This is a genomic window from Brucella sp. H1_1004 (genome assembly GCF_047308065.1).
Taxonomy (GTDB): Bacteria; Pseudomonadota; Alphaproteobacteria; order Rhizobiales; family Rhizobiaceae; genus Brucella; species Brucella pseudogrignonensis_B.
Genome location: NZ_JAYKZA010000002.1, coordinates 410,336 through 1,325,131, shown reverse-complemented (window position 1 = coordinate 1,325,131; position 914,796 = coordinate 410,336). Strand labels below are relative to the sequence as shown.

The window sequence follows — 914,796 nt, the reverse complement described above, 5'->3', positions numbered from 1 at the left end:
ATGGATGGCATCAAAGCCATAGCAGTAGATCAAAAACAATGATCAAAACTGCCTAAATTATCAACTTTCCTGAATTAAGGGATTCACACCGGATTCCTCATGTGAGATAATATTCCTACAATAAATAGGAATATTAGCCTTATGGGTTTCTGGAGCAGTCTGACACACAAGATCAGCATGGGGGAGCGCAAAGCTTACACCCTGACCGATCCTGCCGTTTCTGAAGTATTCGGCATTCGCTCGACAATGAGCGGCGTTCACGTTGGCGTTCACGTTGGCGGAATGTCAGCGCTTTCTGTTCCGGCTGTTCTTCAGGCTATTCGCTTAATCTCTGAAACAATCGGCTCACTGCCGGTTAAGCTTTACCGTGAGACAGCCGACGAAAAGCAGATCGCCAAAGATCACACGGCACACCGCATTGTTCATTATCGTGCAAACGAATGGACAGGCGCTGCAACCCTCAGAACGGAAATCACAGCCGACGCGCTGATCTACGGCAACGGCTTTGCGAAGGTTATTCGCTTTGATGATGGCCGACCTTTTGAATTGATCCGCCTGCTTCCCGGCACGGTTTCAATTCAGGAAGATAGCCTTGGTGCATCCCCTCCGGTTTATCGTGTGTCTGAAGCTGGCGGCTCCCGCGAATACGCGCACACCGAAATTCTTCACGTTCAATCGTTCCTGAAGCGCAGCCCGATCTCATTCGGGCGCGAAGCTATTGGCCTTGCGGCAATTCTCGAAAAGCACGGCTCTAAGTTCTTCGCAAACGGCACAAGGCCTAACGCGATTATCAGCAATGAAAAGCCGCAAGGCGGCGATGCTGGCGCAAAAACAATCGCCAATATCCGAAAGAGCTTTTTCAATTGGATGAGTGGCACTTCCGGCGAACCGCTGATTATGGATGGTGGTTGGAAGTATGAAGCCCCGGCGCTCACTTCCACAGATGCACAGTTTGTCGAAAACCGTCTGGAACAGATCAATGAGATCGCCCGGATTTTCGGCGTTCCGCCGCATATGCTTTATCAGCTTGATCGCGCCACTTGGTCAAACGCCGAACAGATGGGCGCAACCTTTCTTCAGCTTTGCCTTCGCCCTTGGCTGGACCGTTGGCAGGAAGCACTCGCAACCGTTCTGATTTCTGAAGATGAGCAAGACAGTCATTGGTTTGAATTTACCACTGACGATCTTATGCGCACCGACGCTGCCAGCCGAACCGAAAACCTCACCAAGCTTATCGCAGCGCGTGTCCTTACGGCCAATGAAGCCCGTGCAATTCTCAATATGCCCCCGGTTCCCGGCGGCGATGAATTGATCAATCCAAACACCACAACCGCACAATTGACGCCAGCCCGACAGGAGGCAACCGAATGAGCGAACACCGCGCATTCTTTGGCGATGGTGAAAAGCTGTTCGCTTTCAACACCAAAGCAATCATCACCGAACTGGAAACTAAGACCGGGCACGGCATCGGCGCATTGTTCCGCCGCTTCCAGCAATCCGATTACTCATTTGATGACGTGATCGAAATCATCCGGCTTGGCTTGATCGGTGGCGGCATGGACCCGAAAGACGCTGATCGCCTTGTATCGACATACGCGATTGGCCGTCCCATCTCGGAACTGTTCAAAGTTGCCGATGGCGTGATTACAGCGCTGTTTTTCGGCACTGAAGCCATCAATGACGCACTCGAACAGGTGGCACCATGAGCGAGCGTTTCGAAGTCAAAGCCGCCCTGTCAGTCACAGACGCAGGTGAAATCGAAGGCATTGCATGGCCTTTCGGTTCGCCTGATCGCGTTGGTGACGTGATCGAAAAAGGCGCGATCACTACGCCCGAAACCCTGCCGATGCTTTTCGCCCACGATCAGGCGCAAGTTATCGGCGTTTGGGATGAAATCACAGAAACACCGGAAGGCTTGATCGTCAAAGGTCGCCTGCTTGTCGATGACGTTGAACGCGCACGCGAAGTTCGCGCCATGATCAAGAGCAAAGCCGTCTCCGGTCTTTCCATTGGTTTCGTGACGAAATCGGCAAAGCCACGTCAGCGTGGGCGCACGATCACAGCGCTTGCCCTTCATGAAATCTCAGTTGTCGCCGTTCCGTGTCATCCGGCGGCGCAGATCACCTCATTGAAAGCCGCTGATGGCACGGCATCCAAGCAAAAGGAAAATACCTTGGAAAACGAACTCGAACAGAAGAACACCGATCCAGTTGTTACGGCTGAAGAAGTGAAGAGCCTGAAGGATGAAATCGCAACAATGAAGGCAAAGCTTAATCGCCGCCCTGTTGCCGATAACAACAATCATCCCGAAGCTGCCAATGAAAACGCTGTTGAACGCAAGGCGTTCGTTAGCTTCCTTCGCCGTGGCGTTGAACGCATCACCCCGGATGAAGCTAAGGCGCTTACAGTCTCGACCGATGCTAACGGCGGCTATCTTGCCCCGGAAGAATTTGGCAACGAACTGATCAAGCTTCTCAATGAATATTCGCCGGTTCGCCAGTATGCGCGTGTCCTGAATATCTCGGCGGCTGAAATCAAATATCCTCGTCGCGTGTCTGGCACTGCCGCAACGTGGGTGGATGAAACAGGCGACCGAACAGAAAGCGGTATGACCTTTGAACAGGTTACGCTCACCCCTTTTGAGCTTGCTACCTTCACAGACGTTTCTAATCAGCTTCTGGAAGATAACGCTTACGGCTTGGAAAGCGAACTGATCGCTGACTATGCTGAAAGCTTTGGCAAGACAGAAGGTCTTGCTTTCGTGAAGGGAACCGGCACAGGCCAGCCTAAAGGACTTCTGACTGCCACTGGCATTAAGGAAGTGAAAACCGGCGTTGCTGCCGCTTTCCCTGCCAATAACCCGGCTGACATGCTGATCGGCATGTATCACGAACTTGCGACAACCCACGCGGCGAACGCTGTTTGGATCATGAACCGCAAGACGCTTGGCGTCATTCGTCAGTGGAAGGACTCGACAGGCCGTTACCTTGTGCTTGATCCGATCACCGCAGGCGGCGTTTCGACCTTGCTTGGCCGTCCGATTGTGGAAATGCCAGACATGGACGACATCGGCGCTGGCAAGAACCCGATCCTGTTTGGTGATCTCTCCGGTTATCGCATTGTTGACCGTATCGGCCTTTCCACGCTTCGCGACCCTTACAGCCTTGCCGGTAAAGGACAGGTTCGCTTCCACGCTCGCAAGCGCGTTGGTGCTGACGTGACCCACCCTGACCGCTTTGTAAAACTTAAGGTCAGTGCGTAATCATGACCAAGCGGCGCGTAGCATATGAAGCAGTCGAAATCGCTCACGGTGGCAACACCGTGACGCTTAGACCTTCGCTTCGCGCCGCAACCATTCTTGAACAGCGCCACACGCTCCCGGCGCTGTTTAAAGCCATTGAAGATCAAAACTTCACAATCATTTCAGAGATCATTCTGGCGTCTTGCAGCGGCAGTCAGAATGCAGCGGCCTTTCTGTCTTCATTCCCGGAAAGGCCGCTTCTCCCTTTCTTCCAAGCTGTTCAAGCACCGCTTGTCGAACTCGTTTCAATGTTCGTTCCGGCATCCGATAATGAGCGTGTGCAACAGTTGCACACGACGCCTGCCGCGAAACCTGTCACATGGGCGCAAGTCTATGCAGCCCTGTTTGACCGTGCGACCGGCTGGCTTGGCTGGACGCCCGAACAGGCTTGGAACAGCACGCCGACCGAAATCAATCGCGCCTATCACGCCTACATCGAAAAACTCAAAGCTATTCATGGCAGCGCTGACAGCGACACGAAACAACCGGACCCGGAACAGGCAGAGCGCAATATTGCGAACGGCCTTGATCCTGAATTTGACCGTGCTGGCCTTCACGCCCTTAAGGGTAAGGGGAAAGCGGCATGAGCAAGTTTCCCCATTTGTGCAAGTGTGGCGCTATCGTTCCTTACGGCATTCTTTGCCAGTGCCAGATCAAGCAGAGGCGTGAACGCAACGCAAGACACGATAGCCGCCGCCCAACAGCAGCACAGCGCGGCTATAACCATGAGTGGCGCAAGGCACGCAAAGAATACCTCACAGCGCACCCGTTCTGCCGCATGTGTGGAAACCCTGCAACTGTTGTCGATCACATCATCGCTCACCGTGGCGACAAGCATTTGTTTTGGCATCGCGCCAATTGGCAACCGCTTTGCGAACCCTGTCACAACAGCACAAAGCAGCGACAGGAGCGCAAACGCAAATGACGCCCAACGCTATGCTTGCATATGACAACATGGAACAGACGATCACCGAATGGGCGCTGGATTACGGCCTCACACCCGGCATCATCATCGCACGTCTTGAACGCGGCATGACAACAGCAGACGCAATCACCATGCCTATGCTCGTTGGATATTGCGGCCAACGCTTGCCGATCTTCCACAAGAAGCAACTCAAGCGCGGAGAGCGCGTGAAACCAAAGATCGCGCGAATCCAGAACATCCGTCTGCTGACTGCCTTTGGTCAATCTATGACTCTTAAGGAATGGGCTGACCATATCGGCGTGAATGAGATGACCTTGCGTGCGCGTCTCAAGCGTAAGTCGCTCGAAGATGCATTGACCATGCCTAAGCAATCACGCGCACCGAAGATCAAGACACAGCGTCCGGGGGTGCCTTCAAACTTTACCCCTTCAAAGGGCCCGGCGCGGGGAGTGCTTTTCAAGAAAGCCCGAATTTAACTTTTTCAAAGGAAGCAGCAGAATGACCGGCATCACAACGGCACTCGCTAAAGCGCATATGCGTATCGACAATGATGAGGAAGACGCGCTGATCGCACTCTATACCGAAGCAGCGCAGGATTACGTTGCGCACTACATCGGCAAGGCGTTGGCAGAGATCAATCCATTCCCGGCTGATCTCAAACTCGCCATTCTCCGGCTTGTGGCTTTCTATTACGAAGTGCGCAACGTCGCGACGTTTGGCATGTCATCGCAGATCGCGCCACAGACCGTCACACAGACGCTCGACAGTTATCGTGAGGCTTGGTTTCACGATGGCGAATAAAGACAGCGACGGTATGGACGATCTTATGCGCGCCTTTGATCGCGCCAAGACAGCACCACGCAAAGCAATCCTCCGGGCGCTTACAACATCGGCTGGCGAAGTTGCTGGCACGATGAAAGCGCTTGCGCCTGAAGATACGGGCGATCTCAGGAAGTCGATTACAGTCACATATCCCGGCCAGTCGACGCCGCCTTACTCGCAACCCGGCGGCTCTCGCATGGTCGGCGAGAATGAGGTGGTTATCACGGCTGGCAATAAAGACGTTCGTTATCCGCATCTTGTCGAACACGGCACAAGCAAGACTGAAGCGCAGCCGTTCTTCTGGCGCGGCTTCCGTCTGACACGCCGCAAAGCACTACAGCGCATTGATCGCGCAGGCCGCAAAGCCCTTCGCGACGGTTGGAACGGAAAGGCTTCCACAGATGATTGATCCTGTTCTCACACTTCAGACCGCCATTCGCACCCGCCTTCTCGACAAGCCGGAAGTGCTGGCGCTTGTGCCTGCCGATCATATTCGTTCCGGCAGCACACGCCCCGACAAGACGCCATGCATCATTATGGGCGATGGCAACACCACACTTCACGGCAATGACTATCGCGCCCAGAGCGCCGCGTGGGTTTATCTGGACTTGCATGTCTGGACGTTGAACGCTGGACAGGACGCAGCGAAAGAGATCGCTGGCGTCGTGAATGGCGCACTTAGCAAATACAATCTGCCGGTTGATGGCGGTTATTGCGACCATTTCAAAGTGACTGACATTCGCCACTTGCGCGACCCTAACCCGGATTACGGCCATTCCGTTCTTTCGGTTGAAGCGCTCATTCGGTGGATCGTCTAATGTTGAACATCGGCAAGCTTGATCGTCGCATCACAATTGAACGCCAGACCGAAACCGTGAAGCCGTCCGGCAACGTGTCCAAAGTTTGGACGCCCATTGCTACCGTATGGGCTGAAACCCTTCAGCAATCAGCGACGGAATATTTTACCGCCATGGGCGAAGTGGAAACCGGCGCAATGATCTTCCGTATTCGCTGGATTGACGCCCTGACGACTGCCGACCGTGTGATTTACAACGGCGCACCCTATGGCGTGAAAGAGATCAAGGAACTCGGCAGACGTGAAGCGCTTGAGCTTCGCGCAGAGGTGATCCGATGAGCGTTCATAATCGTGGCGTAAAGCCTGCCATTCAACGCGACAGCACCGCGCTAACCAAAACCCCGGCACCACCTAAGCGGCTCACAGCGCAAGCGAAAGCGGAATGGAAGCGTGTGCTTCCCGTTCTGATCAAACGGGGCGTTGTTACAACCGGCGATCTCGCAGGCATTGAGAACTACTGCACAGCAACGGGCTACGTTCATCAAATTGCCGAACAGATGGCCGGTTCGCCTGTTCCAGATTTGAAGCTTGGCGGTTTGCAAATTCGTTACATGCAGTCAGCACGCCAGCTTGCAGCAGAGTATGGATTGATGCCTGCCAGCCGTTCCCGCGTCGGTGATCTCGGTTCTGCCGATGATGACGACGACAACCCGCTTGCGGTGCAATAATGGCAAGCACCTATCCAGATTGGGTTTTTGATAACAGCCCTATTGATGACCCGCTCGGATATGGCGAACGTGCTGTTCGCTTTTTGCGCATGTTGCGCCACCCTTCCAGCAGTGAGCCGAAAAAGGCTTTCACGCTTACGCGCTGGCAAGAGCGCATTGTTCGCCGCATCTATGGCCCACGCACGCCAGACGGCCATATGATCGTCAAAACGGTTCTGCTTCTTATGCCGCGTGGCAATCGCAAAACCACGCTTGCCGCCGCCCTTGCACTGCTTCACACCATCGGCCCGGAAGCCGTGGCAGGCGGACAGGCGATCTTCGCAGCGAAAGACAGTGACCAAGCCAAGATCGCTTTTGAGGAAGCGGCAGGCGTCATCCGCGAAGATAAGCGCCTTGTGGCAGCAACAAAGATTTACGGCTCTAAGACCGGCAAGCGCCTGATTGATTGCCCGATGAAAAAGAGCCGCCTTGAAGTGCTATCGTCAGACGGCGGCAAGGCACACGGCCTCTCACCGACATTCATTCTTGCCGATGAATTGCACGTCTGGAAAAACCGCGAACTTTGGGAAGCCCTGAAATCATCGCGTGTTAAGAAGCGCCCTTTGACCGTCATCGCCAGCACTGCCGGACAGGGAAACGAAAATCTTCTCTATGATGAGTATGTGAACGCCTGCAAGATCGCCAGCGGGGAGAAATTCAACCCTTCATATCTGCCGATCCTGTTCATGGCCGATCCGTCCGATCAATGGGATGAGCCTGCAACGTGGCACAAAGCAAACCCCGGCCTTGCCGATGGATTTGTGTCGATTGAAGAATTTGAGAACCTTGTCACTGACGCCAGAGACAGGCCGCAAGAACGCTTTGCCTTCCTGCAATTCAACTTGAACCGTTGGCAAGGTGCCAGCCGTGAACCGTTGTTTTCGATGGACGCATACGACAGCGGCCATGATCGCCACTTTAAACTCAGCGACCTTGAAAGCCTGCCTTGCTATCTCGGCGTTGATCTGAGCGTGAACGGCGACCTTACGGCAGTCGTTGGCGCTTGGAAGCATCCAGACGGGCGCGTGTTTATGCATCCGTGGTTCTTTGTTCCGGGCGATGATCTCAAAGGCCGATCAGCGCGAGACGGCGTGCCTTATGAGCAATGGAAAGTTGACGGCCGTATCAACGTGATTGATGGCCCGATTATCGAACCGGAAGCAATCGAACAACACATTCGCGAATTGTGCGCGACATATGACGTGCGCGAGATCGCTTTTGATCCGTATCTCGCCCGTAAGACCATGCAGCGACTTCACGATGACGGTTTGCCTGCAATCGAAATGCGGCAATCGCCCCTCACCATGGCCCCGGCTATTGGCGATCTTGAGCGCACCGTGAACGGGCGCATGATCCGCCACAGCGCACACCCGGTTCTTAGGCACCATTTCGACAGCGTTGTCGCCAGCCGTGGCGATAGCGGCCTTGTGCGTATGCATAAAGACAGACGCTCAGATCGCATTGACGGCGCAGTGGCGGCAGCAATGGCCGTTTCGCGTGCCTGCCAGAGCGACGCGAACAAGTCGATTTATGACCTCCCTGAAGATGATTTTGATCGGCTCATGACAGCCGAAGCAGCATAGGATTTATGAAGATGGAAAATGAAGGCCAGCAACTTCTCGTCACATTGAGCGCCCGTTTTGACAAATACGAACGCGATCTTGAACGCCAGAAACAGCGCAGCAAAACAGGCTTCCGGCAAATCCAGAAAGACGCCGAAACCAGCGGCAAAGCCATGGAAAAATCTATGGGCAGCGCGGCGGATAACGTCAGCGTGGCGCTTAAAGGCATGTTTGCGCCCCTCATGGCAGGCGGCGCAGTTGCGGCAGCGGCTGGCGCTTTCCGGCAGATTGCAAGCAGCATTGCAGAGGTTGGCCGCGAAGCTGACAAGGCGCGTGTCACAACCCGGACATGGCAGCAATGGACTTACGTTGCGGCAGGCGCAGGCGCTTCCATTGACGGCATGACGGACGCCCTCAAAGAATTGAACATTCGCGGCGACGAGTTTGCAACTACCGGCAAGGGATCGGCGCAGGAAGCTTTTGAACGCCTTGGCATGACAGCCGCTGACGTTGCCGAACGGCTGAAAAACCCTTCAGCATTCTTGGATGAAATCATCGGTAAGGTTCAAAAGCTGGACCGTGCAGCGCAAACGCGTATCATGGACGAGCTTTTTGGCGGCACCGGCGCAGAAGAACTCTCTAAAGTTCTTGGCCTTTCGGTTGAACAAATCCAGAAGCTTCGCAGCGAAGCGGCGCTATTCACCGACGAACAGCTTGAAGCCGCCAAAAAGATCGACGCCGAATTTGAAACCCTTTGGCGCAATGTCATGGTTTACAGCAAGCAGGCGGCAGTCGAAAGCGTTGGCTATGCCCGTCAGATCGTCGGCGTTCTGTCAGCGCTCAAAGGTGACAACATCATCGCGGCTAATCGCAACTACGTTTTGAGCGACGAAGGCAAGTTGAACACTCTTCTCGAGCGCCGCGCCACCATTCTCGAACGCATTAGCGATCTTCGCAGCAAGCCCGACTTTGACAGCGCAATTGACGGCTTGGCACTCTCCCGGCTGGAAGATGACCTTAAAGCCGTTGACGGGCAGATTGCCAGCGTCACGCCACACACAAAAGAGTTTTCGGCAGCGCTTCGCGAACTGTCATCGATCACGCTCAACACTTCCAGCGCGTTTAACAATACGGCCACAGCAGCAGCGAATTTCAAATCGGCGCTCACCGACCTTAAAAATATGGTGCCGGAATTGAAAGCTGAACTTGACGAACTGGCAAAGCTGGACAGCATCGACGCGGCATTTCAGCAAGCCGTGCGTAATGCCAAGAACCCGGCAGAGATTGAGGCAGCGAACGCGCTAAGGGATCGCGCACGAACTTCCGCCCTTTACGGAAGCCACAAAGATATTCTCTCACTCATCGGCGCGGCAGAAGGCACCGACAAAGGGCGGGGCTATAATGAGACGCTCGGTTATGGCAAATTCACCGGCGGCAATCGCAATCTCACCGGAATGACGCTTAATGAAATCATGGCGTTGCAAAAGCAAATGCTTGCGCACCCGGACAACACTTTCAATTCGTCAGCCCTTGGCCGTTACCAGATTACGCGCCAGACCCTGCAAGACTTTATGCCGAAACTCGGGTTGGCAGGCGATCACCTGTTTGATGAGAAAACACAAGACGCGCTGGCACAAGCTATTCTTGGCACGACAGGCGGAAACGTTGAAAGGCTTCGCGGACGATGGGAAGGCTTGCGCCGTGTTGATGCTGGCACGATCAGCGCAGCTTACGGCGGCACACAGACGGTTCCCGATAAGCTTGCGCCTTCCGAAAGTCAGCAGAAGGCAGCCGACGACGCCAAACGTGCAGCAGATGCACGGCAGGAGCTTAACAACGCCCTTCGCGATAGCAACAGCCTTGCTCAGATCGAACGCGCCACAGTCGGCATGTCAGCACGACAACGCGCTATCGAACTTGAAGTGTTTCAGCGCGTTCAAGCCGCCAAGCGATCCGGGTTGACGTTGAGTGATTTGGAAATCCAAAAAATCCGCGAACAAGTGACGGCTACGGCAGGGCTTCGCGCAGAAACAGATCGTCTCGAAACAGACATGGCGGCAGCAAACCAAGCTAAAATGTTCTTCGCGCAGAGCTTCACGCAGTCATTGAGCGGCCTTATCACCGGCACTACGAGCCTGACAAACGCTGTTCGAAACCTCGCGAACAGTCTGATTGATGCAGTTTTGCAGGCAACGCTTTTGGGACAAGGCCCATTGGCCGGACTGTTTGGCTTTGGTGGTGGTTCTGGCATCATCGGCGCGATTTTTGGTTTCGCTGAAGGCGGTTACACTGGACGCGGCGGCAAGCACGAACCGGCAGGCGTGGTGCATAAGGGCGAATACGTCATGTCAGCAGCAGCAACCCGGCGTATCGGCGTTGCGAACCTTGAGCGAATGCACCAAGGCGCAAAGCGTGGCTACGCTGAAGGCGGATATGTCGATGCAACCCCTTCGCTTTCATCAACTCCCCACCTTGGCACAAGCAACACCCCGGCAGCGCAAGCAATCCAGATCAACGCCCCTATCACTGTTAACGGCTCGGCTGGAACGCCAGAACAAAACAACGATCTTGCGAACAAAATGGCAAAGACGATGGAACGATCAATGAAAGGTATGGTTGCGGATGAAATTCGGAAGCAAACGCGCCCCGGAAACTACATGAATCAGAGAACGCGTTAATAAATAAAAAGGGACCGTCTGAAAGACGATCCCTTAATACGAAACTATCCCACGACAATTGCCCGGATAAACAATGCCATTACAATAATATACAGTGTTTAACACGTAATATCAAATGATTATTATTGTTTTTATCTTGACGCAATAAAAATTCTTATTGGCAAGTGATTCGGCGTATGCTACCTTTGTGCATAAAGGTTAGTATATAAAGGAGACTACCAATGGCAAGCGCCGCGATTCGCCTCCCGTTCGAAAAAGTCGAACAGGCTCGTCAACTAGCAGCCCACCATAACGTGACCATCAGCGCCCTTATCTCCCGGATGATCACTGATGAGATTAAAAGCCTTGGACTTGAAGATCGCATCGGCATCAACAGGATCAGAGTTAAAACTTTCCCAAATGGCACGTTCGAATTTGATTGCGGGATTGGCCTTCTGATTTGGACGAGTGAGCAGGCGCTTGATGTGGCACATTCAATTGAACGATCCGCTGATGGCGTCAACGACAGATTCAATGTCGATTCAGGTCTTTCGGTGTCGCGTGTGGGGTTGGGTATTCGGCTGTTCAATATGAATACCGGCGAGGAAAGAATGCTTGCGCCGATGATTGCGAAAGAGCTTGCGGAAATGTTGCGGCGCGTTGTCGCCGCCGCTGCCGCTAAGAACTAAAGCACCCCGCCTGCCTATTGCCCGGAAACAAAGGCCACGAACTTGTCAGAATTTAAAAACCCTAATCAGCGCTACACAGGCTGTTCGCCGATGATCCGCCGCCTTATCAACGGCGATCAAGCTGACGATCAGAACAGCAAAATTGGTTCAAATCAGGCTTCCGGGGAACAGTCAAAAGCTATTACAAATCAGACTGTTAAGAGAGAAATCGTTAAAGGTTGTGCAGTAGGAGAAATCACCTCCCCAACACCCCCTCATAACCAGCGTTCAAGAACCACTACACGTAAGCCTTCCAACACCCTAACACTTACGAACCACGCAACACCTAAGCGCTCTAAAGTCCTGCAACAAGCAGTAGCACGCGCAGGCAATCTTAGAAGCAAGCCGTGGCGTAACCTTTGGCAGCATGAAAAGCTCGCGCTCTCTTTTGAAGCAGCAGGCAGGCAGAACGGAAAAGTCTTTACGCTCAATCTCGATCCGACGCATGAAAAGCTTTTGCTGAAGCGTGGCGAGCCTGCCGATGATCTTCGCAGGCGTATTAGTAAAGAATTGAAAGCAGCCTTTGGAGCGCTACCGGCTTACGGCTTCACCTATGAAGTGTCACCTACCGGCAAGCTGCATGTTCACGGCGTTATTGTTCCGCCTTCAAACACCGAAGGCGATATGAAGCTTCTCCGGGAAGCTTTGGCAAAAGCAGGCGGCAAGATTAAAGGTAAAGGGGCAGCGCGGCAGGTTGACGTCTCAGATATTGAAGACGGCTTTGGTTGGGCGGTATATTGCCAGAAAGCATTTGATGTTGTTTGCACTTGGCTTGGCACGAACAGAGTCAGCTACATTTCAAATGATCTTCTCCGGTTGGCAAAGGGCTGATCAGACGTTTCAATCAGAATTTGGTGATAGCTCTCCCAAACACTTCGAGAATAGAACACCTGACAGCAACATTCGTTCGTCACCCTGCTTACCATAAAGCAGACAATTGTTTTCAGCTAAGCAATAAGCTTCATCGACCCTGCGCTTCAGGATTTGCCTATCAGGACTAAGTGGCAGCTCTTTAACGTCTAGGATCGTCAATAACTGCTGATTGTGCGCAATCATCGCAGAATCCATACACTTGCGTAATCGATCATCATTTGCGTAACTAGCGCTATGGAAAAGCACAGCGACGATCAGACTCAAAGCAAACCGATACATGCAGCCCCACAGCTAAATTATTGACCCGCTACCGTTATACGTAAGACAAGGACGGACTCAAATCCCCATAAACGCGCACCAGCAAGCGTTTGACCTTTGGTTGATACAATCCCGGCCCGGAAATGAAACGACTCTCAGTGAGTCTCTACGAGGCCTGATACAATAAACCCGCCCTAGTCCGTCGGGTTATATTTTAAGTGTTCTTCAAGTTCTCTAGCTCTTTAAACGGATACCAGCGAAGCAGTGGCATTCCGCAAGCAGCAGCGTTTGGATTGGTGCTTACCGGACGGGAACCGACAAGGCGAATAGAGATAGTCTTACGGCCAGTATAACCGCCCATAGCGTTCCGTGCATTAGCCTTTACACATACGAACTGCATCTTGCCACCCGGCACGTCCATAACACTCGAAATCTCAGCATCGCGAACCGAATAAGGATCAATCAGATAATCACGGGCATCTTTTACGATTTCCGCCTTGATAGCAGCACTAGGCGGACGTTGTGACGCCATTACGTTATCAACTTGCTGTTGTGATACGCAACCTGTCAAAGCTACACTCGCCGCAGCGATTAAAACTAGATTCTTCATTAGCCCCTCACTATAGATAGTCAATTGACCACTATATCGGCGGTTGTTGCTACGCAAGACGCGAAATGCACTTCCCAGAAACGAAACATCTCTGCGTGAATCTCTATGGGCATAAAGGATCGGATGTATTAACACTCAGACCAGTATAAAGGGATTCATTAATGCGATTTGATTTTAGCGCTACGGCAAGGTTCATGCGCCGTCAATTTATACGGCGGGCCTGGACCACCACTCAACAGAAGTGGACAACCTCTTTCGTTATCTTAGGATTGACGCTGGCCACGTTAGTAGTGCCGCCATTCGGAATCGCTGTGTTTGGGACCGCGTTTGCTGGTTGGGGGGCAGGCGTTATCATTTTGACGCTTTTCTTCGGTCTGGTGGGCAATCGTTTTGGCCTAGAGCGAGAGAAAGCATCATTGTTGCGCGAGATCAAAATATCCAACGGACAAGACTAGTAAGGTTCGTAGCTATCGAATAGCACCAAGCGAGAAACCCCGCCGACTATTTCGGCGGGGTTTCTTTGTCTTACACTACACCGATGGTTTGCCAGACGGTTTTTTCACGCTTGGCTTTACCGGCTTGCTAGCCTTAGCTTTTGAGTGTGCTTTGCTACCGTTCGGCTTAAGGTCGATGTGTGCTGGATTAGGATAGTGATCAAGTGCAGCGCCCGTAGCGGCATCAACACCCATTCCGATCACACCTCCGACAAGAACATTCCCGGCAAATCCAGCCGCGCCGCCGCCCGAAACCTTCGTTTTGATCTCAAGCGCACCCTTCTGATAACCGGGCTTCTCAGCGTATGCCGTGAACTCTTCCTTACGCTTGACCGAAATCGTGCAAGGTGAGCGTCGGCAACTATGTCCATTAGACGTGCTTATTTCAGCGTCCGCTGGTGTGCTGGTGATTGTGACTTTTTCTGTAGTGCCACGCGAAATCGAACCGCAGCCGGTGAGTGTCACCAGCGCAGCAAATACTATTGCTATTTTCATTTAGAAAGGAACCCCATGCCCCGAACGTAAGTTGCAGAGCGCTGAAACCACAACCTGCTAATATTAGTCAAGCAAGACATGAGTAGTATGTTCAAGTTAGATCGAAGTTATCCACAGGCGAGACAAAAGAAGAACAACCGTCACAAAATCTTGCCTGTCACAATGTCACAAAATTGAATTTTAGATAAAGCTAATAATTAAATAATTACAATTACTTATAAGTCTACGCGATGAGAGAAATGAAAATTCGAGTCTCTCATCGCCCACCATATTTTCCGATAATTTAGATCGAAAATATAAAGTTCCCCTTGGGTTTAATAAACCTAGTGGCCTTTCTTATGCACTGCTTCCACCCTCTGTAAAATCTCCATTACAAGACATATGCAACCCCCAGTTGAACGATCGCGTTCTGAATTTTACTGGCTGTATAAGAGGTGTATGCCCACCAGAAATCGAGTGGGCATAGCTATTCGCCTGTCAGAGCCGGATCACATAGTCTTTTCGGGTCGTTTCTATAACTTCCCATGTTCCCTTGAAGCCAGGACGAATAATGAAGCGGTCGCCTGCAACGAGTTCACGACTTTTTCCGCCCTCCTCCGTGACAATCGAACGGCCAGACAGGATATAACAATATTCCCATTCGTCATATTCGATGCGCCATTTTCCCGGCGTGCTTTCCCATATGCCTGCGAATAGCCTGCCGTCGGCGCTTTCTTCAAAATTCCATGTGAGGAATCGTGGATCACCTGAAAGAACGCGCTCCGGTAACGGAGCGCTTTCTTCAGGTTTCACACCATTGATCTCAAAGCTGAGAAATTGGCTCATCCTATCAGACCTTCGCAAGTGCCTGTTCGATGTCAGCGATAATATCATCTGCATCTTCGATACCGATAGACAGACGCACAACATCTGGGCCAGCGCCCGCCGCAACCTTCTGCTCATCGGTCAACTGACGATGCGTGGTCGACGCTGGGTGAATCACGAGCGAACGGGTGTCGCCAATATTAGCCAGCAGCGAGAAAAGTTCGAGACTATCGACGAATTTAACGCCAGCTTCATAACCGCTCTTGAGACCGAAGGTGAAAACAGAACCGGCACCCTTCGGCGAATATTTCTGCTGAAGTGCATGATATTTATCATGCGGCAGGCCTGCGTAATTAACCCACGACACTTTTTCATGGCCATGCAGCCATGTAGCGACCTTCAAAGCATTATCCACATGACGCTGCATACGCAGCGGCAATGTTTCAACGCCCGTTAGAATCTGAAACGCATTGAAAGGTGAAATCGAAGGGCCAAAATCACGAAGGCCAAGCACGCGTGCAGCAATAGCAAAAGAGATATTACCGAATGTTTTGTGCAGTTCGAGACCTGCATAATCAGGCCGTGCTTCTGTCAGAAGCGGATAGTTGCCTGACTTGGCCCAATCGAATGTGCCAGCATCAACGAGAATGCCGCCCATCGAATTGCCATGACCGCCGATGAATTTTGTCAGCGAGTGCACAACAATATCGGCGCCATGCTCAATCGGGCGCACGAGATAAGGCGACGCCAGCGTGTTATCGACGATCAATGGCAGGCCGTGCTTATGTGCGATTTCGGCAATGGCTTCTATATCAATGACAATACCGCCCGGATTAGCAAAACTTTCAATGAAGATTGCGCGCGTCTTGCTATCGATCTGCTTAGCAAAATCAGTTGGGTTGGTTGCGTCCGCCCAGCGAACCTGCCAGCCAAATGATTTAAACGACTGACCAAACTGGTTGATCGAACCGCCGTAAAGCTGACGTGCCGCGATGAAGTTATCACCTGGTTGCAACAGTGTATGAAACACCAGCAATTGTGCTGCATGGCCCGAAGCCGTTGCGACCGCTGCCGTGCCGCCTTCAAGTGCTGCAATGCGCTCTTCCAAAACGGCAGTGGTTGGGTTTGTGATACGCGTATAAATATTGCCAAAGGCCTGAAGGCCAAACAAAGACGCAGCATGGTCGGCATCGTCAAACACAAACGAAGTCGTTTGATAGATTGGCGTGGCACGCGCGCCCGTTGTCGGATCCGGCTTTGCGCCAGCGTGAATTGCCAAGGTTTCGATACCGGGTGAGCGTTTAGACATGAGTTCCTCCTGACAGCCTATGCCATATGATATGAGCGGACGTTAGGCTTTGGCTGCAAGAAAGCAAAGGAGGATTTTGCGTGATAGCCTCAAATCGCAGAAATTAATTCTACAATTTTAACTCACCCTATGAGGCGCGGATATTCGATAGCCGGACAGCGATCCATGATAACTTTTATACCTTTGCTTTTGGCGGTTTGGGCAGCTTCAACATGAATCACATTAAGCTGCGTCCATAAAACTGAAGGTCGTTTTTTCAAAGCCATAATCTCATCAACAATGCCCGGAAGCGCATCAGACGCGCGAAATACATCAACCATATCAATCGGCTCATCAATATCAGCAAGCTGCCCTACCACGCGCTGTCCGTGGATGGTCTTTCCCACCTGCCCCGGATTAACCGGGATAACGTGATAGCCATGATCAAGCAGAAACTTCATCACGCCATTGCTGGGGCGCTCCGGCTTTGGCGAAGCACCGAGCAAAGCAATCGTTTTGACGGTTCGAAGAATATCGCGAATCTCATTATCCGAAGATATCTGCATATCGGTCCTCCAAAGGCGGCTTTGCCACATTGGATGTAAACATACCGCACGACTGACTTGCAAGGTCGTACCCACTCACCCCATTCATTATTATAAGGGAGAGAAAATGATTATAAGGGAGAGAAAATGAATATCAGTGCCACACACAACACGAGCCTAGGCCCGGTCATGAGCCTTGAAGATTTGCGAGCTTTCATGAAGCGTGAATTTCCGCAGCTTGATGAAAGTTTCGAGATTGTCTCTCTTGATAACGGATCAGCAACCATGCACCTGCACGCAGATGATCAGCACCTGCGGCCCGGCGGCACAGTTTCCGGCCCTTCGCTCTTTGCGCTAGCTGATGTGACTGCCTATGCTGCAATTCTCGGCCATATCGGGCCTGTGGCGCTGGCAGTGACGACTAATCTTAATATCAATTTTCTGCGCAAGGCCAATCCCGGCACAGTGGAAGCTGTTGCAAGGATTCTGAAGCTTGGAAAGCGCCTCGCGGTGCTGGAGATAAGCATGATAAGCAGCGAAACCGGTGAACTTATTGCGCATGCGACCGCAACTTATTCCATTCCACCTCGTTAAAAACTACGGTATTATAATACCAATATTATAAGCCATTATTTTTATTACATTTTTAAAAGATTGATATAAAAACAACGCTTGACGGCTTGTCTTAGTTTGTGTATCGACCCGCCCAGACCATATGAAAGCTCGCTTTCGTGTGTTCTCACGGTCGGCTGTCATCAAGACAGGCAGAACCAAACAAGCAACAAGAAAAGCCCGGATCGCAAGGTCAGGGATTAGTCAAGGAAGACTTCAATGGCAACTTTTTCTCAGAAGCCAGCCGAAGTGGTGAAGAAGTGGATTCTGATCGACGCAGAAGGTCTCGTCGTCGGTCGTCTCGCATCACTCGTCGCCAATCGCCTGCGCGGTAAGCACAAAGCAACTTTCACTCCACACGTTGACGATGGCGACAATGTCATCATCATCAATGCTGACAAGGTTGTTCTTACCGGTAAGAAGTACACCGACAAGGTTTACTACTGGCACACTGGTCACCCAGGTGGCATCAAGGAACGTACTGCTCGCCAGATTCTCGAAGGCCGTTTCCCAGAACGCGTTCTTGAAAAGGCTATCGAGCGCATGATCCCACGCGGTCCTCTTGGCCGTCGCCAGATGAAAAACCTGCGCGTTTATGCAGGTGCAGAACATCAGCATGAAGCTCAGCAGCCAGAAGTTCTGGACGTTGCAGCGCTGAACCGCAAGAACAAAGGGAATGCATAATCATGGCTGAGCAGCTCAACTCGCTCGAAGAACTCGGCAGCGTAGCGTCGGCCTCCGCCGCAGCTCCAGTTCACGTCCAGAAGATCGACGCTCAGGGCCGCGCTTATGCGACCGGCAAGCGTAAAGACGCGATTGCTCGCGTTTGGGTCAAGCCAGGTTCCGGCAAGATCACTGTAAATGGCAAAGAATTTGCTGCGTATTTCGCACGTCCGGTTCTGCAGATGATCCTGCAGCAGCCAATTATCGCGTCAAACCGCGCTGGTCAGTTCGATGTTGTTGCTACCGTTGTTGGTGGTGGTCTTTCCGGTCAGGCCGGTGCTGTTCGTCACGGCATCTCCAAGGCACTCACCTACTACGAACCAGGCCTTCGCACGGTTCTTAAGAAGGGCGGCTTCCTTACCCGTGACAGCCGCGTTGTTGAACGTAAGAAGTACGGTAAGGCCAAGGCTCGCCGTTCGTTCCAGTTCTCGAAGCGTTAATATTTATCGCTTTGGAATTACAGAAAAGCGGGCCTTCGGGTCCGCTTTTTTATTACGAGCTGTCTTAAAAAAAAGCCGGAATTAGTCAATGTCATCACAACACTTCGCCCAAACACCACAACCACCCTACTTCGTTGTTTCGTTTTCGTCGCAGCGCTTGGACGATGACGACGGCTATGGTGAAATGGCAGACCGCATGGCAAAACTTGCTGCTAAGCAGCCCGGCTATATTGGTGTTGAAAGTGCGCGCGATGCGGAAGGCTTTGGCATCACCAATTCATTCTGGATCGATGAAGACAGCATTCGCGCATGGAAGCGCGATGTCGATCATCTTTTGGCGCAAAAACTTGGTCGTCAGCAATGGTATGAAGCATATTGCGTTCGCATTGCACGTGTAGAACGTGCTTACGGTTTTGATGCGAAAACTGCATAAAGCAATCTCCCATTTTGCTTCATGAAGCGCTATGAGAGTTGTAACGCCATCCGGGAGACGGCCATGCCCTCAAAGACAATTGACCATGCTTTCACCGCTCGCAGCCTGACAAGTGCTGCCACTGATCCCACCCATGCCGGTGTGCTGTCATTTATGCGGCGTCTTTACAGTAAATCGTTGAAAGGTGCAGAAGCCGTGGTCTGGGGTATTCCATTCGATGCGGCGGTCTCTAATCGTCCGGGCGCACGGTTTGGTCCGCAGGCCATTCGGCGTGCATCGGCAATTTTCGACAATGATCCGCAATATCCATTCGAGCGCGATCTGTTTGAAGACCTTGCTGTCATCGACTACGGTGATTGCCTGCTTGATTATGGCAATCATTATAAGACGCCAGCGACGATCGAGCGCGAAGCTGCGAAAATCCTCGAATCCGATGCATTTTTGCTAACACTTGGCGGCGATCATTTCGTTACATGGCCTCTACTAAAAGCTCATGCAGCAAAATATGGCCCACTGGCACTTGTTCAGTTCGATGCGCATCAGGATACGTGGTTTGATGATGGAAAGCGCATCGATCATGGCTCTTTTGTTGCGCGCGCGGTTCGTGACGGGATTATCGACCCCGAACATTCGATCCAGGTCGGTATTCGCACACACGCGCCAGAAGATTGCGGCATCAAGATCATTTATGGTCACGAAGTCGAGGATATGTCGGCCCAGACAATCGCTGACGAAATCCTGAAACGGACTAATGACAAAAAGACCTATCTGACATTCGATATTGATTGTCTTGACCCAGCTTTCGCGCCGGGGACAGGAACACCCGTCGCCGGCGGTCCTTCATCTGCAAAAATGCTTTCCGTACTTCGCAAGCTGACGGAACTTGATTTTGTGGGTGCGGATGTTGTCGAAGTTACACCGGCTTATGATCATGCTGATATAACGGCTATCGCGGGAGCGACAATCGCAATGTATTATCTCGGGCTGCTGGCTGAACAAAAAGCACGACGACGATAGGCCCCGCTCATAAACTGATTCAAGCAGCTGAAAAATTGATTCCGAATATTGATGCAACTTTCTGAAATTAAAGGCAAAGCGCATGAAACCGAAAATCTTCATCGACGGCGAACACGGCACAACTGGTCTGCAAATTCGCAGCCGCCTTGCCGAACGCGACGATCTTGAAGTGATTTCAATCCCGGAAGCCGAGCGCCGCAACAAGGATCTGCGCGCCGATTATCTGCGCGCCGCCGACATCGCAATTCTCTGCCTGCCAGATGATGCATCTAAAGAATCCGTCGCGCTGCTTGAAGGCCATAACGCGACACGGATTATCGATACATCGACAGCACATCGCATTCATTCGGACTGGGCCTATGGCTTTGCCGAGCTTGCCAAAGGGCAGCGCGAGCGGATTGCGGAAGCGCGTCTCGTTGCCAATCCCGGCTGCTATCCGACAGGTGCAATCGCATTGGTGCGCCCATTGCGCGATGCTGGTCTACTGGCTGCAGATTACCCGGTCAGCGTTAATGCCGTTTCGGGCTATACGGGTGGCGGCAAACAAATGATCGCGCAGATGGAAGATAAAAACCATCCAGAGCATCTGGCATCCAACAACTTTCTCTATGGTCTGCCGCTGCATCACAAGCATGTGCCGGAGCTGCAATTGCATGGCCGTCTGGATCGCCGTCCGATCTTTGCCCCAAGCGTGGGTCGTTTCCCGCAGGGTATGATTGTTCAGGTTCCGCTGTTTCTGACTGAACTTGAAGGCAATCCATCGCTCAAGGATATCCATGCAGCTCTGACCGCCCATTATGCCGATCAGGATATTGTGGAAGTGGTTCCGCTTGAAGAAAGCAGCAAGCTTTCGCGCGTTGATGCGGAAGAGCTTGCAGGCAAGGACGGCATGAAGCTATTTGTGTTTGGCACCGAAGGCGACAATCAAGTCAACCTCGTGGCTCTGCTCGACAATCTTGGCAAAGGCGCATCTGGTGCCGCGGTTCAAAACATGAACCTGATGCTTGGCAAATGATGGGATTTTAAATGAAAAGCCCGGCTTGAAGCCGGGCTTTTTTTATTCCTGATAAGCGCCCTTGGTTGCACGCCAGTGGGCGACAGCAAAGGCCAGAACCATCAGTGCCACAAACTGATGTGTTAGCCCCAGATCAAGCGGCACGCTCATGAGAAGCGTAACAACGCCAATGGCAGCTTGCACGAGTATAAGCCCCAGCAGGACAATTGTGCGACGCGCATGAGTGGTTCCTGCCGCATGTTTCCAGACCTGCACCAAATGCAGGATGGCCAAAACAACGACTGTATAAGCAAACATGCGATGCACGAATTGCACCGTTTTCGGGTTTTCAAACAGATTGATCCACCACGGCGACTGAATGAACAAATCGGACGGGATGATCGCACCATCCATCAATGGCCATGTATTATAGGTCAGGCCCGCATGAAGACCCGCGACCAGCCCGCCAAGATAAATCTGTACAAGCACGGCAAATACCAGCCATCCTGCGAAACGCTGGATCGCGCGCTCTGCGGGTCGTTCGGTATATTTCACCAAACCGCGCGCAATATAAAATACAGCGGTAATAATTAGGCAGGCAGTCGTCAAATGGATTGCAAGGCGATACTGGCTAACGCTCGTGCGCTCGCTTAAGCCCGAAGCCACCATCCACCAGCCGATAGCGCCCTGAAAACCGCCCAATGCGAGAAGTCCGAGCATACGATATTTCAGTGTCGTGTTGAGACGGCCAGTCAGCCAAAAAAAGGCGAGCGGAATAGCGACCAGAAAGCCCACGAAACGGGCCAGCATACGATGCGCCCACTCCCACCAGAAGATCGACTGAAAGGCTTCCAGTGACATGCCTTTGTTAATCTGCTGATATTGTGGAATCTGGCGATACTTATCGAACTCCTCCAGCCATTCGGCATGGTTAAGCGGCGGAATAACGCCATGGATCGGCTTCCACTCGGTAATCGACAGGCCCGAGCCTGTCATGCGGGTGGCGCCGCCGACCATGACAATCGCAATCAGCACGACAAAAACCGCATAGAGCCAATACCGGATCAACCGACGATTTGTATCATCGCGGGATCTTGTTGCGCCCTGCCCTTCATGTCGAACGGTAACTGCCGCCATGCCATCTCTTCCTTCAATATTTAGTCAGGGATACATGCCGCATAGGTGGGGCAGTTACAAGACAAGTTCACGCGACAAGCCGACGCGTTTTCGCTTCCTTTGCTTGTCCTCACGCGTTAGTGAGAAATGGAAAGAGGGAGAAAGACATGCCCGTTCGGCTCAAAAAACTCATAGGCACATTTTTACTTGTAGCCCTTGTGATCATCTATGCAGTTTTTGCGACGATAATCGCTGTTGCACAGCTGGCGGAGTCACCGGCATGGGTGCATCTGCTCTATTTCTTCTTAACCGGACTGCTCTGGGTTTTGCCTGCCATGGCAATCATCTGGTGGATGGCGCAGCCGCCACGCCAGAAGCGTCATTGATGCGTTGACCGAGGCGTATTGACGTGACCGACAATGCAAAAGCCTGTCTTACGCCGCATATCATAGCGGATTATGCAGAGCTTTGTGCGCTATGGTCGTCATGCGATGCATTATACGGTAATGCGCAATCTTTCGACTGGATCAACACATGGCGCGATCACGTTAATACGGATAGTTTTGTTGCAGTGTTGTGCATGGGCGATGTTCCGGTTTTAATGGCGCCGCTTGAACCCGTTATTGTCAGTGGCACGCATATTCTGCGTTATCCCGGTGGCACCCACGCAAATTGCAACTTCCCATGGCTCAATCGTTCTCTGGCACACACGATAGACGATGCCAGTGTCGATGCTCTGGTTGTCGCAATTGGCGATGCAAAGCCTGAGACAGATGTTATCAGTCTCACGAGACAATTGCCTTCACTCTCGGGATTTTCTAATCCACTGCTGCTTCTGAAAAGTGAGAAAAACCATAATCCGGTGCTGACAGCATCGCTTGATTTGGGCTTCGACGCAGTTCTCAAGCATGGCAATGCCAAGCGCAAACTGAAAAAGCATCGGCAACACGAACGTCGTTACAACGAAAATGGTGGGTGGCGCATCTATACGCCCGGCAGCCGTGGTGAGTCTGACCAGATACTCGATATCTTCTTTACGCTTAAGGCACATCGTTTCCGGCAAATGGGTATCAATAACCCTTTTGCAGATTCTGCCATTCAGGCTTTTTTCAAAGAGCTTTTTGGAAATGCCATTGGCCGTGACAAAAGAGAGTTCGAGCTTAAAGCCCTTGAGGTCGATGGCAAAACTCGCTCGATTATCGGCAAAGTATTTTCAGAAAACGGCCCAACAGTTGAGTTCAACGCGATTGCTGACGATGAACTGGTAACAGCCAGCCCCGGCGAATTTCTATTCTTCGAAGATATTAAGGGTATTTGTGATACAGGCTTATCACATTACAGTTTTGGTATTGGTGATGAACCTTATAAGCGTGAATGGTGCGATATCGAGGCTTGCGTGTACGACACCATTATTCCACTCACATTAAAAGGGCGGGCCTTTACAGTATTGCAATCCGCTCGGAAAAAGCTGGCTGCAAAGATCAAGGGAAACCCGCGCCTGTGGCAGTTGGTAAAACGTTTGCGAAGCAAAGTTGCGGGACGCTGATTATTTAATTTAAGCAGTTGCGAATTTGATTCACCGTGAGGCGCTAAGCCTCTAATTAGGAATCGAAATCAGACGAGCGCATCTTCGGGCTTTTCCATTAGAATAATAACGTCTTCATAGCCGCCCTGATCCATATCGAGCGCTGCTGCAACCACGCCATTATCGTCGGGGTCAACGATATTCATAACGATTGCAGCCAGACCGTCCGCAATGCGCCGTATCTGACGTGACGTAGAAGGGCCGCACTCGACCACAACAAAGTCATAGACGGTTTCCAGCGCATCCAGAATATAAGGCAAGCGTTCAGCCGAACGCATCGCGCTCTCAGGCTCTACCTTACCAAGCGGCATGACATGCGCCTGCGAAAAATGGTCTGTATGGATAACATCGTTGAAACGACGCTCGCCAGAGAGAAGCTCGGTGATACCCGTATCGTTGCTACTTTCAAGCATAGCCTGACCAAGAGTGCCGTGGGCAGTCATATCGATAAGGATTGCGCGCTTACCCCTATCTGCCAGTTCACGGACCAATCGCACCGTCGATGCAGAGGCTTCGTCTCCCTCTGGTGAAACCGCAATCACGCGCTTCAACTTTCCATTTATAACACGATCAGCAACGCTTTTTACGCTATTGGGACTATCTGGAACTTGTGTCTCATTTTCTTCCGAACTGATCGGAGCGCCCGACATAAACGGCGACGTCCAGCGACTTGCAGACCGACCTTCAGACGAAACCTCCTCTTCTGAAGGCTGTTCAAAGGCCATATCCGTCGTAGCCTCGATCACTGGCATTTCAATCTCTTCTGCGGCGGCATATCGCCTTCCATCCGCTGTTATGAAAGCACGACCACTGAACAGTTCACGCAACAACAAGAAGATCGAAAAGAAGAGCAATCCCGCAACAAAGGTTGCGCTGACGATTGGCAGTACCTTTGGATAATAAGGCTCACTGGGTGCATCAGCACGCGAGAATATCCGTGCATCTGCTGGCACATAATTGCGATCTGTGCGCGAGGCAGCTTCGCGATAACGGGTCAGATAGGTTTCCAGAAGCTGCCGCTGTGCTGTCGCTTCACGCTCAAGCGCACGCAGTTCAACCTCTTGCGTACCAGCCTGCGCTGCTTGCGCCTTCACGCGATTAAGTTCGCGATTGAGTTCTACCTCACGCAGTTTCGCAGCATTCACCTCATTGTTGAGGCTTGTCAGCAACTTGCTGCCCTCGGCAGCAATCTGCCGGTCAAGGTCAGCAAGCTGTGAACGCAGAGCTTTGATGCGTGGGTGGCCTTCAAGCAGCGTTACCGACAAGTCAGCAATCTGCGAATTAAGTTCAATGCGACGCTCCGCAAGTCGCTGCATCATTCCCGAAGCGACAACATCGGGCAAAGTATCAACAGAAATACCTGCCGACAGTGCTTGCCGAACGCTTTGCGCTCGCGCTTCTGACGCTGCACGGCTTGCCCGAACACGTGAAAGCTCCGACGCAACCTCTGAAAGCTGCTGAGTTGCAATAGTGCTATTTGCCTGCCCGGTCAAAAGCCCTTGTGAGGCGCGGTAATCAGCAACCTTCTTTTCAGATTCTCGAACCTTACCGCGTAAATCTTCAATTTCTGGCGCAAGCCAGCCAGTCGCATCGTCATTCGACTGGAGTTTTGCAGCTTCTTGTAACGCGATGTAGGCGTCAGCAACTGCATTTGCTATGTCTGCCGCTTCCCGCGCGTCGGGCGATGTATATTGCACAACAATCACGCGGGAACCGGTAACGTTAAAAACTTGCAAATTCTGACGCAGCTTTTGAAGTACGAGTTCTTGCGGTGTCAGGTTTTCAGGATTGTTGCGCATGCCAAGGAGAATCAAGACACGCGTCCAGGGCTTTATATTTATTGAGGTAAATGCCGGATTCTCTGTCAGCTTCAGCTTATCGGAGACCTGCTTGAGCAGATCGCCAGAAGTCATAACCTCGACCTGACTTCTCACGCCCTCCGGATCCATCAATGGGCGTTCAGCTGTGGTTTCACCGTTAGGACGTGTAAAAACGGATTCACGCGTTTCAATCAGAATGCGGGTTTCTGCACGATAATCAGGAGTAATCAGCAAACAAAGAAGCCAAGCCAGCACCGCCATAATGGCAGCGCCACCCAAAATCAAAAGCCAGTTACGGCGCAAGCTCGTAAAAAGTGCACCAATATCAATATCAGCGTCACCCGGCTGACTATCGACTTCAGACATCCGACACTCCGTCCGATACTCAGCATGTGCGGTTTCTGATCAACCACCCTCGCCTTCTAACGGCTTCAATCCCAATTTCATTTAGAATGGTAAACGAACAAGGTAACCAGAGGGTTAAATTGCATACCATTCGTAACTTCATGTACCGGGAAAGATTTTTCATAAGAACTCGCGTTCTTTACCAGCCATTAACCTTAATCAATCGATAACATCGTCTATCAACATTTGGGTGTTCGCATCTGAATAGCTGAATTTGGCAAGGCTTTTCGGAAGAGACCGAGGCGAAGATGACTATGCAGAAAACTCATAAAAAGCGCATAAGCCGTTTGGCTTTTGTTGCGCTCGGCCTTGCGGCAATGACGCTTTCCGCATGCTCCAGCTATCGCCCTGCTCCTGACGCTTTTCATGCCGCGCTTAACGAGCCCTATTTGCTCAATGCGGGCGATCGTGTACGCATTACAGTGTTTGAACAGGCAAGCCTCACCAACAGTTACTCCGTCGATCAATCCGGCTATATTGCATTTCCACTCATCGGCAGTGTTCCGGCCAGCGGCAAAACCGTTAAACAGCTTGAAGGTGCAATCGCGTCCAAGCTTCGCGGCGGCTATTTGCGCGATCCTGACGTAAGTGTTGAAGTGGATCGCTATCGCCCGATCTTCATCATGGGCGAAGTCGGTGGTGCAGGCCAGTATTCCTATGTTCCCGGCATGACCGTGCAGAAAGCAATTGCTGCGGCTGGTGGTTTCAGCCCACGCGCCAATCAGGAAAATGTCGATGTTACGCGAACAATTAACGACAAAGTTATCACAGGCCGCGTTCTGATTTCTGATCCGATTTTGCCGGGCGACACGGTTTATGTGCGCGAACGTCTGTTCTGATGGCGATCAATGTCAGATGAAAAGAACATGGCTCCCTTACGGATTGTCCATTGTTTTCGGGAGCCGACGGGCGGTCTTTTCCGTCATGTCCGCGATCTCATCCGCGTTCAGGCTGCCAATGGGCACGAAGTCGGGATCCTTTGTGACGCCACAACCGGCGGACCGCGTGAGGATGCACTTCTCGAAGAATTACGGCCTCAGCTATCGCTTGGGATTCATCGCATTACAATGCAAAGGCATATCGGCTTTGGCGACGTCAGAGCAGCATACAAAGCCTATCGCATTATTAAGAAATTGCAGCCGGACATATTACACGGACATGGCGCCAAAGGCGGCGTTTATGCGCGTCTGTTCGGTTCAGTCTTACGGGTTTTTAAGTCTCGCGTAGCCCGTATCTATTCACCGCATGGCGGCAGCCTGCATTTTGACCGAAAAACGCGCAAAGGTAGTGTCGTTTTTCTGGCCGAAAAAATGCTGGCACCGCTCAGCGATGCCATCCTGTTCGTTTCCAACTTCGAGAAGCGAACCTATGAAGACAAGGTCGGCAGGCCATATGATCTTCATGCGGTCATCTATAATGGCTTGGCGGATGCCGAGTTTGTTCATACGCCCCTAGCTGATAACGCGACCGATCTGCTTTTTGTCGGCACCATGCGCGATTTGAAAGGTCCAGACCTGCTGATCCGGGCGCTTGCCGAACTCCGGGACAATCATGGAAAGCGCCTGACACTCACTATGATCGGTGATGGGGCCGAAAAGCAGGATTTTGTCGCACTCGCCAACGACCTCGGTCTCAATGACCAGATCCGTTTTCTACCCGGATTGGCCGCGCGCGAAGCGTTTCCACTCGGTCGCATTATGGTCATACCGTCGCGTGCCGAAGCGTTTCCCTATATCGTTCTTGAGGCTCTCGCCGCAGGCAAGCCGGTCATCGCCAGCAATGTTGGTGGAATACCAGAAATCTTCGGCAAAGCTAGCACTGCACTCATGCGACCTGACGTAACCCATCTCAAAGATAAGCTTCTATCAGTTCTCAACGATGAAAATATTTTTCGAGCTTCCATGCCTGACGCAGCGCGCTTGCACGAGCGATTTAGCCTACATGCAATGGCACAATCTATAGAATTGATTTACCGTGAGGCACGTTCCTGACAATCTCTTTGCCATCAGCATCTTTTAATCAGAATTTCCTTAGGATTTGCCATTAAGATAGTCTGGCACTTTGATTATTAGGGGTAAAACCGTGCGGGATAACGATACGCCTTCTCCAGTCGAAACAGAAGGAAACAATGTCAGCGGCACGAATAGTTCCAAACACAAAGAACACATCGAGTTAAACCCTATGGCGCGCCAGATGGCTGCGCAGTATGCCCGTGACAACCTATCGCCAAGCATGCTGAGCGGTGTCATTCGCCTGATTGAGTTTGGTATTGTCTTTCTGACAGGCGCAGTAAGCCTATCGTATTATGTCAGCTTTCAGACGCCGCATCTTGTTTATTACTTCCTCATCATGCTCGTTGGCGGCGGCCTGTTTGTGCTGTTGATGGAAATCAACAATGGCTATCAAATTAACATCCTGCGCAGCCCAAGCCGTCATCTCAAACGAGTCATCATCAGTTGGGCAACGGTGCTCGGTGCCGTTGCTGTCACAGGCTTCTTGCTCAAGGTTTCATCTGACTTTTCGCGCGCCTGGTTTTTGATCTGGGCTTTAAGCGGCCTGATTATCCTAATCATATCAAGATTGTTTGTGTCCTGGAGAATACGCCGCTGGGCACGCAATGGCATTTTAGAGCGCCGCGCGGTCATTGTGGGCGGCGGACCAAATGCTGAAGCCTTGATCCGCTCGCTGGAACAACAATCTGATAACGACATTCGCATTTGCGGTATCTTCGATGACCGCGATGACAAGCGATCGCCTCCGATCGTTGCCGGTTATCCTAAGCTCGGAAATATCAAAGAGCTGATCGAGTTTGCACGCATTGCACGCATCGACATGCTGATCGTCTCACTGCCGATCAGTGCGGAAGAACGTATTCTGACGATCCTCAACAAGCTCTGGGTATTGCCAGTCGATATTCGTTTGTCTGCGGTCAACAGTCACCTTCGTTTCCGCCCACGTGCCTACTCATACATCGGCACGGTGCCTATGCTCGACATTTTTGATAAACCAATCAATGACTGGGATTCAGTCGCTAAACGCATTTTCGATATTGTCTTCAGTCTGCTCGGTATCGTCTTGCTCTCGCCGATCATGTTGGCAACTGCGATTGCCATCAAACTCGATAGCAAAGGCCCCGTTCTGTTCAAGCAAAAGCGCCATGGCTTTAACAACGAAGTCATCAATGTCTGGAAGTTCCGCTCGATGTATACCGACCAGAATGATCCGACAGCACGCAACGCAGTGACGAAAAATGATCCGCGCGTGACGAAAGTCGGCCGCTTCATTCGCAAAGCTTCTATTGATGAGCTACCGCAGTTTTTCAATTCGTTGACGGGTTCACTGTCACTTGTCGGTCCTCGCCCACATGCAATTGCAGCGCACTCGCACAATGTCCTCTATAATGAGGTTGTTGATGGCTATTTTGCACGCCATCGCGTCAAACCGGGCGTCACCGGATGGGCACAGATCAATGGCTGGCGCGGTGAAATCGATAATGACGACAAAATCCGCATGCGCACCGAATATGATCTCTATTATATTGAAAACTGGTCGCTTTGGTTTGATCTTAAAATACTCTTCCTCACGCCAGTTCGGCTCCTGAATACGGAAAACGCTTATTGAGTTCGCTCGCACATAGCTCCGGCGGCGTTTCAGAAACGCGTCGTCTGTTGCCTGCACATAGCGTTGCAGGCAAACGTGCGCTCAACAGGATAATCAGTAATTTCGGCATTGGCTTAGGTGTTTTTCTGCTCGGCTTCGTAATGAGCGAGCCAGCGCCTTATGAAATCTATATGGTCGGGCTTATTTCGGTAGCCCTGCTTTTCGGAATGCGACTGACGCGCACCAGCATGGTTCTATTGGCTCTTCTGACAGCTTTTAATTTTGGTGGCATGTTATCGGTCATGCAAATGGCCGATACGAAAAATGCACCACTCTATATTGCTGTTTCGCTGTTTCTGGCTTTCACAGCGGTGTTCTATGCCGCAATCATTGAAGCAGACTATCGACGGCTAAACACAATCTTCAATGCCTATCTTCTGGTTGCATTCATTTCGTCAGCACTTGGCATTGCAGGCTATCTCAACCTCTTTCCGGGGGCCGACATCTTCACGCGTTATGGCCGCGCAAAGGGTGCTTTTCAGGACCCCAATGTTTACGCACCTTTTTTGATACTGCCATTTTCATGGTGCCTATATCGTATCATGCGCGGTAATCCTCGTGATCTGTTGACATATATCCCACTCTGCTGCTTCCTGACGCTTGGTATTCTCGTGTCATTCTCGCGCGCCGCATGGGCAATGGCTCCCCTCTCCTTTCTTTGCATTTTTGCGGTTCTGTTTCTTCAAAGCGAAAGCAACAAGCTTCGATTGCGGCTGGTAGTTATCGGCACCCTCGCTGTTGTAATGATCATCTTTGCAATCTTGCTGCTGCTGCAAATTCCAGACGTCAGAACATTCTTCTTTGAACGTGCTCAGCTTGAACAGAGTTATGATAGCGAGCGTCTTGGGCGGTTCGCGCGGCACTGGCTTGGCATGTGGCTCGCTACCGAACATCCTTTGGGAATTGGGCCGCTCGAATTCGCACCTTTATTTGGCGAGGATACTCATAATACATGGCTGAAAGCTGTTCTCGAATACGGCTGGATCGGCTTTGTGAGTTTCATCACGCTCACCGTCTTATCATTGGCAATTGGTTTCAAACTTCTATTTAGAAATCGCCCGTGGCAACCTTATTTACTTTGTGCCTATGCGACCTATCTCGGTCACGCGCTTATCAGCAACGTGATCGACATCGATCACTGGCGGCACTTTTATTTATTGTTCGGAATTATATGGGGCTGTGCAGGGCTAGAATATAAATACCAGTTAAAAAATCATCAGCCCTACAGAGACCTACAGTGCAACTCCTGATTTATACCGCCGCAGCCTTGTTTGAAATTGCAGGATGCTTTTGCTTTTGGGCATGGCTTAAGCTCGATAAATCTCCCCTATGGCTTATTCCCGGCGTTATCTGCCTTGCCTTGTTTGCTTATCTACTCACACTGATCGAAAGCGACGCCGCCGGACGCGCTTATGCGGCTTACGGGGGTATTTATATCGTTGCTTCCATTTTATGGATATGGGCAGCTGAAGGAATGCGCCCTGACCGCTGGGACATTATTGGTGCGACTGTTGCGTTGGCAGGGACTTGCATCATTCTATTCATGCCACGCACTTAAAACAGAAGCGACCCGAAGGTCGCTTCATCACACAAGGACTTAAGTTCGAGCATAACTATTTTACAATATGCCAAACACCGCCTTTGCCATCACCGGACATATCACCCGGCTTTTTATCGCCATGATAAAAATAAAGTGGCTTACCCTTGTAGGCCCACATATTTTTACCGTCACTGGCTTTAACGATTGAAAAATCGCCTTCAGGCTTCGCGGATTTTTCCGCATAAAATGCAGGCCACATCTTCAGACACTTTGCATCACATGCTGATTTGCCCGACATATCCTTATCAAAGGTGTAAAGCGTCATTCCTTTAGGATTCACGAGCATTTTCCCCGGCAAAGCCCCGCCTATCATGGCGGGTTCAGCGGCTAATGCAGCTAAAGATGTAAATCCCACTATTGCAAGCGAAGCGAGTATTGTTTTCACGACAATTCCTCCTGAGTAAGATACTGACACGAAAGATGCTCAGCACTTGTCCCCGCATGTAAAAAATGCGCTTCAATAAAGGCCCAATTGAGTTAAAACCCAATTTAAAACCTGTTAACTACTTGGTGGCTTCACTTAACAAAAATAGTTTGGGCAACGGGAGTATATCTCGTCATATCCATGCAAATAAGCTAAAGTCCAAGGCGATAAAATGCCCTAGTCATTTGTTTTATCGGCAGGTTTTCATTTCTCTGGAATAGAAAATTGTGAACGTTGAGACGCAATCCAGCTTTGAGTTACGTCGTTCGTATTTGATAAGTTTCAGGCACATAGCGATAGCCTTCACCATCGCGTTGCAAATATGCAAGCGATGGAAACGGCATGTGATAGCCAATAAATGGAAGTTTATCCGTCGCAATCATATCGAACATGCGCTTACGGGTTTCAGCCGCCATTTCCTTGTCAATATCAAAGGAAACATGCCAGTCTGGGTGCTGCAGCGTGATAACTGAGTGATTAGCTGTATCGGAAATGAGCATTAGCGACTTTCCACCCGATTCAACGCGGAAACCCAAATGCCCCGGCGTGTGGCCATAGGCTCCGACAGCCTGAATGCCAGATAAAACATCCTTACCATCATCGATAAAGGTTATCTTTTCGGCAAAAGGCTTGACGTTCTTATCGACAAGTTGCGCAACACCTTTGGCGGGAGTTTCAAGCCGTGCTGGATCTGTCCAGAACTCGTATTCTTTCTGCCCAGCAGCATAACGCGCATTGGCAAAAGCAGGCTTACCGTCTTCCATAAGCCCACCAATATGATCAGGGTGGAAATGGCTGAGTACAACGAGCGATACATCGTCCGCCTTATAGCCCGAAGCCTCGAGTGCGCTGATAAGCTTGCCCTGCCCTGCTTCACGAGCGCCTGCCCCCATCCCGGTATCGAACAAGACAAGTTCAGTACCAGTATTGATCAGAACCGGAGTGAAGCTGTTTACAAAGCGATCTGTCGGCAGAAGATTTTCTTCGAGAAGCGCTGCAACATCCTTTGGATCTTGATTTACGGCATAGGTTTTCTCGGGTGCCTCGCCCGCCCGTCGCCCGTCTGAAAGCGTCGTTATTTCAAAATCACCAAACTGGAAGCGATGAAAACCTGGGTTCTCAATTTTGGACAACGTATTTTGTGCTTTTGCTTCATCACTTTTGAAGGGGGCCAAAGCCATTCCACCGCTTACGGCGGAAGCAGCGACAATAAAATTTCGTCGTGAAAGTGCCATTGGGCAGTCTCCAAATTGTTAGGTGCCCGTTAGAATAGCGTAAATGGCGGGTCGATCCAGTGCAGCATGATCAAGTTTTCGTAGAGCGCGGATGACACCACACTTGTCTGCCGCAGAAAACATAGCTATCTGAAGCGTACGCGGGACGACCCGCGTCTGTGTTCGCATAGGGGACGGCCCCATTTAAGGGCTGTTCCGTGGCTGGACCTATAGAACAATTAGCGATCAAACCTATTGTCGAGCTTGGCACACTGGGTGGTCAACAGATCGTTTTAAAAAATTCTGCACTCTTTATGATGCTGACTATCATGGTTGCAGCAGGTTTTTTGTTTATTGCTTCACGTCGCAGTATAGTTGTGCCTGAGCGTCTGCAATCTCCAGCCGAAATGCTCCACGACTTTGTTTCGCAAACAACTCGCGAAAATTCCGGCCAGCGTGAATTGTTGATGGCAGTGATCCAAGTTTATGTTTTCACAATGCTGAGCAACATCCTTCCCATTAAAATGAAACTTTATCTCGAAAGGACAACCTTTCGTTATTTCAATCATGGGACGGCCCATATCCAAGGAGCAAAATAAAATGGCATGGATTTATCTGGCAATAGCTGGTGGCCTCGAAGTCATATGGGCCTACTTCATGAAAAAATCTGAGGGATTTTCGATCCTCACCCCCAGCGTCATTACCATTGTGACAATGATCGGTAGTTTCGCACTGCTTTCTATTGCAATGCGAACCCTTCCGTTGGGCACTGTTTACGCCGTCTGGACCGGGATTGGTGCCGTTGGTGCGTTTCTGGTGGGAATTTTCATTCTTGGTGAAACAGCGAGCTTTTTCCGTATCGCAAGTGTGATGCTTATCCTTGCAGGCATAATCGGACTAAAATTGTCATCGACATAAAACATAAAAAGGGAGGCAAATGCCTCCCTTTTTTATTCGATATCAGCGAACCTGATCCAGAAGTCGCTTGCATTCAAGAAGGTCAAATAGCGCTTCCTGCAAAAGACTTCTATTGTCTTTAGAGGCCCGCTTACCGTCAGCACCAATCGGGCCGTCTTCTTCGCCTTTCAAGAGGCCAAAAAGTTTGCGCGCTGGTTGCGGCGCTTTAATGCCGTTCGGTAATGCCATTTCATTATCAGCGGCATTTTCCATCGCTTGCTTTTCAGCGGCTGCCTGCTTCTGGCGCGTAATCGCATCGATAGCTTGTACATCACCGTTACCGAGAGCAATGATGAACTGTGCATTATTTTCGCGCAGAAGGCGCTGCACGCCTTTGATCGTATAACCCTGATCATAAAGCAGATGCCGAATACCTTTAAGCAGTTCAACATCCAGCGGGCGATAATAGCGGCGCCCACCGCCACGCTTCATAGGCTTAATCTGGGTAAAACGCGTTTCCCAAAAACGCAGAACATGCTGCGGAAGATCAAGATCCTCTGCAACTTCGCTAATCGTCCTGAATGCGTCAGGGCTTTTATCCATCTGCTTGCCTTTCCAGTGGTTTGGTTAGCCTTAAGGCCTCCCCTGCCAGTCCAGATAGTTCAAATGGCAATCAGTACTTCAATCAGTACGAGCCATAATATCACAATAATCCAACGGCGTTTATCATAAAAAAAACCGACGAAAAGCCCCTATTTCTCGGTGTCTCATATTAGCGTCCCGACTCAGCGTTAATGAGGAATATATAATATCAGGAACTGATAAGCACCTCTTCAGAATAACAGGAAATACGCAATTAGATTGTTGATAGTAGAAAGTCTCACCTCGCTACAATGGTGAAACAAAAAAGCCGCCCATCGAAACGGGCGGCTGAACTCATGAAACTGCTCTAATGCAAACTGATCTGAATTTTTACTTAGCGCTTTTTGCGCTGCGCTTCTGATGTTCTTGCAAAATGCGCTGCTTCAGAACGTTGGAAGCCTTGAATGTCATCACGCGGCGCGGAAGAATTGGAACTTCTTCACCCGTCTTCGGATTACGGCCGATACGTTCATTCTTGTCACGGACCTGAAATGTCGCAAAGGACGACAGTTTCACGGTTTCCCCGTTTACGATAGCGTCACAGACCTCATCGAGGATCATCTCGACCAGAGCCGCCGATTCTGTTCTGGACAGGCCTACCTTACGATAAACAGCCTCTGCCAGATCAGCACGTGTGACCGTCTTACCTCCCATAACCGAACCTGCCTGGTTAGTGTTTGAACAGATAATATCCTTAAGTGACAGGAGGTTACACAAATAAAAGTGGTTCGGTCAAGCCGCGAGTTTCCTCACGGCCTATCAATTTTCTAATTACCAGCGCAATAGAACTGCGCCCCATGTAAATCCACCACCCATAGCTTCCAAAAGAACAAGGTCGCCCTTCTTAATGCGCCCGTCTGCAACTGCCGTTGCAAGCGCCAGTGGAACAGAGGCTGCCGAGGTATTTCCGTGGCGATCCACGGTGATAACCACCTTTTCCTCGGCGATATTCAGTTTTTTAGCGGAAGCGTCGATGATACGCTTGTTGGCCTGATGTGGCACAAACCAATCAATATCCTCAGCTGTCAGCCCGGTTTCGGCAAAAGAAGCTTCAATCACATCCGTGATCATGCCCACAGCATGTTTGAAAACTTCACGGCCTTCCATGCGAAGATGACCGACTGTTTGCGTGGTCGATGGTCCGCCATCAACAAAAAGCTTTTCTTTGTGGTTGCCATCCGAGCGGAGATTCGCTGTCAGAATACCGCGATCTGACGTCAGACCTTTGCCTTCTGCCGACTCAAGCACAAGTGCGCCTGCACCGTCACCGAACAGCACACAGGTCGTGCGATCATTCCAATCGAGAATACGCGAGAATGTTTCTGCGCCAATAACCAGAACACGCTTCGCCAGACCGCCGCGGATATAAAGATCCGCCGTGGTTATGGCATAAATGAAGCCACTGCAAACGGCCTGCAAATCAAACGCAAAGCCAGTAGTAATTCCCAGCTCGCGCTGAATTTCAACAGCACTGGCTGGAAATGTATGGTTCGGCGTCGATGTTGCCACGAGTACGAGATCAATATCCGACGCCTCGATACCCGCATTTTCAAGTGCCGCGCGCGCTGCTGCTGCACCGAGCGATACAGTTGTTTCGCCCTCACCCGCAATATGACGCTGGCGGATGCCTGTGCGCTGAACAATCCATTCGTCGGAGGTTTCAACCACACCCTCGAAGTCGGAGTTCTTCATGATCCGCTCAGGCAATGCCGAACCAATACCTCTTACGACAGATCTTATCATCGTTATTTTTCCTGTCCTGCGTGACCGTAGCAGGCTTTTCTGCCGGTCAGAATTCGTGCCCCCTAGTGAGGCATATTATTATTTTGTGCTTTCGCTACCATCATTCGACGCAGTTTGCGGATGACTGTGGTGGAAATGCGCCAGATCGACTTCGATTTTTTCGAGCAGCTTGTTGCGAACCATGTCATAGCCAACTTCGATCGCTGAACAGAAACCTTCAGCAGTTGCGCTCCCATGGCTTTTGATAACAACGCCGCTCATGCCGAGCAATACGCCACCATTGACCTTGTTCGGGTCCATTTTTTCGCGAATGCGATCAAATGCGCCCTTAGCGAAGATATAGCCGATTTTTGAAAGAAGTGTGCGGCTCATGGCCTGACGCAGCAACGTACCCATTTGCCGAGCAGTGCCTTCAGCGGTCTTGAGCGCAATATTGCCCGTAAAACCTTCGGTGACCACCACGTCAACGGCACCATTGCCAATGTCGTTTCCTTCGACAAAACCTTTATACTGCAAGCCATCAAGCGGCATATCGCGCAGAATCTGCGCTGCTTGTTTTACTTCGTCGAGGCCTTTAACTTCTTCGGTGCCGACATTCAGAAGCCCAACAGTCGGCTTACGAATTTCAAAGAGTGCGCGCGCCATACCCGCGCCCATCACTGCATAGTCCACCAATTGGCGCGCATCCGCACCAATGGTCGCGCCGACATCCAGCACGATGCATTCGCCCTTAAAGGTCGGCCAAATCGCAGCAATCGCAGGTCGCTCAACATCGGAGAGCATACGCAGGCAAAATTTTGACATAGCCATCAGCGCGCCGGTATTGCCCGCAGAGACACATACATCTGCATCGCCAGTTTTTACGGCTTCAATAGCCTGCCACATAGAAGACTTGCCGCGACCAGCGCGAAGCGCCTGGCTCGGCTTATCATCCATTTTGACCGCCACTTCACTGGCGCGGAACTCGGATGCTGCCTGAAGTTTCGGATAACGTGCCAATACAGGCTCGACCTGTCCGGCCAAACCAAAGAAAATAAACCGGATATCAGGATGACGCTCAAGCGCCTTCGCCGCACCTGGGATGACCACTTCAGGGCCAAAATCACCGCCCATGGCGTCAATCGAAATTTTTATCACTCTTGATTAATCCTGTGCGATCCCTTGCCCCAAATCTGCATTTTTAAAAACAGAGAGCTTTTCCGCGAAAATAGTGTTTTTCCGGTCATGCACAACCAGATTCTATCAAGCACCCGTTAATTCACGGCTTCTTGGACCAGTCAGATAGCTTGGCGAAAGGCGAATCAGGCTTATCGTCATCGTTCAGATCACCAAAAATCACTGGTTCCGACTCATCTGGCAGTCCCGGCTTGCGTGGGTAAGGATCGAGGGCCAGCTCAAAAAACTCTTCCGCGACAGCGCCCAAATCAATTTTATCGCCAACAAATGTCTCTGGAATGTCTGCGCCTTCCGCATCGAGCAGCAATTCACCACTCTCATCGAGCTGGATTTTAGCGAGGCGGGAATCCTCAGGCACAAAAATCGTATCGACCTGCTCGTCAATCCTTGCATCCAGCGGTTCAAGCGTTGCCACACATGACTGCACTACGTCTGCTTTGATCGTTCCACGAATGCGAATGCCACGCTTTTTCCAGGGCGTCAGCAAGAATTCGGCATCGAAAGACTTGACCGAAACAAGGCCGTGCTCATCAGCCAATGCCACTCTTTCCTTTTCATTCGTCCCTACCTTCACCGTCAAACCCTTGTGGGGGAGATGCAGAACCGGAACGGGATAAGTCAGTGCCGGTTTATCATTCATTATTCTCAGCCTTTTTATTCGTATCAGTTGGCGATAGCGCCATCTCGTCGACATTCATAAAGGAAATATCACCTACTGCCAAAACGCTGTCATCGGTTTTTGCAAGCAAATCCCGGCACGCGAACACATACGCACTCAAATGGTGAGAATGCGGCCATAATTCGAGATCAGGCTGAATATTTCTTGTCAGAGCCGCCGCCAATGCCTCTTCGTCATTATTATCCAGTGCCGTTCCGTAAGAACTGACGCGGCCGTAAAACATCCGTGCCAGCTTCTTCATCCGCTTCGGAACGCCCTGATCACCGATTCCCAATTCTCGCAAAGAATGGTCGACATCTTTGAAAAACTCGTCCGCGATGTCCTGTGCAAGCGGCATCAGCACCGAATTTTCGCCCTTCATACGATGAAGGACAAGGAAAATATGAACAGAAAGCATTTCATAGCGCCCCAATGGTGTATCAGGCACGTGAAATTGTGAATAAAATCGCTTTTGCCGCGCCGCCGCCACGATCGTCTCGTAAACGCGAAACACAATTGTCTCATTTGCTTTGTTTTTGCGGCGAAAAAGTCGAAGAATCATTCGTATACGACCGTACTTGTTGCATCCAGAAGCAAGGTGGTTTACCGAAGTTCTCCTGACGGCGAAAGTGCCGCGCTGATATAGAATGTATGGAGAGGTCTTTGTTGCAGCGAATTTTCCCAAGCGCACGCAAACAGCGTGCCCTTCTCGCAGGCACAGCAATTCTCTTTTCGGCGGCTCTTGCCGGATGCAACACCGCGTCCACGCTAAACCCGTCGGAAACGATCACAGAGGGTTACGTGCTTGATCAGGATGCGCTAGATTCGGTTCCGGTTGGTTCCAGCCGTGAGCAAGTGCTTCTGGCTCTCGGAACGCCATCGACAACGGCGACCTTCGACAACGAAGTGTTCTATTACATTTCGCAGAAGCGCTACCGTGCAGCTCAGTTCATGAAGCCGAAAATTGTCGATCGCAATATCCTTGCGGTTTACTTCGATAAGGACGGCAAGGTTCACCATATCGCCAATTATGGTCTTCAGGATGGCAAGGTCTTTGATTTTGTATCCCGTACGACGCCGACCGGCGGTAAGGACCAGACCTTTATTGGCCAGATCATCCAGGGGGTTGCGAAAGCCCCAACGTCGCTTCCAGGCGGCATGACAGCTGGCGGAAACAACTAATTCTGCAAAAACGATCACAAAAACCCGCCTTACGGCGGGTTTTTTATTGGTTTTACATCACGCGGAATGCGCAAGCACTGCAAGCAGCAAGAGTGCCACAATGTTGGTGATCTTAATTGCCGGATTAACGGCAGGACCAGCGGTATCTTTGTAAGGATCGCCTACAGTATCGCCCGTTACTGAAGCTTTGTGTGCTTCCGAACCTTTCAGATGCTTGACACCATCGGCGTCTGTAAAGCCATCTTCAAAGCTTTTCTTGGCATTATCCCATGCTCCACCACCTGACGTCATGGATATGGCCACAAACAATCCGTTGATGATAACGCCCAGAAGTGACGCGCCGAGCGCTGCAAAGGCTGCAGCTTTAGAGCCTGAGATGAGCAGAACACCAAAATAGACGACAATTGGAGCCAGAACCGGGAGCAGCGATGGAATAATCATTTCACGGATAGCCGCTTTGGTAAGCAGATCAACTGCACGCGCATAATCCGGGCGATCTTTGCCAGTCATAATGCCCGGCTTTTCGCGAAACTGACGGCGTACTTCCTGCACAACGGCACCGCCTGCACGTCCAACAGCTGTCATCGCCATACCGCCAAAGAGATAGGGAATAAGGCCACCGAAAATCAGACCTGCCACGACATATGGATTGGACAGCTCAAACGATACTGGCCCCATATCTGCGAAATAGGGATAGGTTTGTCCATTGGCGGCGAAATAGGACAAATCATTGGAATAGGCGGCAAACAGCACCAGTGCACCGAGACCCGCAGAACCAATCGCATAGCCCTTCGTAACCGCCTTCGTAGTATTTCCAACGGCATCCAGCGCATCGGTTGATTTGCGCACTTCCGGATCAAGGCCTGCCATTTCGGCAATGCCGCCAGCATTATCCGTCACCGGACCAAAAGCATCGAGCGCTACAATCATACCAGCAATACCGAGCATAGCTGTCACGGCAATTGCTGTTCCGAACAGTCCCGCAAGCTGATACGTGCCTATGATACCGCCAACGATCACGATGGCAGGCAAAGCAGTTGATTCCAGCGACACCGCCAAGCCCTGAATGACGTTGGTGCCATGGCCCGTCACAGATGCCTGCGCAATGGAATTGACCGGGCGTTTGTTGGTGCCGGTATAATATTCAGTAATCACGACGATCAGGCCGGTAACGATCAAACCGATGATGCCACAGATAAACAGGTTGGTTCCCGTGATTGTTTGACCCGCAACAGTGCCGACCTCTCCCCAGCCAACAGTCAGTGTATTGGCGACGGCCAGACCTGCAATAGACAGCAGTCCGGTTGCGATCAGCCCTTTATAAAGCGCGCCCATGATCGAGCCGTTAACGCCAAGCTTGACAAAAAACGTCCCGGCAATCGATGTAAGGATAGAAACGCCACAGATCGCCAGCGGATAAAGCATCACGCTTGAAAGCACACCGGAACCGGCGAAGAAGATTGCGGCCAGAACCATTGTTGCGACAACCGTAACCGCATAGGTTTCAAACAAATCCGCAGCCATGCCCGCGCAGTCACCGACATTATCGCCGACATTATCAGCAATGGTTGCCGGATTGCGTGGATCATCTTCCGGAATGCCTGCCTCGACCTTGCCAACAAGATCGCCACCGACATCAGCGCCCTTTGTAAAGATACCGCCGCCTAAGCGCGCGAAAATAGAAATCAGCGACGCACCAAAACCGAGCGCCACAAGCGCATCGATGACTGTACGATCAGACGGCGCATAACCCAGCCAGACAGTCAGGATTAAATAATAAACCGACACGCCCAACAGTGCCAAACCAGCCACGAGCATTCCCGTGATAGCGCCCGACTTAAAAGCTATTTCCAGGCCACCGGCGAGGCTCAGAGATGCAGCTTGCGCGGTTCGTACATTCGCACGAACAGAAACATGCATCCCGATAAAGCCTGTCAAACCGGAGAGGATCGCACCGATGAGAAAGCCTATAGCAGCGGAAATTGAGAGCAGATACCAGACTGCAAGAAAAACAACGACGCCAACCAGCGCAATCGTCGTATATTGTCGTGCGAGATAGGCTGCGGCACCTTCACGAATTGCAGCAGCAATTTCCTGCATACGCGCTGTGCCCTGATCTGCGGCGAGAACCGAACGCGTTGCCCATATGGCAAACAGAACGGAAAACACACCGCAGGCTATGACGAGAAGAAGAACTCCGATTCCCATTTAGGCCAACTCCCATTGAGCGCGCACCAGCTTGAGATAAATCGCTCGCAATCACGGAGCGATTATCTGCACACGTCGGCGCATGAAAGGCCCGAAAACCCCTCCCCGGGCCAGAGATAGCGGCATGGAAGTGCCTGAAACCGTCCATTCACCGGGTTTCATCGGCTTGATTTCACGTTTGAAGCATCTGCTTACAATCGAAGAGTTTGCAGATGTTTCTGCATTCGCGCATTCTCAATGCCGCAGGCTCAACATGCGGAAGACGCGTTGAAACGTCAAGTCGTAGTTTATTGAATAACCAAAGCAAAAAGGCTGCGATTTCTCACAGCCTTTTTGATTTAAATAGGAATGTCTGTTACTTGCCGCGTGGCTTTGTTCCACGGCTTTCGCCGCGAAGTTCGAAAGCAATACGGTCGAGCACCGCATTGACAAGCTTTGGCTCTTCTTCGGTGTAGAAAGCCTTGGCGATATCGACATATTCCGAAACGATAACCGCAGTTGGCACATCTTTGCGGGTTTTCAATTCCCACGCACCGGCACGCAAAATCGCACGCAACGTTGAATCGAGACGAGAAAGCGGCCAATCTTCAGTCAATGCCTGATGGATCATCGGATCAAGCGCAAGCTGTGTTTCCACGACACCTGCCACAATGCCACGGAACCATTGCGGGTCGGCATCGAGATACTGCATGCCGTCCACTTCCTTGCCAAGGCGATGGGCTTCATATTCAGCAACGACTTCCATGACGCCTGTACCGGCAACATCCATCTGATAAAGCGCCTGAACGGCTGCGAGACGCGCAACGCCACGCTTGTTTGCAGCTCTTGGTGCATTCGGGCTGGAGCGGCCTTCAGAAGAAGCAGTCATCGTGTCAGGCTCCGAATTTCTTACGTAGGTCAATCATAGTCAGGGCCGCGCGGGCTGCAAAGCCGCCCTTGTCCTTGTCTTCACGACGCGCACGCACCCAAGCCTGCTCATCGTTTTCAACGGTAAGAATACCATTGCCGATGGCAAGGCTTTCTTCAACTGCAAGATCGGTCAAAGCGCGGCAGGATTCATTGGCAACAATATCAAAATGATAGGTTTCACCGCGAATGACTGTGCCGAGAGCAACAAAGCCATCATAATTCGTGCCGCCATTTTCAGCGCCATCAAGCGCGAAAGAAATCGTCGCTGGCACTTCCAGTGCACCGGGAACCGTCACAACATCATAGGTCGCGCCAGCGGCATCGAGAGCAGCCTTTGCGCCGTCAAGAAGCGCATCAGACAGTTCTTCATAAAAACGCGCTTCAACAATGAGCAAATGCGGCGCGTGCGCCTCGTGCTTCGACATGAGAGACTCCATGACAGAAATCGCGGACCGCAAATCTTGCGGTCAACGCTAAATTCAAAAAAACAGCTTAGGGTTCTTAGGCTCTAAGCTTATTTCTTATATTGCGCAAGCCTTGCTGCGTAACGGGCCAGCTGATCGATCTCGATATTGATCTTATCACCCGCCTTACGGTCGCCCCAAGTGGTCACTTCAAGCGAATGACGAATGAGCAGAACGTCAAATTCATTGCCGTTGACGCCATTCACCGTCAGCGATGTGCCATCCAGTGCGACGGAGCCCTTCTGGGCGATAAAAGGGGCCAGTTCTTCGGGTGCGCGCAGAGTGAAGCGAACAGCGTCGCCCTCTTCCTTGCGCTCAACGATCTCCGCCTGTCCATCAATGTGACCGGAAACGAGATGGCCACCCATTTCATCACCCAGCTTCAGCGAACGCTCCAGATTGATGCGGGTGCCATTTTCCCATTTTGAAATGGTCGTCAGACGCAATGCCTCTTCCCAGGCTTCCACTTCAAACCAACGGGCATTGGTGCCTTTTTCAGGCAGTGCCACAACGGTCAGGCAAACGCCAGAACACGCAATCGAAGCGCCAAGTTCAATTGTTTCAGGATCGTAAGCTGTTTCGATCCGCAGCAGCACACCTTCATTGAGCGGTTTAATACGATCAACCTTGCCAATGTCGGTAACAATACCTGTAAACATCAAGTCTTCCTTACATATTCCGCATAAGCATCGTCGCCATATCGCGCCTCGCGCACAATTGCGAATTCATTAGCGATATGGGATTGCAGATCCGTGACGGCAACCCCGGCAGCGGAACCGATTTCAACAGGTGAGCGGAAAAGCACCACGCGATCAACCAGATTTTCTTTCAGAAAGCTGCTCGCAACGTTTGCTCCGCCTTCTACCAGAACCGAGGAAATACCTTGTGCAGCAAGATCATCCATTAATTCTGGTAAAGCGATGCGACCTTCATCACTTTCCGCCGCGATGATGCGACACCCTGCCGCCTGCATCTCGTAACGTCGCTCAGGCGCCACATGCTCACAACAAGAAAGCCACAAAGGAACAGCGTCTGAGCTTCGAATAAGCTTTGAATCGAGCGGCAATTTTAATCCGCTGTCCAACACAAGTCGAACGGGCGAGCGTTGCTCCAACCCTGGCAAACGACAATTTAAAATAGGGTCATCAGCGATGGCCGTTTCGACGCCAACCAGAATTACGTCCGTCTGCGAACGCAAAATATGCGATTGTGCGCGTGCATTTGGACCCGTGATTGCGACCTGCCCCTCACCCTTTTTACCGATAAAGCCATCAGCAGAAAGTGCAAGTTTCAGAATCACTTCTGGACGTTTTTTAGAAGATCGATTCAGATAGCCCGCGAGGTCATCGGCGGCCTTCTCAGACAGAATGCCCGGCACAACTTCAATGCCCGCTTCACGCAAGATCGCAAAGCCATTGCCGCTTACTCTTTCGTCAGGATCGGTAGCAGCAACGAACACGCGCGCGATTCCCGCCTGCACAAGAGCTTCTGCGCATGGTGGTGTACGACCATGATGTGCGCAGGGTTCGAGCGTAACATAGGCCGTGGCACCCCGCGCCGCCTCGCCCGCATCGGCCAGTGCCTGCGGCTCAGAATGAGGCCGTCCGCCAATGGCCGTGACACCACGTCCGACAATTATACCGTCCTTGACGATGACGGTGCCGACGGAGGGATTTGTGCCTGTAAGCCCTTTGTTACGACGAGCAAGACGAATGGCTGCTTGCATGAAGCGCAAATCATCCGCGGTCGCATTTGCATGCGGGAATTCCACTAGGCTCATTTTATGCGTCCGGATCGCGTTCAGTTTCGGTCGTCGTCAACTCATCAATGACGTTATGGAAATCGACGGCTTTACTGAAATTGCGATAAACAGAAGCAAAGCGAATATAGGCAATGTCATCGACGCCCTTGAGCGCATCCATCGCCAAACGACCAATTTCGTCTGAGGTAACCTCCGCTTCGCCGGAGCTTTCGAGCTGGCGTACAATGCCGGAAATTGCCCGTTCAATCCGCTCTTCATCAATATCACGCTTGCGCAAAGCCACATCGATGGAACGCGATAGCTTTTCGCGGTCGAAAGGCACGCGGCGACCGCTCTTCTTCACGACCATAAGATCGCGCAACTGCACGCGCTCAAAAGTTGTGAAGCGTCCACCACAAACCGAACAGACACGACGTCTGCGAATAACCGCTCCGTCTTCCGTCGGACGGGAATCCTTCACCTGCGTATCTTCAGACTGGCAATAGGGACAACGCATGACACACTTTCAACTGGATAGATGATTCCATCGAATGATACCCCATCAGGCGAATGCTGCCTAATTGAGACAGATGTGAAAAAGCCCCACTCAACAAGGTTGAGCGGGGCTTCATCAAAATTTGAAGGGTTTTAGCCCTGATATCCATACATCGGGAAGCGATCGGTCAGTGCAATGACCTTGGCCTTAACCGCTGCTTCAACGGATGCATTGCCTTCATCGGAGTTGGCAACTTTCAAACCGTCCAGAACTTCCGCTATCAGCGAGCCGATTTCCTTGAATTCAGCCTTGCCGAAACCGCGGGTCGTGCCAGCAGGTGTGCCAAGACGCACACCGGAGGTTACGAATGGCTTTTCTGGATCGAATGGAATGCCGTTCTTGTTACAGGTGACGTTCGCACGGCCAAGGGCTGCTTCAGCCCGCTTACCAGTCGCATTCTTCGGACGCAGATCAACCAGCATCAGGTGGTTGTCAGTACCGCCCGAAACAATATCCAAGCCCTGCGACTTCAGTTCGTCCGAAAGCGCACGCGCATTATCAACAACGTTCTGAGCATAAATCTTGAATTCTGGCTTCAGAGCTTCTGCGAACGCAACGGCCTTACCAGCAATCACATGCATCAGAGGTCCGCCCTGCAGGCCCGGAAACACAGCCGAATTGAACTTCTTCGCCAGATCAGGATCGTTAGTGAGGATCATACCGCCGCGTGGACCACGCAGCGATTTGTGAGTCGTCGTGGTGCAAACATGCGCATGCGGAACTGGTGATGGGTGGACACCACCGGCAACGAGACCAGCGATGTGAGCCATATCAACCATCAGATATGCGCCAACTTCGTCAGCAATTTCACGGAAACGCTTCCAGTCCCAGATGCGGGAGTAAGCGGTACCGCCAGCGAGAATGAGCTTTGGCTTATGCTCGCGTGCAAGGCGCGCGATTTCTTCCATATCGAGAAGATGATCGTCTTCACGGACGCCATAGGAAACAACGTTGAACCACTTGCCCGACATGTTTACAGGCGAACCGTGTGTCAAGTGACCACCGGAATTGAGGTCAAGGCCCATGAAAGTGTCGCCCGGCTGCAAAAGCGCAAGAAACACAGCCTGATTCATCTGGCTGCCGGAGTTTGGCTGCACGTTTGCAAATTCTGCACCGAACAGCTTCTTGGCGCGTTCAATTGCCAGTTCTTCTACAACGTCAACATACTGGCAGCCGCCATAATAGCGCTTGCCCGGATAACCTTCAGCGTATTTGTTGGTGAGGATCGAACCCTGTGCTTCAAGCACCGCACGCGAAACAATGTTTTCTGAGGCGATCAGCTCAATTTCATGGCGCTGACGACCAAGTTCGTTGCGGATCGCACCGAAAATATCGGCATCAATCTCTTCAAGAGTTGCGTTGAAAAAAGCGGTATTGGCTTGTGTCATGTTTCACACCCTCCGGGTTAGCCGGCCGTAGCACTAAGAGATGAGGCGCAGTATCACACTTCGAATGGCAAGGCCAATGGCCGCAAAGCGAAAAGCATGTTCCAAAATGCGGCATGATGGTGCCAAAGCCATAAAGAGAAACAAAAAAGCCGCCCGAAACGCATTGGGGCGGCTTTTTCGTAGATAATTTCAGATCAGATGTCAGTGCCAAGCGCCAGTGCCGTCGCACCGTCCATCTTGTAAATATCGTCGCGGAACTGCACCACACCGTCACCAGTCGACCATGCGGTGATATAAACGAAGTGCAGCGGCACAGGATCGGCAACCTGAATTGGCGTATTCACACCCGAAGCAATCGTACCTTCGATATTCTGACGATCCCAGCCAGCAGTGTTCTTCAACAGCCATACATCCAGATCGCGAACGTTCTGCACGCGAACACAGCCGGACGAATCAAAGCGCATCAACTTGTTGAAATAGCTCTTCTGGGGTGTGTCATGCATGTAAACGGCATGCGTGTTATGGAAGTTGATCTTCGTCGAGGACATAGCATTGATCTTACCCGGGTCCTGACGGAACATCAGCTTCACCGCATCATCCGTGTTCCAGTCAACGCTTTCCGGCGGAACTTCCTGACCCTGCGCATTGTAAAGGCGGATCTTGTTGTTTGCCAGATATTGCGGGTTTTTCCGCATCAGCGGAATAATATCCTTCTGGATGATCGACTTTGGAGCCGTCCAGTAAGGATTGAGAATAACTTCGTGAATCTTGGAATCAAGAATTGGAGTCTGACGATCAATCTTGCCAACAACCGCTGTATGGCGCTGCGAAACACTGCCATTTTCAACAGCCTCAATGCGAGCAGCCGGAATATTGACCATAACAAAGCGCTGCTCTGTCTGGCTTGCTGGTGTCATGCTGGAAAGGCGCTGAAGATTTGTCTGCAACTGGCCAAGACGCGTATTCGCATCAACATTCATTGCAGCATAAGTGAACTGGCCCATAACACCGTCGGCAGGCAAGCCGTGACGCGACTGGAAACGCTTAACAGCTGCATCGACATAAGTATCGTATGCGCTCGAAACACCAGCTTCGCGCGGCAGATCGCCAGAGACTATCAAACGCTGACGCAGAGCATGAACCGAGGGATCATTGACGCCAAGCTGCAACTTGGCACTGCCCGGAACCTGCGGCCAGCCACCACGAGCGGCAATATCGCCATATTGGGCAATTGCCGACTGAAGATTGCCAACCGTCTGCTGGCTGATAACCGGCTGATTGGTTGCAACCTTCTGGCCACCTGTTGCACGCGCATCAAACTGGTCATCCCAGTTGCCGCGGCGCGGAGCCGAAAGAATATCATTCAAAGCCTGTTGCTGCTGAGCAAATGCCGCAGGAGCAATTGCAGATGCGGCAGCGGCCAAACCAGCAGTTGCAGCACCACGCAAAAAGCTGCGACGGCCCACATTCATAGCCAGCATATTCTTGTCGGTTTTGGTCATCGTTTTGGTCCCAAAGGCTAACCCGTTGCGTCGGAATGCAAAGCACTCAGAAATGCTCACGATTATGCACTGTATCAAACCCGATAAGTCGGTTTTTATGGCTTATTCATGTCGCGCCGCCAAGAATTCAAGGCAGCGACTGCTTAAATAGCTCACAATCATAAAGTTTAACGTATTAACCGGCGCAATTGTGACCGTTCTGCAACAAAATACTACAGTCGATACGCTATGCTATCATTCCAGAAGCGATCAAGACGCTGCAACGACCGGTTCATTGCTGTAAACTCTTCCACCTGAATACCGCCAACTTGCTCAATAGAAGCAATATGACGCTGGTAAAGAGACTGTACCTGATCCGCAATCTCGTTGCCTTTGTCGCTCAAGCTGACACGCACCGAACGACGATCTGTGCTTGAACGTTCATGGTTGATAAAGCCCATATCAACGAGCTTTTTCAGATTATAAGAAACATTTGAGCCAAGATAGTAGCCCCGCGAACGTAACTCACCTGCGGTTAGCTCAGAATTACCAATATTAAACAGAAGCAAAGCTTGCGTCGCGTTAATGTCGCTTCGACCAGCGCGGTCGAACTCATCCTTGATGACGTCGAGCAGACGGCGATGCAGACGCTCAACGAGCTGTAGTGCTTCGAGATAAAGTGTACGGAGCGCTGCTTCGGGATTCAAAAGTGGAGCAGATGCATCCATTCTGTGCTGTGCATTGATCATGTCTTTTGCCTCTCTGTCGGAGCAACCTTACGTGAGGTTACTCTCTTTCCTGTTCAGCCGGTGTTTTCACCGTGTCTGGATAGGAATTTAGACGAGATGCATAAAATTGGACTTAAAAGTCAGCCTTAACAGTAACTTACCAAGCGAAATGCAATTTCAGGCTTAATGTTTTGTTACCAGCACATCAATTCAGACGGCAAGACCGACGCGTGACAGCCGTCGCTTTTCCAGAAACAGCATGATGCGGAAGACCACATAAATGAGGATGCATGTCGCATTAAAAGCGACAATCAGTGGTCGATATTCGAAGTGCCGAGCGAAGACGGAATAAATCGCTATTTCGCCAATCGCTGCCACAACCCATAAAACCGGTCCCCATGGTGCACGCATCCACAGGCCGGTCGCGGCAACGGGCATTAAGAGTGCCAGCGCGACACAGGCCGTTTGCCACTGCCACGGCATCAAATCAAAGCGCCACAACAAGCCCGGTTGCACCCCAATCAGCTTAATCCAGTAATAAACACCGCTTGCCAGAACAGCCAAAGCGATCAAACGCATAAACCATACGAAAGACCACTCGGTTCCACTGGGCTGGATATGCTGTTGCAACTCATCCTGACGCATCAAAAGCTCAGTTCCCTCTCGCCAAGATTGGCAAAATACGCGTTGACCGTTTCCGGCTTCACTTCATCAATCGACGCAGGCTGCCAGACCGGCGCCCCGTCCTTATCGATCAGAACTGCCCGAACGCCTTCATAAAAATCGTGCCCCGCCAACATGCGTGATGCAATGCGATATTCCATGCGCATACAATCATCGAGATCAAGCGCACGACCATCAGCTATCTGACGGAATGTTACCGCTACACTGGTTGGCGACCGCGTAGCAAGAACAGTCAAAATATCCGTTGCTGGCTTGCTGCCATTTGAAGCTGCCTTTTCCAGCGCTTCGAAACATTCGGCAAGCGTTGCATGTCCAAAACTCTCCGCAATCACAGTGCGGGCCTCGGGAGAGGTTTCGAAATCAGGATATTGTGCACGTGCCAGAGCCGCATCAATATCGGCCTTTGCAATCAGATCGTCACGTAGATCATCCAGATCGCTGGCTGCTACAGCATGAGTAGCAATACCGCTTTGCAGGCAATCACCCCAGCGAATCCGATTACCAGTAAGTGCGAGATAATAGCCGAAATTATCATGCAGATGCGGCAGAAACGCGCTGCCGCCCACATCGGGGAAAAAGCCAATGCCTGTTTCTGGCATGGCAAACAGCGTATTCTCGGTGACAATCCGGTGCGAACCATGAATGGAGATGCCTGCGCCACCGCCCATGACAATGCCATTCAACAGAGAGACATATGGTTTTGGGAACCGTCCAATGCGCGCATTGAGACGATATTCGTCGCGGAAGAAATCAAATGCAGGCGTTCCTTCCTGGCCAGCCTTATAAGCGGCCACAACATCGCCACCCGCACAAAACGCACGGCCTTCACCTTCGACAATAACGACAGCGACATCGTTGTCGGATTCCCATGCTTGTAAAGCACGGTCGAGCCCAAGAATCATTTTATGGGTAAGAGCGTTGAGCGCAGATGTGCGTGTAAGCCTGACAAGGCCAGCCCTACCCTTACGTTCAAAGCTGATTTCGCTGCCGCCACCGAAGTCAATCTGCATGTCGCTTTCTCCCGTATGATTTAAGTGTTTCGGATAAGACTGAAGGTTCGAAACACTTTAATCATTCTATCTTGCGCATTATCCTACGCAAAACCGCTTCGCACTTTTGCTGGAAATGCTTTCAATGCGTAGAAACTGAGAAGCCCCGCGTCAATCCTGCACAGCCTATTGTGCTTGGTTTAGCCACTTTTCCCATGATAAACCGTCTGCAACACACACTAAGCTTCCGAACCGGTAGATTCCCAAGCTTTCTTCTCTCGGGATCATTTATATGACTGATCGTCTGAACAACATTTCTCCTGCAAACATTTCGGGCCACGTCGATGATGTGACCGGAGGCCGTCGTCTGCGGCGTATGCGCAAGGCCGACTGGTCACGCAGACTGGTTCAGGAAACACATCTGACCGTAGACGATCTGATCCTGCCATTCTTTTTGACCTACGGAACGGGCGTCACCGAAGCTGTAGATGCAATGCCCGGCGTAGAACGCTATTCGGTCGATATGGCTGTGCGTATGGCAGAGAAAGCCGCAAAGCTTGGCATTCCCGCGATTGCGCCCTTCCCGCGCGAAAAGGCAGAGGTAAAGACAGAGGACGGTGCTTATGTTGCAAGTCCCGACAATCTGATCAATCGCGCCGTTCGTGCGATCAAAAAAGAAGTGCCCGAAATCGGCATCATCACGGATGCAGCGCTCGACCCATTCACAACGCATGGCCATGACGGCATTTTGCGCAATGGCGAGATCATCAATGATGAATCGGTTGCCATGGTTGTGCGCGGTGCGCTGTCACAGGCCGAAGCAGGCGCAGATGTGATTGCACCTTCTGATATGATGGATGGTCGTATCGGCGCTGTTCGTCACGCACTGGATGCGCATGGCTTCAACCATGTGCCGATCATGTCTTATGCGACCAAATTCGCATCAGCCTTCTATGGCCCATATCGCGATGCAATCGGCACAGCTGGTCTGCTCAAGGGCGACAAGAAGACATACTATATCGATCCTGCAAACCCTGAAGAAGCTGTACGCGAAGCCGAACAGGACGTGGCGGAAGGCGCTGACATGCTGATGGTTAAGCCTGGCATGCCTTATCTCGACATCATCCATCGTCTGAAGAACACGTTCCGCCTGCCGACTTATGCCTATCAGGTGTCAGGCGAATATTCGATGATCAAAGCCGCTGGTATGAATGGCTGGATTGACGAAGAAAAGGTCATGATGGAGAGCCTGCTCGCCTTCAAACGTGCGGGCTGCGATGGTATTCTCACTTACTTCGCACTGGATGTGGCGGAAAAGCTGAAAAGCCAACGCTAATTTCCAAAACGCTGTTTCCTTGAAATAGCCTGTTTCATGCACCACCTTAATACTGTTCCGCAACGTGCGGACCAGCGGACGGTTTATTTCCCGAACGCTTTTCGTATTAACGACTGGAAGGGACAATGTCCGATCATATTCTACACGGCGAAGTTATGGGGCCGCGTTACGAAAGCCGCGCATTTTTTGAAGGCGTGCGCACGCGTCGTATCATGGCGTTCCTCATCGACTATCTCATCGTGTTTCTATTGTGCATTCCGGCTGCCATAGTAATTTTCATCCTTGGCATCATCACACTGTCGCTTGGCTGGGCGCTTTATGCCATCATGTTTCCGGTCGTCGCTCTGTTCTACGTGTCACGCACGCTCGGTGGACCACAGCAGGCCACCAAAGGCATGCAGATGATGAACATCAAAATTGTTCGTCTTGAAGGTGGCACCGTCGACCCGATGCTGGCTGTGGTTCACACAGTTCTGTTCTGGGGCCTCAATGTAGTGCTGACACCGCTGATCTTGCTTGCCACGCTGGTCATCGACCGTAAGCGTGCCGTGCATGACCTTTTGCTTGGAACTGCCGTCATCCGTTCGGATCGATAATCAAGCATCAAAAAAATTCAGGGCCGGCTGCACAAAATGTCTATTGACGTTTTGTGCAGCCGGCTCAATCTTTAAAGCATGTCTCCCAAAAGTGGAAACCTGCTTTGGGATCAAGACAAGCATATAAAAAATCTCAAAGAGATGGTTCGGTATTGCCGTTTCGTGGATATTGAATGACCCATCAACCGCAACAGTCTCCGCAGTTTTTCCTAACGGCTCCATCGCCCTGCCCTTATCTTGACGGGCAAATGGAACGTAAAGTTTTTACGCATCTCGTTGGAGACAAAGCCAGCGAGATCAATGATCTGCTGACCCAGGGTGGTTTTCGTCGTTCTCAGAATATTGCCTACAGACCAGCATGCGAAATGTGCCGAGCCTGTGTTTCGGTACGAATCCTGACGGGCGAGTTCGAGATGAACAAGAGCATGCGTCGGGTGTGGGATCGCAATCGCGATCTGATTGGCCGTCCGCACAAGGCACAACCAAGCACCGAACAATATGCGCTGTTTCGTGACTATCTGGATGCACGGCATCATTCGGGCGGCATGTCCGATATGACAGTGCTCGATTATGCGATGATGGTCGAAGACACCCACGTCAACACGCAGATTATCGAATATCGCCGACGCGGGCCCGATAGTTTTATCAGCGCCAAGGGCGACGGAGAGCTGATCGCGGTAGCCCTTACCGACGTGATGGCTGACGGTCTGTCAATGGTCTATTCGTTCTTCTCACCGCATATGCATGAGCGGTCTATTGGAACTTACATGATCCTCGACCATATCCAGCGCGCACGTGCGGCTGGCTTGCCACATGTCTATCTCGGCTATTGGGTCGAGGGATCGCGGAAGATGCAGTACAAGACGCGCTTTAAGCCGCAAGAGCATCTTGGTCCGCGCGGATGGCAGAAATTTGAGGGATAACAAAAAGGCGGCTTCAAAGCCGCCTTTGTTTTAGAATTTTCCCGAACGCGGGAAACCCTTTGGCACAGTACGACCGGCAGAGGCACGAGCCGCAATCCACTCAACAAGCTCTTCCTTGTTGCGATTGAACGTGCGGTCGGCTGAATCCTGCCACGACAGGCCGTCAGCAATTGCAAAAGTACGAATGTCGGAAATGCCGCCATCCTTATATTTCTGCAGTCGAACGCCCTTACCGCGTGTCATTTCCGGAATTTCTGCAAGCGGGAAGACGACCATCTTGCGGTTTTCACCGACCACCGCGATGTGATCACCCGAAATGCGCTGACAAAGCTTAGCTTCGTCCGGTGCCTTAACGTTCATCACCTGCTTACCCTTACGGGTATTGGCGACAGCTTCGTTCTCCGAAACAATGAAACCATTGCCTTCATGTGACACAAGCAAAAGCTTTGCTTGTGGATCATGGACAAATGCCGTGAGAATATCCTGATCGTTTTCCATATCGACCAGAATGCGGATTGGTTCACCATGGCCACGACCGCCGGGAAGCGTATTCGCGCCAATGGTGAAGAACTTGCCGCCCGTCGTGAAGAACAGAATCTTATCCGTCGTCTCAGCGTGGAAAGCGAGCTTGAGCTTGTCGCCTTCCTTGAAAGCCAGCGTCGAGAAATCAGCCATATGGCCCTTCATCGCGCGCAACCAGCCCTTTTCAGACACAACAATCGTAACCGGCTCACGCTCGATCATCGCCTGATGAATATCTTCAAGATCGTGAGTTGGCGCTTCCGCAAAGGTGCTACGACGTTTGCCTAGTTTGGTCGCTGGTCCAAACTTTTCGCGAACAGCTTTGATTTCGGTGCTGATCTTCTTCCACTGGCGCGTGCCGGAAGCAAGCAAGCCTTCCAAATCAGACTTCTCGGCGGTTAATCCGTCAAACTCTTTGCGAATTTCAAACTCTTCAAGCTTGCGCAACGACCGTAAGCGCATGTTGAGGATTGCTTCGGCCTGATTATCCGTCAGTTCAAAAGTCCGCATCAATTCCTGCTTTGGTTCATCCTCTTCACGAATGATGCGGATAACTTCATCAAGATTGAGATAGGCTTTGAGAAAACCGCCAAGGATTTCCAAGCGTTTATCAATCTCTGCCAGACGATATTCAGACCGGCGAACCAGCACTTCCTTGCGGTGCTCCAGCCATTCCTTGAGCACGCCGCCAAGCGACAGAACATTTGGCACTTTGCCATGCGAAAGCACGTTCATGTTGAGCGAAACGCGGTTTTCAAGCTCGGTCAGCTTGAACAGCGACTCCATCAACAGTTCAGGATCGACCGTGCGGTTCTTCGGTTCCAGTACGATGCGAATGTCTTCAGCGGACTCGTCGCGAATATCATCAAGCAACGGCAGCTTCTTTGCCAGAAGCAACTCGGCGATCTTTTCAATCAGGCGCGATTTCTGCACCTGATACGGAATTTCGGTGACAACAATCACCCAAGTTCCGCGATTACCCTCTTCCTTTTCCCAGCGTGCGCGTGCGCGGAACGAACCGCGCCCAGTGCGATAGGCTTCAACGATATTGGCATGATCTTCGACCAGAATACCGCCAGTCGGGAAATCAGGACCGCGCACCTTGCATTTCAGAAGTGCAGTCGGATCGCTCTCCGCTTCCTTTTTCAGCTCTTCCCATTGCGCAGGCGAAGTAATGAGTTCTTCGACACTCGCATCGGGATGGTTGATCAGATAAAGCGCGGATGAGCAAAGCTCCGCCACGTTATGCGGCGGAATATTGGTGGCCATGCCGACCGCGATACCGGCCGAGCCGTTGGCAAGCAGGTTAGGGAATGCACCCGGAAGGACGATGGGTTCTTCGTCTTCCTCATTGTAAGTCGGGCGAAAGTCGATAGCGTTTTCTGTGATACCTTCGAGCAGCAGCGTTGACACTTCGGTCATTCGCGCTTCGGTGTAACGCATTGCGGCGGCATTATCGCCGTCGATATTGCCGAAGTTGCCTTGCCCGTCCACGAGCGGATAACGCACGGCGAAGTCCTGCGCGAGACGCACCAGCGCATCGTAAATCGAGGCGTCGCCATGCGGATGGAATTTACCCATCACATCACCGACGATACGCGCGCATTTTGCATAGGCCTGATCAGGATTAAGACGCAGCAGACGCATCGCATGAACGATACGGCGGTGAACCGGCTTCAAACCGTCGCGCACATCCGGCAGCGCACGATGCATAATCGTGGACAGTGCATAAGCGAGGTAGCGTTCCTCGAGGGCCGATTTAAGGTCGACCCGTTCGATGTGTTCGTCGCCGTCGTCCGGCGGAATCAGACTTTTACCCATAGTTCTCAGTACCAATTGCACGATTCGTCAGCAAGTGGGGATGAGAACCAATCCAGTACATTCGTCGCAAATATGCCGTCATTGCTGCTGTATAGAGAAAATAACGTGGTTTTCTCCACAACGAACATATGAAAAGCGAAACGGGCTTTTTTTCCTTTCGTAAAAGCTTATGTAGACATTTAAATTTTTTACCAAATGATCAGGAGCCAATAAATGCAGGTTTTCGTTCTTAGTAAGCAGGCCGCGCGCGTTTTTGCAGCAAGCACGGCGCTCTCGTTGGTATTTGGCAGCGTAGCTATGGCCGCAGATGCCAATGCCGTCGCTGAACGCCTCAAGGCAATGTATGCCAAGCAGGGCGCAGAACTAAGCTTTGCCAATGTCAAAGCTGATGGCTCCGACATTGTGCTTGAAGGCACGAAGATCAAGCTTGCAACGGTTTCCGACAAGGAAACAGCTATCGGCGACATCACCCTCGAAAACGTTGAGGATGCATCTGACGGCGGTTACAGCATTGAAAAAATAACTGTTCCTGACATCGAAGTTCCTGCGGGCGAAGCAAACAAGAATGACAAAGTGTCCATCAAGGACATTTCGATGGAAAACGTCCAGATTCCATCAGAGAAAGCTGAAGGCGCGCTCAACCAGATCGTTTTCTATGACAAGATGAAGATCGGTCAGATGGAGTTCGGAACGCCCGGTAAGGATGGCGCAACGGTTAAAGACTTGGAAGTGTCGCTGAACGCAGCTGACCGCTCTGAGAAAATCGACTACGCGCTGACCATTGCTGACATTGACGCTACCTTCGAGAAGGATGGCAAGAACCCACTCGCTCCGCTCGACATGAACACCTTCAACGGTGCTGTGACATCAAAGGGCACATGGCTGCCGAAGTCTGGTGATGCATCACTCGACCAGTTCGAGATCAGTGCAAAGGAACTCGGCAAAATCGACATCACCGGCGCGCTTGCCGGTTATGACATTGCATTCCTTGAAGCTGTACAGAAAACCCAGCAGAATATGACAAAGGCAGATGCCGACAAAGACGCTGCTGGTCTGGCAATTCTCGGCCTTGCTGAACAGCTGAGCATTAAGAACCTGACGATCCGCTTTGACAATGAAACCCTCACGCAGAAGCTGCTCGATTATTACGGTAAGCAGCAGGGTGCAGACGGCAAGCAGCTTGGCGAACAGCTGAAAATGATGGTTCCGCTGATGGCCACACAGCTCAAGAACCCTGAATTTGCTCAGCAGTTGAAGACTGCGGCTGAAAAGTATTTCGACGATCCAAAGTCGCTGACGATTTCGGCTACGCCTGACCAGTCAGTTAGCTTTGCATCGATCGTTGCGACAGCATCGCTTGATCCAACAAAGATCATTCCACTGCTGAAAATCGCAGTCGAAGCCAACAACTGATTGAACTGATATCAATCAAGCAAACCCGGTGCGCTCTGCGCACCGGGTTTTATTTTGCCTGCTAATTAGACCAAAGAAAAAGCCCGATCTCACGACCGGGCTTTTTAATTTCATAGCTGAACCGATCAGCTCTTCTGCGTCGGTGCCAGACGAATATGAAGATCGCGCAGCTGTGCTGGCGAAACATCCGAAGGCGCGTTCATCAGAAGATCGAGCGCCTGCTGGTTCATCGGGAACAGCGAGATTTCGCGCAGGTTCTTTGCACCAACGAGCAGCATGATCACACGATCAACACCGGCAGCCATACCGCCATGTGGAGGTGCGCCGTACTGGAACGCACGGTAGAGACCGCCGAAGCGCTCTTCCACGTCCTGCTGGCTCAGGCCAACCAGTTCGAACGCCTTCACCATCACATCTGGCAGCTGGTTACGGATCGAACCGGAAGCGATTTCAAAGCCGTTACAGACCAGATCATACTGGTAAGCCTTGAGCGACAACGGATCCTGCGTTTGCAGTGCTTCCATGCCACCCTGCGGCATCGAGAACGGGTTGTGTGCGAAGTCGAGCTTCTTGTTGTCTTCATCCCATTCGTAGAACGGGAAGTCGATGATCCAAGCAAGTTCAAAGCGCTCACGATCAACGAGGTTCAGCTCTTCACCAGCACGCGTGCGAGCATCACCTGCGAATTTGTAGAACTTCGATGGCTGACCAGCCACGAAGAAGCAGGCATCACCATCACCAAGACCCAGCTGCTCACGAAGCGCTTCTGTGCGTTCTTCACCAATGTTCTTGGCAATCGGGCCAGCGCCTTCGAGCTTATCGCCTTCTTTGCGCCAGAAGATGTAGCCGAGACCTGGCTGACCTTCGCCCTGAGCCCATGAATTCATGCGATCACAGAATGCACGACTACCGCCGGTCTTGGCCGGAATTGCCCAGACTTCGACCTTTGGATCATTTGCGATCATGTTCGCAAAGACCTTGAAGCCGGAACCAGCAAAATGCTCGGTCACGGCCTGCATTTCAATCGGGTTGCGCAGATCAGGCTTGTCCGAACCATAGGTGCGGATCGCGTCATCATAAGCGATGCGGCGGAATTGCTGCGTGACCGGCTTGCCTTCAGCAAACTCTTCAAAGATGCCGCGCATGACAGGTTCCATCGTTTCCCAGATTTCTTCCTGAGTAACGAAGCTCATTTCAAGATCAAGCTGATAGAATTCGCCCGGCAGACGGTCTGCACGCGGATCTTCATCGCGGAAGCAAGGCGCAATCTGGAAGTAGCGGTCGAAACCAGCAACCATCAGCAGCTGCTTATACTGCTGCGGAGCCTGCGGCAGCGCGTAGAACTTGCCTTCATGAATACGGCTTGGCACGAGAAAGTCGCGCGCACCTTCCGGCGACGAAGCCGTCAGGATTGGCGTCGAGAACTCATTAAAGCCGATTTCAGTCATGCGGCGACGCATCGCGGCAATGATCTTTGTGCGGCTCATGATGTTCTTGTGCAGCGTTTCGCGACGCAGGTCGAGGAAGCGGTACTTGAGGCGAATGTCTTCCGGGTAATCCGGCTCGCCGAATACTGGCAGCGGCAATTCCTTAGCTGCGGCCAGAACTTCGATCTCGGTTGCGAAGATTTCAACATCGCCGGTCGGCAGGTTAGCATTCACCGCTTCATCGGCGCGAGCCTTCACTTCACCATCGACGCGAATGACCCATTCACCGCGAACGGTTTCAGCAATCTTGAACGCTGGCGAATCAGGATCAGCAACAACCTGAGTGAGGCCATAATGATCGCGAATGTCGATGAAGAGGATGCCACCATGGTCACGGACGCGATGGACCCAGCCAGACAGACGGACTTTCGAACCAACATCCGATTTGCGAAGGGCTGCGCAGGTATGGCTGCGATAACGGTGCATGATTTCTGCCTTTTGGAACTTTATAAATCTTGTGCAAGCAAAGCGCTGCAATTCGGGCGGAAAAGCGCATTTTGATCACGCTTTGTCAAGCCGACACTACGTGTGTTAAACCAGCTTGACAGAATATGTCGACAAAAATCACTATTTACGTGTTATCTCATCGCAATATCGCTCTTGCGGCGCATTAAGCAGCCCGCGGTTCAATATTTTGTTTAAACGCGCAACTTAATCGAAAATTGCTTCACAGTTTTCGGGATGCGCTCTAGAAGAAGAATATGCAGCTCATCACGACCACAGAGGCCCTTGAAGAGGCCGTATCCGCCTTAGCCAAATCCGACTTTGTGACAGTCGACACCGAATTCATTCGGGAAACGACTTTCTGGCCGGAGCTTTGTCTCATTCAAATGGCCTCGCCTGACCATACTGCTTTGGTCGATGCTTTGGCACCCGGTCTCGATCTTGCGCCTTTCTTCCGCCTGATGGCCAATGAGAAAGTGATCAAGGTGTTCCATGCTGCGCGTCAGGACATAGAAATCGTGTTTCACTTGGGCGACCTGATCCCTGCCCCGATCTTTGACAGTCAGGTTGCCGCTATGGTTTGCGGCTTTGGCGATGCCATTTCCTATGATGCGCTGGTTCAAAAAGTCACCGGCAAACATCTCGACAAATCCTCACGCTTTACCGATTGGCGCCGCCGTCCACTGTCCGACAAACAGCTCGATTACGCGTTGGCTGACGTTACCTATCTGCGCGACATCTATCTCTATCTGAAAGATGAGCTTCAGAAAGAAGGGCGCAGCGAGTGGGTTAATGAGGAAATGGCCGTGCTAAGCGCACGCGAAACCTATGATCTGCATCCCGACGATGCATGGAAACGCGTAAAAACGCGTATGCGCAAGCCGATTGAACTGGCAATTGTGCAATCCGTTGCGGCATGGCGCGAACGTGAAGCACGCGAACGTAATGTTCCGCGTGGCCGTGTCATCAAGGACGATACGATTGCAGAAATCGCGCAGCAGCAGCCCAAAGACGCGGAAGCGCTCGGTCGTTTGCGTTCAATCCCGAAAGGTTGGGAGCGTTCGGCTCAGGCCGCCGGTCTTGTGACTGCGGTTCAGGCCGCACTGGCCATTCCAAAAGAGGATCTGCCAAAACTGCCGAAGCAATCGCATTCTCCTGAAGGCAGTGCCGCCGCTGGAGATATTCTTAAAGTATTGCTCAAGCTTGTGACCGAAGAACATGGTGTTGCGGCCAAGATCGTTGCAAGTTCCGATGATATCGACAAGATTGCAGCTGAAGGTGAAAAGGCCAATGTGCCTGCGTTGCAAGGCTGGCGTCGCGAAGTCTTCGGCCAGAAAGCGCTTGATCTCATTGAAGGCAAAATTGGTATCAAGTTTGAAAACCGACGCATTCGGGCAGTTGAATTAAGTTAAACAAAAAGGCCGGTGGAGAATATTCCCGCCGGCCTTTTTGTTTGTCGATCATTCAGTTTTAATGATGCTCGTTTGCTTCAATCGCGCTATCGCCAACGGCAAAGAAAAGGTTCTTACCTGCCAGCTTTGAGAGCTGCTGCAAGCGACCTTCCGGGCGATCCGAAATCAAATCAGCAATATCACCCGGCACGACCAGCGCAATTCCATTCTCTTCCTCACGCCAATAAAGGCGCGGAATTACCCCCGGCATGGAAGCGGAGAGCAGATAGACCACCCGCAACAACGCACCCAATAGCCTTGCACGTTCGCGCAAACGCGGCGTTGCGAGTTTCAGGATTTCAGGCGCAATCTCGTCGTCAACCAGTCCTTCATGGCGATAATAATTCGCCAAAGCCATGAAAGAGCGACCGGGATGATCAATGCCGCCAAAAGAGCCATGTGCAATGATATTCAGCGCCTGAGAACCGCGATAGTCGGGATGAGCGCGCCAGCTGATGTCAGCCACCAGACACGCAGCCTGCCGATAACGTCCCTCGTCTTCAGTTTCATCAAACCCAAGCACTGGCAACGATAACGTGGTCCATGTCGCCAATTCACGCGCATGACGCGGAGAACGCGACCGCAGGATTGCCAGTTCTTCTGCCGAAGCCAGAAGCGGATCAAGCCGCTGTTCGTTCTTGGGCAACAGTGAATAAAGATAGCCTTCACGCACACCAAGCGCTGAGAAGACAATCTTTGATGGCTTCATGCGGCGAATGGTTTCGAGAAGAACCGTCGCGCCATAGGCAAGCAACTGACGACGGTTTTTTGAAACCGCTTCAATGCCGCGCATCGTATCGATATTGCCTTTGGCAACACGCGTGAGGAAGCTTTTCGCTTCCACCGGATCCATCTCATAGCCATGCATGACATGCAGCGGATAGTGTTTTGCCGTCATGTGCAACTTGGCGAGATTTCGCCATGTGCCGCCGACAGCATAGAACACCTGCCCCTGATGCTTTTCAAGAAGCGTCGCACGAGCAAGCTCAGTACGGGTGATTTTCGCTGCTTCTGGAAGCTGCTCGTTTGACATGTCCTGCAAACGCAGACCGCCCAGAGGTAACGTGATTCCCTCACCCACATCGTGGTCATTCACATCGACCAGTTCGAGACTGCCGCCACCGAGATCGCCAGCCACGCCTTGCGGCTTATAGAAACCCGAAATGATGCCAAGTGCCGAATAATAGGCTTCTTCCTTGCCGGACAGAACTTCAATGTGCCGTCCAAGAATAGCCTCGGCCTGAGAAATGAAATCAGGTCCGTTCTTTGCTTCGCGTGCAGCCGCTGTTGCCAGCGCATGGATGGAAATCGCGCCAGCTTGTTCAGCCAGCACACGAAAGCGTTTCAATGCGCGAAGAGCAATATCAACGGATTTCTCATTGAGCTTCCCAGTCTTGGCCAATCCTTTGCCAAGACCGCAGAGAAGCTTTTCATTGAAAAGCACTGTCGGCGAGCGGACAATGCCTTCATAAACAACGACACGGATCGAGTTTGATCCGATATCGATAACCGCGACGGGCTTGAGGCCCTTCAATCGGCCTTGTGCTATTGCTGGACTCATGAAGTCGTTTTTCTTTCCGCCTGTGCACGTCTGCGATGTGCAGTCAGGCGTGGGGCAGATGATTTCGGTGACTTTCCGCGACCAGACAAGCTTGGATTTGTCATGAAATATTCCTGCGCGTTGAAGGCTTCTTCTCCGTCCGCTTTTTCTATCCGGCGAGAGGTGCCATCCGCAAGTAGCTGATAGCTCTGTTGGTTATCAATTATGTTGGCAAACATAATTTGCGAAAGAATTTGCTGATGCACAGTGGCATTGGTCACCGGCACCAAAGTCTCGACACGGCGGTCAAGATTGCGTGGCATCATGTCGGCTGAACCGATATAGACAATTGCCTTGTCAGACGGCAGATCATACCCATTTCCGAAGCAGAAGACGCGGCTATGCTCGAGAAAACGCCCGACTATTGACTTCGCACGAATGTTATCCGAGAGACCCGGCACACCCGGACGTAGACAACAAATACCACGCACAATCAGTTCCACATCAACGCCCGCCTGGCTGGCTTTATACAGCGCATCAATAATCTGTGGATCAACCAGCGAGTTCATCTTCATCCAGATCGCAGCAGGCTTACCAGCTTTCGCATTGCTGATCTCATCTTCAATGTGTTTGAGGATTCGCGCACGCAGCGTCAGCGGAGAAATAGCGATCTTCATTTCCTCGGCTGGCTGCGCATAGCCTGTGATGAAATTGAAGATATGTGCCACATCGCGCGCAATGTCGGCGTCTGACGTAAAGAACGACAAGTCAGTATAAATGCGCGCTGTGATCGGGTGGTAATTTCCCGTGCCCAAATGGACATAAGTGCGCAGCTTCTGATCTTCGCGGCGCACAACCAGCGACATCTTCGCATGCGTCTTCAGTTCGATAAAGCCGAAGACAACCTGAACACCTGCACGCTCCAGATCACGCGCCCACCGAATATTGGCCTCTTCATCAAAACGCGCCTTCAGCTCGACCAGCGCAGTGACTGACTTGCCAGCTTCGGCAGCATCGACCAGCGCACGAACAATCGGGCTGTCATTAGAAGTCCGATAAAGCGTCTGCTTGATCGCCAATACATCAGGATCAGCGGCGGCCTGACGCAGGAACTGCACCACAACGTCAAATGATTCATAAGGATGGTGAACAACGATGTCCTTTTCGCGAATCGCTGCAAAGCAATCGCCCCCGTGCTCGCGGATACGCTCCGGGAAACGTGGATTGTAAGACACGAATTTCAGATCATCCCGCGGAATCGAAACAACTTCCGAAATCATGTTCAGCGCCAGAAGGCCTTCCAGAACACTGATACGATTTTCGGAAACGCCGAGTTCCGTTGCAACGAAAACGCGCAAAGCTTCCGGGATTTCTGCATCAAACTCGATACGGATCACCTGACCGCGACGGCGGCGCTTCAAAGCGGTCTCAAACAGACGGACGAGATCTTCGGCTTCTTCTTCCACTTCAATATCGCTGTCGCGAATGATGCGGAATGTGCCTGCGCCGCGCACTTCATAACCCGGGAACAGACGACCGATAAACAAGCTCACCGCATCTTCAATTGTGATGAAGCGGAATGCATTCGTTTGTTCATTCGGCAGCTGGATGAAACGCTTCAGAGCAACAGGAATGCGCAACAGTGCCGTCATCGGATGACTATCGAGACGACGTGCCAATTGCAGCGCCATAGAGAACCCAAGATTGGGAATAAATGGGAACGGATGCGCAGGATCGATCGAAAGCGGCGTCAGAACAGGGAAAATGGTTTCAAGGAAGTGGTTTTCCAGCCAGTCTTTTTCATCTTTAGACAAAGCTGCCGGTCGAACGATCTCGATATTTTCTTTTTCAAGCTCTTCGCGAAGTATACGCAGACGGTCCTGCTGACCTTCCTGGAGGCGGCTGACTTCTTCGAGAACAAAATCTAGCTGTTCCTGTGGAGTGCGACCATCGGCGCTGCGCATGGCAACACCTGCACGCACCTGTGCCGCCAGACCCGCAATACGCACCATAAAGAATTCATCGAGATTGGCTGCAGAAATTGACAGGAAGCGCAGACGCTCAAGCAACGGCTGGCGTGTATTGCCAGCTTCTTCCAGAACACGACGGTTGAACTGCAGCCACGAAAACTCACGATTGACAAAGCGTTCCGGGCTTTGCATCAGTTCAGAAATCCTGTCATCAATCAAAGCTTCGTGAGCATTCCGATCTTTTCCAAGATTCTTGTCCATTGAAAGATCATTGGCTGGCTGAATGGTCAAATCAGTCGTATGTGGTGCCATAATGCTGTTTTCGTTCATTTTTCCTGTCCCGGCTTTTACCGGAAAATCCCGGTGCGACCATAAGCCTATGTCTGTCATATGACAGTTTGATAGCAAACCGCTTGAATTGTCTCCAGAATTGATGAAAACGCTTCCAGAAACAAGTCGTACGCGGTAAATGCTTGAAAAATAGCTTTCTAAAATTTGATGCCGCGACCCACAAGCTCCGGAGCATATCATGTCCGATCACATCATCCCGCACTTCCAGAACGACGCTGGACATAACTCCATCGAAATCGGCGTAAAGGAATTCATGTGCGTCGGCGCCAATCCGCCTTTCGATCATCCGCATGTTTTCCTCGACATGGGACATGAAAGCGAATCTGTCTGCCCTTATTGCTCGACGCTCTATCGCTACAACCCACAGCTTCACGCTGATGAAACTCTACCTGCCGGCTGCGTCTATGATGCGCCTGCGGATAAAGCTGCCTGAAGATAACAAGCGGTATTGCTGCCGCTAAAACTATGAGCAAGCTGGATACAAAACGAATCGTAATTGCCGGGGCCGGCGTTGCCGGTTTAAGTGCTGCGCTTGAATGCGCAGCTCACGGATGGTCTGTTCAGCTTTTTGAAAAAGCGCATGCCTTGTCGGAAGTCGGCGCAGGCTTGCAGCTTGCTCCCAACGCAATGCGCCATCTTGAGCGCCTCGGCGTTGCAGATCGATTATCCTCACAAGCAGTTTTACCTGAAGCGCTCTATCTGATGGACGGGCGTAAAGCTCGTCCTTTGCTCGTAATGCAGCTCGGCGAAAAGGCGCTAAAGCGTTGGCACCATCCCTATGTCGTGTGTCATCGCGCTGATTTGCAATCCGCTCTGCTTAATGCCTGCAACGAAAATCCGAATATCGAAATTAATCTCGGCGCGGAAATTCTAAGCCACACGGCTGACAGCAGCGGAATTACAGCGATTGTCAGACGTGACGCCACTAAACAGGCCATTCAGGCAGCATATCTGATAGCATGCGATGGTGTGTGGTCGATGCAGCGCGACAAAGCTGGCTATGACAAAGCGCGTTTCAGCGGTCACATCGCATGGCGCACAACAGTTGCAGCCAATAACTTGCCTGCAAGCTTCACGTCAGCCATTCGGGAACAGAAATCTGTTTCTGCCTGGCTCGGCAAGAAAGTGCATTTCATCGCCTATCCCGTCAAAGGTGGAGAGTTCTTCAACTTTGTTGCCATTACGACGGGTGAAAATCCGGGTGAGGTTTGGTCAAAGACTGGTGAGCGTTCACGGCTGCAATCCATCTATGAAAACTGGAGTAAGCCCGTTCGTGATGTTCTGAACGTTGCAGATGAATGGACTTTTTGGCCGCTGTTTGAAATAGGCGATGCACAATTTGTTGGCCGTGATAGAACAATTTTTCTTGGGGATGCCTCTCATGCCGTCACGCCCTTTGCAGCGCAAGGTGCTGCAATGGCCATCGAGGATGCTGCTGCTCTCGCAGAAGCATTGGATAACGAGGATCAACAATCAGCGTTGAAGCGGTTTGATTCTGTACGAAAAGAGCGGATTGCAGCAGTCGCCAAACGCGGCCAGATGAACCGCTTTGCATATCATGCAACGGGTGTTTTAGCGCTCGGTCGAAATATGCTTTTCACCATGCGCAGCCCAGATAGCTTTCTGAAAGATCTGGACTGGCTTTATGGTTATGATGCCATTCAGGCTGTGCGTGGTTGATTAAAAAGCAACGAAGACGTTCCTTTTACAAAACCTAGTTTCTCATAAAAAGGCACCAGTCTTTCGGGGCAATAAAGCTCAAAACTTTTCACACGTCGCAACTTTTCATGCGATAATATGCGTTGAATAATTGTTTTTCCAAGTCCATGACCGCGCGTTTTTTCTGCGACGATCACATCAAAGATCATCGCCTTGAAGGTGAAGTCGCTTAATACGCGTGCAAAGCCGATTATGCTTCCCTCTGCATCATAACAAAAAAGCGTCAGGTCGCAGTGGTCCAACATATGTACGACATCTTCAAATGATCGCGCTGCGGTCCACCATTCTTTGCTGTAAAAGTCATAAAATTCGCGTCGAGCCTCCGATGGTAAATTTTCAGACCAATGACATTGTGTCACGCTAGCCTCCTCCTTAAGAACCGTAAACCTCTTGCAACTTTGAAATGTTCGGCAACCGCGTTCAGCCTTGCGAAAAGTCGGACAAAAAATAGAAAACACCCGCCGTTATTAGCGGCGGGTGTTCTTAATAAAGCGATCACATTGCTTAGTGCAGAATCTGACTGAGGAATAACTTGGTTCGCTCGTGTTGTGGGTTGTCGAAGAACTCAGCCGGTGAATTCTGTTCAACAATCTGGCCCTGATCCATGAAAATGACGCGGTTTGCAACCTGACGCGCAAAGCCCATTTCATGTGTCACGCAGATCATGGTCATGCCTTCATCAGCGAGGCTAACCATTGTATCAAGCACTTCCTTGACCATTTCCGGGTCAAGTGCCGAAGTCGGCTCGTCAAAAAGCATCACTTTCGGGTTCATGCACAGCGCACGGGCAATTGCCACACGCTGCTGCTGGCCACCGGAAAGCTGGCCCGGATATTTATTGGCCTGCTCTGGAATTTTCACGCGCTTCAAATAGTGCATCGCGATTTCTTCCGCCTGCTTCTTGGGCATTTTGCGCACCCAGATTGGGGCCAGCGTGCAATTCTCCAGAATGGTCAGATGCGGGAAGAGGTTGAAGTGCTGGAACACCATGCCAACTTCACGACGAACTTCATCGATCTTCTTGAGATCATTGGTAAGCTCGATGCCATCAACAATGATTTGCCCTTTCTGGTGTTCTTCCAGACGGTTGACGCAACGGATCATCGTTGATTTGCCGGAGCCTGAAGGGCCGGCAACGACGATGCGTTCGCTACGCATGACTTTCAGATTAATATCACGCAGCACGTGGAACTCGCCATACCACTTGTGCATGTTCTTGATCTCGATAGCCACTTCGGTCTTCGAGACTTCCAGTTTTGAACGGTCGATGTCGACACCAGGCTCAGATTGCGGGAGGGCGCTTTGTGCACTCATTTAAATTATTCCCTTTATTCTTATCGTTTGTGACCCGTGTCGAGCCGCCGTTCCATGAATATAGAGTATCGCGACATGGCGAAACAGAAAATCCAGAAAACGAAGCCCGCAAAGACCAATCCAGTTGCAGGTGTCTGTGGAGACGTCCAGTTTGCATCAGAAAAGTTCTGTCTGACAATGCCCAGAAGGTCAAACATACCGATGATGTAAACAAGGCTAGTGTCTTTAAACAGACCAATAAATGTGTTCACGATGCCGGGTATAACCAGCTTTAACGCTTGTGGCAGGATAATGAGGTTGGTCTTCTGCCAGTAGCCCAGACCTAGCGCATCGGCACCCTCATATTGCCCGCGTGGAATAGCTTGCAACCCGCCGCGAACAACTTCTGCCATATAAGCTGATGCAAATAATGCCACACCGATTAATGCGCGCAGCAACTTATCGAAAGTAACGCCCGGTGGAAGGAAAAGCGGCAGCATAACGCTGGCCATGAAAAGAACCGTAACTAGCGGAACACCACGTACCGTTTCGATGAAGATGATCGACATCGTCTTGATCACAGGCAGTTTGGATCGCCGCCCCAAGGCCAAAACAACCCCCAAAGGCAGGGAAACCGCAATACCGACAAATGACAAGACCAGTGTTACCAGCAGCCCTCCCCAAAGGGATGTTTCAACATAACGCAGGCCGAAAGAACCGCCGACCAACAAGAAGTAGGCGATAACCGGAAACGCGAAGAAGAACAGAATGGCGTTGATGATCTTGTGCGGAATTTTCGGGATCAGCAGAGGAACAAGCAAAATCACGAACAATGCCGCAGTCAGATCAACGCGCCAGCGCTCTTCAAACGGATAGCGCCCATAAATGAACTGCTGATACTTCGCATTTACAAACGCCCAACAAGCACCTGACCAGCCCTCAGGCTGAACCCCACCCTGCACGACGGTTAGGCATGCTGTACGATCAGTGCCAGTCCATGCAGCATTGATAAACAGCCACTGGATCATTGGTGGCAAAAACCACGCAACAATCGCCAGACCAAAAATCGTCAGTGCTGCATCTGTAGGTGTGGCAAAAAGATTGACGCGCAGCCAATGCGAAAAGCCCTGCACTGAACTTGGCGGTTTTTCCCCCTTGACCATTTGTGTTCGGACATAATGGAGATTTGTGTTTTCCATGCTCATCTCTCCACCAATGCCATTTTCGCATTAAACCAGTTCATCAGGCCGGAAACGATCAGGCTGATGCTGAGATAGATCACCATCCAAATAGCAACGACTTCAACGGCTTGGCCGGTCTGGTTAAGGATCGTACCACCAACTGCAACCAGATCAGGATAACCAATTGCAATGGCCAGCGATGAATTCTTGATCAGATTGAGATATTGGCTCGAAAGCGGTGGAATGATAATGCGCAGAGCCTGTGGCACCACGATCAGGCGCATCGTTTGACCGGGCCGCAAACCAACAGCATAGGCCGCTTCTGTCTGGCCTTTGTTTACACCCAGAACACCTGCCCGAACGGTTTCCGCAATAAATGAGGCAGTATAAAACGACAAAGCCAACAATAGCGCCAGAAATTCCGGCTTAACCTGCGTCCCCCCCGTCAGATTGAACGTTCCCAGCTTTGGCAGATCAAACGAGACCGGAAATCCTGTTACGATCAAAGCCAGTATGGGTAAGCCTATGATCAGGGCAGCAGCCACACGTACCGTATGGAACGGCTGACCTGTCACAATTTGCCGACGCTTAGCCCAGCGCGCTACAAAAAACGAGGCAACAATCCCGAGGACCAAAGCAACAGATAGCAACCATGCGCCCTCGCCCCAAATAGGCGACGGCATGAAGAACCCACGATTGTTGAGATAGGTCCCAAGTGGCAAGGAGAGACTATCTCGCGCCTGTGGTAAAACCGAAAGAACGCCAAAATACCAAAAGAAGATAACGAGCAGCGGCGGAATATTGCGAAATACTTCAACGTAAACCGTACAGATTTTACGAATCAGCCAATTATGCGAAAGTCTTCCAATGCCAACCAGAAAACCGATAATTGACGCCAGAATTACACCCAAACTCGCAACATAAAGCGTGTTGAGCAAGCCAACCAGAAGAGCGCGGCCATAGGTGGAATCGCTATTATAGGGAATGAGCGTCTGGCTGATATCAAAGCCTGCACGCCCATTTAAAAAGCCAAAACCGGAAGCAATATTCGCGCGCTGAAGATTTGTGATCGTATTTCCTACGATCCAATAGATCGAACCGATAACGACGACAAACACCACGACCTGATAAAAAACGCCGCGCACTCGCGGGTCATAAAGGAGTGATGTGCCATTGTCGTTTCGGCGTTTTTCAGTTGAAGAATAGGAAGCCATATGTTCCCTGTTTTCTCTCGGCCACTGTTCTTGCTTTAAAATAGCTAACGATCCCGCCCCAATCGGAAAACCATTTTAGTGCCGTCGCAGAGATTTCCGAAGATTGAGGCTCTGACCGTCCGAGACAGAGCGTTCATTAAACTATCCGATACGAGCGATTGGTATGACTTCCGCATACAAAGGTTTCTGGTAATGCAGAAGATCAGTGACCAATCCAAGAGCCGACAAATCCGGCGAGTGCTGCTGCACCCGCCGAAAATCAGTCTGAGCAGTAAGACCCGTTAACGCACAGGAATGCCGTATTGTAGACCACCCTTGTTCCACTGGGCGTTGATACCACGTGCAATCTTGAGCGGGCTACTGGCGCCAATATTCCGTTCGAATATTTCGCCGTAGTTGCCAACGCCATTGACGATCTTCACCACCCAATCATTGTCAAGGCCAAGATCGGTGCCGATCTTCGTATCCGCTTCCACACCAAGAAGACGCTTGATATCCGGGTTGTCGGACTTCTTCATTTCTTCGATATTGGCTTGCGTGATCCCGTATTCTTCGGCGTTAAGCAGTGCATTATGGGTCCAGCGGACGACATCTGCCCATTTAGGGTCTCCCTGACGAACGGTCAGACCGAAGGGCTCCTTGGAGATGATTTCTGGCAAGATGACGTGATCATCTGGATTGGCAAGCGCCAAACGAACCCCGTAAAGGCTGGACTGGTCCGTCGTGTAAGCGTCACAACGACCGGAGTCGTAAGCCGCATTGGCTTCTTCGATCTTCTCAAAGACAACGGGATTGTACTCCATTTTGTTGGAGCGGAAATAGTCGGCCATGTTAAGCTCAGTCGTCGTACCGGCTTGAACACAGATAGATGCACCCGACAATTGGAGTGCGGAATTGATACCTGACAGCTTCTTCGAATTAATCATGAAGCCTTGGCCATCAAAATAGTTGACACCAGCGAAGTCGAGGCCAAGCGCTGTGTCGCGGCTAATGGTCCACGTCGTATTGCGGATCAGGACATCAACTTCACCCGACTGCAACGCGGTGAAACGCTCTTTGGCGTTCAAAGGCGTGAATTTCACTTTTGTCGGATCACCGAAAATAGCCGATGCCACGGCACGGCAATAGTCAACATCAAAGCCAGACCATTCGCCTTTGTCATTTGGAGCGGCAAACCCCAACAAACCGGTGTTGACGCCGCACTGCAAAAAGCCCTTGTTCTTTACATCAGAAAGCGTGTCAGCCGACGCTCCCGAAGCCGCGCCAAACAACGCCGCCGCACCCAATACCCCTGTCAAAACAGTCTTTTTCATCTGGCCTGCAACCTTTTATGTTCCCTGAGATCACCAGAAAATATTCTGAGCGTCTCTGTTGCTTTATTTTTAGCAATAAGTTGAAAAATAAGAGCTTAGCTCCTCCCCAACCCACGCATTACGCAGACTGTCGCTCACCCGAAGCCGTTATCGGCTTTCTATATTTTATAGGTCAGCGATATCTGGCGCCTTCACAACCCTATCGAAGGCGAAATTTTGGCTTTGGTCAAGGGATTAACGTTGAGGAAAAAGTCGGAACGGCAAAAATAACCTATTCTAACATGCGCGTTTTTACATGATTTCCCAATTTTCGGCTAATGCTGTTCAATAAGATGAACAGCATTAGCCACAAAACTAATTCTTATAAATTCTATAATTATATCAATATATTATCGATAGTTTAGTGTTTTAACAATCGGGCTAAAAACTACAATTTTAGCTATTTCAAACGCGTGGCATCAACTTGTCACCCTCAAGCGAAAAAATAATATTTCGCGTCGCCATAAAGCGAGCAACCCACCATGTCGCGATAAAGCCAATTGCCAGTCCTGCAACGACATCTGTTGGATAATGAGCCCCTGCTGCGAGCCTGCTGATGACAAAAAGTAAGCAAATTGGAACGGTTAAAAAACGCCAGCGTGGCAGGAAAATCCAGAGCGATACCAGCATAATGCCCGCCATCATTGAGTGTCCCGACGGAAAGCTTTCATAGGAATGTTCACCGCGAAAAGGCGCGAAATACGCAGAACCGAGATCATCCAGCAGCAGCGGACGTGCACGCCCGATGACAAATTTGCCGATTTCTGTTGGAAAGCTGCCAACAACGATAGAGGCCAAGACCAGTGTAGCCCAGCTATGAAAGCGAACAAGCTTCTCGTGCACGACCAGGCGCATTGACGGGGAAAGCAGAAAAGCGGTTACCAACCAGACAGCCATTGCCACGCCGAGCCATACAATGGTGCGAATCAAATCGGTGATCACCCGAAGAATTTCCATGACGAAGAAATCGCTGTTCATTGCCGAGCGAACGATCTGCGCATCCCAAATATGAAGCACTAGAAGCACAAACGGCATCAACACCACGAGCGCTGTCATTTCCATTGTCCAGCTCGACGGCGCACCGGGATATGCCGGTTTTAGGAGTGCTTTTATGAGTTCTAATGCCGCGCGGACCGGATAGAAAATCGTGTTTGTGGCCTTACGCTCATTCAAATCAGGCATACCGGAATTACACTTCCTCTGGTTTACATTATCACTGTAACAAAGCTGCATATTGCATCCGCAACATACGGGCCTTATCCAATTCATTAGGACCATCCATCAGAACGGACACGAAACCTGTTTTTGCAAATTTGCTCAGCAAACTTGCAGAAATCTCTGAAAGAGATTTGATGGATCAGCATGCAACATGGCCTGGAGGCAATTTCGTGACTAACAAACAGGACAAGACAGAAAAGCTGGGCATAAACACGCGATTGACGCGGGATGGTTATGATCCACGCGATTATCACGGCTTCATCAATCCACCCGTTGTGCGCGCATCCACAGTTCTTTTTCCCGACGCCCAGACCATGGCAACTGGAAATCAGAAATATACCTATGGTACGCGCGGAACGCCGACCAGTGAAGCATTATGCAAAGCTATTGATACACTGGAAGGTTCAGCAGGAACTGTGTGCGTGCCATCAGGCCTAGCAGCTGTCACAGTTCCACTCCTTGGCTTTTTGTCGCCTGGCGATCACGCGTTGTTTGTTGATTCAATCTATAATCCAACGCGTCATTTTGCCGATACAATTCTCAAGCGCATGGGAATTGAAGTCGAATATTATGATCCTGAAATCGGTGCGAACATAGCAGCACTTATGCGCCCCAACACCAAAGTCGTGTTCACAGAATCGCCTGCTTCCAACACTTTCGAAATTCAGGATATTCCAGCCATTGTCGAAGCGGCGCACACAGCTGGCGCCATTGTCATGATGGACAACACATGGGCGACACCGCTTTACTTCAAGCCATTGGATTTTGGCGTCGACATCAGCATTCATGCCTCCACGAAGTATCCTTCGGGTCATGCAGATATTTTGTTCGGTACGATTTCAGCAAATGAAAAATGCTGGCCACAACTGCTTGAGACCCACGGAACACTCGGGCTTTGTGCAGCTCCTGATGATGCATATCAAATCCTGCGTGGTTTGCGCACGATGGGTGTACGTCTTGAACATCATCGTAAAAGCGCGCTCGAAGTTGCTCATTGGCTCGAAAGCCATCCAGCAGTTGACCGCGTTTTGCACCCTGCCCTTGAGAGCCATCCGGGCCACGAACTCTGGAAACGTGATTTCAAAGGCTCATCAGGTGTCTTCGCTTTCGTGTTGAAGACCGGTTCACGGGCGCAAGCTCATGCATTTTTGAATGCGCTTGAAATTTTCGGCCTTGGCTATTCGTGGGGCGGATATGAGAGCCTCGCAAATGAGGTCGGGCTGAAAGACCGCACCGTCGCTAAGGACGATTATCCTGGTCCGGTTATTCGCTTGCAGATCGGACTTGAAGATGTGCCAGATCTGATTGCCGATTTGGAAAAAGGCTTTGCAGCGATCTGAGCCACATCTGCGACAAGATAAAACGAACCCATCGCAGTCGATACTGATCGCGATGGGTTTCTATTAGATATTACTTGATATTAAATAATAATTTGCGTGCAATGATAGTGCTTTATTGGCTTCCCTTGCCCCCTTAAACATTTATACTTGAGGCTATCGGCAATAGAAAACGGCTTGGGACAGTGCAATTTCGTCACTTTATCAGAAATCATTTCAGCTCTTTTCTGAAAGCTATCCTTGCTTTTTTCGTCCTGACGGCTTCACTGATCCCAGCAAGTGCACAGGATGCCCCACTTCGACAGGTAAAAGTGGGCGTCTATGTCAGCGAACCTTTCGTCATCAAAGAAGGTGATACCTATAACGGTATGGCGGTTGATCTTTGGCGCGACATTGGCGCACGTCTTGGATTGGTTTCACAGTTTGTCGAATATCCAAATTACACAGAACTGGTGAAGGCGGTTTCTGAAAATCAAGTCGATGCGGCCGTAACCAATCTCACAATCACAGAAAGCCGTGCGGAAGTCGTTGACTTCACGCATCCCTGGTTCGATGCCGGGCTACGTATCCTAATTCATACCGAGGCGGGGAACGAGTGGGGCGATCTTATCGGCGGGCTTGAGGATGCCGGGCATCTGGCAACTTATGCTTGGATTGGCATTGTTATTTTGATCGCCACAATCGCTCTTACTCTTTTTGACAGGCGATTTGACGAGCATTTCCCGCGCCGTTGGGTAGAGGGTCTCGCCGAAAGCTTTTATCATGTCGTTTCACTTGCGACGTCGGGGAAAAGCTCGCGTAAAAATCTCTTCGGTTGGGCCGGTCGAATATGGCAAGCATTCTGGCTCGTCTTCGGCATTGCCGTGGTCGCCTATGTCACATCATCGGTCACGAGCGTAATGACGGTTACGCATATATCCAACAAAATCGCTAACCTCGCAGACCTTCAAAATAAAACTGTTGGCGTGCGTACCGGGAGCATTGCACAACAGATGCTTACATCCCGATCCATTTCTACAGTCACTTTTGATCACCTGCCAGAAGCTGTTTCCGCGCTCACAAATGATGAAATTTCAGCGATTGTTGGTGATAGTCCAGTGCTAGCATATTACGCGCATAAAAATCCGAGTGAACCCATTGAAGTGGTTGGAAACACGTTCAGCCCTGATAAGTATGGCTTCGCTTTTCCACGCCAGAGCGATCTCGTAAAACCTGCCTCCGTGGCGATCATCAGCCTTCAAGAAAATGAAACTTTGAATGCTTTGAAAGTGAAATATTTCGGACCAGAAGAATAAACCAACACCTGAAGTCTGGCACCTTCACTTGTCCATTTCGCTTGAGCGTGAAATGCGTTAAATATCCATTTAGCGAATTACATTCTGACTTCAGGTGCGTTTTGCACCAAAGGAAACTGCTATGATGAACTGGGTTTTTGTATTGCAAGGCTTTATTGCTATCGGCCTCGCTGGGCTCGCTATTGCTGTCATTCTTCGTCATCGCAAATCCAAATAGATTTCATAGACAACGGAACTTACGTGCCCTGTTCATCGTTTATTAACCAATGAAGTTGTTCAGGAGAACCCGGATGAAACTTACGTTCAAAGCAGCACTTATAGCCTTGGGTGTATTCTCCGCAGGCGCTGCTCAAGCAGCAAACGCAATTGTCACAACAAGTCTGAATGTGCGAACTGGTCCCGGAACGGGCTATGCCTCGCTAGGCAGCATTCCAAGCCGCGCCCCTGTTAACGTGCAGGGCTGCACCTCAGGTTACGGATGGTGCCAAGTCAGCTATGGCGGCTTGTCTGGCTGGGCCTCTTCGCGCTACCTCGCAATGCGAGAGGGTGGTAGCAATGCGTCCTCTGATAATTTTAGCCGCGACGCAGCGCTTATTGGTATTCCTCTTATCGCAGGCTTAGCTATTGGCGCAGCTGTCAATGATCGAAACGATCGTTGGGATCGCCGCGACTACAACCGTCGACATTGGGATCGTGGCCGCTGGGATCGCAACCGCAATTGGAACCGAGGCCGCCATTGGGACCGTCCACGCGGAAACTGGGATCGCCCTCATCGTGACCGTGGTCAAAGATGGAGATCAAACTCCAGCGATCGTGGAAATGGACCACGAGGACAATAAGTACTTGAACAAACAAAACGCCGCGGATAGCGGCCTCAGACTGCTGACAAACCCGTCGATTTTTTTGGCAGGTTTTTGGTGTTTTGTGAGTGCGTGTTCAGATGGTGTTTTCGCGGCTGGGTGGGCGGAGTTTGAAGTGGGCTTGAGAGCCCTCATCACCAGGCTGGTTTTGGGGTTTTCGTCATCGCCATTGCGATCTTCTTGATATTCTGGGCGCTCGCTGCAAGCAGGCATTGCCATCTGACCTTGATGAGACCGCGAAAGCGGGCATAGCGGTGCCCGTGTAGCTGTTTGGCATCGGCAAACGAGCGTTCGACCGTCTCTTTGCGCCGCTGGTAGATCACCTTGCCCCACGTCGTCTTGCGGTTCATGTCGGTGCGCTCTCGGGCATCAGCCCAGACATGCCGGGTAATGGTCCGCTCAGCCTTGGCGTTTGCGGTGCACGATGCCAGAAGCGGGCAGTCGCAGCACACTGACGGGTCCGAGCGGTAGTGCTTGTAGCCGTTGCGGTCGGTGGTGGCGTAGCTGAGTAACTGGCCTTGAGGGCAGCGATAACCGTCCGTCTCGGGCTCGTAGACGAATTTCGATTTGGCGACCATCCCCTCTTTGGGCGGGGTCGGCCTGCGATAGCCGGTCACGCCAAGGATTTGCCTGCCCTCCAGACCCCTGGCCCCTCCAAACCCCTGGCAATGCCTGCCGTGGCATAGCCCGCATCCAGACCGACTGCGCCGACATTGAATTCGAAGCGTTCACGCTGCCGGTCCAATCGTTCGAGATAGACGATGGAGTCATGCACATTGGCCGGCGTCACATGGGTATCAGTGATTATGGCATGGCGGCCATCGACCGTGCGGTGATCGAGATAAAAGAAACCCTTAGGCTTACCGTCGCGGACCATGTAACCGCTATCGGGATCGGTACGACTGACCTTGGTTTCCTTCACCTCAGCTTCGCGTTCCTTGTCCTTCAACGGCTTCTGGCCGTGCGCCACACGCTCGGCTTCGATCGCCCGGTCGAGATCGGCCCAGTAGTCGGCCCGCGACTTCTTCAGCATCACCAGATCGTACTTGCCCTTGTTGGCATTGGCCTTCAGATGGGTCGAATCCGTATAGAGCACCGTGCCATCCACCAGGCCATGGCGGATCGCCTGCTCCACGATCGCATCGAAGATGTCCTGCGCCACGGACGTGTCGTTGAAGCGGCGGCGACGGTTCTGGGAAAGCGTCGAGGCATCGAAGACCGGGTCCGTCAGCTTCATGCGCAAGAACCACCGATAGGCGACATTCACCTCGATCTCGCGCACCAACTGACGCTCCGAGCGCACACCGAACAGGTAGCCGATGAACAGCGCCTTGAACATCAGCGTCGGATCGAGCGGCGGGCGGCCGTTGTCGGCGCAGTAGAGCCTCGCGACACGATCATGGATGAAGGAGAAGTCGATCACCGCGTCGATCTTGCGAAGCAGGTGATCCTTCGGCACCTGGCTATCTAGCGTCACCATCTCGAGAGCCGTCTGTTCGGGAGCGGGTTTCTTCAACATGGCCCAATGAATCATAAACCCCCAGCTCGCGCCAGAGAGTTGTCAGCAGTCTGAAACGCCGCATATTATGCGGCGTTTTGTATCACTCTGAATGATGTAGTGTCCCCAAAAGGCATTCGTAAGAAGCGCTGCAGCTTTTCGAACAGTTCAACAGGACTCTTTGATGTCTAAAATTATGAATTGAAAATTTGGAATATTAATGACGCTAAGTCATTGTTTTGATGGCGGTCCCGACCGGATTCGAACCAGTGACCTACGGCTTAGAAGGCTGTCAGATTTCTTTGATTTTCAATAAAGGTTCCAACTTTAAGCCGTCTCGATAGGACGCTAAAAGGCTCTTAGTTGGAACTTTCAAACAGGCTATTTAGCTCGATATAGCGCACTGACTCTCCACAGCTTATCAACTGCATTTCCACTGCATTTTCACGGTCAAAAAAAGCTGGATTGACTCTTTCTCAAAATGAGAACATTTTAGGAGCATTCTCCTACAGCGCGGAATATGTTCCTTAGTGTCTATGTACTCGGGACAGGTTTCGTGCGCCCCGTTTTCTGGAGTTTGAAATGCGCCTACCCAAGACAATTGAACGGCTGTATCTCGACTTTGACGGCTTCTTTGCGCCAGTCGAGCAACAGTGCGACAAGCGTCTGCGCGGCAGGCCAATCGGTGTTGTTCCATTTGAAGGCACCAATCGAACCGCCGTGATCGCCTGCTCAAAAGAGGCGAAAGCGATGGGTGTGAAGAATGTGATGCCAATCAACGACGCGCTTCGGGTTTGTCCGGATATCATTCTCGTGCCTCAGAAACCAGATCTATACCAGGCATACGCGATCTCATTGATGATGCGGTTACAGCTGGCTGGTCAGCCGAAGAAACAGCAACAGCAATCAAAGTTGTTTCGGCGGGCATGTATCGCGGTTACACCGGCACAGAGCCAGACGAATAATGTACCCTCAAACAACAAGAAACCCCGCCGAAGCGGGGTTTTGAGTTATTCTGGCATGTTTGGAACTCCAAGCAGTTTACGATCCATGATTAGAACTTCGCCAACTGGCTTAGCCTGCCCGCCTCCCACAGTGTATGTCAGAGACACATCGTAGATTTTAAAAGCAGCAAAGATCGAGCGAACTTCTGGTGTATCATTCAGCGAGATCATAAACCGACCTTTGACATCCAGCATCCGAGTTGCAATGCGTTCAAAGTCCGCACGGCCAAAGACATTCTTGCCGTAATCATTTTCGCAGCCGTAATATGGCGGGTCCATATAGAACAGAGTGCCGGGCGTATCGTAACGATCAATGAAGTCGCACCATGACAAGTTTTCAATCTGGACACCAGCCAACCGTTCATGGATTTCTTCCAGCAAAGCTCCAAGGCGATTCACGTTGAAGCGCGCAGGGCCACTCATATCGACGCCGTAATTCCTGCCATTCACTATACCGCCAAAAGTAAGACGCTGCAGATATAGGAAACGCGCCGCGCGTTCGAGATCTGTCAGTGTTGATGGGTCACAAAGCTTTAGGCGTTCAAATTCCTTGCGCGAAGTTATCTGGAATTTCAGCGTTTCCATGAACTGCGGATAGTGACGCTGCAGGATTCGGAACAACGTAATGACATCACCGGAAATATCATTGATGACCTCACACTTAGCGACAATCTTGCGCCGAAAGAAAACCCCACCCATTCCAACAAACGGCTCCGCATAAAGCGCATGCGGGATCTGCTCAATCACCGATGCAACCCGCTGCGCGAGCTGCTTTTTGCCACCAATATAAGTCGCTGCAGGAGAAACAGGGCGAACACTCGTAAAAGAAAAACCTTCTTGCATTTTTATTAACGTGTTGAGGCCAGTATGCCCGCGCCCGCAAGGGTCGGGGTGTGGCATTTGACCTAACGTCATGCCGGGCGGATGAGACGCCAATCGGAAGCCGCCGCTCTACGGTGCTTGGAACCGTGAGCCACCCGGTGGGGCGGCGCATTAAAAACCCCGCCGAAGCGGGGTTTTGATTGTTTAACTTGCGATTAGTCGCAAGTTAAACATTTCCGGATTAAAGCGACTTCAAACCTCCGCCGACAACAAAAGCGACACAGGCAGCAACCAAGCCCCCAATTATCATCCAGTTAATCCGCGATAAGGACGATATGATGCTTTTTACAGAGCCTTCCAGCCCAGAAAAGCGCGTGTCTATTCGGGCTTCCATAGCAACCCACTTTTCATCATTTCGAGCGCTGTCAATTTCACGCTGCCGCTGCCAAGTCTCAAGCGTGGCCAGTCGTTGATTGTTTGTTTGAGTTGCTTGTTCAAGTCCGATAACGCGGGCGCGAAGATCAGCGTCTGTCTCTGGCACGGTAGAACTCACTTCCAGCACCCCCGCAGTTTCCCGTTTTCGTCATTCCCTTCGACACGTTCCGCAGCAGGTCGATCGGCTTGTGTCAGCGCAACCAATCCGGCCGCACTAAGATTATTCTGTCGCCACCCCGCGCAGCTGCTCACAGTCTGCGGGTTGCAGGCCGCGACGGCGAAGAGACAAGATACAAAAATCATAGTTCGACAGAGAACGGAGCTTCGCATCGTCCTTCGTCCTTTCGCGTTCAGCGTTGATGTCAGATTGCAGTTGCTCGATTTTGATTTCCTGCCGACCTTCACGCTTACCGATGAGGTAGCCGCCACCCGCAATGATACAGGCTGCGACGATTCCGGCGATGAGGTATTTTAGCCAAGCAGGAATGAACTTCAATATTGTCGCCATCAGGCAAACTCATTGGAAAGGTCTTTGACCGCCTTGAAGAGATCAAAGCGCCACTTGATGGCATAAACAGCAAAGCCACCTGCAATAGCGCAGATAAACAGCTGTACACGCCAATCCAGACCGCCAAGGAAAGCGCCAATACCCGTTAGTGCCATGCCTATGGTGGTTAAAGCATTGCCAATAACCGTTTTCGATTTCGTGGGCGGTGCGCCAAGCTCACCCGGATCCGCAACGATTGGCAATTTTTCTACAACAAGCGCAGCATCGCTCACCGCCGTTGAACTGCCCGCAGCTTTCACCTGATCAAGAATTGCTTCCATGCGCTGAGGCGTAACAAGTGCCCTATTGAGCTGTCGCCAGCATAGAAGGTTTCACCACGCTGCAATGCACGGTGTGCGCCCCTCGTCGGAGCAAGGACAGGAAATGAAGCCCATTCCTGCGCAAGCCGACGACCAAACTCGGTGCGGCTAATATTGCCGGAAATGTAATCGTTATAGCCCCGGCGAATGGCCAGATGATAACCGAGACGGTCCTGCAAATCAGGATCCATGATCTACCCATCACGCAGGCGCTATTCGGCCTTTAGGTTGCGCAGCGTGTTGCGCATGAACTGATAGCCACCTGCGGCTGAATATTTGAAGCGCTTTGTTAACGCCGGTTGGATTCCGATAAGCTCATCAACCGACATCGAGGTAATCTTCTTCGAAATCTTATCTTCGTTGTGGCCGTAGATCATATCGTATGAAGAGCGGTCAGTTTTGCCTGTTTCGATAAGGCGCACGAAATCAAGCAGAAGCGCCGCACCAGCTGGAACGGTTCTGTCCATTGTGTTTTCCTAATTTTGTGAGATGATGAGTTAACTGTTTAAAAGCCCCCGCTTTAGTTAAAGCGTAGCCTCGGTTCAGCCCCCGCTGCCGGGGTTTTCTTTTGTAAATCGGCATTATCCCAAAGTAGGGACTGCTATTATTTTACCTTCTGGTAAAGAACGCATGCACTTTACAGGCGGGGGTTCGCTTGGGTGAGTGTAGCCCCAGATCGCCCGCCAGCATCTGGGGTTTTTGTTGCCTTGTCATTTCCTTTAATCGCCCTAACTGCTTCATCAAGCATTGCTGAGGTGTTTCCTCCCCTTAGCAGCGATGCACCCGACGCTCACTGGGCGGGCGTCTATAGCGTCGGGAGAGTTTTTTAGGGGGATGCGGGGAACAAATGTATCATCCTTACTTGGAAGACTTAGAGCCTGTTCCAAAAAGGATTGAGCGATTTCAGTAGGTTATGATTCAATCGGATAGCTTACATTCGATGGAGATCATGATGGCCTGGACTGCAACCGCTCGGCAACAATATGGACGACGCAACGCACGTTATGCAAGCGATTTAACGGATGCGGAATGGACTGTCATCGAACGGATGATGCCTGCACCGAGCCGTCTCGGACGCCCTCGCAAGACGGATTTGCGAGAGGTGGTAAATGCGTTGCTTTATATTGCTTCATCAGGTGGCGCATGGCGGCTTTTGCCCACGGACTTCCCACCATTTTCCACGGTGCAAAAGTATTTCCATCGATGGCGAGATGAAGGGATGCTGCGCACGATCAACAACGCGCTCGTGATGACAGCACGCGAGTTGACCGGAAAGCAGCCCAGCCCTACCGCTGGCGTGATCGATAGCCAGTCAGTAAAAACCACGGAAAGTGGCGGAATACGGGGCTTTGACGCGGGAAAAAAGATCAACGGTCGCAAGCGTCATATTGTGGTTGATACCCTCGGCTTGATGGTTGGTCTGGTGATCCATTCTGCGGGCATTCAAGACAGAGATAGTGCACCTGATGTCTTGAAAACCATCCTCAAACGCTGGCCGTGGTTACGGCATATCTTTGCTGATGGTGGATACGCGGGACCCAAGCTCAAAGACAGGTTGGAAAAGGTCGGAAAATTTACGCTGGAAATCGTCAAACGATCCGATCACGCTGAGGGCTTCAAACTCTTACCACGCCGATGGGTGGTCGAGCGGACGTTTGCATGGCTGGGACGTTGCCGTAGATTGGCCAAAGATTTCGAAAAAACCGTCGCGTCTGCTGAAGCCCGGGTCTACATCGCAAACATCCGCCTGCTCACCCGGCGCATCGCAAGAGCCTGATATCGTTACATTCATTATGATTCAGGCTCTTAGAAGCTATCGCGTTGGGTGTGAGCTTACTCGTGATCGTGGGGTTGGTGATAATTGGATCAATCACCCGAGGAAGCCTTTAATTCCCTTTCGGCAATAAAAAACCGCCTCAAGGGCGGTGGCATCGTCTTGAGTTGCAAAACCCATTACTGAGCTGCTATTTAACTGCTTTAAGAATGAATATCAAAACAGAGCTGATCAATGATAAGATCGTTTATCCTGCAAAATGCTATTCCAGTTGCTATCATTGGATACTACATTTCAGCGCTATTGAACTTCAGTCAAGCGGAGCGGCTATCGATAGATCTTCGACCACGTCGTCATCGGTTCTTGAGTTGGATTATTGCTTTATCCCCTATGGCGTTGACCATCAGTGCAATATTAGGTGCAGTCGTCGTTTTTGCTCGATATACTCAAATGGCGCATTAAAATTCCCGTAGTGTCGTATCACGAAGCATCTTTGCATAGACTGAAACCGTCCACAGCCCTCTGGCGAGATTACTTCATTATCACGTTTGCGGCCTTAGTGACCGACCCTGGGGGAAGCCTTGGGCGCAAACTGCCTCAATGACAGTAGGTGGTTGTGCCGCGGTGTGTTTAGGATGCGAGCCACTCGAACACCGGGAGTTCAGAAGTGGTTCGGTTTGTCTGAACAGTTTCGGGCGTTTTGCTAAGTGGATTACCGCCTCGATTATGCTGCCACGATCATTGGTGTCAGCGCGTTGAAGTACACCTGATCCGGTGTCTGTCGGTCAAGCGATGAATGTGGCCGTCGGCTGTTGTAGAAATTTAGATATCTGCCGATGCCAGTTCGGGCCTCGGACACGGTTTTGTAGGCGTGAAGATAAACCTCTTCGTATTTGATTGATCGCCAGAGCCGCTCGACAAAGACATTGTCTCGCCACGAACCCTTGCCATCCATCGAGATGGCGATCTCTGCCTTTTTCAGCAAGTTAGTGAAGTCGATGGACGTGAACTGTGATCCTTGATCCGTGTTGAATATTTCAGGCTTTCCATAGCTGACCAGAGCTTCCTCAACCGCTTCGATGCAGAAGTCCGCCTCCATTGTGATCGACAGTCGCCATGATAGAACCCGGCGGCTGAACCAGTCGACGACAGCGCACAGATAGACAGAGCCACGTGCCATCGGAATATACGTTATGTCCATTGCCCACACCTGATTGGGTCTGGTGACCGCCAGCTTGCGCAGGAGATAGGGATAGATTTTATGCCCTGGCGCTGGCTTCGAGGTGTTTGGGCGACGGTAAATCGCCTCGATGCTCATCTTCTTCATCAGCGTAGCGACATGCAGCCGCCCAACTTCAAGCCCTTCTCCTTTCAAAAGCCCCTGCAACATCCGACTTCCCGCGAATGGGTATTCCAGATGCAATTCATCGATCCGGCGCATCAGTGCCAGATCGCCATCCGATACAGGGCGCGGTGAATAGTAGACACTGCTACGGCTGAACCCGAGGAGCTTTGCCTGTCGTGCGACCGAAAGCTTGTGAGCGCGGTCGATCATTTCCTTCCGCCCAGCAATCCCGCCTTGCTGAGCGCTCCGGCTAAAAAATCGTTCTCCAGAGTTAGCTCACCGATCTTGGCATGCAGCGTTTTAACGTCGACGGTTGGCTCTGCTGATTCCGCCTTGGTCTCGTCGCCGAAAACACCAATGGCCCCCTCAAGAAGCTGATCTTGCCATTGCTTTATCTGGTTCGCGTGCACGTCAAAATGCTGGGATAATTCCACTAGCGTCTGCTCGCCTCTAATCGCAGCCAGCGCAACTTTTGCCTTAAAAGCTGGGCTATGGTTTCGGCGTGGTCGTCTCGTCATGGTATCTCCTGTTCCCGGCATCTAAGCCGAAGTCAGGCAGAATTTCCACTTATCCTAGCTGTGCAGATTTCCCGAGCCACTTCTTTCAGCCAAGAAGTCGGAAACACTTGGCTGATCACGCTCTCTCTTTTGAACCTTATCCAGCTCAGCAAGAGCATAAAGCCATACAGCATCACGCCAGGCGACGAATGCTTGCGCTTCCGTTGCCCATTCTGGAATTGTTGAGTTGACGTAGCTCGCCAAGGTTGCGCCGCTGTCGTATTGGCGCGCTTGCGCTTTCTTATCGATCATCGACTGGATTTCGAGGCGGTAAATATTCACAGCAGACGCCAGCGCCGCTGCCTTCTTCATATCTGACGTAACCAGAAGTGCTTTATTTACCGGCATTTTCCATGTCCACAAATCGACCTGCAGGCAATGGGATGACACCATCCTGTAAAACGTAAGCGTTGTCTGCGTCACACATTACCAGTCGTAAGTAAAATGCTGATCCGCTCTAGCCTCCACCTTCAATATTTCGCATACTTTAAGGGCTTTTCGGCAAGTCGTTCGTTTCAGTGAGGCTCTAGGGTGATGGGGTTGTTTGTGTTGCTTATCGGTTTCCCCGGTGTGGGAAAGTTGACCATCGCAAAAGAGCTTGATGCCTTGATCGGTGCCAAGATCGTTGACAATCATTGGTTCAACAATCCGATTTTACGGCTTTTTGACGATGAAGGATTATCGTCGCTGCCCAATGATATATGGCAATATACAGGTCAAGTCCGCCAGTCGGTACTTAGCGCAATATGTAGTTACAGCTCGAGATTTGATAAGTTTATTTTCACTCATGCAGGATCTGAGGGCGACGAGCGAAGTATTAGAACGTATTCACAGTTTGTCGAAGCCGCGAGCCGATGTGAAGCAACTTTTGTTCCTGTTAGATTGCTTTGCAACGAGGAAGAATTGGTCCGCCGAGTTTTTCTCCCCGCGCGGCAACCACACCTAAAATCGACCGATCCCGAGGCATCGAGATATCGAAGCAAAACATCGACCGTTCTAAAAATTCCTTATGCGAATGCTTTGACTTTGGATGTCACGAATAGTTCGCCAGTACAAAGCGCTTTGGCAATACGAGATCACATTTCTCGCGTTGCGCCTTCTTTCGATGATAGTCCTTGAGGATAATTCCACGATAAAAGCTCATCGATCCGATTCTGCTTATGGCCATTGACGATTGCGGTGAGCGTGCTGGTCAGCCATTTCTGCGGATCGACTGAATTGAGTTTGCATGTCTCAATCAGTGAGGCGATTGTAGCCCAGTTATGAGCACCTGCTTCATGACCTGCGAATAATGCATTTTTTCTACTCAATGCAATTGGCCGGATTGTTCTTTCGACACTGTTGTTATCCAGTTCCACGCGACCATCAGACAAGAACAGACACAAGCCGTCCCAGTATTTGGCGATGTATTTCAATGCCTCGCCCAATGGGGCTTTTCCCGACACGCGTGCGCGGTGATGCGCAAGCCATGTTTGCATATCGATTATGATTGGCTTTGATTGTGCCTGACGAACTGCGAGCCGCGCTTCTGGGGTGAGACCGCGCAGTTCTACTTCTATCTTATAGAGTTCGCCGATCCGTTTTACACCCGCTTCAGCAATCGGGGACGAGCCTGTGCGCGTGATCTCGATAAGCTTGCGACGCGCGTGAGCCCAGCAATAAGCCAATTGTATATTCGGACCAACACGATCTGGCGCGACCAGTCGATTGTATCCTGCATAGCCATCCACTTGCAGAATACCGTTGAAGCCCTTCAATATCTGTTCGGCATATTGGCCAGATCGTCCCGGCGCATAAGTGAAGGCAACACCGGGCGGAGCATTGCCGCCCCATGCTCGGTCATCCCGCACCAAAGCCCAAAAATATCCTGTTTTGGTCTTGCCTGATCCGGGATCAAGAACCGGTGCACGCGTCTCATCCATGAAGAGTTTGCTTGATCGCTTCAGATCAACAATCAACGCATCAAAGACAGGGCGCAGCTCAAAGGCTGCCCGTCCCACCCAGTCAGCCAGTGTCGAGCGATCTATGTCGATGCCCTGACGGCCCATAATCTGGGCCTGGCGATAAAGCGGAAGATGGTCGGCATATTTGGACACCAGCACATGCGCGACTGTTGCTTCTGTCGGCAAGCCTGACGGGATCAGTCGCGCTGGAGCGGGTGCTTGCACAACACCATCAGTGCAAGCGCGGCATGCGTATTTGGGACGATGCGTGACAATGACACGAAACTGCGCAGGGATCACATCCAGTCGCTCAGAAACATCTTCGCCAATGCAATGCATGCAACCACCGCAGGCGCAAATCAGACTTTCCGGCTCTATCACTTCGTCGATACGTGGCAAGTGCTTTGGAAGAGAACCCCGATTGATGGCACGTGGCTTTGAGGCGGGCTTGGTGGAAGCTGTATCTGCTTCATCTTCCGCATGGATCGCCGCAATAGCTGTTTCCAGATCTTCCAGGGCCAGATCAAACTGCTCAGGATTAATCTTCTCTGACTTGCGTCCAAAAGCGGCCTGTTTGAAGGCTGCAACCAGCTTCTCCAGCCGCGCAATCCGATCATCTTTACGAAGACCGAGCGCTGTTGCTGCAATCAGCAGTGCTTTGAGTTCAGCAATATCGTTGGGAAGATCAGCGGCATCCAGCATGGGCCGAACTTACCAAATCCGGCCTTGATATGATTGATTATTATGGTGTCAGAGTCATCGTGCCGCAGCAATTGCTGGTCGTTTAAATAGTCATTGGAACTCGGGCTTCCACTGCACGGACACGTCGCCAGTCAAGCCCTGCAAACAGGGCCTCAAACTGTGCATGGTTCAATGACATCAGCCCATCCCGGACATCCGGCCAGCTGAATGTATGGGCTTCCAAGCGCTTATAAGCCAGCACCATACCTGTGCCATCCCAGTAGAACAGCTTAAGCCGGTCCGCCTTGCACGAGCGGAACACGAATACAGTTCCCGTGAACGGGGCCTTGCGTAATTCATTCTTCACCAATGACGCCAACCCGCCATGACTCTTACGGAAATCGACAGGCTTTGTCGCCACCATGATCCGCACCCGATTGGAAGGAAAGATCATGCTGAGACCGCCAGTCCACGCGCCACTGCAACAATACGCGAAATCGGCGCACCCGATTCAAGACGTACTGTCACTGGACCAATGCATATCTCCACGCAGCTGGTGTCAGAGCCCGATTGTTCCGCCAAGGGCTCGCTGATCACCAACCCTGCGAATTCTATTGCGTCTTCAGGTGCGGGCAAAACCAGTTGACCGCGTTTGGCCAACGTCCGCCACATAGATAAACGGTTTGCCCGAACACCATAACGCTGCGCAACGTCAACAACTCTTACATCAGGCCGAAGTGTTTCTGATACCAGTCTGGCCTTGAATTCCGGCGTCCATTTATTGCTGCCCCCGCTAATACTCTTCTCAGAAGTGAGAAACTCCACCGTAGGCCCCATGGGAAACTCCTTCATCCATCCATGAAAAGCCCTTCGCAGATCAAACAGCACGAGAAAATATGGGGCCGAAACAGCGGTTACTGTAAAACAGAAATTGGAACGGGATATGTTAGAGAAGTCGGTGCATCAGGATTTTGATACGGAAGTAAGACGGTGACTTTGATTTCACCGCCATTGCGTGTCACGCCACCGATGATGAAATCATTTTCAATCGCTTCTGCGGGATATTCCCCACCTTCCGGCAGCTCTGAGAAGTCCAGAGCGTCGCCATTGATTATTAAAACATCACCCGCTTTTGACAGAAGCAGATGTTCTTCCGATACTTGAGGGGAAAAAGTTATCTTGAACATCAATAAAATCCTACTGCTATCACGTGAACAGGCATTGAAGGGGTTGCCGCCTACACTCTCAACGTCATCAATTGCAATATAGATAAGATCGAGGTGGCGGCATGACGATCAAGCAAAACCCTAAGGTCAACCGCTACTTAAAAGATAAAGCCTTGGATCTGATCGACCACGCTTTAGGGCGTCCGACTTTCCCTCTCAAGGAAACACACCGTAACTATTTTGCAATCGACGCCGAGAGCAACCGCGCGAAAGAGTTTTCAAAGTCGTTGCATTGGAGCAAAAGCGGACAGCCCGGCGACATGGCGTTTTTCGCTCTTACCGAACTGGGGCGCCATGCGTTAGCAGATCATCTCAAGCAGTTGCCGAACAATAAAATATTCGTCGTCTCGTACTGGGAATGATCAAAGATCATTACTGCTAGATCCCGTGCTGCGGCACGGTATGTCGTCTTTTTAGACGTTTCCGACTGTAGTGACATCTCTTTCCGCGAGTTCATAAAAATATCCAGCGTGAGGGCATACGCATGAAGCCCATTCTTGATATATGTTGCGGCTCTCGCATGTTCTGGTTTGACAAGAAAGATAGCCGGGCTGTGTTCGGTGATATTCGGGAAGAAAGCCACGTTCTATGCGACGGCCGCGAGTTAATAATTTCGCCAGACCGCATTATCGACTTCCGCAGTCTGCCTTTTTACGATGAGACATTCAACCTTGCCGTCTTTGATCCGCCGCATCTAGTCAATGCCGGGGTGAGAAGCTGGTTCCTACGCAACCGTAGCGGCACGGTTTACTCACGCTTCACGCTGCCAGACGATTTTGTCGTCATCCGTGAGAAATGCTTCCCCGGAGATAAGCGAACACTCGCCGACATTAGGCGCTCAGGAGCAATTGAAGCACAGGCAGGCGGGGCTACACCAGCCGAGACAGCTGCGAAGATGGTCAACTCGATTTCGAGCGCAAACGCTATCCATAAGACCTATCAGCCGGTCGATTTAACGGCAGTCAGACAAGCCGACGCAGCGCGTCGCGTCGGACGCCAACGCATGCGCTATCAGAACAAATGATGACTGAAAGTTGGAACTCTAAAAATTACGAGTTGGAACTTTTGAATATTAATGACGCTAAGTCATTGTTTTGATGGCGATCCCGACTGGATTCGAACCAGTGACCTACGGCTTAGAAGGCCGGTGCTCTATCCAGCTGAGCTACGGGACCTCACCATCAGAAACCGGCCATAGCACAAAGCATAAGGCCGGTAAAAGCTGTTAATGCGTCCAAGGCTGTGAACGATAGAAACTAAAATTATCCGAATAGGATACTTTGCGACGCTTCACTTCATGCGGTTCAATCACACGATAAGCGATACCATTGCGGGTAGCATATTCAATCGCATCTTCGCGGCTATCGAAGGACAGGCGAATCTGGCTCTTCATGTCACCCGAAGACGTGTAGCCCATAAGCGGCTCAACCTTGCGAGCGCTTTCTGGTTCATATTCCAGAAGCCAGTTATCCGTTTTGGCTTTACCAGACTGCATCGCTGTCTTAGCTGGACGGTAAATACGCGCAACCATTTGAAGAACCTTGATCTATATTCTTAAGCCCGATGACGGGCAGCAATTTTAACAACGGAATAGTTCACACGTCATACCATGTCAACGCGATAAAGGCGCACGTCACATCATTGAGATGCGACATTGTTACTTGATAAATTCTCTTGAAAAATGGTCGGAGTGGAGAGATTCGAACTCCCGACCCTCTGGTCCCAAACCAGATGCGCTACCAGACTGCGCTACACTCCGATGCTTTGTAAGCGGCTCTTCCCTAGATAATCGGCGCACATAAAGCAAGTGCTAAAAGGAAAAACACAGATCTTTATTCACACACAGCTTGTTACGGGCCTTTGTTAACATTTCAGCATGCGTCAGGAACCAACAATTCGCTCAAGCGTTTTAAAGGCATCGTTAGAATTTCAGGAGTTCCAGAGTGAATCGCAACGGTCTTTATCTTATTATTGGTGCTCTTATCGTCGTCGTAGCGGGTTTTGCCGTTTACACCTATCAGGAGGAAACCAAGCCGTCCGGCATTGAAATGAAAATCGGTGAAGGCGGCGTTTCCATTCAGGAAAACTAATCCTTTAGAATGAGAAAGATGGGGCAACTTGGCGAAAAGTTGTGAGTCTAAATCGGTTGTAAACATATAAACCGATTAAGATTTCAAATGCTTACGGTTTGTGATGCAACGATTCTTTGCACTCCATGTTATTTGCCTGCCAAGCCAATGGAGGATCGAATGGACATCCAGACTTCAGATGCACTTTATCGCCGTCACGAAAATGAATGGGCTGCAATCCGCAATGCGTTGCAGCAAAAAGAAGCGAGTGAGAAACGCGTCGCTTCTGTTTCGGGCGTAAGTTTTTCGACGGAAAAGCCATCCGTACAGGAATAGACTGCTTTAATACTTTCATTCAAAAACGCCGCGATTGCGGCGTTTTTTATTAGCCGAACAGCGCCATGAAATCTTAAATTCAAGAAAATTCATTTGGGATTTTAATCGCGTCCGCTACTTTCTCCATATTGAAACAATTTCAACACCTTAGGATCAGGAAATGTCAGAGAAAAAAGTAGCAATCATCACAGCAGGCGGCAGCGGCATGGGTGCAGCCTCAGCCCGGCGTCTGGCGGCAGACGGCTTTGCAGTCGCCATCCTTTCGTCATCAGGTAAAGGTGAAGCCTTGGCAAAAGAGCTTGGTGGCATTGGTGTAACCGGCTCTAATCAGTCGGTTGATGATCTCAAAAAGCTCGTCGATCTGACAGTCGAAAAATGGGGGCGTATTGATACGCTCGTTAACAGCGCAGGCCACGGACCCCGCGCACCGATTCTCGATATTACCGATGAAGACTGGCACAAAGGTCTCGACACCTATTTCCTGAATGTCGTTCGTCCGAGCCGTCTCGTAGTGCCATACATGCAAAAGCAGAAATCCGGTACAATCATCAACATCTCGTCGGCATGGGCATTTGAGCCAAGCTCGATGTTCCCGACATCAGCCGTGTTCCGTGCTGGCCTTGCTTCGTTCACCAAGGTATTTGCGGATACCTATGCTGCGGACAACATCCGGATGAACAACGTGCTTCCAGGCTGGATCGACAGCCTGCCCGCAACTGAAGAACGCCGCGACAGCGTGCCTTTACAGCGCTATGGCAAAAGCGAAGAAATCGCCGCAACTGTCGCGTTTCTTGCGTCAGAAGGTGCTGCTTATATCACTGGCCAGAACCTGCGCGTGGATGGTGGCCTAACGCGTTCTGTTTGATATTAGACCCCGGTAACCAAATGCCAAGGAAGGCATATTAGTGTCTTCCTGTAGCGATTCGTACAGGGGACAAGACATATGGCAACACGGAAACGGAGTTCCCGCCCTGCAAAACGCTCTACCGGGCGTTCAACCAGAGGCAAGGGTAATTCAGGTTCATCCGCGCCAATTCTGGCACTTGGCGCCATTCTTGCGCTGGGTGCATTCAGCCTGTGGGCCACGGCACAGCACAAGAGTTCGCAAGCTGCTTTCACTGCGCTTTTTCAGAGACCTGCCCCAAAAGCCGCTCCATCTGCTCCGGCCAGAACCGAAGTCAGACAACTTGTCGATAAAAAAAATCCCGCTAAAGATTATGCTGGTGCTGTTGGACCTGTTCCGCGCCCTGCAGTTGCTGTTGCGCCCACGCAGTCTAAGCCTGTTCAGCAAGCCGCGATCCAAGCTCCAAAGCCACCCATGCCGACGCAAAAAGTAGCGCCTCCACCGCCACATCCGGCGTCTGTTCGTGCATTGCCAATGCCGCCGCGCGGCACAAATACACCAGCGCATTCGCCATCTGTGATCTACGCCCGCACAAAACTCACCATTCACAAGAATGCGTGGGATAAATCACCTGCGATCGGTACGGTCGAAAGCGGACGCGAAATGCGCTCCTATGGTAAGACCGGCAAGTGGCATCGTGTCGTCGTTCCATCAACCAATATGATTGGCTGGGTGCATGAAGACGAGTTGCGCGGTGGCCGTAATAAGCCAGATACTGCGCAAATGATGACGACAGGTTCGGTGACGAAGAAGCCTGAACCAACAGCACCTGTGCAAGTTTTGACGCAGAAGGCTCGCATTCAGCCACCAATGGCGGTAGGACAGAAGAACTAATTTTTTCTGGCGGCCTTCGCCATGGCAGCGATTTGCGCGTCACCCGGCAAGTATTTGAACCCAATTGCAGTCAATGACGACGTATCGGCGACCATGTCGCCGAACAATTGTTCATAAAGCGTTTTTCTGCCGACCAGCGTCAGCAATGTTTTCATCATGAAGGCTGGTACAGAAATCAGTCTTGGGGGACGGCCCAGCGCTTCGCGGACTTTTGAAACCAGTTCGCGCGTTGAACGCGGTTCTGGCTCGGCCAAATGAAAGATTTTACCTGAGACCTGCTCTGATTGCGCGGTGGTAAGAAATGCGAGTGCGCGAGCAACATTCTCAAGCGACACAAAGCTACGCCGATTATTGGCCGCTCCAAATGGCAGCGGCAAAGCTGTGTCGCAGAGCTTCATCAAAGCACGGAGATTAGCACGCGCATCTGGCCCGTACACAAGCACAGGCCGTGCAATGACCACCTCTATGTCCGTCAGAGTTAAGAGCGCAGATTCAGCCTTGGCTTTGGCACGACCATAATCATCGCGCGGTGATAATGGCATATCCGGCATCAGCGGCGATGGATTGCCTGCGATTGTGTAGATTGTCGATACGAAGATAAAACGACGAACACCGCATTGCTTTGCTCTCTCTGCGAGCGCAACGGTCAGGCGGTGGTTGACGGCATCAAATTCATCCGCCTGCGGGCGTTCGGCACCAGTTCGATGCGCCAGAGCAGCACAATGAATGACGGCATCAACATCCGTGAAATTGGGCTCAGACAAATCATGGCGCGAAAGCGCGACAACCTCATGCCCCTCGCCCATCAACTGCTGAACAACAGCGCCACCGATGAATCCACTGGCTCCGGTGACAGCTACTTTCATGCCTTATCGTGACCAGTTTCTGATAAAACCTGTGCAGCAAGCGTGCGGGTAATACGGGTCTTTTGCTCCATCGCCGCACGATCAAGGCGATCAACAATCTGGATCGCAGACAACAACGAACGCTCGATGCGGCTGACCAGATAGCTCACCACATGCGGCTCGACACTGATCTGTCGATCAGCAAAAAGCTTGTAAATGACGCCGCCAAGCAACATGTCGTCCGGCTCTGCAATCTCAACAACCGTTGCAGCTTTAAGGCGCGATGCAAGATCTGGAAGTTTGACTTTCCAATTGGCTGGCAACAGACGTGAAGTCATTAGCAGCGATGGTCCCGGACCAAGAGCCGCGTTCTGACGAACGCTATTAATAAGATGAAACAGGCCGATTTCATCAAAACGTGCACCACCGATATTATCAATCAGCACAGGATATTCAGCGGCACCATGTACCACTGTCTCACTGATGGATTTTGGATCAGCTAACAGCGCGCCTGTCGCCGCACGCCAGACTTCCGCCAGATGTGTTTTACCTGCGCCCGTTGGACCAGCCAAAATAACCACCGGCGACCTCCAGTTCGGCCAGCGATCAATAAGGTCTACCGCCGCGCGATTTGACCCCGTGACCATAATGTCTTCACGGTGATAACCGGGCTGATGCTCAAGAGCGAGCGGAATCTGACGCGGTGCGTCACTCATCGCTTTCTCCTGAAAATCTCACCCGGTTACGTTCTAATTTCATTTCTCTTTGCCTGCATTGTCGCCAGCTTCAATCAGCAGCCCCTCATCGGGTTCAGAGCGCTTATAAACCGGATCATACATCGGAGAATGGAGATAGCGATTCAACGCAAAACGCACAAGCACCCCGACTGCCGCCGCAGCAGGTACAGCAACCAGCATTCCGGTGAAGCCAAACAGAGAACCGAAGGCGAACAGAGCAAACATCAACCAGACCGGATGCAGCCCTACGGAGGAGCCAACGAGCTTCGGCTGAAGGATATTTCCTTCCACGAATTGACCTAAGAAAAACACGCCTGCGACAGCAAGAATCATGATCCAATCCGGCCAGAACTGCACCAGCGCAACACCGATTGCGAGCGCTAGTCCGACGAAGGAACCGATATAGGGAATAAAGCTGATTAGACCGGCAAAAAAGCCGATCAACAGGCCAAAATTAAGTCCTGTTAGAGTCAGGCCAATGGCATAATAAGTGCCAAGAATAAGGCACAATGTACCCTGCCCTCGAACGAAGCCGGCAACCGCTGCATCCATGTCACGCGCGATACCGCGAACGGTGTAAAGCTGCTTGCGCGGCACCCATGAATCGATGCGGTCAACCATGCGATCCCAGTCGAGAAGCATGTAGAACGCGACCACCGGCGTAACGATGAAAAGTCCCGCAATATCTATCAAAGATTTCCCCGAATTCCACAGGGACTGAAGCAATGTGGATAGAAAACCAGCCCCTTGCTGAAGCAGTGCGCTGAGGTTTTCCTGGATGGTGGAACTGTCAATCCCGATGTAGCGTTTGAGCCATTGCGAGTTTTCATTCGCCATAAGTGCCTGAAGCTGAGAGATGTAATCCGGCAGTTTGGCGATTAAATCCACAAGCTGCGTCGCAAGGATCGGTATGATGATCATCAGCCCAACGACGAGTATCATCAAGAACAGCAACAAAATGAGGATGGTTGCGGTTAATCGCGAAAGCCCTAGTTTCTCAAGCCTGTCTGCGACAGGATCAAGAAAATAGGCCAGCGCCATACCTGCCACGAAAGGGAGCAAAACCGAACTAAAAACGACCAGAAACAACAGAAAGATGATCAGCGTTCCAGTCCAGAACATGGCCTGACGACGCACGCTAGAGCCGGTGAAACCACCAACTTCGACATTGACGTGAATATCACCATCACGCGCTACAGCTTGGGACTGCTGTATCGATTTGCTCGCTGTATCGCTCGTTTTCGCACTTAGGGCCGCGGGTTTCTTGACCATGTTAATCCATTCTCTGCAAAGACAGGCCGGTAGCACTATTTGATCATATAGCTATATTACTATTTTTGAACGATGGCTGAGAAAGATAGTCGGTCCAACGCACAAACAATGCAATGCACATGCAAGAGACAAGTTCCAGTGCAAACGGGTGTGGTGACTATAAATCCTCACGGCAGTAATTTTCCGCAGATTCCTACGCTGTTTTGCGCTTTTCCGGCTCTGTGGCCTTGCAGGATAAGCCATCTCATGTCATTGCGCCCTTAAATATCCACTCCCAGTTTCAGGAGCAGGTCATGACCGTTGAAAATAACTCCACCCCAAAAAATGGACTGACCTATGCGGAGGCCGGTGTCGATATTGATGCGGGCAACCTGATGGTCGACAAGATCAAGCCGCTTGTTCGCTCCACACGCCGTCCCGGCGCTGATGGCGAAATTGGCGGTTTTGGTGGCCTGTTTGATTTGAAAGCCGCAGGCTTTAGCGATCCTGTTCTGGTTGCTGCGAATGACGGCGTCGGCACCAAGCTCAAAATTGCTATTGATGCAGACAAGCACGACACTGTCGGTATCGACCTCGTCGCCATGTGCGTGAATGATCTTGTCGTTCAGGGAGCAGAGCCACTTTTCTTCCTCGACTATTTTGCAACCGGCAAGCTGTCACCTGATCAGGGTGTAGCCATCGTTTCCGGAATTGCGGAAGGTTGTTTGCAAGCTGGTTGCGCGCTGATTGGTGGCGAAACCGCTGAGATGCCGGGCATGTATCGTGATGGCGATTATGATCTTGCGGGTTTTGCTGTTGGTGCCGCTGAGCGCAATCGTTTGCTGCCACAGGGTGATGTTGCAGAAGGCGACGTTATTCTTGGTCTTTCGTCTTCAGGCGTTCACTCTAACGGTTTCTCGCTTGTACGTCGCATTGTTGAAATTTCTGGTCTTGGCTGGAAATCCGATGCGCCGTTCGCAGAAGGCGAGACACTCGGCGAAGCGCTTCTGACGCCGACCCGCATTTATGTGAAGCCGCTGCTTGCTGCAATCAAAACATCAGATGGCATCAAGGCGCTTGCACATATCACTGGCGGCGGTTTTCCAGACAATATTCCACGCGTGCTGCCGGAAGGCTTGGCTGCTGAAATCAATCTCAATGCAATCAACGTTCCTGCCGTGTTCTCCTGGCTTGCCAAGACCGGCGGTGTTGAGCCGCTTGAAATGCTGCGCACTTTCAATTGCGGAATTGGCATGATCGCCGTTGTCTCGCCAGACAAGGTTGATGAAGTCGTTGCAGCACTCGCAGCTGAAGGCGAAAACGTCGTCGCGCTGGGTCGTATGGTCAAGCGCGAAGGCGAAGGCGTTGTTTATCAGGGCACACTGAAACTATGAGCCGCAAACGGGTCGTCATTTTCATCTCGGGCGGCGGCTCCAATATGGAGGCGCTGATCCGCGCTGCTCAGGCGCCCGATTTTCCAGCTGAGATCGTCTCGGTTTTCTCTGATAAGCCCGATGCAGGTGGCCTTGCGAAAGCGCAGGCCACGGGCATCGCAACGCAGGTTTTCAGCCGCAAAGATTATGCCTCCAAGGATGCACATGAAGATGCAATCCTTGAGGCGCTTGCGCTGCTCAACCCCGATATTATCTGCCTAGCAGGTTATATGCGACTGTTGTCAGCTAAGTTTATTACGCCTTATGAGGGCCGTATCCTCAATATCCACCCTTCTCTGCTGCCGCTTTTTGCCGGGCTGCACACACATCAGCGTGCGCTTGATGCTGGCATGAAACTTGCGGGCTGCACCGTGCATCTGGTGACGGAAGGCATGGACGAAGGCCCTATTCTGGCGCAGGCCGCTGTACCAATTATCGAAGGCGACACTGAGAGCGCGCTTGCGGCACGCGTCTTGAAGGCAGAGCATAAGCTTTACGCACTTGCGCTCAGCAAATTTGCCAGTGGCGACGCAGAAACTGGCTTGTCACGAGATGCAATGGTTATCAGCGCTTAGCTTATCAGCATAAATAAGCGGTAATTTCATTACACCCTAATTTTTTTGTTAACAAAACTTTAATTCTCGCGAAAATGCCCTAATTGAGGTTCGTAAGGGAAGCTGCTTCGGCAGCCCTTGAGATTCGCATAAGCGTCTCTTCCAATATGTGTTTATTTTTAGAGGACAACATCATGTCTCTCCGTTTTTCGACTTCCTTCCTGTCGGCCATGGCTGTTGGTTCAGCTATCGCAATGACTGCTCCTGCCATTGCGGCTGATTATGTTGCTTCGCCTTCATCGGCGCGCACACAGCCGCGCTCCGAAGTCGGCACACTGTCCTGCGAGCTTTCACCTGCGATCGGTGTCATCATCGGTAGTCAGCAAGATGTTGATTGCGTGTTCAAGCCAGTTCGCGGTCAAGGACCAGTAGAACGCTACACCGGCAACATCACAAAGCTCGGCGTTGATGTTGGCTTTGTAAATGGCGGCCAGCTTGCATGGGCTGTTTGGGCTCCAACCGTTCGTCCAGAAGGCGCGTTGAAGGGCCGTTATGTCGGCGCATCAGCTAACGCAGCTATCGGCATTGGTGCAGGTACCAACGTTCTGACTGGCGGTTCGTGGAAGACAATTTCGCTTCAGCCGATCTCGTTGCAGGGCCAGAAGGGTCTTAACGCGGCTGTAGGTCTTTCGAAGCTCAAGCTGAACTACGCAGGCTAATTCAGCTCTGTAAATTCAAAGCCCGCGTCGAACATAAATTCGGCGCGGGCTTTGTTTTAGATATTTAACGCGCATCCGGAAAACCGATTCTCACTTTTCGGGATGCGCTTTAAGCGACTTTTCTCACCCATATTTTCGTGTCGTGAACCGCCAAACCACCATAAGGGGCGGCAGGTTCAGCACCGATCAGCGTATTGATCCCCTCACCGCGCTCAAATGTCGAATTCGGGAAAATTCCCTCAGACACAACGACACCGCGCTTTTGACCAGCCCGCAGCACGGCGTGAAGAACTACTTCCCCGCGATGATTGCCAATTTCGATCCGTTCACCGTCCGCAATATCAAGTTGAGCCGCATCATCCGGGTGAATGAGAAGCTCTGGCCTGATTTCCTTGGCAAGTGACGTTGCGGTTTCGGCAAAGGTCGAGTTCAGGAAATTATGCGCCGGAGAAGTCGCAAGGCGGAATGGGTGCTCTGCGTCCACAGCCTCGATCACATTCCAGTGGTCTGGAAACTCGGGCATTTTGTGATGTGGACCTTGCAGCCCCATCACTTCCGGCGGCTTATTGGGTGATGGACTGCCCGTCCAATCCGGTTTGAAACGGAACTTGCCATCAGGCCATTTGAAACCATTGATGTAATGCGCTTCTTCAAAAGGCGGCTGCAAATCAACAAAACGCTTTTCTTTAAGCTCTTCGAAATGCGGCAGATCGCTGTTGGCATTCATATTGTCGATCAGCGTGAGCTCGTCGACATGAAAGCCGGGTAGATGCGCGACGCCCAGACGATCAGCCAGTTCGTTGATGACAAAGATATTCGGACGCGCTTCGGCAAGCGGTTCGATCAGCTTTGGACCGAGAACCACATGCTGTTGCCCGCCACCGCGATAAATATCATCATGTTCGAGGAAAGTAGTCGCGGGTAGCACAACATCAGCCATTTTAGCCGTATCCGTCATGAACTGCTCGTGCACGGCGACGAACAAGTCTTCTCGTGCAAAGCCTTTGCGCACAAGGCGCTGTTCCGGCGTTACGTTCATCGGATTGGTGTTCTGGATAAGCATCGCCATGACGGGCGGACCACCATAAAGCGCTTCGCTATCGCCTGTCAGAATACGCCCGATCTTCGATTGATCGAGAAAACGCAGGCTTTTATCCTGCATTGCGCTGCCTTCGATCTCGCGCTTGTCCATCTTGAAGATGCCAGCATTGGAGTGAAACGCACCACCACCCTCATATTGGAACGCGCCGGTAACACACGCAATTGATGCGGCAGCGTGCATGTTCACAGCACCATTGCGCTGGCGTGTAAAGCCATAACCAAGCCGGAAATAGGTGCGCTTGGTTTTGCCAACCAGATGCGCAAAAGCTTCGATTTCCTCGACACTCAAGCCGGTAATCTCAGCAGCCCATTCTGGTGGGCGGGAGGCAAGATGCGCTTCCAGTCCTTTTGGATCGTCCGTATAACGGTTGAGATAATCCCAATCGGCAAGTCCATCGCGAAACAGCACATGCATGACAGCGCAAGCAAAAGCGCCATCTGTGCCGGGTTTCAGCACAATGCCCATATCTGCCTGTCGCACCGTCGCATTGGCATAGATGTCGATAACAACGATCTTCGCACCACGATCTTTGCGCGCTCGCACGGCATGGGTCATTACATTGACCTGTGTCGCAGCCGCATTGGTTCCCCAGATAACGACAACGTCAGCCTTTGCCATCTCGCGGGGGTCCGGGCCGGTCAGACTGCCAGTCCCCGCAAAATAGCCGGTCCAAGCCATATTGGTGCAGAAGCTATCGAACTGGTTGGAATAGCGCTTTGCATAACGCAAACGGTTAATCGAGTCGCGCTGCACGAGTCCCATCGTACCAGCGTAATAATAGGGCCACACGCTTTCGCTGCCATATTGTTCTTCAGCCTTGATGAAGCGCTCGGCGATCAGATCAAGCGCCGCTTCCCATGATGCTTGCTTCCATTCACCATCACCCTTTCGTCCGGCGCGAATAAGCGGATGTTTCAAACGATCGGGATGATGAACGCGCTCGGCATAACGTGCAACCTTAGCGCAAATGACGCCAGCGGTGTAGCTGTTGTCTTTCGCACCACGAACGCGACCAATGGTGCGCTCATTCAGGATCTCGATATCGAGCGCACAGGTGGATGGACAATCATGCGGACAGGCGGAATGACCAATGGTGATATTTGATTTGGGGGGCGTCTGGCTCATAATACTTTTTTAGCGCAAGCGAAGTTCGGCAGAAACGAATTTCTGATGATTTGCGCCGCCTGCGACGAAATAGATTTTTATGAAAGCCGCAAGGTAATTGCGCCGAGGACGATCAATCCAGCAGCAAGAACACGCGGCAAGCCAACCTTCTCTTTGAGAATGAACGCGGAAATTAGAATACCAAACAGAATTGCCGTCTCTCTGAGCGCTGCGACAACAGCAATGGGCGCCATGGTCATCGCCCAAAGAGCAAGACCATACGACAGCAAAGTGCCTATACCGCCGATAAGGGATGGGCGCCAATGATTGCGAATATATTGGATAAAGCGATCTGGCTCACGATACAGCGCCCAGAATCCGAGCGGAAAGGCGTTTATCAAAAACAGCCAAAGCGTGTAGGATAAAGTATGGCCCGATGCCCGGACTCCAACACCATCGATAATGGTGTAAGCTGCAATGAAACCAGCATTGGCGAGCGCCAATAGTGCCGTTTTGCTCGAAGTACCGCCATTGCGCCGGCGCGCCTCTAGCGCCATGGCAAGCACGCCAGCGCAAATCAGAACGATGCCAAGCCAGCTCCCCCACCCCATCGCCTCACCGATCAGCGGAAAACTGACAATTGCCACCAGCAAAGGCGGTGTTCCGCGCATGATCGGGTAGGCTTCGCTCATGTCGCCCGATTTATAAGCGGCCGCAACCAGCGACATGTAGAATATCTGCGTGATCGTGGACAGCCCGATAAATTTCCAGCTTGATGGATGTGGCAGCGGCAGGAACGGTAGAAAAAACAGTGCTATAAGTCCTGCAAATCCGACCACGCAGGCGGCGGCAAAGAATTTATCACTGCCTCCCTTAACGATAGCGTTCCAGCTCGCATGAAAAAATGCGCCACAAAGGACAATCAGCAGAACAGTACCGGACATAGAAGACACGACTCAAGCAAGAGCAGATGATGAAACTTATATGTCATATTTGATGAAGCGGGGATATTGCCGAAAGCGACAAGGCATGAAACAAGCGCAGACATGAATTATCGCCACGCCTATCACGCCGGAAACTTCGCTGACGTCGTCAAACATGTCATCCTTTCCCGCATCGTCGAATATCTCAAGCGCAAGGATCAGGCTTTTCGCGTGATCGATACCCATGCGGGGATCGGACTTTATGATCTGCGTGGTATTGAAGCTGAAAAGACAGACGAATGGAGCGGCGGTATCCGCCGCATATTCGACGCGTTAGAAAAAGGCGAAATCCCGCCACAGGCAACCGAACTGCTTCAGTCCTATCTCGACGCTGTGCGCGCGGTTAATCCAAAAGGTGGACTGCGGCATTATCCCGGCTCGCCCCTCCTCACGCGCCATCTCTTGCGTAAGCAGGATCGTCTTTCAGCTATAGAGCTCCATCCGCAGGACGCCAAAAAGCTCTCCAAGCTTTTTGATGGCGATTATCAAGCACGTGTCATCGAGCTTGATGGATGGCTGTCGCTTGGCGCACATATGCCACCCAAGGAAAAGCGCGGGCTGGTTCTGGTTGATCCGCCATTTGAGATTGCGGGAGAATTTGATCGTCTCGTCGATGGTTTGGTCAAGGCCTATAAGCGCTTTCCCGGCGGAACCTATGCTTTCTGGTATCCGGTCAAGGATCGCAAGGAAATTGAGCGTTTTGCAAGAAGCCTTCGCGAAACGGAGATTGCCAAGATCATGCGGATTGAGCTTTCGATTCGCGCGCCTTCATTAGAACCAAGACTTGATGGAACTGGAATGATCGTCGTCAATCCGCCCTACACACTCGAAAGTGAGATGCAAATCCTGCTTCCCTGCCTTACCAAATTGCTTAGCGAAGAAAAGGGAGGCAATTTCAGCATACAATGGATACGTGGTGAAGCGGATCGCACTTGACCGTCGCCCCTTGCTGAATGAAACTGCACCTAAGCCAATTTAATGAAACGAGCTTCGCGCTCGAAGTGTGAGACAGGATAGAGACATGCACCGCAAGTTGGATCGCATCGGACAGTTTACTCGGACAGCGCTTTTAGCTGCGTCGGTTGTTCCCCTGACGTTCGTCTCCCTGCCCGCAAGCGCTGCCGATTATCTGAGAACTGCACCAGTCGCAGTTGGCGATGCTGGTCTTTGCAATCAGCAGAGCGTCTTGCGTCGCGTAGTTTCTGATTTTGGTTATCAGGTTCGTCATGTTCCACACCTGCCGCAGGTTGGAATCTCAGCGATGAGCGATGTTCGCCTCACCCGCTATGAACCGAAGAACAATTCAGCTCAGATTGAACGTACTTATTGTAAGGCAACAGCTGTACTCAGCGATGGTCAGTACCGTCCGGTCTGGTACATGGTTGAAGAAGGTCAGGGCTTTGCTGGCGTCGGCAGCAATGTCGAATTCTGTGTCGATGGTTTCGACCGCTGGTATGTGTTTGACGCAAGCTGCCGCGTTCTGCGTTGATAGCCCCGATGTTGCGTAAACTGGCGGTGACTTCAGCCGCCATTCTTACAGCTTCTTTCGCAGCGCTGCCCGCAATGGCGCAAGATCGGGGCGATATCCGCCCCGGCAATTTCGATTTCTATGTGTTGTCGCTGTCATGGTCACCAAGCTATTGTGCTTTAGAAGGACCGCGCGCGAACAAACAGCAATGTAGCTCATCCCGGCCCTATGGCTTCGTTGTTCATGGTCTTTGGCCACAAAATGAATGGGGTTATCCTGCCAATTGTCAGTTTGACAATGCACGCAGCCGAGGCAGCTTTGTCCCTCGTCCAATCATCTCAAGCGTTTCCGACATTATGCCGTCAACCGGTTTGGTCGCGCACCAATGGCGCAAACATGGAAGCTGCTCTGGCCTGTCCCAAAACGATTATTTCGCAACAGTTCGTCAGGGCTATGAGCGCGTAAATATTCCGCCAAGCCTGCGTAATCTGACTTCCAGCAGACGAGTCGATCCGATGCTGGTAGAAAAAGCATTTGTTACAGCCAATCCCGGAATGAAGCCGGACGGCATATCTGTTTCCTGCAAGCGCAACTATCTTCAGGAAGTTCGAATCTGCATGACAAAGGATCTCAAATTCCGCGCGTGTGAGCAGATAAATGCGAATGCGTGCCGCAGCCGTTCGGTTATGCTGCCAGCAACAAGATAATCTTAAACCTCAGGAATAATGATGACCCAGATCCTTTATTCGCCGGCCTCACCCTACAGCGCCAAGGTACGCATGGCAGCGACTTATGCTGACATTCCATTTGAAAGCGTGGTCGTGACCACCTCGGCTGAGCCAGAGAATCTGGTCAATGCCAATCCGCTCGGCAAAATACCAACCTTAATTACCGATGATGGTAAATCGGTTTTCGACAGCCGTGCGATCATGCAGTATCTCAATCGTGTTTCCGGAAATAAGATTTTTCCGCGCAATGCTGAAAAGCGCACTGACGCGGAGCGCTATGAAGCAATCGCTGATGGTCTGGCTGATGTTTTGCTAGCCCATGTTTATGAGCGTCGCGCGCGCCCTGAAGAAAAAGTGCACCAGCCATGGCTTGACCTGCAATGGCGCAAGGCAGAACGGGCGCTGGACCTTCTGAATGAAGCTCCGCCACGTCTTGCTGGCAAGCTTCACGGCGGCCATCTGGCCGTAGCTGCAACGCTTAGCTATCTCACTCTACGCTTTGGAGATAAGTGGGAGCGCGGTCGCCCAAAGCTCAAGCGTTGGATGAAGCGGTTCGAAGAACTACATCCAGAATTGGTCAAGCTTTTACCGCAAGGCTAAAAATTCAGACAATAAAAAAACCGGGCAGTTTCCTGCCCGGTTTTTTGTTCAATTACATAGTAATTAGAACTTGTAGCCGATACCGACGCGGATGTCCTGCGTGTCCAGCTTGTCACGAACAGTCGTGCCACCAAGATCGTAGTTCTTGTTGCCAAACTGAGTGTAGCGGTATTCTACGCGACCAAGAATGTTTTCGGTCAGCTTAGCTTCCATACCAACGCCTGCAGTCCAACCAACGCGGAACTTGCTTTCATCATCGTTGTTGCCCGAAAGCTTAACCTGCGAACCAGCAACACCTGCGGTGATGTATGGCAGAACTGGGTTCATGTCATAACCAAGACGGCCACGGAGCGAGCCTTCAAAGCCCTGCTTAACCTGAAGACCATCACGGGATTTTTTGGCTGCCGAGTAACCTGCATCGCCTTCAACACCGTATACGAACTGGTCCTGCTGGAAGTTCCAGCCAGCGTAAGCGCCACCCTTCCAGTCGTCAGGCTTAACAGTGATGTTGCCGCCAGGAACTTCGTTCTTCGACTTGTTCCAGCCGTAGCCGAGGTACAGACCGGTATAACCACCAGCCCAGCTTGCCTGAGGAGCAACTTCAACTGGAGCAGGAACAGGAGGCTGTTCCATGATTGCGTCAGCTGCGAAAGCAGTTGCAGAGAACGGCAGCAGCGCAGCCGAGGCGATTACGAGAGACTTAAGAGTGCGCATTGCATTCTCCTTCATTAAATTACCTTTAGCGCGGTCCCTTATCGGGCGGGCAGCAACTTGGGGAACAGGTGACCCATGCCGCGCTGACAGGAACGACATATCGACGATAATTGCGGCACGATCTGCTCCGTGGTGTGGAGAGAACCTGTCGAGAACATGGCAAAATTGCGATGTTGCATTCTGGCAACGCCCTCATACCACCCCTATATAAATGGGGAGGCTTAAGATAATTAGAAATTTACGGGATAGTCGCCAACTGAAACCACTGAATTTATTAGTCTTTTGTCAGCAGTCTGTGTGAGCCCCACTATTTTCCGCTACTTTTTTCCGGCAAAATGGCATGAATAACGACAATGAATCACGATAAGGAAGTGTTTACCCTGTTGGAAACTCCGCAAACCATTTCGCTTGCAAATTGCCCTGTTCTTGTGACCGGCGGTGCGCGACGCATCGGCAAAGCGATCGTTCATGATTTAGCAGCGCATGGCTTTCCAGTGGCGATTCACTGTAATCGCTCGGTTAAAGACGGCGAAGAACTTGCAGGGGAGATTCTGGCGAATGGCGGAAAAGCCTGTGTTGTGACTGCTGATCTGGCGAACGAAGATGACGTGCGCGGATTGGTGCGGCAGGCATCAACACAGCTTGGACCGATTCGTCTGCTTGTTAATAACGCGTCACTCTTTGAAGACGACCGTGTTGGCAGTCTTGATATGTCATTGTGGGATCGCCACTTTGCTATTCATCTTAAAACACCCGTTGTGCTCGCTGAGGAAATGGCAAAAGCACTGCCGGAAAATCTGGATGGGCTTGTTATAAACGTCATCGACCAACGCGTGTGGAAACTGAACCCGCAGTTCTTCTCTTATACGCTTTCAAAGACTGCGCTTTGGAATGCTACAAAAACACTCGCACAGGCACTTGCCCCGCGTATCCGTGTCAATGCTATTGCCCCCGGCCCCACTTTGCCGAGTGAACGCCAAAATGTGGAAGACTTTGAATTACAGGTCAGCCGTTTACCGCTGCAACGTGCACCCGACCTGTCGGAATTTGGACGCACTATTCGCTATTTCTGGGACAGCCGCTCCGTAACAGGCCAGATGATCGCTCTTGATGGCGGTCAACATCTGGCATGGGAGACGCCCGATATAGCAGGAATTAAAGAATGACCACTCCACGCAAATTCAATGATGATGCTTCTTCGCACCTGCTTTCGGATAGTGAGCAGGATGTGACAGATATTGTCATAGATGATGCGGATATCGACGATGATGTTTCTTTAGATGAGACGCCTGCTGTCGCTTCAGCCGCTGATTCCATTCAATGGGATTCATCGGACGGTTTGCCGGATACGACAGGCCTGAGTGGCGCAGACATTATTAGCGCTTTCGTCAAGCACTTGCCAAACAATCCAGGCGTTTACCGGATGTTCAACAACGCGGGCGACGTGCTGTATGTCGGCAAAGCCCGCAGCCTGAAAAAACGCGTTTCAAATTATGCCCGCGGTGTCGGGCATTCCAACCGCATTACCCGCATGATCGGCGAAACCGTGACAATGGAGTTTGTCGTCACGCGAACTGAAACAGAAGCGCTGCTTCTTGAAGCGAATCTCATCAAGCGTTTGCGGCCGCGCTTTAATGTTTTGCTCCGTGATGACAAATCGTTTCCTTACATCTTGCTGACTGGCGGCCACCGTGCACCGGGCATTTTTAAGCATCGTGGCGCACGCACACGCAAAGGTGAGTTTTTCGGACCATTTGCATCTGGCGGAGCTGTCACACGAACCATTAACGCGCTTCAGCGCGCCTTTTTGTTGCGCACTTGTACAGATTCGGTTTTTGAAACCCGTACCCGCCCCTGCTTGCTTTATCAAATCAAGCGTTGCTCTGGTCCATGTACGCATGAAGTCAGCGACGAGGACTATGCTGAGTTGGTCGATGAAGCGAAGGCCTTTCTTTCTGGTAAGAGCCAGAAGGTGAAAGACCATCTCGCGGCGGCAATGCAAGCAGCATCGGCCGATCTCGATTTCGAACATGCGGCTGTTTATCGGGATCGTCTTGCCGCACTCTCGCATGTTCAGTCGCATCAGGGTATCAATCCCCAAACCGTTGAGGAAGCGGACGTCTTTGCCATTTATCAGGATGGTGGCATGACATGCATTCAGGTCTTCTTCTTTCGTACAGGCCAGAACTGGGGCAATCGCGCTTATTTTCCGAAAGCCGACAGTTCGCTTAGCGCTGCCGAAGTGCTTGGTGCGTTCCTGTCCCAGTTTTACGATGACAAACCTTGTCCAAAACTCATTCTTCTATCGGAAAGCATCGAAGATCAGGAGTTGCTCGGAGAAGCGCTTTCATCGCGGGCGGGCTATCGCGTGCATGTCAACGTTCCGCAGCGCGGCGAGAAGAAAGAGCTCACTGATCATGCTTTGACCAACGCGCGCGAAGCGCTTGGCCGTCGTTTGGCGGAAACATCGTCACAAACACGCTTGCTCAAGGGGCTGGCCGAAGCTTTCGAATTGCCGACAGTTCCACGTCGCATCGAAGTTTATGATAACTCGCATATCATGGGCACCAATGCCGTGGGCGGAATGATCGTGGCTGGGCCGGAAGGCTTTGTCAAAAATCAGTATCGCAAGTTCAATATCAAATCGACAGACATCACGCCCGGCGATGACTTTGGCATGATGCGGGAAGTGATTGAGCGACGTTTTTCGAGACTGGTCAAGGAGCATGGCGAACCAGAGCCTGTAAGCGATGTCGAAAGCAACGATGCTTTCCCAGCATGGCCTGACCTCATTCTGATTGATGGTGGTCAAGGACAAGTCGGTACTGTCAGGCAGATTTTAAGCGAACTCGGCATCGGTCACCTAGTAACGGCCATCGGCATTGCAAAAGGCGTGGACCGTGAAGCTGGGCGCGAGCGTTTCTTTATTGAAGGTAAGCCGCCATTCACATTGCCACCACGCGATCCGGTACTCTATTTCATCCAGCGCATGCGTGACGAAGCACACCGATTTGCAATCGGTACGCATCGTGCAAAGCGAAAGAAGGATTTTGTCGCCAATCCGCTTGATGAGATTTCAGGAATCGGTCCGTCGCGCAAGCGCGCGTTGCTTCATCATTTTGGGACTGCAAAAGCGGTGTCCAGAGCAGCCATTGAAGACCTCATGCAGATTGAAGGTATTTCAGAGGCGATGGCAAAGACCATTCACGATCATTTTCATGATCGATGACGTAATTTTGTCCGGGTTTGGGCGAGTAATTCTCCACAGGCGTCATTACGTCCATAAAGAACACATGAGCAGGTGTTGATTTTCTTAGTCATCCCTGATGTTGTGCACCAGCAACGGATACGGCGGTACAATGCGGAAAAATCACACTCTCTCCCTACCAAACATACTGACTTACGCTCGGATTATTGCCGTGCCGCTTGTCGTTTTATGTTTCTTCGTAGAGGGACGACTTCAATCGAGTGATAATTCGCGCTGGGCCGCATTAGCAATTTTTGCTATTGCCAGCATTACAGACTTTTTCGATGGCTATCTCGCACGTATCTGGCAACAGACGTCAACGATTGGCCGTATGCTTGATCCGATCGCCGATAAGCTTCTGGTATCGGCCTGCCTTCTGTTGCTGGCAGCTGATGGCACCATCGCTGGATGGACGCTGTGGGCAGCGATTATCATTCTTTGCCGCGAAATTCTTGTGTCTGGCTTGCGCGAATATCTTGCTGAACTCAAAGTCAGTGTTCCAGTGTCAAAATTAGCAAAGTGGAAAACCACTGCGCAGATGGTTGCTTTGGCGTTCTTGCTCGCTGGTCCTGCCGGCGAGAAAATCCTGCCCTTCACTACAGAAATCGGCATTATTCTGCTCTGGATTTCGGCGATTCTAACGCTTTACACCGGCTGGGATTACTTCCGCGCTGGCCTCAAGCATGTCATGGATTGATCATGATGCACATAAAGCTCGTCTATTTTGCTTGGGTTCGTGAAAAAATCGGCAAGGGCGAGGAAGTTATTGAGCTCCCACACCAGAAAATCAGCGTGAGCGACCTTATTGCTCATCTGAAAACGCTTGGCGAAGAATATGAAGCAGCATTCGAGCATGAAAACGTCATTCGTGCTGCGATCAACCAAGAACATGCCGAACATGATGAAATCATTCGAGATGGCAATGAGGTTGGGCTTTTTCCGCCTATGACAGGCGGATGACATGACCAAAAGCAATGACTGCTATCTCTGCATTCGCGTACAGAGCACTGACTTCGATCTTACCGAGGAAATAAGGAAACTTGGCGAAGGTCGCAAGGACATCGGCGCGATTGTCAGCTTTACTGGTCTTTGTCGCGATGAAGGTGGCACGCTTTCTGCGCTTGAACTTGAACACTATCCAGGCATGGCTGAAACTGCAATTCAAAGCATTGCTGACGAAGCGATCAAACGGTGGCCCTTGTCCGGCGTTTCGATCATTCATCGCTATGGGTTGATAAAACCCGGAGAAAATATCGTCCTTGTTGTAACCGCATCATCTCATCGACAGGCCGCTTTTGAAGCAGCCTCCTTCCTTATGGACTTCATGAAGACTGATGCGCCGTTCTGGAAACGAGAACATTTACTCGACGGCAACAAGGGTAATTGGGTCGAATCAAAGGTGGCGGACGACCACAGCCGTGAGCGCTGGCAGAAGCGCTGAATGCAGCATTTGTTTCAACACGATGCCGCAGATAAAATTCTTTTTCGCATACAAAGAGTTTCTCGGTTCTAATTTAATGCCGAATTAACTATTTAACCCCCTAAAATATAGGCTAATTTGTAAGGTGTGTGACTACGCTGCCACAATTTTCACATGATACCGCGCTTATTGTTTGTGCAGTGACTGTTGATGCTTTTGAGTGAGCGAATGCGACAATCAAAAGATTGTCTGAGCAGCTAAAAGTATGACACAAAAAGTTTGGGGGAACGAAAGTTTCGAATTGGCGATGCTAAAAGGACTGACGAAAACTCTTTCAATCGTGGCAGCACTTACTGCTGGACTGGGTGCATTCGGTGCAGCGGCCATGTTTGTGACAACCTCCATGCCAACGGCAAGTGTTGCTGCTGAAAAGACAATCAGTGGTAAGGTGATGTATCGTGAGCGCATTGCACTTCCTCCGGAAGCACACCTGATCGTGCAGCTCACAGATGTTTCCCTTGCTGATGCACCGTCAAAGATTATTGCTGAAACAACGGTTAATACATTGCAGGGCGTACCCATCCCTTTCGCAATTAGCTTCGACACTGACGAGATTGAACCAAGCCATAATTACGCTTTGCAGGCGCGCATCGTCGCCGGTGATACATTATGGTTTGTGAATGATGAGCGCTATTCGATTGACCCGAAGAAGCCCGACGATTCCATTGAGATTAAAGTTGTAATGGTTCGCAAAAGCTCGGATGAATCAACCGCCATTGGGATTGAAGGCAAAGACTGGCTCGCTGAAGACATACAAGGTGGTGGAGTCGTAGATACTGCGCAAACCACACTCCTTGTCGACTCGGATGGCACTGTGAGCGGTTCAGGCGGATGCAACCGCTTTATGAGTAAGGCGACAATCTCAGGCAGCAAAATCTCCTTTGCCGAAATCGGCTCCACTTATATGCAATGCCCGCCCGCTCTGATGAATCAAGAACGCAAGTTCCTAGATATACTCGAAAAGACACGTTCGTATAAAATGGATGCTGGAAAACTCGTCCTGATTGATGAAGGCGGCGACGAGTTGGCAAGGCTTGCTCAAAGCCTTTAACACTAAGAAATATCAATACAAAAAAAGCCCGGTCTCGCGACCGGGCTTTTTCAATTCATCTATCAGCAATTAGCCGACGATTTCGGTGCCGGAGAACCAGTAAGCAATTTCTTCAGCAGCGGTTTCAGGAGCGTCCGAACCGTGAACCGAGTTTTCGCCAATCGACAGAGCAAATTCCTTGCGGATGGTACCAGCGTCTGCGTTTGCAGGGTTGGTTGCGCCCATGATTTCACGATTCTTGAGAATGGCGTTTTCGCCTTCGAGAACCTGAACGACTGTTGGGCCGGACGACATGGATTCAACCAGTTCTCCAAAGAAAGGACGTTCTTTGTGGACAGCGTAGAAGCCTTCAGCTTCACGGGTGCTCATCCAAACGCGCTTGGAAGCAACAACACGCAGACCAGCTTCTTCAAGCTTGGTGGTGATCGCGCCGGTCAGGTTGCGGCGAGTTGCGTCAGGCTTGATCATGGAGAAAGTACGTTCGATTGCCATTATGACACCTTGTATGATGGAAAATTCGGAAAGTGAGGCTCTATAGCGTTGATAGGCCCGATTGCCAAGGGGCAGCGCCCTTGGGTATGTCGCTTATCAGCTTGAGACGACAGAAAATTGACTGCATAGATGGATAATTCGATTCCAATGCGGGGACTCATGGAACAGCACTTTCAAATGTTCGCCTATTACAATCGCTGGGCCAATGAGTTGCTGTATTCCGCAGCTGCCGATTTGAGCGATGTGGATTACAGGCTCGACCTCGGCCTTTTCTTCGGCTCGATCCATCGAACCTTTAATCATCTTCTCGTAACAGACCGTATCTGGATGAAACGTTTCACCGGCGAAGGCGATCATCCAAACGAGCTTGATGCCATTATAACCGATGACTTCATCAAACTACGCGACCTGCGAAAAGCTGAAGATGAGCGTGTCTGCAAATATATTGAAAGCATGAATGCCGAACGGCTTGCAGGCCGCTTCACCTATATGACAACGACCAATGTGCGAACCATCAGCCAACGGCTTGCGCCAGCACTGGGTCATTTGTTCAATCATCAGACGCACCATCGCGGACAAATTCATGCGGCACTCACCCGTTTGAGTGCGGATGCTCCCTCGCTCGATCTTATTCAGTTTCAGCGTAGCGAAGCGGGACGCCGCTTCGCCTGATATTCAATCAGTTGATACTTGCGCAAATATTGGAAGCCGTGCAAAAGCCTTTTCATCATGCTTATTCTTGACGATATCTCTGTACGCATCGCCGGGCGCCTTCTGATCGACCACGCCAGTGTCACACTGCCAGCGGGGTCGAAGACGGGTTTTGTTGGCCGTAACGGCACCGGAAAGTCCACACTTTTCCGCGTGATTACCGGTGATCTTGCATCGGAGAGCGGCAGCATATCCCTGCCGAAGAATACGCGCATCGGACAGGTAGCGCAGGAAGCTCCCGGCACCGAAGATGCGCTGATTGAAATCGTCATGAAGGCGGACAAAGAGCGCGCAGCACTTCTTGAAGAAGCAGAAACTGCGACCGATCCGCATCGCATTGCCGAAATTCATACGCGCCTTGCCGATATTAATGCCCATTCGGCAGAAGCACGCGCAGGCGCGATTCTTTCAGGTCTGGGCTTTGATGCCGAAGCACAGCGCCGTCCCGCATCCGCCTTCTCCGGCGGCTGGCGTATGCGTGTGGCCCTCGCCGCTGTTCTTTTCTCCGAGCCCGACCTGTTGCTGCTCGACGAACCGACCAACTATCTCGATCTTGAAGGCGTTTTGTGGCTGGTCGACTATGTGAAGCGCTATCCGCACACTGTTATCATCATCAGCCATGATCGTGACCTGCTGAACTCGGCCACGTCGTCAATCATGCATCTCGATCAGAAGAAAATTAGCTTCTGGCGTGGTAATTACGATCAGTTCGAGCGGCAGCGCCATGAGATGCTTGAGCTTCAGCAAAAGGCTCACGCCAAGCAGGAAGCGCATCGCAAGCATATGGAATCTTTCGTTGAGCGGTTCCGTGCTAAGGCTACCAAGGCCCGTCAGGCACAGTCACGTATGAAGGCGCTGGAAAAACTAAAGCCCATTGAGCTTTATGTTGAAAGCAATGTGCAGCCGTTCCGCTTTCCTGACGCAGACAAAAAGACTGCATCGCCCGTCATCGCGCTCGATAACGCAGATGTCGGCTATGTTCCGGGTAAGCCAGTACTGCGCAACGTGACGCTTCGCATCGACAATGATGATCGCATTGCGTTGCTCGGCTCCAACGGTAACGGCAAATCCACGCTCGCCAAACTGATTGCCGGGCGTTTGCAGCCTGAAAAAGGCTCGCTAACGCTTTCGCCAAGCCTCAAAGTCGCATTCTTTGCGCAACATCAGATGGACGATCTGATTCCGGAAGACAACGCCATTGAGCACGTACGCAAGCTGATGCCGGGTGAGTTGGAAGCGAAGGTTCGCGCACGCGTTGCTCAGATGGGACTGTCGACCGAGAAGATGCTGACACCCGCAAAAGACTTATCGGGTGGCGAGAAAGCACGGCTTTTGATGGGCCTTGCGACTTTCCACGGCCCTAACCTGCTGATCCTCGACGAACCGACCAACCACCTTGATATTGATAGCCGCGAAGAACTGGTTCACGCGCTCAATTCTTTTAACGGCACAGTAATTCTGATTGCGCATGATCGCCACTTGATTGAAGCCACGATGGAGCGCCTGTGGCTGGTCCGTGAAGGCGGCGTCAAAGCGTTCGACGGCGATCTGGACGAGTACCGGCAGATTGTTCTCGCTGATGCGAAGGGCGATCAGGTTTCAGAGCGTGAGGAAGGTCCGAAGGTCAACAAGGCAGAGCAGCGCAAACTCGCCGCTCAGAAGCGCGAAACATTCGCGCCTTTGCTGAAAAAGATCAAGGAAACCGAGAGCTTGATGCAGAAACTGCAGAAACAGATTCAGGCATCAATGGCGCAGCTGGAAGACCCTGCTCTTTATGAAAAAGAACCGCAAAAAGCGATCAGGATTAATAAAGAAATGAGCGATGCAAAATCGGCGCTCGCGGAAGCGGAAGACAAATGGCTGGAAATGTCTTCCGAATATGAAGAAGCAATGGCTGAATAATAATTTCGGCCATTGAAACAAATAAACTAATTATTGTTATATAATATGTATCTCATATTATCGTCTGAATATAAATCGATATAGTCCGTGGCCAGTATTCCATAATAATTTGGGGCAACGACATCAGATCTCAGAAAGTTTAAAAACTGGTCTTTTATATAAAAAGCCATGCTCTTTATCGAAAATGAAGTATCTGTCGCATCATGCGCATTGAATCCATTGAGATAATATTGGCTATCCGACGTTTTGTGATCCGAACTAGCCGCACCAAGTAAACTAACAACCTCAGCCCATTTTCTCTTGGGACTATCCTCACTGTCATTGTCTTGCTTTATTATATCATTCCACTGAATACCGGGCATTGTAGCCACATTCGAAATTACAACTATTTTACCTCGTGCCTCTGAAAGACTACCCGCGCCATTGCGCGTATCGATAAATAGCATAAACCTGTGATAATTCCCGTATCTCCCATTAAAAATGCTCATGAACTCTGCATTTGATACGCTGGAATATTCTTGTTTTATCCTCATGAAAAATGTTTCGCTTGGATTTTTATTCAAGAAGCTTCGAAGTTCATTCATAACATCATCGAAATTCAATTTTTCATTGATGCTACCGTGGTGCATTTCAAAAGAACCCTTTGAAACACAGCATCTGATATCAAGATAGCGAACGCCTTTATTTAGTTGATCCGACAAGCTGATCGTTTGACACCTACCAATTCCCAATATCTCATGGAAGGCGCAAGAGTCATGGGTTCCCATAATCGTCATTTTGGCAAGAGATCTGTTTGAATCAACCGCTGACATCCATGAATTCAAAGGTACACTCAATGAAATTGGCATATTTTCACCATAAAATATAAATGTATTTATTTGAAAGAATTTTAAATATCATGCATTTGATTTACAGAGTACCTGTCAATATTTTAAATAACGCTATACTTCAGCTAAAGCCCGAAGACTATTCGTCTTACCTCAAATCCGTTGACGCCGAATGCGTGTTCGCATCAATGCATAAACACCAAGCACACCGAGAATGAGACCTATCGTTGTATAGGTCTCGTCTGCCTCTTCGGCGCCACGCCGCAGCACAAGATCAACTTTTGACAGTTGCAGACCGTCCGTATTGCCTTGAACAGCTCGGAAGGAATAAGTGCCAGACAATACGGGATCGATATCACCAGCGCTCTGGCGCAAAATGCTGCCATCCTGTGGCCGGTCCATATTGATCGAACTGCTGTTCGAAGCAAAATCCATCCCCTGCGAAAGAACGGGAAAACCATCGCGGCTCACAGCCAGCGTTATCGCTGAACGACGTTCAGCTGGCACATAGCCGGGTAATGGTGTTGCATCGAGGAAGATGCGAACAGGCGCATCGCTTGCTTCGAGTTTGATTTCTTGCGTAATAAATCCAGCCTGACGGCTTTCAAGGATCGGCCAGCGACCAATCTCATCACCGGTAAAATGGCGCATATACCAGGGATAACCCAAAGCGATGCTGAACCCTGCGATAATCATTGCAACGAATAGAGCGCGCATCAGGCTTTACGCTCCCAACGACGATCTGGTGTCTGTTGCCAGTAAGTCAAATCGTGGTTCTCCGTCTTAAACGACTTCCACTGCGCCCGCGCATGTTCGAGCTGCTCCTGATTATGCCCGTCAAACATCACAACCAAACGCTCGTAAGCAGCAACTTGATCAAGTGAAGCGCCCTCAACGAGAAAACGGACGGTGGCACTGTTTGGGTTTTCCTGCGTCGTGGTCAGCAAAACCGGCTGCTGTTCAGCATGCGGCTCCTGATCTGTCCCGTGTGCGACAAATGACGTATCGGAGAACGTCCAAAGCAAACTGTCCAGCGAATCGCGCCTCTCGTCCGTAACTGCCTGAATAGTCACACGCCAGCCGCGCGTCAGAGAACGCTCGACAAGCCCCGGCAGAGCTTCATCAAGCGTCGATTCAGTCAGGTGGTAAAAGAGGATTTCAGCCATGCGCTCTCTTTAGATCATTCATCGTGGCGAAGAAAGTGATTCACATCTTCGCCACAACGCATTGTTTCTGAATCAAATTCAGCTTTCGAAATTATCGCGAACCAGACGGTCAAGAAGACGAACGCCATAACCGGACGCCCATGTCTGGCTATATTCATTGGTTGGCGAGCCCATTGCCGTACCGGCAACATCGAGATGCGCCCACGGTGTATCGCCGACAAACCGCTTGAGGAACTGCGCGGCCGTAATCGAGCCTGCATGGCGACCAGAGCTGTTCTTCATGTCGGCGAATTTGGAATCGATCATCTTGTCGTACTCCTTGCCCATCGGCATGCGCCAGAGTTTTTCACCTGTCGCCTGACCGGCATCATAAAGCTGGTCTGCCAATTCATCATCATTAGAAAAGAGGCCTGCATGATGCGTGCCAAGAGCCACGAGAATAGCACCCGTCAGCGTCGCCAGATTGATAATGAACTGCGGCTTGAAGCGGTCATTGGTGTAATAAAGCGCATCAGCCAGTACAAGTCGGCCTTCGGCATCGGTGTTGATGACTTCAATCGTCTGGCCCGACATTGAAGTAACAATATCGCCCGGACGCTGCGCATTGCCATCTGGCATGTTTTCGACAAGGCCGATCACACCAATGGCGTTGACCTTTGCCTTACGGCCTGCAAGCGCACGCATCAGACCGGCAACAGCCGCAGCGCCGCCCATGTCACCCTTCATTTCTTCCATGCCACCAGCTGGCTTGATCGAGATGCCGCCGGTGTCGAAAGTCACACCTTTACCAACGAAAGCAACAGGCTTTTCTTTAGCCTTCGCGCCCTGCCATTCCATGATAACGAGGCGTGGCGGACGCGGTGATCCCTGCGCAACGCCCAGAAGCGAACCCATACCGAGCTTCTTCATTTCCTTTTCGCCAAGAACTTCGACCTTAACGCCCAATTTTTGAAGCTTTTCCGCTTCTTCAGCAAATTCTACAGGGCCAAGGACATTGGCTGGTTCGTTAACAAGATCGCGGGCTTTCAAAACGCCATCGGCGACCGCCTCAGCAACTTCGAGCGCCTTCTTCGCGCTGTGAGTATCGGCCACATGAATATGAACCTTGGCAGCATGCTTTGGTTCACCATTTTCTTCGCTCTTGCGGGTCTTGTAGCGATTAAACTCATAAGAACGCAGGATCATGCCGAGTGCGACGTCGGCTGCTTCATCACCAGCAATTGTCGTTTCAGGCAGAGCCAGCGTCACCGTCGCGCGCTCAGATTTACCGATTCGCGAAAATGCTGCGCCACCGATTTTGATCCAGTCGTCATTGCCAAGTTCACCCGGCTCACCGACACCAACCAGCACTATTTTATCAATATTACCTTCAGAGGTTTCGATTGCCTCGGCAGTTTTGCCAAGAGCGCCTGAGAAATCAGATACTTCAATAATACGCGTGATCTTCTCAGAACCACCAACAGCTTGAGCTGCCTCTTCCGCAAAGCTTCCACCTTTGGCAACCAAAACTATGCTTACGCCTTTTTGCGGTACTGAAAATTCATTGAAGGAAAATGAAGGGCGTTTCGACATAACAACTCCAAATAAGTCAGATTATGAGATGACACGATTGTGTCGCGACTTTTCCTTACTCATGTGAGACGAATATGGCGAAACAGCAAGGGTATTGCGTTATCAAAATCAGTTTTACGTTAACTCCGGTGAAAACGTGCAGATTTCAACTCTGGAACTATCTGTCTCATGGTTAAAGCGATCAGTTTTAATTATTACGTCCGCAAATCCGCCTAGCGCTGGCATCTGTCAGAAATCTTTAGTAATCTGTTAACCAAATTTCTTTGGCTAATTTTAGCCAAGTGCTATTACGCTAGATCTTAATTACGAGCATTGTTTCTATCGGGACAGGCTCCTTCAACGGAACCGGGATGTAAACTCCGCCTATGAAATTGATTGAGTTGTACATCCTGCGCCGCGTGGCGATCATGTTCTTCGCGGTGCTGGGGGCCGCAGTCGGCATTACGTGGACAGTACAAGTGCTGCAACGCGTCGACTTCTTAACGACGAGCGGTCAGTCAATTCAAACCATCATTCAGTTTACGTCTCTTTTGATTCCGTCGGCGATTCCACTCGTCATGCCGTTTGCGTTGATCATTGCGATCACACAGACGCTTTCCACAATGAATCAGGACTCAGAGCTGGTCGTCATTAACGCATCTGGCGCACCGCGCAGTGCTGTTATGCGCCCCATTCTTATGCTTGCCGCCATCATTTCAGTGGTTTCCTTTCTTGTTGCCAATTACATTGATCCATATGCGCGAATGAACATGCGCGCGATGATTGCGAATGCGAGTGCTGACTTGCTGAATGTCGTCGTTCAGGAAGGAAACTTCCGCAAACTATCCGATAATCTTTACATCCAGATAGCCGAGCGTCGCGGCGACGGCAGTATAGGCGGGTTATTCATCGCCGACTCCCGCGACCCTTCGCTCGACCTCATCTATTATGCTGCTGACGGCAACATAGCGAGTACACCTACTGGCGATATGCTTTTGATGCAGAATGGTGAAGTTCAGCGCCGCAGCGTTTCCGATGGCACGGTTTCGATAATTAAATTCAATTCATATGCTTTTGATCTTAGTCAGTTTACCTCTGCTGGCGATGACTTTGTGATTTATGCAAAAGACCGCCCTCTGAGCTATCTGTTGAATCCCGATCCTAACGACCCCGTTCTGCAAACCCGCCCTCTTCGATATAAGGCTGAGTTGAACCGACGTTTGACAGAATGGCTCTATCCAATCGTGTTCGCGATGATCGCCCTTGCCTTCGCTGGCGACTCCCGCTCGCACCGAGAAGCACGCGTATCGGCATCATTTTCAGCTATTAGCACGGCGCTACTGATTTATTGGGCGGGATATTTTTCGGCAGACAGAGCTGATAAGGACGAAACCTACATCGTAGCCATGTATTTGGTGCCTTTGGGTGTCATTCTGATAACTGGCTTTTCTCTGTTGACCGGACGTCGTATTGGTCTGCCGGATAAATGGAATGATCAAATCCTCGATGGATTCGACCAGTTGCGTCGTCGCATAGAAAATTTCTTTGACCGCATTTTTGGACGAAACCGCAAAAACACCGGAGGTCAAGCATGATTGGTTGGACCCTCGGACGTTATTTCTTTACCCGTTACGTTCAGATAACCTTCTACTTTCTGCTCGGAATTTTCGCGCTAGCAATGCTGCTCGATTTTACAGAAAACGCTAGCAAGCTTGCCAACTTACCGGGCTATTCGGTCTGGGCTGCGCTCGGCATTTCTGCCATGCGTGTTCCATTCATCATGCAGCAAATGATCCCATTTGTGGCTCTATTTTCTGCAATGGCGACATTGATTTCGCTTAATCGGAAATATGAGTTGGTTGTTGCACGTTCGGTCGGCGTTTCTGCATGGCAATTTTTGCTGCCCGCTTGCTTCGGGGCTTTTCTTTTCGGTCTTGCCACCATTTTTATCCTTAACCCTTTTGCGGCTTATGGCTTTTCAAAAGCTGAAGAGATCGCATCGGTATGGAAAAATGGCAAAGTCACCGATGTATCTGCGCTGCGTGATCCTTGGCTTCGTCAAAAAACCGATGAAGGCGAAACAATCATCGGCGCGAAAAGCATTCTTGATCGCGGCGCAACGCTATCGGATGCGACGTTCATTCAGTTTGATGACAAGAAAAATATCGGCGTGCGTTACGATGCACGTACTGCCAAGCTGACGAATGGCTTCTGGGAACTCACTGACGTCACTGAATTTGCTCGCGGGAAAGAACCCGTCAAACTCAGCACATTCCAGATACCGACGCAGCTGCGTCCAGAATATGTGGAAGAAAAGCTAGCCTCCCCTGACACAATTCCCTTTACGCAATTGCGTCAGAAGGTCGAAGTCGCGCGTTCATTTGGCTATTCAGCAAACGCATTTGACATGCAATACCAGTCACTTCTGGCATTGCCAGCACTGCTGATGGCAATGACGCTCATTGCTGCAACCGTGTCGTTAAAATTTGTGCGATTTGGACAGTCCGGAGCGATGATTCTGGGTGGCGTTGTTGCTGGCTTCATGCTTTATGTCGTTTCGGTCTTGGTGAAGGCATTCGGGAATGCGGGATTCGTTCCGCCGTTCGTTGCCGCATGGGTTCCAGTTGTTATTGCAACATTCTTTGGTATCTCCTTTTTGTTGCATAAGGAGGATGGTTAGTGGGTTTGAGTAACGCCCGCATGGTTCTGCCCCACACGTTCACGCGTCTTGCACGCGGGACAGCTTTGGCGTGCGCCCTTGCTATACCTTTAAGTTCAGTTGCAATTTTCCCTTCGCAGGTTCAGGCACAGGATGCTTTGGGGGCAAATTACCAGAGCGATCCAAATGCGCGTATGCTTATGCAGGCGGATGAACTCGTCTATGATCGCGATGCAAACGTCGTTACCGCTCAGGGTAAAGTTCGCATTGAGTATGACGGGAATCGCCTTGTTGCGGATCAGGTGACATATAACCAGCAAACCCGTCGTATGACTGCGACTGGCAATGTTGAAATTGTCGAGCGCGATGGCAATAAGATTTATTCCGATCATCTGGACGTAACAGATAGTTTCCGCGATGGCTTTGTGAATGGCTTGCGTGTTGAGACTACTGACAATACTCGCTTTGTTGCAGAGAGTGCAGAACGCAGTAACGGTGAAATCACCACCTTTAACAACGGTGTCTACACTGCATGTCAGGCATGCGAAAAAGATCCTGACAAGCCCGTTCTCTGGCAGATCAAAGCCCGCAAAATCATTTGGAATAGCGCAACGAAAACTGTCCGGTTCGAGCGTGGTAAGTTCGAGCTGTTCGGAATGCCGCTGGCTTATTTCCCTTCTTTTGAGATGGCCGACCCGACAGTTAAGCGTAAAAGCGGATTCTTGTTCCCTGAATTTGCGATGAAAAAACATCTTGGTCTTGGCATTAAGAATTCGTATTTTTGGGCGCTCGCACCAAATTACGACCTGACGCTTTCGACAACGGCTTATACGAAACAAGGTTTTCTGACACAGGCTGAATGGCGTCATCGCCTCGAGAATGGCACGTATAATCTGCAAATTGCCGGTATTCATCAAATGAAGCCGGGTGAATTTGATTCAAACACGATTGATCACGATAAAGAAAATCGTGCAATGGTCGCATCAAAAGGCGATTTTGAAATCAATTCACGCTGGAACGCTGGCTGGGATATCATGGCCCAGACGGATCGTAATTTCAGCCGCACCTACGGCCTGACGGGTTATTCTGGTCAAACGCAGGTTTCAAAGATCTATCTGCGCGGAATTAACAATCGCAATTACTTCGATCTGAACTTCTACCGCTTCAATGTGCAGGAATCTTATCCTGTTACATCAAATTACAGCGATGTGGAAATGCATTCGAAGCAGCCTTGGGTTTTCCCAAGTCTCGACTATTCTTATACAGCGCCTGAACCCGTTTATGGTGGCGAGTTGAATTTTACCGCTAATTTGCAGGCGCTTTACCGCAAGAACGCGAATTACGCTTATACCTATAAAAACGGTGTTCGAACGCTACCGGATTACCCACGTATTCCAGGCTTTAGCGGCACCAATACGCGCCTGACAGGTGAAGTTGAATGGAAGCGCTCCATCATCACAGATTCAGGTCTGGTGATTACGCCTTTGCTTGCGCTACGCGCTGACGCAATTAACGTGAACACAAACTTTGATCCAGCCGTCGCCGGCTTTACGGATGCAGTGGTCAAGTCTGAAGCTCTTCGCGCTATGGCAACCGCCGGACTTGAGCTTCGTTGGCCAATTCTGTTCTCGACGACCAGTTCTACGCATATTCTTGAGCCAATCGCCCAAATCTATATGCGCAATAACGAATCTTATGCTGGTCAGTTGCCGAATGAGGACGCACAAAGCTTCGTCTTTGACGCAACAAATCTTTTCTCACGTGACAAGTTCTCTGGGTATGATCGCGTCGAAGGTGGCACTCGCGCCAACTTTGGCCTGCGCTATTCTGGTAGCTTCGACAACAGTGATTGGAACCTCTACGCACTTGGTGGTCAGTCCATTCAACTCGGTGGCGTGAACTCGTTCGGCACAAGTGACTTCGTCAATGTAGGCGCAGATTCTGGCCTGCAGGATGCTCGCTCTGACTATGTCGGTATGATCGGCACTTCAAATACCACCGGCTTTACAATGGCAGCGCGCGGGCGTTTTGATAAAGACGATCTGAGCCTCAAACGTGGTGAACTAGAAGCCAGACAGAATTGGTCACGCCTTACCGTTTCCGCTCGATATGCTTATATCGCTGCTCAGCCAGCCTATGGTTATTCAGATATCCGGCAAGAAGTCGGTGGAACAGCATCACTTAAGATTAATAAAAATTGGAGTACCTTTGGTTCCGGTACATATGATCTGGTGTCTGATACATTGGTTCGTGCATCAACTGGCCTGGCTTACGATGACGAATGTTTCACTTATGCAATGTCTTACACCCAGACACGGAATCCCGGCGAGAGTAGGTCGTCTTACGGAGTAGGCTTTAAAATATCGTTCCGTACGCTTGGAGAAATTCAAAGCGGTTCTCAACCTTTATAGGAACGCTGCAAACCGGAAGAGACCAGATTTCTTCCGGTTTTTTACATCTTAGATGTGTCCCATTTAATCACATATCGGTAATTTTTATCACTTTTGTTTCGTTATTATTCACGCTTAGTCCCGTAAAATACGTGAGGGTCATTGTTTCGCCGTACTACCTCATTTATACAGTCATCTTAATGTAATTGGCATTTGATTGGGGCGCTCTAATCAGGACGTAACTTTCGAAGCATAACAATATGGCATATACGGCGAGCTGCGCATTGCCGACCTGAAGGAAATCGGGAAAGATAGATGATGTTTGCAAAACCTCTTTTCGCTACCATGATGGGCGCCGCTGTTTGTTTTACGGCGCTTGGTACGGCTGCGAGTCTGAGCCCTGCACTCGCCGCATCAAACTCGGCTGAAGCTAAAATCATTGTATCAGGCAATGCAATTACCAATGGTGACATTCAACGTCGTGCGAATTTCCTGAAGTTGCAGCGCAAAGGTGGCAATCTCAATCAGACGGCTCGCCAAGAGTTGACGGATGAAATGCTTAAGCGCATTGAGATGAAAACGCGCGGCATCAACATTTCCGACAAGGAAGTGGATGAAGCCTATGCGGGCTTCGCAACGCGCAACAACATGAGCGTTGCCCAACTTAATCAGGTATTGAATCAGGCTGGCATAACACCTGACCATTTCAAGAAATACATTATGGTTCAGATGGGATGGGGGCGTCTCGTAGCTGCGCGTTTCCGTGCAACTGGAATGGTTAGTGAGCAGGACGCTGTTCAGCGCATGCTGAAAAATGGTGGAAAGAAACCAAGCGCAACCGAATACCAGTTGCAGCAAGTTATCTTTGTTGTGCCAAATGCAAAGCGCTCACCAGCTCTATTGGCCAAGCGTCGTCAGGAAGCCAATGCACTGCGTTCGCGCATTCAAAGCTGTGATACGACGCGTCAGTTGACCAAAGGTATGATCGACGTCACGGTACGCGATCTTGGACGCATCATCGAGCAGCAGTTACCGGGTGAATGGGCGAAGGATGTGAAGGCGACCAGCCCTAATCGTGCGACGCCGCCACGCGACACCGAAAAAGGCGTCGAGATTCTTACGGTTTGCGGAACACGAAAGGTTTCCGATGATCGTGTAGCGCAGCTTGTTTTCTCGATGGAAGGCGCTGATTCTGCAGCTGGTCAGGAAAAGAAGGCCGACGCATTGAGCAAGAAGTATGTTGAAGAGCTTCGTGCGAAAGCCAGCATCGTCAATCGCTAAGCTTTAATGTAGCGCATTTCTCAGCAAAGCTGAGTGCTTAATTCGAGGGGGCTTTTGCCCCCTTATTTCATCAATTGAGACAAAAAATATGACCAGGCAATCAGTTGTTCCGCTTGCGATCAGCATTGGCGATCCCTCAGGTGTTGGGGCGGACGTTGCTCTAAACGCATGGCTGCAGCGCGGAGAGCTCTCACTGCCATCGTTTTTATTGATTGCCGATCCAGATCAACTTACTGCCCGAGCGAAGCACCTTGGTCTGAATGTTCCATTGGCTGAAATCCACACTCCAGGAGAAGCTCTTGACATCTTTCATACGAAGCTTCCTGTTTTAGCGCTTGAAAACAAGCACACAGAGAGTCCCGGCAAACCTCTGTCAGAAAACGCTGCCGGCGTTATTGAAGCAATAGAACGCGCCGTTGAACTGACGTTAAAAGGTGAAACTTCGGCTGTCGTCACCTGCCCGATTGCCAAAAAGCCGCTCTATGATGCTGGTTTCAAACATCCCGGTCACACAGAGTTTCTCGCCGAACTTGCCAGCAAGTATCTTGGACGCACTGTAATCCCTGTGATGATGCTGGCCGGTCCCGAACTGCGTGCCGTCCCCGTCACGATCCATATTCCGCTAGTTGATGTGCCGCGCTTACTGACCAAGGACGATATTCTGGAGGTGGCTTATATCACCGCGCAGGAGTTGACGGACCGGTTCGGTATTAGCGCCCCTCGCCTTGCGATTTCCGGCCTCAACCCTCATGCAGGTGAAGGCGGAGCGCTGGGCAAAGAAGATGATGCGATTATTCGACCAGCGGTCGAGGAATTACAACGCGAAGGCATCAATGCATGGGGTCCGCTGCCAGCCGACACCATGTTCCATGCGCCAGCACGTGTGACCTATGATGTAGCGATTTGCATGTATCATGATCAGGCACTCATCCCGGCAAAAGCGCTTGCCTTTGATGAAACCGTCAATGTTACGCTTGGGCTTCCCTTCATCAGAACATCACCAGATCATGGGACAGCTTTTGACATTGCTGGAAAGGGCATCGCCCGGCCTGATAGTCTGATCGCATCAATCCGGCTAGCGCAGGAACTTGCAGAAAACGAAGCAAGGCGGAAATCATGAGCATCGACAATCTTCCGCCACTCAGAGAGGTCATCGAACGACACGATCTGATGCCGAAAAAGTCGCTCGGACAAAACTTTCTGTTCGACCTTAATTTGACATCTAAAATTGCGCGTCAGGCAGGTAACCTTCAGGATCAGCCAGTTATCGAAGTTGGCCCTGGTCCGGGTGGCCTAACCCGCGCCTTACTTGCTCAGGGTGCTATCGTAACCGCGATTGAACGCGATGAACGCTGCCTTGATGCGCTCGCAGAAATCGAAGCGCATTATCCGGGGCGGTTACGCATAATCTCCGGCGATGCATTGGAACAGGATTTCAAAGCTTTGTTTCCCGAAGGTCCAAAGCCGCGGATCGTCGCCAACCTGCCTTACAATGTTGGCACGCAATTGCTGCTCAACTGGCTTCTGTCTGAACCATGGCCACCGTTTTACTCTTCAATGACGCTCATGTTCCAGCGTGAAGTGGGTGAACGTATTGTGGCTGCACCGGGCACCGACCATTATGGACGTCTTGGCGTTCTTGCGGGCTGGCGTACGCATTCTCGCATTGCATTCGATGTACCGCCTCAGGCGTTTACACCGCCGCCCAAAGTCATGTCGTCCGTTGTGCATATCACGCCACGTGAAGAGCCTTTACCATGTCGCGCGGACGCGCTGGGGCAGATTACGCAAGCCGCTTTTGGCCAGCGCCGCAAAATGCTGCGTCAGAGCCTGAAACCTGTTAGCGGCGCTGAACTGCTGGAGAAGACCGGAATCGACGGGACGCGCCGCGCAGAGACGTTGAGCGTTGAAGAGTTCGTCGCACTGGCGAATGCTTACCGGCCTGTTTGATTCAACCCATTTTTGGCGTCACTTGCCATTGGCGCCAAATTCATCTGCTTGAAAACCTTGTCGACGTGATCCATTTCCGAGCGGAAACTCGACATAGATGAACCTGTGAGCTTCTCACCAGCATTTAGCTGCGCTTTGAGTGGATCGACATATTGATCGCCCACTTTAAGCTCGTAATAGAGGTGTGGGCCGGTCGAATAGCCTGTCGAACCGACATAGGCGATCACCTCACCTTGTTTCACATGTTGGCCGATTTTCAGCCCTTTGGCCTCGCCGGACAGATGCGCATAAGTGGTACTATAGCCGCCCTGATGACGAATACGCACATATTTGCCATAGCCCTTTTGTGACGAAATCAGTTCCACAACGCCATCGCCTGCGGCGACGATGGGCGAGCCAATAGGTGCATCATAATCAACGCCATTGTGGTGTTTTCGTACATGCAAAACCGGATGCACACGCCAGCCAAATCCATCATTCAGACGGCCATTTGGCAGAGGCTTATGCATCAAATATTTTGTCATCGAGGAACCATCCTCGTTGAAATAATCCGCGTTTCCTTCAACCTCATGCCGGTAAAGTCGCTTGGAGCGGCCATTCGTGGTAAACTCGACAAATACCAGTTCGGGGTCAGTATCGACGCTTTCGCGAAACAGGAGGTCGATTTTATCGATCCCGTTGCTGCCTTTTTGAAGCGATACATTGTTTTCGGCGGCGAGCTTCCTCACATCATCCGCGACGGCGCGCGGTGCACCGGCTGCAATCAATTGTGACTGAACAGATCCATCTGTCCGGATTTTGGCTGGCCTACGTGTTGCCGAAAGCATTGCATCGCGAGAGAGGCGTGCGAAAAGACGCTGATTATCATTGGCGCGAAACACACCGTCGTCAGTTCGACCATAAACAGAATCAGACGCACTGCCATGCCTGAACCGCGCCATAGTGATATGCGCAGGCTTGCCGACAGACTGATCAAGAAGCAGAACAAGGTTATCACCGGGAACGAGGTATTTTTGCCCCAATGCCTGTTCGAGATGCTCAGCATCTTCAGCAGCAACATCTGCTGCCTGCATCAGAACACCCAGTTTCTCACGTGATTGCGGAGCGAGAACAATTTCATGCGCTTTTGGATGAGGCGTGCCCGCGGGCTTGGCAAAGCTCACATTCAGCGGCACCCCATTTTGATTGGCGAACGCCGAAATTTTATCTGCCGGATCAGCGGCTGCAACGCCACTCTCTTTGATATGTGTCGAGGCTGAGTTGCGCAGCCCCTGCCCGCTCGGACCATTTTTCAGATCAAGGATGACATGCTGATAGGTGAAGAGGGTCGCCTCACCATCATCCGTGCCTTCGGCAATATCAATGCGCTTAGCAATTCGCTGGTTCTCATCAACGCCGTTTTGCGGAACCAGTCGTGCTTCTTTCATAGCCGCATGGCTGTGAACAAGCGAGGCCGGATCAACCATGACCGGTTGGGAAGCATGTCCGTGACGTACAAGGCTCGCCGTTATCAGTGTCATTGCACCACCTGCAAGAAGTGTCGCTGATGCAAGCGCAATGCAGGCACGCCGATGTGTGTGAATTGAAAAACGGACTCGTTTTAAGGGCTTGAGCACACGTTGAGAAAGAGGCGCAAGTCTTGCTTGCTCAGCCAATGCAGTTCTATGCGTGCCATCCGACCGAACCATAAGATCTGGCGATACGACAACATGAATCTGCTTATCTCTGCGGGCAGTGCGAAACAGCATGCAGTGAACGGCTCCAAATTCCATCTGAAATGACAAACGGACCAGAAGACCAGAGCGCGGCTAAATTATGGCTCCGGCGGATATAATCCACCGGAGATAGAAGCACAAATGCTCGAGTTAAATTTATCAGGCGCTGGCACGTGTTTTGCGATGGGCGGACAACGACGACCAAGAGTAAATAATCAGGCCGGTCCAGATGAGCACAAAAGCAACAAGCTGCGCGTTTGAGAACGGTTCGTGAAAAATGAAAATCGCAAAAATGAACAGCAATGTCGGCGTTAAATACTGCATCAGGCCAAGAGTCGTATAACGCAGCAACTTCGCGCCACCTGCATAGAGGATCAGAGGAATTGCGGTAAACGGACCAGCCAACAAGAGCAGGGAAATGTCCGATGCGGAGCCTGAAAAGAAGTGGTCCTGCCCGTTGACCAACAACCAGATTATGTATCCGATCGCTGGAATAGAAAGAATAACAACTTCAAGCGTGAAGCCTTGCAAAGGTGGCATTGGTAGAGATTTGCGGAAAAAGCCATAGAGACCGAATGTCACCGGCAGAACCAGCGAAATCCATGGAAGACCACCTGCATTGAAGGTAAGAACAAGAACCGCTGCAAAAGCAAAACCAACCGCCACATATTGAATTTTGGTCAAGCGTTCGCCGAGAAACAGGCCACCCAAAACCACATTGAACAAGGGATTGATATAATAGCCGAGAGCTGCGCCAATGATCTGATCATGCGCAACGGCCCATACATAAACTGACCAGTTGATCGTGATGAGTGCCGCAGTCAGCGCTGCCATTGCCAGCATGCGCGGCGTTCGCAATGCCTCAAGGATCGTACGAAATTGTCCGATGAAAACCAGCAGAATAGCCGCGACGGGCACTGACCAGATCACACGATGCGCTACGATTTCAAGTGCCGGAAGATGTGACAACGCCTTGAGGTAGAATGGCAAAACAGCCCAAAGACCATAAGCGGCCAAAGCCATCATGAAGCCACGACTTCCATCTGAAATCTGGCCTCCGGATAAGGTCTGCTCGCTCATTTTCATCTCCGCATTAAGAAATCACTCGGATAAGCGAAAAACTTTGCCGAGATAGTCAAACTGCTATGCGCCGATCAATCCATAAAATCTATTCAATTAAACTGATCAAAGCATCAATCTTCGTGAATGGAGCGAGCTATTCAGCCGCGACCAGCCCCGCCAGAGAGCGGTTCTTCATCAGTTTATAATTGACCGAATCCATCAGTGCCTGAAACGATGCGTCGATGATATTGTCGGAAACGCCGACTGTACGCCAACGAGCACCCGTTCCATCACCGGATTCAATCAAAACTCGGGTGATAGCTGCGGTGCCACCATTGAGAATACGAACCTTGAAGTCCACCAGTTCAAGGTCTTCGATCTCATCCTGATAGCGACCCAAATCCTTACGCAGCGCAATATCGAGAGCGTTCACCGGACCGTGACCTTCGGCAACCGACATATGCATTTCGCCATCAACTTCGACTTTCACTACGGCTTCGGAGACAGTTTTTAAGGATCCATTGGCATCGAACCGGCGCTCGACGAGACAGCGGAAGGAATCGACTTTAAAAAAGTCTGGCTGCGGGGAAAGCATGTTGCGCGCGAGGAGCTCGAAACTCGCATCCGCACCTTCATAGGCATAACCTTCGGCTTCGCGCTCTTTGACCAGTGAAATCAGAGTATCGAGCCGGGCATCATTTTTTGCGACCATAATGCCGCGACGTTCCAGTTCAGCGATAAAATTCGACTTACCACCCTGATCAGACACCATAACGCGACGACGGTTTCCGACTGTTTCAGGAGGAACATGTTCATACGTCTGGGGGTCTTTGAGTAACGCAGACGCATGAATGCCCGCTTTGGTCGCAAAAGCGGAAGTCCCAGTATATGGTGCCTGCTCCACTGGTGAGCGATTGAGAATATCATCAAAAGCACGCGAAATGCGGGTAATGGCTTTCAAGGCATCTGGTTTAATGCCCAGCTCGAAACGATCCGACCAGTAAGGCTTCAATGCCAGTGTCGGGATCAGGGAGACAAGATTTGCATTACCGCAACGCTCGCCAATTCCATTCAGCGTTCCCTGCACATGGCGCACACCGGCATCAATGGCCGCAAGCGAGACGGCCACTGCCTGTTCAGTATCATTATGTGCATGAATACCAAGGCTTTCACCCGGAACGACAGCTTTGACCGCATTGATAATGTCAGCAACTTCCGACGGCTGTGTTCCGCCATTGGTGTCGCAAAGCACAACCCAACGTGCACCTGCCTCATAGGCAGCCTTCGCACAAGATAATGCATAGTCCGGGTTGACCTTGTAACCGTCGAAAAAATGCTCGCAATCAACCAGCGCCTCACGACCAGCCATACGAACGGCGGTCACCGATGCAGTAATCGATTCCAGATTTTCTTCATTGGTGCAGCCAAGTGCGATCCGCACATGATAATCCCAGCTCTTTGCAACAAAACAGACTGCATCGCTTGAAGCCTGCAAGAGCGCGGTCAGTCCCGGATCATTGGAAGCGGAGACGCCAGCGCGTTTGGTCATACCGAAAGCAGCAAATTTCGCATGCGATGTCTGCCGCTTTTTGAAGAAGGCCGTATCGGTCGGATTTGCACCCGGATAACCGCCTTCGACATAATCCACGCCCAGCTCTTCGAGCAAAATGACAATCGCTTTTTTGTCTTCGACCGAGAAATCAACGCCGGGGGTTTGTTGTCCGTCCCGCAAGGTCGTGTCGTAGATATAGATGCGTTCGCGTGCCATTTTGCCTGCCTGTCGGTGGGTATATGCCGTTATAATTTATGGCTTTTTAGTTTTCAGTGTCGTGGTCTGGGTGCTGGTAAGACACCATCGTTCGTACAAACTCGATACTTTCCTCATCTCGCTCGGTTTCAAAACCGGGCAATTTTGCGAGGTCATCAACATAGGGCAACTTGACCTCAACGCCCCATTGCACCGTCGGCTCAATCTCTTCCGGTGCATCGAAAGCACCAATAGAAAGCGCCACGCCGTCCGGTGCTTCGTATGTCAGCGGGGTTCCGCACTCAGCACAGAACCCGCGCTTTACGTGATTGGACGACTGAAAACGCTTTGGCTCGTCGCGGGTCCAGATAAGCTTTGCTTCACCCAGAGAAACCAGCGGCGCATAGAAATTGCCAAAGGCTTTTTGACACATGCGGCAATGACAAATGGATGCAGAGCCAAGTGCGCCCTCGACATGAAAGCGCACCGAACCACACTGGCATCCCCCGCTATAAAACGGCCTGTTATCGAGCGTCATGACATCCTCCCTACTCCGCAAGCTTGTTAGCTTACCACATCCCATGTCGTGATGCGTTCGCCGGTGGCGGGATCCTTCCCATCCTTCAACTGCACGCCTTGCGCCAAAAGCTCATCGCGAATCCGGTCGGCTTCTCCCCAGTTTTTGTCAGCAATTACCCGAAGACGCTCAGCAATCAGTGCTTCAACTGTAGCAGTATCAACATCTGCCTTTGCAAAGACCGGCACGTCCTGCTCTGTGACAAAATAAGGATCAAACAGGCCCAGAAGTGCCATGCCTTCGCCCAAAGCTGCACTGTCCTTGGCCTTGAATGCCTTGCGCAGTGCCGTAATCGCAAGCCAGGTGTTCACGTCATCGGACAGTGCGTCTTCAACCTCAGTGACCGCAGAAAGCTTAGATGGCGCTGCAAAGCCTGTATCGCGAAGGAGCTCATACCAGCGACGCAGTTCCTCGGCCGATTCCGCCAGACGCTGCGCAGTCCAATTGATTGGCTCACGATAATGCGTTTGCAGCATCGAAAGACGGGCTGACAGGCCAACCCAGCGATCGCGTGCATCCTTGTCGTCCCAAATCCCTATCTGCGGCAATCCATCATTCAACACATCGCGAATGGTGATGAAGTTGCCGAGAGACTTCGACATCTTCTGCCCTTCGACCTGAAGAAAGCCGTTATGCATCCAGATATTGGCCATGCGCTCGGTGCCAAAAGCACTGCAAGACTGAGCAAGCTCGTTTTCATGATGCGGAAAGACGAGATCAATGCCGCCGCCATGAATGTCGAACTGATTTTTATACGGATCGTCGCATTTCAAACCGCCGCCAAACGGTGCCAACAGCTTGGCCATAGACATGGCGGAGCACTCGATATGCCAGCCCGGACGACCAAGTGTTTTAATTCCCGCAGGTGACGGCCAGCCCGGTTCGCCATTACGCGATGGCTTCCAAAGCACAAAATCCATCTCGTCGCGTTTGTAAGAAGCGACATCGACGCGTGCGCCAGCCAGCATTTCATCGAATGGACGATGGGAAAGTGCGCCATAGCGTGCGCCGCCCAAAGCATTCATTGCCGATGGGGAAAACAGCACATGCTCATCAGCCACATAGGCAACGCCGCGCTCAATGAGCTTCTCGATAATATTGCGCATATCATCAAGGTGTTCGGTTGCACGTGGCTGGCTGGAAGGCTCAAGATTGCCCAACGCCTTGATATCTGCCTGAAACTGATTGTTTGTGCCTTCGGTTACGCGGCCAATGGCTTCATTGAGCGGCAGGTCGGGATATTCACTCGCGGCACGTGCATTGATCTTGTCATCAACGTCCGTGATATTGCGCGCATAGGTGACGTTCTCCGCACCATAGACATGACGTAGAAGGCGGAACAGCACGTCAAAGACGATAACCGGACGGGCATTGCCAATATGGGCAAAGTCATAAACTGTCGGTCCGCAGACATACATGCGCACATTATTCGCATCGATGGGGGTGAAATCCTCCTTCGTGCGGGTTGCAGTATTGTACAGACGTAGTTGCGGCGTATCAGCCATGTTATTTCCCCAAAAGACCTGAAAATACGGGCACGAAAGACCGCAGCCGTCTGGCCGGGGCGTTATCATCCTGTCTTATTTTAGGGGAGACGAAAACGGCCGGGCCAGCAAGCTGCTAGCCAATAATAATCGAACCAGTACAAATGATCGTGGTCGGCGTTCTCATACCGTTACTTATCCTTATCGGATGCGAGGGCGTCAAGAGGTTTAGTCCAAAATCCCTGTGACATTTCTGCAACTTCTCAAGAAGCTAATGTATGTTAACCGGAATTCCCCAAAACCGGCCCCAAACAGCCTTCATTCCGTCCCAATCAATCACAAAATAGTGAGAGTAATTTGGAAAAGGATGGAACAATGCCTAAAAATGAACTGCAACCACGACAAGACAAGCTCATTGACCAGTATCGTGAGATCGGACCAGCCGTTCTGGTTGCAGCATTAATGAACAAAAATGCGCGCACGAGCGAAACGCGCCGTCCAAGCAACAATAACTCAATCTTAGCTGTTAAAAAAGCGGACTAACAGGCTTAGGCCGATCAGTGTCATAACGACGCCGATGATACAGTCCAACACCCGCCAGGCAGCCGGTTTTGCGAAAATTGGCTGCAGAAGGCGCGCACCATAACCGAGTGCAAAAAACCACGTAAATGAAGCAATCACTGCTCCAAACCCGTAGGCAGCGCGGGCTTGATCGTGATAACGAGCCGAAAGGCTCCCGAGCAAAACAACCGTATCGAGATAAACATGCGGATTGAGAAATGTCAGCGCCAAACAGGTCGCAACTGCCGCTTTGAGGTTGACACTTCCGCTTGATTTTACCTGCATTGCTTCGGGATGAAATGCACGGCGAAAAGCGACAGACGCGTACCAAAACAGAAAAGCCGCACCCGCAATCGTCACAAACGAAATCAGCATAGGTGACTGGGCAATCAGCGTTCCGAGACCCGCAACACCAGCAGCAATCAAGATTGCATCTGATAGCGCGCAGATAAGGCAGAGAATAAATACGTGCTGCCGCAGCAGTCCCTGCCGAAGAATGAATGCGTTTTGTGCTCCTATCGCGATGATGAGAGACGCACCAAGGAAAAAGCCCGAAAAAGCTGCTGATAACACGTTGTTTTCCTGCAGATAGAATCAGAACATTGACAATTGACCGTCGGATTTTTCATCCGGATCAGTCTTCTTCTTACCTGTTTTAGGTACGCGTGCAATATCCAATACTTCTTCGACGCGGGTTTGGACATCAGGTGACGTATTGGCGACTTTGTTGACCTTATCAGACACCGGAATGGCTTCAAAAAAGTCATCCTGAACTGGCCGCATAATGTCGGCAACATCGCGCAGAAGCAAAGTCTTGCAGTTAAGCCAGCGCGCGAAATCATCAGGCTTTACCACTACCGGCATGCGTTCGTGGATTGGACGTAAAAGGCTATTGGCGCTTGTGGTGAGAATGCCTGCGGTATCAATTTGCGAACCGTCTGCACTGCTCCAGGTTTCGACCAGCGCGCCGAAAGCCACAATACCGCCATTGCGCGGCCTGATCCAATAGGCCTGCGCCTTGTTTTTCCCCTCGCGCCGCCATTCGTAAAACCCGGAGGCGGGAATCAGTGCGCGCCGATGATTGAGCGCTGCCCGGAAAGAATTTTTCTCAGCCGCCGTTTCAGAGCGAATATTGAAAACAAGATTCCAGTTGTTGGGGTCCTTCACCCAAGAAGGCACGAAACCCCAACGCACCAGCATGCCAATCCGGTCGGGCTTGTTGCTTCCCTGCGGCGGTGTTTCGCCTGCAAGAATAGAGAGGATAGGCTGGGTCGGCGCAATGTTATAGCGCGGCGGAAAATCTTCATCGACCATTGCGCCAAGCAATGCTTCGACTTCCTCGCGGCTTGCAGTCAGAGAAAAACGTCCACACATGGCGGCCATGTTCAGACTTTTGCCTGATTGGTCAAGTGCGCTTTACAGTTGCCAAAACAAACTGGTCAGACCATATCTTGCACATGGTCACAGTTCCCGTTATTCCCGCTCCGCTTCAAATTCATGGTGTTTCGCTCATCTGTCGGCGTAATGGCCGCTTTTTACTGGTTGAGCGCGGAAAAGAGCCTTGGAAGGGCTGGCTGGCCTTCCCCGGTGGCAGCATCGAAGCAGGCGAAACACCCGAACAAGCGGCACACCGGGAACTCAATGAGGAAACCGCACTCAGTGCTGCCTCGCTAAGCCATGTGATTACAGTTGACCTGGCACTTGAGGGCAATGCTTACACAAAGAGCTATTTCCTTTCGGTTTATCGCGCTTTCGATATTTTTGGAGTTGAACAGGCCGGTGATGATGCTGCAGCCATACACTGGCTGACAATTGATGAAATGGCAGAAGCGAACGTAACCGATAGCACAGTGGATGTGGCGCGCTCTGTGGCAGAAGCAGAAGATCAATCCGGCTATTGATACGCTCAGGCGTCATGAAGTGGCCGTGTTTGCAAGCAAAAAGGCGATCAGAAGAAAGGGCTTGAGATTGAGAAGCAACACGCTTTCGCTGATCGTGATCAGTTTTTGGCTGGGTATGGCTTCCCCGGCCCTTACTGCGCAGAACGCGCCTTATGAAGGCAAAATGCAGAGACTCTCAGAAGTGCTTGGTTCACTGCACTATCTGCGCAATCTTTGCGGAGAAACCAGCAATGAGTGGCGCGAACGTATGGATGCGATCATCGCCGCTGAGAAGCCCGATGATATGGAGCGGGTTCGCCTGATTTCAAGCTTCAACCACGGCTATCGCGCCTTCAGCAACACTTATCTGCGCTGTACGCCCTCCGCACTTGCGGCGATTGATCGCTATATGAAGGAGGGAGAAAGCTTGTCTAACGAGCTTATCTCGCGCTATGGAAATTAACCAATTCTTCAGTCTTATGCGGATGGACTGCAAATGCCTCATTTAAATCCGCAGTAATCTGTTAACACTGTCTTAAATGATAGGAAGGCCGCACAAGTGTTCGCGCTCCCGATTTCGGTGAGAGGGCATTTAAGGAGCCAGAAGGGCGTAAGCCGGGATGAAACCAATGGATTATATGCCAGCCGATCTGGACGAGATGATCGCCCGCGAAAAAAAGCTTGTGGCGATTGAATACCAGAACGAGGCTTGGGCGGATGGCATTTCCGAAGGGATTGAGCCTGAGATTCTGGCCGAAGCAGCATTTACGACAGCGCTCACAGAACTGATCCGCGAAGCCGGTGAAGATGCCGCACTCGAGCTAATCGAAAAGATGCGCGAGCAAATTATCGCCGGTACATTCCTGACGCAGCGAGTGTTGCAGTAACTCTCAAGTCGATAAAGCAACCAGTTACTCTATCTCATTCCTTTTACGCATGTCGTTACCGGAAAACCAGTTTCCACTTTTCCGCGACATGCTCTGGGCGGGAAATCGTAAACCCGCTCCCATACCCTGCGGAACTGTCTTGTTGAGGCAAAGCCCGAGCGTTCCGCAACGCTTTCCATATCCAGAGCAGAATTTTGTAGCATTTCGCGAGCCAGACTTATTTTCAGTCTATTGGCATAATCCGTGACGCTCATACCTGCATATTCATTGAACAGGCGCGAGAGATTGCGCGGACTTGCTCCGCTGGCCTCTGCGAGTTTTTCAACCGACCAGTTTTCTGCCGGATTTCCCGCAATCGCATCCTGTGCACGATGCACGACTGGATGCATGTGATTGCGGCCTTCAAGCCATGGTGAAAGCTGCGGATCATTGCCACTGCGGCGCAGATAAACCACCAGATAGCGCGCCACCGACAACGCAAGTGCATGCCCTGCCATCTCAGCCACTATATGCAGCATGAGATCCATGCCTGCGGTAATTCCGGCACTTGTCAGCCTGTCGCGATCTTCCACAAACAACCGGTTTTGCAACACGCGCGATGTTGGCGCCAATCGGTGCAATTCCTCAATCGCCATATGATGCGTCGTGCACGCATAACCTTCGAGCAGCCCCGCTCGCGCTGCAAGCAGTGCGCCAGAACAGATGGAAACCAGCTTTACACCGGGGCGAATTATACGGCGCAACCAGTTGACAATCTGCGCCTCCAAAATTGCGTCGTCGTCGCCGCGGCTGTTGATAGCACCGCCCATCGGCACATCAGCAGAACCTGAAATGATGACGAGCGCATCATCTGGCAAGGCTTCCGGCAAAGGGGTGATATTGGCCACCGACAGCCCTATCGAACTCGTCACAGTTTCGGATGGACCAATATAATGCACGTCAAACCGTACAGCGCTTTGCTCGAGATTAGCCTTACGCAAAACCTCTATCGGTCCCGCCACATCAAGCAAAAGCGTGCGCGGCGGGATAATGACAAACACGGGAACAGTTTTCAGACCGTCGGCAGACTGGTTCATGCAACCTTCCGTTCGGAGTTGCCTTCAAGAGCCTGCTCTACAGTTGTAATGCGGGCGAAGCGGCCTGCCAGAACAAGCTCCGTGCGTGCACGAATTTCCGCCGCACTCCATTCGCGTCCATTCACATCCGTCATTGGAAATGTCAGCGTTGCTTCGCCTACAAAATCAACATCGAAACCAAAGTCTGATGCCTGACGCGTCGTGGTTTCACAGCATTGTTCCGTTCTAATACCCGAAACAATCACCCGCCTGATGCCTTTGGAGATGAGCCAGACGTCAAGACCGGTGCCAACCAGTGCACTGTGACGGCGTTTACGGAAGGTCGCATCGGGTTCATAAGCAATGGGTGCCAGCGTTTTGACATAGCCCGACGCTTCCGAGAACGGCCCGCTATCCTCAACGTGGAAAATCTGCACAACAGGAATGCCCTTGCGCTTGGCACCGTCAATCAGCGCCTGTTGCCGCTCGATATAAGCGGCAACCTCTTCATCGCGGTAATATGGACGATGACGGAAAGATTCCTGAACATCGACAACCAGCAGTGCAGTATCATTAGCGGACATTTCTCGCTCCTTGTAAAACTATACAAGGAGACGATAGCGCCTGCAATATAAGGTGAAAGCCCTATGCCGGACAAAGATAGGACATTTTACGCCATGCATTATCCGCGTTGCGGAAGTGCTTCCAGAAACTCGACCGGCTCACCCTTGTTCGGGCTGACGATTTCCGCTTCCCACATAACCTTGATACCACGCACAAAAGTGCCAACCGGCCAACCGGTGACAGTCTTGCCATGATAAGGCGTCCAGCCAGCTTTTGAACCCGCCTGTTTGTGGGTGATGGTTTCGCGACGCTTCATATCAACGATGGTCAAATCGGCATCATAACCAACAGCGATACGCCCCTTGCGTGCCATACCGAAAATGCGGTTCGGGCCATGACTCGACAGATCGACAAATCGCTCCAGCGAAAGCTTGCCGGCATTGATGTGATCAAGCATGATCGGCACCAGCGTCTGAACACCGGTCATGCCGGATGGGGATGCCGGATAAGGCTTCTGCTTTTCTTCAAGCGTATGCGGCGCATGATCAGAGCCGAGTACATCGACGATTCCCTGATCGATACCCTTCCAGATACCGTCACGATGGCGCTTGTCGCGCACAGGCGGGTTCATCTGGATAAGATTACCGAGCGTTGCATAATCATCTGCTGACAATGTCAGATGATGCGGGGTGGCTTCACAAGTCGCCACGTCCTTGTGACCCTGAAGGAAGTCGATTTCTTCGGCAGTCGAGATATGCAGCACATGGATACGTGCGCCGGTTTCCCGCGCAATCCGCACCAGACGTTCGGTGCATTGCAGTGCCGCAACTTCATCACGCCAGACTGGGTGACTCGACGGATCGCCCGCCACACGTAGACCTTCGCGTTCTTTCAAACGAAACTCATCCTCGGAATGAAACGCTGCACGACGGCGCGTATTTTTGAGGATCGAGCGCACACCATCATCGTCTTCAACAAGCAGATCGCCAGTCGATGAGCCCATGAAGACTTTGATGCCAGCCGCCCCCGGCAGACGTTCAAGTTCAGCTACGTCTTTTGCATTGTCACGCGTGCCACCGACCCAGAAGGCGAAATCGCAATGCATACGATGACGGCCACGACGGATCTTGTCTTCCAGCGTTTCAGCAGTGGTTGTCAGCGGCTTGGTATTCGGCATTTCAAAAACTGATGTCACACCACCGAGAACAGCAGCCAGCGAACCAGTTTCCAGATCTTCCTTGTGCTCCAGTCCCGGTTCGCGGAAATGTACCTGACTATCAACCACACCCGGCAGAATATGTAGGCCGGTACAATCAATCACTTCGCCGGCAGAATTTGCTGAAAGAGAACCAATCGCCTCTATGCGCCCATTACGAATGCCAATATCGCGTTGACCGGTGCCGTCATGATTGACGATGGTTGCACCTTTCAGGATCGTATCGAACGTATGGGCCATTGTTGTCTCCTGCTGGCTTGATGGGGCTTGCGAGCGTCTTCAATGCGGCTTACGTAACGATGATTATAAAGGCAAGGAAGAAGCGATGGCGACGGTAGCGGAAACGATCAATCTTTCCAACAGAGCACTGGTTCACATCACAGGCGAAGACGCGGAAAAATTCGTGCAGGCTGTGATTACCACCAATCTCGACAAGCTCGGCGCCGATGAACTGAAACCCGGCGCATTGCTGGCACCACAGGGCAAGATCCTGTTCGACTTCGTTGTGTCGCGCATTGAAAACGGGCTACGTTTCGATATGCCCGCAAGCATTGCTACCGATTTTATGAAGCGCATGACGCTTTATCGCCTGCGAGCCAAAGCGGAAATTACTCAATCGCCAGAATCACTTGTGAGCGTTTGCTGGGGGAAAGATTCAGATTCCTCAGAAAGCGATTCAATTAAGCGCGATTCACGGTTTCCGGAAGAACTGCATGTTACCCGCATTTATGGACAGGCAGGCGAAGTCAGTGACGAGAGTGCGTGGATAGCACTTCGTGCCGAATATGGCATTGCCGAAGGCGAAGCCGATTTCGCCTATAATGATGTATTTCCTCATGACGTGAATTTCGACCAGACCGGCGGCGTGACGTTTCCAAAAGGCTGCTTTATCGGCCAGGAAGTCGTCTCGCGCATGCAGCATCGCGGTACCCCGCGGCGACGAGTGCTTGTCGCAAAATCCGACGCGCCACTGCCTACAAGGGGCACACCAGTTAGAGTCCGTGGGCGTGACATCGGAACGCTGGGTAGCTCTTCCGACAAGATTGGTTTGGCACTTGTCCGTATTGACCGGGTGAAAGATGCGCTTGATTCCGGTACGCCAATTCTGGCCGCTGAAAGCGAAATCAGGTTAGAGCTGCCACCGCATGTCCGCTTCACATTCCCAACTGCTGATACGGACAAAGCCTGATGGCAGCAGTGGATCGTTCATCGGGACAGGAGCGTGCATGGCAGCGAATGTTATCGGGACGCAGGCTCGACCTGCTTGACCCCTCACCACTCGATGTTGAGATTACAGACATAGCCCATGGTCTTGCGCGTGTCGCACGCTGGAACGGGCAAACCGTGGGTGAACACGCCTATTCCGTCGCCCAGCACTCCATGCTGGTTGAGCAGATTTTCAACCGGCTTGTTCCAGATCCAAGCATTGAATGGCAGATGCTAACCCTTCTGCATGACGCACCTGAGTATGTGATTGGTGACATGATTTCACCGTTCAAGGCGGTGATGGGCGGCAATTACAAACTGATTGAAGACCGGCTTGAACGCGCTATTCATGTGCGCTTTTCATTGCCTGCTTCGATCTCTGCATCGCTTAAAAAGCTGATCAAGCGCGCTGACAGGGTCGCGGCCTATTTCGAGGCAACAAGGCTTGCAGGATTTACCGAAGCGGAAGCCACCAAGTATTTTGGTCGTCCACGCGGCTTTGATCCAGCAGGGCTGGAACTGACGCCGCGTCCGACCCAGGATGTGCAGAATGATTTTCTTGCGCGTTTTGCTGTGCTGGAACAGGCGCGAAGAGGATAGGCGTTGGCTCACATCGTCGTCAGTCCGCTATCGAAGCTTGAAGCGCAGATTGCACTGCATCAGCCAAGCCATATCGTAACGCTCAGCAGCCACGCTCTGCCTGCACTGCCCGGTGAGGCAGAGCGGCTCAGTCTGTTATTCAACGACATTACAGAACCACGTGATGGTCTGACAATGCCCGATGAAAGCCACGTCAGAGCGCTGCTTGATTTTGCAATGGAATGGGATCGCGCAAAGCCACTGCTGATTCATTGCTATGCTGGTGTTTCGCGTTCAACTGCCAGCGCTTACATTATCGCCTCAGCACTTGATCCGACGTTGGATGAAGCAGAGTTTGCACAAAAGCTACGGGCACTTTCACCCTCAGCAACACCCAATATACGGCTTGTAGCACTTGCAGATCATATGCTTGGAAGAGATGGCCGTATGGTTGCCGCGATTAAGGCAATCGGACGCGGGCAGGAAGCCTTTGAAGGCGAAGCGTTCAGCCTGCCTGTTGCAGACTGACTATCCGCGATATGGCATTGAGAAAGCCGCTGCGTGAATCGGGTGGTGTCTGTGCGCGCGGCTCCCACACATGACGCAGGAAGAAAAAACCGGTCATTCTGAAAGCATCGTTGAGATCGTCATAACACGATGCGCGTAAAGCCGTATTGTTAACGAAAGCTGGCAACGGCAGCATCTTATCCGCCCATGGCGCACCAGCGTCACCACAGACTGCGCGACCCGATTTTGGCGATACATAAATCAGGTTTTCGCGAACACCTGTGGCAGCGCATTCTTTAAGATCCAGGCCAAAGCCTAGTTCTTCGAGCATCATCACTTCAAAACGCAGCAGCAACTCACCTGAGGCAAGCGGATCGTCAAAGTGCTCGATGATAAGGCGAAGTGTTTCGTATAAGCCGCCGTGTGCGTCCCGCTCTGGCAATAAGCGCAGATGAGAAGCGGCAAGCTGGATACCATAGAGTGCAACCGGCGTTTCAATCAGACGCGCCGCAGCAAAGCCTAATGGTTCGATTGTGAATGAGCCCATATGCTCATCCAGCCGCGCCCACCATGATAGATCAACGTGATTGCCTGGTTGCAGCAAGGGCTGCATGCGGCGGGATCGACCGCCGCGCACCATACCCATATGACGGCCGTGTTCACGCGTCATCACTTCGACAATAGCGCTTGTTTCGCCATGTCGCCGTGTGCCGAGAATTATGCCTTCATCACGCCATTCCATGAGTAAATCTGAACCAGACTTCCATTCTGCGCATAATTCTCAACGAAAGTCAGATGACTTTCCGAATTATGCGCGGCTATCACGCCATTCCACGGCTCTTGCTGTATCAGTTAAGTCGGGAAAATGAGGCCCATTTCACGATAGCGCTCAGGATCGTTGCCCCAGTTTTCACGCACTTTCACGAACAGGAAGAGATGTGCATTCTGTTCGAGAATTTCGCTGATCTCTTTGCGAGCTGACTGTCCGATTGCCTTGATTGTTTCGCCCTTATGACCAAGCACGATTTTCTTCTGGCTTTCGCGCTCAACATAAATGACTTGCTCAATACGAACCGAGCCGTCCTTACGCTCTTCCCAGCGTTCGGTTTCGACAGTCGAGGAATATGGCAGCTCTTCATGCAGGCGCAGATAAAGCTTTTCACGGGTGATTTCTGCTGCGAGCTGGCGCATCGGCATGTCGGAAATCTGATCTTCCGGGTAATACCACGGACCGTTTGGCACGGTTTCTGCCAGAAATTTCGCGAGATCCTTGCAACCCGAACCGTTGAGCGCCGAGATCATGAACGTTTGGTCGAAGGTCACGAGCTCATTGGCAGCTTTTGCCAGTTCCAGCAACTTAGGCGGGTCAACACGATCAACTTTGTTTAGGACCAGAACCTTCTTCTGGCGCACATCTTTCATGCTTTCCAGAAGTGCTTCGGCATTCTCGTTCAGACCACCCTGCGCGTCCAAAAGAACGAGAATAATATCGGCATCTTTTGCGCCGCCCCATGCAGTCGTGACCATGGCGCGGTCAAGTCTGCGCTTCGGGCGGAAAATTCCCGGCGTATCGACAAGTACAATCTGGGCCTGATCATGGATGAAGATGCCGCGCACCAGCGCCCGTGTTGTCTGCACCTTGTGCGTGACGATGGAAACCTTGGTGCCCACCAGCTGATTAACCAGCGTGGATTTTCCGGCATTTGGCGCACCAATCAGCGCCACAAAGCCCGAACGGGTCTGCCCGGTTTCAGTTTCGTCGCCTGTCGGCATCGTCGGATTGTTCATTGCTCGTCCTTTTGCGAGCCTTCCGGTTTGTCAGAAACGCGGAAGCACTCAATTTGCTGTTTGCGCAATTCCCGACGTAAACCGGTCCCCACTTTCGCTGGAATTGCTTTATTTCGTGTAGACAGCAGAAACGGTCTCTCCCGAACCATTCTACCCTTGCGACAAACCCACCATTGCCGCTGTTAATTTGATTATAACTGAATTTCTTTTAAATGGATGCTGAATTCCGCCTTAGCCCTAACTGTCACGCTTCCAGACGGATTCCCTGTAAAGCATCGTCTCCGCAGCATTCTGTTCAGCAATGCGTTTCGAGCGGCCTTCACCCTTTTCCGGAGCAAAGCCCTTGACTGTCACTTCAACGATGAATGAAGGGTCATGGTCCGGGCCGCTGCGGCTCAGGATAACATAAGCCGGGTGAGCATTGCCTTGCTGATGTGCCCATTCCTGCAATTCAGTCTTCGCATCACGCCTTGCAGCACCTGTCTCAAGGGAGCGTTTCTGCCAATAGCGCTTTATAAAGCTGCGCGCAGCCTCAAGGCCACCATCCATATAAATTGTTGCAATCAAAGCCTCGATGACATCAGCGCGTACATTGAGCAAGCGCTTGTCATTCAGCGACTTAATGTCTGAACCCGTATGAATAAGGTCTGCTAGTTTAATCTCATCGGCAATTGCCGCACAAGTTTCAGCATTGACCAGTGCATTCAGACGCACCGACAATTCGCCTTCCGGCGCATCGGGGAATGCCTCAAAAAGCATTTCGGCAACCACCAGACCAAGTACACGGTCACCAAGAAATTCAAGTCGCTCATAATTGGCACGCGATGGTGCCTGCACACTCGAGTGCGTGAGCGCACGTTCAAGCCGTTTCAGGTTGAGAAAACGGTGCCCTGTGCGCTCTTCAAGAATCGACGCTGCTAAATCTGTCGAAACCATCTCAGTTTCCGGTGACAGCAGTGTGCGGCTCACCACTTACCCAAGTAAAAAGACGGCTGAACCGAACGTCAGTCGGCCACTTCCAGATTTCGAGCGGGCTTGCCTTATCAGCAATCGAGAAGAAGATGATATTAGCGCGACCGACCAGATTTTCATAAGGCACGTAGCCAACACCAAATCGACTGTCGAGCGAATTATCTCGGTTGTCACCCATCATGAAATAATGACCGGCCGGAACTTCAAACACGCGGGTATCGTCACCAATGGAATTTGGTGCGAGGTCAAGCGTGTCGTAAGTCACGCCATTTGGCAGTGTTTCGCGATAAACTTCAACCGGACGATTAACTTCCGTAACATCAGGATTATCAATGGTGCCAACGCGCTCACGTTTAACAGCAACATCATTAATATACAGCACGCCGCCGCGCATCTGCACACGGTCACCCGGAAGGCCAATCACGCGTTTGATATAATCAATGTTAGTGTCGCTTGGCAGTTTGAAAACCACAACATCGCCGCGCTTCGGTTCTGCCCCCCAGATACGACCATTGAAGAGGTCAAGACCAAAAGGCAGTGAATAGCGCGAATAGCCATAGGCATATTTCGACACAAACAGATAATCGCCTTCCAGCAGCGTCGGGCGCATTGAGCCGGACGGAATACTGAATGGCTGGAAAAGCAGGCTGCGGATAACCAGCGCCAGCAGCAGCGCCTGGACGATAACGCTGATGGTTTCGCCAATGCCACCCGATTTTTTAGTTTCACTTTTGCTGGACACGCTCATTGTATCTCCGCTTGCCGATGTGCGATCTAATAACGAGTATAATTGCTTGAAGCAATCCGCTCACCATTACCTCGCACGATTATGAGCAGGAGTTTACCTGACACAATCGCAATTGTTTTGGCGTATGCTGCTATCGCGCAACATGCACTATTCATTTTCTGAAAGGGCTTCGATAATCACGAAGGCCTGCGCGAGAGGAAAATCATCGGTAATTGTCAGATGTATGGCAGCGCGCTTGCCATGAGGCAACAAACGTTGCAATTGCTCCGCCGCACCACCAGTCAGTTTCATAGTCGGCTTGCCTGAAGGTGTGTTGACCACACCCATATCGCGCCAGAAAACGCCGTTGGAAAGTCCGGTACCAAGTGCTTTGGAACAGGCTTCCTTGGCAGCAAAACGCTTGGCGTAAGATGCAGCACGTTGTTTGCGAGCCTCTGACTTCGCCTTTTCAACCTCTGTAAAAACACGCTGAATGAAACGATCACCATGATTTTCAAGGGTCCTTTCAACGCGGCGAATATCAATCAAATCGCTGCCAATGCCGATAATCATGTTTTCTGCAGCTCCCGCTTGCTGGCCATATTATGTTTTGCGGCAAGTCGCTCTAGTTTGCGCCGACGAAATGCAGTGACCGCAAACCGTGTGACAAAATAGGCAATCACAGCAAAAATGGCTCCAAGGATTGTCGATCCGAACAGCATAGGCTTGAGCAAAGGCGTCCAGACTTCGCCGAACTTCATTGTTTGCAACGCATGGCCGAGATGCAGCGGCGGTGCGCTTTCAATATCTCCGCTGATCACAAATCGTCCGAGTTCATAAGTGCTGCCCCAAATAAATGGAAGCGTGATCGGATTGGCAAGCGTCGTGCCAAGTGCTGCGGCAGCAATATTTCCAGCAAGAAAATAAGCCAGAACAATCGCTATGATGAGATGAAAGCCGAAAAACGGTGTGAAAGCCGAAAAGACGCCAACGGCTAACCCAGCAGCAACCGCATGGGGTGACGCAGTAATGCGCAGCACACGCTTGCCGCCATACTTAAACGAGCGAGCAAATGAGCGGCGCGGCCACACCAGCGTTCTAAGACGCTCGCGGCGGGTCGGAGGATTTCGGCGTTGAAACAACATGGCTTCTCATACTGCGCTCGATGCATCGAGACAATTGTTATTATTCAACCATTGCGGAAGACAGTTTATCACGGTCTTCAGCAGACGCCGCATGCATACGTGGCAAATAGAACTTCGGCGATACACCCAGCATACGGCGAAACATTGTCGTAAAAGCAGACACACTGTCATATCCAAGATCAAGCGCCACGCTTGTCACCGCCTCCCCTTCCGTCAAACGGGGAACTGCTGCAAAAAGGCACGCCTGCTGACGCCATACCGAAAGGCTAACGCCTGTCTCACGCTGAAAATGACGGGTGAAAGAACGTCTGCTCATCGCCATTTTGTCCGCCCAATCATCGATTGTCGCACGGGCTAAGGGTGCTTTTACAAAATCGCGGCACAGCTTTTGCAGCCGAACATCTGCCGGAAAGGGCAGCCCAAGCGACCTTTGTGGTAGCCTATGTAAATCTCTGAGGATGAGTTCAATCACCAGCGCGTCTCTGGTTCCCGGTTCCGGGATGCTGTCAACCGAAGTTGCGTCAATGATAAGACAGCGCATCAAATCCGTCAGACCAACGACATGAAGATGATCTGGCACACCTGAGATGACATCAACCGCAATATAGATCGAACGCATAAAGACATCGCCGACAATCTCGACCGAATGCTTTACGCCCGCGGGAATCCACATCGCATGATCGCCGGGGATCATCCAGCGGCCAGCCTCGGTGGTGACAAGAACGACACCCTGCGAAGCGCATAAAAGCTGCGCCCGGCTATGGCTATGCTGCGGTACGAAATAGCCATCAGGGTATTTCGTCGGCAAGGCAATGACCGGACCGTCAAGGCTTTCCAGCATATCAATGCGCTGCTCGTGGAACTTTTGCAGGTCCTCACTGTTCGGCAATAAAAGCCCTGGCGGCGATTTCGGCTTCATCTGCTTTGGCCCACTCTCGAAAGTAATGGACCAAATCACGAAAGCAGGCGCGAAACAATATGATTATTAGATGGTCAGGTTAGAAATATTCGAAAACATGCGAATTTGTTTTCAGAGCTGACCTCACCACTCTACGGGAAAATCCCGTTCCAAATTATCTTCGGAGTAGGACTATGAGCACGAGTGCTGCCGAGCAGCCATCAAACAGTGCGGCGAACAATACGGTTCTCGCAATTATTCTGGCCACAAGCATGGGCCATTTCCTCAACGACATGATGCAGTCGCTGCTTCCAGCGATTTATCCAATGTTGAAGGACAATTACAGCCTATCATTCTGGCAGATTGGCTTGCTCACATTTACCTTTCAGGTGACCGCTTCGATCCTACAGCCTATCGTTGGCATTTATACAGATCGTCGTCCGATGCCTTACTCATTGCCTTTTGGCATGGGTTGCACACTAGTTGGTCTGATCCTGCTTGCAACGGCACATCATTATACTTTCCTGCTGCTTGGCGCTGCATTCATCGGCTTTGGTTCGTCGGTATTTCATCCTGAAGCCGCACGTGTAGCACGTCTTGCATCAGGCGGACGCCATGGTTTCGCGCAGTCAATGTTTCAGGTTGGTGGTAATTTCGGCTCTTCGATCGGACCATTGCTGGCAGCTTTCATCGTACTGCCCTTCGGTCAATCCAGCGTATCGTGGTTTTCAATCGCTGCACTGATTGGAATGGCGCTGCTTTGGTATGTCGGAAACTGGTACAACCAGCACAATATCGCCAATAGAAGCAAGCCAAAGGCTGACACAACACTGCCATTGCCGCGCAAGACGGTGATCATGGCGATCTCCGTGCTCGCTATGCTGATCTTCACCAAATACGTCTATATGGCGAGCCTTACCAGCTACTACACCTTCTACACGATCAGCCATTTTGGGGTGACCGTTCAGGGCTCGCAGTTGCTGTTGTTTCTGTTCCTTGGTGCCGTTGCTGCCGGAACGATTGTTGGTGGCCCTATCGGCGATAAGATCGGCACACGCACTGTGATCTGGGTATCGATCCTCGGCATTGTGCCTTTCACGCTGGCTCTGCCTTATGCAAACCTCGAAATAACAGCAGTTCTGACGATCATTATCGGCTTTGTGTTGGCTTCGGCTTTTCCGGCAATCATTGTTTTCGCACAAGAATTGTTGTCCGGGCGCGTTGGCATGGTTTCCGGCTTGTTCTTCGGACTAGCATTCGGTGTCGCTGGCATTGCAGCAGCGCTGCTTGGGATTGTTGCCGACCGCACCAGCATCGAGTTCGTCTATAAGATCTGCTCGTATCTGCCGTTGCTCGGTCTGTTAACAATCTTCCTGCCGAAAATGCAGAAAGCGAAATAGAAAAAAGTGGAGCACCGCTCATCCCCCAACGAACGGTGCTCCTGAGCCACTGACCTTTTGACGGCCCGGTGCAGCGGCAGCTCTGAAATAGAGGACTATCAGCCTCTATTTGTTTGTTCTAACGCAAGTTACGACATCAATCTGCAACATGCGCGTATTCTTATTTACACAGCGGAACTGAAGCCGTGCATCGTTTCTCTGCGAAACTCATCAAATGTTGCAGCAACCAGCCGGATCAGCGGCTTTCCGTCTTCGGTCGCAGTGATGACACCGTTCTGCACTTCCACCAACCCATCAGCCACCAACGGACGCAGCAGGGCTAATTCGTCAGAAAATTCAACGCCCGGTGCCGCTGTATTGAGATCAACGCGGAAGTTACACATCAGTGCTGTGATAATTCCGGCGCGCTGACGATCAACATCCCGCATGGTATAACCACGCACTGTGGCAAAGTCCCCCGCCCCAACACGTTTGCTATATTGCCCGACATCCGAAATGTTCTGCGTATATCCCCCCGGATATTGCGAAATGGACGATGGACCAAAACCAATCAACGTATTACAGCGATCAGTCGTGTAGCCCTGAAAATTACGATGCAGCGTGCCATTCTCAGCCGCAATCGCCAGAGTATCATCTGGTAAAGCAAAGTGATCGATACCAACAGCTTTGTAGCCGTGGTTGATAAAGCTTTCAGCGACAGCACTTGCCTGCGCAAAACGTTCGTCTGCATCCGGCAGAATGCTTTCATCAATCAATCGCTGATTGGCACGACGCTGCGGCAGATGTGCGTAGCCAAAGCAGGCAATGCGATCCGGCTTCATCTCTATTACACGTTCACAGGTCGCACGCAGACTTGTTACAGTCTGAAGCGGCAGACCATAGATCAGATCAAAATTAAGCCTGTTGATGCCCACTGCACGAAGCAGCGCTGCGGCTCTTGCAACAGTTTCAATTGGCTGCACACGGCCGATAGCTTTCTGCACATCAGCATTAACATCCTGCACGCCAAGACTTGCACGGTTAACGCCCATCAACGACAAGGTCTTTGCCAGAATTGGATTCACCGTACGCGGATCAAGCTCAATCGCATGTTCCATATCGGGATGGAAATCAAACGCCAGCGCAAGCGCTGCCATGATGCGTTTGAACTGCGTCGCATGCAGAATAGAAGGAGTGCCCCCACCCCAATGTAAATGCACGACCTGCGGCCGAGCCGCCAGACTTGCGCTTACAGTTTCGATCTCACTCAAAAGAGCAGTCACGAAATTCTCAATGACATCCTCACGGACGGCCATTTTTGAATGGCAGCCACAATAGTGGCAAATCTCTTTGCAGTACGGCACATGGATATAAAGCGAAACGCTTTCCTCCGGGCCGATCTGGCGTAACCAGCGTTTTGTGTTGTCAGCAGTCGTCGGCGTGAAATCCACAGCCGTTGGAAACGAAGTGTAACGGGGAACGGCCAGCGCCGCATAACGTCTTATCGTGTCTTCATGCATGATAATGGCGCTCCCCGCTCCTGACGATCTGGCGAGAGCTTCTCACCTTTAGGCGCACTGGACGAAGATGGGCATTCTGCTGGGCAAACAGACATGATGCGGCAAGGAAGCCCACACACATGACAGCGGATATTGTAATTGCCAGCCACAACGACACCTGTTCACCTCGTTATCATCAGGCAGCAGTTCAATAAGCTGCCTCAACTTGCACGATCAGATGTAGAGGGCATTCCGGCAACGTTCATTGATTTAAATCAACGAAACTAAAACTAAGAAGTTGCGATCAAATATTTTCCGGATCGATGCCTGCTACCGAAGCGAGCGAACGCCTGGAGAGTATCTCGACGGTATTGGAATCGATCAACTGAATGAGGCCCTGTGTTTTCAGCTTGGTGAAGCTGCGGCTCACTGTTTCAATTGTCAGGCCGAGGTAATCGGCAATGTCGGTACGGTTCATCGACAGATGGACGAGATTCGTCTTGCCGCCGCGCTTTTCGGTACGTGCGGCGAGAACGAGAAGGAAGCTGGCAAGCTTTTCCACAGGCGCAAGACGGCCAAGAACCAGTTGATTGTCGCGTGCAGTGCGCAACGCTTCTCGCGTCATCTGATAGAGACGCTCTTTCAGCTTGGGGAAGCGATCCATCAAGCCATCCATTTCCTTTGTTGAAAATGCACAAAGGACAGATGGGGTAACCGCTTCAGCCGACTGAGAGTAAACCTCATCATCGGCAAGTCCAAGATAATCTCCCGGCACGAGAAAGCCTGCAATCTGGCGACGACCATCGGGCAGCGATGTATAAATCCGCAGCATCCCCGATGTTAAGCTGAAAACACGGCGTTTCGGATCACCCTCTTCAACCAACATCTCGTTGGCGTCGAGTTTCTTGGATGTCATGATGGCTTCGAGCGCCCCCAGATCGCCATCATCAAGCGCAGAGCAGACGGCCATGCGGCGTACATCGCAATCAACGCAAACGCCACACGGAGCCCTGTAAGGGGATTTATGATCGAAAATAAGCGGGGCAACAGCCACAACACGTTCCTAGATAGGGGATGAGCATATCTGCGCTCGTCCCCCTAAATTAAGGGTGACAAACAAATACCGCAAAGCGCAATTTCGACGCAGGGCGCATTTTACACCACGCTAACGCAAAGCGACGGTAGAAAGCGCTTAAATATTGCGGCTACCCGGCTTAATTGCAGGAATTGCAAGGAGTTCCGGCGGTAAATTGTCAGGCGAATAGGCTGGCACTTCATATTCTGCGAGCGCGATAAGCTTCGTTCCGACGTCGGCCTTGCCTGCCGAACGATCAACGATACAGGCGGCAGCGACCACTTCGATGCCAATATCTTTCATGCAATCGATAGTTTCACGAATCGACAGTCCGGTTGTGACGATGTCTTCTACGATGACAACACGAGAACCTTTTGGCACGTCGAAGCGGCGCAAACGGAAGGTGCCGTTCTCACGCTCAACCCATACCGATGGCACACCGAGATGACGCGAAGTTTCGTATGATGGAATAAGGCCGCCGATCGCCGGACCAACCACATAGTCGATCTGTCCAAGATCGGCCGCCTTGATCTTTTCCGCTAGGGCCTTGCAAAGTTTCTCAGTCTTATCGGCATGCATGAAAACGCGTGCTTTCTGCAAAAACACAGGACTCCGAAGGCCGGATGTCAGAATAAAATGGCCTTCGAGAATTGCTCCCGCTTCGCGGAAAACACCAAGCACGTCTTCAGTATTCATTTTGCTTACCCATTCACACGTGTTGCGCCGCTGACGCTCGTGCTTTCCTTCAATTGAGAAATGATGCGGTTGAGATGTTTAAGATCCCACACTTCAACGTCAATAATCATTTCGGTAAAGTCGGGCGCAGTTCGCACCATCGACAGATTATGAATATTCGCATCATTTGCCGCTGCAATTTGTGCAATTTCAGCAAGTGAGCCCGGCGAGTTGATTGCCGAGACGCTGATACGCGCAGGGAAGCGCTCATGCATCCCTTCATCAATATCCCAGCGCACGTCGATCCAGCGCTCAGGCTGGTCGTCATATGCCGTCAGTGCAGGCGACTGAATTGGGTAAATGGTGATACCTGCACCAGGCTGCATGATGCCGACGATACGATCACCAGGAACTGCACCTTCCGGCGCAAAGCGCACCGGCAAATCCGAATTTGTGCCGCGAATTGGCACAGCCTTGCGTTTTGGCTTCTCACCCTCGTCCGCAGTCGTGTCATGCGCAGCTTCAGAGCCTTCCGGCACCTTGAAAATCATGCCGGCTGCATTTTGAATGTTAAACCAGCCTTTTTCGCCGGTCTTTGCTGGGCTATTCTGCGTTGTAACACGCGTATCCTGATAATCAGGATAGACCGCTTTCACAACGTCTGTGGAGGGTAGCTCACCACGGCCGACTGCGGCCAGAACATCCTCAACTTCTTTGCGTGCCAATCGTGGAAGACTAGGTTTGAGAATATCTTTGCTGAACGATTTTCCGGCACGCTCGAAAGCGCGTTCGAGAATGCGCATTCCGAGGCCGGAATACTGCTTACGCACCGCGGAACGCGTTGCACGGCGGATAGCCGCACGTGCCTTACCGGTGGCCACAAGCGATTCCCATGCAGCAGGTGGCACCTGAGCCTTCGAGCGAATGATGTCGACTTCATCGCCGTTTTTGAGCTCAGTCATCAATGGCATAATACGGCCATTGACCTTGGCGCCCACGCAACTGTCACCAATGTCGGTGTGAACAGCATATGCAAAATCGATTGGTGTCGCACCGCGTGGCAAAGCGATAAGCCTGCCCTTCGGCGTGAAGCAAAAGACCTGATCCTGAAAGAGTTCCAGTTTGGTATGTTCCAGAAACTCCTCCGGATTGTCACCTTCGGATAACTGCTCGATTGTTTGACGTAGCCATGCGTAAGCATTGGTTTCTGTCGAAATCTGATGCGGATTGCTCGCGCTTCCACGATCCTTATAGATCGAGTGAGCTGCAACACCAAATTCTGCAATTTCATCCATAACACGCGTACGAATTTGCAATTCAATACGCTGGCGTGATGGACCGATGATAGTTGTATGCAGCGAACGATAATCGTTTTGTTTTGGTGTCGAAATGTAATCTTTGAACCGGCCCGGAACCATCGACCAGGTGGTGTGGATCAATCCGAGTGCGCGATAGCAATCCTGTGTCGATTCAACCATGACACGGAAACCGAAAATATCGGAAAGCTGCTCAAACGACAGACCCTTAGTTTCCATCTTACGGAAAACCGACCACGGCTTCTTCTGACGGCTTTTAACGCTCGCTTTGATGCCGTTCTTCTGGAAAATCTCAGACAGATCTTCTTCGATTTTCTGCAAAAGCCCACGGTTTTTTTCAAGAAGTTCTGCAAGTCTATCAGTGACCGCGCGCCAAGCATCGGGGTTGATATAGCGGAATGCTAGCTCTTCGAGTTCTTCGCGGGTGTCCTGCATACCCATGCGGCCAGCAAGGGGTGCATAAATATCCATTGTTTCTTCAGCAATGCGCAAACGCTTATCTTCACGCATAACGCCAAGCGTACGCATGTTATGCAAACGATCTGCGAGCTTGACCAGAAGCACGCGCACGTCTTCAGAAATCGCAAGAAGGAGCTTACGCAAGTTTTCGGCCTGTACGGCCTTTTTAGAGACCAGATCTAGCTTTTTAAGCTTGGTAAGACCATCAACAAGTTTACCAATTTCTGGGCCGAAAAGCTGATCAATTTCCTGCCGTGTGGCGGTCGTATCTTCAATTGTATCATGGAGAAGAGCAATCGCAATGGTTGCTTCGTCCAAACGCATGTCTGTGAGGATGGCTGCGACTTCAAGCGGATGGGAAAAATACGGGTCGCCGGATGCACGCTTCTGACTGCCGTGTTTCTGCATGGCATAAACATATGCCTTATTAAGAAGCGCCTCATTCACATCAGGCTTGTATCGCTGCACACGCTCCACAAGCTCATATTGGCGCATCATTTACAGAAACTCCTCACTTCACACGCATAAACAGCGGTCATTCTGACCAGAACTTGCTAAAAATAGAATATTTTACAAGTTTCAGAACCTGCTTTCTGAAAACAGGCTTAATTTTCAGGCGAATTCATCGTCAAAAGCGCATAGCTGTGACTTAAAAGCCCCAAAATCGCTATGCAGACCGATAAAAATATGCGCCGCAACCTTATCAGGCTACAGCGCACAAATCATTGGCGTCAGACAGACGATTAGAAGTCGTCGTTCTTCTCAGGTGCAACCAGACCTTCAATACCAGCAAGAAGCTCTTCTTCCGACATACGGTCGAAAGTGACAACGTCATCTTCACCTGCTTCTGCAATGCCTTCAGCCAGAGCATTTGAAGCATCAGCCAGAAGAGCAGGTGCAGCAGCTTCAGGTTCATCAACTTCAACATGCTTCTGAAGCGAGTGAATCAGATCTTCTTTCAGATCATCTGGCGACAGTGTTTCGTCAGCGATTTCACGCAGAGCAACAACAGGGTTTTTGTCATTGTCGCGATCGATAGTGATCTGCGCTCCCTGGGAAATCTGGCGTGCGCGGTGACCGGCCAGAAGAACCAGTTCAAAGCGGTTCTCGACCTTATCTACGCAGTCCTCAACGGTGACGCGGGCCATAGGCGGTCCCTTTCATTTCTTAAACTCTAAAGGAATTTTTCTTCGACATATCGCTTGTCGGCCGAAATTTCAAGCAAAAGCGCAAACTGCGATCATTAAGGCTCCAGCGCCGAGAAAAACAATTCGTTTTTCATTAATCTGTCTGACAAATACACGATATGGCTCAAATTGAAACAATAGATTTTTATATATTCAGGATTGCAAGACGTCAATATCTCGCATAAGTAATTAATTGTCAGCAAATAACAACCATTGGTTGCTTGTTTTTCTACAATATCTCCGTAGAACGCAATAAACGTCATTTGTAAAAATGAATACCCCCGCCGTTTGAGAAACAAATCTGAATACGCGGTCGCTGGCCCACTCCCTTACGACCGCAGAGTGGATATATTGCACGATGTTCGATTCTCGTGAAAAGATTGCGCTATTTATTGACGGTGCAAATTTATATGCAGCTTCAAAAACACTCGGTTTCGATATTGACTACCGCAAACTTTTGAAGGCCTTTCAGAAACGCGGCTATTTGCTTCGCGCATATTATTATACAGCCTTGGTTGAGGATCAGGAATATTCGTCGATTCGTCCACTCATCGACTGGCTTGATTATAACGGCTATAAGGTCGTTACCAAAGCGGCGAAAGAATTCACAGATTCAGCAGGGCGCCGTAAGGTAAAAGGCAACATGGACATCGAGCTCACTGTCGATGCTATGCAGCTCACCGATACCGTAGACCATTTTGTTATTTTTTCAGGCGATGGCGATTTCCGTTCGCTTGCAGAAGCTCTGCAACGCAGGGGCCGTAAGGTCTCCGTGGTTTCCACATTGACCACCCAACCTGCGATGATTTCTGATGAGCTACGCCGTCAGGCCGATCATTTCATTGATCTGGTTTCGCTCAAAGCTGAAATAGGTCGCGATCCATCAGAGCGCCCTCAACAGCAGCAACGTCGCCAAGATGACGATCTTGATGATGACTATTGATTGACGTCGAATACGTTTAAAAAAAGAGCGTTTAAAGCGCTCTTTTTTATTTTATAAGACTTAGCCCCGATCGCGTAACAAACGCGACTTTTCGCGATTCCAGTCGCGCTGTTTCTCAGTCTCACGTTTGTCGTGATTCTTCTTACCGCGCGCCACACCGATTTCTAGCTTTGCCCGACCACGATCATTGAAGTACAATTTCAATGGAACAACGGTCATGCCTTCGCGGGACACGGACTGGAAAATCCTCGACATTTCACGCCGGCTGATCAGAAGCTTTCGCAAGCGTCGCGGCTCGTGATTAAACCGATTTCCTTGCGTATATTCTGGAATATATGAATTAATGAGCCAAAACTCGCCATTCTCAAAGCTTGCATAGCTTTCAGCGATATTGGCCTGATTGGCACGCAGCGATTTTACCTCAGTGCCTGTCAAAACCAGACCGGCCTCAAGCGTATCGGTGATCTCGAAATTATAGCGCGCTTTACGGTTTTCAGCGACCATCTTGCGTGCAGGAGAGTTTTTCGGCTTGTTCATAATGGCACCATATAATGCGCATTGCCGGAAATGAAAACGCTCTCGCACATGCGAGAGCGTAAAAATCAATCAACCGGGCAAAAATATCAGCCTCAATTAACGAGACCAGCGTGTTTCATAGCTTCGTCGATCTTTTGAGCCGTAGCTGCTTCAATTGTTACCATCGGCGATCGCAGAACGTTTTCGATACGGCCAAGGCGCGACAGAGCATATTTCGGACCAGATGGATTAGGCTCGATGAACAGTGCCTTATGAAGCGGCATAAGATGGTCTTGCAGTTCCAGTGCCTTTGCATAATCGCCAGCCTGGCAAGCATCCTGAAACTCTGCGCACAGACGTGGAGCAATATTTGATGTCACGGAGATACAGCCGACACCACCATGCGCGTTGAAACCAAGCGCTGTTGCATCTTCGCCGGACAACTGGATAAAGTCCTTGCCGCAGGTCAAACGCTGCTCAGAAACGCGTTCGATCTTGCCTGTCGCGTCCTTCACACCGATAATATTCTTATGATCGCGCACGAGCGCACCCATTGTCTCTGGTGTCATATCAATGATGGAGCGGCCCGGAATATTATAGATCACCAGCGGGATAGAAATTGAACGCGCAACACGCGAGAAATGCTCATAGAGGCCGCGCTGGTTTGGCTTATTGTAATAAGGTGTCACAACCAGAACAGCATCTGCACCCGCTTTTTCGGCATGCTGGGCAAGTTCAATCGCTTCAACGGTATTGTTTGATCCTGCACCTGCAATCACTGGCACACGGCCAGCTGCGACTTCGATGCACACCTCAATAACACGCTTATGCTCATCATGAGAAAGCGTTGGAGTTTCGCCAGTAGTACCAACAGGAACGAGGCCTTTTGTACCTTCTTCAATCTGCCAGTTCACGAAGTCACGAAAGGCTTTCTCGTCGAACGCTCCTTCACTATCGAATGGCGTGACAAGTGCGGTAATCGAGCCTTTCAGCATCAGTGAACTCCTGAGAAATAAAGACGATCCTTACAGTATAATCCTGACATGAAATAAACCAGAATAGCCGTAAGGCGATGCACCATAGTCTCGGAGTTGTAATCCGGCAAGCGGGGGTATGGCGCAAATCTGCTTTCAAATGACCGTTTTAAGAAAAAACTTGATGGGCTTCGCTTAGACGGCTAGCCCCGACGCATTCAGGCACAGCATGACAGGCAATTTGCTATCAAAGTGTAATATAACTCTTTATTAACCAATACTTCATGCATCGGGATCATAGTCTTTGCCAGGCAAACCTAGTCAGCAATCAGGCTTATAAAAGCCAGATTCAAAAAATAGTCTGCTCACACAAACGTATTTTATTCGCGTTAGATCATGCGTAAGAAAAATTTGGATATGTCACTAAAGCAAAGAATGCTCAGCTCGGGCAGATTGATTATTGCTACCTCGCTTTTCGCGGGACAGCTCGGTGCTGCGTATGCCCAATCATCTTTGCCGACCGAGATTCCAACTCCGCTTGCGCGCCCATTCGCCCCTGCAGCTACACATGAATCCCCTATTAATCTGGTCACACCAAAAGCACGGCCAGCCACGCCTGACCCAGTTATAACCTCGTCGTTCAATCGCGTTGAGAACCCTGCTGCGATCAGTGGAACTCTGAAAACGGGGCTTGATGCGCTCTACTCTCGCGATGTCGTTGGCGCGATTGCTTATCGTAACGGCATGACAAAAGGCTCGCTCGACCGCCAGATTTTAACGTGGTCGATAGCAACTTCTGGCATAAGCGGTGTGCCAAGCGCTGAAATTGCAGCCGCAGCAGCCGAACTTCCTGGCTGGCCCGGGATGAGTGCTTTGCGTCGCAATTCAGAGCGCGCACTTTTCAAAGAAGATGCGCCTGCGTCAACGGTTATCGCGACCTTCGGCAATACGCAGCCACAGACGACCGAAGGCATGATCGCGCTTGCCCGCGCTTACGTGGCTAATGGCAACAAAACAAAAGCCCATCAGCTTCTGGCACCATGGTGGGCGAAAGAACGCCTGTCTGCTGAAGATGAGGCAAGAGTACTTAAAGAGTTCTCGACCGTTCTGACACGCGAAGATCACCAGCGCCGTCTTCTACGTTCGCTGTATAATGATCGTTTGCAGTCGGCGAAACTTCTATCGGGTCCAGCTCAGGCGCAGTCGCTTTACAACGCTTTTGCAGCCCTCTCGCAAAAATCGAAGAATACTGCCAAGGCTATCACTGATGTCGATAAATCATGGCACTCGAACCCTGTCTATGCATTCTTGCAGATACGCTATCTGCGCCGTGCAGATCGTTTTGATGACGCCACGGCTCTGATGCTAAAAGCTCCAAAGGATGCTTCATCTCTGGTTGATCCCGATGCCTGGTGGGTTGAGCGCCGCATTCTCTCGCGCGAACTTCTGGATATAAACAAGCCGCAACTTGCTTACAGGCTTGTGGCAGCGCATGCGGCAGAATCACCGACAATGGCTGCGGAAGCAGAGTTTCATGCCGGCTGGTATGCGTTGCGCTCACTCAAACAGCCGAAACTTGCGGCGCCACATTTCGCAAAGATTGCGGAAATTTCCTCGCGACCAATTTCCGCGTCCCGCGCCTATTATTGGCTCGGTCGTGCGGCCGAAGCCGGTGCAGGTGGCGACGCGACTGCATACTACCGTCGTTCAGCACATTTTGGCACGACGTTCTACGGACAGCTTTCTGCAGCCCGCTTAAACGAAAAAGCGCCAGAGCTGGCTTATCCAAAGCCTTCAGATGCTGAGCGCATACGCTTTTCAGGCCGCCCTGCCGTGCACGCCATCAGGCGTCTCGAGCAGATCGGCTATGGCAATCGTGCAACAGCACTTTACACGCAACTCTCACAAGAGTTGAACAGCGTTGGAGAGCTGGCACTCCTTGCGGTGATGGCAGAGAAAAATGAGAACCATTATCTCGCATTGCGCGTCGGCAAGAATGCTGCCTTCCGTGGACTGGATGTCGGAGCACTGTCGCATCCTGTTGGAGCAATTCCGGCCAATGCCAACATCAGTGGCTCAGGCAAGGCGCTTGCTTATGCAATTGCGCGTCAAGAAAGTGAATTTAACATCGGAGCGGTGTCCAAAGCTGGTGCACGTGGCTTGCTTCAATTGATGCCAGCAACCGCAAAAAGCGTCGCTACGCGCAATGGAATGACCTATTCAGATCAGAGGCTTACAAGTGATGCAGCTTATAATGCGACGCTCGGAGCTCATTTCCTTGGCGAACAACTCGACCGTTTCAACGGCTCCTATGTATTGACCTTTGCAGGCTATAATGCCGGTCCTCGCAGAGCGAGTGAATGGGTTGAACGATATGGCGATCCACGGGGAAAATCGATTGAAGAAGTGGTCGACTGGATCGAACGCATACCCTTCTCTGAAACACGCAATTATGTTCAGCGCGTTATGGAAAACTATGAAGTTTATAAAGCACGCCTGACAGGCAGCGCTGATATCAAAACTGACCTGATTTCCGGCAGACGATAAAGACAGAGTTTAAAACGTCCAAGTTTTTATACGAAAGACGTTTTAAGCCTCCTTCTTCTTTGCACGCGTCGCAGCCTTTGTTTTTGCTGCTGTTCTCCTCGGCTTCGCACTGCGCTTTGTGGCGCTCGCAGATACAGCTTCGGCTAATTTCGCCGCCTGCCCTATCCAGTCTTCACGCGTCACGCGACCTGCAAAGCCAATGTTGCGCTCAATCCAGCCAGCCTGGTCCATGTTCCATTGTGCTATTTGCGCGTAATGGAAAATGCCGAGCTTATTTAGCTTGGCTTCGATTGCATTCCCGATACCATTAATTACAGTCAGAGCATCCGGCTTACCGCGCAACGGAGCATCCAACAATTCCGGCCTATCAGCTTCGACAACAACGACAACCGTTTCCTTGATTTGCGCTTCCTCTGGCTCCTCCGGAGCGGAAGGAAGCTCAGCTTTCGGCTCATCTTGAAGCGGATCGACCGCTACCTCGACCTGCTTTGCCTCAGTCTCTTCAGCTACGGCTTCTTTCGCTGGTGCTAATGGCTCTGGCTTTTCGTCTAATGCAGGCGTCGAGAGCGCAGCCGCGACGACGATATCTTCTCTAATTTTATCAGCAGGTTTTCTACCTTTAAGCAGGCGACCCAAAATGCAGCCAATTACAAAAGCAACGGCAATGAGTATCGCCAATTGAACAATCAACATCGGCATTAAGGTTTCCTCTTACTCTACGCATCTGCACGCGGCTTCAACCACGGCAATCAATAAAACGCTGCGCAATTCACCCAACGGCAACTCACTTAGAAGCCGTGAGCCACCCAACTGCCAATCCAATCAGACCCGACAACAAAAGTACGGGCCAAAACATCTCTGCAAGATAAAGCATTTAAAACTCGCCTGCCAACCGATCCGAAGCACTTTCCTTATATATACAGGAAAGGCACCGAAGCCGCCGCTGTCAATCAGACAATGCGAACAAACGGGGGATGAGTGCGTTAAATGATGCAATGTAATCAGAACTTCGTAATATTAGAGCCCGCTAAGCTCAAGCCATGAGGCAACGGCCCATTCAATTCCGCGCTAAGGGCATTGAGAGCGCTATCATCGCTGACTTTTCCTTTAACTGACAATTTAGCTTCGGATATTTCTATCTCTGCATCGGTCAGTTTTTTCGCGAGATCAATGGCGAAAAGAACGCGCTGTTCAAACTCTGGCTGTGCACCGTGCGCAAGCGCCATTTGATCATCGACTAATAGGCCCGAGCCGATAGATTCCGCTGCATTCATAATTTTATCGCGCATGGAATTATCAGGAATATAACCTGAGAGGACAATTCCTTCACCGCCTTGGGTGAATTTGAAAACATACGGGCTGGCGGATTGAAGAACAGTCGTCAGATCCGAAAAATCACCAATACCGCGAAGCTTTTGCACAGCCTGAACTGCTGCGCGCTGAGATTCTGGATCAGGCGCCATGCCCTTCAGAACGACATCACGACCATCAACATCGAAGCCAGTCCATACGTAAGGTGAAAGCGCTTGCGCTGCCCGCGCGCTGATATCGGCCTCGACCCTATCCGCACCAAACCAGAGCGCTAGAGATGTCAGCGCTGCGGTCCATGTCAAAGCTGGCCAAAACCATTTCAGCATAAAATCATAACTCCGATGTCGTGTGACCTATAGAATGGGCCCTAACAAACTAACCCGCTGATGAATACAAGAGCGACGCCGGATTTTCAAACCGCAGACAACAAAAAACCCGGCAGCGAGGCTGCCGGGTTTTTCTCAAACCAATCCGTAAGGATTAGAACGAACGCTGGAAGCGAACCATACCCTGCCAAGCATCGTCACCCTTGAGGACCGAACGGTTGTCATTCCACTTGGTGTAGGAAACTTCTGGAGTGATGGTGAAGCCTGGAACCAGTTCGTAAGCTACGTTTGCAGTCGCTGCAAATGTTTCTGCTTCTTCATAAGCGAGCTGAAGGTTGAAGGTAGCCTTTTCGGTTGCCTTGAACTTTGCACCACCCCAAACAGCCCAATCGCCACCCCAGGTGCCGTAGAAGCTGTTGACAAGACGGATACCACGTGGGTTACCAGCTGCATCGTCATAAGCATAGAGGTAGTTGTCTTTGTTCGACTTGTAGCCACCCATTACCCATACGGAGAACTGGTCAGTTACGTTTACGTCGAGGCGAACTTTACCAGCCCATTCTTCGTTAACTGCGTCGTAAGCTGCAACACCAACGATCGAGCCCCAGCCCTGAGCGTACTTCAGACCACCAACAACATGTGGCGTATAGTCGTCAATCTTGCCGGAGATTGTGTACTGCGAACCATTCGACAGGTCGGTATAAGTACCGTTGTCGGTATCGCCATTGCCACCCTGTTCAAGAGCGATGATAGCCGAGAAGCCATTGCCGCCAGTGAAGGTGTAGCTGATTGCGTTGGTGCGGTAGCCACCAGCAAGAATTACGTCGTCGTTGATGACGTCGCCGAGGTAACCAGGGAAGGTTACGAATGCGGATTCGTCAAGACCAACGCGCAGACCGCCGAGCTGAATGTAGCCATAACGTAGAGTGCCTGTCGAGCCCGAGTCGGCACCGTTCTGGTACTGGAAGCGGGTTTCAGCATAGGTCTTAAGTGTGCCAAGTTCGGTTTCCGAGGCTGTCGAGAAACGAAGCGAGAAGCGTGTCAAGAAGTCGTAAGTGTCGCGATTACGCTCATCAAAATCAGTATCGAGCAACGCGTTAGCACGTGCATTCGAGCGAGCGTAAACATTGTCGCCGCCCTTGATGTCTGCACGAATGTAGCCGTGGATGCGCAGGCAGGTTTCGGTGCCTGGAATATAGAAGTAGCCAGCGCCGTATGCATCGCAAACGCGGACATATTCAACTGCTTCTGGCTCTGGAGCGACGATTGCGTCTGCTGCCTGAGCGCCGGAAGCTGCAACGAGAGCTGCAGCGGAGCCGAGGAGAAGGCTCTTGATGTTCATTTCTGACCTCCAGTCAAAGTTAAAAATGGGTCTGGGCATTCTGTTTTGGCTGAAGGACAACCTGTCCCCATCCCCTGATGAAAAAGTCGCCCCGAAGCGCTCCTTCTTCTGGATGTGAAGATACTCGCCAACTTTTTGAGTTCAACTACGAATGTAGCCACTCACCCCTTATTGCGTATGTATCAGTAGGTCCTGTTGCAGAAATGACACGAAATCACCCAGCTTCATTGAAGAAATTAGTAATTCATTTAAGTTTGTAAACACTTGTTAACCTGTCTTAACGATTGAAATGGCATGCTTTTCCGTCAAATTGGCGGTAGCAGCAACGAATCCCTTTCTCGCAAGCGCCTTACGGCAGTCATTTATATAGTACTTCCAAGAAGCTCTATATCTCAGGAAATTCGCAAGCGAATCTTATGCGGAAATGGCAACGCAACGCCGCTGGCACAGTCATTAGTCGGAAGTAATTCGTAGAGATTCATGGAAACCCTATATAAAGTACAAAAAAATGCTGTGAAATTTGCCATAAGCTGCGCAATTCGCTTGAAATGATTAGAACTACCAGTTATCTGGCCTTTACCGGAGAGGTGGCCGAGAGGTCGAAGGCGCTCCCCTGCTAAGGGAGTAGACCCGCAAGGGTCTCGTGGGTTCGAATCCCATCCTCTCCTCCATTAACCCACCACCGAAATCAGTAAATGAACGCCCTTTAAAAGCTGAATTAAGCTTTTGAAATCCCTTTGTGACCGACTTAAATTTTCTGACTTTTACAGCTTTAAAATCTTCCAACCCGTCTAGTAATTGAATTTATTTAATTTTTCGACTTTTGGTCAGTTCTTGACTGGAGGTCAGAAATGAACATCAAGAGCCTTCTCCTCGGCTCCGCTGCAGCTCTCGTTGCAGCTTCCGGCGCTCAGGCAGCAGACGCAATCGTCGCTCCAGAGCCAGAAGCAGTTGAATATGTCCGCGTTTGCGATGCATACGGCGCTGGCTACTTCTATATTCCAGGCACCGAAACCTGCCTGCGTATCCACGGCTACGTTCGTGCAGACATCAAGGGCGGCGACAATGTTTATTATCGCGGTGCCGGCGTATCTGCAGTTGAAGGCGGTGGCTTCAAGTTTACAGACAAGGGCAAAGATCGCGACACCTACAACTTCTTGTCGCGCTTCACACTGCGTACATCAACCGCTTCGGAAACCGAACTCGGTACTCTGAAGACCTACACGGAAACCCGCTTTAACTATGAAAATGGCGGCGATTCCGGCACTTCGCTCAACTTCGCTTACATTCAGCTCGGCGGCTTCCGTGTTGGTCTCGATGAATCTGCATTCCTGACTTTCACAGGTTACCTCGGTGACGTCATCAACGACGACGTAATTGCGGCTGGTGGTTACCGCACCAATGCAATCAGCTACACCTTCACGGGCGGCAATGGTTTCTCGGCTATCATCGCTCTTGAACAGGGTAACAAGGATGATGCCTTCCTCGACTATGGTATCATTGATGATTACACACCAAATGTTGTTGGTGGCCTGAAATACGCTCAGGGTTGGGGTTCGATCGCCGGTGCTGCTGCTTACGACGCACGCAACGAAGAATGGGCTGGTAAGGTTCGCCTCGACGTTAACGTAACTGACCAGTTCTCCGTATGGGTACAGGGCGGCTACAAGTCGAACAAAGACATCTATGCTCACTACGATGCGAGCGGTACAAGCATTGTGGTTGACGGCGGCAGCGAAACCCTTCGTGGCGTTCGTCTGACCAACAGCTTCTACGGCACCTGGGGTGGCGACTGGGCTGTTTGGGGTGGCGCGAAGTTCCAGGCTTCCGAAAAGGCTGCGATCAACGTACAGCTCGCTTACGAAGATGCAAAGACCTTTGCAGCGACTGCAAACGTAGCTTACCAGCTGGTTCCAGGCTTCACCATTACTCCAGAAGTTTCCTACACCAAGTGGGACGACAAGAAGTCGGTTCTTAAGGGCCAGGACGCTTGGCAGGGTATGGTTCGCTTCCAGCGCTCGTTCTAATTCGAATGCGATAAAATCGCCTGACGCCGATAGAGAACCTACGGCGTCAGGTTTTGTTCTAACTGTTCACGAACGTAATCGATGTGCTTACGCGAAACGGGGATTTTGCGTGGGCGTGATTGTGTCAATACCAGAATAAAAGTGGGGGCTAACAGATCTTTTAGAGGATCATAATATGTCTCTGCTTAAAATTAGCTCACTTATCTTGTGTTTCTTTAATTGTTTAACTATGTATGCTTCCCATAAAAAATATGGGGGCATGCTATGATCGTCGTTGGGGGCACGAAGGTCGATAGTGGTGATGTTTATTCGCCAATCGTCGATTATAATCTCGAATATACATCCATCAGAAGCCAGAAGCACAGAATTGTCGAACAATTCACTCTGGCAGAGCTGTCTGGTAAGTATATCAACATTCTCTGGGATGATGGGTCACACAAGTATAATGTGAAGTCTTTTCTCGGTGAGATTGATGAAATCTTGAAAGGCATGCGTTTTTCTGGATTTGATCAAGCGATGCTCGACTCTGTCATTGGTTCGCTTCGTGAGCGCGGTAACAGCAATGCAACCATCAATCGTAAGATGGCTGCATTAAGCAAGCTGCTGCGGAAGGCGCACAAAATGGGGGATATCTACAGCCTGCCGGAATTTGTTCGGCAGAAAGAGCGAGCAGGACGCATTCGCTTCCTCGAATATGAAGAGGAAAAGCGGCTTTTTGCAGCGATTAAGTCGCGTTGCGAAGATAGTTACCGTCTTTCAATTTTCCTGGTCGATACTGGCTGTCGCCTTGGTGAAGCTATTGGTTTGACGTGGAATGACATTCAGGAACATCGTACCACTTTTTGGCTAACCAAATCTAACAGGAGCCGCACGGTTCCGCTCACGAAACGAGCAAAAAAAGCAACCGCCATTGCGCATGGACGCCTAAAAGGCCCCTTCTCAATGCTCAATCAGGTTCGCTTCCGCCAGATTTGGAACGAAGCCAAAATCGAAGTTGGCCTTGGCACAGATGATCAAGTCGTTCCGCATATTCTGCGTCATACCTGTGCATCGCGTTTGGTCCGCGGCGGAATTGATATTCGTCGTGTGCAGATGTGGCTCGGTCATCAAACTTTGCAGATGACGATGCGCTATGCTCATCTTGCTACACACGATCTTGATTCCTGCGTTAAAGTTCTCGAGATTCGTTGATACAAGACAATTGAATTGTAATGGGCTTCGCGAATATACGCGAAATTTGCTGTTAAATTTTTTCAATGCGTACTTGCTTGCGTCATCAACACGCATGAACGCGAAAAACAAGATCTTTTATTAAGGGGCACAATTACAAATTAATCGGCAGCGATCACAAGAATTCTGCAATCTTAGGACAGCCCGAGCCTAGCTCTCCGTCAAATAACTTCGCGGTGATGTTTCTTAAGCTAGCGATATGGTGAAAGCTGGCGCAACTTGCTATGCATCTGAGTTATCTTACATCGGGCGCAGATGTGCAAACCTGTTTCATTAACCGCTTAAGCCAAGCAAGTTTGCCACTTCGGTCCCATCAGACACATTGACCGGAAGCATAATGACATCGCCTCGTCTCACACCACTTGTTGAACGCCTTCCCTCCACCGTTCCATTTGTCGGCCCGGAAACTCTCGAGTTGCAGCGGGGAAAACCTTTCATCGCGCGAATCGGTGCGAACGAAAGCAGCTTTGGCCCTGCCCCTTCCGTCATCGACGCGATGAAGCAGGAGGCGTCTGAAGTTTGGAAATATGGCGACCCGGAGAATTATGCTCTTCGCCACGCGATCGCCGCGCATCATGGTGTGAAGCCGGAAAACATTATGCCCGGCGCAGGCGTCGATGCACTGCTGGGTCTGGTTGTCCGTCAATATGTCCAGGAAGGCGACAAAGTAATCAATTCACTCGGCGGCTATCCGACATTTAACTATCACGTTTCAGGTTTTGGCGGCACTTTGCTAACTGTGCCTTACAATCAGGACAGGCCTGATCTCGATGCACTGATCGAGAAAGCGAAGCAGGAAAATCCAGCGCTGCTTTATATCGCAAACCCCGACAATCCGATGGGTACGTGGCATGAAGGTTCGGATATTCAGTCATTCATTGAGCAAATACCTGAAACCACAATGCTGATACTTGATGAGGCTTATTGTGAGACCGGCCCTGCTTCTGCATTTCCGCCATTTGAACTGGATCGGCCAAACGTTCTTCGGATGCGCACTTTCTCAAAGGCTTACGGACTTGCGGGCATTCGCGTTGGTTACGTCGTCGGTAACGAAACCGCAATTAGCGCCTTCAACAAAATCCGCGATCATTTTGCTGTTAACCGAATTGCACAAGCGGCCGCCATCGCGGCACTAAAAGATCAAGTTTATCTGAACGACGTTGTGGCGAAAATCCACACGGGTCGTGAACGCATTGCAAAAATCGCAGTCAAACACGGGCTGAAACCAATACCATCGGCCACCAATTTCGTGACAGTTGATTGCGGTCACGATGGCGCTTTTGCAACCGCTATCCTGAATGGCTTGATTGAACGGGACGTTTTCATTCGCAAGCCCGGAGCGCCAGTTCTTGACCGCTGCATTCGGGTGAGTGTTGGCGTGAGTGAGCAATTGGATATGTTTGAAGCAGCTCTTCCAGACGCAATCCTCGATGCGCAAAAAAGCCTGTAGCCAATTTAAAAATATTCTAGCTCGCGTTCTGCCCAATTGCGGGGATCATTATGTCAAACCAACTCAACGCTCAGGTTCGTAATCCGGTGTTTGGTACACTTGCTGGACTGTGCGGCGCACTGGCTATTGCTGCGTATGCAGGAGCCGCGCATGGTGGTGAAAACCACTTGAGTGCAATTGCACCACTCTTGCTTGGCCATGCCCCTGCCCTCCTGGTCCTGTCATTGATTGTTCCCAATAGCCGCGTGGCAAGTATGGGTGGCGCCATACTCATCGCGGGACTGGCACTGTTTTGCGGAGATCTCTTCATGCGCGACATGGCCGGAAGCAGGTTGTTTCCGATGGCTGCACCGACAGGCGGCAGCCTAATGATTCTCGGCTGGCTTATTGTTGGCGTTAGTAGCTGGTTCAAGCGGCGTTGATTGCCCTAAAAGCGCCTTAACAAAAAAGGCCTTGCAGATTTGCAAGGCCTCTTCTCTAAAACGGTGTAAGTTCAAACCGACTTATAAGCCGTCCCAGATCTGGTTTATGAATTGCCTTTCAGGCGTGCATTGCAAAGGCTGTAATAGCCGCCGCCCTTCTGTACCCATTTAAGGCCACCAAGCGCATTTGCGTCTTTCGCAGCATGATACTGTTCAAGGCAAGTATGCATACGAGCCTTACCCGGTGACTCGCTGGAGAACTTGGCAGACACAGCAGTGGGGAACTTGATGCCCTTCGGTGCCGCAACAGTGGGAGCGGCTGGCTCCGAATTACCATCTGTACTTAGTGCTACAGCATCCGCACCCGGACCACATTCAGCCTTACGAAAATCATTCCATTTTGCGCCACCATCGATGCCCGCATCTTTGGCAGCCTGATATTTCGTGCTGCACTGCTTCATTGTCAGTCCTTTGGCAGTATCAGCAGCAGCTGGAGCTGCAGCATTTTTGGCAGGCGCAGCAGCCTTCTTTGCTGGAGCGGCAGGCGCTGCCGCAGCATCATCTCCGCATTGTGTCTTACGGAAGTCGTTCCACTTAACATTGCCAAGCGTCCCGGCATCCTTGGCCGACTGATACTTTGCGCTACATTCTTTCATGGTCAGCGCACTGGCCTGCGTTGAAAAAGCAAAGGCAGATGCGCCCAGAATGAATGTGGTCCCAGCCAAAGCTGCAATGGTACGAATAGACATCTTGTCGCTCCCTGTCGGATACGGACTATTGTTTACGATACTTGTTAGTTGACTATCGCTCGACGCGACCATTCAAAACCTCGGGTCCTTTTCACCCGTCTTCAAACCCTTCCGAAATTCACATTCGACATCAATGTTGATACTCGGCAAGTTGACTGTCAATCACTCAATTAATATTACCATTGTCTACAATACAAAAATTCTAAACGTCATTCTTCGCACGTTACAACGGCTTATTGAACATAAGTAAACATACAGTAATTATTATTGGTTGTCTCAATATTATTGCAACAGAGTTAAAATCAGGAATTCATCACCATGTTTAAGAGAGTAATGATATTTGGCGGTGCTGGTTCAGGAAAGTCCACTCTGGCCCGTTCTCTTGGAAAAATAACTGACCTCCCGGTCGTTCACATCGACACAATTTACTGGCTACCCAATTGGACAATGCGCCCACGCGAAGAAATAGGGCGTTTGACCACGGAAATTGCAAATCGAGATGAATGGATCTTTGAAGGAAACCATAGTGAAACTATGGCTTATCGCGCGGAACGTGCTGATATGCTAATCTTTTTGGATATTTCGACACCGAGACGCCTCTGGCGAATTCTCACCCGAACATTTCGCTATTTCGGAAAGTCACGCCCAGACATGGCCGAAGGATGCAAAGAGCGCTTTGACTGGGAGTTTCTCAAATTTGCAGCAAACTATCGCAACAATGGCCGCATTCGTGCACTCACTTTTATGGAAAAGGCACCGTCGCATCTTTCGAAGTACCAGTTGCGCAGTCTGGCAGAGGTGAAACAATTTCTTGCTAAAACCGAATACGAAATAATCCAAAATAATTCGAAGACATAAGCGCGATAAAATCGAAAAAAGGCACGTAAAATAACAATATTGCTGGCAGTGCAGCAACATTCGACAGATGCTATATTGAGTGTGTCTCCCAAGACGTGACGCTGGTCATTGGCATTCTGACGATCAAATCAGCGAAAAAATATGCAGATAAATGCCGGACTTCGCTCTGGTCATTTCATCAATTCGTCCAATTTTCCGCAGCTTTGGAGTTGATCGTGTCAAATAGTGTCTCCCCACTTGTCGATGCTACCAGCCTAATGACGCCGGATCGTCATCGTCTTTATGAAGATGCGATTGCAATGCTCATTGGTACCTCATTCATCGCATTGGGCATAACCCTTTACAGCCAAGCCACACTGATGACTGGCAGCACCGCTGGTATTGCGTTGCTTATTCAATATGCAACAGGCATTAGCTTTGGCGCGCTCTATTTTGTGATCAACCTGCCGTTTTATTATTTTGCAGCGAAACGGATGGGCTGGGCGTTTACCGTCAGAACATTTATCGCAGTTGCTCTGATGTCGCTCTTCGCCAAAGTGATACCTATGTGCGTTGATTTCAGTTCAATCAATCCGCTGTTTGCTGCACTCATGGGTGGCACGCTCATGGGGATGGGCGTTCTTGCCCTTTTTCGCCACCGATCTGGGGTCGGAGGTGTAAACATTCTGGCGCTTTATTTGCAGGATGCCTATGGCATTCGTGCTGGCTGGTTCCAGCTAGCGCTCGACGTTATTATTATGCTCGGTTCCCTGTTCTTTATTCCCTGGGAGAACATGCTGTTATCGCTGGCGGGCGCGGTGGCTATGAATGTCATTATTGCCATCAATCATAAGCCGGGCCGCTATCTTGGCATAAGTTAAACAAAAGCCGCCTCAAAAGGCGACTTTTATTTAAACTTTCAACGATCTCAGTGCGCAGTCATCCATTCGCGTGCACTGCGCAGGGCTGCGGCAAGTTCTGTCTTGCTCATGGTTGCAGCAACCTGATTACGCATACGTTCAGCCTTCTGATTGCCACGGATTGCAGCAATATTAAGCCATTTATGTGCTTCGACCACATCAATCTCACAGTCCCGGCCAACGGCATATTTCAATCCCATTTCCAGTAGAATACGATCTTGAGAACCTGTTTTGCTCTGCTGTGTGACGCTCTGAAACTGTGTCATTTTCTTTGTCCCTGTTAAATCCCGAGAACCGTCCGCTCTTTGTTTCTGAGACTGGCTTTCACCGTCCCCGAACTGTCGGATCTGTCGTTCCGTTCATGATGCTGAGATTACCCAACAGAGTTAAAATGCGCGTTAAACCAGATGCTTAACAACGCGACAACAAAATCCCAACAAGGAGTAAACTTGGGAATTTATTAAACATCCAAGCTCAATGAATTGCAGCATTTTTTCAAAATGGCAGATTTTTCATCCACAGCGCTTAGAAACCAGATGATAACCATGGTGCAGATTGGCTTCGTTTAGGACGTGGCTAGCAACGAATATAACAGCTTCAATTATACCTCTTTCGCTCTGCTCCAAATTCAATTACGTTTACGTTTGCGTAAGCTTTCCGCAAGGCACGTGCCTTGCCGCATTTTGGGAGGAATGCATGATCCGTAATTTTATGATGGGACTAACTGCTGCCGTTGCTCTGACGGCAACCCTCGCTGTACCAGCCTTTGCTGATGAAGCCATTGTCGGCACGTGGAAGCGGCCGAACGGCACGATCATCAGTTATGCGGCCTGTGGTGGTGGCAAATATTGCGGCACGGTTCAAACCGGCGAATATAAGGGCAAATCGATAGGCTCTATGTCAGGCAAGGACGGCAGCTATAAAGGCGAGGTCAACAAGCTCGACGAAGGCAAGACCTATACGGGCAAAGCCAGCGTCAAAGGCAACACGCTTTCGCTCTCTGGCTGTGTAATGGGCGGATTGATCTGCAAAAGCGAAAGCCTCACGAGGCAGTAAGTCTAAAACTAAAAAGGCGGCTTCTCAGCCGCCTTTTTTGATTATCGTGCTTTCTGGCCAAAGAGCACCTTCTGCTCTTCATCCTTATTGGCTGAAGCCATTGCGCGTTCGCGCTCTTCTTTGCCAACCACGAGACCACGCTGCACGGCGGGCCGTGCGTTCATGGTCTCATGCCAGCGCTTGAGGTTTGGGAAATCTTCCAGCTTCTGATCAAAATTCTTGTAAGCGTTAATCCAACCAATGCTCGCCATATCAGCGATGGAATATTCGCCCGCGATATAGTCTTTGTCTTCAAGCTGACGGTTGAGAACGCCATAAAGACGATTGACCTCATTGGTATAGCGATCAATGCCGTACTGCACTTTTTCTGGTGCATAAATGCGGAAGTGTCCTGCCTGACCCGACATTGGCCCAAGTCCACCCATCTGCCACATCAGCCATTCATCAACAGCAACGCGCTTGCGTTCATCTGATGGATAGAACTTGCCAAATTTGCGTCCGAGATATTGAAGAATTGCACCCGATTCAAAGACCGAAATCGGCGCGCCGCCCGGACCTTCCGGATCAACAATAGCAGGCATGCGATTGTTCGGTGCGATTTTGAGGAAATCCGGCTGGAACTGATCGCCTTTGCCGATATTTACATATTTGACTTCATAAGGAACACCCAGTTCCTCGAGCATAATGCTCACCTTGAAGCCATTCGGTGTCGGCCAATAGTAAAGTTCAATCGGTTTTGTCTGCTCGGCCATGGGTCGTTAACTCCCTCTTTCTTGGCTTTGTCGGTAACTCCGATGCAAGCTAACATAAGCGCCGTGAATTGCGGCACAAGAGCGAACCGATCAAGTTCATGCGACATCAATATTTTTGAACGCCACATGAATGCAGCACTCAGGAGTGGTTCAGCCAACAAACCTTACAGTCATGCCCTATAATGGAAGATCGAGTATTTGGGGGAAGAATGTTGCTAAGACGCACGACCATCGTATTCATGATGATCGCTGGCTTTGCGATTGTCGCGGGGCTATTTGTTGATCGGAAACAACATGTTTATCGAGATCAGCCAATCATCGGAGATATCACCGTAATGCATCTCGGAAACAGTCACGCGAAAGCACACATCTGACGAATGGGGGAAACCTGCGACACAAGTAATCTCATTTAAACAGAGACATGCGCGTGTCATTGATTTTGTTATACTGAGTCATGACACAACGAATCGAACAGCCATTTCTCACCGAGATTAAAACGCCTCCTTTTATGGAGCCGCAAGTTTTTGCCGATGCAGGCGCGGCAGTTGTCGCGCTTCGCAAGCTTTATGATCGCAATACCGCGTTTCTCCGCACAGCCTTTGAACAGTTGGCGAAGGGAGAAGTCCGACCTCAGCGATATCGCGCTTTTTACCCCGAAATTTGTCTGTCGACATCGAGCTTTGCTCATGTCGATACACGTCTGGCGTTTGGCCATGTGACCATGCCGGGCGATTATTCGGCAACGATCACGCGACCTGATTTGTTTGAACATTATCTTAACGAACAAATTCGCCTGCTGATGCGCAATCATGGGGTGACAGTCACCGTTCGGGAATCGGCAACGCCAATTCCGATCCATTTCGCCTTCATGGAAGGCACTTATGTTGAGGCATCGGTTGCCAATGCCTTCACGCATCCGATGCGCGATCTCTTCGACGTGCCGGATCTGGCCGCAACAGACGACAAGATCGTCAACGCCGATTTTGATCCAATTCCCGGCGAGCCGATGCCGCTTGCACCTTTCACGGCGCAACGCGTTGACTATTCGCTACACAGGCTTGCGCATTACACAGCAACAAGTCCGAAGCATTTCCAAAACTTCGTGCTGTTTACGAACTATCAGTTCTATATGGATGAGTTCTGCGCCTATGCACGCAAGCTGATGGCAGATGGCGGCGGCGGGTATGACAGCTTTGTCGAGCCGGGCAATGCGATCACGCTTGCAGGTGAAACCGCTCCAAGCACGGGCATCGCATTGCAACGCATGCCGCAAATGCCGGCCTATCATCTGCAACGCAAAGATCATTCTGGCATCACCATGATTAACATTGGCGTTGGCCCGTCCAATGCAAAGACGATTACCGATCATGTTGCCGTGCTTCGCCCGCATGCATGGCTGATGCTGGGACATTGTGCTGGTCTGCGCAACAGTCAGGAGCTTGGCGATTACGTTCTTGCTCACGCTTACATGCGTGAAGACCACGTTCTCGATGATGATCTTCCGGTCTGGGTGCCCTTGCCCGCATTAGCAGAAATTCAAGTTGCCCTAGAAGAAGCGGTTGAAGAAGTCACCGGCCTTGAAGGCTATGATCTTAAGCGGATCATGCGAACCGGCACAGTTGCGACGATTGATAATCGCAACTGGGAACTGCGCGACCAGCGCGGCCCTGTTCAGCGCCTTTCTCAGGCACGGGCGGTGGCACTCGATATGGAGTCAGCGACAATTGCGGCCAATGGCTTCCGCTTTCGCGTTCCCTACGGCACTCTGCTCTGTGTTTCCGACAAGCCGTTGCACGGCGAGCTAAAACTACCCGGCATGGCGACCGAGTTCTATAAGCGGCAAGTCGCGCAGCATCTACAAATTGGTATTCGAGCGATGGAAAAAATCGCTGCCATGCCAGATGAACGACTGCATTCACGCAAGCTCAGAAGCTTCTACGAAACTGCGTTCCAGTAAGTCACAAGATGCCGAAGGCAATGCTTTCGGCATCATCATCGCGCCGCAATCAGCCGCTACTCGCCAATCATGTCAAAACGCCGCGAAACTTTTGCCTTTACTCTGCTGATCATTGCCGTTCTGGTATCCGTGCCGCTTGTGCTCGGATTTCTCGGATCTGCACATCCGGCATTGGATTCATTTGCCCATTTCCGGTCCCATCTCGCTATCCTGATGGGAGTGCTGGCGCTGCCGCTTTTGTTCACAGCAATGCGACGTGAAGGTGCGATGATCCTGCTGTTTGCGATCCTTGCTTTCAGCACAACACTTGGTGCCGCACGCAATCTGCTGGATGGCTCATCAGCAGCGCAGGCAAATGTGCCAACTGGCGGGGCACGTTATAGTCTTGTGCAAATCAATCTGCGCTATAACAATCCTGAACCCAAACGCGTCTTGCAAATGATAGCGCAGGAAAAGCCCGACGTCATCGCTTATCAGGAAGCGGGTTCAAACTGGGCGATGTGGATCAATATTCTCAAGGGAACCTACACTTATCACTTTGAATGCCGCATCAGCGGCAACACCATGAGCGTGGGTATTTTATCCCGGCGTCCGTTCAGTGAAGGCAGTGCGCAGGCATGCCTTGGCGACAGTCGCCTTGCCATGACTTCCATTGATTTCAGCGGCACGCCAGTCAATGTTGCATCCTATCATGCTGTGCTTCCATGGCCGTATGCTCAGGCAGCAATCATCGATAAGCTGGTGCCGGAATTGCAGAAATTCGACGGCCCTTCCATTATTGCTGGCGATTTCAACGCAACACCATGGAGCAATGCAGTTCACCGCATAGAAAAGGCTTCCGGTACAAAAGCGATGACCGGCATTGGCGGAACATGGGTGCCGCAAAGCCTGCCCGTGACACTCGCGCCATTTGTGGGGCTAGCAATCGACCAAATTCTCGTCAGTCCTGATATTGCAGCACCAGTCGCAGCGACACGCGGCGAAACGGGTTCTGATCACCTGCCTGTCAGGCTTGAGTTTTCGGTCCCTATGCCTGTGAGGCCCAACACAGAAGAGCCTGAAATTCAGTCTGTGATGCTTCAATAAAAAAGGCGGTCTAAACCGCCTTTTTTATTTACATGTTTACATACACTGGACCCTCTCCGCCTTGTGGCGGAACCCAGTTGATATTCTGGTTCGGGTCTTTGATATCGCAAGTTTTGCAATGCACGCAGTTCTGCGCATTGATCACAAAGCGTACATCCTTAGCCTGCGGATCAGCAGCAGAATTGCCGTCTGCATCCACCCATTCATAAACCCCTGCAGGGCAATAGCGTGTCGACGGACCCGCAAAAACATCATGCTCTGATGTCTGTTGCAGCTTCATATCGGCGATCTGCAAATGCACTGGCTCGTTTTCGTCGTGATTGGTATTCGACAAGAACACCGACGACAGGCGATCAAAAGTCAGAACGCCATCTGGCTTAGGATAGCTAATCTTCTTGTGCTTTGCAGCAGGCTCAAGGCTCTGTGCATCGGTCTTACCATGCTTCAGCGTACCAAAAAATGAGAAGCCAAACAGCTGGTTGGTCCACATATCAAGACCGCCAAGCGCGACACCAACAACCGTTCCGAGCTTCGACCAGAGTGGCTTCACATTACGAACCTTCTTGAGATCCTTGCCGATTGCGCTGTTACGCCAGCTGTTTTCGATCTCAATCGGTTCATCATTGGCGCGACCAGCGGCCAATGCTTCTGCAATCTTGTCGGCAGCAAGAATGCCCGACAGAACCGCATTATGGCTGCCTTTAATACGCGGAACATTGACGAAGCCAGCCGAACAGCCGATCAGCGCACCACCCGGGAATGACAGCTTCGGAACCGACTGGAAGCCGCCTTCGGTAATTGCACGTGCGCCATAAGACAAGCGCTTGCCACCTTCAAACGTATCACGGATAGCCGGATGTGTCTTGAAGCGCTGGAATTCCTCAAATGGCGACAGGTATGGATTCTTATAATTGAGGTGCAGCACGAAGCCGACCGCAACCATATTGTCTTCAAGATGATACAGGAATGTGCCACCGCCGGTTTTCATATCCAGCGGCCAGCCGAAAGAATGCTGCACCAGACCAAGCTTATGCTTGGATGGATCAATCTGCCAGAGTTCCTTGAGGCCGATGCCGAACTTGGCCGGTTCGCGACCCTCATCAAGCTTGAACTTGGCGATCAGTTCCTTAGCAAGTGAGCCACGCGCGCCTTCGCCAATCAGAACATATTTGCCAAGCAGTGCCATGCCCCGCGTATAGTTCGGACCATGCGTGCCATCGCGTTCGACGCCCATATCTCCGGTCGCAACACCGATGACAGCACCTTCATCATTATAAAGCACTTCTGTCGCAGCAAAGCCCGGATAGATTTCTACGCCAAGCTCTTCGGCCTTTGTGCCAAGCCAGCGGCAGACATTCCCAAGCGAGACAATATAATTGCCATGATTGTTCATCAGCGGTGGCATTGCGAAGTTCGGCAAACGCACAGAACCGGCAGGGCCGAGCAGCAGAAAGTGATCCGCCGTCACGGGCGTTTTGAAGGGATGTCCCTCTTCTTCGCGCCACCCCGGCAGAAGCTGGTCAATACCACTTGGATCAACAACAGCACCCGACAGAATATGCGCGCCGACTTCCCCGCCCTTTTCAAGAACAACAACCGAAAGCTCCGGATTGATTTGTTTGAAGCGAATAGCCGCAGCAAGGCCAGCAGGGCCTGCGCCAACAATCACAACATCAAATTCCATGCTCTCGCGTTCGGGAAGCTCAACCACTTCAGACATTCGTGCCTCCGTCAAATTTACATTTTCCCCTCACTATTTCAGCGCGGGCAATGCATCCAGTTGTTTTTGCTCATGAACCTATCGCAATTGTCGATAACCACCGACAATGACCAGTCCGTTCCCATATTGGACCTACCCTCTCGCAGAGTTAGGGACTGTCGCATATGCGTCCAATTGTCCAAAAATTCTGCGAATTCAGCAATATAATATTTACCTTGACGTAAACGTCAAATATTTTCTCTCTTAAATTTGGAATTGAGCTATTCTGCCGCAACAGGCTTTTTACGTGGAGACAATCACTTTAAAGCGGAAAGCTGCGACACGCTCTTGCATTCAGCGTCAAAATTCGTCACCTCATTTCATGAGGTATGCGAATGAATAACGATCATGAATTGCTGGATATGGAAGGCTTGCTGCGCTTTTATGCGGAAGCGGGTATCGACATGCCACTTTCAGAAACACCAATTGATCGTTTTGCTGCACCGGCACCCACGATGGCGCGTGAACAAAATGCGCCTGCACCTGCGGCGCAGAGTTCACGATCAGAGCGCGTGCAACAGCCACGCGCCGTAATAACACCCTCCCCATCCAGCCGACCTGTTCAGGCTGCGTCAGATGTTCCCGACAATAGCCAGATAGAGCTTGCACGTGCCGCCGCAGCGCGAGCCAATTCATTGGAAGAACTGCGCGAGGCACTCGCCGCTTTTGACGGTTGCAATCTTAAATCAACCGCTAAGAACCTGTGCTTTGCAGATGGCGATCCATCGTCAGACATCATGTTTATTGGTGAAGCACCAGGGCGAGATGATGACATGGAAGGGCTACCTTTTATGGGCAAGCCCGGACAGCTTCTCAACCGCATGATTGAAGCTATCGGCTTTAAACGCGAAAACGTTTACATCGCCAATACAATCGCCTGGAGGCCGCCGGGCAATAGAGCGCCGACACCGCTTGAAACAGAACTTTGCCGTCCCTTCATCGAGCGACAAATTGAACTTGCTTCGCCGAAAGTGCTTGTTACGCTTGGTGGCCCTGCGAGTAAAACGCTGACGGGATCGTCAGAAACTATTTTGCGTCTGCGTGGTAACTGGAACATCCACCGGACCGCTTTGGGCGCAGAAATTGCTGTTATGCCAACGCTGCATCCCGAATATCTCTTACGCATGCCTGCTCAGAAGCGATTTGCATGGCGCGATTTTCTTGCCGTTAAAATGAAACTAACCGAACTTCACGATTGATCTTCTTTGATTTCAATGGCATCGGCAGCAACACTGTCACCAACATGCCGTAAACATACGATAGTTGGCCATTGGATTTTTAGTGGAGTTAACTATGGCCGGTCAGCTTTTGCCTATTGCAGCACTGCTAGCAAGCACATTTTTGATGCTGCTTGCGGGTGGACTTGCCGGTATTTTACTGCCTATTCGTGGCGGTCTTGAAGGCTGGTCAACAACCACAATCGGCTGGATGGGCACAAGCTACGCACTGGCTTTTACCATTGGCTGTATTGTCATTCCGCATTTAGTCAAACGCGTAGGACATGTACGCGTTTTTTCGGCTCTGCTGACATTGCTTTCAATTGCATTATTACTGCATTCGCTCATCGTTAGCCCTTATGCATGGATGATATTTCGCGGCATTGCCGGGTTTTCGTTGGCTGGCTCTTATATGATCATCGAGAGTTGGTTGAATGAGCGCGTCACGAATGAAACGCGCGGTCGCGTTTTCTCGATCTATATGATCATTACAATGCTTGGCCTGATGTGCGGGCAATATATTCTGCCATTCGGCGACGCCACAACGCAGGCACTCTTCATCATCTGTGCAATTATTTACGCCAGCGCCTTATTGCCGACGGCACTGTCCAGTGCCCAGTCACCCAATCCACTCACGCAGGTTAAGCTGGACCTTAAAGGCCTTTATCGTCGCTCACCTGCGGCGGCTGTTGGATCACTCATTGCCGGTATTGTAGCTGGCACCTGGAGCTTCCTTGCTGCGATTTATGGGGGAATGAACGGACTTTCGACATTCGGCATCGCGACCATGCTCGCCTGCGCAATGATCGGCGGTGTCATTTTCCAATATCCGCTGGGGCGTGCTTCTGATGTCGTGGACCGTCGTTATGTGATGGTGATAGCGGGTGCGATCGGCTTCATCATATCGATGATTATGATCCTTGTTCACCCGACGTCTGCTTACGCGCTTTATGCAATGATGTTCCTATTTGGCTCGGTCATCTATCCAATCTATAGCCTCAATGTCGCTCATGCGAATGACTATGCTGATGCCAGTGAATTTGTGAAGGTCTCGAGCGGGCTTCTTATCATCTACGGTGCGGGCAGCGTTATCGGCCCTGCACTGTCTGGTCCACTTATGGATCTCCTGGGAGCATCCGGGTTTTTTGTGACTATGGCTATCGCTTACGCGGTCTATGGACTGCATGCGCTTTGGCGTATCCGTCGATATGAACGACCAGCGGTTAGTGATCAAAAAACAGAGTTTAAAATCTATACCCCTGACGGGCAGCCCACACCGGAAACCATGCAGCTTGACCCGCGATCAGAAACAACGCCCGGTCAGGCTTAAAAATCACTGGGTTTGCTGTGGTGTATTGGTCTTGTGGGGAGCAATCGCCAACTGATGCTCACGATAGATGATGTAGCCACCAGCGCTCATAACAATAACGCTGCCTAGCAACATTTCCAGTGTTGGAACATCGCCAAAAAAGAAAAAACCAATCCCAAGGCCAAGCAGCATTGAGGTATATTCAAACGGCGCAATGGTGCTCATTGGCGCATGACGATAACACTCGGTCAAAAGAATTTGCGCCACGCCTCCGGCAACACCTGCTGCAATAAGCATTGCGAATTGCGTCCCGTTTGGCATAACCCAGCCAAGCGGAATACTGGCCAGCGAAATGACGGTTGCCGAAATCGAAAAATAAATAACAACAGTCGATGTTTTTTCGGTCTGAACAAGGCGACGCACAAGCATCATTGCAAAGGCGGCCATAATTGCCCCGCCGAGGGCTGCAAGAGCGCCCAGTGCCTCATTGCGACCAACCTGCCCTTCTGCAAACAGGGTCATACGAGGCCATATGATGATTAGAACACCAAAAAGGCCGATCACCACAGCACTCCAGCGATACATTCTAACAACTTCATGCAAAATGACGGCACCCAACACCACTGCAATTAACGGTGACGCATAATTGATAGCGATTGCTTCAGGCAAAGGCAGCTTGGTCAAAGCATAAAAGCTCAATGTCATAGCGCCAACACCCACCATTCCGCGCCAGAAATGGCTGAAACCGTGCCGCGTTTGGAAAATGCCCGATAACTGCCCACGTATCGCAAAATAAACGAGGATCGCTAACACCGCGAAAAATGAGCGGAAAAAGATCAGTTGCCCAAGGGGAATTCCGTCTGCAGCTTTAAGCAGCGTCGACATGCCGACAAACACTGCAACCGAAGCAACTTTGAGGCTGATGCCCAGCATTGGATTGTTCTGAAGCAGATCAGGCTCAGTCGTTTCACTGGACTGAGCATTTGCGGAGGCCGCGTCCGGAAGGGACTTCACAACGCAATTCCTTAAACGGGGGATGGGAGACTAGGCGGGATATGAACTTCAACATTTAACCCTTAGGCTTGTTCGCTATAAAGTGCCAGCGTGCAAAGTATGTTGCTCATAAAAAATGCTCAGCAAATTTGGATTTCTTGTCGTTTGCTAAAAAGCCGGATACGACTCGTGCATCAGAGTGATCACAAAGAAGAGTTTCGCAATGCGTACTGAAACCGGCCAGACATTCCGCCTCGAAGATTATCGCCCAACCCCTTACGCTATTCCAGAAACGAAACTCGACTTCACGCTTGAGCCCAAAAAGACCATTGTCCGTGCGCAACTCGTTGTCGAGCGCCGCGAAGGAACAATTGCAGGCACGCCGCTTATCCTTGATGGTGATGAACTGAAGCTGATCAGCATTCGCCTTGATGGCGAGGCTCTGAGCAATAACAGCTACTCAGTGACACCAGACAAACTGGAAATCACGGACCTGCCAGAGGCTGAACGCTTTACACTGGAAATCGTTACAGAGGTTAATCCGACCACCAATCGTCAGCTTTCAGGCCTTTATCGCTCAAGCAATGTCTATTGCACACAATGCGAAGCTGAAGGCTTTCGGCGTATTACCTATTATTACGACCGCCCAGATGTGCTCTCCGTCTATACGGTCAGGCTCAACGCCGAAAAAGCAGCAGCACCAATATTGCTGGCAAACGGCAATCCTGTTGAGCAAGGCGTGGTTTCAGACAATCCTGATAGGCATTTTGCAATTTGGCATGACCCGCATCCAAAGCCGTCCTATCTGTTCGCGCTCGTTGCAGGCTCGCTTGATGTGGTGACTGACAATTTCACGACGCAGTCTGGCCGCGTGGTCGATCTCGCTATCTATGTTGAGCATGGAAAAAAAGAACGCGCCCTCTATGCCATGGATGCGCTGAAACGTTCGATGCGCTGGGATGAGGAGAAGTTCGGTCGCGAATACGATCTGGATGTTTTCAATATCGTTGCGGTTTCCGATTTCAATATGGGCGCCATGGAAAACAAGGGCCTAAATGTCTTTAACGACAAATATGTGCTGGCCGATCCCGAAACCGCAACGGATGTGGATTATGCAGGGATCGAAGCGGTCATTGCGCATGAATACTTCCACAACTGGACCGGCAATCGCATCACCTGCCGCGACTGGTTCCAGCTTTGTCTTAAGGAAGGCCTGACCGTTTATCGTGACCATGAGTTTTCGGCGGATGAGCGTTCTCGTCCTGTGAAGCGCATTGCCGAGGTAAAAATTCTCAAAGCGCAACAGTTTCCGGAAGACAGCGGTCCGCTCTCGCATCCTGTGCGCCCGCGCGAATATAGCGAGATCAACAACTTCTATACCGCGACGGTTTATGAGAAGGGTTCGGAAGTGGTGCGGATGATCCGCACCATCATTGGGCCAGATCTTTTCCGCAAAGGCATGGATCTCTATTTCGAGCGCCACGACGGCGATGCGGCGACAATCGAAGACTTTATCAAAGTCTTTGCCGATGTTTCTGGACAGGACTTTTCGCAGTTCGCGCTCTGGTATGATCAGTCAGGGACGCCGAAGGTTGAGACAAGTTTCGATTTTGATGCTGCAAACGAAACTTACACCATCAATTTCGCACAATCACTTGCCCCTACTCCCGGTCAGCCAGTGAAGAAGCCAATGCATATCCCTGTGGCCTTTGGTCTTTTGGGTTCTGACGGCAAGGATATAGAAGCTTCGTCTGTGGAAGGGGGCGAGGTACATGACGGCGTTATCCATCTGCATAGCGCAACCGAAACTATAATCTTCAAAGGCATTAAAGAACGCCCTGTCCCGTCGCTGCTGCGTGGTTTCTCTGCGCCAGTTAATCTGGTATCCCCGCTTATGGCAGAAGATCGGGCCTTTCTCGCGCTCAATGACAGTGACCCGGTTGCGCGCTGGCAGGCGCTCACCGTCATTTTCACACAGGCGCTGCTTGAAGGTGCAAAACGCATTCGTGGCGGACATGCACCTGAAACGGACGAGACGATTATTGCGCTTGCCGGTAACATCGCCTCGGACGAAACGCTTGATGCCGCCTTTCGCGCCCTATGCCTGACCTTGCCCACCGAAAGCGATATTGCGCGCGAAATGGGCGAAAATGTTGATCCAGACGCTATCTTTGCAAGCCGCGACTATTTGATTGCGGCAATCGGAACGGCTTACGCGAAGGAATTTGCAGCACTTTATACCGGCCTGCAACAAGACGGTGCTTTCTCCCCTGATTCTCAATCGGCAGGCAAACGAGCTCTGCGCAATGTGCTGCTCGATTATCTCAGCCGTCATGAAAACAGCCCAGCACGCGCCGCACAGCAATTTGCGCATAGTGACAACATGACTGACCGGGCCGCGGCACTCAGCGTGCTGGTGCATCGCTTCGGTGACAGCCATGAAGCGCTCGACGCGCTGTCCTCATTTGAGAAGCGTTTCGGCGATGATGGTCTGGTCATGGACAAGTGGTTTATCGTGCAGGCAACGCGTCCGGGCGAGAAGGCGCTTGAGGCCGTTCGTACACTGACAAAAGATAAACTGCTTTCGTTCGACAATCCAAACCGCGTGCGTGCATTGATCGGTGCTTTTTCAGCCAGCAACCCAACCGGATTTAATCGCAAAGATGGCGCTGCTTATGATTTCTTTGCTGATATTGTTCTGGCAATTGATCCAGAAAACCCGCAGCTTGCGGCCCGTCTTCTGACGGCCTTGCGGTCATGGCGTTCGCTGGAGGACACACGTCGTGAACATGCACGCGCCGCTCTTGCTCGTATTTCCGGCACGCAAAAGCTCTCAACAGATCTGCGCGACATCGTGGATCGCACCCTGGCTTGATTCGCGAATCAACTAGACAACGCGATGATTCGCTGATCCGGCCTTAAATTAGGCCGGGTTTGAGTATTTTTGAACTATTGAAGCAGAGCAGCATAAATACTGAAAAGGCTTACGGCTTTCATGAGTCTTTTCATGGTGTTAGCTGCATAGTTTCTCAAACTGATTCCGCTTAACAGTTTGAGATTCAATGGAAAATCGGAGTGGTAAATGCGGTATTTTACTTCTCATTAACGAATTCACTGGACAGCACGAATCACTTTTGATTCATTAGCCTTGTTCGGAGATGGCGTATTCCGAAACATTTCGAGTAGAGATTTCAGTTCACACAGTTCCGGGCGGACGGCGCGTCTTGCGCATTTCTAGAACTGTTTTGATACACCAGAGGGGCCATAAAATGGCGAGCACCGACGCGTATAGCGCGACGGCGGAGAGCAAACGCGACTCCGGCGGTAAGCGAAAGAAAGGCAGGCTGTCGGGTCATGCCAAGCTTCTCGCAGGCCCTGCTTATGGAAAATTTATTGCAGTGGAACCTGCACTGCGCCGTCTCGTTCCCGCCCTCATTGTCATCTTTCTGGTTATACTCGGTGTGGCGCGTGTTTTCTCAATGCTATCATGGCGCGAGGACATTGAATTACAGCACAAAGCTGCTCTGTCTGCTGCGACGGCTAATCTGGCGCAAATGATTGAGCGCGCGGCCAATGGCACACAGGCTGGCGCGCAAATGTCGCCCAAAGATCTTGATAATACGATTGCAGAGTTTCGTTCGCGCGGGCTTTCATCCAGCGGAATGACAGTCGCTCTGGTCAATGACGATTCCGTCATTGTCACCGCATCCGGTCCTGCAACAGATATTGTTGGTAAGCGCGCCGATGATGTCTTCAGCGACATTCAACCGCTCTTCATGTTTGCAGAGCGTGCAGGCGTGCTCACAATCGTAATGAATGGCGAAGTTGCTTTCGGTACGGTTTCAAAGCCGATTACAGTTCCCTATGCGATTATTGCAGCAGAACCTGAAAGCACGATATTTGCCGAATGGAAGCGTGCGGTTTCTCTCAACGTGACACTGTTTGCTGGCACCACCGGCGTGATGTTTGCCATTCTCTACGCCTATTTCAGTCAGGCTGCGCGGGCGCGTGAAGCAGATGATCTTTCCGGCCAAATTCAGCGCCGAATCGATATGGCACTCGCGCGTGGTCGTGGCGGTCTGTGGGACTGGGATATGGCACGCGGACGCATTTATTGGTCGCGCTCCATGTATGAAATGCTCGGCTATGAAGCGCAGGATGCAGTTCTCGCTTTTGGCGACGTGTCGGCAATCATCAACCCCGAAGACGGCGATCTCTATTCGATTGCTGAACAAGCAGCGGCTGGTGACATCTCCCACGTAGATCGCGTTTTCCGTATGCGCCACGCCGACGGCTCATGGGTCTGGATGCGGGTTCGTGCTGAGATTGCTGCAGAGAACGAACTCCATCTTGTCGGCATTGCGTTTGACGTCAGCGAACAACATCGCTTCGCACAGCAGACGGCAGAAGCCGATATGCGTATCCGCGAAGCCATCGAAAACATCTCTGAAGCTTTCGTGCTCTGGGATGCCAATAATCGTTTGGTCATGGCGAACTCCAAATTCAGCGAATATGCTGGTCTGCCAGTCTGGACGCTGAAGCCCGGCGTGCCGCGCAATGAAGTGGACGCGCATACCCGCCCGTTTAGCTTTGAGCGCCGCATGGCGAATGAGCATAACCGCGCAGGCGGTCAGACCTTTGAACGCCAGCTGAGCGATGGTCGCTGGCTGCAGGTTAACGAACGCCGCACGCAAGACGGTGGCCTCGTTTCGATTGCGACAGACATTACGCAGATCAAGCAGCATCAGGAGCGTCTGGTGGATAGCGAACGACGCCTGATGGCTACCATTCACGATCTGTCGATTGCGCGTAAAGGCGAGCGTGACCGTGTGCGTGAGCTATCAGAACTCGCGCGCAAATATGGTCAGGAGAAAGAGCGCGCCGAGGCTGCAAACCGTTCGAAGTCTGAATTCCTCGCCAACATGTCTCATGAGCTGCGCACACCGCTCAATGCGATCATCGGCTTCTCGGAAATGATTCAGGCTGGCACATTCGGCCCACTCGGTTCAGATCGCTATGAGGAATACATCAACGACATCCACACCAGCGGTAACTTCCTGCTCAACGTTATCAATGACATTCTCGATATGTCGAAGATCGAAGCCGGTCACTTTTCACTTGATCGCGAAGAAATTGATCTCTGCCCGCTCATCAATGAAACCGTGCGGATGATCTCGCTACAGGCTGATGAGAAGAATATAACTGTCGAAACGCGGATTGAAGATGCCATGCAGCTCAATGCCGACCGCCGTGCGGTTAAGCAGGTGCTGATCAATCTTCTGTCCAATGCGGTGAAGTTCACTTCGCATAACGGGCATATCACTGTGCGCGCCCGCAAGACTGGTTCGGCTCTGTTTATGACCATTCAGGATACCGGCGTTGGCATTCCAAAGTCAGCGCTAAAGAAAATCGGCCAGCCATTCGAGCAGGTGGAAAACCAGTTCACCAAGACACATAGTGGCTCGGGTCTTGGCCTTGCGATTACTCGTTCGCTCGCAGAACTGCATGGCGGCTGGCTGCGTATTCGCTCAACCGAGGGGGTTGGCACAGTCGTTGCAGTCTGCATTCCAGACCGCAAGCAATGGGCAGCAACCATTCCCGGCACAGCGATTCACGCTGCCTGATTAGAGCATGTCGTTATCGGAAAACCGGCTCCCACTTTTCCGCGACATGCTTTAGCCAATAAGCTTGTCGAAGCTCGCCCGAACATTAGCGGCAAGCTCGCCGATATGGTGTTCGACGCGCTTAATGTCCGGCAATTCAGCGGCGCGGCAGAGAAGATCAACCATGCCCGGAATGAATTCTTCGCGCGTCGCGTCGCTTCCCAGACAAAGTCGAATGGTCTGACTGAGATTGGTGTAGAAGCGATGCGCTTGTACAAGATCATCGATTGTCTTCGGATCAGCAAATGAAGAATCAAGACCGGCCAGGACTTCCTCCGTTGCCAAAGGACGTGGGTGTTTTGACACCTTTCCGATCAGCACCGCGAACTGCGCGATGAACTCCAAATCGACAATTCCACCAGGCTTCAGCTTGAAATCCCAGTCGTCACGCGGCGGCTTTTCCTCGTAGATCAGATCACGCATTTCGCGCACGTCTTTTGCAATCTTTTGGGTGTCGCCCCTACCCGCTAAGACCTCATCAATCTCCTCCCGGATGAAGTCACTGAAGTCCGCATCGCCATGGATAGGACGCGCACGCGTCAGCGCCATATGTTCCCATGTCCAGGCTTCGCTGCGCTGATATTTGCCAAAGGATTCGATATGGGTCGCAACCGGGCCTTTATTGCCGGATGGACGTAAGCGCATATCAACTTCATACAGCACACCTTCCGCAGTTGGTGCCGACAAGGCTGCAATCAGGCGCTGCGTAAGACGAATATAATATTGTGAAGGAGCGAGCGGCTTTTCACCATCAGAATAATCCGCCTCCTGATCATGGTCATACAGCAGGATGAGGTCAACGTCCGATCCGGCAGTCAGCTCACTGCTTCCAAGTTTGCCCATGGCAAGCAAAGCAACCTTTGCGCCCTTGACCTTTCCGTGACGGCGCTGCAATTCGCTTTCAACGGCTTCAAAAGCCTTACTGATCATCAGCTCGGCGAGATCAGAAAAAGCCCGCCCTGCCCGCACGCCATCGATGGCACTGGTTAGCAAGCGAATACCGATCAGAAAACGATGTTCGGCAGCGAAAATGCGTAGGCGGTCGAGAACTTCCTCGTAATCGCTTGCCGATCCCAAAAATGCGCGTAGCCGCTCTTCGAGATAATTGCGTGTTGGCATTTCCGAGAAAATTGCGGGATCAAGCAGGCCGTCAAAAACATGCGGATTGCGGGTGATGATCTCGGCCAGTCGCGGGGCCGCACTCATAATCACCACGATCAGATTGAGAAGACGTGGATTGGATTGAAGCAGGCTGAAAAGCTGAATGCCGGAAGGCAGGCCTTGCAAGAATCCATCAAAACGCAGGAGCGACTCGTCCGCGCGTTTGGTTGCAGCAAAAGCTTGCAACAGGGCGGGCGTCAGCTCGGTGAGACGCTCACGTGCTTCGGCGGATTGCGTGGCACGATAGCGGCCAAAATGCCACGTGCGGATAACACGGCAAATATCACTGGGCCTATCATACCCCATGGAGGCGAGCGTTTCCAATGTGCCCGGATCATCAACATCGCCGGTGAAAACAAGATTGCCGCTCGATGACCCGAGTTCGGGCGCCTGCTCAAAAAGTGCAGCATAGTGCTTTTCAACGATCTTGAGCGCTGACAGGAATACATCGGAAAACTCTGCCGGATCGCTATAACCCATCATATGCGCGACACGGGCAAAGCCTTCATCATCTTCCGGCAGAATATGCGTTTGCTCATCGGCAATCATCTGGATGCGGTGTTCTACATCGCGCAGGAAATAATATTCCTTGCCAAGTGCATCTCGTGCTTTTTCGGTAATCCAGCCACATTCAGCAAGCCTTCCGAGCATAGGGACAGTCTGATTGCCGCGCAATTCAGGAAAGCGACCACCCGCGATCAACTGCTGCGTCTGTACGAAAAACTCGATCTCGCGAATACCGCCACGCCCGAGCTTCACATTATGTCCGCGTACGGCAATATCGCCGTGGCCCTTGTGCGCATGTATCTGCCGCTTGATCGAATGCACATCCGCAATCGCCGCATAATCAAGATATTTACGCCAGACATAGGGGGCGAGTTCTGCCAAAAATTGCAGGCCAGATTCACGATCACCCGCCACGGGGCGCGCCTTGATCATCGCAGCCCGTTCCCAGTTCTGGCCGCGCCCTTCATAATAATGAAGGGCCGCGCCCACTGGAATTGCAAGCGGCGTCGATCCCGGATCAGGGCGCAACCGCAGATCAACGCGGAAGACATAGCCGTCCGCTGTACGATCTTGCAAAATGCGCACCAGACGCCGCGTCATACGTGAGAACGTATCAACGCATTCATAGGGATCGATGATCGCCGAACGCTCGGAATCGATGAAAACAATGAGATCAATGTCAGATGAATAATTCAGCTCGCGGGCACCAAACTTGCCCATGCCTAGCACAATCCAGCCGCTACCCTTTTCAGGATCGTTGCGGTCCAGAAGTTTGATCTTGTCAGCGCTATCTGCTTCACGAAGCAGATAGCGGATTGCAGCTCCGGTACAAGCTTCTGCAAGGTCCGTCAGCCAGCCGGTTGTCGTTTCCGTGTTGAATATCTGTGCCAGATCACAAAGGGCAATGAGCACGTGCGCCTCGCGCTTGCGCTGACGCAGGCTGGTCATCAGAGCAGCTTCGCTAACACTCTCTTCTGTGCCGGAATTGGAAATCTCGGTAAGAATGTCTTTAAGCGCGGCTTCAGGCGGGTTGGATGCTATCCTAGCAAGGATGCCTGGGTGGCGGATCAATGACTCGCGAATAAAGGGCGAAAGATCCAGCACTGCTCCGAGAAAGCCCTGCGCTTTGCCATTGCGCAAAAGCTCGACAACCTGGCTCAGTTGGTCACTCTGCGCCCGCTCTGACAGATCAACCAGATAGCCACGTGCTTTTTCGGGGTCAAGCGGCGACAGCGCACAAAGGTTACGGTCAAAAAAGAGTGCCTTAGTGTCGCCAGCTGCCATGATACCCTCAGCATTCAATGTAAAACTATGCGTCTTTCGGCAAAGGGAACTCTAATACGGCGCGCAGGCCTGGCCCATTGTCTTCAAGACGCAGAGCGCCACCGTGCAATTTCATAACTGCCTTGGCAAGACTTAAACCAAGTCCTGATCCCGGCTGTGTACGGCTTTCTTCAAGACGAACAAAACGCTCAGTCGCCTGTTCACGTTTCTCCTCCGGGATACCCGGACCATTATCGGCGACAACAATGCGCAGCCATTGAGAATCACGTTCCATCGATAGCGTTACGGTGGCAGAATTTTCACTGCTCAGCGCATATTTAATGGCATTGTCTACGAGATTGGAAACCGTCTGACCCACGAGTTCACGATTGATGCGCAGCGGCACATCGTCAAGCACACCCAGTATCAGCTGAGCACCTGCATCTTCTGCGACCGGCTCATACATTTCGGCCACATCGCTGACGATTGGAGCAACCGACATGTCATCAAGATTTTCTGACGAATAACCAGCCTCTAGCCGAGAAATCATCAATATCGCGTTGAAAGTACGGATCAGCTGGTCAGACTCTCCAATAATATCTTCCAGTGCAGCCCGATATTCTGGTCCGGCCTTCTTGCCGGACAGAGCTTCCTCAGCACGGTTGCGCAAGCGCGTCAACGGCGTTTTGAGGTCATGCGCGATATTGTCGGAAACCTGCTTCAGGCCTTCATTGAGTTCAAGGATACGCCCAAGCATAACGTTAAGATTACCAGACAAACGGTCAAACTCATCACCGGAACCATTGACTGGCAACCGGCCCGTCAGATCACCATCCATAATGCGCTGTGACGCACGCGACATATCATCAATACGCTTCAGCGCCCGACGGCCAACAAAGAACCAGATCAGCAGCGCACCAACACCCATAATGCCGAGTGCCAGCATCAGCGAGCTTCTGACAAGATCACGGAAGCGTTCCGGCTCACCAAGATCACGCCCCACCAGCAGGCGCATACCATTTGGCAGTGCAATAACTACTGCGATTGCACGATGTTCGGTTTCAGTGCCCTGCTCGCCATAGCGACGATATTTAAACGCCCTTTCAACGATGCCGTCCGTGTCCAGGACGCCCGGTTCTACACCTTCAACATTGCCGGAAAGGATACGCCCTGACTGATCCGCAACCAGATAAAGATAAGCGCCCGGCTGACGCGAACGATAGTCAATGGTCCGCACAAGCTGAGGTATGCCGCCACGCGAATAGGCTTTGCCGATACTGGCAACTTCCTCGCCCAGCGCTTCCTGCGTCTGGCTATTGATGATCGATGCGGACAAATTGGTCATGTAGAAGACCAAAGCAACCGCCCCCACAGCAAACAGCAGCAGATAGAGCGTCGACAGACGAGCGGCAGTTGTCCGCATCAGCGCAGAGAAGCGGCCCATCAGTCGACCTTAGCGCTTGCAGCAGTTTTGGATTTTGCGGCTTTGAGCATATAGCCAGCACCGCGCACGGTGTGCAGCAGTGGACCGTCAAAGCCCTTCTCAATTTTTGATCGCAAGCGAGAAATATGTACGTCGATCACATTGGTCTGCGGGTCGAAATGGTAATCCCAGACGTTTTCAAGCAGCATCGTACGGGTAACAACCTGTCCTGCATGACGCATCAGATATTCCAGCAAGCGAAACTCGCGTGGCTGGAGTGTGATATCAACATTTTGCCTGCGTGCGGTGTGTGCAAGACGGTCGAGCTCCAGATCTCCCACACGGTAAATCGTATCGGCCTCGCGCGGACTTGAGCGACGCTGCAAAACTTCAACACGGGCCAGAAGCTCGGAGAAAGCATAAGGCTTGGTCAGATAATCATCGCCACCAGCACGCAGACCCGTCACGCGGTCATCCACCTCGCCAAGGGCAGAAAGAATAAGAACGGGGGTTTCCATGCCTTTTGCACGCAGGCCTGCAACGACTGAAAGGCCGTCGCGCTTTGGCAGCATCCGGTCAACGACCAGAACGTCATAATTGCCATGTTCCGCGAGCGCGTAGCCAGTTTCACCATCACCTGCAATGTCTGCAGAATGGCCAGCCTCGCTAAAGGCCTTCTCAAGATAGCGGGCCGCTTCGCGGTCATCTTCAATTACGAGAATTTTCATGGCTCTACCCCAAAGCAAGCGACAGCGATTGTAAAAACAATAGGTTGTCAGGGAAAATGAAGCAATGGCAGGCGGGTATCCGCCTGCCATTTTGTATCGGTATGCTAACCAATCAAAAGCCTCAGGCTTATTCCTGATTGATTGGCAGAGCAACGAAGCGGCTCTGATCGTCGCGCTGCACCTGCAAGAGGACAGCCTTACGACCGGACTTTTCAGCTTCTGCCACAGCCTTGTCGATATCCTTCGCACTTTTAACAGTCTGGTTGTTGACTGAAACGATAATGTCTCCGGAACGGATATCCCTATCTGCTGCATCGCTGTCAGGATCGACATTGGTTACGACAACACCGTCACCTTCTTCAGAAGGCGTGACCGTGAGACCGTAGGAGTCGAGTGTATCGCCCTGATCGCTGCCGCCATCATTCTGCTGAGCACCGGCCTTCGCCTGATCCTTAGGCATTGCTGCGATCTTAATATCGATCTCCTCAGCCTTCCCATTGCGCCAGACAGTCAGAACCGCCTTTTCGCCCGGTGCAACGTTTGCAACCTTGCGGGCAAGATCACGTGGATCCTTAACAGGATCGCCGTTGACAGCAGTGATCACGTCACCAGCTTTAACACCAGCTTTTGCGGCAGGTCCATCAGCCTGCGGCGAGGATACAATTGCACCCTTTTCTTCGGCCAAACCGAGCGACGCAGCAATGTCTTTCGTTACAGGCTGAATCTGAACACCAATCCAGCCGCGCTCTACAGAACCAGTCTTAATAAGCTGATCCACAACCTGCTTTGCGGTCGATGCTGGGATTGCAAAAGCGATACCGACACTACCACCGGAAGGCGAGAAGATTGCGGTGTTGATGCCGATCACTTCACCTGTCTGGTCGAAAGTCGGGCCACCAGAATTGCCCTTGTTAACGGCTGCATCGATCTGGATGAAGTCATCATAAGCGCCAGCACCAATATCGCGACCACGAGCCGAGACGATACCAGATGTTACAGTGCCACCAAGACCAAACGGATTACCAACAGCAACAACCCAGTCACCGATACGGATCTTGTTGTCATCGCCGAGCTTCACATAAGTGAACTTCTGCTTTGGCTCATCGACTTTAAGCACAGCAAGGTCAGTACGCGGATCAGTACCTATCAACTTGGCGTCAATTTCTGTGCCATCATCGAGAACAACAGTGTAGGCATCGCCGTCTGAAACGACGTGATTGTTGGTCACAACGTAGCCGTCTTCAGAAATGAAGAAGCCGGAACCCTGTGCGAAAGGACGTTCATGACCGGGGCGCGCCTTCGGACCTTTGCCCGGACGACGGCCTTCAGGGCGCGCATCACCGCGCGGTTCCATTCCGAAATCGCGGAAGAAACGCTTCAGCGGATGGCCATCTGGCAACTGATCGAAACCGGGAGGGGCCTGCATCTGCTGGCCACGGCTATCGGCTTCCTGCACGTCTTTCTTGACGCGAACACTGACAACTGCCGGGCGCACTTTTTCAACCAAGTCCGCAAAGCCAGCCTGCTGCGGTGCATTCACACTCACCGCATCGGCCCGCGCATTTTCCATAACACCCATCGGGCCGGTTGCGACAAACGCACCAGCGAGCGCTGCGGACAGCGCAATTGCTGCAACGCCCTTGCGATATTTGGAAGTAATGATCTTCGACATCTGGCTCTCCTTACAAGAAGCAATCCGGGGTTGGTCCTCTTGGGCGGCACCGACCCTGTTAATCCGTTATGATGTTAAGATAGTCAGCGCTACCTTACCGCTCAATTTCCGGAAAATGAAAGTTTTGTAAGGTTGGAACCCAGCAAGATTGCTATTTATCGTCGAGAAGACGGGAAAGCTCAGCTTTTTCGCGATCTGACAACGGGCTTTGAACGTCAGGAACCGCATTTCGCCGACGAAAAGCAATCATTAAAGCAATACCACCGAACAGGAGTACGATCACGGGAAAGCCCCAGAGAATCGCTGTTTGTGCGTTGAAGCGTGGCTTTAAAAGAACAAACTCGCCATAGCGGTCGACAACAAAATCAACGACCTGCTTATCGGAATCGCCCGATGTCAGACGTTCGCGCACTAAAATTCGCAAATCACGCGCGAGTTCGGCATTGGAATCGTCGATTGATTCGTTCTGGCAGACCATGCAGCGCAACTCCGCCGAGATTTGGCGGGCACGTTTTTCAAGCAATGGGTCAGATAAGACTTCGTCGGGATTGACCGCAAAAGCGACGGACATGTGAAGCGCCAGAAAAAATGTCAGTAAAGCCGTGACGAACTTTCTGCCGATCTTCATATGGTCGCCCCCGCTTCTTTCGATGAGGCCTTACGCTGCTTCGACGGTGCGCCAACGCGCAAGCGTCGATCAGCAAGCGAGAAAATTGCACCTATCATCATCACCAGCGCACCGTACCATATCAGCGTCACATGCGGCTTCCACCATACACGCACGACGATAGAGCCATCACCCGGTTCATCGCCAAGAGCCACATAGACCTGACTGAACCAAAGCGTCTTGATACCCGATTCAGTTGTAGGCATCTGGCGCGCCGGGAAGAACCGCTTTGACGAGTGGACAATTCCGAGATCACGATTTGAGGAATCAAAAAGCGTGAAATCGCCGCGATTTTCGGTGAAGTTTGATCCCGTCAGCGGGCGCATACCTTCAAAACGCAGCGAATAATCAGCTGCCTTCGTTGTATCACCCGGACGCATAACCAGAACATTTTCAGTGCCATAAGTGGTTACACTTACGATCCCAAGTAGTGTGATACCAAGACCGATATGGGCAAGTGCGGTTCCGAAGACTGATCGTGGAAGACCTTTAAAACGTGACAGCGCTTTAACAGCCGAAACCTTGCCAATACCTGCCTTCAGCCAAAGGTCAGTAAGGCTGCCGACAATCAGCCATACGGCAAGACCTACACCCATCGCAGCGAGCACTGAATGAGAATTGCTCTGCCAAAGAACAATACCAACTGTAATAAGTGCCAGCGCAAAAGCCGTCATTAGTCGTTGTGCAACGCCGTAAAGATCGCCACGCTTCCACGCCAGCAACGGCCCAAAAGGCACCGCCATCAGCAGCGGGATCATCAACGGTCCGAAGGTCATGTTAAAGAAAGGCGCACCGACAGAAATCTTTTCGCCGGTCAGCACTTCGAGCAATAGCGGATAGAGAGTACCAATGAGAACGGTCGCTGCGGCGGTTGTGAGAAACAGGTTGTTGAAGACCAACGCACCTTCACGCGAAATCGGTTGAAACAACCCACCCGATGACAGGCTTTGTACGCGCAACGCAAAAAGTGACAGCGATCCACCGATGAAAATCGCGAGAATGGCAAGAATGAATAGTCCGCGTCCCGGATCGGTCGCAAAACTATGAACAGACGTCAGCACACCCGAACGGACAAGGAATGTGCCAAGCAGGGAGAGCGAGAATGTCAGGATCGCGAGCAGCACTGTCCAGATTTTAAGCGCTGAGCGCTTTTCCATGACAATGGCTGAGTGCAGCAGCGCCGTGCCAACCAACCACGGCATGAAAGAGGCGTTTTCGACCGGATCCCAGAACCACCAGCCGCCCCAGCCGAGCTCGTAATAGGCCCAGTACGAACCCATTGCGATACCGCCTGTGAGGAACATCCATGCGACAAGCGCCCAAGGGCGAACCCAGCGCGCCCATGCCGCATCCAGACGTCCTTCGATGAGCGCTGCAACAGCGAACGAAAAGCAAACCGAAAAACCGACATAGCCAAGATAGAGCAGCGGCGGATGGATCGCGAGACCAATATCCTGCAAAATCGGATTGAGATCGCCACCTTCGATCGGCGCGGGAACAATGCGCGTGAAGGGATTGGAGGTAAAAATGATAAACGCTAGAAATGCCGTTCCGATCCAGCCCTGCACACCCAGCACATTCGCGCGTAGAGTTTCTGGCAAATTGCCGGAAAAGGCAGCCACAAGCGCACTAAAGAAGCTCAGAATCAGCACCCAAAGCAGCATTGAGCCTTCATGATTTCCCCAGACGCCGGTAAACTTATAAAGCATCGGCTTTTGCGAATGAGAGTTCTCGACGACATTCAGCACTGAAAAATCGGAAACAACATAAGCAAGAGTCAGGACTGCAAAAGAAAAAGCAATCAGCGCGAAAACTGCAAGTGTTGTTGGAGCTGCAACGCCCATGAGCTGCATGTCGCGGCGCTGTGCACCAACCACAGGCACGATTGACTGAACCACTGACAATGCCAGTGCCAGAACCAGCGCGAAATGACCAATCTCGACATTCATAGGCTTTTTCCAGTTCCCATCATTTACCTTCCCAAACGCCCTTCTTTTTCAGGCTATCGGCGAGGTCTTTCGGGACATAATTTTCATCGTGCTTTGCAAGGACACTGTCCGCGCGAAAAATACCATCTGGTTCAAAGCGACCTTCTGCAACAACGCCCTGTCCTTCTCTGAATAGATCAGGGACAATGCCTTCAAAAACGACTTTGACGGTCTTGATTGTATCGGTGACTGTAAAACGAAGCTCACTCCCCTCCCGCACAACTGAACCTTCTTCGACAAGACCACCCAATCGGAATCGCGCGCCGGAAGTAATTTCCTGTTCCGTCAGATCGGCAGGCGTTCGGAAGAAACGAATATCCTGACTGAAAGCCATGAGCATAAGACCGACAGCAACCGCCAGCACGACCAGAGCGCCGCCAATCAGCATCAGTCGCTTACGCTTTCTACGGCTGACGCTGCGGGCCAGATTTCCGGCTTGCTTTATATTGCGTTCATTGCCTTCTGCGGTCGCACTCATTGCGTTGCGCTCCCTGCTTCCAAACCAAGCCCTGCGGCAAAACTTTTTAGCTCAACTTGCTGCTTGCTATCCAGCACCGCAACACCACGATTCAGCGCATCGACAGCTGCATCACGACGATCAAGGATCATGTAAGAGCGCACCAAACGCTTCCAGCCTTCAAGATCCGCGCCGTTTTCACGCAAGCTTTGATCGAGACGCTGAACCATGCCTTCAACCATCGCCTGACGATCTTCCGCATTCATAGAAGCAGCGGCATCGACATCCTCAGTGCTTGGCCCCTTTGCAGGTACTGATGGCGAATTGGTCGAATTATGGATAAAAGCAATCGCTTTTTCAATCTGTGAGCGCCAAGGCGCATCAGCTGGACCTTTATCGAGAAGGCTTTGCAAGCGCTTCACAGCCCCTTCTGAATTACCGTCCTGTAAATCGCCCTGCGCGAGATAATATTGCGGCCGAATATCGTCCGGGTTCAATGCTGATGCTTTGTTGAAAAGCCCTTCCGCTTCTGCCGTTACCGGACCACCAGATACAGCGATAAGCGCTTCACCGAGGCCGAGTACTCGCGGGAAATTCTCGCCTTCAAGCCGCATCGCCGCGCGATAAGCATTCACTGCGTCATTGCCCCGACCAATGCGCAGATAAATTGGTGCCAATACATCCCAACCACGCGCATCATTTGGATTTTGTGCCAGATGCGCTTCGGCGCGAGCGATCAACTCGTCAACGGAGCTGTTTTGCGGACTGTTTTCCAAGCGTGCAGCCAATGGCATTGATGGCACATCGGGAGCACCGAAAATTGGATAAACGCCCCACGCAATCAAAGGGACCGACAGCACCGATACAAAGCCAAGAATACGCCCTGAACGCGCCTGCTTGAAACTCGAAATCGCGTCTGAATTGCTTTTCTCAGCATTGAGAATTCGACGGGATATTTCAATCCGCGCCTGCTCCGCACTTGGCGCGTCGATCATGCCGCGTGCAGCATCGGCCTCGACCTCACGCAGCTGATCACGATAAACTTCCAGATCATTTTTTTCAGGGGGCAAAAATTCCTGCTTGTTCCGAGTAAGCGGTAACAAAACAATCATTGTAGCTGCAAAAGTCAGCACGGCGGCAGTCAACCAGAATTCCATGGCTGAGACTTAATCCCGGTCGGCATAAAAACCAACTCGAACAGTGCCGAATCCGGGCGACTAGGGCAATTCGCCGCAAAGAAATCATCGTAAAATGCAGCTTTTCAAGCATGCCCGCGCATAGAGGAAATAATAGCGATGCGCGGCGCGCATATCTAAGTGAAACGACTCACATATTTCCAAAGAATTATGTCAGGGGCGTCCAGCTTCCATCGGCGTTACGGCAGGCTGTACCACGCGCACTTTGCGGCGCCCCAGCTATTGTGAAACTGTGCGTATATTGGCGGCAATTCTGCGATCCGACCTGATAAGGCTGTGCGGCAGTGACGTCACCAGATGTCGAAGCGCTACCGCTCCATGAGACAACTTTGCCCGCCGGTGAATATTCAAGTGCACGATATTCTGCTTCAAGCGCTTTTTTACGATCAGCCGCAGTTAATTGCCCAACGGAACTGCCAAGCAAACCGTTACCCAACGATGCAAGAAGGTCCGGACGCGTTTCTGTCTTTGAAGAAAGACCGCCGAGTGATGTCAGCCCACCGCCCTTGCCACCGCCGGATGTTCCACAGGCAGAAAGCGTAAGCGCAATAGAAACAATCAAAAGCGAAGCAGAGAACTTGGAAACCATCATCATAATAAACCGGCCTTCATAAAGATAAGCATGCATATGATCGCAAAATGCAGCTGTCACCCTAACCTTGTAGTGAGCCTTTCGGCAAAAACAACTCTCAATCTTCAGTCAGCGGCAACACAACGCGTACTGCAAGCCCGCCCATAGTGCTTTTTGCTAGATGCAAACTTCCGCCATATTCGCGCACAGTATCCTGAACGATTGCCAAACCGAGCCCGGTGCCGGGCTTGGTTTCATCAACGCGATTACCCCGCTTTAATGCCGCCTCTATATTATCTGGCGCAAGTCCGGGACCATCGTCCTCAATCAGAACCTCAAACTGACGTTTCACATCGACCGCTGCTCGGAGCGTAATTTTTATACGCTTACGCCCCCACTTGCCTGCATTTTCAACAAGATTGCCAACGATCTCTTCGAGGTCTTCCTTCTCACCGGCAAAGACTGCACCCGGCAACGTATTCTTAAAACTGATATTGAAAGACGGATTGAGTTTAACCGTCACCCGCTTCATGCGCTCCAGAACTGGCGTAACTGGCGTTCTAAATACAACGCTATCGCGCTGCGCTGCAATGCGCGCGCGTTGCAGATAATGCTGTATCTGCACCTGCATCGCTTCGCTTTGTTCAAGAATAACGCGCCCCTGTTGGCCGCCAATGCTTCGCGCTTCGTTGGCAAGAACCGAAAGCGGTGTTTTCAGTGAATGCGCAAGATTGCCAACCTGCGTTCGGGAACGCTCAACAATGCGACGATTGTTTTCGATCAGCGCATTCATTTCTTTGGCAAGAGGCGCAATTTCAATCGGCAGCGATGTATCTAATTTGGCTGAGCGCCCTTCGCGAATGTCTGCAAGTGCCTGACGCACTTTATCAAGCGGGCGAAGTCCAAACAGAATAATGCCAGCATTGATGAAGACACTGCCAAGGCCAAAAATCGCAAGATAGAAAGCGAGCTTTTTCCGGAAGTCTGAGATTTCACTGATGACTTCACTCAGATTGCCCATCACGCGAAAGCGCGCAACACGATTATCATTATCCAGAACGACTTCGGTTTCGACAATATACAATTCTTCGCCATTCAACCCCGGCAGAGTGTAGCTGCGCATGAAAGAGCTGTCGAAAGGCACCTGCGATACAGGGATTTCTGGAACGAGGCGCCCAATTGACGATAGAGATTGCAGTTTGCCGCTCACATTTTTCGAAATGGGATCAACTGACCAATACCAGCCAGAAAGTGGACTGGAATAGCGCAACTCTCCAAGTTCCGGACGCCCTTGAAGAGTGCCATCTGGCGTTATGCTGACCGCGCCCACAAGACTGAACAGATGAGCCGTCAGCAAGCGCTCAAAATTGTTACGCGCTGCATCGCCATAAAGTGTGCTGATAAGTGTTGCGACGACGACAAGTGCGATAATCACCCACAGCGTCGAAAGCGTGACAACGCGGATAGCCAGCGAACGCAAAGGGGGAAAAACGCGAAGAAGCTTCAGTTCCCGCTCCCTTTCACATCTCCCTGCCCATCGGACCGAATACGATAGCCCATGCCGCGCACAGTTTCGATCAGATCAACGCCCATTTTCTTACGAAGGCGACCGACAAAAACTTCAATCGTATTGGAATCGCGATCGAAGTCCTGATCGTACAAATGCTCAACCAACTCAGTCCGAGAAATCACCTCATCCATATGATGCATGAGATAAGAAAGCAGCCGATATTCATGTGACGTGAGTTTAAGCGCCACGCCGTCTACGCTTGCCTTAGACGTCTTGGTATCAAGATGAAGTGCACCGCAGACCAGCTCAGAAGATGCATGGCCTGCCGCGCGCCGGATCAGTGCGCGCAATCGCGCCATGACTTCTTCAATATGAAAAGGTTTAGCCACATAGTCATCGGCACCGGCGTCGATACCGGCAACCTTATCGCTCCAGCGATCACGGGCTGTCAGCATGAGAACTGGCATTGCACGGCCATCGCGCCGCCAGCGCTCGACAACACTGATCCCGTCCATCTGTGGCAGACCTATATCGAGGATCACCGCATCATAGGGTTCGGTATCGCCGAGATGATGGCCTTCTTCACCATCGAAAGCGCTGTCTACGACGTAGCCTGCGCTCGCCATAGCATCCGAAAGCTGCCTGTTGAGATCTTTATCGTCTTCAACGATCAGAATACGCAAGCCATATTTCCTTGCTTATTGCCGTAGCAAAGCCGCTTATTGTGCGGGTACAGCCACTTCAACGCGACGCGGACGTTCACCATCGCGCCCTGGTATAAGCACCACGACCACACACATGGCTCGGCCATTCTGCGTTGTCGGCGTTGATTTAGCCAGTTGACCGCCCTGCGAGGCAGCCACTTGTTCGCCAACTGCGGCGCAATCAGCTGCGGCAGCGACAAAGACGTTTGATTTCTGAGGCGTCGCAATTGGCAGGGCACCGGCACTGACCGGCAACAGACCAATGCTAACGGCCAGAAGCGCGAAAATTTTGAGAGCAGGGTTCTGTTTCATCATGTCCCTTATATAGCGCCTGTCAGCTGAACGATGCATGAACAATGCAGTTCATTGAAGGACACAAAGGAAATTAAGCCCATAAAATAGCAAATGCCTCGTATTGAAACAGCCACTATTTAAACCATTGTTTTTACACATAAGATCATCCGGAGCATCCGTCAATATTCCGGGATCAAGCATATTCAATAACCCTGCTATCACGGTTTATAAAATTATGAAATGCGCGAAGTTGCCCCTATCCGACCAAAAATGGCGACAAGGCCAGCGAATGCGGTAGCAAGTTGCAGCAATACATCAGTCAGCGCACCGTGATCCACGGTTTCGCTGACAAGACCAAACGCTCCGGCAAGCGACAGAAACAACGCGACAAGTCCAGCCCAGACAGTGCGCGAAAGATACCAGGCTTTATCATCAGTCATGAATTATCCTTTTCTATTAGGAATTGCTCAGAATTTCGATTGAGGCAAAATCGCCAGCACCGACCCTTGTGCTCAGCATCGCAATCCGAACTTCAAAAGGGCTGCTTCCAACTTCTGCAAGTCTTGCAGCACTGGGATATGTCCACGATGCAGTGGATACTTCTATGGTCCTCACGCGCACTTCTGACTGCCAGACTTCCACACTGTAGCTCTCTCTATCCTCGCCAAGTGGAATGTCTGCCCCCATCCAATTATCGGCATCAACTCGCCCACGTCTGATCCAGTTGAATGACAGATCACCATTGCTGAGCTGATCAACCTTCAGATGCACAGGACTCAGTGGCCTCAATGCCTGCAAACCACCAATGGTTTTGACCGTATCGAAATATTCATCAGAAAATGGCTTACCTGCCGCGCCTACGCGCCAATTGAGTTCCAGCCCGATTTCCGATGGTGTCAGGCCTATGCTCTGCACGCCGCCGTCAAATAGAATAAACGGCGTACCGGCTGGTTTTTCGAGCCATGCTGCCGTTTCAGTGCCAAGCTGCCCACGCAGAAGTTTGCTTAACCGCCAGCGATTTTTTCCGATTTCTTCAGCTTCCAAAAACTGAACCACCTCCCATTTTTCATCCAGCGATTTGATTATCGCCATATTCGCCCCATTGAGGATTTGAGCGAGCGGCTTTGATTGCAATTCACCCGAATAGAGTGCCAGCTCAATTGTCTGCGCGCCAATCATGCGTCCGCTGGGGCCGCCTTCTAATGGTGCGGTCAGTTCACCCATCACCGCACGCTCCGTGATGAGGCTGCGCTCAGCAAAGCCATCGCCGGTTGGAGAGGCATAGGCCACCACCCCTCGCCATGGCTTTGCATGAGCGGCAACGCGGAACTGACCAACTGGATCTTCTGCGCCAGGCCATAACGGCAAATCAATGAGATGGAAAATCGGTTTCATATCCGAAACCGGCTCACCTGGAGGAAGCTGCGGCGACTCTCCCCTATCTGCAAAAACAATATTCGGTGCCAGGGCCACAGCTTTTACCGCACGCACTTCGCCGTCTTCCAGCGACGAAACGATGTAGTTGCGGCCACCGCCCAGCATATCAACTCGCACCCGGTCGCCAACATGAAGCGCCGCCTCAGACCAAGGCAGTGAGAAACTTGCAGTCCGGCGCTCAGCATAGCGGCGCGCCATCCAAGCCTCTGCGAGAGCGCTCGCCTGCCCCGGCTCCATGGAGCCGGACAAGCTGAGGCTTTCGGTGCCTTGTCCCGTATCGCGTCGCACCGATGCGCCAACCACCTGAAAATCACGCAATGGGTCGTTGCAGTAGAGCTCTGCCACCGAAGGTAAATCACCCGGATCTTCAAGAACCGCAGTCAGCGCTTCGCCATCGGCCGGTTCAACAAGCGTCGCCGTAACGTCAAGAACAGGAGCTGCGCGACCAATGCTACGGAACACAAATTGGCCTGCCTGCTCAAAACCATGAATACCAAACACATTCATCAACGGTTCCAGCACACCGCGCGCTGTACTTGGCTCCCCAATAACAAAACCGGTCAGATGACCATCAACACCCGAGCAGTCGGCATCCGGCAAACCGAAATCCGCAAGAACGGCAGCGATAAGTTCATCCAACGCTATTCCGCTCAAGCGGCCATTGAGCCAATGGCCTAGCCGCCAATTTGGCGTGTCGCCCCACACGTCACTTTTCAGCGGAAATTCCGGGAACGGTCGCGTGTCCCAGGACCAAAGATAGATGCGATCCATGTCGAGCATCGGCCCACCGTAGACGGGGGAAACCGGATTATGCTCCGGCCAATACTGATAATGCGCTCGCAAAAAGCGATCCATGGCGATGTCGGAGCGTGTACCATTCGAGAAATAGGGCGTCGCATTTTCCGAAGATTTCGGGTCAGGGAAAACATTGGGCTGGTTTGGTCCTTTATCGACAGCCGGACAACCGAGTTCGGTAAACCAAACGGGCTTGGATTGCGGCACCCATGCCGTTGGCGTCAGAGTCTCGGCGCCATCCACGCGGTTATAATGCGGATTGCTCCACCACGAACGAATATCCTTGTAGCGATAGACCCATGGCTTGCCTGCAAGACCATCGGTAATGGGCGTGCGCTTTCGCTGTTCCCGATCTTCGTGACTTCCATAGTACCAGTCAAAGCCTTCACCCGCTTCGACGCTATTGCTCAGGCCGTTGAGGTCGTACGCGCCTTCAAAACCGTCCGGGTTGCCGCCCTCAAGATCATCATCACGCCAATCGGCCAGCGGCATATAATTATCGATACCAATCGCATCGATTGCCGAATGTGCCCATAATTGATCAAGGCTGAAATAGAGATCGCCCGTGCCGTCCTGCGCCTGATAACCAAAATATTCGGTCCAGTCCGCACCGTAACTTATGCGGCAGTCTGGCCCCAGTCTGGTGCGCATTTCGGCAGCCAGTGCACAAAGATGCGCGACGAAGGGGAAAGCATCGCGACTTTCGCGAATACTGGTCAGGCCGCGCAGTTCAGACCCCAGCAAAAATGCATCAACCCCACCAGCTTGCACTGCAAGACTCGCACAATGATTCAGAAAGCGCCTGTAACCCCATGTTCCATTGACGAAAGCTTCGACCTGATTGGCGGCCTCTGCGGTCCTATCGGGAGAGCCTGCAACGCCAATGGCAGGGTGGCAGGTGATGCGTCCACGCCATGGATAGACGGATTGCCCGTTTCCACCATCAGGGTTTGGCAATTGGTTATCCGCAGGAATATCCATCATGATGAAAGGATATAGCGTGACCTTCAAGCCACGCGCTTTCGCATCACGTATCGCATCAATCACACTCTGATCCGATGGTGTGCCACCATAGGCAGCGCCCTCGCCACTCGTGGAAATCAAATGCGCACCGCTACGCGTTACGTTCTCAACTTTCCAAGTCTGACTTGATGATGACGAACTCTGATGTGTCACGCCTGGCCTGATCTGACATAATCCTGCGCGCAAGTCGTCGCCGAACCACGGCAAGACGATCGCCACGTGCTGCAACTGAGGGCAAAGCGCCTGCAGCTCATCCATGGCTACAGTCCAATCGCCGCGTCCACGTTTTGCATTGCGGTTCAGTGTCCGACGCTCACCCAATACCATCTGATCGGTAACAGGCGTTGGTGACAGGCCAAACTCTGTCGAGCCGGGAATGAGTGCTATAGCACGCACATCGCGCGCAACCTTTCCGATCGGCCGCAGAACCTCAAACTGAAATTGCGGTAGTCGATTGCCATAGACATCAAGCGGTATACGCTCGAAAACCACATAGGCCGTTCCGCGATAGGCCGGAGCATTTCCTGTACCCTGTTTCGCTTCGATCAATGGATCGGGCTGCTGCGTATCAGTGCCATGATAAACACGCATTTCGATCTCGGTATGATCAAGCTCCTGCCCGTCGGCCCAGACACGGCGAATGCCAGCAATTTCGCCTTCCGCGATCGCATAAGCCATATTGCCGAAATAGCTATAGGAGGTAACTTTCGGCCCACCCTTTCCGCCCTGCCGCTCTGTGGTTTTCTTTTCCTCAAAACGTGTCGCCCAGATTAATGTGCCGGAAAGCCGTGCCGTGCCATAGACGAATGGCAAAGCCGCCCCTTCTTCGGCTGTCGCAATGCGGCCGCTATTGAGGCGTGCGCCTTCCATATGACGGGTCGAATTGATGATGGCCGTATCAATGGCATAGCCACCCATAGCGCCAAGTCCCGCGCCAATGGCAGCACCCACAGGGCCAAAAATACCGCCAACGGCAGCGCCCACCGCTTGCAGAACAACAGTCGCCATTGCTTAACTTTCTGATTCAGGGAAAATAAAAATTCCGGCGATACGCTTGCGCCATTGCGGCACCAGTGCCGAAGACATGACGCGATGCCCCTCATAGGCATGGATAAAGCGATTTTCACGCGTCATGATGCCAAGATGCTTGGCCGCAACATCGGAACGCCAACGAAAGATAAGCAGATCGCCCGGCTGCGGATCACCCCCGCTGCGCGGCTGCATGTGCCGGGATGCGGCCTCTAACAGCGGTTCACCCATCGCTGCCTCAGCCCAATCCGGCGCATAGGCAACGGGTATTTCCGGCTCCACACCATAAAGCGCACGCCAGATACCGCGCACCAGACCAAGACAATCACAGCTTACGCCGCGTGTGGAAGCACCGTGTCGATAGGGCGTGCCAATCCAGCGCTCCGTCTCGGTGAGAACTTTGTCAGCAATATTCATGGGACCAGTGCGCTCCCATCATATTCATTGCCACTACTGACATAGGCGAAGGCGGCATCATTTCCGGGAAGGTGTGGGAAGCCGCGAAAATTCGTGCCATTGGCAAACTTCGCCTTACAGGTGGCAAAGCTCTTGTCACAACCTGCAACTAGTCGAAAACCGTCACCCGGTTTTGCAGCCAGCACTGGTGGCTCTGTAAGGCTCAGAGCGTTGCCGCTCTGTGCGACAACACGCACCGATGCACCCCGATTGTCACCACTTGTCCATGTCAGTCGCCCCTGCGTAAACCAGTCGCTGGCAAAACCTTCAAGACCCGCGACGCTCAGCGCAGCACCCTCTGCACTGGTCACAGAACCATTCACAAAGAAGTGCGGATCGCTGATATTAACGCCGCAGCGCTGATCACCCAACACGGCATCGCACTGTCGCAGAACACGCCTTCCGCAAACAGCATCAAAGGCTGCCGCTGCACCCTTTAGTTCCATGACAAAACGGCCGCCTGAGCGCGTGATCGCCCCAACCGTCCAGCGACGCAAAAGCATATGCTGGTCCGGCCTATTCCAGTTTACGAGATAGGTTTCAACCACAGCACCATCATAGCGCCCCTGCTCAATATCCGCTTCACTGATACGTGCCGAAGACAACACACCTTCGACATCGCCGCCCGCGATGGAAAGACCAAGTGTTGTTGTGGCTTCGCTACTGTTAAGACCCGTCAGCGGTTCGCAGGAAACCCCATCGAGATCAAACCTCCGGTCATGGTCCGTAAAGCCCATCACCACCTGATCGGAACGTCTGATAAGCCATGCAAAGCAATGGCTTGTTACGTCGCCCTTCAGATGTGATTCAAGTTGCGCAGGGACAGGGATCATGCCTTGACCTCGATGATAGGAATTGACGGAATTTCACCCGCCTGAAAGGAGACAATGCTTGCTGTCAGCCGATCTGTGTCGAAGCGGACCGGCACATCGAACAGAAAGCCAGCCGTCACCTGAGCGCCCTCCACTGGCACATAATCCGAGGTAAAAGAGACAGTTCCCGTGGCATGATCGAGCGTATAAGCTTCCCCCTCGTTGAGTTTTGCGCCATTAACGCCGACCAGCACCGACCCGATGACAGGACGTGTGACCGGGCGACTGTAAGTGTCATATTGTTTGGCAAGCTGGTAGCCCACTGTAACACCGTCACCGGTTCCGATGCGCTGATCATTATGTGAGGGTGCGGCAGTTCCGTTTGCTGAGGAAAAATCAAACGGATCGCGAAAGCGGAAGGCATGCAATGATCCCCGTCGTGCCTCAAAGAAGGCAAGCACAGTTTTCAGATCATCCAGCGAGCGCAAGCCCGTGCCCGCATCGAAATGCCTGCGTGAATGCGCCCAGCGTGCATTACGTTTTTCCATGCCTGATGTGAGCGTTACAATTTCATTGCGCCATTCGGTTCCGGTGGTGGAACCGAATGATACGCCAAGCGGAAAACGGACATCGTGAAACGCTTCCATCTCACATCCTCCGTGCGCCACGGCGCACAGCACCGGCGAGCATGGTGGAAAGCTGAGCTTCTGACTTTCGGAAGGAGGATGCGTCAGGCGATGTCATGTTGAAAACGACCTGAACAGGCTTTGCCCCACTGCCGCCCGTCGCTACACCCAGCCTGCCATCGGCACCCCGCGCCAGCGGCAGAATTGCCTCTGCACCAGCTTCACCTGTCAGGCCCAGCGAACCATTACCCATGCCAAAATAAGTCGGGCTTGAAACCACGCCACCTTTTGCGAACGGCATGATGCCCCGGATGCCGCCCATTACGCTCGTCATTAGCGAGGAACCAAGATTTTGCAGTGGTTGAAGTCCTGCGGAAAGCGCTGAACCTGCCAGACTGCTCGCAAGTCCGCGCAGCACATCGTCAAGCCCTTTGCCGGAAACAATTGCACTTTTCAGTGCTGTTGTCAGGCTTGCGCCGAAGCTTGACGACCGCTTTTCAAGATCGGTCAGCGCGCGATCAAAAGCACTCGTGTCCGCCTCGACGGAAACGCTTACAGTTTCATCTGTCATATTAAATCACCTGTCGGGAAAGGCGTGCATCAGCGCGTCGAGTGTCGCGCGCGAAGGAGCATTCATGCTCTGCGAAACAGGCCCAAGAACGGCGCCGAGTTCGCGTGGGGTCATGGCCCAGAAGTCTTTTGAAGAAAGCCGCAGCAAACCAAAACCCGCGCGCATCACCTCTTCCCACGGAAAAGGCTGACGTGAAGGATATGATTCAACTGCGGCACTTAAGGGTTTGAAGAAGAATCGCTTTCTGCGGTTCCAAAGGTTGCTGTCAAAAGCGCTGAAACAATGCGCGCATAGCCGCTTGCGCCACCATCGGTCCGCATTTCAGCCACGTCTTCAAGCGGCACATCGTGTCCGCCACCGTGCAGGCCCGCACAGATAATGCGTTGCATATCAAAGGCCGAGAGCTTACCGCTGGAGAAGCGAGCTATCAGGTCGGAAAGGTTATCTGCCTCAAAAGCAGACTCAAGCTGTGCCAGCGCACCCAGCGTCAGGCAGAGAGTCCAGTCGCGACCATCAAGTTTTGCCGCAACCTCGCCGCGATGGCGATTGACCATCATAGCGCTTCTCCGAAAGCAATCAGCCCCGCGGATTCAAGTGCGATTTCAAATGTGACTTCCGCGTCGTGGTTGCCGCCATATTCCAGAGCAACGATCTGAAACGCTCCGGTGATCGTTCCAAAATCCGGCAAAATGATCTGCCATTCCCGAATTTCGCCGTTGAAAAAGACGCTACGGATAAGAGCATCCGACACTGCATCCTTAAATATACCAGATCCGCTAACCGAAGCGCGTTGAACGCCACTTCCTGCCAGCAATTGCCGCCAGCGACCGGCGGCATCCGCGTCAGTCACATCGACGGTTTCGGCATTGAAAGCAATGCGTTTGGTGCGCAGGCCTGCACAGGTTTCAAACTGGTCTGTGCCATGCGCGATTTTCAGCAAGATATCCTTGCCGCGTTGAGCTGTCATGTTTTGCTCCTGGCTCTATCTTTTTGTTTTACGCACATCTTATCGGAAAACCGGTTCCCACTTTTCGGGATGTGCTCTAGTTTGCCGGTTCGGTCACGGCGCGATAGCGCATCGTGCCCAGATAGCTGCCAAACCCGTCTGTGTTGCGGGCTAAAACCTCGGTCAGCATAAGATTGACGACGCGATGGCCATCGAGATCGAGCGGTTCTTCGTCGAGACGGGTGGCGATGCGTCCGGCAATGTCGAGCACACGTTTGCGCCCGGCTTCGCGAGCCCATATTTGAATATTCAGGAAGTGCTCGCCTCCGCGTTCGCTGGCCGTGTTCCAGTCCTTCGTCAAAGTCTCACCGAGAGTGACGTAAGGATAGGGAGTTTTAAATGGCACATGATCATAAACATGCTCGCCACCAAGCGTTTCAATGAGTTCTTCATCATTCTTCAAGGCGTCATAAAGTGCTTTCTGCAATGCTGCCGCGCCATTTTTCATTTTGATCCCCGCTTGAATCATTGACCTCACTCCGGGCGCCAGTGCGCCCGATTGCAATATTTTCCTGCTGCGTAAGCTGCTTAAAACGCAACGCGCGGATGAGACCCTCGAAGGTCAATTTCATGGTGATATTCAACGTCCAACCTCGACTGCTAAGCAAGTCAGGTACCGTTTGCTTTCATCAGGGTCGTAAACCGTGCGCAAAGTGAAGATGCGCTCTCCCTTCCGAAATCGCTTATCAGAAGTGATGTCACCTCGGTAACGCACATAAATTCGGTGCGTTAACTCCGGAAATGGGCGAACTTGCCCTCTTGGCGTACTCGATATGGGTTCTAATTTGCCCCAGACAATTGCAACCTCAGACCAAGTTTCTTTGTATCCACCCATACCATCAGCAACAGGCTGCATAGTTTCCAAAGCCAGTTCTGTTTTGAACTGACTGGGATCAATCAATAAAATTTTATTCACAGAGAGATATTCCTCCAGCTGTCAACCATCTGGCCGACCAATGCGGGCAATCCTGCACTAGCGTCATTGAGCGCTGCCCGGTTCTCATAGAGATGTGCTGTCAAAGTAAGTATGGCTTGCTTGAGTGCATCTGGCACTTCCACGCCGGTTTCACCAAAGCCTGCGATAAAGTCGACCTCAAGACCACAGAAGGTCTGCGCATCAGGATATTGCGCCATATAAACACGCTGCGGACGACGGCCATGCTGAAGCATGAATTCTTCGGGTTCCATGCTGATTGCAGTGCCATCGGGACGATATGCGACAACGGATGCGACCGCTTTGACCGGGTACTTGAACAGCGCCAGACGACCTGAACGCGGCCAACGATCCACACGCAGACGCCATGTCTGATCAATAAGCGCAAGCCCTATATCTGCCTCGACCATCTCGCGCGCCGTTTTGATGATACGGCGCAGAATCTCGTCTTCGCTTTCGGTTGAAACTCGTAAAAACGCGCGTGCGTCTGCAATCGTCACCGGCTCCAGCGCCGGCGGCGTGACAAGAAACATTGTCATGTACTTTCCCCTTAAATAACTCTCAAATCAGATAGTTACGCATGGCATCCCAGAAAGAGATTCAACGCGTTCGCAAATGGAATCTAGCTGCCAAAACCGGCAGGTAGATCGTTGAAAACATCAGGCTGAGAATTTCAGAAGTTTGATGGCATCAAAGTCCTGCACACCGCCGCCCACGCGTTTGGTGGTGTAGAAAAGCACATATGGCTTTGCAGAATACGGGTCGCGCAACACGCGCACGCCGATGCGATCCACGACCAGATAGCCGCGTTCAAAGTCACCAAAGGCAATCGGCGTTCCATCTGCTTCAATATCCGGCATGTGTTCGGCCTCGACAAGACCAAAACCCATCAGCGATGCCTTCTCCCCAACAGCCGCAGGTGGCTGCCAAAGATAATTGCCGTCGGCATCTTTGAGCTTGCGCAACACGCTCTGCGTCTTGCGGTTCATCACGAAATTTGCGTTCTGGCGATAGCCAGCTTTCAGCGCATAGATGAGTTCAATCAGCTTGTCAGATGGATCGGAAGCAGGCAATGCGCCATCAACACCAGTGGCTATGTGGCCGATCTTGCCCCACTCCCAGCTTGCATCGTCAACGGTGCTGTAGCTCAGGAAACCCATCGGCTTGTTCAGGCCATTGCCGGTGATGAAGGCAGCCCCTTCCTGCTCGGCAAAGGCTGCTTCCACTTCCTCGGCAATCCACTGTTCAACGTTAACAGCTGCATCGTCGAGGAGTGAAGCTGTTGCTGCTGGCATGGCGTAGATTTCCATCGTCGGGAACTGGAGTTCCGCAAGCTTGGCCGATGCGGTCTGCGGACGCGCATCGGTTTCACCGACCCAGCCCGTTGCCGGGCCGCTAACCGAAAACGGCTTTTTCAGCACCGCACCAGAAACCTGACGCACACTGGAAATACCACGGATCGGCGAAAGCACGGCCAAACGGCGACCGATTTCGGTTTCAAGTTCAGCTGGAACCAGATAGCCACCATCAGGGCCGGAAGCGTAGGAATGTGCCTTCTGCTCAACACCGCGCAGCGCCTGTTCGTCGCCACGGCGAACATAGCCGTCAAAAGCCTGCTTGTGTTCAACGTCAATGACAGGGTTGCCTTTGCCAAGCTGCGGACGCGCACTCTTCAGAACATACTGATCTAGCGCCTGCTTCTGTTCGTCGAGCGCACGGTTGATGCGATCAACCTTGTCGCGGAGCAGCACATCGACATCCGCGCTTTTTTCGACCTTTTTCAAACGCTCGTCGTTGGCATCACGGAACGCGGAGAAGGCAGTCATAAATTCATCAAAAGCTTCCGACACATCACCGTTGTTACCAAGCGCCTTCGTTTCCACGCTCTTGGTTTCGAGCGGGATTGCATGATTTTTTTCCATTTTTGGTCCTGACTAATTAAGAGACATCATCTTGCAGGCCGCGCGCATACGCTGCGCTAGTCCTGCTTCAATTGCCCGGAAAGCGTCCCGCCCGTCCTGGCCCTGTAAGGCTGCAAGTGCTGAATAGCCTTTGGCTATAACCAGACGTGCAGCAGAACGGCTGAGCCCCGCATCCCGCGTGAGCCAGCGTTCAAACTCTCTGACTGTCGGCAAATCCGCCTTGAGATTATTGATCCGCGCCTGTGGCAGCATCGGAAATGTGACCACCGAGATTTCCCAGAGGTCCGCTTCCGTTATGTGTCTAAGGCCGCTTCGCGCGTCCTTCCGCGCTTTGACTGTGCGAAAGCCGATCGACAAGCCATCCAGTCCGCCAGCGCGCATGAGTTCCAGCGCTTCGCGGGCGCGTGCCACACCTTTGGCAAGTCTGCCCTCGACATAAAGCCCGCGTGTATCCTCGCGAATATCGGTCCAGACACCAATCGGTTCAGCCGCATCGTGCTGCCAGAGCATGCGCACTCCAGACGACTTTCGCGATATCAGCGATTTCGCAAAAGCGCCTTTCTCGATAACGTCATTACCGAGGTCAGGGAGACCAAAAATGCTCGCATAACCTGAAAAACTGCCGTCGATTTCAACATCTTCAAGTGCCAGTGATGCGCGCTTGGTTTCAAGCTTGGTCATTCCGGCTCCTTTGCGAAAATGGGAGACCAGGAAGCGGTGCGTGTTTTATGCGTTCAGCAAAACGCTTGAGAATGCCAAGCACCGACCAAGCGGCAAGACTTGCGGCGGTTGCGCCCATCAGCATTACTTCGGCGCGCCCCAGCAACTGTTCCAAAGACAATGCTTCGGTAATTTTCACACCTGCTGCACCGCCAAAAACCATTCCGCAGATAATGCCGACTGCAAAGCGAATGCCTGCCTCGCGCTTACCATTTGGCAGCATGTAAGCAAGCGACACGGCAGAACCCGCAACGGCCCCTGCAATCTTTGCAAACCAAACCAGCGTCGCATCAGATGTCATCACGGTTTCACTCAGATTACTCATGGCGCCCTCCTTTCTGCACGCGGCTGATAACCAACCGCATCGCGTTTTTCGTCATCACTCAGGAACGAGGCTTCCGAGACGCGCCGCCACAGAGATTCACGTTCCTGCGACAGGCCTTCAATGCGATCCGTGTCATGCTCAAGCCGCAGATCGCCTCCGAAAATGGGTCCCAGCCAACAACCAAAAGCCTTGGCCGTACGGTTAATCAGCGGCAGTACTGTCAGGCGGTAGAAGGCACGATTGGCCTCGGCATAATTGGAATAGGTATTATCGCCCGGAATGCCGAGCAGCATCGGCGGCACACCGAAGGCCAAAGCGATGTCGCGAGCAGCACCATTCTTCGCCTCTATGAAATCCATATCCTGTGGGCTATAACCCATCGCTTTCCAGTCCAGCCCACCTTCAAGCAACAGCGGACGTCCAGCACCGGAAGCCCCCGTGTAGCCTTCCTCAAGCTCGGTTTTCAGCCGATCAAACTGCTCTTCGGTCAGGTTACCGCCGTCTTTCGGCGCATAGACCAGCGCACCGGAAGGCCGCGCAGAATTATCAAGCAAAGCCTTGTTCCAGGCACCTGCTGCGTTGTGCAGATCGAGTGCCATCAACGCTGCTTCAAGCGGAGGAAAACCATAATGGTCATCCAGCGGATGAAACAGTTTGAGATGCAAGCCAGCGGATGCCGCCCCCGCAAGCGACACAACACGGCTCGTATTGGCTGAGCGATACACCAGCGATTGCGGCCAGCCGTCACTGGATGTTTCAAGTGTCACCCGTTCGGGCCGTAGAAGATGCAACTCGCTGCGTCCGCTCGGAAGATCGACACGCTCCACATAAGCATTGCCCGAAATCAGCAAGTGTCCGTAAAGCCGTTCAAAGAAGCTGCTGCTATCCAACCCACCTTGCGGCTGCGCAATAAGATCGAGCAGCGGATGCGTTTCATGTTCTGTCGTGCCTTCATAAAGCAGCCATGGCACATTGCTGGCTGCTTCGGCGATCAGCCGCACACAGCGATGCGCCACCGGATTGCGCATAAAACCTTCGCGGGCAAGCGAGGTATAATCGCGCGCAATCCAAGATGGTCCACGCTCCATATGCAGGGCCACAAAACCTTGGGCGCTCTTTTTCTCGCGCCCCGCATCAGAATATGAGGGTGCGTTCGCGACGGCTTTACGCCACGGCCAGTTCCACGCCATATATCGGCTCTCCAATAATTGTAAAATTACCCGAAACGCCGGATACGCGGCTTTCGATCAGCACCAAGCATCAGTTCTGTCAGCGCCCAGACCATGGCATCAAGACGATCTGGCGACCTTCCACTCGAAAGGCCTTCAGGTGCGAAGTCGCACATCTCGTCTTCGAGTGCTGTAAAGCGACCAGCATGACGAACACGCCCCTGCTCATAAAGGGCGGCCACCGGCTCGGCGCGAAGCCATTTGCCCCGCGATGCACGCCGCATCAGAACCGGAACAGTGGCATCCTCTGCCGCAAGCACAGCAGCAACCATCTCGCCGCCTTGATTGACTTCGGCCAGCACCGCGTCAGCCTCATATTCATGATAAAGCGCAATTGCACGCCGCGCCCATTGATGCGGCTTAGCCATGCTCATGCTTTCATCCGCCAGCACATGCGAAATGCCATTTTCGTCGATACCAGCAACACTAATCCCACAGGCATCGGACGATTTTCCCGATGAAGCAGGTGGATCAATCGCAACCAATATACGGATCAACTCAGGAGCAGACTGTTCAAAACATTGCTCAATCCGCTCACGTGACCACAAGGCTCCGGCGCGTTCTTCAATTAATTCGCCGTCGAGTTCCTGTCGTCCGAGCCGCGTACCCGCATAACGCTGATTGATCGTTTCAATAAAACCACTCGCAAGATGCTCGGCATTCTCTGATGTTCGCATATGCGTCATCGCAACCGAATTGTCGGTCATCAATGATTTCAGCAATGGAACCGCGCGCGGTGTTGTCGTCACCACCTGACGCGGAAATCGCCCCAATCGCAGACCAAACTGCAACATATCCCATGTGGCTTGCGGATTTTTCCACTTCGCCAGTTCGTCACACCATGCGGCATCAAACTGCGGACCACGCAAACCGTCTGGGTCTTCCGACGTGTAAAGTGACGCCACTGCGCCATTCTCCCAAAGAAGCCTGCGCCGTGTCGCCTCATAACGTGGACGCGACAATCGCGAGACCGACAATATGCCAGAAGGCCCATCCACCATGACCTCACGGGCATCGGCAAACGTTTCGCCCACCAGTGCAATATGCCCGCAATGTTGCGAAGAAAAAGGTGCAAGCCCAAGTGCCATTCCCGATACCCACTCAGCGCCCGCCCGCGTCTTCCCCGATCCGCGACCACCCAGAATAAGCCATGTGCGCCAGTCGCCAGACGGTGGCAGTTGCGCATCACGCGCCTTGAGCAGCCATTCTCTGTCCACTGCTATTATCTGATTTGGCGTCAGGTCCGCGCTCCAAGATTTCCCACGCGCGAATTTCTGCAAGTTCGTCGATTCTCCGGTCTACGCGTATCAGCGTTTCTTTGACATCGTCGAGGCAGACAAAGGATGCCTCGGAGTTGACCTCGGATGTTTCCGCTTCAGTTGCTAGCTCGCCAACGGTTTTCACGGCCTTAGCCAGTGCCATCAAAGCTTCCGCCTTGCCCTTGTCAGGCAATTCTTCGGCATCAATCAACTTGTTCAGTTCAGCTTGCAATCTTTGCAGAGCACTCTCGGTTACTGAAGGCTTGATAAGGGCATTCTCATCAAGACCAACTCCGTTTAACCAATGAAGATACTGTTTTTCCGAGCAGCCCATCAACTGCACGATTTCCGCCTTGGTGATGTCGTGTTTCATTTGCAGGCGAAAAGCCAGCCTGATTTGCGCCTGACGGCGCTCGTCTATTTTTCGCGTTTTCAAGCGCATATCCGCTCAATTCACCCTCTTTCATGCAAAACCCCGAAAGCGCTCGGCTTCCGGGGTTTTGAAATTTGATAAAAGCCGGGGGTATCGAAGCCTTTATCAGCATCAGTCACACTTTTCTGACTGTATCTAATTACTAGCAAAGCACCGTTACGCCGTCAAGGACTATTTTCCTATTTATGATTTTTTTCTTGTTCGACTTTCTGCAATTCGTTTACGAATTAACATGAGTTATGGCTTTATTATCTGATATGGTTCGATGGCAGGTTCTGCTCATCTCGCAACTTTTACGATTAAAAAGTAGAGTTCATGCGTAACAAGACTGATGAAGATTCTGAAAATACAGGGCGCAAGCCCTTCAGGGTTTCGCGCCTTATCGGCCTTGACGCATGGATCGATTCCGGCCTTTACAATCTTAGCTTTCATACACGCGAATGGTGGGAAAACATCACAATTCTCTCACGGAAATTCCGCGTTCGTGGCTTCCGGCGTTTTGTTGTCGAAATTCTGGATGAAGGCTTTACGCTGGGCGTTATTGGCTCGGTTCTGATGCTTGCTCTGGCATTACCAGCCTTTGAAGAAACCAAAAAAGACTGGCGTGCGCAGGACGATTATGCCGTCACATTTCTTGATCGCTATGGCAATGAACTGGGACAGCGCGGCATCCTGCACCGGCAGGCAGTCCCAATCGATGAATTGCCAGATCATGTTATTAAAGCCGTTCTTGGCACCGAAGATCGCCGCTTCTTTGATCATTATGGTATCGATTTTTGGGGGCTTAGCCGAGCATTGAGCCAAAACCTTCGCGCCAATGGCGTGGTTCAGGGCGGCTCGACGTTGACCCAGCAGCTTGCGAAGAACCTGTTTCTTTCCAATGAACGAACCATTGAGCGAAAGATCAAAGAAGCATTTCTGGCAATCTGGCTTGAAAACAATCTGAGCAAGAAAGAAATACTCCAGCTCTATCTTGATCGCGCCTATATGGGCGGCGGCACATTCGGGATTGCTGCAGCATCGGAATTTTATTTCGGCAAAAACGTTAAGGACGTCTCGCTGGCAGAGGCCGCTATGCTTGCGGGTCTGTTCAAAGCGCCTGCCAAATTTGCCCCGCATGTCAATCTGCCAGCAGCACGCGCCCGTGCCAATGTTGTGCTTTCAAACATGGTTGAAAGCGGCTTCATGAGCGATGGACAGGTTGCGGTTGCGCGACGCAATCCAGCCAGCATCATTGATCGCGCCAAAAATGAAAGCCCTGACTATTTCCTCGACTTCGCTTTTGATGAAGTTAAGAAAGTTGCGGGTCACCTCCCCTATCATACACTTACAGTTCGCACGACCCTGGATCGCAATCTGCAAAAGGCCGCCGAAGATTCGCTGGAGTTCTACCTTCGTCAGAACGGAAAAGAATACAATGTCTCTGAAGCTGCGACAGTCGTGATCGCCAATGATGGTTCAGTACGCGCCCTTGTGGGTGGCCGCGATTATGGTGAAAGCCAGTTCAACCGCGCAACCAAAGCTCTGCGTCAGGCTGGGTCATCTTTCAAGCCTTATGTCTATGCAGCTGCTATGGAAAAGGGACTGACGCCCAATACCATTGTTTCCGATGCACCCGTCAGCTGGGGGAACTGGGCACCTCGCAATTATGGTCGCAGCTTTGCCGGTCGCGTCGATCTGACGACAGCACTTGTAAGATCACTCAACTCAGTTCCAGTTCGTCTTGCCAAGGATCATCTGACAACCGCACCCATTGTTGCGCTCGCGAAAGCTATGGGTGTGGAATCAAACATTTCCTCACATAAAACCATGGTACTCGGCACCTCTGAAATGACCGTGATGGATCAGGCGACCGGCTTTAACGTGTTTCCCAATGGCGGGATGGCTGGCAATCGCCATGCTTTCACCCAGATTGTTTCGTCCGAAGGCAAAGTCTTGTGGGACTATTCACGCGATGCACCAAAGCCGCACCGGGCATTGTCTGAAAAAGCAGCCTTCGAGATGAATTCGATGCTGGTGCAAGTGCCGGAACGCGGCACAGCGCGTCGCGCGGCATTGCCGATGACACGCGTTGGCGGCAAAACCGGCACAACACAGAACTATCGTGACGCATGGTTTGTTGGCTTTACCGGGAATTTCACGGCAGCTGTCTGGTTTGGCAACGATAATTTCACACCGATGAAGGAACTAACCGGCGGCGTTCTCCCTGCAATGGCGTGGCAGCGGATGATGAATTATGCTCATCAGAACATCGAATTAAAGCCGATCCCCGGTATCACGCCCGCCTTCCCGGCGCCTGCCAAATCAACCGAACCGAAAGTGGCGGCAACAGACAAGCCAGAAGAAGCCATGTCGGCCGCTCCACGCGTGCTGTCGCCCTTCGCGACCAAAACACTTAAAGAGCTGAGCGACGCTTTGCGCAATGCACCGCCGGTTCCAGCTCTTGCAGTGCGCAATAAAGTATCGGTATTCTGAGATCAGAATGCTGAAAACAATCCTCAAAGTCATTACGGTACTCGTTATTGCGCTTGGTGGCGGCATATGTGCAACCGATTATGCGCTGGAACATTTCGATGGCTTCGGTGAGTTGCAGCTCGGCGCATGGAATGCTTATCCAGCCGCTGGAACCACAGAGGCAGACCCTTATTCGAAAGCCCGTGCAGCGCGCAAAGCCTATCTCGCGCTCGGCACCGCCGAAGGCCTCCCCTTTTATGCGCGCCGGGATAGCAATGGGCGCGAATTGCGACGGGGATGCAGCTATAGCTTGAGCGGTTTCACTCCTTCTGCACGGTTCTGGACACTTTATCCCGCCAATACCGATCTTGAACCGATAAAACCACGCGCGGGTTTGCAACCAGCCTTGTACTCGCGCGAGGTGCTGTATGAACACGACGGCAGCGTGAAAATTACCATCAGCCCCGACGCCAGCCCTGATAACTGGTTACCCGTGGAAGACGCAGGCAATTTTGTGTTGGTCATGACACTCTATGATACGCCCGCCGCCAGTTCTTCCGGTCTGGTTGATCTTATTATGCCGCGCATCACGCCCCTAGCGAACACGGAGGCGTGCCGTGACTAAAGTCCTGCGCCTGCTTCTTCTTGGTGTGGTTGGTGCGGCGATTGTGCATATCGCCGTCTTGCTGCTGGTGCCCTTTTATTCGAGCAAAAACGCATGGTCACATCTCGAAACGCTCGGTGACGCCTATCGCTTCCATGTGCTCTCCGATACATCCGGCCTTGTGAGTGACCAGGATCCACTCATGCGGCAGGCTGGGTGCCGGTTCGATTTGACGGATGGCCCTGTGCATATCACGACGAAAGGTAACCTGCCCTTCTGGTCGCTCTCCATTTATGCACCAAATGGCGACAATCTTTACAGTTTGAATGATAGTGTCGCCGGTGACCGACAGCTCGATCTGATTATTGCTGATTCAATCGGTATTGCTGCGCTGCGCTCAGAAGGCATTCAGAATGATGGTCGGTCGATCATTATCGAACAGGATATTAGCGAAGGTGCAGTTGTTCTACGCAGCTTCGTTCCTGATGAAAGTTGGAGCCAGCAGCTGCAAAGTTTCTTCAATCAAGCGCGTTGTTCAACTTATGAGGCAAGTTAACTGTCTCAAAACAGATGCTTTCTCGCGCACGGTTAATGAGTTGCTAAGGCTTCATAATTATTATCCATGACGCCGACATGCGGCAGGCCGCGTTCATAGTTTTTGCCTACCGGAGTACCCTGCGTGACAAACGATCAGTTCCGCGTTCTGGAAGAGATTTCAGGCAATCGGAACCAGTCAAATTCGAGAGCTGAGGGCAGCAAAGCGGACGACCTTCTGGTCGCTGCAATAGCTGCGTTTGCCTCTTTGACGCGCCCCGGCAGACAAGACGCCCATCAGCTTGAAGATCTCGCATTCCCGCTTCTTGATCGCGCCACTTTGCGTGGCAAACGACAAGCAGCCAATGCGATTGCACAAATCGAAGATGCGCCGCGTCGTCTGGTCCTCGCTCTGGCTAATGAGCCTGTTGAAATATCTGCGCCGGTTTTACTACGCTCGGCAGCTTTAAGGCCTCAAGACCTTCTCGATATTATCAGCAAAAATGGACTTGCGCATGCCCGTGCCATCGCACGCAGGCAGTCGGGCGACCCTCTGCTCAAAGGTGTGTTGCGCAGCTTCAATGATGCCGTGATCGACCGTCTGCTTGCTTTACAAGAGAAGCTTGCCGGCATTGAAACAGGGAAGTCGGTCAGCTTTTCGGATGTCAATGAGGATGAACGCGCGGGCGAAGAAGCACCACAAGTCTCTTTTTTCAATCCCGGCGCGCTTGCGACACCGGAACACCTGATTGATACAGCGCTACTGATTGATGATCAGATTTTCCGCACTGCTCTCGCTGATTCGCTGGATGTGTCTTTTGATCGTGCCGATCGCATCATAGGAAAATGGCCGGACTCACATCTGCCGATAGCATTGCGCGCGCTCGGCATGTCGGCATCCGAATGTTTCATGATTATGTCGGCAGTCCTCGGACCAGTTGCCGCTGATCGTGATGGCTTGCGCGAATTTATTCATATCTATCGTTCAATTGATCAGGAAAAAGCTGTCATGCTCGTCCGTCGCTGGAAAGCTGACGACATGTCAAAAGCATTGCGCAGCAAATTGCGCGAGATGGTTACAGCTGCGGATGTCGATTCTGCCTCTATTCGAAGCAGCCTATAAGTCGTCCAAAGCGACTGAGAAAAGATTGGTCGGATCGGCTACATCTTCCAACTCGATCAACCAGAGATCAGGATCAAAACGGGTTTCCCGCTCCATCCGCTCACTGACTTTAAGATCATCGACATCATGAAGAATGCGCAAAAACATGCGTTCACCATCGCTATCTTCTTCATAAGAAGTCTGCGGCGCGGGTGAATAAAGGTCGCAGGTGCCCAAGCGTGAGCTGACCTTGATGAAAATCGCTCCCGCTTCCTTAGAGCCGCGACGCGCCAAATAAGCAAAGCCGCCGTTCCCCTGCACTTTGCGGAGCAGTGCAGAAACCCAGAAATCCGATGTCAGGCGCATAGCTTATCCCGTATCAGCTGATCAGGCCAATTTCGCGCATTTTAGAAATCAACGCAGCATCAACTTCGCCAGTTACAGGCAGTTTGAACAGTTTCTGAAACTCGCGAATAGCATCCTGTGTCGATTTGCCAGGAACACCGTCAACGCTGACCATTTCATTGCCAAACGCCTTAAGGCCAGCCTGAACGCGGACGATATCCTGCGAAGAAATTTTTGCCTGCGGTTGGAATGCCGCCAATTCAACTGGCTGCTTCTTGGGCTGCGCGGGTTTTCTTTCCAGAGATGCCAGATCAGGCGCACGCTTTGCAGATGTTTCGACCTTTTGAATTCCAGGCTGAGGCCGTGGTGTTGGCACAGCTGTATCTATCAACTTCGCGACATCATCTTCTTTCGGAGCTGTAACTGCACCGCTTTGCGCCGGCGCTCCGACTTTTTTCTGTAATGCCTGCCAGCGCTCAATAGCTTCACGCGTCTGCGGACCTGTAAAGCCGTCAACAGCGCCTTGATAGATACCGAGCGTCAGCAATCGTTGCTGCAGACGAGCAATTTCAACATCCGCATTGGGTGCGAGTGCTGGCAACATTTCATCGATTGAGCCGGTTAGCTGCAAGCGATCCGGCGAAATCTCGGCTGTTTCTGTCTGACTTTGTGTTAGCGTTTCAACAGGCTGAACGTTTACTGTCGCTTCCTGCTTATGGTCAGGAGCGGTTCCGGGCAGATAGGCGCGTGGCGTCGCCTTGAAGACAAAGTCCGTACGGGTTTTGAAGAAGACAGCATTATGTGCTTCAGGCTGATACCAAAGCGCATTCGCCGAAACAAAGCCCATAACGACTGCAAAAGCCGTTGCGCCTCCAGTCAGCACAGGGTTGCGCACGATAAAGTTGCCAGCGACCATCGCCAGCGCCGAAGCCGAACTGAAAAAGACTTGAAGCAGACGACGTCCGAGACTAGGCCGTTTTGCGGGCTTGCGCGTCGATCCGCGTCTTGCTCTGTTCACGGTTTTCGTCTTTGTGCCACTCATTGTTCCGTTCTCCCTGGTGACGGTGCATATCGATGACCGTGCCAAGTTGCTGTTGGTCTTCTTCTCCCAAAGAATCCTGATCAAATAGTTTCTGCGGGCCTGCAACCGGCAGATGAACAGTCACAACTGTTCCTTCGCCCACACAGCTTTTAATATTCATCGAGCCCTGATGCAGCTCTACCAATCCCCGGACCACCGAAAGGCCAAGGCCTGTTCCCTCTTGCGCGCGCGTATATTGATTATCTGCTCGCACGAATGGCGATCCGATGCGCTGCATATCTTCCGGCTCAATGCCAATTCCTGTATCTGCAACAACGATTTCGAGCTGCGGTCGTCCATCAATCACAACGCGCGATGCATCAATGGTGACGCAACCACCCGACGGCGTGAACTTCACAGCATTGGCTGCCAGATTGAGCAAAATCTGCTGAACCGCACGGCGATCTGCGACCACATCACCGGTCGTCGTATTCACACGATGGCAGAAAGCGATGCCCTTCTTTTCGGCCTGTGGCAGCATAACCGACGCGCACAAATCAGCGGCTTCGCGGAAAGCAAAGCTCTGCGGTTCAATCCGATAAGTGCCGGTTTCAAGCTTCGAATTATCGAGAACGGAGTTGACCAGTTCGAGCAGATAATGACCAGACTTATGGATAAGCCCCGCATATTCGCGCTGCTTTTCATCCTGCAACTGGCAGCCCATTTCATGCGTAAGCATATCCGAGAAACCGATGATCGAATTGAGCGGGGTACGCAGCTCATGGCTGACGGTTGCCAGCAGACGACCCTTGCCAATACGTTCTGCTTCTAGCTCAGCTTTCAATGCTGTAATTTCTTCAAGCAGCCGATGCTCACCTTCCAGCGAACGCCCAACCAGCGTGATCATGCCATTCTTTGCAACACCTTCCATGCGGAATGACAGGAAAACAGTATTGCCGTCTTCAACTGTGCGAAGGCGCACATCGGCAGGACGCGCGTTACGACCAGAGCGTAGTTCAGCAAGCAAAGAAACATATTGGACGCGATCAGCGACATGAACGCGGTCAAGCAATGCAACGCCTTCCAACATTGCAGGCTGAACACCAAGAGATGCCGCGGACGCACTTTCGATTTCGAAAACAATACCTTCAGCGTCGAGTGTCATCACAATGTCACCAGCCGCTACAACAGGCTTTGGCGAAACTTCTGGTACCGAAACCACCACTGTTCGAACCGTTGAACTCCGAGCAATAAGGCTTGTTATGTAGACGAGAGAAATGATGAGTGCAGCGGACGACATGCTCGCGACAGAAAGACCAGCAGCACCGAAAATGAGAGCCGTCGCACCAACAGCTGCGAGTGCCGCAAGTGGTTTACGGCTAACCAGCCATGCTTCGAATGGAAAGGCTGCCGCCATCACCCAGAGCACGATGCTGCTGCCATTGGTAAGTGCTGCGATTGTGCCAAGACCAGCGCCGTATGCGGCAAAATTCAGCGTTCCAAGAACCGCAGCATTCACGCCCATCAGGCTCAAAGCGCAGAATATCATCGCAGCGCCTGCGAAACTTGGTGCGAGTACGGCGAATGTCGCAAAGTCATTTGCAATACCCGATGCCAAGACCGCTATAAACAGCAGCACCGGCAAAAGCATGAACGAACCGACGATGCGAATCGTAGAAGCATCTGAACGATCAGTCCAGCGCTGGCAAAAACGTTCGTAAAAACGCGCAAGCGCCTGCACTTTCGTGCCTGCTTTCTCCACTGCGTTCAAAAGAATGGCGCTCAACTTGCCTTACTCACTCAATACTCATTCGGCACATCCATCAGGGATTGGCCTGTTGATGGCAGAATGCAGCCGAGGCTTTAAAGAAACGATAAAACAAAGCCGCGATGAGCGGATTGATGCGAAATCTGACAGTCTCGAGCCAGAGTTTTCCCACTATGGTAAACAGAAGGTGGATGAAGCAGATGCTATGCCGAACCGCTTAGCCGTTCAGTGACACTCGAAACCTTTGATTCTGTCGGTTACGGAATCTTTTCAATTATAGTGAAGAATGTTTTTGCCAATCCCGGCAACACATTCGAGCGCAATGATCCGTTTTCTCATCAAATCCGCAATCTGGCTGTCGCTGGCATTTCTAATAATGCCGCACTTTTTTCCTGCGGACGACGAAAACACACCAGCTCAGAAACCAGTTAGTGCGACATCTAAGACTGAACCGGACCAAATCGACCAGCTGCTTTCAAATGGAAAAACCGCGCTGGAACTCGGCAAGCTCTGCGTAAACAACCCTTCACTGTGCGAAAACGGCGCATCTTTTCTGTCCAATGCCGCAAGCGGCGCAATGGAACGCACTGGCGGTGTGCTTGAATATCTAAGTGACCGTTTTGGCACAAAGCCTCCAAACGAAACGCCAGCCGCACCAGAACCTATGGCTCCGCAGCAAGTTTCGGTTCAGCCAGCGCAGCATGCGATCTCGAAAATCCCGATCCCCACTCCCCGCGCTGAAGTGCTTCGGGCACTTGATCGCTCAACAACGGGCGCAATTCCCTCTCACAATTGATGGTTTGGGGTGACGTTCGCGCGCTTTGTCCTTATATAGACAAGCGAACAGTGACCCAACTTGAGCAGATATCATGACCACGACAATCGACAGCATCATTTCCGACTTCGAATTTCTCGACGATTGGGAAGATCGCTATCGCTATGTGATTGATCTCGGGAAAGAACTCCCCGCCTATCCCGACGATGCTCGCGATGCTGCGCACAAAGTTCAGGGTTGTGTTAGTCAGGTCTGGCTCAAAACCATTCCGCATGAAGGTTCTGACCCGGTTATCGACTTTCTCGGTGATTCCGACGCGCATATTGTGCGCGGTCTGGTCGCTATTGTGCTCGCCTTTTATTCGGGGCGCAAAGCTTCCGAAATCGTGGCATCCGACCCGGAAGAGGTTCTCAAGAAGCTGGGTTTGGATGAACATCTGACACCGCAGCGCTCCAATGGTTTGCGCTCGATGGTGGCGCGTATCCGTCGCGATGCAGAGGCACTCAAAGCATCAGCTTAATAGTTTTTCGACAGAAAGTGCGGCGGCGAGCAATTCCTTATCCGCGCTGTTGCGCGCCGTTAGCATAAGCCCAACTGGCATTCCAGTTACCGGCATTGGCAGCGTTATACTGCAAAGATCGAACTGGTTAGCGATCTGCGTGTTACGCAAGAGTAGGTCTTCAACGCGCTCATACGCGACAGGATCGTCAATAACTGACGCAATGGTCGGTGCAACGATTGGCGTTGTCGGCGTCACCAAGAAATCTATACCTGCAAGCCGCCGATTCATTTCAGCAATCAATCTTTGCCGTGTCTGCATAAGGCTGTGATAGTCTTTTTCGGACACTTTCAGACGTTTTGCGAGTGTATGTTTCACACGTTCGTCGACGGTGGCGTCAGGGTCTTTCAACCATGTATCCGCATGGATATGGCTCGCTTCAAGGGCCGCAATCGAGCCAATGGAAGCAGCCTTCCGTAATTCAAGAATGAGATCATTCAACTCAAATGAAACGATCCGAGCCCCCGCCTCCTGAAGCATCTTAAGGCTGCGCTTGAAAGCATCACAAACGTCCGATTCCATATCGGCGAGCAGCATACCCTCCGGCAAGCCAACCGTTAATGTGTCCAAAGCCCTTGGTACTGGTAAAACTGGCTCATCTCCCGCCATTACCGAATCTGCAAGAATACAATCCGCGACCGTTTGGGCGATTGGGCCAATCGAATCAAGCGAAGGTGCCAATGGAAAAACACCACGCAGCGGAATTCGATTTGCAGTGGGTTTGAAGCCAACCAGCCCGTTCAGGGCGGCGGGAATCCGCACTGATCCGCCCGTGTCGGACCCGATAGCGATCTCACTTGTGCCTTCTGCGACCGAGACAGCTGCCCCCGAGGATGAACCACCCGGCACATAGTGCGGATCAATTGCATTTGCAGGCACGCCATAATGCGGGTTTAAGCCCACGGCGGTAAACGCAAATTCAGTCATATGCGTTTTGCCGATAATGACTGCACCCGCTGCCCTTAAACGCTCGACGATTACGGCGTCTTCGCTCGCGACCGCAGCAGTTCTGCGTACAATAGAGCCAGCGAGTGTCGGCTCGCCTTTGTTATCGAACAAGTCTTTGATCGAAATGATCCGACCATCCAGCGGACCAACAAGTCGCCCAAGATTACGACGCTCGTCAGACGCGCTAGCTTCTGTAGTGGCTGCGCTAGCATAAATGCGGCTGAAAACGCGCTCGCTGCTGATGCGTGTCTCCAACTTTGATAAAATCTCTTTAAGCTTATCGCGAGTCCTGAACATATTTCCCCCGTCAGAATGACTTTGTTATTCAAACTGTTGACGGGGTCAATGTGGTGAAAACGCATCGCAGCAATCAATTTTGCCGTGGACGTGCTGCCGGGCGATAATCCTCTGCACCCCAGTGAACAATACCCGTGGAGCGGGGTTCCTTGCCTAAATGCGGATTATAATGCCGATGCAACATCGAAAGCCCCATTTTGAGCAACATTTTGCCGGAACGAACTGGCCATTGGCGCTCGCGCTCCACGAGTTCCAACCCCTTTAAGAAGCAACAAACATCGATAAGCACGCCGCTTAGTTCAGGTCCAACGGCTTCTAAAGCGCGCTCAACACGCATCCGGCTTGCCAGCGCGATATCTGTAAATTCAGCCATACCTCCCGGTCCCGAACGGGAGGTATTACCAACGCCTTCATCCCATCGCGCTGAAATCGAAGGCATCATAGAACCCCGGGTGAAATCTGATCGCAACCGTTCACCTGCCCGAAACTCATCCTCAGAAATAAAGCTTATACCTGCACCATTGCGAAGCCTGAAAAGCTTCGCCAACGGCGATTCAGACGGGTTAATTTCAACCCTCTCACCATATTCAAGCTCTATAGTTTCAGTTTTACGCGCGGTAGCTGACTTTTTCTCCGAATTTTTTCGTGCTTGAGACGCAAGTACAAGCCGACCATTGTTGCAAATCAAAACGCCACGCTTTCGCATCGCATCCAGCTCGTTACGCGTTGCCGCAATTGTACCGTGATCAGCTACAAGCAAAACATGGGTTTCGCGTACAGAATCCTGGACTTCGCATCCACCTTGTTTCAAAAAACGGATGATTCTTGCTTCGGACGTCGAATACATTTCACTCAAGCTGCCATCCTCCAATCCGAGAATCCAACGTTTACGAGTTTTTCCAATGCGGAAACCACCGCATCGTAATCCGGGTCATCTCGCCGATCCTCAACGAGATGGCATGCATACATGACCGTCGTGCGCTCCCGAGAAAAGCCAACTGCCACCTCACCCATCACCATACCGAAAGAGGTATGAGCTAAGTACATGCCCAATTGTCGAACCTGTGCAACTTCCCGTCTGCACCGCATAGGTGAACGCAACTCAGTACCGCTAACACCAAAGTAAGCGGACAACATATCTATCAGTGCTTCGCAGATTTCTACGTTCTTTTCGTGACGCCTGCGCCCCAGAACCGGACCAGAATTATCCAGTTTCAGTGTTCGTCCGTGTCGCGCTGCAATGACCTTTAAAGCCTCAACAGCTTCTGCGCGGGTATGGATGATATCCGGAGTTTTCAGAGACATTCATCTTTCCTCACCGTTATAGGAATATCTTCTTATAATGAGGATTATGCAAGCGGGGATAAGTTTATTGAATCATCGTTTGGATCGGATATCCACTGATTTTATTAAAATCTAGGAATTTTATCCACACCTGTGGAGCTTCCGTCATTGTGTCGTCAGAAACACGCAACGGACGAAAGATGCAAAATGGAACTCGCCCTTCGAAAAGCTTGCAAGGAATTTATTGCTACGCGCAATGAAGAAAAATTAGGAGCGATGCAGCGTGCAGCACTCCAGATCATAGCGGGTATCGATATGGATACGCTGCTCAAAGCTTCAAAAGATAAGAAAAATCAAGCTGAAACCAAACTTATCCGCCTTATTGAACGGGAACGCCTAAAAGGCATCAAAGGCCATTGGAGCTATGACCTTAATAGGCATATTGCTTTAAAGCAGGCTCTCGACAGGCTACAGGGCAGAACGATGACTACGCGATCAAGAAACAAACCAAAGCATGTTGCTTATTTTCGGTAATTCAAACGACATAGCTGAATTGGAGCATTTCCAAATTTCGCTGGATCATTAGAAATGCTCTATCGCTTTGTTCTTTACGCGCATCTTGCTCCAAAAACCGTTTCACCCTTTTCGGGATGCGCTCTAAAATAAAATAGCCCGACACACCGTGCCGGGCTATGATCGATTTGAATTCATAACAAAACAAGCGTCCGATAAAACTAACGGATCAATTATGCGTCCTTAGGCTTACGGCCAAGACCCATCTTCTTTGCAAGGCGCGAACGTGCAGCAGCATAGTTCGGAGCGACCATTGGATAGTTAGGATCAAGATCCCACTTTTCGCGGTACTGTTCAGGAGACATGCTATAATGAGTCATCAGGTGGCGCTTGAGCGACTTGAATTTCTTACCGTCTTCAAGGCAGATAATGTAATCGTCATGAACCGACTTCTTCGGGTTTACAGCCGGCTTTGGCTTTTCAACGACAACAGGTGCCTCTTCACGAACAACATTGCTCTTAAAAGCAGAATGTACTTCGGAAATCAGCAGAGGCAGTTCACTTGCGCGAATAGAATTATTTCCAACATAAGCGGCAACAACTTCAGCAGTCAGGCTGAGCAGCAATTCTGCGCTCTCGTCGTAAATTTCAGGGTTTTCCATTTCTTTTCCTTTATCGTCGATCTTTATATCAGGCAGGTCGCAGCGTTCGAAAAACTGTATGCGATCTGCGCAAATTCTTAATCACTGCCCAACATTAGCCCGCATCGCAGATAACAATGAATAGTGGGATTTGCAATAGAGCTGTCAAAACACTTTACATTAAAAGAACTATTTTCTTCTTGTTTTAACAAATACAATGCACTCAAACGAGCAACTGAAATGTCAAAATGACTGCCACATCTTACACATCTCTCTCAGACGCACCGCAATCTATTCGCAAAATGTGGGGTAAACGATAGATTGTCTGTAGAATTCCCTTAGTTTACACGACAAACTTAAGCAACCGTTTTTTTGAGACAAGTCTTTTAACGCCAGCTAAAACAACCATCTTTTGTTGAGCAAATTCATGAATAATGACTGAGGCAGCAAAAAGGCAAATCTCAAATATATTTTATACAAATAAACTCGTATCCGATTCTTCCCACAACTATATATGAGGCATAGCTTTGAAAGCTGATCATGCACACAAAAGATTTACCAGTTTATTGAGCGACGTACATCAAAATCAGACTATATACGCCAGAAGACGAATTTTTGACGTCGTTTTATCAAAGGGAAACTCTTAGGCTTTCCATGTCTAAGGGCAATCAAGAGATCTTTCGCTAAGCCAGTAATGAACAATTTGAACTTCTAAAATGCAATGCTCCAAATACAGGAGGAAACAATGTCTAATTCAACTGATCAGACCCGGCATCTGAAAGTTATTAAAACCGATGCAGAATGGCGTGAACAACTCACACCCATTCAATACCAGATCACCCGCCAGCACGGGACCGAGCGCGCCTTCTCCAGCCCGAATTTTGACAGCTCACTTCATGGAACGTATCGCTGCGTGTGCTGCGATAAGCCGCTTTATAAGTCGGAAACGAAATACGAGTCTGGAACAGGTTGGCCTAGCTTTTACCAACCAATTGAACCAGATGCAGTTTTCGCAGTTGAAGATCATTCCTATGGCATGAATCGCACAGAGATCCGCTGTTCGGATTGCGACGCACATCTCGGACATGTGTTTCCCGATGGCCCGCCGCCCACAGGTCTGCGTTACTGCATGAATGGCAACGCACTGGTGTTTGATCAGGATTAATTCTTGTGTTTCACGGTCCGGACCGGCACAACGGTTCGGACTGATTTCATTCGCTTTTTACTGGATTTTACATGCCACAGGATACTCATTTTCCTCAGCCACCAAAAGCACCAAAGCAACCTGCGAGCGACACACGCCACGGCATCACACGCATTGATGACTATGCCTGGCTCCGAGCGGACAACTGGCAGGAAGTGTTCAAAGACCCATCTGTTCTGGCGCCCGAAATCCGCGAGCATCTGGAGGCGGAAAACGCGTATCAGACCGCTTTGATGCAAGACACAGACGCACTTCAAAAGCAGCTTTTTTCCGAGATGCGTGGTCGCATCAAGGAGGACGATTCATCCATTCCTTCAAAGGATGGTCCTTATGCCTACGGCGCGTCCTTCCGGACCGGCGGCGAGCAGCCATATTTCATTCGCACCCCACGCGATGGCGGTCCTGAGACCATTCTGCTTGATGGCGACAAGGAGGCGGAGGACAAAGCCTATTTCCGTCTCGCATCCGCTGATCACTCCCCCGATCACAATCGTTTGATCTGGGGCTATGACGACAAGGGATCTGAATTTTACAAACTCAGAGTTCGCGATCTCGAAAAAATGTCGGATCTCGAAGATGTCCTTACGGATACCAATGGCGGCGGCAGCTGGGACGCAAACAGCAAAGGCTTTTTCTATACTTTGCTTGATGAAAACCACCGCCCGTCCAAGGTCTTCTATCATCTAATCGGTACCGATCAGTCGCAGGACAAGCTGATCTTTGAAGAGAAAGACCCCGGTTTCTTCGTTGGAATCAGCGGTTCTTCACTCGATGATTTCATCTTCATCGACATTCACGACCATGAGACATCTGAATCTTGGTTGTTGCCGGCCAACGATCCATCTGCAAAACCGCTGCTGATCATGGCTCGTAAAACAGGCGTCGAATACGATATTGCACCCGGTGGTGATGAATTCTTTATTCTGACGAACATCGACGGTGCCAAAGACTTCAAGATCATGCGCGCACCTGCATCCGCACCGCAGCCGGAAAACTGGGAAGAGCTCGTCGCCCATGTTCCTGGACGCCTGATCCTGTCGCATGGTGCTTATAAAAATCATCTTGTCTGGATGGAACGCGATAACGGCCTGCCGCGTATCGTGATCCGCGACCGCAAGTCCGGCGAACAGCACGCCATTGCATTCGATGAAGAAGCCTATTCGCTCGGTCTGCACGGCAGCGCAGAATATGACACGGATGTAATCCGCTTCTCTTATTCTTCGATGACCACGCCTGAGCAGCTTTTCGACTACAATATGAACACGCGCGAGCGTGTGCTGCTCAAAACGCAGGAAGTTCCTTCAGGCCATACCATTTCAGATTATGTCACGCGTCGTGTTCTGGCACCTGCCAAAGATGGTGAACTGGTGCCCGTATCGCTGATCTATCACAAAGACACGAAGCTCGATGGATCGGCACCGTGCCTGCTTTATGGTTACGGTTCCTATGGCATGAGCATGCCTGCAAGCTTCAGCACATCACGACTATCTCTGGTTGATCGAGGCTTCGTGTATGCTATCGCGCATATTCGCGGCGGCAAGGATAAAGGCTTCGCATGGTACGAAAACGGCAAGCGTGAAAAAAAGATCAACACGTTTACCGACTTTATCGCTGCTGCAAAACACCTCGTTAGCGAGGGCTTCACAAGCCACGATCGTATTGTTGCACATGGCGGTTCGGCAGGTGGCATGCTGATGGGCGCAATTGCCAATCTTGCACCGGAAGCCTTTGGCGGCATCATTGCCGAAGTACCGTTTGTTGATGTTCTCAACACGATGCTCGATGATACTTTGCCTCTCACGCCACCAGAATGGCCGGAATGGGGCAATCCTATAGCCTCGGAAGCTGATTATCGCACGATCGCGGCTTACTCGCCTTACGACAATGTAACGGCTCAAGCCTATCCGCGCATTCTGGCGGTTGCAGGTCTGACAGATCCTCGCGTTACCTATTGGGAGCCTGCCAAGTGGGTTGCCAAGCTGCGTGAACTAAAAACCGATGATCATCCGGTGCTTTTCCGCATCAATATGGATGCGGGCCATGCTGGTGCATCGGGCCGGTTTTCCCGGCTCGAAGAAGTGGCATACACCTATGCTTTTGCGCTCAAAGCAGTCGGAAAAGCATAGCAAGGTCGGCTTACGAACGCTCCCGGCAATTCAATTGCCGGGAATTTTCATTGGGCTTATATTATTTAAATCAACAGACGCGGAGATCAGATCATGCATCGTGCAGTTTTAACCGCTCTTATCGCTTTTCCTTTGTTGGCGCCCGTAACACTTGCTCAGGCACAGGTTCGCAAAAACGTCAGCGAATTTGCCGGGCAACGCTGCAACACGCCCCCGCGCGGCAGTGGTGTTATTGTTGGCCAATTCAGTGGTGTGGACGACTCTCCGTTCGTCAGCAGTGATGGATTGGTACCAGTTGATCGCTTCCGCTGTTTTCAGACAATGTCTGAATGCAAAGGCTGGCTCTATACAATGCAAAGCAAATACACCAATGCCGGACTGCCGACTGTCGTTCGCTGCACCAAACGCTAATCAGCGATTGGACGGATAGCCGTTTGAATGCGCCGGGATCGCCTTAAGATAGGCTGCAATTGCCTCCCGATCCGCATCGCTTATCTGTGCCATGTTGGTAATAACATCAGTCATTGAACCGCCGAGTGAATCAAAATCTGGCGTAAAACCGCTTTGAAGCGCATATGCAATGTCGTTCGCGCTCCAGTCACCAATACCGCCCTCACCCGAGGTGATATTGGGCACAATGCCTTTGCGACCATCGCTGCCGGTTTCCGGTGAAAGCGCCCCTGCCATCCATTGCTTTGTGTCCAGCCCACCAATGGCATTACGGGGTGTATGACACTCCGCGCAATGCCCCAGCGCTTCGGTGAGATATTGACCGCGCTTAACCTGATCAGATGCATTGGCCAGTTCGACGACGGGCTTATCAGAAAGATGAAGCTGTTTCCAAAGCCCGAGACCACGTCGAATATTGAATGGAAAGGCAAGTTTATGCGACGCCGCGACATTGTCCGATTCTGGCAACGTTTTCATGTAGACAAACAAATCGGCGACATCTTGCGGCTTCATCTTAGCGTAAGATGTGTATGGAAATGACGGATAAAGATGCTCTCCAGCCCGCCCCGTCCCTTCCAGCATTGCATTGGCAAAGTCGTGTAAGGTCCAGTTACCAATACCCTGTTCTGATGGCGAGATATTTGGCGCAATGAATGTGCCAAAATCTGATGCCAGTTCATGTCCGCCAGCAAGAACTTTACGCGCATCGCCCGTCGCGCCCGGGGCGGCATGGCATGAAGCACAGCCACCTGCCCAGAAAATCTGCTCGCCATTCGTTGCGTCACCCGGTTGTAGAGATGCAATCACAGACTGATCAACTGTCTGAGGCGTTGTCAGCACCCAGAAAGCAGCAGCACCCAGGATAACGACGGCACCAGCAACATATGCGAGTTTTCGGACCATAATGTTGCTAATCAGTTCTTCTTTTCACGATAGACCTGATGGCACGAGCCGCAATTGGCAGCGACCTGCTGGAAAATCGGCTTCAGCGCATCGAGATTCGCAGGCTTTGCAGCGACAGCTGCTGCGGCATCAGCGCGGAATTTTTCGACGTGCTTGACGAAGTCTTCCTTATTGGCCCAGATCTTTGCCGAAGCTTCTGTATCGCCCTGATCGGATCCTGCAGGGAACAACGTGTCGACATCAAACTTCTTCGCGTCGGCATCAATCTTTTCGAGCGCGGCAAGAGCTGCTGCCGCATCGAAAGGCTTCTCACCCTTCACCATTGGTGCAAGTTGCCCGACTGAGCGCCCCATGTCCTTCATGATGGCCTGACGATCAGCAATCACGTCGGCATGCGCCACACCGGCAACCAACAAAGCAACCGAACTCACAGTGAGAAAAAAGGAACGCATGTCATCCTCCACATCTAAAATCAAGCAACACTCATATTGGGTGAAATATCCGATACAATTCGCGCTTTAGCAACCAAATCGACAGACAATCCCAACGATCAAAAGTAATATTCCGCATTTAAAGGGAGTATTACAAATATTACACGAAATTGTGAAAAACATGAATTAAATACTATTGTTTATTTTCTTCTGAGTTCCATTCTTAAAATCGAATAATTATTATCTTGATATTTATATTCATGTTTTATTGAAATTGAACTGGCCGGATCGAATGCATAAGTGTCCACCACTTTGGGGGCTGAACTCTGGATTAGCCGCAAAGAAAAACCCCGCTTTCGCGGGGTCCTCTCAGATCACGAAGAAACGGCAATTATGCCTTTTCGTAAAGCTCGAGCACGTAATCCCAGTTCACGAGGCTATCAACGAAAGCTTCAAGGTACTTCGGACGTGCGTTGCGGTAATCGATGTAGTAGGAATGTTCCCATACGTCGACGCCGAGGATAGGCGTTGCGCCGTGAACCAGCGGGCTTTCGCCGTTTGCGGTCTTCGAGATTTCGAGCTTGCCGTTCTTAACAGACAGCCATGCCCAGCCCGAACCAAACTGACCAGCGCCAGCCGCAATGAAATCTTCGCGGAACTTGTCGTATCCGCCGAGATCGGACTCAACAGCCTTTTCAAGCTTGCCTGGCAGCTTCTTGCCGCCGCCGTCTTTTTTCATCCAGTTCCAGAAATGGAGATGGTTGTAGTGCTGACCGGCATTGTTGAAGAGCGCCTGATTCTTACCGAAGCTTTCCTTCACGATCTCTTCAAGGCTTTTGCCTTCAAGGCCTGAACCTTCGAGCAGCTTGTTACCATTGGTAACATAAGCCTGATGGTGTTTGTCGTGGTGGAATTCGAGCGTTTCGCGCGACATGAACGGAGCAAGTGCGTCATAATCGTACGGAAGGGCGGGCAGTTCAAAGGCCATCGGAACTCTCCTCTTGTGTCTTTCAGCTTACCTTGAGCAGCTGACCATGGGCAGTGCGAACACATGCCCTAAAACTTGCGTGCGCAACCTACATAGGCCTCAACGTCGCATGCGGCAATGGCGCATTTTCTAAATTCACCCACCAAATCAATGAATTTTTATTGAAAATGCATGAGGATAGGGTTCACTTTACTTTTTTTGAGATTGATGCACGAACGGAGAAAAATGTTGTCCTACAGTTCTTATGTTTTCGACGCGTATGGCACATTGTTTGATGTGCATTCCGCTGTGCGCAGATATGAGGATAAAGCGGGGCAAGACGGCGCTGCGTTTTCTCTGCTTTGGCGCACAAAGCAGCTCGAATATTCATGGACACTGAGCCTGATGGGCGAATATCGGGATTTCTGGAAACTTACAGAAGACGCGCTGGATTTCGCCTTTGCGCGTTATCCGTCAGTCGATAAAGCGCTGCGTAGTGATTTGCTGGAAGCCTATTGGAAGCTTGATTGCTACCCGGAAGTGCCAGCCGCGTTGAAAAGCCTCAAAAGCCGGGGCGCCCGATTAGCTATTCTCTCCAACGGTTCACCCAAAATGCTCGAGGCTGCTGTCAAATCCTCCGCGCTGGATGTGCTGCTTGATGATGTCATCTCCGCTGATAGCGTAAAGCGCTACAAAACATCGCCTTCGGTCTATGAACTTATGACGATGCAATGGCGGCTTTACCCATCAGCAATCTCATTCCAATCATCCAATCGCTGGGATGTTGCAGGAGCTGCACGATTCGGCATGCGCGCCGTATGGATTAACCGATCCAACCAACCGGACGAATATAAGCAGTATCCGCCTGCGCTTATTTTGCCGAGTCTACAGCTACTGGATTGAATATCACTAAAACTTGAATAACCCGCAGGCTGAACAACCGTCTGTTGCGGCTAAAATTGTGTCGCAACGGCAACACGGCATACCTTACGGCGCTTTAGCCATGTTTAGGCCTTATTATAAACGGCGAGAGGCCACATTTATCGGGCGTTTTGCCCGCAACTAAATGTAGTCGAACTCGTTATCACCGCGGAATTCGCGACTATTACAAGGAATAGTCGCACTTCATTAACCCTAACCGTTGTATCTAACACCCCTCCCGTCACCAATCTGGTTTTCATATGCAAACGACCCTTACCCGCCGTTCTTTTCTAACGGCCATGACAGCAACAGCGGCGGCCGGCCTCGCCGGTTGTGCTCAGTTGGGGCAGAATGTTCCAATCGTCGATGTTGATGCCAATGGCAATCCGATTAATCGGACACCACAAGCCAGTGTCGATTCTTCCTATGGAAGCTGGGCATCCATGTATGCAGCTGTTGAAGACAACGGCTATCAGCTCCCTGCTATTCCGATCCAGAAAATGGACAAGCGCTATCTGCGTCAGGTCGTTCAGGATCCGACAGGCGAAATGCCGGGCACCATCGTTGTCGATACAACCAACCGTTTCCTTTATCTGGTACTCGGCAATGGTCAGGCAATGCGCTACGGCGTCGGCATTGGACGCGATGGCTTTGCTTGGTCAGGCCGCGCAGTCATTCAGTATAAGCGCGAATGGCCACGCTGGACACCACCGGATGAGATGGTTGCCCGCCAGCCAGAACTCGAACCATACAGCTCGCGCAATGGCGGCATGGCTCCGGGTCTCAAGAACCCGCTCGGCGCCCGCGCGCTTTATATCTTCAAAGATGGCAAAGACACCATCTACCGCCTGCATGGCAATCCTGAATGGTGGTCAATCGGCAAGGCAGTTTCGTCTGGCTGCGTGCGCCTGTTGAACCAGGACATTATCGACCTTTATAATCGCGTTCCGCCAAAATCGCCTATTCTGGTTATGTAATCTGCATTTTGCGATAATTATTAAAAAAGCCCGGAGAATAGCCGGGCTTTTTTGAATCCATTATTCAGTTTCTATCAACGCTTGAAACTTCCGAGGATACCGCGCACCAGTGCGCGACCAAGCGAATTGCTGACAGAGCGAACCACGGATTTCATCGCCGTTTCGGCTACTGTCTGACGACCCGAACGGCGTCCCGTTCCGAATGCAGTCCCCATAATTTCACCAAGAATTCCGCCGCCTTGGCCAGCTTCCTCGTCTTTGGCGGTTTGCTTTGCATCTGCCGAGGCCTGCGCTTTGCGCGCCAGCATTTCAAAGGCAGAATCCCGGTCCACAGCCTGGTCATATTGACCGGCAACGGGGCTTGCCGCGATAATTCTCGCACGCGCTTCCGCGGACAGAGGCCCAATCTGCGATGATGGAGGACGGATCAAGGTCCGCTGCACCATTGAAGGCACACCCTTGGCCTGTAAAGTCGAGACCAGCGCTTCACCCGTCGAAAGATTGGTGATCGCCTCATAGGTTTTGAAATCAGGATTTGGGCGGAACGTATCGGCGGCCGTCTTCACTGCGTTTGTTTCGCGTGGCGTGTAAGCGCGAAGCGCGTGCTGAACGCGATTGCCAAGCTGTGCCAACACGGTTTCAGGCACATCGAGCGGGTTCTGCGTCACAAAATAAACGCCGACCCCCTTGGAGCGGATCAGGCGAACAACCTGCTCAACTCGATCAACAAGTGCTTTCGGTGCCTCGTCAAACAACAAATGCGCTTCGTCAAAGAAGAAGACGAGACGCGGCTTGTCGGGGTCGCCCACTTCAGGCAGTTCCTCAAACAGCTCAGACATAAGCCACAGCAGGAATGTCGAATAAAGGCGTGGACTCATCATCAGCTTGTCTGCGGCAAGCACACTGATCACACCACGGCCATCCGTTGTTGTGCGCATCAGATCAGAAATACGCAATGCTGGCTCACCAAAGAACTTCGTCCCTCCCTGCTGATCAAGAACCAGCAATGAGCGCTGGATAGCACCAACAGAAGCTTTGTTGACGTTACCATATTTTGCCGAAAGCTCCGCCGATCGCTCTGCCATTTCTGCGAGGATTGCCTGCAAATCTTTCAGATCAAGCAGCAGCAAACCTTCTTCATCGGCAAGACGGAAGGCAACATTGAGCACGCCTTCCTGAGCATCCGTCAGGTTCATCAGGCGCGAGAGCAGCAAAGGCCCCATCTCGGAAATGGTAGCGCGAACCGGATGTCCCTTTTCGCCGAAAATATCCCAAAAAATAACAGGCGAAGCACGCAGCTCATAAGGATTAAGTTCAACTTCTTCAGCGCGTTTGGTGAGATTTTCGTTCGCCTCGCCGGGCGCGGCAATGCCGGAAAGATCGCTCTTAATATCCGCACAGAAAACCGGAACACCAGCGGCAGAAAAGCTCTCAGCCAACACCTGCAAAGTAACTGTCTTACCCGTGCCGGTTGCGCCGGTTACAAGCCCATGCCTGTTCCCATATTTCAAAGCCAGATATTCTGGCTGCTGATAGGAATCATCAGGTTTGCGGCTTGCACCAAGAAAAATTGCATCATCGGCGGTCATCAGGCATGTCGCTCCGTAAAAGGTTTGCTTACAATACGATATACCAGCAGCACCGTCGCGCAACAACGATAACGCGAAATTCCGTATCCAGGCTTAATTTCCAGCTTTTGTTAAAGACAGATTCCGCAGATTTTAGCTCAGGAATACTTGCAAAGCGCCCACGACAATGCATATTACGTAAACGTAAGATATTTCGGGAGAGTCTCATGGAAGAACTGATCGCGCGCATCACCTCCAATGTTGGCATTGATGCAGCAACGGCAGAAAAGGCCGTCGGTATGATTTTGGCATTTCTGCAAAAAGAAGGCCCAGCCGATAAGGTTCAGCAACTGCTGGCAGCTTTTCCGGGTGCGGAAGAAGCGATTTCGCAGGTTAAGGGCGGAGGTTTTCTGTCCGGTCTGATGGGTGGCGTGATGGGCCTCGGCTCACAATTAATGAGCGCAGGTCTTGGCATGGGTGAGATATCCGGCGTTGCTAAAGAAACCATCCGTTTCGCCAAGGAAAAGGCTGGCAATGAACCAGTCGATGCCGTAATCGGCTCAATTCCCGGCCTTGGTCAGTTCATCTAGACTTTAATAGCTCGGTAAAAAGCCCCGGTTTCCGGGGCTTTTTCTATTTTTCTTTGATCAGTGTCACACCCACATGCTGCGCGCGTCCAGCGCCCCAGCCATTAAAGGCGGCCCCCGCCCCCAGAAGGGCAAAGAAAATGCCGCAGGCTGCGAAGCTGCCTGTCGCGCTGTGGATTACACCGACAATCAACGGCCCTATGGCGGCAAGCGTATAGCCGACACATTGCGCCATTCCTGATAAATGTGCCGCCGTATGCGAATCGGGCGCCCGCAGCACGATGACCATCATGGCAGCGGCAATCAGCCCACCCTGTCCGATGCCCTGGATCGTCGCGAGAGCCCAGAAACTCCATTGCGGCAGGTAAAGGAAACCGATGAGTGGCAAGGCAGCACTCATACAAAGGATAACATTCAAAAGGCTCTGGTTCTTCTGACGCGTAGCAATCGACGGAATGGCCAGACAGGTTATAACCTGCGCCATAATCGAGAAGGAAACCAGGCCACCGGCAGCCGTCGCAGACAGACCCCGTTCCCGTAAGATCGGTGCAAGCCATCCAAAAACGATATAAGCGGTGGATGATTGCAGCCCCATGAACAGCGTTACCTGCCATGCAAGCCTGTCTTTCCAGAGACCTTTTACCTTAAACCCGGAATGCGCCACATTATGATTTACCCGCAAGGCCTGCGGCAGCCAGAGCGCAAACACCAGCGCCGCCGGAATTGCCCAGAAGGCGAGCGCTAAGCTCCATGAACCGCCCAGCATGTGTTCGATGGGGATTGTAAAACCAGCCGCTGCCGCCGCACCACCACACAGCGCCATTGTGTAGAGGCCGGTCATAATGGCGGCAGTCTTTGGAAAGTCGCGCTTGACCAGGCCTGGCAACAGCACATTGCCTGTTGCAATCGCCGCGCCTGCCAGTGCCGCCCCCAGATAAAGTGCAGCTGAACTGCCAATTCCACGCAGAGCCGTGCCGATGGTGAGGACAATGAGCACGAACAACAAAACACGTTCCGCACCAAACCGCTGCGCGAGACGTGGTGCAAAAGGAGCAAAGAGGCCAAGACAAACCACTGGCAGGGTTGTGAGAACACCAGCCCCAACACCGGACATGCCCGTCGCTTCAATAATTTCGGGAAGCAGAACAGACACACTTGAGAAAACGGGTCGGAGATTTGCTGCAATCAGAACGAGGCTCAGACCAAGAAGAACACGCAGGGCTCTGCTCTGCCTTTCCGGTTCTGGCGGCTGCGGCACGCTATCAATTTCAGCATCAACGAGTGGAATCTCTGTCGCAGGAGTTGTGTGGCTCATAACGCCTGCACCTTTCATCTCAATCTTATGACATGACAGGCGGTGTACTACATCGTACGGCTGGCGCAAGTGTTTAAACATTGTGATAAATCGCGTTAGAACGCCGTTTGCCGCATTCCGTTAACATTTTTAACGCATGGTGGCTGATGAAATTCCAGACTTCGCAATCGGGTGTAGCATGATCAATCTTTATTGCCTTAACGGAGACCATCTCGAGCGCGTCGAGGTTGAACCTGGAACGCCACTACCCGATAACGTCATCTGGATTGACTTACTCGCACCCGGCGTCAATGAAGATCACATCGTTGAAGCATGGACCGGCATTTCAATCCCCACCCGCGAAGATATGACGGAGATTGAAGAATCGAGCCGCTTCTACATGGAGAACGGTGCGCAATATCTGACTGTTCCCATTCTTCATGCTGTCGATCTTGATCATCGAGAACTGGCTCCCGTGACGTTTATCATCAACGGGCAGCGCCTCGTGACTGTGCGTTATGCCAATCCCAAATCTGTCAGCATCTATATCACACGCGCGACGAAGCCCGGAAATGGCTTAATTCCCATCAAGTGCTCCGGCCTATCCATCATGCTCGGCATCATTGAGGCAACCACCAATCGGCTGGCAGATATTCTGGAAGGCGTTGCGGGCAAAATCGATGCGGCATCGCACTCGATCTATCGTCGCCAGCCCAAGGCAAGGCCGATGACAACTGAGGATTTCAGAAACATTCTCACACAGATCGGTGGACAGGGAACATTTCTATCGCGCATGCGGGAAAGCCTGGCAGGTGTCAGCCGAATGTTGGTGTATCTCTCTGCAATCAACAGCCCGGTTGCTACCAAGAAAGATACGCGTTCCTGGATCAAATCACTCGAACGCGATGCACAGTCACTCGTTGCCTATGTGGATTTTCTGTCCAACAAGGTCACATTCCTGCTTGATACGATCGTCGGGCTCATTTCGGTTGAGCAGAACGCGATCATCAAGATATTCTCGGTCGCGGCAGTGGGCTTCATGCCTCCGACACTTGTCGCATCCATCTACGGCATGAACTTCTCGTTCATGCCAGAGCTGAACTCGCCATGGGGTTATCCGATGGCACTTGGGCTTATGGTCGCTTCGGCTTTGCTGCCGCTGTTCTATTTCCGCAGGAAGGGGTGGCTGTAGATCACACCGATGCAGCCACAATCTCCCAGTCTTTGCCGTTTATCTTCAAAACATCGCCCACCGGCTTGCCGAAAAGCATAATGGCGACCGGCGAAACGTGGGAAATCTTGCCGTTGACGGGGTCTGCCTCGTCTTCGCCGACAATAGTCCAAACCCGCATACCGCCATCATCAAGATTTTCCAGCTCGACCGTCATACCAAAGCGCACAACATCGGTGTCTGCCTCTGGCACAGATAGTTCTGCGGTTTCACGACGCGATGTCCAATAACGAAGATCACGCGAAAGACGCGCGATGGCGGAACGTTCGCCCGCGACATTGGCCTCAGCCAGTTCACGTTGCAGACGCGCAAGCTCGTCGTCAATCATCTTCAAACCGTTAGGCGTGACGAGATTGCGATGCGGGCTAATCGGGCGTTCGCCAAGATCGGTTGGGGCGTCGTCCTGTTCTTTTGTGAAAGCTCTGCTCATGATCTGAATGTATGCAGAGCAGCCATTCCTCGCAAGCCCACAAGTTTGAAGACGCTCCAAGACAGCCTTGATCCATGGTGGAAGCACCCTCAGATTTTTTATTGATTGATCAGTCAATCAAAGATAAAATTGAGCTCAATAAACCTCAACGCGGATAATGATTATGCCCAAAATCGGGATGGAGCCTCAGCGGCGGCGCGAGCTTATCGATGCGACGATCAAAACAATCGGCCAACGTGGTTCGCTTGATGTCACAGTTGCGCAAATTGCCCATGAAGCAGGCGTTTCGCCTGCGCTTGCGCATCATTATTTTGGTGGCAAAGACAAGCTGATCCTGGCCACAATGCGCCATTTGCTGCGTGAGCTGGGGCACGACTTAAACGCGGCCATCAAGCTTACAGAGACGCCGCACGAACGCATTGCGGCTATTATCGCAGTCAATTTTTCAGCCTCGCAGTTTGCGCAGGAAACGATTGCCGCCTGGCTGACCTTCTATGTTCATGCGCAGCAATCCGAAGATACGAAGCGCCTTTTGCGCATTTATGCGCGCCGACTCCATTCAAATTTCGTCTATGCACTGGAGCAGCTGACCACCCACGAGCGCGCCAGCCGTATTGCTGAGGGTGCAGGTGCGATGATTGACGGGCTTTACATCCGTCACGCGCTTGGTGCAGACGCGCCTGATGCCGCATCGGCGATTGCGCTTATTGAAGATTACATCGCTGTTCAGCTTTCGGCGGAGAGATAAAGATGGAAGCGGATTTCGTTATTATCGGCTCCGGCTCGGCCGGTTCGGCTATGGCCTATCGGCTGTCAGAAGATGGCAGACACTCGGTGATTGTCATCGAATATGGTGGCCCGGATATCGGCCCGCTCATCCAGATGCCTGCCGCCCTTTCCTTCCCCATGAATATGGAAACCTATGACTGGGGCTTTTCGACGGAACCTGAGCCGCATATCGGCGGTCGCAGTCTGGTTACACCACGCGGTAAGGTGGTCGGCGGATCATCGTCCATCAACGGCATGGTTTATGTGCGCGGTCATGCGCGCGATTATGATCACTGGTCGGAAAGTGGTGCACGCGGCTGGTCTTATGCGGACGTATTGCCCTACTTCAAGCGGATGGAAAATTCGCACGGCGGACAGGAAGGCTGGCGCGGCACCAATGGTCCGCTGCATGTGCAGCGCGGTCGCCGCGACAATCCGCTGTTCAAAGCCTTCGTCGATGCCGGAAATCAAGCGGGATTCGAGGTCACCGACGATTATAACGGCGAGAAGCAGGAAGGTTTTGGCCCGATGGAGCAGACGATCCATAATGGACGTCGATGGTCTGCGGCCAATGCCTATCTGAAACCAGCCCTCAAGCGACCCAATGTGAAGCTCGTCAAAGGCTTAGCGCGCAAGATCGTGATGGAAGGCAAGCGCGCAGTCGGCGTTGAAATCGAAGCGGGTCGCAGTTTCTCGACCATCCGCGCACGTCGCGAAGTCATCATCGCTGCATCCTCCATCAATTCACCAAAGCTGCTGATGCTTTCAGGCATTGGCCCGGCTGCGCAGCTGAAAGAACACGGCATTGAGGTCGTGGCCGACCGCCCCGGTGTCGGGCAAAATCTGCAGGACCATCTGGAAGTTTATATCCAGCAAGAATGCACGCAGCCGATCACGCTCTATTCCAAACTCAACATGTTTTCGAAAGCCCGCATTGGCGCGGAATGGCTGTTTTTTAAAACCGGCGACGGCGCAACAAATCATTTTGAATCGGCCGCCTTCGTGCGTTCAAAAGCAGGCGTGGAATATCCCGACATTCAATATCACTTCCTGCCAGTTGCTATTCGCTATGACGGCAAGGCAGCGGCAGAGTCACACGGTTTTCAGGCACATGTCGGGCCGATGCGGTCAAAGTCCCGCGGCAGCGTTACTTTACGCTCGGCCAATCCACGCGAAAAGCCTGTCATACAGTTCAATTACATGTCGCATGAGGATGATTGGGCCGATTTCCGTCATTGCGTGCGGCTGACCCGCGAAATTTTTGGACAAGAAGCATTTGCTGCCTATCGCGGTTCCGAAATCCAGCCCGGCGCGAATGTGCAGTCTGATGATGAAATCGATGATTTCCTTCGTGAACATGTGGAAAGCGCTTTCCATCCTTGCGGAACCTGTAAAATGGGGTCGGTTGACGATCCTATGGCGGTTGTTGACCCGGAATGTCGTGTTATTGGCGTGGAGGGATTGCGTGTCGCGGATTCGTCAATCTTCCCGCGTATAACCAATGGCAACCTCAACGGCCCATCGATCATGACTGGTGAGAAGGCCTCTGATCATATTCTGGGCCGGACTCCACTTGCGCGATCCAATCAGGAACCATGGATCAACCCGCGCTGGGAAATTTCTGACCGCTAATAAATTACGAGGAAAATAAAATGAAAGTCCAACCCAAAGCCTCGCATTTCATCGGCGGCGCATTTGTAGAAGACAAAGCTGGCAAACCGCTTCCAGTGATCTACCCGGCGACAGGCGAAGAAATTGCCAAGCTTTACTCGGCCACACCAGACGTGATCGAGAGCGCCTATGCTGCGGCACTGAAGGCACAAGGCGAATGGGCAGCGCTCAAGCCGGTGGAACGCGGTCGAATACTGCGCCGTACTGCCGAAATCTTGCGTGAGAAGAACAAGAAGCTTTCTAAGCTCGAAACACTTGATACAGGCAAGGCGCTACAGGAAACACTGGTCGCAGATGCCGCATCCGCAGCCGATGCACTCGAATTTTTCGGCGGCGTAATCTCTGGTTTCAATGGCGAATTCGTAGAGCTTGGCGGTTCGTTCGCCTATACGCGCCGCGAAGCGCTCGGCATCTGCGTCGGCATCGGCGCATGGAATTACCCGATCCAGATCGCGGCATGGAAATCCGCCCCGGCACTCGCCATGGGGAATGCGTTTATCTTCAAGCCGTCTGAAAACACGCCGCTTTCAGCATTAGCACTTGCAGAAGCCTATAAGGAGGCTGGACTTCCCGATGGGTTGTTTAACGTCGTTCAGGGTTTTGGCGAGGTGGGTGCAGCGCTCGTTAATCATCGTCTGACGGCGAAGGTTTCGCTCACAGGTTCAGTGCCCACCGGCAAGCGGATCATGTCGCAAGCGGGTGAACACCTTAAGCACGTCACAATGGAACTTGGCGGCAAGTCGCCCATCATCGTCTTTGATGATGCTGATCTGGATAGCGCCATTGGCGGTGCAATGCTCGGCAATTTCTATTCGACCGGTCAGGTCTGCTCGAATGGTACGCGCGTTTTTGTTCACAAGAATGTTCGCGAGACATTTGTTGAGCGCCTGATTGAGCGCACACGTAAAATCCGCATTGGTGATCCGCTGGATGAAGCCACCCAGATGGGGCCACTCATTAATGGAGCGCAGCGCGACAAGGTTCTGTCTTATATTGAAAAAGGCAAGGCCGAAGGCGCAACACTCGCCTGCGGCGGCGGGATCCCAAAGCTTCAGGGCTTTGATAAGGGCTGCTTTATCGAGCCTACCATCTTCGCCAATGTCACCGACAACATGACAATTGCCCGCGAAGAAATCTTCGGCCCTGTCATGAGTATTCTGGAATTCTCGGACGAGAACGAAGTGATTGCTCGCGCCAATGACACCGAGTTCGGGCTGGCTGCCGGGGTGTTCACCGCCGATATTGCGCGCGGCCATCGTGTCATCAACCAGATCAAGGCAGGAACCTGCTGGATCAATGCTTACAATTTAACACCCGTTGAAGTGCCATTTGGTGGCTACAAGCAGTCGGGCATTGGTCGAGAAAACGGCATCGCTGCCCTCACCCACTATAGCCAGATAAAAACTGTCTATGTCGAAATGGGCAAGGTAGACAGTCCATACTAGAATAGTAATTATAGTTTAAATTCTATATACACCCAAAGTTTTGTAAATTATAATGCAAACTTTGGGTGTATTTTTATTTAATAAATAAAATTTACTAAAATAGGCTTATCTTAATTAAAGTTCACTAATTTATATTATATATTTATTGAAAATAAATAACTAAAAATAAATAGTTCTAATAATATTATTTGCATTATAATTATTTGTATTTTAATCGGCCACATTAACCGTAAGAATACATGCAAAGCATGATTCCATTTCAAACCGAGCCCTTATTTACAATGCCTTCATCAAACTGCGATTATAGCGCAATACAGGACGAACTGTTTTTGTCGACGGATTTGATGGACCCAGCAGCGCGTGAAGCTCTCTGGCAGGACGCACTGCAACTTTTTTATAAAGACAGATCCTCAAGAGACCTTCCCTTAACAGAGCAACCAACAACCCCACAGTCACACGTCATTGATACCCTGTTGGTTGGGATGTCATCGTTCCAAGAGCAATATTGTGAGCGAACAACAAATATCATCGCCCAGGGCGGTTTCAATCATTACGTACTTCACGTCATGTTGGGTGGTACGCTTAGGGGGAACTTCAATGGCAATAAAGTCTTTGCGAAACCGGGCGATATTCTGATCTTTGATCTGTCTCAAATCGTATCTGGTTTCACTGAAGCAGGAAACCGGATAACAATCATCATCCCCCGGCATGAACTTGAAAAATTAGTCGGCTGGCGTGATCTCCACGGCACTGTTCTCGAAGCAAAAAATGCCACGACAAAACTGCTTTTCGATTATCTCTCTAGACTAAAAGATGTAACCGATAAGCTTTCACCTACCGAACAGCTTGCTGTGAAAAATGCAATGCTGTTACTCCTAGCATCTGGCATTAATGCTTTAACCGAAAATCATAAACGTGACCCTATTGGCTTCCCAATCCGCAGTCGAATTCTGGGGTATATAGATGATCACATCACAAATCCTGACATGAGCCCGCGGATGATTCAACAGCGATTCCGGGTATCGCGTTCGCACCTCTATCGCACCTTTGAATCAGATGGAGGTATTGCAAAGCTAATTCGTGATAAAAGACTGGATCACGCTTATAGATTTCTCATTGATCGCAAAGACAAACCGTTTTCTCTGAAAGAGATTGCTTATAAATGCGGGTTCCGCACAGGTACGCAATTTGCAAAAGCATTTAAATCTCGGTTTGGCACCAATCCAAAAGAGTTAGAAGCGTTGAAAATAGATGCAGCGACAACTAAAAATGCAGCGCTAACATTGCATGGTCGGCTTTCAACGCAACCCATGCGGTCAGAAAATCATAGAACACATACAATACAACCCAACCGACGCATACAAGACAATAAATATCAGTCCAAAAAAAAATGCGCGTTGAAGTAATACAAATGATTTTCGTCAAGCACCATTATTTTAACAGACAACTATAAGCGGCAATGAGACAGACCTCAATTTAGGTCTGTCCCTAAGCCAGCACGTATTATTGTTCAGGAAATCGCGGCGCCTGTTGATACAGCACGCCATATGGCCCCGTCTGAATAAGCAAGTTTTGCACCTCCCGAAGCATTGTTCACATATATAAGGGCGCCCTGCCCATTCGCGCTTGCCGAAGGAAGACTTGCTACAGGATATGATGCAGGGCGAATTGGCCCATCAACATGTAGTCTTGTTTCCGGCCAGATTTGACCCACGGCTACATTTCCTGACGATCGGTCTATTTTCATCGCCTCACGCCAGTTTCCTGCGTCGTCGCCAACTTTTACGCTGAAATTATTATCACCATTCAGACCCATTTCTGCATGACCTGTCCAGCCAGACTGAAACAAGAGGCTCGCGGTATTTGCGGATGCATTTTTATTGACTTTCACCTGATGACCAGCACCCGCATTGTTAAAGAGGCTGGCTTCAGACGAAATGGTGAAACGATTAATCGTGTCAGCTGTTGCATGAATGCCCAGCATTGATAGAGACAGATTGTCAGGAACAGAGGGAGTGGCATTTTCCCAGCTCGCACCGTTAAAAACCAGTAAGCTGCTTTCATCTTCGACGTAAGCAAGCCAGCCTTTACCCCCAGTAATATACGACCAACCACCATCAACAAAAAATGCAATCATATTGTCTTTGCCAGCCCAGGCTCCGGTGGCAGAAGCAGCAACGATATAACGATCGCCTGATATAGGCGTGACGGGTGCACCCGTTTGCACACGCGACTTCACACTCAGATGAACAATTGCATCAAGAAGACGTATTGCCTCGTTATGCGTCACATGCTTTTGCGCCTGGCTTGGCATGATGTAGGGAAGTTTGAGATTGGGTGTCTTTTCCATAAAAAAGCTCCTCGCAGTGATGATGCGAAGAGCTTACTTGTTTTCATGCGGACGGGGATAAGTCAGCTCCCACGATATGTCGAGTATGACCACGGACTAACCAGCAAAGGCACATGATAATTGCCGTCGTCATCTGCGATTGAAAAGCGGATAGGGATCAAATCAAGAAATGGCGGATGAGCTACGTCTGCACCGTTCGCCTCAAAATACTCAGCGACATGAAAGTGTAGCTCATACGTCCCTTCCCGCATTTCACTTCCACTCAGCAAAAGCTCATCGGTGCGGCCATCAAGATTGGTTACAGTGCGCTTGATAAGCTCGGTCTTTCCCAAAGCACCCAACCGATAAAGCTCAAGCCGCATCGCAGCCGCGGGCTTGCCATGGGCCGTATCGAGAACATGTGTGGATAGCTTACCCATGTTACACCTCAGATGTCTGTTGCAGGAACCGGGATCGTTTCAATCCGATATATTAAATCCGGAAAGAAATACTCCTCAAGATTATCCTCTTTGCCTCCGCGGTCCACAACCAGAAAATCTGATATCTCTTCCAGCGAAACAAGCGGATGATGCCATACATTGCGCCAGTAATTCACGCCCTGATCGCCGCGCGCAAGAAACGCCTGCGGCTTTGCTGGCTTTCCATTATCATCCTCTGCCACAACGATCAGGAACGATCTGCCATGCAACGGGACAAAAGCTTGTGATCCAAAAGGATGGCGTTCCAGCATAGTAATATCAATCGGTGCAGCAAAAGACTGCCCCCGGAAAATATTGATAAGAACGCGTGCATCAGTGCCTTCTGCTTCCACATGAGCAAGATCGTGAAAGCGTTCTGTAGTGCCCTTGTTAATCAGACGCAGCTCAGCGCCCTCCGTCTCAATCACATCTCCAAAAGGCGCAAAGCCGGCTTTCGTAAGCGGTTCAACCTCAAGCACTTCAAACTTCACGCAATCCTCCCGATACCCTTGATGCATCTGAAATAACAAAGCTTTACAGGCCGCGCATTGTCAATCGCGAAGCAGTTTCAACAAAGATACGAAAAAGGCCGGGTGACCTGCCCGACCTTCAAAACACATCAATAGCTTGAGACTATCGGCGCTTGAATAACGCGCTCCTTTTTAAACCCAAATATGGGCGCTGTGCGTACCGTTCCACCAGATTATCATTTGAAGCCTGACCATATTCGTCCTAAGCCGCTTACAGCGGTTCCAGTTAAGACTGGATCGTTGGAACCGCTGTAACTATTTGTTTTTACGCATTATCCGACGCAAAACCGGTTCCCACTTTGCTGGAAATGCTATAATCAATAAAACCAAAGAAGAACGGGTTAATCCATGGCGCTTGATTTTGACGGCAGCTTTGCCCCTGAATACGGGACTCCGGTTGCCGTGAATAAAGGCCTGCTGCGGCTGACCGCGAATAATCCCAGCGCCTTTACCTTTCATGGCACCAATAGTTACATTGTAGGCACAGATACACTGGCGGTTATCGATCCTGGACCAGAAGATGAAGCGCATTATCAGGCATTGCTTGCGGCAATTGCCGGTCGCCCTGTCAGTCATATCTTCGTGAGTCACACGCATCGCGACCACTCGCCTCTCGCAAAGCGATTGAAGGAACAGACGGGCGCGCTCGTTGTCGCCGAAGGTCCGCATCGCCCTGCCCGCCCCTATTACAGCGGCGAGATCAATATGCTGGAAGCGAGCGCCGATATTGATTTTGCGCCCGACCTTGCTCTCGCCGATGGTGCGAAAATCGATGGCGATGGCTGGAGCCTTCGCGGCATACACACGCCCGGGCATGCCGCTAACCACATGGCTTTTGGCCTTGAAGGCACCGGCATTCTTTTTTCAGCCGATCATGTGATGGCATGGGCAACATCCATCATCGCACCGCCCGATGGATCAATGAGCGATTATATGACTTCGCTAGAAAAGCTACTGGAGCGCGATGACAGCATATATCTGCCCGGTCATGGCGGCGCTGTCACCAAGCCAGCTGCATTTGTGCGTGGTTTGCGCGCACATCGGAAAATGCGTGAGCGGGCGATATTGGAGCGTATTGTTCAGGGTGATCGCACCATTCACGACATGGTCAAAGCGATTTATCGCGATACAGACCCGCGCCTGCATGGAGCAGCCGCACTTTCTGTTCTAGCGCATCTGGAGGATCTGGTCAGTCGCGGGGAGATCACCACAGATGGCCATCCATCACTCAACAGCATTTATCAGCCACAATGATTATTCCGCGTCAACAGGCGCCTTGTTCACTTCACCCTCAAGAGCAGACAAGAAGCTGGTAATAAAGGCAGCATTCAAGCCCATATCCCGCTCGCCATACTGCGAGACCGAGCGCATATCGACATAGGTAGTCTCGCCTTCATCCAGCAGGCGGATAACTACATCACTTTTCAACCCGAGAATAGGGCTATGCGCAGTTGCAGCAAAGCGTATCGCGTTCTGCGCCGGCAGCGGCGTGTCACGGCTGATCTCTCTCCAACCAAATGCTTTCAACGTATTTTCAACGCCTTGTGCCACCCGGTCGGGTGCGGCTTCATAACGGCGCCCGATTAATTCAGGATAGGCTGACATCTGCGCCAACATATCACTCTGCACATTGTCAGTTAATATATTCATATGTGGCAGGCGCGCAGGCATTGTCGAGGGGAATTGTGGCGGCGTCTCAAAATTGGTCGTCAAGTCGTAAAGCGGTGGCGAGCTATACCATTGACTGCCAAGAAAGCAGGGCGGCATCAGAACCAGAAGCGAAAAGACGCCTCCCCAGAACGATCGCGTTCCACCTTTGTCACCGTTTACCCAGAGATTACGCAAGCCTATTGCGGAAAAGAATAATGAGAAAATCGCGAGAGCACTGCCAAGCCCAGCAATGAGAACAAATTCCGGTGTTTCAATCTTGCCAAGCCTGTGCAGAAGAAAACCGAGCACGGACAGCACAGCTGCAAATAAGCCAAATCTTAATGCCCATATTGCAGAAAGCGACTCTCGGCGCTGGTAGCGAAGTTTTCTCATGCAGGGTCCCAACTGCGTTTGGAATACGTTGATGGATAACAGAGACTGTTCAAGCATAAAACAAAAAGGCCAATTCCACCCTGCGAATTTAGCCAGTTATAAAATTTAGCGGGAAAAATAGAGTTAAATCAATATAAAAGCTATTGCAGCAACTTCTAACGAAAGGCATGTTTACATATATGGGGGCTTATTTAAGAATCGTCGGAGAGGACGACATGGATCGCACCCTTCATAATGGCCATATGCCAGCTACAACCGGCACTGCGCAACCAGAGCAGGATGTCATGACGCTGGAAGCTGTCGAGCTTGAATTTGCTCTTGGGGCCATCGACGTTTTTATCGAAGGATTTGACACGGCCCTTGCCAAGGCAGCCGAGCGCGTTGGTGGCGAAGTTCTTTTCAACATGCCGGCACTGGATACCACTCAGGCGCAGCGCATTGGCGCGATTGCCATTGCCGGGCAACCGCACGACCAGGTTGTATTTGTCACTTTAGGCCACGACGGCACCACACTTTCAGTGGCTCCACCCACCGGCGAAAACGCTCTGTTCGTCAGCCTCGGCCACAATTATGCAGCCGTGATGAAAAGTCTGACGCCGAAGGGCACAACCACGAATGGCGATTAGGTAATTCACTCAGCTGTCTGTGGTTCTGCAATTGCCGCAGGCGCTACAGCGTGCAAATTATGTGCGGGTACAGGATTAAGCTCCATGCTCGTTTTGACATCACGGAGCTTCACAAATTTCATACCCTTAGCCTGAAGCGCAAGAATGCCTTTGGCCACACCCTCACCCGCCGAACGTGACGGCTGATTAATATGTGAGATGATGACATCCCCATCACGTGCTGCCATAACGCGCTTTGCAACAACGGGTGCTAACAAAGATGCCCCCTGATCGCCATTGAGCGAATAGCCGCCAATTTTGTAACCCATGTTTTCCGCGAGCTTCACGGCATCTGTCGAATAACGGGCAGTAGCATCGCGATACCATTCTGGCTTTGATCCACCCGCTTTCGCGATTGCATCAGCACCACCATCAATTTCGGAACGAACAGCATCCAACGAACCCGCGGTTTTGATATTATACATCGTGCGCACATTGGTAATGGCTGGCACATGCATATTGCCATGGTTCTCAATATCAAAAAGATCGGGATTGGCCTTCATTACCGCAAAGGCTTCGGCATTCTGCTTCAACCAACGTGCAGTGACAAAAATTGTAGCCGGAATACGGTTCTGTACGAGAACATCAAGAATACGATGATCCGTCTTTCCCATGCAGGCATCAAGGGTGAGTGCTACCTGTGGTGCCGCGGGGCCACCTTTTGCAATATATAACTTTGGCTCAACAATGCTGATTTTTTCATGTTTTTCAGGTTGTGGCAGCGCATCATAGGCGCTTGCCCCATGATTGAAACAAATGAGTGCGGCCGCTGCCGCGAAGAATTGACGAAACATAGCCACCCCGGCAAATGAAGTTCTGGCATTCAAGCAAACCGCTTCAATGCCAGAACCATAGCCGATTGTGGAAACTATTTCTTGCGAATTGCAGCCTGAGCTGCAGCTAATCGTGCAATCGGCACCCGGAATGGCGAACAGGACACATAATCAAGGCCTGTTTGCTCGCAGAAACTGATCGATGCGGGATCGCCGCCGTGCTCGCCACAAATACCCAACTTGAGCTTGTCGCGTGTTTTGCGTCCACGCTCTGCAGCAGTCTGGATCAGCTCTCCCACGCCATCAAAATCCAGTGAAACGAACGGATCCTGTTCGATCACACCACGGCTCTGATAGGTCGAAAGAAATGGTGCAGCATCATCACGCGAAATGCCGAAGGTCGTCTGCGTCAGATCATTGGTGCCAAACGAGAAAAACTCCGCCGCTTCCGCAATTTCAGCAGCCCGCAACGCTGCACGCGGCAATTCAATCATCGTGCCGACCATATAGTCGATCTGAACACCGGACTCGCCGATCACTTCCTTTGCCACCGCATCGATGCGCGCTTTGACGAAATCAAGTTCGGCCTTGAGGCCGACCAGAGGCACCATGATTTCCGGCACAACATGCTCGCCGGTCTTCTTGCCCGCTTCAACAGCTGCTTCAAAGATTGCGCGCGCCTGCATTTCAGCAATTTCCGGATAGGAAATTGCTAAGCGACAACCACGATGGCCGAGCATCGGATTGAACTCATGCAGACTATCGGCGCGCTCACGCAGTCTATCCGCGTCGACGCCCATGGCGCTCGCCACTTCTGCAACTTCTTCATCAGTGCGCGGCAGAAATTCATGCAACGGCGGATCGAGCAAACGGATCGTGACTGGCAAGCCCTTCATAATCTCGAACAGTTCGACAAAATCCGAGCGTTGCATCGGCAACAGCTTGGCCAGGGCCGCACGGCGACCGTCTTCCTTATCGGCAAGAATCATCTCGCGCATCGCGATAATGCGTTCGCCTTCAAAAAACATATGTTCAGTGCGGCAAAGACCGATGCCTTCCGCCCCAAAAGAGCGCGCAGTACGCGCGTCTGCTGGGGTTTCGGCATTGGCGCGCACTTTCATACGGCGGGTCTTGTCTGCCCACTCCATGAGCTTACCGAAATCACCCGACAATTCGGGCTGCAACATGGCAACTTTGCCTTTCAGCACTTGCCCGTTGCCGCCATCAACGGTGATCACATCACCCTTTTTGAAAGTCTGGCCAGCGGCTAGCATGATACCGTTGCGATAATCGACGCGCAGTGAACCCGCGCCCGAAACGCAGGGCTTGCCCATACCGCGTGCAACAACTGCCGCGTGGCTGGTCATGCCACCGCGCGTCGTCAAAATGCCTTCCGCCGCGTGCATACCGTGAATGTCTTCCGGGCTTGTTTCAACACGCACCAGAATGACATTGCGGCCTTCAGCCTTGGCCTGTTCGGCATCTTCAGACGAGAACACGATTTCGCCTGTTGCAGCTCCAGGAGAAGCAGGCAGGCCTTGTCCGATGACAATACGCTCCGCACGCGGATCGATGGTCGGATGCAAAAGCTGGTCGAGCGCCGCCGGATCGATGCGCAGTACGGCTTCTTCTTGTGTGATCAAACCTTCGGCGGCCATTTCAACGGCCATTTTGAGCGCTGCCTTTGCCGTGCGCTTGCCCGAACGCGTTTGCAGCATCCAGAGCTTGCCACGCTCAATGGTGAATTCCAGGTCCTGCATATCGCGATAATGCTGCTCAAGCCGGTCCGCGACCTTCAAAAACTCGGCAAACGCCTCCGGCATGACCTTTTCAAGCGAAGGTTTGTCAGAGCCCGCAGCAATACGCGCTTCTTCGGTGATGTTCTGTGGTGTACGGATGCCAGCCACGACATCTTCACCCTGCGCATTGACCAGAAACTCGCCATAGAGCTTCTTTTCGCCAGTCGATGGGTTGCGGGTGAAGGCAACGCCGGTCGCAGACGTTTCGCCCATGTTGCCGAACACCATGGCCTGCACATTGACCGCCGTACCCCATTGGGCCGGGATGTTATGCAGTCGACGATAAGTGATGGCACGTGCATTCATCCAGCTTGAGAAAACAGCACTGATCGCACCCCAAAGCTGATCATGCGGATCTTGCGGGAACGGCTCACCGAGCTCTTCCTCGACCTTCGCCTTGTAGAGCGCGATCACATCTTTCCAGTCGGAAGCGCTGAGTGCCGTATCAACCTCGACACCAAGGTCAGCTTTTTTATCTTCAAGAATTTCTTCAAAGAAACCGTGATCAACCCCCAGCACGACATCCGAATACATCTGGATGAAGCGGCGATAGCTGTCGTAAGCGAAACGCTCGTCGCCAGCTTCACGCGCAATTGCCTGCACGGTTTCATCATTGAGACCAAGGTTCAGAACCGTATCCATCATGCCCGGCATGGATGCCCGCGCACCCGAACGCACGGAGACGAGCAATGGCTTCTCCACGCCCCCAAAAACGCGTCCGGTTAGCTTCGCTACCTGATCAAGCGCCATCTGCACCTGTTGATCCAGCTCAGCGGGATAGGTGCGCTCATTGTCGTAATAGGAGGTGCAAAGTTCCGTGGTGATTGTAAAACCAGGCGGCACGGGCAGTCCAAGGCTGCTCATTTCAGCCAGATTCGCCCCTTTTCCGCCGAGAAGGTTGCGATCACGCGCAGCGCCCTCTGCCTTGCCATCACCGAATGCGTACACCCACTTTGCCATTCTGGCCTCCCATGCGCAGGTAACGGTCCGCAATATCTGTGGTTTTCCACAGGCTTGCAGAAACTCTCCTCGTGCTTATGCGATCAAGTCACGGTCTGCCAATCAAAAAAGACAAAGGCTCGTAATAGAATCGATTAGAAAACAATAAAGCTGATCCGTCGATTGACTCTGACCGTGGATTGGTTCAAAAATGAGAACAAAAATAGAACATACGGAGTAGATTATGCGTATCACCGGCAAGCTCGATTATCTTGAAATGCCCGCGGGCAATGGATCACTGGATGCGGCGAAAAGTTTCTATTCGCGCGCTTTTGGTTGGTCGTTCGTCGATTATGGCCCCACCTATTCCGCTTTCGCAGAAGGTCTGGATGGCGGTTTTGATGCCGACCCGGAAGCGACGCGCAAACCTTTGCCTGTGCTTTATTCCGCACAGCTCGAAGAAACGTTGCAGGCTGTGACAGAAGCGGGTGGAACGGTTGTGAAGCCAATCTTCGCCTTCCCCGGTGGGCGTCGTTTTCACTTCATTGATCCTGCTGGCAATGAGCTTGCCGTCTGGAGCGAGAACTAACAATATCATGGTCGCTGGTTGACAGCAGCGACCATATGGAAATGATGCGGCGCATCTTATTCGTTCAAACTAAAATCCGGTGATATGCGCTTCATTCTTCCAACTATTCTGCTCTCCCTCGCGACGTCATTCGCATTTGCTCAAACAGAAGCACCAGCACCGGACAACGCACCACTCAGCCAGTGTGAAAAATTTCTTGATGGAATGAGCCTGCTCACGCCCGACAATGATTATGCCGTCAGAGATATTCCCGATGGCTGTATTGTCTCGAACAGCATGTATCAAACCGGGAGCATAATGGGCTGGACCGTCGAACGCGTTATCTTCGAACTGGATCACCTGCAAGACTTTCTGTCCGAATTACCGGATTTTGGTAAAGCAGCCCCCACATGGGGACGCATTGCCATTGATGGCGTGCGCATGAGACTTCAAAGCGGCAACAAAGTCTCAGATTACATCACGTCAATTCAACAATGGCCTATGGATTTTACGGCGTTTTACCGTTTCAATCCACAAAGCGGTTATCTGCACATTCAGAATGCTGAAATCAACAGCATCAAGTTTGGTAAGGCTTCAGTTTCTGCAGAAATCAACCTACCGGTTGATGCATCCATAGCGAGCCTTGCAGCTAATCCGACCGCCACACTTTCAAGTCTACGGTTACGTCTGGACAATCAGGGACTATGGGAGAGCCTTGTTCTGCCCGTTCTTGCCAATTACGCTGCATTGCCATCTGAAACCGGCGAAGAAGATCCGGAAACTGATATTGCGCGTTTGCGTGATATTGTCAGTAAATCTGTCGAGGCCATGCCTGACAGCCAAATTGATACGAAATCCCGAAAGGCACTTTTGAATTTTATTCGAGATATGCCATATCCGGCAGGATTCTTTACATTGGACTTGCATTTTGACAATCCAATGCCAATCGGCCTGAATGATATGGAGCCAAGCAAGATTGCAGAACATGCCCTCGCGGCCGCAAAAATAAGTGTAACTTATAGAGTACGCTGATTGGGGTTCACGCATATTAAGAGCATTGCCTGGGACGCTTTGTTTTAGGAAATGTTCCATCACTTCATTTCAAGCGCATCTTACAAAACAAAGCAGTATCAACCGCCATGTCCACATCCCTGTCATCTCTTGAAACTGCCGCAAAATATCTGTCGCAATCTGACAAAGATCAATTCTTCAGAATCAAGCGTGAAATGGAAGCATCAGGAGCAACCAGAGCGCGCATCGAAGAACGTCTTCATGCGTTTATCTGGCAAATTATCGAAGCGGAAGACGACGAGACTGACGAAGACTAAGTTTCTCACTTCGCAGTGACAATCAGCTTGCTTCGCGCAATTGCTCTGCGGTTTGCAAATCAACCGAGACAAGCTGACTCACGCCCTGCTCGCCCATGGTTACACCGAACAGGCGGTTCATGCGCGCCATGGTGATTGGGTTATGCGTAATGATGACAAAACGCGTTTCGGTTGAAGCCGCCATTTCATCCATCAGATTGCAATAGCGCTCGACATTATGATCATCGAGCGGTGCGTCCACTTCGTCCAGTACGCAGATCGGTGCCGGATTGGTCAGGAATACAGCGAAAATCAGCGCCATAGCGGTCAGCGCCTGTTCGCCGCCTGAAAGCAGCGTCATGGTCTGTGGCTTTTTGCCGGGCGGACGCGCCAGGATTTCAAGGCCAGCATCCAGTGGATCATCACTCTCAATGAGCTGTAATTCCGCAGTGCCGCCACCAAAAAGATGCGTAAACAAGCGCTGGAACTGTGCATTCACCACATCAAAAGCGGCCAGCAAACGTTCACGCCCTTCGCGATTGAGACTCTGAATCGCCTGACGCAGTTTCTTGATCGCTTCAATGACGTCTTCGCGCTCAGAAATGATCGCTTCAAGACGTGAGGATAGTTCCTGACTTTCCTCTTCTGCACGCAGGTTAACCGCACCCAGACGCTCGCGCTCAATACGCAAGCGCTCAAGCTGGCGTTCAAGCTGATCAGGATCAGGCATCTTGTCATCAGGTTTTAAGCCCGTGTGACGAATGGCTTCGTGTGGCGCACAATTTAGTGCATCAGCAATGCGTGCTTCCGTATCCTTGCGGCGTTCTTCGGCAGCTGTCAAACGCTCTTCCGCACGTGCACGCTGCTCGCGGCTAGTCGCAAGATGCTGAATGGCAAGCGTTGCAGCCTTATCGAGTTCTGCCTGAGCAGCTTCCGCCTGCGCCAGAATATCCGCAGCCGCCTTGCGGCGCTCATCCGCCTCTGAAAGCTCATTGAGCAATGCGCGGCGGCGTTTTTCGATCTCTTCGGGTGCTTCCGCAAGCGCTTCGGCCTCATCGGCAGTTTCCGCGCGACGATCATTCAAGGCCGCAATCTGCTGCGCAGCATTTTCTGCGCGCGACGCCCAGTTACGGCGCTCAAGCCCGATCATCGCCAGACGACGGGCGCGATTGTCCGCTTCACGTCGCTGCCCTTCATAGGCCGCACGTGCTTCCGCAAGCCTCCCACGGTCCGACTGCACTTCTGCACTCAGCGCCGTATGTCGTTCCGAGATCGATTGCAGATCCTGCATTTCATTGAGCCGGTCTTCCGCCTCAACAACACGAACCTGTGCCTCTTCAAGATTTTCTTCAAGACGGGACTTGGCTTCTTCGAGACCAGCACGTTTCGTTGCCAATTGCCCAGCAGCGCGTTCAACGGCTGCCAGCGCTTCACGCGCCTCATCAAGCCTGCGCTGGTTAGCGCGCCATGCATCGCGTGCCACCCGTTCCTGCTCAACAGCGTCACGAACAGCCACTTCAAAGTGCTGCACCGCCTGCTCCGCAGACTGAACGCGTGCGCTGGCATTCACCGCCTCTTGCTCAAGTTCCGCCAAGCGATTCTTCTGGGCAAGCCGCTGTGCAGCAGGTGTTGGCGCGTCGGCGCTTGCTGTGTAACCGTCCCAGCGCCACAACGCACCAGCCTTGCTGACCAGTCGCTGACCGGGGCGGAGCATAGCCTGTAAACGCTGACCATCCTGATCAGAGACCACTCCCACTTGCGCAAGTCTGCGGCGCAATTGCTGCGGGCCGTCCACCAAGCGATCGAGCGGCACACTGCCTTCCGGCAATGCCGGATCACTTTGTACTGCCGGATTATAAGCCCAGAAAACAGGCGCATTGGTATCGCTTGCCGCATCGAGGTCTTCACCAAGCGCTGCACCAAGGGCAACTTCATAACCCTTTTCGACCTGCAATTCTTCGACAACCGGCGGAAACTGGCCCGTTTCACCCGCGTTGAGAATGCGCGCAAGCGTCTGCGCTTCGGTCTCAATGCGATTAAGTTCAGTGCGCGCTTCATTGAGCGGCTGACGGCTTGCCGCTTCCTGTTCACGCGCAGCACCGACAAGTTCTTCAGATGCAACGACTGCCTCTTCAGAGGCTGCCAGCGCATCAGTTGCTGCTTCAACCGCCACACGTTTTTCAGCAGGATCAAACAATCCGCCGATCTGTTCAGCAACCGCCGCAATATCGCGTTCGATTGTCTCCATCTGGTTTGCCAAACGGTTACGGCGACTTTGCGCTTCTTGTAAAGCGCGCTCGATCTGTGTGCGCTCAGCGGTAGCCTCTGCGCGTTCCGCTGTCACGCGAGCAAGCGCATTTTCGCTGTCCTGCAAACGGATTTCCGATTCCTCAAAGCTCGCGCGCAGTTCTTCATCGCGCTCGCCAGATGCTTCGTTAGAGGCAATCAGTTCCTGCTGTTCTTCGTCGAGCCGCTCCAGAATATCCGCGTTTTCACGCACCATCTGTTCTTCACGCGCAATATCTGACGTGAGTTGCTCAAGGCGTTTCATCAGCTCGGCACAGCGCACACGAATGCGGCCATCCTCTTCGTCGAGCTGTGTGCGAGCAATGGAAAGACGCTGCAAAGCGGCGGCGGCTTTGGCCTCTGCCTCACGCAGTTCAGGCAATTTATGTGCACCAACGCCCTGCTCACGCGCCGCATTCATCTGCGCCTGCGCCATGTCGCCGACAACGGTGGTTGCCTGGGCCAATGCGCTTTGCGCTTCGCCTTCCTGCGCTTTCGCCTGCGACCAGCGCAAATGCAACAACGATGCCTCTGCGCGCCGCATATCCGCCGACAAAGCCTTGAAGCGATTAGCCTGACGCGCCTGACGTTTCAGGCTTTCAATCTGGCTGCCAAGCTCTCCGACTACGTCTTCAAGACGCTCGAGATTGCCTTCGGCTGCACGCAGCCGCAATTCCGCTTCGTGGCGGCGTGTGTGCAGGCCGGAAATACCAGCCGCCTCTTCAAGCAATGCGCGCCGCGCCTGTGGCTTGGCCTGAATGAGTTCACCAATGCGTCCCTGCCCCACCATCGATGGCGAGCGAGCCCCCGTCGATTGATCCGCAAACAGCAGCTGCACATCCTTGGCACGCGCTTCTTTGCCATTGATGCGATAAACAGAGCCTGCTTCGCGCTCTATACGGCGCGAAATCTGCAACTCGTCCTGATCATTATAGGCAGCAGGTGCCGTACGATCGGAATTATCGAGGAAAAGTGTCACTTCCGCCGTATTGCGTGCGGGTCGCGTGGCGGAGCCGGAGAAGATCACATCATCCATGCCGGAGGCGCGCATGTTCTTGTATGAGTTTTCACCCATCACCCAGCGCAGCGCTTCAACGAGATTGGACTTGCCGCAGCCATTCGGTCCGACAACCCCCGTCAGCCCGCTCTCAATGACGAACTCCATCGGCTCGACAAAAGACTTGAAACCAACAAGGCGCAGCTTGGAGAAGCGCATCAGGAAGCGTCTCCCTCAGAAATACAAAAAGCGGACGCAATGAAGCGTCCGCTTTTCATGCCGAAAGGCGGCTTAGAGCAGCTTGTCAATGATTGCCGACATCTCGTCAACCGAAAGGGCTCCAGCATATTTCTGTCCGTTGATGAAGAAAGTAGGTGTAGCGTTCACACCAAATTCCTTCGATCCGCGTTCCATCGTTGCTCTCACATCATCGAGAACCTGCTGGTTCGTCAAGCAAGCCTTGAACGACTCCTGTGTAAAACCTGCAAGTTTCGCGATCTGGAGCAGTGCAGCTTCGCCGTCGGCTGCACCCGCCCACTGTTGCTGCTGCTTAAAGAAAACTTCGATCATCGGGAAATAACGGTCTTCCGGCGCACAACGAGCCAGCATGAAAGCAGCAGTTGCACGTGGATCGAATGGGAACTCGCGGAAGATAAGCTTCGCTTTGCCAGTATCAATGTATTTTTCCTTGATGGTCGGGAAAGTATTGACTGCAAAATCTGCACAATGCGAACAGGTCAGCGATGCGTACTCAACTATGGTCACAGGCGCATCGGCCTTGCCATAAACCATGTCCTTCATCTTGCCTGGCTCAGCAAGCTTGGCAGCGTCAACGGACGCTTCGGCACTGCGTGCCTGCGCACTTGCATTGCCCGCAAAGGCGAGGCCTGCGGCGGCGGCGCCAGCAAGAGAAATAACATGTCTGCGGTTAAGCGATGCAGGCATCGAATCATCCAGTCCTGTTTCAATGTTGACTTTTAAAGACAATTTAAGGTGGCGCGCGGGCAATCACCAGCCCTTGCTTGATCAAATCAAGTTCAACAACAACCTTAAATCAAATTTATGGCAAATGATGCTACTTCTTTGTAGCGCGCTTTTCAGCGAGTATATTTTTGCCAAGCCGAGCCAGAGCTGCTCTTAGTGCATCATCCTCGATACCATCAGTCGCCTTATCAATGCGCCGTTCTTCGGAGGGTGCCAGAGGTGCAAGACGTTTTGGCTTGCGTCTGAAATCAATCGCAGGCGGCTTCTGCTCTATCTTGATACGACCAATCGCAGAGAAACCCAGAAAGCCATTCACACGGCTGATGATTTCGCCTGTCTCATGCTGAATCTGAAGGGCTGCAAATCCTTCGCAGGCGATAATAAGCGTTGCCGGATTGAAAGGTTCGTCCTGATGCAAACGTCTTGGCCATACAATACGCAGCGGCCGGGATGAGGCACCTATTGCCGGGCCGACGATATCTTCCCATGATTGCAGCAGTGAGAGGCTGATGCCCGCACGTTTTTGCAACATCGGGTCCATCAGACCAGACGTCATATCGGCCAGCGGGCGGAAGCCTCTTTTTGGTTTGCGTTCGTTCATCGCGTCCCATTATAGCCGCGAAACCACTCAACAAACAAAGGAATACCTTCATCCAAAGTGGTTTTAGGGCTGAAGCCGAGATCGCGCGCTGCCAGCCTAATATCCGCATAGGTGCGCGGAACATCAGCAGCGGGCATCGGCTCAAGCTTGCGGATAGCTTGCTTGCCACATGCTTTTTCAATCGCTGCAATGAAATCATTGAGCATAACCGGGCGATTGTTGCCGAGGTTATAAACTGGTGCTGTATCTTCCGGTTGCTCAATAATCCGTTTTACTGCGCCCAAAACGCCACTGACGATATCGTCTACAAATGTGAAATCGCGCTGCATTTCACCATTGTTGAAAACGCGGATCGGCTCGCCTTTGAGGATAGCCGATGTAAACAGCCACGGCGCCATATCTGGACGTCCAAATGGCCCATAAACCGTAAAGAAACGCAAACCCGTCGAGTGCAGGCCGTGAACATGCTTGTAAGATACGGCGAGAAGCTCACCTGAGCGCTTTGTGGCGGCATAGACCGAGACCGGATGGTCAACAGCGTCACTTTCAGAAAACGGGATTTTTTCGTTTGCGCCATAGACAGACGATGAGCTGGCATACACAACCGGCGGACGCTTTTCGAGTTTCAGCGCCGTTTCAAACACGCTCACCTGCCCCATGACATTGGCCGAAACATAGGCGGCAGGATTTTCGATCGAATAGCGAACACCTGCCTGTGCCGCGAGATGCACAATCACATCAGCATCGCGATCAGCACCAATCGCAGCATTAAAGGCGACCGCATCTGAAATATCGGCTTGCGCAAAGCGGAAAGCATCACGCGTGTTCAACTTGGACAGCCGGGTATCTTTGAGGTCTACCTGATAATAATCATTGAGATTATCAACGCCAACAACCTGCCAGCCTTCATCCAGAAGGCGCGCTGCCGTATGGTAGCCGATGAAGCCAGCGGCACCCGTCACGATTGCTTTCATAGATATTATTTCCTGCACATGGAGTTGGTAAGGCCAACGCGACGCAGAGCCATAATGCGTCTTGAAGCAGCAGCATTTAACGCAGCGATGAAGAACATAGTAGATGCGATCGTAACTTCATGCAGCAATGGGTTATGCAACATGCCGTAGCTGGCACATACAAAGGCGAAATAAATCAGCGCTCGCCGCATTGCCCAGCTATCAGCGTTTCGCCACAGATAAATGAACACCGCGATAAAGGCTGCAAACATGAAAAACAGGCCGACAATCCCGTCATTCAACAGTTCATCGAGCACTGTATTGTGCACATGTCGGAAGCCTTTCAGCATCGGAGCCTGTTCACCCGCCTCCTGTCGCACCATATTCATTTTGCCATAGGATCCAACGCCTGCAATCGGATGCGCTTTGATAATCACGACTGCGCTTTTCCACATCACTTCACGAATATCAGCAGAAAGTTTATCCTCCCATTTTGAACTATCACCGCTGTCGTAATATTCAACCATGCCTCCAAACCGTTTGGAAATCACCTCACCTAACGGGCCAACGACAATCAGCGCAGCAAGTGCAGCCGTGAGGGCCAGATATACTGCGCTCTGTTGCTTGAGATTATATTTTCGAAGAAAAAGTACGATTTCAATGGCCGCAAATATCGGCAAAACAACGATCACAGCGCGCGTTTCAGATGTCAGCACAGCCGCAAATCCAAGAACCAGCCAATGTGGCCCATTCGGTAAATAGCGTGGTGCTTTGGAAACGGGAATGGCCGCAGATATTGCCGCAACGCCAGCAACAAAAGCAAACACAGCTTGATTGCCGCCGACGCCAATACGACCACCTTCGGTAAATACCAGATAAATAACGGCCAGTATGGTCAGAATAACACCTGCTCGCGCTCCAAGGACATAAGAACGCAACGGATCTTTGACAAGAACCATGCCGGCCCCGGCGAAGGCAAAGACAGCGATCAGTAGTGTGTATCCAATCTGCCGGTTATCGGAAAAAGGTTCTCCCCGATAAAGAATAAGTCCGATAGACCAAGCGGCATAAAGAAGGATGAAAATATAAAACTTCTTGGCAAAGAGTCTTGTCGTATTATGTCGAGCAGCAGCGAGATAAATGCCAAGACAAGAAAACACAAACAGCAGGATCGGCCCTAAACCAAGCCTAATGGGCATGGCCGCAGACGCCACGGCTAACGCCCAATGATCGATCTTCCGACGTGTTAGGAACGACTTCTTTAAAAAACTCATTCCTCCGCCTCTTTCAAACGCTTCATTCTTAAAGCGTAAGCGATTCGCTTGATGTAGTCAGTTGTTCGAAAGACGAGTGTGGTAATCCTTTTATGGGGAGGCAAACGTGTTTTGGCGTAAGTTTCGCGCCCTTCAGCGATTGTTGAAATAGCAACATCTGACAGTTCTACTGGCGACTGATCGGTTATGAACAGCTCATAATTCCCATCCCAGCCACGCTCCATCGCAACATCATAAGGGAGCGACATTGGCTTTATCGCAGAAAGCAGTTTTCTTGCCCCCTCTCTTGTCAAAAGATACGCGGCAGAGCTGCCTAAAGGTCCATGCAGACTGCGTCCAACTGAAAACCCATCAATGACCGTTCCAGAACGTCGAAACGCAGACATCCGATGATTAATAAGCTTAATAACGTCCCAGCCACGTAATTTTATTGCACCATCAATAAATGGCAAAAAATCCTGTGTGAACCGCACATCGTCTTCAATGATGATAGCATGCGGCTCAGCAGAAACAATAATTGCCTCGAGGGCTTTAATATGGCTGAAATAGCAGCCAATCTCCGCAGGAAGCACTATTTTGCCATGACGGCGTCGAAAAGCGGCTTCATCAAGATTTCCCAGTTCATTGTCTTTTAGCAGCCTGCCCTCAACCGCTTCAATTCGGCGAAGCTCAATGCCAAATTGGTCAGCGCTCATCTTCAAGTCTTTCCAGCGCTGTTTGGAACGCGCAAGATTGATCACATAAACCGGGACGCAATTACTCACGCGCGAACTTTCATCTGAATATTTTTGCCCCATATTGGTCAAAGCCTAACTGTCATAAAGTGCCGCATCCACTGCGGTTTGTTTTTATATCAATTCCCAAAACAGGGCGTTAATCAAAGTTTGCAGGATCAATCTAGAGGTCGGACTATATAACCCCAATGCTGAGTGCAGTTGAATCCAATCAGACGACGGCTATTTTAAAATGGTATGATCGCCATCACCGTATCTTACCATGGCGAATCACCCCACCAGAACACGCGCGTGGCATAAAATCCGATCCCTACCGCGTATGGTTATCGGAAATAATGCTGCAACAAACAACCGTTGAGGCAGTCAAATCCTATTTCAACAAGTTCGTAACTTTATGGCCGGACGTTGAATCCATGGCGGCGGCCAGTGAAGACGATATTCTTCGTGCCTGGGCTGGTTTGGGCTATTATTCACGTGCGCGCAATCTCAAGAAATGTGCGGATTTAATCGCGGCAAATTATAACGGCAAGTTCCCCTCAACCGCAGCTCGATTAAAAGAATTGCCGGGTATCGGCGATTACACATCCGCTGCCATTGCAGCCATTGCCTTCGGAGAGCCAGCAGCAGTTGTCGACGGTAATGTTGAGCGCGTTATCTCGCGCCTCTATGCTATCGACACACCTCTGCCTTCTGCAAAAGCAGAAATTCGTATTCGCATGGGCGAGTTGACTCCGCATGACCGGCCCGGAGATTTTGCGCAGGCTGTGATGGACCTAGGCGCAACCATCTGTACGCCCCGCCGCCCGGCTTGTGCTATCTGTCCGGTCAACGATGATTGTGAAGCGCTCGCGCATCACGATCCCGAAACTTTTCCGGTCAAAGCACCGAAAGTGGCAAAGCCGGTGCGAACGGGCGCCGCTTTTATCGCCATTGCAGGAGATGGATCGGTGCTGCTGCGCAAGCGCAAAGGCGAAGGCTTACTGGCTGGCATGACCGAAGTTCCCGGCAGCGCATGGACCGCACGCAGTGACGGCGACGCAACGATCAACGCCGCGCCCTTCTCTGCCAGCTGGCAGTCAGCAGGCAGTATCACGCATATCTTCACGCATTTTGAATTGCGCCTATCTGTCTATTCACTCAGCAATACGGCCAAACGCAATGATATTGATGGCTGGTGGTCTGCACCGTCAGAACTGGAAGGCGAAGCCCTTCCAACCGTCATGAAAAAAGCAATCACGGCGGCTATTCCAGAAGCATTCAAAAAGGGAAGGAAGAAACCTTGACCACTCCAGTCCGGCACGTCGTTTTCGATATTGGCAGAGTGCTTCTGCATTATGATCCAGAACTCGCTTATCTTGAAACAATCCCGGATGCACAGGAACGTCAGTGGTTTCTGGAAAACATCTGCACCAGCGCATGGAATATAGAACAAGATCGCGGACGCAGCTGGCAGGACGCCGAAGCGCTGCTGATCAATGAACATCCTGAGCGCAGTGAACACATAAAAACATTCCGACAAAACTGGAATCTGATGGTTCCATACGCTTACGAAGACAGCGTTGTGATCTTGCGTGGCTTGATTGCTCACGGCAATGACGTGACGATGCTGACCAATTTTGCTTCCGACACGCTGCGCGAAGCACAGGCACGCTTTCCGTTTCTGACCGAGAGCCGTGGCGTGACGGTTTCTGGCGATATTCGCATGCTGAAACCAGACCGCGAAATTTATGAGCATCATGTTGCAAGCTTTGATCTCGATCCGGCTGCGACGCTGTTTATCGATGACAGCCCAGCCAATGTTGAGGGTGCAAAAGCGGCGGGCTGGCAGGCCGTGCACTTCACCAGCGCAGCAAAGCTTGCCGACGATTTGAAACGCCTCGGCCTGTCTTTCTAGGCAAACAAGTCCCAAGAAAAAGACCCTCGAAACAGATTGTTTCGAGGGTCTTTTCATCAGACTTTGTTGGAGGTCGTCCGATAGTAATCCGTAAATAATTTATGCGCCTGCTGCAGCCATTTCATCGCGGATGACTTTGCGCAGATCATCGATCGGCTTAAGTACACCTGCTTCTTCATAATGCCAGAATGTCCAGCCATTGCAGGCATCAAAGCCCTGTACTTTCGCACCGATGCGATGAATGGAGCCCGCTTCGCCATTGGCAGCCAATGTTCCATCTGCACGGACAATTGCTGCATGGCGACGACGCGCATCAGACAAAACCGTCCCCGGACGCAGGAGACCTGATTCAATGATCGAGGTGAAAGCAACACGTGGTTCCGCACGCTTGCCGGTCATAACAGTCAATTCAGCCTTGCCGAGTGGCTCAACCGAGGCGATGCGTGCGGTTGCAGCATCAATATAGGACTGCTCACGCTCAATACCGACGAAATGACGGCCAAGACGCTTTGCAACAGCGCCTGTCGTGCCGGAGCCGAAGAACGGATCAAGGATGACATCGCCCGGCTTGCTCGACGACATCAAAATGCGTGCAAGCAAAGCTTCCGGCTTCTGGGTCGGATGCACCTTGTCGCCGTTCTCGTCTTTCAGGCGTTCCGAGCCTGTGCAGATCGGGAACAGCCAGTCAGAGCGCATCTGCACATCGTCATTTGCCGCTTTCATGGCGTCATAATTGAAGGTGTAGCCCTTGCTCTTTTCATCCCGTGAAGCCCAGATCAGCGTTTCATGCGCGTTCTGGAAACGACGGCCACGGAAATTTGGCATCGGGTTGGTCTTGCGCCAGATCACATCATTGAGCAGCCAGAAGCCAATATCCTGAAGCTGTGAGCCGACGCGGAAAATATTGTGATACGAACCGATGACCCAGATCGTGCCATTTGGCTTTAACACGCGGCGGCAAGCCATCAGCCATGCACGGGTAAACGCATCATAAGCCTGAAAGCTGTCGAACTGGTCCCAATGATCGTCAACGGCATTGACCATTGTCTGATCCGGGCGATGCAGATCACCACCGAGCTGAAGATTATAGGGAGGATCGGCAAAAATGACGTCCACCGAGTGATCCGGAAGACGTTCCAAAGCGGAAACGCAATCACCCTTAATGATAGAGTCAAGCCAAGCGGTACGTGGGGCCTCAATAGGCAACTCATGTGCAAGACGTACTAGGGACATGGGATACTCGATTACTTGTGAACGCTAAAAACTTGTCCTTATGGTTACTGAACAGGGTAAATATGCGGTTAACGCCAAGTGATTGAAATTGTAAACCTTTTCTTAATTTCCAGCAAAAACCCCGGGTTTCCGGCGCTTTTGGTAACGCTTAGGCTTTGACAGTTTTCTTCCAGCCATATTAATGCCGTCAATAAATTGCAGTTCACCAACCAAATCCGGTGCAATTACTAAGGCTTGGTTATTCGTTTTTGCCTATGATCGCACCTAAACTGATTTGCTTTTCTTGATGTGCGGGCCATGAATATCAACGAGTTGCGTCATAACCGATATTTGCGGGTGTTGTTTGTGCCCTTCCGCATGCGTGCGCTTGTGCGTGGCAGCGAAATCGGATTGGTCATCGCAGGTGCAGTCATTGGCATTATATCCGCGCTTGCCGTGGCAGCGATTGCAGGCATTTCGCAATGGATGCATCAGGCGCTGTTTGGTCTCGCTGATGGCGAGCGCTTGAGTTCCGCATCGCAACTAAGCACCACCGCATATATTGCACCCGTCGCGGGCGGCATTCTCATGGGCATCGTGATATGGGTGTTGGCACGGTGGCGCAAAAAACCCATCGTCGACCCTATCGAAGCCAATGCGCTGCACGGCGGCCATCTGTCGCTGACCGACAGTTTCATCCTTGTCGGACAAAACCTTATTTCCAATGGATTTGGCGCATCAGTAGGTCTGGAAGCCGCCTATACACAGCTGTCGAGTGGCTTTGCTTCCCGCATAGGGCGCGCGCTGAAACTGCGCCGGGCCGATTTGCGCACGCTTGTGGGCTGTGGGGCAGCAGCAGCGATTGCAAGTGCATTCAACGCGCCGCTGACCGGCGCATTCTATGCGTTTGAGCTGATTATCGGCGTTTATTCGATTGCTACGCTGGCTCCGGTTGTTGTGGCCGCAATCGTCGGAATGCTTGTTACACAAGCTATCGGTGGCGCACCGCTTGTCATTCATATCGGGCAACTTGATGGGATTGCCGCACGCGATTATTTGCCTGCACTTGTGCTTGGCTTTCTGGCGGCGGGTATCGCTATTCTAATCATGCGTGGTGTTACCACTGTTGAGCGGGTTGCTCGCAAAAGCGTTGTGCCAACTGTCCTTGCGCCTGCCATTGGTGGAGCGGTTGTCGGCATGATCGCCTTTGTTTCTCCGCAGGTTCTGGCATCCGGCCACGGTGCGCTGCATCTCGATCTGAATGCGCATTTGACCATTCCCATGCTTCTGCTGCTAATTTTCAGCAAATCGCTTGCGTCAGCTGTTTCAATCGGCTCCGGGTTTCGCGGTGGCTTATTCTTCGCATCACTGTTTCTCGGCGCACTCACAGGAAAGCTTTTTGCGGCACTGACAGGCTATGTCCTGCCACTAACGCTTGAGCCGGAAGCCTATGCCGTCATCGGCATGAGTTCCATGGCAGTCGCCATAATCGGCGGTCCGCTGACAATGACCTTCCTCGCACTTGAACTTACCGGCGATTTTCCGCTGGCAATGCTCGTGTTGGGGGCGGTCGTGTCATCGTCGATGATGGTTCGTAAAACCTTCGGCTACTCGTTTGCAACCTGGCGTTTTCATTTGCGTGGGGAAGCCATCCGCTCCGCTCATGATATCGGCTGGGTCCGAAACCTCACTGTTAACCGCATGATGCGGCATGACGTCAAAACTGTGCTGATAGATACCGATATCGAAACCTTCCGCCATGATTTCCCTTTGGGCTCGACACAGCGCGTTATCGCGGTAGACAGCGAAGGTCATTATGTTGGCATGATCCCCGTACCGGCGGCTTATTCAGAGAGCTTCGACAAAACAGAAGAAGCGCGCAGTATCCGCGAGCTGTTGCGCTATCAAGATGAGTTCCTGCTGCCGCAGATGAACGCGAAAGAAGCTGTTGTGCGCTTTGATCGGGCAGAAGCGGAAGCGCTCGCTGTCATCAATAACGCACAGGAGCGCAAAGTGCTCGGTCTGTTAAGCGAAGCGCACACGTTACGCCGTTACAGCGAAGAACTGGATCGGCGCAGGCGTGAAGTTTCCGGCGAGGTTTGATTACTGGGAGGTTTCGGTTACGGGTTCTGTGCCCCGATTTTCCGGTGTCACGCTGTAATAATATGGTGTTGCAAAAATGAACGCCAGAACGACGGCAATAGCGATAATAAACAGCATAACGGATTTACGCATAGACTTCTCCTTGATGGAGAAAAGGAACGGCTTAACGCAAACATCGTTCCCATATTTTGCAGAAGCAGCCCCAGCACAGTTTGACCTGTTGGCCATAAAGTTGTAGCCCATCCGCAATGTTTTGCGGGTGATCCTCGCCCGACACCTCCCAAGCAAAGGCTTTTGATATGGCAGCTCCAGCCCTGATTATTTTTGATTGCGACGGCGTTTTGGTCGACTCTGAAGTCATCGCCGCAGAAGTCGATGCAGCACTTCTGACAGAAGCCGGATATCCGATTGAAGCCGTCGAAGTGGGTGAGCGTTTTGCAGGCCTGACATGGCAGGACATTCTCCTGACTGTAGAGCGCGAAGCTGGCATTCCTATTTCTGCATCGCTTCTCGACAAGTCAGAAAAGCTGCTTGATGAACGTCTCAAAAACGAAGTTCAGGCGATTGAAGACATCGTGGAAGTTGTTGAAGCACTGAACCTGCCAAAATGCATCTGCTCAAATTCAACCAGCGTTCGCCTTGATCTCATGCTCAAGCGCGTTGGTCTTTACGACCTGTTTGAGCCAAATATCTTTTCGGCGCGTGAAGTCGGCACGAAAAAGCCAAAGCCCGCGCCAGATGTTTTCCTGCATGCGGCAAAGCATTTCGATGTCGATCCGGCAGATGTGATTGTCATTGAAGATTCTGCGCATGGCATTCAAGGCGCCCGCGCTGCTGGAATGCGCGTTATCGGCTTTACTGGCGGCGCGCACACCTATCCGGGTCATGCGGACAAGCTAACAGATGCCGGTGCAGAAACCGTCATCCATCGCCATAAAGACTTGCCAAACGTTATCGAAGCGCTTTCGATCTGGACGGATGCTTAATCTCATCCAGTCTAACTCAAACAATGCCTTTTGCGCGCCTTAGAGCGCATTTCAATCTGATAAAATCAGATCGGCGCTCTAACCATTTTTTAAGCGCATCTTGTCCGAAAACCGCTTCACACTTTTCGGGATGCGCTCTTAACGGCGCGCAAAGACCTATCAGGCAGCGCTACGCTTGCCTTTGCTTTTTGCCTCAGCATTAAGCGTTGCCAGCAACTCTTCTGACTCACTTTCGCTCAGGCCGATCATCAGCCGGTCACCGATAGATGCAGGCTCGTCGGTTGTTAAATCGAAGATCGCCCAGGTATCCGTGGGTTCAAGAACGCGTTCATATTTTGGCTTCATGGCCCTAAGCTCAGAACAGGCCTGACTGCCGTTCTGCCCCTGTTGTTTCGTTGCAATTCCACATGCGAGGCTTGATCGGCCAATTTAAGGCGCAATCACTCCACGAACAGTTTTTCTAAATTAAACTTCTTGCAATTCACTTCACACAAACAAGGTTTTTTAAATAAAGCATCAAAGATTACTTCTATAGTTAAATTTCTATTGCTAAAATAAAAACGCCAAATGGCTATTTCGAGCTGGCTTCAACCCTTGTGCGTTTTCTCTTTTTGATTGAAAATCCAGCGAGTGATTGCGCTAAACTGGCATTCACCGGCTTGCCGAAAAACCAACCTTGCCCCGAAAGATTGGTGCAAATATCGCGCAAGCAGCGAACCTGCTCTCCAGTCTCGATACCTTCGACCACAATTCCAAGCCCATATTGATGCGCCATAGCGATAATTTGTGGAACGATAGAAACCGTTTCCGCCTCACCGCCAAGTGTTCGTGTGAAGGCCTTATCGATCTTGATGGCATCAACTTGCAACTCGCCCAGATAAGCAAGACTGGAATAGCCCGTACCAAAATCATCGATATAGACCTTGTACCCCTTTTCGCGCAGAGCCTTGATACCGCTACTGGCTTTCGCGAAATCCACTGCGGTTCGCTCGGTCAATTCAAGACCAATCTGTTGCGGCTGAATTCCAGCGTCTGACAGGCGAGCTTCAAGCGACTGTATGAAATCCGGGCTTTGCAGGTCACCGGAGGTTATATTGACGTTGATATAAAGCGCCCGCTGCTGTCGGAGCAAAGCGCCCATTTCTTCAATGACGTGATCCAGCACATAAGTTGTTATGAGATGGCCTAAACCAGCAGCTTCCGCTCGTGCAACAAACAGATCAGGCGGCACGAAATCGCCTTTTGTGATCTCCCACCGAATAAGCGCTTCAAAGCCTGTAATCTTTTCATCACCAAGACTGACTACGGGTTGATAGACAAGCGCAAGCTCGTTTGCCTTCAATGCCTTTTTAAGCAACGAAACAAGTGAACGGTCACGATTGCGGTAAAACGTCCAGCCAATGGCAACACCACCGCCAACAAGTAAGCCCAGGCTTGTGAACACGAACGGCAGCAATGCATCCGTATGGTCAGACCAACTTTCGGACGTTGCAATCGCAACGCAAACGCCTGTTTCATCATCACACGCTTTTTGTTGCAAAACGCCATTTGTTACGCCAAACGACCGCGTATTATTGGTTGGGATATAGCTATTGCTGATATTCTCTGGAAACGTATCGGGGTAACTGTAAAGCTTGGCGTACTGCGTCCGATCGCTATTCGTCATAAAGATTGCGAAATCATATTGCGGAACATGCAACGCATCAAAAGCCAATGCGCTTAAAACAAGATTGCCAGTGTTCCGGCCAAAAATCGGGCCGTGGCTCCCAGCAGTTATAAGCTCCTGATCCTTATAAACATAAACGCCGTCCTTAAGAAGAACATCTTCTTTACTTCTGGGTTTTGTTGTCACAACATCGTTTAAAAGCGTCGAACATTGCAACATATCATGCTCAAGACGACCAATGTCCTTGATGTGATAAGCGGCAAAAAGCAACTCGCGCATATAGCGTTTGTCGTCTGACGAACACAGTGCATAGGGAGACTGGTTAACCTTGCTCAGTGTTTCTCTCGCAGAGTTCACTATACGGTTAGCCTGCGTCATGAGCACAGTCATATACGCATCCATGTCCTTTTCTTCATCGAAAAGGCGAAACCGGTCTCCAGCCCACTTACCTGCAACGGCGCCAAGCAATAAGATGATGCAAATTACATAGGGTACAGGCGAAAAAAATACGCTGCGTTTCAACCCCATTAAAGATCGCCTCGATGAAAATCTACAAAAATCCAAATGAAACTACACTTTTCTATAGATTACATTAATTCGAAATGATTGAAAATGTAAATAGATAGTAGCAATTTTCAAAATATCTGCAAAGCAAGCGATGAATATATCATCTTCATATATTTAAATTATCGAAAATACACACAATAAAAAGCGGCCAATGATTAATTCAATGGCCGCTTATAAGAAATCCAGATTTTTTATGCCCGATTACTTCGTATTGTATGGGCCTTCATCAAAACCAACGAAAATCTGCACGCTGCGCGCGCTTTCGGTCGGAATCGAAATTCCCTTATCGTTGAATACAAACTGCGTGGCACCACCGCCATTGCTGACATTGACTGTCTGCTTGTGCAGTTTGGAATAGATCACATTGCCATTCTGAACGACGGCGACGCGGATCGGCATTGTAATATTGCCGCTCTTGTATTTTGGACCCGGCACAACTTTACCAGCCGCTGCTACGTCAAGCGTAATCGTGCCTGCATTATGCTGGCAATCACGTGTCGTATCCGTCAGCGAGGCTTGGTAAATCACACGGCTTGCATCTTGGTCGCCGCCTTTTTCATAGGTGCTGAAATAGGCCGTGCCTTCCCGCAGTGAAACACTTGGGCAAAACGCCATAAGGTCGGATGCCTTAACGCGCGGCGCAGCGCTATCCGCCGCATTCTGCGTGCCACTGGTGGTACAACCGGCTAGCGCTGCGAGCAAAACCGTTGCAACGACTGGAAACAATGATGAACGATTCTGTGATGCTTTATGCATAAACCGGGCTTCCCTGCACTGATCGACCTGTTCTACACCGCTATACGATGCATAGCGTGAGGGTGTTTTCCTGTTTTTTATCGCCAAGAGCAACCCCATCACGCAAAACATGCATTAATTCTTGCGGCTTTTTTAGGGAAGCTTTATTGCATTCTCGGCTAAAAATCTGCCTTGACCCAAAACGAAGGCCTTTGAGATGAAATATATAAGCACACGCGGCGAAGCCCCAGTTCTGGGATTCAGCGATGCTCTGCTCGCCGGACTTGCCCGTGATGGCGGCCTCTATCTCCCGCAGGAATACCCACAATTCACCGCTGATCAGATCCGCAATCTGCGTGGAAAATCCTATGTGGATATCGCGCTGGCCGTTCTGACACCGTTCGTCAATGGCGAAATTCCCCAGGCCGATTTTGAGCGTATGGTGCGGGAAGCCTATGGCTCGTTCCGCCATGATGCAGTTTGCCCGTTGGTGCAGACCGGCGCGAACGAATATGTGCTTGAGCTTTTCCATGGGCCGACGCTTGCTTTCAAAGACGTCGCCATGCAGCTTCTTGCACGCATGATGGATTATGTTCTCGCGCAACGCGGCGAACGCGCAACGATTGTTGGCGCCACATCTGGCGACACAGGCGGCGCAGCTATTGAGGCTTTTGGTGGCCGCGACAACACCGATATTTTCATCCTGTTCCCGAATGGCCGCGTCTCTCCGGTGCAGCAGCGCCAGATGACCAGCTCCGGCTTTTCAAATGTTCATGCCCTTTCTATCGAAGGCAACTTCGATGATTGTCAGAATCTGGTCAAAGGCATGTTCAATGACCTCGAATTCCGCGATGCGATTTCGCTTTCTGGCGTAAACTCGATCAACTGGGGACGCATCATGTCTCAGGTTGTTTATTATTTCTCGGCCGCATTGAGTCTCGGTGCACCGGATCGCGCTGTCTCGTTCACGGTCCCAACGGGCAATTTCGGCGATATTTTCGCGGGCTATGTTGCGAAGAAAATGGGCCTGCCGATTGATCAGCTGATTATCGCAACCAATGACAACGACATTCTTGCGCGCACGCTCGAAAGCGGTGCCTATGAAATGCGTGGCGTCGAACAGACGACTTCGCCTTCGATGGACATCCAGATTTCTTCAAACTTCGAGCGCTTATTGTTTGAAGCGCATGATCGCGATGCGAGCGCTGTCCGTGGCCTGATGGACAGCATGAAGCAATCCGGTGGCTTTACGATTTCCGAAAAGCCACTGTCTGCCATTCGCAGCGAATTTGCAGCGGGCCGCTCAACCGTTGATGAGACAGCAGCAACCATAAAGTCGGTTCTGGATGCGGATGGCTATTTGCTTGACCCACATTCAGCCATTGCTGTTAAAGTCGCTCGCGAAAAAGTGTCCGGCACGACACCAATGGTTGTACTCGCCACCGCACATCCGGCTAAATTCCCTGATGCGGTAAAAGCTGCAAGTGGTGTGACGCCGGCGCTTCCGGCATGGCTTTCGGACCTGATGGACCGAAAAGAAAGTTTCACAGTTCTTCACAACGACCTGAAAATCGTGGAAGAATACATTCGCCGTCATTCCCGGGCATAAGATTATATCTTGTTCAGGAATTTAAAAACGGGAACCCGAATGGGACTATGGGAGCATTTTGCATATGGGTGTTGAAGTAACGCGTCTTTCCAATGGCCTGACCATTGTAACAGATAACATGCCGCATGTGGAAAGCGTTGCGTTGGGTATCTGGGTAAAAGCAGGCGCGCGAAACGAAGCGCCCGACCGTCACGGGATCGCTCATCTGCTTGAACATATGGCCTTCAAGGGCACAGAGAAGCGTTCCGCCTGGCAGATTGCCTCTGACATCGAAAATGTTGGCGGCGAAATCAATGCTGCAACGAGCGTCGAAACCACCTCCTATTATGCTCGCGTGCTGCGCAACGACATGCCGCTGGCCATCGATATTCTTGCTGACATCCTGACTGCCTCCAAGTTCGACGAAGCCGAACTTGAGCGCGAAAAGCAGGTCATCATGCAGGAGATCGGTGCAGCCCACGATACGCCTGATGATATCGTTTTCGACCGCTTCACCGAAACAGCCTATCGTCACCAGCCGATCGGGCGCGCGATCCTTGGCGAGCCTGAGACAGTCATGTCGTTTACGTCCGCTGATCTTCGTCAGTATGTGGACGAACAGTACAGCGCTGACCGTATGGTTGTGACGGCTGCTGGTGGCGTAGACCACGATGAATTTGTGAAGGAAGTTGAAAAGCGTTTGGGCGGTTTCCGTGCCCATAACACCGCACCAACCCTTGACCTTGCGACATATGTTGGCGGCGATTTCCGCGAAGATCGCGATTTGATGGATGCGCAGGTTTTGATCGGCTTTGAAGGTCGCGCCTATCATGTGCGCGATTTTTACGCTTCGCAGCTTCTGTCAATGATCCTCGGCGGTGGCATGTCCTCCCGCCTGTTTCAGGAAGTGCGCGAAAAGCGTGGCCTCTGCTATTCGGTCTATGCATTTCATTGGGGCTTTTCCGACACAGGCCTTTTCGGCATTCATGCAGCCACAGGCAAGGATGAACTCGTAGAGCTTCTCCCCGTCATCATTGATGAGTTGCATAAAGCCGCAGATTCCATAGGCATCGAAGAAGTTAATCGTGCCCGTGCGCAATATAGCGCGAGCCTGTTGATGTCGCAGGAAAGTGCAGCAAGCCGCGCGGGACAGATCGCACGCCAGTTTCTGCTCTATGGCCGTCCGGTGCCAAACAATGAGCTGATGGACCGCCTGTCGCTCATTACGCCTGAACGCCTGAGCGATCTTGCAGGCCGTATGTTCCTTGATAGCAAGCCAACGATCGCCGGTGTCGGCCCTGTTGGACGTCTGATGAGCTTTGAAGGGCTTACGGATGCTCTTTCGACCAGCGCGCATACGAGGAAGATTGCTGTTTAACGGATCGGAGAATAGGCTGTAACTTCATAGAGAACTTATGCAACAGTGGTGCACATTCTAAAAACAGCCTATTCTCTTCATCAACAACACGAGAACCAGCATGATCGGCCTGCCATTCCGGCGCAGCAATCCGACACTTCTTCGCGGGCAGCGTGTTTATTTGCGCGAGCCGCTGCTGAGTGATTTCGCAACATGGGCTAGTGTACGCGAACAAAGCCGTGGGTTTCTCACGCCATGGGAGCCGACTTGGGCTGACGACGATCTGACCAAAAGCGCATTTCGTCATCGGTTACGCCGCGTTCAGGAAGAAATGTCCGATGGCACCGGCTATCCCTTCTTTATTTTTGACAGCAAAGACAATCGGCTTCTCGGTGGGATAACGCTGGGCAACATAAGGCGTGGAGTCGGCCAGAACGGTATGGTTGGCTATTGGAGCAGCATATCAGCGGCTGGCAAAGGGTATATGAGCGAAGCCTTATCATTGGTTATCCCCTTTGCATTCAATGAACTAAGGTTGCACCGGATCGAAGCTGCCTGTATTCCCCATAATGTTCGTTCGATACGGCTTCTCGAAAAAGCCGGATTTCAGAGAGAAGGACTGTTGCGCTCTTATCTCAAGATCAATGGCTTCTGGCAGGACCACCTGTTGTTTGCCCTGATAGAAAGCGATCTACGCATGATCAATGGCAAGGTTGAACGCTCGTGAATGGTATAACAAACAGGTTCGTTTCAGCTTTTCTACGCTGCATAGCGCTGATCATTATCCTGACCTGTTCAGCACTTCCTTCTCTTGCCGTCGAACCAATAAAAATCTCCAGAGACGACACCGCTCTTGACCTATCGCGCGCTGTAGAGCTGCTGCGTAATCAAGGCGAGAGCGTCCAGGTTTCAACAGCACCGGGAGCCGATGGCATTGTACGCCGTATTGAGGTGCAGGCAGCGCCCAATTCCAATGCATCTGGTGACTGGGCCGCATTTTCCATAGCAAATCCGACAGATGAACAGATTGACCGGCTGCTCGTTGCGCCGCATTTCCGCCTTGTGGGGTCAAACATAATCTGGCCTGATCTTGGCTCGGCGCGTATTTCGTCGATAACCCCCAGTGAGGGCTTTACGCTCGACAGGCAGCCAAGCGAAGATGCCGATGTCTTCCGTATCACACTTAACCCGAAGACAGTTATCACCTTCGTCGCGCAGCTTTCCTCGCACAATCTTCCACAGCTCTATCTGTGGGAACCGGAAGCTTACAAGGATGCGGTCAACTCCTACACGCTTTATCGCGGTATTCTGCTCGGCATTTCGGGCCTTCTCGCACTGTTCCTGACCATTCTTTTTGTCGTCAAAGGCACCTCGCTTTTCCCGGCAACCGCGGCACTTGCATGGGCCGTTCTCGCCTATATTTGCGTTGATTTCGGCTTCTGGAACAAGCTGATGGAAATAACGCCGGGAAACGAACAGGTCTGGCGAGCGGGCACGGAAGTCGCCCTTGCAGCATCACTGGTGATTTTCCTGTTCACCTATCTCAATCTCAATCGCTGGCACGACCATTTCAGCTATGGCGCAGTCACATGGGTGTTAGGCCTTCTGGCTCTCGCAGGTGTTGCTGTCTTTGATCCACCTGTTGCTTCCGGCATTGCGCGCATATCGCTGGCGCTAACAGTCATATCGGGAATCTTCATCATCGGTTATCTGGCGATCAAAGGCTATGATCGAGCGGTGATGCTCATACCGGCGTGGTTGCTCACGCTTATATGGCTGCTGGGCGCCTGGATGACGGTTTCCGGCCAACTTGACAATGACATCATTCAGCCAGCACTTGGCGGCGGCTTGGTGCTGATTGTTCTGCTCATTGGCTTCACCGTCATGCAGCATGCTTTTTCGGGCGGCGCGCTCCAGCAGGGCTTGCTTTCCGATATGGAACGTCAGGCGCTTGCAGTGATTGGTGCAGGTGACATTGTATGGGACTGGGACGTTCCGCGCGACCGCGTTGTCACCACACCCGATATTGCAAACTATCTCGGCAACACAGCGAGTTCACTGCAAGGCCCGGTTCGCAACTGGTTGCCAGCAATGCATGCGGATGATCGTGATCGTTTCCGCTCGACACTTGATGCCATTCTGGAAAACCGCCGTGGTCGCATTGGCCAGATTTTCCGCCTGCGCGCCAATGACGGTCATTATCACTGGTATGCGCTGCGCGCGCGCCCTGTCATGGGGTCCAATGGTGAAATCGTGCGCTGTGTTGGCACGCTGGTAAACGTGACCGAACAGAAAAAAGCCGAAGAACGTCTTCTGCATGATGCAGTTCATGACAATCTTACTGGCTTGCCCAATCGTGAGCTGTTTCTTGATCGCCTGAGCAACATTATGAACATGGCGCGCGGCGAAAGCACACTGCATCCGACCGTATTCATCATCGACATTGACCGTTTTAAGCAGGTCAATGACAGTTTGGGCATGTCGGCAGGCGATACGATCCTGCTTACGATCTCGCGCCGTCTGTCGCGTTTGATGAAGCCGCAGGATACGCTTTCCCGCCTGTCTTCCGACCAGTTCGGTCTGCTGTTGGCATCTGAAAACGACCCCGGTCGCATTGCCGCCTTTGCTGAAGCCTTGCGACAAGCCGTTCGCGCTCCGATTGCCTATGCCAAGCGTGAAATCGTACTGACGGCTTCAATCGGTCTGATCACATGGACAAAGACAGCCGCTTCAGCGGAAGATTTTGTGAAGGACGCCGAGCTTGCCATGCATCAGGCGAAGCGCTTCGGCGGCGACCGCATCGAGCCCTTCCGCCCTGCTTTCCGCGCGATCGGCAGCGACAAATTACAGCTTGAATCCGATCTGCGTCGTGCACTCGAACGCGATGAAATCAGTCTCGTCTATCAGCCGATTGTGCGTTTGGATGAAGGAACAATTGCTGGCTTTGAAGCACTGATGCGTTGGGAGCATCCGCGCCGCGGCGGCATTTCTCCGTCAGAATTCATCCCGATTGCGGAAAGCTCCGGCCTGATCGTGCAGCTTGGCCTGTTTGCCATTCAGCGTGCTGCCGAAGATCTCTACGCATGGCAGGAACAGTTCCCGAAGCTAAATCTGTTTGTTTCGGTCAACCTCTCAAGCACGCAGTTGATCCGGCAGGATCTTATCAATGACGTGCGTTCGGTTCTCTCGCGTATTCATCTGAAGCCCGGCACCCTGAAACTGGAACTCACAGAATCTGTGTTGATGGAAAACCCAGAGCAATCGGCGCATGTGCTTGCACGCCTGAAAACGATGGGTATCGGCCTATCGCTTGATGATTTTGGCACTGGTTATTCGTCGCTTGCCTATCTTACACGCTTCCCGTTCGATATCATCAAAATCGACCGCTCTTTCGTGAAAGGCGACCAGCCACAGAAGGCAACACTCCTGCGGTCTATCGTGAGCATGGCGCATGATCTTGGTCTGGCCGTTGTCACAGAAGGGGTTGATAACGAAAACGACGCGCTGCAACTCCGCCAGATGGGTTGCGAATATGTGCAGAGCTTTATGTTCGGTGAACCGGCAAGCCGCGAAGATGCCACGCGCATCGTGCGTGAGCAGCAGGATGCAGCGGCAGCTTAGTCAGGCATGGCCGGCTTCGGAAACGAGCCGGGTCATGTCGATGCCCATCCACGCCATCAATCGATCGTATTTTCCGGTAATATCGCTATCAAAAAGCATATCAATCGGCGCTGAACACGCCAGCCAGCCGTTTTCTGCAAACTCCATATCAAGCTGTCCCGGTGCCCAACCCGAATAGCCGAGCGTCAGCAAAGCTCGCGATGGTCCACTGCCGCCATAAATCGCACGCAAAATATCAACCGTTGCGGTCAGACATATGTCTTCAGTGACAGGCATGGTCGAGTCGACCATATAGTCATCACTATGCAGAACGAACCCACGTGTGCGGTCAACAGGGCCACCGTTTCGCACAACAATACTCTGCGCATGCTTTGGCAGCATAATGAGGTCTTCGTCGTCAGCAATTCCGATCTGACGAAGTATGTCTGGAAACCCAACCGGCTGAAGCTGATTGATAATGAAGCCCATGGCGCCGTCTTCGGAATGAGCGCAAATATAAATAACGGCGCGAGCGAAACGCTCGTCACTCATTCCGGGCATGGCAAGCAGGAATTGCCCGTTTAAGAACCCCTGCTCCTGGTTTGGCTTCCTGAGAATGGTCATAAAGACCAAGGTAGCAAGACTGCGCCAAATGACAATGAAAATCGCGCAAAGTTTCTAGCCGTGATAAACATCACTTGATTTTTGATCAAACAGTGAAAAACATTGTCCGCAAGAAATGCAATTATGAGTTGAAAAGAATAGTATTTATGCTGATTTATATAATACTGGCTCCAGCCGCCATTTTCCTAATTTACTCTATCTATGTGCAGACAAAGCTGTCTCCGCTCATTGATTTCATCAGACAAAGTCCATCAATGACAAAAACGATCGGCGATGTATCTGATCTCTATTATATTTTCACCATGCCGCGCGGCAATTATCGTTTTGCACTTTATCTGTGGCACAACCAAACACCGCCTGAAGAAATCAGCAATCATTTCCCGGATTACGCGCGGTTGCGCGTCATTTCCAATATTGCCCTCCTGATGCATATTGCTTTGGGTGCTGCGATTTTTTTTATTGTTGTTTTCAATCTGTTGCTGAAAGCCTGAGCGATAAGATGCCAGCAAAAACACGGCCTTGATTGAAACATGATTTTCGATCAATCTCGCTGAATGCGATCAGTCAAATTTCTTGCCCTGCCGGTTCTGTTAAGCACCGTTATCAATGCACAGGCTGCAACGTCCGAATGGACGGAAACGCCCGGCGGGAAGGTGCGTGTTATTCTTGAAGATACCAAATCTGGCGAGGAACAGCGCGGCGCATTGCAGATCACTCTCAATCCCGGCTGGAAAACCTATTGGCGCAACCCGGGCGATGCAGGCGTACCACCTCAAATCACCATTGAAGGCGATGCGTCCGCGCATATTGATTACCCCGCGCCCGTCTATTTTGGCGCAAGCGATGAGGGCGGCATTGGATACAAGCAATCTGTATCCCTGCCGCTGACATTCACATCAAAGCCCGGTGACGACCGTCTGAAAGGCAATGTTTTTCTTGGCGTTTGCGATAAAATCTGCATCCCGGTTCAGGCTCAGTTCGACTTTCCATTAAGTGAAGCGACAGATCAATCGCCGCAAGCCATTGCGACGCGCACCATTATTGAAACAGCCTTTGATCGCCTTCCCGCACCAGCCTCTGCAGATTTCGGTGTGAAAAGCGTAAAGCGAATAGACAACAAAGCTGTTTTCGAGCTTGCACTCCCTGACCAGACAACTCCTGCTGAATTTTTTATTGGAAGCGAACAGCTTAATCTTTCCGTGCCTAAACCTGAAGGGCAGTCGCAGTTCTCGGCGATGCTTCACGGTGAGGCCAAAAAAGGTGCAGAGATTGATTATACGCTTGTGCAGAATGGCAAAGCTGTTTCCGGACAGATTCAGCTTGATTAGACCACAATCAGTAAATTGAATTTGTGAAAACCCTTATTATCGGCTTAAGTGTCGCTGCCATGCTTAGAGCAAAGGCGATGAAGTTCAGCCATATATAGAGGTGAGCCATGACGGCGGAGCTCACCTTCAGGAGAAAACAATGACGATCAAAGTTGGTGACAAGCTCCCTGCAGCAACCTTCAAGGTAAAGACTGCGGATGGCGTTAAAGAAGTAACGACTGACGAAGTCTTCGCAGGAAAAAAGGTTGTTCTTTTCGCGGTTCCCGGCGCTTTCACACCGACCTGCAACCTTAACCATCTGCCAGGTTATCTGGACAACCGCGACACCATTCTGTCAAAGGGAGTGGATGAGATCGTGGTTGTTTCAGTCAACGATCCGTTCGTTATGGGGGCATGGGCGCAGAGCACGGGTAGCGAAGGCAAGATCACGTTCCTCGCCGACGGCTCGGCCATCTTTACCAAAGAAATCGGTCTCGAGTTGGATGCGACTGCGGGCGGCCTCGGCATTCGTTCGAAGCGCTATTCTGCAATTGTTGAAGACGGCGTTGTTAAAACCCTCAATATTGAAGAACAAGCAGGACAGGCTGTGACATCGGGTGCTGCAACACTGCTTGAACAGCTTTAAACTGAATTACAACGCGCCCTGCTTTTTCGGTGGGGCGCGCATTTCACGGGTCAACCACTTTTCCAGAGCAAGCGAATCGGGCTGCCCTGCCCTGTGTGGAGCGATCCACAACAGCATTCGACGTGGTCCCGGGCAGAAGCCGAAAGGCGCAACAAGCCGACCCGATGCAATGTGCTCAGCAACAAGCATATGCGGGACGACCGCGACGCCCAATCCACAAAGCACTGCTTGAATCAGCAAATAGAAATGGTGAAATGTCGATTTCGGCTCCGGAGCCGGAAAGTCTGCATTGGCTGCTTTTTGCCAGTCCGCAAAAGCTTCCAGCCTTGTATGCGTCGCCAACACCGATGCCTGTGCGAGATCAGCCGGTTCAATAAGCGGCCATTGCGCAAGATATGAGGGCGCGCAAACAAGACCAATCTCCTCCCGTCCCATATCACGAATAACGGCATCTGCGGGTGGCTCGATCACACTCGAACGGATCGCAATGCCGATCTTGTCACGCATAAAATCAATCCGGTCGTAATTCATGTTAAATTGCAACTCGATATTCGGATGACTGTCGTGAAAGCGACCAATGCGCGGAATGATCCACTCCATCATGATGGACGAGGAGCAGGAAAGTGTCAGCGGGCCCGGTTTCACGCGCTCAATGCTGCCCTCAATAATTGAAAATGCGCTGGCCAAACCTTCCGCAAGCCGTGCACCTTCCGGTGTCGGATCGCTCAATCGCGCGTTGCGTGTAAGCAGCAAGACACCAAGTGAGTCCTCCAAAGACCTGATCTGACGACTAACCGCTCCATGCGTTACACATAGTTCCTCGGCAGCTCTCGTCATTGAACGATGGCGCGCGACGGCTTCAAAAGCCTTGAGCGCGTTCAAAGATGGAAGTGGCCGCATGAGAACCCCCTGTTAGTACCTGAGCATACCTGTGAGATTATATCACAATTTGTCGACATTAAATCGCTTGCGGCGGCATGTCGCAATCTTTAGCTATCTGCCTATTTAAAAGCGCAGTTGCCAACGGAATCAGCAATATCTTTTGATATTCACGCCTTCAAGCTCCTTCGCTTCGATTAATATGCTAGCAGGGAGGAACTGCAATGCAGCAAAAATCTCACGAAATGACGCCCGCTGAAAAGTCGGCCATATCGAAAATTTCGATCCGGCTGGTCCCTTTCATCGCGCTGATGTTCTTCATCAACTTCCTGGATCGTACCGCAATTTCCTTTGCGGGTCCGAACGGAATGACAACCGACCTCGCGCTGACTGCCGCGCAGTTCGGTTTTGCAGCCGGTATTTTCTTTGTCGGCTACATCATTCTTGAAGTGCCAAGCAATCTTGCGTTGCATAAGTTTGGTGCACGCAAATGGCTTGCTCGCATCATGGTGACATGGGGTATCGTTGCCCTGCTATTCACATGGGTTTCGAGCGCAACTGAACTCTATATTCTGCGCTTCCTGCTTGGTATTGCTGAAGCTGGCTTCTTCCCAGGTGCGATCCTGTTTCTGTCGATGTGGGTGCCGTCACGCCATCGCAACAAGATTCTGGCACTGTTTTACCTGGCGCAGCCTTTGACAATCGTCATTGGTGCACCAATCGCCGCAACTCTGATCGACATGCACGGCGCATTCGGCCTTGAAGGCTGGCGCATCATGTTCTTCGGTGTCGCAGTTCCGGCGATCCTGGTTGGCATCATCACCTTCTTCTATCTACCAGATACGCCAAATGACGCAAAATGGTTGAACAAGGAAGAACGCGACTGGCTCAATGGTGCACTCGCACAGGAAGAAAAAGTCAAGGAAAGTGCGCATGGACGCATGACCGGTCTGGCTCTCTTCGACAAGCGCGTATGGCTTCTGTCGATTGTGTATTTCGGGCTGGTCTATGGCCTTTATGCGCTCGCTTTCTTCTTGCCATCGATCATCAATGGGTTCGAACAGGAATTCAACACGAAGTTTAATGTGTATGATAAGGGGCTGATCACAGCCATTCCGTATCTTCCTGCGGCTATTGCATTGTATTTCTGGAGCCGCGACGCTGCAAAGCGCGGCGTGCGCCCATGGCATATCGGCATTCCCGCACTGGTTGGCGCCTTCGCCATTCCTGCGGCACTTTTCATGCCATCGCCTGCAACCACGATCCTGATGATCACGATCACCGCTTGTGCCATCTTCTCGGCCCTGCCTAACTTCTGGGCTATTCCGTCGCGATTTCTAAGCGGCCCGGCAGCGGCAGCGGGCATCGCACTCATCAACACGATCGGCAATATTGCGGGCTTTGCAGCCCCCTATATTACCGGCCTCGTAAAAGATGCTACCGGCCTTTACGAAATGCCGATGTTCATCGTTGGCGGTGTCTTGCTTGTTTCTTCCGTGCTGGCATTCTCGCTTGCCGGAAGACTGAAAGATCCTTCAGAAATCGTCTTGAAGAAATAAGCTCATCAAAAAAGCCGCGCTGAATTTCAGCGCGGCTTTTTCAGATACAAAAATCTAAAGGTCGTTACTTAACCTGAAGTGACTTGTGCCCGTTATACTTAAATGGCTCCATACCGGCACGGGCAAGCTCGTCCGCTCGCTCATTTTCCGGGTGCCCTGCATGGCCTTTGACCCAGTGCCACGTCACTTTGTGCGGCTTGCGGGCCTCATCAAGCGCCTGCCACAGCTCGGCATTCTTCACAGGCTTCTTCGCGGCTGTCTTCCAGCCATTGCGCTTCCAACCCTCAATCCAACCAGAAATACCATCACGCACATAAACACTGTCGGTATAAAGATCGACTTCGCATGGCTCTTTGAGCGCGGATAGAGCCGAAATTGCCGCCATCAGTTCCATGCGATTGTTGGTGGTGTCGGCTTCACCGCCCTTCAATTCTTTCACATGGCCATTCCAGCGCACGATCGCACCCCAACCACCGGGGCCGGGATTGCCAGAACACGCGCCATCGGTGAAAGCCTCGATATGCTTCACGCGTCAGCTCCGCTCAATTCAAGACCATATTCACTTGCCGATGTGACCTGACGATGAAAGCGCATACGACGCACATATTCCATCGGGTCTTTCTTCATGACAAAGCTGCCTTCCGGCACATTAATCCAGTCATAAAGACGGGTCAGCATGAAGCGAACCGCCGCCCCGCGCGCCAAAACAGGCAGCGCTTCGATTTCCGCAACCGAAATCGGACGCACTGAATTGTAGCCACGCAGAAGGGCCGCCCCCTTGGTGAGATTATAGGAGAAATCTTTCTCAAAGCACCATGCATTGAGGCACACTGCCACGTCATAGGCGAGAATATCTGTGCAAGCGAAGTAGAAATCAATGAAACCCGACAGGCGGTCGCCAAGGAAAAACACGTTATCCTGAAACAGATCGGCGTGGATCACGCCCTCTGGCAATCCTGACGGCCAGTTCTTTTCGAGATAAGTGAGATCGGCTTCTGCTTCGGCAACCAGACCCGGCTCAACGCTGTCTGCACGTTCCTTTGATAGGTTCCACAGCGGACGCCAATCGGGCAGCGTCAGACCATTGCGGCGGCGCATATCAAAATCTTCGCCTGCGAGGTGCATTTCGGCGAGGCCACGGCCAACTTCTTCGCAATGTGCTACCGTTGGCTTGCGCATCCACATACCTTCGAGGAAGGTCACGATTGCCGCCGGACGCCCCGCAAGCTCGCCAATCATCGCGCCATCACGGCGCACAACAGGCTGCGGGCATTCCAGACCGCGCTTGGCCAGATGCTGCATCAGGTTAAGGAAAAACGGCAGATCATCCCGGTTCACACGCTTCTCATAAAGCGTGAGAATAAAAGACCCTGTCGTTGTGTGCAGGAGATAATTGGTGTTCTCGACACCTTCAGCAATGCCTTTATAAGAAGTCAGAGCACCGATGTCATATTGCTCAAGAAAAGCACCCAGCTCGATTTCGTTAATGTCTGTATAGACGGCCATGCCGCTTATTTCCCCATATTCACCACGCGCATCTCATCCCAAAGCAGCCATACACTCTTTGGGATGCGCTTGTTTCTATCGCGCATCTTATCCGAAAACCGCTACACACTTTTCGGGATGCGCTTGTTTCTATCGCGCACCTTATCCGAGAACCGTTACACACTTTTCGGGATGCGCTCTAATTTAGGTATTCCGACAACCCTGTTTTCGCCGTTAACGAATGCCATATCCTGCACCGTCAGCTCAACATCGCGAATTTCGCGGTTCACCAGAAAGTTTTCTGTTTCAACGGTCGTCTCAGCCAGTTCGATCCTCACATCGAAACGAGCTTTAAAGGCATCCATGATTTCATCAACGATAATTTCAGGTGCAGAAGCACCAGCCGAAAGGCCGACGACCGAAATATCGCCCACCTTGTCCCATTCAATATCAGACGCACGCTGGACCAGCATCGACGTTCCGGCCCCCGCCTTTTCCGCAACTTCAACAAGACGTTTGGAGTTAGAGGAGTTTGGGGCGCCAACGATCAGAAACAGGTCGCAGCCGGGTGCCGCGTGGCGCACGGCTTCCTGTCGGTTTGTGGTGGCATAGCAAATCGATTCTGCGGCTGGTGCTGTCAGATTTGGGAAACGCTGCTGCAATTCTTCAATGATGCCCGCCGTATCATCCACTGAAAGCGTGGTCTGGGTCACAAAGCCGAGATTATCCGGGTCAGAAAACTCAATAGTCCGCGCGTCTTCGACCGTCTCAATCAGCGTAACTGTCCCTTCAGGCAATTGCCCCATGGTACCGATCACTTCAGGGTGCCCGGAGTGACCGATTAAAATCACGTGACGGCCAAGACGCTGATGGCGCATGGCTTGTTTATGCACTTTTGAAACCAGCGGACATGTTGCATCAAGATAAAAAAGATTCTTGGACTCTGCATCCGCCGGCACGGATTTCGGGACACCATGTGCCGAAAATACAACCGGCTGGTCACGATGTTCTGCCGGGATCTCATCAAGTTCTTCTACAAAAATCGCGCCGCGTGACTGCAAACCCTCAACGACATAACGATTATGCACGATTTCATGACGCACATAGACCGGCGCCCCGTATTTCTTCAGTGCCAGCACGACGATCTGAATAGCCCTGTCAACGCCAGCGCAAAAACCACGCGGGCCGCAAAGGCGGATTTCCAGAGGGGGGCGGTTATCGATCATATAGCGTGCTCGCTGGGTTCGGCGTGAGGCGCAAATTATATAAAGCCGGAAGTGGGCTTCAAAGCGGCCTGTGTCAAGTCTTTGTAGCCTTTCGATACCGCCAGAACCACGTCACGACAACCCCTAACAGGGCCAAAGCAAGACCATACCACGTCACAGCATATTGAAGATGATTGTTTGGAAAATCGATAATAGTTATCCCGCCAATCGGCAAACCGCCAAAATTTGGTGTATTATCAGCGTCGATAAAGAAAGGCACCGCATCGTCTAACGACGGAATATCAGCACTTTCGGCCATTGCAGACCAGTCTTTCCAATAGAAAATATTTTTAACCGTATCATTATCCGGCAAGAAGTAACCCGGCTTGCTTGTGAGCGGATCGCGCGCCAGCCCGGTGATTGTGACGGGTCCGTCGAGCTGGCCATCAAGACGCGTTTGCGGGTCTTTTTTCTCATAAGGCACAAAGCCGCGATTGATCAGCACAAAGCGCCCGTCTTCAAGCATCAACGGGGTATAGACGTTGAAGCCCGACTGCCCGTCGTGGGTCGCCAGAAAATGCCGCTCCCCCTGGTGCATGAATGTGCCTGAAACGGTCACAGGGCGATACTCGACCGTTCCTTGTTCGCGGTAAATTTTCTCAATTTCAGCCAAAGGCAACGGCGCTTCATGCACACGCTGTTGTGTCGACGCCAGCAACGCCTCTTTCCAGTGAAGCCGCTCAACTTGCCATGTTCCGAGCGAAATCAGGATTGCGAATGCGATCAGAGATGCGATCAGCACACCCCATGGAAACCGTTGCGGCTTATGCGCCTTGTTCATTGGCCATCATCCAGACGGCCCTGTGCCGCCTTGTTGCGATATTGCAGATTGATCAGAACACCTTTCATGCTACGCATGGCAACAAGGCTCAAGATAATCGCCAGCGGCACCCATAACAGAAAATGCACCCAAAGCGGTGGCCCATAATTGACCTCCAGCCAAAGAGCCGCGCCGACAACAATAAAGCCAATGAGCAGGATCACGAATGCTGCGGGACCATCCCCGGAATCGGCAAATGTATAGTCAAGCCCACAGGCGCTGCAACGCGGCGCAACGGTGAGAAATCCCTTAAACAGTTTCCCCTCGCCACAGCGCGGGCAATGCCCTGTCACTCCGCTCTTAACCGGGTCCACAGGCGGATAAAGATGATGGTCTGACATAAAATCCTCCTGACAAAAGAATGAGGGGCGGCCAAGTTTCCAAGGCCACCCCCTCATTTCGTCCCATTTGCTGATCAGCCGCCGTGCAATGGTGCGCCCCAGCTGCCCCAGACGTAGATAGCGCAGAAAAGGAACAGCCACACCACGTCCACAAAGTGCCAGTACCATGCAGCCGCTTCAAAACCAAAATGACGTTCCGGCGTGAAATCGCCTTTCATCGCTCTGAACAAAATCACCAGTAGGAAGATCGTGCCGACGATGACGTGGAAACCATGAAAACCAGTCGCCATGAAGAAGGTTGAACCATAAATCGAATCTTTGAACTCGAAAGGCGCATGGGCATATTCAAAGAACTGCACGAAGGAGAACAGGATACCGAGCGCAACCGTCAGGATCAGGCCAATGATCGTGCCCGTACGGTCTTTATGCAGCAGCGCATGATGCGCCCATGTTAACGTTGTGCCGGACAAAAGCAGGATGACCGTATTGTAAAGCGGCAGGTGCAGCGGGTCGAGCACTTCCATGCCCTTCGGAGGCCACTGACCGCCGGTGAACTCAGCGCGAAGAACCTGATGCACTTCATTCGGAAACAGGCTGACATCAAAGAATGCCCAGAACCATGCTGCAAAGAACATGACTTCAGAGGCAATGAACATGATCATGCCGTAGCGAAGATGCAACGCGACCACGCGGGTATGATGACCTTCGCGGCCTTCGCGTATTGCGTCTGCCCACCATGCATACATGCAATAAAGCACAATCGCCAGACCAATGAAGAAGAGCCACGGTGTCGCCAGATTGATGCCGAAGAAAGGCAAATCACCCGCATTGATGTATCGCATCCATGCAATGCCACCAATGGCCAACACAAATGCGCCCACCGAGCTCAGAAACGGCCAGGGACTGGGTGCAAGAATGTGATAATCGTGATTCTTCTCGTGAACGTTGGCCATGTCTCTCCCCATGCGACCCGTGAGGGCCCTCTCTCATGCATTCCAGCCTGTCCGCCAATGGCAGGATCAGACCGTTCCCTTCTTCACACAACATAGAGCCGTGCTGCTTGTTTGTCTTTGCGGCATTATGTGCCGCAAGCATTCTGTTTTGTCAGCTTCCGTTATTACCAGCCGGAGCCAGTTTTGCATTCGCAACAGGCTTCGGCTTATCAATCGGGAAGAACGTATAGGACAGCGTGATTGTCTTCACGTCCTTCAAATCTGGATCGTTGACGATTTCAGGATCAACGAAGAATACAACCGGCATTTCCATGCTTTCACCCGGTTGCAGCGTCGTATCGGTAAAGCAGAAACACTCAACCTTGTTGAAATAGGCTCCCGCCCTGCCCGGCGCGACATTGAAACTTGCGCGTCCATATGTCGGTTCATCGAACAGATTACGCGCATCATATTTGACCATTGTGGTTTCACCGATGCGAACGGTGACTTCACGTTGCGCTGGCTTGAAATCCCAAGGCAGAGCATTCGACGTATTGGCATCAAAACGCACTTTGACCGTCCGGTCGAGGATCGTATCCGAATATTGCTCGACACGCTGCGTTGTACCGCCATAGCCAGTGACCTGACAGAAAATGCGGTAGAGGGGAACGGAAGCGTAGGCCGCACCAATCATGCAGAGGAAAAAAGAAACGCAGGCAATAGCGACCGTTCGGTTCGAGCGGTTCAGCTTCTTCTGCTTTTCGTCACTCTCATGCTGTTGAACCATTTTCTCCTCCCGAAAACGAATAACAGTCGATCAGTTCAGGCCGATTAAATCGTCCGAGCGAATATATTGGCACCAAGCTTGGCAACGGTGCCAATATAAACAAGCACCACAAACAACAGCAGGGCAATCGCCAGACCAATCGAGCGATTGCGCTGCGCTTTTTTCTGCGAAGGCGTCGGAACAATCAGTTCCAGTTTTTCTGTAGGCAGGTTCTGCCCTGTCTTTTCTGTCACGACGCTCTCCATTCCATCTCCTCAGAGGATACCAAAGCCATTCAGCAACTTTATCGCCAAAGCTTCAAACAGCAGTACAGCGAAAATCGCCGAGAGATAAATCAGCGAGAAGCGGAACAGCTTGCGCGCCGCAAGAAGCATCTGTGACTGGCCTTCTGCCATCCACATGCGCCACGCGTAATAAACAAAAGCCAGACCAAGCAGTGACGAAATCACACCATAGGTGATGCCAGCAAAGCCCATCAGGTAAGGCAGTACACCAACGGGCGCCATAATAACCGCGTAGAGCATTGCCTGGCGGCGTGTGGACAATTCGCCCTTAACATTTGGCATCATCGGAATTCGCGCAGCTTCGTAGTCCGTGCTGGAGAAGAGCGACAGCGCCCAGAAATGTGGTGGCGTCCAAAGGAAAATAATCATGAACAGGACGACACTGTCCCATGTGATCTCACCGGTTGCTGCTGCCCACCCGATCATTGGCGGGAAAGCTCCGGCAGCGCCACCAATCACAATGTTTTGCGGTGTCGAGCGCTTGAGCCACATCGTATAGACAACGGCGTAGAAGAAAATGGTGAATGCCAGCAAGGCGGCGGAAAGCCAGTTGACCATCAGACCGAGTGTCAGCACAGAAAACACCGAGAGCGTGAGTCCAAATGCCAGAACCTGATTGGGCGCAATCACACCTGCGGGTATTGGGCGCTTTTTGGTGCGCTTCATGACCGCGTCAATATCGGCGTCATACCACATGTTAAGCGCACCTGATGCGCCAGCACCAACTGCAATACACAGGATGCTGATCGCAGCCAGAACCGGATTCATATGACCGGGCGCAAGCACCAGACCGACAAGGCCTGTAAACACCACAAGCGACATGACCCGCGGTTTCAGCAGGACGATATAATCCCGTGCAGTCGCCTCTGAAAGAGCGAATGCATCCTCGGAAACTGCGTTTTTTTCCACCAGAGACATTAACTTCAACAACCTCAAACTCACCGGGCCAATGCTGCGCCCGGCCCTGAGCACAGATCAGCAATCCAAAACGACTATACCTCCCGGAGATGCATTCTTCCTATCGAAAGCGTCGTTCTTGAACGTCAGCCGATGACAGACGGAAATGAATGCCGCCTGCACATAACACAGTTTTGGCTGAGGGCGAACCCCTTTCAGGTTCTCGCCCTCAGCACGTTTACTTTATACGCGGAAGCTGTTCCCACTGGTGATAAGGCGGCGGCGATGAAAGCTGCCATTCCAGTGTTGTCGCACCAGGACCCCATGGGTTTGCGCCTGCTTCACGCTTCTTCGCAAATGCCTCGAAGACATTGTAAAGGAAGATCAGCACAGCAAAGCCTGAAATGTAGGAACCGTAAGACGACACCATGTTCCAGCCTGCATAGGCATCCGGGTAGTCGATATAACGACGCGGCATACCAGCAAGACCGAGGAAGTGCTGCGGGAAGAAAACGAGATTAACGCCGATGAAGGTGACCCAGAAATGGAGCTTCGCGGTGAACTCGTCATACATATAGCCGCTCATCTTCGGGAACCAGTAATACCAGCCTGCGAAGATTGCGAACACAGCCCCCAGTGAAAGCACGTAATGGAAGTGCGCCACAACGTAATATGTGTCATGCAGGGCGCGGTCGAGACCGGCATTGGCGAGCTGAACACCCGTGACACCACCAACGGTGAACAGGAAGATGAAGCCAATCGCCCAGAGCATCGGTGCGCGGAAGGTGATAGAACCACCCCACATGGTCGCAATCCAGGAGAATATCTTGATGCCTGTCGGCACCGCGATAACCATCGTCGCGAATACGAAATAGCGCTGCGTATCAAGTGACAGCCCCACCGTATACATATGGTGAGCCCAGACCACAAAGCCGACCACGCCAATTGCGACCATCGCATAGGCCATGCCGAGATAGCCAAAGACCGGCTTGCGCGAGAAGGTCGAGATGATGTGGCTGACGATACCAAATCCGGGCAGGATCAGAATGTAAACTTCCGGGTGACCAAAGAACCAGAACAGATGCTGGTAGAGGATTGGATCACCGCCGCCTTCCGGTGCAAAGAATGATGTGCCGAAATTGCGGTCTGTGAGCAGCATCGTAATGCCACCGGCCAAAACAGGAAGCGAGAGAAGCAACAGGAATGCAGTTACCAGTACCGACCAGGCGAACAACGGCATCTTATGCAGCGTCATGCCCGGAGCGCGCATGTTGAGGATCGTGGTGATGAAGTTAATCGCACCAAGGATCGACGACACACCTGCGATATGCAGCGCAAGAATTGCAAAGTCGATCGCCGGCCCCGGCTGACCACTGGTTGAGAGCGGCGGATATAAAGTCCAGCCGCCGCCAACACCCCACGTACCGGGTGAAGCAGGCATGAACAGTGAAATCAACAGCAGCAACAATGCCGGTGGCAGCAGCCAGAACGAGATATTGTTCATGCGTGGGAACGCCATATCCGGTGCGCCGATCATCAGCGGAATCATCCAGTTGGCATAGCCGCCGATAAGCGCTGGCATGACCATGAAGAAGATCATGATCAGCGCGTGCATCGAGGTGAACACATTGAACATGTGCTTTCCGGCATCAAGTGCCGCATCACCTTCAACGCCATAAACCATCGCCGCCAGACCATGGAAAATCTGGATGCCCGGTTCCTGCAATTCAGCGCGCATCGCAATAGACAATGCGCCGCCGATAATGCCTGCCGTGATTGCAAAGATCAGATACAGCGTACCGATATCTTTGTGATTGGTAGAATAAACCCAGCGCACCCAGCCTTTTGGCTTGTGATCGTCATGCGCATTATGGGCTCCATGCTCGTGAGCTGCTGTGCCAGCCATGGAATTCGCTCCCGTCTTTCAACAGTGTTGCGTACAGCGCTTTTAAAAGCTCGCCGCAGCTACCTTGTCATTTGTATTGCTTTCAAGCTCAGACCTGAGCGCCTTGTTTGCATCTTGCAAGTTTGTCGCCGCTGCGCTCAGCCATGTATTGTACTGCTCGTCAGAGACGACACGCACGGCGATCGGCATATAGGCGTGATCCTTACCACAAAGCTCAGAGCACTGGCCGTAATAAAGACCTTCTTTGTCTGCCTTGAACCAGGCCTCATTAATGCGACCTGGAATAGCATCCATCTTCACACCGAAAGCTGGAATCGTCCACGAATGAATCACATCTGCGGCAGTCACAAGCAGCCGAACAGTTGTCCCGACTGGCACCACCACTTCATTATCGACCGCCAGCAAACGAGGATAGACAGCCAGATCTTCCTTGCCCTCGGCTGCACGATCTGCGGCCTTGAGAAGGAGCGAATCAAAGCTGACCGGGTTTTCTGTCTGATACTCATAGCCCCAATACCACTGATAACCCGTTGCTTTAACGGTCAGCGTCGGATCCTGAGGCGAATATTGAGCGGTCAGAAGCTGAAACGACGGAACCGCCAGAAACAGCAGGATAATCACCGGACCAACAGTCCAGATGACTTCAATCGCCGTGTTATGGCTGGTTTTGGATGGCTCGGGATTTGCGCTGGCGCGGAATTTCACCACGCACCAGATCAACAGCGCCAGAACCAACAGTGTGATCGGCACGATGAACCAGAGCGTGTAGCGCTCAAACCAATGAATCTGTTCGGCTATTCCCGTAGCCGCAGCTTGAAATGTCATTTCCCACGGACGTGGCTGATCCGCCAGAGCGGCACCACCGGTCCACAGCAAAGCGGAAGCACCAACGATGGCACCCCTCGTTGTGGCAACAATTTTATCCACCAGAACTCTCTCCCTTTTTGCCCTTTCGAGCTGGACGCCGGACGTACAGACGGCCGTATCCCCCGTCAGCGTTCAAATCACACCTTAACCCACACCGCAAGGAAGGCGAATATGTTCCTGTGCGGCATTTTTGCGCGTGAGTCTGCATCAGAGCTTCGTACCCCAAATTCAGGAACAGTCTGCGAGAAAGCCAACACAAGCCTCCGAAAACTTGGGAAAACCCGGAAAGTCACATAATGAAGCCATGATTTAGAATAAGGTTTCATTTAACGTGCCGCATGATAATGGATGCAACTGCCGTGGAAAGCATCGCAGATGCGATGCTGGCAAAGCCTTTTCGATCATGGTGCGGGAGCGACAATAGCTTTTCACCGCGTGTTTGAGAGGATAACGTCCCGGTGATTCGATCTGGAGATTTCATGATTTTCCGCCCATCCAACCGCCGCCCGATCTTTCAGCGCCTTGCAATCCTTGCAACAGGTGCAGCTCTGGCTGTTTCGGCTGCAACTTTGCCATCTTCCGCACAGCAAGCGCCTGCGCAGCTGCCTGCACCAAGTGCACAACAGGAATCCGGGCAGTCGCCTTCGACACCACAGCAGAGTGGCACATTGAAGTCGCAGCATGGCCCTTGGGCGATCCTGTGCGATACGCCAGCGGGTGCCAAGACTGAACAATGCGCCCTCATTCAGAATGTGGTTGCCGCCAAGCGCCCTGAACTCGGCCTTTCAGTCGTTGTTCTCAAGACCGCCGACAACAAGGCACGTATCCTGCGTGTCCTCGCACCGCTCGGCGTATTGCTGCCAAACGGCCTCGGTCTGAATGTCGACGGGAAAGATATCGGTCGCGCTTATTTCGTGCGCTGCTTTGAAGATGGTTGCTACGCAGAAGTCATCCTCGAAGACGAACTGCTCAACACATTCCGCAACGGTAAGTCTGCAACCTTCATCGTCTTCCAGACACCGGAAGAAGGCGTCGGCATTCCGGTTGATCTAACAGCGTTTGGTGAAGGCTTCGACGCCCTGCCTTGATAAGATTCTGGCGCTGACGGGCTGCAAACCGCATCCCGCTGCGCTTCCGGTGCTCATGTACCGTTAAGTACACTGCGCTCCGGTTCTCGCGACACACGGTTTTCGCCTCGTCATCACCACAATCGCGACAGTTGTTAATCTGATGGTTGTTCTTAACCGATTTAGCGCTTACATCCTGTGGCAAACACATGCCGCAGGATTATTTTTATGAAAAGCCTGATTGATAGCTTCGACGTAAACCGTGACGATATTGAACGCCTTGTCTCGCAGAGCCTGAAAGGCAGCGATGACGGCGAACTCTTCATGGAGTATCGCGAGGCGGAAGCACTCGTCTTTGACAATGGCCGCCTCAAGACCGGCTCGTTTAATCAGGAACAAGGTTTTGGCCTGCGCGCTGTAGCGGGCGAAGCTATCGGCTACGCTCATGCAGGCGACATGTCCGTTGCAGCCCTCAAGCGCGCATCAGACGCAGTTTCTGCAACGCTTAGCGACCATAGCGGTAACTATGCGGCAGCACCTGCTGGCACCAATCGCCATCTTTACACTGACGAGAACCCAATCGGCTCGCCAACCTTTGATGCAAAGGTTCAGCTCCTGCAAAAAATTGACGCCTATCTGCGTGCCAAGGATCCGAAGGTGCGGCAGGTTTCAGTCTCAATGGCAGGCTCGTGGCAGCAGGTCGAAATTCTGCGCGCGGATGGTCATTTCGTGCGCGATATTCGCCCGATGGTGCGGCTGAGTGTTTCGGTGGTTGCCGGCAATGGCGACCGGCAGGAATCCGGCTCGCATACGCTTGGCGGGCGCAAGGGCTTTGGCGATTTCATCACCACCGAAAGCTGGCAGAGCGTCGCCGATGAAGCCTTGCGCCAGGCGCTAGTTAATCTTGAGGCGATCCCTGCCCCTGCAGGCACTTACGATGTTGTGCTGGGCAATGGCTGGCCGGGCGTCATGTTACATGAGGCTGTCGGCCACGGCCTTGAAGGTGACTTCAACCGCAAAAAGACGTCAGCCTTCGCAGGGCTGCTCGGCCAACAAGTCGCCTCGAAAGGCGTAACCGTGGTCGATGACGGTACGATCTCGGAGCGTCGCGGGTCTTTGACCATCGATGATGAAGGCACGCCAACCAATCGCACGGTGCTGATTGAGGATGGCAAGCTCGTCAATTACATGCAGGACCGGCAGAATGCGCGTCTGATGGGTATGGAAGCGACCGGTAACGGGCGGCGTGAATCCTATGCACACGCACCGATGCCGCGCATGACCAACACTTATATGCTTTCAGGCGACAAGTCGCCGGAAGAGATCATCGCCTCCATGAAGAAGGGCATTTATGCCGTTTCCTTCGGTGGTGGTCAGGTGGACATCACATCCGGCAAATTCGTGTTCGGTTGCACAGAAGCTTATATGATCGAAGATGGCAAGATTGGTGCACCGATCAAGGGCGCGATGCTGATCGGCAATGGCCCGGATGCCATGCAGCGCATTTCGATGATCGGCAATGACATGAAGCTCGACACCGGTTCGGGCAATTGCGGCAAGGGCGGACAGTGGGTGCCGGTCGGTGTCGGTCAGCCGCATCTCCGTATGGATCAGGTGACTGTGGGCGGTACGGCAGTTTAAAGCCCGCTCATGCAACTGATCGATAAATATCTGCCGGACTATGGTTTCAGCGAAGTGCATGGCTGCAATGTCAGCGCTTCGCCGGAAACTGTCTTGCAGGCCGCAATGAACTACCGACCCGAAACGGATGCATTTTTCCGTAGCATGATTGCACTGCGCGAAGTGCCAATGCGTGCGCTTGCACGGCTGCGCGGACGGAAAAGCACGGTCGCCCCACCGTTTGGGCTGCATGAATTTACTCTGCTGGAACACAAGCCCGGCGAAGCACTGGTTTATGGACTGGTAGGGCAATTCTGGAAGGCAGATTTCGGCCTTCATAAAATAGAAAACAGCAAAGACTATCTGGCCTTCAGAATGCCGGGGGTCGCCAAGCTCGCGCTTGCCTTCATCGTGTCTGAACAGAGCGGCAAAACGCGGCTTGTCACGGAAACGCGTGTCTTCTGTCCAGATCGCAGAAGTCATCTGCGTTTCACGCCCTACTGGTATCTGATCCGGCCCGTCAGTGGCATCATCCGGGGCCGCATTCTCAACTCCATCCGAAAAGCCAGCGAAGCATCACCTGCCCGCTATGGAGCGCCCGTGTGAACATCATCGCGCATGTTGAAATTCCAGTGACGAAGCTTGAACGTGCCATCGCGTTCTATAGTGCGGTCTTTGGCATCAGCTTTGGGGATGTGGTTGAAATCCACGGCAACCGCATGGCCTATTTTCCATTTGAGGAAGGCAAAGACGGTGCAAGCGGCGCGCTGGCGGAAGGTGAAGTCTACGTCCCAACCATTCATGGCGCTATCGTCTATCTCAGTGTTGACGACATAGACCAAGTCATCGCAAAGGCGACAGAACGAGGCAGCGAAGTCCTGTTTCCCAAAACTGCGATCGGGGAAAACGGGTTTGTGGCAGAAATCTCAGATAGCGAAGGCAATCGTATTGCAATCCAGTCCTTATAAAGTGCAAACTTGCTGCAAATACCTGACTGGAGGAGATTATGCCTGAAACACCATATGACTGGAGCGGAAAGCAGCCTGAAAAGCATTCCCGACAAAAGCGTATGATGGTGATAGCAGCTGCAACCATGATTGCGCTGCTCTTCACGCTGGCTGTAGTGGATGCAATCCTTATTCTGGTCGACTGATGCCGCCGGTCTATGAAATCGACTGTACCGGCATAAAATCCCCCAACGAACTCTGGCAACGCTATCTCGACACAGTGCCCGTGCTCGACCCGGAATCCTTCGGCTATACGCTCGATTCATTCTGGGATGGTGTGCAATGGGGCGGCCCCGGATGGCCCGGAGACTGTGAACTGGTATTTAGAAATGTGGAAGCCCTGCGCGATTTAACAACGCTTGGCGGCAAGCCCTTTTTGGAAGCATTTCTGCAATTGGTAGCCGATACGGATCGAGTGAAGATCAGGCTCGACTGATCCTGTTCCAAACTTTGCCGACTGGTTGGCAAAACAATCAAGCGCTCAAGCCACCCGCGACTGTTATGACAGTTCCGGTCACAAATCCTGATTTAACCGATGCTAACCACAGCGCGGTTTGTGCAATGTCTTCCGGCTCGGCGATGCGTCCCATGGGTGTCATGGCAGCGATTGTTGCGGGTCGATCAGGGTTGCCACTCGTTGCGTGAATAGACGTATTGGTTGTCCCAACACGAATGGCATTGACGCGGATACCTTCGGGAGCCAGCTCTTTGCCTGCGCCGATGGAAATGGTCTCGACGGCGCCTTTTGATGCAGCGTAATGCACATATTCGCCGGGGCTTCCGAGAACTGCCGCAACGGACGAAATATTGATGATTGTGCCACCTACGCCGCCATTTGTTGTAGACATGCGGCGTGCGGCTTCCTGAGTGCAATAGAGCAAACCAAAGACATTTGTTTTGAATGTTTTTTCGAGCGCCTCTTCAGAAAGCCCCTCGATGCGCGTCGCCTGGCCAATTACGCCTGCATTGTTGATGACACATTGTGGCGCACCAAGCGCACGGTCACAGGCGGCGAACAGGTCGGCGACATCTTGTCGGTTGGCGACATCACTGCGCACGGCGATTGCCTTAGCACCAAAATTTTTGCACGTTGAGACAACTCCGCGTGCCGCATCTGCATCGCTGAAATAGCTGATGCAAACGTTATAACCTTCACGCGCAAAAAGAAGTGCGGTGGCGGCGCCAATACCTCTGCCGCCGCCAGTAACGATAACAACTGGCCTCACGTCACGCCCTCCCCGCGCTTTGACCCGTGTCAGATCCCTGGGTTTTCCTCCAGAAGACCTTCGACAAATTCAAAAAGTCCCGGACGGCGATCACGGCGCAGACGCTCAGCAATGATGATACCTTTAATGCCTGCATAAGAGCGCTGAAGGTCCTCATTGATGACGATATAATCGTATTTCGCCCATTTTTGGATTTCAAAACGCGCATTCTGCAAGCGGGTCTCGATCACATCTGCGGTGTCTTCCGCGCGGCGATTGAGACGGTTCTGCAACTCACGCATGGTTGGCGGCAGAATGAAAATCGACACGACATCGGCAGGCATTTTGGCTTGCAACTGCTCAGCACCCTGCCAATCGATATCGAACAGCATATCCTTGCCATCGGCCAGCGCTTCTTCAGCCGTCTGGCGTAGTGTGCCGTAGAAATTGCCGTGCACTTCCGCCCATTCGATCAGCTCGTCATTGTCGCGACGGCGCTCAAATTCGCGCTTGGTGATAAAGTGGTAATGTACGCCTTCAATTTCGCTTGGGCGACGTTCACGCGTGGTCACGGAAACGGACAGCGAAAGGTTCATATCCGCATCGCTTAGCAATTGCCGCGCAATTGTCGATTTGCCAGCACCCGATGGTGATGAAATCACCACCATCAGACCGCGACGCGCAATGCCATGTTCGACCGAAGAGATGGCCATTTTCCGTTACTCCAGATTCTGTACCTGTTCGCGAAACTGATCGACAACGGCTTTCAGTTCAAGACCGATTGCCGTAATCGACGCTGCATTCGATTTTGAACACAGCGTATTGGCTTCGCGATTAAATTCCTGCGAAAGAAAGTCGAGCTTGCGCCCGATTGGTCCGCCATCAGCAAGAAGCTTTCGGGCGGAGGCCACATGGGTTTCAAGCCGGTCCAGCTCTTCCTGAATGTCTGCCTTGGTGGCGAGAAAAGCCGCCTCCTGATAAAGCCGCGCTTCATCGAGATCGCGCCCGGTTTCCATCAGCAGCGCAACCTGAGTGCCAAGCTTGGCGCGGATGGTTTCGATGCTGCGCGATGGATCATTGCGCGCTTCACGCGTCAGGCGTTCAATCGCATCCACATGGCTGGACAAAATCGTAAAAAGCGACTGTCCTTCATGCTTGCGTGCTTCGGCAATGGCTTTCAGCGCCCCTTCAAAGGCCGCAACAACTGCAGCCTCAAGCCCGGCACGTGCATTGTCGTCTTCACTCACCTGCGTCTGATCAATGATACCACGCAGCGCAAGAATACCGTCAACACTTGCTGGTGCCAGACCATGGCGGGCTTGCAGCTCAGCGCCGAGTTTCAAAACCTCATCAAGCATAGCCTGATTGATTGCAAAACCGGCCTGCACCTCTGCGCGTTCAACACTAAGGCTGGCCTGAAAGTTTCCGCGCGAGAAATAGCGGGCCTGAAGCGAGCGTATCGCATGCTCTGCGCCTTCCAAGCCCTGCGGCAAGCGCAAACGCAGGTCCAGTCCCTTGCCGTTGACCGAGCGTACTTCCCACACGATCCGCGCTTCATTACCGTCGGCGCCATACTGTATCGCGTGGCGCGCAAACCCTGTCATACTCTGGAGCGCCATATCTTTATCCTTCAAGCGAAATAAAACCGCCCATTACTGGGCGGTGTTTTGCTGCTGCAGCTGGTTTTTTTCCTGCTCTACCGCGCGCCATTTGCGCACATTGGCATTGTGTTCCTGCAACGTCTTGGCAAAAACGTGGCCACCGGTCCCATCTGCAACGAAATAGAGGTCTTCCGTATCCAGTGGATTGGCAACGGCTTCAAGCGCTGCACGCCCCGGATTGGCAATCGGTGTCGGTGGAAGGCCGTTGATCACATAGGTGTTGTATGGCGTTGGCTTATCAATATCCGACTTGAAGATTGGGCGATCCGAGGGTTTTCCCGCACCACCGAACAGTCCGTATATGATGGTGGGATCAGACTGGATACGCATACCCTTGTTCAAACGGTTGACAAAAACCGAAGCAACATGCGGACGCTCCGATGCAATGCCTGTTTCTTTCTCGACGATCGAAGCAAGCGTCACAAATTCATTCTTGTCCTTGACCGGAAGGTCTGGACGACGCTTTGCCCATGTCTCATCAATCAGCTTCTGCTGCGAGGCAATCATACGATTGATGATTTCTTCGCGTGTCGTGCCGCGTGTGAAATGGAGCGTATCCGTGAACAGCTCACCTTCCGCTGGCATTTCCTTTGGCATGTCGCCAACGAGGATCGTATCGGCAGAAATGCGGTCGAACACCTGCTTAACCGTAAGGCCTTCGGGGATCGTCAGCGGATACATGATTGATTTGCCGCTGATGAGAATATTCATCACGTCGCGCATGGTCGCTCCGGCAGGGATCGCATATTCGCCCGCCTTCAAATCATTCTCGTGGCCATAGGCGCGCATGCCATAGCGAAAAATGCGGGCATCGCTAACGATCTCGCGGTTTTCGAGACTGTTGGACACTTCCGAAATGCCAGCACCACGTTTTACGAGAAAAGTGGTTTCCGCAGTCAATGGACCTGCCGAGTCAAACTGAAGCTTACCAAAATAAAACAACGCCGATCCACCAATCAAAATCAGCACCAGCAGCGACAACATGAAGTTCATGAAGACGACAATCTGGCTGCGGGCATGACGCGAACGCTTGCGCGGCGGCGGAGTGCCAGGCTCTGGACGCAAGACTTCCGAGGCAGATTTTGGCACAAAGGGCGCAGCAGGCGCGGCCTGTTCCGGCGTCGTAGACGATGGTGTGTTATCCTGCGGCGGCTGTTGGACGGAATTGCCTCCCGCCTTTTCCTCTGACGTCACTCGACTACCTCGTCTTTAGAGCGCATCCCGATCTCATTAAATCAGGTCTGCGCTCTTTTGCTCTGATCCGCCTGAAACGGCATCCAAATCAATTACATTTTGTAGAGCAACACTAAACATAAATGGAAATTTTAAACATGACATAGGGTCATATTTTGACAAAAACGCGGAGAAATCCCCGCGTTTTTAAATAAGCTCAGTTTTCAGCGTACCGTATTTTACGAATAACGGCGCAGAACCAGCGACGCGTTTGTGCCGCCAAAGCCGAAAGAGTTCGACAAGGCTATGTCGATTTTACGCTTACGCGCCTTGTGCGGAACCAGATCGATCTTGGTTTCAACGGCTGGATTGTCGAGATTAAGCGTTGGCGGCGCGATATTGTCGCGAATTGCCAGCGTAGAGAAAATCGCTTCCGCAGCACCAGCAGCACCCAGAAGGTGACCGATAGACGACTTTGTCGAAGACATGGAAATCTTCGAGGCAGCATCGCCAACAACACGCTCAACAGCACCCAGCTCAATCGTATCAGCCATGGTCGACGTTCCATGTGCGTTGATGTAATCGATCTGGTCAGGCGTAATCTCCGCACGCTTCAAAGCTGCAACCATGCAGCGCTCTGCACCTTCACCGCTCTCCGTTGGAGCCGTGATGTGGTAAGCATCGCCCGACAGGCCGTAGCCAACAACTTCAGCATAAATCTTGGCACCACGCGCAAGAGCGTGTTCCAGCTCTTCAAGCACGACAACACCAGCACCCTCACCCATAACAAAACCGTCGCGGTCATTGTCGTAAGGACGCGAAGCTGCAGTTGGATCGTCATTGCGCTTGGTGGACAGCGCCTTACAGGCCGCAAAGCCTGCAAGCGAAATGCGGCTGACTGGAGACTCCGTACCACCGGCAACCATCACGTCCGCATCGCCAAAAGCGATCAGGCGGGCAGCATCGCCAATGGCATGCGTGCCGGTTGCGCAAGCGGTAACAACAGAATGGTTCGGGCCGCGCAGTCCGTGCTTGATCGAAACATGGCCGGAAGCCAGATTGATCAGACGACCTGGAATAAAGAACGGCGAAATGCGGCGCGGGCCTTTGTCGCGCAGCGTGTAGCCCGCTTCAACAATGCCTTCGATGCCGCCAATGCCGGAACCGATCAGAACGCCGGTGCGAACCTGATCTTCATCGCTTGTCGGATGCCAGTTGGCATCATCCAGCGCCTGGTCAGCAGCGCCGACAGCATAAACGATGAACGGATCGACCTTGCGCTGTTCCTTCTGCTCCATATGGAGATCAGGATTGAAAGTACCATTGGTACCATCGCCAAGAGGGATACGGCATGCGATCTGACAAGCCAGATCGTCAACTTCAAATTCCGTGACGCGGCGAGCACCGCTTTCACCGGCAATCAGACGCTTCCAGGTTTCTTCGACGCCGCTTGCCAGCGGCGACACCAAACCAAGACCGGTGATGACGACACGCCTCATATCCACCCCTTAAATTTGAAAAATTCGTTGGAGACATCCCGCAGACAATAAACGCCTCATACGGTGGATGCTCAATCTCGTTACCGGCTCGCTATCGAATTGCGATATGCAAATGGCCATACGGCCAAACCGGGGCAGTTCACTATCTTCAAACTGAAGACAAGCAGGGCCGGGATTCGAAAGAATCCCAGCCCCAAAGGCTCAGATTAGGCAGAAGCCTTATCGATGAACTTTACAGCGTCGCCGACCGTGAGGATCGTTTCTGCTGCATCATCAGGAATTTCAACGCCGAATTCTTCTTCGAAAGCCATGACGAGCTCGACGGTGTCGAGGCTGTCTGCACCAAGATCATCGATGAAGCTTGCACCTTCGGTGACCTTGTCGGCATCTACACCCAGATGCTCAACAACGATTTTCTTGACGCGCTCTGCGGTATCGCTCATGTCGGAACCCTCGACCTGTTTGTTTACTTGCTCCGCATTGGTTAGCGGTATGCATGATTGTAATCAAGTTATAAGGCACCTGCCAAGTTACGAGTTTGCTCGCCTGACAGTCACCCTGTGGATATTCCTTGCGGAACAGGATAACGGCATCCCGCGAACGAAATGCCGAAACTCTCGTCGGGCGCATTACCATGCTTCTTGAGCAAGGCAAAGCGCATTTTGGTTTCTACCACCCGACTTTAAGACTTTTTATACCGTAAAATACTGATTTAATCGCCCCGAAAGAGGTTTTAAATCATAGCCATGCCGCCATTGATGTGCAGTGTCTGACCTGTAACATAGGCTGCTTCATCACTTGCCAGATAGACAACAGCAGCAGCGATCTCGCTGCCAACGCCCATACGCTTCATCGGAATGCTGCCCATGATTGCGTCTTTTTGCTTATCATTCAGCTTGTCAGTCATAGCCGATTCGATGAAGCCAGGCGCAATGCAGTTGACTGTGACGTTACGGCTCGCGATTTCCTGTGCCAGCGACTTCGAGAAGCCGATCAGGCCCGCCTTGGAAGCGCAATAATTCGCCTGACCCGGATTACCCGTTACACCAACAATCGACGTGATGTTGATGATACGGCCCTTGCGGCGACGCATCATTGGATGGGTCAATTCGCGCGTCAGGTTGAACACGGATGTCAGGTTGACATTGAGAACAGCATCCCAATCTTCATCGCTCATACGAACAAACAGGCCATCGCGGGTGATACCAGCATTGTTGACGAGAATGTCGATGCCGCCCATCTCTTCTTCAGCTTTCTGGCCGAGCGCCTTAACGGCTTCCCGATCAGAAAGATTGGCCGGGAAGATGAACGTGCGGTCGCCGAGTTCAGCAGCCAGTTCTTTCAACTTTTCTTCGCGGGTGCCATGTAAGCCAACGATTGCGCCCTGCGCATGAAGTGCACGAGCGATCGCCTCACCCAGACCACCGGTCGCGCCGGTTACGAGAGCCTTGCGGCCAGTCAGATCAAACATTCCAGATCCTTCAGCTATTCAATGCAGCAAGCGCCGCAGCTATTTCTTCGGCCGAACCAACAGTTACGCCGGTCACATCCTTTGAGATACGACGTGCAAGACCCGTCAGAACTTTGCCAGACCCTACTTCATAAAGCGTTGTCACGCCATTGGCTGCAAACCACTCAACAGTTTCGCGCCAGCGCACCTGACCCGTGACCTGCTCAACCAGCAGATCAGCAATTTCATTGGCGTCCGTTACAGGCGCAGCACGCACATTGGCGATGAGCGGCACAACCGGATTGTGCTTTTCAACCTGAACCAGCGCTTCACGCATCGCATCGGCAGCAGGCGCCATCAATGTCGAATGGAACGGTGCGGAAACCGGCAGCATGATTGCGCGCTTGGCACCCTTTTCCGACGCAAGCGAAGCCGCGAGTTCAACCGCCGCCTTCGAGCCGGAGATCACAAGCTGACCGCCGCCATTATCATTGGCGATCTGAACCGAGCCGGAAGCTTTGGCTTCTGCGCAGATAGCATCGACATCGCTGTGTTCCAGACCGATGATGGCAGCCATTGCGCCTTCACCAACCGGAACAGCTTTCTGCATCGCATTGCCGCGAATACGCAGAAGACGTGCAGTATCGGCCAGCGAGAATGTACCAGCCGCGCATAGTGCCGAATATTCACCGAGCGAATGACCGGCAACATAAGCGACCTTGTCTTTGAGCGAAAAGCCCTGCGCTTCCATGACGCGCAGTGTGGCGATGGAAACAGCCATCAGCGCAGGCTGCGCATTGGCTGTCAGCGTCAGAACGTCTTCCGGACCATCAAACATAGTTGCGGAAAGCTTTTCGCCCAGCGCTGCGTCCACTTCCTCGAAAACAGCGCGTGCCTCAGCAAATTGTTCAGCAAGGGCTTTACCCATGCCAACTGCCTGGCTACCCTGTCCCGGAAATGTAAATGCTACCGCCATGAATGCCTCTTTTTATAGAACAATTTCATGCGATGTGCCCCAACACAGGTTGAAAAGTCAACCATTTGTGGATTTCGGCTGGCTTTACGACTTGCAAATCCGGGGAAAAAGACGTAATGAGCGCCCGTTCGTTGCTGGCATTAGCTGGGGGCTGAACGGAGGAGCGACCACTTATTCAACATTTTGTTGAGTTGGCCGTGGAAGTCTAAAGTGCTTCTGCCTCCCGTGTCTCCGCTCTCGATTGTCTTAACTTCAAGCGTCCTTTCTTCCCGGTTTTCCGGTCTTAGAGAAGTCGCAGAGGCTTAGCCGTTAGTGTCAGCGTGATGTAACAGAAGAAAGGCAAAGCCAATGGCTCTTTATGAACATGTGCTTCTTGCCCGCCAGGACATTTCCCAGCAGCAGGTCGACGCGCTCGTCGAACAGTACAAGGGTGTCCTCGAAGCTAATGGCGGCAAGGTTGGTAAGGTAGAAAACTGGGGTCTTCGTCCCCTCACCTACCGCATCAAGAAGAATCGCAAGGCGTATTACACGCTCGTAAACATTGACGCACCAGCAGCTGCTGTTGCTGAAATGGAACGCCAGATGCGCATCAACGAAGACGTTCTTCGTTTCATGACCATCCGCGTTGAAGAACACGAAGAAGGCCAGTCGGCTATGCTTTCGCGCCGCGACGATCGTCGTGAACGCGATGGTGATGACCGTGGCCCACGTCGTCCACGCGAAGGCGGTTTCGACCGTGGTGATCGCGGCCCACGTCGCCCACGTGACAACGAAGCTGGCGAAGGAGCATAATTATGGTTGATATCAATCAGATCCCAACCCGTCGTCCTTTCCACCGTCGTCGCAAGACCTGCCCATTCACAGGTCCAAACGCGCCAAAGATCGACTACAAGGACATCAAGCTCCTGCAGCGTTACATTTCGGAACGCGGCAAGATCGTTCCTTCGCGTATTACAGCTGTTAGCCAGAAGAAGCAGCGCGAACTCGCTCAGGCGATCAAGCGTGCACGTTTCCTCGGCCTGCTTCCATACGTTGTGAAGTAAGACTGTTTCGCAAGGCGACATTCGTGTCGCCTTGCGTTTCTTCCCGGATGCGATGGGCGCAACCGGAGCACTCAAAATCCCAAGTTGGGGCAGAGCGATAGAGCTTTTCAAATTTTGATTTCACCAAAATGAACGCTCTTTGCTTTTGTTTGATCGCATTATCCTACGCAAAACCGCTACGCACTTTTGCTGGAAATGTTTTGAACTGCCTCTAACTGCAAAACCGGAACAGCCGGAGCAGGACAGCGAATTTATGAAATTCAACGGAACCATCATTGGAGTCGGCGTATTGGCGGGGCTTGCCTCGGCACTGATGTCGTCTGGCGTCATCGCCCAGTCGGGCATGGCGGTGGTTTTGTATTTCCTGACACCATTACCAATTTTTGTTGCCGCTCTTGGCTGGGGTTCGAGCGCAGGGCTTGTTGCTGCTGCTTGCGCTACCATTGCGGTCGGCATTGTTGCTACACCGATTGGCGCTGTTCTGATGGCGCTGACGAGCTATGCGCCAGCAGCAATCGGCGCTTATCTTTCAGGCCTCGCCCGTCCTGCTTCCGAACTCGGCGGTCCAAAAGATGTGATGGTCTGGTATCCGCTTTCGGATATTGTTTTCCGTCTGGCGCTGATGGTTGCCGCAAGCTTTATCATCATTGGCTACATCATTGGCTTTGGCCCGGATATGGCGCGTGAGCTTTCAAACACCTTGATTGATAGTCTCGCAGCTGCCGACCCGCAATTCACAGCAAGCGATGAAATGCGTCAAAGCGTTAGCGCACTTCTGATGGTGGCACTGCCTGCGATCCAGCCAGCAACCTGTCTCGCCATTCTGATCGGCAATCTCTATCTCGCCCTGCGTCTGACAGCGCTTTCCGGGCGTCTGCGTCGCCCGCGCGATGACTGGCCCGCAACCATGCGCATGCCGCGCCCAGCACTTCTGGTTTTTGCTGTGGCACTCGCGGTTGCCTTTTTGCCGGGCGCTGCTGGTCTCGTCGCAACTGTCGTTGTGGGTGCATTAAGCTTCGGCTTTATGATTGCCGGCTTGGCAACGTTCCACCAGCGCAGCCGTGGGAAGCCATGGCGCCCGGTTGCTCTGTGGCTCGTTTACGTTGCGATCATTTTGTTCGCATTCCTGCTTTTCGTCTTCATGGTTTTTGGACTTTTCGATACATCGCGCGGCGCGCCAATCTCGAAAATGCCGGAAGCCGACAATCAGTAAATCCGTATTTAAATCTCGAAAGGAAACTCAAATGGACGTTATTCTTCTGGAACGCATCGCTCGCCTCGGTCAGATGGGCGACACTGTAAAGGTCAAGGACGGCTTTGCCCGTAACTTCCTTCTGCCACAGGGCAAAGCTCTTCGTGCCAACGAAGCAAACCGCAAGAAGTTCGAAGGCCAGCGCGCACAGCTCGAAGCTCAGAACCTTGAGCGCAAGAACGAAGCAGAAGCAGTTGCAGCTAAGCTCAACGGCGAATCGTTCATCGTTGTTCGCTCGGCTGGTGAAACCGGCCAGCTTTACGGTTCGGTTTCGACCCGTGATATCGCTGAAATCGTTACGGCTAATGGCTTCAACCTGCACCGCAACCAGGTTGAACTGAAGCAGCCGATCAAAGCCATTGGCATTCATGAAATCGTTATTTCCCTGCATCCTGAAGTCGAAGTTACGGTTTCCGTAAACATCGCTCGTTCGAACGAAGAAGCTGAACGTCAGGCAAAGGGTGAAGACCTGACATCGATCGAAGCGATCTACGGCATCGAAGAAGCTCCACTTGCTGAAGAAATCTTCGACGAAGACGAAGAAGCAGAAGATCAGGCTTAATTAGCACGCTTTTAGCCCGTGAATGCTGGCCTTAACGGCAGGCTTTCCCACGGTGGTAAACTTTATATGACGATGTCCGGCGGTCTCCGCCGGACATTTTCTCTTTTCAGATTAAAAAAACTCCCTATTCTGCAGATTAGTATTGGATTGGAGAGAGTGCCGACGGAAACGTCCGCGTTTGCTCAGGCGATAAGCCATAGGCCAATTGACCGAATGGGAATTGCCTGAAATCTGATGACAGTGCGGCCTCTAAGGCAACAGGTCGCCTGCCATGCAACCGCATGGATGTTGCACTTGCTTCAATCTCTAAAAAAGGGGATGGGGCTCATGAATAGAATGCTGCGTACTGTACTGTCGCATATGATTAAAGTTGGCGACCTGACGGTTACTGATTCAAAGGGGAATGCCAATCGTTATGGTGATGCGACTGGAGAGCCGGTCCATATACGGTTCAATACGCTGCATGCGGAACGCGCCGTCGCGCTCGACCCGGAACTGAAACTCGCTGAATGTTTCATGGATGGTGAGATCGATTTTCTGGAAGGCGATATTTATACACTTCTGAAGATCGTCTTCGAAAATACTGGTCCAACAGCGGCAACGGAGCCATGGATGAAAGCGGCCGGCAAAGTCCGTGTGCTATTCCGGCGCTTTCAGCAGATGAATAATATCGCCCGCTCATCCAGCAACATTAAAAGCCATTACGACCTTTCGGGCGCTCTTTACGATCTGTTTCTTGACCCCGACAAACAATATTCCTGTGCCTATTTTGAAACGCCTGATGCGACGCTTGAGCAAGCACAGCTTGCAAAAAAGCGTCACATCGCTGCCAAGCTTCTCGTCAATGACGGCGACAAGATACTGGATATCGGTTGTGGCTGGGGCGGAATGGGGCTTTATCTGGCCCGTTATCTTAAGGCGAATGTCACCGGCGTGACACTCTCCGAGGAACAGCATGCCATCGCGAACAAACGTGCCATCGAAGAAGGGCTAGCGGACCAAGCTAATTTCCAGCTGACGGATTATCGCAATATTGATGACCAGTTCGACCGGCTGGTTTCTGTCGGCATGTTTGAGCATGTGGGCGTTGGGCATTTCGCAGAATATTTCCAACACGCGGCGCGGCTGCTGAAAAAAGACGGCGTGTTTCTGCTCCATGCCATTGGTCGCGCTGATGGACCTGGTGCGACCAATCCATTTATTCGCAAGTATATTTTCCCCGGCGGGTATATCCCTGCCCTTTCTGAAGTGCTCCCGCATATCGAGAAAGCAGGGTTATACGTCACCGACATTGAAATCCTGCGCCTTCATTATGCAGAAACGCTCAAAGAATGGCGCCTGGCCTTCATGGCCCGGCGTGAAGAAGCCAAAGCGCTTTATGATGAACGCTTTTGCCGGATGTGGGAGTTTTATCTGGCGGCATCTGAAAGCGCATTCCGCTGGCAGAATATGATGGTTTTCCACATCCAGATTGCCCATTGTCAGGACGCTGTACCTCTAACGCGTAACTATATTGAGGCTGAGGAAAAGCGGCTCAAGCGGCTTGATAGTGCACCAAAAGGAGCGAACAGCGAGGTACGGGAAATCAAAAAAAGACTAAAAGTATAATTATCGCGAGGACACTTTGTTTATTAGTCGACAAAAAAGTTAATGACTATCAGAGTTAAACCCAATAAGTCAGATGGCATCCAATCTCGGATACTGTTGACCAAATTTTTAGTTGTCGCTTAAAGCATATTAACTTATTTTCTTTAATTTATATGGCTTTAAATCATCCGGTCTTTTTAGATCGAATCTATATAAAAGCCAAATGTTTGGGATGTCGATTAGAGAATGAAGCCAATTGTTTTTGACGCATCTTTCGCAATACAACGACTAGGCCAAATGCCAACAGGAATCGGCCGCGTCGAAAGAGCCTGGTTGAAGTATATAATTGGTTTAAATTCACCGGTTTATTTTTCCGTGCGCCGAAATGACATGGTAATGCTCCTTGGTAAAGAGTCTTCGTCGTATCTTTTAGAAATTCTCGAAAAAGTTTCTTCGGATAATTTGAATTTTAAATCTAAAATGCTTTGGAAATTGGGCAGAAAGCGTCGTGCGGTTCGAACGAATTTGGCACAATTCGCGATTATGACCTGGCATAGCTTTGGTAAAAAACAAATGATTTCCGAGCACTTTAAACGGCTCTGTCCGCAAGGCGGCTGGTACATATCAGCTGGCCTTCATCCGGGCGAGGATGTTTTTCTTGATACTATTCGAGAAGCTGGCTTTCGTACCGCCGTGATGTTGCACGACACTATTGCCCTAGACTTTCCTCAATATTGCGAAGCCTCAATGCAGCCTCACTTACAAGGACTCGTAAAATACCAAGCAAAATCTGGCGATTATCTTATATGCAACTCACAATCAACTGCCGACAGTTTTGTTGAACACGCATTGCGATTAAATGGAAATCCGGTCAAAACTAAGTACATCGTCTCGCATCTAGGCCTCCACGATACAAAGAAAGTAAATGACAGCAAGGCATCTGCATCCTATGCGAGTATAGATAAAAAACGACCGATTTTTATGATACTCGGGACAATTGAACCGCGTAAAAACCATAGCTTCATTGTCGATCTATGGGAAAAAATAGCCCAAGAAACAAAACCAGAAAATATGCCCCAGTTGGTTGTATTGGGTCACTGGGGATGGAAAATTGAAGGCCTGAAAAATCGACTGGAAAGCAGCCCTTTATTGGGCTGGGCACTCCATCTCTTAATTGGCCCTGACGACGCTACGGTCGCACAGTTACTGGCTGATTGTAACGCGTTACTTATGCCGAGTTTTGCAGAGGGTTACGGGCTACCAGTACTAGAAGCAGCGCGCGATGGCATTCCCGTTATTGCGAATGATTTGGCGGTATATCGCGAAATCGCAGGCGATTATCCTGATTTATGCAGCATCGATGATCCTGCAGGGTGGGAACGACTTATCAAACTTCACTCCCAAAAGCGCGAGCGTTTGCAACCACCAGCAATTCCGACATGGGATCAGCATTTCGAGCGCGTTATGAACGCATTGCGTGCGACAGACACCACCGAGGGTTAGCTAAATTAACGTGCGTAAATGGCACGTCTGTCTGTGGATGCCTGTGAATCATGGTATAGTTTACGGCTTCTGGCAGGAATCACCTTGAGGCTGCGTTGTGTTTGGCTTCACTTCAGTTCTGGCTGGAAAAGATCAGGGACAGGAAAAGACGGACATGGCGGAAGCGGCGGTACGCAAACTTGACGATGCGCGCGATCAGAAAGATGCGCTTTATCGTGAAGCACCCCACAATATTGAAGCAGAGCAAGCGCTTTTGGGTGCTATTCTCATCAACAATGACGCCTTCTATCGCGTTTCAGACTTTCTGAAGCCAACACATTTCTTTGAGCCTTTGCACCGCCGCATCTATGAGATCGCAACCGATCTCATCCGTGTTGGCAAAATGGCCAATCCGGTTACGATGAAAACCTTCCTGCCGAATGAAGGCAAGATCGGCGATCTGACGGTTTTCCAGTATGTTGCACGTCTTGCAACCGAAGCCGTCACCATCATCAATGCCGAAGATTATGGCCGCGCAATCTATGATCTTGCGACCCGCCGCGCTTTGATCGGCATTGGCGAAGATATGGTCAATATCGCCTATGACGCGCCGGTCGATAATGCCCCGCAGGAACAGATCGAAGACGCCGAGCGCCGCCTGTTTGAACTAGCGGAAACGGGTCGCTACGATGGCGGTTTTCAGGCGTTTAAAGATGCTGTCACCACGGCTGTCGATATGGCCAATGCCGCATTCATGCGTGATGGTCATTTGTCCGGTGTTTCCACCGGCATTCATACGCTTGATGGCAAGATGGGTGGCTTGCAGCCATCCGATTTGATCATCCTTGCAGGTCGTCCGGGTATGGGCAAGACTTCGCTTGCCACCAATATCGCTTTCAATATCGCCAACGCCTATGAAGCTGAGCAGCAGGCCGATGGCACGATGAAGGCAATCAACGGCGGCGTTGTTGGTTTCTTTTCGCTCGAAATGTCGGCTGAACAGCTCGCAACCCGTATTATTTCTGAGCAGACAGAGGTTTCTTCTTCAAAAATCCGTCGCGGTGACATCACGGAACAGGATTTTGAAAAGCTGGTCGCCTGCTCGCAGCATATGCAGAAGATTCCGCTTTATATCGATCAGACCGGTGGCATCTCGATTGCACAGCTCGCAGCCCGCGCGCGTCGTCTCAAGCGTCAGCGTGGCCTCGATGTTCTGGTGATCGACTACGTTCAGCTGATGACTGGCTCTTCCAAGGCGTCGTCACAGAACCGCGTACAGGAAATCACGGAAATCACCACCGGCCTGAAAGCGCTCGGCAAGGAGCTCAATGTTCCGATCATCGCGCTGTCACAGCTCTCACGTCAGGTGGAAAGCCGTGATGACAAGCGCCCACAACTCTCCGATCTTCGTGAATCCGGTTCGATCGAGCAGGATGCCGACGTGGTGCTCTTCGTGTTCCGCGAGGAATATTACGTCAAGAACCTGGAGCCGCGTGACGAGTTTGATCCGAAATATGAAGAGTGGAAGCAGCACTTTGAAAAAGTAAAGGGCACGGCTGATGTGATCGTTGCCAAGCAGCGTCACGGACCGACTGGCACTGTGAAGCTTGCGTTCCAGGCTGAATTTACGCGATTTGCAGATTTGGCCGAGGGTTCTTATATCCCGGAACAGTATGAATAAATCCGAATGTTCCTTTTGGTCGCAATTCCGAACGGAAAACCGCTACGCACTTTTCCTGGAATTGCTTGTATCCCGGAGCAATATGAATAGTTTTTCCGATCCTCGAGGGCGTGCCTGATGGCCAAGGCACGCGTTCAGTTCATCTGTCAGAACTGCGGCGCGGTGCATACGCGCTGGGCAGGCAAATGCGACTCTTGCGGCGAGTGGAATACACTCGTCGAAGAAGGCACCAATAGCGGCATCGGGTCTGGCCCCGGTTCCATGCTGTCCAAGCGAAAAGGCCGCGCTGTCGCCCTCACTTCGCTATCGGGTGAAATCGAAGATGCGCCACGCATCATTTCCGGCATTAGCGAGCTGGATCGCGTCACTGGCGGTGGTTTCGTTCGCGGGTCAGCGATACTGATCGGCGGTGATCCGGGTATTGGTAAATCCACACTCCTGACACAGGCAGCGGCAGCGCTTGCCAATCATGGACATCGCATTGTCTATGTATCGGGCGAAGAAGCCGTCGCGCAGATACGGCTGCGCGCGCAGCGTCTGGGCGTAGCATCGTCTGCCGTGGAGCTGGCCGCTGAAACCAATGTTGAAGACATTCTCGCCACCGTATCCGATGGCAAGCGGCCCGATCTCGTCATTATCGATTCGATCCAGACACTCTGGACCGACATGGCAGATTCTGCACCCGGAACCGTCACACAGGTCCGTTCATCTGCGCAGGCGATGATCCGTTATGCCAAGCAAACGGGCGCAGCCGTGGTTCTCGTTGGGCACGTCACCAAGGAAGGCCAGATTGCCGGTCCGCGCGTAGTTGAACACATGGTCGATGGCGTTCTCTACTTTGAAGGCGAAGGCGGGCATCAATACCGCATTCTTCGCACCGTCAAGAACCGTTTTGGCCCGACCGATGAGATCGGTGTGTTCGAAATTTCGGATGGCGGCTTGCGCGAAGTCTCCAATCCGTCAGAACTGTTCCTGGGTGAGCGCAATGCGAAATCGCCGGGGGCAGCCGTTTTTGCAGGCATGGAAGGCACGCGCCCGGTTCTGGTCGAGATACAGGCACTCGTCTCCCCTTCATCGCTTGGCACACCGCGCCGCGCTGTTGTAGGCTGGGACGGAAGCCGTTTGGCAATGATTCTGGCTGTGCTCGAATCACATTGCGGCGTGCGCTTTGGCCAGCATGATGTTTATCTCAATGTAGCGGGCGGCTATCGCATCAGCGAGCCTGCGGCCGATATTGCGGTTGCTGCAGCACTCGTTTCGTCCATTGCAGGCATTGCCCTGCCCGCAGATAGTGTTTATTTCGGCGAAATCAGCCTTTCTGGAGCTGTTCGTGCGGTTTCACATGCGGTACAGAGGCTGAAAGAAGCTGAAAAGCTTGGCTTTCAACAGGCGGTAGCACCCGGCGGAACCAGTGACCTTTGGAAAGATCGCAATTTCAGCCTCGTGGAAACCACTGCTCTCTCGGACCTCGTTGTGCGCATTGCTGCATCGGGCCCGGCCAAAAAGTGACCAGTATCTGTAATCATCAGGTTGCAGATCATTGAATTTAACAAGATTTAGCTGCGGAAGGTTTCGTCAACTTTCCGATGTTAATCTATGAGAACTATGACTGCCCCGCAGGCAAAAACATCCTGCGCATCAATAAGGACAGCCCAGAATGCCGGTTACGCTACTTGATGGAATTCTACTCGGAATAACGCTGGTTTCGGCCGTGCTTGCGATGGTTCGCGGCTTCTCCCGCGAAGTGCTTTCGCTGGTTTCATGGGCTGCGGCAGCAGCAGCGGCTTACCTGTTTTACCAGCCAGTCCTGCCTTATCTCCAGCCATACATCAACAATGAGACAATCGCGAAAATTGCAGCTGCAGGTGCAGTGTTCCTCGTCGTGCTGATTGTTGTGTCGCTGATTACGATGAAAATTGCCGATTTCATCATCGACAGCCGTATCGGTGCGCTTGATCGCACGCTCGGCTTCCTGTTCGGCGCTGCCCGTGGTGTTCTGCTGGTTGTTGTCGCGATGCTGTTCTTCAACTGGCTGGTTCCAACTGGACAACCTGCATGGGTTACCAATGCGAAGTCCAAGCCAATGCTCGACTCTTTCGGTCAGCAGCTTATTGAGCTTCTGCCAGCGGACCCTGAATCTGCCATAAAGCAGTTCAAGCCGGGACAGGATGCTCAGACACCTGCTGGCACGACGACCGAACAGCCCGTACCGGACGACACACCGGCTGCAAACTGATCTTGAATCACCATTTTTGAAACCGGCAGCATAAAGCTGCCGGTTTCATCTGTTTTTAGCCAAAGTCTTATCCTATATCAGCGGCTGAAACGCGCATCATGCAAGGGATCGCTTTTAAAACGCGGGCTTTTGCTGTAAATGTTGCTTTTAGTAACCGCAATCGAAAGGCCTTGCGGACGATGTCCCAACAATCGCATGACGAAAACTCCTTTATGCTGGACGATGATACGTTGCATGAAGAGTGTGGTGTATTTGGTATTCTCGGCCATGAAGATGCGGCAGCGCTGACAGCGCTTGGTCTGCACGCTTTGCAGCATCGTGGACAGGAAGCTGCTGGTATCGTTTCCTATCACAACCGCCGTTTCCATTCAGAGCGACACATGGGGCTGGTCGGCGATCACTTCACCGATGCGTCGACGCTTCATCGTCTGCCCGGCGACCGCGCGATCGGCCATGTGCGCTATTCCACGACAGGCGAAACCATCCTGCGCAATGTGCAGCCGCTTTTTGCAGAGCTGGAAGTTGGCGGCATCGCGATTGCGCATAACGGTAATTTCACCAATGGTATTACGCTTCGCAAGCAGCTGATTGCATCGGGCGCAATCTTTCAGGCCACATCGGACACTGAAGTTGTTCTGCACATGATCGCCCGCTCGCGTCAAGCATCGTCGAGCGATCGCTTTGTCGATGCGATCCGTCAGGTTGAGGGCGGTTATGCCATGCTGGCCCTGACCCGCACGAAGCTGATTGCGGCGCGTGACCCTGTCGGTATCCGACCACTCGTTATGGGTGAGCTTGACGGCAAGCCGATCTTCTGTTCGGAAACCTGTGCTCTCGATATTATCGGCGCGAAATATGTCCGCGATGTGGAAAATGGCGAGATCATCATCTGCGAAATCCAGAAGGATGGCTCGATTACGACGGATTGTATCAAGCCTGAAAATCCACAGCCGGAACGTCTCTGCCTGTTTGAGTATGTCTATTTCGCCCGGCCTGACTCGGTCGTTGGTGGCCGCAGTGTTTATGTTGCGCGCAAGAACATGGGCATGGAACTGGCAAAGGAATCGCCAATCGAAGCCGATGTTGTTGTTCCCGTGCCAGATGGCGGCACGCCAGCGGCGCTTGGTTTTGCGCAGGCCAGCGGTATTCCGTTTGAATATGGCATCATCCGCAACCACTATGTCGGCCGTACCTTTATTGAGCCAACGCAGCAAATTCGTGCGCTGGGTGTGAAGCTCAAGCATTCGGCCAATCGTGCGATGATTGAAGGCAAGCGTGTCGTTCTGGTGGATGATTCCATCGTGCGCGGCACAACCTCGGTCAAGATCGTGCAGATGATCCGGGATGCGGGTGCCAAGGAAGTGCATATCCGCGTCGCAAGCCCGATGATTTTTCATCCGGACTTCTACGGAATCGATACGCCGGACGGCGATAAGCTGCTGGCGAACCAATATGACAGCCTTGAGGCGATGTGCCGTTATATCGGTGCAGATTCGCTGGAATTCCTCACCATTGACGGGCTTTACAAGGCCGTTGGCGGTGAAGCTCGTGATCCAAAGGCCCCTGCCTTCACCGATCACTATTTTACGGGTGAATATCCAACCCGTCTTCTCGATCAGGAAGGCGAAAGCAACGTCCACACGTTGTCGCTTCTCGCCTCAAACGGCTGATCGATTGTCTTCACGCAGGCGGCTCAACGGGCCGCCTGTTTCATCTCTAAGAATTACACTGGGGGTATAATGAATATCGACCTTACAGGCCGCGTGGCCTTGGTAACGGGCGCATCGCGCGGTATTGGTTATTTTCTGTCGCTTGAACTGGCAAAGCGCGGCGCACATGTGATTGCAGTGGCACGCACCGTCGGCGGTCTGGAAGAACTCGACGACGATATTCGCAAGGTCGGTGGCAGTGCCACACTTGTTCCGCTCGATATTACTGATATGGAAGCGATCGACCGTCTCGGCGGCTCTATTTATGAGCGTTGGGGCAAGCTCGACATTCTGGTTGCAAATGCTGGCATTCTTGGCACGATTTCCCCCATCGGCCACGTTGAAGCTAAAGTTTTTGAGCAGGTGATGAATGTCAACGTTACAAGCGTGTGGCGTCTCATCCGCACAACAGACACCCTGCTGCGCGCATCTGATGCTGGACGCGCTATTCTGCTCTCATCAGGTGTTGCACATAGCTGCCGGGCTTTCTGGGCGCCCTATGCGGCGTCCAAGGCTGCTGTCGAAGTGATGGGACGCAGCTGGGCCGAAGAAACCAAGCAGATGAAGCTTAAGGTCAATTCGGTCAATCCGGGTGCAACCCGTACCGCCATGCGCGCAAAAGCAATGCCAGGTGAAGATCCTGAAACATTGCCGACGCCGCAGTCGGTTGCAGAAAAAATCGTCCAGCTTGCCGATCCAAAGCTCGACATCACAGGAAAGCTTTACGACGTACGTCAGGATAAATTCCTCGACTATCATATGCCTTCCTGATTCACTTTGCCGGCCTTGCATAACCCCAAGGCCGGATTTAACTTATTTGTATTATGCCGCTCCCGCCGAACGCTTCGGCCCTGTTTTTAAGCGGACCTCTCCCCCATGCCTATCATTACAAACCTTGTGTCCCAATATGATTGGAGGAACGATGTCTCACGATTACCAGCGATTTATCGTCATCAGCGGCGGCCCCGGGTCGGGCAAAAGCACACTCATCAACGCGTTGGAGAAACAAGGCTTTTCACGCAGCATCGAGGCAGGTCGCGCCATTATTCAACATCAGACAAAGATTAGCGGAAATGCGTTGCCATGGGCAGATCGCGCTTTGTTTGCGGAACTGATGTTGTCATGGGAGATGCGCTCTTACGAGCTTGCATTAGAGCAAAAAGGGCCGGTGTTTTTCGACCGGGGCGTGCCGGATGTGATCGGCTATCTTACGCTTTGCGGTCTACCTGTGCCTGAGCATATGCACCGCGCAGCATCGATGATTCAATATAACAGAACGGTGTTTCTTGCTCCGCCATGGCAGAGCATTTTCGCTCAGGATACCGAGCGCAAACAGGACTTTGATGAAGCCGTTCGCACATTCAAAACGATGGAACAAACTTATCGGGGGCTTGGATATGAAATCGCGCTCCTGCCGGAATCAACGGTTCAGGAGCGCGTGAACTTTATCCGCAAAACCTTGCCGTCAGACTTCTTTTGATGGCTCGCTTTCAAGCGCAGCATTGCCGTCAGCGGCTTCACGCCTGTTCCACGCAACAAGGCTGAACGGGAGAAACGCCAGATAGACCAGTGCTGTGAGCGTCAGCGTATGCCATGTGAAGCTCATCAGGAACGCCACATAGATCACCACGAGCAAAATCAGCGGCATCACGAAATCGCGGCGAATGAGACCGCCTGCGGACTTACCATTATAGACCGGCAGACGACTGACCAGCAGGAAAGCAATTGCTACGGTGAAAACTGCGACCGCAAAAGCCAGCCCCTTGGTTGGTGTGAGGCCCAGAAAACCGAGATAAACGGGCAGCAGCACCAGCATCGCACCCGCAGGTGCTGGCACGCCGATAAAATAATTGCTCTGCCACGGCGGACGGTTTGGGTCTTCCAGCATGACATTGAAGCGCGCCAGGCGAAGGCAGCAGGCAATCGCATAAAGGAGTGCCGCAATCCAGCCGAACGAACGCGCCTGATCAAGCACATAGACGTAAAGCACGAGCGCCGGAGCAACACCGAAATTGACAATGTCAGCGAGTGAATCCATTTGCTCGCCAAACTTGGACGAGCCTTTCATCATACGCGCAACGCGACCATCCACGCCATCGAGAAATGCAGCAATCAGCACCATCATCACCGCAAGTTCAAAACGGTGTTCAAACGCCAGGCGAATGCCCGTCAGCCCCGCACAAATCGCAAGAACTGTGATCACATTCGGAACAACGATGCGCAGTGGAATCTGCGACAATTTAGGGCCGCGCGATGAATTCACGCGGCCATTCGGCTCAAAGGGTGGGAATGGTGTTTCCATCGGCTCAGGCGATCCGAACCACTGGCTCAGCGCGTTCACTGCCAAATTCGGCAAGCACGGTTTCTCCGGCCACGGCCGTCTGGCCAACAGCCACGCGAACCGAGGCACCGGCAGGCAAATAAACATCGACGCGGGAACCGAAACGGATCAGGCCGAAGCGTTCGCCCACACTAAGATTATCGCTTTCACGCGACCAGCAAACAATGCGGCGTGCAACAAGACCGGCGATCTGCACGACGCCGACTTTACCGTTTGCACTGTCGATGAGAACGGAATTGCGTTCATTATCTGTGCTGGCCTTATCGAGTTCTGCATTGAGAAATTTTCCGGGACGGTGGAAAATCTTTTCGATCTTACCACGCACTGGCGCGCGGTTGATGTGAACCGAAAACACATTCATGAACACGGAAACGCGCATCAGCGGCTCTGCACCGAGTTCCAGTTCTGCTGGCGGCACAGCCGGACCAACAAAAGATACTTTGCCATCAGCCGGGCTGATCACCAGATCATCGGCAATGGGCGTCACGCGTTCAGGGTCACGGTAGAAATAGATGCACCAGATGGTCAGCACCAGACCGACCCAGAAAAGCGGCTCCCATAGCCAGCCCAGAATGAGTGAAACCACGAAAAACGCCGCGATAAACGGATAGCCTTCACGATGGATCGGTACGAAAGTGTTACGGATAGTATCAGACAGGCTCATCGGTTTTCCTTTAGGTTTGGCCGTTTTTACCTCATCCTGTCCAAAATCCAAATCGATTTCGCAAATTATTCACGGCTGTCAGGGCGCGTGATCCTATCGTGCCTTATGGCCAGTAATTCGTATAACGCGTGAAAATGATAAAGAGCGCAAAGAGGATCGCCGCCGAGATCACCATCACACAGGCGATCTTATAGACGCTCCACACCAGCCACAGCGAAAATCTGATCATTCGCCCCCTTTGTGGACATACTGGCTTTTCGACTCATCCGTAAAAACTTGCGCAACGAAATTTGCTGTCCACTCGACCGTAATTTCGTAAGGCGTCCCACCTACTTCTATTTCTCTACCCACGAAATCGTCCATATCCAAAGGACATAACTTATTCAAAAATTTGTTTCTATCAGGCTCGAAAATTGCATTTCAGCGCCGTGAACGACAGCGGCGCTTTTCAAACCATGCAAGATTTTTCAAATTAGGGTTGGCGAAATTGCGCCAGTTGCATGACACTATCAATGGCTCTTGACTGCGCTCAAACAACAAATCTGGGCCCACCCACCCAGTATAATATCCGTTGCAGCTATATGGCCACTTACTCAACCCCGTTAAATCCCGCTTTCCTTTTGGAACAGGCAAGTTTGTTTCTCCGTCAAAGACACCACGGCCGCCGCCGCCGATCTTCTTAGTAAAGACCTCGATATAGCGGTCATTGAAACACATAAACTCTATATCTTCCGCAAGTCGTGTGTGCCCGTCTGAAGAAAAAAGATCCTTACGGCCATGTAGAGTGAATTCGAAAACTCGTTTCACCACCATTTTGTTCGGCAACACGTAGCTGTCGTTAAAATACGAAACCCCCGCAACCAGCATAAATGCAATATAAAGGGTTACAATCGTAACGCAGAAAAACTCGTAGACCTTCCAGGCCCACCAGAGTGTTTTTTTCCAAAATGTTTTTTGCCGAAATATCTGTGACATTGTCAGCCCCAGACTGACAATGTCTTAATTTTCGATTTCTGCAAAGAGCCTTACTCGGCTGCGGGAACGCCCCGGCTGACGATGCCCATATCGTCATTCTCGCGAACCTGACGCAGGCGTTCTTCTGCCTCATCCGCTTCGCGCTGACGGCTCCACATCGACGCGTAAAGTCCATCCTGCAAGAGCAGATCGCGATGCGTACCACGTTCGGCAATCAGACCATCTTTCAGCACGATAATTTCGTCGGCGCTGATCACAGTCGACAGACGGTGCGCGATAACCAGCGTTGTGCGACCACGGCTGACAATATCAAGCGCCGATTGGATTTCCTGCTCCGTCGCAGTATCCAGCGCCGAAGTTGCCTCGTCCAGAATGAGGATCGGTGGTGCTTTGAGAATTGTGCGTGCAATCGCTACGCGCTGCTTTTCGCCGCCTGAAAGCTTCAATCCGCGTTCACCCACCATCGCCTGATAGCCTTCAGGCAGATGCTTGATGAACTGGGAAATCTGCGCCATTTCGGCAGCCTTTTCCACTTCATCGTCGGTTGCATCGGTACGGCCATACCGAATATTATAGGCAATCGTATCGTTGAACAGCACCGTGTCCTGCGGCACCATGCCGATGACTTTTCGCAAGCTTTCCTGTGTCACGTCGCGCACGTCCTGTCCGTCAATCGTAACCGAACCTGACTGGACATCATAGAAACGGAACAGCAGACGCGAGATCGTCGATTTGCCCGCACCGGATGGGCCGACAATCGCCACTGTCTTGCCCGCAGGCACTTCAAAGCTCACACCCTTGAGAATCGGGCGATTGGCGTCATAGGCAAAATGCACATCGTTGAAACGGATTGCACCCTTATCCACGCTCAGCGGCGCAGCGGTCGGCTTATCCTGCACTTCCTGCTGCACATCCAGAAGGTCAAACATCTGCTCGATATCCGTGAGGCCCTGACGGATTTCGCGATAGATGAAGCCAATGAAATTGAGCGGAATGGAAAGCTGCATCAGCATGGCATTGATGAAAACGAAGTCACCCAGCGACTGCGTACCTGCCTGCACTTCGCGCGCCGACATCACCATGACAATCGCCATACCCATGCCGAAGATGACAGCCTGCCCAAAGTTAAGCCAGCCGAGCGAGGTCCATGTCTTGGTCGCCGCATCTTCATAACGCGCCATTGACGCATCGAAGCGCTTGGCTTCCATGGTCTCATTGCCAAAATATTTGACCGTCTCAAAATTAAGCAGCGAGTCGATCGCTTTGGTGTTGGCATCGGTATCGGAGTCATTCATCTCGCGACGGATATTGATGCGCCAGTCACTCGCTTTAATCGTGAACCAGGTATAGGCAACGACCGTAACAGCCACGACCAACAGATAGGAGAAGCCATAAGCGAAGGCGAAAATCACCGCCGTCAGCGCAAATTCCAGAATGGTTGGCAGCGTGTTGAGGATCGTGAAACGGACAATGGTTTCAATGCCCTTGGTGCCGCGTTCGATCACACGCGACAACCCGCCCGTGCGCCGTTCCAGATGAAAGCGCAATGAGAGCTGGTGCATATGCACGAAGGTTTTATAGGCAAGCTGGCGCACGGCATATTGCCCGACACTGGCAAACAGTGCGTCGCGCAACTGGTTCAAACCTGCCTGAATAATCTTGGCGGCGTTGTAGGCCAACACCAGCATCACCGCACCGGTAAGAAAGAGCGGAATATAATCAGCTGCGTCGAGCTGACCGTTCAACGCATTCGTCACCCATTTGAAGAAATAGGGAACAAGGATCAGCACAATCTTGGAAATCACCAGATAGAACGTCGCCCACACCACGCGCATACGCAGATCGGGGCGTTCAGACGGCCACATATAGGGCCACAGATTTCGCAAGGTTTTAAGCGTCTCGCCGGAGTCGGCAGAAACAGTTTTGGGGGCACTCATGGTGTTTCTTTCAGATCAGACAGGTTTTTCGCAGCAGCCATTGCTGAAGGCTGCAAGATGCGAACGAATTTTGGTCAATTGCTGCCAGTTTACGCTATAGCGCGATGTCTGGCGGTCGGGCCGATAGTCAATAAGGCCAGCCTGGACGAGAACCTTGAGGTGCTGCGACACGGTGGACTGCGCAAGGTCAAGACGACCGACAATATCTTTGCAGCAGCAAGCATCTTCAAAAATCAACTGACGGAGAATGTGGATACGCACGGGATGGCCAAGCGCTGCATAAATGCGCGCAGCATCCTCATCGTCCATGCCCGAAACAGGGTGGGTCGTTATTTTTAGGGAGATACTCATCGTAAATCGACGATATACGATTATACTGGAAATCGCAATATTACGCAGCGTCCTTTCTAAAGGACACTGCGTTCACGAAATGGAGATAACGCGTTTATATCAGTTTGCAGAATCGTGCAGGCGGCGCTGCACTTCATCATCGGCGAGCGGTTGTTGCGGCATAACAAATACCTGACCCGGCAGGATAAGGTCCGGGTTGCGGATCTGATCACGATTGGCAAGATAGATCGTGGTGTAGCGCATGCCATGACCATAAGTACGCTTGGAGATCGTCCAGAGATTATCACCCTTGCGGATAATCACCGAGCCATCCACCTTCTGCAAAGGTGTCCCGCCTTCAGCATCCTGTGCACTTACAGTCTGCGCGCCCGACCCCGTTGCAACGGCGGAGACATTCTCACCAGCCTCGCGACGGAACGGGACGCGCGCGGTTGCAATCACCCGACCACTGCCATCAAGCAAATCGGCGCGGATGATATAATCCCCCACCGCAAGCGACTTTTGGCTCTGTACCAAAAAGCGACCTTCCGGCGAAATTTGGCTTGAGCCAAGCAGAATATCGTTTGCATTGACGACAACCGTGCTGCCACCCTTTGCGTTGCCTGCAACGAAAACTTTGTTGCCTTCGATTTCCACCGCCTCAATGGCAATCGGTGCATCAACTGGCGACTGAGCCTTTGGCGCCTGCTCTCCAGTTTCCGTCGACGATACCGCCTGCGGTGCCGACACGTCCGGCTTGGTGATCAGACGGCTGGCCTGACCCGGCTCTTCAACGAGCGCCAGAACCTGACCATTGCTGTTATCTGGTACGGATACGATTGCTGTCTGCGCCGAAGTTGCAACATTGGCTCCATCACCGCCTGCGCGCAGCACAAGCTGATGATCGCCCGGTGAAAGCGGCCGATCGAGAACGATTGCAAAATCGCCGTTCGATCCCGCCTTGGCTGCCCCCAATACTCTGGAGCCAGAAATAATCTCAACGTCAGCATTGGGCGCTGCCTGTCCTGCAATCACAACGGAACCATCGGCTTCGACGCGCAAAATATCAAACACGGGCGTTTTAGCAGGCGCCGACGTTGTTTGAGCCGGCTGAGCATCAGGCTGCGATGCAGCCTCTTGCGGTTCCACCTCGACTGTTTTCTCCGGCACCTGCGATACCGCGGGTGCCTCAGGTACAACGGGTTTGGATGCGCTGCCGGTTTCGGGGTTCTTCGCGGCTATGTCTGAACCAGGGGTGCCCCCCTGATCTTTTAGCGAAGTCCAATAATATGCGCCGCCGCCGAGAATAAGGAGCAGCACGATGCCGATAATTCCGTATCTTTTGTTTTGCATTTCGGCCCGAAACCCACATGAGTAAATTAGTCAATGGGTTTATCGCTTTTTTATGCGCCTCACAAGAAGTTGAGCCGAATTACAAACATTATCGGTACTGATTATAAGAAAACTACTCTTCTTTACAGCTGATTGGCTTTTCCTGATCGGGATCATCCATCAGATTATAGAGATCAGCGCTGTCGCCTTTGGTCCACCAGATGTAGATGCCGCCCGCATATTTTGCACCAGAACCCGCAAGCACATTGGCTGCGATAACCGAAGCGTCTTCCATTTCGAGCTGCACAAGCGAATTTTCACCGGCATTATAATAGGTGGCAGAAACGTTCTGTTCACCGCATTTATAAAGAACCGAGTTTTCCGTTACTTCCACGTCGTCGGGCAGAGGAATGTTAATTTCTCCAGCCAGCGCACCCGATGCCACAAGCGAAAAACCCATAGCCAAAACCAACTTCTTCATCATATCAAACTCCCTGCCTCATTGATGCTTCGTGACAGTTATAGCTTGAGACGCTTGACGCTGAAACCGCAAAAGCGCACAAGAAATCATGTCTCAGATTCGATCCATTTGTGTTTATTGCGGCTCTTCAACGGGCTTAAATCCAATCTATCGCGAAGCGGGCCTCACGCTTGGCCACTCGCTTGCTGAACACGGCATTCGCCTTGTTTATGGCGGTGGAACGCGCGGCATTATGGGCGCGGTTGCGCAAGGCGTGATGGAAGCGGGCGGCGAAGTCACCGGCATCATCCCCACCTTCCTGCTCGACAAGGAAGCAAGCCTTGAAAAGGCGCAGGAGCTGACCGAGCTGATCGTGGTTGGCGATATGCACGAACGCAAGCATCTGATGTTCCAGAAGTCGGATGCTTTCGTCACGCTCCCCGGCGGCATTGGCACGGTTGAAGAAATCGTGGAAATGATGACATGGGCGCAGCTGGGCAAGCATCGCAAACCGATGGTTTTCGCCAATATCAACAATTTCTGGCAGCCGATGCTCACACTGCTTGAGCATATGACCGCCGAAGGCTTCATTCATACCGCCCATCAGGTCAAGCCGCTGGTGATTGATGAGGCAAAAGACATCGTGCCTGCAATCCTCGCTGCCAATGGCCGCGCACATGAAGGCGATCCGAAAATCATCGAAAAGATGTAATCGTGGCTCTGAACCGATTGCATAAACACCAAAAGGGCGGAGCGATCCGCCCTTAATTCTATGTGGGAGGCAGAAATGAAAACGATTGGATTGATCGGCGGGATGAGCTGGGAAAGCTCGCAGGAATATTACCGCATTATCAACCGCGAAGTCCGCACAAGACTTGGTGGCACGCATTCTGCCAAAAGCCTGATGTGGTCGATGGATTTCGCTGAAATCGAACATCTCCAGCATCGGGGCAAATGGGACGAGCTGACGACGCTGATGATTGAAGCCGCGCAAAACCTCGAAAAAGGAGGCGCGGATTTCATCCTGATCTGCACCAACACCATGCATAAAATGGCCGCTGACATTGAAAGCGCGACATCGATCCCGCTTGTGCATATTGCCGATCCGACAGCAGAAAAGATCAAGGCCGCAGGCTTCTCAAAAGTCGGACTGCTCGGCACCGCGTTCACGATGGAGCAGGATTTTTACAAAGGCCGCCTCGCTGCAAAATATGGGCTTGAGGTTCTCACGCCCGACGATGCCGACCGCAAAACCGTGCATGACATCATCTATCAGGAACTGGTGGTGGGCGACGTGCGCGATGCATCACGCGAAGAGTACCGCGCCGTCATAAATCGCCTTGTTGAGCGCGGTGCCGAGGCCATCATCCTCGGCTGCACGGAGATCATGCTGCTAATCGGTCAGACAGACAGCCCTGTGCCGGTATTCGATACAACACGGCTTCATGCCGAAGCAGCGGTTGATTGGGCTTTGCGGTAAACAAAAGGGCGGAATTACCGCCCTTTTTTAATCAGCTTGCAATTTGCGCTGCCAGTGCCTTCAACGCCGATTCACGCTCTGGTCCGGTGAGTTCAAGACGCTCAAAATTCTCATCAAGCAGGACGGGAAAATATGCCGTCGGATGTATGGCCACGATGCCATAAGTCTCGTCTTCCGCTTCGGCATAACGCATAAATGGTGCTTCTTTTTTCGAGAATCGCGAAACGATGCTCTTTTTCTTATGCGTCGTATCAAGCGGATTATAAGTAATATTGGTTGCACCCAAATGCTTCTTGCTGGCCGTAATTTTCGCCCATGCGAAGCGCAAAGCAGCAGCTGATTTCATCGCCGCTGCACTGCCCCTGACACGGATGAAGCGAACCAGAAACAGCACAGACATTGCGAGCATGATTGCAAACAGGCCGATATCAAACGCCAAGCGGTTCCAGAATTCGTCGATAGCAAGCGTCAACGTAACATTTTCAGGATCGGTCCGCTGCATCACCACATCGGTTTCATAATCCCCGCTTGATAAGCTCACAAATGAGAATTCTACGGGTTTGACGCGGCGCTTGCCGTCGTAATCATAGACTATGACCGCCTTACAATTCACCGTCATTTTCTTTGAGCGGCACTGGCCGTCATTAACAGAAGCATCTTCGAGAACGAGCGGATCGTTCATAATCAGGTGGTCTTTGTAAAGTCCCGGAAACCAGGCAACAGCAATACCAACACTCGCAAAAGCAAAGATGATGCTGAGAAACGGATACAGCAGAAGATGCGCCAATCCATGTTTTTTGATTTTGATTTCACGAGCAGGAAAAACGCCGTTCAGGTCCGGCAAAGAGCTATGTTCAGTCATTTTATAATCGTCTATCGCAGGGCGCTATTCACGATTGGGAGGAGAACCGCGCCGGTGATACGTCTTGCAGCCTGTCGGCAAAATCTGCACAAAACGCGATATGAACATGGCAATGCGACGCACAGAAACATCCTATGCAAGGCCATGAAATGAAAAACCTGAATGGGTAAAAATCACCCAATCAGGTTTGCATTTTTTAGCAAAGTCGAATTTTACTGCAATATCCGGCAGCGAGGGGAATCCCGAAAACACCCGTCAGCCAGTAACAATTGCGAACAGCCAGACTCTTAATGTGAGATGCTGGTGTTACTGCGATGAAGTGTTCTACTTTTTCACCAGTGTCGCCACCGCTTCAACATGCGGCGACCAGAGGAACTGGTCAATCGGTGTCACGCGGGTAATGCGGTAGCCACCCTTCACCAAAATGGCGAGATCGCGTGCCAGCGTTACCGGGTTGCAAGAGATGGCAACCACCTTGCCGACCTTGGATTTGGCCAGCTCCTGCGCCTGCTCTTCAGCGCCCGCACGTGGTGGATCAAACACCACCGCATCATAAGGCAGCAGCTCCTTCGGCATCAGCGGACGGCGGAACAAATCACGGCGTTCAACCGAAACAGGCTTTAAACCCTGCACATGGCGCACGCCGCGATCAAGGGCCGCGAGTGCTGGCGCATCGTTTTCAATCGCGTGGACTGCGCTTTTTTCTGCAATGCGCAGCGCGAATGTGCCGACACCACAGAAGAGGTCTGCAACGCGCTTAGCCTTGCCGAGATGCGCCTGCACCAGCGACACCATTGCTTCTTCAGCCTCAATTGTTGCCTGCAAAAAACAACCCGGAGGCACCGGAACCGGCACTTTGCCAAAATGGATGATCGGCTTTTTCGGCTCGACGATGATTTCGCCTTCATGCGAAAGGCGGGCAAAGCCCTTTTTCATAATAAGGGCGGTCAGCGCACGGCGTTGCTCATCGCTGAGTTTACCGCAGCCGCTTGCTGCCAGATCAAGCCCTGAGGCCGTAACAGTTGCAGTTAATTTGAACGGCTTGGAACCGGGCGCAATCAATGCACCAACTTCACGCAAGTCATCAAGATGCGCGATGATTTCAGGCACTGTGACGGCGCATTCGACAAGATCGATAATCTCGTGGCTCTGGTGACGATTAAAGCCGAGCAGGACGCCTTTTTCCGTCTTGCGGGCTGCAAATGTGGCACGGCGGCGCGAGCGCGGAAGGCACGCGACCAGCGCATCAACCTCGACATCGAGACCCCGGCCCTTCAAAGCTGAGACGACCAATTCGCGCTTCCATATGCGATAAGGTTCGTCCTGCCAATGCTGCAAAGCACAGCCACCGCAATCTTCAAAATGCTGGCAAGCGGGGTCCTGACGCTCATTGGAGGTTTCGAGCAAGGCCATAACCGTACCACGGTTCTTGTCGCGCGCGACATTGGCCACTTCGCCAGGCAATGTGAAAGGCACAAACAGCTGGCCATCGGAAAGGTTGGCGACGCCATCGCCGCCCGCACCTATCGAGCGGATTGTCACTTGCCCCGTTGCTGGCGTCGTCATAAATCTTTCTTTCCTGCCAAGAGATACTCACGATTGCCGTCGCCGCCCTCAATGGGTGACGGGCAAAGGCCGAGCGCACGCCAACCGGGCTGCGTCTCAAGCCATGACTTTAATTCTTCCGCAATGCGTTCGCCGTCTTGCGGGTCACGCAGAATGCCGCCTTTGCCGATGGCTTCGCGCCCGGCTTCAAACTGCGGCTTTACGAGAAGCGCGCAGATAGCATCTTTTTGCGCAAACGCCAATGCCGGTGGCAGAGCAAGTTTTAGCGAGATAAAACTCACATCCGAAACAACACAACCAATATCGCGCCCATCAAGATGGTTGAAATCGAGCGCTCTTGCGTTCACGCCTTCCTTGTTGGTCACACGCAGATCATTGCGCAATGTCGGATGCAGCTGATCGTGCCCGACATCGATAGCGACGACATGATTGGCACCGCGCTCTAACAGAACTTGCGTAAAGCCGCCAGTCGATGCGCCAATATCAAGCGCATTCAGCCCGTTCACATTGAGATTGAAGTGATCAATCGCAGCAATCAGTTTGAGAGCACCGCGCGAGACATAGGCACTTGCGGGATCATCCACAGTCAGTTCAGCTGTGCGAAGAACATTCTGCCCCGGCTTGGTGACGGGCTTGCCATCAACCTTCACCGTGCCGCGCTGGATTGCGTCGCGCGCACGGGAACGCGTGGCAAACAGGCCGCGATCAACCAGCAACTGGTCTAGACGCGGGCGGTTATCCGGTGATTGCTCGCTCATCACTTATGCGCGGAACGGTGCCGCGATTTCCTCGCGGCCAAGCGCCGCGAAGACGGTGCGCACAATACCAGCGCGATCGAGGCCTGCATTGGCATACATGACTTCCGGCTTGGCGTGATCCTGATAGCTATCCGGCAGGGTCAGCACGCGCACTTTCAGGCCGCGATCCAGCAGACCATCGGTTGCAAGGAATTGCAGCACATGGGCAGCAAAACCACCCGCCGCACCTTCTTCAATGGTTACCAGCACCTCATGCTCACGCGCAAGGCGGCGGATCAGATCATGATCAAGCGGCTTGGCGAAACGCGCATCGGCGACTGTTGTTGAAAGACCTGCTGCAGCCAATTCATCGGCAGCACCCACACATTCCTGCAAGCGTGTCCCAAAGGACAGGAGTGCGACCTTGGTGCCTTCGCGCACAATACGGCCCTTGCCGATTTCCAGCACCGAGCCACGTTCTGGCAGTTCCACGCCGACACCATCACCACGCGGATAGCGGAACGAAATCGGGCCTTCATCATAGTCGGCAGCCGTGCGCACCATATGGCGCAGTTCAGCTTCGTCAGATGCGGCCATCACCACAAAACCGGGAAGCGCTGCAAGGAAGCCGGTATCGAACGAACCGGCATGGGTTGGGCCATCGGCCCCCACCAGACCAGCGCGATCAATCGGGAAACGCACGGGCAGGTTCTGGATCGACACATCATGCACGACCTGATCATAGCCGCGCTGAAGGAAGGTCGAATAAATCGCGCAGAACGGCTTATAGCCTTCGGAAGCAAGACCAGCGGCAAAAGTAACGGCATGCTGTTCGGCAATGCCGACATCAAATGTGCGCTTTGGAAACACTTCACCAAACAGATCTAGGCCGGTGCCGGTCGGCATGGCCGCTGTCACAGCCACGATCTTGTCATCGTGACGGGCTTCTTCAATAAGGCTGGTGCCGAAAATCTTGGTATAGCTCGGTGCATTCGCCGGTGGCTTTGCCTGTTTGCCGGTAATCACATCAAACTTGTTGACGCCGTGATATTTATCGGCGGCAGCTTCCGCAGGTGCATAGCCCTTGCCCTTTTGCGTCACCACATGGATCAACACCGGGCCCTCCTGCGCATCGCGCACATTTTTGAGAACCGGCAACAGATGATCAAGATTATGCCCGTCGATCGGCCCGACATAATAAAAGCCAAGCTCTTCAAACAGCGTACCGCCCGTAAAGAAGGCCCTGGTAAATTCTTCCGATTTGCGCGCCTTGTCCTGCAAGAACTTCGGCAGTTTCTTTGCAACCTGCTTGGCGGCTTCACGCACGCTGCGATAGGTTTTGCCAGAAACGAGCCGCGCGAGGTAAGCACTCATCGCACCCGTTGGCGGCGCAATCGACATGTCGTTGTCGTTGAGGATGACGATCAGCCGTGCATCAAGCGCACCGGCATTGTTCATCGCCTCATAGGCCATACCTGCTGACATGGAGCCATCACCGATAACTGCAATCACATTGCGCTTTTCACCCGAAAGGTCGGCTGCGACGGCCATGCCAAGACCGGCAGAGATCGACGTCGAAGAATGTGCCGCACCAAAGGGATCATATTCGCTTTCAGCGCGCTTGGTGAAACCGGACAGCCCGTTTTCCTGACGCAACGTGCGGATACGATCACGGCGCCCGGTCAGAATTTTGTGCGGATAGGCCTGATGGCCAACGTCCCAGATGATGCGATCATGCGGTGTATCAAAGACATGATGCAGCGCAATGGTCAGTTCCACCACGCCCAACCCAGCCCCAAGATGCCCGCCCGTTGTTGAGACCGCATCCACCAGTTCGGCACGCAGTTCTTCCGCAAGCTTCGGCAAATCCTGCTCCGGCAATGCGCGCAGGGCTTCCGGTGTCGGTGCCTTGTCGAGCAATGGGGTGATGGGTCGGGACATGAAAGCAACCTGTTTCTGGTTTGAATTTTATTTGTCGGTATAGCAGCTGCCAGTGCAGATCAAGCTTGCCAAAGCGCACATGCACATGACGAGACATCGTGTCATATGCGACCACTTTTTGTTTTGTCGCATTATCCGACGCAAAACCGCTGCGCACTTTTACTGGAAATGCTCCATCATTCAGGCAAAGGTATGAATTCTTCTTCATCACCCGGCACAATATCAAAACGTCCGGTGCGCCATTCTTCCTTGGCCTGCTCAATGCGCTCTCTGGAAGACGACACGAAATTCCACCAGACATAACGTTTCGAGCCAAGAGCCGCACCGCCAAACAGCATGAAATGCGCGCCCTCAGGCCCGGCCTGCACGACAATATCGTCACTCGGACGGAAAGCCAGCAAACGATCCGGTGGAAACACATCGCCACCAATGCCGACATTGCCACGCAGCGTATAAATCGCGCGTTCTTCAGTCGTTGGCGGAATATGAAAGCGCCCGCCGGGCAGCACTTCAATATCGGCATAAAGCGTTTCAGCATGCTGGATGACCGGTGATGAAACACCATGCATGGAGCCGATGATCAAACGTCCGTTAAATTCACGATCTTCCATCAGCGGCAGGTCGGGAGAATTGGTGTGATAAAAATGCGGATCGATTTCTTCAAATTGCTCGGGCAGCGCCAGCCATGTCTGCACGCCTGAAATGGATAGCGGACCAGTGCGCTCTTCTTCCGGCGAACGCTCGGAATGCACAATACCGCGCCCTGCCGTCATAAGGTTTACGTCGCCCGGACGGATCACCATTTCGGTACCAAGGCTGTCACGATGACGGATATGACCATCAAACAGATAGGTCACGGTCGAAAGACCAATATGCGGATGCGGACGCACGTCAAGCGCATCGCCATCCTTCAGCACTGCTGGTCCCATGCGATCAAAGAAAATAAAGGGCCCAACAAGCCGTCGCTTCACAGTGGGTAAAGCACGACGCACTTCCAGCCCGCCAATATCGCTGGTGCGCGGAATGACAAGCGTTTCGATTGCATCAACCGATGTCTTGTCACCAAGCACCGGGTCAGGACAGGGGGAAAAACTCATTGGGTAGCCACCAAATAAAAGCGCACCGGCAAGCCGTTTGCCGGTGCGTTATCTTTAAAAAGATAGAACTGTGTCAGCGATTGTGCAACAGGCGCGACAATTCGTTGGTGTCAGGCACCTGCCCATTACTGGTCAGCTTATCCACCAGACCAGGCAGCACCTGTGAGAGCTGATTGAGCAGTTCCTGCTGGTCAATACCGGCATGAGCTGCAATTTCACTCAATGTTTTATTGCCAAGCGCATCGCCGAGTTGGCCGGGTTCAATCTGATGATTGTCGCCTTGGCCGATCCACGAATCGACCTTATCGCCAAGACCTGCCTGCTTGAGCTGATCCAGAAGACCACCCAGACCGCCACCTAGCGGACCGGGTGCTGCCGGTGCGGATGACGCACTACCACTTGCAAGGGCGCCACCAAGCAGGCCACCAAGGCCACCCAGAATGCCGCCAAGCAATCCGCCACCATTATCTGCCTGATGAGCCGATTGGTCTGGAATGGATGCAGGCTGTTCAGGTTCGTCGCTATGCCCTTTCAGCATCTTGCCAACGAGCAGCGCGCCGAGCGCTATCAGAACCGGCTTGGCAAGGCTGCCGCCGGGAATCGGCGAGTTCTTGGAATTGTCGTCATAACTTCCCATCACACGATACTCCCTGTTGGTCGCTGTGTTTTTTCACACGCGATAAGTTAAAGTGAAATAAGTTTTCAGCTTTCACAAGCATTATACCTTGCCAAATCGAAACTATTGTGAAAATTTTCTAAATGCCTGATGCAAAACCTTATTTTCGCAATCGGAGATATTAGATGTCTATAATAAGCTGGATTATTCTAGGACTAATTGCCGGCTTCATCGGCAGTAAAGTCGTCAATAAAAGCGGCCAGGGACTGTTCTTCGACATTGCATTGGGCATTGTCGGGGCCATCGTTGGCGGCGTTCTTTCTTCAACACTGTTTGGTCGCGGTGTCACTGGCGCATTCGACCCCATCAGCCTGATCATTGCTATTATCGGATCGATCATTGTCCTGTGGGCCTATCACAAGATCACAGGCAAGCGTTCCATCGGCTGAAAAACACGTTATAGTGCTATGGCTCCGGTTTGCGCCGGAGCCTTTTTATTACATTATTAACGAAAGCGCCGACAGTTGATGGGTTTCATTGATCACTACATCGCAGCCTATGGTGCCTTTGCTATATTGGTTATCGTGTATTTTGAATCCTTTGGTGCGCCGCTTCCCGGTGAAAGTGCTTTGATCGCATGTTCTCTTCTTGCGCTGAATGGCACATTGAACATAGAGCACGTACTGATTGCTGTGTTTATCGGAGCCGTTCTTGGAGACTGCACAGGTTACATCATCGGGCGTTATGGTGGCCGTGCGCTGATCCTGCGTTACGGCAGTCGCATTAAAATCACACCGGAGCGGCTCGAACAATTTGAGAAAATGTTCGAAACAAAAGGCATCTATGTTGTTGCGACAGCACGCTTTGTCGTTTTGCTACGCCAACTCAACGGCATCATCGCCGGATCTATGAAAATGCCGCCGCTGCATTTTATGGCCGCCAATATTGTCGGCGCTTTTGGCTGGACGCTCGTTTGGGGGCTCGGCCCCTATCTTCTGAGTGGTGTGCTTGCGCCTTATGTCATTCACATCAAAAACATGATCCATTAAACTCGACAAAACGTCGTTTTCGGCGGATCAAATATAGTGATGCACAAATGCAACAAAAAGCGATAAATTTGATTGATCTATATTTAAATTGAACAGTGTTGCCTCGTCATTAAAACTTCACTAATCTGACATGTAATTGATATTGTTTGTTTTTTTAACACCTCTATAAGCGCTCCCGTCACACCTCACTTATGGAGTTTCTTATGAGGGTTAAGCATTTTCTCTGCGCTTCGGCTGCAGTTTTTTCGTTCGCATCAGTTGCACAGGCTGCTGACGCGATTGTTGCGCCAGAGCCAGAAGCAGTAGAATATGTTCGCGTTTGCGATGCATACGGCGCTGGCTATTTCTACATTCCAGGCACCGAAACCTGCCTGCGCATCCACGGCTACGTTCGTGCAGACATCAAGGGTGGCGACAATGTCTATGCCAAGACACTTGGCGCTCGTGATCGCGACACTTATGACTATCTGACCCGTTTCTCGCTCCGCTTCTCGACCGCTTCGGAAACCGAACTCGGCACACTGAAGACCTATACTGAAGCCCGCTTCCAGTACCAGAATGGCGCCGATGCTGGCTCGACCGGCACTCTGCGTTATGGCTACATCCAGCTCGGCGGCCTGCGCGTTGGTCTCGATGAATCTGCGTTCGTAACGTTCACCGGCTACCTCGGCGACGTCATCAATGACGACGTGATCCTCGCTGGTGGCACCCGCACCAACGCGATCAGCTACACTTTCAAGGGCGGCAATGGCTTCTCGGCGATCATCGCGCTTGAACAGGGTGGCAATGGCGATTCCAACGGTTCCGTAACCATCGACGATTACACACCGCATGTTGTCGGCGGCCTGAAATATGCTCAGGGCTGGGGTTCGATCGCTGGTGTTGCAGCTTACGACGCGCTCAATGAAAAGTGGATGGGCAAGGTTCGCCTCGACGTGAACGTAACCGAACAGTTCTCGATCTGGGGACAGGGCGCTTACAAGTCGAATGACGACCACTACATCGCTGGCGTTCGTCAGATCGACAGCTTCTACGGCACATGGGGCGGCGATTGGGCTGTCTGGGGTGGTGCGAAGTACAAGTTCAACAAGAAGACAGCCTTCAACATTCAGGCCGCCTATGAAGAAGCTGGCCGTTTTGCAGGCACGATGAACGTTGCCTACACCATCGTACCGGGCTTCACCATTACGCCGGAAGTGTCCTACACCAAGTGGAACGATGATCGTTCGGTCCTCAAGGGCAAAGACGCTGTTCAGGGCATGGTTCGCTTCCAGCGCTCGTTCTAAGTCGAATGGCATGCAACAAATTGAGGCTGCTGCAATCGTGAGACCTCCAGTCAGATCGCAGTGGCACAAAGAGATAGCGGCTCCAAAAGAGCCGCTATTTTGACATCTCGATATTTTTTAACTGATCTTATTCCGCGTCGAGCGGTTCTGTGCCCACAGGCTGCCCATCGCGACCAACGCGAATCTTTTCGACCTTGTCTTCCGCAGATTTGAGCAGCGTATCGCAATGTTTCTTCAGCGCTTCGCCGCGCTCATAGATGCGGATCGATTCTTCAAGCGGCACATCGCCCCGCTCCAGAGCATCGACGATCTTCTCAAGCTGCTTCAAGGCGTCCTCAAAGCTCATAACTGCAATGTCGGTGTTGGACGGTTCGGTTACCATGGTTTATCCTTTCAACAGCCGCGTAATATGGGAAGACGCGGACTGCGACAAGCCCTCAAGATCATATCCACCTTCAAGCACGCTCACCAATCGGTGATTGCAGAAACGTTCTGCACGTTCCATGAGCTTGCCCGTCGCCCAGTCAAAATCCGCCTCATCGAGATTGATCTCGGAAAGAGGATCACGGAAATGCGCGTCGAAGCCAGCTGAAATAAGGATCAAATCTGGCTGGAAGTTGTCCAAAGCAGGCAATACACGACTATTAAATGCCTCGCGAAATTCGCGGCTGCCAGTATTGGGCGAGAGTGGTGCATTGACGATGTTGCCCACACCCACCTCATCTTTCCGACCTGTGCCGGGAAAGAGCGGAAACTGATGGGTCGAGCAGAACAAAACGCTCGGATCGTCTTGGAAAATATCCTGCGTACCGTTGCCGTGATGTACGTCCCAATCGACAATCGCGATGCGTTCCGCTCCATGATTGCGCTGCGCATGACGTGCGGCAATAGCGACATTGTTAAACAGGCAAAAGCCCATGGCGGTTGCCAGTTCGGCATGATGCCCGGGCGGGCGCGAGGCGACGAAGACATTGTCAGCCTGCCCCGAAAACACGTCATCAACCGCAGTGGTAGCCGCACCAATTGCCAGAAGCGCTGCTTCCCAGCTTTTGGGACTCACATAAGTGTCGACACCAAGCTTGTTGATTGGTTGCGGTGCTTCTTCGTCATCAACCGGATCGGGAATCTGCTTGCGGATCTCATCGATATAGCTTTCTGGATGCGCGAGCAGAATGGCATCTTCTGATGCCATTTTCGCTTCCACACGGTCGAGACGATAAAAATCCGGGCCTTCCAGTTCGCTCATCAAAGCACGAATACGGTCGGGCCGCTCGGGATGTCCGGGCGGCACGATATGTTCTAGATAGGTCGGATGCCAGTAAAGCCGTGTTGTCATATATTCACTTTAGCATCAGCTCTGCGACATTCAGATGATTTCCGTGCGCGTGATGTTGATGCCGAAACCTTCCAGACCAACATAGTGACGCTCACGTGAAGCCAGCAGCACAATCGACGTGATGCCAAGATCTTTGAGTATCTGCGCACCAAGGCCAATCTGACGCCATTCTTCTTCACGGGCAACGGCTTCTGCATGGGCCTCGTGTTCACCAAGCAACGCTTCTCGCGCCCGCGCATCGCGGTGATCAGAACGCACGCCAACCGAATCTTCACGCAGATAAACCAGAACGCCGCGGCCTTCTTTGCCCATGCGTTTCATGATCTCGTCGAGATTGCTGCCGCCATTACCGAACACATCGCTCAGCACATCTTCACGATGCAGACGGACAGGCACTTCTTCGCCATCCCGAATATCACCAAATACAACAGCGACATGCTGCATCGGCTCCCATGGCAATTCGTAGGTATAGGCATGAGCGGGACCGGCGCAAGTCGTGACGGGCGCATCGTTAATGCGCTTGACCAGTGTTTCCTTGCGCTGACGATAGGCGATGAGATCAGCCACCGTTACCCGATGAAGCGCATGCTTTTCAGCAAATGCTTTTACGTCAGGGCCACGCATAACGGTTCCATCATCATTGATCAGTTCACAAATCACGCCAATTGGCGGAAGGTTTGCGAGCTTGCACAGATCAACAGCCGCTTCCGTATGGCCAGAGCGCATCAACACGCCGCCTTCTCGCGCGATCAGCGGGAAAATATGGCCCGGACGCACAAAATCGGAAGCACCGGCATTCGGGTTTGCGAGGTTGCGCACAGTCAGCGTGCGATCTTCAGCAGAAATGCCGGTTGTGGTGCCGTGGCGGTAATCAACAGTGACGGTGAAAGCCGTCGTGTGTGCGGACTCGTTTTCCGCGACCATCGGCGCGAGATTGAGGCGCTTGGCTTCTTCGCGCGTCATCGGCGTGCAGACGATGCCAGATGTATACCGAACGATGAAGGCCATCTTTTCCGGCGTGCAGTGCACGGCAGCAACGATAAGATCGCCTTCGTTCTCACGTCCGTCATCATCCATCACGACAACAATTTCGCCACGCTCGAAAGCGCGCAGCGCATCAACGACCTGTTTCTGATTATAGCTCATTTCAGCCTCAATGGTTGTACCACAGCTTCAGTCTCTTGCTTTCACGCATGTTGCGGAAACCGGTTTCCCTTTTCCGCGACATGCTCAGAACCGGCCCTTGGTCCCTGAAACCACCTCTGAATATTTTATACCCGTCCTGTCTGTCCCCGATGGCGCAGATAATGATCGGCAATGGCGCAAGCAACCATCGCTTCGCCAATCGGCACAGCGCGGATACCCACGCAAGGATCATGACGACCCTTGGTCATCACATCCACTTCCTTGCCCTGCGCATCAATCGACTTGCGCGGCGTGAGGATCGACGATGTTGGCTTTACTGCAAAGCGCGCCACCACAGGCGCACCGGTTGCAATGCCACCCAGAACGCCGCCTGCCTGATTGGACAGGAACATCGGCTGACCGTCTTTGCCGATGCGCATTTCATCAGCATTTTCTTCGCCCGTCAGACGTGCGGCTTCAAAACCATTGCCGATCTCAACGCCCTTCACGGCATTAATCGACATCAGATAGCTCGCAATGTCCTGATCGAGCTTGCCATAGATTGGCGCACCAATACCGGCAGGAACGCCTTCCGCCACGATTTCGATAATCGCACCGATGGAAGAGCCATTTTTACGAATACCATCGAGATATTCGGCAAAGACCTCGACCGAACCCGCATCCGGCGTGAAGAACGGGTTGTTATCGACTTCGTTCCAGTCCCACCGCGCGCGATCAATGTCATGCACGCCCATCGAGACCAGCGCGCCGCGCACCTGCAAGCCCGGAACAACCTTGCGCGCAATAGCACCGGCTGCAACACGTGCGGCGGTTTCACGCGCCGAAGAGCGCCCGCCGCCACGATAATCGCGAATGCCGTATTTGACGTCATAGGCATAATCGGCATGACCGGGGCGGTACTGCCGGGCAATATCGCCATAGTCCTTGGAACGCTGATCGGTGTTTTCGATCATCATCGAAATTGGCGTGCCAGTCGTGGTCATGGTCACGCCGTCGTCGCCCAGAAGCACACCGGACAGCACGCGAACCTGATCCGGCTCGCGGCGCTGCGTGGTATATTTCGACTGACCCGGCTTACGCTTATCGAGATAGGACTGAATTTCGGCCTCGGTAAATGTGATGCCGGGAGGGCAGCCATCCACGACACAACCAAGCGCAATTCCGTGGCTTTCACCCCAGGTGGTTACGCGGAACAGATGACCGAAACTGTTATGAGACATGAGCTAAGCCTGATTACGGAGCGCCTTTTCCGGCAAGATATGGGGCGGTTTTATTGGCCTTTTGAGCAACGGTCAAATTATTGCTGGGAATAGCGCATCAGGATCGCAAAATTTCCATCAGATCATCCCTATACCGCATTCTTTTTGACACATTCCACCAGCTAAATTGCCCTCATAATGATGTTGCTTCCCTCGATTTCAGATCTTAGTGTTTGCTAAGAAATCAGGGAGCAATCGCCAAATGCAATTCGTGTCGAATCAGTCAGTGGACGGTCGGTCACTCAAAAGGAGGATGACACCCATGCAGTATATTGTGGGACTGCTCTTTATCATTGCTTCGCTCTTTTCGACCGTTGCAATGGCAGATGATGTTGAAGGTAAGATCACCGGCATCAATCAGGATAAAGAAACAATCACGCTTGATGACGGCAAGACCTATAAGCTGCCGGGCGAGTTTGATTATTCCGCTATTAACAAAGGCATGAAGGTTATCATTCTCTATGATGAAGCCGACGACACGCGCTTTGTCACTGATATTCAGGAAGCGCCGTAAATTCAGATCACGGATAGAATTGTGCCCGTGTCGTATTGGCGAATATAATCGACACGGGTTCCATCCCAATGATAGCTGTAATGCCGGCCCTGAACAGGAATTGTTATAACATCCGGCCAGAAAATCCCGATGCAAAGTCCACCGCGCATCCGCACACTCGGCCAGACAAGCCCTTGACTCCCCGCCGCGCGCAACTCCCTGCCCTCAATATGAGACGCCGTATAGTCAAGGGGATCCAGCACACCCGGTACTTTACTTACATCGTCCAGTTCCCGTTCGATGCTTCCGATCAGCACTCGAAAATCTGAAGTCCAGCCCGGCTCTTCCTTGGTTGCGCGCATGAATTTTTCATGATGGTGAATGGTTTCAGCCACTGCCACCTCTTCGCGATCAGCGGCATAATAAATGCCGTAACTGCCATCGCTGAAACGTCCGGGGCGGGTTATCGAACAATGCACGAAAGGCGCCATGACATAAGTTGCCCCCTGCCCTGCCACGCGCCTGTCGGCCGGAACTTTGCCAAGATCGCCAATTTCAAACCGTATGCGCGGATTGGTTTTTTCCTCGACCGAGGCCAGCGCCTCCCAGTCACGCGGGTCTGCGATATCTTCAAACAGATCAATCGGCGGATGAATGGAGCGGATGATGCGAAATGTCTGCGGCCAGTCGACCTGCCGTTTCTCAGCCAGTCCGCTTACCATGCGCCGCGCTCCGCATTGAGCCATTCGCGCAAAGCCGCAAGATCAGAGATTTCACCGCGCAACATCAGGTCCAAAGCCGAAAGTCCTCCGAACGCATCATTGGGCTTTCTGATCCACGCATAGCCCCGCGCAGGATCACGGAACAGATAGCGCAATCCTTTGTGAATACCCATCAGATGCGCCATACGCATCCGCAGGTCGCGATCAATCCGGCCTATGCTGCCGTCTTTCCAGCGCGCCCATGTGCGCGGCGACATATCACCCAACAGCGTGCAGGCTTCTCCATCCGAGAGCTTCCAGACCTTCAACAGATTGACCGTCGTGCGCGCCAATGCACCCGCTTCTTCGTCGGTGATCGCGTTCGTCAGCGTGCCTGCTGGCGTGATACTGATTGGCTGAAGTTCAATCGCAGCTTCTCCTTATGGCAGAAGTGTAACATAATTTTGCCAAATGGCAAATCAGCGCACGACAAACCATGTCGTTGCTAGACTTTTGGGGGCGAGTCTGCTTGTGTCCGAGAGATGGGGGCCGCCAGTAATCCGGTCAGGCCGAGTATTGCATTTGGGGCAAGCATCGATGGATGATCCGATAAAATCACTCGACAGGCCGGGAAACAGATCAGCGCAGGCGCGCTATGTATTCTTTGCGGCACTGACGGGAATATTGACCGGAACAGTCGGTTCTTATTTTCATCTCATCATTGATGCGCTGATGACATGGCCGCAAAAGCTTGGTCAATACATCACCGGAACATCGCTTATCATTGCGGCTGCACTGTTTACAATGTCCTGCACAATACTTGCGGCTTTCATTGTTCGTCGTTTTGCGCCCGAAGCTGGCGGCAGTGGCGTGCAGGAAATTGAGGGCGCCATGGAAGGCTTGCGAGAAGTCCGGTGGCGCCGCGTTTTGCCGGTGAAGTTTCTTATGGGTATCACATCGATCTCATCCGGCCTCGTTCTGGGGCGCGAAGGCCCCACCATCCATATCGGCGCGTCACTGGGTGCAGCCATTACAGATTTCTTCAAAGTCAGCGAAACTGAACGGCGTGGCATTCTTGCTGCGGGTGCGGCGGCAGGCCTTGCCTGCGCGTTTAATGCGCCATTGGCAGGTGTTCTGTTTATCGTTGAGGAAACGCACAAGCAGTTTCCCTATACGTTCCGCACCTATATGGGCGTGATCGCGGCTGCGCTGCTCGCAACCGTCATGACGCAAATTATCGGCGGTACAGCGCCTGATATGTCGATGCCGGAGGTAAAAGCAGCGCTTGAACATGTTCCAGCGTTTGTCTTGCTCGGCTGTCTGCTTGGCTTTGTTGGCGTGGCGCTGAATGGCGGCATTATGTGGGCGGTCAATTTTGCAGCCACTATGCACAATCGCGTACCGTATCTGTATCCGGCGATTATCGGACTATGCGTGGGCGCCCTCTTCATTGTGCTGCCTTATTCCGTCACGGGTGGCGAGCATATCATCATGGAGATTGCGCATCAGAAAACCGGCTTGGCGCTGCTGCTTCTGCTGGCGTTTGCACGCTATTTTACAATGGTCGGCAGCTATTCCAGCGGCGTTCCAGGCGGGATTTTTGCGCCAATGCTTACACTCGCGACCTGTATCGGTCTGGCCTTTGCAGGCATCATCAGCGTGTTTTTGCCAGAGGCTGGCATCATGCCATTGGCATTTGCAATTGCGGCGATGGGCGGGCTATTTACCGCATCAGTTCGTGCACCAATTGTCGGCGTTGTTCTCACGCTCGAACTCACAGGTGCCTATGGCATGACAATGCCACTCATCGCCACCTGCCTCACGGCCAATCTTGTTGCACAATGGATTGGCGGCAAGCCGATTTATGAACAGCTTCTCGACCGCACATTGGCGCAGGCAGGCATCAAGCCAAAAGACAGGTCAGCAGAATCACGCACCGGCTTGGCATGAGGAAAAGGATCTGAGCCTGCTCAGATCCACTCAAGCTTATTGTTCTCGAACTTCAGTATTTTGTCCTGCGGAATCGAGAGATTAGCGGCAGCATGGCCATCGATATCGCCGTAAAGATAAAATAGGGTGCGAATGCAGCCGCCATGCGTAACGCAGACAGTCGGCCATTCAACCGCTTCGACCCAGCGGCCAATGCGCTGTGAGAGGCGCATATAGCTTTCAGCCGTCTCACCGGGTGGTATGAAGTTCCATTTGTCTTTGGCACGCGCTTCCAAAAGGTCTTCGCGTTCCTTGGCAATGTCTTCCATCATGAAGCCCTGCCAATCGCCGAAATTCACTTCCATCAATTGCGGGTCGGTGCGGAAATCATAAGGATCGAGGTCCATGCGCAGACGAATGCGCTCCATGGTTTCGCGGGTACGACGCAGAGGGCTTGCAACAAAATCATAACCGGCGCCATCGCCGATCAGCGATTTCAGCATATCGCCGTTTCGGTCTGCCTGTGTGCGGCCATGCGCATTGATATCAATATCAAGCTGCCCCTGAATGCGCTGCGCAACATTCCAGTCCGTCTCACCATGACGCGAAAAATAGATGATCTCGCGGGCCAAAATCACACCTCTGTCTGCACGTAATTCTATTTTAAATAGCCCCTTCGGCGATGAAGAGACAAAGAAAAATCCCGAAAAGTCGGTCAACTTTTCGGGATTTTGGAATGCTCAGATCAGTCTTTGACGACTGAAATGTCCGGGGCGTCGACCGCTTTCATGCCGATCACATGATAGCCGCTGTCAGCATGGTGAACTTCACCTGTGACCGAACGCGACAGATCGGACAGGAAGTAAAGGCCAACATCACCCACTTCATCAATGGTGACCGTGCGGCGCAGCGGTGCATTATATTCGTTCCACTTGAGAATATAGCGGAAGTCGCCAATACCAGATGCGGCCAGCGTCTTGATCGGGCCTGCGGAAATCGCATTCACGCGAATGTTCTGCGGTCCAAGATCAACAGCCAGATATTTCACACTTGCTTCAAGAGCTGCCTTTGCAACACCCATGACGTTGTAGTTCGGCATAACTTTTTCAGCGCCATAATAGGTCAGCGTGAGAATCGAACCGCCGTCATTCATCAGCTTTTCCGCACGACGCGAAATCGCAGTCAGCGAATAAACCGAAATCAGCATGGTGTTCTGGAAATTGGCTTCTGACGTGTCAACGTAGCGGCCAGTCAGCTCATCCTTATCGGAGAAACCAATGGCGTGAACGACGAAGTCAAGCTTGCCCCACTTGTTCTCCAGCGCTTCAAAAACAGCATCAATGCTTGCGCCGTCAGCAACATCGCAATGGCCAGCAACAAAAGCATCCAGTTCTTCGGCCAACGGCTCGACACGCTTCTTGAGCGCATCACCCTGATAGGTGAATGCGAGTTCCGCGCCCGCTTCACGAGCAGCCTTGGCAATGCCCCAGGCGATAGAACGGTTGTTGGCTACGCCCAGAATCAATCCGCGCTTGCCCTGCAACAAACCTGACTTTGCGGTCATTAAGGGTCCTCATAGAATATAAACAACTAGATGCCCTATCGCACAGCATTGCACTGGCTTCAAGCAATTGCGCATAAAAAGCCGGGTATTATAAAATCTAAACGACGGATCGCCGCGCAGTGCAGCGATCCGGTTACAGTCTATCGAGGCGCAATATCAATTATTCGCCTCGGCGTTTCTTTAAAAATTCTTCCAATTCCGCATCGCCACCTTCCGGCAGCATGATGCGGACATGGACGTAAAGATCGCCGTGGCCACCGGCCTTTAGCGGCAAGCCTTTACCCTTCAGGCGCAGCACCTTGTCGGAGCTTGACCAGGCGGGCACTTTCACCGCGATACGACCGCTCAGCGTTTCAACTTCCGCCTTGCCACCAAGCGCTGCGTCTGCAAGTTCAACCGGCAGATCGACATGCACATCGCGGCCTTCAAGACGGAAGCGCGCACTCGGCTTAAAATGGATCGTTACCAGCGCATCGCCGGGCGTGCCGCCGACAATGTGCTCGCCTTGGCCCTTGAGACGGATGGTCTGGCCATCTTCAACATATTGTGGCAGCTTGATTTTAAGGTGTTTCCCATTCGGAAAAACAGCCTCAACCTTGTCCGCGCCTGCTGCCTGCTCAAGCGTAATATTGATGGAAGCAGCCAGATCGCTGCCTTTCACCGGACCGCGCTGACGTGCTCCGCCGCGACCGCCGCCAAAAGCGCCGCCGAATAGATCATTGAGAATGTCTTCGGCACCGCCGCCAAAACCACCCTGCTGGCCACCGCCACGCTGACGAAAGCCAGCGAACGGATCGCCACCAGCAAATCCAGATTGACCGCCGAAACCGCCCTGCCCGCCAAAGCCCTGAAAGGCCTGCTTGCCTTCGGCGTCAATCTCGCCACGATCAAACTGGCCACGTTTGTCCTTGTCACCGACAATTTCATAGGCCTGATTGATTTCTGAAAAGCGCTCCTGCGCCTTCGGATCATCCTTGTTCTGATCCGGATGATATTTCTTGGCCAGCTTGCGAAAAGCCGACTTTATTTCTTCGGGCTTCGCCGTTTTGGCGACGCCCAACACGCTATAGGGATCGCGCATATAGTCCTCATTCGGGAAAATGACTGAATAATCAGTCGTTAGACTCACTTTGCCGTAATATGAGTACTAAGCCTTAAAACTTCCAGACTTATAGCTGTGAGAATAGAAAAAAGCTTGGAACGCGCACTCAAAGCGGTGCGAACGAGGTTAACGTCCACTCGCCGCCACGCTGCATACAGGTTTCACCGCGATAGATCGAGACGCCATCAAAAGCTTCGCGCGATGTTTCAAACTGGCGACACAGCGTGTCGTTGGACTTTGTTTCAGCGATTGTTGTAATCGCACCCTGACTGCCGGTATCAGGATTGGCCCAGGGAACGGGCTTTTTGCCCCATTGGGTGAAGTTGAGAGCGGATACGATGCTTTTGATCGTGGATTGATCGGAGCGCTTGCCGTTGTCGGTCTCATCTTTTTCGACTGACTTGATGGAACCGGTAATCGTCGAGGAATCAGGCACTGCCTTGTCGATACTCACTCCACCCATCGCACAACCTGAGAGAGAAACCATGGCGACGGCAAATGCCACACGGCGGATCAAAGCCATGTTACAGTTGAAGGTCACATCATTTCTTACGCGGCGAGCAAGTCGAGCGGCCAACGGTCTTCCCTTAAATACATCCTAAAGATGTAGTGAATATGGGGGATATGGAGTTAACAAGTCGTTCGCAGACACGGTAAACAAATCACTATCAAAGAACAACGCAGAAAATTCTCGCTTCTCACCAAAGTCATGGACAAACTGTGCGATATGAACCAAGTTTGCTCACAACAATTCCGACTGACTTTTGAAATAGCACCCAATGACAGATGACCGCGACGATTTCACCCAAAGTTCCGAACCTTTCAAGCTCTTTGCGCAATGGCTGAATGACGCCACCAAAAGCGAAATAAACGACCCAAATGCCGTCGCGCTCGCCACAGTTGACCCGGACGGTCTGCCAAATGTGCGCATGGTTCTGCTCAAAGATTTCGACGAGCACGGCTTTGTCTTCTACACCAATTACGAAAGCGCCAAGGGGCAGGAAATCCTGTCTGCCGAAAAAGCGGCCATGTGCTTTCACTGGAAATCGCTGCGGCGTCAGGTCCGTGTGCGTGGCCCTGTCGAAAAGGTGAGCGCCGTAGAAGCCGACGCCTATTACGCATCACGACCACGTGGCAGTCGTATCGGTGCCTGGGCATCCAAGCAGTCGCGGCCACTCGAAAGCCGCTTTGCACTCGAAAAGGCTGTTGCAGAATATACAGCACGTTATGCGATTGGAGACATTCCGCGTCCTCAACACTGGTCAGGCTTCCGCATCCGCCCGGTTTCCATTGAGTTCTGGCATGATCGCCCCTTCCGCCTGCATGACCGCGTGTTGTTTACCCGCGACACACCGGAAGGCGACTGGACCAAAGATCGTCTCTATCCATAAAAATAAAAAGGCCGCTGAAATCAGCGGCTTTTTTGTATCTATACCATCGGCTTCAACGCCACCCAAAGGCTTCCCAGCACGAGGCCTAAGAAAATCAGCCATCCCACCGTGTTGTTCGACTTAAACAGACGCAGGCATTGATCGGGATTATCGATGTCGAGCACGATGATCTGGCGGTAAAGATGAACGCCCGCCGCGAGCAGTCCCGCAAGCGCTGGCATCGGCACCTGTGCAACCGCAAAGGCAGCGGCAAAAAAGCCAATCGCGCCGCCATAAAGAACCAGCAGCGCCGTCTTGGTATGTTTGCCAAACAGGCGCGCGGTCGACCCGACGCCGACCAGCGCGTCGTCTTCCTTGTCCTGATGAGCGTAGATCGTGTCATAGCCAATCGTCCAAAGGATCGCGCCGATATAAAGCAACACGGGTGACAGCGCGAGCGAGCCCTGGACTGCCGCCCACCCCATCAGCGCGCCCCACGAAAAGGCAAGGCCAAGCACCAGCTGCGGCAGGTTCGTAATGCGCTTCATGAAAGGATAGGCCGCGACGATCACTAGCGATGCAACGCCAAGGCCAATCGTGAACCAGTTAAATTGCAGCACAACGGCCAGCCCAAGCAGAGCCTGCAAGACGATGAATATTTTCGCCTGTTTGCGCGTCACCTGACCAGACGGCAAAGGTCGAGAACGGGTGCGGTCCACTTTGTCGTCAATATCCTGATCAGCAAGATCATTATATGTGCAGCCAGCGCCACGCATCGCGACAGAGCCAACGAAAAATAAAACCAGATGCCAGATCGATGGCACCACCGACCAAACATCATCCCCCGGCTGCGCACCTGCACCCGCTACAAGCGCAGCCGACCAAAAACACGGCCATAAAAGCAGCTGCCAGCCAATCGGACGATCCCAGCGTGCAAGCTGGGCATAGGGCCACAGCGATGGCGGCAGCACCCGATAAACCCAGTGGCCAGATGGCGCATCCTTGACGCGTCCGCGGCTTTCGCGTGACTGAACATCCGAACCGGTGCCCATATCGGGCTTTGACTGCTGCATGACTGCTTGCTTTCCTGAAACTATGCCGGTGCGGCCGCTTTTTATCCAAAAATCGCAGCACTGCCCTTGCCCGCGCGTGCGTTGGGCAATAGAGACCCGTATAAACAACGTTTACTGATCTCACGCGCAGGGAGCAAGGCATGAAAGTTCTGTTGATCGGTTCGGGCGGACGCGAACACGCATTGGCATGGAAACTCGCCGCATCCGAAAAGCTGACAAAGCTCTATTGCGCGCCGGGCAATCCCGGCATTGCTGAATATGCAGAACTGGTAACACTGGACATTACCGATCACGCAGCCGTCATTGCCTTTGCCAAACAGAATGCGATTGATTTGGTTGTCGTTGGCCCGGAAGCACCCCTTGTTGCTGGCCTTGCTGATGATCTTCAAGCTGCCGATATTCGCGTCTTCGGTCCTTCTAAGCTCGCCGCACAGCTTGAAGGGTCGAAGGGCTTCACCAAAGATCTCTGCGCCCGTTTTGATATTCCGACCGGCGCTTATGGCCGCTTCAACAATGCGCCAAAAGCCAAAGCCTATATCCGTGAAATGGGTGCGCCCATCGTCGTCAAAGCCGACGGACTAGCCGCGGGCAAAGGTGTTGTCGTTGCCATGACGCTCGATGAAGCGCTCAATGCCGTTGATATGTGTTTTGAAGGCGCATTTGGCTCTGCCGGTGCGGAAGTTGTGGTTGAAGAGTTTCTTGAAGGCGAGGAAGCAAGCTTTTTCTGTATCTGCGATGGCAAAACAGCGCTGCCACTTGGCTCTGCGCAGGACCACAAGCGCGTTGGCGATGGCGATACAGGCCCGAACACCGGCGGCATGGGAGCTTATGCCCCTGCCCCTGTCATGACGCCAGAAGTCGTTGAGCGCACCATGCGCGAGCTGATTGAGCCAACCATGCGCGGCATGGCGGAAATCGGTGCGCCCTTCTCGGGCGTGCTGTTCCTCGGCCTGATGATCGGCAAAGACGGCCCGAAGCTCATTGAATATAACACCCGCTTTGGTGATCCTGAGTGCCAGGTACTGATGATGCGCCTCGAAACTGATCTGCTCGACCTCATCAATGCAGCCGTTGATGGCAAACTTGATGAAGTTAAGCTCGAATGGAAAGACCAGCCAGCTCTAACCGTGGTTATGGCTGCGGAAGGCTATCCGGCCAACGTGAAGAAGGGCAGTGTTATTCGCGGCCTTGAAAAGCTCGACGGAATTGACGGCCTCAAAGTCTTCCACGCTGGCACAGCGGAAAAAGACGGCAATCTCATTGCCAATGGCGGCCGCGTTCTTAACGTGACAGCGATGGCTAAAACCGTCGCGGAAGCGCAAAGCAAAGCCTATGACGCCGTGAAGCGTGTCGACTGGCCAGAAGGCTTTTATCGCTCCGACATCGGCTGGCGTGCAGTAGAACGCGAACGCTCAGGCGCGTAGTTCACGCTATATGAACCCGGTTTCTAGCCGCTAAGCAATGTGGACGCGGTTGCGGCTTTTTATGCGATATGGACGCGATTGCGGGTTATTATGCAATGTGGACGCGGTTGCGTCCGGCGTTCTTCGCATCATAAAGCGCCGAGTCCGCACGGCGCATCGTCTCGTAGAGGCTTTCCTCATCAACCTGTTCCGCGACGCCAAAGCTTGCCGTCGGACCCCAATCGGGTGCTTTTTCAGCAAATCGTAGTTTACTGAGAGATTCGCGCAGGCTTTGTGCAAGACTTTCTGCCGCCGCCATATCAGCGTCTGGAATAAATACAACAAACTCCTCTCCGCCCATCCGCGCAGCCACGGCTGACTTCGGGAGCTGAGTTCTAAGCAACTTGCCAAAAGCCGCAATGACCCGGTCCCCGCCGTCATGGCCATAGGTATCGTTCACGCGTTTGAAGAAATCGAGATCGCTCATAATCACCGCATAGCGAATCCGTGCACCTTTACGGGCCAACACACGCGAGACATGCCGGTCAAATCCACGGCGATTATAAATCTGCGAAAGTTCGTCTACCTCTGACTGCTCACTCGCCTCGCCCACCATGTGCGAAACTGTGGTTACAAGCAGCAGCAGACCGCGCGCGGCATGCAAAAAAACGCCAATCGACAGCGATATAATTACGTGCAGCGTATTGGCTGGATCATCCGGCCTGATATCCGCACCCGGACCGGAGATCAGAAAAGCTTTCGAAAGATAATGAATGCAGCTAATCACGGCCAGCGCCATAATTAGCTTATCAACCAGTCGTGGCATTCCAGAGCGATAGATCACCCATATAATAATAAGCTGGGCCAGACAAAGCGGCAGCTGATACAAAAAGCGATGCAGGAAAGACGTGCGTGGCAGCTCTAAAATCAGCAAATTGCACAGCAGAGCGGCGACGAAAAAAGCACCTATCAGTTTCCAGTCTATTTTCTGGCGGTAAATACTTTGCAGCCCGATAATGACTGCCAGAAACGCTATCATTGATAGCGCAAATGAAATGACAACGAGCAGACGGGTGTTTATCGCTGCCGGAATCCAATAGCCGAATAGCGAAACAAGTGCCGCTGCAATCGCCGCTAATGTAAACCAGCGCGGAGCAGCATAATTGCGCTCCTGCATAGCTACAAAAGCGAATGTCAGAATGAAAACGCACGACACCGTGAGATTAACAGTCAGAAAATACGGAACGAGCGTCATATATCAGCACCTTTCAACATACCCAACGTTTAAAAGCATGCGAAGAAAATTTCATTAAGAACGAGGCTATTCTTTACAGGAAAAACAACATCTTTGCAGCATTCAGACATGAGGCACGTTTAAAAAAATATCTTTGCATTCCGTTAATCAGTATTATTTTGATCCCTATATTTTTTACTTATCGTAGTAATTTTCTCGATTTCGGAAAAGCGCCTTGTAAAAGTCATGAAGGTCACATATATGTAAGGCATCGATTTTGTTTTCGAATGTTGCGGCGCGCTTTTCGCCACCCGGTACTTCTTTCAAATTCGTAAAATTCGGCGATGGACACATGTCTATTATATATCAACCGTGCGATTTGAAAGGAATTCAACATGGCAAACGGAACAGTAAAATTCTTCAACACAACCAAGGGCTTCGGCTTCATTCAGCCTGATGACGGCGGCGTAGACGTGTTCGTTCACATCTCGGCTGTTGAACGTTCGGGCCTCAGCACCCTCAATGAAGGCCAGAAGGTCAGCTTTGAAGTTGTTGCAGACCGCCGTTCGGGCAAGAATGCAGCAGAAAACCTGCGCGCACTCTAATCATTACTTAAGCAAAGCAGTTTGAAGCTTTGCTTGCGTGATTGCGCAAAGAAATTTGTCTCCAGTCTTTGACCACGGATGTACTGGCACTGATTGTTGAGACTTATGAAGGTCGGGTCCATGCCCGGCCTTTTTGCTTTTATGGGGCGGAAAACGTCTAATAAAGCGGCTCCTCATTGTTGCACAACCTGATTGCTCGTTCAGTCGTTCACTATCGCTCTTGCGACCCAGCTACAATGAACGCTACCTGGCTTAAGAAATATTGACGTTTACGTAATAAGCCGCTAGCACTTAGACACGCCAGCCATAAGGCTGAACGCATCGCTGCCGATAAGCGGCAATGCGAAGCCTTTTGAGGAGAAGGTTTAGGAGGAAAAATGTATCGCGCGCCGGTTTCTGATATTTCGCATACGCTGATGAAAGTCGCAGGCCTTGAAAAGGCAATTACCGACAATCAGTTTCCTGATTTCTCCGCTGATCTGGCAGAAGCTATTCTCGAAGAAGCGGGAAGATTTGCCACTGAACGCGTTGAGCCGCTTCGCATTTCGGGCGACCGCCATGGTGCGAGTGTCAAGGATGGTGTTGTCACGACTGCGCCAGGCTGGAAAGAGCTTTACGCCGACTGGATTGCAGGCGGCTGGAACTCGCTGACTGGAACACCGGAATATGGCGGCCAGGGCTTGCCGACCATGATGTCAGTTGCGGTCAGCGAAATGTGGAATTCCGGCACATTGGCTTTTGCCATCGCTCCCACGCTCACCATGGGCGCGGTCGAAGCACTGGAAAAACACGCTTCAAAAGAACTCAAAGACATCTATCTCGAAAAGCTCATCTCCGGTGAATGGATGGGCACCATGAACCTGACCGAACCGCAGGCGGGTTCTGATGTCGGCGCATTACGGACACGTGCAGAGCGCCGCGATGATGGTTCCTATCGCATCTTTGGTCAAAAGATTTTCATCACCTATGGCGAGCATGACCTGACGGACAACATCGTGCATCTGGTGCTGGCACGGCTTCCCGATGCCCCGGCCGGAACAAAGGGCATATCGCTGTTTCTTGTACCAAAATTCCTCGTCAATGCGGATGGTTCGCTCGGTCGTCGTAACGACCTGTTTTGCTCTGGCCTTGAACACAAAATGGGCATTCACGCCTCCCCCACCTGCACAATGATTTATGGCGATGGCTTTGTGAAAGGTGAGGAAACCGGCGCAGTCGGTTATTTGATCGGCGAAGAAAACCGCGGTTTGGCTTGCATGTTCACTATGATGAATAATGCCCGACTGTTGGTTGGCATTCAGGGCGTAGGCGTTGCGGAAGCCGCCTATCAGCAGGCTTTGAACTACGCAAAAGAACGCAAGCAAGGCCGCGCGCTTGGTGCCGATCCGAAAGCCGGCATGAGCCCGATCATAGAGCATCCAGACGTGCAGCGCATGTTGCTTACCATGAAGGCACTGACGCAGGTGGCTCGCTCCATCACCTATTCCTGCGCGCATGCGATCGATATGAGCCATGCAACGGACGGTGCAGACGCGCAATTCTGGTCAGATCGTGCCGGACTACTGACACCGCTCGCAAAAAGCTTTGCCACAGATGTTGGCGTTGATGTTGCTTCGCTTGGTGTGCAGATTCATGGCGGCATGGGCTTCATTGAGGAAACAGGCGCCGCGCAATTGCTGCGCGATGCCCGAATTACGCCGATCTATGAAGGCACAAACGGAATTCAGGCGATCGACCTTCTGCTGCGCAAATTGCCGCTCAGCAATGGCGAGCATATCGGAAATTACCTCACAGAATTGCAGGACGAAGCCGACAAGGCCACAGTTTCGAACCGTCCCGAACTGGGCGAAACCGGCGCACGTCTCTCCACTGCCATCAGCGACGCTCGTGAAGCGACCGACTGGCTGCAACGGGCAACAGCCGAAGGCCGCACAGAGGAAGCTCTTGCCGGTGCCACGCCTTACCAACGCCTGCTGTCACTGACCGCTGGCGGCGCCTATCTCGCGCGTTCAGCACTCTCAAGCAACGATGCTGGCCGCGCTGCCCTTTGTCGCTTCTTCGCCGAAAACATGCTGGCCGAGGTCTCTGCTTTAAAAGACACAGTTATCACCGGCGCATCGAGCCTTGCAGCTGCAAAATCAGCGCTGGAGGCGTGACTATGAGCGAACATATTCTGATCGAACGCAAAGGTGCGGTGCAAATTATCCGGCTGAACCGTGCTGACAAAAAAAACGCCATCACCCGCGCCATGTATGCAACCATGGCCAAAGCGCTGATCGAGGGTGATGCCGATGATGCCGTGCGGGTGCATGTGTTTTTCGGCGTGCCGGGCGCATTTTCCGCTGGCAATGACATGCAGGATTTTATGGCTGCGGCATCGGGCGACGGTCTTGGCAATGATATTCTCGATTTTCTCAACGCTCTCTCAAGTGCGAAGAAACCGATTGTATCCGGCGTTGATGGTTTGGCGATCGGCATTGGGACAACAATCCATCTGCACTGCGATCTGACATTTGCCACTGGCCACGCGCTATTCCGCACGCCATTTGTTGATCTCGGTCTTGTGCCGGAAGCAGCCTCCAGTCTGCTTGCCCCGCCGCTCATGGGGCACCAAAAGGCTTTCGCTCTGCTGGCTCTTGGCCATGGTTTCGATGCGCAGGCTGCTCTTGAGGCAGGCATTGTTTATAAGATCGTTGAAAGCAATAATCTTGAACCGGAAGCCCTGAAAGCCGCAGAGGAGATTGCCTCTAAGCCACCACAGGCCATGCAGATTGCCCGCAGTCTGATGCGACTCCCCGCCGAACCCGTTTCCGACAGAATTACGCGGGAAGCAAAGTATTTTGCCGAACGACTAACTTCAGATGAAGCGAAGGAGGCTGTGATGGCATTTCTCAGCCGGAAAAAGTAATCAAAAAAATACCCGGATGGGAATACCATCCGGGCGGCTTACTGGAGGTCAGCCAATTGGTTGCTCCGGCATCGTGGCTCTTAACATCTGGAAAGGTCCTTCATCTTTCCAGACAACCACCGAGCGGCGCGTTATTCCTTAGATAATATAGAAATTAGACAAGACCGTGTTCACACGCGAATGTGATATTTTCTTAATTGCGAGCAATTATCTCACGGCCTTCGATGACCATACGAACGCCCAGTGAACCCGTCTTGCGGCGTGCGAGGAAACGGGGACGGCGGCGGCGTGGTTCCTGCCCCTGACGACGCGCCTGTGGCTCTGACGTGCGAACCGGGCCAGTGCTTTCGTAAAGCGGACGAGCCACACCATCTTCCTCAACAAGCATCATTGGCAGGTTGAAGGTTGCAGCCCATGCGCGCCAGTCAGCGGCAACGTCGGTCAGATCGTGCGCGACCAGCAGTGGCACCGAGAGTTGCGGGTCTTCATGCATCAGCTCGAGCGTTACAGTGATTTCGCCGTATTCGTCTTCAACAGCGCGTGCAACGACACCGACAAATGCATTGATCGGCAGAGCAATCGACATGGGCAAACCGCTCGAAGGTAAAATCTGGCGGACAACCGCCCCACGCTCACTGATCGTAAAGGTCACATCCGCATCACAATCTTCTGCGGGGTAAGTCACAACCTGTGGCAAGTGAAACGGATCCAACCGAAGTTCCTGACCTGCCCATTCCGGCTTCTTAAGTCCGCTGCTCATCATTTTCGACGCCTCTTAGTATCTCTGCCTGTTTTTATTCGTAATGCCGGACGCAAAACCGCTTCACACTTTTGCTGGCATTACTTTTTTTTTGAGAGCCAGTTATTCCGGCTTCTCTTTCGAGCATGTTCGCTCTTGTTGATTTAGAGAATAGGCGATGATTATTACCGAGGCGCTTAACGCGTTAGGTTAACTTTTCCCTGCTTTTTCATTTGGTTACTGCTTTACAACCATGTGTAAGAACTTGGTAATTCTTGCTAATTTTCGTTTACATAAATGAAAAGGCGGACAGTTACCTGCCCGCCTTAATTTCTTCTTATTTGCTGGAATTACAGCACTTTACCCGGATTCATAATGCCATTCGGGTCGAATGATTTCTTAATACGGCGCATCAATTCAAGCGCCACGTCCTGTTTAAAGAAGGCAAGTTCTTCGCGTTTCAACACGCCGATACCATGCTCTGCCGATATCGATCCGGTATAAGAAGCAACAATTGTATGAATGCGATGATTTAAATCGTGCCAGCGATCAAGGAAAGCTTGCTTATCAGCACCAATCGGCTGCGACACATTATAGTGCAGATTGCCGTCGCCAATATGGCCGAAGCAAACGATACGCGAGCCGGGTATCATTTCCAGCGTTGCCGCATTGGCTTCTGCAATAAATTCAGGGATTTTCGCGACAGGCACGGAAATATCGTGCTTGATCGAGCCGCCTTCCGGCTTCTGCGCCCAGGACATTTCCTCACGCATTTTCCAAAACATCTGCGCCTGAGCCACGCTTTCAGCAATGGCTGCATCCTGAATAATGTCGTTCTCAAACGCTTCGGTCAGAATGGTTTCAAGCGTCGTACGCGCATCGTCTTCCGAACGGCTGGAAGAAATATCCACCAGCACATACCAGTCATGCGGGCTTTCCAGCGGATCACGAACGCCATCGACATGGGCAATGGTAAACTCAACGCCGACACGCGGCATCAGCTCAAAGCCAGTGAGCGACGGGCCTGCATGTTCGGTTGAAAGCTGGAACAGGCGCAGCACATCTTCCGGGCTGCGCAGACCGGCATAAGCCACGCCTTTGCCCTTTGGCTGTGGGTAAATCTTCAATACGGCTGCGGTGATGATTCCAAGTGTCCCTTCGGAACCGATGAACAGGTCTTTCAAATCATAGCCGGTATTGTCTTTTTTCACATAGCGCAGATCGTTGAGAACCTCGCCATTTGGCAGAACCACTTCAAGGCCAAGACAAAGCTCACGCATATTGCCATAGGCGAGAACGGCAGTACCGCCTGCATTGGAACCAAGATTGCCGCCAACCTGACACGAGCCTTCCGCACCGAGCGACAGCGGGAACAGGCGACCGACTTTCTGCGCTTCGTCCTGAAGGTTTTTGAGGATGACACCAGCCTCAACCGTTACCAGATTGCCAACCGGATCAACCGAGCGCACCTTATTCATGCGGCCAAGCGACAAAACGATTGCTGTGTTGCTCTGGTCTGGCGTCTGACCACCAACAAGACCGGTATTGCCGCCCTGCGGCACAACCGGCGTTTTGGTTTCATTGGCAAGCTTCATGATCGCCGAAACTTCTTCCGTTGAAGCGGGGCGCAGCACCAGCGGCGAGTGCCCCTGATAGAGATCGCGCTGCTCAATCATGAATGGCGCAATGTCTTCGGGCGCAGTCAGCGCATTCTTTTCGCCAACAATGGCTGCAAAACGTTCGATCAGGGCGGTGTCGAGCATGTGCTTCTCTTGAATGTTTGGGGAACTAGCGCGGGGCCGCCGCGCGTTTAAGACGATCATTGATGGCCTCACCGAGACCATCAAAGGGAATGGGTTCAACAGCGATTGTCACGGCGCCCGTTGCATCGAGCTTGCGCATGAAGTCAAACAGATTGCTGGCTGCTTCGCGCAGGTCGCCGCTTTCACTGAGATTAAGAATTTGGATAGCATCATCGCTGCCTGCAACGCGTCTCGGGCCAAAAGCCAGCAGCGCCTCACCGGGCTTTACGCTCTTAACGTCAAGGCACATCGCGGCATCCGGCGCATAATGCGATTCCATCATGCCGGGCGCTTGAATGGCTGCGTTATGTTCAGCGCGGATCAGCTTCACGCCAAGAAACGCTTCAATGTCTTCTGCAGCCAAACCACCGGGGCGCAGAAGATGCACGCGTTCGCCCTCAACCTTGATGATGGTTGATTCGACACCCACGCCACACGGACCGGCATCAAGGATCAGATCGATCTTGCCACCCAGGTCATCGGCCACGGCTTTGGCCGAGGTTGGGCTGATACGGCCTGACGTGTTGGCGCTTGGTGCTGCAACAGGGCTGTCGAGATTCTTTATAACATCACGCACCCGCCCCGTTGGCATACGGATGGCCAGCGTAGCAAGCCCTGCCGTCACCAGCGGATGGATCGGGCGCGGCGCATCTTGCTGCGCTTTCAGCGGCAGAACAAGTGTTAACGGCCCCGGCCAAAAGCTTTCAGCCAGCTTTCGGGAGATTGGATCGAAAGTCACATAACGCTCGGCCATAGCAATGCTATCGACATGGGCGATAAGCGGATTGAACTGCGGGCGACCTTTGGCGGCAAAAATACCGGCCACGCCTTCGCCATGCGCTGCGTCAGCCGCAAGACCATAGACCGTTTCGGTCGGAATCGCGACCAGGCCACCGCGCGCGAGCACTTCTACCGCGCGTGAAACAGCTTTATCGTCGAATTCCAGAATATCGGCCAAGGTCATTCTCCTGCCGTCTCAGTAACGCGCATCTGTTCTGAAAACCGTTTCACACTTTTCAGGATGCGCTTTAGCTACACAAAGCGTCGCTTTTGAGCAAGAGACTCCTATGCGCAGTTGATGCAAGATCGGAATGAGTTACAAAAAGAAAGGGCGCTTAAAAGCGCCCTTGTATCATTTATCCGGCGATTTTCGAGAAATCGGCCACTGTACTTGTGGCAGTGCGGATTTGTTCAAGCAGTGCAAGGCGGTTGGCTCGGACGTTTTCGTCCTCGTCATTGACAAGCACCTTCTCGAAGAATGTATCGACCGGACCGCGTAGCTTGGCGAGCGCCAGCATTGCGCCGCCGAAATCTTCCCGGGCAATAGCTTCTTCGGCTTCGGTAGACGCGAGGTTCACAGCCGCATAAAGCGCCTTTTCCTCATCGAGCTTTAACAGAGCCGCATCGACGCTGCCTGCTACCTTCGTGCCCTTCTTTTCTTCCGCAGCCAGAATGTTGGCCGCGCGCTTGGTGCCAGCCAAAAGGTTCTTGCCGTCTTCTTCGTTGATGAAGACGATCAGCGCCTCAAGACGACGGGCAACCAGCAAAAGATTGTCGGCATCCGATGTCAAAACCGCATCAATCGCGTCATAGCGTGCGCCTTCATCTTTCAGATGAACCTTGAAGCGGTCATGCAGGAAGGACAAAAGCTCAGCTAGCAATGGCTCAGCACTGGCTTCTATTTCCGCACGCGTCTTTGTTTCAAGATTGCGGAGTGCGTTATCGACGTCCTGTTCACCATCCACATCGCCGGACTTTTCAGACACAAGCTTTGTTTCAAACTCGCGCAGCTTGCGCAGGACCTGACCTTCTTTGAGCGACGCATAAGCCGAGCGCAGAAGTGGCAAGAGCGGGAATTTCCAATCCTGCGACAGGATCAGACGGATCACACCCAATGCTGCACGACGCAGCGCAAACGGGTCTTTCGAGCCGGTTGGCTTTTCGTCAATCGCCCAGAAGCCGACCAGCGTGTCGAGCTTATCAGCGAGTGCGACAGCGACCGAAACCGGGTTCTTCGGTACAAAATCAGACGGACCCTGTGGCTTGTAATGCTCTTCAAGTGCCGAAGCGACAGCTTCGTCTTCGCCCTGAAGAAGCGCATATTTACGACCCATTGCACCCTGAAGTTCAGGGAATTCGCCCACAACTTCCGTGGTCAGATCAGCTTTTGCCAGAACAGCGGCACGCCCTGCAAGCTTTGGATCGGCACCGACCAGCGGTGCAATCTGACTTGCGAGTTCGCGGATGCGTTCAACGCGTGCGCCTTGCGTGCCGAGCTTAGCATGAAAAGTGACATTGAGGCTGTCGAGGCGCGCCATGCGCTGATCAAGCGGCTTTTTCAGATCAAGGCCGAACTTCTCACCCGATGCTGAAAGCTTTTCGAGGTCCGGCAGGTCATGCTGATCGGTGTTCCAGAAATAGAGCGCATCGGACAGGCGTGCGCGCACGACCTTGCCGTTACCATAAGCGATTTCCGTGCCGCCGTCGCGTGCAGCGATGTTCGACACCAGAATGAACTTGTTCGACAGTGCTTCTGTCTCACCCTGCTTGCGGGTGACGAAGCATTTCTGGTTCACGCGGATGGTCAACTGAATGACTTCCGGCGGAATTGCGAGGAATTCTTCCTCAAACTCGCCCATCAGCACGACTGGCCATTCGACGAGACCCGAGACTTCTTCGAGAAGGCCAGCATCCTCGACCAGTTCCAGACCGGAAGCGAAGGCGAGATTATGCGCGTCCTGCGAGATGATTTCCTTGCGGCGCTCGGCGTCGAGCACAACGAAAGCCTTTTCGAGCTTTTCAACATAATCATCAAAACGGCGCACCTTGATCGCCTGACCATCGCTTAAGAAACGATGCCCATAGGTGACATTGCCCGATTTGATGCCGTCAACCTCAAACTCGACAACAACGGTTTCTTCGGTTTCAGGACCGAAAGTGCAGAGGATCGATTGAAGCGGACGCACCCAGCGCAACGCACCCGGCTTGGAAGACGCAGCACCCCAACGCATCGACTTTGGCCATGGGAAATTACGGATCACCTGCGGCACGAGTTCCGCGATAATTTCTTCCGCAGCGCGGCCCGGCTTCGTCAAATGAGCGACATAGAAGTCACCCTTTTTCGGATCGGAATGAACATGCGCCTGCGACACATCCGAGAGACCAGCTTTACGCAGGAAGCCTGCAATCGCCTGTTCAGGTGCCGTGACCGACGGCCCCTTGACGTCTTCATGCACGTCTTTCGAGCGTACGGTCAGGCCGCGAATATCGAGTGTCAGGCGACGCGGTGTCCAATAGGCAGTCGTTGCCTCATAGGTGAGACCAGCCTCCACCAGACCATCGGTGATCATCTTCTTGAAATCACCGGCAGCTTTGCGCTGCATACGAGCAGGAATCTCTTCCGAGAAAAGTTCGAGCAACAAATCAGGCATCAGACTACGCCTTCCGCATCAGAATTCTTTTTATAATTAAAGCCGCCAGCCTCAGTCAGCAGAAATGCTTCGCCGCACTGACGCGCGAGATTGCGCACGCGCAGAATATAGCTCTGGCGTTCAGTCACCGAGATCACGCCACGCGCATCCATCAAGTTGAAAACGTGCGATGCCTTGATGCACTGGTCATAGGCCGGGAAAACACACTTGTGTACGTTCCCTGTCGTGCCTCCGGCACTCCCCGCCTCTTGTGATGCACCTGCCTTCAGAATGGCTTCGCATTCGCGCTCTGCGTCGATAAAATGCTGATGCAGGATTTCGGTGTTCGCCATTTCGAAATTGTAGCGGGAATATTCCTGCTCAGCTTGCAGGAAAACGTCGCCATAGGTGACTTTTTCTTCGCCTTCGAGACCATTGAAGTTGAGGTCATAGACATTGTCCACGCCCTGCACATACATTGCGAGGCGTTCAAGACCATAGGTTAGCTCACCGGCAACCGGCGAGCATTCAATGCCGCAGACTTGCTGGAAGTAAGTGAACTGTGACACTTCCATGCCGTCACACCAGCATTCCCAGCCAAGACCCCATGCACCAAGCGTTGGGCTTTCCCAGTCGTCTTCCACAAAGCGTACATCATGCAGTGTCGGATCAAGACCGATAGCGCGCAGTGAACCGAGATAGAGATCCTGAAGGTTCGGCGGCGATGGTTTAATGATCACCTGATACTGGTAATAATGCTGCAAGCGGTTTGGATTTTCACCATAGCGACCATCTTTCGGGCGGCGCGACGGCTGCACATAGGCCGCTTTCCAAGGCTTCGGCCCGAGCGAACGCAATGTGGTTGCCGGATGAAACGTACCCGCCCCCACTTCCATGTCGTAAGGCTGCAAAATAGCGCAACCGTGTTCCGCCCAATAGTTATGGAGCGTCAGGATCAGACCCTGAAAGGAACGGGTGGGGTGCATATGTGCTGGCAACGTACTGGACACGGGGTCAGGCCTTGTTATTGAAATGATTGGCCCGGTCTAATTTGTCCGCCTGCCACGGTCAAGCATGACATTTGATCGCTGAAGAGAGCGATAAAGCTGCGCTGCGCTCTCCATGCTTCAATGATAGGCATTTTGAAAAATGCGTAGTGAAAGACGAAATCTTCACATCGGACAAAATAATTAAATGGAAGATGCGATTGATATCTTTGTCAGTTTGCAAATCAAGGCAGATAATAGATATTTATATAATTTAACGGAAAAATAAACATTAGACTACATTTTGATTATTTGAGAGACTATTATAACTCTATAAATAATTACACAACCACATATTACCAACCTCTCACCATAAATAATATAGGATTTAAAAGTGGCGACTTGATTTATGGCATGGGAAAACAAAGGGGTAATTATATATACAACAACATCCAATTCAGAGGCTCAAACCCTCAATTAAATGTAAGTATAATAGATCAATATAGATTTAACGCGTTAGATAGATTATATAGTAACAGATATTTTCAGCCTGACATAACTTCTTCGGAGAGCTTTGAAATAAGTGTACGCAATCATTCTAAATATAGAAATATTTTAGAAAATACCAACCCCTTTAGTCAAAGCTTTGACAGAAATACATATTTTTCCAGAAAGTGCAAAGCAGGTATCAACTGGGCGAAGGAAAATGGAAATACTGTCCATTATATACTAGATGACATTAATATGGACATGGTCATAAATAAAAATTTTTATCTTCAACAGGGATATTCTGACGCAGATTCCGTATCTGGCTCTGAGCTACGCTGGATATATCGCAATAGACACGATCCCAAAGTGCAAAAATCTGTACAATTTTGGAGGAACGGACAGCCCGCAAATGCTCCATGGGTGGACGATCCGGGATCATGGAGCCATTACAGGCCAAAAAGTGAAGCTTTATCACGTCAACATATGGAACATCACTACAGCTCAAGGTTTGTTAAAAGAAGGCAAAGTTATTATGACGCCATACTTTGTGAGCTTTAATGGATCAAATTCATCAGCATTCAAAACGGCCCGGAAATCGATAAGACTTCCGGGCTTGAAAACTATTCGGTTTTGCTTTCGGGCGTCTTTGCCGGGGTAAGGCTCTTATCCTGAACCCGCGCCTCAGAAGGGTTCGGATCCGGCGCCAGGCCCTTTTTCAGCTTTTCTTCGATCTTGATCAGTTCTTCCGGCTCAGGCTTGCCAGCAATGGCATGGTTCCATTGGAACGTCGCTTCCAGCTGACGATCCGTCCGCCAGTAAGCATCGCCAAGATGATCGTTGATCGTCGGGTCTTCCGGGCGCAATTTCACGGCTTTTTCAAGCTCAACGACTGCTTCCGGATAACGGCCCAGCTTGTAATAAGCCCAACCAAGCGAATCGACGATATAGCCATCCTGCGGACGGAGCTCTACGGCCTTCTTGATCATGCCCAAGGCTTCATCAAGGTTTTCACCGCGATCCACCCACGAATAGCCAAGATAATTGAGCACCTGTGGCTGGTCAGGATAAAGCTCCAGCGCCTTGCGGAAATTTGGCTCCGCCTGATCCCATTCTTTCAGCCGTTCATGTGCGATGCCGCGCTGATAGAAAACCGGCCAATCCTTGCGCTCAGGCTTATCAATTTGCTCAACAGCCGCATCATAGATTTTTGCAGCATCGGCAAAATTCTTATCCTGCGCATAGACGCCGCCCAATGCAAGATAGGTACGGATATCCGTCTTATCGCGCTTTAGCAGCGTTTTAAGCTGGCCGATTGCATCGCCAGTCTTTTCATTTTCAGCGAGATTGAGCGCGCGCTGCATCTCGGCATCGCGCCGGTAAGGTGACCATTCCGGCACACGCGCATAATATCGAACAGCCTGTTCTGGCTGGCGCAACTTGGCCGAAATATCACCAAGCTGATAAAGCGTGGCGTCGTTGTCCGGGCGCAATGGCAACGACATTTGCAGATAAAGCTTGGCAAAAGCTTCTGCGCCACCGCGATTGATCGCGGTGCCAAGCGTATAAAGCACTTCGCCAACGCCCTGCTGCGCATTGTTAACGAGACGGCGATGTCTCTGGCCGTCCTCAAGCTTTTCACGCAATGCGGTGATGGTGATCCGACCGTTGAGGACTTCTTCAGCGTCTTTGAGCAGCTTGATAGCCCCTGCCCTGTCGCCGCGACGCAACAAAAATGAGGCGTAAGACATGACAATACGTTCGTAAGTATCCGGAGCCGCAGCGCCACCCGCACGATCATCAACCGCCTGCTGGTAATAGTTTCGCGCATCCTGCCTCAGACCTGCAACATCGGCAATCATTGCGGCATTATAGATGCGAAACAGATTGTACCATTCCGGCCCTTTGATATTGACGACATCGGAAAGCGCTTCTTTTGCGTTTCCCTGCCCGACCTTCACCCATGCGCCGATAAGGTCGGTCGCGAGTTCGTCCATATCGGACTTCACCGAGAGCATCAGCAATGGCTCGGCCTTGCGATACTGATTTTTGGAAATCGCATCAATTGCCAGCGCGACGCGAGAAAAGCGCTCAATCTCTGGCTGATCTTTCAGCTCTTCAGCAATGGGCAACGCTTCCTTGAAACGACCTTCAGTGAGCAATGCCAACAGCAAATTTTGCTTGATAAGATCATTGCTCGGATCAAAAGCCATAGCCTGCCGATAAAAATCGACAGCTGCGGAAATATTGTTGTCAGATTCAGCTGTAAGCGCAGCAAGATAAGCGCCTGCAAAAGAGCCCGCGCGGACTTGCGGGGCCGGATCTATACTCGTTTTAGCCAGTGCCGCATTGGACGGAATCGCCACTCCAGCCAAAGCCAGAAAAAGCAGTCCGTAAAGCGGACGACGTTTAGATCCCTGCCGCATAAAGCCCAGTCCTCTTTCCGATTCCGTATAAGCACCCCTACTCAGAGGAACTTCAAGCATGGCCTTTTTGGGGTCCAAGCGCAAGAAAAGCATCCGTGATGGATGCTTTTCTTAAACTTTAACAATGTTCTTAATTCACCCGGCTGATGCAGAAGTCGATGACTTCAATCAGTGCATCCTTTTCAGAAGACGCCTTCAATGGGGCCAAAGCATCGCGGGCCATTTCACCAAAGTCACGTGCGCGCTGAACGGTTTCCGCAATAGCGCCGTGCTTCAGCATGAAGCCAATAGCCTTTTCGAGCGATGCGTCATCACTCGCACCTTCTTCGATAGCCTGCTTCCAGAAAGCGCGCTCTTCATCAGAGCCATGACGATAGCTCAGGATAACTGGCAGTGTAATCTTGCCTTCGCGGAAATCATCGCCTGTGTTCTTGCCAAGATCAGCAGCCGAGCCGCCGTAATCAAGTGCATCGTCAACGAGCTGGAACGCAAGGCCGAGGTAAAGGCCATAATCACGAAGGGCTGTACGATCCGACGGCTTTGCATCCGCGATGATCGGACCAACTTCCGCAGCAGCCGAAAACAGCGCCGCAGTCTTTGCTTTGATCACTGCCAGATATTCGTCTTCGGAGGTTTCCATATTCTTGGCGGCAGCAAGCTGCATGACTTCACCTTCGGCAATGACCGAAGCAGAAGTTGCAAGCACATCAAGCGCGTCAAGCGAGCCGACATCGACCATCATTTTGAACGCCTGACCGAGCAGAAAGTCGCCAACGAGAACACTTGCCTGATTGCCCCATATCATGCGTGCGGTGCTTTTGCCGCGACGCAGATCGCTTTCATCGACCACATCATCATGGAGCAGCGTTGCTGTGTGCATAAATTCGACAGCAGTGGCGAGACGGACGTGGCCATCGCCTTCATAGCCAAACATGCGTGCACTTGCGAGTGTCATCATGGGGCGCAGGCGCTTGCCGCCGGATGAAATCAGGTGGTTTGCCACCTCCGGGATCATCTCAACATCGGAGCCGGCGCGTGACAGGATCAGTTCGTTTACACGACCCATATCAGCCTTTGTCAGATCGACCAGTGGCTGAACCGATCCTTCCCGCTTCGTTTTCCCGTCAAGATTCAAAACCACACCCAATTCCGTTACTCCTAGCTGCTGACCACACTATGTGCGTGGATCAGAACGCTCAAGGTGGCTTACAGCCCCTGCAACGCCCAAGCTTTTTTATTCAGAGCCTGTTCACCATTGAAGGAGGCAGTTGTCAATGCGGTCTATTGAATACACAGTGTCGAAATGATTGAACTTATACGCACAAATGATTCCGTTTTGCTGTCAGTTGCTGAAGCTCTGATGAAAGAAGCTGGTATCGTCTATTTCATCGCTGATACCAATATGAGCATTCTTGAAGGTTCACTCGGTATTATACCGAGACGTTTTCTGGTCGAAGAAGACCGCGTAAATGAAGCCAGACGCTACTTGATTGATGCTGGTCTGGAACATGAACTTAGAGACAATGGCAAATAGAGTGCCTGAGCCAAGAGAAGAAACCATCGATGTGTTTCATCGTGGCGCTTTTCATCTCGTGCAACCCGCGATGAAAGGCCATCGTTCGGGCGTGGATGCGATGATTCTGGCAAGCAGTGTACCGGGTGACTTCAAAGGGTGCCTTGCTGATCTTGGCAGCGGCGCTGGTGCTGCAGGTCTCGCTGTTGCGGCCCGTTGCAAGGATGCACGCGTGACGCTTATTGAACGCTCCGGCTTCATGCTCAACTTTGCGCACAAAAGCGTTAACCATCCGCTGAATGCGACCCTGCGTGATCGCATTGATATTCTTGAGGCCGATGTTGCGCTCACCGGCAAAGCACGCGCGGAAGCGGGACTGATCGATAACAGCTTCGATTATGTCATCATGAACCCGCCATTCAACGAAGCCAGCGACCGCGCAACGCCCGACCCCGTGAAAGCCGAGGCCCATGTCATGCCTGAAGGTATGTTTGACCAATGGCTGCGCACGGCATCGGCTTTGCTCCGCCCCGGCGGCAGCGTCTCGATTATCGCACGCCCTGCTTCGCTTGCGCCGATATTAAGTGCAATGGAGCGGCGTTTTGGCGGCTTGAAAATCATTCCAATCCTGCCGCGCCCCGATGCCGCTGCAATCCGCATTGTGATTACCGGCGTCCGCGGCAGCCGGGCGGGTCTTTCGCTTATGCCAGCGCTTGTTCTGCACGGCGATAAGGGCAATGCGTTTACGCAACGTGCCACAGCAATCAGCAATGGCCAGACGTCGCTGCTTGAGGAAAACAAATAAATGCTGCTAATCATTGGAACGATACGCTTGCCCGCTGAAAAACTTGATGAAGCGCGTCCAGTCATGCAGCAAATGATTGAAGCAAGCCGCGCGGAAAATGGCTGTATCGAGTACACCTATTCTCAGGACATACTTCAACCAAGTCTCATTCATGTAAAAGAGCTCTGGCGCGATCGGGTTTCACTGGACAAACACTTCATCTCAGACCACATAGAGAAATGGCGTTCTAAATGGCCAAAGCTTGGCATAACGGATCGCAATCTCATGCTCTATGAAGTGGGCGCTCCAGAAATAACCTGAAAAGAAGAAGAATGACGTCACATCCAAAATCCGCCCGCCCTGTCTCCATTATGCGCCGTTTTCTGGATAACGAATCTTCTGGCGGCATCGTGCTTATGGCTGCGGCTGCGTTAGGCTCAGGACCTATTGATTTGAGAATGAAGAGCTGATTCAGTTTCTCTTGAGGAGACTGAACGATGAGCAATCTTTACTGGCTGAGCGAAGGGCAAATGTCACGCCTTCGGCCCTTTTTTCCCAAGAGCCATGGACGTCCACGCGTTGATGACAGGCGTGTCTTGAGTGGAATTATATTCATTCTTCGTAATGGGTTACGGTGGTGTGATGCCCCTCGAGAATACGGGCCCTCTAAAACGCTCTATAATCGTTGGAACCGTTGGTGTCACAAGGGGATATTTGCTCAAATACTTGAAGGCCTGTCTTCCAAGTCGTCGGTCGGAAAGACTGTCATGATAGATGCGACCTATTTGAAAGCGCACCGCACGGCCTCAAGCCTACGGCTAAAAAAGGGGATGGTGGACGGCTGATCGGCCGGACAAAAGGTGGCATGAATACCAAGTTGCACGCCGTCACCGACACGCAGGGTCGCCCTATCAGGTTACACGTCACGGCGGGACAAATCAGCGACTACACCGGAGCTGCAGCCTTAATTGAGACGTTACCGAAGGTCGACTGGCTTCTTGCTGATAGAGGCTATGATGCCGACTGGTTCAGAAAACGGTTAAAAGACAAAGAGATAAAGCCATGCATCCCGGGTCGCAAAAACCGTAAGAAGCCTATTAAGTATGACAAACGTCGATACAAGCGACGCAATCGTATCGAAATCATGTTTGGCAGACTGAAAGACTGGCGAAGAATTGCTACCCGTTATGATCGCTGCCCGATTGTGTTCCGTGCAGCAATAGATCTTGCAGCAGCCGTTATATTCTGGCTCGGAAAGCAATGAGTCCTGAGCCTAGCACTGATTGTCGCTAATTCGCCTTTCTCAAAAGCCTATTTCGAGGCGCTGCATTTTTATATTGGTCCGCTCAGCCTGTCGCACTGGATCAATGATGCACTGATGGCCGTGTTCTTCTTTTTGGTCGGACTTGAGATCAAGCGTGAGTTTCTTGATGGCCAACTCGCAAGCTGGCCTAATCGCATTTTACCCGGTATTGCCGCTGCTGGCGGCGTCATCGTGCCTGCGCTGATTTTCGTTGCCTTCAATTATGGCGACCCGGAAAAAGTGCGCGGCTGGGCCGTGCCTTCCGCAACCGACATTGCCTTTGCGCTTGGTGTTTTATCGCTGCTTGGATCGCGCGTGCCGTCGAGCCTGAAAGTCTTTCTGGCAACGCTTGCGATTCTTGATGATCTCGCGGCGGTTGTCATCATCGCGATCTTCTACACCGCTGAAATTTCCATGCCTTATTTGGGTGCAGCCTTCGCAACCGCAGCCGTGCTGTTTGCAATGAACCGCATGGGCGTTTCCCGCTTGCTGCCCTATCTGGTTGGTGCAGCTCTATTGTGGTTCTTGGTCTTTAATTCCGGCGTACACGCCACGGTCGCTGGCGTTGTTGCAGCACTTATGATCCCGCTAAAACCTGCCAAGGCCAAGCCGGATGATATGACATCGCCCCTACATACGCTGGAACATGCGCTGGCCAAGCCGGTTGCCTTCTTCATCGTACCAGTGTTTGGTTTCGCCAATGCGGGCATTTCCTTTACCGGCATGACGCCGTCTATCATCTTCGACACGCTGCCGCTCGGCATCATGCTCGGCCTCTTTGTGGGTAAACAGATCGGCGTTTTTGGTGCGGCATGGCTCGCAATTAAAGCGGGCTTTGCGCAAAAACCGATGGGCGCAAGCTGGGCGCAGTTTTATGGCGTTGCAATCCTGTGCGGCATCGGCTTCACCATGAGCATTTTCATCGGGCTTTTGTCCTATCCGTCAGAATTGTTGCAGGCCGAGACGAAAATTGGCGTCCTCACCGGCTCGGCGCTTTCTGCGATATGCGGTTATGTCTTGCTTCGGATGCTGGCAAAGCCAAAAAAATAACGAATATTCAATGCCCGGAACGAAATTCCGGGCATTTCTCTTTGTGTTTGCACAATTGCTTCCTACATTCGCTGCAACGTGAATTTTCAAGTTGGAGTTTAATTTGTCCGGGATTTTTTGCCGTTTCATTCCGCGCCGTTTTCGCAAAAAAGAAATTGAAATTCCTGTTGTGCGTCTGCATGGCGCCATTATGAGCGGTGGCTCATCGCTACGTCCGTCGCTTTCGCTCGCAAGCGCTTCCGGTGTGCTGGAAAAGGCCTTTAGCGACAAAGAAACGCCAGCCGTTGCCATTTCGATCAATTCGCCCGGCGGTTCACCCGTACAGTCTCGCCTGATCTATCGCCGCATACGCGATCTCGCAGACGATCATCAGAAACGTGTTTTCGTGTTTGTCGAAGATGCTGCGGCATCCGGCGGTTATATGATCGCGCTTGCGGGCGACGAAATCATTGCTGATCCTTCGTCAATCGTCGGCTCCATCGGCGTTGTTTCAGCCTCATTCGGTTTCCCGGAGCTGCTCAAGAAAATCGGGGTTGAACGTCGTGTTTATACTGCTGGCCAGAACAAAGCCGTGCTTGATCCATTTCAGCCGGAAAAAGAAGCCGATATTGAGCGTCTCAAGTCGCTTCAGCTGGAAATTCATGCGACTTTTATCGACATGGTCAAAGAGCGCCGTGGCAGCAAGCTGGCAGACAATGATGACCTTTTCACCGGCATGTTCTGGACAGGCACCAAGGGCAAGGAACTCGGCCTCGTTGACGGGCTTGGCGATATGCGCAGCTTCCTGCGCAAGACTTATGGCGACAAGGTAAAGCTCAAACTCATCGAACCCAAGCGCGGACTGCTCGGACGCAAAGCACCCGGCGTCGAAATCGCGCTTAACGGCCTTGATCCAGCATCTATTGCGGCTAATCTCGGCGACGGCCTTCTGTCCGTTGCTGAAGAAAAAGCGCTTTGGGCGCGATATGGTCTTTAAAATTCACCATTTGACCATGATATGATGCATAATCCTGCAAATTAGTGTTATGGTTCTTCCAACTAAGTTTCCCTGTGTGATCCCGAAAAGGCATTTCGGGATCGTATGACAGCCTGAGGACTAGAGGTCATGCCCCAGCTTATCTTTCTGCTGCTGATACTCGCTGCCGCCTGGTACGGCTATCGTTCGTTCAAGCGCGAAGCAGTCCGCGTGACGCAGCGCGTCCGCCGCGCAGAAAAAGAAGCGCAGAACCGCGCGCACGGTACTCTGGTTCAGGATCCGAAAACCGGCGAATACTACGTCAAAAAAGACTAGTCCTGACTTACCTTTAAAATGCATAACAAAGCTCAGGCCGCGCAAACGGTTCACTACACTGCTCCGGCCAAGATTAATCTCGCGCTGCATGTGACAGGGCGCAGAGATGACGGTTATCATTTGCTCGACATGCTGGTTGTGTTCGCTGATTACGGCGATCGCATCACTGTTGGGGAAGCCGATGAAGATAGCTTCAGCATTGGCGGGCGCTTTGCTCACGGCATACCGCTTGATAGCGGCAATCTGGTTATCAAAGCGCGGGATGCATTACGATCTCATACAGAGCGCAAGCTTTCACCCGTTGCGATCCATCTTGAAAAAAGACTCCCAGTTGCGTCGGGCATTGGCGGAGGCTCAAGCGATGCGGCGGCAACGCTTCTCGCACTCAATGAAATCTGGCAGCTTGGCCTTGATCACGCAACACTCGCCGAACTTGGTCTCAGCCTCGGCGCGGACTTGCCCATGTGCCTGCATGGTGCAGCCCATGGTGCGCCACTTATAGCATGCGGCATCGGTGAACAGCTGAGCGCCATACCGCAAATGCCATCACTCCCCATGCTGCTGGTCAATGACGGGACTGCCATCGCAACGCCGGATGTCTTCCGTGCATTGACAAAGCGAGACAATCCCCCTCTCCCGTCCCGCGTTCCTTGCGACATTGAAAGCATCTGCACCTATCTCAGTTCAACCCGAAACGACCTTCTGCCCGCAGCGCTATCAATTGCCCCGCACATCAGCGATACGCTTGCAATTTTACACACCCATGGCGCTCTTTTTGCCCAAATGTCTGGTTCTGGTGCAACCTGTTTTGCCATCTTTAAAGACCAGCAGAGCGCAGACACAGCTGCATCGCGTATCCTTTCGCATAAGCCTGACTGGTTTGTGGTTTCAAGCCATACGGCCCCGTCTGCGCAGTGACGAAAACAGCCACTTTCCCACCTCATACTGTTCACATATACTTGAATAAATAGCTGCCTATAGAACAATTCTCTGGTTTCAAGGGTTTATTGTCTACCATTTTAGATACAATGCGTGAACCAAACGCTGGCTATGCGCAGCCGATTGAAAGGTCTATCTCTTGATCATCGAAACGACGAACACATCGCCGCTTCACAATCCAAGGAGATAGAAAATGAAAAAGTTTGTTCTTGCTACTGTTGCTGTTGTTCTGAGCGCTGGCGCTGCATTCGCTGAAAACCCAAATGTGGGCACCCCTGCCGATCTCTATGCCAATGACCGCACACCAGTCGCTGCTCAGCAAATTGACCGCACTGCAACTGCTTCGATCGGCAAAGCTACGGTCATGGATGGTTCCGCTCATCGCTTTGGCGACGCATCGCCTTCGGGCTTTCAGAACTAATACCGAATTTGTGAACAATCCTGCCTGACGGAACAGTCCGAACGGCAACCCAGTTATCTCCCCGGTGGATGGCATTGGCGCCACCCCGGTGCCCCGGAAGCACTGATGCCATCCAAAGGGCGATTATGAAAAGGAATAGAAAAATGAAAAAGTTTGCTCTCGCTGCCGTAGCCGTTGCCCTTAGCGCCGGTGCTGCTTTCGCTGAAAACCCAAATGTGGGAACCCCAGCTGATCTTTATGCCAATGACCGTACACCCGTTGCTTCGCAGCCGGTTGATCGCACGGCCACCGCTTCGATTGGCCAGAAGACCTATCAGGACGGTTCGGCTCATCGCTTTGGTGACGCATCGCCATCAAGCTACCAGAACTAATATCGGCACAAGCCGGTAACATACAAAAAGGCGAAGCCCTCAGGCTCCGCCTTTTGTTGTATTTGGAAGTACAATGCAAGGCGATAATAGCACAGGCTTCAACTGACGCGGCAAATCTTCAAGCTCGTCCAAACGCGATGGAAATGGCCTGAGCGTTTCGGCCTTTATCAGCAATCCGGCGTTTAAAGAGGGTTTGCTGGTGAAGAGCTTTCCCAGCAGTCCGGAGCGGGCCTCTTGAGGCAATGTAAAGCGCGCGGCAGAATTGCTGACCGCCAAATGACGGCCCACCGCATCTATCCATTCATCCTGCAATGTTGCTCCGGGCCGCAAAAGAAGCAACCAGTGCGTTCGCAATTCCCGAAATGCCTCAGATAAATTGTCTTCATTATAAAACGCGCAACCCGCGCCTTCTGCTACGAGCTTAGTATCATCTGTCGAGCCTTGATCAACGACGATAACGCGGCGCAAAAGCCCATCAACAACAGCAGGCACCAACCCGGCCAGTGTCTGTGCCAAAGCTTTTTCAGAATTATTTGTGACGAGCAAAACTGAAATCATTATTTTCTATATCACAGTAGGCTGCCTGCTAAAGCAGCGCAACGCAAATATTCATTCCATTCTTTAGTATTAATTATAAGCCAAAAATAACATATGAAATCAGCAAACAAAGTGATTTAGTCCATTCTGTTATGAACCCCATATTTTGTGGAGTGAGCGGATGAGGGTAGCTCTTACATCGATTGTTCTGGCAACGGCCATGCTTGCAGCACCCGTTGCACAGGCAGCGAATGCCATAGCGACAACCAATCTGAACGTGCGTACGGGTCCGGGTACGAACTACCCGGTAATTGGTGCGATTCCAAATGGTGCAGGCATTGACGTGCTTGGCTGCACGACTGGCTATAACTGGTGTCAGGTCGATTACGGCGGTCGCCTCGGGTGGGCATCGTCCAATTATCTGGCCTTCTCGCAGGGGTCGGCCAGAAACTCCAACAATTTTGGAACTGCTGCAGTTGCAATCGGCATCCCGCTGATTGCAGCGGCAATTCTCAGCTCCAACAAGCACGGCTGGCATCGGCCACCGCCGCCAAGACCGCCGCATTGGAACAATGGCCCTCACCGTCCCGGCAAGCCCCCGGCAACACATCGTCCGGGTCGTCCTGATAGGCCGCAAGCAAACCGCCCCGGTCGTCCTGGCGGCCCAGGCAAACCAAATGAGGTCCGTCCGGGTGGACCCGGCGGCCCGGGCAAGCCTGGCCATAATCAAGGCCGTCCCCCAAAGAAGCAGCCACGCAACTAATATAATACCCCAGACACCGGCGTGCGTGATCACGTCGGTGTTTTATTATATCGGCTCAAGATTTTGTGTTCTTGCTTTGTTCTTATCATTGCGATAGGATGAACATAGAAAACGAAAGAGTCGGTTATGGAAATCATCCAGCAGGCAGATCAGGCAGCATTCGGAGCAGGACGTGCAGATCACGCCAACGCGCTTGTCAGTGAAGCTGGCCTGCGCATTGATCACTCCCGCCGACGCGGGCGCGGCGCAGGCATCAATCCAACCGGACGCTTCGAACCCACCACACGCCATGAATTTGATGACGGCTGGGAAACGCTCGAAGATTTGCCTGCCTTCAAGACCGACGTGCAGGTTGAAAAGCCACGCACGATTATCACACGCAACGATTCGCCTGACATCAGCTTTGACCGCTCGATCAATCCTTATCGCGGCTGCGAACATGGCTGCATCTATTGCTTCGCACGCCCGACGCACAGCTATATGGGCTTGTCTGCAGGCCTTGATTTTGAAGCGAAACTGTTTGCGAAGCCGGATGCGCCGCGTCTGCTTGAGCGCGAGCTGGCCAAGCCGGGCTATCAACCAAAGACGATCGCTATCGGCACCAACACAGACCCTTATCAGCCGATCGAGAAAAAATGGCGCATCATGCGCGAAATTCTTGAAGTGCTGGAAGCAGCCAACCATCCGGTTGGCATTGTTACCAAATCGGCTCTGGTCGTGCGTGACATCGATATTTTGAGCCGTATGGCTGAAAAAGGCCTGGCAAAAGTTGCGCTGTCCGTCACAACCATGGACGCCACGCTTGCGCGCACTATGGAGCCGCGTGCTTCAACGCCGACGCTGCGTCTGCAAGCCATTCATAAACTCACAGAAGCCGGCATTCCAACCAGTGTCATGATGGGGCCGATTATTCCCGGCATCAATGATCATGAGATTGAACGCATTCTGGATGCAGCTTACGCACAAGGTGCACGTGAAGCGGGCTATGTATTGCTTCGCCTGCCACTCGAGGTCGCACCTTTGTTCAAGGACTGGCTGCTGCGCAATTATCCCGACCGTTATCGCCATGTGATGTCACTTATACGCTCCATGCGCGACGGCAAGGATTATGATGCGGAATGGGGAAAACGTATGCGCGGCACTGGTCCCTATGCATGGCAGATCGGGCGCCGTTTCGAAATTAGCGCACGCAAGCTCGGCTTTAATTCAAAGCGTATTCCGTTGCGTACAGACCTGTTTGAACCCGTCGAAAAAAATGGGAAGCAGCTTTCGCTTTTCTAAATTCTGAATATCAGAGCGCGATACTGTAGCGTTCTGGTTCCGATAATACGTTAAAGTTTATGTGTGCATGAGTTGTCAGTTGTGCGTTCCATCTCCGTCTGATTTTTTCGGACGGAAGGCCCCTGCTTTTACGCCAATATCCTCGGCAGGGACCTTGCGGAGAATCAGAAGCAGTGCGAACATTTCCGCCAAATGAAACGCTTAAGTTCTGATTCTCCGCTCCTCTTTGAAATTCCGCTTGCTCCAGACTTCTCGGAAGAGACAAAATATCTGGCGCGAGGGCTCAAGCATATTGCTGGCATTGATGAAGCTGGTCGTGGACCGCTCGCAGGACCGGTTGTTGCAGCAGCGGTTGTGCTTGATCCCAATGATCTGCCAAAGGGACTTGATGACTCAAAAAGGCTGAAGGCGGCCAAGCGTGATGCGCTCTATGATGTTATTTTGGCCAAAGCGATCAGTGTTTCCGTTGCGAGCCTGAGTGCGCGCAGCATTGATGCCAGCGACATTCGCAAAGCGGCCCTCGAAGCTATGCGCCGTTCTTTCATGGGACTGACACTTCGCCCCGATCACGTATTGATCGATGGACGCGATGTTCCACCGGGCCTATCCTGTCCCGGCTCGGCATTGGTAAAAGGCGATCAGCGCTCGATTTCTATTGCCGCTGCATCCATCGTCGCAAAGGTTACGCGAGACCGCATGATGATACGTGCCGGAGCAGTGCATCCAGTCTACGGCTTTGAGGTTCATGCCGGTTACGGAACGCTAAAACATCGCAATGCAATTGAAGCCGGTGGACCACAACCTGGAATCCACCGCTACACTTTCGCGCCCATCAAGGGTCGTTTTGGCTTATAGGATTAACAGTCTGTCCAAGAATGGTCGATTGGCATGCGAGGCATGGAGCAATCTATAATCAAGCAACAAAGATGCCTTTTTATTGTTTGTTTTGGTCATATTCAGCAAATGCTTCTTTCGCCACCATCAAGCCGTTGAAAGCAACGGGGAAGCCCGCATATACGGCCAGCTGAATAATTATCTGAACAATCTCTTTTTGCGTAAGCCCGTTATTCAACGCCGCCACGATATGCACTTTCAATTGTGGCGCAGCATGACCGAGTGCGGTTAACGCAGCTAATGTCGTGATCTGACGACTTCTTAAATCTAGGTCTGAGTTCCCATAAATGTCACCGTAGGCAAACTCATATACGTAGCGAACAAAGTCTGGTGCAATATCACCAAAGGCACTCAACCCTTTATCGCCGAGCTCACTATGTATCTTTGAAAATATCTCTTTGCCCTGCGAAAGGCGCTCCGTTTCATTCGTCATGCATGTTTCCCATAGAGTCTGACTTTCCACCCGACCTCAACGTAACGGGAGCAAATCGCCCCGTCAAAATCCTCTTTTTTGGGAGCAAATAGCATGACATGAGAAAGCAAAAAAAACGCCGCCCTTTTGAGGCGGCGTTTCAAAACTCTATAAAAACTGAACTTAGTTCAGGTTTGTCTTTACCTGACCAAGTGCATCCTTGAACAGGTTGCCCGCAACCTTTGCATCGACTTTGTCGGCAACGATTTTGCCAGCAGCGGCGACAGCCAGATCAACAGCTGAAGCACGCACGGCATTGATTGCATCGGTTTCAGCAGTTGCAATCTTCTGCTCAGCAAGCTTGTTGCGGCGAACGACATATTCTTCGGTCGCGCGCTTTGCGTCTTCGAGCAGAGCCTTGGCTTCACGTTCAGCAGCGGCAACGATGTCGCCGGCTTCTTTTTCCGCTTCCTTGCGCTTGCGATGATATTCAGCAAGAAGCTGCTGGGCTTCTTCACGCAAGGTACGGGCTTCTTCAAGTTCCTTCTTGATGTTTTCAGCGCGCTCATCGAGTGAGCGACCGATCATGCCAGGAACCTTCAGGTAAACAATCAGAGCGATGAAGAGAATAAGCGCAACAAGCGCCCAAAATGTTGAATCCATTTTCGTCTCCTCAGGCGTTTGCGGTTTTGACGGCGGCGGTCACGTCAGCCTTGTCGGCCTTGGTTCCCAGAAGCTGCTCAACAATCGCAGACGTGGTTTCTTCAGCGATCGTACCGACATCGCTCATGGCCTTGGCCTTGATGGCTGCGATACGTTCTTCTGCTTCAGCGAGCTTGCCTTCTAGGGCTGCTTCAGCAGCGGCACGTTCAGCATCAGCTTCGCCTTTGCCTTTTTCACGGGCAGCTTCAGCAATCGAAGCAGCCTTGGTGCGGGCAGCAGCCAGTTCCTGCTCGTAAGCAGCAATCGCGTTATCAGCATCCTGCTTGAGACGGGCAGCCTGCTCAAGATCCTGAGCAATGCGGTCACGACGATTTTCGATCACGCCACCGATGCGCGGAAGAACCACACGCGACAGAAACAGATAGAAAAGGCCGAACGTGATCGCCAGCCACAGAAGCTGGGATGCGTAGTGGGTGGAATCAAACGGCGGGAATACGCCGCTGCCGTGTCCGGCATCGTGCGCGACCCCGGTTTCGGTGTGCACAGCATCGGCTGCGCCGTGCTCGCCAGCAGCTGGTGCCGGTTGCGATTCGGTGGCGGTTTGGGCAAACGCCGTGGACACGAACATCCAGATTTCCCCTTTAATCCAGCATATTCTTACCGGAAACAATTCCCGGCTTTAAACATGCTCACTCAGACTTCATATGCAAAGGCCAGCCGCGCTGCATTTCAAGATACAGATCGCGGCAGGCCAGTTTCTTGCAACTGTTGATTAAACAGCGAAGAGGAGCAGAAGCGCGATGAGCAGCGAGAAGATGCCCAGAGCTTCTGTCACAGCGAAACCGAATACCAGACGGCCGAACTGGCTGTCAGCAGCGGATGGATTACGCAGTGCGCCCGAGAGATAGCTACCGAAAATATTGCCGAGGCCGAGAGCCGTACCGGCCATACCGAAACAGGCGAGACCGGCGCCGATGTACTTTGCTGCTTCCGCTTCCATGTTAAAGCTCCTTCTGGATTGCAAATTAGTGCGGATTTCTGTTCTGGCGGAAACCCGCCGGCTAGAACCTCAAAGCGCATCACTTATAGTTTTGATGCGAAGCGCTTTAAATTTTTCATAATGCATGTTGTTTGCGGAAAACCGGCAAACCACTTTTCCGCAACATGCTTTAGTGACCCGGATGTACTGCGTCGTTGATATACATGCAGGTAAGGACGGTGAAGACGTAGGCCTGGAGGAATGCAACCAGGAACTCAAGCGCGGTGATCGCGACCGTCATGATCAGAGGCAGAATAGCGCCACCAATACCAAGCGCACCAAGCGAGCTCAGCGAGACAACGAAGCCTGCGAAAACCTTGAGCGTGATGTGACCAGCCAGCATGTTCGCGAAAAGACGAACCGAAAGACTGATTGGGCGCGAAAGGAAGGAAATGATTTCAATGGCAACAACCAGAGGCACGATGATGCCCGGCACGCCACTTGGGACAAAGAGCTTCAAAAAGCCCAGACCATGCTTGTAGAAACCGTAAATGATCACTGTACCAATAACAAGCAAAGCAAGTGCAAAGGTTACGATGATCTGACTGGTGACCGTGTAGAAATAAGGGAACAAACCAATGAAGTTTGCGACAAGCACAAACATGAAGAGCGAGAACACAAAGGGGAAGAATTTCATACCCTTTGAACCAGCCGAATCTCTGAGGCTCGACGCCACAAACTCATAGGCCATTTCCGAAACCGACTGCAGACGGCTTGGGATCAGTCCGCGGCTCGACGACGTAAAATACAGAAAGCCTGATGCGAGCACGACGGTTGCGACCATAAAGGCCGAAACATTGGTAAACGACAGGTCCACACCACCGATGTCGATCGGGATCAACCGGGATACCTGGAACTGATGGATCGGATCGTTGGCCAACTTAACCTCGTCTGTCGTTCCTGCCCTAAGGCGTTTCAGTCTCGGGCAAAGCGCCCACTTGTTTCAAAGGTCTATACGCGAACATTTTCGTGATGTCCGCGAAGACTTATTCCTTATCGCTCTTTTCCACGTTAGACTTAATGTTGCCTTGATCGGCGACATAACCTGCGGAACGGAGCACGTTGAGGGTGCCAGCACCAAAGCCCAGAAGGAGAAAGATGATCAACCCCCACGGCGATGTGCCCGCGTAACGATCAAGAGCCCAACCGATCACCGCACCGACCACGATACCAGCGATGAATTCACTGGACAGTTTCATGGCCTGGGCGACAGAACTGGATGTTTCCGATCGCTCATCCTCGGAAGCTGGTGGCTTAAGAAGACCTTTTTTAGCCAGTTCGGCCTCAAGGCGATTCAAACGCTGATCCAACTCCCCGGAAACAGTTTTAGCATCCACATTCCTGCTTGCACCGGGCGTCTTTCCCGGCTCAGTGCCGCTCGTCATTGGCAGCTCCCTTTTGCAAGAAATGCGGGCGTTAAAAGCCCATTTCCAAGTTGCGCGCAACATATTGACACACCGCTCGCTAGTCAAGGCGGTGAAGCACTTGCTTCAAAAGGTTTTTTCTCTTGTAAATACAGATATTTAGCTGTTGGTGCGACTCATTTTCCGCTCAAAGTGGAATATCAGGCAGCATTTTGGCCGAAAAATTGGAATCGAATTGGGCCACACTCAGCACATAGATTCATCATTGTGCTCGTGTTTCAAGCGAGCCGATAGACAATTAAATGTGTCCGAAAGTGATACCGCTGGCAGAAACCTGATCAACTCCAGCCGCCGCCATAGGTGCGGTAGAACACATGAAGACCGATCTTCGTCATCTTTTTCATGGTCGGCGCCCAGAAAGGACTGACATAAGTCGCATGGTAATGCGTGGATGAACCAACTTCCGGCAACCAGATCCGGCCATCGGTTACGGTTTTGGCAACCTGTTGTGCCAGACGCCATTGCGGAATCTCGGTTACGCGATGCTTCTGACCGTCACAGGCAAAGGAAAACTGGCAAGCATTGAGCCAATTCTGGTTCTGATAGACGACACCGCAAATCGTGCCCGGATAAGCGGGATTGCGAACACGATTAAGCACAACCTGTGCAACTGCTACCTGCCCTTTGACCGTCTCGCCACGTGCTTCGTAGTAGACCGCTTCGGCAAGACATTTTTGTTCTTTGGTCCCGAATGATTCCGGCGGCAGAGGGGTCGCGGCCCAGGCATGGTCCTGATCGCTGATCGGTGGCACAAAACGGCCGTTATCGGCTTCCGGTGTCAGGATGCTCTCGAAGGGAGAGGTTTTGCCATAGTCAGGCTTAGAAGGCGCATAGCCCAACGCGAGAACGTCGGGCTGATCATTGTTGATGAGTTTTGCCAGTTGGACCGGTAGATTCGGCTTGGGTTTGGGTGGTTTGACTGCATGAAACGCCATTGCGATCTCGACCTCCTTGCCCTCGACACTGGACTTGGAGAAGGCCATGCGCGCATCAATCTTTTCACGTGGCGCGGTGATCATGCTGATTTTCTCAAACATGCTGCCTGCATTGAAAGACCGTGCCGGCGCTTTCGGCTTCACAGAAACAAGGCGGTTTGTCTTATCGGAGCGATTGATCCGGTTTTCATCGGGGTTTGGATCATCGACGCCGAGCTTGGCCGTTTTCTTGCCGCCCGATAGAGCCACACGTCCAATACCCGGAACTTCAATACCGCCGCTGGAAATGCTGCCCGTTACAGTCGTTGCATCCACAAAAGGCATTTCTGCCTGATGCAGCGAGCCGACGGGAGCCTTCGCAACAAAAGCCGTCCAGCGATGACCCGCCACGTCCGCCGCTGGCACAAGGCTGGCCATATCCTGAAACGCAATTGCATTGGAATTGAACAAGTAAGTGACGGCCGCCAGAATGATCGGCACCAGACGATGTGGCTTGTGAACAACCTGACGCGGTTTTGCACGCACAGCGTAATAGCGACCATCCTCCGGGCAATAGCCCGTAACCGGATAGTGCCATACCGGCTCGGACACGGCCTTTGACCGGCCAAACAGCGCTCGTATGGAACCAAAACGCACCGCAAACTCCACTCGCAACGAAACCTTAACTATAGCGAATAATGGAGTATTAACCTTGATGGAACGTTAACGGGCGCTTGTTTACTATTTGAAAAGATTGATTAATTTTGAATTAATGCCAACTAAGGAGGTTTGTTTTTATTTGCTTTTTTAGCCTCATCAATAACATATACAAACGCGCTATATCGAATGGAGAGAACAAAATATTTGGGGTAGTTAAAATGATCCGCAAAAAGATCGGCAACGCATTTGCGGCATGGTTCATCACCCTCCCCTTTGCGACTTCATTTGTTTGTGCTGAAAATGCGCCGCGAACTGTCATCCTTGCAGATACGCCGAAGATTACGCGCTGGGCCACCATTCATCAGGGACCGGATCCTGCATTCAGCGATCCCTATTACCATCTGGAATTATTCGAGCATAAGAAAGGTGACAAGCCTTGGATGTTCAAACGGCTGGCCTATCATATGGTGATAACGCCGGAGGCACTGGAAAACAGCCGCAACAGCAGACGTGCAAAAACCTATTCTTATAAGGATGTTGAATTCTGGATCACCTACAAGCTCTGGCGAGACAACCCGGATAGTCGCCAAACCACGCCCATCTGCAAAACAACAATCACGGACTGCCTTGAACAGGCCACAGAGCGAAATTAAGCGGGCAATATGATCAGAAAAGTGCTTTTCGCCATCGTCGTCATTGCCGTTGCTCTGTTTGGCTATACCAAAGTCATGGCGCGGATAGGCTCTGGTGCGCCGCCTGACGCAGCGCCCGCTGAACAGCAAGCCGATTCAATCATGGTCTATAAAGGTGAACGTCGCATGACATTGCTGCGCGGCGATGAGGTCATCGGTACCTATCGTATTGCGCTTGGCGGCAATGGCGATGGCGGACACAAGGCGCGTGAGGGTGATCAGAAGACACCCGAAGGCGCTTATATGATCGATTGGCGCAATCCGCGCTCAATGGCGCATCTCAGCCTGCATATTTCCTACCCTAACGCGGAAGATCAGAGCGCAGCGGATGCTGGCGGATATTCGCCCGGCGGCAATATCATGATCCATGGTCTGCCAAATGGCTGGGGTCTGCTTGCACCCTTGCATCATCTGTGGGACTGGACCGATGGCTGCATCGGCGTGACCAACGCTGAAATGCGAGAAATCTGGTCGAAGGTGCCAAATGGCACCCCCATCATCATCACACCCTAAGCCGCTTTCACGGCCCAGCGTTCAATATCTGCGCTCTGACCAATCAATGCGAGACCATTGGCAATCGAATCAAACTGGTTCGAACTTGTAACCATCGCGTCAGGGAAACGTTTCTCAAACGCCGCACGAATGGCAGGTACGAAAGAGGTGCCGCCCGTCAGGAATACGCGGTCGACACCATCGAAAGTCAGCCCCGCATTTTCAACAGCCTGCTCGACGGAGCGTTCAATATTGGCAACGTCATCGGCAATCCAGTTGTCGAAATCATTGCGGGTTACGTCGGAGCGAATCTCGAAATCATCCGCCTTGAAATGCAGCTCGGCTGCACGCTCTGATGACAGGCGCACCTTAAGATTGGAGACGGCACGATAAACCTCATAGCCGTAATCATTCTCGATCAAATTGATAAAATGTTCCAAGGGTTCTGGATCGACAGCGTTCTTCGCGAGATCAGTCAGCGCGCGAATGGTGGCGGGCGAGTTCATCAGGAACAGCGTGTTCCAGCGTGCGAAGTTCGCATAATAATGGCGCGGTATCGGCAGGCGCTTGCCGAAGGATTTGTATTCGCCATTCTTGCCAAGCAGTGGCGACACGGCATTATCGATAATGCGATAATCGAAAGTATCGCCAGCAATGCCAAGACCCGTCTGGCTTAATGGCGTGAAGCTCAAGCCATCTGGTCCAACATCAAAGCGGACGATCGAAAAATCGCTTGTACCGCCACCAAAGTCGGCGACCAGAACGGTCGATTCGGCCTTGAGTTCCTGTGCGTAGAAATAGGCCGCTGCCACCGGCTCGTAGACATAGTGAATATCGGTGAAGCCGAAAGCACGGAACGCTTTCTCATAGCGCTCCATAGCAAGCGCTTCATCGGGCGTTGCGCCCGCAAAGATAACCGGACGACCAATGACAACCCGATTGCCCTTTGGCGGCAGGCGATCCCCAAGACGTGCTGCGACCGATTGAAGAAATGTCTCGAGAATATCTTCAAACTTGAAGCGTTTGCCGAACACGGGCGTGTCAGTGAAGGATTTCTGAGCTGCGAAAGTCTTGAACGATTGCAGCATACGGGTCGAATGCGGCGCATTCACAAAAGCATCCATCGCCCATGGACCGCTTTCGGTGATGCGCTCACCAGTTTCGCGATCCTGCCAGAAACAGAGAATCGAACGATAGCCCGTAATGTCCACGCCATCTTTCGGCACGCTCAGCACCGCTGTCGAACCATCGGGGGAAGCCAGCGACAGGACCGTGTTTGTCGTGCCAAAATCGATGCCCATCGTGACACCGCTGAACTGGCTCTCGCTCACTATCGTCATAATCTGCCTCTGGTATTGGGGAATTTCAGGAGGCGGCGGCGTAGCAGACCGATTAGAGTTTCTCAAGGCAAGAAACTTGAATAAGAGGCAATCAGAATTGATTATTGAAAGGAGCCTCTATGTCCCGCTTTGAAAACACAACCGCAGTTATAACCGGTTCTGCACGTGGTCTGGGGGCTGCTCTCGCCTTTTCGCTGGCTGAAGCCGGATGCGATGTGGTGCTTTGCGGACGCAGCGTCAAAGCACTTGAAGCGACGGCGCAAAGCATTACGGAACATACCGGAAGAAAGGTCGAAACTGTTGAGGTCGATCTCGCCGACAATGCCAGTGTCGCCAAAGCAATTGAAACCCTAAAGGCAAAGTCCTCCGCAATCGATATTCTCATCAACAATGGTGCGATGTGGCTTGAAGACCGGCAGGAAGACTATTCAGAGGCGGAGGTTGCGGGTGTCATCAATGCTGCTGTCACCGGAACATTTTTGTTCACGCAGGGACTGCTGCCGCTTCTCAACGCATCCGCGCGACCGGATATTGTGACCATCGGCTCGATCAGCGGCCTATCCAACGCACCATTGCAGACGGTTTCCGTGCCGTTCTATGCTGCAAAGCGCGCACAGGCGGCACTGGCAGACGGTCTGCGGCAGAAACTGGCTGGAACGCCGGTTCGTTCTATCATCGTGCATCCACCTTATCTGGAAGATGCCTCGCCGCTCGAAGACAACTGGGAAGCCTCAGCTAAGCGGCAAAAGGGCCAAGCTGCCACCAACCGCGATATCGTCGAATCGGTTCTGTTTGCCCTCACCCGCCCGCGCCATGTGACCTTGTCGATCACTGTCGATGCCGATGAAGGTGGCGTCTTCGGGTAAAGAAGTCACAAATAAAAAGCCCGGTTTTGCGACCGGGCTTTTGCTTATTTCTTCTTCTTTGCGCGACCCGCAAATGGATTTTCCGATGTCGTCAGCGACAGGCGGATCGGAACGCCCGGCATGTCGAACGTTTCACGCAAACCATTGACCAGATAGCGCACATAAGATTGTGGCATCGCATCCGGGCGCGAACAGTTCACGACAAAGCCCGGAGGGCGGGTCTTTACCTGCGTCATATATTTGACCTTCAGGCGGCGACCAGAAACAGCCGGTGGCGGCTGATGTGCGATCACGCCCGCAAGCCAGCGGTTGAGACGACCCGTCGAGATACGGCGGTTCCAGATCTCGTGGGTTTTGACAAGGTTTTCCATCAGCTTGTCAAGACCCTGACCGCGTTCGCCAGAGATCGGTACAGCGCGGATACCACGCACCTGCGGCAGCAGACGTGCCGTCTTTTCATGAAGATCAGCCAGAACCATCTGACGATCTTCGATCAGATCCCATTTGTTAAACGCGATGATCGGGGCACGACCTTCGCGGATAATCAGATCGGCAATCTGCAAATCCTGCTTTTCAAACGGGATTGTCGCATCGAGAACGATGATCACAACTTCCGCAAAGCGAATAGCACGCAGGCCATCGGCCACCGAGAGCTTCTCAAGCTTTTCCTGCACCCGTGATTTGCGACGCAGACCAGCGGTGTCATAGAGCTTGATCTTGCGGCCACGCCATTCCCAGTCAACGGAAATCGAATCGCGGGTGATACCCGCTTCGGGTCCAGTCAGCAGACGGTCTTCACCAAGCATCGTATTGATCATCGTGGACTTGCCCGCATTCGGACGTCCGACAATGGCAATGCGCAGCGGCTTACTTGTATCGTAAGCCGGAATATCTTCTTCATCCGGATCTTCGATGTCGTCGCCGATCAGCTCGCCAACCGCCTTCGGTGTGAAGACTTCGTCGGCTTCTTCCTCTTCGCGTTCATCCGCGAAAACGCGTTCTTCGCCCAGGAGTTCGACAATCGCATCGCGCAGATCGGGCATGCCCTGACCATGTTCAGCGGAAATCGGGCACGGCTCCCCCAGACCAAGCTGGAAAGCGTCGTAAAGACCCGACTGCGCGCCCCGTGCTTCCGATTTGTTGGCAACCAGAACGACAGGACGGTTCGAGCGGCGGACAAGTTCTGCAAATGTTGCATCCGTTGGCGTAATGCCAGCCTTGGCATCGACCACAAACAAGATTGCATCGGCCTCCTGAATGGCGGCCTCGGTCTGTGCGCGCATACGCGCTTCCAGACTGTCATTGGCGGCATCTTCCAGACCAGCCGTATCAATGACCTGAAACTTCAGATCGTAGAGCTTTGCATCATGAATGCGCCGGTCGCGCGTAACGCCCGGCAAGTCATCGACCAGCGCCAGCTTGCGGCCGACGAGGCGATTAAACAGTGTGGACTTGCCGACATTGGGACGCCCGACGATGGCGAGAGTGAAACCCATAGGTTCGTATTACTCCGAAATTAGTGTAGCTCAGCCCTGAGCCTCTGGCACAGTGATGCCAGCGCCGCGCATGAGATCAAGCATTGTATTGGCGCGCTGGCGAATATTCGCCGGGGCCAGTGTATCATTGGCAATCTGCTGATAGAGCTTGACGGCATCGTCAAAACGCTCTGCCTTCCAGGCAGCAAGACCAAGCGTCTCGCGCGCACTGGAGCGCATTGGATTGCCATCTGCCGAAAGCGTTTCAACACGCTTTGCGACGTCATCATAAGAACCGGAATCAACCAGCAGATAGGCTGCACGAAGACGCGCAATGTCGCGCATAGGCGCAGGGACGGCATTGTCGGCTGCAACGGCGTCAAAGGCCGCTACAGCTGCGGCAACATCACCCTTGGCAGCAAGCACCGAAGCCGAGCGCAGACGCGCGAGAACCGGGTAAGAACCGTAACCCGTCTTTTCCAGATCGTCGAGCGCTGCAATCGCTTCATCATTTTTGCCGGCTGCGGCCAGATCAAGCGCTGCAAGGAACTTGTCGCCCGAAGCCGACGCTTTGCTTTCAGCCCAGTGCTGATAACCAACCCAGCCAGCCGTAGCGATGACGATTGCAACAGCCGCACCAATGACGATGGGGCCGAAGTTTTTCCAAACCTGTTTCGCCCGTTCCGAACGGAGTTCCTCGTTTACCTCGCGGATGAAACTGTCGTCTGCCATGGACCTGCCACTCTGAGTGGAGCGCAATTTATAAGCCGCGCTCTTAAAACCGTTGATCTTAAATTGTATGTTCTGGCGCTTTTAATCGGAATTCGCGCCATATGTAAGACCCGAGAGTGAAATAAGCTGCACCTTACCCGAACAATCTGTATTTGTGTCCGAGCTTTGCCTTATTCAACAGCTATGGAGGCAACCTTTCCCCCCTCAGTGGCGTTCATCATCCCATGCGTGTTCTTTCTTCCATTGTCGCCCTTTCAGCATCACTTGCCTTTGTCACAAATCCAGTTCAGGCGGAAACGTCCAAGCCGCAATATGTGCTGATTTCCTTTGATGGTGCGCATGACAACAAGCTTTGGACACGCTCACGGGAACTCGCGAAAAACAACAATGCGCATTTCACCTATTTCCTGTCCTGCGTCTTCCTGATGGAAAGGAAAAACCGCCGCGACTACCATCCGCCACGCAAAAGCGCTGGTGCATCCAATGTCGGTTTTGCGCTGAGCCATGATGAAGTTGTAACGCGGCTTGGCAATATCTGGCAGGCGCATCTGGAAGGCAATGAAATTGCCAGCCATGGCTGCGGCCATTTTGACGGCACCAATTGGTCAACCGCAGACTGGGATAAAGAAATCAAAGAATTCCGTCGCATTACGGCCGACGCATACAAGGACAACGGCGTTGAAGGGGAGCCAGAAGGCTGGCAGGAACTCGCACGCCACGGCATTAATGGCTTTCGTGCGCCCTATCTTGCCGCATCCAAACCTGTGCAGGATGCACTGAAATCGGAAGGGTTCCGTTATCAGGCATCATCCATTACACGCGGACCGGAAGTGCCAAAGATCGATGGCGCTTTTGCATCTTTTGGACTGCCGCTTATTCCTGAAGGTCCATCACAGCGGCCTATCGTAGGAATGGATTACAATCTGTATGTCCGCCACTCCAAGGGTAAGGAAGCGCCAGCACAGGCTGCACAGTTTGAGGAACGCACCTATAAGGCATTCCGTGCCGCGTTCGACAAACAATATAATGGCGAGCGCATTCCGCTTCAGCTCGGCTTTCACTTTGTGCTGATGAATGACGGCGCTTACTGGCGCGCAATGGAGCGACTGGTATCCGAAGTCTGCAACAAGCAAGATGTCAAATGCACAACCTATAATGATTATCTCAACAGCATTGGTGCTCCGGGCGGCAACCCGCCCGAAAGCAAATCGCAGGCATTATGACGTCAGGCCAAGGTTTTCCTGATCGAGCGTCGGTAACGGTTCACCATGAATAACTGCTTCGAAACCACGCAGACGCTTATAGATTGACAGAAGCTCAATAATTGTCGTCCATGAATTGACGAGATACTGGAACGATCCGCGCACCTGCTCAAAAACATTTGTTATCTGGCTCATCAGACCCAATGTCAGCTTGCCTGCCACAATCGATGGTATCAGCAGCAGAAGCGGGAAAATATTATCCGCCTGCAAATAGAAAATGCGGGCAACGTTAAAATAGACATAGTGGAAATAAAGCCGGAAATAGTTGTGGCGCACATTTGAAAACAACTCGCGCATCGTTGCAGGTTCTGCACGATCCGCATGGTCTTCACCATAGACCAATTCTTTTCGATAAGCCGCTTCCACACGCTGGTTGTTGAATTCCAGTCCCGGTAGTTTCACGCCCACAAGCGCCAGAAAGCCGGTACCAAACAACGCCCAACCAATAGCGGCCCAAACCAGTGCATGGGGAATAACGCCAATAATCGGCAGTTCGTTGACCGTCTCAGAGAACGTGAAAAGAATCGGCAAAAAGGCAATCAGAGTCATAACCGATTTTACGAGGCTGACACCGAGCTGCTCCAGCGTTGTGGAGAAACGCATTGTATCTTCCTGAACACGCTGCGCAGCACCTTCAATATGCCGAAGTTTTTGCCAATGGAGCATGTAGTAGCTGTTCATCGCGGTGCGCCAGCGAAAGATGTAGTGGCTGACAAAAAACATGCTCAACACACCAATGAAGATTGCCAGAAAAGCAATCCCGGCAAAATCCAGTGCTCCCCAATAAAAGTCCGCCGCCGTCACGGCTCCCGGTGTGCTTAGTCCCTTCTGAACCATGTCATAAAACGGCCCATACCAGGTATTCACGGCGACGCTAACCTGAACACTAAAATAGGTCGTGAACAGGATGAGACCTGAACCCAATATTGACCAGCGCTGCCATTGATGCGGTGAAAACCATGACCAGAAGGCGTAGAAGGCGAAAACGACAACCGCAAAATAGATATAGAACCACACAAAAGGTGCAGACCAGAAAATGCGCGCACCAATGATCGGTGCGGCATCTGCAGCAGCCGGTGGGAGCCCTATCAGATGACCGAGGTTTGCTCCCCCTTCATACCAGCCCAAAATAGCCAGAAGACTCCACAAAAGCACGGATGAGAAGAAAAGCTTGGGGCGCGGGAAGAAGGAAATGAACATCGTCGCATATCCGGGAATACTCAGTTTCCGTCAACTAACTCCTGATCCCTCATATTTGCCAGTTAAATAATTGTAAGGTTTCCCGTCACTTGGCAGCTTTCCCGGCGGCAAGACCGATCACGCCTGTGACAACCAAAGCAAAGGCTGCGACAAGGCTGGCAAGCGTAAACGAGCCAAAGTGCTGCGCCATAAACCCCGCAACCAGCGGTCCGGCAATCTGCCCGATACTGAAACAAACGGTCATGCGGGCCAATGCGCGTTTTGGTGACTGCGGGGCGAGCATACGTGCAGCCTGAAGCCCGAATGCCGTCAGTGCCATAAAGGTCAGGCCCAGCAATACACCGCCAATCAACGGCCCCCAAGGCGATGCTATCAGTACGCTTGCAGCGACACCCGCCGCTTCGATGAAAGCCGTCATCGCGAAAGCAGAAAACAGACTGAATTTGCGGATAACAGGCGACCACAACCAGATCGAAGGCGCGGCGCAGAGCCCAGTCAGCACCCACACGCCTGCCTCCATCATCCCCCCGCCCTCATTGGCGCGGACAATCGCGATAATGAAGGTTGCGGTGATGACATAACCAAAGCCGAAAATGCCATAAGCTATTGAAATAGCATTGAAAGCAAAACTCTTTACCAAAGCGGGTTCGCGTTTGCCATTGGTTCCGCCTATTGGGCCTTCTTTAACCAGAAAGACCACGCAAACCGCCAGAATTGCAGTTAAAAAAGCAGCACCAATCCAATCGATGCGCCAGTCGAAGCCAAGAAAGCGGACCGCCGCGACCATGATGGCAGAAAGCGCGATACCAGCGCCTACGCCGCCAAAATGCAGTGCCGACAACCCTAGCTTTTCCGCCTTCGTGATATGGCTTAACACAATTGCAGTGGCCAAGATCATCGTCACAGCACTGATAAATCCGGCTGCAAAACGAATGATTGAGAAAAGCCAAACACCGTCGACAATTGCCATCAGCCCACAAAGAACGGCACTGATAATCAAACCAGTCAGGACACTTGCGCGTTCAATTCCCGCTGACCAGCCATAGCCGGCAACTATCGCTCCGAGCAGATAGCCCACATAATTGGCAGACGCGATAAAGCCTGCATCGGCCGCATTAAAACCGACATCGGCCATCATGCTGGGCAGGATCGGCGTGTAGATGAAACGGCCAATTCCCATCACCGCAATCATGGCGAGAAAGCCGCCAAGGGCATAGCGAAGGGCATATTTTGGCAGGTGTGTCTTGGGAAGTATCGTGTTCATGGCGCGGAAAATACGCCTCGCTTTCCAGCAGACAATTGAATTTTTCTGATGCGATCGATCACAGAAATTCAGTTCAACTTTCTGGCATCAGTGTACGCAGCGGCACGCTGTCCGGCTGAGCGGAATGCAGGAAATGTAACAGTGTTTCATTAACCGATTGCAAGCGAAAAGCCGTATCGCGCCAGCTGAAATCGATGTCTTGTGGGATCGGCAGCAAACGCTCTGGCCCCTCGCCTTCACCGAGATCGCAATTATGGATAACCACTTGCAATGATCGTATTATCCACTCCGGCGGCGCAGCTTCTTTCTTGCGCAACGCATTACCAAGAGCTTCGCCAAACAGCAATGCGGACGCATAAAGGCGAATGCCACGGCGATCATACCGCCCGGCCATTTCGCTGATTTCGCTTGCGACAAGCCTGCCGCGTAACGACCAGCGCGCATTGGAGCGGGCAAGTGCAATACCGTCACCCAGCGCGTTGACCGCGCGTTGCGCGTTGGTAAACTGGTTGATGGCGCTTTGGGCATGCGCAACATCCTGTTTTTCCAGCGCGATTGCCGACTGTTTCAAGCCTTTGAGGATATTATCCACCAGCCCGCGAACAGCACGATCAATAAGCCTGACCGGATCAGGCGTCACCAATATCTGGCTGAACAAAAGCCCGACACCCGCCCCCACCAGAACATCAATTAACCGTGTCATTCCAGCGACTTGCGGCCCCATGGCCAAAACAAGAATGGCAGAGACGCCGGACTGGATAGCGATGGCAGGCGCGAGACCAAAAGTCGTCGCGATCACCATGGCGATGCAGGTGACGACACTCATATGCAAAACCATAATCGTATCCGGGACGAACAGCGATAATTCGCCCACAATGACGCCGGTCGTGACACCCGCGATCACCCCGATCGCTTGTTTTCCATGATTGGGCAGATTGGGAGCGAGGCAGATTACCGCCGTCACCATCGCAAAAACCGGACGTGGCTGCCCGAGCATCCATTGACAGATAAGCCAGGCCACGCCACCGCCGATGGAGGCAATCAGCGCATCGCGCCAACTGGCCGACCATTGCTGAAAAACCCTGTTTATCCGCTGATGCATGAATGGCCTGCCCTGTTATCCGTCATAATCAGAGATACAATTTATGGCGGGCTTTCAATAAGTTAAGCCTTGAAAAAATCTTCATACTGATCCGGTTTGAAACCAACCGTCAGTCTGCCGTCCTTATCAAGAACCGGACGTTTGACCATGGAAGGCTGCGCCAGCATCAATGCGCGCGCCTTGGCAGCATCGATATTCTGCCGCTCTTCTTCGGGCAATTTGCGGAAGGTGGTGCCAGAGCGATTGAGCAACTTTTCCCACTCTATGTCTTTGAGAAAACGGTCGATTGTTGCTCCATCAAGACCGTCCTTCTTATAGTCGTGAAAGGCATAATCAATGCCATGATCTTCAAGCCAGCTTCGTGCCTTCTTCATCGTGTCACAGGCCTTGATGCCATAGATCGTCACGCGCATTTCAATCTCCTTTAATCTGTTGCCACGATTGAAAATCATAAACCGAGCCATAGCAGCTCTTCATCGCATCAACCCGCATAATGCCGTTCCAGGCTCTTTTGACACATTTTTGCCGCAAAATAGCCATCAGAAACATATTCTCAACATCAGATTGCCGCCACTTTTATCCCCTTTTCCGTCGCAAAAGCGATTCTCGCGCTTAAATCTGACGTTCTTTCTCTAGCAGTTCACGCTTGCGTTCCACACCCCAGCGATAACCGGACAGACCACCATCACTGCGCACAACACGATGGCAGGGAACCGCAACCGCGATCTTGTTGGCTGCACATGCCTGCGCCACAGCGCGGGTCGATTTTGGCAGGCCGATCTTGCTGGCGAGTTCACTGTAGCTCACAGTTTCGCCAAGCGGGATTTCGCGCAGGGCTTGCCAAACACGCTGTTGAAAAGCTGTGCCTCGCAAATCAAGCGGCAGCTCCAATCCGATCCCGGGATGTTCGACAAAGCCGATCACATGCGCAACATGATCCTCGAAGGCGCGGTCCGCTCCGACAAGGTCAGCTTTCGGAAATCTCTTTTCCAAATCGATGATCAGCGCCTGCGGATCATCGCCCATCAGTATGGCACAGACACCCTTGCCACTCATCGCAACCAGAACAGCGCCAAGTGTGGATTGGCCAATGGCAAAGCGGATGGTTTCGTTTTCTCCGCCCGACTTGAAATTTCTAGGCTTCATCCCAAGAATTTTATTGGAAGCTTCATAGAAGCGGCTGGAAGAATTATAACCCGCTTCATAAATCGCGTCCGTCACACGGCTATTTTCCTGCAGGACTGCGCGCATTTTTCCGGCACGATGGGCATCGGCATAGGCTTTGGGTGTCAAACCGGTGAAGCTTTTGAAAATGCGATGGAAGTGTGCCGGACTTGCCCCTGCGACCCGCGCGATGTCTTCAAGTGCAGGCGCTTCATCTGCATCTTCGATAAAACGGCAGGCCACGGACACCATGTCGGCATAACGCGCAGTGTTTTGTGTCTCAAGCGTTGCATCAACATGCGGTTTACACCGCATACAGGGGCGAAAGCCTGCTCGCTCTGCATCTTCCGCTGCCGTAAAGAACTGAACATTTTCACGTTTTCCCCGCCGCGATGGGCACGAAGGGCGACAATAAACGCCCGTCGTGCGTACAGCATAGACGAACTCTCCGTCAGAGGCTTTGTCACGCGAAAGCACCTTTTGCCAACGGCTTTCGTCTGTGCTGTGGGTCAATGTCATCAGGTCCATGTCCGTTTCCCTTCTTACTATGAAGGAAAGCTATTCCCTGACAAGAGAAACAACACTCCGCCGCTTGCTTTCAAATTATGACTTACGCGCTTCTTTAATTGCGTCGATCAGATTCTGCTCCTTCATCACGCCGCCGTAAAGCCGGGTGCCGATAACGAAGGACGGTGTTCCACTGAAATTGAAAGCTTCGCCCTGCTCCATGTTTCGGGCAAGAATCCCGTCGATCCGGGCCGCATCAGCCTTATATTCGGCTTCAAGTTTTTGGGGATCAAGGCCAGCCTTTTTCAAAGCCGCATCGGTCTGATCTTTTGTCAGGCGTCCCGGCGTCTGCATCATGGCTTCCATAGCCTTGACGTAATTTCCCGACTTTTCTGCTGCCAGCACCAGACGTGCCGGATAGGCCGAATTGTCACCAAAAATGATCCAGTCTTTCAACACCAGACGCACATTGCCGTCTTTCTCGACAACGCGCATCAGTTCAGCATGGCCCTTTTTGCAATAAGGGCACTGATAATCGAAATACTCAACAATTGTCACATCGCCTTTCGGATTACCGAGTACCGGGATTTCCGTATCATAAAGGACTTCCGCGACGCTCGGCGCGCGCTGAGCGAAGCTCGCGCCGCCAGAAAATGCAAGTGTTGCGGCTCCGGCTACGGTTGTAGCGAGCATCTGGCGGCGGTTCATCATTAGCTTTCTCCTTGACCGGATTGAGACTTGCTCAGGACAACAACGCGGCTTCCGGGGGAAACACGCTTATGCAGATCGAGAATGTCCTGATTGAAAAGACGAATACAGCCCGACGAAGCGGCCTTGCCGATTGACCAGGGTTCGTTGGTGCCGTGAATGCGATAAAGCGTGTCCTTGCCGTCGCGATAAAGATAAAGCGCACGCGCACCAAGCGGATTGCGAATGCCGCCTTCCAGACCATTGGCGTATTTTGCGTAATGATCAGGATTGCGCTTGATCATGTTCTGCGTTGGAGTCCAGCGTGGCCATTGCGCCTTATAGGCAACCTGTGCCTCGCCGCTGAAGGTCAGACCAGCACGGCCCACGCCAACGGAATAGCGCATGGCCTTGCCACCGGGCTGCACAAGATAAAGATAGCGTTTATAGGGGTCGACAATGATCGTGCCGACCGGATGGCTGGTCGGGTAATCGACCTGTTTGCGCAGATTGCGTTCGGCAATTTTACTCAGATCAAGTGCTGCAATGTGATTGCCGCCGTCGGTAACAGCACCATACATCACTTCATATTCGCTTTTTGCCGTCTGAACTTCCGGCTCTGGCAAGACAGGTGCAACCACCGCTGGCTCCGGTGCCATGACCACGGGTTCGGGCATGTTAACAACAACAGGCCTGTCCTGGGTTGTCGAGCAGGCCGCAACTGCAAATGGCAGAAGGCTGATAAAAACCAGCCGCACCAGAGACCGTGCCGCCTTTTCTTTTTGATAATGTGTCGTCAATTTCCCCAACCCTACTTTGCCCAAGCCGTATTGAATTCAGAGCGCGCCCTGGTTCTGTGTGGTATTCAGAAGCCCAATAGAACGCTCAATTGTTGCTGACGAAACATCGCCAACCAATCGTGTACCTTCAGGTTCTTCGCTGGCATTGTTGAAGAAAATCATGGTCGGTGGACCTGCCACTTTGAGCTTCGCCATCAGATCGGCATTGCCCGCGTTAAGATCTGAGACATCCGCTTTGATGAGCTGATATCCACCAAGCGCTTTCTTCACGCCTGCATCCGGCAACACGCGCCGCTCCACAGCGGAGCAACTCACGCACCAGTCTGCCGTGAAATAGACCAGCGTCGGCTTATCGCCGTGCGCCGCGTCCAGCTTTTCCTGAAGGGCAGAAACCGTTTCAACCGGCGCGAATCGCAACGCGGCGGAATTATGGTTAACATCACGATTAGCGAATGCTGCCAGCGGTTGCAACGGATCGCGACCGCCGGACGCAACACCAACCATCAGAATGACGCCATAGACAAACGCAGCCGTTCCAAACGTGCGGGCGACAAGGTTGCGATGCGGGATTTTGAGAAAAGCAAAACTTGCCAGCCCGAATAGCAGCAAGGCCCATAAGACCATATCCACACCCGATGGCAACAAAGGTGATGCCATGAAAATGGCGGTGGCGAGGAAACCAAAGCCAAACACCTGTTTGACGGCTTCCATCCATGCGCCCGCCCGCGGCAGAGTGCCAGCCCCCAATGTTGCAAAAGCAATCAATGGCAGACCTTTGCCGATGCCGAGCGCAAACAACGCACTGGCTCCGAGTGCAACATTGGCCGTCTGTGCAATATAAAGCAACGCACCAGCCAAAGGTGCGGTCACGCATGGCCCGACAATCAGAACCGAAGAAAAGCCGAGGATTGCAGCCGAGCGCTTGGAGCCGGTGCGCTTATTTCCAGTGCCTTTGCCGGTTTTAGCCGAAATCGTACTGACCCAGGCGGATGGGAGCTGTAGCTGGAACAGGCCGAACATAGAAAGCGCAAGCAATGTGAAGATGCCAGCCAATGCAAGCGCCATCCATTTGGATTGCAGCACCATCTGCAAATTCTGGCCCGACCAGCCAGCAATTGCACCGACCACAGCAAACCCAAGCGCGAGGCTGAAAACATATATACTGGAAAGGACAAAGCCGCGTCGGGCGTTCAGTTTTTCACCTTCCCGGGCCAATGTTCCCGCAACAATCGGATAGATTGGAAACACACATGGCGTAAAAGCCAAGAGCACACCGAAAGCAAGGAAGGCCGCAATCACCAGTGCGGAGCCGCCCTGATCGCGAAGATTGTCGATCATGCCTTTCTCGGGGGCAAGCACGAAAGCTTTGCTCTGGGCCATTGGCGCAGATGCCGCCGTAAATAAAGAACCATCCGTAAAGGCTTTGCCCATCTGAGAGCTGATCGCGAGCGTTACCGGATCAATGGTCCGGGTTTCAGGACGATAGCAGATACCGTCTTCCTGACATCCCTGATAGGTCAGCTCAATAGGTTCGTCACCCAGCGCAACACTGGCACTCGTGCGTGTGTAATAGACTTCGAGCCGTCCGAAATTCGGATCATCTTTCGCGATGCCCGGCTGCGTATCAACGGCGAGCGCCGCGCCTTTGGCATCTTTTGCTTCGATATGATCGCGATAGAGATAATAACCATCTGCAATCTGCCAGTTCAGCAGAAGCCGGTTTTCGCTATCCTTCGCAACACTTAAACGAAAGGCATCATCGACCGGCAGCGGGTTTGCAGCCAGCGCAGGGGAGAGGACGACTAAAATAAAAGCGACGAGTATCGCGAGAAAGCGCATTTGGATAATCTGATTCTCGAAAATGAATTAGGTTGTTAAAAGCAAATGCTGTTGTCACCTTAAGGCAGCCTTAAGCTGACAAAGCAAGAAGCCGCTTACAGATGAAACAAGGCGGAAACAGGAAGACATATGCGCATTCTGGTGGTTGAAGACGATGCAATCCTGCTTGACGGGCTCTCCGTGGGCCTGGGATTGGCCGGATTCACCGTGGACGCTGTCGCAAACTGCGGCGATGCCGAAGCCGCCCTTTCAACCCAGAATTACAACGCTGTTGTGCTCGATCTGATGCTGCCGGATGGTTCCGGTCTAGACATCCTGAAAGCCATGCGTCAGGCGCGAGATGATACGCCCGTTCTGCTGCTGACTGCACGCGATCAAGTGCCGGAACGCATCGCGGGACTTGATGCCGGGGCTGATGATTATGTCGGCAAGCCGTTTGATCTGCATGAACTTGCGGCGCGCGTTCGTGCCATTGCCCGACGTGGCAACGGGCGTGCCAGTGCCACGCTTGAATGGCAGGGTGTGGCGCTTGATCCGGCTGAAATGTCGGTATTGTTGAGGGGTGAGCCCCTCCGCCTCACCCGTCGCGAGTTTTCAATATTGCGCAGCTTGATGGAGCGTCCGACGGCAACTGTTTCCAAGGCTTCGCTTGAAGAAGCGCTCTATGGCTGGCAGGAAGAAGTCGAAAGCAACGCGGTCGAGGTGCATATTCATCACTTGCGGTCCAAGCTTGGCTCAAGCTTCATTGAGACCGTGCGTGGTGTCGGCTACAGGCTCGGCGGAGCACAGACATGAATTCCATTCGCAGCCGCCTGACGGGCATATTGATCGGCGTCACCTGTCTCGTCTGGGTGTTTGCTGTTATCTGGATTCACCTGAGTACTGAATCCAAACTGGAAAAAGTACTGGATGCACGACTGATGGAAGCAGCCCGTATGGTCAACTCTATGTTGACCGAACGACGGGTTGCCATGGGACCCGACGGCAATGGCGGGCAACTCTCTCTCAAGCCTTTGCCCGATTTCCCACTCTATGACCGACAGCTTTTCTGTCAGATATGGGCGATTGACGGTCGGCTGGTGGGGCGGTCTGAAAGTGCTCCGGGCGTTCGGCTGACCAATGTTGCCAATGGCTTTTCAGATACGGTTGTTGCGGGTGATCGCTGGCGGGTTTTTGCGGTTGAGAACACGCAGCTCGGTTTGCGTGTCATGGTGGCCGACAGTCTTTCTGTGCGTGAGCGGCTTGTGCAAAATGTGGTGACGGGAGTGGTACTGCCCGCGCTGTTACTGCTGCCGATTCTCGCAATCCTGATCTGGCTTTGCGTGCGACGGGGGCTTAATCCGTTAAGCAATCTTGCGGGCACATTATCAAAACGCGATGCGCGGGATTTGCGACCACTTTCGGAAGAGAAGTTACCCTCCGAAATCAGCCCCGTGGTTTCGGCTTTGAATGATCTGTTCCATCGCGTTGAAGAGGCGCGCGAGCGTGAGCGCAATTTCGCAATTTTTGCCGCACATGAACTCAAGACCCCGCTTGCTGGCCTCAAAACACAGGCGCAAATCGCCGAAGGCGCCAAAGACGACGCCATGCGCATGCATGCAGTCCGCCATATTGCTGCAGGTGTTGATCGGACGAGCCGCCTGGTCAACCAGTTGCTCGATCTGGCAGCGCTCGAGACCGGCGACGAGATCGAACCACCCGTACCGGAGCCTGCGTGCCAGCTGCTTGTCTCGATTACGACTGACATGCGCATGCTTGCAGCCCATCGGGGCGTCAAGATCGAACTGCCCGACAACCTGCCACTTGTCACGATGCACTATCCGCATCTCTTCACGCTTGCCATGCGCAATCTGATCGAAAATGCCGTCAACCATTCGCCTGAGGGCGGATCCGTGCGGTGCAGCCTGGAACAGACGGACGATCAGCTTGTGTTTACAGTGGAGGATGATGGCCCCGGCATTCCGCCTGAAGAAATGGCGCATGTGACCGAGCGCTTTTATCGCGGCGCAAACAGAAGCAAAAACGGCAGCGGACTGGGGCTGGCGATCGTCAAAATGGCTGCAACCCGCATGGGCGGTGAAGTCGCCCTTCAGAACCGCCCGGAAGGCGGCTTGCGGGCCATGGTCATTATCCCCGCACAGGCCGCAATTTAACCCCTAGATCTTGCGGGTTGACGGAAAATGCGCTGGCTGTAATATGCAATTGCAAACTATTTGCAATTAAGGTCAATATAATTTACGGTATTTCAGACATAACTTTTCAGCAAGCAAGCCGAGACTGTCCATGCTTCTCAACCCTTATGTCGGGCCACAAGCCCCACAGCTCTTGTCAAAATCTACTCCCCGTTCTGGCAAGCAGCAGGCATTGGCAGTCAAAGCAACTTTAAGGCGGGTCGGGTTACGCCCGACCCGTCAGCGTATTGCACTCGGTTCTATGCTTTTTACAAACAAGCACCGGCACGTGACACCAGATATGTTGAACGTGGAAGCACTATTGCTTGGCGAAAAACTATCGGTTGCGACCGTTTACAACACGCTCAATCAGTTTGCAGATGCGGGCCTGATCCGCAAAATCTGCATTCATGGTGAGCGCACCTATTTCGACACCGATACCGGAGATCATGCGCATTTTTATATTGCGGATCAGGAGCAGATTATCGATATCGCACACGGCGACATTGGGGTTGGTCCACTGCCTGCGCCACCCGAAGGTTATAGGATCGGCAAAGTGGATATTCTGATCCATTTAGAACACATCTGATTCAGAACCCGTTTCATACTTTTCTGGACGTGCTCTCGTGGCAGAAACTGAACAGCACTAATTTCCCCAAACTCCCAATTCGTCGCAGGCCCGATTAGCGGTGTTTGATTTAGATCAATGACGCTCCCGCACAAAGAGCCGATAGAGACCCTATCGCTATAGTTGTCTTTTTGGGGACAGCTTCTGACTTTGCTGCGAGGGGATTACATGAACTACGCCGCTGGAACAGTCCTGTCTGGTCTGGGAGCACTTTTTGCTGTGCTTCTGGCCGGACTTTCTCATGATGAGTTGTTCAGAATCCATATGTGGATTCTGTTCGCCGTACTCGCCATTTTCACCATTCTGCTGATGCGCAATGCAGATTACAGCCTCAAGTCCAAGAAAGTCGATCAGTCAACATATATGGACGGGCCAATCCGCTACGGCGTTATTGCGACCGTGTTTTGGGGTGTCGTTGGCTTTCTGGTCGGTGTGTTGATCGCAGCACAGCTCGCCTTTCCGGATTTGAACTTTGAGCCATATCTCAACTTCGGTCGCCTGCGCCCCTTGCACACATCGGGCGTTGTGTTTGCATTTGGCGGCAACATCCTGCTTGCATCAAGCTTTTACGTCGTGCAGCGCACGTGCCGCGCACGCCTGTTTGGCGGCGATCTCGCATGGTTCGTGTTCTGGGGCTACAACCTCTTCATCGTGATGGCTGCGACCGGCTATCTGCTCGGCATTACGCAGTCGCGCGAATATGCTGAACCGGAATGGTATGTCGACATCTGGCTGACAATCGTCTGGGTCGCTTATCTGGCTGTTTTCCTTGGCACTGTGCTCAAGCGCAAAGAACCACACATCTATGTGGCAAACTGGTTCTATCTGTCATTCATCATCACAATCGCCATGTTGCACATCGTCAACAATCTGGCGATCCCGGTTTCCTTCCTTGGCGTGAAGAGCTATTCGGCTTTCGCAGGCGTTCAGGATGCTGTGACGCAGTGGTGGTATGGTCATAACGCTGTGGCGTTCTTCCTGACCGTGCCCTTCCTCGCCATGATGTATTATTTCGTGCCAAAGCAGGCGAACCGCCCGATCTATTCGTATCGTCTGTCAATCGTGCACTTCTGGTCGATCATCTTCCTCTACATCTGGGCTGGTCCGCACCACCTGCATTATACGGCTGTTCCCGATTGGGCGCAGACGCTCGGCATGGTGTTCTCGATTATGCTCTGGATGCCTTCTTGGGGTGGCATGATCAACGGTCTGATGACGCTCTCGGGCGCCTGGGACAAGGTTCGTACCGATCCGATCATCCGTCTGATGGTTGCTGCAATCGCCTTCTACGGCATGGCAACCTTTGAAGGTCCGATGCTGTCGATCAAGGCTGTTAACTCGCTCTCGCACTATACCGACTGGACCATTGGTCACGTTCATGCCGGTGCGCTTGGCTGGAACGGCATGATCACCTTTGCTGCGGTCTATTATCTGACACCGAAGCTTTGGAACCGCGAACGCCTCTATTCAATCCGCATGGTCAACTGGCACTTCTGGCTCGCAACCCTCGGCATCGTGCTCTACGCCGCCGCCATGTGGGTTGCCGGTATCCAGCAGGGTCTGATGTGGCGCGAATATGACGCCCAAGGCTTCCTCGTTTACTCGTTCGTCGAAACCGTAGCTGCCATGTTCCCTTACTACGTCATCCGTACGCTGGGCGGTGTGCTCTACCTCGCCGGTGGGCTGGTTATGGCCTGGAACGTCTATCAGACCATTCGCGGAAACCTGCGCAAGGAAGCCCCTATGGGCGGTGCGCAGCCTGTGATTGACGCAACCATGCAGCCAGCAAAATAAGGAGTGTGATTGATGTCTTTTCTGAAAAACCACTCCAAACTGGAGAAAAACGCAACACTGTTGCTGATCGCCTCGCTGGCTGTTGTGACTGTGGGCGGCATCGTGGAAATCGCACCGCTGTTCTATCTCGAAAATACCATTGAGAAGGTGGAAGGGATGCGTCCCTATTCACCGCTGGAACTGGCGGGCCGCGACATCTATGTGCGTGAAGGCTGCTATCTCTGCCACAGCCAGATGATCCGTCCGTTCCGCGACGAAGTGGAGCGTTATGGTCATTACTCCCTGGCGGCGGAATCCATGTATGACCATTCGTTCCAGTGGGGCTCGAAACGCACAGGGCCAGACCTTGCGCGCGTCGGTGGTCGCTATTCGAACGAATGGCATGTGCAGCATCTGGTGCGTCCGCGTGACGTGGTGCCGGAATCGGTTATGCCGAATTACGGCTTCCTGCTGAACAACCCGCTGAAGATCAGCGACATTTCGGCCAATCTCAAAGCCAATGTTGCTGTTGGCGTGCCTTACACGCAGGAGATGGTCGATAACGCGCTTGCTGATCTGAAAGCGCAGGCCGAGCCAGACGCCGATACAACAGCCCTTCTCGAACGTTACCCCAAGGCAAAAGTTGGCGACTTTGACGGCAATCCGCAGGTCATTTCCGAGATGGACGCTCTGATCGCCTATCTCCAGATGCTCGGCACGCTCGTCGACTTCTCGACCTACGACCAGTCCCCCAAAGCACGATAAAGCGGAGTAACAGCCATGGATTACAATACCCTGCGCACTTTCGCCGATAGTTGGGGCCTGCTCGCAATGGCTCTGTTCTTTGTCTTCGTGGTGATTTTTGCTTTCCGCCCGGGAAGTAAAAAGAAAGCCGATGAAGCGAAGGAGATTCCATTCAAGGACGACAAAAATGACTGACAAAAAGATTGATGAAGTCCAGATCGATGAAGTCAGTGGCGTCGAAACCACCGGCCATGAGTGGGACGGGATCAAGGAACTCGACAATCCCATGCCGCGCTGGTGGCTGTGGACCTTCTATGCCACTATCGTCTGGGCGATTGCCTATGTGATCGCATATCCAGCCTGGCCACTGATCTCAAGCTCGACAGCAGGTCTCACCGAATGGTCGAGCCGTGGTGATTTCTGGAAAGAAAATGCCCAGATCGCCGCTGAGCGTCAGGGCATTATGGACCAGATCAATGCCAAAGACGTGCATGAGATCATCGCGGATGAAAACCTGCGCCAATATGCAATTGCAGGCGGTGCGGCAGCTTTCCGCGTCAACTGTGTGCAGTGTCATGGCACCGGCGCACAGGGCGCTCCGGGCTATCCAAACCTCAATGACGATGACTGGCTATGGGGTGGTTCGGTTGATGACATCCTGACGACCATTCGCCATGGTGTTCGCTATACAGCCGACGATGAAACCCGCGTGTCTGAAATGCCAGCCTTTGTCGATGTGCTTGAACCGGAACAGATTCGTGACGTTGCGGCCTATGTCGTCAGCCTTTCCGGCACCCCGCACAACCCGGACATGATCCCGGCTGGCAAGCAGGTTTTCGCTGAAAACTGCGCGGTCTGCCATGGCGCTGATGCCAAAGGCCTGCGGGAATTCGGCGCTCCGAACCTGACCGATGCCATCTGGTTCTATGGATCGGGCGAAGACGCCATTGCGAAGCAGGTGGCGCGTCCAAAACATGGTGTGATGCCTGCCTGGGAAGCACGCCTCGGCGACGCAACTGTCAAGCAGCTTGCCATCTTCGTCCACTCCCTGGGTGGCGGCGAATAGCAAAAGCTGCCCCCGGCAGCGGGGTCAGCGCATTGAAATAGGGTCCCGGTCTGACGGCGGAGCGGGACCTGTTCACCAGAAAATGCACAAGAACGGACGGCGAATCATCACCCCGCTCTCAATCATTGCAAATGCGACACATCCGGTAAGCCAGCTTCTGTCTTTTCGGCATCGTATTTGAGGAGCAAGGCAAATGTCAGACGATGTCGAACGGATAGACGTTCAGGCAGTCAATTCCCCCAAGACCCGGCTTCCCAAAAGCGGGAAGTCGCTTTATGCGGCACGGGTAAAGGTCTTTCCGAAGCGCGTGCACGGCAATTTCCGGCGCTTCAAATGGATCATCATGTTCATCACATTGGGGATCTATTATCTGACGCCGTTTCTGCGTTGGGATCGTGGACCTTATGCGCCCGATCAGGCTGTGCTGATTGATCTTGCCAATCGCCGTTTCTATTTTTTCTTCATCGAAATCTGGCCACAGGAATTTTATTATGTTGCAGGTCTGCTCATCATGGCGGGCCTTGGTCTGTTTCTGGTGACATCTGCGGCGGGCCGTGCGTGGTGCGGCTATACCTGTCCACAAACAGTCTGGGTCGACCTTTATCTTGTGGTGGAACGTGCCATTGAAGGCGATCGCAATGCCCGCATGAAGCTCGACAAGGCACCATGGAGCTTTGATAAAATCTGGAAGCGTGTGACCAAGCATTCGATCTGGTTGCTGATCGGAGTGCTGACGGGCGGCGCGTGGATTTTCTACTTTGCTGATGCTCCCACCCTGCTGGTCGACTTTGTCACCGGGCATGCGGCTCCGATTGCTTACATCACTGTCGCAATCCTGACAGCTACGACCTATGTTTTTGGCGGGCTGATGCGCGAGCAGGTCTGCACCTATATGTGCCCATGGCCGCGCATTCAGGCTGCGATGCTTGATGAGAACTCGCTGACTGTAACCTATAATGACTGGCGCGGCGAACCCCGCTCCCGCCATTCCAAAAAGGCCATTGCAGCCGGAGAAACGGTTGGCGATTGCGTGGATTGCAATGCCTGCGTTGCCGCCTGTCCGATGGGCATCGATATTCGCGATGGCCAGCAGCTCGAATGCATCACCTGTGCGCTGTGCATCGATGCCTGCGACAGTGTGATGGACAAGGTTGGAAAGCCACGCGGGCTGATCTCCTATGCAACGCTTGCCGATTATGATTGGAACATGGCGCTGGCCACCAACAACGGCACGGCTCCAACAAATCCGGCGCGGGTTTATGAAACACCAAACACGCTTTCGTCTGCGGTTGAACACCTGTCATGGAAAAAGATTCTGCGTCCGCGCATTCTTTTCTATTTCATTGTCTGGGCACTCATCGGCCTGACTCTCGTCATCTCGCTTTCGATGCGTCAGCGTATTGGTATCAATGTTCTGCATGACCGCACACCGCAATATGTGCTGTTGTCGGATGGTTCAATCCGCAATGGTTATACGGTCAAGCTGCTGAACATGATCCCGGTTCCGCGCACTTTCCGTCTTTCGATTGAAGGCCTGCCGGGGGCAACGCTGACCGTGCAGGATGAAAATGTCGATGCAGAAGGCAATTATGATGTGCCGGTTGAACCCGACAGACTGAAAACGCTGCGTGTTTTTGTAACCCTGCCGCAAGACGCCATTACGGAGCAGCGCTCCGACTATGAAATCGAAGTGCGGGACGCGGACGGTGCGGAACATGCACGCTACAAAGCAACCTTCATGGCGCCAGGACTAACAGGAGAGAAAAGATGATGTCTGTGAAATCAAAAACCACCAATGGCTTCACCGGCTGGCATATGCTGGGCATCATGTTCGCTTTCTTCGGTGTCATCATCGCCGTCAATATGACCATGGCCTATAAGGCGGTCAGCAGCTGGAGCGGACTTGTCGTCAAGAACACCTATGTTGCCAGTCAGGAGTTCAACGACAAGGCCGAGACCGGGAAAATACAGGCAGCCCTTGGCTGGCAGTCACAGCCCGCCTTGGAAGAAGGCATATTCTCATGGCGTCTTGCTGATCGTGATGGCAAGGCTGTTGTAATGACGGGCGGCACAGTCGAATTCAAGCGCCCTGTGGGCGATGCCCAGGACACCAAAGTGAGCCTCTCAGTCGCAGACGATGGTCTGCTGACTGCTCCGCTGACGCTTGATGACGGGGCGTGGATCATGGAAGTGAATGCTGACGCAAAGGACGATTATGGTCTTGAAGACCCCTATCGTCACATCATTCGTGTTCTGGTGAAGGACGGGAGGATTTTATGAGCTGCTGCGTTGAAAATGCACAGATAGCCACAGTCATCCAGTCTGTTTCGCCCGATGAGATGCTCGTCGCCAGTCGCAGGCTTGGTGATGGTCTGCGCCAGCTCGACCTTTCGGTTCCCGGCGTTCATTGCGGACTCTGCATCAAAACCATTGAAGAGACGCTCGGCAAAATTCCGGGCGTTTCTTTTGTTCGCGTCAATCTGACGGCCCGCCGCGTCAGCATTCGCTGGAAGGATGGCGAGACACCGCCCGATGTCGTCGACCCGCTTCGCCGCCTCGGTTATGAAGCCCATATATTCGATATGGTGCAGGACAAAGACCCGACCTTCACGCGGCTGCTGATTGCGCTTGGCGTTGCAGCCTTCGCATCTAGCAATGTGATGCTGTTGTCGGTTGCGGTCTGGTCGGGCGCGGATGCCGCGACCCGCGATATGTTCCACTGGATTTCCGGTCTGATCGCGCTGCCAACACTGATTTATTCGGGCCGTATTTTCTATGTTTCCGCGTGGAATGCCCTTCGCACACGCCGCGTCAATATGGATGTGCCGATTGCGCTCGCAATCTCGCTTGCCTTCGGCATGAGCGTTTATGAAACAATGAACCATGGCGAACACGCCTATTTCGACGCCTCTGTTTCGCTCTTGTTCTTCCTGCTGATTGGCCGTACGCTCGACTATCTGATGCGTGCACGTGCACGTTCTGCGGTGCGTGGTCTGGCGCAATTAAGCCCGCGTGGTGCGGTCGTGATCGGCGAAAATGACGAGCGCAACTATCTGCCAGTCAATGAAATCCGGCCCGGCATGCGCATTATTCTAGCCGCAGGCGAACGTGTGCCGGTTGACGCCAAGGTCGAAGATGGGCGTTCGGAACTCGATTGCGCAATTGCATCCGGCGAAAGCGACGCGGTTCCTGTTGGTCCCGGCTCGGATATTCGCGCCGGAACGATGAACCTCTCTGCGCCACTCGTCATTCGTGCGACCGCCGAAGCAAAGGATTCCTTCCTCGCTGAAATGGTGCGTCTGATGGATGTGGCCGAAGGTGGACGCGCCTATTATCGCCGCCTCGCGGATCGTGCCTCGGAACTTTACGTGCCAATGGTCCACACAATTGCCTTTGCGGCTTTTGTCGGCTGGATGATTTATACGGGCGGCGACTGGTATCGCTCGATCTATATTGCGATCTGCACGCTGATCATTACCTGCCCCTGTGCGCTGGCGCTGGCCGTACCCATCGTGCAGGTGGTGGCAGCGCGTCGTCTGTTTGAAAACGGCATCATGATCAAGGACGGCTCGGCGATGGAGCGCATGGCGGAAGTCGATACTGCCGTGTTCGACAAGACCGGCACACTGACGCTCGGTCAGCCCCGTCTGATCGATGCGGAGCGCATCAATCCAAGCCATCTTGAGATTGCATCGGAGCTGTCTCTTTATTCGCGTCATCCATTATCGCGGGCGCTGGCATTGTTTTCAGGCGCAAAGCCAATGACGCCTTTTACACGGATTGAGGAAATACCCGGCGCTGGCATTGAGGCCGAACTGAATGGCACCACCTATCGGCTCGGCAAACGCGAATGGGCCGACAGCAATAGGAATACGGCTCTTTCAGATGGCCCTGAAACCTGTCTTTCAATCAATGGAAAACTGGCAGAAACCTTCCGCTTTGAAGATCAGCCGCGCGAAGATGCAGCCGCCGCGATTGGTACGCTAAAGCGCAATGGTTTGAAGCTTGAGATTATTTCCGGCGACAAACTGCCTGCCGTTAAAAAGCTTGCAGCCTATCTTGGTGTTGATCAATATCGGGGTGAAGTTCTTCCAGCCGATAAAGCGCAGCTTGTGCAAAGCCTTACCGCAGAAGGCCGCAAGGTGCTGATGGTCGGCGACGGGTTGAATGACGCTCCTGCCCTTGTTGCAGCGCATGTTTCCATGGCACCCGCAACCGCTGCCGATATTGGCCGCAACGCCGCCGACTTCGTATTCCTGCGTGAAAGCCTTGCAGCAGTACCGCTGGCTTTTGCCGTGTCAAAAGAAGCAGGCTGGTTAATCAGCCAGAATTTTGCACTGTCCATCGGCTATAATATAATAGCTGTGCCGATTGCGATTTTCGGCTATGTCACACCACTGGTGGCAGCACTTTCCATGTCGCTGTCATCGATTGTCGTTGTGAGCAACGCCATGCGGCTTAGAGCCGGGAAGCAAAAACAGCCGGTGCAAAACAGCGTCGCACCCGCTGTCGTTCTCAAGGAAGCGCATAAATGAGCGGACTGCTTTTGCTTATTCCAATCGCGCTTGGCCTGGGTGTTCTGGGCCTTGCCGGATTTTTATGGTCGTTGAAAAACGGCCAGTATGAAGACCTCGACGGAGCCGCCAACCGCATTTTGATCGATGACGACCGCTTTCCCGCAAAGAAGGATGAATCGTTATAACAGAATCCCGGACAGGGATTCTGAGTCGTTATAACTTAACACCCCTCCCCTTTGCTTGAGCGCTAATCTGTTATCAGAATAGCGCGCAGATCATTCACATTGGTGCCAGTTGGCCCCGGCATGAACAGATCGCCAATGGCATCAAATGCGCTCCAGGCATCATTAGCGTTCAGCCGTGCAGCACCATCTTCGCCCGCATCACGCAAACGCGCAGCGGTTGTGCCATCGGCAAAGGCACCGGCATTATTCTCGGAGCCATCAATGCCATCCGTATCCGCAGCTAGAGCGTGAATATTGCTGTAGCCGTCAATATCGAGCGCGAAAGCCAGCAGAAACTCGCTGTTGCGGCCACCCTTGCCGCCTTTGGCACGGATGGTGACGGTCGTTTCACCGCCGGAAAGCAACACGACCGGCTTTTTAAACGGGCGATCACGATCTGCCACTTCCCGTGCAATTGCGGCATGAACATGGGCGACTTCGCGCGCCTCACCTTCGATGGAATCAGACAGGATCACTGCCTCAACCCCATGGCGCTGCGCTTCTTTGACAGCTGCTTCGAGCGAAACGGCTGCTGACGCGATCACCCGCACTTCGTTATTAGCAAAGATTTTATCATCGGGCTTTGGTGCATGCGCCTTCTCGCTTTTGATATACGCAAGCACCGCATCAGGGAGTTCAAGTCTGTAGCGTTCGATAATTTTAAGCGCTTCGTCGCGGTTCGTTGCATCAGGTACCGTCGGGCCGGAGGCGACAAAGGCCGGATTGTCGCCCGGAATGTCAGACACCACCAGCGAGAAGACTTTGGCCGGATGTGCGTGCGCTGCCAGCCTCCCGCCTTTGATGATCGAGAGATGTTTTCGCACTGCATTCATGGCCGAGATCGGTGCACCAGAGGCAAGCAAAGCTTTGTTGACGGCAATCTCGTCGTCCAGTGTCAGACCTTCGGGCGGCGATGGCAACAAAGCAGAACCTCCGCCCGAAATAAGCGCGACCACCAGATCGTCTTCCGTGAGGTTAGCCACGGCATCGAACAGTCGTTTTGATGCAGCGAGACCCGCATCATCGGGCACGGGATGCGAGGCTTCGATGATCTCAATCGTGTTGCAAGGTGCGCCATAGCCATAACGCGTCACGACAACGCCTTCGATGGGCGCATCCTCACCCGCATGCCGCTCAGCCCATGCGCGCTCAAAGGCGGCTGCCATCTGCGCCGAGCCTTTGCCTGCACCGATCACAATCGTCCGGCCTTTGGGCTTGGCAGGCAGATTGGCGCGGATCACCAGTTCAGGATCAGCAGCCGCAACCGCTGCATCAAACAGACTGGTCAGAAATTTTTTCGGATCGGTGATGGCCGTCATGCGATTCCCATTGTTCATTTTCGTTTACGCGCAGTATTTCGGGCTGCGCATATAAAAGCAATGGAGCCAGCCATCTCCTCCAGATCGCCAGCTCCATCTTCTCCCCTCAGCAAGAGTTAAGCCACCTCGTGGTTTGCCATGCGTTCCAATGCGCGCACCAGCCCGGAATGATCGAGACCGTCATCGCCGTGTGCGGCACAGGCGTTGAACAATTCCTGTGCGTTCGCAGTGTTTGGCAATGAGACGCCGAGCGCCTTTGCGCCCTGCAAGGCCAGATTCAAATCCTTCTGATGCAGCGCAATGCGAAACCCAGGATCAAATGTCCGCTTGATCATGCGCTCGCCATGCACTTCGAGAATACGCGAGGACGCGAACCCACCCATCAGCGCTTCACGCACCTTTGCCGGATCAGCCCCCGCTTTGGACGCAAAAACCAGCGCTTCGGCAACGGCTTCGATATTGAGCGCAACGATAATCTGATTGGCGACCTTGGTGGTCTGGCCATCACCGCAATCGCCAACCAGCGTGATGTTTTTACCCATCAGCTTCAACAGTGGCAGCGCCTTGTCAAAAGCGTCCTGCGCACCGCCTGCCATGATGGACAGGCTGGCATTTTTCGCACCGACTTCGCCGCCCGACACAGGCGCGTCGATATATTCCGCACCCGTCGCGCGGACTTTCTTGGCAAATTCCTTGGTTTCAATCGGCGAGATCGAGCTCATATCAATGAGCGTCTTACCCTCGCCCAAACCTTCCGCAACGCCATTTTCGCTGAACAGAACGTCTGCCACTTGCGGCGTATCTGGCAGCATGAGAATGATGGTTTCGCATTCGCTCGCGACCGCTTTTGGGGTGTCGAGTACGCTCAGCCCTGCATCCAGCAAATCCTTATCGGGTGCCTTTGAATGCCTGGAGGTGAAAAGCTGATGGCCTGCATTTTGCAAATGCTGCGCCATTGGCTTGCCCATGATCCCAAGCCCGATGAAGCCAATTTTAGCCATAACAAATCTCCCTATGCAGTAAGCCGTTCGGCTTCATCCTGTTTGAACCAGCCAAGCCCTTCTTCAGTGGTGGTCTTTGGCTTGTATTCGCAGCCGACCCAGCCCGTATAGCCAGCCGCTTTCAGCGCTTCGAACACATAAGGATAGTTGATCTCACCGGTGCCCGGCTCGTTACGGCCCGGATTATCGGCAAGCTGAATATGCGCAATCAGCGGCTTGTAGCGCTCATAAGTGGCAACCAATTCACCGCGCGTGCGCTGCTGGTGATAAAGATCATATTGAATGAACAGGTTATTGCTGCCCACCTCGTCGATGATCGACACGGCCTGTTCGACCGTGTTGAGATAAAAGCCCGGCATGTCGTAGTGGTTGATCGGCTCGATCAGCAGACGAATGCCGTGCTTGCCGAATTCGCGTGCGGCAAGCCGAAGATTGCTCACAAAAGTTGCGCGCAGCACGTCCCGATCGACACCTTGCGGCGCAAGCCCTGCAAGGCAATTCACCTGCGAGCAGTTGAGCGTGGTCGCATAATCAATCGCATCGGCAACACCACGGCGGAATTCATCAATCCGATCCGGCAGAACCGCAATGCCGCGCTCGCCACCAGCCCAGTTGCCTGCGGGAAGATTGTGCAGCACCTGTGCCAGATGATGACGGTCCAGCGCTGCCTTCAGCTCATGACGATTGAAGTCATAAGGAAAGAGATATTCCACCCCTTTGAAACCCGCTTTCGCTGCAAGTGCAAAGCGATCCATAAACGGCACTTCATTGAAAAGCATCGTCAGATTGGCTGCAAATCTTGGCATTTCCGCCTCCCTCTCATTTTTCTTCGCAATTGCGAACGGAAAACCGCTTCACACTTTCCCTGCAATTGCTCTCATTAGTCCAAAAGCATTGCGATTGCGGTTGGCGCATCTTCGCCACGCTCGGCCAGTTCCTCAAACTCGACAACCTGATCGATGTCGGCTCCCATGGAGATATTGGTGACACGTTCGAGAATGAATTCAAGCACAACCGGCACCTGATGTTCGTTCATCAGCGCCTTTGCCTGTTCAAAACTCTCGGCAAACTGGTTCGGGCTTCGCACCCGGAGCGCTTTGCAGCCCAGCCCCTCGGCAACCGCCACATGATCAACGCCATAGCCTTTTTCGGCATCGCCCGATGCATTGATGTTATCAAAGGCCAGGCTGACCTCGAAATCCATATTGAAGCCGCGCTGCGCCTGACGAATGAGGCCGAGATAGGAATTGTTCACGACCACATGAATGTAAGGCAGCTTGTGCTGTGCGCCGACCGCCAGCTCTTCAATCATGAACTGGAAATCATAGTCACCCGACAGGGCAACAATCGGGCGATGCGGATCGGCTGCGCGAACCCCAAGTGCCGCTGGCAAAGTCCAACCCAAGGGACCAGCCTGACCGCAATTGATCCAGTTGCGCGGGCGATAGACATGCAGGAACTGCGCACCGGCAATCTGGCTCAGACCGATGGTCGTGACATAGCAAGTATCGCGGCCAAATGCCCGGTTCATTTCCTCATAAACGCGCTGCGGTTTCAACGGTGTCTGATCAAAATGTGTCTTGCGCAGCATGGTTTTCTTGCGGATCGCGCATTCCTGCGCCCAACCGGACCAATCGCGCAGCTTGCCTGCGGTTTTCCATTCGGTGGCGACATCCAGCAGCAGTTTGAGCGCTTTGCCCGCATCTGAAACAATGCCGAAATCCGGTGCAAACACACGACCAATTTGCGTGGGTTCAATATCAATATGAATGAACTTGCGATCTTTCTTATAGGTTTCGACATTGCCGGTATGACGATTGGCCCAGCGGTTCCCAATGCCGATCACCATATCAGAAGCCAACAGCGTGGCATTGCCATAGCGATGCGCGGTTTGAAGGCCGCACATACCCGCCATCAGGCGATGATCATCAGGAATAACGCCCCAGCCCATCAGGGTCGGGATAACGGGAATGCCGGTGATCTCGGCAAATTCAACTAGAAGATCAGACGCATCGGCGTTGATAATGCCACCGCCTGCAACGATCAGCGGATGTTCCGCATCGTTCAGCATGGCCATTGCTTTTTCGGCCTGTGCGCGGGTGGCCGACGGCTTGCATGCCTCCATCGGCTGATAGGTATCGATGTCAAACTCGATTTCGGCGAGTTGGACATCGATCGGCAGATCGATCAGCACCGGGCCGGGGCGGCCCGACTTCATGATATGAAAGGCCTTTTGAAAGACAAAAGGCACCAGTGCTGGCTCCATAACCGTAACCGCCCATTTGGTGACGGGGGCTGCGATCTTGGCAATATCGACTGCCTGAAAGTCCTCTTTGTCGAGGCGCGCGCGGGGGGCCTGGCCTGTGACGCAGAGGATTGGAATAGAATCGGCAGAGGCCGAATAAAGACCCGTAATCATATCAGTGCCAGCCGGGCCGGATGTGCCAATGCACAGGCCAATATTGCCGTGTTTTGCGCGGGTATAGCCTTCCGCCATATGCGAAGCACCCTCAACATGACGCGCCAGAATGTGACGGATCGAACCTCGCGCTTTCATTGCCGAATAAAACGGATTGATCGCAGCGCCCGGAACGCCGAACGCACAATCGATTCCTTCTTTTTCCAGCACAAGTATGGCTGCATCGACTGCACGCATTCTGGCCATGTTGATCTCCTCCAACGGAAAACTAATCCATATTCAAAAGCTATTCTATAAAAATGGAAATGCATACCATTATATGGAAATAAAGATTTTCAACGAAATGGAGATAATCAGCATGCACTTTCAGATGGAACGTTGATGCGGTAGTGATGAGTGAGTAGGGAATCGGAGGCGGCTTATGGAACAGGCAAAAGCAAAACGGGGTCGCAAGGCTGCGGAAAATGCAGCGCCTTCATCTGTTCAGGTTCTGGATCGCAGTCTCAAGCTTCTGGCGCTGATTGCCGACAATGATGGGTCGACACTGACCGATCTCGCTTACGCCAGTGGCATGGCACCGTCCACGGTGCACCGACTTCTGACCTCGCTCGCCAATCACGGCATGGTTTCGCATGATCTGGAAAGCGGCGACTGGACAATTGGTGTGAAGGCGTTTGAAATCGGCAATGCGTTTCGCCGTTTCCGCAAGCTAGGCACTCTGGCGCGGCCCTATCTCAAATCTTTGATGGAAGCGAGTGGCGAGACCGCCAATATTGGCATCGAAGATGGTGGCGATGTGGTGTTTATCTCGCAGGTCGAGAGCCATGCGCCTATGCGCGCTTTCTTCCGTCCCGGGCGGCGCGGACCGATCCATGCCTCCGGCATCGGCAAGGCCGTTCTCTCCACATGGTCGGATACTGAGATTGCGCGCATGATTTCAGGCAAAGCGCTTGAGCAGTTTACGCAGCGCACACATGATACACTGCCTGCACTGCTCAAAGATATTCAGGTAACCCGCACACGCGGCTGGTCGATTGATGATGAAGAACACACACTCGGCATGTGCTGCATCGCGGCGCCCATTTTCAACGAATATGGCGAAGCGATTGCTGGCATTTCCGTGTCCGGCCCTGCCGTGCGTTTGCCCCGGCAAAAGCTTGAAGAGCTTGGACCGCTGATCCGGTCTACAGCCGATGATCTGACCCATGCGATGGGCGGCAAACGGCCCGAAGAGCTTTAGACCAACTCGGCCTTCAACGGTTTGCCAGCCACATAGGTTTCGACAATTGCGCGGTCATCACCCAGCGTTTGCAGCAGGAACAATTCCTGTTCAAGCGTTGCGCCCGCTGCCATGCGCAGGCGCATCGGCGATGTCGCGGAAGAATCGAGCACCACAATATCGGCCTCGGTGCCCTCATCGAGCGTGCCGATCTTGTCTTCCATCGATAGCGCACGCGCATTGCCGAGCGTCATCATATAGAACGACTGGAACGGATTGAGACGGTTGCCGCGCAATTGCAGAACCTTGTAACCCTCGTCCAGTGTGCGCAGCATCGAGAAGCTGGTGCCACCGCCGACATCCGTCGCCACGGCCATGCGCACGCCGGATGCTTTCAGACGATCACGGTCGAAGAGGCCGGAACCCAGAAACAGGTTTGAGGTTGGGCAGAAAACGGCAACCGAGCCGGTCTCAGCCATTACCTTCACTTCGCGTTCTTCAAGATGGATGGAATGGCCAAGCAAAGTCTTCTGGCCCAGAAGTCCATATTGCTCATAGATGCCAAGATAATCGGGGGCATTCGGATAGAGCGATTTCGTGAATTCGATCTCTTCGTGATTTTCCGAAAGATGCGTCTGGATGAAACATTCAGGATGCTCAATGGCCAGCGCCTGACTGGCTTCGAGCTGTTGCGGCGTCGAGGTGATCGCGAAACGTGGGGTAATCACATAGTCAAGGCGGCCTTTGCCGTTCCAGCGCGCGATCAGTTGCTTGCTGTCATCATAGCCGGATTTTGCCGTGTCGCAGAGTGCTGGTGGCGCGTTGCGGTCCATCATCACCTTGCCGCCCAGCATACGCATATTGCGATGTTGCGAGGCGCGGAAATAGGCATCGACGCTCTGCGGATGCACCGAGCAATAGGCGACGGCGGTCGTTGTGCCATGGCGGATCAACTCGTCCAGAAAGCGCTCAGCGATAAATTCCGCGTGCTGCTCATCGGCGAATTTCTGCTCTGCCACGAATGTATAGGTGTTGAGCCATTCAAGAAGATTGGCGGCATAGGACGCGATAACCTGCGTCTGCGGGTAGTGGATATGTGTGTCGATGAAACCCGGCAGAATGAGATGCGGACGATGGTCGGCCACCGCAACATCATGGCCCACTCCGGCGCTCACATCGGCATAGTCGCCAAGGCGCGCGATGCGGCCATTTTCAACCAGCACGGCACCATCTTCGATATAGTGATAGGATTGAGCGTCATCCAAAGCTTGCGGTTCTTCACGAAAACTCAGCACGCGGCCACGGATGAGAAGTTTGGTCATTGTTGCTTTGCTCCAGCAGTCGCAGATTCATACCAGGAAGCAAGAAGCTTGCGCTCCTCATTGCTTACGCCGGTCACATTGGCAGGCGGCATGGCATGGGAACGACCAGCCTGCAAATAGATTTCGCGGGCATGTGCCGCGATTTCCCTATCATTTTCAAGCACGACGCCCTTTGGCGGCGCGATGATGCCTTCCCAGCCTGGTTCTTTGGCGTGGCACATCGCACAGCGTCCGAGAACGGTATCCCGCACCTTATCAAAGTGCGGGTCCGAGATGAAACTCTGCTGTAGCGATGAAATTTTCTGTTCTTCCGGCTCGCCTGTGAGGATTTTCGGCACAGTCGACAGCCACATGATGATGATGAACAGCACAACCGTGACAAGCCATGTCCATGTCGGATTGCCTTTGCGGGCATGACGGGTGTTGAACCAATGACGGATCGTGACACCCATCAAAAACACCAGCGAGGCAATAATCCAGTTGAACTCGGTGCCAAATGCCAGCGGGTAGTGGTTCGAGAGCATCAGGAACAGGACCGGCAGCGTCAGATAGTTGTTATGCGTTGAGCGCTGCTTGGCAATCTTGCCGTATTTCGGGTCGGGTTTGCGACCGGCGATGAGATCGGCCACCACGATTTTCTGGTTTGGAATGATCACCATGAACACGTTGGCAGACATGATCGTCGCGGTGAAGGCGCCGAGATGCAGGAAGGCGGCGCGACCCGTAAACAGATGCGTATAGCCCCAGGCCATGAACACCAATATGGCGTAGAGGATGATCATCAGAAGCGTATCGCTCTTACCCAGCATCAGCTTGCAGATGGTGTTATAAGCAATCCAGCCAAAGGCCAGCGACGCAATCGAAATAGCAATTGCGGTGGGGGCTGAGACATCGAGCACATTCGGATCGACCAGATAAAGATCAGCGCCCGCATAATAGACGATGCAGAGAAGCGTGAAGCCCGACAACCATGTGGCGTAGGATTCCCATTTGAACCAAGTCAGATGTTCAGGCATCTCGGCAGGTGCGACCAGATATTTCTGGATGTGATAGAAACCACCGCCATGGACCTGCCACTCCTCGCCATGCGCACCAGCAGGCAAGCCGGGACGCTGGCGCAGGCCAAGGTCGAGCGCGATAAAATAGAAAGACGAGCCGATCCACGCAATTGCAGTGACGACGTGTAGCCACCGCGCAGCGAAGCCCAGCCAGTCCCAGGCCACGGCAAGATCATACATGCGGCACTCCCATTCTTAGTTCCCATATTTTGTTAGTTTAGTATTTGCCAAAGCTTTGCGCCTGTGTGAACGTCGCATCAAGACCATCACTTTCAAAAAAAACTATACAATGGTGGAACGTACGCATGTCTTACCTTGATAATCTGCGTGTATTTGTGCGCGTTGTCGAATTGGGAAATCTGTCGGCGGCAGGTCGCGACCAGCGCGCCTCTCCTGCCGTTGCAAGCAATCGAATCAAGGAGTTGGAGAAACATTTGGGCGTTCGGCTCTTCAACAGAACGACACGCAAACTGACCCCAACCGAGCATGGCCGCATCTTTTATGATGGTGCAATCAAGATACTCGAAGCGGTCGATGAGGCCGAGGCGGCAGTGGCAGAATTGGCCAAAAATCCAAAAGGTTCGATTCGAATTACCGCCCCTCTGGGACTGGGCCGAAGGCTGATTGCATCGGGAATTCCGGAGTTTCACGACAAATATCCGGACATAGAAGTGCGCCTGCGACTATCTGACCACGAGATCGATATCATGAGCGAAAGCGTCGATGTTGCGTTCAAACTCGGCGTTCTGGAAAACTCTAATCTGCGGATGCGCGGCATTTTAAACTGCGAGCGTGTGATCTGTGCTGCACCCGCATATCTGGAAAAACATGGCACACCACAGTCGCCCGATGAGTTGCTGGGTGACAAACATGATTGTCTTTTGCTACGCTTTCCCGGCTCGAAAGAATATTATTGGTCGCTGCAAACACCCGATGGTCTTCGCAAATTTGAAGTCACTGGACCCTATGACTCTGACGATGGCGACGTATTGACGCAATGGGCGCTCGGCGGACGCGGAATCATCAATAAGCCGCTGTTTGAGGTGAAGGAATATATCCGTGACGGGCGGTTGGTGCCGATTCTTGAGAGCACACCGCCAGCATCAATTCAGCTTGCGGCGATCTACCCGCATAAGCGTTTTCAGGATCCGAAAGTGCGCCTGATTATCGATTTCATGACAGAACGCTGCCAGCGAATGATCAGGGAAATATTGGCTTAAACGCTCTGCAAAACATTACTGGAGGTGAGAACGGCGGTCAGAACCTCTGCCGCAGCCAGCGCGGCAATGACTTCCGGGCGCTTGTCTTTGACGATCGCACCACCAACCGGACAGACAAGACTTTCAAACAGATCAGAGTTGCCAAATTCGTTTTTCAACCAATTTTTGAAAGTGGCTTTTTTGGTTTTTGAGCCAATCATGCCGACATAAACGGCATCACGGCGCTGCAAAGCCTCGGCCACGATCAGAAAATCAAGCGCATGGTCGTGGGTCAGCACGATAAATGCGCTTGCCGGTGGAGCAGAGCGCACCACCTGTTCAGGCATGGCTGTAAGGCAGGTTTCAACGCCCGGCGCATCAACCAATTTATAGTTTCCCTGCAATTCCGGACGGAAAACCGGTCCCCACTTTGCCTGGAATTGCATCAGTTCCGCTTCCCGCGTATCGACCAGAATAACGCGTACAGGTGTCAGCGACAGCGCATAGGCGAGCGCATCACCAACATGGCCAGCGCCAAAGACATAGACATGCGGACGAGTGGCTATTTCGGCATCGACTTTGGCAACAAGATCTTCTGCAAGGCCACGGTTTACGCGTTTGAAGCCCAAGGCAACGCGACCGCCACAGCATTGGCCAATCTCGGGGCCAAGAGGAACATCCATCGGGGAATCTTTGCCGCCCGCTAAAATCTTCCGGGCATGGTCGATTGCCATATATTCGAGCTGCCCGCCGCCAATGGTGCGGAAAATCATATCGCGGGCAACAAGCATCCAAGCGCCTGCATCGCGCGGGGCAGAACCTCTGACATCAGTGACTTCGATCAGAACACTATCGGGCCGCTTATTCAGAAACGCCCTTATGTCGTCCCGCCTGCCCAGCATAAGATTAGCCTTTCTGACTCCGCAGCCGCTCGATTGCCATCAGAACGCGCTCCGGCGTTGCCGGTGCATCAAGGCGCGGACTGATCTTGTGATCGGCAACGCTGGCCACTGCATCGGAAAGCGCAAAAAGCACAGACATGCCATGCGGTAGCGGCGGTTCACCCACGGCCTTGGAGCGGTGGATCGTCGGCTCGTAAGCCTCCGACCAGTCGGTCAGCGCCACATTGAAAATCTTCGGACGATCAGAGGCCAGCGGGATTTTATAGGTCGATGGCGCATGGGTGCGCAGCCGTCCCTTGTCGTCCCAGACAAGCTCTTCCGTCGTCAGCCAGCCCATGCCCTGCACGAAGCCACCTTCGATCTGACCAATATCAATGGCACGGTTCAGCGAGCGACCCGTATCATGCAGAATATCGGTACGCTCGACCACATATTCGCCGGTCAATATATCAACGGAAACTTCTGAACAAGCAGCGCCATAGGCATAATAATAGAAGGCGTGGCCTTTGCCTTTGGCGCGATCCCAGTGGATTTTCGGCGTCTTGTAATGACCCGATGCTGAAAGTTGTACGCGCCCGATATAGGCCTGTTTGACCAGATCGTTGAAGCTGACTTCCTGATTGCCGACGCGGATGCGGTTTGGCAGGAAGACCACCTGATCTTCCGGCACCTGATATTGCTGGGCTGCAAAATGAAGAAGGCGCTTCTTGATCTGACGCGCGGCATCCTGTGCGGCCATACCGTTCAAGTCAGCGCCTGACGATGCTGCTGTTGGTGCTGTGTTCGGCACTTTCGCGGTGGTTGTTGCGGTGATTTTTACGCGATCAAGATCAATCTGGAATTCTTCAGCCACGACCTGAGCAACTTTCAGATGAAGCCCCTGCCCCATCTCGGTGCCACCATGGTTCATATGCACCGAGCCGTCATTATAGACATGCACCAGCGCGCCGGCCTGATTGGATTCTGTCTTGGTAAAGGAGATGCCGAATTTCACCGGCGTCAGTGACATGCCGCGTTTGACGAAACGGCTTTTCGCGTTGAATTCGCGGATTGCCTCGCGGCGCTTCGCGTAATCAGCGCTTTCTTCAAGCTCGGCCACAATGCGCTGAATGATGCAGTCTTCCACCTTCTGGTGATAGGGCGTCACATTGCGCGTGCCGTCCGTGCCCATGGCATCGTAGAAGTTACGCTTGCGGATTTCGAGCGGGTCTTTGCCAACAGCAAAAGCCACTTCCTCGATCACGCGCTCAGCACCCACCATGCCCTGCGGACCACCAAAACCACGGAATGCCGTGTTGGACACGGTATTCGTATAAAGCGGTGCCGACTGCGCATGAACGGCCGGGAAGAAATAGGCATTGTCGCAATGAAACAGCGCGCGGTCGCCAACCGGACCGGACAGGTCGGCAGAGAAACCGGCATTCAGTGCAAAGAGATAATCGACGCCGAGGATATTGCCCTCGTCGTCAAAGCCCACTTCGTAATCGACCATGAAATCGTGACGCTTGCCAGTTGAGGTCATATCCTCATCACGATCGAGCCGGATTTTGACCGCACGCTTGTGCTTTTTGGCTGCGATCGCGGCCATAGCCGCCCATTGATTGGCCTGCGTTTCCTTGCCGCCAAAACCGCCACCCATACGCCGCACTTCGACCGTCACCGAATGGCTCGGCACACCGAGCGCATGGGCAACCAGATGCTGGGTTTCGCTTGGGCCTTGTGTGGAACAATAGATGGTCACGTCTTCATCTTCGCCGGGGATAGCGAGTGAAGCCTGCCCTTCGAGATAGAAGTGATCCTGCCCGCCGATTTTCATCCGGGCTTTGACCTTGCGCGGGGCGTCGTCAATGGCTTTGCGCGCATCGCCACGGTTCAACGTCAGCGGCGTGAAAACCAGCTTGTCCCTGGTGCCATCGAGACCGGAAATGGAGAACAGGCCCGGCATTTCCTCATAGTCGATTTTGGCAAGACGCGCTGCACGGCGCGCCTGATCGCGCGTGCGGGCAACAACCGCGAAGATCGGCTGACCGTGAAACTGTACGCTATCCACCGCGAAAATCGGATCGTCATGCATGCCCGATGGCGAAACATCGTTTTCGCCCGGCACGTCTTTATAAGTCAGCACATCAACGACACCGGGTGCAGCGCGCACTGCCGACAAATCAATGTCTGTGATTTTAGCATGGGCGACTGTTGAGAAACCAACGCCGATATGCAGCGTGCCTTCGGGTTCCGGGATATCGTCGATATAAACCGCTTCGCCCGTCACATGTTTATGGGCTGAATCATGACGCTGATCACTCGCGACGCCACCCTTGATGCGGGCCGCTTTGATTGCGTTTGCAGGATGCTTGTTCATGTCATCCTCCTTATGCAGCGACAACGTTTGGTTTACGCAAAGGTTCGCTCTCGCCTTGCGTTTCAGCATAGAACCGGCGGAGCAGATTTTTTGCGACCAGCAGACGGTATTCAGCTGTCGCACGCATATCGCTCAGAGGCTGATAATCAAGGCAGTAGGCTTCGAGTGCTGCTTCAACTGTCGCCTCATTCCACGGCTTGCCAAGAAGGGCTGCCTCCACATTCAGCGCCCGCTTTGGTGTGGCGGCCATACCGCCATAGGCAATGCGGATGGATGCGACGTTATTTTGCGCATCGAGCATCAGGTGGAAAGCACCAAGCGTTGCGGTGATGTCCTCTTCAAAACGCTTGGAGATCTTGTGAATGGCAAACTGACTGCCTTCAAGCGGCACGGGCACATGGACGGCCTCTACAAACTCGCCCAGATGACGATCCTGTTTGCCATAGGCGATGAAATAGTCTTCAAGCCGGATCGTCCGGCGTTCTGTTCCCTTGCGAAGCGTCAGCTTTGCATCAAGCGCGATCAATGGCGGTGGCGTGTCGCCAATCGGCGAACCATTGGCGATGTTGCCGCCGATGGTGCCCATGTTGCGCACCTGCTCGCCGCCAATGCGATTGATGAGACTTCCCAGCGCCGGAATGCGTTTTGCCAGAAACGAAAAGGCTTCCGTGTAAGTGACGCCCGCACCGATGCTGATAACACCGTCATTTTCGCTGATGGTCCGCAGTTCATTGAGATGGCCGATGAAGACCACCGGCGAAATATCGCGCATCATCTTGGTGACCCAAAGGCCAACATCGGTTGAACCGGCAACGATTGTGGCCTTGGCTTCAGCTGCATAAACAGTGGCAAAATCATCGAGATCGGCAGGCACAACCAGACGGTCTTTTCCGCTCCCAACCTCAACCCGCGCGCCATCGCGTAAAGCGCTGAGCTGGCTGATGACATAGGCGCGTTCAGCCGCAAGTGGATCATCAGCCAGCGTGCCATAATCGGAAATCGCACGCGCTGCACGCATGATCGCTTCGTAGCCGGTGCAACGGCAGAGATTGCCTTGCAATGCCTTTTCAATCTGTGCGTCGGCGGGCTTTGGATTGCGCATCCAGAGCGCATAAAGCGACATGACAAAGCCCGGTGTGCAGAAGCCGCATTGCGAGCCGTGAAAATCGATCATCGCCTTTTGCACCGGATGCAGGCCACCGTCGGAGCCGCGCAGATGCTCGATGGTCACGACATGCGTGGCATCCAGCGAGCCGACAAAACGGATACAGGCATTCACGCTTTCATAGATTAGTTCATCATCCACGATCTTGCCGACCAGCACGGTGCAGGCACCACAATCGCCTTCGCCGCAGCCTTCTTTGCTGCCGCGCAGCTTGGCCGAAAGACGCAGATAATCAAGCAGAGTTTCGGTCGGCGAAACGCGGTCGAGTTCAACCGTCTCGCCATTCAGCAGAAAGCGGAGTGTATGTCTAACGGCTTGGCCCATATCGCTTAACTCCCGCGATAGGTTGAATAGGAAAATGGCGAAACCAGCAGCGGCACATGATAATGCGCCTTTTCGTCAGAAATGCCAAAGCGTAGCGGCACCACATCCAGAAACGGGATCACATCTGCGCTTTTGCCGAAATATTCGCCGACATGGAAAAGCAACTCATAAGAGCCTTTATGCAGCGCATCACCTGCAAGCAACGGCTCATCGCAGCGACCATCCGCATTGGTGCGGATTTCGCGCAAGATTTCTGCCTGCCGATTCTCGATGCGGCGCAATTCAATACGGAGATTTGCAGCTGGTTTACCACTGACCGTATCAAGGACATGCGTCGTTAATCGGCCCTGACCGCTCATTTCGTGACCCATTTGTACTCCTGTCGCTTGCACGATTCGATCTTCTAACCACCAGAACTATTGCAAGCGCTTGTTTTTGTGTGATTTAATTCATGCAGAGCGTGAATGCCCGCTAACCACACTTGTTCCCGATTTTGATTATTTACCGAAGTTCTGTCTTGGGAAAGATGATAATCGTTGGATGTCTTTCAAAATTTTGAGGGGGAATAGTCTGCGTAATTCTTTATTATCATAGGCAAAATAGACGAAAATCGAGGGAATTCCATATGAGCTATCCACGCAATCTGGTTGGCTATGGCCGCAACACTCCAGACCCACGCTGGCCGGGTGGAGCGAATATCGCCGTGCAGTTTGTCGTCAATTACGAAGAAGGCGGTGAAAGCTGCATCCTCGACGGCGATCCGGCGTCCGAATGCCTGCTTTCGGAAATCGTCGGCGCGCAGGCATGGAACGGCCAGCGCAACCTCAATATGGAATCCATCTATGAGTATGGTGCCCGCTCCGGTTTCTGGCGTCTGTGGCGCGCTTTCACGCGACGCAATATGCCGGTGACGGTCTATGGCGTAACGCTTGCCATGGAGCGCAATCCCGAAGCTGTCAGTGCGATGAAAGAGGCCGATTGGGAAATCGCCAGTCATGGCCTGCGGTGGTGGGAATATAAGGACGTTCCCGAAGACGTGGAACGCGAGCATATCCGCGAAGCCGTGCGTCTGCACACGGAGATCACCGGCACGCGCCCTCTGGGCATTTACCAGGGCAAGCCGTCGGACAATACGTTGAGGCTGGTCATGGAGGAAGGCGGCTTTCTCTATTCAGCCGATTCCTACGCTGACGAACTGCCTTACTGGGTAAAAGGACCAAAGGGTCCACATCTCATCGTACCCTATACGCTTGACGCCAATGATATGCGCTTTGCCACACCACAGGGCTTTAACTCCGGCGATCAGTTTTACAGCTACCTCAAAGACAGCTTCGACGTGCTTTACCGCGAGGGCGCAGAGGGTGCGCCAAAGATGATGTCGATTGGGCTTCATTGCCGCCTCGTCGGGCGTCCGGGCCGTGTGGCAGCACTCGAACGCTTCCTTGATTATGTGCAGAGCCATGACAAGGTGTGGGTTGCCAAGCGCGTGGATATTGCGCGGCACTGGCACGAACATCACAAACCCAAGCAAGTCGATATTATGCCCTCCAAGGCCAGCAAGGCAGATTTCGTCGCCCGTTATGGCGGGATTTTCGAGCATTCGCCATGGATCGCCGAACGTGCCTATGACATGGGTCTGACGGAACTGGCGGATTCTGCATCCGGTCTTCACACGGTTCTGGTGCGTGCTTTCCGCGCTGCATCCGACGATGAAAAGCTCGGCGTGCTGCGCGCGCATCCCGATCTTGCGGGAAAGCTTGCAGCGGCCAAACGGCTGACACCGGAATCGACCTCCGAGCAGGCCTCTGCCGGTCTTGATGCCTTGACGGATGATGAGCGTCAGACGTTCAGCGAGCTCAATGACACTTATATGCAAAAATTTGGCTTCCCGTTCATCATCGCGGTGAAGGGCCGTAACGCCCAAGAGATTCTAAGCGCGTTCAAACGACGCGTCGCAAACAGCAAGCAGGCGGAGCTGGAAACAGCCTCCGAACAGGTCGAGCGCATCGCGCTCCTGCGGCTGAAAGATATTCTTCCTGAGACACTCTACTAGGATAAAACCATGAGCCGTACTTATTACGCACCGACCGGTGGCCTGCCGCCACAGACGCAAATTCTGACTGATCGCGCAATGTTCACCGAAGCCTATGCGGTTATTCCAAAAGGCACGTTCAGCGATATTGTCACGAGCTTTCTGCCCTTCTGGGACAAGACGCGTCTATGGATCATTGCGCGCCCGCTATCAGGTTTTGCCGAAACTTTCTCACAATATATCATGGAAGTGCAGCCGGGTGGCGGCAGTGATCGCGCGGAACTCGATGACGGCGCACAGGGCGTGCTGTTTGTTGTCGAAGGCGAAATCACCGTTACGCTTGACGGCCAGGATCATGTACTGACCGAAGGCGGCTATGCCTATCTGCCGCCAAAAAGCGGCTGGACTTTGCGCAACAATTCAGGCGCGATTGCGCGCTTCCATTGGGTGCGCAAGGCCTATGAATATGTCGACGGTCTTGATGTGCCGGAGCCGCTTTTCCTCAACGAAAAGAACATTGCACCAACGCCGATGCCGGACACCAATGGCACATGGGCGACAACGCGCTTTGTTGATCCGAACGATCTGCGCCACGACATGCATGTGACTGTTGTGACATTCGAACCGGGCGGCGTCATTCCCTTTGCCGAAACCCATGTGATGGAACACGGGCTTTATGTGCTGGAAGGCAAAGCCGTCTATCGTCTCAATCAGGATTGGGTGGAAGTAGAAGCAGGAGACTTCATGTGGCTGCGTGCCTTCTGCCCGCAGGCTTGTTATGCCGGGGGTCCGGGCAAGTTCCGGTACCTGCTTTATAAGGATGTTAATCGTCATATGACGTTATCGCGGTAATCATTAAATATAAAGCGGCAACAATACATTGCCGCTTTATATTTTTGAACGCTTTATTACAATATAATACTCAATAATATAATATTTTAGCCCCATTAAATGTTTTAATTGTAATATAAATTCTTCATTTTTTTGTTGTATGCGTATTTATATTATGCTTCACTCTGGATCACGCGCAAATTAATAATTTTAAACACACCTATAACAAGAGAATTTTTATGAAAAAATACGGTTTGATCGCTTCTGCAATCGGAACACTTACACTTTTCAGCTTGCCAGCCTTTGCTGCCACTCTTCCCGGAGGCGCAAGCACTTTACAAGAAACCTATGAAGACTGGACCGTTTCTTGTCAGTCAACAAAAGATGCAACTCTTTGTGCTATTCGACAGGATCAAAACAGCGCCCAAACAGGACAACGCGTTCTTACCGTAGAATTAAAAAACGTGTCAGGTGGCAAAGTCGATGGTGTTATTTTAATGCCATTCGGACTTGATCTTTCAAAAGGCGCGACACTTAAAATCGACGAAGCCACCGGTCCGAACCTAACATTTTCAACCTGTCTTCCTCAGGGGTGCCTCGCACCTGTTAGTTTCGACAGCAAGCAAGTCGCTGCTCTGAAAGCGGGAACCAATTTAAACGTCAATGCTACGGCCTTAAGCCCAAGTCAGCCAGTTGCATTTAAAATTTCGCTGAAAGGTTTTGGCGCGGCACTTGACCGTATTATTACGCTCACGAAATAATTTGCGGGCATTTGATTTTAGCCGATACGGTACGATATCCGCAGCATCAAAAATCAAGCCGTACGACCTCTGTCGTACCGCCTTTTCGTTTAGAGCAGGCTTGGTTCAAAGCTCAGAAAGCGGTCTTATCTGATCGGATTGTGCGGCACCTTAGAGCCTATTTTGAACTGCTTGAATCAGATCCGCGCCCTAACCGTTTTATATGAAGCACAGCCTTATCGATCCGTGTTTCAGTCCGACAGGAGACATGCCCTAGTGTGGTGGATTTGAAGTTCCTATCATTTGTGTTGCATTCACATTTAGGAACTTTAAATCCGTAAACCACACGAGATTCAAAAGTTTACTCGTATGGCTTAGAAGCCGAATTTCGCTCCGAGAGCTGCTTCAAGGTGAAACGAATTTCGGGTTCGCCATACTAGATTGGTCGCTTCAACGTAATACCAAGACGCGCTAAAGACCGCCGCCAGCGCATCGTCATGAGAACCGATACAATTGCAAGCCCTGCCGCAAGGCCAAGCCAGACACCCGCGCCGCCGAGCTTAAATTGGAATGCCAGCACCGCACCGAGTGGCAGGCCGACACCCCAATATCCAACCAGTGCCATATACATGGGAACGCGCGTGTCACGCAGACCGCGCAACATGCCTGCTGCAACAGCCTGAGCGCCATCAACAATCTGGAACAGGGCAGCAAGCGCCAGGAATGTGACCGCAAGTTCGATAACGGCAAAGTTTTCCGGGTCTTTGAGATTAAGAAACACGCCGATAAACACGCGTGGAATCAAAATCATCAGCAGACCCATGATCGCCATAAAGCCGACACCCAGCGCATAGGCGCTCCAACCAGCATAAGCCACGGCTTGCGGATCGCCGCGTCCATAAGCACGACCGACACGAACCGTTGCCACCTGCCCAAAGCCGAGCGGCACCATGAAGCTGAGTGACGCCACCTGAATAGCAACGGCGTGCGCCGCCATAGCGGTCGGCCCGATATAGCCCATCATGATGACAGCCGCATAGAAAATGGAAGTCTCGAACACAAAGGTCAGTGCCATCGGAAAACCGATGCGCCAGAGTTCGATCAGGCGCGGCCAGTCAGCCCGCCAGAAGCGTCCAAACAGACGATAGCGGCGGAACCGGCGATGGCGCATCGTGATAAATGCCATGCCAAGAAACATCATAATGCTCGACAGCGTCGTGGCGATACCAGCGCCATGCAGTTCCATACGCGGAAAGCCGAAGTGGCCGAAAATCAGGGTCCAACCGGCAAGCGCGTTAAAGCCAATGGCAGCAGCAGCGATCAGCAGCGTCCACATCGGCTTTTCCATAGCCGCGAAGAAGGACCGCAGCACGATATAGAAAAGATAGGGCAACAGCGCCCATTGCAACGTGTGCATAAAATCGGTGGAGCGCGCCGCGATATCGGGCTGCTGACCGAGGAAAATGAATATTTCCTCGCAATGCCACAGCACGACCCAGATCGGGATTGAAATGATAATCGCCGACCACATGCCCTGACGCACCGTGCGACGGACATCGCGCACCGAATGACGATTTTTACCGAGTGCGATAGCGATCATGGGCATAACTGCCGAGACCAGCCCCATCGAGAAAATCATCAGCGTGTGATAGAAACTCGTCGCCAGCAGTGCGGAAGCAAGTGTATCCTTGCCAAGGCGTCCGATGAAGATCACATCCGTGGCTGTGAGTGCCGCCTGCGAGAGATTGGTCAGGATCAGCGGCCAGCCGAGCTTCAGAGCCACGACCATTTCGCGGCTCCAGCGCTGTACGCTGTTCAAATGTGGCTCGTGAAAGCCTGCATCAACTGTATTGGTCACAAGTCCCTCCCCGAACTGTCCGGGGCTGTCAATCCACCGGACACTCCATAGCTGAAACACGCGCCATGACGTCAGAGACCATGTCAATCTGAGGAATTTAGCATCGTGATACGAATATCGATCGCCCCATGCCGGCTAAGAGCTTTCATCGCTATTGCGACTCTGCTCCCACTTTTCGGTTTTTTCAGCCTCTGATGGGAACGTTGTGTATGTTCCAGAGGCTGATCCGGAGCCAGGCGGGCTGCGCATCGATTTGCACAAAATTGGAGCACAATGGATAGCAGAGTTGCATGAAGAAGCAACACATCTTGAAAGCTAATTTCTCTTCTGCTGACAGAGTTAGAAATAAAAACCCCGCCCGAAGCCATGGCCTTGAGCGGGGGTTGTATATGGCTTCAAATAAGGTTTACGCGAAGTCGAGTGCGCGGTCGCCGTCTTCGTCCTTGATACGTGATGGCAAGCCGATCTGGTTCAGGATGTGGAGGAAAGGCTTTGGATTGAGCTCTTCCACATTGACCATCTTCTTCACGTCCCATTCGCCCGAAGCGATCAGGATTGCGGCTGCAACGGGCGGAACACCAGCGGTGTAGGAAATGCCTTGGCTACCCACTTCGTTATAGGCGTCCTTGTGGTCGGCAACGTTATAGATGAAAACCTCCTTCTCTTTACCGTCCTTGGTACCTTTAACAAAATCGCCAATGCAGGTCTTGCCAGTGTAGTCTGGTGCCAGCGACGATGGATCAGGCAGCACAGCCTTGACCACCTTGAGCGGCACGACTTCCAGACCTTCAGCGGTCTTGACCGGCTGTTCGGACAGAAGGCCCAGATTGTTCAGCACTGTGAAGACGTTGATATAGTGATCGCCAAAGCCCATCCAGAAACGCACATCGGCGTTCGGGTAGTTCTTGGACAGCGAATGCACTTCATCATGGCCAGTCATGTAGGCCTTGCTTGGGCCGACGACTGGCAGATCGAACGTCTGGCCAACTTCAAACATCTTGTTCGACTGCCACTGACCTCCCTGCCACGAATAGACCGTGCCGGTGAATTCGCGGAAGTTGATTTCCGGGTCGAAATTGGTCGAGAACCAGCGGCCATGCGAACCGGCATTGATGTCAACGATGTCGATGGATTTGACTTCATCGAGATAGTCGTCAGCCGCCAAACGCGCATAGGCATTGACCACACCCGGATCAAAGCCAATGCCAAGAATGGCAGTGATGCCCTTCTCTTCGCATTCCTTGAGGTGCTTCCATTCGTAATTGCCGTACCACGGTGGGGTTTCGCAGATCTTCTTCGGATCTTCATGGATGGCGGTGTCCATGTAAGCCACGCCCGTATCGATACAAGCGCGGAGGACCGACATATTGAGGAAGGCCGAGCCAACATTGATGACGATCTGAACACCTGTCTTCTCAATCAAAGCCTTGGTGGCTTCAATATCCATCGCGTTCAGCGCATGCGCTTCCAGTTTCACCTCGGTCTTGAGGCTCTTCTTTTCATGCACGCTATCGATAATCTTGCGGCATTTCTCAACCGTGCGGGACGCAATATGGATATCGCCCAAAATGTCAGAGTTTTGCGCACATTTATGTGCAACAACCTGTGCCACGCCCCCGGCGCCGATGATGAGAATGTTCTTCTTCATTTTCTGTCGATGCTTCCTCTTCCAGCGGTTTCCCGCATTTTCATGTTTTCACTTCAGTTCAGGCCAACTCTTTCTCAGGAAAGAGCCGCTTCAAAATCCGCATAATCAAATTCGCGGACAATCTTGACCGTGCCGTCGAGTTCACGCACGGCAATGGCTGGCATTTTCACGCCATTAAACCAGTTCTTTTTAACCATGGTATAACCGGCCGCATCTTCAAAGGAGAGACGGTCGCCAATAGCCAACGGCTTGTCGAAATTGAATTCGCCAAAAATATCACCCGCAAGGCAGGATTTACCGCAGATCATATAGCTGTGCTCGCCATTGTTCGGCGCCATCTTCGCCTTTTCGCGGTAGATCAGCAGATCAAGCATATGCGCTTCAATTGAGCTATCGACGACGGCAAGGTTCTTGCCATTATAAAGCGTATCGAGAACCGTTACTTCCAGCGTCGTGGTCTTGGTGATCGAGGCTTCACCCGGCTCCAGATAGACCTGCACGCCGAATTTTTCCGAGAACGCTTTCAGACGCGCGCAAAAATCATCGACCGGATAATCGTCGCCGGTGAAATGGATGCCGCCGCCAAGGCTCACCCATTCAACCCGATGAAGAAGCGAGCCGAACTTTTCTTCAATATCAGTCAGTATTTTGTCGAAAAGACCGAAATCGGAATTTTCGCAATTGTTATGAATCATGAAACCGGTGACACGATCCATCACCTTTTCAACCTTCGCCACATCCCATTCGCCAAGGCGGCTAAACGGACGCGCCGGATCGGCAAGATCAAAACTCGAAGACGAAATGCCCGGATTAAGACGCAGGCCGCGCTTGATATGAGCAGCCTTATCGGCAAAGCGCTCAAACTGGCTGATCGAATTAAAGATAATTTTATCGGCATGACTGACGACTTCGTCGATCTCATGATCCGCATAGGCCACGCTATAGGCATGGGTTTCGCCACCAAAACGCTCATGGCCAAGACGCACTTCATTGAGCGAGGACGAGGTGGTGCCGTCCATATATTCGCTCATCAGATCAAACACCGACCAGGTGGCAAAGCATTTCAGTGCCAGCAGAGCTTTTGCGCCGGATTTCTCGCGCACATAAGCAACTTTTTCCATGTTGCTTTTAAGCTTGGTCTTGTCGATCAGATAGTAAGGCGTCTGGATCATGGTCGTTCCGCGTCATCAATTGGGGAGTGTGGCCTGTCCAGCTGACTGGCGGGCACGTTATCCGGCTATATCTAGCCCTCACAATCACAGGCTTATAGGAACCTTGTGACAGAAACACAAATCCGCCGCAGACGTTTTGAGAAAAAATCTCCAACGCAGCGGCGGATTGTATATTTCAACGCTTGATATAGGGCTTTTCATTTAAAATTGAACCCCTTTTGATTTTTATTCATGCTGTTTTACTTCCACCCCCATTCCGAAGATTAAAAATCCGATTTATAAGACCCGCACACGCGTGCGGACAACGGGCATCAACCCGTCTCTGAAATGCGGGATAGGACCAGGGAAAGAAATGCAGACCGAAAATCCAGCCGCCACTGTAACAGCAGGGGCTACCGCAGGCTGGGGAGAATTGTTTGCGGGCGAAAACGCGATCCGTTCGCTGACGCTCGTGGGCGGCGTAGCACTCCACGCCATTAATGTTTTTATCGCCACAACCATATTGCCAACCGTAGTCGCCGATATTGGCGGCATGGATTATTACGCCTGGAACACGGCGCTGTTCGTGACCGCGTCTATTCTTGGCTCGGCGCTTGTGCCGAAACTTCTATCGCAAGCTGCACCGCGCAATGCTTATCTGGTGGCAGCGATTATCTTTGCCATTGGCACTCTCGCCTGTGGCTTTGCGCCTTCCATGCCTGCCATGCTCGGCGGTCGCGTCGTGCAGGGGCTTGGCGGCGGCATGTTGCTGGCGCTGTCTTATGCGATGATCCGCATCGTTTTCAGCGAAAGGCTGTGGCCGCGTGCCATCGCGCTTGTTTCCGGCATGTGGGGTGTGGCAACACTGGTAGGCCCTGCCGTTGGCGGCATCTTTGCCGAACTCGGTCAATGGCGCGCCGCCTTCTGGTCGCTTGTGCCAGTGATTGCGATCTTCGCTGTGATGGCAATGATTGTTTTGCCCAAGCAGATCAGCAATACCGAAAACAAAGACCGGCTGGCATGGCCGCAGCTCATTTTGCTGACCATGGCGGTGCTGATCATTTCGGCTGCTAGTATCTCACCAAGTGCGTTCTGGAACGTGGCAGGCGTTGTCATCGCATTGGCTGTGCTGATGTTGCTTGTCTTCGTCGAACACCGATCCACAAAACGCATTCTGCCGAAAGGCACATTCAGCCTGAGCCGTCTTGGCGCACTTTATCTCACCATGGGATTTCTGGGTGGTTCGGTCACGAGCTCTGAAGTGTTCGTGCCGCTTTTCTTTCAGGTTCTGCATAACCAGTCACCGTTGATTGCTGGCTATCTTGCGGCACTGATGGGCGGAAGCTGGACGCTTGGCTCCATCGGCTCATCCGGTGTGACAGGCAAAAGCGTGAACCGCGTCATCCTCGCAGCGCCCATTATGGGCATTCTCGGCATGATCACGCTTGCGGTCCTCGTTCCTCCGGGCAGTGAGGGGAATTGGACCAGTCTGCTGCCGATTTGCCTTGCCATGATCATCGTGGGTTTTGGTGTCGGCATGACTTGGCCACATCTTCTCACCCGGATATTCAAACGCGCCGATGCGGCGGACCAGAATTTGGCCTCGGCATCGCTGACGACGGTGCAGCTGTTCACAACGGCCATGGGTGCTGCCCTTGCCGGCATGGTGGCCAATCTCGCAGGACTGAGCAATCCCGGCGGCGTTGCAGGCACCGCCAATGCAGCGCTCTGGCTGTTCAGTGGATTTGCCATCATGTCAGGCATTGCGCTGCTTTCGGCAATTGCACTGGTGCGCAGTTCACGCTGAAACCTGAAAACGGTTCGCGGGGCATAACATGCTCCGCAAACCCTTTCGATTAGAATGCAGTTTCTTGAGACTGCATTTAAATTCGATTTAATTGCGCAGCCAGTAAAGCTTGATTAGCCCTTGATGTACCGGCGCATAAGGATTATTCCGATTTCCGTAATCGTTGGCCGGGCTTGACGTGATCTTGCCGAAAGTCCAGCCAGTCACGAGCCGCGGAAGCCACCCTGAAGGCAGCCAGACGCGATCCCCCATGATTGCGATAAATGAAGTTCGCTTGTTTTGAGCGGACACCGTGAAAAGCGAAACAGAGACAGTCCGACATGAGCAGCAATTTTTATCAGGAAACCGTTCTTGACGTTCACCACTGGACCGACAGACTGTTTTCCTTCCGCACCACACGCGATCAGGGCCTGCGCTTCCAGAGCGGCCAGTTCATCATGATTGGTCTTGAAGTCAACGGCAAACCGCTGCTCCGCGCCTATTCAATTGCTTCGAGCATCTATGATGAACAGCTCGAATTTTTCTCAATCAAGGTGCAGGACGGTCCTTTGACTTCGCGTCTTCAGCACCTCAAAGAAGGCGACAAGCTGATCGTGGGTAAAAAGCCGGTCGGCACGCTGCTTTATGATAATCTCATTCCGGGCGATAATCTGTGGCTGCTTTCGACTGGCACCGGCCTTGCGCCGTTCCTGTCGATCATCCGCGATCTTGAAGCCTATGAGCGCTACAAGAAAATCATCCTTGTGCATGGCGTTCGCGAAGTGAACGAGCTGGCCTATGCCGATCTCATCACCAAGGAACTGCCGGAAGACGAGTTCCTTGGCGAGATGGTGCGCGAGAAGCTGATCTATTATCCGACCGTGACGCGTGAAGACTTCCGTAATCAGGGTCGCCTCACCGATCTCATCACCTCCGGCAAGATTTTTGAAGATCTGGGTCTGCCAAAATTCTCCGAACAGGACGACCGCATGATGCTTTGTGGTAGCCCGGAAATGCTTGCTGACATGCGCGTCATTCTGGAAGGCCTTGGCCTCGAAGAAGGCAGCCAGAGCGAAGCCGGTCACTTTGTGATTGAAAAGGCTTTCGTCGAAAAGTAAGCGCTGATCTATACGTCTATGAAAGGGAGGCTCATGCCTCCCTTTATTTTTCCCACATTTAGCCTTATGCTCAGACCATGATAAAATGTTCGAGTACCCCCTGCATCGCGCTCCAGTGATTTGAGCAATCAAGCACCAGGAGCATGAGCGTAAGCAAGCCTGTTGCTTACGTGGGATTCGCTTTGCCATTCGCAAGCGAGCAGCGCCGTTCAGATCGGCACTCATGCAGTGAGTCTTCTTATGAAAAATTATTTCGAAAGCCCATTCAAGGGCATCACGCTCGATAAACAAGTCACAAATCCAAACATCATCGTTGGACGCTACAGCTATTATTCCGGTTATTATCATGGCCATAGCTTCGACGACTGCGCCCGGTTTCTTTTGCCCGATGAAGGGGCTGATAAGCTGATCATTGGCAGCTTCTGCTCAATCGGATCGGGTGCCGCGTTCATCATGGCTGGCAATCAGGGGCATCGTCACGACTGGATCAGCACCTTCCCGTTCTTCTTCATGTCGGAAGTAGATATTTTTGAAGGCAGCGCGAATGGTTACGCTCCCGCAGGCGATACGATTATCGGCAATGATGTCTGGATTGGTTCGGAAGCCATTATCATGCCCGGTGTCAAAGTGGGCCATGGCGCGATTATCGGCACCCGCGCTCTGGTGACGCGTGATGTCGAGCCCTATGCGATTGTTGGTGGCAACCCTGCCCGCACGATCCGCTCACGTTTCGACGAAGCAAGTGTCGACATGTTGCTGGAAATGCAGTGGTGGGACTGGCCTGACGATCAGCTGAAAGCCGCAATGCCCATACTGACAAGCGGCGATGTAGAAGCACTTTATCGCTACTGGCAGCAGTCAGCGTAAATATTGAAGACCTGCTCGTCTTGCGAGTGGGTCTTTTTATTGCTTCGGTTTCGCGCCGAAAACATGTTCTGGTCCCGGGAATGTGCGTGCGCGAACCTCTTCCGCATAGGCTTGCGCTGAATCCGAAATCTGCGGCGCAAGCGCCGTGAAGCGTTTGACAAAACGCGGCGTAAAATCCTGGAACAACCCAAGCATATCATCTGAAACCAGAATCTGCCCGTCACAGGCAGGCGACGCGCCAATGCCGATTGTTGGAATCTCCAAATTTTGCGTGATCTCGCGGGCAAGTGGCTCGACCGTGCCTTCAATCACCAGCGCAAACGCACCCGCTTCAGCTATGGCCTGTGCATCGCGGCGGATGCGATTGGCTTCAGCATCGTCACGACCGAGGGAGCGGAAGCCGCCGACTGTATTGACCTGTTGCGGCATCAAGCCGACATGACCAAACACCGGAATGCCACGCTTGACGAGGAATTCAACCGTCTCGGCCATTTCCTCGCCGCCTTCAAGCTTCACGCCGTCGCAGCCGGTTTCCTGCATGATACGGGCGGCATTGCGGAAAGCCTGTTCTTTCGATTCCTGATAGGAGCCAAAGGGAAGATCGACCGTCACACAGGCATGGCCCGCCCCACGCATGACTGCTTTTCCGTGCGCAATCATCATGTCGAGCGTCACGCCAAGCGTTGAATCCATGCCATAAAGCACCATACCAACGGAATCGCCGACCAGAAGCAAATCGCAATGCGGATCGAGCAATCGGGCAATCGGCGTTGTATAAGCCGTGAGGCTGACAATCGGGCGCTCACCCTTCATCGCCTGAATTGCCTTTGGCGAAAGGCGTTTTGCTTTGACTGGGACACTCATTTCAGGCCGCCTTTTCCTGCGCAGCGGGTTCTATGACACGATTATCAAGGAGACGTGTTGTTCCAAGCCTGACGAAAAGCGCCACCAGAACCGGCCTGCCCTGAACGGATGGCAGCCGCTCCAATGTTGCAGGATCGCGGAGCACGACCACTTCCGGTGTAGCCAGCGGTTCAGTCGCTATGAATGCACGAATTGCAGCCTCAAGCGCTTCCGGGTCATCAATGCCGGAGCGATACAGCCGCTCGGCTTCATCAAGTGCCCTTGGCACGATGATGGCTGCAGCACGCTGCTCAGGCGTCAGATAGACATTGCGCGATGAACAGGCGAGCCCGTCATCTTCACGCACTGTCTCAACACCAACGACTCGAACCGGGATCGCCATATCATCCACCATGCGGCGAATGATGACGAGCTGCTGGAAGTCCTTTTCGCCAAAATAAGCCGCATCGGAGCCCACGATGTTGAAAAGCTTGCTGACAACGGTTGCGACGCCCGCAAAATGGCCGGGGCGCGCTTCGCCCTCCATCTGATTGCCGAGCGTTGGAACATCGACAACCGTCTGCATCGGGCGCGGATACATATCCGATACGGCCGGAGCAAAGACGAAATCGACCTTCGCGTCGCGGAGCAGATTTGCATCACGCTCAAGATCACGCGGATATTTATCAAGGTCTTCATTGGCGCCAAATTGCAGCGGATTGACAAAGATTGAAACGACGGTGACGTCATTGTCATCGCGCGAGCGGCGCACAAGTTCGAGGTGCCCTTTGTGGAGATAGCCCATGGTCGGCACGAGGCCGATGGATTTGCCACTCTTGCGCTCTATGCCCAGTGCCTGACGCAAATCTTCAATCGTATGGACGATCTGCATGAGGGTCTCCCTGCCAACAACCAGATTTGACCTCTGCCTTACAGCGCTCCCTCAACGATGACAACTGCACTTTTGCCGATGCAGACGATGCTTCGGGGTTTAGTTGCCCACCGCACCGCTGACTGTGCCACCCACAGTTCTGCCAAACCGGTCGATCTGCTCATTGTAGGTCCGGCGTGTGTTCGGATCGAAGACCGCAATCGGCGCACTGACCACAAGCGAGGCCGCTGAACCAACACCCTGCGCCGTACCAAGCGCCACAGCGCCAAGACGTTCGCCCAGTCCAATATCGGAATCAGTAATTGTCTGACCCGTTACAAGACGTTGGCCAATCAGCTGGACCACTTCCGGGCTTGATGCGAATTTACCGTGATTGAGGCTGTCACCCGCTTTAAGCTGCGTAAGGTCAATAACGGTAATGCCTGCTTTTTCCAGCTCGGAACGATAAGGCTCAATTGATGGATCAATCTGACCAAGACGGTCAACATTGCCCGAAATAAAGCGCGAAGCACGAAGCGCACGATCATCGCGGGATGTGAAGAGCGTGAAGCGCGGATGCTCCTTGCCCATCGCACGGAACTGCTTGTTAAAAACATCCACATCGAGATCGGGAGAAGCAAGAATGACGTCGGTGATCTTGCGGTCCACGCGCTTGTCACGGATTGCCATCTGGCGAAGCGCTTCCACCGTCAGCCAGCTGCCCATGGAATGGGCCATGATGGTAATATCTTTGACGCGCGGGTCTTCGGCAATCTTGCGCAGCACCGTTTCAAGCGCATCGCGCGAGTAATTGGTGCTTTCCTTGTCATAATTGTAATCGAATACACTGCCGCGCGACGGCCATGTGAAGATGACAGGCGCAACATCGGCACCGGAATCATGAACAATCTGCGCAAAGCGATAGACAGAATCTTCAAAAGTATTGTTGAAGCCATGCACGAAAACCATCACACGACGTGATTTCGGCAGACTGTGATTAAGCCATTGCCGCGCGCCGCTTTCGGTATTGATCGCCTTCACTTCCACCGTCGCAAATTCTTTGAGCGGGTTCGGCGGCATCTTCTTGGGCCACTGCACTTCGCCAACTTTGCGATTTTTGTCAGGAGGGATCGAGACGACGATCTCCGTCAAACTAATGTCCTGATCGCGTTCGCCGGAATAAAGCAGGCCCGGATTGTCTGAAGGTTTACGCGTCGTCGCAACCAGAAGATCAACTTTCGATGCGCCGGGAACACTTTCAGAAATAGGAATAAGAACGCCATCGGGTCGGCTGGCGCAACCCGCAAGGAGAGATAAGGCAATGAGCAATGCTGGGGCGGTACGACGAAAGATGCTCCGCAAAACTCAACTCTCCCAAAAGGACGAAACCCGCAATGCGCCCGATCAGGCGAAACATGCGACTACTATTCTTCACCCAGGAGAATAAGCCAAGCCCTAAATTTCGGGGGGCTGTGGAAAGAATTGCATATGCGACATCTGGGTTACACAGTGCGCACAAAAAAGCGGTCCCTTTTGGCACCGCTTTTTCAGTTTTAAAGCTTTTCACACAGCCAGTCGCGGGCAATGCGCGCATCATCCTCAACCAGCGCATGACCAATGCCCGGCAAAAGCTGAGCGTTCAGATCCGCTCCACCTTCGGCCAACGCCTCTCTAAGCGGACCAGACATAGCGCCGTAAAGATCATCCGCACCGTTCAACAGCAGGACAGAAGCATCCGACAAATCAGCTTCCGGCGGCTGTTCCAGCACTTCAACACTGCGCAACAGAACTGCCTTATGCACGATATGCGGATAAAGCCGCATGAATGCTCCAATCAGGTTTGCCCCGTTGGAATAGCCAAGAAACGCTGTGCGCTGCGGATCAAGCCCATAGAATTTGATCGCACCTTCGACAAAAGCTTCGAAAGCCTCTGCTTCAGAATGAATGTCAGCCTGATCGAACCGATCCATGGTAAAGCGACGAAACCAGCGCTGCGTGCCTTCTTCCGTGCTGCGACCACGCACGCCCAGAAGGGTCGCGTTGGGCGCAATGCTGTGAGCGAGTGGCATAAGATCATTCTCATTGCCGCCAGTGCCATGCAGAAGAATGAGCGTCGTGCCATCCGGCTTTTCCGGCCGGTAGATACGATGCACGAAGGGCAGATCGCGATAGATGATCCGTTCCTCGCCCGGAGCCGAGAATTGCGGCATCCGCATACGGATTGCGGTCTCCTTATCCTCATTGCCCAGAGGGACAAACAGCGTCTGCCCGAGATTTTCAACGCTCTCGTCGACTGCAAAGCCGGGACCGTCGGTTGCAAGCTCGAACAAGGTGCCGCCCGGCTCACGCACATAGAGTGACGCAAAATATTTGCGGTCATGGACATTGGTTTCGCTGGAATTGAGCGAAGACAGCGCCTTTTCCACCCGTTCAATTTCCGAGAGGCCAGCCGCACGGAAAGCCACGTGATCAGCAATCCCTGTTCCGGGAATGCCCGGCCAGAAGCCCGTTGCATCCCGCACGTCGATGGCATCGCCTGAATCGGAGACCAGACGATCTATCGTGCCTTCCTTCGCCTGTGCATGGAAACCGAAAAAGCGCTCGATAAAGCTGACAGTCTGCTCTGGCTGCTCGGACAGGATCGTGGCCGACCGGATGCGGCGCAGCGCATGTTCTGCCGGAACGTCGCCGGACACCCAGGCATCATTGGCTGCAAGATCGCTGCCAACCAGCTTGACGATGACGCCGTCAGGATCACGCAGACGCAGCACCGGCTCGCCAAATTCCTGCACTGGACCTTCAGATGGCACATGATGACGCAAAGCGCGCTCCAGCCAGAACCCGACCGAGGCGCGATCAATGGCGAGCGCTATTTCGCTGACCTGACCATGCCCTATGCGTCCGCGTGCACCGTCTTCCCAGACAAGGAAGGTGATCAGAGAACCCGGCGTGCCTGAACGGTCGCCATAAAACAGATGCAGCTGCTCGGCATCTTCAAAGCCACCCGTCTGCTTGACGATACGCAAGCCCAGAAAGCCCGCATAGAAATCGACATTGGCCTGGACCTTGCGCGTAATCAGCGTGAGGTGATGAATGCCGCTGGTCATGATTGCGCTCTCCCGCATTTCGTAACGGCACATGTCCTGATGAACATGTTTACCGCAAAACTGATGTTGCAGGAGAAATAGTTCACATTGTTGCGATTGCCCATAGAGGCCGGTGGCAACGCACTGTCAACAGATCGGGGATTTTTTTGGGGAAGCTTAAAAAAGAAAAAGGCCGCGCGGGAGGAGGATGCGCGGCCTGATCTTGAATACGGCTGGGAGGAGGAGTGCCGTATCCGTCATCGGGTTCTGGGAGGAGGAGTGAACCCGATGACCAATGTTTACCCTGAGCCTCTTTATTCAACAACGGCCAATAACGCATAACAGTTATGCAAATACGCCGATGCTTAAGTTTGTTGCAAAATTACGAATATAAAAAACCTGCTCACAGAATGAGCAGGTCGAGAAAATTATTTTGCAAAAACAGTGTTTCAGAGAAGATGCGCGATGAAGGGCGCGGCCAGAACATTGACCAATCCGACCAGAACCATCACGAGACCGGCGATCGAGCCTTCCTCCGTGCCGATCTGGTGCGCCTTGGCAACGCCTGCACCATGTGCACCCATGCCAAACAGCGCACCGCGTGCAAGTGTTGAACGAAGCGGCAACCAGTTGAGCATGAGTTCACCCAGTGCTGCGCCAAACACACCCGTAATCACCACGAAGATCGCTGTCAGATCAGGCGTACCGCCGATATCACCGGAAACGGTCATCGCAAAAGGCGTACTCATCGAGCGTGGCATCAGGCTCAGACTGATCGCTTCATTGAGACCAAGCAAATGCGCCAAACCCCACGCAGAGAGCATCGCTGACGAGCTTCCCATCACTACGCCAACCAGCAAAACCGGCCAATAACGGCGAATAGTTGCCCGCTGTTGATAGATCGGAATAGCGAAGGCAACAGTCGCAGGACCAAGCAGCGCCACAAGCCAATGCGTTGCGCCAAAATAACTGCGGTAGTTTTCATTCATGCCGATGAGAAGCCCCATCAACAATAATGGTGTAACGGCAAGCGGTGTCAGCCACCACAGCGGAAAGCGGCGATAAACGCGTTTTGCCGCCAGATAAAGCAGGATTGTGGCTGCCGACCAGAACAGCATCGCCACATAAGGATTACTTAGCGGCATAACGCACACTCAGGCGGTAGCACATATCGACCGTCAGCGCGGTCACCGTCATAACAGTGAGCGTACCAACCAGAATGACGGCCATGATCTTCACGCCGAGCATTCCAAGCAGTTCCTGATGCTCAAGAACGGCAAGAACCGCAGGCACGAAGAACAACAGCATTTCCGCCAGAAACCATTCGGCACCACGCTTCATGCTGAACAGGCTGATGCGTCCGCTCAAAAGCAAAGCCAGAACCAGCGCCATACCGACAATGCCACCAGGCAGTGGCAAGCCAACCAGACGAACAAAAGCTTCACCAGCCAGCCAGAAACCGAACAAGGTCGCAATCTGCATCAGGCGGCTGTTGTGCAGCGCATAGCGAAAACGGACTGTCAGATTATGGGTGCTCATGGTTACGTTCCAATGCAGGTGTTGTGAATTCACTATAGGCGCAGCATTGCCATTCCAGAAATGAATTGATTTCATTGCAGCTATTCCATAATAGAATAGCTTATGAATTTACGCGGCTTTCAGGCTTTCGTGGAGGTGGTGCGTCAGGGCGGCTTTTCGGCTGCGGCTCGTACCATCAACGCCACCCAATCCACCGTCAGCAAGACGGTTCGCCAGCTTGAGGAAGAACTCGGGCTGATCCTGCTTGACCGTGAAGTTACTCCTCCCCGGCTGACAAGTGCGGGCGAGATCGTCTATCGGCGCGCGCTCGCCATGCTGGCTGAAAAAGACGACATGCTGAGCGAACTTGGTGAATTGCGTGGCTTGAAGCGCGGTCTTCTGCGGCTCGGCCTTCCGCCAATCGGTTCCAGTGTGTTGTTCGCCCCGGTCTTCGCAGCCTTTACCAGGCTGTATCCCGACATCGACATTCAGCTTGTCGAGCATGGCAGCAAGCGCCTTGAAGAACTGCTGCTTGCGGGCGATGTCGAACTGGCCGCATCGCTGTTGCCGGTTGAGGAAAGCTTCGAGTGGCAGGCGGTTCGCTGCGAGCCGGTCGTTGCATTGCTTCCAGCCAATCACGGCTTCACCAATGATGGTGGCATTCCGTTGCGCGATATTGCCAGCCTGCCCTTCATTCTTTTTGAAAGCGGCTTTGCGCTCAATCATATCATTCTCGATGCATGTCATCAGCGTGGACTGTTTCCGCACGTCGCCGTTCGTTCCAGCCAGATCGATTTTATTGTCGAGCTGGTGGCCGCTGGCATGGGTATTGGCTTCTTGCCGCAAATGATTGCTGAACAACGCAAGAGCCCCGGCATCCGCATCCATCATATCAGCGATGTGGAAATGAACTGGGACATGGCGCTGGTCTGGCGCAAGGGCGCGTTTCTCTCGCACGCCGCAAGAGCATGGCTTGCGCTTTGCAAAGGCGAAAACAACAACGCCGAGACCTGACATCAAGACTTGAAAGCCAGCACCTCACGCCTATCTCGATAGATTATACCGACATCAGTGAGCTTTGCTCAGCACACACCATAAGCCTTAAGAGGAGGCCATCATGGAAGGTCAGGTTATATTCTACAAAGACGACAGGATCATTTACCGGCATCATGTTGAAGTGCACGACGATGATTATTCAAAGGGCGTCAACGATGCCCTCATCGCCTTTCAGCGCAATTATGCCGGTTTTGATCTTGCAAGCGATGATATTCACATCCGCTTCAAGAAGCCGGGCGATGTTTAACGCCTGAGCCGATCAGGCGAAAGCAGCCTCGTGAGCGACGCGACGAATATCTGCGCGTGACAGGCCGAGATCGGACAATTCGCGGTCGGTGCAACCGCTCAGCTCGCGCAGATTTTCGCGATACTGCATCCAACGGGAAAACTGAGTGCGAAGGTGGTTCATATTGGTATCCCCTTATGGTGAGCACCTTTTCAGTGCTGCATTTTTACCTTCCTCCCATGATGAAGCTTCTGCCTTTTTAATCGGTTTGAGAAGTGCATAAACTGCATGGCTGCAATGCTATGTTGAGATCACAATCGCCCTGTGCGATCACGCAATAAATCAGGCATATCTATAAAAGTTATTGATCAGCATCCCTCAAAACAGCGGGATTTTAGTTAGGCACTTGTAATTGTCACATTCTGCTTAAATTTCCTGTACTGAACCAATAGGACAAGACCCCCAACGCATGAACAAAACCATTTTCATTGTCGGGAACGGCCCCGTCGATCGTAATCTTTCCGCTGAAATCGATGCTGCAGACCTCGTTCTACGCTTTAACGAGCCGCGTGTTTCTTTGGGAATGACAGGCACAAAAACCGACATGCTGATGCTCGCAACGTCGAGCAAACAAATGGAGCAGTGGATTAAAAATCCTGATTTCATAAACTCCGATATTGTGCGTAATACGCCGGAAGTTTTGTTCGCCTTCCACCCTAGTATTATTAAGCGCTTTCACCACCAGCCCAATATCCTGTCCCGACTGAAAGGCCGCCGCGCCGACTGGACCAATGAAGCCATTGACTACTTCGGTCGCGCTGGCAAAAAAATCCGTATCATGCCCGCGCAGGATTATTTTGAGGTGTGTGAGCAACTCGGCATCACCGGTGAGAAAATGAAAAAGGTTTTCCCCAGCACAGGTTTCTTCGGAATTTGGCTTGTTCTTCGCAAATATTCACTGCCTGATTGGGACATCAAAATTTGCGGATTTAGCTGGGAAGGCTGGAAACGCCACGATTGGGCGGCGGAACGCAAATGGATTGAAGACAAGATTGCCGCTGGCCAGTTGCAAAAAGCAAGCTAATACGAGTGACTTGCAGAAACTGAGTGGATAGCAGATATAGATCAGTATTACGGCTGATATTAATATTTGTGCGCTCAGGTTTATCATGAACATCAAGGCCTTTATCATTCATTTGGCGCGCGCGAAGGATCGCAGGCCGCAAGTCGAAAAGCTTATTCGGGAATTGCCCGTTAAGACGGAAGTGATTGATGCCGTTGATAGCCATACCTTGTCAGATGCGGACATAAAGCGCGTTTACAAACGCAAGCTGCATGCACCGCGCTATCCATTCGCGCTGAGCAAAAATGAGATCGCCTGTTTCCTGTCGCATCGCAAAGCATGGCAAGCGATTGTCGATCAGGGGCTGGATGCGGGCTTTGTGATTGAAGATGACATTGAACTGACAGATGTTTTCAATGCAGCCTTTCAGGCGGTCACCAATCATTTCGAGCCGGGCAGCTTTGTGCGCTTCACGTTCCGCGACCGCGAACAGGGTCGTGAAGTTTTCCGCAATGATCAACTTCGCATCATCATCCCCAACCCTATCGGGCTTGGGATGGTGGCGCAACTTGTCAGCTTTGACGCCGCCAAAAAACTCCTTGCTGTCACCGAGCAATTTGACCGCCCCGTTGATACCACCTTACAGATGCGCTGGGTTACCGGCTTGCAGCCGCTCGCTGTCATTCCGGGTGGCGTGAAAGAAATTTCGGCCGCGCTTGGCGGCACGACCATCCAGCACAAAAAATCCTTCAAAGACAAACTCGCCCGCGAGATCCTGCGTCCGATATACCGGATGCGTGTGCGCAGCTTTTCTGCAAAATCGAAGTGAGTCCTATGGCTGTTCCCGTTCTTCTTTATCATCAGATTGCACCGCTGCCGCACAAGAAAATCCCGTTTCGCGGGCTTTGGGTGCATCCGGATAAATTCCGCAGCCAGATGGCATGGCTCAAACGGCTCGGCTATCAGGGCCTCTCGCTGCGCGATGCCATGCCTTACATCAAGGGTGAAAAAACCGGCAAGGTTGCAGTCGTCACCTTCGATGACGGTTTTCTCAACAATTATGAGAATGCCCTTCCCGTGCTCTCAGAGTTCGGCTTCACCGCAACCAATTATTTTGTCGCCAATCAGATCGGTGGCAGCAATGTCTGGGACAATGCCGTCGGCGTACCGCTGTCGCCCTGCATGTCAGTTGCGCAGATGCGCGAATGGGCAGCACTTGGTCACGAAGTGGGCGCGCATACGCTTGATCACGTCAATCTGGAAAAGACACCGGATGAAGAAGCGCGCCGTCAAATCGTGGAATGCAAGCTCAAACTTGAAGATATGCTTGGCTCGGAAGTGACCAACTTCGCCTATCCCTATGGCGGCAACCTGCCGATCCATCGCGAGATGTGCCGTGAAGCGGGATATGAAACTGCAACAACAACGGTTCATGCACGCGCACGTGCGACGGATGATCCATTTGGCATGCCAAGGGTCTATGTTCGCCGCCGCGATTCAGCGGCAAAATTCATTTATCGCCTGATGACCCGTTAGAGCACGCAGCGTTTATTCGTACCCGTGGCGCTGGCTCTAACTTTTTTATTTCTACGCATGTCGCTACCGGATCGAAGCGGGATCAGACATCAGTCCGGCGAACCGATTTCCCCGCGAAGGCGGTTCCTACTTTTCCTCGACATGCTAAAAAACCTGCTATTTGTTTGATTTTGATCAATGCAGCTTCACGAAAGCGTGGCAAATTGCCCGTCATTGCGGCATGGACGCAACCGCGCAAAAGCGGTACTAGAGCGATAACAAGGAGCGTATAATGGACTATCGCCGGTTTTTTGAAGAAGCGATCGACCAGCTGCACGCCGAGAAGCGTTACCGCGTTTTTGCCAATCTTGAACGCATTGTTGGACGTTTCCCCCGCGCTACCTGGCGTAATAATGGCACCGCACGTGAGATTACCGTGTGGTGTTCGAACGATTACCTGGGCATGGGGCATCATCCCGATGTTATCAAGGCGATGTGCGACACTGCCAATTCTACAGGTTCTGGCGCTGGTGGCACCCGCAATATTTCGGGTAACAATCACCCGCTTGTTGAGCTTGAAGCCGAACTTGCCGATCTGCATGGCAAAGAGGCCGGTCTCGTCTTCACCTCTGGCTTTGTTTCCAACGAAGCTTCAATCTCGACTATTGGTCGGTTGCTCCCCAACTGCTTGATCCTTTCTGACGAGTTGAACCATGCTTCAATGATCGAAGGCGTGCGTCGTTCCGGTGCAGAAAAGAAAATTTTCCGTCACAATGACGTTGAGCATCTCGAACAGCTTCTAAAATCCGCGGATCGTTCCCGCGCCAAGTTGATCGTGTTTGAATCCGTCTATTCGATGGATGGCGATATTGCGCCAATCGAAAAGATTGCCGATCTCGCCGACAAGTATAACGCCATGACCTATATTGATGAGGTCCATGCGGTTGGCATGTATGGCGCACGCGGCGGTGGCATCACAGAACGCGACGGCCTTGCGCATCGCATCGATATCATCGAAGGCACGCTCGCAAAGGCATTTGGCGCTCTGGGTGGTTACATTACCGGATCACGTGCGATTATCGACGCCGTGCGTTCGTATGCACCGGGCTTTATCTTCACGACATCACTGCCGCCAGCCGTCGCAGCTTCCGCGACCGCTGCAATCCGTCATCTGAAAACCTCTCAGGTTGAGCGCGATGGCCAGCAGCGTCAGGCGCAGCGCGCCAAGGATGTTCTGTCCGGTGCCGGTTTCCCGGTCATGCCGTCCGAAACCCATATCGTACCAATTCTAGTTGGTGATCCAGAGCTGTGCAAAAAGGCCAGCGACCGTCTTCTTGATGTGCATGGCATCTATATTCAGCCGATCAACTATCCGACTGTGCCACGCGGCACCGAACGCTTGCGTATCACGCCGTCGCCACTGCACGACGATGCACTGATTGACGGCCTGAAAGACGCACTGCTGGAAGTGTGGAACACGCTCGGTATCCCATTTGCTGAACCGGAAGCACCAAAGGCTGCAAATTCAGACCGCATCATTCCGCTGATGGTTTCCAAAGCGGGCGGTTGACCAATTCAGCGTCACAGCATTGAAAAAGGCCGGTTTTCACCGGCCTTTATTTTTAGAGATCATTGATCCAGCGAACCAGCCTTGCCGCCGCTTCGTCGATCTGCTTTGGATCACGCCCGAAGCAAAGGCGGAAATACCCTTCACCGCCAACACCAAAAGCACTTCCCGGCGCCAAACCGACATTGGCGTTATCGACAATATCTATCGCAGCTTTGACGGAGTCGGTGACCCCATCAACGCCAAAGAACAGATAGAACGCGCCTTGCGGTGGTGTCAGGCGCACTTTCCCTGTTTCCTGCAAGGTCGCGCACAAACGATCCCGCGTTGAGCGTGCGCGCTCGACCTGCATCGCGATGAATTCATCGCCGTGATCAAGGGCTGCAACAGCACCCCGCTGCATGAATTGTGCGACACCGGAATTTGAATATTGGATCATATTTTCAATGACCGGACCGATAGACGGATGCACATTCATCCAGCCCACGCGCCAGCCAGTCATCGCCCAGTTCTTTGAGAATGAATTGACAAAGATGATGCGATCATCCGGCTCCATGATGTCCATGAAGGAAGGCGCACGACCACCGCCATAATAGAAGTGGGTGTAAATCTCGTCGGCAATAATCCAGATACCCTTTTCGCGCGCCAGATTGAGAATATAGCGCAGAGTTTCGATGTCAGCCGTCCAGCCGGTAGGGTTTGCGGGCGTATTGATGAACAGGGCACGCGTGCGTGGTGTCATCGCCGCTGCAATCTTTTCAGGATCGAGAACCCAGCCATTCGCGCCAAATTCCAGCTCGACCGGCACGGGGACCGCGCCCGCAAGACCGGCTGCGCCGACAAAATTCGGCCATGCGGGCGACAGATAAATCGCCTCTTCGCCCGCACCCGTGGTCGCGGTCAGCGCCATTTCAATGGCGTGCATTCCTGAGCCCGTGACGTAGAAATTTTCTGCCTTGAACGGCTGTGGGAAATGACGTCCGTGATAGCGAACCAGCGCTTCGCGCAATTCGGGAATACCAGCCTGCCATGTATAGAAGGTTTCGCCATCTGCAATGGCCTTCTGAGCGGCGTCCCGGATGAAATCAGGGGTTGGCAGATCACCCTCGCCGACCCAGAGCGGGATAATTCCCGGCTTGCCCCGGCCATGATTGGCGACAGCAACAATACCACTATCGGGTGCTTCAGCTGCTTCACGACGGAGATCAGTAAAAAGCGTCATTTGTTCCCACATATTTCAATTTTGATTGCTCCTGCTTAGCAAGGTACAGTCATGAAATCATGTGGTATTTTGTGATGATCCGATCATTCAAATTGATGGATCAAATAGAAACGGGGCCATAAAGACCCCGTTTTAATTTGGCTATATGAAAGCAATCAAGCTTTGCTCTGCTTTGCCAGAAGATCGCGGATTTCTGCGAGAAGAACTTCTTCACGCGGTAGCTCTGCAACGGTTTCAGGCTTTGCTTCTTCCTTTTTCTTAAGCTTGTTCATGCCCTTGACGACAAGGAACAGAACCCAGGCAATGATCAGGAAGTTGATAAGCAGGGTAACGAAATTACCATAAGCAATGGTTGCACCAGCTTCACGCGCAGCCGCCAGTGTCGACCTTGGTTCGCCGGCAAGCTGGATAAACATATTGGAGAAGTCGATACCGCCGGTAATCAAACCGATGATCGGCATGATGATGTCATTAACAATGGAATTAACAAGGCCACCGAATGCACCGCCGATGATAACACCGATAGCCAGATCGACCATATTGCCTTTGAGAGCGAACTCTCTGAATTCTTTTAGCATTCTTGTATCCCTCTCGAATACGAACTTAGTCCGGGCTGTCCTTGCTAACGGACAAGCTTCGCCAAAAACCGTTTGGATGAACAATTGAAGTCAAAGCTGACACCAATTGTCCTCTCCTTAGATTGTAGGCGAAAATATTCAAAGAAAAGATAAAGTTTGCAAAAGCTCTCTTTGAAAGTGGATTTTCAATATCTGTAAAAAGCGGAGCGCCGGCAATGTGCCCCGCTTCTTGACTTAATCTGCAAAGCGTTTGGTCGCTGCGATCAATTCATGCGTGATGCCGGGCTCGGTCACGGCGTGGCCGCTGTCCTCAACAATCCGCAGATCGGCTTCCGGCCACATCTTCTTGAGCTGCCAGGCATTGATAAACGGCGTACACATGTCATAACGGCCATGCACAATAACGCCGGGAATGTGGCGAATACGGTCGACATTGCGCAAAAGCTGATCATCAGTCTCAAGGAAGCCGCGGTTCTGAAAATAATGGCATTCGATACGTGCAAAAGCGATCGCATGATGATCGTCTCCAAACGCTTCGATGCGGGCCGGATCAGGCTGAATTGACAGCACCGACCCCTCCCACCGCGCCCATAAACGCGCTGCAGCGAGCTGAACTTGAGGGTCGCGGTCGGTAAGCCGCTTATAATAAGCGGCAATCATATCACCGCGTTCGTCTTCCGGGATATGCTCCTGATAGGCTTCAAAATGATCCGGGAAAATGATGCTGGCACCGTTTGAATACATCCAGTCGACTTCAAAGCGACGCACCATGAAAATGCCGCGCAAGATGAGTTCCGACACTTGCTGCGGATGGGTTTGTGCATAGGCGAGGCCAAGTGTCGAGCCCCAAGAACCACCAAAAACCTGCCATTTATCAATGCCAAGATGGGTGCGAATACGCTCCATATCTGCAACCAGATCCCATGTGGTGTTTTCGCGTAATTCCGCATGCGGCGTTGAACGGCCGCAGCCGCGCTGATCAAAAAGGATGATACGGTATTTTTCAGGATCGTGCAGGCAGCGCATGGCTGGCCTGATCCCACCACCCGGCCCACCATGAAGCATGATCACGGGTTTGCCATCAGGATTTCCACATTGCTCGACATAGATGCGATGCAAAGCCGATACTTGCAGCATCTCTTCTTTGAAGGGCACGATCTCCGGATAAAGCGTATTGCGTGTCATGTAAGGCCTTCTGATTGTCACCAAGGTCGCTGTTTCAAACCCAAAATTAGCGTATAATGCGGCCATAAGGGGGCAATGCGACATAAGTTCAGGCTAATGAATGCTATTTTTAGTTGCTAGCGACGAAAAACGGCATAAAACGAGACAGCTGCATGTCACCATGCATCGCTCGGGGAGGACTTTCAGAATGGCGTGCGAGGCTTATGCAATTTATCATCGCTGACGACCATCCGCTTTTCAGAGGTGCGCTGCGACAGGTTCTGTCAAGCTTGCCAGAAGAGGCAACTATCATTGAAGTCGGAGATTTCGAGGCTGCCAAGAAGCTGGTCGCGGAGCGCGACGACGTTGATCTGCTGTTGCTTGATCTGACCATGCCGGGCGGCACCGGCCTGTCTGGTCTGGTAACGCTGAAAGGGCTGGAACCAGCACTGCCTATTATTATCGTTTCCGCAACGGACGACGCTTCCACAATTCGGCATGCCATCGAGCTTGGCGCATCGGGCTTCATCTCAAAATCTGCGAGTATGGAGGCTATTGGCGAAGCTGTGCATGCCGTTCTTGCTGGCGATATATGGACGCCGTCTGATGTCGATATCGATGCCGTCCGCGACCCGGAGATCGAAACGCTGATTGCGAAAATCAGAACGTTGACCCCGCAACAGACCCGCGTTTTGACGATGCTGGCCGAAGGGCTGCTCAACAAACAGATCGCTTTTGAGTTGAATGTTTCGGAGGCCACCGTCAAGGCGCATGTCTCAGCCATTCTGCAAAAACTCGACGTTGACAGCCGCACACAAGCCGTCATCCTGCTCTCACGCATTGGCAGCGATGCGCTGACCAGCGAGCAAAGCTGACTTATTCGGCGGCAGCCGAACGCTGATGCAGTGCGCTCGATAGCAGCGCACGCAATGCAGCCGGTCGTAAGGGCTTGTTCAGAACAGTCACATTCTCTTCTTCCGCCCGTCTGCGCACTTCCTTGGAGCGATCAGCTGTCAGAAGTATTGCAGAGATCTCGCAGCCAAAACTTTCACGCGCAAAACCGATCATATCCAGACCGTTTTCATGATCGAGATGATAATCAGCGATGATGACGTCTGGCGGGACCTCCCGTTCAACGCAATAGACCTTCAGGCCTGAACCACCGCGCAATGTTGTGACGTTGCAGCCCCAGCCCGTCAGCAAGGTATCCATACCTGCCAGAATATTAGCATCATTATCGATGCACAGCACATCAAGCCCGGCAAGGCTCGACGCCCTTGTGAAGCCTTTGCGACTGGTAATTTCCCCGACCGGAACCGTCTCCTCGCTTATTGGAATGCGGATCGAAAAAACACTTCCCTTTCCCGATGCCGATGTAAATGTCAGCGGCAATTCGAGCATCCGTGTAATTCGATCGACAATGGAAAGGCCGAGTCCGAGCCCTTCTGCCTCGCGCATTCCTTCATCAAGGCGCGTGAACTCACGGAAAACGAGTTTCAGCTTCTGCTCGGGAATGCCGATCCCGGTATCAAGCACCTGCAGTTCAACGAAACCACCGCGGCGGCGAACACCAAACAGTACCCCCCCTTTCCGACTGTATTTAATCGCATTGGAAACCAGATTCTGGATAACGCGACGCAGCATATTGCGATCCGTCTTCACAACAATGCTTGAGGGAACCACGCGCAGCTTCAATCCCTTGTTGCGTGCCATCGGTGTGAAATCAGTCGCAATCTGGCTCAGAAGCCGGTCAAGACGAAACACCGTTTCTTCGGGCTTCAGTGCTCCGGTATCCAGCCGGGAAATATCCAGCACCATGCCCAGAATAGCTTCGACCGATTCCAGCGAACTATCGATATTGCGTGCAAGCTGGCTTGTTTCAGCACGACCAAGCTTTTCGGCCAGTGCTGTACTATAAAGCCGTGCCGCATTGAGCGGTTGCAGAATGTCATGCCCCGCCGCCGCCAAAAACCGTGTTTTACCAAGATTGGCCTCCTCGGCCACACTCTGCGCTTTGGCCAGTTTCTGGTTCACCAGTGTCAGTTCCGCCGTCCGGTCCACCACGCGCTGTTCGAGCACCTCCGCCTCATGCTGACGCATTCTGTCAGCTTCGACCTCAGCGGTAATGTCGGTATAGGTGGCAACAAGCCCACCATCCGGCATCGGATTGGAATTGATTTCAAGCACCTTTCCGGTGGATTTCAGCGTGAGCCGCCAGGGTTGACGCAGGGTCGCCAGCGAGCGGATCGCTGCATTTTGCGCATTCGCATTCAAATCGCCGCTGCGTACCAGATGCTCAACTATTTCGGATACCGGAATGCTGACCTGCATCACCTCGTCCGGCAGATCCAACAGTTTTCTGAACTGACGGTTCCAGCATGTGAGCCGCAAATCCTTATCGAGCACTGTGATGCCCTGATCCATCTGATCAAGGGCAATCTGCAACAGATCGCGATTCTGTTGCAAAGCGACAGACGCATCGTCGAGCAATTGCCGCGCATCCCGCGCCGATGCATCATTGCGCTTGAACAACAATGACAACACCAGACGCGCTGATGAAGAGCCAACTGCCGTTCCGAGCAACTGTTCCGCATAACGGATCAGCGGCGTATCGACCATCATGCCCGGATCGAGCTTGCGCTGTTCACGTCCCTCAAAGCGAATGAAGGCACGTTCAACACGTTCAGCGCCAAGATAACGCGCCATGGTGGATTTCAATTCTTCGACCGTTACAGTCGTGCGAAAGCGTTTGAGCGTGGGTGCCGCAATCGAATAGCGCGGCAGGAAAATACTGGCCTGAATGCGCTCCAAAGGCGTTGAGGAACGCGAAAGCGAACCAAGAATATAAAACAGCGTATTGGCGGCGAGGCTCCAGATTACCCCATGGGTGAGTGGCAGGGCTTCCGTGCCAAAGAGCGCTTCGGGCCGCAGCATGGCAAAACCAAGCAGACCATCGCGCAAAATAGCGGCATCTTGCGGCGCAACCGTTGGAAGCAACAGCGTGTAGGCCCAGATTAAAAAGCCAGCTGAAAGACCCAGCATCGCACCGCGTCCATTGGCGTTGCGCCAGAACAACCCGCCGATGAAAGACGGCACAAACTGCGCAATCGCGGCAAACGAAATAAGGCCGATAGACGCCAGATGAATATTGTTCGACGACATACGATAATAGGCGAAGGCCAACGCCAGAATGGCGACAATCGTCAGCCGCCGTGTGTTGAGAATGATCATTGTCAGATCACGCTGTTCGTTCGGGTGACGCAAAGCGAGCCAACGGATGATCAAGGGCAGAACAAGGTGATTGGAAATCATGATCGACAGCGCCACACAAGCGACAATGACCATGGCGGTTGCAGCGGAAAGCCCTCCAAAAAACGCGACCAGCGCCAGCGAATGGGCCCCCGCGGAAAGCGGCAAAGCCAATACATAAAGATCCCCGCTCACCGTATTTCCCAATGTCATCACACCGATCAGCGCTATCGGGAACACGAAGATATTGATCAGGATCAGATAGAGCGGGAACAGCCACGACGCCGTGCGCAATTCTTTTTCACTGCGGCTTTCAACGACTGTCACATGAAACTGGCGCGGCAGCATGATAATGGCAGCAGCACTCAGCATCGTATGCACAATCCATGTACCGATGGATGTTTCATAGTGGAATGCATCAAGGGCCGCTGGCGATTGTGAAATCTGTTCAATCAACTCGCCCGGCGAGCCGAACAGAAAGAACGTGCAGGCCAGACCGACGGTCAGAAATGCACAGAGTTTTATCACTGATTCGAGTGCGACAGCCAGAATGAGCCCATTCTGGTGTTCTGTCGCATCAGTATGGCGCGTGCCGAAGAGAATGGCGAAGACTGCCAGAACAGCCGCAACAGGCAATGAAATATCGCCAAACACAAAGGATGACGGATCAAAAGCGGCGCCATAATGCTCCATAACCAGTCCGACGCTACCCGAAACAGCTTTGAGTTGCAGCGCGATATAAGGGATGGAGCCGACAGCGGCGATGCAGGTTGCAAGGGACGCCACGCCAAAACTCTTGCCATAGCGTGCTGCGAGAAAATCGGCGATGGAGGTGATATGTTCAGCTTTTGCCAACCTTACGATATGGCGTAGCAGGCGGTTGCCAAGCGTGAAAACCAGAATAGGCCCGATATAGATGCCCAGGAATTCCAGTCCGCGTTGTGCTGACAGTCCGACGGAGCCAAAGAAGGTCCATGACGTACAGTAAACAGCCAGGCTGAGCGCATAGATATAGGGTCGTGGGGCACTGCTCCAGCGCGCGGCGCGACGATCACCGATGCTTGCCACGGCAAACAACATCAATAGATACAGAAATGCGACGCCTAAAATTCCCCAGCCCTGCATTGCCGGACTTCCCTCCCCACCTGTTAAGCCCCTATTGAGCAAACAGATGTGGGAAGGCAAGCATTTTCAGCGAAGGTGCGCAAGAGCGACTATAGGGGCATAAGGTTATTGCTGCGTGCCAGCGGCCGGCTTTTCAGGCTCGCTGTCAAAGCTCTTTGCCACATCCATGAAACGGCGCATGAAGCGTTCCATATAGCCCAGTGACTGTTCGAACTCTGCTTCCGAAGGCAACTTGGAAGGCGTGGCTGATGCCGCACCTGACTGGATCGCCGCAAGCCTGTCCTCGAGTTTTTTCACCCGGTCCTGCAAATCGGAAATGTCATTCTCATAGGCCTCACGGTCTTCGGTCGCCATCTTGCAGATGAGCTGGCCCTGCTGCTCATTACAGACCGAAAGCGCACCTGTGCGCGTATCAAGCCGCACATAGCCGGTTTCTGTGCCTTCGAGGCGATAGCGTCCATTCTCCTGAGCGTAAGCACTGCTTGCAACAAAGCTAAACCCAAGCATTGAAGCGACAGCGATTGCATGAATTTTGCCAGTCATAGTCGACCTCCTTTAGAATACTTTTTAAGCGCATCTTGTCCGAAAACCGCTTCACACTTTTCGGGATGCGCTTGAGCTCCCCCCATCATATGGGAGCTATGCAAGAAAAACGAACAAGTCATGCTTTGATTTTCTAATAAATTCGGGCTAGAGAGCCGCCATGACCAAAACGACCATTTACAAGATCGCCCCGCGCGATCTCTGGGCGCAGGCAGAAGAGGCTGGCAAATTTACCGGGGCACCGGTTGATATTGCCGATGGCTATATCCATTTCTCCACCCATGAACAGGTGCGTGAAACAGCAGCCAAACATTTTGCCGGGCAAGCCGATCTGCTGCTGGTGAGCGTGGATGCTGCGGCGTTGGGCGATGCGCTGAAATATGAAACCTCGCGCGGTGGCGCCTTGTTTCCGCATCTGTACGCCGTGTTACCATTATCGGCAGTGACAAAGGTCGAGCCCTTGCCGCTCGGCGACAATGGACTCCACATCTTCCCGGAGCTTGAGGGTTAATGAGCGGATTTTTTGAAGCAATCGGTCGACGTGCATTGTTTACGCTCGACGCCGAGCAAGCGCATGGTCTGTCGATCGCAGGGCTGAAAACCGGTATTGTCACCTGTAGCCGCCCACACGATCCGGCTCTTGGTGTTAAAATTGCAGGATTGCTGTTTCCAAACCCGGTCGGCATGGCCGCAGGCTTCGACAAAAATGCCGAAGTGCCGGATGCGCTTTTGAAAATCGGCTTTGGCTTCACCGAAGTCGGCACCATTACGCCCCGACCACAGAGCGGCAATCCACGTCCGCGCATTTTCCGTCTGGTGGATGACCATGCCGTGATCAACCGTCTTGGCTTCAACAATGAAGGCCATGATGCGGCGTTCAAGCGTCTGTCGCAGCGCGCTGGCAAAAGTGGTATTGTCGGCGTGAATATCGGCGCCAACAAGGATGCTGAAGACCGGATCGGCGATTATGTTGCGGGTATTCGGAAATTCTATCAATTGGCGCGTTATTTCACCGTCAATATTTCATCGCCCAACACGCCGGGCTTGCGCAATCTGCAATCGCGCGATGCTTTGCGCGAGCTGCTTTCCCGGGTGCTGGCCGCACGCGATGAAGAAGGCCAGATGTGCACGCTGAAACGCCCGGTTTTCCTGAAAATTGCACCGGATCTTGCAGACGAAGAGCTGGATGATATTGCAGCAGAGGCGCTTGCGCAGAAGCTTGACGGCATTATTGTTTCCAACACCACATTGTCGCGCAATGGACTGAACAGCAGCGAGAACCGCGAAGAAGCCGGTGGTCTTTCGGGTGTGCCGCTGTTTGAACGTTCGACGATTATTCTGGCGCGTATGCGGGAACGTGTCGGCGTTGACATGCCGCTGATCGGTGTCGGCGGCATCGACAGTGCGGAAACCGCGCTCACGAAGATCAAAGCGGGGGCCGATCTCGTCCAGCTTTATACCGGCATGATCTATCGCGGTCCCGGTCTTGCATCAGACATCGTGCGCGGGCTATCGAAAGCTGTGAAAGCCGAAGGTGTGGCCAGCATTTCTGATCTGCGCGACCGCGACACACAAGCGTGGGCCGCGCGTCGTCTGCCCGATTAAACTTCTCTTGAGCATGATCTTATTCCGAAAACCGGTTCCCACTTTTCGGGATCATGCTTTGAAGAATTCAGTTCTATATCTGCGTGGCAGTAACGCCAGAAGCGTGATGCCACGGATGGACAAGAACAGATTGATTGCCAGCCAAAGCCCGTGGTTTCCCATCACGGGCTTTGCTGCATAAAGAACCGCTAGAAAGAATATCAGCGAGAAAAACATCATATTGCGCATGTCGCGCGACCATGTTGCGCCGATATAGACCCCATCCATATGGAATGCGAGCAAGCCGGTAAGCCCCGTCAATGCCGCCCATGGCAGATATCTGATCGCCTCGTCACGCACGTCCTCTGCTTTGGAGAGAAGGCTGATGATTGCATCGCCAAAGATCAGCAAAATCAGCGCAATAACGGCGGACATGACCAACCCCCAGACGAAGGTGAGCTTTGCGCCGCGCACGAAAGCCGGACTATAGCGCGCACCCACCGAACGACCGATAATCTGTTCGACCGCGGCCGCCATTCCATCAAGGAAAAAGCCGCAGATGAGGAAGAAATTCATCAAAACCGCGTTTGCCGCAAGCGTGACCGGCCCAAGCTCGGAACCCGCGCGGGTGAAATAAGCAAAAGCTGTGAGCAGAAGGATCGAGCGGATCATAATATCGCGGTTGAGCGCCACCATCCTGACGATGCCTGTCTTATCCAGAATCTGCTTGATGTCAGGATGACGCCCGGTCTGCTTGTGGAAATGACGCATGACGAGAAAGAGGCCGACAATCGCCGCTACCGTTTCACCCGTCACCGTTGCCCAGGCAACACCGGCCACACCCCAGCCAAGTTCCAGCCCCAGCACAATGCAGAGTACAATATTGATACCATTAATCAGCACCTGCAGGCTTAGGCCCAAAATACCCTGCCCGCGCCCGAGCAGCAGGCCAAGCACCGAATAATTAATCAGCGCCACCGGCGCTGAAAGCATACGGATCGACACATAGGTGATCATCGCTTCCTGCGTGGCAAGGGTCGGATGAATGAAGTCCGATGCAACTTTCAGCGTCAGCGGCAGGCTTAAAATCATCAGCAAGCCAGCAGCAATTGCTATCAGGATAGCCCGCCAGAAAATGGCCTGTTCTTCGGCCTTGTCTTCCGCACCCATTGCTTGTGCGACAAGCCCGGTTGTGCCCGAGCGCAAGAAACTGAACATGGTCAGTAGAAAATCAAACACCAGCGCACCAATGGCGAGGCCGCCAATCAGCTCCGCCTGCCCCATCTGACCAACCACACCCATGTCCACAAGCCCCAGCAACGGGGTGGTGATGGCGGCAAGTGTCATCGGCACGGCGATCATCATCACCATGCGATTGGTCACTTCAAATGGTCTGGAAACAATGCTCTGGTCGTGCAGCATATGATCCCCGGCTTTCCCAAAATTCAAACAAGATAAGGGAAAGCTCTATTCTGGAATCATTCAAAACGACAGAAAATTCGGCCACCGCATTGTCGCAGCCCTGACAGCATGATGTCAGGAGTGATGCGCGTTTAAGATATCTATAGCCCAAGCATCATCGCCCAGTAAATGCGGCGCGGATTGTTTTCCGGTGTGGCCCATGCCAGCCCGTAATGTCTGAAGGTCGGATCAAGCATATTTTTGCGGTGCCCCGGCGATTTCATCCACGCGTCAAAAACGGCCTGCGTATTGGGCTGGCCGGAGGCAACATTTTCCGCTGCAGGCCCACGAATGCCAGCCTGCTTGAGCCGGGAGACAAAACCATTGCCCCAGCCGACCGAATGCCCGATCTTGCCATAGCTTGCCATGCGGCGCGCCTGATAAAGCGCTGCCTTTTCAAGCTTGCTGTCGGTGGCCATCAAGGGGAGGCCGTTGGCCTTGCGGATTTGATTGAACAATGCCGTTGGATCAACGTCTCCTGCCGCAGCTTCAGCAAAGCTTTTCGGCAGTGCTGCAAAGGTGAGAGCCCCGCCAGCGAGGATCAGAAAGCCGCGCCGTGACAGAGTGAAAGCATTGTTCTGCTGCATTGATCGTTATCCTAAGCTGTTGCTTATTTACGATAGCTGAGGATTCGGAGCAAAATAAAGACCGGAATAACCACGGCTGCACCAAGAACAAGATAATCGGCAAAACCGGCAATGGCAGAGAAGCCCATATTCCAAAGACGCAGAACGAAATCGCGGATGCCATAGAGAATATCATAAGGCGTCCAGTGGAACGCGCTCATCACCACGCCAACCACCAGCGAGATCAGCACAAGCTTGATCAATACGCGCGCAGGCGTATCGCCAAGAAATCGGTTCACACCATCAGACATGCAAATCTCCTGCATTCAGTATCTGCCAGAGCGGCAGTTTCGTCGCGGAAAATAGGTGGTCAGTGCAGGATTCGCAAGTAATCTCGCTTTCTCAGCGTTCTTTGCGATAATCACGCGGCGGCTTCTGCTTCTGGCGTACAAACGAGCGGTTCATGCTGCGCGTATCCGTGAAGCCACTGGCAACGGCCACTTCCAGCAATGACAGCCCGGTTTCAGACAGCAGTTCGCGCGCTTTCTTGACCCGTAATTCTTCGCGCACTTCAAACGCCGTGCGCCCCACCGCCATGCGAAAACCGCGCTCCATCTGGCGCACCGAGATGCCCAGTTTGCGCGCAACATCGATCATCGGCACTGGCTCTTCCAGTGTTTCCTCAAAAATGCGGATCGCCTTGCGGATCATTGGCGAGCGGACACCGTTGAAGCTCAAGGCAGGCTGCTCGGAGCGCACGAGCTCATAGGGGATCATCAGAATGGACGCGCTTTTGCGGGCCAGTTCCTCGGAGATTTCATTCTGGATGATCGACAGCGAAAGCGATGCAGCGCCAAGACCGCCCGCGCAGGTATAATGCCGTCCACTGCGGTGAAACAGACTGGTCGTATCGGCTGAATAGCCATCGAAAAGATCGAGAAAATCATCCCGATGAAACCAGCTGACACAGCAATTGCGATCCTCAAGCAAGCCACCTTCGGCCAGCAGAAACGCCGCCGTGCAGAGGCCGACAACCGTCTTGCCGCGTTTGTCGGCACGCTTTATCAGATCGACCAGCGCCTGCTGACGCGGACGATATTGCGCGAGAAGACCACCAACAACGGCCACATAATCGCATTCGTCCAGTTCACCAATGGGGGCAGTCGGTTCAATGACCATGCCGGAACTGGAGGTGACGGGGTCGCCCGACAATGTGCAGATTTTCCAGGCACAACGGATCTGTCGACTTTTGTCGCGATCATCTGCCGCCAGACGAAACGGATCAAGAAACAGACTCAGCGCCGTGAGCGTAAAGCCTGGCAGCGCGACAATACCCACGGACAGGCGGCGCGCTGGCGCATCCGTGCTTGTTTCCCGAGCCTCATCCTTCCTTTTTTGCACCTCTGCACTCCTCCACCATATCCCCTTTTATACGAACGGGATCAGGAAGAACGCAATCACCGGAAATGCTTGGAGAGCTTGAGTTGTTGCGCCTGATAATTCGATCCAAGATCGATGCCATACAGCGCTTTCGGGCGTTTCAACATGTGCTCATAAACAAGACGGCCGACAATCTGGCCATGTTCGAGAATGAACGGGACTTCATGACTGCGTACTTCCAGAACCGCTCGGCTTCCTGTTCCACCCGCAGCGGTGTGACCGAAGCCCGGATCAAAGAAGCCTGCATAATGCACACGGAATTCACCGACCAGCGGGTCGAAAGGCGTCATTTCTGCTGCGAAAAGCGGCGGCACATGCACCGCTTCGCGCGAAACAAGGATATAGAATTCATCCGGATCGAGCACCAGTTCCCGTGATCCACGATCATAGATCGGCTCCCAGAAGTCGAGAACATCATGCGCAGCACGCTGGTCGACATCGACAACCGCCGTATGATGCTTTCCACGATAACCGATCAGCTTGTCTTTATCACCCGAGAGATCGACGGAAAGTGCGATGCCGCCGCCCGAGATATTGGGCTGTTCCGCCGCCACCAGCGTTTCGTTCTGATGCAGTGTTGCAAGTTCCGCTTCGGTGAGCTGTGCGCGGCCCTGACGAAAACGGATTTGCGACAGGCGCGATCCAGTGCGTGCCACAATCGGGAAAGTGCGCGGGCTCACTTCAAGATAAAGCGGGCCATGATAGCCAGCGGGTACCTTGTCGAACTCCTGCGCACCATCGGCGATAACGCGGGTGAAAATATCAAGGCGGCCCGTCGAGCTTTTCGGATTGGCAGAAGCCGACAGTTCCGGCGAAAGCGACAGGCTTTCAAGCAATGGCACGATATAGACGCAGCCGGTTTCAAGCACCGCGCCTGCGGTCAGATCGATCTCGTGAAGCTTGAGGCGCTCTAGTTTGTCGATGACCGGCGTTCCCGGACCCGGCATAAAAGAGGCGCGTACACGATAGGCTTTCGCACCCAGTCGCAAATCGAGGCTGGCAGGCTGAATCTGATCGGCATCCAATGGACGCGCAGATTTGAGCAAACCGCTTTCAAACAGCGCGGCAATATCCGCATCTGCCAGAATTCCTGCTTCCCTCTGTGTCATACCACTGAACTCCGTGAATTACTTAAAATCGGTCTATGACCATTGACCGTTCAAAGCGCTCCTGCCAACCCTCAAGGCCTGTGGTTTGCGGGTTTTCCGCAGGAATCACAGCGCATGCGCTGTTCTCAGGCAGCGCTTTTCCTAAAAACTGACCATTCAAGCATTGACGGCCCCGCGCAACAGGCATAAGGAAAAAACGTTCCGTGGTGATTTGGCCGGCCGGCTTGCAGCCACGTTAAAGAATTCGCTAAAATAAGGCCGCGGTTCGTTACCGGCCTTTTGCGTGTTCGCGAGGCCGGTTTTTTATTGGCCGCCGAGGCTTTCCAGGTCCCGGCCGACCAGCTTTCGACAGGTTGGAAAAATGACGAATAAGACTACCCGTAAGTTACGCCCGGCAACGCAGCTCGTTCATGCAGGATCGCTGCGTTCCGGCTTTGCAGAGTTGTCCGAAGCTCTCTATCTGACGCAGGGCTTTCTTTACCCGACAGCAGAAGCCGCAGAAGCGCGCTTCAAAGGTGAAGACCCGGGGTTCATCTATTCGCGTTATGCCAATCCAACCACCGACATGTTTGAAAAGCGCATGTGCGCGCTCGAAGGCGCGGAAGATGCACGCGCCTTCACCTCCGGCATGTCGGCTGTCGCCGCATCCATTCTCTGTCAGGTCCAGGCAGGTGAGCATGTCATTTGTGCGCGTGCCGTCTTCGGCTCATCGCGCTACATTATTGAAACGCTGCTGCCGCGCTATGGCGTTGAGTTCTCCATCATCGACGGCTCGAAGATTGAAAACTGGAAGGCAGCTGTTCGTCCGAACACCAAAGTGATGCTGCTCGAAAGCCCATCGAACCCGACGCTTGAGGTGATCGACATTGCAGCCGTTGCAGAGATTGCCAATGAAATCGGCGCAAAGCTGATCGTTGACAACGTTTTTGCAACGCCGCTTTACCAGAAGCCTCTGGAACTTGGCGCGCATATCGTCGTCTATTCGACCACCAAGCATATTGATGGTCAGGGCCGTTGCCTCGGCGGGATCATCCTTTCCGATCAGGAATGGACCGAAGAAGTGCTACAGCCTTACTTCCGTCATACCGGCCCGGGCATGAGCCCATTCAATGCATGGATCATGCTGAAGGGTCTGGAAACGCTCGGCGTTCGTGTGCGTCAGCAGACGCAATCGGCGGCAGCCGTTGCCAATGCGCTTGCTGGTCAGGCCGGTGTGAAGCAGGTCATTTATCCGGGCCGTGCCGACCACCCGCAGGCAGACATTATTGCAAAACAGATGACCGGCGGCTCGACACTGATCGCGCTCGAACTCGAAGGCGGCAAGGAAGCGGCATTCAAGTTTGAGAATGCGTTGCAGGTCTTCAGCATTTCCAACAATCTGGGCGACGCGAAGAGCATCATCACTCATCCGGCTACAACCACGCATCAGAGCCTCTCGGACGAAGCACGCGCAGAACTCGGTATTTCTGACGGTATGCTGCGTATTTCTGTGGGTCTTGAAGATCAGGATGACCTGGTTGAAGACGTACTAGAAGCGCTTGCCGCTGCGCGCTGATTGATAGAGCCAAATAAAGCAATTGCCGGAACATTCCGGCAGTTGCAGCCACAAATCGTTGACCTTACCCGCAAGTTTGGCGATAGAAGACAATGACACGGTATAATTTTAAGGCGGGTGCGCATGTACAGAGCGGTAACACGGGATATTGAGGTAACGGCTGAGCCGTTTTATCTCGAAGACCAGTCCGAGCCGGACGAAAACCGCTATGTCTGGGGCTATCGGATCACCATTGCCAACAATTCATCGCAGAGTGTTCAGCTTCGTTCGCGCTATTGGCAGATCACTGATGGCAATGGCCGCATTGAAGAAGTGCGCGGCGCTGGCGTGATTGGCGAACAGCCAACACTCAATCCCGGCGACTCTTATCAATATTCATCTGGATGCCCGCTGAGCACAACATCAGGCGTCATGGTCGGGCGCTATCAGATGCAGACCCCTGACGGGAATGCGTTTGACGTCGATATTCCAGCCTTCTCGCTGGATATTCCAGAAACAAGACGCACCCTGAATTAGAAAAGGCGGCTGGTAAGAGCCGCCTTATAATAGTTGTTACTTCGCAAACTGCGCCGGATCAAACTCATAGGTCGTTGAGCAGAATTCGCACGTGACCGAAATCTTGCCGTCCTTGACGCTGTCCTCAATCTCTTCAGCCGAGAAATTATTGAACACACCTTCGATCTTCTCGCGCGAGCATGAGCAATTATCCTCAACGCGGATCGATTCATACACGCGCACGCCACGCTCATGGAACAGACGATAAAGCAGTCGTTCTGAGCCAACTTGCGGGTCGGTCAGCTCCGAGCTCTCAATCGTTCCCACCAGCGAACGCGCTTCATCCCAGCCATCATCGTCAGGGCCAAGAACAGCAGTGTTTTCATCGCCATCGCCACCCGGAAGATCAGGCATGCGTGCGCGCATTTCCGATTCCGGCAGGAACTGAATCATCAGACCACCAGCACGCCAGCGCTCAATCAGCTTGCCTTCACTGTCGCGTTCAACAAGCTTTGCAACGCTTAGCTTCATATCGGTTGCAATCTGCTCCGACTGACGGAAATAGGTGCGTGCAATTTCTTCCAGCGTCGATCCGTCAAGCGCAACAATGCCCTGATAGCGCTGCGTATGCGCACCCTGATCGACCGTAAACGCGAGCGTTCCGCGACCAAGCAGTTCTTCGGGGCGTGTTTTGCCAGCGCTTACGGCTTCCGCAACGCGCTCTGCATCAAAACGCGCATAAGCACGCACAGACTTCGGCGTGCGGAAATCCACGACCAGCATATCAACCGGACCGTCAGACTGGGTCTGGAAGATAAACTTGCCTTCAAACTTCAATGATGTGCCAAGAAGCGTGGTCAGAACCGTCGCTTCCGCCAGAAGGCGGGCAACATGTTCCGGGTAGTCGTGGCGCTTCAAAATTGCGTCAATGCTGGCGCCCAGTTGCACAGCGCGACCACGCACGTCGAGCCCTTCCACCTGGAAAGGCACAACGGCGTCATCACCTGCGAACTCGAAGTTGTTCAGATCAATATGAACAACTTCAGCTTCGTTATGCTCTGTGCTGATCTTGTCAGACAAATTATGCTCCCAATCAGCTGCCTTGCAGGCACCACGCCAGAATAGCTTTCTGCGCGTGAAGCCTGTTTTCAGCTTCATCGAAGACGACCGATTGCGGGCCGTCGATCACTTCGTCGGTCACTTCCTCGCCGCGGTGCGCGGGCAGGCAGTGCATGAAAAGCGCCTTCGGGTCAGCTTTAGCCATCAGACGTGCATTCACCTGATAGGGCATGAAAACATTATGGCCGCGAGCGTGATCTTCCTGCCCCATGGAAACCCATGTGTCTGTGACGATGCAATCTGCACCGCTCACAGCTTTGTCCGGGTCTATCGTGGACAGGATGTTCGCGCCGTTTGCCTTTGCCCAATCGATATATTGCTGCTTCGGCTCGCTGCCTTCCGGCGTTGCGATATTGACGTTGAAATCAAAACGCGCCGCAGCTTCCACAAGCGAATGAAGAACGTTGTTACCGTCCCCCATCCAGGCAAAGGTCTTGCCTTTGATCGAGCCGCGATGTTCCTCATATGTAAGAACGTCTGCCATGATCTGACAAGGGTGTGTATCGTCGGTCAGTGCATTAATTACCGGAACGGTCGCATGTTCGGCCAATTCCAGCATGCGATCATGCGATGTTGTACGGATCATGATCGCGTCAACATAACGCGAAAGCACCTTTGCGGTGTCCGCAATGGTTTCGCTGCGACCGAGCTGCATTTCCGAACCCGTGAGCATGATCGTCTCGCCACCCAGCTGACGCATGCCGACATCGAACGATACGCGGGTACGGGTGGAGGGCTTTTCAAAAATCATCGCCAGCACCTTGCCCGCGAATGGCTTTTCGATCTCGCCAGCTTTTGTGCGTGCCTTACGAGCCTTGGCGTCTTCCATGATCGCGCGCAGTTCCGTTGCCGGAACAGCTGAGAGGTCAATGAAGTGCTTTATACCATTATTCGCCATAATCTCACGCCGTCTTGCTGGTCGGATTTGCAACAGAAAGCCGCTCTACGGCTGCTTCAATACGCGTCAGTGCTTCACGCGCTTCTTCCGGTGTTGTCACCAGCGGCGGCAGGATACGCACAACATTGTCGCCAGCGCCGACGCTGAGCAGATGCTCATCCCGCAGAGCCTGAATAAGGGTGACGTTTGGCACAACGCATTTGATGCCCATCAACAGACCGCGACCGCGCACTTCCGAAATAACATTTGGATAGCGATCAATAATCGAGGCAAGGCCCTGCTTCATGGTGAGAGCAGTTTCCTGAACGCTTTCAAGGAAGCCATCAGCCAGCACAACATCAAGCACAGCATTGCCAACAGCCATAGCAAGCGGATTGCCGCCATAGGTCGTGCCATGCACACCTGCGGTCATGCCCTTCGCAGCTTCAGCCGTCGCAAGACAGGCGCCCATTGGGAAGCCGCCGCCGATGCCCTTGGCGACTGCCATGATGTCTGGCGTAATACCCGACCATTCATGCGCAAACAATTTGCCGGTACGGCCAACGCCGGTCTGCACTTCATCAAGGATCAGAAGCAGGCCGTTGTCATCGCAGATCTTACGCAGAAGACGCATAAATTCTTCCGGGAAGCCGCGCAGACCGCCCTCGCCCTGCACAGGCTCAAGCAGAATTGCAGCCGTTTCTTCGGTGATTGCAGCACGCAGCGCTGCTTCATCACCGAAAGGAACCTGATCGAAACCATCGACCTTAGGGCCGAAGCCTTCAAGATACTTGGCCTGACCGCCTGCGGCGATCGTAGCCAGCGTACGGCCGTGGAACGCACCTTCAAAAGTGATGACGCGGAAACGTTCAGGGTTACCGTTGACATAATGATAACGGCGCGCGGTCTTGATCGCGCATTCAAGCGCTTCTGCACCGGAATTGGTGAAGAAGACTTTGTCGGCAAAAGTCGCGTCGACCAGACGCTGGCCCAGCTTTTCCTGACCCGGAACTTCATAAAGGTTCGACAGGTGCCAGAGCTTGTCAGCCTGATCTTTCAATGTATTGACGAGATGCGGATGTGAATGGCCGAGCGAATTGACCGCAATGCCTGCCGCAAAATCGAGATAACGCTCGCCGCTTTCGGTAATCAGCCAGATGCCCTCACCTCGCTCGAAGCGCAAAGCCGCACGATTGTAAGTGTCGTAAAGCGGTTGCACAGTCGTAACGTTGGTCATTGCAGTCAGGCCTCCATTAGCCTTTTTATTGCAGCGCCTCCGACAAAGCCGGTCAGGCAGCGTTTCCCATATTTTAAACGCGCATCTTATCTGAAAACCGCTTCGCACTTTTCAGGATGCACTACTCTGCGGAAATAAAAAACCGCCCTCAAGGCGGTATTATTTAATCCCGCGCGTATATTGGCGCTCGCAAAAAAAATGTCAATCAAAGCAAGCCCGGATAATCAAGCATCTTTATGCATGAGGTGATGCTGGAAACACGCCTTATATATATTGCCAGTTATAAGATGGCACCTATGCGGCCGAAGGGGTGGCATTTTGCGGAGCGGGGCGATATAGAGACGCCAGAAGTTCTCCCTGACGGGGCGCACCTCTGAAAACCTGCTGCAAAAAACGCGCAAGTGACTCAGAAAAACCGTCTTTAGCACCCAAGTTGGGGAAAACCATAGAAATGGAATCCGCCTGACAAGGCTATCCCTTGTCATGGCGTCGTTCAATAATGTAGTTTATTTTTAAAGTAAAAAAACCACATTTTGTACGGCGGACCTAGTCACCCGGATAGATATAGTGTTTGCACCTGGAGCAATCCGGGGGCGCTGGTGGATTCCGGATAACGAAGATTGATTGGAGCCCAGGGCGATGAACTGGACAGATGAGCGCGTCGAACTGCTTAAGAAGCTATGGAATGATGGCTTGAGTGCGAGCCAGATCGCAGCGCAGCTTGGCGGCGTCAGCCGCAACGCAGTGATCGGCAAAGTGCACCGTCTGAAATTGTCAGGTCGTGGCAAAACAACGACCGCTGCTCCGCGCAGCAAAAAAGTGAATACCGTTGCGGCAACCCCACGCCCAACGGCTACAGCAACAACCAGTAGCAGCAATGGTGCTAGCCGCCCACAAGCGACTACGACTATTCGCACTGCAACCGTAACCCAGACTGTCGGCGCGACCGCACTTCAGATGGAATATGTTGAAGATGCTGTGACCGAGCGCGTTGTTCGCCCGGCATCTGATGTTGTGGTTCCAATCTCGCGCAAGCTGACATTGTTGCAGTTGAGCGAACGCACCTGCAAATGGCCAATCGGCGATCCGCTCAATGAAGACTTCCACTTCTGCGGCAGTGAATCCGGCGAATCCAGCCCCTATTGCGGCTACCATTCGAAGCTGGCATTCCAGCCAACGGCAGAACGTCGCCGCGCACGCTGATCGATTTCGATAGCGTTTAAATCCAAACCCCGGCAGCGCCTTCGCTCCGGGGTTTTTCTTTGCGTGTCAGACTGTGACTGGTTTATGCGCGTTTTGGCAAACGCACCACAAACGTTGACCCTTCGCCAAGCTGCGAGCGCACGACCAGACGTCCACGATGACGGGCGAGAATGTGCTTCACGATAGCCAGACCGAGGCCTGTACCCTTTTGAGCGCGGCTCGTCTCAACATCAATACGATAGAAACGTTCTGTCAAACGCGGCAGATGTTCAGGTGCAATGCCCGGCCCGAAATCCTGCACCGAGACCACAATTTCTGATCCACCTTGTGACACTTCCTCATTCAGACTCACAATGATACGTTTGCCGCCCTGCCCATATTTACAGGCATTTTCAACCAGATTCTGGAAAACCTGAATAAGCTCGTCGCGTGTGCCGGTGACGTTTAATGGATGATCTGGCAGATGGCGCTCAATGACCACATCGAGACTTTCTGCAAGCGGGCTTAGTGTATCAGCCACATGATTGACGACCGCTGTCATATCCACGCATTCGGTCACAGCCAGATGTGCGCGCATTTCAAGTCGGGACAGCGACAGAAGGTCATCGATCAAACGCGACATACGCTCGGCTTGCTTCTGCATAATGCCAAGGAAACGCTCGCGTGCGCCCGCATCATTACGCGCCGGACCTTGCAGCGTTTCAATAAATCCAAGCAACGACGCCAGCGGCGTGCGCAATTCATGGCTTGCATTGGCGATAAAGTCCGAGCGCATACGATCAATGCGGCGCGTTTCACTCTGATCGCGAAACAGCAGGACAAACAATTCTGGCTTGCCATCGGCTCCACGAAGCGCCTTCACCATGGCTTTATACCAGCGGTCAATTGGCACCCGCTCGAAATAATCGATGCTGCGTGGCTCGCCATCGGTGATCACACCCTGAATAAGCGCATGCATCTCCGGCGCGCGGAAACGCAAATAAAGCCCGGTGTCCTTTTCAAGCGACTGAAATGCATCGCGCGCCGATGCATTGGCAAAGAGTACGGTTGCACGATGATCAAAGACGATCATCGGATCCGTCAGCAGGTCTGCCAGACGCTCGCCGGTCACATGGTCCATCCCGCTGATCGCGCGAACGCTTTGCGGCTTTTGCACGATGACATCATCGTTTGTGGCACTCGCAACCCAGATCGCACCAACGACGATCAGCAGCAACAGCACAATGCGGAACCACAATGGGAGATCCAGCACCATCACGCAGATGATCACAACAAGGCTTGCAATCAGCACACCTTTAACCCGGAGAAGCGGCGCGAAAAAAGATTCATCCGCATTTGAAACGGGTGCATCTTGATTGTTGTTTTCACTCATTCTGACTTCTCTCAGTTATATTACGCGCGCTTTGCGATGACGACGCAGATGCACCAAAAATCAGCATTGCGTCCTTTACGTCCATCACAGTCAGCCCATATCATGTAAACAAAAGGGATGAGCATGTTTGAAACATGCTTTTGTCTATATAGCAAAGGAGCTTGCGGTGGGTGACAGTTCAAAGACAGCTAACAAAAAGAATGCCGATAAGGGCGAAACAAAACCCATCAAGCTGAAAATTAATGGCAAAACGCAGAAGTTCGACATCAATGATCCGAAACTTCCGGATTGGATTGAGGACAATGCGCTGCAATCCGGTGGCTATCCTTATCCCGATAAAATGAAGGTCAAGGATTACGAGGAAACGCTGGAACGGCTGCAAATTGAGCTGGTGAAGCTGCAATACTGGCTGCAGGAGGCTGGCGGTCGCGTCATCAGTGTTTTTGAAGGACGCGATGCGGCTGGTAAGGGTGGAACGATTTTTACCCTTCGTGAGTTCATGAACCCACGTACCGCGCGCAATGTTGCGTTGCCAAAGCCGACCGAAACGGAGCGCGGGCAATGGTATTTTCAGCGCTATGTCCAGCATTTTCCGACCTCTGGAGAGTTCGTCACCTTCGACCGCTCCTGGTATAACCGTGCAGGCGTTGAGCGCGTGATGCAGTTCTGCACACCAGAACAGCTTGAGACATTCCTGACAGAAACCCCGGACTTCGAACGTATGGTGGTGACAGAGGGCATTCACCTGTTCAAGTTCTGGCTTGATATTGGTCAGGAAATGCAGCTCAAGCGCTTTCACGAACGCCGCCACAGCCCGCTTAAAAGCTGGAAATTTTCACCGATGGACGTAGCAGGCATCTCGCGCTGGGACGATTATTCAGCTGCACTCCATACAATGCTTGAACGCACGGACACGGGCTACGCGCCATGGACGATTATCCGCTCCAATGACAAACGACGCGCCAGACTGGCAGCAATCCGGCGCGTCCTTTTGACGTTGCCCTATACGGGTCGTGACCTCGAAGCCATTGGCCCGGAAGATCAGTCCATTATCGGTCGTGGCGCTGAGTTCCTAGCTTCCAAAACGCCCATCGCCACCTCATCAAGCGAATAGAATTTACTCGGCTGGTGTGGCGTCTTCTCCCAAAGGTGAGGCTTAAACACCAGCTGCCACAGGGCGCGCCACGCTGAGATCGAAATCAGCACCCAATAGGCGGGTATCGCACATATATAGGCATACCCGCCCAGTTCTGTGGGCTCCATTGTCTTGGAGCCAAGCACATAGAAGCTGAAATAGGCAAGCAAGATATTGAGTAAATCGATGCGCAACAGCCATATGTTCTCATTGCTCAATGGACCAAAAATCATGGCTCCGACGAGGACTGCAACTGTCATCAGCATAAACGGGTGCAAAAGCGCAGAACCGATGATGCCGAGTGTATAAATCTGGTTGACGACGAAACGCCACCATCCCAGCTCCGTCCACGTTGTATAGGGGTTGCGCCCATGCACAAGCCATGTCTGCATCCAGCCTTTGATCCAACGTGTGCGCTGCTTATGCCAGATGGAGTAGTCTTCCGGCGCATCTTCCACGGTGCCACGTGTAATCACATCAATGCCATAACCAAACCGGGCCAGCCGCATTCCAAGATCAGCATCTTCGGTCACGTTATAAGCGTCCCATGCACCAACCTCATCAAGGCAGGATCGCCGAAAATGGTTGGACGTACCGCCCAACGGAATGACCAATCCTTGTGAGGCAAGCCATGGCAGAAGCCCTCGAAACAACGTGGCATATTCAAACGCAAACATACGTGTGAGCAGGTTCTGCCGAAAGTTTCCGATAATCAATGGCGCTTGCACACAGGCAAGCGTTTTGCCGCCGCGTTGAAAGGCCTGCCACGCCTCTAGCAACTGATCCGGGTGCGGACGATCTTCCGCATCAAACACTGCTACGATTTCCCCACGCGCAAATTGCAATGCGTAATTGAGCGCTTTGGGTTTTGTCCGCGGCCCGCCGGAAGACACCAGAACCAGTTCATAATTGGATGGCAATATTCTTCCGCGAATTTCAGCAATTGTATCAAAGTCATCCTTTTCGCAGACCAATTTGATGTCCAGCTTGCTGCGCGGCCAATTAAGCCTCTCCAAGGAGGCGATCAACTGGCCAACAACGGCCTGCTCCCGATAAAGCGGCACCATGACCGAATAGACCGGCAGATCACGTTTGCTAAACGGCATAATTTGCGGAAAATTTAACCGACGACTGGAAACGGCAGCAAACAAGCGGATAAGGACACAACCAAGGAAAAACAACGTCAGACAAACATGCAAAACCAACAGTGTGAGCGTCGGCCAGTTGACGATACCGGCAACAAACGCATAAAGCCCCAAAGCGATGATGAAAGCCTGCGGTGTTTCAAGCACACGTGCTGACGAGAACAATTGCGGTGTCATCGCGTGAGCGCGGTTTATGAGATCTTTCTGATGGCGCTGACGCAGGATTTCCTTAATCCGCGACGGTGTGCAAATTCTGATCCTGGCCTTCAGCTCCGGTGATTGCAGTATATGATCGCGCAAGCGAACAATCTGCTTTTCCGATGGCGCAATATAGAGATAAGATATCCCATCGCGCCCCAGCGCCATAATTTGCGCAGCATCCGAGAATATTTTAGCTGTCTCTTCTCCTGTCACGAAGACACGCGAGACAGCAATATTGTCAACAAATGGCAATTCCAGAAATTCGGCAATTGCCGAATAAAGCAGTTCGTCAGACACACCACAATGATGTGGAAGCTCCTCACAAAAACCAGTTCCATTGTTCACGGCTGCTTCATAAGCCTGCCTTAAGCAATCACGCGGCACACCGCGTCGCTCCAATCTGGCAGATATGGCTGTGCATATCTCCAGATCGAACGCATTCGATCCCTCACTCATAGTACCCCCGCACTACTAATGGATGATATATATCTAAAATGTAATTCTTTTATATTAGGGTATATTTTTAAATATCATTCTTTATTTACGATATACCCAACAAATGAAACTCTATTCGATATTTTATAAAATAGAAACAGGAATCTTTACTTAGTAAATTCGACGTAGCGGATACTGCGTCTCAGCAAATGCTTATCCATCTCAGTTTGCGCTATTAACCCGAAATTATAGCCTGACATCCTACAATGCCGCTATGAAACGGCACTTATTAAGCATCTTGGTTGCAGCTTTATCGCTCGCAGGCTTATCACCTGCTGGCTCACAGAGCCTTCCGAAGGCGCCAGATTTTTTCAATCATAAGGAAAGACTTGCATTGCCATCTCTGCAAGGCTTGAGCCGGCTGCGCTTCGTCACAACGCTCGACTTTCCGCCCTTCAATGCATTGAACGACGCAGGACAATTATCGGGATATAATATTGATCTGGCGAAGGCACTTTGCACGCAGATGGGACTAACCTACATTTGTCAAATCAAAGCAGTTCCTTGGCAAGAGCTAACAGCTCAACTCGAAAACGGTGAAGCCGACGCGATCATTGCGGGATTGAAGATAAATGCGGACCATCGCGAAAAGATGCTCTTCACCCGCCCCTATTTGCGCCTGCCAGCGCGTTTTGTAACGCTGAAAGCACGTATATTTGCGCAACCCGCAGCAAAGGCTGTCAATGGAATGCACGTGGGCGTTATCGGCTCAACTGCGCACGAACAACTGCTTAAAGCTTACTTCCCCACTGCAATTGCAAAGCCTTTTCCAGACCGCAAAACTCTTTTAGAAGCGCTGGAAAAAGATGAAGTTCAGGCTGTGTTTGACGATGGAATGGCCCTGTCGTTCTGGCTCGAAAGCGAGGAAGCCAATAATTGCTGCTCGTTCACTGACGGGCCATATCTAGCGCCGCAATTTCTCGGCCAAGGAATGAGCATAGCTGTTGCACCGAAAGATGCGGCTCTGGCCAGCGCATTTAATAATGCACTTCAATCACTGCAACGGCAGGGCAAGCTTACGGAGCTTTATCTGCGCTATTTTCCAAATAGCTTCTACTAGAGCATTTCCAGTTTTCATTGAACCATTAGAAATGCTCTATCTCTTCGTTTATTAAGCGCATCTTGTTCCGAAAACCGTTTAACACTTTTCGGGATGCGCTCTAATGGGCCTTAGGGAATATTTTCAAAAGACCCGCACAGCATCAGGCCGACCATTAATCATGCACGTGGCGTCGTCACAGCGACAATTATTTTGTGCCATTTTGTCGCATCTATGTGCGCGACCTCATCTGAATTTTCAGTGATTATTGAAAATACCGATTATTCGATACTTACAGTACATAAGTAAAATTATTTGAAATCAAAATATTGAACGGAGATTTTTTGATTTTTACGGGGCTATCAAGCACTTAATTCCATAAATTCCGTGTCGCTTTTATCATATTTTCCCAATAAATCCAGATATTTATTTGCACTTGCAGATTCTTTATTTTGATCGATAATAAAAATCAGGGATAAGGAGGAATAATTCATGTACCAGGGCATCAGTACTCATTGGCACAAGGCTCCTGCGCAGACACAGCGTTCGCCACACGAAGCAACTTATGTATTCTTCGGGATTTTTCTGGCTTGCCTGACAGTTCCTGCGGCGATCATCCTTTGGGCAATTGCGCAAAGCATCATGACGCATTTCTGAGGTTAATTCGAAGGCGTGAAGCTTTTGCTGTTTGCACTCTGTTTTATATAAGCCGCGTGAAGATCATCACACGGCTTCGAGATTGATTATAACCACATTTACCGGATCGGGTAACGGATAAGGCATCAAAGAGGGTTCTTCCGACGAAACGTCAATTATCCATTTTTCGCCAACCACGTTGCTTTCAAGATAATCCTAACTGATCGCTCTGTCTTTTAGCTGATCGAACGCGATGACGATGAGGGTTTTGAGCCTCGATGATCGTTATTGAATGTCACGCGCGACGTATAGGATACTAAAGGAATTGTGTTGGGCATACTGATTGCGATGCCTTGGATTTTGAAATTTGCCTTTCTAGATAGCTTTCAATAACGAAAAAGCCCCGCTGCACGAGCGGGGCTTTTTATCGTTCTGGTGTTTCCCGATGGTAAGCTGAGTGGCCCACCGGGACAATTTTTAATGGGTTGGGCCGCTTCCCTCACCCGGCGCAGCGGGTGCAGGCGCTACAGCGGTATCGTCAGGACGCTTTTTAGGCGGCTTACGGGCGATAAGACTGTAGAACATCGGGATGAAGAAGGTTGCGATAAAGGTCGCAGCCAACATACCGCCGATCACGCCCGTACCAATCGAGTGACGGCTTGCCGAACCTGCACCGGAGCTGATTGCCAGCGGAACCACGCCAAGAATGAACGCAAGCGACGTCATCACAATCGGACGGAAGCGCAGGCGTGCAGCCTCGGCCGCAGCCTCGATGGCCGATTTCCCCTCTTCGCGTTGCAACACAGCAAATTCCACGATCAGGATCGCATTCTTTGCCGCAAGACCTATCAGCGTGACCAGACCAATCTGGAAGTACACGTCATTGGTCAGACCACGCAGATCAGTTGCCAGAAGCGCACCGAAGATAGCGAAGGGCACTGCTGTGATAACCGCGAGTGGCAGGCTCCAGCGCTCATACTGGGCAGCCAGGATCAGGAACACCATGATCAGACCAAAGATCATAGCCTGCGTGCCGCTGCCGCTTGTCGAGACTTCCTGATAGGCGGAACCCGTCCACGCAATCTGGAAGCCCTGAGGGAGAACTTCGGCAGCAACCGCCTGCATCGCCTTGATCGCATCACCCGATGTGTAACCCGGCGCCGGATTCCCTGTAACCTTGGCCGCGTTGAATGCATTGAAGCGCTCAAGTTGATCCGGACCGACGATACGCTTCACCGTTACCAAAGCGCTCAGCGGAATCATGCTGCCTGAATCGGCACGCACAAACACATGCTTGAGATCGCTTGGGTCACGACGGAATTCGGCTTCCGACTGCAGGTTGACCTGATAGTTCCGGCCATAGAGCGTGAAGTCGTTGACATAAACGCTGCCGAAAGTCGCCTGCATGGCGGTGAAGACCGAATTAATCGGAACACCCATCGCCTTTGCCTTCTGACGATCAAGCTGAATGTCATATTGGGGTACATTCGGATCGAACGTCGTACGGACACCGGTGAGTTCAGGGCGCTTGTTGGCGGCTTCCACCAGAAGGTTCGTCGCATCGGTCAGCGACTGTACGCCACCGCCGGTACGGTCCTGCACATAAAGTTCAAAACCGCCGGTCGTGCTGAGCCCCAGAATTGGCGGCGGGTTGAAGGCCAGCACCAGACCATCCTGAATGCCCGCATTCATGCCCATGATTGTACCGGGAAGATTGCGCGCATCGAGGTCAGGCGTCGTGCGTTCTTTCCAGTCCTTGAGCATGATGAACATCGTGCCCGCGCTGGTTTTCAGACCACCTGAAAGCAGGTCGAAGCCAGCGACTTCAAAGACACTTTCAATTGCGGGATGCTTGCGGATATTTTCACTCGCTTCATGCAGAACCGCACTTGTGCGTTCCAGCGATGCAGCTGGCGGCAGGATAGCGACGCTGAACAGGAAGCCCTGATCTTCATCGGGCAGCAGCGAGCCCGGCACCTTCTCAAAGAGATAATATGTACCGCCCAGGATGCCTGCAAAAATCAGCAGACCGATTGCAGCGCGTTTGAGGAAGAAACGCACGCCAGCGGTATATCCTTTCGTCACCCGGTCAAAAAAGCGGTTGAAGATGCGGAACGGCAACATCGGTTCATGATGACCGGGCTTGAGGATCAGCGCGCAGAGGGCGGGCGTCAGCGTCAAAGCCACGACACCGGAAATCGTCACCGAAATCGCAATCGTAACAGCGAACTGCTTATACATTTCACCGACCAGACCGCCCATGAAGGCGACCGGAATAAACACGGCGCAAAGCACAAGAACAATCGCGATAACCGGGCCTGTCACTTCGCTCATTGCCTTGATGGCAGCTTCGCGCGGCGGCAGTTTTTCGGTCGTCATGATACGCTCGACGTTTTCCAGCACCACGATGGCGTCATCGACCACGATACCAATCGCCAGAACCAGACCGAACAGTGTCAGCAGGTTGATGGAGAAGCCAAGCACATACATGCCCGCAAATGTACCAATGATCGAGATCGGAACCGCGATCACAGGAATAAGCGTCGCACGCCAGTTTTGAAGGAAGATGAAAACCACCAGAACAACGAGGATAATTGCCTCGATGAAAGTATGGATCACTTCTTCCACCGAGACCTTGATGAACTTGGTGGTGTCGAAAGGAATGGAATAGTCAATGCCTTCGGGGAAGCTGGTCTTCAGCTCTGCCATACGGCTCTGGATAAGTTCCATCGTGTTGAGCGCATTTGCGCCCGGCTGAAGATAGATCGCAATCGGAACAGCAGGCGTACCATTGAGCACACTGTCAACAAGATAGCTTTCCGTGCCGAGTTCCACACGCGCAACGTCTTTCAGTAGAAGCGTTGCCGCGTTCTTGTCGGAACGAAGGATGATGTTTTCAAAGGCGCTCGCATCTGGCAGGCGACCCTGTGTGGTCGCCGTATAGGTGAATGGGCCTGCCTGCGGATCAGGCTGATCGCCAAAACGGCCTGCCGCGAATTGCGCATTTTGTTCCTGAATTGCCGTCTGCACATCTGATGGTGTCAGATTATACTGTGCCAGTTTGTCCGGGCGCAGCCAGATACGCATCGAATATTCAATGTTGCCAAGAAGCTGAACATCACCAACGCCGGGAAGACGCTTGAGATCGTCAATGACGTTCAGAAGTGCATAGTTACCAACATAGGTGCGGTCGTAACGGTCCGAGGTCGAGAACATCGCCACCATGCCGAGAATGGTGCTGGAACGCTTATCGACGGTGACGCCGAGACGCTGCACTTCCTGCGGCAGAGACGATGTTGCACGCTGAACGCGATTGTTGACGTTGATCGTTGCCTGATCCGGGTCGGTACCCAGAGCAAAAGTCACTGTCAGCTGCATGGTGCCGCTGCCGAGGCTCGAGGACTGCATATAAAGCATGTTCTCGACACCGTTGATCTGCTGCTCAAGAGGCGCCGCAACGGTTTGTGTTACGGTTTCGGCACTCGCGCCCGGATAGGTGGCGCTGACGACAACCTGCGGCGGCGTCAGCTCGGGATACTGCGCGACAGGCAGAATCCGCATAGCGATGAGGCCTGCCAGCACGATGATGATGGAAATGACCGCGGCAAAGACCGGACGATCGACGAAGAACCTGTTCATTGCTTGTCTGCCGCCTGTTCTTTACCAGCTTCTGCGCCCGCTTCGGTTGCAGCCTTCGGCTCAACGGGCTGGACTGTCTTGCCCGGAGCCGCCTTGATCACACCTTCGGTGATGATGCGGTCGCCGGGCTGCAAGCCCTCGCTAACCAGCCAGTCATCCGTGAGTTCACGTGCGATCTTGATCGGACGCACTTCCGCAACATTGTCCTTGTTGACCACATAAACGAACTGACCCTGCGGGCTCTGCATCAGAGCTGCTTTCGGAACCAGAATTGCATTGTCAATCGTGACACCCAGAATGGCTGCGCGGACGAACTGGCCCGGGATCAGCCGCTGATCCGGGTTGTCAACAACCGCACGCGCGCCCAGCGTTCCGGTTTCAGTGTCGAGCGAAGAAGACGTGAAGTCGATAACGCCTTCCTTGTCATAGGCCTGACCATCGCCGAACAGGATCTTGATCCGCAAACGATCAGCATCCTGTCCGGTGGCACCACGCGCTTCCCGCAGCTTGCGGATTTCCGCAGCTTCGGAGTCGGTGAAAGAAAAATTCACGTAAACCGGATTGATCTGGGTGATCGATGTCAACAAGCTCGATGAAGCATCGGTGCCGATAAGGCTGCCTTCGGAAACCTGCTCGAGACTGGTGATGCCGCTGATCGGCGCCGTTACTTTGGTATAGCTCAGATTGAGTTCTGCCGTGCGCAATTGTGCTTTGGCAGCTGCAACCGCCGCCTTGTTCAAATCACGTGTCGCCAAAGCCGTGTCGCGGACGGCTGTGCTCTGCACCTTCTGCTGCACAAGCTGTTCAGCGCGTTCCGCATCGCGGATCGATTGCTGGTAAGTGGCTTCAGCCTGCGCAACCTGCGCCTGGGCGCGAGCAACTTCGGCTTCATAAGGTGCTGGATCAATCTCGAACAGCAAATCGCCAGCTTTGACTTCCGTGCCTTCTACGAAATTACGGTGCAGAAGAATGCCGCCAACACGCGCGCGCACCTGAACATCGCGGAAGGCGCTGACACGCGCTGCATATTCATACGGCACTTCCACATTCTCAGCTTTAATCTCAGTGACCGTCACTGGTGGCGGCGGCGGCGTGCCCCCTCCGGGAGCCTGCGCAAGGGCAGATTGCCCAGTAAGAATGAAAAATGCGGCACTCGCCGCAAAAATCCGAATGGAACTGGTCATGGTCATAGTGGGAGCTGCCCTTGATGTCGCACGGTGCGGCCGAATAAACATACACGAATGTTTGTAAATACGAGTTACCGTGTTATAGTCAATCACCTAATGTTACGTATCACGAATGAGTTACCCTGTTTGTGAACGAAAAATCCATTTTATCCTGACCTTTGGCTCACGATGGGAATGCTAAGAGAACCGGAATGCGAAGGACGAAGGCTGAGGCCGCAGAAACACGCGATGCTATTTTAGCTGCTGCTGAACAGGTATTTCTTAATCACGGACTGACCCAATCGACTCTGATGCAGATCGCGTGCCAGGCAGGCGTAACCCGTGGTGCAATCTATTTCCATTTTCAAGATAAACTTGACATATTTCAAGCAATTCTGAACCGCACATGCTTCCCGCATGAAGAAATTATGCGCCATGCTGCGGAGTGTGACCACCCTAACCCGCTTTATGTTCTTGAGCAATCAATCATAACTGCGCTGGAGCATTTTATAACCAATGAGCGGCAGCAGAATGTTTTTACAATTATTCATCAGCGCTGCGAATATGTTGGTGAAATAGCACCCGTTGTCGATCATCTTCGCGAAGCACGCGGCAATGTGTTGTCACTTTTTTCCGGTCTGCTTGACGTTGCTGAACGTCGCGACGAACTTTCCAAAGAATGGACAGCTGTTTCGGCTGCGCAAATTTTGCTTGCAGTTCTGGGCGGCTTGCTGAACGAATGGCTTCGCAGCGAGCGGGATTTTGACCTTGTCGGAGACGGCGGAAAAGCGATCAAAACGCTCATTCAGTCTATGCGCCGGGCTTCTGACATCTGACGGATACGCGCCTCCCAAGTTCATCCCTTAGGCAGTTAAGACACCAGCCTCACCTGTATATCTTGCCAGAATAGGCTACCCCCTTGAAATTTTAATTTACGCTTACGTCAATGTAACTCTTGCGATTAAGACGAAAGTCGACCACATTCTGGATTGAGGAGTGCCTGACCTGCATTGAGGTCAGGCCGCATTGGGAGAAGGGTGGCGGCTTGCTGCTCGCATATGAGACGGAGCGATCCGGGGAGAAGGCATGGCAAAAAAAGCAACCGAAGCACAACCCGCGTCAAGCAAGGCAAGCCAAACAACGCCTGCGCGAGACAAGGTCTGGCTGAAATCTTATCCGAAAAGCGTTCCACACGACATCGATCTGAGTAAAACGACTTCTATTGGCGACATGATTTCCAATGCATGCCGCCAGTTTGCCGACAAACCGGCTTTCACCTGTATGGGCAAAGATCTTTCTTACAAAGACCTTGATGAGAACTCGCGCGCACTCGCTGCATGGCTGCAATCACGCGGACTGGTCAAAGGTGATCGCGTTGCAATTATGATGCCGAACATTCTGCAATATCCGGTGGCAATTGCCGCAATTCTGCGTGCAGGCTTCGTGGTTGTGAATGTTAACCCGCTCTACACACCGCGCGAGTTGCAGCACCAATTGAATGATTCAGGCGCGCAGGCGCTCATCGTGCTCGAAAACTTTGCCTCGACTGTGCAGAAGTCTCTCGCCTCCATTCATGTCCCGAACATCATTGTCGCGTCAATGGGCGACATGCATGGTTTGAAAGGCCACATCATCAATCTTGTGGTGCGCAAGGTGAAGAAGCTGGTGCCGGAATGGACTATTCCCGGTCATGTGCGCTTTAAAGATGCGCTGGCGCAAGGTCGTGGAAAATCATTCAATCCTGTGCCAGTTGACAGTTCAGATCTCGCTTTTCTGCAATATACCGGCGGCACGACAGGCGTCTCCAAAGGGGCCATGTTGAGCCACAGGAATATTCTGGCCAATGTCGAGCAAATGCAGCTCTGGATGGATGTCGCCTTCCAGAACAAAGGCAAACCGAAGGAACTCAACTTCGTCTGCGCCCTGCCGCTGTATCATATCTTCGCGCTTACCGTGAATGCGATGATCGGCCTGAAACTAGGCGCTCGCAATATTCTTATCCCGAACCCGCGCGACATTCCAGCCTTTACAAAAGAGCTGCAGAAATATCCATTCCACATTTTCCCGGGCCTCAACACGCTGTTCAACGCCCTTATGAACAACGAAGATTTCAAGGCACTGAATTTCAAGCCGCTGGTGCTGACGCTTGGCGGGGGCATGGCCGTGCAGCGACCGATCGCGGAACGCTGGCAGGAAATGACGGGTTGCCACATCACCGAAGGCTATGGTCTATCTGAAACATCGCCTGTTGCCTCTGCCAATCCTCTCGATGCGACCGAGTTCAGCGGCACAATCGGGCTCCCCATGCCCTCAACGGAATTTACCATCCGTGATGATGACGGCAAGGATCTGCCGTTGGGTGAAGTTGGTGAAATCTGCGTGCGCGGCCCGCAGGTGATGATGGGCTATTGGAATCGTCCTGATGAAACCGAACGCGCGATCATGACCGACGGTTTCTTCCGCACCGGCGATATGGGCTTCATGGATGAAAACGGCTTCACCAAGATTGTCGACCGGAAAAAGGATATGATCCTTGTTTCTGGCTTCAACGTCTACCCGAATGAAATTGAGGAAGTGGCTGCAGAGCATCCGGGCATTGTGGAATCGGCAGCGGTCGGGGTTCCCAATGAACATTCCGGCGAAGTGGTGAAGCTCTATGTCGTGCGCCGTGATCCGAACCTCACGGAAGAGGACGTCAAGTCCTTCTGTGCGCAGCGTCTCACCAACTACAAGCGCCCGCGTGAAGTGGAATTCCGCGATGCCTTGCCGAAGACCAATGTCGGCAAGATTTTGCGGCGCGAATTGCGCGATTAACAATAAGTGCAGCCCTCTTCATCTGAGGGCTGCTTCGCCTCATTTAAACAACGCAGGCAAGTCTGCAACGGAATTCAGCACCACATCGGCGTGTGGTTCCAGCGCCTCGCGGGGGCTGTTGCCGGACAGAACACCAATGCCAAGACCAGCTTTCGCAGCCTGTGCTGTTTCGAGATCATGCAAATTATCGCCGACCATGGCGATTGCCGCCGGTTCGAGGCCAACTTTTTTCGCAAAATAAAGCAACGGATCCGCAAAAGGCTTCGGGCGTGCCGCTGTGTCATAGCCAATTACCACATCGAAAAAATGATCGATGCCCAATGCCTTGGCGGTCGCATGTGCGCCTGCTTCGGAATCATTGGTGGCAATGCCAAGGACAAAACCCATATCGCGCAGGGTTTCCAGAGTTTCCCGCAAGCCCTCAATTGCCACGGCGGAACGGGCGCCTTCGGCAACCGTATAACTATCAAATTCGGCTATTTTGGCTTTGAAGCCCGCCTCATCAATATCCGGGTGCCAAAGCTGTACGATGTCTTCAACCGTTCCGGCGGCGATCACCGAATTGGCGCGAAACCGCTTCTCCTGCCAGTCATACCCGCCCGCATCAAGAAGCGAACGTGCATAATGCTCATCGCCGTTGGCAGTCCGCTGTGCAAGGTTCCACGACACGGCAAACCATGTGCGGTCGAAATCAATCAAAGTGCCATCCTTGTCGAAAAGGATGGCACGGATCGCTTTTAGTTTCTCGGGAGCAGGCAATGCGATCATGCTTCGAGCGCGCCGGAACGCTTTTTGACTGCCGATGGCTTGGCGCCAAGCAGTTTCAGCAGATCATCACCACGACGGACATAACGCAGTGTGCGGCGGGTGAGAATACGGCCTGCCTGTGGTGCGGTCAGTGTGATGTCGCCTTCCGGCTCACCCGGACGCGTCACGACGGTCACAAGCTTTGCGCCCGCTTCCACCACATCGCCGGGAGCGACATGATAAAGCACCATACCACCTTCGGGAGCGCGCAGCATTTCTACATTTTCGAGTGGCGTGATGAGGCCCTTATAATCGAGATCAAGCTTCACACTGTCATCGCGGATAACGCCGCGATGAACGAGGAACTTATAAAGACCTTCCGCGTCACCCTTGCCCATGTCGGCATAGACATCGCTCAACCCCCGGAATTCAACGGTTGTCACAGCGCGGCGCTTCATATTGCGCTTGTCAGCAGGCAATTGCAGAACCGGATGCGCGCAGGCTTCCTCGAAAGCGGCGTCCGCTGTCGTATCCCAGGCGAGGATCGCGGTCGAGCCAAGCGCCACGGCCAGGTCCTTCATGTCGTCCACAAATTCCTTGGCGATATAGACGTAGTTTTCGCTCTCATCATCGCAATGAAGATCGAGCACAATGTCATTGGCAAGAGCCATCTTCAAAAGCGTGGCTTTCAAGCGTTGTGCAAGCGCAACAGGTGCATCCGGGCCGGGGAGTTCAGACGTATCGAAATCCGGCAGAAGCGGGAAAGCGCGGTTGAAATTGACCGCCGAGAAGAACTCAAAACGACCAAGATGCTGATGTGCCTGCCACTGGTTCGAGCCAATCGGATTGGCCTGTGGGATCACGGTAATATTGCCGAGAATGCGACCTTCTTCGGATGCTTTTTTCAGCATCGGAACGAGAAAATGCAACGCAGCTTGTCCCGGCAGCTCACCGCCATGCAGTGACGATTGCAGATAAGCGGTTGGCGCATCGCTGTCTTTGCCTGCAAAACGCAGCACACGCAGTTCAATGGCGTTACCCGGTACATCGCCGGCAAACTCGATAATCTCGGTCTTCATTTCCGTTCCCATTTTCATTCAGCACTTCATACCTAGACGAAAAAAAAGCCGGGTGTGAAACCCGGCTTTATCCTTATCCACCTGTTTGTAATATCAGGCTTTGCGGCGTGCATGCAAATGCGCAACGAGACCGACTGTCGAAGCATCTTTGCCTTCAGCAGATTCTGCACCCGAAACAACCGGCAGAAGCTCGGTTGCGAGTTCCTTGCCAAGCTCCACGCCCCACTGGTCAAACGCGTTGATGCCGAAAATCTGCGCTTCAACGAACACGCGATGTTCGTAAAGAGCGATCAGGCGGCCGAATGCAAATGGGTCTAGCTTGTCATGAACCAGCGTCAGCGAGGGGCGATTGCCCGAGAACACGCGATGCGGCGCAATGCGCTCAACTTCTGCGTCGGGCAGGTTTTTGGCCTTCAACTGCGCGCGGGCTTCTTCGAGCGTGCGCCCTTTCATCAGCGCTTCCGACTGCGCAAGGCAGTTGGCGAGCAGCATTTCATGCTGATGATCGAGGTGCTTTTCATGGCCCTTCGCCGCAACGATGAATTCGAGCGGAATGGTATCCGTGCCCTGATGCAAAAGCTGGAAGAAAGCGTGCTGGCCATTGGTGCCCGGTTCGCCCCAGACAACCGGACCGGTTGGGCCGGAAACCGGCTTGCCGTCAATGGTCACGCTCTTGCCGTTTGATTCCATATCGAGCTGCTGGAGATAAGCAGGGACACGCGCCAGACGCTGATCATACGGAATGACCGCACGGCTCGAATAATCGCAGATTGCGCGGTGCCAGTAGCCAATAAGACCGAGCCAGATTGGCAGGTTCTTTTCCAGCGGCGCATCGCGGAAATGCACATCCATCGAATGCGCGCCCGCAAGGAACTTGCGGAAATTATCCGCACCGATAGCAATCATCACTGGCAGACCAATCGCCGACCAGACCGAATAGCGACCCCCGACCCAATCCCAGAAACCAAAGACGCGTTCTTCGCCAATGCCAAATGCTGCAACCTTATCAAGGGCCGTTGAAACGGCAGCAAAATGTGCGCCAACGGCATCTTCGCCCAGCGCATCGGCAACCCACTTGCGCGCCGTCTGCGCGTTGGTCATGGTCTCGATGGTGGTGAAGGTCTTCGACGCTACAATGATGAGCGTCTTTGCCGGATCAAGCACGTTGAGCGTATCGGCAATGTGTGCGCCATCAATGTTCGACACATAATGCGCGCGTGGGCCATCATGGTAAGGCGAAAGCGCGATCGTTGCCATCACCGGACCAAGATCGGAACCGCCGATACCGATATTGACGATGTCGGTGATCTTCTTGCCTGTCGCACCCGTGATCGCGCCCGAACGGATGCCATCGGAGAAGGCAGCCATACGGTCGAGCACTTCCTTCACGTCCGGCAGGACGTTGTGGCCGTCGACCAGCACTTCTTTTGAGGTAGTATCGCGAAGGGCCACATGCAGGACTGCGCGATCTTCGGTGTTGTTGATGTGTTCGCCTGCAAACATGGCCGCACGGCGGCCTTCAACATCAGCCGCCTTTGCAAGCTCTGTCAGAAGCGCAACCGTCTCGTCGTTGATCCGGGCTTTCGACCAGTCAAACAGAAGATCGTCAAGCGATAGCGAATAACGCTCAAAACGGCCCGGATCGGCTTTGAATGCCGCACGCATGTCTTTTGGTGCTGCTTCCGCCCAATGCTTCTTCAGCTTTGCGACCGTTGCTTCCAGCTTCGCCGCGTCTCTTGCCATGATGGTACTCCAGTCAATCAAATCGATTTAATTGCGGATAAGTAAGCATTTTATTCAAGAATTGCATCCGTTAAATTACAGAAATTTTCCATTTTGATGCGGTTCCCTATATGCATATGCATCAATTTAGGTTGATCAGGAGTTTAGTCAAAGCATGGACCTCGTCGGAGAAGAGAGAATCAGCGCACCCCGACAGGCCGTCTGGGATGCCTTGAATGACATTGAGACGTTGAAAAGCTGCATTCCTGGCTGCGAAGATTTGGAACGAATCTCAGACACGGAAATCCGTGCAGCACTCAAAGTCAGCCTCGGCGTGATCAAGGTCCGTTTCCACGGGATGCTTGAGCTCTCCAATATGAACCCGCCCGCGTCTTATACGATATCGGGGCGTGGCGAAGGCTCGATTGCCGGCTTTGCGCATGGTGATACGGATGTGACACTGACGGAAGATGCTCAAGACACGATCCTGAGCTACGTGATCCGTGGCGATGCCGGTGGCAAGATCGCACAACTTGGGTCGAAACTGCTCGGTTCGGTCGCACGCAAGATTGCGGATCGCTTCTTTGCCAATATCGGTGCTGCAGCGGCGCAAAAAGCGGCGGATAATGCCGCTGCAAAAACGGCATAATTTCATTCCACGATGGTATGAGAATAGATGGGAAAGCGTTTTTGCTTTTCGTCCTTATGAGATAGTCGATAATCCAGCAGCATGATGAAGGCCTATCGGCATGAAACCCAGAGACACAGCGACCTATATTTTCCTAGCCATTGCATGGGGACTATCGTTCCTCGTGGTGCTGCGCGTGGTCGAAGCCTTTGGCTGGGTTGGTGCGGTTGCATTCCGCTCCTTCATTGCCGCAGGAACTCTTTTTGCGATTGCAAAACTATCCGGGCGCAAGCTTGATTTTCACGCGGGCTGGAAGCCATTTGCGATCGTGGGGGCGACAACCGTGGCAGGCCAGTTGATCGGCCTTTCCTACGGCACACCGCTGATTGGCACGGCGATGGCTGCGATCTGCGTTGCATCGATTCCGCTTTTCTCGATGGTTATCAGCCAGCTATGGGGCCTTGAACGCATCACCTCTCGCGGCTTGATCGGCCTGTTGCTCGGTGTCACCGGCATCGTGCTGCTGGTTGGCTTCCCGGCCGTGGCCGTAACGCCTGAATTTATCATGGGCTGTATTGCCGTGATGTTTTCATGCTTTTCGGCAGCCTTCGGCAGCAATTATGCAAGCCGCCGTCTGTCCACAACCGGCTCGTGGGAAACCACAATCGGCGCATTCGTCTTTGGCGGCATTCTGACGCTGCCACTGATTTTCGCCATTCCGGTACCGACAACACCGGGACTGGTTGATGTTGTCTATCTGCTTGTTTCGGCCTGCGTTATGAGCGCCCTCACCTATGTGCTTTATTTCAGACTGGTCGGAAATGTCGGACCAACAAAGGCCATCAGCGTCGAATTTGCAGTGACCGTGATTGCGGTTCTGGTCGGTGCGGTTTTCTTGAAAGAACAGCTCTCCATTATCCAGTTTGTCGGAGCGGCCGTCATCATTGCTGGCTGTGCGCTGGTGCTCAGCTCACGCCCATCGCTGCCAAAGGAAGCGGAAGCTTTCCCGAGTGCTGAGACCGACGAAACATCTGACAGCACTATTATCAAATCAGAGACCATTTGATTTTCAAACGCCAACGCGTTTCAAAGGCCCGTGCTTTCAAAGCCGGGCCTTTCGCTATTTCTGGTATCTAAAAGTCATAAATTGACCAGATGATAAAAAATTTGACCTTCTGTGAAAATCTGTCATCCTGTCAGTAACGGGCACTACGCGACGATAAAGATCGCAGCCCGGAACAGAGTTTATGGTGCGCAAAGGGAACCCGCGCCTGAACAAGCAAAAATGGGAGATGCGATCTATGAGATCAGCAGAGAATTCGCCTATTGATGCAATTGATAATCCGGGACACGCGAACGGGCCTGATATCCATGGCTCGCGGCTTCAGAAAGCCGACTATGCGCATGTTTTCGATGATCTGCATCCGCCGCTGAACAAGCATGAAGCCCTCGTTGAATCTGACCGCTGCTATTACTGCTATGATGCGCCTTGCATGAATGCATGCCCGACCAGCATCGATATTCCGCGTTTCATTCGCCAGATTAACACTGGTAATGCCATCGGTGCCGCCAAGACCATTCTTTCAGAAAACATTCTGGGTGGCATGTGCGCCCGCGTCTGCCCGACCGAAACGCTCTGCGAAGAAGTGTGTGTTCGCGAAACTTCTGAGGGTAAGCCTGTCAAAATCGGTGAATTGCAGCGTTATGCCACCGATGTTTTGATGGCAACCGGCAATCATCCCTTCAAGCGCGCACCCGATACCGGCAAGCACATTGCCATTGTGGGTGCAGGTCCAGCAGGTCTTTCTGCGGCGCATCGCCTTGCGATGCATGGGCATCAGGTGACGATTTTTGAAGCGCGGCCCAAGGGCGGCGGTCTCAATGAATATGGTATTGCCGCCTATAAGACGGTCAATAATTTCGCCCAGCGCGAACTGGAATTCGTGCTGAAAATCGGCGCAATCCATATCGAATATAACCAGACACTCGGTCAGGACATCACGATTGAAGCGCTGAAAGCAGGTTTTGATGCGGTGTTCCTCGGCATGGGCATGCCCGGCGTCAATGATCTGGGACTTGTTGGCGAAGACGCTCCCAATGTGATTGATGCGGTGGATTACATCGCCAATCTGCGTCAGGCAAAAGACTTATCGCTCCTGCCCGTTGGCCGCAATGTGGTGGTGATCGGCGGCGGCATGACCGCCGTGGACGTTGCTATCCAGACCAAGAAGCTTGGCGCTGAAAACGTGACAATCGTTTATCGTCGCGGTCAGGAAAGCATGAATGCCAGCGCCTATGAACAGGAACTGGCGCAAATCCATGGCGTGGTGATCCGCCACTGGTTGCAGCCACACGCACTTGAACGGAGCGAAGACGGCACGGTCAATGCGGTTGTGTTTGAATATACCAATGCCGATAGCGGCAAGCTTTCCGGCACCGGCGAATATCTCATTCTGGAAGCCGATCAGGTCTTCAAGGCTATCGGCCAAAAGTTTGAACCGGAACCGATTGCCGGGGCTGGCATAGGTCTCTCCAAAGGACGCATCAGCGTCGATGACGAGCGTCGCACATCCGTTGAGGGCATTTGGGCGGGGGGCGACTGCGTTGCAGGTGGTCAGGATCTGACTGTTGCATCGGTGGAAGACGGCAAAGTAGCCGCCGAATCCATTCATGCGACGCTGACAAAACGTCCCGAAGCCATTGAAGGCTTTGCCGATGCGGTACTGTCGGGCGGTGCGCTGCATGCGCCAACCCCCACGACTTACCGTGACCGCAGCGTGCCATTGGGCCAGGAACAGGGCTGAGGAGAGTAGACATGGCTGATCTTTCGACGAACTTCCTCGGTATCAAGTCGCCAAACCCGTTCTGGCTGGCATCTGCCCCGCCGACTGACAAGGCTTACAATGTCGAACGGGCTTTCAAGGCTGGCTGGGGCGGCGTGGTCTGGAAAACGCTCGGTTCCGAAGGCCCGCCGGTGGTCAACGTCAATGGTCCGCGCTATGGCGCGATCCATGGTGCCGACCGGCGATTGCTGGGTCTGAACAATATTGAGCTGATCACGGATCGGCCGCTTGAGGTGAACCTTCGCGAAATGAAAGAAGTGAAAATGCGCTGGCCTGACCGCGCATTGATCGCTTCGATCATGGTGCCATGCGAAGAAGAAGCTTGGAAAGCCATTCTGCCGCTGGTGGAAGAAACAGGCGCTGACGGCATCGAGCTTAATTTTGGTTGCCCGCACGGTATGAGCGAACGCGGCATGGGTGCGGCTGTCGGTCAGGTGCCGGAATATGTCGGCATGGTTGTGAAATGGTGCAAGCAATATAGCCGTATGCCGGTGATCACCAAGCTGACGCCGAACATCACCGATATTCGCAAGCCTGCACGCGGCGCAAAGGCCAATGGCACCGATGCTGTGTCGCTGATCAACACGATCAATTCGATTGTGTCGGTTGATTTGGACAGCATGTCGCCGGTTCCGTCTATTGATGGTCGCGGCAGCCATGGCGGCTATTGCGGACCAGCCGTCAAGCCAATTGCGCTCAACATGGTGGCGGAAATTGCCCGCGATCCTGAAACCTATGGCCTGCCGATTTCAGGCATTGGCGGCATTACGACATGGCGCGATGCGGCTGAATTTATCGCACTCGGCTGCGGTACCGTTCAGGTCTGTACTGCTGCCATGACCTATGGTTTCAAGGTGGTTGAAGAAATGATCGACGGTCTTTCCGACTGGATGGACAGCAAAGGCTATCAGACGCTGGATGATTTCCGCGGCATGGCTGTGGGGCATGTCAGCGACTGGCAGTATCTCAACCTCAATTATGTCACCAAGGCACGGATTGATCAGGATTCCTGCATCAAGTGCGGTCGTTGCCATATTGCCTGTGAAGACACCTCGCATCAGGCAATCACCAGTCTTGTGAATGGTGCGCGACACTTTGAGGTGATCGACGAGGAATGCGTTGGCTGCAATCTTTGCGTCAATGTCTGCCCGGTCGAGGATTGCATCACCATGGAGCAGATCGGCGATTTCGATCCACGCACCAAGGCACCGATCCCGGCAGAATATGCCAACTGGACGACCCATCCGAACAATCCGATGGCCGTCAAGGAAGCGGCTGAATAGAGCGCATCCCGAAAAGTGGGAACCGCCTACGCGGGGAAATTAGTCCACTGGACTAATTTCTGTTCCCGCTCCGATCAGATAAGATGCGCGTAGAACAAATGTCAAAGACGCCGGGGGAAACTCCGGCGTCTTTCATTTGAGAGAAGTGATTTAGCGGCTGATGCGTTTGCCTTTTTCGGGCTCAAACACATGACTGGTTGCCGGATCAACAGCGATTGTCAGTGTATCACCCGGGCGTATTGTCAGGCGCTCGCGGAAGAGGCATGTAACCGGCTGATCGCCCAGCTTGCCCATGACCATGATTTCCGAGCCGGTTGGCTCAACGATTTCAACGGTCACCGGCACGCCGTTATCGGCAATTTTCATATGCTCCGGGCGCATGCCATAGACGGCTTTGCCCGAAAGGCCGGCATAATCGCCGTCTGGAAGCGGCATGCGGAAGCCGCCATCAGCCACGAACGAGCCTTCTTCGATCTTGCCATTGACGAAGTTCATCGATGGCGAACCGATGAAGCCCGCCACAAACATATTGGCCGGACGATCATACAATTCGAGCGGTGCGCCAATCTGCTCCACAAGACCATCACGCATGACAACAATCTTGTCGGCCATGGTCATGGCTTCGATCTGGTCGTGGGTCACGTAGATCGTGGTGGTCTTCAGACGCTGATGCAGGCCCTTGATCTCGCCGCGCATCTGCACGCGCAGCTTTGCATCGAGGTTGGACAGCGGTTCATCAAACAAAAACACCTGTGGATCGCGAACGATTGCGCGACCCATGGCTACGCGCTGACGCTGACCGCCGGAGAGCTGGCGTGGAAAGCGGTCGAGCAGCTTGTTCAGCCCGAGGATTTCGGCTGCACGATTTACGCGGCTGTCGCGTTCTTCCTTCGGCGCATTTTTCAGCATGAGCGCGAAGCCCATATTGTCGGCCACCGTCATATGCGGATAAAGCGCATAATTCTGGAACACCATGGCAATATCGCGTTCCTTGGCGCGCAGGTCATTGACGATGCGCGGACCAATGGCGATTTCGCCGTCGCTGATTTCTTCAAGCCCTGCGATCATGCGCAGAAGCGTGGATTTTCCACAGCCCGACGGGCCGACGAGTACGACAAATTCGCCGTCCTGAATATCCACGGATACGCCATGCAAAACGCCGACATTGCCATATTTCTTGATTGCATTTCGGATGGATACAGATGCCATCTTGAACCTCAACTCTTATTTGACGGCGCCTGCGGTCAGACCTGCAACGATCTGGCGCTGTGCGAATACGGTTAGCAACAGGACCGGCAACGTCACCACAAGAGCTGCGGCGGCGAGCGGACCCCAACTGACCTGTTCAAAGGACAGCATGTTGTAGACTGCGACGGGTAAAGTGCGTGTCTCGCGGCTTGCGAGCACAATGCCGAAAACGAAATTGTTCCATGAGAAGATCACCGCGAGGATCAGTGAAACCACGATGCCCGGCTTGGCGATTGGCAATGCCACTTTCATAAACACCTGCCACGACGACGCACCATCAATTGTAGCTGCTTCTTCAAGTTCCATCGGCGTTGTCTCGAAATAACCGATCATGATCCAGATCACGATAGGAACGGTGACGACGAGATGGATGATGATCTGCGGCCAGAGCGTGCCCAGAAGACCAAGCGTCTGGAACAGCAGGAACAACGGGATCAAATAGGACAGGCCCGGGGTCATACGCGCAATCATGATGACAATTGCCGATTTGTTGGCGCGCAGACGGGCAATGCCGTAGCCTGCCGGAACACCGACCAGCAGCGCCAACAAAGTGGCCGTTCCGGTGACGAGAATACTGTTCCAGAAATAGAGCAGGAAGTCGTTGGTCTCGAAAATGCCGGTATAGTTCGACCATGCAATGCGGTCAGGGATCAGGATGGGCGGATAAGCGCCGTTGTCGATTTCATATTTCAGCGAAAGCGACAGCATCCAGACGAAGAAGAAGATTGCAGGCGACACGATCACGAAAACCATGAGTGCCGTGCCAAGCTTGGAAAGAATTGACTTGCGTGCCATGGTCAGTCCTCACGAGTTCCACTTGGTCCGCTGGCGCAGGGCCAGAAGAACCATCGACATGGCGATGATGACAATGAAGAACACCACGGCAATCGCCGATCCATAGCCAATATCGTAATAGGAAAACGCCACATTATAGAGATAGATATTGATGGTTTCCGATGCCGTTCCGGGTCCGCCCTGTGTCATCGCATAGATGATATCGAAGCTTTTGAGAGCGTCGATTGAGCGGATAATCACGGCAACCATAATAAACGGCAGGATCATCGGCAGCGTGATATAGCGGAATTTCTGCCAGCCATTGGCGCCATCGATTTCCGCGCTTTCAAACGGATCGCGCGGCATGGAGGCAAGGCCACCCAGAACAATCAGCATGACCAGCGGCGTCCACTGCCAGGTTTCGACAATCACCAACGACGGAATAACCGTGCTCTGGTTGAAAATCCATTCCTGCGGCGGAATGCCAATCAGCGACAGAAGATAGTTCAGCACGCCAAGCTGCGGATGATACATCATCGTCCAGACCAGAGCGACCGCCACCGGCGTTGCCATCATCGGCATCACAAAAATACCGCGCAACAGGCCGCGCATCGGTAGTTTGCTGTCAAAGACCAGCGCTGCAATCGTGCCCAATATCATCGGGGCCACGACCGAAAGAACCGTATAGACAACCGTGTGCCACATGGATTCCCAGAAGCGTATATCGGCTGCAAGACGCAGATAGTTGTCAAAGCCAACAAAGCTTTGCTCACCACCAAGCTGCCATTGGTTTCCACTCATCCAGAGCGTAAATACCCATGGGAAAACGATCACCGCCCCGACGGTGATCAAGGCAGGAAGAACGAACGGCCAATAACTTGGCCTCAAACGGTTTGTGACTGGCTTGCTAACGGAAGCGGCCTTGGTGGCCGCTTCTGCTTTTGCACCGATCGGGGCGGCAGATGTCATTTCCCTTCGCTCCGTGCGAGGACCGGACGGAATTCTTCCGTCGCGCGTTTCATTTCAGTTTCTGCATCCGCACCATTCAACAGATTGGTGAGGCCAACACCGATGATGTCGCGGAATTCCGTGACCGGCACAATGACGGGCAGGCAGAGCTGGCTGATCGGGGCAGATTGCGAAAGCGCGTTCACCCAGCCTTCCGGCATGGTGACGCCCTTACGGACTTCTGCATCGTCGATAATCGACTTGCGGAATGGAACGCCCGATCCCGATTGCAGAAGACGCGCGCCCATTTCCTTGGAAATGGCCCACTGGCAGTAAAGATATGCGGCTTCCTTATTCTTGGAAGCTTCGGTCACGCCGATGCCGTCGCCGGTGGTCGGGGCTGCCTGTGCATTGGGACCAGCTGGCATGACGCCATAGCCAACCTTGCCGACAACGCGCGACTTGTTCGGGTCTTCAAGCGGTGGCGCAAAGCCGATACCGTCGAGCCACATGCCAACACGACCTTGCAGGAAGTTCGACTGGCATTCAGCCCAGTTGAAGCCCGCAACGCCGGGAGGTGCTGATTTGGTCATCAGACGCTGATAGAGCTTGGCGGCCTCGATGCCTTCCGGTGAATCGGTCTGAACATTGCCATCGGCATCGACAGACTGCTTGCCATAGCCAAGCATGAGGCTGGTGAACACCGGCGCATTGGCATTCTTCATGCCACGTGCAACGAAACCATAGGTTCGGGTCGACGGATCCGTCAGTGCTTCGGCAGTTGTGACCAGTTCTTCAAAGGTCTTCGGGAATTCAAGGCCCTTCTCCGCAAAGAGGTCCTTATTGTAATAGATGATCCAGTAATCAACCGAGAATGGCAGCGCACCGAAGCGGCCATTGGCATCCTTGGCGAATGTCAGACCGGCGCTTGCGAAATCATCTTCTGTCAGCGACGCATCAGTCAGCGTCGGGTCTTTCAGAAACGGAGTGAGGTCGGCAAGCCAGCCGCCCTTCTCAAACTGACGCTTCTGAACGTGATAGCTGATGTGGATGACGTCGAAGCTTGGACGGCCCGAGGTCAGCTCGATCACAGCCTTCTGGCGCTGCTGCTGTTCCGGCATCTGTTCGGAGTTGACCTTGATGCCGGTGAGGTCTTCAAATTCCTTCTGATGCTTCTGAAGGAGTTCGCCACGCGGGCTCTTGATAAGGTTTACTTCAAGTGTCGTGCCGGCATATTTCTTCCAGTCAACATTGGACTGGGCAAATGACGGCGTGAAGCCTGTAATGCCAGTTGCAGCAATTGCTGCGGTTCCGGCCAAAAACTGGCGACGTGTTGGACGTAAAAGATTCACTGCTTACTCCTCCCCTTTTGCGTTTTAGCTTGGCGACTCCTCTCGCCAAGCTTGTATACTTATATGTGCAAAGCCAGCTTCCGCGCATTGTTGATATGAACGGCGATGGCATCCATGGCTGTCTGCGGGTCGCGTGTCTCGATGGCGCTTAACACCGTGAGATGTTCCTGCATGACAGGGATCACACGTCCGGTGATGCGAAAACGCTCCTGATTGATCAGCCGCATCTTGATCGTGTTGGTCTGATAAGCCCGCCAGATGATGTCGTTGTCGAGTGAGCCGACAATCGTATCATGCAGGCTCCAGTCAATATTCTGGGCCTGTTGCTCCAGCTCCGGCGTTTCACCCTCGCGCATTGCGCGATTGAGCGTGTCTTCATGCTCGGCACGCAGCGAGCGAAGCAATTCGTCCGAGGCCGACTGGCAGAAAATCGCAACCGACTCCTTTTCTATGAAAAGGCGGAACTGAAAGGCTTCGCGGATCAGATTGAGATCAATATGCGCGATCTGCAGCCCGCGCTGCGGGACCGTCTTGATCAGACCTTCCGTTTCCAGACGCGGAATCAATTCGCGGATCGCGCCCAGCGGCAGCCCCGTCATCGTGACAAGCTGCCGCTGCGAAACGAACTGGCCCGGATGAAAATCACGCGCCAGCAAATGCTCGGTGAAGCTCTGATAAGCTTTATCGCGCAATTTTACCGGTTCGCTGTGATCGTCCGCCAAAGCCACTTCCTTCTCCGTTATCGACGCTTATGCCGTCATCAGGCCGCTTTTGCCATATGCAAACGGTCAAATACACTGCCAATTGCTTCGAAATCCGCATCATTGAGCGAAACCAGAGGCGCACGGACGCGGCGCCATTCCTTGTCGCCCGTATGACGCGCAACCATGGCCTTGACGGCAGGGGTGACCGGATAGTTGAGCAATTGGCGCACGGCGCCAACCAGCTCGTCGTCATCCAGCCCCTCGTTAATCATACGCAGAAGACGGTCCGGGAACAGATTGGCCATACCAGAAATCGCTCCCTGTCCGCCAAGACGCACACCGGCTGCAAGATCACGCTCATCGCCAATCAGGATCGCAATGTCCTTGTGGGCGGCCAGCAGCTTTTCCGTATAGGCCCAGGTGCCGGAAGAGTCCTTCACGCCGATGATGATGTCACCAAAAGCCGCACGAAGACGCGTGATGAGATCGACCGACAGTTCAACAACCGTCACCGACGGGATGTTGTAAAGGATGATACCACGAGCCTCTTTACCCAAGCCCTTGAGGACTGCCGAAAACCAGTTGAACAGACCCTCATCGGAGAGGTTCTTGAAATAGGACGGTGGCGCGAGAAGGATAGCCTTGCAACCGCGGCGCAATGCATCGGCTGACTGCGCGACGGCATCGGCAATCGCGTTTTCCATGACACCAACAACAATGTTGGAAGCGGCAAAACCTTGCGCAATAAAAGCATCAAGAAGCGCCGCACGTTCGGCATCACCAATGGAAGAACCTTCACCAGTTGTGCCGAATAAAGTCACGCTTGAACAGCCGCTGTCGAGGCGGGCGCGAGCGTGCGCTATCGCGCGACTGACGTCGATATTGCCGTCGGCATCAAATGGTGTCGTAAGCGCTGCAGAGAGACCGAAACGCTCCTGCCCGGAATGAATATGTGCCAAAACTGGCTCCTCCCAAGATTGAACTGTAAGTTGGCACATACTAACATGTTAGTAAATAGTCAATTCGGGTTCAGCACGTAAATATCATTTTTTTGAAGGGATATTTAAAGTTATTGAGCCGGAACGACGCCGGTTTCAAGGAAGGAAAAGACCTCCGTCTGGCTTGGCGAACCAGCGCGTCCGCCAAAGCGTGCACATTTGATGGCCGCAGCAGCATTGGCAAAGCGGATGATGTCCGTCATCTCCCTGCCTTCAACCAGACCATGCGCAAAAGCACCATGGAAGACATCGCCGGCTGCCAGCGTATCGACGGCATCGACCTTGAAACCCGGCACGTGGGAAACGGACCTGCCAGCACCTTCCGTCCAATAGCAGCCATCTGCGCCAGCCGTGACAGACGTGAACACATCGTAGCGATTGCTTAAAATGCGGACACATTCCGGCAAATCCGGCGTTCCCGCGACACTGATTGCGGCAGGCTCAGAGGCAACAATATGTGTTGCCAGCGGCAACAAGGTTTCCAGCAATTCGACAGGTGCTGTATCGGCATCCAATATCGCCGGGATACCCGCCTCTCGTGCCGCACGAAGCGCCGTTTCAGCCGCCCACGGCCAGCGCACATCGGTCATAACAGCGGCATAGCTTCCGGCTGCAATTGGCGGTACGGTTTCAGCCGGACTTGCAAGTCTGCGATCATAAAATGGCACGATCATGCGTTCGCCATTTGCATCGACAAGGATCGAAGAGAAAGCCGTTCGCGCATCGTCAAGCCGCCGGATATAGCCGCAATCAATGCCTTCGGCTTCAAGCTCTGCGACAGCGCGATCACCGACAGGGTCGGCTCCCGCAGACGCCCACAGTGCCACCTCGCCGCCAAGCCGCGCAATGGCGCTCGCAGCACTTGAAGCCATACCGGCTGCGATCTCAACGGCCTCGCGCGGCAGATATTTACCTGCCGCTTGAGGGAGCACATCAAGGCGGAAAATGGTGTCCATGGTCAGGGCACCGACGCAGAGAATCTTGGAAGTCATGATTACGAAATCAGGCCTTCAGAGATTAAGGTCTGCCAGAATTCATCCGGGATCGACTGCTCGAACCAGACGACATTTTGTCTGATTTGTTCTGGCGAACGCACGCCGATCAGAATGGAGCTGACAGCCTCATGCCGCAACGGAAACTGCATGGCAGCAGCGGCCAGCGGCACATTGAACCCGTCGCAAATATCGTGCAGGCGATTGGTTCGTGCAATGATTTCAGCAGGCGCATCGGCATAGTCGAACTTCTGTTCGCCGCCGCGCGGGGCTGCGAGAATGCCCGAATTGAACACACCAGCAATCACCAGCGCCATGCCACGCTTTTGCGCCAGCGGCAGGAATTCTTTTTCGGAAACCTGATCAAGCAGCGAATAGCGGCCAGCCAGAAGCGAGCAATCAAGATCCGCCTCTTCCAGCGCATCGCGAATGATCTGCCATTCGTTAACGCCAAGACCAAAGCCCTTGATATTGCCTGCATCGCGCAACTCGGTCAGTGCGCGGAAGCCGCCGCCTTTGGTCAGCGCATTCCAGTGAAGCTCATGCCGGTCGGCATGGGTCACGCGGCCGATGTCATGGACATAGAGCAGATCGATTTCCGGAAAGCCAAGACGCTGCTGGCTGTCATCGAAGCTGCGCATCACGCCGTCATAGCTGTAATCAAAGACCTCCCGGAAATTGAGGCCATTGTGCCATCCCGAATCAAGTGGATTCTTTGGCGGCGCTGGCGGCAATGTACGACCAGCGCGCTCATTGGTCATCAAGCGTCCGACCTTAGTGGAAACAACCGCACGTTCGCTCTTTTCGCGCAGCATATCGCCCAGCAGATGCTCGCAACGGCCATAGCCATACATCGGTGCGCTGTCGAAATAGCGGATGCCGCTCTCCCAACCGGCTTCCAGCAACGCGTCTGCGTCAGCACGGGAAACAGGCGCATAGAGACCGCCCAAAGGCGCCGTTCCCAGACCAAGAGCTGTTACGCTGAGACCAGTATGTCCAAGTAAACGCTTCTCGGATGCTTTAAGTTGCATGGATATCTCCTCCAGAATCTATGCTTTGACGCCTTAGAGCGCGGAGAGACTGATAAAAGGAAGATAATCAATGCGCAAACGAAAAACTTATTCATCTGCGAATATGGATTTAAGCCATTTCGGAGAACCGGGCCTGAATGTTTTGCGAGAGCAGCGCAACCGGACGGGATTGATCACCCGCCTTAACCCAGATCAGCTCTTCAATTTCACTGGAAGCCGCAGGCTTTTGCCCATCCCTCAAAGTGAGATGGAAAAGCTCGGCTTCAACGATAGAATCCACCTCATTGGCTGCAGGTGCAGACATGCGTGCGGCATAAGTTAACTGACTTTCGTCAATGACAATGCCAAGCTCTTCTTCAATCTCGCGGATCAGGGCTGTTTCGGGCGCTTCGCCAGCATCGATTTTGCCACCGGGCTGGAAGAAAATCTCGCTACCGCGCTTGCGCACGAGGAGGAAACGGCCCGCTTCATCGCGGACAATAGCTGCTGCAATAAGAATCGTTTTCATAGGGGCGAAACATCGTCGCGAACACGGATACCGTCAAGCAGAAGAGCGCTGATTGATTTGACTGTTTCGCTATAAAAATCGGGTGCATCCGCACGTTTGCCGAGAAGTGCCGATACCTGCACCGCAAAATCGGCATAATGCTGGGTCACCGCCCAAATCGTGAAAATTAGGTGATAAGGATCAATGGGCGCCAGACGCTTCTGATCAATCCAGCGCTGTATAACTGCCGCTTTTTCATCGACCAGTTCCCGCAAATGCCCATTCAGGAATTCAGACATGGCGGGTGCACCATGAAGAATTTCATTGGCAAACAACCGGGATGCTTCAGGCTTGCTAACAGAAACTTCCAACTTGATTGCGATATAGCGCCGTAGCTCTTCAAGGGGATCGCCATCAGGGTCGATATTCTCGAATGGCTCCATCCACGTCACCATCGTATCCTGAAGAACGGTTACATAAATATTCTGCTTACGCGGAAAATAATACAGCAGATTGGGCTTCGACATGCCCGCCTTTTCCGCTATCTGGTCAATCGTTGCCCCACGGAAGCCATAAGCGGAAAAAACCTCAAGCGCTGCATCCAGAATCAGCCTGCGATTGATGCTCTGTATTCGCGTTGAACCCTCTGTCTTTTCAAGAGGCTCGCTTTCCGTAACAGGTTCCGCATCTGTGACCATTTAGCACCTTTTCGTGAGGCAAAATTTTTTAAAACCGCTTGACCGGTGCCGAACGCTCTTCTAGCCTGCATTTTGACCAACTAGTCAAGTTTTTGCAATCATCGCGTCAAGATTGAGGGCAAGAAGATTGAGGCCAAAGAGCCGGGTCGCGGGAACAACATAACATGTGAGGCGCTGGCAGCAATGCCACTGTTATTGCATGCTTGAAATCTGGAGGCAGAGCAATATGGCGCTCAGCAGCAATCTCAAGGTTAATGGCGACAGGCTGTGGGACAGCCTGATGGATATGGCCAAGATTGGCCCCGGACTGCGCGGTGGCAATAACCGACAGACGCTGACCGATGAAGATGCCGAAGGTCGCCAGCTTTTTCAGAAATGGTGCGAACAGGCCGGGTTGTCGATGACCGTCGACACGATGGGCAATATGTTTTTTCTTCGCCCCGGCGAAGACGCCGATGCTGATCCGGTCTATATGGGCAGTCATCTCGACACGCAGCCGACAGGCGGCAAATATGACGGGGTGCTTGGTGTGCTGGGCGGACTTGAAGTCATGCGCACATTGAACGACACAAATATCAAGACAAAACGCCCGATTGTGGTGGTCAACTGGACCAATGAAGAAGGCACGCGTTTTGCGCCTGCAATGCTTGCTTCCGGCGTTTTTGCGGGAGAGCTTGAGCAAGACTGGGCCTATGCGCGTACCGACGCCAAAGGCAAGAAATTCATCGATGAGCTGGAGCGTATTGGCTGGAAGGGCGACGAGCCGGTCGGCAAGCGCAAAATCCATTCGATGTTTGAGTTGCACATCGAACAAGGCCCGATCCTGGAGATTGAAAACAAGGATATTGGCGTTGTCACCCATGGGCAGGGCCTGTGGTGGTTGCAGGTCACATTGACCGGCAAGGAGGCGCATACCGGCTCCACGCCGATGAAGATGCGCAAAAATGCAAGCCTTGGCTTGGGCAAGCTTCTGCAACTCGTCAATGAAATTGCGATGGACTATCAGCCGGATGCGGTCGGTGGCGTGGGCCATATTGAAGTTTCGCCGAACTCTCGCAATGTTCTGCCGGGCCAAATCGTCTTTACCGTCGATTTCCGTTCGCCAGATCAGAAAACACTCGATGCCATGAAAGCGCGCTTTGAAACGGAAGCGCCAAAGATCGCGGAAGACCTTGGCATCGGGATTGAGATTGAAGTGGCCGGTCATTTTGACCCTGTCACTTTCGATGACGGCTGCGTCACAGCCATTCGCAATGCAGCCGAGCGGCTTGGTTACAGCCATCGCAACATTGTTTCCGGTGCCGGTCACGACGCCTGCTGGATCAATCGGGTAGCACCAACGGCGATGGTCATGTGTCCATGCGTGGATGGTCTCAGCCACAACGAAGACGAAGAAATCTCAAAGGAGTGGGCATCGGCTGGCGCTGATGTGCTGCTTCATGCCGTATTGGAGAGTGCTGAAATTGTGAGTTAATTTCCAGCCCATCCAATGCTGCTGAATGTTCGAAACAAAACCAAAAAGGGGAACGCGAACATGGTTAGTTCTGGGGCAAGTAAGGTCATCAAAGGCGGCACCGTGATTACGGCTGACCGCACCTTCAAAGCCGACGTTCTTATCGAAGGCGAGAAGATTGTTGCCGTGGGCGATAATCTGACCGGCAATGAAACGATTGATGCAACTGGCTGTTACATCATGCCCGGTGGCATTGATCCGCATACGCATTTGCAGATGCCTTTCATGGGCACCTATTCGTCTGACGATTTCGATACCGGCACCGCCGCAGCACTCGCGGGTGGCACAACCATGGTGGTTGATTTCGTGCTGCCGGGACCGGAAGGCAATCTGCTCGATGCATTGCAGGAATGGTTCCAGAAGGCAGGCAAGGCCCGCACTGATTATTCGTTCCACATGGCAATTACTGGCTGGAGTGAACGTGCTTTTAATGAAATGCCAGAAGTGGTGAAGCGCGGCATCAATACATTCAAGCACTTCATGGCCTATAAGGGCGCGTTGATGGTCAATGATGACGAGATGTTCGCATCATTCCAGCGCTGTGCGGAGCTGGGTGCCATCCCGCTGGTTCACGCGGAAAACGGCGATATTGTTGCGCAATTGCAGGCAAAACTTCTCGCCGCGGGCAATGACGGACCGGAGGCGCACGCCTATTCACGCCCGCCGGAAGTCGAAGGCGAAGCGACCAACCGCGCCATCATGATTGCCGATCAGGCCGGTGTGCCGCTTTATGTGGTGCACACATCCTGCGAGCAGGCGCATGAAGCTATCCGTCGCGCACGCCAGAAAGGGATGCGGGTTTATGGCGAGCCGCTGATCCAGCATTTGACGCTTGATGAAAGCGAATATCACAATCGCGATTGGGACTATGCTGCACGCCGCGTGATGTCGCCGCCATTCCGCGACAAGATCAACCAGGACAGCCTGTGGGCCGGACTGGCCGCCGGAAGCCTGCAATGCGTTGCAACCGATCACTGCGCCTTCACCTCGGAGCAGAAGCGTCATGGCATTGGCAATTTCACCAAGATCCCGAACGGCACCGGCGGGCTTGAAGAACGGTTGCCCGTGCTCTGGACGCGCGGCGTTCGCACCGGACGTCTGACGCCAAACGAGTTCGTGGCCGTGACTTCGACCAATATTGCGAAAATTCTCAATATCTATCCGCAGAAGGGAGCGATCCTGCCGGGTGCCGATGCCGATATCATCATATGGGACCCGGAGGCGACCAAAAAGGTTTCTGCCAAGACGCAGCATTCTTCCATTGATTACAATGTGTTTGAAGGTTTTGAGCTGAAAGGCCTGCCGGTCAAGACATTCTCGCGCGGACGTCTTGCCTTTGACAATGGCCATGTGACGGCACAGCCGGGCGACGGACGCTTTGTCGAACGTGAACCGAATGGCGCTGCCAACAAGGCGCTGTCGCAGTGGAAAGAAATCGTAGCACCCCGCAAGGTGGAACGCAGCGCCGAACATATGCCGATAGGGGTCTGAACCATGGCTCTGGCTCAATTTCGGGAAATGCGCATGAATTCAGAAAACAGCGTTGCCCCGGAAAGGGGCCTGAAGACTGCAGAAACAGTCATCGACATTAAGGACCTGTCATTGGTTTTTGAAACCAATGACGGCCCGGTTCACGCCCTGTCCGACATCAATCTCGCGATTCAACGTGGCGAGTTTGTTTCTTTTATTGGGCCGTCTGGTTGCGGCAAAACCACCTTGATGCGTGTCGTGGCTGATCTTGAACAGCCCACGTCCGGCTCTGTAACCGTCAACGGCAAGACACCGGAACAGGCGCGGCTGGACCGCTCTTACGGCTATGTGTTTCAGGCAGCGGCATTGTTTCCGTGGCGCACGATTGAAGACAATATCAGCCTGCCACTTGAAATTATGGGCCATTCAAAAGCCGAGCGAAAAGCCCGGATTGAGAAAAATCTGGCGCTGGTGAACCTTTCGGGCTTTGGCAAGAAATTTCCATGGCAGCTTTCCGGCGGGATGCAGCAGCGGGCATCGATTGCGCGTGCATTGTCTTTTGACCCCGACATGCTGCTGATGGACGAACCCTTCGGCGCACTGGATGAGATCGTGCGCGACCATCTCAACGAACAGCTTCTGAAGCTTTGGGCGGCAACGCAGAAGACTGTGATTTTCGTAACGCACTCCATTCCCGAAGCGGTGTTTTTGTCGACCAAGATCGTGGTGATGAGTCCGCGTCCGGGCCGCATTCATGAAATCATCGACTGCGATCTCGGACCAGATCGCACGCTGGATATCCGTGAGACGGAAGCATTTCTCAAAATCGCCCATCGTGTGCGCGAAGGGCTTCGGCTGGGGCACGCGCATGACGAATGACCCGAAATTACCTGTTGAAGGAAGCCTGTCATGATGGCTTTTTTTCGCGACAAGTTTTTGCCGGTTGCCACCGTTCTGGTGGTTATGATTCCGCTCTGGTATGCTTTTGCGGTCTACCTCAATGCACCGTTTGAGCGTGATCAGGCGCAACGTGCCGGAACCGAAATCGGGTTTTCAACGCTTGTGGCCAACACCATGCAGCAGGATCGCCCTGTGCTGCCTGCGCCGCATCAGGTGGCAAATGAGCTTTGGAAAACAGTCTTTGTCGTCAAGCCCAGTTCCAAACGCAGCCTCGTCTATCATGGCTGGGTGACGCTTTCATCAACCTTGCTTGGCTTTGTCCTTGGCTCGACGCTTGGTGTGTTGCTGGCGGTTGGGATCGTGCATTCGACAACGCTTGATAAAAGCCTGATGCCGTGGATCATCACCTCGCAGACCATTCCCATTCTGGCAATCGCGCCGATGATTATCGTGGTGCTGAATGCGATTGGTATTTCGGGGCTCTTTCCGAAAGCGGTCATTTCAACCTATCTGTCGTTTTTCCCGGTTGCCGTGGGCATGGTCAAAGGCCTGCGCTCGCCTGATGTGATGCATCTCGACCTGATGCGCACCTATAATGCCTCGAAAAATCAGGTGTTCTGGAAATTGCGCTGGCCCGCTTCGATGCCGTTTCTGTTCACCTCGATGCAAATTGCCGTTGCGATCAGCCTTGTCGGTGCCATCGTTGGCGAATTGCCGACGGGTGCAGTTGCAGGTCTTGGTGCGCGCTTGCTGGCCGGGTCCTATTACGGGCAGACGGTGCAAATCTGGGCCGCACTGGTGCTTGCAGCCTTCATGGCATCCATCCTCGTTGGGCTGGTTGGCATTGCGGCCACAATGGCCAAGCGACGCATGGGCATAAAGCCGGAAAAGGCGGCATCATGATCATCAATATTGCTATCATTTTCGCTCTGATTGCTGTGTCGTGGTTTGTCGTACAGGGGTTGGCGAGTGTAAAAATCCGCAATGCGCAAGGCCAAAAGCTGATCGATATTGCGGTGCCTGCCCTGTTTGGGATTGCCATGCTCGTGTTGTGGGAAGTGGCCGTGCGGATTTTTGAGGTTCCGTCAGTGCTTTTACCCGCGCCATCAGTCATTGGTGCGCGAATAAGCTCTTCCGTGCCGATCCTTTGGGCCGACTTCCAGCAGACTTTCTTGAAAGCCGTCATCATCGGTTATGTAGCCGGCTGCGGCCTGGGCTTCATCACGGCAATCATTGCGGACCGGATTCCGTTCCTGCGCAAAGGCTTGTTGCCGTTGGGCAATCTGGCCGCTGCCCTTCCTATTGTCGGTGTGGCACCCATTATGGTCATGTGGTTTGGCTTTGACTGGCAGTCGAAGGCAGCCGTTGTGATCATCATGACCTTCTTTCCGATGCTGGTGAATACAGTTGCGGGGCTGGCTGCAAGCGGCGCAATGGAACGTGATCTCATGCAGAGCTATGGCTCGAATTACTGGCAAACACTGATCAAGCTGCGCCTGCCTGCGGCCATGCCTTTCATCTTCAATGCGCTTAAGATCAATTCCACACTGGCGCTGATCGGGGCGATTGTTGCCGAGTTCTTCGGCACGCCGATTGTTGGCATGGGCTTCCGCATATCGGCTGAAATCGGGCGTATGAATGTGGATATGGTCTGGGCCGAAATCTTTGTAGCCGCTCTCGCGGGGTCGCTCTCTTATGGGCTGATCGCGCTGATCGAGCGCAAAATGACATTCTGGCACCCTTCATACAGGAGGGCATCAGCCTGACGATTTGGCATCTGCAAGAATAATGCAGACCAAAGCGCATTCCGAAAATTGCAAAGCCAATTTCGGGTAAAATGCGCGGAATAAAAAGAACCAGAGGAGAACTGAAATGAAGAAGGCACTATCATTATGCCTTGGAACAGCCGGATTGGCGCTCGCACTCATGAGCAGCTCGGCAATGGCAGCTGACAAGCTGACCTTGCAGCTTAAATGGGTGACGCAGGGACAGTTTGCTGGCTATTATGTCGCCAAGGATAAGGGCTTTTACGAAGAAGAAGATCTCGATGTGGAGATCAAGCCAGGCGGACCGGACGTGGCTCCACCCCAAGTGATTGCCGGTGGTGGCGCTGACGTGGTGGTGGACTGGATGCCGTCCGCCCTCGCCACGCGCGAAAAAGGCGTGCCGCTCGTCAATATCGCGCAGCCATTCAAGAAATCCGGCATGATGCTGACTTGCCGCAAGGAGACCGGCATTACCAAGCCGGAAGACTTTAAAGGTCGCACATTGGGTGTCTGGTTCGGCGGAAATGAATACCCATTTCTGTCATGGATGAGCCATCTCAATATTCCCACCACAGGGGGCGCCGACGGCGTGACTGTATTGAAGCAGGGTTTTAACGTTGACCCGTTGATCCAGAAGCAGGCCGATTGTATTTCGACCATGACCTATAATGAATATTGGCAGGTGATCGACGCCGGTATTCCTGCTGATCAACTGGTTGTCTTCCCTTATGAAGAACAGGGCGTCGCCACGCTTGAAGACGGGCTTTATGTGCTGGATAAGAGCCTTGAAGATCCGGCTATGGTTGACAAGCTGGCTCGCTTTGTCCGCGCCTCGATGAAGGGCTGGCAATATGCATCAGAACATCCTGATGAAGCCGCCGAGATCATCCTCGAAAATGATTCTTCCGGCGCACAGACTCAGGAAGTTCAGGAGCGCATGGTCAAGGAAATTGCCAAGCTGATCGACGGATCGGACGGAACGCTGGATGTGGCCGCCGCCGACCGCACCGTCGAAACTTTGCTTGGTGGCGGTTCTGATCCCGTTATCACCAAGAAACCGGAAGGCGCATGGACCGCAAAGGTCACCGACGCGATGAAAAAGTAAAAACAAACGCAGAAAAAGGGCCCGGGATTTCTTCCGGGCCCCCTTTCTTCTGGGCCCCATTTCTTCTGGGCCTTTGTTTAATTCAGCTTCTCTTCCAGAGCGACCGCCCTGACCAGTTCACGTTCCAGCCGCGCTTCTTCTTCAATTTTTGGCTTGGTGAAGCGTCCGAGCAAAAGATAGGCGACCGGTGTTACAAACAGCGTGGCAATTGTTGCAATTCCAAGACCGCCAACAATAACCCAGCCCAGAGACACACGCGCTTCGGCACCCGCACCACTTGCCAGCACCAGCGGCACCCCACCCAGAACCGAACAGATCATCGTCATGCAAACCGGACGCAGCCGGATATTGGCCGCTTCTTCGATCGCCTGACGAACATTCATACCCTTGTCGCGCAGCTGATCAGCAAATTCGACGATCAGAATACCATTCTTGGCCATGATGCCCACCAGCAGCACAAGGCCGATCTGGCTATAGACGTTGAGGCTTGTGCCGGTGAGGATCATCGCAAACACCGCGCAGCCAAGACCCAAAGGCACTGTCGCCATAACAATCAGCGCACTGATGAAGCTTTCAAACTGGGCAGCAAGCACAAGCAAAATGATGATGACCGCAAAGCCGAAGACAAGCGCGATACCGCTGGAAGTTTCACTAAGCGTCGACGCTTCTGCAAGCGGGATGATATGACTGCCCGGTGGAAGCAATGGTGCTGCGATTTCCTTTACCGCAGCGAAGGCATCGCCCAGCGCAAAATCGCTGCGAAGATCCGTTGTGATTGCAACAGAGCGCTGGCGTTCTTCCCGGTTTAACTGCGGCGGCACAGCCTTTTCAACCACGGTAGCAATAGACGACATCGGTACGTAACGACCGTCGCCCGTCTTGAGGAAGACGTTTTCAAGATCAGTCGGATCGTTGATCGGATTGGTGGTGGAAACAAGCTTCACATCAAAACTTCTGTCGCCCACATAGACCGAGCCGATCTTGCGACCGTCGAGAACGGACTGTACCGCATTGGCAAGCCCGGTGATATCGATACCCAAATCGGATGCGCGTTCACGGTTGATTTCGACAGAAAGCTGCGGCTGGGTCGGCTCCACCGTCAGACGTGGCTGCACAAAACGCGGATCTTTTTCAAGAGCCGCAATAAGGTCATTGGCAGCTGGCCCGATCTTTGCATAGTCATTGCCAACGATGGCAAATTGCAAACCGTTACCAGCACCGCGGATACCGAGGCTGTTGGGCTGTGCCGTGAAAATGCGGACCGCTGTAATGTTGCGCAGACGGGCATTAATATCCGCCATGATTTCCTGCTGTGACCGGCTGCGCTCCTTCCAAGGCGCCAAAGTCAGCACCATGAAGCCATTGTTGGAAGAACCCCCAGCACCTGCAATGCCGTAGGTAGTCTGGATTTCGCCACTCTCACGCAGAGGCTGAAGCTGTTCCTCGATCTTGTCGATCTGCGACTGAAGAAATTCGACACTTATCCCTTGCGGGCCATTGATACGCAGAAGAGCAACCGCACGGTCCTCCGTTGGTGTCAGTTCCTGCCTGAGTTGTCCGAAGCCGATATAAGATGCGCCGGCAAAAAGGACAGCTGCAAGCACGACAATGAACGGCGCTGAAAGACAGGCATGAAGGCTCCTTCGATAGAAACTTGCCAGACCGCCGCCGATCCGCCGCAGAAATTTCGGTCCGTGACCATGTTCTCCAGCTTCACTGCCTTCTTTCAAAAAGCGCGACGCAAGCATCGGGCACAGCGTCAATGCCACAATCGATGACAGCAGGATGGCAATCGCCAGCACAAAACCGAATTCACGGAATAGGCCCCCCGCCTGCCCCGGCAGGAACGAGATCGGCACGAAAACCGCCACAAGGGTTAGGGTGGTTGCGACCACCGCAAAGAACACCTCCTGCGTGCCAAGCACGGCAGCCGCGCGTGGCCCCATGCCCTGATTGCGCCGTCGTACAATGTTTTCGAGCACAACAATGGCGTCGTCCACCACGAGGCCTGTTGCCAGCACAAGCGCCAGAAGTGTGAGAATATTGACCGAGAAGCCGCTGAGATAAATGGCGGCAATCGTACCAATCAGGGCCACCGGCATCGCCAATGCGGGGATAAGTGTTGCGCGGATATCCCACAGAAACATGAAGATGATAACGACGACGATGACCACAGAAGCGATCAGCGCAATTTCCACTTCATGGATAGCGCCCTTAATAAAGTTTGCGTCATCACTGGTCACGGTGACGCTCACCCCTGCCGGCAAAGTGGCCTGAAGATTGGCAACCGCCGCACGAACGCCGTCGGAAATGTCGAGTGTGTTCGATTGGGCCTGACGCACAATGCCAAGCCCGATTGCTGTCTTGCCATTGGAGCGCACGGCAGAGCTTTCGATATCAGGCCCAAGCGTTACAGTTGCCACATCGCGAATTTGCGTACGGCCTTTAATATAGACATTTTCAAAGTCTTCGGGCCGCTCAAGATTGGCCGTTGCACGCACAACAATCGACTGATCGGAACTGCGCAACGAACCAGCAGGCGCATCAAGCCCCATTGACGAAAGAGCGCTGGAGATATCGGCAATGGTCAGACCATAGCTTGCGAGGCGCGCCTGATCGATATCGATACGGAAAATCTTATCGCGGTCACCGTTGATCTGAACATCGGCTACGCCTGGCACTGCCGAAAGCACATCCTCGATCTGATCTTCCACCAACACCGTCATGTCATCGACAGCCATCGTGTCAGACGTCACGGCGAGGCGCATCACCGGATCGGCGTTGGAGTCAGCCTTGATGATGCGCGATGGATCGGCCTCGTCCGGCAGATTGTTGGTGACGCGTGAAATTGCATCGCGCATGTCCGCAGCGGCGACGTTGAGATCGACGCCGTCATTGAATTCAACAGTGACACGGCTGCGTTCAAACGAGGATGAAGAAGAAATCGACTTCACGCCTGAAACGCGTGCAACGGCATTTTCCAGCACCTGTGTCAGCTGCCGGTCGATCGTTTCAGCTGACGCGCCCTTGAAATCGGTACTGATCGTTATAACCGGACGATCAACATCCGGCAACTCGCGAATATCGACGCCAGTGAAGGCAGCAAGGCCTGCGACGATAATCAAAACGTTGATGACGAAAGCAAAAACAGGACGTCGAATAAAAAGTGCAGTCGATCCGCCTTGATTTCCGGGATTCGAATTAGGATTGCTCACGCTTTATCCTCACCCTGCAACGCGGCTTTTGGCGGATGGATCAGCATAAGCGGTCCCTTGCGCATTCTGCACGCGCACCGGCGCGTCGTCACGAACGGTTTGCACACCCTGTGTCACGATCATATCGCCTTCTTTAACCGCACCGTCGATCAGGATACTGGCGGCGTTGCGCTGCACGATGCGAGCCGGGACTTTCTTTGCTTTGCCATCCTCCACACGCCAGACATAGGAACCGTCAGCGCCCCATTGAATGGCCAGAGGATCGACAGCGGGATAACTGTCACCGGGGAAGAGTAGCGTCACTGTAAACGACATACCTGCGCGCAGTCGATCATCGTCATTGTTGACTTCAGCCCGCACATGCAGTGTGCGACTTGCCTCATCAAGCATGTTATCAACCGCATTGATCGTCCCCTGATAGCGCACGCCAGGGAAAGCGGTAGACTCAGCGGTCAGCGGCTGACCCACCTTGATTTGTGGTGCAAAACGTTCCGGTACCCAGATATTAATCAGCACTTTCGAACGGTCATCAATGCGCGCAATCGACGTTTGCGCCGTAACATAATTGCCTGCATTGACCGGGAGAATGCCAACCACGCCGGAAATCGGCGCACGTACCGTGCGACGGTTCAACGCCAGCTGCGCATCTTCAAGGGCCAGTTTTGCATTGGCCAGAGCGAGATCCGCTTCCACCTCCTGAACGACTGTTGCCGTGTTGGTAGCGCGCAATCGCGTGATACGATCCCGTGCGGCTTCCGCATCTTTGAGCGCAATCTGCGCTTTGCTAACCGCGATTGTCTCTGTTTCATTGTCCAGAATTGCAATCGGGTCATCCACCTTGATGACGTCACCCGCTTTGACCAGCAGTTCTTTCATATTACCGCTGGAATAGGGCGTGACCGAAACCGTACTCAAGGCGCGCGCCGAACCAATCGCAGTCAGGCGACTGTTGATTGTTTCCTCGCCTGCTGGCTCCACCACAACAAGAGGCGCCGGACGGGCACCGGAACCGCCATGCGATTGTTGTGTGGGAGCGTTGCCTGAAGCAGTCTGTGTTGAAGAGTCTTTGTTGTTATAGAGATACCAGCCGCCTGCGGCAGCTCCGATTATAAGCAGGCACAAAACAATCTGCTTCCACGACTTCATTCAACTCTCCGACAGAGCGCTATCGAGTGCTTCGAAAGGCATCTGATTAAATATTCATATTCATGCTCGCAGCTTATACCCGCAAAGCGTATCTAAATGATGATCACGCCAATAGGTTGCATCGCCATGCACAAGCTGCATCATCACGGATTTTCCCATTTGTGATTTTGCACGTGGCGATTCAGCACGTCGAGTTAAATTTCGGTAATGCTGACAATGCTCCAGAACCAGATTGTTTAAACTTGGAACCGCAATTGCCGTTGGAATTATCTTTTGCAGGCATATATAGATGGCAACATTTGTAACGATATTATTCATTCAGAAACTCCCCTGATGGAATGTTGCATCTCCTGCGAACAATCCGTCGATATGGATTGTGCGTATGACGGCCATAGAAAAGACCATGGAATCCGGTGGAGTTGCAGCAGAGATTGCTGCGCGTGCACCGGCTATGGCCTCAGCACAAGACGATAATACATCGCCCAAACAGTTTACCCGGCTGCGCTGGCGTAACCGCCTGTCCAGCAAACTTCTTATTTTAACGGCACTTGCCGTTCTGATTGCCGAAGTTCTGATTTTTGTGCCATCTGTGGCCAACATGCGCGTGCGCTGGATGAACGCACGTCTTGATACGGTGGAAGCAGTCAGTGAAGTGCTGGTTGCCAGCGGCAATATCGATATTCCGCGTGAAGTGCAGGACAAGGTTCTGCTTGCCACCGGCACCAAAGCGATTGCCCTGCGAAATGCTGGTGCCTCTAACCTGCTTGCTATGAGCGACATGCCTGGCCCGATCGATCAGGTGATTGATCTTAATAATATCAGCGAAGCGGCTGCCATCTGGGATGCCTTTGGCACACTGTTTAATGGCGGCGACCGGACTTTACGAATTTATGGATCGGTTCCACCCAACGACCCATCAGGGCAGATTATTGAAATCGTCACCTCTGACGCACCGCTTCGCCATGCGATGCTCAGTTATGCGAGCAACGTCGCTCTCATCTCGTTGCTCATCTCCATTATTGCGGCGAGCCTTATCTATCTCATCATCCATGAAATGCTGCTGAGGCCTGTCCGCCTGATGCATCGCAACATGATCGACTTTGCGTTATCGCCTGACAATCCAACCAAGATCCTGGTTCCAGAAGATCGCAAAGACGAGTTCGGTGTGGCTCAGCGCCAGATCGCCCATATTCAGGCAGATTTGCAACGCACGTTGAAAGAACAAAAACATCTCGCTGATTTGGGTCTCGCCGTTTCCAAGATCAACCACGACATGCGCAATATCCTTGCTTCAGCGCAATTGATGTCTGATCGGCTCGCGGACACGCAAGACCCGGCAGTCAAACGTTTTGCGCCGAAGCTTATTCACACGCTTAGCCGTGCGATCAGTTATTCCGAGAGCGTGATGGCTTATGGGCGCTCGCAGGAACTGCCACCAACGCCGCGCCGTATCCAGCTTCATGCTGTTGTTCTCGATGTTCAGGAGACACTCAATCTCAGCCAGCATCCCGGAATCGAATTTGAAAACCTGATAGCAGAGGATTTCGAACTCGACGCTGATTCCGAGCAGCTGTTCCGTGTGCTTTGTAATTTATGCCGCAATTCGGTGCAGGCAATGGAGCGCGACCACACCAGCGATGTTGCCACCGTCAAGCGCCTGACCCTTTCTGCAGGTCGTATCGGGACCACGGCGATCATCGGCGTTGAGGACACTGGGCCCGGCCTGCCACAAAAAGCACGTGACCACCTATTTAAGGCCTTCAAAGGTTCAACACGTAGCGACGGGACCGGCTTGGGGCTCGCGATTGCCCAAGAACTGGTCCGCGCCCATGGCGGTACAATCGAGTTACGTGAAGATCGCCCCATCGGCGCACATTTCGAGATTCGTCTCCCCGACTTGCCGCACATGAACGAAAGACGCCCTAATCAGCACGCAAACGGCGCTGTTTAGAAAATTTTGCAGCATGATTCCCTCAACGAAGAGGGTTTCATCAGCTGATTTGAATATTTCCGGCGCGCAATACGGGTTTTCCCCAGCTGCGAAGGGTTTGAAAAAGCCCGGAAAACCGCGGCTTGTAAAGAAAACTTCATATAAGCGCATTTTTTTCCAAGAAGGCGCTTGCATTTAGCCATGGGTCCGATTATCAACCGCCCATCGCCGCAGACGACGCGGCACACAGGCAAGCACCCGTAGCTCAGCTGGATAGAGCACCAGACTACGAATCTGGGGGTCAGAGGTTCGAATCCTTTCGGGTGCGCCATTTTTCTCTTTAAAAACATATTTTTCAATCGTTAAAACGATTGTTTTATTTACCTTAAAATCATCCTGAATTTCTATCGATAACAGCTTTGAACGTCATTTACGTTTGATAGATAAGCTAGAAGCGCCACGTTTATTCTCCCAATCTGAAAACTGCTAGAGCGCATCCCGAAAAGTGTGAAACGGTTTTCGGAACAAGATGCGCTTGCAAAACAAAGAGGCAGAGCATCTCTAATGATCCAATGAAAACTGGAGATGCTCTAAACGCGATCAAATATTTACAATGCAACCACATGCGGTAGCAGCTCAGAATCAATTCATTTGAAGACGAGAATAATGAATAGCGCTACATGCAGTTAAAGACGCCTGTATGCACAATCTCCATCCATTGAGGACCGAGAATGGCTCTTGCAGAAACTGCTTGAAATGCGCCCGGCTCCCCCTCCCTAAACATGCGTATCATGAACTCATGATCAAAGCTGCCCGTCGTGACAATGTCGGACCTATGCCGAGTCGTGACTTTATAAGACAATGTCTCATCATCAAAATCAGCTTTAGCACGCGTTTTAGTAGCTCCGGGTAAAATGTGCGTTTGCACATTGTTGGAGCTCGATGCGCCCAAAACAATGTATTTGTCATATCCAGCTTTAATGGTCTCAATCGCAGCCTGTTTCTGTGCAGCGATCAAAGCGCCGTGCGCTCCACAAACAGGGTCAGCACTAGATTGCACCATCACCTCACGCTCCGACAATCTAGCCGAACCTGAACTGACACAACCGGATGCAAACAACACCGAAAAACAAACAAGAAATATATTCAATTTCATCAACAACAAGACTCCAAATATATCATTAAATTTAAAGTTAATTTTATAAATTAACCTATTCTATAAACGAAAAATGTCTAAATTTGGTCTATTTTTACTGTAAATCTATATGAATATTGCACACAATATCATGGCAGCAATAATAATCGAGTTTAAAAAGCCAGAAAATCGCGCGCGAAACGACACGAATAAACATTCATAGATATTATTGAAAAGCGCTCTATACTTAAAAAGGAGAAAAACTGGTGCTGCGAGAGAGGATTGAACTCTCGACCTCTCCATTACCAATGGAGTGCTCTACCACTGAGCTACCGCAGCATTCTCTTGAACGCGGCGGACTTCTGACACATCATCGCACAAATCGCAAGCAACCAAATGCAATTATTTTGACATAATGTGGAAATCTCCCAAAGGCAGCTATAAAACCCACTTTTCGCGGGCAATGCGCCGTAGTACAAAGACCCCATGAGTGAAAAAGACACCAAAAACAACGAGCAGCGCCAACCGGACCCGCGTGAAAAGCGGCGCGCAGAGCAACTGCGCGCGAATCTGATGCGCCGCAAAGTGCAGTCGCGCTCCCGGCGAGCGGGCGATGCAGACGAGCGTAATGACGGCATTACGGCCGGCAAACAGGATCAGGATTGAGATTTGTTGCGCTTAATCAGGATTTGCAACTTTAGAAACTGTCTTTTTAGCGAATAAGTATGTTGTGAAGCCTTCCTTGAAGATAGGGAGGAGCTGTTATAAAAGCGCAATTAATCTCTTGCTGGCGTCACTGCACGACTATGATTCGTGATCGACGTAATTTCGCCGCAGGATCAGTCAATTTCATATTGCAACACTGCGAATCCCAAGACCGCAGAATTTGCAATTATCGATTACCGGGCAACGGCTTCGGCCCAGAAGGTGAAACAGCATGGATCGCATCAAAATCGTCGGCGGCAATAAGCTTAATGGCGTCATTCCTATCTCTGGTGCGAAAAATGCAGCACTTCCACTGATGATTGCTTCGCTTCTCACCGACGATACGCTGACGCTTGAAAACGTGCCACACCTCGCCGATGTCGAGCAGCTGATCCGTATTTTGGGCAATCACGGCGTTGATTATTCGGTCAATGGCCGCCGCGAACATCAGGACGGTTCCTATTCGCGCACCATCCATTTTACGGCCCGCACGATTGTCGATACCGTTGCTCCTTATGAGCTGGTTTCCAAGATGCGTGCGAGCTTTTGGGTTATCGGACCACTTCTGGCGCGTATGGGTGAAGCGACCGTATCATTGCCAGGCGGTTGCGCGATTGGTACGCGCCCGGTTGATTTGCTTCTTGAGTGCCTTCAGGCGCTTGGTGCCCAGATTGACATTGAAAACGGTTACGCCAAAGCACGCGCGCCAAAAGGCGGCCTTGTTGGCGCACGCTACCGTTTCCCGAAAGTCTCGGTCGGTGCAACCCATGTCATGCTGATGGCAGCGGTGCTTGCCAAGGGCGAAACCATTATTGAAAATCCTGCCCGCGAACCGGAAGTCGTCAATCTTGCCGACTGCCTGAACGCAATGGGTGCAAAAATCACGGGTGCTGGCACCGAGACAATCCACATTCAGGGTGTAACCAGTCTGTCGGGCGCGCGCGTTCGCGTCATTCCTGACCGCATCGAAACCGGCACCTATGCCATGGTTGTGGCAATGACTGGCGGTGATGTTGTGCTCGAAGGTGCAGAGGCAAGTCAGCTGACCGCAGCACTTGATACACTGCGCAAGGCTGGTGCGGAAATCACCGAAACCAACAGCGGTCTTCGCGTTGTGCGCAATGGCCATGGCATCCATCCGGTTGATGTTACCACGGATCCATTCCCCGGCTTCCCAACCGATCTTCAGGCACAGTTCATGGGCTTGATGACAATGGCCAAGGGTACCTCGCATATTACCGAGACAATCTTTGAAAACCGCTTCATGCATGTGCAGGAACTGGCACGTCTCGGCGCAAAGATTTCGCTGTCCGGCCAGACGGCAACCGTTGAAGGCGTCGAGCGCCTCAAGGGTGCGCAGGTTATGGCAACCGATCTGCGCGCTTCAGTTTCGCTGGTAATCGCTGGGCTTGCAGCCGAAGGCGAAACCATCGTCAACCGCGTCTATCACCTTGATCGTGGCTTTGAACGTCTGGAAGAAAAGCTCTCGCGTTGCGGAGCGAATGTCGAACGCATCAGCGGGTAAATGTTCAAAAGCCGGATTTGCTCACAGCATTCCGGCTTTTCTTTCGCACCTAAAGCGTGTCGCAATTTATCGTATTCGATCGACACGCTTTATCTTTTTGTTTTTACGCATGTCGTTATCGGATCGTAGCGGGATCAGAAATCAGTCCAGTGGACTGATTTCCCCGCGAAGACGGTCCCCACTTTTCCGCGACATGCTCTAGCTTATTCATCAACAGGCTGATTCATCAACAGGCTGATTCATCAACAGGCTGAAAAGCCTGTCGATTTTTTTGTGGCTACATGTAAAGTTGCTTCGAGCATCATTTTGAGAATAGCAGGGAATGATACCAGATATGGAAATGTTGAAGCTTGTGGCGCTGGATGAGGAAGACTTGCAGGTCCTGTCCGCCCATCTTCAGGATGCGGTTCTGAAAGTATCAGACCTGCAATATCTGGCGACGGATAAGCGCTTTGTCCTCACGCTCAACCGTTTCGCGTGGGAAAAAGCCAAGCCAAAGCTGTTCCGCAAGCCGCAATATCAGCGTCGCCGCACCGCTTTGCATTTTAATCGCGTTACGGCGGTGAAAGGCAGCGGCGTTGACCGGCAGAAAACCGAAGAAGTTCTTTCGCTGCTGGCTATCCGCTTTATCGCAGGCGAAGCACCAGCCGGAACTTTGGAACTGACTTTCTCGGCAAATGCCGCTATCCGTCTCGATGTAGAATGCATTGAAGCGCAGCTAACAGATCTTGGTCCAGCATGGGAAACAGCCTCCGTGCCAAAACACGAAGCCTGATTGCCGCTTTGACCATAGGGGCTTTGCCCAGACTGAAAATGACTGATAATTAAAGGAATACCAGCGTGGCCACGACGCTCAGACAAAACGATCCTGATTTTGAACAGACGTTTGCAGCTTTCCTCACAGGCAAGCGCGAAGTTTCGGAAGATGTTGATCGTGCTGCGCGCGACATCGTTGATCGTGTGCGCCGCGAAGGCGATGCTGCACTGATTGAATATTCGCAGCGTTTTGATCGCATTGATCTGAAGAAGACCGGCATTCGTGTGACGGAAGCTGAAATCGATGCGGCTTTTGAAGAGGCACCAGCCTCGACCATCGAGGCACTGAAGCTCGCCCATGAGCGCATTGAAAAGCACCACGCGCGTCAGCTGCCAAAAGACGACCGCTACACCGATGCACTTGGTGTGGAACTCGGTTCGCGCTGGACGGCAATCGAAGCGGTCGGGCTTTATGTTCCGGGCGGCACGGCAAGTTATCCAAGCTCGGTGCTGATGAATGCCGTGCCTGCAAAGGTTGCAGGCTGCGAGCGCATCGTGATGGTTGTCCCCTCACCCGATAGCAAGCTAAACCCGCTGGTTCTGGTGGCAGCACGTCTGGCCGGAGTTTCGGAAATATATCGTGTTGGCGGTGCGCAAGCTGTTGCAGCACTCGCCTATGGCACAGAGACCATTGCCCCGGTTGCAAAGATTGTCGGCCCCGGCAATGCATTCGTGGCCGCAGCCAAGCGCATCGTGTTTGGCACGGTCGGCATCGACATGATCGCCGGACCATCGGAAGTGCTGGTGATTGCCGACAAGGACAACAATCCAGACTGGCTGGCCGCAGACATTCTGGCACAGGCCGAACACGACACGGCTGCGCAATCGATCCTGATGACCAATGACGAGGCCTTCGCAAAGGCTGTCGAAGAAGCCGTCGAACGTCAGCTCAAAACTTTGCCGCGTGCTGAAACAGCCGCCGCAAGCTGGCGCGATTTTGGTGCGGTCATTCTGGTCGATGATTTTGAAGCGGCCATTCCGCTGGCCAATCGGATTGCTGCTGAACATCTTGAAATCGCCACCGCTGACCCGGAAGCGCTTTTGCCAAAAATCCGCAATGCCGGTTCGGTGTTTATCGGCGCCTATACGCCGGAAGTGATCGGCGATTATGTCGGCGGCTGCAACCACGTTTTGCCAACCGCACGTTCGGCGCGATTCTCGTCTGGCCTGTCGGTTCTGGATTACATGAAGCGCACCTCGCTTCTGAAGCTCGGCCCTGATCAGCTGCGCGCACTCGGACCGGCTGCCATTGAAATTGCCCGTGCCGAAGGCCTTGATGCTCACGCACAGTCCGTCGCCATTCGGCTTAATCTATGAGGAATCATGACCGCTGGCGTTCCTAATGCCCGATTGATCGACATCGAGCTGGATGAGTCCATCGGCCGCTCGACGCCTGATGTCGAGCATGAACGCGCGGTCGCGATTTTTGATCTGGTTGAGGAAAACACATTCTACCCGGTCGGCGACGATGTGGGCGGTCCCTACAAGCTCAAACTGTCGCTGATGGAATCACGCCTGATTTTTTCGATCATGCGCGAAAACGACGACACTGTTGCGACTCACATTCTGTCGCTGACACCTCTGCGCCGCGTGGTGCGCGATTATTTCATGGTCTGCGAAAGCTATTATGAAGCGATCCGCTCCGCCAGCCCCAGCAAGATCGAAGCCATCGATATGGGACGACGTGGCTTGCATAATGAAGGATCGCAAGTTCTGCAAACCCGTTTGAACGGCAAAATCGAAGTCGATTTCACCACCGCACGGCGTCTTTTCACGCTTGTTTGCGTGCTGCACTGGCGGGGCTGATCCTTGATGCCGATTGAGGACGTGACTGCACCATCAGAAGAAGTGAAAGCCGCCAAACGGCCAACCTCTGTGCTTTTTGTCTGCGGAAAGAATGCGATACGCTCACCCATTGCCGAACTTCTTGCCAGAAAACTGTTGCCATCCAATATGTTCATTGCTTCCGCCGGCGTGCAGCGCGGCGAGCGCGATCCCTTTGTTGATGCTGTGCTTGTTGAAGAAGGCTTGTCGCTTGATGACCGTCAACCACGCGGGCTGGAAGAACTGGCAGATGGTTATTTCGACCTGATCATTACACTGACCCCGCTTGCACATCATACAGTGCTTGAAAAAATGCGTGGTTTCTCAGTTGATGTGGAATATTGGCCCACACCTGACCCAACGCTTGTGACAGGCAGCCGCGAGCAGATCATGGATGCTTATCGTGATGTGCGCGACCGGCTAAAGCGCCAAATTACGCAGCGTTTGGCCCCAAATTAACAGCCTCACAGCCTAATCCAATTCCGTTGTTCACAAATGCCGTCTAATCATATAGGTTCCGGCCAAATTTAAAGCTATGGCCCGGTTTCAGGCCAATTTATCGTAGAAAGAAATAGGTATCGTATGCCGAAAGAAGAAGTCCTAGAGTTTCCAGGTGTTGTTACGGAACTGCTGCCAAATGCAATGTTCCGCGTAAAGCTCGAAAACGACCACGAAATTATTGCTCACACTGCTGGCCGTATGCGCAAAAACCGCATCCGCGTTCTCGCAGGCGACAAGGTTCTGGTTGAAATGACCCCTTACGACCTGACCAAGGGCCGTATTACCTACCGCTTCAAGTAAGCCTCACTTCGCTTTTCAGGAAAACTGGTGTCTATGAGCGCGCAACATAAGCTGGTTCTTGCCTCTGGCTCTCCCCGCAGGATTGAGCTTCTGGGGCAAGTCGGCATTGAGCCGGATCATATTCAGCCGGCTGATATTGACGAGACGCCTGAGCGTAGCGAACATCCGCGTTCGCTCGCGCGTCGTCTTGCGCGCGAGAAGGCAAAGGCTGCACAGGAACAATTGCAGGGCGATGAAAATTTCGCCAAAGCTTTTGTGCTGGCAGCTGATACGGTTGTCGCGGTTGGTCGCCGTATTCTGCCCAAAGCAGAAATCACGGACGAAGCGCGGGAATGTCTGCGTCTTCTGTCGGGGCGCACACATAAGGTTTTTACCGGCGTCTGCCTGATCTTGCCCAATGGCAATTTGCGCCAGACGCTTGTTGAAACGCGTTTGCGTTTCGAGCGCCTGACACGCAAACAAATGGATGCCTATCTCGCTTCCGGCGAATGGCGCGGCAAAGCTGGTGGCTATGCCATTCAGGGCCTTGCTGGCAGCTTTGTGGTCAAGCTGGTTGGCTCTTACACCAATGTTGTCGGGCTGCCGCTTCAGGAAGTTGTAAGCCTGCTGGCTGACGGTGACTATCCGGTTTATGCAAACTGGGAAAGCGGCAAGGTCTGAAATTTCTATGAGCGATAAGAAAGACATATCGACAGCACCGGACGCACGTGTCACACCGTTGCGTCCGACACGCCCCTGCCCTGAATGCAGCAAGCCATCGACGCGTGATTCTTATCCGTTCTGCTCGCCGCGCTGTAAAAGCATCGATCTCAATCGCTGGCTTTCGGGAAGCTATGTCATTCCCGGAAAAACGATTGAAGAAGAGGAAGAAAACGACAACTGACGTTTTCTTGTGTCTAATGCGCGTTACATTTTGTCTTAATCAAACAACACGCATTAGCCTTTTGTTTTTTAAGCATGTCTTTATCCCAAAACCGGTCCCCACTTTTGGGAGACATGCTATAATTTCCACAATCAAAACGGTGCTTTAGCGCGTTTATAAGAAATCTTATAAAAAGTGCGATAGGGTGCTGGACAGCGCGAAATTTAATGCTATAACGCACCCACTTCCGGCGGACACCAACACCGCCACACGGTGAGAAATCACCTGCAGGATGCCCGGATAGCTCAGTTGGTAGAGCAGCGGATTGAAAATCCGCGTGTCGGCGGTTCAAATCCGTCTCCGGGCACCATCGCTTTTAAAAAAATCAATATTTTGTATGTTGAAAAATATTGCTCCCCTGTGTTTGACGTTTTTGGGTATCGGTTGCTTGAGTGAGATACCCGCATTACATCGGTTCAATGTGAAGCAGTTCATAAGAATCAGGGCCTTAAAAAAGCATCATACAGGATGCCCCTCTTCCAGCAATTGGTTAGACACGTTGGAAACGCCATGACTTCGGCAGCGCAAGAAACAAGTGGTTGCATTCGTTCCAGCTATTTCCTACGTGTGAGCCCATTGGACGTAGACCTGCTACGGGATTTATGAGCTCATGACGACAAAATTTCAGAACAGATTAATGTTGTCTGCGATCTCGAACAATCAGTCCGTCTTTCCTTTGATGATGGATGCTCGCTCAGACGATGCCATCGGGTTGCTGCACCGCTAAGCGGCCAGCGACCCCAAAAACCAATCACCCTGAATTATCGAAGTTCTACCTTTTTAAGGTAGTTCCATGGTTGGGATTTATCATGGCTATTTGGACTGAGCTTGCTCGGGCCAGCAACATTGCTGGCGACGAGATCTTATTGCGTCAACGGGATGATATTTTCGAAATCCGGTACAACGGCCTCGAACTCATGTCGAATATAAACTTCCAGTCAGAAACGGTTCTGGCGGAGCGTTCAATCCGATTATTGGATACATCGCCTAAGAATGTTTTGATCGGCGGCCTAGGTATGGGTTTCACACTGAGAGCAGCTTTGGACATGCTCCCCGCACGAACAAGCGTGACAGTGTGCGAATTCGTACCTGAAATCGTCGATTGGAACCGTCATAATATTGGCCATCTGGCGAATTTTCCGCTCAATGACCCTCGTGTAAACATCGAAGTTGCCGACGTTATGCAAACGCTGAAAGCAAGTCGCTCAAGCTTTGATCTCATCTTGATGGATACAGATAATGGACCGGATTTTCTGGTCAGAAATGAAAATGATGCAATCTATGCAAAAGAAGGGCTATCAACTGTTATAAATGCATTGAGACCAGGCGGCATAGCGAGCTTTTGGTCCGCAACACCTTCTCACTCTTTTGAAAAGCTTCTTGATGAGATGCAAATGTCATGGGAGCGTCACGACGTATCCCTGATCAGCGGTCGATCCGATGCTTTTCACTTCATCTATTTTATAACGAAGTTCGGGGGCATAACCACTCCATATGCAGCAAAACATCACGTTAGCCCTTCAACATTGGCCCTATGATCCAGTGATAAAAGGGGACGGCGCCGAAGCCGACCCCTTATTGCCGCACCAAGCCTATCCGGTTCGCCTGCTTGCTATCCCGTGCAAAGCGCAATGGGCCTGATTCGTTGTATTGCTGAAGCCCTGATTAAAACCGTCATGCACAACCGAACGGATATGGCTATTCGTGAAATCACTGCCGGGCGCATTGCAGGCGCTTTCGTGTTTCCGGCTGGCGCTCTGATGAGCTGGTTTCTTTATCGTCCATTCTTAAGCGCAACTTTGTCCGAAAGCCGTTTCCAACTTTTCGGGTTGCGCTTATATAAAAGCGCGCCATTGATCTGACGCGCTTTTGTCTTTTAGAAAATACAAGCTTACTGCTGAACATATTCCAGCGTCAGCGTTTCAACACCAGCTGACAGCGCAGTGCCCTTTTCGGTGTCTACAGCCAGCGGCTGAAGTGTGAATGCCTGACCAGTTCCGCCAACCAAAACCTGCACACCTGCACCGAGGCCAAGGCTTGCATCTGCTTCAGCGCCGGCATAGGTCCCGGCCAGTGCGCCCGGTTCGACGGTGGTCGTTGCAGCCAGAACAGTCCATGTCATCTGGCCGCCAGTGGTTTCACCAAGCTCCAGACCATATTGATCGATAGAACCCTTATATTGCTGCGACAGGCCGTTGCCGTTGGAAAGCGTGCAGCTGACCTTCTGCTTCTGCTCAATGATCAGGCCAATGCCCGCGGAAACATCGCAGGAAAGCACACCAACTTCTGCACTTACCTGCGCAGAACCTGAAGTAGCGGTTGCAAGAAGAACAGAAACACCAAGCGCCCAAATTGCCTTTTTCATCATGACCCCTTTTTCCAAATCACATTCCGCAATTTTGCGAGGAACAGACTATTCGTAAGCGATCAATAATAAAAATAGAACTTAAAAATGCGGGCTAGCCCGGTCTTAGCGCGACTAGAGAAAAATAAAAAAAGGCAAGGCCGCGCTGCGAAATATCTTCGACAGCGCGGCCTTGATCATCCAAGAACAGGATCACGACTTGAACGTATATTCCGCAATCGACTGTGGTTTCATTTCAATCGAGAAGCCCGGCAGCGATGGCGGCATATAAGCCGCATCCTTGATAATGCACGGCTCGATGAAATGCTCGTGAAGATGATCGACATATTCGATGACACGACCATCCATGGTGCCGGAAACGGCAACATAATCGATCATGGATAGATGCTGCACATATTCACACAGGCCAACACCGCCTGCATGTGGCCAGACCGGCTTGTTGTATTTTGCAGCAATCAGCAATACGGCCAGAACTTCATTCAAACCACCCATACGACAGCTGTCGATCTGCACGATGTCGATGGCGCCTTCGGCGATAAACTGCTTGAACATGATGCGGTTCTGGCACATTTCGCCGGTTGCAACCTTCACCTCACCAATGGCTTCTCGAATTTTGCGATGACCTGCAACATCATCCGGGCTGGTTGGTTCTTCGATGAAGAAGGGCTTCGAGAAAGCAAGCTTATTGACCCATTCAATCGCCTGATTGACTTCCCATACCTGATTGGCGTCGATCATCAGATACCGATCCGGGCCGATCACTTCACGCGCGATGGTAAGACGGCGAATATCGTCTTCGAGGTCGCGGCCAACCTTCATCTTGATGTGGTTGAAGCCTTCATCAATCGCTTCCTGACACAGACGACGCAGCTTGTCGTCGTCATAGCCCAGCCAGCCCGCCGAGGTCGTGTAGCAAGGATAGCCGGTAGCTTCGAGCTTAGCGATACGCTCCGCCTTGCCGCTTTCTGCTTTGCGCAGAATTTCGACCGCTTCATCGCGGGTCAGCGCATCGGTGAGATAACGATAATCGACGATATCGGCAATTTCTTCCGGCGACATATCGGCCACGAGCCGCCAGACGGGCTTTCCCGCCTGCTTTGCAGCGAGGTCCCAGAAGGCGTTGACGACGGCACCGGTGGCGAGATGCATCGCGCCCTTGTCCGGGCCGATCCAGCGCAGCTGGCTATCGCCAGTCAGGTAACGCCAGAACTTGCCGGGGGCCGCGAGGAAATCATCCATCGAGGAGCCGACAACAAGATGGCGCATGGCGAGAATGGCCTGACAGCAAATGTCATTGCCACGACCAATGGTGAAAGTGAGACCATGGCCTTTCAGCGCCTCATCATCCGTATCGAGGATGACATAGGCTGCCGAGTAATCCGGGTCCGGGTTCATTGCGTCAGAGCCATCCAGACTTTGCGAAGTCGGGAAACGGAGATCGAAGACGCGCAGATCAGTGATTTTCGTCATAATTTATCCGTGATCAGAGCATGCTCCCTTCCCGCGAAACGAGTTTCAGGGAGCATGTTCAAAAGAATTAAACGTCAGCGCGCACGTTCTGCTTCTGCGTGCCGAGACCTTCGATGCCGAGTTCGACAACGTCACCAGCCTTGAGGTAGCGCGGTGGTTTCATGCCCATGCCAACGCCGGGAGGCGTGCCGGTGGAGATGATGTCACCCGGCTGCAACGACATGAACTGCGAGAGATAGGAAACCAGATGACGCACGCCATAGACCATGGTCTTGGTTGAGCCGTCCTGCATAGTTTCGCCGTTGACGGTGAGCCACATTTTGAGGTTTTGCGGATCAGCAACTTCGTCCTTCGTCACCAGCCATGGGCCAGTTGGCCCGAAGGTGTCGCAGGATTTGCCCTTGGTCCACTGGCCGGCGCGTTCGATCTGGAAAGCGCGTTCCGAGACGTCATGCAGCGTGCAGTAGCCCGCGACATAATCAAGCGCATCGTCTTCAGAAACGTATTTCGCAGTCTTGCCGATAACGATGCCGAGCTCGACTTCCCAGTCGGTCTTTTCCGAACCGCGCGGGATCAGCAGATCGTCATTCGGGCCAACGATGGCCGAAGTTGCCTTCATGAAGATAACTGGTTCTGGCGGTACGGCCATGCCGGATTCGGCTGCGTGATCAGCATAGTTAAGACCGATGCAGATAAACTTGCCTGTGCCTGCAACGCATGGGCCGAGGCGTGGATTGCCTTCAACCTTTGGCAGTGCATTCACATCGAGCGAGCCGAGCTTTGCAAGGGTTTCCGGGCTGAGAACCGCACCCGACAGATCGCTGACATGGGCGGAAAGATCACGGATATTTCCGTCTGCATCAAGAAGGCCTGGCTTTTCCTGACCCGTTTCGCCATAGCGAAGAAATTTCATGAGTTTACTCCTTGTGGGGATGCTGAATTGGTAACAATAGGGCGCCTAAGGCTGGTTGAGATTCTGGTTATGGTGTGCCGAAAATGGTATTTTTCGAGAACCGGAGCGGAGTGTACTTAAAGGTACATGAGCCTAGGCAAGCGTAGAAAAACGCCATTTTCAGGCCGCCAGAGACTGAATATCGGCCACCCTAAATGGTCCAACCACCATCAATGTTATAGGCCTGACCGGTGGTGTAAGTCGCACCTGCGAGATAGACTGCGAGATCGGCAATTTCTTCCGGCTGACCGATACGGCCAATAGGCTGACGCGCGATGAAGGCCGCGCGCTGCTCTTCATAGTCGCCCTGCGCACGCAGGCGATCCTGCAGCGACGGACTTTCAACCGTACCGGGGCAAATGGCGTTGCAGCGGATACCCTTGGCAACATAGTCGGCAGCAACCGCCTTGGTGAGTCCAATGACAGCTGCCTTGGTGACGCCATAAGCAAAGCGGTTCGGCACACCTTTGACGCTCGAAGCAACGGACGCCATATTGACGATGGCGCCATCCTTGCGCTCCAACATGCCCGGCAGCACGGCCTGAATGGTGCGGATCATCGCCTTGATGTTGAGATTGATCGCGAAGTCGAGGTCTTCGTCCTTCATTTCCAAAATCGAGCCGCCATGGACGACGCCCGCGCAGTTGAACAGGATATCGACCTGACCAATCTCGGCAACAAGTGCCTTCACGGCTGCATCATCAAGCACGTTGAGCTTACGGGTGATGATTCCCGAAACGCCCTCGAGTTCCTTGAGAGCGCTCTCGTTGATGTCGGTCGCATAGACCTTGGCACCCGCTTCCGCAAATGCCAGCGCACTCGCACGGCCAATGCCCTGAGCAGCCGCTGTGATGAGTGCGGTTTTTCCATCAAATCGTATCGTCATAGTCATGCCTTCCGTTCAACAAGCAGGATGTGGTCGCAAGCAAGCACCACTTCATCCCGCTGATTAAGCACTTCGCACCGCTCGGTCACGCGGCCCATATTTGTCCGTTTCGGGTCGTCTTCCTTTGCGCTGATTGTCACACGCGTGCGGATCGTATCGCCAATATGCACCGGACGCACGAACCGAAGACGGTCATAGCCATAGGAAAACGCAACAGGGTTAATCAGCGTCGCCGTCAGGCCGACGCCGATTGCAAAGACCATCGTGCCATGCGCAATGCGCTGACCACCAGGCAGAGTTTTTGCAAATTCCGCATCCATGTGGTGCGGAAAGAAATCACCCGTATGACCGGCATGAACCACGAAATCGGTTTCGGTGATCGTGCGGCCATAGGTTATGCGCTGAGCCTCAAGCTCATAATCTTCAAAATAGATTACCTGTTCAGACATGATCAAAACTCCGGTTTTGCAGCAAGCGGCGTCGCAGGCGCAGCGCTCGACTGATAGGCCGCTTCAACCAGTGCCATGGTGTGCCATGCATCTTCGACCGAGCCGATCAGCTCCGCATCTTCACCAGTGGCGAAGCGCTGCAACTGCGCCATGCGGTTTAAGAATGCGTCCGGGAACCAAGCGCCTTGAAGCTCTACCTGCACCCAATCGTCGCCGCCTTTTGGCTTGATCCAAAGCTCGTCCGGTTCGCCGCGTGGATAGTCGAGATTGACGCCGAGTTTCACGTAAGCCGCACCCTCAGTCCCGCAAATGCGGAATTCGCAGGCCTGAAATTTGCGGCCAAAATCATGGTCGTGATTGATCGACAAAGAGCAACGCACGCGGTTGCCATAATCGAGGATTGCGGCTGTGCGGGTCTGTGCGACTTCATGGTTCGGATGGCCAATGGTCTTGGCGTGAACGCCTTGCGGATTGCCGAGCAGACCGCGCACAAAATCCAGATAATGGATTGAATGCATGGCGATCTCAATACGCGGCAGGCCTTTCAGAAACGGCCACAAACCCCAAGGGGTTGCAAGCGCCAGCCATGCGTCGAAATCCACCACTTCGCCAAGCAAGCCCTTATCAACGGCATCGTAAAGTGCCAACATCATCGGCGCGAAACGCAGCTGGAAATTCACCGCAGCTTTGAGATTGCGCGCCCGGCAAACTTTCAGAATTTCAGTTGCCGCGGCCAGATCGCTACCCATCGGCTTCTGAATGAGGACGGCTGCACCTTCTGGCAATTGCGCGAGGATCGAGGCATGGGCTGAAGGCGGCGTTGCCAGATCGAAGATCGCGCCTTCAACCGCAAGTGCTTCTTCAAGATTTGCGAAAGCCTTCACGCCCCACTGGTCGGCAAGCGCTGAGGCTTTCTCGAAATTCGGATCGAAAACACCTGCAACCGGAAAGCCGCCCTTTTTATAGGCGGGCAGATGTGCGTCGCCGACAATGCTGCCTGCGCCGAAAATCACGATTGGTTTTGGTTTAGCAGGCTTAGCCCACCACTGGCGCAGGGTTTTCGGATCAAAGACCTCAGTCATGATGGAACACCTCCTCCATCATCGCCCACCACTCACCCTCTTTGCGGGTTTCGAGCGGCATCTGGCATGGCATACAAACAGACCACCATTCCTGATTTTTAGGACTTGCAGCCATCTTCTTCATATCGGCATCAAAGTCGGTGCCGACATAGTCCCATGTGCCAAACAGCAGGTTTTCCGGCTCTTTGAGAAAAATCGTGTAATTGGTGATGTTGCATTCCGAGATGAGCGCAAGAATTTCTGGCCAGACACTCGCGTGCAGCTTCTTATATTCTGCGATCTTCTCAGGCTTTAGCCCGATAACCATGCCCATTCTTTGCTTCTGGCGCTGCGCCATTACGACCTCACGATCTCGCGGGTGAATTCGGCAACTGACCGCGCGCGCACGGCATCCCAATCCCACGAAATGCCAATACCCGGTTCGGACGGCGCAATGGCGTGGCCATCGCGAATTTCCATGCCTTTGGTGGTCAGGTCATCAAGCTGCGGAATATATTCGACATAGCGGCCATTCTGCACGGCACAGGTGAGGCTGACATGCAGCTCCATCAGGAAGTGCGGGCAGACCGGGATGTCGAAGGCCTCAGCAGCGTGCGCCACTTTGAGCCATGGTGTGATGCCACCGATACGCGCCACATCCACCTGCACGATGGAGCAAGCGCCCTTCTGCATATATTCGCGGAAATGGCGGATCGAATAGATCGATTCACCCACCGCAATCGGCGTCGGGGTGGAACGGGTCAGGCGGATATGGCCGTCAAGATCATCAGCCGGAAGTGGTTCTTCGATCCATGCAAGATCGAGTTCTTTCAGGCGCTCGGCACGGCGGATCGCTTCATCCACGCTAAAGCCCTGATTGCAGTCGGTCATGATTTCAAAGCCGTCACCCACGGCTGCACGAACAGCCGAAAGACGTGCATAATCTTCCGAACCATGCGGCTTGCCGATCTTGACCTTGGAGCCAGAGAACCCCTTGGCTTTAGCGGCCAGAGCATCCTCGACCAGTGCTTCTTTCTCGATATGCAGCCAGCCGCCTTCGGTCGTGTAAAGCGGACAGCGATCTTTGGCACCACCTGCAAGCTTCCACAGCGGCAGGTTCTGCTTCTTCGCACGCAAATCCCAAAGAGCCGTATCGATTGCAGCCAACGCCAAAGCGGTAATCGCGCCAATGGTTGTGGCGTGGGTCGCAAATTCGAGCTTGCGCCAGATCGCCTCAATGCAATCCGCATCCTCATCGATGATCAGCGGTACCAGATGGTCGCTCAACAGGCGCATGACAGACGAGCCGCCGGTGCCAATGGTGTAGCTGTAGCCCGTACCCACCGCACCATCGCTGTCGGTGATGGTGACAATTGGCGTTTCCTGACTGACAAAGCTCTGGATCGCATCGGTGCGTTTGACCTTCGGCGGAAGGTCAACCATGCGCAGTTCAACTTTTTCAATCCGTGCCATGATTAAACCGCCAAGCTCTTGCCGCTCGCCGCATCAAACAGATGCGCCTGCGACAGATCAAAATGCATGGAAATCACTTCACCGGAATTAAGGTGCCGCGGGTTGAGCATACGCGCCACCCATTCCTTGCCCGCAAATTCGACAAAGACCAGCGTTTCATTGCCAAGCGGCTCGGTGATCGATACGCGCAGATCCTGCTCGTGCGATGTACCGGCGTCACCCGACGACAGGCCGTGGCCAGTCGGGAAAAGATCGTCGGGGCGCAGACCGAATGTCACCTTGGCACCGTCAGTGACCTTGGCCTTAAACTGTGCAGGCACCGGCAAGCGCTGATCATTGGCGAAGACCAGTTCCGCGCCTTGAACGGTTGCCTCGGCCATATTCATCGGCGGCGAGCCAATAAAGCCCGCAACAAACTGCGTGGCTGGACGCTTGAACACTTCATCCGGTGTGCCGACCTGCTCGATATGGCCATCGCGCATGATGACGATGCGGTCGGCCAGTGTCATGGCCTCAACCTGATCATGCGTCACATAAACCACGGTTGACTGCACCTTGGCATGAAGCTTCTTGATCTCCGTGCGCATCTGCGTGCGCAGCTTCGCATCGAGGTTGGAAAGCGGTTCGTCGAACACAAACACTTCCGGGTTGCGCACGATGGCGCGGCCCATAGCAACGCGCTGGCGCTGACCACCTGAAAGCTGTGCCGGACGGCGTTCCATCAAGGCTTCGAGGCCAAGAATGGCGGCGGCTTCATTGACGCGGCGGTCAATTTCCGCCTGTGGCTGCGTGGCGATTTTGAGCGAGAAGCCCATGTTTTCGCGCACCGACATATGCGGATAAAGCGCATAGGACTGGAACACCATGGAGATGTTTCGATCACGCGGCGGCAGATCGTTGACCACTTTGCCGCCGATTTCAAGCGCGCCATCGGAAATGCTCTCAAGACCTGCGATCATGCGCAGCGTCGTGGACTTGCCACAGCCGGACGGGCCAACAAGCGCTACAAATTCCTTGTCTGCGATTTCGAGATTGATGCCATGCACCACTTCAACGGTGCCATAACGCTTAACGAGATTTTTAATGGAAAGCTGAGCCATTGTACTATCAACCTTTAACCGCGCCGAACGTCAGACCAGCAACAAGATGCTTCTGAACGATGAATGTGAGGGTCAGCGCCGGAATAATCATCACGACCGCCAGCGCGCACATGCCACGCCAGTCGATGGTGAATTCAGCGGTGTAATCGAGAAGACCGACAGGAAGGGTCTTGGAATTGACCGAGCGGGTCAGCTGGGAAGCCAGCGCATATTCGTTCCAGGACGTGAGGAAGGCGAAGATGCCCGCCGTCGCAATACCGGGTCCAGCCAGCGGAAATTCCACCTGCCAGAAAGCCTGCCAGCGCGTGCATCCGTCAATCTGTGCTGCTTCCGCCAGATCCTTCGGCACCTGACGAAAAAAGCCGTCAATCAGCCAGATCGTAAACGGCACATTGAGCGCCACATAGGTGACGATCAGGCCGAAATGCGTGTCGATGATGCCAATGCGCGAATAGAGCATGAAGAGCGGCAACGAAAGCGCAATGCCCGGCACCGAGCGCGTCAACATGAGGCCAAGAAAGGTTGTTGACTTGCCCCAGAAACGGAAGCGCGCAAAGGCATAGCCACCCGAAACACCGACAATCAGCGCGATGATGGTGGACGTGACAGAGATAATCAGCGAGTTGCGGAAATAATCCCAAACCGGAATACCGCCGCCGCCAGCACCAGAAAACATCGCATAATAAGCATCAAGCGTGATTTCCTGCGGAATCCAGACCGGCGGCTTTGCCATGATTTCGACCGGCGGGCGCAGCGAGGACAACACGATCCACAGGCCCGGCAAGCAGATGATCGTCATCGCCAGAAACAGGCCAATGAGGTACGCGACTTTCTTGACGCGACGCAGTAGGCGATGCTGATCATTAGAGAGTGTTTTGGAAGCCATGATTACCACTCCGCTCCGATTTGCGCGCGTGCGGCTGCAAGCTTGCGGAAGAACATTACGGTGAAGAGGATCGAGAGCAGGATCGCGACATAGGCCATGGCATTGGCAAGTCCCATCTGCGCATCCGAATAGGCGGTGCGTCCCACCAGCGTCCAGATCAGCTCAGTTCGTCGTGCCGGGCCACCATCGGTCATGATCTTCACGATGTCATAAGCGCGCGCCACATCAAGCGAACGAATGGTCATCGCGATAAAGGCAAATGGCATCAGATAAGGCCAGATCACATAGCGGAAGGTTTGCCAAGGTGTGCAGCCATCAACGCGGGCTGCTTCCACCGGATCCTGCGGCATCGACAGAAGACCACCCAGAATAAGGATCGCAAATACGGAAGTCGACATCCACACTTCTGCCAGCATGATGGCAATCAGTGCCAGATTGCCATCGATCAGCCACGGAATAGCCTGGCTGGTAATGCCGAGCGATTGCAGTGCATTGTTCACCAGACCGATATTGTCGTTGAACATGAACTTGAACTGGAAGCCGACGAGAACCGGCGAAAACATCATCGGGAACATCATCAGCGTGCGCAAAACGCGCTGGCCATGGGTGGCCTTGTTGATGAGGAGCGCCAGCCCTAGGCCGAGCAGCATTTCCAGATTAAGCGCGATGGTGAGGAAAACAACCGTGCGAATGAATGCAGCCCAGAACACCCAGTCGGTCATGATGCGCTGATAATTGCGCAGACCGATGAAGGTAAACAGACTGTCAGGGCGCGTCAGCCGGAATGGCGTGAAGCTTGAATAAAGCGAAAGCGCGAGGGGAAACAGAACCACCGCTGCGAGAATGATGAAGGCCGGGAGCAAAAGCAGAACCGGCGGAGAAATACGTTTAAACATTGTTCTTCCGAGGCAGTGGAGCAGCGAGAAACCCTGTCAAAACGGCCCGCCAATCGGTTTCCCAAAGGCGGGCCATAATATGATGCGGCAAAATTAGAGTTCGCCAGCATCCTCAAGAATCTGCGTTGCCTTCTTGGCTGCATCATCAAGAGCCTGCTGCGAGGTCTTGTCTCCAAGGATCGCTGCCTGAAGTTCAGGATAGACAGCGTTGGAAATTTCGATCCATGACGGGGTCTGCGGAACCGGGAAAGCGGTCTTTGCCGTTTCCTGGAACACCGAGAGCACTTCTTTCTTATATGGATCGGAAGCAGCCTGTTCGATCACATAATCCCAGACAGCGGTGCGGGTTGGCAACGTGCCAGCAGCCGATTCCTGCTTCTGCGAATCTTCATTGGTCAGGAACCAGACGAGCGATGCAGCAGCATCCTTATTGTCGCAGGATTCTGTAACCGAGAAGCCGTGATGACCCGACCAGCCGGTGCGCTTGCCAGCCGAACCTTCCGGCGCAACAGCAACGCCGACGTTACCGGCAACTTTCGAGGACTTTGGATCGTTGAAGTAAGTCGCCCAGCCCGGCCAATCCAGATTAAGCGCGATGGTGCCCGATGCAAAACCTGCACCCAGTTCATCCCAAAGATAGTTGGTGGTGCCAGCAGGAACAGCCTTCGCCTTGTAGAGATTGACGAACCAGTCGAGCGCACGCACACCGGCTTCCGAATTGAAAGCGGGCTTGCCCTCCTTGTCGAGATATTCGCCACCTTCAGCGACCAGCATTTCATAGAAACGGCCATTGATCGCTTCTTCCTTGCCCGCAAATTGCGTGCCGTAGAAATTTGGTGGATCAGCAAAGAACACAGCCTGATCGGAAACTTCTTTCCATGTTTTAGGCGGTGCAAGATCGTAGCCGTATTTTTCCTTAAATGCGGTCTTCTTGGCGTCGTCTTCGTACAGGCTCTTCTGATAGTAGAGCGCCGACACGTCATACTGCGCGCGAGGCAGCATGATGAGCTTGTCGTTGAGCGTCGAAGCCTTGATCACCGAAGGCACAAAGCCTTCGATTTCTTCTTTCGGAACCAAAGCATTCAGATCGGCATAGAGATCAGGATATTGCGGCGCGAAAGACGAGTGGTTGGAGCCAACACACCAGTTGATCGAACGCGAAGCGATGTCGGATTTGATTTCTTTATCCAGCTCGAAGTGATTCTTCTTCGACAGGATATTCACCTTGGCGCCAGTCGCTTTTTCCCATTCCGCAATGCGCGAATAAAGCGCCTCATATTGCTGACCGCCGATCAGCTTGGCGTTGATTGTCACGCCTTCAAATTTGCCCGGAAGGTCAGCTGCCCCCGCAGAAACCATCCCTGTCGCCAGCAGAACTGAGCCCGCCAGCACAGATGTCGTAAAATTCCTCATGCTTTCCTCCTCAATGACGGACACTCCCATATCCGCCCCCAATTGTGAATTCTATATTTATATGCAAACATAATATTCACAATTGGTCAAGGCGCATTCGATGTGATCCCGTCTTTCATCGCCGACGGTATTCGCATATAAAATGAGATATTCATAAGGGGACAGAACTTGGAAACAGACGATCGCTACCGCGCACCTGCTTTGGACAAAGGGCTGGATATTCTCGAACTGCTGGCCAGCGTCGATGGCGGCTTAAGTCAGGCTGAGATCGCCAAATATCTCGACCGTAGCCCAAATGAGTTTTACCGCATGCTCGACCGATTGGTGAAGCGCGGTTACGTGACCAAGCTTGAAGGCGACCGTTATTCGCTGACCCTAAAACTGTTCGGCCTTGCGCATCTTCATGCGCCGGTGCGCAGACTGGCGTCTTTCGCCACGCCCTTCATGCGTGAACTTGCCGACCGCTCGAAACAGGCCAACCAGCTTGCTGTGTTTGACCGGGGCTCTGTCGTGGTGATTGCACAGCAGGAAGCCCCGGATTACTGGGGGATTTCGATCCGCGTCGGTTCGCATATCAGCCTGTTTGATACGGGTTCCGGCCACACTTTGCTGGCCTTCCGCTCACCGGAGGAGCGCAAGATGATGATTGCTGAATATGTCAAACACGGCGAAAGTGGCAATCTCGATGATAGCTTCTATGACCGGCTCGACCAGATCCGTGAGCGCGGCTATGAAATGATGCCCAGTGCGCAGGTCGCCGGCGTCTATAACCTTTCAGCGCCGATTCTCGGCCCTGACGGGTCCTGCATTGCAGCGCTGACCTGCCCTTATGTGACGCTCGTCAATTCAGCCTCCGCACCCGACATCACACAGACCATTAGCCTGTTGCAAAAGACCGTCAAGGACCTCTCAAAGCTGGTTGGGTCCGATATTGGAACAACAGATTAATCAAGATTGATAATTCTTATTTGAAAACTCTCTTCTTTTTTGAAAGTATGACATCGGAGGAGAGTTTTTTATGATTATCGATACCCATCTGCACCTGATCGACAAAAGCGCGCTCAATTATCCATGGCTAAGCGATGTTCCGGCGCTTAACCGCGACTTCCTTTTTCAGACCTACAGACAGCAGGCCGAGCGCTGCGGGATCAAAGCCGCATTGCACATGGAAGTGGATGTTGCGGCCGATAATATTCAGACCGAGACTGATCATGTACAGAGGATAGCAACTGCCAATGGCGGCTTCATCAAAGGTGCAATAGCCTCATGTCGCCCGGAAGAACCGGGCTTTGCCGCGTATCTTGAACAGAGCCTGCGCAATCCGTTTATCAAGGGCTTTCGCCGTGTGCTGCATGTAGTGCCGGACGAACTGTCCGAAGGGGCTCTGTTCCGGGATAATATCAGACGTTTGCAAGGCACGGGCCTAACCTTTGATCTTTGCACGCTGCCGAACCAGATCGACAAAGCGGTGGCACTCGCTGACCTCGCGCCGGACCTGCAATTCGTTATCGATCATTGCGGCGTTCCCGATATTAAATCCGGCGCTCTCGAAAACTGGCAACGCGGCATTACCGAGATTTCAAAACGCGACAACGTCGTAGCGAAGATTTCGGGCGTGGTTGCCTATGCCGACGCTGAAAGCTGGACTGTTGAAACGCTGCGCCCCTATGTCGAGCATGTGATCCATTCCTTCGGCTGGGAGCGGATTGTGTGGGGCAGTGACTGGCCGGTTTGTACACTTGCAAGCAATGTTGATGCCGGGCTTTCGACATGGGTGGCGACAACCCATGCGCTGCTTAAAGGATGCAGCGAAGACGAAAAGGCGCTGCTTCTTGCGGAGAATGCGCAGCGCATCTGGAAGATTTAAACCGAAAGGCTGGCGAGAGAATCGCCAGCCAAACAGTATTGATCAGAAGCTTTCGCGGAAAAGCCGGTTGAGATCGGCGACGACGACCTCCGCCTTCTCCTTGTCCAGCAAGCCCTTATTGATCCGTTCGGAAGCTGCTTCTTGAAACAGCATATAGCCATCGTGACGCGGACGTACCCATGCACCTTCCAGCGTCGCGCGCGTATCGCGATAAAAGCCTGAAGTTGCATTGTTTACGGTATCGTCTTCCCATGCATCCGCATGTCCGGGCTGGCCGTTGGAAGCTGCATAAAGCCCTTTCTGCAAGGCCCCACTGGCGATCCAGTAGGCGAAATCAATTGCTGCTTCAGGATGCTTGCTGAAGGCAGAAACTGCAATGCCGGTGCCACCCAATGCGGAACCCGCAACGCCCGCCGCACCCGCAGGAATATCCGCAAAGCGGATCAGGCGATCACGGAAACCCGGCATGGCATAATTCACATAGCCGTAAATCAGTGGTGAACAAGCAATCTCGGAATCGGACTTTGCCATTTCCTCAAACACAGCAATCGGGTCCATGCCAAAACATTCTGGCTTTACCAGCGAAGCAATCTCGCGCAGTTGCTCGAAAGCTTGTGAGCCGTCTTCAACCGAAATCAGCTCGCCTTCCACCGAACATGGTGTTCCGGCATTGGCAACCAGTGTATAAAAGCACATCAGCGAATGTGGCGAGCGCAGTGGCAGCAGAACTTTCCTGGCGCGCGCCAGACGCAGCACCTCGCCCCATGAGGTTGCTGGGTTGTCCATCAGGTCAGGACGCCATGCCTGAACCTGTGTTGCCGCATCGAGCGGAAACGCCCATTGCCGCCCCTGCCAGTTGTAGCTTGGGAAGGACTGGCCCACCGAGCCATCGGCAAGCGCTTTCAGGTCTGTTTCGCGGCCCGGCACATCCAGCGGCAGCAGACAGCCTTCCTTGGTGATCTGGCCGACATGCGGATGGTCAATCACGATCATATCGAAATTGCGTGCCAGTTCCTCAACCGGAAAAGTCTCGAAATCCTGTAGTGACCGCTTTTCCCACTTGATCTCAACACCCGTGTCAGCAAGCCATTGTTCGGCGCCTGCGACCATCGGATCATAGCCGCGCGGGTGGCTCCAGGTCATGCCTTTCAGCTTGATCGTGCTCATAGACCGAACTCCTCGCGAATTTCTTTGCTGTTTTCGCCAATGCGTGGTGCTGCGCGCGCCACCTTCGGGCGCTGTCCGTTGATGCGCAATGGGGAACGGGTAGTGGTGATGGAAACATCGTCTTCACGCGTTACCGTCTGGAGCATGTCGAGGGTTGAAAAACCTTCGCTTGCAAGCAGTTCTTCCCAGTTGAGAACGCGCGCGCACCAGATATCAGCCGGTTCCAGAATAGCCAGCCATTCATCGACAGTTTTCTCGGTTATGCGCGCGGCTATCAGCCGCTTGATCTCATCGCGCTTGGCAAAAGCCAGTTTCGCATCGGCCATGAAAGGCGCAAGCGTATCTGTTTCAAGCAGTGGTGCCAGCTTCGCGATCGGCATCATGGCGATTGCGAGATAACCATCCGCCGCCGGATAGACACCATAGGGTGCTGCGAGATAGGCGTGCGCACTGCGGAACTCGGAACGCTTTGGCAGGCGGCGACCATCGTTAAGGTGAGTAGTCAGCACTTCAAACTGAAAATCAACCAGCGCTTCAAGAAGGCTGGTTTCGACATGCGAACCTTTGTTGGTGATGCCGCGGCGCACGAGCGCTGCGAGAATTCCCTGCGCGGCCGCAGCGCCAGCCAGCATATCCGCAACTGCCAGACCGAAAGGCACTGGTCCCTGACCCTCATCACCGTTCAACCACATCAGGCCCGAACGCGCCTGTGCGAGCAAGTCCTGTCCCGGACGCCCGACCCATGGCCCCTCTTCACCGTAACCGCTGATGGAAGCATATACGAGACGCGGATTGATTTGCTTGACTGCCTCGTAATCAAGACCAAGACGCTTGATGACACCAGGGCGAAAATTCTGGATCAGCACATCAGCCTGTGTGAGAAGCTTCTTCAATGCAGCCAGATCGTCGGGATTTTTGAGATCAATGGCGAGGCTGTCCTTGCCGCGATTGATCGCATGAAAAATCGTGGAATCGCCGCCGATTTCCGTGTCGCTGAGATAAAGCCTACGCGAAAGATCGCCACCATCAGGCCGTTCAATCTTGATGACGCGTGCACCAAGATCCATCAAACGTAACGAGCAATAAGGCCCCGACAGAAACTGGCTCATATCGACAACGACAAGCCCGCTCAGCGGCAGTTCGCTTTCCGACATCGGGAAATTCCCTCCTCATGAATTTCTTATGTGAATACAGTCTTCACATATGGATTTATAGAAGGCAAGGCTGAAATTGGTGTATTAGAGCGCATTTCAATCTGATTTGATCAGATTGACGCTCTAATCTCGTATTTTGACGCGCATCTTTTTCCGAAAACCGTTTCACAGTTTTCGGGATGCGCTCTAACGCAAAAACGCCGCCCGGTGGGGCGGCGTTTTCAAAGAAAATGAGTTGACTATCAGACCTCAACGCTGACCTGCTCCAGCAATGTCCAGACATGATCAGCGAATGAATTCCAAACTTCGATACGATAATGATCGGCATCCCATTTCAACAAAATAATCTGGGCGTGATCAAAGATCGTGCGAGCGGCACCCGGAGCCTTCATCTGCGAAAGATCAAGCGGCGAAGCGGCATTCAATAACCATTCTGCTTGCGGGCCGGAAATATCAATGCCGGTTTCGCGGTGACTGACTTCTGTCAGGCTATGCGGTTCAGTTTCATAAAGTTTCGCGAAAGCCTGCGTGATGGCGATGCCCTTGCTTTCGTCGGCCCAGATAAACCATTCATCGGGTCCAAGACAGGCAACGGCAATGTCACCTGTGCGAACAAGATCGCCAATCTTCGCCGGGATTTTTGCGCTCAATGCCTTTTCAGCCAGGGCAATTTTTTCCGGTTCAATGCGCAGGACAAAGCGGGCAGCGTCATCGGCTGCGTGGATTTCCAGACGACCGGGAATGACGACCTTGCGGTTCGAATAAGGTTTGGTTTCAACAAGCATGGTTCAATCCTTATCCGTTCAGCTTCTTACCTTCAGGGTCATAGAAGACCATGCCCGAAACAACCGCTTCATGCACGCTGCCATCCGGCATCGGCATATACAGCGTTTCACCCAACCGATCCTTGCCGCCAGAGACCACGGCCATGGCAATAGACCGGCCCAGCGCCTCGCTCCAATAAGATGAAGTGACATGGCCAAGCATGGTCATTGGCACGGCTTGCTTCGGATCGGCAACGATCTGCGCACCTTCTTCCAACACCAGTTTGGGATCAACAGTCAAAAGACCAACCAGATGTTTGCGATCCTTCTTCAGCATATCCGGACGGGCCAGCGAACGCTTGCCGACGAAATCCGGCTTCTGCTTGCCAACAGCCCAGCCAAGGCTTGCATCATCCGGCGTGATCGTGCCGTCCGTATCCTGACCGACAATGATATAGCCTTTTTCCGCGCGCAGTACGTGCATGGTTTCGGTGCCGTAAGGCGTGATGTCATATTGCTGACCGGCCTCATAAAGCGCCTTCCAGAGCGACAGACCATAACGAGCAGGCACGTTGATTTCATAGCCCAGTTCGCCGGTGAAGCTCATGCGAAAGAGACGTGCTGACACGCCCAGGAATTTGCATTCCGCAACCGACATATGCGGGAAAGCTTCATCGGAAATATCTAAGCCCTCGACCATTGGCTCGATGAGCTTGCGCGCATTCGGGCCGTTGATTGCCACCACGGCCCACTGTTCAGTGGTCGAGGTGAGCGAGACTTTCAGATCAGGCCATTCGGTCTGGAGATAGTCTTCCATCATATTGAGAACACGCGCGGCACCGCCGGTTGTGGTCGTCACATGGAAGCGATCCTGCGTCAGACGACCGACAACACCGTCATCCCGGATAAAGCCATCTTCGCCAAGCAGCAGACCATAACGGCAGCGTCCGACGCCAAGCTTCGTCCACGGATTGGTGTACATGCGGTTCATAAATTCCGCTGCATCCGGGCCGACCACTTCGATCTTGCCGAGTGTAGAGGCATCGAACATGCCCAATGATTCACGTGTAGCACGACATTCACGTGCCACGGCCTGATGCATGTCTTCGCCGGTTTTCGGAAAATACCATGCGCGACGCCACAGCGAAACCGGCTCGAAAGCGGCGCCATGCTGCTCGGCCCAGCTATCAATTGGCGTCTTGCGCGTAGCATCAAACAGCTTTCCACGATTATAACCGCAGAATGCACCAAAAGTCGTCGGCGTATAAGGCGGACGGAACGTTGTAAGACCAACCTGCGGCGTTGGCCGCTTGAGTGCGTCGGCGGCAACAGCCAGACCGTTGATGTTCGAGGTTTTGCCCTGATCGGTCGCCATGCCATTGGTGGTATAGCGTTTGACGTGCTCGATAGAGTGGAAACCCTCGCGCACAGCCAGACGAATATCCTTGGCGGTCACATCGTTCTGGAAATCGATGAAAGCCTTGGCCTTGCCCGGATCGCGATCGGTTGGCAGTTCGCGACAGCTTACGCCGTCGCAGATGAAATCACCGGCAACCGCATATTCAGATGCTTTGACCTTATGCCCGGCATCGGAGGCCGCAGCGGCACCGGCTTGTGCACCCTCACGAAGAGCGGCCTGCAAATCGAAATTACCATTGCCTGCACCAGCACAGCGGCTTTCCTCGGTTCGTTCGCCCGGCAAATAGATCTGACGCGCCTCATCCCATACGAGAGAGCCTTTCGTGTGCGAGAACAGATGCACGCTCGGATTCCAGCCGCCAGACATCAGCAGCACATCGCAGGCAATCGTGCGCGCAGCACCGACCGATCCGTTAGAAACCGGATTAGCGCGAACCGACGACACGCGATGGCGCCCGCCGGTGTCTGTCACAGTCCAGCCGGTCAGCGTTTCAATGCCGAGCATTTTGGCGCGGTTGATAAGGCTATCGGCAACGCTTGAACGCACATCGATGATGGCCGGAATTTTTACGCCTGCGACCGCGAGATCAAAAGCCGCAAGCCATGCGCTGTCATGCGAAGTGACGACGACAGCCTGATTACCGACCTTAACGCCATAGCGATTGAGATAGGTGCGCGCAGCGGAAGCCAGCATCACGCCGGGACGGTCATTGCCAGCAAAGACCAGCGGCTTTTCAATCGCGCCCTGCGCCAGAACCACTTGCTTGGCACGTACACGCCACATGCGTTCACGCGGGGCATTGGTGGCGGGCTTTGCCTGATGATCCGTCAGGCGTTCGCAAAGGCCGACCATGTTCTGGTGGTAATAGCCAATGGCCGTCGTGCGCGGCAAAAGCGTGACATTCGGATTGGCCTTGAGCGCTTCTATCGTTTCATTGAGCCAGTCCCAGCTTGCGCGGCCATTGATAACCGGCTCTGGTTCCGACAGAAGCGAGCCGCCAAATTCGGCCTGTTCGTCAACGAGAATAACCTTCGCACCACTCTTTGCAGCCTCTAAAGCAGCAGCCAGACCAGCAGGTCCGCCACCGGCAACCAGTACATCACAGAACGCATAGCGGCTGGCATAGGTGTCCGGGTCTGGCTCGGATGGCGATTTTCCAAGACCGGCAGCGCCACGGATGAAAGGCTCGTAGACCTTGTTCCAAAAGCTTTTCGGCCACATGAAGGTCTTGTAGTAAAAGCCTGCCGAGAAGAACATATAGAGCGCATCATTGATCGCGCCGACATCGTGCTTGAGCGATGGCCAATGGTTCTGGGTTTCAGCCTTGAGACCATCATAGAGTTCGAGAACCGTTGCGCGGGTGTTCGGCTCATAGCGACCCGGCCCGCGCGAGACGCCCATCAGCGCATTCGGCTCTTCGGAACCAGCAGAAAGAATGCCGCGCGGGCGATGATATTTAAACGAACGACCGGCCAGATGTTCACCATTGGCCAGCAAGGCGGAGGCCAGTGTATCGCCTTCAAAACCGGAATAGGTCTTGCCGTTGAAGCTGAACCGCACGGACTTGGCCTTGTTGACACGGCCTTTGTTGTGAATACGCATATCGGTCATTATTTCGTCTCCGCAGCCGGAGTTTCTGCCAAAGCAGGACGGGGTTCACCGGCCTTGTAGGTGGTGACAAACTTGTCGCTCACCGTGTCGCGCACCGCATTGAAGAAGCGACCGCAGCCATTGATATGCCGCCAGCGTTCAAAATGGGTGCCGCGTGGATTGGAGCGCGTGAAGAGGAAATCACGCCATTCATCATCGGAAAGCGTCGACGGATCGGCTGGACGCGCAATATGCGCTTCGCCGGCATAGGCGAATTCCAGCTCTGGACGTTCCATCTCGCAATAAGGGCAACGGATAAGAAGCATTTGGTGTTTCCCTTATTTCCTTAGTGAGCCACAGCGGCGGCAGCCGCTTCGTCGATCAGGCGGCCCGTGGTGAAGCGTTCCAGCGTGAATGGCGCGTTGATCCAATGCGGTTCGTCGCGGGCAATCGTATGCGCAAAGACATGTGCTGAACCCGGTGTCGCCTTGAAACCGCCCGTGCCCCAGCCGCAATTCACAAACAGGCCCGGCACCGGCGTCTTGCCAATGATCGGCGAACGATCCGGCGTGACGTCAACGATGCCGCCCCATTTGCGCAGCATTCGCATACGGGTGAAAATCGGGAAAACTTCGCAAATGGCCGCAAGCGTATGCTCGATCAGCGGCAGGCCACCACGCTGGCTGTAAGACACATACTGGTCAGTACCCGAGCCGATCACCAGCTCGCCCTTGTCGGACTGGCTGATATAGGCATGAACCGTGTTGGACATGACCACGCAAGGGAAGATCGGCTTGACCGGCTCGGACACAAGCGCCTGTAGCGGGTAACTTTCGAGCGGCATACGAACGCCTGCCGTATCCATGACAATGGATGTGCTGCCAGCAGCAGACACCGCCACCTTCTTCGCCTTGATAAAACCGCGTGGCGTATCAACACCGGTGACGCGACCTGATGCATCGCGGCGGATAGCCGTCACCGGACAATTCTGGATGATATCAACGCCGCGCTCCGTCGCACCGCGTGCATAGCCCCATGCAACCGCATCGTGACGGGCCACGCCGCCGCGCCGCTGCAAGGTGGCACCAACAACCGGATAACGCGCATTGGCTGAAATATCGAGCGGCGGGCAATATTCCTTCGCCTGCTCTTTGGTCAGCCATTCATTGTCGATACCATTGAGACGGTTGGCATGGATATGACGCTTGAAGCTCTGCACATCATGCACCGTATGCGCCAGCATCATCACACCGCGCTGCGAAAACATGACATTGTAATTAAGGTCCTGGCTCAGCCCTTCCCACAGCTTCATCGCATGTTCGTAGAGATGCGCACTCTCATCATAGAGATAGTTGGAGCGGATGATGGTCGTGTTACGCCCGGTATTGCCGCCGCCAAGCCAGCCTTTTTCAATCACCGCGACATTGGTGATGCCATGTTCCTTGGCCAGATAGTAGGCCGCACCCAGACCATGCCCTCCTGCGCCAACGATGATCACATCATATTCGGCCTTGGGTTCGGCATTCGGCCATTGGGGCTTCCAGTTCTTGTTGCCGGTCAGCGCGTTACCAACGATAGAAGCGAGCGAAAAGCGGGACATATACAAACCACCAGTCTTACGGTTCATGCTCTTCTGTGGCGCATGAAAAACCTTTGACCATATTTGTATTGATTCAGGCGGATAATAGAAAGCAGGCTTGCGTCATAAGACGTCATAAATACGACACGGCCACCATTTCGCGACATCACGTTCACGATCGGTTAAGCTGCCTTACAGATAAAATATTAGCATCAAGTAATATTAGAAAAGATCCAAAACATAGCTGCCAAATAGGACAATATTGTTGTCCTTTTCTCTTTCCTTTTATTGCGTGAGGCGCTACTCAAGCGTTCATAAACCCCTGTTTAAAGAGGGGCAAAAGCAAGAAAGGTGATTTGATGACTAAGGAGAATCTACTCGAAAGCGCACTCGTTCGTCTGGACGAGGCCGCAAGCCACATCAATATTGACCCGGATGTTATCGAAAAACTCAAATACGCCCGTGAAACCATGAAAGTGCGCTTGATGATCCGTATGGATGACGGATCGCGCAAATCCTTTCTTGCATGGCGCTGCCGTTATGACGACACGCGCGGACCAACCAAAGGCGGCATTCGCTACCATCCGGAAGCAACAGCTGAAGAAGTTGAAACGCTCGCTTTCTGGATGACTTTCAAATGTGCCGTTATGAATCTGCCTTATGGCGGCGGCAAGGGTGCTATTCAGGTTGACCCACGCCAGCTTTCCAAGGCTGAGCTTGAGCGCCTTTCGCGCGCTTACATTCAAGCTTTCTCCGGCATTATTGGCCCGGATCGCGACATTCCCGCACCGGACGTCTATACCAACTCCATGATCATGGGCTGGATGGCAGACGAATATTCGCAGATCGTTGGCCAGTCTTCGCCTGCTGTTATCACAGGCAAGCCTCTGGCGCTCGGCGGCTCGCTCGGCCGAAATGATGCGACGGCACGTGGCGGCTTTTATCTCGTGCGTCATCTCGCGGAAGATCTCGGCCTTGCCTCAACGCTTCGCGTCACGGTTCAGGGCTTCGGCAATGCCGGCCAGTTCATCGCAAAGCTGATGGCAAGCGATGGTCATAAGATTGTTGCCGTATCGGATTCGTCCGGCGCGGTTTACTGCGCAAACGGTCTTGATCTCGAAGCGCTTCTGGAGGCCAAAGCACAGAACAAGTCGGTTGTTTCCACCGCTGGTAAGAATGGTCATGAAGCGATCACGCCGGATCAGCTGATCGCAGCTGAATGCGATGTTCTGGTGCCAAGCGCCATGGAAAACATGATCCATGCCAACAATGCCGCGTCTATTAAAGCTAAGCTGATTGTCGAACTGGCCAATGGCCCTGTGACGCCAGAAGCTGACGAAATCCTCGCAAAGAACGGCGTCGTCGTTCTGCCAGACATTCTGGCGAATGCTGGTGGTGTCACGGTTTCCTATTTCGAATGGGTCCAAAATCGTCAGGGGTATTATTGGACGCTGGAAGAAATTCATGAGCGCCTGAAGACCATCATGGAACGTGAAGGGCGCGCAATCTGGAACCACGCGAAAGAGCACAAGGTTTCTGTCCGCTCTGCCGCTTATGTGCACGCCCTGCAACGACTTGCACAGGCCATTGAAGCCCACGGCACCCAGAGCGATTTTACGGCTTAACCAGAGCGCCATGCGCCCTCTTGGGCGCACAAAGATCGCTCTAAGGCCTTAAGAGTCGAGCAAAAGCTTCCGTTTTCGCCGGATTTTCCGGCGGAAACCTCTTTGAATGAATATGTCTCGTTCCTATATCCGAAGCTCATAGTTTGAGAGGAACGGCATGAATATCGGCCAGGCAGCAACCGCATCAGGCATATCGGCGAAAATGATTCGCCATTATGAGACCATCGGGCTTATCGAGGCTGCCGACAGGACCAGTTCCGGCTATCGCGTTTACACCCAAAAAGATGTCGAAACGCTGCGCTTCATCCGTTCCAGCCGCGACCTTGGCTTTCAGGTTGAACAGATTAAGGCGCTGCTCACGCTCTGGCGTGATCGCAATCGGGCGTCATCGGATGTGAAAAAGGTTGCACTTCAACACGTCAAAGACCTCGAAGCGAAAATGAAGCAATTGCAGAACATGGCTGACACGCTGCGCCATCTCGCCCACAATTGCCATGGCGACAACCGGCCTGACTGCCCCATCATTCATGAGCTTGCGAATAATAAAGATCATTCTTCATCGCCGCGAAAGGGCGAGTTGCTGCACGGCAAAATCTAATCCACACTCATAAAAAACGCCGGGAACGTCCCGGCGTTTTTTATTACTGTTCGCTTTCTTTCGGCAGCGTATAGGCGATTACATAATCGCCGGGCTTGGTGCCCACCGAGCCATGACCGCCGGCCACCATCAGCACGAACTGCTGATCACCAACCGTATAGGTCATCGGTGTAGACTGACCGCCCGCAGGCAGGCGTGCCTGCCAAAGCACCTTGCCATTGGTGAGGTCATAAGCGCGCAGATAATCATCCACCGCTGCACCAAGGAACACAACGCCACCAGCGGTGATCATTGGGCCACCGATGCCCGGAACGCCAACTTTGAGCGGCAGCGGAACAGGGGCCATGTCTTCAATCGTACCATTGCGATGCTTATAGGCGATTTTGCCTGTACGCAGATCCACACCCGCGACAAAGCCCCATGGCGGTGTCTGGCAAGGAATGCCAAGCGGGCTGACGAATGGCCCCATGAACACACCATAAGGTGCGCCGTCATTGCGGTTCAGACCCTGCTCGCTCCCCTTCTCATCCTGACCACGTGGCGGGATATCGGCACGCGGAACAAGTTGCGATGTGAAAGCCAGATAGGTTGGCATGCCGAACATCACCTGGCGTACTGGATCAACAGCCACGCTACCCCAGTTGAAAACACCGAAATTGCCCGGATAGACAATCGTCCCCTTCAACGAAGGTGGCGTGTATCGGCCTTCATAGAAGTGCTTGCGGAAAGCGATACGACATGCCAGCTGATCAAACAGGGTTACGCCCCACATGCTGCTTTCAGTCAGTGGTGCGGGACTGAATGTCAGATCAGAAATCGGCTGCGTCGGCGATGTGTGATCTTCCGGGATTGCACCCGTGGGTGCAGGGATTTCACGAACCGGAATAATCGGCTCGCCCGTCCGGCGATCAAGCACATAAATATCGCCCTGCTTGGTTGGTCCCACCAGCGCAGGCACACCATTAATGTCCAGAAGAACAGGCTGTGCAGGCACATCCATGTCCCATAGATCGTGGTGTACGGTCTGGCGCACCCATTTTGGCTGTCCGGTGTTTACGTCAAGTGCCACGATGGAGGAGGAATATTTCTCAACATTATCGCTGCGGTTCATGCCGAGCTGATCAGGAACCTGATTGCCGAGCGGAATGAAGACCAGGCCGAGTCCTTCATCAACACTGAAAACAGACCAGCTGTTTGGCGAATTGGTCGTGTAGTGCTCGCCTTCAGGCAGCGGTGTCGTGACATCCGGATTGCCAGAATCCCAGTTCCACAGCAAATCGCCAGTGCGGATATCAAAGGCGCGAATAACGCCCGACTGCTCTTCAGTCGAATAGTTATCATTGACTGCCCCGCCGACAATGATCTTGTCTCCGACGACCGCCGGTGGCGAAGTTGAGTAATAATAACCAGCCGGGTTATATTTCATGCCATGGCCAAGATCGAGCGTACCGCCATTGGCAAAATCGGTGCAGATTTCGCCTGTCCGCGTATCGAGCGCGATCAGGCGAGCATCCGAGGTTGGCAGATAGACCCGTTCGGAACATTTGGCACCAGCCGTTGCTGCGGTGTCCTTCCAGTAACTGACACCACGGCAAGTCTGGTGCTGCCGATCGGTGTTGAAGCCGACTTTCGGGTCAAACTTCCACTTTTCCTTACCCGTTGCTGCATCAAGCGCAATGGCCCAGTTATGCGGTGTGCAAAGATAAAGCGAATCGCCAATTTTCAGCGGCGTCACCTGATAGGTCGTTTCGCCGACATCTTCCGGCTGCTTCACATCACCGGTCTGATATTGCCATGCGACCTGAAGCTTGGAGACATTTTCCGGTGTGATTTGTGTCAGCGGGGAATAACGCTGCCCATAAGGCGTGCGACCATATTGATGCCATTCGCCATCGGGGACATTGCCACCCAGATCAGGAGATGCAGCCACCTTTTCGGTTGGCAGATCGCCCGAAATATTCCAAGGGTCCTGCGTCATCGAATAACCCGCGACAACCAGAGCGGCCAGCGTGGCAACGGTCAGTGGCAAACCGCCGCCATTGAGCGGCTTTCTGATCCACGGGGTCAACAGCCACAGGCCGAGAAGAACGATTACGCCGCCGGTCGATCCAAGGCCCCACCAGTCGAAGCCAACTTCTGACACAGCCCAACCAAGCGAACCAAGAATGACGAGCGCGTAAACCCAGAGCGCAACTGCACTTCTTTTGAAGAGGAAAAAGGCTGTCAGTAGAAAGCCGATGGCAGCGATTACGAAGAACCAGCTGCCGCCCAGCGTGACAAGATAGGTGCCCGCGGCACCCAGACCAACACCAATCAATAAAAGCAAAATAGCCGTGAGAGAAACAAGCAAGACATTACCCCCTTCGAGTAGTGACTATGACCTTGCCGTGCATTGCAATGCGGCTGGCACAGCTGCACGGAAAGAGAAAAATCGAGGCGTTCCCGAGTTTGGTGGAAATATTGTTGCAAACGGCTTTGCAAACAACACAACACTGCCTGCCCAAACAAATAGGCGGCAAAATGAAAAATCCAGTCGTGACTATGCAAAAGAATCAAAGCCGTATCGGCAGCCCGCTGGATTGCCGATACGGCTGAATGATCAAGCCAGGGGACTCGTGAAGCTTCTCAGCCGCAGTGCGTTGCTCAGCACGAAAATGCTCGAAAGCGCCATAGCACCCGCCGCCAATACTGGCGAGAGAAGGGTGCCGGTCACAGGGTATAGAATGCCGGCTGCAACAGGGATCAGCGCGACGTTATAGGCAAAAGCCCAAAACAGGTTTTCGCTGATATTGCGGATCGTGGCTTTTGAGATGGCAATCGCATTAACCACACCGCGCAGATCGCCCGACATCAGCACCACATCGGCGCTTTCGATCGCAATATCCGTTCCGGTGCCAATCGCAATACCCACATCGGCGGAAGCCAAAGCTGGTGCATCATTGATGCCGTCGCCCACAAAGGCAATGCGTTTTCCGCCCGCTGACAAGCGTTTCAAGGCCTCAACCTTGCCATCCGGCAGCACTTCCGCAACCACTTCATCGATACCAAGGCATTTGGCAATGGCCTGCGCTGTACGGCGGTTATCACCAGTGATCATCGCAACCTTCAAGCCCTGCTCATGCATGGCTGCAATGGCGGCAGGAGTGGTCTCTTTCATCGGATCGGCTACTGTAATGATTGCAGCCAGTTTACCATCGATTGCCGCATAAAGTGGTGTCTGGCCTTCATCGCCAAAGCGGCTTGCATCATCCGCAAAGACTGCCACATCGAGGCCAAGCTTTGCCATGTAACGATCTGCACCAATAGCGACTTCTCGACCCGAAATATTGGCTTTGAGCCCGAAACCCGGAACCGATTCAAAAGCCGAAACATCTGCAAGTTTGAGGTTCTTTTCCTTTGCAGCCGTCACAATCGCATCGGCAATCGGATGCTCTGAACGGGCTTCGACAGCAGCGATGAGCGCCAGTGCTTCGTCCTTGTCGATACCATCAACGACAGCAAAATGTGCCAGAGCGGGTTTGCCCTGTGTGAGTGTACCCGTCTTATCGACCGCAATCACCGATGCATCGCGCAAGGTTTGCAGCGCATCACCACGGCGGAACAACACGCCAAATTCGGCAGCGCGACCTGTGCCGACCATGATTGAAGTCGGCGTTGCAAGTCCCATCGCGCATGGGCATGCAATGATAACGACAGCAATCGCATTCACCAGCGCGTAGCCCATCATCGCCGTACCGCCGATTAAAAGCCATGCAATAAAGGTGATGAGTGCAGCACCCAGAACCGCGGGCACGAACCAGCCCGTGACCTTATCGACCTTGGCCTGAATGGGCAGCTTGTCGGCCTGCGCATCTTCAACCATCCGCACAATCTGCGAGATGACCATATCGCGGCCAACCTTGGTTGCGCGGAAGGTAAAAGCACCCGTCTTATTGATGGTTCCGCCGACAACTTCCGCGCCCGTTTCCTTTAAAACAGGCACGGGCTCGCCGGTAATCATCGATTCATCCACATAGGATGAGCCTTCAATCACTTCTCCATCAACGGGGACTTTCTCACCCGGGCGGACCTGCACAATATCGCCCGCGCGAACCTCTTCAAGCGGCACGTCAACTACTTCACCATTGCGCATGACGCGTGCTGACTTTGCCTGCAGGCCGACAAGACGGCTGATTGCCGCCGAAGTCCGCCCCTTGGCACGTGCCTCCAGATAACGGCCAATCAGGATCAGCGTCACGATAACGGCTGCGGCCTCGAAATAGACGTTGACGGTGCTATCGGGAAGAATGTCGGGCCAGAAGGTAGCAACAACCGAAAAGCCCCATGCAGCCGTTGTGCCAACAACAACCAGCGAATTCATATCGGGTGCGGCACGCAGCAGAGCGGGAATGCCTTTTTTGAAAAAGCGCATGCCCGGACCAAACAAGACAAGTGTTGTCAGCACAAACTGGAAATACCAGCTGTTCTGCATCCCGATTGTTTCCATGACAAACATGTGCACAGCGGGAATGAGATGCGAGCCCATTTCCAGAATGAACACGGGAAGCGTGAGAACGGCTGCCAGAATGACATTCTTTTTCAGCTCAACCGCTTCCGCGTCGCGCTTGTCTGATTGTGTTTCCTGCTTGGCATCACTGCGTGTCTCATCAAGCGAACGCGCCTCGTAGCCCGCCTTTTCAACCGCTTTTATCAGATCACCAACTGCGACCTGCCCTGCAAGCTCAACATGCGCGCGCTCAGTCGCGAGATTGACGCTGGCACGAGAAACGCCCGGAACCGCACTTAAAGCTTTTTCGACATTGCTCACGCAAGACGCGCAGTTCATACCCTCAATGGCGAGGTCGGCACTGCCCGACGGCACATCATAGCCAGCTTTGCGAATTGCATCGATCACAGCAGGCATATCAGGTGCAGACTTGAAGGTGACGTCAGCGCGTTCTGTTGCGAGGTTGACGGAGACTTTGTCCACGCCCGGAACTTTTGACACTGCCTTTTCAACCGATGATACGCAGGACGCGCAACTCATCCCTTCAACAGGAATGGCAAAACTTGTGGCGTCGGATTTTACAGGCTTGTTCATGGCAATCCCTTCTAAAGCGCTCCTGCTTTCCAAAAATCGTTTCCGACTTTTGGCCAGATGCTACTTCGCTCTTTTCGACGAGCAATCTTATGAGTTGCATGATAGATAGTCCTTCCCACCGTTGGAAGGTCAAGCGTTATCAAACGGCCATTGCGCTATCCGGCTCGATTATCTCAAGAATTGAACCGCATCGTGTGCGAATGAATTCCGGCACATCGGCAGCAGGCATGGGGCGTCCCATTAAAAAGCCTTGCACCTCACAAAAATTCTGTTCGCGCAGGCAGTTAAGCTGCTGCTTTGTTTCCACACCTTCTGCTGTCGTTACAATCCGAAAACCGGCTCCCAGTGTGGCGACGGCCTGAATAATTGCGAGATCACGCGTATCGGCTTCAATGCCCGAAACGAAACTGCGATCCACCTTGATTTTGTCAAAGGGGAACGAACGCAGATAGCTCAGTGATGAATAGCCTGTGCCGAAATCATCCATAGCAATCCGGACGCCCAGACGCCGCAACTCGAACAGCAATTCGATATTATGTTTGCTGTTTTGCAGAAAGACCGATTCCGTGATTTCGAGTTCCAACCGGTCAGGCGACAAGGACGCGACAGCCAGTGCATCGGTGACTGAATCAAGAAGAGCCGTCTGCTGGAACTGTACAGGCGAGAGATTAACCGAGACCTTGATGCCATGCGGCCATGAGGCCGCTTCAAGGCAGGCGTGTTTCAACACCCAGTCGCCGATCGGTCCAATGAGCCCGGCCTCTTCGGCAATTGGAATGAATTCAACCGGCGATACCATGCCAAGCACGGGATGACGCCAGCGTAACAAAGCCTCAAAGCCAGAAATGTGGCCGGTTTGAAGATTGAAAATTGGCTGATAATGCAGCTCGAACTGCTGTTCCGTCAAAGCCAGCCGCAAATCCGTGGTCATAGCATGACGTTTCTCAACAGCCAGTCGCAGCGAATGCTGATAAAAGCGGAAAGTGCGCCGGCCATCAGCCTTGGCAGCGTAAAGCGCCAGATCAACATTGCGCATCAGCACGTCAAGATCATCGCCATGCAATGGCGCCTGCGCGATCCCGATACTGCATGAGACAAATTCCAGCGTATCGCCAAGATCGAACGGATCCTGAAATAGGGAAAGAAGCTGATCGGCAAACATCGCGATCTGAGAAACGGCAGCGCAGCGATAAATGATCGCAAACTCATCACCACCCAAACGCGCCAGAAAATGATCGCAAGCAATGGTTTTAAGACGCTTTGCAACCTGTTGCAGCAGGCAATCCCCGATCTGGTGCCCGCGGCTGTCATTGATGTTTTTGAAGTGATCAATATCGAGATAGAAAAGCGCAAAAGCCAGTGCGCTTTCACGTTTTTTCAGCACGGCTTCAATATGCTGAGAGAAGTAAGCCCGGTTCGGCAAGTCCGTGAGATTGTCGTGCATCGCAATATGCGTCATGCGCTGCTCAATCAAACGACGCTCGGTAATATCCTCAACAAGCCCGATGAGATAGCGCGATTCATCGCCTTCTATCGGTGGAATGGAACGCTTGATGATCCGCAATATGCGCGGTGTTCCGTCTGCGCGGTGAATATCGCGCTCGATTGTCAAAACGCTGCCGCGACGCATTGCAATGCTGTCTTGCTGGGTCAGAAGCCTGGCTTCTTCAGCCGGAAAGATTTGCGTATCCACTGAACCGACAACATGATCGATCTTGTGGCCGCTGATGGTTGATGCAGCCTGATTATAGAGCAGGTAACGCCCCCCGTCCTGCATATCCTTGACGAAGACACCAAGCGGCATATTGTTGATGAGGCTATCGAGCAATGTCTGCGCATGACTGGCCTGACGATTCGCCTCGTCAAGCTCGGTCATATCCCGCACAATTGCCAATATGGCCATCCGGCCATCGAACACAACCTCACGGCCATAGGTCAAAACATCAATCGTCTGATCATTGGCTTTCAGATGCTTCCAGCGTTCAGGGCGCTCAAGATCACTCCGGTCGCGAACCGCTATCGACATACGGTCACGCTCGGTTTGTGGACGAATATCGAGTACCGTCATGCCCTGCACTTCGTCAGCCGAATAGCCATAAAGCGCGTGGGCTGCTTCGTTCATAACGATGAAACGCAATGTATCGGGATCGTACACCCACATCGGTGTGGGATGAGTTGTAAACAGAATGCGAAAATCCGCATCGGACGTGCGCACCCGCGCATCATCCGAATGAGCCTGACCGGCTTTCCGATCCCTCATCATTGTCCCCTCATCAGCCTGATCCTGACCCAATATTTCATGCCTTAAAAAAAGGACCATGCCCCAAGAATCAGATAACTCGTCTGTAGCAGGACGAAGCTTTTCCAAGCTGGATTAATGCATGCCCCTTAAAGAAATTATATACAAACTTGCGGAGAATATAAATTTATTCGCAAATTGTAATAATCGGCACCGCTTGACCGGCTCTTCGTTCCGGCCTATGCCTAAAGCACAAAATTCGTTGGGGTGCCTTCGGAGCAAGGTCAGGAAAAGTGCATTGCGGTTTTCCGTCCGATCTTGCGACACAAAAGGCTGAGAGACGCTGATCGCGTTAACCCATTGAACCTGATCCGGGTAATACCTGCGTAGGGAACGGAGTTTGGCGCGTCGCGAACAAGGAGGAATCTATCCTCCGTGGGGTAAATCCCCAAAAACAAGTTCATGGCGTCTCAATTTTCCGTTTGGAATGAGAGACGATAAGATGGACTTAAGACAAAGCCTCTCCCGAACCAACACAACCGCCAGCCATGCTGCGTCAGTGCCTATTTGCGTAACGATTGCAGGCTCGGACAGCGGCGGCGGTGCTGGCATTCAGGCAGATCTCAAAACTTTTTCAGCACTCAATGTCTATGGCGCAAGCGTCATTACGGCGATCACGGCGCAGAACACACTAGCGGTCACGGCAGTCCACGATATTCCTTCCGAAGTCGTTTCAGCACAGATTGATACCGTCTTCAGCGATCTCAATGTCGCAGCGGTAAAAATCGGCATGGTGTCGGTGCCGGAAACCATTCAGGCAATCGCCAGAGGACTCGTCGATTTCTCGGGACCGGTGGTTCTTGATCCGGTGATGGTCGCGAAATCCGGCGACAGGCTTTTAAGCGAAGCCGCAATCTCGACATTGCGTGACAAACTGATTCCGCTTGCAAGCCTTCTGACGCCGAATAGACCAGAGGCAGCCTGCCTGCTCGATTGTGCAGTTGCGTGCACCGATGGCGAGGCTGAAGAACAGGGGCGCGCACTCCTCAAGCTTGGCGCTGAGGCCGTACTGATGAAAGGCGGGCACGCTGAGGGCGACATCTGCACCGACCTCCTCATCCGTGCCAATCTGCCGACAATCCGTCTGGAAGCGCCACGTATCGATACGCACAATACCCATGGCACCGGCTGTACGCTTTCATCAGCAATTGCTGCCGGTCTTGGCAAAGGCCTGTCGCTGGAACAAGCCCTTCGTGAAGCGCACACATATCTGCAAGCGGCCATCCGGTCCGCTAACACATTGCAGGTCGGAAGCGGGCACGGCCCCGTGCATCACTTCCACGCCTTGTGGGAGATTGCATAATGCGCGTCACCATCATCGGCGCAGGTGTTGCAGGTCTTACCTGTGCCGCAGAATTCAATGATCAGGGCCATGCTGTCACCGTGATTGCCAAAAGCAAGGCAATTGGCTCCGACAGTTGCTCGTGGTTTGCTGGCGGAATGCTGGCCCCATGGTGCGAAGGCGAAAGTGCGGAAGAACCCGTCGTCAGGCTGGGACAAGAGGCGATTGGCTGGTGGGAACGGCATGTTTCGACTGTCAACCGCAAGGGCACGCTCGTCATTTCACACACACGCGATGCGGCTGAATTGCGCCGCTTCGCCCGTCGCACGGAAGCCTTTGAAACAATTGATTCCGAACACATTGATGCGCTGGAGCCGGACCTTGCAGGCCGTTTTCGGCAGGGGCTTTTCTTTGCCGAGGAAGGCCACCTCGATCCGCGCAAGACGCTGATAGAACTTGCTGAAAGCCTGCAAATGAAAGGCGTCGTCTTTCATCTGGGGCAGGATGCGAAAGACGTAAATATCGATACCGATATCACCGTCGATGCACGCGGCCTTGCAGCACGCGATCAGTTGCAGGATCTGCGCGGTGTGAAGGGCGAAATGCTGGTGGTTCGCTCCCGCGACATCAATCTTTCGCGCCCTGTGCGTCTGCTGCATCCGCGCATTCCGCTCTACATCGTGCCGCGCGGCGACGGCATCCACATGATCGGCGCGACCATGATCGAAAGCGATGAGCGGGGCAGCATCAGCGTGCGCTCGACGCTGGAAATGTTAAGCGCCGCCTATGCGCTGCATCCGGCATTTGGCGAGGCGGAAATTCTGGAAACCGGCGTCGATGCCCGCCCCGCCTTCCCCGACAATCTGCCGCGTGTGCGTAAACGCGGCCAAACCATCTATATCAACGGGCTTTACCGGCACGGCTTTCTGCTCTCGCCTGCGGTTGCGCGCATGGCGGTCGCGGCAGCAACTGAAACCGAACAAAAGCTCGAATTTCTAGAGGAACTGGCATGAACATCCTTTTAAATGGCGAAGCCTTTAAGACCGGGAGCCGCAATCTTTCAGCCCTGCTTGCAGAAATCGAACTTGATGAAGCGGTGGTGGCAACCGCGCTCAATGGCGAATTCATTGCAGGCAGCGAGCGCGAGGAAACATTGATCCAAGACGGTGACCGCATCGAAGTGCTCGCACCGATGCAGGGAGGCTGAAATGCTGGAATTTTACGGAAAAACCTTTGAAAGCCGCTTGCTTTTGGGAACGGCGCAATATCCGTCCCCCTCTATTCTTGCTGACAGCGTCCGCTCGTCAAAGACGGAAATCGTGACGGTTTCGCTGCGACGCGAGAGCGGAAACATGCGTGCAGGACAGGATTTCTGGACACTCATCAAAGAGCTCGGTGTTTCGGTTTTACCCAATACTGCCGGGTGCCATACCGCACGCGAAGCGGTGACAACGGCAAAAATGGCGCGTGAGATTTTCGGCACAAACTGGATCAAGCTTGAAGTCATCGGCGATCACGACACATTGCAGCCCGATCCTTTCGGGCTGGTCGAAGCCGCCCGTATTCTCTGCGATGAGGGCTTTGACGTCTTTCCATATATGAATGACGATCTGGTGGTGGCCGAAAAACTGATTGAGGCAGGCTGCCAAGTGCTGATGCCATGGGGTGCGCCGATTGGTTCAGGTCGCGGCCTCAACAATCCTTATGCGCTTAAAACCATGCGCGCGCATTTTCCCGATATTCCACTGGTCGTGGATGCCGGTATTGGCGTCCCATCGCACGCTGCAAGTGCCATGGAACTTGGTTTTGATGCCGTACTGATCAACACCGCGGTTGCCAAAGCGGGTGACCCAGCCGCTATTGCCCGCGCATTTGCGCTCGCTGTTGAGGCTGGTCGCATCGCCTATGAAGCCGATCCGATTGAAGCCCGCGACATGGCAACCCCCTCCACTCCCCTCATCGGAAAGGCATTTTTGTAATGGCCCTTGATCCGTTCTACCCGATCTTTGATAGCGCCAGCTGGTGCGAACGCATGGTGCCGCTTGGCATCAAACTCGTGCAACTGCGCATCAAGGATAAGAACGACGCTGAACTGCGCGCAGAAATCCGCGCAGCCCGCGCAATTTGCGCCCGATATGATTGCCAGCTCATCATCAATGACTACTGGAAACTGGCAATTGAGGAAGGCTGCGACTTTATCCATCTCGGTCAGGAAGACCTTGATGAAGCCGATCTTGATGCAATTCGCGAGAGCGGCGTTAAACTCGGTGTATCCAGCCATGATGAGGCCGAACTGGATCGCGCTCTTGCGCTAAAGCCAGCCTATATCGCGCTCGGCCCTGTCTATCCGACCATTCTCAAAAAGATGAAATGGCATGAACAAGGATTGGACCGCGTCACCCAATGGAAAGCCACACTTGGCGCTATTCCGCTCGTTGGCATTGGCGGCATGAATGTGGAGCGCGCGCCGGGCGTCTTTAAAGCCGGAGCTGACATTGTGTCTGTCGTCACTGACATCACTCTTAATCCCGATCCCGAAGGCCGCGTGCGCCAATGGATCGACATGACGCGTGCCTATGTAATTTAGTTTCAGGAGGAAACATTGAAAAAACTGATTTTTGCTGCGCTTTTCAGCGCCACGGCTTCGTTTGCCCTGATATCAGCTCAGGCAGCTCAGGCGAATGATAAATTCAAACTCATACTCGACTGGTATGTGAACCCGGATCATGGGCCGATCATCGTGGCCGACAAGCTCGGCTACTTCAAGGATGCCGGTCTCGATCTCGAAATCATCGCCCCTGCAGACGCATCCGTGCCACCCAAAATGGTTGCGGCTGGACGGGCTGATCTGGCAATTTCCTATCAGCAGCAGGTGCATCTCGATGTTCATGCCGATATTCCGCTGATCCGCGTCGGCACTCTGGTCGATTCCCCGCTTAATTGCCTGATGGTGCGTGATGATGGCTCGGTCAATTCGATTGCCGATCTCAAAGGCAAGAAGATCGGCTTCTCAGTCGCTGGTGTTGAAGAAACGCTGCTTGGCACCATTCTCAAAAACCACGACATAAAGCTTTCAGATGTCGAACTCATCAATGTGAATTTCTCTCTTTCACCCGCTTTGATGTCGAAACAGGTTGACGCAGTAATGGGTGCCTATCGCAATATCGAACTCAACCAGATGGCCGTTGAAGGGGTTACGGGCAAATGTTTCTTCGTCGAAGAGGAAGGCGTGCCGGTCTATGACGAGCTCGTTTATGTTGCCAATTCAAACAAGCTCGACATAGCCGAAAAAGACAAGATTTCGCGCTTTCTCGCCGCCACTGAAAAAGCCGCGCAATATATCGTCAATCATCCAGAGCAAAGCTACGACCTGTTCGCGTCTTATAGTTCTGAACTCAAAGACGAGCTGAACCAGCGCGCCTGGAAAGACACGGTTGCCCGTTTCTCACGCGCCCCTGCCAGCCTCGATTATGGACGCTGGAGCCGCTACGAGACCTATCTCAAGGAAAACGGTCTCGTGCCATCGATCCTGCCGGTCGAGAAATTTGCAATCGACGTCAACGCGGGAGGCAATAAGTCATGAGTGACACGCTTTATTCATCCGAATTATTCACCCGCCTGCGTGCGGCGACGCTTGATGACTGGAATCCCTATATCGATCATGCGTTCGTCCGCGGACTGGGCGATGGCACGCTGCCGAAATCGGCATTCCTGCATTATCTCAGGCAGGACTACGTCTATCTGCATCACTATGCACGCGCCTTTGCGCTGGGTGTCGTGAAGGCAGGCAGCTTGCAGGAAACGCGGCTCTGCGCCGAAATCATGCATGGGCTGGCGGTCACAGAACTGCCGCTGCATGTGGGCATCTGCGCACGCGAAGGCATCACCGAAGATGATCTTTACAACACAAAAGAAGAGCCGGAAAATCTCGCCTATACGCGCTATGTGCTCGATTGCGGGCAAGCGGGCGATTTTCTCGACCTGCTGACAGCCCTTGTTCCCTGCGCGCATGGCTATGGAGAAATCGGGGTCAATCTCGCAGCCACTGCCCATGCCGGCACACCCTATCAGGAGTGGATCGACACCTATGCGGGCGCTGATTATCAGGAGATGTGCCACACGGTTGGCAAGCTTTTTGATCAGGCCGCGAAGGATCGCATCGGACCAGATTTCGAGAGCAGCCCACGCTGGCCAAAGCTCTGCCAGATTTTTGCAACGGCAAGCAGGCTTGAAGCGAACTTCTGGTCAATGGGCCTAAAGGGAGGCCTTAAAGGAGCATGACGAACATCGCTCCTCGTTCGCGCAAAAAACGCATCGCCGACGGGTTTCTGTCGGCGTTTGCTGTGCTGGCACTTTGGCAGGCTGTGGTGAGCATCTGGAAGATGCCGCGTTTCATTCTTCCGGGTCCGCTCGACGTCGTGCAATCGCTCATCAGCAATGCGCAACTGATTGCGGATAATGCAGTCGTCACGTTTGGCGAAGTGCTGGGCGGGCTGTTTCTGGGCTCTGCGATTGGGGTACTCACAGCCATCGGGCTGATGATGTCACCATTGGCACAACGGCTTATCATGCCAATGATGGTGTTCTCTCAGGCGATCCCGATCTTTGCGCTCGCTCCGATCTTAACACTCTGGCTCGGTTATGGACCGGCGTCGAAAATTGCCGTCACCATTCTGATGATCTTTTTTCCGGTCGCTTCCACTTTCCTTGATGGAATGCAAAGGACGGATCAGACACTGGTGAATGCCGCTGAAAATCTCGGCGCAAAACGCCTGCAAATTCTGTTTCGCGTGCGCATTCCCGCAGCTTTCCCATCGCTCGCTTCAGGGTTAAGCCTTGCTGCCGTCTATGCACCCATTGGTGCGGTGGTGGGCGAATGGGTGGGTGCGTCGCGCGGGCTTGGCTACTTGATGCTGCTCGCCAATGGTCGTGCCAAGGTCGATCTGATGTTCGCAAGCCTGTTTGTGCTGGCAGCCTTCACCATGCTTTTACATGCAACCATCTCGCATTTTTCGCGCAAGCTGGCAGCATGGCCTAAAAAACTGTAAGACAGCATTTTTGCCACACTCAATAGATTGAAATTAAATTTCTGCATTTTGCCACTTGGCAAATGCTTTTGCTCATTTATTGTGCAGACATCTAAAACACTGGCAAGAGGTATGAGATGCGATCCTATCCATTTCCGTCGGTGCCCGGTGTTAATGCGGGCGCTTCCAAACTTTAAGTTCTTGGCCCGTGTTGCAGGCTAAGGCCTGACCGCCCTCCCCAAAAGGGCATATTCCTAAACACTTCCAAATTTGCCGCAGCTATTTTCAGCTGTTTGTTTTGTCTTCGTTTTCACGCATTTGTCGGCGCAAAACCGCACCGCACTTTTTGCTGAAAGTGAATTTTAAAGGAACCAGAATCCGTTTTCATACGGGCTGGTATTATTCATATGACTCGGTTTCGTATCAATTTCCGGGGGCCTGTATTCCGCAAGGTCCTCGGCTACACATTCAGTCACTGGCGATGTCAGCCTCTGCGGCTGACGCTGATCATTATCAGCATGCTGCTTGCAACGGCCGCAGACGTCCTCACACCGCTCTACTCAGGAAAGCTGGTCGATGCGCTTTCGGTCGGGCAGGATGGCGCATGGGATGCTGCCATTCACGCGCTTATCATCCTGCTTGCACTGGGCGCATTGGCGCTGATCACGCGTCAGCTTACCTTCTATGTCATCACGGATTTCACGCTGAAGATCATGAGCGGCATGGCATCGAGTGCGTTTCACAAGCTTCAACGCTTTTCGACCGACTGGCATGCCAATGCCTTCGCCGGATCGACCGTGCGTAAGGTCTCGCGCGGCATGTGGGCGCTTGATCTGCTCAACGACACGCTGCTGCTTGCGCTGCTGCCGTCTATCCTGATGTTGCTCGGCTCTGTCGCGCTTCTCGCTTGGTATTGGCCGATGATGGGCGTTCTGGTTGCCATCGGCTCTGTGCTGTTTATCGTCTGCACGATTGTGATTTCACTCGGCTTTGTTGCGCCTGCCGCAACACTTGCTAACAGCTGGGACACGCGCATGGGCGGCGCTTTGGCCGATGCCATTTCGTGCAATGCCGTTGTGAAAGCATTCGGTGCTGAAACGCGCGAAGATGGGCGTCTTGCCAAGGTGGTCACCAAGTGGCGCTCGCGCACGCGCCGGACGTGGCTGATCGGTACGCTCAATGGTTTCATTCAGGGTGCAAACCTGCTCATCATGCGCGGTGTGGTAATTGGCTTTGCGCTTTATCTCTGGAGCCAGGGCCAGGCAACTGCCGGTGACATTACCTTCGTTCTGACCGCCTTCTTCATGTTGCAGGGTTATTTGCGTGATGTGGGCATGCATATCCGCAATCTGCAACGTTCGGTAAACGACATGGAAGAACTGGTGCAGATCGAAGCGGAGCCTTATGGCATCGCAGACAAGCCCGGCGCAGGTGCAATCCAGATCGGAAATGGCGAGATCACGTTTGAGAACGTCACCTTCCATTATGGCAGTCACGACACAGCGCTTTATCGTGACTTTTCGGTCAGGATTGAGGCTGGTGAGCGGGTCGGTCTGGTCGGCCATTCGGGTTCTGGAAAGACGACTTTCGTCAAGCTGATCCAGCGTCTTTATGATGTGAGTGGCGGCGCGATCAAAATCGATGGACAGAACATTGCCGAAGTCACTCAGGCATCGCTCCGATCGCAGATTGCTATCGTGCAACAGGAGCCAATCCTGTTTCACCGCACGCTGGCTGAAAACATCGCCTATGCTCGCCCCGGTGCAACACAAGCCCAGATCGAGCATGCGGCCATGCTTGCCAGTGCGCATGATTTCATCATGCGTCTGCCAAAGGGCTATGCAACGCTTGTCGGTGAACGCGGTGTGAAGCTTTCGGGTGGTGAACGTCAGCGTGTCGCAATTGCCCGTGCATTTCTGGCTGATGCACCAATTCTTATTCTGGACGAGGCAACATCAAGCCTTGATTCAGAATCAGAAGTACTGATCCAGCAGGCAATGGAACGGCTGATGATCGGTCGTACCACACTTGTCATTGCACATAGGCTTTCAACGGTCCGTGCGCTGGATCGGCTGTTGGTTTTTGACAGAGGCAATATCGTCGAAGAAGGCGATCACGATGCGCTTATCCGTAAGCCTGATGGCATCTATCGCCGTATGTTCGAACGGCAGGCCTTGGAACTAACCAAAGGTCTTGATTTGCCATAAAAAGTGGGCCGGGAAACCGGCCCATTTTATTTGAAAACTTTGCCCGATGATTGGCGAATAATCAGCTTGTAATCGATATGCCGCGAAGGCGATGCCCCGCCCGTTTCTATCTGGCTGAGCAACATATCGACCGCATCATAGGTCATTTCGCGGATTGGCTGATGAACCGTAGTGATTTGCGGCGACACCATGCTCGAAATCGCACTATCATCAAAGCCAACAATGGTCAGCTCATTTGGCACGTCGATCTTATGATCATAGGCAATTTGCAGAACAGCTGCCGCCATATCATCATTCGAGGCAAAAATCGCAGTGGGTCTGTTCTTCAACGACAAGAGTTTACGGCCAGCTTCCAACCCACTTGCAAAACTGAAGCCACCTTCAAATTCGTAATCGGGATTGTGAGCGATGCCAGCCTGATCCAGCATCTTGCGATAGCCTTCAAGACGCAGCTGTGCCGAGCGATGCGTCAGATCGCCAATGACGATTGCAATCTTACGGTGCCCCAGATCGAGCAAATATTGCATCAAATGGCAGGCGGCTTTCTCGTCATCAATGGCAACACTGTCCGTCGGATGCACACCAAAATCACCAGCCACGCGGGTGAAGGGCATTGCAGATGCAATCAGTTCCTGCAAAATTTCAGGATCATCCGACATAGGCGGTGTTACAATAATCCCATCAAGTCCCGAAGCGTGGGCTGTTTCAATCAATGAGCCACGAATATCATCGCGATTTTCAACCGGGAAGATCAAGAGCCGGTAACGTGTGCCACGCAACCGATCCAGTGCACCAATCTGTAGTTCGGTCACATAGCTCTGACTCGGATTCTCAAAGAATAGCCCAATCAGATGCGAGCGGCGCTCAACCAGATTACGCGCCGCGGCATTGGGACGATAGCGCAATTCAGCGCCTGCCAGTTTAACCTTTTCGCGGATCGTATCGCGGACATTCGGCTCGTCATTATAGACACGCGAAACTGTCTTGATTGAAACGCCTGCAAGACGCGCCACATCGTGGATCGTTGCTCTTTTATTGGATGCGGCCATGGCCGTTATGCACTCTCCCCAGTGATATGGCCAATTTAGTATCTGCTTTGCAGATCAACGCAAAGCGCTAAATCGAGCATATCTTGGAACGCGTGAGAAAGCGCTTTTCACGACCATTATCGAGCGAGAACATACCACCGCGCCCCGGCACGACATCGATGATAAGTTCTGTATGTTTCCAGGCTTCGTATTGTGAACCACTGATATAAAATGGCGCGCCGCCAATCTCGCCCAGCTTGACATCGGCATCAGACAGCAGAAAGTCGCCCTGCGGATAGCACATCGGCGATGATCCATCACAACAGCCGCCCGACTGATGAAACATGATCGGACCATATTCAGCCTGCAACTCGGCAATCAGTTCCAGCGCTGCATCGGTGGCAGTGACCTGCTCTAGTTGAGAGTCTTGCGGCATGGCTCCTCCTCCCTTAGGGCGCGTTTCGATATGATCAAATCAGATCGGCGCTCTACAGTCTTTTACTTGAAACATAATCTTATCGACCCTCGTTGAACGAAGGTCGGACTATGCTCTAACAAAGCCGCCGCATCGCTACGGCGGCTTTACTTCTTTGTATCTGCGCATGTCTTTTGCCCAAAAACCGGTTCCCACTTTTGGGAGACATGCTTTAATATCGCAGCATTACTGCGTCAGGTCCATCACGACGCGGCCTTCAATCTGACCTGCGCGCATTTCGTCAAAGATCGCATTGATATTGTCTATCTTGTCAGTGCGGATCGTCGCCTTGACCTTACCGTCTGCGGCAAAATCAATCGACTCCTGCAAATCAAGACGCGTGCCCACAATGGAGCCGCGCACGGTGACGCCGTTCAGCACCATATTGAAGATCGACAACGGAAATTCGCCAGCGGGAAGGCCGTTGAGTGCAATCGTTCCACCACGTGCGGCCATGCCGATGGCCTGTTCAAAGGCTTTCGGTGAAACAGCCGTCACAAGCACGCCCTGCGCGCCACCGTCTGTTTCTTTCTTGATATAAGCTGCCGGATCATTGTGCGTTTTGGCATTGACGGTCACAGTCGCACCGAGCTTGCGGGCCAGATCAAGTTTCTTATCGTCGATATCGACAGCTGCAACATTGAGGCCCATGGCCTTTGCATATTGCACGGCCATGTGGCCGAGCCCACCAATACCGGAAATCACAACCCAGTCGCCTGGCTTTGTGTCTGTAACCTTGAGGCCCTTGTAAACCGTCACGCCTGCGCAGAGAACGGGCGCAATCTCATTGAATTCGATATTTTTCGGAAGATGTCCGACGAAATTCGGATCGGCGACAACATAATCTGCAAAGCCGCCATTCACCGAATATCCGGTATTGAGCTGCTCTTCGCAAAGCGTTTCCCAACCACCCAGACAATGCACGCAATGACCGCAAGCGGTGTAAAGCCACGGAATGCCGACACGATCGCCTTCCTTCACATGCTTGACGCCTTTGCCAACCGCAGACACGAAACCAACGCCCTCATGTCCGGGAATAAAGGGCGGATTGGGCTTGACGGGCCAGTCACCTTCGGCGGCATGAAGATCAGTATGGCATACACCGGACGCCTGAATTGCCACCTGAATCTGGCCATCGCCCGGCACCGGAATCGGAACTTCATCAATGGTCAATGGTTTGCCGAATTCGCGAACCACGGCAGCTTTCATTGTCTTAGCCATTACGAAAACATCCTTCTGTTTGTCGCGCATGGTTACCAAACATTATTTGGTATTCGGTTGGATGCGCTGTCATGGGTCGGATTGGCAAGGCAACCAAGGCCTGCCGACCCGACCCTTTCCTGGGAGGAAACAGGCTGGGAAAGCGACCTCATACAGATCAAAATTGAAGTCGCGGTGAAAAATGAATTAGCGGCCCGAAGCTCCAAGGCAACAGGCCGCTTTCTCTTTTTAGAAGAAGCCAAGCTTCTTCGGGCTGTAGCTCACCAGCATGTTCTTGGTCTGCTGGTAATGATCGAGCATCTTGAGGTGGTTTTCGCGACCGATACCCGACTGCTTGTAACCGCCGAAAGCCGCATGGGCCGGATAGGCGTGGTAGCAGTTCGTCCAGACGCGGCCTGCCTGAATAGCGCGACCAAAGCGATAGGCGCGTGTGCCGTCACGCGTCCAGACGCCAGCACCAAGACCGTAAAGCGTGTCATTGGCAATCGCGAGCGCTTCTGCGTCATCCTTAAAGGTGGTGACAGAAACAACAGGGCCGAAGATTTCCTCCTGGAAAATCCGCATCTTGTTGTTGCCCTTAAACACAGTCGGCTTGACGTAATAGCCACCCGCAAGATCGCCTGCCAGCTCATTACGCCCGCCGCCGGTTAGCACTTCCGCGCCTTCCTGCTTGCCGATATCGATATAGCTGAGGATCTTTTCGAGCTGTTCGCTGGACGCCTGCGCACCGATCATGGTTGCCGGATCAAGCGGATCACCCTGAACGATGGCTTCAACACGCTTCAGCGCGCGTTCCATGAACTTGTCATAAATCTTTTCATGGATCAGCGCACGGCTCGGACAGGTACAGACTTCACCCTGATTGAGCGCGAACATGACGAAGCCTTCAATCGCTTTGTCAAAATAGTCGTCATCTTCGGCTGTTACGTCCGAGAAAAAGATATTGGGCGACTTGCCGCCGAGTTCCAGTGTGACCGGAATAAGGTTCTGGCTGGCATATTGCATGATGAGACGACCGGTTGTCGTTTCACCTGTGAACGCGATCTTGGCAATGCGCGGGCTTGATGCCAGCGGCTTGCCTGCTTCAAGACCAAAGCCATTGACCACATTAAGCACACCGGCAGGCAACAGATCGCCAATGATCTCCATCAACACAAGGATCGAAGCCGGTGTCTGTTCTGCGGGCTTCAGCACCACGCAGTTCCCGGCAGCGAGGGCTGGTGCGAGCTTCCATACTGCCATCAGCAGCGGAAAATTCCACGGAATAATCTGGCCGACCACGCCAAGCGGCTCGTGGAAGTGATAGGCAACGGTATCGTGATCGATTTCAGAAATGCCGCCTTCTTGCGCACGGATTGCGCCAGCAAAATAGCGGAAATGGTCAATCGCCAACGGCAGATCGGCGTTTGTGGTTTCGCGGATCGGTTTACCGTTATCCCATGTTTCTGCCGCTGCCAGCTTTGGCAGGTTTGCTTCGATCCGATCTGCGATCTTGTTGAGGATCACAGCGCGTTCAGCCGGGCTGGTCTTGCCCCAGGCTTCTTTCGCTGCATGTGCTGCGTCTAGGGCTGCATCGACATCCGCTGCATCGGAGCGAGCGACTTCGCAGAGCACTTGTCCGTTGACTGGAGACGTATTTTCGAAATAACGGCCAGACTTGGGCTCAACCCATTTGCCGCCGATGAAATTGCCATACCGTTTGGCAAATTCAGGCTTCACAGAGCGATGAAATTCAACCTTGTTCATGGTATTCCTCCCGAAATTCAACGCCGCTCCTACGGCGTTTCAGATACAATGTGGCGCGGCTCTTGGGAGGAGTCATCCAGCGCTGGATAATATGCAGTATCAATGTGTCTCAATAATGCGACACAATTCAAAAACTAATTGGGTCTTATGATTTTGAGGCGATTAAGCTTGCGATGAAGCGTTGCACGACTGATGCCAAGAAGCTTCGCCGCAGAGGAGACATTGCCTTCGGCACGTGCTATGGCGCGCAGAATGACGCTGCGCTCAGACTCTGCCATATCTTCACGCGGATCAGCGTTCCAGCCAAGAAGATCAGCGGCAGGCAATGCAGTCGAAAGAGCATCATCGGTCAGATCCAGCGAGAGACGAGCCGCACGGGTTGCACCAATCACCAAATCGTCTTTATCGACAGCAATCAACGCGCCACCTGTTCTGTCCGCACTCGGCGCAAGCATGATGCGCGCATCCGGGAACGCCTGACGGAAATTCTCAGCCTCAATCCGCCGTGCGGCGTCGATGACAGCAACCGAAATCAATTGCGCGAATGCTTCCGTCAGATCACTGCGGCAGGACGAGACATCAAGCGCTGCCACGAGCCGCCCCTGATGATCATGAATGGGCGCAACCGTGCAGGAAAGTCCGATATTGCGGGTGTGAAAATGCTGATCGCGATGGATCGTCAGCGCGCGCTGCTCGGCAATGCAAGTGCCAATACCATTGGTGCCTTCAACGGCTTCGCTCCAAACGGCTCCCGTCCACAACCCCCAATCGTAGAACGTATCGTCATCGCCGGCAGCACCGCGGCGCTCGACCGGCACGCCATCGATATCAGCAAGAAGGACGCAGCAGCCAACACCACCGACAGCCATATAAAGGCGGTCCATGCTGGCTTGAGCAATATTGATGACACGTTCCATACGTTGGCGGGCCGTGCGCAATTCATGATCGGAAAGCGTTTGAACAGAGCCCACTTCCGCAGGATCAAGACCATAGAGGCGGGAAGACCGTCTCCACGAGGCGACAAGCGCAGACCGCGCTGCGCCGCCCGTATCGATTGCGGACTGGATACGCTCAGCATGAATCCTGTCTTGCGGTGCACCCATGTTTTCCTCCCAGAAAGGCTGGAAACCGCCTATTAGAGCGCGTTCGATCTGATTTTATCAGATCGGCGCTCTAACTCTTTTTACCTTAAGCATAATCTTATCGATCCTCGTTTCACTCCGGTCGGATTATGCTCTGGAAGGATAATGACTTTTTATCGGACGGGTTGCAAGCGACCCGATACACGACTTTCGCAGGTTCGACGAAAGTCTCAAGCGCTGCGACTTCCATCGCATTCATCCGCAGGCCAAGTTTGGTCCGGCGCCAGAGGATATCTTCTGCCGTATGCGCCCATTCATGCTCCATGAGATAGCGGACTTCCGCCTCATAGAGATCGGCACCAAAATGCTGGCCAAGCTCGGCAAGAGACTTGGAATTGCCAAGCAAAATGCGCGCGCGCGTTCCGTAAAGCTTAAACAGACGGCGGGCATGGATCGCTGACAAAAACGGATACTCGGCTTTCAGCTTTTCCAATTCACGATCAAAAGCCGTCGCTTCGAAATCACCACCCGGCAGAGACGCGGCGTGGGTCCAAGAAGCACCTTTCTTACCCAAGTGATGCTCGATCTTTTCCAGCATATGTTCGGCCAGTCTACGTGCTGTGGTTAGCTTGCCGCCGAACACATTGATCAGCGGTGCCACGCCTTGCGGCGCATCATCCTTCAAAACGTAATCGCGGGTTGCTTCCTGTGCCTTGCTGGCACCATCATCATAAAGCGGGCGCACGCCGGAATAGGTCCAGACAATATCTTCCCTGCGCACCGGTTCGCGGAAATATTCGCTGGCGGCAGCACAGAGATAATCGGTTTCCTGATCGCTGATCGCAACTTTCGCCGGATCACCTTTATAATCCTGATCCGTGGTGCCGATCAGCGTGAAATCATCCTCGTAAGGGATTGCGAAAATGATGCGCCCGTCATTGTTCTGGAAGAAATAGGAGCGCGGATCAGAGAATTTTTGGCGCACTATGATATGGCTGCCCTGAACCAACCGCACATTGTGCAGCTGCCGATCACCTTCGACACCTTCCAGCACCTTGTCTGCCCACGGGCCGGCTGCATTGATCAACAAACGCGCACGAAATTCTTCGCGCAGACCTGTATCGATGTTTTCGAGCGTGACCGTCCACGCTTCATGGTCACGACGTGCAGAGACAACCTTGGTGCGCGTGCGGATCATCGCACCGCGATCAGCAGCATCACGCGCTGTGAGCGCAGTAAAACGCGCATCATCCACCCAGCAATCCGAGTATTCGAAAGCCTTGGTAAAAAGCGGTTTAAGCGGTGCACTCGAAGGATCTGTGCGCATATCGAGCGTGCGCGTAGCAGGCAGCATTTTGCGGCCACCCAGATGATCGTAAAGAAACAGACCAAGGCGTAAAAGCCAAGCTGGACGCACACCGCCCTTATGAAAAGGCAGCACAAAACGCATCGGATGGATCAGATGCGGCGCATTGGCCCAGAGCACTTCGCGCTCCATCAGTGCTTCGCGCACCAGACGAAACTCATAATGCTCCAGATAGCGCAGCCCACCATGAATGAGCTTGGTCGCACGCGAGGACGTGCCACTGGCGAGGTCGTTCATCTCGGCAAGACCGACGGAAAAACCGCGGCCAACCGCATCGCGTGCAATGCCGCAGCCATTAATGCCGCCACCGATTACGAAAATGTCGAATATTTCATGCTGCGCCATGGTGAACCCTGAAGATCATCTTCAACCACCAAAACGAATATAATTTATTTAATACGAAAGCAAAACGAAAATGAAACGAAACTACAATTCTTTCTCTTCGGAAGCGTTAAGCGGGGCTGTTTCAATCAACTCAACCTCATTTTCACGGCATAAATCGCGCAACTGCTGCGACGGACAGTGATCGGTGATAAACGTATGCACTTGGGATATATGACCAAGGCGCACAGGTGCCGTGCGTTCCAGCTTGGTTGAGTCGCTCACCAGAATGACATGACGCGCGTTGGCGATGATTGCGTGTGCGACTTTCACTTCGCGGAAATCAAAATCGAGCAATGCACCATCTGCATCCATCGCCGATGCACCGATGATTGCATAATCAACCTTGAATTGACGGATAAAATCCACCGCCGCCTCACCCACAATGCCACCATCGGAAGCGCGCACCACGCCGCCAGCAATCACCACTTCGATTTCGGGATAAACCCGCAGCGTATTGGCAACATTGATATTGTTGGTGATGACCATCAGGTTGTTATGATCAATCAGCGCATGACTGACGGCCTCTGTGGTCGTGCCGATATTGATGAAAAGCGACGCACCATCGGGAATCATTTCGGCTGCCGCACGCCCGATCAGTTCCTTCTCATGGGCTGCTATCCGACGCCGCGCTTCATATTCCATATTCTCCACGCCCGAAGGATAGAGCGCACCGCCATGGATACGACGCAGCAAACGCGCTTTGCAGAGATCATTGAGATCCTTGCGCACTGTCTGTGGCGTGACATCGAAAGCAACCGCCAGATCATCCACCAGAACCTGCCCCTGTCGGCGCGCGATATCCAAAATTGCATTGTGACGAGGGGTAAGCTGCATGGTGTTCCCGGTATGGAATTATACTAACAATCAATTCGTAATTTCGCTGTTTTGCAAAAGAAAGCAACCACCTGATGACAAAACAGGCAGAAACTCACCCTCTCTGCCCCTCCTTAGAGGTATCGCCAAATAAACGTCCGTTTATTTCAAATCCTAAAGTTTTTCATTTCCGAAAAATACCGTTCAAAAGATAGCAAAAAGCCTCACGATTTTTGAGAGTGCCTACACCTTCCGAATAGAATTAAGCCAAACAAACATGTTTCCCGGATTGATAATTTAAATATTATTCAGGAAATCCTCTTTTTCATAAAATGGATTTAAATATAAATGATAAGTCGCGCCTTTATCATAGCAGTCAATCTGAAATAAATCTTCTTAACGGAAGGGGTTAGCTATGTCTAAATTGGGTATCATTTTGACTTCCTGCACACTTTTTCTTATTGGAAGCAGTGCATTTGCTCAAACAGTAAACGTAGACAACAACACAAATTCATCATCACAAGCCGGAGCAACTGCGATTTCTATCGGCGGGGGCGGAAACTCGCCAGATAAAATCAAAACCACGGTGCCGGCTTTTGCACCAGGACTTGTTGCAGCAGGGGTTCATTCATGTGCGGGTTCAACGAGCGTTGGTGTGGGTGCAACAGGCTGGGGTCTCGGCTTTGGCAGCACCTACGAAATGCGCGAATGCAACCGCCGTGCTTATGCCGCAGCACTTCTCGGCATGGGGCAAAACAGAGCGGCACTTGATCTGATTTGTCTTAACAAAGAAGTCAGAGCATCGCTCAACGCGACAGGCGTTGTTTGCCCTTCTCAGGGGCTTGCGAGCACACAAGCAGCGCAGCGTCCGGCAAGACAGGCCCCGCTTTTTGCATCTGTATCAAGTGAGGAACCCGCGGCAATTCCAGCCAGCGCCCACACGAGGACTGCATCATCACAACCGATGACGGCCAAGCGGACGTATTCTGCCAAAGCACTCGGGCTGAGTTCGGATCAGCTGCGCGCCAAGGGATGTGTTCTACGCAGTACGGCAAGCAAAGGACAGGCTTGGTACTGCTCGCGCCCTCTGATGTGACCGTCAGCACATATGCCCGGCCCAAAAAGGCTTTCAGAGAAGTCTTGGGCCGGCAACCCTACGATATAGCCCCTTACACATGCAGCACGGCCGAACGCGGATGGGCAGCGGGGTGTATCGTTCGGATATGCCTACCGAAATCGGATTGAGAACTCATTCAACACGCGGAGGACATCTCATCATGCAGAAAATCATAATCGCTTCTATCGCACTTCTTGCGGCAGGCGCTCTGCCAGCTGCCGCGCAAACAGTAAACTGGAATGGCAGTTTTGGCGGTGCCAGTGGTGCGGGCTCAGCTGTTACCGGCGGGTTTGCGTTCGGCGCTGGCTCTACCGCAGCCGGTCAGGCAGCGACAACCGGCTGGGCCGAAGGCAAGGGCACAGTCGTCGGCATTGGCGGCAAGGTCGGACATTATGGCGGCAGCACAGGAATAGGCTCCGGCTATTTCACCTCCGGCTCAGGCGGTCAGTCCGCTGCCATGGCACAATCTGGGACAGGCTTTCTTGGCGGGAGTTCGGCAGGCACAGCCTTCGGCACCACATCCGGCGGATCATCCGGCAGTATCAGCCTTCGACGCTAACAAAAATCAAATGAACTGGAACTGGAGCGGTTACCTGTTGAGAAAAAACGAAAACAGCAAAAGCTCGACAGAGAATTTTTCCAGCACAAAAAATAAAGATGGAAGAATATTCGACAGGCTTCCACAAAGCAAAGAATGAGAGCCCCTCAAAGGATACCCACTCTCATTCTGTAGGGGCAGATGAAAGTCTGCCCCTACACCGATATCATTATTAAAGAATATCACTCAACACAGGTGCAAAAAACCAAGAAGTGTCGTCTGACCCTATCAGGCGACGCTTCTTGGTTTTCGGAATTAATACTGTATCTTGCTAACGACTTCATTCCTCGCCGAACTTGTTGCCGTACATCTGGTGTAATTTGCAAGCGACCTCCGTGCGATTGGCAGCGCCGATCTTTCGCATGATGTTATGGACATGAGCTTTGACCGTGCCTTCACTCATTCCCAGCTCGAATGCGATAATTTTGTTCGATTTACCAACTCTGATTGCATGAACGACCTCAATCTCACGCATAGTCAGCAACTCGCCCAGCACATCGTCCGTCATTTCCTCAGACGGCGGTTTCATGAGCATAGAGGCCGGCACATACATGCCACCAGCGAGCGCAAGATGAATAGCTTCTACGCAAATGCGAACATCAACCGATGTCGGAATATAGCCACGCACACCGATTTCCATTGCACGCAAAACCTGTGACCACTCTTCACGCTCTGCCAGCAACACCACGGGTATAGGATGCCAAGCTTTTACGGCAGACTCTACTTCATCCGAAAAAAACGGGTCGGCAAGACGTTTAGAGCCGATATGCATAAGCACAACAATGGCGCCGTTCAGCGGCATATTTTTGTAGGCCGCGGCATAACTGACAACGGGAAGTTTCAGACCATTCATCATCAGTCCGTTAAAAAGACATTCCCGTTCAAGGTTACTTTTACAGAGGAGCATAAGATGAGGCTCATCCTGAACAGATAAACCCGTTGCAATTTCTTCACTCTCTTTTTTTTCCCCGAAAGAAGTAAAAGCACCCTCACGACTACCATCGGATGCTGCCCATAAGTGAGGCTCTCTTATTTGAAGCATTGCTTAGTTTCCTCTACTACTCATGTTTTTACTCGATACAAAACACTAGTTACGATAAAAACTTCGGCACTTTATTGGGATTTTCATTGCCAACCCCGCTGAAGACTGGTCTAAATATTGATACCAGCAAATAAACGTGTCATTAACTTATGTTAGCGGTTTATAAAAAAATGTGCTGGCCATAAGAACGACTTCGGGAACAGAAAGTTATAAATTCTATAACTTTCGTTGAGCATGGGCAGCGAATGCATAGTGGGAACCAACACACCACTGCTTTACTGATCGACGGCTTGGTCAACTTATTGGAATCGCCTCCAATTCTTGCCAAGCTGGATTCGCGCGAAAAAGAGGCCATGCAGGCCCTGGCAATTTCCGAGAACAGCTACCCAGCTGATGCAATTATCATCGATCAAGGTGCATCAATCCGCAGCATTCATATGGTACGCACGGGCTGGGGTTGCGTTTATCGCGATCTTTCCAGCGGAGAGCGCCAGATTATCGACTTTCCAATGCGATGCGACTTTGTTGGATTAAGAACTGCTGGCGGATACAGCTACAATACGATTAAAACACTGACGCCTATGTCTATTTACGAAATCCCGCTGGCGTCGCTGGAACAAACAATCAAACAAACACCCCGATTGGGCTTACTCTTCATTGAGATGCTGTCCAGACAACGCGCCATGCTTGTTGAGCATTTAACCAATGTTGGCTGCCGCAGCGCTTTTGTTCGCACAGCGCATTTCCTGCTGGAATTGTCCGACCGTGTGAAATCCTGCGGTATGGGCGAACCGGATTCATTTTACTGTCCGCTTACGCAATATCAGCTTGCCGATGCTCTGGGTCTAACCCCTATCCATCTCAACCGCATGATGAGAGAGTTGCGTGAAGAAGGGCTGGTGGTCTTCAAATCTTACAGAGTTGAAATTCTCGACCGGCAAAGATTGGTGCAAATTGCCGAATATGACGGCGCATTCATGCGCATGTCAGTTTTCGACAAATCTATTTAAGCATTATTTGAGGGGAAAATGGTCGGAGTGGAGAGATTCGAACTCCCGACCCTCTGGTCCCAAACCAGATGCGCTACCAGACTGCGCTACACTCCGTATCCATATCAGCGAGACTCTTTCGTCTTGCTGTGAGCGGCTTATAGCGCCGCTCTTTTGAACCTGCAAGGGGATGCAACAGCTTTTTTTCAGCTATTTTTTTCAACGGCATAGTGAGCTGGCTTATTTAGCTGAAAACTGGCGCTTCTCCCGCCCCAAAAGCCACAAAATCCGGGTTGGCGAAGCCTTTCACGCTTCCATCAGAACGCGCACCATAGATCATCGACTTTCCGTCAAAAGTCGTTGTCATGCCACCGGCTGCACGCAGCACCGCGTCGCCCGCTGCCGTATCCCACTCCATTGTCGGTCCAAAGCGTGGATAAAGATCGGCATCGCCACGCGCGATCATGCAGAATTTCAGCGACGACCCCACCGAAACACATTTGCCACTGTGATTGTTTTTCAGAAATTGTTCGGTTTCTGGCGTCAAATGAGAGCGGCTGCACACCACGGTCTTTTCATCTGGTGCAATGCGAGCTGTAATCGCACGCCTGCTTATGATTTGATGGTCGGCAGATGTTGTCACTTCCTGCGCACCGTCACGACTGCCCACATAAAGTAGGTTGCGCACAGGCGCATAGACCAGCCCCAAAACAGGCACTCCGTCCTCAATCAGCCCAATATTCACCGTAAAATCGCCATTGCGCAGCAGAAATTCCCGCGTCCCATCCAGCGGATCAATCAGAAAAAAACGTCGGCCCAATTGCGCTGGCAGTCGACCTGCGGCAGCCTCCTCCTCAGCCACAACCGGAATATCGGGCGCAAACGACGCAAGGGCCGCAAGAATAATCGCCTCAGCCGCGTGATCAGCTTCGGTTACTGGCGACTGATCTTTCTTGGAATGAACTGCGCATCCTTGCGTATAATGCTTGATGATAACACGACCAGCCTCAAGCGCAGCATTCTCCAGTGCCGCGAGCAAAGCTTTGCTGTCGGAATCAGTTTTCGGAAAGACTACTGCTGTCATGTCTCAAATCGACCAGGAATCACTGCCATAACTGCCGATAACACCGCGCTCGGCCAGATACTTTTCTACTTCCGCGACGAGTTCGTCAATGTCACGCCCGGCGGTGTGAAGATGGAGTTCCGGGGAGTGCGGTGCTTCATAGGGCGAATCAATGCCAGTAAACGCCTTGATCTCACCACGCAGCGCCTGCGCATAAAGCCCTTTCGGATCGCGCGCCATGCATTCCTCAATCGGCGTATCAACGAAGATTTCGATGAATTCACCCTCCGGCAAACGCGACCGCACGCGGTCGCGTTCGGAACGGAACGGCGAAATAAACGAGACCAGCGTGATCAACCCGGCATCGGCCATAAGACCTGCTACCTCACCTACGCGGCGGATATTCTCGGCACGGTCCTCATCCGAGAAACCAAGATCGCTGTTAAGGCCATGCCGGACATTATCGCCATCCAGCAAATAAGTGTGCTTGCCCAACGCATAAAGTCGCTGTTCGAGCAGGTTGGCGATGGTAGATTTTCCCGAAGCTGATAGGCCCGTAAACCAGAGCACAGCCGGCTTCTGGAATTTTTGCGATGCACGTGCCTGCTTATCGAGGTCAAAAGCCTGCAAATGCACATTGGTTGCCTGACGCAATGCGCTATCAATCATACCGGCGCCAACCGTCGCATTGGTGAGACGATCAATCAGCACGAAAGCGCCGGTCACGCGATTGTCCGAATAGGCATCGAAAACAATCTGGTCCGCTGTCTGAAGATGGCAGAGCCCCACTTCATTGAGGTCAAGTCGTGTTGCCTCTTCGCGCACAAATGTATTGACGTCAGTGCGGTATTTAATCTCGCTGATCGTCACCGGCGTCTGGTCGGTTTCGGTGCGCAACAGATAAGAACGCCCCGGCTGCAAGGCCTCTTCGCCGAACCACACAATATTGGCGCTAAAGCGATCCGCCACTTCTGGCCGCGCCTCTGTACCCACCAGCATATTGCCACGAGAGACTTCAATCTCGTCTTCGAGAACCAGCGTCACCGCCTGCCCCTCAGTTGCGCGAGCCAGGTCGCCGTCATAGGCGGCGATGCGTTTCACCTTCGATTGTTTGCCCGACTTAGCAACAACAACCGTATCGCCTTCAGCAATTGAACCTGAGGCAACAGTGCCGGAAAAACCACGGAAATCGAGATTTGGCCGGTTCACATATTGCACCGGAAAGCGAAAAGGCTTGCCGATACTATCCGTATCAAGACGCACTGTTTCCAGATGTTCCAACAGATAAGGGCCTTCATACCAGCCGATACGTGGCGAACGGCTGCTGACATTATCGCCAAAGCGCGCCGACAGCGGGATTGCCTGAATGCTGGCAAAGCCCAAGTCTTTGGCAAAGCTCATATAGTTAGCAACAATACGATCAAAAACATCTTGCGAAAAATCAACCAGATCGATCTTGTTGACGGCCACAACAATGTGCCGGATACCCAAAAGCGAAGCGATGAAGCTATGGCGGCGAGTCTGCGTCAGAACACCCTGCCGCGCATCGATTAGCACAATCGCGAGATCAGCCGTCGAAGCCCCTGTCGCCATATTGCGCGTATATTGCGCATGGCCCGGTGTATCGGCCACGATGAACTTGCGGCGCGGGGTTGAGAAAAAACGGTAGGCCACATCAATAGTGATGCCCTGCTCGCGTTCGGCTTCCAGACCATCAACGAGCAGCGCAAAATCAAAGTCATCATCCGTGGTACCAAATTTGCGACTGTCGTTCTTCAGCGTCGCGAGTTGATCCTCGAAGATCAGCTTTGTGTCATAGAGAAGACGCCCGATCAGCGTGGACTTTCCGTCATCGACCGAACCGCAAGTCAAAAAGCGGAGCAGAGTCTTACGCTCCTGATCAGCGAGAAAATCGCTGACGGCAGCACTGGTTACAGAGGGTTTCAATAGGGCGTTCATCAGAAATAGCCCTCCCGCTTCTTCTTTTCCATCGAACCGGCTTCATCGCGATCAATGGCGCGGCCTTGCCGCTCGGAGGTGCGGGCGATCAACATTTCCTCGACAATATCGGAGAGACTAGTAGCGCTGGATTCAATAGCACCCGTCAATGGATAGCAGCCAAGCGTGCGAAAACGCACCATCCGCTCCTCAACCTTTTCACCCGGACGCAACGTCATGCGGTCATCATCGAGTTTGATCAACATGCCGTCGCGCTCGACTACCGGACGAGGCGCTGCGAAATAAAGCGGTACAATCGGGATGTTTTCCTGAAGGATATACTGCCAGATATCCAACTCGGTCCAATTCGAGAGCGGGAAGACACGGATCGATTCACCAGCTGCAACGCGGGTATTATAGACCTTCCACATTTCAGGACGCTGGTTCTTTGGGTCCCAGCCATGCTGCGCGTTGCGGAACGAAAAAATGCGCTCTTTTGCGCGGGATTTTTCCTCATCTCTGCGTGCACCACCGAAAGCGGCATCAAACTTATATTTATCGAGCGCCTGCCGCAAACCCACTGTCTTCATCACATGGGTATGGACGTTTGAGCCATGCGTGAATGGACCAACGCCATCGCGTACGCCGTCTTCATTGATATGAACCAGCAGCTCAAAACCCTTTTCGCGGGCCTGGGCATCGCGAAACTCGATCATCTCGCGGAATTTCCAGGTCGTATCGACATGCAGAAACGGGAATGGCGGCGGAGCCGGATAGAATGCTTTCATCGCCAGATGCAGCATGACTGAGGAATCTTTGCCCACCGAATAGAGCATGACCGGGTTTTCGAAAGTCGCGGCAACCTCGCGGAAAATGTGAATTGCTTCTGCTTCCAGACGCTCAAGATGCGTCAGGTTCTTGCTCAGGGATGCGTGATGCACGTCTGTTTCTCCCGGAAACCAGCTCGAAAAGTATAATGACGGGAGGTTTGATCCGGCGCAGGCGTTGGAAAACCACTCTCCGCGCATTGTCGTGAAAGACAGAGCAAAAGGAAAAGTATGCTATCGCGTATTGTGACGGGGTTAAGCGAAAACGTGCCTGTTTTGACGCGATAACGGAAACAAACTTGCGCCAGATCGAAAAGTGCAATTTTTGGCCAAGCTGCGGAAAATACTACTAAATTTGTGGTATTAAGCCGATTTTTAAGGAGTAAAATGTCCTTCGGGCCAAACCGCCAAAGGATCAAACGTCGTTAGAGAAGGCCAAATGTACGCGCTTTGGCGACGGCCTGTACCTTGTTGACGGCAACAAGTTTGGTGAGAACATTGCTAATATGGAAATTCACAGTGCGCGTTGAAATGCTGAGGATGGTTCCAATAATCTCGGCGGTTTTGCCTTCGCTTGTCCAACGAAGGATTTCACGCTCGCGTGCAGTCAGATTCACTTCTGATACGCAGTTGATTTTTGGAACATTAAGATGTTCATACATGGCGAGGTGCAAGAGATTGGTCACAATCTGCATCTGGCGACGCAGCATCGAGATTTCGCCTTCTGATAAAGCAGGCTTGTCACGCAAAAATGTGAGAATGCCAAAGACACCTTGTGCAGCCCAGCATGGCTGAGAGATCCCGACACGAAGCCCGAAACTCTGCGCATCTGCCCATATCTGGGGCGTCTCGACAAAAAGCTTCTGCGACCAAACGAGCGGTTCAATGCTGTTTATTCCGCCCCGCACGACAGGGTCGATTTCGACATATTTCTTCGCCGCATATTGTTTCTGCCAAGCATCGGGCGTGGTCTCAAAGCGTATCCAGCGCGATACACTATCCAGCGACGGGACACACATGGAATAAGACACATAGGCAAATCCAAGTTTTGCGGCATAGGTCTTAATCTGCTCGAACAGGGTTTCGGCATTATCGGATGATTGGATGGTCTCGTAAAAATCTTCCCATTGCATAACTTGAATCCCAATATTGTTTCGATCAACTAAAAACGTCTGAGAAATATCAGTTAAAGAGCCACACTCCGGCCAAAATTAAAAAGCCAGACAAGCGAATAATAATGTTGAGGATTCGATGGCGCCGGAACCCGAATTTTATTTATCGACCACAAGACCGTGAGCCACCTGTATTACATACCATATGATTTACAGGTCATCCACCCATATTCATTTGAATATTGTTATAATTTTCAAAAAACAGTACTTATTTTAACTGTATAAAAATTAAGTAAAATTAAATAAATAAGCCCCGCAATGCGGGGCTTATGATTTTCAGATGCGCTACGGTTATGCAGCAGCTTCAACCGGTTCCGGTGCCTGACCGGGAATATAATTGAGAACTGGGCCAAGCCAGCGTTCAACTTCCTCCACGCTCATGCCCTTGCGGGTGGCATAATCTTCGACCTGATCACGCTCGACCTTGGCAACGCCGAAATAATAGCTTTCGGGATGGCCGATATAAAGGCCAGACACCGACGAGCCCGGCCACATGGAATAGCTTTCCGTCAGTTCGACGCCGGTTTGCGCTGTTGCATCCAGAAGCTCGAACAAGGTCTTCTTTTCGGTGTGATCAGGCTGCGCCGGATAGCCCGGTGCCGGACGGATACCGGCATAACGCTCGTGGATCAGATCATCATTCGTAAGCTCCTCGCCCGGCGCATAGCCCCAGAACTCGTTGCGCACGCGCTGATGCATCAGTTCGGCAAAGGCTTCAGCGAAGCGGTCAGCCAGTGCCTTCACGAGAATGGATGAGTAATCGTCATTTGCGCGCTCAAAGCGTTCGGCGATTGCGACTTCCTCAATACCTGCGGTGACGACAAAGCCACCAACATAGTCCTGTTTGCCGCTATCGGCTGGTGCCACGAAATCCGACATAGCGACATTCGGGCGACCATCACGCTTGGACAATTGCTGGCGCAAGGTGAAAAAGGTAGCGAGTTCCTCTTTCCGACTTTCATTGGTGAAGAGACGAATATCGTCGCCCACGGTATTGGCAGGCCAGAAACCAATTATGCCACGCGGCGCAAACCACTTTTCTTCGATGATCTTCGCAAGCATGGCCTGTGCATCCGCCCAGAGCTGGCGTGCTGCTTCGCCCTGCTTTTCATCTTCGAGAATGGCTGGATAGCGCCCCTTCATCTCCCATGTCTGGAAGAAAGGCGTCCAGTCGATGTAACGCGCAATCTCGGCCAGATCATAGTTCTCAAAGGTCTTTGTGCCAAGAAATGTTGGCTTTGGCGGTGTGTAGGCGTCCCAGTCCAGCTTGTGGGCGTTTTCGCGCGCGCGAGCCAGAGGCAGACGCTTCTTTTCTGCCTCGTTGCGGGCATGCGCTGCCGCAACCTTGGCATATTCCTCACGAATGTCCTCGACATAAGCGCCCTTGTTTTCAGGCGACAACAGATTTGAAACAACACCCACGGCGCGACTGGCATCGATCACATAGACCGCCTGCCCCTTCTCATAGCGTGGATGAATTTTCACAGCCGTATGCACACGGCTGGTCGTCGCACCACCGATCAGAAGCGGCACATTAAAGCCTTCACGCTCCATTTCAGCCGCCACATGCACCATCTCGTCGAGCGACGGGGTGATGAGGCCGGAGAGGCCGATAACATCAACATTTTCAGCCTTCGCCGTATCCAGAATTTTTTGCGCTGGCACCATCACGCCAAGATCAATGATCTCGTAATTGTTACAGGCCAGCACCACGCCGACAATGTTCTTACCGATGTCATGTACGTCGCCCTTCACAGTTGCCATCAGCACCTTACCGGCACTTTGGCGACCTTCACCACCGCTCAGGCGCTTTTCTTCTTCCATATAGGGCAGAAGCACCGCCACAGCCTGTTTCATCACACGGGCAGACTTGACCACTTGCGGCAGGAACATCTTGCCCGAGCCGAACAGATCGCCGACCACATTCATGCCAGCCATCAACGGACCTTCGATGACATGCAGCGGACGCGCCGCCGACTTTCGGGCTTCTTCCGTGTCAGCTTCGATATATTCGGTAATACCGTTGACCAGTGCATGTTCAAGACGTTTCTCAACCGGCCATTCGCGCCAGCTCAAATCCTGCGCTTTCGCTTCTTTGGTGCCGCTGTCCCGGAAACGTTCCGCAATTTCGAGCAGCCGTTCGGTCGCATCATCGCGACGGTTCAGTACCACATCTTCGCAGGCTTCGCGCAGTTCCGGATCAATCGTGTCATAGACCGCCAACTGCCCGGCATTGACGATACCCATATCCATGCCAACCTGAATGGCATGATAAAGGAAGACAGCGTGCATCGCCTCACGCACCGGCTCGTTGCCGCGGAACGAGAAGGACAGATTTGAGACCCCACCCGAAATATGGACGTGCGGCAGTGTTTGGGTGATCCTGCGCGTGGCTTCGATGAAATCGACGCCATAATTATTGTGCTCGTCAATGCCCGTTGCGACGGCAAAGACGTTCGGATCGAAGATGATGTCTTCCGGCGGGAAGCCAACCTGCTCGGTCAGGATCTTGTAAGCGCGGGTACAGATTTCGACCTTGCGCTCTTCCGTGTCCGCTTGCCCCGTTTCGTCAAATGCCATGACGACAACTGCCGCACCATAAGCACGCACCAGCCGCGCATGATGCAGGAAGGCTTCTTCGCCTTCTTTGAGCGAAATCGAGTTGACGATCGGCTTGCCCTGAACACATTTCAGGCCAGCTTCGATCACATCCCACTTCGAGCTGTCGATCATCACCGGAACGCGCGCAATATCCGGCTCTGCCGCGATCAGATTGAGATATTCAACCATGATCTTCTGGCTGTCGATCAAACCTTCATCCATATTGATGTCGATGATCTGTGCGCCATTTTCCACCTGATCACGCGCCACATCCAGCGCTGTCGAATAATCACCAGCCTTGATGAGCTTACGGAAACGCGCGGAACCCGTGACATTGGTGCGCTCGCCGACATTGACGAAAGGAATATCCTTGGTCAGGGTGAAAGGCTCAAGACCCGACAGACGCATCAGCGGCGGCACCTTGACCGGCTTGCGCGGTGGATGCTTGGCAACAGCAGCTGCTATCGCACGGATATGTTCCGGCGTTGACCCACAGCAGCCGCCCACCACATTCACGAGACCTTCGCGCGCAAAGTCCTCAATCTGAGCTGCCATGGCTTCCGGGCTTTCGTCATACTGGCCGAACTCGTTTGGCAGGCCAGCATTGGGATAGGCGCAGACAAATGTATCGGCAATACCAGCGATTTCGGCCAAATGTTCGCGCATTGCATTCGCACCGAGCGCGCAATTCAACCCGATAGTGAAAGGCTTGGCATGACGCAGCGAATACCAAAACGCCGTTGGCGTCTGGCCGGAAAGCGTGCGGCCTGAAAGATCAGTGATCGTGCCGGAAATCATCACTGGCAGATGCACACCCTTTTCAATGAACACTTCTTCAGCCGCAAAGACAGCAGCCTTGGCGTTCAGCGTATCAAAGATCGTCTCGATGAGAATAATGTCGGCGCCACCATCGATCAGACCACGGATCTGGTCGGCATAGGCAATGCGCAGATCATCGAAGGTGACGGCACGATAACCGGGATTGTTGACATCCGGCGACAGCGAAGCGGTACGGTTTGTTGGGCCAAGTGCGCCGGCAACAAAACGGCGACGACCATCTTTCTGCTGTGCCCGGATTGCAGCGCGACGAGCCAAGCGCGCGCCATCACGGTTGAGCTCATAAACGGCATCTTCCATGCCGTAATCCGCCTGCGCAATCGTCGTCGACGAGAATGTGTTGGTTTCGAGAATGTCAGCTCCGGCCATAGCATAAGCATAATGAATTTCTTCAATTGCCTTTGGCTGGGTGAGCGTCAGAAGGTCGTTGTTGCCTTGAAGCTGGCAATCGCAGGAACCGAAACGCTCACCGCGAAAATGCTCTTCGTGAAAGCCCAAGCCTTGAATCTGCGTCCCCATAGCACCGTCAAGAATCAGAATCCGTTCACTTGCGGCTTTGGTGAGTGCTGCGAGCACTTCCGAACCGTCTGGCTTGACTGCCGTTGAACCAAAAAGATTATCGAGGGAAGACGTCATAGGGGATTACCGCCTGTGTTCTGATACGCTTCATCGCTACAGCAGAGCCCGAAATCCGCAAAGGACTTTCTGAAAAGACGATGCCTGGATTGCTTTATTGAATACACGCTGGGACGCTCTTGACGAGCGAACAGCGCACAAAGTCGATTTAATGACATAAACATATCTTTATGTCAATTCTGACGCCACTCGATTAATCGCAGCGCGCGTTTTCACTAAACTATTGCTGGTTTGAAGAAAAAGTGAGCTTTCAAAGCCACCGGCACGCCACAATGCAGGATCAAAATCGCACGAGGGACGTTGAGATAAGAATTCAGATAGGGAGACCCCAATGAAGAAATTAGCATCTTCCTTTTTCGCGGCGTGTCTATCACTTGGCCTAGGCGTGCCTGCCGTCACTGCAAGTGCCGATGCGGCACAGCCAGTCGCCCGTCTGGCAGCCACTGTCAGCCAGGGTGCACAGGCTCCGATCGAGACTGTTCAATATTACGACTATCGTGGAGACCGGGGCGGCTGGCGCCACCATCCGCCGCGTTATCGCGATGGCTACAGGCACTACCGACCACACCATCGGAATTGGGGCCCGCCGCCACGCTATCGTCATCACCCACCGCGCTATCGCCCTGCACCTGTCTACCGCGGAGGCGGGAATGCGCATGTGCGCTGGTGCTATAATCGCTATCGGTCATACCGGGCTTACGACAACACATTCCAGCCTAATTACGGCCCACGTCGCCAGTGCTACTCACCTTATATTTAAGCAAAAAGCCCCGGAAAACCGGGGCTTTTCATAAGAATATTTATGTCAAAGATCAGGTGACGAAAGCGCCGATGGAGGCTGCGACCAAGCCGATAGCCACGGCGATCATCACGCCATAGACGCGAGGCTTGTCGAAAAGTACGGCAAAAGCAGAAAACCAGCCCACCACCGCTGCACCCAGCGCAAAAAGAAATCCGGGCTTATCACCATGGTAAAGATTGGCTGCCATCAGCGCGCCGACAATCAGCGCACCAAAAACGATCATCAGCCCTGTGGCATAGCGTTCGTAATCGTCCATTTAAACTTCCTCGTTCCGATCACATGCAACATGCTCCGGAAGGTATCGCTCTGTCATTTGGCCATTTAAAGACATGAATCCTCGTCATGCCCATGGCGGTTGTTTCCACACAATCACTATTTGCTGCGTTCTTCAACCATTTCGCAACACCATCCGCAGCAATTGTTGCGAATTATGCTATATCGCTGTTTATGGATTCGACTGGTATCAACATATTCGAAACGCCTATCGGCCCTTGCGGGATTGCATGGGACACCGACAAGATTATCGGTGTGGAAATCGGCGACCTCGATGAAAGCGAAACACGTTATCGTCTGCGATCACGCTTTTCAGACGCGGACGAAGCCACGCCGCCCGCCTATGTTAGCGCAGCGATTGATAAGGTTCGCGCGCTTCTCGAGGGTGGAAATCCAGATTTTTCGCAAACACCGCTTGCGCTTGATCCGTTGCCGGAACTCAACCGGAAAGTCTATGAAATCCTTCTCGCTTTAAAAGCGGGCGAGACAATCACCTATGGCGCAATCGCACGCAGGCTTGGCGATGTCAGCCTTTCGCAGGCAGTGGGCTATGCACTGGGGAAAAACCCGTTTCCGATCATCGTGCCTTGCCATCGGGTCTTGGGTTCCAATGGCAAGGTTGGAGGTTTTTCGGCGGCGGGTGGTACAGCCACCAAGTTGCGGCTGCTGAATATTGAACGTGCGAGAACGTCAGCGGAGCCCGACTTGTTTGGTGGATTACCGTTGCAGGCTCCACCGGAGGCTGATTAGCTTTTGTCGGTCACGACATCTGCGGAAAAACGCAATTCACGCATCGGGCGCACATACTGGGTGGACGCATCATAGGTGGGATGGTTTTTGTATGCGAACAGCGCTTCTTCGTCCTTGAACTCAGCATAGACCACAAGATCAATCGCGTTGCCCATCGGGTCGACCTTGGAATTCGGCAGAACTTCAAACACGTCGGAATAAGGAATAGTACCCAACTGCTCCAAGCCCTTGCGGACGACATCGATGTCCTGATCGGGCTTGACGCTGAAGAAAACAATGTGGCGGATCACGTCTTGTCTCCAATGATTGATGCGGCGTATCTACCCTATCATCCATCGAAGCAAAACAGCTAAATACCTAAAAGCAATATTTAGACGGCCTTTACCCGCCGCCAGGCAAACCCGCCTTCCTGCTGAACCGAACCACGGCCGGGTTGATAATAGCCGGGCGTATCGACAAGACGCTGCTCGCCAAGGCGCGATTGCGCGAGTTTGTTGGTCACTTGCAGGCTGTCAAAACCTGTGCGCAGCATCAATGCCGCCTGATCAATCAGCACATCCCCCGTCGCCCGGAGTTCACCCGCAAAACCAGCACGACGCAGAACCTCGGCCTTAGAATAGGAGCGACCATCATTGAAGGCCGGAAACTCCAAAGCAATGACTGGCAGGTTTTCGAGATGATCCAACAGCGGATCAATTTTCTCACCCGGCGTCACCGAAACACCGATACGGCGATTGGAGGCGCGGCGCAGCTCCTCATCAAGCCCCAACCAGACAGCCAGCGGAATGATGATCGCGGGCGCATCACCTGCGGTTTCGAGATCATCGGCAAAAATATAATCGTCTTCACGAAAGCCCTGCTCGGACCAAAGTTTTGTTTCACTCATTTCTGGTCCAAAGCTCCATGATTTTTTAGACTATCAGCAAGTCCGCTCAGATGGATGCCGCATTCGGTCTTTTCCGATCCCGACCAGCGCCCGGCGCGCTGGTCTTCACCCTCGCTCACGGGTCGTGTGCAGGGCATGCAGCCAATTGAACGGTAGCCCTGCTCTGTGAGCGGATGGACAGGCAGATCGTGTTTTTGCGCATAGTTTCGCAAATCTTCCGCGCTCATACGCGCCAGCGGATTGATGCGAATGCGTGGGCCGACCGATTCAAAAACCGGCAATGCATTGCGGGTCGATGCCTGAAACTGCTTCCGACCGGTCATCCATGCACGATAAGGAGAAACAGCTCGCGCCATCGGCTCAACCTTGCGGATAAAGCAGCAGCGATCCTTGTCGGTCATCGACAAAGCACCAAACGGATCATCCGCTTTCACGCTGTCCTCAAGTGGCAAAATATCCTGCACGTCGAGAAGCCCCAGCCGGTCCACAAGATCATGCCGATAATCGAGCGTCGCGCGGAAATGCTTGCCTGTATCAAGAAACAAAACCGGCGTTGCTGGATCAATCCGAGAGATCATGTGCAGCAGCACAGCCGATTCAGCACCAAAGGACGAAACGACTGCAATCTGGCCATCAAAGAGTTCATGGGTGCTGAGCGCAATCACGTCCTGCGGAGAGGACGCGCCATGATTTCCCTCCAACAGCCGCGCCTGCGCGGCTGCGCGTTCATCGGCGTCAGGCTGCACGGTTCACCTCGCCATAAAGTGCCCTTTTGAAAGGCTCCATACCCACCCGGCGATAGGCGGCAATGAAACTTTCATCCGCATGCTCACGCAAGCCGAGATAGGTATCGACCACCGTTTCTATGGCATCGACCACTTCTTCAGACGAAAAGCCGCGTCCGGTAATGTCGCCGATGGATGTATATTCATCCGCCGAGCCGCCAAGCGTGATCTGATAGAGTTCCTCGCCCTTCTTTTCGACACCAAGAATACCAATGTGACCGACATGGTGATGGCCGCAGGCATTGATGCAGCCGGAAATCTTGATCTTGAGATCGCCAATTTCCAGCTGGCGCTGCTGATTGCCAAAGCGTTCAGAAATGCGCTGCGCGACCGGGATCGAACGCGCATTGGCAAGCGCGCAATAATCAAGGCCGGGGCATGCGATAATATCAGTGATCAGACCCGCATTGGCCGTCACCAGTCCGTCAGATTGAAGCAGGTCATAGACCGCCGGAAGATCGGCCTTGGCCACATGCGGCAGAACCAGATTCTGCTCATGGCTGACGCGGATTTCATCAGAAGAATAGGTTTGCGCAATATCCGCTACCAATTCCATCTGTTCAGCACTCGCATCGCCCGGAATACCGCCAATGGGTTTGAGCGAGATCGTCACGACCGCATAATCAGGATTCTTGTGCGGCGTCACATTGCGCTGCGTCCAGGCGGCAAAATCGGCATCAGCCTTCTGCGTGACAGCCAGAATTTCCCAGCCTTCGGGACGCTGCGGCAAATCCGGCATACGGAAATAGCTTTCAATCGCATCAATATCGCGCTGCGGCAGTTGCAGATCGCTGTAACGGATCTGTTCCCATTCAGCGTCAATCTCCTGCACCAGCGGCTCAATGCCAGTTTCATGAACGAGGATTTTAATACGCGCTTTGTATTTATTATCGCGGCGTCCATGGAGATTATAAACGCGGACAATCGCTGTCACATAGGTCAGCATGTCCTCAAGCGGCAGGAAGTCGCGGATTTTTTTGGCGACCATCGGCGTGCGCCCCTGCCCGCCGCCGATATAGACGGCAAGGCCTAGCTCGCCTGCTTCGTTCTTTTTCAGCTGCAAACCGATATCATGCACCTGAATGGCCGCACGATCGTGCTCTGAGCCAACAATCGCAATCTTGAATTTGCGCGGCAGATAAGAAAACTCGGGATGCAGCGACGACCACTGACGCAGAATTTCTGCCAGTGGGCGCGGATCGGCCACTTCATCAGCGGCCGCCCCTGCAAAGTGATCAGCGGTCACATTGCGAATGCAGTTGCCCGAAGTCTGAATGGCGTGCATTTCGACTTCGGCCAGTTCTTCAAGAATGCGTGGCACGTCTTTTAATGCTGGCCAGTTATACTGAACATTCTGACGCGTCGTGAAATGTGCAAAACCCCGATCATAGTCACGCGCAATAGAACCGAGCCTGCGCAACTGGCGGCTCGACAAAGTGCCATAAGGGATTGCGACACGCAGCATATAGGCATGCAATTGCAGATAAAGGCCATTCATCAAGCGCAACGGCTTGAACTGGTCTTCCGTCATTTCACCCGAAAGGCGGCGCTCAACCTGATCCTTGAACTGTGCAACGCGGGCCGCAACAAAATCGCGGTCAAATTCATCATAACGATACATGGTAATTTCCGATATTCAGATCAGGAGGCTTGCTTCACGCTTTTTTCACGCATGGCTTTATCCCAAAACCGGTTCCCACTTTTGGGAGCCATGCGGTTGACCAAGCGTAACGATGGTGGGGCCGGAGAGCCGGATGCGCTCGCGCAGGCGAATGGGATAGAGCCCTTCGTCACGCTCTTCGACATCAATCACATTCACATCGACCACCAGATTGGCTTTGGCAGCAACCTTGCCCGCGTCTTCAAGCGCCGCGACTGCTTCCGCATGACGCGCAACGAGCGCGCCATCAATCGTTTCCTGCCATGAACCATCAGCGCCAAGCCACACGGCCTGACCATCAATGAGCCGGTTTGCGGTGAGAACTTTTACAACCATTTTTCCAACCCCTGATTTAAGCGGCGACTGCAACGGGACGAACCGCCAGCGCTTGCGCTTTATCGATAGCGGCACCTGCAACAGCATCGCCGATGATGACCATGACCGGACCCGCAAGCTCTTTGCGCTCTTCCAGCGATGGCAGATCTTTCAATGTTCCATGAAACAGCTGCTTGTCCTTGCGGCTGGCATTTTCAACAACCGCGACAGCCGTATCTTCATGCAGACCCGCAGAAATCAGACGGCTTGCAACGGATGCAGCAACACTTGAGCCCATATAGACGGCGATTGTTGCGCCCGAGACGGCAAGCTTGGCCCAGCCCGGCAAGACATCTCCTGCCATGTCGTGACCTGTCGTGAACACCAGCGATGACGCCACGCCGCGCAGGGTCAGCGGCAGTTCCATATCGGCTGCGGCAGCGAAAGCAGAGGTGATGCCCGGCACGATTTCAAAACCGATACCCGCCGACCGCAGCGCCGCCATTTCTTCGCCCGCACGGCCAAAAACCAGCGGATCGCCTGCTTTCAGACGCACCACGCGCTTGCCTTCACGACCAAGGTTAACGAGGAGATCATTGATCTCGTTCTGGCTTTTGGAATGGCATCCCTTGCGCTTGCCGACCGACAGACGTTCTGCATCGCGACGGCCCATGGCGATAACGCCTTCTGGCACCAGTGCGTCATGCACGATCACATCAGCTTCCATCAGCACACGATGCGCACGCAGGGTCAGCAGATCTTCTGCACCCGGACCAGCGCCAACCAGCCAGACATAACCGGCAGCATTCTGCGGCTCTGCAATTAATGCATTTGCTGCCCTATCGGCTTCCTCGCGGTCGTCGTTTTCAATGCTACGGGCAACCGAACCAGAAAAGAAACCGCGCCAGAAACTGCGACGCGCCAAGCCCTTTGGAAGCAGCTTTTCAACCAGCGGGCGCCAGCTTTCGGCATAATGTGCAAGCTCACCAAGACGTGGTGAGAAAGCCGCATCAATACGCGCCCGCACCATCTGTGCTAGCACAGGCGCCGAACCTTCCGTGCCAATGGCAATTGCAATCGGTGCACGGTTAACGATAGCCGGTGTCAGAAAATCGCAGAGTGCTGGACGATCCACGACATTAACCGGAATTTTATGCGCTTTGGCCGATGCCGCGATCACACGATCCTGATCTTCATCACCCGTGGCAACAAAAACCAGCTTCGCACCGTCAAGATGTTTTGGTTCAAAAGCTTGCCGGATTTGCTCTGCACCATGGCTTTCGATGAAGCTCGCCAAGGCTGGCTCAAACTCTTCCGCAACGATGCGCAAACGAGCCGACGTCTGTGCCACGAGCCGCGCCTTGTTAAGCGCTTCCTCGCCGCCGCCAACAATAACCACCACCTCTCCCGAAACACGGAAGAAGGCAGGAAAATCAGAAAGAAGTCGTTGGGACGCGAGAGCCACAGCAGTATCCTTTTTAGAGCTGCTGGTATTATCCCCGGGCTGGTCAAAATTTATAAGAAACGGGCTTGCGCGCGCAAATCGCGCGGAGCATCACTTTTCCTCTAAAAAGGTATTTTGAGGATTTTAATTCCTCAAGTCGTCAAATTATATCCCATAATTTTTGTAGGGTTTACATCGACTTAGAGATAATTGCCGGAGGTAAAAAATGCTGGCACATGCTTCGGCCAGCGTCGTGGTAAGACAGCCACAAGATCAAACCGCAGCGATAATTGCGCGTAATCCTTCTGGCGTTGCAGCCACAAATCGGCGGCTGCCTCGATCCGGCGCATGGCTTGCGGGGTGACGGCAAGTTGTGCGGATTCCACACTGGTCCGCGCTTTCACTTCAACGATGAGAATGAGATTGCCGCGTCGGGCAATGAGATCGATTTCGCCTAGCCGCGTGCGATAGCGACGCGCGACGATACTATAACCTTTGAGCATCAGCGCAAAAGCCGCCAGACGTTCGGCGCTGTGTCCGCGAAAGAAAGCAAGTCGCTTTTTCTCGCGGAAATCACTCATCAGCCTTGCGCCTTCAACTGCATCAGACGCTGATAAAGCACTGACTTTTGCCCGCCGGTCATCTTTGCGGCCTCGCCTGCCGCCTTGGATGGAGACAATTCCTGCGAGAGTGAAAGCAGCAGCTTGTCGATGTCTTCTTCGCTTTGCGGTCCCGCCTCACCTGTTGGTGGACCAACGAGCAGCACGACCTCACCGCGAATACGATCTTCGCCATCAAATTGCTGTTTCAACTCGCCCAGAGTGGCGGTGACAATAGTTTCATAGGCCTTTGTCAGTTCGCGGCAAAGTGCTGCATCACGCGCATCGCCAAACACATCCGCCATATCGGCAAGCGTCGCGGCGGCACGATTGGGTGATTCATAGAACACCAGCGTTGCGTCGATATTCTTGAGGCTTTCGAGCTTGGAGGTTTTCTGGCCGTGTTTGACCGGCAGAAAGCCACAGAACATGAAAGCATCAGTCGGAAGGCCAGACGCTGCAAGCGCTGCAAGAAGTGCGGAAGCGCCCGGAACCGGCACAACGCGAATGCCTGCCTCGCGCGCTTCACCAACCAACCGGAAGCCCGGATCAGACACAAGCGGCGTGCCAGCATCGGAAACAAGTGCCACGCTTTTGCCAGATTGCAATGCGGCGATAAGCTTTGTGCCTGCCTCCGCAGCATTGTGCTCGTGGTAGCTGATCGGGCGGCGTGTAATGCCGTAGCGATCCAGCAAGACACGGGTCACGCGGGTATCTTCACAGGCAACAATGTCGGCACTCGCAAGCACTTCCAGCCCGCGCAGCGTCATGTCACCAAGATTGCCAATCGGGGTCGAGACGATATAGAGCGCGGGTTCAATCGGGCGCGCACGCTGGGCGGTGCCACCGACAACAAATTCGCGTTTCTGCTCGTCCAAAAATTCGCTCATCTAAATTCCTTCTTTACGCATGTCGTTATCGGATCGTAGCGGGAATAAGAAATCAGTCCAGTGGACTGATTTCCCCGCGAAGGCGGTTCCCACTTTTCCGCGACATGCGCTAAGCAGCCAGATCGGCCACGAGTGCATCAAGCACCAGCGAACCATCCGGCGTTGCACGGATGAAAGTACCATCCATCTTTTCAATCATGCCTGATGCAATCAGCCGTTCAAGGCGCTTGCGATCAATATCATGTCCCGTCAGCCGCTGATAACGCGCAAGATCGATGCCTTCGCGCAACCGCAGCCCCATCATCAGGAATTCATCGCCTTCCTGATTGCCATTGAGATATTCTTCTTCAATGATGCCGTGACCGTTGGTCTCGACCTTTTCGAGCCATGTTTCCGGATGCTTTTCGGTCATTGTAACCGTGCGCGTGCCGTTCTCAACAAAACGCCCATGCGCACCGGGACCGATGCCAACATATTGCCCATAACGCCAGTAAACCAGATTGTGCTGGGACTCGCGCCCCGGCACCGCATGGTTTGAAATCTCATAAGCAGGCAGGCCATGCTCCGTCGTGATCTTTTGCGTTTCTTCATAAAGAGCTGCCGCATGATCCGGCTCTGGCGTAGTCAACTTTCCAGCCTTCCAGAGATTATAGAACTGCGTGCCTTCTTCAATCGTTAGCTGATAGAGCGACAGGTGATCAGCAGCCAAATCAATGGCTTCTTTCAGCTCTTCGCGCCATGCCTCAATCGTCTGGTCGGGCCGCGCATAGATCAAATCAAACGATAACCGTGGGAATATCTCACGCGCCAGCCGGATTGCGGCCTTGGCCTCATCGACCGAATGCATGCGTCCGAGACGACGCAGATCAGGGGCGTTCAGCGCCTGAATGCCGAGCGAGACGCGATTAACACCCGCCGCGCGATAGCCGCGAAAACGATCTGCTTCCACGCTTGTCGGATTGGCTTCCAGCGTCACTTCAATATCAGGAGCAACCGACCAGCGCGCGGCAATGCCATCCAGCAGACTGCCAACTGTCGACGGCTGCATCAGCGATGGCGTGCCGCCGCCCAAAAAGATACTCGTGACAGTACGCGAACCTGTGCGCTCACGCAGCGTATCCATCTCGCGATTAAAGGCGGCCGCAAAGCGATCCTGATCAACCGGTTGATGACGTACATGGCTGTTGAAGTCGCAATAGGGGCATTTGGCCAAACAAAACGGCCAATGCACATAAACACCAAACGCGGTTTCTCCGTCCGCGCGTGCAATCGGCAAAATATCAGCGGATGGAGAAAAGTGATGGTTCATTCGAGCTCATCCGAAACAACACCAAGCGCCTTTTCAGCAAACAGCTTGAAAGCACGCGCACGATGCGAAAGTGCGGACGCATCGCCCGGCTTCCAGCCGTGCTTTTCGTCAGCGGTCATTTCGCCAAAGGTCTTTTCATAGCCGTCCGGCTTGAAAACCGGATCATAACCAAAACCAATATCACCGCGCGGAGGCCAGATCAGCGTGCCTTCCACTTCACCGCGATAATATTGAGCTTCGCCATCCGGCCATGCGAGGCAGATGACCGAAACAAAACGCGCCTTACGCTGGTCCGGGGTGGTTGCACCCTTTTCCTGCAAAAGATCTTCAACCTTCTGCATCGCCATGCCGAAATCACGCGTGCCGTCTTCGGTCTCTGCCCAATCAGCCGTGTAAACGCCCGGATCGCCGTCCAGTGCATCAACCATCAGGCCGGAATCATCAGACAGAGATGGCAGACCGGTTGCCTTCGCCGCAGCGAATGCTTTGATGTAAGCGTTTTCCTCGAACGTCGTTCCGGTTTCTTCCGGTTCCGGCAAGCCAAGAGCCGCAACAGAACTGACCTCAAAGCCAAAGGGCGCAATCAGTCCATCGAACTCGCGCAATTTTCCTGCATTGTGCGATGCGACGATCAGTTTGCCTTTTTCAAGGTGTCTCATTTCAGTTCTACCTTTTTACGCATGATCTTATGCGAAAACCGGTACCCACTTTTCGGGATCATGCTTTAGCTCCAAAGTTTCGGCTCGGCGAATTCCAGCGAGTTGCCAGAAGGATCGCGAAAATAAATCGAACGCGCACCATTCGGCCATTCGAAATCAGCCTCGACAGCAATGTTGTGCTTTTCGAGATAGCTGCGCCAATCATCAATTTCATGATGTGTGGCAGCAAAACAGATATGTCCGGGACCCGCAGCCCCATGTGGTGGCACCGGCAGCGACCCCGGCAGAGGTGGTTTTAGCGTTTCTTCCGCTTTGAACAACAGCAAGATGCCGTCACCACAGCGGAAGAATGCATTGCGTTCGCTCACCTTGCCCACCGGCTCAAGCCCGATAATGTCGCGATAAAACGCAATCGCTTCAGCAACATCACGAACATAGAGCGCGGTTTCAAGAATGCGGGTTGCCTGCATCGTCTAGCCTCTCACAAACAGGAGAAGCCCCAAACTATCAGGCAAATGCTGCCTTCTGCAACTCGACGAGCTGTTGAATGCCGCTGCGGGCAAGCTTCATGAGAGCCGCAAACTCTTCTTCCGAGAATGGCGCACCTTCAGCCGTGCCCTGAATTTCGACAATGCCGCCCTTGCCGGTCATCACGAAATTGCTGTCGGTTTCAGCAGCCGAATCTTCAGCATAGTCAAGATCAAGCACAGGCTGGCCTTCATAGATACCGCACGAAATGGCCGCGATATGGTCTTTGAGCACTTTTTCGATGCGGATCATCTGACGTGCTTCCATCCAGCGCAGGCAATCATGCAAGGCGACAAAACCACCGGTAATCGCAGCCGTCCGTGTGCCGCCATCAGCCTGAATGACATCGCAGTCAACCGTGATCTGGTATTCGCCCAATGCCTGAAGGTCGACGACAGCGCGCAGCGAGCGGCCGATCAGACGCTGGATTTCCTGCGTGCGGCCACCCTGCTTGCCGGCTGCTGCTTCGCGGCGCATACGGTCGCCGGTCGAGCGTGGCAGCATGCCATACTCCGCTGTGACCCAGCCTTTGCCGGAATTGCGCATCCAGCCCGGAACCTTTTCCTCTAAGCTTGCGGTGCAAAGGACATGGGTGTCACCGAACTTTACGAGGCATGAGCCTTCTGCATGTTTGGAGACGCCGCGCTCGAAAGAGACGGCACGCATTTCATCAGCAGCGCGCTTGGATGGACGCATTGTATTTCCTCAATTCGTTTTTCGTTGCGGCTTTTTAGGCTTGTCGTGCAGGAATGGAAAGGAATTTCGCATGATCCTTCAAGAGAGATGTTGAGAGAACTGTCATTATTGGCGCAAAGCCTTTGACGCCTTGGGTTGTGCGCTTATATTTATAGCATGCAATTCAGAGGCTTCGCTCTAAGACCATGATCAAATCACCGGAACATCAGCTGCTTAATTCGCTCGACCAGCGGTCACGCGATATTTTCCGACTGATTGTTGACAGCTATCTCAATGATGGTGATCCGGTCGGCTCCCGCAATCTATCGCGCCTGTTGCCGCACAGTCTTTCCCCTGCGACCATCCGCAATGTGATGAGCGATCTGGAGCAACTCGGTCTCATTTATGCTCCGCATATTTCTGCAGGGCGTCTGCCAACGCAGATAGGGCTTCGTTTCTTCGTCGATGCTTTTATGGAAGTGGGCGATCTGCGCGCTGATGAACGCACATCGATTGAAGCACAGGTGCGCTCGGCGGGGATGAACAATTCGGTCGAAAGCGTTTTGACAGAAGCCAGCCAGGTTCTGTCTGGCCTATCGCGCGGCGCGGGCCTTGTGCTTGCCACCAAAACAGAGGGTGCGCTTAAGCATATCGAATTTGTGCGTCTTGAACCCACCCGCGCATTGGCAGTTCTCGTCATGCAGAATGGCGATGTGGAAAACCGCGTTATCAATCTGCCAGTCGGAATTTCTGCGTCGCAGTTGGTGGAAGCATCGAACTTTCTCAATGCGCATATTCACGGGCATACGCTTTCGGAAGCAAAATCGGAACTCGAAAAGCTTTCGCAAGAAACCAGACAGGAACTCGATCAGCTTTCGCAAGAACTGGTGGAGCAAGGCATCGCCGTCTGGAGTGGCGCGGGGTCTGACCAACCCGCGCGTTTGATTGTTCGTGGCCGCGCCAATCTTCTTGAAAACATTCATGCTCAGGAAGATATTGAACGCCTGCGTCATCTGTTTGATGATCTCGAAACAAAAGACGGCATGATTCAGCTGCTTGATCTGGCTGAATCGGGTTCGGGCGTGCGAATCTTTATCGGTTCGGAAAACAAATTGTTCTCTCTCTCAGGCTCTTCTCTGGTAGTGGCGCCCTATCGCGATAGTGAACAGCGCGTTGTTGGTGCGCTTGGCGTGATCGGGCCGACCCGACTTAACTATGCGCGCATCGTGCCGATGGTCGATTACACGGCGCAAATTGTATCGCGATTGTTGCGTTAAGTTGTAAGACTTAACAAGGCTAACAAATTAGACCTTGATTTTAGCGCCGCGAAACTCGATATCCGGCTCAAACACACTTCAAGACGGAAGACACAAAATGGCTGATGAAAAAAACACACCGGAAACCCCCGATCTTGAGCAGCGCGATATCAACAATCCTCGTGATCGTGATGCGCTGAAGCGTGCTGCCGACGATTTTCTGAAAAACCGCAAAGCGGAAGCACGCGCTGAGGTCGAAGAAGAGAATGTTGACGCGGAGAACCTCGCTGCCAACACCATTGCTGCGCTTGAGGCAGACAATGCAGAACTGAAAGACCAGATGTTGCGTCTGGTTGCTGAAATGGAAAACCTGCGCAAGCGCACACAGCGCGATGTGCAGGACGCACGCAGCTATGCAGTTACCAATTTTGCCCGTGACATGCTGTTGGTGTCCGACAATTTGCGCCGTGCACAGGATGCGATCCCTGCGGATGCACTGGAAAGTGACGCAAATCTGAAATCACTCGCCGAAGGCGTGGAAATGACCGAGCGCGCGATGCTGCAGGCATTGGAACGCCACGGCGTAACGAAGCTCGAACCTGAAGGCCAGAAGTTCGATCCGAACTTCCATCAGGCGATGTTTGAAGTTCCGAATCCGGAGCTTCCAAACAACACCGTTGTTCAGGTTGTTCAGGCGGGCTTTGCGATTGGTGATCGCGTGCTGCGCCCTGCGATGGTTGGTGTTTCCAAGGGTGGTCCAAAGGTTGCTGCGGATGCGGCACCTGAAGGAAACGCCGAATAAGCAGGCACTTCATTTTAAACATCGGAGAAAGAGCAGCGAGACGCCTCGCCGCTCTTTCTTTTTGTGTTTATTTCTCGAATATTGGCTCAAAAGAAGCCGGGAGGCCAGCGCGTGACGGTCTTTGATTTTGCAAATTTTGCAGGCGTTTTTGTCTTCGCGGCGACTGGGGCGCTTGCCGCCTCGCGCCGTCAGCTTGACATTATCGGCTTCATCTTCCTTGCAAATATAACCGGCATCGGTGGAGGAACCATTCGTGATCTGCTTCTTGGCGCACCGGTTTTCTGGGTGATCGAGCCGTTTTATCTGCTGGCAGGAACATCAGCCGCAATCTTCGTCTATTTTACAGCGCATCTGGTTGAATCGCGTTACCGGCTGCTGCTCTGGTTTGATGCTATCGGCATGTCCGCCTATACGGTCGTTGGCGCAGCAAAAGGCCTGACACTCGGTTTCGGACCGTCGGTTGCCATTGTCACCGGCATCTTCACCGCAACACTTGGCGGTATTTTGCGCGATATGGTCGCGGGTGAACCATCCGTACTGATGCGGCGTGAAATCTATGTCAGCGCGGCCCTTGCCGGCGCATGTCTCTATGTGATCCTGGAGCGGTTCGGAATCGATCCCATTTATGCCGGAATTGCATCCGCACTGACTGCCTTCGTCGTGCGTGGCGGTGCGCTTTATTTCGGCTGGAACCTGCCCGTTTATAAAAGTCGTCCCGGTCGCACCGAGGAAGAACTCAAGCGCGACCGGATTGTACCCTGATTAAATGAGCTTGGCCTGTGTTGCCACAGCCTTGAGGTCAATCAGCGGACGCGGCCCCATCTGCTGGATAATCATGCCAGCCGCGAGTGAACCAAGACGTGCGCAATCCTCGAGCGAACGATCCTTCGTATAGCCATAAAGGAATCCTGCGGCATAGAGATCGCCAGCGCCGGTGGTATCAATCAGTTCTTCAATCTCGATAGCAGGCACTTCAATTGTCTGCTCGGGCGTTACAACGACCGCGCCTTTTTCAGATCGTGTGACAATCGACAATTCACAATCCTTGCGGATCGCTTCGATTGCTTCATCAAGCGTCTTTGTCTGATACAGCGACTTGGCTTCGTCTTCATTAGCAAAAACAATATCGACCGTGCGGCTGCGCATCAGATCAAGAAATTCTTCACGATAGCGATCAACACAGAACGGATCAGAAAGGGTCATCGCGACCTTGCGGCCATGTTCATGCGCAATCTTGGAAGCGAGAACGATTGCTTCCTTGGCGCGTGGCGGATCCCAGAGGTAGCCTTCAAAATAGGTTACGCGTGCATCAGAAACTTTGGAACTCTCGACGTCTTCCGGCCCGAGCTCAACACAGGCACCAAGATAGGTGTTCATCGAACGCTCGCCATCGCCGGTTACGAAAATCATCGAACGCGCGGTTGGAGTCCCTTTTTCAAGTGGGCGTGTATCGAAGGCAACACCCTGTGCGCGAATGTCATGCGCAAAAACCCGGCCAAGATGATCTGTAGCGACCTTGCCAAAATAGGCAGATCGCCCGCCAAGGCTTGCAATGCCCGCAGCCGTATTGCCTGCGCTTCCGCCCGACATTTCCGTAACCTGACCGTTGATGCGGCTATAGAGCAGTTCTGCCCGATCGCCATCAATCAGGTTCATGGCGCCTTTGATGATGCCATTTGTTTCAAGAAATGCATCGTCGGTGCGCGAAATAATATCGACAATGGCATTGCCAATGCAAAGTACGTCGAATGTAGCCATGAGCTGGTCTGGACTCCCCTTTGATCAGCTGCCAGTTTTCATCAGTCACTCGGTGACGAAGCTGGCGGCAGAAATATCGGGGTCGGTTTAACGCTTTGTCAGTGCTTTGACCACCCACTTAGACTTTTGGACTGTGGGTTTGGGATATTGTGCAGCGCATTGCGCTTTACTATTTTTACGTCATGAGATTGCGAAAAGTGGACAAAAAATGATCCTTGAAGCGGCATTAAAAGCTCTAAAACGTCTTCCAACACCGGAATTCCGCTCAGTTTTGTGGAAAACGCTCGGTCTGACGCTCTTGCTGCTGATCGGTCTATGGGTCGCAATTCGTCAATTATTTTTTACCTTCGCATGGCCGTGGATGGAGCAGATCCTGCCCGGTATGCCCGGATGGGCTGGCTGGCTTGGAATTGTGGCCGCTATCGTTGCAGGCTTGGGACTCGCACTCGTGCTCGCGCTGATGATTGCGCCCGTCACAGCGCTAGTGGCGGGTATTTTTCTCGATGACGTTGCCGATGTAGTCGAGAGCGAGGATTATCCGGGCGAGCCTAAAGGAACAGCCTTACCACTTGGGCGCTCCATCGTAGCATCGCTCAAATTTTTAGGCGTCGTCATCCTCGGCAATATCATAGCGCTGTTTTTGCTGTTCATACCGGGGATCAATCTGATCGCCTTTTTTGTGATCAACGCCTATTTGCTTAGCCGGGAGTTCTTTGAATTTGCCGCGATGCGCTATCGCTCAGAAGCAGAAGCGAAGGCGCTACGCTCGCAATATAGTGTCACGATATTTACTGCAGGACTTGTGATTGCTGGCTTCTTGGCAATCCCGATCATCAATCTGCTCACACCGCTCTTTGCGGCTGCGATGATGATTCATCTGCACAAAGCGATTTCGCAGCGTGAAGTTCTAAAACTGCGGCGGTAGCGGAATAAGCGCTGCCGGAACATCACAGGTTTTGCCCGGATACTTACAAATATCGGCGACAACGCATTTCTCGCATTCTGGCTTACGCGCCTTGCAGGTATAGCGCCCATGCAGAATGAGCCAGTGATGCGCGTGGAACAGATATTCCTTTGGGATCACCCGCATCAGAATGGCTTCCACAGCCTCCGGCGTTTTTCCTGGTGCAAGTCCCATGCGATTGCCGATACGTAAAACATGCGTATCGACAGCCATCGTGGAATGCCCAAACGCCATACTCAAAACCACATTGGCCGTTTTGCGGCCAACGCCTGGTAATTTCACCAGAGCATCGAGATCATCCGGCACTTCACCATCATGCTCGCGGATCAGTGCTTCTGACAAAAGAATAACGTTTTTAGCCTTGTTGCGCCAAAGTCCAATTGTGCGGATATAGTTGCCGACCGCCTCCTCGCCCAGCGCAAGCATCTTTTGCGGCGTGTCGGCAATCGCAAAAAGTGCACGGGTCGCTTTGTTGACGCCTGCATCGGTTGCCTGTGCCGACAGAGCCACTGCGACCAGCAACGTGAAAGCATTCACATGCTCAAGTTCGCCCTTCGGCTCAGGTCGCAATATCGAAAAGCGACGGAAAATCTCGTGAATCTCATCGGCCGTATAAAGCGTGCCAGCCACCCGGCGCGGACGACGAGCGGGTGTTGCAACATTCACGGGGGATTTGATTTTGGCGTTTTCCATTTTGTCTCTATACTGGCACTTGGCTTTGGAAAAAACTTAGCAGCTTGACGCAGCCCCCCACAGGACGTCGACCCCATGCAACATCCAGACGGCGCAAATCCGGATAATTTTGACAGACCAATTTTCAGTGCACTGCTGACGCCCTATCGCTCTCTGGGGCGAACGGGTTTTCGCCTGCTGATGAGCGCGCTGATCCTATGCTGGCTTTTTGTGTGTATCCTGTTCTGGTCAATCGGCGCTTGGCCAATCGTCGGATTTTTCGGCCTGGATGTGCTGGCAATTTATTTGGCCTTTCGCTGGAACTATCGATCAGCCAATGCACGGGAAGAAATATCCGTCTCCCGTTTAGCGCTGCATATCCGCAAATATGAGCCTTCCGGCAAAATGATTGCGCATGAGTTTCACCCCTTCTGGTCGCGGTTCAGGATTGCCCGCAAACCAGAATTCGGCATCACGTCGATGCATGTCGAAAGCCGCGAGAAGCGTGTTCCTATTGGTGGTTTTCTCAATCCCGATGATCGTGAAAGCTTCGCAACCGCTTTTCGTGATGCACTGGCACAGTCCAGAAGATAGGCTTTCCACATCTTTTGCCAGCTTTTTCCTCCAGCATCACTGATTTACGATCTAAAGATAGACTGAGGAAAGGAATCGAAATTCGGCTCTTGAAGTCGGGCTTTTCACAAGCCATATCAGTTGAGTGAAAGATACGCCGCAAGGGTGCTTTCCATAACGGTCGCTTCAATAAGGACTGATGCAATGACACGAATGACACCGTTTTCGAGCCCGTTACTGCTCGGATTCGACACGATGGAAAAGACGCTGGAACGAATTGCCAAATCCGGCGAAGGCTACCCGCCCTATAATATCGAGCGCCTGCGCGGCGAGACCGGTTCTGAACGCCTGCGTATCACGCTGGCGGTTGCGGGCTTTGCCAGCGACGATCTCGAAGTCATGACGGAAGACAACCAGCTTGTTATCCGCGGACGCCAGACCGACGACACCGAACGCGAATTTCTGCACCGCGGCATCGCTGCCCGACAGTTTCAGCGCGTGTTCGTTTTGGCGGATGGAATGCGGGTTGTGGCATGCGATCTGAAAAACGGTCTACTGGCGATTGATCTTGATAGACCTGAGCCAGAACGGCTGATCAAACGGATTCATATAGCAGTGAAAGACTAAATCCGGTTCAGACTGGGTTCACGCTGAGACCGCTATAAAGAATTATTAAGCTCTTAAGCGCCATGATCGCAAATGATATGCCGCTAGAACGGAGGCTACGATGATGAACAGACATATTCTTACTGATCATGAATTCGCGCATCTGGGTGAAGGCGAACTAGCCTATGTGCGCAAGATCAGGTCCGACGACCTCTCCCGCTCTTTCCCTGCGCTGCCACCGATTGCTCCGGGTTTAGAAATCTGGGCGCTGTTTGGCGCGAGCGGTGAGCCGATTGTGCTCTCCGATGTCCGAGCCACAGCTCTTCAGGGGGCACAGGAACACGAACTGCGGACAGTCACTTTGCAGTAGACCTGCCGAAGCGGCAACTTTAGTTATAAGAAAACCGCCGTTCTCCCGGAACGGCGGTTTTTTTAAATTCAAGATTCGTCAAACTCAGGCCGCGCTGGTGGCTGGCTGTGCTTTAAGAAATGAATAAAGCGCCTGCGCGTCATGTGTGCCGCGCAGCTTGGCCACTGTATCGGCATCGCGCAACATACGTGCGATGCGGGACAGGGCTTTCAGGTGGTCAGCGCCCGCGTTTTCCGGTGCCAAAAGCAGGAAAACGAGATCAACAGGCTGATCGTCCAGTGCTTCAAAATCCACTGGCGTTTCAAGGCGCGCAAAAATTCCGGCAATCTTATCAATACTCGCCAGCTTACCGTGTGGAATGGCGATACCATTACCAACGCCAGTCGAACCAAGGCGTTCGCGCTGGAGAATTGTTTCAAAAACTTCACGCTCAGGGAGACCGGTCAGTTCCGCAGCCTTTTCAGACAGAATCTGCAAAAGCTGCTTTTTGGAGCTGGCTTTCAACGCAGGGATAATCGCCCCTGGCTGAATCAGATCACTAAGATCCATTCTCTCCGTTCCTTCTTCAATCAAGCCATTTAAGGCCCGGTTTAGGGAAGCGCACGACAGCATCTACTGCGTGCGCTTCTGGTTTGCCGTCAGGCGCGTGGCGCGGACTGGCGGGTTACCGTTGACGGATCAACCCAGCCAATGTTTCCGTCCGCACGACGGTAGACGATATTAACTTCATCATTGCCTGCATTGCGGAACACGAGAACCGGATTTTCAATCAGGTCGAGTTCCACAACCGCCGACGCGACCGAGAGGGTGCGAAGAGCGACAGACGATTCCGCAACAATAGTTGGCGCGTAATCCACCGGAAGGTCCTCCTCTTCTTCCGACAGCGGTGCCATAACACGATATGCCACATCATCATAGATCGCATTTGGTGCAGTGGCAGGACGCGATTTCAGCCGGCGCTTGTAACGGCGCAACCGGGTTTCAATCTTGTCAGCCGCAGCATCGAACGCCAGTTGCGGGTCCTGTGCATCTCCGGTGCTCTGAAGAGTGGCACCACTATCAAGATGCAAAGTGCAATCTGCGCTGTAGCGCGATCCGGACTTGGTGACCGTTACCTGCCCGGAAAAGCCATGATCAAAATACTTGCCGACCGCATCATTAACCCGGTCAACGATCCGAGTCGTAAAAGCTTCGCCGACGTCCATATGCTTTCCAGATACACGCAGAGTCATTTGGTACACCTCATTTGCGTTACACAACAGGACGTAGTCTAACCACATGGTGAGCGAAGCGCAAAGCGAACCAGCATCAATTTTGCTTTTCGTCCTGTGCTTATTTTAGCCTCGTTTCACATATTCCAGATAAGCAGGCCTTGCTTTCCAGAATGGGCTCATTTTCAAGGCTATTCGAGTAATTTCCCCATTCATCATCAGGGATGGCTCACTGCACATCGTTCTTTTATGTAACGCAGAAAACGCAGAAGCGTTTCCCGAAATATTACCTTGCCTTTCGTTTAAACGGTCAACACCGGAAATCCGGCTATTGCAGGTGCATTTCGTTATGCGAGCCGGGCTTCTATTGACTGAAACGTCAATTGTCAATCGCGGCCTCTGTTGGTCACTTCTTATGCAATGCGCCCGGTCTATTAGGAAAAAGCAAATTTAAATAAAGCCAGATTCTAGTGATTATGGAAGTTCCAGAACGATTCCATAACGTTACCAAAAGCGTACTTCATTCTGATCAGCTACGAATACCCTTGATCATCTTGCGGATAATCTGGCTTTTTTCTCACGCCTGCGTTGAACCGATGAAGCAATATTCATCGATTCCCTGTATTTTGCGACTGTACGGCGTGCGATATCCACTCCGTCTTTTTTCAACGCATCAACAATTGCATCATCGGAAAGCACGTCATCAGGCTTTTCTGTATCAATCATCTGACGGATACGATGACGCACGCTTTCGGATGAATGGGCATCGCCCCCCTCTGAAGAAGCAATGGATGCATTGAAAAAATAGCGCAACTCAAACACGCCACGCGTGGTTGCCATGAATTTATTGGCCGTCACCCGACTGATGGTTGATTCATGCATGCCGACTGCATCGGCAACAGTGCGCAAGTTCAGTGGTTTGAGATGTGTGACCCCGTCGCGAAGAAAGCCATCCTGCTGACGAACGATTTCCTGTGTGACTTTCAGAATCGTTCGCGCACGCTGATCAAGGCTACGCACCAGCCAGCTTGCGGACTGCATGCAATCAGACAGAAATGCTTTTTCGTCCGCCTTCACGGAAGGGCTGACTTCGGCATAATATTCGTTATTAACGATCAAGCGCGGCATCGCATCAGGGTTAAGCTCAATTGCCCACCCCCCATCACTTGTCGGCGACACCAGCACATCAGGTGTAATCACATCAGCAACCGAGACCTCAAACTGCGTGCCGGGCTTAGGATCAAGTGCCCTTATTTCACTCAACATATCGAGAAGATCGGACTGATCGACACCACAAAGCTTCTTGAGCGAAGCGAAATCCCGCCGCGCCAGCAGCTCAAGATTATCGATCAAAGCTGCCATTGCCGGATCGTATCGATCTTTCAGCCGAAGCTGGATCGCCAGACATTCGCGCAGATCGCGTGCAAAAATGCCCGCCGGATCAAAACCTTGCACCGCATGCAACACGCGCTCAACATGTTCGGTCTCAACGCCGAGGTTTTGCGCGAGCAACGATGTGTCGGCACGCAAGTAACCACTTTCATCGAGTGCATCGGCAAGAGCAGTGGCGATAAAACGATCAGCTGGATTGCTGAATGAGAGGGCAATCTGCTCAGCAATATGCTCATTCAAAGACGGGCGGCTCGCGGTAAGCTGATCAATATCATAGCTGCCGCCTGCGCCTCCACTATCCCCACCGGAAGTTTTCCACTGTGGGTCAAGCATGCCCCCCACATCATCGGAGCGGCCGGGATCATCTGGAAAAATATTTTCTAACGAGCTGTCAAAGGTCGATGAAAGATTCTGCGCGTCGGCCACGCTGTCAGTCTTGAACCAGTCTTCATCGGATGAAGCATCCGATGAGTCTGCGCTATCGCTTGCAGCTTCAGACTCTGCAAAATCATCATTTGCAGCTTCTATTCTGTCCAAAAGCGGATTTTTTTCGATCTCAATGTCGATAAATTGCTCCAGCTCAATATGCGTCATCTGCAACAGCTTGATGGACTGCATCAACTGCGGTGTCATCACCAGCGATTGCGACTGACGAAAATCAAGCTTTGGCGACAGAGCCATGCGGTGCGTAATCCCCCCGTTTCCCGAACGGCAATTGAGCTGGCACGCAACATGTTCCTGAATTGTTTTCAATTAAAGCGTGCAGTTCATCAAAACTGGTATGAACCTTGCTTGTCAATTCTGAATGTGCGTTTTTTCGAGAAAAGAGGAAAATAGTCGCAAAAATGACGCGACTGCTGAGGCAGTTGTCGCGTCATACACAGGAAGAAGGGAAGCGGTTTCCACATGCTTGTGGAAACGCGGAAGAATCAAAGCGTAAACTGATCGCCGAGATAGAGCCTGCGCACGTCAGGATTTGCGACGATTTCTGCCGGGCGCCCATGGGTCAGCACCTGACCCGCATGGATAATATAAGCACGGTCAATCAGGCCGAGTGTTTCGCGCACATTGTGGTCGGTGATCAGAACGCCAATGCCACGGCTGGTCAAATGGCGCACGAGCTGCTGAATATCGGAAACCGCGATCGGGTCAACACCCGCAAAAGGCTCATCGAGCAACATAAAGTTCGGGCGCGACGCAAGAGCACGGGCAATTTCGAGACGGCGGCGTTCACCACCCGACAGCGAAATTGCAGCAGCTTTGCGCAGATGCGAAATATGAAACTCTTCCAGAAGAGCATCGAGTTCCATCGCGCGCTTTTTGCGGTCCTTTTCGACCACTTCCAGCACGGCTTTGATATTATTTTCGACCGAAAGACCGCGGAAGATCGATGCTTCCTGAGGCAAATAGCCAATGCCGAGGCGCGAACGACGATACATTGGCATCGACGTTACATCGAAGCCATCAATCTCGATTGAACCGGCATCTGCCGGAACAAGGCCGGTCACCATATAGAAGCACGTCGTCTTACCGGCACCGTTCGGGCCAAGAATGCCGACAGCTTCACCAGCGCGAACACCAAAAGACACGCCGTTGACGACCTGACGTCCGCGGTAGCTCTTGCAAAGCCCACGCGCCACCAGAGTACCCTTGAGGCGTGTTTCTTTACCCGGCTGTGCAGGCATCATACCGTCCACAGCAGATGAAGGTGTAGCACTTTCAGAAACGGCCTGCGGCTCGTCGGCTTTCTTATTCCAGAACAATCCCACGTGCGCTCCGGTTAATTCGATTTGGGCGCAGCGCCGCCCTGCTGTTGATCCTTGGGCGACATAATGATCGAAACACGACCCTTGCTCTGGCCCTTGCAGCTTTCAAGGAAAGCCTTGCCGGTGCCCATATTGGCTGTCAGCTTGCAACCGGTAGCGACATTATCGCCGTCAGTAAGGACAACTTTCTGTCCCTGCAAAACCATGACCTGACTTTTACCGTCATAAGTGCCGGTATCACCCGTCGCGACCTGCGTACCGGATTTCAAATAAACCTTGCCGCTGATTTCGAGGCGATCAATGCCGGAACCGCTCAGCCCGGCAGTACCACCAGCGGGCTTACCGCCTTCACCCTGTGCATCCTTGTTATAAAAGACGATCATCTTGCCGGATTTTAAAAGCGCATCGCCCTGCATCACAGCAACATTGCCTGTGAAAATAGCCTTGCCTTCTTTGTCGAGCATTTCAAGTTTGTCGGCATCAATCTTTATAGGGTTTTTGCCATCAGAGAGCTTGAGGCTACCGAAGGGAACCTGCTGGCCCTCCTGAGCCGACGCTACACCGGATACAACAACAAGACCGAGCGCCAAAGCCGCAAATCCCATCCGCAACGTGCGGGTCTTCAAGCTCTTTTTCATCGTGCCCGTCTCGCGTTCCATCGCTTTTACTTCCCCTAAAGACCCACCTTGGGATCAGGTCCAGCGCAATTCATAACTGTCTGACGCTTAAACCGTTCTGAAAAGTCGATCAACCTTTCAAAACCATACATCAGACCATAATTCATAGGCCCTGATCTTAAACTTAACGCAGCCAGATAAAATATCTGACTGCGCAAAACCCGGATCACAATTCTCCAAAAACGCGCCACGAATGTCCGCTTGTTTTTTGGAAACTAACCCGCGTGATCACTTTCGGGCGTTTTGTCACCTGAAACTGCATCACCGTCAATCACTACACGCACTTTGTTTTCAAAGATGAGTACCTTACCGCTCTCTTTGATCTGCATAGTATCAGCACTGATCTGCGTATTACCATTGCGGATATCAACAGGCTTGTCGGTTTTCACTTGCCCAGTTTTGAGATTGACATCTGCGTTACGCATGACGGCATGTAAGCCTTCATCAGTGGTAACAGTAAAATCCTTATCAAGTTGCAAACGACCATTTGCATTATCGTAAACACCGGATGCAGCTTCAATCTTCGCGTTGCCCTTTTCGCCAACCGGTAGCTCTGCAGAAATGCCCTCCAGCGCAATCGAACCGCTATTCTTGGCATCCTGCACAGCTTTTGAAGCAACCATTGAGTAAGGGCGATTATCCTTCGTATAACCATTAAGCTGCGGATTAGTCATAACAAGCTTACCGCTCTCGCCACCATTGTTCACTTCGACCTTTACAGGCGTGGCAGGCGTCGCGAGAAATGTATACCAGGAAAAGACTGCGCCAAGCGCGACAGCAGCAACAGGCAAAGCAATCTTGAGCACACGCACGCGGACCGAATGACGTTGGGCAGCACGAAAAATTGAGGCTGCCTTTTCAGACGCGCCAAAACGCATGCCCGCGCTTTCAGAAACTACCGCGGCAGCTCCTCGCGAAACATGTATATGTGGTGTGTCAACGCTCATAGTATCTTTCAATCGTTTCAGGCTTTTCGTCAGCCTTTGAGCTCGCTTTATTGCTCAACTGGTTACGAAAATCTTAGGATCAACATCTTTCGTCGAATGCTATTTCGGCTCAATATGACTTATTTGGGGTTGAATAGCCTGCTACTCAAGCCTGTTACAGACCACAAAACAACGCACCTGCCATGCAAAACAGGCATAGACACTGGAAAAACCACATATTCTGGTCTTTTCAGAACTAACTGATAGCCTGATCAATTCCTTGTTAACATAAAACTAAATTTGTTTATAGTCTCCAGCCCGAGCACAAGGGAAGCGCGCCACCTTCCCCAATTGCGAACCATATATTAAAAGGCATCAATTATTATTTATCGTCTTTGTTGAATGGATGGACCAACCGAATGGCTCAAGATGCCGAAGCCCTGATCGAAAGACGCAAGCTACGCCGTAAATTGACTGTCTGGCGCGTCGCGTTTCTCCTTCTGCTGGCTCTATTGATCGCTGGCATCGCCTCCTATTCCATGCGCGGCAAAAATTTTGCCACGCCGCATGTTGCGAAAGTGCGCATCGAAGGCACTATTTTTGAGAATGAAGAGCTTCTCAAGCGTCTGAACAAGATTGCCGATGACGACAATGTGAAAGCCGTAATCCTCATTCTTGATTCTCCCGGCGGCACCACCGTTGGTGGCGAAACAATTTATGAGGCCGTGCGCAGAATCGCCAAAAACAAGCCAGTCGTCACCCAAGTTGGTACACTTGCGGCTTCTGCCGGCTATATGATTGCCGCTGGCTCAGACCATATTATTGCGCATCAAACCTCAATTGTCGGCTCGATAGGTGTGCTGTTCCAGTATCCCGATCTGTCAAAACTGCTTGATACAATTGGGGTGAAGGTTGAGGCTATCAAGTCTTCTCCTCTCAAAGCAGAGCCGAACTATTTCAGCCCGGCCAGCGAAGAAGCCAAAGCTATGATCCGCAGCATGATCATGGATTCCTATGACTGGTTTGTCGGCATTGTACAAGAACGCCGCTCTTTCACACATGAAGAAGCGCTGGCGCTCGCCAATGGTGCAGTTTTCACGGGCCGTCAGGCGCTGGAGAAAAAGCTGATTGACGGGTTGGGCGGAGAGCAGGAAGCGATTGATTGGCTGACAAGCAAAGGCATTTCCAAAGATCTGCCGAAACTTGAATGGAAGCCGGTCAGCGCAGACACCGGATTTTCGCTGCGCGATCTCATTATTCATGCTGGCGCAAAACTTCTGGGCTTGCCTCAGGAAGCCAATGGATTACTTAATGAAATCGCTAAAGATCGTATCTTCCTTGACGGACTTCTCTCCGTTTGGCACGTTGACGGAAAGCCGGGCAACAACCCGGCAAATAATTGAGTCCGTTTGTTGGACACCATAACCACAGGGGTTAAAAGCCGTGATCAAATCAGAACTCGTTCAGATTATCGCCAGCCGTAATCCGCATCTTTTCCAGCGCGATGTTGAAAACATCGTTGGAGCGGTTTTTGATGAGATCACAACCGCCCTTGCTGAAGGGAATCGCGTTGAGCTTCGCGGCTTTGGCGCATTCTCGGTGAAAAACCGACCAGCACGGAGTGGTCGCAATCCACGCACCGGCGACACGGTGGACGTCGAAGAAAAGTGGGTCCCTTTCTTCAAGACGGGTAAGGAACTGCGCGACCGTCTCAACGGCGCCATCTGATCTGTCATGGTGGCAAAGCGCGTCGTAACAATTGTCATTCTTGTGCCGCTAGCGATCATCCTGATCGCCTTGTCGGTGGCCAATCGTCAAACGATTGGCCTGACAATTGATCCGTTCAATCCCGGCAATCCAGCACTGACCTATCAGGCGCCGCTGTTTATATGGCTGTTTGGCGCGCTCATCCTCGGCGCGTTGATTGGTGCTGCCGTGACTTGGCTCACGCAAGGCAAGCACCGCCGTCGTGGTCGCTATTATAAAAAAGAAGCCTCACAGCTTCTCGAACGCGCCGAATCAGCCGAAAAACGCCACGCGTCTAACACTCTCACCAAGGTCTGATTGCGGCTTTTCGTTTTTTCACTTTCGTTCTGGCAGCATTTGCCCTACCTAAACCCAAAATAATAAACGGAGTTTCGGGTGAAGGCGCCAAAAGGAAAAGGCAAAAAGCCAACAGGCGGTAAAGAGCAGCGCGGTTCAGGCCGCGCAAAGCATGAAGAACCGCGTTCGGCTTCAAGACAAGGGAACAAGCCTGACGACAAGGGCACGTTCTTTAAAAAGCCACGCCCGCAATTCGCTAAGGCACCTGTTAAGCCCGCTGAAGAAAAGCACGTTGCTGCGCCCCAACGCGAAATCAAAGCGTATCAAGGCGAGCGTCCCGGCGAACGTGCGCCTGTCATTCTGGAAACTGAGCCATCAGATGATTATGCGCTGCTTGATAGCGGCGATGGTCTCAAGCTCGAACAATACGGCCCCTATCGCATCATCCGCCCGGAAGGTCAGGCCATCTGGCTTCCAAGCCTCGACAAAGGCGAATGGGACAAAGCCGACGCAGTCTTTACCGGCAATACCGATGAAGAAGGCATGGGCCGCTGGGCATTTCCAAAGCTGCCGATTGGTGAGCAACTCGGCGAAACATGGCCGATGCAGCATGACGGCATTTCATTTCATGGCCGTTTCACATCGTTCCGTCATGTCGGCGTGTTCCCGGAACAGGCCGCACACTGGTCCTATATGGACAAGCTTATTCGTGATGCAGCCAAGTCGGGTCGCACCGTAAAAGTGCTCAATCTGTTTGGTTATACTGGCGTAGCTTCCTTGGTCGCTGCACGCGCTGGCGCTGAGGTCACCCATGTCGATGCATCGAAGAAAGCAATCGTCTGGGCACGCGAAAATCAGGACATGGCCGGACTTTCCGACAAGCCAATCCGCTGGATCTGCGAAGATGCGATGAAGTTCGTGCAGCGCGAAGAGCGCCGCGGCAGCACCTATGACATCATCCTGCTTGACCCCCCCGCTTATGGCCGTGGCCCGAACGGTGAAGTCTGGCAATTGTTCGAACATCTGCCTGCGATGGTCGATACCTGCCGTGCAATCCTTTCGCCAAAAGCTTTGGCCGTCATTCTGACCGCCTATTCGATCCGCGCTTCCTTTTTTGCCATTCATGAACTGGTCCGCGACCGCTTCACCGGGCTTGGCGGAACGGTCGAATCGGGCGAACTTATTCTTCGCGAACGTGCCTCAAAGCGTGCGCTTTCCACCTCCATGTTCAGCCGCTGGGTAGCAAAATGAGCCGAGACGACGATTTTTCCAAAAGCGGCAATTCACATTCGGGCCAGCATTCAGGCCAACGCGTCGGTCAGGTAAAAGAAGTCACCAGCCTGACAAATCCAATTGTCAAAGACCTCCGCTCGCTCGCACTGAAAAAATTCCGCGACCAGCAGGGCGTGTTTCTGGCCGAAGGTCTGAAGCTCGTTATTGATGCTTTTGAACAGGATTGGCGTATCAAGACGCTTGTTTTTGCCAAATCCGGCAAGGGCAACAAAATGGTTGAGCAGGTTGCGGCCCGTACGTTTGCCAAGGGCGGACTGGTGCTGGAAGTGACCGAAAAGATCATGGCTGCGATCACCCGCCGCGATAATCCGCAGATGGTGGTCGGTGTTTTCGAGCAGCAATATCAGCAGCTTGCAAACCTCAAGCCAAAAGGGAACGATGTTTACATAGCGCTTGATCGTGTGCGCGATCCGGGCAATCTTGGCACCGTCATCCGCACGGCCGACGCGGTTGGTGCCAAAGGCATTATCCTGATTGGCGACACCACCGATCCTTATTCGCTGGAAACCGTGCGTGCAACGATGGGCTCGGTCTTCTCGTTGCCGCTCTATAAGACAACGGAATCCGAGTTTCTCAACTGGCGCAAAGGCTTTGCGGGGCTTCTCGTCGGCACGCATCTGAAAGGTGCTGTCGATTATCGCACCATTCCTTATGTCAAAAAACCGGTCATTCTGATGATGGGCAATGAACAGCAGGGACTGCCGGATAGTCTGGCCGAAAGCTGTGACAAGCTTGCGCGTATTCCGCAGGCTGGTCGCGCCGATTCGCTTAATCTGGCGATTGCCACCGGCGTCATGCTCTATGAAATTCGCCGCGATGCCCTCACCCTTGATGAAAGAACCAGCGGATGAAGCGCCATGCCGTCCTGTCATCGTTTTTCGTTGTCTTCTTTGCGGTTCTGATCGATCAGGGCGTCAAATATCTCGTTGAAACCCGGATGGGCTATCACGAGCAGATTGATATTCTGCCGTTTCTTGCGCTTTTCCGTACACATAATGAGGGCATCGCCTTCTCGATGCTGGCATGGCTGCACGACTGGGGACTGGTCGCGATTACCGCAGCCGTCATTGTTTTCGTGCTCTATCTCTGGTGGACCAATCCATCCAATCGCATCTTTGCGCGCTATGGCTTTGCGCTTGTCGTGGGCGGTGCGATTGGTAATCTGATCGACCGCGTGATGAATGGTTATGTGGTCGATTATATCCTGTTCCATCTGCCGACGTGGTCTTTTGCTGTTTTCAATCTGGCGGACACATTTATCACCATCGGTGCGGCACTGATCATTCTGGAAGAATTTCTTGGATGGCGGCGCGAAAAAGCAGCACGCTAACCATTTTTGTTGGTTGTTTTTTGCAGCCCAGGCGAAAGTCTTGATTGCACAGGGGCTTTCGCTTAGTTTGAATTCAAATTTAACAGTTTTTTGAAGGGGATAAGTTCGGTTCAAACCTTTTGACACATTGGTGACACGCTTCTGTCATCCTCGCGTAGCACTCAGTGCTTATTGCTATGGCGGGTATGGAACAAATCATCCTTTACCGCAGCAATCCATTCAGGAATGCGTGAATAACAGGATCAGGAGCGAATCATCATGTCAACTCTGCTTGGAATGAGCCAGCAAATCATCGATGATACGATCATGTCGGGTATAGAAGCACAGCAGGCACTCTTCGCAACCAATGGCGATCCCATTGTTCTGGGACGCATCGGTTCGCTTGAAGTTCGGCTGGCCAACTCCCGCGATGCCATAGAAGCGGCGCAGGAGTTGCGCTTTCGCGTCTTCTTCGAAGAAATGGGTGCCCGCAAGGAAAGCATTGAAGAAGTTGAACTGAGAGATGCAGACCGCTTCGACGCCATTTGCGATCATCTTCTTGTTTATGACACTGCCCTTCCTGTCCCTGAACACCAGCAGATCGTTGGCACCTATCGCCTGATGCGCAGCGAACAGGCCGAAAAAGCGCTCGGTTTTTATTCGGCAGATGAATATGACGTGCAGCGTCTCGCGCTTTCGCGCCCTGATTTGAGACTTCTCGAGCTTGGCCGGTCCTGCGTTAAAGCGGAATACCGCTCCAAGCGTACCGTTGAGCTGCTCTGGCAGGGTGCATGGGCCTATTGCCGTCGTCATTCGATTGATGTGATGTTTGGCTGTGCATCGTTCCATGGAGCCGTGCCGGCTGCACATGCGCTGGGACTGTCGTTCCTGCATCAGAATTGCCGTGCAACGCCTGATTGGGATGTTCGCGCGCTGCCACATCGCTATCAGCCAATGGATTTGATGCCTAAAGAAGCGATCAACACCAAGGTTGCGCTGTTCTCGATGCCGCCACTGGTGAAGGGTTACTTGCGCCTTGGTGCGATGATCGGTGATGGCGCGGTGATCGATGAAGCGTTTGGCACAACAGATGTTTTCATCATCCTGCCGATTGAGCGCATTTCCAGCCGTTACATCACCTATTACGGTGCGGATGCCAATCGTTTTGTATAAATAAAAAGGCGAAGCACCAGCTTCGCCTTTTTGATTTTACGCTCTGCCCGCCAATTCTTTGAGCTTATAAATCAGCTCAAGCGCTTCACGCGGCGTCAGCTCATCCGGGCTGATGTCAGCCACAGCCTTGGACAACTCGCTGTCTTTTGCACTCGCTTGCGGCTTTGGCTTTTCCTGTTTCAGCACGACTGAAAACAGCGGCAGATCATCGATCAGTTTGTCAGCCTTGCCCGATCTTTCACCGGCTTCGAGCTGATGCAAAACATCGCGTGCACGGTTGACGACAGCTTCGGGAAGCCCAGCAAGACGCGCAACCTGCACGCCATAAGAACGGTCCGCCGCCCCCTTTGCCACTTCATGCAGGAACACGACATCATTGTCCCATTCCTTCACCCGCATGGTGACATTCGACAGCCGGTCGAGCTTTTCAGAAAGTGCCGTCATTTCATGGAAGTGGGTTGCGAACAATGCGCGGCAGCGGTTCTTCTCGTGCAAATATTCAACCGCCGCCCAGGCAATCGAAAGCCCGTCAAAGGTTGCCGTACCGCGACCAATCTCATCGAGAATGACCAGCGAGCGTTCGCCCGCCTGATTGAGAATAGCGGCGGTTTCAACCATTTCCACCATGAAGGTCGAACGGCCTCGCGCCAGATCATCCGATGCACCAACCCGGCTGAATAAGCGGTCCACTACGCCGATCTGCGCAGAACCCGCAGGCACAAACGACCCCATCTGCGCCATGATCGCAATCAGCGCATTCTGGCGCAGGAAGGTCGATTTACCGCCCATATTCGGGCCAGTCAGCAACCAGATTGCTCCATTTCCGCCATCTGATTGCGGTGAGAGATTGCAATCATTGGCCACAAACGGATTGGCAGCCTGACGGCGCAGCGCCTGCTCCACCACCGGATGACGGCCAGCGACGATGTTGAAAGACAGACTGTCATCGACCAGCGGACGGCAATAGCCCTGCTCATCGGCAAGCACTGCGAGTGAAGCAGACACATCGAAAACAGAAAGTGCTGCAGCAGCAGCACGGATGCTATCGGCATGGCTGACTGCTTCGGCAGTCAGTTCTTCAAAGATTGCAAGCTCGATGGAAAGCGCCCGATCAGCGGCATTGGCGATCTTGCTTTCCAGCTCGGCCAGTTCGGTGGTGGTGAAGCGCATGGCATTGGCCATGGTCTGGCGATGGATGAAGCGGCCCTTTGCTTCGACCGTATCGGTCATGGTGCCGGAATTATTGGCCGTCACTTCAATGAAGTAACCAAGTACATTATTATGCTTGATTTTCAGCGTTTTAATGCCGGTTTCCTCGATATAGTCGGCTTGAAGTCCAGCAATGACACGCCGCGACTGATCACGCAGCGCGCGCATTTCATCGAGTTCTGTGTTATAGCCCTCGCGCACGAAGCCGCCATCGCGTTTCAATAATGGCATTTCATCTGCCAAGGCGCGATCAATGTGGGCAGCAAAACTTACCGGTAATGTCTCAATGGCTTCGCGTGCTGCTGCCAGTTCATCCGGTAAAAGCACGCCTTCCAGAAGCGAAGCGATACCGTTAGAGGCTTCAAAACCCCGCTGCAAAGCACCCAGATCACGCGGACCACCGCGACCAACCGCCAGACGCGACAGTGCGCGCGGCATGTCCGGCACGCCTTTCAGCTCCAGCCGCAGCCCTTCGCAAAGCGATTGTTCGCTTAAAAACCACGAAACAGCATCAAGACGCAGCGCAATCGCTTTGGGATCAGTCAAAGGTGCTGTCAGACGCTCGGCAATAAGCCGCGCACCACCGCCCGTCACTGTGCGGTCAATGGCCTTGAGCAGACTGCCCTCGCGATTGCCCGACATGGTGCGGGCCAGTTCAAGGCTTGCGCGGGTGGCAGGATCGATAAAAATCGTGCCGCCCTCCTGCTCGCGTTCAGGCCGCATCAACGGTGGACGCTCAGCAATCTGCGTCTTTTCAATATAGGCAATGGCACCCGAAATGGCGGAAAGTTCGGAACGGCTGAACTGCCCGAAGCCATCCAGCGTCGCCACATTGAAATAGCGCTGAATGCGATTTTCAGCAGCAGCACTGTCAAACAGGGTTGCAGGCTGGGGAATGACCGCCTTGCCGATAAGATCAAAAGTCGGACGCAGCTCAGCATCATGAAATGCCGTATCCGCCACGATCAACTCACGCGGGTCCACCCGCGCAACATCGGCAAAAAGCCGGTCTTCGCTCGTTTCCGACACACGGAATGTGCCGGTGGAAATATCGATCCATGCAAGGGCCAACGCGCCGTCGCCTTTGGTGCGGCCCAGCGCCATCAGATAGTTGGCCTCTGACGGATCAAGCAGCTTTTCTTCGGTGATGGTACCGGGGGTTACCAGCCGGATCACATCGCGGCGGACCACCGATTTCGAGCCGCGTTTCTTGGCTTCCGCCGGGTCTTCAATCTGTTCACACACCGCAACGCGATAGCCTTTGGCGATCAGTCTTTGCAGATAGTCATCGGAAGCATGAACCGGCACACCGCACATCGGAATATCGTCACCGAGGTGCTTGCCACGCTTGGTCAGCGTGATGCCCAGCGCTTTGGAGGCTTCAACCGCATCGTCGAAGAACAGCTCGTAAAAGTCGCCCATACGATAGAAAAGCAGCGAATCAACATTCGCAGCTTTGATCTCAATATACTGTTCCATCATGGGCGTGAGGCGAACAGCGGTTTCCTGCGTGATATTTTCACCCGCTTCCAACTGTTTTTCTTCGACCTTCGCTTCCATGCCAAACCTTCATTTATTGCGATTTAAATCCATTTAAAGACATAATAATATCGATATCATGCTTTTTCGGATCAATATCTATTCCAAAATGCGTTGTTTACACTCCCGCGGACTGGCGTTATCGAAATCGTCCCGCAGAAGAAACCGGAGGGAACATGCCAGTCTCGACGCCGAAGGGCAACACGCCAGAACACACACCCACAGCCAGTGAGAAGGAAGCGCTCGACTTTCACGCTCACGGTCGCCCGGGCAAGCTGGAAATCAATCCCACCAAACCAATGACCACGCAGCGCGACCTGTCGCTGGCCTATTCGCCGGGTGTCGCAGTACCAGTCAAGGCTATCGCCGAAAACCCTGCCACCGCTTATGATTATACGGCCAAGGGTAATCTGGTTGCGGTCATTTCCAACGGCACCGCCATTCTTGGTCTTGGCAATCTGGGTGCACTGGCTTCAAAGCCCGTCATGGAAGGCAAGGCCGTCCTCTTCAAGCGCTTTGCGGATGTGGATTCCATCGATCTGGAAGTCGATACGACAAACATTGATGAATTCATCAATGCCGTGCGCTATCTCGGCCCATCCTTCGGCGGCATCAATCTCGAAGACATCAAGGCACCAGATTGCTTCATCATCGAACAGCGCTTGCGCGAAGTGATGGACATTCCGGTTTTCCACGATGATCAGCACGGCACAGCCATCATTGCCGCAGCAGGCATGATCAACGCGCTGCAATTGACGGGTCGCGACATCAAGAATACCAAGCTCGTCTGCAATGGCGCTGGCTCGGCAGGCATTGCCTGTATTGAGCTGATCAAGGCCATCGGCTTCCCGTCCGAAAACGTCACCCTCTGTGACACCAAAGGCGTCGTCTATCAGGGCCGTGAAGAAGGTATGAACCAGTGGAAGTCGGCCCATGCTATCAAAACGTCCAAGCGCACGCTTGAAGACGCGATGAAAGATGCGGACATTTTCTTCGGCGTTTCGGCAAAGGGCGCTCTGACCAAGGAAATGGTGCGCTCGATGGCACCCAATCCGATCATCTTCGCCATGGCCAATCCGGACCCGGAAGTGACACCGGAAGACGTGGCCGAAGTGCGTGACGATGCCATTGTCGCCACAGGCCGTTCGGACTATCCGAACCAGGTCAACAATGTTCTCGGTTTCCCGTATATTTTCCGTGGCGCACTCGATGTGCGTGCAACCACGATCAATGACGAGATGAAAATTGCAGCGGTTTACGCGATTGCGGAACTGGCACGTGAAGACGTACCGGATGATGTGGTTGCCGCTTATCAGGGCAGCCGTCCGCGTTTTGGTCCGCAATATATCATTCCAGTTCCGTTCGATCCGCGTTTGCTGGCAACCGTTTCGGCAGCTGTTGCAAAAGCGGCGATTGAAACCGGGGTCGCCGGGCGCGTGATTGAAGATATTGAGGGCTATAAGCAGGAACTGCTCGCCCGTCGCGATCCAATTGCCTCCACACTGCGCGGCATTTATGAGCGCGTGCGCCGTCAGCCAAAGCGCATTGTGTTTGCCGAAGGCGAAGAAGAGCCTACGATGCGTGCTGCTGTTTCCTACGTCAATCAGGGCCTTGGTACGGCGATCCTGGTGGGCCGCGAAGAACGTGTGGCTGAAACCGCCAAGGAAGCTGGCCTTGACCTCAACCGACCGGGCATTGAAGTGATCAATGCGCGTCTTTCAAGCCGCAATTCGGTCTATGCGGATTACCTTTACGAAAAACTCCAGCGCAAAGGCTATCTGACACGCGATTGCCATCGCCTGATCAACAATGACCGCAATCATTTTGCGGCGTGTATGGTTGCCCTGGGCGATGCAGATGGCATGGTGACGGGGATCACCCGTAACTATGCAACAGGCCTTGAAGATGTGCGCCGTGTGATCGATTCAAAGCCGGGTCATCGTCTGGTGGGTGTTTCCATTGCGCTCTGCCGTGGCCGCACTGTGTTCATCGCGGATACTGCCGTGCACGAAAAGCCAACGGCCGAAGAACTTGCCGATATCGCTGTTGAAGCCGCAGGCATGGCACGCCGAATGGGCTATGTGCCGCGTGTTGCACTCACCGCATTTTCGACCTTCGGTCATATGGGCGGCGAAAGCGCAACGCGTATTCAGGAAGCCGTGCGCATCCTCAATACGCGTCATGTCGATTTCGAATTTGACGGCGAGATGAGTGTTGACGTGGCGCTGAACCCAAAGTTGATGGAACGGTATCCTTTCATCCGCCTGTCCGGTCCGGCCAATGTCATCGTCACGCCTGACAATCACTCGGCATCGATTGCAGCCAATATGCTTCAGGAACTGGGCGGCGCGACGATTATCGGCCCGCTACTCGTTGGTCTCGATAAACCAGCGCAGATCGTCAGCATCGGCGCCAAAGATACCGATATCGTCAATATGGCGGCCATTGCCGCCTATAATGCTGGCAACTGAACAAACCAGTTGGAATAATAAAGGCCGGGCAATGCCCGGCCTTTTCTTTTGAATATTCATACAATTTAAAACCGGCTATAGGATAGTTCTATCAGTTTCCTCTTACGTCGCGTGCTTTGCAAAGCACGCGACGTAAATTCAACAATGCATAGCGTCTTTTGTGCGTCCAAACGGACGCACGGCGCTATGGCAAGCCGGACACACGAGCCGAATGAGCGCACACGACCTGAAGCTTGAAGACATCGTCAATCCAGACGCATTGCGTCGCAAGATTAACGAGCTCGCGGACTCAGCTGACGAAAGCTACCAAAGCCTCCCCGTTCGCAAAGTGGTTTTGCATGCGCTCAAAGATGCGCTCGTACGCGGCCGGGGCAACGCCGAAAACATGCTGATGAAGGATGGTGGTGGCACGCTTTGTGCCAGGCGTCTTTCTTATCTGATGGACACGCTGATCAGCGCGCTTTTTGAATTCACCAGCACAAAAGTCTATCCGGCACTCAACCCATCCAAAGCAGAGAACATGGCGATTGTGGCTGTGGGGGGCTATGGGCGCGGCGGACTGGCGCCGGGGTCTGATATCGACCTTCTGTTTCTGCTTCCCTACAAGCAGACGCCGTGGGGTGAGCAGGTTGCGGAATATATGCTCTATATGCTGTGGGATATGGGGCTGAAAGTCGGCCATTCCACCCGCAATATCGACGAGTGCATTCGCCTTTCGCGCGAAGATATGACCATCCGCACCGCCATTCTGGATGCGCGTTTTATCATCGGCAATCGCGATCTTTTCAGCTCTCTCGTCACACGTTTTGACGAAGAAGTCGTCAAGGATACCGGCCCAGAATTCATTCAGGCCAAGCTTGCCGAGCGTGATAACCGTCATCGTAAGGCAGGTGAAACCCGCTATCTGGTCGAGCCGAATGTCAAGGAAGGCAAAGGCGGTCAGCGTGATCTGCATACGCTGTTCTGGATCGCCAAATATTTCTACCGCGTCAAAAGCAAGGAAGAACTCGTCAAGCTCGGCGTGTTGTCACGCGCGGAGCTGAGGCTTTTCAACAAGGCGGAAGATTTTCTCTGGGCCGTGCGCTGCCATATGCATTTTGCAACGCTGAAGGCAGAAGAACGCCTCTCCTTCGACATTCAGCCGGAAATCGCGCAGCGTCTCGGCTATACAGCCCATCCCGGCCAGAACTATGTCGAACGCTTCATGAAGCATTATTTCCTCGTGGCAAAAGATGTGGGCGATTTGACGCGCATTCTTTGTGCTGCGCTCGAAGAACAGCAGGCCAAGCATGTTCCGGGCTTTAATCGCATCTTCCTGACCTTTTCCAACCGCAAGCGCAAGCTCGCTGGTACAAACGATTTTATCTCTGAAAATCATCGCATCAATATTGCTGATGCTGATGTGTTCAAACGCGATCCGGTCAACATTATCCGCATCTTCCATCTGGCCGATAAGCTCGGGCTGGAATTTCATCCCGATGCCATGCAACAGCTCACGCGCTCGCTGAAACTCATCAATGCGGACCTGCGTGAAAATCCGGAAGCCAACAGGCTGTTTCTCGAAGTGCTGACCTCGCCGCGCAATCCCGAACTCATTCTCAGGCGCATGAATGAATCGGGCGTGCTGGGCAAATTTATCCCGGATTTTGGCAAGATCGTCGCGATGATGCAGTTCAACATGTATCATCATTACACTGTCGATGAGCATCTGCTGCGCTGCATTGCCGTGCTTTCCGAGATTGAGCATGGCGATCTCGAAAACGAGCATCCGCTTGCCAATCAACTGATTTCCACGCTCAAACGCGACCGTAATCTTCTTTATGTGGCAATGCTGCTCCATGATATTGCAAAGGGACGCCCCGAAGATCATTCGATTGCCGGCGCACGCATTGCCAAAAAACTATGCCCGCGCTTCGGCCTTTCTAAATCCGAAACTGAAACCGTCGAATGGCTGGTGCGCGAACACCTGACCATGAGCATGATTGCGCAGTCACGCGATCTCAATGATCGCAAAACGATTGTCGATTTCGCCGATACGGTTCAGACGATGGAACGGCTGAAGCTTCTGCTGATCCTGACGGTCTGCGATATCAAGGGTGTGGGTCCCGGTGTTTGGAACGGCTGGAAAGGCCAGCTGCTGCGCACGCTGTTCTTTGAAACCGAATTGGTTCTGACGGGTGGCTTCTCAAAACTTCCGCGTGCAGATCGCGACAGGCAGGCACGGGCAGCGCTGGCCGAAAAATTGAGTGACTGGCCAGAAGCCGAACGCAACGCCTATCTTGGCCTGCATTACACCAATTATTTCCTCACGGTCAGCCTTGATGATCAGGTGCGCCACGCGCATTTCATCCGCGAAGCAGACCGCAACGATCGTGCGCTGGCTACCATGGCCAAGCCGCATACATTTGAAGCAGTCACGGAAATCACCGTGCTTGCGCCCGATCATCCGCGCCTTTTATCGATCATCACCGGCGCGTGTGCTGCGGCTGGTGGCAATATTGTTGATGCGCAGATTTTCACAACCGGCGATGGACGCGCGCTTGACACAATTCTGATCAGCCGCGAGTTTGACACCGACGAAGACGAACGCCGTCGTGCCGAACGTGTGGGCAAGGTGATTGAGGATGTGCTGTCCGGCAAAGCGCATCTGCCCGATGTTTTGGCCAAACGAACAAAGCCAAAACGCGGCGCAAAGGCATTCAAAGTCGAGCCGCGTGTGGAAATAAACAACACACTTTCCGACAAATTCACCGTGATTGAAGTGGAGGGGCTTGATCGCCCCGGCCTTTTGTCAGAATTGACGGGCCTTATTTCTGACTTGTCACTGGATATTGCTTCGGCCCATATCACCACGTTCGGGGAAAAGGTGATCGACAGCTTCTATGTTACTGATCTCGTCGGCCACAAAATTTCAAACGCAACGCGGCAGGGCAATATCAGACGCAAACTTACTGCCGTCCTTAGTGGCGAAAATACCGCTAAGACCAATGGCCGCGCAGCAGCATAATATAGGTATTTCAATCGAATGAGTTTGGTCAAAAAGTTTGCAACCGTTGCCTCTGGCACGCTGATGAGCCGTATATTCGGTTTCACGCGTGAAATGTTTATGGCAGCGGCACTCGGGACAGGGCCGGTCGCGGATGCGTTCAATGCGGCCTTCCGGTTCCCAAATACGTTCCGCAGACTGTTTGCCGAAGGCGCGTTCAACGCTGCCTTCGTGCCGCTGTTTGCAAAAGAGATTGAGAACAATGGCATAGACGGCGCGCGTCGCTTTTCGGAAGAGGTGTTCGGCGTCCTCTTCACGGTTCTGATGTTCATTACGATTGCCATGGAACTCTCCATGCCGTTTATCGTACGCACCGTCATTGCGCCGGGCTTTGCCGATGACCCGGTCAAGTTTGACAATACCGTGCGGCTCGCCGTGATCATGTTCCCCTATCTTGCCTGTATGTCGCTGGCATCAATGATGGCGGGAATGCTCAATTCGCTGCATCGTTATTTCGCGGCAGCCATAGCGCCGGTCTTTCTCAACATCATTCTCATTGCGGTTCTCGCCTTCACCTGGTGGCAAGGATATGACGCGCTCGCCGTCGGCTATGCGCTGTCATGGGGTGTGATGGCGGCAGGTCTGGTGCAGCTCGCCATCGTCTGGATCGATGTCCGCGTCGCAGGTATCAAAATCGGGTTCCGGCGCCCGCGTCTGACGCCCGGCGTCAAACGTCTGCTTGTTCTCGCATTTCCAGCCGCAATCACTGGTGGCATCACGCAGATCAATCTGCTGATCAACACCAATATCGCCTCGGGTATGGAGGGTGCAGTTTCCTCGCTCGTTTATGCCGACCGCATATACCAGCTGCCTCTTGGTGTGGTTGGTATTGCAGTTGCAACCGTGCTGCTGCCCGAGCTTTCACGTGCTTTGCGCGGTGGGCACATGAAAGAAGCATCAAACCTGCAAAACCGCTCGGTTGAATTCACGCTGTTTCTCACACTTCCGGCTGCGGCGGCCCTTCTGGTCATGTCAGAGCCGATTGTCCGACTGTTGTTTGAGCGCGGGCAGTTCAGCGCAGAATCAACACTTGTTGTTTCCAGCATTCTGGCGATTTATGGCATCGGCTTGCCAGCTTATGTGCTGATCAAAGCTTTTCTTCCGGGTTTCTTTGCGCGCGAAGACACCCGCACACCCATGATCTTTGCAGCCATTTCGGTTGCGATGAATATAACCCTCGCCCTCACGCTGTTTCCGCGTATGGGACCAACCGGCATCGCCATTGCAGAGATCACAGCGGGCTGGATCAATGCCGCATTGCTCTTTGCAATGCTGATAAAGCGTGGTCATTGGGGCAATGATATTCCGCTGCTCACCCGTATTCCGCGATTGCTGATTGCAGCCGGGGTGATGGCGGCTGGCATTCATTTTGCCATCGGCTATTTTGCGCATGAGCTTTCATCAGCGTCGTCCTTTGGCGTACGCGCCGGAACTCTTGCGGCCATGGTTATAGCGGCGATGGTCGTCTATTTTGCGCTGGCCTTTGGGCTTGGTGGCGCGAACACGGCGATGATCCGACGAGGCATCAAGCGCGGTGGCACGAAGAAGGAAGCCGGTACAGACACATAATTCTCCTTGAAAGCGGATTGTGGCTCTGCGAAAAGGCAAGTCATCAAACACCTTCGCTCTCCACCGGCGAAGGCCAACATCAGGATATAATCATGAGCACGTTCAAACCGCTTGTCTTCTCCGGCGTTCAACCGACCGGAAACCTTCACCTTGGCAATTATCTGGGTGCCATCAAGCGGTGGGTCGAGGTTCAGGAGACGCAGGAATGCATCTACTGTGTGGTCGACATGCATGCGCTGACCGTCTCACCTGATCCGGCCGAACTGATCCAGTCGACCCGCGAAGTGACGGCAGCGTTTCTGGCTGCGGGTATCGACCCCAAGCGTAGCATCGTGTTCAACCAGAGCCGCGTGCGCCAGCATGCCGAGCTTGCCTGGGTGTTCAACTGCGTGGCGCGCATCGGCTGGATGAGCCGCATGACGCAGTTCAAGGACAAGGCTGGCAAAGACCGTGAAAATGCATCGCTTGGTCTCTTCGCTTATCCAAGCCTGATGGCTGCCGACATTCTGCTTTATCGCGCAACGCATGTGCCTGTGGGTGAAGACCAGAAGCAGCATCTGGAACTGACACGCGATATCGCGCAGAAGTTCAACAACGACTATTCCGACCGTATTGCCTCGCTTGGCATCGGCGTCGACATGCAGGTGGGAGATGAACAGGTTTCTGGCTTCTTCCCGCTGACCGAACCGATGATTTCGGGTCCGGCCATGCGTATCATGTCGCTGCGTGACGGCACCAAGAAAATGTCGAAATCCGACCCGTCGGACCTGTCGCGCATCAACCTGATCGATGACGAAGAAACCATCAACAAAAAGATCCGCAAGGCCAAGACTGATTCTGATGGTCTGCCAACGGAACTTGATGGCCTCACAGGTCGCCCAGAAGCTGATAATCTCGTCGGCATCTATGCAGCCCTTTCGTCAAAATCGAAGGAAGACATTCTGCGCGAGTTTGGTGGACGTCAGTTCTCCGAATTCAAGTCAGCTCTGGCTGATCTGGCTGTTTCAAAACTCTCGCCGATCACCCACGAAATGCGCCGTCTGGTGGCTGATCCTGCCCATATCGACAACGTTTTGAAAGATGGTGGCGAGCGTGCAAGTGCGATTGCCGAAACCAATATGCGCCATGTGCGGGATATTATCGGCTGGCTGCAGGACTAGATTCCGGCTCTAGCGTCCTGCAAATTGCGATCTTCTGTGCTCCGGTGCTCGTTGATCACAATTTTCGGCACGCCATAGGCAAAATCTCAGCAAGTCCTCTTTAAATTACAGCGCTACCCGCTTGCGGGTAGCGCTTTGCAATGCCACATTATCGCCATGGTATCAAAACGACTTAGCCGGGAAGCCGGCCACCGACGCAAGTTTCTTGCCGTGATTGACGAGACGCCGGAATGCTGGCGCGCCGTTACCTATGCCGCGCGCCGTGCAAAAAACACAAGTGGCGCTCTCGTGATGCTCTTTGTCATCGACAATTCAGACTTCCAGCAAATTCTCGGCGTTGGCGAGATCATGCGTGCTGAAGCTGAGGAACGTGCCCGTTCTACGCTCGAGAAATTTGCTGCGAAAGTGCGCGAAGAACAGGGCATTGAACCAGAACTGATCATTCGTGAAGGCCGTATAACCGAAGAACTACCGAGTCTTATCGAAGAAGATCAGGATATTGCCATTCTGGTTCTGGCAGCAGGATCGGGCAATGAAGGTCCCGGCCCTCTCGTGCAATCTCTGGCCAACCGCGCCCAGTTTCAGATCCCCGTGACCGTGATTCCATCCGGCCTTTCAGATGAAGACATTGATGCGGTGACATAATCACCCTATATTGATGACAGATTATGTAGGACCGTTCTTGGCAAAACCTGCCTGCACGCGTATCCATGCTTACGAAAAATTTCTGATATTGAAAGCGGAGAACGGACATGTTCATCCAGACCGAGACTACGCCCAACCCGGCAACCCTCAAGTTTCTGCCCGGCAAGGTCGTGATGCCTGAAGGTACAGCTGATTTCCGCGATGCGGCGAGTGCGGGTAATACATCACCGCTTGCGGCCAAGCTTTTCGCCGTTCCCGGCGTAACCGGCGTCTTCTTTGGTTTTGATTTTATTACAGTAACCAAGGATGACGGCGAGTGGCAGCACCTGAAGCCAGCAATCCTCGGCACGATCATGGAACATTTCATGTCAGGTGCCGATGTCATGGCAGGCAACGCTGCAGCTGGCGCAGGCGACGAGCACGGTGAAGAAGAATTTTTTGATGAAGCCGATGTGGAAATCGTTGAAACCATCAAGGAACTGATTGAAACCCGCGTCCGCCCAGCTGTGGCGCAGGACGGTGGCGACATCACATTCCGCGGTTTCGAAAACGGCACAGTGTTTCTGCATATGAAGGGTGCCTGTTCTGGCTGCCCATCATCGACCGCGACGCTCAAGCACGGCATTCAGAATCTTCTGCGCCATTTCGTGCCGGAAGTTCAGCAGGTTGAGCAAATTTAATCTGAACTGAATTCAAAAAAAGGCCGCTTTTCAGCGGCCTTTTTCATATCTGCTATTATCGGACGATAACCTTGGCGCCCTGCTCGGCGCGCTCGTAAAGATCAAGAATATCCTGATTCATCATGCGAACGCAGCCCGACGACATAGCCTTCCCAATCGACCACCACTCTGGTGTTCCGTGAATGCGATAGCCAGTGTCGCCGCCTTTATTGTAAAGATAAAGTGCGCGTGCGCCGAGCGGGTTCTTGAGGCCCGGCCCCATACCGTTGCGATATTTCGCCAATTCCGGCTGGCGCTTAATCATCGGTGCAGGCGGTGTCCATGTCGGCCATTCACGCTTCATCGCAACACGTGCAGTCCCATTCCAGCCGAAACCTTCACGGCCAACGCCGATGCCATAGCGCATGGCCTTGCCGTCCGGGAGCACGAGATAGAGGAACTTTTCGCCGGTTTCGACGATGATTGTGCCCGGCGCTTCGCTGGTCTGATACTTGACGATCTGACGGCGATATTGCTGCGGAATTTTCTCATTTGGAATTGCGGGGATCGTATAACCGGCATCCGTGACAGAAGAATAGGACGCTGTATAGAACGTGCCGCCAACTGTGGAGCAGCCAGCAAGGGCGCCACCAAGAAGAAGAGCTGCCGTCAGCTGCAAGGCGCGAAACTTCATAAATTTCTCCCAGGGTGAGATGGTCCATCGTCAGGAGCGAATCGCTCATTTCCCCCGCAAGCTTGACGAAGGAATATTAACCAGCCGTTAACCGTAAATTGAAAAATCCATGATTATGCCATTTTTCCGCCGTCTTTTCCAAATTCTCAACACTGGAATGTCGCAGGTTTTCAGGCTTATTCGTTTGAAATATGCGGTTTTTGAGCGTTAAAGTGCATTTATGCCCATCGTGATTCCCCATAAAACGCATCCACTTTCGGACGGAAGACAATCCGAAAATGCGATGCTTGTCCGTCGCGGCGTCCAGCGTCTGTTTCTGGAAATGGGGCTGGCAACTTTGCCGGAATTGTCTCTGGCGTCCGGCAGACGCGCAGACCTGATTGCCGTCAGTCGCAAAAGCGAAATATGGATCGTGGAAATCAAATCTTCCCTTGAAGACTGGAAGGCTGACCGAAAGTGGCCAGACTATCGAGCTTACTGTGACCGGCTGTTTTTTGCGACACATCCTTCGGTGCCAAGGGAAATCTTCCCGCAGGATTGCGGCTTCATTTTATCGGATGGCTATGGCGCAGAAATTCTGCGCGATGCACCGGAACACAAGCTTTCCGGTGCATCGCGCAAAGCGCTGATGTTGCGCTTTGCCAGAGCAGGTGCTGCGCGGCTAACGCTGGCAGAGCTTGCAGGTGTAGACGTGCCGGAGACCGATATTGATTAACGAGGCGCGCGCTTTGCCAGAATGCGCTGCAAAGTACGGCGGTGCATATTGAGACGACGCGCTGTTTCGGAAACATTGCGCTCGCACATCTCATAGACGCGCTGGATATGTTCCCAACGAACACGATCAGCCGACATCGGATTTTCTGGCGGGGCGACTTTTTCACCTGGACGTCGGGTCAAAGCAGCAAACACTTCATCCGCATCGGCAGGCTTGGACAGATAATCAATAGCGCCAAGCTTTACGGCGTTCACCGCAGTTGCAATATTTCCATAGCCGGTGAGCACAATCGCACGCGTATCGGTGCGGCGTGTGCGGATGGCTTCGATCACATCAAGCCCGTTTCCGTCACCCAAGCGCATATCAACCACAGCATAAGCAGGTGCCGCAGCTTTTGCAGCCGCAATGCCTTCTTCAACGGATTCCGCAGTTGTCACCTGAAAGCCCCGACCTTCCATGGCGCGAGCAAGGCGCTGCAAGAAAGGCTTATCATCATCAACCAGAAGAAGGGTTGGATCGTTGCCAATGGCTTCGGTGTCTTCCTGCTTCAAGTCTTCCATGGGGTGCTTCCTGCCTGTATTTTTGTTCCTTTATTGATACCCCTGCGTCAAAAAGTCAAATAGCCATTGAATTGTTGAAGCAATCCTTGCAAAAAATTGACAAATAGAAACAAGGCAAACTGTTGTTTTCGCAAAGTCTTTTTTAGGTTTTCCATATAAAAATGATTTTAGATGGACCCTTTATTGCTCGCCAATTCTTTTGATAGCGAAAGATGGATTATCCAGCATATTCATCAACTTAGAGCGAAAGCAGAACGTGGCCAAACGACCTTCACCTCGGCTCCCTGGCCAGGATTTTTGCGATTTTTGAAACTGATTTGTGCACCAGAGCGTTCAAGCAAGGTTTTTGCGATAAAAAGTCCCAGACCAAGCCCACCGCCGCCATTCTGACTGCCATCACGGCTGCTCATATAAGGTTCACCGATTCGGTCAAGAATCTCTGGTTTGAAACCTTCACCATCATCCTGGATGAGAACAGTGACATTGGTGTCCGTCCAACCCCATGTCACGTTGACCTCATTGCGCGCAAAATCAACGGCGTTTTCAATCAGATTACCAAGGCCGTAAAGCAAACCCGGATTGCGCCGTACAACAGGTTCAGGCTTGGGCCCATCAAGCTTGGAAACATCAAGCGCGACACCAAAGTTGCGATGCGGCGCGATCACCTCTTCGATCAGTGAGGAGAACGGCAAGCGTGACATATGCTCTTCGTTTTCCGAAGAAAGGCTGGTCAGACGTTGCAGGATTTCCCGACACCGCGCGGCCTGGGATTGCAACAGCGCAATATCTTCTGCCAGTGCAGGATCGCTATCCGCCTTTTTTGAATAAGTGCGCTGCATTTCTTTAACCACCAGCGTGATGGTGGCGAGCGGCGTGCCAAGCTCGTGCGCAGCAGCAGCGGCAAGCCCATCAAGCGCGGTCAGGTGCTGTTCGCGCTGCAAAATCAGTTCGGTCGCGGTCAGGGCATCGCCCAGCTGACGCGTTTCTTCCGCAATACGATAGGCATAGACACCGGTGAAACCGAGCGCCGAAACAATCGCGCACCAAATGCCTGCCACAAAGAGAAATGGCAGTACCAGCGTCTCACCCGGATACCATGGCAATGGGCGGTGATAGAATATCAAGAACGAAGTACAGAACACGGCCAGCAAGGCTAGCCCCAGCGTGTGCCGGACTGAAAGTGAAGTCGCAGAGATGATAACCGGCGCGATCATCAGAATGATGAAAGGATTCTGCACGCCACCCGTTAAATACAGTAATCCTGCCAGTTGCAGAACATCGAAGGCCAACACGATACTGGCGGCGGACGGATTGAGACGATGATTGTTTGGAAAATGAAAGGCGAGATAGAGATTGAGCCATGCGGAAGCTGAGATTAACGCAAGGCAAATACTGATCGAGAAGCTAAATTGCAGATAAAGCGCCACAAACATGACGGCTGCCGTCTGCCCTGCAATGGCCAGCCAGCGCAGGCGCACCAATGTGGTGAGGCGCGGTCTGCGTGAAAGATTGGAAGCGCGATTATCGAACTCTGCGTGCATGGCCACTCCCAAACATCTCACCAAATTTCAAGACGGAATTGCGTTGAGAATGCATATCCAATGCGCTGGACAAAGCGAGCCGCCTTCGGCCCCTTATGCGACAGCGCAAATATTCATGCAAGCAGAACTGTGTCATCCAGTCGCAGCTTAACAAGCAATAGGCTATACCCCTGCATTTATGGGGATTTGGAGCGCAATCACATTGCCGTCAGGATGGGCGTGATTAAATTGTGTCAATTTTGTGAATAATTTACGATGGCCTGTAACACGCGTAGGAGGGCAGGCATGGTTATCTTCAGGGGGAAGATATCTTCGGGGCTTGGAAGACATTCCGAGCTGATCATTCCGGGAAAGCAAAATTTGGCCAATTCACCCGTTGATTGGCCGGAAGAATTTGCCACCGGATCACTCAATGTTCAAATTGTGGAATTTCCCGAGGCACTGAAAAGCACCCGTACCAGATTGAAGGCGCTGGATCGTGGGGTGGTTCCGCCGACATTGGTGATCCCACAAGACAGAATTAAAAATAACAGCCTGCGGCGTAAGTTTTTCAAGCCGCGTCGAGGCATGGGGCAAGCATGGCGAGCAACGCTTTACGCTAAGTCACGGTCGATGCCAGTTTGGGTTTTTCGGCGCATTGGATCACACATGCATGACTGTCTGGAGTTGATCTCCGATAAGCGCATACGCAATCATCTCGACATACGCGATGAAGACGAAGTGAGCGTCGTTCTACATGCTTAAGTGCCGCGTGGCTTTGCGCGGCTGGTGGCTTGCGCATTGGCCGGGTCTTCCGGCCAGACATGACGCGGATAACGCCCACGCATATCCGTGCGCACATCAGCCCATGAACCTTGCCAGAAGCCCGGCAGATCACGCGTGATCTGGATCGGGCGGTGGGCAGGCGAAAGCAGTTCCAGCAAAAGCGGAACCTTGCCATTTGCAATGGCCGGATGGATACCAAGGCCGAATAGCTCCTGCACACGCACCGCGAGGACTGGTTCCTCAGTATCATAGCGGATTGGAATATTCGAGCCGGTCGGAACGGTAAAATGTGTTGGCGCCAGTTTATCAACGCTTCGCTGCATATCAAAAGGCACAAGGCTCATCAGGCCATTTTTAAGCGCATGGGCCGGGATACGGTTAAGCTGCGCTTCACCGGTAAGAAATGGCAAAAGCCACTCATCAAGACGCTCAATAAGATTGTCGTCATCCATAGACGGCCACGGATCACCAAGACCGCGATAAAGCCAGCCCAAGCGACGACGCAGAATTTCGGCCTCTTTGCCCCATGGCAGGATTTGCAAACCATGCTCGCGCACTGCAGCGATCACGCCTTCATCGGCGCTCACACCGGAAGGGGCGGCAAGCGGCTTTTCCGACAAAGCGATTGCACCGATGCGAACAGCTTCACGCGCCCGCAAAGCGTTCTTTTCCGCGTCATAGACAACCTGTCTTCCGCTTTCGATCTTGTTGCCAAGTGCGGCACGGATCTCGATTTCAGAGACTTCAGCCGCAGAGAGCACACGTGCGCGGCCTGCTTTGCCCGACATATCGGCCACCACCAGCCATTGCGCACGGCTGAGGCTTATAGCGGGATCGACTTCGCCGCCACGGCCATTGGCCAACAGGAATTGCCCTGTTTGGCCGCGCGCCTTCGCGATGCGGTCTGGATAAGCATCAATCAACATTCGACCAACACTGGAACCGGCAGCTTCACCTTTGCTCAGCACATTTGCAGCCAGACGTTTCGCCAGCCCTTTGGCACGCTGGGCACGATCGGAACGATCAGTGCGAAAGCGCGACATGCGCGTGTCGAGGTCGGTTTCATTGCCGCCAAGACCACGCTCGGTTAGAAGAACGGCAAGCTCTGCCGCCCGCAAAGCCTCGCCGCGTTTGCCCGCTTCCGCCACCATATGCGCCAAGCGTGCAGGCAGGGCGAGCGAGCGCATCGCCTCACCGTCAGTTGTCAGGCGTCCAGCATCATCAAGCGCACCAAGCCGGCTAAGCAATGCCTTGGCTTCTTTGAGCGCGGGCAATGGTGGCTTGTCGAGCAAAGACAATGTTGCCGGATCGGTCACGCCCCATGCAGCCGCATCAAGCACAAGGCCGGAAAGATCGGCCTCCAGAATTTCTGGTGGTGAGAAAGCCGGAAGCGAAGCCGTCTGCCCCTGATGCCAGAGGCGGATGGCGATGCCCGGCTCGGTACGACCTGCACGACCAGCGCGCTGATCAGCACTTGCACGCGAAGTACGCACGGTCTCAAGACGGGTCAGACCAGTCGCAGGCTCATATTTTGGCAGGCGGGCAAGGCCGCTATCAATCACAACCCGAACGCCATCGATCGTGATGGAAGTCTCGGCAATCGATGTTGCCAGCACAACCTTGCGATGACCTGCGGGCGCTGGCTTGATTGCCGCGTCCTGATCACGGCCTTCCATCGCGCCATAAAGCGGGGCCAGAATGATATTGGCAGGCAGAAACTTTTCCAGAATTCCAGCCGTTCGTTCAATCTCGCCCTGACCGGGAAGAAAGGCAAGGATGCTGCCGGTTTCATCGGCCAGCGCTTCGCGAATGGCTTTCACCATCGCATCTTCGATGCGTTCGTCAGGTTTGCGGTCGCGGTGGCGAATATCGACGGGAAAAGCCCGGCCTTCGCTTTCGATAATGGGCGCATCGCCCAAAAGTGAGGCGACCCGCGCACCATCCAGCGTTGCCGACATGACGAGTATCTTGAGGTCGTCACGCAAAGCGGCCTGCACATCGAGCGCCAGCGCCAGACCAAAATCTGCATCGAGGCTGCGCTCGTGAAACTCATCGAACAGAACAGCGGCGATGCCCTTGAGATCGGGATCGTCGAGGATCATCCGCGCGAAAACGCCTTCAGTGACGACAAGGATTTTGGTCTTGGCCGAGACCTTGCTTTCAAGGCGCATACGATAGCCAATTGTTTCGCCCGGCTCTTCGCCGAGCAACTGCGCCATGCGGCGGGCGGCGGCGCGGGCGGCGAGACGACGCGGTTCGAGCAGCACAATGATGCCGTCGCCGCGCCAGCTTGCATTTAAAAAATGCAGCGGCACCAGCGTCGTCTTACCCGCGCCGGGAGGGGCAACCAGAACCGCGCTTGCATGGGTGGCAAAGGCGGCGTCGAGTTGCGGCAGAATGCGGGTAACGGGAAGATCGGGCAGACTCGTCAAATGAAATTCCGTATTATAAAGGCGTTGCTTTGGTGCTTATCCCACAAGGAACGATGATGATCCATATCCGAAAATCTAAACCGGCGGACGCCCCCGCCCTCACTGCCATCTGGCGCGCAAGCGTGCTGGCAACGCATGACTTTCTAAGCCGCGAAGATTTCATCGAGCTCGAAAAGCTGGTCGGTGAGCAATATCTGCCGAATGTAGCAGTCGATGTCATTGAGGATGACGGCAAGCCGGTCGGCTTCATGGGCATGACCGATAACAATATCGACAGCCTGTTCATTTCCCCCAATCAGCGCGGCAAGGGTATTGGCAAGCATATGATTGCACACGCAAAACAGCGGGGCACTCTGACCGTCGACGTGAATGAGCAGAACACGCAAGGCGTGGGCTTTTATCGCCATGTGGGCTTTGTTGAGACGAGTCGTTCGGAGACGGATGATCAGGGACGCCCCTATCCGCTGCTGCATCTCAAGCTTGAGGCTTAAGATTCGGGCCACGCCAATTGCGGAGAAAACCATTCTCGCAAAAGGCATTTCCGGAGCAATTGACATACTCCCCTATAGTATATAGGCTTCGTGAAAATCGGGAGATTCCATGCCGCATTCACCGGAAGACAAAAAGCGCGCTTTGACGCGCCTGCGCCGCATCAAAGGCCAGGCCGAGGCGCTGGAGCGCGCGGTGGAATCGGGCACGGAATGTGCTGCACTCTTGCAGCAGATTGCGGCGTTGCGCGGGGCTGCCAATGGATTGATGGCGGAAGTGCTGGAAAGCCATTTTCGCGAGACATTCGGCCAAGCTCGTGAGACGATAGCGCGCGATGCTGTGGCAGATCCCGATGCAGAGATCGACGAAATCATGCGGATTTTGCGCACCTATCTGAAATAGGCGCATAAACGAACACTGAAATTGAAGGGAATATCGTCATGAAGTCACGCGCAGCCGTTGCCTGGGAGGCAAAAAAGCCGCTCACCATCGAAACCGTTGAAATCGGCGGTCCACGCGCCGGCGAAGTGCTGGTCGAAATCATGGCGACCGGCGTTTGCCACACCGATGCCTACACGCTTTCCGGCCTTGATTCAGAAGGCAAATTCCCGGCCATTCTCGGCCATGAAGGTGCTGGCATTGTGCGCGAAGTGGGCGCAGGCGTGACTTCCGTGAAGCCGGGCGATCATGTGATCCCGCTTTACACGCCGGAATGTCGCCAGTGCAAAACCTGCCTGTCACAGCGTTCAAACCTCTGCACCTCGATCCGCTCAACGCAGGGTCAAGGCCTGATGCCGGACCGCACCACCCGCTTTTCGTGCGATGGCGGCGAAGTGTTCCACTATATGGGCTGCTCGACCTTCTCGAACTTCACCGTTCTGCCAGAAATCGCTGTCGCCAAGGTCCGCGAAGACGCACCTTTCGACAAGATCTGCTATATCGGCTGCGGCGTAACCACCGGCATTGGCGCGGTTATTTACACGGCTAAAGTGCGTCCGGGCTCCAATGTTGTGGTGTTTGGTCTGGGCGGCATTGGTCTTAATGTCATTCAGGGCGCACGCATGGTTGGCGCGGACAAGATCATCGGCGTCGACATCAATCCATCCAAGGTGGAAATGGCAAAGAAGTTCGGCATGACCGACTTCATCAATCCGCGCGAAATCGGCAATGACAAGGTTGTGCAGGCCATTCAGGATCTGACAGATGGCGGTGCGGATTATTCCTTTGATGCCACCGGCAACACCGATGTGATGCGTCAGGCGCTGGAATGCTGCCATCGTGGCTGGGGTGAATCGATCATCATCGGCGTCGCCGAAGCAGGCAAGGAAATCGCCACACGTCCATTCCAGCTCGTCACGGGACGCGTCTGGAAGGGTACTGCATTTGGTGGCGCGCGCGGTCGTACCGATGTGCCGAAGATCGTCGACTGGTACATGGAAGGCAAGATCGACATCGACAGCCTGATCACCCACACCATGCCGCTGGATGAAATCAACACCGCTTTCGATCTGATGCATGAAGGCAAATCGATCCGCTCGGTGATTGTCTACTGATGAGCGAAAAGCTTTTCACCTCCCATTGGGATGAACTCGATAATCTCACCCCACGCGCGCTTTATGCGATGCTGAAGCTGCGCGTGGATGTTTTCGTGGTGGAGCAGAATTGCCCTTACCCCGAAATCGACGGCAAGGATTATGACGCATTTCATCTGCGCCTTCTCGATGGTGCGGAACTCGCGGCAAGTTTGCGGGTTCTGCCACCAGAACAGGATGGTAAGCCGGTGAAGATCGGCCGTGTTGTCGTGGCAGCCGATTATCGTGGTTACAAGCTTGGTCAGCGTCTCATGAAAGAGGCGGTCGCCTTTGCTCAAAACCGCTTTCCGGGCATTGCCATCGAACTTGGCGGACAGAGCCACTTGCAGAAATTCTATGGCTCGTTTGGCTTTTTTGCGGTTTCAGACGAGTATCTCGAAGACGGCATTCCGCATGTCGATATGCGGTTAGAACCGCAAGAAAGCGCCGCCTGATGTTTTTGCTGCGTCGCCATATGTCGTTTTATCTCGCAGCGATTGGCGGCGTAACAGCTTTCATCATCGCCTGGCTTCTTAAAAGCCCACTTGCCCCGGTGATTGGAGCCAATTGTTTTTTCGCGCTGTATCTGGCGCTTGCTCTTACGGCCATGCCAAGACTGAGCGCAGCATATCTCAAAAAACATGCGGCGACTGCAGATGAACCGATATGGATCATTTTTCTGGTAACCTTTGCCACGGTTGTCGTTGCAATTGTCTCGCTGTTCGTTCTGATCAATCAGAAGCCAGCAGCTGATCTGTTTTCACTGGTTGTGACCCTCACATCTGTTCCGCTCGGCTGGTTCACAATTCATATGATGACTGCCATTCATTATGCCCATCTGTACTGGCAACCAACCGAACCTGCGGGAAAAGATACCGCCCATGCGAGCAAGCATTCTGGCGGCTTCGCTTTTCCTGAAACCCCAGCGCCTTCAGGCTGGGATTTTACCTATTATGCGTTCGTCATCGGCATGACGGCACAGACGTCGGACACCAATGTCACGACCACCGCAATGCGCAAAGTAACGCTTCTGCACAGCGTTGTGTCATTCTTTTTCAATACGGTCCTTGTTGCGGCGACAGTGAATGTCGTGGTCGCACTCGGCAGCGGATAAACAGCAGGAACTCTCATGGAAACGATCTCGACCGCAAAATGCTTTGGTGGAACGCAGGGCGTCTATCGCCATAAGAGCGAGACCACGCAATGCGAAATGACTTTTGCTGTCTTTCTCCCACCGCAGGCGAAGGATGGTCCGGTGCCTGTGCTGTGGTATCTTTCCGGCCTGACCTGCACGCATCAAAATGTGATGGACAAGGGCGAATATCGACAAATCGCCTCAGAATTGGGAATTGCCGTTATTTGCCCGGATACCAGCCCACGCGGTGATGACGTGCCCGACGAGCCGCAGAACTGGAAATTCGGGAAAGGTGCCGGCTTCTATCTCGATGCGACGCAGGAACCATTCGCCAAGAACTATCAAATGTATAGCTACATCACCCAAGAACTGACCGATCTGGTGGCGGCTGAGTTTCCACTTGATATGTCGCGTCAGGGCATCACCGGCCACTCCATGGGTGGACACGGCGCACTGACAATTGCGCTCAAGAATCCCGACCGTTTCAAATCGGCATCGGCTTTCGCACCGATTGTGCAGCCCTCTACAGCCGACTGGTCAAAGCCTGCGCTGGAAAAATATCTCGGTTCTGAAGAGCGCGCATGGCGTGCCTATGACGCGACGCTGCTGATTGAGGATGGTGCACGCTTTTCAGAATTTCTGGTCGATCAGGGCGAAGCCGATGTGTTCCTTGAGGAAGGCCTGTGTCCGTGGCTGCTGGATGAGGCTTGCCGCAAGGCTGGAATCCCGCTCACGCTCAACATGCGCGAAGGCTATGACCATTCCTATTTCTTCATCTCATCCTTCATGGATGATCATCTCAAATGGCATGTGGAAAGACTGTAATAACGACAGTTAATATGGAGGTAGTTTTGTCGTACTATCTCTGAATTTAGTAGTGCGAGGAAAATATGATTGATTTCGACTACGAACAAGCTTGGCCATCACCATCTTCCAGATGGAAGAGCTTTGAAGCGGAGGCTTTTCCAGTCAGGGCTTATCGCTTTGATGTCCGCCATCCATATGAGGTGGCAGAAATAGGCGTTCATAAGCTAGGAGAATATCAAAGCAAAATAAATACCCTGAAACTTTTTGGACCAGACACTGTTTTTTCTTCAGCAAGCAAAATTGGCGTAAAAAATTACATAGATATAGACACGTCAAGGTATCAAAATTTAAATAGGCAATTAAAAAATAGAATTATTAGCCGAGATATTGGAATTAGAGAGAGCATTTTCCATGATGAAGGAGAAAATGGATTCTTTAGTAAGCCATACCTCTATCGGATAAAAACTGATACTCACAATTCGATATCATTCAAAGATTTACATAAAGAATTCGAGGCCAATTTCACATCTTACGCTGGAGGTGAAATACGGAGAAAGCCATTAGTAGAAAAATCAGCAAATGGACAAGGGATTGCAAATTCAGATGAAATAATAAGTAATATAAATATGGTAAGAAAAAAATTTCCTGAAACCTTTAATAAAATTGACAAAAAACTAAGTTCTTTCGATAATAATGACGAAATACATATAAATAAAAGTACAATCAATGCCGGAATTAGGAACTCTTATAGCTCAAGAATGTACTATGAATCCGCCGTACCGCACACTGAATTCGTGCAAGTTGATGCCTTAGATTTAGCAATTTTTGTAAGATGAAATTATATCATAAGGCATCCAACTTAAGAACTAGCGCCTGACGACTTTCATCGGCAGGCCGCCCTGCGGCTGGGTGGTGAGTTTTTGTACGGGCCATGGCTTTGTGGTTTCCAACACGTCAAAGCGACGGCCATCAAGCAAGGTTGCAAGCGCAATCACCGCTTCCTGAAGCGCGAAACTCGCACCAATGCAGACACGCGGACCAGCACCAAAGGGCAGATATTGAAAGCGGTCGAGCTTGTCGCGATTTTCGGGCCAGAAGCGTTCCGGCATGAAAGCATCCGGCTGATCCCAATAAAGCCTGTGACGATGAATCACCCAAGGCATGACCAGAACAGCCGTCCCCTTCGCGATTTTCAGATCGCCATAGCTGTCATCCTTGGCCGCCTCGCGATTGATTGACGGTGCCGGCGGATAAAGCCGCATCGCTTCCTCAAAAGCGGCACGCGTGAAAGGCAGTTTTGCCAACCATTCTTGCGGCGGCAGGTCATGTCCGCCACCCGCAAAGAACGCATCGATCTCGGCCTCAACCCGTTCGCGCTCCTGTGGTGCTTTGGCCAACAGATAGAGTGTCCAGCCCAGCGCACGGGCTGTTGTCTCATGGCCTGCCCCGATGAAAGTGATGATGTTATCTTCGATCTCGCCGCGGCTCAAACCGTCGGGCCCTTCGGCGCGCAAAAGCAACGTCAGAAAATCATTGGGGACGTCTTCGCCTCTCTCCATTCGCGACTTTCGCAAGGCAATGGTATCAGATACCAGTTCTCGAAAGAAGCCGAGCGACTGGTTACCGCGAAGGCGCGTAAAGCGTGGCAGCCATTCGGGCAAGCCAAGAAGATCAAATGGATCGACGCGGCCCATGGTTTCAAAAAGCTTGTCGATCTGGCGCGCAAAATCATTGGGATCACCGGCAATTTCACCCGAAAACAACGTTTCCGCGAGAATATCATAGGTGAGAAGCGTCATGTCGTGGGCGACATCGGTGATAAGACCATTGGTCTTGTATCGCTCGACAAATTGCAGCGACCGGTTTCGCATGGCGCTCGCAAAGCCACCGATATGGCGCGGCGTGAACACGGGTGCCATGGCCTTGCGCGACCGCTTCCAGACTTGGCCCTCAGCGGTCAGCAATCCATCGCGCAAAAGCGGGCGCAAAACCCGCTGGCGAATGGCGGACATCGGGTAGTTTGCAGCATTATCGACCAGCACATGCCGGATAAGGCCGGGATCATTGGCAATGATGGTTTTGATGCCAAGCCAGCTTACGGAAACCCATGGCTCATTGTACGAAGGCTCCCCCCACAATTCGAGCGGATTTTTATAAACCACCCGCATCATCTCGAAGCGTCCAACCGGCTTTTCGCGCGGACGCGGTGCTGGCGGGATGAATGGTTGCGCGGCTTCATTTATTGCCGTTGTAATGTCCATAAAGTGCTCCTCGTTATCGAGAATGCCCCTGCTGGAAACCAATATAAGCGCCAATTGTGGCAGTTCCAAAGAGTACCATTAATCGCCTATCATCATCTGAAGCGAATTGAGCGCAATCCCCGGCAATTTTGGCCTTAAAATTTGGAAAAATCACCGTTAACGCCTATATTAAAGCCATGTTTGTCGAGTGATTCGACATGAGTTTTTATGCTGGATAAGCAGCAGGATTTAAGGCTGCATTCGCGGCACATTTGCGAAAGATTTTCATGACCGAGACTCCAGAGATGAATTCTGAAGCCCCTGCCGAATATGGCGCGGATTCCATTCGTGTTCTGAAAGGCCTCGACGCAGTTCGCAAGCGTCCGGGCATGTATATCGGCGATACGGATGACGGCTCCGGCCTTCACCACATGGTTTATGAAGTCGTCGACAACGCAATTGACGAAGCGCTGGCGGGCCATGCGACACTTGTCACTGTGACGCTCAATGCCGACGGCTCCTGCACCGTGACCGATAATGGTCGCGGCATTCCGACCGATATCCATAAGGAAGAAGGCGTTTCGGCTGCTGAAGTCATCATGACCCAGCTGCACGCCGGCGGTAAGTTCGACCAGAATTCCTATAAGGTTTCCGGTGGTCTGCATGGTGTGGGCGTTTCTGTTGTGAACGCACTGTCGATCTGGCTCAGGCTTAAAGTGCGTCGGGCTGGCAAAATACACGAAATGACCTTCACGCATGGCGTGGCCGATGCTCCGCTTGCGGTGGTTGGTGATGCAGGCAGCGATACCGGCACGGAAGTCAGCTTCCTGCCTTCGCCTGAAACCTTCTCCATGGTGGAATTCGATTACGACACGCTGGAGCGTCGCCTGCGCGAACTGGCGTTTCTCAATTCCGGTGTGCGCATCAAGCTGAGCGATCGCCGCCATGCCGACATCAAAGAGCATGAACTGCATTATGATGGCGGTGTTGTCGAATTCGTAAAATATATCGATCAGAGCAAGAAGTCGCTTCTGGAAACACCGATCTATATCAAGAGCGAAAAAGACGGCATGACCGTTGAAGTCGCTATGTGGTGGAATGATTCCTACCACGAAAAGGTGCTGTGCTTCACCAACAACATTCCGCAGCGCGATGGCGGTACGCATCTGGCCGGTTTCCGTGGCGCGCTGACGCGTCAGGTAACAGGCTATGCCGATGCATCTGGCATGACCAAGAAGGAAAAAGTCAGTCTCACTGGCGATGATTGCCGCGAAGGTCTGACGGCTGTTCTTTCAGTCAAGGTTCCTGATCCAAAGTTCTCGTCGCAGACCAAGGACAAGCTTGTTTCTTCGGAAGTGCGTCCAGTTGTTGAAAGTCTCGTCAATGAAGCGCTTTCGACATGGCTGGAAGAACATCCGGCAGGCGGCAAGACCATTGTTGAAAAGGTTATTCAGGCTGCTGCCGCGCGTGAAGCAGCGCGCAAGGCACGCGACATCACCCGCAAGAGCAATCTCAGCGTGACGTCGTTGCCCGGCAAGCTGGCGGACTGTCAGGAGCGCGATCCTGCCAAATCAGAAATCTTCATCGTTGAGGGTGATTCTGCTGGTGGCTCCGCTAAGAGCGGTCGTTCGCGCCAAAACCAGGCCATTCTGCCGCTGCGCGGTAAGATCCTCAATGTGGAGCGCGTTCGTTTTGACCGTATGATCTCGTCCGATCAGGTCGGTACACTGATCACAGCGCTCGGCACGTCGATCGGCAAGGATGAATCGCACGGCTTCAATCCTGACAAGCTGCGCTATCACAAGATCATCATCATGACGGATGCTGACGTCGACGGCGCGCATATTCGCACATTGCTGTTGACCTTCTTCTTCCGCCAGATGCCGGAACTGATCGAGCGCGGTCATATTTATATTGCACAGCCGCCCCTCTATAAGGTGTCTCGCGGCAAGTCATCACAATATATCAAGAACGAAGCTGCATTCGAAGACTTTCTCATCGAAACCGGCCTTGAAGAGGCAGCTCTTGAAATGATCAGCGGCGAAGTCCGCGCCGGACCGGATCTTCGGTCTGTCGTTGAGGATGCCCGCACGCTGCGTCAGCTTTTGGGTGGCCTACATACACGTTATGATCGCCGTATTGTTGAGCAGGCGGCAATTGCTGGACTGCTTAACCCTGGTTCCACCGCGAATGATGCGACGGCGCAGGCATCCGCTGCAACGGTTGCCAAGCGTCTCGACATGATTTCGGAAGAAACCGAGCGCGGCTGGACTGCACACGTGACAGACGACGGCGGCTATCGTTTCGAGCGCATGGTTCGCGGTGTGAAAGATGTTGCCATTCTCGATATGGCGCTGCTTGGTTCTGCCGATGCCAGACAGATCGACCGCGTTGCCTCGCGCATTGCCGAAGTCTTTGCAGAGCCGCCTGTGCTGCGCCGCAAGGACAAGAGCGATACGCTTTCCGGTCCAATGGCGCTGCTTGACGCGATTTTTGCGACAGGTCGCAAGGGCCTGACGCTACAGCGTTATAAAGGCTTGGGCGAAATGAATGCCGAACAGCTTTGGGAAACAACGCTTGATCCGAATGTGCGTTCGTTGCTGCAGGTCAAGGTCAATGATGCGACCGATGCAGATTCGCTGTTCTCGCGCCTGATGGGCGATGAAGTTGAACCGCGCCGCGAATTTATTCAGGAAAACGCCCTGAGCGTCGCCAATCTGGACGTTTAAAATATACTTCCCGAAGCGCGCCTCTGCTCTTCGGGAAGTATCATATCTAAAAGAAAAGCCCGGTTTCATACCGGGCTTTTCTTTTTATGGGATTATCTTATTCGCCGCGACGCTTCTTGCTGAAGCCCCCATCACCGAATTTCTTGCCGTCCTTCTTGAAACCATCTTTCTTGAAGTCGCCTTTCGGCTTCGACCAACTGCCCTTAGCGTTGTCACGATTGCCATCACGGAAATCGCTTCTTGGCTTGTCGCCGCGTGGCTTGAAATCGCGCTTGCCTTCACGCGGAGCAGCATCGCCACCAGCGCCTGCAACTGCAGTGCGGATCACCAGACCCTTTTCGCCCGTGCCGCGTTCTTCAACCGAACGACGGAATTCTTCAGCCTTGGCTGCGGTGATTTCGAAACGCGTTTCATTATCGAAAATCTTGATCGAACCGACGTCACGCTTCGATACGTCACCTGCCTTGCAGATGAGCGGCAGAAGCCATTTTGGATCCGCGCGGTGCTTACGACCGGCAGAAACCGAGAACCATACGCCATCAAAACGTGCATTGCGGTCGAAACGTTCGCCCGGCTCACCACGATCAAAACGCTCGCCCCGTTCCGGGCGATCACCACGCTCTGAACGCTCACGCGGCTTCTTGCTGGAAATCGGATGAACAGGCGCGTCAGAAATATCTTCCGCAGCAGGCAATGCCGCGAGTTCGCGATTAAGGAAAGCGCTCGCGATCTGTTCCGGCGTATAACGCTCGGTCAGTGCCTTCAACAGATCCTGATGCTCTTCCTCAATCGGCTGGCTGAGAGCTTCGCTGTTGAGAATACGTTCATTGTTCTTGGCCTGAACGGCAGCAATACCCGGAGCAGGAACAGTCTGCGCATCAAGCTTTGCAAGGCTCAAAAGACGCTCGGCACTGCGACGGCGCGAGAACGGAACGACCAGAACACAGGTTCCCTTGCGACCGGCACGGCCAGTACGGCCCGAACGGTGCAGCATGGTTTCAGGATTGTTCGGCAGATCGGCATGGATAACCAGATCAAGGTTTGGCAGATCGATACCGCGTGCAGCAACGTCGGTCGCAACGCAAACGCGGGCACGTCCATCGCGCATCGACTGAAGCGCATTGTTACGCTCGGCCTGGCTCAATTCACCCGACAGCGCCACAACCGCAAAACCGCGGTTCGACAGGCGGCTTGCCATGTGCTTTACAGCTTCACGCGTCGAGCAGAAAATGATCGAGTTCTGTGAATCGTAATAAAGCAGGGTGTTGATGATTGCATGATCGCGTTCCTGTGGCGGAACCGGCATAGCAAAATAATCAATATCGGCATGCTGACCAGCTTCGCCAGCAGCAGTAATGCGCAGCGCGTCTTTTTGGAAACGCTTTGCAAGCTGTGCAATCGGCTTTGGCACGGTTGCCGAGAACATCAATGTGCGGCGATCTTCCGGTGCTTCACCAAGAATGAATTCGAGGTCCTCGCGAAAACCCATATCGAGCATTTCGTCAGCTTCATCGAGCACGACAACGCGCAGTTCCGACATATCAAGCGCACGGCGCGAAATATGATCGCGCAGACGGCCCGGCGTGCCAACAACGATATGCGATCCACGTTCAAGCACACGGCGCTCGGAACGAATATCCATACCACCAACGCAAGAAGCAATCACCGCACCCGTATCAGCATAGAGCCATTCGAGTTCACGGCGAACCTGCAAAGCAAGTTCGCGCGTTGGTGCGATAATCATCGCAAATGGATTTTGCGCACGATCAAAACGCAGTTCGTCGCCAAGAATGGTCGATGCCATGGAAAGGCCAAAAGCAACAGTCTTGCCGGAGCCTGTCTGCGCAGAAACAAGCAAATCGCCATGAAGTGTTTCAGGAGCCAAAACGGCATTCTGAACAGCGGTGAGTGTATTGTAACCGCGAGCGGCTAATGCTCCGGAAAGTGCCGGAGCGATTGTGTCAGGTAGGGACATGAGTGACTTTCAAAAAAGCTTCACAAGCCGCATACCCATCGGTTGTGAACCTTTTTGTTCACAACTCTCCTGACGACTACCGAAGCACCATAATTAGCGTCTACCTATAGGCTCGGGCTTAAAACGTCAACCGCTTAAGCCCTCAATGCGCCTCATCCCAGTTATGCGCTGCACGCGCGTCGACCTGTAATGGCACGGAAAGCGACACGGCTGGCATGGCTGCATTTTCCATCACATGACGGACAACAGGGATCGTCTTTTCGACCTCGTTTTCAGGCACTTCAAAGATCAATTCGTCGTGGACCTGCAACAGCATACGGGCTGCAAGCTTTTCATCTGCCAGCGTATCTTCCATACGGATCATGGCACGACGGATAATATCGGCAGCCGAGCCTTGAATAGGGGCATTGATTGCCGCACGCTCATTGAACGCGCGAACCTGCGGATTGGATGCTTTGATGTCGGGATAATGCGCGCGACGACCGAAGATGGTTTCGACATAGCCATGTTCGCGCGCAAAAGCCTTGGTCGCTTCCATATAGTCCTTGATGCCAGGAAAACGCTCAAAATAGGTACGGATATATTGCCCTGCTTCTTCACGCGGGATGGACAGCTGATTGGCAAGACCAAAAGCCGATATGCCGTAAATGATACCGAAGTTGATCGCTTTGGCGCGGCGGCGTACCTCTGACGGCATGCCTTCAACAGGTACGCCAAACATTTCAGAAGCCGTCATGGCATGAATATCGATGCCATCGGCAAAAGCCTGTTTCAGCTGCGGAATATCGGCGACATGCGCCAGCACACGCAATTCGATCTGGCTATAATCGGCAGAGATCAGCTTGTTGCCCGGTTCTGCAATGAAAGCCGTTCTAATCTTGCGGCCTTCGCTCGTGCGCACCGGAATGTTCTGCAAATTCGGCTCAGACGAAGACAAGCGCCCGGTTGAGGTGGAGGCCATGGCGTAAGATGTGTGTACGCGCTTCGTCTGCGGATGAATATAACCCGGCAGCGCATCGGTATAGGTGGACTTGAGCTTGGTCAGCTGACGCCAATCAACGATTTTGCGGGGCAGAGGCAAGCCTTCAGCAGCCAGATCTTCCAGCACTTGCGCGGAGGTCGACCATTGGCCGGTCTTGGTCTTGGATGCGCCGGGAAGCCCCATTTTACCAAAGAGAATATCGCCAAGCTGCTTGGGCGAACCGATATTGAATTTTTCACCAGCCAGTTCGTAAATTTCATCTTCGAAACGTGCAGCGGACTGGGCAAGATCGCCCGACAGGCGGGAGAGCACCTGACGATCAACCGAGACGCCGCGTTCTTCCATGCGGGCAAGCACATCAACCAGCGGGCGTTCAAGACGCTCATACACCGACGCGAGCCCTTCTGCCGCCAGACGCGGTTTCAGCACCTGCCAGAGACGCAATGTCACATCAGCGTCTTCAGCGGCATAGGCCGTTGCACGATCAAGATCGACCATATCGAAGGTGACGGCGCCTTTGCCGCTGCCAGTCACTTCTTTATAGGCGATGGGCGTGTGTCCCAGCCAGCGTTCGGACAATGGGTCCATGCCATGACCGCCGATGCCGGCATCCAATACATAGGACAGTAACATCGTATCATCAAAGGAGACGGTGTTGATGCCATGACGACGCATGACCAGCCAGTCATATTTCATATTCTGCGCGATCTTGAGAACGGATGCGTCTTCAAGAACGCTCTTCAACGCCGCCAGCGCCTTATCAAGCGGTATCTGCCCTTCAACCATGCCGCCGCCGAGCAGATCACCTGCACCGGACTTGTGCTGGAGCGGGATATAGGCTGCCTCGCCCGGAGCAAGCGCCAGCGAGAAGCCGATCAGCTCTGCCTGCATCGGATCAAGCGAATTGGTTTCCGTATCAAAAGCAACCAGACCCGTCTCGACAGCTTTCGCAAGCCACTTATTCAGCGTTTCAATGTCGCGAATGCAGGTATAGGCCGTCGTGTCGATTTTTTGCGCCAAAGCATCCGATGCACGCTTTGCGGCAAGCGCTTTCGGCGTGTAGCCGCTTGCTTCCGCAGTATCGGCGGAGGGCGAAGCTGCGGTTTCCGACGATGTCGCAGCCTCTGGCTTTGCAGGCACATCAACGTCCGGGCCGTGCGCGTCTGCTCCCCATTCGGTTTCGATGTGGCAAGGCTCAACTGCCGACGCATCCGTGTCGGTTGCTTCCGCCACGCGGCGCGTCAGCGTTGTGAAATCCAGCGCTTTCAGGAAGCCTATGAGTTTCGGACCATTCTGCGGTTCAAGCACCAGACCATCAAGATCAACATCGAGCGGCACATCGACTTTCAGCGTCACGAGTTCGCGTGCGATCTTGGTCTGATCGGCATAGGCGATGATGTTTTCACGGCGCTTGTTCTGTTTGATCTCGGACGCGCGTGCCAACAGCGTATCCAGATCGCCAAACTCTTCCAGCAATTGCGCCGCGGTCTTCGGGCCGATGCCGGGAATGCCCGGAACATTATCGGTGCTGTCACCGGTCAGCGATTGCAGATCGATCATCTTTTCCGGCGGTACACCCCATTTTTCGATCACTTCCGGGATCGAAATCTGTTTGTCCTTCATACCGTCATACATCGACACTTGTGGTGTCACGAGCTGCATCAGGTCTTTGTCAGACGATACGATGGTGACATCGCCGCCGGCTTCCGCCGCGATACGGGCATAGGTCGCGATCAGATCGTCCGCCTCAAAGCCTTCTTTTTCGATGCAAGGCAGATTGAAAGCGCGGGTTGCCTGACGGATCAGGCCAAATTGCGGGATCAGGTCTTCGGGCGGCGCGGTACGATTGGCCTTATATTCAGGGTAGATTTCCTTGCGGAAAGTCTGCGACGAATAGTCGAAAATGACCGCAAAATGCGTTGGCACCACACCCACATCGGTATTGCGCGCATCCTTCAACAGCTTCCACAGCATGTTGCAGAAGCCAGACACGGCCCCCACCGGCAAGCCATCCGACTTACGGGTCAGCGGTGGCAGGGCATGATAAGCGCGGAAAATATAACCCGAGCCGTCAACGAGAAAGAGATGATCGCCTTTTTTCATGGCTTAGGATTAGAGGAAACAAAGCATAAAGAAAACCGGCCTTGTGTCAGGAGAAACAAGTGTCCACTTGAAAGGTGAGTTTTTTCACCCCCTGTTCACGCTAAGCTCTCAACCCGATAACGTTTATGTTACGAATTTGTAATCTAAAATGCCCTTGAATAGCCACAGTTGGAGGGCCAATTCTAGGTCATCGACAGTACGTTGATCGCCGGTTTTCTGACCCGTCCCCCGTTGGAAACCGGTTGTAAGCGACAGCCTAAATCCCCTCTCCGGGCTGTCGTTTGTGAGTGTAGTGATATGGCCGTTGTGGTAACCCCCTCACCACGACGGCCAATTCATTTTCTGCTCTCGGTTTTGCGATCTAATCTGGGTTTCTTCTTGAGCTTCGCAGTTGTACTGTGCGCGCAGTATTACGACTCGTCAGGAAATATCCATGTCCGCGCAATCACTCGATAAAGTCCTCAATCATCTCGACGCAAATCTCGACAAGAGTATCGACCATCTGTTCGATCTTTTACGGATCAAGTCGATTTCGACCGATCCGGCTTACAAAGCCGATTGCCGTAAGGCTGCCGAATGGCTGGTCGAGGATTTGAAGTCCATTGGTTTTGACGCAAGCGTGCGCGACACACCGGGCCATCCGATGGTTGTCGCCCACCATGACGGCGCCACCGCTGATGCGCCGCATGTCCTGTTCTATGGCCATTATGATGTGCAGCCGGTTGACCCGCTCAATCTGTGGGAAAACGATCCGTTTGAACCTGCTATCAAAGACGTTGGCAATGGTCGCAAAATCCTGACAGGTCGCGGAACCTCTGACGACAAGGGTCAGCTGATGACCTTTGTTGAAGCCTGCCGCGCTTATAAGGCAGTTAACGGCAATCTGCCTGTCAAAGTAACCTTGCTGTTTGAAGGCGAAGAAGAATCCGGCTCACCATCACTCAAGCCATTCCTTGATGCCAACAAACAGGAACTAAAGGCTGATGTGGCGCTGGTTTGCGACACAGCCATGTGGAATGAAGAAACACCAGCGATCAGCGTCGGTTTGCGTGGTCTGGTTGGCGAAGAAATCGTTATCAAGGCGGCTGACCGCGATTTGCATTCGGGCTTCTTTGGTGGTGCCGCGGCCAACCCGATCCATATTTTGAGCAAAATCCTTGCCGATCTTCATGATGAAACCGGACGCGTTACGGTTCCGGGTTTCTATGAAGGTGTGGAAGAAACACCGTCACAGATTTTGCAATCATGGGAAAGCCTTGGCCGCACGGCTGAAAACTTCCTTGGGCCGATTGGACTCTCGGTTCCTTCGGGCGAAAAAGGCCGCAGCGTTCTCGAACTGACATGGGCGCGCCCGACTGCCGAAGTCAACGGCATCATCGGCGGCTACACCGGCGAAGGCTTTAAGACCGTTATTGCAGCGGAAGCATCTGCTAAGGTTTCATTCCGCCTCGTGCATAAGCAGGATCCAGTCAAAATCCGCGCAGCCTTCCGCGCTTTCGTCGAAGAGCGTCTGCCAGCCGATTGTTCGGTCGAGTTCCACCCGCATGGTGGCTCGCCAGCCATTCAGCTGCCTTATGATTCACCTCTGGTTTCCAAAGCCAAAGACGCACTCTCAGATGAATGGCCAAAGCCAGCGGTGCTGATCGCCATGGGCGGATCGATCCCGATTGTCGGTGATTTCGACAAATTCCTTGGCATGGAATCGCTGCTTGTTGGCTTCGGCCTTGAAGACGACCGCATTCATTCGCCCAATGAAAAATATGAGCTGACGTCTTTCCATAAAGGTCAACGCTCTTGGGCCCGTATTATGGCGGCTATCGCCGCAAAGTAAGGAAGACTAAATGACTATTCGTTTTCACAAAAACGATCTGCCGAACCTTGAGCATTATCAGGTGGATTCGGTTGCAATCGATACCGAGACGCTGGGCCTTAACCCACATCGCGACCGGCTTTGCGTGGTGCAGATTTCGCCCGGCGACGGCACCGCAGACGTGATCCAGATTGAAGCTGGCCAGAAAGAAGCGCCTAATCTGGTCAAGCTTTTGCAAGACAAAGCGATAACCAAAATCTTTCATTTTGGCCGCTTTGATCTTGCGGTTTTGGCGCATGCCTTTGGCACCATGCCGGAGCCGGTGTTCTGCACCAAGATCGCATCCAAGCTGACGCGCACATACACGGATCGCCACGGTCTGAAGGAAATCTGCGGCGAGTTACTTGAGGTTTCGATCTCCAAGCAGCAGCAATCATCGGATTGGGCGGCAGAGGTTCTGTCGCAGGCACAGCTTGAATATGCGGCATCTGACGTTCTTTATCTGCACCGCCTCAAGGCAGTTTTTGAACAGCGCCTTGAGCGCGATGGCCGCACCAAACAAGCCGAAGCCTGTTTCAAATTCCTGCCAACCCGCTCAGAGCTTGATCTGATGGGCTGGCCTGAAACGGATATTTTCGCTCACGCGTAAATTATTAAATGGCGGCGTCAGCCGCCATTTTCTTTTCCGGTTCGCGCTCGATAGAAGCCCATGCGGGACGGCGAAACAGGAATTTTCCATAGCCGCTCCATTGAATAAGCCCATAAAGAATAACCGGCCCAATGACGCCGCTTGCTGTCGTTAGTAATGAAACTGTCCCGACATCGAAGATGTCAATTTTAAGCAGCACAGTTCGCGCAATCGCCATTGGCAAAAAGAACGCCAGATAAACGACGATTGAATGGGCTCCCAGCCAGCTCAAACCGCGATGCAGCCAGTTTTTATCGGACATGAGGTTAATCAGCGCTGAAATCGCTATGATCGCCAATGCGCCCACGAAACCAAGAGCCAGCGCAATAATTGGCAGATCGCTCACAGCCCCGCGTCCATTCAGCAGATCACCGGCAGGGGTAATCAGTGTTGCAAGACTTTCCGGTACGGGCATGAAGACCAGCCTGTATTCCACAAAGCCCCAGATCAGAAGGCCAACAACCGCCACAAGCGGGCGTTGACGCAACCAGTCTGCCAAGCGGAAAATCGCTTTCGCAAAGGCATAGCCTGCAAAGAAGTAAACGAAACGCGCGCAGAATTCGTCGATCATCACCCAGCCCGTATGGATAGGCAGGATTTCCAGAATTGCCAGCATAGCTAAAGTCACGCCGACTGGCACGCGTTTCAAAAGTCGCGTCACAACAAAGAAAACCGGCAAAATATAAATGAACCAAAGCGTGCCAAATGGTTCAATAAACGCCATGAGATAGGCTTCCATTACGCCGCTAATTCCGGCCTCGCTGGCAATGCCCGGTGCTTTGAAAGCAAACTGTATCGTCAGCCAGAGAATGTAGAAATAGAGAAAATGCACAACCTTACGGTCGAGATACCGCCGCCATGGCCGGTCGATGACGAGGCTCAGAAACAGACCGGAAATCAGAAAGAAGTCCGGCATCCGAAACGGCTTGGCAAAAGCGACGACATAATGCATCCAGCCTTGCGCATCCGCCGCCTTCTCCACACCCAGCGTAGAATGCATCATGACAACAAAAATGATGCAGATTCCCTTGGCTATATCGACCCAATCGATTCGCATTGAGGTCCGGTCCGTGCCCCGCATTCTTGCTCCAAACGCCGTTTTCGTGGTCATCTGCTTATCGCAATCGCATCAGCAAGAACATCCTGTTTGGGTGGGCGACGCAGGATTGCGATATGACCCATACAGAAATACAATTTAAAATAGAAAAAATAATGTCTTTTATACAACTTTTAATACTTAATTTTAAGTGTGACCCTATTGCTACAGACACAACCCGAGAAACACGCCTAACTAGAACAGTATTTGATTATTCTTTTTGCTCCGATGAGGTTTTTCATGAAGCTTAAATCAATCTTTCTGGCATCGACTTTCATTTTCGTTGGTGCAATGGGCGCCCATGCAGCTGATGCTATCAACTACCATGAGCCAGCTCCTGTCATCAGCGCTCCGGTATTTTCATGGGGCGGGGCATATATTGGTGGCCAGGTTGGCTATGGCTGGGCAAAATCTACACTGGACAATTACTACAAAGTTGAGCCAAGCGGTTTTATTGGTGGCCTTTATGCAGGTTACAATTTTGAAATGAGCAATAATGTTGTGCTCGGCATTGACGGCGATGTCACCTATAATAATCTAAACGCCGAAACCAAGCAGGGCACGGAAACGTTTGAAAGCCGTATGCGTCTGTCAGGAGCCGTTCGTGCGCGCGCAGGTTATGCAATTGATCGTTTGATGCCCTATATTGCTGGCGGTGTCGCTTTCGGAAAAATTAAAAACGCAATTGGTTCTTCTGTAATCGATTCTGCCCAGAACAAAACCCTCACAGGTTGGACCGCTGGCGCAGGTATAGATTATGCAGCTACCGACAACGTCATTCTTCGTCTGGAATACCGCTATACAGACTACGGCAAGGGAAATTATAGTTTCTATCTCCCGAATACCGAATTTAAAAACGAATTCAAGACGAATGAATTGCGCCTTGGTGTTGCATACAAATTTTAAGTCGAACTTATTCGACCAGTTTAATAACACCCACCGTAAGATTGTGATCTTAGGGTGGGTGTTATTTTTCCGAAATGCCCTACCCGAGATGCTTTACCACCAAACAAGGAGCACTTGGATTCAGAAATCTCGAAACTTAACACAGAATTACGAACTGTATTTTGCTTCCTGCGAAACGATGAAATTGATATTCTCGCATCGCACATGTTTGAAGCCGATGATGACGTCGTGAAAACCCAATCAATATCTACTGGCGAAATCGCCTAACAGTGCAGTTCGCTAGACATAGGGTAATTTCCGTCAATCAGAATACCTCGCCACCAAACGTCGAGATGGCTTTCGCAACCTCACCTTCGGCAGCTAAAGTCCTAAATTTAATACTTTGATAACCAAAGGCAGCAGCTTTTTGGCGTAAACGCACGCTAAACCGCAACTTTTGCGACTAGTAACTGACTGTGTCTTTCTTGCTACAGACTTTGAAGAGGGATCGCTTATATTAGGGTCAACAGATTGAATTTTCCCGTTTCCCCTGAGGAGGTTTATTATGAAGCTCAAGTCACTTCTTCTCGCATCGACCGTAGCTCTTGTTGCAGCAACTGGCGCGCAGGCAGCTGATGCCATCGTTTACGAAGAACCAGCTCCAGTGGTTGTTGCACCATCATTCACATGGAACGGTGCATATCTCGGTGGCCAGATTGGCTATGGCTGGGGTAAGTCGCGTTTCAGCCAGGACGGCGAATTTGGTGCAATTAACATCAAGCCAGACGGCTTCCTCGGTGGTCTGTATGCTGGTTACAACTTCGATCTCGGCAACAGCGTTGTTCTAGGTATCGACGGTGACGTAACCTACAACAACCTCAAGGACAGCTACTCGGAAACTGATGGCGTTGTAACCGACAGCCTCGAAAGCAAGCTGCGCTGGTCGGGTGCTGTTCGTGCCCGCGCTGGTTACGCAGTTGATCGCTTCCTGCCTTACATCGCTGGTGGTGTAGCTTTCGGTCAGGTTAAGAATACACTTTCGTCGTCTGGCGATGCAGATGCCTTCAGCAGCTCGCAGAGCAAGACCCTTACCGGCTGGACCGCTGGTGCAGGTGTTGATTATGCAGCAACAGATAACGTAATTGTTCGCCTCGAATACCGTTACACCGATTACGGTCGTAAGGACTTCACATTCAGCGATGGAATCGACAGCGCGACTGTTCGTGACAAGTTCAAATCCAACGAAATTCGTCTCGGCGTTGCATACAAGTTCTAATCTGATTAGAGCATTTTTTGGAAAGGCCTCGCATTTGCGGGGCCTTTTCTTTTTGCGCTGTTGGAACGTTGTTTTTTTGTGAATGCTGAGTTTACTCCCCTTTAAACTGCCGCATTTACACTTCAGGCGATAAACAACATAAAAATATGCAGGCGGGTGGATTTAAGCAGATATGGCATCGCGAGACGGTAGAAACGGACGTATCGAACCTTCCTTCGGCAATGCGCCGAAAAAGGAAGAGGAAGAAGACGTGTTTCGCGTCGATGATGAGGAGCGCATGGCCAGAACGCAGCGCAGCGGCAAGCAGTCTGAGAAACGCGAACCGCGTGGTTCACGCCGCAAGCCAAAAAAGCGCGGCGGCTTTTTTGGCTTCGTTCGCCGTGCCTTCTACTGGTGCCTGGTGCTTGGCCTTTGGGGCGGGATCGCATTCGCCGGTATGCTCGTCTATTTCGCAGCCAAGATGCCACCGACGACCGATTGGAGCATTCCCGATCGTCCGCCAAATGTGCGTATCGTTGATGTCGGAGGCAATCTGATTGCCAATCGTGGCACAACGGGCGGTGAGGCAGTGGGCCTGCATGAAATGTCACCTTTTATTCCGCAAGCCGTCATGGCGATCGAAGACCGCCGCTTCATGTCACATTTCGGTATTGATCCAATTGGTCTGGCGCGCGCAATTGTGACCAATGTGACCTCTGGCCGCGCCGTGCAGGGTGGATCAACGCTGACCCAGCAGCTTGCCAAGAACCTGTTCCTTTCACCGGACCGTACGCTGGAACGCAAGGTGCAAGAAGTGATGCTCGCTCTCTGGCTTGAGCATAAATACACCAAAGAGCAGATACTGGAGATGTATCTCAACCGCGTTTATCTCGGGTCGGGTGCCTACGGCGTTGATGCCGCATCGCGCCGCTATTTCGGAAAGTCCGCCAAGGACGTGAACTTGATGGAAGCGGCAACCCTTGCCGGTCTTCTCAAGGCACCGTCACGTCTCTCGCCCGCACGCGACCCGGAAGCAGCAAGCGCTCGTGCCAAGCTTGTGCTTGGTGCCATGCGTGAAGAAGGCATGATCGATGATCGTCAGGTGGCGATTGCGGAAAGCGAGCCACCAGCACGTGCGGCTTCTTACTGGCAGGGTTCTGAAAACTATTTTGCCGATCGTGTTGTGGCTGAAATCCCGTCTCTTATCGGCGAAACCAAAACCGACATCACTGTTGAAACAACTGTCGATCTCAACCTTCAGCGTGCTGGTGAAGAAGCGATCAAGGATCAAATTACTGCAAACGGCAAGAAGATGAATGTGAGCCAGGGCGCGCTCGTTTCGATCGATGGTACGGGTGCAGTACGCGCATTGGTTGGTGGTTATGATTATGCTGCCAGCCAGTTTGATCGCGTGACCGATGCGCGTCGTCAGCCAGCATCATCGTTTAAGCCATTTGTCTATCTGACCGCTCTGGAACAGGGGCGCACACCTGACTCTGTACGCAATGATGCGCCCGTGCGGATTGGCAAATGGACGCCAAGCAACGACAACGGCAAATATATGGGTGAGGTGACGCTGGCGACCGCATTGTCCCACTCGCTTAATTCCGTTTCAGCACAGCTCGTGATGGAAGTCGGCCCACAGACTGTGATCGACACGGCGCATCGCCTCGGCGTTCAGTCGAAGCTGGAGCCCAATGCGTCGCTCGCACTGGGCACATCCGAAGTCTCGCTTCTGGAACTGACTGATGCCTATGTTCCATTCGCTAATGGCGGCTATCGGGCCCCGGTCTATTTCATCACAAGGATCACCGATTCAGACGGCAAGGTTCTTTATCAAAGACAGGATGGCATCGGTCCGCGTGTGATTGATGAACGCAATGTCGGCATGATGAACGCGATGCTCCGCAGGACAGTGGAAGACGGCACGGCAAAACGCGCCGCCTTCGGCTGGCCAGCCGCGGGCAAAACCGGCACCAGCCAGAATTTCCGCGATGCATGGTTCGTCGGCTACACCGCCAATCTCACCACAGGTGTCTGGTTCGGCAATGATGACGGCAAGGGTATGAAGCGCGTCTTCGGCTCGACATTGCCTGTTGCCGCATGGAAAACCTTCATGAAGGAAGCCCACAAGGGCGTGCCTGTTGCCGAGCTTCCCGGCCATTACGACATTCAGAACATCATCCCCGGCGGCAGCGACGGTATCGATCCAAACAATCCGTATGAACCGGGTATGATTCCGCAAGGCGGCTATGGTGAGCAGCCAATGGCTGGTAACGGCGATGATGGCTATTGGCCACCAGCACCCGACTCCCCTGCCCGTAATACGGTTCAGCAAGGTCAGCAGCCCGGCACACCGGCCAATTATCCGGTCAATGACAATGGCGCACCATTGCCTCCAGGAAATGTTGGCGGGCAGCCGCAGCAGAACCGTGATTCAACCACGCTTCTCGACATCATCATGGGCAATTCGCAGTGATCTTCTCTTAGGGCCGTTAATACCGGCCCTTATCGCGATCAAGTGAAGCAGATAGCGCTAATAGCTGTGAAATCCGCTCGAAATCCTGAGTGGCTTAGTCTATTCAAGGATGGAGAGTGAGGTTTTCATGTCTACAGTTTCCCAAACAGATGCGGCCCGGTCTGATACTCCCAAGTCGGACCTGGATCGTAAAACCCTTGTGTTGACAGGGGCAAGCCGTGGCATTGGTCATGCAACGGTCAAACGTTTTTCACGCGCTGGCTGGCGCGTCATTACCTGTTCGCGTCAGGATTTCGCTGAGAACTGTCCATGGCCCGCAGGACCGGAAGATCACATCAAGGTTGATCTTGCGGATCAGGAAGACGTAGGCAAAGCCATTGCTGAAATCCGCCGCAGGTTAGAAGCCAATGGCAGCAAGCTGCATGCGCTTGTCAACAATGCCGGCATTTCACCAAAGGCAGAGGGTGGAAAGCGCCTGAACTCGATTGAAACACCGATGGCCGTGTGGCGTGATGTGTTTCAGGTGAATTTCATGGCGCCCATTATGCTGGCGCGCGGCCTGTTCAAGGAACTGGAATCCGCGCAAGGCTCGGTGGTCAACGTGACATCGATTGCCGGTAGCCGCGTTCACCCTTTTGCTGGCACCGCTTATGCCACCTCAAAGGCAGCACTTGCCGCGCTCACCCGCGAAATGGCGTCCGATTTCGGCCCGCATGGTATTCGAGTGAATGCGATTGCACCCGGCGAAATCGACACTGCAATCCTGTCTCCCGGAACGGAAAAGCTTGTCGAGCAATTGCCGATGCGTCGCCTTGGCAAAACCTCAGAAGTTGCAGAAACAATCTATTATCTGTGCTCCGAAGCTTCATCCTATGTGACGGGTTCGGAAATTCATATCAATGGCGGCCAGCACGTGTGATAATTTTCCAGAGCGCGGCGTTGAATAACACCGCGCTTTTGTGCTTATCTTACTCTTCAATCGATTTAACAGCCGAGTTTACTCATGATCCTATGCTGCGGTGAAGCCCTGATTGACATGCTGCCACGCGAGACAACGTCCGGCGAGACAGCCTTTTTGCCACTTGCCGGTGGATCGGTTTTCAATTCGGCTATTGCGCTTGGTCGTTTGAATGTCCCGACTGGCTTTTTTTCCGGGCTTTCGTCAGATTTCTTTGGTGATGTGCTGCGCGACACGCTTGCGCACTCCAATGTCGATTATTCCTATTCCGCCATTTCGGACCGCCCGACGACACTGGCATTTGTGCGACTGGTGGATGGACAGGCCCGCTATGCCTTTTATGATGAGAACACAGCGCTGCGGATGCTCTCCGAAAGCGATATTCCGCCCATGAATGATGCGATCAAAGCCATGCTTTTTGGCTGCATCAGCCTGATTTCAGAGCCATGCGGGAGTGTCTATGAAGCGTTGATGACGCGGGAAGCCAAGAACCGCGTGATGTTCCTGGATCCGAATATCCGCTCCAGCTTTATCGCGGACCGTGAAAAACATCTTGCCCGCATGAAACGCATGATTGCCCTTTCCGATATTGTGAAGCTCTCCGATGAAGATCTGGACTGGTTTGGCGAAAAAGGCAGCCATGACGAGATTGCATCCCGCTGGCTCGAACGTGGCCCAAAGCTGATCGTCATCACCAAAGGCCCCCATGGTGCAGATGCCTACACGGCAAAGGCGACTGTTCGCGTGCCCGGCGTTAAAGTGGATGTGGTGGATACGGTTGGCGCTGGCGATACAGTCAATGCGGGGATCCTCGCAAGCCTGTATCACCAAGGACTTCTCAGCAAAGAAGCGGTTGCACGTCTTGATGAAGACCAGATCCATGCCGCCGTCGCGCTCGGCGTGCGAGCGGCAGCTGTTACGGTTTCCCGCGCCGGAGCCAATCCGCCATGGGCGGTGGAAATGAAAGATTGAACTAGCGTGTGAACGGACACGTCCCTGCCCTTGACCTCAATCACTTAGCGCCTTCTATTGGACGAGGGCGAAAGAGAATCGAATTCAAGCGAGGGACAATCATTGAACGTCTTGCGTATAGCTGCCTTCTCGCAGGGCAATCAGGGCGGCAATCCCGCCGGAGTTATGATATCTGAGAAGATGCCCTCAGCTGAGGACATGCAGAAAATTGCAAAGGATGTTGGCTTTTCGGAAACAGCCTTTGCCATGCCGGAAGCCGGAGGCTTTCGCGTGCGCTACTTTGCGCCGGAAACGGAAATTCCGTTCTGCGGCCATGCCACAATTGCGCTGGGTGCAGCACTTGCAATGCGTGAGGGTGATGGACGCTTTGCATTGAAGCTTAACAATACCGAAATCAGCGTGGAAGGTCGCAAGGAAGGCGAGCTGTTTGCCGCCAGCCTGCAATCACCGGGAACGCGTAATCGTGCTGCAACCGATATGGAAATCGAACAGGCGCTGGCGCTTTTCAATTATGAAAAAGATGATCTTGCGCCGGGCATTCCGCCTGCGCTCATCCATGCCGGAGCCGACCATATCGTTCTGCCTTTGCGCTCACGCGAAAAGCTTGCCGCCATGCATTACGATTTGCAGCGCGGCCGCGTTCTGATGAGCCGTCAGGGCTGGACAACCATATTGTTGATAAACGCCGAAACGCCCACACGCTTCCACAGTCGCAATCCATTTGCCTCGGGTGGCGTCTATGAAGATCCTGCAACCGGCGCTTCAACTGCGGCTTTCGCAGCTTATTTACGCGATCTGGGCTGGCCACATGGTGGCTCCATTGAAGTCTTTCAGGGCGAAGACATGGGAATACCGTGTCATCTTCGTGCAGATATCGGTCTGGAACGTGGTGGATCAATCCGCCTTTCGGGTACAGCGCGTCTGATGGAATAGTAAAACCACAGCTCATTAAAACGCCGATCTGATTAAATCAGATCGGCGTTTTAATTGTTTGTCTTAAAGCGCATCTTGTTCCGAAAACCGCTTCGCACTTTTCGGGATGCGCTCTAGACTTTGACGAGCTGCTCCACCCGCTCTTCATTACCAAAGAATTTGAGATAGCGCTCCACTTCTTTTGGATCGCCGGTCGCCTTTTGCGGATTGTCCGAAAGCTTGACCGCCGGGCGTCCATTGGCATCGATCACCTTACAAACCAGCGATATGGCCTTAAGGCCATGGATCGTTGTCGGCGCGCATCCGGCAAAGTCATTCGTGAGGTTGGTGCCCCAGCCAAAGCTCATGCGCACGCGGCCTTCAAAGTGGCGATAGGTTTCCTCAATCGTATCGACATCGAGCGCATCCGAGAAGATCAGCAGCTTTTCGCGTGGGTCTTTGTCGCGCGACTTCCACCATTCGATAATCCGTTCACCACCTTCAATCGGCGGCGCACTATCAGGACGGAAACCTGTCCAGTCAGCAACCCAGTCCGGCGCATTGCGCAGGAAAGCAGCCGTGCCAAAGGCATCGGGCAAAACAATGAGAAGATTGCCGCCATAATAGCGGTTCCAATCCTGCAACACGCGATAAGGTGCTGTGCGCAGTTCTTCATCTGTATTAGCAAGCGCTGCCAGCACCATCGGCAATTCATGCGCATTGGTGCCAAGCGCTTCCAAATCATTATCCATCGCAAGAAGCACATTGCTTGTGCCGGTGAAGGCGTCGCCAATGCCTTCTTTCAGCGCCTCAACGCACCAGCGCTGCCACAGGAACGAATGACGGCGACGGGTGCCAAAATCGGAAATTTTGAGATCGGGCAATTCGCGCAGCCGCTCGACCTTGCTCCACATTTTGGCTTTAGCGCGCGCATAGAGAACATCGAGCGAGAATGGCCCAAGGTTTTTCATCGCCGCCCGCGAGCGAAGTTCGTTGATAATGGCGAGTGCTGGAATTTCCCACATGGTGGTGTGTGACCAGGGACCATGGAAATGCAGCTCATACTGCCCGTCCTTGCGGCGCAGATCATATTCCGGCAGTTGGAAATCATGCAGCCAGTTAAGAAACTCGGGCTGGAAAATTTGCTTGCGACCGTAAAAGCTGTTACCCGCCAGCCAGATCATTTCTTTCTTGGTAAAGCGAAGCGTGCGCGCATGATCAAGCTGCGCGCGCAACTCGCCTTCGTCAATCTCGTCTGCGAGGCGCACAGAGGTCGTGCGATTGATCAGCGAGAAGGTCGCGTCCACCTTGGGGTAAAGCCCCCAGATCATCTGCAGCATCAGAAGTTTGTAGAAATCTGTATCCAGCAGACTGCGAACAATCGGGTCGAGCTTCCATGCGTGGTTAAAGACGCGCCGCGCGATATCGGTTTTGGCCATGGCGGCCTCCATTGCATGAGCATGGGCTATAATCCCCCAAAGCGATTACAGCCAGAAAGAAAGGCGGGTTTTCACCCGCCTTTTTAAATGCTTCATTCAGATTTGGGAAGCTCTACTATGATGTCGTGTTCACCGTCAGGCTTGATCGGCACACCGTCGGCACTATTGGCCAGCTTAAGACCATTGAGCTTGATCCCCTTCTCTTCGCCACCCACAACGACCTTCACACGATAGAGCGCTGCGCCGAAGCGAAGTTCTGCTTCATAGCCATCCCACTCCGGCGGCAAGGCCGGATCAAGATGCAGACGATCACCGCGCTTGGTCACACCAAGAATGCCTTCCGTTGCCACACGATAGAACCAGCCAGCGGAACCCGTGTACCAGGTCCAGCCACCCTGTCCGCGACGCGGCTCGACGGAGTAAATATCGGCTGCAATCACGTAAGGCTCAACGCGATAGACATCCGGATTGCGGCCGTGGCTGACCGGGCTGATCATCGAGAACAAGCGCCATGCTTCCTTGGCCTTGCCCATACGGGCGAGTGCAAGAATGGCCCATGTTGCACCATGGGTATATTGACCGCCATTTTCGCGAACGCCCGGCGGATAGCCCTTGATGTAACCCGGTTCCTGAACTGTTTTATCGAATGGCGGCGTGAAGAGACGCAGCAATTCACCCTGATCATCGAGCAGGTATTTTTCCAGCGAAGCCATGGCCTGCTCGGAACGCGATGGATCGGCAACGCCAGACAGTACACTCCACGACTGCGCAATGGCATCAATCTGGCATTCGTCGCTGTCTTTTGAACCAAGTGGAGAACCATTGTCGAAGAAGCCACGGCGATACCATTCGCCATCCCAGCCATCGCGATCAAGCGCTTTGGTCAGGCTTTCGAGATGGTCAGCCCATGCTCTCGCGCGGGAATCCTTGCGGGATTCAGCAATCGGGATGAACTGACGCAATGTGTAAGCAAGGAACCAGCCGAGCCACACGCTTTCGCCCTCGCCCTTCACGCCAACAAGATTCATGCCGTCGTTCCAGTCGCCGCCGAGCATCAATGGCAGACCATGCTTGCCAGTGCGTTTGATCGCAAGATCAAGCGCCAGCGCGCAATGCTCATAGAGGCTCACGGTTTGATCAGAAATTTCCGGCTCAAAGAACGCGTCATGTTCACCCTCTTCAAGCAAGCGGCCTTTCAGGAACGCCAGCTTTTCGTCAAGGATCGCATGATCGCCAGTTGTTTGCACGTAAAGCGACGTGCCATAACCAAGCCAGACCACATCATCCGAGATCAGCGTGCGAACACCGGCACCCGTTGCTGGCAGCCACCAATGCTGCACGTCACCTTCCGGGAACTGACGCGAAGCAGCATTAAGGATCTGCGCACGAGCCAGTGAAGGATCAATTAGCAGGAGCGACAGCGTATCCTGCAACTGGTCACGGAAGCCAAAGGCACCACTGGCCTGATAGAAGGCTGCACGAGCCCTGATACGGCAGGCAATCGCCTGATAGGGCAACCAGCCATTGATCAAGAGATCAAATGCCGGATCGGGTGTCTTGACCTGTACGCGATTGAACAAGCCTTCCCAATGTTTGCGTGCCTCATCAAGTTTTTCTTCAAACGATGCCATGCGGCTTTCTGCGACAAGCGCCTTTGCCTGCTGCTGATCGGCAGCATTACCAAGCAGGAACACCACTTCACGGCTTTCACCCGGTCCCACTTCTACGTCAATAGCCAGAGCCGCACACGGATCGCGACCAGCTTCAACCGTGTTGGACAATGTCTTGCCAGCCAGCACGATTTCAGGACGATCAACCGAGCCGGTCGAGCCGATAAACTCGCCACGATCAGCCGTCACCGATTGTGGCTTTTCGCTCGCAGCAAAGAAAGCCACCTGACCAGACTTGTCCGGGTGATATGGATTGCCTGCAAAGAGTGCGCCCAGTTCTTCATCCTGCGAAGGCACGATGAACGGCACATTCTTGGCGCGGGCATTGCCCAGCACCCATTCGACATAGCCATAGGCACGCAGCTTGCGCTTGGAACGGCCCTTATTGGTGATTGTGAGACGGGAAAGCCGCACAGGCTTTTCAGCATCGACAATATGGGTGAGTTCGAGTGCCAGTTCGCCATGCTGGGCAGCAAATGTGCTGTAGCCATGGCTGTGACGCGCTTCATAGGTCACGGCCTCATCACGGAGCACACTTGCTGTTGGCGCAAAGCTACGTCCGGTTTCGCGGTCGAGAATATAGATCGCTTCGCCCGGACGATTTGTGACCGGATCATTCGCCCAAGGGGTAAGCTGATAATCGCGGCTGTTACCTGCCCAAGTGAAGGCAGCACCTTCTGCCGAGACATGGAAGCCAAAGTTCGGATTGGCAATCACGTTGATCCAAGGATGTGGCGTGGTCGTGCGATTGTTGATCCGCACAACATAGCTGCCATCCTGTGCAAAACCACCGTACCCATTCCAGAACTGGAGATCATCGCCGGTTGGTGCCGGACGCACAACAGGCTTTGGCTTGGCAATCAGACGGCGTTCTTCGGTGCCACGTTCGATTGTCGCCGGTGCAAGACCGGCAGCGCCAAGCCCCTGCTGCACGGCAGGAGTCTTGCTATCGCCGCGCGCAGCCAGATCGACGGTCAGTTCTTCACTGCGGCGCAACTGTTCTGCAAGCGAGCCGTTCTGGGCGTGCATCACGATACGCGCGGAAGCAAGCAGCGTATTATAGCTCTCCTCGCTCATCTGATCGCGACGGACAGCAAAAATATGTGGCTGACCACCACCACGGGCGCGGAAGCCCTCGATGATCCAGTCAATCGCGCGTTGCGTATCCTGCGCATAGGAGAAGGCGCGTTCATTCACCGCCACAACGTCTACCGTGAGGCCCTTGCTGCGCCAGTATTCCTGGGCGCGCAAGACGCCACGAAATACGTCGAGATCGGCTTCATTATCGATGCGCAGTGCAAAAATCGGATAATCACCCGAGATGGACATCGGCCAGAGGTCTGACTGTTTGCCAAGACCCGCAGCGATGGTTTCCGGCGGCTGACGCATGGTCCGCTCCGGATAGAGCAGATAGGCCGCAACCTTCTGATAGTCGGCTGCTTCCGCTGGCTTGATGCCGATATGGTAGAGCTGCACCTGCGAACTCGTCCATGACAGCGAATATTCGCGAACGAAAGTTTCCGGATGACGGTGGGTTGCAACAGCATGTTCCACCGCATCGCGGCTACCGCCCGCAAATGTCCAGAAAACCAGACTGACCTTCTTATGCGCAGGAACGCGGACACGCGTGCGTACAGATGCAATCGGATCGAGCACGCAACCCTGACTTCCAGTGAACTTTGCACCTTCATCAAAGGCGCTCGCATCGCGCAGCGAACGGCCACGCCCGATGAAAGCACGGCGGTCGGTTTCGACCTCCGTTTCACGGACTGAGCCGGACAGATCTGTAACGAAATGTGCGACATGAATATCCGGGTCGGACGGTGCACGTTTGCGACGCTTCGCATAGATGGTCGAGCCATTATCTGCGATTTCCGTTTCAACGAACATCTTGGCAAATGCCGGGTGAGCGGCATCGCTGTCGCTGTCGGTCAGCACCAGTTCAGAATAGGACGTCACTTCAATCACGCGATCACGCGCCGACGTGTTGATGATGTCGAGCCTGCGGCCTTCACCATCGGATTGCGATGAGACAATCACTTCCACAACTGTCTTGATGTCACCGGCGGTCTTGTAGAACTCTGCCTTATCTTCGGTGAAGACAGTCTTGGTTTCTTCGTCCGGGTTGCGGACTGGTTCACCGGTCGCCGACCACCAGTAGCCGCTTTCCATATCGCGCAGGAACAGGAAGCTGCCTTGCAGATCTTCCGATGCATCGGCATAGAAACGCGTGATATCCCAATTGTGCCAGCGGCTATAGCCGGAACCATTGGCCGTGACCATGAGCGCATATTGGCCATTCGACATCATATGTGTGGTGCGCGGTGCCTTGAATGGCTCATCAATGATCCGCATTGGGGCATCATCAAAGCCACCCGAATCCACATGCATCGGATTTTCCGTTTTGGCGTAGATCATCGGGATTTCGCGCGGTGCTTTTTCCTGCAACAGCAGTTCTGCTGCTTCGATCACCGGGTCGGAGTGGAAACGCTCACGCATACGGCCTTCGAAAATCACGTTGTTGACTGCGATAATCGACATGCCGTGGTGGTGAGCATAGTAGTTCTTCACGACCGCGCAGGTTTCACCTTCGCGCACACGCGATGGGGTGAAGTCTACCGAATCGTGGAAGCCATAGCGACCCAGCGCACCGAGCTTTGCCAGACGCTTCAAGTTCGCGACGGCTGCGGCTGGCTGATACTGCGCGGCAAGCAAGCTTGCATAAGGCGCGATAACGGCATTGCGCGACAGGCCACGCTGGAGGCCGAGATTCGGCACGCCAAAGTTGGAATACTGGTAATTCATATGCGCGTCACGCGCATTAAAGGCAGCCTCCGAGATACCCCATGGCAGACCACGCGAGGTGGCATAATCGATCTGGCGCTGCACCACGAGCTTGTTGGTCTGATCAAGCAGCGAACCAAGCGGCTCGGACATGACCAGCGGTGGCATCAGATATTCAAACATCGAGCCAGACCAGGAGAGCAGAGCCCCTTTCCAGCCCACGGGCACCAGAAGGCGACCGAGTTTGAACCAATGCTCAACCGGAACATCGCCCTTGGCGATGGCGAACAGGCTTGCAAGACGCGCTTCGGAAGCCAGAAGATCGTAGCAGCTTTCGTCCAGTTCGTTTTCCTGTACGCGGAAACCGATGGACAGAAGACGACGCTCCTTGCGTTCAAGGAAGCCGAATTGCATGTCGAATGCCAGCTGACGCGAACGTCCTGCCAGATTGCGCAGACGTTCGCGCAGATCGTCTGTGTTGTGTTCGCCAACGGAATCGTCCGTGTGCGCCTTGCAGGTATCGACGAGAATATTGGCCCATTCTCGGGCTTCAGCGCTTGCCGGTGTTTCAATCTCACCGTCGAGCTCTTCCATCAGGCGCACAATATCGGTCGCAAAAAGCGACAGATTGATCGTGCGGAAAGATGCGGTTTCCGGCTCTTCTTTGATGGTGCGAACGGCGCGACGGAAATTGGCAATCCGCTCTTCCAGACGACGACGAAGCGGACGCAGGATACGGCGATCATCTGGAATCTGTGCGATGGCTTCCTCAAGAACGTCATTCACATCGAGAATGCCGTCGAGATCGCCTTGCACATAGACGCTTGGCGCTTCCGCCCATTCTTCGAGTGCCGAAGAAAGGGTCACAAGATGGCCAGCCAAATTGCCACTATCAACCGCAGAAACATAGAGCGGACGCATCGGTGTCAGCGTATTTGTTTCATACCAGTTGTAGAGATGGCCCTGATATTTCTCCATCTTTTCAAGCGTGGTGACAGTCTTTTCGATGCGCTCAAGCGTTTCGTCAAAGCCGATCCAGCCGAAATCGCGTGCAGCGATCACCGAGAGAACATAGACGCCAATATTGGTGGGCGATGTGCGCTGTGCCACAATCGGTGCCGGGTCCTCCTGGAAGTTATCCGGCGGCAGATGGTTGTTTTCCTCATTGGCGAATTCAGCGAAATAGCGCCATGTGCGACGCGCATAGCGGCGCAGATCAGCCTTGTCGGAGGAGAGAACTTCGAGCGTATCCTGCGGCTTCGCAGAACGGCTGACCAGCCAGGCAATCAGGGGCGAGGCAAACCAGATAACAGCAAACGGCGCTGCGATAAGCGCTGCATGACTTTCGGCACCGAGCGGAATGAAAAGCGCGATAGCCGCAATGACCATAGCAGGCCACATGAGCTGGAAATAATAGAGCAACGTATCCGGCGACGATTTCGCCTGCGCTGCCGTTTTCCATTCCAGCAGATCGCGATGCGAGACGAAAAGACGATAGATCGTGCGTGCAATGGCGTCAGCCATCAAAAATGCCGAATGGGCTATAAAGGTGGTCCGCAGTGCAACATCTGCTGTCCCGAGCGCAATATCTGTCAGGACTGATTGCGCATGCCCTTTCAGCGAATAATCCATATTCGACGGAATAAGGTTGGTGACGATGCCCAAAGTTGGCGCCACAAACATGCTGAGGATCAAAAATGCCTGCCAGACAGCGGCGACACCGATCGGCAGAATGGTCCAACCGACGACCGATGCAAGCAACCACATAATAGGGGAGAGCGAACGACGCAGATTGTCGATCATTTTCCAGCGTGTAACGTTGCTCACAGCCCGACGTGTCGAAAACAGCCACGGCAAAAGCTGCCAGTCGCCACGCGCCCAGCGATGGTGGCGCGAAACATCAACATTATATCCAGTCGGATAATCTTCAACGACTTCGACGTCGCTGACAAGGGCCGCACGGGCGTAGCCGCCCTCGAGAAGGTCATGGCTGAGAAGTGTATTTTCAGGAACGCGATTTTTCAGCGCTCTTTCAAAAGCATCGATGTCGTAGAGACCCTTACCCGTGAAAGTGCCTTCGCCAAGCAGATCCTGATACGTATCCGAAACGGCAAAGACGTAAGGGTCGATACCGCGATTGACGGAAAAAACGCGCTGGAGGAACGAGGCTTCATCGCCGGTCGTGAGTGATGGCGTAACGCGCGGCTGCAAAATACCATAACCGCGAACCACGCGGCCAGTTTTCTCATCGAAAACCGGGCGATTCAGCGGATGGCTGAGCTTGCCGACCAGATGAGTGACCGATTCCGGTGTCAGACGCGTATCAGCATCAAGCGTCATCACATATTTGATGTCTTTTGGCAGACGTGCATCAGCTGGGAAATAGCTTGTATCCTGATCGCCACGCAGCAAAAGGTTCAGCTCATGCAGTTTGCCACGCTTGCGCTCCCAGCCCATCCAGCAGCCCTGCTTCTCATTGTAAAGGCGGCGCCGGTGAAGGAGGAAGAAGCGCGGCTGATCATCGCCAGTGTAGTGCTCGTTGAGCTTGGCGATTTCTTCACGCGCATATTCATAGATTTCCATGTCGGCAGGCGTGATTTCCTGCTTCGCATCTGTCCAGTCACTCACCAGGGCGAAATAAATCTCACCACGCGGATTGGTCAGATAATGGACTTCCAGATTGCGGATCTGCTCGTCAATGGAATCACGCGATGTGATCAGAGTCGGCACGGCAACGAGCGTACGCGCCTCGGCAGGCAGACCTTCCTTATATTCAAACCCGATAAGGCGCGTCGGTGCCACGAAGCGCGGCACAAGCGCGTTGAACAGCGAGTAGGAGGCATCCATCGCCGGGAACAGTGCAAGCAGGGTGAAAAGCGTACGCAGATCAGCCGAAAGGCCAGCCTTCATCATGCAGTAATGTACGATTCCCAGAATGATAACGGTGAAGATCGCAGTCGGCACAAACAGACCCAGCAAGCCAAGACCGCGATAAAAACGAAGAGCTTTGGTACCGAAAGGCGCTTTATAGCCGCAAATTTTTTCAAGTTCTTCGCGGCCATCTCCAGACAGATAATAGGCGATAGAGCCTTTGCCTTCGGGCTGGTCGTCATCGACCTTGCTCTGCTCCGCCAGTTTGAGCGCTGCCCAGGTGATGTCGATTTCGCTCATGTTCGAATAGCGAGCGAGCTTTTCAATCGTTACACGATAGGCATTGCGCGAGCGGAAATCGAGCAGTTCGAAATCGCTATGATCACGCAGGATCGCATCGACTTCGTTGACTGTTTCAAACCATGTTTCCCAGTCAATATCGTCAATGCGCTTGAGGCTTGTGATCGCATTGCCCATCGTGACGCCGCCAGTGGACTGGCGGGCATGTTCTTCGACAATCGCATCTTCGGCGTTGCTGCCTTCCTGCTCGAGGATGCGCTCAAGCCATAGGGAAGCAGCGGAAGTATCGGTGGAAGCGCTGCGCAGACGATAAAGCAGATGCGTAGCAAAAGTGCTATCGCGGGCGGCCTGCGAATATTGCGCAAGAACCGTCTCCAGTTCCGACGCGTCGGAAGCAGTTACAATGCGGTCAGCTGCGGTGTTGGCGAGATTGCGCATATTGCGTGCGCGATCAACACGCAGCGCCAAACGGCGCACATTCTCAATCAGGAAATAGCGCACAGCCGATGGCAGTGCCCACAATTCACCAATCTTGAGCGGCTCGACCGTCTGGAACCCCTGCACAAGCGCTGTCAGCGATTTGAGCGAAAAATTACTGTCTGTATGCGCGACATAAAGCCAAGCGAGCGCAAAAATGCGCGGCATATTTTTCTGTGCGGCATAGGTCGGCAACTGCCGGATAAACTTACGGGGCAAATCGCGTCGGGTTTGCTGCGCCGTCTTATCCACCTGATAGTGGTTATCGAGCAGCCATTGTGCCGCCGGAGTGATGGTTTCGCCTGCGCGCGATGCCGCATCCGACGAACGATAGGCATGCAATATAAGCTTGCCGTTTTCGGACAAGCGCTCATCAAATTCGAAGGACTGATAGCCGGGCAATGGCAGCTCATCCCCCCGCGCGACAGATGCAGCGAGTTCGCGCAGCTCATCGTCGCTTTTATAAAGAGCTCGTATAGGAGAAGGTTGCTCTGGCGGAATTTGATCCGAAGTCTTGCGATCGACGATGGATGAATTTGACGGCGAAGAAGACAATTCCGGCATGTGCCTTAACAGCCTTTCGGGAGGAAATGAGTTGAATACGGCGGGTGAATACTAGGCTCAGTTCAGAAAACGACAGTATCCATAATCGGTTCCCTGAATGTCTGTATCATTTGACCAAAATACGACGACGGATTGTGCTGATATTCAAATCGGTTAAATCGCAACGCACAAATCTTTCCCATTGGTAATGTTGCGTTATGAAATATGCGGTTTCCACAACTCTAACATACTGAAAATAAAAATAATACCACTCAGAGTCTAAGTTCTTAGCAATGCTTAGAGAACGAGCAAGACTGTACCAAATACAAAAACATCCGCACCCCCTTCAGGATGCGGATGATGATTTGAGAGAATAAATCGGCTGCGCGGCAGATTTATGAAGCCTTATTGAGTACATTTGATGCATTTTCAGCGTCTTCGCGGCCAAAAACCTTCCAATAACGTGGACGAAAGGCGATGCGACTTTTTTCCGACGCAGGATGTTCGGCAGGGATTTCAATTTCAACCCGCTCTCGCGCACCACCGATTTCCAATTCGACACGGCGCTTGCCGCCTGATCTGCGGCTCGCAATCACAGTACCAGCGATACAACCGCCGCAACCATCAAGCAGTTCAACTTCATGCGGACGGAAGAAAAGCTGTGCTTCGCCGTCAGCCTTGTTCTCGACCCTGAGGCCAATATTACGATCTGCAAGCCAGACTTCACCATTCTCAATGCGCACGGGCAAAGTGCTCGATTCGCCTATGAAGCCGTAAACAAACGGCGAGTTCGGATTGTCGTAGACCTCATCCGGCGTGCCGATCTGCTCGATACGCCCCTGGCTCATAACAACAACCCGGTCGGCCAGCTCAAGGGCTTCGTCCTGATCATGCGTCACGAAAACAGTGGTGTGGCCGGTGTTGTCGTGAATTTCGCGCAACCAGCGGCGCAGCTCTTTGCGCACCTGCGCATCAAGCGCGCCAAAAGGCTCATCGAGCAACAACACCTTCGGCTCAATCGCCATGGCGCGGGCAAGAGCGACGCGCTGACGCTGACCACCAGAGAGCTGAGACGGGTAGCGGTTTTCGAGGCCTTTGAGCTGCACGAGATCAAGAAGCTCAAGCGCGCGGCGGCGGATTTCTGCACTTTCGGGGCGCGTGCGGCTTGGACGAACCTTAAGGCCAAAGCCGATATTGTCGGCAACCGTCATATGGCGAAACAGCGCATAATGCTGAAACACGAAACCGACATTCCGCTCCTGCACGCTTTTGTGCGAAGCATCTTCATCACCAAAATAAATGGCGCCATCAGTTGGCTTTTCCAGACCAGCAATCAGGCGCAGCAAAGTTGTCTTGCCGGAGCCAGACGGTCCAAGCAAAGCAATCAACTCGGATGAACGAATATCAAGCGAAACATTATGCAATGCCGGAAAGCGAGCAAACTCTTTACGCACACCGGCGACACGAACTTCCATTCCAGATCCTTTCCCCTACCGCCACTGGTCAACAAAACCGGGCGGCTTATTCTCTTGTATCTAATCTAAGTGTTAATGCCCGTTACTGCCAGCCAGTTCATCGCCATAGCGCAACTCCAGAAACGCTTTAACCGCCAGTGTCACGAGAGCCAGCAAGGCCAGCAGCGATGCCACGGCAAAGGCCGCTACGAAGTTATACTCGTTATAGAGAATTTCGACATGCAGCGGCATGGTGTTGGTCAGACCGCGAATATGCCCGGATACAACGGAAACCGCCCCAAACTCGCCCATCGCGCGGGCATTACAAAGCAGGACGCCGTAGAGAAGGCCCCATTTGATATTGGGCAGGGTAACGTAGCGAAAGGTCTGCCAGCCATTCGCGCCCAGTGAAATAGCCGCTTCTTCATCACCGCTGCCCTGTTCCTGCATAAGCGGGATCAGTTCGCGTGCCACAAAGGGAAACGTTACAAACAAGGTTGCCAGAACAATTCCGGGGACGGCAAAAAGAATTTGTATATTGTGGCTTTCAAGCCAGGGGCCGATCAGGCCATGGCTCGCGAAAAGCAGCACAAAAACAAGACCGGAAATCACCGGCGAAATCGAGAATGGCAGATCAATCAACGTCGTCAGAAGCGCCTTGCCCTTGAACTCAAATTTGGCAATCGCCCAGGCAGCAGCGACACCAAAAACCAGATTGACCGGCACGGAGATCACGGCGACCAGAAGTGTAAGTTTAATCGCAGCAATTGCATCCGGTTCAACCAATGCCGCCAGATATTCGCCGGTGCCTTTGCGGAAAGCCTCTACAAAGACAGCAATGACTGGGAGGATCAGAAAAAGCGCAAGAAACAGAAGGGCTATGCCGATGAGAATGATGCGCGTCGGCAAACTTTCGGTCACAGCGCTGCGCGTGGAAGAGTTAGACGCCATAGCCGTACTTCTTTCTTGTCCACGACTGGATCAGATTGATGAACAGCAACATGGCAAATGACAGCGCCAGCATGACAGTCGCGAGTGCGGTTGCGCCCGCGTAATCATATTCCTCCAGCCGGATCACAATCAGGAGCGGGGCAATTTCGGAGACATAAGGCGTGTTGCCGGCAATGAAAATGACGGAACCATATTCACCAACACCACGCGCAAAAGCCAGTGCGAAGCCTGTGAGAATAGCCGGTTGAAGGCTTGGTAACAGCACGCGCCAGATGGTCTGAAAGCGCGATGCGCCCAAAGTGGCCGCCGCTTCTTCAACCTCCCGGCTGATTTCTTCCATGATCGGCTGCACAGTGCGTACCACGAATGGCAGACCGATAAAGATCAGTGCCACGACGATGCCAGCGCGCGAGAAGGCGATTTTTATATTAAACGGCGCAAGCAGACTGCCAATCCAGCCATTGGGCGCATAAATGGATGCCAGCGCGATACCAGCGACGGCTGTGGGGAGTGCAAAGGGAATATCGACAATCGCATCGATGAACCGACGCCCCGGAAAACGATAGCGCACCAGCACCCATGCAAGAATGACACCAAAGACCACATTGACCAGCGCTGCGATAAAAGCAGTGCCGAAGCTTGTTTCAAGCGCCGCCACCGTGCGTGCATCCGTCACGATCTTCCAAAATCCTGCAAAGCCCACATCAGTGGAACGCAGCACCAAAGCTGCCAGCGGAATAAGAATAAGCAGAGTCAAATAGGCGACACTAAAACCGAGAGTCAGTCCAAAGCCCGGAATGACGCTCGGTTTTCTAAAATGCCACCCTGCTCTGACCGGTGCAGGGTGAGAAGACATTGTTATGTTCCCTTTTATTGGTCGTACTGACCTTGCCTATTTTGCTGGCTTATAAATCTGATCGAATGTTCCGCCGTCACCAAAATGATAGGGCTGCGCCTTAGCCCATCCGCCAAAGATTGGATCATCAATCGTCACAAGCTGCAACTGCGGGAATTCACGCTTCTGGTCAGCAGGAACAACATCGGGCTTGGATGGGCGATAAAAATGCTTGGAAGCCAACGCCTGGCCTTCCGGCGAATAGAGATATTCGAGATAAGCTTCTGCAACCTTGCGCGTCCCGTTCGCATCAGCATTCTTGTCAACGAGTGCCACGGGTGGTTCTGCTAAAATCGATTGCGGGGGCACGACGATGTCAAAGGCGTCGTCACCAAATTCGGCGACGGAAAGATAGGCTTCGTTTTCCCAGGCCAGAAGCACATCACCCAACTGACGCTGCACAAAGGTCGTGGTGGAACCGCGTGCGCCCGTATCAAGCACCGGCACATGACGGAACAGTTCGCCGATATATTCCTTTATCTTGGCTTCATCGCCGCCATATTCTTTATGCGCCCATGCCCATGCCGCAAGATAATTCCAGCGGGCACCGCCGGACGTCTTCGGATTTGGCGTGATAACTTCTACGCCATCCTTGACCAGATCACCCCAATCCTTGAGGCCTTTTGGATTGCCTTTGCGCACAAGGAAAACAATCGTGGACGTATAAGGCGATGAATTGTCTGGAAGGCGCTTGCGCCAATCCTTGTCGATCTTGCCGGAATGCTCGACGATGGCGTCAATGTCGCTTTCCAGTGCCAGTGTGACGACGTCCGCCTTCACACCATCAATAACTGAACGCGCCTGCTTGCCCGATCCGCCATGCGAAGCGCGAATGGTGACCGTCTCACCAGTCTCGTCTTTCCAATGCTTGGCAAAGGCTGCGTTGTAATCCTTATAGAGCTCTCGTGTTGGATCATAGGACACATTGAGCAATGTCTGGTCAGCTTGGCTTGCCTGAATCCCACCGGCAAGCGCTGCGGTCGCAACAAAAGCTGCAAGCGCGAATGAAAATTTCGATATTTTCCTCGACATGTTCAGGTCCACCTCTGCGCGTTTCATTCCGCAAAGAATATCAGAGGTCATGGCTCACAGGATGCCACAAGGATTCTGTTATTCAAACGCAGTACGAAATTTCTGAGCGATCAAACTAGACTGTAAGGAATAAATTTCCAACCATCCATCCCGATAGTTGGGGGTGGAGGTAAGAAACATTTATAGAATGAAGAAAGAGAAATGTGTTCTTAAATCGAACTACAACCTTGAAAAAGTGGGACCCGGATTGGGATTGCGGGGGCAAATTTCTTCCGGGCCCCTGCCGATCTAACGACCAGCAGACTTACAACGGGCGACCGTGATTTCGGTTCCATTAGAATATTGAAAATTTTAATTTTATTGGTTTTCGGTACTTGTGCGCTTAACCGTGAAACGGCTTTCTTAAACCACAATAAAATATCGCCATATTACAATGCGACTGGCATAAAACTCACATGACAGCAGAGGTCATCATGAAACGTAAAATTCAACACATGATCATCGCATTCTGTGCGGCTTTTCTGACCGCCGGACCCGTTTTGGCCCAAACGATCAGCCGTGATTCAGTTTTTAGAACTGACTATATTTGTGAACGCGGTGTCGTCGTTCCGGTCACCTATATCCATGCCGGTGAAGAGCCAGCCTTTGCAGTGCTCGATGCCGAGGGAAAAATGGTTGCACTGCAATGGCACGATGCATTGAAAAAATATGTCGCTATGGATGAACAGGACAGCTATCGCTGGAATGAAAAAGACGGAAAGGCTGTTTTAACGCATCTTGAAGCTGATGATTCAGCGAAGGAAGTGACGATACTTGCAGCCTGCCGCGCAGACAATAGTGAAGAATAAATCTTATCAGGGGACGAGGTAATGCTTGTCCCATTGATCCTGTGGAACTTCGTCGCCGATTTCATAATCGAACGACGTGATGCTGATATGATCATCAGCAGTCTTGCAGACAAATGCGAGCTTGTACCAATGCTCGCCACTGCGGAAGGCTGCACCATCGGCCTTGATAGTGTTTTTACCGGTGAGCGGATCAGAAAAGGCATAAGCCAGCACCTTATCGACCGATAACTTTCGCACATCACGGCTGATCTGTTCCATTGCCTCGACATCACAGCGCTGCTCAAGACGTGTTGAAGGATCAAGCTTCTCAAGCTGCGCTTTTTCGAGCGCAGTCATTGCCACAGAGGGAGCATTGAGAGAAACGACGAGTGATAGAGTGCAGAGAGAGAAAAGACCTGTCGCGGTCAAACGGGAAAACAAGATGGATAGAAAATTCATTGGACTCCAAGAAACTCACTTTTTTTAATTTTGAATGGGTATGCTACAAATCCGTAAACCACACGGGATTCACAAGTTTACGAGTATGGCTTCGAACCCGAAATTCGCTCAGAGAACTGCTTCAAAATGATACGAATTTTGCGTTCGCCATACTAGCATATTTTTGGGGGGCTTCGTCGACACTCACATCATTGTTATCGAAAAAACTTTTATCAATAAATTACTTAGTACATTAAACAGTATCATGGTCCAAAGAACGTTCGGTTCCTTCCTGCTTCCTTGGCTGCATACAAAATCTTGTCCGCCGCTTCGACCGTCTTCCAGAAATGCCCCTGACTGTCGAGCTTAGCAGCGCCGAAGCTACACGTAACACGCTCATCTGCCGACAAACGCGCAAATTGTCGATTATTCACAGTTTCGCGAATTGTCTCCACCAGAGCTAAGGCTTCATCGGAAGGCATATCGTCGAGATAAAGAATAAACTCTTCACCTCCGATACGCGCCGTTAAATTGCGATCACCAGAATAAGATTGAAGAATATCTGAAAACTCTTTCAACACAGCATCGCCCACTGCATGGCCATGGAGATCGTTGATCGTTTTAAAATGATCAATGTCACAAGCAACAATCCACCCGGAAAGATTGCTGCGCTCGGCCGCCCGCATACGCTCTTCAAACCCGCGACGATTGAGCAGACCTGTTAGCGGATCACTGTCGCGTTCATGCGCGAGTTCGCTCAAGCGATCAGCACCAACGGCCGCGAACAACACCAATCCGGCGATCAGCGATGCAACTGCTGTTGAAAATACAGTCCATTGCCAAAACGGCGTAAAGGCAAAATCGATTGCCGTTTCACCGGAAACAGAATGAGCTGTCAGCAAAGTCCGTGGGAAAAACTGTAAAGCAACGAGGAGGAGCATGCCGAGCGTCACTCTATCGGCAGTCGTTCCCTTTATTAGACGTCTCAAAAACCACACGATCGTCAAGATCATGAAAGCAAGACCAAAATTAACAACATATACCCGGCCAATCAGGCTCGGTGAGACATATAGGAAATAGACGACACCACTAAAAATACAAACGAGACTGGCACTGCAGAACCAAAAAGGAATGCGGAGGCCAGATCTCTGAAGAATACCATGTCCGCCTGCCAAGATACCCAAGACATAGATGGTCGCTGTCAACATTGTGTTGAAGGCATCATCAGCCGGAATATCAACCAGCTGTGAAAGCATAGCTAAACCGATGAAGGAAAAGCACAGGGCGCACCACAACAGATAAGTGCGCCGTCTATCGATGCCCCAAACGATGACAAAGGCCAATGAAAAAACAATAAGAACGGCTGGCAGTACATAAAGCATCAATTATTTTCTTATCTCGACATCCATAAAATCTTATCTCTCTCATCGGTTAAAAACACAATTCAGTAAATCAACCAGCAAGCTGAAAACTATCAAACGCACTTAATTTAAGCTATATGGCCATGCTTGAAACCAGTCGAGATAACGAGCCAACAATGCTGGTCGATCTTGGCTGGCCGTTGGCGAAAGGAAGAAATATGAAACCTGTGTTCCTGCAATTGCAATGCGCGCCTGGCAAGACATATGACGTTGCAGATATTTTGTATAAGCGTGAGATCGTATCAGAGCTTTATTCCACCAGCGGAGAGTATGATCTTCTGGCAAAAATTTATGTGAAAGAAGGCGACGATATCGGCAAGTTCATCAATGAAAATGTGTTGAATATTCCGCACATTGTGCGCTCGCTCACCACACTCACCTTCACAGCGTTTTAGCGCTACGAAGCAAGCTTTGGCGATTTGTATAAATGACAGATCGTCAGCATCGCGCGCAGTAAAGATTTGATTCACCATTCAAGGGTTATACTTTTTGCTCAGGGAACCTCCCTGTGTCCTTGCGCATTGTTTCTGTGATAGCCCGCGCAAACGGGTTTACTGAAAACTAAACAGAAAGCGACATTGGAAAGACGATGGACAATCTCGAACAAAGGCGGATACTGGTCGTTGAGGACGAAATTTTCGTCGCTCTTGACGTAGCCGCTACTGTGGAAGATGCCAACGGCACTGTTGTCGGCCCCGTAGGCACAGTTAAACAGGCAATTGATCTTATCAACAAACAAGATGTTGATGCTGCAATTCTTGATGTAAATTTGGCCGACGGTGATCTTGAACCTATTCTTGACAGGTTGAAGAGCCGCAACGTTTTCGTCGTTATTCACACCGGTGGTGGATTTCCGCCACATCTCTCGTCGCGGTATCCCGAAGTACCTGTTTTTCATAAGCCAGTACCGCCATATGTGTTGACGCGTGCGTTGGCGTCGGCCTTATCACCTCAAATGGCTCAACGTCTGTAATGCGTGGTCTTTTTCCCGACTTCGCGACTGTTCTTAAACAGACAGAGCCAGCTGAGATTGAGGACGCGTTATCACGTGACACCCAGGCAAGGTGTGCTTCAGCGATATTTGCAGCTGATTTGAATCCTTTGAACGCATCTTCGGGGCGCCCTGATCTGTTTGATGTCGAAAACACTATCCATAACGCTGTCGCTCCCGATCAACAAAATGTCGAACTCACACAGCGTATGAAACATCAGTCCTCATCACAGATAAGCGCAGAGCTCGGTCTTCATTCCAACATGAAGCGTATTGAGCTACAACGCTTGAGACGCAGTTTTGCAGCACAGAACCACCCTGACCGCTTGCCGCAAGAGTTTCGTCTGGCTGCGGAACAGCGGATGAAAACCGCAAATGCGCTGCTCGATGATGCCATGGCCTTTGCACCAAATGAGCTTTAAGAAATTTCCTTACGTTTAAAGCTTTAAATCTTTTGCATTATATCAATTTTATGTTAGATTAACTGCGTCGGTGTCTGCAATTTTCATTGCGCGCCTGAATCTTCCGTGGAATGCAACGTGCCTTCAAAATAGTGCGCCAGTGCAGTCTCTGGGGCAATTTGCGCTTTGCTCTGCGGAAAAGGTTCTGTCATACCGACTTGAAAGTTAGAACAGTTCCTAAAAGGTTTGAAAATGCCTCCTTATCGTTCGCGTACTACCACCCACGGCCGCAATATGGCTGGCGCGCGCGGCCTATGGCGCGCCACCGGCATGAAAGATGAGGATTTTGGCAAGCCGATTATTGCTGTGGTGAACTCATTCACGCAGTTTGTACCGGGCCATGTGCATCTGAAAGACTTGGGCCAGCTTGTCGCGCGCGAAATCGAAAGCGCGGGTGGCGTGGCCAAGGAATTCAACACCATTGCAGTCGATGACGGTATCGCGATGGGCCATGACGGCATGCTCTATTCGCTACCATCGCGTGAACTGATCGCCGACTCGGTCGAATATATGGTCAATGCCCATTGTGCCGATGCGATGGTCTGCATTTCCAACTGTGACAAGATCACGCCCGGCATGCTGATGGCATCGCTGCGTCTTAATATCCCGGTGGTTTTCGTGTCGGGCGGCCCGATGGAAGCCGGTAAGGTTATCTGGGACGATCAGGTCAAGAAGCTCGATCTCGTGGATGCTATGGTTGCAGCGGCTGACGATCACTATACAGACGATCAGGTCAAGGCGATTGAACGCTCCGCCTGCCCGACCTGCGGTTCGTGCTCAGGCATGTTCACAGCCAATTCGATGAACTGCCTGACCGAAGCGCTTGGTCTGTCGTTACCGGGCAACGGGTCAACGCTCGCAACGCATGCCGACCGCAAGCGTCTCTTTGTCGAAGCCGGTCATCTGGTTGTCGATCTTGCGCGCCGTTATTATGAGCAGAACGATGAAAGCGTGTTACCACGCTCGATCGCAAGCTTCCCGGCATTTGAAAACGCCATGACGCTTGATATCGCCATGGGCGGATCGACCAACACGGTTCTGCATCTTCTTGCTGCTGCACAGGAAGCTGAAATCGACTTTACCATGGCGGACATTGATCGCCTGTCGCGTCGTGTACCGGTTCTGTGCAAGGTCGCACCGGCCAACAACACAGTTCACATGGAAGACGTCCATCGTGCCGGCGGCATCATGGGCATTCTCGGCCAGCTCGACAAGGCAGGCCTGATCAATACTGACCTGCCAACCGTGCACAGCGAAAGCATGGGCAAGGCGCTTGATCATTGGGACGTGACCCGTACCAACAGCGAAATGGTGCATAAGTTCTATTCGGCTGCACCGGGCGGAGTACCCACACAGGTGGCCTTCTCTCAGGAACGCCGCTTTGACAGCGTTGATACGAACCGTGAAACGGGCGTTATCCGCTCGAAAGAACATGCGTTTAGTCAGGATGGTGGTCTGGCGGTTCTTTACGGCAATCTCGCCGAAGATGGCTGCATCGTGAAGACGGCAGGCGTGGATGATTCCATCCTGAAATTCTCCGGCCCTGCCCGCATTTTTGAAAGCCAGGACACGGCCGTGCTCGGCATTCTGAACGGCAAGATCAAGGCTGGCGACATTGTGCTGATCCGCTATGAAGGTCCGCGTGGCGGTCCGGGTATGCAGGAAATGCTCTATCCGACCAGCTACCTCAAGTCGAAGGGTCTGGGTAAGGCTTGCGCGCTGATCACCGACGGACGTTTCTCGGGTGGCTCATCGGGTCTTTCGATTGGTCACGTTTCGCCGGAAGCAGCTGAAGGCGGTACGATCGGTCTGGTGCGTGAAGGCGATATCATCGATATCGATATTCCAAACCGCACGATCCATCTGGCTGTTGATGATGCAACGCTGGCACAACGCCGCGCCGAGCAGAATGAAACAGGCTGGAAGCCACTGGAACAGCGCAAGCGCAAGGTTTCAACCGCGTTGAAGGCTTATGCTTCCATGGCAACCAGTGCTGCCAAGGGCGCGGTGCGGAAATTACCCGATTAAATACAGATTTGGATCAAAGGGATTTTACAATCCTTTTGATCCTTTTATCTTGATTAATTGATATACAAATTATAAATTTACTTTTCTCCGTATTTTATAATCCAATTATTTTCATCTGGGTAATTTAGCAATGTAACACCACATTTGTTCGATGGTATTGTTTTAATAGGAATGTTGTATTTTCCATATTTACTATCAAAATTTTGCACCGAAATTGCACTTAATTCAATTTCCGTTTTAACGAGCTCGCTACACGGGTCAGAAGACCCTTCAACCCACCCTTGTGGATAGCTAAAACCCATATTTCCACGAAGAATTTCAAATTCACCTATTACAACCGACTGAACGAATTTACCGGTTTCGTCCCACTCATCTAATATGCCCTTTACAATGGTATGTTGATTATTAACATCAGTTATATTGGCACTTAGCCTGTACTTATGCTTTTCCTGCGTAGGAAGCGTAACTCCGCAAGATACACCCGGGCCACCATCCGCGCCTCTTGAACAGTTTGAACTATACAAAGTCCCCGCTTGCGTTCCAAAATACGAAAAGTGTGCCTGTCCAGGATAGTCTTGTGTTCGTTGTGTGGGATTAATGCCCATATAAAGAGTGTCACCCCCACCCCTACCATTCCAAGGATCAAGCCAAAATTGAGTTGCAACAAAACGAGTTCCAATTGGCGAAGAACTAATAACATTGAATTTATATTCAATAAAAAGAGATGAAAAATACCTCAACGGCCTATTTTTATTTGTATCATCATAACTAATATTAGCCACATTTGTCAAAGGGTCAGTTGGTGGAAAATATTGAGATGAAGCACTGCCGATTAGTGTCAAATAAAATATAATAGATAGAAAAGCTCGCATATAGCACCCAATCAAAATGAATATTCGTAAACATTCTTTTTAAAATCAGCTAAATCCAAGCTGTAAAATCTATCAATAAGACAATTGAGATGACTTGTTGGTCAGTACTCTTTCCACCGCAGGCATCAGGTCATTCTTGACCGACTCCGGCGTGAATGGCCCGACATGCTTGTAGACGATCTTGCCACTGTGATCGACGAGGAAGGTCTCAGGCACGCCGTAAACGCCCCATTCGATGGCTGAGCGTCCAGCACGGTCGGCACCGACTGCGGCAAATAGATTGCCGAGATCACCTAAGAAACGGCGAGCGTTTTCGGGCTGATCCTTGTAATTCAGGCCCACCACCCGGATGCGCTTGTCCTTGGCGATTTCCATCAACATCGGATGCTCCTGACGGCAGGGAACGCACCATGATCCCCACACATTGACAAGTGTGAGTTTGCCCTTGAAGTCTTCACTGTTAAGGCCCGGCACAGGTGTGCCGTCCTGCAAAAGACCTTCCACGGGCGGGAGATTGGTTTGTGGGGCATCCTTGCCGATGAGTGCGGACGGAATAGTCGTATTGTCTTTACCTGATAAGAGCTGCACCGCAAAGATTGCGGCAAGACCGACGAAAATCATCAACGGCAGCAGCGCAACCCAGGTTGCGCGTTTGTTTGTCGCTTCAGTCATTGTGCAGAACCGGATGCTTTGTCTGAACGGCGGCGCACGCCCTGCGCCTCAAGCCGCTTCAGCTCGCTTTTCTGGATACGCTGATCAATCAGTATCCAGCCAATCGTTATAGCAATGGCTGCTGCCGCAATCCCGTAAGACGTCATCACATAAGCAAAATGGCTCATTGTACAGCCTCCCCTTGCGCGTCAGAGCGCTCTCTTTTCAGGCGGCTGCGATCTGCATTGCGTGCGGCAAGCTTTTTCATCATTGCCACGCGGCGACGCCAGATTTCATTGCGCATGGCCATCATATGCAAGGTCAAAAACAGCAGTGTGAAACCAATGGCCATCACAAAAAGAGGGCGCAGCATTGAGCCGTCAATGGTCGGACCATCCATGCGGAACACCGAAGCGGGCTGATGCAATGTATTCCACCAGTCCACTGAGAATTTGATGATCGGAATATTGATGAAGCCGACCAATGTCAGCACGGCTACGGGCTTAGCGCTTTTTGCCGGATCATCCATGGTGCGCGACAGCGCAATAATGCCGAGATACATCAGGAAAAGCACGAAAACAGACGTCAAACGTGCGTCCCACACCCACCATGTACCCCACATTGGCTTGCCCCAGAGCGAGCCTGTCGCAAGCGCCAGCGCTGTGAAAACAGCACCCAGCGGAGCAGCCGCGCGGATAGAAACATCAGCCAGCGGATGACGCCAGACCAGCGTACCCAGCGCCGAGATTGCCATGATCGAATAGCACATCATGGAAAGCCATGCGAAAGGCACATGGATATACATGATGCGGACCGTCAACCCCTGCTGATAGTCATCAGGCGACAGGAAAACCATATATAGCCCTGCAGCCAGAAACAGCGCTGAAAGGATAGCCAGCCACGGCAGAATCCGGCCTGCAAAGCCAAGAAAGCGCGTGGGGTTTGCCAGATCAAGCCAGCTTGTGGTTTTCGCAATCTCATTCGTCATGACTTACACTTATACCTGACGCGTTAAGCCGTTCAATTGACCGCAATCAACTGCGACACTCTGCCGAGCATGATCTGGCCCAAAAACCGGTTCCCACTTTTCGGGATCATGCTCAATCCGCTGACGTTTTTAGTGCAGCTGCCGCAGCGATCGGCCCCAAAACTGCAAAAAACAAAGTCAATGCGCAGAGAATAAGAAACGGTGCAAAGAAAGGTGCCACAGCATCTGTCGCGCCATAAGAAGCAGACACGCCGAAAATGAGCACTGGAATGGTTAGCGGCAACACGATCACCGAAACCAGCAAACCGCCGCGTGGAAGAGCGACCGCAAGGGCAGCACCCACTGCGCCGATAAAGGCGATTGCAGGCGTTCCCACCAGAAGTGTGAGCGTGGTTGCGGCCGTTGCCGTCGAGTCCATATTCATGAAGAGTCCCAGCAAGGGCGAAGCTATCACCAGCGGCAAAACGCTCGCTACCCAATGGGCAAAGCATTTCACAAAAACTGTGAAAGCCAGCATGTGCCGGTCTGCGCCGATGAGCAGCAGATCGAGTGAACCATCATCGCGATCAGCCTGAAACAGCCGGTCGAGGCCAAGAAGTGTCGCCAGCAAAGCGCCGATCCACAGCATGGCCGGGCCAATGCGCGATAGCAGATTAAGATCAGGTCCGACGCCAAACGGCATCACCGAAATCACCGCCAGAAAGAACAGGATGCCGATCAGCGCGCCGCCGCCAGCACGGAAACTCAACCGCAAATCTCTCAGAAACAGTGCCAGCATCACGCGACCTCGGGCGAATATTGCGCCATGTCGAGCGTTTTGACACCTTCGAGGCCGAGTGGAATATGTGTTGCTGCAATCACCATGCCGCCGTCACGCATATGGTTTCGCATCAGTTCTGCGAAGCGCGCCTCGGATGCCTTATCAAGGCCAGCAGTCGGCTCATCGACAATCCAGAGCGGACGGTGGCTGATCAACAGTTTTGCGATGGAAACGCGACGCTTTTGACCCGTCGAAAGATAGCCAAACGGCAGATTTTCAACGCCTGGCAAACCGACCGCCTCCAGCGCTTCATCAATATCGAGTGCCGCTGCTCCATTAAACTTTTTCCAGAACAGCAGATTTTCACGCACACTCAAAGCGGGCTTCATTGCATTCTGGTGTCCGAGATAATGGGACGCTGCCTGAACGGGAAGCGTGGTTTGCGCTTCAACGAGCGTGATCTTGCCGTATTCAGGCGCAAGCAATCCGCAGATGATCCGCAGCAGCGTGGATTTTCCCGAACCATTCGGACCCGTAACAATCAGTGCTTCGCCAGATGATAATTCAAAAGAGAGGTTTGCGAAGATCGTCTCGCCACCACGTTCACCCGTCAGATTTTCGGCCCCAAGCCGCATATTCTCTCCTAGGGTCAACCTGACAAAGCCGACCGGGATAACGTAACATTTTGCCGCAAGGGATGACGTTCACGATAATCTGTCTGGAATCGTTATAAGAAACTCCCTATATCAGAGTTACCATGCCAGCGGTCGGTGTGGAAACAAATTTTGGCCGATCTCAAACACTTGGCGCTTGCAAGAGCACAGGTTTCGGGACGGACAGCGGAAATGACTGCACCCGCACCTTGGCGCGTCCTTGAAACGCAAGCTTAGGCGTTCGTCCTGGTTTTCCGGCCAGTAGCATGAGGACGAACTAAAGTGTCTAACATCGATAGTTTCAAAAGCCGCAAAACCCTCACCGTTAACGGTAAGGACTATGTCTATTACAGCTTGACCGAAGCCGAAAAGAACGGTCTCAAGGGCATTTCCAAACTTCCATTTTCCATGAAGGTTCTGCTTGAGAACCTGTTGCGCTTTGAAGATGACCGCTCCGTCAAGAAGTCAGATATCGAAGCTGTTGCAGCATGGCTCACAGATCGCGGTTCCGCTGGTGCTGAAATCGCTTATCGCCCTGCCCGCGTATTGATGCAGGACTTCACCGGCGTTCCAGCCGTTGTCGATCTTGCAGCCATGCGCGACGGGCTCAAGGCGCTTGGCGGCGACCCTGAGAAAATCAATCCGCTCGTTCCTGTCGATCTCGTGATCGATCACTCGGTTATCGTTGATGAATTTGGCAATCCCAATGCATTCAAGGCTAATGTGGATCTCGAATATCAGCGCAATGGCGAACGCTATCGCTTCCTCAAGTGGGGCCAGCAGGCATTCAAGAACTTCCGTGTTGTTCCTCCGGGCACAGGCATCTGCCATCAGGTGAACCTCGAATATCTGGCTCAGGCCGTCTGGACCAAAGAAGAAGACGGCGTGACTCTCGCCTATCCGGATACCTGTGTGGGCACTGATTCGCACACCACCATGGTCAATGGCCTTGGCGTTCTTGGCTGGGGTGTTGGCGGCATTGAAGCGGAAGCCGCAATGCTCGGCCAGCCGGTTTCCATGCTGCTGCCGGAAGTCATCGGCTTCCGCCTGACCGGCAAGGTCAAAGAAGGCGTGACTGCAACCGATCTCGTACTCACCGTTACGCAAATGCTGCGCAAGAAGGGCGTTGTCGGCAAGTTTGTCGAATTCTTCGGCGAAGGCCTCGAAAACATGACGCTGGCTGATCGCGCGACCATTGCAAATATGGGCCCGGAATATGGTGCGACTTGCGGCTTCTTCCCGATCGATAAAGAGACGCTCAACTACATGAACACGACCGGTCGCGAAGAAGACCGCATCGCGCTTGTTGAGGCCTATTCGCGTGCACAGGGCATGTGGCGTGAAGCCGGATCAGAAGATCCAGTGTTCACTGACATTCTTGAACTCGACATGGGTGACGTTGTCCCATCGATGGCTGGTCCGAAGCGTCCTGAAGGCCGCATTGCACTGGAAAACATCGGATCGGGTTTCGCAACCTCGCTTGAAACCGAATACAAAAAGACATCCGGCCAGACCACGCGCTATCCGGTTGAAGGTGAAGACTATGATCTCGGCCATGGCGATGTGGCAATTGCTGCGATTACGTCATGTACCAACACCTCGAACCCGAGTGTGCTGATTGCTGCCGGTCTTCTGGCACGCAATGCTGTTGCCAAGGGTCTGAAGACAAAGCCTTGGGTCAAGACCTCGCTTGCGCCCGGGTCTCAGGTTGTTGCCGCCTATCTTGAATCGGCTGGTCTTCAGAAGGATCTGGATGCGCTTGGTTTCAACCTTGTTGGTTTCGGCTGCACGACCTGTATCGGTAACTCCGGTCCTTTGCCTGCTCCAATCTCCAAGACCATCAATGAAAAAGGTCTGATTGCGGCAGCCGTCCTTTCCGGCAACCGTAACTTTGAAGGCCGTGTTTCGCCTGACGTTCAGGCAAACTATCTGGCTTCGCCGCCGCTGGTTGTTGCCCACGCGCTTGCAGGTACGGTTACAAAAGACCTGACCAAGGAGCCTCTTGGCGAAGACAAGGATGGCAATCCGGTATTCCTGCGTGACATCTGGCCGTCATCGGCTGAGATTCAGGATTTCATTGCCAAGAACGTAACCCGCAAAGTCTTCTCTGAAAAATATGCGGATGTGTTCAAGGGCGACGAAAACTGGCAAGCCGTACAGGTGCCTGCTGGTCAAACCTATGCATGGGATGACAATTCGACCTATGTGCAGAACCCGCCATACTTTGTCGGCATGGGCAAGTCGGCTGGCACGATTGCAGATGTTAAGGGCGCACGGGTGCTCGGTCTTTTCGGCGACAAGATCACGACCGACCACATCTCGCCTGCCGGTTCCATCAAGGCCCAGTCGCCTGCTGGCAAGTATCTGCTTGACCACGGCGTCGGCATTGCCGACTTCAACCAGTACGGCACGCGTCGTGGCAACCATGAAGTGATGATGCGCGGCACCTTCGCCAATATCCGTATTCGCAATCACATGCTGGGCGAAAACGGACGTGAAGGTGGTTACACCATTCACTATCCGTCGAAGGAAGAAACCTCGATCTATGATGCTGCCATGCAGTATAAGGCCGAGGGTGTTCCACTCGTCATCTTTGCAGGTGTCGAATATGGCAATGGGTCGTCGCGTGACTGGGCTGCAAAAGGCACCAATCTGCTTGGTGTGAAGGCCGTGATTGCGCAGTCGTTTGAGCGTATTCACCGCTCCAACCTCGTTGGCATGGGCATTGTGCCATTTGTATTTGAAGAAGGCACAAGCTGGCAGACGCTCGGTCTGAAGGGTGACGAAATCGTCTCTATCGAAGGCCTTGCCGATGTGCGCCCGCGCCAGAAGGTTGAAGCTTCGATCACCTATGCCGATGGCACCGTGAAGAAGGTTCCATTGATCTGCCGTATCGATACGCTGGACGAGCTCGACTATATGAAGAATGGCGGTATTTTGCAGACCGTTCTGCGTGATCTCGCTGCTTAATCAGCGCGTTTATAAAACAAAAAGGCCGCTGGAGAATTCCGGCGGCTTTTCCATTTATAGCCCCGAACGAATCATTTCCCTGATTTTGAGAGCTTTTTCAAAGTGATCGAGCTTATGGGTTTTAATCCACCATTCCGCTGCTTCCATAAGCAGGTCTGGGTCTGAGTTCTTATTGGCAAAGAATGCATAAAAGGAAATGCCGACGGTCTCGCCCTTCTTCGCGATTTTTTCACCGCAAATAGCGATGGCCTTTTCTCTTAAACTCGCCCTCATATTCTCTCAGTCCCGTCGTTGTATAATTGTGCGTGAGCCACACTTATCGCAAGCAAGCTCGAGCGTGGGATAAACGAAACACCCATATGACAAAAACTGCGACAAAACTCACTGCAACGTGACTTCCTATTGATCGTCGCAATTCCTACATAATAGATGTCAGCGTCAATTATAACAGGATGAAACCAAAGTGACCTTCCACTCCCCTTTCAATGGGACATATACATGGCTTTCCGACGAGTGCGCTCCCGGTCTGCGTTGTGTTTGTGCTGCACTGGGGATGGCGTTCACTGGATGCCTGTCAATGAGTGGCGTCGCTAAGGCACAGGACAGCAGCACGCGCACATCGGTGCTTGAGCTTTATACAAGTCAGGGCTGCAAATCCTGCCCGCAGGCCGACAAGAATCTGGCATCCTATGCGGATGATCCAAACGTTCTGGCGCTGTCGTTTCACGTCAATTACTGGGATTATATGGGATGGCGCGATACGCTTGCCTCTCAGGATAATACTGACCGCCAGAATGCCTATCGCAATTCATTCAATGCGAAGATGGTTTATACACCGCAGGCAATCGTCAATGGTGTTGCTGAAATGAACGGCAATGACGCGGAAGCCGTGAAAGCGCATCTCACAGACAACAAGCTCAGTGTGCCCGTTTCAATTACCAAGCTGGATGACGGCCGTCTTTCGATTGAGATTGCAGCCGGTGAAAAGCCGGAAAAGCCTGTGCACATTGTGATGTTTTATCTGCGCGATTCGGTGACAATCCCGATCGACAAAGGCGAAAACGCCGGTCAGTCTGTTACCTATCGCAATAGCGTGACAGACATCAACACAATCGGCATGTGGGATGGTAAAGCGCTGAAAATCGAGCTTCCAGCGTCGGAACTCACCCGGAAGGACGTGAGCGGTTGCGCGGTCCTTTTGCAGGAAAGCAACAGTGAAAAGGCTCTTGGGCCTATTCACGGTGCAGCAATCTTCAAGCAGAAAAATTCGCTGGCTCTTTGAGCCCAAAGCGTGACGTTTCAGCGTATAAAATTACTTTGTGATTTCGGGAAATGTTGCCGCTGTCTGAACAGCTAGCCGTCAGAGGTTGGTTCGGTTCGGGCAGTCCTTTGGGCGGGGGGCTTGGGGTCGGACATACCCGGACCGAACCGTCTCAGGCAACGCGCTAATATATGCCACAGAATCGGGCCGGAATGCGAATTTGACAAGGCCAAAATGTGGCCAGCAATCACCATTGAGAACAGACATTCTCTTTTCGTGATCGGCTAATATACAACTAATTGGGATGTGGTTTGTATAGACCAATCAGAGAGTGAGCGCTAGCCTCCAAACACAACCTTGCAAAGATTTAATAAAAGCATCACCATAGCACTATGAAGCAGGATATTGCCGCTTGCTCATTCCCTTCACGACCCATTCTGCGATGAAAGGAACACAATGGATATTCCAAGCGCTGAGAATGAAGATCAATCATCGCAACTCATTTCTCCTACATCGGCAACGCCAAAAGTAATCCCTCTCGGGCAATCACGTCCGCAATCGCCGACGGTTCGTTTCGACAGGCACGAACTGGGAAAGATCCTCAATATTTATGGCCGGATGGTTGCTACAGGTGCATGGCGCGATTATGCAATCGACCACCTTGCAGACAGAGCGGTTTTCTCCATCTTCCGGCGCACCAGCGAAGTTCCGCTGTTTCGTGTTGAGAAAAACCCAAAGCTTGCGCAGAAACAGGGCGCTTATTCTGTTATTGCTGCGAGCGGGCTGATTATGAAACGCGGACACGAACTTGAACGCGTGCTGCGCGTTTTCGATAAAAGCCTGAAGCTCGTAGGCAATTAAGGAAGGCATCTCAGCCGAAAACCACTTCACATTTTTCTGGATGCTGCTCTTTTTAACGCGCATCTTATCCAAAAACCGCTTCGCACTTTTTGGGATGCTGCTCTTTTTGACGCGCATCTTATCCAAAAACCGCTTCGCACTTTTTGGGATGCGCTTTTATTCAGTCAGCGGCATCGGTCCGGGTTCAACCAAACAGCCACCATTGAGCGGCAACTGCATAAGCACCGTATCGAGCCAACGACCATGCTTGAAGCCCGAACCCTGAATGCGGCCACAATGGACATAGCCAAGGCTCTCATGCAGCTTTACTGAGCCAATATTATGCTCGCCATCACCAACCACTGCCAGCAACTGGCGGAAGCCGAGCGCTGTTGCGCGTTTGATGAGTTCACCAAGCAGAAGCTTGCCGACGCCCTTCCCCTTCGCATCGGGTGCGATATAGATCGAATCCTCCGCAAGCCAGCGATAAGCCGGGCGAGTGCGGAAATAGCTGATATAGGCATAGCCCAGAACCAGCCCGTTTTCTTCGGCAACCAGAATTGGAAAGCCCTGTTCGACAAAGCTCGCGAAACGGCGCGTCATGTCTTCAAGTGTCGGCGGCTCGATATCATAAGAACCTGAGCCGTTCAGCACAGCCTCTGTATAGATTGTCGTGATGGCTTCAATGTCGGTGAATTTGAAATCGCGAATAAGGGGCATGTTGAAAGGACGGGACTCAGTTTGAAATTACCAGCTGTAACATGACTCCAAGTATCCCGTTTGAAAAGCAAAAAGGGCAGCGTTTCCGCTGCCCTTTCTCATCATTCTATTCCGAAGTGATTAGTCACGGTTGCCCATGAACTGAAGCAGGAACATGAACATGTTGATGAAGTCGAGGTACAGACGCAGCGCGCCCATAACAACCTTGCGGCCCTGCGATTCAGCAGAATCACCTTCAAAGTACATTTCCTTGATCGACTGCGTGTCGTAAGCGGTCAAACCTGCGAAGATCAGAACGCCGATCACCGAGATTGCAAACTGCAGCGCGGTGGAGCCGAGGAAAATGTTAACAACAGAAGCGATGATCAGGCCGAATAGACCCATCATCAGGAACGAGCCCATTGCCGACAGATCACGCTTGGTTGTGTAGCCGTAAAGCGAAAGCGCGCCGAAAGAAGCAGCGGTCACGAAGAAGGTGCGAACGATGCTCTGACCAGTGTAAACCAGAAAGATCGACGACAGCGACAGACCGACGAGCGCTGCGTAGCCCCAGAAAACGGCGCTTGCGGTCGAAACCGACAGACGTTCAATACGGAAGCTCAGGAAGAATACGGCTGCGAGCGGCGCGAGCATAACAACCCAGCGCAGCGGCGATGTGTAAAGAGCAGCACCAAGTGCAGTAAGCATCTTGCCGTTTGCCATCTGCGCAACCGCTGCAGACGGATCGGTTGTAACGGCCAGCGATGAAACAGCCAATGCAGCAAGGCCGGTAACAACCAGACCAATTGCCATCATATTGTAGACGCCGAGCATATAGCTGCGGAGGCCCTGATCGATGTCGGCACCAACCCGAGCGCCACCTACCGGCCTCTGCTGTGCCTGAATATTGCGAAAGTCAGCCATGACTTAAATCCTTTTGCGTTGTCCCGTCCGGTGTCGAGGTCAGGCTCATTTCGAGCCGCTCCCAGGCGCCGCTGGCGGGACCCCAGCATGCCTGCGTTTTATTATGGGGATTTTAAACCTCTCACACAAGTACTACTTGAAAAAAATCGTGATAATGCTGGTTGAAATACGGATCGCATTATCCATGCGATCCAAAGGCTTAAGCGATTTTAAGCTTCCACATTACAAATGCTTCATAAGGTCCGAAGCACATTTGCAGGCTTCTGACCCAGCACACGCCATGTACCTGCCAGACCAAAACCGACAGTCAGCACCAGAGCGACACTAACCGTCATCAGTGCAACATCTGGCAGGAACTGTGCTTTGAGCTTCATCACTTCCACCACCACATACCAACCGGCGACACCGCCCGCGACCAGCGCAAAGACCGCCGTTGCAAGACCCAGCAGCATATATTCGATGATATAGGCGCTGATCAGCGTGCCACGCGTGGCGCCCAGCGTTTTCAAGACCACTGCGTCGTGAACACGGGCGCGGTTACCCGCAGCCAGAGCACCGCCCAGCACCAACACTGAAGCTGCAAGCGCAATCGAAGCTGCCGCGCGTATTGCCGTTGCAAGCTGGCTGATCAGATCATTCGCCACATCAAGCGCATCCGTCACACTCACAGTGGTAATGGCTGGCCATGTTTTTGTAACCTGCCGCAAAACATCGGGAGCCAAATTCTTCTGACCATCAGGAATAGTCAGCGTGGCAAGCCATGTGGCAGGCGCACCGGCAAACGTGTTGGGCGAGAACACCATGACGAAATTCATCGCCAATGTTTCCCATTGCAACTGCCGGAAGCTTGCAATCTTGGCATTGATATTACGGCCAAGCACATTGACAGTAACCGTATCGCCAAGCTTCAGCCCAAGCTCTTTGCCTTCACGCTCTGCGAAAGAAACAAGCGGCTCGCCGGAGTAATTTTCCGGCCACCATTCGCCCTCGGTCAGCGTCGAGTTTTCAGGAACTTTGTCGGCAAAGGTAATGCCACGATCACCGCGCAGCACCCATGCAGCCTCCGGCGGAATGGTCATGTCACGAACATTGGTGCCGTTAAAAGCAACGATACGACCGCGCAGCATCGGGCCGGAGGTAAGTTTGCCATCCGGCACAATGCCGCTCACAAGCTTGGTGAAATCGTCAATGTCGTTGTTCTGAATATCGACAAAGAAGAAGTCCGGCGCTTGTGCAGGGATATTCTCCGTCACCTGACGACGCAGATTACCGTCGATCAGCGCAATCGCCACCATCAGCGTGAGGCCGAGACCAAGCGAAAGCACAACAGAAGGGGTTAGTGCGCCGGGGCGATAGATATTGCCAATCGCCAGACGAAAGGCGGTTGAGCGTGTACGCGGCGCACGACGCGCCAGCCAGCGGATCCCATCCGCGACCAGCCGCAAAACACCAAAGGCAGCAATGGATGAGACGATGAAGATCGCAGCGATTCGTCGATCATAAGCGACGTAAAGCGCGAGCCCTGCAAGAGCAGCAATCAGCAGAACCGCAAGCGCCAGATAGAAAAATGGCGGCAATCCGCGTTGCTCAAACCCCTGTTCGCGGAACAGTGCAGTCGCTGGAATGTTTCGCGCCCGGCCAAGCGGGATAATGGCAAAGGCAAGCGTTGTGATCAGCCCAAAGACCGCCGCCAGAGCAAGCGCTTGCGGGAAGAAACCACCGCCACCCGCAACGGGCAAATAATTGGCAAGCGCCCAAGCGGCGGCATACGGAATGATCGCGGCAAGCACCAGACCAAGCAGGATGCCAATCAAACCGATGACCATGATCTGCACCAGATAGACCAGCACAGCAAAACGCGCCGGTGCGCCGAGCGATTTAAACGTCGCAATCACGCCACGCTTGCCATCAAGATAGGCACGCACGGCATTCGCGACACCAACGCCGCCGACGATTAAGGCGGTCAGGCCGACCAGCGTGAGAAACTGCGAAAAACGTTCAATATTGGCAGTCAATGCCGGTGCTGCATTGTTGCGGGAACGGATATTCCAACCCGCATCGGGGAAATCTTTCGTTGCGCGTTCGCGTAATTGCGCGATTGCGGAATCAGGGGCGCCATCCGGTAGCGCAACCTTATAGATATGATCGACAAGGCTTCCGGGCTGAATCAGGCCGGATGCACGAAGACCATCTATTGAGACCAGAAAACGCGGTGCAAAATTAAAGCCCGACGACAGGAGGTCAGGTTCGCTTTCAATCAGCGCACGCAGCTCAAATGTTTCCGAGCCAAGCAGAACCTTGGCTCCGAGCTTCACACCCATACGATTGAGGAAATCCTGACTGACAGCGGCACCGTAGGCTCCGTCCTGCTGTTTCGTCATGTCATCAAGCGAAAGCTCAGGTACTACTTTCAACGTGCCATAAAGCGGATAGACAGCATCAACCGCCTTCACTTCGACCAGCGACTGATCCGACCCATCCGGCAGACGCGCCATGGAGCGCATGGTAGCACTTTCGGCGACCTTGCCTTGGCTGTCGATGAAAGCGCGCTCCTCAGCGCTTGCTTCGCGCTGGTTAAGCGCAAAGCTCACGTCGCCACCAAGAATGCTCTGTCCCTCGGCTGCAATGCCAGTGCTGACGGAGCGTGCAACAGAATTGACGCCACCAATCGCTGCAACACCAAGGGCAATACAGGCCAGAAAGACATAGAAGCCGGAAAGCCCGCCGCGCATTTCACGCAGCGCAAAGCGCAGAGCGAGCGAGAAGGAAGCAAGCCTGCTCATCGGCCTGCCACCGCTGTTTCAAGGACCGGCTCTTGTTGCGAAGGCCCTTCAATACGGCCTGAACGCACCGGAATTTCCTGATCGCAACGGGCAGCAAGCGAGGGATCATGCGTGACAAGAACCATGGTCAGGCCATTCTCACGCTGCTTGGAAAACAAAAGATCAGCAATTTGGCGACCAGTTGCCGTATCGAGATTACCGGTCGGTTCATCGGCAATCAGGATTTTAGGGCTTGGCGCAAGTGCACGGGCAATCGCCACGCGCTGCTGCTCACCACCCGAGAGCTCCGATGGATAATGCGTAAGACGCTCACCAAGGCCCACAGCACGCAATTCGCGTTCGGCCACATCAAAAGCATCCTTGCGCCCGGCCAATTCCAGAGGGACGGCGACATTTTCCAGTGCCGTCATATTCGGAATAAGATGGAAGGACTGGAAGACAATCCCGATATTGGCGCCGCGAAATGCAGCTGCCTGATCCTCGGTCATTTGGCTTATGATTTCGCCCGCGATTTTCACCATGCCCTGATCAATATGCTCAAGACCGGCCAGCACCATCAACAGTGTGGACTTGCCCGAGCCTGACGGACCAACGATGCCGACAGACTTCCCTTGGACAATTGATAGCGAGACGCCTTTGAGTACATGCACGGATGATGCCGCATGTCCCAGAGTCAGATGAACATTCTCTAGCTCGATGATCGGGCCATGATTTAGCGAAGTCACCTGTTCCGTCACGCGTTTTTCTTCCTATATGAATATTAAGAGCCAAAGCGCGTCACAAAAATGATCTTGTTTTGCGCAAGAAGGAATCATGTAGGTGGATCCACCACCAATTAGCTAGATATGGGTTGCTAACGATGCGTTTCAAACACTCGATCATGGTTTGGTTATCGATTTTTGTCGTAGCTGCGTCTTTTATCGCTACCGCTGCGCGTGCGCAGGAAGAGCCAACTGGTCTTGAAGACGCATTGCCAACCGAACAGCTGGCACCCATCAAAATTGTTGGATTTGGCGACAGTCTCATGGCGGGCTATCTTCTGCCTTCAAATGCCGCTTTCCCGCAGCAACTCGAAAAAGCGCTCGATGACAAAGGATATGAGGTGAGCATTGAGAATGCTGGCGTGTCAGGCGACACCACGACCGGCGGTCTGGCGCGCATCGACTGGTCTATTCCCGATGGTACAGATCTCGTTATTCTGGAACTCGGAGCCAATGACGCGCTGCGTGGGATTGCACCCGACATTACCGAGAAGAACCTTGATGAAATGCTCTCGCGTCTCAAAACACGCGGCATATCTGTGATTCTCGCTGGCATGATCGCCCCGCCCAATATGGGCAAAGATTATGCCGACAAGTTCAACCCGATCTATCCGAAGCTTGCGCAAAAATATGGCGTGCCACTGTATCCATTTTTCCTTGATGGAGTTGCTGCACAAAAGCAGTTGCAGCTCGAAGACGGCATGCACCCGAATGAAAAGGGCGTGGAAATCATGGTCAGCAATTTCATGCCAACAATCGAGAAAGTCCTCAAAGCGGAACAAAAGACGGGGACATCGGGCGGCTGACACAATCGTCAAGCATAAACAGCTTGCCCAAGAGGGCGAAGAATGATTCGCTGAGAAATACATTGATGAGGAAAAAGAGATTCGTTTTTTTTGCTGATCGATGCACAGGCACTCTAACTCAGAGCGTCCTCCCGTGGCTCAAGCCACACGACGCTCTGGCTCAGAACCGTTCGAGGAGGATGCTCAATGCCGCGTCTCTTTACTGCCCTCGAAATCCCGCGCGACGCAGCGCTTTCGCTTTCGTTATTACGAGGCGGCCTCCCAGGCGCACGCTGGATTGATGTCGAAAACTACCACATAACTCTGCGTTTTATTGGAGATGTGGAAGGCCATGTGGCCGACGAAGTTGCCAATGCACTGGATCGTGTACGACGTCCCGAATTCATGCTCAATCTGTCCGGAGTCGATGCTTTTGGTTCAAAAAAACCGCACAGCATCTATGCGGCTGTCTCCCCCTCGCCTGAACTCAACGCATTGCAAGGGGAAATTGAGCGTATTTGCCAGCGGCTTCGAATTCCCGCCGATCCACGCAAATTCACACCCCATGTGACTTTGGCACGGTTAAAAAATCCACGCATTGAGGATGTCGTGCAATATCTCTCGTCCCGCGGCAATTTCTCGACAATGCCGTTTAAGGTGGGTCGCTTCGTACTGATGTCATCGCGCGATTCTGTGGGGGGCGGTCCTTACATTGTCGAAGAAGCCTGGCCTTTGGTGCCTGCATCACGCCAGAACTGGTCGGCCAACGCCTTTGAAGAGGCAAGCACCATCCGGTAAACCTGCTCGAAATCCCCGATATTTCCATAATAAGGATCGGGGATTTCCACCGCTTTGCCCTCTGCTATTTCGGTGAAAAGTCCGATACGCGCGGTTGTGTTCGCAGGCTGACGCTGCGCAATCATGCGCATATTGTAACGATCCATCCCAAGAATGAGATCAAAGCCGGTGAAATCACTTGCAGTCAACTGGCGGCAAGATTGTTCAGAAATATCAAGGCCATGCTTTGCAGCAACCCGGATGGAGCGTTCGTCTGGTTCTTCGCCGGTGTGGTAGCCGTTCGTGCCTGCCGAATCGATCAGCACATGATCAATGCGCCGCTCAGCCAGAACATGCGCCATCACGCCTTCTGCAAGCGGAGAACGGCAGATATTGCCTGCACAGACGAACAGAATACTGGTTGGGGCTGATTGGGTCACGGAACTCTCGCGGCTATGATAAGTTATAAACAGAACCGCAACATAGGCGAAATATGATGGCACGCAACAGGCTGACAGAAGAAGAACTGAAACAAGCTCTCAGCGAGCTTGAAGGCTGGCACAAGCTTGATGACAGAGATGCAATCAGCAAGAGTTTCAAGTTCAAAGACTTCAATGCCGCTTTTGGATTTATGACGCGTGCAGCGCTTTATGCCGAAAAACTCGACCATCACCCGGAATGGTTCAATGTTTATAATCGTGTTGATGTGACACTCTCAACGCATAGCGAGAACGGCATTACGGAATTGGACATCCGATTCGCATATTTTCTTAACATGCGCTGAACATATCAGCCTCATAAGGGCTCAAACATCGGATATAAAAACACGTATTTTTCTGCAATCATAATCAAACGTTCCATCCTGATTTCTCACTCTCAAAACTGATTTCAGATCTACCGGGTGCATCCAAGATGCCCCCAGATCGAGACCGTTGATTGCTCTTATCTCGGTCCCACCTACCGCTATCCCCGAGTGAAAAATGGTGCCGCCCAATTCATTATAAAACCCAACGGCCTTTCCACCTGGAAGCGATCTTTCCCCGTCCCACTCTTGACCATTTTTAAAGTTGAACTCGTCTATCCAATCTTTTGACAAGTTAGTTTTCAGTTTATGATCGGAAAACTTAGATCCGAGTAAATGCCTCGTGTAAGCCGTAGCGTCATGACAAACACCCCGTGAAACGAAATCAAAAATGTCCTGATGCCCGTCCAACAATCTATGGCCATAAAAAATGCTTTCTTCCGGTGTTTTTAAATGATTATTTTTTTAAATGAGAAGATTGATTTTTTACTCCCACCCAAATCCTCTAAATTAGAAATCGCGACAGCTTTATTGTAGTCTATACTGTTTAATTTTTGAAATTTTTCATTCTTATTAAAATTTACCTTCATGGAATCTAGATATTCAGAAAGAGGAAGATCTGCTGCATATTCACCCAAGAGCGTTAAAAACAATACCAATTCTCCAACAAGTAAAAATATCTTTAAACCTTTGAAATATAAACGAAAATAGTCTTCTTTTGAAAATTGAAGCTGCCATCACGGTTTCTCGCGATGTATGGCAGTGCTTTGGTGAGATCGACGCGATCACTCCACTGTTGTCCGAGTGCGCCGCCATTTATACTGCGAATAAAAACATCACCCACCGAAACGGCCGAATGGAAAATGTGGCCAGCTCTTACATCGTAAAAGCCGATGGCGCGCCCATAGGGCAGCGATGAATAGCCATTCCACAATTCGCCAGCCCGGAAATTTAACAACGGTATCCAGTTCTGTCCTGATGTGCCGCGTAAAGTGTGCTCGGAAATGCTGGCTCCAAGCAGGAAGCGCATATAGGCCGTGATGTCATAACAAATGCCGTCTTTCACATCGATATCGACCTGATCGCCAATATCCTGTGCTGCTGCAAGTTGATGGCCGCGATAGAACTGGCTCGACCGGTCACTGCGCACAAAGTTTTCGCCATAACCAGTTAAATGCATTGAATAGCTCCACTCCATCAGATCGTGTTCGGCCCCAAAAGGGCAAATACATAATCCGGTGATTTGGGAGGCGTGGTAAAGCTGATGGTTTTGGCAGTGGCTACCGCTGCCTCATCGGGCAGAAAACTTGAAAATGACGCGAAATAATCCCATCTTCTTGTGGTGACAGCCCTCTCTCTGGCTGACAGGAGTACTGACTATGGATCGCACCAAGATTGATGATATCCTAGCCCCCGGAAGTGAGCGCGACCACGAAAAGCGTAGCGAACGTGTGAAAAAGGGGTTCTGGAAGACTGCACGTCGTGCTGGTCGGATGGTGCCTTTCATGGACGAAGTTGTTGCGGCTTATTATTGCGCGCTGGATGAAAAGACCCCGACTCGGGTTCGCATGACGCTGATGGCAGCACTTGCCTATTTCGTGCTGCCGTTTGACATTATTCCCGACATGCTGGTGGGGATTGGTTTTACCGACGATGTTGCCGTTCTGATGGCAGCACTGACTGCTGTACGCACACACATAACGCCTGCGCACAGAATTGCAGCCCGCGATGCAATGCGTGACGACGGCGAAGCCGCTTAGTCTGTTTCACAAATTTGTGACGGTAGAATACATCGCTCATCGGGAATTGACGCGATATGACAAACTCTTGCCGCTTTCTTTTCATTGAACTTGGCAACGGGATCGTGGTGGTTAAGGCCCAGAACCTGTTAATTTGACGGAAATGGTGTGAGGCCATCCGTTTGGATACGAGGAGAAGAAGCGAAGGAAATGTGGTTCATTTTCGAGCTTCTTTGACAAAGTAGCCGGGCGGATGGGTCACATCCTCCGGACACCGAAATGACTGGCGATCTGCTATGTCGAGCCGCTTGACCGGGGGAAACACCCCGCTCTTCACGTCTCTCCTCGCAGCTCTTGTCATTTCAGGTGCCATGTCCGTCAAATTAACAGGTTTTGGGCCTCGGCCCACTCGTTCAAGTTTTCTTTCAAAACTTCACCGTTTGGTAACCCTGATTAAGGCACATTAAGGGTCATCAAACGGGGCGGCGTGTTGAACGGCGACATCCCGATATTCGACTTTGAAGCAAACGAAAGAGAACCGGTAAAAAATCATGCTTGGAAAATCGATCGTCGCGGCTTCGGTGTTCACGATTGCAATGGCAGGCTCAGCACTCGCCCAGACACCGACCCAGATTAAGCAGTTCGACGCTTGGGGCGCATACAGCTACCAGTCTGCCAATGGCAAGGTTTGCTATGTCCTGTCCGTTCCGACGCAGAAAGCACCCGCCAATGTTGATCATGGCGATAACTTTTTCCTCGTGAGCAAGAAGCCGGGCCAAAACGTCAACCTCGAGCCACAATTCATGGCTGGCTATGAGTTGAACACCAATGCAAATGCCAAGGTTACTGTGACCGTGGGCAATCGCAATTTCACGATGTTCGTGAATGGCAAGTCCGGTTGGATGGAAAATGCAGCAGAAGAGCCGCAGCTGATCGCAGCGATGCGTGGCGGCGCGGAGATGAAAGTACAGGCACAGTCCAAACGCGGCACGAAGACAAATTACACCTATTCGCTCAAAGGCATCTCGGCAGCACTCGCAGCCATTCAGAATTGCAAATAAGCCAATCGGTCACTTTTTACTTTTACGCACATCCCGAAAGCCGGTTCCCACTTTTCGGGGTGTGCTTTAAACTCTTTAGCCGGGGCTTTGCTCCGGCTTTTCTTTTGAGGTCGTATCCTCACTTATGCATGTTTGCGGCGACAGACTGCGGGATGACGGATGCAATATTGTGTGCTATGAGCGCGCGCAACAGGCTCGCATTTCAGATGAACGAGCCCATATATCCATGCAACAGATCGTGTTTACCGGCGCGTTTTATGCGGCGTCCTCAACAGTTGAAAACATATGTCCATTTCGTTCGACCTGACCATTGATGATACGCGTGACCAGCTTGCCCGCCATGTGCGCGCAAATATGGAGCAAAAGCCGTCGCTCATCGGCATGTCGCGTGAGGAAATGGCTGATGAGCTGATCAAGATTGGCGTCTTGCCAAAGCAGGTCAAGATGCGCATTGCGCAGCTCTGGCACTGGCTTTATGTGCGCGGCGTTTCCGACTTTGCCGACATGCGCAACATTTCCAAGGATTTGCGCGCTCTGTTGGCGCAGCATTTCACCATTGCACGCCCGGAAGTGGTTGAAGAGCAGATTTCGCAGGATGGAACACGCAAGTGGCTGTTCCGCTTTCCACCACGCGGTGCTGGACGCCCCGTCGAGATCGAATGTGTCTATATTCCTGAAGAAGGCCGCGGCACACTCTGCATTTCCTCACAGGTGGGCTGCACGCTGACCTGCTCGTTCTGCCATACGGGCACACAGAAGCTGGTGCGCAATCTGTCATCGGAAGAAATTCTGGCGCAGCTGCTGACTGCGCGTGATCGGCTGGGCGATTTCCCGGAAACCGACACACCGGACGGTGCTATCGTGCCTGCTGAAGGCCGCAAGGTTACAAACATCGTGATGATGGGCATGGGTGAGCCGCTTTATAACTTCGAAGAAGTGAAGAAGGCTCTCCTGATTGCATCCGATGGCGACGGGCTGGCGCTTTCCAAGCGTCGGATTACGCTTTCTACCTCTGGCGTTGTGCCTGAAATCTATCGCACCGGCGAAGAAATCGGCGTTATGCTGGCAATCTCGCTGCATGCAGTGCGTGATGAATTGCGCGACCTTCTGGTGCCGATCAACAAGAAATACCCGCTGGAACAGCTGCTCAAAGCTTGCCGCGAATATCCGGGCCTGTCGAACGCCAAGCGCATCACCTTTGAATATGTGATGCTCAAAGACATCAATGACAGTATGGAAGATGCCAAGCTCCTTGTGAAGCTTCTGAAGGGCATTCCGGCCAAGATCAACCTGATCCCATTCAACCCATGGCCCGGCACCAACTACCAGTGCTCGGATTGGGAGCATATTGAACGCTTTGCCGATTATGTGAATGCTGCAGGCTATGCTTCACCAATACGCACACCGCGCGGTCGCGATATTCTGGCCGCATGCGGTCAGCTGAAGTCGGAATCAGAGCGTATGCGCAAGACCGAGCGTCTGGCACTCGAAGCCATGATGATCGCCGGGCATGGAGAATAACTAACGGAGATGAAGCACGGGTGACCGATACATTCGATTACATCATGCGTTTTGCCGTTATTGTGTTCGGCTATTGCATCGCCATTCTGGCCGCTGGATTTTTTCTGGCGGCTATTCTGTATAGCCAGGTTGACGTCCTCGGTTATGCACTGTCGGACCCATTTTTTGAGGATGTGTTCACTGAAATTCGTAATGGCTGGGATATGACTGGCTTTTACGCTGCGGTGCTTGTGGGCGGGCCGGTGCTTGCTGTTATGGCGGGCGGTTTCAGCTTTTTCCCGGCACTGGCGTTGATTGTGGTCAGCGAAGTTCGTGGCTGGAAATCATCGCTGCCATATTGCATCGGTGGTTTGGTTATCGGACTGATTGCTATAGGAGCGGGATCAATTTTCACCGTCAATGACCAGCCGATCGACGCTGGCATCATTCTTTTGACGGGCGCTTTTGCCTGTTCAGGAATCGTGGGCGGGTTTGTTTATTGGCTGATTGCCGGGCGCAATGCCGGGCGTTTTTTAGCCCGCCCGGCTCAATGATTTCACTTTGCCTGCGCGGTTAGTATTTTCAGCGCAAAGGCTGAGAACACGCCTGCAAAAAGCCAATCCACAATCCGTGTGACCGTTGGGTTCTTCTTGAGAAGACCGGCAAACTTATCCGCTGCAACCACCATAGGAATGGTGAAAGGCAGTGCCAGTGGAATGAAGGACAGGCCGAGGAAGAACAGTTTTCCCATCGCATGCGGATCACTGGCGGAGACAAACTGCGGCAGGAAGGTCATGTTGAACAAGATGATCTTCGGATTGAGCAGATTAATGCCAAGCCCTGTAGCCCAGTTCTGAACCAGCGTATGCTTCTTCCCGCCATTCTTTTCCGGCGAAAAGGCTGAGCCTTTGCGGATTGCCTGCACGGCAAGCCAGACAAGATAGACAGCGCCCACCACTTTCAAGACCGTAAAAGCTGCCGGAGACGCAAGGATCAGCGCGGACAGGCCGAGCGCCACCATGCTTGTATGGATGACGATGCCCGTGCTGGCCCCTGCCATGCAGGCAAAACCAGCGGCCTTGCCTTCAGACAAAGCACGACCAACGAACAGTGTCATGTCTGGGCCCGGTGTGATGGATAAAATGGCAGTGGCAATCACGAATTGAACGAAAATGGTCCATTCAGGAATGAAAGTCAGGTTTGTCAGAAAAGACATCGAAAGAGACTCCAGAAATTCGCGGCAAGCTAACGCGAATTCAGATAAGCCGCCATAGGATTTTTGATAAGAGATAGCCATCCGGGTTGCACGCGGCTTCGCAACTGATAAAAGACTTGCAACAAGCCTTCATCGCATCAGACGGAAGTGAACTATGAGCAAGCTGAAAGACGTTAAAAAGGTCGTTCTTGCCTATTCGGGCGGTCTCGACACCTCAATCATCCTGAAATGGTTGCAGACTGAGCTTAATGCAGAAGTCGTTACCTTTACCGCCGATCTCGGTCAGGGCGAAGAGCTTGAACCAGCACGCAAGAAAGCGGAAATGCTCGGTATCAAGGAAATCTTCGTTGAGGATGTGCGCGAAGAATTCGTGCGCGATTTCGTCTTCCCAATGTTCCGCGCCAACGCTGTCTATGAAGGCGTCTATCTGCTCGGCACTTCGATTGCCCGTCCGCTGATCTCCAAGCACCTGATTGATATCGCCAAGAAAACCGGCGCTGATGCGATTGCACACGGCGCGACCGGCAAGGGCAATGATCAGGTTCGCTTCGAGCTTTCTGCTTATGCACTGAACCCCGACATCAAGATCATCGCTCCATGGCGCGACTGGTCGTTCAAGAGCCGTACACATCTGCTCGAATTTGCTGAACAGCACCAGATCCCTGTTGCGAAAGACAAGAAGGGCGAAGCGCCGTTCTCGGTTGACGCAAACCTGCTGCACTCCTCATCCGAAGGCAAGGTTCTGGAAGATCCGGCAATCGAAGCACCGGAATATGTGCATATGCGCACGATTTCGCCAGAAACCGCACCAGACACACCAACCATCATCAAGATTGGCTTTGAAAAGGGTGATGCGGTTTCGATCAATGGCGAACGTCTGTCGCCTGCAACGCTGCTTGCCAAGCTCAATGATTATGGCCGTGACAACGGTATTGGTCGTCTTGACCTCGTTGAAAACCGCTTCGTTGGCATGAAATCCCGCGGCGTTTATGAAACACCAGGCGGCACGATCCTGCTGGCTGCACACCGCGCCATCGAATCGATCACGCTCGACCGTGGTGCAGCACATCTGAAAGATGAGCTGATGCCACGCTATGCAGAACTTATCTATTACGGCTTCTGGTTCTCGCCAGAACGCGAAATGTTGCAGGCTGCAATCGACCTCAGCCAGCGTCACGTCGAAGGTGAAGTCACGCTTAAGCTCTATAAGGGCAATGTGATTGTGACCGGTCGTGAATCGGACAAGTCGCTCTATTCCGACAAGCTCGTGACATTTGAAGACGATCAGGGCGCTTATGACCAGAAGGACGCAGCCGGCTTCATCAAGCTCAATGCGCTTCGTCTGCGCACATTGGCTGCACGCGACCGTCGCTAAGCCGATAGGATAAAGATAAAAGCCCGCCTCCCGGCGGGCTTTTTCTTTTCAAGAACGAAACGGAGTGTGGGCCGTGTTTCTTTATCTTGCGATGCCTCTTTGCATTCTGCTCGGCCTATTTCTACTGGTACGGTGCATTTCTGTCCTTTGGGGCATTATCATGCCAGCGATCCGTCATCGCTTTAAAGCCGATGGCCAGCCACATGTCGTTCATCTGCCAAACGCCGGACGATACACACTCAGTATCGTTTTTCCGCCGCTGACGATTGTCACAGGCATCGCTTATTTCTCAACGCAATTTGCAATCAAGTCACAGCCAAGCGGCGCAGCTGTCGCCTATCGTTCTACCAGCCGTTCTCTGCTCAGCGTCAAACGCACGGATATGCGCGGCTATGCTTCTCATGTGCTTGGCAATTTTGAATGTTCAGCAGCCGGCGATTACGAGATAACCTGTCTTACGCCCGATAAAATCCGGTCGAATTTTCAACTGGAAATATCGCCATATGTTTCATTCCTGAAACTCGTGCCGGTAATCTTAGGAACAATATTGGCAAGCGGTATGAGTATCGGCGGAACGATTATGTTTATCCTTTTGCTGGCAGGTAAAATCGGGTGATCATCATATCGCGTGACTGATAGAGCCAAGCATCTTTTCTTCGCCGGGACGTAAGGTCAGCACCCGCACACCATTCGACGTAACAGCCACCGTATGCTCAAACTGCGCTGACAATTTTCCATCACGCGTCACCACTGTCCAGCCGTCTTTTTCGGTCTTTACCTTGGCTGTGCCCTGATTGAGCATTGGCTCGATGGTGAACACCATGCCTTCACGCAGACGAGCCCCTGTGCCCGGCTTGCCAAAGTGCAGAACCTGCGGCTCTTCATGCATTTCACGGCCAATGCCATGGCCGCAATATTCACGCACCACGCTATAATCATGACGCTTTGCGTGACGCTCAATGGCATAACCAATGTCGCCCAGCGTTGCACCGGGTCGTACAGCGGCGATGCCCTTCCACAGCGCTTCATAGGTCACACGCACCAGACGTGAAGCGAACGGAGCCACATCACCAATCATATAGGTCTTGCTGGAATCAGCGATATAGCCGTCCTTCTCCAGCGTAATGTCGAAATTGATGATCTCGCCATTGGCGATGATTTCGTCATTGGACGGCATACCGTGGCAGACAACTTCATTGCTTGAGGCATTGAGCACATAGGGAAAATCATATTGCCCCTTGCTGGCCGGACGCGCCCGCAACTCGTGGGTGATATAATCCTCGACCAGATCATTGACCTGCATGGTACTCATGCCAACAAGTGGCGTGTTGTCGAGAAGCGTGAAGACAGACGCCAGCAGCGCGCCCGAAGCCGCCATCTTTTCCACTTCAGCCTGTGTCTTGATCATGATGACTGAACCGCCAGAATCGAAATTTCCACATGGGCGGCGCGCAACTGCATCTGCACGATTTCATTGAACGAGAGTTCAGGGTTAGCCTGCGCCAGCATACCGATCTTCATCCAGTATTCTGCCTGCGCGTTGATCGAACGGCACATAACGTCACTCGCCTTGCGCAGTTCTTCGTGCAGTTCGTCGCTGATTTTTACGATACCCATAATTCTATTCCATCACCAATATATGAAACATATATAAATCGTATATTCCACTCAATCAAGACCCACCACCTACCCCCTCTGCTTAAACCACTTGCATTTAATATGGCGCCGTATTATATGTCGCCGTATGGAAATTATTGAGCAAAAGCATCATGCCCTTCTGGGCGAATTGGAACGCCGCAACGCTCCCTCAACCGGCGCGTTGAAGGCCTGTTTTGAAATCCTGTCGCTGGCTGCAGCCATTGATCGCGACTGCGCGAACAGGCTCGGCCCCCACAAGCTTTCCGAAGGCAAGTTTGTGCTGCTGTTTTTGTTGCAGAATGCAACTGACGGCCTGTCGCCACACGAGCTGTCGGAACGCGCTGGCGTGACGCGCGCCACCATTACCGGCCTTCTCGACGGGCTGGAACGTGATGGCTTTCTCACCCGTCATGCAGATACGCAGGATCGCCGCAAGCTCACAGTCAGGCTTACACCCGAAGGTGCGCGATTGGCACAAGAGCTTTTTGATCAACATACCGCCTGGATCGCGGGCCTGATGAGCGATCTTTCAACCGGCGAACAGCAACTGCTGAGCACCCTTTTGCGCCGCATCTGGAGCCGAACCGATGCGGGCCAGTCTTTTAAAATCAGTGAAACCCTAAGGGACTTATCATGACTTATTACCTCGCCGAACTTTACTCACCCAAGACAAGCTGGCTGACGCTCGATGCGCAAGGCAGGCAGGCTTTCTTTGAAAAAGTCGGTGCAGGCATGGGCGGTCTCGCAGCACTGGGCGTTGAAGCTTTGGCCTTGGGTCCAGTTGATACCACCAAGCCTTACGCTCCCGAGCAGAGCTTCTTTGCCATCTGGCGTTTCCCGGATGAAGCCGCTCTCGACATGCTTCTGGCCGGAATCACTGCAACAGGCTGGCATGATTATTTTGACACCATCAATGCAGCAGGCGCAGGCACTGACCTTGGCGGTCACCTTGCCCAACTCGCAGGCGCGCCTTTCAAAGAAGCCGCCTGAACTGCAAGACAAATGCTCCCCAAAAGGGAGCATTTGTCTTATCCACACCAACCCACAGATGATCCCGCTTGACTCTTCGCTGACTCGATTCAATACTGGAACATAAAGTGAACAAATAATAGGTTTCAAACGTGAGCGGCATCGACATCGCGACGTTGCGGCGCATGGTTACGGCCATTGAAGGCAACGGCACACAAGGCAATTTTAGCAGTGAAGCGGCCACAGGTTTCGGGCGTGCGCGCAGTTTCACGCTGGGTTTTGCGCAGGCAGATGATGCTTTTCCGCATGGTCTGGCAGGCGATGCTTTGCATGAAGTTTTTGCAGAAAACCCCGGTGTGCATATGGCGGCAACCGGCTTTGCACTGGCGGTTGCGTTGCGGGCGTCCTCTACAAAAAGGCCGATTATCTGGATCGAGGAGGAAAGCGCCTCAAGCGAATATGGCGGGCTCTATCCGCCGGGGCTTCATGCCTTTGGTGTTGATCCGGCGCGGCTGCTGATCGTGCGCTGCCCCACCGCGCAAGACGTTCTCAAAGCATCCAATGATGCGCTTGAGGCGGGAAGCGGTGGCAAGGCTTCGCATCTCATCTCCGGCGTCGTTGCTTCGATAATTGCCCAGCCAAAGTGCCTCGACCTAACCGCTTCGCGTCGTCTGCTGCTGGCAACGGAAACAGCGCAACTACCAGTTTTCCTGCTCAGGAGCCATCGAACGGGCGTTCAAAGTGCAGCCGTCAGCCGCTGGCGGGTAGCTCCCGCGCCGTCGCGCTCCAGCGGAGCGAATGCGCCCGGGAAGCCTGCCTTTTCTGCCGTGCTTGAACGCAATCGGCACGGCACATGCGGGCAATGGATCATGGAATGGAACAATGAAAGCCTTGAATTTGGAGCAGCAGAAAGGGTCAGCAGAACGCATGTTCCTCGCCCTATGGTTTCCGTTTCTGCCAACCGACCGGCTTCGCCGCTCCGCTCCGCATGATGGCAAACAGCCCTCACCACTTGTTGTCACCGAGCGCACGGCCAATGCGCTGCGACTGACCGCGGTGGATATTGAGGCCGCAAAGCTTGGTCTTTTTCCCGGTATGGCGCTGACCGATGCACGCGCACGGGTGGAGAAGCTTGACGTGGCAACAGCTGCACCCCAGCGCGACGCAGCGCTGCTCACGCGGCTTGCCCACTGGTGCGAGCGCTATACGCCACTTGTCGCTCTCGATCAGCCCTATGGGCTGATGCTCGACATTACCGGCTGCGCGCATCTTTTTGGCGGGCTTGCTGCTCTGCGAGAGGACGCAATCATGCGGATTGAACGGGCAGGTCTGCACATACAGGCGGCGATTGCCGATGGCAGCTTTGCCGCACGGCTTCTGGCGCGAGGCACGAAAGGGGGTGTTTTCAGCAAGGCCGGGGCCGACCATTTTTTGCCACGCCTGCCGATCAGTTCTCTTGAACTCAACGAGGCTGCTGAGACGGGCCTTAAACGCGCTGGGCTGAAGCATATCGGCGATGTGATAGCACTCCCACGTGCAACACTGACCGCACGTTTCGGAACCGACCTTGCCACGAAGCTTGAACGGCTAACGCGGCAGGAACGGGCGCCGATTTCGCCCTTGCGGATTATGCCGCTCAGCATAGCCGAACGCCGCCTGTCAGAGCCAGTCACGGTGATGGCGCTTGTTGAGCAAATTTTGCAGGAACTGGCGCAGGAATTATTTGCTTTGCTTGAGACCAAAGGCAAAGGCGCGCTGCTGATCGAAGCTTCGTTCTTCCGGGTCGATGGCGAGGTACGTCATATCCGCATCGAAACCGGCCAGCCTTTGCGCGAAGATCAGATTTTTCTGAGACTGGCTCGTGAGCGGCTCAATGCGCTGACCGATCCGCTCGATGCTGGCTTTGGCTTCGATATGATCCGGCTTGCAGCGCTGCGCTCTGCAGCCATTGCCCAGCGTCAGACGGGTCTGGACCAGAACGAGGAAGATCAGGCCGGTTTCAGCCAGTTGATTGACCGCCTTGCCGCCCGACTTGGCGCAAACCGGGTGCTCACCCCGTTTGCGCGCAACACCCATATGCCAGAACGGGCTTTTGGCCTTCGTTCTGCCATGCAGACAGGCCCCAAGAATGACGCCGATTATGAAAGCAGTGGGACGCTTGTCGGTGATCCGCCAGCGCGGCCGATAAAACTGTTTCATCCGCCGCAGCCAATCGAATCGATAGCTGAAGTGCCCGACAGTCCGCCCTCGTTTTTCCTCTGGCGACGTGTACACCATCATGTACGGCTTGCCGAAGGGCCGGAACGAATCGAACCGGAATGGTGGCTTTCCATCGGTCATGATGTGCCGCCGCTGCGCGACTATTATCGGGTGGAGGATGATAATGGCCAGCGCTTCTGGATTTTCCGCGAGGGACTTTATGACGGCGCCAATCATCCGCGCTGGTTCCTGCATGGGTTATTCGCGTGATGGACCGCTATTTTGAAATGGCTGTGGCCAGCAATTTTTCCTTTCTGAGCGGCGCATCGCATCCGCATGAGCTTGTTTTGCAGGCGCATGCGCTGGGGCTTTCCGGCATCGGCATCGCTGATCGCAACACACTGGCGGGTGTGGTGCGTGCGCATGCGGCATGGAAAGAGTTTCGCGACACATGCGACTTCCGGCTTTTTATCGGCTGCCGCCTTTCCTTCATTGATGGCACGCCGGATATGGTCGTCTATCCACGGGACCGCCCTGCCTATGGGCAATTGTGTCGCCTGCTGACAGAGGGCAAGGGCCGTGCTGCCACCAAAGGCGAATGTCATCTTGAATGGAGCGATCTGCTGTTTCGCGCGCGGCAGTTCCAGATTGCCGTTTTTGCTCCCGACGACAATGAGCCTGATTTTGGCTCACGCCTGACAGAGATTGCAAAGGCCTCTCCCGGTTCAGTCTGGTTGGCGCTGACCATGCCGCATCAGGGCCATGACGGCCGCCGTGCGGAACGCATTGCGCGGTTTGCAGCGGAAGCAAACGTGCCGCTGCTTGCCACCAATGACGTGCTTTATCATCATACCGACCGACGTGCTTTGCAGGACGTGCTGACAGCAACGCGCAATTACACAACCGTTTTTGCCGCCGGGCGAATGCTTGAAAAAAACGCTGAGCGGCATCTCAAGCCGCCACATGAAATGATGCGTCTGTTCCGCAATTATCCCGGCGCAATTGAAGCAACTGCCGATTTTGTGGCGCCCATCACTTTCCAGCTTGATGAGCTGAAATATGATTATCCTGATGAGCCGGTGCCGCCCGGCAAGACACCACAGCAACACCTGCATGATCTCGCATGGGACGGCGCGGCCCGATTTTATGGCGCTGACGGCATACCGCAGAAGGTGCGGGAACTGATTAACAAGGAACTGGCATTGATCGATAAGCTGCAATATGCGGCTTACTTTCTCACCGTCCATGACATCGTGCAATTTGCCAAATCAAAGAAAATTCTCTGTCAGGGGAGAGGATCAGCAGCCAATTCGGTTGTGTGTTTTTGCCTTGGCATAACCGGCGTTGACCCGACAGAAGTCAACCTTCTGTTTGAGCGTTTCATTTCCGCCGAACGCAAAGAACCGCCGGACATCGACGTTGATTTCGAGCACGAGCGGCGCGAAGATGTAATGCAATATGTCTATGAGCGCTACACGAGAGACCGTGCGGCGATTGTCGCAACCGTGATCAGCTATCGCTCCCGCAGCGCTATCCGCGATGTTGGCAAGGCACTTGGGTTAACCGAAGATGTGACGGCAGCACTTGCCAACACGGTCTGGGGCATATCGGGCGGCGGGATCGATAAGGAGCATATCAGGCAAGCGGGGCTTGATCCCGATAATCCCATTATCCGGCGAGCAGTTGAACTGGCGTTGGAGCTGATCGGCTTTCCAAGGCATCTGTCGCAACATGTCGGTGGCTTTGTGCTGACGCGTGACCGTCTGGATGAGACCGTGCCGATTGGTCCGGCGGCGATGGACAAACGCTCTTTCATCGAATGGGACAAGGACGACATTGACGAAGTGGGCCTAATGAAAGTGGACGTGCTATCACTCGGCATGCTCACTTGTATCCGCAAGGCTTTCGATCTTATCCATGCGCACAAACCGCAGCTTTATAACGGCGAAAAACTAACGCTCGCCACTTTGGAGCGTGAGGATAAAGTTGTTTACGACATGCTTTGCAAGGGCGATTCTATCGGTGTATTTCAGGTCGAAAGCCGTGCACAGATGAACATGCTGCCGCGCCTGCAACCTCGCAAATATTATGATCTTGTCATTCAGGTCGCCATCGTCCGTCCCGGCCCTATTCAGGGCGATATGGTGCATCCATATCTGCGAAACAGGAAAAATCCAGAGAACCTGACTTACCCCGCTCCTTCGCCAGAACATGGTGAGCCGGATGAGTTGAAAAACATTCTAGAAAAAACCAAAGGCGTGCCGCTGTTTCAGGAACAGGCCATGAGGATTGCCATTGAAGCGGCAAAATTCACAGCCGATGAAGCCAATCTTTTGCGGCGTGCCATGGCGACTTTCCGCAAGATGGGCACCATTCACACCATGGAAACCAAAATGATCGATGGCATGGTCAACCGTGGCTATGACCGGACCTTTGCCGAGAACTGCTTCAACCAGATCAGAGGTTTTGGTGAATATGGTTTCCCTGAAAGCCACGCGGCGAGCTTTGCGCATCTCGTTTATATTTCCGCTTGGATCAAGTGTCATCACCCGGAGGTGTTCGCGGCCGCTCTGCTTAACTCACAGCCGATGGGGTTTTATGCGCCAGCACAGATCGTGCGCGATGCGCATGAACATGGTGTGTGCGTGCTGCCGATCGATGTGAATTTCAGTCATTGGGACAATACCCTGGAAAACAGAACCAATATGCAACCCGCACTTCGACTTGGCTTTCGTCAGATTGATGGATTTTCTAAGCGCAATGCCGACCTTCTTTCTGCTGGTCAGCATGATCCTTATCGCAGCATTGAGGGTATGCATCGCCGTCTGCGGCTTGACCGGCGTACTTTCACGCTTCTGGCGGATGCTGATGCTTTTGGCTCGCTGAACATTGACCGCCGTGCCGCTTTATGGGCTGTGCGTCGCCTGCCCAATGATGAAACACTACCGCTCTTTGTGGCTGCTAAGACCAGCGAACTGGCGGAAGAGCCGCGCACGATGCTGCCCGAAATGGCGGCTTCTGAGCACGTGATTGCTGACTATGAGACAACCCGGCTCTCGCTCAAAGGTCATCCAGTCGAATATCTGCGTGAAAGGCTCACGGCAGAAGGTGTTTCCACTTGCAAAGCCATACAGCAAGCAACACAGAGCCGCCGCATGAAAGTGGCGGGTGTTGTCACTGTGCGCCAACGCCCGGGCAGCGCGAAGGGTGTTGTGTTTCTCACCATCGAAGACGAAACCGGCATTGCCAATATTGTCGTCTGGCCGAAGATCATGAAGACCTTCCGCCGTGAGGTGATGGGCGCACGGCTCATCCTGATTGATGGGCAGGTTCAGCGCAGCCCGGAGGGCGTCGTGCATCTGGTTGCATCAAAGCTGGAAGATCGTTCAGCGGCTCTTATCGAAATGAGTGGGCGCGAACCGCAAAGGCTCATTGCGCCCTCACAGACGACCGCACGTCACCCACGGAATGTGAAGATCATGCCTAACTCACGCGACTTTCATTAGGATTGAGGTTCACGTTCCGACAACAAACACCGCACAGTAATGGAGTGCTGCACCGACCACGACAAAGCCGTGCCAGATCGCATTCTGAAACCGTAACCGTTCCCAGACATGGAAGATAACACCCAGTGAATAGACCATACCACCAGCGGCAATCAGCCAGAACACAGCCGGTGGCAACGATTGCACCATGGTGTCATAGACCATCACACCACTCCAGCCGAGCGCCAGATAAAGCAGGATCGACAGCCGGTCGAAACGTCCCGGCATGAAGAGTTTGAGCATGATACCAATAAAAGCCACCCCCCAGACAAAGAGCAGCAGCGGCACAGCCCTGTCACCCATATGCACTGCGAAAGGCGTATAGGTTCCGGCAATCAGCAGATAGATTGCAGAATGATCGAAGCGACGCAAAAACCATTTGGTCGGCGAAACAGGCCAGATATTATAAACAGCCGAGACACTAAGTGCTGCCAAGAGGCTTGCGAGATAGACCCCGGATGAAATCGAAGTGGCCGCTGGCATATTCGGCAGGAAATAAATTAGCATCGCGATGGCACCGGCAAGTGCCAGCGTGACGCCCAACACATGAACGACACCATCGGCCCAAAGCTCCGCGCGGTCATATTTCCATTTGACTGAATAAGGCAGCCTTACATCCATCGCGCTTTTCCATGTTCACAAACGAAACTTGTGATGACATCAGATTGCAGCGTCAAGATGACAGCGTGTCGTTTGTTTTTTTACTGAGCGGCAGGCGCGAATGAAGCCTGAACAGGTGTAACGCCCGGCAGGGGCACAGCGTCGCCTTGTGGGAGAACTGCTGGTTCTACCGACGTTGCGGCTGCCGCAACCGTCGGGCCATTGCGCTTCAGGCTACCGTCGAGACCAGTTTCCTGCAAAAGCCCCTTGCGCTTGGCATCGTAATAATAGCCGCGTGCATAATAACGGACTGCCTGACTTTCATCACCACCAGCCACCTTATAGGCACCCGACAGATAACGAACGGCATATTTCAGATTGGTCTCCGCATCGAGCAGCCCCTTAGGGTTGCCCTTATACCCCATACCGCGCGCAGTCGGATGGCTGATCTGCATCAGACCCCAGTAAGGACCGTTGCGCGCGCCGGGATTGAAGCGGCTTTCGCGATGCACCACGCGGCGCACCAGACGTTCCGGCACATCATAAGCAACCGAATATTTGGTAATCAGATCATCGAGACCTTCAGGTGCATGGTCCGGCGTTTCAAATGCCATACTGGTTGCAAGAGAAGCGGGCGACGTTGCGGCCTGCGCACTGGCAAAAGCAAGCATCGGTTCAGATTGTCCGCGAACACCCGGAATTGGCACAACCGATGGAAGCACGGGGGTTTCAAGCGATGCAACCGTGTCCGCGCCCGCAGCCTCGTTCGCAGCCGCAACCGCAGTGGTTCCAGCGGCAGGGGTGACGACATCGCCAGTTGCGGTTGTTGTTGTGGCGGTCGCAGAATTTTCTGTTGGTGTGATCAGCGCGGTTTTTGCAGTCTTGCCATCATTTGTCGTGTTGCATGCACTCAATGCAAAAGCGCACCCAAATAGCAGCGCGCCTTTAAAGAGCGGAAGAACGAATGGTTTTGAAAAAGACTGAAATCGCATGATCCACCGACCCTATGAATCAAAATCTTGTTCGATGCGTTTTTCGAGTTCAACCAGATCGTCTGGCAAAGGCATACCTGTCGCTTTGAGCGTATTAAGCTTCTCGCGAACGATTTCACGAACCTCGTGAACGTCCTGCGGCTGGTTTACCATCTGCTCAAACAGCAGAGCGATCTCTGCCTTGATGTCCTCGAATGCCATAAGATCCTCTTGGCTTAACAGGCGCAAATAAGGCCCGGTTCAGTCAATATTCTTTCAATCGATGACAGTGATGTACCACGCTAAATGCGCAAAGCGGAAGCCCTGAAAGTCAGGCAAGCGTCAAAATGAATATTTCAACGCGTAACAGAGCCATGTTCCGGCTCATAGAATTCGCGGCAACATCGTGTCTATCGCATTGAATTCATGCGCAAAAATTCCAAAGTCATCAAAGCCGATCCCACCATTTGGATCAAACAGATAAATGCTCATCCAGATCAGCGCCACAGTCAGCACAATCGCCAGAATCGTCAAAAGCAGAAGGCGGCGACCGAGAGCGGCCTTGTAGCGCGCTCCCTCAGGTGGAATCTTATTCATCATCAATCGTCATTCGTGGCGTTCAAATCTTCAGGCGGTGTACCATGTTCCGGCGCAGCCGCAAGATACCCCTGATGCACAAGTGCTTTTCGCAGAATCAGAATAGTTGCCTCGGTCTGATTGATGCCTGGATGCGTCTCGTTGATGAAGCGCTCAAGGGCGTCATGAACGTCAGTCGGCAAATAAATACTCATCATTCCTCCGTGATCAGACGACTTTGACAATAATCGAACCAATGCCGCTCACAGCCCCCTCCAGCACGTCGCCGCGCTGAACTGCATCGACACCCGCAGGTGTGCCTGTATAAATAAGGTCGCCGGGTTGCAGTTCAAACAGTGACGAAAGATAGGAAATCGTCTCGGCAACCTTCCAGATCATCTGATTGAGATCGCCAGACTGGCGGGTTTCACCGTTGATTTTGAGCGAAATCTCAGCCGATTCGGGATGGCCAATTTCCGAAGCGGGCACGATGGCCGAGCACGGTGCGGAATGCTCAAACGCTTTTGCAACTTCCCATGGACGACCAGCTTTTTTGGCCACGGCCTGCAAATCGCGCCGTGTCATGTCGATACCCACCGCATAACCAAACACATGATCGAGCGCTGTTTCGACCGCAATATCCTTGCCGCCCGTTTTGAGTGCAACAACCAATTCTATCTCGTGATGGACATCTTCGGTCTTTGGCGGATACGGAAAGTTACCGCCATCAATCACCAGACTATCAGGGTTTTTCTGGAAGAAAAATGGCGGGTTACGAGTAGGATCGCCGCCCATTTCAATGGCGTGCTCAGCATAGTTCTGACCGACGCAATAAATGCGGTGCACAGGAAAGCGCGCTTCTGTTCCCCTAACCGGCACGTAAGGCTGCGGCGAAGGCTGAAAAACATAGTTAGTCATGAAAAGCTGATCCCGTGAAATGTAAATGAGGTTTTTATCATGCAGGCAAGAATCACCACCTGCAAGCCTTACCCGAGCAATTTTCCGTCATGAACTATGCCGTTTTGACAACGTAATTCGCATCGCGTGAGGATGAGACAACGAGTTTTGCATTCGGAATATCATTGGACAGTGCGCGTTCGCGTGCGGCATCGGGCGTATGCCCATGGTCAAGCCATCGCTGAATAAGTCGGCGTTCAAGCTCGGCCAAAGGAACATCGAGAAAGATCGTCATATCAAAGAATGGTGCAAGTCGCGTCCATGGCTCCTGATTGAGCAGCAGATAATTGCCCTCGACCAGCAAAATCCGATGATCGGTACGCACGATAGACGCACCCGCACGCGCAAGGTCGAGTGTGCGGTCGAAAACCGGAATGACAACATCTTCCGATGTGTTTTTGAGACGCTCCAGAAGTGTGGCAAAGCCTTCGCAATCAAAGGTCGGAGGGGAGCCTTTGCGGCTGCGTAAGCCGCGCTCATCCAGAATCGCATTATCAAGATGAAAGCCATCCATCGGTACAATGACCGCTGGCCCTGACTCACCCTGATTGATTGCATCGCGGAGATATTCTGAAATGGTGGATTTGCCAGCGCCGGGCGGACCAGCGATGGCCACGATCAGTCGGGCATCCAATTGGGAAAGCGTTGATAGAATTTCAGCGGGCAGGCTTTCCGCTTGGAAAGGCTTCATATGGCGTCATCCGGAATGAAAAACAGAACTGTTTCTGCACAACAGCACACAGTTTGTTATTTTCAAACAATAAGTTTGATCTATCTTGTCTTGCAATGAGCGCAAATACTGATCACTTGCTATTTCAAATCATTGAATCGAACGGGAAAAATATGACCGTCAAGACAGTTGCCACTACGCCCTTTCAGGATCAGCAGCCCGGTACATCGGGTCTGCGCAAGAAAGTGCCGGTTTTCCAGCAGCCCCATTATGCCGAAAACTTCATCCAGTCGGTTTTCGATGTGCTGGATGGTTTTGCGGGCAAGACCCTTGTGGTGGGCGGCGACGGACGCTTCTATAATCGCGAAGTGATCCAAAAAGTCATCAAGATCGCAGCCGCCAATGGCTTTGGTCGCATCATGGTTGGTCAGGGGGGCATTTTGTCTACGCCTGCCGCTTCCAACATGATCCGCAAATACAAGGCTTTTGGCGGTCTTATTCTATCAGCCAGCCACAATCCCGGTGGCCCGACCGAAGACTTCGGCATTAAATACAATATCGGCAATGGCGGTCCTGCACCTGAAAAGATCACCGAAGCGATCTTTGCGCGCTCCAAGGTTATCGATCATTACAAGATCATTGAGGCCGCGGATGTGGACCTCAACACGCTCGGAACCGCCAAGATTGGCGACACCGAAATCGTGATCTTTGATCCGGTTGCGGATTATGCCGAACTCATGGAAAGCCTGTTCGATTTTGACGCGATCCGCGCCATGATCAAAGGTGGCTTTGCGCTCAAATTCGATGCCATGCATGCTGTTACCGGCCCCTACGCCAAGGAAATTTTTGAGCATCGTCTTGGTGCGCCCGAAGGCAGCGTGATGAACTTTGTGCCGCTACCAGATTTTGGCGGGCATCATCCCGACCCAAATCTCGTTTATGCCAAAGAGCTCTACGATCTGCTGATGTCGGATCATGCGCCGGATTTTGGTGCGGCGTCAGACGGTGATGGCGACCGCAATCTCATCATCGGACGCGGCATTTTCGTAACTCCATCCGACTCACTGGCAATGCTTGCGGCCAACGCACATCTTGCACCCGGCTATAAGGATGGCATCAAAGGTATCGCCCGCTCCATGCCAACCAGTGCCGCGGCCGACCGCGTTGCAGAGAAGCTCGGCATCGGCATTTACGAGACGCCCACTGGCTGGAAGTTCTTCGGCAATCTGCTTGATCATGGCAAGGTTACGATCTGCGGTGAAGAAAGTTCCGGCACCGGCTCGGACCATGTGCGCGAAAAAGACGGGTTGTGGGCTGTCCTGCTCTGGCTCAACATTCTCGCCGTGCGTAAGGAAAGCGTGAAGTCAATTGTTGAGGAACATTGGGCACGCTTTGGCCGCAACTATTATACCCGCCACGATTATGAAGCGGTTGATTCCGATATTGCAAAGAAACTGGTTGCTGATCTGCGCGGCAAGCTTGCAAGCCTACCGGGGACAAGCGTGAACGGTCTGAGGATCGAAAAAGCGGATGATTTTGCCTATCACGATCCAATTGATCATTCGGTCAGCGAACATCAAGGGATCCGCATCTATTTTGAAGGCGGTGCACGTGTTGTTCTGCGTTTATCGGGGACAGGTACGTCAGGCGCGACTATCCGTATTTATATCGAGCGCTATGAAGCCGATACAGCCAAGCACAATCTCGACACGCAGGAAACGCTGGCAACGCTGATTGATGCTGCTGAGCAAATTGCTGAGGTCAAAAAGCGCAGCGGACGAACAGAGCCAAGCGTCATCACATAATGAAAAGGGCCCTCACGGGCCCTTTTTTCTTTCTGAACTACTCGAAGACGATTGCCGGAGCAGGCTTTCCAGCGCCAGCACCTGACTTCATGTTTTCCCAGACCTTACGCGCGATATCGCGATAGATTTTCGCATGTTCGCTATCCGGTTCGACTGCGGTGATTGGCGTGCCGTTGTCTGAATGCGCACGCACATCCATATGCAGCGGTACTTCGCCTAAGAACGGCACATTCAGACGTTCTGCTTCTGCACGTGCACCGCCATGGCCGAAGATGTCATAACGCTTGCCGGTATCAGGCGCGATGAAATAGCTCATATTCTCAACGATGCCCAGAAGTGGTACATCGACCTTTCGGAACATCGCCAGTCCCTTGCGCGCATCAATCAGTGCCAGATCCTGCGGCGTGGAAACAACGACTGCCCCCGCCAAGGGCACCTGCTGCGCCATGGTAAGCTGAGCGTCACCTGTCCCCGGAGGCATATCGACGACCAGAACGTCGAGATTGCCCCATGCCACTTCGCGCAGCATCTGTGTGAGCGCCGACATGACCATCGGCCCGCGCCAGATCATCGGCGTGTCTTCATCCACCATGAACCCCATCGACATCACCTTGACGCTGTAGTTTTCCATCGGCTTGAGTGTCCGGCCTTCAACCGTTTCCGGGCGACCAGAAAGGCCAAGCAGACGTGGCATCGACGGGCCGTAAATATCAGCATCGAGAATGCCGACCTTCAGGCCATTGGCCGCCATACCGAGCGCCAGATTAACCGCCGTCGTAGATTTACCGACGCCACCCTTGCCCGACGCAACTGCAATAATTGCGCCAACGCCGGGAATACCGGGCTTGGCTGCCGGACGCGGCTGGGGAGATGCCGGTGTGGGACGCGGCTGTGGTTTTGGCGGTGGTGGCGCATCGTCACTTGTGCGACCACCTTTCTTTTCCGCCGTCAGCGTGACCAGCGCACCCGATACACCGGGAATTTCCTTAACCGCTTTTTCCGCAGCCAGCCGCATCGGTTCAAGCCCGTTTGCGCGATCCGCAGGAACCGTGATGGAAAAGAAAACCTTGCCGTCGGCAATGAAAATATCCGACACCAGACCGAGCGACACGACATCGCTTTCGAAATCTGGTCCTGTCACAGCTTTGAGCCGCTCCAATACCTGTTCACGCGTTACGCCTGACATTATTCCAACCTCGTCTGCGGCAAGCCCTCGTCTGCAACACGCATTGCGCTTGCCCGCTTTGCATGTCTTGAGATAAGCCAGTTTTAGCCAAAAGGCCAATAGAACCAAGCAAAGAGTTTTATAAAGACAGGTGACATTATGGCCAAAGCCATCCACACGATGATACGCGTTCTTGATGAGGAGCGTTCCGTTTCCTTCTACGATCAGGCTTTTGGGCTGAAGATCGCCGAGCGCATCGATTTTGAGAGCTTCACGCTTGTTTATCTGCGCAATGACGATGCGGACTTCGAAGTTGAATTGACCATCAACAAAGGTCGCACCGAGCCTTACAATCTTGGCGATGGCTATGGCCACCTCGCCGTTGTCGTCGATGATCTAGCCGAGGAGCATGCCCGCTTCACTGAACTGGGTTTCAAAGTCGGCAAGCTGGTGGACTTCAAAAATGGTGACGTGCTGGTCGCGCGTTTCTTCTTTGTCGAAGACCCGGATGGTTACAAGATCGAGGTCATTCAGCGCGGCGGACGCTATCAATAAACAATTGGGCGACCAGCTTATCAGATTTCTGCTCGCTTTCTCATAAACCAGCTTCTATTTGACGCTTGGCAAAGACGGTTGCCTTGGAATAGATAAGGTTAATCCTGAAGGAGCATCGGATTGAACAGGCGCGCAGTCCAGTTACGGGCGACATTGGCAATACGCATTTTGAGCGTATTGGCATTGATGCTCGTCGCATTCGGACACAAGCCAGTCGCGTTCGCTTCTCCAGAACAATTGCTGCTCGCAGAATATGTGTTGCCGGATGGCAGCTATCCGGTGCTCTGCATAACGGATCACGCCATTGATGCTGATGGCCATGATCGCAATCAGCATATGCATAACAGCACGGCTTGCGATGCCTGCCGCATTTCATCAGCGTTTCTGTGTCCTGCGCCTGCTCCATCGACAGGAGCCACAATCAATATTGCAACGGCTGATATTATCACGCCGTCACAACCAATTCTGAGGCAGCAGACTTACCCACCTCAAGCGCCGCCGCAAGCGCCGCCTTTCGCCTGAAAACAATCTTTTCCTGCACGCGCTTAGAAAAGCTGCGTCCCGACACATGATTATTCAGGTTTATTACAATGAAAAATGCTCGTCTTTTGACATCCGCCATTTCGCTCTTTGCCCTTTGCGCTTCTGCAGGCATGGCCAGTGCCCATTCATCGCTTGATCAGAGCGAAGCCACGGCAGGAAGCCGCTATAAGGCAGTCGTTCGCATTCCCCACGGTTGCGACGGCAAAGCGACAACCTCGGTCAAAATCGAACTGCCAGAAGGTTTTGTTTCCGCCCAGCCACAGGCAAAAGCTGGTTGGAAAATTGAAACTGCCAAGGGTGATTACGCAAAGAGCTACAAAGTCCACGGTAAGGATGTGACCTCTGGCGTTAAGCAAGTCACCTTCAGCGAAGGCGAACTGCCGAGCGATTTCTACGATGAATTCGTGGTTGTCGGCCAGCTTGCCAAATTCGACAAGGACACAACGCTATCCTTCCCGGTCACACAATATTGTGGCACGGACGCTTCCGTTGCATGGACTGAAATTGCAGCAGATGGTCAGAACCCGCACGATCTGAAAAACCCTGCCCCGCAGCTTCGCGTTCTCGTTGCTGCCGAATCTGATGACCATGCCGGACATGGCTCGCATGGCGATCATGCCAATCATATGATGGCGCCAACCAAAGCGGGCGATCTGAGCATCAGCGGCCCTTCCATCCGTGCGATGGTTCCGGGTGCCAAGGTTGCTGGCGGTTTCCTCACGATCAAGAATGACGGCAAAAACGCCGACAAGCTGATTGGCGTTACGACAACCGGCGTTAAGCGCGTTGAAATCCATGAAATGACCATGGAAAATCAGGTCATGAAGATGCGCAAGCTTGAAAATGGTCTGGATATTCCGGCCGGTGAAACGGTCGAGCTAAAATCCGGTGGCTACCACCTGATGTTCATTCAGCCAGACCATCCTTACAAGGAAGGCGACAAGGTTTCGGCGACGCTGGAATTTGAAAAGGCTGGGAAAGTTGATCTGGAATTCCCTGTGACCCCGCAAAGCGGCAAGTCGGAAGACCACTCGAAACATTAATCGATCGCTTAGGGCGATAACGCGCCTCTCTCCGTGCATTATGCGCCCGTTTGCCGCAACCGCTACCCCGTTGTAGCGGTTGCGTTCTTCGTTTATAGCTATAAACATGACTTTAATAGTCTAGAATAATTCTATACTGTTGAAATAATTCACTTTTATAAAAGCTGAGTAATTGACTCCAGATCAATTTGCAGCTTTTATGCGCCAGAGTTATTTTATGCAGCCTTTGATGTTTGGGCCTTGAACCCGTTCGATTGGAGGACCAGATGATCGGTCTCAGTGAGTGCCGGTCCGCAAGTGTGGATGGATTGCCGTGGCAGTTGCATCTTTTGCCGACCGGATATTGCAATGCGCGCGGGGAAACAGAACGCCTCGCGAAACAGAAGCAGAAAGACTGCGCACGTGCGCGCACCTCTGAATGGAGGCGCACATGAATATGCGTATTTCTGAGCTGAATGGCGCCAACAGTGTCGGCTATTATGACCGCCTTCCTGAAAAGCTGGTGCTTGAAGGCTATCGCCGCTGGACCGCCGGTTTTGAAACCGGATCGATCATTCCCTGGGAAATGACCTGGGGCCTCTATTCGGAATTGCTTGGCGCATCAGAAGCAAAGCGGGCCGTGGGCGAACTCTCCCAGTTCATCCGTGTGCTGCACCATTGTGCAAGCTGCCAGTTGCGCGCCTTTCCATTCGATTCGCACCATGTCTGCCGCGAAGAGTGTCTAACGCTCGGATTGATCTCAGGCATCCAGAATCAGGATGGTTTGCTGCTCGATACCTGTCTTGAAGCAATTGCCTGTAAACGCCGCAGCCTTGATGTAGCCGATGCGGCCCGCAGTTTCGCCGACACTTTGGCGGATTTCGGACAGACTTTGCTGCCAATACCCATCCATGCAATCGACAGTGCTTTGAACATTTCCCGTCGCGCGACTTTTCACTGAGCCGAAAACGCAGCACGGAAATTAACTTGGATTGAGGCCGCGAAAAGCGGCACGAGGAGAACGAAAATGCAGGCCAGAACAGAACGACGCCTCGGCTTTGTAGCAGCCATTGCACTCACAGCTTCAGCCTTCGCCATGCCCGCCATATCCACACAAATGGCACAGGACACCACTGCGCCTGCTTCAATGCACGCATCGGTCGACAGTGTGAAACTGGAGCTATCGCGCCTTGTTGCTTTTGCTGACACAGCGACAAAGCCAGCTCATTACGAATAAGAATACACAGAACCGGCCGGGCGGAGCGCCTCCAGTCAGTCCGGTAAAAATAAGAGCGCGTGCATTGCGAAATGCACGCGCTCTTTTTGTTTGGGGCGATGGGCGAACCGATCATCCAACGATGATCGGCGCCTGTCCCTGAACACGATTGTAAAGATCAATGATGTCCTGATTCATCAGGCGAATACAGCCCGACGACATCGACTGACCAATCGACCACCATTCGGGCGAGCCGTGAATACGATAGCCGGTGTCGCGACCATTCTGGAAGATATAAAGCGCTCGTGCACCCAGCGGGTTCTGTGGTCCCGGTTCCTGACCGTTGCGGTATTTTTCAAGATCAGGTCGGCGCTGAATCATTTCCGGCGGAGGCGTCCAGCGTGGCCATTGCTTCTTGTACTGGACATTGGCACGCCCAGACCATTCAAAACCTGCCTTGCCGATACCGACGCCATAGCGCAAGGCTTCGCCGCCAGGCAGAACATAATAAAGGAAGTGATCCTTGGTACTGACAACAATGGTTCCCGGTGCCTGCCCTGTCGGATCAGGGACAATCTGACGGCGGAACTCTTTCGGTACTTTCTGGTATGGAATAGCGGGAAGCGAATATTGGCCCTCCTGCACCGCCGCATACATCACATCCGGCGTCGTGATATTCTTATCGACGCTGATTTGCGGACGCATTGGCGTGATGCCACCCGTCGACATCGGATCAATGTTCATCTGAAATGCCGACATGTCCATGGTCTGCGAACAGCCTGCAACGCCGCCCAGCATAGCGGCCCCTGTGCCAAGCAGAAAATGGCGGCGGCTTAATTTCTCAGTCAACTTGGACATACAAATCGCCTAACTCAAAACAACTGGCAAAATGCCTTCTGATCATTTTGACAATTTGCGTCCTTATGGTTGAGGAAGCGTTAAACAACTCGCGCAAACGTTAAGAAAAATGGTTACCGTGCTATAGTTAAAACAAAGGCCGGGATCACTCCCGGCCTTTCAAACTGCAAACGCATGATGGATTAATAGTCCTTTTCATAGAAGATACCAGCACTGGAATCCCCATCGGAACCAACCGCACCCTTGATCTTCAGGTTACGCGAAATATCAAGATTGACGGTCCCCTTGGTCGCTCCGGCAGAACCCGCTTCCACACCCAGATAAATATTATCGCGAATATAGCGCCCTGCACGCACGGCGGTCTGCCCCTTGCTGTCCGTCACGACATCAATGTCATCCAGCCCCGTGCCTTGCCGGAGCTTGCTGATCAGAGAGTTATTTGAACCACCAGCCAGTTCTGCGGCAGCAGCTGCAAGCTGCGCGATCTGGAAAGCCGACAACTCGCCAATGGATCGCTTGAAGATCAGCTGCGCCAGCACTTCATCCTGTGGAAGTTCCGGCGAAGACGAGAAGACGATGTTGAGATTATCAACCGTACCTGTGACCGTTACAATTGCAGTGATGTTATCGCCTTCACTGCGCGCAACAAAATTGATCTGCGGATTAAGATCGCCGACAAGCGTGACAGTACCTTCATCAAACGTAATGCGCTGACCAAGAATACTAATACGGCCGCGTATCAGATCAAAAGAACCCACCGGCTGGATATTGGTGATCGGACCAGTCAGACGCACACGCCCACCCAGTTCTGTATCAAGACCGCGGCCCCGCACGAAAATCTTATTTGGCGCATTCACCAGAACATCGAGACGCGGAACACTTGGACGAGAGGTTGGTACAGGCACTCTGCTTTTGCGCGTTTCGACCTTGGCGCGATCAAGCGTGATCTGTACGTTCTTTGGCGTATTGATATGCTGCACAGGAACGTAAGTCGCTCCTCCGCCCAGATTTTCTGGCACCGTGATTTCAGCGCGCTCAACATCAATGCGACCAGCGATCAACGGATCACGCATCAGCGGGCCGGTGATGGAAATGCCGCCATTAACGGTCGCTGCTACCAGTTTGCCATCGGCATAACGCGCATTGTCAAACTTGATATCGATATTCGCGGGGAAGCTGGCAGCCGCATTGGTTGAGATTGTGCCAGTTGCGGAAACCGACCCACCGCCGCCCAAGGCTGCATTGACCTGACGAAGCGTGATGGTTTCACCCTCCATCGCGCCCATGACATTGATATTGTTCAGGCGAAGGTTTGTTTCAGGATCAATGAACTGTGCACCCGATGTCGAGAACATGCCGCGCAGCTGCGGCTTGTCGAAACCACCTGAAACGCTTGCGGTCAGCGACAGCGTCCCGCTTGCTTGTGAACCACGATCAGCGAGGAAACGATTGGCGAGAGCCAGCGGAACGCTGCCTGAAACATTGACACCCAGGCCCTGCCCCGAAAGCGGCACCTTGCCATTCGCAGTGACGTTGAGACCCTGCGGACCTTCAAGCGTCAGCGACGAAATATCGACCGTCTTTGCTGCGTAATTGCCAGCTGTCTGCACATTTATTGGCGCAAGGCCATTATCACGCAGAGGCTTAGCCGCAAGACCCGCTCCGCGCAGATTGAACTGCGCCGCCGGATTGGTCAACGGGCCAGTCACGCGCGCAGTGCCTGTCACGTTACCCGCCAGATCCTGACCTTTTACTGCGCCGTTCAATGCCGTTAGCGGCAGGTTGGCGAGATTAACATCAACGGCCAGATCGCCCTTGCCAAGCGGAACGGCGCCCTTGGCGCTCACATCAATACCGCCGCCGCCCGTTATACGCGCATCGACGTTGAGACGATTGTTATCCGAGGTGCCTTTGGCATCCGCATCAAGCGGCGCAATGCCCTGATTTTTCAGTTCAGCAGCAGTCACACCACGCGCAGTGATGTCAAATGCTGCATTCGGATTATCTTTGGTGCCTGTAACGCGCGCCGTTCCGTTGAGCGTGCCACCAAGGCCAAGCTCGGGCTTGAATGTATTGGCAAGCGCCAGCGGCAAATTGGAGAGTGCAACCGAAAGATCAAGTTGGTCACCAACCGCACCATTGACCTTGACCTGGCCGTCGCCCGTATTGACGATAATATCGCCAAAGGAAATGTTGCTTCCCTTCATGGCAATGGTAGCAGGTGCAGCAAGCGTTGCCGCAAGAGAGCCTTGCTTCACATCGGCAGATGTAAGCGCCAGCTCAAATCCACCATCTTTCGGCTCAAGCGAACCAGAAGCATTGGCAAGCGTGCCAATCTTGAGCTTGGTGCTGGCCGTAAAATCAGTCTTTGTGCCGGTTGCATTGGCTTTGGCGTCAAAATTATCGATGCCGAACGTACCAACCAGAATGTCGCGCGCACTCGCCGTACCATCTACAACCGGCACGCCGAATAGATCCTGCGCAGTGAGTGTTATATCAGCCGATGTAATATGATTGCCGTTGATTTTAAGGTCATTGGCCTTGGCATTGATGCTCGCGTTCTGGCGTTCGCCAGTGACATCAAGTGCAATATCGGCATTGGCAGAACCAGTCGCATCGGCCAGAAAGAGTGCTGCGGCTGTGGAAATATCCGGCGCATCGACTTTCAACTGGCCAGCCAGCAGACCTTTTGCACTCTGTGTAATATTGCCAGAAAGATGCGCACCACCTGCGTTAAACACCAAATCGGTCAAACGCTTCTCGTCGTTCACAATATCAATCAGCGTAGCAAGATCGATCTTCTGGCCATTGAGGAATGCGTTCCCGGCAAGCTTGCCCGACAGCGAGGCGCCCGTTGTGGCATTCCCATCAAGCAGCGCATTGAAATCAAGTGCGCCTTCGGTGAGCTTGCGATCCGCCAGCGTTCCCTGTGGCGCATCCGCACGCAATGCCAGAGCAATCAGTTTGTCGTCGCCGCGCGCACTCCCCTTGATCGTCATGCGGCCCGAAGCTTTGTCAGACAACAGCTTGAGATCAGAGAGCATGACGCCGAAATCAAAATCGGCTTTGTCGGACGCAAAAGAGCCATTTGCGGTAATTTCGCTCAACTCATTGCCAATGCGGAAATTACGCGCTGAGAAACCCTGTGTACTCCGGGCGATCCCGCCGCTCAGTTTCACATCGCCATTGAGAATGTTATCGACCGCTTCCGTGCCCGTGCGCATGTTCTGCGCATTGCCATCAAGATTAAGATCGAAGGCACCGCTGATCGGTCTGACCGTGCCCGATGCTTTCACATCAATGCTACCAGCAAGATCGCGGTCGGCGAGCGCTGCATAAGGCGCAAGGGTTGCGACCTTGGCTGCGATATCGCCATTGAACGCGAAGTCATCAATCTTGCCGTTAAGTTCCAGGCTGAGGCCATTGCCTTCGATTGCAGCTTTTGCCAGATCGACAGCAGTTCCAGCGCGCCAGCCACCTGCAATCGCGAGATCAATTTTATCGCCCAGTGCCTCGGCAACTTTTGCATCGGTTGCATCAATTCCGCTGACACCGCCCTTCACATCGAAGGTCACACGGCGGTTGGCCGCGTCGTTCAGATTTTCAGCAATACCACCCATATCAAGCGCAATGCTGGCAGCGGAAACTGTCGCATTCTTGAAACCAGAAACAGCGAGCTTGCCGGTCCAGTCATTGGTGGGTCGGTCGCCGTAAGCGATTTGCAATATGGCATTATTGATGGTTGTTTCACCACCCTTGACCGGCAAAAGCACCTCACTCTTGCTGTCATCGCGAATATTCGCATCAACGCGCAGCTTGTTCAGAAAGCCATCCGTTCCGGCCTCAGCCGAGGCTTTGACGTTCAGTGCAGCACTGTTGAGCGACAGATCATCGAGACGGAAACCACCGCCATCTTTCAGCAGACCATTAGCGGAAAGCGCTGTTTCAGCACCAAAGAAATCGCGAAACGCTGGCGGCACCAGAACGGCGATAGGACCATTGATCTGCGTCGCAAACACCCTGCCATCAGCCTGACGCACCAGTGTAAAACCACCCGTCAACGTGCGACTGCCATTGGTATCAAGCGCCAAATCGATCTTAAGATCATCCAGTGTGCCCTTGCCAGTCAGCGTCAGATAAACCGGCGGACGACCATCAATATTAAGCACATTGGCAACAATACCGTTGGCAGGCTCAGTGACTTTCAGATCGAGATCAAGCTTCTGATCAGCATTGGCATAGGCGGCGCGCAGCGCAAAATTACCGCCCGGACCATCAAGACGTTTAATGTCAAAGGCAGAAGTCAGCGACCCATCGGCAAGCGACAGATTGCCATTCAGCGATACTTCCGATTGCAGTCCAAAAATATCCGGACCGAATTTGAGACGCGCCACATCAAGGCTATCGATATTGATCGACAGCGGCAGTTCCGGCAGGCTGAAACTCGACGATTCTGGCGACGGCAAACTGTTATCCGGTAATGGCTTGCGGATCAGATCAATACGTTCGGCAACCAGCGACTGAATGCTCAGGCGACCTGTAAACAGCGCCGTGCGGCTCCAGTTAAGTTTCGCATTTTCAATGCGCAGCCACACGCCTTCACGGTCAGCAATGGTAATCTGGGCAACACTTGCCTCAGACGACAAAAGTCCGCTTAAGCCTGAAAACTGGATACGGCGGTTTGGCGCGGAAAGTTTACTTTCCACGAAGGAAATAAAATACGACTTTTCCTCTTCCTGCTGCTGCTCTTGGGCGACGGCAGGTATTGCGAAAAGGATGAAGGCGAGAAGTGCGAGAAATTTGGTCAAAACGCCTGTCCTATGCCCACGTAGAATGCATAGCTCGGATCGCCCGAGCGGGGGTTAAGCGGAAGAGCGACATCGAGACGGATCGGCCCAAGCCCCGTCAGATAGCGCAGACCAAGACCCGCGCCGACACGCATCTCTTCCGAAAAGTCAGGATAGGATTGTTCACCAACGTAGCCTGCGTCGACGAAGCCAACGACACCAATGGAATCGGTGACGCGTGTGCGGACTTCACCCGAGGTTTCAACCAGTGATCGCCCCGCGATTGTTTCGCCGGTCGGTGTTTTGACACCAATGCTGCGATAGGAATAGCCACGGATAGAGCCGCCGCCGCCCGCAAGGAAAAGTTGGTTTGGCGGAAGATCGGCAATATCCGCACCCACGACAGAACCGAGTTTCACGCGACCGGCGAGAACAACGCGATCCGTCGCGCCAAAGCCGTAGTAAGCACGGCCTTCTGCAGTGAAACGCGTCGCGAAGTTGCCCCGCTGGAATTCATAGAAGGGTTGAATATTGCCTTCTGCATAAAGTCCGGACGTTGGATCGGGCTTGTTGTTACGGCCATCGTAAAGAAGGTTGCCTTCAAGTCCACCAGTCGTGAACTCGCGCTTTCCGAAATAATCGTCATCGAAGCGGCCATGGCTGGCTTTTGCATAAAGCGCACCGGACAGTTCGTCGCTGAATATCTGCGTAAAGCCGGTTTTCGCATTCACCGACGTTTCCGTATAGGCGTCAAGCACTTCACGCTTCGCATCAAGTGCTGCCACAAAGTCCGTATCCGGGGTATAAATGCCAGGCTTCGCGAAGCTTGTACCGAGGGTGTAAGTGTAATTGGCCGGATCGAACGAGTTATCCTGCGAGCCACCAACGCCACTGACCTTGGCATCGAAGCGCAGTCGCTCGCCGCGGCCAAACAGGTTGCGATGCATCCAGTAACCGGTCACACCGAAACCATCGAGCGTCGAATATTCGGCACCAAAACCGAACCGACGGGGTGCGCGCTCCTGCACATTAAGGGTCATCGGCAGACTGCCATCCGGCTCAATCTGGTCCGCTTCCTCAAAACTCATCGCACGGAAAACCTCCATGCGGCCAAGACGCTTCTTGGCGTCCTCGATATCTTTAGGGCTGTATTGCTTGCCTTGTTTAAGGCCAGTCATCCAGGCCACAAATTGCGGGTCCATACGTGCAGTGCCAACGACACTGACCGGACCATAAAATGCCTTGCGACCCGGATCGAGCGAAACGTCCGCGGCAACCGTATCGCCATCATGATTAGCAACAATGTCTTCGCCAGTGATTTTCGCTTTTGCATAGCCTTGCTGTCGCCAAGCCTCAACCGCCAGTCGCTCAGCCTTGAGGATTGTGGTCGATCGGGCAACCTCACCCGGCGCAAAGCCAGCTTCTTCCGGCGTTTGAATTTTGTTGCGTTTATCCGCATATGGCGGCGCGATATTTGAAATCGCCGTGCGGGAGAACAGGAACTGCGGGCCCGGATCAACTGAAATATCAATCTTGGCATTGTTCGGAATGTCAGTGTCGGCGGGAATATCCGCTGCTTCACGTCCATTGACCTTGATGGAAATCGTTCCGCCGTAGCGACCATCGCCATAAAGCGCTGCGAGAATGCGGCGATAATCACCGCGCGCTTTTGCTAAAAGCCCCGCCGAACCAGATGCAGGCGTTCCTTCATCGGAGACGAGCCCGGACGCACCATCAATTACAGATTTCAGATCAGCATCGCTACCGTCAGCATTTTTGCGTGTGCCTGAAGTCGTGACTTCGACCGTGTAGCTTTTGGGATCAATAATGTCGGGATCGGTTTCTTTCTTCTGACCCCAAAGGTGAATTCCAAAAATCTCAAACGCCAAAGCAGGCGAAACCGTCATGGAAGCAAATTGCACCGCCAAAGCGAGTACAATCAAACTTCTTCCCTGTATCGTCCTGTTACGCCTAGTCATACACAATACTGTCCGGTTGCAATTTCACGACCGCTTGGGCAGCGCCTCGTCCTCCCCCAAATCCCAGGACGATTCAGGGATTAACATAGTGCGGCAGGAAGACCAAGCTTCAACCCGATGCGTTTTGACATTTCAGACCCAGATGCAGTGCTTTGCGCGTCATGACCAGCCTTAACAAAAAGCCCTCACAGCCAACCCAAAGAGCGATCCAAGCCCTAAAGTCAAATATGCCCTATTTTGAATAGATTGAGTCAATGGAGCGTTAATAAGTGGACAAGATTAATATAAAAAAATCGCAATATAATTGCGGCCCGCCAGAGGGAGGGACTCTGGCAGGCCGCGGATCAGGTCATGTTTAGGCGGGGAGGATATGACCTGAAAACAAACAATGTTAACTAAAGGCGTAAGACTAAGAGGCTTCTCTGCTTACGCTTTGGTTTTAACGCCCTGAATTAGGCGGACGCGTATTCGGCAAATGTCCACCCCCAAATTGATCCGGCCGCTTTAGATCCGAAGACCTCATAGGACTCACACCTTGTCCAATTGGGGGAGCAATCGGTGGAACCGGCGACGAACCGGGATCACGATAAGGATCATAGCCCGGTACAGGATCTGGCTGGTAAGGGTCGTATCCCGGACGCACAGGAGGACGCCGATGAGGGTGCCAACGCGGCACCCAACGAGGATACCAACCCGGTCCCCACTCGTCTTCGAAGCCACCATCAATAATAACGGTGGTGCTTCGCGATCCTGGATAATTCGGGCCAGGCACATAACGAGCGAAGCTTAGAAAGCGCGCTGATACCCACCCGCGAATCCCACTCGATCGGATTTGACACCAGGAGCCGCGGCAAGGGCCAGCATCAACGCCGATACCAGCGGGTAGCAAAGCAAGCCGACCATAATTACTTCCTGGTCCAGCCCTTACATTGACGTTTGCAGTAACGATTGCAGGCGCAGCCAACGCAACAACAGGAGCAGCCAATACGGAAGTAAAAATTACTGCTGCAACAATTTTATTATGAGGCAGAGAATCCAAAAAATACATTTACATTTCTCCAAAAATGCCATCAAAAAGCTATTAAATAAATCAACAAGAACAACATTAATACAGATAAGAAATAAAATCAAATATTGCCAAAATCATGGCAGATTATTTTCTTACATTATAGAAAAAAGTCACAGTTAAAATTTCATTTCGAAGTATAAATCATTTTAATCGAAATTTACTCAAATAGAATCTCAATTACTTTCCTCTAATACATCAAACAAAAGCGCCCTGGAGGGAACCAGGGCGCTACGCGGCTTTTTAAGGGGGGAGAGGGAGGAAAAGCCGCGCAACCGGGCCGTCAGACCAGGTTTCAGGCGATCAGAAGGCCAGCCGGAACCAGCCTTCCGAAATTCAATTATGGCAGATTACGCGCATCATCCGGTGTCATATACATCGGCATCATGTTGGTATCGAGGTGATGCATGACCCAGATGGAGCCAGCAAGCACGATGGCCAAAATGATGACCGTGAAAATGAGTGCCAGAATGTTCCAGCCATTTTCCGACTTCGGATCAAGATGCAGGAAGTAAACCAGATGCACCACGATCTGAACGGCCGCCATACCGATAACAATCGCTGCGGTCGTCGCCGGTGTAAAGTAACCATTCATCGCCAGCATAAACGGAACGATGGTGAGAACGATCGCAAGAGCCAAACCAATCAGGTAGGACTTCAGGCTGCCATGTGCGGCTTGATCATGTGTTTCGTGTCCAGAGCTCATCACAATACACCCAGCAGATAGACAAGGGTAAAGACGCCAATCCAGATGATGTCCAGGAAGTGCCAGAAGAGGCTCAAGCACATCACGCGCGTCCGGTTCTTTTCAGTCAGGCCATCACGCAGAAGCTGGGCAGAAAGCACCAGAATCCAGATCAGACCCGAAGTAATATGCAGACCGTGGGTTCCGACCAACGCAAAGAAAGCTGAAAGGAATGCACTGCGGCTTGGGCCCGCACCTTCAACGATCAGGTGATGGAACTCATAGATTTCCATAACAAGAAACGCTGCACCGAGCACGAACGTCACGCCCAGCCAAAACAAAACGCCTGCGCGATTGTTGCGGTACATCGACAAGGTCGCCAGACCATAGGTCAGCGACGATGCCAGAAGGATCATCGTTTCTGTCAGCACGAACGACAGGTCGAACAGCTCGCGGCCGGTCGGGCCGCCCGCAAACTGATGCGCCAAAACGGCATAGGTTGCAAAAAGGCCCGAGAAGAGAACGCAGTCGCTCATCAGGTAGATCCAGAAGCCGACCAGTGTGGTCGACCCTGCATCATGATGATCTTCGTGAGCCGGATGCTCGTTGCCACCCTTGAACGGGCCAACTTTGTAGTAAGTAGCGCTCATGGATCAGACCTCCTGAGCATTCAGTTGCCGGGTATATGCATCTTCAACGCGCTGCACTTCTTCGGCCGAGACATAATAGTCTCTGTCATTGTTGAACGAGTGCGCGATCGCAACTGCCAGAACACCGACGGCTGCGGCAATTGCCAACCACCAGATATGCCAAACCAATGCGAAGCCCAGAGGAATGCAGAGCACACCAATGATGAAGCCCGTACCGGTATTTTTTGGCATGTGAATGCGGGCAAACTTTTCAGTACGGCGAACATAGCCGTTCTGCTTCATATCCCACCAGCTGTCGGGGTCACGAACATGTGGAACTTCAGCGAAGTTATAGAATGGCGGAGGCGACGAAATCGACCATTCCAGCGTACGTCCCGAACCCCAGGAATCGCCATCAACAACACGTAGTTTCTCGCGATCACGAATGGAGATCATAATCTGAAGAACCTGGAAGACGATACCGCAGAGGATAATCGCAACGCCAACAGCGGCAATGATCAGATAGATATGCCAAGCCGGGTTTTCTGTGTGATTGAGACGACGGGTCATCCCCATCAGACCGAGAACGTAGAGCGGCATAAACGCCATAATGAAGCCAACGAGCCAGCACCAGAATGCCTTGCGGCCCAGTCCTTCGTGCAGCTTGAAGCCAAATGCTTTTGGCCACCAGTAGATGAGACCGGCAAAGCAACCAAACAGCACGCCCGAGATAATCACGTTATGGAAGTGGGCGATCAGGAACACCGAGTTGTGCAATACGAAATCTGCAGGCGGAACAGCAAGCAGAACGCCTGTCATACCACCCACAACGAAAGTGCACATGAAACCGATGGTCCAGTACATGGGTGTCGTGAACTGGATGCGCCCCTTATACATTGTGAACAGCCAGTTGAAGACCTTCGCCCCGGTCGGGATCGAGATGATCATGGTTGCAACACCAAAGAAGGCGTTGACGCTTGCACCGCCACCCATGGTGAAGAAGTGGTGCACCCAGACGAGGAACGACAAAACGGTAATGGCAACAGTCGCGTAGACCATTGATGTGTAGCCGAACAGACGCTTCCCGGTGAAAGTTGCAACAACTTCAGAGAACACACCAAAGCATGGCAGAACCAGAATATAGACTTCGGGGTGTCCCCAGATCCAGATCAGGTTCACATACATCATCGGATTGCCACCAGCGTCATTGGTGAAGAAGTGGAAATCCAGATAACGGTCAAGTGAAAGCAGCGCGAGCGTAACGGTCAGGATCGGGAACGCAGCCACGATCAGAACGTTCGAGCAAAGTGCGGTCCATGTGAAGACAGGAACCTGCATCATGCCCATGCCCGGTGCACGCATCTTGATGATGGTCGTGATGAGGTTAACGCCCGACAAAAGCGTACCCATACCGGAGATCTGCAAAGCCCAGATATAGTAATCAACACCGACATCGGGGCTGAATTCAATACCGGAAAGCGGCGGATAAGCCAGCCAGCCTGTCTTTGCGAATTCACCGACACCGAGCGAAATGTTAATCAGAATCGCACCTGCAACAGTCAGCCAGAAGCTCAACGAATTGAGGTAAGGGAAAGCAACGTCGCGCGCACCGATCTGAAGCGGAACAGCGAAGTTCATGAGACCAACAATGAACGGCATCGCCACGAAGAAAATCATGATCACGCCGTGAGCCGTGAAAATCTGGTCGTAGTGATGTGGTGGCAAAAAGCCTTCATTGGCACCGGAGGCGATAGCCTGCTGAGCGCGCATCATCACAGCATCCGAGAAGCCGCGGAACAGCATCACGAAAGCCAAAATAATGTACATCACGCCGATGCGTTTATGATCAACAGATGTCAGCCAGTCATTCCAGAGAGGACCCCACTTTTTATAGTAGGTAATGGCTGCGAGAATAGCGAGCGCTCCACCAGCCACCGCGGTCAGCGTGACCATGATAATCGGCTCGTGATAGGGTATCGCTTCGAGCGTAAGTTTTCCGAACATTTCTATTCTTACTTCGATTGGAGTGCGATCAACAATTCAAGCCCCGGGGACTTCATCCGGGACTTAAATTGCATCGACATATCAGTTTTCAAGCTGCGACATACGCTGCGGCTGCGTCAGGCAAAGAATATCGTTTGCCCATTGGCTGAAATCGACGGGAGAAGACTTGCGCAAATCTGCGCGCGCTTCACGCACCATTTGTTCCTGATGCATCATATCGTCGATACAGACCGACTTGCCATCCCAACAACGATTGACGATGTTATGAAACAGCGCCTTGTCGTTATAAGCAAAGTACTGAACAGGAGCCTTTTCACTTGGCTGAACCAGCGAAGCATAGCGATCACGCGACAGTTCCTGACCGGAAGCCTTTGCATCAGCAATCCACTTGTCAAAATCAGCCTGATTGAGCGAATGCGCCTTAAAGCGCATCTGCGCGAAGCCCTGACCACTGTAATTGGCGGAAATACCGTCAAAAACGCCTTCCTGATTAGCAACAAGATGAAGCTTCGTCTGCATACTCGGCATGGAGTAGACTTGGCTACCGAGTGCTGGAATGAAGAAGGAGTTCATGATGCTGCTGGAGGTCAGCTTGAAGTTGACAGGCACATTAACCGGCATCGCCATTTCATTGACCGATGCAACACCAAGATCCGGATAGATAAACAGCCATTTCCAGTCGAGCGCAACAACTTCGACATTGATCGGCTTCACATCGGAAACAAGCGGGCGATAAGGGTCAAGCTTGTGTGTTGATATCCACGTCACTGTGCCGAGAACGACAATAATGACCACAGGGATCAACCAGACCGCAGCCTCAATTTTGTTTGAATGGTGCCAGTCAGGCAGATATTCCGCCTTTTCATTGGTGGCACGATACTTCCATGCGAAGTAAAGCGTCATACCAATGACCGGCAGCACGACGAGCAACATAAGGCCGGTCGCAAATAAAATTAGATCGCGCTCTGCCATACCAACCTCTCCTTTCGGAGAAAGCAGGACCTGGTTCTCGCAGCCGGCGAGAAACGCCGTGAGGGCCAAGACGGCGAACGAAATGATCGTCCGGGGGGGTGCCGTGTTTCATTTGTCTTTCCATCCTGCACGCAGAGCGTCAACTCTGGTGCATGCGTCATTTTCTAGATTTCGGTAAATTCTGAAAATTTCAAAAGTACCGATATAACGAATAATCCCGTTTGTCACGCGCCAGACCAAAAATGTATTGGATCGAAATGTCGCGGCTGCATGGGTTTGAAGAGTCATAATCGACCCATTCGGAATCATATTGGACAAGCCAATTGCGATTGGCGGTTCTCTACAAGTTCAAATCGAAACTTTCAATACGATATTCAGCGATAAACTGGCTGTGATTAACGGTAATAGGAAAATTTGTTAAGAAGAATACATCAAGTCTAATGAATATTATCTATGCTTATTTTGGATCTTGTAAATTAAGCATATCAAAATCCAAGACATACAATACCGTATATATACACCGCCGCCAAATAATTCTATGGAATCCATCGCAAATTGGACTCAGAACGATTCCAGTCTGCGTTTAGATGCTATAGTTTCAACTTTCAGGAACTAGAGCGCGTTTCGATCTGATTAAATCAGATCGGCGCTCTAATCATTTGTTTGAACGCACATCTTGGTCCGAAAACCGGCTCCCACTTTTCGGGATGGGCTCTAAACCAACGGGACATGCATGATTTTTGGTAATTGGCCAATTGAAGAAACTGAGGGCGCAGTGCTTGGCTATGCAATTGCCGCAGGCAGTCACAATTTTCGGAAAGGCACGCTGCTTACGTCGGATCATATTGCGGTTCTGAAACATCATGGCCTCACGCATATTTTCGCAGCTCGTCTCGAAAAAGATGATATCGGCGAGAATGAAGCAGCGCTTGCAGTCGGTAAATTGCTGATTTCAGAAAATCTTGATGCAGGCCCGCCCATTGCGGGACGCGTCAATCTTTTCGCCCAGCATGCTGGCCTGTTCCACGCCAATGTTAGCGACATTGATGCAATCAATCTGCTTGATCCCCGCATTTCAATTGCCACATTGCGTAACAATTGCCGCGTTGAACGCGGTCAAATGGTGGCAACTGTCAAAATTATCCCGTTTGCCATTCCCAAAGTCTTGATTGAAAAGCTACAGGGACATCAAAGCAAAGCAATTGATGTCAGGCCATTCCGCGCCACGCGGATCGGCCTTATACAATCCCGACTGCCGTCGATACGTGAAACGATATTCGAGAAAACCAAAAATCTTATTTCCAGTCGCGTTGAGCGAAATCAGGGTTCCGTGTCAGTGGAGCACCGCGTTGCTCATGAGCAAACGGCGCTGTCTTCTTCAATCCGTGAAGTTGCCAAGGATTGCGATATCATCTTGATCTTCAGCGCATCATCCATTGCTGATGAGGCAGACATTGTTCCACGCGCAATCATCAATTGCGGGGGCGAAATCCTGCGAATGGGCGTTCCGGTTGATCCAGGCAATCTTCTTGTGCTGGCAAAGCTAGGCGACAAATATATCGTCGTAGCCCCGGGCTCAGCAAGAAGCGCACGCGAGAATAGTCTTGACTGGATACTGGATCGCCTGATGGCAGGAATGCAACTCAGCGCGAACGATCTGGGGAGAATGGGCGTCGGCGGGCTTGTTCTATAAAACTGACTTAGCAGTTATAGTCGAACACCAATATCCCATCGATCCCGCCCTCTGCGAGCGCAACAAGCTTTCCACCGACCGCCACATGGTCAGGATGCGTAAGATACGCGTTGCGCGCTGCTTCATCGGTGAAGTCCACGACAAAGCCGTGTCGGAAGCCTTTTTCCAATGCTTCAGGGCTGATATTCGCACCAACGCTCACTGCAACAATGCCATCAATCTTTTCACGCAATGCCGCAACCTGATCGAGCGCTGCATCGATTTCAGCGGCAGGAATCTCAGACCTGAACTTCACAAGAACGATATGGCGCAGCATTGATTATCTCCTCACAGAATGCCGGCAGACATTAAAGCCTATTCGCGAAACCGAGAAGAGATTTTCGAGCATCGGCTGCAAATGATGAAAGACTGAAATAACAGTCGTCGGGGATCAGCAAAAAAGCGTATTTTTAAAACGAAAAAGGCCGGGCTGAACCCGACCTTCCGCTTCCATTCTGATTTTGCGCCAGTACATCCGTGGACACATTATCGAATGAATTCCCGATACAAGAGCAGAATTAGCATCTGTTCATATCAGGTTTATGACACTTCCCGGTAAAGTTCCGGTCGTTCAAGCTGCCATTGGCGCCTCAATCGGCGCTGGATGATTATATTCCCAGACTTCGATCAAGCACTGCCGCATCAGATCGAGATCAACCGGACCAATCCGGCTCAATACGAGATCCAACTCGTCCGGCTCGACGCCACGATTAAGAAGCTCGACTATTGCTTCGATCAAAACTTTTTTGTCGTCAAATCTATAGCGCTGCATCAAACCTGCTCCGCCAGATGTTCCTTTTTGATAGAGCAATGCTACACACGTATGGTTAACCGAAACTTACCATCGGATAGCCTTTTTGACGAAAACTGCATTCCTTTAAAACGACAAGTGTTTATAGAGCAGCGTTATTTATAATCATGAAAAAAATCTTATTTTTGGAAAACAACTGTCAACATTAAGTCACAATTTTAATGTATCTTTGTTTTAATAAAATTAAAAAATAGATTTGTATATTTAAATGGCTCCCTATTTTGAAGAAACCAAATGAGTCTATTGAAAATAAACAATGTTTTTTTGACGACTAATCTCCGTCTTATAGGACTGGCCGCACTGATCGGCGTTGGGTTTCTTGGCGGTTATCTTGTAACGATCCAATATAAAGGCAATATCCATACGATCGTTGCCGGACAAGCCTATCGTTCCAACCAGCCCGATCCCTTGCGTATCGCCCAGCTTCAGACGCTTTACGGTATTAAGACGATCATCAATCTACGCGGTGCCGAGCCCGGTTCAAAATGGTATGATGACGAGGTTGCAGCAACAAAAGTGCTGGGCATTCATCTTACGAACTATGAATTGTCATCGAGCCGACAACTGACGGCAGAGCAGATGCGGGCGCTTATTGCTCTGATGAAGAATGCAGAAAAACCAATTCTCATTCACTGTAAAGCTGGATCGGACAGAACTGGACTTGCTGCGGCTCTCTATATTGCGGCGGTTTCAAAGGGCGGCGAACGCAAAGCAGAAAGTCAGATGTCAATCGCTTACGGGCATTTCGGAATTCCATTTAGCCCGGCTTATCCAATGGATGAAAGCTTTGAGGCCATTGAGACTGAACTTGGCTTTTCCGGGTCCTGAAATAGCAAACGGGGCATACACAAATAAAAAACGCCGGAGTTAAACCCCGGCGTTTTCATTAATCTTAAATTAAATATCAGTCGAGACCGACGATCTTACCATCCGACCATTTGAACACGTCGAAGCTTGGCGAAGAAAGATCGCCCGTTTCGCCATAGGTCAGCTTGCCAATGACTGTTTCAATTGGCTGACCATCGCGAAGAACCTTAGCAACAGCTGCGGTATCTTCCGTTGTGCCAGCGCGTTCAATGCCATCTGCAAGAACCTGAACAGCGGCGTATGCATTCATGGTGAATGCTTCAACCGGAATGTTCTTTGCAGTCAGTGCATCGACGGCTTCCTTGGAAGCTGGGTTCTTGGTTGCATCAACAGCGTTGGTGAAAAGCGTGCCTTCAGCATTCTTCTGGCCAATTGCCCAGAATTCAGTGTTGGAAAGGCCTTCACCGCCGAGGATCAGCGCATTCAGACCTGCATCATGAAGCTGACGGGCCAGAAGGCCGCCTTCACCATGATAACCGCCGAAGTAAACGACTTCGGTGCCCGCAGCCTTCAGCTTGGATACGAGCGCGCTGAAATCCTTGTCGCCCGGCGTAACGGAATCATACTGAACTTCCGTGATGCCGTCTTTGTTGATGGCAGCCTTGAAAGAATCTGCCAGACCCTTACCGTATGCGCCCTTATCGTGGACGATAGCAACCTTCTTGTCCTTAAGATTCTTCAGGAAGTAAGCGGCCATCACGTCAGCCTGCTGGTCATCGCGGCCGCAGGTGCGGAACACGGTTTCCAGACCGCGAGAGGTCAGGTCAGGGCCAGTTGCCGTTGGTGTCACCATGAGAACGCCGTTTTCAGCGAAAACATCGGAAACAGGAATTGCAACGCCGGTGGTGACAGGACCGACGACAAACTTGACGCCTTCGCCGACCAGCTGGTTAGCAGCCGAAACACCCTGCTTTGGTTCGCCAGCATCATCAGCAAATTTTAGAACGATCTTTTCGCCCTTGATGCCGCCATTTGCGTTGATAACTTCAACAGCGGTTTCCGCACCCTTCTTGACCTGATCGCCATAAGCAGCAACCGGACCTGTGAGCGGTGCAACAACACCAACGGTGATGTCCGCATAAGCGGCACCGGCGAAGCCGAGTGTAGCGGCAAAAGCCACGCTGGACAGAAGCTTGAGATTCATTCTTTTTCTCCTTTGCGAGGTCTCGCTTTCCCGATGACCCCAAACAACCCATGCCGGTCAAATCGCAGCGTCTTTGCGCCACCGGTTTGCCGGTCCCTCCCTTTTATTTCAATCATACGAACTTAAAGGGTCAATCCAAAAGCCCGCCGCGCCGTCCGGCTTACTGAGTGTCAGAGCCATAATATTATCCAAAACTGCATTTGCGGTTTCGAAATCATGCTCCAGAACGGGAGCGAGCTTTCATGATGTAATAAGAATGCATTTCCAGCCTCCGATTGCAAGGGGCCAAGTGCCCGCAACTACAACGAAAACTGCCTCCCATAAAGTGACTATCCTCCTCTCTTCCAAGATGGTGATCGCTTCGCAAAAAAGGCCGCGATTCCCTCTGCGGCCTCTGGCGTTTCCCAAGCATCCGCAAGGCGGACCAGCGTCATTTCGATTGTCATATCGTCTATGGGTCTTCCAAGCGCATGTACCAACCGCTTGGAGGCCGCAACCGCAGTTGGAGCAGTCGAAAGATATGGTCTGATTTCAGCATCGACCGAAGCATCAAGTCGCTCCGCTTCGACCACCTGATGCAGCAATCCGATATGCCTTGCCTCTTCGGCATCAAACAATCGTGCCGACGTGAAATTGCGCAATGCATGGGCCTGACCGATACGCGCAACCACATAGGGGCTGATCGTCGCGGGGATCAATCCAAGCTTGGTTTCCGTCAATCCGAAACGCGCATCCGTAACACCAATTGTGGTATCGCAAACGCTGATCAGTCCGACACCACCGCCATAGGCCTGCCCGTTCACGCGCCCAATCAATGGCTTCGGCAGATCGTGCAATGCCTTGAGCATCAGCGCGAGTGCTCGGGCTGCTTCAATGCGTTGCGTGCGGGTCGCGTTTACCTGCTCACGCATCCAGCCAAGATCACCGCCCGCACAAAAACTTATGCCGCTGCCCGTCAGCGTGACGACCCGCACCGCATCGTCATTGGCAAGGCGCTGCGTAGCGCTGAAAAGCTCATGAATCATCAGACTGGAAAGTGCATTATGCTGCTCTGGTCTGTTGAGCGTCAGCGTGGCCACCCCGCGCTCATCAATGTCGATGAGGATGGTTTCAAATTCCATCATGCCGCCCTATCCTGAGCGAGTGCTTGCGCAAACAAAGCTGTTGATCGCAGTCTTTCAATATCAAGCCCTGTTTCAAACCCAAGACTTTGCAGCATTTCCACGACGGCCACCGTATCGGCATTGCCTTGGGCGCCGGGCGCGAACGGACATCCTCCAAGCCCGCCCACAGATGCATCAAATACCCTCAAACCTTTTTCCAGGCTGATCCGGATATTGTCGAGCGCTCGCCCGTTGGTGTCGTGATAATGACCCGCAAGACTATGCGCTGTTGCCACAGTCAAAACCGCATCAAGCATGGCGCTCACAGTTTCCGGTGTGCCGCGACCAATCGTGTCTCCAAGACTCACCTCATGACAGCCGAGGGAAAAGAGTTGCTCGGTCACGTTGGCCACGTCCTGCGGAGCAATCGGTCCGTCATAAGGGCATTCAACTGCGCAACTGACATAACCGCGAATGGCCAGACCGTCATTGATGGCGGCACCAATGACTGGCGCTAGCCGCTCAATACTCTCCGCAATGGTGCAATTGATATTGGCTTTGGAAAAGCCCTCTGACGCCGAAATGAAAACCGCAATTTCATCCACGCCGGCGCTAGCAGCACGCTCATAGCCCTTCATATTGGGTACCAAGGCTGAATAACGAACAGCGTGCGAGCGATGGATACCGGCCATAACTTCAGTCGCATCGAAAAGTTGCGGCACCCATTTCGGGCTGACAAAACTGGTTGCCTCAATGCGGGAATAGCCGCAATCGGACAGCCGGTCGATCAGGGCAATCTTGTCGGCTGTTGGCACAAAACGCTTTTCGTTTTGTAGGCCGTCGCGCGCAGCCATTTCGACGATTTCAACGTGTTCAGCCATCATCTTCCTCCAATTGGACTAACAGCGCGCCTTCATTGACCTGATCGCCAGCCGCGACGCTCACAGATGCGACCTTGCCATCGCGCGGTGCAATCAGTGAAAGCTCCATCTTCATCGCTTCCATCGTGACCAGCCTGTCGCCTTTGACAACACTGGCCCCCTTCGCCACAGAAACGAGCCGAACTAATCCCGGCATTGGCGACAGAATGCGGCTTTCGCTCGAAGCCTCATCCACTGCTGCGGCAGTCTCTAAATAGTGAAACAGAGTGTCCGTGCCTTCAAACTGCACGGTCACGTCGCGGCCGATGCGAAAGACAGATGCCTGGTCAATACGACCGCCAATGCAAAACCGTACCAAACCGTTCTCAAAAGAACGAATTTCCAGTGTGCCGAAGGCAAAGCCAAAAAGTCTGTCACTTTTAATGGTGAAGCTGATTGTCTGACACTGATCATGATGATCAAGAAGGACAGAGCGCGATGCATCACCCCATAGACGAAATCCGCGCAGGACATTCCACGGATCATCTTTTGCAGGCAGATCAAGAAGGTCGAGTGCACCAAGGGCAGCCAAAGCAAACGCGATCTCTGAAGGGCGTTGATCGCGAAACAGCACATCTGCCTCACGCGCAATCAGACCTGTATCGACATCGCCCTCCTGAAACGATCGAAGCTTGCAGAGTTGAGATAAGAACTGCCGATTGGTTATAACGCCAGCGATGCGCGTGTTGTTCAGTGCCGCAACAAGGCGGTTCAACGCGTCGTCGCGGGTAGCGCCATGCGTGATGATTTTTGCAATCATCGGATCATAAAAAGGCGTAATGACATCGCCGCTGCGCACGCCCGAATCGACCCGCGCATTTTCCGGCGGGGCAAACAGTGCAAGCCTTCCCGTTGCTGGCAGAAAATCGCGCGCCGGGTCTTCCGCATAAAGTCGCGCCTCAAAAGCCCAGCCATTAATCGCAAGCTCATCCTGCCGCTTCGGCAGAGTTTCACCGGACGCCACCCGCAATTGCCATTCAACCAGATCAAGGCCGGTAATCGCTTCCGTCACGGGATGCTCGACCTGCAAACGCGTGTTCATTTCCATGAAGAAGAAACGATCAGCGCGAAGCCCCTCTGAAACATCGGCAATGAACTCAACTGTGCCTGCACCGGAATAACCAATGGCTTGTACGGCCTTCACCGCTGCATTGCCCATGGCAGCGCGCATGTCAGCGGTCATACCGGGCGCTGGCGCTTCCTCAATCACCTTTTGATGGCGGCGTTGCAGCGAGCAATCGCGCTCAAATAGATGCACGGCATTGCCGGAATTATCACCAAAGACCTGCACCTCAATATGGCGCGGCTTGGTCATGTATTTTTCGATCAGAACAGCACTATCTCCAAACGAGGCTTCCGCCTCGCGCTTCGCACTCTCCAATTCTACGACAAAATCGGCAGGATCATCGACGCGGCGCATGCCCTTGCCGCCGCCGCCCGCACGAGCCTTGATCAGCACGGGGTAGCCGATTTGGCTCGCTTCGCTTTTCAGGAAGGCTTCATCCTGGTTATCGCCGTGATAACCCGGCACAACAGGTACACCGGCTTTTTCCATCAAAGCCTTGGCAGCATCTTTTAACCCCATGGCGCGAATGGCTTTTGCCGATGGGCCTATGAAGATAAGTCCGGCTGCTTCAACCCCTTCCACAAAGGTTGGGTTTTCGGAGAGAAAGCCATAGCCCGGATGGATTGCCTGGGCGCCCGTATCTTTCGCCGCTTTGATGATCGCATCGACATTCAAATAGCTTTGCGCAGATTGAGCAGACCCCACGCGCACGGCCTCGTCGGCCATTTCGACATGAAGCGCATTGGCATCCGCGTCGGAATAAATCGCGACAGTGGCAATCCCCAATTGGCGCGCCGTGCGCATGATCCGACAGGCGATTTCTCCGCGATTGGCAATCAGGATTTTTTTGAACATCGGATCGCCCTCTACATCCTGAACAAGCCGAAACGCGTCGGCTCTATTGGAGCATTCAGCGTTGCAAAAAGCGACAGGCCCAGGACCTCACGGCTCTTGCGCGGATCGACAATCCCGTCATCCCAAAGCCGCGCCGACGCATAGAGCGGATGGCTCTGGCGCTCAAACATTTCCAAAGTTGGGCGCTTGAACTCCGCCTCCTCTTCCGCAGACCATTTGCCGCCGCTGCGCTCAATCCCGTCGCGCTTGACACTCGCCAGCACACCTACCGCCTGTTCACCTCCCATTACCGCAATGCGGCTATTCGGCCAGGTCCAGAGAAAACGTGGCGAATAGGCCCGCCCCGCCATGCCGTAATTGCCTGCGCCATAGGATGCGCCAATCAGCATCGTGATTTTGGGCACATTGGCCGTCGCCACCGCCATGACAAGCTTCGCGCCATGTTTGGCGATGCCTTCAGCTTCATATTTTTGCCCAACCATAAAGCCGGTAATATTCTGCAAAAACACCAGCGGAATATTACGTTGGCAGCAAAGCTCGATGAAATGCGCACCCTTTAAGGCGGCTTCCGAAAACAGCACGCCATTGTTGGCGATAATGCCGATCGGCATTCCGTAAAGGCTTGCGAAACCGCAAACCAATGTGGCGCCGAAGCGCGCCTTGAACTCATCGAAATCCGAGCCATCGACCAGCCGCGCAATCAGCTCGCGCACATCGTAGGGAATGCGGGTATCAGCCGAGACAATTCCGAGAATTTCTTCGGAGTCATAAAGCGGAGCAGCAGCATCCCCCCTTGGACAAAACTCGCGCTTTTGGCTGTTGAGATTGGCCGCTATGGCGCGGGCGATTTGCAGCGCATGCGCATCATCATTCGCCAAATGATCAGCAACACCTGAAAGCCGGGTATGCGTATCGCCACCACCGAGAACTTCCGCGCTCACGACTTCGCCGGTTGCAGCTTTGACCAGCGGCGGACCAGCCAGAAAAATCGTGCCCTGATTGCGCACAATCACCGTTTCATCGCTCATGGCGGGGACGTAGGCACCGCCTGCCGTACACGATCCCATGACCACTGCAATCTGCGCAATACCCGCCGCCGACATTTGTGCCTGATTGTAGAAAATACGCCCGAAATGATCGCGGTCCGGGAAAACCTCATCCTGATTAGGGAGATTGGCCCCACCGGAATCAACGAGATAGATGCATGGCAGGCGGTTCTGGCCCGCAATCTCCTGGGCTCGCAGATGCTTTTTCACCGTGATGGGATAATAAGTGCCACCCTTCACCGTGGCATCATTGCAGACGATCATGCATTCACGCCCCGAAACTCGCCCGATGCCTGTAATAATGCCAGCTGACGGTGCTGCACCATCATACATCTCATGTGCTGCCGTCTGGCCTACTTCGAGAAAAGGCGACCCTGGATCAAGCAGTTGCGCAACCCGGTCACGAGGCAACAGCTTGCCGCGTGAAACATGACGTTCACGCGCCTTCTCACCCCCACCATCAGTGGCGATGCGTGATGCTTGTGCCACCACGTCAATCGCCGCAAGCATGGCATTGCGGTTGGCTTCAAAGACTGCGCTGCGTGTCAAAACTTCGGATTTCAGAACCGGCATCAGCGGGTCTCCTCAAAGAGTTCCCGCCCGATCAGCATCCGCCTGATTTCAGATGTGCCTGCACCAATTTCGTAAAGCTTCGCGTCACGCAATAAGCGTCCTGCCGGATAATCATTGATATATCCATTGCCGCCCAGTGCCTGTATCGCCTGCAGCGCCATTTGCGTGGCACTTTCCGCGGCATAAAGAATGCAGCCCGCCGCATCCTTGCGCGTGGTTTCACCGCGATCACAGGCGGCTGCCACCGCATAGACATAGGCACGCGATGCGTTGAAGCTCACATACATATCTGCAAGTTTGCCCTGCATCAGCTGGAACGCGCCAATCGGCTGGTCGAACTGCTTGCGCTCATGCACATAGGGCACAACGATATCGAGGCATGCCGCCATGATGCCGAGCGGGCCGCCTGCCAGCACCACACGCTCATAATCAAGGCCGGACATCAGCACATTCACGCCTTTACCCACTTCACCAAGCAGGTTTTCGGCAGGCACTTCACAATCCTCAAACATCAGTTCGCAGGTATTGGAGCCGCGCATGCCAAGCTTGTCGAGCTTTTGTGCAGTGGAAAATCCCCTGAACGTCTTTTCAACGAGAAAAGCACTTATCCCGCGCGAGCCGGCAGCCGGATCGGTTTTGGCATAGACCACCAGCACATCAGCATCCGGGCCGTTGGTGATCCACATCTTATTGCCGTTGAGCACAAAGCGGTCATCCCGCCTTTGAGCATGAAGCTTCATTGAGACAACATCGGATCCAGCGCCCGGCTCAGACATGGCGAGCGCCCCGACATGCTGGCCGGAAATGAGTCTTGGCAGGTATCTTGAACGCTGCTCCGGTGAACCATTGCGCATGATCTGATTAATACAGAGATTGGAATGCGCACCATAGCTCAGGCCAATCGAGGCTGACGCACGGCTGATTTCTTCCATAGCAATGCAATGAGCCAGGTAGCCCATATCTGCGCCGCCAAAATCCTCCGATGCGGTAATGCCCAGCACACCAAGATCACCCAGTTCACGCCAGAGATGCATGGGAAATGCGTTATTGCGATCGGTATCGGCGGCAAGTGGCGCAATGCGGCTTTCCGCAAAACGGCGCACCGTATCGCGAAGGGCCTCGATCTCCTCACCAAGACCGAAATTCATGCCCGAAGCAAACATACTCGTCCTCCACAAGTTCTGCCCGGTTATTCAAACAGAGTGTCTTGTGGAGGCGGAATAGGCAATGGCTTTGCGCGGCGTTCTGTGGCTATTTATTACCCATTAACGTAATTTTATTTCGTGTTTTTCTCAGGTTGTGCTCAATCGCTCTGAAGCTCAGAAAGATCGCGATATAGCTCCAACGCTTCCGGATTTGCCAGCGCTTCGCGATTTTTCACCTCGCGCCCATGCACAATGTCACGCACGGCAAGTTCAACAATTTTGCCGGACTTGGTGCGCGGAATATCGCTTACCGCCACGATCTTTGCAGGCACATGGCGCGGTGTCGCGCCGGTGCGGATTTTGGTCTTGATGCGCGATCGGAGATCGTCGTCGAGCGAGACGCTCTCAGCCAGCCGTACAAACAGCACCACGCGCACGTCATGATCCCAATCCTGCCCGATGCAAAGCGCTTCGGCCACTTCTGCCATCTGCTCAACCTGATTGTAGATTTCCGCCGTACCGATGCGCACGCCACCTGGATTAAGTGTCGCATCTGAACGACCGTGAATGACGATGCCATCATGTTGCGTCCATTCGGCAAAATCGCCATGGCACCAGATATTGTCAAAGCGGTCAAAATAGGCAGCCTGATATTTCGCTCCATCCGGATCGTTCCAGAACTCCAGCGGCATACACGGGAAAGCCTTCGTGCAGACCAGCTCGCCTTTCTCACGGCGCACCGGCTTGCCATCATCGTCCCAGACATCGACCGCCATGCCAAGACCAGCGCCCTGAATTTCGCCCTGCCACACAGCTTCGGTTGGAACACCGAGCACGAAACAAGAGACAATATCAGTACCGCCGGAAATGGAGGCCAGATGTACATCCGGCTTGATCGACTCGTAGACGAAAGCAAAGCCTTCTGGCGACAGCGGCGAGCCAGTCGACGAAATCGTACGAAGTGCTGACAGGTCGTGGGTTTCGCGCGGGTTCAACCCAGCTTTCAGCACCGCATCGATGAATTTTGCCGACGTGCCGAAATAGGTCATTTTTTCTGCTGCCGCATAGTCAAACAGCACATTGCCATCGGGATAGAATGGTGAGCCATCATAAAGCAGAAGCGTTGCGCCGGACGCTATGCCGGATGCCAGCCAGTTCCACATCATCCAGCCACAGGTCGTGAAATAGAAAAAGCGGTCACCTTTGCGAACATCCGCATGAAGACGATGTTCTTTGAGGTGCTGCAACAGCACGCCGCCAGCGCGATGCACAATGCATTTTGGAATGCCGGTGGTACCCGACGAAAAGAGAATATAGAGCGGGTGGTCGAATGGCAGTCGCATAAACGCGACATCCTTTGCAGCAAATGATGCAAGGGCTGCATCCAGCGCAATGCCATTTCGCGCATTGCTGGCAACGGCTTCGGCTTCGCCGAGATAGCTGACAATCACAGTCCGTTTGCTGCTCGGCAGCCTGGCTGAAACTTCAGCAATCTTGTCACTCACATCGATGCGCTTGCCATTATACCAATAGCCGTCGCAGGCGAAAAACAATTTTGGCTCGATCTGACCAAAGCGATCGAGCACCCCTTGCGCGCCGAAATCCGGCGAGCAGGAAGACCACACTGCACCCAGAGAAGACGCCGCCAGCATCAGTGCTATAGTTTCGGGCATATTGGGCATCATGCCTGCGATGCGGTCGCCAGGTTTTATGCCCTCCGCCAACATGAATTGCTGGAGTTTTGAGACCAGCGCATGCAGATCATCCCAAGTCAGGCGACGCTCGACCTTGTCTTCGCCGCGAAAGATGATTGCTTCGCCCTCGCCCTTATGGCGAAGAAGATTTTCTGCGAAATTAAGCTTTGCCTCCGGGAAGAATTTTGCCTCGCGCATGTGGCCACTATCGATCAACGCCGTATCACCGCGCTCACCAATCACGTCACAGAAATCCCAGATCAACGTCCAGAAGGCGGCGCGATCCTCAATCGACCAACGATGCAGCGCCTGATAATCGGAAAGCTTCCGCCCTGCGCGCTCCTCTGCCTGCACGCGAAAATGTTCAAGCCCGCTCGCTGCAATGCGATTTGCATCAGGCTGCCACAGTGGCCGATAATTGGCGGAAGCAGTCTTGTTCATCATTCCTCCCAGAATTATGTGAGCTGAGCTGTTCTCCCATCCAGCTCCCAAGAAGTCTGTAAAAGAGACTCGACGTGGCGTCTATGCTTTTCCTGATCTTAATCCGTTGCACGCATTTCAACACTCGCTAATATCCGAACCTATGCGGATCATGGGCTGGGTCATCAAACTGATAATTATCAGTTTGCAAATTACGACACTATCACCTTCACAGGCAGCGAATACGCCCTGTAGTGGAAGCAAGGGCGGGATATCGCATTGTCGGGGTGACATATTTATTTGCAATGACGGATCTGTCAGCGGTAGCAAAAAATCGTGTCAGGCTTTTATGGGATTGTCGCACAGTCCAGCTGGAGGTGCGGCCGGTTTGATCAACCCGGCTCAGTCAAACATGCAATCCTCGTCAACAAGCGAATGCTCGTGTCGCGACGGCTTGATCTGTACTGGTCCACGCGGTGGAAAATATTGCATCGATGATCGCGGGAGGAAAAGCTATTTACGACGCTAAAATTATTGGGGGAATTTGGTGGAGCCAAGCGGGATCGAACCGCTGACCTCTTGCATGCCATGCAAGCGCTCTCCCAGCTGAGCTATGGCCCCATCAGACCTCTTAAGAGGTGGGCCAGACAGAAATTTCTGTCCGGTGTGGCGGCTTCTTAAATGGCGTTTGGAAGAAGATCAAGAGCTAAATCACAACTCTTATCGCATCGGCCAAAAATAATTTGCCAAATGCCTATCCGCCGTTTGCCATGCCGTAAAAAACAACAAGGCGACCCAATGGGCCGCCTTGCTTTCAAACTAACGCTAAAGAGTTAGATCAGACTTCTTCGTCGTCATCACCAACGCCGCCGCCGAGAATGTCCGAAACGTCGTCGTCTTCATCTTCCTCTTCTTCGAGGAAGGTGTCGTCGTCGTCATCGCCAAGATCGACATCGTCGTCGAGATCTGGCAGGTCGTCACCACCCTTGGCTTCGTCATCCGCATCTTCAAGAGAAACGAATTCCGGCTTTTCCAATGCCGTATCCAGTTCTTCCTCTTCCGATTCCTCTTCAGCGGCACGGCTTTCAGCTATGCTCGCTTCGAAATACGAACGCGGATATGAAATACCGGTGTAAGGCGACACAATCGGATCGCGATTGAGATCGTAAAACTTTTTGCCCGTTTCCGGATCGATGCGCTTGGTACCAAGTTCAGCTTTTGCCACGTTTAGCCTCGTGAGTTGATTTCTCCGTCGCGTCTGCGACGCTTACATGCTTTCAGCTCGCCATCAATCTCCTCAACCGTCAATCAGTCGGGAGAAGGCGGAAGACGCGCCGTAGTCTTAATTTGGCGGTGTTGTTTGGTGCATAAACGCAATTTGCAGCTTTTGTCAAAGCGAAAGACGCATTCTGCACCCGTTCTGTGTTTCAAAATACGCATTGGCGGATGACCAAGGCTTGTTCCTGTGTTAGGAAGCTGCCGCTTTGATTAATCCAGCGTGCATAACGCCAAAATGAGACAGTGAAAAATCCATGTCCCATTCCGCTACCCCGAAACCTGCAACCGCCCGCCGCTCAGAGGCTTTAAAGGGCGAAATACGCATTCCGGGTGACAAATCCATATCGCATCGTTCTTTCATGTTCGGTGGTCTTGCTGCGGGCGAAACCCGCATCACCGGCCTGCTCGAAGGTGAGGACGTTATCAATACAGGCCGCGCAATGCAGGCCATGGGTGCCAAGATTCGCAAGGACGGCGACATCTGGATCATCAATGGTGTGGGCAATGGCTGCCTGTTGCAGCCAGAATCACCGCTCGATTTCGGCAATGCCGGAACCGGTGCCCGTCTCACCATGGGCCTTGTCGGCACCTATGACATGACAACAACCTTTATCGGAGATGCCTCGCTGACGTCGCGTCCTATGGGGCGCGTACTCAACCCGCTGCGCGAGATGGGAGTTCAGGTAAAGGCCGCCGAAGGCGACCGCCTGCCGCTCACACTCACCGGTCCAAAGACCGCAAACCCGATCAGCTATCGCGTACCAATGGCATCAGCACAGGTGAAGTCCGCCGTTCTGCTGGCAGGCCTCAATACGCCGGGCGTTACGACGGTCATTGAACCTGTCATGACCCGTGATCACACCGAGAAAATGCTGCAAGGCTTTGGTGCCGACCTCACGGTTGAGACTGACAAGGATGGCGTGCGCCATATTCGCATTGTTGGACAGGGCAAGCTTACGGGCCAGACAATCGACGTGCCGGGCGATCCATCCTCAACCGCTTTCCCTCTTGTCGCGGCGCTGCTGGTTGAAGGCTCGGATGTCACGATCCGCAATGTTCTGATGAACCCCACCCGCACCGGACTGATCCTGACCTTACAGGAAATGGGCGCTGACATTGAAATCATCGATCCGCGTCTTGCTGGTGGTGAAGATGTTGCCGATCTGCGTGTGAAATCATCGAAGCTCAAGGGCGTTGTCGTTCCACCGGAACGCGCTCCGTCGATGATCGACGAGTATCCGGTTCTGGCGATTGCTGCTTCCTTTGCCGAAGGCGAAACCGTGATGGATGGTCTTGATGAGTTGCGCGTCAAAGAATCAGATCGTCTCGCAGCAGTCGCTCGTGGCCTTGAAGCCAACGGCGTTGATTGCACCGAAGGCGAAATGTCGCTGACAGTTCGTGGTCGTCCTGACGGTAAAGGCCTTGGCGGCGGCACGGTTGCCACGCATCTTGATCACCGCATTGCGATGAGCTTCCTTGTCATGGGGTTGGCCGCTGAAAAGCCGGTTACTGTTGACGACAGTTTGATGATTGCTACCTCTTTCCCGGAATTCATGACCATGATGCCGGGCCTTGGTGCAAAAATCGAAGTCAGCGAGAAGCAATGACAAGTTTCGTCGTAGCCATCGACGGACCTGCAGCTTCGGGCAAGGGAACCCTTGCCCGGCGCATCGCCATTCATTACGGGATGCCCCATCTCGATACTGGCCTGACCTACCGTGCAGTGGCGAAAGCCCTGCTCGATCAGGGGCTGCCGCTTGATGATGAGGCGATTGCGGCGGATGTGGCGCTTCATCTCAATCTGCATGATATGGATAAGGTCGCACTTTCGGCCCACGCCATCGGCGAAGCGGCATCGAAAGTGGCGGTCATGCCTGCGGTGCGGCGTGCACTTGTTGAAGCCCAACGTAGTTTTGCCAATGCATTGCCTTCAAGCGTGCTTGACGGACGAGATATTGGGACGGTGGTCTGCCCGCAAGCGCAGATAAAGCTCTTTGTAACGGCATCGCCAGAAGTCCGCGCCCAGCGTCGCTTTGACGAAATTATTGCCAAAGGCGGCACAGCTGATTTTGATGAGATTTTAGCCGATCTCAAAAAGCGCGACGAACGCGACATGAACCGCACGGATTCGCCGCTCAAGCCTGCCGAAGACGCGCACTTGCTAGATACGAGCAAAATGAGTATAGAAGCGGCATTTCTGGCCGCGAAAAAGCTGATTGATCATGCTCTTGCGCAGCACAAGGCATAATATCGGGACAGTTTTATAACTTTCTGATAGAATTAGGCCTCTGAAACACTGAATAATCCGGGTTTTGTTCCTATATAGGGCTCACCCAAACCTATAACCTGACTTCGCGTTCCACGCGCCGGTTGTCTCTCACGAGACGGGACCGAAGGACAGGCCCAACGCAACTCTAACCCCCGGCGCCGCATCCGATGTTGTTTTATACCGGATGCATCAGGAGTATTTATGTCTGAATTCAATCCCTCCCTCGCAGACTTCGAATCGCTGCTGGCTGAATCCTTTGCCAACAATGACCTTGCAGAAGGTTATGTTGTAAAGGGTCGCATCGTTGCCATCGAAAAAGACATGGCAATCATCGATGCCGGCCTCAAGGTCGAAGGTCGCGTACCGCTGAAGGAATTCGGCGCGAAGGGCAAAGACGGCTCGATGAAGCCGGGCGACGAAGTTGAAGTTTACGTTGAGCGCATCGAAAACGCACTCGGCGAAGCTGTTCTGTCGCGCGAAAAAGCACGTCGTGAAGAAAGCTGGGGCAAGCTCGAGCAGAAGTTCGCTAACAGCGAACGCGTCGACGGCGTCATCTTCAATCAGGTTAAGGGTGGCTTCACCGTTGATCTGGACGGCGCAGTTGCGTTCCTTCCGCGTTCGCAGGTGGACATTCGTCCGATCCGCGACGTTACCCCACTTATGCACGTCCCACAGCCTTTCGAAATCCTCAAGATGGACAAGCGCCGCGGCAACATCGTTGTTTCGCGTCGTACCGTTCTTGAAGAAAGCCGTGCGGAACAGCGTTCGGAAATCGTTCAGAACCTTGAAGAAGGTCAGGTTGTTGACGGCGTTGTCAAGAACATCACCGATTACGGTGCGTTCGTTGACCTCGGCGGAATTGACGGCCTCCTGCACGTGACCGACATGGCATGGCGCCGCGTCAACCATCCTTCGGAAATCCTCACCATCGGCCAGTCGGTCAAGGTGCAGATCATCCGTATCAACCAGGACACACATCGTATCTCGCTCGGCATGAAGCAGCTCGAGAACGATCCTTGGGATGGCATTGGTGCGAAGTACCCGATCGGCAAAAAGATCACCGGTACTGTAACCAACATCACCGATTACGGCGCATTTGTCGAAATCGAGCCAGGCATCGAAGGTCTGATCCACGTTTCAGAAATGTCGTGGACCAAGAAGAACGTACATCCAGGCAAGATCCTGTCGACCACGCAGGAAGTCGAAGTTGTTGTGCTCGAAGTTGATCCGGTCAAGCGCCGTATCTCGCTCGGTCTCAAGCAGACTCTCGACAACCCATGGACGACTTTTGCTGACAAGTACCCACAGGGCACAATCGTTGAAGGCGAAGTCAAGAACAAGACCGAATTCGGCCTGTTCATTGGTCTCGACGGCGACGTTGACGGCATGGTTCACCTTTCCGATCTCGACTGGAACCGTCCAGGCGAGCAGGTCATCGAAGAATACAACAAGGGCGAAGTTGTTAAGGCCGTTGTTCTCGACGTTGACATCGAAAAGGAACGCATCTCCCTTGGCATCAAGCAGCTTTCCGGCGACAAGGTCGGCGAAGCAGCAGCTTCGGGTGAACTGCGCAAGAACGCCGTTGTAACCTGTGAAGTCACAGCCGTTACCGATGGTGGCCTTGAAGTCCGTCTCGTTGACCACGATCTCGACAGCTTCATCAAGCGCTCGGATCTGTCGCGTGACCGTGACGAACAGCGTCCAGAACGCTTCAGCGTTGGCCAGAAAGTTGACGCTCGCGTCATCGCCTTCGACAAGAAGACCCGCAAGCTGCAGGTCTCCATCAAGGCTCTGGAAATTGCTGAAGAAAAGGAAGCAGTCGCTCAGTACGGCTCGACCGATTCCGGTGCATCGCTCGGCGACATTCTCGCTGCAGCAATGAAGAAGTCGGAAAACAACTAAGTTTTCGACACGTCACTAAATACGAGAAAGCCCGCCATTTGGCGGGCTTTTTTTCTGACTACCCAAACATATACGAACAACAAATAAAACCCTAGATGTTTATAAAATTTTGCGGTTGAGAAATAAAAAATTAAATGTCAATTACCCGAACTGTAAATTTATCTAAAAGCATTATAATACTACGGAGTCAGTATATGCGTCATTACTTCTTATCTGCATCATCAATTTTATTTATATCATTAACAAGCGCTGCCTATTCAGCAGATGTTGTTGTCATGCAAGAACCTACTGAAAAAAATTCAAGTTCGCCATATAATTGGAGTGGAGCCTATTTGGGCGGCCAAGTTGGTCACTCATGGGCAAAAACTAAATATTCTCTAAAAGATAATGACGACTTTGAAGACTTTGATAGTGCGGGTTCAGAAAACAAAGGTGCCTTTATTGGCGGCGTCTATGCCGGATATAACTTTGATTTAGGGAATAATTTTATTCTTGGCGGTGAAGTGGATATAACTAAGGGATTTCAATCCCAAAAAAACAGTTTTCTTCACGATGATTCAGGACACAGTGCATCCACGGAACTAGCTTGGAATGGAGCGATGCGAGCGCGAATGGGATATGCTGTGAATAAAGTTATGCCATATCTCGCTGGTGGTTTAGCCTTTGGAAGTATTAAAAATACGCTTACAATCAACGAAGAATTTGACGATGGTGAGACTATATCTAAAACAAAGACACGAACCGGATGGACTGTTGGAGGTGGTGTTGATTATGCGGCAACCGACAACGTAATACTACGATTAGAGTATCGTTATACAGATTTCGGCAAACAAAACTTTGATCTTAATGGAAACGGCACGGCAAGCAGCAAACTGTCAACAAACGACATTCGCATTGGTGTTGCTTATAAGTTTTAGAACAATCTGGCCCTCCGTAGTTAAGGAATAAAGCAGGCGAATGGTGCGGGTGTTTCTTTAGGTCTCCGCTCCATTCTAAACGCCAGCTATCAAGCTATATCCAACAAATATATCAAGCCTAAGCTGATCGCCCCAAGTGCCACGAGGGACAAAATGGCCGCAAAGGTGACCCGTCCGCCAGCCGAGGCGACAGAGCGCACATCGACACCAAGCCCAAGTGCTGCCATTGAAATGATCGTCAGTGCTGTCGACGCAAACTGGATGATCGGGAGAATTGCTTCGGGAATAAGATGCAGCGAGCGCAGCGCCATCATACCCAGAAAACCGATGATGAACCATGGCACCAGTTGCAGAAAGCCGGGTTTTACCTCCGCATCTCTATTTCCAGCGAGAACCGATAGCGTCAGAATAACCGGCCCCAGCATCAACACACGAACGAGCTTGACCAAGGTTCCCAGTTGTACGCTGATTGCAGCAACGGGCGCGGTTGCAGCAAGCACCTGTGGCACAGCATAAACCGTCAGCCCCGCCAGAACGCCATATTGCGTAAAAGACATTCCAAGCAGCGGTACCAGCAGCGGCAGACAAAGCACGACAACGACACCAAGGATGGCCGTAAAGGCGATGGAAGCAGCGACATCTTCGCTATCCGCACCAATAACAGGGGCAGTGGCGGCGATAGCAGAATTACCACAGATTGAATTGCCGCAAGCAACCAGAACGGCCATGCGATGCGGCAGTTTTAACAACCGTCCAATGCCATAGCTTAGCGAGATCGCGATGGCCACCACACAGGCAATGCCGAGGATAAGGCCCGGCCCGGCATCAATCACCGCACTTGCGCTGATCGACGCGCCAAGCAGTACAACGGCAATTTCCAGCAGCAACTTTGCCGAAAAGCTGATGCCTTTGGCAAATTGCTTACCCGGACGGAAAATGGTGCGAACTGCGGTTCCCAGCAGAATTGCCAAGACAAGCGCTTCCAGCCATGCCCTGCCCGTATAATGTTCCTCGACCTTTTCCAAGCCGATAGCGACTGCCGATACCGCCAGACTAAGCGCTAGCCCAGGGAGAATGTTCTGGAATTTGGTGGTTATTGCGGTCGTCATTGGGATAGACATTCATATCAGGAAAAATATTTTTCAATCTGATGCGCCTTTTCTTCTGTTCATTCCATCGCATAATATGGCACAATTCATTCGATAAAATCGAACGATTGAAGCTATGACACTGGAACAACTGCGTATTTTCATCGAAGTGGCCGAGCGAGAGCATCTGACCCGCGCGTCGGAGGCGCTCAATCTCACGCCATCGGCGGTGAGTTCGGCTATTCGCACGCTGGAAGATCGCTATGGTGCGATGCTTTTCAACCGGATCGGACGGCGCATTGAACTGACAGGTGATGGCCGCATGTTTCTGGATGAAGCCCGCGCGACGCTTGCCCGCGCGCAATCGGCAGAGCGTATGCTGTCGGAGCTTGGCAGTGGCAAACGTGGCATTCTTACCATTCATGCCAGCCAGACGATTGCGAGCTATTGGCTGCCGCCCTATCTGGCACAGTTTCATGCAGCCTACCCAATGATCGATTTGCGGCTGACGCTCGGCAATACCGAAAGCGTGACACAAGCAACTGAGGCCGGTTTAGCCGATATAGGGCTTGTGGAAGGTGCGGTACAGGCACCGGCACTTTCCCTTCGCAAAGTTGGTACAGACCAGCTTATCGTTGTCACAGGGCCTGATCATCCATGGCGCAATGCTGAAAAGCTCACCTGGGATTCGTTGTTTAGCGGCCAGTGGATATTGCGCGAACATGGGTCAGGCACGCGCAGCGTGTTCGAAGATGCGGCACGCGTCGCAGGCTATGATCCGGCGCGTCTGAACATTGCGCTTGAACTTCCTTCCAATGAAGCGATCTGCTCTGCCGTGCTTTCCGGCAATTATGTTACTGCGATCTCGGAACTGGTGGCTGCACCCCATCTCGCGGCGGGCACATTGGTCAAAGCCAATTTTGCATTGCCTCAACGCCAGTTTTTGATGCTTTCGCATAATGACCGCTATCAGACTAAAGCGCTTACATCTTTCGCTAACATGCTGATCCGCGAACCGGACATGTCGCGCACAGAACAACTCCTCGACCATTAAGCACGATAGGCTTGTCAGACGGGTATATCCCCGCACTGTCCATCAGGAGGAGGTAGGCATGAGCAGGAATAGAGGCGTTGTGTACATGCGCCCGGGTAAAGTCGAAGTTCGTGATATTGATGATCCGGTGCTGAGCGCACCCGACGGGCGTAAGCTGGACCACGCTGTCATCCTGAAAGTGATCACCACCAATATCTGCGGGTCTGATCAGCACATGGTGCGCGGTCGCACCACTGCCATGCCCGGTCTTGTGCTTGGCCACGAAATCACCGGTGAAGTGATTGAGAAAGGTAGCGATGTCGAAATGCTCGAAGTGGGCGACATCGTTTCGGTGCCGTTCAATGTCGCCTGTGGGCGCTGCCGCTGCTGCAAGTCGCAGGACACCGGCGTGTGCCTGACGGTCAACCCATCACGCGCGGGCGGTGCCTATGGCTATGTGGATATGGGCGGCTGGATCGGTGGGCAAGCGCGCTATGTCATGGTGCCTTATGCCGATTTCAATCTGCTGAAGTTCCCCGACCGAGAGCAGGCCATTGAAAAAATCCGCGACCTCACCATGCTGTCGGATATTCTGCCCACCGGCTTTCATGGCGCAGTGAAAGCGGGTGTTGGCGTCGGCTCCATTGTCTATGTGGCAGGCGCCGGACCAGTTGGGCTTGCTGCCGCTGCCTCTGCGCGCATTTTAGGTGCGGCAGTCGTCATGGTTGGCGATTTCAACAAGGAACGGCTGGAACATGCCCGCAAGGTTGGTTTCGAGCCGATTGATCTTTCGGCAAGTGATCGTCTCGGTGACATGATTGCAGAAGTGACCGGCAGCAACGAAGTGGATAGCGCTATCGATGCTGTCGGCTTTGAAGCCCGTGGTCACAGCGGCGGTGAACAACCGGCTATCGTTCTCAACCAGATGATGGAAATTACCCGCCCGGCAGGCTCCATCGGCATTCCCGGATTGTATGTGACGGAAGATCCGGGCGCAGTTGACAGCGCCGCCAAACAGGGAAGCCTGTCACTGCGCTTTGGTCTTGGCTGGGCAAAGGCGCAGTCTTTCCATACTGGCCAGACGCCGGTAGTGAAATATAACCGCCAACTCATGCAGGCTATTCTGCACGGTCGGCTGAACATTGCAGACATCGTCAATGCGCAGGTGATTTCGCTGGAAGATGCGCCGCAAGGCTATGAAAGCTTTGATCAGGGCGTGGCGAAGAAATTCGTGCTCGACCCACATGGCATGCTGACAAAAGCGGCTTAAAATTGTGCGCCGGAGCGATTATCTCACTCCGGCGCAGATTTTCAGCGAATAGATTTTCGCCAGTTCCTGCTGGGTGAAACAGGTTAGAGGCAGTCCATTTTTGGATTGCCACAGACCAGTGGAACAACGGGTTCTGAAACCAGGCAGGCCATCCGCGTTTCCATTGGAATGGTCCGCATACTCTTTGGTGAAATTAATAATGTTCGACGGTAAGGTCATCAAAAATCAAAATTAATTGAATTATAAAAATAAACACAGCAGTAAATTTTTGAGAAATTGAACTGAAAAATTTTGTTGATATAAAAAGTATAGTAGCCATAATTGCTGTCAGTGCGATATCTAAGCTAAACCAGTAAGCATTATTTATAATTATAAAATGTAGTAAATCGTAAGATATTTGATTTATGATAAAAATCATAAAAAACCACTTACGTATTTTTAGAAAATATGAATCAAAATCTTCGTGAAAGTGAACGTAGTCGGGCGAAACCAACGAAGACAAAAAATAAAAACTGAATGCATATAAAATAATAAACAAGTAAGAAAAATAAGAATTATTTATCAATTCACCCCAAGCAAGAACATCCCACCACCAATCTACAACAAATATACTACATGTTAACAACCATAAAAAATGCGTAATATTTATTCTTTTCTCGCTTACTGACTGTATATAAAAAACAAATGATGAAAGTACCTTAGATATACAAAGACTCACAAATACGCCTGTAATAATTCTTACATGAAAAAAATACTCTGTGTATCCAGAAATATTAATAACTTTATCCATAATTAACCTATAATAAAAATATAAAATAATATAAAAATGAAATAAAATTTATTAATGTATAATAGTAATTAAATTAGATGATGTAAAGCATGTTGGCGTCATTCCATTTTTTGATTGCCAAAGACCAATAGAACGACGAGTTTTGAAGCCCGGCAAACCATCGGCCTTGCCAATATCGTAGCCCTGCGCCTGCATGCGCTTTTGCATCGCCAGAATATCGGAGCGATACATGATGCCGACGTTGCCCCACTGCGTCTGAAAATCACCCGCACCATAGGCGATGCGGTCGCCAATATGGCCGATGAACAGCGCATAGAGATCGCTCATATTGTAATCTTTGATGACGTAGAAATTCGGCGTCACGATAAAGGCCGGGCCATAGCGACCAGCAGGCATGAGCAGAAAGCCTTCGCCACGCATTTCACTGGCAGGAAATGCCTTGCCGTTTGTGCGGGTAATGCCGAGCTTTGCCCATTCAGCAAAGGTCTTGCCCTGATCCGGTCCTTCCAGCGAGCATGAGACATTCTGCGGGACATTGACTTCATAGCCCCAGTCGCGGCCTGCCTGCCAGCCATGAATTTTGAGGTAATTAGCAATCGATGCCAGCGTATCGGGCACGGAGTTCCAGATGTCGCGCTTGCCATCACCGTCAAAATCGACAGTATGTTTGAGATAAGATGTCGGCATGAATTGCGGCTGGCCCAGCGCACCCGCCCACGAACTTTTCATCGAACCATTGGCGATGTAACCGCGCGATGTGATTTGCAGGGCTGCAATCAACTCCTTGCGAAACATATCTTTGCGCGTTGCCATGAAGGCCTTGGTGCCCAGCACTTCAAACGCGTTGTAGGGAATTTTGACGGTGCCGAAGCCCGACTCGCGACCCCATATAGCCACAACGATGCGGCCCGGAACGCCATAGTGTTGCTCAATGCTTTTGAGCAGACGTGCATTCTGACCAAGCCGCGCCTTGCCGCCATTGGTAACACTCGCAACGGTCTTCGCATTGAAATATTTGCCAGGGGCGCCGAATTCGGCCTGCTTCTGCTCTTTTGGTCCCGTTGGCTTCTCGCCCGGAATAACCAGATCAGGCAGTTTCCAGTTGATTGCGACGCCTGCAAAAGCCTGCTCGAAAACCGGACGCGAAACGCCTGCGGCTTTGGCTTCCGGCCAAAGGTCCTTTTCAATCCAGTTGCGATACTGGCTTTCGATTTGCGCTTTGGAGGGAGCAGCATAAGAAGACGTTGAGCAAAGCGATGCAGCGATAAAAAGAGCCGTTGTCAGGCATCGTTTCCAGAATGCAGCCTTCATAAACGTCTCCCAAATTGATTGTCAGAGTGCTGTTCGCGCCCGAAGAGCCGCCGCAAGCGTTCCTTCATCAAGATAATCAAGCTCGCCACCAACCGGCACGCCATGCGCAAGCCGTGTTACACGGACTTCAAAATTTGTCAGCTGATCGGTGATGTAATGCGCTGTCGTCTGTCCTTCGACTGTGGCGTTGACTGCGAGAATCACTTCCCTGATCTCGCCTGTTGCAACGCGCTCGACCAGCCCTTTGATATTGAGATCATCAGGTCCAATACCATCCAGCGGTGACAGACGGCCGCCCAGCACATGATAGCGCACATTCATGGTGCCAGCGCGTTCCAGCGCCCAGAGATCGGACACGTCTTCCACGACGATCAGAACGGACCGATCACGGCGGTCGTCTGTACAGATCGTGCATGGGTCGCTGGTATCGACATTGCCGCAGCACGAGCAGATACGCACTTTTTCAGCCGCTTCCTGCATGGCCCCGCCAAGCGGCACCAGAAGCGCCTCTTTCTTTTTAATCAGGTGCAACGCCGCACGACGCGCAGAACGCGGCCCCAATCCCGGCACACGGGCCAGAAGCTGGATCAGACGTTCAATTTCAGGACCGGCGATACGTTTGGACATGCTGATTTAAAAACTTGGCTGCTTTAACAGGTTGGGAGTCATAAAAAGGTAAAAAGGGGAGCTGGTTGGCTCCCCAAGTAGTCTTAGAACGGCAGTTTGAAGCCCGGAGGAATTGGCAGACCAGCGGTCAGTGACTGGGTCTTTTCAGCCATTTCAGCTTCAAGCTTCGCCTTGGCGTCATTATGAGCTGCGATGATCAGGTCTTCGAGGATTTCAGTATCCTCTTCCTTCATCATCGAAGGATCGATCTTAAGCGACGACAAGGTGCCCTTGCCCGAAAGCGTGACCGTAACAAGACCGCCACCCGAAGAAGCGGTTGCTTCAAGATTGGCGATTTCATCCTGCATGACCTTCATCTTGGCCTGCAATTCCTTCGCCTGTTTCATCATGCCCATCATGTCACGCATGGGTTCACTCCATCATTTTTTTGAACGCGCATCTTACTCCGAAAACCGCTTCGCACTTTTCGGGATGCGCTCTAAAATTCAGTCATCGTCAGAAGGCGCGCCGGGCACGTCTTCAATACTATCCAAGTCTATATCGTCATCGTCGCTCTGTTCTGCAACCGCTATGCGGACGTCAGTGATCTTTGCACCCGGAAAAGCCGCCAGAATGGCAGCAACATCCGGGTCAGCACGGGCATCGGATACAAGATTATCGCGACGCTCGGTTTCCGCTTCCGCAACGGTTTGGCCCGAAACATCGCGTGCAACCGTTACCACCCAACGGATGCCGGTCCAGTTGTGCAGACGCTGCGAAATATCGCTCGGCAAGGATTTTGGCGCGTCATCTGTGAGGCCGATTTCAAGCCGCCCTGCCGCAATAGACGACATGCGCACACAGTTCTTGACCAGAATCTTGAACTGCATGTCGCGGAACTTATCAGCCAGCGTTACAATATCATTGAGACTGTTGATTTGAACCGAGGGCTGCGGCGTATTGTCGACAAACTGCTGTGGCGCAGGCGGTTGAACTGGCTGTGGCTGCGTTTCAACCAGACGCATGGCCGTTGCAGGACCACCCGATGCTGGCATCATGGTTGAGGCGGCAACTGCATCAACACTGCTGCGCGCTTCCGGCTGTGAGCCGCCATTCGGCCTTGCTCCGCCTGAAGGCTGCGGACGCGGTGCTGAGACTGATCCATTTTCCAAACCGCGCAACGCTTCATCCAGCGTTGGCAGATCGGCAGCATGAGCCAAACGGATCAGCAGCATTTCCGCTGCCTGCACAGGTCGCGTTGCCGTATCCACTTCCGCAATGCCCTTGAGCAGCATCTGCCATGTCCGCGAAAGCACCCGCACGGAAAGCTTTTGCGCAAACTCGCGACCGCGAACGCGCTCGTCTTCCGAGAGCGACACATCTTCCGCCACATCCGGTGTAAAGCGCAGACGTGTCACCAGATGATTGAAATCGGCAAGATCCGTCAGCACGACCGATGGATCAGCACCAACATCATATTGCGCACGGAATTCAGTCAAAGCGCCAGCAACGTCCCCACGCATAATCATCTCGAACAGATCGATAATGCGTGCACGATCTGCAAGGCCGAGCATCGAGCGCACAGCTTCTGCTGAGACATGACCTGCACCATGCGCGATGGCCTGATCGAAAATCGAGAGCGAATCACGTGCCGAGCCTTCGCCCGCGCGTGCAATCATCGCAAGCGATGTGTCATCGACTTCGATGGCTTCTGCTTCGGCAATGCGACGCAGATGTGCGGCGAGCGTTCCCGATTCGATGCGGCGCAAGTCAAAACGCTGACAGCGCGACAGAACCGTGATTGGCACTTTGCGAATTTCGGTGGTCGCGAAGATAAATTTCACATGCGGCGGCGGCTCTTCAAGCGTCTTCAACAGACCGTTGAAGGCCTGATTGGACAGCATGTGTACTTCGTCGATGATATAGACTTTGTAGCGTGCCGACACAGGGCGATAGCGCACCTGCTCGATGATCTCGCGAATATCGTCGATACCCGTATGCGAGGCGGCGTCCATCTCGATGACGTCGACATGGCGGCCTTCCATGATCGCCTGACAATGCTCCCCCATGACGGAGAGATCAATCGACGGCTGATCAATAGAATCGGTCTTGTAATTGAGCGCACGCGCCAGAATACGGGCCGTCGTGGTCTTGCCCACACCGCGCACACCAGTCAGCATCCATGCCTGCGCAATACGGCCAGTCTCAAACGCATTTTTCAGCGTACGGACCATCGGCTCCTGGCCAATCAGATCATTGAAATTCTGGGGGCGATACTTGCGGGCGAGAACGCGATAAGCGCCAGTTTCGGATTTTGTGTCCATTGCGACCCTTCCGTTCTCTGTTCGCTTGTTCCGATCAACAAACTCTAAACAGTTTGGACCAGAGACGAAAGTGGCTTTGGCGATGGCTTATCAACCATCAACAACCATGATCGTTTTAGAAAGGTGGGAGGCTGGCACGATGACCCGTGCCGTGCTCGTTGGGGCTGCTTCCTTCCGGACCTGACCCGGTTGGCGAGTGGCTCGTCCACCACCAACCTCCCACGCTGCATATCGTCAATTACCACGCAAAAAGCAAGCGCAGAGACAAAAAAACTGATAAGAATTATTCTATGGAACAGTTTGAACTCGATAAGCGGCTCAATGCCGACACTTTTTTAGTGGCCAAGCTTGGCCTTTGCGAACTGCGCTTGATGAATGACAAGCGCTGGCCTTGGCTGATCCTCGTGCCGCGCCGCGCCAAACTATCAGAAATTCACGATCTAACACCGCTTGATCAGACCATCCTGACCTTTGAAGCGGCAATGGTTTCGCAGGCACTTAAAAGCACCACCAATTGTCTCAAAATCAACACAGGCGCTTTAGGTAACATGGTTCGCCAGCTGCACATGCATGTGATTGCGCGTAATGAAGGTGATGCTGGCTGGCCCGGACCGGTCTGGGGCCATGGCACACGCGAGCCTTATAGCGATGCTGAAGCGCAAAAGCTGATTGAAGACATTCGCGCTGCACTCTGATCCCCTCACAAACATTTTCCCGAGAACATCATGGCTTTTCGCCTTTACGACCTGCCGGAAACAGAACCGAGCCGTTTTGTCGGCTTTGCAGGCAATCGCATCGATCGCCTGTCCGAAAAGCGACAGGACGATTCGGCTTTTACTGCGCTGGAATTGCCGGAAACCCGCGTGATGGTTTTGGGCGGTAACAAGCTGCTGCTTGATTACATAGAAGAACAGGCACCCCGCGCCTTGTTTTCGCTTAGCGAAATACAAGCATTTTCGCCAGATTTGCATGAGCCTATTCTGCTCGGTTTACAAGATGGCGCGCCGATTGTGGCACTGATGGCGCCGCTTAATCCGGATGCCCTTGAACCGCCATATCGTGCTCAGGATTATCGCAGTATCTATATGGAAGGACTTGTTTCTGCCGATATCATCGGCGCTTTGGCACAAGCCGCAGCACTCACCGCATGGCATAACAATCATCGCTTTTGCGGGCGCTGCGGCGCAAAAAGCGAGATGCGTGCCGGGGGTGCAAAGCGCGTTTGCCCCAAGTGCAGTGCCGAACATTTTCCGCGCACCGATCCTGTGGCGATCATGCTGCCTGTTCGCGATGAGAAGTGCATTCTCGCACGCAGCCCACATTTTAGCGCAGGTTCTTACTCCTGCCTTGCGGGCTTCATCGAGCATGGCGAGACAATTGAAGCTGCCGTGCGGCGTGAAAGTTTTGAGGAAATGGGGCTTCAGATCGGGCGCGTGGGTTATCACGCGAGTCAACCATGGCCTTTCCCCTATTCCCTGATGATCGGCTGTCATGCCGAGGTACTGTCTGACGACTTCACTATTGATCGCTCAGAACTCGAAGACGGCCGCTGGTTCGATAAGTCAGAAGTGCGAGCCATGCTCACAGGGACACATGAAAATGGGCTGCGTGTACCGGCAAGTGGTGCCATCGCAACCCATCTGATCAGAGCCTGGGCGAATAGTTAACTATTCAGCTGCCAACAATTGCGTGCCGCGTGTATCGGCTCCCTTGTAGACGCCAAGAATACGCACCTCCTTTGTGAAGAAGCGTAATTCTTCGAGGGCTAACTGAAGGTTATGGTCTTCCGGGTGACCTTCCACATCGGCATAGAATTGCGTTGCGATGAAACGGCCACCGATCTGATAGCTTTCAAGCTTGGTCATGTTGATGCCATTGGTGGCGAAACCACCAAGCGCCTTGTAAAGCGCTGCCGGCACGTTGCGAACGCGGAAAACAAAGGTCGTGACAATGCGCTCGCCGTTTTCCGGACGTGGCTCCCATTTTTTGTTCTTGGACAGAACGACGAAGCGGGTCACGTTGTCTTCCGAATCCTCAACATTCTCTTCCAGAATATCGAGACCGTAGAGCTCAGAGGCTAAGCGCGGCGCAAGCGCCGCCATTGAGCGATCTTTCATGTCGGCAACGAGACGCGCAGCGCCCGCCGTATCGCCTGCAATCACTGGTTTCCAGCCGTTGCTGCGAATAACCTTGCGACACTGACCAAGCGCATGAATATGGCTGTGAACAGTCTTGATTTCTTCGCGTTTAACGCCCGGCAGCACCATCAGCTGGAAGTGGATCGGTAGAAAATATTCGCCAACAATATGCATATCAGCGAGTGGCAGCAGATAATGAATATCTGCAACCCGACCTGCGAGCGTATTTTCAATCGGAATCATCGCAAGGTCTGCAGCGCCACTTTCGACTGCGTTAAAAGCATCCTCAAAAGTCGGGCACGGCAAAGGCTCCATATCGGGAAACATGTTGCGGCAAGCCGTATCGGAATTGGCGCCTGCTTCACCCTGAAAGGAAATCCGGTTGGTCTTCATCGTGTCCGTACTTTCTCAAACGCTTCGCAACAATCGAAGCTTATCTATCACAAACCCTTTGCGATAATTTCCCGTGCCCGGTCAAGATCAGCCTGCGTATCAACGCCAAGCGGCACCGTCTTGACGATCTCAGCTTCAATACGCATTCCGTCTTCAAGCGCGCGCAACTGTTCAAGCTTTTCGCGCTTTTCAAGCACAGATGGGCCGATTTTTACAAAACGCTCAAGCGCCGCACGGCGATAGGCATAAAGACCGATGTGGTGATAAAGCGGACCATCGCCATAAGGGGCGGTCGCTCGTGTAAAATAAAGTGCGCGCAGACGTTCGCCGCCATTCATTGGTGAGCCGACGATCTTGACCACATTGGGATTGATCTTTTCCTCATCAACCGTGATCTCGACGCCAAGCGTGGCAATATCGGCAGGTCCATCAACAAGCGGCAGCAAAGAGCGGCGAATTGTTTCCGGGTCAATGGTCGGCAGATCGCCCTGAACGTTGACCACAGCTTCGACTTCGCCATTCGGATCGACTTTTTGCAGCGCTTCATAAATGCGGTCCGACCCCGATTCATGATCGCTGCGCGTCATAATGACCTCATGACCATGGGCCTGAACGGCAGCAAAAACCTCTTCACTATCTGTCGCCACCACCGTGCGGCCCAGCTTCGCTGCCACAGCCCGGTCCGCCACATGCACGATCATCGGCTTGCCGCAAATATCCGCAAGAGGCTTGTTTGGCAGGCGCACCGAGGCCATTCGAGCAGGAATGAGTGTCAGTGTTTTCAAAGTCTGAAGCATGATCATCTCGTCATGTGTGGTTTAGCCAGAAAGGTCTTATTGCGCCTTCTTTTGACATTTATCTACCCACCCATTGCAGCAAAAGTGTCAAAAAGTCACGGGGGTAGCAGCCCTTATAAGTGTTGCACCCCCCCCGTAAAAGACCTAGTTTCCGGCCAATGCCGGGGAGAGACTTGCCAGACTTACACATAGGTTTTGCATGCCGGCCTTTGGAGGCGTTGAGTAGAGGGAGCGCTGACCGGCGATGAATTCAACCCGGACGAACAAATTTATCATGGCTTTTCTGGCCGCAGTTTTTGTTGTCATGACAACGGGCATTCTGTCCGACGCACTGTTTCATGCACCTGCACCTGAAAAACCAGGTTTCATTATTGAGGCAGCTGAAGGTTCGGCTGGTGGTGGTGCAGCTGCCCCAGCAAAGGAAGAAGTGTCGATTGCTGTTCTGATGCAATCTGCTGACCCTGCGCGCGGCGAAACCGTTTTCAAGCGTTGTGCAGCATGTCACACGTCTGAAAAGGGCGGCGCCAACAAGGTCGGTCCACATCTGTGGGATGTTGTCAATCGCCCGGCTGCCTCAGTAGATGGCTTTGGCTATTCGGCTGCGATGAAGGCTTTTGGTGCCGAAGGGAACAAATGGGATTATGAACATCTCAACAAGTTCCTCACCTCGCCAAAGGGATACATTAAAGGCACGGCCATGGGCTTTGCTGGCGATAAGAAAGATAACGAACGCGCCGATCTGATTGCCTTTCTGCGCACACTTTCCGACAATCCAGCCCCGCTTCCAGCGGCGGATGCAGCCCCTGCTGAAGGCGGTGACGCAAAGCCCGAAGGTGAAACCGTTCCTGCTGGCGAAACTGAAAAGCCAGCGGAACAGGCACCAGCCAGCGGTGGAGAAGCGCCAGCCCCGACACAGCCTGCACCAGCAAACTAAGCTGACTAAAATGTCGAAAAAGCCGGGTTACAGCCCGGCTTTTTTAGTTGAATGAAAAACGACTTTATCAAATTGAACTTTTATCAATCATTTTTTTGCATCGAATATTTTGAAGCCGTTCGCCTCCTCAAGAACAGTCACGTTCTTGAAAAGGCCCTTCAATGTCGCCTCATAAGGCAATTGTCGATTGGCTACCATCAGCAGACGCCCGCCGGTTTTAAGCCGTGAAGCGGCGGCGGCGATAAAGGTTTGACCGAGTGACACGTCGGTTGCGCGTCCCTCGTGAAACGGCGGATTCATAATAACCGTGTCGTAAATGCCGGTGAGTTTTTCACTGGTCACATCGAACCAGTTAAATGAAATCGGTACAGATGCGCCAAGTCGCTCCAGATTGCCCCGGGCAGCCTCCAGTGCTTCATAATCCGCCTCAAACAGATCGATACCCTTAAGACGATCAGCATATTTAAGGCTCTGCGCTGCAAGATAGCCCCAGCCAGCGCCAAGATCGGCAACCTGACCGAACACGATCTTTTCCATATGCGGCACCAGCAGCGCCGAACCCTTATCAATCGCACCATGCGAGAACATGCCGGGCTCTGTGCGGAACACATCGTCAATATCGCTTGCAAGCGGCTTCAAAGCATTGATGAAGTCGATCGTCAGGTCGGCTGGGCGTTGCAGCCAGAAAGCCACCGCATGATTCTTGGACAGGCGATCGCTGATTTCGGCGATATTGCCGACCCATTTGCGGAAACTATCGACGCCAAGCTTCTTGTCTCCACAAACAACAATCCAGCCACCCGGCTCAACACGCGCCAAAAGCTCCGCAAACCACGCCTCATTGCGTCCGCGATGTTTTCCGAGGAGAAGTAGCCCGCCAGAGAAACAGCTCTCCTCGTCAAGCTCTGCCTCCAACTGAGGGATTGCCTTAAAGCCTTCCTTATTGAGAGCCAGCCAATCAGGACGCCATGGCTGCAAAAAAGTCAGCGCTTGTTTCCATTCATCCTCAAGGTGCCGGTCGGCGGACAGTCCGCAGGCAAGGAAGGTCTGGCCTTCTTCAGGCATATCCAGAATGTCCTGATAGAAGGGGAGAAAGAGTGTTTGTTGTGCTGGTGTCATCATGGCTCATCCATGGTCTTGAATTGATTCACGTGCAACAAAAAAGCGCGCCCCAAATTAGCTCTGAGGCGCGCTTTCGATAATTTATAACAGCTTCAACGCTTATTCAGCGTCTGCTTCTGCCTTCTTTTCAGCAACGATTTCCTTGCCGGTTTCCTGATCGACAACCTTCATCGACAGGCGAACCTTGCCACGTTCGTCAAAGCCCATGAGCTTGACCCAGACTTTCTGGCCTTCCTTAACCACGTCAGTGGTCTTGGCAACGCGGTCGGAAGCCAACTGCGAAATGTGAACCAGACCATCGCGTGGGCCGAAGAAGTTTACGAATGCGCCGAAGTCAGCAGCCTTAACAACTGTACCTTCGTAGATTTCGCCAACTTCTGGCTCAGCAACAATCGAGTGAATCCACTTCTTAGCGGCTTCGATTTCCTTGCCGTTTGACGAAGCGATCTTGACCGTACCATCGTCTTCGATGTTGATCTTCGCGCCGGTCTTTTCGACGATTTCACGAATAACCTTACCGCCCGAACCGATAACATCACGGATCTTGTCGGTTGGAATGTTCATGACTTCAATGCGTGGAGCAAATTCACCGAGTTCTGCGCGCGAGCTCGACAGAGCCTTGCTCATTTCGCCCAGAATGTGAACGCGACCGCCCTTAGCCTGCTCCAGAGCAACCTTCATGATCTCTTCGGTGATACCGTCGATCTTGATGTCCATCTGAAGCGCAGTGATGCCGTTTTCAGTACCGGCAACCTTGAAATCCATATCGCCAAGATGATCTTCATCACCGAGAATGTCGGAAAGAACGGCGAAACGCTCGCCTTCCTTGATCAGGCCCATCGCAATACCAGCCACTGGGCGAGTGATCGGAACGCCTGCATCCATCAGAGCCAACGATGTGCCGCAAACGGTTGCCATCGACGACGAACCATTGGATTCGGTGATCTCAGAAACAGCACGGATCGTATAAGGGAACTGCTCTGCGGCAGGCAGCATTGGATGGATTGCGCGCCAAGCGAGCTTACCATGACCAACTTCACGACGACCTGGCGAACCCATACGACCGGTTTCACCAACCGAATATGGTGGGAAGTTGTAGTGCAGCATGAAGGATTCTTTGTACGTACCGGTCAAGGAATCGATCATCTGTTCATCTTCGCCTGTGCCGAGCGTGGCAACAACGATTGCCTGCGTTTCACCGCGGGTGAACAGAGCCGAACCATGCGTGCGTGGCAGAAGGCCAACTTCGGAAACGATTGCGCGAACAGTCGACAGATCGCGACCGTCAATACGGTTGCCAGTGTCGAGAATGTTCCAGCGAACGATCTTCGCCTGCAAATGCTTGAAGACAGTCGCGAATTTTTCAGCCGAGAATTCTGACTCTTCAACGCCTTCTGGGAAGAAATGCGCCTTTGCCTTAGCCTTAGCAGCATCAACAGCCGCATAACGGGCCTGCTTTTCGGTAATCTTGTAAGCGTCGCGCAGGTCGTTTTCGACAACTGCAAGCATCTTCGCTTCGATGTCCGACAGGTCTTCCGGCTGGAAGTCACGTGGCTCCTTGGCAGCAACTTCAGCGAGCTTGATGATCGCGTCGATCACTGGCTGGAATGCCTTCTGACCGTAAACAACGGCGCCGAGCATAACTTCTTCGGACAGTTCCTGTGCTTCTGATTCAACCATCAGCACGGCATCAGCAGTACCGGCAACAACCAGATCGAGCTTCGATTCCGGCATTTCGTCGATATTTGGGTTCAGTACGTATTCGCCGTTGATGTAACCAACGCGTGCGCCACCGATTGGGCCCATGAATGGAACGCCCGAAATGGTCAGCGCAGCCGATGCTGCAACCATCGACAGAATGTCGGGATCGTTTTCCAGATCATGCTGAATGACAGTCAAAACAACCTGTGTGTCGTTCTTATAGCCATCAACGAAAAGTGGACGGATCGGACGGTCGATCAGACGCGAAACGAGTGTTTCGTTTTCGCTTGGACGACCTTCACGCTTGAAGAAACCGCCTGGAATCTTACCAGCAGCGTAAGTCTTTTCCTGATAGTTTACGGTCAGCGGGAAGAAATCCTGACCTGGCTTTGGCTCCTTGGCAGAAACAACAGTCGCAAGAACGACGGTTTCACCATAGGTTGCGAGAACTGCGCCGTCAGCCTGACGTGCGATCTTGCCGGTTTCGAGCGTCAGCGGACGGCCGCCCCATTCGATTTCAACTTTGTGTGTGTTGAACATATCTAGTCCTTGTTTGGAGATGCCGCGCAAAAGCGTCTGAAGGCATCGTCCGGGTTGGCGGACACGCCACGGGCAAGACAACGGGAAGTTCGTTACGTGTCGGAACATTCATTGCGAATGTTCGCTGGCACGAACTGCCTGCAATCCTGCCCCATGACTGGTCCAGGTCATGAGCCTTATGGCTCGGTTGGCATGACGGAATGCACCCGGTGCGCCGTCTCATGCCAGTGGGCATATGCCCGAAATATCGCACTCTCTGTTGGAAAACGGCTATCCGCTTCTCAGAATGCTTTTAGGTATTCCTTCAGTGCGCATCACAAAGACGCGCTCTAAATCAAACGGGCGACGTTTTGAGACGTCGCCCGACTTTACCGTTAGCGGCGCAGACCCAGACGGGAAACCAGCGCCTGGTAACGTGCCTGGTCGATGCCCTTGACATAGTCAAGAAGACGACGACGCTGCGAAACCAGTTTCAGAAGGCCGCGACGCGAATGATTGTCATTCTTGTGGCCCTTGAAATGATCGGTAAGGTTAGCAATACGCTCGGAAAGAACGGCAACCTGAACTTCAGGAGAACCGGTATCGCCTTCCTTGGTGGCGTATTCCTTAATAAGTGCTTGCTTGCGTTCAGCAGTAATCGACATCGTACACCCTTTCTTGATGAGAGGAAAAACGGACGCCCAGGCCGGGATGTCGTCCAGCGCGGGCCATTAAAACAAAAGGCATAACCAATTGTTGCGGGAGCCTATAAAGCAAATCCGCACAAATTGAAAGACCTATCACTGCAACTGCTACAGCCGTCAGGCAGCATTCCAAGGCATACGTGACAGCAGCATGGCCATTCCGCACCAGCCTGTAATGCCGGCAAATACCAGCATACACCCTATGAAACCGGCGATACCAAAACCGAGCGTCCAACCAGAGAAGCCTATAGCAACCGAAATTGCTACGATCGCTCCCACGGCAATCTGCACTTGCCGAAAAAGCGGTATCGCTGCCGCGCGGCTGTTAGAGACAACCGGCAATCCTGCTTTCTTCCACTCGGCAATGCCGCCTTCGAGATTGAGGATAGTCAGATCAGTCGCTATTGGCGCTAACGATAAACAGGCTGCCTCGCCACGACGACCACTCAAGCATTGGAATATCACCTTTCTTTGGGGTGACAGGTTCAGGGCGCTGAAGTTGTCCTTTAAGCTCCCTAAAGGGATTGAGGCTGCGGCGGCAATATGCTCTGCGCGGAACTCGTCAGGCTCACGAACGTCGATCAGTACTGCCTCTCCATCAGCGAGCATCCGAGCAGCGTCAGATGGCTTAATCGTATTCATTGTCATTGGTCCTTTGCGCAAAAATGGGAGTAAAGTACGGCCATGACCTCAATCACGGCCGGATGTTCAATCTTGTAGAAAAGCAATCTATGTTCTCGGCGATAGCTGAGAATGCCTTCCTCCTTCAGCTTATTGAGGTGCTGTGACATCGACGTCTGTGCGATACCTGTCGCATTGATGAGATCGGTCACGCTTTTTTCGCCATTCACCAACTCACAAAGAATGAGAAGCCGATGAGGATTCGCCAGTCCTTTGAGAAAATTTGATACGACATCTGCCCGGGCTGGCATTTCCTGATTGATGGACACAGTTACCTCTTTACGATTTATATTTTTGTGATATTATAAAAATATAAATTGATATGCAAGTCAAAAGGAGTCGACCGTGACCAAAAACTATCAGGACATCACCAAGGATATTTCGCAATATACTGGTGAGCTGCGCAAAATGGTGCCCGAAACCATGCAAGCGTTCCACGCGCTAGCTAAAAGTGCAGGCGCTTCTGGTGAACTGGATCAGAAAACGAAAGAGTTGATTGCGCTAGCAATCGGCGTGACGCAGCGTTGCGATGGTTGCATAGGCTTCCACGCAAAAGCGCTTCACAATCTAGGCGCGACACGGCAGGAAGTGGCCGAAGTGATGGCCATGTGCGTCTATATGGGCGGTGGCCCGGCACTTATGTATGCGGCTGACGCTATTCGCGCCTTTGATCAGTTTCAAGCTGCCTAAAAACAATACGCGCCGTGGCCCCTCGGAGCCACGGCGCGCTGAACCTCTAGTGTGGTGAATTTAAAGTTCCTATCATTCGCGCTGTATTCACTTCGAGGAACTTTAAATCCACCATACTAGAGAAATCGGCGATCGGCTATGCTGCGGTGAACACCCGCTTAGGCTTGAACTGACCCTGCTCAATATAGCCAATTGCAAGCAACTTACCTTTCGAGGTTACGCAGGCTTCGTCTGCTTCCAATGGTGCATCGCGTCCACGGATAATCACAGGATTACCAAGGCGAACACGTTGCGCCTGATCATCACTCAACGGAACCTGCGGCAAGCAATCAAGCGCTGCTCCCGTATCAATCACGAGCGCGTCGATTGCCGAGAAATCGCGGCGCGGTGCTGGTTGTTCGACAACGTCAGCCTCAGCATCGTCTGCGCCTTCTTCCTTCTTGGGTGGCAGCGGCGGCCAGGCTTCTTCAAGCTCTGCCAGCGTCACCATATCCTCATCAGTGAAGGGAGCCACTTCAATGCGACGAAGGTCGGAAATGTGGCCAAAGCAGCCCAGATCGCGGCCCATATCGCGCGCCAGCGAACGAACATAGGTGCCCTTAGAGCATTCGACTTCAAACTCAGTGCGATCCGCATCAGGAAACTCAACGATTTCCAGACGGTCGATTTCGACTTCGCGTGCAGGAATTTCTACGGTTTCGCCTTCGCGTGCCAGATCATAAGCGCGCTCGCCGCCAATCTTGATCGCGGAGAACTGCGGCGGGATCTGCGAAATAACGCCTGTATAATTTGGCAAAAGCGCTTCGACATCTGCGCGCGATGGGCGGTTGTCGGAGTTCCTAGTGGCAACGCCTTCCAGATCGTCGGTCGAGCGTTCTTCACCCCAGGTCACGGTGAACCGGTAAACCTTGGTTCCATCCATGACATAAGGCACGGTCTTGGTGGCTTCGCCGAGCGCAATTGGCAGCATCCCGGATGCAAGCGGATCGAGTGTCCCAGCGTGACCGGCCTTTTCAGCGTTGAAAAGCCACTTGATCTTTGAAACGGCTTCCGTTGAACCCATGCCTTTTGGCTTGTCAAAAATAACCCAGCCAGAAACCGGACGGCCTTTTTTCTTGCCCCGTCTTGCCATGCTTTATGCGTCTCCATTGCGGGAAGCGTCATCCGCCTCACCGTTTTCGTCATTGTCACGTCCAAGATCGCGTGCGACTTCCGGCGAGCGCAGAAGCGCATCGATCTTGGAAAAATTGTCAAAACTTGTGTCAGGCCGGAAACGGAATTCCGGCATGTATTTCATCTGGCTGAGGCTTGGCGCCATCCGACCGCGAATGAACTTCGCATTTGAAGCCAGCGCCTTAATCACCGCCTGCACATCCGTGCTACCAAGTGGCGTGATAAAGCAGGTTGCGATTTTCAGATCGGGCGACATGCGCACTTCTGAAACGGAAATAACCGTGCGCTCGAGCAATTCATCGCGAATTTCACCGCGCTGAAGCACCTGTGCCAATGCGTGACGTACCTGCTCGCCAACACGAAGCTGGCGCTGAGAAAGACCGCCTGAGCCTTTCGGATCGGGAGAACGTGCCATTATTTATCCTCGATAAACAGCCATGGACGAGCAAGCAAACGTGCCTGCCGATAAAATGGCTACAAATTTATAGGTTCAATCTACCACAATTGCGACGGGAGTCAGACCCTCGGAACCGGGCAAGAAAAGCCGGACCACCCAATCGAGGACGGTCCGGCATCAAGATATTAGAGCGTACGCGTAATGTGTTCGACGCGGAACGCTTCGATCGTATCGCCTGCGCGAATATCGTCGTAGTTTTCGAATGCCATACCGCATTCCTGACCCATCGGCACTTCTGCGACTTCGTCCTTGAAGCGCTTGAGTGTCTTGAGCTTGCCTTCGTGGATAACCACGTTGTCACGGATGAGGCGGACGCCTGCACCACGTTCAACCTTGCCATCAACCACACGGCAACCAGCAACCTTACCAACCTTGGTGATGTTGAAGACTTCGAGAATCTCAGCATTACCGATGAAGGTTTCACGACGTTCTGGCGACAACAGACCCGACATCGCTGCTTTCACATCTTCGATCAGATCGTAGATGATGTTGTAGTAACGAATTTCCGTGCCTTGCTGATCGGCTGCATCGCGTGCCTGCTTGTTGGCACGAACGTTGAAGCCGATGATCGCTGCATTGGAGGCTTCAGCCAGTGACACGTCGCTTTCCGTGATACCGCCAGCGCCCGAGTGAACGATGCGCGCACGCACTTCTTCGGTGCCAAGTTTGTCGAGTGCTGCGATAATTGCTTCGACCGAACCCTGCACGTCACCCTTGATGACAAGCGGGAATTCTTTCGTGCCATTAACCTGCAACTGGCTCATCATCTGTTCAAGCGAACCGCGCTGACCAGTCTGACGTGCAACAGCCTTATCGCGAGCAAGACGCTGGCGATAATCAGCAATTTCGCGAGCCTTGGCTTCGTTCGCAACAACTGCGAAGCGGTCACCAGCCTGTGGTGTGCCCTGAAGTCCGAGAACTTCCACAGGCATCGCAGGACCAGCTTCCTTGACATGTTCGCCGTGGTCGTTGACCAGAGCACGCACACGGCCCCACTCATTACCAGCAGCGATAATGTCGCCCGGACGCAATGTACCCTTCTGAACCAGAACGGTTGCAACAGAACCACGACCGCGGTCGAGCTGAGCTTCGATAACAACGCCTTCAGCGGTACGGGACGCATCGGCTTTCAGATCAAGAATTTCAGCCTGCAACAGAACTGCTTCAAGCAGCTTGTCGAGGTTCAGCTTCTTCTTCGCCGAAACTTCAACGTCGAGCACTTCACCGCCGAGCGATTCAACGAATACGTCGTGCTGGAGCAGCTGTGTACGAACCTTCTGCGCATCAGCTTCCGGCTTATCGATCTTGTTGATTGCAACAATGATCGGCACGCCAGCAGCCTTGGCATGGCTGATGGATTCAATCGTCTGTGGCATCACGCTGTCATCAGCGGCAACCACCAGAATGGCGATATCGGTTGCCTGTGCACCACGCGCACGCATTGCGGTAAAGGCAGCGTGGCCCGGCGTATCGATAAAGGTGATCTTATGGCCATTCTGTTCGACCTGATAAGCACCGATATGCTGTGTGATACCACCAGCTTCGCCGGAGACGACGTTGGCCTGACGGATCGCATCGAGCAACGATGTCTTACCGTGATCGACGTGACCCATGATGGTGACAACAGGAGGACGCGAAACCATTGCACCCTGATCGTCAGCAACGTCGAAGATACCTTCTTCAACGTCCGATTCAGCAACGCGCTTAACGGTATGACCGAATTCTTCAGCGATCAGCTGCGCCATATCCGCATCAATCACATCGCCCGGCTTCATCATCTGGCCCTGTTTCATCAGGTACTTGATAATATCAACCGAACGTTCGGTCATGCGCTGTGCGAGTTCCTGAAGCGTGATGGTTTCAGGAATAATAACTTCACGAGAGATTTTCTCGCGCGTTTCCTGCATCTGCGAACGCTTGAACTTTTCCTGACGGCGACGCATTGCCGACAGCGAGCGTGAACGACCTTCATCCTCCAGATTGCTGGAGATGGTCAGTTTACCACGACGGCGGTCGTCTTCGCCCTTCACAACCTTCGGTGTGCGAGCATCTGCCTTTGCCGGTGTGCTGCTGCGGCGTGCGCCTGCTGGACCACGACGATCATCATCATCCTGACCTGCACCCGGCTTGCGCTGCTGGCTTTGCGGCAATGGCTTGTTTGCCGTTGGTATAACGTCTGCAATCGCTGGCGACGCCTGACGCTGGCCCTGTCCCTGACCGGGACGACCACCCTGCTGAGGGCGACCCGACTGCTGCGGACGGCCACCCTGCGGTGCAGAACGGGAATCGCCACGCTGTTCTGGACGGGCTGCTGCCTGTGGAGCGCGCTTTGCAGCTTCAGCTGCGGCGCGTGCCTTGGCTTCTGCTTCCGCTTTCAGACGTGCTTCTTCCTCTGCCTGACGGCGAGCGGATTCTTCACGTTCCTTGGCGCGACGCGCATCTTCTTCAGCACGACGCTTGGCTTCTTCAGCGGCGCGAATGCGTTCTTCTGCATCACGAACCAACGCACCTTCAAGCGCACGGCGACGAGCATCCATTTCCGAGCTTGAAAGCGTGTTCAGCACCATGCCCGAGCGATCGGACTGGCGTGGACGCTGTGACTGCTGGCCAGGGCGCTGCTGACCGGGACGCTGCTGACCCGGACGGAACTGCTGCTGGCCGGGACGCTGCTGCTGTGAACCCTGCGGACGCTGTGCGGACGCTGGCGCTGCTGGTGCGGGCTTTGACTGCTGCGGTGCAGGCTTTGGCTGCTGCGCTGCAGGAGCTGCTGCAACTGGGGCGGCAGGCGTAGGCGCAGGCGCCGGAGCTGGCGTCGATGCAACAGCTGGAGCTGGTTGTGCCGCAGGCGTGGGCGTTGCAACTGGGGCAGGCGCTGGAGCTGCAGCGACAGGTGCCGGCTTTGGCTCAACGGGCTTGGCTGCAACCGGAGCGGGAGCCGCAGGCTTTGGTGCCGTTGCTTCCGTTTCAGGCTTCTCATCCGGTCGTGAGAACTTGCGCTTCTTCGTTTCAACGACGACAGCCTTTGTGCGACCGTGGCTGAAATTCTGGCGCACGGTGCTCTGCTCAACCCCTGGCCGCTTGATGGTCAGCGTCTTCTTGGAATTGACGCTCAGCGTCTTATCGTCGTTTGTTTTATCGCTCATTACGTTTCCGTTTCCTTCGCAGCTTCTGCTGCTTTACCCGAGCATTATCCAACACAATCAAATCATTTTGGATAATGCTCCGGTCATCCACTTCAGCGCATAATCCGGTTTGGCCAATCAAGCCGATTATCCGGTCTATGCTCCAGAGCGGATCCCGTATCGTCGGGATTTAAGGGAACCGCTCTACTAATTTATAACACAGCAGTGTCGGACTGCTGCTCTAATTCGCCGTTTCAACTCACCGTCTCAATCGGTGGGCTTTCGCCACGATAGCTATGCAATAATAGCAGTCTTTGCACGACACCGGCTGAAGCCCTTCCGCCGAGCACGGCTGCATGTATCACATTTCCGCCCCCAAATGCCAAATCCATTTCTTCAACTCCGAAAAGAGTGAATGCCGGAATTTGAGGTCCATCCATATGCACGACAACACGTCTTGCCTGATCCAGCTTGCGAACCCCATCAGAGGCCGCTTCCTTCGCATGCAAAACCAACACCGCTTGTCCAGAGCGAATTGCCTGATCGACCTTCGTCGAACCAGATGCAACAGCACCGGATTTGCGTGCCAGTGCCAAGCTGCCAAGTGCGGACTTCGTCAGCAGCTGGTCAACCAGCGCGCCAAGATCCGCCTGCGGCGTAACACCTTCTTTCAGCGCCCGCGCAAACAGCTTGCGCTTGACAGCTTCATCAACCAGACGCCGCTCTGCCTTAACCCAACAACCCCTGCCCGGCAGGTTACGCTTCAAGTCCGGCACAACTGAACCATCAGGCCCAGCCACAAAACGGATCAGGTCATCCGCAGAACCACTTTCACGTGTGACGATACAGGTTCTGTCATTCATATCCTGCTCCGCACGCAATGCTGGCTTTGCCATGAACTGCCTTTTTCAACTCTAAAACTGGCAGCGACCTAGCAGAGCTAACGCCACATCACAATATCAAACTCTAACAAGAGCGCGGTGCCGCATCATTTACGCCCGATTTGCATCAGAGCGATCATAATGCGGCTCCCATTCTTTACGAAGCGGCTTCTTCCTGGCCAGCTTCTTCAACTTCGTCGCTTTCAACTGCGACCAGCTCATCTTCGGTGATCCAGCCCGCCTTGAGGCGTGCAGTCAGGATCATCTGTTCCGCATCGACGCGGGACACATCAAACGGTGACAGGATACCGGTATGATTAACGGTTTCGCCGTCCTTGCGTTCACGCCAGCCAACAAGGTCGTCAACAGCATAGCCAGCAAAGTCTTCGATGTTCTTCACGCCATCTTCGCCAACAGCAACAAGCATCGCTGTCGTCAGGCCTGGAAGCTCACGAAGTTCATCTTCTACGCCCAATTCCTTACGACGGTCATCCTGTTCGTTTTCGATACGGTCCAGGAATTCACGTGCGCGTTCCTGAATTTCACCAGCGGTATCATCATCGAAACCATCGATAGAAGCAATTTCAGCCGGTTCGACGTAAGCAATTTCCTCAACCGAGGCAAAGCCTTCCGAAGCCAGAACCTGACCAACCATCTCGTCAACATTGAGCGCTTCCATGAAGAGGTTCGAACGCTCAGCGAATTCTTTCTGGCGACGATCGGACTCTTCATCTTCGGTCAGGATGTCGATGTCCCAGCCGGTCAGCTGTGACGCAAGACGCACGTTCTGACCGCGACGACCAATTGCCAATGATAATTGGTCATTGGGAACGACAACTTCAATACGTTCCGCATCTTCATCGAGAACAACCTTGGCAACTTCAGCTGGCTGAAGCGCGTTGACGATAAAGGAAGCCGCATCTGGCGACCATGGAATAATGTCGATTTTTTCGCCCTGCAATTCAGCCACAACAGCCTGAACGCGCGAGCCGCGCATACCAACACAGGCACCGACAGGATCAATCGATGCATCACGCGATACAACGGCGATCTTGGCGCGCGAACCCGGATCACGGGCGACCGACTTGATTTCGATAATGCCGTCGTAGATTTCCGGTACTTCCATGGTGAAAAGCTTCGCCATGAAAGATGGATGCGTACGTGACAGGAAAACCTGCGGGCCACGCTGTTCACGACGAACATCGTAAACATAGGCGCGGATGCGGTCGCCATAGCGGAACGCTTCGCGTGGGATCAGTTCGTCACGACGTACAATTGCTTCGCCGCGACCAAGATCAACAATCACATTGCCATATTCAACGCGCTTGACAGTACCATTGACGATTTCGCCAACGCGGTCTTTGAATTCATCATACTGGCGATCACGCTCGGCTTCGCGCACCTTTTGCACGATAACCTGCTTGGCCGACTGGGCAGCAATACGACCAAAATCCATCGGCGGCAGCTGATCAGCGATGAAATCACCAATCTGCGCATCAGGGTTACGGTCGCGCGCAGTGAACAGCGAAATCTGCGTGGAGTAATCTTCGACAGTCTCAACAACTTCGAGCAGGCGCTGCAGCTTGATCTCGCCGGACTTCGCGTTGATGTCCGCACGGATGTTGCTTTCCTGACCATAGCGCGAACGCGCGGCCTTCTGGATCGCGTCGGCCATGGCCGCAAGAACGATCTCACGGTCAATCGACTTTTCACGTGCGACCGCATCGGCGATCTGCAGAAGTTCCAGCCTGTTTGCACTGACTGCCATAGGTCTCTCCTTGGTGGCGCATCCGATCTTCTTTGAGAGCCGGACGCCTGAAACTCACTTTGAAACTTATTTGTTTTCCGTTTCGGATTCAGCCGAACCTGTTTCTTCCGTATTCTCACTCACGCCATCACCCAGATCATCGCCGGGGATGCGGCCTTCGCGCAGAGCTTTGTCCTTGCGCAGCGCGTCGCGGATCAGTTCATCGGTCAGAACCAGACGCGCATCAGAAATCAGGTCAAACGGAATACGAACAACAGGTTCATTTCCATAAGAAATTTGATCGCTTTCGATCACGATTGAATCAGCGCCTGCCGCTTCATCAATCACAATACGACCGCGAAACTTTTTGCGACCTTCATGCACAATCGACGTCTCGACCTTGGCAATATGCCCGACCCAATCGGTAAAATCGGACTTGCGAACCATTGGACGGTCAATGCCCGGCGACGAAATTTCCAGATGATACTTGCCGCTGAGCGGATCTTCCACGTCGAGAACCGGAGCCACGGTGCGGCTCAACAATTCACAATCTTCAACAGTCATCGTGCCATCAGGACGTTCTGCCATGATCTGCAATGTCTGACCATTGAGACCAGAAAGACGCACACGCACAAGACGGAAACCCAGCGTATTGATCACCGGCTCCACAATGGATGCTATTTTCGCATCGATTCCCGTTTCGCGAATGATGCGCTCGTCTGCAACTACGGCATCTGCGGTTACGGTTTCAATTGCCTGTTCGTGTTCGCTCACTCGATAAACCTTTTTTACTGGGTCGCAGGTAACAAAAAAGAGCGGGTCCGGGAGGGCCCACTCTTGTTCAAACGACCAAGAATTTGAGATCTATATACCAGCCAGTACGGATTTTTTCAAGACCCGCATCCCAGATAGATCACTTCCGAATGAAAGTAAGATAAGCAGCAACGCGTCCTTCCCGGAAAGCCTTGGCTTCATAACGCGTACCCGGCCAGCCATCATAGGCATTGTTCCAGTCATGCGGACCTTCGGCCTGCCATTCGAAAGCAGGATGTCTGCGGCAGTGTTGCAGCGTCCAGTTGACGTAATGCTCAATGTCGGAAGCAAAGCGGAACTTCGCACCGGGTTTAAGCAAGCGTGCGAAACGGTCGAGATTGGAATCGCTGACAAAACGGCGCTTCCAGTGACGGCGCTTGTGCCAGGGATCAGGGTAGAAAAGATCAATTCCGGCAAGCGATGCATCGGGCAACCAATCCAGAACATCGGTCGCATCTTCATCATAAAGACGCAGATTCGCACGCGGCGCTTCATGAAGAGCCGCCAGCATCTTGGCCATGCCGTTGACGAAAGGCTCGACTCCAATGAAGCCAGACTGCGGATAGCTCCCGCTCTCGTGGTGGAGATGTTCACCACCACCAAAGCCAATTTCCATGCGCACATTTTCAACCGGCGCATCGAACAATGTGCGCAAATCTTGTGGTGCAGGCGTATCGAGATCGAGTTTCAGGCGCGGCAGCAAATCCTCAAACAGATTGTTCTGGTGTGGACGCAGTGGCTTGCCGTGACGGCGACCGAAGAAGTTTCCGGCCGCACGTACTGGATGAGATTCATCGGTCATTTATCGCGGTTCCAGTTAAAGCGGTAACATAGGAACCGCTCTAACTCTTTTTTACGCATTATCCTATGCAAAACCGCTGCGCACTTTTGCTGGAAATGCTCTCCTATTTCATTTTCGCATTATCCTGCGCAAAACCGCTGCGCACTTTTGCTGGAAATGCTCTCCCTATTTCATTTTCGCATTATCCCGCGCAAAACCGCTGCGCACTTTTGCTGGAAATGCGATCAATCAGGCTGAAAGTGCTGCCTTCAACGCCTTGCTGAGATCGGTTTTTTCCCACGAGAAAGAACCATCACGACCCGGCTTGCGGCCAAAGTGACCGTAAGACGACGTCTTGGCATAGATCGGCTTGTTGAGATCAAGATGCTTGCGGATGCCGGTTGGCGAGAGGTCCATGACCTTGCGCAACGCTTCCTCGACAGCTGCTTCATCCACCTTGCCCGTGCCATGGAGATCGACATAGACCGAAAGCGGTTGTGCAACACCAATGGCGTAAGAAAGCTGGATCGTGCAACGATCTGCAAGATTGGCTGCAACCACATTCTTGGCGAGATAGCGCGCGGCATAGGCTGCCGAACGGTCAACCTTTGTCGTATCTTTTCCGGAGAATGCGCCGCCACCATGCGGGGCTGCACCGCCGTATGTATCCACGATGATCTTGCGACCTGTAAGGCCCGCATCGCCATCTGGACCGCCAATAACAAACTTGCCGGTCGGATTGATGTACCAGTTGCAGTTGGCTGCAATTGGAAGATCACCCAGCGCTTCGCGAATGTAGGGCTCTACAACCGAGCGAACTTTCTTTGAATCCCAGCTGGCATCGAGATGCTGCGTGGAAAGCACAATCTGCGTTACTTCAGCGGCTTTGCCGTTTTCGTAACGCACAGTCACCTGGCTCTTCGCATCAGGGCCGAGCTTGCCCGGATCGCCTTCACCTTTGTGACGGGCTTCGGCAAGCTTTTCGAGAATCTTGTGCGAATAATAGATCGGCGCTGGCATGAGATCAGGCGTTTCGCGGCAGGCATAGCCGAACATAATGCCCTGATCGCCTGCACCTTCTTCGCCCTGACGGTCGGCAGCATTGTCCACACCCTGCGCAATGTCAGCAGATTGTGGATGCAGCAACACGTCGATTTTCACAGTGCGCCAGTTAAAGCCATCCTGCTCGTAACCAATTTCGCGGATTGCCTTACGCGCAGCCGAGCGGAAGCGTGATGGATTAATCAGGGGATGGCCCGCCGCGTCATGCGCGATTGTGCCGTCCTTATTCTTCTTCAGGAAAGTTTCAGGCACGCGGACTTCGCCAGCAATGACCACACGATTGGTAGTGGCAAGCGTTTCGCATGCGACACGAACAGACCAGGGATCAACGCCGGTACGGCGCGCTTCCTTATAGATCATGTCTACGATTTCATCGGAAATACGATCGCAAACCTTGTCCGGATGACCTTCAGACACCGATTCGCTGGTGAAGAGATAAGAACTGCGCGACACGGGTAACCCCTCTTGAAAATCCAACGGATGAAATATCCGCCATGGAAACACAGTAGCGCCCGGAACCTCTGTCTATGGTCCGGGCACAACATTGTGTTAGCGAAGTTAGGATTAAACCGTCAATGCATATTCTTGTTGCAAGGCCAAGATGACAGAAAAAATCCTTCCGGCATGCCCGTTTGCGAACAAAACTGCGTTATTCACCCTCTGCGGCGAGCGACTTCACAAGATCAATAATTTTCCGACGAACTTTTGGATCAGAAATCTTCGTAAATGCACGGGTCAGTTGAACGCCCTCATTCGAGTTGAGGAAATCGACAACATAAGTCGCTTCATTGTCTTCCGCGAAACCTGCTTGCGTGGCCGAAGAACCCGGCGCGTCTTCAAAAAAGAACGATACTGGTACAGTCAGAATGGCCGAAATCGCTTGAAGACGGCTCGCGCCAACGCGGTTGGTGCCTTTTTCATATTTTTGAATCTGCTGGAAAGTAATTCCTAGGCTTTCGCCTAATTTTTCCTGACTGAGGCCCAACATATTGCGGCGAAGACGAATGCGGCTGCCCACATGCACGTCGATGGGGTTGGGCTTCTTCTTATTCTCAATCATACAGTTTCACTCCTCGCGACCGCGAGCTTTCATTCATGGTCTGTTCAAAAAAACAGAGATAATAATCATTGTGGGAGGTAGTCAGACTGGTTTTCGAAAAAAACCATCACCGCCCGAATATAACAACTTAACAAAATGGCCATGTCAATGAAAACGGTTGCGGAAAGACAACCTCAACCACACGCATACGGCGAATAACACAATCAGAATTGCAAGGGCCTGTTTGCCACTGGGCGCACTGCCCCAAAATGGTACACGCTCTTCAGGCAAATAAGCATCAATTACCCCTACCGCGTCAAGAGGTAGCTCCTGAATGATTCGTCCATAAGCATCTACGACAGCAGATATGCCATTATTGGCAGCACGAACGAGGGGGAGGCCTTGCTCGACGGATCGCACCTGCGCCTGTCTGAAATGTTGATAAGGTCCGGGCGTATCGCCATACCACGCATCATTGGTGACGTTCACAATCGCCGTCACCTTTCGTCCGGTATAGGAAAGCTCATCAGGGAAAATTGCTTCATAGCAAATTAACGGCAGAAAGGTTTGACCTTCCATCACGTTGATCGCGTGACGCGCCTTTGCAGCGGTGAAGCCACCGGGCATTTCGACCACTTCCTGCATTCCCCAACTGCGCAGATAGCGCTCAAATGGCAGATATTCTCCAAAAGGCACAAGATGGACCTTATCGGTATAATCGACGATTTTACCGTCGCCATTGATCGTCAGGATAGAATTATAATAACGCGGATCGCGGCGCGGCACGATTTCTTCGCGCACTGCTCCCGTCAACAGCACCTGGTCATTGCCAACCACATCGGCGATGCGCTTAAGCGCTTCTGGTGTTGACGAAAGAATATAGGGAACCGCAGTTTCAGGCCAAATCACCACATCTGGCCTCGGCGCACCCTCTGCTGGTGCCTGCTGAGTCATGGCGATAAATTTATCAAAGATCGCCCGCCGTTCATTGTTGTCCCATTTCAGGCTCTGCGAAATGGACGGCTGAACGATGCGAATTGAAAGCGTTGTCCGATCAGTATCAAGCGCTGGCGCATTCGACAAAACCCATGCGCCAAAACCGATATGTGTGGCGACAAGAACAACGGCCAAACCAAGCCCGGTCTTGGCAAAACGACCGCCACTGAGCAAAGCAGGCGCTGAAAACACCAGCGCTGCAAATGCGCTCATACCAATGAGGCCCACAATCTCGACCGACTGCATCATCATTGGCGTGGGCATGGCGGCATAGCCCAGCGCATTCCACGGAAAGCCTGTGAAAACGAATGTTCGCAGCCATTCCGTCAAACCGAAGCCGAGTGCCATCGCAAAAATGCGCCCGATGCCCTGTGACCAGAAAAGCCGCGCAACCATCGCGGCCAATGCGTAGAAAATCGCCAGAAAGGCGGGAAGCCCCAGAACGGCAAGCGGTATGGCCCAGGCAAACTGTTGCGCATCAACGAGAAGCGCAGTACCGATCCACCACAAGCCGGATACAAAATAGCCAAAGCCAAACCACCAACCGATCAGAGCAGCCGGGAAAAAGCGACGGATCGGACCTTTTTCCTTATCGGGTACTGCACCGTCAATCAGCCAGACCAGCAGTGGGAATGTGACAAAACCGGCGATAAAAATATCAAAAGGCGGTTGGGTGAGTGTCGCAATCGCACCACTGAGAAAAGCGACCAGCGCCCGGCGCCAGCCGCTTAATGAAGAGATCTTCCCCGCAAATCTCTCTATCATCAGACCTCTTTGGACGTGTCCGTGGTGTTTCCGGATGTATCATCATCCGTGCTGACAACTGGATGTGCGCGATGACTTTCTGATTCCGAAAGTGGCACAATGCGAACCCGCTTCACGCGGCGGGGATCGACTTCCAGCACATGAAACTCATATCCCGGAATAGCCTGCACGACTTCGCCGCGCACAGGGATGCGTCCAAGAACGGAGAAAATCAGGCCACCGATAGTGTCCACATCCTCGCCATGCTCTCCGGCCTCAAAAGATGGACCGATCCGCTCAGCCAATTCTTCCAGATCGGCACGAGCATCGACGACAAAAACGCCGCTGGCTTCTTCAGAGATCATAATCTCTTCGTCATCATGCTCGTCTTCAATGTCGCCGACAACCATTTCAACGATGTCTTCGAGCGAGGCAAGACCATCGGTGCCGCCATATTCATCAATGACCAGAGCCATCTGAATGTGCGCCGCCTGCATGCGTGCCATCAGTCCGCTCGCCAACATCGATGGCGGCACGAACAACACTTTGCGAATAAGATTAAGGTCACCGATCGTCTTCGTGAGGTCGATACGACCCATGTCAAACTTCGCAGCACTCGTCGCGTCGGTCTTCTGTCGGGATTGCTGCGTAATGTAATTCAGCACATCTCGGATGTGGATCATGCCGCGTGGATCATCCAGCGTTTCAGCATAGACAGGCATGCGTGAGTGGCCGGAGCTTTCAAACAGTTCCAGCGCTTCCCCGAGCGGTGTGGAAATTTCAATCGCGACAACATCCGCGCGTGGGATCATCACATCTTCGACGCGAATTTCGCGCAGACGCAGAATGTTGTTGAGCATCGCCTTTTCTTCAGGCGAGAAAGCTGAATCCTGTTCGCTTTCAGTGCTTGAAAGCGCATCAGCCAAATCTTCGCGCAAAGACGATGATTGGCGCGAACGCATAAATGGAAAAATATTTGCCAGAAGAGAACGCTTTTCGCTCGATTGCGAGCGCTGCGTACTTTGCCCTTCGGCGTCTTGTGTGTCGCTTCGGCTATCGCCAGCGGTCGAGGAATTGTTGTGGTCAGCCATGATCAATCTGTTTCAACGTTTCAATCGGATACAGCATAAGGGTCAGGGATGGCAAGGGCATGAAGGATTTCGCGTTCGCGACGTTCCATCTCTTCGGCCTCCTCCTCAGTCTCGTGATCGTAACCCAAAAGATGCAAAAAGCCATGCACCACGAGATGCGTGAGATGGTTCTCGAACGGCTTGCCCTCTTCGAGAGCCTCACGCTCCACCGTTTCGCGCGCGATAATAATATCACCCAGCATCGGGCCCGGCTGCTCGCCAGCCTTTACAGGATAAGCAGGAAAAGACAGGACGTTAGTTGCCTTGTCTTTGTTTCGCCACTCAGCATTGATCTTGCGGATAGAAGCGTCGTCGGTAAAAACCAGACTTAGTTCGCTCTCGGCAGGTTTAAGCTGGAGATTATTCCAAGCCGCCTCTACGGAGCGCTGCACGAGTCCTTCCAGGACCGTTTCTTCCGGCCAATTGCCGGCTTCGATCATAATATCGATTTGGATCGCGTTGTCTGACACGTCGGCTGCGGCTTGCGATGAAACAGCCGCTCTATCCTTCCGGTTGTTAAAAAAACACCGTCCGCTGAAAAGCGGACGGAATATTATAAATCGTCATTATTCTACGCGAATACAAGAATAATTTTGAATTATTCTGAGCGAGCGTGCTTTTTTGCGTCAGTGTCGTAAGCGGTAACGATTGCTGCGACCAGCGGATGACGCACCACGTCCTTCTCGGTGAAGCGTACTTTGACGACCGATTCGACATTTTCGAGCACACGCAACGCTTCGACGAGACCCGATTTCTGGCCGGGTGGAAGATCGATCTGGCTTGGATCGCCATTGACCATCATGCGCGAACCTTCACCAAGACGGGTCAGGAACATCTTCATCTGCATTGATGTCGTGTTCTGTGCTTCATCGAGAATAACCGCCGAATGCGCCAGTGTACGGCCACGCATGAAAGCGAGCGGTGCAATTTCGATCACACCCGCCGTAATGGCGCGTTCGACCTTTTCCGCCGGCATCATGTCGTAAAGCGCATCGTAGAGCGGACGAAGATAAGGATCGACCTTTTCCTTCATGTCACCCGGCAAAAAGCCAAGACGCTCGCCAGCTTCAACAGCCGGACGTGACAAAATAATACGCTCCACCAGACCGCGTTCAAGCAACATCGCGGCATGGGCAACGGCCAGATACGTCTTGCCCGTACCCGCTGGTCCGACACCCATAACCAGTTCCGAACGATCAAGCGCGCGCATATAGGCGTCCTGCGTCGGTGTGCGGGCAAAGATTGTCTTCTTGCGCGTCGATATTTGCGCAGCCGACATTTTCCCTTTGGCTTCAAGAGTTGGTAAGACCAGCTGATCATCCGCAGCAATGGCAATGCGGATCGCGCCATCGACATCGGAAGCGGTCAGCTCATTTCCCTTTTGCAAATATTCATAAAGTTGATCAAGCGTGCGGCGGGCCTGTTCGGTGGCCGTTGGCTCTCCGCGAATGGAAAGCTCGTTACCCCGTGAACGCACATCGACACCGAGCTTCTGCTCGATACGCGCCAGATTCTCATCGAACTGGCCGTAAAGCGCACTGGCAAGGCGGTTATTATCGAAGGTGAGAACGATATGGGCCATATCGGAGGCCCCGGATGGCGCACTAATAGCAGAACTCGCAGCCGGGCTTGAAATTGTGTTTGTTTGCGTATGGATGGTTGGCTTGGCAGGCTTTAGTTTTTCCGTAGCGCTCAAACGCATCTCCCAAAGGTTCACGCATTGCAATCGCAGTACAGCAGAACGTTCGGTTAAAGACTACTCACCGCGACTACTGCCTGAGAGCTATAATGCTCTCACCGGAGCTTTTGCGCAATAAGACTATTTGTGCCCGTCCCCGTAATTTTTACGCGGATGATCTCGCCGACCTCATCGTCATTATCGTCGATAATGGCTGGCAGCAACCACGGAGAACGACCGACCATCTGGCGCTCGAAACGGCCCTTCTTTTCCAGAAGCACATCCATTTCACGACCAACAAGCGAATCCTGAAACGCATATTGCTGCTCGTTGAGCAGCGCCTGCAGACGCTGCAAACGCTCATCCTTGACCGCTTCTTCCACATGGTCGGGAAGATCAGCACCCGGCGTTCCCGGACGCGGCGAATATTTGAACGAATAGGCCTGCGCATAATGCACTTCGCGCACCAGCCGCATCGTGTCTTCAAAATCCTGATCAGTTTCGCCGGGGAAGCCGACAATGAAATCGCCCGATAGCGCCATATCCGGGCGCACTTCGCGGATACGCTCGACAAGACGGATATATTCATCGGCCTTGTGACGGCGATTCATCGCCTTAAGAATACGGTCCGAACCCGCCTGAACCGGCAGATGCAGATAAGGCATCAGCTGGCGCAGATCGCGATGCGCTGCGATCAGCGTATCGTCCATATCGCGCGGATGACTGGTCGTATAACGCAGACGCGCCACACCGGGAATGCGTGCCAGGCGGAACAGAAGTTCGCCAAGGCCCCATTCGCGGCCATCATCACCAGCGCCATGCCATGCATTGACGTTCTGGCCCAAAAGCGTGAGTTCGCGCACGCCGCTATCGGCAAGGCGTTCGGCTTCCGCAACAATCTGCGCAACACTGCGCGAGACTTCTGAACCGCGTGTGTAAGGCACGACACAGAAGGTACAGAACTTGTCGCAGCCTTCCTGAACCGTCAGAAACGCGGAAACACCACGCTTGCGGGTTTCTTCACGCTTTGGTGCCGGCAGATGCTCGAACTTGTCTTCGATCGCATATTCCGTTTCGACAACCTTTTCGCCACCACGTACACGCGCCAGCGCATCAGGCAGACGATGATAGGTCTGCGGTCCGATAACGAGGTCAACATTGGGCGCACGGCGCAAAATTTCCTGACCTTCGGCCTGCGCCACGCAACCGGCAACGCCGATGGTGAGTTCCTTGCCGTCTGGTCCGCGCTTTTCCTTCATCTTGCGCAGGCGACCCAGCGCTGAATAAAGTTTTTCCGACGCCTTTTCGCGAATATGACAGGTGTTTAGCAGAACCAGATCGGCATCGTCAGGTGTGTCAGTGGTGACATAGCCTTCGGAGGCAAGGCTATCCGCCATGCGCTGGCTGTCATAGACATTCATCTGGCAACCATAAGTCTTCACAAAGACCTTACGTGTGTTGCTGCCATCCGGGTTTGTCTTGATATCGGTCATGTTTTCGCTCATGGCGGCTGTCTAGCGTTTTTATCGCCGCTTTGGAAGGCGACAAACTTACGCTCTTAATCCTCAACGATTTCGCGACCATGCAACGACGTCTGCAAAAGCGCCCTCACCCGATTTTCCATCGTGCGGGCAAGTGCCTTTCGATCCGTTTCAGCAGTCACCACAATCGGCTCGCCAAAGCGTATTTCAACGTCGATCGCGCCTTCTTTCAGGATGCCTTTGAGATGTGGCATCAACTGGACATCGCCCGGCCATGATGCAATCGGGCGGTGGTAGCGCCCCATAGCCATCCCGTGCATGCCGGTATAGGCAATGGCCACCGGCTGCACGATCACTTCTGGCACACCCGCCTCACGAATGGCGGCATGTGCCGCCCCAAACAGTGCGGTCTTGAACGGTAACACACGATTGCCATCCGAAGTCGTTCCCTCCGGGAACAGAACCATCGCGTCGCCATCGGCCAGACGTCTTGCAATGTCGGAGGTTTGTTCGCCTGTCTTGCCGCGCCGTTCGCGCTCGACAAAGACTGTGCGCTGCAACACGGCGAAAAAGCCAAAGACCGGCCAGCTTTTCACTTCCGATTTTGCGATGAACGAAACCTGACCCGCCGCCGACAGAACGACAATATCGCTCCATGATGTGTGATTGGCGACCAGCAACAGTGGCCTGCCCTCTCGCATCTCACCGACAATCGTAATGCGGAAACCGAACAAGCGGGCAATGATACGATGAAAGAAATTCGGCAGGCGGCGCTTCCATGTGTTTTTGAGTTTCAGAAACACATATTGAAACGGGATGAGCGACAGGCTGAGAGCCACCATCGCCACAACCACTAAAATGATGCGGATTGCACCGATCATTGCGGCCTCACCAGATCGCGCCGCAGAATGAAAGCCGATGAACGACCTTTTTCTGTTTCATAATAGGCCGGACGATCACCCACCTTGTTGAAACCGATCCGGCGATAAAGCGCGAGTGCCGCAACATTGTTTTCATCAACTTCCAGAAACAGCGTTTCCGCCCGTTGCTGATAAAGATAACGCAGCACTGCATCCATCAACGAGCGGCCAACACCTTGCTTGCGCACCTCATCAGAAACCGCAATCGTCAAAATTTCTGCCTCACCTGCAACCAGCCGTGCCAACACAAAGCCACATGCTTTACCGGGTTTGCCCTCTGGCCGAGCCACAAAGCCAAACACGTTATCCTGCGCAATCAGCGATCGGAAATCATCTGAGCTCCAGCTATGATGAAAAGACAGCGCATGAACGCGGTGAATTTCTCCGCTGTCCTTAGCGCCAAGCGGCTCGACCGAAACAGGCCTACGCCCAAAGCGTGGGAGCGAAAAGCCCAACATCTTATTCTCCACCTGCCTTACGTGGCAGCGCAAAACCAGTCTGCGGCTTCACATCAGGTCCGCGCATGTATAGCGGCTTTGGTGCTTCGCCCGGTTCGCGCAATGCTGCAAGCTTTGCATAAGCGCCGATCCGTGCGGTTGGTTCAACGCGTGCGGTGCTGAATGTCCCGGCCAGCGCTTCATTGAGTGCATCTGCGCCCGAGCCTGCCAGCACCGTCCCTGAAGATTGCTGCTCAATAAGCGCCAGCGCTTCATCGCGTGGGAGTACCAATGGGCTGTTGACAGACGAACCCGTGGCATCAAAGCTCTGCGCATAGATTTCGCCACGATGGGCTTCAAGCAGCACCAGAACCGGCTTTCCCGGATGACTGATCGTCACTTCCGATGCAAGCGCATCGAATGCACTGACTCCGATTGCCGGACGCGAAAGCGCCAGCGCGAAACCACGCGCTGCCGACACGCCAATCCGCACACCGGTAAACGAACCTGGGCCAATATTGACGGCCACGCGATCAAGATCGGCCATGGCAATTCCGGCATCCACTGTCACGCGCCCGATATAGTCCATCAGGACTTCGGCATGTCCTTTGCCGATATTCTCGCTGACTTCAGCGAGAAGCCTATCGGTGCCGGAATCATAAATCGCGGCAGCACACCAGGAGGAAGCGGTATCAAGGGCAAGTATCTTCATAAGCCATCGGGTAAATCAGAATTCGTTGTGCCACAAGCAAAACACATGAATTGTGCCAAATTTAACAGCGTTCTCGGGAACAAAATGCCGTGCAGAGCGTTTTAAGATCGGATGCGGGGCTAAATTTAATTACCCTATCCAAACCGGCCTTATACAGAGATCCGGCGGGGGCGGTTTCAGAAAGCTAATTTGCCTTCACTCAGCGATATATAGATCACTGTGACATCAGTCGGATCGTGCAAAGGATAAGAGGATCAAATGTCCAAGAAGTCGATGCATGCAACCCGCAACGATCTTCCCTCCAACACCAAGACAACAATGATTGCGCTGCTGAACGAAAATCTGGCGGCAACCATTGACCTTGCTCTTATTACCAAGCAGGCACACTGGAATCTCAAGGGTCCTCAGTTTATCGCTGTCCACGAACTGCTTGATACATTCCGTGCAGATCTTGATGATCATGTGGATACCATTGCGGAGCGCGCTGTACAGCTCGGCGGAACGGCATATGGCACCACACAGGTTGTCGCAAAAGACACCAAACTTAAAGCCTATCCAACCGATATATATGCCGTGCACGACCATCTCGCAGCTCTGATTGAGCGCTACGGCGATGTGGCCAACCTCGTGCGCCAGTCGATCAAAGATGCAGATGAAGCCGGTGACGACACCACGGCCGATATTTTCACAGCTGCATCGCGCAGCCTTGATAAGGCGCTGTGGTTCCTGGAAGCCCACGTTCAGGAAAAGAACTGATTTTGACGCTCTGACTACAAAGAAAAGGCCGGGAAACCCCCGGCCTTTTTTAAATCAGTTGACCCACTCGCCGCCGCGCATAACAGGCTCGCGGCTGCCGTCGGCATTAACGCCATCAACATCGATCTTGTCGGAACCGATCATCCAGTCGATGTGAATGAGGCTTGAATTGCCGCCCTGTGCTTTGATCTGTTCCTGAGTAAGCTTCGCGCCATCAACAAAACATTTCGAATAACACTGGCCGAGCGCGATGTGGCTCGCAGCATTTTCATCAAACAGGGTGTTGTAAAATAGAAGTCCGCTCTGCGAAATTGGCGACGAATGCGGAACGAGCGCAACTTCGCCCAGGCGTCGTGCGCCTTCATCCGTATCCAGAACTTTGTTAAGCACTTCTTCGCCACGGCTGGCTTTGGCTTCAACAATGCGACCGCCTTCAAAGCGCACAGAGATATTATCGATCAGCGTACCCTGATGCGAGAGCGGCTTGGTGCTCGATACGTGTCCCTCAACGCGCAGCGCATGTGGCGTAGTAAACACTTCTTCGGTCGGGATATTCGGATTGCAGGTGATGCCGTTTTTCGCTGTGGAGGCGCCGCCATGCCATTCGTGACCATCGGCCAAACCAACCGTCAGATCGGTGCCCGGTCCCTTGAAATGCAACGCGCTGTAAGCCTTTCCGTTGAGCAAACGCGTGCGGGTGCGCAATGCCGCATTATGCGCTGCCCATGCACCAACAGGGTCATTCACATCCACGCGGGAGGCTGCAAAAATCGCATCAGCAAGCTTGCGGGTCGCATCGTCTGCCGCATCATCCGGGAACATCAGCTTTGCCCATTCCGGGTTCGGATAGGAAACGATATTCCAGTTGATGTCGAAGCCCGCGATCTTTTCGAGAGCTGGCTGGTAGGCCTTTGAATTGGCGCGGTTGGCGCGCGACACCTTTGCAGGGTCCTGTGAGGACAACAGCATAGGGTTGTCGGCTGCGATCGCGAGACGCGCCGCGCCATTGGCATAAGCCTTTGCCATACCTTCATAGAGCCAGTCGGCTGCACGATCAAAACTCTCGTCCGAAGCATTTTCATAACGCGCCAGCGCAATCGCATCATCGGAAAAGAACGGCGTCACAATACCTGCACCAGCCTTATAGGCGTGTTTCGCGATCAAACGAACAAGCGGTAACGCAACAACCGGGGCTGTTATGACCAGATCCTGACCTTCGCGCAATTGCAAGCCAACGCGCACGGCGACTTCGGCCAGACGTTCAAGTTTTACCGGGTCGATGACGGGAGTATTATTGTCCTGTGCCATAGGGCTGCAAACCTTGTGTTTGATAGAATCAGCGGCAGTGTATCAGAAGGCATAATTTCACCACTCTTTTTACTGTTATTGCGCTATATTGATGAAGCGGTCGAATTTTTTATTCAATGAGAGCAACGGCTATGAAGAAAAGCGTGCTTATTTTCCTCGGTATTGCAGGGCTGCTTGCAGGCTGTCAAACCATGACACCTGAACAGCGCCGCGCGGCAGATGAACAGACCTGCCGCGGCTATGGTTTCAAACAGAAATCGGATGCTTTTGCGAATTGTCTGATGCGGCTTGATCTCGACCGCCGCGCGGATCGGCGCGAATGGCAAAACAGAGCCGACTTTTACGACAGGCCGATGGTAATTTATCAGCCCGTTCCGGTAGCCGTGCCTGTAAAATAAAAAAGCGCCCTTCGGGGCGCTTTTTTATTCTGCAATCAGCTCAATTTCAGAGCGGCGATTGCGGACGATCCTGAGCGAGAAGCATCGCACCAATTGCATCAACATGCTTCTTATCAGCGGTATATGCCAAGGATGCATTCTGCTCAGCCGGTGCAGTTTCATCAAATGTTGGCTGATAGCTTGCAACTTGCGTCAGAACTGGCTTTTCAGCAGGCGTCACAGGCAAGGTCGCCAGACGATCACCGCGCGCCTGTGGACCAATGCCACCGTTCTGCTGCGTCTCTGCCGTTTTTGCTGCCTCAGCCAGAGCAACCTGAACCGTTGGCTGTGCTTCCGGAACAGTTCCATCCTGCTGCGTGGTTACGTTGTAAAACGGCCCTTCCGGCATGGATGGCGATTGTGGTGTTGATACATAAGCGAGATTGTAAGGCGTCTGCGGAACCGGGTTCTGCAATTCGCCATCACGACCACGCTTTTCATAAAAAGAATTTCCACCTGCAACCAGCACATAGTGCATATTGTTGTAAGGGAATTTGAGCCCTGCCGTATGGAAGAACATCGAGTTCTTCAAAGATGGATGCCGCTTGCCTTTAAGAACTGCATCGGCAGCTGCTTGTACATCTGGCAAAGCTTTGGAATTCATCTTGCGGGTGAGTACGCCCGGCGCAAACTGGTTTTTCTGACCAACAACGCCGCAAATCGTATCAGGATAGCTGCCCGATGCGAGACGGTTCATCACAACTGTGCCGACGGCCATCAAGCCATCTGGACTCGACCGATTGGATTCGAAAAACATAGCACGCTCAAGGCATTCTCTGTCTCTGGCCGTGTATGTGAACGTCTTAACGCCATTGACCGTTTTGACATGGCTCGTTGCAACCGTCTTTTCGGTCTTGGCCTTGTTTGTACCGCCAGTCGTCGTGCAGCCCGTCACCAGAAAAGGTGCTACGATCAGACCAAGAATAACCGGCAGTTTCCATTTACGAGCGCGCATCAACGGCTCAATCTCTTAATTAGGCGCATCATTACGACCCTTAACTGATCCAGTCTGTTTTCACTTTTAGAGCGCCTTCAAGGCGCTGCAAAATCAGGCTGGCGTTCAAGCCAAATCGAACGAAAATTAAAATTCAAACGTTCTGCTAATCTTCTTAGAGTGCAAGGATTAAGAATTTTTCGGCAAAAACAAGGCAAAAAATCATATTTCAAATTGAAGCTGATATTGAAACCGAAAGACTCAAGAGCTCAAAACTGAAAACAATAATCAGCGCTAAGCCATTCTAAATTATTAACAAATCATTAACGCAACCATTCAAATCTTATAAGCTATTGATTACACGCGATTCAATTGCGGTGCAGCTTGCACCATAGAGCCGCCTTAATTCGTGGATGCTGTAAAATCCTGCTAAGTTATAGAAATCGGCGCTGAAAAAACCTCAACGTGCGCCTCTCACGCGCTTAACGTCCTGTGTGAGTCAAATCTTTGAAATGAACTGTAACATCGTGTGATGCGGGCCATTATGGAACGAATTATCATCGAGAACACGAATCGGAACGGATCATTTCCTAACAAAAATGGCCCGTTTCCTTTCAGGTAACGAGCCATACAAAATCTATTCGATAAACCTGAAGATCAGCCGAACGAATAGCCAGCGCCGCGCACCGTGCGGATCGGATCAAGCGTGCGGCCAATATTGATCGCTTTACGCAGACGTCCGACATGCACATCAACCGTGCGATCATCGACGTAGATATCCGGCCCCCAGACGCCATCAAGCAACTGACTGCGCGAGAACACGCGGCCCGGCGACATCATGAAATATTCCAGCAAGCGGAATTCTGTCGGTCCAAGACGAATTTCTTTTTCCTTGCGATAAACGCGGTGCTGCTGACGGTCGAGAACCAGCTCGCCGACTTTGAGCACATGCGACAAAACACTTGGATTGGCGCGGCGCAGCATGGCTTTGACACGCGCCAGCAATTCCGGGGTCGAGAATGGCTTGACCACATAGTCATCAGCGCCGACGCTTAAGCCGCGAACACGTTCGCTTTCTTCGCCACGCGCCGTCAGCATGATGACCGGAAGACGTTCTGTTTCCGGCCACTGACGCAGACGTCGGCACAATTCGATGCCCGATACACCCGGCAGCATCCAGTCGAGGATAAGAAGATCCGGCACGTTTTCACGCAGTGCAATTTCGGCTTCATCACCACGCAAAATCGTATCAACGTGATAGCCTTCGGCCTCCAGATTATAGCGCAACAAAACGCTCAGCGCTTCTTCGTCTTCAACCACAGCAATCTTGGGTGCCTGTGACATGCAATGTTTCCTATTGAGTTAAGCGTGGCAACACATACAACTCCCCCGTTCAGCCGCGTGCCGCCGCGTTTTCTTACATATGCAAATGGCTCGCTGCATGCTTACAGCAAGCCATGTTTTCAGGATTTACGCGCCTCGTCCACGACAATACCGTGGCTCAGGTCTTCTTTCGGGCGTTCCGCAGGCATCTGCAGGCCGGTCACGATGTAATAGACCGTTTCTGCGATGTTGGTTGCGTGATCGCCAATACGCTCAATGTTCTTCGCGCAGAACAGAAGATGCGTGCAGGCCGAAATATTGCGCGGATCTTCCATCATATAAGTGAGCAGCTCGCGGAACAGCGAGGTGTACATCGCGTCGATTTCATCATCCCGATCACGAACAACATTGATCTGCTGGACGGAGCGCGTTGCATAGGCATCGAGCACATCTTTCAACTGTGTCAGAGCCAGCTCAGCAAGTGTTTCAAGCCCTCGATAAAGCTTGCCCGGCTGGCGCGATTCCGAAACAGCCGCAACGCGCTTGGCAATGTTCTTACCAAGATCTCCCACGCGCTCCAAATCAGCAGAGATGCGGATCGAGCCGATGATTTCTCGCAGATCAACAGCCATTGGCTGGCGCTTGGCAATGATCATGACGGCCTTATCGTCAATCTCGCGCTCGCTTGCATCAAGAATGAGATCGTCGGAAATAACGCGCTGTGCCAGTGCGTTATCGGCATTGACAATGGCTGCAACCGACTGCTCAACCATGCGCTCCGCATGACCGCCCATTTCAGCAATCTTGTGGGTCAGGAACTGGAGTTCTTCGTCGTATGCGCTAACAGTATGCTGGGACGCCATAATAGACCTCTCGATTAAAAATGCAGGAAGCGGAACCGCAATCGGCTCCGGCTTTTGCTGAAATAGTGCTTAGCCAAAACGACCAGTGATATAGTCCTGCGTGCGCTTTTCGGTTGGCGCGGTGAACATCACATCCGTGTCGCCAACTTCCACCAGATTACCCAGATGGAACATCGCCGTGCGCTGCGAAACGCGTGCAGCCTGCTGCATCGAGTGGGTCACGATGACGATGGTGTAGTTCTGGCGCAATTCGTCGATTAGCTCTTCAACCTTTGCGGTTGCAATCGGATCGAGTGCCGAGCAAGGCTCGTCCATGAGGATCACTTCCGGGCTGACAGCAATCGCGCGTGCAATGCACAGACGCTGCTGCTGACCACCGGAAAGACCGGTTCCCGCATCGTGCAGGCGATCCTTCACCTCTTCAAAAAGGCTGGCCTTCTTCAAGCTTGTGACAACGATTTCTTCGAGATCGGTCTTGTTACGTGCGAGACCATGAATGCGCGGGCCATAAGCCACGTTTTCAAAGATCGACTTCGGAAACGGATTTGGCTTCTGGAACACCATGCCAACGCGAGCGCGCAGTTCAACAACGTCGATCTTCGGATCGTAGATGTCTTCATTGTCCAGCGTGATATTTCCGGTGATGCGGCACCCTTCAATCGTATCATTCATGCGGTTCAACGAACGCAGGAAGGTCGACTTGCCACAACCAGAAGGGCCGATCAGCGCTGTGACCATCTTTTCCGGCACGTCGAGATCGACTTCAAACAGAGCCTGTTTTTCGCCATAGAACACACAGACCTTGTCGCCACGCATTTTAATCGAAGGGGCGTTGGTGTTCATTTTTTCTCCTACGGCTTTTTCGAGAGATCGTTCAGTCATGAGATTCATCATTTCTCTCCCGTTTACCAGCGGCGCTCAAAGCGGCGGCGCAGAATAATTGCTAAGATGTTCATGACCGCAAGGAACAGGAGCAGGACGATAATAGCGCCTGACGTCCGTTCCACAAAGGCACGTTCGGCTTCATTGGCCCACATGAAGATCTGCACTGGCAGAGCCGTAGCAGGGTCCATCGGGGTTGCAGGCATATTGGCAACGAAGGCCACCATACCGATCAAAAGCAGCGGTGCGGTTTCGCCCAGTGCCTGCGCAAGGCCGATGATCGTTCCAGTGAGAATGCCGGGAGCTGCGAGCGGCAACACATGATGAAACACCATCTGTGTTTTCGATGCACCAAGCCCCAGTGCTGCTGCCCGGATCGACGGTGGAACCGCGCGAAGAGCGGAACGTGTCGCGATGATGATGGTTGGAAGCGTCATCAGCGTCAGCACCAGGCCACCGACAAGCGAAGCTGAACGCGGCAGGTTGAAGAAGTTGATGAAGACAGCAAGGCCAAGCAAACCGAACACAATCGACGGAACAGCAGCAAGATTGTTGATGTTGACTTCGATAATGTCCGTAAGACGGTTCTTCTTGGCATATTCTTCAAGATAAATCGAAGCGGCTACACCGATAGGCAGGGCCAGAACCAGCACGATCATCATCATGTAGAAAGAACCGACCAGCGCAACACCAAGGCCCGAAGTTTCAGGACGGCTGGAAGCACCATTGGTGAACAAGCCCCAGTTGAAAGCCTCACGCATAATACCTTCATCGGTCAGTGTCTTGATCCAGGCAAACTGGCGATCGGAAACCTTGCGGTTTGCTTCCGGCACCGAAATATCGATCTGGCCCTTATAGGCAGAATCAATATCAGCAGCGGCAAGAACAGGAACCGTCTGCGTCGTTCCAATCAACGATGGGTTATCCATCACCATCTGGCGCAACTGAACGCGCACACCGTCCGAGAAGAAGCGCCCGACCTCACGCATTTCTGCGCGATTACTTGTTGAAACGCCTAATTTTTCAGCCAGCGCATTACGCACCAGAAGCGGATAATTGGCGGTGATCAGCACATTCGGATCCGTTGCAAGCTTGTTGCCCGGATCGATGACGCTCGCTTCAAGTTTGACGGGCAGATAGATCGTCGTCTGTCCGAAAGCCGTGTAGCCCTTGGAAATAACAGAGAACAAAAGCGCGCAAAGGAAGAACACACCAATCGCAATGGCAATAATGCCATAGAGACGGAAGCGACGTTCAGCAGCGTAGCGACGCTTGATCCCGATATCACGGCGCTCAGGCTTTGCCACAGCAGTGCCGGCATTCAATGTTGAATCGGTCATTATTCGTACTGCTCCCGGTACTTGCGAACGATATAGAGCGCAAAGATGTTCATGATCAGCGTCAGGACAAAAAGCGTAAGACCCAGCGCAAAGGCAACAAGCGTTTGCGGAGAATCAAATTCAAGATCGCCTGTGAGCTGACTGACGATTTTAACAGTGATCGTCGTCATCGCTTCAAACGGATTGGCCGAAAGACGGGCTGCAACACCAGCTGCAAGCACCACGATCATGGTTTCACCAATCGCACGCGAGGCCGTCATCAGCAGTGCGCCGACAATGCCCGGAAGTGCCGCAGGCAAGACGACACGCTTGATGGTTTCAGAGCGTGTTGCACCAAGACCGAGCGAGCCGTCGCGAAGCGATCCGGGCACCGCCGTAATAATGTCATCGGACAGCGACGACACGAACGGGATCAGCATCACCCCCATGACAAGACCAGCCGTCAGCACGCTCTGCGCCATGATGAAACCCTGGCCACCAGCGATGGCCATAGAAAGGTCACGCAGGAACGGACCAACCGTAATCAGTGCGAAGAAGCCGTAAACAATGGTCGGGATACCGGCCAGAAGTTCGAGCACCGGCTTGATCACGGTGCGGACTTTTGGCGTCGCATATTCAGCCATGTAAATTGCCGAGAACAGGCCAACCGGCACTGCAAACAACATGGCGACGAAAGCAATATAGAGAGTACCGGCCAAAAGCGGGATCAGACCAAACTGACCAACTTCACCGCCCGAACCTGCCGCTGCAAAGCGTGGATCCCATACTGTACCAAAGAAGAAGTCCATCGGCGAAATCGACTGGAAGAAGCTCACGGTCTGGAACAGAACAGAAAACACGATGCCGATGGTTGTGAGAATTGCGATGCCAGAAGCGGCAATCAGTCCCCACAAAACGATGCGCTCAACATTGTTGCGGGCGCGTGTGCGGCGGCGAATGCCGGAAAGGCCAAAAATCAGGCCAGCAACCGCGATAACCAGAGCAATTGCGCTGCCCAGAGTGTGGGAAATCTTGCTGGCTTTATCGAGGAATATTGCAACCGGGACCATATAGTCCTGACCTTCGGTCGCAAGCGCTACACCCTTCGAACCAAGCACGTCGCGTACTTGCGCGTAGGTCTGCGGAAGGCTGTCGATTTCAGCGGGCGTCAGCTTCTGCAAACCATCAGACAGACTGCGGATCATACCAAGCTGCAAGCTGCGCTCGGAATAAGTCCCATCTTCAACGGCCGCAGGCATACGCGCTGTGGCCGTGTGGTCGAGATAAACTGATGTTCCGACCGCCCAGACCGCGAGAAACAGAATTGCGGGCAATGCGGAAACGAGGAAAACCCACCAGCCATGATAAAGCGGGCGGGAATGCATTTTCTCTGCGCTTGCGCCTGTGGTGACTACAGGCTGCGCTTTGTCAATTGCTACGGCGCGCTGTCGGCCTATGAAGAATCCGATCAGCCCGATTGCGACGACGCTGACGAGAACCAGAAAGAAGGACATTCAATTTCCCCGGCTGCCCCAAAAAATGTGGAAGTAGCTTATTGACGCAAATATGCCGTCAAACCACTTCCACGCGAATGCGCCTGTCTTATATGACCCGCGCTAAAGAGAAAGAACGTGGGGCGCATGATCCCCACGTTCCACAGTTCAAAGCTTACTTAGCAGCAAGAACCTTGCCTTCGGTGAAGGAAGTGCGCTGTGCTTCCCGTTCAGCATCTGGTGCAGGAACCAGACCGTATTCAGCAAGAGGACCGTCCGGGCCGATCATCTGTTCCGACTGGAAGAAGTCAACATACTCCTTGAGGCCCGGAATGACGCCAAGGTGAGCCTTCTTCACGTAGAAGAACAGTGGGCGCGAAACAGGATATTCACCCGAAGCAACGGTTTCTACCGATGGCGTTACGCCATTGACAGTTGCAACTTTAAGCTTGTCAGCATTGTTTTCGAAGAAGTAGAGGCCGAAAACGCCAACGCCCTGCTTGTTTGAGTCGATGCGAGCCAGCGTTTCGCTGTAATCTCCGTCGATATCGACAGCCTTGCCGTCTTTACGCACGGCGATACAGGCAGCAGCCGCAGCCTTGTCGTCGAGACCGGTTTTCTTGATTTCTTCGAGGGCACCTGATTCCTTGCAACCGTCAGCCAGAAGCTTTTCTTCGAAAACTTCACGGGTGCCGTGTTTTTCACCCGGGATGTAAGCAGCAATGTCCCAATCTGGCAGGTCTGCATTGACCTGATTCCACTTGGTGTTTGGATTGTCTACGAGCTTGCCATCAACAATAACCTTGGCAGCAAGCGCCTTGTAAAGGTCAACAGGCTTGAGCTTCCAGTCCGGGCCATTTACATCGGTCGCAAACACGATGCCGTCATACCCGAAGCGAACTTCCTGAACATCCTTAACGCCAGCGTCGATGCAGGACTTCAGCTCTGTGCCCTTCATAGCGCGCGATGCATTGGCGATGTCGATGGTGTTTTCACCAACGCCCTTACAGAATTCCTTAATGCCTGCGCCCGAACCGCCCGATTCAATAACCGGCGTCTTGAAGTTCGGGTAGGTTTCGCCAAAAGTTTCGGCAACGATCTTCGCGTAAGGCAGAACGGTCGAGGAACCGGAAACCTGAATCTGTTCGCGTGCGTTTGCAGCTGAAACCGACAAAACTGCTGCAATTGCCAGCGCTGCGGTCGAGGAAATCATCTTGTTCATGAGTACCAGTCCCTGTTGTAAAAGACACATGACGTGAAAGCGTCAGCAGCCATCTACGCGCTCTATATAACAGTCATATGACAGTAGTGTTACAGCTCTGTGTCATTCAATGATGCAGACCGTTTTGTACGCTCACATGCAAATTGCCTAATATTATGAATCATTCACTGGGACGTGAAAGAACATATATTGCCGAACCAAGCATGAAGATCGTGACACTAATGGCAAGCAACGGTCCGGGCTGCGCGCCCCACCAGAACATGGCATAACCGAATGTCATGCCGAGACAAGCATAGAGTTTGGCTTTTGGCGGGATGGCTCCGCGCGCGCGCCATTTGATAATCATGGGACCAAAACGTGGATCGGCAAGAAGCCGCGCTTCAAACTTTGGCGAGGAGCGCGCAAAAAACCATGCAGCGAGGATAATGAAGATCGTTGTCGGCATGACCGGCAGGATGGCACCGATAATACCCAGCGCCACCATAAGAAAGCCAAGGCACAGATAAAGAATGCGCTTTCCCGCCGAAATTGGCGTTAGCGTCTTTTCCGTATCTTCCTTTTGCGTATTGTCCTGCATGTTTATCCATTCTTAAGATGCGCGCTTATAGCAGGATTTTGGCTTTTGCGCGCATAGACAGCATGGACAAAACTGCGTCATCACGCGGGATTTCAACAAAAGTTACACACAAGACTCCAAACTTTATCGACCCAAAAACACGAATAAGTTGCATTTTGACCAAAAAAGGCCGGATTTCGTCATCTTGTGAATCCGGAGCGAACACTAGCGATACAAATAAAGATTGTATTGTCCTGGCTAAGCAATCGCCCACTCTTAAGCAGTTTTTCTTAGGAAACGCGCTTAAAAACATGGATCAGCGCGGTCTGTCATTGAATCCCAGAGATTCTCAAATAGATTTACAGAAACAACGCGATTCAATTCAAAATATTCCTGATTTCTTCTTAATGATTTAAATAAACAACGCTCAGTATAGGATGATATTCCGCCCAAATATGTGATTCAATCACCTCATTATACTCCCAATAACATCACGTCGTCGCCACATTTAGATTCCAATTGGCTCCGGCCTTTACCAGTCATGACTGTGAAGGCTCTTCGAAACGACTATTGGAATCACGATGAACTTCAAAATCCGTATGGCTATGCTCGCCGTTGCGACAACAGGTCTGTTCTCGATCACCGCAATGGAAGCTCAGGCCGCGCGCTGTGGTGGTGCTTCTTGGTATGCACTCACGTCCCGCACGGCATCGGGCGAACGCATGAACCCTGCGGGCTTAACAGCCGCCCATAAGACGCTGCCTCTTGGCAGCAAGGTTAAAGTCACCAACCAGCGCAATGGCAAGTCGCTCGTCGTCCGCATCAATGATCGCGGTCCGTTCATCAAGGGACGTGTGCTTGATCTTTCCAAGGGCGCTGCGCAGCGTCTCGGCTTTATCAATGCCGGCCACACAAAAGTGTGCTTTACGCCGCTCTGACCCAATAACGAATAGCATGTTTTGAAACCGTCATGGGCTTCCATGGCGGTTTTTTACACGCCCAAATACACGCAAAAGATGCATTAATAATCGAATACTCGTGTTAACCATTAATTAAGAAGTTGGGCGAATACGCGGCACTTCGAATTGACTCGATCCATGTTTCATACTTTAACTTTTCGTTAATAAATGCCCTGTGCGGGCTGTGAAAAGGGCGTTGAGTATGTTGTGTGTAGTTCGCTCAGGTATGAAGATTATCGCTGCTGCCAGCATTGGCATCGCTGCTCTCATTGTAAGTTTCAGTGCACAGGCTGGAACCGGCGCTTATATGCAGACCGGCAAACTCACCTCACAGCCAATTGGCCACTACGAATTCTGCAAGCGTGAAGCTGCTGAATGCAACATCGTAAGCCGCGATACGCGCGCCCTTTCGCTCAATAACAAGAACTGGCAGCTTATCCAGACCGTCAATCTTTCGGCCAATGAACGCATCAAGCCGATGACCGACATGGAAATCTACGGCGTTGAGGAATATTGGGCTTACCCGACCACTGTTGGTGATTGCGAAGATTATGTTCTTCTTAAGCAGCGCGAACTGGCCAAGGCTGGCATTCCAATGACCGACCTGCTGATCACCGTTGTTCGCAAGCCAGACGGTGAAGGCCATGCAGTTCTCACCGTTCGCACAGATCGCGGCGATTTCGTTCTCGACAATCTGACCGATGAAGTTCTGCGCTGGGACGAAACCGAATACACCTATCTTAAGCGTCAGGCTGCCAACAATACTGGCCGCTGGGTCACCATCGAAAGCCCTGACAACCTGCTGGTTGGCGCGGTTAAGTAAACAACAATTCTGCATCGTTTTAGAGACCGGAGAGCTATTCGCTCTTCGGTTTTTTGTTTTCTCACGCACCGAAACCGTTACGCATTTTTGCCGAAAATGCGCTATAGTCTGATTCTAGGTTCTTCCAAGCCTCCCCCCTCCACTCGGGAAAGCATATTTCATGCAGGAAATCTAACCATCGAACTCACTGTTCGAGCGAATGCATAAGGAGGGATTGCAATCAAAGCTCACACAGGAGGTTTTGATGAAACTGTCTGCTCCCATCTATCATCTGAAGCGGCACGCGAAGCTCATGGCACGCGATGAAAACATACCGCTTCACTCAGCTTTGGATCGCATCGCAACGCGAGAAGGGTTTAAGAGCTGGAGTATGCTCAGCAGCCAACATACAGACCTTATTTCAGCTCAACAGATTTATAAATACTTGAAAGCCGGAGAAATGGTTCTGGTCGGCGCTCGTCCCGGCCATGGAAAGACTTTGCTAAGCCTTGAAATTCTCATTGAGGCCATGAAAAAAGGCAATCGCGGCCTGTTCTTTTCTCTCGATTACACCAGCAAAGACGTTGCAAAGCGCTTTGCAATGCTCAACGCCAGTGAACACCATTTCGATGGTCTGTTTGTTTTTGACAGCTGTGAAGAAATTTGCGCGGATTACATCATCGCTCAAGCTCACAATGAGCCGCAAGGCACATGCATTGTCATCGATTATCTGCAACTGCTTGATCAGAAGCGCAGCAAGCCGGAACTGATGGTTCAAGTCATTGCTTTGAGAGAGTTTGCCAGACAAAAGGCAATGACCATTCTCTGCATCACACAAATCGACCGGACTTTTGATCCTGAAGTCAAGACATGCCCAGATATTGATGACGTTCGATTGCCAAACCCGGTTGATTTATCCCTGTTCAGCAAGGCTTGCTTTCTGAACAACGGAATTGTGAAATTGCATTCCCTATGACTCGCCTTCAGCTTATAGAAACGAGCCTCTCCGCGCCTGTCCTATAAGAAATTGCGCCAGCCAAATGAATCCGGCTGACCTGATCAACACCATCGAGATCAGCGAGCGTGCGTGCCACTTTCAGAATACGATGATAGGCACGCGCGGAAAAGCGCATCTGCTCGCTGGCGTCGCGCAGTAATTTGACGCCTGCTGCATCCGGTTTTGCTACTTCTTCAATCAGATTTGCTGAGCAATGCGCATTGGTCATCGATGCATCAAGTCCAAGAGCCGTATAGCGTGCACTCTGTAGCGCCCGCGCCCGCGCCACGCGCTTGGCGACAGTTTCACTGCGTTCAGACTGTGAAGGCTGAATGAGGTCCATTGCGGAAACCGCAGGCATGTCGACGCGCAAGTCGATACGATCCAGTAAGGGACCGGAAATTCGTGCCTGATAATCGCTCTGGCAGCGAGGACCGCGCGCGCATGTGTGCCCCGGTTCTCCTGCCATGCCGCAACGACATGGATTCATTGCCGCAATCAACTGGAAACGCGCGGGATAGCTGGTGCGATGATTGACACGCGCAATCATGCATTCGCCTGTCTCGAGTGGCTGTCGCAAGGAATCCAACACTTGCGGTGTAAACTCGGGAAATTCATCGAGAAACAACACGCCATTATGCGCGAGCGACACTTCTCCCGGTCTCGCCCGCAGCCCACCACCGACCATAGCCGCCATTGAGGCCGAATGATGCGGCGCGCGAAACGGCCTGCGATCAGACAATTTTCCGCCCGACAATTCGCCTGCGATGGAGGCGATCATCGAAACATCGAGAAGTTCGCGAGGGCTGAGCTTTGGCAAGATCGACGGCAGGCGCTGCGCCAGCATGGACTTGCCCGATCCCGGCGGACCGACAAGCAGCAGATTGTGATTGCCAGCCGCTGCAATCTCCAGCGCGCGCTTTGCAGTCTCCTGACCTTTAATGTCAGCCAGATCAGGCTGCACTTCGCTCGAAACCCGCATAGACGGCTCTGGTGGTGTCAGCACCTGTGTGCCTTTGAAATGGTTTGCCAAAGCAATCAGGCTGCGCGGCGCGAGAATATCGATGTCTGCACTCGCCCATGCAGCCTCCGAGCCACAAGCATAGGGACAGATCAGGCCCTTGTCCTCGCGGTTAGCACTGATTGCAGCTGGTAGCACTCCGGCAACAGCCGTGATTGTGCCGTCGAGCGATAATTCACCCAGCACCATGTAGGATTGGATCGCATCCGCCGGGATAGCCCCAATCGCGGCCATCAAGCCGACGGCAATCGGCAGATCATAATGCGAGCCTTCTTTTGGAAGATCGGCGGGTGCAAGATTAATTGTCACCCGCTTGGTTGGCATAGAAAGCCCGGAAGCATGGAGCGCTGCCTGCACCCGCTCCCGGCTTTCTGCCACAGCCTTATCTGGCAGGCCGACAATCGACATGCCCATTTTACCCGGCGCCACCATCACCTGCACATCGACAGGCACCGCCTCTATACCCTGAAAGGCAACCGTCCCCACCCGCGCTACCATATGCCCCCGCATAAAACGCAGCACATCTCAAACGTGAGAAAATGCTTAAATACAACCCTAAGATTTAAGCATTTTCGATACATGCAATCAAGAGAAAGGGCCGATCTGATTGTTTCAGACCGGCCCTTTAAGTTTTCTCTGCGATTGTACGTTACTTGCGCTTGGCTTCCACCGCATCCCAGAACAGGGCCGCAATATTGGTGCCGTCGAAACGTTCTATTTCGCGGATACCGGTTGGCGAGGTCACGTTGATTTCGGTCATGTAATCGCCAATCACGTCGATACCCACCAGAATGAAACCGCGCTCTTTCAGCGACGGTCCGATGCGTTCGCAGATTTCGCGTTCACGTGCTGTCAGCAGCGTCTTCTCGGCACGACCACCGACATGCATGTTCGAACGTGCATCGCTTTCTGAAGGAACACGGTTGATCGCACCGACCGGCTCGCCGTCGATCAGAATGATACGCTTGTCGCCTGAACGCACATCTTTAAGATAACGCTGGGCAATAAACGGTTCTTTGAAGAGCTGGCCAAACATTTCCAGCAGTGAAGTGAGGTTGCGGTCGCCATCGGCGAGATGGAACACGCCCGCACCGCCATTGCCATAAAGGGGCTTCAGAATAATGTCACCAAACTCGCGACGGAATTCCAGCACTTCCTGCGGGTCTTTGGTGATCAGCGTTTCCGGCATCAGGTCCGGGAATTCGGTGACGAAAATCTTTTCCGGGCTGTTGCGCACCCATGCTGGATCATTAACCACCAGCGTCTTGGGATGAATGCGCTCCAGCAAATGCGTATTGGTGATATAGTTCATGTCGAATGGCGGATCCTGACGAAGCAGCACCACATCCATATCCAGCATGTTGCGACGCACCGACTCACCAAGTGAGTAGTGATCTCCCTTGATGTCGCGGACTTCCAGCTTTTCAAGACGCGCCGTAACAACCCCATCGCGCATGGAAAGGCGGTCCGGTGTATAATGGTACAGCTCATGGCCACGCTTCTGCGCTTCTAGCGACAAAGCAAAAGTGGTGTCACCAGTGATATTGATGGTGCTGATATGGTCCATCTGGACCGCAACTTTTAGCGACATGATTTCCTCGCGATTCTTAGTTGCGGGAACTTAAAACGGTTTCGCCAAGCAACATAGAACTTTCTGATCACTTAAATATTTGCAACTGGATCGTATCGGCCTGCTTGATTATGTTAAAGCAGCATGACCCCGGGGAGGAACAGGTGAGCGCAGTCAAGACAACCATATTTGCCGACCATATTGCTGAGCTGGGCGAAGGCCCGGGTTATGATCCACTGACTGGTCATTGCTGGTGGTTTGATATTCTCGGCCAGCGGCTGATTGAACGAGACGACAGCGGTGAAATTCGTGCGCATGATCTTGGCATGAAAGCCAGCGCGCTCGCAGTTATTGATCGCGAACGACAACTGATCGTCAGCGAGCACGGCCTGTTTGTACGCGAACGCACAAACGGACGCCTCACGCTGCATCAGCCGCTGGAAGCGGATAATGACGTCACCCGTTCCAATGATGCACGCGTACATCCATCTGGCTCGTTTTGGATCGGCACGATGGGCAAGAAGGCCGAGAAAGATGCCGGATCCATCTGGTGGTATCGCGAGGGACAGGTGAAGAAGCTTTTCTCCGGTATTACAATCACCAACTCGATCTGCTTTTCGCCCGACGGCAAGATCGCCTATTTTGCAGATACAGACCGCAACATCATTTGGCGGGTCGATACTGATCCCGAAACCGGGCTGCCGACATCTGAAAAGAGCGTCTTTCATCATCGTGTGGAAGATGGTGGCGTCGATGGCTCGGTGGTGGATACCGAAGGAACACTTTGGAACGCCTGCTGGGGTGGCAGCGCGCTCAATGCCTATTCTCCGCAAGGGCGGTTGATCCGCTCAATCAAACTGCCTGTGACGCAGCCGACCTGCCCGGCCTTTATCGGTGCGGATGCATCGGTTCTGATCGTTACCAGCGCACATGAAGGCATGAATGAAAATGCCCGCAATGCGGATCCGCATGCGGGCAAAGTCGTTTTGCTTGATCTCTCAGTCAGCGGTCGTCACGACCCGCCGGTCAGGCTTTAAAGATTAAACGCCTTCGACAATCACGATTTCACCGTCCGCTACAGTCTGGCGGATGGCTTTCGCCGCCTGATATTCCGGCGAATTGTAGCAATCCAGCGCGTGTTGCATGGTTTCAAATTCGATGATGACATTGCGCGCGCGGCCCGGTCCCTCAACAGCTTCAGCTTTGCCGCCGCGCGCGATGAACTTCGCGCCGTAGCGCTCAAAAGCAGGCTTGGCTGTCGAAACATAATCCTTGTAGCGCTCCGTATCACGGGCATCCACGCGGGCGATCCAATAGGCTTTGGTCATGTTGTCCTCCTCGAAATATGGTTATGCAACCGAGCGCATTTCATCGAGAATGGCAAGCGCTGAAGCCCTGCGATCCTGAGCTCCGACAATTGGTCGCGCAACGACAAGATGGCTTGCGCCGGCTTTCAGCGCATCGGCGGGCGTCATAACACGCTTCTGGTCGCCCCTCTCCGCTCCTGCCGGGCGAATACCTGGGGTGACAACCGCCATATCAGGGCCAATGGCCTGACGAATGGCGAAGGCTTCGGCAGCGGAAGCGACAATCCCGCCCATGCCCGCATCGCGCGCCTGCTGCGCGCGTTTGAGCACCAGCGCTTCCGGCGTATCGGAATAGCCCGCTTCTTTCAGATCAGCATCATCCATCGAGGTCAGCACCGTCACGCCAAGCAGGCAGAGATCAGAGCCTTGCGCGGCCTGAACAGCCGAGCGCATCGCCTTTGGATAGGCATGCAGCGTGAGCATGGAAACGCCCATTTTCGCGACATTTTCCACGCCTTTGGCGATGGTGTTGTCGATATCGAGAAGCTTCATATCGAGAAAGACTTTTTTCTTCGCTGCAATCAGGCTCTTTGCGAAATCAAGACCGCCAGCAAATACCAGCTGATAGCCGATTTTGTAGAAAGTCGCCGCATCGCCAAGTTCTTCGACCACCTTTTCCGCATCAGCAACACTTGGCACGTCGAGGCCCACGATCAGCTGCCCAGATGTTTCGCCCCGCAAGTCTGTCGTCGTCATGGTAATCTCCGCTGTGATTTTTGTTTTATTCGCACAACAGGGCGCGGTACGAAAGATACCGCGCCCTGAAATATGAAAACTATTGGTTATTGGCTTATCTATTTGGCCAAATGCGTAATCAGGCTTTTGCAAACGCCGCTTAGCATTTTTGCCTGACGTTCGTTTTTGAGCGTGCCGTCCTCGTTGAAAGCATCGGCAGCACCGCTCACAGAGCATTGCTCGGTAATAATCTGCGTGCCGACCGCCATCAGAACAGCGCGGAGGTGATAAAGCCCGCGCATACCAGCAAATGCTCCGTTGGACGTTGAGCATAGCCCGACCGTCAAGCCCGCATAAGGCTTGAATGGCTTATCACCATCCTTTGAAATCCGGCTGACCCAGTCAATCGTGTTTTTCAAAAGCGGTGGGATCGATGCATTATATTCCGGCGAACAAATCATCAGCCCGTCATGCTCAGCCATCAGACGGCCGAGCTTCATGGCGTTTTCAGGAATACCTTCTTCGGCTTCCAGATCTTCATTCATAATCGGCAGCGGATAATCGGCAAGCGTTATGCGCGTGACCTTCGCACCCTGTTGCGTGAGTTCATTTTCAGCTGCATCCGCCATATGAGCCGAAAATGCACCTATGCGAATAGAACCCGCGAAAACGAGAATTCGTGCAGTCATTGTTTCTCCAAATATCAGGTGATCGGGCGGCGATAGACCCAAAGCTGTGCAGGCGGAACATTGCGCACGACAAAATCATAATGCTGCACAGTATAATTGCCTTTACCAGCAGGCACCGGAGGGCGTGGGCCATAGGTAATCTGGATCAGCGGACGGCCACGCGGAATGCGCGACAAAAGATCTTCCATGAGCTGAATACGGCTTGGCATTGGGAAATTCAGCATCGGCACGGCTGAAACAATGCTGTCGAACTGCTGATCTCTCATAGAACCAAGTGCAGTATCGAGATCAAACACATCGCCCTCAATGATATTCACATCGGGATAGGCTTTTTCGAGATGTTCGACAAAAGCAGGAGAATATTCGATCGAGTAAAGATCGGATGGCTTCACGCCATGTGCGAGAATGGCTTTGGTGATAACCCCTGTGCCCGGTCCGAGTTCAAGAACAGGCAAGCCTGATTTTGTATCTATAACGCTCGCCATACGGCGCGCCGTAATCGAACTTGTCGGCAATATTGCGCCAACCGCTTTGGGCCCGTCTATCCAACCTTTGAAAAAACGGATTTCCTCATCGAACTTAGCGGCCAGTTTCCTGCCGAGTTGTCCTGCCATTCTCACTGCTCCCATTGTCGTTATCAGACAAGTTATCCGTATCAGCCCAAAAATCAAAATTGATTTTTGGAACGAGCGATGCGGCATTTTCAACGACCTCAGTGTCATTTATGCGGCCAACAGATCATAAAACACTATTTTCAGCCATTTAATATCAATTCCACAGTTAAAAGACCGCATGACATGCTTCTCAGTGATAGAGGCAACCTTCTGAACGCTTCACAGTGCCTCTTTAACCGAAAACAGAGACACGCTTTTCTGGACGCGCGATCAGCACAACAAGATCAGCAGTAAACATAAAAAAAGGAGCCGAATGGCTCCTTTTTTTAATCACTTATTCCTTCAAAAAACTCCTTCATCCGGGAGAAGAAGCCTGACGATTTCGGGCTATTCTCCTTGGACGAGAGTTGTTCAAATTCCTCAAGCAATTCGCGCTGACGCTTGGACAAGTTCTGCGGTGTCTCAATATCGATCTGGATATAAAGATCACCGGTCGCCTGCTGGCGCAGAACCGGCATGCCCTTGCCCTTGAGGCGGAACTGCTTGGCGTTCTGCGTCCCTTCCGGCACTTTGACGCGGGTCTGGGTGCTATCAAGCGTGGAAACTTCAAACTCACCACCCAGCGCCGCCGTCGTCATCGAAATCGGCACTTTGCAATAGAGATCCGCGCCATCGCGCTGGAAGAACTCATGCGGTTTGACCGAAAGGAAGATGTAGAGATCACCCGACGGTCCGCCGCGCGTTCCAGCTTCGCCTTCCCCTGCCAGACGAATACGGGTGCCGTCTTCAATGCCAGCTGGAATATTGACCGAAAGCGAGCGTTCCTGCGTGACACGGCCCTGACCATGGCATTTACCGCAAGGATCCTTGATAATCTGACCGCGGCCGTTACAGGTCGGGCAAGCGCGTTCAACCGAGAAAAAGCCCTGCGCTGCACGCACACGACCAGCGCCACCGCACGTTGTACACGTGGTTGGCTGGGAACCCGCTTTGGCACCGGAACCCGAACATTCATCACACGTTATCGAGGTCGGAACCCTGATCTGCGCAGCCTTGCCTGTATATGCTTCTTCAAGGCTGACTTCCATATTGTAGCGAAGGTCGGCACCGCGTTCGCGTCCGCCATTTGACCGGCGACGACCGCCGCCCATCATCTCGCCGAAAATATCTTCGAAAATGTCCGAAAAACCACCAGCGCCGCCAAAGCCACCGCCGAAACCACCGCCACCCATGCCGCCATTTTCAAAGGCTGCATGACCGTAACGATCATAGGCTGCGCGCTTTTGCGGGTCTTTCAGCGTTTCGTAGGCTTCGCCGATTTCCTTGAACTTGCGTTCCGCCTCCGGGTTGTTCGGATTGCGATCCGGATGATATTCCATCGCAAGCTTACGAAAGGCACTTTTAAGAACCTTATCGTCTGCTGTTCGCTCCACACCCAGAGCTTCGTAATAATCGATTTTCATAGTTCGTTATCCCGACGGCCGGAGCGCGTCCAACACGTGCGGCTCCACGGTCCCATTTCGTGCAGACATGTGTTTGCCTGCTGGACTATTTTTAGTTTTGTCCGTCCGGTGCAACCGTCCCGAAAGGCCGCAAAAGCCCGGGAGTGACCCGGGCTTGAGCGTTTACGGACAAGGCTTACGACTTTTTCTTGTCGTCGTCGATTTCTTCGTAATCGGCATCGACAACATCGTCGTTAGAAGCAGTCTGCTCGTTGCCTGCAGCACCACCTTCTTCATCAGCCTGCGCTGCTTCATACATGGCCTGACCAAGCTTCATCGAAGCTTCGGCAAGAGTCTGCGTCTTCGCCTTGATGTCTTCAGCATCATCACCTTCAAGCGCGGTCTTGAGAGCTGCGATTGCACCTTCAATAGCCTGCTTGTCTTCAGCCGAAACCTTATCACCATATTCCTTCAGTGACTTTTCAGACGAATGAAGGAGGCTTTCGCCCTGGTTCTTGGCTTCGACAGCGTCACGACGCTTTTTGTCAGCTTCAGCGTTTGCTTCCGCGTCCTTGACCATCTTTTCAATGTCGGCGTCCGAAAGACCACCCGATGCCTGAATGCGGATCTGGTGTTCCTTGCCGGTGCCCTTGTCCTTCGCAGACACATTCACGATGCCATTGGCGTCGATATCGAAGGTCACTTCGATCTGTGGAACGCCACGCGGTGCTGGCGGAATGCCAACGAGATCAAACTGGCCGAGGATCTTGTTATCGGCAGCCATTTCACGCTCGCCCTGGAAAACGCGGATCGTCACAGCCGACTGATTGTCTTCAGCGGTCGAGAAGGTCTGCGACTTCTTGGTCGGGATCGTGGTGTTGCGTTCGATCAGACGGGTGAACACACCGCCGAGCGTTTCAATGCCGAGCGAAAGCGGGGTCACGTCGAGCAGAAGAACGTCCTTGACGTCGCCCTGCAGAACGCCGCCCTGAATTGCTGCACCCATGGCAACAACTTCGTCCGGGTTCACGCCCTTGTGTGGTTCCTTGCCGAAGAAAGCCTTCACGACTTCCTGAATTTTCGGCATACGGGTCATACCGCCAACCAGAACAACTTCATCGATGTCGCCAGCCTTGAGGCCAGCATCCTTGAGCGCTGCCTTACATGGCTCGACCGTGCGCTGCACGAGATCGTCAACCAGGCTTTCGAACTTCGAGCGCGAAAGCTTGATAGCAAGGTGCTTCGGACCGGTCTGGTCAGCGGTGATGAATGGCAGGTTGATTTCGGTCTGCTGTGCCGACGAAAGTTCGATCTTTGCCTTTTCAGCAGCTTCCTTAAGACGCTGAAGAGCAAGCTTGTCGTTCTTCAGATCGATACCGCTTTCCTTCTTGAACTCGGCAACCAGATATTCAACCAGACGCATGTCAAAGTCTTCACCACCGAGGAACGTGTCACCGTTGGTCGACTTCACTTCAAACACGCCGTCGCCGATTTCGAGAACGGAAACGTCGAACGTACCGCCACCAAGATCGTAAACAGCAATGGTCTTGCCTTCGCTCTTGTCGAGACCGTAAGCAAGTGCCGCAGCCGTTGGCTCGTTGATAATGCGCAGAACTTCAAGACCAGCGATCTTGCCGGCATCCTTGGTTGCCTGACGCTGTGCATCGTTGAAGTATGCCGGAACCGTGATAACGGCCTGCGTCACAGTTTCACCGAGGTAAGATTCAGCGGTTTCCTTCATCTTCTGAAGGATCATCGCGGAAACCTGCGATGGGGAATATTTCTTGCCGTGGGTTTCAACCCATGCATCGCCATTGTCGCCCTTGACGATCTTGTAAGGCACAAGATCCTTGTCCTTGGTGACCATTGGGTCATCAAAGCGGCGGCCAATCAGACGCTTTACGGCGAACAGGGTGCCTTCCGGGTTGGTGACGGCCTGACGCTTCGCAGGCTGACCAGCGAGACGTTCGTCACCATCGCTGAAAGCGATGATCGAAGGTGTCGTCCGCGCACCTTCAGCATTTTCAATGACCTTCGCGCTTTTTCCGTCCATGACGGCTACGCAGGAGTTGGTCGTTCCCAGATCGATACCAATAACTTTAGCCATATTTCTCTCCATTCAGCAAACCGCAAAAACCTCTACCGAGCGTTTCATGTGCGGTTCCTATCGGTTTCACAATGCCTGCTTCAAGGTGTGAAGTCGGGAAGCATTTTTCAAGCCACCCGGCCTTTTATCAAAGCCCTGTGCGAGGCGTATATAAGAAAGGCAGTTTTTCACTGCAAGTCACAAGACGCATCACAATGAAAGATTCCTGCCTGTTAAACTTTTCAGCCCTCAGAGCGTGACGCATTTTAATCGCAACCGCTGTACTCGCTCTGTCTTTTTGTATATCGCATGTCGTTATCGGAAAACCGGTTCCCACTTTTCCGCGACATGCTTTAAACGCTCACGAAACCGTCGCTTTTACCAGCGCGATAAATCGCATCGATAAATTTCTGATTGGCTTTTGAGTTTTCCAGAGAAAACAGCATCACACTACTTTCTCCCTTGGCACCCTTCGCGGCGCGAACGAAGTTTTCCGCCTGAAGCTGATAATGGTTTGTATCGGAGAAAGACCACTCTGTCGCCTCCGTATGTTCCGCATTATAGAGCGTTATGCGGCCATGACCATATTTGCCGGTATTGAATGGTGCGTGAACTTCGAGAAAGCCTTTGTCACCATGGAAAACCATGGTCTGACGGCCAGCCAACTGGGTAGCAACATAAAAGCTCAGATCAAAACCATCGAATCGGGCTGAGACATTGGCATAGCGATCCGTGCCAAAATTCGGATCATATTCAACAGTCGCTTGAACCGATAATGGCTCCTTGCCTGTGACCATACGCGTCACTACAGTCGGGTAGACGCCAATGTCCGGCAGCACACCGCCGCCAAGCTCCGGCTGATTGCGCATATTGGTTGGGCCATTGTTGAAATAGCTGAACGCGCCCTGCACATGACGCAGCGTTCCAATCGCACCGTCTTCGAGAAGAGAACGCAACTTGATCCATTGCGGGTGGTAAAACACCATAAAGGCCTCAGCGATTGTGACCTTATGCTTGTCGCGTGCGGCAATCAGCTGATCAATATCGTCGGCTTTAAGCGCAATCGGCTTTTCGCAAAGCACATGTTTGCCAGCTTCGGCTGCTTTCAGCGTCCATTCAATATGCTGTGAGGTCGGCAGCGGAATATAGACACCGTCAACTTCGTCGCTTGCCAGCAATTCCTCATAAGAACCAAAAGCCAGCGGCGCACCAAAGCGATCTGCAACAGCATGCGCACGCGCCTCATCACGACTGGCAATGGCATGAACCACACCATTGTCCGAAGCACACAGCGCCGGAATAACCTGCGTGACGCCAATCTTGGCGGTGGAAAGAATACCCCAACGAAACATGCGTTTCCCTTCTTCCAAACTTGCTCAGTTTTTCTTTCAGGCTGAGTTTCAGTGAGCGCAAAGCGCTATGATCCCATATTTGCGGCTATCGATGACATGATTGGTGCCAAATACGAAACAAAAAATGTTCCCCCACCAAAGCCGTCGAATAAGTTTTTTGCCGCGAAGCGCCTCAAGCCCCCAGAAAGCGGCTCTGCATCTCGTAAGATCCGCGAAAGAAATCGATGAATGCGCGCAGAGCTGGTCTCATCTGGCGGCGGCTTGGATAATAAAGGAACAGCCCGGCAAATGGCTGGCACCAGTCGTCAAGCACTCTGACCAGTCGTCCATCTACAAGCGCGTCGCGAACGTGATCTTCAAACAGATAGGCAAGGCCGGTGCCATTCAGAACCGTATCGAGAATCAGCCTGTCATCGTTGAGAATGAGCGGCCCTTTGATTGCCACCTCTATTTCTTTGCCGTCTTTTTCAAACTCCCAGTTATAAATCTGTCCGCTGGAAAAGCGTTGCCGCACACACCGATGCTGCATCAGATCATGCGGGTGCTCGGGGATCGCTTTCGTTTCAAAATAGGACGGCGCCCCAACAATGGCTGCGCGCAAATCGCCTGTCAGCCGGGCGCAGATCATATCAGCCTCAAGGCTTTCACCAAGCCGCATACCAGCGTCAAAACCTTCAGCAACAATGTCGGTGAGCGCACTTTCTATTGTTAAATCCAGCGTAATGTCAGGATAGGCTGCAGCGAAGGCATGAAGCCGCGGCGCAATGACAAACTGCGCTGCGATATGCGGCATCGTAATGCGCAGCATGCCCGCAGGGCGGTCGCGCGCCTCGATTGCGGCACCAAGCGCCTGATGAATTTCTTCCAGCGCCGGAGCAAGACGCTCCAGCAATTGTCGCCCCGCATCCGTGGGCCCAACACTGCGCGTGGTGCGTGATAACAACCGGATGCCAAGACTCTCTTCAAGAGCTGAGACTGCATGGCTGACCGCAGATGGCGCAATCGACAATTCACGCGCTGCGCCGCGAAAACTGCCATGGGCTGCAACGGCGGCCAAAACGGCCAGTTGGGAAAGCTGATTTCGATTCATTGTTCTAAAATATCGAATAGCCCGTGAAAATAAATCAGTATTATCGAACGCAGGACCGGAGCGTATTTTCAGCCTCGCCGGACGCTCTGCGCTTTCAGAGCACCGTGCCACCAGATTTTAAAAATTGTCCCGAAAGGAATATCCATGAAAACGCGCAAGCTTGGCCAGGATCTGACTGTCTCTGCAATCGGCCTCGGCTGCATGGGCATGAGCTATGCCTATGGTGGACAGGACGAACAGGATGCCATTGCGACATTGCACCGTGCATTTGATCTTGGCATCACATTTTTTGATACAGCCGAAGTCTACGGCCCCTACGAAAATGAAAAGCTGCTCGGCAAGGCACTGAAGCCGATCCGCGATAAAGTTACGATTGCCACAAAGTTTGGCTTTAAAATTGCAGACGGCACCCCCGTGGGTGTGGACAGCCGCCCTGAAAACATCCGCGCAGTGGCAGAGGCTTCTTTGCAACGCCTTGGCATTGAAACGATCGATCTGTTCTATCAGCATCGTGTTGATCCGAATGTACCAATCGAAGATGTCATCGGCACAATGAAAGACCTGATTGGTGAGGGTAAAATCCGCACCATCGGTCTTTCAGAAGCCGGTGCAAACACGCTGCGCCGTGCTCATGCGGTTCATCCGATTGCGGCTCTTCAGAGTGAATACTCCCTCTGGGCACGCGATCCTGAAGAGGATGTGTTGAAAATCTGCGCCGAACTTGGCATTGGTTTTGTGCCTTACAGCCCGCTGGGTCGCGGCATGCTGACGGGCAAGGTGCGTTCGCAATCTGATCTCGCAGCGGATGACTTCCGCAAGACGCTGCCACGCTTCCAACCGGGAAACCTTGAAGCCAATAACAAGCAGGTCGATCTCATCGTCGATATGGCCGCTGAAAAGCAAGTAACACCGGCACAGCTGGCACTTGCCTGGGTTCTGCATCAGGGTGATTTCATCGTACCAATCCCCGGCGCCCGCAAGGTCAATCACCTCGAAGACAATGCCGGTGCTGCAAATGTATCATTGACCAGCGATGATCTGAAACAGCTCAACAGTCTTTTTGATTTCGAAAAGATTGCAGGCAAAAGATATACGGACGCCTCGCTGGCTATGACCGGACTTTAAAACTGAGCTACTCAAACACAAGGGCGGGGATTATTCCCGCCCTTCGCATTCGCAGAATAAAACAAACATTTAGGGCGCCCTGATAAAGTAGAAAATTCTAATAAGGCTTGTCATTCTTGCGGGTGCATGCTTTTTGCGCGATATGCAAACAGGAACCATCACGAAAGTGCTTGGCATCTTTGCCATCGCCGCCGCTGCTATTGCTTGCTTCTCCCTTGTGGGGCTTGGCCTCATGTATGGGATGTATGGCGTCATCTTTATTGATGGCGTTGCGAGCATTTTTCTTCTTATCGCCTGCTCCGCCATATTCTGGTTTGCAAAGATCGACTGGCGAAAGCCAGAAACCGCAGCCATCATGATTTCATTCATGTCATTTGTGGCCATGTTTTTCGATAGCCGTGGCAACCCCGTCTACAATCAACCGCTTTCATGGCTATTCGGAAGCCCCGGCAGTCATCTTCAAATCAAAGAAATCGTCAGTCATGGCGGCGGCAGCACCGGCGTGAATTACGAATTCCAGATCGTCAATTTCTATGGCGCAATCGAACAAACGATCAGCGGCTGGTTTGTGTTTCCGCTCCGCTTTGTTGAATATCTGGTTGTGCTTTCAATCGTCACCACAATCATCACCGTCATAAGAAATCGATCCGGGAGCAACTGGCTCCCTGACAATGCCAAGCAATGATGAGCCAAACAATGATGAGGGCTAAGGGGACAGACTACCAGCCTTGAAAATCAAAGCACTGCAATCATTTCACAGTTTTTAGAATCTACTCAATGAGGGAAAAACATATGAAACGCTTCTCGCCTCGTGCGATCCTGTTCACGCTTCTGGCGGTCATCCTGCCAGTTACCGTCTTTGCACAATCTGCCGATGAGACTGACCCGAACGCTGCGATTGGCAAAATGAACGCCTATGTTTCGCTTCTCAACCGCACCATTCGCGCTTCGGAATCGCTCGACCGCTACGATAGCTGGGTCGATATGAAAAAGGGACCAACCGGCAAGGAGCGCAATGTGTATGGCCTTTATTCGCTCTATGATGTGCGCAGCGAAATTGAGGCAGCCGAAGAAGCCACAAAGGCGGACCCGAAACTCCCTGCGCTTGATGAAGCAATGGTGAGCTATATTGCGATCTATCAGAAGCTTGCCCCGGTCGTTGAAAAGGCGAGCAAATATTATGACCGCAAGGACTATAAGTCTGACAAGTTTGCCGGTGCGAAAGAGTTTCACAAGCAGATCGCGGAATATGCGCCAGAGTTCACCAAAGAACGTAAGCGTGTCGATGCGCTGCTGAGCGAGGAGAAGGCCAAGATCGATCTGGCTGAGCTTGATGCGCTTGAAAAGTCTGAGGGCAAAAAAGCCAACTGGCAGGTTCGCAATGTTATGATGCGTGCCAATGCGGTTGTTGAATTGCTGCCGGAAAACGAGAAGCCGGTTGTCGACATGGAAGCCTTTGGCAAGGCTATGGATGCCTATGCCGCCGCCGTTCGTGAAATGGATGATTACGCAACCGAACATCCAAATTCGTTCCATGTTTTTGAATCCCGTCCTGCAAGCCTGTTGGGCAAGCTGCGCGACTTCCAGGAAAAGCTAGAAAAGACTAAAGGTGACGCCCGTAAGGGCAATGTTGCCTCTGATCTCCAGTGGATCGTCAGTGACTACAACACTATGGTCACGACATCGCAAAACGCGACAATTTTTGCGAAAGACTAATTTCCTGCCGATCAAAAAGCCGGGGCATCGACCCCGGCTTTTTTGTTTGCTGTTGCGCATTACATCCGGCGCAAGGCGCGTGGTGCAAGGGTTAGCAAGCCAAGAAGCGTCATGATGAAACCCACCCAGAGTGGCGCATGAAGACCATAGCCTGTTGAGAGCGCAAATCCGCCCGCCCATGGGCCAAGACCCAGGCCAATATTGATGACGGATGCATGCATTGCATTGACCAGCGCGCCCGGATGCGCAATCCGCATGACGCGAGCAATGAAGGCTGGATTAAGCGCAATACCCGTCAGGCCGATCATGACTATCGCAAGAATCGTCGCAAACTTTAGTTCAGCAAACAGCGCGAAGATGAGCATGGCTGTCAGCATGATCAGAATGCCGATAAAGATCGTCGCAATCGTATGACGATCAGCGAAACGACCAATCACGTAATTGCCAATAATGTTTGCAGCACCATAAATCGCCAGCAAAAAGGGCAATTGCGCTTCCGGAAAGCCTGCGAGTTGCGCCGTGATCGGCGATAAATAGCTATAGACCGAGAACGAAGCACCAATCACCAGAGCGCTGGTTGCATAAGCGGCCCAAAGCCTTGGCTTTCGCATTTCATTGAGCTCAGAGCGCAGATTTACTTCACCATGATTTGGCTTAGCCTCGATTTTGAGCGCAATCACCAGCGCACAAAACAGCACCAGCACCACAATCGCCCAGAAGCTCGCACGCCAGCCAAACGCATTGCTGATAGCGGTTGCCAGCGGCACGCCAAGAACAGTGCACAGCATGAGACCAGCAAAGACCAGCGACGATGCGCGACCACGCAGTTCAGGCACGACGAGCTGCGCGGTGATCGCCAGCATCAGGCCGAAACTGGTCGCCGCTGCCATGCCGGTGAAAACACGCGCCACCAGCATCACATGAAAATTGCTGGTTGAGGCAGCCACACTTTGCCCGACAGCATAAAGGATCAGAAGCAACAGCAGCCCGCGCTTGTTTTCAATCTTCAGCGCCAGAAACACTATTGTCACCAGCGGACCACCAATCGTCATGCCCAAAGCATAGACGGAGATGAGATTGCCAATATCCGAAATCGAGCGCCCAAAAGCCTCCTGTAGCGCTGGCATCATGCCGGAAATCATCAGTTCAGACGTGGTCAGCGCAAAAATACCCAGCGTCAGGCAATAGACCACTAGCGGAATGGCGCGCGCCTGATTTGAAGACGCAGAGACCTGTTCCGCCGCAAGGGCAGAATCACACACTTGGTTCATGGGACGAATCCTATTTATATAGTCAATACTATATAATTCATATCGTCTTGCGCCGGAGCGTCAAGCAAATTATATAAACATGACTACAGAAAGGACGAAAAATGGTTCCACGCGGGCGTCCGCGCAGTTTCGACCGCGATGCTGCGCTGGAAAAAGTCATGAAAGTCTTCTGGGCGAAGGGCTATGAATGCGCCCAGATCAACGATTTCACATCGGCGATCAGCATTACGCCGCCGAGCTTTTATGCAGCCTTTGGCAACAAAGAACAGGCGTTTCGCGAGGCTGTAGACTATTATAACCGTACCATCGGTGCCGGTCCTTTCGATGCGCTCGAAAATGCGTCGACTATTCAGGACGGCATGCGCCAATGGCTGGAATTAAGTGCCGACAGCGCTTTTGCCTGCCCCGCCGGTGGCTGCATGATCAGTGTCAGCTCAATCCAGTGCAAACCGGAAAATGCCAATGTAAAGGCGTTCCTTCAACAGGTCCGTCACACCAATCATCAGCGTCTTTCAAAGCGGTTGAAGCGCGCGATGGAAGCGGGCGACTTGCCAGAGCAGACCGACATCGCGCAGATGACCGAGTTCTACCACATGGTCCAGCAGAGCATTTCTTTTGAGGCACGCGATGGCAACTCGCGCGAAGCCGTGCAGAAAATCATCGACATGGCCATGTTCGCCATGCCTGCGCATTCAGCGTATTGCGGATAAACAACAAAAAAGGCCGAGGATAAGCCCCGGCCCTTTCTACGTTATTTTTAGCGTCAAGTTAACTTTGGATGCCTGTCAACGAGGGTTTGTCTGCGCAATTTAAGCGCTTCAATATCACTCTCAAGGGAAGCGATCTTTTCGTCGATATCGTCAACACGCTCTTCGATATTTGCATAAGCCTCTTTCAGCAAAATCTTTGCTTCAGATTTATTCGAGGCACTTGGTGTATCGCCTCGAAGCGGTTTGTTTGCAGTCTCGCTGAGAAAAAATGCCGTTATTAACCCGATGATTGAAGCTGCCATCAAATAATAAGCCGGAACATACAGGCTATCTGTCGTCTCCACGAGCCACGCTGCAACTGTCGGCGTTAAACCTGCAATGATAATCGATATATTAAAGGCGCTTGCCAATGCGCTATAGCGTATTCTTGCAGGAAACAAGGCTGGCAAGGTTGACGCCATCACGCCTGTTAAGCAATTGAGGAACACGGCCAGCATCAACAAACCAGCAAAAATTTTTGGCGTGTTGTTACTCGTCACGAGATGAAATGCTGGAAGCGATAAAAACAGCAGGCCAAGGCTGCCGATCAACAAAAATGGTCTGCGTCCAAACCTGTCACTGAGGAAACCGACGACGGGTTGAACAAACAACATGCCGATCATCACAACAATGATAATCAAAACACCATGATCTTCTGAATAGCCGAGGCTTTGCGACAGATAAGTCGGCATATAGGTCAGCAACATATAATAAGTGATGTTTGTGACCAGCACCATGCCTATGCACACGGACAGCGACTTCCAGTAGTTTCGCACAATTTCCGTAAAAGAAACCATCGGACGATCTTTTATCGCATCCTGGTCTTCTTTTTCCATACGCTCAAGCTGTTGGGTAAAGGCTGGCGTTTCTTCGGCAGCATGGCGAAGGTAAAGACCGATAAGCCCCAAAGGTGCAGCGAGATAAAATGGAATCCTCCATCCCCAGTCCAGAAACGCTGCCTCTCCCATCATGGTGCTTAAGAACACCACAAGCCCAGCCCCCATCACGAAGCCCGCAATCGACCCGAAATCAAGCCAGCTGCCAAGAAAGCCTCTTCTGCGATCAGGTGCGTATTCGGCAACGAAAATGGCAGCGCCGGTATATTCTCCGCCGACCGAAAAGCCCTGAATGAGTTTACAGGCAAGCAGCAGGATTGGTGCCCATATGCCAATCGTCGCATAGGATGGAATAAGTCCAATACAGAAAGTACTGGCTGCCATGATAATGATGGTCAGCGACAAAACTTTTTGCCGCCCAAAACGATCGCCCATCACGCCGAAGAACAAGCCACCTAGCGGGCGCACCAAAAAAGGCACCGAGAACGTTGCGAGTGCTGCAATCGTCTGAATTCCGGGTGCCGCATTTGGGAAGAAAACCTGGCCTAACGCATAGGCTACAAAGCCGTAAACACCAAAGTCGAACCATTCCATTGCATTGCCAAGTGCAGCAGCGGTGATTGCTTTTTTGAGCTTAGCATTGTCGATGACTTTGATGTCTTGAATTTTTAACGGTTCAACAGCAGTTGCACCACCCGAATTATTGTCTTGCACCATTCGCGCAGCCTCTAAATTCCGCAATCATACTAATATCTTGGGATATAAAGGGGACAATTTCTAAAAGACAAGGCAAGCTGGAAGGTCGCAATAAGAAATAGCTACAAATCAGTCTGAGTTAATGGGCATGAAAAAAGCCCGGAACAACCCGGGCTTTTAGTCTTGTGCTTATCCGCGAAGGACGCCACCAGTTTGCTTGGTCACATTCGCAACAATCTGCTTCGCCAGGGCTTCCAGATCTTCATCGGTGAGCGTGCGATCCTGTGGCTGGAGAAGCACTTCGACCGCAATCGACTTCTTGCCTTCACCAAGTGAAGCGCCTGTGAACACGTCAAACACCTGTACACCCGCAATCAGCTTCTTGTCAGCAGACGAGACCGCCTTCACGACATTACCCGCTTCAACGCTTGCATCCACCACAAAGGCGAAGTCACGCTTAAGGCTCTGGAACTGCGAGAGGCTGAGCGCTGGCTTGGTGCGGGTTGCCTTGGCTTTCGGCTCAGGGATCGCATCAATATAGACTTCAAAGCCGCAGAGCGCGCCCGACACATCAAGTGCTTCCAGCGTATCCGGGTGGAATTCACCAAAATAGCCAAGCACGACCTTTGGTCCGAGTTTCAGCGTGCCTGAACGGCCCGGATGGAACCATTCAGGACCACCGGCTTCGATTTGGATGCGATCAACCGGTGCACCGGCAGCCTCAAGTGCTGCCAGCGCATCGGCCTTCGCGTCAAATACGCCAACAGGTGATGCATTGCCCGCCCAGAAACGCCCCGCGCCTTCGACACCTGCCGTGCCGCGACGGACACCGCCCGCCACACGACGCTGCTGGTCCGGCTTGTCGCCTTCATAGACGCCCGAGACTTCGAACAAGGCCGTATCGCCAAAACCACGATCCGCATTGCGCTGAGCCGCAGACAGCAGACCCGGGAGCAGCGATGGGCGCATGTCAGACATATCGGCTGCAATTGGATTTGCCAGCTTCAGTTCCGGTTTGCCGCCGCCAAAGGCTTTGGCCTGCGCTTCGGAGATGAAGGAATAAGTCACAGCTTCCATCATGCCGCGCGAAGCAAGCGTGCGGCGTGCAAGACGCGTGCGGATTTGCAGCGTTGTCAGAATACGACCATTGACCGTGCCAAGACCCGGCAGCGGCTGCGGTGCAATCTGGTTGATGCCGTGGATACGCATGACTTCTTCGACGAGATCGGCCTTGCCTTCTACGTCATTACGCCATGTTGGAACGGTCGCCTTAATAACCTTGCCGTCACCTTCAACGCCGAAGCCAAGACGCTTCAGAATGTCAAACGATTCATCATAGGACACGTCGATACCGGTGAGGCGTTTGACTTCCGAAACCGGGAAATCAATCACGCGCGCCGCTGGGGCTGTATAACCGACTACGTCGAGAACCGTCGGCTGACCGCCGCAAAGTTCAAGCACCATTTTGGTTGCAATTTCCGCACCCGGAACCATCATTTCAGGATCGACGCCCCGTTCAAAGCGATAGCGCGCATCGGTGACGATACCGAGTTCGCGGCCCGTGCGTGCGATCATACGCGGATCCCAAAGGGCCGACTCGATCAGCACATCGACGGTGTTTTCATCACAGCCCGAATGCTCGCCGCCCATGATACCGGCAATTGATTCGGGACCGTTGTCATCGGCAATCACATACATGCCCGGCTTGAACTTATGCTCACGCCCATCAAGACCGAGGATCGTCTCGCCATCCTTTGCAAGACGCACGGTCAGATTGCCCTTAACCTTGGCTGCATCAAACACATGCAGCGGACGCCCCTGATCGAAGGTCACATAATTGGTGATATCCACCAGCGCGTTAATCGGGCGCATGCCAATGTCTTTCAGGCGCTGCTGCATCCATTTCGGACTTGGGCCATTCTTAACACCCTTGACCAGACGCAGCGCAAAACCGTTACAGAACGGATTTTCAGAATCCTGATCAAGAATGATCTTAACAGGTGTCTGACCTTCGCCCTTAACCGCTTCCGGCAGAGTGTTTTTGAGCGTACCAAGGCCAGCGGCAGCCAGATCGCGTGCAATACCGCGAATGCCTGCACAGTCAGCCCGATTGGGCGTCAGGCCGATTTCAATGATCGGATCGTCAATGCCGAGATAGGCCGCGAAGCTTGTGCCAACAGGCGCATCTTCCGGCAGGTCGATAATGCCGTTATGTTCATCTGAAAGTTCCAGCTCGCGCTCGGAACACATCATGCCAAAACTTTCGACACCACGGATTTTACCAACCGAAAGCGTGACGTCAAGGCCCGGCACATAATCGCCCGGACGACCCAGAACACCGACCAGACCTGTGCGGGCATTGGGGGCACCGCAAACGACCTGAACCGGCTGGCCTTCGCCCGTATCAACGGTGAGAACGCGCAGCTTGTCGGCATCGGGGTGCTGAACAGCATTCAAAACCTTAGCGATCTTGAAAGCCTTGAATGCAGCACGATCGTCGACGCCATCCACTTCCAGACCAATATCGGTGAGTTTTTCGACGATCTGGTCGAGCGTCGCATCAGTTTCAAGGTGATCCTTGAGCCAGGAAAGTGTGAATTTCATTTCTCTGTTCCTTCCTGTCTTTACGCGCTTAGTCCGCCGAACAGCGTCGGCAAGTCGAGGGGACGGAAACCGTAATGATTGAGCCAGCGCACATCGGCATCGAAGAAGGCACGCAGATCAGGCATGCCGTATTTCAGCATGGCGATACGGTCGATCCCCATGCCCCATGCAAAGCCCTGATAGACGTCCGGATCGAAGCCGGAAGCGCGCAGCACATTCGGATGCACCATGCCGCAGCCCAGAATTTCGAGCCAGTCCGTGCCTTCGCCAAATTTCACATGCGGGCCGGAACGGTCGCACTGAATATCAACTTCCACCGATGGCTCAGTGAACGGGAAGAAGCTCGGACGCATACGCATTGTGACGTTTGGTACTTCAAAGAATGCCTTGCAGAACTCTTCCAGCACCCACTTCATATTGGCGACATTGGCCGACTTATCGACGACCAGACCTTCCACCTGATGGAACATCGGCGAATGAGTGGCGTCGGAATCCATGCGATAGGTCTTGCCCGGAATGACGATGCGAATCGGCTCGTCGCGGCCTTCCTTGTCGCGAAGTGCGGCGAACTTCTCCATCGTGTGCACCTGCACCGGCGAGGTGTGCGTGCGCAGCAGCTTGCGCTCGCCCTTCTCGTCTGGATTGAAGAAGAAGGTGTCGTGCATTTCACGCGCCGGATGACCTTCAGGGAAGTTCAGCGCCGTGAAATTGTAATAGTCAGTCTCGATATCCGAACCTTCGGCAATCGAAAAACCCATATCTGCAAAGATCGCAGTGATTTCATCGATGACCTGAGAAATCGGATGAATACGACCCCGCGACACCGCACTTTCGCGTACGGGAAGCGTCACATCAACCTTCTCACGCTCAAGGCGCGCTGCAATGGCTTGCTTGCGCAGCTCAGTCTTGCGTTCGTTGAGCGCTTCTGTGACGCGGTTCTTCAAGCCGTTGATGGCCGGCCCCTGTGCCTGGCGCTCTTCAGGCGACATGCTGCCCAGCGTTTTCAGCTTTTCAGAGACCGTACCTTTCTTGCCAAGTGCTGCAACGCGCACCGCTTCAATCGCCTGCTCGTCGCTGGCAGCAGCGATTTCGCCCATGATCGTTTGTTCGAGTTGTTCGAGATCGCTCATTGTCTATATCCCTGTCGCGCTGATCGCGCTCCACGCCTCTTGGTTACATCCCTCTCGTGTCCAAGGGACACTCGACGCCTCTTGATTTATTTCCCTGCCGTGCTTGCAGCACTCGACGCCTCTTGATTTGCTTCCCGTCGTGCTTGCAGCACTCCACGCCTCTTGTTTGGCCTCCCGCTCGTGCCAGTGGCACCAAATGCGAAAGAAAAACCCGCGCCAGCCGAGCCAGCGCGGGTTTCCCAAATTCAAAATATCACTTGGGAAGGGCTGGCTTAGCGAACAGCGCCTTCAAAAGCGTTTGGCGTCTCGGTGTTCTTAAGGTACTCGAGAGCCTTCTTTGCCGACGCAACCAGCGCACCGAATGCATCAGGTTCATGGATTGCGATGTCGGAAAGAACCTTACGGTCGATTTCGATACCTGCCTTAGCAAGACCATCGATGAAACGGCCATAGGTCAGGCCCTGCTCGCGAACAGCAGCGTTGATACGCTGAATCCAGAGCGCGCGGAACGTACGCTTGCGATTCTTGCGGTCGCGGTAAGCATACTGCTTCGAACGATCAACAGCAGCCTTAGCAGTGCGGATCGTATTCTTACGACGGCCACGGAAACCGGAAGCCTGGTCGAGAACTTTTTTGTGCTTGGCGTGGGCGGTAACGCCGCGTTTTACACGTGCCATGTTATGATCTCCTTAGAGGATAGACGGCTTAGAGGCCGTTAGGCAGGAACTGTTTTACGATCTTCGCATCTGCGTCCGAGAGCACCATGGTGCCGCGTGCATCGCGAATGAACTTGTTCGAGCGCTTGATCATGCCATGGCGCTTGCCTGCAGCCGCAGCTACAACTTTGCCAGTGCCTGTAATTTTGAACCGCTTTTTAGCAGCCGATTTGGTCTTCATCTTGGGCATTTTGCTACTCCTTTGTTTAGTCCCTGTCATGCTTGCAGCACTCCACGCCTCTTAATTTTACGATCCCCCTCGTGCCTTCGGCACTCGACGTCTCTTGTTTTAGTGGCGTCCGTATCTGCGACAGACAGAAACCTTGTTTTACTTTCAGACCGACCAAGTCTGAAAAGCATACGAAACCGCCACGGCATGCCCTGCCGGGCGGTTCGAACGCGGCCTTATAGGCTTAAAGGCCAGAAAACGCAATGCCTGAATCAGACCGAATTGGGCTGGATCATGCTTCAACATCAATAAAGTCGTAACAAAACCGGCAAAGCATGAATGTTTTGCAGATATTCAATAACCTCAAAAAATGGATAGGCCACAAAGAACACCAGTCCATCGGTGAATGTCCGATAAAGCCGATCCGGCTTTACGCGCAATTCAACTTCATCGCGAAATAGCGAGAACTTTGGGAAAAAGCGCGGCACACTCGCGCAATAAGCCTCATAGGGCTTACCGAAGTTGGCTTTGAGAAACTTCTCTTCGGTACGGATGACCATCGCAAAAGCCAGATAACACAGAACACCAAAAGCCAGCGCGATGATGATACTTCCAGTCTGTGCACCTATACCGATCGCACCGATGCTGCTGAACACATAAAGCGGATTGCGCGTCATCGAATAGGGGCCGGTCTGCACGATTTCCGCGCTTTTGCGCCCGCCAATATAAAGCGTGCACCACATACGTCCAAGAATCGCTGCTACAATGAGGCTGATGCCGAACGCTTCGATATATTCATGCAAATGACCATCGGACCGCGAGCGCACGAAAAGGAGTGCTACGACAAGAAGCCCAATGACAATGGCAATCGCAAGACGGCGTCTTTGTTGATATTTGCCCAGTTCGCTTAGTGTTTTCATGATGATCTCTAAGTGAGGATTGTTTCGGGCAGAGAAAAACCGCCCGAAGGCGGCTTTTCAAAGGCTAGAAATTATTAGATCAGCGTGGAGCCAGAACCATCATCATCTGGCGGCCTTCAAGCTTAGGCTCTGCTTCAACCTTTGCGATCTCCACAGTGTCTTCCTTGACGCGGATGAGAAGCTTCATACCAAGCTCCTGGTGCGCCATTTCACGACCACGGAAACGCAGGGTGAACTTCACCTTATCGCCATCGTCAAAGAAACGCTGCGCAGCCTTCATCTTCACTTCATAGTCATGCGTGTCGATGTTCGGTCGCATCTTAATTTCTTTGATTTCGACCGTTTTCTGCTTCTTGCGTGCTTCGGAGGCTTTTTTCTGATTCTGATACTTCAGCTTGCCGAGATCCACGATCTTGCACACAGGCGGTTCAGCGTTTGGCACGATCTCAACGAGATCGAGACCCGCTTCTTCTGCCATCGCAATGGCATCCTGCGTCGGGATACTGCCGTGGTTGTGGCCTTCGGCATCAATAAGCTGGACCCGGGGAACCCGGATATCACGGTTGGAGCGCGGTCCGTCTTTCTGGACCGGCGTCGCTCTGAACGGTCGGCGAATGGTCGTTATCTCCTGATTATTAACGATATAGGCAATTCAATTTCGTGGCCCGCGACGGCCTTTTCCGATCAAACCCCTGTTTAACGCGGAAATGTGGTCAAGCGAGCGGTAAAGTCAATAGCATCTTTGACAGGGAAAAGCACCCCCGGAAGAATAAAGGCAAAGAAAGAAGTGTTTCGGAGGTGGTAAGCGACATATCGGTCACATTCCTCAATATTTCAAGGGAGTGAGGTTTTCTCCGCCTGTCATAAATGGCAAATGAAGATCACTTGAAAAACTGCCTGCCAAATCAGGAGACGAACCATGAGCACAGCTGAACCGGATTTCATTGACGTTGATGGCGCACAGATTGCCGTCCGTAATCGTAACGGACAGGTTACGCCCGGTGTTGTCTGGCTCGGTGGCTATCGCTCCGATATGCTCGGCACCAAAGCAGTGGTTCTTGATGCGTGGGCTGAAAAGACCGGGCGGTCCGCTCTGCGCCTTGATTATTCAGGCCATGGTGAGTCGGGTGGGGACTTCAACGAGGGCACAATTTCACGCTGGCTGAATGAAAGTCTCGCAGTTTATGCAAAATATGCGAAAGGTCCGCAGATTCTGGTCGGTTCATCCATGGGCGGCTGGATCGCGCTGCGCATGGCGCAGGAACTGAAAAAGATTGGCAAATCGCCTGCCGGGATCGTGCTCATCGCACCGGCACCGGATTTTACCGCCGAGCTTGTCGAACCATCCCTGACCGATGCGCAAAAGAAAGACCTGATCGAGCAGGGCTATTTTGAAGAGCCTTCGGAATATTCACCAAACCCATACATCTATACTCGCGCGCTGATCGAAGACGGTCGCAACAATCTGGTTCTCAAAGGAATCATCGAAACCGGTTGTCCGGTACATATTCTGCAAGGGATGCAGGATGAGGCGGTGCCTTATCAGCATGCGCTCAAGCTCGTCGAGCATCTGCCGGTTGATGACGTGACGCTGACACTGGTGCGTGATGGCGATCATCGTCTGTCGCGTCCGCAGGATCTGGAACTTCTCATCCGCACCGTGTCTGGCCTCGCTGAACGCATATCTGTTGGAGAATAAGCATGCGCTTTTCGGTTTTTGCGTCTGCGGCAGTCGCTGCAATCGTTGGCTTTGGTAGTACGCTGGCGCTGATTGTTGCAGCCGCCGGTGTACTCGGTGCAACGCAAGCCGAAACCGCAAGCTGGGTGACAGCGGTGTGTCTGGCCATTGCCGGTTCATCCGCTTGGCTGAGTGTGCGTTACAAAATGCCGATTATCGCCGCATGGTCCACACCGGGACTGGCACTGATTGGTGCAAGCGTCGGCTTCACTATGCCAGAAGCGGTCGGCGCATTCATCGTAACAGCGCTAGCGCTGATCCTGACCGGGCTGATCCGTCCACTTTCGACACTGGTTGCGCGCATTCCGGCATCCGTCGCATCGGGCATGCTGGCAGGTGTATTGCTGAGTTTTGTGATTGCAGCTGCGAAATCCGTTTCGCTTGATCCTGCTTTTGTACTGCCTCTGGTGGCTTTATTCTTCATCGTGCGGCTGTTTAATCCGTCGCTCGCGGTCATTGCCGTGCTTGTGCTTGGCATGGCCTATGCCCTGATGTCCGCGCGTGTACCCGAATTGCCTGCACCGGAGATTTCGACGCTCACACTGATCTGGCCGGAGTTTCACATCGGCGCGATGATCGGCATCGCTTTGCCGCTTTATATCGTGACCATGGCCTCGCAAAATCTGCCGGGCTTTGCGGTATTGCGCGCCTCCGGCTATGAGCCGCCGACCAGCGCCGCGCTGCGTGTAACCGGATTTTTCTCACTGCTGACCGCGCCCTTTGGAGCCGCAACCAGCAATCTTGCAGCTATTTCAGCGGCGCTTTGCACCAATCCCGATGCGCATCCGGACCCTAAAAAGCGCTGGATGACCGGCCCGGTCTATGCGGTTTATTATGTCATCTTTGCGCTGTTTGGTGCTTCGCTGGTGGCGATCTTCGCCGTTCTGCCTGTCACCCTCATTGCGCTGGTTGCTGGCCTTGCGCTGAGTGGCCCGTTCATCAATGCCATGGCACTGGCGCTTAAAGTTGAAGAAGAGCGCCTTGCGGCCATTGTCACCTTCGCAGTGACTGCCTCCGGCATTGCCTTTTTTGGCGTTGGTTCTGCTTTCTGGGCGCTGGTTGCCGGACTTGGAGTAGCCGCACTCGAACATTTACGTAAAAAATTTCCGAGATAATCACATTGCTTAGCGCCCGTTTGGCGGGAGCAGGCAGGCGATATTCTTGAAAAGCCGCAATTGGTTTACCACGTCAATTTCAAGCCGCGAGATCAACAAACGGCCCTGAATGAAACGGAGTAGACCATGACAAATTCTGCATTGATCCGCCCCGCATGGACACCAGCGACAATTGCGCTGATGGTGCTGGGCTTTATCTTCTTCTGGCCGCTTGGCCTCGCCATGCTTGCCTATATCATCTGGGGCGACCGCCTCGGTGATTTTAAACGTAGCGTCAACGAAAAGACCGACTCTGTGTTTGGCTCTTTCCGCAATTGTAGCAAAAGCGAAAGCTTTAATTTTGGCGGCACCACCGGCAATGCTGCATTCGATGAATGGCGTCGCGAAGAACTCGACCGGTTGGCCGCAGAACGCCGCAAGCTGGAAGAAGCCCGCGCCGAGTTTGAAGCCTATGCCACAGAACTTCGCCGCGCCCGCGACAAGGAAGAGTTTGACCGCTTCATGAATGAGCGCCGCGCTTCGGCAAAGAAAAACGACGGCGGCGACGTAACCACGATCTAGTGGCTACAACCCTGATCTGAACTGTAAACGGCGCGGGCTTTGTCTGCGCCGTTTTGCTTGGAACATTAAAAATCTCTGGATTTTTATGCGAATCACCTATCTTTAAAGCATGGGTTTTTCCTTATTTCGATCTGCAGCCAAAAAGCCGTCTGTCGTCACACGCGAACGTATGCATGCGGTCGCAGGCCGCGAACTGACTTTGCGCGTGTTGGAAAACCCTCGCGCCAAACGCCTGACACTGCGGATTGAGACCGGCGGCAAAGGGCTACGCGTTACCATCCCACCCGGCCTACCCGACCGCGAAGTTCAGAGTTTTCTGGTCCGTCATCAGGGCTGGATTGAAAGCCGCATTGCGAAAATGCCTGATCAGGCTGGCCTTCGTGCCGGTGTGAAAATACCCATTCGCGGGGTGCCGCATCTCATCACCCATCAGTCCGGACGCGGTACGGTGGATTTGCTGGAAGGCAATATTCTGCTCGTTCATGGAGATCCCGCGCATCTTTCGCGGCGTATCGCCGATTACCTCAAGCGTGAAGTCAAACGCGATATTGAACAGCTTGTTGCCCGTCACACGGCAACCGTGGGCCGTAAAGCCAAAGCGGTCCGGTTCAAAGATACCAAAAGCCGCTGGGGATCGTGTACGTCCGATGGTGTGCTTTCTTTTTCGTGGCGTATCGGCATGGCGCCTGCGCCCGTCATTAATTATCTCGTCGCCCATGAAGTGGCCCATCTGATTGAGATGAACCACGGGCCGAAATTCTGGAAACTCTGCCATGAGCTTTGCCCTGATACAGAGCGTTGCAAAGCATGGCTGAAGCGCAATGGCAGCGCATTACAGGCTATCGATTTTACATGACATCAGACATTCAAACTGCTGCACGGGCGCTGTGGGATTACCATTGCCTCTCCGATGAACCTGTTGCCGCCGATGTGATTATCGGTCTTGGCAGCTACGACACCCGCGTTGCGAAATATGCGGCCGATCTTTATCTGCAAGGCTTTGCCAACTGGCTCATGTTCACAGGCCACAGCGGCAACTGGACCAAAGGGCTTTACAAGGCTTCAGAGGCCGAAGCCTTTGCCGAAATAGCCATCGCTGAAGGTGTGCCGGAAGAGGCTATCATCATTGAACCGAAAGCGACCAATATCGGCGAGAACATTCTTTTCGCGCGCGACATCATGGCTGCAGGAACAATCAGCCCGATCTTTGTGACCAAACCGCAGACCCAGCGCCGGGTGCGCGCAACCGTTGACCGGCAATGGCCGGAAGCACGTGCATTTGTCACTGCACCCGCGACCTCTTTTAGAGATCAACCAACAGCAGGTCATGATTTTGAAAAGCTGGTGCGCGAGATGGTGGGTGATCTGCGCCGCATTCTCGAATATCCGGCACTTGGCTTTCAGGTTGCACAAGCCGTTCCTCTTGAGGTCATGGAAGCCTATGATTACCTCATAGCACAGGGCTATGATGACGCGGCTCCTCGCGTTGAGGCCGGAACAGCTTGAGTCGGCCCGCAATATGTGCGACGGAAACGCCATGGTTTTTGATATAAAAATATGCGGCCTTAAAACGCCGGAAGCAGTCGCTGCTGCGCTTGATGGCGGTGCGACGCATATTGGCTTTATCTTCTTTCCCAAAAGCCCCCGGCACTTACCCCCTGCCGACGCCGGTCGTCTGCGCGAGGCAGCGAGAGGCCGTGCCAAAGTGGTTGCCGTCACCGTTGATGCGGATGATGAAGTGCTTGATGAAATCATGCGTGAATTGCAGCCAGACATGCTGCAACTCCATGGCCATGAAACGCCGGCACGTGTAACGCAAATCAAGGCTCGTTACGGCCTGCCGGTAATCAAAGCCTTTGCCATTCGCGAGGCCGGGGATTTTCAGGTGATCGCGCCCTATCAGGGCATTGCTGATCGCTTTCTTTTTGATGCCAAACCGCCGAAAGGTTCTGACCTTCCGGGTGGCAATGGTGTATCCTTTGACTGGGCATTGCTCGACGCGCTTGACGACAGTGTCGATTACATGCTTTCCGGTGGACTGAACGCGGGCAACATTGCCGAGGCGCTGCACAAAACGCGTGCGCCGGGTATCGATGTGTCGTCCGGCGTAGAGCGCGTACCCGGTCAAAAGGATGTGCGTCTTATCAATGAATTTTTTCAGGCAGTGTCTGATGCCAGACAATAGCCTGCACATGACGGAGTGGCAGCAGTGAACAAGCCGGTTGAACCCAATTCCTACAAAACAGGCCCGGACGAAGAAGGCATGTTCGGCATTTTTGGCGGACGCTTTGTCGCCGAAACGCTGATGCCGCTGATCCTCGAATTGCAGGAAGCCTATGAGACGGCAAAGAACGATCCTGAATTTCAGGCGGAGCTTTCCAATCTCTCGACCTATTATGCTGGTCGCCCTTCCAAGCTTTATTATGCCGAAGGCCTGACCAAACATCTGGGCGGCGCGAAGATTTACTTCAAGCGCGAAGACCTGAACCATACTGGTAGCCATAAGATCAACAATTGCCTTGGCCAGATTCTGCTTGCCAAGCGCATGGGCAAGACCCGCATCATCGCTGAAACCGGCGCTGGTCAGCATGGCGTTGCATCAGCCACTGTTGCAGCGCGTTTTGGCCTGCCTTGCGTGGTCTATATGGGTGCCACTGACGTTGAGCGTCAAAAGCCAAATGTTTTCCGCATGAAGCTGCTGGGCGCTGAAGTAAAACCGGTGACAGCTGGCAATGGCACACTCAAAGACGCGATGAACGAAGCGCTGCGAGACTGGGTCACCAATGTTGAAGACACCTATTATCTGATCGGCACCGCTGCTGGTCCTCATCCTTATCCGGAACTGGTGCGCGATTTTCAGTCGGTGATTGGCACAGAAGCGCGCAAACAGATTCTCGAGCTGGAAGGCCGTCTGCCAGACGTGATCGTCGCTGCTGTTGGCGGTGGATCGAACGCAATCGGCCTGTTCCATCCGTTCCTCGATGACAAGTCAGTCAAAATCGTCGGTATTGAAGCAGGCGGTCGCGGCCTTGAGGGTGTGGAGCATTGCGCATCGATGAGCGCTGGCAGCCCCGGTGTTCTGCATGGCAACCGCACTTATTTATTGCAGAATGAAGACGGCCAGATTCTTGAAGGCCATTCGGTTTCCGCAGGTCTTGACTATCCGGGCGTTGGTCCTGAGCATTCATGGCTGAAGGATTCAGGCCGCGTTGACTATGTGCCAATCCTCGACGACGAAGCGCTCGACGCTTTCCAGCTTTGCACCCGCGTTGAAGGCATTATCCCGGCGCTTGAATCCGCGCATGCGATTGCGCAAGCCGTGAAAATGGCCCCCACCATGGGCAAAGATCAGCTGATGATCGTCAATCTCTCCGGTCGCGGCGACAAGGATGTTCATACGGTCGGGCAGCTGCTCGGCATGGACATGTGAGGATTGCATGAGCAAGGCCGTTGTTGACACCAATGCTTACAGACCGCGCGCCGCATGGTTCGACGGACTGACGGAGTGTGGTCCGGCAACAATCAAGCTCAACATCATCGAAGCTGATCCTTCCAATCCGCTTGCTGAAGCCGCTCTCGGCATTGCCCGCAGGCAGATCGCATCTGTTGCAGAAAAGCTGGAGCATACGCCGCATCTGGGTGCTGGCTTTGCCATTCTGCATCAGGGCGAAGAAAGCCTGTGGCTGCTTCTGCACTGGTGGCTGGAAGGTGGCATCGCAACGCAGATTCTCTGGCAGTCCGAACTCAGTGACGAGATCGAATTCGAACCAGCGCAGCCTCTCTTGATGGCATGCGTTTGGGAGCTGGGAATCATTGACTTTGAACGGCGCGCCTGGATGGAGACAGTTATGTCCGGCCAATCCACCGCCGATTATCTTACGCGCATTTTGCCACGGGGCACGGTATGACCACACGCATCGACACCAAATTCGCATCGCTCAAGTCCGAAGGACGTCCAGCGCTGGTTACCTATTTCATGGGCGGCGACCCGGATTATGCGACATCGCTCGCCGTTATGAAAGCACTTCCAAAAGCAGGCTCCGATGTGATCGAGCTTGGTATGCCGTTTTCTGATCCGATGGCTGATGGCCCTGCCATTCAAGCGGCTGGTCTGCGCGCACTCAATGCCGGTCAGACGCTCAAAAAGACCCTGCAACTGGCTGCCGACTTCCGCAAGGAAGACGACACCACGCCAATCGTGCTGATGGGTTATTACAACCCGATCTATATCTATGGCGTCGAGCGCTTTCTTGCCGATGCAAAAATATCCGGCATTGACGGTTTCATTATCGTCGATCTGCCGTCCGAAATGGACAAGGAACTCTGCATTCCGGCAACGGATGCGGGTCTCAATTTCATCCGCCTGACGACCCCAACCACCGACGACAAGCGTCTGCCGAAAGTGCTGCATAATTCGTCGGGCTTTGTCTATTATGTCTCAATGAACGGCATTACTGGCTCGGCGATTGCCGATACAAGCCGCGTTGCCGATGCTGTCCGGCACATTAAGAAAAGCACCGATCTGCCAATTTGTGTGGGCTTTGGCGTGAAGACCCCGGAACAGGCCGCAGCCATTGCGGAAGCTGCTGACGGCGTGGTTGTGGGTACTGCAATCGTCAATGCTGTGGCGCTCGAGCTCGATGAAAATGGCAAGGTAAAGGGCGATCCGGTAGCCGCTGTGACCAAACTTGTCAGTGCATTGGCGGCAAGTGTTCGCGCAACACGCCTTGAAGCTGCCCAATAAATCGTCCATTTAGGCAGCTCGTTAGTTTAGAAGAAGAAACGGAAGCAAACGTCATGAACTGGATCACCAACTACGTTCGTCCAAAGATCAATTCGATGCTCGGACGTCGCGAGATGCCGGAAAATCTTTGGATCAAGGATCCATCGACCGGCGAAATGGTGTTCCATAAGGACCTTGAAAGCAATCAGTTCGTGATTCCGGGTTCGGGCCATCACATGCGCATCAAGGCCAAGGACCGCCTGCGTTTCTTCTTCGACAATGGCGAATACACAGCACTGGAAAGCCCGAAGGTTCCAACCGATCCGCTGAAATTCCGTGATGAAAAGAAATATATCGACCGTCTGAAAGACTATCGTGCGCGCACCGGCATGGAAGACGCAATCATCAATGGTCTTGGCACGATTGAAGGCCTGCCAATTGTCGCAACCGTGCAGGATTTCGGCTTCATGGGCGGATCGCTCGGCATGGGTGCCGGTGAAGCGATCATTCAGGCCTTCATGAAGGCTATTGAACTCAAGCGTCCGCTGGTTCTGTTTGCAGCCTCCGGTGGCGCACGTATGCAGGAAGGCATTCTGTCGCTCATGCAGCTTCCACGCACCACTGTTGCGGTCGAAATGCTTAAAGAAGCAGGCCTGCCTTACATCGTCGTTCTCACCAACCCGACAACGGGCGGCGTGACGGCTTCCTATGCGATGCTTGGCGATATTCACATTGCAGAACCCGGCGCTCTGATCGGCTTTGCTGGTCCACGCGTGATCGAGCAGACCATTCGCGAAAAGCTGCCAGAAGGCTTCCAGAGCGCTGAATATCTGATGGAACATGGCATGGTCGATATGGTTTGCTCGCGCCTTGAGCTCAAATCAACCATCGCAAGCCTGCTCAAAATCATGACCCGTCAGCCCGCCAATATGGATGCACCGGTCAAAGCACCTGCGCCAAAGAAGCCAGAAGCTGACAGCAAGGCGGCTTAATCGTGACAGGAAAAGCGGATGCCGTCATCGAACGGCTGATGCAATTGCATCCCAAAGGGTTTGATCTTTCACTGGACCGCATTCGCGGTCTGCTGGAAAAGCTCGGCAATCCGCACCTGAACCTGCCGCCTGTGATCCATATTGCCGGAACCAACGGTAAGGGATCGGCGACTGCCTTCTGCCGCGCACTTTTAGAAGCGAGCGGCTTTGGCGTTCACGTCCATACCTCGCCGCATCTCGTCAACTGGCACGAGCGCTACCGCCTCGCCTCCAAAAATGGCGGCAAATTCGTTTCTGACGATGTTCTGGCGGAGGCCATTGAACGCGTTGAAGCTGCGAATGACGGTAGACACATCACGGTTTTTGAAATCCTGACGGCCGTTGCCTTCGTTCTGTTTGCCGAGCATCCTGCCGATGTCGTGATCATGGAAGTCGGCCTTGGCGGACGCTTTGATGCGACCAATGTGATTACTGATCCCGCCGTATCGCTGATTATGCCTATTTCTGTTGATCATCAGGCATTTTTGGGCGACCGGGTTGAGCTGATTGCCGCTGAAAAAGCTGGCATCATCAAAAAGGACTGCCCTGTCGTTATCGGCTTCCAGCCTTTTGACGCCGCGCGTGAGGTGCTCATCTCAACGGCTGACCGGCTTGATTGCCCGCTTTCGATCTATGGTCAGGACTTTCTCGCATTCGAGGAACATGGCCGTATGGTGTTCCAGAATGAAGACGGTCTGATTGATCTGCCGCTGCCGCGCCTTCCGGGCCGTCACCAGCTTGCAAATGCCGCAGCGGCCATTGAAGCGGTGCAAATGGCGGGCTTCACCATTACCGACAAAGCCGCTGAAAAAGCCATGATGGTTGTCGACTGGCCTGCACGCATGCAGCGCCTCACCCATGGCACGCTTGTCGATCTTGCACCAACGGCATCGGAAATCTGGCTTGATGGCGGGCATAATCCCGGTGCAGGCATGGTGATTGCGGAAGCCTTTGGCGATCTCGAGGAACGGTCCACACGGCCTTTGTTCCTGATTACCGGCATGATCAACACCAAAGACCCTGTCGGCTATTTTGAGGCCTTTGCAGGCATGGCACGCCATGTCTTTACCGTGCCGATCCCGTCAAGTGACGCTGGCATCCCGAACAACGAACTCGCCATCAGCGCACAGAAAGCCGGGCTTTCGGCAGAGCCGGTTCATTCGGTTGAAAACGCACTCAAGATTTTGCGTGATACATGGGCGCCTGATGAAGCCCCGCCGCGCATTCTGATCGGTGGTTCGCTTTATCTGGCAGGCGAAGTGCTGCGCGACAATGGAACACCGCCAAACTAGAGCGTGTCGCGCTTATTCCTATCCACAGCGCTCGCTCTAACTCTTTTTTCTTACGCATGTCGTTATCGGAAAACCGGTTCCCACTTTTCCGCGACATGCTTTAAACAAAAAACCCGGCTCTAAGGCCGGGTTTTTCATATTTAACAAACTCTGCTGATTAAGCAGCAGAAGCCTTGATCCAGTCAGCAAGGCGGCTCTTTGGAGCAGCGCCAACCATGTTGGCTGCAAGTTCGCCGTCCTTGAACATCAGCAGTGTTGGGATCGAGCGAACGCCAAACTGTGCTGCGAGTTCTGGATTTTCGTCGATATTGACCTTAGCGATCTTAACCTGACCAGCCATTTCAGCAGCGATTTCGTCCAGAGCAGGAGCGATCATCTTGCAAGGACCGCACCATTCAGCCCAGAAATCCACGACGACTGGCTCGCTCGACTGAAGAACGTCCGACTGAAAATTGCTGTTATCGACCTTTACGGTTGCCATAGGGCTATCCTCATATCTGTTTGAGAGCGAAAGACTCACTGAGAAATCGCTCCTTTGACCATATCATGTGGCGTGTTGACTGCCATCCGTCAAGTTCTGGTTAGTAACCTTTCCTTGAGAGTCACCAAGCGCCTTCAGCGCTTCATTGAGCACGTTTTCCGGCAATGGCAGCAAATACGGGCCTTCCGTGAAGAGCAAAGCCACTTCAACAACCCGTCCCGGATATAAAGGTGCGAGCAATTCCCGGTAAAGCGCCAGCTGTGCGCGATAGGCAAAAGGCACAGCTTCAACGGTCTTTGGCGGCGGGCGATTGGTTTTATAATCCACGATCAATACGCGGTTTTCATCAACGCTGATGCGGTCAATCTGGCCCGAGACCGCATGATCTTTTCCGCCGAGATTGATCGTCCCCATCACGGCCACTTCACCACGCGATCCGCTGGCAAAAACTGGTGCGAATTTCGGATCAGCCAGAATGGTTGCAACACTCGCCCAGGCTTTCGCGCGTTCCGCTTCCGGCCAGTCAGCAGCAATGCGTGCCAGATAATCCTGTGCAAGCTTCTCACGCTCATTCACGGCCACTTCCGGCAGATATTGCAGCAACATATGAATCGCCGTACCGCGCCTTAACGCGAAAGCCGACGTCTCGCCGCTCAGTCCCAGCACCGGCGACAGCGTATCAAGCGGTGGTTCTTCATCCGCTTCAATCAGGGCCGATGCACCGGATGGCGCAAGCGGACGCGGGAGTCCGGGTTCCGGCTTTATGGGCTTGAGATAGTCGAGCGGCAACGGTGGCAGCTCAACCGCTTTTTCCACTTCAGGCTCTGCAATCTCAGTGAGACCGCGCGGCGTGTTGCGATAGCGTCGGGCGGCAACACCCGATACCGGATGCACAAAGGTTTCGGCCTTGGTTGTGAGCGCGTCTTCAACAAGCCTGTGCCATGTCTCGCCGCTTTCACGCGATCCGCGATAACCACAGACAATCAACTTATCTTCCGCACGCGTCATGCCAACATAAAGAAGACGGCGATATTCTTCCTCAGCACGCTCCTTCAAGCCTTCAATCTGTGACGCCAAAAAGCCGGTCTGGTAGCCCGCATTGGGTTGCCAGAGATAGCCTTTGACCTGTGGACCATCATTGCCAAAATCAAACGGGATCAGCTTAGGCGCGCGTGTTCCGCTCCAGACGGCATTGCCCGGATCGACCAAAAACACCACAGCACCCTCAAGCCCCTTGGCGGCATGAACCGTCATGATACGAACTTCGTTACGGCCCTGATCCAGTTCGCGTTTGATCTGCGGCGACGCTGCATCAAGCGTTTCCAGAAATGCCTGCATACCCGGCAGACCAGCGCGTTCAGCAGACAGCGCATAGTTCTGGAATTCATCGATAATATCGCCTGCTTCCGGTCCAAGCCGCGCCAGAAGCTTACGCCTTGCGCCATCTGCGCTGAGAATCCGCGCATAGAACTCGAAGATCGGCATGGTGTCGGCCATATTGCGCCAACGGCTCAGCGTCTTATGCACACCGATCAATGCAGGTTCTTCAAGGGATGCATGGTAAAGGCGCTCAAAGAGCGTTTCGCCACTTTTTCGCGGATGGGCCAGCGCGAACAGCCTGTCATCATCCCAGCCAAATAGCGGGCTTTTGAGAAGCGAAGCCAATGACAAATCATCGGACGGCTGCAACACGAAACGCCCCAGCGCCATCAAATCCTGAATGGCGATGTGGCTTGTAAGCTTGAGCCGGTCGGCACCAGCCACCGGCACATGGCGCTCTTTGAGTGCGCGCGAAAGTGCTGGCATGAACTGATCGCGCTTGCGCACCAGCACCATAATGTCTTTCGGCGCAAGTTTGCGGTTCTGGCCCGGAATGGTTTCGCCGCGATCAAGCCAGTAGCGAATGGTTGCCGCAATCTGCTCGGCGAGTTTGATCGCAGGGGCCTGCAAATGATCAACCGGAACGCGCCAGTCGTCGGGCTCCTCCACCACGTCCGGCGTCAACATATCCCAGATTTCCACTTCGCCCGGCTCGTTCTCGCGAATGGCGGAGTGAACAGTGGCACCTGACAAGCCGCGATTGGCCTCGGGACGTGCAAATACCTCATCCACGGCCTGCAAAACATCAGGCGCCGAACGGAACGAGAAGTTGAGGCTGACGCGCTCGAATTTAAGCTCTGCATCTGCAGCCCTGAGGCTAACCGCCCTGCCCTGTGCAGCAAAGTCTTCCGGCACTGCACCCTGAAACGAATAGATCGACTGTTTTTCATCACCCACGGCAAACAGTGTGCGCTGCACATTGCGCTGACCGAGGCCAGAGAAAAACTCTTCCGAGAGCATGCGGATGACCTGCCACTGGTCAGGACTGGTATCCTGTGCTTCATCGACGAGAATATGATCGATGCCGCGGTCGAGTTTATATTGGACCCACTGCCCTGCCCCATTGCGCGCAAGCAGCGCCACCGTGCGGGTAATCAGGTCTTCAAAGTCGAGCAGACCACGCTTGCGCTTCAAATCATGATAGCGTTGCAGCAGATTATCAATCAGCGTGAGTGCGCTCAGATTAAGCCGGATCAGCCGCAACTCCTTGATCTTGTCGAGACCAAGTTCAACACGCGAAGCGGCAGCATTAAAATCTTCCTCGAAATCCGGCAGCAGCTTTTTGACCGCGCTCGATCCGACATAGGAACCGGATTTTGCTTCGCCGGTCGCTTTCAGGAAGGAAGCGCGCAGAACGGCTTCCTTGTCGAAGCTGCTTTTGACCTTGTCATATTGCTTGAGCTGCAACGCAAAATCATGTGCGCGTGCCGCGCCCTTCTGGATCGACAAAATGAGATCGAGTGCATCGTCAGAAAATTCCGGCACCGGCCACATCTCATCCAGCAAATCGGATTCACGCGTGTCTGGCCGGAACCGGAAATGCCGGTGCAAAGCCTCGCTGCGCTCATCCGCAGTGCCAAGCGCCGTAATGTATTGCTGCAAGCCGTTGCGCCGACCCACGGCTTCATCCAGCAGTGCCTGTAAACCCATCTCGCCTGCCGCCTGCATCACATCGGCAAAAGCGCTTGCCAGTTCCGGATCACCGCCGCCATGTGCAGTCTCAAGCAGGGTGCGTCGCGCTTCGCCGACAAGAGCCACCTGCATAAGATCGTCCATCATCTCGAAGTGGCCTGCAATATTCGCCTCAAGCGGGAACTGATGCAGGATCGCTTCGCAAAATGCGTGGATGGTCTGGATTTTCAACCCGCCCGGCGTTTCAAGCGCGCGCGCAAAAAGCCTGCGTGCAACGGCAAGCCGTGTCGCTCCCGGACGCCTGCGTTCAAGCTTATCTAGCCTGTCGGCCAGATCCTCATCCGGCAACATTGCCCATTCGGACAATCGCGCAAAGACGCGGTTCTGCATGACGGCTGCTGCCGCCTTGGTATAGGTGAGACATAGGATTTTTGACGGGTCAGTGCCTTCGAGCAGCAGCCGGATCACGCGCTCAGTCAGAACATGGGTCTTACCAGAGCCCGCATTGGCCGACACCCAGACAGAGGCCAGTGGATTGGCGGCACTGGCCTGCGCGTCGATGGTTTCCTGTGGAATGAAACGTTGTTTTTTCATTCGCCGCCCTCCCCGCCAGTATCGCCACCAGCGGACCATTCCAGCACACGCGCCAGATGATCATAATCACCCGAAAGTTCTGTTTCTTTAAACGGTAACGCGCGGGAAAGATAACCCTTAGCCGGATTCTGATAGTCGGTCAGCAATTGTGCCAATCGTTGCCAAGCCTCTTCGCCAAGGGCGGGTGCCGTCTTTTCCGATGGTGGCCGACCGATCTTCAGGATCGATTCCGGCTTCACCTCGCCACCAGCGCGCAAGCGCACATAAGTGAGATCGGACGCGCGAACCGCGCCCAGTTCGCGGAAAGCACCGCGCACGAGAAGGGCTGCTTCAAGCGCCAGCTGTGGCGACAAGAGGACATGCGCCTGCTTTGGCGATGGCGTGGAGCCGGTCTTATAGTCGATCACTTCCGCAGTTCCGTCACGCATCAGATCGATACGATCAGCGCGGCCCGACAAGGTGATGCCAAGGCTTTCGACTTCACGTTTGTCCGACGAAATTTCGGCAAAGCGGGTCTGAACATTATAGGCGCGTTCCCGCTCCCATTCGAGAAATTGCGGAATAAGTGCGGTAAAACGCGGCCACCAGACTGCTTCGATCTCAATGGGAATATCCATATCTGCAAAGAAATGTCGGCCAAACTCTTCAAGTTGCGTGGCTGCATCTGGTGAAAGCGGGTCTATACCTTCCTGGGTAAAATGCCCCAAAATATCGTGAAACAGTGTTCCACGTTCTGTGGCTGCCGGATCGCGGATCAGCGGCTCCAGCGGACGCAACTTCAGAATCTTTTTGGCAAAGATCGCATAAGGATCGCGACGAAGGGTTTCGATTTCCGTGACTGAAAAATGCTTGGGCCGCGCGCTTACAGGCGGTGTCGGTTCCGGGCGTTTGACAAAAGGCACATCAGGCGCCTGATCAATTTCACGCGCCCAATGGATAAAACGTTGCCCACGCGAGCGCATATCTTTGGTCACATCTGAACCCAGAACCGTTTCAAGCCGCTGCAACCAGCGCGACGGAATGGTTGGCGCATTATCAGAACGCTGCGAACGCGAAAGCACGACATGATCCATGCCAAGCGCCATTTGAAAATCATGTGCTGCAAGGCCGGTACGGCGCTCAGGTGGATCAAGCGCGATCATCGCCTTCATAGGGCGCGACATGAACGGGTCATTGCGCGTCTTGGCGGGCCATGTGCCTTCGTTGAGACCACCGATCACCAACGTATCCATGGTCTGCAAACGCGCTTCCAGCGCACCCCAGATGAAGACGCGGGGATGCCCGCCCGGATGCGGCTTGACGGTTTCGCCCGACATCAGAGCGTCAAGAATTGCGGGCCATTCAATAGCCTCAAAGTCCAGTCCCGCTTCGCTCGCGACAAGCTGACGCAGAAATGAAGCCAGCTTCTCGCCATGCTCGCCGGAATAATACCGCGTAACGCTGCCGCTTTCATCGCGTGCGAGATTTTCCAGCGCTTCCACAGTGGCCCGCGTAATCTCACCAATATCCGTTCGCCGGTTAATGATGGCAAAAGGTGCCAGCGGCGCAACAGCTTCCGACAAGCTCACGCAAAGCGCGCGCGCCGCTTCAATCATGTCAGGCGTAACAGTCGCGTGCCATGCCGGTTGCCATGACTGATTGGCACTTTCCTCCATGCGGCGATCAAAAAAGGCGGGAAGATCGATGATCGATGCCCTGCCCGTACCGCCCCGGAACGCCACCAGTTCAAGTGTTTCCGCAGCCAGTCGCCGCTCGATGCGCTTGCCGCCAAGCCGTAGCATCGGGTGCTTGACCAACGCTAACAGGGCCACAGGATCGCCGGGGTTGAATACGGTTTCGACCATGAGGCGCATCAGCGTCGCCGTTTCGATATCGCGCAAATGGCGACCGCCGGAATCATCGGCGTCGATGCCAAAGCGGGCGAGTTCGCCCACCACGCGGCGCGCGAGATTTCTATCGGCGGTCACCAATGCTGCAGTCTTGTTTTCATCACTAATCGCATCGCGCAGCGCCAGGGCCACTGCCAGCGCTTCCTCACGCTCATTAGCGGTTTCGATCAGATCGATCTTTTGTGCTGACTGCTGCAATGCTTCAGGACGCATATCCGCATCGCGGTTCAGCAGGCTCCATGCATCCGTGGTTTCCGCCGGGCGCAGTGCTTCCGCGACCACGCGTTCCAAAACGCGCTTGTTAACCGGCATATCTTCGATATGCTCGACATCTTCGCGTAATACCCCAATAGCCTGCAACAGCTTGTGAAGACCATATTGCGGATGTCCGAAGGTGGACGGATTATCATCCGAAGCCCCCAGCAGGTTCCACGCGCCTTCATCAAGATCACGGTCCAGTCCCGGCAGAACCACAGCACCTTGCGGCAGTCGGGCAATGACTGAAACGAGCTCGGCAGTCGCGGGAATAGAGCCTGTGGAACCAGCCGCAATCACAGGACCTTGCGGCGGATGATCGCGCAGTCGCCGCACCTCGCCCCAGATCAATTCATTGCGGTGCGCTGCCGGATTGGACAATTTGCGCTCTTCCAGAATTTCCGGCCAGAGTTTCGTGACGATATTAAGAAAGCCGAGCGTGACCTGCCACCAATCGGCAAGATCATCGGGCGCAATGCTGGCAAGCTCACTCCATTTGGCATTGTCGGTTTCGACCTGATCCATCAGGCCAGCCAGATCACGCGCAAGCCAAATCGCGTCAGAGGTTGTTGCAGGAACCGAAACATCATCGGTGCCGAACAGCGCCCGCACATGCGCAGGCAGCGATTCACGCCATGGACGAATGAGCCGCGCCAGCAGCAACAGCCGTTCAGCCTTGCCAATTGGCGGATTAAGATCAAATACGCCGCTTGTGGCTGCGTTGAAAAAAGCAGCGTCCTCATCCACATCACCCAGCGGGCGAATGGTCGGAAGGATCGCAGATTTAGCCGGATTCATATCGACCAGAATGGAACGAAGCGCACGCGCTGCACGGCGCGTCGGCACATAGATGGTCGCGTTCGCTAATGCCAGCGGATCAGAAGCATTGCCCGGAAAGCCTTCAATCAGGCGGCCTTCCAGAAGTGCCTTGGCAAAGGCCGGTAGAAACGCTGTGCCGGATGGAATCGAGAAAAGCTTCGGCCTCGTAATTGTCATTCCACCCTGCTCTCCTTACGCAATTGCGGAAAGCACAGCCTCCGCCTCGCCGATTGCTTCCGGTGTTCCCACCGTAAGCCAATGCCCGGTCATGGGCATACCATAAAGACGTCCGGCTGCAATGGCTTCATCAAAATAGCGGTTGAGCGATGAAACACCCGGCTCGGCTTTGGCAAAAATACGCGGATGAATGACTGCTGCACCAGCATAGATGACCGGGTCGCCGGCGACATCACGCAAACGGCGCAAGCGGCCCTCTTCATCCGCGACGAAATCGCCCTTGCCTTCAAAACCTGTTGCCTGATCGAGCCTTGCCGTCATGAGAAGAATATCCATGCGGGCATCGTCCCAGACATGCGCCAGCGCCGAAATATTCGGCTGCGCTTCATCACCAACCCAGAATGTATCGGCATTGAGTACGTAGAACGGCTTGCCTCCAAGCTGTGGCAGCACATTGACGATACCGCCTGCGGAATCCAGCAGTAGATCACGCTCGTCGGAAATCGTGATTTTCGGCTTTGAGCGACTGCCAAGATAATCGATCAGTTGGTCGGCTAAATAATGAACATTGACGATTGTATTCTCAACGCCTGCACCCGCCAGCGCATCCAAGCCCCAATCGATCAGCGGCTTGCCGGAAACCTTAACCAGTGGCTTGGGCATGGTTTCGGTGATCGGGCGCATACGCTTGCCAAGACCTGCTGCAAGCATGATCGCTGTATCAGGACGTGTCATTGTTTCTCCAGCAATGCGAGATCATCAAACCAGCGCGCGACCGGCGCCATGACCGGATGCTTTAAGACGCGGCCAAGATAGTCGTGAATGCGGGGCAGATGCGCGAGATAATGCGGCTTGCCATCACGTTCATCAAGCCGCACGAACAGACCCAGCAGCTTGGCGTTGCGCTGCGCCCCCATGGCAGCATACGCCATTCGGAAAGCCGCTTCGTCAAACACATGGCCAAGCTTGCGGCGTTCATCGCAATAGGCATCCACCACTGCCTTTTCGAGCTCCGGCGTAATCGTCACGCGCGCATCGAGTGCCAGCGACGCGACATCATAGGCAGCAGGGCCGATCATCGCGTCCTGAAAGTCAATTGTGCCAATCTTGTTTACGCCTTGCGCATCCTCAAACCAGAACAGGTTTGGCGAATGATAATCGCGCAGCAGCAGGCTTTTCTCGCAATCGGAAATGTCGTCGAGAACCGTATTCCATGCCGCTTCATAAGCCTCCGCTTCTGCATCAGTCAGCTTGCGACCCATCATACGTGGCGCATACCATTGCCCGACAAGACTCACTTCCATGATCATCGCATCACGATCAAAACGTGCAATGATGTGATCTGGATAGCCTTCAACCGGCGCATGATCAGGCCACTGAACCCCATGAAGGTGGGCAAGAAACCGTCCAGCCGCTTCATAGCGTTCAGCCACCGGCTCACCCGATGAAGCCCTGATGCCCTCAAGCCCAAGATTTTCGAGGATCAGCAGTCCTGCATCAATATCAACAGCGCGCATTTGCGGCACGCGCAGGCCATTTTTCGCAAGCAAATCATCAATGGCCACGAAGGCCTGAATATTCTCTGCAATATGCGCAAGCTGGCGATAGGACTTGCCGTTGCGCAAGGGCGGATCATAGGGCATCGCGGGCGCATTCATCAGAATTTCAACGCCGTGCGCACTATCGATAATCTCATATTTGCGGGGTGAAGCATCGCCCTGCAAATAGCGGCGCGTGGCCCCTGCCCGGTCGTTCTTTTCGAGAAAAGTGCGGATTTTCAACGTGCGCTCAAGACGAGCAATCGCAGCTTCTGTCCCGCGAATTACAATGCGACGCCCTGCTCCTTCATGGGTCAAGGTGACGGCAAAGCTCGGCTCTGGCAAAAAGCCTTCCGCCTGCTCCGGCCATTCGGACAGCACAACACCATCTTCGAGAAACTCGACCAGCCCCAGCTCGTCCAGCTCTTCGCCATGCGAAATCCGGTAAAGATCAGCGTGAGCGACGGGCAAGCGCAGCGCCTCATAGCTCTGCACCAGCGTGAATGTCGGGCTTGGCACCTCAAGCCCCTCATCATCGGCAATCGCACGGATGACGGCGCGTGCGAGCGAGGATTTACCAGCGCCCAGATCACCCGAAAGGGTGACGAGGTCGCCTTTGACCAGAGCAAGGGCAAAGTCTTCGCCAAAGCGTTTGGTCGCAGCCTCATCGGGCAGAAACAATTCAAGATGGAGTATAGGGTTACTGATTGGGGTGCTCATAAAGCCCCATTTACCTTATTCGGCGGCAACACGGAAGCTGCGTGCTTCCGCCGGGAAGCGACAAATAACGGTCGTACCAATATCTGCACCAGTTTCAATTTCCACGCGACCGCCATGCAGCTCGACAAAGCTCTTCACGATGGAGAGACCAAGCCCTACGCCGCGTCTGCGACCGCCATTCTGATAGGCCTGAAAACGCTTGAACACCGTATCCAGCACATCACCCGGCATGCCCGGACCGTCATCATGCACTGCAAACAGAATATCCGTGCCATCGCGCACAACTTGCAGCGAAACGGTCGAGCCTTCCGGTGCATAATTGGAAGCATTGGACAGGAGATTGAACAGCACCTGACGAACGCGATTGGCATCAGCTCTGAACACCTCAACATCGTCTGCGATTTCGATATTGAGCGCGATGTCGTGCTCTTGCAGACGCTCACTCACGCGCTTTGCCGCTGCCGAAATCTCGTCCATCACAGCAACATCGTCAATATCAAGCTGCATAATACCAGCATCGACGGTTGCAAGATCGAGAATGTCGTTGACGATCGTCAGAAGCACGGCGGACGACGTGCCAATGTGGTCGAGATATTCGAGCTGACGCTCATTGAGCGAACCGAAAGCTGGCGTTTGCAGCAGTTCGGTGAAGCCGATGATATTGGTCAGAGGCGAACGCAGTTCATAGGAAACATGCTGCACGAAATCGTTCTTGATCTGATCGGCAAGCGACAGCGCTTCGTTCTTTTCCTTCAGTGCCCGCTCAACACGCACCGTATCGCTGACATCGATAAAGGTCAGCATCGTCTGCCCCTTTGGCAGTGGCACGACGGCATAGGAAAGAATAACACCATCATCCAGTTCGACCTGTCCCATACGGCCATTGCGCTCATCAAGGAAGCCAGTGACAGAGGAAACAAAATCATCCCAGATGCCATCTCCACCACGCTGACCGCAAAGCTTGGAAATGGTCGAAATATGCGTTCCTTCAACGGTGATCGCATCAGGCAATGACCAGAGATCGGCAAAAGACGGGTTAGACAGACGCAGACGACCATCGGAACCGAACACCGCCACCGCTTCACCAAGATGGTCGAGCGTTTCGCCCTGCACCTTGATGAGTGTGTTATAGCGGGCTTCAAGCTGTAGCTGTTCCGTCATATTCTCAAAGAACCACGTCACGCCGCCTTGTGGATGCGGATTGGCCACCACACGCAATATGCGTGTATCCGGCAGATGCCACATATGCTCTTCCGGCTCGACAGCGCGATAAGCAGCAAGCATGGAATCCTTCCATTTGCGCCATTCTGGCTGCTCGGGAAGCTTGCCTTCCGAACGCAGGCGGTCAAACAGTAATGTGTTGCTCGGATGCGTTTCCAGCCAGGCTGTATCGAGCGACCAGAGCGAAACGAAAGCCTGATTAAAGAATTGCAGCTTCATATCTGGATCGAAGATCGCCACAGCGGTTGAAAGCTGATCGAGCGTCTCGGCATGGCTCTTCAATGTGCGACTTAATTCTTCGCGGATTTGTTCAACTTCACTGAGATCAAAGCCCAGACCGGCAGAACCAGCCTCTGCACTCACATCGGTTACATCGAAAACACGGCGGTCGCCGCGCACGACGGCAGGCAGCTTTTCATAAATATCCGGCTCGACAAAACGATCACGTTCCAGACGCTGACGCGCCTGCACGCCAAACAATTCACGACGCTCAGATATGGCCTGTGTGCCATCCACTGCATCCACAGCACGTGCATAGGCAGCATTAACCCATTCCAAGCGACCATCTGTACCGCGCAGCCAGACCGGCTGCTCAAGACGATCAAGCAAATGCCGCAGCAGTGACAATTTTTCAGACAATTCGCGGTTCTGCGCCTGAAGCGCTGCGCGCTCGGCCTGAACACCCTCAAGACCAAGGAAACGCACAATGGCAAAACTTCCCGAGGTGCGGCCATTGACGTCAAGCAGGGTGCCATTGCTGGTTTCGACCGTCAAATCAAAAGCATTCGCCTGCTCACGCAAGGCGGTTACCGCGCGCTCAAGCTCGGTCACGGATTGCGGACGCAGCCACCGGCCAAAAGCGAGGAAATGCGAGCGATCCTGTGGCGCCCCGCTATCAAAGGGGAGTTGGCCGACAACATCAGCGCGTGCGCCATTGGCGTCCCAGACAATTGCGCGCTGATCTTTGAGATTAAGCAGCGCCTCACTGCGCTGCACGGCCAGATTCATATCTGAAAGGCGCGACCGCAGCTCATTGTTTTCCTGTGCGGTTTTGGAACGGTCCCGGATCAGCCAGCCAGCCGAGAGGAGGGCTGCACCTAAGGCGCCCAGAAAAATCGAAAACTGGATGACTTCAAAAGCACCCACGCTGCCACCAAAGGGCAGAGTAATACGCGTTGCGTTCTCAGTGCCTTGTGCAAAAGCTGGAACAACCGCAATCAACGCGGCGAAAGAGACTGAAGCCTTCAGAACAACCCGTTTCAGAGGATGGAAGCCAAGCGAAAGCGATGCTTTCAGGTGCCTGCCTGCGCTGATTGCAGATTTACTCCGCAAACTCCCCGTTGAGCCAAGTTCTGGCATATCTTCCGTGTCTCCGCCGCCCGGCTGCCGATCCTTAAAAAGGCGCTGCCGTATTTCAAAAAACGTCATTCTGTCTCTCTCACATCGCCAAATGCAAAGAGCCAGACATGTCTCGCAGATGAATACGCCACCCGTCTTCCACCCCAAATGGCAAAAAACGCTGAACGCAGACACCCGTCAAAACACATTGATTCGTCTTCACAATACCCTTCTGGGGATTCCGCGTGAAGCATGATACGCGCAAAAATAAAGGCCGGGCAGTGTTAAACTGTCCAGCCTACAAGATGTAGCAGTATGGTTAACAGATAATTAATACCTGTAGTGTTCCGACTTGAATGGGCCTTGTGGAGTGACACCAATATAAGCGGCCTGTTCATCCGAAAGCACGGTCAATTTAGCGCCGAGCTTGTCGAGATGCAGACGAGCAACCTTTTCATCAAGGTGCTTTGGCAGAACATAGACTTCGTTCTTATACGCGTCCGTACGCGTGAAGAGTTCGATCTGACCGAGAACCTGATTGGTGAAGGAAGCCGACATCACGAAGCTTGGATGGCCGGTTGCGTTGCCGAGATTGAGCAGACGCCCTTCCGACAGAAGGATAATGCGCTTGCCATCCGGGAATTCGACCAGATCAACCTGTGGCTTAACATTGGTCCATTTCAGGTTACGCAGTCCTGCAACCTGAATTTCATTATCGAAGTGACCGATATTGCCAACAATCGCCATATCTTTGAGCTTGCGCATATGGTCAAGCGTGATGACGTCTTTGTTGCCGGTTGTCGAGATCACGATGTCAGCGGTCGAAGCCGCATCATCAAGGGTTACGACTTCAAATCCGTCCATTGCAGCCTGAAGCGCGCAGATTGGATCAACTTCCGTGACCTTCACGCGGGCACCAGCACCAGCGAGCGATGCAGCCGAGCCTTTACCAACGTCACCATAGCCGCAAACGACAGCAACCTTGCCAGCCATCATCACGTCTGTGCCGCGACGGATACCGTCTACCAGCGATTCCTTACAGCCGTACTTGTTGTCGAACTTCGACTTGGTGACGCTGTCATTGACGTTGATTGCCGGGAAGGGCAGGAGGCCTTTCTTCTGCAACTGGTAGAGGCGATTAACGCCTGTGGTTGTTTCTTCGGTCACACCCTTGATCGCATCGCGCTGACGCGTAAAGAAGCCAGGCGTTTCGGCCATGCGCTTCTTGATTTGTGCAAACAGAACTTCTTCTTCTTCGCTTTCAGGCTTGGAAAGAACGTCTTCACCAGCTTCAGCGCGGGCGCCGATGAGGATATACATGGTGGCATCACCACCATCATCGAGGATCATGTTGGATGGTTCGCCATCCGTCCACTGGAAGATCTTGTCGGTATAAGTCCAGTATTCTTCAAGCGTTTCGCCCTTGATAGCGAAAACCGGCGTACCAGTTGCAGCGATTGCTGCCGCAGCATGATCCTGAGTCGAAAAAATATTGCAGGACGCCCAGCGCACATCAGCACCCAGTGCCTTCAGCGTTTCAATGAGCACGGCGGTCTGGATCGTCATATGTAGCGAACCAGAAATACGTGCGCCCTTGAGCGGCTGCGATTTGCCAAACTCTTCGCGCGCGGCCATCAGGCCCGGCATTTCCGTTTCGGCAATATCGAGTTCTTTGCGGCCCCAATCGGCGAGGCTAAGATCCTTGACGACGAAATCCTGACTTGCGGTCATCATCTGCTCCAATCAAATTGATTTTGAAGCCCCGAAACAAAAAACTATCGGAGAAGGGGCTTCGACTGGCCATTTGATTAGCAGATCAACCGCATCAGCACAACATCACATAAAGAGTTCTTTATGTGTGCATATTAACTTAGCGATATTTTTTGAATATCAGGCTTCTTCGCCAAATTTATCAGCGATAAGCGCCTGAAGCCCATCGAGCACCGCATCAGCCTGTTCACCCGATGCGTGCACTTCAATGCAGCAGCCCGGCGAGGCTGCCAGCATCATCAAGCCCATGATAGAGGTGCCACCCACCGTCATGCCATCCTTGCTCACGCGGACATGGGCATCAAAGCTATCCACAAGCTGTACAAATTTCGCGGAAGCGCGCGCATGAAGACCACGCTTATTGACGATCTCGAACGAGCGGGAGAGCGCGCTATCAGCATCATATTCGCCAGTAACAACCACGGTGGGATGCATGAATTACTTTCCTGTCAGGACCTGGCTTGCAACATTGATGTACTTGCGTCCTGCGTCCTGCGCCTCGCGCAGAGCTGTCTTGATGTCTCCACCGATACGAACGCTGGAAAGCTTGATCAGCATCGGCAGATTCACGCCTGCTATGACCTCGATCTTGCCCTCTTCCATCACCGAAATTGCGAGATTGGACGGAGTTCCACCAAACATATCGGTCAGAACGATAACACCGCTGCCACTATCGGCGCGCTCCACCGCATCCACGATATCGCGGCGGCGCTGTTCCATGTCATCTTCGGCACCGATACAAACGGTCTCGAAATTGTCTTGCGGGCCAACCACATGCACCACAGCATGGAGAAACTCTTCGGCCAGCCTTCCGTGCGTAACAAGCACGAGTCCGATCATACTTTAAAAGCTCCTGTCGCGTGCCCGCCGCTCAACCCCTTCAAAGGCGCAGATGACACAAAAATCGCCGGAACCCAGCCGACGAGTTGTGCATCTTGGCATTGCAAATCTTGATAGCAAGTGAAAAATTTCACTTTTGCCTTGAAAAAAGCAAAATGCCGCAGTGTTGAGCATTTCTTTCAGCGAAGCACTTAAGGCCAGGTTTTATAAAACAGGCTTGCCTCGATAGCACGCGAAACTGCGTTAGAATCGCCGTTTGACGAGAGTTCAGGCAACAACAGACGCGGAATTTCGATGCCTTCAAACTGCCAATTCTCGCCGCTTGGATAACGTTCAGCCTCTTCGCGGCTAACCAGAATGACAACAAGATCGAGTGGCGTCTGTTTCACATAAGCAACAGTGAAAAGACCCGCTCCTCGAATTTCGACACCGCCGGCGAGAGAATCGGGAACGCTGGCTATCAGCTTACTGCCATCCACATGCAACAACGTGCGGTCATCAGAAACAAGTAAAGCCTCTTCCCCGCGCGTCACTGCGCGCTCAATCAACGTCAGCGCTGTCTCTGTTTTTCCTGTGCCTGATTTTCCCATCAGCATCACGCCACGACCGCGTATTTGCACCGTCGTTGCGTGAAGACCACTTTTCTGTTCTTCCGGCGTCATGTCAGGTCACGCTATAGCTGGCAGATCAACGATAAAGCGTGCACCCTTCATCTGATCCGGCTCATCATCATTGACGATATTTTCTGCACTCAATGTGCCGCCATGCGCTTCAATAATCTGGCGGCTGATCGAGAGACCAAGGCCGGAATTCTGACCAAAAGCCTCTGAAGCCGGGCGATCCGTGTAGAACCGCTCGAAAATGCGTTCGATATTCTCGATCGGAATGCCGGGGCCATTATCTTCGACAAGAACGCGCACACGATTGCCTTCGCCGCTTAACGTAACCACGATACGGCCCGTATCTTCCGGCACAAAAGACCGCGCATTTTCGATTAGATTGCTGATCACCTGTCCGAGGCGAAGATCATGTCCTGCAACGAAGAAGCCCTTCTTGCCAGACGGCAATTTGCCTGTATTGAAAACAATCTCGGTGCCAACCTTGTTACGACGGACTTCGCGCGCTGCAAGAACCAGATTGTTGAGCAGCGTCTTCATATCCACGCGGTCGGAATGTTCGCGCGCAAGCTCCGCATCAAGGCGTGACGCATCCGAAATATCGGTAATCAAACGATCAAGACGCCGCACATCATGCTGAATGACATCAAGCAGGCGATTGCGGGAATTATCATTTTTCGCAAGCGGCAGCGTTTCAACAGCGCTGCGCAACGAGGTGAGAGGGTTTTTCAGCTCGTGACTTACATCGGCTGCGAAGCTCTCAATGGCCTCGATTCGCGTATAGAGCGCATCGGTCATCGCGCGAATGGAAGTTGACAAATGGCCCACTTCATCCTGACGCGCGGAGAAATCCGGAATTTCCTCGCGGCTTTTTACGCCAAGGCGCACGCGGTCGGCAGCGGCTGCAAGTTTGCGCAACGGGCTTGCAATGGTCGACGCCAGAAACAGCGACAAGATCACCATCACCGCCGCAACAACGCCGAATACACGGAAAACCGCCATGCGTTCGCCCTGCACGATTTTGTCGATGTCATCGCCTTCGGTTGAAAGCAGAAGCACACCCAAAATCGCACGTGATTGCTGAATAGGAACGGCCACCGAAACAACCAGTTCACCCTGCTGGTTGCGGCGCTGCGCAGTCTGCGGCGAGCCGCTCAATGCGCGAACGATTTCCTGATAGGCAAGACCATTGCCGCCTGGCTGTTCCTGATAGAGAGGCAGGCCACCACCATAAAACAGACGTGAGAACCACATGGTAAAGCGTTCCCATGGGCTCGGTGCGTCTTCTTCAATAGCCGGCAGATCATAACGGAATACAGGACCGCCCGAAGCAAATGCCGGGGCATAAAGCGAACGGGAATCCAGCAGAAGATTGGCGTAATGATCGTAAATGCGGGCGCGTGTGCTGGTCGGCGAAATCAACTGACGCAGCAGAGGTGAGACTTTTTCCGGATTGATCGGAAATTCCCAATTGTCCGGAGAATCAGGCGAGGGGGTGATGCTTTGGCCTGCCTGAAGCTCCAGCAGCTTTTCAGGATCGATCATCAACGAATTGGTATCAACCGTTGCGGATGCAGAAATTGCTGCCGCGATAATTTTGCCCTGCGTCAGCAAACTTTCAATTTTGGCATCAATCAGCCCCTCACGGAACTGATTCATATAAAGAATACCGGAAACCAGAACGCCAAGGGCTGCAATGTTCAGAAACAGAATGCGGCGCGTCAGGCTTGAAAACAGAAACTGACCGAGAAACCGGCTGAAAGGTGCAAACAGACGCCGCAGAAGCAGCGAGCGTTGCCGCCGTGCCCTGCGTTCTCTCATTGTCATTGCGCTATCTTTACGGGTTTCGGCGACCATGTCGCTGCAATCTTGCCTTCTGAAACAATCGCCAGACTGAAATTGTCTGGCGATTTAATCTCTATATCATGCTTCGCGGAAGCGATAACCCACGCCATAAAGCGTTTCGATCATCTCAAAGTCGTCATCGACCGACTTGAACTTCTTGCGAAGACGCTTGATGTGGCTGTCGATGGTACGATCATCCACATAGACCTGCTCATCATAAGCGGCATCCATCAGCGCGTCACGGCTTTTCACAACACCGGGACGTTGGGCAAGCGAGTGCAGGATGAGAAATTCGGTGACAGTCAGCGTGACAGGTTCGCCCTTCCAGGTGCAGGTATGACGCTCCTGATCCATGACAAGCTGGCCACGCTCAAGCGACTTTGCCTGCTGTCCAGTGGGCTTTGCTGTGCCATCACGCGCAGCAACGCGGCGCAGAACAGCCTTGACACGCTCGACCAGAAGGCGCTGCGAGAACGGCTTGGTAATAAAATCATCCGCGCCCATCTTCAGGCCGAACAATTCATCGATCTCATCGTCCTTAGATGTCAGGAAGATGACGGGGAGGTCAGACTTCTGGCGCAGACGGCGCAGCAATTCCATGCCATCCATACGCGGCATCTTGATATCGAAGATTGCGAGGTTCGGCGGGCGGGACATCAACCCGTCCAGAGCAGAAGCCCCATCGGTATAGGTCTCGACGCGATAGCCTTCCGACTCCAGAGCAATGGAAACGGAGGTCAGAATATTGCGGTCATCGTCGACCAGCGCAATTGTCTGCGTTGCCGAAGCTTCCTTCATGCGAACCTTCTCCTTTGTTAACCGCCCCATTACAGCAGCGGTGCAAATCACCAAACGCCAGTAAGCGCGTTGATCTTATTACAGTCCTGCCGCTTGTGCAGTACAAATTAGGTACAAAATGTGGCAACGGCTCAACTTCCCGGCAAGACCACAGAAGGGTTTTTTCGCGATTGCTGGTGGCGTGGTTAACACTCTTGAGAACAGTTCCGGACTGTGGATAGCCATCATAACGTATAGATTAAACGATTTAAAAAAATTTCAAGATTTTTAAATCGATTAAATATTTGATTTAATTTGATTAATCTGTTTCTGACAGCCATCCCGTTTAAAAAGAGCGGGGCCAACCAAATTTTAAACCATATGGCGGAGAGACCATGAAAGAGATCGGCATCCATAATACTGCCGCTTCCATTTCCACTTCAGGATTGAAGGAACTGTCCGCAGTCTTTTATAATTTTGGACCGGCCCGGCTCTATGAAGAGACCATTCGCCGTGGCGAAGCAGAGCTTTCGGCAAAAGGAGCCCTTGTTGCTCGTACCGGTCAGCACACGGGTCGTTCGCCAAAAGACAAGTTCGTTGTGCGCGATGCAAACACCGAAGATCAGGTCTGGTGGGACAACAACAAGCCGATGACGCCGGAAGCTTTCGAACTTCTTTATGCCGATTTCATTGATCATGCGAAGGGCAAAGAGCTTTTCGTACAGGACCTGATCGGCGGCGCTGACGAAGACAACAAGATCAATGCGCGTGTTGTGACTGAATATGCATGGCATTCGCTGTTCATCCGCAACCTGCTGATCCGTCCGGAAGAATCGGCGCTAGCGTCTTACCTGCCGGAAATGACGATTATCGATCTGCCTTCCTTCAAAGCCGATCCTGCACGCTATGGCGTGCGCACCGAAACGGTGATCGCGGTCGATCTCACCCGCAAGATCGTGTTGATTGGCGGCACGTCCTATGCTGGGGAAATGAAAAAATCGGTCTTCACCGTCCTCAACTATCTGTTGCCTGCCAAGGGCGTCATGCCGATGCATTGTTCGGCCAATGAAGGCCCGAACGGCGATACGGCTGTCTTCTTCGGTCTGTCCGGCACCGGCAAGACGACGCTTTCCGCTGATCCGAGCCGCACGCTGATCGGCGATGATGAGCATGGCTGGGGCGAGCATGGCGTTTTCAACTTTGAAGGCGGCTGCTATGCCAAAACTATCCGCCTTTCTGCTGAAGCCGAGCCGGAAATCTACGCAACCACGCAGCGTTTCGGCACTGTGCTGGAAAACGTCGTGCTGAATGCCAACCGCCAGCCGGATTTCGACGATGGTTCGCTGACCGAAAACACCCGCTGCGCTTATCCGCTCGATTTCATTCCGAATGCGTCTGCATCGGGCAAGGGCAACCAGCCAAAGAACATTATCATGCTGACCGCCGATGCTTTTGGCGTTATGCCTCCGATTGCCAAGCTCACGCCTGCGCAGGCCATGTATCACTTCCTGTCCGGCTACACCGCAAAGGTTGCAGGGACCGAAAAGGGCGTGACCGAGCCTGAGGCAACGTTCTCGACCTGCTTTGGTGCGCCATTCATGCCGCGCCATCCATCGGAATACGGCAATCTGCTGCGCAAACTGATCGCTGAACACAAGGTCGATTGCTGGCTGGTCAACACCGGCTGGACCGGCGGCGCCTATGGCACCGGAAAGCGTATGCCGATCAAGGCTACCCGTGCGCTTCTTGCGGCAGCGCTCGACGGTTCGCTCAATAATGCCGAGTTCCGTACGGATCCGAATTTTGGCTTCGCCGTGCCGGTTGCGGTGCCAGGTGTGGATACGTCCATTCTCGATCCGCGTTCGACCTGGGCTGACAAGGCAGCTTACGACGCACAGGCGCAAAAACTTGTCGATATGTTCGTGAACAATTTCGAGAAGTTCGAAAGCCATGTCGATCATGATGTGCGCGATGCCGCGCCAGCAACGCAGATTGCGGCCGAGTAAGCGAAAATGAAATCCTGAGGAGGAGGGGAAGCCCGGCTGAAAGGCCGGGTTTTTCTTTTTTACAATGGATAGAGCGTCTCGCGCTTGATCCTATCCACCGCGCTCGCTCTATCCATTTGTTTTTGCGCAAGTCTTTATCCCAAAACTGGTTCCCACTTTTGGGAGACATGCGTTAGAAAGCGGTGTATCACTTGCCCTTATGGAAGAAAGCCGCACCATCATCCGCATCACAAACCGCCTGACGATCCACGAGGATCATCTTGAGGAGAGCTTTATCCGCTCGTCTGGTCCCGGTGGTCAAAACGTCAACAAGGTTTCGACCGCCGTGCAGCTGCGCTTTCATGCGGCACGCTCTGGCCTTCCCGAAGATGTGCTTTCCCGTCTTTTCAAGCTTGCCGGTCAGAAAGGCACCAAGGACGGTGATATACTGATCGAGGCCAATCGTTTTCGTACACAAGAGCGCAATCGCGAAGATGCGCGCGAGCGGATGATTGCTTTGATTCAAGAAGCCGCCGTTCCTCCGCCGCCGCCACGCAGAAAGACCAAGCCGACAAAAGGTTCTGTCGAACGCCGCCTCAAGGCCAAGTCAGGCCGCTCAGACATTAAAAAAGGCCGGGGCAAAGTTTCTTACGATTAAGCGCATCCCGAAAAGTGGGAACCGGTTTTTGGAAACAGATGCGCGTAAAGACAAATAGTCCATTCGCATTTTGGGAACAGACAACATGACAATCAATTATCACGAGCTTGAAACCAGCCATGGCCGCATTGCTGTGCGTGAAAGCGAGGGCCAAGGCGCGCCCCTCCTGATGATCCATGGCAATTCAAGTTCGGGTGCAATTTTCGCACCACAGCTCGAAGGCGAGATCGGCAAAAAATGGCGCGTGATAGCACCTGATCTTCCGGGCCATGGCAAATCTTCCGATGCGATTGATCCCGATCGCAGCTATTCGATGGAAGGCTATGCGGATGCGATGACGGAAGTCATGCAACAGCTCGGCATTGCCGATGCTGTCGTTTTCGGCTGGTCGCTCGGTGGTCATATCGGCATCGAGATGATTGCCCGTTATCCTGAAATGCGTGGCCTTATGATTACCGGAACCCCACCCGTAGCGCGTGAGGAAGTGGGGCAGGGGTTCAAGAGCGGGCCAGACATGGCGCTTGCCGGACAGGAAGTCTTTTCCGAGCGCGACGTGGATTCTTACGCACGCAGCACCTGTGGCGAACCATTCGAGGCATCGCTTCTCGATATTGTTGCCCGCACTGACGGCCGCGCTCGCCGCATCATGTTTGAAAAATTTGCCGCTGGCACTGGCGGCAACCAGCGCGACATCGTTGCTCAAGCGAAGCTTCCCATTGCAGTTGTCAATGGACGCGATGAACCTTTCGTCGAACTCGACTTTGTCTCCAAGGTGAAATTCGGGAATCTTTGGGAAGGTAAAACCCACGTTATCGACAATGCTGGACATGCGCCATTTCGCGAAACGCCGGCGGAATTTGATGCCTATCTTGCGCGTTTCATCGAGAGTTGCACAAAATAACTTTTTCAGTTCACCCGGCATCATTTGATGTCGTTTGACGGTTTCCTCATCAGGCCAGTACCCTAGGTAATCCTTAAGGATTGTGAAAAGGGTAAAATCATGGGCATGACTGTTGCGGATCTTCTGGCTCAAACCTTGGCCGAAGCAGGTGTTAAGCGCATCTGGGGGGTTACGGGCGATAGCCTTAACGGGCTCAATGACAGCCTCAGACGACTTGGCAAGATCGACTGGATGCATGTGCGGCATGAGGAAACCGCGGCCTTCGCTGCGGGGGCAGAAGCGGCTGTCACCGGCGAACTGGCCGTTTGTGCTGGCAGCTGTGGGCCCGGCAATCTGCACCTCATCAATGGACTTTTTGACTGTCACCGCAACCGCGAACCTGTGCTGGCGATTGCAGCCCATATTCCTTCATCGGAAATCGGTCTCGACTATTTTCAGGAAACCCATCCGCAGGAACTGTTCCGCGAGTGCAGCCATTTTGTTGAGCTGGTTTCCAACCCTGCACAAATGCCGGAAGTGCTGAACCGCGCCATGCGCGCGGCCATCGGCAAGCGCGGTGTGGCCGTGATCGTCATTCCGGGTGACGTTGCACTCAAGCAGGCACCTGAAGGAGCAAAGCAGACCTGGACGCCGATCTCGCTTCCCCGCATGGTTCCGTCAGATCAGGATGTCACAAAGCTCGCAGATATTCTCAACGGTTCTGAGAAGATCACCATTCTGGCAGGCAGTGGCTGCGCGGGTGCGCATGATGCAGTCGTTTCATTGGCCGAACAGCTGGAAGCACCTGTGGTTCATGCGCTGCGCGGCAAAGAACATGTCGAATGGGACAATCCCTTTGATGTTGGCATGACCGGCCTGATCGGCTTTTCATCCGGCTATCACGCCATGCTCAACTGCGACACGCTGCTGATGCTTGGCACCAGTTTCCCTTATCGCAACTTCTATCCCGACAAGGCAAAGATCGTTCAGATAGACAATGATCCTTCACAGCTCGGACGCCGTGCGCCGCTTACATTGGGTGTGACGGGCGATGTATCGGAAACAATCGCAGCCCTTCTGCCGAAGCTCAAATCGGGTCGCAGCACGAAATTCCTTGATGCTGCAAAAACACATTACACGAAGGCGCGCGAGGCATTGGATGATCTGGCAGCGCCATCAAAACCCGGCCAGCCAATCCATCCGCAATATCTCACCCGACTCGTCAATGAGATTGCCGATGAAGATGCAATCTTCAGCGCCGATGTCGGCACGCCAACTGTTTGGGCTGCGCGCTACCTCACCATGAATGGCAAGCGTCGCCTGCTTGGTTCGTTCAATCATGGCTCAATGGCCAATGCCATGCTTCAGGCATTGGGCGCAAAGGCTGCGGCACCGGAACGGCAGGTCGTTTCGCTGTCGGGCGATGGTGGTTTCACCATGATGATGGGCGACTTCCTGTCATTGAAACAGCTCAATCTGCCCGCCAAGATCATTGTTTATAACAATGGCTCACTTGGCTTCGTCGCGATGGAAATGAAAGCGGGTGGCTATCTGACCTCCGGGACCGACCTCGAAAACCCGAATTTTGCAGCCATGGCGGAAGCCATCGGTATCAAAGGTTTTCGCGTAGAGGAATCCGCTGATCTGCCGGAGGCATTAAAGCAGGCTTTTGCGCATGACGGTCCGGTTCTGGTCGATGTGGTGACAGCCAAGCAGGAACTGGTGATGCCGCCCAAGATCAAGGCCGAGCAGGCGAAGGGCTTCAGCCTTTATATGCTCAAAGCCATCATCAGCGGTCGTGGCGATGAAATCGTCGAACTGGCAAAGACCAATCTGGCCCGGTAAAAAATAGCGGGCGGCAAGATCAAGCCGCCCGCTTTCATCATGCTTTTAAGAGAAGCCTTTAAAACCACTGCCCGAAGCGCCGGATATACAAAGCCTTGGTGATTTGCGCGAGCACGCAATATGCAACCAATGTCACAACAAGCCATGGGAAATAGCTCAGAGGCAAAGGCACCAGGCCAACAGAGGCGCCAATCGACGAGAATGGCAGATAAATGCCGATGGCCATAATGAGTGCTGTCATGAGCATCACCGGCACAGCTGCTGTGCTCTGAATGAAAGGAATTTTCTGCGTGCGCAGCATGTGGACCACCAGCGTCTGCGACAATAGCCCTTCAATGAACCAGCCCGACTGGAACAACGATTGCATTTCGACCGAATTGGCTGCGAACACATACCACATAAGTGCGAAAGTCGTCATATCGAAGATCGATGACGTCGGTCCAACAAAGATCATAAACCGACCGATATTGGGCGCATCCCACTTACGTGGTTTTTGGACGAACTCCATGTCCATTCGGTCCCAAGGCAGGGAAAGCTGCGAAATATCGTACATCAGATTCTGTATCAGAAGCTGTATCGCCAGCATCGGCATGAAGGGTAAGAAAATGCTGGCAACCAGAACTGAGAAGACATTTCCGAAGTTCGAACTTGCCGTCATATTGAGATATTTAATGATATTTCCGAAAGTCTCGCGACCTTTGATAACACCTTTCTCAAGCACCATCAGGCTTTTTTCAAGCAGTATGATATCGGCAGATTCCTTGGCAATATCCGCGCCACTATCCACTGAAATGCCGACATCGGCATCGCGAAGGGCTGGGGCATCATTAATTCCGTCACCAAGAAATCCAACTGTATGACCATTGGCCTGCAGCATCTTGAGAACACGCGATTTCTGTAACGGCGTGAGCTTGGCAAAAACAGTGCGTTCTTCGACCAGTTTCTGCAGGGTAGCGTCGTCGAATTTTTCAATCTCGCGCCCCAAAAGCGGAATGCCCGGCTCCAGCCCCACTTCACGACAGACTTTGACGCTGACAATTTCATTGTCACCTGTCAGAAGCTTTACAGTAACTCCATAGTCCCGAAGCGCTGCAAGGGCAGCGCGTGCGCTATCCTTTGGCGGATCAAGGAAGGTTAGAAATCCTTCAATAACGATATCGGCTTCATCTTCGGTGCTGTATTCCGGCTTGATGGCATCGCCAGTGAGTTCGCGTGTTCCCAGCAGAAGCACCCGCAACCCATCTTCATTATAGGATCGGGCCAATGCTTTCAGCCGATCACGCTGGGTTTGATCAAGTGGCAAAATGGTGCGACCGTCACGCAAATGCGTTGCGATTGCAAGCATCTCTTCTACCGCACCTTTTACCACCATCAGATTTTCATTATTTGGCCCCTCAAGGACGACCGATAGACGACGACGCACAAAGTCGAAGGGCAACTCATCGACCTTTTGGTAGAACTTGTCTTTGCCAAAGCCCGCCTTTTCAGCAAAATTCAACACGGCCTGATCCATGAGATTTTTCATGCCGCTTTGATGATAACTATTAAGCCAGGCAAGCTTGAACACACGTTCGTTGCTTTTTCCCTTAGCATCCAGATGATGCTCAAGAATGATGTGATCCTGTGTAAGCGTGCCCGTCTTGTCAGTGCACAGCACATCCATCGCTCCAAAGTTCTGGATGGCATTGATGCGCTTAACCACCACCTTTTGCTGCGCCAGTGCAACCGCACCTTTTGCAAGATTGGATGAAACGATCATCGGCAACATTTCGGGTGTGAGGCCGACGGCAACTGCCAATGCAAACAAAAAGGCCTCGCCCCAATCGCCTTTGGTAATACCATTGATCAGCATAACGAGTGGAACCATTACCAGCATGAAGCGGATCAAAAGCCAGCTTACGCTGTTCACCCCACGATCAAACGAGGTTTCGGCACGCGATCCAACCAGCACTTTTGCCAGCGAACCAAAATAGGTACGCGCTCCTGTGGCGACCACAAGTGCGGTGGCAGTACCGCTGACAACATTGGTGCCCATGAAGCAGACATTGGGTAAATCAAGCGGACCCGCGTCCGCGTCAATGACACCACTCGCTGATTTTTCCATCACAAAGCCGAGCGTGTCGTATTTCTCCACCGGAATAGATTCGCCAGTGAGTGCAGCTTGACTGACAAAAAGATCGCGCGAAACAATAAGCCTTATATCGGCCGGGATCATATCACCAGCAGATAGCCGGATAACATCACCAGCCACCAGTTCCTGAATTGGCAATTCCATGAATTGAGGCTCAGATTGAACTTCCGGGCGTCGTTGCACAGTGGCTGTGGTACGAACCATAGCCTGCAAGGCTTCAGCGGCCTTGCAGGAGCGATATTCCTGCCAAAACCGTAAAATGCCGGACAAAAGCACGAGCGTCATTATGATGCTGACGCCGGTATAATCTGCGTCGTCACCGTTTTTAAGCGGCCAGATAATATCCGTGAAGCTGCTGACAACGGCCAGCGTCGTCAGAACTACAACGAAAGGATTCTTGAAAGCAAGCAGCAATTGCAGCAGTGCATGAGGCCGCCTCTCATGAGCAACCTCATTGCGACCGTCTCGCTGTAAGCGAATGCGGGCTTCTGCAAAAGTGAGGCCATTCAATTGCCCCCGCACATTGGCAAGTGTGGTTTCAATGCTGTTTTGGGCTTCACGCGCAGCCCGCATGGAAAGCCGTTGGCTCGACTGATGATTACTATTTGGAGCCGTCTTAACGTTCTTGTTTTTCGTGTTGGTATTCATTATCGCCTCCCGCCGCACTTAAGGCAGAAAAGCGGTCAACACAGTCCTTCAAATCAGGACAGACGAGAGCGCGGCTTCTATGGCCTATGCGGTCGATAAGGGTTGGATTTGCAGTAAAGAAATGCCCGCTGCACCGTGCCCATCAGCATCAATGCAGCGAGCTTACTGGCGCCGTCACTCATGATGTGCTCCTTGAATATGGACCGAACTCATATGCTCATTCCTAGATCAGGCCATCATTTTATGAAATGAAGTCCTGCCTGACAGGCTTTTTCTTGAACCTTCTGAACTATCACGTCAAATCCAAGAAATAGGTGGCTAGAAGAACGGAGAGCGTATTTTTGAATGTTTTCTTGTCTTGACCATTTTATAGTGAGATGTAGTCTGTAACCTATTGATTGGCCGCGATAAGCGCGAGATATCTCTGGTTCTGATATTAGATTTTATGCATCTATAGGTTTGCAACAGCAGGGAGATTTGCCCATGGGAATTTTCGATTTCGTGAAGTCAGTTGGAACCAAGCTTGGTTTCGGAGAAAATGAACCCAAAGCCGATGACCTCAAGAAAGAGCTCGACTCACATAATCTTGGCACCGATGGCGTGCAGGTGAGTGTGCAGGGTGACAAGGCAGTCCTGACCGGCAACGTGAAGGATCAATCGGCTTTTGAAAAAGCCATCATCGCTGTCGGCAACTCGCTTGGTGTTTCCAAAGTGGAAGCCTCGGAACTGAAAGTCGGTGGCGCCGGAACGACCGGTGCTGAGCCTGTCTTCTACACAGTCAAGAAGGGCGACAATCTTTGGAAAATTGCCGAAGCGCAATATGGCAAAGGCAATGGCGCAAAGAATGACATCATCTTTGAAGCCAACAAACCGATGCTGACGCATCCGGACAAAATTTATCCGGGTCAGGTGCTGCGCATTCCGCCGCTCTAAGGCCGATATTCAACCCTATGCAACACGCCTCGCTGTTTAAAGCAGTGAGGCGTTGTCTTTTTATAAGCATCCGCACCGATCTATGAGAAAAGACAATTGGAAGAGCAAAGAGTTTTCGGTGCATGCGTGTTTTTTCAACTTGTGCCTTTCTTCCTCCGCAAAAACCCATAAAAATCACTTCCACAATATCCGAAGCAGAAACGGAGATGCTGGATGAAGGGTTTTTGGGCGGGCGCTTTCGCAGTCACAATGTTAGCGAGCACGGTATCTTTTGGTTACGCGGCAGACAGCGAGCCAAAATGGCACACCTCTTCCAGCCTCGTTGGCGAACCCAAATATCCGGCTGGTTTCAAGCATTATGACCATGTGAATCCTGATGCGCCGAAAGGTGGCGCGCTCAATCAGGTCGCGGTTGGCACATTCAACAGCTTCAACCCTTATGTTGTTCAAGGTGTGCCAGCCGCTGGCCTCGCCCCATTCGGCGGCGGGATGCTTTACGACACATTGATGAGCGACTCTCTTGATCAAGGCTCAACACAATATCCGCTGATCGCCGAAGCCCTACAATTTCCTGATGATTATTCGTGGGTGAAGTTTAAGCTCAATCCCAATGCGAAATGGCATGATGGGCAGCCAATCACTGTCGATGACGTCATCTGGTCGTTCGACGTGCTGAAAAAGCAGTCTCCCATGTATAATAAATATTATGGCGACGTCGAAAAAGCCGAAAAGACCGGCGACCATGAAGTGAAGTTCACCTTCTCAGAAAAGGGCAATCGCGAACTTCCGCAAATCTTAGGACAGCTTGCCGTTCTTCCGAAGCACTGGTGGGAAGGCAAAGATGCGCAGGGAAAACAACGCGACATCAGCCGCCCGACACTCGAAATTCCGCTGGGGTCTGCTGCTTATAAAATCAAAAGCGCCGTCCCGGGAAGTTCGGTCGTATGGGAGCGCGTTGCCGATTATTGGGGCAAGGATTTGCCCGATAGTGTTGGCCGCAACAATTTTGATGAAGTGCGTTACGAGTATTACTTAAGCGAGGACGCAACCTGGGAAGCCTTCAAAAAAGGCGGCCAATACGATTATCGCAATGAGAACCGGGCGCAGCGCTGGGCCGAGCAATATAATTTTCCGGCAGTTCAACGCGGCGATGTGGTGAAAAAGTCGTTCCCATATAATGCTGTCGGGCGGATGCAGGGCTATTTCCTCAACACCCGCAAAGACAAGTTCAAGGATCCGAAAGTGCGTGAAGCGCTAACATACGCTTTCGATTTTGAAACCATGAACCGGTTGCTATTCTTCAACCAATATACCCGCATCAACAGCTATTTCTCCGGCAATGAATTGCAGCTCGATGGTCCGCCAACGGCTGAAGAAAAAGCCATTCTTGAAACGGTAAAAGATGCGCTGCCCGCAGCAGCCCTCACAGACGAGTTCAAAGCGCCCGTTTATGACACGCCACAGGCAACACGCGATAATTTGCGAAAAGCGCTGCAACTCTTTGGTGAAGCAGGCTGGAAACTACAGAACAATAAGCTGGTTGATGCCAATGGCAAGCAGTTCACGATTGAGTTTTTAGATGACGGCCCAACATTTGAGCGCGTCCACAATCTCTATATCCAAAACCTGAAAAAGATCGGTATTGATGCGCGAATTCGCACCGTCGATGCTGCACAGTATCAGGCCCGCCTCAATGACTTCGACTATGATGTGATATCGTCTGTCACCCCGCAAACTGCCTCGCCGGGCAACGAGCAGCGCGATATGTGGGGCTCGAAAGCAGCGGACTTTAAAGGCAGCCGCAACTATGCGGGTATCAAGAATCCAGCCATCGACAAGCTGATTGATCGCATCATCTATGCGAAAGATCGCGACGAACTGGTGGCGGCAAGTCACGCGCTCGATCGTGCATTGTTGTGGAACTACTACGTCATTCCACAATGGTATTCGGACCACATCAATGTGGCTTATTGGAACAAGTTCGGGATGCCCGATAAGCAGCCCGATTATATGGGAATTGACCCGTTTTCGTGGTGGATAGATCCTGTAAAGGAAGCAAAAATCAAGACTGGCGCCCAATAGAGTATCGATAGAATGACAACTCTTCGCATGGATCGCCGCCATTTTCTCGGGCTCTCAGGCAGTGCAGCGATCGCTGCCTGCCTGCCAGAAATTGCTTTTGCAAAGCTTGCCGTCGACAAGCCCTTGCATGGATTATCAGCCTTTGGCGAACTGAAATACCCGCCCGAATTCACGCATTTCGATTATGTGAACCCGGATGCACCCAAAGGCGGCACGTTCACGCTCGCGCCCAATACATGGTACTGGAATCAAAACACTGCCACCTTCAACACGCTGAATACATTGACTTTCAAGGGTGACGCGCCGCCACGCATGGAGCTGACCTTTGATGGGCTCATGGCATCAGCGCTTGATGAGCCGGATGCGGTCTATGGACTGATTGCTGAAAGCGTCACGCTCTCCAAAGATCGGCGCACCTGTCTCTTTAAACTGCGCAAGGAAGCACGCTTTCACGATGGTTCGCCGATTGAAGCGAAAGACGTGGTATTCACGTACACGACGCTGAAAGAAAAGGGCCATCCGCTTATCCGGCAAACGCTTGCCGCGCTCGAGACTGTAAAGGAAATTGGGAGCAGCCAAGTCGAGATGCACTTTGCTGCAGACCGCGGTGTCGGCGCTATTCTTGATGCGGTGACGCTACCGATATTATCGAAAGACTGGTTTAAGGATCGTGATTTCGATGCGTCCAACATGGATGTGATCCTCGGATCGGGCGCTTATCGCGTCGGAAAAGTGGTTGCTGGTCAGTCAATCGAATATGATCGTGTTGACGACTATTGGGCCAAAGATTTGCCTGTGCAGCGCGGTTCCAATAATTTCGATCATCTGAGGATCGAATTTTATCGTGATCGTCAGCCGGAATTTGAAGCTTTCAAGAAAGGCAATATCGACTTCCGGCAGGAAAGCGTCGCTAAAAACTGGGCTACGGCCTATGACTTCCCGGCGATTGAGCAGAAGAAGATTATCAAACGCACTTTTCCGCGAGAAAAGCGCCCTTTGATGCAGGCATGGGCGCTCAACCAGCGCCGCGAACGCTTTCGAGATCCACGGGTGCGCGAAGCAATCAATCTCTGTTTCGACTTTGAATGGACGAATGCGAACCTATTCTATTCGACCTATGAACGCTCGCAATCCAATTTCAATGGTTCCGATTTTCAGGCCGTGGGCTTGCCGACACCAGATGAAATGAAAGTGCTGGAACGCTATCGCGGTAAAATTCCCGATGCAGCCTTTGGTGAAGTCTCTCTCATGCCTGTCTCGGACGGCACCGGTCGCGATCGCAAACAGTTTTCGCGCGCGATTGAGCTGATGCATGCGGCGGGCTTTGAACGCAAAAACGGCCAGTTCCACGGTAAGAACGGCGAAAAATTCTCGCTGGAGATCCTCAGCAATTCAGAAAGCTTTTCGCGCATCTATAATCCGTTTGTGCAGAAGATGCGGGCAATTGGCATTGATGCCGGTTTGCGACTGGTCGATCCAAGCCAGTATCAGGCGCGAATACAGGATTTCGACTTCGATCTGGTGGGCATAGCGATGCAGTTTGGTGCAACGCCGACAAAAGAATCGCTCGCCAGCATGTTCGGCTCGGACTCAGCCAAGACACCGGGCAGCTATAATCTTCCGGGCACTTCAGACCCGATAATCGACGCATTGATCGACGATGTCGGACGGGTTTCCACTCGCGACGAGCTCATTGCAACGATACGGGTGTTAGATCGCTACTTGCGTATCCGGCTGGAGTGGATTCCAAATTGGACAGCAGCGAATCATCTGGTTGCCTATTGGGATCGTTTTGGCTTTAAGGAGCCGAAGCCCGATTATGGCTTTCCGGTCGAGACGCTTTGGTGGACTAAACCGTAATTTTTTAAAATATAAAGGCGAAACTATTGGCAAGCCGTGAGAGCAATCTGAACATGTGGGGCTGTGAGAGCTGATGGGCGCATATATTTTACGCCGCCTGCTTTTAATGATCCCGACGATCCTCGGCATTATGGCCATATCTTTTGCGGTCGTTCAATTTGCGCCCGGTGGACCTGTTGAACGCGTGATCGCGCAGCTCTCCGGTCAGGGTGGCGACGCTCTTGATCGTATTTCCGGCGGTGGCGCTGATGCCGGACAAACCGCTATCGATAGCGGCTCGGTCAATTCCAAATATCGCGGTGCGCAAGGTCTTGATCCACAATTCATTGCCGACCTTGAAAAGCAATTCGGCTTCGACAAGCCGCCGCTTGAGCGTTTTGGTCATATGCTCTGGAGCTACATGAGTTTCGATTTTGGCCGCAGCTACTTCCGTGACATCAGCGTCATCGACCTGATCAAAGAAAAAATGCCGGTTTCAATCTCACTCGGCCTTTGGCTTACATTCCTTTCCTATCTGATTTCGATTCCGCTTGGCATTCGCAAGGCGATCAAGGAAGGCACGCGCTTTGATACATGGACCAGCGCAATCATCATCGTCGGCTATGCAATTCCGAGTTTTCTGTTTGCAATCCTGCTGATTGTGCTTTTTGCGGGCGGCTCGTTCTTCGACTGGTTCCCGCTGCGCGGCCTCACATCGCCTGATTTTGCGAAAATGTCGCTCTGGGGCAAGATTGGCGATTATCTCTGGCACATGGTTCTACCCGTGACAGCACTTGTGCTTTCAGCCTTTGCCACGACAACGCTTCTGACCAAGAATTCATTTCTGGAAGAAATCCGCAAACAATATGTAACAACGGCACGCGCGAAGGGGCTTACGGAACATCAGGTGCTTTACCGCCACGTGTTTCGCAACGCCATGTTGATCGTCATTGCCGGTTTTCCAGGCGCATTTATCTCGGCCTTCTTTACCGGCTCACTGCTGATTGAAACGATCTTCTCGCTCGATGGACTGGGCCTGCTCGGTTATCAATCGATTATCAATCGCGATTATCCGGTCGTGTTTGCCAGCCTGTTTATTTTCTCGCTAATCGGCCTCTTGGTCGGGCTGTTGTCTGATCTGATGTACACATGGATTGACCCGCGCATCGACTTTGACCGGAGGGATGTGTGATGACAGACACCACTCTTACCCCTGCCGCAAAGCCCGTAAAGCGCCCATTTCTCTCGCCGCTCAATCGTCGGCGCTGGCAGAATTTTAAAGCCAATAGGCGTGGTTACTGGTCGCTGTGGATTTTCTTGTTCCTGCTCGTGGCGGCACTTTGCTCCGAGTTTATCGCCAACGATAAGCCCATCCTTGTTTCCTACAAGGGCGAGCTGCTGACGCCAGTTTTTGTTGATTACCCGGAAGAGAAATTTGGTGGTTTTTATGCGGTCACAGATTATCGCGATCCGGTGATACAGGACGAGATCAACAACAATGGCTGGGCGATCTGGCCGCCAGTCCGCTATTCCTACAACACCGTCAATAACGACATTCCGGAAGCTGCACCATCCAAGCCATTCTGGCTTTATACAGAAGAACAACGCTGCCAGCGTTATCCGCTGGGTGTGAATGATCCGAATTGTATTGTTGGCAATTTCAACTGGCTCGGCACAGACGATCAGGCGCGCGATGTGTTTGCGCGTGCGCTTTATGGCTTCCGCATTTCGGTGCTGTTCGGCCTGATCCTCACCTTCTTCTCCGCCGTCATCGGCGTGACCGCTGGTGCTGTGCAGGGCTATTTCGGCGGCTGGGTCGATCTGATCTTCCAGCGTGTCATCGAAATCTGGTCTTCGATTCCGGTTCTCTATCTGTTGCTCATTATAGCTGCGATATTACCACCCGGGTTCTGGGTCTTGCTCGGCATTATGCTATTGTTTTCATGGGTTGCCTTCGTTGGCGTTGTCCGCGCCGAATTCCTGCGTGCCAGAAACTTTGAATATGTGAATGCAGCCCGTGCGCTTGGCGTAAAAAACGGCACCATCATGTGGCGGCATCTGCTGCCCAATGCGATGGTGGCAACGCTGACCTTCCTGCCGTTCATTCTCAATGGTTCGATCACCACGCTGACCGCACTTGATTTCTTAGGCTTTGGCCTGCCGCCGGGTTCGGCTTCGCTCGGCGAATTGCTCGCGCAGGGCAAGAACAATCTTCAGGCACCCTGGCTTGGTATTACCGGCTTTGTGGTGATCTCGGTAATGCTATCGCTGCTGATTTTCATCGGTGAAGCAACGCGTGATGCATTCGATCCACGAAAGGCGTTTCAATGAGTGGGTCGATGAATAAGCCGTTGCTTTCTGTCCGCGACCTTTCCGTCGCTTTTCGCCAGAATGGTGAAGAACGGATTTCCGTGGACCGCGTTTCCTTCGACATTGCTGAAGGAGAAACCATAGCACTTGTGGGCGAATCGGGTTCTGGCAAGTCGGTATCAGCCCTCTCCATCCTCAAGCTTCTGCCCTATCCGGCTGCGAGCCATCCTTCCGGTGAGGTTATCTTCAACGGCAAGGATCTGATGAAGGCATCCGAGCCAGAGTTGCGGCGCGTGCGCGGCAATGATGTGACGATGATCTTTCAGGAGCCGATGACGTCGCTCAATCCGTTGCATACGGTGGAACGACAGATCGCTGAAATCCTGAAAATGCATCAGGGCATGGGTGATCAGGCGGCGCGCAAGCGCACGCTTGAGCTTCTGCATGAGGTTGGTATCCGCGAACCAGAAAAACGCCTTGCGTCCTTCCCGCATCAGCTTTCAGGCGGGCAGCGTCAGCGTGTGATGATCGCCATGGCGCTCGCCAACAAGCCAAAGCTGCTAATCGCCGACGAGCCGACAACCGCGCTTGATGTGACCGTTCAGGCACAGATTTTGGAACTTCTTGCGGAACTCAAAGCCTCGCAGGGCATGTCGATGCTCTTCATCACGCATGATCTTGGCATTGTGCGCAAGATCGCTGACCGGGTCTGCGTGATGAGCAAAGGCAAGATTGTCGAAGCTGGACCGACGAAAGAAATTTTCGAAAGTCCGCAGCATGACTATACAAAGCATCTGCTCGCGGCAGAACCAAAGGGCGAGCCGCCTGCTGCCGATCTCAATGCCAAAACCGTGATGGAAGGCAAAGACGTTCGCGTCTGGTTTCCGATCAAGAAGGGCTTTCTGCGCAAGACAGTCGATCATGTGAAAGCAGTGGACGGCATTGATGTGCAACTGCGTGCCGGCCAAACGCTTGGCGTTGTGGGGGAATCAGGCTCCGGCAAAACCACACTTGGTCTCGCGCTTTCACGGATGATCTCATCAAAAGGTGAGATTCGTTTTGACGGTCGCGATATTGCGCAATTCAGCTTCAAGGATATGCGTCCGCTGCGGCGCGAAATGCAGATCGTTTTTCAGGATCCATTCGGATCCCTCAGCCCACGCATGACCATCGCAGATATTATTGCGGAAGGGCTTCTGGTGCATGAACCAAAGCTGTCCGCCGATAATCGCGACGAGCGGGTTGTTTCTGCACTCAACGAAGTGAACCTCGATCCTGAAACCCGCTTCCGCTATCCGCACGAGTTTTCCGGTGGTCAGCGTCAGCGCATCGCGATTGCACGTGCCATGGTGCTCAATCCAAAATTCGTGATGCTGGATGAGCCAACCTCGGCGCTTGATATGAGCGTTCAGGCGCAGGTTGTCGATCTGCTGCGTGCATTGCAGAAGAAGCATGATCTGGCTTATCTTTTCATAAGCCACGACTTGAAAGTAGTGCGGGCACTGGCCAATGATGTACTGGTTATGCGCAATGGCAAAGCAGTCGAATACGGAACGTCAAAGGAAGTCTTTGCCAATCCAAAGACGGATTATACAAAAGCGTTGATGGCAGCGGCTTTCCACATGGAGGCCACACCGGGAGGAGTTAAGCAATGACAGGCAAAAATGATGGCAACATTCTTCTCGCAATAACCAATTGGGACCCGGCAACCTGGACCGATAGCTTCAAGGCGCATGCGCCTGAACGCAATGTCGTGACAGAGCGTGCTGAGAATGATCCAAACATCGAATATGCGCTTGTGTGGAAGCAGAAGCCCGGTTCTCTGGCCAATCTGCCGAACCTGAAAGTTATCTTTTCGCTGGGCGCTGGTGTGGATCATGTCTTCCATGATCCGCATATCCCGGATGTGCCCTTGGTGCGTGTCATTTCCGATGATCTCACCATGCGCATGACCGAATATGTGGTCTGGCAGGTGCTTGATCATCATCGTTTGGGCGCAAGCTATCGCAAGCAGCAGAAGAACCACGTCTGGCACGAAGATCCGCGCCAGCCAGCAGCCCATGAAGTGACAGTGGGCATCATGGGGCTTGGCGTGCTTGGCCGCGATGCAGCAGACAAGCTTAAAGTGCTAGGCTTCAATGTTACCGGCTGGAGCCGTCGTCCGCAGGAGATCGACGGTGTGCAGACCTTCAACGGCAAAGAAGGCTTTACACGCTTCCTCAAAACTGCCGATATTTTCGTCTGTCTTCTGCCTTTGACGCCAGACACCAAGGGCATCCTGTCCATGACCATGTTCGCACAATTGAAAAGCGATGGCCCACTGGGTGCGCCTGTGCTGATCAATGCGGGACGTGGCGGATTGCAGAATGAAGCCGACATTCTCGCGGCACTGGATCGTGGATTGCTGTCAGCGGTGACACTTGATGTGTTTAATCAGGAACCTTTGCCTTCTGACAGCCCACTCTGGACGCATCCGAAGGTGACGATCACCCCACATGCAGCCGCAAGCTCGTCTGCGAATGCGATTGTTCCGCAGATTATTCGTCAGATTGAAGCTTTTGAACGCGACGGAACGCTCGAAAACGTGGTTGACCGCGCTACGCAATATTAACAGGTTACCCGGCTAATCACCGTGCGCGATTAACTTGCGCATGGTGATCGACGTTGTGCGGTCAAACCCCGGATGAGATGTCTCGGCAATCTTGCGAAAGCCAAGCTTTTCAAAAACAGCGTGATTACGCGTGAGTTCTATCCGCGTTTGCAGTTCTAATTCTGGCTTGCCATGCGCAACAGCCTGCTGCTCTGCTTCTTCCATCAACCTGCGACCGATGCCTTGTCCCTCAAAAGCGGGCGCGACTGCGAGCTTCCCGAGATAGAAGTGATCGTCTTTTTCCTTGATAAACACACAACCAGCGAGTTGGTCACCGAGAAAAGCTGCAAAGCCCAGTTCGTCCCGGGCCTTGGTCTGCAAGTTTTCAACCGTTAACAAATGTGCGGACGATGGCGGGTCGATCACGCCATCCATATAAGCAAAGCTATCCCGAATAAGCTTGAGAAGCGCACCCCATTGCTGAAAATCTGCACCAATGGATGCAATGCGAACAGAATTCATTTGGGTTTGCGGGCCTTGTAACGAATGGTCTCAAAACGCACGTTCAATGCATTGTAGAGCAATAAGCGGCCCACAAGCGGTTCACCAATGCCTGTTACAAGCTTGATCACTTCCATAGCCTGCAAACTGCCAATCACACCCGGCAGCACGCCAAGAACTCCAGCCTCAGCACAGGTGGGAACGGACCCCGCTGGCGGCATGTCTGGAAACAGATCTCGATAGGATGGGTTTTGTGTGCCGTCAGCGCCTTTTGCATAGGGCATGAGGACTGTCAGCGTGCCATCAAAGCGCCCCATAGCGCCTGAAACCAGCGGACGCTCGGCAAGCGCACTTGCGTCGGCCAAAGCATAACGAGTGGCGAAATTGTCCGAACCATCAACCACCACATCATACTGGCTGATTAAAGCCTGCGCATTTTCACCATTAAGCCGCAAGGCGTGCGTTTCGACACTCACATGCGGGTTGATGCGGGCGACAGACGCTTTGGCGCTCTGAACCTTACTCTGCCCCACGCTGTCTGTGTCGTGGATCACCTGCCTTTGCAGGTTGGAGAGCGAAACGGTATCGTCATCGACAAGGCCAAGTGTGCCAACGCCTGCTGCAGCCAGATATTGCAGCACCGGCGCGCCAAGCCCACCTGCGCCGACAATCAGCACACGAGCAGCTTTGAGCTTCTGCTGACCCGGTCCGCCGATTTCCGGCAGCACGATATGGCGCGCATAGCGCTCTAGTTCTTCATTTGAAAAAGGCTTTGATGATGCATTCATGATGCTTGAACATAAGCCTGCTCACATGCGCTGTCAGCGACTATTTTCAGATTTTCGTCAGTTCGCCTGCTGCGACATTGAAAAACTGTGCGTCGCCTTCAAGCGCTTCAAACAGCGAACGGTCAGTGCCGGTCATGAAAGCCTGTCCGCCAAGATCATCAAGAATGCCGAACAGAGCCGCACGGCGTCCCGTATCGAGATGGGCGGCGATTTCATCGAGCAGCAAAATCGGTGCCATGCCGGAAAGCTCGCCCGTAAGACGGGCATGGGCGAGAATGAGGCCAATCAGCAGAGCCTTTTGTTCGCCCGTTGAACACAGCGCGGCAGGCATGGATTTGGGCCGATGCTGCACAATCAGGTCGGTGCGATGCGGACCCTCTAGCGTACGACCTGAAGCACGATCACGCGGACGACCATCGCGCAACTGACGGCGGAAGTCCTCTTCAAGATCAAGGGCTGCTTCCAGACCGATGCGCTGCTCAAGCGAACCTTCCAGAAAGCAATCAGCCTTCGGAAATGGACCATCGCTGGGTAATCGCTCAATCATCGCAGCAATCAGCCGCATCGCTTCCGCACGCGCTGCAGCGATAGCGATACCAAGCTCAGCCATCTGGCTTTCAATCGCATCCAGCCATTGATTGTCGCTGTTGCCGTCACTGAGAAGGCGATTGCGCGAGCGCATTGCCTTTTCATAATCCAGCACACGTTTGCCGTGGCCGGTATCAATGGCCAGCACCATGCGGTCAAGAAAGCGCCGCCTGTCCGATGCGCCACCCGTGAACAGCCCGTCCATTGACGGCACCACCCACAAAACACGCGCATAATCGAGAAGCTCGTCACCGGATGCTGCATTAGCGTTGATACGAACCTTGCGGCCACCTTCGCCGCCGCCCGCCGTCCCGGTGCCGATTTCGGCATCACCGTAGATCATGCAATCCAGTGTGGCGTGAATGGCAAAGCCATCATGTCCGGTTGTACGCGCGACATCATCATAAGATGCACGACGCAGCCCCCGCCCGGGAGATAGAAAAGAAAGCGCTTCAATAAGATTGGTTTTACCGGAGCCGTTTTCGCCTGTCAGCACCACATGGCCGGGGCCGAGTGGAATCGTGAGTTCCGCATAGTTACGGAAATCAGAAAGTTTAAGCCGCCGGACCGATACTCGATCCGGGCGGCTTTCTATGTTGTTTCTTGTTTCCACTATCCGCTTCTTTAAGGGCTGTCGCTATTCTGGTTATGGCGAGCCGGAAATGGTGGTTTTCGAGAACCGGAGCGCAGCGTACTGATAGTACGTGAGCACCGGATGCGGAGAAAAGCGCCATTTGCAGGCCGCCAGAGCCTGAATAGACGCCCTAGACGCGCATCGGCATCAGAACATAAAGCACATCTTCATCGCCGGTATCGCGCACAAGCGTTGGCGAGCCAGCATCAGCCAGCATGAAGACCGCATCCGAGCCCGAAAGCTGGCTGGTGATGTCGAGCAGATATTTCGAGTTGAAGCCGATGTCGATTGGATCATCATTATAATCGGCCGCAAGTTCATCGGTCGCGCTGCCCGAATCGGGATTGTTGACGGTGAGCGTCAACTGCCCATCAGCAATCGAAAGCTTGACCGCACGGCCGCGCTCGCTTGAAATGGTCGAAACACGATCAACGGAAGCTGCAAAATCCTGACGGCCAATCGTGAGCTTCTTATCATTGCCCGAAGGAATCACGCGCTGATAATCCGGGAATGTACCGTCGATCAGCTTGGACGTCAGAACAACCGAACCAACGGTAAATCTGATCTTTGCGTCAGATAACTCCACACCCACAACCGTATCGGGCACGTCGACGAGCTTCTGAAGCTCTGCGACGGTTTTGCGCGGAATGATGATACCCGGCATGCCTTCCGTGCCCGAAGGTGCTTCAAGTTCAGCACGCGCCAGACGATGACCATCGGTTGCTACTGCACGGAGCTTGAGCGCGCCATCGCTTTCAATGGCGTGAAAGTAAATACCGTTGAGGTAATACCGGGTTTCCTCCGTCGAGATCGCAAATTGGGTGCGATCAATCAGACGTTTCAAAGCTTGCGCCTCAATGCGGAACGTATGGGTAAATGAACCCGAAGTCAGTTCCGGGAAATCGGACTGTGGCAAGCATTGCAAGCGGAATGACGACTTGCCTGAGACAACCGACATCGAGCCGCCATCAGGATTGGTCGACAACATCACCTCTGCGCCGTCGGGAAGCTTGCGCACGATATCGTAAAGCAGATGTGCTGGAACTGTCGTAGCGCCGGACTGTTCGACCATCGCAGCCGTTGCTTCGTTGACTTCAAGGTCAAGGTCGGTGGCTTTCAGTGCAAGGCTCGCGCCCTCGGCTTGCAAAAGCACATTGGACAGAATCGGAATCGTGTTGCGGCGTTCAACAACGCGATGCACGTGATTGAGGGATTTAAGAAGGTTCGACCGTTCCAGGGTTACACGCATATTGAAACGCACTCGCTCTCTAGGACTGGGCAACCGCGCGACGAGCAGACACCCTTATCAATAAGGCGCTTACCGCGCCCGAAGGTTTGTTAGAGTGCCAGATTTATAAGCTTAAAAGCAAGCCCATGCCGCATCTCAAATCGACACGGTATGGGCTTTTTGTTGATAACCACTGTGAACAGCGGGGATGTCTGCGAAACTAGGCAGCCTGATCGTTAATCAGACGTTTCAACAATTCCAATTCCTGCGCAAGCTTGGCGTCAGCACCGACCAGATCTTCGATCTTGCGAACCGCGTGAAGAACGGTGGTGTGATCGCGACCGCCAAAGCGTCGGCCAATTTCCGGCAGAGAGCGCGGTGTCAACATCTTGGCCAGATACATGGCAACCTGACGCGGCTTGACGATAGTGCGGGTGCGGCGGCTCGACAGCAAATCCTGCTTCGAGACGTTGTAATGGCGTGCAACGATGCGCTGAATTTCTTCAATGCGAATGCGCTTTGGCTCGCCTACGCGGGTGAGATGACCAAGCAGTTCATCGACGCGATCGATAGAAAGATTAGGCTCGAACGACTGGCGGAACAGAAGCTGGTTGAAAGCGCCTTCCAGCTCGCGGCCCGATCCGGTAACGGTGCGGGCAACATGCGAAAGAATTTCATCGCTGATGTTCAGGCTTGGATCTTCAACCTGTGCCGCCGTCAGGCGACGGCGCATCATTTCAACGCGCATTTCATAATCTGGTGCTGCAACTTCAAGAGCCACGCCACCCTGAAGACGCGAGCGAACGCGGACATCAAGCGATTCCAGTTCCGATGGTGCACGATCAGCGGCAACAACAACCTGTTTGGCGCTATCGAGCAATGTGTTGAGCAGATGACAGAACTCATGCTGGATCGACTTGCCTTGCAGGAACTGCATGTCGTCGATGACCAGAAGGTCGATGTCGCGCAGCTGTTCCTTGAAAGACAACGCGTTGTTATCGCGGATAGCGGTCGCAAAGCGCCACATGAAATATTCAGCGGTCAGATAAACGACGCGTGCTTTTTCCTGGCGCTGCAGAGCGGCTGCGGCGATTGCCTGAAGCAGGTGGGTCTTACCAAGACCAACGGAGGCATGAATGAAAAGCGGATTAAAGCGAACTGCACTTGTGCCTGCTTCTGCAATGGTACGGGCGGCCGCCAAGGCCACACGGTTAGACGCGCCATCAATGAAGGAGTCGAACGTGTAACGCGGATCGAGCGGTGAGCCGAGAACAGCACCAGAGGCGGCAACCGATTCTGCAACAACGGCAGAACCACGCTTCTCCGCGCTTGGCTGGCCGACAGGAAAAGCCACCTTCTCGCGCACACCTGAAAGCGGCTTTGTTTCAGAGACTTCATTGGTTTCAGCAGGTGCTGCAGCACGAACCACACGGCTCATTCCGCGCACGACAACTTCGACTTTGAGAATCTGAGGGTTTTCTTCCTGCCACAACTCTGTCAGCAGGTCGGAATAGTGATTGTTGATCCAAGAGCGCAAGAAGGCTGTTGGAACCGACAAGCGAACAACGCTCTTGGAAAGATCGTCAAGCTTAAGGCGACCGAACCAGCTCGAATAGATCTCGCTGCCAACGCGGGCTTTAAGCTTTGCTGTCAGACGCTCAAAAACGTCATCACCGACTGAATTCTCAGCGCTCACCACGAGGCTGTTTTCTTTTACGGTTGCAGAAGATCCATGGATACGGTTCGCATGCGCATCATCACCCATCGTTGCCGTCGACTTACCAGTCATCATTGCCATCGTCTCGCCTGCCTTCACATTCTTACGCGCCATTTTTACGGCGCTTATCGTTTTTTCCTGCTTAAGGTCGCCTGATCTTCTGATCTGGTCGCCTCGCTGGTACTCACACTACACTGACACCTCAACCCTGAGGGCCAAACTCAAACTTCTCTACGCTCAAACAGCTATCACGGACCGGTGTCCGGATGCTCCTTTCCGGCTACGCGTTACGACTCACACAATTCTTACTCAAGGCTGATTGCCCGGAACGACTCTCGCGACAACCATTCAATTAACGAGGATGTGCCTAAAACAGCATTCCGGTTAATGAATAGTAAGCAAGCGTCAAAAGAGACAAACTTAATAGGAACAGGAACTTACGACCAGAATTAAGCAATCGCGGACTCAATTTCCCGCGTCAAAAGATTTTTCAATTGTATGCTAACTCCGGGCTAAGACCCACCCCTCTTGAGCTCTGACTTTAACGAAGCCTTGCGGCAAAGAGCAAGCCTAGAATCTTCAGTTTTTTCTTCAATTAAGACTTGCACTGCTTGAGAGAGAGGACTGAGAATCGCGTGCAGAAGAAATAACACCTTTGGATTCAATACGTTTCGTTTGGCGTTTTTTTAGGTGGCCACGATATGTTCTCCGAGAAAATAAATTTTTTAAATTTGCTTGACTCAGCCCCTCTTCCGAGTCCTTTCGACGGGCTGTGGATAAGTGTGGACAACGACAAGCAAGCTTTTGAAAAAAATGAGAAAATTTTGATTACAGATAAGTAAAAAACTAGAGGATTTCACTAATCACATGAAAAATTACTAAAGAATCATAGACCTGGAATGACACATCACTTTGTTTAGAAAAACTCCAAAAAAAGAAAACCCGGCTAACAATGAGCCGGGTTTCCAAAATCTAATTCTAATTTAGACTAGATTAGGCGTTCAGAGCCTTAACGCGTGCAGCAAGGCGCGAAACCTTACGAGCAGCTGTATTCTTGTGAACAACGCCCTTTGAAGCAGCGCGCATCAGTTCTGGCTCAGCAGCCTTGAAAGCAACCGTTGCTGCTTCCTTGTTGCCGCTCAGGAGCGCATCTTCAACCTTGCGGAGGAAAGTGCGAACGCGCGAACGACGCGATTTGTTGATTTCGGTGCGGGCAGCGATCTTGCGCACTGCCTTCTTCGCCGAAGGAGTATTGGCCATAAATGCCTCTCTTTTTCTGTCAGCAGCCCACGGTCAATAACCGTCAGGCACAAAAACCTCTAGGGCAGCCATAATGCCTAGGGCCGCCGATCCGTGGCGGGCTTATAGATCAGCTTTGCCTGCGCGTCAACGAGGATTCTGATCTGAAGCCCTGTCAAAAGGCCGGATATGCGGCCTTCTGGCGCAAATTATGGCGCACAAGCCAGCGATAGCGCTTCATTTTCAGCCTCTCACGCTCATCACATCAGCGATTCTTGAAGGATGGCGTCCGTTTGTCGATAAATGCGGACATGCCTTCTTTCTGATCTTCGGTCGCGAAAAGCGAATGAAACAGACGGCGTTCAAAACGCAGACCTTCATCCAGCGTCGTCTCATAAGCCCGGTTGACCGATTCCTTGACCATCTGCACCGAAGGCTGCGAGAAAGACGCAATACGCTCGGCCGCTTTCAATGCTTCCTCGATCAGCTCTTCGGGTGCGACAAGCCGTGAGACCAGACCGCAACGCTCGGCTTCTTCTGCATCCATCATGCGGCCTGTCAGGCACATATCCATGGCCTTGGACTTGCCGACATAGCGGGTGAGGCGCTGCGAGCCACCCATACCGGGCATAACACCCAGTGTAATCTCTGGCTGGCCAAATTTGGCATTGGTGGCCGCGATAATGAAATCACACATCATGGCAAGCTCACAGCCGCCGCCCAGCGCATAGCCGGAAACAGCTGCAATAATCGGCTTGCGGGTGCGATCAACCTTGCGCCAGTCGGCAAACATGTCTTGCAAATAAGCATCGACGAAGTTGATAGGCTGCATTTCCTTGATATCTGCACCAGCAGCAAAAGCCTTTTCAGAACCCGTGAGAACAATCGCGCCAATTTTGCCATCGCTGTCGAAAGCTGAAAGCGCTTCGGTCAGCTCTTTGAGAATGGTACTGTTTAATGCATTGAGTGCCTGTGGCCGATTAAGCCGAACAAGTCCTACACCGCCGCGTGTTTCTACAACGATCGTTTCATAAGCCATGAGAAAGTCTCTCCTCCAAAACCAGTACGTATTCCGCCGTCAAGCTGGACCAGACGTTTCAATTTAACAAGACCAGCGCATAGTTAAGTTTGGCACGAAGCGCAGAAAAACGTGGAACGTCCCGACTGTACCGCGCGCTCAATCTTATTTTTGCAGCCGGGTGCACGACAGGGCTGCGCCTCCCGCCCATAGACGGAGAATGAATGCTGGAAATAGCCAAGTGCGCCATCTGCCTGAATGTAATCTTTCAAACTTGAGCCGCCCGCGGCAATCGCCTCGGCAATCACAGTGCGAATATCCTGCGCCAGCTGATCAAGAAGTTTTTTATCCTTAGAAATAGAGCCCGCAGCTCGCATTGGTGACAGACGTGAGCGCCAAAGCGCCTCGCAGACATAGATATTGCCAAGCCCTGCTATCAGCCGCTGATCAAGCAGCGCTGCTTTTAAAGGCGTCTTGCGGCCCTCAAAAAGTGCGCCAAGCAATTCGCCTGAAAGGCTGTTGCCGGTTGGTTCAACGCCCAGACCTTTCAAAAAAGGATGGTCATTCAAAGCGCCATCTTCTGCAAAGAGCATGAAACCAAACCGTCGCGGATCATTATAGATGATGCGCGCAGCTGAGCCATTTGCGCGTTTTAGATGAAAAACCACATGATCATGTTTGGTGAGTTTGGAACGCTCATGATGGAAGTCGCCCGGCATTTCTTCCGTGTCATCCGCCTCTATCCGAAACGAGCCGGACATGCCCAGATGGCTGATGATCGACAGCCCGTCATCCAAATGCATGGTCAGATATTTCGCACGTCGCCCCAATGCATCAATATTGCGTCCCGTAAGGCGCTCCACAAATTGATCAGGAAAAGCAAAGCGTAAATCCGGCCTGTTCTGCTCGACATGTTCTATTTTTGAACCTTCCATAAAAGGCTGCAAACCACGGCGAACTGTTTCAACCTCAGGCAATTCGGGCATTTTTCATCTTTCGGGCAGGAAAAGTAACAAGCGGTTGCAATGATATAATGCTGCTTAGCGGCATTTGCCATCCGTTAACCCAAACCACATCCAAGTCGCATAGAACCTATATTAACGTTTTATTTTCCTTGTTTCTTAAACTCATCACAATTGGCAGGCACTAAAAGGAAACCCAACGAGACTTTAGTTCAGGGTAAGTAACATGCCGACTTTGATGACGCGCTTTATCAAAAACAGATCGGGTGCAGCGATGATCGAATGCACACTCATCGGTGCGCTTGCGATTATTGCCGTCATTAGTGGCATGGCACTGTTTGCCGGAAAGCCTGCTTCTGCCTTTGATTATAAAGCAGCGCAGATTCAGATGACCGAACGCAACTAAGTTGTCTCACTGCATAGAGATTTGAATAGCCACCCGGTTCACGCCGGGTGGCTATTTGTTTATTGATTGAACCAGAAATTCTAATCGCCGAGGAATGTCATGACCGTTGAAATCATTACCGCGAAATCAGCCGATAGCCGCCCTGTCTGGTTCATCTCGAAGAATGCCGTCGATCAGGCCGGACTATCGCCGGATTCGGCAGCCTGGGCAAAGGCGAATGATTTTAATGGTGAGGCCGGCCGTGTTCTCGTGCTGCCCGGTAAAGACGGGGCGATTGCTGGCGCGCTGTTTGGCACAGGTGATGCGGAACAGAGCGGGCAGTCACAGCTTCTTGCCGGAAAGCTTGCACGCAGCCTTCCCGAAGGCGACTGGCATATTGAAGGCACGCCAGATCATGCAGAACTGGTAACACTCGCCTTTCTGATGGGCGGCTATAATTTTACGCGTTACCGCAAGGGCAGCGACAAGCTCATCCGTCTGGCTGTGCCCGACAGTGTTGATGCGGCAGAAACGCAGCGCATAGCTGATGCCGTAACGCTCGCACGCGATCTCATCAACACGCCGACCAATGATATGGGGCCGGATGCTCTGGAACAGGCAGCGCGTGATCTTGCGGCGAAAAGTGGCGCAAAACTCAGCACCGTTGAGGGTGAGGCGCTTCTCGAACAGAATTTCCCGATGATCCATGCGGTTGGTCGTGCGGGCAGCATTGCACCACGCCTGATCGATCTCACATGGGGCAAGGACAGCGATCCAAAGATTACGCTGGTCGGTAAAGGCGTGTGCTTTGATACCGGCGGTCTCGACATCAAGCCTGCAAGCGGCATGTTGCTGATGAAAAAAGATATGGGCGGCGCTGCCAATGTGCTGGGTCTTGCCTCCATCATCATGGATGCCAAACTGCCCATTCGTCTGCGCGTACTCATTCCGGCTGTTGAAAACTCGATTGCAGGCAACGCGTTCCGCCCAAGCGACGTGCTGCAAAGCCGCAAGGGATTAACGGTTGAAATCGGCAACACCGATGCGGAAGGCCGCCTGGTGCTGGCTGATGCACTGGCATTGGCCGATGAAGAAGAGCCGGAACTGATCATTGATATGGCAACGCTGACGGGGGCTGCACGTGTGGCGCTCGGCCCTGATCTGCCGCCTTTCTACACGCATGATGATGCCCTTGCAGAAAACATTGCGGAGAAGGCCATTGAAACCGCCGATCCGCTCTGGAGGATGCCGCTCTGGCAGCCTTATGCGCAGAAACTTTCATCGCGCGTGGCGGACATCAACAATGTCACCACCGATGGCTTCGCCGGTTCGGTTACCGCTGCTCTGTTCCTCAGCCGCTTTGTCGAAAAGGCAAAGAGCTGGGCGCATTTCGATATTTTCGGCTGGGTGCCCGTTGAAAAGCCTGCCTCGCCTGTCGGTGGGGAAGCGCAGGCCATTCGTGCGGTCTATGCGCTTCTCAAGCAAAAATATCCGGCGAAATGAAATCGCTTGCTTGCAAAGCGAAAACGGCGTTGAATGATACGGAACCGAAACGATATCAAGCGTTGCGTAAAATATGCCCGTTGAATTGAAGCCTTTGCAGGCGCTGACATTGTTGAGAACGCTGTCACTGGCGCAGGTGCGGGATGAAATGCCTGACCTTACAACGCGGCAGACCGCCATTCTTCTAACCATTTATCTCGAGCCGCCGCCGCATACGGTGCGGGGGCTCGCAGCCAAGCTTGATGTCACCAAGCCGGTGATTACGCGAGCGCTCGACACGATGGGAACGCTTGATCTCGTCTCCCGGCATCGTGATGAAAAAGATCGCAGAAATGTGCTAGTAAAAAGAACGGTCACGGGTGCGCTGTATGTCGAAAGACTGGGTGATCTCGTGATTGCTAACGCCCGGGAGTTACCATTGTGAGCATGCTTGATCGTCGTCTCAACGCCTACCGTCCCGATCTTGCCGATGAGCGGCTGAATGGTCAGGTGGAAGCGATCCGCTTTACCGCAGGCACGTTGATGCAGGTTTCTGATTCCGTGGTCGATCTGCGTGCTGAGCCGCGCCCCGACAGCGGGCCGCAGACGCAAATCATCTTCGGCGATATGGTGCGCGTCTTTGAAGAGCAGGACGGCTGGTGCTGGGTTCAGGCAGAACGCGACGGCTATACCGGCTACGTCTCGGCGGCTTCACTGGCAAAGCCTGTTGGCGAGTCGACGCATATGGTGATTGTTCCACGCACGTTCGTCTATCCCGGCAATGATCTGCGTTTTCCGCACACTCAGGCGCTCTCCCTTGGCTCACGGGTACGAATCGTTGGCTCGTCCGAAAAGCGCGGCACTGAATATGCCTTGCTTGAGAGTGGAGAGGCACTGATCGCAAAGCATCTGGCGCCTTTGGGCCAACATGCGGATGACTTTGTAGCGGTTGCCGAAACACTTCTGCACACGCCGTATCTTTGGGGCGGCACATCAGGCTTTGGCATCGATTGCTCTGGTCTGGTGCAATTATCGATGTGGGTTGCTGGTAGATCAGTTCTGCGCGATTCGGACATGCAGGAAAATTCGCTCGGTGACATCATCGAGCCTAATGCCGATTATTCTAATCTCAAGCGCGGCGATCTCGTCTTCTGGAAAGGCCATGTCGCGATCTGCCAATCGCCGGAGATGCTCCTTCATGCCAGCGGCCACACGATGACCGTAACGCTTGAACCGCTGAAGGACGCAATTCAACGCATCGCGTATCTTTATGATCTGCCGACGCTCATCAGAAGGCCATAAGCGTGAGACGATGAAGAGCAAAGGGACATTATGGATTGCAGGGCTGGCACTCGGCCTCACGGCCTTTTTCCCTTCTGCCGTCTCCTTTGAAAGAATCGCCCGCATGACCATCACCGCTGCACCAGCGAGCTTTGCCAACGTCAACGGCATTGAGATGTATTATCGCGTTGTCGGTAAGGGACCGCCGATTCTGCTTATTCATGGCGGTCTGTCCGACCAGCATGTCTGGGATGCGCAATTGCCGATTCTCGCACGCAATCACATGGTCATCGTTGCGGACAGTCGCGGACAGGGGCGTTCGACCCGTACCACGGAGCCGCTCAGCTATGAACTGATGGCCGACGATTATGTAGCGCTGCTCGATTATCTCAAGATCGACAAGGTTGACCTTGTCGGCTGGAGCGATGGCGGCATTATTGGTCTCATCATGGCGATGCGCTATCCCGGCAGGCTGAAAAGCGTGTTTGCGCAAGCGGCCAATATTTCGCCGGAAGGCTCGACCGGCTATGCGCTGGCGCGCGCCGAAGGCAAGCCACTGCCTGAGCTGCGCCATTATGAGAGCATCGATAAGGAAATCCATGCGCTTTGGGCCAATGAGCCGAATTACACCGCGGAAGATCTGTCAAAGATAAATGTGCGCACAGCGATCGTGATCGGTGATCGCGACACGGCAATCACGCGCGAACATACCGAATTTATGGCGCATCATATTCCGGGCGCCAGCCTGATCATTCTGCCCGATTCGGGCCACGGCGTTCCCGCTGAGAATCCCCGGCTTTACGCGCATGCAGTGCTAAAATTCATTGCGAACGATAAGCAGAGCGATCCAAAAACCGCCAGCAAGTAATTAAATTCTGTTCGGCAGCACACGATCCGGTGGGCGATGCCCATCAAAAAACGCTCTGATATTGATGATGACCTTGTCACCCATATCGACACGGCCTTCAATCGTGGCTGAACCCATATGCGGCAGCAGCACGACTTTGCCCTTTTCGGCCAGCGACAACAGGCGCGGATTGGCGGCGGGCTCATTCTCGAAAACGTCAAGCCCCGCGCCGGCGATCTTACCCTGTTCGATCAGATCGACCAGCGCATTTTCATCAATAATCTGACCGCGCGATGTGTTCACCAGATAAGCGGTTGGCTGCATCAGCGCGATGCGCCGTGCCGAGAGCAAATGAAATGTGGCTGGCGTCGACGGGCAATTGACCGAAATAATGTCCATGCGAGCCAACATCTGATCGAGACTATCCCAATAAGTCGCTTCCAGCTCTTCCTCAACCTGCGCGTTCACGCGCTTGCGGTTGTGATAATGGATCGACAGGCCAAAAGCCTTGGCACGACGCGCAACCGCGGTGCCGATTCGGCCCATGCCGACGATACCGAGGCGCTTGCCCCAGATGCGACGTCCAAGCATCCAGGTCGGCGACCAGCCTGGCCACTCGCCATCGCGCTCGTTGAGCACATTCGCACCCTCTACCAGACGGCGCGGCACCATAAGCAGCAGCGCCAGCGTCATATCGGCGGTATCTTCAGTCAGCACATTGGCGGTGTTGGTGACGGTGATGCCGCGCTTTGCAGCGGCGGCAACGTCAATATTATCAACGCCATTGCCGAAATTGGCGATGAGTTTGAGATTGGGACCAGCCTGCTCAATGGCTGCTGCATCAATCACATCGGTAATGCAGGGCACCAGAACATCGGCTTCTTTCATCGCAGCAATAATTTCGGGCTGCGACATGCGATGGTCATCTATATTCAGGCGTGTATCGAACAGTTCCCGCATTCGGGTTTCCACCGGGTCGGGCAGTTTCCGGGTCAGTACCACCAGTGGTTTTTTCTTGTTCGACATCTCCACCCCATTTTTTGAGCAAAGCCAGCGGTAAAAAGCTTGCAGATTTCTCAGGAAACCTAGGCGGCCGTTTTACACGTTGAGACCTCCTTAACCAAGAAGGTGCAATATGCGATTTTGCTTCAGTTGCTCATCTCTAGCAAGGTGGCGCTGCAAAGACAAAGAAAAACAGAACCGCGAGAGCGGCTTCAAATGCGGGCAACCGCGCAATTCATTCATTCTGCAGTTTCAGACGCTCCTCCCCCAGTGCTGAAATTGCCCCACATGACAGGACAGCGAGAGGTCAGAGTTGTACCGGGTACTTTCGCAACGCTTTTTTATCGCAACACTTTGCAGCATTGCCCTGCTGCTGGTTGGTGCGCCATTGTTGGCATCGCAAAAACACGGCGCCTATGCGCAGGCGCAATCCCGAACGCCTCTGGGTGCAAGTGGCCTGCCTGTCCCGCGCTTTGTCAGCCTGAAGCCAGCACGCGTTAATCTGCGTGTCGGACCCGGACGTGATTACGCAGTGTCGTGGCTGTTTATGAAAGCCGGCCTGCCTGTCGAAATTATTCAGGAATATGATAACTGGCGCCGTATCCGCGATGCCGACGGTACGGAAGGCTGGGTCTATCAGTCGCTTCTATCTGGCAAGCGCACAGCAATTACCGCCCCATGGCTTAAAAATGATCAGGGTGCGATGATTACCATGCGTCGCGATCCAAGCGAAACGTCGAGCTTGTCAGCCGAAGTTGAACCAAATGTCGTCGGCACCGCACGCGAATGCAATGGCCAGTGGTGCCGGATGGATATTCAGGGTGTACGCGGCTGGATCAAACAGTCAGACCTTTGGGGCGTTTACCCGGATGAGGTCTTTGATTAAAGAATACAAAAAAGCGGCTCGAAAGCCGCTTTTTTCATCGAACACTACCAGGCCGGAATGACCGAGCCTTTGAAGGTATCAGCGATAAATTGCTTCACTTCCGGGTTGTGATAGCTGCTAACCAGCGTCTTCACCCAATCGGCATCCTTGTCTTCGGTGCGCACGACCAGCACATTGACATAAGGTGCCTTTTCGCCTTCGCGGATTAATGCGCCTCCCGCCGGATCAAGGCCTGCTTCCAGCGCGTAATTGGTGTTGATGACCGCAGCATCGACATCTTCAAGCGAACGCGGCAATTGTGCAGCATCCAGCTCAACAAATTTCAGGTTCTTCGGGTTTTCCGTCACATCAATTGTTGTGACCTTCAGGCCCTTGGAAGCATCGAGCTTGATCAGACCATTGTCTGCCAGCACCAGAAGCGCGCGACCACCATTTGTCGGATCGTTCGGGATCGCGATGGTTGCACCATCAACCAATTCCGAAATGTTTTTCAGCTTGCTTGAATAGAGGCCCATCGGGAAGTTGACTGTTGGCGCCACTGTTTCAATCGGAAAACCGCGATCTGCTACCTGATTGTCGAGATAAGGCTGATGCTGGAAGGAATTGGCTTCAAGCGCCTTGTCAGCCAGCGCCATGTTGGGAATCACATAATCAGAAAATTCCTGAATATCGATTTCCATTCCTTTGGTGGCAGCGACTTCCTTGACCTTTTCCATGATCTGCGCATGCGGTCCGGGCGTTACACCAATGCGAATTTTCTCAGCAAAAGCATTTGCTGTTGAGAACAGGGCAAAAGCGGTAGCAGCAATGATCAACTTGCGCATGGGTATCTCCAGTCAAATTGTTATCGGCGCATTCATACGGGGTTGGGAGGTCCACGAAGAGATGCGCACGTTAAACGGAATGTGTTGGGTGAATCACTTTAGGCTAAGATGAGCAACAAAAAAGCGGCCCCAAAAGGCCGCTTTTTTAGAAACTTTTACCAAATCACTTAACGTGTTTTACGACGAAGGCGGACGATAATGTCCACATTGACAATTTCCATGCCTTCCGGTGCTTCCGGCATATTGGAAACCGTTGGCTGACCGCGCTCGCCATGCGGAATATCGAACACGACATTTTCGCCTTCGAGGAAAAAATGCTGGTGATCGGAGATATTGGTATCGAAATAGGTTTTCGAACCTTCAACCGCGATGATGCGCAGCATACCGGCTTCGGTAAACTGGTGCAGTGTGTTGTAAACAGTTGCGAGCGATACGGGAACATTCGCGAGGACTGCTTCTTCATGAAGGTCTTCAGCGGAAAGATGGCGATCACCCTGCGCGTAGATCAGGCTGGCAAGCGAAACACGCTGGCGCGTCGGGCGCAGACCCGCGCTGCGAAGGCGTTCTTCCATTGAAACCATCGAGTGGCTGGCATGATAATTCTGCATATTCACCCTTGGATCAGTCACAAGCTTGTAGCAATTTCGTCAAAGATTAAACGGGCTGTTGCCCATTGCCTACTGACATTGATATATGCCGTTGCGAATTAAGTATCAATAGGCATGGTAATCCCGCCTTTTTTTGGAAAACCACGCGCACTATTTTACTGATGGAAACACTCTATGATAGAGGTGTTTCCGAATTGACGAAACTTGATCGTTCCTGAAGCCAGGAGCCATCATAAGAATAACCCTCAAGGGAGGCGTAATGGCAGAACAGAAATCGAGCTACGGGTATGAAGAGCTCTTAAGCTGCGCACGTGGCGAGTTGTTCGGTCCCGGCAATGCACAGCTCCCCCTGCCGCCAATGCTGATGGTGCACCGCATCACCGAAATTTCCGAAACCGGCGGAGAGTTCGACAAGGGCTATATCCGTGCTGAATACGATGTCAGCCCCGACGACTGGTATTTCCCATGCCATTTTCAGGGCAATCCAATTATGCCGGGCTGCCTTGGTCTCGACGGCATGTGGCAGCTGACAGGCTTCTTCCTCGGCTGGCTCGGTGAGCCGGGTCGCGGTATGGCGCTTTCGACCGGCGAAGTGAAGTTCAAGGGCATGGTTCGCCCGCACACAAAGCTTCTGCAATACGGTATCGACTTCAAGCGCGTTATGCGTGGCCGCCTTGTTCTTGGTACAGCCGACGGCTGGCTCAAGGCCGATGGCGAGACCATCTATAAGGCAAGTGACCTGCGCGTCGGCCTGTCTAAAGACGGCGACAGCGCTTAATTAGAGCGCCGTGCGCCCTCTTGGGCGCACAAAGGTCGCTCTAACACGTTAAAACAGGAGCATAATTTTTTCTTAAACGGTTTTGAGTTTAAAAAATTGTGCTCCAATCCATCATTCACGGGCGCGGACGCAGAAAAACACGAGTTTTCATGCGGCCGCGCTCAAAACATGCGAAGATCGCACCTATGTAACCGGGAACAAGGGTCAGCTCATACGGGTTGATCACACGGAACAGGTGTAAAGGAGAACGCGATGCGGCGTGTGGTCGTAACGGGTATGGGGATTGTATCCTCGATTGGAAACAACACAGAAGAGGTCACCACCTCTTTGCGTGAAGCCAGATCCGGCATTTCCCGTGCTGAAGAATATGGCGAACTCGGTTTTCGTTGCCAGGTTCACGGCATTCCAAAGATCGATGTCGAAGCACTCGTAGACCGCCGCGCCATGCGTTTTCATGGCCGCGGTACGGCATGGAATCATGTCGCCATGGATCAGGCCATTGCCGATGCGGGTCTTTCGGAGGAAGAAGTCTCCAACGATCGTACCGGCATCATCATGGGCTCTGGCGGTCCTTCGACACGCACGATTGTCGACTCCGCCGACATTACCCGTGAAAAAGGCCCAAAGCGCGTTGGTCCTTTTGCAGTGCCCAAAGCCATGAGCTCGACCGCATCGGCAACGCTTGCGACCTTCTTCAAGATCAAGGGCGTCAATTATTCGATCTCGTCCGCTTGTGCGACATCGAACCATTGTATCGGCAATGCCTATGAAATGATCCAATATGGCAAGCAGGATCGCGTTTTCGCCGGTGGCTGTGAAGACCTCGACTGGACGCTTTCGGTGCTGTTCGACGCGATGGGCGCCATGTCGTCCAAATATAACGACACGCCTTCAACTGCTTCACGCGCTTATGACAAAAACCGCGACGGTTTTGTTATTGCCGGTGGTGCAGGCGTTCTCGTGCTCGAAGAGCTTGAAACCGCACTTGCGCGCGGTGCCAAGATTTACGGTGAAATCGTTGGCTATGGCGCAACATCAGATGGTTACGACATGGTCGCTCCATCGGGTGAAGGCGCAATCCGCTGCATGAAAATGGCGCTCTCGACCGTCAAGGGCAAGGTTGATTACATCAATCCGCATGCGACTTCGACACCTGCTGGCGATGCTCCGGAAATCGAAGCGATCCGTCAGGTATTTGGTTCAGGCGATGCCTGCCCGCCGATTGCGGCAACCAAGTCACTGACTGGCCATTCGCTCGGTGCAACGGGCGTACAGGAAGCTATCTATTCGCTTTTGATGATGCAGAACAACTTCATCTGCGAAAGCGCTCATATCGAAGAACTGGATCCTGCCTTCGCGGACATGCCTATCGTTCGCAAGCGCATCGACAATGCTCAGCTCAATACAGTGCTTTCCAACTCGTTTGGATTTGGCGGCACCAATGCAACGCTGGTGTTCCAGCGCTATCAGGGCTGACGGAGAGGGACAATATGCAAGGTTTGATGCAAGGCAAACGCGGCCTCATTATGGGGGTCGCGAATAACCACTCACTCGCCTGGGGAATTTCGAAGCAACTCGCAGCACAGGGTGCCGAACTCGCATTCACCTATCAGGGGGATGCACTTGGCAAACGCGTTAAGCCACTGGCCGAACAGGTCGGATCGGATATGGTGCTGCCTTGCGATGTTGAAGACATTGCCTCGGTCGATGCCGTTTTCGCTGAAATCGAGAAGAAATGGGGAAAGCTCGATTTCATCGTTCACGCCATCGGTTTCTCGGACAAGACCGAGCTGAAGGGACGTTACGCAGACGTCACCACACGCGACAATTTCAGCCGTACCATGGTGATCTCTGCCTATTCCTTCACGGAAATGGCACAGCGCGCAGAAAAGCTCATGAAGGACGGCGGCTCGATCCTGACGCTGACCTATGGCGGTTCGACACGCACGATCCCGAACTACAATGTCATGGGCGTTGCAAAAGCAGCCCTTGAAGCCATGGTTCGCTATCTTGCTGCCGATTACGGCCCGCAGGGTATCCGCGTCAACGCGATCTCGGCAGGTCCGGTGCGCACGCTGGCCGGTGCCGGCATTGGCGATGCGCGCGCGATTTTCAGCTATCAGCGCCGCAATTCGCCACTACGCCGTACTGTTGATATCGATGATGTTGGCAAATCGGCTGTTTATCTGCTGTCGGATTTGTCGAGCGGTGTAACGGGCGAAATCCATTATGTGGATTCAGGCTACAACATCCTTTCGATGCCAACGCTGGAAGAACTGAAAAGTTCAGCTGACACACGCGGCGAATAAGTCGTACATCGTCTTTTATCTGGTTTGAATGGCGGCTCTAAGGGCCGCCATTTTACGTATAATGGCTGCTGTCGTATCTTTAGAGCGTTTATATTGAATCATTAGAAATGCTCTATCTCTTTGTTTTTTAAGCGTATCTTGTGCCGAAAATCGTTTCACACTTTTCGGGATGCGCTTTAAATTTTCCGCAGTGCCACTTCCTCGATCAGATGATCACTGCCTTTTCGCAGGATAATATCGGCACGAGGGCGGGTGGGAAGAATGTTTTCAAGCAGGTTCTTCATGTTGATATTGTGCCACAGGCCTTCACCGATCGAACGGGCCGCATCTTCTGAAAGTTGCGAATAGCGATGGAAGAAGGATTGCGGATTAACGAAAGCGGTTTCACGAAGCCGCATGAAGCGATCAATATACCATTTGTGAATCAGCTCGGGCTCTGCATCGATGTAAATCGAGAAGTCGAAGAAGTCGGATACGAAAGGCACCATCTTGCCGTCTTCTGGCAGATCTCGGACCTGAAGCACATTGATGCCCTCAAAGATCAGAATGTCGGGCTTATCGACAATCTGATATTCGCCCGGCAGCACGTCATAGCTTAAATGCGAATAGAGCGGTGCACGCACATGGCTCATGCCTGCCTTGATCGCTGACAGAAAACGCAAGACCGCGCCCACATCATAGCTTTCGGGAAAGCCCTTGCGCTCCATCATGTTCTGATCACGCAGAACCGCGTTGGGGTAGAGGAAGCCATCCGTTGTCACCAGATCGACCTTCGGGCTGGAAGGCCAGCGGGCAAGCAATTCTTTGAGAATACGCGCGGTCGTGGATTTGCCAACCGCAACCGAGCCTGCAATACCAATGATGAAAGGTGTCTTGAAGCTCTCTTCCATATGGAGAAATTGCTGGCGCTGGCGGAAAAGAAGCTGGCTCGCCTCCACATGCGCATAGAGCAGGCGGGACAGCGACAGATAAATGCGCCGCACTTCATCCAGATCAATCGGATCGCCCAGTGAGCGCAGCCGTTTGACTTCTTCGTAGGTGAGGGTGAGGGGGGTGTCAGCGCGAAAGCCTGCCCACTCTTCCGCCGAAAAGAAACGGTAAGGCGAGTAACGCGACGGCGTTAACTGGTCCACTTTTTCCCACATATTGTCGCTGCTCTCCCTCAACGCCAATTCACGTATATCCTGTTTCGTTTGCATTTATGCCTTTGGTCGCCCGGCCTTTTCCTCAAGGCCGCTCTGCGCCGTGCGGCGTTGCAACTCTGCAAGAACGTCTTCAAGCGGCACGTCTGCAATCTTCAAAACCACCAGCAGATGATAAAGCAGATCAGCGCTTTCTGTGACCACTTCCGCGCGATCGCCACTGACTGCGGCAATTACCGTTTCCACGGCTTCTTCGCCAAGCTTTTTGGCAGCGCGTGTCTGGCCCTTGGCAAAGAGACTCGCCGTATAGGACGATCCATCCGTCGAAGTCGCACGTTCCGCAACAATGCGTTCAAGATCGGAAAGGGTGAACTCAGCCATCGAACTTCCTTCGGATTTTATAATTAGCTGACCGGATCCAGCCGCATAGGGATGCCAGCCTCGGCCATATAGCGCTTGGCTTCGCCAATCGTATAAGTGCCAAAGTGGAAGATGGATGCTGCAAGAACTGCCGTCGCATGACCTTCGCGGATACCGTCGACCATGTGATCGAGATTGCCAACGCCGCCCGATGCGATCACCGGAACGCGCACGCTGTCAGCAACAGCGCGCGTCAAGGCCACATCATAACCCGCCTTGGTGCCATCACGATCCATCGAGGTCAGCAGGATTTCACCCGCACCAAGGCTCACCACCTTCTGCGCAAACTCCACCGCATCAATGCCAGTCGTCTGGCGTCCACCATGGGTAAAGATTTCCCAGCGGTCGCTCTCGCCAGCTCCCGAAACCTTCTTGGCGTCGATGGCCACAACGATGCACTGATCACCAAACTTGTCGGCGGCTTCCGCAACAAATTCCGGGTTCTTCACCGCAGCCGTGTTGATCGAAACCTTGTCGGCCCCGGCGAGCAACAGCTTGCGAATATCAGCGACCTGACGCACGCCACCGCCAACGGTCAGTGGCATGAAGCACTGCTCCGCTGTACGGGCGATGACGTCGAAAATTGTCTCGCGATTGTCCGAAGACGCCGTGATGTCGAGGAAGCACAATTCGTCGGCACCCGCCGCATCATAGGCACGCGCGGCTTCCACCGGATCACCGGCATCAATCAGATCGACGAAGTTGACGCCCTTGACGACACGGCCATCCTTAACGTCAAGGCAGGGAATTACACGTGCTTTAAGTGTCATGATGCGGCCCTCAAAAGGGATAATGCTTCGGCCGGATCGATGCGACCGTCATAAAGCGCACGGCCAGAAATCGCACCTTCCAGTTTGCGGGCATCGGGAGCGGCGAGGCGCTTAATATCATCCATCGAAGCAAGGCCGCCCGACGCGATCACCGGAATGGAAACGCTGTCGGCAAGACCAAGTGTGGAATCCCAGTTAATGCCAGCCAGCACGCCGTCGCGGTCGATGTCGGTATAGATAATGGCGGCCACGCCCGCACCTTCAAACTTTTTTGCGAGTTCCACCACACCAAGCTCGGAGGCCTCGGCCCAGCCTTCAACGGCAACATAGCCGCCCTTGGCGTCGATGCCGACAGCAACTTGTCCCGGAAATTCTTTGCAGGCTTCGATCACCAGCGCCGGATCACGTACAGCAACCGTACCCAAGATCACGCGGCGCAGACCCTTGGAAAGCCAGCTTTCGATATGGGCGAGGGTGCGGATACCGCCGCCAAGCTGAACCGGATTTTTGGTGGCTTTCAGGATCTCTTCAACTGCCTTGCCGTTGACGCTTTCGCCAGCAAAGGCACCGTTGAGATCAACCACATGCAGCCATTCAAAGCCCTGATCCTCAAAAGCTTTGGCCTGCGCTGCAGGGTCTTCATTGTAAACGGTCGCCTGATCCATGTCGCCAAGCTTCAGGCGCACGCATTGACCGTCTTTCAAATCGATGGCGGGAAAAAGGATCATAGTTTCAAGGCTTCCATTTCAGGAAATTGGCAATAAGCGAAAGGCCAAGCAGTTGGCTCTTTTCAGGATGGAATTGCGTGCCGATCATGTTGTCGCGCCCAACCGTTGCGGTGACATCGCCACCATAGTCGGTGACAGCCAGCACGTCGGCTTTGTTCTTCGCGTCAAACATGTAGGAATGCACGAAATAGGCATGCAAGCCGTTCTCGCCGGTGGCGATACCGTCGAGCACCGGATGCGAATGTTTCACGTGAATCCTGTTCCAGCCAATCTGCGGAATCTTGAGCGTCGGATCGGTCGGCGTCATTTCACGCACATCGCCCGCGATCCAGCCGAGACCTGTCGTGACTTCTTTTTCAAGGCCGCGCTCTGACATCAACTGCATTCCCACGCAGATACCGAGGAAAGGATGCGCCTTTTTCAGAACCACATCTTCCAGTGCTTCAACCATGCCCGGCACGGCATGGAGGCCGCGACGGCAATCGGCATAAGCACCAACGCCCGGCAGAACGATGCGGTCGGCGCTTGCCACGCGATCCGCATCTGCTGTCAGTTCGATTTCCGCTTTCACACCGCTCTCATGGGCGGCGCGCTCAAAGGCCTTGGTGGCCGAGCGAAGATTGCCGGAACCATAGTCGATAATTGCAACACGCATTTTCAGTTTTCTCCGCGATGACCGACAAATCCGATCGTCGAGCCAAATGAGGAATATGTGGGACGAGGGGGCTGCTGAGCCCATTCGGGTGCTGAGGCTTCAACAGGGGCCGCTTCATCTTCGCTAGAATAGAAATAGCGCATCTCCGCTTCTTCCAGATCGGAAGCATCGATAATGGCTTTTTCAACGAAACCCTGACGTTTAAGTTTTGCGATCTTCCAGTTGGCGCCTTCCAGCGCCACAAACAGTGAAAACAACAAAGTGATCAGCGGAACCGCATTCGAGATACCAAACGCAGAACCTGCCACGCCCAGCAGGATTGTTACGCCAAGAGCGGCGATCGCTTCAAACCACAGCCGCTGCGATAGCAGCCAGACGACCGGCAGGATCAGCGCCAATGTGTAAAATCCGTCGCGCACGAAGACAGAGTTTTCAGCACTGTTCGCGCCTTCTTTCTCCAACACGACGAATTGCGCCATTTGCTTATCCCTTCAGCGACCCCTTGGTCGATGGAATTGCATCCTTCTGACGCGGATCGGTTTCGAGCGCTGTGCGTAAAACCCGGGCCACGGCCTTGAAGATCGACTCTGCAATATGGTGATTGTTGGCACCATAATGATTGTTGATATGCAGCGTAATGCCTGCATTCATCGCAAAAGCCTGGAAGAACTCGCGCACCAGCTCGGTGTCGAATGTGCCGATCTTGGCCGTCGTGAAATTCACGTTCCAGACCAGAAAGGCACGGCCCGAAACATCGACGGCTGCGCCGGTCAGCGTGTCGTCCATGGCGAGATCCATCGATGCATAACGCACGATGCCGCGACGCTCGCCAAGGGCTTTAGCCACAGCCTGACCGAGCGCAATGCCGGTATCTTCGACTGTGTGGTGATCATCGATATGCAGATCGCCCTTGGCCATCACGCGCATGTCGATGAGCGAATGTCGGGAAAGCTGCTCCAGCATATGATCGAAGAAGCCGACACCAGTTGTAATGTCAAACTTGCCGTTGCCGTCCAGATCGACAGAAACGGCAATGCTCGTTTCCTTGGTTGAACGTTCGATACTTGCTTTGCGGGCGCTTTCAGCCGTCATTGCATTTCCTCAGTTAAAATCTTTTCGCGTTCTAGAACAGCTGGCCGGTTTTGCCAATGCTTTTAGCGCCAGCGCCAATATTCTGGTTTGGTCCCATTTGCATTTTGGCAGATGGTTCTTAAATATTCACAACGAAACCCGATTCAGTTAGCTCTTGAAAGAGCAGAGTAGGGGCTTCGCCCATATCAGGGGCTTATGCGTTTGCCAGATGGAAACCTGTAAGCCGCCAAAGGAGTGATCCATGATCGAACACAATCCCACGACAATTTACGGCACGACCATCGTTACCGTTCGCAAGGGTAACAAGGTTGTTATCGCCGGTGACGGGCAGGTCTCGCTCGGCAACACCGTGATGAAGGGCAATGCGAGAAAAGTGCGCCGCATTGGCAAGGGTAACGTGATTGCCGGATTTGCCGGTGCCACCGCCGACGCCTTCACGCTGCTAGAGCGCCTTGAAGCCAAGCTTGAACAATATCCCGATCAGCTCATGCGGGCTTCCGTCGAGCTCGCAAAAGACTGGCGCACCGACCGCTATTTGCGCAAACTCGAAGCCATGATGCTTGTTGCCGACAGCAAGGTGACGCTGGCACTGACCGGAACCGGCGACGTGCTTGAACCGGAGCATGGCGTCATGGCCATCGGATCGGGCGGCAATTATGCGCTGGCGGCAGCGCGTGCTCTGGTCGACACCGATCTGGATGCCGAGGAAATTGCCCGCAAGGCGATGGGCATTGCAGCCGACATTTGCATCTACACCAATCACAGCATTCTGGTTGAAAGCCTCAACGCCGAATGACCGCAACCGTGCAAGCCTCTAAACCACACCGTTGGGGCTTAGGCGCTCTGATTGTTGTTGCCATTCTCACGATACAGGCCTTTTGGCTTTATCTTGATGGACGGATTCCCATGTGTGAATGCGGCACCATAAAATTATGGTCCGGTTCGCTGATGTCCGAAAACTCGCAGCATATATCCGACTGGTATACGCTCTCGCACATCATTCATGGCTTTCTGTTCTATTGGCTTCTGACAATCATCGCGCCAAAAGCGCCGCTGGGTCTGCGGCTTGCCATGGCAGTTGGCGTTGAAGCCGTCTGGGAACTGGTCGAAAACTCGAACTTCATTATCGAGCGCTATCGCGCCAATACCTCCTCCGTGGACTATTTTGGCGACAGCATCGTGAATTCGGTTTCCGATACGGTTTTCGCAATGATCGGCTTTCTGCTGGCTGCCAAACTACCGACTAAAATCACCGTCGCCATCGCGCTGTTCTTTGAAATTCTGGCGCTTATCATCATTCGCGACAATCTTACGCTCAACGTGATCATGCTGCTGCATCCGTTCGAGTTCATCAGGCAGTGGCAAACCGGGTTATAATCATGAGCAATTTTTCTCCCCGCGAAATCGTCTCCGAGCTTGACCGCTTCATCATCGGCCAGAACGACGCCAAGCGCGCCGTGGCTATCGCTTTGCGCAATCGCTGGCGCCGCCAGCAGCTGGAAGGTCAGATGCGCGAAGAGGTGATGCCAAAAAACATTCTGATGATCGGACCGACCGGTGTTGGCAAGACGGAAATCTCCCGTCGTCTCGCCAAGCTAGCCGGTGCGCCGTTCATCAAGGTGGAAGCCACCAAGTTTACCGAAGTGGGCTATGTTGGCCGCGACGTCGAGCAGATCATCCGCGATCTGGTTGAAGCGGCAATCGGCCTCGTGCGCGAAAAGAAGCGCGAGGAAGTGAAGGCAAAAGCGCACATCAATGCCGAAGAGCGCGTGCTCGATGGTCTGGTTGGCAAGACCGCAAGTCCCGCCACCCGCGACAGTTTCCGCAAGAAGCTGCGTGAGGGCGAGCTTGACGACAAGGAAATCGAAATCGAAGTTGCCGATACAGGCAATGGTCAGAATTTCGAAATTCCGGGCATGCCGGGTGCCAATATCGGCATGATCAATATCGGCGATATTTTCGGCAAGGCTATGGGCGGACGCACCAAGACGCGCAAAACCACGGTCAAGGAATCCTATGCAATTCTGATCAATGATGAGTCCGACAAACTGCTCGATCAGGATCAGCTCATTCAGGAAGCGCTGCGCTCGACCGAAAATGACGGTATCGTTTTCCTTGACGAAATCGACAAGATTGCCGCGCGTGAAGGCGGAATGGGAGCAGGGGTCTCACGCGAAGGTGTACAGCGCGATCTGCTGCCGCTCGTTGAAGGCACCACCGTCGCAACGAAATATGGCCCGGTGAAAACCGATCATATTCTGTTCATCGCATCGGGCGCTTTTCACGTTTCAAAGCCGTCTGACCTTCTGCCGGAATTGCAGGGCCGTTTGCCGATCCGTGTTGAACTGAACGCTCTGACGCGTGAAGATTTCCGCCGGATTCTGACGGAAACCGAAGTGAGCCTCATCAAGCAATATATTGCCTTGATGGCGACGGAAGAGGTGAAGCTCGATATTACCGACGACGCGATTGACGCTTTGGCTGATATTGCAGTCGACCTCAATTCGACAGTTGAGAATATCGGCGCGCGCCGCTTGCAGACAGTTATGGAGCGGGTTCTGGACGATATTTCCTACACCGCGCCTGACAAGGCTGGCTCGGACTTTAAGGTTGACGGCGATTATGTCCGCAAGACTGTCGGCGATCTTGCCCGAAACACGGATCTGTCGCGCTTCATTCTGTAAAAAGATATAACCCGCCTAGCATTATCTAGGCGGGTTATATTGGGCAACAAATTGTTATTTTATGTATTTTTATTTTATATATATTTTTAATAATCAACAGGAGGTTTTTTATGAATATAAAGAATATACTTATAAAACTTTTATCCATATTAACCATTAGCGCTCTGGCATATGCAACGCCAGCACGTGCTTTCGATTGCAAGGCATTTGGGCAAGACACCGATAAGTGCTTAAATTTTTGTAAGTTCGTAGCATGGAACCCTGTATGGTTTGAGTCATGTCTTTGAATTATGTAAATCAGCGCAAGCGATAGAAAACGTGCAGCGTGTCATCAACGACACTTAGAGCTCTCATATATTTGGTTACATTTTTTACCCTCGACTTCGTCGAGGTTTTTTTTTATTTTGCGCCAACTTTTACGCATGATTTACCATATTTGGGGCTTTTTCCGCGCAATGACCAGCCGACTGAACCGCATTGCAAGCATCTGTCTTGCTGTCGCTTTCTCCTGCCAGAGCGCATTTGCTGCCGTTTCGGTGCCACCCGGCAACCGCAATGCCGAACAGCCATCCATTCCCGGCGCTTCTGCCAAGCGTACCAAGGAACTCAGCACCACATATGAAAAGAAATATCAGAAGATTTATAACCTTCTGAAAAAGGATGCATCGTTACGCTCGAAGATCAAATCGACGGCTTCGGCTTATGGCATTGATCCGATCCATATTGTCGGGGCCATTGTTGGTGAGCACACTTATAATGTCGATGTCTATGATCGTTTGCAGACCTATTACGTCAAGGCTATGTCCTATGTGAACCAGGGCGTGAGCTTCGGCTATAATGGCGAGAACATTGGCCAGTTCGTAAAGCGTCCGGAGTTTTCCGAATGCCTCAAGTTCAAAGACAGCTATTCGCTATGGGCTTGCCGCGAGAATATCTGGAACAAGCAGTTCCGCGGCAAATCAGTCGGCGGTAAAAGCTATCCGAACAACCGCTTCAGCGCGGTTTTCTTCCAGCCGTTTTATGCTGGTCAGACTTTCGGGCTCGGACAGATGAACCCGCTCACTGCATTGCAGATGTCGGATATGGTCAATCGCGTTTCCGGCCTGCCAAAGCTCGACGCCGAAAACGGCAACACGGTCTATAAAACTATTATGGACCCCGATCTGACGCTGCCGTATATTGCAGCCACGCTGAAACAGTCGATCACAGCCTATCGCCAGATTGCGGATTTTGATATTTCCAAAAATCCCGGCCTGACCGCTACGCTCTATAATACAGGTGGAGCCGATTCCCGCGCCCGCGTACTCGCTAACGAAAATGCACAGCGCAAAGCATCGGGGCAGGCGCCTTTGATGCCGCAGGAAAACTATTACGGCTGGCTGGTCAATTCCAAACTCGATGAATTGAAGGCGCTGTTTTAGAATATGCGTTAGGCTAAAGGCTTTAAGCCACGGCGGCGCTTACGCGCCGCTTCGATTTCATCACTCAAATGCTTTATCGTCTCGCGATCTATGATGCGGATGTTGCGCGCCAGCAGATTGGCAAGTTCTGTTGCCTGTGGAGACAGGCCCGACGTGTCGATCACCACACGCGGATGCGACACGGAAGCGAGGTTCTGCAACTCTTCCGCTTCATCCCAAATGATGTTGAAATAGGTGATGATGCGTTGCAGCAGATCCCATGTCGGCTGGCCGCGCCGTCCGTGTTCCAGCGCCGAGAGATAGGCTGGCGACACACGCAAAGCTGCGGCCATTTCTTTCTGGGTAACATTGCGTTCGTCACGCAATTCCCGCAAACGCTTGCCAAATGGGGTCATCGCAGAAGACCTCCGTTTTGCGTTTGCTTGCGCAGGCGCACATAAAGCGCACCATGCCCGCCATGATGATGCGCTGCATCTTCATAGGCACTGACCAGCAGCCGGAAGAGCGGCGTCGAGAACCAGTGTGGAACTGCCTGTTTGAGCACGCCTTCACTGCCAAATGAGCGGCCTTTGCCGGTAATCACCATCACGTGCTTCAAGCCGCGTGCATGCGCACCCAGCAAAAAGCCATAGAGCAGTTCATAAGCGTCGTTCTGCGTCAGGCCGTGCAAATCAATGCGCGCTTCAATATCCACACGCCCCTTGGAAATCTTGCGGTGCGTTGGCTTGTCAAATGCATGGATCGGCATTTCTTTAAGAGCGGTGATTTTCTTTTTAGGCTCGACGGTTTCAGTAACAGGCGAGGGCACCTGTTTCGCTGGCTTCTTCTCTGCCTTCTCCGCCATCAATTCGCTGAAAACCGAAAGCTCTTCAGACTGAAGCTTTTTACCCGCCAAAGGTTTAGCAGTTTTAGCCACCGTTTCCCAGAGAATACGGTCTTCGGGGCGGAGGTAATCTTTATCGGCGTTTTCGTTCTTTGATGCCATGGTTCAGACCACCAAAGCGCGCGGAACAAGCGCATAAAAATCGGCCTGGCTTTTAATACCGCCAGCAATTTCGCCCGCCGCATCACCCGAACCCGCAAAGAGATCGCCGCGCGCCGGGCCAACAATCGCCGTTCCGGTATCCTGTGCGATCATGAGCCGAGAGAAGGGCGTATTGTCGAACGCGATCACACTCGGCGCATGCACATAAAACGGTGTTCCGAATGTATGCAAAAGCCGGTCGACAGCAATGGAACGCCCTGCCGTCAGCGGAACCTTGGCAGCTGCGATCTGCCCGAGATTCTGGTCATCCACCGGTGCTTCGCGGAAAAAAATGTAGGAACGGTTTTGCCAGATCAAATCATCGGCTTTTTCCGGATGATCCTTCAGCCATTGCCGGATGGTCTGCATGGATATTTGATCGGCAGGAATTTCGCCTTCTGCCACCAGAATCCGCCCAATGCCGGTAAAAGGATGACCGGCTTTCGCAGCGTAGGTGATCCGCATAAAACTGCCATCGGTGAGCTTGAGCTTAGCTGCACCCTGCACATGCGAGAAAAATGCATCAACCCGGTCGGCGACATAAGCCAACTCCAGCCCGCGTCCATTCAGACTGCCTTGCTCAATGGCCTGACGATCATCATATTCTTCGATACCATTCGCTATTTGTCGTGCAAAAGCATAAGACGTATCCATGCCCGCAGGGCGGTTTTCATCGGTGACTTTTACAAGATCATCAGGCTTTTTGAGAAACGGAACCGTAAAATGCGCATCAGGCGTTCGTGATGCGGCAATTTCCGGCTCGTAAAAAGCTGTCACGAAGCCCTCCGCATCAATGCGGCAGGGAACGAAATGCTCTTCAAAAAACGCACGCGCCTGTGCGGTATTGGGATTTGTGAGCATACGCGCAGCTGCAAACGCCGGTTTCAGTGCTTCAAAGCTGATTCCGAGACTACCACTGTTATAGCGATTATGTTCCGCATAATCGGCTGAACGACGAAAGGCCGAAAAGGCTAAAGCCTGATCGTCCTGATACCAGCCGGGACAGTCTGAATAGCTGACCGGTCGTATGATGTTCGCCAGATTATGCACAAGCCGCATCCGTTTATCGCATACTTCAAGGGCCGCTGAATAAGCGGCCCTTGAATCGTAAACTCTCTTTAGTCTTCCGCTTCTGTCGCGACAAGCTTCCAGTTTGGATCACGCGAGCGCGTATCACGGGCAAAGGTCCAGAGATCGCGAATTTCGACGACATTTTCCTGGTCGCCTTCAACCACTTTACCGTCCTTATCGAAGGTGGCAGATATCATCTGACTGACGATATTGAGCGTCACATGCGCTTCCGAACCCTTCATTTCAGCATTGGCGATGTCTGCCTTGTCGATGCCCACGAAGGTCGAGCGTACGCTTTCACCACGTGCTTCGCGCTCATCAATAGCTGAGACAAAGCCCTCATAAACTTCCTTGGAGAGAAGATTTTTGAGAACTTTGCGATCACCATCGGCAAAAGACATGACAATCATTTCATAAGCGATCTTCACACCATCAACAAAAGTGTCAGGATTGAAAGACGGGTCTGCTGCCTGAATAGCGCGAAGCCCATCATTGACTGGAGTGCCCGCAGGCGCAATTTTATCGACCGCTGAAAAGTCTTTTTCGCCAGTGCGCTGCGGCAGCGACACAACATTATCGGCGTCCACACCATTGGTCTGTGTGTCAGCACTGCGGTTAGAGGTATAAGGATCAAATGGCGGTTTTTCGTTTCCTGTGCGACGGCCAAGAACATTCCTCAGCTGAAGAAATATTACCACCGCTGCTATGAAGAAAAATATCGTGCCAAAATCAAAAAATTCCATACCGCCTGCCACCAGTTAACGGATAACGACCGCAAATTTTGCTCCCGCCACCAATTTCGTTGCATATATATATAGATCGGCTTGATAGATCATTCAAATCCCGATCACGAATACCTATGTGATAATCTATGATAGACTGCTTCAATTCCGTTTCTTTTTTACAAACACCCATCAACATAAGGTCTTAATTGCCGTGTCACCTTCTTTCGCCCCTCTTCTCATGCTGGCCATGCCGTTCATCGAAATTGCTGGCTTTGTGATCGTCGGCAGTGAAATCGGTGTTCTGGCAACGCTGGGTCTTGTTGTTTTGAGTGCCGTGCTTGGTTTTTTCCTGCTGCGCGTGCAAGGTTTTGGCCTGTTGCAGCGCATTCGCACTGAAAGTGCCGCCGGACGCGTGCCGGATCGTGAAATGATGCATGGCGCGATGATCGTCGTCGCGGCCATTATGTTGATTGTTCCGGGCTTTGTGACAAGCGCGATTGGCCTGCTGCTGTTTGTTCCCTTTATTCGCGATCTCGTCTGGAACCGGTTTGTCCGCAATCGTCTGGTGGTGGCGACCGCTTCCACACGCTATTCGGAGGCCTATAGCCCCTATCAGCGTCAGGATAACAACGTGATCGATCTCGACCCGGAAGATTACACAGCAAAGCCGGATGAAAACTCACCATGGAATCCGGACCGCAAAGATCGGTAATCGAGCAATTACTAACGTAAAAAGCGTTCCTTGCTTGATGTTCCGACACATGCTAGCCAAGCAGCACTGCTTTTTGGCAACAAGATAAATCACTAAAGAGAAGGCATACCGATAATGAGCGATAAGGCCGCTGCGGGCGAAGTAAAGAACGGCAATGGCGCGACCGCCCAGCCGTCCCTCAACATTTTGGCCCAGTACATCAAGGATCTTTCCTTTGAAAGCCCAGGCGCGCCTCTGTCGCTGCGCCCACGCGAAAAGGCTCCTTCGATCAACATCAATGTCAACGTAAACGCCAATCCGCTTTCCGAAACGGATTTCGACGTTGTGCTGACACTCGAAGCCAAGGCTGTCGACGGCAAAGATGTTCTGTTCAACACAGAGCTGACTTATGGCGGCGTATTCCGCATTCAGGGCATCCCGCAGGAACATATGCTTCCACTTCTGTTCATCGAATGCCCGCGTCTGCTGTTCCCGTTTGCACGTCAGATCGTTGCTGACGCAACCCGCAATGGTGGCTACCCACCACTGATGATCGACCCAATCGATTTCGCACAGATGTTCCAGGCCCGTATGGCCGAAGAAGAAGCCAAGAACGCTGTAAAGAGCTGATCTTAGGCAATTATCAAAAAAACCCCGCTTTATGCGGGGTTTTCTTTTATGCCTGAATTAGTTGAGGTATTTTTTCCATATCGCCTTGTCGCCCATTTTTGCCACAAGTGCAGCATGGGCAGCGCGTTCCTTTTCTGAAATGCGTGAGGCAAGCGGAACCGGGCGTTGGCGCAAAACCATGCCACTATTGTTATCTGTGCCATTATTGCCGCCTGAATTTCCAGACATGCTGAGGCCAAGGGCCGTCTGCTTGCCGCCAATCAGCTCAATATAGACTTCCGCAAGAATTTCAGAATCGAGCAGAGCGCCGTGTAATGTGCGGTGCGAATTGTCGATGCCATAGCGTTTGCAAAGCGCATCAAGCGAATTCGGGCCCATCGGATTTCTGCGACGCGCCAACGCCAGCGTATCAACAATTCGGTCAACCGCAATTCCCGGTTTGCCCAGTCTTTCGAGTTCCGCATTAATAAAGCCAAGATCGAACATGGCATTATGTGCGACGAGCTGTGCACCGTCGAAAAACGCCAAAAATTCGTCTACGATTTCAGCAAAGCTCGGCTCTTTGAGCAATTGCTCATCGGTAATGCCGTGAACGGCGAGTGCATCAGGATGCACTTTTCGCCCCTGCGGATTGATGAATTTGTGAAAAGTTTTTCCGGTGGGAAAGCGGTTGATTAATTCCACACCGCCGATTTCAATGACCCGATCCTCCAGCCGTTCAAGGCCGGTGGTTTCTGTATCGAAAACGATCTCACGCATGGCAACCTCTTAAATAATTTTGTTCTCTATAACACGCTCGCGCTAGCAATCAGAATTGATCAACAGGCTTTCCACGCAATTCAGCGATGATGGCTGTGATCTGCGCGCGGGTTTCTTCAAAGTCGCCCGAAGAATCGATGATAAAATCCGCACGCGCACGCTTTTCGGCATCCGGCATTTGCCGCGCAAGAATGGCCGCAAACTTCTCTTCCGTCATGCCGGGGCGTGCAAGAACCCGCGCCCGCTGAATGTCGGCAGGGGCGGAAACAACAGCCACCTTGTCCACGCGGTTGTGGCCACCCGTTTCAAACAGCAGCGGAATATCAATCAGCGCAATATCGGCGCCATCCGCACGCGCGCGTGCAAGAAAGGCGGCTTCCTCTTCATGCACGAGCGGATGAATGATCGATTCAAGCTTTTTAAGCGCTTCCGGCTTGCCAAGAACGGATGCAGACAATTTTGTCCGGTCGACTTTGCCGTTCGAAACGGTTACGGGGAAGGCGGCTTCGATCAGGGGGACTGCCCGACCCGCATATAACGCATGCACGGCATCGTCGGCGCTGTAGACTGGCACGCCAGCTTCCGCAAACATGGTGGATGCGGTGGTCTTTCCCATGCCGATTGAGCCGGTCAGTCCGAGGATGATCATAAAGCGCCAGCCTTTTTCATATCATCCAGAATATGATTTCTCAGCGCTTCTGTCACTTCTGGTCTTTTGCCAAACCAGCGTTCAAATCCCGGAACCGCCTGATGCAACAACATGCCAAGACCATCAACGGTTTTGAGACCTGCCGCTTCAGCGCTGGCCAAAAACGGTGTTTTCAATGGAATATAAACAATATCTGTCGCAACGGCTGACTTTTGCGCTGCACGCAGATCAAGTGGAAAATCGGTCGCCTCACCATGTCCGCTCATGCCAAGCGAAGTTGTGTTGACGATGAGACCGGCATCTTTGACCAAGGCTTGCGCCGCATCCCATCCATGCACGGAAACGCCAGCACCGAAATGGCTTGCCAGTTCTTGCGCCCGGCTCAGCGTGCGGTTGACAATAGCAATGCGTGAAAAACCGCGCGTCTGCAAAGCATGCACAATCGCACGTCCTGCACCACCAGCACCCAGAACCAGTGCCGTATCGGCATTGTCCCAGCCCGGGGCCAGAGCATCAAGATTAGCGGCAAAGCCATAAGCATCGGTATTGCCGCCGCAGAGCTTTCCATTCTCGAACCAGAGCGTGTTCACCGCGCCAATAGCAACCGCAGCCGCATCGCGACTTTCCACGGTTGCGAAGGCCACTTCCTTATGTGGAATCGTGACATTGCCGCCAGCAAAGCCATTTTTTGCAAGCGAGGAAGCAAATTCTGCGAAATTTTCCGGCGCTACTTCAATGGCTTCATAAGAGCCTTCAATGCCATGCTCTTTCAGCCAAAAGCTATGAATGAGCGGCGACCGTGAATGCTTTATCGGAAAGCCGGTGACGAATGCCTTGTTAGCCATCAATCAGATTTTCCTTCCTCAATTCATCAAGCAGGGGCAGAAGCGGCAGTCCGACGATGGTAAAATAATCGCCGTCGATTTTTGAGAACAACTGAATGCCCGGACCTTCGACCTGATAAGCGCCAACACTGGAAAGGGCAATATCGCCGACCTGTCCAAGATAGCGTCCGATAAAGCCCGGATCGAGATCACGCATGGTCATGCGTGCGATGCTCACATGACGCCACAGTGTCTCACCGTTTTTAACCAGCACCACACCACTGTTAAGCTGATGGGTTTTACCGGAAAATTGCAAAAGCTGGCGGCGTGCCGCCTCCATATCCGCAGGCTTGTGGAAAATCTCATCGCCCAGCGAAAGCGTCTGATCGCAGCCGATCACCACCGCATCGGGGTGGTTTTCGCTGACCGACAAGGCTTTCGCCTCAGCCAGAACCTGTGCGACCTCTTCGGGCGTGGCACCCGATTTATAAAGCGGCGCTTCGACCAAGCGCTCGTCAATATCCGCACTTTCAGCCGAAAAGGTGATGCCGGCATTTTTCAGCAGAGCCGAGCGAAATGGACTTTTGGAGGCCAGAATAAGCTTTGTCATCATGTCAGATCTTCCTTCTTGCCATCACGCAGCAGAGATTGAATAGCTGCTGCCGTTTCTTCAATCGACCGGCGCGATACATCAATGATCGGCCAGCCATGCCGGTTGCAGAGATTGCGGGCATAAGCCAGTTCTTCGGAAATTGAAACGCGGTCTGTGTAAAGTCCGGTATCAAGCGATGGAACACTGCCGAGCGGACGGTTCTGCCGGATCTGCGAAATACGCTCAGCCGTTGCCACCAGCCCGACGATCATCGGACGCTTTGCGCTAAAAAGCTGATCGGGGAGGGGGATACCCAACACAATCGGCACATTGGTGGCCTTGATGCCGCGATTAGCGAGATAAATGCTGGTCGGCGTTTTGGACGTTCGCGAAATGCCGACAAGAATTACGTCTGCTTCCTCTATATCGGGTGGCAATTGCCCGTCATCATGCTCCATCGTAAAATTGAGCGCATCGATCCGGCGAAAATAATCAGCATTGAGCACGTGCTGCGCGCTGGCGCGACGATGCGCGGGCGCGCCCAGATAAGATTGAAACGTATTGAGCACAGGTTCGAGCACGGAAACACTTGGCACACCCATTTCCGCGCAAGCTTCGTCAATGATCGCAGCAAGCTTCTGATCGACAATTGTATAGAGAACGATGCCGGGTTCAGCGTCGATATTTTCCAGAACTTTGCGCAGCTGCTTCTCGGTTCGGATGAGCGGATAAATATGTTCAATCGCCCGCGCGCTGGCATATTGGGCGGCTGCGGCACGGCCTGCAGCGAGGAGAGTCTCTCCCGTCGCATCAGAAATCAGATGAAGATGAAAGTAAGAAAGCGGTCTGGTCACAGATTTCTCCCCTCCCTGTTGACGACTGTGCGTAATTTTAAGGCTCCATCCACAAGCCATGGCAGGCGGTGGGAAACTTGGCAAGTCATCCACAGCGAGTACACATGTGGGAAGCTTTAGAAAGCGCTTGTGTACAAGACTCGTAACATTTGGAAAATGCCTGTGATATTCCCAGCTTGTCCACAAAGAGTGCCAAAGTGCGGCAATTGGTAACTCCTTAGATTCAATGAATGATTTGAGTTTTCATTGCTTTTATCAAGATGATCGGTGAATGATCGCACAGGCCAATCTGTGTCTAAGCAGAGCTGTGGGAAAAAGGCAGGTAAAACGTAATCCCCGATTCCAACAGACTCTAAGAATAAGAAGACTCTAGATTCCTCCTTTCTTTATGAAGAAGGCATGGGAAAACTTTCACACACGATAACGAAAATCAGACAGGGTGGAATGCGATGAAGCGCAAAGTCTTGAAAGTCATAGACGGTGAAGCAGTGTTTCCACCACCAATCTGGATGATGCGTCAGGCCGGACGTTACCTTCCTGAATATCGCGAAGTGCGCAAACAAGCAGGAAGCTTTCTCGACCTTTGCTATTCACCTGATCTGGCTGTTGAAGTGACGCTTCAGCCAATCCGCCGTTATGGCTTTGATGCAGCCATTCTGTTTTCAGATATTCTGGTTGTCCCTCATGCCCTTGGACGAGACCTTCGCTTTGAAGAAGGAAGAGGGCCTTTGATGACACCGATAGATGCAGATGAGATTTTCTGGCTTGAGACAGAAGGTGTCGCAAAACGCCTTGAGCCGGTCTATGAGACGGTTCGGCTGCTGCGTGCGCAATTGCCAGATGAAACAACGCTGCTGGGTTTCTGTGGCGCTCCCTGGACCGTTGCGACCTATATGATCGCCGGTCATGGGACACCTGATCAGGCTCCTGCTCGTCTGTTTGCCTATCGCTTCCCGGAAGCCTTTGAAAAGCTCTTGAATGATCTGGCGGATGTTTCAGCCGAATATCTGATTGAACAGCTTGATGCAGGCGCTGATGCTGTACAGATTTTCGATTCATGGTCCGGCGTGCTGGACGAAGATTGCTTTGAGCGCTTCTGTGTTCGCCCGGTTGCCCGCATCGTGCAAAAGGTGAGGGCAGTATATCCCGAAGCCCGTATTATCGGCTTTCCGAAAGGTGCCGGAATGCTTTATGCAGGCTATCGCGAAAAGACCGGCGTTGATGTTCTGGGCCTTGATTGGTCTGTGCCGGTTTCCTTTGCGCAGGAGTTACAAAAGGAAGGCGCTATTCAGGGCAATCTTGATCCGCTACGCGTAGTCGCTGGCGGTGCGGCGCTGGATGAAGGCGTTGATGTGATCCTCAAAAATCTGGGTCAAGGTCCACTGATTTTCAATCTTGGCCATGGAATTACGCCACAGGCACCGATTGAAAATGTGCAGCGGATGATTGACCGGGTTCGCGGAGGTTATTGATGAACGCTTCGAATAAAACAAACAGCGGCAAGGCTGCGCTGATGCGTATCATCGTGGCTCTGGTCGTCGTGGCACTCGGTTTATGGGGATTGTTTCACGTGAATCCAGCCGATGCTTATCTTTGGGTCAAGTCGATCCACGTCATTGCAGTGATCGCATGGATGGCCGGGATGCTCTATCTGCCGCGGCTTTTCGTTTATCATTGCGCAGCTAAACCTGGTTCCGAAACCTCTGAAACGTTCAAAATTATGGAACGCAGGTTGCTGCGTTTCATCATAAATCCCGCTATGATTGTAACGTGGATTGCTGGTCTCTGGCTTGCATGGGAAATTTTTGATTTCAAAGGCGGGTGGCTGCACGCAAAAATTCTGCTGGTTGTGTTGATGTCTGGTGTCCACGGCTATCTGTCGAAGGCAACACGTCTATTTGCACAAGATAAGAACACCAAATCAGCCAAACATTGGCGAATCGTTAACGAAGTTCCGACGGTTTTGATGATCCTGATTGTTATTCTGGTGATCGTGAAACCGTTCTAATTTTAATGATTATTTCCAGGAAGCCCGGAATTTCAGCGATTTGAACCGGGCTTCGACCTTCTTCCTATTGAATAAAATCTCGCCAATTCTTAACTGACACTTGCTCTTCATGCTGCAAAACGGTATGAGTGAGTCCTCTTCCCACCATGACAGCAGGCCTTCGATGCCGGTCACGATCCAAGTGACCCACCTTTCCGAACAACTGCATTTTCCTATTTTATTTCAAAAGAGTTCCTCACCCATGCAGGAAATGAAACTACAAGAACTTAAAAACAAAACTCCGGTCGAGCTGCTGGCCTTTGCCGATACGCTTGAGGTCGAAAATGCGAGCGCAATGCGCAAGCAGGAACTGATGTTCGCGATCCTCAAGAGCCTCGCTGCTCAGGACGTCGAAATTATCGGCGAAGGCGTTGTTGAAGTGCTGCAGGACGGATTTGGCTTCCTGCGCTCCGCCGACGCCAATTATCTGCCCGGCCCGGATGATATTTATATTTCTCCTTCCCAGCTGCGTCGCTTTTCACTGAAGACCGGTGACACGGTTGAAGGTCCGATTCGTGGTCCGAAAGAGGGCGAACGTTATTTCGCACTGCTCAAGGTCAACACGATCAATTTTGATGACCCTGAAAAAATCAAACACAAAGTCCATTTTGACAATCTGACACCGCTCTATCCAAATGAGCGCTTCAAGATGGAACTCGAAGTTCCGACCAATAAGGATCTGTCCTCGCGCGTTATTGATCTGGTTGCGCCGCTTGGTAAAGGCCAGCGCGGTCTGATTGTCGCTCCGCCGCGTACCGGTAAGACGGTTCTGTTGCAGAACATCGCGCATTCGATCACGGCTAACCATCCTGAATGCTATCTGATCGTTCTCCTGATCGACGAGCGGCCGGAAGAAGTAACCGACATGCAGCGCTCGGTGAAGGGTGAAGTTGTTTCTTCTACCTTCGATGAGCCAGCAACACGCCACGTTCAGGTTGCGGAAATGGTCATCGAAAAGGCGAAGCGTCTTGTCGAACATGGCCGTGACGTTGTGATCCTTCTCGATTCCATTACCCGCCTTGGCCGCGCTTACAACACAGTTGTTCCGTCGTCCGGTAAGGTGCTGACCGGTGGTGTGGATGCAAATGCCTTGCAGCGTCCAAAGCGCTTCTTTGGTGCAGCCCGTAACATCGAAGAAGGTGGCTCGCTCACCATTATCGCAACCGCGCTGATCGATACGGGTTCGCGTATGGACGAAGTGATCTTTGAAGAATTCAAGGGCACGGGTAACTCGGAAATCGTTCTCGACCGCAAGGTTGCTGACAAGCGTATCTTCCCGGCTATGGATATTCTTAAATCCGGCACACGTAAGGAAGATCTGCTTGTTCCACGCGCTGATCTTCAGAAGATTTTTGTTCTGCGCCGTATTCTCGCGCCAATGGGCACGACAGATGCGATTGAGTTCCTGATCGACAAGCTCAAGCAGACCAAGAGCAATGGTGATTTCTTCGATTCAATGAACACTTAAGTTCTGCTCGATTATCATTTTAAAACGCCGCGTTGAGAAATCAGCGCGGCGTTTTTTATACTCCATAAAAGCTCAGGAATGGCCTCTGAGCAGTATTTCGAGTGCTGAGGCAGTCTCGACGGGCGCCAGGCAAACCTGTCCCTTACAGAGCCATGCTGACGGTTTATCCGCATGTGCTGTGCCGCCTGTTGGAAGCTCAATCAATGTCCCCGCTTCAAAGGCAACAAACTTATCCAACCGTCGCGGATCAGGATTGCGCGTGGCCACTGCCACAAGTTCGCCATCTCCCCCTGTGTCAGTTATTACCAGAGAGAGCGGTTCAGCGGCGAAACGGCCTGCATTCAGAATGCCGATTTGCCCATATTGCTGAACGCGTGCACGCCCCATTGCCTGCTCAACCAGCCGTTCATTTTGGCGATAAAGATTCATATCTCCGGTGGCCAAAAATAGCCGCGTGAATGCTTCGATAATCTGACTGGTGGCAGATGGAATGGCCTCGTCATAATCTCCATAGCTGTGAAGAATAACGTCTTCTGCCTCTATCGCTGAAAGCCGGTAATTACCCGATGCATCGCGATTGTTTTGATTGAGTGCATCTTTCAGTGCAAGTGCATCGTGAATGAATGTTTTGTCGCTTGTCGCTTCATAAAGCGAAAGCGCTGCATTGATCATGGCCGCATAATCGGATGACAGGGCAGGGTAGACCAATTCAGCATCCATTCGGCAATGCGCCATGCGTCCGGCCTCAAACGACGACCGAATCGAACGATAGGCCGCAATGGCATAATCGATCCATTCCGGCTTTCTGAAACTGCGGCCCGCTTCTGCCAGCGCCCGGATTGCCAGTGCATTCCAATCGGTGAGAGCTTTTTCATCGCGGCCCGGACGAATGCGCGTGCTGCGATAATTGAACAGTTTTTCTTTCGATGTTTCAATGTCAGCAGGAAGCTCTGCCTTCTCATTCACCGCGTGAAGCCTGTTGAGAATAGTGCTGTCTTCAAAATTGCCTTGAGCTTTCACATCATACCATTTCTTGAAAGCAGCGGCCTGATCACCCAATACGGCATTAATCTCGGCCTCGGTGAAGATATAGAACTTCCCTTCTTCACCCTCGCTGTCGGCATCGAGACTGGACGCAAAACTTCCGTCAGGAAGCCGCATTTCGCGGATCAACCAGTTAACGGTTTCTTCGATTCGGATACGGAACAATTCATCTTGCGTTTCGGCATAGGCATAAGTCGCGTGTCTGATCAGCTGCGCATTGTCGTAGAGCATCTTTTCAAAATGCGGCACCAGCCAATCGGCATCAACACTGTAACGACAAAGCCCGCCGCCGAGATGATCGTAAATGCCGCCTTGCAGCATTGTTCTCAGTGATAGCAGAAACGTATCGCGATGATGGCTTTGGCCGCTATAGAGCCACGACAGCCACAAGGAATCCATGAAGGGAGCATTTGGGAATTTTGGTGCCCTATCGATGCCGCCACGAACAGGATCAAACATCGCATTGATCCGGTCTGCTACCGTATCGAAATGCGAAATATCATTCGGGCTCGCCTCGCTTTGTGCGGCAAGACGTGTCTCCAGATGATTAAACACAGCCTCCGCATTATGGTTAATTTTTTCTTTATTTCCTTGCCAAAGATTATTGACCGCTTTTAGCACGTCGATAAATCCCGGTAGATTGTGCCGAGCTTTTGGTGGAAAATAAGTTCCGCCCCAGAATGGCTTACCATCGGGAAGCAGAAACATCGTCAGCGGCCAGCCGCCTTGCTGTCCCATAGCACCAAGGGCTGCCATATAAATCTGATCGATGTCTGGCCGTTCCTCCCGATCAACCTTCACATTGACGAAAAGTTCATTCATGACGTCTGCAACGGCAGGATCTTCAAAAGACTCATGCGCCATGACATGACACCAGTGGCAGGCGGCATAGCCTATCGACAGAAGAATAGGCCGGTTGAGTTCCTGCGCTGCATCCAGCGCTTCTTTGCTCCAAACCTGCCAGTGAACCGGATTATCGGCGTGCTGACGCAGATAGGCGCTTGGAGCGGTTCTGAGCCTGTTGCTGCTGATATCGGTCATAAGGCTTTTCTTTCCGGGCATGAATGAATATGCGTGTGAGTATCAATATAGAACGGGAAATCAAATGAGCGAGCGCCAACACCTTATCGATACGATTTTCGCATTGTCGAGCGGACGCCTTCCTTCCGGCGTTGCTGTGGTGCGGATCTCCGGACCGCAAGTTCGATTCGTAATCGAAACGATCCTTGGCGCTATCATCGAGCCAAGATTTGCCGCCTATAAAACCATTCGCTCTCGCAATGGTGACGCAATAGATAAGGGACTTGCGCTGTTTTTTCCGGGACCCAACAGCTTTACTGGGGAGGATTGTGCGGAATTTCATCTTCATGGTGGGATTGCAGTCGTAGAAAAACTGCTCGAAGAACTCGGCACTTTTCCAGGTTGCCGTATCGCGGAAGCGGGTGAGTTCACCCGTCGTGCTTTTACCAATGGCAAGATGGATTTGACGATTGCTGAAGGCCTTGCCGATCTCATAGCCGCAGAAACCGAAGGGCAGCGTCGTCTTGCACTACAAGTCGCATCGGGTGCGCAGCGCCAGCTCTATACCGATTGGAGACAGAGGCTTGTTCGGTCGCGTGCGCTCATTGAGGCAGAACTTGACTTTGCTGATGAGAGTGATGTGCCGGGTTCCGTTTCGGGGCAGGTATGGGAGCAACTCAAAACCCTGCGTAGCGAAATCATCCGCCATATTGAAGGTGGCAAGCGGGCAGCAATACTGCGCGATGGTTTGCATATTGTAATCGCTGGCGCTCCAAATGCCGGAAAATCCAGTCTGCTTAATTTTCTGGCGGGCCGCGAGATTGCAATTATTTCAGAAGAGGCGGGCACCACGCGTGATCTTCTGGAAGTCAAATTGAACCTCGGTGGCATTCCGGTTTATGTGACAGACACTGCCGGATTGCGCGAGACGACAAGCCAGGTTGAGCGGATTGGCATTGAGCGGGCGCGTGAACGCGCAGCTGAAGCTGATCTGGTTTTGCTGCTTGAGGATATGGAAAACCCAGTCCCAGTGTCGCTTGAAAACGGCGAAGCTGACATCTGGACTGTTGGGACCAAGGCAGACCTTGTTACAAGTGATAGCCAAAACTGGCAGTATCGGATTTCAACCAGAACCACGGACGGCCTTGATCGTCTGCTCGATGCATTGCAGCAATTTGCTGAAGCACGCATCGGCCAGATCAATGATGCGGTACCGACGCGTCAGCGGCATATCAATCTTTTGCAATCGACGATCTCAGAAATTGATATAGCAGCTGAGCGCGAAGATTTACCCCTGGAGCTACGCGCGGAGAATATGCGCAGGGCGTCGCAATATCTTGGACGGATTACAGGCGATGTTGATGTTGAAGAGATTCTGGACGTTATTTTCTCTCAGTTCTGTATCGGTAAGTGAGTGATTCACGTGAAACAGTGGCGATTATGAAGACTGCCGCGAGAAATGTTTCACGTGAAACATCTGTGGAATCTGTCCAGACTTATTGACTCCCATATCAATCCGTGAGTCGATTTCTGTATCAAGTTTATCAAAGAGTTGATCGAAGCCGGTCTGGTTACCCCTTCCGTTAAAGTGGCAAACGTGTCAAAGAGACCTCTTTCTAAACTGGATTCGGATGCATCAGGATGAACATCAAAAGTTCGGCCGAAGCGACAGCTTTCGACGTGATTGTAATCGGTGGGGGACATGCCGGCTGTGAGGCTGCGGCAGCTTCGGCACGCGCTGGTGCTCGCACTGCGCTGGTTACGCACCGTTTTGATACAATTGGCGTCATGTCTTGTAATCCTGCGATTGGTGGTTTGGGCAAGGGCCATCTCGTAAGGGAGATTGATGCGCTGGACGGTTTGATGGGTCGCGTCGCTGATAAGGCTGGCATCCAGTTCAGATTGCTCAATCGTCGGAAAGGCCCAGCCGTTCGCGGCCCACGCACACAGGCCGACCGTAAACTCTATCGTCTGGCAATGCAGGAGCTGATTTCCGAGCAGGAAAATCTAACCGTTGTTGAAGGCGGTGCATCGGATATTCGTGTGGACGATGGTCGTATTACTGGTGCTGTCCTGACCGATGGTCGCCAACTCAGCTGTGCATCTGTCGTTCTAACGACGGGTACATTTCTGAATGGTCTCATTCATATCGGCGAGAAGAAAATCCCGGCCGGACGCATGGGTGAAAATCCGGCTTTAGGTCTGTCGGACACGTTACGCGGTCTTGGCTTTGCCGTTGGGCGTCTCAAGACCGGTACGCCGCCACGTCTTGATGGTCGAACCATTGACTGGCAGAGCCTGGATATGCAGTCCGCAGACGAAGATCCGGTTCCTTTCTCGCTGATGACCGATAAGATCACGACCCCACAGATCGATTGCGGCATTACGCGGACAACGCGAGAAACCCATGCGATCATCCGGGCTAATCTCCATCGCTCTGCGATGTATTCTGGTTCCATTGAGGGGATCGGCCCGCGCTATTGTCCGTCGGTTGAAGACAAGATCGTCAAGTTTGGCGATCGCGATGGGCATCAGATATTTCTAGAACCCGAAGGGCTGGACGATCATACGGTTTACCCAAACGGCATTTCCACGTCTTTGCCGGAAGAAGTGCAGCTTGAATATCTCAAGACCATTCCAGGTCTGGAAAAAGCGATTATGCTTCAGCCGGGCTATGCGATTGAATATGACTTTATTGATCCGCGAGAGCTGAAGCGCAGTCTGGAGACTCGCCGTGTGACGGGCCTATTCCTTGCAGGTCAGATCAATGGCACCACCGGTTATGAAGAAGCTGGCGCACAGGGCTTGCTCGCCGGATTGAATGCTGCGAAGCGGGCAAGCGGCAGTGAGCCGGTTATTATTCAGCGCACGGAAGCCTATATCGGTGTTATGGTCGATGATTTGACGTCACGCGGCGTCAGCGAGCCTTATCGTATGTTTACGTCCCGCGCTGAGTTCCGTTTGTCACTGCGCGCGGATAATGCGGATCAGCGTTTGACACCGCTGGCCGAACAGCTTGGCATTCTTGGCTCTCAGCGCCGTGATAAATTTGCGGCTCGTCAGGATGCATTGTCATCGGCGCGTGATTTGACAAAAGAACTGACAATTACTCCTAATCGGGCAAGCCGTTTTGACATCCATCTCAATCAGGATGGCGTTCGTCGCTCTGCTTATGATCTTCTGTCCTATCCAGATATCGATCTGCGGAAGTTGCAGGTGATCTGGCCAGAGCTGAACGGCATTGATCCGATTGCGCGCGAGGCACTTGAGATTGAAGCGCAGTACTCGGTTTATATGGACCGACAGAAAAGCGACATTGCTGTTATGGAGCGTGAAGAGCGTTTGTTCATTCCCGCAACGCTGGACTTCGATGTGATTTCTGGTCTTTCTAATGAGCTTAAGTTCAAGCTCAAGCAGCGTAAACCAGAGACCATTGCCGAGGCGCAGCGGGTAGAGGGCATTACGCCTGCAGCGCTCGCTTTGCTGATTACGCATATCAAGAAGCATGGCGCACGTGAGCGTGCTGCTCTCGAACTGAACGCCGAGAAAGGCGTAGCATGACTGTGGATAGCCGATATTCGAGCTTGAAAAAGATTGTTCCCGTTGTTTCACGTGAAACAACGGAACGCCTAATGGCTTTCGAACAACTGTTTCGCAAATGGTCCGCAGCCATCAATCTGGCATCTCCATCTACACTTGCCGATCTTTGGAACCGGCATATCCTCGATAGCGCGCAGATATTTCCGCTGGCACCTGAGGCAAAGCGCTGGCTCGATCTCGGGTCGGGAGGTGGATTTCCGGGTATCGTGACCGCTTGTTTTCTCAAAGAGATTCCTGGTGCTTCGATTGACTTGGTCGAGAGTGCGGGAAAAAAAGCCGCTTTCTTGCGCACAGCTGCCGGACATGTTGGCGTGCCTGCGCGTGTTCATTCTGAGCGTATTGAGGCGATGTGGGATAAAATTGAGACGCCAGAGGTGGTGACTGCCCGTGCGCTTGCATCGCTTAACCTGCTTTTTGAGCTTTCCGAACCTTGGTTGACGAACGGTTCCAAGGCACTTTTTCAAAAAGGTCGGGATTACCAGAGGGAAATTGATGAAAGCCGTGTCGGCTGGAGTTTTGATCTGGTACAACATGAAAGTGCTATCGATACCAGTTCGGTGATACTTGAGATTAGCAATCTGCGACGCATCTCCAGTTAAACCAGCATCGATATGACAGAAAGCAGCAGGGCGACGGTAATGAGCAAAAGATCCCGGATCATAACCATTGCAAATCAGAAGGGCGGCGTTGGCAAAACCACGACTGCTATTAACCTCGCGACAGCGCTGGCCGCCATTGGCGAGACGGTGCTGATTGTTGACCTTGACCCGCAGGGCAATGCCAGCACGGGGCTTGGTATAGATCGGCTGAACCGTCCTTTGTCATCCTATGATGTGCTGACACAGGCTGCGTCCGCAAATGAAGCTGCTATGCAGAGCGATGTTCCGAACCTTTATATTGTGCCGTCGACGCTCGACCTTCTCGGTCTTGAAATGGAGATTGCGCAGGCCCCGGATCGCACCCGTCGTTTGCGCGATGCATTGCGTTTTGATTCGACTGTTGCGGAAAAGTTTTCTTATATCCTCGTCGATTGCCCACCGTCGCTGAATCTCTTGACGCTGAATGCTATGGCCGCAGCCGATTCCGTGATGGTGCCTTTGCAATGCGAGTTTTTTGCGCTTGAAGGTCTAAGCCAACTCCTGCAAACAGTCGATCAGGTGCGTTCGAGCATCAATTCCGAGCTGACAATTCAGGGAATTGTCCTGACAATGTTCGATAGCCGTAACAATCTTGCATCGCAGGTCGTTGACGATGTGCGCGCATTTATGGGCGAAAAGGTTTATCGCACAGTCATTCCGCGCAATGTGCGAGTGTCGGAAGCACCATCGCATGGTAAGCCTGCTATTCTCTATGATTTGAAATGCGCAGGCAGTCAGGCCTATCTGCAGTTGGCATCCGAAGTAATTCAGCGTGAGCGGCAGCTTAAAGCCGCATAATGAGCTAGCACCGCGCATGCGGGGCTTATACCGATTCGACACCGTAACAATTTCAGGAACTGACGACGATGAACGATGATCCTTCAAAAAAGCGCCTTGGCCGCGGCTTGGCTGCCCTGATTGGTGAAATCGATCGCCCGGCGGAAGAGCGCAAAGTGCCTATTTCCAGTGAACGTA

At 52.7% G+C, this 914,796-nt stretch carries 883 protein-coding genes, 8 tRNA genes, 1 other RNA gene, 4 pseudogenes and 2 riboswitches (2 of these 898 only partly in view); of the genes and pseudogenes, 396 read left to right on the top strand and 500 right to left on the bottom strand.

What is annotated here, in order from left to right:
- The 16 genes from U2P60_RS13700 to U2P60_RS13625 all read left to right on the top strand — a co-directional run.
- Window positions 1-42 carry the 3' end of an integrase gene (locus tag U2P60_RS13700; RefSeq protein WP_413573037.1) on the top strand. Its footprint begins 1,530 nt before the window's first position, so the window shows 42 of its 1,572 coding nt (coding positions 1,531-1,572); its start codon lies off the left edge, out of view; the stop codon is at window positions 40-42.
- 99 nt (window positions 43-141) lie between these two features.
- A complete protein-coding gene (locus U2P60_RS13695) occupies window positions 142-1,371 on the top strand; it encodes a phage portal protein (RefSeq protein ID WP_413573036.1) in 1,230 nt (409 codons plus the stop codon).
- Window positions 1,368-1,706, top strand: a complete 339-nt coding sequence (locus U2P60_RS13690; RefSeq protein ID WP_413573035.1) for a gene transfer agent family protein — start codon at window positions 1,368-1,370, stop codon at window positions 1,704-1,706. Before U2P60_RS13695 ends, U2P60_RS13690 begins: the two co-directional genes overlap by 4 nt.
- Window positions 1,703-3,262, top strand: coding sequence for a phage major capsid protein (locus tag U2P60_RS13685; protein ID WP_413573034.1), 1,560 nt, complete (start codon window positions 1,703-1,705; stop codon window positions 3,260-3,262). Before U2P60_RS13690 ends, U2P60_RS13685 begins: the two co-directional genes overlap by 4 nt.
- A 2-nt stretch (window positions 3,263-3,264) precedes the next feature.
- Window positions 3,265-3,888 (top strand): hypothetical protein, encoded by a 624-nt coding sequence (locus tag U2P60_RS13680; protein ID WP_413573033.1) that lies wholly within the window; start codon window positions 3,265-3,267, stop codon window positions 3,886-3,888.
- Window positions 3,885-4,226: an HNH endonuclease gene (locus U2P60_RS13675; protein WP_413573032.1), complete on the top strand. Its 342-nt coding sequence runs from the start codon at window positions 3,885-3,887 to the stop codon at window positions 4,224-4,226. Before U2P60_RS13680 ends, U2P60_RS13675 begins: the two co-directional genes overlap by 4 nt.
- Complete coding sequence (locus U2P60_RS13670) at window positions 4,223-4,702, top strand: hypothetical protein (RefSeq protein ID WP_413573031.1); 480 nt, start codon at window positions 4,223-4,225, stop codon at window positions 4,700-4,702. The genes U2P60_RS13675 and U2P60_RS13670 overlap by 4 nt, the downstream gene beginning before the upstream one ends.
- 22 nt (window positions 4,703-4,724) lie before the next feature.
- On the top strand, window positions 4,725-5,027 hold the full coding sequence (locus U2P60_RS13665) for a head-tail connector protein (RefSeq protein ID WP_413573030.1): 303 nt from the start codon (window positions 4,725-4,727) through the stop codon (window positions 5,025-5,027).
- Entirely contained in the window at window positions 5,017-5,457 is a 441-nt protein-coding gene (locus U2P60_RS13660) for an HK97-gp10 family putative phage morphogenesis protein (protein ID WP_413573029.1), read from the top strand. The genes U2P60_RS13665 and U2P60_RS13660 overlap by 11 nt, the downstream gene beginning before the upstream one ends.
- A complete protein-coding gene (locus U2P60_RS13655) occupies window positions 5,450-5,866 on the top strand; it encodes a DUF3168 domain-containing protein (protein WP_413573028.1) in 417 nt (138 codons plus the stop codon). The genes U2P60_RS13660 and U2P60_RS13655 overlap by 8 nt, the downstream gene beginning before the upstream one ends.
- Window positions 5,866-6,183, top strand: coding sequence for a phage head closure protein (locus U2P60_RS13650; protein WP_413573027.1), 318 nt, complete (start codon window positions 5,866-5,868; stop codon window positions 6,181-6,183). Before U2P60_RS13655 ends, U2P60_RS13650 begins: the two co-directional genes overlap by 1 nt.
- Entirely contained in the window at window positions 6,180-6,572 is a 393-nt protein-coding gene (locus U2P60_RS13645) for a P27 family phage terminase small subunit (protein ID WP_413573026.1), read from the top strand. Before U2P60_RS13650 ends, U2P60_RS13645 begins: the two co-directional genes overlap by 4 nt.
- A complete protein-coding gene (locus U2P60_RS13640; RefSeq protein ID WP_413573025.1) occupies window positions 6,572-8,194 on the top strand; it encodes a terminase large subunit in 1,623 nt (540 codons plus the stop codon). Before U2P60_RS13645 ends, U2P60_RS13640 begins: the two co-directional genes overlap by 1 nt.
- A gap of 11 nt (window positions 8,195-8,205) precedes the next feature.
- Window positions 8,206-10,851: a hypothetical protein gene (locus U2P60_RS13635; RefSeq protein WP_413573024.1), complete on the top strand. Its 2,646-nt coding sequence runs from the start codon at window positions 8,206-8,208 to the stop codon at window positions 10,849-10,851.
- Between the two features lie 221 nt (window positions 10,852-11,072).
- Window positions 11,073-11,519, top strand: a complete 447-nt coding sequence (locus U2P60_RS13630) for a hypothetical protein (RefSeq protein ID WP_413573023.1) — start codon at window positions 11,073-11,075, stop codon at window positions 11,517-11,519.
- Between the two features lie 42 nt (window positions 11,520-11,561).
- Window positions 11,562-12,389, top strand: coding sequence for a hypothetical protein (locus tag U2P60_RS13625; RefSeq protein WP_413573022.1), 828 nt, complete (start codon window positions 11,562-11,564; stop codon window positions 12,387-12,389).
- Window positions 12,390-12,903: 514 nt separating this feature from the next.
- On the opposite strand, the gene U2P60_RS13620 is transcribed toward U2P60_RS13625, so the two are convergent.
- A complete protein-coding gene (locus U2P60_RS13620) occupies window positions 12,904-13,299 on the bottom strand; it encodes a hypothetical protein (protein WP_413573021.1) in 396 nt (131 codons plus the stop codon).
- 161 nt (window positions 13,300-13,460) lie between these two features.
- Here U2P60_RS13620 and U2P60_RS13615 point away from each other — a divergent pair, with 161 nt between their 5' ends.
- Window positions 13,461-13,754, top strand: coding sequence for a hypothetical protein (locus U2P60_RS13615; RefSeq protein ID WP_413573020.1), 294 nt, complete (start codon window positions 13,461-13,463; stop codon window positions 13,752-13,754).
- A 75-nt stretch (window positions 13,755-13,829) separates the two neighbouring features.
- On the opposite strand, the gene U2P60_RS13610 is transcribed toward U2P60_RS13615, so the two are convergent.
- The 4 genes from U2P60_RS13610 to U2P60_RS13595 form a co-directional block, all read right to left on the bottom strand.
- Window positions 13,830-14,288, bottom strand: a complete 459-nt coding sequence (locus U2P60_RS13610; RefSeq protein ID WP_413573019.1) for a translation initiation factor 2 — start codon at window positions 14,286-14,288, stop codon at window positions 13,830-13,832.
- 477 nt (window positions 14,289-14,765) lie between these two features.
- Complete coding sequence (locus tag U2P60_RS13605) at window positions 14,766-15,113, bottom strand: cupin domain-containing protein (RefSeq protein WP_413573018.1); 348 nt, start codon at window positions 15,111-15,113, stop codon at window positions 14,766-14,768.
- Between the two features lie 4 nt (window positions 15,114-15,117).
- Window positions 15,118-16,401, bottom strand: a complete 1,284-nt coding sequence (locus U2P60_RS13600) for an O-acetylhomoserine aminocarboxypropyltransferase (protein ID WP_310010429.1) — start codon at window positions 16,399-16,401, stop codon at window positions 15,118-15,120.
- A 122-nt stretch (window positions 16,402-16,523) separates the two neighbouring features.
- The gene (locus tag U2P60_RS13595) at window positions 16,524-16,946 is read right to left on the bottom strand and encodes a CoA-binding protein (RefSeq protein ID WP_413573017.1); all 423 of its coding nucleotides are present in this window, start codon (window positions 16,944-16,946) and stop codon (window positions 16,524-16,526) included.
- A 126-nt stretch (window positions 16,947-17,072) separates the two neighbouring features.
- On the opposite strand from U2P60_RS13595, the gene U2P60_RS13590 reads away from it, so the two are divergent.
- The 6 genes from U2P60_RS13590 to argC all read left to right on the top strand — a co-directional run bounded on the left by U2P60_RS13590 (window position 17,073) and on the right by argC (window position 21,165).
- A complete protein-coding gene (locus U2P60_RS13590) occupies window positions 17,073-17,519 on the top strand; it encodes a PaaI family thioesterase (RefSeq protein ID WP_413573016.1) in 447 nt (148 codons plus the stop codon).
- 237 nt (window positions 17,520-17,756) lie between these two features.
- Window positions 17,757-18,221 carry a 50S ribosomal protein L13 gene (gene rplM, locus U2P60_RS13585; RefSeq protein ID WP_007874511.1) on the top strand — a complete coding sequence of 155 codons (465 nt, stop codon included), beginning with the start codon at window positions 17,757-17,759 and terminating at the stop codon, window positions 18,219-18,221.
- A gap of 2 nt (window positions 18,222-18,223) precedes the next feature.
- Window positions 18,224-18,700, top strand: coding sequence for a 30S ribosomal protein S9 (gene rpsI / locus U2P60_RS13580; protein WP_250039637.1), 477 nt, complete (start codon window positions 18,224-18,226; stop codon window positions 18,698-18,700).
- Window positions 18,701-18,788: 88 nt separating this feature from the next.
- Window positions 18,789-19,133: an antibiotic biosynthesis monooxygenase family protein gene (locus tag U2P60_RS13575; protein WP_413573015.1), complete on the top strand. Its 345-nt coding sequence runs from the start codon at window positions 18,789-18,791 to the stop codon at window positions 19,131-19,133.
- A gap of 63 nt (window positions 19,134-19,196) precedes the next feature.
- Window positions 19,197-20,150 carry an agmatinase gene (gene speB, locus U2P60_RS13570; protein ID WP_413573014.1) on the top strand — a complete coding sequence of 318 codons (954 nt, stop codon included), beginning with the start codon at window positions 19,197-19,199 and terminating at the stop codon, window positions 20,148-20,150.
- 82 nt (window positions 20,151-20,232) lie between these two features.
- Window positions 20,233-21,165, top strand: coding sequence for an N-acetyl-gamma-glutamyl-phosphate reductase (gene argC, locus U2P60_RS13565; RefSeq protein WP_413573013.1), 933 nt, complete (start codon window positions 20,233-20,235; stop codon window positions 21,163-21,165).
- 42 nt (window positions 21,166-21,207) lie between these two features.
- On the opposite strand, the gene U2P60_RS13560 is transcribed toward argC, so the two are convergent.
- Window positions 21,208-22,281: a COX15/CtaA family protein gene (locus U2P60_RS13560; RefSeq protein WP_413573012.1), complete on the bottom strand. Its 1,074-nt coding sequence runs from the start codon at window positions 22,279-22,281 to the stop codon at window positions 21,208-21,210.
- 146 nt (window positions 22,282-22,427) lie between these two features.
- On the opposite strand from U2P60_RS13560, the gene U2P60_RS13555 reads away from it, so the two are divergent.
- Window positions 22,428-22,646, top strand: a complete 219-nt coding sequence (locus tag U2P60_RS13555) for a DUF2842 domain-containing protein (RefSeq protein WP_339508369.1) — start codon at window positions 22,428-22,430, stop codon at window positions 22,644-22,646.
- Between the two features lie 23 nt (window positions 22,647-22,669).
- Entirely contained in the window at window positions 22,670-23,806 is a 1,137-nt protein-coding gene (locus U2P60_RS13550; RefSeq protein ID WP_413573011.1) for a GNAT family N-acetyltransferase, read from the top strand.
- 68 nt (window positions 23,807-23,874) lie between these two features.
- Here the strand turns inward: U2P60_RS13550 and U2P60_RS13545 are convergent, their stop codons facing one another.
- Entirely contained in the window at window positions 23,875-26,031 is a 2,157-nt protein-coding gene (locus tag U2P60_RS13545) for a GumC family protein (RefSeq protein WP_413573010.1), read from the bottom strand.
- Window positions 26,032-26,324: 293 nt separating this feature from the next.
- On the opposite strand from U2P60_RS13545, the gene U2P60_RS13540 reads away from it, so the two are divergent.
- The 5 genes from U2P60_RS13540 (at window position 26,325) to U2P60_RS13520 (ending at window position 31,288) form a co-directional block, all read left to right on the top strand.
- Window positions 26,325-26,909 carry a polysaccharide biosynthesis/export family protein gene (locus U2P60_RS13540; RefSeq protein ID WP_313828331.1) on the top strand — a complete coding sequence of 195 codons (585 nt, stop codon included), beginning with the start codon at window positions 26,325-26,327 and terminating at the stop codon, window positions 26,907-26,909.
- A 9-nt stretch (window positions 26,910-26,918) separates the two neighbouring features.
- Window positions 26,919-28,061: a glycosyltransferase gene (locus tag U2P60_RS13535; protein WP_413573009.1), complete on the top strand. Its 1,143-nt coding sequence runs from the start codon at window positions 26,919-26,921 to the stop codon at window positions 28,059-28,061.
- 91 nt (window positions 28,062-28,152) lie between these two features.
- Window positions 28,153-29,691 carry an undecaprenyl-phosphate glucose phosphotransferase gene (locus tag U2P60_RS13530; protein WP_413573008.1) on the top strand — a complete coding sequence of 513 codons (1,539 nt, stop codon included), beginning with the start codon at window positions 28,153-28,155 and terminating at the stop codon, window positions 29,689-29,691.
- A complete protein-coding gene (locus U2P60_RS13525) occupies window positions 29,688-30,980 on the top strand; it encodes an O-antigen ligase family protein (protein ID WP_413573007.1) in 1,293 nt (430 codons plus the stop codon). Before U2P60_RS13530 ends, U2P60_RS13525 begins: the two co-directional genes overlap by 4 nt.
- A complete protein-coding gene (locus tag U2P60_RS13520; RefSeq protein ID WP_413573006.1) occupies window positions 30,968-31,288 on the top strand; it encodes a YnfA family protein in 321 nt (106 codons plus the stop codon). Before U2P60_RS13525 ends, U2P60_RS13520 begins: the two co-directional genes overlap by 13 nt.
- A 55-nt stretch (window positions 31,289-31,343) precedes the next feature.
- On the opposite strand, the gene U2P60_RS13515 is transcribed toward U2P60_RS13520, so the two are convergent.
- Complete coding sequence (locus tag U2P60_RS13515; protein WP_413573005.1) at window positions 31,344-31,715, bottom strand: hypothetical protein; 372 nt, start codon at window positions 31,713-31,715, stop codon at window positions 31,344-31,346.
- A 296-nt stretch (window positions 31,716-32,011) separates the two neighbouring features.
- Window positions 32,012-32,989: an MBL fold metallo-hydrolase gene (locus U2P60_RS13510; protein ID WP_413573004.1), complete on the bottom strand. Its 978-nt coding sequence runs from the start codon at window positions 32,987-32,989 to the stop codon at window positions 32,012-32,014.
- Window positions 32,990-33,186: 197 nt separating this feature from the next.
- Between U2P60_RS13510 and U2P60_RS13505 the strand changes: the two genes are divergently transcribed.
- Together U2P60_RS13505 and sugE are read left to right on the top strand one after the other, a co-directional pair.
- Window positions 33,187-33,567, top strand: a complete 381-nt coding sequence (locus U2P60_RS13505) for a hypothetical protein (protein ID WP_413573003.1) — start codon at window positions 33,187-33,189, stop codon at window positions 33,565-33,567.
- 1 nt (window position 33,568) lies between these two features.
- The gene (gene sugE / locus U2P60_RS13500) at window positions 33,569-33,886 is read left to right on the top strand and encodes a quaternary ammonium compound efflux SMR transporter SugE (protein WP_413573002.1); all 318 of its coding nucleotides are present in this window, start codon (window positions 33,569-33,571) and stop codon (window positions 33,884-33,886) included.
- Between the two features lie 42 nt (window positions 33,887-33,928).
- Here sugE and U2P60_RS13495 read toward each other — a convergent pair whose 3' ends face one another.
- The 6 genes from U2P60_RS13495 to U2P60_RS13470 form a co-directional block, all read right to left on the bottom strand.
- Entirely contained in the window at window positions 33,929-34,468 is a 540-nt protein-coding gene (locus tag U2P60_RS13495) for a MerR family transcriptional regulator (protein ID WP_250039617.1), read from the bottom strand.
- Between the two features lie 369 nt (window positions 34,469-34,837).
- Entirely contained in the window at window positions 34,838-35,161 is a 324-nt protein-coding gene (locus U2P60_RS13490; RefSeq protein WP_187545449.1) for an integration host factor subunit alpha, read from the bottom strand.
- A gap of 117 nt (window positions 35,162-35,278) precedes the next feature.
- Window positions 35,279-36,250 carry a beta-ketoacyl-ACP synthase III gene (locus U2P60_RS13485; protein WP_413573001.1) on the bottom strand — a complete coding sequence of 324 codons (972 nt, stop codon included), beginning with the start codon at window positions 36,248-36,250 and terminating at the stop codon, window positions 35,279-35,281.
- 78 nt (window positions 36,251-36,328) lie between these two features.
- Complete coding sequence (plsX, locus tag U2P60_RS13480) at window positions 36,329-37,387, bottom strand: phosphate acyltransferase PlsX (protein ID WP_413573000.1); 1,059 nt, start codon at window positions 37,385-37,387, stop codon at window positions 36,329-36,331.
- 121 nt (window positions 37,388-37,508) lie between these two features.
- Window positions 37,509-38,066: a YceD family protein gene (locus tag U2P60_RS13475; protein ID WP_413572999.1), complete on the bottom strand. Its 558-nt coding sequence runs from the start codon at window positions 38,064-38,066 to the stop codon at window positions 37,509-37,511.
- Complete coding sequence (locus U2P60_RS13470; protein WP_413573798.1) at window positions 38,059-38,646, bottom strand: ubiquinol-cytochrome C chaperone family protein; 588 nt, start codon at window positions 38,644-38,646, stop codon at window positions 38,059-38,061. The genes U2P60_RS13475 and U2P60_RS13470 overlap by 8 nt, the downstream gene beginning before the upstream one ends.
- A 101-nt stretch (window positions 38,647-38,747) precedes the next feature.
- Between U2P60_RS13470 and U2P60_RS13465 the strand changes: the two genes are divergently transcribed.
- Window positions 38,748-39,266 carry an outer membrane protein assembly factor BamE gene (locus U2P60_RS13465; RefSeq protein ID WP_250039610.1) on the top strand — a complete coding sequence of 173 codons (519 nt, stop codon included), beginning with the start codon at window positions 38,748-38,750 and terminating at the stop codon, window positions 39,264-39,266.
- Between the two features lie 57 nt (window positions 39,267-39,323).
- Here the strand turns inward: U2P60_RS13465 and U2P60_RS13460 are convergent, their stop codons facing one another.
- Complete coding sequence (locus U2P60_RS13460; protein WP_313828319.1) at window positions 39,324-41,474, bottom strand: sodium-translocating pyrophosphatase; 2,151 nt, start codon at window positions 41,472-41,474, stop codon at window positions 39,324-39,326.
- Window positions 41,475-41,598: 124 nt separating this feature from the next.
- Between U2P60_RS13460 and U2P60_RS13455 the strand changes: the two genes are divergently transcribed.
- Complete coding sequence (locus tag U2P60_RS13455; protein WP_313828318.1) at window positions 41,599-41,745, top strand: hypothetical protein; 147 nt, start codon at window positions 41,599-41,601, stop codon at window positions 41,743-41,745.
- A gap of 84 nt (window positions 41,746-41,829) precedes the next feature.
- On the opposite strand, the gene nusB is transcribed toward U2P60_RS13455, so the two are convergent.
- From nusB to U2P60_RS13405, 10 genes are all read right to left on the bottom strand, one after another.
- Complete coding sequence (gene nusB, locus U2P60_RS13450; protein ID WP_413572998.1) at window positions 41,830-42,342, bottom strand: transcription antitermination factor NusB; 513 nt, start codon at window positions 42,340-42,342, stop codon at window positions 41,830-41,832.
- A gap of 4 nt (window positions 42,343-42,346) precedes the next feature.
- On the bottom strand, window positions 42,347-42,808 hold the full coding sequence (locus tag U2P60_RS13445) for a 6,7-dimethyl-8-ribityllumazine synthase (RefSeq protein ID WP_250039604.1): 462 nt from the start codon (window positions 42,806-42,808) through the stop codon (window positions 42,347-42,349).
- 89 nt (window positions 42,809-42,897) lie between these two features.
- The gene (locus U2P60_RS13440) at window positions 42,898-43,506 is read right to left on the bottom strand and encodes a riboflavin synthase (protein WP_313828317.1); all 609 of its coding nucleotides are present in this window, start codon (window positions 43,504-43,506) and stop codon (window positions 42,898-42,900) included.
- Window positions 43,506-44,627 (bottom strand): bifunctional diaminohydroxyphosphoribosylaminopyrimidine deaminase/5-amino-6-(5-phosphoribosylamino)uracil reductase RibD, encoded by a 1,122-nt coding sequence (ribD, locus tag U2P60_RS13435; protein WP_413572997.1) that lies wholly within the window; start codon window positions 44,625-44,627, stop codon window positions 43,506-43,508. The genes U2P60_RS13440 and ribD overlap by 1 nt, the downstream gene beginning before the upstream one ends.
- Before the next feature lies 1 nt (window position 44,628).
- Window positions 44,629-45,105, bottom strand: coding sequence for a transcriptional regulator NrdR (gene nrdR / locus U2P60_RS13430; RefSeq protein WP_413572996.1), 477 nt, complete (start codon window positions 45,103-45,105; stop codon window positions 44,629-44,631).
- 131 nt (window positions 45,106-45,236) lie between these two features.
- Window positions 45,237-46,532 carry a serine hydroxymethyltransferase gene (gene glyA / locus U2P60_RS13425; RefSeq protein WP_250039600.1) on the bottom strand — a complete coding sequence of 432 codons (1,296 nt, stop codon included), beginning with the start codon at window positions 46,530-46,532 and terminating at the stop codon, window positions 45,237-45,239.
- Between the two features lie 194 nt (window positions 46,533-46,726).
- Window positions 46,727-48,034 (bottom strand): L,D-transpeptidase family protein, encoded by a 1,308-nt coding sequence (locus U2P60_RS13420; protein WP_313828315.1) that lies wholly within the window; start codon window positions 48,032-48,034, stop codon window positions 46,727-46,729.
- Window positions 48,035-48,246: 212 nt separating this feature from the next.
- On the bottom strand, window positions 48,247-48,762 hold the full coding sequence (gene ldtR / locus U2P60_RS13415) for a transcriptional regulator LdtR (RefSeq protein ID WP_250039598.1): 516 nt from the start codon (window positions 48,760-48,762) through the stop codon (window positions 48,247-48,249).
- Window positions 48,763-48,951: 189 nt separating this feature from the next.
- Window positions 48,952-49,386 (bottom strand): DUF6163 family protein, encoded by a 435-nt coding sequence (locus U2P60_RS13410; RefSeq protein ID WP_313828314.1) that lies wholly within the window; start codon window positions 49,384-49,386, stop codon window positions 48,952-48,954.
- Window positions 49,386-50,435 (bottom strand): enoyl-CoA hydratase/isomerase family protein, encoded by a 1,050-nt coding sequence (locus U2P60_RS13405; protein ID WP_413572995.1) that lies wholly within the window; start codon window positions 50,433-50,435, stop codon window positions 49,386-49,388. The genes U2P60_RS13410 and U2P60_RS13405 overlap by 1 nt, the downstream gene beginning before the upstream one ends.
- A gap of 271 nt (window positions 50,436-50,706) precedes the next feature.
- Here U2P60_RS13405 and hemB point away from each other — a divergent pair, with 271 nt between their 5' ends.
- The 3 genes from hemB (at window position 50,707) to U2P60_RS13390 (ending at window position 53,269) form a co-directional block, all read left to right on the top strand.
- Window positions 50,707-51,750 (top strand): porphobilinogen synthase, encoded by a 1,044-nt coding sequence (gene hemB, locus U2P60_RS13400; protein ID WP_413572994.1) that lies wholly within the window; start codon window positions 50,707-50,709, stop codon window positions 51,748-51,750.
- A 125-nt stretch (window positions 51,751-51,875) separates the two neighbouring features.
- Window positions 51,876-52,346, top strand: coding sequence for an RDD family protein (locus tag U2P60_RS13395; RefSeq protein WP_250039588.1), 471 nt, complete (start codon window positions 51,876-51,878; stop codon window positions 52,344-52,346).
- A gap of 173 nt (window positions 52,347-52,519) precedes the next feature.
- Window positions 52,520-53,269: an arginyltransferase gene (locus U2P60_RS13390; protein ID WP_250039586.1), complete on the top strand. Its 750-nt coding sequence runs from the start codon at window positions 52,520-52,522 to the stop codon at window positions 53,267-53,269.
- A 30-nt stretch (window positions 53,270-53,299) separates the two neighbouring features.
- Here the strand turns inward: U2P60_RS13390 and U2P60_RS13385 are convergent, their stop codons facing one another.
- Window positions 53,300-55,612 carry a DNA topoisomerase IV subunit A gene (locus tag U2P60_RS13385; RefSeq protein ID WP_413572993.1) on the bottom strand — a complete coding sequence of 771 codons (2,313 nt, stop codon included), beginning with the start codon at window positions 55,610-55,612 and terminating at the stop codon, window positions 53,300-53,302.
- A gap of 213 nt (window positions 55,613-55,825) precedes the next feature.
- On the opposite strand from U2P60_RS13385, the gene U2P60_RS13380 reads away from it, so the two are divergent.
- Window positions 55,826-57,025 carry a hypothetical protein gene (locus tag U2P60_RS13380; protein WP_413572992.1) on the top strand — a complete coding sequence of 400 codons (1,200 nt, stop codon included), beginning with the start codon at window positions 55,826-55,828 and terminating at the stop codon, window positions 57,023-57,025.
- Window positions 57,026-57,150: 125 nt separating this feature from the next.
- Here U2P60_RS13380 and aspS read toward each other — a convergent pair whose 3' ends face one another.
- Window positions 57,151-58,938, bottom strand: coding sequence for an aspartate--tRNA ligase (gene aspS / locus U2P60_RS13375; protein WP_313828307.1), 1,788 nt, complete (start codon window positions 58,936-58,938; stop codon window positions 57,151-57,153).
- Window positions 58,939-59,213: 275 nt separating this feature from the next.
- Between aspS and rnd the strand changes: the two genes are divergently transcribed.
- On the top strand, window positions 59,214-60,368 hold the full coding sequence (gene rnd, locus U2P60_RS13370; RefSeq protein ID WP_413572991.1) for a ribonuclease D: 1,155 nt from the start codon (window positions 59,214-59,216) through the stop codon (window positions 60,366-60,368).
- 58 nt (window positions 60,369-60,426) lie between these two features.
- On the opposite strand, the gene ppx is transcribed toward rnd, so the two are convergent.
- Together ppx and U2P60_RS13360 are read right to left on the bottom strand one after the other, a co-directional pair.
- Window positions 60,427-61,968: an exopolyphosphatase gene (ppx, locus tag U2P60_RS13365; protein ID WP_413572990.1), complete on the bottom strand. Its 1,542-nt coding sequence runs from the start codon at window positions 61,966-61,968 to the stop codon at window positions 60,427-60,429.
- Window positions 61,965-64,178, bottom strand: a complete 2,214-nt coding sequence (locus U2P60_RS13360; protein ID WP_413573796.1) for an RNA degradosome polyphosphate kinase — start codon at window positions 64,176-64,178, stop codon at window positions 61,965-61,967. Before U2P60_RS13360 ends, ppx begins: the two co-directional genes overlap by 4 nt.
- A 268-nt stretch (window positions 64,179-64,446) precedes the next feature.
- Between U2P60_RS13360 and U2P60_RS13355 the strand changes: the two genes are divergently transcribed.
- Both U2P60_RS13355 and U2P60_RS13350 read left to right on the top strand, forming a co-directional pair.
- Window positions 64,447-64,701 (top strand): zinc-finger domain-containing protein, encoded by a 255-nt coding sequence (locus U2P60_RS13355; RefSeq protein ID WP_313828303.1) that lies wholly within the window; start codon window positions 64,447-64,449, stop codon window positions 64,699-64,701.
- Between the two features lie 32 nt (window positions 64,702-64,733).
- Window positions 64,734-65,948, top strand: a complete 1,215-nt coding sequence (locus tag U2P60_RS13350) for an FAD-binding protein (protein WP_413572989.1) — start codon at window positions 64,734-64,736, stop codon at window positions 65,946-65,948.
- Here U2P60_RS13350 and U2P60_RS13345 read toward each other — a convergent pair.
- The 6 genes from U2P60_RS13345 to lpxE form a co-directional block, all read right to left on the bottom strand.
- Entirely contained in the window at window positions 65,930-66,346 is a 417-nt protein-coding gene (locus U2P60_RS13345; protein WP_313828302.1) for a GNAT family N-acetyltransferase, read from the bottom strand. The genes U2P60_RS13350 and U2P60_RS13345 overlap by 19 nt on opposite strands.
- A 145-nt stretch (window positions 66,347-66,491) precedes the next feature.
- Window positions 66,492-67,301 (bottom strand): amino acid ABC transporter ATP-binding protein, encoded by an 810-nt coding sequence (locus tag U2P60_RS13340; RefSeq protein ID WP_413572988.1) that lies wholly within the window; start codon window positions 67,299-67,301, stop codon window positions 66,492-66,494.
- 20 nt (window positions 67,302-67,321) lie between these two features.
- Window positions 67,322-68,479 carry an amino acid ABC transporter permease gene (locus U2P60_RS13335; RefSeq protein WP_413572987.1) on the bottom strand — a complete coding sequence of 386 codons (1,158 nt, stop codon included), beginning with the start codon at window positions 68,477-68,479 and terminating at the stop codon, window positions 67,322-67,324.
- Between the two features lie 2 nt (window positions 68,480-68,481).
- The gene (locus U2P60_RS13330) at window positions 68,482-69,675 is read right to left on the bottom strand and encodes an amino acid ABC transporter permease (protein WP_413572986.1); all 1,194 of its coding nucleotides are present in this window, start codon (window positions 69,673-69,675) and stop codon (window positions 68,482-68,484) included.
- Between the two features lie 281 nt (window positions 69,676-69,956).
- Window positions 69,957-70,988: an amino acid ABC transporter substrate-binding protein gene (locus U2P60_RS13325; RefSeq protein ID WP_413572985.1), complete on the bottom strand. Its 1,032-nt coding sequence runs from the start codon at window positions 70,986-70,988 to the stop codon at window positions 69,957-69,959.
- A 444-nt stretch (window positions 70,989-71,432) separates the two neighbouring features.
- A complete protein-coding gene (gene lpxE, locus U2P60_RS13320; protein WP_413572984.1) occupies window positions 71,433-72,209 on the bottom strand; it encodes a lipid A 1-phosphatase LpxE in 777 nt (258 codons plus the stop codon).
- A gap of 170 nt (window positions 72,210-72,379) precedes the next feature.
- On the opposite strand from lpxE, the gene U2P60_RS13315 reads away from it, so the two are divergent.
- From U2P60_RS13315 to U2P60_RS13305, 3 genes are all read left to right on the top strand, one after another.
- Window positions 72,380-73,585: a cystathionine beta-lyase gene (locus U2P60_RS13315; RefSeq protein ID WP_413572983.1), complete on the top strand. Its 1,206-nt coding sequence runs from the start codon at window positions 72,380-72,382 to the stop codon at window positions 73,583-73,585.
- Window positions 73,586-73,893: 308 nt separating this feature from the next.
- On the top strand, window positions 73,894-74,877 hold the full coding sequence (locus tag U2P60_RS13310; protein WP_413572982.1) for a transporter substrate-binding domain-containing protein: 984 nt from the start codon (window positions 73,894-73,896) through the stop codon (window positions 74,875-74,877).
- A gap of 290 nt (window positions 74,878-75,167) precedes the next feature.
- A complete protein-coding gene (locus U2P60_RS13305; protein ID WP_413572981.1) occupies window positions 75,168-75,716 on the top strand; it encodes an SH3 domain-containing protein in 549 nt (182 codons plus the stop codon).
- Window positions 75,717-75,871: 155 nt separating this feature from the next.
- Here the strand turns inward: U2P60_RS13305 and U2P60_RS13300 are convergent.
- Window positions 75,872-77,256, bottom strand: a pseudogene (locus U2P60_RS13300) (IS1182 family transposase).
- Window positions 77,257-77,817: 561 nt separating this feature from the next.
- On the opposite strand from U2P60_RS13300, the gene U2P60_RS13295 reads away from it, so the two are divergent.
- Window positions 77,818-78,354 carry a hypothetical protein gene (locus U2P60_RS13295; RefSeq protein ID WP_413572980.1) on the top strand — a complete coding sequence of 179 codons (537 nt, stop codon included), beginning with the start codon at window positions 77,818-77,820 and terminating at the stop codon, window positions 78,352-78,354.
- On the opposite strand, the gene U2P60_RS13290 is transcribed toward U2P60_RS13295, so the two are convergent.
- The 6 genes from U2P60_RS13290 to U2P60_RS13265 all read right to left on the bottom strand — a co-directional run bounded on the left by U2P60_RS13290 (window position 78,246) and on the right by U2P60_RS13265 (window position 80,830).
- A complete protein-coding gene (locus U2P60_RS13290; RefSeq protein WP_413572979.1) occupies window positions 78,246-79,082 on the bottom strand; it encodes a DNA adenine methylase in 837 nt (278 codons plus the stop codon). The two genes, U2P60_RS13295 and U2P60_RS13290, sit on opposite strands and share 109 nt — an antisense overlap.
- A 220-nt stretch (window positions 79,083-79,302) precedes the next feature.
- The gene (locus U2P60_RS13285; RefSeq protein WP_413572978.1) at window positions 79,303-79,614 is read right to left on the bottom strand and encodes a hypothetical protein; all 312 of its coding nucleotides are present in this window, start codon (window positions 79,612-79,614) and stop codon (window positions 79,303-79,305) included.
- A 102-nt stretch (window positions 79,615-79,716) separates the two neighbouring features.
- Window positions 79,717-80,004, bottom strand: coding sequence for a hypothetical protein (locus U2P60_RS13280; protein WP_413572977.1), 288 nt, complete (start codon window positions 80,002-80,004; stop codon window positions 79,717-79,719).
- Window positions 80,004-80,324: a hypothetical protein gene (locus tag U2P60_RS13275; protein WP_413572976.1), complete on the bottom strand. Its 321-nt coding sequence runs from the start codon at window positions 80,322-80,324 to the stop codon at window positions 80,004-80,006. Before U2P60_RS13275 ends, U2P60_RS13280 begins: the two co-directional genes overlap by 1 nt.
- Window positions 80,300-80,554, bottom strand: a complete 255-nt coding sequence (locus U2P60_RS13270; RefSeq protein ID WP_413572975.1) for a hypothetical protein — start codon at window positions 80,552-80,554, stop codon at window positions 80,300-80,302. The genes U2P60_RS13275 and U2P60_RS13270 overlap by 25 nt, the downstream gene beginning before the upstream one ends.
- A gap of 21 nt (window positions 80,555-80,575) precedes the next feature.
- Entirely contained in the window at window positions 80,576-80,830 is a 255-nt protein-coding gene (locus tag U2P60_RS13265; protein ID WP_413572974.1) for a hypothetical protein, read from the bottom strand.
- A gap of 485 nt (window positions 80,831-81,315) precedes the next feature.
- Between U2P60_RS13265 and U2P60_RS13260 the strand changes: the two genes are divergently transcribed.
- On the top strand, window positions 81,316-82,140 hold the full coding sequence (locus tag U2P60_RS13260) for an IS5 family transposase (RefSeq protein WP_413571977.1): 825 nt from the start codon (window positions 81,316-81,318) through the stop codon (window positions 82,138-82,140).
- A gap of 721 nt (window positions 82,141-82,861) precedes the next feature.
- On the opposite strand, the gene U2P60_RS13255 is transcribed toward U2P60_RS13260, so the two are convergent.
- A protein-coding gene (locus U2P60_RS13255) for an IS3 family transposase (RefSeq protein WP_413571901.1) occupies window positions 82,862-84,000 on the bottom strand; the annotation gives its coding sequence in 2 pieces (ribosomal slippage) (window positions 82,862-83,733 and window positions 83,733-84,000; 1,140 coding nt in all).
- 54 nt (window positions 84,001-84,054) lie between these two features.
- Window positions 84,055-84,387: a hypothetical protein gene (locus tag U2P60_RS13250; RefSeq protein WP_413572973.1), complete on the bottom strand. Its 333-nt coding sequence runs from the start codon at window positions 84,385-84,387 to the stop codon at window positions 84,055-84,057.
- 186 nt (window positions 84,388-84,573) lie between these two features.
- Here U2P60_RS13250 and U2P60_RS13245 point away from each other — a divergent pair, with 186 nt between their 5' ends.
- A complete protein-coding gene (locus U2P60_RS13245) occupies window positions 84,574-85,158 on the top strand; it encodes a chloramphenicol phosphotransferase (RefSeq protein ID WP_413572972.1) in 585 nt (194 codons plus the stop codon).
- On the opposite strand, the gene tnpC is transcribed toward U2P60_RS13245, so the two are convergent.
- From tnpC to U2P60_RS13225, 4 genes are all read right to left on the bottom strand, one after another.
- The gene (tnpC, locus tag U2P60_RS13240) at window positions 85,116-86,684 is read right to left on the bottom strand and encodes an IS66 family transposase (protein ID WP_413572971.1); all 1,569 of its coding nucleotides are present in this window, start codon (window positions 86,682-86,684) and stop codon (window positions 85,116-85,118) included. The two genes, U2P60_RS13245 and tnpC, sit on opposite strands and share 43 nt — an antisense overlap.
- Window positions 86,685-86,766: 82 nt before the next feature.
- Complete coding sequence (gene tnpB, locus U2P60_RS13235) at window positions 86,767-87,117, bottom strand: IS66 family insertion sequence element accessory protein TnpB (RefSeq protein WP_413572970.1); 351 nt, start codon at window positions 87,115-87,117, stop codon at window positions 86,767-86,769.
- Window positions 87,114-87,500 (bottom strand): transposase, encoded by a 387-nt coding sequence (locus U2P60_RS13230; protein WP_413572969.1) that lies wholly within the window; start codon window positions 87,498-87,500, stop codon window positions 87,114-87,116. The genes tnpB and U2P60_RS13230 overlap by 4 nt, the downstream gene beginning before the upstream one ends.
- Window positions 87,501-87,577: 77 nt before the next feature.
- Window positions 87,578-87,850, bottom strand: coding sequence for a hypothetical protein (locus tag U2P60_RS13225; RefSeq protein ID WP_413572968.1), 273 nt, complete (start codon window positions 87,848-87,850; stop codon window positions 87,578-87,580).
- Between the two features lie 101 nt (window positions 87,851-87,951).
- Between U2P60_RS13225 and U2P60_RS13220 the strand changes: the two genes are divergently transcribed.
- Window positions 87,952-88,251: a hypothetical protein gene (locus U2P60_RS13220; protein ID WP_413572967.1), complete on the top strand. Its 300-nt coding sequence runs from the start codon at window positions 87,952-87,954 to the stop codon at window positions 88,249-88,251.
- A gap of 122 nt (window positions 88,252-88,373) precedes the next feature.
- Window positions 88,374-88,913 (top strand): hypothetical protein, encoded by a 540-nt coding sequence (locus tag U2P60_RS13215; RefSeq protein WP_413572966.1) that lies wholly within the window; start codon window positions 88,374-88,376, stop codon window positions 88,911-88,913.
- Window positions 88,914-88,987: 74 nt separating this feature from the next.
- Here U2P60_RS13215 and U2P60_RS13210 read toward each other — a convergent pair.
- The 3 genes from U2P60_RS13210 to U2P60_RS13200 form a co-directional block, all read right to left on the bottom strand.
- A tRNA-Arg gene (locus tag U2P60_RS13210) sits at window positions 88,988-89,064 on the bottom strand.
- A gap of 50 nt (window positions 89,065-89,114) precedes the next feature.
- A complete protein-coding gene (locus U2P60_RS13205) occupies window positions 89,115-89,420 on the bottom strand; it encodes an ETC complex I subunit (protein ID WP_313828293.1) in 306 nt (101 codons plus the stop codon).
- 151 nt (window positions 89,421-89,571) lie between these two features.
- A tRNA-Pro gene (locus U2P60_RS13200) sits at window positions 89,572-89,648 on the bottom strand.
- Between the two features lie 184 nt (window positions 89,649-89,832).
- On the opposite strand from U2P60_RS13200, the gene U2P60_RS13195 reads away from it, so the two are divergent.
- The 4 genes from U2P60_RS13195 (at window position 89,833) to U2P60_RS13180 (ending at window position 92,032) form a co-directional block, all read left to right on the top strand.
- The gene (locus U2P60_RS13195; RefSeq protein WP_250039559.1) at window positions 89,833-89,979 is read left to right on the top strand and encodes a hypothetical protein; all 147 of its coding nucleotides are present in this window, start codon (window positions 89,833-89,835) and stop codon (window positions 89,977-89,979) included.
- Window positions 89,980-90,138: 159 nt separating this feature from the next.
- A complete protein-coding gene (locus tag U2P60_RS13190; RefSeq protein WP_413572965.1) occupies window positions 90,139-90,294 on the top strand; it encodes a hypothetical protein in 156 nt (51 codons plus the stop codon).
- A 160-nt stretch (window positions 90,295-90,454) separates the two neighbouring features.
- Complete coding sequence (locus tag U2P60_RS13185) at window positions 90,455-91,159, top strand: SDR family oxidoreductase (RefSeq protein ID WP_339508290.1); 705 nt, start codon at window positions 90,455-90,457, stop codon at window positions 91,157-91,159.
- A 78-nt stretch (window positions 91,160-91,237) separates the two neighbouring features.
- Window positions 91,238-92,032 carry a hypothetical protein gene (locus U2P60_RS13180; RefSeq protein WP_413572964.1) on the top strand — a complete coding sequence of 265 codons (795 nt, stop codon included), beginning with the start codon at window positions 91,238-91,240 and terminating at the stop codon, window positions 92,030-92,032.
- Here U2P60_RS13180 and U2P60_RS13175 read toward each other — a convergent pair.
- From U2P60_RS13175 to U2P60_RS13165, 3 genes are read right to left on the bottom strand one after another with little or no spacing between them, the layout of a single operon-like run.
- Window positions 92,029-92,898, bottom strand: a complete 870-nt coding sequence (locus U2P60_RS13175; RefSeq protein WP_413572963.1) for an NAD-dependent epimerase/dehydratase family protein — start codon at window positions 92,896-92,898, stop codon at window positions 92,029-92,031. The two genes, U2P60_RS13180 and U2P60_RS13175, sit on opposite strands and share 4 nt — an antisense overlap.
- On the bottom strand, window positions 92,895-93,593 hold the full coding sequence (hdaA, locus tag U2P60_RS13170) for a DnaA regulatory inactivator HdaA (RefSeq protein ID WP_413572962.1): 699 nt from the start codon (window positions 93,591-93,593) through the stop codon (window positions 92,895-92,897). The genes U2P60_RS13175 and hdaA overlap by 4 nt, the downstream gene beginning before the upstream one ends.
- 39 nt (window positions 93,594-93,632) lie before the next feature.
- On the bottom strand, window positions 93,633-94,886 hold the full coding sequence (locus tag U2P60_RS13165; protein WP_413572961.1) for an AI-2E family transporter: 1,254 nt from the start codon (window positions 94,884-94,886) through the stop codon (window positions 93,633-93,635).
- Window positions 94,887-95,179: 293 nt separating this feature from the next.
- Between U2P60_RS13165 and purM the strand changes: the two genes are divergently transcribed.
- From purM to U2P60_RS13150, 3 genes are all read left to right on the top strand, one after another.
- Window positions 95,180-96,259, top strand: coding sequence for a phosphoribosylformylglycinamidine cyclo-ligase (purM, locus tag U2P60_RS13160; protein WP_413572960.1), 1,080 nt, complete (start codon window positions 95,180-95,182; stop codon window positions 96,257-96,259).
- Window positions 96,256-96,873 (top strand): phosphoribosylglycinamide formyltransferase, encoded by a 618-nt coding sequence (purN, locus tag U2P60_RS13155; protein ID WP_413572959.1) that lies wholly within the window; start codon window positions 96,256-96,258, stop codon window positions 96,871-96,873. The genes purM and purN overlap by 4 nt, the downstream gene beginning before the upstream one ends.
- A gap of 173 nt (window positions 96,874-97,046) precedes the next feature.
- The gene (locus U2P60_RS13150; protein WP_313828284.1) at window positions 97,047-97,571 is read left to right on the top strand and encodes a DUF992 domain-containing protein; all 525 of its coding nucleotides are present in this window, start codon (window positions 97,047-97,049) and stop codon (window positions 97,569-97,571) included.
- A 109-nt stretch (window positions 97,572-97,680) separates the two neighbouring features.
- On the opposite strand, the gene U2P60_RS13145 is transcribed toward U2P60_RS13150, so the two are convergent.
- A complete protein-coding gene (locus tag U2P60_RS13145) occupies window positions 97,681-99,798 on the bottom strand; it encodes a molybdopterin oxidoreductase family protein (protein WP_413572958.1) in 2,118 nt (705 codons plus the stop codon).
- Between the two features lie 77 nt (window positions 99,799-99,875).
- Window positions 99,876-100,721 (bottom strand): DMT family transporter, encoded by an 846-nt coding sequence (locus U2P60_RS13140; protein ID WP_313828282.1) that lies wholly within the window; start codon window positions 100,719-100,721, stop codon window positions 99,876-99,878.
- 102 nt (window positions 100,722-100,823) lie between these two features.
- On the opposite strand from U2P60_RS13140, the gene U2P60_RS13135 reads away from it, so the two are divergent.
- The 4 genes from U2P60_RS13135 to U2P60_RS13120 all read left to right on the top strand — a co-directional run bounded on the left by U2P60_RS13135 (window position 100,824) and on the right by U2P60_RS13120 (window position 103,556).
- On the top strand, window positions 100,824-101,696 hold the full coding sequence (locus U2P60_RS13135; RefSeq protein WP_413572957.1) for a 23S rRNA (adenine(2030)-N(6))-methyltransferase RlmJ: 873 nt from the start codon (window positions 100,824-100,826) through the stop codon (window positions 101,694-101,696).
- A gap of 85 nt (window positions 101,697-101,781) precedes the next feature.
- Window positions 101,782-102,249 (top strand): phage portal protein, encoded by a 468-nt coding sequence (locus U2P60_RS13130; protein WP_413572956.1) that lies wholly within the window; start codon window positions 101,782-101,784, stop codon window positions 102,247-102,249.
- A gap of 8 nt (window positions 102,250-102,257) precedes the next feature.
- Window positions 102,258-102,935 carry a ribonuclease T2 family protein gene (locus U2P60_RS13125; RefSeq protein WP_413572955.1) on the top strand — a complete coding sequence of 226 codons (678 nt, stop codon included), beginning with the start codon at window positions 102,258-102,260 and terminating at the stop codon, window positions 102,933-102,935.
- Window positions 102,936-102,956: 21 nt separating this feature from the next.
- Window positions 102,957-103,556: a glutathione S-transferase gene (locus tag U2P60_RS13120; protein ID WP_413572954.1), complete on the top strand. Its 600-nt coding sequence runs from the start codon at window positions 102,957-102,959 to the stop codon at window positions 103,554-103,556.
- A 63-nt stretch (window positions 103,557-103,619) separates the two neighbouring features.
- Here U2P60_RS13120 and omp25 read toward each other — a convergent pair whose 3' ends face one another.
- Window positions 103,620-104,270, bottom strand: coding sequence for an outer membrane protein Omp25 (omp25, locus tag U2P60_RS13115; RefSeq protein WP_313828276.1), 651 nt, complete (start codon window positions 104,268-104,270; stop codon window positions 103,620-103,622).
- Window positions 104,271-104,623: 353 nt separating this feature from the next.
- Between omp25 and U2P60_RS13110 the strand changes: the two genes are divergently transcribed.
- The 6 genes from U2P60_RS13110 to U2P60_RS13085 all read left to right on the top strand — a co-directional run bounded on the left by U2P60_RS13110 (window position 104,624) and on the right by U2P60_RS13085 (window position 110,048).
- The gene (locus tag U2P60_RS13110; protein ID WP_413572953.1) at window positions 104,624-105,436 is read left to right on the top strand and encodes an SDR family oxidoreductase; all 813 of its coding nucleotides are present in this window, start codon (window positions 104,624-104,626) and stop codon (window positions 105,434-105,436) included.
- Entirely contained in the window at window positions 105,433-107,499 is a 2,067-nt protein-coding gene (uvrC, locus tag U2P60_RS13105) for an excinuclease ABC subunit UvrC (protein WP_413572952.1), read from the top strand. Before U2P60_RS13110 ends, uvrC begins: the two co-directional genes overlap by 4 nt.
- A 130-nt stretch (window positions 107,500-107,629) precedes the next feature.
- Complete coding sequence (gene pgsA, locus U2P60_RS13100) at window positions 107,630-108,214, top strand: CDP-diacylglycerol--glycerol-3-phosphate 3-phosphatidyltransferase (protein ID WP_313828272.1); 585 nt, start codon at window positions 107,630-107,632, stop codon at window positions 108,212-108,214.
- Window positions 108,215-108,219: 5 nt separating this feature from the next.
- The gene (gene moaD, locus U2P60_RS13095) at window positions 108,220-108,477 is read left to right on the top strand and encodes a molybdopterin converting factor subunit 1 (protein ID WP_413573794.1); all 258 of its coding nucleotides are present in this window, start codon (window positions 108,220-108,222) and stop codon (window positions 108,475-108,477) included.
- A gap of 1 nt (window position 108,478) precedes the next feature.
- The gene (locus tag U2P60_RS13090) at window positions 108,479-108,958 is read left to right on the top strand and encodes a molybdenum cofactor biosynthesis protein MoaE (protein WP_413572951.1); all 480 of its coding nucleotides are present in this window, start codon (window positions 108,479-108,481) and stop codon (window positions 108,956-108,958) included.
- Window positions 108,959-109,244: 286 nt separating this feature from the next.
- Window positions 109,245-110,048: an META domain-containing protein gene (locus U2P60_RS13085; protein ID WP_313828622.1), complete on the top strand. Its 804-nt coding sequence runs from the start codon at window positions 109,245-109,247 to the stop codon at window positions 110,046-110,048.
- Window positions 110,049-110,117: 69 nt separating this feature from the next.
- Here U2P60_RS13085 and ndk read toward each other — a convergent pair whose 3' ends face one another.
- Window positions 110,118-110,540, bottom strand: coding sequence for a nucleoside-diphosphate kinase (ndk, locus tag U2P60_RS13080; protein WP_313828268.1), 423 nt, complete (start codon window positions 110,538-110,540; stop codon window positions 110,118-110,120).
- Between the two features lie 159 nt (window positions 110,541-110,699).
- Between ndk and U2P60_RS13075 the strand changes: the two genes are divergently transcribed.
- A complete protein-coding gene (locus U2P60_RS13075) occupies window positions 110,700-111,212 on the top strand; it encodes a DinB family protein (protein WP_413572950.1) in 513 nt (170 codons plus the stop codon).
- Between the two features lie 57 nt (window positions 111,213-111,269).
- On the top strand, window positions 111,270-113,153 hold the full coding sequence (locus U2P60_RS13070) for an ABC-F family ATP-binding cassette domain-containing protein (RefSeq protein ID WP_413572949.1): 1,884 nt from the start codon (window positions 111,270-111,272) through the stop codon (window positions 113,151-113,153).
- 26 nt (window positions 113,154-113,179) lie between these two features.
- On the opposite strand, the gene U2P60_RS13065 is transcribed toward U2P60_RS13070, so the two are convergent.
- The 4 genes from U2P60_RS13065 to U2P60_RS13050 all read right to left on the bottom strand — a co-directional run bounded on the left by U2P60_RS13065 (window position 113,180) and on the right by U2P60_RS13050 (window position 116,718).
- A complete protein-coding gene (locus U2P60_RS13065; protein ID WP_413572948.1) occupies window positions 113,180-114,001 on the bottom strand; it encodes a phosphatidylinositol-specific phospholipase C domain-containing protein in 822 nt (273 codons plus the stop codon).
- A 132-nt stretch (window positions 114,002-114,133) separates the two neighbouring features.
- The gene (gene bspB, locus U2P60_RS13060; protein ID WP_413572947.1) at window positions 114,134-114,697 is read right to left on the bottom strand and encodes a type IV secretion system effector BspB; all 564 of its coding nucleotides are present in this window, start codon (window positions 114,695-114,697) and stop codon (window positions 114,134-114,136) included.
- Entirely contained in the window at window positions 114,697-115,146 is a 450-nt protein-coding gene (locus tag U2P60_RS13055; protein ID WP_413572946.1) for a DNA polymerase III subunit chi, read from the bottom strand. The genes bspB and U2P60_RS13055 overlap by 1 nt, the downstream gene beginning before the upstream one ends.
- Before the next feature lie 78 nt (window positions 115,147-115,224).
- On the bottom strand, window positions 115,225-116,718 hold the full coding sequence (locus tag U2P60_RS13050; protein ID WP_413572945.1) for a leucyl aminopeptidase: 1,494 nt from the start codon (window positions 116,716-116,718) through the stop codon (window positions 115,225-115,227).
- Between the two features lie 365 nt (window positions 116,719-117,083).
- Here U2P60_RS13050 and lptF point away from each other — a divergent pair, with 365 nt between their 5' ends.
- The 6 genes from lptF (at window position 117,084) to rsmA (ending at window position 124,977) form a co-directional block, all read left to right on the top strand.
- On the top strand, window positions 117,084-118,292 hold the full coding sequence (lptF, locus tag U2P60_RS13045) for an LPS export ABC transporter permease LptF (RefSeq protein WP_313828259.1): 1,209 nt from the start codon (window positions 117,084-117,086) through the stop codon (window positions 118,290-118,292).
- Window positions 118,289-119,377, top strand: coding sequence for an LPS export ABC transporter permease LptG (gene lptG, locus U2P60_RS13040; RefSeq protein ID WP_313828257.1), 1,089 nt, complete (start codon window positions 118,289-118,291; stop codon window positions 119,375-119,377). The genes lptF and lptG overlap by 4 nt, the downstream gene beginning before the upstream one ends.
- 20 nt (window positions 119,378-119,397) lie before the next feature.
- A complete protein-coding gene (locus U2P60_RS13035) occupies window positions 119,398-121,767 on the top strand; it encodes an LPS-assembly protein LptD (RefSeq protein ID WP_413573792.1) in 2,370 nt (789 codons plus the stop codon).
- A 294-nt stretch (window positions 121,768-122,061) separates the two neighbouring features.
- On the top strand, window positions 122,062-123,027 hold the full coding sequence (locus tag U2P60_RS13030; RefSeq protein WP_413572944.1) for a SurA N-terminal domain-containing protein: 966 nt from the start codon (window positions 122,062-122,064) through the stop codon (window positions 123,025-123,027).
- Between the two features lie 88 nt (window positions 123,028-123,115).
- Complete coding sequence (gene pdxA / locus U2P60_RS13025; protein ID WP_413572943.1) at window positions 123,116-124,147, top strand: 4-hydroxythreonine-4-phosphate dehydrogenase PdxA; 1,032 nt, start codon at window positions 123,116-123,118, stop codon at window positions 124,145-124,147.
- The gene (rsmA, locus tag U2P60_RS13020) at window positions 124,144-124,977 is read left to right on the top strand and encodes a 16S rRNA (adenine(1518)-N(6)/adenine(1519)-N(6))-dimethyltransferase RsmA (protein WP_413572942.1); all 834 of its coding nucleotides are present in this window, start codon (window positions 124,144-124,146) and stop codon (window positions 124,975-124,977) included. Before pdxA ends, rsmA begins: the two co-directional genes overlap by 4 nt.
- On the opposite strand, the gene U2P60_RS13015 is transcribed toward rsmA, so the two are convergent.
- From U2P60_RS13015 to cysS, 5 genes are all read right to left on the bottom strand, one after another.
- Entirely contained in the window at window positions 124,962-126,665 is a 1,704-nt protein-coding gene (locus tag U2P60_RS13015) for a M23 family metallopeptidase (protein WP_413573791.1), read from the bottom strand. The genes rsmA and U2P60_RS13015 overlap by 16 nt on opposite strands.
- A gap of 186 nt (window positions 126,666-126,851) precedes the next feature.
- Window positions 126,852-127,772: an EamA family transporter RarD gene (rarD, locus tag U2P60_RS13010; protein ID WP_413572941.1), complete on the bottom strand. Its 921-nt coding sequence runs from the start codon at window positions 127,770-127,772 to the stop codon at window positions 126,852-126,854.
- Window positions 127,773-127,908: 136 nt separating this feature from the next.
- Window positions 127,909-129,522 (bottom strand): citramalate synthase, encoded by a 1,614-nt coding sequence (gene cimA / locus U2P60_RS13005; protein WP_413572940.1) that lies wholly within the window; start codon window positions 129,520-129,522, stop codon window positions 127,909-127,911.
- 46 nt (window positions 129,523-129,568) lie between these two features.
- Window positions 129,569-130,039, bottom strand: a complete 471-nt coding sequence (locus tag U2P60_RS13000; RefSeq protein WP_413572939.1) for a GFA family protein — start codon at window positions 130,037-130,039, stop codon at window positions 129,569-129,571.
- A gap of 26 nt (window positions 130,040-130,065) precedes the next feature.
- A complete protein-coding gene (cysS, locus tag U2P60_RS12995; protein ID WP_413572938.1) occupies window positions 130,066-131,583 on the bottom strand; it encodes a cysteine--tRNA ligase in 1,518 nt (505 codons plus the stop codon).
- A gap of 354 nt (window positions 131,584-131,937) precedes the next feature.
- Here cysS and U2P60_RS12990 point away from each other — a divergent pair, with 354 nt between their 5' ends.
- On the top strand, window positions 131,938-132,105 hold the full coding sequence (locus U2P60_RS12990) for a hydrolase (protein ID WP_413572937.1): 168 nt from the start codon (window positions 131,938-131,940) through the stop codon (window positions 132,103-132,105).
- On the opposite strand, the gene U2P60_RS12985 is transcribed toward U2P60_RS12990, so the two are convergent.
- Together U2P60_RS12985 and U2P60_RS12980 are read right to left on the bottom strand one after the other, a co-directional pair.
- Window positions 132,082-132,696, bottom strand: a complete 615-nt coding sequence (locus U2P60_RS12985; RefSeq protein ID WP_413572936.1) for a LysE/ArgO family amino acid transporter — start codon at window positions 132,694-132,696, stop codon at window positions 132,082-132,084. The two genes, U2P60_RS12990 and U2P60_RS12985, sit on opposite strands and share 24 nt — an antisense overlap.
- 21 nt (window positions 132,697-132,717) lie before the next feature.
- Window positions 132,718-133,497, bottom strand: a complete 780-nt coding sequence (locus U2P60_RS12980) for an SOS response-associated peptidase (RefSeq protein ID WP_413573789.1) — start codon at window positions 133,495-133,497, stop codon at window positions 132,718-132,720.
- 83 nt (window positions 133,498-133,580) lie between these two features.
- Between U2P60_RS12980 and U2P60_RS12975 the strand changes: the two genes are divergently transcribed.
- The 3 genes from U2P60_RS12975 to U2P60_RS12965 all read left to right on the top strand — a co-directional run bounded on the left by U2P60_RS12975 (window position 133,581) and on the right by U2P60_RS12965 (window position 134,890).
- On the top strand, window positions 133,581-134,024 hold the full coding sequence (locus tag U2P60_RS12975; protein ID WP_413572935.1) for an NUDIX hydrolase: 444 nt from the start codon (window positions 133,581-133,583) through the stop codon (window positions 134,022-134,024).
- Between the two features lie 115 nt (window positions 134,025-134,139).
- Window positions 134,140-134,466, top strand: a complete 327-nt coding sequence (locus U2P60_RS12970) for a TIGR02301 family protein (protein ID WP_313828619.1) — start codon at window positions 134,140-134,142, stop codon at window positions 134,464-134,466.
- A gap of 166 nt (window positions 134,467-134,632) precedes the next feature.
- Window positions 134,633-134,890, top strand: coding sequence for a hypothetical protein (locus tag U2P60_RS12965; protein WP_413572934.1), 258 nt, complete (start codon window positions 134,633-134,635; stop codon window positions 134,888-134,890).
- Between the two features lie 29 nt (window positions 134,891-134,919).
- On the opposite strand, the gene U2P60_RS12960 is transcribed toward U2P60_RS12965, so the two are convergent.
- From U2P60_RS12960 to U2P60_RS12950, 3 genes are all read right to left on the bottom strand, one after another.
- On the bottom strand, window positions 134,920-135,966 hold the full coding sequence (locus U2P60_RS12960) for a GlxA family transcriptional regulator (protein WP_413572933.1): 1,047 nt from the start codon (window positions 135,964-135,966) through the stop codon (window positions 134,920-134,922).
- Complete coding sequence (locus U2P60_RS12955) at window positions 135,963-136,529, bottom strand: isochorismatase family protein (protein WP_413572932.1); 567 nt, start codon at window positions 136,527-136,529, stop codon at window positions 135,963-135,965. Before U2P60_RS12955 ends, U2P60_RS12960 begins: the two co-directional genes overlap by 4 nt.
- A gap of 98 nt (window positions 136,530-136,627) precedes the next feature.
- Window positions 136,628-137,965, bottom strand: coding sequence for a dihydroorotase (locus U2P60_RS12950; RefSeq protein ID WP_413572931.1), 1,338 nt, complete (start codon window positions 137,963-137,965; stop codon window positions 136,628-136,630).
- Between the two features lie 85 nt (window positions 137,966-138,050).
- Here U2P60_RS12950 and U2P60_RS12945 point away from each other — a divergent pair, with 85 nt between their 5' ends.
- The 3 genes from U2P60_RS12945 to U2P60_RS12935 are packed head-to-tail and all read left to right on the top strand — an operon-like array spanning window position 138,051 to window position 140,038.
- Window positions 138,051-138,914, top strand: a complete 864-nt coding sequence (locus U2P60_RS12945; protein ID WP_413572930.1) for a YgfZ/GcvT domain-containing protein — start codon at window positions 138,051-138,053, stop codon at window positions 138,912-138,914.
- Window positions 138,914-139,531, top strand: coding sequence for an HD family hydrolase (locus U2P60_RS12940; protein ID WP_313828239.1), 618 nt, complete (start codon window positions 138,914-138,916; stop codon window positions 139,529-139,531). The genes U2P60_RS12945 and U2P60_RS12940 overlap by 1 nt, the downstream gene beginning before the upstream one ends.
- Window positions 139,532-139,534: 3 nt before the next feature.
- The gene (locus U2P60_RS12935) at window positions 139,535-140,038 is read left to right on the top strand and encodes a tyrosine phosphatase family protein (RefSeq protein WP_413572929.1); all 504 of its coding nucleotides are present in this window, start codon (window positions 139,535-139,537) and stop codon (window positions 140,036-140,038) included.
- Here the strand turns inward: U2P60_RS12935 and recO are convergent.
- The 7 genes from recO to U2P60_RS12900 all read right to left on the bottom strand — a co-directional run bounded on the left by recO (window position 140,016) and on the right by U2P60_RS12900 (window position 145,538).
- Window positions 140,016-140,759, bottom strand: coding sequence for a DNA repair protein RecO (recO, locus tag U2P60_RS12930; protein ID WP_250039502.1), 744 nt, complete (start codon window positions 140,757-140,759; stop codon window positions 140,016-140,018). The two genes, U2P60_RS12935 and recO, sit on opposite strands and share 23 nt — an antisense overlap.
- 110 nt (window positions 140,760-140,869) lie before the next feature.
- Window positions 140,870-141,805 (bottom strand): GTPase Era, encoded by a 936-nt coding sequence (gene era / locus U2P60_RS12925; RefSeq protein ID WP_413572928.1) that lies wholly within the window; start codon window positions 141,803-141,805, stop codon window positions 140,870-140,872.
- Between the two features lie 237 nt (window positions 141,806-142,042).
- Window positions 142,043-142,741 carry a ribonuclease III gene (rnc, locus tag U2P60_RS12920; RefSeq protein ID WP_413572927.1) on the bottom strand — a complete coding sequence of 233 codons (699 nt, stop codon included), beginning with the start codon at window positions 142,739-142,741 and terminating at the stop codon, window positions 142,043-142,045.
- 1 nt (window position 142,742) lies between these two features.
- Window positions 142,743-143,525 (bottom strand): signal peptidase I, encoded by a 783-nt coding sequence (lepB, locus tag U2P60_RS12915; protein WP_413572926.1) that lies wholly within the window; start codon window positions 143,523-143,525, stop codon window positions 142,743-142,745.
- 147 nt (window positions 143,526-143,672) lie between these two features.
- Window positions 143,673-144,077 (bottom strand): holo-ACP synthase, encoded by a 405-nt coding sequence (gene acpS / locus U2P60_RS12910; protein WP_413572925.1) that lies wholly within the window; start codon window positions 144,075-144,077, stop codon window positions 143,673-143,675.
- Window positions 144,074-144,649, bottom strand: coding sequence for a type IV secretion system effector BspA (bspA, locus tag U2P60_RS12905; protein WP_313828232.1), 576 nt, complete (start codon window positions 144,647-144,649; stop codon window positions 144,074-144,076). The genes acpS and bspA overlap by 4 nt, the downstream gene beginning before the upstream one ends.
- Window positions 144,650-144,689: 40 nt before the next feature.
- Entirely contained in the window at window positions 144,690-145,538 is an 849-nt protein-coding gene (locus tag U2P60_RS12900) for an AraC family transcriptional regulator (protein ID WP_413573788.1), read from the bottom strand.
- 203 nt (window positions 145,539-145,741) lie between these two features.
- Between U2P60_RS12900 and U2P60_RS12895 the strand changes: the two genes are divergently transcribed.
- On the top strand, window positions 145,742-146,947 hold the full coding sequence (locus U2P60_RS12895; RefSeq protein WP_413572924.1) for an MFS transporter: 1,206 nt from the start codon (window positions 145,742-145,744) through the stop codon (window positions 146,945-146,947).
- 164 nt (window positions 146,948-147,111) lie between these two features.
- Here the strand turns inward: U2P60_RS12895 and hemN are convergent, their stop codons facing one another.
- The 5 genes from hemN to rpoZ all read right to left on the bottom strand — a co-directional run bounded on the left by hemN (window position 147,112) and on the right by rpoZ (window position 153,098).
- Window positions 147,112-148,446 carry an oxygen-independent coproporphyrinogen III oxidase gene (hemN, locus tag U2P60_RS12890; RefSeq protein ID WP_413572923.1) on the bottom strand — a complete coding sequence of 445 codons (1,335 nt, stop codon included), beginning with the start codon at window positions 148,444-148,446 and terminating at the stop codon, window positions 147,112-147,114.
- A 283-nt stretch (window positions 148,447-148,729) separates the two neighbouring features.
- Entirely contained in the window at window positions 148,730-149,395 is a 666-nt protein-coding gene (locus U2P60_RS12885) for a helix-turn-helix domain-containing protein (RefSeq protein ID WP_250039486.1), read from the bottom strand.
- A gap of 222 nt (window positions 149,396-149,617) precedes the next feature.
- Window positions 149,618-150,196: an orotate phosphoribosyltransferase gene (gene pyrE / locus U2P60_RS12880; RefSeq protein WP_413572922.1), complete on the bottom strand. Its 579-nt coding sequence runs from the start codon at window positions 150,194-150,196 to the stop codon at window positions 149,618-149,620.
- Window positions 150,197-150,201: 5 nt separating this feature from the next.
- On the bottom strand, window positions 150,202-152,448 hold the full coding sequence (locus tag U2P60_RS12875) for a RelA/SpoT family protein (protein WP_413572921.1): 2,247 nt from the start codon (window positions 152,446-152,448) through the stop codon (window positions 150,202-150,204).
- Window positions 152,449-152,693: 245 nt separating this feature from the next.
- Window positions 152,694-153,098 (bottom strand): DNA-directed RNA polymerase subunit omega, encoded by a 405-nt coding sequence (rpoZ, locus tag U2P60_RS12870; RefSeq protein WP_313828227.1) that lies wholly within the window; start codon window positions 153,096-153,098, stop codon window positions 152,694-152,696.
- Between the two features lie 397 nt (window positions 153,099-153,495).
- Here rpoZ and U2P60_RS12865 point away from each other — a divergent pair, with 397 nt between their 5' ends.
- Complete coding sequence (locus tag U2P60_RS12865) at window positions 153,496-154,080, top strand: NYN domain-containing protein (RefSeq protein ID WP_313828226.1); 585 nt, start codon at window positions 153,496-153,498, stop codon at window positions 154,078-154,080.
- A 60-nt stretch (window positions 154,081-154,140) separates the two neighbouring features.
- On the opposite strand, the gene smpB is transcribed toward U2P60_RS12865, so the two are convergent.
- Window positions 154,141-154,617 (bottom strand): SsrA-binding protein SmpB, encoded by a 477-nt coding sequence (smpB, locus tag U2P60_RS12860; RefSeq protein ID WP_310010628.1) that lies wholly within the window; start codon window positions 154,615-154,617, stop codon window positions 154,141-154,143.
- A gap of 92 nt (window positions 154,618-154,709) precedes the next feature.
- The gene (gene dapA, locus U2P60_RS12855) at window positions 154,710-155,591 is read right to left on the bottom strand and encodes a 4-hydroxy-tetrahydrodipicolinate synthase (protein ID WP_313828224.1); all 882 of its coding nucleotides are present in this window, start codon (window positions 155,589-155,591) and stop codon (window positions 154,710-154,712) included.
- A 396-nt stretch (window positions 155,592-155,987) separates the two neighbouring features.
- Between dapA and U2P60_RS12850 the strand changes: the two genes are divergently transcribed.
- A complete protein-coding gene (locus U2P60_RS12850; RefSeq protein ID WP_413572920.1) occupies window positions 155,988-158,117 on the top strand; it encodes a lytic transglycosylase domain-containing protein in 2,130 nt (709 codons plus the stop codon).
- 42 nt (window positions 158,118-158,159) lie between these two features.
- On the opposite strand, the gene U2P60_RS12845 is transcribed toward U2P60_RS12850, so the two are convergent.
- The 3 genes from U2P60_RS12845 to U2P60_RS12835 all read right to left on the bottom strand — a co-directional run bounded on the left by U2P60_RS12845 (window position 158,160) and on the right by U2P60_RS12835 (window position 161,096).
- Window positions 158,160-158,816: an endonuclease gene (locus U2P60_RS12845; protein WP_413572919.1), complete on the bottom strand. Its 657-nt coding sequence runs from the start codon at window positions 158,814-158,816 to the stop codon at window positions 158,160-158,162.
- A 302-nt stretch (window positions 158,817-159,118) separates the two neighbouring features.
- Window positions 159,119-159,754: a BON domain-containing protein gene (locus U2P60_RS12840; protein WP_413572918.1), complete on the bottom strand. Its 636-nt coding sequence runs from the start codon at window positions 159,752-159,754 to the stop codon at window positions 159,119-159,121.
- A gap of 154 nt (window positions 159,755-159,908) precedes the next feature.
- Complete coding sequence (locus U2P60_RS12835) at window positions 159,909-161,096, bottom strand: porin (RefSeq protein WP_413572917.1); 1,188 nt, start codon at window positions 161,094-161,096, stop codon at window positions 159,909-159,911.
- A 581-nt stretch (window positions 161,097-161,677) separates the two neighbouring features.
- Here U2P60_RS12835 and U2P60_RS12830 point away from each other — a divergent pair.
- The 5 genes from U2P60_RS12830 to U2P60_RS12810 all read left to right on the top strand — a co-directional run bounded on the left by U2P60_RS12830 (window position 161,678) and on the right by U2P60_RS12810 (window position 166,225).
- Window positions 161,678-161,767 (top strand) — tRNA-Ser (locus tag U2P60_RS12830).
- A 180-nt stretch (window positions 161,768-161,947) separates the two neighbouring features.
- A complete protein-coding gene (locus U2P60_RS12825) occupies window positions 161,948-163,123 on the top strand; it encodes a porin (protein WP_413572916.1) in 1,176 nt (391 codons plus the stop codon).
- Window positions 163,124-163,387: 264 nt separating this feature from the next.
- On the top strand, window positions 163,388-164,314 hold the full coding sequence (locus U2P60_RS12820; RefSeq protein WP_313828219.1) for a site-specific integrase: 927 nt from the start codon (window positions 163,388-163,390) through the stop codon (window positions 164,312-164,314).
- Window positions 164,315-164,690: 376 nt separating this feature from the next.
- Window positions 164,691-165,803, top strand: coding sequence for a pyridoxal phosphate-dependent aminotransferase (locus U2P60_RS12815; RefSeq protein ID WP_413572915.1), 1,113 nt, complete (start codon window positions 164,691-164,693; stop codon window positions 165,801-165,803).
- Window positions 165,804-165,853: 50 nt separating this feature from the next.
- The gene (locus U2P60_RS12810) at window positions 165,854-166,225 is read left to right on the top strand and encodes a DUF423 domain-containing protein (RefSeq protein ID WP_313828217.1); all 372 of its coding nucleotides are present in this window, start codon (window positions 165,854-165,856) and stop codon (window positions 166,223-166,225) included.
- A 104-nt stretch (window positions 166,226-166,329) separates the two neighbouring features.
- Here the strand turns inward: U2P60_RS12810 and U2P60_RS12805 are convergent, their stop codons facing one another.
- Window positions 166,330-166,974 (bottom strand): antifreeze protein, encoded by a 645-nt coding sequence (locus U2P60_RS12805; RefSeq protein ID WP_313828216.1) that lies wholly within the window; start codon window positions 166,972-166,974, stop codon window positions 166,330-166,332.
- Window positions 166,975-167,292: 318 nt separating this feature from the next.
- Here U2P60_RS12805 and U2P60_RS12800 point away from each other — a divergent pair, with 318 nt between their 5' ends.
- Together U2P60_RS12800 and U2P60_RS12795 are read left to right on the top strand one after the other, a co-directional pair.
- Window positions 167,293-167,832: a DNA topology modulation protein FlaR gene (locus tag U2P60_RS12800; protein ID WP_413572914.1), complete on the top strand. Its 540-nt coding sequence runs from the start codon at window positions 167,293-167,295 to the stop codon at window positions 167,830-167,832.
- Window positions 167,833-168,089: 257 nt separating this feature from the next.
- Entirely contained in the window at window positions 168,090-168,692 is a 603-nt protein-coding gene (locus U2P60_RS12795; RefSeq protein ID WP_413573786.1) for a YitT family protein, read from the top strand.
- Between the two features lie 47 nt (window positions 168,693-168,739).
- Here U2P60_RS12795 and U2P60_RS12790 read toward each other — a convergent pair whose 3' ends face one another.
- Window positions 168,740-168,997 carry a sel1 repeat family protein gene (locus tag U2P60_RS12790; protein WP_310010641.1) on the bottom strand — a complete coding sequence of 86 codons (258 nt, stop codon included), beginning with the start codon at window positions 168,995-168,997 and terminating at the stop codon, window positions 168,740-168,742.
- Window positions 168,998-169,442: 445 nt separating this feature from the next.
- On the opposite strand from U2P60_RS12790, the gene U2P60_RS12785 reads away from it, so the two are divergent.
- Window positions 169,443-169,787 carry a DUF2147 domain-containing protein gene (locus tag U2P60_RS12785; RefSeq protein ID WP_404989607.1) on the top strand — a complete coding sequence of 115 codons (345 nt, stop codon included), beginning with the start codon at window positions 169,443-169,445 and terminating at the stop codon, window positions 169,785-169,787.
- Window positions 169,788-169,828: 41 nt separating this feature from the next.
- On the opposite strand, the gene U2P60_RS12780 is transcribed toward U2P60_RS12785, so the two are convergent.
- Complete coding sequence (locus U2P60_RS12780) at window positions 169,829-170,539, bottom strand: glutathione binding-like protein (protein ID WP_413572913.1); 711 nt, start codon at window positions 170,537-170,539, stop codon at window positions 169,829-169,831.
- A gap of 209 nt (window positions 170,540-170,748) precedes the next feature.
- Between U2P60_RS12780 and U2P60_RS12775 the strand changes: the two genes are divergently transcribed.
- From U2P60_RS12775 to U2P60_RS12765, 3 genes are all read left to right on the top strand, one after another.
- The gene (locus U2P60_RS12775) at window positions 170,749-170,913 is read left to right on the top strand and encodes a hypothetical protein (protein WP_413572912.1); all 165 of its coding nucleotides are present in this window, start codon (window positions 170,749-170,751) and stop codon (window positions 170,911-170,913) included.
- Window positions 170,914-170,993: 80 nt separating this feature from the next.
- Window positions 170,994-172,496, top strand: a complete 1,503-nt coding sequence (locus tag U2P60_RS12770) for an AMP nucleosidase (protein WP_313828212.1) — start codon at window positions 170,994-170,996, stop codon at window positions 172,494-172,496.
- A 69-nt stretch (window positions 172,497-172,565) separates the two neighbouring features.
- Window positions 172,566-173,582 (top strand): endonuclease/exonuclease/phosphatase family protein, encoded by a 1,017-nt coding sequence (locus U2P60_RS12765; RefSeq protein ID WP_413572911.1) that lies wholly within the window; start codon window positions 172,566-172,568, stop codon window positions 173,580-173,582.
- A 28-nt stretch (window positions 173,583-173,610) separates the two neighbouring features.
- On the opposite strand, the gene U2P60_RS12760 is transcribed toward U2P60_RS12765, so the two are convergent.
- Window positions 173,611-175,302, bottom strand: coding sequence for an electron transfer flavoprotein-ubiquinone oxidoreductase (locus U2P60_RS12760; RefSeq protein WP_413572910.1), 1,692 nt, complete (start codon window positions 175,300-175,302; stop codon window positions 173,611-173,613).
- A gap of 374 nt (window positions 175,303-175,676) precedes the next feature.
- Between U2P60_RS12760 and U2P60_RS12755 the strand changes: the two genes are divergently transcribed.
- Entirely contained in the window at window positions 175,677-176,540 is an 864-nt protein-coding gene (locus tag U2P60_RS12755) for a uracil-DNA glycosylase (RefSeq protein WP_413572909.1), read from the top strand.
- Between the two features lie 94 nt (window positions 176,541-176,634).
- Window positions 176,635-177,888: an MFS transporter gene (locus tag U2P60_RS12750; protein ID WP_413572908.1), complete on the top strand. Its 1,254-nt coding sequence runs from the start codon at window positions 176,635-176,637 to the stop codon at window positions 177,886-177,888.
- Window positions 177,889-177,891: 3 nt separating this feature from the next.
- Here U2P60_RS12750 and U2P60_RS12745 read toward each other — a convergent pair whose 3' ends face one another.
- The gene (locus U2P60_RS12745; RefSeq protein WP_413573784.1) at window positions 177,892-178,800 is read right to left on the bottom strand and encodes a DMT family transporter; all 909 of its coding nucleotides are present in this window, start codon (window positions 178,798-178,800) and stop codon (window positions 177,892-177,894) included.
- 283 nt (window positions 178,801-179,083) lie between these two features.
- On the opposite strand from U2P60_RS12745, the gene pepN reads away from it, so the two are divergent.
- Window positions 179,084-181,735 carry an aminopeptidase N gene (pepN, locus tag U2P60_RS12740; RefSeq protein WP_413572907.1) on the top strand — a complete coding sequence of 884 codons (2,652 nt, stop codon included), beginning with the start codon at window positions 179,084-179,086 and terminating at the stop codon, window positions 181,733-181,735.
- A 394-nt stretch (window positions 181,736-182,129) separates the two neighbouring features.
- Window positions 182,130-184,484 (top strand): PAS domain-containing sensor histidine kinase, encoded by a 2,355-nt coding sequence (locus U2P60_RS12735; protein ID WP_413572906.1) that lies wholly within the window; start codon window positions 182,130-182,132, stop codon window positions 184,482-184,484.
- Window positions 184,485-184,535: 51 nt separating this feature from the next.
- Here U2P60_RS12735 and U2P60_RS12730 read toward each other — a convergent pair whose 3' ends face one another.
- From U2P60_RS12730 to U2P60_RS12580, 31 genes and pseudogenes are all read right to left on the bottom strand, one after another.
- Entirely contained in the window at window positions 184,536-187,475 is a 2,940-nt protein-coding gene (locus tag U2P60_RS12730; protein WP_413572905.1) for a bifunctional [glutamine synthetase] adenylyltransferase/[glutamine synthetase]-adenylyl-L-tyrosine phosphorylase, read from the bottom strand.
- A 25-nt stretch (window positions 187,476-187,500) separates the two neighbouring features.
- On the bottom strand, window positions 187,501-188,901 hold the full coding sequence (locus U2P60_RS12725) for an ATP-binding protein (protein WP_413573782.1): 1,401 nt from the start codon (window positions 188,899-188,901) through the stop codon (window positions 187,501-187,503).
- Window positions 188,898-189,605, bottom strand: coding sequence for a response regulator transcription factor (locus tag U2P60_RS12720; RefSeq protein ID WP_313828203.1), 708 nt, complete (start codon window positions 189,603-189,605; stop codon window positions 188,898-188,900). Before U2P60_RS12720 ends, U2P60_RS12725 begins: the two co-directional genes overlap by 4 nt.
- 127 nt (window positions 189,606-189,732) lie before the next feature.
- Window positions 189,733-191,277, bottom strand: coding sequence for a Do family serine endopeptidase (locus U2P60_RS12715; protein ID WP_313828202.1), 1,545 nt, complete (start codon window positions 191,275-191,277; stop codon window positions 189,733-189,735).
- A 151-nt stretch (window positions 191,278-191,428) separates the two neighbouring features.
- Window positions 191,429-191,905: a cytochrome c-type biogenesis protein gene (locus U2P60_RS12710; protein ID WP_413572904.1), complete on the bottom strand. Its 477-nt coding sequence runs from the start codon at window positions 191,903-191,905 to the stop codon at window positions 191,429-191,431.
- A complete protein-coding gene (locus tag U2P60_RS12705; protein ID WP_413572903.1) occupies window positions 191,902-193,893 on the bottom strand; it encodes a heme lyase CcmF/NrfE family subunit in 1,992 nt (663 codons plus the stop codon). Before U2P60_RS12705 ends, U2P60_RS12710 begins: the two co-directional genes overlap by 4 nt.
- Window positions 193,894-193,912: 19 nt before the next feature.
- Entirely contained in the window at window positions 193,913-194,410 is a 498-nt protein-coding gene (ccmE, locus tag U2P60_RS12700) for a cytochrome c maturation protein CcmE (RefSeq protein ID WP_313828199.1), read from the bottom strand.
- Window positions 194,407-195,546 (bottom strand): c-type cytochrome biogenesis protein CcmI, encoded by a 1,140-nt coding sequence (gene ccmI, locus U2P60_RS12695; protein ID WP_313828198.1) that lies wholly within the window; start codon window positions 195,544-195,546, stop codon window positions 194,407-194,409. The genes ccmE and ccmI overlap by 4 nt, the downstream gene beginning before the upstream one ends.
- A gap of 187 nt (window positions 195,547-195,733) precedes the next feature.
- Window positions 195,734-196,180, bottom strand: a complete 447-nt coding sequence (locus U2P60_RS12690; RefSeq protein ID WP_313828612.1) for a hypothetical protein — start codon at window positions 196,178-196,180, stop codon at window positions 195,734-195,736.
- A 94-nt stretch (window positions 196,181-196,274) separates the two neighbouring features.
- Entirely contained in the window at window positions 196,275-197,585 is a 1,311-nt protein-coding gene (locus U2P60_RS12685; protein WP_413573781.1) for an ATP-binding protein, read from the bottom strand.
- Between the two features lie 74 nt (window positions 197,586-197,659).
- Window positions 197,660-198,349 carry a response regulator transcription factor gene (locus tag U2P60_RS12680; protein WP_313828197.1) on the bottom strand — a complete coding sequence of 230 codons (690 nt, stop codon included), beginning with the start codon at window positions 198,347-198,349 and terminating at the stop codon, window positions 197,660-197,662.
- A 36-nt stretch (window positions 198,350-198,385) separates the two neighbouring features.
- Window positions 198,386-198,682 carry a hypothetical protein gene (locus U2P60_RS12675; protein WP_313828609.1) on the bottom strand — a complete coding sequence of 99 codons (297 nt, stop codon included), beginning with the start codon at window positions 198,680-198,682 and terminating at the stop codon, window positions 198,386-198,388.
- Between the two features lie 215 nt (window positions 198,683-198,897).
- On the bottom strand, window positions 198,898-199,104 hold the full coding sequence (locus U2P60_RS12670; RefSeq protein ID WP_413572902.1) for a hypothetical protein: 207 nt from the start codon (window positions 199,102-199,104) through the stop codon (window positions 198,898-198,900).
- A 16-nt stretch (window positions 199,105-199,120) separates the two neighbouring features.
- The gene (locus U2P60_RS12665; RefSeq protein ID WP_413572901.1) at window positions 199,121-202,927 is read right to left on the bottom strand and encodes a glycoside hydrolase/phage tail family protein; all 3,807 of its coding nucleotides are present in this window, start codon (window positions 202,925-202,927) and stop codon (window positions 199,121-199,123) included.
- A gap of 3 nt (window positions 202,928-202,930) precedes the next feature.
- A complete protein-coding gene (locus U2P60_RS12660; RefSeq protein WP_413572900.1) occupies window positions 202,931-203,365 on the bottom strand; it encodes an NlpC/P60 family protein in 435 nt (144 codons plus the stop codon).
- Window positions 203,362-204,237, bottom strand: coding sequence for a DUF2163 domain-containing protein (locus tag U2P60_RS12655; RefSeq protein ID WP_413572899.1), 876 nt, complete (start codon window positions 204,235-204,237; stop codon window positions 203,362-203,364). Before U2P60_RS12655 ends, U2P60_RS12660 begins: the two co-directional genes overlap by 4 nt.
- Window positions 204,234-204,863: a TIGR02217 family protein gene (locus U2P60_RS12650; protein ID WP_413572898.1), complete on the bottom strand. Its 630-nt coding sequence runs from the start codon at window positions 204,861-204,863 to the stop codon at window positions 204,234-204,236. Before U2P60_RS12650 ends, U2P60_RS12655 begins: the two co-directional genes overlap by 4 nt.
- Before the next feature lies 1 nt (window position 204,864).
- Entirely contained in the window at window positions 204,865-205,413 is a 549-nt protein-coding gene (locus U2P60_RS12645; protein WP_413572897.1) for a phage tail tape measure protein, read from the bottom strand.
- Between the two features lie 6 nt (window positions 205,414-205,419).
- A pseudogene (locus tag U2P60_RS12640) lies at window positions 205,420-205,587 on the bottom strand (rcc01693 family protein); the annotation flags it as partial.
- A gap of 44 nt (window positions 205,588-205,631) precedes the next feature.
- Window positions 205,632-205,970 (bottom strand): gene transfer agent family protein, encoded by a 339-nt coding sequence (locus U2P60_RS12635; protein ID WP_313828188.1) that lies wholly within the window; start codon window positions 205,968-205,970, stop codon window positions 205,632-205,634.
- Entirely contained in the window at window positions 205,967-206,380 is a 414-nt protein-coding gene (locus tag U2P60_RS12630) for a phage major tail protein, TP901-1 family (protein ID WP_413572896.1), read from the bottom strand. Before U2P60_RS12630 ends, U2P60_RS12635 begins: the two co-directional genes overlap by 4 nt.
- Window positions 206,381-206,456: 76 nt before the next feature.
- Complete coding sequence (locus U2P60_RS12625; RefSeq protein WP_313828186.1) at window positions 206,457-206,867, bottom strand: DUF3168 domain-containing protein; 411 nt, start codon at window positions 206,865-206,867, stop codon at window positions 206,457-206,459.
- The gene (locus U2P60_RS12620; RefSeq protein ID WP_413572895.1) at window positions 206,827-207,003 is read right to left on the bottom strand and encodes a hypothetical protein; all 177 of its coding nucleotides are present in this window, start codon (window positions 207,001-207,003) and stop codon (window positions 206,827-206,829) included. The genes U2P60_RS12625 and U2P60_RS12620 overlap by 41 nt, the downstream gene beginning before the upstream one ends.
- Window positions 207,000-207,335 (bottom strand): phage head closure protein, encoded by a 336-nt coding sequence (locus U2P60_RS12615; protein ID WP_313828183.1) that lies wholly within the window; start codon window positions 207,333-207,335, stop codon window positions 207,000-207,002. The genes U2P60_RS12620 and U2P60_RS12615 overlap by 4 nt, the downstream gene beginning before the upstream one ends.
- Complete coding sequence (locus U2P60_RS12610; protein WP_413572894.1) at window positions 207,332-207,892, bottom strand: head-tail connector protein; 561 nt, start codon at window positions 207,890-207,892, stop codon at window positions 207,332-207,334. The genes U2P60_RS12615 and U2P60_RS12610 overlap by 4 nt, the downstream gene beginning before the upstream one ends.
- 120 nt (window positions 207,893-208,012) lie before the next feature.
- Entirely contained in the window at window positions 208,013-209,275 is a 1,263-nt protein-coding gene (locus tag U2P60_RS12605; protein ID WP_413572893.1) for a phage major capsid protein, read from the bottom strand.
- Between the two features lie 12 nt (window positions 209,276-209,287).
- Window positions 209,288-209,956: an HK97 family phage prohead protease gene (locus tag U2P60_RS12600; RefSeq protein ID WP_413572892.1), complete on the bottom strand. Its 669-nt coding sequence runs from the start codon at window positions 209,954-209,956 to the stop codon at window positions 209,288-209,290.
- Window positions 209,943-210,320, bottom strand: coding sequence for a DUF6107 family protein (locus U2P60_RS12595; RefSeq protein WP_413572891.1), 378 nt, complete (start codon window positions 210,318-210,320; stop codon window positions 209,943-209,945). The genes U2P60_RS12600 and U2P60_RS12595 overlap by 14 nt, the downstream gene beginning before the upstream one ends.
- Window positions 210,317-211,510: a phage portal protein gene (locus U2P60_RS12590; RefSeq protein WP_413572890.1), complete on the bottom strand. Its 1,194-nt coding sequence runs from the start codon at window positions 211,508-211,510 to the stop codon at window positions 210,317-210,319. The genes U2P60_RS12595 and U2P60_RS12590 overlap by 4 nt, the downstream gene beginning before the upstream one ends.
- 26 nt (window positions 211,511-211,536) lie before the next feature.
- Window positions 211,537-212,772: a DNA-packaging protein gene (locus tag U2P60_RS12585; RefSeq protein WP_413573779.1), complete on the bottom strand. Its 1,236-nt coding sequence runs from the start codon at window positions 212,770-212,772 to the stop codon at window positions 211,537-211,539.
- Window positions 212,735-213,181: a hypothetical protein gene (locus tag U2P60_RS12580; protein WP_413572889.1), complete on the bottom strand. Its 447-nt coding sequence runs from the start codon at window positions 213,179-213,181 to the stop codon at window positions 212,735-212,737. The genes U2P60_RS12585 and U2P60_RS12580 overlap by 38 nt, the downstream gene beginning before the upstream one ends.
- 375 nt (window positions 213,182-213,556) lie before the next feature.
- Between U2P60_RS12580 and U2P60_RS12575 the strand changes: the two genes are divergently transcribed.
- The 4 genes from U2P60_RS12575 to U2P60_RS12560 all read left to right on the top strand — a co-directional run bounded on the left by U2P60_RS12575 (window position 213,557) and on the right by U2P60_RS12560 (window position 217,956).
- Complete coding sequence (locus U2P60_RS12575) at window positions 213,557-215,716, top strand: transglycosylase domain-containing protein (RefSeq protein ID WP_413572888.1); 2,160 nt, start codon at window positions 213,557-213,559, stop codon at window positions 215,714-215,716.
- A gap of 7 nt (window positions 215,717-215,723) precedes the next feature.
- Window positions 215,724-216,320 carry a DUF1214 domain-containing protein gene (locus U2P60_RS12570; RefSeq protein ID WP_413572887.1) on the top strand — a complete coding sequence of 199 codons (597 nt, stop codon included), beginning with the start codon at window positions 215,724-215,726 and terminating at the stop codon, window positions 216,318-216,320.
- Complete coding sequence (locus U2P60_RS12565; RefSeq protein WP_413572886.1) at window positions 216,313-216,855, top strand: hypothetical protein; 543 nt, start codon at window positions 216,313-216,315, stop codon at window positions 216,853-216,855. Before U2P60_RS12570 ends, U2P60_RS12565 begins: the two co-directional genes overlap by 8 nt.
- 123 nt (window positions 216,856-216,978) lie before the next feature.
- A complete protein-coding gene (locus tag U2P60_RS12560) occupies window positions 216,979-217,956 on the top strand; it encodes a DUF2336 domain-containing protein (RefSeq protein ID WP_413572885.1) in 978 nt (325 codons plus the stop codon).
- On the opposite strand, the gene U2P60_RS12555 is transcribed toward U2P60_RS12560, so the two are convergent.
- Genes U2P60_RS12555 through U2P60_RS12545 form a run of 3 tightly spaced genes read right to left on the bottom strand, consistent with a single transcriptional unit; the run spans window position 217,951 to window position 221,087 of the window.
- Window positions 217,951-218,301, bottom strand: coding sequence for a DUF1491 family protein (locus U2P60_RS12555; RefSeq protein WP_413572884.1), 351 nt, complete (start codon window positions 218,299-218,301; stop codon window positions 217,951-217,953). The genes U2P60_RS12560 and U2P60_RS12555 overlap by 6 nt on opposite strands.
- Before the next feature lie 13 nt (window positions 218,302-218,314).
- The gene (locus U2P60_RS12550; RefSeq protein ID WP_413572883.1) at window positions 218,315-219,322 is read right to left on the bottom strand and encodes a peptidoglycan-binding protein; all 1,008 of its coding nucleotides are present in this window, start codon (window positions 219,320-219,322) and stop codon (window positions 218,315-218,317) included.
- Complete coding sequence (locus U2P60_RS12545) at window positions 219,249-221,087, bottom strand: sensor histidine kinase (RefSeq protein ID WP_413572882.1); 1,839 nt, start codon at window positions 221,085-221,087, stop codon at window positions 219,249-219,251. Before U2P60_RS12545 ends, U2P60_RS12550 begins: the two co-directional genes overlap by 74 nt.
- Between U2P60_RS12545 and U2P60_RS12540 the strand changes: the two genes are divergently transcribed.
- The 3 genes from U2P60_RS12540 (at window position 221,077) to U2P60_RS12530 (ending at window position 222,364) form a co-directional block, all read left to right on the top strand.
- Window positions 221,077-221,301 carry a hypothetical protein gene (locus tag U2P60_RS12540; RefSeq protein ID WP_413572881.1) on the top strand — a complete coding sequence of 75 codons (225 nt, stop codon included), beginning with the start codon at window positions 221,077-221,079 and terminating at the stop codon, window positions 221,299-221,301. The genes U2P60_RS12545 and U2P60_RS12540 overlap by 11 nt on opposite strands.
- A 144-nt stretch (window positions 221,302-221,445) precedes the next feature.
- Window positions 221,446-221,865, top strand: coding sequence for a hypothetical protein (locus tag U2P60_RS12535; RefSeq protein WP_413572880.1), 420 nt, complete (start codon window positions 221,446-221,448; stop codon window positions 221,863-221,865).
- Between the two features lie 73 nt (window positions 221,866-221,938).
- Window positions 221,939-222,364, top strand: coding sequence for a SufE family protein (locus U2P60_RS12530; RefSeq protein WP_310010698.1), 426 nt, complete (start codon window positions 221,939-221,941; stop codon window positions 222,362-222,364).
- On the opposite strand, the gene U2P60_RS12525 is transcribed toward U2P60_RS12530, so the two are convergent.
- From U2P60_RS12525 to U2P60_RS12515, 3 genes are all read right to left on the bottom strand, one after another.
- Window positions 222,356-223,648 (bottom strand): amidase, encoded by a 1,293-nt coding sequence (locus tag U2P60_RS12525; RefSeq protein ID WP_413572879.1) that lies wholly within the window; start codon window positions 223,646-223,648, stop codon window positions 222,356-222,358. The two genes, U2P60_RS12530 and U2P60_RS12525, sit on opposite strands and share 9 nt — an antisense overlap.
- 73 nt (window positions 223,649-223,721) lie before the next feature.
- Window positions 223,722-224,504 (bottom strand): DUF6456 domain-containing protein, encoded by a 783-nt coding sequence (locus U2P60_RS12520; protein WP_413572878.1) that lies wholly within the window; start codon window positions 224,502-224,504, stop codon window positions 223,722-223,724.
- Window positions 224,501-224,953: a helix-turn-helix domain-containing protein gene (locus U2P60_RS12515; protein WP_409558633.1), complete on the bottom strand. Its 453-nt coding sequence runs from the start codon at window positions 224,951-224,953 to the stop codon at window positions 224,501-224,503. Before U2P60_RS12515 ends, U2P60_RS12520 begins: the two co-directional genes overlap by 4 nt.
- A 186-nt stretch (window positions 224,954-225,139) precedes the next feature.
- On the opposite strand from U2P60_RS12515, the gene U2P60_RS12510 reads away from it, so the two are divergent.
- Entirely contained in the window at window positions 225,140-225,466 is a 327-nt protein-coding gene (locus U2P60_RS12510) for a cytoplasmic protein (protein WP_413572877.1), read from the top strand.
- Between the two features lie 212 nt (window positions 225,467-225,678).
- Here the strand turns inward: U2P60_RS12510 and U2P60_RS12505 are convergent, their stop codons facing one another.
- A complete protein-coding gene (locus tag U2P60_RS12505; protein WP_310010701.1) occupies window positions 225,679-226,107 on the bottom strand; it encodes a MucR family transcriptional regulator in 429 nt (142 codons plus the stop codon).
- Window positions 226,108-226,831: 724 nt separating this feature from the next.
- On the opposite strand from U2P60_RS12505, the gene msrB reads away from it, so the two are divergent.
- The 3 genes from msrB (at window position 226,832) to U2P60_RS12490 (ending at window position 229,827) form a co-directional block, all read left to right on the top strand.
- Entirely contained in the window at window positions 226,832-227,251 is a 420-nt protein-coding gene (gene msrB / locus U2P60_RS12500; protein ID WP_313828160.1) for a peptide-methionine (R)-S-oxide reductase MsrB, read from the top strand.
- A 71-nt stretch (window positions 227,252-227,322) separates the two neighbouring features.
- A complete protein-coding gene (locus U2P60_RS12495) occupies window positions 227,323-229,416 on the top strand; it encodes a S9 family peptidase (protein WP_413572876.1) in 2,094 nt (697 codons plus the stop codon).
- Between the two features lie 93 nt (window positions 229,417-229,509).
- Window positions 229,510-229,827 carry a hypothetical protein gene (locus U2P60_RS12490; RefSeq protein WP_313828158.1) on the top strand — a complete coding sequence of 106 codons (318 nt, stop codon included), beginning with the start codon at window positions 229,510-229,512 and terminating at the stop codon, window positions 229,825-229,827.
- Here U2P60_RS12490 and U2P60_RS12485 read toward each other — a convergent pair whose 3' ends face one another.
- The 3 genes from U2P60_RS12485 to U2P60_RS12475 form a co-directional block, all read right to left on the bottom strand.
- Complete coding sequence (locus U2P60_RS12485) at window positions 229,828-230,769, bottom strand: c-type cytochrome (RefSeq protein ID WP_413572875.1); 942 nt, start codon at window positions 230,767-230,769, stop codon at window positions 229,828-229,830.
- Between the two features lie 11 nt (window positions 230,770-230,780).
- Complete coding sequence (locus U2P60_RS12480) at window positions 230,781-231,221, bottom strand: c-type cytochrome (RefSeq protein ID WP_413572874.1); 441 nt, start codon at window positions 231,219-231,221, stop codon at window positions 230,781-230,783.
- A gap of 370 nt (window positions 231,222-231,591) precedes the next feature.
- Window positions 231,592-232,188 (bottom strand): superoxide dismutase, encoded by a 597-nt coding sequence (locus tag U2P60_RS12475; RefSeq protein ID WP_007874131.1) that lies wholly within the window; start codon window positions 232,186-232,188, stop codon window positions 231,592-231,594.
- Window positions 232,189-232,416: 228 nt separating this feature from the next.
- Here U2P60_RS12475 and U2P60_RS12470 point away from each other — a divergent pair, with 228 nt between their 5' ends.
- Window positions 232,417-233,070, top strand: coding sequence for a haloacid dehalogenase type II (locus U2P60_RS12470; RefSeq protein ID WP_313828606.1), 654 nt, complete (start codon window positions 232,417-232,419; stop codon window positions 233,068-233,070).
- 278 nt (window positions 233,071-233,348) lie between these two features.
- Entirely contained in the window at window positions 233,349-234,065 is a 717-nt protein-coding gene (locus U2P60_RS12465; protein WP_187545843.1) for a L,D-transpeptidase, read from the top strand.
- A gap of 74 nt (window positions 234,066-234,139) precedes the next feature.
- On the opposite strand, the gene U2P60_RS12460 is transcribed toward U2P60_RS12465, so the two are convergent.
- Window positions 234,140-235,654, bottom strand: a complete 1,515-nt coding sequence (locus U2P60_RS12460) for a helicase HerA-like C-terminal domain-containing protein (protein ID WP_413572873.1) — start codon at window positions 235,652-235,654, stop codon at window positions 234,140-234,142.
- A 206-nt stretch (window positions 235,655-235,860) separates the two neighbouring features.
- Here U2P60_RS12460 and U2P60_RS12455 point away from each other — a divergent pair, with 206 nt between their 5' ends.
- The gene (locus U2P60_RS12455) at window positions 235,861-236,223 is read left to right on the top strand and encodes a DUF2267 domain-containing protein (protein ID WP_313828151.1); all 363 of its coding nucleotides are present in this window, start codon (window positions 235,861-235,863) and stop codon (window positions 236,221-236,223) included.
- Window positions 236,224-236,266: 43 nt separating this feature from the next.
- On the opposite strand, the gene U2P60_RS12450 is transcribed toward U2P60_RS12455, so the two are convergent.
- Window positions 236,267-237,535, bottom strand: coding sequence for a CynX/NimT family MFS transporter (locus U2P60_RS12450; protein ID WP_413572872.1), 1,269 nt, complete (start codon window positions 237,533-237,535; stop codon window positions 236,267-236,269).
- Between the two features lie 178 nt (window positions 237,536-237,713).
- Between U2P60_RS12450 and U2P60_RS12445 the strand changes: the two genes are divergently transcribed.
- On the top strand, window positions 237,714-238,706 hold the full coding sequence (locus U2P60_RS12445) for a magnesium transporter CorA family protein (RefSeq protein WP_313828149.1): 993 nt from the start codon (window positions 237,714-237,716) through the stop codon (window positions 238,704-238,706).
- Window position 238,707: 1 nt separating this feature from the next.
- Here U2P60_RS12445 and U2P60_RS12440 read toward each other — a convergent pair whose 3' ends face one another.
- Window positions 238,708-239,175 (bottom strand): GreA/GreB family elongation factor, encoded by a 468-nt coding sequence (locus tag U2P60_RS12440; protein ID WP_413572871.1) that lies wholly within the window; start codon window positions 239,173-239,175, stop codon window positions 238,708-238,710.
- 163 nt (window positions 239,176-239,338) lie between these two features.
- Here U2P60_RS12440 and betI point away from each other — a divergent pair, with 163 nt between their 5' ends.
- The 4 genes from betI to U2P60_RS12420 all read left to right on the top strand — a co-directional run bounded on the left by betI (window position 239,339) and on the right by U2P60_RS12420 (window position 244,465).
- Window positions 239,339-239,923: a transcriptional regulator BetI gene (betI, locus tag U2P60_RS12435; protein WP_313828147.1), complete on the top strand. Its 585-nt coding sequence runs from the start codon at window positions 239,339-239,341 to the stop codon at window positions 239,921-239,923.
- A 2-nt stretch (window positions 239,924-239,925) separates the two neighbouring features.
- A complete protein-coding gene (gene betA, locus U2P60_RS12430; RefSeq protein WP_413572870.1) occupies window positions 239,926-241,575 on the top strand; it encodes a choline dehydrogenase in 1,650 nt (549 codons plus the stop codon).
- Between the two features lie 20 nt (window positions 241,576-241,595).
- Window positions 241,596-243,059, top strand: coding sequence for a betaine-aldehyde dehydrogenase (gene betB / locus U2P60_RS12425; RefSeq protein ID WP_413572869.1), 1,464 nt, complete (start codon window positions 241,596-241,598; stop codon window positions 243,057-243,059).
- A 248-nt stretch (window positions 243,060-243,307) separates the two neighbouring features.
- Window positions 243,308-244,465 carry a helix-turn-helix domain-containing protein gene (locus tag U2P60_RS12420; protein WP_413572868.1) on the top strand — a complete coding sequence of 386 codons (1,158 nt, stop codon included), beginning with the start codon at window positions 243,308-243,310 and terminating at the stop codon, window positions 244,463-244,465.
- A gap of 104 nt (window positions 244,466-244,569) precedes the next feature.
- Here the strand turns inward: U2P60_RS12420 and U2P60_RS12415 are convergent, their stop codons facing one another.
- The 3 genes from U2P60_RS12415 to U2P60_RS12405 all read right to left on the bottom strand — a co-directional run bounded on the left by U2P60_RS12415 (window position 244,570) and on the right by U2P60_RS12405 (window position 246,385).
- Window positions 244,570-245,409: a DUF2793 domain-containing protein gene (locus U2P60_RS12415; RefSeq protein ID WP_413572867.1), complete on the bottom strand. Its 840-nt coding sequence runs from the start codon at window positions 245,407-245,409 to the stop codon at window positions 244,570-244,572.
- A 62-nt stretch (window positions 245,410-245,471) separates the two neighbouring features.
- On the bottom strand, window positions 245,472-245,828 hold the full coding sequence (gene uraH / locus U2P60_RS12410; RefSeq protein WP_413572866.1) for a hydroxyisourate hydrolase: 357 nt from the start codon (window positions 245,826-245,828) through the stop codon (window positions 245,472-245,474).
- An 8-nt stretch (window positions 245,829-245,836) separates the two neighbouring features.
- Window positions 245,837-246,385 (bottom strand): ureidoglycolate lyase, encoded by a 549-nt coding sequence (locus tag U2P60_RS12405; RefSeq protein ID WP_413572865.1) that lies wholly within the window; start codon window positions 246,383-246,385, stop codon window positions 245,837-245,839.
- A gap of 360 nt (window positions 246,386-246,745) precedes the next feature.
- On the opposite strand from U2P60_RS12405, the gene U2P60_RS12400 reads away from it, so the two are divergent.
- On the top strand, window positions 246,746-247,651 hold the full coding sequence (locus U2P60_RS12400) for an MBL fold metallo-hydrolase (protein WP_413572864.1): 906 nt from the start codon (window positions 246,746-246,748) through the stop codon (window positions 247,649-247,651).
- On the opposite strand, the gene U2P60_RS12395 is transcribed toward U2P60_RS12400, so the two are convergent.
- A complete protein-coding gene (locus tag U2P60_RS12395) occupies window positions 247,652-248,440 on the bottom strand; it encodes a DUF1499 domain-containing protein (RefSeq protein WP_413572863.1) in 789 nt (262 codons plus the stop codon).
- Window positions 248,441-248,655: 215 nt separating this feature from the next.
- Here U2P60_RS12395 and U2P60_RS12390 point away from each other — a divergent pair, with 215 nt between their 5' ends.
- Complete coding sequence (locus tag U2P60_RS12390) at window positions 248,656-249,066, top strand: hypothetical protein (RefSeq protein WP_313828137.1); 411 nt, start codon at window positions 248,656-248,658, stop codon at window positions 249,064-249,066.
- Window positions 249,067-249,071: 5 nt separating this feature from the next.
- On the opposite strand, the gene U2P60_RS12385 is transcribed toward U2P60_RS12390, so the two are convergent.
- Together U2P60_RS12385 and ppdK are read right to left on the bottom strand one after the other, a co-directional pair.
- Window positions 249,072-249,899 (bottom strand): polysaccharide deacetylase family protein, encoded by an 828-nt coding sequence (locus U2P60_RS12385; RefSeq protein WP_413572862.1) that lies wholly within the window; start codon window positions 249,897-249,899, stop codon window positions 249,072-249,074.
- 74 nt (window positions 249,900-249,973) lie between these two features.
- Window positions 249,974-252,637 (bottom strand): pyruvate, phosphate dikinase, encoded by a 2,664-nt coding sequence (gene ppdK / locus U2P60_RS12380; RefSeq protein WP_413572861.1) that lies wholly within the window; start codon window positions 252,635-252,637, stop codon window positions 249,974-249,976.
- Window positions 252,638-252,860: 223 nt separating this feature from the next.
- Here ppdK and U2P60_RS12375 point away from each other — a divergent pair, with 223 nt between their 5' ends.
- The 3 genes from U2P60_RS12375 to U2P60_RS12365 all read left to right on the top strand — a co-directional run bounded on the left by U2P60_RS12375 (window position 252,861) and on the right by U2P60_RS12365 (window position 254,512).
- Window positions 252,861-253,205 carry a VOC family protein gene (locus U2P60_RS12375; protein WP_413572860.1) on the top strand — a complete coding sequence of 115 codons (345 nt, stop codon included), beginning with the start codon at window positions 252,861-252,863 and terminating at the stop codon, window positions 253,203-253,205.
- Between the two features lie 84 nt (window positions 253,206-253,289).
- Window positions 253,290-254,216, top strand: a complete 927-nt coding sequence (locus tag U2P60_RS12370) for a hypothetical protein (protein WP_413572859.1) — start codon at window positions 253,290-253,292, stop codon at window positions 254,214-254,216.
- A gap of 107 nt (window positions 254,217-254,323) precedes the next feature.
- Window positions 254,324-254,512, top strand: coding sequence for a hypothetical protein (locus tag U2P60_RS12365; protein ID WP_413572858.1), 189 nt, complete (start codon window positions 254,324-254,326; stop codon window positions 254,510-254,512).
- Between the two features lie 22 nt (window positions 254,513-254,534).
- On the opposite strand, the gene U2P60_RS12360 is transcribed toward U2P60_RS12365, so the two are convergent.
- The 6 genes from U2P60_RS12360 to U2P60_RS12335 all read right to left on the bottom strand — a co-directional run bounded on the left by U2P60_RS12360 (window position 254,535) and on the right by U2P60_RS12335 (window position 262,383).
- A complete protein-coding gene (locus U2P60_RS12360) occupies window positions 254,535-257,993 on the bottom strand; it encodes a chromosome segregation SMC family protein (protein WP_413572857.1) in 3,459 nt (1,152 codons plus the stop codon).
- A gap of 72 nt (window positions 257,994-258,065) precedes the next feature.
- Window positions 258,066-258,719 (bottom strand): DsbA family protein, encoded by a 654-nt coding sequence (locus tag U2P60_RS12355; RefSeq protein WP_313828129.1) that lies wholly within the window; start codon window positions 258,717-258,719, stop codon window positions 258,066-258,068.
- A gap of 130 nt (window positions 258,720-258,849) precedes the next feature.
- Window positions 258,850-259,359, bottom strand: a complete 510-nt coding sequence (locus U2P60_RS12350) for a DUF721 domain-containing protein (RefSeq protein WP_413572856.1) — start codon at window positions 259,357-259,359, stop codon at window positions 258,850-258,852.
- Window positions 259,356-260,333: an NAD-dependent epimerase/dehydratase family protein gene (locus U2P60_RS12345; protein WP_413572855.1), complete on the bottom strand. Its 978-nt coding sequence runs from the start codon at window positions 260,331-260,333 to the stop codon at window positions 259,356-259,358. Before U2P60_RS12345 ends, U2P60_RS12350 begins: the two co-directional genes overlap by 4 nt.
- A gap of 5 nt (window positions 260,334-260,338) precedes the next feature.
- Complete coding sequence (locus U2P60_RS12340) at window positions 260,339-261,586, bottom strand: O-antigen ligase family protein (protein ID WP_413572854.1); 1,248 nt, start codon at window positions 261,584-261,586, stop codon at window positions 260,339-260,341.
- The gene (locus U2P60_RS12335; protein ID WP_413572853.1) at window positions 261,583-262,383 is read right to left on the bottom strand and encodes a glycosyltransferase family 25 protein; all 801 of its coding nucleotides are present in this window, start codon (window positions 262,381-262,383) and stop codon (window positions 261,583-261,585) included. The genes U2P60_RS12340 and U2P60_RS12335 overlap by 4 nt, the downstream gene beginning before the upstream one ends.
- A gap of 125 nt (window positions 262,384-262,508) precedes the next feature.
- On the opposite strand from U2P60_RS12335, the gene mutY reads away from it, so the two are divergent.
- Window positions 262,509-263,603 carry an A/G-specific adenine glycosylase gene (mutY, locus tag U2P60_RS12330; RefSeq protein WP_413572852.1) on the top strand — a complete coding sequence of 365 codons (1,095 nt, stop codon included), beginning with the start codon at window positions 262,509-262,511 and terminating at the stop codon, window positions 263,601-263,603.
- The gene (locus U2P60_RS12325) at window positions 263,600-264,214 is read left to right on the top strand and encodes an HAD family hydrolase (protein WP_413572851.1); all 615 of its coding nucleotides are present in this window, start codon (window positions 263,600-263,602) and stop codon (window positions 264,212-264,214) included. The genes mutY and U2P60_RS12325 overlap by 4 nt, the downstream gene beginning before the upstream one ends.
- Before the next feature lie 99 nt (window positions 264,215-264,313).
- On the opposite strand, the gene U2P60_RS12320 is transcribed toward U2P60_RS12325, so the two are convergent.
- Window positions 264,314-265,447: a site-specific DNA-methyltransferase gene (locus U2P60_RS12320; protein WP_313828122.1), complete on the bottom strand. Its 1,134-nt coding sequence runs from the start codon at window positions 265,445-265,447 to the stop codon at window positions 264,314-264,316.
- A 297-nt stretch (window positions 265,448-265,744) separates the two neighbouring features.
- On the opposite strand from U2P60_RS12320, the gene U2P60_RS12315 reads away from it, so the two are divergent.
- Window positions 265,745-267,529, top strand: a complete 1,785-nt coding sequence (locus U2P60_RS12315) for a chloride channel protein (protein WP_313828121.1) — start codon at window positions 265,745-265,747, stop codon at window positions 267,527-267,529.
- Here U2P60_RS12315 and U2P60_RS12310 read toward each other — a convergent pair whose 3' ends face one another.
- The gene (locus U2P60_RS12310; protein ID WP_313828120.1) at window positions 267,530-267,661 is read right to left on the bottom strand and encodes a hypothetical protein; all 132 of its coding nucleotides are present in this window, start codon (window positions 267,659-267,661) and stop codon (window positions 267,530-267,532) included. It abuts the gene before it with no gap.
- Between the two features lie 167 nt (window positions 267,662-267,828).
- Here U2P60_RS12310 and U2P60_RS12305 point away from each other — a divergent pair, with 167 nt between their 5' ends.
- A complete protein-coding gene (locus U2P60_RS12305) occupies window positions 267,829-268,515 on the top strand; it encodes an HAD family hydrolase (protein WP_413572850.1) in 687 nt (228 codons plus the stop codon).
- Window positions 268,516-268,674: 159 nt separating this feature from the next.
- Here U2P60_RS12305 and U2P60_RS12300 read toward each other — a convergent pair whose 3' ends face one another.
- The 3 genes from U2P60_RS12300 to U2P60_RS12290 all read right to left on the bottom strand — a co-directional run bounded on the left by U2P60_RS12300 (window position 268,675) and on the right by U2P60_RS12290 (window position 271,504).
- A complete protein-coding gene (locus U2P60_RS12300; RefSeq protein WP_313828118.1) occupies window positions 268,675-268,860 on the bottom strand; it encodes a hypothetical protein in 186 nt (61 codons plus the stop codon).
- A 226-nt stretch (window positions 268,861-269,086) separates the two neighbouring features.
- Window positions 269,087-270,709 (bottom strand): EAL domain-containing protein, encoded by a 1,623-nt coding sequence (locus U2P60_RS12295; protein WP_413572849.1) that lies wholly within the window; start codon window positions 270,707-270,709, stop codon window positions 269,087-269,089.
- Window positions 270,710-270,949: 240 nt separating this feature from the next.
- Window positions 270,950-271,504, bottom strand: a complete 555-nt coding sequence (locus U2P60_RS12290) for a hypothetical protein (protein WP_313828116.1) — start codon at window positions 271,502-271,504, stop codon at window positions 270,950-270,952.
- A 196-nt stretch (window positions 271,505-271,700) separates the two neighbouring features.
- Between U2P60_RS12290 and thrC the strand changes: the two genes are divergently transcribed.
- The 4 genes from thrC (at window position 271,701) to U2P60_RS12270 (ending at window position 278,049) form a co-directional block, all read left to right on the top strand.
- Window positions 271,701-273,092, top strand: a complete 1,392-nt coding sequence (thrC, locus tag U2P60_RS12285; RefSeq protein WP_413572848.1) for a threonine synthase — start codon at window positions 271,701-271,703, stop codon at window positions 273,090-273,092.
- A gap of 64 nt (window positions 273,093-273,156) precedes the next feature.
- Entirely contained in the window at window positions 273,157-274,449 is a 1,293-nt protein-coding gene (locus tag U2P60_RS12280; protein WP_413572847.1) for a M16 family metallopeptidase, read from the top strand.
- A 100-nt stretch (window positions 274,450-274,549) separates the two neighbouring features.
- Window positions 274,550-275,155 carry a GNAT family N-acetyltransferase gene (locus U2P60_RS12275; RefSeq protein ID WP_413572846.1) on the top strand — a complete coding sequence of 202 codons (606 nt, stop codon included), beginning with the start codon at window positions 274,550-274,552 and terminating at the stop codon, window positions 275,153-275,155.
- Window positions 275,156-275,160: 5 nt separating this feature from the next.
- Entirely contained in the window at window positions 275,161-278,049 is a 2,889-nt protein-coding gene (locus tag U2P60_RS12270; RefSeq protein ID WP_413573778.1) for an EAL domain-containing protein, read from the top strand.
- Here U2P60_RS12270 and U2P60_RS12265 read toward each other — a convergent pair whose 3' ends face one another.
- Window positions 278,050-278,652 (bottom strand): YqgE/AlgH family protein, encoded by a 603-nt coding sequence (locus U2P60_RS12265; RefSeq protein WP_413572845.1) that lies wholly within the window; start codon window positions 278,650-278,652, stop codon window positions 278,050-278,052.
- Between the two features lie 92 nt (window positions 278,653-278,744).
- On the opposite strand from U2P60_RS12265, the gene U2P60_RS12260 reads away from it, so the two are divergent.
- The 3 genes from U2P60_RS12260 (at window position 278,745) to U2P60_RS12250 (ending at window position 280,605) form a co-directional block, all read left to right on the top strand.
- On the top strand, window positions 278,745-279,143 hold the full coding sequence (locus U2P60_RS12260; protein WP_413572844.1) for a hypothetical protein: 399 nt from the start codon (window positions 278,745-278,747) through the stop codon (window positions 279,141-279,143).
- 63 nt (window positions 279,144-279,206) lie between these two features.
- Entirely contained in the window at window positions 279,207-279,980 is a 774-nt protein-coding gene (locus U2P60_RS12255) for a protein-disulfide reductase DsbD domain-containing protein (RefSeq protein ID WP_413572843.1), read from the top strand.
- A gap of 139 nt (window positions 279,981-280,119) precedes the next feature.
- Window positions 280,120-280,605 carry a peroxiredoxin gene (locus U2P60_RS12250; protein WP_413572842.1) on the top strand — a complete coding sequence of 162 codons (486 nt, stop codon included), beginning with the start codon at window positions 280,120-280,122 and terminating at the stop codon, window positions 280,603-280,605.
- A 6-nt stretch (window positions 280,606-280,611) separates the two neighbouring features.
- Here the strand turns inward: U2P60_RS12250 and U2P60_RS12245 are convergent, their stop codons facing one another.
- Window positions 280,612-281,505, bottom strand: coding sequence for a LysR substrate-binding domain-containing protein (locus U2P60_RS12245; protein WP_413572841.1), 894 nt, complete (start codon window positions 281,503-281,505; stop codon window positions 280,612-280,614).
- A gap of 203 nt (window positions 281,506-281,708) precedes the next feature.
- On the opposite strand from U2P60_RS12245, the gene U2P60_RS12240 reads away from it, so the two are divergent.
- Window positions 281,709-283,043, top strand: a complete 1,335-nt coding sequence (locus U2P60_RS12240; protein WP_313828104.1) for an MFS transporter — start codon at window positions 281,709-281,711, stop codon at window positions 283,041-283,043.
- 64 nt (window positions 283,044-283,107) lie between these two features.
- Here U2P60_RS12240 and rnhA read toward each other — a convergent pair whose 3' ends face one another.
- The 11 genes from rnhA to coxB all read right to left on the bottom strand — a co-directional run bounded on the left by rnhA (window position 283,108) and on the right by coxB (window position 292,654).
- On the bottom strand, window positions 283,108-283,572 hold the full coding sequence (rnhA, locus tag U2P60_RS12235) for a ribonuclease HI (protein WP_413572840.1): 465 nt from the start codon (window positions 283,570-283,572) through the stop codon (window positions 283,108-283,110).
- On the bottom strand, window positions 283,569-284,549 hold the full coding sequence (locus U2P60_RS12230) for a homoserine kinase (RefSeq protein WP_413572839.1): 981 nt from the start codon (window positions 284,547-284,549) through the stop codon (window positions 283,569-283,571). Before U2P60_RS12230 ends, rnhA begins: the two co-directional genes overlap by 4 nt.
- A 155-nt stretch (window positions 284,550-284,704) precedes the next feature.
- On the bottom strand, window positions 284,705-285,754 hold the full coding sequence (gene ispH, locus U2P60_RS12225) for a 4-hydroxy-3-methylbut-2-enyl diphosphate reductase (protein WP_413572838.1): 1,050 nt from the start codon (window positions 285,752-285,754) through the stop codon (window positions 284,705-284,707).
- A gap of 73 nt (window positions 285,755-285,827) precedes the next feature.
- The gene (locus U2P60_RS12220) at window positions 285,828-286,574 is read right to left on the bottom strand and encodes an SURF1 family protein (protein ID WP_413572837.1); all 747 of its coding nucleotides are present in this window, start codon (window positions 286,572-286,574) and stop codon (window positions 285,828-285,830) included.
- Window positions 286,571-286,954 (bottom strand): DUF983 domain-containing protein, encoded by a 384-nt coding sequence (locus U2P60_RS12215; protein WP_313828097.1) that lies wholly within the window; start codon window positions 286,952-286,954, stop codon window positions 286,571-286,573. The genes U2P60_RS12220 and U2P60_RS12215 overlap by 4 nt, the downstream gene beginning before the upstream one ends.
- 74 nt (window positions 286,955-287,028) lie before the next feature.
- Window positions 287,029-287,907 carry a cytochrome c oxidase subunit 3 gene (locus tag U2P60_RS12210; protein ID WP_413572836.1) on the bottom strand — a complete coding sequence of 293 codons (879 nt, stop codon included), beginning with the start codon at window positions 287,905-287,907 and terminating at the stop codon, window positions 287,029-287,031.
- A 151-nt stretch (window positions 287,908-288,058) separates the two neighbouring features.
- Window positions 288,059-288,673 (bottom strand): cytochrome c oxidase assembly protein, encoded by a 615-nt coding sequence (locus U2P60_RS12205; RefSeq protein ID WP_413572835.1) that lies wholly within the window; start codon window positions 288,671-288,673, stop codon window positions 288,059-288,061.
- Window positions 288,674-288,717: 44 nt separating this feature from the next.
- The gene (locus tag U2P60_RS12200; RefSeq protein ID WP_250040302.1) at window positions 288,718-288,918 is read right to left on the bottom strand and encodes a hypothetical protein; all 201 of its coding nucleotides are present in this window, start codon (window positions 288,916-288,918) and stop codon (window positions 288,718-288,720) included.
- Between the two features lie 9 nt (window positions 288,919-288,927).
- A complete protein-coding gene (gene cyoE / locus U2P60_RS12195; protein WP_413572834.1) occupies window positions 288,928-289,875 on the bottom strand; it encodes a heme o synthase in 948 nt (315 codons plus the stop codon).
- Between the two features lie 217 nt (window positions 289,876-290,092).
- Window positions 290,093-291,760 carry a cytochrome c oxidase subunit I gene (gene ctaD, locus U2P60_RS12190; RefSeq protein WP_313828091.1) on the bottom strand — a complete coding sequence of 556 codons (1,668 nt, stop codon included), beginning with the start codon at window positions 291,758-291,760 and terminating at the stop codon, window positions 290,093-290,095.
- A 42-nt stretch (window positions 291,761-291,802) separates the two neighbouring features.
- Entirely contained in the window at window positions 291,803-292,654 is an 852-nt protein-coding gene (gene coxB / locus U2P60_RS12185; protein WP_313828604.1) for a cytochrome c oxidase subunit II, read from the bottom strand.
- 452 nt (window positions 292,655-293,106) lie between these two features.
- Here coxB and U2P60_RS12180 point away from each other — a divergent pair, with 452 nt between their 5' ends.
- The 6 genes from U2P60_RS12180 (at window position 293,107) to U2P60_RS12155 (ending at window position 296,757) form a co-directional block, all read left to right on the top strand.
- Window positions 293,107-293,715: an invasion associated locus B family protein gene (locus U2P60_RS12180; RefSeq protein WP_413572833.1), complete on the top strand. Its 609-nt coding sequence runs from the start codon at window positions 293,107-293,109 to the stop codon at window positions 293,713-293,715.
- A 207-nt stretch (window positions 293,716-293,922) separates the two neighbouring features.
- Entirely contained in the window at window positions 293,923-295,335 is a 1,413-nt protein-coding gene (gene tldD, locus U2P60_RS12175; protein ID WP_413572832.1) for a metalloprotease TldD, read from the top strand.
- Between the two features lie 9 nt (window positions 295,336-295,344).
- Window positions 295,345-295,920, top strand: a complete 576-nt coding sequence (locus U2P60_RS12170) for a hypothetical protein (RefSeq protein WP_413572831.1) — start codon at window positions 295,345-295,347, stop codon at window positions 295,918-295,920.
- Entirely contained in the window at window positions 295,917-296,282 is a 366-nt protein-coding gene (locus U2P60_RS12165; protein ID WP_413572830.1) for a VOC family protein, read from the top strand. Before U2P60_RS12170 ends, U2P60_RS12165 begins: the two co-directional genes overlap by 4 nt.
- A gap of 38 nt (window positions 296,283-296,320) precedes the next feature.
- Window positions 296,321-296,467, top strand: coding sequence for a hypothetical protein (locus tag U2P60_RS12160; protein WP_313828086.1), 147 nt, complete (start codon window positions 296,321-296,323; stop codon window positions 296,465-296,467).
- Window positions 296,467-296,757 carry a hypothetical protein gene (locus tag U2P60_RS12155; RefSeq protein ID WP_413572829.1) on the top strand — a complete coding sequence of 97 codons (291 nt, stop codon included), beginning with the start codon at window positions 296,467-296,469 and terminating at the stop codon, window positions 296,755-296,757. Before U2P60_RS12160 ends, U2P60_RS12155 begins: the two co-directional genes overlap by 1 nt.
- Window positions 296,758-296,794: 37 nt before the next feature.
- Here U2P60_RS12155 and U2P60_RS12150 read toward each other — a convergent pair whose 3' ends face one another.
- The 8 genes from U2P60_RS12150 to fabD all read right to left on the bottom strand — a co-directional run bounded on the left by U2P60_RS12150 (window position 296,795) and on the right by fabD (window position 304,285).
- Entirely contained in the window at window positions 296,795-297,547 is a 753-nt protein-coding gene (locus tag U2P60_RS12150) for an SDR family oxidoreductase (RefSeq protein WP_413572828.1), read from the bottom strand.
- Window positions 297,548-297,576: 29 nt separating this feature from the next.
- Complete coding sequence (gene gmk / locus U2P60_RS12145) at window positions 297,577-298,239, bottom strand: guanylate kinase (RefSeq protein WP_413572827.1); 663 nt, start codon at window positions 298,237-298,239, stop codon at window positions 297,577-297,579.
- Between the two features lie 6 nt (window positions 298,240-298,245).
- Window positions 298,246-299,145, bottom strand: coding sequence for a YicC/YloC family endoribonuclease (locus tag U2P60_RS12140; RefSeq protein ID WP_413572826.1), 900 nt, complete (start codon window positions 299,143-299,145; stop codon window positions 298,246-298,248).
- 33 nt (window positions 299,146-299,178) lie between these two features.
- Complete coding sequence (mltG, locus tag U2P60_RS12135; protein WP_413572825.1) at window positions 299,179-300,381, bottom strand: endolytic transglycosylase MltG; 1,203 nt, start codon at window positions 300,379-300,381, stop codon at window positions 299,179-299,181.
- Window positions 300,382-300,599: 218 nt separating this feature from the next.
- Window positions 300,600-301,859, bottom strand: a complete 1,260-nt coding sequence (gene fabF, locus U2P60_RS12130; protein ID WP_413572824.1) for a beta-ketoacyl-ACP synthase II — start codon at window positions 301,857-301,859, stop codon at window positions 300,600-300,602.
- A gap of 206 nt (window positions 301,860-302,065) precedes the next feature.
- Window positions 302,066-302,302: an acyl carrier protein gene (locus tag U2P60_RS12125; protein WP_002963616.1), complete on the bottom strand. Its 237-nt coding sequence runs from the start codon at window positions 302,300-302,302 to the stop codon at window positions 302,066-302,068.
- 290 nt (window positions 302,303-302,592) lie between these two features.
- Window positions 302,593-303,330 (bottom strand): 3-oxoacyl-[acyl-carrier-protein] reductase, encoded by a 738-nt coding sequence (fabG, locus tag U2P60_RS12120; RefSeq protein WP_250040282.1) that lies wholly within the window; start codon window positions 303,328-303,330, stop codon window positions 302,593-302,595.
- Window positions 303,331-303,340: 10 nt separating this feature from the next.
- On the bottom strand, window positions 303,341-304,285 hold the full coding sequence (gene fabD / locus U2P60_RS12115; RefSeq protein ID WP_413572823.1) for an ACP S-malonyltransferase: 945 nt from the start codon (window positions 304,283-304,285) through the stop codon (window positions 303,341-303,343).
- A 348-nt stretch (window positions 304,286-304,633) separates the two neighbouring features.
- Between fabD and rpsF the strand changes: the two genes are divergently transcribed.
- The 12 genes from rpsF to U2P60_RS12055 all read left to right on the top strand — a co-directional run bounded on the left by rpsF (window position 304,634) and on the right by U2P60_RS12055 (window position 317,317).
- Window positions 304,634-305,077 (top strand): 30S ribosomal protein S6, encoded by a 444-nt coding sequence (rpsF, locus tag U2P60_RS12110; protein WP_313828078.1) that lies wholly within the window; start codon window positions 304,634-304,636, stop codon window positions 305,075-305,077.
- Window positions 305,078-305,079: 2 nt separating this feature from the next.
- The gene (rpsR, locus tag U2P60_RS12105; protein WP_187546012.1) at window positions 305,080-305,328 is read left to right on the top strand and encodes a 30S ribosomal protein S18; all 249 of its coding nucleotides are present in this window, start codon (window positions 305,080-305,082) and stop codon (window positions 305,326-305,328) included.
- Between the two features lie 253 nt (window positions 305,329-305,581).
- Entirely contained in the window at window positions 305,582-306,541 is a 960-nt protein-coding gene (locus tag U2P60_RS12100; RefSeq protein ID WP_313828077.1) for a DUF2232 domain-containing protein, read from the top strand.
- 31 nt (window positions 306,542-306,572) lie between these two features.
- Entirely contained in the window at window positions 306,573-307,142 is a 570-nt protein-coding gene (rplI, locus tag U2P60_RS12095; protein ID WP_313828076.1) for a 50S ribosomal protein L9, read from the top strand.
- A gap of 327 nt (window positions 307,143-307,469) precedes the next feature.
- Window positions 307,470-308,750, top strand: a complete 1,281-nt coding sequence (locus U2P60_RS12090) for a class I SAM-dependent methyltransferase (RefSeq protein ID WP_413572822.1) — start codon at window positions 307,470-307,472, stop codon at window positions 308,748-308,750.
- A 225-nt stretch (window positions 308,751-308,975) separates the two neighbouring features.
- Complete coding sequence (locus U2P60_RS12085) at window positions 308,976-310,232, top strand: glycosyltransferase family 4 protein (RefSeq protein ID WP_413572821.1); 1,257 nt, start codon at window positions 308,976-308,978, stop codon at window positions 310,230-310,232.
- Between the two features lie 154 nt (window positions 310,233-310,386).
- The gene (locus U2P60_RS12080; RefSeq protein WP_313828073.1) at window positions 310,387-311,892 is read left to right on the top strand and encodes a replicative DNA helicase; all 1,506 of its coding nucleotides are present in this window, start codon (window positions 310,387-310,389) and stop codon (window positions 311,890-311,892) included.
- 117 nt (window positions 311,893-312,009) lie between these two features.
- Window positions 312,010-313,401, top strand: coding sequence for a DNA repair protein RadA (radA, locus tag U2P60_RS12075; protein ID WP_413572820.1), 1,392 nt, complete (start codon window positions 312,010-312,012; stop codon window positions 313,399-313,401).
- 148 nt (window positions 313,402-313,549) lie between these two features.
- Window positions 313,550-314,128 carry a CvpA family protein gene (locus U2P60_RS12070; protein ID WP_413572819.1) on the top strand — a complete coding sequence of 193 codons (579 nt, stop codon included), beginning with the start codon at window positions 313,550-313,552 and terminating at the stop codon, window positions 314,126-314,128.
- 179 nt (window positions 314,129-314,307) lie between these two features.
- A complete protein-coding gene (gene purF, locus U2P60_RS12065) occupies window positions 314,308-315,798 on the top strand; it encodes an amidophosphoribosyltransferase (protein WP_313828069.1) in 1,491 nt (496 codons plus the stop codon).
- Window positions 315,799-315,867: 69 nt separating this feature from the next.
- Window positions 315,868-316,608: an SDR family NAD(P)-dependent oxidoreductase gene (locus tag U2P60_RS12060; protein ID WP_413572818.1), complete on the top strand. Its 741-nt coding sequence runs from the start codon at window positions 315,868-315,870 to the stop codon at window positions 316,606-316,608.
- 151 nt (window positions 316,609-316,759) lie between these two features.
- Window positions 316,760-317,317: an AAA family ATPase gene (locus U2P60_RS12055; RefSeq protein WP_413572817.1), complete on the top strand. Its 558-nt coding sequence runs from the start codon at window positions 316,760-316,762 to the stop codon at window positions 317,315-317,317.
- Here the strand turns inward: U2P60_RS12055 and pssA are convergent.
- From pssA to U2P60_RS12015, 8 genes are all read right to left on the bottom strand, one after another.
- Entirely contained in the window at window positions 317,303-318,139 is an 837-nt protein-coding gene (gene pssA / locus U2P60_RS12050) for a CDP-diacylglycerol--serine O-phosphatidyltransferase (protein WP_413573775.1), read from the bottom strand. The two genes, U2P60_RS12055 and pssA, sit on opposite strands and share 15 nt — an antisense overlap.
- Before the next feature lie 4 nt (window positions 318,140-318,143).
- The gene (locus U2P60_RS12045; RefSeq protein ID WP_413572816.1) at window positions 318,144-318,842 is read right to left on the bottom strand and encodes a phosphatidylserine decarboxylase; all 699 of its coding nucleotides are present in this window, start codon (window positions 318,840-318,842) and stop codon (window positions 318,144-318,146) included.
- A 103-nt stretch (window positions 318,843-318,945) separates the two neighbouring features.
- On the bottom strand, window positions 318,946-319,071 hold the full coding sequence (locus U2P60_RS12040) for a hypothetical protein (protein WP_413572815.1): 126 nt from the start codon (window positions 319,069-319,071) through the stop codon (window positions 318,946-318,948).
- 191 nt (window positions 319,072-319,262) lie between these two features.
- Complete coding sequence (locus U2P60_RS12035; RefSeq protein ID WP_413572814.1) at window positions 319,263-319,817, bottom strand: hypothetical protein; 555 nt, start codon at window positions 319,815-319,817, stop codon at window positions 319,263-319,265.
- A gap of 50 nt (window positions 319,818-319,867) precedes the next feature.
- Window positions 319,868-321,754 carry an ABCB family ABC transporter ATP-binding protein/permease gene (locus U2P60_RS12030; RefSeq protein ID WP_413572813.1) on the bottom strand — a complete coding sequence of 629 codons (1,887 nt, stop codon included), beginning with the start codon at window positions 321,752-321,754 and terminating at the stop codon, window positions 319,868-319,870.
- A 15-nt stretch (window positions 321,755-321,769) separates the two neighbouring features.
- Window positions 321,770-322,105 carry a metalloregulator ArsR/SmtB family transcription factor gene (locus U2P60_RS12025; protein ID WP_313828060.1) on the bottom strand — a complete coding sequence of 112 codons (336 nt, stop codon included), beginning with the start codon at window positions 322,103-322,105 and terminating at the stop codon, window positions 321,770-321,772.
- A gap of 99 nt (window positions 322,106-322,204) precedes the next feature.
- A complete protein-coding gene (locus tag U2P60_RS12020; RefSeq protein ID WP_413572812.1) occupies window positions 322,205-323,437 on the bottom strand; it encodes a LysM peptidoglycan-binding domain-containing protein in 1,233 nt (410 codons plus the stop codon).
- Window positions 323,438-323,549: 112 nt separating this feature from the next.
- Entirely contained in the window at window positions 323,550-323,897 is a 348-nt protein-coding gene (locus U2P60_RS12015; RefSeq protein ID WP_413573773.1) for an MliC family protein, read from the bottom strand.
- A gap of 88 nt (window positions 323,898-323,985) precedes the next feature.
- Here U2P60_RS12015 and U2P60_RS12010 point away from each other — a divergent pair, with 88 nt between their 5' ends.
- Both U2P60_RS12010 and U2P60_RS12005 read left to right on the top strand, forming a co-directional pair.
- Window positions 323,986-324,588, top strand: coding sequence for a TIGR00730 family Rossman fold protein (locus U2P60_RS12010; protein ID WP_413572811.1), 603 nt, complete (start codon window positions 323,986-323,988; stop codon window positions 324,586-324,588).
- Between the two features lie 75 nt (window positions 324,589-324,663).
- Window positions 324,664-325,356, top strand: a complete 693-nt coding sequence (locus U2P60_RS12005) for an aspartate/glutamate racemase family protein (RefSeq protein ID WP_413572810.1) — start codon at window positions 324,664-324,666, stop codon at window positions 325,354-325,356.
- A 31-nt stretch (window positions 325,357-325,387) separates the two neighbouring features.
- Here the strand turns inward: U2P60_RS12005 and U2P60_RS12000 are convergent, their stop codons facing one another.
- From U2P60_RS12000 to U2P60_RS11975, 6 genes are all read right to left on the bottom strand, one after another.
- The gene (locus U2P60_RS12000) at window positions 325,388-326,218 is read right to left on the bottom strand and encodes a hypothetical protein (protein WP_413572809.1); all 831 of its coding nucleotides are present in this window, start codon (window positions 326,216-326,218) and stop codon (window positions 325,388-325,390) included.
- A 324-nt stretch (window positions 326,219-326,542) separates the two neighbouring features.
- A complete protein-coding gene (locus U2P60_RS11995; protein ID WP_413572808.1) occupies window positions 326,543-327,784 on the bottom strand; it encodes a class I SAM-dependent RNA methyltransferase in 1,242 nt (413 codons plus the stop codon).
- A complete protein-coding gene (locus U2P60_RS11990) occupies window positions 327,781-328,542 on the bottom strand; it encodes a TlyA family RNA methyltransferase (protein ID WP_413572807.1) in 762 nt (253 codons plus the stop codon). Before U2P60_RS11990 ends, U2P60_RS11995 begins: the two co-directional genes overlap by 4 nt.
- Window positions 328,543-328,545: 3 nt before the next feature.
- A complete protein-coding gene (gene dxs / locus U2P60_RS11985; protein ID WP_413572806.1) occupies window positions 328,546-330,462 on the bottom strand; it encodes a 1-deoxy-D-xylulose-5-phosphate synthase in 1,917 nt (638 codons plus the stop codon).
- 176 nt (window positions 330,463-330,638) lie between these two features.
- Window positions 330,639-331,559: a pirin family protein gene (locus U2P60_RS11980; protein ID WP_413572805.1), complete on the bottom strand. Its 921-nt coding sequence runs from the start codon at window positions 331,557-331,559 to the stop codon at window positions 330,639-330,641.
- A 73-nt stretch (window positions 331,560-331,632) separates the two neighbouring features.
- Window positions 331,633-332,196 carry a YidB family protein gene (locus tag U2P60_RS11975; RefSeq protein ID WP_413573771.1) on the bottom strand — a complete coding sequence of 188 codons (564 nt, stop codon included), beginning with the start codon at window positions 332,194-332,196 and terminating at the stop codon, window positions 331,633-331,635.
- 164 nt (window positions 332,197-332,360) lie between these two features.
- On the opposite strand from U2P60_RS11975, the gene U2P60_RS11970 reads away from it, so the two are divergent.
- From U2P60_RS11970 to U2P60_RS11960, 3 genes are all read left to right on the top strand, one after another.
- A complete protein-coding gene (locus tag U2P60_RS11970) occupies window positions 332,361-332,624 on the top strand; it encodes a GlsB/YeaQ/YmgE family stress response membrane protein (RefSeq protein ID WP_413572804.1) in 264 nt (87 codons plus the stop codon).
- A 78-nt stretch (window positions 332,625-332,702) separates the two neighbouring features.
- Window positions 332,703-333,224 (top strand): DedA family protein, encoded by a 522-nt coding sequence (locus U2P60_RS11965; RefSeq protein ID WP_413572803.1) that lies wholly within the window; start codon window positions 332,703-332,705, stop codon window positions 333,222-333,224.
- 203 nt (window positions 333,225-333,427) lie between these two features.
- The gene (locus U2P60_RS11960) at window positions 333,428-334,510 is read left to right on the top strand and encodes a porin (protein ID WP_413572802.1); all 1,083 of its coding nucleotides are present in this window, start codon (window positions 333,428-333,430) and stop codon (window positions 334,508-334,510) included.
- A 127-nt stretch (window positions 334,511-334,637) separates the two neighbouring features.
- On the opposite strand, the gene U2P60_RS11955 is transcribed toward U2P60_RS11960, so the two are convergent.
- From U2P60_RS11955 to aroC, 4 genes are all read right to left on the bottom strand, one after another.
- On the bottom strand, window positions 334,638-334,892 hold the full coding sequence (locus U2P60_RS11955; RefSeq protein ID WP_250040228.1) for an exodeoxyribonuclease VII small subunit: 255 nt from the start codon (window positions 334,890-334,892) through the stop codon (window positions 334,638-334,640).
- A gap of 3 nt (window positions 334,893-334,895) precedes the next feature.
- The gene (locus U2P60_RS11950; RefSeq protein ID WP_413572801.1) at window positions 334,896-335,846 is read right to left on the bottom strand and encodes a histone deacetylase family protein; all 951 of its coding nucleotides are present in this window, start codon (window positions 335,844-335,846) and stop codon (window positions 334,896-334,898) included.
- Between the two features lie 30 nt (window positions 335,847-335,876).
- Entirely contained in the window at window positions 335,877-336,992 is a 1,116-nt protein-coding gene (ribB, locus tag U2P60_RS11945; protein ID WP_413572800.1) for a 3,4-dihydroxy-2-butanone-4-phosphate synthase, read from the bottom strand.
- Window positions 336,993-337,117: 125 nt separating this feature from the next.
- On the bottom strand, window positions 337,118-338,212 hold the full coding sequence (gene aroC, locus U2P60_RS11940; protein WP_413572799.1) for a chorismate synthase: 1,095 nt from the start codon (window positions 338,210-338,212) through the stop codon (window positions 337,118-337,120).
- Between the two features lie 301 nt (window positions 338,213-338,513).
- On the opposite strand from aroC, the gene U2P60_RS11935 reads away from it, so the two are divergent.
- Entirely contained in the window at window positions 338,514-338,765 is a 252-nt protein-coding gene (locus tag U2P60_RS11935; protein WP_313828039.1) for a DUF1344 domain-containing protein, read from the top strand.
- A 2-nt stretch (window positions 338,766-338,767) separates the two neighbouring features.
- Here the strand turns inward: U2P60_RS11935 and U2P60_RS11930 are convergent, their stop codons facing one another.
- Together U2P60_RS11930 and U2P60_RS11925 are read right to left on the bottom strand one after the other, a co-directional pair.
- Window positions 338,768-339,466 (bottom strand): RES family NAD+ phosphorylase, encoded by a 699-nt coding sequence (locus U2P60_RS11930; RefSeq protein WP_413572798.1) that lies wholly within the window; start codon window positions 339,464-339,466, stop codon window positions 338,768-338,770.
- Window positions 339,460-339,873, bottom strand: a complete 414-nt coding sequence (locus tag U2P60_RS11925) for an MbcA/ParS/Xre antitoxin family protein (protein ID WP_413573770.1) — start codon at window positions 339,871-339,873, stop codon at window positions 339,460-339,462. Before U2P60_RS11925 ends, U2P60_RS11930 begins: the two co-directional genes overlap by 7 nt.
- Before the next feature lie 169 nt (window positions 339,874-340,042).
- On the opposite strand from U2P60_RS11925, the gene clcA reads away from it, so the two are divergent.
- Complete coding sequence (gene clcA, locus U2P60_RS11920) at window positions 340,043-341,395, top strand: H(+)/Cl(-) exchange transporter ClcA (protein ID WP_413572797.1); 1,353 nt, start codon at window positions 340,043-340,045, stop codon at window positions 341,393-341,395.
- A 20-nt stretch (window positions 341,396-341,415) separates the two neighbouring features.
- On the opposite strand, the gene U2P60_RS11915 is transcribed toward clcA, so the two are convergent.
- From U2P60_RS11915 to U2P60_RS11900, 4 genes are all read right to left on the bottom strand, one after another.
- Window positions 341,416-342,006: a histidine phosphatase family protein gene (locus U2P60_RS11915; protein ID WP_413572796.1), complete on the bottom strand. Its 591-nt coding sequence runs from the start codon at window positions 342,004-342,006 to the stop codon at window positions 341,416-341,418.
- 113 nt (window positions 342,007-342,119) lie between these two features.
- Window positions 342,120-342,938, bottom strand: coding sequence for an enoyl-ACP reductase FabI (fabI, locus tag U2P60_RS11910; RefSeq protein ID WP_313828034.1), 819 nt, complete (start codon window positions 342,936-342,938; stop codon window positions 342,120-342,122).
- A gap of 160 nt (window positions 342,939-343,098) precedes the next feature.
- Window positions 343,099-344,019: a DnaJ C-terminal domain-containing protein gene (locus U2P60_RS11905; protein WP_413572795.1), complete on the bottom strand. Its 921-nt coding sequence runs from the start codon at window positions 344,017-344,019 to the stop codon at window positions 343,099-343,101.
- 127 nt (window positions 344,020-344,146) lie between these two features.
- Entirely contained in the window at window positions 344,147-344,617 is a 471-nt protein-coding gene (locus U2P60_RS11900; protein ID WP_313828032.1) for an RT0821/Lpp0805 family surface protein, read from the bottom strand.
- Between the two features lie 202 nt (window positions 344,618-344,819).
- Between U2P60_RS11900 and pdxH the strand changes: the two genes are divergently transcribed.
- Complete coding sequence (pdxH, locus tag U2P60_RS11895) at window positions 344,820-345,431, top strand: pyridoxamine 5'-phosphate oxidase (RefSeq protein ID WP_413572794.1); 612 nt, start codon at window positions 344,820-344,822, stop codon at window positions 345,429-345,431.
- Between the two features lie 38 nt (window positions 345,432-345,469).
- On the opposite strand, the gene ubiA is transcribed toward pdxH, so the two are convergent.
- A complete protein-coding gene (gene ubiA, locus U2P60_RS11890) occupies window positions 345,470-346,462 on the bottom strand; it encodes a 4-hydroxybenzoate octaprenyltransferase (protein ID WP_409558654.1) in 993 nt (330 codons plus the stop codon).
- 161 nt (window positions 346,463-346,623) lie between these two features.
- On the opposite strand from ubiA, the gene purD reads away from it, so the two are divergent.
- A complete protein-coding gene (gene purD, locus U2P60_RS11885; protein ID WP_413572793.1) occupies window positions 346,624-347,907 on the top strand; it encodes a phosphoribosylamine--glycine ligase in 1,284 nt (427 codons plus the stop codon).
- A gap of 88 nt (window positions 347,908-347,995) precedes the next feature.
- On the opposite strand, the gene U2P60_RS11880 is transcribed toward purD, so the two are convergent.
- On the bottom strand, window positions 347,996-349,141 hold the full coding sequence (locus tag U2P60_RS11880) for a diguanylate cyclase (protein WP_413572792.1): 1,146 nt from the start codon (window positions 349,139-349,141) through the stop codon (window positions 347,996-347,998).
- Window positions 349,142-349,515: 374 nt separating this feature from the next.
- On the opposite strand from U2P60_RS11880, the gene U2P60_RS11875 reads away from it, so the two are divergent.
- From U2P60_RS11875 to U2P60_RS11865, 3 genes are all read left to right on the top strand, one after another.
- Window positions 349,516-349,725: a cold-shock protein gene (locus U2P60_RS11875; protein WP_250040201.1), complete on the top strand. Its 210-nt coding sequence runs from the start codon at window positions 349,516-349,518 to the stop codon at window positions 349,723-349,725.
- A gap of 377 nt (window positions 349,726-350,102) precedes the next feature.
- A complete protein-coding gene (locus U2P60_RS11870; RefSeq protein ID WP_413572791.1) occupies window positions 350,103-351,881 on the top strand; it encodes an acyl-CoA dehydrogenase in 1,779 nt (592 codons plus the stop codon).
- A 2-nt stretch (window positions 351,882-351,883) separates the two neighbouring features.
- Window positions 351,884-352,633: a crotonase/enoyl-CoA hydratase family protein gene (locus U2P60_RS11865; protein WP_413572790.1), complete on the top strand. Its 750-nt coding sequence runs from the start codon at window positions 351,884-351,886 to the stop codon at window positions 352,631-352,633.
- A 193-nt stretch (window positions 352,634-352,826) separates the two neighbouring features.
- Here the strand turns inward: U2P60_RS11865 and U2P60_RS11860 are convergent, their stop codons facing one another.
- The 5 genes from U2P60_RS11860 to U2P60_RS11840 all read right to left on the bottom strand — a co-directional run bounded on the left by U2P60_RS11860 (window position 352,827) and on the right by U2P60_RS11840 (window position 359,570).
- The gene (locus U2P60_RS11860) at window positions 352,827-353,396 is read right to left on the bottom strand and encodes a DUF6101 family protein (protein WP_313828024.1); all 570 of its coding nucleotides are present in this window, start codon (window positions 353,394-353,396) and stop codon (window positions 352,827-352,829) included.
- Window positions 353,397-353,722: 326 nt separating this feature from the next.
- A complete protein-coding gene (locus tag U2P60_RS11855) occupies window positions 353,723-355,135 on the bottom strand; it encodes an FAD-binding oxidoreductase (RefSeq protein ID WP_413572789.1) in 1,413 nt (470 codons plus the stop codon).
- 25 nt (window positions 355,136-355,160) lie between these two features.
- Entirely contained in the window at window positions 355,161-356,138 is a 978-nt protein-coding gene (locus U2P60_RS11850; RefSeq protein WP_413572788.1) for an L-threonylcarbamoyladenylate synthase, read from the bottom strand.
- A gap of 172 nt (window positions 356,139-356,310) precedes the next feature.
- Window positions 356,311-358,605 (bottom strand): glycine--tRNA ligase subunit beta, encoded by a 2,295-nt coding sequence (gene glyS, locus U2P60_RS11845; protein ID WP_413572787.1) that lies wholly within the window; start codon window positions 358,603-358,605, stop codon window positions 356,311-356,313.
- Window positions 358,605-359,570 carry a glycine--tRNA ligase subunit alpha gene (locus U2P60_RS11840; RefSeq protein ID WP_313828599.1) on the bottom strand — a complete coding sequence of 322 codons (966 nt, stop codon included), beginning with the start codon at window positions 359,568-359,570 and terminating at the stop codon, window positions 358,605-358,607. Before U2P60_RS11840 ends, glyS begins: the two co-directional genes overlap by 1 nt.
- A gap of 414 nt (window positions 359,571-359,984) precedes the next feature.
- Here U2P60_RS11840 and U2P60_RS11835 point away from each other — a divergent pair, with 414 nt between their 5' ends.
- Window positions 359,985-360,617, top strand: coding sequence for a hypothetical protein (locus tag U2P60_RS11835; RefSeq protein WP_413572786.1), 633 nt, complete (start codon window positions 359,985-359,987; stop codon window positions 360,615-360,617).
- 62 nt (window positions 360,618-360,679) lie between these two features.
- On the opposite strand, the gene U2P60_RS11830 is transcribed toward U2P60_RS11835, so the two are convergent.
- Window positions 360,680-362,482 carry a tetratricopeptide repeat protein gene (locus U2P60_RS11830; protein ID WP_413572785.1) on the bottom strand — a complete coding sequence of 601 codons (1,803 nt, stop codon included), beginning with the start codon at window positions 362,480-362,482 and terminating at the stop codon, window positions 360,680-360,682.
- 130 nt (window positions 362,483-362,612) lie between these two features.
- On the bottom strand, window positions 362,613-363,629 hold the full coding sequence (locus U2P60_RS11825) for a polyprenyl synthetase family protein (protein ID WP_313828018.1): 1,017 nt from the start codon (window positions 363,627-363,629) through the stop codon (window positions 362,613-362,615).
- A 156-nt stretch (window positions 363,630-363,785) separates the two neighbouring features.
- On the opposite strand from U2P60_RS11825, the gene U2P60_RS11820 reads away from it, so the two are divergent.
- From U2P60_RS11820 to U2P60_RS11775, 10 genes are all read left to right on the top strand, one after another.
- Complete coding sequence (locus U2P60_RS11820) at window positions 363,786-364,016, top strand: DUF2007 domain-containing protein (RefSeq protein ID WP_313828017.1); 231 nt, start codon at window positions 363,786-363,788, stop codon at window positions 364,014-364,016.
- Window positions 364,006-364,800, top strand: coding sequence for a tRNA1(Val) (adenine(37)-N6)-methyltransferase (locus tag U2P60_RS11815; protein WP_413572784.1), 795 nt, complete (start codon window positions 364,006-364,008; stop codon window positions 364,798-364,800). The genes U2P60_RS11820 and U2P60_RS11815 overlap by 11 nt, the downstream gene beginning before the upstream one ends.
- Window positions 364,801-365,100 (top strand): putative quinol monooxygenase, encoded by a 300-nt coding sequence (locus tag U2P60_RS11810; RefSeq protein WP_413572783.1) that lies wholly within the window; start codon window positions 364,801-364,803, stop codon window positions 365,098-365,100.
- A gap of 176 nt (window positions 365,101-365,276) precedes the next feature.
- Window positions 365,277-366,043, top strand: a protein-coding gene (locus U2P60_RS11805) for an IS5 family transposase (protein ID WP_279678372.1) whose coding sequence is annotated in 2 segments (ribosomal slippage) — window positions 365,277-365,594 and window positions 365,597-366,043 — 765 coding nt in all. Because the reading frame shifts where the segments join, the coding sequence is not laid out codon by codon here.
- Between the two features lie 3 nt (window positions 366,044-366,046).
- Window positions 366,047-367,132, top strand: coding sequence for a Na+/H+ antiporter NhaA (gene nhaA / locus U2P60_RS11800; RefSeq protein WP_413573768.1), 1,086 nt, complete (start codon window positions 366,047-366,049; stop codon window positions 367,130-367,132).
- Window positions 367,133-367,235: 103 nt separating this feature from the next.
- Window positions 367,236-368,108, top strand: a complete 873-nt coding sequence (locus U2P60_RS11795; RefSeq protein WP_413572782.1) for a S49 family peptidase — start codon at window positions 367,236-367,238, stop codon at window positions 368,106-368,108.
- Between the two features lie 129 nt (window positions 368,109-368,237).
- Window positions 368,238-368,423: a hypothetical protein gene (locus U2P60_RS11790; RefSeq protein ID WP_007873680.1), complete on the top strand. Its 186-nt coding sequence runs from the start codon at window positions 368,238-368,240 to the stop codon at window positions 368,421-368,423.
- Window positions 368,424-368,441: 18 nt separating this feature from the next.
- Entirely contained in the window at window positions 368,442-369,341 is a 900-nt protein-coding gene (locus tag U2P60_RS11785) for a 4-(cytidine 5'-diphospho)-2-C-methyl-D-erythritol kinase (protein ID WP_413572781.1), read from the top strand.
- A 214-nt stretch (window positions 369,342-369,555) separates the two neighbouring features.
- Window positions 369,556-369,783 carry a hypothetical protein gene (locus tag U2P60_RS11780; protein WP_413572780.1) on the top strand — a complete coding sequence of 76 codons (228 nt, stop codon included), beginning with the start codon at window positions 369,556-369,558 and terminating at the stop codon, window positions 369,781-369,783.
- Between the two features lie 143 nt (window positions 369,784-369,926).
- Window positions 369,927-370,154 carry a hypothetical protein gene (locus tag U2P60_RS11775; protein WP_313828012.1) on the top strand — a complete coding sequence of 76 codons (228 nt, stop codon included), beginning with the start codon at window positions 369,927-369,929 and terminating at the stop codon, window positions 370,152-370,154.
- Between the two features lie 39 nt (window positions 370,155-370,193).
- Here U2P60_RS11775 and U2P60_RS11770 read toward each other — a convergent pair whose 3' ends face one another.
- Window positions 370,194-370,712 carry a glycosyltransferase family 2 protein gene (locus U2P60_RS11770; protein ID WP_413572779.1) on the bottom strand — a complete coding sequence of 173 codons (519 nt, stop codon included), beginning with the start codon at window positions 370,710-370,712 and terminating at the stop codon, window positions 370,194-370,196.
- A gap of 160 nt (window positions 370,713-370,872) precedes the next feature.
- Here U2P60_RS11770 and U2P60_RS11765 point away from each other — a divergent pair, with 160 nt between their 5' ends.
- The 3 genes from U2P60_RS11765 (at window position 370,873) to U2P60_RS11755 (ending at window position 373,590) form a co-directional block, all read left to right on the top strand.
- Window positions 370,873-371,454: an SH3 domain-containing protein gene (locus tag U2P60_RS11765; RefSeq protein ID WP_413572778.1), complete on the top strand. Its 582-nt coding sequence runs from the start codon at window positions 370,873-370,875 to the stop codon at window positions 371,452-371,454.
- A gap of 126 nt (window positions 371,455-371,580) precedes the next feature.
- Complete coding sequence (locus U2P60_RS11760) at window positions 371,581-372,735, top strand: PA0069 family radical SAM protein (RefSeq protein WP_413572777.1); 1,155 nt, start codon at window positions 371,581-371,583, stop codon at window positions 372,733-372,735.
- Window positions 372,736-372,927: 192 nt separating this feature from the next.
- Window positions 372,928-373,590 carry a ribonuclease HII gene (locus U2P60_RS11755; RefSeq protein WP_313828008.1) on the top strand — a complete coding sequence of 221 codons (663 nt, stop codon included), beginning with the start codon at window positions 372,928-372,930 and terminating at the stop codon, window positions 373,588-373,590.
- Window positions 373,591-373,669: 79 nt separating this feature from the next.
- Here the strand turns inward: U2P60_RS11755 and U2P60_RS11750 are convergent, their stop codons facing one another.
- From U2P60_RS11750 to U2P60_RS11720, 7 genes are all read right to left on the bottom strand, one after another.
- Entirely contained in the window at window positions 373,670-374,062 is a 393-nt protein-coding gene (locus U2P60_RS11750) for a carboxymuconolactone decarboxylase family protein (RefSeq protein WP_413572776.1), read from the bottom strand.
- Window positions 374,063-374,224: 162 nt separating this feature from the next.
- Complete coding sequence (locus U2P60_RS11745) at window positions 374,225-374,704, bottom strand: F0F1 ATP synthase subunit B (protein WP_313828006.1); 480 nt, start codon at window positions 374,702-374,704, stop codon at window positions 374,225-374,227.
- A gap of 10 nt (window positions 374,705-374,714) precedes the next feature.
- Window positions 374,715-375,332, bottom strand: coding sequence for a F0F1 ATP synthase subunit B (locus U2P60_RS11740; protein WP_079211543.1), 618 nt, complete (start codon window positions 375,330-375,332; stop codon window positions 374,715-374,717).
- A gap of 144 nt (window positions 375,333-375,476) precedes the next feature.
- Entirely contained in the window at window positions 375,477-375,704 is a 228-nt protein-coding gene (locus tag U2P60_RS11735) for a F0F1 ATP synthase subunit C (protein WP_007632966.1), read from the bottom strand.
- 169 nt (window positions 375,705-375,873) lie between these two features.
- On the bottom strand, window positions 375,874-376,623 hold the full coding sequence (locus U2P60_RS11730; protein WP_413572775.1) for a F0F1 ATP synthase subunit A: 750 nt from the start codon (window positions 376,621-376,623) through the stop codon (window positions 375,874-375,876).
- 106 nt (window positions 376,624-376,729) lie between these two features.
- Window positions 376,730-377,128: an AtpZ/AtpI family protein gene (locus U2P60_RS11725; RefSeq protein ID WP_413572774.1), complete on the bottom strand. Its 399-nt coding sequence runs from the start codon at window positions 377,126-377,128 to the stop codon at window positions 376,730-376,732.
- Between the two features lie 317 nt (window positions 377,129-377,445).
- On the bottom strand, window positions 377,446-378,738 hold the full coding sequence (locus U2P60_RS11720) for a cell wall hydrolase (RefSeq protein WP_413572773.1): 1,293 nt from the start codon (window positions 378,736-378,738) through the stop codon (window positions 377,446-377,448).
- A 221-nt stretch (window positions 378,739-378,959) separates the two neighbouring features.
- On the opposite strand from U2P60_RS11720, the gene U2P60_RS11715 reads away from it, so the two are divergent.
- Both U2P60_RS11715 and U2P60_RS11710 read left to right on the top strand, forming a co-directional pair.
- Window positions 378,960-379,394 carry a DUF5086 family protein gene (locus tag U2P60_RS11715; protein WP_413572772.1) on the top strand — a complete coding sequence of 145 codons (435 nt, stop codon included), beginning with the start codon at window positions 378,960-378,962 and terminating at the stop codon, window positions 379,392-379,394.
- 9 nt (window positions 379,395-379,403) lie between these two features.
- Window positions 379,404-379,946 (top strand): L,D-transpeptidase family protein, encoded by a 543-nt coding sequence (locus U2P60_RS11710; protein WP_413572771.1) that lies wholly within the window; start codon window positions 379,404-379,406, stop codon window positions 379,944-379,946.
- Here U2P60_RS11710 and U2P60_RS11705 read toward each other — a convergent pair.
- Complete coding sequence (locus U2P60_RS11705) at window positions 379,943-381,265, bottom strand: Hsp70 family protein (RefSeq protein ID WP_413572770.1); 1,323 nt, start codon at window positions 381,263-381,265, stop codon at window positions 379,943-379,945. The genes U2P60_RS11710 and U2P60_RS11705 overlap by 4 nt on opposite strands.
- 119 nt (window positions 381,266-381,384) lie before the next feature.
- Between U2P60_RS11705 and U2P60_RS11700 the strand changes: the two genes are divergently transcribed.
- Window positions 381,385-382,131: an SDR family oxidoreductase gene (locus tag U2P60_RS11700; protein ID WP_413572769.1), complete on the top strand. Its 747-nt coding sequence runs from the start codon at window positions 381,385-381,387 to the stop codon at window positions 382,129-382,131.
- A gap of 44 nt (window positions 382,132-382,175) precedes the next feature.
- On the opposite strand, the gene der is transcribed toward U2P60_RS11700, so the two are convergent.
- Both der and U2P60_RS11690 read right to left on the bottom strand, forming a co-directional pair.
- A complete protein-coding gene (gene der, locus U2P60_RS11695; RefSeq protein ID WP_413572768.1) occupies window positions 382,176-383,627 on the bottom strand; it encodes a ribosome biogenesis GTPase Der in 1,452 nt (483 codons plus the stop codon).
- A 30-nt stretch (window positions 383,628-383,657) separates the two neighbouring features.
- Window positions 383,658-384,338, bottom strand: a complete 681-nt coding sequence (locus tag U2P60_RS11690; RefSeq protein WP_413572767.1) for a tetratricopeptide repeat protein — start codon at window positions 384,336-384,338, stop codon at window positions 383,658-383,660.
- A gap of 224 nt (window positions 384,339-384,562) precedes the next feature.
- Between U2P60_RS11690 and U2P60_RS11685 the strand changes: the two genes are divergently transcribed.
- Window positions 384,563-385,561, top strand: coding sequence for a polysaccharide deacetylase family protein (locus U2P60_RS11685; protein ID WP_413572766.1), 999 nt, complete (start codon window positions 384,563-384,565; stop codon window positions 385,559-385,561).
- On the opposite strand, the gene sbmA is transcribed toward U2P60_RS11685, so the two are convergent.
- From sbmA to dsbD, 8 genes are all read right to left on the bottom strand, one after another.
- Window positions 385,556-386,800 carry a peptide antibiotic transporter SbmA gene (gene sbmA / locus U2P60_RS11680; RefSeq protein WP_413572765.1) on the bottom strand — a complete coding sequence of 415 codons (1,245 nt, stop codon included), beginning with the start codon at window positions 386,798-386,800 and terminating at the stop codon, window positions 385,556-385,558. The genes U2P60_RS11685 and sbmA overlap by 6 nt on opposite strands.
- Before the next feature lie 85 nt (window positions 386,801-386,885).
- Complete coding sequence (locus U2P60_RS11675) at window positions 386,886-388,064, bottom strand: YbfB/YjiJ family MFS transporter (protein ID WP_413572764.1); 1,179 nt, start codon at window positions 388,062-388,064, stop codon at window positions 386,886-386,888.
- A 73-nt stretch (window positions 388,065-388,137) separates the two neighbouring features.
- Window positions 388,138-389,166 (bottom strand): FUSC family protein, encoded by a 1,029-nt coding sequence (locus U2P60_RS11670; protein ID WP_413572763.1) that lies wholly within the window; start codon window positions 389,164-389,166, stop codon window positions 388,138-388,140.
- Between the two features lie 62 nt (window positions 389,167-389,228).
- Complete coding sequence (locus U2P60_RS11665; protein ID WP_413572762.1) at window positions 389,229-389,579, bottom strand: ArsC family reductase; 351 nt, start codon at window positions 389,577-389,579, stop codon at window positions 389,229-389,231.
- 199 nt (window positions 389,580-389,778) lie between these two features.
- Window positions 389,779-390,858: a bifunctional DNA-binding transcriptional regulator/O6-methylguanine-DNA methyltransferase Ada gene (ada, locus tag U2P60_RS11660; protein ID WP_313827992.1), complete on the bottom strand. Its 1,080-nt coding sequence runs from the start codon at window positions 390,856-390,858 to the stop codon at window positions 389,779-389,781.
- A gap of 75 nt (window positions 390,859-390,933) precedes the next feature.
- Window positions 390,934-391,548, bottom strand: coding sequence for a DsbA family protein (locus U2P60_RS11655; protein WP_413572761.1), 615 nt, complete (start codon window positions 391,546-391,548; stop codon window positions 390,934-390,936).
- Window positions 391,548-392,324 (bottom strand): L,D-transpeptidase, encoded by a 777-nt coding sequence (locus tag U2P60_RS11650; protein ID WP_413572760.1) that lies wholly within the window; start codon window positions 392,322-392,324, stop codon window positions 391,548-391,550. The genes U2P60_RS11655 and U2P60_RS11650 overlap by 1 nt, the downstream gene beginning before the upstream one ends.
- Before the next feature lie 36 nt (window positions 392,325-392,360).
- Window positions 392,361-394,163, bottom strand: a complete 1,803-nt coding sequence (dsbD, locus tag U2P60_RS11645; RefSeq protein WP_413572759.1) for a protein-disulfide reductase DsbD — start codon at window positions 394,161-394,163, stop codon at window positions 392,361-392,363.
- 129 nt (window positions 394,164-394,292) lie between these two features.
- Here dsbD and U2P60_RS11640 point away from each other — a divergent pair, with 129 nt between their 5' ends.
- From U2P60_RS11640 to ccoS, 11 genes are all read left to right on the top strand, one after another.
- Entirely contained in the window at window positions 394,293-394,958 is a 666-nt protein-coding gene (locus U2P60_RS11640; protein ID WP_313827987.1) for a response regulator, read from the top strand.
- A complete protein-coding gene (locus tag U2P60_RS11635) occupies window positions 394,955-396,316 on the top strand; it encodes an ATP-binding protein (RefSeq protein ID WP_413572758.1) in 1,362 nt (453 codons plus the stop codon). Before U2P60_RS11640 ends, U2P60_RS11635 begins: the two co-directional genes overlap by 4 nt.
- A gap of 130 nt (window positions 396,317-396,446) precedes the next feature.
- Entirely contained in the window at window positions 396,447-396,923 is a 477-nt protein-coding gene (irrA, locus tag U2P60_RS11630) for an iron response transcriptional regulator IrrA (RefSeq protein ID WP_413572757.1), read from the top strand.
- A 207-nt stretch (window positions 396,924-397,130) separates the two neighbouring features.
- Window positions 397,131-398,756, top strand: coding sequence for a cytochrome-c oxidase, cbb3-type subunit I (gene ccoN, locus U2P60_RS11625; RefSeq protein WP_413572756.1), 1,626 nt, complete (start codon window positions 397,131-397,133; stop codon window positions 398,754-398,756).
- Between the two features lie 12 nt (window positions 398,757-398,768).
- Window positions 398,769-399,500: a cytochrome-c oxidase, cbb3-type subunit II gene (gene ccoO, locus U2P60_RS11620; protein WP_313827983.1), complete on the top strand. Its 732-nt coding sequence runs from the start codon at window positions 398,769-398,771 to the stop codon at window positions 399,498-399,500.
- A 15-nt stretch (window positions 399,501-399,515) separates the two neighbouring features.
- A complete protein-coding gene (locus tag U2P60_RS11615) occupies window positions 399,516-399,674 on the top strand; it encodes a cbb3-type cytochrome c oxidase subunit 3 (protein WP_140904276.1) in 159 nt (52 codons plus the stop codon).
- Window positions 399,667-400,545, top strand: coding sequence for a cytochrome-c oxidase, cbb3-type subunit III (gene ccoP / locus U2P60_RS11610; protein ID WP_313827982.1), 879 nt, complete (start codon window positions 399,667-399,669; stop codon window positions 400,543-400,545). Before U2P60_RS11615 ends, ccoP begins: the two co-directional genes overlap by 8 nt.
- A 193-nt stretch (window positions 400,546-400,738) precedes the next feature.
- Entirely contained in the window at window positions 400,739-402,316 is a 1,578-nt protein-coding gene (ccoG, locus tag U2P60_RS11605; RefSeq protein ID WP_413572755.1) for a cytochrome c oxidase accessory protein CcoG, read from the top strand.
- Window positions 402,316-402,825: a FixH family protein gene (locus tag U2P60_RS11600; RefSeq protein WP_313827980.1), complete on the top strand. Its 510-nt coding sequence runs from the start codon at window positions 402,316-402,318 to the stop codon at window positions 402,823-402,825. Before ccoG ends, U2P60_RS11600 begins: the two co-directional genes overlap by 1 nt.
- Window positions 402,822-405,080: a cation-translocating P-type ATPase gene (locus U2P60_RS11595; RefSeq protein ID WP_413572754.1), complete on the top strand. Its 2,259-nt coding sequence runs from the start codon at window positions 402,822-402,824 to the stop codon at window positions 405,078-405,080. Before U2P60_RS11600 ends, U2P60_RS11595 begins: the two co-directional genes overlap by 4 nt.
- On the top strand, window positions 405,077-405,247 hold the full coding sequence (ccoS, locus tag U2P60_RS11590; RefSeq protein WP_313827978.1) for a cbb3-type cytochrome oxidase assembly protein CcoS: 171 nt from the start codon (window positions 405,077-405,079) through the stop codon (window positions 405,245-405,247). Before U2P60_RS11595 ends, ccoS begins: the two co-directional genes overlap by 4 nt.
- Window positions 405,248-405,309: 62 nt before the next feature.
- Here the strand turns inward: ccoS and U2P60_RS11585 are convergent, their stop codons facing one another.
- From U2P60_RS11585 to gcl, 4 genes are all read right to left on the bottom strand, one after another.
- Window positions 405,310-406,605, bottom strand: a complete 1,296-nt coding sequence (locus U2P60_RS11585; RefSeq protein ID WP_413572753.1) for a glycerate kinase — start codon at window positions 406,603-406,605, stop codon at window positions 405,310-405,312.
- Between the two features lie 116 nt (window positions 406,606-406,721).
- Entirely contained in the window at window positions 406,722-407,606 is an 885-nt protein-coding gene (locus U2P60_RS11580; RefSeq protein WP_413572752.1) for a 2-hydroxy-3-oxopropionate reductase, read from the bottom strand.
- Between the two features lie 11 nt (window positions 407,607-407,617).
- Window positions 407,618-408,412 (bottom strand): hydroxypyruvate isomerase, encoded by a 795-nt coding sequence (gene hyi / locus U2P60_RS11575; protein WP_413572751.1) that lies wholly within the window; start codon window positions 408,410-408,412, stop codon window positions 407,618-407,620.
- A 74-nt stretch (window positions 408,413-408,486) separates the two neighbouring features.
- Window positions 408,487-410,271: a glyoxylate carboligase gene (gene gcl / locus U2P60_RS11570; protein WP_413572750.1), complete on the bottom strand. Its 1,785-nt coding sequence runs from the start codon at window positions 410,269-410,271 to the stop codon at window positions 408,487-408,489.
- Window positions 410,272-410,446: 175 nt separating this feature from the next.
- On the opposite strand from gcl, the gene U2P60_RS11565 reads away from it, so the two are divergent.
- Window positions 410,447-411,265, top strand: coding sequence for an IclR family transcriptional regulator (locus U2P60_RS11565; RefSeq protein WP_413572749.1), 819 nt, complete (start codon window positions 410,447-410,449; stop codon window positions 411,263-411,265).
- Here the strand turns inward: U2P60_RS11565 and guaD are convergent.
- Together guaD and U2P60_RS11555 are read right to left on the bottom strand one after the other, a co-directional pair.
- On the bottom strand, window positions 411,262-412,566 hold the full coding sequence (guaD, locus tag U2P60_RS11560) for a guanine deaminase (RefSeq protein ID WP_413572748.1): 1,305 nt from the start codon (window positions 412,564-412,566) through the stop codon (window positions 411,262-411,264). The two genes, U2P60_RS11565 and guaD, sit on opposite strands and share 4 nt — an antisense overlap.
- Entirely contained in the window at window positions 412,563-413,804 is a 1,242-nt protein-coding gene (locus tag U2P60_RS11555; RefSeq protein WP_413572747.1) for a urate hydroxylase PuuD, read from the bottom strand. Before U2P60_RS11555 ends, guaD begins: the two co-directional genes overlap by 4 nt.
- Window positions 413,805-413,929: 125 nt before the next feature.
- Between U2P60_RS11555 and U2P60_RS11550 the strand changes: the two genes are divergently transcribed.
- A complete protein-coding gene (locus tag U2P60_RS11550) occupies window positions 413,930-414,844 on the top strand; it encodes a LysR family transcriptional regulator (protein WP_313827969.1) in 915 nt (304 codons plus the stop codon).
- Here the strand turns inward: U2P60_RS11550 and xdhC are convergent.
- The 4 genes from xdhC to uraH (U2P60_RS11530) are packed head-to-tail and all read right to left on the bottom strand — an operon-like array spanning window position 414,841 to window position 419,944.
- Window positions 414,841-415,725 carry a xanthine dehydrogenase accessory protein XdhC gene (gene xdhC, locus U2P60_RS11545; RefSeq protein WP_413572746.1) on the bottom strand — a complete coding sequence of 295 codons (885 nt, stop codon included), beginning with the start codon at window positions 415,723-415,725 and terminating at the stop codon, window positions 414,841-414,843. The two genes, U2P60_RS11550 and xdhC, sit on opposite strands and share 4 nt — an antisense overlap.
- Window positions 415,726-415,729: 4 nt before the next feature.
- On the bottom strand, window positions 415,730-418,084 hold the full coding sequence (gene xdhB / locus U2P60_RS11540) for a xanthine dehydrogenase molybdopterin binding subunit (protein WP_413572745.1): 2,355 nt from the start codon (window positions 418,082-418,084) through the stop codon (window positions 415,730-415,732).
- Between the two features lie 10 nt (window positions 418,085-418,094).
- Window positions 418,095-419,573, bottom strand: a complete 1,479-nt coding sequence (xdhA, locus tag U2P60_RS11535; protein WP_413572744.1) for a xanthine dehydrogenase small subunit — start codon at window positions 419,571-419,573, stop codon at window positions 418,095-418,097.
- 5 nt (window positions 419,574-419,578) lie between these two features.
- Window positions 419,579-419,944, bottom strand: a complete 366-nt coding sequence (uraH, locus tag U2P60_RS11530) for a hydroxyisourate hydrolase (protein ID WP_413572742.1) — start codon at window positions 419,942-419,944, stop codon at window positions 419,579-419,581.
- Between the two features lie 254 nt (window positions 419,945-420,198).
- Here uraH (U2P60_RS11530) and puuE point away from each other — a divergent pair, with 254 nt between their 5' ends.
- The 3 genes from puuE (at window position 420,199) to U2P60_RS11515 (ending at window position 423,197) form a co-directional block, all read left to right on the top strand.
- Window positions 420,199-421,626 (top strand): allantoinase PuuE, encoded by a 1,428-nt coding sequence (puuE, locus tag U2P60_RS11525; protein WP_413572740.1) that lies wholly within the window; start codon window positions 420,199-420,201, stop codon window positions 421,624-421,626.
- A gap of 9 nt (window positions 421,627-421,635) precedes the next feature.
- On the top strand, window positions 421,636-422,457 hold the full coding sequence (locus tag U2P60_RS11520; RefSeq protein WP_413572739.1) for a bifunctional allantoicase/(S)-ureidoglycine aminohydrolase: 822 nt from the start codon (window positions 421,636-421,638) through the stop codon (window positions 422,455-422,457).
- Window positions 422,458-422,675: 218 nt separating this feature from the next.
- A complete protein-coding gene (locus U2P60_RS11515; RefSeq protein WP_413572738.1) occupies window positions 422,676-423,197 on the top strand; it encodes an invasion associated locus B family protein in 522 nt (173 codons plus the stop codon).
- Between the two features lie 415 nt (window positions 423,198-423,612).
- Here the strand turns inward: U2P60_RS11515 and U2P60_RS11510 are convergent, their stop codons facing one another.
- From U2P60_RS11510 to nspC, 3 genes are all read right to left on the bottom strand, one after another.
- Window positions 423,613-424,965: an MATE family efflux transporter gene (locus U2P60_RS11510; protein WP_413573767.1), complete on the bottom strand. Its 1,353-nt coding sequence runs from the start codon at window positions 424,963-424,965 to the stop codon at window positions 423,613-423,615.
- 475 nt (window positions 424,966-425,440) lie between these two features.
- On the bottom strand, window positions 425,441-426,682 hold the full coding sequence (locus U2P60_RS11505; RefSeq protein ID WP_313827959.1) for a saccharopine dehydrogenase family protein: 1,242 nt from the start codon (window positions 426,680-426,682) through the stop codon (window positions 425,441-425,443).
- 74 nt (window positions 426,683-426,756) lie between these two features.
- On the bottom strand, window positions 426,757-427,854 hold the full coding sequence (gene nspC, locus U2P60_RS11500) for a carboxynorspermidine decarboxylase (RefSeq protein WP_413572737.1): 1,098 nt from the start codon (window positions 427,852-427,854) through the stop codon (window positions 426,757-426,759).
- Window positions 427,855-428,206: 352 nt separating this feature from the next.
- Between nspC and U2P60_RS11495 the strand changes: the two genes are divergently transcribed.
- The 3 genes from U2P60_RS11495 to catB all read left to right on the top strand — a co-directional run bounded on the left by U2P60_RS11495 (window position 428,207) and on the right by catB (window position 431,604).
- On the top strand, window positions 428,207-429,640 hold the full coding sequence (locus tag U2P60_RS11495; protein ID WP_413572735.1) for an MFS transporter: 1,434 nt from the start codon (window positions 428,207-428,209) through the stop codon (window positions 429,638-429,640).
- Between the two features lie 320 nt (window positions 429,641-429,960).
- Window positions 429,961-430,737, top strand: a complete 777-nt coding sequence (locus U2P60_RS11490) for a ferredoxin--NADP reductase (protein ID WP_413572733.1) — start codon at window positions 429,961-429,963, stop codon at window positions 430,735-430,737.
- A 240-nt stretch (window positions 430,738-430,977) separates the two neighbouring features.
- A complete protein-coding gene (gene catB, locus U2P60_RS11485; RefSeq protein ID WP_413572732.1) occupies window positions 430,978-431,604 on the top strand; it encodes a type B chloramphenicol O-acetyltransferase in 627 nt (208 codons plus the stop codon).
- A 36-nt stretch (window positions 431,605-431,640) separates the two neighbouring features.
- On the opposite strand, the gene panB is transcribed toward catB, so the two are convergent.
- The 6 genes from panB to U2P60_RS11455 all read right to left on the bottom strand — a co-directional run bounded on the left by panB (window position 431,641) and on the right by U2P60_RS11455 (window position 437,943).
- Window positions 431,641-432,468, bottom strand: a complete 828-nt coding sequence (gene panB / locus U2P60_RS11480; RefSeq protein WP_313827952.1) for a 3-methyl-2-oxobutanoate hydroxymethyltransferase — start codon at window positions 432,466-432,468, stop codon at window positions 431,641-431,643.
- Between the two features lies 1 nt (window position 432,469).
- Complete coding sequence (gene panC / locus U2P60_RS11475; RefSeq protein ID WP_313827950.1) at window positions 432,470-433,339, bottom strand: pantoate--beta-alanine ligase; 870 nt, start codon at window positions 433,337-433,339, stop codon at window positions 432,470-432,472.
- 99 nt (window positions 433,340-433,438) lie between these two features.
- Entirely contained in the window at window positions 433,439-434,680 is a 1,242-nt protein-coding gene (locus tag U2P60_RS11470) for an alpha/beta hydrolase (RefSeq protein WP_313827949.1), read from the bottom strand.
- A gap of 191 nt (window positions 434,681-434,871) precedes the next feature.
- Window positions 434,872-436,425: a VOC family protein gene (locus U2P60_RS11465; protein WP_413572730.1), complete on the bottom strand. Its 1,554-nt coding sequence runs from the start codon at window positions 436,423-436,425 to the stop codon at window positions 434,872-434,874.
- Window positions 436,426-436,853: 428 nt separating this feature from the next.
- Window positions 436,854-437,549 carry an LrgB family protein gene (locus U2P60_RS11460; protein WP_413572728.1) on the bottom strand — a complete coding sequence of 232 codons (696 nt, stop codon included), beginning with the start codon at window positions 437,547-437,549 and terminating at the stop codon, window positions 436,854-436,856.
- Complete coding sequence (locus tag U2P60_RS11455) at window positions 437,536-437,943, bottom strand: CidA/LrgA family protein (protein ID WP_310011126.1); 408 nt, start codon at window positions 437,941-437,943, stop codon at window positions 437,536-437,538. Before U2P60_RS11455 ends, U2P60_RS11460 begins: the two co-directional genes overlap by 14 nt.
- A 102-nt stretch (window positions 437,944-438,045) precedes the next feature.
- Between U2P60_RS11455 and U2P60_RS11450 the strand changes: the two genes are divergently transcribed.
- Window positions 438,046-438,936 carry a LysR substrate-binding domain-containing protein gene (locus U2P60_RS11450; RefSeq protein ID WP_313827944.1) on the top strand — a complete coding sequence of 297 codons (891 nt, stop codon included), beginning with the start codon at window positions 438,046-438,048 and terminating at the stop codon, window positions 438,934-438,936.
- A gap of 103 nt (window positions 438,937-439,039) precedes the next feature.
- Entirely contained in the window at window positions 439,040-439,225 is a 186-nt protein-coding gene (locus U2P60_RS11445; RefSeq protein WP_313827943.1) for a hypothetical protein, read from the top strand.
- Window positions 439,226-439,237: 12 nt separating this feature from the next.
- On the opposite strand, the gene U2P60_RS11440 is transcribed toward U2P60_RS11445, so the two are convergent.
- Window positions 439,238-439,387: a DUF1127 domain-containing protein gene (locus U2P60_RS11440; RefSeq protein ID WP_310010906.1), complete on the bottom strand. Its 150-nt coding sequence runs from the start codon at window positions 439,385-439,387 to the stop codon at window positions 439,238-439,240.
- A gap of 286 nt (window positions 439,388-439,673) precedes the next feature.
- On the opposite strand from U2P60_RS11440, the gene U2P60_RS11435 reads away from it, so the two are divergent.
- The 4 genes from U2P60_RS11435 (at window position 439,674) to hemA (ending at window position 443,352) form a co-directional block, all read left to right on the top strand.
- Window positions 439,674-440,288: a glycosyltransferase family 29 protein gene (locus U2P60_RS11435; RefSeq protein WP_413572725.1), complete on the top strand. Its 615-nt coding sequence runs from the start codon at window positions 439,674-439,676 to the stop codon at window positions 440,286-440,288.
- Window positions 440,289-440,373: 85 nt separating this feature from the next.
- Complete coding sequence (locus U2P60_RS11430) at window positions 440,374-441,096, top strand: glycosyltransferase family 25 protein (RefSeq protein ID WP_413572723.1); 723 nt, start codon at window positions 440,374-440,376, stop codon at window positions 441,094-441,096.
- A gap of 5 nt (window positions 441,097-441,101) precedes the next feature.
- A complete protein-coding gene (locus U2P60_RS11425) occupies window positions 441,102-441,803 on the top strand; it encodes a polysaccharide deacetylase family protein (protein ID WP_413572721.1) in 702 nt (233 codons plus the stop codon).
- A gap of 271 nt (window positions 441,804-442,074) precedes the next feature.
- Window positions 442,075-443,352 carry a 5-aminolevulinate synthase gene (gene hemA, locus U2P60_RS11420; protein WP_413572719.1) on the top strand — a complete coding sequence of 426 codons (1,278 nt, stop codon included), beginning with the start codon at window positions 442,075-442,077 and terminating at the stop codon, window positions 443,350-443,352.
- Window positions 443,353-443,404: 52 nt separating this feature from the next.
- Here the strand turns inward: hemA and U2P60_RS11415 are convergent, their stop codons facing one another.
- The 3 genes from U2P60_RS11415 to pip all read right to left on the bottom strand — a co-directional run bounded on the left by U2P60_RS11415 (window position 443,405) and on the right by pip (window position 446,334).
- On the bottom strand, window positions 443,405-444,571 hold the full coding sequence (locus U2P60_RS11415; protein WP_413572718.1) for a pyridoxal phosphate-dependent aminotransferase: 1,167 nt from the start codon (window positions 444,569-444,571) through the stop codon (window positions 443,405-443,407).
- A gap of 155 nt (window positions 444,572-444,726) precedes the next feature.
- Window positions 444,727-445,149 carry a large conductance mechanosensitive channel protein MscL gene (gene mscL, locus U2P60_RS11410; protein WP_313827937.1) on the bottom strand — a complete coding sequence of 141 codons (423 nt, stop codon included), beginning with the start codon at window positions 445,147-445,149 and terminating at the stop codon, window positions 444,727-444,729.
- 234 nt (window positions 445,150-445,383) lie between these two features.
- Window positions 445,384-446,334, bottom strand: coding sequence for a prolyl aminopeptidase (gene pip / locus U2P60_RS11405; protein WP_413572716.1), 951 nt, complete (start codon window positions 446,332-446,334; stop codon window positions 445,384-445,386).
- A gap of 203 nt (window positions 446,335-446,537) precedes the next feature.
- Here pip and U2P60_RS11400 point away from each other — a divergent pair, with 203 nt between their 5' ends.
- Window positions 446,538-447,188, top strand: a complete 651-nt coding sequence (locus U2P60_RS11400; RefSeq protein WP_313827935.1) for a response regulator transcription factor — start codon at window positions 446,538-446,540, stop codon at window positions 447,186-447,188.
- A gap of 1 nt (window position 447,189) precedes the next feature.
- Here the strand turns inward: U2P60_RS11400 and U2P60_RS11395 are convergent, their stop codons facing one another.
- Window positions 447,190-450,687, bottom strand: a complete 3,498-nt coding sequence (locus tag U2P60_RS11395; RefSeq protein WP_413572715.1) for a NahK/ErcS family hybrid sensor histidine kinase/response regulator — start codon at window positions 450,685-450,687, stop codon at window positions 447,190-447,192.
- 105 nt (window positions 450,688-450,792) lie between these two features.
- Window positions 450,793-451,230 (bottom strand): hypothetical protein, encoded by a 438-nt coding sequence (locus U2P60_RS11390; protein ID WP_413572713.1) that lies wholly within the window; start codon window positions 451,228-451,230, stop codon window positions 450,793-450,795.
- A gap of 160 nt (window positions 451,231-451,390) precedes the next feature.
- Here U2P60_RS11390 and U2P60_RS11385 point away from each other — a divergent pair, with 160 nt between their 5' ends.
- Complete coding sequence (locus U2P60_RS11385) at window positions 451,391-451,741, top strand: DUF952 domain-containing protein (protein WP_313827932.1); 351 nt, start codon at window positions 451,391-451,393, stop codon at window positions 451,739-451,741.
- A complete protein-coding gene (locus U2P60_RS11380) occupies window positions 451,741-452,835 on the top strand; it encodes a quinone-dependent dihydroorotate dehydrogenase (RefSeq protein ID WP_413572712.1) in 1,095 nt (364 codons plus the stop codon). Before U2P60_RS11385 ends, U2P60_RS11380 begins: the two co-directional genes overlap by 1 nt.
- A gap of 51 nt (window positions 452,836-452,886) precedes the next feature.
- Here U2P60_RS11380 and U2P60_RS11375 read toward each other — a convergent pair whose 3' ends face one another.
- From U2P60_RS11375 to U2P60_RS11355, 5 genes are all read right to left on the bottom strand, one after another.
- Window positions 452,887-454,236, bottom strand: a complete 1,350-nt coding sequence (locus U2P60_RS11375) for an MATE family efflux transporter (RefSeq protein WP_413572711.1) — start codon at window positions 454,234-454,236, stop codon at window positions 452,887-452,889.
- Between the two features lie 140 nt (window positions 454,237-454,376).
- Complete coding sequence (locus tag U2P60_RS11370) at window positions 454,377-454,862, bottom strand: CAP domain-containing protein (RefSeq protein ID WP_413572709.1); 486 nt, start codon at window positions 454,860-454,862, stop codon at window positions 454,377-454,379.
- Window positions 454,863-454,885: 23 nt separating this feature from the next.
- On the bottom strand, window positions 454,886-455,152 hold the full coding sequence (locus tag U2P60_RS11365) for a DUF6460 domain-containing protein (protein ID WP_413572708.1): 267 nt from the start codon (window positions 455,150-455,152) through the stop codon (window positions 454,886-454,888).
- A gap of 91 nt (window positions 455,153-455,243) precedes the next feature.
- A complete protein-coding gene (locus U2P60_RS11360) occupies window positions 455,244-456,242 on the bottom strand; it encodes a GlxA family transcriptional regulator (RefSeq protein ID WP_313827927.1) in 999 nt (332 codons plus the stop codon).
- 56 nt (window positions 456,243-456,298) lie between these two features.
- Window positions 456,299-457,390, bottom strand: coding sequence for a 2'-deoxycytidine 5'-triphosphate deaminase (locus U2P60_RS11355; protein ID WP_313827926.1), 1,092 nt, complete (start codon window positions 457,388-457,390; stop codon window positions 456,299-456,301).
- A 193-nt stretch (window positions 457,391-457,583) separates the two neighbouring features.
- Window positions 457,584-457,664, top strand: a riboswitch (SAM riboswitch).
- 87 nt (window positions 457,665-457,751) lie between these two features.
- Between U2P60_RS11355 and U2P60_RS11350 the strand changes: the two genes are divergently transcribed.
- On the top strand, window positions 457,752-458,945 hold the full coding sequence (locus U2P60_RS11350) for an O-succinylhomoserine sulfhydrylase (RefSeq protein WP_413572706.1): 1,194 nt from the start codon (window positions 457,752-457,754) through the stop codon (window positions 458,943-458,945).
- Between the two features lie 123 nt (window positions 458,946-459,068).
- Complete coding sequence (gene apaG, locus U2P60_RS11345) at window positions 459,069-459,461, top strand: Co2+/Mg2+ efflux protein ApaG (RefSeq protein WP_413572705.1); 393 nt, start codon at window positions 459,069-459,071, stop codon at window positions 459,459-459,461.
- Window positions 459,462-459,497: 36 nt separating this feature from the next.
- Here apaG and U2P60_RS11340 read toward each other — a convergent pair whose 3' ends face one another.
- The 3 genes from U2P60_RS11340 to U2P60_RS11330 are packed head-to-tail and all read right to left on the bottom strand — an operon-like array spanning window position 459,498 to window position 462,673.
- The gene (locus U2P60_RS11340) at window positions 459,498-460,520 is read right to left on the bottom strand and encodes an Hsp33 family molecular chaperone (protein ID WP_413573766.1); all 1,023 of its coding nucleotides are present in this window, start codon (window positions 460,518-460,520) and stop codon (window positions 459,498-459,500) included.
- 13 nt (window positions 460,521-460,533) lie between these two features.
- Window positions 460,534-461,457, bottom strand: a complete 924-nt coding sequence (gene argF, locus U2P60_RS11335) for an ornithine carbamoyltransferase (RefSeq protein WP_413572703.1) — start codon at window positions 461,455-461,457, stop codon at window positions 460,534-460,536.
- A gap of 4 nt (window positions 461,458-461,461) precedes the next feature.
- Window positions 461,462-462,673, bottom strand: a complete 1,212-nt coding sequence (locus U2P60_RS11330; RefSeq protein WP_413572701.1) for an aspartate aminotransferase family protein — start codon at window positions 462,671-462,673, stop codon at window positions 461,462-461,464.
- A 639-nt stretch (window positions 462,674-463,312) separates the two neighbouring features.
- On the opposite strand from U2P60_RS11330, the gene U2P60_RS11325 reads away from it, so the two are divergent.
- On the top strand, window positions 463,313-463,876 hold the full coding sequence (locus U2P60_RS11325) for a GcrA family cell cycle regulator (RefSeq protein WP_250040037.1): 564 nt from the start codon (window positions 463,313-463,315) through the stop codon (window positions 463,874-463,876).
- Between the two features lie 82 nt (window positions 463,877-463,958).
- Here U2P60_RS11325 and U2P60_RS11320 read toward each other — a convergent pair whose 3' ends face one another.
- Window positions 463,959-465,248, bottom strand: a complete 1,290-nt coding sequence (locus U2P60_RS11320; protein WP_413572699.1) for an ATP-binding protein — start codon at window positions 465,246-465,248, stop codon at window positions 463,959-463,961.
- A 166-nt stretch (window positions 465,249-465,414) separates the two neighbouring features.
- On the opposite strand from U2P60_RS11320, the gene ppk2 reads away from it, so the two are divergent.
- On the top strand, window positions 465,415-466,362 hold the full coding sequence (gene ppk2 / locus U2P60_RS11315; RefSeq protein WP_313827920.1) for a polyphosphate kinase 2: 948 nt from the start codon (window positions 465,415-465,417) through the stop codon (window positions 466,360-466,362).
- Here ppk2 and U2P60_RS11310 read toward each other — a convergent pair.
- Window positions 466,290-468,185 carry a glycosyltransferase gene (locus U2P60_RS11310; protein WP_413572697.1) on the bottom strand — a complete coding sequence of 632 codons (1,896 nt, stop codon included), beginning with the start codon at window positions 468,183-468,185 and terminating at the stop codon, window positions 466,290-466,292. The genes ppk2 and U2P60_RS11310 overlap by 73 nt on opposite strands.
- 253 nt (window positions 468,186-468,438) lie before the next feature.
- Between U2P60_RS11310 and U2P60_RS11305 the strand changes: the two genes are divergently transcribed.
- Together U2P60_RS11305 and U2P60_RS11300 are read left to right on the top strand one after the other, a co-directional pair.
- Window positions 468,439-469,284, top strand: coding sequence for a transporter substrate-binding domain-containing protein (locus tag U2P60_RS11305; protein WP_413572695.1), 846 nt, complete (start codon window positions 468,439-468,441; stop codon window positions 469,282-469,284).
- A 471-nt stretch (window positions 469,285-469,755) separates the two neighbouring features.
- Window positions 469,756-469,920, top strand: a complete 165-nt coding sequence (locus U2P60_RS11300) for a hypothetical protein (RefSeq protein ID WP_313827915.1) — start codon at window positions 469,756-469,758, stop codon at window positions 469,918-469,920.
- A 456-nt stretch (window positions 469,921-470,376) separates the two neighbouring features.
- On the opposite strand, the gene U2P60_RS11295 is transcribed toward U2P60_RS11300, so the two are convergent.
- Entirely contained in the window at window positions 470,377-473,538 is a 3,162-nt protein-coding gene (locus U2P60_RS11295) for an efflux RND transporter permease subunit (RefSeq protein WP_413572693.1), read from the bottom strand.
- Window positions 473,535-474,728, bottom strand: a complete 1,194-nt coding sequence (locus U2P60_RS11290; protein ID WP_413572691.1) for an efflux RND transporter periplasmic adaptor subunit — start codon at window positions 474,726-474,728, stop codon at window positions 473,535-473,537. Before U2P60_RS11290 ends, U2P60_RS11295 begins: the two co-directional genes overlap by 4 nt.
- 188 nt (window positions 474,729-474,916) lie before the next feature.
- Between U2P60_RS11290 and U2P60_RS11285 the strand changes: the two genes are divergently transcribed.
- Window positions 474,917-475,540 carry a TetR family transcriptional regulator gene (locus tag U2P60_RS11285; RefSeq protein WP_313827911.1) on the top strand — a complete coding sequence of 208 codons (624 nt, stop codon included), beginning with the start codon at window positions 474,917-474,919 and terminating at the stop codon, window positions 475,538-475,540.
- Window positions 475,541-475,790: 250 nt separating this feature from the next.
- Window positions 475,791-477,518 carry a long-chain fatty acid--CoA ligase gene (locus tag U2P60_RS11280; protein WP_413572689.1) on the top strand — a complete coding sequence of 576 codons (1,728 nt, stop codon included), beginning with the start codon at window positions 475,791-475,793 and terminating at the stop codon, window positions 477,516-477,518.
- Between the two features lie 39 nt (window positions 477,519-477,557).
- On the opposite strand, the gene U2P60_RS11275 is transcribed toward U2P60_RS11280, so the two are convergent.
- The 3 genes from U2P60_RS11275 to pgi form a co-directional block, all read right to left on the bottom strand.
- The gene (locus U2P60_RS11275; protein ID WP_413572688.1) at window positions 477,558-478,286 is read right to left on the bottom strand and encodes an HAD family hydrolase; all 729 of its coding nucleotides are present in this window, start codon (window positions 478,284-478,286) and stop codon (window positions 477,558-477,560) included.
- Window positions 478,283-479,344 (bottom strand): succinylglutamate desuccinylase/aspartoacylase family protein, encoded by a 1,062-nt coding sequence (locus U2P60_RS11270; protein WP_413572686.1) that lies wholly within the window; start codon window positions 479,342-479,344, stop codon window positions 478,283-478,285. Before U2P60_RS11270 ends, U2P60_RS11275 begins: the two co-directional genes overlap by 4 nt.
- Before the next feature lie 93 nt (window positions 479,345-479,437).
- A complete protein-coding gene (gene pgi, locus U2P60_RS11265) occupies window positions 479,438-481,087 on the bottom strand; it encodes a glucose-6-phosphate isomerase (protein WP_413572684.1) in 1,650 nt (549 codons plus the stop codon).
- Between the two features lie 154 nt (window positions 481,088-481,241).
- Between pgi and U2P60_RS11260 the strand changes: the two genes are divergently transcribed.
- The 4 genes from U2P60_RS11260 (at window position 481,242) to preA (ending at window position 485,820) form a co-directional block, all read left to right on the top strand.
- The gene (locus U2P60_RS11260; protein ID WP_413572683.1) at window positions 481,242-481,715 is read left to right on the top strand and encodes a CoxG family protein; all 474 of its coding nucleotides are present in this window, start codon (window positions 481,242-481,244) and stop codon (window positions 481,713-481,715) included.
- 100 nt (window positions 481,716-481,815) lie between these two features.
- Complete coding sequence (locus tag U2P60_RS11255) at window positions 481,816-482,760, top strand: DMT family transporter (RefSeq protein ID WP_413572682.1); 945 nt, start codon at window positions 481,816-481,818, stop codon at window positions 482,758-482,760.
- 226 nt (window positions 482,761-482,986) lie between these two features.
- A complete protein-coding gene (locus U2P60_RS11250) occupies window positions 482,987-484,498 on the top strand; it encodes an NAD(P)-dependent oxidoreductase (protein ID WP_413572680.1) in 1,512 nt (503 codons plus the stop codon).
- An 11-nt stretch (window positions 484,499-484,509) separates the two neighbouring features.
- The gene (preA, locus tag U2P60_RS11245; RefSeq protein ID WP_313827903.1) at window positions 484,510-485,820 is read left to right on the top strand and encodes an NAD-dependent dihydropyrimidine dehydrogenase subunit PreA; all 1,311 of its coding nucleotides are present in this window, start codon (window positions 484,510-484,512) and stop codon (window positions 485,818-485,820) included.
- 150 nt (window positions 485,821-485,970) lie between these two features.
- Here preA and U2P60_RS11240 read toward each other — a convergent pair whose 3' ends face one another.
- The 10 genes from U2P60_RS11240 to rutR form a co-directional block, all read right to left on the bottom strand.
- Window positions 485,971-487,029, bottom strand: a complete 1,059-nt coding sequence (locus U2P60_RS11240; RefSeq protein ID WP_413572679.1) for an ABC transporter ATP-binding protein — start codon at window positions 487,027-487,029, stop codon at window positions 485,971-485,973.
- A 15-nt stretch (window positions 487,030-487,044) separates the two neighbouring features.
- Entirely contained in the window at window positions 487,045-487,863 is an 819-nt protein-coding gene (locus U2P60_RS11235) for a carbohydrate ABC transporter permease (RefSeq protein WP_313827901.1), read from the bottom strand.
- 9 nt (window positions 487,864-487,872) lie between these two features.
- Complete coding sequence (locus U2P60_RS11230) at window positions 487,873-488,811, bottom strand: carbohydrate ABC transporter permease (RefSeq protein WP_413572678.1); 939 nt, start codon at window positions 488,809-488,811, stop codon at window positions 487,873-487,875.
- The gene (locus tag U2P60_RS11225; RefSeq protein WP_313827899.1) at window positions 488,808-490,142 is read right to left on the bottom strand and encodes a sugar ABC transporter substrate-binding protein; all 1,335 of its coding nucleotides are present in this window, start codon (window positions 490,140-490,142) and stop codon (window positions 488,808-488,810) included. Before U2P60_RS11225 ends, U2P60_RS11230 begins: the two co-directional genes overlap by 4 nt.
- A 59-nt stretch (window positions 490,143-490,201) precedes the next feature.
- Window positions 490,202-490,864 (bottom strand): GntR family transcriptional regulator, encoded by a 663-nt coding sequence (locus U2P60_RS11220; RefSeq protein ID WP_413573764.1) that lies wholly within the window; start codon window positions 490,862-490,864, stop codon window positions 490,202-490,204.
- A gap of 38 nt (window positions 490,865-490,902) precedes the next feature.
- Window positions 490,903-491,805, bottom strand: coding sequence for a dihydrodipicolinate synthase family protein (locus tag U2P60_RS11215; protein WP_413572676.1), 903 nt, complete (start codon window positions 491,803-491,805; stop codon window positions 490,903-490,905).
- Between the two features lie 110 nt (window positions 491,806-491,915).
- A complete protein-coding gene (locus U2P60_RS11210; RefSeq protein ID WP_413572675.1) occupies window positions 491,916-492,836 on the bottom strand; it encodes a PfkB family carbohydrate kinase in 921 nt (306 codons plus the stop codon).
- 2 nt (window positions 492,837-492,838) lie between these two features.
- Entirely contained in the window at window positions 492,839-493,867 is a 1,029-nt protein-coding gene (locus tag U2P60_RS11205) for an aldo/keto reductase (protein ID WP_413572673.1), read from the bottom strand.
- A 109-nt stretch (window positions 493,868-493,976) separates the two neighbouring features.
- Window positions 493,977-494,375, bottom strand: a complete 399-nt coding sequence (locus U2P60_RS11200) for an NUDIX hydrolase (protein ID WP_413572672.1) — start codon at window positions 494,373-494,375, stop codon at window positions 493,977-493,979.
- On the bottom strand, window positions 494,372-495,052 hold the full coding sequence (gene rutR, locus U2P60_RS11195) for an HTH-type transcriptional regulator RutR (RefSeq protein WP_313827893.1): 681 nt from the start codon (window positions 495,050-495,052) through the stop codon (window positions 494,372-494,374). Before rutR ends, U2P60_RS11200 begins: the two co-directional genes overlap by 4 nt.
- A 226-nt stretch (window positions 495,053-495,278) precedes the next feature.
- Here rutR and U2P60_RS11190 point away from each other — a divergent pair, with 226 nt between their 5' ends.
- The 6 genes from U2P60_RS11190 to U2P60_RS11165 all read left to right on the top strand — a co-directional run bounded on the left by U2P60_RS11190 (window position 495,279) and on the right by U2P60_RS11165 (window position 501,806).
- Window positions 495,279-496,526 carry a Zn-dependent hydrolase gene (locus U2P60_RS11190; protein WP_313827892.1) on the top strand — a complete coding sequence of 416 codons (1,248 nt, stop codon included), beginning with the start codon at window positions 495,279-495,281 and terminating at the stop codon, window positions 496,524-496,526.
- Window positions 496,527-496,586: 60 nt separating this feature from the next.
- On the top strand, window positions 496,587-498,056 hold the full coding sequence (gene hydA / locus U2P60_RS11185; RefSeq protein ID WP_413572671.1) for a dihydropyrimidinase: 1,470 nt from the start codon (window positions 496,587-496,589) through the stop codon (window positions 498,054-498,056).
- A gap of 33 nt (window positions 498,057-498,089) precedes the next feature.
- Window positions 498,090-498,914 (top strand): ABC transporter ATP-binding protein, encoded by an 825-nt coding sequence (locus U2P60_RS11180; protein WP_413572670.1) that lies wholly within the window; start codon window positions 498,090-498,092, stop codon window positions 498,912-498,914.
- Between the two features lie 30 nt (window positions 498,915-498,944).
- Window positions 498,945-499,838, top strand: a complete 894-nt coding sequence (locus U2P60_RS11175) for an ABC transporter permease (RefSeq protein WP_413572669.1) — start codon at window positions 498,945-498,947, stop codon at window positions 499,836-499,838.
- Window positions 499,835-500,701, top strand: coding sequence for an ABC transporter permease (locus U2P60_RS11170; protein ID WP_413572668.1), 867 nt, complete (start codon window positions 499,835-499,837; stop codon window positions 500,699-500,701). The genes U2P60_RS11175 and U2P60_RS11170 overlap by 4 nt, the downstream gene beginning before the upstream one ends.
- Window positions 500,702-500,807: 106 nt before the next feature.
- Entirely contained in the window at window positions 500,808-501,806 is a 999-nt protein-coding gene (locus U2P60_RS11165) for an ABC transporter substrate-binding protein (RefSeq protein ID WP_413572667.1), read from the top strand.
- 77 nt (window positions 501,807-501,883) lie between these two features.
- Here U2P60_RS11165 and U2P60_RS11160 read toward each other — a convergent pair whose 3' ends face one another.
- The 3 genes from U2P60_RS11160 to U2P60_RS11150 are packed head-to-tail and all read right to left on the bottom strand — an operon-like array spanning window position 501,884 to window position 506,485.
- The gene (locus tag U2P60_RS11160; RefSeq protein WP_413572666.1) at window positions 501,884-505,021 is read right to left on the bottom strand and encodes an efflux RND transporter permease subunit; all 3,138 of its coding nucleotides are present in this window, start codon (window positions 505,019-505,021) and stop codon (window positions 501,884-501,886) included.
- A 9-nt stretch (window positions 505,022-505,030) separates the two neighbouring features.
- Complete coding sequence (locus U2P60_RS11155) at window positions 505,031-506,167, bottom strand: efflux RND transporter periplasmic adaptor subunit (RefSeq protein WP_413572665.1); 1,137 nt, start codon at window positions 506,165-506,167, stop codon at window positions 505,031-505,033.
- A gap of 60 nt (window positions 506,168-506,227) precedes the next feature.
- Complete coding sequence (locus U2P60_RS11150; RefSeq protein WP_313827884.1) at window positions 506,228-506,485, bottom strand: hypothetical protein; 258 nt, start codon at window positions 506,483-506,485, stop codon at window positions 506,228-506,230.
- A gap of 85 nt (window positions 506,486-506,570) precedes the next feature.
- Between U2P60_RS11150 and U2P60_RS11145 the strand changes: the two genes are divergently transcribed.
- Window positions 506,571-508,118: a sensor histidine kinase gene (locus tag U2P60_RS11145; protein WP_413573762.1), complete on the top strand. Its 1,548-nt coding sequence runs from the start codon at window positions 506,571-506,573 to the stop codon at window positions 508,116-508,118.
- Between the two features lie 233 nt (window positions 508,119-508,351).
- Window positions 508,352-508,428 (top strand) — tRNA-Arg (locus U2P60_RS11140).
- 345 nt (window positions 508,429-508,773) lie between these two features.
- On the opposite strand, the gene U2P60_RS11135 is transcribed toward U2P60_RS11140, so the two are convergent.
- Window positions 508,774-509,256, bottom strand: a complete 483-nt coding sequence (locus tag U2P60_RS11135; protein WP_413572663.1) for a hypothetical protein — start codon at window positions 509,254-509,256, stop codon at window positions 508,774-508,776.
- 240 nt (window positions 509,257-509,496) lie between these two features.
- Window positions 509,497-509,571, bottom strand: a tRNA-Thr gene (locus tag U2P60_RS11130).
- A 147-nt stretch (window positions 509,572-509,718) separates the two neighbouring features.
- Here U2P60_RS11130 and U2P60_RS11125 point away from each other — a divergent pair.
- The 12 genes from U2P60_RS11125 to U2P60_RS11070 all read left to right on the top strand — a co-directional run bounded on the left by U2P60_RS11125 (window position 509,719) and on the right by U2P60_RS11070 (window position 517,687).
- Window positions 509,719-509,898: a hypothetical protein gene (locus U2P60_RS11125; RefSeq protein WP_313827881.1), complete on the top strand. Its 180-nt coding sequence runs from the start codon at window positions 509,719-509,721 to the stop codon at window positions 509,896-509,898.
- A 271-nt stretch (window positions 509,899-510,169) separates the two neighbouring features.
- Window positions 510,170-511,462 carry a UDP-N-acetylglucosamine 1-carboxyvinyltransferase gene (murA, locus tag U2P60_RS11120; RefSeq protein ID WP_413572662.1) on the top strand — a complete coding sequence of 431 codons (1,293 nt, stop codon included), beginning with the start codon at window positions 510,170-510,172 and terminating at the stop codon, window positions 511,460-511,462.
- 334 nt (window positions 511,463-511,796) lie between these two features.
- A complete protein-coding gene (locus tag U2P60_RS11115; protein WP_313827879.1) occupies window positions 511,797-512,237 on the top strand; it encodes a DUF2948 family protein in 441 nt (146 codons plus the stop codon).
- Between the two features lie 65 nt (window positions 512,238-512,302).
- A complete protein-coding gene (gene hisD, locus U2P60_RS11110; protein WP_413572660.1) occupies window positions 512,303-513,595 on the top strand; it encodes a histidinol dehydrogenase in 1,293 nt (430 codons plus the stop codon).
- 6 nt (window positions 513,596-513,601) lie between these two features.
- Complete coding sequence (locus U2P60_RS11105) at window positions 513,602-514,084, top strand: UPF0262 family protein (RefSeq protein WP_313827877.1); 483 nt, start codon at window positions 513,602-513,604, stop codon at window positions 514,082-514,084.
- Window positions 514,085-514,090: 6 nt separating this feature from the next.
- A complete protein-coding gene (locus tag U2P60_RS11100) occupies window positions 514,091-514,561 on the top strand; it encodes a low molecular weight phosphatase family protein (RefSeq protein ID WP_313828596.1) in 471 nt (156 codons plus the stop codon).
- 123 nt (window positions 514,562-514,684) lie between these two features.
- The gene (gene infA, locus U2P60_RS11095; RefSeq protein ID WP_007873428.1) at window positions 514,685-514,903 is read left to right on the top strand and encodes a translation initiation factor IF-1; all 219 of its coding nucleotides are present in this window, start codon (window positions 514,685-514,687) and stop codon (window positions 514,901-514,903) included.
- Between the two features lie 33 nt (window positions 514,904-514,936).
- Complete coding sequence (locus U2P60_RS11090) at window positions 514,937-515,563, top strand: Maf-like protein (protein WP_313827876.1); 627 nt, start codon at window positions 514,937-514,939, stop codon at window positions 515,561-515,563.
- A 7-nt stretch (window positions 515,564-515,570) separates the two neighbouring features.
- Window positions 515,571-515,786, top strand: a complete 216-nt coding sequence (yacG, locus tag U2P60_RS11085; protein WP_250039037.1) for a DNA gyrase inhibitor YacG — start codon at window positions 515,571-515,573, stop codon at window positions 515,784-515,786.
- Between the two features lie 273 nt (window positions 515,787-516,059).
- Window positions 516,060-516,135, top strand: a tRNA-Phe gene (locus U2P60_RS11080).
- Window positions 516,136-516,634: 499 nt separating this feature from the next.
- On the top strand, window positions 516,635-517,363 hold the full coding sequence (locus U2P60_RS11075) for a hypothetical protein (RefSeq protein ID WP_413572657.1): 729 nt from the start codon (window positions 516,635-516,637) through the stop codon (window positions 517,361-517,363).
- A 93-nt stretch (window positions 517,364-517,456) separates the two neighbouring features.
- Window positions 517,457-517,687 carry a hypothetical protein gene (locus U2P60_RS11070; protein WP_413572656.1) on the top strand — a complete coding sequence of 77 codons (231 nt, stop codon included), beginning with the start codon at window positions 517,457-517,459 and terminating at the stop codon, window positions 517,685-517,687.
- Window positions 517,688-517,716: 29 nt separating this feature from the next.
- On the opposite strand, the gene U2P60_RS11065 is transcribed toward U2P60_RS11070, so the two are convergent.
- From U2P60_RS11065 to U2P60_RS11010, 12 genes are all read right to left on the bottom strand, one after another.
- On the bottom strand, window positions 517,717-518,190 hold the full coding sequence (locus tag U2P60_RS11065; protein WP_413572655.1) for a DUF992 domain-containing protein: 474 nt from the start codon (window positions 518,188-518,190) through the stop codon (window positions 517,717-517,719).
- A gap of 192 nt (window positions 518,191-518,382) precedes the next feature.
- Entirely contained in the window at window positions 518,383-519,660 is a 1,278-nt protein-coding gene (locus U2P60_RS11060) for an L-fuconate dehydratase (RefSeq protein ID WP_413572654.1), read from the bottom strand.
- A 67-nt stretch (window positions 519,661-519,727) separates the two neighbouring features.
- A complete protein-coding gene (locus tag U2P60_RS11055; RefSeq protein ID WP_413572653.1) occupies window positions 519,728-520,573 on the bottom strand; it encodes a fumarylacetoacetate hydrolase family protein in 846 nt (281 codons plus the stop codon).
- A 190-nt stretch (window positions 520,574-520,763) separates the two neighbouring features.
- Window positions 520,764-521,498, bottom strand: coding sequence for an SDR family oxidoreductase (locus tag U2P60_RS11050; RefSeq protein ID WP_313827870.1), 735 nt, complete (start codon window positions 521,496-521,498; stop codon window positions 520,764-520,766).
- Window positions 521,499-521,500: 2 nt separating this feature from the next.
- Window positions 521,501-521,947, bottom strand: coding sequence for a MaoC/PaaZ C-terminal domain-containing protein (locus U2P60_RS11045; protein WP_413572652.1), 447 nt, complete (start codon window positions 521,945-521,947; stop codon window positions 521,501-521,503).
- 2 nt (window positions 521,948-521,949) lie between these two features.
- The gene (locus U2P60_RS11040; protein ID WP_413572651.1) at window positions 521,950-523,029 is read right to left on the bottom strand and encodes a Gfo/Idh/MocA family protein; all 1,080 of its coding nucleotides are present in this window, start codon (window positions 523,027-523,029) and stop codon (window positions 521,950-521,952) included.
- Entirely contained in the window at window positions 523,022-523,366 is a 345-nt protein-coding gene (locus U2P60_RS11035; protein ID WP_413572650.1) for an L-rhamnose mutarotase, read from the bottom strand. The genes U2P60_RS11040 and U2P60_RS11035 overlap by 8 nt, the downstream gene beginning before the upstream one ends.
- On the bottom strand, window positions 523,366-524,481 hold the full coding sequence (locus U2P60_RS11030; protein ID WP_413572649.1) for a mandelate racemase/muconate lactonizing enzyme family protein: 1,116 nt from the start codon (window positions 524,479-524,481) through the stop codon (window positions 523,366-523,368). Before U2P60_RS11030 ends, U2P60_RS11035 begins: the two co-directional genes overlap by 1 nt.
- Before the next feature lie 2 nt (window positions 524,482-524,483).
- On the bottom strand, window positions 524,484-525,581 hold the full coding sequence (locus tag U2P60_RS11025; RefSeq protein WP_413572648.1) for an ABC transporter ATP-binding protein: 1,098 nt from the start codon (window positions 525,579-525,581) through the stop codon (window positions 524,484-524,486).
- Window positions 525,582-525,588: 7 nt separating this feature from the next.
- The gene (locus U2P60_RS11020; protein WP_007873406.1) at window positions 525,589-526,467 is read right to left on the bottom strand and encodes a carbohydrate ABC transporter permease; all 879 of its coding nucleotides are present in this window, start codon (window positions 526,465-526,467) and stop codon (window positions 525,589-525,591) included.
- A gap of 2 nt (window positions 526,468-526,469) precedes the next feature.
- Window positions 526,470-527,363, bottom strand: a complete 894-nt coding sequence (locus U2P60_RS11015) for a sugar ABC transporter permease (protein ID WP_313827864.1) — start codon at window positions 527,361-527,363, stop codon at window positions 526,470-526,472.
- A gap of 93 nt (window positions 527,364-527,456) precedes the next feature.
- On the bottom strand, window positions 527,457-528,776 hold the full coding sequence (locus tag U2P60_RS11010) for an ABC transporter substrate-binding protein (protein WP_413572645.1): 1,320 nt from the start codon (window positions 528,774-528,776) through the stop codon (window positions 527,457-527,459).
- 153 nt (window positions 528,777-528,929) lie between these two features.
- On the opposite strand from U2P60_RS11010, the gene U2P60_RS11005 reads away from it, so the two are divergent.
- Window positions 528,930-529,724 carry an IclR family transcriptional regulator gene (locus U2P60_RS11005; RefSeq protein ID WP_413573761.1) on the top strand — a complete coding sequence of 265 codons (795 nt, stop codon included), beginning with the start codon at window positions 528,930-528,932 and terminating at the stop codon, window positions 529,722-529,724.
- A 70-nt stretch (window positions 529,725-529,794) separates the two neighbouring features.
- Window positions 529,795-530,643 (top strand): amidohydrolase family protein, encoded by an 849-nt coding sequence (locus tag U2P60_RS11000; protein WP_413572643.1) that lies wholly within the window; start codon window positions 529,795-529,797, stop codon window positions 530,641-530,643.
- Window positions 530,644-530,685: 42 nt separating this feature from the next.
- Here U2P60_RS11000 and U2P60_RS10995 read toward each other — a convergent pair whose 3' ends face one another.
- The 6 genes from U2P60_RS10995 to U2P60_RS10970 all read right to left on the bottom strand — a co-directional run bounded on the left by U2P60_RS10995 (window position 530,686) and on the right by U2P60_RS10970 (window position 538,338).
- Window positions 530,686-531,810 carry an extracellular solute-binding protein gene (locus U2P60_RS10995; RefSeq protein WP_413572642.1) on the bottom strand — a complete coding sequence of 375 codons (1,125 nt, stop codon included), beginning with the start codon at window positions 531,808-531,810 and terminating at the stop codon, window positions 530,686-530,688.
- The gene (locus U2P60_RS10990; protein ID WP_413572641.1) at window positions 531,807-532,964 is read right to left on the bottom strand and encodes a CaiB/BaiF CoA transferase family protein; all 1,158 of its coding nucleotides are present in this window, start codon (window positions 532,962-532,964) and stop codon (window positions 531,807-531,809) included. Before U2P60_RS10990 ends, U2P60_RS10995 begins: the two co-directional genes overlap by 4 nt.
- A gap of 242 nt (window positions 532,965-533,206) precedes the next feature.
- Window positions 533,207-533,749: a sarcosine oxidase subunit gamma gene (locus U2P60_RS10985; protein WP_313827859.1), complete on the bottom strand. Its 543-nt coding sequence runs from the start codon at window positions 533,747-533,749 to the stop codon at window positions 533,207-533,209.
- A 10-nt stretch (window positions 533,750-533,759) separates the two neighbouring features.
- Complete coding sequence (locus U2P60_RS10980) at window positions 533,760-536,759, bottom strand: sarcosine oxidase subunit alpha (RefSeq protein WP_413572639.1); 3,000 nt, start codon at window positions 536,757-536,759, stop codon at window positions 533,760-533,762.
- Window positions 536,759-537,064 (bottom strand): sarcosine oxidase subunit delta, encoded by a 306-nt coding sequence (locus U2P60_RS10975; protein ID WP_313827857.1) that lies wholly within the window; start codon window positions 537,062-537,064, stop codon window positions 536,759-536,761. The genes U2P60_RS10980 and U2P60_RS10975 overlap by 1 nt, the downstream gene beginning before the upstream one ends.
- A gap of 20 nt (window positions 537,065-537,084) precedes the next feature.
- Window positions 537,085-538,338, bottom strand: coding sequence for a sarcosine oxidase subunit beta family protein (locus U2P60_RS10970; RefSeq protein WP_313828594.1), 1,254 nt, complete (start codon window positions 538,336-538,338; stop codon window positions 537,085-537,087).
- A 338-nt stretch (window positions 538,339-538,676) separates the two neighbouring features.
- On the opposite strand from U2P60_RS10970, the gene U2P60_RS10965 reads away from it, so the two are divergent.
- Both U2P60_RS10965 and cueR read left to right on the top strand, forming a co-directional pair.
- Window positions 538,677-539,942: a Glu/Leu/Phe/Val family dehydrogenase gene (locus U2P60_RS10965; protein ID WP_413572638.1), complete on the top strand. Its 1,266-nt coding sequence runs from the start codon at window positions 538,677-538,679 to the stop codon at window positions 539,940-539,942.
- 157 nt (window positions 539,943-540,099) lie between these two features.
- Window positions 540,100-540,540: a Cu(I)-responsive transcriptional regulator gene (gene cueR, locus U2P60_RS10960; RefSeq protein WP_313827855.1), complete on the top strand. Its 441-nt coding sequence runs from the start codon at window positions 540,100-540,102 to the stop codon at window positions 540,538-540,540.
- A gap of 43 nt (window positions 540,541-540,583) precedes the next feature.
- On the opposite strand, the gene U2P60_RS10955 is transcribed toward cueR, so the two are convergent.
- Entirely contained in the window at window positions 540,584-542,890 is a 2,307-nt protein-coding gene (locus U2P60_RS10955) for a glucose/quinate/shikimate family membrane-bound PQQ-dependent dehydrogenase (RefSeq protein ID WP_413572636.1), read from the bottom strand.
- Window positions 542,891-542,937: 47 nt separating this feature from the next.
- Between U2P60_RS10955 and U2P60_RS10950 the strand changes: the two genes are divergently transcribed.
- Window positions 542,938-543,135 (top strand): hypothetical protein, encoded by a 198-nt coding sequence (locus U2P60_RS10950; protein WP_413572635.1) that lies wholly within the window; start codon window positions 542,938-542,940, stop codon window positions 543,133-543,135.
- Window positions 543,136-543,139: 4 nt separating this feature from the next.
- On the opposite strand, the gene U2P60_RS10945 is transcribed toward U2P60_RS10950, so the two are convergent.
- Window positions 543,140-545,620, bottom strand: a complete 2,481-nt coding sequence (locus tag U2P60_RS10945) for a heavy metal translocating P-type ATPase (protein ID WP_413572634.1) — start codon at window positions 545,618-545,620, stop codon at window positions 543,140-543,142.
- Window positions 545,621-545,759: 139 nt separating this feature from the next.
- Complete coding sequence (locus U2P60_RS10940; RefSeq protein WP_413573760.1) at window positions 545,760-547,880, bottom strand: putative bifunctional diguanylate cyclase/phosphodiesterase; 2,121 nt, start codon at window positions 547,878-547,880, stop codon at window positions 545,760-545,762.
- Window positions 547,881-548,112: 232 nt separating this feature from the next.
- Window positions 548,113-548,269: riboswitch (TPP riboswitch) on the top strand.
- A gap of 92 nt (window positions 548,270-548,361) precedes the next feature.
- On the opposite strand from U2P60_RS10940, the gene thiD reads away from it, so the two are divergent.
- The 9 genes from thiD (at window position 548,362) to U2P60_RS10895 (ending at window position 556,435) form a co-directional block, all read left to right on the top strand.
- Window positions 548,362-549,222 carry a bifunctional hydroxymethylpyrimidine kinase/phosphomethylpyrimidine kinase gene (thiD, locus tag U2P60_RS10935; RefSeq protein WP_413572633.1) on the top strand — a complete coding sequence of 287 codons (861 nt, stop codon included), beginning with the start codon at window positions 548,362-548,364 and terminating at the stop codon, window positions 549,220-549,222.
- Window positions 549,222-550,214: a glycine oxidase ThiO gene (gene thiO, locus U2P60_RS10930; RefSeq protein WP_413572631.1), complete on the top strand. Its 993-nt coding sequence runs from the start codon at window positions 549,222-549,224 to the stop codon at window positions 550,212-550,214. The genes thiD and thiO overlap by 1 nt, the downstream gene beginning before the upstream one ends.
- Complete coding sequence (gene thiS / locus U2P60_RS10925) at window positions 550,211-550,408, top strand: sulfur carrier protein ThiS (RefSeq protein ID WP_413572630.1); 198 nt, start codon at window positions 550,211-550,213, stop codon at window positions 550,406-550,408. The genes thiO and thiS overlap by 4 nt, the downstream gene beginning before the upstream one ends.
- A gap of 1 nt (window position 550,409) precedes the next feature.
- Entirely contained in the window at window positions 550,410-551,180 is a 771-nt protein-coding gene (locus U2P60_RS10920) for a thiazole synthase (protein WP_413572629.1), read from the top strand.
- Window positions 551,180-551,788 carry a thiamine phosphate synthase gene (locus tag U2P60_RS10915; protein ID WP_413572627.1) on the top strand — a complete coding sequence of 203 codons (609 nt, stop codon included), beginning with the start codon at window positions 551,180-551,182 and terminating at the stop codon, window positions 551,786-551,788. The genes U2P60_RS10920 and U2P60_RS10915 overlap by 1 nt, the downstream gene beginning before the upstream one ends.
- Window positions 551,789-551,803: 15 nt before the next feature.
- Entirely contained in the window at window positions 551,804-552,784 is a 981-nt protein-coding gene (locus U2P60_RS10910; protein ID WP_413572625.1) for an ABC transporter substrate-binding protein, read from the top strand.
- Entirely contained in the window at window positions 552,781-553,482 is a 702-nt protein-coding gene (gene tenA, locus U2P60_RS10905; protein ID WP_413572624.1) for a thiaminase II, read from the top strand. The genes U2P60_RS10910 and tenA overlap by 4 nt, the downstream gene beginning before the upstream one ends.
- On the top strand, window positions 553,479-554,249 hold the full coding sequence (locus U2P60_RS10900; RefSeq protein ID WP_413572621.1) for an ABC transporter permease: 771 nt from the start codon (window positions 553,479-553,481) through the stop codon (window positions 554,247-554,249). The genes tenA and U2P60_RS10900 overlap by 4 nt, the downstream gene beginning before the upstream one ends.
- Before the next feature lie 386 nt (window positions 554,250-554,635).
- Window positions 554,636-556,435, top strand: coding sequence for an ABC transporter ATP-binding protein (locus tag U2P60_RS10895; protein ID WP_413572619.1), 1,800 nt, complete (start codon window positions 554,636-554,638; stop codon window positions 556,433-556,435).
- Between the two features lie 26 nt (window positions 556,436-556,461).
- Here the strand turns inward: U2P60_RS10895 and U2P60_RS10890 are convergent, their stop codons facing one another.
- The 7 genes and pseudogenes from U2P60_RS10890 to U2P60_RS10860 all read right to left on the bottom strand — a co-directional run bounded on the left by U2P60_RS10890 (window position 556,462) and on the right by U2P60_RS10860 (window position 564,571).
- The gene (locus U2P60_RS10890; RefSeq protein WP_413572618.1) at window positions 556,462-557,484 is read right to left on the bottom strand and encodes a LacI family DNA-binding transcriptional regulator; all 1,023 of its coding nucleotides are present in this window, start codon (window positions 557,482-557,484) and stop codon (window positions 556,462-556,464) included.
- 67 nt (window positions 557,485-557,551) lie between these two features.
- Window positions 557,552-557,899, bottom strand: a complete 348-nt coding sequence (locus tag U2P60_RS10885; protein WP_313827843.1) for a DUF779 domain-containing protein — start codon at window positions 557,897-557,899, stop codon at window positions 557,552-557,554.
- A 225-nt stretch (window positions 557,900-558,124) separates the two neighbouring features.
- On the bottom strand, window positions 558,125-559,159 hold the full coding sequence (gene adhP, locus U2P60_RS10880) for an alcohol dehydrogenase AdhP (protein ID WP_313827841.1): 1,035 nt from the start codon (window positions 559,157-559,159) through the stop codon (window positions 558,125-558,127).
- Window positions 559,160-559,387: 228 nt separating this feature from the next.
- Window positions 559,388-560,905 carry an aldehyde dehydrogenase gene (gene adh, locus U2P60_RS10875; RefSeq protein WP_313827840.1) on the bottom strand — a complete coding sequence of 506 codons (1,518 nt, stop codon included), beginning with the start codon at window positions 560,903-560,905 and terminating at the stop codon, window positions 559,388-559,390.
- 134 nt (window positions 560,906-561,039) lie between these two features.
- Window positions 561,040-562,008, bottom strand: coding sequence for a GAF domain-containing protein (locus tag U2P60_RS10870; protein ID WP_413572615.1), 969 nt, complete (start codon window positions 562,006-562,008; stop codon window positions 561,040-561,042).
- A 190-nt stretch (window positions 562,009-562,198) separates the two neighbouring features.
- Window positions 562,199-563,698, bottom strand: a pseudogene (gene glpD / locus U2P60_RS10865) (glycerol-3-phosphate dehydrogenase); the annotation flags it as partial.
- Window positions 563,699-563,779: 81 nt separating this feature from the next.
- Complete coding sequence (locus U2P60_RS10860; protein ID WP_413572613.1) at window positions 563,780-564,571, bottom strand: DeoR/GlpR family DNA-binding transcription regulator; 792 nt, start codon at window positions 564,569-564,571, stop codon at window positions 563,780-563,782.
- Window positions 564,572-564,965: 394 nt separating this feature from the next.
- Here U2P60_RS10860 and U2P60_RS10855 point away from each other — a divergent pair, with 394 nt between their 5' ends.
- Window positions 564,966-565,646, top strand: a complete 681-nt coding sequence (locus U2P60_RS10855; protein WP_413572612.1) for a hypothetical protein — start codon at window positions 564,966-564,968, stop codon at window positions 565,644-565,646.
- A gap of 181 nt (window positions 565,647-565,827) precedes the next feature.
- On the top strand, window positions 565,828-566,226 hold the full coding sequence (locus U2P60_RS10850) for a hypothetical protein (RefSeq protein WP_313827835.1): 399 nt from the start codon (window positions 565,828-565,830) through the stop codon (window positions 566,224-566,226).
- Window positions 566,227-566,545: 319 nt separating this feature from the next.
- Here U2P60_RS10850 and U2P60_RS10845 read toward each other — a convergent pair whose 3' ends face one another.
- Window positions 566,546-567,307 carry a response regulator transcription factor gene (locus tag U2P60_RS10845; RefSeq protein WP_313827834.1) on the bottom strand — a complete coding sequence of 254 codons (762 nt, stop codon included), beginning with the start codon at window positions 567,305-567,307 and terminating at the stop codon, window positions 566,546-566,548.
- 245 nt (window positions 567,308-567,552) lie between these two features.
- On the opposite strand from U2P60_RS10845, the gene U2P60_RS10840 reads away from it, so the two are divergent.
- Complete coding sequence (locus U2P60_RS10840; protein ID WP_313827833.1) at window positions 567,553-568,317, top strand: Crp/Fnr family transcriptional regulator; 765 nt, start codon at window positions 567,553-567,555, stop codon at window positions 568,315-568,317.
- 19 nt (window positions 568,318-568,336) lie between these two features.
- On the opposite strand, the gene U2P60_RS10835 is transcribed toward U2P60_RS10840, so the two are convergent.
- From U2P60_RS10835 to metH, 6 genes are all read right to left on the bottom strand, one after another.
- Window positions 568,337-568,413: transfer RNA gene (locus U2P60_RS10835), tRNA-Pro, on the bottom strand.
- A gap of 127 nt (window positions 568,414-568,540) precedes the next feature.
- Window positions 568,541-569,380 carry a 3'(2'),5'-bisphosphate nucleotidase CysQ gene (gene cysQ, locus U2P60_RS10830; RefSeq protein WP_413572610.1) on the bottom strand — a complete coding sequence of 280 codons (840 nt, stop codon included), beginning with the start codon at window positions 569,378-569,380 and terminating at the stop codon, window positions 568,541-568,543.
- A 3-nt stretch (window positions 569,381-569,383) separates the two neighbouring features.
- Window positions 569,384-571,318: a sulfate adenylyltransferase subunit CysN gene (gene cysN / locus U2P60_RS10825; RefSeq protein ID WP_413572608.1), complete on the bottom strand. Its 1,935-nt coding sequence runs from the start codon at window positions 571,316-571,318 to the stop codon at window positions 569,384-569,386.
- The gene (gene cysD, locus U2P60_RS10820; protein WP_413572607.1) at window positions 571,318-572,238 is read right to left on the bottom strand and encodes a sulfate adenylyltransferase subunit CysD; all 921 of its coding nucleotides are present in this window, start codon (window positions 572,236-572,238) and stop codon (window positions 571,318-571,320) included. Before cysD ends, cysN begins: the two co-directional genes overlap by 1 nt.
- 311 nt (window positions 572,239-572,549) lie before the next feature.
- Entirely contained in the window at window positions 572,550-573,257 is a 708-nt protein-coding gene (locus tag U2P60_RS10815) for a LuxR family transcriptional regulator (RefSeq protein WP_413572605.1), read from the bottom strand.
- A gap of 330 nt (window positions 573,258-573,587) precedes the next feature.
- A complete protein-coding gene (gene metH, locus U2P60_RS10810) occupies window positions 573,588-577,370 on the bottom strand; it encodes a methionine synthase (protein ID WP_413572604.1) in 3,783 nt (1,260 codons plus the stop codon).
- Window positions 577,371-577,701: 331 nt separating this feature from the next.
- Between metH and U2P60_RS10805 the strand changes: the two genes are divergently transcribed.
- Entirely contained in the window at window positions 577,702-578,130 is a 429-nt protein-coding gene (locus U2P60_RS10805) for a BA14K family protein (RefSeq protein ID WP_413572602.1), read from the top strand.
- Window positions 578,131-578,182: 52 nt separating this feature from the next.
- Here U2P60_RS10805 and U2P60_RS10800 read toward each other — a convergent pair whose 3' ends face one another.
- Window positions 578,183-578,428, bottom strand: a complete 246-nt coding sequence (locus tag U2P60_RS10800) for a hypothetical protein (RefSeq protein WP_007873334.1) — start codon at window positions 578,426-578,428, stop codon at window positions 578,183-578,185.
- Window positions 578,429-578,619: 191 nt separating this feature from the next.
- On the opposite strand from U2P60_RS10800, the gene U2P60_RS10795 reads away from it, so the two are divergent.
- Complete coding sequence (locus tag U2P60_RS10795; protein WP_413573758.1) at window positions 578,620-579,195, top strand: methylated-DNA--[protein]-cysteine S-methyltransferase; 576 nt, start codon at window positions 578,620-578,622, stop codon at window positions 579,193-579,195.
- Here the strand turns inward: U2P60_RS10795 and U2P60_RS10790 are convergent.
- The 12 genes from U2P60_RS10790 to rph all read right to left on the bottom strand — a co-directional run bounded on the left by U2P60_RS10790 (window position 579,192) and on the right by rph (window position 588,966).
- Window positions 579,192-579,485 carry a Dabb family protein gene (locus U2P60_RS10790; RefSeq protein ID WP_313827824.1) on the bottom strand — a complete coding sequence of 98 codons (294 nt, stop codon included), beginning with the start codon at window positions 579,483-579,485 and terminating at the stop codon, window positions 579,192-579,194. The two genes, U2P60_RS10795 and U2P60_RS10790, sit on opposite strands and share 4 nt — an antisense overlap.
- An 80-nt stretch (window positions 579,486-579,565) precedes the next feature.
- Window positions 579,566-580,081, bottom strand: coding sequence for a DUF934 domain-containing protein (locus U2P60_RS10785; RefSeq protein WP_413572600.1), 516 nt, complete (start codon window positions 580,079-580,081; stop codon window positions 579,566-579,568).
- Window positions 580,078-580,827: a phosphoadenylyl-sulfate reductase gene (locus U2P60_RS10780; protein WP_413572599.1), complete on the bottom strand. Its 750-nt coding sequence runs from the start codon at window positions 580,825-580,827 to the stop codon at window positions 580,078-580,080. The genes U2P60_RS10785 and U2P60_RS10780 overlap by 4 nt, the downstream gene beginning before the upstream one ends.
- Entirely contained in the window at window positions 580,817-582,487 is a 1,671-nt protein-coding gene (locus U2P60_RS10775) for a nitrite/sulfite reductase (RefSeq protein WP_413572598.1), read from the bottom strand. The genes U2P60_RS10780 and U2P60_RS10775 overlap by 11 nt, the downstream gene beginning before the upstream one ends.
- 57 nt (window positions 582,488-582,544) lie before the next feature.
- On the bottom strand, window positions 582,545-582,862 hold the full coding sequence (locus U2P60_RS10770) for a DUF2849 domain-containing protein (protein WP_413572597.1): 318 nt from the start codon (window positions 582,860-582,862) through the stop codon (window positions 582,545-582,547).
- Window positions 582,863-582,878: 16 nt separating this feature from the next.
- Entirely contained in the window at window positions 582,879-584,306 is a 1,428-nt protein-coding gene (gene cysG / locus U2P60_RS10765) for a siroheme synthase CysG (protein ID WP_413572594.1), read from the bottom strand.
- A 179-nt stretch (window positions 584,307-584,485) separates the two neighbouring features.
- Entirely contained in the window at window positions 584,486-584,866 is a 381-nt protein-coding gene (locus U2P60_RS10760; RefSeq protein WP_413572593.1) for a YraN family protein, read from the bottom strand.
- Window positions 584,866-585,774 (bottom strand): 16S rRNA (cytidine(1402)-2'-O)-methyltransferase, encoded by a 909-nt coding sequence (gene rsmI / locus U2P60_RS10755; protein WP_413572591.1) that lies wholly within the window; start codon window positions 585,772-585,774, stop codon window positions 584,866-584,868. Before rsmI ends, U2P60_RS10760 begins: the two co-directional genes overlap by 1 nt.
- A gap of 109 nt (window positions 585,775-585,883) precedes the next feature.
- Window positions 585,884-587,083 carry a radical SAM family heme chaperone HemW gene (gene hemW / locus U2P60_RS10750; RefSeq protein ID WP_413572590.1) on the bottom strand — a complete coding sequence of 400 codons (1,200 nt, stop codon included), beginning with the start codon at window positions 587,081-587,083 and terminating at the stop codon, window positions 585,884-585,886.
- Window positions 587,080-587,742 carry an RdgB/HAM1 family non-canonical purine NTP pyrophosphatase gene (gene rdgB / locus U2P60_RS10745; protein WP_413572588.1) on the bottom strand — a complete coding sequence of 221 codons (663 nt, stop codon included), beginning with the start codon at window positions 587,740-587,742 and terminating at the stop codon, window positions 587,080-587,082. Before rdgB ends, hemW begins: the two co-directional genes overlap by 4 nt.
- Before the next feature lie 65 nt (window positions 587,743-587,807).
- Entirely contained in the window at window positions 587,808-588,212 is a 405-nt protein-coding gene (locus tag U2P60_RS10740) for a VOC family protein (RefSeq protein WP_413572585.1), read from the bottom strand.
- A 37-nt stretch (window positions 588,213-588,249) separates the two neighbouring features.
- Complete coding sequence (rph, locus tag U2P60_RS10735) at window positions 588,250-588,966, bottom strand: ribonuclease PH (protein ID WP_313827813.1); 717 nt, start codon at window positions 588,964-588,966, stop codon at window positions 588,250-588,252.
- A 185-nt stretch (window positions 588,967-589,151) separates the two neighbouring features.
- On the opposite strand from rph, the gene hrcA reads away from it, so the two are divergent.
- From hrcA to U2P60_RS10720, 3 genes are all read left to right on the top strand, one after another.
- Complete coding sequence (hrcA, locus tag U2P60_RS10730; RefSeq protein ID WP_313827812.1) at window positions 589,152-590,222, top strand: heat-inducible transcriptional repressor HrcA; 1,071 nt, start codon at window positions 589,152-589,154, stop codon at window positions 590,220-590,222.
- A gap of 97 nt (window positions 590,223-590,319) precedes the next feature.
- On the top strand, window positions 590,320-591,003 hold the full coding sequence (grpE, locus tag U2P60_RS10725) for a nucleotide exchange factor GrpE (protein WP_413572583.1): 684 nt from the start codon (window positions 590,320-590,322) through the stop codon (window positions 591,001-591,003).
- Between the two features lie 111 nt (window positions 591,004-591,114).
- Window positions 591,115-591,765, top strand: coding sequence for a trimeric intracellular cation channel family protein (locus U2P60_RS10720; RefSeq protein ID WP_413572581.1), 651 nt, complete (start codon window positions 591,115-591,117; stop codon window positions 591,763-591,765).
- Here U2P60_RS10720 and U2P60_RS10715 read toward each other — a convergent pair whose 3' ends face one another.
- Complete coding sequence (locus U2P60_RS10715; protein WP_413572579.1) at window positions 591,766-592,761, bottom strand: adenosine kinase; 996 nt, start codon at window positions 592,759-592,761, stop codon at window positions 591,766-591,768.
- Window positions 592,762-592,969: 208 nt separating this feature from the next.
- Here U2P60_RS10715 and U2P60_RS10710 point away from each other — a divergent pair, with 208 nt between their 5' ends.
- Window positions 592,970-593,686, top strand: coding sequence for a sulfate transporter family protein (locus U2P60_RS10710; RefSeq protein WP_413572578.1), 717 nt, complete (start codon window positions 592,970-592,972; stop codon window positions 593,684-593,686).
- Here U2P60_RS10710 and nth read toward each other — a convergent pair.
- Window positions 593,669-594,418 (bottom strand): endonuclease III, encoded by a 750-nt coding sequence (nth, locus tag U2P60_RS10705; protein WP_413572576.1) that lies wholly within the window; start codon window positions 594,416-594,418, stop codon window positions 593,669-593,671. The two genes, U2P60_RS10710 and nth, sit on opposite strands and share 18 nt — an antisense overlap.
- A gap of 75 nt (window positions 594,419-594,493) precedes the next feature.
- Between nth and U2P60_RS10700 the strand changes: the two genes are divergently transcribed.
- The 3 genes from U2P60_RS10700 (at window position 594,494) to U2P60_RS10690 (ending at window position 595,946) form a co-directional block, all read left to right on the top strand.
- Complete coding sequence (locus tag U2P60_RS10700; RefSeq protein ID WP_413572573.1) at window positions 594,494-594,991, top strand: DUF2244 domain-containing protein; 498 nt, start codon at window positions 594,494-594,496, stop codon at window positions 594,989-594,991.
- A gap of 183 nt (window positions 594,992-595,174) precedes the next feature.
- Window positions 595,175-595,597, top strand: a complete 423-nt coding sequence (locus U2P60_RS10695; protein WP_313827805.1) for an Hsp20 family protein — start codon at window positions 595,175-595,177, stop codon at window positions 595,595-595,597.
- A 103-nt stretch (window positions 595,598-595,700) separates the two neighbouring features.
- A complete protein-coding gene (locus U2P60_RS10690) occupies window positions 595,701-595,946 on the top strand; it encodes a DUF1150 family protein (protein ID WP_413573757.1) in 246 nt (81 codons plus the stop codon).
- Between the two features lie 84 nt (window positions 595,947-596,030).
- Here U2P60_RS10690 and ptsN read toward each other — a convergent pair whose 3' ends face one another.
- From ptsN to lptC, 6 genes are all read right to left on the bottom strand, one after another.
- Window positions 596,031-596,495, bottom strand: a complete 465-nt coding sequence (gene ptsN / locus U2P60_RS10685) for a PTS IIA-like nitrogen regulatory protein PtsN (protein WP_313827804.1) — start codon at window positions 596,493-596,495, stop codon at window positions 596,031-596,033.
- Window positions 596,496-596,584: 89 nt separating this feature from the next.
- Window positions 596,585-597,178 carry a ribosome hibernation-promoting factor, HPF/YfiA family gene (gene hpf / locus U2P60_RS10680; RefSeq protein ID WP_313827803.1) on the bottom strand — a complete coding sequence of 198 codons (594 nt, stop codon included), beginning with the start codon at window positions 597,176-597,178 and terminating at the stop codon, window positions 596,585-596,587.
- Window positions 597,179-597,706: 528 nt separating this feature from the next.
- Window positions 597,707-599,230 carry an RNA polymerase factor sigma-54 gene (gene rpoN, locus U2P60_RS10675; protein WP_413572572.1) on the bottom strand — a complete coding sequence of 508 codons (1,524 nt, stop codon included), beginning with the start codon at window positions 599,228-599,230 and terminating at the stop codon, window positions 597,707-597,709.
- A 248-nt stretch (window positions 599,231-599,478) separates the two neighbouring features.
- Window positions 599,479-600,318 carry an LPS export ABC transporter ATP-binding protein gene (gene lptB, locus U2P60_RS10670; RefSeq protein ID WP_313827801.1) on the bottom strand — a complete coding sequence of 280 codons (840 nt, stop codon included), beginning with the start codon at window positions 600,316-600,318 and terminating at the stop codon, window positions 599,479-599,481.
- Between the two features lie 11 nt (window positions 600,319-600,329).
- Window positions 600,330-600,974, bottom strand: coding sequence for an LptA/OstA family protein (locus tag U2P60_RS10665; RefSeq protein WP_313827800.1), 645 nt, complete (start codon window positions 600,972-600,974; stop codon window positions 600,330-600,332).
- A gap of 233 nt (window positions 600,975-601,207) precedes the next feature.
- The gene (lptC, locus tag U2P60_RS10660) at window positions 601,208-601,939 is read right to left on the bottom strand and encodes an LPS export ABC transporter periplasmic protein LptC (RefSeq protein ID WP_413572570.1); all 732 of its coding nucleotides are present in this window, start codon (window positions 601,937-601,939) and stop codon (window positions 601,208-601,210) included.
- A 398-nt stretch (window positions 601,940-602,337) separates the two neighbouring features.
- Between lptC and sppA the strand changes: the two genes are divergently transcribed.
- The 7 genes from sppA (at window position 602,338) to U2P60_RS10625 (ending at window position 607,736) form a co-directional block, all read left to right on the top strand.
- A complete protein-coding gene (gene sppA / locus U2P60_RS10655) occupies window positions 602,338-603,321 on the top strand; it encodes a signal peptide peptidase SppA (RefSeq protein ID WP_413572569.1) in 984 nt (327 codons plus the stop codon).
- A gap of 40 nt (window positions 603,322-603,361) precedes the next feature.
- Entirely contained in the window at window positions 603,362-603,646 is a 285-nt protein-coding gene (locus U2P60_RS10650) for an integration host factor subunit beta (RefSeq protein ID WP_250039129.1), read from the top strand.
- A 6-nt stretch (window positions 603,647-603,652) separates the two neighbouring features.
- A complete protein-coding gene (locus U2P60_RS10645) occupies window positions 603,653-603,982 on the top strand; it encodes a lipopolysaccharide assembly protein LapA domain-containing protein (protein ID WP_413572567.1) in 330 nt (109 codons plus the stop codon).
- Between the two features lie 78 nt (window positions 603,983-604,060).
- Window positions 604,061-605,212, top strand: coding sequence for a class I SAM-dependent methyltransferase (locus U2P60_RS10640; RefSeq protein WP_413572565.1), 1,152 nt, complete (start codon window positions 604,061-604,063; stop codon window positions 605,210-605,212).
- Complete coding sequence (locus U2P60_RS10635; RefSeq protein ID WP_413572564.1) at window positions 605,209-606,105, top strand: TrmH family RNA methyltransferase; 897 nt, start codon at window positions 605,209-605,211, stop codon at window positions 606,103-606,105. The genes U2P60_RS10640 and U2P60_RS10635 overlap by 4 nt, the downstream gene beginning before the upstream one ends.
- Window positions 606,102-606,584 (top strand): signal peptidase II, encoded by a 483-nt coding sequence (lspA, locus tag U2P60_RS10630; RefSeq protein ID WP_413572563.1) that lies wholly within the window; start codon window positions 606,102-606,104, stop codon window positions 606,582-606,584. The genes U2P60_RS10635 and lspA overlap by 4 nt, the downstream gene beginning before the upstream one ends.
- 258 nt (window positions 606,585-606,842) lie before the next feature.
- Window positions 606,843-607,736, top strand: coding sequence for a GNAT family N-acetyltransferase (locus U2P60_RS10625; RefSeq protein WP_313827793.1), 894 nt, complete (start codon window positions 606,843-606,845; stop codon window positions 607,734-607,736).
- 36 nt (window positions 607,737-607,772) lie between these two features.
- On the opposite strand, the gene mutS is transcribed toward U2P60_RS10625, so the two are convergent.
- Window positions 607,773-610,505 (bottom strand): DNA mismatch repair protein MutS, encoded by a 2,733-nt coding sequence (mutS, locus tag U2P60_RS10620; protein ID WP_413572560.1) that lies wholly within the window; start codon window positions 610,503-610,505, stop codon window positions 607,773-607,775.
- Window positions 610,506-610,660: 155 nt separating this feature from the next.
- Here mutS and U2P60_RS10615 point away from each other — a divergent pair, with 155 nt between their 5' ends.
- The 6 genes from U2P60_RS10615 (at window position 610,661) to U2P60_RS10590 (ending at window position 620,055) form a co-directional block, all read left to right on the top strand.
- Window positions 610,661-612,955, top strand: a complete 2,295-nt coding sequence (locus U2P60_RS10615) for an NADP-dependent malic enzyme (protein ID WP_413572558.1) — start codon at window positions 610,661-610,663, stop codon at window positions 612,953-612,955.
- A 211-nt stretch (window positions 612,956-613,166) separates the two neighbouring features.
- Complete coding sequence (locus tag U2P60_RS10610; protein WP_413572556.1) at window positions 613,167-615,962, top strand: [protein-PII] uridylyltransferase; 2,796 nt, start codon at window positions 613,167-613,169, stop codon at window positions 615,960-615,962.
- An 18-nt stretch (window positions 615,963-615,980) separates the two neighbouring features.
- Entirely contained in the window at window positions 615,981-617,570 is a 1,590-nt protein-coding gene (gene murJ / locus U2P60_RS10605; protein WP_413572554.1) for a murein biosynthesis integral membrane protein MurJ, read from the top strand.
- A gap of 92 nt (window positions 617,571-617,662) precedes the next feature.
- Complete coding sequence (gene trpS / locus U2P60_RS10600) at window positions 617,663-618,730, top strand: tryptophan--tRNA ligase (RefSeq protein ID WP_413572552.1); 1,068 nt, start codon at window positions 617,663-617,665, stop codon at window positions 618,728-618,730.
- A 156-nt stretch (window positions 618,731-618,886) separates the two neighbouring features.
- A complete protein-coding gene (locus tag U2P60_RS10595; RefSeq protein WP_313828589.1) occupies window positions 618,887-619,375 on the top strand; it encodes a universal stress protein in 489 nt (162 codons plus the stop codon).
- A gap of 107 nt (window positions 619,376-619,482) precedes the next feature.
- A complete protein-coding gene (locus U2P60_RS10590; RefSeq protein WP_313827784.1) occupies window positions 619,483-620,055 on the top strand; it encodes a NifU family protein in 573 nt (190 codons plus the stop codon).
- Between the two features lie 55 nt (window positions 620,056-620,110).
- On the opposite strand, the gene U2P60_RS10585 is transcribed toward U2P60_RS10590, so the two are convergent.
- Window positions 620,111-620,728 carry a L,D-transpeptidase gene (locus U2P60_RS10585; RefSeq protein WP_313827783.1) on the bottom strand — a complete coding sequence of 206 codons (618 nt, stop codon included), beginning with the start codon at window positions 620,726-620,728 and terminating at the stop codon, window positions 620,111-620,113.
- Between the two features lie 220 nt (window positions 620,729-620,948).
- Between U2P60_RS10585 and U2P60_RS10580 the strand changes: the two genes are divergently transcribed.
- The gene (locus tag U2P60_RS10580; RefSeq protein WP_413572549.1) at window positions 620,949-621,443 is read left to right on the top strand and encodes an MmcB family DNA repair protein; all 495 of its coding nucleotides are present in this window, start codon (window positions 620,949-620,951) and stop codon (window positions 621,441-621,443) included.
- Here U2P60_RS10580 and regA read toward each other — a convergent pair.
- Both regA and U2P60_RS10570 read right to left on the bottom strand, forming a co-directional pair.
- Entirely contained in the window at window positions 621,440-622,003 is a 564-nt protein-coding gene (regA, locus tag U2P60_RS10575) for a global response regulator transcription factor RegA (protein ID WP_313827781.1), read from the bottom strand. The genes U2P60_RS10580 and regA overlap by 4 nt on opposite strands.
- A 233-nt stretch (window positions 622,004-622,236) precedes the next feature.
- Window positions 622,237-623,544, bottom strand: a complete 1,308-nt coding sequence (locus U2P60_RS10570; RefSeq protein ID WP_313827780.1) for an ActS/PrrB/RegB family redox-sensitive histidine kinase — start codon at window positions 623,542-623,544, stop codon at window positions 622,237-622,239.
- 360 nt (window positions 623,545-623,904) lie between these two features.
- On the opposite strand from U2P60_RS10570, the gene U2P60_RS10565 reads away from it, so the two are divergent.
- Window positions 623,905-624,288, top strand: coding sequence for a hypothetical protein (locus U2P60_RS10565; protein ID WP_413572547.1), 384 nt, complete (start codon window positions 623,905-623,907; stop codon window positions 624,286-624,288).
- On the opposite strand, the gene hrpB is transcribed toward U2P60_RS10565, so the two are convergent.
- Entirely contained in the window at window positions 624,285-626,741 is a 2,457-nt protein-coding gene (hrpB, locus tag U2P60_RS10560; RefSeq protein ID WP_413572545.1) for an ATP-dependent helicase HrpB, read from the bottom strand. The two genes, U2P60_RS10565 and hrpB, sit on opposite strands and share 4 nt — an antisense overlap.
- A 32-nt stretch (window positions 626,742-626,773) precedes the next feature.
- Here hrpB and U2P60_RS10555 point away from each other — a divergent pair, with 32 nt between their 5' ends.
- The 7 genes from U2P60_RS10555 (at window position 626,774) to U2P60_RS10525 (ending at window position 631,579) form a co-directional block, all read left to right on the top strand.
- Entirely contained in the window at window positions 626,774-627,232 is a 459-nt protein-coding gene (locus tag U2P60_RS10555) for an acetyltransferase (RefSeq protein ID WP_413572544.1), read from the top strand.
- A 109-nt stretch (window positions 627,233-627,341) separates the two neighbouring features.
- Window positions 627,342-627,632: a metal/formaldehyde-sensitive transcriptional repressor gene (locus U2P60_RS10550; RefSeq protein ID WP_413572543.1), complete on the top strand. Its 291-nt coding sequence runs from the start codon at window positions 627,342-627,344 to the stop codon at window positions 627,630-627,632.
- Between the two features lie 38 nt (window positions 627,633-627,670).
- Window positions 627,671-628,783, top strand: a complete 1,113-nt coding sequence (locus tag U2P60_RS10545) for an S-(hydroxymethyl)glutathione dehydrogenase/class III alcohol dehydrogenase (RefSeq protein WP_310012535.1) — start codon at window positions 627,671-627,673, stop codon at window positions 628,781-628,783.
- A complete protein-coding gene (locus tag U2P60_RS10540; protein WP_413572542.1) occupies window positions 628,783-629,256 on the top strand; it encodes a GNAT family N-acetyltransferase in 474 nt (157 codons plus the stop codon). The genes U2P60_RS10545 and U2P60_RS10540 overlap by 1 nt, the downstream gene beginning before the upstream one ends.
- Complete coding sequence (locus U2P60_RS10535) at window positions 629,256-629,915, top strand: DUF1345 domain-containing protein (protein ID WP_413572540.1); 660 nt, start codon at window positions 629,256-629,258, stop codon at window positions 629,913-629,915. The genes U2P60_RS10540 and U2P60_RS10535 overlap by 1 nt, the downstream gene beginning before the upstream one ends.
- Window positions 629,916-629,930: 15 nt before the next feature.
- Entirely contained in the window at window positions 629,931-630,761 is an 831-nt protein-coding gene (gene fghA, locus U2P60_RS10530) for an S-formylglutathione hydrolase (protein ID WP_413572539.1), read from the top strand.
- Between the two features lie 65 nt (window positions 630,762-630,826).
- Window positions 630,827-631,579, top strand: a complete 753-nt coding sequence (locus U2P60_RS10525; RefSeq protein WP_413572537.1) for a hypothetical protein — start codon at window positions 630,827-630,829, stop codon at window positions 631,577-631,579.
- Window positions 631,580-631,609: 30 nt separating this feature from the next.
- Here the strand turns inward: U2P60_RS10525 and U2P60_RS10520 are convergent, their stop codons facing one another.
- The gene (locus tag U2P60_RS10520; RefSeq protein WP_413572536.1) at window positions 631,610-633,004 is read right to left on the bottom strand and encodes a cytochrome P450; all 1,395 of its coding nucleotides are present in this window, start codon (window positions 633,002-633,004) and stop codon (window positions 631,610-631,612) included.
- A gap of 266 nt (window positions 633,005-633,270) precedes the next feature.
- Here U2P60_RS10520 and gyrB point away from each other — a divergent pair, with 266 nt between their 5' ends.
- Window positions 633,271-635,712 carry a DNA topoisomerase (ATP-hydrolyzing) subunit B gene (gene gyrB, locus U2P60_RS10515; RefSeq protein ID WP_413572534.1) on the top strand — a complete coding sequence of 814 codons (2,442 nt, stop codon included), beginning with the start codon at window positions 633,271-633,273 and terminating at the stop codon, window positions 635,710-635,712.
- Between the two features lie 97 nt (window positions 635,713-635,809).
- Here the strand turns inward: gyrB and U2P60_RS10510 are convergent, their stop codons facing one another.
- Together U2P60_RS10510 and polA are read right to left on the bottom strand one after the other, a co-directional pair.
- The gene (locus U2P60_RS10510; protein WP_413572533.1) at window positions 635,810-637,687 is read right to left on the bottom strand and encodes a DEAD/DEAH box helicase; all 1,878 of its coding nucleotides are present in this window, start codon (window positions 637,685-637,687) and stop codon (window positions 635,810-635,812) included.
- Between the two features lie 142 nt (window positions 637,688-637,829).
- Window positions 637,830-640,772 carry a DNA polymerase I gene (gene polA / locus U2P60_RS10505; RefSeq protein WP_413572531.1) on the bottom strand — a complete coding sequence of 981 codons (2,943 nt, stop codon included), beginning with the start codon at window positions 640,770-640,772 and terminating at the stop codon, window positions 637,830-637,832.
- A 433-nt stretch (window positions 640,773-641,205) separates the two neighbouring features.
- Here polA and U2P60_RS10500 point away from each other — a divergent pair, with 433 nt between their 5' ends.
- Together U2P60_RS10500 and U2P60_RS10495 are read left to right on the top strand one after the other, a co-directional pair.
- Window positions 641,206-642,603: a dipeptidase gene (locus tag U2P60_RS10500; RefSeq protein WP_413572530.1), complete on the top strand. Its 1,398-nt coding sequence runs from the start codon at window positions 641,206-641,208 to the stop codon at window positions 642,601-642,603.
- Between the two features lie 10 nt (window positions 642,604-642,613).
- Window positions 642,614-643,231 carry a ribonuclease D gene (locus tag U2P60_RS10495; RefSeq protein ID WP_313827765.1) on the top strand — a complete coding sequence of 206 codons (618 nt, stop codon included), beginning with the start codon at window positions 642,614-642,616 and terminating at the stop codon, window positions 643,229-643,231.
- Between the two features lie 4 nt (window positions 643,232-643,235).
- On the opposite strand, the gene U2P60_RS10490 is transcribed toward U2P60_RS10495, so the two are convergent.
- Entirely contained in the window at window positions 643,236-644,327 is a 1,092-nt protein-coding gene (locus U2P60_RS10490; RefSeq protein ID WP_313827764.1) for an acyltransferase family protein, read from the bottom strand.
- 279 nt (window positions 644,328-644,606) lie between these two features.
- Here U2P60_RS10490 and U2P60_RS10485 point away from each other — a divergent pair, with 279 nt between their 5' ends.
- The 6 genes from U2P60_RS10485 to U2P60_RS10460 all read left to right on the top strand — a co-directional run bounded on the left by U2P60_RS10485 (window position 644,607) and on the right by U2P60_RS10460 (window position 651,848).
- Window positions 644,607-645,272, top strand: a complete 666-nt coding sequence (locus U2P60_RS10485) for an outer membrane protein (protein ID WP_413572528.1) — start codon at window positions 644,607-644,609, stop codon at window positions 645,270-645,272.
- 544 nt (window positions 645,273-645,816) lie between these two features.
- On the top strand, window positions 645,817-646,527 hold the full coding sequence (locus U2P60_RS10480; protein ID WP_313827762.1) for a porin family protein: 711 nt from the start codon (window positions 645,817-645,819) through the stop codon (window positions 646,525-646,527).
- A 172-nt stretch (window positions 646,528-646,699) separates the two neighbouring features.
- Entirely contained in the window at window positions 646,700-648,985 is a 2,286-nt protein-coding gene (locus tag U2P60_RS10475) for a transglycosylase domain-containing protein (RefSeq protein ID WP_413572527.1), read from the top strand.
- Between the two features lie 127 nt (window positions 648,986-649,112).
- Window positions 649,113-649,904, top strand: coding sequence for an SDR family NAD(P)-dependent oxidoreductase (locus U2P60_RS10470; protein WP_413572525.1), 792 nt, complete (start codon window positions 649,113-649,115; stop codon window positions 649,902-649,904).
- An 84-nt stretch (window positions 649,905-649,988) separates the two neighbouring features.
- Window positions 649,989-650,915, top strand: a complete 927-nt coding sequence (locus U2P60_RS10465) for a carbohydrate kinase (RefSeq protein WP_313827759.1) — start codon at window positions 649,989-649,991, stop codon at window positions 650,913-650,915.
- A gap of 102 nt (window positions 650,916-651,017) precedes the next feature.
- Window positions 651,018-651,848 (top strand): PhzF family phenazine biosynthesis protein, encoded by an 831-nt coding sequence (locus tag U2P60_RS10460; protein WP_413572524.1) that lies wholly within the window; start codon window positions 651,018-651,020, stop codon window positions 651,846-651,848.
- Between the two features lie 113 nt (window positions 651,849-651,961).
- Here the strand turns inward: U2P60_RS10460 and pncB are convergent, their stop codons facing one another.
- From pncB to U2P60_RS10430, 6 genes are all read right to left on the bottom strand, one after another.
- Window positions 651,962-653,266, bottom strand: coding sequence for a nicotinate phosphoribosyltransferase (gene pncB, locus U2P60_RS10455; RefSeq protein WP_313827757.1), 1,305 nt, complete (start codon window positions 653,264-653,266; stop codon window positions 651,962-651,964).
- A gap of 92 nt (window positions 653,267-653,358) precedes the next feature.
- Window positions 653,359-661,932, bottom strand: coding sequence for a GH36-type glycosyl hydrolase domain-containing protein (locus tag U2P60_RS10450; RefSeq protein WP_413572522.1), 8,574 nt, complete (start codon window positions 661,930-661,932; stop codon window positions 653,359-653,361).
- 374 nt (window positions 661,933-662,306) lie between these two features.
- A complete protein-coding gene (locus tag U2P60_RS10445) occupies window positions 662,307-663,386 on the bottom strand; it encodes a sulfate/molybdate ABC transporter ATP-binding protein (protein ID WP_413572521.1) in 1,080 nt (359 codons plus the stop codon).
- Between the two features lie 72 nt (window positions 663,387-663,458).
- Entirely contained in the window at window positions 663,459-664,316 is an 858-nt protein-coding gene (cysW, locus tag U2P60_RS10440) for a sulfate ABC transporter permease subunit CysW (RefSeq protein ID WP_313827753.1), read from the bottom strand.
- On the bottom strand, window positions 664,306-665,172 hold the full coding sequence (gene cysT / locus U2P60_RS10435; RefSeq protein ID WP_413572519.1) for a sulfate ABC transporter permease subunit CysT: 867 nt from the start codon (window positions 665,170-665,172) through the stop codon (window positions 664,306-664,308). Before cysT ends, cysW begins: the two co-directional genes overlap by 11 nt.
- A 36-nt stretch (window positions 665,173-665,208) precedes the next feature.
- Window positions 665,209-666,243, bottom strand: coding sequence for a sulfate ABC transporter substrate-binding protein (locus U2P60_RS10430; RefSeq protein WP_413572516.1), 1,035 nt, complete (start codon window positions 666,241-666,243; stop codon window positions 665,209-665,211).
- A 473-nt stretch (window positions 666,244-666,716) separates the two neighbouring features.
- Here U2P60_RS10430 and U2P60_RS10425 point away from each other — a divergent pair, with 473 nt between their 5' ends.
- A complete protein-coding gene (locus tag U2P60_RS10425) occupies window positions 666,717-667,091 on the top strand; it encodes a lysozyme inhibitor (protein WP_413572514.1) in 375 nt (124 codons plus the stop codon).
- 6 nt (window positions 667,092-667,097) lie between these two features.
- On the opposite strand, the gene U2P60_RS10420 is transcribed toward U2P60_RS10425, so the two are convergent.
- Entirely contained in the window at window positions 667,098-667,427 is a 330-nt protein-coding gene (locus U2P60_RS10420) for a DUF930 domain-containing protein (RefSeq protein ID WP_413573755.1), read from the bottom strand.
- A gap of 344 nt (window positions 667,428-667,771) precedes the next feature.
- Window positions 667,772-668,890 (bottom strand): GGDEF domain-containing protein, encoded by a 1,119-nt coding sequence (locus U2P60_RS10415; RefSeq protein WP_313827748.1) that lies wholly within the window; start codon window positions 668,888-668,890, stop codon window positions 667,772-667,774.
- A 197-nt stretch (window positions 668,891-669,087) separates the two neighbouring features.
- Between U2P60_RS10415 and U2P60_RS10410 the strand changes: the two genes are divergently transcribed.
- The 4 genes from U2P60_RS10410 (at window position 669,088) to ilvD (ending at window position 672,409) form a co-directional block, all read left to right on the top strand.
- Window positions 669,088-669,324 (top strand): Lrp/AsnC ligand binding domain-containing protein, encoded by a 237-nt coding sequence (locus tag U2P60_RS10410; RefSeq protein ID WP_313828586.1) that lies wholly within the window; start codon window positions 669,088-669,090, stop codon window positions 669,322-669,324.
- Between the two features lie 194 nt (window positions 669,325-669,518).
- Window positions 669,519-669,902 carry a response regulator gene (locus U2P60_RS10405; RefSeq protein ID WP_313827747.1) on the top strand — a complete coding sequence of 128 codons (384 nt, stop codon included), beginning with the start codon at window positions 669,519-669,521 and terminating at the stop codon, window positions 669,900-669,902.
- Complete coding sequence (locus tag U2P60_RS10400; protein WP_313827746.1) at window positions 669,902-670,342, top strand: hypothetical protein; 441 nt, start codon at window positions 669,902-669,904, stop codon at window positions 670,340-670,342. Before U2P60_RS10405 ends, U2P60_RS10400 begins: the two co-directional genes overlap by 1 nt.
- 231 nt (window positions 670,343-670,573) lie before the next feature.
- Window positions 670,574-672,409, top strand: a complete 1,836-nt coding sequence (gene ilvD, locus U2P60_RS10395; protein WP_413572512.1) for a dihydroxy-acid dehydratase — start codon at window positions 670,574-670,576, stop codon at window positions 672,407-672,409.
- 77 nt (window positions 672,410-672,486) lie between these two features.
- On the opposite strand, the gene U2P60_RS10390 is transcribed toward ilvD, so the two are convergent.
- From U2P60_RS10390 to ccmA, 6 genes are all read right to left on the bottom strand, one after another.
- Entirely contained in the window at window positions 672,487-673,281 is a 795-nt protein-coding gene (locus U2P60_RS10390) for a hypothetical protein (RefSeq protein ID WP_413572510.1), read from the bottom strand.
- 72 nt (window positions 673,282-673,353) lie between these two features.
- A complete protein-coding gene (locus U2P60_RS10385) occupies window positions 673,354-673,953 on the bottom strand; it encodes a DsbE family thiol:disulfide interchange protein (RefSeq protein ID WP_413572509.1) in 600 nt (199 codons plus the stop codon).
- Window positions 673,950-674,120: a heme exporter protein CcmD gene (ccmD, locus tag U2P60_RS10380; RefSeq protein WP_413572507.1), complete on the bottom strand. Its 171-nt coding sequence runs from the start codon at window positions 674,118-674,120 to the stop codon at window positions 673,950-673,952. The genes U2P60_RS10385 and ccmD overlap by 4 nt, the downstream gene beginning before the upstream one ends.
- Window positions 674,117-674,920, bottom strand: coding sequence for a heme ABC transporter permease (locus U2P60_RS10375; protein WP_413572506.1), 804 nt, complete (start codon window positions 674,918-674,920; stop codon window positions 674,117-674,119). Before U2P60_RS10375 ends, ccmD begins: the two co-directional genes overlap by 4 nt.
- Window positions 674,921-675,032: 112 nt before the next feature.
- On the bottom strand, window positions 675,033-675,698 hold the full coding sequence (gene ccmB, locus U2P60_RS10370; RefSeq protein ID WP_413572505.1) for a heme exporter protein CcmB: 666 nt from the start codon (window positions 675,696-675,698) through the stop codon (window positions 675,033-675,035).
- Window positions 675,698-676,315, bottom strand: coding sequence for a heme ABC exporter ATP-binding protein CcmA (gene ccmA / locus U2P60_RS10365; RefSeq protein ID WP_413572504.1), 618 nt, complete (start codon window positions 676,313-676,315; stop codon window positions 675,698-675,700). The genes ccmB and ccmA overlap by 1 nt, the downstream gene beginning before the upstream one ends.
- Before the next feature lie 300 nt (window positions 676,316-676,615).
- Here ccmA and acnA point away from each other — a divergent pair, with 300 nt between their 5' ends.
- Window positions 676,616-679,303 (top strand): aconitate hydratase AcnA, encoded by a 2,688-nt coding sequence (acnA, locus tag U2P60_RS10360; RefSeq protein WP_313827738.1) that lies wholly within the window; start codon window positions 676,616-676,618, stop codon window positions 679,301-679,303.
- Window positions 679,304-679,357: 54 nt separating this feature from the next.
- On the opposite strand, the gene U2P60_RS10355 is transcribed toward acnA, so the two are convergent.
- Window positions 679,358-679,576, bottom strand: a complete 219-nt coding sequence (locus U2P60_RS10355; protein WP_413572502.1) for a DUF6500 family protein — start codon at window positions 679,574-679,576, stop codon at window positions 679,358-679,360.
- Window positions 679,577-679,850: 274 nt separating this feature from the next.
- Here U2P60_RS10355 and U2P60_RS10350 point away from each other — a divergent pair, with 274 nt between their 5' ends.
- Window positions 679,851-680,585, top strand: a complete 735-nt coding sequence (locus tag U2P60_RS10350) for a DUF1223 domain-containing protein (RefSeq protein WP_413573754.1) — start codon at window positions 679,851-679,853, stop codon at window positions 680,583-680,585.
- A gap of 435 nt (window positions 680,586-681,020) precedes the next feature.
- Window positions 681,021-681,425: a DUF2794 domain-containing protein gene (locus U2P60_RS10345; RefSeq protein ID WP_413572499.1), complete on the top strand. Its 405-nt coding sequence runs from the start codon at window positions 681,021-681,023 to the stop codon at window positions 681,423-681,425.
- A 156-nt stretch (window positions 681,426-681,581) separates the two neighbouring features.
- On the opposite strand, the gene U2P60_RS10340 is transcribed toward U2P60_RS10345, so the two are convergent.
- The 4 genes from U2P60_RS10340 to U2P60_RS10325 form a co-directional block, all read right to left on the bottom strand.
- The gene (locus tag U2P60_RS10340) at window positions 681,582-682,124 is read right to left on the bottom strand and encodes an N-acetyltransferase family protein (RefSeq protein WP_313827735.1); all 543 of its coding nucleotides are present in this window, start codon (window positions 682,122-682,124) and stop codon (window positions 681,582-681,584) included.
- Window positions 682,125-682,244: 120 nt separating this feature from the next.
- Window positions 682,245-683,027, bottom strand: a complete 783-nt coding sequence (locus U2P60_RS10335) for a Bax inhibitor-1/YccA family protein (RefSeq protein WP_413572497.1) — start codon at window positions 683,025-683,027, stop codon at window positions 682,245-682,247.
- 233 nt (window positions 683,028-683,260) lie between these two features.
- Window positions 683,261-685,810: an ABC transporter permease gene (locus U2P60_RS10330; RefSeq protein ID WP_413572496.1), complete on the bottom strand. Its 2,550-nt coding sequence runs from the start codon at window positions 685,808-685,810 to the stop codon at window positions 683,261-683,263.
- On the bottom strand, window positions 685,807-686,535 hold the full coding sequence (locus U2P60_RS10325; protein ID WP_413573752.1) for an ABC transporter ATP-binding protein: 729 nt from the start codon (window positions 686,533-686,535) through the stop codon (window positions 685,807-685,809). The genes U2P60_RS10330 and U2P60_RS10325 overlap by 4 nt, the downstream gene beginning before the upstream one ends.
- Before the next feature lie 134 nt (window positions 686,536-686,669).
- Here U2P60_RS10325 and U2P60_RS10320 point away from each other — a divergent pair, with 134 nt between their 5' ends.
- Together U2P60_RS10320 and thpR are read left to right on the top strand one after the other, a co-directional pair.
- Window positions 686,670-687,377 (top strand): arylesterase, encoded by a 708-nt coding sequence (locus U2P60_RS10320; protein WP_413572494.1) that lies wholly within the window; start codon window positions 686,670-686,672, stop codon window positions 687,375-687,377.
- A gap of 186 nt (window positions 687,378-687,563) precedes the next feature.
- A complete protein-coding gene (gene thpR, locus U2P60_RS10315) occupies window positions 687,564-688,154 on the top strand; it encodes an RNA 2',3'-cyclic phosphodiesterase (protein ID WP_313827730.1) in 591 nt (196 codons plus the stop codon).
- On the opposite strand, the gene U2P60_RS10310 is transcribed toward thpR, so the two are convergent.
- Window positions 688,064-688,573, bottom strand: coding sequence for a low molecular weight protein-tyrosine-phosphatase (locus U2P60_RS10310; RefSeq protein ID WP_413572493.1), 510 nt, complete (start codon window positions 688,571-688,573; stop codon window positions 688,064-688,066). The genes thpR and U2P60_RS10310 overlap by 91 nt on opposite strands.
- Window positions 688,574-688,629: 56 nt before the next feature.
- Between U2P60_RS10310 and U2P60_RS10305 the strand changes: the two genes are divergently transcribed.
- Window positions 688,630-688,917 (top strand): 4a-hydroxytetrahydrobiopterin dehydratase, encoded by a 288-nt coding sequence (locus U2P60_RS10305; protein WP_413572491.1) that lies wholly within the window; start codon window positions 688,630-688,632, stop codon window positions 688,915-688,917.
- 21 nt (window positions 688,918-688,938) lie between these two features.
- Here the strand turns inward: U2P60_RS10305 and U2P60_RS10300 are convergent, their stop codons facing one another.
- From U2P60_RS10300 to U2P60_RS10290, 3 genes are all read right to left on the bottom strand, one after another.
- A complete protein-coding gene (locus tag U2P60_RS10300) occupies window positions 688,939-689,229 on the bottom strand; it encodes a hypothetical protein (protein ID WP_413572490.1) in 291 nt (96 codons plus the stop codon).
- A gap of 155 nt (window positions 689,230-689,384) precedes the next feature.
- On the bottom strand, window positions 689,385-689,588 hold the full coding sequence (locus U2P60_RS10295) for a hypothetical protein (RefSeq protein WP_413572489.1): 204 nt from the start codon (window positions 689,586-689,588) through the stop codon (window positions 689,385-689,387).
- A gap of 29 nt (window positions 689,589-689,617) precedes the next feature.
- Entirely contained in the window at window positions 689,618-690,115 is a 498-nt protein-coding gene (locus U2P60_RS10290) for a hypothetical protein (protein ID WP_413572488.1), read from the bottom strand.
- A 199-nt stretch (window positions 690,116-690,314) separates the two neighbouring features.
- On the opposite strand from U2P60_RS10290, the gene U2P60_RS10285 reads away from it, so the two are divergent.
- The 4 genes from U2P60_RS10285 to U2P60_RS10270 all read left to right on the top strand — a co-directional run bounded on the left by U2P60_RS10285 (window position 690,315) and on the right by U2P60_RS10270 (window position 693,789).
- Window positions 690,315-690,695 carry a YkvA family protein gene (locus tag U2P60_RS10285; RefSeq protein ID WP_313827726.1) on the top strand — a complete coding sequence of 127 codons (381 nt, stop codon included), beginning with the start codon at window positions 690,315-690,317 and terminating at the stop codon, window positions 690,693-690,695.
- A 530-nt stretch (window positions 690,696-691,225) separates the two neighbouring features.
- Entirely contained in the window at window positions 691,226-691,735 is a 510-nt protein-coding gene (locus tag U2P60_RS10280) for an invasion associated locus B family protein (RefSeq protein ID WP_313827725.1), read from the top strand.
- 285 nt (window positions 691,736-692,020) lie between these two features.
- The gene (gene rlmN / locus U2P60_RS10275; protein WP_413572485.1) at window positions 692,021-693,256 is read left to right on the top strand and encodes a 23S rRNA (adenine(2503)-C(2))-methyltransferase RlmN; all 1,236 of its coding nucleotides are present in this window, start codon (window positions 692,021-692,023) and stop codon (window positions 693,254-693,256) included.
- Between the two features lie 20 nt (window positions 693,257-693,276).
- Window positions 693,277-693,789: a hypothetical protein gene (locus U2P60_RS10270; RefSeq protein WP_413572484.1), complete on the top strand. Its 513-nt coding sequence runs from the start codon at window positions 693,277-693,279 to the stop codon at window positions 693,787-693,789.
- Between the two features lie 2 nt (window positions 693,790-693,791).
- Here the strand turns inward: U2P60_RS10270 and U2P60_RS10265 are convergent, their stop codons facing one another.
- Complete coding sequence (locus U2P60_RS10265) at window positions 693,792-694,451, bottom strand: LysE family translocator (protein WP_313827722.1); 660 nt, start codon at window positions 694,449-694,451, stop codon at window positions 693,792-693,794.
- Between the two features lie 154 nt (window positions 694,452-694,605).
- Here U2P60_RS10265 and U2P60_RS10260 point away from each other — a divergent pair, with 154 nt between their 5' ends.
- The gene (locus U2P60_RS10260) at window positions 694,606-695,826 is read left to right on the top strand and encodes an argininosuccinate synthase (protein ID WP_313827721.1); all 1,221 of its coding nucleotides are present in this window, start codon (window positions 694,606-694,608) and stop codon (window positions 695,824-695,826) included.
- Between the two features lie 73 nt (window positions 695,827-695,899).
- Complete coding sequence (locus U2P60_RS10255; protein WP_413572482.1) at window positions 695,900-696,442, top strand: hypothetical protein; 543 nt, start codon at window positions 695,900-695,902, stop codon at window positions 696,440-696,442.
- Window positions 696,443-696,445: 3 nt separating this feature from the next.
- Here the strand turns inward: U2P60_RS10255 and map are convergent, their stop codons facing one another.
- Both map and U2P60_RS10245 read right to left on the bottom strand, forming a co-directional pair.
- Complete coding sequence (gene map, locus U2P60_RS10250; protein WP_413572481.1) at window positions 696,446-697,234, bottom strand: type I methionyl aminopeptidase; 789 nt, start codon at window positions 697,232-697,234, stop codon at window positions 696,446-696,448.
- Window positions 697,231-697,443: a ParD-like family protein gene (locus tag U2P60_RS10245; protein WP_413572480.1), complete on the bottom strand. Its 213-nt coding sequence runs from the start codon at window positions 697,441-697,443 to the stop codon at window positions 697,231-697,233. The genes map and U2P60_RS10245 overlap by 4 nt, the downstream gene beginning before the upstream one ends.
- 127 nt (window positions 697,444-697,570) lie before the next feature.
- Here U2P60_RS10245 and U2P60_RS10240 point away from each other — a divergent pair, with 127 nt between their 5' ends.
- The 5 genes from U2P60_RS10240 to U2P60_RS10220 all read left to right on the top strand — a co-directional run bounded on the left by U2P60_RS10240 (window position 697,571) and on the right by U2P60_RS10220 (window position 704,138).
- On the top strand, window positions 697,571-698,101 hold the full coding sequence (locus U2P60_RS10240) for a MarR family winged helix-turn-helix transcriptional regulator (protein WP_413572479.1): 531 nt from the start codon (window positions 697,571-697,573) through the stop codon (window positions 698,099-698,101).
- Window positions 698,098-698,454, top strand: coding sequence for a DUF6616 family protein (locus tag U2P60_RS10235; RefSeq protein ID WP_413572478.1), 357 nt, complete (start codon window positions 698,098-698,100; stop codon window positions 698,452-698,454). Before U2P60_RS10240 ends, U2P60_RS10235 begins: the two co-directional genes overlap by 4 nt.
- A 131-nt stretch (window positions 698,455-698,585) precedes the next feature.
- Window positions 698,586-699,425, top strand: coding sequence for an ImuA family protein (locus U2P60_RS10230; RefSeq protein ID WP_413572475.1), 840 nt, complete (start codon window positions 698,586-698,588; stop codon window positions 699,423-699,425).
- Complete coding sequence (locus U2P60_RS10225; protein WP_413573751.1) at window positions 699,361-700,902, top strand: Y-family DNA polymerase; 1,542 nt, start codon at window positions 699,361-699,363, stop codon at window positions 700,900-700,902. The genes U2P60_RS10230 and U2P60_RS10225 overlap by 65 nt, the downstream gene beginning before the upstream one ends.
- Complete coding sequence (locus U2P60_RS10220; RefSeq protein ID WP_413572473.1) at window positions 700,902-704,138, top strand: error-prone DNA polymerase; 3,237 nt, start codon at window positions 700,902-700,904, stop codon at window positions 704,136-704,138. The genes U2P60_RS10225 and U2P60_RS10220 overlap by 1 nt, the downstream gene beginning before the upstream one ends.
- Window positions 704,139-704,147: 9 nt before the next feature.
- Here U2P60_RS10220 and trhA read toward each other — a convergent pair whose 3' ends face one another.
- From trhA to U2P60_RS10185, 7 genes are all read right to left on the bottom strand, one after another.
- On the bottom strand, window positions 704,148-704,798 hold the full coding sequence (gene trhA / locus U2P60_RS10215) for a PAQR family membrane homeostasis protein TrhA (protein ID WP_413572470.1): 651 nt from the start codon (window positions 704,796-704,798) through the stop codon (window positions 704,148-704,150).
- An 80-nt stretch (window positions 704,799-704,878) separates the two neighbouring features.
- Window positions 704,879-705,769 (bottom strand): transglycosylase SLT domain-containing protein, encoded by an 891-nt coding sequence (locus U2P60_RS10210; protein WP_413572467.1) that lies wholly within the window; start codon window positions 705,767-705,769, stop codon window positions 704,879-704,881.
- A gap of 12 nt (window positions 705,770-705,781) precedes the next feature.
- Window positions 705,782-705,970, bottom strand: a complete 189-nt coding sequence (locus U2P60_RS10205) for a hypothetical protein (RefSeq protein WP_313827711.1) — start codon at window positions 705,968-705,970, stop codon at window positions 705,782-705,784.
- Between the two features lie 162 nt (window positions 705,971-706,132).
- Window positions 706,133-706,345, bottom strand: a complete 213-nt coding sequence (locus tag U2P60_RS10200; RefSeq protein WP_313828583.1) for a hypothetical protein — start codon at window positions 706,343-706,345, stop codon at window positions 706,133-706,135.
- A gap of 2 nt (window positions 706,346-706,347) precedes the next feature.
- The gene (locus tag U2P60_RS10195) at window positions 706,348-706,539 is read right to left on the bottom strand and encodes a hypothetical protein (protein WP_413572466.1); all 192 of its coding nucleotides are present in this window, start codon (window positions 706,537-706,539) and stop codon (window positions 706,348-706,350) included.
- Between the two features lie 13 nt (window positions 706,540-706,552).
- Window positions 706,553-707,242 carry a fumarylacetoacetate hydrolase family protein gene (locus tag U2P60_RS10190; RefSeq protein ID WP_413572465.1) on the bottom strand — a complete coding sequence of 230 codons (690 nt, stop codon included), beginning with the start codon at window positions 707,240-707,242 and terminating at the stop codon, window positions 706,553-706,555.
- Between the two features lie 94 nt (window positions 707,243-707,336).
- Entirely contained in the window at window positions 707,337-707,972 is a 636-nt protein-coding gene (locus U2P60_RS10185) for a nucleoside/nucleotide kinase family protein (RefSeq protein WP_413572464.1), read from the bottom strand.
- 152 nt (window positions 707,973-708,124) lie between these two features.
- Between U2P60_RS10185 and U2P60_RS10180 the strand changes: the two genes are divergently transcribed.
- On the top strand, window positions 708,125-709,756 hold the full coding sequence (locus U2P60_RS10180) for an alpha-D-glucose phosphate-specific phosphoglucomutase (protein ID WP_413572461.1): 1,632 nt from the start codon (window positions 708,125-708,127) through the stop codon (window positions 709,754-709,756).
- Window positions 709,757-709,793: 37 nt separating this feature from the next.
- On the opposite strand, the gene U2P60_RS10175 is transcribed toward U2P60_RS10180, so the two are convergent.
- Entirely contained in the window at window positions 709,794-710,942 is a 1,149-nt protein-coding gene (locus U2P60_RS10175) for an Mrp/NBP35 family ATP-binding protein (RefSeq protein ID WP_413572459.1), read from the bottom strand.
- Window positions 710,943-711,080: 138 nt separating this feature from the next.
- Here U2P60_RS10175 and U2P60_RS10170 point away from each other — a divergent pair, with 138 nt between their 5' ends.
- The 5 genes from U2P60_RS10170 (at window position 711,081) to U2P60_RS10150 (ending at window position 714,278) form a co-directional block, all read left to right on the top strand.
- Window positions 711,081-711,476 (top strand): VOC family protein, encoded by a 396-nt coding sequence (locus U2P60_RS10170; protein WP_413572457.1) that lies wholly within the window; start codon window positions 711,081-711,083, stop codon window positions 711,474-711,476.
- Between the two features lie 120 nt (window positions 711,477-711,596).
- Entirely contained in the window at window positions 711,597-711,998 is a 402-nt protein-coding gene (locus tag U2P60_RS10165) for a hypothetical protein (protein WP_413572456.1), read from the top strand.
- 68 nt (window positions 711,999-712,066) lie between these two features.
- Window positions 712,067-713,062 carry a DUF1775 domain-containing protein gene (locus U2P60_RS10160; RefSeq protein WP_413572455.1) on the top strand — a complete coding sequence of 332 codons (996 nt, stop codon included), beginning with the start codon at window positions 712,067-712,069 and terminating at the stop codon, window positions 713,060-713,062.
- 430 nt (window positions 713,063-713,492) lie between these two features.
- Entirely contained in the window at window positions 713,493-714,002 is a 510-nt protein-coding gene (locus U2P60_RS10155) for a hypothetical protein (RefSeq protein WP_313827702.1), read from the top strand.
- Window positions 714,003-714,068: 66 nt separating this feature from the next.
- Window positions 714,069-714,278 carry a hypothetical protein gene (locus U2P60_RS10150; RefSeq protein ID WP_413572454.1) on the top strand — a complete coding sequence of 70 codons (210 nt, stop codon included), beginning with the start codon at window positions 714,069-714,071 and terminating at the stop codon, window positions 714,276-714,278.
- Window positions 714,279-714,389: 111 nt separating this feature from the next.
- Here U2P60_RS10150 and U2P60_RS10145 read toward each other — a convergent pair whose 3' ends face one another.
- The 8 genes and pseudogenes from U2P60_RS10145 to cyoA form a co-directional block, all read right to left on the bottom strand.
- The gene (locus U2P60_RS10145; protein WP_413572453.1) at window positions 714,390-715,115 is read right to left on the bottom strand and encodes a L,D-transpeptidase; all 726 of its coding nucleotides are present in this window, start codon (window positions 715,113-715,115) and stop codon (window positions 714,390-714,392) included.
- A gap of 182 nt (window positions 715,116-715,297) precedes the next feature.
- On the bottom strand, window positions 715,298-719,923 hold the full coding sequence (locus U2P60_RS10140; protein WP_413572452.1) for a translocation/assembly module TamB domain-containing protein: 4,626 nt from the start codon (window positions 719,921-719,923) through the stop codon (window positions 715,298-715,300).
- Window positions 719,920-721,881, bottom strand: coding sequence for an autotransporter assembly complex protein TamA (locus tag U2P60_RS10135; protein ID WP_413572450.1), 1,962 nt, complete (start codon window positions 721,879-721,881; stop codon window positions 719,920-719,922). Before U2P60_RS10135 ends, U2P60_RS10140 begins: the two co-directional genes overlap by 4 nt.
- Window positions 721,882-722,320: 439 nt before the next feature.
- On the bottom strand, window positions 722,321-722,929 hold the full coding sequence (locus U2P60_RS10130; protein WP_413572448.1) for an SH3 domain-containing protein: 609 nt from the start codon (window positions 722,927-722,929) through the stop codon (window positions 722,321-722,323).
- 358 nt (window positions 722,930-723,287) lie between these two features.
- The gene (gene cyoD / locus U2P60_RS10125) at window positions 723,288-723,653 is read right to left on the bottom strand and encodes a cytochrome o ubiquinol oxidase subunit IV (RefSeq protein WP_310012700.1); all 366 of its coding nucleotides are present in this window, start codon (window positions 723,651-723,653) and stop codon (window positions 723,288-723,290) included.
- Window positions 723,653-724,282, bottom strand: coding sequence for a cytochrome o ubiquinol oxidase subunit III (gene cyoC, locus U2P60_RS10120; RefSeq protein WP_313827696.1), 630 nt, complete (start codon window positions 724,280-724,282; stop codon window positions 723,653-723,655). The genes cyoD and cyoC overlap by 1 nt, the downstream gene beginning before the upstream one ends.
- 3 nt (window positions 724,283-724,285) lie before the next feature.
- Window positions 724,286-726,265 carry a cytochrome o ubiquinol oxidase subunit I gene (gene cyoB, locus U2P60_RS10115; RefSeq protein ID WP_313827695.1) on the bottom strand — a complete coding sequence of 660 codons (1,980 nt, stop codon included), beginning with the start codon at window positions 726,263-726,265 and terminating at the stop codon, window positions 724,286-724,288.
- Between the two features lie 81 nt (window positions 726,266-726,346).
- A pseudogene (gene cyoA, locus U2P60_RS10110) lies at window positions 726,347-727,349 on the bottom strand (ubiquinol oxidase subunit II).
- 621 nt (window positions 727,350-727,970) lie between these two features.
- Here cyoA and U2P60_RS10105 point away from each other — a divergent pair.
- Window positions 727,971-728,930 (top strand): molybdopterin-binding protein, encoded by a 960-nt coding sequence (locus tag U2P60_RS10105; RefSeq protein ID WP_413572445.1) that lies wholly within the window; start codon window positions 727,971-727,973, stop codon window positions 728,928-728,930.
- A gap of 7 nt (window positions 728,931-728,937) precedes the next feature.
- On the opposite strand, the gene U2P60_RS10100 is transcribed toward U2P60_RS10105, so the two are convergent.
- A complete protein-coding gene (locus tag U2P60_RS10100; RefSeq protein WP_413572444.1) occupies window positions 728,938-729,246 on the bottom strand; it encodes a Dabb family protein in 309 nt (102 codons plus the stop codon).
- Window positions 729,247-729,540: 294 nt separating this feature from the next.
- The gene (locus tag U2P60_RS10095; RefSeq protein WP_313827691.1) at window positions 729,541-729,741 is read right to left on the bottom strand and encodes a hypothetical protein; all 201 of its coding nucleotides are present in this window, start codon (window positions 729,739-729,741) and stop codon (window positions 729,541-729,543) included.
- Window positions 729,742-730,044: 303 nt separating this feature from the next.
- On the opposite strand from U2P60_RS10095, the gene U2P60_RS10090 reads away from it, so the two are divergent.
- Entirely contained in the window at window positions 730,045-730,608 is a 564-nt protein-coding gene (locus tag U2P60_RS10090) for a tyrosine-protein phosphatase (RefSeq protein ID WP_413572442.1), read from the top strand.
- 76 nt (window positions 730,609-730,684) lie between these two features.
- On the opposite strand, the gene U2P60_RS10085 is transcribed toward U2P60_RS10090, so the two are convergent.
- From U2P60_RS10085 to U2P60_RS10045, 9 genes are all read right to left on the bottom strand, one after another.
- Complete coding sequence (locus tag U2P60_RS10085) at window positions 730,685-731,791, bottom strand: ABC transporter substrate-binding protein (RefSeq protein WP_313827690.1); 1,107 nt, start codon at window positions 731,789-731,791, stop codon at window positions 730,685-730,687.
- Window positions 731,792-732,120: 329 nt separating this feature from the next.
- On the bottom strand, window positions 732,121-732,915 hold the full coding sequence (locus U2P60_RS10080) for a crotonase/enoyl-CoA hydratase family protein (RefSeq protein WP_413572441.1): 795 nt from the start codon (window positions 732,913-732,915) through the stop codon (window positions 732,121-732,123).
- Complete coding sequence (locus tag U2P60_RS10075; RefSeq protein ID WP_413572440.1) at window positions 732,912-733,775, bottom strand: hydroxymethylglutaryl-CoA lyase; 864 nt, start codon at window positions 733,773-733,775, stop codon at window positions 732,912-732,914. Before U2P60_RS10075 ends, U2P60_RS10080 begins: the two co-directional genes overlap by 4 nt.
- On the bottom strand, window positions 733,768-735,735 hold the full coding sequence (locus tag U2P60_RS10070) for an acetyl/propionyl/methylcrotonyl-CoA carboxylase subunit alpha (protein WP_413572439.1): 1,968 nt from the start codon (window positions 735,733-735,735) through the stop codon (window positions 733,768-733,770). The genes U2P60_RS10075 and U2P60_RS10070 overlap by 8 nt, the downstream gene beginning before the upstream one ends.
- An 11-nt stretch (window positions 735,736-735,746) precedes the next feature.
- Window positions 735,747-737,354: a carboxyl transferase domain-containing protein gene (locus U2P60_RS10065; RefSeq protein WP_413572437.1), complete on the bottom strand. Its 1,608-nt coding sequence runs from the start codon at window positions 737,352-737,354 to the stop codon at window positions 735,747-735,749.
- Entirely contained in the window at window positions 737,354-738,502 is a 1,149-nt protein-coding gene (locus U2P60_RS10060; protein WP_413573750.1) for an isovaleryl-CoA dehydrogenase, read from the bottom strand. The genes U2P60_RS10065 and U2P60_RS10060 overlap by 1 nt, the downstream gene beginning before the upstream one ends.
- Window positions 738,503-738,657: 155 nt before the next feature.
- Window positions 738,658-740,637 carry an acetoacetate--CoA ligase gene (locus U2P60_RS10055; RefSeq protein ID WP_413572436.1) on the bottom strand — a complete coding sequence of 660 codons (1,980 nt, stop codon included), beginning with the start codon at window positions 740,635-740,637 and terminating at the stop codon, window positions 738,658-738,660.
- 521 nt (window positions 740,638-741,158) lie between these two features.
- Window positions 741,159-741,234, bottom strand: a tRNA-Ala gene (locus U2P60_RS10050).
- Window positions 741,235-741,451: 217 nt separating this feature from the next.
- Window positions 741,452-741,838 (bottom strand): TIGR02300 family protein, encoded by a 387-nt coding sequence (locus U2P60_RS10045; RefSeq protein WP_313827684.1) that lies wholly within the window; start codon window positions 741,836-741,838, stop codon window positions 741,452-741,454.
- A gap of 307 nt (window positions 741,839-742,145) precedes the next feature.
- On the opposite strand from U2P60_RS10045, the gene aroA reads away from it, so the two are divergent.
- From aroA to U2P60_RS10025, 4 genes are all read left to right on the top strand, one after another.
- Window positions 742,146-743,498 (top strand): 3-phosphoshikimate 1-carboxyvinyltransferase, encoded by a 1,353-nt coding sequence (gene aroA, locus U2P60_RS10040; RefSeq protein WP_413572434.1) that lies wholly within the window; start codon window positions 742,146-742,148, stop codon window positions 743,496-743,498.
- A complete protein-coding gene (gene cmk / locus U2P60_RS10035) occupies window positions 743,495-744,139 on the top strand; it encodes a (d)CMP kinase (protein ID WP_413572433.1) in 645 nt (214 codons plus the stop codon). The genes aroA and cmk overlap by 4 nt, the downstream gene beginning before the upstream one ends.
- Window positions 744,140-744,361: 222 nt before the next feature.
- Complete coding sequence (gene rpsA / locus U2P60_RS10030; RefSeq protein ID WP_313827681.1) at window positions 744,362-746,062, top strand: 30S ribosomal protein S1; 1,701 nt, start codon at window positions 744,362-744,364, stop codon at window positions 746,060-746,062.
- Window positions 746,063-746,256: 194 nt separating this feature from the next.
- On the top strand, window positions 746,257-746,979 hold the full coding sequence (locus U2P60_RS10025) for an outer membrane protein (protein WP_413572432.1): 723 nt from the start codon (window positions 746,257-746,259) through the stop codon (window positions 746,977-746,979).
- Window positions 746,980-747,068: 89 nt separating this feature from the next.
- Here U2P60_RS10025 and U2P60_RS10020 read toward each other — a convergent pair whose 3' ends face one another.
- Window positions 747,069-748,088 (bottom strand): YeiH family protein, encoded by a 1,020-nt coding sequence (locus tag U2P60_RS10020; RefSeq protein WP_413572431.1) that lies wholly within the window; start codon window positions 748,086-748,088, stop codon window positions 747,069-747,071.
- A gap of 115 nt (window positions 748,089-748,203) precedes the next feature.
- Between U2P60_RS10020 and U2P60_RS10015 the strand changes: the two genes are divergently transcribed.
- Window positions 748,204-749,121, top strand: a complete 918-nt coding sequence (locus U2P60_RS10015; RefSeq protein WP_413572430.1) for a LysR substrate-binding domain-containing protein — start codon at window positions 748,204-748,206, stop codon at window positions 749,119-749,121.
- A gap of 58 nt (window positions 749,122-749,179) precedes the next feature.
- Complete coding sequence (gene fdhA / locus U2P60_RS10010) at window positions 749,180-750,370, top strand: formaldehyde dehydrogenase, glutathione-independent (RefSeq protein ID WP_313827677.1); 1,191 nt, start codon at window positions 749,180-749,182, stop codon at window positions 750,368-750,370.
- 841 nt (window positions 750,371-751,211) lie between these two features.
- Here the strand turns inward: fdhA and U2P60_RS10005 are convergent.
- The 5 genes from U2P60_RS10005 to ffs form a co-directional block, all read right to left on the bottom strand.
- Entirely contained in the window at window positions 751,212-752,471 is a 1,260-nt protein-coding gene (locus U2P60_RS10005) for a lytic murein transglycosylase (protein ID WP_413572429.1), read from the bottom strand.
- Between the two features lie 21 nt (window positions 752,472-752,492).
- Window positions 752,493-753,098 (bottom strand): recombination mediator RecR, encoded by a 606-nt coding sequence (gene recR / locus U2P60_RS10000; protein ID WP_413572428.1) that lies wholly within the window; start codon window positions 753,096-753,098, stop codon window positions 752,493-752,495.
- 83 nt (window positions 753,099-753,181) lie between these two features.
- Window positions 753,182-753,505, bottom strand: coding sequence for a YbaB/EbfC family nucleoid-associated protein (locus U2P60_RS09995; protein ID WP_064322329.1), 324 nt, complete (start codon window positions 753,503-753,505; stop codon window positions 753,182-753,184).
- Between the two features lie 78 nt (window positions 753,506-753,583).
- Window positions 753,584-755,485, bottom strand: a complete 1,902-nt coding sequence (locus U2P60_RS09990; protein WP_413573748.1) for a DNA polymerase III subunit gamma/tau — start codon at window positions 755,483-755,485, stop codon at window positions 753,584-753,586.
- Between the two features lie 39 nt (window positions 755,486-755,524).
- Window positions 755,525-755,621: signal recognition particle sRNA small type (gene ffs, locus U2P60_RS09985), an RNA gene on the bottom strand.
- Between the two features lie 70 nt (window positions 755,622-755,691).
- On the opposite strand from ffs, the gene U2P60_RS09980 reads away from it, so the two are divergent.
- A complete protein-coding gene (locus tag U2P60_RS09980; protein ID WP_413572427.1) occupies window positions 755,692-756,096 on the top strand; it encodes an HIT domain-containing protein in 405 nt (134 codons plus the stop codon).
- 30 nt (window positions 756,097-756,126) lie between these two features.
- Window positions 756,127-757,068, top strand: coding sequence for an NAD(+) diphosphatase (gene nudC / locus U2P60_RS09975; protein ID WP_413572426.1), 942 nt, complete (start codon window positions 756,127-756,129; stop codon window positions 757,066-757,068).
- Here nudC and U2P60_RS09970 read toward each other — a convergent pair whose 3' ends face one another.
- Together U2P60_RS09970 and U2P60_RS09965 are read right to left on the bottom strand one after the other, a co-directional pair.
- Window positions 757,069-757,932, bottom strand: coding sequence for a prephenate dehydratase (locus U2P60_RS09970; RefSeq protein WP_313827673.1), 864 nt, complete (start codon window positions 757,930-757,932; stop codon window positions 757,069-757,071).
- Window positions 757,933-757,979: 47 nt separating this feature from the next.
- A complete protein-coding gene (locus tag U2P60_RS09965; protein WP_413572425.1) occupies window positions 757,980-758,729 on the bottom strand; it encodes a 3-deoxy-manno-octulosonate cytidylyltransferase in 750 nt (249 codons plus the stop codon).
- Between the two features lie 244 nt (window positions 758,730-758,973).
- On the opposite strand from U2P60_RS09965, the gene U2P60_RS09960 reads away from it, so the two are divergent.
- Entirely contained in the window at window positions 758,974-759,663 is a 690-nt protein-coding gene (locus tag U2P60_RS09960) for a c-type cytochrome (RefSeq protein ID WP_413572424.1), read from the top strand.
- Between the two features lie 87 nt (window positions 759,664-759,750).
- Here the strand turns inward: U2P60_RS09960 and U2P60_RS09955 are convergent, their stop codons facing one another.
- The 5 genes from U2P60_RS09955 to U2P60_RS09935 form a co-directional block, all read right to left on the bottom strand.
- A complete protein-coding gene (locus U2P60_RS09955; RefSeq protein WP_413572422.1) occupies window positions 759,751-760,785 on the bottom strand; it encodes a class I SAM-dependent methyltransferase in 1,035 nt (344 codons plus the stop codon).
- Window positions 760,786-760,884: 99 nt separating this feature from the next.
- A complete protein-coding gene (gene pnp / locus U2P60_RS09950; protein ID WP_413572421.1) occupies window positions 760,885-763,026 on the bottom strand; it encodes a polyribonucleotide nucleotidyltransferase in 2,142 nt (713 codons plus the stop codon).
- 374 nt (window positions 763,027-763,400) lie between these two features.
- Window positions 763,401-763,670, bottom strand: coding sequence for a 30S ribosomal protein S15 (gene rpsO, locus U2P60_RS09945; protein ID WP_187546493.1), 270 nt, complete (start codon window positions 763,668-763,670; stop codon window positions 763,401-763,403).
- A 156-nt stretch (window positions 763,671-763,826) separates the two neighbouring features.
- Window positions 763,827-764,351: a rhodanese-like domain-containing protein gene (locus U2P60_RS09940; RefSeq protein ID WP_413572420.1), complete on the bottom strand. Its 525-nt coding sequence runs from the start codon at window positions 764,349-764,351 to the stop codon at window positions 763,827-763,829.
- Between the two features lie 2 nt (window positions 764,352-764,353).
- On the bottom strand, window positions 764,354-764,659 hold the full coding sequence (locus tag U2P60_RS09935) for a metalloregulator ArsR/SmtB family transcription factor (RefSeq protein WP_313827667.1): 306 nt from the start codon (window positions 764,657-764,659) through the stop codon (window positions 764,354-764,356).
- 76 nt (window positions 764,660-764,735) lie between these two features.
- Here U2P60_RS09935 and U2P60_RS09930 point away from each other — a divergent pair, with 76 nt between their 5' ends.
- Complete coding sequence (locus U2P60_RS09930) at window positions 764,736-765,080, top strand: carboxymuconolactone decarboxylase family protein (protein WP_313827666.1); 345 nt, start codon at window positions 764,736-764,738, stop codon at window positions 765,078-765,080.
- 136 nt (window positions 765,081-765,216) lie between these two features.
- Here U2P60_RS09930 and truB read toward each other — a convergent pair whose 3' ends face one another.
- The 17 genes from truB to tsaB all read right to left on the bottom strand — a co-directional run bounded on the left by truB (window position 765,217) and on the right by tsaB (window position 784,253).
- Window positions 765,217-766,212 (bottom strand): tRNA pseudouridine(55) synthase TruB, encoded by a 996-nt coding sequence (truB, locus tag U2P60_RS09925; RefSeq protein WP_313827665.1) that lies wholly within the window; start codon window positions 766,210-766,212, stop codon window positions 765,217-765,219.
- 3 nt (window positions 766,213-766,215) lie between these two features.
- A complete protein-coding gene (gene rbfA, locus U2P60_RS09920; RefSeq protein WP_313827664.1) occupies window positions 766,216-766,668 on the bottom strand; it encodes a 30S ribosome-binding factor RbfA in 453 nt (150 codons plus the stop codon).
- Window positions 766,669-766,835: 167 nt separating this feature from the next.
- Window positions 766,836-769,853: a translation initiation factor IF-2 gene (infB, locus tag U2P60_RS09915; protein WP_413572419.1), complete on the bottom strand. Its 3,018-nt coding sequence runs from the start codon at window positions 769,851-769,853 to the stop codon at window positions 766,836-766,838.
- A gap of 233 nt (window positions 769,854-770,086) precedes the next feature.
- The gene (locus tag U2P60_RS09910; RefSeq protein WP_313827662.1) at window positions 770,087-770,728 is read right to left on the bottom strand and encodes an RNA-binding protein; all 642 of its coding nucleotides are present in this window, start codon (window positions 770,726-770,728) and stop codon (window positions 770,087-770,089) included.
- 142 nt (window positions 770,729-770,870) lie between these two features.
- Complete coding sequence (gene nusA / locus U2P60_RS09905; protein WP_413572418.1) at window positions 770,871-772,481, bottom strand: transcription termination factor NusA; 1,611 nt, start codon at window positions 772,479-772,481, stop codon at window positions 770,871-770,873.
- Window positions 772,482-772,547: 66 nt separating this feature from the next.
- Window positions 772,548-773,234 (bottom strand): ribosome maturation factor RimP, encoded by a 687-nt coding sequence (gene rimP / locus U2P60_RS09900; RefSeq protein ID WP_413572416.1) that lies wholly within the window; start codon window positions 773,232-773,234, stop codon window positions 772,548-772,550.
- Between the two features lie 139 nt (window positions 773,235-773,373).
- Window positions 773,374-774,075, bottom strand: a complete 702-nt coding sequence (gene trmB / locus U2P60_RS09895; RefSeq protein WP_413572415.1) for a tRNA (guanine(46)-N(7))-methyltransferase TrmB — start codon at window positions 774,073-774,075, stop codon at window positions 773,374-773,376.
- A gap of 228 nt (window positions 774,076-774,303) precedes the next feature.
- Window positions 774,304-775,569 carry a methionine adenosyltransferase gene (metK, locus tag U2P60_RS09890; protein ID WP_313827657.1) on the bottom strand — a complete coding sequence of 422 codons (1,266 nt, stop codon included), beginning with the start codon at window positions 775,567-775,569 and terminating at the stop codon, window positions 774,304-774,306.
- Window positions 775,570-775,765: 196 nt separating this feature from the next.
- Window positions 775,766-776,176, bottom strand: a complete 411-nt coding sequence (locus U2P60_RS09885) for a helix-turn-helix domain-containing protein (RefSeq protein ID WP_413572414.1) — start codon at window positions 776,174-776,176, stop codon at window positions 775,766-775,768.
- A gap of 144 nt (window positions 776,177-776,320) precedes the next feature.
- A complete protein-coding gene (gene lnt / locus U2P60_RS09880) occupies window positions 776,321-777,916 on the bottom strand; it encodes an apolipoprotein N-acyltransferase (RefSeq protein ID WP_413572413.1) in 1,596 nt (531 codons plus the stop codon).
- A complete protein-coding gene (locus U2P60_RS09875) occupies window positions 777,916-778,986 on the bottom strand; it encodes a hemolysin family protein (RefSeq protein WP_413572411.1) in 1,071 nt (356 codons plus the stop codon). Before U2P60_RS09875 ends, lnt begins: the two co-directional genes overlap by 1 nt.
- A 20-nt stretch (window positions 778,987-779,006) precedes the next feature.
- Entirely contained in the window at window positions 779,007-779,495 is a 489-nt protein-coding gene (gene ybeY, locus U2P60_RS09870; protein ID WP_413572410.1) for an rRNA maturation RNase YbeY, read from the bottom strand.
- Window positions 779,496-779,623: 128 nt separating this feature from the next.
- Window positions 779,624-780,721: a PhoH family protein gene (locus U2P60_RS09865; RefSeq protein ID WP_313827652.1), complete on the bottom strand. Its 1,098-nt coding sequence runs from the start codon at window positions 780,719-780,721 to the stop codon at window positions 779,624-779,626.
- Between the two features lie 98 nt (window positions 780,722-780,819).
- The gene (gene miaB / locus U2P60_RS09860; protein ID WP_413572409.1) at window positions 780,820-782,208 is read right to left on the bottom strand and encodes a tRNA (N6-isopentenyl adenosine(37)-C2)-methylthiotransferase MiaB; all 1,389 of its coding nucleotides are present in this window, start codon (window positions 782,206-782,208) and stop codon (window positions 780,820-780,822) included.
- Window positions 782,209-782,261: 53 nt separating this feature from the next.
- Complete coding sequence (locus U2P60_RS09855) at window positions 782,262-783,065, bottom strand: lysophospholipid acyltransferase family protein (protein WP_313827649.1); 804 nt, start codon at window positions 783,063-783,065, stop codon at window positions 782,262-782,264.
- Window positions 783,062-783,562, bottom strand: a complete 501-nt coding sequence (gene rimI, locus U2P60_RS09850; protein WP_413572408.1) for a ribosomal protein S18-alanine N-acetyltransferase — start codon at window positions 783,560-783,562, stop codon at window positions 783,062-783,064. The genes U2P60_RS09855 and rimI overlap by 4 nt, the downstream gene beginning before the upstream one ends.
- Window position 783,563: 1 nt before the next feature.
- Entirely contained in the window at window positions 783,564-784,253 is a 690-nt protein-coding gene (gene tsaB, locus U2P60_RS09845; RefSeq protein ID WP_413572407.1) for a tRNA (adenosine(37)-N6)-threonylcarbamoyltransferase complex dimerization subunit type 1 TsaB, read from the bottom strand.
- 258 nt (window positions 784,254-784,511) lie between these two features.
- Here tsaB and dps point away from each other — a divergent pair, with 258 nt between their 5' ends.
- Window positions 784,512-785,009 carry a DNA starvation/stationary phase protection protein Dps gene (gene dps / locus U2P60_RS09840; protein ID WP_313827646.1) on the top strand — a complete coding sequence of 166 codons (498 nt, stop codon included), beginning with the start codon at window positions 784,512-784,514 and terminating at the stop codon, window positions 785,007-785,009.
- A gap of 54 nt (window positions 785,010-785,063) precedes the next feature.
- Here the strand turns inward: dps and U2P60_RS09835 are convergent, their stop codons facing one another.
- Window positions 785,064-786,317, bottom strand: a complete 1,254-nt coding sequence (locus U2P60_RS09835) for an aminopeptidase (protein ID WP_413572406.1) — start codon at window positions 786,315-786,317, stop codon at window positions 785,064-785,066.
- Window positions 786,318-786,448: 131 nt separating this feature from the next.
- On the opposite strand from U2P60_RS09835, the gene U2P60_RS09830 reads away from it, so the two are divergent.
- Window positions 786,449-786,715, top strand: a complete 267-nt coding sequence (locus U2P60_RS09830) for a hypothetical protein (protein WP_413572405.1) — start codon at window positions 786,449-786,451, stop codon at window positions 786,713-786,715.
- A 46-nt stretch (window positions 786,716-786,761) separates the two neighbouring features.
- Here U2P60_RS09830 and U2P60_RS09825 read toward each other — a convergent pair whose 3' ends face one another.
- The 8 genes from U2P60_RS09825 to U2P60_RS09790 all read right to left on the bottom strand — a co-directional run bounded on the left by U2P60_RS09825 (window position 786,762) and on the right by U2P60_RS09790 (window position 795,367).
- Window positions 786,762-787,712, bottom strand: coding sequence for a cell wall hydrolase (locus U2P60_RS09825; protein ID WP_413572404.1), 951 nt, complete (start codon window positions 787,710-787,712; stop codon window positions 786,762-786,764).
- Window positions 787,713-788,345: 633 nt separating this feature from the next.
- Entirely contained in the window at window positions 788,346-789,032 is a 687-nt protein-coding gene (gene phoB, locus U2P60_RS09820; RefSeq protein ID WP_187543657.1) for a phosphate regulon transcriptional regulator PhoB, read from the bottom strand.
- A 119-nt stretch (window positions 789,033-789,151) separates the two neighbouring features.
- A complete protein-coding gene (phoU, locus tag U2P60_RS09815) occupies window positions 789,152-789,874 on the bottom strand; it encodes a phosphate signaling complex protein PhoU (protein ID WP_313827641.1) in 723 nt (240 codons plus the stop codon).
- A 69-nt stretch (window positions 789,875-789,943) separates the two neighbouring features.
- Window positions 789,944-790,717: a phosphate ABC transporter ATP-binding protein PstB gene (gene pstB / locus U2P60_RS09810; RefSeq protein ID WP_313827640.1), complete on the bottom strand. Its 774-nt coding sequence runs from the start codon at window positions 790,715-790,717 to the stop codon at window positions 789,944-789,946.
- 62 nt (window positions 790,718-790,779) lie between these two features.
- Entirely contained in the window at window positions 790,780-792,096 is a 1,317-nt protein-coding gene (gene pstA / locus U2P60_RS09805; protein WP_313827639.1) for a phosphate ABC transporter permease PstA, read from the bottom strand.
- Window positions 792,096-793,589 carry a phosphate ABC transporter permease subunit PstC gene (pstC, locus tag U2P60_RS09800; protein ID WP_413572403.1) on the bottom strand — a complete coding sequence of 498 codons (1,494 nt, stop codon included), beginning with the start codon at window positions 793,587-793,589 and terminating at the stop codon, window positions 792,096-792,098. Before pstC ends, pstA begins: the two co-directional genes overlap by 1 nt.
- 154 nt (window positions 793,590-793,743) lie before the next feature.
- Window positions 793,744-794,790, bottom strand: coding sequence for a PstS family phosphate ABC transporter substrate-binding protein (locus U2P60_RS09795; RefSeq protein ID WP_413572402.1), 1,047 nt, complete (start codon window positions 794,788-794,790; stop codon window positions 793,744-793,746).
- Window positions 794,791-794,950: 160 nt separating this feature from the next.
- The gene (locus U2P60_RS09790; RefSeq protein WP_413572401.1) at window positions 794,951-795,367 is read right to left on the bottom strand and encodes a YbaN family protein; all 417 of its coding nucleotides are present in this window, start codon (window positions 795,365-795,367) and stop codon (window positions 794,951-794,953) included.
- Window positions 795,368-795,429: 62 nt separating this feature from the next.
- On the opposite strand from U2P60_RS09790, the gene U2P60_RS09785 reads away from it, so the two are divergent.
- The 4 genes from U2P60_RS09785 to U2P60_RS09770 all read left to right on the top strand — a co-directional run bounded on the left by U2P60_RS09785 (window position 795,430) and on the right by U2P60_RS09770 (window position 798,083).
- Entirely contained in the window at window positions 795,430-795,762 is a 333-nt protein-coding gene (locus U2P60_RS09785; protein WP_413572400.1) for a hypothetical protein, read from the top strand.
- 165 nt (window positions 795,763-795,927) lie between these two features.
- Complete coding sequence (locus tag U2P60_RS09780; protein ID WP_313827634.1) at window positions 795,928-796,284, top strand: septal ring lytic transglycosylase RlpA family protein; 357 nt, start codon at window positions 795,928-795,930, stop codon at window positions 796,282-796,284.
- Between the two features lie 223 nt (window positions 796,285-796,507).
- Window positions 796,508-797,128 carry a transglutaminase-like cysteine peptidase gene (locus tag U2P60_RS09775; protein ID WP_413572398.1) on the top strand — a complete coding sequence of 207 codons (621 nt, stop codon included), beginning with the start codon at window positions 796,508-796,510 and terminating at the stop codon, window positions 797,126-797,128.
- 244 nt (window positions 797,129-797,372) lie between these two features.
- A complete protein-coding gene (locus tag U2P60_RS09770; RefSeq protein WP_413572397.1) occupies window positions 797,373-798,083 on the top strand; it encodes a DNA helicase in 711 nt (236 codons plus the stop codon).
- 7 nt (window positions 798,084-798,090) lie between these two features.
- Here U2P60_RS09770 and U2P60_RS09765 read toward each other — a convergent pair whose 3' ends face one another.
- Together U2P60_RS09765 and gshB are read right to left on the bottom strand one after the other, a co-directional pair.
- Complete coding sequence (locus U2P60_RS09765; protein ID WP_413572396.1) at window positions 798,091-799,623, bottom strand: YifB family Mg chelatase-like AAA ATPase; 1,533 nt, start codon at window positions 799,621-799,623, stop codon at window positions 798,091-798,093.
- 151 nt (window positions 799,624-799,774) lie between these two features.
- A complete protein-coding gene (gshB, locus tag U2P60_RS09760) occupies window positions 799,775-800,716 on the bottom strand; it encodes a glutathione synthase (protein ID WP_413572395.1) in 942 nt (313 codons plus the stop codon).
- Between the two features lie 143 nt (window positions 800,717-800,859).
- On the opposite strand from gshB, the gene U2P60_RS09755 reads away from it, so the two are divergent.
- On the top strand, window positions 800,860-801,732 hold the full coding sequence (locus U2P60_RS09755; RefSeq protein WP_413572394.1) for an SMP-30/gluconolactonase/LRE family protein: 873 nt from the start codon (window positions 800,860-800,862) through the stop codon (window positions 801,730-801,732).
- Window positions 801,733-801,735: 3 nt separating this feature from the next.
- Here the strand turns inward: U2P60_RS09755 and U2P60_RS09750 are convergent, their stop codons facing one another.
- The 8 genes from U2P60_RS09750 to U2P60_RS09715 all read right to left on the bottom strand — a co-directional run bounded on the left by U2P60_RS09750 (window position 801,736) and on the right by U2P60_RS09715 (window position 810,010).
- Window positions 801,736-802,023 carry a DUF1330 domain-containing protein gene (locus U2P60_RS09750; protein ID WP_007872716.1) on the bottom strand — a complete coding sequence of 96 codons (288 nt, stop codon included), beginning with the start codon at window positions 802,021-802,023 and terminating at the stop codon, window positions 801,736-801,738.
- A gap of 21 nt (window positions 802,024-802,044) precedes the next feature.
- Window positions 802,045-802,758, bottom strand: coding sequence for an orotidine-5'-phosphate decarboxylase (gene pyrF, locus U2P60_RS09745; RefSeq protein ID WP_413572392.1), 714 nt, complete (start codon window positions 802,756-802,758; stop codon window positions 802,045-802,047).
- Between the two features lie 98 nt (window positions 802,759-802,856).
- Window positions 802,857-803,426 carry an NADPH-dependent FMN reductase gene (locus U2P60_RS09740; protein WP_413572390.1) on the bottom strand — a complete coding sequence of 190 codons (570 nt, stop codon included), beginning with the start codon at window positions 803,424-803,426 and terminating at the stop codon, window positions 802,857-802,859.
- Window positions 803,427-803,440: 14 nt separating this feature from the next.
- The gene (pmtA, locus tag U2P60_RS09735; RefSeq protein ID WP_250039386.1) at window positions 803,441-804,040 is read right to left on the bottom strand and encodes a phospholipid N-methyltransferase PmtA; all 600 of its coding nucleotides are present in this window, start codon (window positions 804,038-804,040) and stop codon (window positions 803,441-803,443) included.
- Between the two features lie 326 nt (window positions 804,041-804,366).
- On the bottom strand, window positions 804,367-805,503 hold the full coding sequence (dnaJ, locus tag U2P60_RS09730; RefSeq protein WP_413572389.1) for a molecular chaperone DnaJ: 1,137 nt from the start codon (window positions 805,501-805,503) through the stop codon (window positions 804,367-804,369).
- Between the two features lie 175 nt (window positions 805,504-805,678).
- Window positions 805,679-807,589: a molecular chaperone DnaK gene (dnaK, locus tag U2P60_RS09725; RefSeq protein WP_313827599.1), complete on the bottom strand. Its 1,911-nt coding sequence runs from the start codon at window positions 807,587-807,589 to the stop codon at window positions 805,679-805,681.
- A gap of 332 nt (window positions 807,590-807,921) precedes the next feature.
- Entirely contained in the window at window positions 807,922-808,920 is a 999-nt protein-coding gene (locus U2P60_RS09720; protein ID WP_413572388.1) for a Gfo/Idh/MocA family protein, read from the bottom strand.
- 172 nt (window positions 808,921-809,092) lie between these two features.
- Window positions 809,093-810,010, bottom strand: coding sequence for a LysR family transcriptional regulator (locus tag U2P60_RS09715; protein WP_413572387.1), 918 nt, complete (start codon window positions 810,008-810,010; stop codon window positions 809,093-809,095).
- A gap of 144 nt (window positions 810,011-810,154) precedes the next feature.
- Here U2P60_RS09715 and U2P60_RS09710 point away from each other — a divergent pair, with 144 nt between their 5' ends.
- From U2P60_RS09710 to U2P60_RS09700, 3 genes are all read left to right on the top strand, one after another.
- On the top strand, window positions 810,155-811,135 hold the full coding sequence (locus tag U2P60_RS09710; RefSeq protein ID WP_413572385.1) for an aldo/keto reductase: 981 nt from the start codon (window positions 810,155-810,157) through the stop codon (window positions 811,133-811,135).
- A 142-nt stretch (window positions 811,136-811,277) separates the two neighbouring features.
- The gene (locus tag U2P60_RS09705) at window positions 811,278-811,820 is read left to right on the top strand and encodes a hypothetical protein (RefSeq protein WP_413573746.1); all 543 of its coding nucleotides are present in this window, start codon (window positions 811,278-811,280) and stop codon (window positions 811,818-811,820) included.
- 107 nt (window positions 811,821-811,927) lie between these two features.
- The gene (locus tag U2P60_RS09700; RefSeq protein WP_413572384.1) at window positions 811,928-812,851 is read left to right on the top strand and encodes a YiiG family protein; all 924 of its coding nucleotides are present in this window, start codon (window positions 811,928-811,930) and stop codon (window positions 812,849-812,851) included.
- A 59-nt stretch (window positions 812,852-812,910) separates the two neighbouring features.
- Here the strand turns inward: U2P60_RS09700 and U2P60_RS09695 are convergent, their stop codons facing one another.
- Window positions 812,911-814,122 carry an MFS transporter gene (locus U2P60_RS09695; protein WP_413572383.1) on the bottom strand — a complete coding sequence of 404 codons (1,212 nt, stop codon included), beginning with the start codon at window positions 814,120-814,122 and terminating at the stop codon, window positions 812,911-812,913.
- Between the two features lie 101 nt (window positions 814,123-814,223).
- Here U2P60_RS09695 and U2P60_RS09690 point away from each other — a divergent pair, with 101 nt between their 5' ends.
- Window positions 814,224-814,832: a TetR/AcrR family transcriptional regulator gene (locus U2P60_RS09690; protein ID WP_413572382.1), complete on the top strand. Its 609-nt coding sequence runs from the start codon at window positions 814,224-814,226 to the stop codon at window positions 814,830-814,832.
- Window positions 814,833-814,885: 53 nt separating this feature from the next.
- Here the strand turns inward: U2P60_RS09690 and proP are convergent, their stop codons facing one another.
- From proP to infC, 7 genes are all read right to left on the bottom strand, one after another.
- Window positions 814,886-816,424, bottom strand: a complete 1,539-nt coding sequence (gene proP, locus U2P60_RS09685) for a glycine betaine/L-proline transporter ProP (protein ID WP_413572381.1) — start codon at window positions 816,422-816,424, stop codon at window positions 814,886-814,888.
- 168 nt (window positions 816,425-816,592) lie between these two features.
- Window positions 816,593-819,007: a phenylalanine--tRNA ligase subunit beta gene (pheT, locus tag U2P60_RS09680; protein ID WP_413572380.1), complete on the bottom strand. Its 2,415-nt coding sequence runs from the start codon at window positions 819,005-819,007 to the stop codon at window positions 816,593-816,595.
- Window positions 819,008-819,027: 20 nt separating this feature from the next.
- Window positions 819,028-820,137, bottom strand: coding sequence for a phenylalanine--tRNA ligase subunit alpha (gene pheS / locus U2P60_RS09675; protein WP_413572379.1), 1,110 nt, complete (start codon window positions 820,135-820,137; stop codon window positions 819,028-819,030).
- A 272-nt stretch (window positions 820,138-820,409) separates the two neighbouring features.
- Entirely contained in the window at window positions 820,410-820,814 is a 405-nt protein-coding gene (gene rplT, locus U2P60_RS09670; RefSeq protein ID WP_007872656.1) for a 50S ribosomal protein L20, read from the bottom strand.
- 28 nt (window positions 820,815-820,842) lie between these two features.
- Window positions 820,843-821,043, bottom strand: a complete 201-nt coding sequence (rpmI, locus tag U2P60_RS09665) for a 50S ribosomal protein L35 (protein ID WP_007872654.1) — start codon at window positions 821,041-821,043, stop codon at window positions 820,843-820,845.
- Window positions 821,044-821,327: 284 nt separating this feature from the next.
- On the bottom strand, window positions 821,328-821,942 hold the full coding sequence (locus U2P60_RS09660; protein WP_413572378.1) for a methyltransferase family protein: 615 nt from the start codon (window positions 821,940-821,942) through the stop codon (window positions 821,328-821,330).
- Window positions 821,943-822,021: 79 nt separating this feature from the next.
- Window positions 822,022-822,558 carry a translation initiation factor IF-3 gene (infC, locus tag U2P60_RS09655; protein ID WP_250039469.1) on the bottom strand — a complete coding sequence of 179 codons (537 nt, stop codon included), beginning with the start codon at window positions 822,556-822,558 and terminating at the stop codon, window positions 822,022-822,024.
- A gap of 303 nt (window positions 822,559-822,861) precedes the next feature.
- On the opposite strand from infC, the gene U2P60_RS09650 reads away from it, so the two are divergent.
- From U2P60_RS09650 to U2P60_RS09600, 11 genes are all read left to right on the top strand, one after another.
- Entirely contained in the window at window positions 822,862-823,641 is a 780-nt protein-coding gene (locus U2P60_RS09650; protein WP_413572377.1) for an alpha/beta hydrolase, read from the top strand.
- A 2-nt stretch (window positions 823,642-823,643) separates the two neighbouring features.
- Window positions 823,644-824,795: a benzoate/H(+) symporter BenE family transporter gene (locus tag U2P60_RS09645; protein WP_313827584.1), complete on the top strand. Its 1,152-nt coding sequence runs from the start codon at window positions 823,644-823,646 to the stop codon at window positions 824,793-824,795.
- Window positions 824,796-824,921: 126 nt separating this feature from the next.
- Entirely contained in the window at window positions 824,922-825,356 is a 435-nt protein-coding gene (locus U2P60_RS09640) for a DUF2852 domain-containing protein (protein ID WP_413572376.1), read from the top strand.
- Between the two features lie 109 nt (window positions 825,357-825,465).
- Window positions 825,466-826,212, top strand: coding sequence for a M48 family metallopeptidase (locus tag U2P60_RS09635; protein ID WP_313827582.1), 747 nt, complete (start codon window positions 825,466-825,468; stop codon window positions 826,210-826,212).
- Complete coding sequence (locus U2P60_RS09630) at window positions 826,209-826,862, top strand: YdcF family protein (RefSeq protein WP_413572375.1); 654 nt, start codon at window positions 826,209-826,211, stop codon at window positions 826,860-826,862. Before U2P60_RS09635 ends, U2P60_RS09630 begins: the two co-directional genes overlap by 4 nt.
- A gap of 31 nt (window positions 826,863-826,893) precedes the next feature.
- Window positions 826,894-827,541, top strand: a complete 648-nt coding sequence (locus U2P60_RS09625) for a phosphoribosylanthranilate isomerase (RefSeq protein WP_413572374.1) — start codon at window positions 826,894-826,896, stop codon at window positions 827,539-827,541.
- A 24-nt stretch (window positions 827,542-827,565) separates the two neighbouring features.
- Window positions 827,566-828,786 (top strand): tryptophan synthase subunit beta, encoded by a 1,221-nt coding sequence (gene trpB, locus U2P60_RS09620; protein ID WP_313827578.1) that lies wholly within the window; start codon window positions 827,566-827,568, stop codon window positions 828,784-828,786.
- Window positions 828,787-828,793: 7 nt separating this feature from the next.
- A complete protein-coding gene (locus U2P60_RS09615) occupies window positions 828,794-829,264 on the top strand; it encodes a hypothetical protein (protein ID WP_313827577.1) in 471 nt (156 codons plus the stop codon).
- Complete coding sequence (trpA, locus tag U2P60_RS09610; protein WP_413572373.1) at window positions 829,261-830,100, top strand: tryptophan synthase subunit alpha; 840 nt, start codon at window positions 829,261-829,263, stop codon at window positions 830,098-830,100. Before U2P60_RS09615 ends, trpA begins: the two co-directional genes overlap by 4 nt.
- 53 nt (window positions 830,101-830,153) lie before the next feature.
- Window positions 830,154-831,071, top strand: a complete 918-nt coding sequence (gene accD, locus U2P60_RS09605; protein WP_313827575.1) for an acetyl-CoA carboxylase, carboxyltransferase subunit beta — start codon at window positions 830,154-830,156, stop codon at window positions 831,069-831,071.
- A 38-nt stretch (window positions 831,072-831,109) separates the two neighbouring features.
- The gene (locus U2P60_RS09600) at window positions 831,110-832,402 is read left to right on the top strand and encodes a bifunctional folylpolyglutamate synthase/dihydrofolate synthase (RefSeq protein ID WP_409558649.1); all 1,293 of its coding nucleotides are present in this window, start codon (window positions 831,110-831,112) and stop codon (window positions 832,400-832,402) included.
- Between the two features lie 157 nt (window positions 832,403-832,559).
- On the opposite strand, the gene trxA is transcribed toward U2P60_RS09600, so the two are convergent.
- The 12 genes from trxA to U2P60_RS09540 form a co-directional block, all read right to left on the bottom strand.
- Window positions 832,560-832,883 (bottom strand): thioredoxin, encoded by a 324-nt coding sequence (gene trxA / locus U2P60_RS09595; RefSeq protein WP_007872546.1) that lies wholly within the window; start codon window positions 832,881-832,883, stop codon window positions 832,560-832,562.
- A gap of 63 nt (window positions 832,884-832,946) precedes the next feature.
- Window positions 832,947-836,489: a double-strand break repair helicase AddA gene (gene addA / locus U2P60_RS09590; RefSeq protein WP_413572372.1), complete on the bottom strand. Its 3,543-nt coding sequence runs from the start codon at window positions 836,487-836,489 to the stop codon at window positions 832,947-832,949.
- Window positions 836,486-839,629, bottom strand: coding sequence for a double-strand break repair protein AddB (gene addB / locus U2P60_RS09585; protein ID WP_413572371.1), 3,144 nt, complete (start codon window positions 839,627-839,629; stop codon window positions 836,486-836,488). Before addB ends, addA begins: the two co-directional genes overlap by 4 nt.
- Before the next feature lie 15 nt (window positions 839,630-839,644).
- Complete coding sequence (locus U2P60_RS09580; RefSeq protein ID WP_064322247.1) at window positions 839,645-840,364, bottom strand: nucleotidyltransferase family protein; 720 nt, start codon at window positions 840,362-840,364, stop codon at window positions 839,645-839,647.
- A complete protein-coding gene (gene tsaE, locus U2P60_RS09575; protein ID WP_413572370.1) occupies window positions 840,361-841,887 on the bottom strand; it encodes a tRNA (adenosine(37)-N6)-threonylcarbamoyltransferase complex ATPase subunit type 1 TsaE in 1,527 nt (508 codons plus the stop codon). Before tsaE ends, U2P60_RS09580 begins: the two co-directional genes overlap by 4 nt.
- Before the next feature lie 15 nt (window positions 841,888-841,902).
- A complete protein-coding gene (locus tag U2P60_RS09570; RefSeq protein WP_413573744.1) occupies window positions 841,903-844,467 on the bottom strand; it encodes an ATP-binding protein in 2,565 nt (854 codons plus the stop codon).
- A gap of 309 nt (window positions 844,468-844,776) precedes the next feature.
- The gene (ahcY, locus tag U2P60_RS09565; RefSeq protein WP_310012980.1) at window positions 844,777-846,177 is read right to left on the bottom strand and encodes an adenosylhomocysteinase; all 1,401 of its coding nucleotides are present in this window, start codon (window positions 846,175-846,177) and stop codon (window positions 844,777-844,779) included.
- A gap of 159 nt (window positions 846,178-846,336) precedes the next feature.
- Window positions 846,337-846,651 carry an HPr family phosphocarrier protein gene (locus tag U2P60_RS09560; protein WP_313827569.1) on the bottom strand — a complete coding sequence of 105 codons (315 nt, stop codon included), beginning with the start codon at window positions 846,649-846,651 and terminating at the stop codon, window positions 846,337-846,339.
- Window positions 846,652-846,654: 3 nt separating this feature from the next.
- Window positions 846,655-847,056 carry a PTS sugar transporter subunit IIA gene (locus U2P60_RS09555; protein WP_413572369.1) on the bottom strand — a complete coding sequence of 134 codons (402 nt, stop codon included), beginning with the start codon at window positions 847,054-847,056 and terminating at the stop codon, window positions 846,655-846,657.
- A gap of 191 nt (window positions 847,057-847,247) precedes the next feature.
- A complete protein-coding gene (locus U2P60_RS09550) occupies window positions 847,248-847,718 on the bottom strand; it encodes an HPr kinase/phosphorylase (protein WP_413572368.1) in 471 nt (156 codons plus the stop codon).
- Between the two features lie 6 nt (window positions 847,719-847,724).
- Complete coding sequence (locus U2P60_RS09545) at window positions 847,725-849,530, bottom strand: stimulus-sensing domain-containing protein (protein ID WP_313827565.1); 1,806 nt, start codon at window positions 849,528-849,530, stop codon at window positions 847,725-847,727.
- A gap of 66 nt (window positions 849,531-849,596) precedes the next feature.
- A complete protein-coding gene (locus U2P60_RS09540) occupies window positions 849,597-850,316 on the bottom strand; it encodes a response regulator transcription factor (RefSeq protein WP_413572367.1) in 720 nt (239 codons plus the stop codon).
- 374 nt (window positions 850,317-850,690) lie between these two features.
- On the opposite strand from U2P60_RS09540, the gene U2P60_RS09535 reads away from it, so the two are divergent.
- The 4 genes from U2P60_RS09535 to poxB all read left to right on the top strand — a co-directional run bounded on the left by U2P60_RS09535 (window position 850,691) and on the right by poxB (window position 855,663).
- Window positions 850,691-852,301: a phosphoenolpyruvate carboxykinase gene (locus U2P60_RS09535; protein ID WP_413572366.1), complete on the top strand. Its 1,611-nt coding sequence runs from the start codon at window positions 850,691-850,693 to the stop codon at window positions 852,299-852,301.
- 199 nt (window positions 852,302-852,500) lie between these two features.
- Window positions 852,501-852,938 carry an alternative ribosome rescue aminoacyl-tRNA hydrolase ArfB gene (arfB, locus tag U2P60_RS09530; RefSeq protein WP_413572365.1) on the top strand — a complete coding sequence of 146 codons (438 nt, stop codon included), beginning with the start codon at window positions 852,501-852,503 and terminating at the stop codon, window positions 852,936-852,938.
- Between the two features lie 85 nt (window positions 852,939-853,023).
- Window positions 853,024-853,839 carry an alpha/beta fold hydrolase gene (locus U2P60_RS09525; protein ID WP_413572364.1) on the top strand — a complete coding sequence of 272 codons (816 nt, stop codon included), beginning with the start codon at window positions 853,024-853,026 and terminating at the stop codon, window positions 853,837-853,839.
- Between the two features lie 99 nt (window positions 853,840-853,938).
- Window positions 853,939-855,663, top strand: a complete 1,725-nt coding sequence (gene poxB, locus U2P60_RS09520) for a ubiquinone-dependent pyruvate dehydrogenase (protein WP_413572363.1) — start codon at window positions 853,939-853,941, stop codon at window positions 855,661-855,663.
- A 58-nt stretch (window positions 855,664-855,721) separates the two neighbouring features.
- Here the strand turns inward: poxB and mgtA are convergent, their stop codons facing one another.
- Window positions 855,722-858,442, bottom strand: a complete 2,721-nt coding sequence (gene mgtA / locus U2P60_RS09515) for a magnesium-translocating P-type ATPase (protein ID WP_413572362.1) — start codon at window positions 858,440-858,442, stop codon at window positions 855,722-855,724.
- Between the two features lie 483 nt (window positions 858,443-858,925).
- On the opposite strand from mgtA, the gene lysM reads away from it, so the two are divergent.
- The 7 genes from lysM (at window position 858,926) to U2P60_RS09480 (ending at window position 868,217) form a co-directional block, all read left to right on the top strand.
- Complete coding sequence (lysM, locus tag U2P60_RS09510) at window positions 858,926-859,375, top strand: peptidoglycan-binding protein LysM (protein WP_413572360.1); 450 nt, start codon at window positions 858,926-858,928, stop codon at window positions 859,373-859,375.
- A gap of 213 nt (window positions 859,376-859,588) precedes the next feature.
- Window positions 859,589-861,457, top strand: coding sequence for an extracellular solute-binding protein (locus U2P60_RS09505; protein WP_413572359.1), 1,869 nt, complete (start codon window positions 859,589-859,591; stop codon window positions 861,455-861,457).
- 12 nt (window positions 861,458-861,469) lie between these two features.
- Window positions 861,470-863,317 carry an extracellular solute-binding protein gene (locus U2P60_RS09500; RefSeq protein WP_413572358.1) on the top strand — a complete coding sequence of 616 codons (1,848 nt, stop codon included), beginning with the start codon at window positions 861,470-861,472 and terminating at the stop codon, window positions 863,315-863,317.
- 73 nt (window positions 863,318-863,390) lie between these two features.
- Complete coding sequence (locus U2P60_RS09495) at window positions 863,391-864,488, top strand: microcin C ABC transporter permease YejB (protein WP_413572357.1); 1,098 nt, start codon at window positions 863,391-863,393, stop codon at window positions 864,486-864,488.
- A complete protein-coding gene (locus U2P60_RS09490; protein WP_313827548.1) occupies window positions 864,488-865,627 on the top strand; it encodes an ABC transporter permease in 1,140 nt (379 codons plus the stop codon). The genes U2P60_RS09495 and U2P60_RS09490 overlap by 1 nt, the downstream gene beginning before the upstream one ends.
- Before the next feature lie 8 nt (window positions 865,628-865,635).
- Window positions 865,636-867,261 carry an ABC transporter ATP-binding protein gene (locus U2P60_RS09485; protein WP_413572356.1) on the top strand — a complete coding sequence of 542 codons (1,626 nt, stop codon included), beginning with the start codon at window positions 865,636-865,638 and terminating at the stop codon, window positions 867,259-867,261.
- Window positions 867,258-868,217: a glyoxylate/hydroxypyruvate reductase A gene (locus U2P60_RS09480; RefSeq protein ID WP_313827546.1), complete on the top strand. Its 960-nt coding sequence runs from the start codon at window positions 867,258-867,260 to the stop codon at window positions 868,215-868,217. Before U2P60_RS09485 ends, U2P60_RS09480 begins: the two co-directional genes overlap by 4 nt.
- 12 nt (window positions 868,218-868,229) lie before the next feature.
- Here U2P60_RS09480 and U2P60_RS09475 read toward each other — a convergent pair whose 3' ends face one another.
- The 8 genes from U2P60_RS09475 to mutM form a co-directional block, all read right to left on the bottom strand.
- Entirely contained in the window at window positions 868,230-868,718 is a 489-nt protein-coding gene (locus U2P60_RS09475; protein WP_413572355.1) for a GNAT family N-acetyltransferase, read from the bottom strand.
- Entirely contained in the window at window positions 868,715-869,485 is a 771-nt protein-coding gene (locus U2P60_RS09470) for a molybdopterin-synthase adenylyltransferase MoeB (protein WP_413572353.1), read from the bottom strand. The genes U2P60_RS09475 and U2P60_RS09470 overlap by 4 nt, the downstream gene beginning before the upstream one ends.
- A 46-nt stretch (window positions 869,486-869,531) precedes the next feature.
- A complete protein-coding gene (recF, locus tag U2P60_RS09465; RefSeq protein WP_413572351.1) occupies window positions 869,532-870,686 on the bottom strand; it encodes a DNA replication/repair protein RecF in 1,155 nt (384 codons plus the stop codon).
- A gap of 151 nt (window positions 870,687-870,837) precedes the next feature.
- Entirely contained in the window at window positions 870,838-871,956 is a 1,119-nt protein-coding gene (gene dnaN / locus U2P60_RS09460; RefSeq protein WP_413572350.1) for a DNA polymerase III subunit beta, read from the bottom strand.
- 199 nt (window positions 871,957-872,155) lie between these two features.
- Entirely contained in the window at window positions 872,156-873,727 is a 1,572-nt protein-coding gene (gene dnaA, locus U2P60_RS09455; protein ID WP_413573742.1) for a chromosomal replication initiator protein DnaA, read from the bottom strand.
- Between the two features lie 918 nt (window positions 873,728-874,645).
- Window positions 874,646-874,912 (bottom strand): 30S ribosomal protein S20, encoded by a 267-nt coding sequence (gene rpsT, locus U2P60_RS09450; protein ID WP_187543721.1) that lies wholly within the window; start codon window positions 874,910-874,912, stop codon window positions 874,646-874,648.
- Window positions 874,913-875,156: 244 nt separating this feature from the next.
- Entirely contained in the window at window positions 875,157-875,930 is a 774-nt protein-coding gene (locus tag U2P60_RS09445; RefSeq protein ID WP_413572348.1) for an enoyl-CoA hydratase, read from the bottom strand.
- An 83-nt stretch (window positions 875,931-876,013) separates the two neighbouring features.
- On the bottom strand, window positions 876,014-876,895 hold the full coding sequence (gene mutM / locus U2P60_RS09440) for a bifunctional DNA-formamidopyrimidine glycosylase/DNA-(apurinic or apyrimidinic site) lyase (RefSeq protein WP_413572347.1): 882 nt from the start codon (window positions 876,893-876,895) through the stop codon (window positions 876,014-876,016).
- Between the two features lie 202 nt (window positions 876,896-877,097).
- Between mutM and U2P60_RS09435 the strand changes: the two genes are divergently transcribed.
- The 5 genes from U2P60_RS09435 (at window position 877,098) to U2P60_RS09415 (ending at window position 880,887) form a co-directional block, all read left to right on the top strand.
- Window positions 877,098-877,277 carry a Flp family type IVb pilin gene (locus U2P60_RS09435; protein ID WP_313827536.1) on the top strand — a complete coding sequence of 60 codons (180 nt, stop codon included), beginning with the start codon at window positions 877,098-877,100 and terminating at the stop codon, window positions 877,275-877,277.
- 99 nt (window positions 877,278-877,376) lie between these two features.
- Window positions 877,377-878,759 (top strand): leucyl aminopeptidase family protein, encoded by a 1,383-nt coding sequence (locus U2P60_RS09430; protein WP_413572346.1) that lies wholly within the window; start codon window positions 877,377-877,379, stop codon window positions 878,757-878,759.
- Window positions 878,760-878,832: 73 nt separating this feature from the next.
- Window positions 878,833-879,183 carry a MarR family winged helix-turn-helix transcriptional regulator gene (locus U2P60_RS09425; RefSeq protein WP_313827534.1) on the top strand — a complete coding sequence of 117 codons (351 nt, stop codon included), beginning with the start codon at window positions 878,833-878,835 and terminating at the stop codon, window positions 879,181-879,183.
- A 2-nt stretch (window positions 879,184-879,185) separates the two neighbouring features.
- Complete coding sequence (locus tag U2P60_RS09420; RefSeq protein WP_413573740.1) at window positions 879,186-880,040, top strand: NlpC/P60 family protein; 855 nt, start codon at window positions 879,186-879,188, stop codon at window positions 880,038-880,040.
- Window positions 880,041-880,050: 10 nt separating this feature from the next.
- Complete coding sequence (locus U2P60_RS09415; protein WP_413572345.1) at window positions 880,051-880,887, top strand: alpha/beta fold hydrolase; 837 nt, start codon at window positions 880,051-880,053, stop codon at window positions 880,885-880,887.
- Here U2P60_RS09415 and U2P60_RS09410 read toward each other — a convergent pair whose 3' ends face one another.
- Entirely contained in the window at window positions 880,888-881,892 is a 1,005-nt protein-coding gene (locus tag U2P60_RS09410; protein ID WP_250039348.1) for a 2-hydroxyacid dehydrogenase, read from the bottom strand. It abuts the gene before it with no gap.
- A 289-nt stretch (window positions 881,893-882,181) separates the two neighbouring features.
- Between U2P60_RS09410 and U2P60_RS09405 the strand changes: the two genes are divergently transcribed.
- The gene (locus tag U2P60_RS09405; protein WP_413572344.1) at window positions 882,182-882,754 is read left to right on the top strand and encodes an SH3 domain-containing protein; all 573 of its coding nucleotides are present in this window, start codon (window positions 882,182-882,184) and stop codon (window positions 882,752-882,754) included.
- Window positions 882,755-882,798: 44 nt separating this feature from the next.
- On the opposite strand, the gene U2P60_RS09400 is transcribed toward U2P60_RS09405, so the two are convergent.
- Both U2P60_RS09400 and irrA (U2P60_RS09395) read right to left on the bottom strand, forming a co-directional pair.
- Window positions 882,799-883,578 carry a MetQ/NlpA family ABC transporter substrate-binding protein gene (locus U2P60_RS09400; RefSeq protein WP_413572343.1) on the bottom strand — a complete coding sequence of 260 codons (780 nt, stop codon included), beginning with the start codon at window positions 883,576-883,578 and terminating at the stop codon, window positions 882,799-882,801.
- 167 nt (window positions 883,579-883,745) lie between these two features.
- The gene (irrA, locus tag U2P60_RS09395) at window positions 883,746-884,186 is read right to left on the bottom strand and encodes an iron response transcriptional regulator IrrA (RefSeq protein ID WP_140904767.1); all 441 of its coding nucleotides are present in this window, start codon (window positions 884,184-884,186) and stop codon (window positions 883,746-883,748) included.
- A 259-nt stretch (window positions 884,187-884,445) separates the two neighbouring features.
- Between irrA (U2P60_RS09395) and fabA the strand changes: the two genes are divergently transcribed.
- The 3 genes from fabA to fabI (U2P60_RS09380) all read left to right on the top strand — a co-directional run bounded on the left by fabA (window position 884,446) and on the right by fabI (U2P60_RS09380) (window position 887,273).
- Window positions 884,446-884,964 carry a 3-hydroxyacyl-[acyl-carrier-protein] dehydratase FabA gene (fabA, locus tag U2P60_RS09390; protein ID WP_024898331.1) on the top strand — a complete coding sequence of 173 codons (519 nt, stop codon included), beginning with the start codon at window positions 884,446-884,448 and terminating at the stop codon, window positions 884,962-884,964.
- Window positions 884,965-885,216: 252 nt separating this feature from the next.
- Window positions 885,217-886,440 (top strand): beta-ketoacyl-ACP synthase I, encoded by a 1,224-nt coding sequence (gene fabB, locus U2P60_RS09385; protein ID WP_313827523.1) that lies wholly within the window; start codon window positions 885,217-885,219, stop codon window positions 886,438-886,440.
- Between the two features lie 14 nt (window positions 886,441-886,454).
- Complete coding sequence (fabI, locus tag U2P60_RS09380; RefSeq protein WP_250039353.1) at window positions 886,455-887,273, top strand: enoyl-ACP reductase FabI; 819 nt, start codon at window positions 886,455-886,457, stop codon at window positions 887,271-887,273.
- Between the two features lie 176 nt (window positions 887,274-887,449).
- Here the strand turns inward: fabI (U2P60_RS09380) and coaA are convergent, their stop codons facing one another.
- The 7 genes from coaA to hisB are packed head-to-tail and all read right to left on the bottom strand — an operon-like array spanning window position 887,450 to window position 892,080.
- The gene (coaA, locus tag U2P60_RS09375) at window positions 887,450-888,418 is read right to left on the bottom strand and encodes a type I pantothenate kinase (protein WP_413572342.1); all 969 of its coding nucleotides are present in this window, start codon (window positions 888,416-888,418) and stop codon (window positions 887,450-887,452) included.
- A 54-nt stretch (window positions 888,419-888,472) separates the two neighbouring features.
- Window positions 888,473-888,796 (bottom strand): phosphoribosyl-ATP diphosphatase, encoded by a 324-nt coding sequence (locus U2P60_RS09370; protein ID WP_313827521.1) that lies wholly within the window; start codon window positions 888,794-888,796, stop codon window positions 888,473-888,475.
- Window positions 888,797-888,819: 23 nt separating this feature from the next.
- Complete coding sequence (gene hisF / locus U2P60_RS09365; protein ID WP_313827520.1) at window positions 888,820-889,605, bottom strand: imidazole glycerol phosphate synthase subunit HisF; 786 nt, start codon at window positions 889,603-889,605, stop codon at window positions 888,820-888,822.
- The gene (gene hisA, locus U2P60_RS09360) at window positions 889,602-890,333 is read right to left on the bottom strand and encodes a 1-(5-phosphoribosyl)-5-[(5-phosphoribosylamino)methylideneamino]imidazole-4-carboxamide isomerase (protein ID WP_413572341.1); all 732 of its coding nucleotides are present in this window, start codon (window positions 890,331-890,333) and stop codon (window positions 889,602-889,604) included. Before hisA ends, hisF begins: the two co-directional genes overlap by 4 nt.
- 4 nt (window positions 890,334-890,337) lie before the next feature.
- Window positions 890,338-890,988, bottom strand: a complete 651-nt coding sequence (gene hisH, locus U2P60_RS09355) for an imidazole glycerol phosphate synthase subunit HisH (protein ID WP_413572340.1) — start codon at window positions 890,986-890,988, stop codon at window positions 890,338-890,340.
- Window positions 890,989-890,990: 2 nt separating this feature from the next.
- On the bottom strand, window positions 890,991-891,467 hold the full coding sequence (locus tag U2P60_RS09350; protein WP_313827517.1) for a DUF2628 domain-containing protein: 477 nt from the start codon (window positions 891,465-891,467) through the stop codon (window positions 890,991-890,993).
- Window positions 891,468-891,471: 4 nt separating this feature from the next.
- Entirely contained in the window at window positions 891,472-892,080 is a 609-nt protein-coding gene (gene hisB, locus U2P60_RS09345) for an imidazoleglycerol-phosphate dehydratase HisB (protein WP_007872453.1), read from the bottom strand.
- A 241-nt stretch (window positions 892,081-892,321) separates the two neighbouring features.
- Between hisB and hslV the strand changes: the two genes are divergently transcribed.
- The 4 genes from hslV to U2P60_RS09325 all read left to right on the top strand — a co-directional run bounded on the left by hslV (window position 892,322) and on the right by U2P60_RS09325 (window position 896,185).
- Entirely contained in the window at window positions 892,322-892,876 is a 555-nt protein-coding gene (hslV, locus tag U2P60_RS09340; protein ID WP_310013014.1) for an ATP-dependent protease subunit HslV, read from the top strand.
- Window positions 892,873-893,457: a DUF2585 domain-containing protein gene (locus U2P60_RS09335; protein WP_413572338.1), complete on the top strand. Its 585-nt coding sequence runs from the start codon at window positions 892,873-892,875 to the stop codon at window positions 893,455-893,457. The genes hslV and U2P60_RS09335 overlap by 4 nt, the downstream gene beginning before the upstream one ends.
- A 2-nt stretch (window positions 893,458-893,459) precedes the next feature.
- A complete protein-coding gene (gene hslU, locus U2P60_RS09330; RefSeq protein WP_413572336.1) occupies window positions 893,460-894,764 on the top strand; it encodes an ATP-dependent protease ATPase subunit HslU in 1,305 nt (434 codons plus the stop codon).
- 455 nt (window positions 894,765-895,219) lie between these two features.
- A complete protein-coding gene (locus U2P60_RS09325; RefSeq protein WP_413572335.1) occupies window positions 895,220-896,185 on the top strand; it encodes a DUF1402 family protein in 966 nt (321 codons plus the stop codon).
- 8 nt (window positions 896,186-896,193) lie between these two features.
- Here U2P60_RS09325 and U2P60_RS09320 read toward each other — a convergent pair whose 3' ends face one another.
- The 4 genes from U2P60_RS09320 to U2P60_RS09305 are packed head-to-tail and all read right to left on the bottom strand — an operon-like array spanning window position 896,194 to window position 899,023.
- Window positions 896,194-896,580: a helix-turn-helix transcriptional regulator gene (locus U2P60_RS09320; RefSeq protein ID WP_310013022.1), complete on the bottom strand. Its 387-nt coding sequence runs from the start codon at window positions 896,578-896,580 to the stop codon at window positions 896,194-896,196.
- Window positions 896,577-897,170 carry a Smr/MutS family protein gene (locus U2P60_RS09315; protein WP_413572334.1) on the bottom strand — a complete coding sequence of 198 codons (594 nt, stop codon included), beginning with the start codon at window positions 897,168-897,170 and terminating at the stop codon, window positions 896,577-896,579. The genes U2P60_RS09320 and U2P60_RS09315 overlap by 4 nt, the downstream gene beginning before the upstream one ends.
- A gap of 3 nt (window positions 897,171-897,173) precedes the next feature.
- Window positions 897,174-898,268: a murein transglycosylase A gene (locus tag U2P60_RS09310; RefSeq protein WP_413572332.1), complete on the bottom strand. Its 1,095-nt coding sequence runs from the start codon at window positions 898,266-898,268 to the stop codon at window positions 897,174-897,176.
- Window positions 898,269-898,327: 59 nt separating this feature from the next.
- Window positions 898,328-899,023 carry a Tim44/TimA family putative adaptor protein gene (locus U2P60_RS09305; RefSeq protein WP_413572331.1) on the bottom strand — a complete coding sequence of 232 codons (696 nt, stop codon included), beginning with the start codon at window positions 899,021-899,023 and terminating at the stop codon, window positions 898,328-898,330.
- A 193-nt stretch (window positions 899,024-899,216) separates the two neighbouring features.
- On the opposite strand from U2P60_RS09305, the gene U2P60_RS09300 reads away from it, so the two are divergent.
- A complete protein-coding gene (locus U2P60_RS09300; protein WP_310013030.1) occupies window positions 899,217-899,717 on the top strand; it encodes an FxsA family protein in 501 nt (166 codons plus the stop codon).
- Between the two features lie 114 nt (window positions 899,718-899,831).
- Window positions 899,832-900,326: a protein-export chaperone SecB gene (gene secB / locus U2P60_RS09295; protein ID WP_313827507.1), complete on the top strand. Its 495-nt coding sequence runs from the start codon at window positions 899,832-899,834 to the stop codon at window positions 900,324-900,326.
- A 57-nt stretch (window positions 900,327-900,383) separates the two neighbouring features.
- Here the strand turns inward: secB and dnaQ are convergent, their stop codons facing one another.
- The 5 genes from dnaQ to U2P60_RS09270 are packed head-to-tail and all read right to left on the bottom strand — an operon-like array spanning window position 900,384 to window position 904,004.
- The gene (dnaQ, locus tag U2P60_RS09290) at window positions 900,384-901,085 is read right to left on the bottom strand and encodes a DNA polymerase III subunit epsilon (protein ID WP_413572329.1); all 702 of its coding nucleotides are present in this window, start codon (window positions 901,083-901,085) and stop codon (window positions 900,384-900,386) included.
- A gap of 49 nt (window positions 901,086-901,134) precedes the next feature.
- Window positions 901,135-901,734, bottom strand: coding sequence for a dephospho-CoA kinase (coaE, locus tag U2P60_RS09285; RefSeq protein WP_413572328.1), 600 nt, complete (start codon window positions 901,732-901,734; stop codon window positions 901,135-901,137).
- Complete coding sequence (locus U2P60_RS09280) at window positions 901,731-902,579, bottom strand: shikimate dehydrogenase (protein ID WP_413572327.1); 849 nt, start codon at window positions 902,577-902,579, stop codon at window positions 901,731-901,733. Before U2P60_RS09280 ends, coaE begins: the two co-directional genes overlap by 4 nt.
- Window positions 902,572-903,171, bottom strand: a complete 600-nt coding sequence (locus tag U2P60_RS09275; RefSeq protein WP_313827503.1) for a Maf-like protein — start codon at window positions 903,169-903,171, stop codon at window positions 902,572-902,574. The genes U2P60_RS09280 and U2P60_RS09275 overlap by 8 nt, the downstream gene beginning before the upstream one ends.
- Window positions 903,168-904,004, bottom strand: a complete 837-nt coding sequence (locus U2P60_RS09270; protein WP_313827502.1) for a pyruvate, water dikinase regulatory protein — start codon at window positions 904,002-904,004, stop codon at window positions 903,168-903,170. The genes U2P60_RS09275 and U2P60_RS09270 overlap by 4 nt, the downstream gene beginning before the upstream one ends.
- Before the next feature lie 449 nt (window positions 904,005-904,453).
- Here U2P60_RS09270 and hemE point away from each other — a divergent pair, with 449 nt between their 5' ends.
- From hemE to rho, 3 genes are all read left to right on the top strand, one after another.
- Window positions 904,454-905,476, top strand: coding sequence for a uroporphyrinogen decarboxylase (gene hemE, locus U2P60_RS09265; protein WP_313827501.1), 1,023 nt, complete (start codon window positions 904,454-904,456; stop codon window positions 905,474-905,476).
- Window positions 905,476-906,012, top strand: coding sequence for a protoporphyrinogen oxidase HemJ (hemJ, locus tag U2P60_RS09260; protein ID WP_313827500.1), 537 nt, complete (start codon window positions 905,476-905,478; stop codon window positions 906,010-906,012). The genes hemE and hemJ overlap by 1 nt, the downstream gene beginning before the upstream one ends.
- A 241-nt stretch (window positions 906,013-906,253) precedes the next feature.
- A complete protein-coding gene (gene rho, locus U2P60_RS09255) occupies window positions 906,254-907,519 on the top strand; it encodes a transcription termination factor Rho (protein ID WP_250041384.1) in 1,266 nt (421 codons plus the stop codon).
- 72 nt (window positions 907,520-907,591) lie between these two features.
- On the opposite strand, the gene U2P60_RS09250 is transcribed toward rho, so the two are convergent.
- Window positions 907,592-909,604 carry a thioredoxin domain-containing protein gene (locus U2P60_RS09250; protein WP_413572326.1) on the bottom strand — a complete coding sequence of 671 codons (2,013 nt, stop codon included), beginning with the start codon at window positions 909,602-909,604 and terminating at the stop codon, window positions 907,592-907,594.
- Window positions 909,605-909,689: 85 nt separating this feature from the next.
- On the opposite strand from U2P60_RS09250, the gene mnmE reads away from it, so the two are divergent.
- The 5 genes from mnmE to U2P60_RS09225 form a co-directional block, all read left to right on the top strand.
- Window positions 909,690-910,997 (top strand): tRNA uridine-5-carboxymethylaminomethyl(34) synthesis GTPase MnmE, encoded by a 1,308-nt coding sequence (gene mnmE / locus U2P60_RS09245; RefSeq protein WP_413573738.1) that lies wholly within the window; start codon window positions 909,690-909,692, stop codon window positions 910,995-910,997.
- A gap of 227 nt (window positions 910,998-911,224) precedes the next feature.
- Entirely contained in the window at window positions 911,225-913,144 is a 1,920-nt protein-coding gene (gene mnmG, locus U2P60_RS09240) for a tRNA uridine-5-carboxymethylaminomethyl(34) synthesis enzyme MnmG (protein ID WP_413572325.1), read from the top strand.
- On the top strand, window positions 913,141-913,782 hold the full coding sequence (gene rsmG, locus U2P60_RS09235; RefSeq protein WP_413572324.1) for a 16S rRNA (guanine(527)-N(7))-methyltransferase RsmG: 642 nt from the start codon (window positions 913,141-913,143) through the stop codon (window positions 913,780-913,782). Before mnmG ends, rsmG begins: the two co-directional genes overlap by 4 nt.
- 39 nt (window positions 913,783-913,821) lie before the next feature.
- A complete protein-coding gene (locus tag U2P60_RS09230) occupies window positions 913,822-914,619 on the top strand; it encodes a ParA family protein (protein ID WP_413572323.1) in 798 nt (265 codons plus the stop codon).
- 68 nt (window positions 914,620-914,687) lie between these two features.
- Window positions 914,688-914,796, top strand: partial view of a ParB/RepB/Spo0J family partition protein gene (locus tag U2P60_RS09225; RefSeq protein ID WP_413572322.1) — the beginning only. It continues 767 nt past the right edge of the window; only the first 109 of its 876 coding nucleotides appear in the window; it begins with the start codon at window positions 914,688-914,690; its stop codon lies off the right edge, out of view.

What these genes read in the sequence shown, in the direction of transcription:
- U2P60_RS10635 (WP_413572564.1), top strand. Translation starts at nt 605,209, where the DNA reads ATGAGCCGAGACGACGATTTTTCCAAAAGCGGCAATTCACATTCGGGC.
- U2P60_RS09705 (WP_413573746.1), top strand. Translation starts at nt 811,278, where the DNA reads ATGCAAACAGGAACCATCACGAAAGTGCTTGGCATCTTTGCCATCGCC.
- ccoS (WP_313827978.1), top strand. Translation starts at nt 405,077, where the DNA reads ATGAGCGGACTGCTTTTGCTTATTCCAATCGCGCTTGGCCTGGGTGTT.
- hslV (WP_310013014.1), top strand. Translation starts at nt 892,322, where the DNA reads ATGATCGAACACAATCCCACGACAATTTACGGCACGACCATCGTTACC.
- U2P60_RS13600 (WP_310010429.1), bottom strand. Translation starts at nt 16,401, where the DNA reads ATGTCTAAACGCTCACCCGGTATCGAAACCTTGGCAATTCACGCTGGC.
- U2P60_RS12665 (WP_413572901.1), bottom strand. Translation starts at nt 202,927, where the DNA reads ATGGCGACTGTTGTTCTGCAAGCGGTGGGCGCTGCCGTTGGCGGTATT.
- U2P60_RS09490 (WP_313827548.1), top strand. Translation starts at nt 864,488, where the DNA reads ATGACAGACACCACTCTTACCCCTGCCGCAAAGCCCGTAAAGCGCCCA.
- U2P60_RS13535 (WP_413573009.1), top strand. Translation starts at nt 26,919, where the DNA reads ATGTCAGATGAAAAGAACATGGCTCCCTTACGGATTGTCCATTGTTTT.
- U2P60_RS12340 (WP_413572854.1), bottom strand. Translation starts at nt 261,586, where the DNA reads ATGAGTTTTTTAAAGAAGTCGTTCCTAACACGTCGGAAGATCGATCAT.
- U2P60_RS12980 (WP_413573789.1), bottom strand. Translation starts at nt 133,497, where the DNA reads ATGTGTGGACGTTTTTCTCTGACTGCAAGCCGCGAGGAAGTCGAAGCA.
- U2P60_RS10590 (WP_313827784.1), top strand. Translation starts at nt 619,483, where the DNA reads ATGTTCATCCAGACCGAGACTACGCCCAACCCGGCAACCCTCAAGTTT.
- U2P60_RS13260 (WP_413571977.1), top strand. Translation starts at nt 81,316, where the DNA reads ATGGCCTGGACTGCAACCGCTCGGCAACAATATGGACGACGCAACGCA.
- U2P60_RS12570 (WP_413572887.1), top strand. Translation starts at nt 215,724, where the DNA reads ATGCTGAAAACAATCCTCAAAGTCATTACGGTACTCGTTATTGCGCTT.
- trpA (WP_413572373.1), top strand. Translation starts at nt 829,261, where the DNA reads ATGACCACACGCATCGACACCAAATTCGCATCGCTCAAGTCCGAAGGA.
- U2P60_RS13120 (WP_413572954.1), top strand. Translation starts at nt 102,957, where the DNA reads ATGACCCAGATCCTTTATTCGCCGGCCTCACCCTACAGCGCCAAGGTA.
- U2P60_RS13555 (WP_339508369.1), top strand. Translation starts at nt 22,428, where the DNA reads ATGCCCGTTCGGCTCAAAAAACTCATAGGCACATTTTTACTTGTAGCC.
- U2P60_RS10290 (WP_413572488.1), bottom strand. Translation starts at nt 690,115, where the DNA reads ATGCATTTAACTGGTTATGGCGAAAACTTTGTGCGCAGTGACCGGTCG.
- U2P60_RS10410 (WP_313828586.1), top strand. Translation starts at nt 669,088, where the DNA reads ATGAAACCTGTGTTCCTGCAATTGCAATGCGCGCCTGGCAAGACATAT.
- U2P60_RS09540 (WP_413572367.1), bottom strand. Translation starts at nt 850,316, where the DNA reads ATGAAGGAAGCTTCGGCAACGCAGACAATTGCGCTGGTCGACGATGAC.
- U2P60_RS10710 (WP_413572578.1), top strand. Translation starts at nt 592,970, where the DNA reads ATGATCCTTGAAGCGGCATTAAAAGCTCTAAAACGTCTTCCAACACCG.
- U2P60_RS12035 (WP_413572814.1), bottom strand. Translation starts at nt 319,817, where the DNA reads ATGTCACAGATATTTCGGCAAAAAACATTTTGGAAAAAAACACTCTGG.
- U2P60_RS12745 (WP_413573784.1), bottom strand. Translation starts at nt 178,800, where the DNA reads ATGCTGGGCATCAGCCTCAAAGTTGCTTCGGTTGCAGTGTTTGTCGGC.
- U2P60_RS09535 (WP_413572366.1), top strand. Translation starts at nt 850,691, where the DNA reads ATGAAAGAGATCGGCATCCATAATACTGCCGCTTCCATTTCCACTTCA.
- rplM (WP_007874511.1), top strand. Translation starts at nt 17,757, where the DNA reads ATGGCAACTTTTTCTCAGAAGCCAGCCGAAGTGGTGAAGAAGTGGATT.
- U2P60_RS12675 (WP_313828609.1), bottom strand. Translation starts at nt 198,682, where the DNA reads ATGAAACAGAACCCTGCTCTCAAAATTTTCGCGCTTCTGGCCGTTAGC.
- U2P60_RS11995 (WP_413572808.1), bottom strand. Translation starts at nt 327,784, where the DNA reads ATGACGACGCCAGCAACGGGGCAAGTGACAATCCGCTCGATAGGTGCG.
- bspB (WP_413572947.1), bottom strand. Translation starts at nt 114,697, where the DNA reads ATGCGCGCTCTATTCGTTGCAATGATTATCGCAGGGTTCAGCATCGCT.
- U2P60_RS12690 (WP_313828612.1), bottom strand. Translation starts at nt 196,180, where the DNA reads ATGATGATGGTTTCCAAGTTCTCTGCTTCGCTTTTGATTGTTTCTATT.
- U2P60_RS09600 (WP_409558649.1), top strand. Translation starts at nt 831,110, where the DNA reads ATGCAATTGCATCCCAAAGGGTTTGATCTTTCACTGGACCGCATTCGC.
- U2P60_RS13175 (WP_413572963.1), bottom strand. Translation starts at nt 92,898, where the DNA reads ATGAAAGTAGCTGTCACCGGAGCCAGTGGATTCATCGGTGGCGCTGTT.
- ccmB (WP_413572505.1), bottom strand. Translation starts at nt 675,698, where the DNA reads ATGCTGGCACTGTTTCTGAGAGATTTGCGGTTGAGTTTCCGTGCTGGC.
- ccmA (WP_413572504.1), bottom strand. Translation starts at nt 676,315, where the DNA reads ATGCGGCTTGGGGCCGAAAATCTGACGGGTGAACGTGGTGGCGAGACG.
- lepB (WP_413572926.1), bottom strand. Translation starts at nt 143,525, where the DNA reads ATGAGCGTGTCCAGCAAAAGTGAAACTAAAAAATCGGGTGGCATTGGC.
- nth (WP_413572576.1), bottom strand. Translation starts at nt 594,418, where the DNA reads ATGGAAAACGCCAAAATCAAATCCCCCGTGAATGTTGCAACACCCGCT.
- rdgB (WP_413572588.1), bottom strand. Translation starts at nt 587,742, where the DNA reads ATGAGACACCTTGAAAAAGGCAAACTGATCGTCGCATCGCACAATGCA.
- U2P60_RS10430 (WP_413572516.1), bottom strand. Translation starts at nt 666,243, where the DNA reads ATGTCGAGGAAAATATCGAAATTTTCATTCGCGCTTGCAGCTTTTGTT.
- U2P60_RS10450 (WP_413572522.1), bottom strand. Translation starts at nt 661,932, where the DNA reads ATGCCGGAATTGTCTTCTTCGCCGTCAAATTCATCCATCGTCGATCGC.
- U2P60_RS10405 (WP_313827747.1), top strand. Translation starts at nt 669,519, where the DNA reads ATGGACAATCTCGAACAAAGGCGGATACTGGTCGTTGAGGACGAAATT.
- U2P60_RS09400 (WP_413572343.1), bottom strand. Translation starts at nt 883,578, where the DNA reads ATGCGCAAGTTGATCATTGCTGCTACCGCTTTTGCCCTGTTCTCAACA.
- sppA (WP_413572569.1), top strand. Translation starts at nt 602,338, where the DNA reads ATGGCTCAAGATGCCGAAGCCCTGATCGAAAGACGCAAGCTACGCCGT.
- cysN (WP_413572608.1), bottom strand. Translation starts at nt 571,318, where the DNA reads ATGAACGCCCTATTGAAACCCTCTGTAACCAGTGCTGCCGTCAGCGAT.
- U2P60_RS11495 (WP_413572735.1), top strand. Translation starts at nt 428,207, where the DNA reads ATGCAGACCGAAAATCCAGCCGCCACTGTAACAGCAGGGGCTACCGCA.
- pstB (WP_313827640.1), bottom strand. Translation starts at nt 790,717, where the DNA reads ATGAACACCAACGCCCCTTCGATTAAAATGCGTGGCGACAAGGTCTGT.
- purF (WP_313828069.1), top strand. Translation starts at nt 314,308, where the DNA reads ATGTCCCAACAATCGCATGACGAAAACTCCTTTATGCTGGACGATGAT.
- U2P60_RS11165 (WP_413572667.1), top strand. Translation starts at nt 500,808, where the DNA reads ATGAAGAAGGCACTATCATTATGCCTTGGAACAGCCGGATTGGCGCTC.
- U2P60_RS09370 (WP_313827521.1), bottom strand. Translation starts at nt 888,796, where the DNA reads ATGGCTGAGTTCACCCTTTCCGATCTTGAACGCATTGTTGCGGAACGT.
- U2P60_RS11325 (WP_250040037.1), top strand. Translation starts at nt 463,313, where the DNA reads ATGAACTGGACAGATGAGCGCGTCGAACTGCTTAAGAAGCTATGGAAT.
- bspA (WP_313828232.1), bottom strand. Translation starts at nt 144,649, where the DNA reads ATGTTGTTTCAACGCCGAAATCCTCCGACCCGCCGCGAGCGTCTTAGA.
- U2P60_RS11785 (WP_413572781.1), top strand. Translation starts at nt 368,442, where the DNA reads ATGCATAACAAAGCTCAGGCCGCGCAAACGGTTCACTACACTGCTCCG.
- U2P60_RS11835 (WP_413572786.1), top strand. Translation starts at nt 359,985, where the DNA reads ATGGGAAAACAAAGGGGTAATTATATATACAACAACATCCAATTCAGA.
- U2P60_RS10240 (WP_413572479.1), top strand. Translation starts at nt 697,571, where the DNA reads ATGGAAATTATTGAGCAAAAGCATCATGCCCTTCTGGGCGAATTGGAA.
- hemA (WP_413572719.1), top strand. Translation starts at nt 442,075, where the DNA reads ATGGACTATCGCCGGTTTTTTGAAGAAGCGATCGACCAGCTGCACGCC.
- U2P60_RS12100 (WP_313828077.1), top strand. Translation starts at nt 305,582, where the DNA reads ATGAAATTCAACGGAACCATCATTGGAGTCGGCGTATTGGCGGGGCTT.
- U2P60_RS11300 (WP_313827915.1), top strand. Translation starts at nt 469,756, where the DNA reads ATGTACCAGGGCATCAGTACTCATTGGCACAAGGCTCCTGCGCAGACA.
- pyrF (WP_413572392.1), bottom strand. Translation starts at nt 802,758, where the DNA reads ATGACGACGACAGACTTGCGGGGCGAAACATCTGGGCAGCTGATCGTG.
- U2P60_RS10890 (WP_413572618.1), bottom strand. Translation starts at nt 557,484, where the DNA reads ATGGCCGCATCCAATAAAAGAGCAACGATCCACGATGTGGCGCGTCTT.
- U2P60_RS13590 (WP_413573016.1), top strand. Translation starts at nt 17,073, where the DNA reads ATGAATATCAGTGCCACACACAACACGAGCCTAGGCCCGGTCATGAGC.
- secB (WP_313827507.1), top strand. Translation starts at nt 899,832, where the DNA reads ATGAGCGATAAGGCCGCTGCGGGCGAAGTAAAGAACGGCAATGGCGCG.
- U2P60_RS10615 (WP_413572558.1), top strand. Translation starts at nt 610,661, where the DNA reads ATGCCAGTCTCGACGCCGAAGGGCAACACGCCAGAACACACACCCACA.
- rpsA (WP_313827681.1), top strand. Translation starts at nt 744,362, where the DNA reads ATGTCTGAATTCAATCCCTCCCTCGCAGACTTCGAATCGCTGCTGGCT.
- rpsO (WP_187546493.1), bottom strand. Translation starts at nt 763,670, where the DNA reads ATGTCGATTACTGCTGAACGCAAGCAAGCACTTATTAAGGAATACGCC.
- U2P60_RS12390 (WP_313828137.1), top strand. Translation starts at nt 248,656, where the DNA reads ATGGATCGCACCCTTCATAATGGCCATATGCCAGCTACAACCGGCACT.
- U2P60_RS11755 (WP_313828008.1), top strand. Translation starts at nt 372,928, where the DNA reads ATGAAACGCTTAAGTTCTGATTCTCCGCTCCTCTTTGAAATTCCGCTT.
- U2P60_RS10420 (WP_413573755.1), bottom strand. Translation starts at nt 667,427, where the DNA reads ATGACTGCGCTCGAAAAAGCGCAGCTTGAGAAGCTTGATCCTTCAACA.
- tsaE (WP_413572370.1), bottom strand. Translation starts at nt 841,887, where the DNA reads ATGAGCACCCCAATCAGTAACCCTATACTCCATCTTGAATTGTTTCTG.
- U2P60_RS13510 (WP_413573004.1), bottom strand. Translation starts at nt 32,989, where the DNA reads ATGGCACTTTCACGACGAAATTTTATTGTCGCTGCTTCCGCCGTAAGC.
- U2P60_RS10840 (WP_313827833.1), top strand. Translation starts at nt 567,553, where the DNA reads ATGCATAGTGGGAACCAACACACCACTGCTTTACTGATCGACGGCTTG.
- nusA (WP_413572418.1), bottom strand. Translation starts at nt 772,481, where the DNA reads ATGGCAGTCAGTGCAAACAGGCTGGAACTTCTGCAGATCGCCGATGCG.
- U2P60_RS12155 (WP_413572829.1), top strand. Translation starts at nt 296,467, where the DNA reads ATGCCGCCGGTCTATGAAATCGACTGTACCGGCATAAAATCCCCCAAC.
- U2P60_RS11855 (WP_413572789.1), bottom strand. Translation starts at nt 355,135, where the DNA reads ATGCTCGACACCGCCCTGATCGAACGTTTTGCAGCCATTGTTGGCGAA.
- U2P60_RS10995 (WP_413572642.1), bottom strand. Translation starts at nt 531,810, where the DNA reads ATGAGCACGATCAAGCTGAAAGGCATGACCTGGAGCCACCCGCGCGGC.
- pstA (WP_313827639.1), bottom strand. Translation starts at nt 792,096, where the DNA reads ATGACCGATTCAACATTGAATGCCGGCACTGCTGTGGCAAAGCCTGAG.
- U2P60_RS09710 (WP_413572385.1), top strand. Translation starts at nt 810,155, where the DNA reads ATGAAAACGCGCAAGCTTGGCCAGGATCTGACTGTCTCTGCAATCGGC.
- rpoN (WP_413572572.1), bottom strand. Translation starts at nt 599,230, where the DNA reads ATGGCTCTGTCGCCAAAGCTTGATTTTCGTCAGTCGCAATCGCTGGTG.
- U2P60_RS10485 (WP_413572528.1), top strand. Translation starts at nt 644,607, where the DNA reads ATGAAGCTTAAATCAATCTTTCTGGCATCGACTTTCATTTTCGTTGGT.
- U2P60_RS12625 (WP_313828186.1), bottom strand. Translation starts at nt 206,867, where the DNA reads ATGAAAAATGGCGCGGCAGCATTGCAGAAAGCACTTTATGACGCCTTG.
- U2P60_RS13265 (WP_413572974.1), bottom strand. Translation starts at nt 80,830, where the DNA reads ATGGACAGAACCGTTCCAGCTGGTGCGGCGCTTCTGCTTGATTTCGTG.
- U2P60_RS11430 (WP_413572723.1), top strand. Translation starts at nt 440,374, where the DNA reads ATGAACATCAAGGCCTTTATCATTCATTTGGCGCGCGCGAAGGATCGC.
- U2P60_RS13405 (WP_413572995.1), bottom strand. Translation starts at nt 50,435, where the DNA reads ATGCAGATTGACTTCGGTGGCGGCAGCGAAATCAGCTTTGAACGTAAG.
- U2P60_RS12800 (WP_413572914.1), top strand. Translation starts at nt 167,293, where the DNA reads ATGTTTAAGAGAGTAATGATATTTGGCGGTGCTGGTTCAGGAAAGTCC.
- U2P60_RS13630 (WP_413573023.1), top strand. Translation starts at nt 11,073, where the DNA reads ATGGCAAGCGCCGCGATTCGCCTCCCGTTCGAAAAAGTCGAACAGGCT.
- U2P60_RS10175 (WP_413572459.1), bottom strand. Translation starts at nt 710,942, where the DNA reads ATGTCAGGCGTAACGCGTGAACAGGTATTGGAGCGGCTCAAAGCTGTG.
- U2P60_RS10415 (WP_313827748.1), bottom strand. Translation starts at nt 668,890, where the DNA reads ATGCTTTATGTACTGCCAGCCGTTCTTATTGTTTTTTCATTGGCCTTT.
- dnaA (WP_413573742.1), bottom strand. Translation starts at nt 873,727, where the DNA reads ATGATGACTGGTAAGTCGACGGCAACGATGGGTGATGATGCGCATGCG.
- hemE (WP_313827501.1), top strand. Translation starts at nt 904,454, where the DNA reads ATGAAGCGCAAAGTCTTGAAAGTCATAGACGGTGAAGCAGTGTTTCCA.
- U2P60_RS12865 (WP_313828226.1), top strand. Translation starts at nt 153,496, where the DNA reads ATGTTCGATTCTCGTGAAAAGATTGCGCTATTTATTGACGGTGCAAAT.
- U2P60_RS11070 (WP_413572656.1), top strand. Translation starts at nt 517,457, where the DNA reads ATGGGCCTGATTCGTTGTATTGCTGAAGCCCTGATTAAAACCGTCATG.
- U2P60_RS13620 (WP_413573021.1), bottom strand. Translation starts at nt 13,299, where the DNA reads ATGAAGAATCTAGTTTTAATCGCTGCGGCGAGTGTAGCTTTGACAGGT.
- U2P60_RS11425 (WP_413572721.1), top strand. Translation starts at nt 441,102, where the DNA reads ATGGCTGTTCCCGTTCTTCTTTATCATCAGATTGCACCGCTGCCGCAC.
- U2P60_RS10715 (WP_413572579.1), bottom strand. Translation starts at nt 592,761, where the DNA reads ATGGCTACATTCGACGTACTTTGCATTGGCAATGCCATTGTCGATATT.
- U2P60_RS10105 (WP_413572445.1), top strand. Translation starts at nt 727,971, where the DNA reads ATGATTTTTGGTAATTGGCCAATTGAAGAAACTGAGGGCGCAGTGCTT.
- U2P60_RS13030 (WP_413572944.1), top strand. Translation starts at nt 122,062, where the DNA reads ATGATGTTTGCAAAACCTCTTTTCGCTACCATGATGGGCGCCGCTGTT.
- U2P60_RS09740 (WP_413572390.1), bottom strand. Translation starts at nt 803,426, where the DNA reads ATGACTGCACGAATTCTCGTTTTCGCGGGTTCTATTCGCATAGGTGCA.
- U2P60_RS11555 (WP_413572747.1), bottom strand. Translation starts at nt 413,804, where the DNA reads ATGTATGATCTTGCCGTGGCCTGGGACTGGCTGGGCTTCGCTGCGCGG.
- truB (WP_313827665.1), bottom strand. Translation starts at nt 766,212, where the DNA reads ATGGCAAGACGGGGCAAGAAAAAAGGCCGTCCGGTTTCTGGCTGGGTT.
- U2P60_RS10895 (WP_413572619.1), top strand. Translation starts at nt 554,636, where the DNA reads ATGACTCGGTTTCGTATCAATTTCCGGGGGCCTGTATTCCGCAAGGTC.
- U2P60_RS09970 (WP_313827673.1), bottom strand. Translation starts at nt 757,932, where the DNA reads ATGAAGACCAACCGGATTTCCTTTCAGGGTGAAGCAGGCGCCAATTCC.
- U2P60_RS13085 (WP_313828622.1), top strand. Translation starts at nt 109,245, where the DNA reads ATGCTAAAAGGACTGACGAAAACTCTTTCAATCGTGGCAGCACTTACT.
- argC (WP_413573013.1), top strand. Translation starts at nt 20,233, where the DNA reads ATGAAACCGAAAATCTTCATCGACGGCGAACACGGCACAACTGGTCTG.
- U2P60_RS12490 (WP_313828158.1), top strand. Translation starts at nt 229,510, where the DNA reads ATGCATCGTGCAGTTTTAACCGCTCTTATCGCTTTTCCTTTGTTGGCG.
- U2P60_RS11280 (WP_413572689.1), top strand. Translation starts at nt 475,791, where the DNA reads ATGGCAAAAAAAGCAACCGAAGCACAACCCGCGTCAAGCAAGGCAAGC.
- U2P60_RS12305 (WP_413572850.1), top strand. Translation starts at nt 267,829, where the DNA reads ATGGCAGCTCCAGCCCTGATTATTTTTGATTGCGACGGCGTTTTGGTC.
- U2P60_RS10260 (WP_313827721.1), top strand. Translation starts at nt 694,606, where the DNA reads ATGAGCAAGCTGAAAGACGTTAAAAAGGTCGTTCTTGCCTATTCGGGC.
- U2P60_RS09550 (WP_413572368.1), bottom strand. Translation starts at nt 847,718, where the DNA reads ATGACGCCGGAAGAACAGAAAAGTGGTCTTCACGCAACGACGGTGCAA.
- U2P60_RS11455 (WP_310011126.1), bottom strand. Translation starts at nt 437,943, where the DNA reads ATGAGCACCCATAATCTGACAGTCCGTTTTCGCTATGCGCTGCACAAC.
- tenA (WP_413572624.1), top strand. Translation starts at nt 552,781, where the DNA reads ATGAGTGACACGCTTTATTCATCCGAATTATTCACCCGCCTGCGTGCG.
- xdhB (WP_413572745.1), bottom strand. Translation starts at nt 418,084, where the DNA reads ATGAACAAGCATCCTGCAAACGCAATCAAAGCGGCCCGCATCAAGGGT.
- U2P60_RS12230 (WP_413572839.1), bottom strand. Translation starts at nt 284,549, where the DNA reads ATGGCCGTCTATACAGACATTAACGAAATCGAGCTGGGTGCTTTTCTT.
- U2P60_RS12965 (WP_413572934.1), top strand. Translation starts at nt 134,633, where the DNA reads ATGGATTATATGCCAGCCGATCTGGACGAGATGATCGCCCGCGAAAAA.
- U2P60_RS09320 (WP_310013022.1), bottom strand. Translation starts at nt 896,580, where the DNA reads ATGACCCCATTTGGCAAGCGTTTGCGGGAATTGCGTGACGAACGCAAT.
- nudC (WP_413572426.1), top strand. Translation starts at nt 756,127, where the DNA reads ATGGCTTTTCGCCTTTACGACCTGCCGGAAACAGAACCGAGCCGTTTT.
- U2P60_RS13575 (WP_413573015.1), top strand. Translation starts at nt 18,789, where the DNA reads ATGTCATCACAACACTTCGCCCAAACACCACAACCACCCTACTTCGTT.
- panB (WP_313827952.1), bottom strand. Translation starts at nt 432,468, where the DNA reads ATGAGTGTCCCAGTCAAAGCAAAACGCCTTTCGCCAAAGGCAATTCAG.
- U2P60_RS09505 (WP_413572359.1), top strand. Translation starts at nt 859,589, where the DNA reads ATGAAGGGTTTTTGGGCGGGCGCTTTCGCAGTCACAATGTTAGCGAGC.
- thiS (WP_413572630.1), top strand. Translation starts at nt 550,211, where the DNA reads ATGAACATCCTTTTAAATGGCGAAGCCTTTAAGACCGGGAGCCGCAAT.
- mscL (WP_313827937.1), bottom strand. Translation starts at nt 445,149, where the DNA reads ATGCTAAAAGAATTCAGAGAGTTCGCTCTCAAAGGCAATATGGTCGAT.
- U2P60_RS10245 (WP_413572480.1), bottom strand. Translation starts at nt 697,443, where the DNA reads ATGGGTATCGTAAAAATCAGCGACGAACTGCACGAAGAACTGCGCAAG.
- U2P60_RS11580 (WP_413572752.1), bottom strand. Translation starts at nt 407,606, where the DNA reads ATGGCTAAAATTGGCTTCATCGGGCTTGGGATCATGGGCAAGCCAATG.
- miaB (WP_413572409.1), bottom strand. Translation starts at nt 782,208, where the DNA reads ATGAGCGAAAACATGACCGATATCAAGACAAACCCGGATGGCAGCAAC.
- U2P60_RS13205 (WP_313828293.1), bottom strand. Translation starts at nt 89,420, where the DNA reads ATGGTTGCGCGTATTTACCGTCCAGCTAAGACAGCGATGCAGTCTGGT.
- U2P60_RS13000 (WP_413572939.1), bottom strand. Translation starts at nt 130,039, where the DNA reads ATGACGCTCGATAACAGGCCGTTTTATAGCGGGGGATGCCAGTGTGGT.
- U2P60_RS13640 (WP_413573025.1), top strand. Translation starts at nt 6,572, where the DNA reads ATGGCAAGCACCTATCCAGATTGGGTTTTTGATAACAGCCCTATTGAT.
- U2P60_RS10470 (WP_413572525.1), top strand. Translation starts at nt 649,113, where the DNA reads ATGTCTACAGTTTCCCAAACAGATGCGGCCCGGTCTGATACTCCCAAG.
- radA (WP_413572820.1), top strand. Translation starts at nt 312,010, where the DNA reads ATGGCCAAGGCACGCGTTCAGTTCATCTGTCAGAACTGCGGCGCGGTG.
- U2P60_RS13315 (WP_413572983.1), top strand. Translation starts at nt 72,380, where the DNA reads ATGGATCAGCATGCAACATGGCCTGGAGGCAATTTCGTGACTAACAAA.
- tnpC (WP_413572971.1), bottom strand. Translation starts at nt 86,684, where the DNA reads ATGCTGGATGCCGCTGATCTTCCCAACGATATTGCTGAACTCAAAGCA.
- U2P60_RS13420 (WP_313828315.1), bottom strand. Translation starts at nt 48,034, where the DNA reads ATGACCAAAACCGACAAGAATATGCTGGCTATGAATGTGGGCCGTCGC.
- U2P60_RS09315 (WP_413572334.1), bottom strand. Translation starts at nt 897,170, where the DNA reads ATGGCATCAAAGAACGAAAACGCCGATAAAGATTACCTCCGCCCCGAA.
- U2P60_RS11980 (WP_413572805.1), bottom strand. Translation starts at nt 331,559, where the DNA reads ATGAGTTTTTCCCCCTGTCCTGACCCGGTGCTTGGTGACAAGACATCG.
- hyi (WP_413572751.1), bottom strand. Translation starts at nt 408,412, where the DNA reads ATGCCAAGATTTGCAGCCAATCTGACGATGCTTTTCAATGAAGTGCCG.
- U2P60_RS12015 (WP_413573773.1), bottom strand. Translation starts at nt 323,897, where the DNA reads ATGAAGAAGTTGGTTTTGGCTATGGGTTTTTCGCTTGTGGCATCGGGT.
- cimA (WP_413572940.1), bottom strand. Translation starts at nt 129,522, where the DNA reads ATGGCACGCGAACGCATCTATATCTACGACACGACCTTGCGGGACGGA.
- U2P60_RS12735 (WP_413572906.1), top strand. Translation starts at nt 182,130, where the DNA reads ATGGCGAGCACCGACGCGTATAGCGCGACGGCGGAGAGCAAACGCGAC.
- U2P60_RS12210 (WP_413572836.1), bottom strand. Translation starts at nt 287,907, where the DNA reads ATGGCCAACGTTCACGAGAAGAATCACGATTATCACATTCTTGCACCC.
- pstC (WP_413572403.1), bottom strand. Translation starts at nt 793,589, where the DNA reads ATGTCCTTCTTTCTGGTTCTCGTCAGCGTCGTCGCAATCGGGCTGATC.
- lptC (WP_413572570.1), bottom strand. Translation starts at nt 601,939, where the DNA reads ATGAGCGTTGACACACCACATATACATGTTTCGCGAGGAGCTGCCGCG.
- irrA (WP_140904767.1), bottom strand. Translation starts at nt 884,186, where the DNA reads ATGCAGAATTATCATGCCAGCCACTCGATGGTTTCAATGGAAGAACGC.
- U2P60_RS11975 (WP_413573771.1), bottom strand. Translation starts at nt 332,196, where the DNA reads ATGGGAAGTTATGACGACAATTCCAAGAACTCGCCGATTCCCGGCGGC.
- ldtR (WP_250039598.1), bottom strand. Translation starts at nt 48,762, where the DNA reads ATGATCAATGCACAGCACAGAATGGATGCATCTGCTCCACTTTTGAAT.
- U2P60_RS10520 (WP_413572536.1), bottom strand. Translation starts at nt 633,004, where the DNA reads ATGGACATTACAACGGCAATAAATGAAGCCGCGCAACCATTCATCCCG.
- rpoZ (WP_313828227.1), bottom strand. Translation starts at nt 153,098, where the DNA reads ATGGCCCGCGTCACCGTTGAGGACTGCGTAGATAAGGTCGAGAACCGC.
- U2P60_RS11040 (WP_413572651.1), bottom strand. Translation starts at nt 523,029, where the DNA reads ATGACTGAGGTCTTTGATCCGAAAACCCTGCGCCAGTGGTGGGCTAAG.
- dps (WP_313827646.1), top strand. Translation starts at nt 784,512, where the DNA reads ATGTCCAAGAAGTCGATGCATGCAACCCGCAACGATCTTCCCTCCAAC.
- U2P60_RS13680 (WP_413573033.1), top strand. Translation starts at nt 3,265, where the DNA reads ATGACCAAGCGGCGCGTAGCATATGAAGCAGTCGAAATCGCTCACGGT.
- U2P60_RS10320 (WP_413572494.1), top strand. Translation starts at nt 686,670, where the DNA reads ATGCGTTTCAAACACTCGATCATGGTTTGGTTATCGATTTTTGTCGTA.
- U2P60_RS11750 (WP_413572776.1), bottom strand. Translation starts at nt 374,062, where the DNA reads ATGACGAATGAAACGGAGCGCCTTTCGCAGGGCAAAGAGATATTTTCA.
- U2P60_RS12055 (WP_413572817.1), top strand. Translation starts at nt 316,760, where the DNA reads ATGTCTCACGATTACCAGCGATTTATCGTCATCAGCGGCGGCCCCGGG.
- U2P60_RS11465 (WP_413572730.1), bottom strand. Translation starts at nt 436,425, where the DNA reads ATGACCAGCGGCATTCATCACCTCACGCTGATTACGCGCAAGGTCCAG.
- U2P60_RS12575 (WP_413572888.1), top strand. Translation starts at nt 213,557, where the DNA reads ATGCGTAACAAGACTGATGAAGATTCTGAAAATACAGGGCGCAAGCCC.
- moaD (WP_413573794.1), top strand. Translation starts at nt 108,220, where the DNA reads ATGCACATAAAGCTCGTCTATTTTGCTTGGGTTCGTGAAAAAATCGGC.
- U2P60_RS13325 (WP_413572985.1), bottom strand. Translation starts at nt 70,988, where the DNA reads ATGAAAAAGACTGTTTTGACAGGGGTATTGGGTGCGGCGGCGTTGTTT.
- U2P60_RS12705 (WP_413572903.1), bottom strand. Translation starts at nt 193,893, where the DNA reads ATGAATGTCGAGATTGGTCATTTCGCGCTGGTTCTGGCACTGGCATTG.
- U2P60_RS11775 (WP_313828012.1), top strand. Translation starts at nt 369,927, where the DNA reads ATGAAAAAGTTTGCTCTCGCTGCCGTAGCCGTTGCCCTTAGCGCCGGT.
- U2P60_RS10080 (WP_413572441.1), bottom strand. Translation starts at nt 732,915, where the DNA reads ATGATGGAATTTGAAACCATCCTCATCGACATTGATGAGCGCGGGGTG.
- U2P60_RS09420 (WP_413573740.1), top strand. Translation starts at nt 879,186, where the DNA reads ATGCTTGATCGTCGTCTCAACGCCTACCGTCCCGATCTTGCCGATGAG.
- U2P60_RS12635 (WP_313828188.1), bottom strand. Translation starts at nt 205,970, where the DNA reads ATGATGGTCAATCGCCATCGCGGCGAGGTTGCGGCAAAACTTGATGGT.
- U2P60_RS12895 (WP_413572924.1), top strand. Translation starts at nt 145,742, where the DNA reads ATGAGCACGAGTGCTGCCGAGCAGCCATCAAACAGTGCGGCGAACAAT.
- U2P60_RS11950 (WP_413572801.1), bottom strand. Translation starts at nt 335,846, where the DNA reads ATGACAACACGGCTTTACTGGCATCCGACCTATCTAGAACATATCGTG.
- U2P60_RS12530 (WP_310010698.1), top strand. Translation starts at nt 221,939, where the DNA reads ATGACCACGACAATCGACAGCATCATTTCCGACTTCGAATTTCTCGAC.
- ccmE (WP_313828199.1), bottom strand. Translation starts at nt 194,410, where the DNA reads ATGAGTGCGACCGCAGAAGGCAATGAACGCAATATAAAGCAAGCCGGA.
- U2P60_RS11725 (WP_413572774.1), bottom strand. Translation starts at nt 377,128, where the DNA reads ATGACGAGCGGCACTGAGCCGGGAAAGACGCCCGGTGCAAGCAGGAAT.
- yacG (WP_250039037.1), top strand. Translation starts at nt 515,571, where the DNA reads ATGAGCGATAAGAAAGACATATCGACAGCACCGGACGCACGTGTCACA.
- U2P60_RS12550 (WP_413572883.1), bottom strand. Translation starts at nt 219,322, where the DNA reads ATGAGTGGCACAAAGACGAAAACCGTGAACAGAGCAAGACGCGGATCG.
- ccoG (WP_413572755.1), top strand. Translation starts at nt 400,739, where the DNA reads ATGTCAGACGATGTCGAACGGATAGACGTTCAGGCAGTCAATTCCCCC.
- regA (WP_313827781.1), bottom strand. Translation starts at nt 622,003, where the DNA reads ATGGAAGACTTGAAGCAGGAAGACACCGAAGCCATTGGCAACGATCCA.
- U2P60_RS11820 (WP_313828017.1), top strand. Translation starts at nt 363,786, where the DNA reads ATGATTGAACTTATACGCACAAATGATTCCGTTTTGCTGTCAGTTGCT.
- U2P60_RS10150 (WP_413572454.1), top strand. Translation starts at nt 714,069, where the DNA reads ATGCAGGCCAGAACAGAACGACGCCTCGGCTTTGTAGCAGCCATTGCA.
- pnp (WP_413572421.1), bottom strand. Translation starts at nt 763,026, where the DNA reads ATGTTCAACACACACAAAGTTGAAATCGAATGGGGCGGCCGTCCGCTG.
- ilvD (WP_413572512.1), top strand. Translation starts at nt 670,574, where the DNA reads ATGCCTCCTTATCGTTCGCGTACTACCACCCACGGCCGCAATATGGCT.
- addA (WP_413572372.1), bottom strand. Translation starts at nt 836,489, where the DNA reads ATGAAAAAACAACGTTTCATTCCACAGGAAACCATCGACGCGCAGGCC.
- U2P60_RS11270 (WP_413572686.1), bottom strand. Translation starts at nt 479,344, where the DNA reads ATGAAGACCGAGATTATCGAGTTTGCCGGCGATGTACCGGGTAACGCC.
- U2P60_RS09785 (WP_413572400.1), top strand. Translation starts at nt 795,430, where the DNA reads ATGGACAAAACTGCGTCATCACGCGGGATTTCAACAAAAGTTACACAC.
- U2P60_RS09690 (WP_413572382.1), top strand. Translation starts at nt 814,224, where the DNA reads ATGGTTCCACGCGGGCGTCCGCGCAGTTTCGACCGCGATGCTGCGCTG.
- coaE (WP_413572328.1), bottom strand. Translation starts at nt 901,734, where the DNA reads ATGATCATCCTCGGACTGACCGGCTCAATCGGCATGGGAAAGACCACC.
- U2P60_RS11585 (WP_413572753.1), bottom strand. Translation starts at nt 406,605, where the DNA reads ATGACGGCCATCACCGATCCGAAAAAATTTCTGACCAGTCTGTTTGAT.
- U2P60_RS10280 (WP_313827725.1), top strand. Translation starts at nt 691,226, where the DNA reads ATGCTTGGAAAATCGATCGTCGCGGCTTCGGTGTTCACGATTGCAATG.
- U2P60_RS09795 (WP_413572402.1), bottom strand. Translation starts at nt 794,790, where the DNA reads ATGAACAAGATGATTTCCTCGACCGCAGCGCTGGCAATTGCAGCAGTT.
- U2P60_RS11685 (WP_413572766.1), top strand. Translation starts at nt 384,563, where the DNA reads ATGCGTGTTCTTTCTTCCATTGTCGCCCTTTCAGCATCACTTGCCTTT.
- U2P60_RS11905 (WP_413572795.1), bottom strand. Translation starts at nt 344,019, where the DNA reads ATGCGCGATCCCTATAGCGTGTTGGGCGTCGCCAAAACGGCGAAGCCC.
- fghA (WP_413572539.1), top strand. Translation starts at nt 629,931, where the DNA reads ATGGAAACGATCTCGACCGCAAAATGCTTTGGTGGAACGCAGGGCGTC.
- U2P60_RS12215 (WP_313828097.1), bottom strand. Translation starts at nt 286,954, where the DNA reads ATGTCAGACCATCATCTTTATCCGCCTGTGGACCCGGTTAAGAGCGGA.
- U2P60_RS09630 (WP_413572375.1), top strand. Translation starts at nt 826,209, where the DNA reads ATGACATCAGACATTCAAACTGCTGCACGGGCGCTGTGGGATTACCAT.
- U2P60_RS10500 (WP_413572530.1), top strand. Translation starts at nt 641,206, where the DNA reads ATGTCCGCGCAATCACTCGATAAAGTCCTCAATCATCTCGACGCAAAT.
- U2P60_RS09230 (WP_413572323.1), top strand. Translation starts at nt 913,822, where the DNA reads ATGAGCAAAAGATCCCGGATCATAACCATTGCAAATCAGAAGGGCGGC.
- pyrE (WP_413572922.1), bottom strand. Translation starts at nt 150,196, where the DNA reads ATGAATACTGAAGACGTGCTTGGTGTTTTCCGCGAAGCGGGAGCAATT.
- U2P60_RS12825 (WP_413572916.1), top strand. Translation starts at nt 161,948, where the DNA reads ATGAACATCAAGAGCCTTCTCCTCGGCTCCGCTGCAGCTCTCGTTGCA.
- U2P60_RS10205 (WP_313827711.1), bottom strand. Translation starts at nt 705,970, where the DNA reads ATGGCATTCGAGGACATCAAGGCAGAGATCGCTCTGCTGTTTGAGCAG.
- U2P60_RS11790 (WP_007873680.1), top strand. Translation starts at nt 368,238, where the DNA reads ATGCCCCAGCTTATCTTTCTGCTGCTGATACTCGCTGCCGCCTGGTAC.
- sugE (WP_413573002.1), top strand. Translation starts at nt 33,569, where the DNA reads ATGGCATGGATTTATCTGGCAATAGCTGGTGGCCTCGAAGTCATATGG.
- U2P60_RS12395 (WP_413572863.1), bottom strand. Translation starts at nt 248,440, where the DNA reads ATGAGAAAACTTCGCTACCAGCGCCGAGAGTCGCTTTCTGCAATATGG.
- U2P60_RS12960 (WP_413572933.1), bottom strand. Translation starts at nt 135,966, where the DNA reads ATGAACCAGTCTGCCGACGGTCTGAAAACTGTTCCCGTGTTTGTCATT.
- cysQ (WP_413572610.1), bottom strand. Translation starts at nt 569,380, where the DNA reads ATGACAGCAGTAGTCTTTCCGAAAACTGATTCCGACAGCAAAGCTTTG.
- U2P60_RS12450 (WP_413572872.1), bottom strand. Translation starts at nt 237,535, where the DNA reads ATGAGCCACACAACTCCTGCGACAGAGATTCCACTCGTTGATGCTGAA.
- murJ (WP_413572554.1), top strand. Translation starts at nt 615,981, where the DNA reads ATGAGTTTGGTCAAAAAGTTTGCAACCGTTGCCTCTGGCACGCTGATG.
- U2P60_RS10665 (WP_313827800.1), bottom strand. Translation starts at nt 600,974, where the DNA reads ATGGAACGCGAGACGGGCACGATGAAAAAGAGCTTGAAGACCCGCACG.
- U2P60_RS11125 (WP_313827881.1), top strand. Translation starts at nt 509,719, where the DNA reads ATGAGTGAAAAAGACACCAAAAACAACGAGCAGCGCCAACCGGACCCG.
- dnaQ (WP_413572329.1), bottom strand. Translation starts at nt 901,085, where the DNA reads ATGCGTGAGATCGTTTTCGATACAGAAACCACCGGCCTTGAACGGCTG.
- thiD (WP_413572633.1), top strand. Translation starts at nt 548,362, where the DNA reads ATGGACTTAAGACAAAGCCTCTCCCGAACCAACACAACCGCCAGCCAT.
- rplT (WP_007872656.1), bottom strand. Translation starts at nt 820,814, where the DNA reads ATGGCACGTGTAAAACGCGGCGTTACCGCCCACGCCAAGCACAAAAAA.
- U2P60_RS10595 (WP_313828589.1), top strand. Translation starts at nt 618,887, where the DNA reads ATGGTATCAAAACGACTTAGCCGGGAAGCCGGCCACCGACGCAAGTTT.
- U2P60_RS13270 (WP_413572975.1), bottom strand. Translation starts at nt 80,554, where the DNA reads ATGGATCCTGATTTGCAGGACCGTCTCGGTTATCATCTGGCCATTCGC.
- U2P60_RS12525 (WP_413572879.1), bottom strand. Translation starts at nt 223,648, where the DNA reads ATGTTCAGGACTCGCGATAAGCTTAAAGAGATTTTATCAAAGTTGGAG.
- recO (WP_250039502.1), bottom strand. Translation starts at nt 140,759, where the DNA reads ATGGAATGGCGTGATGAAGGCATAATTCTCGGCACACGGCGACATGGC.
- U2P60_RS13390 (WP_250039586.1), top strand. Translation starts at nt 52,520, where the DNA reads ATGACCCATCAACCGCAACAGTCTCCGCAGTTTTTCCTAACGGCTCCA.
- U2P60_RS10375 (WP_413572506.1), bottom strand. Translation starts at nt 674,920, where the DNA reads ATGACGAATGAGATTGCGAAAACCACAAGCTGGCTTGATCTGGCAAAC.
- U2P60_RS09275 (WP_313827503.1), bottom strand. Translation starts at nt 903,171, where the DNA reads ATGATGACAAAGCTTATTCTGGCCTCCAAAAGTCCATTTCGCTCGGCT.
- U2P60_RS13180 (WP_413572964.1), top strand. Translation starts at nt 91,238, where the DNA reads ATGGCAACACGGAAACGGAGTTCCCGCCCTGCAAAACGCTCTACCGGG.
- U2P60_RS09410 (WP_250039348.1), bottom strand. Translation starts at nt 881,892, where the DNA reads ATGTCGAACAAGAAAAAACCACTGGTGGTACTGACCCGGAAACTGCCC.
- U2P60_RS11440 (WP_310010906.1), bottom strand. Translation starts at nt 439,387, where the DNA reads ATGAACCACCTTCGCACTCAGTTTTCCCGTTGGATGCAGTATCGCGAA.
- U2P60_RS10740 (WP_413572585.1), bottom strand. Translation starts at nt 588,212, where the DNA reads ATGCAGGCAACCCGCATTCTTGAAACCGCGCTCTATGTTCGTGATGTT.
- U2P60_RS13035 (WP_413573792.1), top strand. Translation starts at nt 119,398, where the DNA reads ATGGTTCTGCCCCACACGTTCACGCGTCTTGCACGCGGGACAGCTTTG.
- trmB (WP_413572415.1), bottom strand. Translation starts at nt 774,075, where the DNA reads ATGACCGATGAATCTCATCCAGTACGTGCGGCCGGAAACTTCTTCGGT.
- U2P60_RS09500 (WP_413572358.1), top strand. Translation starts at nt 861,470, where the DNA reads ATGACAACTCTTCGCATGGATCGCCGCCATTTTCTCGGGCTCTCAGGC.
- U2P60_RS11330 (WP_413572701.1), bottom strand. Translation starts at nt 462,673, where the DNA reads ATGACCAACGTTACGACTGTGCAACCGCTTTACGACACTTACAATCGT.
- U2P60_RS12335 (WP_413572853.1), bottom strand. Translation starts at nt 262,383, where the DNA reads ATGGGGCAAAAATATTCAGATGAAAGTTCGCGCGTGAGTAATTGCGTC.
- U2P60_RS12950 (WP_413572931.1), bottom strand. Translation starts at nt 137,965, where the DNA reads ATGGCCCATACGTTCGATACGATCCTGAAAGGTGCAACCATCGTCAAT.
- U2P60_RS11780 (WP_413572780.1), top strand. Translation starts at nt 369,556, where the DNA reads ATGAAAAAGTTTGTTCTTGCTACTGTTGCTGTTGTTCTGAGCGCTGGC.
- U2P60_RS12670 (WP_413572902.1), bottom strand. Translation starts at nt 199,104, where the DNA reads ATGACTGATGATAAAGCCTGGTATCTTTCGCGCACTGTCTGGGCTGGA.
- U2P60_RS10015 (WP_413572430.1), top strand. Translation starts at nt 748,204, where the DNA reads ATGACACTGGAACAACTGCGTATTTTCATCGAAGTGGCCGAGCGAGAG.
- hrcA (WP_313827812.1), top strand. Translation starts at nt 589,152, where the DNA reads ATGATCAAATCACCGGAACATCAGCTGCTTAATTCGCTCGACCAGCGG.
- purM (WP_413572960.1), top strand. Translation starts at nt 95,180, where the DNA reads ATGACCGTTGAAAATAACTCCACCCCAAAAAATGGACTGACCTATGCG.
- U2P60_RS10495 (WP_313827765.1), top strand. Translation starts at nt 642,614, where the DNA reads ATGACTATTCGTTTTCACAAAAACGATCTGCCGAACCTTGAGCATTAT.
- U2P60_RS11170 (WP_413572668.1), top strand. Translation starts at nt 499,835, where the DNA reads ATGATCATCAATATTGCTATCATTTTCGCTCTGATTGCTGTGTCGTGG.
- U2P60_RS11970 (WP_413572804.1), top strand. Translation starts at nt 332,361, where the DNA reads ATGTCTATAATAAGCTGGATTATTCTAGGACTAATTGCCGGCTTCATC.
- catB (WP_413572732.1), top strand. Translation starts at nt 430,978, where the DNA reads ATGAAAAATTATTTCGAAAGCCCATTCAAGGGCATCACGCTCGATAAA.
- rpsT (WP_187543721.1), bottom strand. Translation starts at nt 874,912, where the DNA reads ATGGCCAATACTCCTTCGGCGAAGAAGGCAGTGCGCAAGATCGCTGCC.
- U2P60_RS12850 (WP_413572920.1), top strand. Translation starts at nt 155,988, where the DNA reads ATGTCACTAAAGCAAAGAATGCTCAGCTCGGGCAGATTGATTATTGCT.
- lptF (WP_313828259.1), top strand. Translation starts at nt 117,084, where the DNA reads ATGAAATTGATTGAGTTGTACATCCTGCGCCGCGTGGCGATCATGTTC.
- U2P60_RS12760 (WP_413572910.1), bottom strand. Translation starts at nt 175,302, where the DNA reads ATGTCTGAAGTGGTTGAGCTTCCCGAACGCGAGAGCATGGAATTTGAT.
- lnt (WP_413572413.1), bottom strand. Translation starts at nt 777,916, where the DNA reads ATGATAGAGAGATTTGCGGGGAAGATCTCTTCATTAAGCGGCTGGCGC.
- hemW (WP_413572590.1), bottom strand. Translation starts at nt 587,083, where the DNA reads ATGAACCATCACTTTTCTCCATCCGCTGATATTTTGCCGATTGCACGC.
- U2P60_RS10210 (WP_413572467.1), bottom strand. Translation starts at nt 705,769, where the DNA reads ATGCGATTTCAGTCTTTTTCAAAACCATTCGTTCTTCCGCTCTTTAAA.
- U2P60_RS11205 (WP_413572673.1), bottom strand. Translation starts at nt 493,867, where the DNA reads ATGCAACTTAAAGCATCCGAGAAGCGTTTACTTGGACATACTGGTCTC.
- U2P60_RS12290 (WP_313828116.1), bottom strand. Translation starts at nt 271,504, where the DNA reads ATGCATAAAGCATCACAGAATCGTTCATCATTGTTTCCAGTCGTTGCA.
- U2P60_RS13595 (WP_413573017.1), bottom strand. Translation starts at nt 16,946, where the DNA reads ATGCAGATATCTTCGGATAATGAGATTCGCGATATTCTTCGAACCGTC.
- U2P60_RS13610 (WP_413573019.1), bottom strand. Translation starts at nt 14,288, where the DNA reads ATGAAAATAGCAATAGTATTTGCTGCGCTGGTGACACTCACCGGCTGC.
- U2P60_RS11615 (WP_140904276.1), top strand. Translation starts at nt 399,516, where the DNA reads ATGGATTACAATACCCTGCGCACTTTCGCCGATAGTTGGGGCCTGCTC.
- cmk (WP_413572433.1), top strand. Translation starts at nt 743,495, where the DNA reads ATGACAAGTTTCGTCGTAGCCATCGACGGACCTGCAGCTTCGGGCAAG.
- xdhA (WP_413572744.1), bottom strand. Translation starts at nt 419,573, where the DNA reads ATGGGCCAAGCCGTTAGACATACACTCCGCTTTCTGCTGAATGGCGAG.
- cyoE (WP_413572834.1), bottom strand. Translation starts at nt 289,875, where the DNA reads ATGTCTCTGGTGGAAAAAAACGCAGTTTCCGAGGATGCATTCGCTCTT.
- U2P60_RS10760 (WP_413572593.1), bottom strand. Translation starts at nt 584,866, where the DNA reads ATGAGTGATTTCCGCGAGAAAAAGCGACTTGCTTTCTTTCGCGGACAC.
- U2P60_RS13395 (WP_250039588.1), top strand. Translation starts at nt 51,876, where the DNA reads ATGTCCGATCATATTCTACACGGCGAAGTTATGGGGCCGCGTTACGAA.
- U2P60_RS09640 (WP_413572376.1), top strand. Translation starts at nt 824,922, where the DNA reads ATGACAAATTCTGCATTGATCCGCCCCGCATGGACACCAGCGACAATT.
- U2P60_RS11240 (WP_413572679.1), bottom strand. Translation starts at nt 487,029, where the DNA reads ATGGCATCTGTATCCATCCGAAATGCAATCAAGAAATATGGCAATGTC.
- ppx (WP_413572990.1), bottom strand. Translation starts at nt 61,968, where the DNA reads ATGAGTCCAGCAATAGCACAAGGCCGATTGAAGGGCCTCAAGCCCGTC.
- U2P60_RS12955 (WP_413572932.1), bottom strand. Translation starts at nt 136,529, where the DNA reads ATGTCCGCTAATGATACTGCACTGCTGGTTGTCGATGTTCAGGAATCT.
- U2P60_RS09415 (WP_413572345.1), top strand. Translation starts at nt 880,051, where the DNA reads ATGAAGAGCAAAGGGACATTATGGATTGCAGGGCTGGCACTCGGCCTC.
- U2P60_RS12710 (WP_413572904.1), bottom strand. Translation starts at nt 191,905, where the DNA reads ATGAAGATCGGCAGAAAGTTCGTCACGGCTTTACTGACATTTTTTCTG.
- metH (WP_413572604.1), bottom strand. Translation starts at nt 577,370, where the DNA reads ATGACGTCTTCCCTCGATAATCTTTTTGGTTCAACGGCAGTCAAGCCA.
- U2P60_RS10180 (WP_413572461.1), top strand. Translation starts at nt 708,125, where the DNA reads ATGACCGTCAAGACAGTTGCCACTACGCCCTTTCAGGATCAGCAGCCC.
- U2P60_RS13445 (WP_250039604.1), bottom strand. Translation starts at nt 42,808, where the DNA reads ATGTCGAAGCACGAGGCGCACGCGCCGCATTTGCTCATTGTTGAAGCG.
- adh (WP_313827840.1), bottom strand. Translation starts at nt 560,905, where the DNA reads ATGAACAAGGTTGAATTTCATCGCTCTGTGAAGCCTGAATTTGCCAAA.
- U2P60_RS10220 (WP_413572473.1), top strand. Translation starts at nt 700,902, where the DNA reads ATGGACCGCTATTTTGAAATGGCTGTGGCCAGCAATTTTTCCTTTCTG.
- U2P60_RS13090 (WP_413572951.1), top strand. Translation starts at nt 108,479, where the DNA reads ATGACCAAAAGCAATGACTGCTATCTCTGCATTCGCGTACAGAGCACT.
- U2P60_RS10885 (WP_313827843.1), bottom strand. Translation starts at nt 557,899, where the DNA reads ATGCCGCAAGACTCTCAACTAGAGCAGGTCACTGCCACCGATGCAGCG.
- clcA (WP_413572797.1), top strand. Translation starts at nt 340,043, where the DNA reads ATGGATGATCCGATAAAATCACTCGACAGGCCGGGAAACAGATCAGCG.
- U2P60_RS11045 (WP_413572652.1), bottom strand. Translation starts at nt 521,947, where the DNA reads ATGTCTGAACAGGTAATCTATTTTGAAGATTATGAGCTTGAGGCTCAG.
- fabB (WP_313827523.1), top strand. Translation starts at nt 885,217, where the DNA reads ATGCGGCGTGTGGTCGTAACGGGTATGGGGATTGTATCCTCGATTGGA.
- U2P60_RS09580 (WP_064322247.1), bottom strand. Translation starts at nt 840,364, where the DNA reads ATGACACGTCCTGATACAGCGATCATGCTTGCAGCAGGTCTTGGCAAG.
- U2P60_RS13015 (WP_413573791.1), bottom strand. Translation starts at nt 126,665, where the DNA reads ATGGTTCGGTCGGATGGCACGCATAGAACTGCATTGGCTGAGCAAGCA.
- U2P60_RS10130 (WP_413572448.1), bottom strand. Translation starts at nt 722,929, where the DNA reads ATGTATTTTTTGGATTCTCTGCCTCATAATAAAATTGTTGCAGCAGTA.
- U2P60_RS10340 (WP_313827735.1), bottom strand. Translation starts at nt 682,124, where the DNA reads ATGCCCCTTATTCGCGATTTCAAATTCACCGACATTGAAGCCATCACG.
- U2P60_RS11090 (WP_313827876.1), top strand. Translation starts at nt 514,937, where the DNA reads ATGAGCGCGCAACATAAGCTGGTTCTTGCCTCTGGCTCTCCCCGCAGG.
- gcl (WP_413572750.1), bottom strand. Translation starts at nt 410,271, where the DNA reads ATGGCCAGAATGCGTGCAGTCGATGCAGCCATACTTGTGCTGGAAAAA.
- U2P60_RS11715 (WP_413572772.1), top strand. Translation starts at nt 378,960, where the DNA reads ATGATCCGCAAAAAGATCGGCAACGCATTTGCGGCATGGTTCATCACC.
- U2P60_RS09430 (WP_413572346.1), top strand. Translation starts at nt 877,377, where the DNA reads ATGACCGTTGAAATCATTACCGCGAAATCAGCCGATAGCCGCCCTGTC.
- U2P60_RS10235 (WP_413572478.1), top strand. Translation starts at nt 698,098, where the DNA reads ATGACTTATTACCTCGCCGAACTTTACTCACCCAAGACAAGCTGGCTG.
- U2P60_RS11840 (WP_313828599.1), bottom strand. Translation starts at nt 359,570, where the DNA reads ATGCACCCCACCCGTTCCTTTCAGGGTCTGATCCTGACGCTCCATAAC.
- hemJ (WP_313827500.1), top strand. Translation starts at nt 905,476, where the DNA reads ATGAACGCTTCGAATAAAACAAACAGCGGCAAGGCTGCGCTGATGCGT.
- U2P60_RS13150 (WP_313828284.1), top strand. Translation starts at nt 97,047, where the DNA reads ATGTCTCTCCGTTTTTCGACTTCCTTCCTGTCGGCCATGGCTGTTGGT.
- U2P60_RS13245 (WP_413572972.1), top strand. Translation starts at nt 84,574, where the DNA reads ATGGGGTTGTTTGTGTTGCTTATCGGTTTCCCCGGTGTGGGAAAGTTG.
- U2P60_RS11875 (WP_250040201.1), top strand. Translation starts at nt 349,516, where the DNA reads ATGGCAAACGGAACAGTAAAATTCTTCAACACAACCAAGGGCTTCGGC.
- U2P60_RS13540 (WP_313828331.1), top strand. Translation starts at nt 26,325, where the DNA reads ATGCAGAAAACTCATAAAAAGCGCATAAGCCGTTTGGCTTTTGTTGCG.
- rbfA (WP_313827664.1), bottom strand. Translation starts at nt 766,668, where the DNA reads ATGGCACGTTCTCCCGATCCGAAAGGCTCAGGCGGTCTTTCTCAGCGC.
- U2P60_RS09790 (WP_413572401.1), bottom strand. Translation starts at nt 795,367, where the DNA reads ATGCAGGACAATACGCAAAAGGAAGATACGGAAAAGACGCTAACGCCA.
- U2P60_RS11640 (WP_313827987.1), top strand. Translation starts at nt 394,293, where the DNA reads ATGCGCATTCTGGTGGTTGAAGACGATGCAATCCTGCTTGACGGGCTC.
- U2P60_RS12970 (WP_313828619.1), top strand. Translation starts at nt 134,140, where the DNA reads ATGGCTTCCCCGGCCCTTACTGCGCAGAACGCGCCTTATGAAGGCAAA.
- trpS (WP_413572552.1), top strand. Translation starts at nt 617,663, where the DNA reads ATGAGCACGTTCAAACCGCTTGTCTTCTCCGGCGTTCAACCGACCGGA.
- U2P60_RS11010 (WP_413572645.1), bottom strand. Translation starts at nt 528,776, where the DNA reads ATGAGGAATTTTACGACATCTGTGCTGGCGGGCTCAGTTCTGCTGGCG.
- glyS (WP_413572787.1), bottom strand. Translation starts at nt 358,605, where the DNA reads ATGCCTGATTTGTTGCTCGAACTTTTCTCGGAAGAGATTCCTGCTCGT.
- U2P60_RS10970 (WP_313828594.1), bottom strand. Translation starts at nt 538,338, where the DNA reads ATGTCCCGCTTTTCGCTCGCTTCTATCGTTGGTAACGCGCTGACCGGC.
- U2P60_RS13340 (WP_413572988.1), bottom strand. Translation starts at nt 67,301, where the DNA reads ATGAGTGCACAAAGCGCCCTCCCGCAATCTGAGCCTGGTGTCGACATC.
- hisF (WP_313827520.1), bottom strand. Translation starts at nt 889,605, where the DNA reads ATGACACTTAAAGCACGTGTAATTCCCTGCCTTGACGTTAAGGATGGC.
- U2P60_RS10070 (WP_413572439.1), bottom strand. Translation starts at nt 735,735, where the DNA reads ATGTTCAAAAAAATCCTGATTGCCAATCGCGGAGAAATCGCCTGTCGG.
- U2P60_RS11655 (WP_413572761.1), bottom strand. Translation starts at nt 391,548, where the DNA reads ATGATGAACCGCCGCCAGATGCTCGCTACAACCGTAGCCGGAGCCGCA.
- U2P60_RS10775 (WP_413572598.1), bottom strand. Translation starts at nt 582,487, where the DNA reads ATGTATCGTTATGATGAATTTGACCGCGATTTTGTTGCGGCCCGCGTT.
- U2P60_RS13455 (WP_313828318.1), top strand. Translation starts at nt 41,599, where the DNA reads ATGGAAGTGCCTGAAACCGTCCATTCACCGGGTTTCATCGGCTTGATT.
- dnaJ (WP_413572389.1), bottom strand. Translation starts at nt 805,503, where the DNA reads ATGAAAATCGATTATTACGAAGCTCTGGGTGTGGAGCGAACAGCAGAC.
- rutR (WP_313827893.1), bottom strand. Translation starts at nt 495,052, where the DNA reads ATGGTCACAGATGCGGAACCTGTTACGGAAAGCGAGCCTCTTGAAAAG.
- U2P60_RS11990 (WP_413572807.1), bottom strand. Translation starts at nt 328,542, where the DNA reads ATGAGCGAGCAATCACCGGATAACCGCCCGCGTCTAGACCAGTTGCTG.
- U2P60_RS11520 (WP_413572739.1), top strand. Translation starts at nt 421,636, where the DNA reads ATGAGCCGTACTTATTACGCACCGACCGGTGGCCTGCCGCCACAGACG.
- rimI (WP_413572408.1), bottom strand. Translation starts at nt 783,562, where the DNA reads ATGTTGGGCTTTTCGCTCCCACGCTTTGGGCGTAGGCCTGTTTCGGTC.
- U2P60_RS11320 (WP_413572699.1), bottom strand. Translation starts at nt 465,248, where the DNA reads ATGAGTGAAAACAACAATCAAGATGCACCCGTTTCAAATGCGGATGAA.
- U2P60_RS09960 (WP_413572424.1), top strand. Translation starts at nt 758,974, where the DNA reads ATGAATTCAACCCGGACGAACAAATTTATCATGGCTTTTCTGGCCGCA.
- U2P60_RS12540 (WP_413572881.1), top strand. Translation starts at nt 221,077, where the DNA reads ATGGCGCTCAACTTGCCTTACTCACTCAATACTCATTCGGCACATCCA.
- pncB (WP_313827757.1), bottom strand. Translation starts at nt 653,266, where the DNA reads ATGGCCAAAACCGATATCGCGCGGCGCGTCTTTAACCACGCATGGAAG.
- U2P60_RS11935 (WP_313828039.1), top strand. Translation starts at nt 338,514, where the DNA reads ATGCAGTATATTGTGGGACTGCTCTTTATCATTGCTTCGCTCTTTTCG.
- U2P60_RS09625 (WP_413572374.1), top strand. Translation starts at nt 826,894, where the DNA reads ATGGTTTTTGATATAAAAATATGCGGCCTTAAAACGCCGGAAGCAGTC.
- U2P60_RS11760 (WP_413572777.1), top strand. Translation starts at nt 371,581, where the DNA reads ATGGAAATCATCCAGCAGGCAGATCAGGCAGCATTCGGAGCAGGACGT.
- U2P60_RS10920 (WP_413572629.1), top strand. Translation starts at nt 550,410, where the DNA reads ATGCTGGAATTTTACGGAAAAACCTTTGAAAGCCGCTTGCTTTTGGGA.
- U2P60_RS12535 (WP_413572880.1), top strand. Translation starts at nt 221,446, where the DNA reads ATGCCGCACTTTTTTCCTGCGGACGACGAAAACACACCAGCTCAGAAA.
- U2P60_RS09780 (WP_313827634.1), top strand. Translation starts at nt 795,928, where the DNA reads ATGAACTTCAAAATCCGTATGGCTATGCTCGCCGTTGCGACAACAGGT.
- U2P60_RS11230 (WP_413572678.1), bottom strand. Translation starts at nt 488,811, where the DNA reads ATGACATCTGCCGCCCCGATCGGTGCAAAAGCAGAAGCGGCCACCAAG.
- U2P60_RS11770 (WP_413572779.1), bottom strand. Translation starts at nt 370,712, where the DNA reads ATGATTTCAGTTTTGCTCGTCACAAATAATTCTGAAAAAGCTTTGGCA.
- U2P60_RS12595 (WP_413572891.1), bottom strand. Translation starts at nt 210,320, where the DNA reads ATGAGTAATCTGAGTGAAACCGTGATGACATCTGATGCGACGCTGGTT.
- smpB (WP_310010628.1), bottom strand. Translation starts at nt 154,617, where the DNA reads ATGAACAAGCCGAAAAACTCTCCTGCACGCAAGATGGTCGCTGAAAAC.
- U2P60_RS10285 (WP_313827726.1), top strand. Translation starts at nt 690,315, where the DNA reads ATGGATCGCACCAAGATTGATGATATCCTAGCCCCCGGAAGTGAGCGC.
- U2P60_RS12475 (WP_007874131.1), bottom strand. Translation starts at nt 232,188, where the DNA reads ATGGCCTTTGAACTGCCCGCCCTTCCGTACGATTATGACGCACTTGCT.
- U2P60_RS11260 (WP_413572683.1), top strand. Translation starts at nt 481,242, where the DNA reads ATGGACCTCGTCGGAGAAGAGAGAATCAGCGCACCCCGACAGGCCGTC.
- ribB (WP_413572800.1), bottom strand. Translation starts at nt 336,992, where the DNA reads ATGAGCTATAATCAGAAACAGGTCGTTGATGCGCTGCGCGCTTTCGAG.
- U2P60_RS12400 (WP_413572864.1), top strand. Translation starts at nt 246,746, where the DNA reads ATGGCGCTTGATTTTGACGGCAGCTTTGCCCCTGAATACGGGACTCCG.
- U2P60_RS12840 (WP_413572918.1), bottom strand. Translation starts at nt 159,754, where the DNA reads ATGCTGAAATGGTTTTGGCCAGCTTTGACATGGACCGCAGCGCTGACA.
- U2P60_RS11025 (WP_413572648.1), bottom strand. Translation starts at nt 525,581, where the DNA reads ATGGCTCAGCTTTCCATTAAAAATCTCGTTAAGCGTTATGGCACCGTT.
- U2P60_RS13380 (WP_413572992.1), top strand. Translation starts at nt 55,826, where the DNA reads ATGCAGGTTTTCGTTCTTAGTAAGCAGGCCGCGCGCGTTTTTGCAGCA.
- U2P60_RS10200 (WP_313828583.1), bottom strand. Translation starts at nt 706,345, where the DNA reads ATGAATAAGATTCCACCTGAGGGAGCGCGCTACAAGGCCGCTCTCGGT.
- coaA (WP_413572342.1), bottom strand. Translation starts at nt 888,418, where the DNA reads ATGTGGGAAAAAGTGGACCAGTTAACGCCGTCGCGTTACTCGCCTTAC.
- U2P60_RS13490 (WP_187545449.1), bottom strand. Translation starts at nt 35,161, where the DNA reads ATGGGAGGTAAGACGGTCACACGTGCTGATCTGGCAGAGGCTGTTTAT.
- U2P60_RS12170 (WP_413572831.1), top strand. Translation starts at nt 295,345, where the DNA reads ATGCAACTGATCGATAAATATCTGCCGGACTATGGTTTCAGCGAAGTG.
- U2P60_RS10695 (WP_313827805.1), top strand. Translation starts at nt 595,175, where the DNA reads ATGACACGAATGACACCGTTTTCGAGCCCGTTACTGCTCGGATTCGAC.
- U2P60_RS10060 (WP_413573750.1), bottom strand. Translation starts at nt 738,502, where the DNA reads ATGAATTTCGGTCTTGGTGAGGAGATCGAGGCCCTTCGCGATACGGTG.
- puuE (WP_413572740.1), top strand. Translation starts at nt 420,199, where the DNA reads ATGAGCTATCCACGCAATCTGGTTGGCTATGGCCGCAACACTCCAGAC.
- U2P60_RS12220 (WP_413572837.1), bottom strand. Translation starts at nt 286,574, where the DNA reads ATGAACAAGGCGCATAAGCCGCAACGGTTTCCATGGGGTGTGCTGATC.
- hisB (WP_007872453.1), bottom strand. Translation starts at nt 892,080, where the DNA reads ATGACGGCTGAAAGCGCCCGCAAAGCAAGTATCGAACGTTCAACCAAG.
- U2P60_RS11765 (WP_413572778.1), top strand. Translation starts at nt 370,873, where the DNA reads ATGAGGGTAGCTCTTACATCGATTGTTCTGGCAACGGCCATGCTTGCA.
- U2P60_RS11115 (WP_313827879.1), top strand. Translation starts at nt 511,797, where the DNA reads ATGGAAATGTTGAAGCTTGTGGCGCTGGATGAGGAAGACTTGCAGGTC.
- betA (WP_413572870.1), top strand. Translation starts at nt 239,926, where the DNA reads ATGGAAGCGGATTTCGTTATTATCGGCTCCGGCTCGGCCGGTTCGGCT.
- fabI (WP_313828034.1), bottom strand. Translation starts at nt 342,938, where the DNA reads ATGACCGCAAAGTCAGGTTTGTTGCAGGGCAAGCGCGGATTGATTCTG.
- U2P60_RS12140 (WP_413572826.1), bottom strand. Translation starts at nt 299,145, where the DNA reads ATGGCGCTCCAGAGTATGACAGGGTTTGCGCGCCACGCGATACAGTAT.
- uvrC (WP_413572952.1), top strand. Translation starts at nt 105,433, where the DNA reads ATGACCACTCCACGCAAATTCAATGATGATGCTTCTTCGCACCTGCTT.
- U2P60_RS13360 (WP_413573796.1), bottom strand. Translation starts at nt 64,178, where the DNA reads ATGGACAAGAATCTTGGAAAAGATCGGAATGCTCACGAAGCTTTGATT.
- U2P60_RS12885 (WP_250039486.1), bottom strand. Translation starts at nt 149,395, where the DNA reads ATGGCCGTCTGCTCTGCGCTTGATGATGGCGATCTGGGGGCGCTCGAA.
- U2P60_RS12365 (WP_413572858.1), top strand. Translation starts at nt 254,324, where the DNA reads ATGTCCACATCCCTGTCATCTCTTGAAACTGCCGCAAAATATCTGTCG.
- trhA (WP_413572470.1), bottom strand. Translation starts at nt 704,798, where the DNA reads ATGGATGTAAGGCTGCCTTATTCAGTCAAATGGAAATATGACCGCGCG.
- U2P60_RS12555 (WP_413572884.1), bottom strand. Translation starts at nt 218,301, where the DNA reads ATGCGCCTGACATCGGATTTCTGGGTTTCTGCACTGCTCCGCAAAGTG.
- U2P60_RS11670 (WP_413572763.1), bottom strand. Translation starts at nt 389,166, where the DNA reads ATGCATCAGCGGATAAACAGGGTTTTTCAGCAATGGTCGGCCAGTTGG.
- U2P60_RS11865 (WP_413572790.1), top strand. Translation starts at nt 351,884, where the DNA reads ATGAGCGAACATATTCTGATCGAACGCAAAGGTGCGGTGCAAATTATC.
- U2P60_RS12300 (WP_313828118.1), bottom strand. Translation starts at nt 268,860, where the DNA reads ATGAAGCCAAAATATGAACGCGTTCTTGAACCCACGGATACCTGGGCG.
- U2P60_RS10525 (WP_413572537.1), top strand. Translation starts at nt 630,827, where the DNA reads ATGATTGATTTCGACTACGAACAAGCTTGGCCATCACCATCTTCCAGA.
- U2P60_RS10645 (WP_413572567.1), top strand. Translation starts at nt 603,653, where the DNA reads ATGGTGGCAAAGCGCGTCGTAACAATTGTCATTCTTGTGCCGCTAGCG.
- U2P60_RS10005 (WP_413572429.1), bottom strand. Translation starts at nt 752,471, where the DNA reads ATGAAGGCTGCATTCTGGAAACGATGCCTGACAACGGCTCTTTTTATC.
- U2P60_RS12275 (WP_413572846.1), top strand. Translation starts at nt 274,550, where the DNA reads ATGATCGGCCTGCCATTCCGGCGCAGCAATCCGACACTTCTTCGCGGG.
- U2P60_RS12630 (WP_413572896.1), bottom strand. Translation starts at nt 206,380, where the DNA reads ATGACAGCTCAACGCGGCAAGGATATCTTGCTGAAAATCGCGCATGGC.
- uraH (WP_413572742.1), bottom strand. Translation starts at nt 419,944, where the DNA reads ATGGGTCACGAAATGAGCGGTCAGGGCCGATTAACGACGCATGTCCTT.
- U2P60_RS12805 (WP_313828216.1), bottom strand. Translation starts at nt 166,974, where the DNA reads ATGTCTATTCGTACCATTGCAGCTTTGGCTGGGACCACATTCATTCTG.
- U2P60_RS12785 (WP_404989607.1), top strand. Translation starts at nt 169,443, where the DNA reads ATGATGGGACTAACTGCTGCCGTTGCTCTGACGGCAACCCTCGCTGTA.
- U2P60_RS12765 (WP_413572911.1), top strand. Translation starts at nt 172,566, where the DNA reads ATGTCAAAACGCCGCGAAACTTTTGCCTTTACTCTGCTGATCATTGCC.
- lptG (WP_313828257.1), top strand. Translation starts at nt 118,289, where the DNA reads ATGATTGGTTGGACCCTCGGACGTTATTTCTTTACCCGTTACGTTCAG.
- U2P60_RS09700 (WP_413572384.1), top strand. Translation starts at nt 811,928, where the DNA reads ATGAAACGCTTCTCGCCTCGTGCGATCCTGTTCACGCTTCTGGCGGTC.
- pheS (WP_413572379.1), bottom strand. Translation starts at nt 820,137, where the DNA reads ATGAGCGATCTCGAACAACTCGAACAAACGATCATGGGCGAAATCGCT.
- nrdR (WP_413572996.1), bottom strand. Translation starts at nt 45,105, where the DNA reads ATGCGTTGTCCCTATTGCCAGTCTGAAGATACGCAGGTGAAGGATTCC.
- ada (WP_313827992.1), bottom strand. Translation starts at nt 390,858, where the DNA reads ATGGACCTGATGACATTGACCCACAGCACAGACGAAAGCCGTTGGCAA.
- U2P60_RS12350 (WP_413572856.1), bottom strand. Translation starts at nt 259,359, where the DNA reads ATGAACGAACGCAAACCAAAAAGAGGCTTCCGCCCGCTGGCCGATATG.
- U2P60_RS11635 (WP_413572758.1), top strand. Translation starts at nt 394,955, where the DNA reads ATGAATTCCATTCGCAGCCGCCTGACGGGCATATTGATCGGCGTCACC.
- U2P60_RS12590 (WP_413572890.1), bottom strand. Translation starts at nt 211,510, where the DNA reads ATGGCGTGGAACTGGCCGTGGCGTAAAGCCGTCGCGAACGCACCCTCA.
- ribD (WP_413572997.1), bottom strand. Translation starts at nt 44,627, where the DNA reads ATGAGCCTAGTGGAATTCCCGCATGCAAATGCGACCGCGGATGATTTG.
- dnaK (WP_313827599.1), bottom strand. Translation starts at nt 807,589, where the DNA reads ATGGCTAAAGTTATTGGTATCGATCTGGGAACGACCAACTCCTGCGTA.
- U2P60_RS12085 (WP_413572821.1), top strand. Translation starts at nt 308,976, where the DNA reads ATGAAGCCAATTGTTTTTGACGCATCTTTCGCAATACAACGACTAGGC.
- U2P60_RS12385 (WP_413572862.1), bottom strand. Translation starts at nt 249,899, where the DNA reads ATGTTTCGTCAATTCTTCGCGGCAGCGGCCGCACTCATTTGTTTCAAT.
- murA (WP_413572662.1), top strand. Translation starts at nt 510,170, where the DNA reads ATGGATCGCATCAAAATCGTCGGCGGCAATAAGCTTAATGGCGTCATT.
- xdhC (WP_413572746.1), bottom strand. Translation starts at nt 415,725, where the DNA reads ATGCTGGGCAGGCGGGACGACATAAGGGCGTTTCTGAATAAGCGGCCC.
- ccoN (WP_413572756.1), top strand. Translation starts at nt 397,131, where the DNA reads ATGAACTACGCCGCTGGAACAGTCCTGTCTGGTCTGGGAGCACTTTTT.
- U2P60_RS13615 (WP_413573020.1), top strand. Translation starts at nt 13,461, where the DNA reads ATGCGATTTGATTTTAGCGCTACGGCAAGGTTCATGCGCCGTCAATTT.
- U2P60_RS12360 (WP_413572857.1), bottom strand. Translation starts at nt 257,993, where the DNA reads ATGCGCTTCTCCAAGCTGCGCCTTGTTGGTTTCAAGTCTTTTGTCGAG.
- pssA (WP_413573775.1), bottom strand. Translation starts at nt 318,139, where the DNA reads ATGGAAACACCATTCCCACCCTTTGAGCCGAATGGCCGCGTGAATTCA.
- rnd (WP_413572991.1), top strand. Translation starts at nt 59,214, where the DNA reads ATGCAGCTCATCACGACCACAGAGGCCCTTGAAGAGGCCGTATCCGCC.
- rph (WP_313827813.1), bottom strand. Translation starts at nt 588,966, where the DNA reads ATGCGTCCATCCAAGCGCGCTGCTGATGAAATGCGTGCCGTCTCTTTC.
- U2P60_RS13140 (WP_313828282.1), bottom strand. Translation starts at nt 100,721, where the DNA reads ATGTCCGGTACTGTTCTGCTGATTGTCCTTTGTGGCGCATTTTTTCAT.
- U2P60_RS12205 (WP_413572835.1), bottom strand. Translation starts at nt 288,673, where the DNA reads ATGGTTCAACAGCATGAGAGTGACGAAAAGCAGAAGAAGCTGAACCGC.
- U2P60_RS11000 (WP_413572643.1), top strand. Translation starts at nt 529,795, where the DNA reads ATGATTATCGATACCCATCTGCACCTGATCGACAAAAGCGCGCTCAAT.
- U2P60_RS10465 (WP_313827759.1), top strand. Translation starts at nt 649,989, where the DNA reads ATGATCCTATGCTGCGGTGAAGCCCTGATTGACATGCTGCCACGCGAG.
- U2P60_RS10160 (WP_413572455.1), top strand. Translation starts at nt 712,067, where the DNA reads ATGAAAAATGCTCGTCTTTTGACATCCGCCATTTCGCTCTTTGCCCTT.
- U2P60_RS12580 (WP_413572889.1), bottom strand. Translation starts at nt 213,181, where the DNA reads ATGAAACACGACATCACCAAGGCGGAAATCGTGCAGTTGATGGGCTGC.
- U2P60_RS11860 (WP_313828024.1), bottom strand. Translation starts at nt 353,396, where the DNA reads ATGATGAGCAGCGGACTTAAGAAGCCGGAATGGGCAGGTCAGGAACTT.
- pheT (WP_413572380.1), bottom strand. Translation starts at nt 819,007, where the DNA reads ATGAAATTCACACTTTCCTGGCTCAAGGATCACCTTGAAACTGATGCG.
- U2P60_RS12875 (WP_413572921.1), bottom strand. Translation starts at nt 152,448, where the DNA reads ATGATGCGCCAATATGAGCTTGTGGAGCGTGTGCAGCGATACAAGCCT.
- U2P60_RS10915 (WP_413572627.1), top strand. Translation starts at nt 551,180, where the DNA reads ATGGCCCTTGATCCGTTCTACCCGATCTTTGATAGCGCCAGCTGGTGC.
- U2P60_RS13675 (WP_413573032.1), top strand. Translation starts at nt 3,885, where the DNA reads ATGAGCAAGTTTCCCCATTTGTGCAAGTGTGGCGCTATCGTTCCTTAC.
- poxB (WP_413572363.1), top strand. Translation starts at nt 853,939, where the DNA reads ATGGGCATGACTGTTGCGGATCTTCTGGCTCAAACCTTGGCCGAAGCA.
- U2P60_RS11740 (WP_079211543.1), bottom strand. Translation starts at nt 375,332, where the DNA reads ATGTTCGTGTCCACGGCGTTTGCCCAAACCGCCACCGAATCGCAACCG.
- U2P60_RS13645 (WP_413573026.1), top strand. Translation starts at nt 6,180, where the DNA reads ATGAGCGTTCATAATCGTGGCGTAAAGCCTGCCATTCAACGCGACAGC.
- U2P60_RS10025 (WP_413572432.1), top strand. Translation starts at nt 746,257, where the DNA reads ATGCGTCATTACTTCTTATCTGCATCATCAATTTTATTTATATCATTA.
- U2P60_RS12945 (WP_413572930.1), top strand. Translation starts at nt 138,051, where the DNA reads ATGGCGACGGTAGCGGAAACGATCAATCTTTCCAACAGAGCACTGGTT.
- adhP (WP_313827841.1), bottom strand. Translation starts at nt 559,159, where the DNA reads ATGGCTAAGACAATGAAAGCTGCCGTGGTTCGCGAATTCGGCAAACCA.
- trxA (WP_007872546.1), bottom strand. Translation starts at nt 832,883, where the DNA reads ATGGCAACCGTAAAGGTCGATAACAGCAATTTTCAGTCGGACGTTCTT.
- U2P60_RS12480 (WP_413572874.1), bottom strand. Translation starts at nt 231,221, where the DNA reads ATGCGTTCCTTTTTTCTCACTGTGAGTTCGGTTGCTTTGTTGGTTGCC.
- U2P60_RS10975 (WP_313827857.1), bottom strand. Translation starts at nt 537,064, where the DNA reads ATGCTTCTTATCCGTTGCCCTTATTGCGAGATGGAACGTCCAGAGCTG.
- hdaA (WP_413572962.1), bottom strand. Translation starts at nt 93,593, where the DNA reads ATGAGTGACGCACCGCGTCAGATTCCGCTCGCTCTTGAGCATCAGCCC.
- U2P60_RS10535 (WP_413572540.1), top strand. Translation starts at nt 629,256, where the DNA reads ATGTTTTTGCTGCGTCGCCATATGTCGTTTTATCTCGCAGCGATTGGC.
- hpf (WP_313827803.1), bottom strand. Translation starts at nt 597,178, where the DNA reads ATGACTCTGCGTGTATCTGGAAAGCATATGGACGTCGGCGAAGCTTTT.
- U2P60_RS13230 (WP_413572969.1), bottom strand. Translation starts at nt 87,500, where the DNA reads ATGGGGCCTACGGTGGAGTTTCTCACTTCTGAGAAGAGTATTAGCGGG.
- U2P60_RS11190 (WP_313827892.1), top strand. Translation starts at nt 495,279, where the DNA reads ATGGCGCTCAGCAGCAATCTCAAGGTTAATGGCGACAGGCTGTGGGAC.
- U2P60_RS10480 (WP_313827762.1), top strand. Translation starts at nt 645,817, where the DNA reads ATGAAGCTCAAGTCACTTCTTCTCGCATCGACCGTAGCTCTTGTTGCA.
- U2P60_RS11050 (WP_313827870.1), bottom strand. Translation starts at nt 521,498, where the DNA reads ATGACGATACGATTTGATGGAAAAACCGCACTCATCACAGCGGCTGCT.
- acpS (WP_413572925.1), bottom strand. Translation starts at nt 144,077, where the DNA reads ATGATTATCGGCATTGGCAGCGATTTGATTGATATTCGCCGCGTTGAA.
- U2P60_RS11275 (WP_413572688.1), bottom strand. Translation starts at nt 478,286, where the DNA reads ATGATCGCATTGCCTGCTCCCGAGAAACTAAAAGCGATCCGTGCCATC.
- U2P60_RS12440 (WP_413572871.1), bottom strand. Translation starts at nt 239,175, where the DNA reads ATGAGCAGAGCTTTCACAAAAGAACAGGACGACGCCCCAACCGATCTT.
- U2P60_RS12160 (WP_313828086.1), top strand. Translation starts at nt 296,321, where the DNA reads ATGCCTGAAACACCATATGACTGGAGCGGAAAGCAGCCTGAAAAGCAT.
- fdhA (WP_313827677.1), top strand. Translation starts at nt 749,180, where the DNA reads ATGAGCAGGAATAGAGGCGTTGTGTACATGCGCCCGGGTAAAGTCGAA.
- U2P60_RS12600 (WP_413572892.1), bottom strand. Translation starts at nt 209,956, where the DNA reads ATGACCAAGCTTGAAACCAAGCGCGCATCACTGGCACTTGAAGATGTT.
- U2P60_RS13545 (WP_413573010.1), bottom strand. Translation starts at nt 26,031, where the DNA reads ATGTCTGAAGTCGATAGTCAGCCGGGTGACGCTGATATTGATATTGGT.
- U2P60_RS11930 (WP_413572798.1), bottom strand. Translation starts at nt 339,466, where the DNA reads ATGGTAAGCGGACTGGCTGAGAAACGGCAGGTCGACTGGCCGCAGACA.
- U2P60_RS12405 (WP_413572865.1), bottom strand. Translation starts at nt 246,385, where the DNA reads ATGCATCAAGGGTATCGGGAGGATTGCGTGAAGTTTGAAGTGCTTGAG.
- U2P60_RS11665 (WP_413572762.1), bottom strand. Translation starts at nt 389,579, where the DNA reads ATGCGCGTGACGATCTATGGCATCAAGGCCTGTGACACGATGAAGAAG.
- U2P60_RS09350 (WP_313827517.1), bottom strand. Translation starts at nt 891,467, where the DNA reads ATGGCGCAATTCGTCGTGTTGGAGAAAGAAGGCGCGAACAGTGCTGAA.
- U2P60_RS12060 (WP_413572818.1), top strand. Translation starts at nt 315,868, where the DNA reads ATGAATATCGACCTTACAGGCCGCGTGGCCTTGGTAACGGGCGCATCG.
- U2P60_RS12010 (WP_413572811.1), top strand. Translation starts at nt 323,986, where the DNA reads ATGTCTCAGATTCGATCCATTTGTGTTTATTGCGGCTCTTCAACGGGC.
- tsaB (WP_413572407.1), bottom strand. Translation starts at nt 784,253, where the DNA reads ATGAAGATACTTGCCCTTGATACCGCTTCCTCCTGGTGTGCTGCCGCG.
- U2P60_RS12645 (WP_413572897.1), bottom strand. Translation starts at nt 205,413, where the DNA reads ATGACAGATGAAACTGTAAGCGTTTCCGTCGAGGCGGACACGAGTGCT.
- glyA (WP_250039600.1), bottom strand. Translation starts at nt 46,532, where the DNA reads ATGACACAAGCCAATACCGCTTTTTTCAACGCAACTCTTGAAGAGATT.
- dnaN (WP_413572350.1), bottom strand. Translation starts at nt 871,956, where the DNA reads ATGCGTGTAACCCTGGAACGGTCGAACCTTCTTAAATCCCTCAATCAC.
- U2P60_RS10265 (WP_313827722.1), bottom strand. Translation starts at nt 694,451, where the DNA reads ATGTCTTTTCTGACAAACCTGACTTTCATTCCTGAATGGACCATTTTC.
- map (WP_413572481.1), bottom strand. Translation starts at nt 697,234, where the DNA reads ATGATCAAGACACAGGCTGAAGTGGAAAAGATGGCGGCTTCGGGCGCG.
- U2P60_RS10345 (WP_413572499.1), top strand. Translation starts at nt 681,021, where the DNA reads ATGGATATTCCAAGCGCTGAGAATGAAGATCAATCATCGCAACTCATT.
- U2P60_RS12265 (WP_413572845.1), bottom strand. Translation starts at nt 278,652, where the DNA reads ATGACCATTCTCAGGAAGCCAAACCAGGAGCAGGGGTTCTTAAACGGG.
- thiO (WP_413572631.1), top strand. Translation starts at nt 549,222, where the DNA reads ATGCGCGTCACCATCATCGGCGCAGGTGTTGCAGGTCTTACCTGTGCC.
- infA (WP_007873428.1), top strand. Translation starts at nt 514,685, where the DNA reads ATGCCGAAAGAAGAAGTCCTAGAGTTTCCAGGTGTTGTTACGGAACTG.
- U2P60_RS09765 (WP_413572396.1), bottom strand. Translation starts at nt 799,623, where the DNA reads ATGGTAGCGCGGGTGGGGACGGTTGCCTTTCAGGGTATAGAGGCGGTG.
- U2P60_RS10390 (WP_413572510.1), bottom strand. Translation starts at nt 673,281, where the DNA reads ATGCGAGCTTTTCTATCTATTATATTTTATTTGACACTAATCGGCAGT.
- rsmA (WP_413572942.1), top strand. Translation starts at nt 124,144, where the DNA reads ATGAGCATCGACAATCTTCCGCCACTCAGAGAGGTCATCGAACGACAC.
- U2P60_RS10795 (WP_413573758.1), top strand. Translation starts at nt 578,620, where the DNA reads ATGGATTCGACTGGTATCAACATATTCGAAACGCCTATCGGCCCTTGC.
- grpE (WP_413572583.1), top strand. Translation starts at nt 590,320, where the DNA reads ATGGCTGATGAAAAAAACACACCGGAAACCCCCGATCTTGAGCAGCGC.
- U2P60_RS09955 (WP_413572422.1), bottom strand. Translation starts at nt 760,785, where the DNA reads ATGATGACACCAGCACAACAAACACTCTTTCTCCCCTTCTATCAGGAC.
- U2P60_RS10055 (WP_413572436.1), bottom strand. Translation starts at nt 740,637, where the DNA reads ATGATGAACAAGACTGCTTCCGCCAATTATCGGCCACTGTGGCAGCCT.
- gyrB (WP_413572534.1), top strand. Translation starts at nt 633,271, where the DNA reads ATGACCGAGACTCCAGAGATGAATTCTGAAGCCCCTGCCGAATATGGC.
- U2P60_RS13190 (WP_413572965.1), top strand. Translation starts at nt 90,139, where the DNA reads ATGGACATCCAGACTTCAGATGCACTTTATCGCCGTCACGAAAATGAA.
- U2P60_RS12240 (WP_313828104.1), top strand. Translation starts at nt 281,709, where the DNA reads ATGCAGCAAAAATCTCACGAAATGACGCCCGCTGAAAAGTCGGCCATA.
- U2P60_RS13355 (WP_313828303.1), top strand. Translation starts at nt 64,447, where the DNA reads ATGTCCGATCACATCATCCCGCACTTCCAGAACGACGCTGGACATAAC.
- betB (WP_413572869.1), top strand. Translation starts at nt 241,596, where the DNA reads ATGAAAGTCCAACCCAAAGCCTCGCATTTCATCGGCGGCGCATTTGTA.
- U2P60_RS10690 (WP_413573757.1), top strand. Translation starts at nt 595,701, where the DNA reads ATGAACAGACATATTCTTACTGATCATGAATTCGCGCATCTGGGTGAA.
- U2P60_RS10400 (WP_313827746.1), top strand. Translation starts at nt 669,902, where the DNA reads ATGCGTGGTCTTTTTCCCGACTTCGCGACTGTTCTTAAACAGACAGAG.
- pgsA (WP_313828272.1), top strand. Translation starts at nt 107,630, where the DNA reads ATGCGGAAAAATCACACTCTCTCCCTACCAAACATACTGACTTACGCT.
- U2P60_RS13225 (WP_413572968.1), bottom strand. Translation starts at nt 87,850, where the DNA reads ATGTTCAAGATAACTTTTTCCCCTCAAGTATCGGAAGAACATCTGCTT.
- U2P60_RS13385 (WP_413572993.1), bottom strand. Translation starts at nt 55,612, where the DNA reads ATGGGTAAAAGTCTGATTCCGCCGGACGACGGCGACGAACACATCGAA.
- panC (WP_313827950.1), bottom strand. Translation starts at nt 433,339, where the DNA reads ATGCAGATCGTCCATACGATTGAAGATTTGCGTCAGGCACTGGGCATA.
- U2P60_RS10805 (WP_413572602.1), top strand. Translation starts at nt 577,702, where the DNA reads ATGAAGAAATTAGCATCTTCCTTTTTCGCGGCGTGTCTATCACTTGGC.
- U2P60_RS11370 (WP_413572709.1), bottom strand. Translation starts at nt 454,862, where the DNA reads ATGCAGCAGAACAATGCTTTCACTCTGTCACGGCGCGGCTTTCTGATC.
- rplI (WP_313828076.1), top strand. Translation starts at nt 306,573, where the DNA reads ATGGACGTTATTCTTCTGGAACGCATCGCTCGCCTCGGTCAGATGGGC.
- U2P60_RS11030 (WP_413572649.1), bottom strand. Translation starts at nt 524,481, where the DNA reads ATGGCACGGATTGAAAAAGTTGAACTGCGCATGGTTGACCTTCCGCCG.
- U2P60_RS11450 (WP_313827944.1), top strand. Translation starts at nt 438,046, where the DNA reads ATGAATTTACGCGGCTTTCAGGCTTTCGTGGAGGTGGTGCGTCAGGGC.
- U2P60_RS10545 (WP_310012535.1), top strand. Translation starts at nt 627,671, where the DNA reads ATGAAGTCACGCGCAGCCGTTGCCTGGGAGGCAAAAAAGCCGCTCACC.
- nusB (WP_413572998.1), bottom strand. Translation starts at nt 42,342, where the DNA reads ATGACTGCTTCTTCTGAAGGCCGCTCCAGCCCGAATGCACCAAGAGCT.
- U2P60_RS12245 (WP_413572841.1), bottom strand. Translation starts at nt 281,505, where the DNA reads ATGCGGCCACTTCCATCTTTGAACGCGCTCAAGGCTTTTGAAGCCGTC.
- U2P60_RS09715 (WP_413572387.1), bottom strand. Translation starts at nt 810,010, where the DNA reads ATGAATCGAAATCAGCTTTCCCAACTGGCCGTTTTGGCCGCCGTTGCA.
- U2P60_RS12020 (WP_413572812.1), bottom strand. Translation starts at nt 323,437, where the DNA reads ATGCAAAACAAAAGATACGGAATTATCGGCATCGTGCTGCTCCTTATT.
- tldD (WP_413572832.1), top strand. Translation starts at nt 293,923, where the DNA reads ATGAAAAGCCTGATTGATAGCTTCGACGTAAACCGTGACGATATTGAA.
- U2P60_RS13335 (WP_413572987.1), bottom strand. Translation starts at nt 68,479, where the DNA reads ATGGAAAACACAAATCTCCATTATGTCCGAACACAAATGGTCAAGGGG.
- ndk (WP_313828268.1), bottom strand. Translation starts at nt 110,540, where the DNA reads ATGGCAATCGAACGTACTTTCTCCATGATCAAGCCTGACGCAACTCGC.
- proP (WP_413572381.1), bottom strand. Translation starts at nt 816,424, where the DNA reads ATGGTGCAAGACAATAATTCGGGTGGTGCAACTGCTGTTGAACCGTTA.
- rnc (WP_413572927.1), bottom strand. Translation starts at nt 142,741, where the DNA reads ATGGTTTCGACAGATTTAGCAGCGTCGATTCTTGAAGAGCGCACAGGG.
- U2P60_RS09855 (WP_313827649.1), bottom strand. Translation starts at nt 783,065, where the DNA reads ATGATCGGTGCAATCCGCATCATTTTAGTGGTTGTGGCGATGGTGGCT.
- rpsI (WP_250039637.1), top strand. Translation starts at nt 18,224, where the DNA reads ATGGCTGAGCAGCTCAACTCGCTCGAAGAACTCGGCAGCGTAGCGTCG.
- U2P60_RS13125 (WP_413572955.1), top strand. Translation starts at nt 102,258, where the DNA reads ATGTTGCGTAAACTGGCGGTGACTTCAGCCGCCATTCTTACAGCTTCT.
- U2P60_RS09885 (WP_413572414.1), bottom strand. Translation starts at nt 776,176, where the DNA reads ATGATTGAGAATAAGAAGAAGCCCAACCCCATCGACGTGCATGTGGGC.
- U2P60_RS10700 (WP_413572573.1), top strand. Translation starts at nt 594,494, where the DNA reads ATGCAACATCCAGACGGCGCAAATCCGGATAATTTTGACAGACCAATT.
- U2P60_RS12495 (WP_413572876.1), top strand. Translation starts at nt 227,323, where the DNA reads ATGCCACAGGATACTCATTTTCCTCAGCCACCAAAAGCACCAAAGCAA.
- U2P60_RS11395 (WP_413572715.1), bottom strand. Translation starts at nt 450,687, where the DNA reads ATGCAGGGCTGGGGAATTTTAGGCGTCGCATTTCTGTATCTATTGATG.
- U2P60_RS13560 (WP_413573012.1), bottom strand. Translation starts at nt 22,281, where the DNA reads ATGGCGGCAGTTACCGTTCGACATGAAGGGCAGGGCGCAACAAGATCC.
- U2P60_RS09750 (WP_007872716.1), bottom strand. Translation starts at nt 802,023, where the DNA reads ATGACCAAAGCCTATTGGATCGCCCGCGTGGATGCCCGTGATACGGAG.
- U2P60_RS10550 (WP_413572543.1), top strand. Translation starts at nt 627,342, where the DNA reads ATGCCGCATTCACCGGAAGACAAAAAGCGCGCTTTGACGCGCCTGCGC.
- U2P60_RS10355 (WP_413572502.1), bottom strand. Translation starts at nt 679,576, where the DNA reads ATGAGGGCGAGTTTAAGAGAAAAGGCCATCGCTATTTGCGGTGAAAAA.
- U2P60_RS11075 (WP_413572657.1), top strand. Translation starts at nt 516,635, where the DNA reads ATGGCTATTTGGACTGAGCTTGCTCGGGCCAGCAACATTGCTGGCGAC.
- U2P60_RS13410 (WP_313828314.1), bottom strand. Translation starts at nt 49,386, where the DNA reads ATGCGTCAGGATGAGTTGCAACAGCATATCCAGCCCAGTGGAACCGAG.
- gmk (WP_413572827.1), bottom strand. Translation starts at nt 298,239, where the DNA reads ATGGCCATCTCTTCGGTCGAACATGGCATTGCGCGTCGCGGTCTGATG.
- U2P60_RS12320 (WP_313828122.1), bottom strand. Translation starts at nt 265,447, where the DNA reads ATGTCCCTAGTACGTCTTGCACATGAGTTGCCTATTGAGGCCCCACGT.
- hemB (WP_413572994.1), top strand. Translation starts at nt 50,707, where the DNA reads ATGACTGATCGTCTGAACAACATTTCTCCTGCAAACATTTCGGGCCAC.
- U2P60_RS11055 (WP_413572653.1), bottom strand. Translation starts at nt 520,573, where the DNA reads ATGAAATTTCTTCGCTATGGCGAAACGGGTCAGGAAAAGCCAGGCCTT.
- lysM (WP_413572360.1), top strand. Translation starts at nt 858,926, where the DNA reads ATGGGAATTTTCGATTTCGTGAAGTCAGTTGGAACCAAGCTTGGTTTC.
- U2P60_RS10510 (WP_413572533.1), bottom strand. Translation starts at nt 637,687, where the DNA reads ATGTCCCTACCTGACACAATCGCTCCGGCACTTTCCGGAGCATTAGCC.
- ptsN (WP_313827804.1), bottom strand. Translation starts at nt 596,495, where the DNA reads ATGGATCTTAGTGATCTGATTCAGCCAGGGGCGATTATCCCTGCGTTG.
- ahcY (WP_310012980.1), bottom strand. Translation starts at nt 846,177, where the DNA reads ATGACCGCAAGTCAGGATTTCGTCGTCAAGGATCTTAGCCTCGCCGAT.
- U2P60_RS11355 (WP_313827926.1), bottom strand. Translation starts at nt 457,390, where the DNA reads ATGACACAGAGGGAAGCAGGAATTCTGGCAGATGCGGATATTGCCGCG.
- U2P60_RS10985 (WP_313827859.1), bottom strand. Translation starts at nt 533,749, where the DNA reads ATGCTTGTTGAAACCAAACCTTATTCGAACCGCAAGGTCGTCATTCCC.
- U2P60_RS13635 (WP_413573024.1), top strand. Translation starts at nt 8,206, where the DNA reads ATGGAAAATGAAGGCCAGCAACTTCTCGTCACATTGAGCGCCCGTTTT.
- U2P60_RS13290 (WP_413572979.1), bottom strand. Translation starts at nt 79,082, where the DNA reads ATGCAAGAAGGTTTTTCTTTTACGAGTGTTCGCCCTGTTTCTCCTGCA.
- U2P60_RS12770 (WP_313828212.1), top strand. Translation starts at nt 170,994, where the DNA reads ATGACACAACGAATCGAACAGCCATTTCTCACCGAGATTAAAACGCCT.
- U2P60_RS09475 (WP_413572355.1), bottom strand. Translation starts at nt 868,718, where the DNA reads ATGAATTCTGTTCGCATTGCATCCATTGGTGCAGATTTTCAGCAATGG.
- U2P60_RS10900 (WP_413572621.1), top strand. Translation starts at nt 553,479, where the DNA reads ATGACGAACATCGCTCCTCGTTCGCGCAAAAAACGCATCGCCGACGGG.
- U2P60_RS11305 (WP_413572695.1), top strand. Translation starts at nt 468,439, where the DNA reads ATGAAACGGCACTTATTAAGCATCTTGGTTGCAGCTTTATCGCTCGCA.
- U2P60_RS10065 (WP_413572437.1), bottom strand. Translation starts at nt 737,354, where the DNA reads ATGCCGGTTCTGAAATCCGAAGTTTTGACACGCAGCGCAGTCTTTGAA.
- U2P60_RS11435 (WP_413572725.1), top strand. Translation starts at nt 439,674, where the DNA reads ATGAACAAAACCATTTTCATTGTCGGGAACGGCCCCGTCGATCGTAAT.
- U2P60_RS12040 (WP_413572815.1), bottom strand. Translation starts at nt 319,071, where the DNA reads ATGATCAGATTTTCGCTGTGGCTGGTGTGGAGCGTCTATAAGATCGCC.
- U2P60_RS09835 (WP_413572406.1), bottom strand. Translation starts at nt 786,317, where the DNA reads ATGGCACAGGACAATAATACTCCCGTCATCGACCCGGTAAAACTTGAA.
- U2P60_RS09775 (WP_413572398.1), top strand. Translation starts at nt 796,508, where the DNA reads ATGTTGTGTGTAGTTCGCTCAGGTATGAAGATTATCGCTGCTGCCAGC.
- cysT (WP_413572519.1), bottom strand. Translation starts at nt 665,172, where the DNA reads ATGTCTTCTCACCCTGCACCGGTCAGAGCAGGGTGGCATTTTAGAAAA.
- pdxH (WP_413572794.1), top strand. Translation starts at nt 344,820, where the DNA reads ATGACAGATGACCGCGACGATTTCACCCAAAGTTCCGAACCTTTCAAG.
- U2P60_RS12370 (WP_413572859.1), top strand. Translation starts at nt 253,290, where the DNA reads ATGCGCTTCATTCTTCCAACTATTCTGCTCTCCCTCGCGACGTCATTC.
- U2P60_RS10585 (WP_313827783.1), bottom strand. Translation starts at nt 620,728, where the DNA reads ATGAAGTTTCGCGCCTTGCAGCTGACGGCAGCTCTTCTTCTTGGTGGC.
- era (WP_413572928.1), bottom strand. Translation starts at nt 141,805, where the DNA reads ATGAACAATCCGACGATGCCGACAGGCGACGAAACTGAAACCGGGCAG.
- U2P60_RS12975 (WP_413572935.1), top strand. Translation starts at nt 133,581, where the DNA reads ATGGTCACAGTTCCCGTTATTCCCGCTCCGCTTCAAATTCATGGTGTT.
- U2P60_RS10860 (WP_413572613.1), bottom strand. Translation starts at nt 564,571, where the DNA reads ATGCAGCTTACCCCTCGTCACAATGCAATTTTGGATATCGCGCGCCGA.
- phoU (WP_313827641.1), bottom strand. Translation starts at nt 789,874, where the DNA reads ATGGCGTCCCAGCATACTGTTAGCGCATACGACGAAGAACTCCAGTTC.
- U2P60_RS11515 (WP_413572738.1), top strand. Translation starts at nt 422,676, where the DNA reads ATGAAAAAATACGGTTTGATCGCTTCTGCAATCGGAACACTTACACTT.
- dapA (WP_313828224.1), bottom strand. Translation starts at nt 155,591, where the DNA reads ATGCTGAAAGGCTCGATTACCGCACTTGTCACGCCATTCGATAGTGAA.
- U2P60_RS12420 (WP_413572868.1), top strand. Translation starts at nt 243,308, where the DNA reads ATGATTCCATTTCAAACCGAGCCCTTATTTACAATGCCTTCATCAAAC.
- ubiA (WP_409558654.1), bottom strand. Translation starts at nt 346,462, where the DNA reads ATGGGCACCGGTTCGGATGTTCAGTCACGCGAAAGCCGCGGACGCGTC.
- dxs (WP_413572806.1), bottom strand. Translation starts at nt 330,462, where the DNA reads ATGTCCCGACCCATCACCCCATTGCTCGACAAGGCACCGACACCGGAA.
- U2P60_RS12280 (WP_413572847.1), top strand. Translation starts at nt 273,157, where the DNA reads ATGGGTGTTGAAGTAACGCGTCTTTCCAATGGCCTGACCATTGTAACA.
- U2P60_RS10610 (WP_413572556.1), top strand. Translation starts at nt 613,167, where the DNA reads ATGAGCGCACACGACCTGAAGCTTGAAGACATCGTCAATCCAGACGCA.
- U2P60_RS10965 (WP_413572638.1), top strand. Translation starts at nt 538,677, where the DNA reads ATGACTAAGGAGAATCTACTCGAAAGCGCACTCGTTCGTCTGGACGAG.
- U2P60_RS13440 (WP_313828317.1), bottom strand. Translation starts at nt 43,506, where the DNA reads ATGTTTACAGGTATTGTTACCGACATTGGCAAGGTTGATCGTATTAAA.
- cysW (WP_313827753.1), bottom strand. Translation starts at nt 664,316, where the DNA reads ATGGCGTCTAACTCTTCCACGCGCAGCGCTGTGACCGAAAGTTTGCCG.
- U2P60_RS12070 (WP_413572819.1), top strand. Translation starts at nt 313,550, where the DNA reads ATGCCGGTTACGCTACTTGATGGAATTCTACTCGGAATAACGCTGGTT.
- U2P60_RS12810 (WP_313828217.1), top strand. Translation starts at nt 165,854, where the DNA reads ATGTCAAACCAACTCAACGCTCAGGTTCGTAATCCGGTGTTTGGTACA.
- U2P60_RS10190 (WP_413572465.1), bottom strand. Translation starts at nt 707,242, where the DNA reads ATGACTAACTATGTTTTTCAGCCTTCGCCGCAGCCTTACGTGCCGGTT.
- ccmI (WP_313828198.1), bottom strand. Translation starts at nt 195,546, where the DNA reads ATGGAATTCTGGTTGACTGCCGCCGTGCTGACTTTTGCAGCTACAATG.
- U2P60_RS11510 (WP_413573767.1), bottom strand. Translation starts at nt 424,965, where the DNA reads ATGGTCGTGGCTCTGAAGCTCGGCTGGCCGCTGATCCTGACCAATCTC.
- mutY (WP_413572852.1), top strand. Translation starts at nt 262,509, where the DNA reads ATGCTGAGTGCAGTTGAATCCAATCAGACGACGGCTATTTTAAAATGG.
- U2P60_RS12045 (WP_413572816.1), bottom strand. Translation starts at nt 318,842, where the DNA reads ATGAGCCTGTCTGATACTATCCGTAACACTTTCGTACCGATCCATCGT.
- fabI (WP_250039353.1), top strand. Translation starts at nt 886,455, where the DNA reads ATGCAAGGTTTGATGCAAGGCAAACGCGGCCTCATTATGGGGGTCGCG.
- U2P60_RS11960 (WP_413572802.1), top strand. Translation starts at nt 333,428, where the DNA reads ATGAGGGTTAAGCATTTTCTCTGCGCTTCGGCTGCAGTTTTTTCGTTC.
- cyoB (WP_313827695.1), bottom strand. Translation starts at nt 726,265, where the DNA reads ATGTTCGGAAAACTTACGCTCGAAGCGATACCCTATCACGAGCCGATT.
- accD (WP_313827575.1), top strand. Translation starts at nt 830,154, where the DNA reads ATGAACTGGATCACCAACTACGTTCGTCCAAAGATCAATTCGATGCTC.
- U2P60_RS10800 (WP_007873334.1), bottom strand. Translation starts at nt 578,428, where the DNA reads ATGGACGATTACGAACGCTATGCCACAGGGCTGATGATCGTTTTTGGT.
- uraH (WP_413572866.1), bottom strand. Translation starts at nt 245,828, where the DNA reads ATGGGTAAGCTATCCACACATGTTCTCGATACGGCCCATGGCAAGCCC.
- U2P60_RS10845 (WP_313827834.1), bottom strand. Translation starts at nt 567,307, where the DNA reads ATGCTTCAAATAAGAGAGCCTCACTTATGGGCAGCATCCGATGGTAGT.
- U2P60_RS13485 (WP_413573001.1), bottom strand. Translation starts at nt 36,250, where the DNA reads ATGATAAGATCTGTCGTAAGAGGTATTGGTTCGGCATTGCCTGAGCGG.
- U2P60_RS11460 (WP_413572728.1), bottom strand. Translation starts at nt 437,549, where the DNA reads ATGCCGCTAAGTAATCCTTATGTGGCGATGCTGTTCTGGTCGGCAGCC.
- irrA (WP_413572757.1), top strand. Translation starts at nt 396,447, where the DNA reads ATGCTTCTCAACCCTTATGTCGGGCCACAAGCCCCACAGCTCTTGTCA.
- U2P60_RS11175 (WP_413572669.1), top strand. Translation starts at nt 498,945, where the DNA reads ATGATGGCTTTTTTTCGCGACAAGTTTTTGCCGGTTGCCACCGTTCTG.
- U2P60_RS09695 (WP_413572383.1), bottom strand. Translation starts at nt 814,122, where the DNA reads ATGAACCAAGTGTGTGATTCTGCCCTTGCGGCGGAACAGGTCTCTGCG.
- U2P60_RS11100 (WP_313828596.1), top strand. Translation starts at nt 514,091, where the DNA reads ATGCCGATTGAGGACGTGACTGCACCATCAGAAGAAGTGAAAGCCGCC.
- U2P60_RS12715 (WP_313828202.1), bottom strand. Translation starts at nt 191,277, where the DNA reads ATGTCGAAGATCATTACTTCCAAATATCGCAAGGGCGTTGCAGCAATT.
- U2P60_RS12315 (WP_313828121.1), top strand. Translation starts at nt 265,745, where the DNA reads ATGAATATCAACGAGTTGCGTCATAACCGATATTTGCGGGTGTTGTTT.
- U2P60_RS12835 (WP_413572917.1), bottom strand. Translation starts at nt 161,096, where the DNA reads ATGAACATCAAGAGCCTTCTCCTCGGCTCCGCTGCAGCTCTCGTTGCA.
- pmtA (WP_250039386.1), bottom strand. Translation starts at nt 804,040, where the DNA reads ATGGCAGGACAACTCGGCAGGAAACTGGCCGCTAAGTTCGATGAGGAA.
- U2P60_RS11955 (WP_250040228.1), bottom strand. Translation starts at nt 334,892, where the DNA reads ATGGTAACCGAACCGTCCAACACCGACATTGCAGTTATGAGCTTTGAG.
- infB (WP_413572419.1), bottom strand. Translation starts at nt 769,853, where the DNA reads ATGAGCGATAAAACAAACGACGATAAGACGCTGAGCGTCAATTCCAAG.
- U2P60_RS13145 (WP_413572958.1), bottom strand. Translation starts at nt 99,798, where the DNA reads ATGAGCCAGACGCCCCCCAAATCAAATATCACCATTGGTCATTCCGCC.
- U2P60_RS09555 (WP_413572369.1), bottom strand. Translation starts at nt 847,056, where the DNA reads ATGATCGGACTCGTGCTTGTTACGCACGGAAGGCTGGCCGAAGAGTTT.
- U2P60_RS11600 (WP_313827980.1), top strand. Translation starts at nt 402,316, where the DNA reads ATGTCTGTGAAATCAAAAACCACCAATGGCTTCACCGGCTGGCATATG.
- U2P60_RS12295 (WP_413572849.1), bottom strand. Translation starts at nt 270,709, where the DNA reads ATGGGGTTGAAACGCAGCGTATTTTTTTCGCCTGTACCCTATGTAATT.
- rpsR (WP_187546012.1), top strand. Translation starts at nt 305,080, where the DNA reads ATGGTTGATATCAATCAGATCCCAACCCGTCGTCCTTTCCACCGTCGT.
- speB (WP_413573014.1), top strand. Translation starts at nt 19,197, where the DNA reads ATGCCCTCAAAGACAATTGACCATGCTTTCACCGCTCGCAGCCTGACA.
- fabD (WP_413572823.1), bottom strand. Translation starts at nt 304,285, where the DNA reads ATGGCGGTAGCATTTACATTTCCGGGACAGGGTAGCCAGGCAGTTGGC.
- U2P60_RS10020 (WP_413572431.1), bottom strand. Translation starts at nt 748,088, where the DNA reads ATGACGACCGCAATAACCACCAAATTCCAGAACATTCTCCCTGGGCTA.
- U2P60_RS12310 (WP_313828120.1), bottom strand. Translation starts at nt 267,661, where the DNA reads ATGCGTAAATCCGTTATGCTGTTTATTATCGCTATTGCCGTCGTTCTG.
- arfB (WP_413572365.1), top strand. Translation starts at nt 852,501, where the DNA reads ATGGAAGAAAGCCGCACCATCATCCGCATCACAAACCGCCTGACGATC.
- U2P60_RS12000 (WP_413572809.1), bottom strand. Translation starts at nt 326,218, where the DNA reads ATGACTGAACATAGCTCTTTGCCGGACCTGAACGGCGTTTTTCCTGCT.
- U2P60_RS09280 (WP_413572327.1), bottom strand. Translation starts at nt 902,579, where the DNA reads ATGGCTAACAAGGCATTCGTCACCGGCTTTCCGATAAAGCATTCACGG.
- U2P60_RS13660 (WP_413573029.1), top strand. Translation starts at nt 5,017, where the DNA reads ATGGCGAATAAAGACAGCGACGGTATGGACGATCTTATGCGCGCCTTT.
- U2P60_RS09525 (WP_413572364.1), top strand. Translation starts at nt 853,024, where the DNA reads ATGACAATCAATTATCACGAGCTTGAAACCAGCCATGGCCGCATTGCT.
- U2P60_RS11445 (WP_313827943.1), top strand. Translation starts at nt 439,040, where the DNA reads ATGGAAGGTCAGGTTATATTCTACAAAGACGACAGGATCATTTACCGG.
- U2P60_RS09910 (WP_313827662.1), bottom strand. Translation starts at nt 770,728, where the DNA reads ATGGCAAAGCCAGCATTGCGTGCGGAGCAGGATATGAATGACAGAACC.
- U2P60_RS12485 (WP_413572875.1), bottom strand. Translation starts at nt 230,769, where the DNA reads ATGGTCCGAAAACTCGCATATGTTGCTGGTGCCGTCGTTATCCTGGGT.
- U2P60_RS11255 (WP_413572682.1), top strand. Translation starts at nt 481,816, where the DNA reads ATGAAACCCAGAGACACAGCGACCTATATTTTCCTAGCCATTGCATGG.
- U2P60_RS11310 (WP_413572697.1), bottom strand. Translation starts at nt 468,185, where the DNA reads ATGAGTGAGGGATCGAATGCGTTCGATCTGGAGATATGCACAGCCATA.
- rpmI (WP_007872654.1), bottom strand. Translation starts at nt 821,043, where the DNA reads ATGCCCAAGATGAAGACCAAATCGGCTGCTAAAAAGCGGTTCAAAATT.
- sbmA (WP_413572765.1), bottom strand. Translation starts at nt 386,800, where the DNA reads ATGTTCATTTCCTTCTTCCCGCGCCCCAAGCTTTTCTTCTCATCCGTG.
- U2P60_RS13305 (WP_413572981.1), top strand. Translation starts at nt 75,168, where the DNA reads ATGAAACTTACGTTCAAAGCAGCACTTATAGCCTTGGGTGTATTCTCC.
- mnmG (WP_413572325.1), top strand. Translation starts at nt 911,225, where the DNA reads ATGAACATCAAAAGTTCGGCCGAAGCGACAGCTTTCGACGTGATTGTA.
- U2P60_RS10625 (WP_313827793.1), top strand. Translation starts at nt 606,843, where the DNA reads ATGTCAACTCTGCTTGGAATGAGCCAGCAAATCATCGATGATACGATC.
- purN (WP_413572959.1), top strand. Translation starts at nt 96,256, where the DNA reads ATGAGCCGCAAACGGGTCGTCATTTTCATCTCGGGCGGCGGCTCCAAT.
- U2P60_RS11810 (WP_413572783.1), top strand. Translation starts at nt 364,801, where the DNA reads ATGCTGCTAATCATTGGAACGATACGCTTGCCCGCTGAAAAACTTGAT.
- U2P60_RS10085 (WP_313827690.1), bottom strand. Translation starts at nt 731,791, where the DNA reads ATGAATCTCAAGCTTCTGTCCAGCGTGGCTTTTGCCGCTACACTCGGC.
- U2P60_RS13165 (WP_413572961.1), bottom strand. Translation starts at nt 94,886, where the DNA reads ATGGTCAAGAAACCCGCGGCCCTAAGTGCGAAAACGAGCGATACAGCG.
- U2P60_RS10815 (WP_413572605.1), bottom strand. Translation starts at nt 573,257, where the DNA reads ATGCAATGGGAAGATTTTTACGAGACCATCCAATCATCCGATAATGCC.
- U2P60_RS11965 (WP_413572803.1), top strand. Translation starts at nt 332,703, where the DNA reads ATGGGTTTCATTGATCACTACATCGCAGCCTATGGTGCCTTTGCTATA.
- hydA (WP_413572671.1), top strand. Translation starts at nt 496,587, where the DNA reads ATGGTTAGTTCTGGGGCAAGTAAGGTCATCAAAGGCGGCACCGTGATT.
- ctaD (WP_313828091.1), bottom strand. Translation starts at nt 291,760, where the DNA reads ATGGCTGGCACAGCAGCTCACGAGCATGGAGCCCATAATGCGCATGAC.
- fabA (WP_024898331.1), top strand. Translation starts at nt 884,446, where the DNA reads ATGGCAGAACAGAAATCGAGCTACGGGTATGAAGAGCTCTTAAGCTGC.
- U2P60_RS09495 (WP_413572357.1), top strand. Translation starts at nt 863,391, where the DNA reads ATGGGCGCATATATTTTACGCCGCCTGCTTTTAATGATCCCGACGATC.
- U2P60_RS10940 (WP_413573760.1), bottom strand. Translation starts at nt 547,880, where the DNA reads ATGAGGGATCGGAAAGCCGGTCAGGCTCATTCGGATGATGCGCGGGTG.
- U2P60_RS12780 (WP_413572913.1), bottom strand. Translation starts at nt 170,539, where the DNA reads ATGGCCGAGCAGACAAAACCGATTGAACTTTACTATTGGCCGACACCG.
- U2P60_RS11400 (WP_313827935.1), top strand. Translation starts at nt 446,538, where the DNA reads ATGCAATTTATCATCGCTGACGACCATCCGCTTTTCAGAGGTGCGCTG.
- U2P60_RS12465 (WP_187545843.1), top strand. Translation starts at nt 233,349, where the DNA reads ATGCAAACGACCCTTACCCGCCGTTCTTTTCTAACGGCCATGACAGCA.
- U2P60_RS09570 (WP_413573744.1), bottom strand. Translation starts at nt 844,467, where the DNA reads ATGCCAGAACTTGGCTCAACGGGGAGTTTGCGGAGTAAATCTGCAATC.
- U2P60_RS12355 (WP_313828129.1), bottom strand. Translation starts at nt 258,719, where the DNA reads ATGCCTGCATCGCTTAACCGCAGACATGTTATTTCTCTTGCTGGCGCC.
- U2P60_RS11235 (WP_313827901.1), bottom strand. Translation starts at nt 487,863, where the DNA reads ATGGCACGCAAGTCAATTCTTTCCAAGCTTGGCACGGCACTCATGGTT.
- U2P60_RS10335 (WP_413572497.1), bottom strand. Translation starts at nt 683,027, where the DNA reads ATGGCTGACTTTCGCAATATTCAGGCACAGCAGAGGCCGGTAGGTGGC.
- U2P60_RS12990 (WP_413572937.1), top strand. Translation starts at nt 131,938, where the DNA reads ATGCCTAAAAATGAACTGCAACCACGACAAGACAAGCTCATTGACCAG.
- U2P60_RS10100 (WP_413572444.1), bottom strand. Translation starts at nt 729,246, where the DNA reads ATGCTGCGCCATATCGTTCTTGTGAAGTTCAGGTCTGAGATTCCTGCC.
- U2P60_RS13655 (WP_413573028.1), top strand. Translation starts at nt 5,450, where the DNA reads ATGATTGATCCTGTTCTCACACTTCAGACCGCCATTCGCACCCGCCTT.
- U2P60_RS10850 (WP_313827835.1), top strand. Translation starts at nt 565,828, where the DNA reads ATGCAGAAAATCATAATCGCTTCTATCGCACTTCTTGCGGCAGGCGCT.
- U2P60_RS10580 (WP_413572549.1), top strand. Translation starts at nt 620,949, where the DNA reads ATGCCCATCGTGATTCCCCATAAAACGCATCCACTTTCGGACGGAAGA.
- U2P60_RS13350 (WP_413572989.1), top strand. Translation starts at nt 64,734, where the DNA reads ATGAGCAAGCTGGATACAAAACGAATCGTAATTGCCGGGGCCGGCGTT.
- U2P60_RS12820 (WP_313828219.1), top strand. Translation starts at nt 163,388, where the DNA reads ATGATCGTCGTTGGGGGCACGAAGGTCGATAGTGGTGATGTTTATTCG.
- U2P60_RS12200 (WP_250040302.1), bottom strand. Translation starts at nt 288,918, where the DNA reads ATGGAGAGCGTCGTGACAGAAAAGACAGGGCAGAACCTGCCTACAGAA.
- cyoC (WP_313827696.1), bottom strand. Translation starts at nt 724,282, where the DNA reads ATGAGCGCTACTTACTACAAAGTTGGCCCGTTCAAGGGTGGCAACGAG.
- U2P60_RS09305 (WP_413572331.1), bottom strand. Translation starts at nt 899,023, where the DNA reads ATGGAATTTTTTGATTTTGGCACGATATTTTTCTTCATAGCAGCGGTG.
- U2P60_RS10570 (WP_313827780.1), bottom strand. Translation starts at nt 623,544, where the DNA reads ATGCACGCAGAGTTCGATAATCGCGCTTCCAATCTTTCACGCAGACCG.
- pepN (WP_413572907.1), top strand. Translation starts at nt 179,084, where the DNA reads ATGCGTACTGAAACCGGCCAGACATTCCGCCTCGAAGATTATCGCCCA.
- mutS (WP_413572560.1), bottom strand. Translation starts at nt 610,505, where the DNA reads ATGGAAGCGAAGGTCGAAGAAAAACAGTTGGAAGCGGGTGAAAATATC.
- U2P60_RS10185 (WP_413572464.1), bottom strand. Translation starts at nt 707,972, where the DNA reads ATGAAGCCTTTCCAAGCGGAAAGCCTGCCCGCTGAAATTCTATCAACG.
- U2P60_RS12605 (WP_413572893.1), bottom strand. Translation starts at nt 209,275, where the DNA reads ATGGAAAAAAATCATGCAATCCCGCTCGAAACCAAGAGCGTGGAAACG.
- U2P60_RS09830 (WP_413572405.1), top strand. Translation starts at nt 786,449, where the DNA reads ATGAAGAAAAGCGTGCTTATTTTCCTCGGTATTGCAGGGCTGCTTGCA.
- U2P60_RS12790 (WP_310010641.1), bottom strand. Translation starts at nt 168,997, where the DNA reads ATGACACAGTTTCAGAGCGTCACACAGCAGAGCAAAACAGGTTCTCAA.
- rsmI (WP_413572591.1), bottom strand. Translation starts at nt 585,774, where the DNA reads ATGAGCGAATTTTTGGACGAGCAGAAACGCGAATTTGTTGTCGGTGGC.
- U2P60_RS09995 (WP_064322329.1), bottom strand. Translation starts at nt 753,505, where the DNA reads ATGCGTGACATGATGGGCATGATGAAACAGGCGAAGGAATTGCAGGCC.
- rsmG (WP_413572324.1), top strand. Translation starts at nt 913,141, where the DNA reads ATGACTGTGGATAGCCGATATTCGAGCTTGAAAAAGATTGTTCCCGTT.
- U2P60_RS12025 (WP_313828060.1), bottom strand. Translation starts at nt 322,105, where the DNA reads ATGAGTATCTCCCTAAAAATAACGACCCACCCTGTTTCGGGCATGGAC.
- U2P60_RS10475 (WP_413572527.1), top strand. Translation starts at nt 646,700, where the DNA reads ATGGCATCGCGAGACGGTAGAAACGGACGTATCGAACCTTCCTTCGGC.
- U2P60_RS12180 (WP_413572833.1), top strand. Translation starts at nt 293,107, where the DNA reads ATGATTTTCCGCCCATCCAACCGCCGCCCGATCTTTCAGCGCCTTGCA.
- U2P60_RS11735 (WP_007632966.1), bottom strand. Translation starts at nt 375,704, where the DNA reads ATGGAAGCGGAAGCAGCAAAGTACATCGGCGCCGGTCTCGCCTGTTTC.
- rpsF (WP_313828078.1), top strand. Translation starts at nt 304,634, where the DNA reads ATGGCTCTTTATGAACATGTGCTTCTTGCCCGCCAGGACATTTCCCAG.
- U2P60_RS11505 (WP_313827959.1), bottom strand. Translation starts at nt 426,682, where the DNA reads ATGAAGAAGAACATTCTCATCATCGGCGCCGGGGGCGTGGCACAGGTT.
- U2P60_RS13460 (WP_313828319.1), bottom strand. Translation starts at nt 41,474, where the DNA reads ATGGGAATCGGAGTTCTTCTTCTCGTCATAGCCTGCGGTGTGTTTTCC.
- U2P60_RS11285 (WP_313827911.1), top strand. Translation starts at nt 474,917, where the DNA reads ATGCGAAGGACGAAGGCTGAGGCCGCAGAAACACGCGATGCTATTTTA.
- U2P60_RS13070 (WP_413572949.1), top strand. Translation starts at nt 111,270, where the DNA reads ATGCTTATTCTTGACGATATCTCTGTACGCATCGCCGGGCGCCTTCTG.
- U2P60_RS12515 (WP_409558633.1), bottom strand. Translation starts at nt 224,953, where the DNA reads ATGTCTCTGAAAACTCCGGATATCATCCATACCCGCGCAGAAGCTGTT.
- U2P60_RS12660 (WP_413572900.1), bottom strand. Translation starts at nt 203,365, where the DNA reads ATGAATATTGCTGACAAAGTTCTCACCGAGACGGAGCGCTGGATTGGC.
- mutM (WP_413572347.1), bottom strand. Translation starts at nt 876,895, where the DNA reads ATGCCCGAATTGCCTGAGGTTGAAACAGTTCGCCGTGGTTTGCAGCCT.
- U2P60_RS13695 (WP_413573036.1), top strand. Translation starts at nt 142, where the DNA reads ATGGGTTTCTGGAGCAGTCTGACACACAAGATCAGCATGGGGGAGCGC.
- U2P60_RS11065 (WP_413572655.1), bottom strand. Translation starts at nt 518,190, where the DNA reads ATGAAAAAGGCAATTTGGGCGCTTGGTGTTTCTGTTCTTCTTGCAACC.
- guaD (WP_413572748.1), bottom strand. Translation starts at nt 412,566, where the DNA reads ATGACCAAACTTCTCATCCGTGGCCGCGTGCTGAGTTTTCGTGAAGAA.
- U2P60_RS13280 (WP_413572977.1), bottom strand. Translation starts at nt 80,004, where the DNA reads ATGGCGACAATATTGAAGTTCATTCCTGCTTGGCTAAAATACCTCATC.
- U2P60_RS13050 (WP_413572945.1), bottom strand. Translation starts at nt 116,718, where the DNA reads ATGTCGAAACGCCCTTCATTTTCCTTCAATGAATTTTCAGTACCGCAA.
- U2P60_RS13605 (WP_413573018.1), bottom strand. Translation starts at nt 15,113, where the DNA reads ATGAGCCAATTTCTCAGCTTTGAGATCAATGGTGTGAAACCTGAAGAA.
- U2P60_RS09770 (WP_413572397.1), top strand. Translation starts at nt 797,373, where the DNA reads ATGAAACTGTCTGCTCCCATCTATCATCTGAAGCGGCACGCGAAGCTC.
- preA (WP_313827903.1), top strand. Translation starts at nt 484,510, where the DNA reads ATGGCTGATCTTTCGACGAACTTCCTCGGTATCAAGTCGCCAAACCCG.
- hisA (WP_413572341.1), bottom strand. Translation starts at nt 890,333, where the DNA reads ATGATCCTTTTTCCCGCCATCGATTTGAAAGACGGTCAATGCGTGCGC.
- thpR (WP_313827730.1), top strand. Translation starts at nt 687,564, where the DNA reads ATGCCGCGTCTCTTTACTGCCCTCGAAATCCCGCGCGACGCAGCGCTT.
- U2P60_RS13055 (WP_413572946.1), bottom strand. Translation starts at nt 115,146, where the DNA reads ATGGCTGAAATCCTCTTTTACCACCTGACTGAATCGACGCTTGATGAA.
- U2P60_RS11870 (WP_413572791.1), top strand. Translation starts at nt 350,103, where the DNA reads ATGTATCGCGCGCCGGTTTCTGATATTTCGCATACGCTGATGAAAGTC.
- hslU (WP_413572336.1), top strand. Translation starts at nt 893,460, where the DNA reads ATGAGCAATTTTTCTCCCCGCGAAATCGTCTCCGAGCTTGACCGCTTC.
- U2P60_RS12510 (WP_413572877.1), top strand. Translation starts at nt 225,140, where the DNA reads ATGGAACTCGCCCTTCGAAAAGCTTGCAAGGAATTTATTGCTACGCGC.
- U2P60_RS11210 (WP_413572675.1), bottom strand. Translation starts at nt 492,836, where the DNA reads ATGACTTCCAAGATTCTCTGCGTCGGTGCCCTGACCATGGACACCATT.
- U2P60_RS11020 (WP_007873406.1), bottom strand. Translation starts at nt 526,467, where the DNA reads ATGGCTTCCAAAACACTCTCTAATGATCAGCATCGCCTACTGCGTCGC.
- U2P60_RS12455 (WP_313828151.1), top strand. Translation starts at nt 235,861, where the DNA reads ATGGAAGAACTGATCGCGCGCATCACCTCCAATGTTGGCATTGATGCA.
- U2P60_RS11290 (WP_413572691.1), bottom strand. Translation starts at nt 474,728, where the DNA reads ATGACCATGACCAGTTCCATTCGGATTTTTGCGGCGAGTGCCGCATTT.
- U2P60_RS11700 (WP_413572769.1), top strand. Translation starts at nt 381,385, where the DNA reads ATGTCCCGCTTTGAAAACACAACCGCAGTTATAACCGGTTCTGCACGT.
- U2P60_RS09875 (WP_413572411.1), bottom strand. Translation starts at nt 778,986, where the DNA reads ATGGCTGACCACAACAATTCCTCGACCGCTGGCGATAGCCGAAGCGAC.
- ccoO (WP_313827983.1), top strand. Translation starts at nt 398,769, where the DNA reads ATGTCTTTTCTGAAAAACCACTCCAAACTGGAGAAAAACGCAACACTG.
- U2P60_RS11035 (WP_413572650.1), bottom strand. Translation starts at nt 523,366, where the DNA reads ATGGCGCAGCGCCAGAAGCAAAGAATGGGCATGGTTATCGGGCTAAAG.
- pgi (WP_413572684.1), bottom strand. Translation starts at nt 481,087, where the DNA reads ATGGCAAGAGACGCGGCGAAGCTGGAAGCAACGGTCGCAAAGCTGAAG.
- U2P60_RS09980 (WP_413572427.1), top strand. Translation starts at nt 755,692, where the DNA reads ATGGAACAGTTTGAACTCGATAAGCGGCTCAATGCCGACACTTTTTTA.
- rlmN (WP_413572485.1), top strand. Translation starts at nt 692,021, where the DNA reads ATGTCCATTTCGTTCGACCTGACCATTGATGATACGCGTGACCAGCTT.
- U2P60_RS12415 (WP_413572867.1), bottom strand. Translation starts at nt 245,409, where the DNA reads ATGGAAAAGACACCCAATCTCAAACTTCCCTACATCATGCCAAGCCAG.
- der (WP_413572768.1), bottom strand. Translation starts at nt 383,627, where the DNA reads ATGGGTTTCACTCTCGCCATCGTCGGGCGTCCCAATGTCGGCAAGTCC.
- U2P60_RS11350 (WP_413572706.1), top strand. Translation starts at nt 457,752, where the DNA reads ATGACGAATAAGACTACCCGTAAGTTACGCCCGGCAACGCAGCTCGTT.
- U2P60_RS10445 (WP_413572521.1), bottom strand. Translation starts at nt 663,386, where the DNA reads ATGGAAGTTCGTGTCGCCGGTGTGCGTAAAGAGTTTGCTCGCTTTCCG.
- U2P60_RS12460 (WP_413572873.1), bottom strand. Translation starts at nt 235,654, where the DNA reads ATGACCGCCGATGATGCAATTTTTCTTGGTGCAAGCCGCAAACCTGAT.
- U2P60_RS12505 (WP_310010701.1), bottom strand. Translation starts at nt 226,107, where the DNA reads ATGGAAAACCCTGAAATTTACGACGAGAGCGCAGAATTGCTGCTCAGC.
- rho (WP_250041384.1), top strand. Translation starts at nt 906,254, where the DNA reads ATGCAGGAAATGAAACTACAAGAACTTAAAAACAAAACTCCGGTCGAG.
- U2P60_RS09660 (WP_413572378.1), bottom strand. Translation starts at nt 821,942, where the DNA reads ATGAAAACACTAAGCGAACTGGGCAAATATCAACAAAGACGCCGTCTT.
- U2P60_RS10490 (WP_313827764.1), bottom strand. Translation starts at nt 644,327, where the DNA reads ATGCGAATCGATTGGGTCGATATAGCCAAGGGAATCTGCATCATTTTT.
- U2P60_RS10155 (WP_313827702.1), top strand. Translation starts at nt 713,493, where the DNA reads ATGAATATGCGTATTTCTGAGCTGAATGGCGCCAACAGTGTCGGCTAT.
- U2P60_RS12445 (WP_313828149.1), top strand. Translation starts at nt 237,714, where the DNA reads ATGATCAATCTTTATTGCCTTAACGGAGACCATCTCGAGCGCGTCGAG.
- U2P60_RS13330 (WP_413572986.1), bottom strand. Translation starts at nt 69,675, where the DNA reads ATGGCTTCCTATTCTTCAACTGAAAAACGCCGAAACGACAATGGCACA.
- U2P60_RS09940 (WP_413572420.1), bottom strand. Translation starts at nt 764,351, where the DNA reads ATGAATACGATTAAGCCATCTGACGCTGCTCGGATGCTCGCTGATGGA.
- U2P60_RS10990 (WP_413572641.1), bottom strand. Translation starts at nt 532,964, where the DNA reads ATGTCGGAAAGCGAACTGCCGCTGAGCGGGCTTGTCGTTGTCGATATG.
- U2P60_RS13185 (WP_339508290.1), top strand. Translation starts at nt 90,455, where the DNA reads ATGTCAGAGAAAAAAGTAGCAATCATCACAGCAGGCGGCAGCGGCATG.
- U2P60_RS12125 (WP_002963616.1), bottom strand. Translation starts at nt 302,302, where the DNA reads ATGAGCGATACCGCAGAGCGCGTCAAGAAAATCGTTGTTGAGCATCTG.
- U2P60_RS11710 (WP_413572771.1), top strand. Translation starts at nt 379,404, where the DNA reads ATGATCAGAAAAGTGCTTTTCGCCATCGTCGTCATTGCCGTTGCTCTG.
- U2P60_RS11415 (WP_413572718.1), bottom strand. Translation starts at nt 444,571, where the DNA reads ATGACGCTTTTTACTGATCTCCGTCGTGAAGCAGCTGAAGCACCCGAT.
- U2P60_RS10305 (WP_413572491.1), top strand. Translation starts at nt 688,630, where the DNA reads ATGGCACGCAACAGGCTGACAGAAGAAGAACTGAAACAAGCTCTCAGC.
- U2P60_RS09445 (WP_413572348.1), bottom strand. Translation starts at nt 875,930, where the DNA reads ATGGCTTATGAAACGATCGTTGTAGAAACACGCGGCGGTGTAGGACTT.
- U2P60_RS10385 (WP_413572509.1), bottom strand. Translation starts at nt 673,953, where the DNA reads ATGACTGAAGCGACAAACAAACGCGCAACCTGGGTTGCGCTGCTGCCG.
- U2P60_RS13685 (WP_413573034.1), top strand. Translation starts at nt 1,703, where the DNA reads ATGAGCGAGCGTTTCGAAGTCAAAGCCGCCCTGTCAGTCACAGACGCA.
- U2P60_RS13220 (WP_413572967.1), top strand. Translation starts at nt 87,952, where the DNA reads ATGACGATCAAGCAAAACCCTAAGGTCAACCGCTACTTAAAAGATAAA.
- U2P60_RS11815 (WP_413572784.1), top strand. Translation starts at nt 364,006, where the DNA reads ATGGCAAATAGAGTGCCTGAGCCAAGAGAAGAAACCATCGATGTGTTT.
- U2P60_RS09325 (WP_413572335.1), top strand. Translation starts at nt 895,220, where the DNA reads ATGACCAGCCGACTGAACCGCATTGCAAGCATCTGTCTTGCTGTCGCT.
- cueR (WP_313827855.1), top strand. Translation starts at nt 540,100, where the DNA reads ATGAATATCGGCCAGGCAGCAACCGCATCAGGCATATCGGCGAAAATG.
- U2P60_RS13295 (WP_413572980.1), top strand. Translation starts at nt 77,818, where the DNA reads ATGCGCCTACCCAAGACAATTGAACGGCTGTATCTCGACTTTGACGGC.
- U2P60_RS11595 (WP_413572754.1), top strand. Translation starts at nt 402,822, where the DNA reads ATGAGCTGCTGCGTTGAAAATGCACAGATAGCCACAGTCATCCAGTCT.
- pdxA (WP_413572943.1), top strand. Translation starts at nt 123,116, where the DNA reads ATGACCAGGCAATCAGTTGTTCCGCTTGCGATCAGCATTGGCGATCCC.
- U2P60_RS11180 (WP_413572670.1), top strand. Translation starts at nt 498,090, where the DNA reads ATGAATTCAGAAAACAGCGTTGCCCCGGAAAGGGGCCTGAAGACTGCA.
- hisH (WP_413572340.1), bottom strand. Translation starts at nt 890,988, where the DNA reads ATGCGTGTTGCAATTATCGACTATGGTTCCGGCAATCTTCGCTCGGCC.
- tnpB (WP_413572970.1), bottom strand. Translation starts at nt 87,117, where the DNA reads ATGATCTTTCCTTCCAATCGGGTGCGGATCATGGTGGCGACAAAGCCT.
- ccmD (WP_413572507.1), bottom strand. Translation starts at nt 674,120, where the DNA reads ATGAGCCATTTTGCTTATGTGATGACGTCTTACGGGATTGCGGCAGCA.
- apaG (WP_413572705.1), top strand. Translation starts at nt 459,069, where the DNA reads ATGTACAGAGCGGTAACACGGGATATTGAGGTAACGGCTGAGCCGTTT.
- U2P60_RS13495 (WP_250039617.1), bottom strand. Translation starts at nt 34,468, where the DNA reads ATGGATAAAAGCCCTGACGCATTCAGGACGATTAGCGAAGTTGCAGAG.
- U2P60_RS13670 (WP_413573031.1), top strand. Translation starts at nt 4,223, where the DNA reads ATGACGCCCAACGCTATGCTTGCATATGACAACATGGAACAGACGATC.
- nspC (WP_413572737.1), bottom strand. Translation starts at nt 427,854, where the DNA reads ATGATCCAGACGCCTTACTATCTGATCGACAAGACCAAGCTTAAAAGC.
- U2P60_RS10425 (WP_413572514.1), top strand. Translation starts at nt 666,717, where the DNA reads ATGAAACGTAAAATTCAACACATGATCATCGCATTCTGTGCGGCTTTT.
- U2P60_RS12610 (WP_413572894.1), bottom strand. Translation starts at nt 207,892, where the DNA reads ATGACAATGTTTCTTGTCACGCCGCCGGCGCTGGAGCCGGTGACGATT.
- U2P60_RS12650 (WP_413572898.1), bottom strand. Translation starts at nt 204,863, where the DNA reads ATGGAAGCGTTTCACGATGTCCGTTTTCCGCTTGGCGTATCATTCGGT.
- aroA (WP_413572434.1), top strand. Translation starts at nt 742,146, where the DNA reads ATGTCCCATTCCGCTACCCCGAAACCTGCAACCGCCCGCCGCTCAGAG.
- U2P60_RS13665 (WP_413573030.1), top strand. Translation starts at nt 4,725, where the DNA reads ATGACCGGCATCACAACGGCACTCGCTAAAGCGCATATGCGTATCGAC.
- U2P60_RS13130 (WP_413572956.1), top strand. Translation starts at nt 101,782, where the DNA reads ATGCACCGCAAGTTGGATCGCATCGGACAGTTTACTCGGACAGCGCTT.
- U2P60_RS11200 (WP_413572672.1), bottom strand. Translation starts at nt 494,375, where the DNA reads ATGAAAACGATTCTTATTGCAGCAGCTATTGTCCGCGATGAAGCGGGC.
- U2P60_RS10170 (WP_413572457.1), top strand. Translation starts at nt 711,081, where the DNA reads ATGGCCAAAGCCATCCACACGATGATACGCGTTCTTGATGAGGAGCGT.
- cyoD (WP_310012700.1), bottom strand. Translation starts at nt 723,653, where the DNA reads ATGAGCTCTGGACACGAAACACATGATCAAGCCGCACATGGCAGCCTG.
- U2P60_RS09480 (WP_313827546.1), top strand. Translation starts at nt 867,258, where the DNA reads ATGACAGGCAAAAATGATGGCAACATTCTTCTCGCAATAACCAATTGG.
- U2P60_RS10095 (WP_313827691.1), bottom strand. Translation starts at nt 729,741, where the DNA reads ATGCAGCGCTATAGATTTGACGACAAAAAAGTTTTGATCGAAGCAATA.
- argF (WP_413572703.1), bottom strand. Translation starts at nt 461,457, where the DNA reads ATGGCGAATAATGGTATAAAGCACTTCATTGACCTCTCAGCTGTTCCG.
- U2P60_RS11380 (WP_413572712.1), top strand. Translation starts at nt 451,741, where the DNA reads ATGAGCGGATTTTTTGAAGCAATCGGTCGACGTGCATTGTTTACGCTC.
- U2P60_RS11565 (WP_413572749.1), top strand. Translation starts at nt 410,447, where the DNA reads ATGGAACAGGCAAAAGCAAAACGGGGTCGCAAGGCTGCGGAAAATGCA.
- U2P60_RS12345 (WP_413572855.1), bottom strand. Translation starts at nt 260,333, where the DNA reads ATGAAAGCAATCGTGACGGGTGCCGCTGGCTTCATCGGCTACCATACG.
- U2P60_RS11295 (WP_413572693.1), bottom strand. Translation starts at nt 473,538, where the DNA reads ATGAACAGGTTCTTCGTCGATCGTCCGGTCTTTGCCGCGGTCATTTCC.
- U2P60_RS12655 (WP_413572899.1), bottom strand. Translation starts at nt 204,237, where the DNA reads ATGATCCCTGTCCCTGCGCAACTTGAATCACATCTGAAGGGCGACGTA.
- U2P60_RS12090 (WP_413572822.1), top strand. Translation starts at nt 307,470, where the DNA reads ATGAATAGAATGCTGCGTACTGTACTGTCGCATATGATTAAAGTTGGC.
- U2P60_RS10135 (WP_413572450.1), bottom strand. Translation starts at nt 721,881, where the DNA reads ATGACTAGGCGTAACAGGACGATACAGGGAAGAAGTTTGATTGTACTC.
- U2P60_RS11705 (WP_413572770.1), bottom strand. Translation starts at nt 381,265, where the DNA reads ATGACGATAGTGAGCGAGAGCCAGTTCAGCGGTGTCACGATGGGCATC.
- fabG (WP_250040282.1), bottom strand. Translation starts at nt 303,330, where the DNA reads ATGTTTGATCTGACTGGCCGCAAGGCTCTCGTAACCGGCGCGACCGGT.
- ppdK (WP_413572861.1), bottom strand. Translation starts at nt 252,637, where the DNA reads ATGGCAAAGTGGGTGTACGCATTCGGTGATGGCAAGGCAGAGGGCGCT.
- U2P60_RS13075 (WP_413572950.1), top strand. Translation starts at nt 110,700, where the DNA reads ATGGAACAGCACTTTCAAATGTTCGCCTATTACAATCGCTGGGCCAAT.
- U2P60_RS11490 (WP_413572733.1), top strand. Translation starts at nt 429,961, where the DNA reads ATGAGCAGCAATTTTTATCAGGAAACCGTTCTTGACGTTCACCACTGG.
- U2P60_RS13065 (WP_413572948.1), bottom strand. Translation starts at nt 114,001, where the DNA reads ATGCCAATTTCATTGAGTGTACCTTTGAATTCATGGATGTCAGCGGTT.
- U2P60_RS12795 (WP_413573786.1), top strand. Translation starts at nt 168,090, where the DNA reads ATGACGCCGGATCGTCATCGTCTTTATGAAGATGCGATTGCAATGCTC.
- U2P60_RS11385 (WP_313827932.1), top strand. Translation starts at nt 451,391, where the DNA reads ATGACCAAAACGACCATTTACAAGATCGCCCCGCGCGATCTCTGGGCG.
- U2P60_RS11015 (WP_313827864.1), bottom strand. Translation starts at nt 527,363, where the DNA reads ATGTTTAAACGTATTTCTCCGCCGGTTCTGCTTTTGCTCCCGGCCTTC.
- gshB (WP_413572395.1), bottom strand. Translation starts at nt 800,716, where the DNA reads ATGTCGCTAAAAGTTGCGGTCCAGATGGACCATATCAGCACCATCAAT.
- thrC (WP_413572848.1), top strand. Translation starts at nt 271,701, where the DNA reads ATGAAATATATAAGCACACGCGGCGAAGCCCCAGTTCTGGGATTCAGC.
- U2P60_RS10770 (WP_413572597.1), bottom strand. Translation starts at nt 582,862, where the DNA reads ATGGTTGTAAAAGTTCTCACCGCAAACCGGCTCATTGATGGTCAGGCC.
- U2P60_RS12375 (WP_413572860.1), top strand. Translation starts at nt 252,861, where the DNA reads ATGCGTATCACCGGCAAGCTCGATTATCTTGAAATGCCCGCGGGCAAT.
- U2P60_RS12815 (WP_413572915.1), top strand. Translation starts at nt 164,691, where the DNA reads ATGACATCGCCTCGTCTCACACCACTTGTTGAACGCCTTCCCTCCACC.
- U2P60_RS12720 (WP_313828203.1), bottom strand. Translation starts at nt 189,605, where the DNA reads ATGAAAATTCTCGTAATTGAAGATGACCGCGAAGCGGCCCGCTATCTT.
- U2P60_RS10075 (WP_413572440.1), bottom strand. Translation starts at nt 733,775, where the DNA reads ATGGCTGAACACGTTGAAATCGTCGAAATGGCTGCGCGCGACGGCCTA.
- U2P60_RS13135 (WP_413572957.1), top strand. Translation starts at nt 100,824, where the DNA reads ATGAATTATCGCCACGCCTATCACGCCGGAAACTTCGCTGACGTCGTC.
- polA (WP_413572531.1), bottom strand. Translation starts at nt 640,772, where the DNA reads ATGAAAAAAGGCGATCATCTCTTTCTCGTTGACGGCTCGGGTTATATT.
- U2P60_RS10145 (WP_413572453.1), bottom strand. Translation starts at nt 715,115, where the DNA reads ATGTCCAAGTTGACTGAGAAATTAAGCCGCCGCCATTTTCTGCTTGGC.
- U2P60_RS09635 (WP_313827582.1), top strand. Translation starts at nt 825,466, where the DNA reads ATGGGTTTTTCCTTATTTCGATCTGCAGCCAAAAAGCCGTCTGTCGTC.
- U2P60_RS10870 (WP_413572615.1), bottom strand. Translation starts at nt 562,008, where the DNA reads ATGGGTGCACCGCAAGACAGGATTCATGCTGAGCGTATCCAGTCCGCA.
- U2P60_RS09560 (WP_313827569.1), bottom strand. Translation starts at nt 846,651, where the DNA reads ATGCATCCCACCGTGGTTGTTACTGGCGAATATGATGCTGATAGCGCG.
- U2P60_RS10195 (WP_413572466.1), bottom strand. Translation starts at nt 706,539, where the DNA reads ATGAGTATTTATTTGCCGACTGACGTTCATGACGCCCTTGAGCGCTTC.
- mgtA (WP_413572362.1), bottom strand. Translation starts at nt 858,442, where the DNA reads ATGAATACCAACACGAAAAACAAGAACGTTAAGACGGCTCCAAATAGT.
- lspA (WP_413572563.1), top strand. Translation starts at nt 606,102, where the DNA reads ATGAAGCGCCATGCCGTCCTGTCATCGTTTTTCGTTGTCTTCTTTGCG.
- U2P60_RS12775 (WP_413572912.1), top strand. Translation starts at nt 170,749, where the DNA reads ATGTTGCTAAGACGCACGACCATCGTATTCATGATGATCGCTGGCTTT.
- U2P60_RS09650 (WP_413572377.1), top strand. Translation starts at nt 822,862, where the DNA reads ATGAGCACAGCTGAACCGGATTTCATTGACGTTGATGGCGCACAGATT.
- U2P60_RS12080 (WP_313828073.1), top strand. Translation starts at nt 310,387, where the DNA reads ATGGCGGAAGCGGCGGTACGCAAACTTGACGATGCGCGCGATCAGAAA.
- U2P60_RS11105 (WP_313827877.1), top strand. Translation starts at nt 513,602, where the DNA reads ATGACCGCTGGCGTTCCTAATGCCCGATTGATCGACATCGAGCTGGAT.
- ccoP (WP_313827982.1), top strand. Translation starts at nt 399,667, where the DNA reads ATGACTGACAAAAAGATTGATGAAGTCCAGATCGATGAAGTCAGTGGC.
- U2P60_RS10945 (WP_413572634.1), bottom strand. Translation starts at nt 545,620, where the DNA reads ATGAACAAGCCTGTAAAATCCGACGCCACAAGTTTTGCCATTCCTGTT.
- U2P60_RS11060 (WP_413572654.1), bottom strand. Translation starts at nt 519,660, where the DNA reads ATGACGAAAATCACTGATCTGCGCGTCTTCGATCTCCGTTTCCCGACT.
- U2P60_RS10855 (WP_413572612.1), top strand. Translation starts at nt 564,966, where the DNA reads ATGTCTAAATTGGGTATCATTTTGACTTCCTGCACACTTTTTCTTATT.
- recR (WP_413572428.1), bottom strand. Translation starts at nt 753,098, where the DNA reads ATGTCCAAACGTATCGCCGGTCCTGAAATTGAACGTCTGATCCAGCTT.
- U2P60_RS09250 (WP_413572326.1), bottom strand. Translation starts at nt 909,604, where the DNA reads ATGACCGATATCAGCAGCAACAGGCTCAGAACCGCTCCAAGCGCCTAT.
- U2P60_RS11675 (WP_413572764.1), bottom strand. Translation starts at nt 388,064, where the DNA reads ATGAACACGATACTTCCCAAGACACACCTGCCAAAATATGCCCTTCGC.
- U2P60_RS11250 (WP_413572680.1), top strand. Translation starts at nt 482,987, where the DNA reads ATGCGATCTATGAGATCAGCAGAGAATTCGCCTATTGATGCAATTGAT.
- U2P60_RS11390 (WP_413572713.1), bottom strand. Translation starts at nt 451,230, where the DNA reads ATGACTGGCAAAATTCATGCAATCGCTGTCGCTTCAATGCTTGGGTTT.
- omp25 (WP_313828276.1), bottom strand. Translation starts at nt 104,270, where the DNA reads ATGCGCACTCTTAAGTCTCTCGTAATCGCCTCGGCTGCGCTGCTGCCG.
- U2P60_RS13470 (WP_413573798.1), bottom strand. Translation starts at nt 38,646, where the DNA reads ATGATTCTTCGACTTTTTCGCCGCAAAAACAAAGCAAATGAGACAATT.
- U2P60_RS12730 (WP_413572905.1), bottom strand. Translation starts at nt 187,475, where the DNA reads ATGGCAGCTGGCGACACTAAGGCACTCTTTTTTGACCGTAACCTTTGT.
- U2P60_RS09470 (WP_413572353.1), bottom strand. Translation starts at nt 869,485, where the DNA reads ATGAATGCATCATCAAAGCCTTTTTCAAATGAAGAACTAGAGCGCTAT.
- aroC (WP_413572799.1), bottom strand. Translation starts at nt 338,212, where the DNA reads ATGTCTCATAACAGTTTCGGTCATCTGTTCCGCGTAACCACCTGGGGT.
- U2P60_RS09425 (WP_313827534.1), top strand. Translation starts at nt 878,833, where the DNA reads ATGCCCGTTGAATTGAAGCCTTTGCAGGCGCTGACATTGTTGAGAACG.
- U2P60_RS12255 (WP_413572843.1), top strand. Translation starts at nt 279,207, where the DNA reads ATGCGATCAGTCAAATTTCTTGCCCTGCCGGTTCTGTTAAGCACCGTT.
- rarD (WP_413572941.1), bottom strand. Translation starts at nt 127,772, where the DNA reads ATGAGCGAGCAGACCTTATCCGGAGGCCAGATTTCAGATGGAAGTCGT.
- U2P60_RS10540 (WP_413572542.1), top strand. Translation starts at nt 628,783, where the DNA reads ATGAGCGAAAAGCTTTTCACCTCCCATTGGGATGAACTCGATAATCTC.
- U2P60_RS10330 (WP_413572496.1), bottom strand. Translation starts at nt 685,810, where the DNA reads ATGAGCAGGCTTGCTTCCTTCTCGCTCGCTCTGCGCTTTGCGCTGCGT.
- U2P60_RS13475 (WP_413572999.1), bottom strand. Translation starts at nt 38,066, where the DNA reads ATGAATGATAAACCGGCACTGACTTATCCCGTTCCGGTTCTGCATCTC.
- U2P60_RS12250 (WP_413572842.1), top strand. Translation starts at nt 280,120, where the DNA reads ATGACGATCAAAGTTGGTGACAAGCTCCCTGCAGCAACCTTCAAGGTA.
- U2P60_RS11830 (WP_413572785.1), bottom strand. Translation starts at nt 362,482, where the DNA reads ATGCGGCAGGGATCTAAACGTCGTCCGCTTTACGGACTGCTTTTTCTG.
- U2P60_RS13250 (WP_413572973.1), bottom strand. Translation starts at nt 84,387, where the DNA reads ATGCCGGTAAATAAAGCACTTCTGGTTACGTCAGATATGAAGAAGGCA.
- hemN (WP_413572923.1), bottom strand. Translation starts at nt 148,446, where the DNA reads ATGCATGAAGACACGATAAGACGTTATGCGGCGCTGGCCGTTCCCCGT.
- U2P60_RS10785 (WP_413572600.1), bottom strand. Translation starts at nt 580,081, where the DNA reads ATGAGTGAAACAAAACTTTGGTCCGAGCAGGGCTTTCGTGAAGACGAT.
- U2P60_RS09435 (WP_313827536.1), top strand. Translation starts at nt 877,098, where the DNA reads ATGCCGACTTTGATGACGCGCTTTATCAAAAACAGATCGGGTGCAGCG.
- U2P60_RS11150 (WP_313827884.1), bottom strand. Translation starts at nt 506,485, where the DNA reads ATGAATAATATCGTTACAAATGTTGCCATCTATATATGCCTGCAAAAG.
- U2P60_RS11155 (WP_413572665.1), bottom strand. Translation starts at nt 506,167, where the DNA reads ATGAAGTCGTGGAAGCAGATTGTTTTGTGCCTGCTTATAATCGGAGCT.
- aspS (WP_313828307.1), bottom strand. Translation starts at nt 58,938, where the DNA reads ATGCACCGTTATCGCAGCCATACCTGCGCAGCCCTTCGCAAATCGGAT.
- U2P60_RS12755 (WP_413572909.1), top strand. Translation starts at nt 175,677, where the DNA reads ATGAATAACGATCATGAATTGCTGGATATGGAAGGCTTGCTGCGCTTT.
- U2P60_RS09720 (WP_413572388.1), bottom strand. Translation starts at nt 808,920, where the DNA reads ATGTTTCGTTGGGGTATTCTTTCCACCGCCAAGATTGGCGTCACGCAG.
- cysS (WP_413572938.1), bottom strand. Translation starts at nt 131,583, where the DNA reads ATGGCTGATACGCCGCAACTACGTCTGTACAATACTGCAACCCGCACG.
- U2P60_RS13650 (WP_413573027.1), top strand. Translation starts at nt 5,866, where the DNA reads ATGTTGAACATCGGCAAGCTTGATCGTCGCATCACAATTGAACGCCAG.
- msrB (WP_313828160.1), top strand. Translation starts at nt 226,832, where the DNA reads ATGTCTAATTCAACTGATCAGACCCGGCATCTGAAAGTTATTAAAACC.
- U2P60_RS12750 (WP_413572908.1), top strand. Translation starts at nt 176,635, where the DNA reads ATGGCCGGTCAGCTTTTGCCTATTGCAGCACTGCTAGCAAGCACATTT.
- U2P60_RS10980 (WP_413572639.1), bottom strand. Translation starts at nt 536,759, where the DNA reads ATGACCGATATGCGTATTCACAACAAAGGCCGTGTCAACAAGGCCAAG.
- U2P60_RS11850 (WP_413572788.1), bottom strand. Translation starts at nt 356,138, where the DNA reads ATGACCTTGGCCGATATTCTGGAATTCGACGATAAAGCTGTTTCACGC.
- U2P60_RS12005 (WP_413572810.1), top strand. Translation starts at nt 324,664, where the DNA reads ATGAAAACGATTGGATTGATCGGCGGGATGAGCTGGGAAAGCTCGCAG.
- dsbD (WP_413572759.1), bottom strand. Translation starts at nt 394,163, where the DNA reads ATGCGCTTTCTCGCGATACTCGTCGCTTTTATTTTAGTCGTCCTCTCC.
- U2P60_RS09965 (WP_413572425.1), bottom strand. Translation starts at nt 758,729, where the DNA reads ATGCTTCAGACTTTGAAAACACTGACACTCATTCCTGCTCGAATGGCC.
- U2P60_RS09545 (WP_313827565.1), bottom strand. Translation starts at nt 849,530, where the DNA reads ATGGTCGCCGAAACCCGTAAAGATAGCGCAATGACAATGAGAGAACGC.
- U2P60_RS11375 (WP_413572711.1), bottom strand. Translation starts at nt 454,236, where the DNA reads ATGCTGCACGACCAGAGCATTGTTTCCAGACCATTTGAAGTGACCAAT.
- U2P60_RS11550 (WP_313827969.1), top strand. Translation starts at nt 413,930, where the DNA reads ATGTCTTACCTTGATAATCTGCGTGTATTTGTGCGCGTTGTCGAATTG.
- U2P60_RS11880 (WP_413572792.1), bottom strand. Translation starts at nt 349,141, where the DNA reads ATGACGCTCGTTCCGTATTTTCTGACTGTTAATCTCACGGTGTCGTGC.
- U2P60_RS09485 (WP_413572356.1), top strand. Translation starts at nt 865,636, where the DNA reads ATGAATAAGCCGTTGCTTTCTGTCCGCGACCTTTCCGTCGCTTTTCGC.
- U2P60_RS10950 (WP_413572635.1), top strand. Translation starts at nt 542,938, where the DNA reads ATGCGGCTGGCACAGCTGCACGGAAAGAGAAAAATCGAGGCGTTCCCG.
- U2P60_RS13275 (WP_413572976.1), bottom strand. Translation starts at nt 80,324, where the DNA reads ATGGAAGCAATTCTTGATCAGGTGAAAGCTGCGGGCAGTTCAACGGCG.
- U2P60_RS13110 (WP_413572953.1), top strand. Translation starts at nt 104,624, where the DNA reads ATGAATCACGATAAGGAAGTGTTTACCCTGTTGGAAACTCCGCAAACC.
- pip (WP_413572716.1), bottom strand. Translation starts at nt 446,334, where the DNA reads ATGACACGCAATACGCTTTATCCGGAGATCGTGCCCTTCAAAGAAGAG.
- U2P60_RS09310 (WP_413572332.1), bottom strand. Translation starts at nt 898,268, where the DNA reads ATGCGGCTTGTGCATAATCTGGCGAACATCATACGACCGGTCAGCTAT.
- U2P60_RS13215 (WP_413572966.1), top strand. Translation starts at nt 88,374, where the DNA reads ATGAAGCCCATTCTTGATATATGTTGCGGCTCTCGCATGTTCTGGTTT.
- betI (WP_313828147.1), top strand. Translation starts at nt 239,339, where the DNA reads ATGCCCAAAATCGGGATGGAGCCTCAGCGGCGGCGCGAGCTTATCGAT.
- U2P60_RS12030 (WP_413572813.1), bottom strand. Translation starts at nt 321,754, where the DNA reads ATGAGTGCCCCCAAAACTGTTTCTGCCGACTCCGGCGAGACGCTTAAA.
- addB (WP_413572371.1), bottom strand. Translation starts at nt 839,629, where the DNA reads ATGACAATTACGAGGCCGAAGCTTTTCTCGATTCCATCCGGCACAGCG.
- U2P60_RS11745 (WP_313828006.1), bottom strand. Translation starts at nt 374,704, where the DNA reads ATGGATTCAACATTTTGGGCGCTTGTTGCGCTTATTCTCTTCATCGCT.
- U2P60_RS10225 (WP_413573751.1), top strand. Translation starts at nt 699,361, where the DNA reads ATGTTCCTCGCCCTATGGTTTCCGTTTCTGCCAACCGACCGGCTTCGC.
- fabF (WP_413572824.1), bottom strand. Translation starts at nt 301,859, where the DNA reads ATGAGGCGTGTCGTCATCACCGGTCTTGGTTTGGTGTCGCCGCTGGCA.
- U2P60_RS09615 (WP_313827577.1), top strand. Translation starts at nt 828,794, where the DNA reads ATGAGCAAGGCCGTTGTTGACACCAATGCTTACAGACCGCGCGCCGCA.
- purD (WP_413572793.1), top strand. Translation starts at nt 346,624, where the DNA reads ATGAAAGTTCTGTTGATCGGTTCGGGCGGACGCGAACACGCATTGGCA.
- U2P60_RS13690 (WP_413573035.1), top strand. Translation starts at nt 1,368, where the DNA reads ATGAGCGAACACCGCGCATTCTTTGGCGATGGTGAAAAGCTGTTCGCT.
- U2P60_RS12845 (WP_413572919.1), bottom strand. Translation starts at nt 158,816, where the DNA reads ATGCCGATGTTGATTGTTCAATTGGCGATACTCATTGCCGTTGCTTTT.
- U2P60_RS11145 (WP_413573762.1), top strand. Translation starts at nt 506,571, where the DNA reads ATGGAATCCGGTGGAGTTGCAGCAGAGATTGCTGCGCGTGCACCGGCT.
- phoB (WP_187543657.1), bottom strand. Translation starts at nt 789,032, where the DNA reads ATGTCACAGGCACCCAAGATTGCTGTGGTTGAAGACGAAGAAGCGCTG.
- ispH (WP_413572838.1), bottom strand. Translation starts at nt 285,754, where the DNA reads ATGATCGATAACCGCCCCCCTCTGGAAATCCGCCTTTGCGGCCCGCGT.
- U2P60_RS12940 (WP_313828239.1), top strand. Translation starts at nt 138,914, where the DNA reads ATGGCAGCAGTGGATCGTTCATCGGGACAGGAGCGTGCATGGCAGCGA.
- U2P60_RS09335 (WP_413572338.1), top strand. Translation starts at nt 892,873, where the DNA reads ATGACCGCAACCGTGCAAGCCTCTAAACCACACCGTTGGGGCTTAGGC.
- lpxE (WP_413572984.1), bottom strand. Translation starts at nt 72,209, where the DNA reads ATGCCTGATTTGAATGAGCGTAAGGCCACAAACACGATTTTCTATCCG.
- U2P60_RS11690 (WP_413572767.1), bottom strand. Translation starts at nt 384,338, where the DNA reads ATGGCAGACGACAGTTTCATCCGCGAGGTAAACGAGGAACTCCGTTCG.
- U2P60_RS09645 (WP_313827584.1), top strand. Translation starts at nt 823,644, where the DNA reads ATGCGCTTTTCGGTTTTTGCGTCTGCGGCAGTCGCTGCAATCGTTGGC.
- U2P60_RS11365 (WP_413572708.1), bottom strand. Translation starts at nt 455,152, where the DNA reads ATGTCTGATGGTGTGAACCGATTTCTTGGCGATACGCCTGCGCGCGTA.